This is a genomic window from Pseudoalteromonas sp. PB2-1, assembly GCF_045040605.1.
GTDB lineage: Bacteria > Pseudomonadota > Gammaproteobacteria > Enterobacterales > Alteromonadaceae > Pseudoalteromonas > Pseudoalteromonas arabiensis.
Map to the genome: position 1 here is coordinate 1,830,416 of NZ_CP090667.1, position 922,746 is coordinate 2,753,161.

Genomic DNA, 922,746 nt, shown 5'->3' on the forward strand with positions numbered 1-922,746 from the left:
AGGGCAAAAAGCCCTTTTTTCAATGGTTTACATCAGAAAGTAGTTGACAAAATGACCTGAATTTCAAGTAAGATCATTTATTTTCTGAAATATAAAGCTCTAACTTATTCAAAGCCAAATGAAATTCATATAAATGGATATGTAAGATATATAAACTATCATTGGGCATCAGCATATCCTTGAAGTTATAACCATCAATAGCTTGCATTAGCTCTGAAGATTTAATCTTATAGAGTATACTTATATGCTCACTATCTAAATGTGATGAAATAAGCATTAAGCTATTTATGTCACGCTCTATTTCATTACAAGTAAAAGTTATAAATTCAACCCAATTCATATACCTACCTTGACCAAAAATCATATAAGGTGAATTTGAATTTACTTTGATTTTCGAAAGCGTTTTGGATAAATATTCTTCGGTTATATTTGATAAAGTCTCATCTGTGTGAAACTGTATCGTGCGTTCATATTGAAGCTTGCTATCATTCTGGTGAAATGCGTCGAAAAGATTTCGATACTTATTAGATATACCATTACTACAACCTATTACCAATGGCCGTAAGTTTTTTTTATCCTTATTTGACTTTAAATGAACGACAATAAAGTAAAATAAGTAACTGGGGATTATAGAGAAGGATAAGCGAAAGAGTAGATCTTCAAAATTTTGCCCCCAAGAAAAATACAAAGGTATTTTATGCGACATAAAAGTGATAAAAAATACAATAATAACAGCACAAAAAAATATAATATTTAATAAGTAACTTTTCGGTAAATATGTAGGTTTCATTTAACTTCCTGTTTTTTCTGATATGTCTCCAATAATATCTAGTAATTGATTCTGTAGGTCAATCAAATACTTATCATTGTTAGAAGTCTGTTTTTTAAGGTTCTGATACATTTGCTCTGATTTTTTAGCAGACCATTTGTAACGATGGACTAATTGTACATCAGATGGTTTAACCTTTCCCCAAGGCGTAAGCAATAGATTATCCTCTCTTGAAATTCTACATTCTGACCACGGGCCAGTTAGGGGCATATAGCCTCGATACATAATTTCGACTAGCTTTTCTATTGGCTTGGTTGCTTTGTTAGCCTTTAAATATCTCCTTACTTGTCGTTCACTTACTCCGAGTTCTTTAGCTCCTTTTGCGTAGTCATATCCGAATAGCGTAACGAACTGCAATTTAAAGTTGCTCATTGTGATTTACTCCTTTTGTTAAAAATCACAATGCACACTCGGTATCGGTGTAAGTGGTTTCGCTCCCCCCCTATTAGTATATGGGGGGAGGGTGTTTCCCTCGGCTGCTGTGCCGTCCTTAACTCAGCATGGTTTATCAGAAGGCAATCAACTTTTTTCAAAGACAGACTAGGGCAGTGAGTGCGATTGGCTTTCTCACTGGATTGATACCTGACCCTAATAAACAGCCTATAAAATGGAAATGGATTCTCGATGAAATGGTGATTTTCTGGAATGTATAACATGGCTACGCCATCCTCAGAGAAACGAAGAAGCAGGGGACGTGGGTTGTTTTAACGTGAATGAAATAACGCATTGTTTTAAGCACACAAGGCAGAGGCTCGAAGCTCGCCTTTCTGCCTTTGTGTTGCTTGTTAAAACTGTCTTAGGAAAATGTTCCTGTCAGAAAACTTTAGGATTGGTAAATCTTCTGTTAGGTAGATTGAGTAACCAATTTTCTCTAAGTAGTTTGAGCTAAGTGTTATGACTTCTGGCTCTGCGATAATTTCTGATTTTTCGGTTTGATTCTCATCATTACCGATAATGGATGTGCTTTGCCGTTCAACGTTTTTACCAGTGACGCAGTTAATGTAATGTTCGACAGTGACGACACCGTGATTTTTCTTGAGCACATAACCACCATATTCATAGTCATCACATATTTCATTTAAGGGGTGCTCAAACTTTTGCGGCTTATACGTTAAATCTAATTTTGGTTTAGCAATGGGTTGTTCTGGTTGCTGTTTTACATCAGCGTTTGTTGATTCTGGTGTACTGTCTGTGACAGGTTCGTCTGAGCCAACAATCCCTAAGTTAACAAAAAGGGTATAAACAACATAGATTAATAAAGGGATAGCAAGCAGAAACAAAAAAGCTTTTGGTGGTAATTTAAATTTAGCGGTATGTTCATCAGCAGACCAATAAACACCATAAAAGCTTGAATCCCTGCGCATCATTTTAGATGAGCACTTATCTAAGTCTCCCTTATAGTCAGTATTAAACTGCTTATCACGTTGAAAGCGCGTAATAGCTGAGCCGCCCATCGGTCTAAAATAGTGAATATGGGAGTTGGTACACTTTTGGATAACGTTATCTAAAAAGGTGTAGTGTTGTGTAACAAGGTGAATATCGACACCTGAATGCCTATGTTTTTGGAACTGGGTATAGTGTTTAGGTCGTTTGGCGCTGTTGGCCATAGGTGGAAAATAGTCTTGGCATTCATCAAACACGCTAATTGAACCATTAGGTAGTTCATACCACTGTGTAGGGTCATCCGTTTTAGTCCAGTGGTAATTAAGCAACTTGATGGATTCAATTGTTGGCTCTTCGGATTCATCAATGTAAGTATCCAAAGCCACTAAATTTTGCTTTGGGTAGCAGTTCCGACACCACGTTACGAATAAATTTATAACTGCCCGTTCATCATAAAGCTTAAATTGTGGTGCCAACCAAGGCACATCAACTAGTTCAACCAATTTATCTTGCTCATGGGCGTGTTTAATAATTTTAGAGTACCGGTGCCCTTTTTTTGTCTGCTGAACAGTAGGGTAAAACACACCATAAAACCAACCAGAAAAACTATTACAAAAATCCAAATCAAGCAAAAAGCACTTGATATTGTTATAAAACTTTTCCTTTTGTGTGACAGATGAATCTTCACAAATTTCTTTCAGTGTATTTAATGTTTTGCCCGCACCAGGCACGCCTGTTCGTAAATAAATCATGCGTTAGGTGCTCCCATTTTCATCTTAGTAACCGAGCCAGCCGACGTTAACCCGCGAATAGTTAAAGCAGCTGCGTAAGCACCCATCATAAAACCGAGGGCTTCATCTAATTTTGCATAGTTGAATACAGCGAGCACCTCAACTGGTAATGTCGAGGAGTTAGCAACTATCAAGTTAAATAGATAATCGATACCAAATGAACCAAGTTCATAGGTCACGTAACCAAAACCAAGGCCAACAAGAACTTTAGAAACTAAACTAGGGAGTAACGTCGCAAGCGCTGCAAAAAATGCTTGAATTAAAAATGGCATTAGACTGACCTCACAATAATAGCGGCACTATGGATTAATGAACTAAGCACAATCAAACCAGATAGAGCCTGTAAAAAATAAATGATGTAATGGAAGCTAAAACAAGCGGTGTAACCAGTGGTTAGGGTGATACATTTTTCTTGTGGTAACTCTGCATCAGGTAGCCAGTTTTGATATTTTTGGGCGTACTGCTCTAGGTTCTTGGTTTCATGGGGTAGTTCAACACCATCACCAGAGCCAATACCCGCACATTCTTCAATTGTGCCTTCACAATCTTGACCGCCAATATTACCGTTACCTGTGCCATTGCCACCGCCTCCACCGCCACCCGTTTCAATGCCGTTAACCGCGTCGATTAGCTCATTGAATTTACCCACAGTCACTGCGTGTAATTTTTCGTCTTTGTTGGTTTGAAGCAGAATGGCCGTATCGATACTTTCCATGACATTGAGAAAAGCTTTAGCGTTTTTAGTATCAGCATCAATTTTCTTATTGTGTAATTCGTTGTCGTTATCGATTTGACGATTAATACTGTTTTCAATCTCTGTTTCGACATTTTTTAAGTTACAACTCGTATCACCTTCGGCGCAGGTTTCTTTTGGTTTTTCCGGTGTATCATCCTCATTCACTTTAGAGTCATCATTATTGTGTGGGTCTGGTTCTGGCGTGGTTGGATTGGCGTCAGGACAAGATAATAACGTGACGTCACCGTTTGTGGCCGTGGTGCAATTTCCTGTGTCACCTTCATCAGCAAGCTTTTTGTTATCGTAAGGTTTGTCACCACAAGCAGCACCTTGACTGGTACCGACCGCATATTTAGATGAGGATATTTGAGAAGCGTTAACGGTAAAAGCACACCCATCATTGCAATACATGCCGCCGCCATTAAACGGAACACCGCCCGTCATCGGTGTTGATGATAGGTTTTCACCTGAACCCGCAGGAGGGCATTGTTTTGGTACGCACTCAGTTGAACCAAGTTGTTGAGATACTTTTTTAGAGTGATAACCCGCAGGGCAATCTTTGGCAACAAGCTCTTTTGCGCATTGATTATCAACTCTAATTGTGTGCTCTGGATAGTTATCAGGAGGGCAAAAATAAGTTTCTTCGCCACCAATATTTGCAGCATAGAGATTGAGTTTGGATTCAGATTCAGAGTCAGGCGTAGAGGGGTCATCAAAAACAGTTAGTCTATTTTGATAACCCTCAACTCTACCGTTTTCTAACCTACAAAAAGTATCCTTATAATATGTAGTGTAATAACCCCCGCGAACCTCTCTTTGTGGTACTTGGGAAACGGCTAATTCACATGACGCTAAATCATTTTCTGATTTTGTTGGACCACAAACCTTTGTTGTACCATCGTAAGATGTACCCGCGCGATAATAACCAGAGCAAGGAACAGTATCTAGTTTTGCAGGGACTAGCGTGTCTAAATCTGGCTCACTGGCAGAAACAAAAAAGGCGCTCATTAGCGCCAATATAAATATTAGTATTCGCATCATTGCGCCTTAGTTTTAATCATCGAAAAGGATATAAAGTGCTAAAAGTCCTGAGACGATTAGCACCGTGTCTAATGTGATGAACATTAGCTAAATGACATACCTTTAATCCACTTCCAACCAATAGCAACAAAGGCACAAAGCAGCATAACGCCACCAATTAAATTGGCGTTATCGGTAAAGAACGTTTGAAAGCTGGTTGTTGCAGCAGTTACTTCGGCAGCCGCTTCAGCATGAGCAGCACCAGCGGCAAATGCAGAGGTTACGACTAATCCAGCTTTAGCGAGTTTACTTTTTAAAATGTTTTTCATGGTTAAGTTCCTTATCTATTCCAAACCATTTTGTTTAATTTCTTCCAACCATAAGCAGTAAGAAGAACGACGATGATTGACGGAGCAACTTCACTTTTGAAGGTGTCCCAATCAAGCGGAACGGGAAGGGGTGTTGCCACAACTTCCAATTCCACTGGAAACTGTTTCTCTACAGGCGCGACGGGACAAATAGCGATGTATTTGTTGTCACTCATGGTTAGCCTGCATATTTCACATCAGATACCACGTTACGCGACATATTCTCAGGGTCAGGTTGTAGCGTTAAATCAACCTCACAAATACCGTGTTGGTCTAAGATGTTTTTAAACTTTTGATACAAAGATTGTTCATCAAGGATATTTAATGACTTAGGTTCAAAGCCGCATTTCTGGATTTGGTGGTCACCTTGGATAAAGTCCTTTTCAGGTACTAAGTAGCTGATAGACGAGAACGCATAGTGCTTTGGTGCACCTGTTTTTTGTGAAATGCCTTTACCATTTGCGGCAGATAATAAGGTTACTTTCATTGGGCTAACTCCATTTGATTGGGTGGTGATATACAGGCCTGATTAATAGAGTCGGGGATATCCCACGGATTAAGGCCTTTTGTTAATTGATTAATGATTTCGTTGTCAGGTAGTTGTTTTACATGACGTAAGAAATTGAGGTACTTGCCGTAAGACTGGGCACAATAACGCTCTAATCTTTCAGCAACAAAAATTCCGCCTACTTTGGGTTTACGTGTTGTTGTTTTTATTTCAAAACGCTTGCCAGTAACAAATTCAAAAGCAGGATAGGCGGCAGCAAAAACAGCGTCAGTATTAAGTAAAGCGTCCAGTGATATGACTCGGTCAATACTCCTAAGCTCAAGCTCAGCGCGAACCCAATTAGGTTGAGTTTCACTTTGCATTTGCTTGCCTTTTTCATAAATACGCGCCATTTTTCCATTTTTGCGACTTCCTACATACAGGGTATTACCGCCATTGGCCACGCAGTCATAACGCTTTTGCCAACCGTGTTTTTTCTTAAACTCAGCTTGTTGCTCATTAGATAATTTTTGCAATTCGCCCGTTTGTATCCATGAGAAAGAGGGCGCTTGATTGGTTTTACAAAAGCCGCCTTCTTCTAAGTTTTGGAAGTAATTTAGAACAGATTTTTCGCCGTCATAGTCATCATAGGCAATATCTAAACGGGTGATTTTGACGTTTGGCATTTTCTTTAACATGGCGTGAAGTTTCGGTATATCCAAACCCGCACAACCGGCACCCGAAAATGACACCATCACGCCGCCATTGTTCGCACCCCAAGCAACCACGCCTGAGTTCACATCATGACGGTAAAGGGTGGCTGATTTTTCATAGGTATACATACCGCCTGAGTTATGGCGATAAGACCAGCTTAAATCATCTGATGTTAGGCGGTCAGCAGCGGTCGCAACTTCGGTGTTTAGAAGGTGCATAAACTTAGTTATGTCACCTTCAATCAATGAGTTAAGTGTTTTATAACGTTTTGTTTTACGTACCACATTCTTAAAAAAGTGCGCCCGTTCTTCACTTGGGATAGCATCAACAGAGCCGTAGATTTTGTAACGCGGGTTGTTCTCAAACAGCTGGTCATAGTAGTAATCAGAGTCATAAACAACGGCTTCGTTAACATCAACTTCTAAATCGTCAGTGGCGTGTTGGTCGAATAATTCAGCACAAAGCATGGCGTTATAGGCTTCTTTGTAGGAGCCAAAGTCACCTTTACCAAATGCAATTTTGGCGTCAAAGCGAAGACGGGCGATTTCGTCAGGGCAAAAAACAACGGTTAAGTAGTCGATTTTGGTTAACTGGTTAGAAGTCTGGGTCATAGTCAAATGCTCCAGAGTCGAACAGTTCTTGCCAGTTTGAATCATCAACGTCGATGATTTCGAAAGGTTCTCCACTTGCATAATCAATGCAAAAAGCCATTGCTTCAGCGCGTGACGAATACATAAGCGGGTGCTCGATTTTGTTAAAACCGAGTGCGTATTCATCCATGCCAGCAATGTATTGGAGATAGAATTTCAAAACCATATTCCTTGTTAAAGTCCGATACTATTCAGTATTGGACATTGTATTGATATTGCAGTTCACATAAAGGTGAACTTTCGTGAACTCTAGTTCATAATATTGCGAACTGTCAAGTTATTAATTCACAAAGAAGTGGACTAAAATGTTTTAAGGCTATGGAGGAAATATGAATTTCAGCTACGAACTAATAGAAAAATACAAAGAATACAAAGGCTACACGCAAGATAAGCAAGTTGTATCAGATCTAGAATCTATGACTAAAGGAAGTCTTAGTGATATTAAAAAATCAAAAAGACACCTAACAGCTAATCAATGTATTTTTATGTGTAAAGAAATGGGAATCGACTTTAAACCAGCTTTGATAGAACTGGCTAAAGAGAAGTCCAAAACTAAGGAAGAAGCAGAAGCATGGACAGAAGTTGCAAAAAAGATTAGCGCTGCATGTGTAGCAGGGTTATTGCTAATTACGGCATCTATCACCCAAGTTCAAGGGCCGCTTAAGCGGATACGTCATAGCCTATAATTTATATTATGTTAAATACTCTATTTTGTGTCATATTGTCGGTGTTTCCTCGTTCGTTTTAAATCTGTATCCTACACTCCGTTTTTATAAGTTTTCTGTTTTTGGCTATCAATCTATAAAACTAATTGAAAATACAATTATCAATCTAAAAAAATCATCAAACATTCCTCCGCGCAGACGCAACAACATAACAACGTCAATGGATTTAAATGGAAATGACTGATTTTAAACAACTGCTATTTAGAGCTGGATTTATGAATTTCGGCAAACTTGATCGCCGCGCAGCTATGGATTTTTTGTTAATTAAGTCTGAACGCACACTTGAACGCTGGATTTCAACAAACAACCCTTTTCCACGTGCGATTGCAATGCTTGAATCACGTATTAACGGGAGTTTTACGTTTCATAGGTCTTGGGATGGTTTTTTCATATGTCGGGATGGATATTTGTGGACGCCTCCTCAAAACAATTGGTAATGACTTAATTAAAATGGGCGATCAACTAGCCCTCAAGGATATTGTTTTAAAATACGGTAACAAAAAAACTGCTTAGGCCTTGCCGCGCTTTTGATAGCGCGGTTTTTCTATTGTGCTATTTTGGACGTTTGGCTTTAACTCTTCTTTGCCCCTTACCTTGTTAGATCAAATATTCAATCATAGTATTCTGGTTTGATTTCGCTATATCTGAGCTTTTGCATGAGAAAAAAGCAAGACCTGAATTTAACAACGAAAAGAAAGGAGCTTGTTAGTCCCTTTCTTTTATTTAATGGTATCCCATTTGTTCATATTCATTTGTTCTTTAAAGTTTGTACTTCTCCAAAAATCAGTCCATTGATTAACTTGGTGAGCTTCATATGCAGTATTAACAATATATCGGAGTTCATCAGCTGTTTGACCTCCTGTAATTTCACTTAACCGTGTGAAATATTTGTGCTGCTCAGCTCTAAGGAATAGTTCATAACCAGCTCTATAGCCTGAGTACAAGAGCGTTCTGGGATACCATCTGGTACTTTGTATGAAAGACATCAGCAAAATCAGGAGGTCTGCTTGTTTGATATCATCAAAAGGTAAATCTTGTCTATCTGCTTGCCTGTTCACTAACTCGGCTTCTGGGGAAATTAAGTTTTTCTGTTCAGGAGCAAGGGCTGATTGAAGAACATCACAACTTCCATAAAAAGTATCGAATGGTTCGAAAGAGACATCGCCGTATCGGTCAACCTCAGGAATGATATAGTTGCTGGTCAATACTTCATGAAGAACTTTGTAAGCACCAATCTTTATGAGGGCCGCGACAGCATATAAAAAAGTTTCGTAAGCAAAAAATTTGTGAGCCTGAAACCATGCAACATTCCATACGTTCAACTCCCTTGGTCGGGATGCTAACCCTCGCACACTCTCTAGTGTGGTGATAACAAAATCAGTCATCTCTTCTGGCTGAGTTATTTTGCCTTCAAGAAGAATCCAATCACATAGGTAATTCCTTACAGGCTTGAGTTTTCCGCAATCATCTAGAATTTTCTGAGGTAGGTCTTTTAGCTCAGGTTGTTCCCGAACTCTTAGTGCATCAGCATACACCATACAAGAATCAATGAAGTCTTGCCTGAACATTGATAATCCCTTCTTGTCCTGAACCAAGGCTTGCTTGAAGGACTCGAATTTAGCAGCAATTGGGCTGGTAGGAAGTGACTTGTCGCTGGTGATGTATGTAGGAGCTTTACCTTTTTTAGGTTTTACGTGTGCAGGCTTCCCATAAAGAAGTCGTACCAATTGTTCCCAGTTCTCATTAACTAGCTCCGGAGTGGAAAAGTTAATCCCTATTCTAGAGTCCATGAATACAGGGACTATCGGCTCTCCGTCATCATCGAACTCACACAGAATAGGTATAAATTTACTTTGCTGTACTTTTTTATAGACTTCGCTAGAAATAATCTGTGACTCTGTACCAACGCCAGCAACTTTAGCATTTGCCTTCTCAGTATATTTAGAGTCGCATACAACTAGCACATGAGTTACGCTGTTGTCCGTTACCATGCTTTCCATGAACGCGTATTTGTTATCACCTTCATTCAAGTCATAGATATCTAAGATTACGTCTATACCATCAGCAATCAATCTATCAGCCCAATACTTGACCATTTCTTGATGATGACTACTAGACCAACTATATGAGATAAAAATCTTAGGTTCTTGCATAAACTCACCTTATTAACCAGACAACATATATGTAGCATATTACATTGAAACCAACCTCGTAACTAACAAAAACTATGGACTTGATCTACACCATCAAAACTAGACATTGAGTTTGAAGGCTTTGCTATACCTGTTGTTGTTCATAAATTGCTAATTTAGCAAATACACTGACAAACTTTTGTCCAAAAAAGTGTTTGACCGGGCTCCCCTGCTCGCTCACAACCGACTGTTAGATGAAATTTAAATCTATTTATTGATTACACCCAACTCTTAAAATTTCCCAAAAAAGGCCGCGATTAAGCGGCCTTTTTTATTGTTGTTCCATCTGGGGTAACGATGTCTCCACCTTTGATATACCGAAAGCCTTTTTTTAGTTTTCCATTTTCAAAAGCGTTTTTATATTCATCCTGCATGACAGGCTTTTTAACGATAGTTCTTCGCTTGTGGTACATAATGAGCCTTGTTTATTTTAGTGAGTTAACTGTTGGAGCATCGACTAAGCCATTTAAAAGCGGGTAATACTTAGGTTTAAGCCGTAAATATGGGTCGAAAATTTCCTCTATTAAATCGCCGTTATCATCGTGTTTTAGGTATATGGCTTTTAACCAAACCTTATCAATGACCTTGTAATTACTGTCTAGCTTATCAGAGTTTAAATAAAACTCACTGTTTGGGCTTTTAATGTAATGACTGCCATTAACGATAAATTGCACTTCTGCAAGTGCTTTGGCAACTGGCCGAGTAAGTGTTGTAACTTCAAGTTTGATCCACACACTTTCGTGGAAAGACCGCAGCACGAAAAAAATTACCACTGCTGAAAATGGTGTAATGGAAGATGTTTTGCCACGGCTAATCCTGTTGATTGGGGCTGAGTCGTTATTCGATGAATAACGATGGGAATTTTACACATCGAGCTTATAACACAATTTGCCTACTGCAGCCGATGCTTTCTACAAAGTATTTATCATGGCTTACGAGTATAAAACCACCTTTAAAACCTTGTAATGACTGAGCCAAGAGCCGTTTAGATTCAAGGTCGAGATGATTATCCGGTTCATCTAATAACAAAAATGCAGTGCTTTCAATATTACTGACGATACACATGGCGAGCTTCATTTTTTCGCCGCCACTTAAAAATGCGGCGTGTTTGAAAACCGCGTCTTTTCTAAAGCCCATACTGGCAAGTAAAGTACGTACTGTGCTCTCATCTAGGTTTTTACAGTGAGCCATGATGTTTTCAAGCAGGGTTAGTTGGTTGTTTATTAATGTGAAATATTGGTCTAAATAATAGAGTGCTTGATTGCAATGTAACTGCCCTGCTTTTACTGGTATGTCGTATGTCAGAGTTTTAAGTAAGGTTGATTTACCAGTGCCATTTGCGCCCGCTAAATGAATTTTATCATCACAGAACACCTGAAAATTCAGCGGCTTTTGTGTGCCGTGTGATAATACAACGTCCTCCAGGCTAAGTACTTTATGATGCTTAGCTTTATTTGATTGTGCTAAATAAAATTGCTGCGCTTTAGCTTGTTCAAGCTGGCTAGAAAGCTCTTGTTTATTACTAGTCAGCATGCCTTCTCGTTTAGAGGTGTTTTTACTTTGTGATGATAAATGAGCGCTGGCTTTATCTTTTTTAGTATCTATCAACACTTTGGGCTGGCTGCCAGACTTTCTAAGTTTTGCACCTTGGTTTGCTCGCTTTTGTGCTTTTTGCTTTTGTAATTGCTCTGCTGCTTTAAGTTTAGTTTGCTGTTTAACAATGTGGTTTAACTTGTTTTCAAGGGCAGCAACTTGCTGCTGCTTTTGACTATGGTATTCTGAAAAACACGTGCCATATTGTGTTAAACCAAGGGATGTTAGCTCCCAAACTTCATGCGCTTCTTCTAACAGTTCTCGGTCATGACTTATCAGTAATATCTGCCCTTTAAAGTTATTTATTTGCTTTATAAGCCCGCTTTTGCCTTTTGCATCTAAGTGGTTTGATGGCTCATCCAGTATTAAAATATCGGGCTTAATGCAGGTAAATAGTGCCCAAAGCTTTAATTGGCTAAGCTGGCCACCGCTTAAATGTTTACTTAATGAGTTGTGGCCTTTGTTTTTAACATCGAGCCTTAAAAGCTCTGCGTTAAAGCGCTCTGCTAAGTCCCAATTCCTCTCGAGCAAAGTTAGATTTTGCTCTGTAACTTGCCCCTGGCTTATCGCATCATGAGCATTAAAGATGTGCTCTAGCCCAATAGCCTCTGCGATTGTTTGGTCATCCGCTTGCTTTACATCGTCCATTTGCCAGTAAAAACCGAGGGTTGAATTACAAACAACCGTGCCAGAGTTAGGTTCTCTTTGCTTAGCAAGTATCGACGCTAATATTGATTTACCACAGCCATTTCTACCGACTAACGCGGTGACTTTAGCAGTGAGTGAAAATGAGAGTTTGTTAAAAACAACATCGCCATTGCCATGTTGATAACATAAATTAAAAGCTTGAAGGTGTGGCATAGTGCCTCCTGTATTACAGGGGCAGTGATACCAATTCACAATAATATATTTAATTAAGCGAATTGGTATAAGCGGTTGATCACGCAAGAAGTAACATAATGTAAAGTGATAGTGAGCAACGCCTACTAACCCTGCTGGTCCAAAAAGATAGAATGAAATTAATTGGATAACAGGTTTAGTTGTTCATGTTGGCATCTACTCCTAAAGGTGAGGTTAAATGATAACCAGCCAGTGATTAAATAGCAACGAGTTATGTTACCCTTAACTCATTGACTAATTAAAGGAGTCTATTTTGAATTTAGTGAATTGTGACGCTCACTTACAAAACCCAATACAAGTTAAAGTTCATTTTGATGCTAATAAGCGTGTATTTGTCATTGGCGATTTAGACGCTGACTTGGCTAAATTTGAGCAAGCGCTTGAATCTGTTAATTTTGATAAAAATCACGATGTGCTGTTTTCGCTTGGTGACGTTATAGATAGAGGTGCTGATAGTGTAAAACTCATCAAACGTTTTATAGAGTTGGGGGTTTACATGTCGCTGGGTAATCACGAACATATGTTGCTAGAATCTTTGCTTACACACGATAAAGATTACTTTTCGTTATGGGTTAAAAATGGTGGTCGCTGGCATATAGATACGAGTGATGAAGAACTTGAATTTGTTTGCAATTACTTACGCAATCGCCCTCTTTCATATTTATTGGATTATCGAGGGGCTAAAATTGGTTTATCGCACACAGTATCGCATAATTGGAATTGGTTAGTTCCTGCTAATGATAAACAACTTGCGGTCTCCGCTCTTTTGTGGGAACGAACAATAGTAAAGCAGAGGATAGTCGAAGATAATCCCAGTATTAGTTTTTCAATTCATGGCCATAACACGACTCAAACCCCCTATTGGCTTGGCAACACTTACCATATAGATACCAACTATCTAGGCGGAAAGCCAACTATTGTGGAACTTGAACGTTTAATTAATCAGTACAGTTCCATTTAGTTTAAAGTGGCAAGTCTGGTGGCTGTATTTTCTTCAAGGTATTGTTTGTATTGTTGACGAGCATGCCAAAGTTGCTCATTTGTTTCTTGTAAATAGATAACTGGCCCACTGATTTCTTTTGCTAGATTTGTCAGTTTTGCATATTCTCGTGTATCGATTTTACCGTCACTAAAACAGCTTTTAGCGACTTGCAAAAACTCTTCATTATTGTAGATACCACTATGCCACATAAGTGAGCGATACATACTAGGCGTTATTTCGCGAGGCGTATCATTTGAACGAAAGTGCTCAACCTCGAAGTAAATTGTGTTACCAGCAACTACTATTCCTATTAATGATAGCGTGGTGAAAGTCATCATCCATTTCATGCTTCTGTCCTTAAAGTTAGTTCCTTTTAACTATAGGACAGAAAGATGAATACTAACTGTTTATTTCATTAATTTGTCTTGATTTGAGCATTCTCTAAACACTTAATTGTTGTTTTTAAAAGTTGTTTAACGTATCAAGGGTTACCGAATGATACGTTATGAATTTTTAATGAAGTGCAGCTGTAAACGGAATCTTCTTACATATTTCAGCTTCGGCAACGAGGATCTCTTCTAATCTTGTATCCACTTCTGTTTTGTCAAAGTATTCATATGCAAGTTCAACAAATAAGTTTTTATGTTTTTCTTCAGACTTGGCGATAGCTACATAAAAATCTTTTTCTTTACCAGCAGGAAGTGCCTCGGCAACTAAAGAGAAACGTTCATGACCTCGCGCTTCAATAACACCAGCGACTAATAATCGGTCCATTAAAAACTCATCACGGCCATTTCTGAATAATGCACGAATATTCTTAATATAAGGATCTTTTTGATCATTACCTAATGAAACATCACGTTCCATTAAAAGCTTGAGTACTTGTTTAAAATGAATCATCTCTTCTAAAGCCAAATCAGTCATAGCTTTAACCAGCTTACGACGATCTGGATAATGAGATAGCATTGACATAGCCATACCCGAAGCTTTTTTTTCAGCTGCGGCATGGTCTTGCAAGAAGGTATCAAAGTCTGCAAGAACACCTTCAGTCCATTCAAATGGCGTGTGATATTTTAATTCAAACATAATAGCGAACAACTTAACTAATAATGGCGGCGATTTTAGCGCATTTACGTTATAAAATCTTGTGATTGTAACCCAGTGACTTATCTATTTTTCCATTTCGTGTAGAGGCCACTTTGTTAGGGTGTTTTATGTCATTCCAAGCTGTTACTTTGCCCGCTATATTCAGTGGTTTAAAGGTGATAGTTTGCTCTGTTTGAAGAAAGTTTTGAAGTAGTTTAGGACTTTTCTTATCAGCAACACTCAATGACAAGAGCTGGTGCTCTCGCCCTCTAAAATACTCAGAAACTTGATTTTGGTGGCGGTTATAACACTGGGTTAGGTATTCGTCAGATTCAATATCGGATAAATTAAAACAGCCAAAAGTATCTAAGTAACAACGTTTAAGGTGAGTATTAAAGCCACCATCTTCTCGCATTAAGTTGGTGTGCATGCGTGTAAGCAGTTGCCTTATAGATGGTAGCCATTTAGTTAGCTCGCGCTCTAAATTAATAAATCTACAATTATCGAAGTGCTTGTCGAGTAGTTTATATTCATTGAACACTGGGGTATCGGCAATAACTTCTGCGTTGTGGATTGATTGTTGAGTATAAGCCGTGTGTGCTGTTTTATATCCTAGCTCTAAAAAGCTATGGCATATGCTGGTTGTGCCTGTGCGCGGCAAACCGATTATAAATATCTTATTTTTCATTCACAGTCTGTATGGTTAACCACAAAGAAGCATCGCTTACAGGGGTTAATGGAGGTAAATCTTTATTTTCTAATTCTATAATAGTCTTAGTGTGTATGCTGGCATTATTGATTGCTGCGCCATTATATTTATAAAAAAGGCGATCAAATTCGCCATTTTCACGCATGATATTAATACCCTTAGTGACTGCATCAGCAATTTTAGTGTTGTTCTTATTAAAAAAGAAATATATTGGGCTTGGGTATTTCAGCATGAGTTGTGGTAACACTTCAAGTTCCATGTCATTTTCAAATATTGCTTTTTCTATATCAACTTCCAGAATTGAACGAGGAAACAACTGCCCTCGCCCTTTATTTAGCATGTTAAAAAGTGACGTATAATCTAAAGAGGTAAATACAACGAGTCCGTTGTCTCGAAGTATTTTTGTATCGGGCCAGTCTTGCCCTTGAACGAAGTAAACCGTCTTTAAATCATCTAACGTGTGCAGTTGCTCTAGCTGCTTTAATTGCGATTGGGTTGTTAAAAGTAAACGCCATCCATATAAACCTTTGAACAAAGGCACTCTTAATGGGAATAATCGTTGCTCTCGCTCAATCGTTGTCATGGTCCAGTTGACGTTGATCTCTCCACCAACTTCTATTTGTCTTAGTACACGGCTTTGGCCTAGAAGGTGTTTAGAAGGAGTTAGTATGAACTTTACACCACTATGTTCTAAAGCAGAGCGAAGTAAAATGAGCGGATAAAGCACCTCTTCATCTAAATTTGGCATGGTCTTAGGGTACACCACACGGAGCGTTTGATTATCTGAAGTTATGCTTGATGTTGAGTTGTCCATTTCTACACTTGCAAGCGCGCTTTGACAACATAAAAGAAAGGCAAGTGTAAAAACAGAGGTTTGCATAAGCTAAATAACTCGCGTGATTAATAATAAAACTGCGCTTAGTATCATAGTTAAAAAGGTAAGCCCCATTCCAATAACACGGAATTTCAATTGATTTTCTGCTAGTGCGTAACTGTGGCAAATGCGTCCGACGACTAACATTAAACCTAAAACATAGCAGTAATGGCTTGAAAGACCTTGATACTCTACTAAAAATAGCAGAATCAACGAAAAAGGCACGTATTCGATAAAATTTCCATGGGTGCGAATTGCAGCATTTAATGTGCTGTCTCCGCCGTCTCCCAACGAGATTTTCTTTTTTTTGCGTAGGTTAATTACCCTAAAACTTAACTGGATGTACATTATTGCCAAAACGGCTGCAAATATTGAAACAATCACATTTTTTCCAAATTTTTATTTAACATTAGACGCTTAGCCAAGTTTATTGCTAGGCTGTTTGTATATTCTCAACTATTATGACTTGATCATATCGAAAGTCTAACTGTTCTTAAGGAAGTGCATGTTTACGCCAAGAAAATTAGCTGATAACTACCGAGAAATGATAAGCAGTATAGGGTTTTACCCATCTATGCTCTCGGTGATGTTTTTAGTTTTTGCTTTAGTGACAACGGCAATTGAGTATTCGTCTTTATCGATGGAATTTAAAGAGCTCATTGGTGTGTTACTGGTCGACAGTGAAGAAAACGCCAGAACCATCTTAAGCACACTAGCAGGCAGTATTATTTCACTCACTGTGTTTAGCTTTTCGATGGTAATGGTTGTATTAAATAGTGCCAGTGCCAGCCTGTCTCCCAGAGTACTTCCTGGCCTCATTACTCGTAAATCACATCAACTTGTACTGGGTTTTTATTTAGGTAGCATTATTTACACCATTATTATGCTTATTAATATCCGTACTATTGGGGATGGAGATACGGGGATCCCTTCTCTGGGCATCTTGTTTTCATTAATTTTTGGCCTTATTTCATTGGGCTTTTTTGTTTACTTTATTCACTCAATTTCTAAAGCAATTCAAGTGGATAATGTTCTCAACGATTTATTCAAGAATACCAAAGCGGAGCTAAAGAGTATTATTTCAATGCAGGAGGAGAACCCTGTTAACGACTTTCCTCGCTTTGATGATTGGCATAGCATTAAAAGTAAAACAGAAGGTTACTTTAAAGGTGCACACAGTGATAAATTATGTGCTTTGTGTAAGAAACATAACATCAGAATTTATATCTCGGTTAAACAAGGTTTTTTTACGGTTAAAGGTTATCCCTTTTTAAAGTGTGATACGGATTTATCAGATAAACCTGAACTTGTAGAAGAGCTGCTTGCTTGTTTTATTTTTTATATCGAAGAATACATTCGTGACCATTACCGCTATGGTATGACGCAAATTTCTGAAATCGCAGTAAAAGCAATGAGCCCAGGCATTAATGATCCTGGTACGGCAGTAAAAGCGATCGATATGTTGAGTATTCTACTCATTAAAAGGCTCAATATTAGCGATGTGAACTACTCGCTGAAGCATGCTGAGGGTGATAAGCCGTATTTATATCTGCACGAAACATCTTTTGACGAGCTATTGCACGATAACTTTACCCCTATACGCAATTACGCCAAGGGTGATGCTTATGTAATGGTTAATGTACTCGAAGCGTTTAAAAATATTCTATTCAGATCCTCTGAAAACAGTGAAGCCACAGAGAGCCTGTTCATTTATTTAGAAGCGATAGTAGAGGATATAGACCGTAATACAAGTAATGATTACGACAGAAAGCAAATTACCAACATGTTAAAAGCAATTGCGAGAATATCTGAAGACAAAGGGGAAAAATTGGTGGCAAAATTTACCACCAATTCAGAAGATTAATTTTCGATAAGGTAAACAGCGTAACTACTGGCCGTGATGGTGATTTCACCACTTTGATAGGCATCAGGCACGTAGTTACCTGATGCATCTGCGGCAACCATCATTTTTTCAGCACGCATATACGGTTGTACATCGGTCTTTAGAGGACTATTCGAAGCCGTATATAAACCTTTTAGCTCTACACCATAATCACTTGCAAGCTCTTTTGCTGCTGCTTTGGCATCTTTTATCGCGAGCTTTTGTGCTTGTTTGTGCAGCTCATCATAGCGGCTAGAAACAAATTGAGTTTGATTTATTTCATTAATACCTGAATCAACAAGTTGCTGTAATAATATTGGGTATTTTTTTAAGTCTTCTAGGGTCAGAGATAAGCTTCGCGTTACACGGTAACCTACAAAATTTTGTTTGCCTGTTTCTCTGTTGTATTCGGTTTGTCTATCAATCGAGATATTAGAAGCATAAATACCTTTTTCATCTACACCTTGGCTTTTGGCTAACTTTATCGCTTTAGCCATAGTGGTGTCAGCTTTATTTTTTGCTGCTATTAGGTCTTTATCAACTTCGACGATAGCCACTGTCAGCTTGACGTTATCAGGAATAGCGGTAACGGTTGCTTGGCCTTGAATGTAGATATGAGGTGAATCAGGTGCTGATTGAGCAAATACATTTAAACTGATTGCACTGGCAATTGTGGCAAAAACGAACTTACGCATAATTCATGTTCCTTAACTTAAACTCCGTTCATTATCACCTTAAAGGGTTAATTCAATATGAACAAGGCGATTGCGCAAATTTTTTAATAACGATAAAAAAACAGGCTAAAAAGCCTGTTTTTTCTAAATAGAAATAAAGAATTAAATACTACGACGTTTGTAGTTACGGTATTCAGGTAACCAGTAATTCTTTTCGATTGCAGCCCATAGAGCTTCATCACTTAATTCTAATGCAACGCCCTCTTCCATCGCTTTTTTAGCGACAGCAAACGCAATACGTTTACTTAAAGCCTGAATCTCAGTTAAGGCAGGTAACAAACTTCCCTTACCGGTATTAGCGCGAGGCGAAGACTCTGCTAACGTTTCACTCGAGACAATTAACATTGCATCTGTAATACGGGTTGCTTTAGCTGCAATAACGCCTAAGCCAATACCTGGGAAGATGTAGCTGTTGTTACATTGAGGAATTGGAAATACTTGGCCATTGTAATTAACAGGATCAAATGGGCTACCTGAAGCAACAATTGCTTGGCCGTCTGTCCACTCGATTACATCTGCAGGAAGTGCTTCAACTTGCTTCGAAGGATTACTCAATGGGAAAATAATTGGCTGTGCACAAGATGCATGCATTGCGCGGATAACTTGCTCTGTAAATAGTCCAGGTTGACCAGATACACCGATTAAGATGTCTGGTTGTGCACAGTGCATTACATCAAGGAGTGATGCGTACTCACCACTGTAAGTCCACTCGCTTAAATGTGCTTTTGGTTGAGCTAGTGCATCTTGGAAATCACGTAAACCTTCCATACCTTCAGTAAGAAGACCAAAACGGTCAACCATGAAGATTTGAGAACGAGCTTGCTCATCGCTAATGCCTTCAGCAACCATAGTACTGATAATTTGCTCAGCGATACCACAACCCGCAGAACCTGCGCCAACAAACACTACTTTTTGCTCAGAAAGCTTTGCACCTTTTACACGACATGCAGCAAGTAATGAACCTACAGTCACAGCTGCTGTTCCTTGGATATCATCATTAAAGCTACAAATGTCGTTACGGTAACGTTTCAGTAAAGGCATTGCGTTCGGTTGTGCAAAATCTTCAAACTGCAACAGCACACTAGGCCAGCGACGTTTAACAGCTTTAATAAATAATTCTAAGAATTCATCATACTCGTCTTGTGAGATACGCTTATGACGTGCGCCCATGTACATTGGGTCATTTAGCAGTTTTTCGTTATTCGTACCAACATCAAGCATTACAGGTAATGTATAAGCAGGGCTGATACCACCACACGCTGTGTAAAGTGATAATTTACCGATTGGAATACCCATGCCACCAATACCTTGGTCACCTAAACCAAGAATACGCTCACCGTCCGTTACAACGATAACTTTAACTTTACCTTTTGTAGCATTACGTAAGATATCATCAATTTGAAAACGATCTTCATACGAAATAAATAAACCACGGGCACTGCGGTAAATATCCGAGAATTTTTCGCACGCATCACCTACTGTTGGTGTGTAAATGATAGGCATCATTTCTTCAAGATGATCACGCACTAAGCGGTAGTATAAGGTTTCGTTGTTATCTTGAATTGCGCGTAAGTAAATGTGCTTATTTAGGTTGTCGCTAAAGCTTGAATATTGCTGATAACAACGCTCAACCTGCTCTTCGATAGTCTCGTAACGAGGAGGTAATAAGCCAGCTAGGTTGAAACTTTCTCTTTCTTTTTGTGAAAAAGCGCTGCCTTTGTTTAATAGCGGCGTTTCAATAAGGCCAGGGCCTGAATAAGGAATATATAGATAATTTGGATCGGTATTTGTAGTCATATTTCCAAGCTTTGATGCGTCATAATTATGACCTGACATTATTACTGTTGAAGGTGAAATTGCAATGACAATCCACCTTGTCAGACCATTGAAGAAAATGAATTTTATGCTCTAAACTGCATACTCTTTAGTATACATGAAAACTCAGCAGCTTTAAGGCTGCTGAGCACGTTTTTAATGGCTTTTATCACTTAAAGCAATACCTTCACGACGCGGATCAGCAGCGCCGTAAAGCTTACCCTCTTTTAGTTCAACAGCATGTAAACCAGAGTTTAAATCTAAGATGCGAACATTGTGTCCACGGTTAACAAATTCAGCTTTATGATTTGCAAGCTCGGTGCCTTTTTCAAGGCTGGTATAATTATTTCGGTTTGTAATGCGTGGTAAGTTGATCGCCTCTTGCGCGTCTAAATTCCAATCGAGAACACCAATAACCACTTGCGCTACATAATCAATGATACGACTACCACCGGGTGAACCAACCACTAAGCGCAAGCTACCGTCTTTGTTAAACACCATGACTGGCGACATTGAGCTACGCGGGCGTTTACCTGCTTCAACACGATTTGCTAAAGGTTTACCATCTTTTGTTGGCGATAAAGCAAAATCAGTCAGTTGATTATTTAAAATATACCCATTTACCATAACTGTTGAACCAAACGCCATCTCAATTGAACTGGTCATCGAAACTGCATTGCCTTCACTGTCAACAATAGATACATGACTCGTTGATGGCAATTCATACGCATCATCTTGTGCATAAGCAAGTGAGTTAGGTGGCGTGCCTGCTTCGGCATGAACATCTTTCTCTGAAATAAGTTTAGCGCGACTGGTAATGTACTCTTTGTTTAACAAGCCTTCGGTAGGGATTGCCATAAAATCAGGGTCACCCATGTATACATTTCTGTCGGCAAAAGCTAAACGCGATGCTTGAGTAAAATAATGAAGCGCTTGTACTGAGTTAGGTTCAAGCTTTGCCATTTCTTTGTGCTCAAGCAAGGCTAGAATTTGTAACACAGCAACTCCCCCACTGCTTGGTGGAGCCATTGAACACACTTCATATTGATGATAATCAACACACACAGGTGCACGTTCTTTGCTTTGATAGCTTGCTAAATCCTCTACGCGAAGTGTGCCTGGCGCTACAATTGAATTTTGCACTGCATGAACAAGTTGTTGTGCATTTTCGCCTTTGTAAAAAGCATCAATACCGCGTTTTGCTATTTCTTTATAAAGTGCTGCAAGCTCAGGGTTTTTCTTAACAGTGCCAATAGCGAGCGGCTTTCCGTCTGGAAAAAAGTAATCACGAATAACGGGCAACTTTGTAACACCAGGGTTTAGTTCTTTAGCTAGTAACTTGTGCAGGCGAGGTGACACAACAAATCCTTGTTCTGCAAGCGCAATTGCAGGTTGAAATAGCGTTTGCCAAGAAAGCTTGCCGTAGCGCTTATGAGCTGATGCAAAGGCATGTAAAATACCCGGAACACCCACTGAGCGACCACCAACCACCGCTTCAATCCATTTTACCGCTTTACCGTGCTCATCTAAAAACAGCGTTTCATCCGCATTACTAGGCGCAGTTTCACGGCCATCAAAACTTGTTAAACTCTTTGACTTATTATCAAAGTACATCATAAAGGTGCCACCACCTATGCCTGATGATTGTGGTTCAACTAATGTAAGAACGAGTTGAGTGGCGATTGCCGCATCAACTGCTGTACCGCCTAGCTCAAGCATTTTTTGCCCTGCTTTTACAGCATAAGGATTGGCTGCTGCGACCATATATTTATCGCCTTCAACGACCTGCTTATCAGCAAATCCCGTTGCCGCTTCTGGTTCTCTTGTTTCAATTTTTGCCGGTGCAGCTAAAAGTGTTGAACAATACAGTAATGAAGAAGAGAGCACGATAAGTGCTTTGGTTTTAAAAAACATAAAAACTAAATCCCGGTTGTTTAATTGGCATCTTGGTGTGAAACGTGCACAATATGCAAAAAATCTCTAAGCCATAAAAATAACATGATCAACCTGCCCCTGAAACCACTATATGTACTTCCTCCTTTATGTTTAATCTTACTAAGCACTTTTTTTGCGGCATTTAATCTTAATGATTATTTAGAATTTAACCGGTTGTTAGTTACAAATGGTGAATATTGGCGGATTTTCACGAGTCAATTCGTTCATGCAAATTGGCCTCATCTTTTCTTAAATTGCGCTGGTATTTTTTTAATATGGGCATTACATGCTGAGCATACATCACCATTTAGATACGCTTTTAACATCGCTGTTCTTGCACTTTGGTGTGGATTAGGGGTGTGGTTATTTTGCCCTGATATTTATATTTATACGGGACTTAGTGCATTACTGCATGGTGTAATAATTTGGGGCTCGATAAAAGACGTACAAGCAGGCCTCTTTTCAGGCTGGTTGTTGTTCGTAGGCACATGGGCGAAAGTTATTTGGGAGCAAATTGCAGGCCCTAGTGATTCAGTAAGCCAATTAATTGCATCAAATGTGGCTATAGATGCCCATCTTATTGGTGCACTTGGTGGCACAGTACTGGCTTTGCCAGTATTTATAAATGTTTTAAAGTCTACATATAAAAACAGCCACTAATAAGTGGCTGTTTTGTATAAGTCCAAAAACTAAAGCGTTTCTTTGAACAACTTATAAATACGACGGTATTCATCTAACCAGCTTGATGGCTGTACAAAGCCATGCGGTTCAACTGGGAAAATAGCTGTTTCAAAGTTTTCTTTTTCAAGCTCAATTAAACGTTGTACTAGGCGCACAGAGTCTTGGAAGAATACGTTGTCATCAACCATAGGTGCGTTGATTAATAAGCGATTTTTCAAACCTTCCGCAAAATAAATTGGTGAACTCTTCTCATACGCAATTGGGTCAACATCTGGGTGATTTAAGATGTTCGACGTGTAAGGACCATTGTAGTGAGCCCAATCAGTTACCGGACGAAGCGCTGCACCTGCTTGAAATAAATCAGGTTGTGTAAATAGCGCCATGAATGTCATGAAACCACCGTATGAACCACCGTAGGTGCCTACCGCTTTTGTATCTACGTTAGCGTTGTCTGCCATCCAGCTTACGCCGTCTGCTAAATCTTGAATTTCTGGCGTACCCATTTGTCGATAAATTGCTGTACGCCAATCACGGCCATAACCTTTAGAGGCACGGTAGTCCATATCCATGACTACGTAGCCTTCTGAAGCCAATAGTGAGTGGAACATAAACTCGCGGAAGTAACCAGACCAACCCATGTGTGAGTTTTGTAAGTAACCTGCACCATGGTTAAAGATAACCGCTTTACGGTTTTTGCCTGTCTCGCCTTCTTTATAATCAGCTGGGTAATATACTTTTGCGTAAATTGGCTGATCAGTGTGGCTTGAAGGCACAGCAACAATCTTAGGTGCAATTAACTTCTTCGCTAAAAACTCATCAGATACCGTGTGCGTTAACTGAGTTGCTTGGGTATTTGCTTTTGCATCAGCAACGTAAAGCTCAGGTGGCGACATAATCTTAGAGTGGGTTAGCAATAGTTTGCTTTCATCTGGACTTAACTGGTAGTCGGTCATGCCATCAAGGTTAGTGATTTGCTCAGACTCACCGTTTGCAGGGTTTACACGATAGATTTCGTAAAGACCTGGGTGCTCAACGTTAGCTTTGTAGTAAATTGCTGAGTTATCAGCCGTTAACGTTAAGTTAGAAACAACAAATTGGCCTTTAGTAAGCTGCGTTGCTTTACCGTTAAGTGGCTTTTTGTAAATATGGCTGTAACCAGACTCTTCAGATAGATAGTAAAGCGTATCAGAGTTGTTCAACCAACCAAAATCGTTGTATGCATAGTTAACCCACGCATCGTCATGTAAACGGTGCTGTGAAACAAGTTTGTTGTTTTGTGTATCAACAGTCGCTAACCAACGGTCTTTGTTGTCCCATGCTTCAAGCATAAGAGCCACGTGTGAACCATCTGTGTTCCATTGGATTGCACTTTGATCCCAACCCCAATCCATCATTAGGTTGATAGCACGCGGCGCTTTTTCAGACTTGTAAGTTTTGCCATCACGAGCGAAGTTTTCTTTCTTAACAGCTGCAAGAACGTCTTCATCAAAACCAGGTAAGGTATCGAATGCAAGGGTTGTTTGCTCGCCTGATTTAAGGTCGATGTAAATAACATCTGAGCTGATTGGTTTTTCATCCGCAACGCGACGACGTACTTTTTCAGCTTTTACGCGCGCATCATCGGCAATGTAATTAGGCATGATATCGCCTTCATCGCGCCATGAGCGGTTTTCAGTGGTAACTGCAACGAGAGCTTGACCATTTGGTGAAAGCTGCACGTCTGCCAAACGTTTATCTTTACCTAAATAGAACTGTGAATTAGCAATACTGTCGTTTTGCTCATTAATTTGCTCTTTACGCGCTTCACGATCTTTTTTGTTTTTGTGAGTCAGCGCAATGTAATCAATTAGTTTGTGCTGCTCTTTTGCAATATACGTGTCTGGCTCTTGCACACCTTTAGGTGCATCGTCTAGGTGTAAGTTAACTAACTCAACTTGACGACCTGTTGCCAAATCAACTTTATAAAATGCATTACCTTGGCGATACGCAAGGCTGCCATCCGTTAAAAACTGCGGCTTTGATTGCTGTGCGCTGTCGTGTGTAATTTGTGTAATTTGACCAGTGCTTAGGTTTTTAACAAAGATATTACCTTCAAATGCATAAGCCTGTTGCTTTTTATCAGCCGAGTAAACTGCGTTTTTTGCACCTACGGTGTGTAATTTGTTTAACGTTAATTGTGATGCAGATTGGCTATTAACCGCTTGCACATATAAATCACGTAACTCACTACCCTGTTGCTTTTGTGCATAAACAATGCTGTTAGAATCACCATTCCAGAAAGCACGCTCTGGCTGACGGCCTAACCAATCAGGGTGAGCCATTGCTTGCTCTAACGTGATTTCAGCTGAGCCTGTGTCAGCAGGGGTAACAACAACAGGGGCTACATTGTTTACTTGTTCTTCAGAAGGTGTTGAGGCGGTTGATTGACAACCAGCTAGCATAAAGCTAGATGCGACTGCGAGAGCCACTAACGTTTTATTAGCAGTGGTTTTGAATTTCATAGTGCTTCTTACGGGGTTATTATAATTCGCCTTATTTAAGCAGAAGCACTGATGAAATAGCAATTTTTATAGGATAAACAGCCAAACTTTTCCGTTTAATAACAGCTTATTTCAAGCTAATATCAAGCCATACCATACGATGATCAGATGAGGCATTACGATCTTTAATCAAACGGTATAATTCTGAGCTTTTTACTGGCCAAAATACCCCGCCGTCATTGATCTCAATACCGTAATTAGAAGGGAGTACGTAATCAGCACGGGCTTGCCAATAGGCCGTGTAATTTTTTGCATATTCTTCTTTATAGGACTGTTTAGCCCCTTTGCTAGAAGGGGTAAATGAAGTATTCACTAGAGGGTTTTTCAAAATTTGGTCAGTTGTTTCAGGACGAGCTTTACCACCTTCAGGTGCCGCATTTAAATCCCCAACAATCACAAAGCGGCTTTTCGCTTTTAAGCCCCCTTTTTGGCCTTTGTCATCATAAATGTAGTTCGCATTATTGATGTAATCAGCAATTAGGCGCACTTCATCGTGATTACGCTTACCGTTACGGTCTTCATCACCATCAAAAACTGGCGGTGTTGGATGTGAAGCTAGTAGATGAACCGTTTTTCCTTTTACATCAATCGGTAAATCCCAAAATGATTTAGAGCTTAGGTGGATTGCTTGCCATTCCTCAGCAGAATACCAGTTTTTACCTGTTTTAGGGTCGATGGGCATTTGCGCATTTGGCATGTCTTTATATTTGAATGTTTGTAAAGTACGTGCTTTATCTAAATCAATTGGGTAACGTGACAGTACTGCCATCGCATAATGCCCTTCAAAGAAGCCAAAGCCCTGCGCGTCGCCTTTGTAATGCCCCTTTACACCATCGTTATCTAGATCAAATTCAGTAGCTAAACCCGTATTGACTGGTGCAATAAAATAATATGGATAGTCAATTGCAACCTGCTTATTTTGCGGTACTTGCAGATAGTTTTTGCGAAAAACGTTAATGCCTTTTTCAGCATCAATATAATCAAACTCGTTCAGTAGAATTACATCTGGTCTTACACGTTGAATAATTTCTGCTATGTTGCGAATTTGCTGGTGGTTACTCGCTAATGCTTTGCTTAAAGCATCTTTATCGACCGCCTCACCTTTTTTAGCATAATTTGTGGCGTCCATGCTCACGTTGAAAGTGGCAACACGCAGATCTGCAGCCGCTAAATTATTAGCAAACAAGCCTGTAGCAAGTGCTATTGAAGAACTTAATAAGGAATTTTTCATGAAATAAATCCGTCTACTATTAGTAGTAAAATAATACTGCTGACAATGATCCATAAGATCATCGCCATGATAAAAGGTTTAATGCCCGCTTGTTTTAAAACTGAAATTGATAAGCCACTGCCGATTAAAAATAAGGTCATTACCAAAACTTGCTTAGCACCTATGTTAAGGGCGTGCCACAGTGTTTGAAACTCTGGAAAACTTGAATTAATCAGCGCAGCAGCCAAGAAGCCTATAATAAACAAGGGGATACTGGCTTTTTCATCAGACTTCCAAAATACACCTGCGATACTCGTATACGGTATGATCCACATCGCTCTGGTCAGCTTAATGGTTGTTGCAATGGCAAGCGCAGATGCGCCATAAGCCGCGGAAGCCCCCACTACACTGCTCGTGTCATGAATAGCCAGTGCCGCCCAAACCCCAAACTGATGCTCAGTCAGGCCAAAATAATGACCAATCATCGGAAATAACACTAAACCAAGGGCATTTAATAAAAACACCACGGCTAATGATATCGCCACTTCATGATCTTTGGCCTTAATTACAGGCGCCATTGCAGCAATGGCGCTACCACCACAAATAGCAGTACCAAATGAGATGAGTACGCCAGTATTTTTATTTAACTTAAATAACTGCGATAAAATTTCGCCAAGGCCAATAATCGCGGTAATACTAACGATTGTAAGCACAATAGAGCTACGCCCTACTTCTATTACTTGGCTAAAATCAACAGCAAAGCCTAAGCCAATTACCGCCAACTTTAGCATCCATTTACTCATTTTTTGTGACTGCGCTGCAAATGGATTACCTAATAGCATGGCAAACAAAGCACCGACTACAAGTGCCGTAGCTGAGCCAACAAATGGCAAAGCAGATGCTAAAAATAACGTAATAAATAGTACTTGTTTTGGGCGTTCGGCTATCACAACGGTGCTCTGATCAATCTATTGGTTAACTTATGCACTACAGGTGCGACAAAAATAACGGTAGGAAATGCCACACAAAAAGCAAAAGCCCATGCTTTAAGCCAAATGGTTGCAATGTTATCAATTAAACCAACGTTAAAAATGCTGATCACTAAAGACATAAATCCAGACATAAACAGCGCCATAAAAAACGCAAATACGACTGTTCTAAATCGAGGATGTAACATAACAAGCTAATATTAATATAAAAATATTAGTCTATAGCAAGAAAAACCTGACGCAAGTGCTTTGAGACAAGAGGTATTATTCTATTAGGATATTAAAAAGCCGAGATGAACTCGGCTCCTTAGAATTTAAACTGATCAGTTTAAAATAAGTTGGGTGCTGGTAGCAGCGACACCTGGATAATCGTGTTCTGGCAGCACTTCAGCAAGTGCCGCTAAACGCTCACCCAGTTGATGAAGATTATCGGCTGAGACATTAATATGCCCCATCTTACGACCAGGTTTAGCCGTTTTACCATACCAGTGACTTGTAACGTCAGGCGTTGCAAGTACTGAGTGTGGAACAGAAGGCTGGCCTAGTACATTGATCATAGCGGTAGGACGAAGTAGTTCTGTACTACCTAATGGTAAACCAGCAACTGCACGCATATGATTTTCGAACTGTGAGCAATGCGTACCCTGCTGTGTCCAGTGACCAGAATTATGCACGCGTGGCGCAATTTCGTTAACTAATAACGTGCCTTGCACATCAAAAAATTCGATTGCTAATACACCCACATAATCAAGCTCTTGCGCAAGCTTGTTAAACGCAACCTCAGCTTGTTCTTGAATTGCTGCTTTTTCTTTACCCGCTACTGAAAGTGTTAGTACACCGTTAGTGTGTTGGTTTTCAGTGAGTGGATAGATTACTGTGTTACCTGCTTTGTCGCGTGCCCCAATAATAGATACTTCACGGTCAAACGGAATCATCTTTTCAGCGATAATAGAGTGCGGCGCAGTTACGGTGCCTGATGCGATGAAATCTGCCATTTCTGACCAGATCTGGTCAATTTCATCAGCAGACTTTAAGCGCCATTGGCCTTTACCGTCGTAACCCGCTTGGCAAGTTTTGATCACAAGCGGCTTACCTAAGCGCTCTACAGCAGCAATAAGGTGCGCTTTTTCTGTAATTAGCTGATAAGGCGCACACTCAACATTTGTTTTATCAAGTAATGCTTTTTCAAGAGCGCGATCGCCACCAGTTTTAATCGCTGCTTTACCTGGGTAAAACTTATTGCTTTGACAGCATAGCGTTAGTACATCATCAGGAATGTGTTCAAATTCTGCTGTGATGGCGTCTGCATTATCAATTGCTTGTTGTAATGTGCTGTTGTGAACTTCACCGGTTAACGGGTGAATGATTTTTTCACTGCCCACATCGTAAGCAACAACATTTAAATCAAGCGGTGCACCCGCTAAGCTCATCATACGAGCTAACTGACCTGCACCTAAAATTAAAATATTCATATTACTCTGCAGGATTAGGGTTAGCTAAGATGGTGTCTGTTTGTTCTTTACGGAAAGCTTCAACTTTTGCGAAGATTTCAGGCTGTTGACAACCTAAAATTTGTGCTGCTAAAAGTCCAGCATTTGCAGCGCCTGCTTCGCCGATAGCCAGTGTACCTACCGCAACACCTTTAGGCATTTGGCAGATAGATAATAATGAATCTACACCATTAAGTGTTTTTGATTTAACGGGTACACCTAAAACTGGTAGTGATGTAAATGCCGCAGCCATACCAGGTAAGTGCGCAGCACCACCGGCACCCGCAATAATAATTTTAATGCCGCGCTCAGCAGCCGAGCTTGCATAGTCAGCAAGTAATTGAGGGGTACGGTGAGCAGAAACAACTTTAGTTTCGTATTCAATGCCAAATTTTTCTAGCATTAATGCCGCATGTTCCATCGTTGGCCAGTCTGATTTGGAACCCATAATAATGCCAACTGTCATAAATACACCTCAGTTAAAATTGTTTTCTAAAAAGCGGACTTTTGTCCTTATTTTGTGGCGGGTATTATATACCCAAACCACCTCAAGATGCGACTCTAGAAGCACAAAAAAGCCATGACATGCATGGCTTTTAATCACTCATAAGCACATTATGCTTCTTTGCTTGCTAGGTACTCGGTGTATGTACCTTTAAAGTCGATAATGTTGCCGTCTTTGATTTCCCAAATACGGTTAGCAAGTGATGATACAAATTGTCTATCGTGTGATACGAACAACAAAGTCCCTTCGTATGCTTCAAGTGCTAAGTTAAGCGCTTCGATAGATTCCATATCCATGTGGTTGGTTGGTTCATCCATTAATAAGATGTTTGGTTTATGCATCATAATTTTGCCAAACAACATACGGCCTTGCTCACCACCTGAAATAACTTTTACTGACTTTTTAATGTCGTTTTGTGAAAACAACATACGACCTAAGAAACTACGAACAACTTGCTCGTCGTCACCTTCTTGTTGCCATTGTTCCATCCACTGGAATAAGTTCATATCTTGTTCGAACTCGTCAGCATGGTCTTGTGCGTAATACCCAATATTAGCGTTATCTGACCATTTAAATTCACCTTGTTTTGGTGCTAAACGACCAGCAAGGGTATTTAACAGTGTTGTTTTACCAACACCGTTCTCACCGATAATCGCAATACGCTCACCTACTTCAACTAAGCCTTCAAGGCCACTGAAAAGCATGTTATCAAAACCTTGCGCTAAGTTTGTTAGCTCTAAGGCATTACGGAATAGTTGCTTTTCTTGCTCAAAGCGAATAAATGGGCTTTGACGCGAAGATGCTTTAACTTCTTCAAGCTGAATTTTATCAATTTGTTTAGCACGTGATGTCGCTTGCTTTGCTTTTGAAGCGTTTGCAGAAAAGCGCGATACGAACTGTTGAAGCTCAGCAATTTGGCTTTTCTTCTTCGCGTTTTCGCTAAGTAGACGCTCACGAGCCTGTGTTGCGGCAAACATGTACTCATCATAGTTACCAGGGTAAATACGAAGCTCGCCGTAATCGATGTCAGCCATGTGTGTACAGACTGAGTTTAAGAAGTGACGGTCGTGCGAAATGATGATCATGGTGCAGTCGCGCTGGTTTAACACGTCTTCTAACCACTTAATAGTGTAGATGTCCAAGTTATTGGTAGGCTCATCGAGTAGCATGATGTCTGGATCAGAAAACAGCACTTGTGCAAGTAACACACGCAGTTTAAAACCCGGTGCGATTTCAGACATAGGGCCGTAGTGTTGCTCAGTGCCAATACCTACACCAATCAGTAACTCACCTGCTTTTGCTTCTGCTGAGTAACCATCCATTTCGGCAAACTCAGTTTCAAGGTCTGCTACACGCATGCCGTCTTCTTCGCTCATTTCAGGTAAGCTGTAAATACGGTCACGTTCTTTTTTTACTTCCCACAGCTCTTTATGACCCATGATTACCGTGTCGATTACAGAAAACTCTTCGTAAGCAAACTGGTCTTGGTTTAGTTTTGCAACACGCTCGTTTGGATCTGTACTGACGTTACCTGAAGATGGCTCAAGTTCGCCACTTAGGATTTTCATGAAGGTTGATTTACCACAGCCATTCGCACCGATTAAACCGTAACGGTTACCATCGCCAAATTTTGCTGAGATATTTTCGAATAAAGGTTTAGCACCAAATTGCATGGTGATATTAGCTGTACTAATGATAGCGGTACCCTCCAGCGGGTAAAAAAGTAAAACGAAACTGTGTGCAATTTTAAACTAAAGCCGCTTAGCACGCTATGAAAGATTGTTTAAAACAACCTAGTCATTTTACAACTTAATTAACTAGGTCTATCTTTAGTGAACATGCTCACTTTTATAAGTGAACGCGCTCACTTTACAATTACTTTAAATAAAACAATATAATAGCTATGGGCAATCATAATAAGACACATCAACATATTCTAAATACTGCATGGCAGCTTTTCGCAGAGCATGGATTTAATGATACGTCTACACGTCAAATATCTTCTGCTTGTGGTATTGCTGTCGGTACTTTGTTTAAACATTTTGAGAGTAAGATCGCGATTTTAGAGGCATGCCTTGAATTGAGGTTTAATGATGTATTAGAGCGCGCTAAAGAAACCGATATTCATCGTCCTCCCCGATTGAAGATCAATCATTACGCACAATACTTTTACCAATTTTATTGTTTACATCATCAATTTTATAAAGTGCTATTTAGTGAACGTTTATTTTCTAAAACATTTCAACAACGACATATGGAGTTAATTCAAACTTTAGTGTTTTCTGAACAACCACAGTTTAATAAAGTAAAAGCCGCTATCTTGTTGGACTGTTACTTTATGACCCTTATTTATGGGTTAAGTGCTGAAATCCCTAATACCAAACTAATGCTCAGAACGTTGAGTCAGAAAGTGTCTATTTTTTAACTAGAGTAAGCCATTGATAATTCAACATAGTGAACCTAAAATGAATAAATTTTCCTCACAAAGCGGGAGTTTCATGATTTTTTTTCACTTTTTCATATATTTTAGCTTTGATATTCTCATTCTTTTAGTTAATTTAGACCTATTAGGGACAACAATTAAACAAGGTACTTTATGAAAAGAACACACGCTGCCATTTTTCTCGCTGGCTTAACGATAATCCCAACAGCAAATGCCATTGAGATTTATAAAGATGAAACAAACAGTGTCACTTTTGGCGGCTTTATTGATGCAAGAGTAATTAACACTCAAGGTGAAACCGAAATTGTAAACGGTGCATCGCGCATTAACTTTGATTTTAAACGACAATTAAAAAATGGCTGGCAAGCTTTTGCACTACTTGAATGGGGTGTAAACCCTGTTGGTAGCACAGACATAATTTATAATAACCGCTTTGAATCAATTCAAGATGAGTTTTTATATAATCGATTAGGTTATGTAGGACTAAAACACGATGACTATGGCCAAGTAACAATAGGAAAGCAATGGGGTGCATGGTATGACGTGGTCTACAATACAAATTATAGTTTAGTGTGGGACGGTAACGCTGCAGGTGTCTATACATACAATAAAGATGATGGTGCGGTAAATGGAACAGGCCGTGGTGATAAAGTACTGCAATACCGTAACACTTGGGGGAAATTTCATGTCGCATTGCAAGCCCAGCTGAAATCGGATGACTTTTATACCTGCGACATCGCGGATATATCTCGCAGTTCATGCGAATTATTATTTGAGCAAGGTAATCCTGCAGCGCAAAATGTTGAGTTTAACTCGACTTATGGCGCAGCTGTTACCTATAGAGCAACGGATAATCTAAAACTTACTGCCGGTATTAACAGAGGTGAATTCGATATTGTTTATGCAGATGGCCGTGATCAGCTTGTTACCGATTTAATTTACGGTGTAGGTATAACATATGGTGACTTTTACAAACCTGGCTGGTATGCCTCTGCAAATATCAATAAAAATGAAAACCACGATACAGATAATTTAGGTCGTTTGATAAAAGATGCTGTCGGTTTAGAGTCTATCCTAAGCTATCGCTTTGATAACGACATTCGTACTTTTATTGCTTATAACGTATTTGACGCAGGTGATGATTACGTAATTCAACCTAACTTTAACGCCGACCCACAAGATGTATTTAAACGTCAATTTGCCGTGATAGGCGCGCACTACTTTATGGCTAAAGATACTATTTTGTATATAGAAGCTCGTAAAGATTTTAGTGACTTTTCGAGTAATAACGCTGAGCAAGAAGCTCAAATGTCACAAACAGAAGATGACGGTATAGCTATCGGATTTAATTACACTCTGTAAATAGTAATTAACGCTTAAGCCCATCTAGGTGGGCTTTTACCTACCCTATTTTATGTACTACTAAAATATTTTGCTTTTTGGCAAGATCAATCAATAAAAGCTGTTACTCAGCAACTATTAACCATGTGTGAAAAATAAAGCCTTGTGCATATCCGCACCTTGTTTAATTGCTTGTTATGCTCTTTTCTCTGGAGCGAACTGGAGCAAAGGTAAATATAATGTTTTTCACTACTTTTTTGTCTTCTTCATTTAAGTATGAAATATCAAACGGTTCAGAAGTCTTTATAGCTTTTAATGCTTCTTTTTCTAACTCTTTTTGACCTGTAGAGCGCACGATTTTAGAAACTTTTAAATAACCATTATCATCAAGATTTATATGTACCTGTACCTTATGGCCGAAACATGCTTCGCAAACAAATAAGTTTGATTCAATTAGACTTTTATTCTTACTAGCCCAATTTGGAACAGCAGTTTTTTCATTAAAGTCTGAAACCTTTCTTGTTGAAATCTTTTCCCCTAGTAATTCATGCTGAGTAGTTGAAGTACAACCTATCAAGGAAAAAGCAAAATAAAATTTGATTAGAAGTTTCATAGTATCCATGTTATATCAAACGCAGCTCAATGGGACGCACTGTTTTTGGCTAAAATTAGGGAAAAATAATCACAAGTCATGTGTTTTGAACTATGGTGAGTTACTTGTTAGTATTATTTCCATATATTGTGAAAGTTGTTCTCATGTGCCCAATGATCAAATTCACCTATTAACATAGCAAATCCAGACTCTTCTATTTCTTGAAAAGATTCTGGTGCGTCTTTTGTCATTCCATACTCCATTGCTCGGCGATAGATTTTACGAATTTTAATTAGTATTGACTTCAACTCGTTAAAGTTACTTAACGTTAAATTTTCAGCATTGATACCGATAGATTTAGCAAATCTAGGAAAATAAATATTAACTTCTTGTTTAGTGAAATTTGGTGCTGAGAATTTCATTTTCGACCAAAACTCGCTTTCAAACCTTTCAGAAAAGAAATCAAGTATACCCTCTGACAACTTTACACTTGCATTGTATGGTGTAGAAGTACTAAAAATATTATCCCATATATTTTAAAGGGGTCCACATCTAAACTTAAATGTTCAGATATTGGGGTAAGATATTTTTGGAAATGATCTCGATGGTTTAAGTAATTAGAAAAGTTGTTCTGATTTATACTCTGCTTAATAGTAATCGCTCTCTGTTCTGAGCTATGCAATCTACTGACAGTTACGCCGAGTATCAAACTCCCAGATGCAATCCATAAAGGTAACTTAAAAATTGAAATAAAATTAGAATATGCTTCAACTGTACCAGTAAATTCAAGCCCTTTAGTTAAAGGATATGCAAAGCAAAAAGCTAAAATCAATGGGAATAATGTAGCGAACCAAAACAAGAAATTCTTGTATAATGCCTTTTAACCATTAATACAAAAGTATTCAATGAATTTGATAATTTCACCAACCTCCATTAGTAGTGTTAACTCATCAATAGCGATTGAACGACCGCATGATTGTTCACTTTTCTGAATAGGTTATTTCTACCAGAGTCATTAACTAATTGCTAGGCAAAAGAAAAGTTAATAATAGAAAACTCTAACCTCTACCAAAAACGAGATTTTACATTTTCTAATAAGCAAATATTGTGACTATTCGACGAGTATATTACCTGAGTCTTTGTGTTCACTTAGCTTGTCTACCAATATACTTAAATTTAAAGTTATGCTGAGAAAAACCCTAACTTAGATATAGTATGATGTGTTCCTTTTATAGCTAGTGACTATTACAATGAATAATCACGTTCTACCTTCGCAATACGCGTTGTAAACGCGCTGTACCATTTATCTTTGCCAAGCTGCTGCGCATTTAAGTGCTCCACGTTTTGTTTCCAGGCTTTGATGGCATCTAAGCTTTGCCAATACGATACCGTAATACCCAAACCATCACGAACAGACTCCATGCCTAAATACCCTGGTTGTTGCTCTGCGAGCTCCACCATTCTATTCGCCATTTCTTCATAGCCAGTGGTATCGTCAGATAAGGTATTAGTGAAAATCACGGCGTAATAAGGCGGTTTTGGCGTATTCACTATCATAATGATTACTTCCCTCTACTTGGTTCAAAACCATCATAACATGGAATTTCTGCGTCATACGTATCCCAGTTTGCTTTAGAACTTACAAAGTTATGGCTAATGGGACGCTCGTTTAAATCGCTATCTAACAAACCTAAGCGAATACGTAAACGGCTTGGGTCATCTTTATTCTCGCTATATACCGGTGAGCCACAGCAGCTACAAAAATAGCGAATTCTGCCGGGTTTAAATTCAAAGGCACTTAGATGTTGCTTACCTTCTGTGAGGTTAAAACCATCTCGTTGAATAAAGCCATTGGTTGCGTAGGCTGTGCCTGAATTTTTACGACATAACGAGCAATGGCAATGAATAATTGAGTCTATGCCACCAGCAATCGTTACTTTTACTTTTCCGCACAAACAACTTCCTTGATACATAGCCCCTCTCAGGTTTGAAGATTAATAGCCGCGATGCTTCCAAAAATCAGTGGCAGTGCCTTCGGCTTCCTTTAATAAGTTAAAGGATTTATCAGCAATTATATGGCGATTTAACTCAATAGTCATGCGCCAAATACCTACTTTATTACAAACAGGTGCCCATATCGTATCACCTAAGTAAAACTGCCAATCGTTTGTTTTAATGTACTGCTCGCCTTCAAATGGTGGCATGATCTCGCCATCTTCATCGGGGATATCTGGGTGGTAAACGCAAAATTTAATTTTTTGTCCTTTGGCTTTTTTAATATTAACAATAAAACCAAATTCAATATCTAACTGTGCAGGAACGTCTGTTGTAAATTCGGTGATTTGAGGCAGGTCTTTCTCTTTTGCATCCCAATGACTGTAAATGCCGTAACTTTCAATACTGGTAATTGCTTTGGCCTTTGCCATAGTTGCTAGCGCTCCTTTTTAAAATGAGGCGCTATTTTATAGTAGCAATTCTAGCAGAACAAGATTGTACTATTATAGTAATTAGCTAACGTATTTTATCCAGTGAGCGTCATGTTGTACAAAGCCGCATTTATTTAAAAGCTTAATACTTGCGCTGTTATTTGAGTCAACTAAAGCGACCACACTGTTTAGTGGTGTCGTTACAAAGGAAGTTAGTTTTTCAAACAGCATATCTAGTACCTTTTGCATTATTCCTTTGCCAAAGTATTGCGATGACAATTCAAATCCCAACATGCCCTGCCCGTTTATTATGTTAAATATGCCTACACTGCCAATAACTTGCCCACTACTTCGTAAAACAATAACTAAACGAATGCCTTGTTGATTATAAAAACGTTCTATGTCGCCTTGAATAAAGTCATACACGTCACCTTTCGTTATGTCAGCACCGTAATCATTAAACGATTGTACTCGGGGATCTCTTAAAATATTCCATATCGCTTGGCAATCTTTATGACGAATGGGGCGTAAGTCAAAGGCTAAGTCATCGTGGCTTGACACGTTAATTTCTTCTTTTTGCTTTATGAGCTAGCATTATTGTCTTACTATAAACGCAATTTCAAGCAATTAGATTAAGTTCGATGAGTGAAGAATTTAAAGTAATTCAACCTACCACCACAGTTTACTGTAAAGAGCGTGGCGAAGGCTGGACCTTAACAGGGATCACTAGTATTGATGAACACACTTCTGTGATGTTCGATGGCGTTAGGTATACCTTACCGGCCCGTGAAATTGTTGAGGTATTATTACCACAACAACTCGAGCGCGAGAAAAACCAACAATAAAAAAAGCCAGCATCAAGCTGGCTTTTTCGTGTTTAAGATTAACGTAATGCGTTAATACGCTCATCAAGAGGTGGGTGCGATGAGAATAACTCGGCAACACCTTTACCGCTTGCAATACCAAACGCCATCATTGAACCTTCTAGTTGTGATGGGTGGTTTTGTTTTAAACGCTCAAGGGCGCTACGCATTTTATCTGCACCTACTAATTTAGCTGCACCGGCATCCGCAGAGAATTCGCGTTTACGGCTATAGTAAGCAACAATCACACTCGCTAGCACACCAAATAGCACTTGGAAAATCATATCGAACAAGAAGTAAGTCCAGCTACTACCGCCCTCTTCTTCATCACTATTTAGGAAATTATCAACAATACCTGCCAATACTTTCGCCATAAAGATAACAAAGGTATTCACTACACCTTGGATAAGGGTAAGCGTTACCATGTCACCATTTGCAATGTGTGACACCTCATGAGCCAATACCGCCTCCGCTTGATCTTGGTTCATATTGTGTAATAAACCTGTGCTCACAGCTACCAGCGAGTTGTTCTTACTTGGGCCTGTCGCAAACGCGTTCATTTCAGGGCTATCGTAAATAGCCACTTCAGGCATCGCGATACCTGCTTTTTTCGCTTGCGCTGCTACCGTCGAAACTAACCATTGTTCTGTTTCAGAACGAGGTTGTTCAATCACATGTGCACCGGTTGATTTTTTTGCCATCCATTTCGACATAAATAACGAAATAAACGAGCCACCAAAACCAAATACGGTTGAAATAACTAAAATGCCGCCTAAACTGCGATGGCTAATACCCAGTACGCTCATCACAATAGACAACACAATACCTAACACTAGCATTACCGCTAAGTTAGTCAGTAGAAACAAAAATACACGCTTCATAAAAACCTCAGAATAAACATACCAATTGTATTAACTAACGACATGGTTAAAAATCGTTAGTTAATAAAATTATCTGGGTGTTCTACCAACTCAGTTTAGGGCTTATGCAATTGGTTGCAAGGAACTAATTGCAACCAATTGTGACAGAGTATGTCAAAAGTAACAACTCAATTATTATGGGTTAATAGATAAAGTTTCAAGTAAGGTTTTGTAAATTTTTAATTTAGGGGTGCCGTCTGTATATGGACTAATCGCTAAAAGCGGGAAAGGTAATGCTGATTTTAATGTTTCTAAATTGGCGTCTTGCTCACGCATGTTAGGGTCTACATGATTTGCAATCCAACCCACACAATTAACACCTAGCGCTTTAAAATGAGCAGCTGTCAGTAATGCATGATTAAGGCAACCTAGTTTCATACCCACTACTAAAATCACATCAAGCTGCTGTGATTTAACCCAATCACTGAGCAAATCGGTTTCGTTGATAGGTAAACACCAACCACCTGCACCTTCTGTAAGAATATAATCGGTATTGAGTGCTCTTACATTCGCATAAGCAGCATCGAGCTTGTCAAATGTCAGTCTGTCGCCTATCTGGGCAGCTGCAATATGCGGTGCAATGGGTGGCTCATAGGTGAAGGGGTTAACAATGTTGTATTTTACCCCAATTGATGAGCTTTCCATTAAGGTTAACGCATCATCATTAACTAGCTGCCCAAATGCTTCTTCTGCACCTGCTGCAATGGGTTTAAAACCAACCGCACGCTGCTTATGTTGCGCCAGTAAGTTTAATAATAAACTGGTGACATGGGTTTTTCCTGCATCGGTGTCTGTACCCGTGATAAAAAATTCTTTCATTTTTGAGTTAATTCTATTTTTCTAGTTCTAAAAGGACAACTTGATAGCTCACTCTAGCATGCCCATCAACCAGAGGGTATGCCTTACAAACACGATTAAGTGCCTGCCTCGTTAATAACCCTTGGCGTTTTTGCTTAGTTTGCAATGATGTAGCGCCAATAGCTTTAATAGAACGCAGCGCTTCTATGGGTGAGTTATAGGTATCTATATAACACCTATCGGCTGCAAAATTGAGTTTAAACCCCGCCAATTTTGCATACTCGATAATGTGACTAGCACTATGAAACTGATTAATATGGTTTTGCTCGTCTAAACAAGCGAATGCCTGTTTGATCTCTTTGAGCGACCCATCCACAACACAGCTTAAATAAACCTTACCGCCAACTTTTAGAGAATAAAAAAGACTTTTTAATAGCGCTTTTAAATCCCCAGACCATTGCATTGCAAAATTACTAAATACGCAATCAAAGGAATTTTGCTGTAAAGGTAAGTTATCCATATCAGCACACACTTTTAAACAACGCGAGTCTTGATCTGTGCTTAGCATAGAATGACTTAAGTCCATTGCCAGTACAGTATCAAAATGTGTTTTAAGCATTGCCGTGTTAACTAAAGGCCCTGCACCTAAGTCAAGGCAAGTACCTTGCTGATGCTTGTTTGCCATCATTTTGAATAAGTGTGCAGCCGCTTGTTTTTGAACACTGGCATGACGCGCATAATTTGCAGCCGCTTTAGAGAACTTAGTTTGTGTTGTTAGCTTATTACTGTGTTGAACACTTATAGGCGCTTGTAGTTGAACACTCATAAACACTCCACTAGCGAATCAACCAACTGTTTTATATCGTCAGGTTGATGCGCGCTACTTAAGGTGATCCTCAGTCGTGCCGTATTAAAAGGCACCGTGGGCGGTCGAATAGCGGTTAACCATACGCCTTTATCTTTAAGCTTATTAGCAACGGCAAGCGTGTGTTCTGCATCGCCCAATACCAAAGGCTGAATAGCCGTTGTTGATTCCATTAATGCTAAGTTATGCTCTTTGGCAAGCGCTTTAAAGTAAGCAATATTTTCTGAAAGCTGAGAGCGTCTCTTATCCGCTTTTAATAACTTTTCGAGTCGCTCAAGAGTACAACTTGCCATCAGTGGTGACATCGCCGTTGAATAAATGTATTCACGATTAAACTGCAGCATATAATCAACCATCTGCTCTGATGCAAGCAGGCACGCACCACTACTTGCAAGTGCCTTTCCAAAGGTGATAATCAATAAATCGGGCTTGATTGCCTCACAACTTCCTAAACCTTGCTCACCTAAGACACCAAAACCATGGGCATCATCAATCATCAGCCAAGCATTGTATTGTTTAGCAAGTTTACACAGGGCTTCAATGGGAGCTTTATCACCATCCATCGAAAACACCCCTTCACTCACAATAAGCTTATGCTTAGCTTTTGACTTTTGTAACCGAGATTCTAAATGCTTAAGATCGTTATGATTAAACCGCACCATAGCAGCGGCAGAATGAAGGCCACCATCAATTAAGCTGGCATGATTGAGTTTATCTTGAAAAATTGCAGCTGATTGCGCCACGCTTTTATCTTGAAACAATGCTTTTAATACGCTGCTATTAGCACTAAAGCCGCTGTTAAATAACATAGCGCTTTCATAGCCTAATAATTCACACAAACGCTGCTCAAGCTGTTGCTGTGGTTTATTATAACCATTCACTAACGCTGAGCTATGGCTACCTAGTTGCTGCGCTTGTATTTCGATAAAATCATCCGCAAAGCCAAGGTAGTCATTACTGGCAAAATTTAAATATTGTTTACCAGCAACTTCAATAAAGCGCCCGCTTGATTGCTCTACAAGTTGGCGCTGTCTCAGTAATGCATCGGCTTGGCGCTCGATAAGATGCTCGGCAATAAATTCAAAAGCCATTTAAATGTTACGCTTCGTAAAATAGTTCTGATGTTGCTTTATCGGCAACTTTTGAAGAAAGCGATGCTGCAACCGCTTCATCAGAATAATCTTCACGGGTTTCTGGGTTCATGCCTAATTTTTTAATCAGCATCATGTCAGCGTCTGCTTCTGGGTTTTCTGTAGTCAGTAGTTTATCACCGTAGAAAATTGAATTTGCACCAGCAAAGAAACACATAGATTGCATTTGCTCATTCATCGCCGTACGACCCGCTGATAAACGAACATAGCTTTTCGGCATCATAATACGTGCAACTGCGATAGTACGAATAAACTCAAAATGATCTAAATCTTCGACATCTTCAAGTGGCGTACCTTTCACTTTAACCAACATATTAATTGGCACACTTTCTGGCTGTTGCGGCAAATTAGCTAATTGCATTAATAAACCAAAACGGTCAGCTGCCTGCTCGCCCATACCAACTATACCGCCAGAGCACACTTTCATACCGGCATCACGCACGTTATGGATAGTGTTTAAACGGTCTTGATAAGTACGTGTTGTAATGATCTGTTGGTAATACTCAGGTGATGTATCTAGGTTATGGTTGTAGTAATCAAGGCCCGCGTCTTTTAAAGCATGGGCTTTTTCGTTATCTAGCATGCCAAGTGTCATACAGGTTTCAAGGCCAAGTTCTTTAACCTCTTTTACCATTTTTGAAATATAAGGCATGTCACGTTCTTTCGGATCAGACCACGCAGCGCCCATACAAAAACGGGTTGCGCCTTTTTCTTTGGCAACACGCGCTTGCTCAACCACTTTTTCAACTTCCATTAAGCGTTCACGGTCTAAGTCTGTTTTATAATGACCAGATTGAGGGCAATATTTGCAATCTTCTGGGCAAGCACCGGTTTTAATCGATAATAAAGTAGAAATTTGTACTTCATTTGGGTTGAAGTTTTCACGATGCACACTGGCCGCTTTAAATAACAAATCATTGAACGGCATTTCGAATAATGCTTTTACTTCTTGGTGAGTCCAATCGTGACGGACAACTGCGAGCTCCATAATAGTCTCTTTTTTTAAATTATTGGGACGGTTAGATTGGCTTAGTCTACGAGTTGACGTAACATTGTCAACGAATCGAAGTGATATAAAGTTTACATATGATTAATAAACAACCAATAGATTTAGATTTTGATCGGGAGCATATTTGGCATCCTTATACTTCTATGACTGAGCCCCTTCCCGTGTACCCTGTCAGCCATGCCAATGCAAATCGTATTTTCTTAGAAACAGGCGAAAGCCTAATAGATGGTATGGCTTCTTGGTGGAGTGCCATCCATGGTTACTGCCATCCTGTTTTAAATGAGGCAATCACCACGCAAGTTAGCAAAATGAGTCATGTTATGTTTGGTGGCTTAACTCATGAGCCTGCTGTTGAGTTATGTAAAAAGCTAGTCAGTATCACACCTAAATCACTCGATAAGGTGTTCTTAGCCGACAGCGGCTCAGTGAGTGTTGAAGTCGCCATAAAAATGGCTTTGCAATACTGGTTAAGCCAAGGATACACCAGCAAGCAAAAGTTAATGACGCCGCTAAAGGGCTACCACGGCGATACCTTTGCAGCCATGAGCGTTTGCGATCCGGTCAATTCAATGCACAGCATGTACTCAGGTTTTTTACCTGAACATATTTTTGTACCTGCGCCGAGTGCTAAATTTAATGGCGAGTTTAGCCCTGCTGAAGCGGATACGCTTGAAAGCTATTTTGCTGCTCATCATCAAGATGTTGCGGCATTTATCATTGAACCCATAGTGCAAAATGCCGGGGGCATGAATTTTTATCATCCTGATTACTTAAAACACCTGCACATTCTTTGCGATAAGTATGATGTTTTACTTATTTGTGACGAAATCGCCACAGGTTTTGGCCGCACCGGCACCTTGTTTGCTGTTGAGCATGCCAATATAGAGCCGGATATCTTATGTGTTGGCAAAGCATTAACGGGCGGCATGATGACGTTATCAGCGACATTAACCACCAGCAAAGTCGCTGTTGGGATTAGCGAAGGTGAAGCCGGTGTATTAATGCACGGCCCAACGTTTATGGGTAACCCGCTTGCGTGTGCCACGGCCTGCGCAAGTATTGATTTACTGTTAGAGCAGCCTTGGCAAGAGCAAATTAAATATATAAATGATGTACTAACAACACAACTTGCTAAATGTAAGCAACTCGATGCAGTAGTAGATGTGCGTACATTAGGTGCTATTGGTGTTGTAGAGCTTAAACAAAGTGTTGATGTAGCAAAAATTCAACGCTTTTTTATAGAGCAAGGTGTGTGGATCCGCCCGTTTGGCAAACTAATTTACTTGATGCCGCCTTACATAAGCGATGAACAAAGCTTAACTAAGTTGTGCGATGCTATTTTTGCAGCCATTGAACAACAGGCGTATTAGGGCGTGTTGACCCTTTGTGATTAATTTTGCAGCAGTGTGTTTGGTATTTAGGCAAGGCAGAGCCTATGTAGTGTGATTGTTCCACATAAATAGGCGATAACGCAGCATCAATGCCAAACACGCGCTGCCCTTCGGGTTCTTTCTAGGGGCGATTAACTCTTTGTTGCTCGATTTTTACTTAGCCCACTAGGTTACAAATCTCGCGCCGCGATTAAATCGCCCCTAGAGTGAACAAATTTTAATCCACAAAGGTCAACAAGCCCTCTAGACATTAAAAAAGGAAGCTGATGCTTCCTTTTCCTTTAAACTTTACCATTCAAACATATAAGCCATTTTACTTATCATTCGAAGTGGAACTTTATGTTCACAACGCTTCGCGTAAAGATGTTGTAAAGACTTATCTTTGATTTCACCGACGATCACTTCTTTTACTTGATAACCCAATGCAGTGGCTGCTTGTACATAAGCAATAAATTCCCACTTTTTGATATTGGTGTTATCAACAATCACTAACGGGATTTCTTCTGCTAAGGCATTAATAAAACGCGCTAGGTTTAGGTTGTGGTATTCAGATAACTTGTACTTATCAAATTGATACTCACCTTCGCTATTGTAAAAATAATCATCTGTTGCGCACACGACATAATCACTTTCATTACCTGCTACCAGCTCATCAGCAAGGCTTTGTGCGTAATATGATTTACCTGAGCCGGGTAAGCCGCGAAGAATAAAAACTTGTTTCATAGCACCTGTTATACAAATTAATTAAAGACTAAAGGACCTATATCCTATTGAGAACTGTTAATAATGCCACAAAATAACCAATTAGCGCAGCGAGAATTTAAATAAACGCAAAATTTACGCAAATATTGCTGCTATTTTATCCAAATCAAGAAAAACTACTAAAGAGTATGCCTGAAATGTTTTTTTATTTGATTTACGAGGGTAAGATAGTCGATTCAAGTGCAATGCACAGCATATTAAATATTAGGCAACTTATATCATTGGAGTGAAGATGAGCCATTTAGCGATTTCAGAGCTATTAAAAGGCAAGGTTGCGGTAGACAGCCAAGTAACAGTAAAAGGCTGGATCCGTACACGCCGCGATTCAAAAGCAGGAATTTCATTTTTAGCCGTTCATGACGGTTCGTGTTTTGATCCTATTCAAGCGGTAGTACCTAATTCACTTAATAATTATGATGAAGTTACACGTTTAACTGCCGGTTGTTCTGTATCAATTACGGGTGTGCTGGTTAAATCAGAAGGCCAAGGTCAGTCTTTCGAAATTCAAGCCAACACTGTAGAAGTATTAGGGTGGGTAGAAAACCCTGATAGCTACCCTATGTCAGCTAAGCGTCACAGCATTGAATATTTACGCGAACACGCCCATCTTCGCCCTCGCACTAATATCATCGGCGCGGTAACACGTGTGCGTAACTGCTTAGCTCAAGCGATTCACCGTTTTTATCACGAGCAAGGTTTCTACTGGATCAGCACACCAATCATCACAGCAAGTGACTGTGAAGGTGCAGGTGAAATGTTCCGCGTATCTACATTAGATATGCAAAACTTGCCGCGCACAGACAAAGGTGATATCGACTACAGTGAAGATTTCTTCGGTAAAGAAGCATTTTTAACGGTATCAGGTCAGTTAAATGGTGAGACATACGCATCAGCAATGTCAAAAATCTATACCTTTGGCCCTACTTTCCGTGCTGAGAACTCAAATACGTCACGTCACTTAGCAGAGTTTTGGATGGTTGAACCTGAAGTTGCATTCGCAGATTTAGAAGATATCGCAAAACTTGCTGAAAACATGCTGAAATATGTTTTCAATGCGGTATTAACAGAGCGTCGTGATGATATGGAATTCTTTGCACAGCGTGTTGAGAAAACAGCGATCTCTCGTTTAGAAGAGTTCGTTACAAAAGATTTCGCTCAAGTTGATTACACTGATGCTATCGAAATCTTAAAAGCATGCGGCAAGAAGTTCGAATTCCCTGTTGAATGGGGTGTGGATTTACAATCTGAGCACGAGCGTTACCTTGCTGAAGAACACTTTAATGCGCCAGTCGTTATCAAAAACTACCCGCGTGATATTAAAGCGTTCTACATGCGTCAAAACGAAGACGGCAAAACAGTGGCTGCAATGGACGTTGTTGCACCAGGTATTGGTGAAATCATCGGTGGTTCTCAACGTGAAGAGCGCTTAGATGTATTAGATAAGCGCCTAGAAGAAATGGGCTTAGATAAAGAAGACTACAGCTGGTACCGTGATCTACGTAAATACGGAACTGTGCCACATTCTGGTTTTGGTCTAGGCTTTGAGCGTTTAGTGGCTTATGTAACGGGTATGGGCAACGTTCGTGACGTTATCGCCTTCCCACGTACTAAAGGTAGTGCAACATACTAATTTTAGTATTTATAGAAAACCAGCCTATTGGCTGGTTTTTTTATGCCTAAAAATCATTATAAAACAATTCACTCTAGAAATTTTTAGTTAATGTTCTATAGTCATAAGACTTGCCAAAAAAGGATCTATTATTGGTTATGTTCGTTCGTTCACTAAAAGTACTCACACTGACTTTCATTTTTCTAGGTAAGTCTAGCTTCGCACTTGATGAAGATATTAATACAAAACCTATTTTAATTGCGGGTTCAACGTCTGTGACCGAGTTACTAACCCCACTCAAAGATGATATAAGTCTCGCTTTAGGCAACACATTGCAGATAAGACCGATGGGCAGTGACAAAGGTGTCAAAGCGATTGCTGAAGGTCTTATCGACATAGGTACAACATCACGGTACCTAACGAAGCAAGAGCAAGAACAATGGCCTCATTTAAGGCAGATAGTCATAGCGCAAGATGCGTTAACATTTATAGTTAACAGCGAACTAAATATTAAAAATTTGAGTATCACGACTCTCAAAAATATTTATCAAGGAAAAATAACTAAATGGTCAGACGCCTCTCAGTTAACGCCAGAATTAAGCAATAAAAACGATGAAATACTGCTTTTTAGTAAAGCGACTCATCATGGCAGCTTCGATGTATTTTTAGAATTTTTAGAATTGGACTATATCAAAGACCCTGAAAGTAACTTTATACGACTCAAAAATGCAGGTAATAGGGGTTTATTTTCAAATCAAAAAGTCGAACTGTACAACCAATTCAATCAAGCACTTGGTATAGTTCAGCGTATTCCAAATGCGATTGCCTATGACTCGTATGGCGCCATTAGTAATCTTGAAAATGATCGTCGCATCAATAAAGTAACGACTCTATCAATAAATGGCGTTAAACCTAATTTGCAAAGCATAAGTGATGGTGAATATGCCTTTGTACGACCGCTCATTTTAATTGTAAACACACAATCCCCTCGTTCTAAGGAGATAGGTGTGAAACTCGCAGCCTTATTTAAATCGCAAAAAGTAAAAGATAAAATACGAGAACATGGTTACCTCTCGGTTCAGTTTTAACCTCGAGAAATAAAAAAAGCTGCGCACCTAAGTGCAACAGCTTTTAACAACCAGAATCGTTATGAATTACAGAGCGCTTTCTAGCTCTGGTAACACATCAAATAAATCAGCAACTAAACCGTAGTCAGCGACTTGGAAAATTGGCGCATCAGGGTCTTTATTAATGGCAACAATCACTTTTGAGTCTTTCATACCCGCTAAGTGTTGAATTGCACCACTGATACCCACAGCAATATACAAATCTGGGGCAACAATTTTACCCGTTTGACCGACTTGCATATCATTTGGTACAAAGCCCGCATCAACAGCAGCACGTGAAGCACCAATGGCTGCGCCAAGTTTGTCGGCAATGCCATTTAATAGTGCAAAATTTTCACCATTTTGCATACCGCGACCACCTGAAATAACTACAGGTGCAGCTGTCAGCTCTGGACGCTCTGATTCAGTTTGTTCTTCTGATACAAACTCACTCAAACCAACTGAACCTTTACCCGTAACACTTGTTACAGACACTGGTGCTTGCTCTGATGCAACATCAAAGCTACTGGCACGCACGGTAATCACCTTTTTGCTATCAAGTGATTTAACTGTCGCAATCGCATTACCCGCATAAATAGGACGCTTAAAGGTATCTGCATCAATTACGTCAATGATTTCTGAGATTTGTGCAACATCTAAAAGTGCTGCAACACGTGGCATAAAGTTTTTACCCGTTGTTGTTGCGCTTGCGACAATGTGTGAATAGTTATCTGCTAAAGATAAAACCAGATCCGCTAAGTTTTCAGCTAGCTGATGAGCATAAGAGGCATCATCGGCAATCAGTACATTACTTACCCCTGCAATTGATGCTGCTTGCTCACTTATAGCAGATAAGTTTTCCCCTGCTAGTAATAAATCTACATCAAAGCCTAATTTAACAGCAGCAGTAATCGTTTTATTGGTTTCAGGCTTTAGAACACCTTTGTCGTGTTCGGCTATCACTAATGTTTTCATTTAGATCACCTTCGCTTCTGTTTTTAACTTTTCAACCAATGTCGCAACATCTTCTACGATAATGCCGCCGCTGCGTTTTTCTGGCTCGTTTACTTCAACCAGCTGCACGCGAGGTGCAAGGTCTACACCAAGGCTGTCAGCAGCAATTACATCAAGTTGTTTACGCTTTGCTTTCATGATGTTTGGTAATGAAGCATAACGGGGTTCATTTAAACGTAAGTCTGTCGTTACAATAGCAGGTAGTTTAAGAGCAACAGTTTGTAAGCCGCCATCTACTTCACGCGTTACATTGACTGTACCTGCTTGTATATCGACTTTAGATGCAAAGGTGCCTTGGCCACGACCTGTTAGAGCAGCAAGCATTTGACCGGTTTGATTGTTGTCAGAGTCAATCGATTGCTTACCTAAAATTACCAATTCAGGTGATTCTTGCTCTACAATCTTGCTCAGTAATTTAGCAACATGTAAAGACTCAAGCTTTTCTTCTGTTTCAATATGAATGGCTTTATCGGCACCCAGTGCTAAGGCCGTACGTAATTGCTCTTGAGATGATTTATTACCAATAGTCACAGCAACAACCTCTGTGGCCGTCCCTGCTTCTTTTAAACGAATAGCTTCTTCAATTGCAATTTCACAAAACGGGTTCATCGCCATTTTTACATTAGCTAGATCAACATCCGTTTTGTCAGCTTTAACGCGTGCTTTGACGTTGTAGTCAATTACTCTTTTAATTGGAACAAGGACTTTCATCGTGACTCCATCAATTGTGTGTTCTCAAAGTTGACCTAGACGTCAACTTATTTATTTTATGAATTCAGACTACTTCCTGTTGACGTAAACGTCAACCTAAAATAACCTTAAAGTATTCACAGCCTGTAACGTTTCATTTGCAAGTATGAAATAAGGTTCTTTACAGCAGGTCCGTCACCGAGAAGAGGTTTATATGGTCGAACGCGAAGTCATGGAATTTGATGTAGTCATCGTAGGCGCAGGCCCAGCAGGTTTATCAACTGCGATTAGATTGGCTCAACAAGCACAAGAAAAACAACAAGAATTAATGATCTGTGTGGTAGAAAAAGGCTCTGAGGTGGGCGCGCACATTTTATCCGGTGCGGTTTTTGAAACCAAAGCATTGGATGAATTACTACCCGATTGGCAGTCATTAGGTGCTCCAATTACCACTAAAGTAACGCAAGATGATATTTACTGGTTCAATAATAGTGAAAAAGCCACCAGCATCCCCCACTTTGCTAGCCCTAAAACATTCCATAACGAAGGCAATTACATTGTTTCTATGGGTAATGTGTGCCGCTTTTTAGCTGAGCAAGCGGAAAACTTAGGGGTAGAAATCTTCCCTGGCTTTAGTGCGCACTCTTTAATTATAGAAGACGAGACCGTAAAAGGTATTATCACCGGCGATATGGGTCTCGATAAAGACGGCAATGAAAAAGATGGATACATGCCAGGTATGGAACTTAGAGCCAAATACACCGTATTTGCTGAAGGCTGCCGAGGTCATTTAGGTAAACAGCTAATTAAACACTTTGCCCTTGATAAAGATGCGTCACCCCAGCATTACGGTTTAGGTTTCAAAGAAATTTGGCAAATCGACCCGAGTAAACATAAAGAAGGCACAGTAGTACATGGTACAGGCTGGCCGTTAACCGGTGATACCAGTGGCGGTGCGTTTATGTATCACAGTGAAAACAATCAAGTAGTTGTAGGTTTAATAGTGGATCTTAATTACTCAAACCCACATTTAAGCCCGTTTGATGAATTCCAGCGTATGAAGCATCACCCTGTCTTTAAAGATGTTTTAGAAGGCGGTGAACGTATAGCCTATGGTGCAAGAGCCATCGCTAAAGGCGGCCTACGCTCTTTACCAAAAATGCATTTCCCAGGTGGTTTACTTGTTGGTTGTGATGCTGGCACATTGAACTTTGCTAAGATCAAAGGTAACCATACTGCAATGAAATCAGGCATGGTTGCTGCTGATGTAATCGTAGCAGCTCTTAGCGACGGTAAAGAAAATGCCGATTTAGCTGAATATAAAACGGCCTTTGAACAAAGCTGGGCGTATAAAGAGCTTTACCAATCGCGTAACTTTGGCCCTGTAATGCATAAACTGGGTAAGTTCTTAGGGGGCGCTTATAACACACTCGATCAAAATCTATTTGGTGGCAGCTTACCGTTTAACTTTGAAGACAACATACCAGATCATGCCACCTTAGTTGCTGCTGATCAGGCCGAAAAGATCGACTACCCGAAAGCAGACGGCAAGCTTAGCTTCGATAAACTTTCATCGGTGTTTTTATCAAATACCAACCATGAAGAATCGCAGCCTTGTCACTTAAAACTTAAAAATAATAGCATTCCCATTAAAGTGAATTTAGTTAAGTTTGATGAGCCAGCACAACGCTACTGCCCTGCTGGCGTTTACGAAGTACAAGATGTCGAAGGTGAGAAAGAGTTTGTGATCAACTCACAAAACTGTGTGCACTGTAAAACATGTGACATAAAAGACCCAAGCCAAAACATTACATGGGTAACACCTGAAGGGGCTGGCGGACCAAACTACCCTAATATGTAATAACGCACGTTACTCATTTAATTAAAATTTATCCTAAATTGCAGGGGCTTCGGCCCCTTTTTTAGGCTATGCTGAAATTGTCGTGTTTAAAATAGTGAGTAAAGTATGCCGTCTTCAAGTGTAACCTTTCGTTTTTTAGCTGAACCTACCGATGTAAATTTTGGCGGTAAGGTTCATGGTGGTGTGGTCATGAAGTGGATTGACCAAGCTGGTTATGCCTGTGCTGCAGGTTGGAGCGGTCATTACTGTGTTACCGTCTCTGTTGCGGGTGTAAAGTTTCAGCGCCCTATTTTGGTTGGCCAAATTGTCGAAGTGAAAGCCAGTATCGCCCATACGGGTAAAACCAGTATGCAAATCTTTATTCAAGTACGCTGCGGCGACCCAAAAACACAAAACCTCGTTGAAACCAATCATTGTGTAATTAGTTTTATTGCCATGGATGAAGCTGGTTATCCTATTGAAGTCCCCTCTTACACAGCAGTTACTGATGAGGAAAAGAAAATAGAAAACTATGCGATAAAAATGAAAGAAATAGCCATAGAAACAGAAACATTACTACAAAAAGCATAACATGGCTTTGCTTTGCATTATTATACTGCACCTAGTAACTTCTACAGGGCACCCTGAAATTGTTACGAGCGCCAAACTGAATGCTTGATTATAGTTTCGACAAACTGCACAAAATTTCATTTATTCGGGCCTAAAAACAGTGATTTAGGCCTCATTTACAGTATGGCACGGTCACTGCAATACTCCTTGGGAATGAAGCGAAACATTCGTTTATTTATTTTATAAAGGAGCTATTAAATGATTAAAGCAATCTCAATTTCTGCAATTTCTCTAGCACTACTTGGTTTCAACAATGCTGCACATGCAGATATTACCGAGATGGATTCACCACGTATTTATACAGGTATTGGTTACGGCCAATATTCATTTGAGTTTGAAGACAGTGAAAATGACACTGACTTTGATGATGATGCACAAATGTTAAAAGGTTACGTTGGTACTCAATTTAATAAATACTTAAGCCTTGAGCTTGCATACCAAAACTTCGATGAAGCGAGTGATATCGATTCTAAAGTTGAGCTTGACGGTATCTCACTAGCTGCGCGTTTAGCAGCACCAATCACTGACAGCTTTTCTGTTTACGCAAAAGGCGGCTGGCTTGAATGGGATGCAGAAGTAGAACAAGACTTAGGTGAGCTTGGTAGCATTAGCGCTGACACTGATGGTGGCGATGTATTCTATGGTGCAGGTATTGAGTATGCTTTCACAACAAACATGCAAGTACGTTTAGAGTATGAACGTTACGAATTAGAAGATGATATTGACCCTGATATGGATGTGGCTTCGGTATCATTCCAATACATGTTCTAATTTAGACTGACATGTCTAATTTTAAAAAAGGCAGTCTCGACTGCCTTTTTTTGTGTTTGCATGTAAAATGTCGGCAGATTTCCTTAAGTTTAATACACAATGAGCGAATACCAACTAACTGCCGTCGGCCACATTCAATCTCCATACAAACAAAAGTTTGCAATACCTCGCCAACCTCGCTTGGTTCCTGAGGCTAAGGCAAAGCTGGTATTCAGTAGCGATTTCAATCGCGAAGAGTTTGTCCGTGGTCTCGATGAATTTAGCCATATTTGGTTATTATTTAGATTTCATGAAACCGCTGATAAAGGCTATTCAGCAATGGTGAGACCCCCTCGCCTTGGCGGAAATGAACGTAAAGGTGTATTTGCTACACGTGCGACTTTTCGCCCTAATGCCATTGGCATGAGTGCAGTAAAACTTGAGGGCATTGAATATAAAAATGGTCAGTTATGCTTATTGCTCTCAGGTATTGATTTACTTGATGGCACACCGATTTTAGATATTAAGCCTTATTTGCCCTATTCAGATGCAATGACTGATGCGACCGCAGGTTTTGCCGATACCCGACCAGAAACAGATATGAGTGTTGAGTTTACTGATGAAGCACTGGCGTTTATCGAAAAACAAACTGAGCAACCAGAATTAAAAGCCTTTATTAGCAATGTATTAAAGCAAGACCCTCGCCCTGCTTATAAAAAGCAACGTGAGTCTGAACAAAGCTACGGCATGACCTTATATGATTTCAATATTAGGTGGCATGTTCGGGATAATCATAATACAGTGACCCGCATTGAAAAATGCTAATTTTTTAACACTTTTTTTAAAACATATCGCTTTAGTGTCAGTGCGTCCACTGGTAAACTTAGCGACTTGTTATTACTCAAACGTCTTGAGTAAACGATAATAATTTTAACACTACTTGGAATAGAGATGCGTACCAGTCAATATATACTCGCAACACTTAAAGAAACTCCGTCTGATGCAGAAATTGTTTCTCATCAATTAATGCTACGAGCAGGCATGATCCGCCGCGTTGCGTCGGGTTTGTATACATGGTTGCCCTCTGGTTTACGCGTACTTAAAAAAGTAGAAAACATTGTACGTGAAGAAATGGATAAAGCAGGCGCTATCGAAATGTTAATGCCTATTATCCAACCTGCTGATCTTTGGGAAGAGTCAGGCCGTTGGGAGCAATTTGGTCCTGAATTATTACGCATTAACGACCGTCATAACCGCCCTTTTGCACTGGGTCCAACGCACGAAGAAGTGATCACTGATTTTGTACGTAAAGAAGTAAGCTCTTATAAGCAATTGCCATTGACTCTTTATCAAGTACAAACAAAAGTACGTGACGAGGTTCGCCCTCGTTTTGGTGTCATGCGTGCTCGTGAGTTTACGATGAAAGATGCTTACTCTTTTCATTTAAGCGATGAGTGTTTAGAGAAAACATACCAAGTAATGCACAAGGCATATTGCAATATCTTCGAGCGTCTAGGCCTTGATTACCGCCCTGTTATCGCGGATACCGGCTCTATCGGTGGTAGCGTATCGCATGAGTTCCATGTACTTGCAGAATCAGGTGAAGACGCCATCGCATTTAGTGATGCAAGTGATTACGCTGCAAATATCGAAAAAGCAGAAGCATTGGCACCGACTGAAGAGCGCCCAGCAGCAACTAAAGAGTTAAAAGCATTTCCAACGCCAGATGCAAAAACCATTGCAGAGCTTAAACAGCACTACGGTGTTAAACCTCATCGCGGCGTTAAAACACTTATCGTGTATGGTGCTCCAGATGAAAACGAACAACGTGGTTTAGTGGCGCTTGTATTACGTGGCGACCATGAGTTGAACGAGTTGAAAGCTGAAAAGCACCCGCTTGTAGACTCACCGCTTGAAATGGCAAAAGAAGAAGATATCGTTGCAGCGATTGGTGCAAAACCTGGCTCATTAGGCCCTGTCGGTCTTAAAATGCCAATTATTGTTGACCGTTCAGCTAATGTAATGGCTGATTTTGTTGCGGGTGCGAATAAAGACGACGAACACTACAGCGGCATTAACTGGGATCGTGATGTAGAAAGCTATGAAGTGGCAGATATTCGTAACATCGTTGAAGGCGACCCAAGCCCTTGTGGTCAAGGGTCACTGCAAATTAAACGTGGTATTGAAGTAGGTCATATTTTCCAACTGGGTACTAAGTACTCAGAGGCAATGAAAGCAGGCGTTCTGAGTGAATCAGGTAAAAACCAAGTCATGACGATGGGTTGTTACGGTATTGGTGTTTCACGAATCGTGGCTGCTGCCATTGAGCAAAACAACGACCAATACGGTATTAAATGGCCACAACCTATCGCACCATTTGATTTAGCAATCGTGCCTATGAACATGCATAAGTCTCATCGTATTCCTGATATTGCAGATAACCTTTACAAAGGTTTGAAAGAAGCTGGTTTAGATGTGTTATTTGATGACCGTAAAGAGCGCCCTGGTGTGATGTTCAACGATATGGAACTATTAGGCGTGCCTTTCACATTGGTTATTGGTGAACGTAATCTTGACGAAAATAAGGTTGAGCTTAAAAACCGTCATACCGGTGAAAAGCTAATGCTTGATTTAGATAGTGCCGCTTCCGAAATTGCCGCACTCGTTAAAGGCTAATTGAACCAACCTATACAAAATAGAAAAACCGCTTCGGCGGTTTTTTTGTTATTAGTATTTGTCATAGATGTTTCGCTAAAGCGTCTTTTAACTGTCATTGATTCTGCCTAGCATTTACTTTATTACACCATGAGTAAATGCCATGAATAACACCACTTGCAGTAGTAAAACCCACTATCCTGCCGTTTGGATTTCCGACGTTCACTTAGGTTATAAAGACTGCCAAGCGCAGTATTTATTGGATTTTTTGAATGCTATTGAATGCGACGTATTATACTTGGTCGGTGATATCGTCGATTTATGGTCCATGAAACGGCAATTTTTCTGGCATCCTAGCCATTATGATGTGTTAGCGCTTATTCAACAAAAAGCGAAAGATGGCACACGCGTTATCTATATACCGGGTAACCATGACGAAACGTTTCGCCAATATGCCGATGAGTCTTTATTTGGTATTGAAGTACATCAGCAATATATCCACACAACAAAAGCCAATAAACGTTTTTTACTTTTGCACGGCGATGATTTCGACTCAGCAACCCGTTACAACAAATTAATTAGTATTGCAGGTGATGCAGGATACGACTTACTGTTATTTTTAAATCGCTGGACTAATCGCATTCGTCGATTATTCGGTGGGCATTACTGGTCGTTGGCGTCATGGATCAAAGCACGAGTACACAAAGCCCGCGAAGCAATTGATGCATTTGAAAAAGCGGCTATTCATGAAGCAAAAAAGCAAGGCGTGGACGGTATTATATGTGGCCATATTCACCACCCAGCCGTTAAAGTAGTAGATGGGATTTTATATTGCAATGATGGCGACTGGATAGAAAACTGTACGGCTCTTGTAGAGAATGACTGTGGAAGAATTGAATTACTTCACTGGAGTGAAACACAAAAAGTAATTCACTCAGCAGACATCAGCAAGCTAATGCCAACCCCAGCCCATAATAAAGATGCCGCTTAGCCAAACTGATATTTATACCGATTCGCTTAATTAAGTGGTCTATTTTGAGGCAATAAATCATCGTTGATAACAAGGCAAAAATTTCGTTATTAGTTGTTCTAAATAAGAAATTTTTAACGCAGGTAGCGACAAGCTTTATCCCTCAAAATGATGAAGTATTATTGCAGATTGGTATTATCAGCATTAAGCCACATAACGAGTTTATTTCGAAGTGTGGCTTGTTTTATCGGCTTGGTAATATAGTCGTTCATGCCAACACTCAGGCACTTCTCTCTATCCCCTGCCATCGCACTTGCAGTCATAGCTATAATAACAATATCTTGAAAGCGCTCTGTTGCATTACCATATCTTATTTGTTTAGTACAATCATAGCCATTCATATTTGGCATTTGGCAATCCATTAAAATAAGGTCAAACTGCGTATCAGTATTTTTAAGTATCTCCAATGCTTCGATACCATCACCTGCAGATTCGATATTAATATTTGTATCGCGCAAAATAGCTTTACTCACTTCAATGTTGATCAGGTTATCATCGACAATAAGAATAGAGCGGTTACAGAAATCGACATCGACAATTTCTTTTTCCACTCTATCTTTATGATTCAATATTTGCCCTTCATATTTAAATAACGTTGCTAACCGATAAATAAGCTCATCCTGTGTTATCGGCTTTGACATGGCCACTGCATTGGCAGGTAACGAGTATTTTTTTTCTAATGCTGACACCAAACCAATCACTAATAACTTAATATCACTATTTTGACTAGCGAGATCTATGAAACCACTAATTTGTGGGTGCTTTTGATCAACGACGATAAGATCAAACTTACTCTTACTTTCTTTTTCCAATGAAAACAGTGACGTTATATTTTCCTCTTCTAATTGAGTAAAAGATTTTAATTGGCTTATCAAGTTTTGCTTTAAAGGTTCGTACAACAAGGAAAACGCAACTTTTTTATGCGCTAATATAGCTGTTTGGCTATTCGATTTACTTGGTTGACTGAGTGTCATCAAAACCGTGGCAGTAAAACAACTACCCTGACCTTTTTCACTCTCAACAGCAATATCGCCTCCCATTAACTGTGATAACTTGCGACTAATAGAAAGACCTAATCCACTCCCACCATAGTGCCGAGTTGTGCTTGAATCCTCTTGTGTAAAAACATCAAACAGTTTTTTTTGGCTATCTTTTGATATACCAATACCCGTATCTGTGACTTTGAAGGTTAATAAAACATTGTCATCCAGCATTTTTCGTTCACTGAGATGTAAACTAACAAATCCTTGATGAGTAAATTTAAATGCGTTACTCAGTAAATTATTGAGTATTTGCTTCAAGCGATGGCTGTCTCCAACAACGCCTCTGTGACTAACTAAACTTGAATCAAAGAGCACTTCTAAACCTTTTTTTTGACCTTGCACCGCCATTGATGTCATTAGATCATTACACACAGAGACAACATCAAACTCATGGTAATCTAAGTCAAGTTTGCCGGCTTCAATTTTAGAAAAGTCCAGAATATCGTTAATAAGCGTCATTAAGGACTGTGCACTACTATTGGCATAATGTAAGTACTGCTTTTGTTGAATTGTGAGCGGCTCAACTTCCAGCATTTCGAGCATACCCAGTACACCGTTCATTGGTGTACGTATTTCGTGCGAAATATTTGCAACAAATTGGCTTTTCGCCTTGCTAGCCGCCAAAGCTTGCTTTGTTGCCTCTTCTAGCTCTGCCGTACGATTTTGGACTTTTTCTTCAAGCGTTTCGTTTAGTTGCTCAAGTTGATGTTGTGCCCTTTTTAATGAGTTAATATTACGAATTATTGCAGCGACTTGGACTTGTTTTTTAAGCGCATCAAAAATCGGGGCAAGAGTAATTGAGAAATAATGACACTGTGTTTCATCTATATAAATGGCTTCAAACGAGCAGCGTTCATTATTTTTTATAGCTTGCGCAACTCCTTGAAAATCTTCATCATTGTAATTGAACAAGTTATCAAAATTTGTTTCCTTTTCTTTTATACTAAAAAACTCTTTCGCAGTTTGATTGGCATTGCAAATAGTGCCATCAGGGGTAACCATAATAATTGCATCAGAGGAGCTTTCTATAATTTTGCTGTTTTTTTCTTTGAAAAAGCTCAATTCGAGTTTTCGGCTTATGTCACGCTGATAAATTATAAATAGCACGATAACAGCAATAATAATCAAACATAGCATGGCTATGAATTTATAGCGTTTACTTTTAATCTCATGCAACATAGTCTGGGTATCAACAGACACTGCCAGTGTAAGTGGCTTCATATCAATACCATTAGAGAACTGAATAACTTTCTTTAAATAAAGTTTCTCTGGCAAGCTCATAAAATCGAAAATATCAATTTGATCCATCGCCTGATTAGTTGAAAACTCTTGCTTCCAAAATCGCGCATCCCCTGACTCAAAGCTAAAACGGTATGCTTCATTTGGATGATAAATAAATTGCTGATCAGCATTAAGTAGGTATACATCAAAAATATCTGCTGTGTTTTCAACTAATCCGTTTAAAAGATCATCAGCATAATAGTTGACGATCAAGACAGCAAAGGGCTCTCCGTACAGGTCACGTACTAATTTTGATACACGATACGTACTCACATAGGGGATTTGTATATGACCATTCTCTCTGTTGTAATTAATTGGCGAAACATAAATGTGGCCATTAGGTAGTCCCTTTGTTATTTGCATGTAGTCTCGATGACCTTTTAACTGCAAATCAGTTTCAGCTATGCGTTTTACTTCACCATTAATATTATCAACTCTGACGACTTCTTTGCCTTCCTGTCCAACGTAAATATAGCGAGCTTGTGCTAAGTCGTTATCGGTAGCCATAAAGCCACTGAAGATCTTGGCTAACCTATCCTTCCATGCTGATATTGGTGTGCCAAGAACAGGATCGATATTCTTATCGTTTGTGGCGCGCATAATCGCCATAATCGGGGGAGTTGCGTCTAAGAAATTAAGCGCAGAAATATTTTCTCTAAGTGTAGAGGTAAACCTATCCTCTTTTGTAGTTAGCTCTCGTTTCATTTGCTCTAATGTACGAGCATACACATCTTCACGGGTATCAAATTCAAATTTTATTATCGCAACGCACGCAAGAGAGATCAAAACCAACAGAGCAACAAAAGGAAGCTTGTGCCGATAAAAGAAATTAGTTGCTTGAAGCAAATCCATTGAATTAAAAAGCCTTATTTACCATTCTTCACAGAGTATAGGAGAATTTCATAATAAAGATGGGGTATAAGTAAAAAATATTAATCAATAAGGAGGTAATACAAGGTAACGTATTGAAAATATAAAAAAAGCACCAAATGGTGCTTTTTATTAGGTTGAAACAATACGTCTTTTATCTGAATAAGACATCTTCTTTATTAAACCATTTAACACAAAACGTGAGTAAAGCCCCTGCCACTATCACTGTCGCTAAGAAGATTAAACCCACTAATGTGTAATCTACTGTGCCTTTAATGATTTCTTTGATTGCCAACGCAACGTTTGTCACTGGAATAAAAGCGGTTTTGCTCGTGAGTTCAACATTTGGCATTAAGGCAACCATAATTGGAAAAATAACACCCATGCTAAGTGGCGCCATGTAGTTTTGCGCTTCTTTAAAGGTTCGCGCATAAATAGAAATGGCCAACGCTAATGAAGAGAAGATTGCAGCAATAGGCAATAACAACACAAAAATCAATCCTAAATCTAACACGGTTAAAGAACTAAATGCGTTTTTAACAACCGCTAAATCAACAAAAGCAATGGCTATTGATATCCACACCCCCATACTGAGTACCGTTATGGTGGTTGTTGCAATTGAAGAAGCAAGTAAGGTTACAAACTTACCTAACACAAGCTGTGTACGCGTGATTGGTGTAAGTAAAAGCGTTTCGAGGGTTCCGCGCTCTTTTTCTCCGGCACCTAAATCAATCGCGGGATACGTTGCGCCCATTAATACCAGAGGTATTAGTAGATAAGGAATAAATCCACCAATTTTCTCACCGAGATTTTCACGTTTATCTGCGGTGTCGACCTTCACCACTTTAATAGGTTCGATAATTGCCGCTTGTTGCTGCTCTGATACGCCAAAACTTAAAAGCTTAGTCGTGCGCAGTTTATCGCCATATTCTTTTGCAAGTTCCTTAACGCGGTCAAATAAAAAGTTAATTGCTTTCGCGTCGTTATACACAACTTGCCATTCGCTTTGCTTAGCGTTATCTAAAGTTTGCTTAGCGTCTGATGGTAAATAGATACCCATATCTATGGTGCCCGCTTTAACTGCTTCGGTAAGGTCCTCTACTGTATTAAAAGTTTCATCACCTTTATATAAAGCAAAGCTCTTATGGTAAAACACCTTATCGGTAAACTCTTGCGCGTAATTACCATTAATAATGGCATAAGTATGGACCTCTTGTTCTGCCTCTAGCGCTGCTTGTGAGCTAATAAATGCCATTACAGCAAATAATAATGGGAAAACAGCAACCGGCAATGCGACCACGAATATCAATGTTTTACGGTCGCGTAACAGCTCTTTTAATTCCTTTTTAAATACTTCAAACATCACGACTCTCCGTTAAAATATTCATAAACGCTTGGTTTAGCTCTACGCTTTGCCCAGTTTGTTTAAACTCATCCAAGGTGCCATCAAAACAACTTATGCCTTGGTTTATCACCGCAACACGGTCACAAAGTAACGCAACCTCATCTAAATGGTGTGTTGAGAAAATGACTGGTGTACCTTGTTCTTTAAGGCCACGAATAAAGTTAATGACGGTTTGCGTAGTCATGATATCTAAACCAGTGGTAGGCTCATCAAGAATAACCACATCGGGGTGATGAACAACTGCACGGGCAATATTGGCTTTTTGCTTCATGCCTGTAGATAAATTCTCTGCACGTTTATCAATAAAGTTGTGCATATCAAGTAAGGTAAAAAGCTCATCACAACGTGCTGCTACCGCCTTTTTACTCATGCCATGCAAACGAGCAAAGTACTCAACGTTTTCTTTAACCGTTAAACGTCCGTATAAGCCAGTACTCCCTGATAAAAAGCCGATTGATTTACGGCCAACTAAAGGTTTCTTAACAATATCGTGACCAGAGATGGTTATTGTTCCTTCATCAGGCTTAAGCGCTGTTGAGATCATTCTAAGTGTTGTTGTTTTACCAGCACCGTTCGGGCCTAACAAGCCCAATACTTCACCTTTATTACAGTGAAAGCTGACGTCTCTCACGGAATGAAAAAACTGCTTGTCTTCTCGGGGATCAATATTATCCGTGTTATTTTTTTTATGATCTTTTGTTAGCTTAAACTTCTTTTTAAGCCCTGCTACTTCAATCATTGCGTTTCCTTCGTTTCGGCCTAAAGTAGTCCGTGTTATTATAAAATTCTGGGTTATTATTCTCAGCCCACCAGCTAGGTACACCTAACAATGGTAAGGGTGACAAATTTTTATTGTCTCGCAAACAATCGTCAACTTTAATCATCTCATAGAGACGTTGATCTATATATGCATACTGCTCGGCTAAATCTTTACAAAATATGTCATCAGGCACAACAATAAATAATGCTTTACCCGTTAAACCTATATAAGGTTGTGTAAGCATTTCGTAGTTAGCATGACCAAACATGTAAGGACGTATAGTTTCACCCCATAATTCGCGCTGTACTACAAATGCTTGCTGCCATTGATGGTCGCGTAATAGCTGTTGCCAGCTTTGTTCGGTAATGGCTAATACAACGCCGCATTCATCAAACAAGGTAAGTGCATTTCTGTGTTTACTGCGCTCTTTTAGACCGTGCAGTTTAATTTCTTCAATGTGCTGATGATTAATCAGCGCTTTAGTTTTTGGGAATAAACACCAAATAAAACCACCAAATAGATCATGCCAATTCTGCTGGCGTGTGGGTACTTGCCCTGTTTCAAAAATTATTTGTTCATAATACCGAGTTTCATCTGCAAACTTTTCATCCTCAGAAAAACGAATGGGGATCCCTTGCGAAGTCGTGGCGGTTAAAAATTGATTAAACCATTCACATGATGGCCAATCAGACAACTTATCTATATTAAACAGTTTGACTAAGTCAGCGAACGCACCGGTTGTAAGGTACTGCGTTGACCACTGTTCGGGGGCGGTAAATCGTTTCATTTCTTATAACATTTAACTTCTTGATGTATTGTGGCTAGTTTACCGCAAAAACTGGTTCTCATTAATAGAACCTCATATACTAATGCTACCTTAAAACAAAAAAGATTGATTATGGAACGTTATTTTTCAATGACAGTGATAGCAAGCGCGATGCTTGTAGGCTGTGCTTCAACAAGTAACACGTCAAATGATGTAGCTAACGCTTATCAGAGTATAAATTCACAGCAGTTAGCTGAACACATTAAAGTGCTTGCCTCTGATGAGTTTGGTGGTAGAGCACCTTCATCAAAGGGTGAAGAACTCACTCTAGCTTATTTAACTGATCAATTTAAAGCGCTCGGTTTTCAGCCAGGTAATGGTGATAGCTTTTTACAAGAAGTTCCGCTTGTTTCACTTGAAGCAGACTCAAACATGGTACTTACCATTGGTGGCAAAGATTACCAATACAAGAAAGATATGGTGATGGGTAGTAGCCGTATAAGTGCAAAACAAAGCATTAAAGACTCTGAGCTTGTCTTCGTTGGTTATGGTGTAAACGCGCCTGAATATAACTGGAACGATTACGAAGGCCTTGATGTTGAAGGTAAAACAGTTGTAATGCTGGTAAACGATCCGGGGTTTGCGACAAAAAACCCTGATTTATTCACCGGTGATGCAATGACCTATTACGGCCGTTGGACATACAAGTATGAAGAAGCGAGCCGTCAAGGTGCAGCAGGTGCGATTATCATTCACGAAACAGCGCCAGCATCTTATCCATGGTCTGTAGTTGAAAACTCATGGAGTGGTGAGCAATTTGGTTTCCAAAAAGAAAATAACAACATGGACCGTGTTGCTGTTGAGGGCTGGGTAACAACTGATGTTGCTAAAGAGCTTTTCACAAAAGCAGGCTTAGATTTCGATACGATGAAAGCCAATGCTGCTAAAGGCGCTTACCATGTTGATATGGGCGACCTAACAGCGAGTGTTGAAGTAAACAACACAATCAAAAAGTCAATTTCGTATAACTTCATTGCGACTTTACCGGGTAGCGAAAAGCCAGACGAGCACATCATTTATTCAGCTCACTGGGATCACCTTGGTACAGATAAAACGCGTAAAGGCGACCAAATCTACAATGGTGCCCACGATAATGCGACAGGTACTGCAGGCTTAATTGAAGTTGCTGAAGCGTTCGCTACTTTACCACAGCACCCTAGCCGCTCGATGACTTTCTTAGCAGTTACTGCTGAAGAACAAGGTTTACTCGGCTCGAAATATTATGCTGCAAACCCGGTTATCCCAGCATCACAAACGGTTGCTAACATCAATATGGATAGCTTAAACCTGTTAGGTAAAGTAAAAGATATCAGTGTTGTTGGTATTGGTAAATCAGAAATGGATAGCCTTTTAGAAACAGCTGCAAAAGCACAAGGCCGCACTGTATCTGGCGATCCTAAACCGTCTTCAGGTGGTTACTACCGCTCTGATCACTTTGCATTTGCAAACATGGGTGTGCCAGCAATGTACGCTGGTGGCGGCAGTGAAGCGCTTAATGAAGAAACCGCTAATTACCGTAAACGAATGAGCTTAGTGCTTCGAGGTTGTTACCATCAACCATGTGATCGTTACCGTGATGAGTGGGATTTATCAGGTGCGATTCAGGACCTTCAGCTATTCTATCAAGTAGGCTTTGATATTTCTGAGCGTGAAGAATGGCCTAAATGGAATGCAAACTCTGAATTCCAACGCAAATAAATGCAAATGAGATTGATTTTCATTTAAAATGATACTACAGTGTAATCTGATTAATTTTTTAGGTTGCACTGTATGTATTTTTTTTCCCAAACGAGGTTAGTTCCTCAAAAAGCGAGGTGTTACATTACGGATAATAAGCGCTTGTTCTTACCCTTTCTATTGCTTACTGCATTAGCAATACCTGCAACCCGTGAATTTACATTACAAGCATTGAGCGATGCTTTTTTTCAAGTATCGGTCTTTGTTGCTGCCACTTTATTAATTTATTATTATTTAATCGATCGCCTTCCACAATTACAGCTAAGCTATTTACGCGCAAAATCAGGCATCCTTGAAGTCAGTTTTGCTTCTATCTTAGGTGCTTTACCTGGCTGTGGTGGCGCCATTATAGTTGTTACTCAATTTACCAAAAAGCAAGCTAGCTTTGGCTCCGTTGTTGCGGTACTGACAGCGACAATGGGAGATGCTGCATTCTTATTACTCGCCACTCGTCCTCTTGATGGACTATTAATGATGTTGATAGGAGTGAGCGTGGGTATTATTAGTGGTCAAATTGTTAATTTATTTCATTCCAGTTCAAGTTTTCAACCAAGTAATGCGACTGAGTATAATGAAGAGCATCAGTGCCAACCAAAGATACTCGAATATAGCCGCCCTGTTTGGAAGTTAGCTTTAATACCTAGTTTGATAATCGCTTTTGTTATTGCAACAAACACAGATACTCGTTTCTTCAGTGAAGGCCTTGCAAACACAATCAGTATTTTTGGCGCCTTGATGGCTCTTTTTACCGTGATTGTATGGGCTTTATCTTCAAAAGGTGTAAGTTATAAGCAAGTAACTAGCGAAGAAGCCCCTTGCACGCCTCCATCAAAGCTTACTAAAGTGTTAATGGACACTCATTTTGTTACAGCATGGGTCGTTGCTTCATTTATGGTGTTTGAAATTTTGGTGAATGTGGCTGGCGTAGATTTAGCAGCATGGTTTTCTGAGTATGCCTACTTAGCGCCCTTAGTTGCTGTGGCAATCGGCTTATTACCTGGTTGCGGGCCACAAATTGTTGTAATGACACTATATATTCAAGGGATTATTCCGTTTAGTGCGATGGCAGCCAATGCAATATCGAATGATGGCGATGCCTTATTCCCAGCTATCGCATTAGCACCAAAAGCGGCCTTAGTGGCGACAGTATATTCAACAATACCAGCATTGTTACTCGGTTATGGTTTGTATTTTTACGGCATATAGCAAATAGAATATTTAGAATTTAAAAAACCAGCCGAGGCTGGTTTTTTAATGTAATGTTAGCTCATCGCCATCATCATTTTTGCAGGATCTTCTAAGTAAGACTTCCACAAGTTGTTGAAGCGAGCAATAGTGCCACCATCAATCACTCTGTGGTCGCCAGACCAGCTTACTTGCATTATAGCTGCTGAAATCACATTCCCTTTTTCATCAAAACGAGGTAAGTGCTGCAGTTTACCTAAAGCTACAATCGCCACTTCTGGCTTATTGATGATCGGGGTTGCAATTGTGCCGCCAATCGCACCGATGTTCGAAATACTAATCGTGCCGCCTTTCAAATCATCGGGTGATACACGCCCATCACGTGCCGCCTCTGTCAAACGCGTAACCTCATTAGCAACATCAACAATGCTCTTCGACTGACATGATTTAATATTTGGCACTAATAGGCCAATCTTAGAATCAACCGCCATACCGATGTTGTGATCATCAAAGTAAGTCAGCTCACTACAATCATCATTAACTTGTGAGTTAAGCACTGGGAATTGCTTAATAGCTAATGACAGCGCTTTGATAAAGAACGGCATCATAGTGAGCTTAACGCCCTGTTGCTTATACTGCTCTTTTAGCTCGCTGCGCATTGCGATCAGTTTTGTTAAGTCAATTTCGTCACAGAAAGTAAAGTGAGGAATAGTCGATACTGACGCAACCATTTGCTTCGCCATTGCCGCTTTAATACCTTTAATAGGCTCAACACGGCTACTACCAACTGAAGTTGTTGATGCGGTTTTTGGCGTAGCATCTTGTGATACAGTTTGGCTTGGTGTTTCATTCAAGAAGTCTTCGATGTCTTGCTTATAAATCCGGCCATTTTTACCCGAGCCTGGCACTTGCGTTAAATCTACATCAAGTTCACGCGCCTTACGACGAACAGCAGGTGAAGCAACTGCTTTCTTATTAAGCTGTTTAGTTTCATTTGCTGAAGCCGCAGGTTTCTGTGCTGGTTTAGTTGCTGCATTTGTTTGTGCTTTAACCACTGCAGAACTTACATCTGGCTCTGCACTTTGGCCTGCAATACTCATTTGGAATAATGGGCTGTGAACCGCTGCAATATCACCTTTTTTGTAGTAAAGCTTTTCGACTTTACCTGTGTATTTAGCCGGAATTTGCACTAGTGCTTTGTCTGTCATTACATCACAAACCGCTTGATCTTCAACGATTTCATCGCCTTCACTCACTAACCACTCAACGATTTCACACTCAACGATACCTTCACCGATATCTGGTAAAATGAAATCTTCTAAGTGCTCATCAGCCTCAGATGATGCTTCAGTTGTAGCAGGAGCTCGCGCTTCTTCGCTTTGTGTTGGTGCTTCGCCATCAACATCCATTGCAAATAAGGGTGCATGTACTTTCGCAATGTCACCTTTTGCATAATATAGCTTACTGATCACACCATCATGAACAGCTGGAATTTGCACAAGCGCTTTGTCGGTCATCACATCACAAATTGGCTGATCTTCTTTTACAGAATCGCCCTCTGCAACTAACCATTCAACAATTTCACACTCTACGATGCCTTCGCCGATATCTGGCAAGATAAAATCTTTAGACATACTGACTCCTAAAACTCTACTGATTGCTTAATCGCAGCAAGCACTTTAAGTGCATCTGGCACATATTCTTTTTCAAGTGCTAATGGGTATGGCGTATCTAAACCACACACGCGAGCAATTGGCGATTCAAGGTGTAAGAAACACTCTTGTTGAATTGTTGCAACGATTTCAGCACCAAAACCATTGGTAATTGGTGCTTCGTGGCTAACCACTAAACGGCCTGTTTTGATTACTGATTTAGCAATCGTTTCTACATCCCACGGTAAAATGGTACGTAAGTCGATTACTTCACAGCTAATACCTTGCTCTGCTGCTTTTTTAGCGGCGTCTTCGATGATTTCCATCTGCGCCCCCCAAGCAAGTACAGTGACATCAGTACCCTCTTGTACGATTTCAGCTTTACCAAGCTCGATGCTGTAATCTTCTTCAGGTACTTCACCTGTTGATGCACGGTATAAACGTTTTGGCTCAAAGAAAATAACAGGGTTATCATCTTTAATTGATGCACGAAGTAAACCTTTAGCTTGGTATGGGTTACGTGGCACAACTAACTTCAAACCAGGTGTGTGAGCAAAATAAGCTTCTGGTGATTGTGAGTGATATAAACCACCGGCAATACCACCACCGTATGGAGTACGGATTGTTAGATTGCCAACATTAAATTCATTACCACTACGGTAACGGAATTTGGCTGATTCATTCACGATTTGGTCAAATGCAGGGAAAATATAATCAGCAAATTGAATTTCAGCTAAAGCTGGTGCACCAAATGCCGCTAAACCATTGGCAAAACCTAAAATACCTTGCTCAGTTAAGGGAGTATTAAACACACGGTGCTTACCATATTTTTCTTGTAAGCCTGATGTAGCACGGAATACACCACCAAAATAACCAACGTCTTCACCAAAAATACAGGCATTTGGATGCTCTGCCATGGTGATATCAAGAGCAGAGTTAATTGCATGAAGCATGTTCATTTTAGCCATTACTTTAATCTCCCTGCAGTGGTTGGATAAGCATCAGGATGCTGCAAAATATGCTCTTTTAATTGTTCGTATTGTTTTTGCAGTGATGGAATTGGGGTATCGTAAACGTCAGAAATAAGCTCTTCTAATGCCGGTTTTGCCACTTTTTCAGCACGCTTAAGAGCCGCTAAAATCTCTTCACGAATTGTTTCTTTATCTTTAGCGTCTTGTGCTTCGTCTAACCAACCTTGTTTTAATAACCACTTACGGAAACGCTCAATAGGACACCCCTTATGTTTCGCTTCTTCGTCTTTTGTGCGGTAGCCGCTTGGGTCGTCACTGGTTGAGTGAGCACCTAAACGGTAGGCAATTGACTCGATTAAAACGGGTTCGCCTTTAGTCGTTACTATTTCACGGGCTTTTTTCGTTGCTGCGTAAACAGCAAGCGCATCAGCACCATCAACACGGATTGTTTTAATACCGTAGCCAACACCACGTGATGCAATACCATCACCTTTAAATTGTTCATCAGCAGGTGTAGAAATCGCATAACCATTATTACGAGCAAAGAAGATCACCGGCGCTTCATGAACAGCAGCCATGTTTAAACCAGCATGGAAGTCACCTTCAGAGGCAGCACCTTCACCAAAGTAACAAATAGTAATGTTATCAATAGTGCTATTTAACTCACCGGTTTTGGCATCAATATGGCGCACTTTCTGACCGTATGCATAACCCGTTGCTTGGGGGATTTGTGTACCAAGCGGTGATGAAATAGTCATGTAGTTAAGTTCACGTGAGCCATAGTGAATCGGCATTTGGCGACCTTTACCTAAATCTTTTTCATTTGAAAACATTTGGTTCATGAATTGGTCAAGGCTAAAGCCGCGATAACGCAAAGCGGCTTGTTCACGGTATTGGGCCATGATCATGTCGTTTTGATCAAGGGCTGCTGCTGATGCAGTTACAGCTGCTTCTTCACCTAAGCATTGCATATAAAAGCTAACGCGGCCTTGGCGCTGCGCAGCTTGCATACGCTCATCAAGAGCACGGATAAAACGCATTGTCTCGTATAGATGGATTGCTGTTGCTTTGTCGATATCAGGTGCAGTTGCACCCTCGTAGATGTCGCCATCCTCATTAAGAATGCTTAATGTAGGAATTGTTAATGCGTGACCATCAATAAATGACAGTTCATGATTAATGTTTAGCGATACGTTATTTGGATTACTCATAACCTACCTTCTTTCGTTGTCAGAAACCTACGCCACTGCCCTTATTTGTGTTTTTATCAGCTTGAGCTGCAAGGATAAAGTTTGCGCAATATTCAATCAAATTAAATTAAACTGCCGTCACTTTACGTTAACGTAAGTTGTTATTCAACTAATCATAGACGAATAGTCGATAAATGGCTAAATACGCATGGAAAGTTAACTATACAACAAAATAAAACCACTAAAGTCATATAGTTAACTACATTCAGATGGGTGTTAATGCAAAAAATTTAAATAAAGTTGCTATCAACTTGCATAGGGATAACGGTAAGCAAAGCACGCTGACCTAAGGCTACATCTGCATTTGGGAAGATTATAGCTTCACCGTCTACTTCCGCTTCATACCTGGTCTGACCATCAATCGCTAATAATTCCCCTTTGGCAAAACCGGTGAAATTTTCTACATCATCAGCAAATGGGAAACTAAAGTCTTCGCAAGTTCGGTTTATTGTTCTATAAACTGAAAACAACTCAAAATCCTCTGCATTGAATTCTTTGTATTCAACAGTTTCTTGACTAATTAATGCAATTAACGTTTTTTTAGTTTTCTCAAAGCGAGACATGTCATTTTCGCCAAATGGCTTTACTTGACCAAGCTCAACTGTAAATGAGTCAGCACCGTGGACATAAGACGAGTAGTAGCTAAACGTTGTTGCCGCAGATTTCATCATTAATACTGTGTTTACGCCACAGCTAAGCAAAAATTGTAACTGCGACTTTTTCCAAGGCTTGCCATGTAAGAATGGATACACTGCAAATTTTTCATTTTTAGAGCCACGAATTGCAGTATGAAGGTCATAATGAAAACGCTCACTGGCCTGGTTGCCTCGTTCAAAGAAATCCGAAACCACATCTTCAAGTAGCTTTGCGCGCACGCGCTCAGGGTTTGAGGCAATACCTTCAACAGTATGGTGGCCATTAAATAAACGGTTTAGGTTTTCATCAACAAAACGCTGACCGATATTAATTGATTTAGGGTTACCAAAAATAAACAATACGCGCTGTTTCAGCGTAAGTTCTTCTGCAATGATTGCTTTGATTAATTGATCGCAGATTTCAATTGGCGCTGTTTCGTTACCATGTACCGCACTTGAAAGCACAATATCTTTATTTGTTTGTTCTTTTGGTTGAAACTCTATGATCCCCGTATCATGAACTGTTACATCAGTGCCATTTTTAAGGGTGAATGACGATGGTTCAAGTTGAAATTCATTACTGCGAGTGAGTGTTAAAAAGTCGCCTGTACGTTTTAATTCATCTAGGTATGCAGAGGTTGAATAGCTCATTGTTCTATCCTAATAATGCGTGAGAGTAGAATACAAAAACGGCTGAGAATATCAGCCGTTTTAAAAGATAAAAAAGAGATTAGCTAATTACTGAATCAACTAATTTTTTCGCTTCTTTTTCAAGTAATGCTAAATGTTCTTCACCTTTGAATGATTCAAGGTAAATTTTATAAATATCTTCAGTGCCCGATGGGCGTGCAGCAAACCAACCGTTTTCAGTAACAACCTTTAAACCACCAATTGCAGCATTGTTACCTGGTGCATGGGTTAGCTTTTGCGTAATGACATCGCCAGCGAGTGTGCTTGCAGTAACATCGTTAGCAGAAAGTGCTTTTAGACGTTCTTTTTGCTGTGAGGTTGCTGGCGCATCGATACGCTTATAGATAGGCGCACCAAACTCTTGTTCTAGCTCTTTATAAAGTTGTGAAGGTGTTTTACCCGTCACTGCCAAGATTTCAGCTGCGAGTAAACCTAAGATAAAGCCATCTTTATCTGTGTTCCAAACTGTACCATCAAAGCGTAAGAACGACGCCCCTGCACTTTCTTCACCACCGAAAGCAAGCGTACCTTTACCCAGGCCTTCAACAAACCATTTAAAACCAACGGGTACTTCTTTTACTTTACGATTGTTACGCTCTACAACTTTATCAATCATGCCGCTTGATACAAGCGTTTTACCAATCGCCACATCTTTTGACCAATCACGGTTATTTAATAAGTAATCTATCGCCACGGCTAAGAAGTGATTTGGATTCATTAAACCATCAGGCGTCACAATACCATGGCGGTCATAATCAGGGTCATTACCAATACCAATATCATAATCATCTTTCAGTGCGATTAAATTGGTCATGGCGTAAGGCGATGAACAATCCATACGAATTTTGCCATCTTTGTCCAGTGGCATAAAAGCAAAGCGTGGATCAACGTCTTTATTTACAACTGTTAGGTCTAAATTGTATTTTTCTGCGATTACAGGCCAAAAATTAATGCCTGAACCACCAAGCGGGTCAATACCTACTTTTATATTCGCTTCACTAATGGCTTTTAGATTAATGATATTTTCTAAATCGTTAACATAAGGATTAATAAGGTCTTGATATTTTATAAAACCTGAGCGGGATGCTTTAGCAAATGGAAATAGCTCTACTTCAACGAGATCTTCAAGCAGTAACTGATTTGCTCTGTCTTCAATCCATTTAGTTACATCAGTATCAGCAGGCCCACCGTTTGGCGGATTATATTTAAAACCACCGTCTTCTGGTGGATTATGAGATGGCGTAACGACAATACCATCTGCTAATTCATTTGGATTTTGTTTATTGTGTGACACAACCGCATGACTGATGACAGGTGTAGGGGTGTATTCATCGTTTTCTTGCGTAATAACTTGTACTTCGTTAGCAACCAGCACTTCAATGGCTGAATTAAATGCAGCTTCACTTAAAGCATGAGTATCTTTACCAAGAAAAAGAGGACCAAAAATATCATTTTCTTTGCGGTAATCACAAATAGCTTGAGTAATAGCTAATATATGCGATTCGTTAAACTTTACATCGTACGAGCAGCCGCGATGTCCTGACGTACCGAAAGCAACACAATGCTCTGGATTTTGTTCAAGATCGGGCTCATTTAAATAGTAAGCAGAAACCAGTTTAGGTACATTAACTAAGCTTTCTTGTGGTGCGGTTTTTCCTGCATCCGGGTGAATCGCCATAATATTTCCTTATCGGTTATAAATAGTCACGGATTTTTTCAGCGTCATCACTGCTGTAGCCTAAACACAGCGCGACTTCGTGAAGCATCATTTTCTTACGTGTTGTATTTGAGTTCGTCATCACCCAGTATTCTGTATCAGTGATGTTTTTCGGATTCATACTACTACCACTTTCGAGTAATGCTTCTTTGCTGGTAGCAAAATAAACGCGGTCACGGCCTTTTATATCTAATACGTTCACAAATTCGTTTTTGTGAGAACGGTACAAGGCAGCTAGAATGAATAAAAAGCGCCCTACCACTCCCTTTTGCATTGCAAGCTCTTCTTTATTCAACACATTAAAAACATTCCCTTTAGCTTGTGCGCTGGCTTTAGGTGGAGTCGCTTTTTCTGCTTCTGGCTCAGGTTGTTGCGTTTTATCGGTCGTGTTGTCTTTTACAGGTTCAACGGTTGAGGTTTCTTGTTCACTATGTTCACTCGTTGTTTCTGCTACCGTGTTACCATCAGATAGGTTTAATAAACGACGCAAAATAGTTGATGCACTTTCACCAATACTTTGAGTGTTACTTGCTATGTATTGATATAACTCGTCGTCTATGTCGATTTTTTTCATGTTATTCCTGTCTTTACGGGTCACATTTTAAAAGTTCTCAATGATTATACCTAAGCTCGCAGCAATTCTCTATGTTTTGCAATTTGTAATTTCGCTAGGCAAAATACAGCGATTAAAAATAGGAGTTTAAAATGCTATTAAACTACCAACAATCGGGCCAAGGTCCTGACGTTGTATTGATCCATGGTTTGTTTGGCTCATTAGAGAATTTGAATGTTATAGCCAAAGCATTAGCAGAAAATTACACCGTTACTAATGTTGACTTACGAAATCATGGTAAGTCATTTCATAGTGAAACGATGAACTATGAAGTAATGGCAGACGATATTTACAACTTGCTAAAGCACTTAAACATATCAAATGCACATATTATTGGCCATTCAATGGGCGGCAAAGCAGCAATGCAATTAGCACTCAAGCACAAGGATGTGGTCAATAAGTTAGTTGTATTAGATATTTCCCCTGTAGCAAATAAACCACGGCACAGTGCTATTTTTGCAGGTTTAAACGAAGTGGCTGAATCGAGTGTTGCAGATAGAAAAGCAGCGGATCAACTACTAGCAAAACATATCGACGAGATGGGTGTTCGACAATTTTTGTTAAAAAGTTTTGCAAAAAACGACCAAGGACAGTACCAATGGCGATTCAATTTAGACGTTTTATATCAGCAATACGAAAATATTTTATCGCAACTTGATGAAAATGATTCTTGTTTATGTGATACTTTATTCGTGAAAGGTAATGATTCCGACTATATTTTGGCTGAGCATCGTCCAATGATTATAAGTTTATTTCCAAATGCGAAGGCAAAAGTAATTCACGGTGCGGGTCATTGGTTACATGCGCAAAAACCACTTGCTGTAAATAAAGCAATTAGCGACTTTTTAGAGCAATAAAAAGGGCAAGATAAAATTCACGTTTTTGATCTAGCCCACTAAATTATTATGATTTTGTGTGCTATAGTACGCGCCGTTTAATTTGAAGGTTTATACGTTGATGGTCAGTCAGTTAATTAACGAATTTGATACCTTAGGGTTGTATTTTGGCTTAGCCGGCATTTTCTTTTTTATTGGAATGGCAATTCAAGATGTCCTTAAAAAAGGTGATGTACCAAAATTTGGCCGATACATCGTTTGGTTAGTGCTGTTTTTAGGTTGCTCTGGGTTTATAGCTAAAGGACTTATTCAAGTTTTTTGGCAAGGCGCAGGTGTTGGCTAGACATGGCAAAGTCAGAACTAGATAGAACAACACCCGATTTATTTGAATACGAAAAACGCCCAGGTAGGCCAAAAACAAACCCCCTACCTCGCGATATGCAATTAAAAGTGAATAAACGTAATCAAATAAAACGAGATAAAGCACGTGGTTTAAAGCGTGTAGAATTTAAGGTTTCATCACAGTTATATCAAGCATTAAGCGATATGGCAGATGCGCAGAATATTAGCCGTAGCGCGTTGATTGAAACAATTTTACAAGAAAGATTGGCTATTGATAGATAGAAGGTTTTAAATCCATGTCAAGCGTAGGTATTTTTTTCGGAAGCGATACAGGCAATACTGAACACGTAGCTAAAATGATCCAAAAAGAGCTAGGTAAGAAACTTGTTGCCGTTCATGACATTGCGAAAAGCTCTAAAGAAGAGATTGCTGAATTCGATTTGCTATTATTTGGTATCCCTACATGGTACTACGGTGAAGCGCAGTGCGATTGGGATGATTTTTTCCCTGAATTAGAAGAAATCGACTTCGAAGGGAAATTAGTCGCGATATTTGGTTGCGGTGACCAAGAAGATTATGCAGAGTATTTCTTAGATGCTATGGGTATGGTCAATGATATCGTAACAGAACGTGGTGCTATCGTTGTTGGCCATTGGTCAACGGAAGGTTACGACTTCGAAGCCTCAAAAGCGGTCATCGATGATAACCACTTTGTTGGCCTAGGTATTGATGAAGACCGTCAACCTGAACTCACAGAAAAGCGAGTTAAAGAATGGTGTGCTCAAGTTTATGAAGAAATGTGTTTAAGTGAACTTGCTGATTAATAACAAGTAACACTCGCATTTACTAGCTGCTGTAAAGATGCACAACCAGTTTGTTTTTGTCTAAATATTCGGCAATTAAGCGAATTGTTCTTTGCACTTGTTTGCCATGCGCGTTATTCTAATGGTTGCTAATGTGTCGTGTGCATCTTTTAAGGTGCCTAGTATAACTAAATAAATTGAGACAGATTGAATGACTGATCACAACTTGGAACTAAAAAAAGCAGGGTTAAAAGTAACGCTGCCACGTATTAAAATTTTAGAGATTCTGCAATCTCCAGACAATCAACACATCAGCGCTGAAGATGTCTATAAAATTTTATTAGACAAAGGCGAAGAGATTGGTCTTGCAACTGTCTATCGTGTTCTTAACCAATTTGATGATGCTGGTATCGTATCTCGCCACCACTTTGAAGGTGGTAAGTCGGTATTTGAACTATCAGGAAGTACGCACCATGACCACCTTGTATGCTTAAAGTGTGGCAAGGTTGTGGAGTTTGAGGATGATCTTATTGAACGTCGTCAAGTTGAAATTGCTGAAGAAAATGGCATTAAGCTAACTAACCACTCACTCTACTTATATGGTGAATGCGTTGACACTGAAAAGTGTAAAGAATACGCTGAATCAAATAGTTAATATTTTTATCAGACATAAAAAAACCTGCATCTAGCAGGTTTTTTTACGTCTATTCAAAATCTATTAAATGATTTCTAATAGCTCAACGTCAAAAATTAACGTCGAGAAAGGTGCGATTGCTGCACCAGCACCACGCTCACCGTAAGCAAGCTCATGTGGTACATATAGGCGCCATTTCGAACCTGTCCCCATCATTTGAACTGCTTCTGTCCAGCCTTTGATAACGCCACTTACTGGGAATTCAGCAGGTTGACCACGCTCATATGAGCTATCGAATACTGTGCCGTTGATTAGTGTACCGTGGTAATGCGCACGAATAGTAGATTCAGCTGTTGGTTTTTCACCCTCGCCTGCCGTAAGAATCTCATACTGCAAACCTGACTCGGTTACAGTGATCTCTGGGCGCTTTGCATTTTCTTCTAAGAAAGCAACACCTTCAGCAGCTAGTACCTTAGCTTCTTCTTCACGACGCGCTTGAATTTCAGCATTGATTTTTTCAAAAGCAGCTTGAATTGCAGGAATTTCAACTTGGAAATCACTACCAGCATACGCGTCTTTCATACCTTCAAATACAGAGTTAAGGTTTAAACCTTCAAATGGATTCGCTTTTAATTGTTCACCCATTTGTAAACCAATACCATAACTTGCTTTTTCAGCATCTGTTGTAAAAATATCTGACATGTTTAAATTCACGTTTATTAGTTAAAAGACAAAACCATACTAACATAAAAAAACACTGAATATCGCCTAGTTTTACTGCGTTTGGTTAGTGTTTAAACTAATTCGTTGCTTTATTTTATCAACGATAAAGGTAGCGATTGGTAAAGTTATAACCATTACTGAAATGAAGTATACATTCATCAAGCCCACAATGCCTGTAAGAACCAAAGGCACAACAAGTAAACCCACAAGTGCTATATATGACGCAGCAATAATTGGCCAATGTTTATCATATTTACCAATCAAATGAGCAACAAGCGCATTAAAACCAATGCCATATGCAATCGCAGTTAACAGGCCGTGCTCAGGCTTAGCATCATGCGCCATTGCAACAAGTACAGTTACACCGCTATGATAAAAATAGGAAAAGACTGACCACAGCAACAGGTGTTTAATAATACGTTGTAATTTTGAAGGTTCGCTTATCGGCATTATTTATCTCCAGAAACCAAAAAACCGCCAATAAGGCGGTTTTTTTAAATAATGGTGGAGAGATAGGGATTTGAACCCTAGAGGGGCTACAAACCCCTGCCGGTTTTCAAGACCGGTGCATTCGACCACTCTGCCATCTCTCCGTACGGCGCGCATAATAGTGTTTACTGAGTTTTTTGTAAAGGTTTATTTTTAATAAAGTTCAATAAAGTTAATAATATTGCTTAGGACGTCTTGCAATCCATGAGCATATCAAACAAATAAACACGCTTATAAGGGCAAAAGCCGTTGCCTGAACAACAACGTCGATGCGATTAAAGTTGTCGCTAGGAACAATAACAAGTAAAAATGCAGGCAAGCTTGTAAATGTCAGAACATAACAACATATTTTAAATGCACGCCCAAAATCAAAGCGTTTTGTACTTTGCATCCACCATGTGAGTAGAAATAACACTCCCACAGCCGATAACCCTAGAAACTGAGGAGCTTTAGTCGACATAGCCACAAAAAATGTAATAATTGCGCCGAATAATCCCCATACTGACCAAGCGAACCAATTTTCTTTTTCACGTAAAAATAAGTTTCCCATTTTTCTCGTCTTCTTTATCGTTATTTTTCTGAGACTTCCATTACATTATCAAAAAACAACCGATTAAAAAACATACCGAAGAAGATTATTTAGTTTTGCGTCCAAGCGCTTCTTACAGCAAAGATAAACTTGAAAAAAGTAGCATAAGCAAGCTTAATCAGATCTGACTATTAAAATACAAAAAAGTTCAAAAATTATTATAAATTTTCAAAAAATCGTGATGGTTCATGCCTTACAGGCTTTTTGCAGTCCACTTCTGGTGTTCCCAGATATAAAAATCCTACAATTTCATCCTCTTCTTTGCACCCTAAAGCAGACTTAACAAAAGGACTTTGCGCAAAGTAACCGGTTCGCCAAATACCACCTAGTCCTTGTGCAAAAGCAGCTTGTTGCATTGCTAGGACGCTGCATCCTGCACTTTGTACTTGCTCAATACGCGGTACTTTTGGATTGTCGATTACATTAGCGATTGCAATTATCACCATTGGCGCACGCAAAGGTAATGATTTTGCACGTTCAATGATTCTTGCATCTTGTTGCTCAGCAACTGCCGCTTGGTGATAAATCTCACCTAGCTTATTTAATGCTTCGCCTTGTGCAACAATAAATCGCCACGGTGCTATGCAACCATGATCTGGCACTTTCAGTGCCGCACGTTTGATAATTGATAATTGTTCTTGTGAAGGGCCAGGTGCGACAAGCCTTGGATCAGACTGTCGAGTTTGTAAAAGCGTTAAAGCATCCATTTCAAATCCGTAAATACATAATACGAAGCCCCTAATTAATAGGGGCTATAAAATTTAAGCTTAACACTTATTCTAGTTATCAATAAAGTCATTAGTTTGCTTTACAGCCAACCAGTAATCGATACTCAAGTATCTTCCCCCACCCATAAAGAACAGGCTCAAAAGCATGACAAAGTAAATTACTGAAAACTCCATACCATTATTTAAAATCATAGGACGGCCAGTTTCATATAAATAGCCAGTATGACCGTGTGTTTCTAATAAATCGCGCATTTTAGATAATCTTTCTGAGGCTTGTGCTGAATTGTCTAAGCTTTCTTGTGCTCCCGGGATATTTATCCAACTTAAAACACGCGCAGGACTTGTGCTTGCATCTGTTGGCGTAACAGCAAACCAACCATGTTCGCTATGAACAGTCGTTGCCGCTACTAACATGGTAATCATAAGTGGTATAGCCACAAGTCGAGTTAAAAAGCCAAAAAATAAAAGTATCCCACCTAAAAATTCAGTCCATGCAGCTAGAAAAGCTAATAATGCAGGAAAAGGTAAACCGAGACCCCACTCTTCATTTCCAAACCAGGCGATGATATCTTCGGATGCTAAAAAGTATTGATAAAAATGAGTAACATCACCACTCAGAGCAAGCTTATTAAAGCCAGCAATTATCATAACCGGGGCTAAGATAAATCTGATAAGAAGTGCAGGAACGCCGTCAAAAATACGGAGTTTATTTAAGGATTGATCATATGATTTTATTAAAGTATTCAACATTGTGGCCTCAGTTATAAGACTAGTAATTAGTATAGACTAAGACCACATATAGCTTGTGTTTATTTCAATTAGATTTTTCTAGCTACCTGTAATGCTTCAAAAATTGCACGCTTAGCATCAATGGCAGCCGCTAACTTGGCTCCACCAATAACGTGAACTTTCGCATTTTCTTTTTCATTTGCAAATGTTTCGCTGTTAGACACTTGACCGATGCATGCGATGACCGTATCGACATCTAACAGTTTTTCTTCGCCTTTGACTGTGATCTTCAACCCCTGTTTATCGAAGCTTAAGTACTGACATTCTGCTATTTGTGTTACACCATGTTGTTTAGCAACCTGGCGATGTATCCAACCTGTCGTTTTACCTAAGTCGCTACCAAAGCGTCCTTCACTTCGCTTAAGCATATAAAGCTTACGTGTATCTTTGTCTGGCTTGGCTTCACACTCTATTCCCCACTGAGTTTTAAACTGCTCAATAGTTTGACCTTTGTGTTCACTTAAAAATGCCACCATATCAAAACCAATGCCGCCAGCCCCCAATATAGCAATTTTTTCACCAAGCTCTACTTCACCTCGAATCACTTCATCATAAGCGAATACACGTTTACCATCGCCACATTCGATTTTCGCTTCACGTGGACGTACGCCTGTTGCAAACACAACGTCATCGTATTGATTAAGCATATCGTCTTTAAATTCAGTACCTAGTTTTAGATCAACATCAAGACGCTTTAATTCGTTAGTGAAGTAGTTAAGTGTATGGTTAAAGTCTTCTTTACCTGGGATTTGCATTGCCAGATTAAATTGACCACCCATTTTCTCTTTGCGCTCGATGAGTGTTACCTTGTGCCCTTTCTGTGCGAGATAGCAACTTGCAGCAAGACCAGCCGGCCCTGCTCCCACAACAAGTACTAAACGTGAAGACGATGCTTTTTCTAAACTATAGTCTAATTCAAACGCCGCTTGTGGATTGACCAAGCATGTCGCTCGTTTATTTTTAAAGACATGATCTAAACAACCTTGGTTACAACCAATGCAAATATTAATTTGTTCAGACTGCTTATTAATATATTTGTTAAAGAATTCAGGATCAGCCAGAAGTGGACGAGCCATAGAAATAAGATCTGACTCACCTGCCTCTAAAATGCTATTGGCGATTTCAGGAGTATTAATACGGTTTACAGCCACAACCGGCACTGACACAGTGTCTTTTAACCTTTTCGAAGCTTCTTTAAATGCACCAGGCGGAACCATGCTGGCAATAGTTGGAACACGCGCTTCATGCCAGCCAATACCAGTATTAAATATGTCTACTCCAGCCTCTTCAAGTGCTATAGCTTGTTGCTTTACTTCATCTGGCGTTGAGCCATCTGGAATAAGATCCATAACTGATAGACGAAAAATAATAATAAATTTTTTACTTACTTTTGCTCTAACAGCTTTAACAATCTCAACAGCTAAACGCATGCGATTTTCTAAACTACCGCCATAGCTATCGGTGCGTTTATTTGTGTGATTAGCCATAAACTCATTGATTAAATACCCTTCTGAGCCCATGATTTCAACACCATCATAACCCGCTTTTTCAGCAAGCTTTGCAGAGTTCGCAAAGTCTTTGATGGTCTTTTTTATTGAACCTAATGACATTGCTTTAGGTTTATAAGGATTGATAGGCGCTTTAATTGCACTTGGCGCTTGATTAAATGGATGATAGGCATATCGTCCAGCATGCAGTAACTGCAAGCAGATTTTTCCACCTTGCTCATGCACAGCCTCTGTATAAGCACGGTGTTTAATCACATCATAATAAGAGCTAAACGTTGAAGCAAAGGGAGTTAATTTACCACGTATATTTGGGCTATAGCCGCCAGTAATAATTAACCCAGTGCCCCCCTTCGCCCTTGCTTGGTAAAATGCTCGTAAGCGTTTTCGGTTATGCCAGCCTTCTTCAAGCCCTGTATGCATTGATCCCATAACCAAACGATTACGAAGTTCAGTATGCGGTAATTGTAATTTTTGTTCTAACATGTGTGCCCCGTTAACTGGTCTAACCTCTGTAATAGTTAGATTCTGCTGTAATAACTGTAAATAATCAACTTTTAGCATCTAATTAATCTGTGGCAATTTGTTGATTTAAACACTCTGTTACTATTTAACAGTTAATTTTAAGGTTATTCTGAGCTAAGATGAGTTAACTACTAAGTTGTACTGAATTAAGGATTTATTTTGCTAGCAAAGATATTTAAAGGCATTTGGGCAGGGATTAACTTCTCACGCCGATTGGTTCTCAACATTATATTTTTACTACTAGTAATACTATTTATTGTTGCTATCTCCAGTGAAGAAGACAAAGTAAAAGTGGCCGACGGCACTGTATTACGCCTAAACCTAAATGGACCAATTGTTGAGGAAAAAACCTATGTTGACCCTGTTGAAGCAGCTATCAACGATGCAACTATGGGCCAAGAAGCACCATCAGAAATTTTGCTTGATGATGTAATTGAAGTTATTAATCAGGCAACTGAAGATGATCGTATTTCAGTTATGCTGCTTGACTTACAAAAAATGCCAAGTGCCCATATCAACAAATTAAAGCAAATAACAAAGGCGATTGATGCATTTAAAGAAGCGGGTAAACAAGTTGTCGCAACGGGCTATTATTACACGCAAGCACAATATTATATTGCAGCTCATGCTAATGAGGTGTCAATGCACCCTTATGGCGGTGTAAGCATTGAAGGCTACGGCATGTTTCCGCTTTATTTCAAAGATGCACTTGAGAAACTTAAAGTAACACAACACATTTTCCGCGTGGGTACTTATAAGTCAGCCGTTGAACCTTTCATCCGCAACGACATGTCTGAGGCTGCAAAAGAGGCAAATAATGTCTGGCTAACCGCACTTTGGAACGAGTACAAAACAGACGTCGCTGCAAGTCGTCCATTCGATGAAAGCAATTTCGATGAAGATATGGATGTATACCTTGCTAAAATGCAAGCCGTTAATGGTAATTCAGGTCAATACGCACTAAACAACCAATGGGTTGACTCACTGAAAACGTCACAACAAATTCGTCAACAATTAATTGATGTAGTGGGTACTGAAGAAACAGGCAAAACCTTTAAACAGGTTAGCTTCCGTGAGTATTTATCGCTTGTAAAATCACCTATTGAATTTGATAATCCAATTACTGAAAAAGTAGCTGTTGTTGTTGCTAAAGGAACCATTGTAGACGGTGAACGTAAGGCAGGTGAGATTGGTGGTGACTCTACCGCTGCCCTACTTCGTAAAGCGCGTCTTGACGACAAAGTAAAAGCTGTTGTGCTTCGTATTGATTCAGGTGGCGGTAGTATGTTCGCATCTGAAGTAATTCGTGCCGAAGTATTAGCACTTAAAGCTGCTGGCAAACCCGTTATTGCATCAATGAGCTCAGTTGCCGCTTCTGGTGGTTATTGGATTGCATCTGCCGCTAACGAAATTTGGGCTGCTCCTAGTACTATTACGGGCTCAATTGGTGTATTCGGTACCTTCATGACATTTGAAAATACCATGGCTGAATTAGGTATTTATTCAGATGGTGTGGCAACGACCGATCTTGCTGGTTTTTCGATTGCTCGCCCACTTGATGAGAAAATGGCAGATATCATTCAATTGAGTGTAGAAGATGCTTATCAGCGCTTCTTAAATGTAGTGGCAGAAGCACGTAACATGACACCAGAACAAGTGAATGAAATAGCTCAAGGCCGTGTGTGGATTGCGACCCAAGCAAAAGAGCTAGGTTTAGTCGATAAACTAGGTGATAAGCAAGATGCTATTAAAGCTGCGGCTGAACTTGCTAAGCTAACTCACTATGATGTTAAAACCATCAAACAGTCGCTTACCCCTCAAGAGCAAATGCTACAAGATATCTTTGGTACAGCCGCTGTTAAAAGCTTTTTTGCTAAATCTGATTCATCGCGATCAGTGCTTGCAACACAAGCTAATTTACAGAGCCTAATTAATCAGGTTAGTAGTGAAATTGATAACCTAAAAGATTATAACGATCCACAAGGTGTTTATGCACGTTGTTTAGTATGTAACGTAATTCAATAAGTTACTTAGCTAAGCAATTTTAGGTATACTAAGCCCAGTTATTTTACTGGGCTTTTTTTATGAAACGTAAACGTATATATATCGCCTACACGGGCGGTACTATCGGGATGAAAAAATCGAGCCGCGGCTATGTTCCGGCAGAAGGTTTTTTGACCGAAACAGTGGTTAATAATGCAGAGTTTAATCGCGATGAAATGCCTTTGTTTGATATACACGAATATTGCCCACTCATTGATTCTTCAGACATGTCGCCTGCCCATTGGCAACTCATTGCTGACGATATTAAAAGTAAATACCAAGACTATGATGGCTTTGTAGTTTTACATGGTACCGATACCATGGCCTATACCGCCTCGGCTTTGTCTTTCATGTTCGAAAACCTAACAAAACCTGTGATTGTAACCGGCTCGCAAATTCCACTGTCGCAGCTGCGCTCAGATGGGCAAGTGAACTTACTAAATGCGATGTATTTAGCCGCTAATTATCCGATTGCTGAAGTAAGCCTATTTTTTAATAACCAGCTGTTCCGTGGTAACCGTGCTACCAAAGCGCATGCCGATGGCTTTGATGCGTTTGCTTCACCTAACCTTGAACCTTTAGCATTATCTGGAATTAATATTCAACTGATCAAAGGGCAGCTCAGCCCTTACGTTGATAACGAATTACAGGTATCGAATATCACACCACAACCCATAGGTGTGCTTTATCTATACCCAGGTATAAGCCCTAAAGTGGTAAAAAGTTTAGTTAACGATGATATCAAAGCACTTGTTTTACTTAGCTTTGGTGTCGGTAATGCGCCACAAGATCCTGCGTTTTTAAATATTCTTAATGACGCTAGTAAACGCGGTATGGTGATTGTTAACTTAACACAGTGTTTAAAAGGCCAAGTGAATATGGGTGGATATGCAACGGGTAATGCCTTATTAAATTGTGGTGTGATCAGTGGCTACGATATGACATTAGAGGCGTGTTTAACCAAATTACACTACTTATTCAGTCAAAAACTTGAAGTAGAAACAATTCGTCACTTGATGCAAGACAATTTGCGCGGTGAATTGAGCCGATAATCAATACAATTGAATACAAAAAAGGCACCAACTGGTGCCTTTTTTTATACTTTTGATAATTAACGAACTTTTTCGTCAATCTCAACTAAGTCTGTTAAATGGCAAATCTCACCACTGTGAGTTTTAATACCATGCTCACCGAAGTAGTCACGTTGTGCTTGAACAAGGTGACCATTACTTGGTGTTGTTAACGTCGCAATGTAAGTTTGTGTGGCTGTTAACACAGGGAACGCAAGACCCGAAGCAACTGCTGCGCCTGTTACTTTGCGTAATGCAGCTGATTCACGCTGCATCGAATCGATAAATTCTACACCTTCAGCCACATTGTCTAAGTAATCAGCACGAATGATACAACCAGCGCGCCATGTTTGTAGCGTTTTCGAAAGGTCAACTTTCCATTGATGAGCGCGAGATGCACCTTTGATAAGTGCTAAGCCTTGACGATAAGCAAGTAAACTTGCCAGTGTGAATGCATCTTTTAACTCATCCAAATCTAAATCAACTGAGTCAGTTGCTTTAGCAGCGTAAGTCATTTCTTTCGCTGCATGTGTATCACAAGTATTTGTTAAGTGACGAGCTTGTACAGCCGCCACTAATGATGGTACTGCAATGCCAAGTTCTAGCGCATTTTGTGCAGTCCATAGGCCAGTGCCTTTAGCGCCAACCTTATTATCGATTAAATCGACTAGCGGCTCACCTTCTGTTGTTTCAAGGCTTAAGATATGGCTTGAAATTGACAGTAAGTAGCTATTTAAAGTCCCTTCTGACCAGTCATTGAAAATATCAGCCACTTCTTTCGGTGAACGATTGGTGCCTAAACGTAGCAATTGGTACATTTCGGCAATTAATTGCATCAACGCATATTCGATACCGTTGTGAACCATTTTTACAAAGTGACCACTTGCAGATTGACCTACACGCGCAAAACATGATTCACCTTTGTAGCTTGCCGCTACTTTTTCGAACCACGGCTCTACACGCTCCCAGCCGCCTTCTGAGCCACTCGCCATCATAGCAGGACCATGACGTGCGCCTTCTGCACCGCCAGAAATACCCATAGTGGCAAATTCAAATTTGTTTTGATATTTAAGTTTACGGCTAATACCATCTTTGTAGTTACTGTTGCCGCAATCTACAATAATGTCATCACAGTCAACGCCTGCTTCTGCAAGCTCTGTACACACTTTGTCAACCAATTCACCAGCAGGAACTAATAGTAAGATTGAACGAGGCGGCTCTAAGCGTCTAACCATATCATTTAAATCAGACACTATGTGTAAACGGTCTGCCAAACCAAGCGTTTTCGCACAGCTTAGTAACTCAGCACCCGCATCAGGGTTTTTATCATAAGCTACTAATGTCAGCCCTTTTTCAATCAGGTTGAGGGCAAGATTTTTACCCATAACGCCTAACCCTACTAATGCAACTTGCATTTAGTGTCCTCCTCGGTAACAACTATTGGTTAGTTAATCAAAATAATTACGCGCGCATTATACCCAAGCAGCCCAAAAATGCGAGCTTGTAAGCTAAGTTGATATAAATCATCAAAATCATGAAGCGACGTTATGGTCAGTATATCAAAATAACGAAGGCATCGGACCAGATTTTTATAATACCCTTTAAAAAGGTATGTGTATTGACGCTACCTGACACCGGTGTCATAATAACGTCATTGTTACTTTGTATATTACAATTTTATGCAAATAGTCTGATTCTCATAAGTAAGAACACTATTCTTACTTATGAGTTCTACATCGTGCCGATGTATAAGCCAATATAAATGGTTTAATTGCACGACTTTTTAATAGATAACCATCAATTTGCTTAATTTAATTAAGCGCACAGGAGAATTTGATGCTAAGACGCACAAAAATTGTTGCGACCCTTGGACCGGCAACCGATCGCGATAACAACCTAGAAAAAATTATTCGTGCAGGTGCAAATGTTGTTCGTTTGAACTTCTCACATGGTGTAGCACAAGATCATAAAGACCGCGCAGAAGCGGTACGCAGCATTGCTAAGCGTTTAAGCAAACACGTTGCTATTCTCGCTGACTTACAAGGCCCTAAGATTCGTGTATCAACTTTCAAAGATGGTAAAGTTAACCTAGAAGTAGGCGCAAAATTTACCCTTGATGCGAAAATGGAAAAAGGCCAAGGCGACGTAAACTCGGTAGGTATCGACTATAAAGAGTTACCAAACGACGTTAAACCTGGTGACTTACTACTATTAAATGACGGTTTGATTCAATTAACTGTCGATAGCGTTGATGGTGCCCTAGTTCACACGACTGTTACTGTCGGCGGTATACTGTCAAATAATAAAGGGATTAACCGATTAGGTGGTGGCTTAACAGCCCCAGCTTTCACTGAAAAAGACAAAGAAGATTTAATCACAGCTACTGAAATTGGTGTTGATTATATTGCTGTTTCATTCCCACGTAGTGGCGATGACATGCGCTATGTTCGCTCTTTAGCAGAAGCGGCTGGTTCAAACGCGCAACTTCTAGCAAAAATAGAGCGTGCAGAAGCGGTTGAGACTGTTGAAGCAATTGATGATATCGTACTTGCATCTGACGCTGTTATGGTTGCACGTGGTGACCTTGGTGTTGAAATTGGTGATGCCGCCCTAGTTGGTAAACAAAAGCTTATTATTAGCCGCGCACGTTCACTAAACCGTACTGTTGTTACTGCAACACAAATGATGGAATCAATGATTGATAACCCAATGCCAACCCGTGCAGAGGTTATGGACGTTGCTAACGCCGTATTAGATGGTACAGATGCAGTTATGTTATCTGCTGAAACAGCGGCAGGTGACTACCCTGAAGAAACCGTAGCTACTATGGCTCGCGTTTGTTTAGGTGCAGAATCTCAAAAAGAAACACATGTCTCTAAACACCGTTTAGACAGCCGTTTTTCATCAAATGCTGAATCAATTGCCTTATCTGCGATGTATGCAGCTAATCATTTAGATTCTGTAAAAGCGATTGTGACACTAACGGAATCAGGCAGCACAGCTAAGTTAATGTCGCGTATTAGCTCTGGTCTGCCAATTTACTCACTATCACGCCATGCAAGCACACTGGGGCAAACAGCTCTTTATCGTGGTGTTTATCCTGTATTCTTCGATTCAACAAAATGTGAAGATGACAGCATGGTTCGTGACGCATTAAACACGCTGGTTGAACTTGGTTCTCTTGTGGCTGGCGACACCGTGATTTTAACGCACGGCGATGCGATGGAAACGATTGGTGCGACAAACACAATGAAGATTGTAACAGTTTAAACTATTACAATTACTCGTTAAAAAGGCGCATTAAATGCGCCTTTTTGACTTAATTAGTGTCTATTGTTAACTAGCTGGCCAGTGCTGCTTTCACTTTATCACGGTAACTACGGCTCACTTTTAGTTCTTGACCGTTATCAAGCACTAATAAGTACTCACCGCTTACTTGGGTAACAAGTTTGCTAATTTGTTTAGTATTTACAATAGCACTACGATGAACACGTACAAACAATTGCGGGTCGAGCTCTTGTTCAAGCTCTTTCATCGTTTTTCGTAAGATATGCGTTTGTCCGTCTTGGCAATGTAGACACATATAATCACCTGCCGCATCAACCCATTGAATTGTAACCACAGGCACACGAACAATTTCACCCTGCTCTTTTACAGCGAGTGATTCTGGATAACGCCTATCTGCTAGGCTATCTCCTGTTGCTAATTTCTTTAAAATTTCTTCGCAGTTGTTACCTGTAATACCCGCAACAAAGCTCGCTAGTTTCTTCTTATGGGCGTTATCTTGTTGTGTCTTTAAATAGGTATGCACTTTCTCTACCGCCTGTTTTAGTCTGTTGTCGTCGACTGGTTTAAGAATATAATCCAATGCATGAATTTCGAATGCTTTAACAGCAAACTGGTCAAATGCCGTTACAAAAACAATAGCTGGTAATGGATTGACACTCTCGCTCAATGCTCGCGCTACTTCAAACCCATTCATGTTTGGCATTTGGATATCCAAAAATACTAATTGAATGTTGCCAGATACACACTCATCAATTGCTTCTTGTCCATTGCTACATAAACGAATAACTTCCAAATCGTCAAACTCAGAAAGTCTTACAGCTAAGCCTTTTCTGGCTAATGGTTCGTCATCAACAATCAGCGTTCTAATTTTGCTCATTTATTTAACAGCCTTTTCAAACGGAACACGCAGATTTACCTTTAATCCACTTGGCGTATTGTCAGAGAGTACAAACGAATAATTGTTCTCATAAAGTGTTTTTAGTCGGTCTTTGGTATTTGCTATGCCAACGCCTTGAGAATTAACCAGTTGGCCATTTATCAGCTCGGTACCAGGACCATTATCGCCTACTTCCAATAATAGTTCATTTGCGAAAACTTGTGCTTTTATATCAATCACACCACCTTCATTTAGTTGTGCAATAGCATACTTAATGGCATTTTCGATAATCGGTTGCAGTATTAAACTTGGCACTAGTGCTTCTTTTGCTTGCTCACTCACTTCAACATTTACCTGCAAACGTTCATCAAAACGCACTCTTTCAATTTCTAAGTACAACATTAAAGCATGTAACTCCTGCTCTAATGGGACTTTTTTGATTGGATCTGTGTTTAACGTATAACGTAAAAAGTCACTTAATTTAGAGACCATTAGATTTGCATCTTTGTTCTCTTTAACTAATATCAATGTAGAAATAGCATTAAGCGTATTAAATAAAAAATGCGGGTTTAACTGATAACGAAGCATTTTTAGTTGCGCTTCATGGGCCATTGTTGTTGCTTTTAATGCTTTTTGTCGCTCACTTTGTAAAAGCTGGTAATACTTAATTCCAAAGTACAAACCACTCCAACACAAAATGATATAGACAGAATCTAAACCTTGTTGAAGGTAATAAAACCACTCATTTGGCCTATAACCATGTCGGTATATTTCCCATAAGTTAAATTTTTGTACTACTGCCCAAAGCGTTCCCGTCAGATAAGACGCGCCAAAAACAACGAGCATTAATACCCAAGGTGACGCGTTCCACACTTTCCTATACATATAGCGTAAAGGTATCGTCATTAAGCATCCTGCATAAGCATTCAAAACGATAACAAACACGTATATGTCACGCATTTCAAATACTTTTGAGCCTATATAATTTACTAATGCATAGCCAATCCAGCCAGCGATCTGCAGGACCCAGAAAAAACGTTGTCGATTATCAACTAAAGATTGCCAATTCAAAATAACGAGTTACCTTATATACTTATTTTTATTATACCGATAGTCACGAGAATAAAGCACTGCCGCCTATCTTGATTTTTTATAGCCTTACCGCATTCTTCAGGCATTAAAAAAGCGAAGACTACGACAGCCTTCGCTTTATCATTACTTTATTTTTAAGCTAATTTATCTGAAGCCACTTTATAATTTGGATCTTCAATCACATTTACTTCAACAATATCACGTGCCTTATGAAGGAGTTGAATGCAATCAGGACTCAAGTGGCGTAAGTGTAATTGCTTGCCTGCTTTTTTATATTTGTCCGCTAGGCTATCTATGGCTTCAATTGCACTGTGATCAGCAACACGGCTGTGCTTGAATTCGATGATCACATCTTGAGGATCATTTTTAACATCAAATAGTTCAGCAAAATTTTTCACTGAGCCAAAGAACAACGGGCCATGTAGTTCATATACTTTTGAGCCTTGCTCATCTATATAATTACTTGTGTAAATGTGCTTCGCATGCTGCCAAGCAAATACCAGTGCAGATACAATGACCCCCACACAAACCGCTATTGCCAAGTCGGTTGCAACGGTTACACCTGACACTAATACAATCACAAACGCATCTGACTTAGGTACTCGCTTCATCATTTTGAAACTTGCCCACTCAAATGTGCCTAAAACCACCATAAACATAACACCTACTAGCGCTGCTAATGGGATCATCTCGATTAAACTTGCTGCAAACACGATAAAAACAAGAAGTAATAAAGCTGCACTAATGCCAGATAAACGTGAACGACCACCCGAGTTTATATTGATCATTGATTGACCAATCATGGCACAACCACCCATTGCACCAAAGAAGCCACACGTCACATTGGCAGCGCCCTGACCTATACACTCTTTATTACTATGGCCGCGAGTTTCTGTGATCTCATCAATTAAAGTAAGTGTTAATAATGACTCAATTAAGCCAATTGCCGCTAAAACTAATGCGTAAGGGAAAATAATTTTAAGCGTTTCTAAATTGAAAGGCACCATAGGAATATGAAATTCAGGTAAGCCACCTGCAATAGTCGCTTGCTCGTTACCTGTCATGCCCTTTAGAAAATCAAGTACCGTACGCGCTTCTAAATCTAGACCAATAACTAAACCTGTTACGGTCACAATCGCAACAAGCGAAGATGGTACTGCTGTCGTGAGCTTTGGCAAAAAGTGAATAATAGCCATAGTTAATGCAACTAAACCAAGCATGATATAAAGCGCTTGTCCTTCCATCCACTGCTGACCGCCCATGCCATCTGGTACTTTAAACTGCCCTAACTGCGCTAAGAAAATAACGATTGCCAAGCCGTTTACAAATCCCAACATCACAGGATGTGGCACCATGCGGATAAATTTACCCAGCTTAAACACCCCCGCTAAGATCTGCAATATCCCCATTAATAGTACAGTGGCAAATAAATACTCTACACCATGATCTAATACTAAACTTACCATCACAACAGCCAGTGCGCCTGTAGCACCAGAAATCATACCTGGACGACCCCCAAAAATAGCCGTTATTAAGCCAACAATAAATGCAGCATATAAACCGACTAATGGTTCTACGTTAGCAACGAAAGCAAATGCAACTGCTTCTGGTACTAATGCTAACGCTACAGTCAGGCCTGATAATATATCGTTTTTAGCAGAGCTAGGTGCTTTGCTGAGTAAGTTAAACATTAAGATCCTCTTTCTTGTGAATACGTTTTGGCAAGGCGCGGAATTCTAGCAAAAACTTGTTACGTTAACAATTATTAACAACAAAACGGCTAGCATTGTAAAATGCTAGCCGTTCATTGAAAAAGACTCAGTGTAGTAAATGGAAGAACTAGAGTGGTAATGATGTACTACGTTTAACACATGTCATTGTAACATTCGAATGTACTTCTTGAACGAATTCTAAGTTCAAAAGGTTATCACGAACAAACTGCTCATAGCCCTCTATCCCTTTTGATATGATACGTAACATAAAGTCCATTGTCCCTGCCATACTGTAGCATTCGGTAACTTCATCATAACTCATGATCAAACGTTCAAATTCAGCCAAGTTTGTTCTACCGTGGTTAGATAAGCGAACATGGGCGTAAACCAACATATCGAAGCCAAGCTTTTTCTCGTCAAGCAAAGCAACTTTACCTTTGATATAGCCATCCTGTTCAAGCTTCGCAATACGACGCCAACATGGAGATTGAGATAAACCAACTTTATCGGCAATTTCTGCCGTTGATAAGCTAGCATCTTGCTGTAACAATGCCAAAATTTGGCGATCTACTTGGTTTAGAGACATTTTATTTCTTTTTCTTTAAAGTTATTGGTTAAATTATACTACTGATTTAAAAATCAGTCTGCTCATTTTCAATTATTTATGCAAAAAAAATGCAATTCTAGCCATAACGCCCGCTAATGAATGGGTTCGTTTTTCGTTCATGACCTACCGTTGTATTTGGGCCATGCCCAGAGAGAATTCTAACCTCATCTGCTAGAGTCAATATTTCAGATTTAATAGATTCAATAAGTTGCGCACTGTCGCCTTTAGGAAAGTCAGTACGCCCTACCGAACCTTGAAAAATTACATCACCAACAAATATTTGCTCAGACACATCATGGTAAAAAACAACATGTCCTGGGGTGTGACCAGGGCAGTGGCGCACTGATAGACAAGTATTACCTATACGAATTGTGTCTCCATGAGCTAACCATGCATCTGGATAAAATGGCGCTATGGGCGTAAAACCAAACATTTGCGCTTGCATTGGTAATGAATCAAACCAAAACTTATCGCCAATGTGTGGGCCTATGATTTTTACAGCAAATTTTTCAGCAAGTTGTTTCGCTGCACCAACATGGTCAAGGTGACCATGAGTCAAAAAAATAGACTCAAGTTCGCATCCTAATTCACAAAGCGTTGCACTTAGTTTATCGGCATCTCCGCCAGGATCAATTAATGCCGCTTTGTTGGTCTCACTACAAATAACAACACGACAATTTTGTGCAAAGCCTGTTACTGGAATTGTAATAACGTTCATTTCATTGCTCCATGGAAGGTTTTTCAAACGCCATTAAAATTGGGTACTGCAAATAAGCTTGATCATAAAAAGGTGAGCGCTTGTATAACCAGTTCAGGCGTGCTTCTGGGTCTTTAGCAAAGACTTTATCTTCACGAACTTTTTTATCAAACTCAAGCGCTAGCTCTGGTTGCGCTTGTAACATTTGCTTTGCGTAAGGTATCAAAGCATAGTTTTCCATATACTCAGTGCGCTGAAAAATAGTATTGAACTCGCCCCATGCAAAGAATGAATCAGGTGCTTCAGGATGCAGCAAATGAGTTGCTAGCTCTGAGTATGGCTGATTTGTTGATACCTTATACCAGCCAGTTACATCAAAATCAGTGATGTTCTTGTAATCGAAGCTTGCTTCAACTCGAAAACGCCCTTCAAAAGGCACTTTAGCAAAAGTATAGTCTTTCACCGTAGCCTGGGTTAAAGATTTAGGCCCAGTGTCTTTAACACGCAATACTTCAACACCATGTAGTTTTAATTTACTAATAATTGCACTATAAGCTGGCGGAATATAAAAGGCGCTAGGCACATTAACTGTTTTTTTAACGATTTTTTGCCAGTAAATAGGCAATGCATCATAACTTTCTTCTTCACCAAGATAAGCTACTTCCGCTTGCCCTGATAACTCACTTTTACTACGCGTATATTTTATTCCTTTAAATACCAGTGTATCAGGTTCTGTTGCATAGCTGCGCTCAACTACCAGTTGCGTAGGTTTAAATTCACGTTCTTTTTTAACCGCCGCTTGTAACGCTTGATTATTTTTAGCAAGCGCATCAATTGCACCATCTAAAAACACGTAAGTGCCAAGTACACGCTGTTTATAAGGTTTTAAAGAGTGGTTTTCAACTAAGATGCTCGGTAAAGAACGTAAATCGCCCCACCCATTCGAATAGCGTGGTGTTGCAACCCATCCAGCCAATCCTTTTTTAAAATCACGTTTATCCATTACAAAAACTAACGGACCGGGAATATGACCCATCTTAGCCAATTTAGTGTCGATAACTGGCTTGAACATTGTGTCGAGTGCTTCTGAAACACTGGGTGATTCACTTGAAAAAACCGGATTATAGCCATACGTCACATCATATTGATAATCAGCGCCGTCGGTAACATGTACATCCACATAAAGATCGGGTTTGAACGTATTAATAACCTTCAACACACCTCGCACTTCTGGGGTATCTAACTTAGTGTAATCACGATTAAGGTTTAAATTTAAACCATTGGTTCTAAAACCCATTTCAACGGGGCCACGCTGATTTATACGATTAAATTGGCTACTTCTTTCATGTCCATCAACATTTAAAATAGGAATGAAAAGTATATTTACTTTACTCAAGATATCACGGCGCTTGCCTGTTGCAATGTCACGCAGCAGCATAAACATGGCATCTTTGCCATCAATCTCACCGCTATGAATACCAGCTTGAATAAAAATTGTTGGTTTTGCATCAGACGTTAACTGCGCTGCATCGAACAAACCTTGTTCATTCGCAACTAACATTTTTATCTTACGCCCTGCACTGCTTGTTGCGATTGTTTGTACTTTAAACTGTGTTGGGTTGGCTGCAACAAGCCTATCAACAAACGCCATGGTATCTTCATAGTTTGGCGAACGCATACCGCCACTTAATTCAAAATCTGTAGTTAATGGACCTTTTTCTTGCATCAACGTCACACTTTCACCTTGCCAAGGTTTTAAGGGTGGTAAGTGACTGTCCATGGTCACAGCAGCAGATAAAAACATTAAGCCAGCAAACATATTACTCTCAGGTGCGATACTTATTTAATTAGAAGAAATTATAACAACTAATCTGAGTTGATTGCGTAAACTGCGGTGATTCAACAAAAAAATGGAGCTAATGACATGCGTATATAATTATTTAGCAAAGAAATGTTTTGAGTTTGAGATCAAAAAAAGGAGCACAAGGCTCCTTTTTAAAACTTTTATGAAAAGCGAATTAAGCCGCTAGGCCTTCTTTTGCTTTTTCAACAAGTGCTGCAAATGCAACTTGGTCATAAACTGCGATATCTGCAAGGATCTTACGATCGATTTCTACAGAAGTCTTTTTAAGACCATTGATAAAACGGCTGTATGAAAGACCGTTTTGACGAGCTGCTGCATTGATACGTGCAATCCAAAGTTGACGGAAAGTACGTTTCTTAGCACGACGGTCACGGTAAGCGTATTGACCCGCTTTAGTAACTGCCTGGAAAGCTACGCGGTAAACACGTGAACGTGCTCCGTAGTAACCTTTAGCTTGCTTTAAAACTTTTTTGTGACGTGCACGTGCGATAACACCGCGTTTAACTCTTGCCATTTCTGAAGACTCCTATTAAGCGAATGGTAACATACGTGAAACTAGACCATGGTCATTCTTATGAACCATCATCTTAGGACGTAAGTGTAATTTACGCTTAGAAGTTTTCTTAGTCAGAATGTGACGAAGATGCGCTTGTTTACGCTTGAAACCGCCAGAAGCAGTCTTTTTGAAACGCTTAGCAGCGCCTCTGTGAGTTTTTAGCTTATAAGCCATTGCAATAACTCCAAATGTATTGCTTTACGATTAGGCAAGCAGGCGAGAGGTAAATAAATAACTCTACTTTTAAGGCCAAACTTACCGCCAATATCCGGTGAAAATCCAGTCAATATAACTGCAATTTTACTTTAAACCGGTTATTTCAGGTGAACAGCATGCTGCTACTTGGAGACCTGAAATAAATTCGGTGCGTATTATCGCTTGTTTATTACTTTTTAGCAATAGGGGCCATCATCATTACCATTTGACGACCTTCAACACGATTAGGGAAAGATTCAACTTGTGAAACATCTTCCAAATCAGCTTTAACACGATTTAATAATTCAATACCAATTTCTTGGTGAGCCATTTCACGGCCACGGAAGCGAATAGTAATTTTAGCTTTATCACCCGCTTCTAAGAACTTACGCAAGTTGCGAAGCTTAACCTGGTAATCACCTTCATCCGTACCTGGACGGAATTTGATTTCTTTAACCTGGATCTGCTTTTGCTTTTTCTTTTGTTCTTTTAGTTCTTTGCTTTTTTCAAAGATGAACTTACCGTAGTCCATAACCTTACATACAGGTGGCTCTGCATTAGGACTGATTTCTACAAGATCTACACCCGCATCATCAGCCATAGCTTGCGCTTCTTTTAATGACACGATGCCAGCTTGCTCGCCGTCAATGTCAATTAAACGAACTTCTTTAGCTGTAATATCTTCGTTGATACGATTTTTTTGAGCTGTTTGTTGCCCTTTCTTGCCGCCTCTAATGGTACGATCCTCCAAGAATATAAAATAAAAAGCGTGTAGTTGGCTGTTTGTTATGCCCTACACGCTCATGATTTACTGTCGATTTTTTATTTCATCACTAATTTTAGCTACAAAATCATCAACATTAAATTTGCCTAGGTCTTCACCTGTGCGAGTGCGTACTGCCACTTCTTGTTGTTCAACTTCTTTGTCGCCAACAACAAGTAAATATGGAATACGTTTTAACGTATGTTCACGGATTTTAAAGCCAATCTTCTCATTTCTCAAGTCAGCAGCGGCTCTAATTCCAAGTTTATTTAATTTTTGTACAATTTCTTGCACATAATCAGCTTGTTTATCGGTGATATTCATAATCACAACTTGCTTAGGCGCAAGCCATGTTGGAAACAAGCCAGCGTATTCTTCGGTTAAAATACCAATGAAACGCTCGATTGAACCTAATATAGCACGATGAATCATCACTGGTGTACGACGTTCATTATTTTCTGCAACGTATGTCGCACCTAAACGACCCGGTAATGCAAAATCTAGCTGTACAGTACCACATTGCCATGCACGATCTAAACAGTCATAGAGTGTAAACTCAATTTTAGGACCATAAAATGCACCTTCACCTGGTAGGTAATCAAACTCAATGTCATTTGCTTTCAGCGCTTCAGCCAGTGCAAGCTCAGCTTTATCCCACATTTCGTCTTCGCCGATACGCTTTTCTGGACGAGTAGATAGTTTTACAACAATCTTTTCAAAGCCAAACGTTTCGTATGTATCGTAAACCATTTTGATACATGACGATACTTCATCCATGATTTGCTCTTCTGTACAGAAGATATGCGCATCATCTTGAGTAAAGCCACGTACACGCATTAAGCCGTGCAATGCACCTGATGGTTCGTTTCGGTGACAACACCCAAACTCAGCCATACGCAATGGAAGATCACGGTATGATTTTAAACCTTGATTAAAGATTTGCACGTGACCTGGGCAGTTCATTGGTTTAATTGCATATTCGCGCTTTTCTGATTCAGTTGTGAACATGGCATCTGAATATTTATCCCAGTGACCTGATTTTTCCCATAAACCACGGTCCATCATTAGTGGGCCTTTCACTTCTTCGTAATCATACTCACGTAGTTTTTCACGAACAAAGTCTTCTAGTTCACGGTAAATGCTCCAGCCGTCATTATGCCAAAACACCATGCCTGGTGCTTCTTCTTGCCAATGCCATAAATCAAGTGCTTTACCAATACGGCGATGGTCACGTTTTTCAGCTTCTTCTAAACGTTTTAAATACGCTTTAAGTTGCTTTTTATCTGCCCATGCTGTGCCGTAAATACGTTGCAGCATTTTGTTTTCAGAATCACCGCGCCAATATGCACCCGCCACTTTCATTATTTTAAAATGTTGGCAGAATTTCATATTTGGTACATGTGGGCCACGACACATGTCAACATATTCTTCGTGATGGTATAAGCCTGGACGGTCATCTTTTGCGATATTCTCGTCTAAGATTTCCATTTTATATGTTTCACCGCGTGCTTCAAAAGTATCACGCGCTTCTTGCCAGCTGACGGTCTTTTTAACCACATCGTAGTTTGTTTTAGCAAGCTCAAGCATACGCTTTTCAATTGCATCTAAATCGTCTTGGCTTAAAGAATGCTCCATATCGATATCGTAATAGAAACCGTTATCAATGGTCGGACCGATTGCCATTTTCGCTTCAGGGAAAAGTTGCTTAACTGCATGACCAATAAGGTGCGCACATGAGTGACGGATGATCTCTAAACCATCGTCGTCTTTTGCTGTGATAATTTCTAAACGTGCGTCATCGGTAATTAAATCACATGCATCAACACGCGAGCCATTCACACGGCCTGCAATAGTTGCCTTGCCAAGGCCAGGACCGATATCACTTGCTACATCATAGGTACTTACTGGGTTTTCAAAACTACGCTGACTGCCGTCAGGGAGGGTAATAACTGGCATTATAAATCCTTACTACAGTGGTGATGCCTACAATGCATCACATGTATTTTTTAAAAAATTAATTTGTAAACTCTGCAACGCTTTTACGAATAAGCATTGCCATTTTAGTGCCTATTTAGGCTCATATTCACTGAGTCTTCGCAAACATGAACGACCATTGTCGCCGCTACTGAATTCAAATACAAGTAGTTAGAAGACTAAATTGACAATTACTTATCCCATTTCATACTTAGTGAAGATAACTTTTTGGGTAAATATGATGTCAAAACCTCACACAGTTAAATTTGCAACATTTAATTTGCTAAATTATACAGCACCACCCTATTCTTTTTATCAGCAACATGAACATTATAATAAAACCCAGTGGCGCCAAAAGCAGCAATTTATCGCCCAGTTTCTAAACCAAACCCAAGCCGATATAGTCGCTTTTCAAGAAGTGTTTAGCTATCAAGCATTGGAAGTACAATGTAAAGAAGCAGGTTACGACTACTTTGAAATAGTTGACACGCCAAGTCACGATGCGCTATATCCACAGGTACTTTTCAATCCCATTGTCGCTTTAGCCAGTAAGTACCCTTTAAAAAGCTGTGAACCACTGACACCCTGCCCAGAACTGCTTGAATACCTGAATAACCAAAATGAGTTCAAGTTCAATAGAACCCCTATTAAATGCTTAATCTCAATCCCTTTCTTTGGGGATATCTGCTGTTATGTGGTTCACTTTAAATCACAACGCGTGCAATCAATGGCGCATATTTTAAATATTCATAACCTTGAAGATCCATTACTTCAATTGCTACATCAAACTGTGGGGACTATGCAATCGCAAATATCACGTTCCCTTGAGGCCTCAATTGTTTATTACGATGCTTTAAAGACACAGCGTGAAAAACAGTGTGCAACTATTGTGATGGGTGATTTTAACGATGTACTTACTAGCCCGACATTATCATTTATGACACAAGGTTTTCATCCGACACGCTGTGAACCATGCATCGAGCAAAATGAACCTGTGGTCGGATTAACAGATGCATATCTATTTAGTGATGAAAATAAAGCAGGCTATACTAAGCCCTTCAGTCATTATTACCATCGCCGTGGCAGCGTACTTGATTATATCCTTGTTTCTGCACATTTTAATCCTGAATGTGCAATGTCAAAAGTGAGTTCAGTCTCCTATTTGAGCTTTGAAGAACATTTAAATCCTGCCGAAACACTTGAAGACATAAGCGTCAGTGATCATAGTGCGATTGCTATTAAAATTCATTTTTAAAGCAACTGTTTTTCAGGTCGTTACTTGCTATAATTGCGAAAATTAAGTTATTTAGAGAATGACCATGAGAACATGCGGTGTAGAAATTACCGGTAGCGACGTGCTGCTGTGTATTTTAACGAAAGATAACGATGTGTTTGATATCCGTGATATAAGACAAACTCGCTTTACCTTAGCTAACGGCAACGACACGGAAGTGATGCGTAAATTTCAATTTGATTTCAGAAAATTAATGCAAGACTATCAAATTGATTCTGTAGCAATTAAAGAACGTCAGCCGAAAGGTAAGTTTGCTGGTAGTGCAAAAGGTTTTAAGATGGAAACGGCTATCCAACTGATTGAAGAACTAGACGTAGAAGTATTAAGCGCAACGACAATAAAAGAACAGTTAAAACGTAACCCTCTACCTATCGCGTTTGAAGATACAGGTCTTAAAAAGTTTCAAGAAAATGCCTTTATTAATGCCTACGTTTATTTGATGCGTAAAACCTACAAGCGAGATGAAGCCTAACCATTTATCAATACTTGAAAAACGTGCTTATGCACGTTTTTTGTGCCTGTAAAAAGACCATCCTTTCCTCCCAACTTAGAGCTACACTCTGTACATTAGTCTTATACCGCTTTCATTTGTCGACAATCTATGCTTAGTTAAACATGTAAGCTAATGCTATGCGAATATTCAATAAATTGATTTAGCTATTTTCGCATCAAGTCCACGACAACATTCAATAGGACACGGAGAACACAATGCAAGCAAACAATATACATGGTAACAGTCTTCCATTAACACAAAGCTATTTCCAAGGCGCTACTGACGTTCCCTTAATTGATAAAACAATAGGTCAGTATCTTGACGATATTGTCGACAATAACCCAGAACATCCTGCTATTGTTGTTAATCATCAAAACATTCGTCTGACATACAAAGAATACCAACATCGAATTAATCAACTCGCTATGGGGCTACTCTCGCTTGGCGTTAAACCAGGAGACCGTGTTGGTATCTGGTCCCCTAATAATATTGAATGGTGTTTAACGCAATTCGCTACCGCAAAAATTGGTGCCATTATGGTATGTATTAACCCAGCATATCGCCCCAGTGAATTAAAATATGCCCTTAACAGCGTTGAGTGCTCAACACTTATTACCGCGAGTGAATTTAAAGCGAGTAATTATATAAGCATGCTTAATGAACTTGCCCCTGAGTTAAAAAACTCATATGCAGGTGAGTTAAACCTAAACGCCCTTACACATTTAAAAAACATCATCCGTATTGGTGATAAGCCAGCTCCAGGAATGTTCAGTTTTGATGATATAATGCAACGCGCTACAGATGCTCATAAACTCGAACTCGATGCGATTGCAGCTACGTTGAATTGCGAGCAAGATATCAATATTCAATTTACATCAGGTACCACAGGCAACCCAAAAGGCGCGACCTTATCGCATAAAAACATTCTCAATAATGGCTTTTTGATGGCTGAGGCTATGAAACTGACATATCAGGATAAACTCTGTATTCCTGTGCCTCTGTACCATTGTTTTGGTATGGTGTTAGGTAATTTAGTGTGTATTAGTAAAGGTGCAACAGCGGTCTTCCCAAGTGATTCATTTGATCCTAAAACAACCCTTGAAGTGGTAGAAAAAGAACATTGTACCGCTCTTCATGGCGTACCGACTATGTTTATAGCAGAATTGGAACACAAAGAGTTCGCTCAGTATGATTTATCTAGCCTACGAACGGGCATCATGGCCGGTTCGACATGCCCTGAGCAAGTTATGCGCAAAGTTCATTCACTAATGCATATGACAGAAGTCGTGATTGGTTATGGGCAAACTGAATGTAGCCCGATTAACAATGTGACTGAAACTGACTCACCAATTGAAAAGCAAGTGAGTACTGTCGGCCGCGCTCTAGCCCATACCGAGGTGAAAATTATTGATGAACTGGGTGATATTCAACAGATTGGTATCCCTGGCGAAGTATGTAGCCGCGGTGCGGGTATCATGCGCTGCTATTGGAACGATAAAGAGAAAACGGATGCCACCATTGATAAGGACGGCTGGTTACACTCTGGAGATTTAGGGGTAATGGACGAAGAAGGGTTTGTTTCTATCGTTGGTCGCATTAAAGATATGATTATTCGTGGCGGTGAGAACATATATCCACGAGAAATCGAGGAGGTACTTTACACCTACCCAGGTATCCAAGATGCCGCAATTTTTGGAATTAGCGATGAAAAATATGGCGAAGAAGTGTGTGCGTGGATACAACCACAGGATGATGCAGTACTAGATGAACAGGCCATTCGCACATTTTTAAAAGACAAGCTTGCCTATTTTAAAGTACCAAAGCACATTCACTTTGTCGATGAATACCCAATGACAGTCACAGGTAAACTACAAAAATTCAAAATGCGTGAGCAAATGCAGGAGTTGCTCAGAGAAAAAACATTCTCGTAATTAAGAGATAGCTAAAGCTCTGCATTATCGAGCTTTAGCTAAAAATGCACTTTTATTTATCTAAAATAGTCTCAAAGCCACCATATATCATGCGTTTTCTGTAAATAGCATGGGGTTGTTTTCAGATCTCAGCTATACAACGCCTTGTTTCATCATTGCTTCTGCTACACGCTCGAAACCTGCTATGTTAGCGCCAAGGCTTAGATCATCTTCATGAGAGTACTGTTTCGCTGTAGTGGAAACAGTATCGAAGATAGTCCTCATAACTTGTTGGAGTTTTTCATCGACTTGCTCTGGTCGCCATGTTTGCATACTAGCATTTTGTGCCATTTCAAACTGACTAGTTGCCACACCACCCGCATTCGCGGCTTTGCTAGGTCCAAGATAAACTTTATGCTTTTTAAAAACAGTCAGCGCTTCTGCAGTGCTTGGCATATTTGCACCTTCACATACGATTAAACAGCCATTATCTACAAGTGAAGTCGCATCATTTTTAGTAATTTCATTTTGAGTTGCACAGGGTAAAGCGATATCAGCTTCATATTGCCATACTTTATGACCATTGTTTGGGTACTGATTAACGGGTGTGAACTCAGCTTCAGAGTGTGTGTTTAGGTAGTCTCGAAGCTCAGCTCCTTGTTCTGTTTTTAGGTGTTTAACAAGCTCAACATCTAAACCATCTTTGCAGTATAAAGTCCCTTTTGAATCGCTACAGGTTAAAACGATAGCGTCACATTGGCTAAGCTTATCCATCAAATGGAGTGCGACATTACCTGCGCCTGATACGAGACAACGCTTTCCTTGCAAAGAGTCATTTTTAGCATCAAGCATAGCACTTAGAAAATAAGCTATGCCATAGCCTGTGGCCTCAGCTCTTAATGCAGAGCCCCCCATCAGCAAGGGCTTACCCGTTAGCACCCCTTGAAACTGATTAGTTATGCGCTTGTATTGGCCGAATAAATAGCCTATTTCTCTTGAACCTACGCCAATATCACCCGCTGGTACATCCGTTGTAGCACCAATGTGCCTATATAGCTCTGTCATGAAAGATTGGCAAAAACGCATAATCTCGTTATCACTTTTCCCTTTCGGGTCAAAGTCTGCACCTCCTTTTGCGCCACCTAAGGGTAAACCCGTTAACGCATTCTTAAGGATCTGTTCAAAGCCTAAGAACTTAATAACTCCAAGGTTTACACTTGGATGAAAACGTAGACCTCCTTTAAAAGGCCCAAGAGTAGAGCTAAACTCAATACGATACCCCCTGTTAACGTGCACATTCCCGTTATCATCAAGCCATGGAACTCTGAACATGATTTGTCTTTCCGGTTCAACTAATCGCTCAATAATGCCCATTTTTTTATAATCATTATGTCCATCAACGACACGCTTTAGAGATGATAGTACTTCTTCAACAGCTTGATAGAACTCAGGTTCGTTAGGGTTAGATTCCTTTACTGTTTGCAGAATTCCTTGTAGATATTGCATGCCAACTCCTCTATTAAGCTATTGAAATTACTCGTTACTAATTAAACTCTATTTAGTAAAAAATCGATCACTTTGAATGATAAGTGAAGACTACTCTATAAAAATGGTTTAAAAGGTCAAGTAATCATGTGCTAAAGCCACTCGCTAAGTTAACTTTATGCTAGCGCATATTTTTTGTTGTGGATATGAATGAAAAGCGAAGACATTTTAACGCTGCTAAAAGAGAGTTAATTTTACAAAATAGCTTTGTCGAAATGCGAATTAGGATCATTCATAGCGCACATTAATGTACGCTATGACGCCTAATAACTTACTTATTAGGCCACTCAAATGCGCCAACGTCCCCTGGGAATACAACTGGGGATTCAATTCCGTCTTTGTTCACGGCTGCGACACCAAAATAGTAGTTATCGATCACGACATTTTTAAGGGTGGCTTCGGTTACCTTGCCAACGTCCCGACTAAACTGCCACTGTGGTTCACTGGTATAACGCCAATAAATTTTATAGCTAACCACTGTTGGATCATCACTTTTATGCCAAGCTAGTGTTGTACTTGGCTTTACAGCACCTGAAATACTGACACCTGTTGGCGGTGCGGGTGCCCACGCCATTGATGCCATTGTCACAGCATTTAACGAGGTTAATTTAGCCGCATAGGCAAAATCAACATGATCGATGGTGTCGCCGTAAGTAATGCCATTTTCAGTACGTAAGTCTTGATGCTGTTGATTGTAGTTTTCATTGGTTTCCATAATGCGCACAGCCGCAAAACCAACATCGTTGAATGGACGATGATGCCCTCCTCGACCAAATCGATCGAGTCGATAGACCAACATGGTATCGAGATTTTCAATATATCTATCCGCAATTGTATCGATGTAGCGCGCGAGGTTACGACTTGCAGAGTCGACTTCACCACCGTTAAAGCGGCGTTTATTAGCTTGTTCTTTTGTTTCTATAACACGAGTGCCTTCTGAGAAGATACGTGCTGTTGTGTTATCTGTAACACCATTAATGCCGGTTGAATTACCAATCATGTCGTTATTTAAAACGCCATGAACACGCCAGTGATGCTCTTGTGCATATTTAGCTAAAATTTTACCACCAAACAAGCCTTGTTCTTCACCAGACAGCGCAGCATACACAATTGAGCCATTAAATTTATACTTTGACAAAATACGTGCAGATTCAAGCACACCAGCCACACCGGAAGCATTATCGTTAGCCCCTGGTGCATCAGAGGTATAGTCCATTACATCAGAGACCCTCGAATCAATATCTCCCGACATCATGATCATGCGGTTTTCATCAACTTGGCCGCGCTGAATCGCCACGATATTGACAACTTCTACCGGGTTTGGAATACGCTTTTCACCAGAGATAGTGTCTTTTACTTCAATGATTTCTAGACAATTACCACAGGCTTTTGAAATGGCCTCAAACTCAGATTTTATCCAGCGCCTAGCCGCACCAATACCGCGCGTATTCGATTTCGTTTCTGATAAGGTGTGACGAGTACCAAAATCAACCAAGGTTTGAATATCTTGCTCTATACGCGTTTTTGAAACTGCATTTGCAATATCATGCAAAGCTTGTTGACCTTTGTATTGAGGTGTCGTGGCATGCACTGCCGCTGCCAATAACAGTGATGAGCTAAACAAAGCACCACTTGTTGTTATTATTTTACGCTTAAACATAGTTTCACTCCTTCAATGAATCATTCAAGGCTAACTACTATTTTTTTTCGCACAATAGTTATGAGTCAGAAAACAGATTATCAGGTTAAAACAATCATTAAACAGAACTTAAGTGTGAGTCCGATACGATTACTTATCAGCCTAAATAGTCGTTTTCTCTTAAAACTACTCTGGCTTTACATTGGGAAGCTTTATTCCACTGTGATAAAAAACGGCTTGGTTTCCCCCTGCTTTTTTCGCATCATACATTGCCTTATCAGCGCATTGGATTAAATATTCAGCATCACCATAATGCTCAGGGAATAAAACCACACCAATACTTGGCGAGTAGCTTAGTAACTCATTATTATATTCAAGAGGTTTACAAATCTCTTCACGCAATAAATCAACGACTTCGACAACATCTTGCTTATTACTAATACTATTTAAAATAACAACAAATTCATCTCCCCCTAAGCGCCCTACACTATCTTCTTTTCTAAGTTGGTGACGAAGACGCATCGCAACTGTTTTTAATAGCTTGTCGCCCGCTGCATGACCATGAAAATCATTTACTTGTTTAAAACCATCTATGTCAATAAAGAGGACAGCAATAATTGTCGATATCGTATTAGCAACAGACAATGACTCTTCTAGCTCAGAAATCAAAAAGCTGCGATTAGGTAAATCTGTTAATGAATCATGTCCTGCCATATAAATCAGTTTTTGTTCGAGGTTCTTTTGCTCGGTAATATCATAAGCTATTGCCACCCTGACTTGTTTTTCTTCAGACCAGTAAACTGACCATAAAACATGTACAATACGGCCATCTTTTCTAACCCATCGATTTTCAAAACGAGGAGGATGATTATTTATAACAATTTGATTAACGGCATTGATAGTTTTAGTCCTGTCTTCTGGGTAGACAAAATCTAACATATATCTACCGATGGCTTCTTCAGGGGGATAGCCAAAAATAGTTTCAAAGGCAGGGTTAGTAAAAAGCAAGCAGCCCTTTGCATCTACTACACAAACAGCATCTAATAAAAGCTCAATAATATCAGACAAGTATTCAGGCGTTTCTTTCTTCATAAGCGACTTTCAAGCTGACTATAAACTGAGTATAGCCTAAACCGAGCAAGTAACTGAGCAATTAAGTAGTAATTGGGTACAACTTTTTTGATAAAAAAGTAGATAAAATACAAAAAAATACAATGCCACTTAAATCAGCCAGTAAATCAACAAGATCAAAAGTACGCGTGGCGATAAAGTATTGACTGAACTCCTCCAACACAACAAAAGTAAACACAATTAAAGCAGCCCAATATATTTTAAAGCCCCCAATAACACTGGCTTTGAACTTAAACGCTAAGTTTATAAATAGTGTGAGCAATCCAAATAATAAAAAATGCCCAAGCTTATCGCCATACGGTATCGCAGCAACTAAATCAAAAAACACCGATTTCTGACCTGTATTAGCAAGGTAAATAACCCAACCGATAAACCCAAAAAAACCAATTGCTAATAGAATAAGAAAACGTTGAAACATCTATTTACCGTGCCATATGAGAAGTTAAAAACAAAAACTGATAAGGAATGACTTTACTCCAATAATGCCAATCATGAGTGCCTGGGCGTTCGATATAATCATGCCGAATACGCAGATTTAGCATCGCTTGATGCAAGGCTCGGTTTTGTTCAATAAAAAAATCATCAACGCCAATATCAAGCATGATGGGAAGATCGTCAGCGCTCTTTTTCCATGCTGTATTACCTGCTGCAATTTTATGAAGGTTATTAACGATAGCGATGCTATCCCACCTTGCTTCATTTTCAGCATAATTGCCAAGCACCTTGGTAAGATCAAACTCTGCACTAAAAGGTCTTACATCGACCCCCGCAGACATCGCTGATACAGCTGCAAACCGATGAGGGTGATTTATCGCGATATGCAGTGCACCAAACCCTCCCATCGATAACCCTGTGATTGCTCGGCCAGTTTTAGACCGGTTAGTCGAATAATTAGAATCGATATAGTCTACAACGTCTTCAGCAATGTATGTTTCATATTGCGATGTTTTGTCGACCTCAGAATCTAAATACCAAGAGCCAAAGTTACCATCTGGGTTAACAACGATAACATTATATTGGTCAGCAAGTTGTTCAATGTTAGTGAGCTTTGTCCAATCAGTGTGATTACCACTAAAGCCATGTAATACGTAAACAACATTATAGTTTTTAGATTCTTCGTAGTTATCAGGTAAAGTAATTGTCAGCGGTTTTTCTATCGCGGTCTTCTTACCTTTAAAGGTGAAAGTGTCTGTTTGATAAGCACTTATAGGTAAGCTGATCATGAGTGCAAATAAGCTAAGCCGTTTTTTCATGGTAAGTTCCTTTTTCTTATTATAGTTCCATGGTAATTAAGATATGTAAACACTTGAATCATGATGTATTTTAATAGTTTTTTAGGTAAATCAACTGCTAAAAATTCTGCTCAGTGATATAGTTAGGCAATCTTACTTTGAAAAGTGTCGTGTATGTATCGTTTATTTGAACGGATGATAAATCCATTTCCAAAAGAGCAGCCTTCCCAGCCACCCAATACATTATTTGCATTTTGCCGTCATTATACTCGAGGCATGGAGTTATCACTGATACTGATGTCTCTAAGTGCTGCAGCTTTGGCTATTTTAGAGGTGTCGCTCTTTAGCTACATGGGGCAACTAGTTGACTGGTTAGGCCAATACACTCCAGAGACATTATTTGACCAACAAAAGTCAGAGTTAATAAAAATGGCTGTCGTATTATTGATTGTTTTGCCAATCGTCGTTTTTTTTCACTCTGCAATTTTACACCAAGCCTTGCTTGGTAATTACCCTATGTCGATCCGTTGGTTAGCACACCGTTATTTGCTGCGACAAAGTATCGGTTTTTACCAAAATGAGTTTGCCGGACGAATAGCAACGAAAGTGATGCAAACATCACTGGCAGTGCGTGAATCTGTCATGAAGCTACTCGATGTGTTGATGTACATTGTTGTTTACTTTGGCGCTATGGTGTTTCTCGTTGCAGACTCAGATTGGCGCCTAATGATCCCGTTATTAGTGTGGTTACTCGTCTACGCCGCTATACAAATGTACTTTGTACCACGATTAAAAAAGATCGCGAGTTCACAAGCTGATGCTCGCTCGGAAATGACCGGCCGAGTGGTAGATAGCTATACGAATATCTCCACCATCAAATTGTTCTCATACACACAACGCGAAGAACAATATGCCAAAGATAGTATGGATGTTTTTTTACAGCCTGTTTATCAACAAATGCGCTTAGTAACGAGCCTAAATTTTTCTATCAATACATTAAACTACCTTCTTGTGTTTAGTATTGCTGCTTTGTCTTTGTACTTATGGTCGATTAGTGCAATATCAGTGGGGGCAATTGCTATTGCCGTAAGCTTATCACTTCGCTTAAATGGCATGGCTCAATGGATTATGTGGGAGATCAGTAGTCTATTTGAGAATATTGGTACAGTGGCTGATGGTATGAAAACCCTATCAACACCCATTGATGTCGATGATAAACCAAACGCAGACACTTTAGCTGTAACGCAAGGTGAGATTACGTTTGATTCCGTACAGTTTAACTATGGAAAAGCAGCAAATGAAACCCACAGAGGCCCTGTTATCAATGGATTGGACCTTACTATCAAGCCTGGCGAAAAAATAGGTTTAGTTGGCCGCTCTGGTGCGGGGAAATCCACACTCGTTAATCTGTTACTGCGCTTTTATGATGTTGATTCCGGCTCCATTAGTATAGATGGCAAAAACATTGCCAACGTAACTCAAGAAAGCTTACGCAAACATATTGCAATGGTCACACAAGATACGTCCTTATTACATCGTTCAGTCAAAGATAATATCCTCTATGGACGACCTGATGCCTCTGAACAAGAAATGCTAGCAGCAGCAAAACAAGCAAAAGCAATTGAGTTTATTGAGGACTTAGAAGACAGTAAAGGCAATAAAGGTTTTGCTGCACAAGTCGGTGAACGCGGTGTGAAACTGTCAGGAGGGCAGCGTCAACGTATCGCCATAGCGCGTGTATTATTAAAAGATGCCCCTATTCTTATTTTAGATGAAGCAACCAGTGCTTTAGATTCAGAAGTAGAAGCTGCTATTCAAACAAGTCTAGATGACTTAATGACAGGCAAAACGGTTATTGCCATAGCCCATCGTTTATCAACAATTGCACAAATGGATAGGCTCATAGTACTTGATGAAGGAGGCGTCGTTGAACAAGGCTCTCATGAAGAACTAATCCAAAAAGGGGGTATTTACGCTGCACTTTGGTCACATCAAACCGGTGGTTTTATTGGTGTAGAGTAGCTCTATCAGCGTTTTTTATATGAACATCTAAATTTTCTCGCTCCGCAGCTAAGTCCGCAGCCAAAGTTTAGATGTTCGTTATACCAATTCGCTTAATCATACATCAACGAGTCTACATATATAAAGTAAAGCTCGCTTGCTTGAGTCACTACAAAGCGTTACCATTGCGCCTAAAATAAACACAAAATAATGGATTATGAAACATTTATTCTCGCTTTTAATTCTCACAGCCTCTTTCTCTGCGCAGGCTGACACGCCCTACTTCGGTGTTGATTACATGCTCAGTGATATTGAGATCAGCAGCGAAAGTGCCAAACCAACAGCCACTTTTTTAAGAGCTGGGGTAAGTAACAAAAATATGGCATTTGAAGCTCAATACCTCGTTTCAAGTAATGATGATGATATCTACAATATAAATTTCGATATTGATAAAAGTGTTGGTCTTTATTTTGTAATGCAATCAAATATCGTCAATGGTTTTGGCCTAGATGTTTCATTGGGCTATGCGAAAACTCAAATGAAAGTAACTTCAACTTCCCAAGAGCTTCCTAGCGACTATGACTACGATGGTTTTGCATGGGGCGTCGCAATACATCAAGAAGTGCCTTACATTAAAAATACACATGTAAGACTTGCTTACCAGTCTTTGTTTGAAGGCGATGATGTTGACATCAGTGGTGTAACGCTAGGTTTCACCTATCAATTTTAAGTAGTCAGTTAAAAGGAATTCCATGAAAAAAATATCGAACATTACAAAGCTGTCAACTGTTGCTCTTATTGTTACTTCAATTCTAGGTTGCGGCTCAGAGACTGACTCATCAAAACTAGCAAAAGAAGTTGAGCTAGAAAAGCTTCGCGAAAATGGCACTATTATTGAGACAGTCAGCATCGAAAATAGTCAGGTTCGACTCAAAGCGGGTGAAACGCATCAGTTAATCGCAACCGGCATTGATAGCAACGGCGATTCGAGAGATATTACTGACGAGTTAACTTGGCAAACAAGTGATGAAACCATCGCGAAAATTAGTAGTAGCGGACTCCTAACAGCACTAAAAAATGCTGACTCTAGTCAAGGGCTGTTAACCATAACGGCAACCACTATTAACGATATTTTTGATGAAGAGGAAATTTCTATCAGTGATGTGGCAGCCTCGTCAATTTCGTTAAAACAAATAGCTCCCGCATCAGGGAGCATTAACACCTGTATGCCAGCTAGAATATCGGCTGATATTACCTATGCTGATGGGTATATCGCCCAAAATAGTATTAGAGGTGTTACTTTTAGTATTGATGAAGACTCCACAGCTAGAATAAATAACCAAGGCATCATTTATACCTCTGCTGCAAACATAGAAAACACAACCGTTACTGGAACAATCAATAATGTTTCAGGAGAGTTGGTTGTTACTGCAGATCCTGTCAATTTAGAAAGTTTAAATCTAATTGTTGCGGAAGAAACAGTGGACGAGATCACACTGAATGTTGGCGAACAAATCCAACTCGCTGCGCAAGCAACTTATGATGAAAGTGTTTCTAAGCAAGCTGTTAATATCAACCCGAGTGTCAATTGGTCTGTGATCAATGCAGGCTTAGTTGGGCTTTCAGAAAATGTCAGTACTGATGAAGGTGACAATGCAACTATTTTAGCTTTAAAACCAGGCGTAACGCAGTTAATTGGTTCGTGTGGTCCAAAACAAAAAATAGCGACATTGGTGATAGAAGGTAATGACGATCTCAATTCTATTCAGATAAACGAAGGCAATAGCGAATATACAATCTCATCATCAGAGTCATTAGATTTGCAATTAACAGCAAATTATAATTCAAGCCCACAGTCTTTAAATGTCACTGAGTTTGCTACTTGGAGCACGAATGATAGCAACTTAATAACAGCCAAACTAATCAACCCTGGTACTCAGCAGGCGGCTTTTAGAGTAACGAGTAAGGCTAATAATTTAGGTACCGCAGTTATCACTGTGACATATGACTCGCTGGTAAGCAGTACCCTCATTAACATCGAGTGACCATAAATAGGGCTCTTTTACTAAAAGAGCCCTTCTCTATTAATACAGCAGACGTATTCCTACCAGTACAAGCATTGTAATATTAGATACCAAACCAATTAAGAAGAAATAGCTGCGTGGGCTTGGGTTTTTCTCAGTGGCTATCGCGTAATAAAGCACCATATGTATTACTCTTGCTACAACATATACCCAAACACAAACAGCAAAGACGCCACTAGTCAGGTTTAGTGTAAAAGCCAGTAAAATAGTCCCTACAAATAAGGGGCTATTTTCCAATGTATTCATAAAAGTGCGATGGGCACGAAATGTGAAACTCTCATGGCTCAATTCAGGTTCAAGCTTGCCAGGGATTGCCCCCGCTCGTTTTGCCTTTGAAACAGTTGCCACCAACCATTGAATCAGCAGCATTATGAGGTACGCGTAGAACGCAAAATATACAGTTAACGATAATTCGGTCATTTATTGCTCCTTCAAAGTAGTCTAAACAATAGAAGCAAAAAGCGAACCAAAATAACACATTGAATAATATACCTTTTTAATAAATAAAATATATTTAAATCTACAATTTACTTGGTTATGTATAAACTTTTCATAGTCGTTAAATAACCTTTTAGTAGTGATTGTCTATCCTTGATGCACTATTTGATTAATCGTTAATGCATCAAGTTGCTCAAATAATTGTTGTTGATAGTCATCACAATTATTAGTGGCAACAAAAGTAAATACGTTTTTATCAGGTAGCTGCTTGAATAGCTCATAGCTGTAACTGTTTGATCCATTATAGGAAATTAGTTTGTTACTGAGTATATCTTTCTCTAGCAATAAGATGAGCTGTGATCGGTAGTATTGTGTCGTAAAAAACCCTTGCCAGCACTATTTTTAAATTGAACCTATATCAAAGTCGGTATTCTCAGCAAGCGTGGTTTGCTGTTTTCTATTTTGCTAAACCACTGATAAAAAATACAACACTCAACTACATTAAAATCACTATGGATCTACCTACGTTATGTGATATTTCCATAAAAGAAAGTTGTAACTGTTCACCTATTTTACTTTACCCTGCTCTTTAGTCCCTATACCCTTTGGTTCAATCTGTTGAACATGTGTTTTTTGGTATTTTTCACCTTAATAAAACAACATTCTAATAATAAAAGGTTTTTTATGCGCTTAGGACCAGGACTTCTTGTCACTGCCGCCTTTATCGGCCCAGGCACCATCACCACAGCAAGTGTAGCCGGTGCTAATTTTGGTTTTGCTTTGATATGGACGTTACTTTTCTCTGTTATTGCCACCATTCTACTTCAATCTATGGCTGCTCGCTTAGGTGTGGCAACTGGGCATGATTTAGCATCAGCTTTAAGAACAACGATTCAAACACCCGTTTTTAAAGCTTTAGCAGCTATTTTAGTAATCAGTGCCATAGGTATTGGTAGTGCGGCTTATGAAGCGGGTAATTTGACTGGTGCAAGTTTGGGTCTGCAAGAAATTGTTCCTTCTGTTAGCCCATTATTATGGACTCCACTGATAGCAATTCTAAGTGCTGTACTTTTATATACAGGTAAACATAAGGTAATAGAAGGCGCATTAATTGTTCTCGTTGTACTAATGAGTATAGTGTTTATATCAACTTTAGTAATGGCTGCACCGTCTTTAACGGCGATTTTAAAAGGCTTCATTCCAAGCCTACCTGAAGAATCAATCACAACTGTACTGGCATTAATTGGCACGACAATTGTGCCCTATAATTTATTTTTGCACTCAGGTGTCCTTGCCGAAAAACATGATAAAAATAATGACATGCAAAAAGTAATAAAAGAAACAAACCTTGATACTGGTATATCGATCACGCTTGGTGGTGTGATCACCTTAGCAATTTTATCGACTGCTTCCGTGGCTTTTTATGGTACTGAAGCTGGCAAAATATCTGCAGCTAACATGGCCGTACAACTCGAACCTTTATTAGGTTCAATGGCTCACTACTTCTTTGCACTTGGTTTGTGCGCAGCAGGCCTAACAAGTGCTATAACCGCCCCTCTAGCAGGCGCTTATGCTGTGTGCGGTATGCTTGGCTGGTCAACACAAATGAGTAACACGCGTTTTAAACTTGTTGCAATTACTATTTTACTGTTTGGTGCATTTGTTGCTTCACTCGGTCTTGACCCTGTCGCTGTTATTATTTTTGCACAAGCAGCTAATGGCCTCCTGCTACCTATTGTAACGACGTATTTGGTATGGCTAGTCAATCAAAAAACTGTAATGGGAGATTACACCAACTCTATGCTAGTAAACCTAGTGACATTACCCGTACTTGTACTTATTTTTGGATTGAGTAGCATCAAGTTGTTTAGCTTGATTTTTTAAATACTTATCTAATTGCAACTTTTGAAAGTAGCCTTTAATAATAATCCCAATTATTGAGGGTTACTTAGTGCAAGCATTAAAAAAATCATCAGTAGAAATTATAATTTGTTGTTTGTGCTCGCTAACATTCTTTTCAATCTCTTCTCGGTCTAACATAATAGTACACCCTTTTGCATTGGTTGCCTCAACCATAGATAAATCCTCATCTATTTTTGTAATAACCAATGATGACTGCCTATATTCCCAAGCACTACTATCATTAGACTCTATAGGCATAAGTTCCAAAACCTGTGTTCCATACTCATTTATAAACGTTAGCTTTACTTGAATAGCTTCGTCAGTGCTATTCTTAATAATACCCCAATAAATATTTGTACAAGCATTTAACAAGCTTCCAAAAAGTAATATCAAAATATATATTTAAGGTATTTTCTCAAGCTATCCATTTTATCTGTGAGCTCCAAATTTATCTTTTGATATCTATCCATTGCTATAGGGTCTAGACTATTGATTATTGATTATTGATTTGTCGATTGTTTTATGGAGGTGCTCTTCGAAGATATCGAACGTAAGTGAGTTTGTTTGCGAGTATGTTGCTGCTAAATCCATATTATATTCCATTATCACTATACAATTTTTGCTAGTAGTGTTTTATCTAGCAATCTTAGTTAATTCCTTTAACTTCCTTAATATACCTCTACGACTATTTTTTGTAAAAAAAGCAAAAAGATTACAGGTACTTGTAAGCTTTAAAACAAATTTATTTACTTTTATAAAAAAAGCCGCTATTCATAAAAACAACGGCTTTCTTATTTTTAAGGCTTAAAGCTAATAAGCTTAGGCTTTACCAATCACTTCTAAGCCACCCATATATGGGCGTAACACTTCTGGTACAACAATAGAACCATCAGCTTGTTGATTATTCTCTAAAATAGCAACAAGCGTACGACCAACCGCTAAACCTGAACCATTTAGTGTATGAAGTAGTTCTGGCTTTTTCTCGCCTTGACGACGGAAACGCGCTTGCATACGACGCGCTTGGAAATCAACCATGTTTGAACATGATGAGATTTCACGATAGGTGTTTTGTGCAGGTAACCAAACTTCTAAATCGTAAGTTTTTGCTGCGCCAAAGCCCATATCACCGGTACATAGAATCACTTTACGGTAAGGAAGTTCTAATGCTTGTAAGATTTGCTCAGCGTGACCTGTAAGCTCTTCTAACGCTTGCATTGAATCTTCTGGTTTTACTAGTTGTACTAATTCAACTTTGTCGAATTGGTGTTGACGAATAAGACCACGTGTATCACGGCCATAGCTACCTGCTTCACTACGGAAACAAGGCGTATGCGCTGTTAAACGAATTGGTAAGTCGCTTTCGTCGTAAATTTCGTCGCGAGCACTGTTTGTAAGTGGTACTTCCGCAGTTGGAATTAAGCTAAAACCAGGTTGTTGCTGACCGTCATCATCCACTAAACCTAGAGTGTGGAATAAGTCACCAGCAAACTTAGGTAATTGGCTTGTGCCGTATAAACTTGCGCTATTAACCAGGTAAGGCACATACATTTCTGTGTAGCCGTTTTGCTCTGTGTGCGTATCCAGCATGAACTGCGTAAGAGCACGGTGCATACGGGCAACTTGACCACGCATAACAGTAAAGCGTGCGCCACTGATTTTAACGCCCATTTCAAAATCTAGGCCGTTTACGTCTTGACCAACATCAACGTGATCTTTTACTTCAAAGTCGTATGACTTAGGCGTACCCCAGGTTGAAATTTCAACGTTTTGGTCTTCGTCTTCACCAACGGGTACAGACTCATCAGGTAGGTTTGGAATAGCAAGTGCAATTTGCTTAAGCTCTTCGAGTACTGCGTCTTGCTCTGCTTTAACGCTGTCTAGTTGGTCACCAAGAGTACTTACTGAATCAAGAAGCTGTTGTGCTTTTTCGTGCTCGCCTTTCGCTTTTGCTTGGCCGATAGCTTTGGAACTTGCGTTACGCTCACTTTGAAGTTCTTGCGTTTTTACTTGTAATGTTTTGCGCTTTTCTTCAAGTGCAGTTACCGCTGCAATATCAAGGTCGAATCCACGAGTTGCTAAGCGTGCAGCCGCTTGTTCGATATCTTGACGTAAATATTTAGAATCTAACATGTTTGATTTTTAACCTTTTTGCATTACCAGCTGAAGGCCCAGCCAAGCCATAAATATACACACCACCACGTTTAAGGTGATATTGAGGGCCATTTTAAAAAAGTGACCTTGTTGCAATAGCAACAACGAATCCATTGAGAATGTTGAAAAGGTGGTCAATGCACCTAAAAAGCCAATACCAATTAAGGTTTTAGCGGGGCTAACAGCGATTATTTCTCTTTCAATCAAGCCGTATAAAATGCCCATTAACAATGAACCAAGAATATTAACTGTCAACGTGCCAAAAGGGAATCCCCTACCGAGCAGTTTTAGCATGGTTTCGCTAAGAAAATAGCGTAAACATGCCCCAGAAGCACCGCCCATTGCAATCATCATGTAAAGTTTCAAACTATTCATAACGTTTAATATCACTTTGCTCGTTGCGCTGAGTTAAATAGTCCAGCTTTTGTTTGATTTTTTGTTCAAGCCCGCGATCGGTTGGGAAGTAATACTGACGATCATGAATAGCTTCTGGGAAGTACTTTTCGCCCGCTGCAAAGGCACCTTCTTCATTGTGTGCATACCGATATTCAGCGCCATAACCTAAGTCTTTCATTAAGCTAGTTGGTGCATTACGTAAATGCTCTGGCACCGGATGACTCGGCTCATTTTTAGCATCTTGCAGCGCTTGGTTAAACGCCATATACACAGCGTTACTTTTCGGCGCACTGGCTAAATAAATGGTGGCTTGTGCTATAGCGCGCTCACCTTCACTTGGGCCAACACGTTGAAAAATATCCCACGCATTGAGTGCGACCTCCATTGCTCGCGGGTCGGCATTGCCAATATCTTCTGTGGCAATCGCTAATAACCGCCTAGCTACATAAAGCGGGTCGCCGCCACCTGCTAAAATACGGCAATACCAATATAAGGCACCATCAGGTGAACTACCACGCACTGACTTATGAAACGCGGAAATTAAGTCGTAAAACTCATCGCCGCCTTTATCATACTTGGCTAAATGAGTTGGCAGTACTTGGCTTAAAACATGTTGATCAACAAGGTATTTGCTCTGCTGCTCAGTGGTTAAATCAACCGCTTGTTCTAACAAGTTAAGTACTTTACGCGCATCGCCATCACTTGCTTGGCAAAGCGCTTGTTTGGCGTTATCAGCAATTTCTATGTGTTTTTGGCTAAGCTCCACATCTTCACGTAAAGCGCGCTCGATTACGGTAAATAAATCAGCTTGCTCAAGTGCTTTTAATACATATACACGGGCACGAGACAGTATCGCGTTGTTAAGTGCAAATGATGGGTTTTCGGTGGTTGCGCCTACAAAAATAAAAGTACCGTCTTCGATATGGGGTAAGAATGCATCTTGCTGAGATTTATTAAAGCGATGCACTTCGTCTACAAACAATAACGTCCGTTGCCCTCGCCCTGCAAGATTTGCTTTCGCTTCGCTTACTGCCTCACGAATATCTTTTACACCTGCTGTGACCGCCGACATTTGAATAAGGCTTGCATCGGCATGATTCGCAATAATTTGCGCTAAGGTGGTTTTACCAACGCCAGGTGGTCCCCACAAAATGAGGCTGTGGCATCGACCTGCAAGAATGGCTTGGTAAAGGGGTTTATCGGGACTTAAAAGGTGCTGCTGACCTATGTAGTCATTCAGTGTTTCGGGTCGCATGCGCGCCGCAAGAGGGCGCACATCAGGACCAAAATTAAATCCGAGGTTACTCAAGCCTTAATCACCTTGGCTTTGGTCGTCAACTTCAACGCCTTCAGGAATGGTAAATTCAAAGGTCTGAGTTGCAAGTGCTTCGTTTACTTTAGCGTCTTTAAAGGTAAATAAAGACTGCTGACCTGAGGTATCTAGTACTGTAAGTGATGCAAGGCCCTGCTCTTGAGCATTAAAGCGAATGTCTAACTTTTCAACTTGGCTCTCAACGCCTTTGTTTGGCGTGACGCTAAAGCCTACATCCGTTGCCACAACTTGGTATTTAGCCCATTGCTCTGGATCTTTTGAGGTCAACAATACAAACGGTGTTGAATCAATCAAACTGTGAGTATTCATAATAGTGACTTGTTCAGCAAAGCTGTCGAAGTAATACGTTTTATCACCATTTGATACAAACAAGGTATCGTCTGGGCTTTGTTGTTGCCAGCGGATCATCATAGGCTGCTGAAGGGCAATATTCCCCTCACCTTGCATGATAGCTTCACCTTGTGAATCGGTCACTTGCTGTGAAAACTCTGCTTTAAAACTTTTAATCGCAGCCAGTTGTTGTTGCAATGCTTCGCTGTCGTCTGCAAAACTTTGGCCGCTTAATAAACAGCCCATAATTAAGGCTAGGTATTTAAATTTTTTCATTAATTTGCTCCACCATTTGGCACTAAGACTTCGCGTGCACCGTTGTGTCCCGGTGCGCTAACAATGCCTGATGTTTCCATTTGTTCAACTAAGCGTGCTGCGCGGTTATAACCTACGCGAAGTTTACGCTGTACACTCGATACCGACACTTTGCCGGTTTCAATTACAAATGATACTGCTTCATCGTAAAGCGGATCTGACTCTTCATCACCGTCTTCACTGGTTTCTCCTGGTAGTAAAATTTCCTCTGCGGCATCACCACTTAAAATTTCATCTATATAATTTGGTTTGCCACGTTTTTTCCAATCATCTACAACCGCGTGAACTTCGTGGTCGTCTACAAATGCACCATGCACACGCACTGGGACGCTAGTCCCCGGCGGTAAGTAAAGCATATCACCCATACCTAGTAAGTTTTCAGCGCCTTGCTGATCTAAAATAGTACGCGAGTCAATTTTACTTGAAACCTGGAACGCCATACGGGTTGGAATATTCGCTTTAATTAAACCTGTAATAACGTCAACCGATGGTCGCTGTGTTGCTAGTACTAAGTGAATACCTGCAGCACGGGCTTTTTGCGCGATACGTGCAATCAGCTCTTCCACTTTTTTACCTACGATCATCATCATGTCGGCAAATTCGTCAATCACCACCACAATACTTGGGAGTTTATCTAGCTCTTCAGGGCCATCGGCCATGCCATCGGTGTCTTTAAAAAGAGGATCGAGTATTGGATGACCCGCTTCTTTGGCATCACGTACCTTCTGGTTGTAACCTTTTAAGTTACGCACCCCAAGTGCCGACATCAGCTTATAACGGCGTTCCATTTCGCCTACACACCAACGCAATGCATTGGCTGCTTCTTTCATGTCGGTCACAACTTCACATAATAAATGTGGGATGCCTTCGTACACAGAAAGTTCAAGCATTTTCGGGTCGATCATGATCATACGTACATCATCAGGGCCCGATTTGTACAGTAAGCTTAATATCATTACATTAACGCCCACTGACTTACCTGAACCTGTCGTACCAGCAACAAGTAAATGTGGCATTTTGCCAAGATCAGCACAGACTGGCTCGCCAGCAATGTCTTTACCTAACACCATAGTCAGTGGTGATGGGTTTGATTCAAACTTAGGCGCGTTAATAACTTCGCTTAGACGCACTATTTCACGATGTTTGTTCGGCAGCTCTAAACCAACATAGGTTTTACCTGGAATAACCTCTACTACACGCACACTGACAGCAGACAATGAACGCGCTAAATCTTTTGCTAAGCCAGTGATTTTAGCCACTTTAATACCCGGCGCTAAATCAAGCTCAAAACGTGTAACAACAGGGCCTGGGTATACACCTACAACTGCTGCTTGAATATTGAAATCAAGGAGTTTGGTTTCAACTAAACGCGAAATACCGTCAAGCTCTTCTTGTGATAACGGATTCTTCGCTTTATCTGGGCGGTCTAATAAATCAAGTGACGGTAAAGGATTAGTCGGCGGCTCTTCATCTAATAACGCTTCAAATTTTTCTTTTGCCGTTGGTGGTGGCTGATACGCGGGCTTTGGCTTAGGCATTGGTCGCGCAGGTGATACGACTGTGGTAGTCGGTTTTTCTGGTTCAGCATCTACCACAGGACTTTGGTCAAGCGCATTCAGTGCCGAGACGGTGTCGAAGGACTCATCATTAAGTGCACTAAAACCTATTTCTTGATCCAAAATATCATCAAGCTCATCGAACCCCTCAAACTCGCTATCTGGCTTTTTAGTCTCGCTCGATGGTTTTTGCTTAGCTTCACTCTCTTTATTAAAACTGATTGACGGCTCGTTATCTGGCTCAACAAAGTTAGCATCTGACTCAGTCTCTGTTACAGGCTTGATAGCTTCTTTCTCGCGATGTAACCACGCAGATAATTGTTCACGCAAGAAATAGAAAGCTTGCATGACCCACTTACCCACAAAATCAACAAATTGAACCCATGACACACCGGTTAAAAGTGTTAAACCGGCAAAGAAGAAGCAGAGTAAAAGAATCGAAGTACCAGTAAAATTAAACGTTGGCATCATCGCTGAGGCAATGATATCCCCCACTACCCCGCCAGATGAGAAGTTATAAATATCATCAAAATTTATACTACTGATTGCTGTCGCTGACGTTATAAATAAAGCGAACCCGATAACTCTTAACGACAATGTGGTGTAGTCAAGCTGGAAAATACGATGTGGTTGTTTAAACAGTAAATAGCCGAACAATTGGATAGCGGCAGGCACTAGATAAGCTAACCAGCCAAATGTAAGCAGCAATATATCTGCTACCCAAGCACCTGCAGTACCTGTTATATTTTTTACATTGACGAACTCACCAGTTTGCGACCATGATGGGTCGGCCGGATCAAAACTAATTAATGCACATAAAATAAATACTGCCGCAAAGGTACTAATAATTAGCCCTGTTTCTAGCAGTCTTTGAACACCATTTAGGCGCATAGCTCCCTATTCCTTATTATTCTTTACAACTGATCGGTTAGCAGTGAAATACCTTAGCAGGAAATGCCGTTTTATGCACTTTATCTTAACCTTGATGGACTGATAATGAACAAGTTTTTATTACTCTACCTGCATTTTAACAGCTTAAGCAATATATGGGCGAATAATCACGCCTTGCTCACCTTTCACTTCTTCCATAACTACATAAGTACGACTTTCACTGACATTAGGGAGCTTTAACAAGATATCCCCTAAAACATTGCGATACTCTGACATATCGTTAACACGTGTTTTTAATAAAAAGTCAAAGTTACCTGACACTAAGTGGCATTCAATGATTTCATCGTGTTTTTTTACAGCAGCATTAAATTCTTCAAATACATCGGGTGAGGTTTTAGTAATAGTCACTTCAACATAAACAGACAAACCTTGCCCAAGCTTAGCAGGGTCAACAACAGCTTTATAACCTACTATATAACCTTCCCTTTCGAGCTTCTTTACACGCTCTAAACAAGGAGTGGCACTTAGCCCTACACGCCTTGCTAACTCTACGTTAGAGATCCGACCATCAAGCTGCAATTCCATCAAAATTTTACGGTCAATTCTGTCAAGTAATTGATGCATAGTGCTAACCAGAGTTTTAAACCATTAAAAAATATATTTTAGATTATATCACTAGATAATACACAAAAAAAGGTGAGACACACTGCCTTGTCATGAATATAATAGTCGAAAATTTCATCCCGTTCTATTAAGGCGAAAAATTATGATTATTGGTGTACCTAAAGAAATTAAAAACCATGAATACCGTGTAGGTATGGTTCCTGCGAGTGTTCGTGAATTAGTAAACCATGGCCACCAAGTGTTTGTTGAAACTGATGCAGGTATGGGCATTGGCTTCACTAATGAAGACTATGTTATTGCAGGTGCTGAAATTCTTCCTACAGCAGCAGACGTTTTTGCTAAAGCTGAGATGATCGTTAAAGTAAAAGAGCCACAAGCTGTTGAGCGTGCAATGTTACGTGAAGACCAAATTCTATTTACTTATCTTCACCTAGCACCAGATCTTCCACAAACTGAAGACCTAGTTAAAAGTGGTGCAGTGTGTATCGCTTACGAAACAGTAACTGATGCACGTGGTGGTTTACCTCTTCTTGCTCCTATGAGTGAAGTTGCGGGTCGTATGTCTATTCAAGCGGGTGCACAGGCATTAGAGAAATCTAACCACGGTCGTGGTATGTTACTTGGTGGTGTACCAGGTGTTGAGCCAGCTAAAGTTGTTGTTATCGGCGGTGGCATGGTTGGTCGTAGTGCAGCGCAGATGGCTGTTGGCCTAGGTGCTAACGTGGTCGTTCTTGATCGTAATATCGATGTACTCCGTGCCCTAGACGCGCAATTTGGTAATAAAGTACAAGCGATCTACTCTACTGCTGACGCATTGGAAAAACACGTACTAGAAGCTGACCTTGTAATCGGTGGCGTATTGATCCCAGGTGCAGCTGCGCCTAAACTTGTAACTGCTGAGCACATTAAAGCAATGAAACCTGGTTCTGCAATCGTTGACGTTGCAATCGACCAAGGTGGTTGTATTGCAACATCTAAAGCAACAACTCACGCAGATCCTACATACATCGTTGATGACGTTGTTCACTACTGTGTTGCTAACATGCCAGGTGCTGTTCCACGTACTTCTACGTTCGCACTTAATAACGCGACATTACCATTTATCATCAACCTTGCTAACAAAGGCTACAAGAAAGCGCTTCTTGACGATGCACACTTCTTAAAAGGCTTAAACGTGATCAAAGGCCAAGTTACTTATAAAGAAGTAGCTGAAGCATTCAACATGGAATATGTTGACCCACGTACAGCGGTTGAAAATGCTTAATTAGCATTTTGACACAAAAAAAGCAGCGAATTCGCTGCTTTTTTTATACCTGTTTATTATTGAGATTAAATAAACCGCTTGATTATAAAGTCGACCTTTACACGCTTAGCTTGCCCAAGTAACTTTTTAACTGGCGAAGGATAATCGTCCATTGTTTCTAAATCCTGCGGCCCTGTCAGTCGACGACAGTGGGTTAAAATGGCTTTTTTCTCTTGCTCAATCTGTGGCAATATGCGTTGCTCAGGATCATCAATTAAAATACCATTCTCGATATCTAATCCCCACGCACGAGGGTTTAGATTATGACCACTCAATAAATGAGTACGATTATCTCTGCAAATTCCCTTCAAATGAAAAGAGTTGCTTTCATGCTTCCACAGATAGACATTTAAGTTGCCATTGACAATATGACGCTTTTGAGATTTTAAAAACTTATATAAAATCGTTTCATATAAATACGGTAATGCCCCAATTTTACTAAACGGCTCGCTGGGTGGAAGGTAAAAATCATTCGCCGTTTTATCGCCTACCACAATAGTCACTTGTTTACCTTGTTTTAATAATCGACGTAACGAACGCAGTAACGGCGCAGGAAAATTAAAATAGGGTGTGTACAGAACTAACTCTTGCTCTGTGGTATCAAACAAAGACTTTATTAAACGGTTTAGCTTATTACTACGGCGACCGAGGCCCAAAAATAGCCGAACCCCCAGTTGTGCAGAACTTGCTTCACTGGCACTGTTATAGCTGGCAGATTTAAGCTCTCGCATGAGCTGCTTTTGCGCTACTTTTATATCATTAAATTTTGTTAAGGGACGGCGATCGAGACGCGGGACAGCTTCAGAGCTCAGTAGGTACGTATGTATAAAATCAATAACCGAATTACATAAGCCAGCTTGATTAACAAGAAAATAACGGTCAAGGCGATATTTATCATCTTGTTGTAAGTAGACGTTGTTTAGGCTTGCTCCGCTGTAAAGCAAAGTGTCATCAATAACAAAACCTTTTAAATGTAGCACGCCAAATAGCTCTTTCGCCTTAACCGGCACACCATAAACTTGCACATTAGATTGAAACTCTTCAAGAAAGTCGCAATACATGCTGGCGTTACCCTCTGATTTTGCAGCGCCTATTAAACCTCGTTGCGCGCGATGAAAATCTACCAACACCTTTATATCTAATGCGGGATTAGCCAAAGATGCTTCATGTAAAGCGCTGAGTATTTCACGTCCTGCTTCATCATCTTGCAAGTACAACGCAGTAATATAAATTCTTTTTGTCGCTGTGCGAATTAGTCGTAATAACTCACTGCGATATTCTTTTGCATTGGTTAAGACTTTTATATCTTCTGTAGTCAGCCCAAATGCGGGCTTTTCCTGCCAAAATACCATAGTTGCCTGTTCGGTTGTTTAGCTCTTGTGTGTAAGCTAATATCAAAATTAGCTAAAACATACCAAAAAAAAATTGCTTGGTCATGAATAAACGTACTTTGTTGGTGCAATACATTGCTTTGTGATTATTTAATAACCAAAACCAAGCTTTAAACTCTACTAATAGAGTATTTACTTAATAAGTACGTACTGCTGTTTTGACTCGTATATTTACTTATACATACTTTTTAAGTAAGGATTATTTGACAGCTTTGCGATTTCTGCAAAAAAATAATCGGCCCTTTTGTTTACATCCGCCTTGTTTTTCTTAGAATCGGGCGCATTAACAATCGTATTAAAACGTATTTAGGAAAAACCATGACGAACGCAAAACATTGTAAACTTCTCATTCTAGGCTCTGGCCCTGCTGGTTACACCGCAGCTGTTTACGCTGCCCGTGCCAACCTTAATCCGGTTCTTATTACCGGCATTCAACAAGGTGGACAATTAACAACCACTACAGAAGTTGAAAACTGGCCGGGTGATGCTCATGGTCTAACGGGTCCTGCGTTAATGGATCGAATGAAAGAACATGCTGAGCGCTTTGAAACAGAAATTGTTTTTGATCATATTAACAAAGTAGATGTATCTAAACGCCCTTTCACATTAACTGGTGACTCTGGTACGTATACGTGCGACGCTCTTATTATTGCAACAGGTGCTTCGGCAAAATACTTAGGCTTAGAATCTGAAACGAACTTTCAAGGCCGTGGTGTTTCAGCGTGTGCAACCTGTGATGGTTTCTTTTATCGCGGTCAAAAGGTAGCGGTTGTTGGTGGTGGTAATACGGCTGTTGAAGAGGCGTTATACTTATCTAATATCGCAGAAGAAGTTCATGTAATTCATCGTCGTGACAGCTTCCGTAGTGAAAAAATCTTATCCGATCGCTTAAAAGAGAAAGCGCAGAACGGTAATGTAGTTTTACATTATAACCGTACTTTAGACGAAGTATTAGGCGATGAAATGGGTGTGACAGGTATCCGCATCAAAGCTACAGATTCGCAAGAAACAGAGAACCTTGACCTTGTTGGTGTGTTTATCGCAATCGGTCACAAACCAAATACCGACATGTTTGAAGGTCAGCTTGAAATGAAGGACGGCTATTTAGTTGTTGAATCTGGCTTAAACGGTAACGCAACACAAACAAGCGTACCAGGGGTGTTTGCTGCAGGGGATGTGTCTGATCACATTTACCGTCAAGCTATCACTTCGGCAGGTACAGGTTGTATGGCAGCACTTGATGCAGAGCGTTTCTTAGATAACCTATAATTTTTTTAATCTAACACAATAAATTTAGGGGCTGTTATCAACAGCCCCTTTTTTATAACTAAGATTTTGTTAAAATTAAGCTAAATAACAATGATAACGCAATATGATCAAGCAACTATACCAACTCTCAGCCGAGAGTGTTGATTTTCCAAACCCTGAATTTGCGCTTGACGAGCCAGATGGCTTATTAGCTATTGGTGGCGATTTATCCGTTGAACGCATCAAAAATGCTTACAAAAATGGCGTTTTTCCATGGTTTAGTGATTATGAGCCGATTATGTGGTGGTCGCCTAGTATGCGTGGTGTTATCGAGTTGGACGAATTTCACGTGAGTCGAAGTTTGAAAAAACATTTGAAGCGCACTCCTGTTCGCGTCACGGTCAACCAGGCGTTTGCACATGTTATCAATGCCTGTCGAGAGCAGCGCTTAGATGCTGAAGGTACGTGGATCACTGAACAAATGATGCATGCCTACATCGAAGCACATCATCAAGGTATCGCACATAGCCTTGAAATTTGGCAAGATAACCATTTGGTCGCTGGCCTTTATGGCATTATGCAAAACGGTATATTTTGTGGCGAATCAATGTTTCATCATACATCCAATGGTTCGAAGTTAGCTATGTGGGCGCTTGTGAATTGGTTAAAAAAACATAATGCACATTTTATTGATTGCCAACTTGAAAACCCTTATTTGATAACGCTAGGTGCAAAAGTTATCCCGCGGACTGAATTTTTAACTAGACTTAAACTAGCCCAACACTATGGACCAACATCGCACATGTGGCAACCGCAAGAGTTGATAAATATTTATGACTGAGCATTTACCCACTAGGCTAGGTTTGAGCCAGCAATTTGATTGCAGTTATTTACCAAACCGCCAAGAACAACTGTTAGTTATTCTTGATCCAAGCTGTTACTGCGCTGAGAAGTTTGAGCAACTACTCGCGCTAGGATTTAGGCGCAGTGGCGATCAAATTTATCGACCGCACTGTCCAGTATGTAATGCATGTAATTCTATTCGGGTGCTAGCACAATCATTTCAACCCTCAAAATCACAAAAGCGTAAACTAAACAGAGCGAAAAAAATCTTTACTGTGAGTTATAGTGAGTATGAACGAGCAGACTATTACCCTCTTTACTGCAAGTACATAACGCAGCGCCATCAAGATGGCTCAATGTACCCACCAGAACAAAATCAGTACGAAAGTTTTTTATTCTGTCAGTGGTTACCTATCACATTTATTGAGCTACGTGATGGCGACAAACTTGTCGCGGTAGCTGTTACTGATAATATGGATAATGCCGTCTCTGCTATTTATACGTTTTTTGACCCTGACTACGAATCGTACAGCCTCGGCAGTGTAATGATCATGCACCAAATAGAATTTGCAAAGCAACAACAAAAACAATTTGTCTACTTAGGTTATCAAATAGACGAATGTAATAAAATGAAATATAAAACCCAATTTTTGCCAGCACAAAAGCACATTGGCGATCAGTGGTTGGCGATTTAATTTACAAAATTAAGCCCTGTAGCTTTACTTATTGCTGTATTTTCGGCAAAATCTGCAGCGTTTAACTATTAAAGAGGTGTTACGCTAAACATGGCGAAAGAAGACGTAATCGAAATGCAAGGGACAGTCCTTGATACTTTACCAAATACAATGTTCCGAGTTGAGCTAGAAAATGGTCACGTTGTTGTGGCTCATATCTCTGGTAAAATGCGCAAAAACTATATCCGCATCTTAACTGGCGACAAAGTAACCGTAGAAATGACTCCTTACGATTTATCGAAAGGTCGCATCGTATTCCGTGCTCGCTAGTGCGTTAACGAGAGATTTAGCTTTTTGCTGCTTTGAATGAGCAGATGTGTTTATTACAAAGAGCTAAAAGCGTTTGTTAAATGGTGTTAAAACTAGTCTTAGTTTTAATTCCATTTAATAAACAAAAAGCCCAGCATTTGCTGGGCTTTTTTGTTGCCTGTTTTAGGCTGTTTCTAAGCTTGTTTCATATTCAAAGTGAATTTTCTTATCCTTAACAGAGACTTTGACAGAGCCCCCATCTGATAACTCACCAAATAATATTTCATTAGCAAGTGGCTTTTTAAGCTCCTCTTGGATAACGCGAGCCATCGGACGCGCCCCCATAGCTTTGTCGTAGCCTTTATCAGCTAACAGCTCTCGTGCCTTAGAAGTCAGCTCCAAATTAACTGATTTCTTATCAAGTTGTGCTTGTAATTCAACAATAAACTTATCAACCACTTGAAGGATCACCTCTTTCTCAAGATGGTTGAACCAAATAATATTATCTAAACGGTTTCTAAATTCTGGTGAGAATACCTTGTTAATTTCACTCATTGCATCGTGTGAGTGATCTTGCTCAGTAAAGCCTATTGATTTACGCACTGTCTCTTGCACACCTGCATTTGTGGTCATCACCAATACAACATTTCTAAAATCAGCTTTGCGGCCGTTATTATCAGTTAATGTACCGTGGTCCATAACTTGTAATAAGATGTTGTAAATATCAGGGTGTGCTTTTTCGATTTCATCAAGCAGCACCACTGCATGGGGGTTTTTGATAACCGCTTCAGTCAATAGACCACCCTGCTCAAAACCGACATAACCTGGAGGCGCACCAATTAAACGGCTAACTGCATGACGCTCAACATACTCAGACATATCAAAGCGAATAAACTCAACGCCCATACACTTAGCTAGTTGTTTAGTCACCTCTGTTTTACCAACCCCCGTAGGACCAGCAAATAAGAACGAGCCCACCGGCTTATCTTCATTCGCAAGACCTGAACGAGATAAACGGATAGCAGAGGTGAGCGCGTCAATTGACTGGTCTTGTCCAAACACTAACATTTTTAAGTTACGGTCAAGGTTTTTCAACGTCTCTTTATCACTTGAAGACACGCTTTGCTGTGGAATACGTGCCATTTTCGATACGATCAGTTCAATATCGGATACGCCAATCGTTTTCTTACGTTTTGATATAGGCTGTAAACGCTGATTGGCTCCTGCCTCATCAATAACATCAATCGCTTTATCTGGTAAGTGACGTTCATTAATATATTTAGCACTTAGCTCTGCAGCTGCTTTGAGCGCTTTTTGTGTATAACGAATGCCATGATGTTCTTCATAACGCTCTTTCAAACCATTAAGAATCTTAGTGGTGTCTGAAACACTTGGCTCAAGAACATCAATTTTTTGAAAACGACGTACTAGTGCACGATCTTTTTCAAAGATATTTTTAAACTCGTTATAAGTGGTAGAGCCCATGCATCGCAGTTTACCACTTGAAAGTAGCGGTTTAATTAGGTTAGAAGCATCCATTACGCCACCTGATGCCGCTCCAGCACCGATGATGGTGTGAATCTCATCGATAAATAGAATAGACCCAGGTTTTGCTTGCAGCTCTTTGAGCAGTGATTTAAAGCGTTTCTCAAAATCACCGCGGTATTTTGTACCGGCCAGTAATGCACCCATATCAAGTGAATAAACAACCGCATCAGCAATTACTTCAGGCACTTCTTTGTTGACAATACGATAAGCAAGACCTTCAGCAATGGCCGTTTTACCTACCCCAGCTTCACCAACAAGCAGCGGATTATTTTTCTTACGACGACATAAAACTTGAACAGTACGCTCAACTTCACTGTCTCGCCCAACCAGTGGATCAATATTGCCATCAATCGCTTGTTGGTTGAGGTTTGTTGTGAAGTTCTCGAGCTTAGTCGGCTCTTCACCTTGAACTTCTTGTACCTCTTCATGGATATCATCATGGTCTTCACCGCCAATTTCATCATCAGCTTTGGAAATACCATGAGAGATAAAGTTGACTATATCAAGACGATTTACATCCGCTTTTTTCAGTAAATAGACGGCTTGGCTTTCTTGCTCAGAAAAGATAGCCACCAGCACGTTAACGCCAGTAACTTCATTTTTACCTGATGATTGTACATGGAATACAGCACGTTGCAGAACGCGCTGAAAACCTAACGTTGGTTGTGTTTCACGGTCTTCTTCTAAATCAGGAATAACAGGCGTCGTTTCATCGATAAATTCAGATAACTCGACTTTTAAAGTGCCCATATCTACGCCACACGCATTGAGCGCTTCTCCAGCAGAAGGGTTATCGAGCAGTGCAAGTAAAAGGTGCTCGACGGTCATAAATTCATGGCGGCGTGTTCTCGCTTCGCGAAACGCCGCATTTAAGGTTAGTTCTAAGTCTTTGTTTAGCATTGGCAACCCCTTACTGAGATAATATTTATATACCGTTGTGATGGGCTAAATGTTCACCCTACCTTGGTATTTATTCCTGCTCACAACTACATAGCAGTGGATGCTCGTTATCGCGTGCGTAACGATTAACCTGCTCAGCTTTGGTATGTGCAACATCGGCGCTATAAACACCGCAAATTGCTTTACCGTTATGATGAACCTGAAGCATCACATCTGTTGCTCTTTCGCTATCCATATTAAAAAACGTCATTAGTACTTCTATCACAAAGTCCATAGGCGTGTAATCATCATTATTCAAAATGACTTTATATTTTCGCGGTGGTTGCAGTTTTTGCTTCTCACTATCGCGAACCGTTTCAATAACACCAGAATCTTTCATGCCACTCATAATTAAATATAGTCTTGTCTTTAGAACTCAAGCAAACTTGAATAAAAAAATAAATAAATTGTTAAAAAATAGTTCAAAACACTTGACTGATTGACTAAATAAACTACAGTCAAAGATAGATTGATTAAACCTTAGTCAGTCTAGCAAATTACACGGTTTAGAATAACTAAATTAGTCAACTTATAGAAGGATGTAGAAGTATGGCTTGTGGAAAAGTCAAATGGTTCAACAATGCCAAAGGTTTTGGCTTCATCGTAGAAGACGGCAGCGAGACTGATATATTCGCTCATTACTCAACGATTGTAATGGACGGTTATAAAACACTTAAAGCTGGTCAAGATGTAACATTCGAATTGCAACAAGGTCCAAAAGGGTTACACGCAACGAATATTGCCCCTAACGATGAGCTATCTTAGGTAAAACCTGTTCGAGTACCAAGCGAGCGACCTTGTTAAGATCCTCGCTTACTTCTCTCCCCTAATGTTTCTGATATGACCTTGAAAATCTATTTTTCAACCCCACTTCTACTTTCATTAATAGCTATTTGACGACAAAATTGTTGAATTGTTATTAGCCCTTTAGAGTCAAGCTTGTTACACTCTTGTTGCTTAAATTTAGCGATTTAGTCAATTTTGACTAAGGCTAATGGCTAATTTTATTTTGTCAGCTATTAAGCTAAAAAATCTTACAGTCTGTCAGTTGTGACTATTTTGATAGCCAATATTAAGTAGTAACACCTAACAGACTGATTGCTATTTCATAGCAGTAAATTTGCATTGTTGAATATGGCTAATTAAGGGGGGCTGTCCACAGCTTAACCAACCATTACGCCAACTATCTAGGAATGATGATGACATCAAAAATTATCTATACTAAAACAGATGAAGCGCCAGCATTGGCAACATATTCATTGTTACCCATTATCCAAGCTTACACTAACGCAGCTGGTGTTGAAGTTGAGACGCGTGATATTTCATTAGCGGGCCGTGTAATTGCTAGCTTCCCAGAATACCTAACGGAAGAGCAACGCATTAATGATGCCCTAGCTGAATTAGGTGAAATGGCTAAAACACCTGAAGCCAACATTATCAAGCTGCCAAATATCAGCGCGTCAATTCCACAACTACGTGCCGTAATCAAAGAGCTACAAGAAAAAGGCTATGCCCTGCCTGACTATCCTTCTGAGCCAAAAACAGACGAAGAGAAAAAAGTTAAAGCAACTTACGACAAAATTAAAGGCAGTGCTGTAAACCCTGTACTTCGTGAAGGTAACTCTGATCGCCGCGCACCAAGCTCAGTGAAAGAGTATGCTCGCAATAATCCACACTCAATGGGTGCATGGAGCAAAGACTCTCAATCTTACGTTGCAAGCATGGAAGACGGTGACTTCTTTGGTTCTGAGCAATCAGTAACGGTAGCAGAAGCAACTGATGTACGTATTGAGCATGTTGCTGAAAATGGTGATATCACCGTTCTTAAAGCAAGCACACCATTACTCGCGGGTGAAGTAATTGACGCTTCTCGCATGAGTGCTGCTAAGCTTCAAGCTTTCCTTGCAAAAGAAATTCAAGCAGCAAAAGACAAAGGCGTGTTGTTCTCATTACACATGAAAGCAACGATGATGAAAGTGTCTGATCCAATCATCTTCGGTCACGCTGTTAAAGTATTCTTTAAAGACGTATTTACAAAACACGCTGATCTTTTCAAAGAGCTAGATGTTGACGTAAACAACGGTTTTGGCGATGTTTTCTCTAAAATTGAAAGTTTAGATGCTGCTAAAAAAGCAGAAATCGAAGCTGATATCCAAGCAGTTTATGACAACAACCCAGCTATTGCGATGGTTGACTCTGACCGTGGTATCACTAACCTTCATGTTCCAAGTGATGTGATCATCGATGCGTCAATGCCTGCTGCAATTCGTTCAAGCGGTCAAATGTGGAACAGCGAAGGCAAATTACAAGACACGAGCTTTGTCATTCCAGATCGTTGTTACTCAGGTGTTTACCAAGCAACTATCGACTTCTGTAAAGAACACGGTGCATTCGATCCAACAACAATGGGTAGCGTGCCTAATGTTGGCTTAATGGCTCAAAAAGCAGAAGAGTACGGTTCACATGATAAAACGTTTGAAGTAGCTGATGCCGGTACTATTCGTGTTGTTGACACAAATGGCAACACGTTACTTGAACACGCTGTTGAGCAAGGCGATATCTGGCGTATGTGTCAGGTGAAAGATGCACCAATTCAAGATTGGGTTAAGCTTGCAGTTAACCGTGCTCGTGCAACAGGCACGCCAGCAGTTTTCTGGTTAGACGAAAACCGCGCACACGATGCACAGTTAATCAAAAAAGTGAATGCATATTTACCAAACCATGATACTGATGGTCTAGACATTCGTATTCTTGCGCCACTAGAAGCAACTCAATTCTCATTAGAGCGCATCAAAGAAGGTAAAGACACAATTTCTGTTACAGGTAACGTTTTACGTGATTACCTAACTGACTTGTTCCCAATTCTTGAGCTTGGTACCAGTGCGAAAATGCTGTCTATCGTACCTCTTATGAATGGTGGTGGTTTATTCGAAACGGGTGCAGGTGGTTCAGCGCCTAAGCACGTTCAACAATTCGAAAAAGAAAACCACTTACGTTGGGATTCATTAGGTGAATTCTTAGCACTTGCTGCTTCTTTAGAGCACCTAGCGGTTAATACTGGTAACAAGAAAGCACAAGTTCTTGCTGATACGCTAGACAAAGCAACAGGTACTTTCCTTGCTGAAAACAAATCACCTTCGCGTAAAGTGAAAGAGATTGATAACCGTGGTTCACACTTCTTCCTATCATTATTCTGGGCACAAGAACTTGCTGCACAAGATGATGACGCAGAATTAAAATCACAGTTCACACAAATCGCTGCTGATCTTGAGTCTCAAAAAGACCAAATCGTTAAAGAATTAAACGATGCGCAAGGCCCTGCGATGAATGTGGGTGGTTATTATCAGCCAAATGACGATGCGGCATTCAAAGCAATGCGTCCAAGCACGACATTTAATGATATTTTAGCTAAGTTAGTTTAGTTTTAATCTGTTATAAGGCGCTTGATAAGCGCCTTTAACTGATATGAAAAAGGCCGCATTGCGGCCTTTTTAGTTTGTTAGCTAATGCGCTTATTTTGTATAAGCTCGAGGCATAGCTGAATCTGTTGTGTAACGCTCACGTAGTTTATCTTGACGCGCTTCGGTAGAAACCTCTTCACCATTGATCCACATTTTGCTCACGTGTGAGTTAAGCTCAAAAGGATCGGCAGACCACATAACGAGGTTGGCACGTTTACCTGTTGCAATAACACCGGAATTCAGCCCAAATACATCGGCAATATTACTCGTTACTGCACTCAAAGCACCCTGTTGAGTCATACCGTAAGATACAGCGTTACCTGCATCAAAACGTAATTGGTATACATTGTGGCTTGAGTCACCGGCAACACCAATAATCACTTTGACACCGGCTTTTTCAAGCTTACCTGCATTAGCAAGGTTTGCATGTAATGAGTCAAAGCTCCCTGGTAAGTTAGCCATTGAACTGATGATCACGGGCACATTAGCTTTTGCTAGCGTATCCGCAACCACAACAGCATCATCACCGCCATGAATCACTAAATTAATACCATAGGTTTCTTTTAGCTTAACAAGTGAATAAATATCTGACGCGCGTTGAACACTGGCAATCAGCGGCATGTCACCAGCAAGCACTGCTGCTAGCACTTTTTGCTCTGTTGAAGGCTCTTTTTTGTCATCTTTTTTAGCTGACTTTTCACCTTCAAGCTTATCGATAAGTGTTTTCATTGACATTGCACGAGAGCCCTTGCTCTTTTCACCTAGGTGAACAACAAGTGCAACTTGCTTTTTATTAACACTTTCAAAACTACCCGATAAATCAACCACAGATGCAAGGCCAGCAAAGATACTTTCACCGCCATTAGGGACAATTACATCTTGAGTAATGCCACCTTTGCGGGCATAAGGAATTAAGCTGCTACGTGGGTTAAACGCAAGACTTGGGTCAAAATCGATAGTTGCTTTATCATCGCTTCCGTCACGTGAGCCTGCAACAGCACCCACCTCAACTAAGCCAAGTTGGTTCATTGTGCCGATAAACCCAGCAGTTACGATTTGGCCTTTTGCGTCAATAGTTGTATCTGCGTTGATAGATGTCGGGTTAATTGCAACAATTTTGTCACCATCAATAACAACGCTTGCGCCTTCTAGCACACCTTGCTCTGTTGAAGTGTGTAATGTTGCATTTACAATTGCCACAGATGCAGCACTTGCTGTCGCAGAAAATAAGCCAGCAGCAACAAGTGACAGCTTTAATGATTTAGTTAATTTTGTCATCAATGTTACTCCTATTTTTGACCTAGCATGAAATCACTTTGTGCTTGGTATTTATCATCGTTACGATCATAAACTTTGGCACCATCGATAAATACTTGCTCAGCTTTTGCATACACACTAAATGGGTTTTGATTCCAGATAACAACATCAGCTTGTTTACCAGATTCAAGTGATCCTGTTTTGTCATCGATACCCAGCGATTTAGCCGCATTTGAGGTGATCCACTTAATTGCATGTTGTTCAGAGATGTCATAACCAACATCGTTTGCGCGATACATAACTTTACCAGCTTCTTGGTTTAGACGTTGAATGGTAGTATCCGAGTCTGAATGAACAACAGCACATGAGTTTTTAACTGCATCGACAATTGCCACGTTCTCCTGAACCATGTCATAGGCTTCCATCTTAAAACCCCACCAATCTGGCCAAAGTGCTGCACAGTTACCGTTTTCAGCGAGTAAATCAGCTATTTTGTATGCTTCGACACCGTGATGGAAAGTACCTGAGTGATAGCCAAATTCTTTGCCAAGGTCAATCATCATGGCCATTTCTTCTGCTTTATAGCAATGGTTATGAATGAGTATGTCGCCCTCAAGTACACCTGCTAGGGTATCTAGCTTAATGTCACGATGTGGTACTTCTGGGTTCTTACCCGCGTCATAATCACTGTCGTATTTATCCCATTGACGTTTATATTCAGCGGCTTCAATCCATGCTGTACGATACCCTGCCATATTCCCCATACGCGTAGATGGCAAAACACCTTTGCTACCATAAACACGTTTCGGGTTTTCGCCACACGCCATTTTTAAACCATAGGGTGCATCAGGAAATTTCATACCTTGCATTGTATGCGAAGGAACATTTTTAAGGGTTACACCACGACCACCAATCAAGTTTGCTGAGCCTGGTAGAATTTGTAATGACGTAATACCGCCCTCACGAGCACGATTAAAACCAGGGTCTTGTGGCCAAACAGAGTGCTCAACCCACACCTCTGCAGTCACAGGGCTGGTCATTTCATTACCATCTTGGTGAGATGCCACCGATGGGGTTGGGTATGCACCTAAATGTGAGTGAACATCTATAATCCCAGGTGTTACCCATTTACCTTGTGCATCAATTGTTATATCAGCTTGAACACTTAACCCCTTACCAACTTGTTGTACTTTACCGTCAACAAAATAGACATCAGCCTCGTCTAAACGCTCACCGGTTCCTGTTAATACAGTCGCATTGGTGATAAGGGTACTCGTTGAAGCAAGTGGCTTATAAGTGCTTGGATATGGATTTTTATTAATTGAGACTCTTGGGTCTTGTGGGCCATTATCTTGACAGCCGGCTAACACGACACCAAGCGCAATGACCAACACTGATGGAGCAAATTTTTGCATTATGTTGTTTCTCCTTTTTATTATTCATTTACTTTAACTAAATGTTAATTTTAATGCGAACAAAAGAGGCTAATCACCATTTATTAAGATGAATAACGAACCTGAGCTAGACTACTTTTTTATATAGTTAATATAAAGCTGCTCCAATGCCCCTTCAGTTGTTAACGTTGGATCTTTATTGATGAAATGTTTCACTGTTCGGGTAACAAAATCAGAGTTTTGTTTGTGTTGCTTAGCAAAACTTTTTATTAAGGTGTCTGCGTCACTGGCAGCGGTTACTCTATCATGGCGATGCCTGTATTGGCTTAAAGCACGGTTAAAATCACCGTTATAATCTTCTACCACCAGCTTATAAAATTCACTTCGATCGACACCTAGATCATTAATGCAATAATTGAGTGCGTCTTTAAAGTCATAAAATGTCTTACCTTGGACATCAAATTCTGCACGTTTTTCGCGTACAGTAACGCTGGCATCTTCAGTCGCGTAACTATAACCTTGAAAAGCTAAACGCTCAGCCGCCTCTGCACCTAGCTTCATACCGGCCCGAATACTATGAACAAACTCATCACTCATATCATCAAGTTCACTTTCATGCCACATATGGAAAATGCGTAGTGCCTTAGCGTACTTGGTTGTTATTTTCTTTTTCACTTTTACAAAACGTGCATCAATAGTGAGTACACGTTCATTATGCAGTAACGCAAAGCATTCATAGCAGGCTGGAATAGAGATAAACTCAGCGTCCTCTCCTAGATCAACAATACTTTGCAGCATATGCAGTGGCGGACAATAATCACGCTCAGTTGCTTCACAGCCGCAGTAGAAACACTGATTAAAGTGTTTTGAGTTTACTGCATAAGCTTGTTGATAATAGCCAGATAGTTTTTTAGTCACTTATTCTCCTCACGTTTTAATCGGCGTTGTAAAACTGATTTAGCGCTAGTGTAAATACTCAAATGTAAGTATGAAGTAAAAACCATACATTAAACCCATCGCCATTTCGCTTTTTCAATTCAAAGGCAGAAATACTTTTCGTTAATTGTGTCAAAAGTAATACTTAATATACTAATTTTTCAGTGGGTTAGTTTAATTTATACATATCTTCATACTTACTTACATCTTATCGATTTTCATTAACAGCAACCAGATAGAGATACGTTAATAATTAAGGTGTTCTAACCAAATGGGATAAACATTCAACCCCTTTAATCGCTAAGACTTCAACCGGAGAGAAATATGAATACGTTAACAACACTTGGAACAGCGCTTATTATTGGCTCATCAGTGATTACTTTTGATACAAGTGCAGCGCAATTTGTAGCTGCAGATGATTCACCTGGCACGCAAACGTGTATGGCAATTGCGTCAAACAATCGTTTAGATCTTGTGCATAAAATGCGAGACTTAGGCATCAATAGGCGTGTAATTTCAGACAAGCTTCTATGTAATAATATGTCTACTGCAAAATTTGCGAGTATCTATGGCTTCAATAAGACAGCAAAGTAATCTAAAATTAGAATCGACCCAAACAAGCATTCATGACTTGGCAAAAACAACTGATGACACTGTTATTGTTATTGCCGGCTCTAAATAAAAGCCACTGAGCAACAGCTTTTATATACCTGTTGCTCACCTTTAAATAAGTGCTGCTAGTAAGCCAAATAGGCCTCCAAAAACGCCACCCCAAATCACTAACCAACCTAAATGCTCTTTAATCATTGTTTGAATAATATTTTTTACCATTGTGGGTGTAAGCTCATTTAAACGATCATCCACTAGCGCTTCAACTGTCGTATGTAGTGAGCTACCAATATGCGAACTAGCAAACAGTTTTTCATCTAAAATCGCTTTAAACTCATCACTATGTGAAATGTCAATCACCGCCTCTTTCATTTTCACGATGAACGGCTCACGCATTGGCTCTAAAGCCTCTCGGCCACCGAACATTCCTAACATACTGCCAAATTGAGAAGCTTCAATCACTTCGATTAATGAGTCATAAGCGGGGCTCAGGTTCACATGTGCTATCACAGGCTCAAGGTCAATATTGGGCTTTGCCATTGCCATTACTTGGTCAATTTTTTGCTCAGTAAAGAACTCTGTCATAACCAAGTTTTTAATCGCCACTTTAAACGATTCAAATTTAATTGTTATAACACCGGAACCATATAAAAACGGGACCTTTTCAAACAACATATGAATTGCAACCCAGTTTGTTACAGCGCCCGACAAGGCAAATAAACCCACTGATAAAACAATTTCATTGTCTAGCAAGAAGCCCAACAATACTAAAATCGCAGCGACAAGATTAGTCACAAGACTTTTGTTCATTCAATTCCCCAGAAAATCTTATTAATCTTGATAATATTAACGCTATGGGTTTGTTAATTCATTGTCTTTTTGCCATAGTTTAATTAGATGGTCAAAAGGTGAGCAAAACCTATGTGGAATTCAGTGAATGAGCAAATCAGCCAAGCAATGCACTTTGACTTTAAACATACTTTCAAACGCCAATTGCAATCACCTAATAACGATAAATACTTTGAACTTGCCAATGATTCACATCGTTACTTTGTCAAAGTTGCACATGTCAGTGAATTAGATCGCCTCGAATGTGAAGCATTTAATCTTAAACTTCTAACCCAAGAAAGCCTGTTCATGATTCCCGACTGCATCACAGTTGGCAGTAATATTGAGTTTTCATTTATAGTGCTTGAGTGGCTTGAACACGACAAACAACCTCATGATTGTTGGCACATTATGGGGGAACACTTAGCAAACTTACATAAAAAACACACACAAGCCATGTTTGGCTATGATAATGACAACTTTTTAGGTCCGACAGTGCAACCGAATAGATGGCATAAAAAGTGGGATGTATTTTTTGCTGAGGAGCGCATTGGTTGGCAACTTCAATTGCTTCAAGAAAAAGGTATAGAGCTCGTTAATCAAGATATGTTTATTGCTTTTATAAAAGACATGCTACACGGCCATCTAGTAGAGCCATCTTTGCTACACGGTGATTTTTGGCGCAGGAACATGGGATTTATTCATGCTGTTCCAAGCATTTACAATCCTGCCTGTTATTATGGTGATCGGGAATGCGATATTGCCATGAGTGAGTTATTCGCCCCGCTCCCAGACGCATTCTACAGTGCATACGATAGCCAGTACCCGCTACAAAATGGTTATCAGCAACGCAAACAAATTTATCAACTTTACCCTATTTTAAATAATGCGAATATTTTTGCTGGTCACTATCTGACTGAAGCTAAACAACAAATTAATTTACTCCTTAAATAATCTCCTTGCCGCTGTAAAGCAAATGTCATAAATGCAAAATCAGAACTATAATTTGCCTTAGAACATGTTCAAATACAGGTGCTAGCCACTTGTTTATTAGCTGGCTAGTAAGTTATATCAATCGTATTAAATATAAATTCATTTTTGATGGGTTAGAGTTTAATAAAGATTGCAATTTAACTAATTCAGGCATGCCTGATTAAGGTAAAAGCTGATGAAAAATCATTTCACACAACGTATTTCATGCCCTCATTGCGGTCACCATATTCATGTTGCACTAGATGCCAGTGATGGTGACCAAGATTACTATGAGGATTGCAGTGCATGCTGCAACCCTATTCATTTAAACATGCATATAGATTACGCACAGAACAAACTAGAGTTGCATGTTGATAGTGATGATGAACAAATTTTTTAATTTGCTTGCCGAGCCAAGTAGTTCTCAACAGTGTTGATGATAGTGTAGGTTTGCTGATCAACTTCGATATTGAGCCTATCACCAACACTATATCTATCTAAATTTGTAATAGCGAGAGTCTCTGGGATAAGGTGCAACCAAAAGCCCTTCTCATCGACCTCTCCTACTGTAAGACTTGCGCCATTTACACTTACAAAGCCCTTATATAAAACATACTTTTGCCAAGTGCTTTGTATTGCCAATTGGATTTTGCAGTTATCTTGTGTATGTTCAATAGCTAAAATTTCCGCCATGGTATGAATGTGACCAGACACTATATGACCACCAAGTTCTGTGCCAAAGGTCATAGAACGTTCAAAGTTGACCATATCATTTACTTTTAAAAGGCCTAAATTGGTTAACTTAAGGGTTTCATCTATTACATCGAAACTAATTATGGTGTTTTCTTGTGATACCTTTTCAAACTTTACAACCGTTAAACAACACCCATTGATAGCAATACTTGCACCAATTGCTAGGTTATTAGCATAAGCGTCCTTAACTTTTAAAGTAAGCCTTAAAACACCTTCTTGGTTTGCTATATGTTCAACTAACGCTTGGGTCTGTACAATTCCGGTAAACATAGATGTACCTTCTTTTCTTCACTAAATAAGTAACAGCGATTTTTATTGATCTATGAATAGATTACAATGGCTGCCTGTTTATTTAGTCGTGTATTTTATGTCTTTTTGTAGTTGGGAAGCCAAACGGTTAATTTCTCTAGCCATCCCTGTATTTTTGGCACAAGTTACCCTTATTTTGATGACGGTGGTAGACACTATTATGGCAGGGCAAGTTAGTGCGACTGATCTCGCTGCATTGTCTATCGCTACAGGTATTTGGAATCCACTAATGCTGGCATTACAAGGCATTCTATTAGCCCTTACGGGGATTATTGCTCAATTTGCTGGCTCCAACGACAAACAAGGGATTAGTCATTATTTTCAACAAGGCTTATACCTAGCGCTGGTATTGAGTGTTATTGGACTGGGGCTTGCCAGCCTTACCGACATAGTGCTGGTTCAGTTAAATACATCACCTGCAATTTTAACCCTATCAGAGCAATACATTTATTTTGTTAAGTGGGGGATTTTTGGCTTTTTACTATTTAGCGTATACCGGAATATAACCGAAGGTATGGGCATGACTAAGCCAGCTTTTTATATCAGTTTAATTGGCTTAGCAGTGAATATTCCGGCTAATTATATATTCATTCATGGAAAATTAGGCTTTGAGGCCTATGGCGGTGCTGGTTGTGGCATCGCGACCGCCCTAGTATTCAGCGCAATGGCGTTAACACAAGTTATATACTGCCACTTCAGTAAAAAAATTAATGCCAAATCATTGTTAGCAAACTTTGCCTTACCTAAAGTAACGACTATGTGGACAATTACAAAAGTGGGTATTCCAATTTCATTGGCAACTTTTTTTGAAGTGACTCTATTTGCGTGTATTCCTTTATTCATAGCGCATCTAGGGGCTGTTGCTGTAGCGGGTCACCAAATTGCTGCCAGTGTCACAACGTTGTTATTCATGATGCCGCTGAGCTTATCTATTGCGATTAGTATTCGCATTGGAAACCTATTTGGCCAAAAGCATTACGATCAACTTAAAAATGCTGTTAAAACCAGCTATATTTTAGCCGCAATAATTGCCTTTATATTAGCCACTGTGACTTTTTTTGCACGTGATGTGATAAGTCAATTATATTCTGATAACCCTGAAGTGCTCGCGCTTGCTTCATCAATCATGGTGCTTGCTTGTATCTATCAATTACCTGATGCACTACAGGTATCGGCTAATGGTATTTTGCGAGGATTAAAATACACTGCCCCCATTGGCTATATCACCTTTATATCTTACTGGTTGATCGGCTTTGCTCTTGGCTACGTATTTGCTCGTACAGATTTAATAGTGTCAGCAATGGGCCCACACGGCTTTTGGATTGGAATTATTGTAGGTTTAAGTGCTGCAGCTATTATGTTGATGTTTACAGTACATTGGCGATTTAACCATGCACCTTTTAAAAATGCCTAAAATTTTTTTGAAGCTCACTGTGATTACGGTGAGCTTCCTCGTCGTTGCTTGCTCTGAGTCTTCGGGAGAACTAAATCAAACCTATGCACAGAGGCTACACAATGTTCTTAAATTTAACGATTTTGAGCTAAAAAAGCCGACGACTTTCCCTGTTCAACATGACAAAGTCGATGCACATAATAGTACCACCATTGGCATGCTTGAGCTTGCTCAGCTTCAACAGTGTAAACTTGCAACCCTCATCGCTGAACACAACAATCAACTTGGCAAAACCGCTTCAGCTGCAAATATATTGAAATACCAAATAGATTTTATACAAAGTGCAAATACTTGCTTAGCAACCCTTGAGCAAAATGATGAGCTTTATAAAAAAATAGCATTCACAGCAGAGCAAAAAACAATCGCCCTGCCTACTTTTTTTAAAGCTATGCTCAACAACGAACCAGAATTTAAACAAACTTGGCAGCTAACATCTGTACACCTTGCAGAAGATACCGCGGGTTTTACTGAGACAGAACAGGCGATGAAAGAATTTGCCAAACTTGCTAAGCAGATAAATTCAGGTAATGTAAAAAATGTAGATACTGAGTCAATTGTTAAAAACTTACAGGTTTTGAACCAGTTCAATTACAATAAACTTTTAATATCAGCAGCAAGGACACAGATTAGTTATAATAACCAACTAACAAAACTTTTAACTCAGTTTTCAAGTAACGAGTTATGCCCTCTCAATAAAAATAAACAAAAAGCACGCACATTAAGTAATATCTTTAAAAAGTTTTATTTGCAGCAACTACAGCCCTATCAGTCATTTTTGACAGGTAAGCTAGAAGCTCTACAACCACTTTACCTGCAAGTGTGGGATGATACCTCAATGCATCATTATGTATCTGTTTCTGGCGAACATGCTATTTTAGAGCAGCTAAAGCAATCAGCAAAGAGCCACGTACAATGGTGGCAAAACTTTTATAAAGAGTGTGAAATTAGTCCGTTATGAATAAAAAAACAGCACTTAACACAAAAATAGCTAAACCTGCTTGATTCACACAACTAGTCGCTATATATTAGCCTCCGTTGTTTAGCCAAACAGACAACAATTTTATATCAAAATACAACCGTAGCTCAGTTGGTTAGAGCACTACCTTGACATGGTAGGGGTCGGTGGTTCGAATCCACTCGGTTGTACCAAGATATAGGTATAACCAAAGGAAAAAGCACTACCACTCTTAACGGCCCAGTCCAAAGGTCGGTGGTTCGAATCCACTCGGTTGTACCATGACATAGGTATAACCAAAGGAAAAAGCACTACCACTCTTAACGGCCCAGTCCAAAGGTCGGTGGTTCGAATCCACTCGGTTGTACCAAAACATTTAATCTCTTCAGAATTAAATGCCTGTACGACCGTAGCTCAGTTGGTTAGAGCGCTACCTTGACATGGTAGAGGTCGGTGGTTCGAATCCACTCGGTCGTACCAATTCTCTATTTCAGCGGTTTCTCCTAAAAATAAATAATTAGCTCAGTTGGTTAGAGCGCTACCACTCTCTATGACCCGTGCCAAAGTCGGTGGTTCGAATCCACTCGGTCGTACCAATTCTCTATTTCAGCGGTTTCTTCTAAAAATAAATAATTAGCTCAGTTGGTTAGAGCGCTACCACTCTCTATGACCCGTGCCAAAGTCGGTGGTTCGAATCCACTCGGTTGTACCAAGATATAGGTATAACCAAAGGAAAAAGCACTACCACTCTTAACGGCCCAGTCCAAAGGTCGGTGGTTCGAATTCACTCGGTTGTACCAAAACATTTAATCTCTTCAGAATTAAATGCCTGTACGACCGTAGCTCAGTTGTTTAGAGCGCTACCTTGACATGGTAGAGATCGGTGGTTCGAATCCACTCGGTCGTACCAATCCTCTATTTCAGCGTTTTCATCTAAAAATAAATAACTAAGAGCACTGAATTTACAGTACTTAAAAACACCTAATTGAGCTTATACTCGCTGGCAACTTTAACCCATACCAATTGCAATAAATAAGAGGCTAAGCACGTTTAGTAAGCTTACCCCCTAACCTAGCAATATCATTATTGCTATGCGAGCCCAATTACGCCAATACCCACCCAAACAGCATAGGCTAAACTTAATGGCAAATATTTGAGTGCCAAACTCAAGCAATAAAGGCTTGCAAACATAGTGAGGAGAGTTAAAAAAGAAACAAGTGATTTGCTAAAGCCATTTGATTGCTTAAAGGCATATGCCCAAGCAACTTGCAATAAGCCTGCAATAATAAGTAAGAACCAATTCATGGTCGAACTCTTTAGTATAGGGTCGTCCCCGAAATAAAATTAACATCATAAGGTCGTTCTCATGACGCGTCATCGAAAAATCGGATAACCGTTTCAAATTACTATATGGAAATATCTAAGACAAATAATTCGAATGTAATGCCTCTAACCATTACGGGTGATCTAACGTAGCTCGGGCTTCGTTAAATTTTATTACAAATACAGTGTTGAAGACTAATCAAAAAGGGCTAAGCTTAACTTAAAAAAAGAAGCTTAAAAAACTATGAAAGTACTTGCTGTAATTATATTTATCTTTTCGTATCAAGCATTCGCTGGACTTACTCCTGTTACTTACCAACTCGATGGCAAAGAAGTTACTCAAAATGCTGTACGCTATAAAGATGGTTATGGTTATAACTTGGGTGCTAAAAAAACGCTTCGATTAGTAACTCTTGATTGGCCTCCTTATATTGATGAAAACCTATGTAACAAAGGCTGGCTTTACCAATTTACGGTCCAATCTCTACTAAAAAAAGGCTATGGCGTCTATATTGGCTTTTATCCATGGGCTCGCGCAGTTAGAGAAGCGGAATTAGGAAAAGCCGATATCTTATTCCCCGAATATTTCGTTGAGGACGATGTAATATCTGACAACTTTCTCAACCAAACTCGCAATAATCTATTAGCTTTAAGTCAACCAATACCAGGTGGCGACTTATCTTTTGTTACTTTAAAAGGTAACTCGATTACATTCAATGGTGACCTTGAATCAATCAAGGAGCATGTTATAGGTGTAGTCCGTGCTTACAAAAACACCAAGAAACTTGATAGCATGATCGAAAGCAAAGAGCTTGATACCATCGTCGCTAATAATGAATACCAACTTATTCATTTATTGCTGAGCAATCGTGTCAGCCTTATTGTTGCAGACCTAGAGGTTTTAAAAGCAAGTGTCTATAAATCTCAGCTATCTAACAGCGATAAGCAAAGAATTATAGAATCTCTAGTTGCTGTAGAACCAACTCTAGAACACAAACCACTTTATTATTCTGTCAGCAAAACAAGCCCAAACTGGAAAAATACCTTAAAAGATCTCAATGACGAAATAGACACCATGCAAAAAAGCGGTAAGTTTGATGAGTTTATTGAAGATATGAAAAAACAATGCTACAAATTCGATAAAGCGGCGTAACCGCCGCTTCATTTAGATTACACAGGGTATTACTCGGGCACTCTAACCCAGCCTTCCATTAACACGCGCGCACTTCGGCTCATACTTGCTTTTGTGACTTGCCATTTACCATCAACAAGTGTTGCAGCAGCGCCCACTTTTAATGTGCCAGAAGGATGACCAAAGTTAACTTCCTGACGCTCTCCCCCGCCTGCGGCGAGATTTACAAGCGTACCGGGTATAGCTGCAGCGGTGCCTATTGCAACCGCTGCTGTGCCCATCATGGCGTGATGCAATTTACCCATTGACATAGCACGTACCACTAAATCAATATCAGTATCATTTACAACTTTGCCGCTTGATGCATGGTAGGTTGTTGCTGGAGCTACCCAGGCTACTTTTGGCGTATGTTGACGTGCTTTTGCTTCATCAAGATGAGAAATTAACCCCATTTTTAACGCCCCATAGGCACGAATTGTTTCTAATTTTTCAAGTGCAGATGCATCACCGTTAATCGCTTCTTGAAGCTCTGTACCATCATAGCCAACTTCACTGGCGTTTATGAAAACCGTTGGAATACCCGCATTGATCATCGTCGCAGACAGCATACCAATCCCCGGAACTTCAAGTTCATCCACTAAATTACCTGTTGGGAATAATGCACCTTCACCATCTGCCGGATCCATAAATTCAAGTTTCACTTCAGCGGCTGGAAAGGTCACGCCATCAAGCTCAAAATCACCGGTTTCTTGCACTTCACCGTTAGTAATTGGCACATGCACTATGATGGTTTTACTAATATTGACTTGCCATACTTTAACTTCAACAACGCCGTTATCAGGAATTTTACTCGCATCAACAAGACCATTCGATATCGCAAAAGCCCCAACTGCTGAGGTTAGATTGCCGCAGTTACCACTCCAATCAACATACGCTTTATCGATAGCCACTTGACCAAATAAATAATCAGCATCGTGATCTGGTTTAGCGCTTTTCGATAAAATCACCGTTTTACTCGTACTTGAGGTTGCACCGCCCATACCATCAGTTTGTTTTTGGTAAGGATCGGGGCTACCAATCACACGTAATAATAGGTTATCGCGGGCCTCACCTGCCACTTGGGCAGGCTCAGGTAAATCAATTAAGTTAAAGAACACCCCTTTACTGGTGCCCCCACGCATATAGGTTGCTGGCACCTTCATTTGTGGTTTAAACGCCATAGTTTAGTGCTCCTCAGATTCTAAGAAATCTTGCGCGAAACGTTGTAGCACACCACCAGCTGAATAAATTGACACTTCTTCAGCGGTATCTAAACGACATGTCATTGGTACTTCAACGGTTTCACCATTGGCACGGGTAATCACCAATGTCAGTGTTGCACCAGGTGTTGGCTCACCTTTGACACTAAAGCTCTCACTACCATCAATGCCTAAAGTCATTCGTGTCGTGCCAGCTTTAAATTCAAGTGGTAATACGCCCATACCAATTAAGTTAGTGCGGTGAATACGCTCAAAGCCTTCGGCTGCAATCACTTGAACACCTGCAAGGCGTACACCTTTTGCAGCCCAGTCACGTGATGAGCCTTGGCCATAATCAGCACCAGCCACAATGATAAGTGGTTGTTTACGCTGCATGTAGGTTTCAATGGCTTCCCACATACGTGTTACTTTGCCTTCAGGTTCAATGCGAGCATATGAACCTTGCTTCACTTCACCATTTTCTTTAACCATTTCATTCAATAATTTAGGGTTTGCGAATGTTGCACGCTGCGCTGTTAAATGGTCACCTCGGTGAGTAGCATATGAGTTAAAATCTTCTTCAGGGAGACCCATTTTAGCTAGGTATTCACCAGCAGCACTTGACGCTAAAATCGCGTTTGAAGGCGACAAATGATCAGTGGTGATATTGTCGCCTAGTACGGCTAGTGCACGCATATCACTCAAAGAACGTTCACCCGCTAATGCCCCTTCCCAATAAGGTGGGCGGCGAATATAAGTACTTTGTGGGCGCCATTGGTAAAGCGGATCGTTGTCTTCACCGTAATCTACACTTAAATCAAACATTGGCTCGTAAACCTTTTTAAACTGCTCAGGTTTAACACTTTGTTTGACCACTGCATCAATTTCTTCATCTGTTGGCCATAAATCCATTAGGCGAATTTCGTTGCCTTGTTGATCATGCCCTAATACATCTTTTTCGATATCAAAACGAATTGTACCCGCAATAGCATAAGCAACAACCAGTGGCGGTGATGCTAAGAATGCTTGTTTGGCATATGGGTGAATACGGCCATCGAAATTACGGTTACCCGAAAGTACAGCAGTTGCGTATAAATCACGATCAATCACTTCTTGCTGAATTTTAGGATCAAGCGCACCACTCATGCCATTACAGGTCGTACATGCAAACCCCACAATACCAAAGCCAAGTTGCTCAAGCTCAGGTAATAAGTTAGCTTCTTCTAGGTAAGATTTCACCGCTTTAGAACCCGGTGCCAGTGATGTTTTAACCCATGGCTTACGGGTTAACCCTTTAGCGTTAGCATTACGCGCAAGTAAACCTGCGGCAATGACATTGCGTGGGTTACTGGTATTAGTACAACTTGTGATTGCAGCGATGATACACGCGCCATCTGGCATTAAGCCTTCTTCATTTTCTAAGGCGCCAGTGATACCCGCTTTATCAAGTTCGTTGGTTGCAACACGGCGATGTGGATTAGATGGACCCGCAATATTTCGACCTACAGATGACAAATCAAAGGTTAATACACGCTCATACTCGGCCGTTTTAAGGCTATCACTCCAAAGACCAGTTTCTTTTGCGTAAGTTTCGACTAGTTTAACTTGCTCTTCTTCACGGCCAGTCAAACGTAAGTAATCAAGTGTGTTGTCATCGATGTAGAACATCGCAGCTGTTGCGCCAAACTCTGGCGTCATATTAGAAATAGTTGCTCTGTCACCGAGAGTCAGTGCATCAGCACCTTCACCATAAAATTCAAGGTAGGTCGAAACGACTTTTTCATTGCGTAAAAATTCGGTGATCGCTAATACGATATCCGTTGCAGTAATACCCGGCTGTGGTTTACCAGTCAGCTCAACACCGACAATATCAGGTAAACGCATGTAAGAAGCACGCCCCAGCATCACGCTTTCAGCTTCAAGGCCACCCACACCGACAGCAATAACACCTAACGCATCGACCATAGGTGTGTGGCTATCTGTACCCACTAATGTATCTGGGAATGCCACGCCATCACGTTTTTGGATCACTGGCGACATTTTCTCTAAATTGATTTGATGCATAATGCCATTACCCGGCGGGATCACATCAATATTTTTAAATGCTGTTTTCGTCCAATTGATAAAGTGAAAACGGTCATCGTTACGACGGTCTTCAATCGCACGGTTTTTTTCAAATGCGTCTGGTTCAAAACCTGCGTGTTCAACCGCTAATGAATGGTCAACAATTAACTGTGTTGGTACCACAGGGTTTACTTTTGCAGGATCGCCGCCTTTTGCAGCAATGGCATCTCGAAGGCCTGCTAAATCAACTAACGCTGTTTGACCTAAGATATCGTGACATACAACGCGAGCAGGAAACCAAGGGAAATCTAAATCACGCTTGCGGTCAATCAATTGCGACAGTGCATCATTGAGCATTTCAGGTTCACAGCGACGAACTAAGTTTTCAGCAAGGACACGTGATGTGTAAGGAAGTGTGGCATAGCTGCCCGGTTTAATTGCATCAACAGCAGCACGAGTATCAAAATAATCGACTCCGGTGCCTGCTAATGGTTTTCTAAAATTTGTATTCATGATGATTCTACTTGTACTTGGTGACGGTGAACAAAGGTGGGCTGATTGTTTTTGTATTTATTTCGCCCCTTCATAAAGGGGCAGCTAAGCCACCCCTATCACTATTTAATTAACGATTAACGCTCAGAAATTGGCGTATAGCTACGCGCTTCTGGGCCCGTATAATCTGCACTTGGGCGTATAATACGGTTATTGGCACGTTGCTCTTTCACGTGTGCTGTCCAACCTGTAACACGGCTCATCACGAAAATTGGCGTGAATAACTTAGTTGGGATACCCATGAAGTGATACGCAGATGCATGGAAGAAATCAGCATTACAGAACAATTTCTTTTCACGCCACATAACTTCTTCACAGCGAACAGATACAGGATATAGAACATCGTCACCCACTTCATCAGCCAGTTTTTCTGACCATTTTTTGATGATCACGTTACGTGGATCTGATTCACGGTAAATAGCGTGACCAAAGCCCATAATCTTGTCTTTACGTTCAAGCATACCCATTAGCGCCTCTTCAGCTTGGTCTGCACTTGTGAAGCCTTCAATCATATCCATTGCCGCTTCGTTAGCACCACCATGTAATGGACCACGTAAACTACCGATAGCACCCGTAACACAAGAGTGAATATCAGACAATGTTGACGCACATACACGCGCAGTGAATGTTGATGCATTAAACTCATGCTCTGCATAGAGAATTAAAGACACATTCATTACTTGCTCAAATAATGCTGATGGTGCTTTATCGTGTAATAAATTTAAGAAATGTGCGCCTACCGAATCATCATCTGTTTCAGTGTCGATGCGAACGCCGTCATGGCTAAAACGATACCAATAACAAATAATACTTGGGAATACGGCAACTAGGCGGTCAATCGCATCATTCGCCTCTGAGAAATCTTGCTCCATTTCAAGGTTACCTAGCATAGAACAACCGGTACGCATTACATCCATTGGGTGCGCGTCTTTGGGAATGTTCTCAAGCACTGTTTTTAGTGCATCTGGTAAACCACGTAGTGATTTTAGCTTTGCTTTATATTCAGTAAGCTCAGACTCTGTGGGTAATTCACCACGCGACAGTAAAAAAGATACTTCTTCAAACTGCGCTTTATCTGCTAATTCACTAATATCATAACCACAATAAGTTAAACCTGAACCTGATTTACCTACTGTACACAGTGCTGTTTCACCTGCTACTTGACCACGTAAACCTGCGCCGCCTAATGCTTTATCTACCATGAGTGTTCTCCTTATATGTTGTCGTTATGATTTTTTAGCTGAGAAAAGGTTATCGAGTGTGTTTTCATATGAGTGATAGTCTAAAAACTCATAGAGTTCAGCACGTGTTTGCATGTTGTCTAATTGGCTTTGTTGCGAGCCCTCGCTAAGAATAGACGAATACACATTAAGTGCTGCTTTGTTCATCGCTCTAAATGCACTAAGTGGGTAAAGTACAATTTCAACACCCACTTCGCTTAATTGCTCAGCTGTATATAGCGGTGTCTGGCCAAACTCAGTGATGTTCGCAAGAATTGGCACATTTAACGCTTTAGCAAATGCTTGATAATCTGCTAAATCATGCACAGCTTCTGCAAAGATAGCGTCGGCACCTGCTTCAACACATGCGGCAGCGCGGTCAATGGCTGCATTTAAGCCTTCTTTTTGGAATGCATCAGTACGCGCCATAATGTAAAAATCGCTATCTGTTTTCGCATCAACTGCGGCTTTAACACGGTCAACCATTTCATCTTTAGACACGATTTCTTTATTAGGACGATGACCACAACGTTTTTGTGCAACTTGGTCTTCAATATGGAAGCCCGCAGCGCCCGCTTTAGTCATTTCTTTAACAGTACGAGCAATATTAAATGCACCGCCCCAACCTGTGTCAGCATCAACAAGAAGCGGTAAGTCGGTAGCGCTGGTAATCCGACGAATATCTTCAAGTACGTTATCTAAGCTTGTCATACCTAAATCTGGCATACCGTATGATGCGTTAGCAACACCCGCACCTGAGAGATAAAGTGCTTGGTGACCTGTTTTTTCTGCCATCATTGCGCAGTACGCATTGACGGTGCCAACCACTTGCAGTGGCTTATTGTTGGCGATTGCCTGTTTGAACTTTAATCCTGCTGACATTGGATAACTCCTATCTTTGAACGGTTTCAGCTCTTTGGCTGACTCTATTTTTTAAAGCTAAATTGTGACTGTTTAACTAAGGCGCTACTGATTTTTTGCTGCGAGTAAGTCAAACTTAGTCTGAATATTTGCCTGAGACGCACTAATATGGCGTTTCATAAGCATTTCGGCCAATTCACCATCATGGTTTTCAATGGCATTGATAATTGCCAAGTGTTCGTCAAATGCTTTTGATACACGCGGCCCAACCATCCCCATTTGTACACGGTACATACGAATTAACTGGTACAACTCATTACATAAAAGATGAATTAGATGCGCGTTTTTAGACCCTTTAATAATGCGATAATGAAAATCAAGGTCGCCCGCTTCTTGGTAGTATGATTCACCTTCTTTTACACGCTGTGTTTGTAAGTGCTGATTCAATAACTGTTTTAAACCTTGCACTTCTTCAGGTTCCATATTGTCAGCAGCTAACCGACAAGCAAGTCCCTCTAAGGCACTACGTACCTGATAAACTTCGATTAAACGCTCAGCGGTCAGTGCTACAACACGACAACCGACATTCGCTTTACGCTCTACCAAATAACAGCTCTCTAAACGATTTAGCGCCTCACGTAAGGTGGCACGGCTTACACCATAGCGTTTAGCAAGTTCTGGCTCAGAAATTTTGCTGCCCTGCTCAATGGTGCCTTGTACAATTTCACGACGCATGTCGACAAACACTTGGTCTGATGCCGTTGTTATCGTGATATCGTTGTAGTTATCGTTGGCTTTTTGCTCTGTCATAAATAGGTCTATTTAAGTACTAAATTAAGATTGTCGACAATTTGTAAGTTCACTATGCGCCCTATGATTGAATGTGTCAACCTTGAGATCGGAAAAATAGACTAAAAAACCAGCAAAATGTCGACATAAAATGATATTTATCAAAAATAATGACTATAAAAGACATTTATATCGGTAATATGTCGACACTTTAATCTCACTCTGAAAAAGCTAAAAATATCCCCTGACAGCGCTATAAATGGTATGATCAGCCTATTATTACGTGACGTGAGAGCCATTTAGTGGACGCTAATACATATATTCCAGACTCATTTATTGATGATGTAAAAAGCTACCTTCCTGAACATTTATCATTAGACGACTTTATTGCAGCCTGTCGCCGCCCACTTAGACGATCTGTTCGCGTAAATACATTAAAAATGTCAGTCTCAGAATTTCAGCGTCAATGCGCCAACAAAGGATGGGAGTTAACAGCAATCCCATGGTGCAAGGAAGGGTTCTGGTTAACACGTCCAAGTGAGGAAGAAGAAGCCCTTGCAATCGGTAATACCGATTTACACTTAAGTGGTGCTATGTATGTGCAAGAAGCCAGTTCAATGCTACCGCCGGTTGCTCTTCGAGCCGAAGTTAAGCAAAGCGATGCGGTACTTGATATGGCATCGGCACCGGGTTCAAAAACATCACAAATCGCCGCCATGATGGATAATACTGGCGTGTTAGTTGCCAATGAGTTGTCATCATCTCGCTTAAAAGTCTTGGCAGCAACACTCAAGCGTATGGGTGTAGGTAATTGTGCATTATCACATTTTGACGGTGTGATCTTTGGGGATTACATGTATGAGTGCTTCGACAGTATTTTGCTAGACGCCCCGTGTTCAGGTGAAGGCACGGTTCGTAAAGATGCAGACGCCCTAAAGAATTGGTCAATTGAGTCTAATATAGATATTGCTGCTGTACAAAAAGCCCTTATCAAAAGTGCCTTTTATGCCCTAAAACCTGGCGGCACATTAGTTTATTCGACCTGTACTTTAACACCACTTGAAAACCAACAAGTGTGCGAGTATCTATTAGCAGAGTTCCCTGCTTGCGTCGAAGTTCAATCGCTCGATAACCTGTTTGATGGCGCTGATAAAGCGACAACCAGCGAAGGTTATTTGCATGTTTGGCCACAAACTTACGACAGTGAAGGTTTCTTCATCGCTAAATTTAAAAAAATAGCCTCAATTGACAACCCACATCAAAAAGTTAAAAAAGGCGCATTTCCGTTTGCTGAGTTTGATAAAAAGCAAAGCCAAGCGTTTATGCAAACAATTAAAAAACAGTTCGGTCTAAAATCACTCAAAGGCACCTTAATGCAGCGTGATAAAGAGCTTTGGTTGTTTCCTGATGGCTTTGATGAACTGCAAGATAAAATTAAATACTCACGTTTAGGCATTCAACTTGGTGTGATCCATAAAGGCGGAGTTCGCTTAGCACATGAATTCGCCACCGTCTTTGGTCAAGATTGCGAAAAAAATACCTTTGAGATGTCTGCTTGCCAAGCAAACGATTACTTTAACGGTAAAGATATTCGGCTCGAAAAACCAACTCAAGATAATGGTGAAGTAGTGTTAATGTTATGTGGCTGTCCGGTAGGCCTCGGTAAGTGGCAAAAGAATAAAATCAAGAACTCACTACCACGTGATTTAGTACAAAATTCCCAGTTAATAACTTGGGTATAAGTTGCGTATAAACCCTGAACAAACACATACCTTTAATAGGTAAAATGGTGTAACAAGTTGATTTAAAACCAATATAAAAATTGTACATTTATCGTGCAATTTCCCACTATTTAACTACACTTAAAAGTACTTTCTACTTCTCCCTACTGAATTTAGAAGGTGTTTTTTTATAGTTAGCGCAGGCTCGCAAGAGCCACCCCCTAAGCCCAGAACAATGCGGATTCGTTCTGGGCGTTTTTTATGCAAAAGTCGCATTGCACTATTCATTGCTTTTTGATTCTATTACAGAAAATAGATGAAAAGGGATTGAACATGTTAAAATCATCACGCTTTTTAATTACGGCATTTATTAGTTTAAACACAAGCGCTCAGAATACCTCATACCAAGGCTTTTCCTACCCAGATAACGCCAGTAACGCAATAAGTATTACCTTTGACGATGCAAGACATAGCCAAGTCGATAATGGATTGTCGTTATTAAATAAATACAAAGTTAAAGCCACCTTTTATGTTTCCCCCTTTAATGTTGAGGAACGAGTAAGTAAGTGGCAAAAAGTTGTAAAAGACGGTCACGAAATAGCCAACCACACTAATAAGCATTTATGTACTGGGAATTTTGAATGGTTGCGTCAACAAGGTTTATCCTTAGAACAAGCTTCACTTAAGGATATTGAAAAAGATATCATAGACAGCCAACAGTATATTAAGCAAACGTTAGGTGTTGATGCAAAGGCATTCGCATACCCGTGCGGCAACACTTTTGTAGGCCGAGGGGCTAACACTAAAAGCTATGTTCCATTAATAGCCAAACATTTTGACACAGGCCGAACTTGGTTAGACGAAACAGCAAACAACCCCAACTTTACTGACTTTTCACAGTTAACAAGTATACGGATCGATGGACTCACATTTGCAGAGATTAAGGCCATGATAGAACAACATCGAACCAATAATAGCTGGATCATTCTAGCAGGGCATGAAATAGGCGAACGTGGCCAATACTCTACCGATATAAACGCATTAGAAGAGCTGATTAATTACTTACAAAAACCAGAAACTGGCTACTGGTTAGCAACTGTTAGTGAAGTGTCGAACTATATCAAGCAACATAGAAAAGACATACAGTGAATCTAACGTGCTTTAAAACAAAGTGAGTAGCTTTTTAGTTCTTTAACATCGTATTAGTATTAAAATTTTTGCAGCTGCGTTTATAAGCCGGTGTTTGTCTAACACGGCTAAATTCATTGCCAAATTGAAGTGATAAACACACTATACCTAAGCGCTCCATTCGCTCTGCCATATTAAAAATACTATTAAATTTATAACCATGTTTAGAAGCTAGCTTAAGCTCATTTACATATAGTGCTTTATAGGTAGGCGGTAGATTAGTCCAGTGCATTAAAGCGATTTGAATAATACCTAGATGAGTATTAAATTCATAAGGCCCCATTTTTTTCGCTTCTTGGAGATAGCCATATACTCGCTCAGAAGGCCCTTCTTGAAAGCTGACAACCTGAGCTAAGGCAACCCAAGTTTGCGCCCAAGTGCTCCTTAGCTCAACCGACTTTAATAGTGCTTGTTCAACTTGTTGGTATGTATCTTCAACCTGCTTAATTTGCTCATTCGATGATATATTCATTTTTGATAAACCTAACATTTTAATATGAGCCAAAAAATGCCAGTAATGCGGATGTTCAGGGTCCAAATCAGTTGCCAGCGTCATTGCATTTTCTGCGCTGAGCAACGATGTGTTAGAAGAATCAAGAGCAGTGGCCTGCACAATATTTAGCGCATTAAAATACCACGCATTCGCACGCATACTTTGTAGGCTTGAATAAGTAATAAAAAGCACTAAGACGGCTAAAATAGAGCTAGTTACAGTTTTACCTATGTTAAATTTAGTCATTAAATAAGCATTCTGTTAATCGTTGCGGATTAGTAATGAAGATTGAGTTAGCTTGTTCTACACCGATTAATTGCGAGACAGTTTCTTTAGCCTGGCTAAGAACGGGAGGACGACGTTTAACGGAATGAGTATCAGAGGCAATATAACTAACTAGGCCATCGTTAAGCATTTGCAATGATATGGCTTTTGCGTTTTCCCCCCACTCACCTTGAATACTTGATGCTGTTAACTGAAAATCACAGCCTAATTGTTTTAAGTGCTGAATATAATATAGATTAGACTGAATATCTCGGTTACGCTCCGGATGCGGAATAATTACCCGAATATTTTGTTTATCAAGCCATTGGATAAATTTATCGTAACCTTGTGGCATATGCGAATGTGGTAACTCTAATAACAGTACATTTTTATTAGCTATTTCCCCAATAAAAGGTAACTGATTAGACATAACCAATGCCATAAGTTCTACATCGAGACGCACTTCTGCTGCGGCAGCTAACTTTACACCAATACCGGCATTTTTTGCATGTAGACGCAAGTTAACCAAGCTCTCGTAAATATGAGAGCTTCGGTTATTAAATCTACCTATATGTATATGTGGTGTAGCAACCATATGGGTTATACCATCATCTTCAGCCATTTTAAGAAGCGCTAAAGATTCATCTAGATCTTTAGCGCCGTCATCAATACTTGGCAAAATATGACTATGAATATCAAACATAAACTAACTTAGTTACGCTTGAGGTTTTTCAGGTTGCTGTGAGTAATCGTAATAATCATAATACCCTTGACTGTGTTCATCTTTAGACTTACTCATATCCACTTGGTTTAGTAAAACACCCGCAACATGAGCTTTTACTTCAAATAGACGCTCAAGCCCCTGCGGTGATAGGTTTAATACGTGTTATATCTGATTTAACAACATATACAACCGAGTCAACACTTTGTGCTATTACTAGTGCATCACTAACCGCTTGAGTCGGTGGCGTATCAACAATAATATGATCATACTTACCTTTTAATTCACTAAGCAAATCAGAAAAGCGGCTGCTCGAGAGGAGCTCAAGTGGGTTAGAGGGTATCTGACCACTGGGCATTATAGTTACACCAGATTGCGAATCCTCATGTACACAATCAGTTAATTGATCTGTGCCAATAATTAAATTACTCAAACCAGGGTGAAACACTGGTATATCAAATCGTTTTGCTAGAGTTGGCTTACGTAAATCAGCATCAATTAACAACACCTTCCCCATTTGCGCTAACGACATGGCTAAATTAGCAGAAGTAGTGGTTTTACCTTCTCCTGGCGAAGTCGATGTAACAGCAATAACCTGATGTGCGCGGTCAAGATGAGTTAATAATAGACTAGTACGGAAAGTTCGTACCGATTCAGCAAAGCGACGATACGTATCATCTAAGTAAGCATGGATCGGAAAGAAACTCTTTTTAGGAATTGCAACATGAGGTAGCAAACCTAACATTCGCTGCGCTAGTTTATTTTCAACATCATTTTTATTTTTAACAGTATCGTTTAGCGCGTCAAAAACGAATGTCATCACCATTGCAAAACCTAAGCTTGCAACAAAGGCTAAAATAATAATTAACTTTTTATTTGGTTTACTTGGATTTCTTGGTGCATATGCACGGTCTGTAAAACGAGCTGCTGCTGAACTAAAGTCGCTGGTTACTTCAGTCTCTTTAGAGCGAGATAAAAAGGTATTAAAAATATTACGGTTTGTTTCAACTTCACGCTTTAACTGGTTATATTGCGTCTCTTTACGCGTTACATCTTGATACTCAGCACGGATTTTTGCTAAATCTCCTTCAAGAGCACTGACAGTACGCGCAATCCTATTCAACTCTTTCTCAATACCAGTAATCAAACCTTTAATTTGCTTATTAAGGTTCGTTTTTACTGTCGCTAACTCAGCTTTAGCTGAAATCATTTTAGGATGCTTAGGGCCATATACCTCAGCTAATTCGCTCACCTTTCGCTCAGCTAACACCACTTCACGTTTAACATCTTGTACTACACGGTGCGAAGTAATTTCAGGCATACTTCCCAGTAACTCAATGTTATCATTGCCATATTCATTGATAACACGGTTTATACTTTCCAAATTGTTTTTTGTAGCGCGAGCGTCAACAAGCTGTTTAGACGTTTGCTCTAACTCTTGAGTTATAAGCCCCGCAATACCTTCAATGTCGACAAGTTTTTGCTCTTCTCGGTAGTTTTGTAAGCGAACTTCAGAGCTGTCAAGTTGAACTCGTAGCTCTGATAAGCGGGTATTCAACCAACTTGAAGCCTGTTGGGTGATGCCCATTTTAGCGCGCATTTGGCTTTCAATATAAACCTCACCTACGGTATTAGCGACTAAGGCAGCAAGTTTAGGATCGCTCGATTCAAAACTAACTTTTACAAGTTGGGTCTTACGAATAGGTGATACGCTCAGGTTAGCTCTAAACGTAGCAAGTAAATCCAGCATTTTTAACTCAGCAATCTCCTGCTCGGTGAGCACTGAACGTTCAGACTTGTTAAGAAATGGCAAAAGTTGCTTCGCCATACTTTTTAACTCATCACTGAATGAAGGTTTATTAATAAAGTCCGGATGCTCTGCCAAATTTAGCTTTGTGATGACCTCTCGGGCTATACTATCCGACTTTATTACTTCAAACTGAGTTTGATAATATTCTTTTTTCGTTGAATCTAAGCCATAAACTTCATCAAAGCTAACAGCTTTTGTTTGTTCTGACTCAATCAGTAAGGTTGCAGAAGCTATATACTTAGGTACCAAGGTTAGAGTAACCATCATGGTAAATAAAGTTACAACAACCGAAAAACCTAAGATTTTCCATTTATTCTGTTTGATAACATTAAGGTAAGCGCCTAAATCAATGAGTTCTTCATTGCTATTAGGCTTTTCTGATAGTGAATTCATTTTTAATTACTGCCTTTAACTGCCTAAAACAAGCGCTGTTCTATTTTTATAGTGTCACCAGCAGCAATTTGGCTATTTAAGTTACCTTTTTGTTGCTGCGCTTTGGTTTTCTCTTTAAAAATAAAAATTTTGTCAACAGAGGCTCGCTCAGTTAATCCGCCAGCTAATGCAATTGCTTGGTTTACTGTCATTGCAGGTTGATACGGATACGCACCAGGCTCCTTAACTTCACCGTGGATATAAAAAGGACGGTATTCCACGACTTGAGCATATACGTTAGGGTTAACCAAATAATCAGGCTGTAAACCCTCGCTAATCGTTTGCTCAACTTGCGAAATATTTAATCCGACAAGCTTGACCTTACCTAAAAAAGGGTAATTAATCTCACCGCTATTACCTAGCAGTGAGGTTACATCTAAATCTGGCTGGCCAAATACTTTAATTTCTATTTTATCACCAGCCCCTAAGATATAGTTTTTTGAATCATCAGCAAAACTATAAACACTTAGGAGCAAGGTTAAAGCTATTAAAATTTTGACCTTCATTCATTACCCTTTAACGCAAAAGTAAAATTAAGGCCCACGATTACACGATCAAATTCGATGTTAGCTTGGTTTGAGTTACGGTCTATGAAATCAACATAACCCGATACCATACCAAAGTTGTTTGCTAGATAGTTCAACCCAAGACGTGCGTTTTTAACTTTATCTTTGCGATTAAAATTGCCCACGTACTCTTGATCCACATAATTTGCGCTGACTACTGAGCTTAAAGATTCACTCCAATCATGTTGCCATGTAGCACCATATACACTCTCACGAATATAATCGCCTTGAACCAAAGGATCCTTTGCTGCACGGCTAGTTACCAATTGTAATGACGTATAAGAAAGTGGTTTCCAAACAACCGCAGCTTCCCAGCTTAAACCGCTGAAATTATCCCGAAGATTCGACTCGAAATCTTTATTCTGATAACCAACTTTAAACGATCCCGTTGTAATGGCTGTCGCTTCCCATTCCATACCCAACAATACTTTAACATCATCTGAATCACGAGAAATACCATTAGAATCAATAACATCGTAGCGATAGTTTTCCTGCTTTATCTCTACAAAGGCACGGCTACCGGCATGTGTATTATAATAACCAGTAATACCTAGCATAGGTTTGTCATAATCACGGAAACGAGATATCTCAGAAAAATTTTGATAATTTTTATTATAGTAGCCAGCCATAAAAGCGACCTGCGCCTTAGAGCTTAGGGCGCCATATTCATACCTAGCAGAGAAATTCTGTTGTTGGTATGTAATTAAGTCATCAATAGTATTACCCTGACCTTCTGTCAAACCTGCACCACGTGCTTCTGACAGCCAATCAGCATCACCTTTAATATCTACACGGTGTTTACTGGTAAATTCTTTATGCAAACCAGCGCCTAGATTTATTTGCGTAAAGTTATCAGTTGAATCTTTATTATGCAGTGCAGAACGTGTAGCAATATCAAATTCATAATTGTCTGGACCGTCTTCAATCAATGCATTTAAACTAGGTGCTATTTCCCATATTAGACGAGACTGGGTATCTGATGGTGTCATAAAAAAGTTGTCGTTGCTACTAACACCTAATTGGAGCGTAGGCGTGAGCTCTGCTCCATCCTCAGTCATAAAACTGCCTGGTTTTAATTCAACTGCGATCGCAGGTGCAGATAAACCCAGTGCAATAGGTAAAAATAAAATTGTATTAGTACGCATTTTCACTTTTAAATCCCTTAAAAATTGTCATAAAAATTATTTTCACATCAAGCCACAAGGACCAGTGCTTAATGTAATGTAAGTCGTATTCAACTCGTTTAGCCATCTTATCAAGTGTATCTGTTTCACCGCGCCAGCCATTAATTTGAGCCCAACCGGTGATACCAGGTTTTGCTTTGTGTCTAATCATGTAGAAATCGACCTTAGATCTGTATTCTTCGTTATGAGCTACAGCATGAGGTCTTGGGCCGACTATTGACATTTCACCTCTTAATACATTGATGAATTGAGGTAACTCATCAAGGCTTGTTCTTCTCAAGAAGCCACCAAGCTTAGTAATACGCGCATCATTTTTTGTCGCTTGTGTAACTACGTCACTATTTTCGGTGACTGTCATAGACCTAAACTTCCACACTTTAATTTTTCGGCCATCTAAACCATATCGATCTTGTTTGAAGATTATATTTCCAGGGGAAGTAAGCTTAACTGCAGCAGCGATCACTAACAGTAAAGGGGAAATTAATAGCAGAATTAATGAAGAAACAATAATATCTTCAGTACGCTTAATAAACTCCTGCGCACCTATTAAAGGTGACTCAAACACGCTTAATGTATCTAAATTACCAACATGTTCTATCCTAGCGTGAATCAAGTTAGAAAGTAGAAAATCAGGAATAACATGCACATCAACCGTCGTATTGCCAAGCTGTAATAAAATATCAGCAATACGCTTTTCAGCTTTTAGTGGTAATGCAATGTATAATATGTCTATTTCACCATCTCGAGCCCGATCAATTGCGGTTTGAATGTTGCCTTCCACGTCATAATTGGCGGCTTTTTCAAACAAACGTTCAGGTTTACGGTCATCAAAGAAACCCATAAACTTAAAGCCTAACTCGCTATTATTTTCAATTTCTTTATGTAAATACGCTGCCCCTTCAGTTGCACCAACAATTGCAACATTACGAAGATTCAAGCCTAATCGACGTCGATTACGTTTGTATAAATGAACAGCCAAACGCCAGCTAAATAAAAGCAGCAAGCTCACAAAAAACCAAATGGTTAACCCTAAACGAGACAATACTTCTGTGAATTTAAAAACAAATGAAATACAAAACATCGTTGAAAACGCAACGACTAAAGAAACCCAAGAGCATAAAACCATGCTTCTGAATTTACCTGCACGCCACGATCGGTATGTAGATAATATTTCTGCACAATACATATAGGTAATTGTGATAGATAATGCAGCTGCAAGATAAGCTGAGGTAAAGTGAATAGTATAAATACTATTTGCTATTTGAAATGCAATAAAAAGTGTTAACAAGTCAAATAAGCGATAAAAATTTGCATCTGAAGAACTAGATGGTTTAAATGTTCTGCTTCTGTTCACTATATCTTCCTTGAACGGCAAGTAACTAAAAAATCAGCTGCAATAATATAGTGACAACAGGAACAGATCAACCAAAAAATAAGTATAAAGTGCCAAACAAAAATTGCATTAAATTGAAGTATAAAAAAGAAACATTTATAAAAATGAACGCAAGATAAACAAAAATAAACACAACATTATTAAATTAAACTATTCAGGGCAGATTCATATTTATTTATTATTTGAATAAACAAAGGGATAGGAGCAGTTTATTGACAATCGATTTCCCAAAAAGGTAAAAAAACACAAGACTGTGTAAATTATAATCAAAATAAAATTGAAAAATTGGGGTTAATTTAAAAAAAATAAATTGCAAGAAGCTAGACCATTTACAAAAAATAAACATATTTAAGCAGTAAACATGAATATTACTCATATTAAGTTAATGTGACAGTAGTGAGATTGCATTACTTAATATGAGCGAAACCATATCAAATTACCAATTAAAAAGGACCGGTAAAACCTAACCCTCTCAGCCACTTTAGCTATTCTAATTTAACAGGGAGTTAAACCAGTCCCACAGGCCAAAGGAAAAGCTAGAAAATATATCAATTCCCAATGCAGATTTCGCCAAATATAAAATTAGCAATATAGTTAATAGGACAAATGAGACTGCCATGCTTAAAATTACCGCTTGCCCAAACTTAGCAACTTTTTGTTCTTGAGGAGTTAATTGTCGCCTATTTCGTCCAGCCAAAAGCACGTAGTAATAACGGTATTTAAATAATTTAACAACCCCTCTAAGGTCAACTGCGTGATTCCCCCATTGTCTTGCACCGATTGCAATTTTCAAATGTACTAACTGTTCATCGGTAAATGTATTTTGAATACCCTCTGGCATTCTTTCCAACAAACTTCTAATTGCAGGGTCATCGTGTAAATCAGCCAAAATAAACCTTTTTAAATCCGTTTTAAAACGAGCGCAATTCTAACAAAATGAGCCAATTAAAAAAGTTAATTGGCTCATTTAGAATGAATTAATTCAAATTACCAGAACGGAAGGTATTTGTTTGTTCCCAGCTGTTTTCTTGTTGTAAAGGCAACGAGCCATTTTGGTTTATATTCGAACCAGAAAAGGAATGCTGATTCCAAATACGTGTAGCTGGCGACCATTTACAGCTTTTTGACGTTTTGACAGAAATACCATTAGTACCCGTGGCACCGCTTGGCAAAAGCAATGTATTGGAAACAGAGATAATTTCTCCAGAGCCATCACCATCTAAATCAACAACAATTGGGTACTCCCAAATTGTCCCTGAGGACTGCTTAGACGTATAAACTAATCTATTTTCTGATGCGCTAAATATATTTAACCCCGTTTCATCTATATTAATGATTTCATCTTTTCCATCGCCATTAAAGTCATATGTTATGACACCAGCGCGTTTACTAGAGGGATCATTAATTGCAAAGGAGTTAATTAAAACGCCCTCTTTATTCAGTACTTTAATTAATTTACCGCCTGAGACAACAATATCTGGTTCACCATCGCCATCAACATCACCAATTGAAGGAACCCCACCGCCTGAATCATCTGATTGATACTCCCAAATTACTGAGCCATCCTGTTCTAGAAGCTTAATACTTCCATCTAAGTCAGTTAGCACAATCTCAGGGTATGCATCATTATCAAAATTACCAATTGCAGCAAAGCCTTGTTGTGTATTTTTGTTCCAAAGAATTTGTCCGTCCATAGTATATAAAACACCATTTACTAAGACTTCCTGCTGTCCATCAAGATCTGCATCAAAAGCAATTGAATCAATCATTACGAAGTCGCCCTTATTATAATCCACAGGCTTTTTAAGCTTAACGATTGAATCATCATCAAGATTCACAATGTTATTGCCAATAATGAATTCAGCGGAACCATCACCATTAAGATCAGATATAGCGGAATTTCCAAATGCAAACCCTTTAGGAATAGCCTTAATCAAGTCGCCAGTATTACTATAAATCTTATAACTGTGATCAGTAGAATCTCTTACTATAACTTCAACCAAACCATCGTTATTAACATCTGCGGCAGCGATAGAGTAAGTTGAACTCGCTTTAATTGTTTTATAATTAAAAGATCCATCAAAGTTTTCAGTTTTCCACAACTCTTGACCATCGATACCGCTAAACGCTCGAACAATGCCCTGCGCACGATAATTAGCAATATTAAAAGTTACAGCCAAGATATCTGTCACATCTTTTTCGTCAATTATACCATCGCCATTATCATCATTTAGATTTACAGCTATCGGAGTTGAAATAACTTGGTCAAACTCCGGCATAAACTCACTGCCAGTCCAACTCCATTTATCAGTAACATCAATATCATTACAAACTGGCGCACCGATTTCAGGTAAGTCACCGCTGAATTCACCGCCTAACAATGTCATTGAACCATAAAAACTCTGGCCAATAATTGGCATCTTAGCAACACCATGAACACCTCTAATATCAGCAAACGGAGCTAAAACAACGCCTTGCCAACGATTCCCTTTGATATCAAGTTTTTTGGCATTCGCAAAGTTGAATACTGTTTTAGTTGCATGGTTATGTAAACTCGCAAAGCTTTTACCTTTTACAACAATATTATCATCGCCGGTTATATTAAAAACGACTGTTGCGCCATGCGGGATCCCTGACACAGCGAAGGTATGTGCCTTAGCAAACTCCCGTGCGTCTAAGTTGAATACTTGTCTATCAGAGCCCCCATCACCTTCTAAGTAAAGGCCGCCCCACATACTCTTTACAGTACCCGTTGTTGAAAGCTCACTTAATCCAGCACTTAAATCTTTATAGTACTGTTCTTGCTCATCAAAGTTGAAAGGCATAGCAGATTCACTTTGATTCGATAGGATTTTAGAGCCCCATTGCATGCCCCACCGAACACTCCAGTTGACATCAGTAGCACCGCTGGCAATCATACTGCCCACATATTGACGACCTGACTTGAAAGCGATACTAGATTCACTAATTAAATAATATTCGCCAGCATTGTAGGGTCTTGTATAACCAACACTGTATCCTTTCAGACTTATCTCACCGGCTGCAATTGCGCCCTCAGCACGACCTGAATTAGATTTAAAATCTTCAAAAACAAACGCAGAAAAATTATTGGCAACGCCTAAGTCTGCGGCCAAAGTTGTTGAGCTAGCTAAACTAATAGCAATCACTGCGCTTAGCTTTGTTAATTTTAGTAATGAGTTAGTCATTATTTCCCTCGTAATGAAAGTGCGTCAATAGCAGCAAAAACTGTGTGTTCAGCTTATAGTCATGTCCTTGAATTAATTGCAGCACATTATATATACAAATTAAATGCAAATAAACAAAAGACACTACAAAAGTACCATTTTAATGTTCCATAAAAAAGTACAAAACGCAAAAATCAGTAACTTAAGTAATAAAGCAGGATAAAAGACCTTTAAAACCAACCCTAAAACACTATATAAAAGTTAATTTAATGTTAACGATGTAAAGGAGGAGATAGTCCAAATTTTTAGCAGATCTTAGTAAAACTATCTGTTAGGTAACAATCACAAGATATATTTTCATCTAAAAAACCTGTTAGCAATTCAATCACCAACAGGTTTTCAAGCTTTTATTGTTATTTCAGATAATACTTACCAGGTAGTTTTTTAGAATCAGTTTCAAGCTAATGAAACTGTATTTTCAATAACCAATGAGGTATTTACTCTTATCATTGAGTAATTTTTTCGCGCACAAGGCAAGAAGCATACTAAGTAACACAAACATAATAGATAAAGCAATGAAGTAGAGCCACTGGAATAACGCCGTATCTGGGGTCGGTAATTTTAAGTTTCTAAATATAAAGATTAGATAGGGATGTATAAAAAACACTGCAAAACTTGTACTCGCGAGAGTGTCAAAAAACAAATTACTTTTTGAATACTTTTCTAATAGCAAGAAGAAAAAGAAAGCAAGGAGTAGCTTTTGTAGAAACATCAAGTCGATGCCTCTGAACTCAAAAAATGGCTTATGGTAGCTTCCCACATCACCTAAATAGGTCTGGATCAGCGTGAAACTGATCGATAATAAAAATAATAGCCAAAACCGATTACCCTGAAATGCCTTTAACAAGGATTCTCTACATTGAGATACCACAGCACCGGTGAGGTAAACAGGGAAAAAAAACACAACAGAATGCAAGTGATTCATATTATCGACAGGTCTATGAATCAAAATTGACACGCATGAAAGAATCAGAATCAGTGACAGCTTAAACTTAAAACCTTTTTTTAGTATATGAACGACTAATGGCGAGAGTAAAAATAACAGTAACGCAAAAGGAATATACCAATAAGCGGTCATAAAGCGACCTGTTACTTCATATTTTAGAAAAGGTACCATAAACTGTGATATTGCACCTTCAGATTTAGGCAGAAAATAGCCATCTGAAATTGGGTTAGCTACATAGATATATAAACAGATTGGTATGATTGACAATAATAAATATGGCCATATCAGCTTTGAAGCTCTGGAGAAATAAAACTTAGAAAAAGTAAACTTTCTCAAAAATACAACTTCAAAAAGAAAGCCTGAAATGAAAACAAAAAGAATGGTACCACCAGATAGCAGGTTTCTTAAAAAAACTTCCCAAAGACTATCTAAAGCGACACCAGAAACATCGAAAGAATGACCGAAAACGATAAACATAATGGCTATCGCACGGAAATTATTAATTGAGTTATAAAACAAACTATGACCTTTTAAATTGGTTCAATTTCAATATTACTAATTTTCCCTGAAAAGCCTGATTTACCTGAAGAAAATCTTAAACGGCCAAACTCAGGCTTACAAATAGGTACCCTACTATAAAATACTCCCGTATCATTGATGCTCTTATGAAAATCGCCAATATTGATATATGCTGACCCCTCATTCACTTGGACTTCATATTCAAGTAAATATATCGGGTACTGTAACTTCGTTTTGATAAAATAGTCTCCAGTGACTACAAAATCATCTGCTTCATAATTCTCAACGGTCACATTATTAGGCCAAATATTATCACCGAGCTCTTCAACGTCATATTGGTCAAAGTTAGTTTCGGATAATATCGGTTTTAAAGAAATGGATTGCATCGCTCCGGTAAACATAGTTTGTGTGCTTACCACAGAAACCATATCTTCTGTAGGTTCACAAACGATTGCTACAAAAGAGTTTTCCCCCTCTTTTGTAATTGGAATGCTTGAATCTCCGATATAAAAAATTGGCGTACCCGATTCAATTTCAGCATCAAAACTGACACGATATAAAGCATAGTTCAAATCCCTATTATTATAGCTTCCGCCGATAATAGAGTAGGGTTCTGACATATCAGCGACGATATCGCCATCATGCCATATACTGTTGCCACTTGGATTTACAGAAGAAGACATGCCGGGAGTTTGAGGGGTAATCTCTATCGAAAATTGCACTAGCCAATTATGCAGTGGTTGCTGATCAACAGAAGAAATTAACGTCGACGTATCTCTGATATTAGTCACAGGGGTTTTCTGATTTGCAGTGTTATACCTGTCATCTAGGGTAAAGCCACTGTCTATTTCCCCCCACCTCGAGTGTAGTATTAAACTCGAGTATTAACGTATCACCTTGTATGGAAACTTGCGGAATGTATTCTATGTTATTTGGCGATATATACTTTAGACCGTAACCAGGTGCTTCAGGTAAAGTTTGAGTATCAATAGTCAAACTTCCTTCTGGAACATGTAATTTCACAAAAGCTTTATTATTTGCTATTTCTAAAGACTCTGGTTGCAGTGGTTTCCATTTCTTATTAGATTCAAATGTAGAAAAGATAGCTTTCGCAAAATACTCGCCTTGTAAAATATACCCCTTCGTATTTAAGTGAGTTCTTTCATCAGGCCTATTAAAGTAATTTCTATTTAGAAAGTACTTTGGCATGACTAAAGAGGCAGCTTCATGGTCATTCGCAAACTCCCATAATGAGATAGCAATATCATGCCCATAACTAACGCCGGTTTGGTCCATGAATAATATTGGATTACGGGTTTTAGAAGTGGTAGTTTGTATTTTATTTTTATAAGCGTTATAGAGCTTACTAAGCTTTTGCTTATAGTCCTGTAAATTAGAATTTGCGTTAGATTCACCATGTATCCAAGTAATAAAAGGGACATTAAAACTTTCGCCACTTTGCGCAGCCAACCGCTCTGCAGCCCTTAGCATCGTAAGTCCATTTTCAAATGGTTCTGTGCCATATTCAAGTTTACTTATCTTTTGCCCTCCACGACCATGTGGAGCATAAACAAACTTAGGGAAAGGTTTGTTCTCAAGAGCATATAAATATTCCAACATTTTGAACATTGAGTATGCATGTGTTTGTCTAGTCACATCTTTCAAAGGTTCCAAAAATCTTACGTCATTTTCTACTAACCTTTGATAATATCGAGGTGCAGTGGTCCTGACACCATTAAACAGAAAGACGTTGTTAGGATTAACTTCATTAGGAAAAATTATCGGATTCAAGTCTTGATCAGTGTGCCCTATACTTAATGACTGACCTGATGCTAAGACTAAATTATAATCATCAATAGCGCTCAGGCTATTAGATGAGCTAAAAAGAAGTAAAAATAAAATTAAATAACGTCTCATTTTTCTTTACTTAAAACCATATAGATTACAGGAATAATAGAATAGCCAGCTACACCGGATAAAAACGAGGCCTCAAATAAAGAGGTAATAACAATATAAACCGCCATCGAGTTACCCAATCTATTTTTGCATTTTACAACCAGATTATAGCCAAGAATTGCAGTTATACATAACATGCCACCAAGCCCAAGACTGAAAAAAGCTTGTAAGATTAAGTTATGAGCGTGAGCGGGTGTATAACCTATAATATCTTCTAACGTTGGCAAAGCCAAAGACGTCACACCTATACCATAGCCGGTAAAAGGCCGCTCAAGCGCCATATCAAAGACAGCAGGCCAGATATATGTTCTGCCCGTGAAAGTGAGAACTTCTTCAGGATCACCGTGGCGAGATACATGTTCAAGGAAGCCATAAAAGTCAAATGTAGCGTATATTATTAATAATGAGGTTAAAATTACACCTGATAGAATTGCAAACAGAATAAACTTATTTCTTCTGTATAAAAATAAAGAAGAAAAAACAAATGATATAAAAGCAGTCTTACTATCACTCAATAGTAACGCTATCAAAGACAACCCAAATGCAATAATAAAGAAAGATTTTGAGATAATTTTCTTATTAAACGCATGTAACAAGAACAGGCAATATACGGCACAGAATCCCCCCATTGCATTCGAGGTAGAGAAAACGCCACTCATTCGAGGGCTTACAAATAAAACATCATTCAACCAATAGATGTGTCTCCCCAAATCGGGCAAAGCCAAATAATAAAAGTAAGAAAAACAAACAACTATAAAAAATGACAGGGAAATTGAATAAAGTAAAAAGTCATCTCCAAACCTACTTTTTACATACTTAAAATAAAAATAAAAAGCTGCATATGAAAGTACTACAACAAAGCTACGAAAAGGAAGCATTGAAAAAGGGAGCATCAAAATAGCTAAGAGAATAAAAGCAACAAATAACAACTCATGATTGTTAGACACCCTAAAACCGAATTTATAAAAATATATAAATGCGATTAAAATACCTCCTCCCCATGCCATTAGTCTTAAAACGATTTGAAAATCGACACTATCACTTCCGTATTCGCGTATTCTAAAAACAAATAAAGAAAAGATAATAAACATTGAAAAAAGAAATAAGTTAAAGAGTCTTACCCTATTCATTATCGACTCCTTTCATAACAATCAAATAATAAGTAATCGCCAAAAACAACCACCCCATAAAAATATGAAGTGATGGTGAAACTTGTAAATGAAGAAACAAATTCAATAGTAAAAGAGATAAGACACCCAAACCTGATAACAGGTATAGTGAGTTCATTTTTTTGTACATATTTTTCTTCACGAGCAGCATTTCAACACTTCTTGAGCATGATAAACAAACTAAAATACCTGCCCAGAACAATAAATCACCTAGCTTAGGAACAGCTTGCTCACCATACACCACAGGAAATAGATAAACAGCTATTAATAAACAAATTAAAGAGGCGGCTAAAGAAATAAGCATATACTTTTTGAACAAACTCTTTACAAATGTGTGTGCATTATCTTTTATACTAGCGAGTTTTCTTTGATCAATTGCCTCAACTGATTTGATCAATATTTGTACTGGCTGAAATACTGATCGAGCTATAAATAGAACAGAAGAAACTGTTGCTGGATACAAAGCCGATACTAATAGAAATGGAGAATGTACGAGTAGTAATTGAGAAATGGATTGAACATTTCGATTTAGTAAATTTCTTGTATCACGAAACCAAAAAAAAATGTCTAACTCATGCTCATCGGTATTAGCTTTTATAAAAGTAATAAAAAGAGCGATTACTATTAACTCTAGCGCAAATAAACATAAATAAGTGTTTATCAAGAGCTTTATAGATAAACCATCAAATAATAAAGAAGCTGCAAAAGTAGATACTAAAACAACAGATACCAACGCAGGCAAAAAGTACAGCTTACTCACCATAAGTAGATATCTAAATGATTCATGTATAAACAAAAAGGCGAATAAAACAGGCGCTAACAACCACTGCTCTTGATATGGAAAAACAAAATAGGTACTAATGAAAATTAACACTAAAAATAGCACTAAGAGGAAAAATGAACAACTTAGAAACTCTATTATCCTTACTTTACTGCACTTATCTTCTTTTAAATTAAAAGGAATGAGCACGATTGTTCTTTGAAAAGATAAGAAAATTAATGACAGAGTCATAGCAACACCAAACATGACTACTGACTCATTTCCCTCATACTTAAGTAAAAGAAACGTGATTAAAAAATTAGCACCCGACGATAACAGCGAGTCAATTAACAAAGATAATTTATACTTCATCATCTATCATTTTTTTAATATATACACCTAGGTTCTCAGTATCTTTCTCTTTTTCAGTCGTGAAGAAATCATTTTTCTCGCTTAGCTTCTCGATTTCCTCTAGGGTCTGTTGCAAGTCTTTTACATCACGGCACACCCTCATTAAGCTTATTGATGAGGTTAACGGTTCAAATCTTGCGATAGTATCGAGCTGATGATCATTTCTGTGCTCACCAAATTTAGCCAACCTCGGTACAACTATAAGCTTTTTATTCAATTCTAAACATTGAATGATGGTTCCCATACCAGCGTGAGCAATAACAATATCACACCAATCAAGTTTCGCTTTGTACTCATTAGAGCTCAAAAAATCAACCACTTGAATACCATCATAAGCATTTGAGTCTTCACCAACTTGAGCAAAAACATCCAAGTTTAGTGATTTATTTATATCGTTAATGGCCTCTACCAATCGTTTAAATGGTAATTGCGCACCCACAGTTACAAGCACTTTCATTATATAACTCGACCTTTATATTCAACATTATCACCAGCTAAATCTGGCCATTGGGTTAATGTTTTATGAGCAAATTTCTTTGCTATTCTTCCCGAGGCGGATAATTGTTTTGTATTAGCAATACTATCAACCCACATGGTTTTTCTTAGTAATAGTCGGCCAATTACAATAGAAATTAACCCAGGCATCGCGCCTGTGGTTATTATCCACTTAGGTTTATGCTTTAAGACGAGTTTTAACATTTGAAACGCAATTATGGGAGATCGGATTAATGTGTCTCTTGACACATCCTCAATTAAGCTTTCATTCTCAAAAGAAGGTGTATCGTGCGCGTTAACTTTCGTGCGCACAAATAAAATGTCATTAGAGTTAAAGTTAGCTTGTTTCATTATTCTACTCAATTGCACATAATGACCACCCGTTGATGCAATTGCTATGAGCTTCTTACTCATTAATTAATATCCCTAAAGCTTTTGTTTTAATATTTGTACGAATGGCAACAGCAGGATTTCCTGCTACAATTGTCCCTGAACTTACATCCTTTGTCACAACAGCGCCTGCCGCAACAATACATGAATCGCCCAAAGTAACGCCTGGCATGATGATTGAGTTACCACCAATGAAACAATTTTCACCTATTCTCACGTCTTTATGTATGTCTCGGCACATATCATGAGTTAGAATTACCGACCCAAATGCAATATAAGTCCCCGCTCCTATATGAACACCTTTCGGGTTTGTCTTATCTAGCTTTGCTTTCAATGAAATTCTAACGCTTTTATGTATATTCATTTTATAAAAATGGATATACCAGAGCGTAATAATAGATAGTATAAAATGTCGTACATAGACGTGTATGAATCTTTTCATATTCTTGTGCTCTCGTCCCTTTCCCATTTAATTGTCTTTAATTTTTTAATTTGCAACTTAGCACGAAATGTCGCTATTGAAATGACCGTCGCATAAATCAAAAACTGAAATAACGCTTTCTCTTTGATAGCTATTTTAAACAAAGAAGAAAAGCTATTACCGCCTGTAGTAGGCGAAGTAAACTTCTTCTTTAGTTCCATATTGCCTAATTTACTTCTCGTTTTTATTTTAATAAGAGACCAAATTGTTCTTGGACTCATTACGACTGAATAACAAGAAGGAATCGTAGTTAAATTAGCTGAACCTAAGGTACCTTTAACATAGCCATCATCAGCAATAACTTGTGGAAACTTTCCTAAAATATCGCGTGCCTGTGGAGAAATAAGGTATGCACCGGAATTAACCATTCCAACTCGGTAAGCAGGAGTAAGTTTCAAAAAACTGTAGTACATATTAGTTAAGAAACTGCCATCTTGAACTATTTTAGTGGTCGGTGAGGCAAACAAATACTGTTCACTCTCAATAAATTTTAAAATACTTCTGATACTTTCTGTGCTGATAATCACGTCAGCATCTTGAACAAGCACATGTTCAAACTGAGCAATTTCAAGCCCCTTATTTATAGCTAAGATTTTTGAGCCAGTATCAAGCTCGACCACTTTAAATGAAGGAAATTTTGCTCTAACGAATTCGGCTGTATTATCAATACAGCCATTTGGCAAGACAATTACCTCAACCTCCAAACTCGAAAAATTCGTTAATTCGGATAACGTCCTTTCAATACATTTTTCTTCATTATATGCAGGTATTATAACTGTCAGCATTTTAAGACCCTTATACTATAAAATATTTCGACCAATAGAATAATAACTAAAGCCTTTATTTTTTAGCCTCTTAGGTTCGAACAAATTACGTCCGTCGAAGATAACTGGAGTTGTTAGTAATGACTTTATCAACGAAAAATCAGGAGCTTTAAAATTTTGCCACTCAGTACAAATAACGAGAGCATCTGCATTATTTAATGCTGATTCTTTGGTTCCCATAAAGCTTAAATCATTTCGTGCGCCGTATATGCGCTGCGTTTCTTCCATCGCTTCAGGGTCATATGCTTGCACTTTTGCACCGGCAGCCCATAATTGCTCCATAAGTACTCGACTTGGTGCTTCTCGCATGTCATCCGTGTTTGGTTTAAAGCTCAAGCCCCACAAAGCAAACACCTTACCTCCTTTATAGCATCAGGATTATTTAATAAACCGAAATGCTTCGTAATGTATTCGAATAATTTATGCTTTTGCGCATAATTAACGGCTTCAACAGCTTTTAAAATTTGTGAGTCATAGCCTAAGCTGTCAGTTGTTCGCACCAATGCCTGAACATCTTTTGGGAAGCAAGAACCTCCATAACCACAGCCAGGATAAATAAACTGATAACCAATACGAGGGTCTGAGCCGATACCATGGCGCACGTGTTCAATATCAGCACCTACACGCTCAGCGATATTTGCCATTTCATTCATAAAGCTAATTTTGGTAGCAAGCATACAGTTAGCTGCATATTTAGTTAGTTCAGCACTTTTAATATCCATGACGATAATTTTTTCGTGATTTCGATTAAATGGTGCATAAAGTTCACGCATCTGTTCTTCTGTATCAGTGCAGTCTGTACCAATAATAATACGGTCTGGGCGCTTACAGTCATTGACAGCAGCACCTTCTTTTAAGAATTCAGGATTTGATACTACTGAAAAAGTTAAATTGCTTTCACGATGATCAAGTATCGACTGTACAGTCTCTTTTACTTTATCAGCTGTGCCGACAGGAACCGTCGATTTATCAATAATGATTTTGGGCTGTTCCATATAAGTAGCGATTGTCTCCGCTACTTTTAGTACGTACTTTAAATCTGCAGAACCATCTTCGTCAGGAGGAGTTCCAACAGCAATAAACTGTAAGTCACCAAACTCAACCCCAAATTTAGGATCGGTAGTGAAAGTTAAACGGCCTTCTTCGAAGTTCTTTTGGACTAAAGGCGTCAACCCAGGTTCGTATATTGGAATTATGCCGTTCTTGAGATTTTCTATGCGTGTTTCATCAATATCCACACAACACACATCATGACCAGCGTCAGCAAAAACTGCGGCTTGAACCAAGCCAACATACCCAACTCCGTAAAAAGTTACTTTCATTTTATCCCTCTTGTGATGTGATGAGCTCTTATACACATTCTATAAACTCTTCGCCTAATAAGGCCGGATTGCATACTCTACGTTAGCAAGCATGTAACCAAAATTGTGAATCACACTGATGCGACTTACCTGTTAAATAATATGCTTCAATTCTTTCAACATGACGTAATTGCAACAACCCTTTTGTTGATTGAATTTCATCTCCCAGATCTCTAGGAGTAGTTTCTAATAGATTCCAAATGGCGGGTGATACAGCGTATCGACCTTTTTTACTAGGGATATCGCCGTAGATTGGCTTTTCCAGTATGTGAGTGATAGTTGCATTTTCAGCTGCTTTGATTGTTTTATCGTCAAAGTCCACTTCACCATAATTATTGACCTCAAGGTTTGGCTTATATTCACCAACAATCACATCAGGTAATAAAATAGCGAATGGGTTACGGCCAATAATCGCATGAGTTTCAAGTATTGCATGCCAAAGTCCTAATCGTGCCGGTTGACGTATGGAAATAATACTCACCCCTTTAGAGGTAATTAAACGGACCTTCTCAAGCACAGTACGCTTTAAGCGCGCCTCTAGCTTGGCTTCAAATTCAATACCAGAAATATTTTCTATGCTATTTTTTGAAGCGTGTGAGAGGAGTACAATTTCTTTAATATCGGCTTGAACAGCTTCGTTTACAATATGTTGGATGAGAGGTCTGTCAACTAGTGCTAGCACTTCTTTAGGCGTTGATTTTGTTGCAGACAACATTCGTGCTCGCAATCCAGCGAGAGGCAAGACGGCTTTTAAAACTTTCACTTGAAATCCTTTTAATTACTTCTTACCACATAGCCAGCCGCTGATGAACTTATGAGGCTCAGCTGAGCTTTGAAGCGCTACTATCCATATGGACCGTTATTATACACAACAGGTGCAACGGCTCAATATAAAAAAGAAGCCTTTTAGATTGTTTTTTGTTACCAAAAGGTTAACATTCGTACTTTTGCTTTTTTTATAACCTATCATTTTATTTTTAATAAGAATATAATCCCTCTGTTTATTTATTCGAGATGGCATTGTGCGTATAGGATTTTGCATAATTATATTCGTGTCTTTTTTTGTTTGTGCACAAGACATGCTATTGCATTTGCGTAACAGCGATATAATTGCCCGTGCCAAACAGTTATATGGAGATACTGGCCATCACAGAATAAAAGCATGGCTAAATTTTATCGATGACTCTACGAATAAAAGCGAATGGCAAAAAATTCATTTAGTAAATGACTTTTTTAACAAACATATAAATTACAAAACAGATGAAGAGCTTTGGCAGAAAAAAGATTATTGGGCGACACCTCTCGAAAGCCTAGGTGTAGGCATGGGCGATTGCGAAGACTATGTTATTGCTAAATACTTCACATTAATAGCACTCGGCGTCCCAGAAGAAAAAATAAGACTGATGTACGTGCGCCAGCGTACAGTTAATCAACCACACATGGTGCTTATATACTTCGAAGAACTTAACCAAATTCCACTCGTACTCGACAACTTTGATACAAAATTAGTACCGGCAAACAAACGTAACGACTTAAAACCGATATACAGTTTTAACGGTCAAGGCCTATGGTTGGCCAAATCCAAGGGCTTAGGAAACAAGGTTAAGAATAGTACTGGCGTTTCAGCTTGGAATACCATGCTAGAAAGAATTGAACAAGGTGAGCTTGCACCTTCCAATAGTAACAATAAAGGAACTAGTAGTTATGTCTCGAATCTTTAAAGATGGATTGAGCTTAAAAACCCAAGTATATAGCTTGATCATTTTAATTTCAGTTATTTCTTTTTTTGTACGTGTTTTTACTGACGTAGATACGACCCGTCATTATCTGCAAACACAAATGGCCAGCCATGCGCAAGATACAGCGACCAGTTTGGGGCTTTCCATATCACCTTATTTAGAAGATGATAACCTAATGATTGCAGAAACTATGGCGACTGCTATTTTTGATTCTGGCTATTACAGCGAAATAAAATTTACTGATGTGCAGAATAATGTTGTATTTCAGTTACAAAACCCGAAACGCGTTGAGTCGGTACCTAACTGGTTCATTAATCTCTTTGAATTAAATGCGCCGACAATGCAATCTGAAATAAATAGTGGTTGGGTAATTGCAGGTACACTCGAGGTTTCTAGCCATACTGGCCAATCATACTTGACGTTATGGCAACACATGCTGCGTAGCCTATATAGCTCATTCCTACTACTTGCTGCATCCTTAGCTGTTGCATTTTTAATTTTACGGGCTGTATTCAAGCCTTTAAAAGCAGTTGAAAATCAAGCTAAGTTAGTCACTCGAAAACGTTTTACTCTTAATGAAGAGATACCCGTCGCACGTGAGTTACGCACCGTCACTCAAGCCATTAACAATATGGTTAAAAATTTACAGAGTACCTTTGATTCATTGACGAAACAAACTCAAACACTCACAGAAGAAGTATACATCGACTCAATAACAGGACTCGGTAACCGCAAGTCATTTGAGAATTACTTTCATTCTGTAGTAAATAATATCTCGGATGATTCGCCCATAACGGCAATGATGCTCACCCTTCCTTCATTGAATAACATAAACCAAGTAGTAAGCTATCATGACGGCGACCAACACGTCATTGACGCTGCTGAATTGCTCAAGCAGTCTGCCAGCGAACTACCAAATTCATCAATATTTAGACTGAACGGCAGTACTTTCATACTATTAGCCCCATACGATTCTGTATTTCTTAATAAGGTGCGTTTAGACCTTAATGATAACTTAAGCCAAAAAGAAAACAGCCTGCATATCAACGGTTATGCTAACTTGTCTCTCGTTGCAATTAATAAAGGCGCAAGCATTCGTGAAGTACTTTCTTTACTTGATACTGGTTGTACAACAGGCGAAGATAATAATTTAACTTGCAGTGATAAAAAGTCATTATTTAGCGTTAATCAGTGGCGAACACTGATCAAGACTATCATAACTACAGGTGACGTTAGCTTTTCTATTCAACCAGTAAAACAAGCCAACAAGACTAATTCTCTATGTTATTTTGAAGTTTTTGCACATTTCATTCACGAAGGCGAAAAGGTAAATAATGCGCACTTATTTGCTATGGCTGAAAAGTTAAATCTAACTGAAGAACTCGATAAAAAAATTATACTGAACTTTGTCAATATTAAAGAACGATACTCAGATGAAGTCTTTGCATTAAATATCAGTAAGGCTTCGTTGTATTCAACAAGCTTTATAGAGTGGTTAACTTTATTCTCCGAAACTAAGCCGGTTATTAAAACTAATTTGCTATTTGAGCTTCACGAAATAAGCTTACTTTATAATGTACATGTAGCATCTTTACATATAGATGCTATTAAAGAGCTGGGTATTGGGGTATGTATTGAGCACTTTGGCACAAGTTTGACCTCATTCAAGTATTTACAAGGTCTTGATATAGAATATGTTAAAATCGATGGTAGCTATATTCAAGATTTAATTACTAACCCACAAAGCCAGTTTTATATCCAAACCGTTAATAATATTTGCCACGGTTTTGGTATTAAAGTTTTAGCCTGTTTAGTTGAAAAAGCTGATACTTTAGAAATACTTGAGAACTTAGGATGCGATGGTGTACAAGGTAATTTGATACTGCCTCCATCAAAAATTATTAAATCTAATACTAATGGCGTGAATAAAGAGTTTACTTTTTGCGCCGATGCGCTAAAATTTTGCAATTAGTACTCAACCAAGGGACGAGAAATGAAAAAATTAATTCTAGCTGGCTTAGTCGCTAGCGCAACTGCTATTACAGCTCTTCCAACCTACGCACAAACGGACAATGATGCTGTAGTTCAAGAAGTGAGCGTAAATAACATTATTGACATTCTTAATAACGCAACAACAGATACGTCTGCAGAGCAATTACGTGAAGATTTAGTTGAAGCGGTTAGACAGATTTGTAAGAACAAAGAAGAAGTTAAATTAGACGAAGAGCTACTCAATGGTGCGTGTGGTTCTGCAGATATGGATGCAATGGTTGCGGCCGTTGTTGCAAACTTTGGTGCTGATAGCCCGTTGGTTCCTGACTTCTTAGCGGCACTTTCAGATGCAGGTTTTGATAGTGATGCAATCACACTCTCTGCAATCACAGCAGGTATTGATCCAACTGTCGCTTCAGAAGCAACAGCAGCAGGCCCTGGTGCTGGCACGACTGCTGCACCGGTAGTTAGCTTACCGACTCTGCCTACACCTCCTGGTGCAGGTGGTACAGGTGGGGACGCTGGTATTTCTGAAGTCGCTAATTAATCTGTACTATTAGTATATGCAAACGCAGCCAATCGGCTGCGTTTTTACTTTGTTCGAGTATATTTTGAATCGTTTTATTTTCTTCTTCATTTGTCTAATCCTATTTTTACTTCCTCTACCCTTAGGTAGTTACCGGCCATGGGCAGTTTTAGCTATTGGCATTTTAATCTGCTTTAATTTTGTTACACACCTTGCTAACAGTGCTTTAAATAGTGACCAAATGCTATTACCTCCCCGTTATGGTTGGCCTATACTTTTAAGCTTAAGTGTGGTCATTTTAGTATGCTTGCTTCAGCTGTTAAGTATTAGTATTGATCCATTTCAAACTAAACAAATGTTATTAAAAAGCACATTTTTGCTTATGTTAAGCTGGTTAATATTTATTTATTGCAATAGCGCAGAAAGGATTAAAAAGTTAATTTACATTGTCATTTTCGCAGGTGTTTTTCAGGCTTTATATGCTACCTACTTAAATTTATCACCAAACATAGCAAGCCCCTTCTTTGGTTATAAACACACAGATCGCGCCATCGGCACGTTTACTTATTCTAATTTTTTAGCTAATTATTTAGCTCTGTGTTTATGCCTAGGAATTGGTCTATTGATTAGTGAATTAAACCGTACAAAAAACAGCTATAAGCTCTCTTTTAAACAAAGATTACGTGCGCTGGCTGAAATACTACTAAGCTCTAAAATAATCTTGCGTATATCTTTAATTATCATTATTGTGGCGCTGATTTTGACTCGAAGCCGTATGGGTAATTCGGCATTTTTTATTGCGCTTATCATAGTTAGCTTATTAGCATTATTTACTTATAAGCAAAAGCCCAAAGCATTTAAGCCACTTATCATTAGTTTTTTTATAATTGATTTAATTGTAGTTGGGGCAATCTTTGATGTCGAAAAAGTCAAGCAACGCATAAGTGAAACCAGCTTACAATCTGAAACACGTGATGAAGTAGTTCGCGATTCAGTGCCACTTATTTTAGATAAACCATTGCTTGGCTCTGGTGGTGGTACATTCTATACGGCGTTCCCTGCATACCAATCTCAGCCTTACTCTGGATACTACGACAACGCCCATAACGATTACGTACAGTTTGCAGTTGAGCTAGGCATACCTACAACGTTATTGTTAGGAGGTCTTGTTTTGTATTGCTTGTGGTTATGCATCAATACAATGCGAACTCGCAAAACAGCATTGTATCAAGGTGTTGCTTTTGGCTGCGCTACAGCTATTGTCGCAATGATGCTACATTCATCAGTCGACTACTCACTGCAAGCTGGTGCAAACTCAATCATGTTTATAGTTATTTTATGTTTAGCTATATTAACTAATCAATTGCCTGCACCGAAGCGAGAAAGAAAAAAGTAGAAAGGTTATAATCGATATCAATTCGATAAATTTGCTGAGTCGATAGAACTCGCTCACTCAAATTACTGCTCTTCTAAATCAAACTCTGTGATGCGATTATCAGCATGAATGAGCTCGTAGCGTTTTAATAAACCACTGTCGAGCTCAATTAAGCTGATTGCCGCATCACTCACCAAGTACTTTTGACCTTCTCCTTTCGTTTTGTGTTTATCAACTTCCATTTGCCAACGTTTAGTAAAAAAGTTAAGTGGGCTTTTTGGCGCATAGAGAATTGAATCTAGTTTATCTAACACATTGATAAGCTTTCGAGGAAACTCATTTTTAATGCCACTTGCAGTGAGCTGCCAAATACGGTTTTTATGCTTACCAAAGCGTTTTTGCACAGAGAAACAAAAGGAGTAATGTACATCACCAGAAAGAATCAAGGTTTCTTTTGGCGTATCTTCACGACGGAATGTATCCAACAACTTTTTGGCCGAGCCCTCATGGGCCATCCAATTTTCTACATCGACAAGTAAAGGCTGACCACAAAAATTAAAAATCGCTTGAATTGCTTCAATTGATTTAACACCAAACACAGGGGCTGGGGAAACAATAATCACTTTATCATGAGATAATAAGCTTTCTTCTAATTCAGTAAGCCTCTCCCAATCAAGTAATCCTGAAGGTTCATTAAAGTTTTGCTCATTGCGCCAACGGTGAGTTCGGGTATCCAGTACCACCACTTTGGGTATGGTATTTAGTTCATAGTGCCAATGATTAAAATCTAAAATGTGCTTATCGAACCCCTTAAAATTCCATTGATTAGTTGAAAAGCTGCGCTTAAATGCAGATAAAAGATCAAATGTTTTGTCACCGGCATCATTACCAATCCCTTGCATTAACCAGTAACTAATTAAGCCATTATTTACAATACGCCTACTGGCTGGGTGCTGATAAATGGCTTGCTCCCACCCTGCTGTTAAGTTCCAATCATCCGTAACATCATGATCATCGAACATCATTAATGTAGACACATTAGCCAACAGCCTTTCCACTTGGCTAAGACCCTCTGCGAACCCAACAAGTGCTTGCTTCTCAAGTTTAAATAAATTAGCGCATTTAGGGGGCAATGCAGGACATTCGATTGATTCAAAGTTAATTAATTGCCAAGTAACCGCGCTGAAGTTCAGTAAATAAAGTGCTATAAATTCTTGAAAATGAATTAAGTGGTTTTCGGCTTTTAAACTTGAAAAATGTGGTTCATCCTTTTTAAGCCAATAACCAACACCAAATTTACTGCGTTTCTGCCAAGGCACTTTAGGCAAGTATAAATGACGTTTGTAAAGTTGCTGCTCAAAACCTTCAGGTAGCGCTAAATCAAGCTTTGGCTCTTCAAATACACCAAATAAGCTAATCACTTTCTCAATCGCGAGTAGCATGGGCCCTGCAACATCATCCGCGTATATTTGATCGCCAGATAAAAGTAATAGGTCAGCACCCGCATTAAGTGAATCACGCTGTTCACTTTGCCAATTATCTGCGGCAACGAGACTGTCTTTTGCGGGGTGATGAGGGTTACGGCACGAACCATGAAGAATTCTATCGAGCCTATTAGGGATCACAAATGCAGGAGATTCCGCACGTTCATAGCAATATGCTGACAAATCAAGGCTTTTTTCTTTATCATGTAACGAGTAATAAATCAGTGAGTCTACCGCAAATTCGCCACTGGCAGGCATTACATTGATGAAGTTTAAATAGATATTTTGCCCAAGTTGGATAGACTCAAAGTTAGAAAAAGTTTCAACAGCTGTAAACTCAATTCGGTATTGGCAAGGCGTGGTGGTAACAAACTGAAAGCACACTCGCCCTGCATCTGCTCGGCGTACCATTGGCCCCATTATTAACTGAGGTAAATTCGATACACCGCTCACTATCAAGCCCTCTTAGCTTGCTTAAACAACGAATAAAAGTTGTTGGTTGTTGCTTCGGCTAACTCGTTAAAACTAAGACCTTTCAGCTGTGCAATATAATAAGCAACATCTTCAACGTAAGCAGGTTGATTTGTTTTACCACGATATGGGACTGGCGCCAAATAAGGAGAATCTGTTTCTATTAATAAACGGTCAAGCGGAATTTGCTTAACAACGTCTTTTAACTCAACAGCATTTTTAAAGGTTACAATACCCGAAATTGAAATATAAAAGCCCATATCAATGGCTTTTTTGGCCATATCCCAATTTTCTGTAAAGCAGTGTAATACGCCACTACATTTTTCTGCGTTGTGTGCTCGCATTAGATTGATGGTGTCTTCTCGAGCATCTCGGGTATGAATAATAAGTGGTTTATTAAGCTCATTTGCAACCTCAATGTGGCCAACAAAACTTTCTTGTTGAACAAGATGAGTATCTTTTGAGTAATAATAATCAAGCCCTGTTTCCCCAATCGCAACAACTTTTTCATGACTGGCAAGATTGATCAGTTTTTGCTTATCAAGCGCATCTTTTTGATCAAGGGGATGAACACCACATGATGCAGAAACATCAGGATAGTTCTTAATTTTATCCAGCATACTTGGAAACTGGTCTAAAGTTACACTTACACATAAAAAGTGTTCAACTTTCTTAGCGCGAGCACTATCTAATACTTGCTCTAAGTTTAGGTCGAGTTTATCGAAATCAAGGCGGTCTAAATGACAATGTGAATCTACAATCATGGTACAACTTTTATTACATGGTATAGGTCGGATTGCCTGAGTTTAACATAGTCCCCAGTAGTTTTTCGATTTTAGCATTCAAATTGGTTTTATCATCAATGAAACTTACACCAATTCCGGGAGGATTAGAGCTCTGAGCCCCTTGAGGTGTAATCCATGTTACCTTACCTGTAATTACATCATCTTCAAGGGCATCAGGCAATGTGACTTTCAATGCTAACGAATGCCCCATTTCAAAACGCATATTCGTGCGAACAAATAAACCGCCGTTTTTTAAGTAAGGCATGTAACAGCGATATAGCTCGTCTAAGTCTTCAATATCTACTAGTAATTCTTGCACACTATGTCCTATTTTTGGCTCTCACGTAAAGTCAACGCTAATTGTGAAATGGCAAGTGACATATTTAAGCCAAGCACATGAGAACTATTATAAAGAAACTCAGAAAGTGCAGTTTGTGCTTTTTGATAGCTAAAAAAGTCCATACCTAATACTAATTGCGTTTTAAGGTGTTCAGTTAAAAACAGAGCAAATACATTAACAAGACTATGCTCTTTATTTAATATATCGACTAACGTGCTGAAATTATGGCTGTCTTTTATCTCAGTTGCAAATTTATAAAGTAAGTCAACAGACTCTAACTGATGCTCTTTATACCACTGTTCCACTAAAAGCGGTTGACTAGCAAATAATACTAACCAAGAGTAATTAGGAATACTCAAAGAGGCTAACCATTGTGTCGTAATTGAACTATCTACTTTGACTTCCTGCACTGCACAGCGACTTAGAATAGTCGCGGGCAATAAAGCTGTTTGCTCACAGGTTAAAAGTAAATAACGGTTCAAGCTTGGCTCTTCAAGTGTTTTTAATAAGGCATTTGCTGCCGCGGTGGTCATTTTATGACATTGTTCAAGAACAACTACTTTGTTGCCATTTTGTGCCGCGGAATGATTGATAAAATGAGTAATATCGCGAATTTCATCAACACCAATTGTTTGTCCATCAACTCTCACAATTCGCTTATCTGGATGCGTTCCTGCTTGATTAAGCTGACAACTTTTACAATGACCACACGCTCTTAATTGCACAGGTGAAGCACATAATAAACCATCAGCGAGTGAATCGACTAAATGGTGTTTGCCAACCCCTTTATCACCATTAAACAGCTGTGCATGATGAAAACGCTGCTGCGAAAAGCTTTGAGCTAATTGCTGGTACAGACCTTCAAGCCATGGCAAAGGCATATTAATTTAAACCTGCAAAAAAGTTGTCTAGCACCGTGATTATTGCCGCATGCACCTCGGGCATTGTTTGGTTGGCATCCACTGTTTTGATACTAGTGTCAGTTTTAGCAATTTCAAGGTAACGTTCACGAGTACGCTCAAAAAAGCCTAGCGCCTCTTGCTCGATACGATCAAGCTCACCACGGCCTTTGGCACGAGCAAGACCAATAGCAGGGTCAATATCTAAATAAAGGGTTAAATCTGGTTTTAACCCTTTTAATACCATATCAGCTAGAAATGATAACTTAGCCTGCTCAATGCCGCGACCACCACCTTGATAGGCTTGTGATGAAAGATCATGGCGATCGCCTAAAACCCAAATGCCTTTCTCAAGGGCTGGATTAATCACATTTGCAACTAACTGAGAACGTGCAGCGTACATAATCAATAACTCAGTTTCACCCGTTACTTGTTCTGTGTGGTCTTGCTTAACAATATTGCGAAGTTCTTCAGCCATTGGTGTGCCACCAGGCTCACGCACATTCATAAAATCGACTTGTTTGTTCTCTAAATAAGCTTGGCATACGGCTATTGCCGTTGATTTTCCAGCACCTTCTAGGCCTTCAATCACTATAAATTTCGCTGTCATATGACTCTATTCTGGTTATTTGTTCAACTGGTACTGCTGCACAGCACGGTTATGCTCTTGTAATGTCTTCGAAAATTGATGGCTACCATCCCCTTTCGATACAAAATATATATACTCAGACTCAGGCGGGTTAACCGCTGCAAGCAAAGCAGCTCGAGATGGCATTGCAATCGGAGTTGGCGGTAGTCCTTTAATTTTGTATGTATTATACGGCGTGTAAGTGGTTAAATCTTTACGCTTAATATCCCCGTCGAAATCAGCACCAATACCATAAATTACAGTTGGATCAGTTTGCAGTCGCATATTGCTTTTCAAGCGATTAGTAAACACCGCTGAAATCATGGGTCGCTCGCTTGCAAGGCCTGTTTCTTTTTCAATAATAGAAGCTAGGATCAACGCTTCATAGGGCGAATTTAATACTAAATCTTGCGCTCGATTTTGCCACGCAGCATCTAATTCTTGCTGCATTTTACTGTATGCACGTTTAAGAATACTGCTTGCGTTATCTTCACTATGATAGTGATAAGTATCTGGGAATAACCAGCCTTCTAAATTTTCTTGTGTGCTACTTATCTGCGTCGCTAAATTTTCTGTATCTAAATCTTGGGTTAAATACGCTTGCTTTTGAATATTGGCAACGACGTCACGAAGTGGCTGACCTTCAATAATTGTAAAAGAAAAGCTAACTTCTGCTCCCCGATTTATAAGGCGAATATTATCGACCACTGAGCGAGAGTTAAGCTCATAAAGACCCGCTTTTAAATCAGTAAGCGTAGGATCTAATTTAGCGAGTACCTGAAACTTAAAGCAGCTATCAACCCAGTGATTTGTTTGCCATGCTTGGCAAAGCTGATTAAAGCCAGTGCCACGCTCTACTTTGAATAAAGTATTGTTTTCAACTTTTAACGGCATTTTCAATGCTGATTGAAGTTGTTGATAACCAATACCACAACATAGCAATGCTAATAATAGCACGCTAACAATGACTTTAATCACTGACTCTCCTTGGCAAATTGCGCCTTTAATAATGCTTTACTGCGCGTAATATCAAATTGTGTATCAGCAATGTTTGCTACAGGAACCACGCCCATTAAACTGTTACACATAAACACTGCATCCATCGCTAAAAACTCATCAACTTGGATTGCTTTAAACTTAATGGCTAACTTATCACATAAAGCGCTTAGATAAACCCCTGTGATGCCACAGCAGTCTAACTTGGGGGAAACGATTTGACCGTCTTTAATCGCAAATAGATTTGCTGCAGAGCACTCAATCACATTGTCATCATAATCAAGCACTATAACGTCATCACACTCGATGGAGTGCATGTGATGTTTGATAAGCACCTGCTCTAAGCGATTCAAGGTTTTTAGTCCAGCAAGTAAAGGTTGATGTGAAAGCCTGACGTCACTAATTGCTAGGCTTACGCCCTGCTCTTGCCAATTTTTATAATGTGAAACCTGAGGTAATACGCTGATCAGCACTTGGATAGTTGGCTCGTCTGGTAAACCATAGCCACGACCACCTGCGCCACGGGTGATGACAACTTTTAATATCCCAGTTTGTGTATCGCAAATTGCTTTGTTAACTACTCGCTCTATTTCGTTTAAATCTAATTCAGGGAAAAATAATCGCTCAGCGCACTCAACTAAACGCGCTTTATGTAAGTCCCAATGCTCAATACAAGCATCAACAATAGAAGCTGTTGTAAAAAAGCCATCACCATAATTTAAGCCACGATCTTGGGTGCTTATTGTGGAGTCTGAATTGGTTATTTTTATTGTTTGTTTTAATTTGCTCATACAAAAAAGCCCAGTTAAACAACTGGGCTCTTCTTTTTAGTCCGTTGTTAAAAAGAATTATACCTTTTTAAACAGCAACGAGCCATTAGTACCGCCAAAACCAAATGAATTACATAGTGCGTAATCCAATTTAGCGTCACGTGCAGTGTGCGGTACATAATCTAAATCACAGCCTTCATCAGGGTTATCAAGGTTGATCGTAGGGCTTACTTTTTGATCAACCAGTGACAAGATAGTAATGATCGACTCTACCGAGCCTGCCGCACCTAACAAGTGACCCATCATTGATTTAGATGAACTTACCATCACATCTTTCGCCGCATCACCAAAGATAGTTTTAACTGCGGATGTTTCGGCTTTATCGCCTGCATTAGTCGATGTACCATGAGCATTAATGTAACCCACTTGGTCTGCACTAACTTGTGCATCATTTAGAGCATTTTCCATCGCAAGGGCTGCGCCTGCACCGTCTTCCGGTGGAGACGTCATGTGATAGGCATCACCACTCATACCAAAACCTACCAGTTCAGCGTAGATTTTCGCGCCACGTGCTTTTGCATGCTCATACTCTTCCAGTACGATTACACCTGCACCATCAGCAAGTACAAAACCGTCACGGTCTTTATCCCAAGGCCGTGATGCTGCTTGTGGATCGTCGTTACGAGTTGATAATGCACGTGCAGCATTAAAGCCACCCATACCAATTGGTGTAGACGCTTTTTCAGCACCACCGGCTACCATTGCATCTGCATCGCCGTATGCAATCATACGTGCAGCATGACCAATGTTATGTAGGCCTGTGGTACAGGCTGTAACGATTGAAATATTAGGACCACGTAAACCGTGCATAATCGATAAATGACCAGAGATCATATTGATAATGGTCGAAGGCACGTAAAACGGAGAAAGCTTACGCGGACCGCTGTTTAATAGTTTAATGTGGTTTTCTTCAATTAAAGTTAAACCACCGATGCCAGACCCCACTGCTACACCAACACGCGTGGCGTTTTCTTCAGTGATCTCTAGACCTGAATCTTGTAGTGCTTGTACACCCGCTGCAATGCCATATTGGATAAACAAATCCATTTTCTTTGCATCTTTCGGTGACATGTAAGCTGATGCATCAAAGTCATTCAGCAAACCTGCGAATTTGGTGCCGAAACTTGAGGTATCGAAATGCGTGATAGTTTGAATACCACTTTTACCGTTTAACAAACCTTGCCAAGTAGATTCAACATCATTACCTAGCGGTGTCAACATTCCTAAGCCAGTTACGACGACTCGACGTTTAGCCACGGGTTGCCTCCAATAAGGAAATTATTTTAGGTGGGGTGTATACCAAATTTATTAGTATCATTCTTCAGATAGACTAAGGGCAGCGTAATGCTGCCCTTAAAATCAAAATGCGTAAAATTACTCAGCGTGAGCTGTAACGTAATCGATTGCAGCTTGAACTGTAGTGATCTTTTCAGCTTCTTCGTCTGGGATCTCAGTGTCGAACTCTTCTTCAAGAGCCATTACTAGTTCTACAGTATCAAGTGAATCAGCACCTAAGTCATCTACGAAAGAAGCTTCATGTTTTACTTCTTCTTCTTTAACACCTAGTTGCTCAATGATAATTTTCTTTACGCGTTCTTGGATGTCGCTCATTCTTCTTTCCTTTATTAAAAACGCCAATGCGTTATTTTCAGATTGCGGCGTAGTTTACGCCGCATAATTCTGTGATTCAAGGATTTGCTGATAATAACTTATCTGGTCAAACCTCTTGATTGGTATTTGTTCATTTATCGCTTATTTTCACAGCGAATTCAAGTATGTTTAAAGCAAGATCACAAAAAATTCAATATTTTTCGATAAACTTTCGTTAGCTTTTTCAAGCTAACATTCATTAAACCATATACATCGCACCATTTACATGCAATGTTTCACCTGATACATATGCCGCTGCATCGGATGCTAAATAACACACAGCTGCTGCGATTTCGTCAGGTTGACCAAGGCGACCTGCAGGTACATTTGCAAGCGTAGCTGCTTTTTGCTCTTCAGTCAGCTCGTCGGTCATATCGGTTTGAATAAAACCCGGTGCAACAACGTTTACTGTAATGCCACGTGATGCCACTTCTCGCGCTAATGACTTAGTAAAACCAATTACGCCAGCTTTCGCTGCAGCATAGTTAGCTTGACCCGCATTACCCATCGTGCCCACAACAGAACCGATATTAATGATACGGCCATTTTTCTTTTTCATCATAGGGCGTAAAACAGCCTTAGATAAACGGAAAATTGAGCTTAGATTAGTATCGATGATGTCATCCCACTCACCGTCTTTCATACGCATTAATAAGTTATCACGAGTGATACCGGCATTGTTAACTAATACATCGATATCACCTAAATCAGCCTTTATAGCAGCAAGTGTTGCCTCAATTGACTCAGGATCTGTTACGTTAAGTGCATAACCTTTACCATTGTCGCCTAGGTATTCGCTGATTTTAGCAGCACCTGATTCGCTTGTTGCAGTACCCGCTACTTTTGCACCTTGTGCAACTAACGTCTCTGCAATCGCTTTACCAATACCACGGCTTGCACCAGTGATTAGGACAACTTTGCCCTCAAGAGAAAATAAATTTGTCATTCTATTCCTACTTATTTCGCTTCATCAATCGTAGCCTGCGTATTAACCGCAGCGCATACCATTGCTTTATCAATTCGTTTCGCAAGGCCCGTTAATACTTTACCTGGGCCAAACTCATAACTTTGTGTAATACCTTGTGCAACCAATGCTTGTACTGTCTCAGTCCAGCGTACTGGGCTGTAAAGTTGACGTACTAATGCATCTTTAATTGCTTCACTTGACTGCTCTGCTTTCACATCAACGTTGTTGATTACATCACACTTAGGTGTATTAAATGTTAAAGCAGCTAAATCAGCAGCTAATTTTTCAGCGGCTGGTTTCATTAGTTCACAGTGAGAAGGCACGCTTACTGCCAGTGGTAAAGCGCGTTTAGCACCTGCTTCTTTACATGCTTCTGATGCACGTTCAACCGCGGCTTTATGACCTGCAATAACAACCTGACCGGGTGAGTTGTAGTTGACTGGTGAAACAACTTCACCATTGGCTGATGCTTCACACGCTGCTTTAATTTCATCATCACCTAAACCGATGATTGCAGCCATAGAACCAACACCCGTAGGTACTGCTTCTTGCATGTATAAACCACGATTTTCAACGAGTTTAACGGCTTCGCTTAAGCTTACGACGCCAGCACACACTAGCGCTGAATACTCGCCTAAGCTGTGACCAGCCATAACAACCTCAGCATCAGGGTTTGCATCTAACCATTGACGGTAAATAGCAACACTGGCAGTTAAAAGTGCCGGTTGTGTACGATGGGTTTGATTTAATTCTTCTTCTGGACCATTTAGTACAAGCGCAGCGAGATCATAGCCAAGAGCCTCAGATGCTTCAGCAAATGTTGCTTTAGCAATTTGTGAATCAGCTAATAGTTCAGATAACATACCCACAGTTTGTGAGCCTTGACCTGGGAATACGAGTGCAATTTTATGTGCCATACTTAGCTCTTATAATTAAACAAAAAAATATTCTCTAGCAGGCAGCATAACAAGTTTTAACTATGCTGCACTACTTTGTTGTTGGATGTGTTTGCTCAAAAATCGCAGCGATTTTTTCAGGGAGTTGGCGTTCGACTTCCCGCGCGGCTTCATCAATAGCAGCATGAAACGCCTTCGCAGAGGCATTACCATGGCTTTTAACAACAATACCGCGCAATCCTACCAGACTTGCGCCGTTATACTGGTCGGGGTTCACCCGTTTGTAGAGCTTTTTTATTACTGGACGCAGTAAAAAAGCCAAACTTTTGTATAAGAAATGCTTGTGTAAGGCTTTGGTGAGTTTATGCATAATAAGCTTGGCAATACCTTCACAGGTTTTAAGTGCCACATTACCTACAAATCCTTCGCACACAATTACATCGGCTTTGCCACTGAAAATATCACTACCTTCACTATACCCTGTATAGTTGAGATATTTACACTGCTGCATTAACTGTGCAGCTTGTTTTATTCCTTCATGCCCTTTGATGTCTTCAGAGCCAATATTCAATAAACTGACTCTTGGGTTTTCGCAACCAAGAGCTTGCCCTGCTACCACAGAACCCATAATGCCAAATTGATAAAGCGTTTGCGCATCGCAATGCACATTCGCCCCTAAATCAAGTAAGTAAACAGGTGTTTTCCGTTCAGTTGGAACAGCAGAAATAAGGGCAGGACGCTTTACGCCTGGTAGCATTTTCAATACATAATGCGCCATAAAAAACAACGCGCCCGTATTACCGGAGCTTACACAGGCCTGCGCTTCACCCGATTTAACTAAATCGAGGGCAACTCGCATTGATGAATCTTTTTTAGAACGAACCGCTGAAGCAGGCTCACACGCATTTGTGACAACTTCGCTACAATGGCGAATAATTAAACGAGGATGAGATAACGAATCGAGTGCTTCGAGTTCTTTTAGAATAACTTGCTGATTACCACATAAGATGAGTCTTAAGTTGGTATTAGCATTTACCGCGTTGACGGCAGCGGGGATAGATGAACGGGGGCCATAATCGCCCCCCATCATATCTAACGCTATGGTTAGATTGGTCAGCATATAGCAATCTCTTAGTTAGAAATTACTTTAACGCCTTTGTAGTAACCGTCAGCAGTTACATGGTGACGACGATGAGTCTCACCAGAAACTTGATCTACAGTTAAAGTTGGACCATTGATCGCATCGTGTGAACGGCGCATGCCGCGTCTTGCACGAGACTTTTTGCTTTTTTGTACAGCCATTAGTCTTCTCCTAAGAATCTTTCTTAAGTTGTTTCAAAATATCAAATGGATTTGGTTTGTCATCTTCTGCTGCTAATTTACCAAAGCTTGAAGGCTCTGATGAATAGCTGCACGAGGCTTCGTTGTGTGTAGGCACTATTGGAATAGCTAAAATCAATTCGTCTTCGATTAACTCAAACACGTTGATTTCACCGTTTTCGTCCAGTTCTACTTCATCGTAACCTGCAGGAAGATGATCTGACTCTGCATCCAAACCGACTGGCGAATACACAAAGTCTTGATCCAAATCCAACCCTAAATCACCATTGCATCGTTGACAAGTTACGGTTACGTGTACTGATAAATTACCACTTATCACTACTAAACCTTGATCATCAATTTTGCAATGAATCTTTACCGCTATTTCACCTGCTTCTTCCTGCACAACTTGCTCTAAACGAGAAAGTTTTTCAAGCGGAACAATACCGTCATAAGATAAACGATGTTGTGCTGCTTTGCTGGGATGAAGAGTGATGGGAATTTTCACCTTTTGCATAGGGGCTGCATCATATAGATAGTTAGTAAGTTAGTCAAAGTAAAAAACCATTTTTAGTCGGTTTTTAACGATCTTCCGCTTTGTTTTCGGGTTCATTGTGACTTATCCTTGGCAAAATACAATTTTCATCCAGAATTTTTTATGAAACCAACACTTATATTAGCGTCAAGCTCACCATTTAGACAGCAATTATTAACTAAGTTCAACTTACCTTTTCAAAGTTTCTCTCCAGAAATTGATGAATCCCCTATCGCGGGTGAAACACCTGAGCAACTGGTAAAGCGTTTAAGCGAACAAAAAGCCCGTGTAGCAACACAGCATTTTGATGAAGGTTTAGTAATAGGCTCTGATCAGGTTGCAGTATTTGACAATGCGATTTTAGGAAAGCCCCACACTAAAGACAATGCAGTTGCACAGTTATCCTCATTCAGTGGTCATACGGTGACATTCTTAACAGGTTTGAGTGTTTTTGATATCAAAAGTAATAAAGCGATTACCACTGTGGTGCCTTTTAAGGTGACATTCAAAACACTGACACTTGCGCAAATAAATGCTTATTGCGATGCTGAGCAGCCTTATAACTGCGCAGGCAGCTTTAAAAGCGAAGGGTTAGGTATTTGCTTATTTGAAAAGCTCAGTGGCGATGACCCAAATACACTGATAGGTCTGCCACTGATCTCTCTAACTAAACTACTGGCTGAATTTGATGTTGATGTGCTGATGCTTCAAGAGGCGTAGTTAAAACGTGTAGCAATTGTTGGTATGAATCAACAACACATAACGGCGTATGTTGCTCTAACTGCGCCTTACTATGTGCACCGAAACTGACACCAATACAGGCAATACCCGCAGCATTAGCCATTGCCATATCCAATTGACTGTCACCAATCATCACAGCGTCGTGCTTAGCTATGTCTTGCTCGCGTAAAATTTGCTCAAGCATATCTGGTGATGGCTTCGACTTAGCATCATCAGAGCACTTTACATTAACAAAGTACTTACCAAGGCCTGATTCTTTAAGTAACCTATCGATACCTTCACGCCCTTTACCGGTAGCCACTGCCAATTGCATACCTGCGTCGCTTAGCTGATTTAATACCGTTTCTACATCAGCGAATAACGGTGTAGGTGTGACATCTAGCTCACGGTACTGCGCTTTATAGCCTGCGACTAGTTCATCATTTAAGTGTAAATGGGCAGGGAAAAGTGCTTCAGTCGCTTTGACTAGCGATAAGCCAATCACATCTTTTGCTTGCTGCTCTGTTGGTATATCGATACCCAACTGTTTGGCAGTATTTTGCAAACACGTAACAATTTTCGGCACAGAGTCCATTACTGTGCCATCCCAATCAAAAATAACCAGCTTAAATTTGTTCATTATCAGCACGTAGTTTTTTAATACAGTTACTTAACGCTTTGTCTAATGGCGCTTCAACATGCATGGTTGTTTCGTTTTTAGGATGCATAAAGCGTAAATCATGGGCATGTAAAAACAAACGATTTAAACCAGTCAGCTTATTCACGTATTGATCAAACTCTGCGACACCGTATTTATCATCACAGGCAATAGGATGCCCCTTACATTGTGTATGCACACGAATTTGGTGAGTACGACCCGTAACTGGAGACGCTTGCACTAATGAACACTCTGCGTAACGCTCAAGCACACGAAAACGAGTATGCGATGGTTTACCTTCCGTGTTATCAACACGCACAACGCGCTCACCAGACTTCAACGTGTTTTTACGAAGACCCTCGGTGACATTTTTGGTTTTTGCATCCCACTGACCATCCACTAATGCCCAATAGTTCTTTTCCATGGTTTTTTCACGTAGCTGCCTGTGTAAATCAGTCAACACTGAACGCCTTTTAGAAATCAACAAACAGCCTGAAGTGTCACGGTCCAAGCGATGAACAAGTTCTAAGCTACGCTCTTCAGGGCGAAGTACACGCAGTGCCTCAATTAAGCCATAACTTAGGCCACTACCGCCATGCACGGCCATACCTGAAGGCTTATTAATCACCATCAAATACTTATCTTCAAATAAAATAGCGTCTTCAAGCTGTTTAACTTTGTCGAGCTTTTTAGGTACAAATTCTTCTTTTTCAGCCACTTTAATTGGCGGGATTCTGACAACATCATTAAGTTGTAACTTATAAACTGGTTTTATACGTTTTTTATTTACTCGCACTTCGCCTTTACGAAGAATTTTATACACTGCACTTTTAGGCACACCTTTTAGGTGAGTTATAAGAAAGTTATCAATGCGTTGACCAAAATGGTCTTCACTGATGGTAACGAATGATACTTGTAAGCCGGTTTTTTCTGACATTGCCTAATCACTGATTTAAGTAAATAATTTAGTTGCTAACGCGGTTGTAATAGTGGGATAATCACTAACGCAACGTAAGTTTGCAATTAACAACGGTGCTTTTTATCACATTAATACATTCGTGATGCATATTCTGGGTTGCCGATCATACAGATCCGCGCTAAGTTTTCCAAAGCTTTTATAACCACCCAGCCAACACGAGCGTTCAATTATCGGCGATGCGCGTAATATATTGCCTGCATAATTTGAGCACGAATGTTGATTAATGATTAAAAAAGCAATTGAACAGATAAATTGTCTGATAGTGACGACGTAAAAACGTCGTTCAGAATTTACAGTTGTAGCAAGACATTGAATTACAATTTGAACATGGTCGACTTCTGGACAGAACTCGTAATAAAGAGCCGTAGATAAGAACGGCAGTTTTGGCACCGAAAAGAATTTAATAACGTGACAGCATGTTATTGTCAGCCACACCATAGACACGCTCAATGTATGCATACAATAAAGGTTTTTGACCTTAACCAGTCGTGAGATTGCACAAAAATAACCGTCAAAAGCTACTGAACAGACGAGATAAATCGTCATGTCAGCGACAGAATTAGTAGAGTAACAATATGAAACGTATGCTAATCAATGCGACGCAGCAAGAAGAAATGCGTGTTGCACTGGTTGATGGCCAGCGCCTATATGATTTAGATATCGAAAGCCCAGGTCACGAACAAAAAAAAGCCAACATTTACAAGGGTAAAATCACCCGTATCGAACCATCTCTTGAAGCAGCCTTCGTTGATTATGGCGCTGAAAGACATGGTTTTCTACCATTAAAAGAGATCGCACGTACTTACTTCCCGCAAGGTTATACTTTCCAAGGTCGTCCGAATATTCGTGACGTAATTAAAGAAGGTCAGGAAGTTATCGTCCAAGTTGATAAAGAAGAACGTGGCCAAAAAGGTGCTGCGTTAACAACTTTTATCAGCGTTGCTGGTAGCTACTTGGTACTGATGCCAAACAACCCGCGTGCTGGTGGTATTTCACGCCGTATCGAGGGTGATGAGCGTACTGAATTAAAAGAAGCACTAAGCCGTTTAGAATTACCGAAAGGCATGGGCTTAATTGTTCGTACAGCCGGTGTTGGTAAATCATTTGAAGAACTTGAGTACGATTTAAAAGCACTGTTAGTTCATTGGGAAGCAATTCAGCAAGCTGCCGATAGCGGCCCTGCTCCATTTTTAATCCACCAAGAAAGCAACGTTATTTTCCGCGCTATTCGTGACTATCTACGTCGTGATATTGGTGAGATTTTAATTGATAAAGCACGCGTATTTGAAGAAGCAAAAGCGCACATTGAACGCTTCCGCCCTGACTTCATGAGCCGTGTGAAACTGTATCAAGGTGATGTGCCTTTATTCACGCATTACCAAATCGAAAGCCAAATTGAATCAGCCTTCCAACGCGAAGTTCGCTTACCGTCAGGTGGCTCAATTGTTATTGACCCAACAGAAGCATTAACATCTATCGATATTAACTCATCAAAAGCCACAAAAGGCGGCGATATCGAAGAAACTGCGCTTAATACAAACTTAGAAGCGGCTGACGAGATTGCCCGTCAATTACGTTTACGTGATTTAGGTGGTCTTATTGTTATTGATTTCATCGATATGACTCCACCTCGTCACCAACGTGAAGTTGAAAACCGTTTAAAAGATGCGGCGCGTCCAGACCGTGCTCGCGTACAAATTGGTAAGATCTCTCGCTTTGGTCTACTTGAAATGTCACGTCAACGCTTACGTCCATCATTAGGTGAAGCAAGCCAAGGTCCTTGTCCTCGTTGTAGCGGCCAAGGTACTATTCGCTCAAATGAGTCTATTGCCCTTTCAATTCTTCGTTTACTTGAAGAAGAAGCGATTAAAGACAACACATCGCAAGTGAATGCGCAAGTACCTGTTGCTGTTGCCGCTTATTTGTTAAATGAAAAGCGCCGTAGCGTTCACCGTATTGAAAAGCGCCATAATGTTGATGTCGTAATTATTCCAAATCAGCATTTAGAAACACCTCATTATGAAGTGGTTCGCTTACGTAAAGATGAAACGATTGAAACCGTAAGCTACGAACAAGTCGTTGCGCCTGAACCAGAATCATTCGAGATGGCTAAGTCACCTTCTGCACCTGTTCGTGAAGAGCCTGTGTTGAAAGGTGTGGTTATGCCTACAACACCAGCTCCTCAAGCGGCACCAAAAGCTGAGCAACCGGCTCCTGTAGTTAAGAAACCTGAAGGTGGTTTATTTGCTGCGATTGGTAAGTTCTTCAAGTCGTTATTCAACAATGCCGAAGATGAAGCAGAAAAAGAGCAAGAAGAGAAAAAAGCAGCGCAAAGACGTAGCAATAATCGTCGCAACAACGACAACCGTCGTCGTAGTAACAATCAACGTCGTCGCAATTCTCGTAATAAACGTCCTGATGATGCGCAAGCTAAAGAAGAAAGCACAAACACTTCGAATAAGCCTGAGCAAAAAGAAGGAAACGAGAATCGCAACAAGCGTCGTCGTAATTCTAACAACAGAAAACGTAATGAAAAACGTAATGACGATGTAGAACAAACGACAAAAGACACTGCCCAAGAAAAGCCATCTGAGCAACCAAAAGAGACAAAGCCTAAGGTTCGTCGTCAACGTCGTAACTTACGCAAAAAAGTTCGCGTAACAGACGAAAGCGCAGATGAAGCAAATACAGTACACACTACGACTGAAACAGTTGAGCAAGCAGCTAAAGCTGAGAAACCAGCTAAGCCTGTAAAAGAAGCTGTAGCTGTTGAGACTGAACAGGCAGAACAACCTGTTGCTGAAAAGCAAGCACCTACAGAACCTGTAAAAGCTGACACTGAGCCTAAACAAGCTGAGCAAGCTGAATCAGTGGTTGAAACATCAACTGAAGAAGAGCAAGCCCAACCACGTACTCGCTCTCGTCGTTCGCCGCGTCACCTTCGTGCCGCTGGTCAACGTCGTCGTCGCCCAGAGCACGATGAAAAATCGAGTGATGAGAAAACTGATGCACCAGCATTCATCCCAGTTGCAGATCAAGCTGCTGCTGAATACGAAGCTGAACTAAAGGCAAAGCAAGCTCAAACTGAAGAACCAGTAAAAGCTGAAGAGCCAGTGAAAGCTGAAGAGCCAGTGAAAGCTGAAGAGTCAGTGAAAGCTGAAAAGCCAGTGAAAACTGAAGAACCAGTTAAAACTGAAGAACCAGTGAATGCTGAAGAGCCAGTAAAAGCTGAAGAACCAGTGAAAACTGAAGAACCAGTAAAAGCTGAAGAGCCAGTACAAGCTGAAGAGCCAGTGAAAACTGAAGAACCAGTAAAAGCTGAAGAGCCAGTACAAGCTGAAGAGCCAGTACAAGCTGAAGAGCCAGTACAAGCTGAAGAACCAGTACAAGCTGAAGAGCCAGTACAAGCTGAAGAACCAGTACAAGCTGAAGAACCAGTACAAGCTGAAGAGCCAGTACAAGCTGAAGAACCAGTGAAAGCTGAAGAACCAGTAAAAACGGAAGAGTCAGCACAAGCTGAACAGCCTGCTAAAAATGAGAAAACAATTTTAGTGAAAGGTTCAGCAAGCGCTGTAATGGCTAAACCTGCACCAGTTGCAGATAGTGAGCCAGAGCCTACTCCAGCGGCAATGGCACATGATAAACGTGTTACTATTCCAGACAGCGGCCTGCGTGCTGGTTCAATCAAGCCTGCAGGAAAAGCGAGTGCTGAAATGGCGAAAACAATGCTAGTAGACTAATTAAGCTCAGCAAACAAATGAAGCCGCGTTATCAACATAACGCGGCTTTTTTATTTTTACTGAGTTACATAAATATCAACGCACTTAATAAGCGTAGTAACGGTCTAACTTAAATTTCAACCTTATTGATCTGAACTTGTGGTTGTACGTTTGTAAAATTCGGTAAATCTGCAAGGATCTCCTCTGCATGAGGGCTAAACGAATCCTCAAATGCTTTTAAAGAATCAAACATCAAATGTCCAATCGCGATAAAGGCAGGTTTTTCATTAATAGTCCCGCCCGATAAACCAGAATCAACACTGACTCCAATCAGCGCATCCCCCAATAATCCTGAGACGAGTGGAAAATGAGTATTTACATAATAATTTATGTCAAAGAATGCCTTGTCACTATTAGGATACATAACACTTACTTTTATCATTGTTTTCACCTTTAGTTGTAAAGTTAACCCTAGAGTCGAACACACACAAAACCTAAATAAGGTACATAAACCTACTGTATGTTAGGAAAAGTTACAATGGTCTTTTAAGATGGGATTTAAAAACTAAGTTAGTTGATAACGCTGACCACAGAGCAATAGTAAATTAACGAAGAAACATAAAGGCAATACAAATACTGTGTTAAATTGAAGGCCTTGTGAAAGAATTAGCTCACAGATATACGCCTTGTGCCTATTTCATTAGCTGTACCACCAACAATAACCTTCTTAATTTGCCTATTATTAGATTCAACTGACGCAGTAATTAATGAAGAACAGCCCATTGCTCGCCCTTGCTCAAATATAAAGTGATTATTCGAATTTCTAAAAACATGCTTTGTTAAATAACAGGCAAGCGCCCCACTCGCACTACCTGTTGCAGATTCCTCCGAAATACCAAATAAAGGCGCAAAATTGCGGCAACTTGCGGTTATAGTGCTTTGCGTGTTTTCAAGCTCAAAGGCGTGAATGCCTACCACATTATGTATTTTACTAAAATCAGCAATTAAAGAATCATCGCAACTTATCTTATCGAGTGTTCCATAAGGTACAGGCACAATTATATCTGCCAGGCCTGTTGATATAACCTCAATAGGCATCTTGGTTGATGATAATACACTAACATCAAGCCCGATTAGTTTTGCTATTTCATCGTATCTGAACGTGCCTAAAAACTGCGGTAAGGCTTGCTCCATGGTAACTAGGCCACTTTCATCAATGCTAACGCCAAGTAAACCTGCTTTGGTTCTCTGTGTATAGCTTCCTGCTTTAACAAGGCCATGTCGAAACATAGTTGAAAACACAGCGAGTGTTGCATGACCACAAAAATCGACTTCAGTAGTGGTGGTAAAAAATGATACCGCAAAATCAGCTTCAGGATCGCGTGAAACAAACGCCGTTTCTGAAAAGCCGATTTCCTGAGCTATTGCTAATTTCTTATTATCAGAAAGCGCATCGGCATTTAGAACAACACCAGCAGGATTCCCACCGCTCTCCTGTGCAGTAAACGAGTTAACTAAAAATGCAGTTACTACCATTAGCTGGTTCTCTTAATAAAATGAGTTAGTATCGCCACGGTACTTACTTCATGCTAACGTAATGTGATGTTAGCTCCTTGTAGTTTAGTATCCATAGTGACTGTTTTTGATAAAGTATGTAAATAAAAAATGTCTAATAATCAAATACAATACTACCTATCGGGAGGTCCAATTATTGCTCATTTGAATCTGACATCAACAAGTTTGTTAACTACACCCAAATATCATTAACAGCCGTTAGTTCACCACCTGTATCACCGGTATTTACAACGCCTTTCGGCTCAACAAGCATTATTTTGCATTCCGTTATAGCTCTAGGTTTATGCTCAACACCCTTTGGAATGACAAACAGTTCTCCCGATGTTAGGCTTACCGAACCATCTCTGAACTCAATGTCTAACTCACCTTCAATGACAATAAATACTTCGTCAGTATCAGGGTGATCATGCCAAACAAACTCTCCTTCAACTTTAGCGAGTTTAAACTGATAGTCGTTCATTTCAGCTATGACACGTGGCGACCAATGATCACTAAATTTAGAAAATTTATCTTTAAAATTTATTGCCTTATAAGTCATAGTATCCCTTTAATAATTATTCAAACGGTTCGTTGGCATGGTAGTAAATTCGTCCACGCCAACCATAAGCTCACACCACTGAATTGCTGTGCTAGTGCATTAAATAAAGCTTGTAGTTTCAGCTTCTTAAATGTGCAAGATCGATAAAGCACTCAAACCCGCCATTCTTAGCTCGCTTTTAAGCTAATAACTTAAAGCTCGCTCATCCCTTTTCTTGCTCCATAAAGCGCTGCAATTGGTCTTTCAGATTAGGCGGAATGCCTTTTATCACTAGCGTATCAGTTGCTTCATTGTACGTTACACGTTCACCTAAATGTTTACGCTCAAAGCTAACACTGACGCCACCACCCATACCTGAAAATTTCACCATGCTGGTGACGGTCTTTTTATCTACAGGGAACGACTCTTCTAAGTCGTAGCTCTGCTCTTGGCAAAAGCTCTCAAATGGACTATCGTCACTTTTTGATAATGTAGCCGACAGCTCTTTAACATTGGCATCTTCCCCTGTCGTTACGCAGTCATTACAGTAATCAAAAACTTGTTTGCGTAGCTCGTCTTTTTCTGACTTGTCGTATTGCTGTTCTGATAAATAATCTTCTACGGCATTTAGCATCACTTGACTTTGTTGCTTAGGATCAATTCCCTCTTCGCAGCCTAAAAAGTCTAAAAAGAAATCTGCGACTTTGCGACCCGCACGACCTTTAATGAAAGAAATATAACGATTATCCTCTGGTTGCGTATCCCATGCGGTTAAGTCAACCCGTGCAGCCAATTGCATACGAGAAATATCTAAGTGACGCGACGATGCTAAATCAAGCTCAGACGTAATTGAGTAATGCTCTTTGATGTTGATCATAGCAATCAACAGAAAGTCACTTGCCACATACTGATAATGACAAAAAACTAAATAACCTGTTTCATTAAAGGCATACTTATTGAGCTCTTCTTTTAATACGTTAGTTGCTTGCTCGGTCATATGCCAAAAGCCGAGCTCATCATTGCGGTAGCTTTGCATCGCTGATGCAACCACACTGTTTTTATCGCCGCTAAACGCGCAATAACCTTTACCCGGTTTTCCATTGTATGCATGGTGTAACTGTTCAATAAATACAGCAACTTTGTCGTTAACAACCATCTCATCATTGCGTAAATGAATTTCTGTATCGTCGTCCTTTTTGTCTACATAATGAACGACTAATTTTTTAACATCTATTGTCATCTTTGTTTTTCACGCCTCTGGTGTTAAAATACGGGAATATAACTCTTTTTATCGAACCAACTGATGCCTATCATATCAAAATATTCCAATGACCAAGTAGAACAAATCGTAGATCAGCTGATTGATGTACTGACAGAGCATAAAGCGCCTGTTGATTTAAGTCTTATGTGTTTAGGAAATTCTATCACGCATATTTTAAAAGAGCATGTCCCGTCAGAGAAAAGACAAGCTGTTGCCGACAACTTTGCAAAAGCATTAGCACAGTCGGTTAAATAATATTTATGAATTTATCGCAACAAAGTCAATTCTCATCAAAAGTAAGTCAGCTTTTAAGCTGGGGGCACTGGTTTACCTTCGCAAATATCGGCTTAGTGTTATTTATTAGTCTGAGTTATTTATTTGCAGACAGTGCACCGACCACCTTTATGGGGGTTGTGTATATGTTGGTAACCTGGTTAAGTCATACAAGCTTTATTACTTTTATTGCCTTTGTTTTAACGATATTTCCATTAAGTTTAGTCTTTCCATACCCGCGACACATACGCGGTATGGCCGCTCTAATAGCCACCGTTGGGGCATCACTTTTAACGCTTGATGCCTATGTCTATTTTAATTTAGGGTATCACTTAAACTCGTCTGCATTACCTGAAATTGTCTCATTGTTATGGCATCGTTTAACCAGCTCTCCTGCACTTACAACCTTACTTGCAGGCGGTATTGTGCTGCTTATTCTCGCGTTTCAGTTACTTGTGAGTAATTATACTTGGCATCACCTTGCCCGTTTAAAGCAATACAAATTCGCACGTTATGCAACTAGCACTATTTTAGTGTGTTTTGCACTCAGCCATAGTATTCATATCTGGGCTGATGCTAACTTAAAGTTTGATATTACCAAACAAGATAATGTACTCCCGCTGTCATACCCAACAACAGCCAAAAGCTTATTAGCTAAAAACGACTTACTCGATATAGAAAGCTATAAAGAAGCGCACGATGTAAGGCTCGACCCTCATAACGTCGGCTATTTACCACCTTCGCCTATTGAACAATGTAGTGTAGAGACTGCCGCTAAAGTAGATATTTTAGTCTTTTCAGATAATCAAGCATTAGAGCAGTTTGTAGCCGGTGAGCCGACTTTACGCAAAACGGACTTATTTCTTCAACCTATTGAAACAGAAGACACACTATTTAGTTTGTTATACGGCTTACCTGCTTTTTATAAAGCCCCTATTATTACTAATCAGCAATTGCCGCTATGGGTTAATGAAAAACGTTCATTGCATGTAGAAGGCTTTAATCAATTCGATTATGTGAATATTACTCAGTCAGATGCCGCCGTTAGACTTATTAATGCGTCGAACACAACCAACGTTCGTGAAGATGCAACCACCATTTTTGCATTTAGCCTAGCACAGCAAAACAACGGTATAGTAACAACCTCAAGACTTTATAGCTCAGATAAAAAAGTTGTCCAAACTGACGGACTTATTCAGCCAAGTGATATTATCGCAACAAGCATTGGGCAATATCTTGGCTGCCAAAGCTTAGCTAAACAAACAATGCTGGGTAGTAATTTGTATAAACGCCATGACGACACAGGTGTAAACTATTCTCAAAATGTCTTTATTGCATTTAAAAAGGATCGGATCACACTAATAGATTCAGATGGCAACTTTAAAAATATATCGGCCGCACAGGGTTTTGCTATTGAGCAAGGACTCGACATTCCATTTTTAGTACAGAGCATAAAAAAACTAAAACGCTTTACCCCTTAATATGCTAAAAATGACGGCTTAATTATAGTTACTCAACACTATTAATTTAGAGGACATGGATGTCATGAAAGCCGTAATCCTTTTTTTATTTAGTTTTCTGTTTTTTATCTACCCTACAAAACAGTTTGCAGCTCAATACTATAAGTGTACGACAGATAAAGGCACTATTTTTAGCCAACAACCTTGCGGTAGCCGCGCAACTAAACACACCATCAATGTAACTGACCCTAATATTGAAGCACCGAAAGACTTTGTTAAGCAGTTAAACGAATTAGAGCGCCAGCAAATTGTTCGTAACCTTGAGGCTGAAATACGCAGTAATAAACACAAGCTTGCCATTTTAGACCGTGAGCGTGATCGCGCCCAATTTCAGCAAGAGCAACGCCTTAACAGAATATTATCTGATCAAGACAAAAAGCGAATCGAAAAAGACATCAAGCAACAGCTAAAATCAATTAATAAGCAATACAAACAAGATGTTGACGTGTTAACTAAAAAACTCGCTGGATTAGAAAAAAAGTTAAAGCGATATAATTAGTTATGTTTAACTATTGGGTTTCATGATTAAATAACATATTCTTAACACGCTAGAGTTAAAGCTCTAATATAAGTGTATTGAGTTTTTAAGAAGGGGTTTATATGCAACCACAACATATTGCAGAGCTAATTTTATCTGGCTTTCGCAATCACTATAAACTTTTTCAAGCAATAACAGCTAAAGCCCCCTATGCCTTTGCTCAGCAAAATTGGCAAAAGATTAATGAAATTAGCAAACTCAGGATCAGCCATTACGATGATCGGGTAAACGAAACAATTACAAAACTAAAATCGTTAAACGAGCAGCAAATCATCGAGCTTGATCAAACATGCTGGTTAGAAACCAAGCAAATCTATCAACATTTTTTAAGTTTCCACCCACAAGCAGAGCTTGCCGAAACATTTTATAACTCCGTTTTTTGTCGACTATTTCATCGTCGCTACTTTAACAATGATTTTATTTTCGTCGAAGCAACACTCGCTGATGCACCTGCGCTTCCTGTTGAGGCTGAGTATAGAAGCTATTTTCCTGTTGTTGATGGCTTAAGACCGACTATTCGCAAAATCATCACCCAATTTGATTTTAAAGCGCCATTTGTGGATTTAGAACGCGACATCCGCCTATTGGTAAAGGCCTTTTATAAACAAGCACCCGATACACATCATCAAGCGTGGCAAATGCGTTTTGATATCCTGCAAGCACCTTTTTACCGTAATAAAGCTGCCTACATTGTTGGTCGTGTGGTGTCACAAAGTGGTGTGCAGCCTTTCATTATTGCTGTTTTACACCATGAAGACAAAGGCTTGTATCTAGATGCGCTACTGACCAAGTCATCACAAATGCGAGTTATTTTTGGCTTCGCACGTGCTTATTTCATGGTTGAAACCCATGCGCCATCGGCACTCGTTCGCTTTCTAAACCAACTTATGCCAAATAAGACCTTAGCGGAGCTATACAATGCTATTGGCTTTCACAAACAAGGCAAGACAGAATTCTATCGTGAATTTTTAAGTCACTTAAACCATTCTAAAGACAACCTCGTTATAGCCCCAGGTACACCGGGGATGGTGATGATGGTATTCACCCTCCCCTCGTTTGGTTACGTATTCAAAGTGATTAAAGACACCTTTGGCGAAAGCAAACCGTTTGGCCGTGATACCGTATTGAAACGCTACCAACTCGTTAAAAGCCATGACCGCGTTGGTCGAATGGCAGATACAATAGAGTATTCGAACGTCGTATTTCCTCTTGCTCGCTTTGATAGTAAATTACTTGAAGAGTTACATAAAACAATTGGCTCTTCGATGATTATTGAGGGCGAGTGGCTGATTATCAAACATTTATATATTGAAAGGCGAATGACGCCCCTTAATATGTACCTTGAGAATGCCACTGAGCAACAAGCGTTTGAAGCCATTGAAGAGTACGGCCAAGCTCTAAAAGAAATGATTGCCGTCAACATTTTTCCAGGTGACATGCTCTTAAAAAACTTTGGGGTGAGTAAACACAATCGCGTTATTTTTTACGATTACGATGAAGTTCAGTATTTAACTGATATGAACTTTAGAGCATTGCCAAAAGCAAAATCATATGATGATTATCTAACGAATGAGCAAAGCTACTCAGTTGCGCCACAAGATGTTTTCCCTGAACAATTATGCACCTTTGTCACGGCAAACCCTGTATATAAGCAATACTTGCTGAGTACTCATCCAGAGCTTGAAGACCCAGAGTTTTGGCAACAAGCGCAAAAGAATATAAAACAAGGCAAGGTGAGTCATATTTACCCGTACCCTGCCGGACAACGGTTTATCCATTATTGGTAAACACTAAGGACATGCAATGAATATAAGTAAAATAGATTTAAACTTACTTGTTTACCTCGATACGCTGCTTAGGGAGTGTAATGTAACAAAAGCAGCCAACCAGCTGAGTATAACTCAGCCAGCAATGAGTAACGGCCTCAAGCGTCTTCGCAATTTATTTAACGATCCTATCTTAGTTCGCACCAGTGAAGGTATGGTTCCAACTGAACGTGCTAAAGAACTGCAACCTGTGATCCGCGGCATTTTAATGACGTTAGAAGAAACGCTTGCCCCTAACCGCGAATTTGAAGCATCGCAAAGTAAGCGAGTCTTTCGTATCATGGCCAGTGACTACGCTGCAAGCACCCTCGCACCACGCTTACTGAGTAAATTACACGAAGAAGCACCGGATACAACATTAGATATCTTAACACCAAGCGATGTGACCTTTCATGATGTTGAAAACGGTAAAGTTGATATGGCTATAAATCGCTTTGAAAACTTACCACAATCATTTCATTATAAGCAGATTTGGAAAGATAGCTTTTGTTGCTTAGTAAAAGCCGATAATCCTATTATTGAAGACTTTAGCCTTGATAGCTATTTAAAAGCCCGCCATATCTGGGTAAGTAAAACAGGATTTGGTGTTGGCGTGGGTATGGATCCTAAAGATGTACAAAAGCTTGGCTGGGTAGATGAAGCACTTGCTCATTTTGGTAAGCACCGGAATATTGCAACCTTCACACGTAATTATCATGTAGCCATTCACTTAGCAAAAGAACAAAACCTGGTTGCAACTCTGCCTTCAAAAGCTGCCAATATATACCTAGATGACCCTGGTTTAACGATTCTTGAGCCACCCTTCCCAATTCCTCCATTTGAGCTCGATATGATCTGGAGCCCTTTATTACACCGTGATGCCAGTCACATATGGTTACGTCAAAAAGTGGCTGAAGTCGCAGATGAGCTTAAGTAACATTTTACCTATTAATTTGTAATTATTGCTGATGTTTGCTTTAACGAGGACACATCAGCCCCTTTCTTATCTCTTTATAATTTTACAAACCATTGAAAGTAAAAGCCTTATAAATAATTAACGACTATGGAACGTGTCTTGCTCTAATTTATATGCATTGTTTTTAAGTTATTAAATTTAAATTTTAAAGAGGTCATTATGCAAACACATCAAGGACATGACGTTCATCATATTGCAGATATCATTCAAGTTATGAACAGTGGTATCGATTTTTATGAAAAAGCACAGGAAAAGGTTGAAGATCCAGCCATAATTGCACTATTTCAACGCATGATAGATGCTCGTAAAGTAAGCATAGAGCGCTTACAACCTTACGCCATCAATGAAACAGGTGAACGCGAAAATGGCTCTGCATTTGCTGTAGAAGCACGTAAAGCCTATACCGCGTTAATTACTAAACTTGGCGCTGATAAAGATAAAACCTACGTTGATGAGCTTGAAGAAGTTGAAGACAAAACACTTGCTGAAATTAAGCACGCACTCGACAAGCCTCAGCCACACGACTGTGAAGCAGCGTTATCAAAAACACTGCTAACTATTCAAAGCTGTCACGCTGAAATGAGTAAGCTTAAAAAACACTAACTTGCTAACTAATCAAAGCCCAGTTCAGCTGGGCTTTTATCTATTTAGATGGAGTGGTTCGTATTTTATCTGAAAATTTAACCATTAGATTTGGGTATCATTTGAAAGACAACTAAGAACTAATTCACCATCTCTAGTTCACTATTTCCCGAAGTTCAACTAAGTCCAAATAACGGACCATTTAGCATGACTCGTTTATGCCCCTAAACGAGTTAATGTAAATGCTCTAAAGGGCTGTTTTGAAAAATAACCAGATATTGAGTTTGGCTTAAAATAATAGTTAATTGATTTCCATCCTGTGTAGTATGCGCACATATTCAAGAAAATGAGCGACGAGCGCATTTTTTCTGAATATCTTTAGTACCAATAAAAAATTAGAATTGGCAATGCATTACGTTATTTGTTACTAATAGATTTATTAATACATGAGCGTGACATTGGCAGAAAGATGCGCGACGCACGCACTATAAAATTGTTAGTTGCTTAGGGAGTACGAGTTGAATTTTGATGATTTAAAATCGTTCATCAAAACTGAAAATGATCAAGAGTTAAAGGTCATTTCGGATTCTTGGATAGTTAATAAGGGCATCAATTCCGAATTGAAGCCTTGGTTATCTAAAGAACAATTTAATCAAATTTTCTCAGATACGCATGAATATCAAAGTAATGATACAGTGTTTGTATTTGAGTCCTTTGAACGTATATATAAAGGTTCAGGTTTAACTAAAAGACTAAATGAAAGTATCGCTTTGAGCTGGGCTAACTTTGATGCCTTTCAAACTACTACTGATATTCTTTATTTCTATATGGTTCCAAAAAGTTTAAATTGGGTTTTATACGCAAACAGAGATTTTTGGCAATTTGCGAAAGGTAACTAATAAGCCATTGTAGTGCGGGACTTTTTAACCGTTAGCTTTCCTCACTGCGTTCGTTATTTTAGCCAACAATTAAAAGCCCCTGAATGGGGCGTTAGACGACAAGGGAAACACTGATGATTGATGAACCAGATTGGTCATTACATGCAATAAGTTCTGCGATATCTTCAAGGTTTCTAGAGCTTTACGCTTCGATAATGGTGCAGCAAAGTGTCATTGAATATGAACTACAAATATGTGTTGGGCAGCTTTTAAAACTTGACAATGAACGTCTTCAGATTCTCACCGCTGAATTATCTTATCGTCAGTTAGTTGCTCTTGTTTCTTCTTCCATGCTTAAATTTAGTGATCGAGATAGCGAAACATTTCGTGAGTTCAAATTCGCACTAGGCAAAATCGACGATTTCGAAAAAATAAGAAATGATTTGGCACATTCCATTTGGATGCATTCCCCAAATGGAATAAATCAACCTGGTGCCCAGAGGAAAAAAATTACAGCAAAAAGAAAATCCGGCGTTAGAGTAATAGAAGAAGTATATTCAGAAGAACAGTTAGAGACTGCGTGTAAACGAGGTAATTTTTACATTAAGGAGCTTCGTAAGCGGGTCAATGCTGTAGTCGTCTAACAATCACATTAAGTTGCTCGCTGGGACTCTGACACATTTCTGTCCAAAAACGAGTTTATCCGACAGCCTGCTTCTCGCTCATATACGCCTTTCAGGTTTGATTAATTCCTTTTAATCAAACCTGACAGGTAGAATTAAAATGTATTTTCTTTAATATGTTAACTCCAAGCGATTTAGTTTTATTTATTGCCCCGTTAAACGCTTAGCAAATGAAATAGCGTAGGCTGTTGAGCGTAACTTAAGTACTTTGTCATCACTTGGCATAAAGCCTTCAGACAATAGGTTTGGGTCATAATTAGTGAGGTCACAACCTGATTCGCCCGTAGATTCTATCGTAAGCTTTCCTAAATTAATTGTTGTGCGTTCAGCGGGCCAACGAACTGAGGGATCCGTTAATACATCACCTGGCTCGGCTAACTCTGCTTGAAAACGATAATGAACCTTCCCTTTCGCTAAATCCTTTTCAAGCCGCTTAGCCAGAAATGACTTGGGTAATGTTTTCATTTGCTCCTCTGTTAGCACTTGTTCTGGCTCTTCTGGCACCATAGTCCATCTAAAGGCATGCTTAGCGCCCTTTTCATCAACCATGTAAAAGGTATGCACACCAAAATAACGCGAAGATACATACGATTCAGGCGGATTATGGCTTTGTAGCCAATTAAATTGCCCTAAGGTACTCGGGTGTTGTTGCCTGTATGCTTTCACTTTTGCAAAATCGATTTGACCCGTTTTTTCGTCAGGTAATAAAGTGCTTAGCAAACCAAAAAATGCTTCAGGGCTGTTACCTGCAAAAACAGGCGTGGTAAGCCCTGCAATATTGTGCACATCGCCATTTTCTAAAACAAACTGCACCCCCATACCACGTGGTGAACGTGATGTTTCATCAGCGTGAGGGTTTCCACCGCCCATAGAAAAACGGATATTGGCTTGAGACGGCGCATTAAATAAAGGGCTGATTGAATACTGTTTTGCTGCTTGATTAGGTGTAAATGTGCCGACAGCGCACACACCTTTGGCGTGACCTTTTCTGATACCTGGCTGCTTACCCGAGAGCTTCTCAAATAAATTTATGAAATCTTGCCCATTTACTGATTGCTCAGCAAAACTTGCTGCGGGTAAAACAAGACATACAGCACAAACCAAAGACTTAATTTTTAGCATTTATCCATCCTTTTAACTTAGTTACATCGAGATGACCTAACAAAGCTTATTATGATTTCATTAAAGTGAATAAAAAAAACTCCACCAACAAAAACGCTACAAACATTTAATAAACTTAGAATAATTATTTAACTACCGTATTTTTAAAAGCTGCTAACTTTAAATTTAGGATCCGAAAACTGCTGTGGCGCCCAGCAATTTAAAAATAATCCGTGTTCATAACACGACTGTGGCTAGTGCACTTAATCATAAATTTTGTGTCTTGGCCAAAAACAACAAGGACCTAATTATGGTGAAACAACATAAAAAAACCACTGCAAACGCTGATGTAGATATGACCCCCATGCTCGATATTGTGTTTATCTTGCTTATATTTTTTATCGTAACAACCTCGTTTGTTAAAGAGCGCGCTATTGAAATTAATCGCCCTTTGGCAAAACCAACTCTTGATAACCCGAAAAAACAAGCGCAATTCACTATCACTGAGAATGATAGTATTTACTTTGCAAACCGGCTTATAACACCAGAGCAGATAATAGCTAACCTCGCGTTATTTACCGCACAATTTGAAATGACAAATGTGCAAGTAACAGCAAGTGAGCAAAGTAGTCACAAAACTTTGGTCACCTTGCTTGATAAAATAAAACAATATCAAGATGTTCCAATCTCTATAGGCACGTCTTTATAACTAAAAAAGGGCCTAACGGCCCTTTGCAAGTTTATAATAATAAAGGAATTTAAAGAGAGTTTAGAACTTGTACTCTGCACCTACGTAGTAGTATGCACCGTTAAAACCAAATGGTGCTGAGCGACGAGAGTAAGTGAATACACCAGGGCTTGACACTATTGTGTTGCCGTTTGCATCAACTATCGTACCCGAGCGCGAATTACCAATGGTGTTCTTATCTGGATAAACATCAAATAGGTTATTAGCACCAATGTTAAACGATAAGTTTTCATCAAAGAAGTAACTCACTTTCACATCCGTTAAGATTTCAGCACCGTATGTTTGACGTCCACCGTCTTCCACAGTGTACTCACCATAGCGATTCAGTGATAAGTTTACTGTCCAGTCTTCAAGTCGGTAAAGTGCACTTAAGTTAATGCGATCTTCTGGCTGCCACTCTTCGATGATTGACGTTTCTTGAGCAGAAAACACGTCTTCAACAGGAATCGTTTCAAGACCACTGCCTGATGGCGTAAATAAATCAACCACATCTGTTTTGGTGAAGTTAGCAGCAAAAGTGAAATCGAGCGTGCCGCCAAGGCCTTCAGTGTTCCATGTGGCAACTAAATCAACACCTTCTGTTTCTGTGTCCGCACCATTTAAGAAAAACTGACCAGCCCCTGCGCCAGAGCTGACAAGTGCAGCATCAAGTGTATCTGATAAACCTTTGCCTAAACGGTTAGAAATAACGATACGGTCATCAATATCAATCGAATAGTAGTCAATGGTTACGTTGATATTGTCAGTCACGTTATACACAATACCTAAACTACGGTTTTGCGATTTTTCTTCTTTTAACTTAGGAATACCAATAGATTGCGCGAGTGTACTGTCGTTTCTAAAAGTACCCACTTGTTCAGCCACTAAGCTGCCATCATCGCCAACAACAAACTGTGTACTTATGTTATTAAAGTAAAGCTGTTGCATAGACGGTGCTCTAAAACCTGTACTCAATGCACCGCGTAAAGAGACGTCTTCAGTAATCGACCAATTAGCCGCTAGCTTAAAGTTAACAGTGTCGCCAAAGCCTTTGTAGTTATCGTAACGAAGCGCGCCTGAGATAATAACATCATCGATCACGTAAGTTTCAGCATCCGCATAAAATGAGATCACATCACGTGATTCATCCACAGATGACGCAGGATCAGAACCACCAAAGCCTTGTGTACCACTGGCTGCATCTTCACTACCTACACCGCCGCTGAGGCCTGAATAAATGCTTACACCATCAACGGTGTCGTAATCACGATAAGCATATTCACTGCCCTCTAAGATGCGGAATTCATCTGTGCGGATTTCAGCACCCAATGCTAATGAAAAATTATCGTAATCTTTTGTGTAATCGAGATTAAGTGTTTGTAGAGATAATTCTAGGCCATATGCAAACGCTGAACGCGGGATGGTGGCACGAATTTCATCTGCTGATAAACCTTGCTCATAACGAAGTAAGTTTGCGTACGAACCATTAATTGTGTCACTTGTGGTGTAATCAATGCTGTTTTCACCATAGGTGTAAGATAAGTCAATGCTTGAGCCATTATCGAACGACTTTTTAAAACCTACGTTATAAGACACGTCATCAATAACAGTATTAATTTTCGGCAAGAAACCCATCGGGATTGTTGCATCACCGTCTTGCAATACAGGGTTACCAGTCGCATTGGCGTTGTGGCGGAAAAATGCCGCTGATTCATTTTCACGGTTTGAATAAGTGATAAAACCATACAGCTCACCACCAGCAAGTTCATAACCAGTATTAACGGTTAGCGCAAATTGCTGAGAATCAGCATCACCAATTCTAAATGTGTCACGCGGTGCTGTGAGTTCGCGTGGGTCACCAGCAAGTAAAGTGCCGTCATCAAGCTCCGTACAACCATAAAATTGACATGAGCCATGAAGGCCAGCACGGTTCGTTGGGGCGCGATCACGGTAGTTAATTGTGGTATTTAAATAACCATCATCACCCAAGGCAAAACCTTTGTTAAAATCAATATTAACAGTTTCGCCATCACCCTCTGAGTATTCGCCATAATTAATGGCTGCTTTACCGCCTTCTTCAGCATCTTTTAACACGATATTGATAACACCGGCAATCGCATCTGAACCATATTGTGCAGCCGCACCATCACGTAAAACTTCAATGCGCTTAATTGATGCCGCAGGAATAGCATTCATGTCAGTACCCGCCGTACCACGACCTACTGACGTATTAATGTGGATGATACTCGCTTGGTGACGACGCTTACCATTGATAAGCACTAAAGTTTGGTCGGGCCCTAAACCACGTAGTGTTGCCGGACGCAGCGCATCAGTACCATCACTGATAGACGAGCTGGAAAAGTTAAAAGAAGGGGCGATAGCTTGAAGCATACGGCCCACTTCTGTTTGTCCTGTATTTTCAAGTGCCTCCGCACTTAAAATATCAACGGGTACCGGTAAATCCTCAACTGAGCGCCCTGCTACACGACTACCAACAACAGCGATTTTCTCGATATTTTCTTCTGCAGCTTGTTCTGCTGCAAATGCCTGATTATTGCTTGCAAGTAGTAACGGCACGACTGCAGCACTGACCCCTGAAAGGTTTTTCATGTTGTTATCTTTCCTATTGATTTGTTTGAGTTTTATACTCAGTAAACCAGTTTGATCAACAACCGCATCGAGCTTTGTACCTTGAAGCATGGTCTCAAGTGCATCTAGCTTGGTATAAAAACCAAACACCGACTGTGCTTGATATTGCTTAGCAAGCTCAAAAGAGAAAATAACCGTTTGGTCTGTTTGCTTAGCGAATTCAATCAAGGCTAAATCTGCTCGTTGCGCTTTAATATCAAATTGCAGCATTTGCTTTTCAGCAGCAATGGCTGGCTGCCCCATACATAAGCCGTAGACAGCCATCGACGCTGGAAATAAATGCAATTGTTTACTGCGCAACTTAATCAAACAGTTCAGAAAGAAAAATCCACTATGTAAATTTAACTTTTTTTATTTAATTTTTTGTGATTAACATTAACAACGTGAAAATCATTTTTTTTCATGAGGGAAATTAGCTTTTACTTTCAAAACTTAAACTAACACGATGCTCGCCTAAGCGTTGATGTTTAACCGCTAAATTAGCGTGCAACGACTCAAGTAATCCTTTTATATCGCCAGCCTTGAAAACGCCCGCAACTTTTAAAGAAGTTAAATCAGGATCAGTCAATTCAAAACGGGTAGCTGTGTAGCGACTAACCTCTTGTAGCGCTTCACCTAAAGGCTCACCATTAAAAATAATCATACCATGCTGCCATGCTAAATCTCGTTGTACATCATCCATCGACAGTTGTTTAACAGGCTCGGTTTTACTGTGTTTTATAAGCGCTTTTTCACCCGAGACAACCACGTTCGCATGGAGTTTTTTTATCGACAGACTCTCGTTTGAAGCATCTTTTAAATGCTCAAAGTCATTTGCATCAACAAGCGTGTGTGGCTCAGCTATCATTACTTTGCCCTCTGTGACTACCAACTCAAGATCTGATGAGGTATTGCGTTGAACATTAAACACGGTGCCAAGGGCTGTAAAAGACTTATCCCCGGCAATGACTGTAAAAGGTCTGCTCGCATCCTTGGCAACATTGAAACGCCCCTCGCCTCGATTCAATATAAGTTGACGACGGTCGCCCGTGTACACCACTTCTAACTTTGTATTGGTGTTAAGCTGAACAATCGTGCTGTCTGGCAAGACATAGGTTGCCTGCTCACCGACTTTGGTTCGATAAATCTTTGTAAATTTCGCATGGTCGTCTTCAGCTGATTGCCAATAACTTGAGTAAATCAGTAAAACACAACCCAGTAACATCACAACTAGAAAACTTGCCGCGGTTGCCAAGCCAAAAACCACAGGTTGTTTATGTTGAGTTTTTTCAGGAAAAAGGCTACTTAGCTCATTGAGCACACTCATTTCATCCCAAAGTTGAGCGAGTTCAAATAACGCATCTTGATGGGCACTGCTTTGTTTTGCCCATTGCTGTAACTCATGCACCTCTTTATCAGATAAGCCTCTGTCAATTGCGCTTACCCAACGACTCGCCTGAGCTTGAATCATATCTTTCGACGAAAAAGGATGAACATTACTCATTTATTCACCTCTTTGGCGGTTACATCAGTGGTATTTAATTGATTTAGTTGCTGAGTGTCATGTGCTTTCATAGCATGCAATGCATGCAAGAGCCCTTTGGCGATGTGCTTTTCAACTGTACTTTCGCTCAACTTCATTTTAATTGCGATTTCCTTTTGGCTTAGACCATAGACCTTTTTTAAAATAAAACACTTTTTAACTTGAGGGCTCAATTCGTTAGTCACGCGACAAAAAAATAAAAACCGCTCTTTTGAGGTGACTTCATCTTCAAGTGCCATTGAGCGCATCTGATTGGTGACTTGTTGATGCTCATCAAGGGACTCTTTGTATTTATTATCCCATTTCGCAACGTGATTTAATGCTAAGTGCTTAGCAGTTTTAAGCATATAACTGTGGGTATATTCAATATTTTGCTTAAGATCAGCCTCGTAACTTTTAATAAACGTTTCTTGAATTATATCTTCAACGTCATCAGGGCTGACAATACGTGCAACAAATCGTCTGAGTTTGCTTGATATATCAGTAAATGCGGTAATAATTCCTGTCTGTTCCGTCATCCGTAACTCGCACTTGTTATTTTAGAACTAAGGGTACGAGATTTCATTTTAATTACAAGACAATTTGTTAATTTTCTGTTCTCTAAGTAAATAAACTTTTCATGAAATTATAAAATATCTCTGTTTTTCGAGTGACTAAACTGTTTTGAGGTTTTAAAAACCAGACTGGCGCATCTGCATCAGCTAAGCAATTGGGTAATATTTCAATTAACTCTCCTTTGCTGAGTTCATCCTGAATAGCAATGTGTGATTTGATGGTGATACCATGCCCTGCAATCGCTGCTTGAGTCATGTTATCTGAGTTTGAAATAGTAAATCGAGTACGCGCATTGTGATGAGTGACTTGATTATTCTCGATGAGCTTAAGTTGGCGTTGCCACGGTAAACACACCCAGTAATGATCAACCAAATCAGCCACTGACTTTGGCATACCATATTTTTCAATGTAGCTTGGTGCAGCACATAGAATACGCGAGTTAACAGCAAGTTTTCGAGATAATAAATTAGAGTCAACTAACTGTCCTACCCTAATCGCCACATCTTGTGCGTCATCCACTACATTCACAAAATGATCTGTAATCATAAAATCCAGTTTTAAATCAGGGTATTGTTGCTCAAACTGATTAAGCTCAGGCATAACAAATTTAGAAAAGACCCATGGCGGCATGGTGACACGTAATAACCCTGATATTGCCGACCCTCTTGCACCTATTTGATGCTCAGCATCATACAACGCTTCCAAAATTGCGCTTGCGCGTTGGTAAAAGACGTCTCCTGCTGGTGATAACCTAATCCGTCGGCTATCCCGAAAAATAAGCACGGTTGAAAGTGCCTTTTCAAGCTTACTTAAACGGTGGCTCACTGTTGCTGGCGATAAACCTTGTGCTTTTGCAGCCGCCACGACCCCTTGGTTCTCAACAATCGCTATAAATGTTTCTAAATCGGATAGGCTATACATATTTTCAGTTCAACATTTTCGAATTTAGCTTTCACTTTTGCCTAGTATATATAAAAAAATAAAACACTATACTGCATTTTTTACCCTAATGGTCTGGAGCCACACTATGTCTTTAAAAAGCCAAATTGACGCATTCGAAGTACAGAAAAAAGCAAATGTCCCAAGCGATATCTTAAACTTAATGGACATTACCACCGACAAACTGATCGCTGAGCAGTTAAATCAACATGCATTACCAGTAGGCGCAGTATTTCCTGACTTTAGCTTGCCAAATAGTCATGGTGAAACCGTGACACTCTCGCAGTTATTAGACAAAGGACCTCTGGTGCTTAGCTTTTACCGTGGCGGTTGGTGCCCATACTGTAACTTAGAATTACGTGCGCTAAATGCACTTAAGGACGAGTTTGCTAAACACCATGTTCAACTAGTAGCAGTTTCACCACAGTTACCTGATCACTCGTTATCCACTGAACAACAGAATGAATTAGCCTTTACGGTCTTATCAGATGTTGAAAATACACTAGCAAAAGCATGTGGATTAGTGTTCACATTAGATGAACGCTTAATTCCAGTCTATCAAGAGCTGGGCTTGGATATTCCTAGTGCAAATGGGGATAACAGTTACGAGCTTCCTCTTCCTGCAACCTACGTTATTGATAAAGACCGTACTGTTCAATATGTATTTGCTAAAGAAGACTATACGCTACGTGCAGAGCCAAGTGAGGTATTAAATGCGGCAAAAGGGTTGCAGGATGCGTAATGTCAGTCTATCAACTAAATTATTAGGTGCTTGTATATTAATATTTAGCACCTTAATTGGGAGTGAAGCTATGGCAAATAGTCAACACCTTGAAACCCCAAAAGTAATTGTATTTGATGTTAACGAAACCTTGCTTGACCTTGAACAAATGAGGGACTCTGTCGGGGAAGCACTTAACGGACAAACACAACTATTGCCTCTTTGGTTTTCGACCATGTTACATCACTCATTAGTTAGCACCGTGACGAATGACTACCATGATTTTGGTGAAATTGGTGTCGCAGCATTGATGATGGTGGCAAGTAACCATCAAATTAATATTACTAAAGAGCAGGCAAAACAAGCGATTGTACCACCGCTTTTATCTCTTCCAGCACACCCAGATGTAAAGCACGGACTTGCTCAACTTAATGATAAAGGCTTTAAGTTAGTAAGCTTTACTAATTCATCAAATAAAGGGGTAGCAGCGCAATTTAAACACGCTGATTTGACGAAATTTTTTAGTGACCGATACAGTGTTGAAGATATCAAGGTATATAAGCCCGATCTTCGCTCATATCAGTGGCTACTTAAACAACTTAATGTAGCACCCCATGAGGCACTGATGGTAGCCGCTCACGGTTGGGATGTTGCCGGTGCAAAGGCCGCAGGTATGCAAACAGCCTTTGTTGCAAGACCCGGTAAAGCGCTGTATCCACTAGCGACAAAACCTGACTACATTGTTAATGATATAAAAGAGCTCGCTTTACTACTTAATCGTTAATTAAACCCTTAGAAGACTACAAACGGTAGTCTTCATACTTTTTATTGTTCACTTCGCACAAAACTCAGTAATTTTTATGTACAGAGCATTCATTATTTAGTCTAAAAAACAAACCAAAAAGTAAACTAAATGGTGTACCTTTAAAAGTTTTAGGTATACACTGATTGCGCTTAATCCTAGCATGGTTCGCCTTTTCATGACTTGTGGGCTATCGACTATGCTTACTATACTTAACAATTGGACTGTGGAGTAAACATGCGTCTGTCTTTCGCACCTGCCAAATTATCATTATCTTTACTATTTTTGATCGCTGCACCACTTGTATTGCAAGGCTGTTCCGAGGCCCCTAAACCACAAGAGCAAATGCATCCTGCTGCTGTTGCTACAATGACCATAAAAACAGAAGATGCACCATTCACGATTGAATTACCAGCAACCCTATCTGGCTCTAAAGAAGTTGAAGTTCGAGCGCGTGTAGCGGGTATTCTAGAATCACGTAATTTTGAAGAAGGTCAGCGTGTCGAACAAGGTCAATCACTATTTACTATTGATCTTGAACCATACCAGCTAGCTGTTGATCGTGCCCAGGCGGCTCTTGATGGTGCCAAGGCATCGCTGGTACAAACTGAACGAGACGTTAAACGTTTAGGAAAACTTCGTGCAGAGAAGTCAGTTTCACAACGCGATTATGATAACGCGAGCTCAGCTAATGATATTGCCAAAACAAACCTCGCAGCGGCCAAGGTTGCGCTAAAAGAAGCACAATTAAATCTTGAATATGCCCAAGTAAAAGCCCCTGTTGCGGGTGTAATGGGACGTGAATTTGTTTCTGAAGGTACGTTTGTTTCAGGCCCTGACGTTTTACTCACGCAAATGACCCAGTTTGACCCTATACGTATTCGGTTTGGTTTGTCAGAGCGCGAACAACTACAAATGCGTCAAGATGTTAAAAATGGCTCACTAACGTTACCAGAGCAAGGCCACTGGAGAACGCAAATAAAACTTCAAGATGGTTCTTTGTACGCTAAAACTGGCGAAGTGAACTTCTCTGATGTGCGTATCAATCCGAACACCGGCACCAGCGAGTTTCAAGCTGTGATCCCAAATCCTGATTTTCAGTTACGACCTGGCCAATTTGTCCGAATTGAGCTAACTGGCGCGGTACGCAAAAATGCCATCATCGTACCACAGCGCGCCGTACTCGATAACGGCACAGGCAAGTTTGTTTATGTTGTGAGTAAAAATGAACAAGGTATGGATGTAGCACTACCTGCGCCTGTTGAAGTGGGTGAATGGATAAAAAAACCAAACAATGAACAATTCCAAAACTTTTGGTTAATTCGCAGTGGTTTAAAAGAAGGCAACCAAGTGATTGTTGATGGCATGGCGCGTATTTTCTTCCCAGGTATGCCAGTCAATGTTGGCAAACCAGCCGCTAACTCAAGCCACGCAGAATAAGCACAGGGAGTCTTATGTTTTCTCGTTATTTTATAGACAGACCGATTTTCGCGTTTGTTATATCGATTGTTATTGTGCTTGCGGGCCTTGCTGCGATGCGCAGTTTACCTATTGCTCAGTACCCTGAAATAGCGCCTCCTGTAGTGCAAGTGACAGCTTCCTATCCAGGTGCATCTGCCGAGGTACTCGAACAAACAGTGGCAGCGCCGATCGAAAATGCAATAACTGGTGTTGAGGGCATGATGTATATGTCGTCTACTTCAACTAGCTCGGGTTCGACCACAATCGAAGTAACATTTGAAATTGGCACTGATGTCGATCAGGCCGCAGTCAATGTTAATAACCGTGTTAAGCAGGTCGAAGCACGCTTACCAGAAGAAACACGCCGCCAAGGTGTGGTGGTACAAAAAGGCTCTTCTAGCTTTTTACAGGTGCACGCTTTTTATTCACCTGATGGTTCTCGCTCAAGTTTGTGGACATCAAACTATGTCACTATGAATGTGCTGGATCGTATTAAACGTATTCCAGGCACTACGAGTGTGCAAATATTTGGTGCCAAAGATTACGCCATGCGTATTTGGTTACGTCCAGATGTTATGAGCCAGCTCGGTGTCACTGTTGAAGAAATCTCAGCCGCCATTCGTGTGCAAAACTCACAATATGCTGCCGGTAAAATTGGTGCGACACCAACGTCTAAATCTCCTCAAGAACTGGTTTACAGTGTGACCGCACAAGGCCGTTTGTCAGAGCCTGAGCAATTTGAAAATATTATTATTCGCTCAAATCTTGATGGCAGTAGCTTAAGATTAAAAGACGTAGCACGCATTGAGCTGGGTTCAAAAGACTATAACTTTAAAGGCACAATAAACGGTAAAGAAGCGGTACTATTAGGTATCTTCTTACAACCAGGCGCCAATGCCCTAGATGTTGCTGAAGAAGTAAACAGTGTTATTGAAGAAATGAAAAGTCAGTTCCCTATCGGACTTGCTCATTTAACCTCATATGACACAACCCGCTTTGTTGAAGTATCGATTCGTGAAGTAGTAAAAACACTGCTTGAAGCCATGGTATTGGTATTCTTAGTAGTGTATTTATTCTTACAAAACTGGCGCGCAACACTTATTCCAACTCTCGCAGTCCCCGTATCACTACTGGGCACGTTTGCGGGTATGTACATGCTGGGTTACTCAATTAACTCGTTAACCTTATTCGGCATGGTGCTGTCAATCGGTATCGTTGTTGATGATGCTATCGTTGTACTTGAAAACGTTGAGCGTATCATGCACGAAGAAGGACTAGGTGCACGAGACGCCGCAGTTAAGGCCATGGGTGAAGTTAGCGGCCCTGTTGTGGCGATTGTTCTAGTACTGTGTTCAGTGTTTGTGCCTATCGCATTTTTAGGTGGCTTAACTGGTGAATTATTCCGCCAGTTCGCTATTACCATTTCGATTGCTGTAAGTTTATCGGGTGTGGTCGCCTTAACAATGACACCTGCTCTTTGTGTGCTTATTTTGAAGCAAGAGCATAAGCAAACAGCCCGCTTCTTCTTATGGTTTAATGCTACTTTTACAAAAATCACAGGGCGATATGTAGGTGCCGTTGGCTTTATGATTCGACGCGGTTTACTCGGTTTAATTCTTATGACTGGGATGATTGTTGCAACTATAGGCCTTTGGCAAAATACGCCTGGTTCATTAGTGCCTGATGAAGACCAAGGTTATTACATCTCTGCGATTTTCTTACCTGACGGTTCATCACTTGAGCGCACCGAACAAGTAACGCAACAAGTTGTAAAAGCCGTGCAGTCAAACCCTGCTAACGAGAACGTGGTGGCGTTTACCGGTTTTGACTTTATTGGTGGTGGCTACAAAAATAGTGCTGCGACCTTATTCGTGACCCAAAAGCATTGGGATGAACGCGAAGTTGATACCAAAGCATTGGTGCAAGAGCTCTTCATGAAAACAGCAGGTATTAAGGAGGCGCTGGTGCTTGCCTTTAATCCTCCGGCTATTTTTGGTTTAGGTAATACCGGTGGTTTTGAGTTTTACATTCAAAACAAAGGTGATAGTGACCCTGATAAGCTACAGCAAGCCATGCAGTTAATGACAGCCGAAGCGCAAAAGAGCCCTATCATCAGTGGTCTGCAAACACTCTGGCGACCAGATGCCCCACAATTAAAAGTGGATATTGATCGTGAACAAGCGCGTGCCATGGGTGTTGAGATAGATGCTGCATTTAATGCCCTTGCGGGTAACTTAGGGACTTATTACGTTAACGACTTCAATAAATTTGGTAGAGCATGGCAAGTGCTAATGTCTGCTGAACCCGAATTTAGAATGAAGCCTGATGACATTGGCCGTATCTATGTTAAAAACAACCAAGGTACTATGGTACCGCTTTCAGCATTCACCACCATTGAGTATAGCCGTGGCCCAGAAAATCTTAACCGCTACAACAACTTACCAGCTGTTAAACTGATGGGTAATGCAGCGCCAGGTTACAGCTCAGGCCAAGCCATTGCTGAAGTTGAACGAATTGCACAAGCCGTGTTACCCCCTAATATGACCTACGAATGGACAGGCTCTGCATTCCAAGAAAAACGCAGTTCTGGTACCACAGGAATTGCCTTAGGCCTTGCTGTGATCATGGTATTTTTGATTTTAGCAGCGCTATATGAACGTTGGTCATTACCATTTTCAGTTATGCTTGCCCTGCCATTTGGTACCTTTGGTGCGCTTATAGCGGTTTGGGTTGTTGGCATGACAAACGATGTGTACTTCCAAATTGGTCTGGTAACACTACTTGGTCTTGCCAGTAAAAACGCGATTCTTATCGTTGAATACGCCTTGATGAAACATCAACAAGGCTGGAGCGCAAGTACTGCTGCACTTGAGGCTGCTCGTTTACGTTTTAGACCAATCATTATGACTTCGCTTGCTTTCATTTTAGGCGTAGTGCCTTTAGTACTGAGCACTGGTGCAGGCGCGGGGGCACGTCACAGTGTTGGTACGGGTGTTATGGGCGGAATGATGGCCGCCACATTCCTTGCGGTATTCTTTGTGCCTTTATTCTTTTATTGGTTAACGGCGCGTAAGTTAACTGAAAAACGCTCAAGACATGAACTTGCTGATGAGATAGCAGAACATCATCAACAAGAACATGTCAAAACCCAAGAGGGTAATCTGTAAAAAATGAAGGGCAAACAATGAGTTTGCCCTTTTTTTGATTATTGGATTACTAGCAATTTACAGCTTCCAACGCTAGTATTAAGGAAAGATGTGTGGAGTACAGCATGAATAATCAAAAATTAGCCGAATTTGAACAGTTTTTTCAAATCAACGAGAGCAACCGTGTCAATTTATATGCGGTTGAATCAAGTGCTGTGCCAAAAACCAATGCTGAACTCGAAGCGGATATCCCTGCTCTATTTAAACTTGCCAACGAAGTAAACGAACTTGAACAAACAAGCTTACGACCACTGCGTAATCTAGGTGATGTTGCACAGGAATTGGCAGCGTTTTTACAGGCGCAGTCTCGTAAAATCGATTTAATCATGAGTCATATCTTAGCTTCAGAGCAGCCTGACGATAACGCAAACTATTGCGATAGTTATGGCGGCGGTGGCGTAAAATTGACCTCAACTGATGTATATGAATTAGGGCAAACATTTCGCACTAAGTTATTCTTACAACACGAAGCATCGGCTATTTATTGCTATACCGAATTAGTGGCCATTGAAAAATGCGATGATGATAAATATCAATATACCTTATTGTTTACTGCCATTCGTGATGCTGACCAAGATTTAGTCGTAAGGGCTGCCTTACACGCACAAACACGTCAACTAAAAAAACGTCAGCAAGAAAACAATCAGCAAGACAATTAAAAATCGCGCTTAATCGCGCACAAAAAGCTGACATCTATGGCTAAAATGCTAAACTAGCCCCACCTTAGTTTGTTTATTACCTTCATGAAATTTAGACTTTTACCTGAATGGGCTGAGCAAGATGCCGTAATGCTCACTTGGCCTCATCAAGACACGGATTGGGCAGCAAATTTAACAGCTGTTGAGCCTGTGTATGTAGCGCTTTGCCAAGCAATTAGCCAACAACAAGATGTTGTTATCGTGGCCCATGATAATGCCCTAAAAACACATATTGCAGCTTTACTTGCAAATACAGAGGTTGATGCTAATCGCATTCACTTTGTGGTGACACCGTGTAACGATACCTGGGCACGTGACCATGGCCCATTGACCTGCGCGAATATTGATGACGCAACGCAATTAAAAGTGATGGATTTTATTTTTAATGGCTGGGGCAATAAATTTGCAAGTGATCTCGATAACCAAATTAATCAAGTGCTTGTAAAGCAAATCGCTAATCCTAAAAATGCTTATCAGCAAAGTGAGCTGGTTCTTGAAGGCGGCGGCGTTGAAATTAATGAACACGGCGTGCTACTCACAACCAGCGAATGTTTATTAAACCCAAATCGTAACCCAGAACTTACAAAAGCGGATATAGAAAAGACGCTGATTGAGCAACTGGGTGCTACGTCTTTCCTTTGGGTTGATCACGGCTATCTTGCAGGTGATGATACCGACAGCCATATTGATACGCTGGTACGTTTTGCACCAAACAACACCCTTGTTTATGTTCAGTGCGACGATAAAAATGATGAGCACTTTGCTGCCCTTGATGCAATGGAAAAACAACTGCAATCATTTAAAACAGCAGAAGGTGAAAACTACACGCTGATTGCCTTACCTTGGCCAAAAGCAGTGTTCAATGAAGATGGTGACAGACTCCCTGCCACATATGCTAATTATTTAATTATCAATAAAACCGTTTTAGTGCCAATTTATGGTGACGAAAACGACCAACTGGCGCTTGGTCAGGTTGCCAAAGCATACCCAGATCACACTGTGGTGGGTATTAATTGTGTGCCAATTATTCACCAATTTGGCAGCTTACACTGTATTACAATGCAATTACCGCGCGGCTTTTTAGCAGGAACAAACAATGACTAAACCAACGCATTTAAAGGTTGCTCTTGTTCAGCAATCAAACACCGATAATGCTCAAGACAATATGGCAAAATCAATTGCTGGTATTCGTGATGCAGCAAGCCAAGGCGCTAAGCTTATTGTTCTACAAGAGCTACACCGCAGTTTATATTTTTGCCAAACCGAAGATGTAGATGTTTTTGATTTAGCAGAAACCATTCCGGGCCCAAGCACAGACATCTTAGGTGCACTTGCCAAAGAACTCAATGTGGTGATCGTGTCATCATTATTCGAAAAGCGTGCTACAGGTCTTTATCACAATACTGCTGTGGTACTTGAAACTGACGGCAGCATTGCCGGTAAATACCGTAAAATGCATATTCCTGATGACCCAGGTTTTTACGAGAAGTTTTACTTCACACCGGGTGATTTAGGTTTCGAGCCTATTCAAACCTCTGTTGGTAAACTAGGCGTATTAGTGTGTTGGGATCAGTGGTTCCCAGAGGCTGCACGCTTAATGGCCATGGCCGGTGCTGAAATTTTAATTTACCCTACAGCCATTGGTTGGGACCCGCGTGATGAAAAAGACGAGCAAACACGTCAAAAAGACGCCTGGGTTATTTCACAACGCGCTCATGCAGTTGCCAATGGCGTACCGTTGATCAGCTGTAACCGTGTTGGCCACGAAAGTGATCCAAGCACTCAAAGTGAAGGTATTCAGTTCTGGGGTAACTCGTTTATTGCGGGTCCTCAAGGTGAAATTTTAGCTGAAGCGAACAACAGCGATGAGCAATTACTCGTTGTTGAATTAGACCAAGCACGTAGTGAAAACATACGTCGAATTTGGCCATACCTTCGTGATCGTCGTATCGATCACTATCAGGACTTAACCAAGATTTATCGAGACTAAGCAGTAAAAACAGTTTAAAGGAGTAGTAAATGGCGTTTGCGCAATGGGCAGCATTGCCTTGGGTAAAATCTGAAAAAGATAAAATTCAATGGGGGCAACTTACCGGTAGCGGTCTTAGCATCGCCATCGCAGAAGGTGTAAAACAACACAACGAGCTGGTTGTGATTGTCACCCCTGATACGCCAAGTGCCCTACGCCTTGAAACTGAACTCGAATTTCTGTTGCCTGAAAACCCAGTCATGGTCTTCCCTGACTGGGAAACACTGCCTTATGATCATTTTTCGCCGCATCAAGATATTATTTCGGCGCGCTTAGCCACGTTAAATACCTTAAAAAAAGAACAACAAAGTGTATTAATCGTGCCAGTGTCAACCTTAATGCTGCGTACCGCCCCTGCTTCGTTTATTTATGGTTCAACCCTTAACTTTAAAGTGGGCGATACCCTAGATACTCATACACTGCGTGAAAACTTAGAACAAGCGGGCTATTTACATGTACAACAAGTGATGGAGCATGGTGAATACGCGATTCGCGGCTCTATCGTTGACCTATACCCTATGGGTAGCCCGCACCCATTTCGTTTAGACTTTTTTGATGATGAGCTAGACAGCATTCGTTTATTTGATGTTGAAAGCCAACGTTCAGATGAAAAGGTCGACAAAATTGAGTTACTGCCAGCTCACGAATTCCCAACCAACGATGCTGACATTGAGCGTTTTCGTATTAATTATCGTGAACATTTTGGCGCAAGCTCTGAGCAAGACTCAATTTATATGCAGGTTACCAAAGGAACCTGGCCTGCGGGTATCGAATATTACATGCCACTGTTTTTTGATGGACTGGCAACTATTTTCGATTACTTACCAAGCAATACGACGTTTATGCATTTTGGCGATATAGAACATGCAGCTGATCAATTTTGGCATGATGTGAATGTACGCTATGAAAACCGCCGTGTTGATCCGCTCAGGCCTTTACTTGAACCTGTAAAGCTCTATCAAAGCGTTAATGAACTATTTGGTGAATTTGCTAAATACGCACGTATTCGTTTATCGCAAGCAAAGTTAGGCACCAAAGCAGGGCATACAAACCTTGCCAGTAAAGAGCTGCCGAATGTGCGTATTGATCATAAGTTACATGAACCGTATCAAGGTTTAATTGACTATGTTGCCAGCGAGAAAAAACAAAAAGGCCGCGTGCTGCTCTCAGTTGAATCGGATGGCCGCCGCGAATCATTACTCACCTTATTAAAACCAAGTGGTTTAAAGCTTAAAGAATTTGAATCGTTTAGCGATTTTACCAATAGTACCAGTGATGTTGGCCTTATCGTTTCACCACTTGAGCAAAGTGTGGTGTTAGACGGTAAACCGCGTTTAACCATCATCACAGAGCAAGAGTTATTAGGCATCAAGGTTTCGCAGCGACGACGCCGTAAACACAAATACGAAGCCAGCCAAGATGCGCTTATTCGTAACCTTGCTGAATTACGTGAAGGCCAACCAATTGTTCACCTTGACCATGGTGTCGGCCGCTATCAAGGCCTTGAAACTATCGATGCTGCGGGTGTGATCACCGAGTTTGTTACGATCATCTACGCCAACGAGGCAAAACTATACGTGCCCGTTTCTGCGTTACATATGCTGAGCCGCTATTCAGGTGGCGAAGAAGCCTCTGCCCCGCTCCATAAATTAGGCTCCGATGCGTGGGAAAAAGCCAAGAAACGTGCCGCCGAGAAAGTCCGTGATGTGGCTGCTGAGCTATTAGATATTTACGCTAAACGACAAGCAAAGCCTGGCAATAAATTTAAGCTTGATGGCAGTGCATATCGTCAGTTTAGCGATAGCTTCCCATTTGAAGAAACTGACGATCAACGCAACGCCATAGAGTCTGTGCTGGGTGATATGCAAAGTAAACAAGCAATGGACCGTTTAGTGTGTGGTGACGTTGGCTTTGGTAAAACAGAAGTGGCAATGCGCGCAGCCTTTGTTGCAGTAAATGATAATAAGCAAGTCGCTGTACTTGTCCCGACCACACTGCTTGCTCAACAACACTATGAAAACTTTAAAGACCGTTTTGCCGATTTACCCATTGAGGTGGGTGTTTTATCACGTTTTAACTCAACCAAAGAGCAGAAAGATACCCTAGATAGAATGGCCGAAGGTAAATTAGATATCGTAATTGGTACGCACAAGCTTATTCAACAAGATATTCAATTTAAAGACTTGGGATTATTGATTGTTGATGAAGAACATCGCTTTGGTGTGCGCCAAAAAGAAAAAATTAAAGCATTACGTGCCGATGTCGATATTTTAACGCTCACTGCAACCCCTATCCCACGTACATTAAACATGGCAATGAGTGGCATGCGTGACTTATCCATTATTGCCACACCGCCTGCGAAACGTTTAGCCGTTAAAACCTTTGTTAGACAAAGAGATGCTGAACTTATCCGCGAAGCAATTCTGCGTGAGATTAAACGTGGTGGTCAGGTGTATTTCTTACATAATAATGTTGAAACGATCGACCGAGTTGCGGAAGAAATCACTGAATGGGTACCTGAAGCCAGCGTAACAACGGCACATGGTCAAATGCGAGAGCGCGAGCTTGAGCAAATTATGAGTGATTTTTATCACCAAAAATATAACGTGATTGTGTGTACCACCATTATCGAAACCGGTATCGATGTACCCACTGCCAACACTATTATTATGGATAGAGCAGACAAGCTCGGTCTAGCACAGCTTCACCAATTGCGTGGTCGTGTTGGCCGTAGCCACCACCAAGCGTATGCCTACCTACTGACTGGCAACCCCAAATCGTTAACTAAAGATGCCGTTAAGCGCCTAGAAGCAATTGAATCACTGGAAGATCTAGGTGCAGGTTTTGCGCTCGCAACGCATGATTTAGAAATTCGTGGTGCTGGTGAACTGCTCGGTGATGATCAATCAGGTCAAATGCAAACCATTGGTTTTAGTTTGTATATGGAGATGCTTGAACAGGCGGTCAACTCGCTCAAAGAAGGCAAAGAGCCAACCCTTGAAAACTTGCTCGGCCAGCAAACTGAGGTTGACTTAAAGCTACCAGCGTTATTACCCGATGATTATATTCATGATGTAAATGCACGTTTAGGTATCTATAAACGCATTGCAAGCTGTGCTAACCTCAATGATATGGACGAGTTACAAGTCGAGCTGATTGACCGTTTTGGTCTGCTGCCTGACGCGACGAAAAACTTATTCAGTCTGCAGCAATTAAAACTACAAGCAAGTCATATTGGTATTAAGAAGATTGAAGCAAACCCGAAAGGCGGCTATTTTGAGTTTAGCCAGCATACAAAGGTTAACCCTAGCTTCATTATAGGTTTGATACAAAGTGCACCGCAGGTGTATAAAATGGATGGCGCAAACAAACTGCGCTTTGCTATTAGCGAGGCAAATCCTCGTGAACGCTTAAAAATGGTCACTGCAATGATTGCAGATTTCGAAAAAAAGGTTAGCCATTAATGTTGTTTAGAAATAGTTTTATTTTGCTTTGCTGCTTATTTACGAGCTCAGCCTTTGCAACTCGCTGGTTCGAAATTGAAGTTCTTATTTATAAACAGCGCCCTGCCCCTTACTTACAAGAAGATTTCAGTTTAAAACACGATGAAATCAATGCAAAGAACAAACTGGACTTGCTCACGCCAGCCCTTGAAGAACAAGCAAGGCAAGCCTGTATAGAAGGTGACACTCGTTTTAAATCAAACTCTTTTACAGACAGTCTAGTCAGCAACTCACCGCACTCTAATGTGTGTGATGATAGTGTGGACTTTTTATCTAGCTATACGCAATTACCTGTTACACCTTCAGTTAAGTCTCGTGAAGATACTGATGAAATATATCTTATCGCTTCATCAGATTTACAATTCACTGAACAAAAAAACCAGCTGGATAGAAAAGGCTTAACCCCTATTTTGCATACCGGTTGGCGTTTCCCTGAAATGAGCCAATCAAGAGCGCCCAGTATACGCCTATTTGCTGGGGAGCATTTACAATCTGAACAATCAACGACTACAAATATTGATACCGATTTTATAAGCTTGGTCTCGCCTACACAGCAATATATACCTGACACAATACAAAGTGCTCCCAAGTGGGAGTTAGATGGCTTAATGAAAATATATGTACGCCATTACCTTTTCATTAATGCCGACTTTGATATTAGCAAACGTTTAGAGACTGGTGACTACGAGAAAGCTCGCTTTTCACAATTTAAACGTGTGATTAGTAATGAAATACACTATTTCGACCATCCTAGAATGGGGATGATTGTACAAATACGACGCTACAACCATTAATGGAAATGACTATGAAAAAATATATGGTAATTGCTGCAACAGCGCTTGCATTAGCCGGCTGTTCAAAAGTAAGTTTAGAAAATTACGAAAAGATCAAAATCGGTATGGATAAAACAGAAGTAGAAGCCATTTTAGGCTCTGCTGATTCATGTGAGGAGAAAACCCTACACACGAACTGCATTTGGGGTAATAAAGATAAAAATATCGAAATAACGCTCGTTTCTGACAAAGTTTCGCTATACAGCAAAACAGGTTTGGGCGCTAAATAACTTCCTCGTAGGGCGGCTCAAGCTACCCTACTCCTTTTCTTCAGCTTGGCTGTAAATTTGTTCTATATTCACTATTTTGCTGCGGTTTAACGTAATTTTATAGCGTTGATACAAGGTTTCTTGCCCACTTTCACTGAACACAAGCACTAAATTTAATTGATATCGCCGCTCAACCGACTGTTTTGATATTTTATTGCTTTCTAAATGATAAAGCTTACCTTCACCCCGTTTTAAGTAACGAGCAAACGGCGCTAAACTAAAGTTAATTGTTTGCTGCAAGCTATCATAACCAGGTAAGAACTTTTTCGCATTAACTTGCGTTTCACTGGCAAAATGTAACCACTGTGCAGCCTGCTTATTTTGGTGGCGACGTTTTGAAAAGATTTTCCTTACCTTCAAAGGAATACGTTTGAAAGAGGTATACTCAAGCCAAATATATTGACTGGCTATTTTATCCTTTGTAATACTATTCCTAAACTGAAAACGCCACTTTGGACGCCCTCTAACAATAGCACGCCAAATAACCCGCGTGATATCTTCTTTAAATATCTCACGTAGGCCATAAATAACTCCTAATATCAAAATCAGCGTGGCCGTCACTTCAGTAAAGTTAGAACGCGCATTAAGCACAACAAGCATCACAAAAGCCATGATAACTGCTGTGACTGTGCCTTTAACCATACGCTTTAGGTAACTATTCAAGTAACGCGTATGTCGGCTTAAAATGACGCCATGCTCAATTAAGCGCTGCAGTAAACGCATCTTGTTCGTGATGCGATTGGCATCTTCTAAAGTGGATTGTGAGTTATATTCTTGCTCTTCTCTGTAGTTATTTTCCGCTTTACAAAATTGCAGTAGATCGCCCCGCTCTTTTGCATAGTCACTGCTACGTGGCCCCTCGTCTAGTAACTTCAAAAATGACTGTTCTACGTGCCAACTTAAATAATTATCTGCATTCTTATAAAATGGTAACAGCTTTTCATCATCTGGGGTGTAGCGTCTTAACTTTTTCAGAAGACCTTGCGTTTGTTCACAAAGCTCTTGTGCTGCGGGGTAAAATAATTCTGCATCTTTATATTGCAAGGTATCTTTAACATCGGCATTCAGTGCAAGCCTTACTTGGTAGCAATAGAGGTTTAAGTTTTGCCGATAATCTTGTTGTTCACCTTTATTTTTACTAACAAAGCGACTGCGTACTAAAGGTAAGTGAATGTTATTAGCGTTATAAGCTAAGTGCGATTTAAAATGGTTATTAAAATAGGATTCTTCACTGAGTGTTTGCGGGTTCACACTCATTTCATTGGGAATAGAGAAATACAGGTCGAGACGCTGCTCTGAACGTGGGTTAAGCTCAGGCTCAATAATAAAAGATAAGTTTTCGTCTTGTTTAAGCAATATTACCTCGTTTGTTAAAAATACCTCTATAGTTTACGCGTTGATAGACTTTCAGACAATAAAAAAGGCCCAGTAAAAACTGGGCCTTAGTATTCATTTCAAGCTAGATTAGAACTTAACGTTAATACCAGCGTGGAAACGACGACCTAGTACATCGTATGTGTACGGGTCAGTGTTTGAGTCATTGTTACCTGAGTAGTAAGGTGGCTCTTTATCAAACAAGTTGTTAACACCTGCAGATAACGTCACACGGTCAGATAGTAAGTATGAACCGCTGATGTCATGATAAACAACAGATGGTGTTGTAGGTGCTAAACAGCTTGATGGATCTGCTTGACAAGAGTAGCTATCCATACCAGCAATGTAACGTGCTTTATACGTTGCATCCCAGCTTTCGCCGCGAGCTGATAATGTAAAGTTAGACTTAAGGTCAGCATAACCACCTAGGCCAGAAGTGATAAGGCCAGCGTAATCAACAGTGTCATCAAGAACCGTTACAACGTACTCGTCTAGGTATGTTGTATCAAGCGTTGCTCTCCAGTTAAGGCCTGCAGCTTCGAAGCTGTATGTTAAGTTAAGGTCAAAACCAGATGTTTCTTCAGAACCAATGTTTTGTAATTGGTTATTGAATTTAACACGGCCAGTGCTGTCCATGCTGATGTTAGCAGATTGGCAAAGTGTCGTACTTGCGTTGCTTGAAGTAGCTAAACATTGATCAACAATATATTGCTCATTCACAGATGCAATCGCATTCTCGATTTCAATCTTGTAGTAATCAAGTGTCATGCTGAAACCGTCTAGCCACTCTGGGTCATATACGATACCAGCAGTTAGCGTGTCAGCTTCTTCTGGAGTAAGTAGTGAGTTACCACCAACAGTTACTTCAGCTTGCTGTTGGGCACCAGGGAAGTTAATTTGTTCAAATGATGGTGAATTACCTGAGTAAAGCTCATCAACAGTCGGCGCACGGAATGCTGTTGAAACAACGCTACGTAGCATTAATTCATCGTTTGCTTTCCATGTTAAACCTAGTTTCCACGTTTCGTCAGAACCAAATGTGCTGTAGTCAAACGCACGGATAGCAGCGCTTAGTTCAACATTTTGTGCAAATGGTGCATCAGCTAATAGTGGTAATGCAAACTCAACATATGCTTCATTTACGTCAAAGCCACCTGCTGTTGGTTCAACTGGAGGATCATTTGCCAAACCTTGTGCTGTTAGAGAGTCAGGTGTGTACCATGCTTTCTCTTGACGACGTTCAACACCTGCAGCGAATGCAGCGTAACCAGCTGGCATTTCGAACATTTCACCTGAAACTGATGCAGCTAGAATAAATAACTGGCTACCACCATTGTTTACTTCCGTGTAAACATTCTTACGGAAGTCATCAGAAACCCATGCAGCTTGATCTAGCGGGTTGAAAGTACCTTCCAGGATTTGGTCTTGGATAGCACCCATGTTGTGAAGGTTGCTTAGCTTATCTACTGAGTCGTTACGACCGAAGTTAGCTGAAACGTCCCAAGAGTAATCACCGATGAAACCTTGTGCACCAACAACAGCACGTACAGTATCAACAGATTGTTCGAAGTAACGAGCACCTGTGTCAGACATACGACGACCGTAAGAAATCTTATCACCATATTGGTAGTTTCTTTCTTGAGTCACGTAGCTGCCATCAGCATTTTTATCTAGGTAGCCGTCACCATCAAGGTCAACACGCTCATCATAGCTTTGGCTAAGAAGTGCGTTACCCATGTTTTCAGTGTATTCGAAATCGAACCATACTGGTTGTGGAGCCATTTGTTGCTCTGACCAACGCTTAGTGTATGTGAATTCAGTGAATAACGACGTATCGTCAGATAATTCGTATGTCGCGATACCAGTAAGGTTTAAACGCTCCATTGGCGTGTAAAGGTAGCTAGCTGGTGAGTAGTTGTATGCATCAGCATTGCCATAGCGGTGATAATCACCACCACGACCTGTTACACCGCTGTCGTTGATAAGAGATACTGGCGTATCTTCACCTTTAGCGTTAACAGTTAGGCCTTTCTCGCCATTACCATTCCAAATGTGACCGCCTTCATTGTATGAAGAACCAGTACAGTATAGGCCATTGCTACCTTCAGCCAGAGGACACTCAGAGAAGTCGCGGTCTGCTTGAGAAGCTTTACCACGGTCAGTGTACTGCATACCGATTACGATATTACCTTTGTCAAAAGATGTACCTACAGTGAAGTCAATTGAGTTTTCTGTAGCATCGCCTTCGCCAGTGATCGCAGTATTTGCGTTCATGTCTAGGCCTTCGAAATCATCTTTAAGGATAATATTTACAACACCTGCTACTGCGTCAGTACCGTATACAGCTGATGCGCCATCTTTAAGTACTTCAACAGAACGGATCATTGAAACTGGGATAGTATTTAAGTCAACAGTCGATGCTGCGCCTGTACCAGAAGCGATCATACGACGACCGTTTACAAGTACTAATGTACGACTAGAACCTAAACCACGTAAATCGATACGTGCGTTACCGCCTGAACCATTATTGATACCAGGGTTAGTCATCGCGCCGCCAGTGGCAGTCATTTTTTGTAATACGCTATCGATGCTTGTTGCACCCATTGCTTTAATGTCATCAGCGCCAATAATTGTTACTGGGCTAGCGTTTTCCATATCAGAACGCTTGATGCGTGAACCAGTAACTTGAATCTTTTCGATTGACTCAGCTGCGTCATCAGCAGCTAAAGCTTGCATGCTTGAGAACATTGGGATAGCTGAAACAACAGCTAAACCAAGAATTGATTTTTTCATGTGAAAACCCTACTTGTTGGAAATTTACCTTTAGTTAGGTAGCGCTCGTTATTATTAGAATCACGAGTCAGCGGGAGGCAACTTAGGCGGGTTTAACTGAATGAAAACTGAATGATGGATTAAATAAAATACAACCCAAATTTTCAGTACCCCTTACAGGTAATAAAGTTTCACGATGTGTCAATGTTAATAATAAAAAACACTTGTATTACATGTAGATAAAAAAGGTGAGACACAAAAAAAATACCAATGAAACTAATTGTATTCACTTTGTAATCAAATGTAATTGCTCAGCAAATATTCCTATCTATGAAATTTTTACAAGTTGATCACACATCATTATAAAAACCGTAATAGGTCAATAAATCTGCTAACCATAGTTATTCACAAAAACTAACTAAATAGATAAAGTTAGCTTACTAATGCATTATTAGGGGATGAATATTGTAATAAGTTCCAACTTTTAACGTTTTTTGTTGAAAAAACTGATGAAACTTTTAAGTGCGGCTATAGATAGTGGAAATAAACTTCTAAGCACTTGCTTTTAAAGGAGTTCTTATTAATAACGAGAGTCAAAGTAATAAAATAGACTGTGTGTTTGATCATCCGTATCTATATAAGATACAGTCATTTTCCAAGTCATTACTTTTTCTGAGCATAAACCAACCATGGTATCTGCATGCCAGTAATTGGTGCCCTTTTTAAATTGCAAAGGTATGTAACCCATATACATAGTCACCCCTTCAAGTTTCGATGAACTGATGCTTGCCCCATCAGGAAGCTTTAAATTAATTGTAAATGGGGTTTCAGGAGTAATGTTGGGTGCTGAAAGCCAAACTTCAGTTTTATTAGCAAATAAGCAATGCTCATTATTTTTACAGGTTGCAGATACACTTGGCTCTTCTATACTTCTCCTATCACAAGCAGTGACTAAAAGGCACAAGGTTAGAAGAAGTGGGATGTTTTTCATTTTTATTTGCCTGTAAAAATAAAACGGATACTAGTCAGCCGCGCTATAAAAAACAACTATGTTAAATTGAATGACTTAAAAAAACACAATGGCTGACAAAAAATAACCAACAAAACGTTAAAATTTGATTGATGTCATAATTTTATGCAATTGACCTATCTTTTTAAGGTCAAAAATTTTATCATTTCCATCGCAAAAATAAGGGTTTCTCGAGTTTGTTTTCTGAAGTTAACGTCTTTGGCTAGCTTTAGGTAACACGCTTGTGAAGTAATAGTAGGGCCCGCTTATTTTACAGTAGGTGGGTAATTCATTTCTAAACGCATTAATTGCAGCGGAAGCCAGAAAATGAGCCAAACAGTAGCATCACAAACTGAGTACAACTATAAGGTTGTACGCCAATTCGCTATTATGACAGTGATTTGGGGCATCGTTGGCATGAGTGTTGGGGTTCTGATTGCTGCCCAATTAGCTTGGCCAGCACTTAACTTTGATACACCATGGTTAACATACTCTCGACTACGTCCGTTACATACGAACGCAGTAATTTTCGCATTTGGTACGAGTGCACTTTTTGCGACGTCTTATTACGTCGTACAACGTACGTGTCAAACGCGACTTTTCTCAGATAAACTAGCAGCCTTTACCTTCTGGGGATGGCAACTTGTTATCGTACTAGCAGCGATTACCTTACCTCTAGGTATCACAAGCTCAAAAGAATACGCAGAACTAGAATGGCCAATCGATATTCTTATCGCGGTTGTTTGGGTTACCTATGCGGTTGTATTCTTTGGTACGCTAATCAAACGCAAAGTGTCGCACATTTATGTTGCGAACTGGTTCTACGCTGGTTTCATAATTACTGTCGCTGTATTACACATTGTAAACAGCATGGCAATTCCAGTTTCACTCACTAAATCTTACTCTATCTACGCAGGTGCTGTAGATGCGATGGTTCAGTGGTGGTACGGTCATAACGCTGTTGGTTTCTTATTAACTGCAGGTTTCCTAGGTATGATGTACTACTTCGTACCAAAACAAGCAGGTCGCCCTGTTTATTCATACCGCCTATCGGTCGTTCACTTCTGGGCACTTATCTCTTTATATATTTGGGCTGGTCCTCACCACCTTCATTACACGGCTCTACCTGACTGGACACAAAGCTTAGGTATGGTTATGTCAGTGATCCTATTCGTTCCATCTTGGGGTGGTATGATCAACGGTATCATGACGTTATCAGGTGCTTGGCATAAGCTACGTACTGACCCAGTATTACGTTTCTTAGTTGTTTCTCTCTCTTTCTACGGTATGTCTACGTTTGAAGGCCCGATGATGGCTATCAAGTCAGTTAACGCGCTTTCTCACTACACTGACTGGACTGTAGGTCACGTACACTCAGGTGCACTAGGTTGGGTTGCAATGATTTCTATCGGTGCTATCTATCACCTAATCCCTGCACTATTCTCACAAGGCCGTATGTACAGTGTTAAATTAGTTAACACGCACTTCTGGTTACACACTGTGGGTGTTGTCCTATACATCGTAGCAATGTGGATCTCAGGTGTTATGCAAGGTCTAATGTGGCGTGCAGTAAACTCAGACGGTACGTTAATGTACAGCTTCGTACAGTCTTTAGAAGCTTCATACCCGTTCTATATCATGCGTTTCCTAGGCGGTGTATTCATCGTAACAGGTATGCTAATTATGGCTTACAACGTTTATCGTACTGTTGCTGCGAAAAAAGACTCGCTGCAATTAGACGCTGACGCACAATTGGCATAACGGAGTAGAACGATGAGCAATAATAATTCACAAAACAAACACGAAATAGTCGAAAAAAATGTTGGCCTAATGGCTATCTTGACTGTCTTCGCAATCAGCTTTGGTGCACTTGTTGAAATTACTCCACTAATGTTCCAAAACGATACAACTAAACCTGTTGATGGCCTACGCCCTCTTACAGCTTTAGAAATGGAAGGTCGCGACATTTATGTACGTGAGGGTTGTTACAACTGTCACTCACAAATGATTCGTCCATTCCGTGACGAAGTTGAGCGTTACGGTCACTACTCTGTAGCTGGTGAATCAGTATGGGATCACCCATTCCAATGGGGTTCTAAGCGTACTGGTCCGGACCTAGCTCGTGTTGGTGAACGCTATTCAGACGATTGGCATCATGCTCACTTAATGGACCCACGTGCTGTGGTTCCAGAGTCAAATATGCCAGCGTTTCCTTGGTTAGACGAAAACAGAGTCGATACGACCCATACTCTTAAAAAGCTTCAAATATTCCGTGATAGTTTCGGGATCGACAAAGCGAGTAGCCGTTACGACGGTAAAGGTTATGGAAGCGACGAAGAGCTACAAGCTGACATTGCGAAAATTGAAGCCATGAACAATGGTGAAGGCGCAACTGAAATGCAAGCTCTAATCGCTTACTTACAACAGCTTGGCACACACTTGAAGTAATTATTATGGATTACGGAACATACAGAGGCATTTTGACTCTGGTAATTTTAGTACTGTTTATTGTGATTGTTGTATGGGCATACAGCAAGCGTAGCAAAAGTCGTTTTGATGACGCTGCCAATGCCATATTTGAAGATGAAAAAAAACACAACAACACAATCTCTAACGAGGAAAAGGAGTCTGAGAAATGACTAGCTTTTGGAGTATATGGGTTATCGTTTTAACCCTTGCGTGTCTTGCTATCATCTTCGGCCTACTTCTGTGGAACTTAAAAAACTACACAGGTGTTAAAGAAGGTGAGAGCTGTGGTCACGAGTTTGATGGCATTGAAGAGCTAAACAATCCACTACCAAAGTGGTGGACTTACATGTTCTTCGCGACATTTATTTGGTCTGTATACTACCTTGCAGCTTACCCAGGTTTAGGTAACTGGGAAGGTTTAGGTAAGTGGACAAGTTCTAACCAAGGTATCACCTCTTTAGAAGAGTCTAAAAAGGCAACTGAGCAAGCATTAGCTAATGGTGAAAACGTTCAATTAGACCAAGAGTTTATCGCAGCTGATGAGCGTTTCGGCCCTATCTTTGAAGCATTTGCTAAACAAGATATTGAGACACTGGTTAAAGATGAAAAAGCGCTTGAAATTGGTCAACGTTTATTCTCTCAAAACTGTGCGCAATGTCATGGTTCAGATGCACGTGGTGGTCAAGGCTTCCCTAACCTAACGGATAACGATTGGTTGTATGGCGGCACACCAGATAAAATCAAAGAAACACTTCTTCATGGTCGTGTTGCTGCGATGCCACCTTGGGGTGATGCATTAGGTGAGCAAGGCATTAAAGAAATGACAGCTCACGTACTAAGCCTATCTGGCCGTACTGTTAACCAAAAAGACGCTGAAGCAGGTGCAGCTAAGTTTGCAATGTGTGCTGCGTGTCACGGTGCTGACGGTAAAGGTTCAGTAGCTCATAACTTACCATTTGGTGCACCTAACCTCACAGATAACATCTGGTTATATGGTGGTTCTAAACGTGCCGTTGAAGAAACACTTATCAATGGCCGTGCAGGTGTTATGCCAGCATGGAAAGACATTTTAGGTGAAGATAAAGTACACCTGTTAACAGCGTACGTTTACAGCTTGTCACAAGAAAAATAACCACGCGGTTAATAAAATGTATATTCAATTAATCTTTTAATTCAATAGATTAATTAAGATCAAAAAAGCCTCCATCTGGAGGCTTTTTTTTAGTCTTTTGCTTTTAGATCCGATAAAATGCGTACAACGTTTTTAAAGGTAGTAAGTACTATGAACCCCACTCCTTGGTATAAAAATTTTTGGCCTTGGTTTTTAATCTCTTTTCCACTTGCCGCTATCATTGGTTGTGCTGGTCTTATTTACATGGCTATTGGCAACGGGCCCGACATGGTTGTCGATGACTATTATAAAAAAGGCAAAGCTATCAACCTTGAACTCAGTAAATTTAACAAAGCAAAGGCGCTCTATTTGCATGGTGACTTAAATGTGACCGACGACAAAGTCACGTTTGTTTTCACTAAAGGTGATGCGAGTAATGTACATTCTTTAAAAATGTCATTTTACCACCGCACCATTAAAGCAAACGATTTTGATGTTAGCCTGATGAAAAACGCCCATGGCGATTTCACCGCCCTATTAGATGCGCATGTAAATGGTGCTTACACAGTGTTTATTGAACCTATTGATGGTAGTTGGAAACTAAAAGAAGATATTATTCTACCAACTGAAAAAACAATTTCGATTAGCCCTGAATATAAGTAGTAAACTCTGATGTCTGATAATTGCTTTCATTGTCTTGAAAGTGTGCCAAAAGGCTTTAATGCGACTGTCGAAATAGATGGTAAGGCACAACCTATGTGTTGTATTGGCTGCCAAACGGTTGCTGAGAATATCGTCGCCCAAGGCATGACCGATTACTATAAATTCAGAACAGTGCGCTCTGGCAAGGTAGAACAACTTGTACCAGAGCAACTGGAATTAATTAAAAGCTACGATAACGAAGATATTCAAGACGAATTTATTTCAGCCTCCAACGACTTATCTGAGGTGCTTCTCACCGTTGAAGGTATAACGTGTGCGGCATGTGCTTGGTTAATTGAAAAACAGTTACTTAATTTAAAAGCAATTAAGCGCGTGGATGTAAATACATCAACTAATCGTGCCATGATCCAGTGGGATAAATCGGCCACACCGCTTAGCCAAATTATCACCTCGTTACACGAAATCGGCTATAAAGCATATCCGTTTCAGGCTGACTTGGAAGCCAGTCAAAAACAACAAGCCGCAAAAGCGTACATCCGCCGTTTAGGTGTGGCGGGCCTAATGACCATGCAGGTTATGATGTTCGCTTTTGCCATGTATTTTGGCATGTTCTCGGGCATGGAAGAAGACTTTGAACAATACTTTCGATGGATAAGCTTAGTACTTGCATCACCCGTTATCCTATACAGTGCCCTACCATTTTTAACCAATGCCATTAATGGGTTAAAAGCCAAGCAGTTGAACATGGACTTACCCGTATCTTTAGCTATTTTTGGTGCTTACGGGGCAAGCTGTTATGCCACTTTAATGTCTGTTGGCGAAGTTTATTTTGAATCTATCTGTATGTTTACCTTCTTATTATTATTAGGTAAATATTTAGAATTTAGAGCCCGTTTAAAAGCCAGTGAGTTCACTGCTAATCTACAAAAATTACTGCCTCTTACCGCCCGTATTATCGATAGAAACAATCAAGAATCGATTATTGCCGCTAAAAAGCTAAAACTAGGTGATATTGTTTTAATTAAAGCCGGTGAAACCATCCCTGCCGATGGTGTCGTAATCAAAGGTAAAACAACTGTTGATGAAGCCATGATGACAGGCGAGCATCAACCTGTTAATAAATTTGTAAGCCATCAAGTTTTCGCTGGCACCATTAACCATGATGGTGTAATCAGTATTGAAATTAACAAAATTGGTCAAAACACACTGCTTAATCAAATTATTAGACTGCAACACACAGCACTAACCAAGCGCCCAAGATTAGTTGAAATCACTGATAAAGTGGCACAGTGGTTTGTTGCTTGTTTATTACTGTTTGCCTCAATAACAGCAATTGGTTGGTATCAAATAGACCCTGAACATGCCTTTTGGATTACTATTTCTGTGCTTGTCGCAACCTGCCCTTGTGCGCTGAGTTTAGCGATTCCAACTGCGCTAACTTGTGCGGTTGCCAGTCTCACTAAACGCGGTATCTTAATTAAACAAGCCCATGTGTTAGAAACGCTACCACAATTAACAGATATCGCCTTTGATAAAACAGGCACCTTAACGCAAGGTCGGTTTACCATAGAGCGAGTTGAAATGGTAAACAGTAGTTATAGTGAAGCAGATGTATTACGCTTAGCCGCTCAACTTGAGAGCTTCTCTGAGCACCCGATTGCCAATGCATTCGCTGGTTATAACGACACTGTGAATCAAATAGAAAATGTTACCATCGAGCCTGGTAAAGGCATTACAGCTGAGCTTAATGATCAACATCTTGCGATAGGTAAAAGTGGTTGGTTTGATACTGACAAAGCGGATGCACAAGCAACGTTATATATCAACAAACAAGTTATTGCTCGTTTTTATTTGGCTGACAGCTTACGTGATAACGCAGAAAAATTGATTACTAAACTTCATTCACAGCAGCTCAAGTGCCATATGTTAACGGGCGATGCGTCAAACAGTGGTGAGCGACTCGCAAAGCAGCTAAATCTAGATACCGTGCATGCAGCATGTAGCCCTCGTGATAAACAAACTCATGTTGAAGCACTTGCAGGTAAAGGTGCCATTGTTGCTATGGTGGGTGATGGTGTCAATGACAGCCCTGTATTTGCCAGCGCGCATTTATCTATTGCCATGGAAACAGGGGCTGATATTTCCAAAAATAGTGCAGATGTGGTATTACTCAACAGTGACTTAAATGCAATTGAACACTTGCTCACTGTATCGAAAAAAACGCGTCGAATTGTGAAGCAAAACTTGGCGTTGTCACTCATTTATAATGGTTCGATTTTACCACTGGCTGCTCTTGGCCTCGTTGCACCTTGGATGGCTGTAATTGGTATGTCTGCAAGCTCCATTCTGGTTATTACTAACTCATTAAGGTTATTAAAACTATGAGTATTATCTATATGCTAATCCCTATTGCTATATTATTTGTAATTATTGCAATTGGCGTTTTCTTTTGGGCTGTAAAAAGCGAACAATTTTCTGATTTAAATAAGCAAGGCCACAGCATCTTATTTGAAGACGACAAAGAGCAACATAATAAAAGTAATGATTGACCCCCTATTTATCAGCGCCTTTGTTATGGGTTTGCTCGGGAGTGGGCATTGTCTTGCTATGTGCGGTGGTATAGCAAGCAGTTTACAGCTTGCTGCAAAAAAACAACAAGCTGTCAGTTATTCTGTTGCTTACAATCTTGGCAGAGCGCTAAGTTATATGCTTGCTGGCGCACTAGTCGCTGGGATCAGTAGCAAATTTGCCGCACAAAATTCTCAGTTAGCCATTGTATTATCCTTCCTCAGCGGCCTATTCATGCTACTCGTTGGAATTTACATTATGCGTTTAGCTGCCACTTTACAATGGCTTGAGAAACTTGGAAAAACTCTAATATGGCAGCATTTAGTCAAACTTAATCGCCACCTTTTGCCGGTTAACTCCCTACCAAAAGCATTATTATATGGTGCATTATGGGGCTGGCTTCCTTGTGGCTTGGTTTATTCGGCGTTAACATGGGCATTAACAAGCCCATCAGCAGCACATGGCGCCGGTGTTATGCTCTTTTTTGCACTAGGTACCTTCCCTGCAATGGTCAGTGTTGGGCTTGTTAGCCATAAAATAAACACTTTTTTAAACCATGTTTGGACTAGGGTTATTCTAGGAAGTGTAATAATATGGTACGGTATATACTTATTAATTATAGCAACCGATAAACTCGTTCATTAGTATTCGTGTTGTTAACTTATTTGAATGGATTGGATGTATGGACTTTTCTCAAAACAAGTCAAAAAGCTTATGTACGATTAGCTGCAACAATTGCAGTATCAGTCAGCTATGTTTGCCATTTTCACTCAATGGTCAGGAAATGGATCGACTTGATGAAATTATTGAACGTAAAAAGCCACTCCACAAAGGCGATTACCTTTTCGAGTCTGGAGCAAGCCTTAATGCAATCTATGCAGTACGCTCAGGGTCATTCAAATCTTATACACTTTCTGAGCAGGGTGATGAACAAATAACGGGTTTCCACTTAGCGGGCGATCTTGTTGGCTTTGATGCTATAAATAAAATGGCACATCAAAGCTTCTCACAAGCACTTGAAACCTCTATGGTATGTGAAATTCCATTTGATACCCTTGACGAGTTAGCAGGTAAGCTCCCTAAGCTACGTCAGCAAATTATGCGTTTGATGAGTAACGAAATTAACTATGACCAAGAAATGCTGCTACTACTCAATAAAAAATCTGCTGAAGAACGTTTAGCCAGCTTTATTTTTAATCTCGCTGAGCGTTTTGGCGAACGCGGCTTTTCACGCAAAGAGTTTCGTTTAACCATGACACGCGGAGAAATCGGCAACTATCTGGGTTTAACCGTTGAAACGATTAGTCGTCTACTAAGTCGCTTCCAAAAAGCGGGGCTTATCAAGGTTGAAGGTAAGTTTATTACGATTTTAGATCAACAAGCGCTGGCAACAACTGCTGCTATCAAATGTAAATAGAGTTTGATTTAGCGCAACTTTATCTGGCTTGCCCCTTTAACTGTTCTGAATATAGGTTACACTCAACCTATACTTTTTGCGGAACAGTTAAGGAGCAGCACATGGACGCAATTAAACGAATCCTAGCAGTTATAGACCCAACTAAAGAACACCAACATGGCTTAAGCCGTTCAATTGATTTGGCGAAAAAATCTGGCGCCACCATCACCGCATTCCTCAGTATCTATGATTTTTCTTATGAAATGACCACTATGCTTTCCAGTGATGAGCGAGAAGCCATGCGCGAAGCTGTTATCAAAGATAGGCAAGTCTGGTTAGATGAGCAAATTGCACTCTACCCTGAACTTAGCATAGAGTCGTGTGTTGTTTGGCATAATCGCCCTTACGAAGCGATTATTAATACTGTTATTAATGATGGATTTGATCTTGTCGTCAAAGGCACACATCAGCATGACACTCTAAAATCGGTTATTTTCACTCCCACTGATTGGCACCTTATTCGTAAGTGCCCTGCCCCTGTATTACTCGTTAAAGAAAAAGAGTGGCCGGCTCAGGGCAATATTTTAGCTGCCGTTAATGCCGTAACTGAAAATGAACAACATCTAGAGCTAAATAAACGTATCATCAATGACGCCCGCTTTATTTGTGAACTCGCAAATGCGCAGCTTAATCTTGTTAATGCTTACCCAGCAACGCCGGTAAACATTGCGATTGAAATCCCCGAGTTCAACCCAGGCGTTTATAACGAATCAGTAAAGAAACATCATTTTGAATCAACCTTAGCGCTTGCAAAGAGCTTTTCAATTAGTGAAGAACACTGTCATATTGAAGAAGGTTTACCTGAAGATGTTATTCCTGATGTTGCCGCTAAGCTCAACAGCGAATTAGTGGTTATTGGTACGGTAGGACGCACAGGTTTGAGCGCCGCACTGGTTGGTAACACAGCCGAGCATGTAATTGATAGTCTTGATTGCGATGTATTAGCATTGAAACCTGATGGCTACATCAGTCCCCTTGCAAAATAATTAACCGTGCAAAGGGTAACTAACAATTGTTGTTTCCCCGCGCTTCCAATATAATACGCCCCTTTATTTTACCCATGTATTTTTAAGGGGGCGTAGTGTCTCACTCAGTAGAAGCTAAAGCGCAATATAACTTTAATAAGTTACAAAAACGCTTACGTCGATTAACCGGCCAAGCCGTGATGGACTTTAATATGATCGAAGAAGGCGATCGTATCATGGTGTGTTTATCAGGTGGTAAAGACAGCTACACCCTATTGGATACTCTGCAACATTTGCAACGCGTTGCGCCAATTAAGTTTGACTTATTTGCAGTCAATCTTGATCAGAAGCAACCAAGTTTTCCTGAGCATGTGTTACCCGAATACCTAGACAAGCTTGGTATTGAATACAAAATAGTAGAAGAAGACACCTACAGTATTGTCACCGATATTATTCCTGAAGGTAAAACAACCTGCTCGCTTTGCTCGCGCCTTCGTCGTGGTATTTTATATCGCACAGCAAAAGAAATGGGGGCAACCAAAATAGCCTTAGGTCATCATCGTGATGACATGATTGAAACACTTTTCTTAAACATGTTCTATGGCGGTAAATTAAAGAGCATGCCTGCTAAATTAATGAGTGATAATGGCGAGCACATGGTTATTCGCCCACTTGCTTATTGTAAAGAAACTGATATTGAAAAATATGCAGACCGTATGGCGTTTCCTATCATTCCTTGTAACCTGTGTGGTTCACAAGAAAATTTACAGCGTAAGCACACTAAAGCAATGCTTGCTGAGTGGAATAAACAACACCCAGGCCGCATTGAAAGTATTTTTACAGCAATGCAAAACGTTGTACCGTCACACTTAGCTGACAATGCCTTATTTAACTTTAAAGACCTTCAAACCGGTGGTGACGTAATTGATGGCGGTGATATCGCTCTAGATAAGCCTGATATCCCGAAACAACCTGCGCTTGAACAAGAGCAGGAAAATAACGTAGTAACAATTAATTTAAGCTAACCAGCTCTATTCAATATGCTAAAAAGGAGAGTCACTCGCTCTCCTTTTTAATTTTAGAACACAAATAGTCTAAGTAACTTTCGCTCCTAATTGAGCTGCTTTGTTAAGCCACGCTTTTCTTTTATCACTACTAGAGTTTATAACGGGCCCAAAGTATGTGGTGGCTTTATTTTTAATCCCTGAAAAGTCTAAAATACAATGTTTAAAGTTCTTATAGATAACATTGCCTTGAATGTATTTATACCAAAAGACAGGGGTATCTAACGTTACTAGCAACTCGGATGTACGCCCTTTTAATAACTTTTGCGGTATAGATTTACCCTCAACATATTTAAACGAAAACCCTGGTAAAAAAACTCTATCAATCGCCCCTTTAAACTTAGCAGGCATTGTTCCCCACCAAACAGGGCTAACTATCACAATATGTTCGGCCCAAAGGATTTTCTTTTGCAGATCGGCTAAACAAGGCTCTAACTCAATTACTTCATCGTAGCCTTCTGCTAAATTTATTGCGAAATTCAAGTCACCAATATGAACTTGTTTCACATCGTGTTTTTTTATCGCAACAGCGGCATACTGCTCTGCTAAAGATTTACACAAGCTCATTGATTTTGGGTTCGCATTAATTACTAATATTCTTTTCATACACTTACATATCCATTTACAGTAAGGATACAGTGTAAACTCTCACCTAAGGGTGAGAGTCAAGTTCTTGAATACACTTATCAATTGAAATTCGATAATTTTTAATACGCTGTCTTTGGAGTTCAAGCTGCTTTATATTTTCTTCGACTAGAGCTTGCTTTTGAATGAGGTAATGGCTGACTGCCTGCCAATCAAAATCCTCATTTTCTCCCTTTAAAGCAACCATATCTGACAAGGCAACACCTAGAGTTTGAGCCTCTTTTATTAATTTGATTAGATGAATATTCTCTTGGCTATAAACTCGATACTTGCCTCGGCGAGAAACAGTCAGTAGCCCAACTGATTCATAAAGTCTTATCGCTCTTTGTGTTGCCCCTGTCAGTTTTGATGCCTCATTGATATACATTCGAACTTCCTTATTCATCAAATCAATTTATATAACACGCTTTATTGTATTTATGTGAGCGTGTTAACTATCAACATCTGTCATATTAAATACTTAAGGAGTAATTTGAAATCAATAAAAAAGGACCTGTTAAGATCCTTTTTTTGAAAAGCTAACTATGCTGGCAAATATTATTTCGCAATCCAAGGAGTTGCACTTAATAACGCTCCATTATTACTAAGACGAGTTTCATCCTCCTCCCAGTCGTCAGTAACATTAATAAAACAGCGATTTTCTTTACAGCTAACTCCTGCTGCTGACATTGCATCTGTGCTATCAAACTTCAACACAACGCCTTTTTGTTCAGGTAACAGGAACCACATTAGTTTGCTCACAAAAAACCCTGAAAGGTCGGAGAGTAGTTCATCAAATTCTTGGTCAAGAGCAAATAGATTCGCTTTTGTTAATGCGAACTCATCCAGTTGTGTTGCCTCAATCTGTAACTTAAGCTGACAATCATGTTTAGGATTCATAGGCTGTACCACAATCACAGCTTTGTCAGTATCTAACTGTTTATCAAAAGGCAGTAAAAGCTGCGCTTGATCAGTATAAGTTAGATCAAACTCTTGTTGTTCTGTAATGATTTTTCCTGATTTAATGGTACATACTTCGTTAGTCGCAATATCAGTTAAATAGAAATTCACTTGTGCATATTGAAACTCACCTTTATTAACCACTTTTAAGCGGTCATAAAAACCATCGTAGGCTACAACAAACTCACTCGCCGCGACCTTAAAACTTGAAAAGCTCAAAGCCGCAACAGCACCAATTACTTTCAACCATGAAACCGTTTTATTCATCAAAGTATGCTCTGTTTTGATTAATCATTGTGTTTAATTCTTCTATGTACGCTTCACCACGCTCAGAGTATGACATCAACCCGTGTGTTAGCTTCGTCGCTTCAATAGGTTTTTGCTGACGTCGTAAGTCTTCACGAATTGAGCGCAAATCTGAATATGCTGCGTGGGTATTAATATTTTTAAAATAAGAACTGACTGCTGCACGCACAGACTTAAATGCAGTAACTTCGTGTGCGGCTTCATTTGCACGGCGTCGAGGAACCATGCCACAGCCCTTTTTGTAGCACCACTGGCCAAAAAAGTTTAAGCCAATTCTTGCAAAGCGAGATGTTCCCCAAGCTGACTCATTTGCAGCCTGCATAAGTGCAAGTTCTTTGGGTATGATATCAACACGCCGTAATGCTTGCGTAAGTGATAAAACATCCAGTGAGCTAGGTAACTTGTAGCTGGCTAAGATTTTTTTAATATCTTGTTTTTGCTTGTTAGATAAAGGCTCATTAAACTCAAGCATCATGCGGGCAATTTCTAACGTTGCACGTTGCTGTAAAATCTTTTTATTTTCAGCTTCAATGTGCGGACGAATAAAATCAAAAAAAGCATGCTTTTTTTCTTTTACATCTGTAAAGCTCGAAAAGTCAGGCAGCTTTACATTATGTAAAGGTTTCTCTTTTTTTGTACACGTTGTGTTCCTTTTTTTGTGCTGTCTGATTGTTCTACGCCTTCAACAACATGGTCTGTATTTATAAATGGATAAAGTAATGCCCAAGTAAAGAAAGCAGTAAGTAAGCCTCGAAAAAGGTATTTAAACATGTATTCTCTCAAGTAAACAACAACTCTGTGCGGCAACGTCACACACATATAAAAGCGAATTATATCAAAGGGTATTTTTTTTGGCGAATTTCACTAAAAAGGTTATTTAATAGCCTTACATTTTATGTCGAGCTTCAAGTAATTAGCTCGCATTTTTCAAGTGCTTGCGTATACTAAAAGGCATCTGAGCGAGTAATTATAAGGTTATTTTATGTGCCAATATTGGCAAGCCCGTATCATTGATCAACAAAAATATCGCCCAAATGATAACCGTTCTGCGTGGCAAGTAGACAGATCACGTATTATACACGCAGCCGCATTTAGGCGTTTACAAGCAAAAACGCAAATAATGGGCATTGGCCTTAATGATTTTTACCGAACTCGCCTGACACACTCTCTAGAAGTTGCGCAAATTGGCAGTGGCCTACTTAGACATTTAAAAACGCAACACGCTAATTTTAAACATTTTCCCAGTGCAAGTTTACTTGAAACTCTATGTTTAGCTCATGATATAGGCCATCCCCCTTTTGGACATGGTGGGGAAATAGCACTTAACTACATGATGCGTGAAAATGGTGGATTTGAAGGCAATGCGCAAACATTACGGATTGTCTCAAAACTGGAACCATATAGTAATGGTTACGGCATGAACTTAACACGCCGCACTTTACTTGGGTTTATCAAATACCCAGCGTTTATTGATGATTTATGGCATACCATTCCACCTTTAAGTGAAAAAAGAAGCTTTATAAAAGCAGATCATTGGCGCCCTGCTAAAGGGTTATATAAAGATGATCAAGATGTATTTAACTGGATAATCGCCCCGCTTTCAGGCGATGATAAAAAGCTTTTGTCTAGTCATTACCAAGCCGATGAATTTAGAGCTAGAACCCATTATAAATCACTCGACGCTGCAATCATGGAGTTGGCTGATGACATTGCCTATGCCGTGCATGATCTCGAAGATGCCATAGCAACAGAAGTGCTTACCCTGTCAGATTGGCTCAACCACGCTCAACAACAATTAGACGCTCTTAATTCACCTTGGTTAAATGGGCATTTAAACTCGATAACCAAACGGCTATTTTCAGAATATGAGTACGAGCGAAAAGACGCCATTGGAGAGTTGGTTAACACCTTTATTATTAATGCTCAGTTGGTGGTTCAAAACGCTGATTTTGAGTCTGAAATATTGCAGTACACGGTCAGCTTACCTGATGAATTCGCAGCCATTCTTAATGTTTTAAAGCATTTTGTGTTTAAGCGTTTAATTCGTGAACCCAAAATGCAGCAAGTTGAATTTAAAGGACAAAATTTATTGATTGAGCTATTCAGTGCGTTTGCCAGTGATCCTATGCGTCTACTGCCCGAAACAACCCAAGAAATGTGGTTGAGTGCCCATGACAAACAAGAAAACTCAATGCGCATTATTTGCGATTATTTATCGGGAATGAGTGACGAGTACGCATATAAAACCTATCAGCGATTATTTCTTCCTGTTAGTTAATCATTGTGTGTGTTTAGAAGTTGGTCTAACCTTGAGTAATTAGAACTGAATAACAAATTTTTCACGCATTAAATGAACATGGATTGCAATAAAGCTTCAACGATACTTAGTGCCATATTAGCTCACTCCCCAGTGAGCTACGGCGCTGACACTCTTCCCGATCCATTACATAAAGAGCGCGACGTTAGTATTAAAGCTGCCTGAAAACAACAACGCCGAGCAATTGCTCGGCGTTGTATTTAGTCTCGTTATCTTTTTACTAAAGACTCTTTACGCCCATATTATAAAGTGTGAAACCATAAATATCAGCGTACATATCAATAACCTTACTAGTAGGAGTACCCGCTCCATGCCCTGCATTTGTCTCTATACGAATCAGGTACGGGTTTTGTTTTGCACCTTTTTCTTGTAACTCAGCAGCAAACTTAAATGAATGCGCAGGCACAACACGGTCATCATGATCCCCTGTTGTCACTAAAGTCGCAGGATAACTTACACCCGCTTTAACATTATGAACAGGCGAGTAGCCTTTTAAGTAATCAAACATTTCCTTACTTTGCTCACTCGTACCATAGTCGTAGGCCCAACCAGCACCGGCTGTAAAGGTGTGGTAACGCAGCATATCTAATACGCCCACGGCAGGAAGCGCAACTTTAAATAGCTCAGGACGCTGAGTCATAACCGCACCGACTAATAAGCCACCGTTAGAACCACCACGTACCGCTAAGTAATCAGGTGAGCTGTATTGCTTTTCGTTTAAGTACTCTGCAGCAGCAATAAAGTCATCAAATACATTTTGCTTCTTAAGTTGTGTACCATTCACATGCCACGCTTTACCGTATTCACCACCACCACGAATATTCGCTACCGCATACACACCACCGTGCTCAAGCCATGCCGCAACCGTAGGACTGTAGCTTGGTGTTAGGCTTACGTTAAAGCCACCATAACCATATAAAATAGTTGGGTTTTTACCGTTAAGCTCGGTGCCTTTTTTGTATGAGATAATCATCGGCACTTTAGTGCCATCTTTTGATGTATAGAATACTTGTTCAGAAATATAGTCTTCGCTATTAAATTTAGCGCCCGACTTGCGATACACATCAGACTTGCCTGATTCAACATCAAACGAATAGGTATTACCTGGCGTGGTGTAATTTGTGAATGAGTAATACAATGTTTGTGCATCGTGCTTACCGCTAAAGCCGTATGCAGTGCCCACACCTGGTAAGCTGATATCGCGCACCAGTTTACCTGATTTATCGTATTGTTTTACTTGCGAAATCGCATCAACCATATACTTAGCAAAGAAGTAGTCACCGCCTTTTGAAATACTAAGCACATTGTCAGTTTCTGGGATTAAATCTTGCCAATTTTCAGGGCGTGGATCAGCGGCATCAACAGTCACTACACGCATATTTGGTGCGTTTAAGTTAGTCACTAAATAGAGTTTCGAGCCGTCATTATCAATAATAGAAGTATCTGATTCTGTGTTATCCAAAATCGTCACTAATTCGCTATCAGACTTAGTTAAATCTTTTATAAACAGTTTATTACCTGATGTTGAAGTACTTGCAGCGATAATTAAATAACGATTATCACGGGTTACCTCTGCGCCAATATAACGGTGCTTTTGTGCTTCAGTTCCACCATAAATTAATTGGTCATCAGCTTGCGCTGTGCCTAATTTGTGATAATAAACTTTATGTTGATCTGTTTTGGCAGACAGCTCACTTCCTTTTGGCTTATCGTAGCTCGAATAATAGAAACCTTCATTACCAAGCCAAGCAATACCACTAAATTTCACATCGACTAACGCTTCTTCAATTGGCTGTTTTGTCGCTGTATCAATAATGATAATTTTACGCCAGTCACTGCCGCCTTCAGAGATTTGATAAGCTGCTAACGTACCGTCTTCTGTGAAGGTTAAGCCCGACATTGAGGTTGTGCCGTCGCTACTAAAAGTATTTGGGTCTAAGAACACCTCAGCTTCTGAGTCGCCTTTTTTGCGATACACCACATATTGATTTTGCAGACCATCGTTTTTATAAAAGTAGGTATACTCACCCTCTTCAAATGGTGCTGTGACTTTTTCATAGTTCATCAGCTTTTCAAGCGTGGTTTTAAGCTCATCACGATAAGGAATATTTTTTAAATAAGAAAACGTGACGTCATTTTCAGCTTTGACCCATTGTGCTGTTTCGTCGCTCATATCGTCTTCTAACCAACGATACGGATCGGCCACTTTTTCACCGAAGTACTCATCGACAACAGTGCCTTTTTTAGTTTCTGGATAATTCACAGCAGCTTTTACCTCTGCAGTTTTTACAGTTTGTTCTGTATTTTTTGGGGTTGATTCACCACACCCCGCCAGTGCAACAACAATCGCACATGCAAGCGTTTTCTTGATCATAATAGGTTTACTTGTTAGTCATTATTAACAAAATGAAAATAAAGTTAATACCCATTAATGTCTAGTAATTTGCGCCTAAACACGGGTAGAGCTGTAAACCAATGTAAAAACAAAAAAGCCACGCAATTTACGTGGCTTTCCATATTTACTGCGCAATTATACTTTTGTTAACCAGCCGTGTTTATCCGCTGATTTACCCCATTGAATATCATTCAATGCTTGGCGTAATTTTGCGACTTTTTCGCCAGGTTCGCCCGAACCCACTTTAAACTCTTGGTCATTATGAATAAGCGTGCCAACCGACGTCAGTACCGCAGCGGTACCCGATAATGCAGCTTCAGTGCCTGGTTTAGCGGCTCTTTCAAGCAACTCAGACACAGTAAAATTACGCTCAGATACTGTCATACCTAAATCTTTAGCAATCGTTAAAATACTATTACGCGTTACACCGTGTAAGAATGTGCTATCAAGTGCTTTTGTGATGATTTCATCCCCATCAATTAGAATAAAGTTTGCAGCACCGGTTTCTTGCACATCGCCACCTGGGCAGAATAAAATTTGGTCTGCTTGGTGCTCAGAGCGAGCCTGTAAGATTGGACCTAATGCACTTGCATAGTTACCACCACTTTTCACCATACCCATATGTGGTGCACAGCGCATGCCGTCTTCTTCTAGTAATACGCGGAGTGCCGTTGCCCCACCAGCAAAGTAGTCACCCACTGGCGAAAGTAATACATAAAGCAAGGAACTCATTGACGGCGCAGCCGCTTTACCAATCGCCGCTTCTGTACCAATGTGCGTAGGGCGAATATACATAGACCCCGGAGGTGTAGGCGTTTCGTCTGCATACTCTTTTACAATGTCTTTAATCATTTGCTCAAGCATGCTTTCGTCAAAGTCAGGTAAGTTTAGTAACTTAGAGCTTTGTTTCATACGCGCGATGTTAGCATCCATACGAAAGATATAGACCGTGCCATCTTCATGACGAAATGCTTTTAATCCTTCAAAACAGGTGCTTGAGTAATGTAATACGTGAGCACCCGCATGTAATTCGATTTTATCAGATGGGACCAGCGCGCTTTCACTCCATGAGTTATCAGCAAAACGTGCTTGGATCATTTGTGGCATAAATACAGTACCAAATGCGGCCATTGTTGTTCTCTCTTGTTTGGACTACTTTTACCTCATTGTAAGCTAATCCATCCCCGTTTAACCATAGCAAACTAGTGCCTTTTATCGATTAAAGTGTTAAAAATTCGACCGTTTGGTACAAAAAATGCGCAATCTAAGCTGCGCATTGTTTACTAAGAATCATTCACTAACTTATGACTATAAATTATCGATAATTCATTTTTGCTGTGAGGCGATTAAAAAAGCTTGGAAAAAAACGCTTAATGGTCGGTGCTAAACCACTTATTCCCTCGCCAATCACAACCTCATCTTTCTCGGCTTCAATGGCTTTGATCATTTTTGCAGCGGCTTTTGCGACATCCATGCCATTCTCGATTGATTGCTCTGGCTTATTTTGCGGTTTACCTTGGCCATCTAACGAATTATGTGCAATAGCTGTTTTGATTGAACCTGGGCAAATTGTCAGGCAATTCACATTTTTGTCGGCTAGTTCTGCTCTTAAGCAATCCATAAAACCCACAACCGCATATTTAGAGCCCGAATAACCTGTTCTGAACTTTGAACCGACTTTACCTGCCACACTGCTAATTGAGACCACCATACCCATACCTTGCTTCACCATCTGTGGTACTACGGCCTTGGTTAAAGCAATTAAACCAAAGTAATTCACTTCCATCAGTTGGCGATAAACCGTAAATTCGTTTTCTAAAAATAAGCTACGCTGCGACACCCCACCGTTATTGATAAGTACATCAATTCTGCCCAGTCGTTCAATCACCGCTGGCATATCTTCAAGTAGGGCTTCGGGCTTTGCCAAATCAAGGGCGACCACATGATGATTGCCGCCGAGCCTTGCATTAAGAGCGTTGAGTTTTTCCTCATTACGGGCAGACAGTATTAGCGTTGCCCCTTTTGCCGCCAGTTGCTCACAAAGTGCCTCACCAATCCCAGAAGATGCCCCTGTGACCCAAACTGTTTTACCATTTAATTGCATGTGTGTTCCTTATTATTGTTGTTATGCTTTGTTAGGCCCTGCATGTTGTTCGATATGATCAGCAATATCTTTATAAAAACCAAGCATAATCAAGAACTCTGCTAATACAAATAAAGGCCCTATTACCAAACCAATTAAATCGTCAACAAAAGCTGGCTTTTTACCTTCAAAATAATGACCAATAAACTGAAATACCCAACCAACAACGAAACTACCAATACTCACAGCTAGCCATAATTCGGTCGAAAGCGATACCACAGGCTTAGCGGCAATACTTAACACACTTAAGCATACAGCCATAATTAACCCCATAGATAAGCTGAGCATTAAATAATAAAGACAAGTGAGCGCAATCACCACAGTTGCCAAGGGGATAACAACAGGCTCTGAGATAAGCGTGACACGTTGCAATAAACAAACAATCGCAAACACAATTAATGGGATACCAATAAAGTGAGTATAAATGTTGCGTTTAGAGCGGTGATAGAGGGCGTAATTTGTTAGTTGTTGTTTTAATGTTTTCATTATTTTTCCTGCCAAAACTGTGTTCAAAATTCAGATTAGCAGAAAATTCACTACCAAGAATGTCAACTAGCCGACATTTAACGAACCAGCATTAACTTACATATCAAATCAGTGCATCGATAACCCTGCCCTTTTCAGCGTCTGGTTGCATGTCCATGCGGTCGCGCCCTTTTTGATATTCCTCTTCTAGCATAGATTGTAACTCTTCCATTTTTTCTTGCAGGGCTTTCATATCCGCGCCTTGTTGTTGCATTTGTTCAGCAAGCTTTTCTATTTGCGCTTTAATTTCATCAATTTTCTCTTTGTCCACGCCTAAACGCTGATAAACAAGCGCTTCCTTTGCTGTGTCTAAAAATGAGCTTGGCTCTGTATGTTTTCTTAACAACTGTTGTGCATCTGAAGAAGATTGAGCCATGGGTTTTGCTTGTGATGGAGTAAGCGACGTCTCACTATTTTTAGTGCCAGAATAATGATAAGGGTTGTACTGATTATGAAATGTAATTGCCACACGCTGTCTTCCGTTTAAGCTTGATTGCTGCTTTGTAGCAATTTTAGTTCCAAATCAGCACTGTGATTGCAATTTATCTATATTAATTATTTCAATCGATTGATATTTAAGATTAATAATTGAGTCAGTTTGCAGGGTTTGTAATATTTGATTAATAGTTTGCCGTGTTAAATAGGTCATATCGGCAAGTTGTTGCTGGGTAAGCGGCAAAGGGTTTTGGCTTGACGACTGATAAAGCATGCATAACCGCTTACTCACCTTTTGCTTTGCTGTAAGGAGTGCGTGATCTTCTAATGAGTCAAACAGGTTTCGCACTTTATTGGTAAGCAGCAGCCCAAAATCATGCCAATAGGCAGGATGCTCTTGTAATAGCTGAGTTAATGCCCGCTCAGGTACGTGTAAAAGCCGTACCGCAGTTTGTGCATACACATCGTGGGTGCGTTTACCCCCATCAAACAAAGCAACTTCACCAAACCACATCGCACTGGTTACAAAACTGAGCACCGCTTCTTTGCCTTGACTATTAACCCCAGAAACTCTAAGCACGCCATCAATAACACAATACAGACCGGTATTTTCATCGCCACGCAAAAACAATGCATCACCTGCATTTAAGGTGATTAATTTAGCATTTTTAAGTAGGCTATCTTTAAAGTTCTGTGTGCGCTGCCCAAACCAATTATCTTGATTTATTAGCGCCTGTTCCTGTTCATTCAAAGCTTTATACTTTACATTGGTTTAATAAATTAATAATAAAAGGATACGGGATGTTAAACAAATTACTTTCGACCAGCCTACTACTCAGTGCGATTTCGACCCCTGCATTAGCTAGTGATATTAATACTGAGCTTAAATCTGCAAATAAAAGCGTCAGTGAAAAAGTCATTAAATGGCGCCGTCATTTACACCAATATCCAGAGCTGAGTAACCGTGAGTTTGAAACAGCCAAATACGTAGCGAAGCATTTACGTTCTTTAGGCCTTGAAGTGCAAACAGGTGTGGCTCATACCGGTGTGGTTGCCAAACTTAAAGGGGGCAAAAAAGGTCCGCTTATTGCGCTGCGCGCTGATATGGATGCACTACCTGTTAAAGAGCAAGTAGACTTACCCTTCGCGTCAACTCAAACAACAGAGTACAAAGGCAATACCGTTGGCGTAATGCATGCCTGTGGTCATGATAACCATGTGGCTATTTTAATGGCGGCCGCTGAGTCTTTAGTCAAAATAAAAGAAGAGCTCGCGGGAGATATTCTGTTTATCTTCCAACCAGCTGAAGAAGGTGCACCAGATGGTGAAGAAGGCGGTGCGGAGCTTATGCTTAAAGAGGGCTTATTTAAAGAAAAGCCAGAAGCCGTATTTGGTTTACACGTAACCAGCTCGCTAAATACCGGACAAATTGGTTTTCGTGAAGGACCGTTGATGGCCAGCGCCGACAAATTTACAATCACAGTAAAAGGTCGTCAAACCCACGGTTCACGCCCTTGGAATGGGGTTGATCCAATTGTGGCGTCATCACAAATTATTATGGCAACACAAACCATTGCTTCGCGCCAAGTTGATGTAACCAAAGCGCCTTCGGTAGTTTCATTTGGTGCTATTAATGGCGGTGTACGTAACAACATCATCCCAGATCAAGTTGAAATGGTGGGCACTATTCGTACCTTTGACCAAGAAATGCGCGCTGACATTAAAAAACGTTTAGCTAAAACCGCCGAGATGGTGGCTGAATCAGGTGGCGCACAAGCGCATGTTCACATTGACCATGGTTACCCAGTAACCGTGAACGATATTGAATTAACTAAGAAAATGGCGCCAACACTTGCTGGTGTGGTTGGCAAAGAGAACCTGATCACAACGCCACTTATCACAGGTGCCGAAGACTTTAGTTACTACGCTTTAGAAACACCAGGCATGTTCTTTTTCTTAGGTGTCACACCAAAAGGTCAAGATGCAGTTACAGCGCCTAGTAACCATTCACCACACTTTTTTGCAGACGAGAAAGCATTACAGCTTGGTGTAAATGCGATGACCCAATTAGTGGTTGATTACCTTAAATAATCAATAATTCCACACTGGCGGGTAAGGTCATTACCCGCCCTACTTTCTTATCTGTTCAGCGCCAATAAAGTTCATTTTGCTAGGGTTAACTTACTAACAGGTAAGGAGGCCGCATGACATCAGAATACTTTCACTTTTTAAGCATTATTGGGGTGGCATTTTTTGCTATTTCTGGCACCTTGCTAGGTCATGAAAAAAGTGTCGGTGGTTTTGGTGTAGTGGTGGTTGCCACGGTAACAGCCATAGGTGGTGGTACTTTACGAGATATCCTACTCAACAAGCCGGTATTTTGGATAGCCCAACCAGATTATTTATACGCAACTTACATAGCCATATTCGCGTCTATCTTATCAATTCGTCACCTCCCCGATTTAAGTAACACCACCATGCTATTAATGGATGCTGTAGGGATGGCAATTTTCAATATTATCGGTATTGAAAAAGCACTTATTGAAGGGGCTGATATGGTTGTTGCCATTACTATGGGTATGACAACAGGTATTTTTGGTGGCTTGATGCGCGATGTAATCTGTCGAGAAGTTCCACTGGTAATGGGCGAAGAGCTTTATTCAACCGCTTGCCTATCTGGCGGACTTACTTATGCTGCATTATTTACTTTAGAGGTGGACTATATCTGGTGTATTGTTGGTGGTTTAGTTGTCACCGTTTTTTTAAGATTAGGCGCTCTTCATTTTGGCTGGCAACCTAATCTATTTCGTAAAAGCAGCTTTAAACGCTCTTAGCAGGTCATATAAATACAGCCATCGAGGGGCATGTCAGCTGGGTACTGAGTTTGAATAAACCCCAGTTTCTCATAGGCCGTTTTAGCGAGGATATTGTGGGTGTATACAAACAACGACAAGCTATCGCAGTTCAATTGCTGTTTGCCCTGCTCTCCTAATAGATTTATCAACAGCTTTGCAAAACCTTTACCACGCTCGCTTGGCGCGATAACTAGCCGCCCTAAATGGCAACGACCTTCACGTAAATAGTATTGACCAAACCCTAACATCTGGCCTTCGTCATTAATCAACGCGAATGAATTCAACTCATCTAGGTTTAAATCTTTTTTAAAGCTTTGCGTATCAAATGGGTAATTAAAAAATGGCCCTGACCAAATACGCAGTTCTGCCTCTGTGTTAAACCAACCCATTAACTCGTTGAGTTGGTTACTCGTTACTTTAACTAGCTTCATGTTTTAACCTATCGTATAAACCCGATGCACGAGTAACAGATTTATTCATTGCCATTAGCAATACATTTTTATCGGCCACCAGCTCAAATGTGGTTTTCGCGCGGGTGATCCCCGTGTAAACCAATTGCCTGTTAATGCCCTGATTAGCCTGTTTTATTGGCGGTAAAATCATCGCTGTGTAAGCAAATTCTGAGCCTTGCGACTTATGAATTGTCATCGCATACACTTTATCGTGAGCAGGTAAACGTGCGGGCGAAAAGGCGCGAATATTTTCTTGTTCATCAACAAACATGGCTTTTAACTGACCTTGCTCATCGTGCATTAAAATACCTATGTCGCCATTAAACAGTTTTAACTGGTAGTCGTTTTGGTTGATCATAATTGGCATACCCACATAATGCCTTTGATATGGCGAAATTAAACCTTGTTGAGCCAGTGCTTTTTCAATACGCTGATTAAGGCTATTTACACCATAATCTCCCTCTCTAACGGCAGCCAGTAACTGATAATACGCAAATGCTTTATGCACACTGGCAACACTTGCCCCTTGCTGGATAAGCTGCAAATAATCGTGGTATTGCAGAGCCGCTTGTTGCACAAATTGCTCAATAGGTTTACTGATCACGCTGTAATTAAGTTTAAGGTCTTTAAAGCCACCTTGATTAATCGTTTGCTCAACGAAGCCCAGTAAGCCACTGTTATTGGTATTTACAGCTTGTGCTAATTGACCAATGCCGCTGCTGCCATCAAAACGATAACTTTGCTGTAAAAACGCAATACAATCGTTAAGTACAAAATGACTGCTCGCCGCGGGTATAAAGCTCTGATTATTAAAACAAACGCGATTAAGCTGCGCTGCTCTTTCACTGCTGTAATCAGGCATTTTGCCAAGCTCTAGCCCTTGGCATAGGTCGCTGAGAATACTGCCCGTATCAACCGAAGCTAATTGGTCTTTATCACCCAGTAAAATAAGCCTTGCATGGCTCGGTAATGCCTCGATTAGTTTTGCCATAAGCGACAAATCTACCATCGATGCCTCATCAATGATCAATACATCTAAATGCAGTGGGTTACGCTTGTTATGGCGAAACTTATTAGTATGCGGAATGACGCCCAATAAACGGTGAATCGTTTGTGCACTGTCTGGAATAAGTGGCACGATATTATCAGGGATCATATTAAGCTTTTGCTTTGCCCCTAAAATGGACTCAGTTAAACGAGCTGCCGCTTTACCTGTCGGTGCAACCAGCTTAATTGTTAGCGGCGCACTGGCATACAAAGATTGTAAAATGGCTAGTAGTTTAGTTACTGTGGTGGTTTTACCGGTACCTGGGCCGCCGGTTATCACACTAAAGCCTTTTGTTGCGGCAATCGCACAGGCTACTTTTTGCCAGTTTAATGTTTTAATAGCATAGCTTGGGTTTGTTGTATGTTCACTGTGAGGAAAATACACCTCAAGTAATGCCGTTAATTCACCTTCATCAAGGGTCAGCTCTTTCGTTGCTAAATGATGTAAACGTGATGCCAGTGTGGTTTCGTATTCAGCCAATCGGGCAAAGTAGAGTTTATTCGCAAACAACAGCAGTGGCTTATCATCCCCTACGCAATCAGCATTCATTAATTTATTAACGGCCTCAGTAAGGCCAAATTCTGTCGCAAACGGGGTTAAAACCTCGGGGGATGCAATGCTGGCATCAGCTAAACTTTGCTCTTTAATTTCAAACGGGTTTTGCCAGTTTATATTCACGAGCTCTAAACAACTGTGCTGACTTTGCTGCGCAGCCGCAAGTAATAAAATCAGGTAAAATACTTCACTGTTCGCTGCATCGTTATTCTCTATCAACGATTGCGAACCGGCTACTGTTTCTGTTCCAGTAAGTAGCTCTGCAAGTTTAACATCAACTAAGCGAATACGTTTTGCCTCAAGTAAATAACTCAGTAACGGCTGTGTTTTAAGTTCTGTGGCAGGCAACACTAAATCGCTTTGGGCATGTTGTTCTGGCTGCTTATTCATTGGCTCGTTTGGCTCATGGTCATCAAAGCCGAATGTCATTTGACTCATAGCATGGCTCCTTGTGCGAATAAGCTATCAAGCTCAGTTATTTGCTGTTTCGTAAGCTGATTAAAATACACCCCTTGCCCTTCGCTCATACCTCGTAAGAAGGTGTAGTAAACACCACCTAAATGCGTGTCGCTATCGTAATCTTGAATACGTTGTTTTAATAAGCGGTGCAATGCCACGGTATATATCAAATACTGCAAATGATACTGGTGACTGGTCATGGCTTGCTCTAATTGCTCATGTTGGTAGTCTGCCGCACTGTTACCTAAAAAATTCGATTTATAATCAAGAATATAATACTTACCCTGCCAGCAAAATATTAAATCTATAAAGCCTTTTAGTAAGCCTTGCACCTCACTAAAATCAAGCTGACTGGGTAAGTTAAAATGTTTTACCAACACTTGATTCAGCTTATCGCTTGAGAGCGATAACAGCGGTAAGTTAAATTCCATTTCGACCAAACAGGTATCAGGCTCAAGTACTGATAAACTAAGCCCTTTATCGTTTAATGGGCAATTCAGTGTAGCAAGGATCCACTGCTCGGTCATTTCCTGCCAGCTATCATCAATATGGTATTTTTCGAATAACGTTTTGATCACTTTATCAAGTGCATGGTCTTCTTGTTCGCTAGCTGGACGCTTTAACGCATAAGGGTCGGTAAAGTCTAATTGCTCAAAAATTTCATGCAAACAACTACCAGGCTTAGCCCCTTTAGGGAAGCTGCAAGGAGTTAAAGCATTGGCATTTTGGGCTAAAAATTCATCTTTTTCGTGGTCTTCATCACTGCGACCAAGCTCAATATGGTCAGTATGCTTTTTCAGCGTTAAGCTACTAAAGCTGGTTGAGCGCCAATCACGCTGAATGTCTGCTTTTACAGTATTAACTTGATAGGTTTGCTCACTGTCAGCTCCAGCAAATGTTAACTTTTCAAGCTCATCTGCTTGGCGAAACGCCTCATAGTGCATGTGCGCTGAGCCTTCACAAAATTGTTGTAACACTGCGCGCCATTCATCGCCCGATTTGATCTCTACCCCTGCAAATAATACGTGGCCAATGCTGGTACTTTGAATACCAGGGCGAGCACTACGACCTTGCGAAATGTTATACATACCCACAGAACAAAAATGCACGGCACGAGTCAGCGCCACATAAAGTAAGCGTAAATCTTCAGCCAAGCGCTCTTGCTCTGCTTTTTGTATTGCCTCGTCACTTTTAGCAAGGTCATAAATCAGCTTACCGTCTTTATGATAAAGGGCTTCTTTGCTTTCCCGATAGCCACAGGCAAACGGCATGAATACTATCGGGTACTCTAAGCCTTTTGAGGCGTGCATAGTGACAATTTTCACTAAATTAGCATCGCTTTCTAGGCGTACTTGCACCGCTTCGCCATCTTGTTGACTGACTTTTTGCGCAAACCAACGCAGCAATCTATGGGTTCCCTCAAGCTCAATTTGCTTTTGCTGTAAGATTTCCCCTAAATGGCGGAAATCGGTGAGCCAGCGCTCAACGTTGTAGCCTAAGCCTTGCCAACGCGCTGCAAGTTGATTATGACTCAATAAACGCTCGAGCATCGCCATAGCGCCCTGTTTATGCCAAATATGGGCTAGCTGAGCAAAAAAGTTTAAATGCTCTTGCCATGCGCTTTCATTTTCGTGAAGCTCATAAATGCGGTTGTAGCTTAAGCAAAACAATGGCCCAGCAAGTACACCGCGCAATAATGACTCATCATACTGACCATGCAATGCCGTTAAAAAGTTAAGTAAATGATGACTAAGCTCTTGGTTAAACACACTATCACGCGACAAATACACGCTGGCAATGGCGGCTTCTGCCAGTGCGGTTTTCATCAACTGTGCTTCGTTTCGGTCACGCACTAACACACAGATATCGGCAGCGGTGAGTGGTTTTCCTGCGATAGTCGCATAGCCGGCATCAGCTTGCTTGAGTAGCTCGGTGATTTTTTTCGTATACTGCAAAGCCAATGCTTGTTGAGCCACCCCTTTGCTGGTTGGCTTATTGTTCGCTTCGGCGTATTCATCAACAAAAACCGAAAACTCAAACGCACTGGGCATTTCACCGTTTATTAAAAACGCTTTGTCTTGCTGTTTTCCCTTAGCATTGACCTTTTGAAATGGGATTGCGTCGTTATAAATAAAGCTATTGTCATTTTTAGCAAATAAGCGGTTTACGCTATCAACAACCCCTTCACTTGAGCGGTAGTTGGTATCTAGGGTGTATTGTTTATCTTTCGCAACAGCTTCTTTTGCGCCAATATAAGTAAAAATATCTGCACCACGGAAACCATAAATAGCCTGTTTTGGGTCACCTATCATGGCAAGCGTGGTGTTTTTAATGCCATAAATGCGGCTAAAAATGCCGTATTGAATTGGATCGGTATCTTGGAATTCGTCAATCATGGCAACCGGAAACAAGGCGGCAATTTTTTCACTTAATGCTTGCCCTTGCTCGCTTAAAAGCGCCTGATGCAGGTTACTTAATAAATCATCAGGGGTGATCACGCCTTGCTCTTGCTTGCGTTTAACTAATGCATTTGCGACCCATTTAGCTGCGTATTGCACTATCGCAATATTCAATCCGTTATTGATAAGGCTACTAAGTTGCGCCATTTCATCAAACCGAGCCAGCATTTCGTGACTGAGTAAGCTACCGTTTTTCTTGTAATTTGCAGGGTCGCTTAAATTCTCTGTGCTCCACACTTCAAACGAGTATTTATTAGTACCAAATACAAAAAACAACTCGTCATTGTTTAAGTATTCTTCAAGCGCTGCAAGGCTGTTTTTTCGCCCTGGGGTTTTTGAGCCACTTAAATCAGACGCTTTTACAGCATTAATAAACTCACTCTCACGACACGCCTTTTTAAATGCTGGAACTTTTGCCACAAAGCTGTCGCGTGCTTGCCATATATCGTCAAGGTCATACTCGGGGGTGATTGTTGCCCCTTGTTTATTGAGTAAACTCACCACCTGTGAATACAGTGATGCAGGCACTGGGAAAATATTGGTAATTGCTTGCGTGCGCTCTTTTGATTGTGGGTAAACAAAAGCACGCCAAAAGTCATTAAGGGTTTCTTGAATAAGCTCACGCTCATCTAAAATAAACTCTAAGTTAAACGCCACCCCTGACTCAAAAGCATGTTGTTTCAGCATTCGCTGACAAAAGCCATGAATGGTGAATATAGCGGCTTCATCCATCGACTTTGCCGCAGCGTCTAGCAAATCAAATGCGGCGTGTTTGTCAGTTACCTCGTCAATTACTTGCTCAATCAGCTCATCACCGGGCTCTTTGCCAAGCAGTGCATCTCTGGCATTGATTATACGCGCTCGCACACGGTCTTTAATTTCTTGGGTGGCGGCCTCAGTGAAGGTCACCACTAGGATTTGCTCAACACTAAGCGGCGTATTTAATTGTTCATCTTCCCCGGTCGCTTTTTGTAAGCCCAACAAATACCGTAAATACAAACCTGTGATTGTATAGGTTTTACCTGTACCGGCACTGGCTTCAATAAGGCTTTGCCCACACAGCGCCATACTCATTGGATTAAGCGTTTGCATGATCGGCCTCCTGTGCTAATTCAACGAGTGGCGATAACAGCAGCTCGCTCCATTTTATAAACTCTTCTTCACAGTCTTTAAGGCTCTTTATGGTTAAACGAATATACGGATTTTCACCCTCACCCATGCCTATGTATTGCGGCGCGAATTTATTGTTTGCTTTGACCATATCTTTATCTGTTTTTATGTACTCGTAACCACTGACCGGAAAAAACGCCACTGGGCGAGTTAAAAGCGTTTCATAAAGCGAAAACCAATCGTTTAAATACTTACGAGCATCATCTTCTGACATAGGTGAAAAACTAATTTGCTTGTCTAAACCAAGAATGAGGGTTTCAACAGGTTGCCCCATTATTTGCGCTGCTAAATGATGCACAAAGCCGCGAATAACATCTTTTGCTTTAATACTGGCAGTGCGATAAAACACCTGTTTTTGACCATAAATATGATTTAACCAACCTTCTAAAGTGGTGTTGGCTATTTTAATATTTACTTCAACGGGTAATGCTTCATCACCTTGAATATGCGCTTTCACTTGCCCTGCAAGCGCATCTACTCGGTGCTGCATACTTTCAAATACAAGGTCGCCAACATGGGCTTGTGGCAATTCACCACGCTGCATAATTTGCGCTTGGTTTAGGGGCATTTCTTGAATACTGGCTTCGAGAATTTCGTCTAGATAAAAGTAGCGACGTAACGCGTCTAAGCTAAACGGCTCTTCATCTTTAGCAATATCGTTAAATTGCGGTAAGCGTAAACCCAAGCTTTGCTGATAAAAGCTCTCGTGCGGCTGGCAAATACTGCGAATAAACTGAGTTAACTCAACGCTACTTTCTGGCTGAACATTAAGCGCTTGCTGAGGCTCAGGATTGACACTTTGAGTTGGCATCCAAACAGGATTATAGCTATGCAATTGTGTGGCTAGCGGTTTGTCTGCTTTTTGCTCGTCACCAGCTTTCTCTGTTAGATAATAAGCCGGATTAAATGGTTGTAAGTGCTGATAATTAATCAGCGCCTCTGGTAGCTTTAAGTGAGTTTCTTGGTCAGCAAATTCAAAACTACGGGCTATGTATTCCAGCAGCTCGCTCACTAAGGTTGAGGGCATTCTTGGTTGGTTATCAAAGCAAGAGCGACCGATATAACTGATGTATAGATTCTCACGGGCACTTAAAATCGCTTCTAAAAACAGGTAACGGTCGTCGAGTTTGCGAGAACGATCGCCTTTTTGGCGTTTTGAGTAAGGAACTAAGTCAAAGCCAATTGGCTGAACTGTACGCGGGTAATCCGCATCATTTAAACCTAGCATGCACACCACTTTAAATGGCACAGCCCGCATTGGCATCAAGGTACAAAAGTTAACTTGCCCCACTAAAAAGCGCTGCCCTACGCCTTTTTCTTGTATACCTTGTTTAACTAGGTAACTAATAATGCGCTGCGAAACGTTTTGTTGGTAATCGCCATTATCATAATGCTTAATCAGTGTATCGAGCACTTTTTGCAACACTAATAAATCCCAGCTTTGTTCGCCTTCCTCGCTGTACACAGCGCTTAATAATTCTTTTAGAGTTTCTGCCTTTTCGTTAAGCGGTGCATCAGTTTGCAGCTTAGCTTTAAAACGGGCCAGTACATCAATAAATTCAATAAGTTTATTTAAAGTATTTAGTGCCATGCCTTCAACTTCATCGGCACTGTAAATACCCGAGAAAGGCAGTTGTTCATCACGTTGTGCAACACCTAATAACAAGCGGTTTAGGCCATGTTGCCAAGTATTTAAATCTATTGCGGGTAAGCCAAAACTATCTTTGTGGGCGGCATCTAAGCCCCATTTAACGCCAACGCGTTCAAGCCAAAAGCCAATTTGCTCATACTCATGGGATTCGAGGTTAAATTTTTCGGCAATTTGCGTAACTTGCAATAAATCAAGAATGTCAGACACACCAAAGCGTGAGTAGGGTAAATCAGCTAAACTGGCAAACGAGCTAAGCACAGGTTTTTCTTGCTCTATGGCTAAATCGGCTAACGCATAAGGGATAAAGCGTCGCCCTTCGGCACCACCAAACACCGCCTCAATATACGGGCTGTATGTGCCAACATCTGGCATCATTACAATAATATCTTTAGGTGTTAGCGCTTTATTTTCATTGAATAAGTTAAGCAAGTAATCATGTAGTCGCTCTACTTCACGAAGTGGCGTGTGACAATCGCTCAGCACTATACTGGTGTCATCAGCCTGAATCGGCAATTTGCCTTCGTCATTAATAAACCATTCTTTATCAGGCGTTAATGACTCACCCTTGAAGGCTAATTGGTAAATTTCAGACTGAATTTGCGATAGCAAGCTTTGATCAAACTCGTTATCGAATCCGTCTAGCCACTGCGCATCTAGTTGTAGTAACTGCTCAAAATAGTCTCGGCCTAATTTACCCCACGACGAGAGTAACGGGTTACCAATAAAAAAGTACTCGTGATCAGGGTTTTTAGCGCTGTCTTCAAGCGCTTGTAACTGCGGGCGTTTGGCATATTTAGCGGCAATTTTGGCGGCTGTTTTTTCATCGAGTGTGTCGCCCCAGTAATGTTCACTGGGGTTAAAGAAAAACAAAAATACCTGCGTTTTTTTCGCAATGGCCTGAAACACTTCAAGCTGGCTGCTCGCAATTGCAGAAATACCAAATAAGCTAATACGCTCAGGTAATTGGCTTGCGTCCATTTTTTCAAGGGCTGCAAGGAGTTTGTCTTGCATATTGGCGCGGTGATATTGGCTTTGCCCAAGCTCTTTACTGTGCGCCACCAGCTTACGCCAAAGATCTGGTTGCCATGGCGCAATGCCTACATCAACATCATCAAGCTCATCGATGCCCTGCTCCCAAGTGGCAATCCAATTGGGACGATACATTAAGTATTGGTCATAAACGTCGGCAATTTTCTCGCACAAGGCAAACGTTTTTTGCCCTTCACTGTCACCATCTAAATAGGTTTTGAGTGGTAAATACAGCGGCTCATCAATGCAGTTTGGTAAAATCGCAAACAGCTTCCAAGCAAGGTTAGCTTTGTTATACGGAGATTCACTGGGTACATCAGGCAATAATTGTTGGTAAAGCTGCCAAATAAAACTCGAAGGCAGCGGAAAATCGACCTGAGCGGCAATCCCTAAGTGTTCACTTAAACCTATTTTTAGCCACTGCGACATACCCGGTGACTGCACAAGCACAATTTCTTTTTTAAAGGGACTTGTTAACGGATTAACTTTAAGCAGCGCGTGAAACCGCGCTTGCAGTGCTTCCATGCGATTTGATTGAATTATATTCAGCACTTTACACTGTCCTTGCCTGAAACTAACTAATTGACACAGTGTAAGATATTTTAATTAGATGGGATAGGTATAAGCGTCACCTAAGCGAATACTTAGGTGACAATTTAAGCTGCCTATGAAATTAAATTAGTTCTGCCAGCATTTCGTCGCTGTATGGTGTTAACGCTTCACCATTTTTAACTTTACTAATGTAATCTGGGTTCGCAATGAATGGGCGACCAATCGCAATTAAATCAAATTGATCATTCTCAATTGACTCTTTTGCTGATTCAAACGTGTAACTACCCACTCCCACTAAGGTGCCTTTGTACGCACTACGTAAGTATTCAGACGTCGTTTTGTCTTCTAAGCTTGCAAAACGCATGCTGTCGTCAAAAATACCGCCATGAAGATAAGCTAGATGGCGACTTTCAAGAGCCGCTAATAAATAATCGAACACAGCTTTATCGCGGTTGTCTTCATCCATATTAAAGTATGCACCAGGTGATAAGCGTAACGCTGTTTTATCTGCACCAATTGCAGCAATGACAGCATCGACGACTTCAAGAGCAAAACGTGACATGTTTTCTGGTGTTTGACCGTATTGGTCTTCACGTTGGTTGGCAGCAAAATGTAAAAATTGATCAATCAAGTAACCATTTGCACCATGAATCTCCACCCCATCAAAACCTGCTTCAATAGCGTTTTCGGCCGCTTTTGCGTAATCAGTAATTAAACCTTGGATATCTTCAATGGTTGCAGCCTTTGGCGTAACATAAGTAAGTTCGCGCATACGAGGAACAGTCCCTTCAACACCGATTGCTGATGGTGCCAGTACATCCCCACCAAAAAAGTGTGGATGAGCAACACGGCCTACATGCCAAAGCTGAGCAAACATCTTGCCGCCTTTCGCGTGCACCGCATCGGTGACTTTTTTCCAGCCCTGAATCTGTTCACTGGTAAACAGACCTGGTGTATTTGGGTAACCTTGCGCATCTGGGCGAATAATGGTTGCTTCGCTAATAATTAAGCCCGCATCGGCACGGCGGGCATAATAATCAACCATCGCTTGGGTAGGTACTAGATTATCGTCGCTCATACAACGTGTAAGTGGTGCCATTAGTACACGGTTTTGCAGCTCAATGCTGTCATTTAGTTTAAATGGAGAAAATAAATCGGTTGTCATGGTTTTATCCTTATCTTGAACATACATTCAAGATAAGGGCGAAGCAAACATACTTCAAGGTTTATTTTGAATAATCGTTCAAGATTACGTAAACTTCACCAATAAGCACCGAGGAACCCAAATGAGAACTGCTGAATTTGATACTGAATTTGTACTACGCCAAGCCATGCATGCCTTTATGCAACATGGTTATGCCAAGACAAGTATGCAAAAGTTAAAGGAAGTGACTCATCTTCATCCGGGTTCTATTTACGCGGCTTATGGCAATAAAAAAGGCCTATTTTTAGCAGCCACCGAGCAATATCAAAAAGACAGAAACCAACAATTTACAGCGCTTTTCAATGACCAACAACCTATTTTATCGACCCTCAAACACTACTTAACTGTGATTGTCGATGAATGTATTGAAGGTGAAGTTGCTAAAGTGTGTTTGCTTACCAAGAGTATTTCTGAAGTTGAAGGCAACGATCCACAAATTTGCAGTGTACTGCGTGGTAACTTAAACGCTTACGAAAATACTCTCGCCGAGCAACTGCTAAAGGCGCTGGATAATAACGAATTTACAACGAGTAAAACGCCACAGCAACTAGCGCGCTTTTTAGTAATGGGCATATACGGCATTCGTACCTATGCGCTAACAAATCAAGATTCTAAGGCTCTGCAGCAACTAGCTGATGATCTATTCGTTGCATTAATAAATTAATTTACCTAATAACTTTACTTGTCATATTTATTTATCACCTTATGATTAAGGTGTAGCTGTGTATAACTAAAAGAGTGAGCCTGTCATGAATAATGCAACTGCTAAACGTGTTGAAACTGAGTTTGATACTATTCTTGCTTTAGGCGCTAAGAAACGACTCGCTTATATGTTTGAAACGGTTCAAGAGTTCAAACAAGTGTGGATCCTCAATGATGAACATGGCTGCGTCATGCTCTCCAATGAAGACGACGACTGTGTACCTGTATGGCCTAGCCGTGAATTTGCACAAAGCTGGGCTACGGGCGAATGGCAAGATTGCACGCCAAAAGCCATACCAATAAAAGATTGGTTAAGCCGCTGGACACCAGGCCTTGAACAAGATGACTTACTCATTGCCGTGTTTCCAACTGATGAAGATGACGGCACAATTTTATTCCCCGATGAGTTTGACTCACAACTGAGAATGCCGAAAAGACGATTTTAAATTATGGGAGCTTTAAGCTCCCTTATTTATGCCGTTTGCTGTAGACGTAATGCTGAAATATCTTTTATGGGTGGTTTGCCAAAAAAGCGTGTGTACTCGCGACTAAATTGCGATGCGCTTTCGTATCCAACTTTAAGCGCCGCAGAGCCTACATCAATGCGTTCATTGAGCATAATTTGCCTTGCTGCCTGCAGTCGTAAGTTTTTTACATACTGTAACGGGCTCATTTTAACAACATCTCGAAAGTGCAGCCTAAATGTTGAAGGACTCATGTGTGCATTTCGTGCTAACTCGTCAATCGAAAATTGACTACTGAAGTTTTCTTTCAACCAACATAGGGTCTTGGCAATTTTTTGATGAGCTGAACCAGACATCACAATTTGCCTTAAATAAGGGCTATGCGGGCTATTTAATAACCGCAATATGATCTCTTTTTTAATCAGTGGCGCTAAATTAGCTTTTAGCAATGGCTCATTGTCGAGTTTGATAAGTCTCAGCAAAGCATCAAGCAAACCGTTATCAGTATCAACCACCGACATGGCTTGGTGTTTAGGGAACTTGTCTTGCCCTGCGAATTCCATTTCAGCAACAATGTGACTTATTTCATGGGCATCTAAGCGTAGGTACAAGCCATAAAATGGCTGCTCTTTACTGGCACGCGTAATGTGTGATGTAACAGGCACATCAACCGATGTCACCAATGATTGGCCATCCGTATAATCATAATTGTGCTCGCTAAGCACAACACGTTTTGAGCCTTGTAAACTAATGCCCAAACCTAATTGATATACGCAGGCCATGGGTAACGACACTTCACTACGTCTGTAAACGAGTAACTCAGGAATCGTTGTTTCAAAATTACCATCTTCAATTGCAATCGCTTTTACTGCTTCAATTAATGCCTGACGCATCTAGCTTACCTCTTTTAATTACTCATTTAAGTGTATCACCGTAATTTAAGCTTAGGAGTATTTATGATGATGGTTCGTTATTTTAGGCAAAAATTAAATCATTTATAGCAAGCATAAACATCTGTTATCGACCATAATATATTTTCACATTTTCGATTGCTTAGTCTTTGCAATCAACCACTGCTACAAAACCTCAATACATTCAATATCTAAAATAAAAAGAGAAATTATGAGCCTAAACAACACGGATTTATTTGTGTTTGTCGCGATCTCTGCTTTGGTCACCGTTCATGACAAGCCTTTGTTAAAACGAGCATGTCAGCACGCATTGAATGATGGTGTATCAATGCAAGCGTTATGTGACATTTTACCGCATATTAGTGTGTATTCTGGGGTGCCAAAATCACTGATGGCGCTAGAGATTTTAAAGTCGCTTGATGATATTCAAGGTTCAAATACGTTACTTATCAAGCGCACAGAGCAGCAACTAAAAACCGCACTCACATTTGGTCAGCTACCTTTTGGCATCGAGCAACAAAACAACACCGTATTTGAGCTTGCTTCTTTAGGCGCACTATTTGCGCTAGAGGATGCCAGCAGTTTAGTAAACGAGCAACTTAAGCGCTGTGTATTACTTGGTTATAGCCGTGAACAACTTGAATTATTAGTGATAGAACTTGCTAGAAAAGTCAGTAGCAATATTGCCATGCGTGCTAAATGTAATCTCGAAAAGCACTTTGCTATGGTGGGGTAAATTTAAGAAATGGCGGTGGAGGCAGCCGACAAAAAGACTCAACCTTTTGATAAACATACATATAACAACAAAACAAATTATGAAGTAGCACAAACACTGGTACATAATTTTTTTGTCACGTTATCTATTTACCTCTTGGTACACCTCTTCACTGCAATTATAAAAAAACTATGGAGAAACCACTTTTGGCAGAGGGGTTACTTTGTGGATACGGTAGGGGTAAATGTAGAAATAATAAGACGTTATGTTCGCCATCAAGAGAAAATAGAACAGCAGGAACAGGCTCAGTTAGCGTTGGAGTAAACAACGCCCCCTTTTAGGGGGCTAATTCAAAGCCACCTTCTTCAGAAGGTGGTTCTTTACTAGTAGCTTTCTTTACACCCAAATGTAATTCTTTCAAAGAACGTGATGTTGACCTTCAGTTAAGATAGCTACATGTAAGTTCCATACTTCAACGCGATGTGAGAACACCAAAAACTCAACTAGCCAAATGCAATTAATTAATAAATAAATCATAAACTGATTACCAAACATCACTGAAGTCAGACCTACTTGTTGCAATTTGCTGGGGTGGAACAATAGCGCCGTTCTTTAAGTGTTCATCTAATGGTAATGGCATGCTCGCCTTAACTTCATTAATGTTATTGTAAAGGCTCATACCATCGCGAATGAAACTGCTAGAACAAGCTTCATGGCACCAATCCTCATAGTTACCTACAACAAAAAAGTGGTGTTTAGCACGCGTGACCGCTACGTTGATGAGATTGGGCTTACTATTTACCCATTTTATACCACCAGTTGTTCCTCTTACCCTTGAAGCTGCCAAGCAAAAAATAACAACAGATGCCTCTTTACCCTGAAATGTATGAACTGTGCCAATATTATCTTTAGCAAAGTCATCAATTTCTGCATCGTTTTTGCCATCTAGTTGAGCTGCTTGTTCCATCCATTGTCTATTTGATTGTTGCTTGTATAGGGCCTTCCAGCTACTTAATAGCTCATTTTTCATATGGGTAAACGGTGTAATTAGATAAATACCGCCCTGTGTCATTTCCTGGTGTTGCTCCACGAGGTAACGAACCAGCTCAAACGCAGAAGTGGCCTCAGTATTGTTGTGATATCGCTGACGTATAATCGAAGCCTTACTTTCAACCACGTTAAGCCATCCAGAAGAAATTGATTTCCATTTATATGGCTCAGTTGCAAGAACCATTTTATTGTCGTAGGCGATATTATTCGCGATTGAAAACATAGGGTCTGTACAACGACGATGTACTAAAAGTGGCAAGCCAACTTCTCGCCGTCCAATTAACGCCTTAATTGGCCCAGCTTTATCTGCTATAAGTTGTGCTGAAGATTTACTAACAAGAAAGCGGTCTCCCCAAGCTACTTCATTATCTTCAGTTGAAATCGCGATAAAATCTGATGCTATTCCTCTATCTATTTCACCTTGTATAGGTACAACGGGTTCCAATTGTATTGGGTCACCTACAATCATAGCCTGCTGACTTCGTTGAAGTAATCCAACAACATGATAGTTCACAGATTGTCCTGCTTCGTCAAACATAGCTAATCCAATGGTGGCTTTTTTTTGCATTAGGCGGAATTGACTTTCTACAGATGATAACGATGTTGAAATAACAGGGAAGAGAAGGAATAGTAGCCCCCAGAGTTTTTCATGGTTAGGTTTATTTTCAAGGCTTTCATAGTTGCCGTTGATTAGCTGGGGTAAAAGTTTTAAATCTTCCTGAAGCTCAGTTGCATTAAACTTGATCATGGCTTCATTTAGGTGCAGTGAAGCGATAAAAATCTCACTTCTAAGTTGATTTAGATTAGGGCTTCCTAATGGTGACAGTTTTTGAATTCGAGCCTCACCGTCTAACGGGTCTTCTCCGCTTAGCAACATATACCCCTGCTTGGATATTAAGTGGTCAGTAGGGTTTATTCCCCAGTTATCAAAGCGCCGAGAATTTATGTCAGCCAGAGCTTTTTCGTGACGTTCAATTAGTTTATTAAACTTTTCCTTTGTATTTTGGTACTCTGATTTTAATTCATTTTTCCATATATTTGACTTCCACCAAACTTGCGAAAGCTTTAATAGAGAGTCGAGCGACTTTTGCCAACGTTCTTCGTCCAGTTGACACCATTTTTCTACAAACTCGTTTATTAACATTTCGCTCGAAGCAACTTTTTGTAGATTTTCACTAAATGGTGCCAGAAAGCCCATGTGTGGCTTTAAAAAATTTGCTGAAGATTCTATTGCTTCGATAAAGCTAGGTATTTTATTGGTAGTAAGAAGCCCATCGAAGTAACTAATAAGTAAGGGTTGGGCTTCTGTCTGTTTTTTCCCCTTTAATTGATAAACAAGAGGCGACAAACCAAGGTAATTACTTAAACCTTTTAGATAGCTGAGTAATTTAGTTAGCCTATGGTCACAAAACGCTTTACGGTTACTACTGTTACCTAATACAGCGCAGAATAACCCCCATTCATCACTATGTGCCTGTTGGCGAAAGTAGCCAATGTCATCGTGAAAGGATTCATGTATCTTTGCTAATGCTGGTAGCTCTTTCGAAATGTTTTCAACAGCCTTGTTGTTACTTGATGCGACGACAATAGAGGCATCAAGTACAGCCTTAATAGATTCTTTTGAACTGAGCCAACCATCATCAGATGATTCATGCTGGAGCAGTTGAATGGTACGATTAACGAAACGCTCAGCTATTACATCCTTCAATAGTGTTGTTTTACCCGTTCCTGGGGGGCCATTTACAGCCACAATAGGATTGTCTTTTCTCTTAGCCGCTAGGTTTACAGCGCAAGATTGCAATAGACTTAGACCATACTTTACATTTTCAGGCCAGCGTCCTTTAAAAAAGCCTCTTGTCATACTGTGATAAATATTGCTGTTTTCTCTAACGGAGCCCAAGTAGTGATTGTTTTTCATTCCCCTGAAAGTATTGGTATAAAGCTGGAGATAGATTATTTTTAGCAGAATCTTTGCTAATTACTTCAGCGATATTGTTCAAATCATTGGCGAAAAAAGGGCCTAGCTGGTTCTGTTCATTGCCATCTGGGTAATAGCAAAAGCGCCAGCGAAATGTCGTTGTATCTTCAAAGTCACTCCTGATCTTACTCGGATTAATTGCTTCATCTGATTTATCCTGTTTCGTTACTTCAACCGCCTTTGCATAATTTTCCATAAATTCTCTTGAAGCATGAGTGGGCCAAAACTCTCTCGCAATACTTCGATTTATTTCAATTATCTCTTTTTTTAACTGCTCGGTTGTAAAAGCCTCTTGAACACCTGTAATTGGATCTTCTTTACCCGAAAGATGCTTATTTATCAGGTGTTCTATCGATTTGAAGCTGGATTCAACCCACTCTGTCAAAGACATATTCTTAGGTATCGAAGAGCGACATTTTCGATAAATTGTCCGAATGGTGGCAAGATTTATTACTAAATCCTGATCTTCTTCGGATAATTGCCAAGTAATGTATTTATTACCAGTTTTAGCATCTGTATTTAAAGTTGGAATAAGGGCCACACCTAAAAGGTAGGTTCTGGGCGTAACGGTATTCGGGTGTAATGGTTTACTATTACTCTCTTCATTATTAACGAATAAGTATCCCGCACGGTGACACTGAAACATTATAAATAACTTACTGTCATTTTTTATGATCGGTAATGATTGTTCAGAATTTAACCATTGGTTGTCAAAATTTTCAGCGGCTTCACTGACAATACCTTTTTTAAAATCATAAGGGCACTCAGGAATATCAAATAATTCAAAGTCCAACCAGTAGTCTAGAATTGACAAAATTTGGGTATCTGTAAGTGGTGATGTGCTGACAGGAAGTTTTTGCACAATAGCAGCATCATTATTAGCTATTTTTATTGATGTTGGCGCATGATTTGATTGGCGAGAAAACAATGTATTTATTAATTCTTTAAGAGAAAAGCGCATGAATACTCCTTCATTTATGGTGCGCACGGTGCGTTCTATCGCGATATTGTAAGGTTTTGTTTTACATATATTTAGTTTGTGTGGCACATGTTGGCTTTTTTGGCAGCCGTTAAAGCTGGCGCAGGTCTTTATAATTGCCTAATAGTATATTGAACAAATCACAGAGTATAAACAGAAAATCTATCATAATGCGAGCCAAGGATATTTGTTCAAGGTTTCTGGCCTACTAAGCACTGTTTCCTAATGATGGAAATATATGTAATTCCATTGAGCGCCAAATATCTTTGGCATAATTTAGAGATATTGATGATTCTTTTATGCCAAACCAGTTTCGAGAAACAACTTGCAATGTATTGCTATGAATTTCTTGCTGTATTAATTGTTGTTCATCTTTATATGCTTTAGGGTCAACATCCTGTGCAAGTAACTCTCTCGCCTGTTTTCTTTTGTCCCTTGCTTGAGCCAATGATACTTCTGGATATACACCAAACCCAATATTAGAACGTTTCTTTGTGAAAGGTTTTGAATATTTAGACACCCATGTTTTAGAACCTGAAGGCTTGATTTTCAGTTGCAGTCCATCACCATCTGAAAGTATATATTCTTTCTCCTGAGCCTTAGCCTGCTTGACTTGCGTATTAGTTAACGGGATTACTTTTTTAGCCATAATGTACCACTGGAAATTTTTAATTCGGCATAAGCCGATGTACCACTGTTAATTCAATGGTACATTAATTGAACATAGTGGTACATCAATTAGTACTTAAAACTGTGGATGGTACAAAACCTATTTGGATGTTGTTGGACTACAAAACAACACTTAGTCATTGTTTTTACTGGATTATAGGATGTTTTAAGATTATATCGGAAGAGAAGATGGCGGTGACGGAGAGATTCGAACTCTCGATACGTTGCCGTATACACACTTTCCAGGCGTGCTCCTTCAGCCACTCGGACACGTCACCTAAGGCGCTTTGAGTTTAGCGCGGCGTTATAGTATGAAAACAACCCTACATACGCAAGGGGTTTTTAAAATACTGTGGTTAAGCGATTAGTAATTAAACAAAAAAGGCAAGGTAAATACCTTGCCTTTCATATTCACTACACGTGTTATTAACGTTGTAATGATGCAGAGAAGTCCAACATACGGTTAAGCGACTTTAATGCGCCTTCGCGTAAATCCATATCAACAAATACTTCTTTACCCTCTGGGTCTGTTAGTGCTTCTTCAATTGCTTTTAAACCATTCATTGCCATCCACGGGCAATGTGCACAGCTTTTACATGTTGCGCCTTCACCTGCTGTAGGTGCTTCAAAGAATTCTTTCTCTGGGCATAACTGCTGCATTTTATAGAAGATGCCACGGTCAGTCGCTACGATGAACTTTTTATTGTCCATAGTTTGCGCAGCTTTAATAAGCTGACTTGTTGAACCAACTGCATCAGCTAAAGCTACAATCTCCGCAGGAGACTCTGGGTGAACCAATACAGCCGCATCTGGGTGTAAGGCTTTCATATCCTTAAGCGCTTTGGTTTTAAACTCATCATGAACGATACAAGCGCCATTCCACATAATCATATCGGCACCTGTGTTCTTTTGAATGTAAGAACCTAGGTGTTTATCAGGGCCCCAAATGATCTTTTCGCCTTGCTCATCTAAATGCTCAACAATTTCAAGAGCACATGATGAGGTAACAATCCAATCTGCACGCGCTTTAACAGCTGTTGAGGTATTCGCGTATACAACAACTTTGCGATCGGGATGCTGATCACAAAACGCTGAGAACTCTTCAATTGGGCAGCCTACGTCTAACGAACAGGTTGCTGCCAATGTAGGCATTACAACTGTTTTATTAGGCGTTAGGATTTTAGCTGTTTCACCCATGAAACGAACACCTGCCACCACGATTACATCAGCATCATGCTTTGCACCAAAACGTGCCATCTCTAGTGAATCAGCAACACAACCACCGGTTTCTTCAGCAAGCGCTTGAATTTCAGGATCAGTGTAATAATGGGCAACAAGAACGGCGTTCTTATCTTTTAATAATTGTTTGATACGTGCCTTATACTCAGCTTGCTCGTCTTTTGATAACGGCGCAGGCTTTGGAGGGAAGATATAATCTTCAGGCATAATTTGTTCAGCTAGACTCATTTCTCGACCACTTAGTCCACAGTGCATTCATGGCGCGAATTATACGAGAATCTTACGCTAAAGAACAGTATTGCTGTAAGCTGTTAAGATAAATAAAGGATAACTTAGATAGAAAAGATAAATAAAGAATGGTGGGTCATGATGGACTTGAACCATCGACCAATGGATTAAAAGTCCACTGCTCTACCAACTGAGCTAATGACCCGCTCTGGATATTAAGATGCGTAAATCCGCCGATATAACCATTCAAAGAATGGTGGGTCATGATGGACTTGAACCATCGACCAATGGATTAAAAGTCCACTGCTCTACCAACTGAGCTAATGACCCGCTCTGGATATTAAGATGCGTAAATCCGCCGATATAGCCATTCAAAAGAATGGTGGGTCATGATGGACTTGAACCATCGACCAATGGATTAAAAGTCCACTGCTCTACCAACTGAGCTAATGACCCGCTCTGATGCTTGTTAAGCTGCGTAAATCCGCCGATATAGCCATTCAAAAAGAATGGTGGGTCATGATGGACTTGAACCATCGACCAATGGATTAAAAGTCCACTGCTCTACCAACTGAGCTAATGACCCGCTCTGATGCTTGTTAAGCTGCGTAAATCCGCCGATATAGCCATTCAAAAAGAATGGTGGGTCATGATGGACTTGAACCATCGACCAATGGATTAAAAGTCCACTGCTCTACCAACTGAGCTAATGACCCGCTCTGCTGCTTTATAAAAGCAATACGTAAATCCGCCGATTAAAGATTACCATTCAAAAAAGAATGGTGGGTCATGATGGACTTGAACCATCGACCAATGGATTAAAAGTCCACTGCTCTACCAACTGAGCTAATGACCCGCTCTGCTGCTTTATAAAAGCAATACGTAAATCCGCCGATTAAAGATTACCATTCAAAAAAGAATGGTGGGTCATGATGGACTTGAACCATCGACCAATGGATTAAAAGTCCACTGCTCTACCAACTGAGCTAATGACCCGCTCTTTTTGCCGCACTTTGGCTGTTGTTACCAATCGCCTGCTGCGGGCGCTTATAATACTTATTTAAATGCTGAGTGCAACAGAAAATATCTCTTTTTTTAAGTTTTTATGTCTAGTTGCCTAATTTTAGACCGCTTATATCAAAAAGCAGTCTAATCAGGTCAAATCTACATTTGCGACAAACGTTCTGTGGCTAATTTTGCAGCAGTCGTACTTGGGTACTGGTTAATTAAATCATTAAAGGTTTTTAGTGCTTGTTCAGCTAAACCTTGATCCGCTAACAGATTTCCTAATTTTAACATGGCATCAGGACGCTTGTTAGAATTTGGGTATTCATTTACAACCACTTTAAAGTGCTCAGTTGCACCTGTCGGATTATTTTGAATAGTTAAAAGCTGACCTAACCAGTAGTGTGCGTTTGAAGCGTAGACTGAATTAGGGTACGTCGTTAAGAAGTTTTGAAATTCAGGGATCGCTTGTTCATAACGCTTATCTTTCATTATTAGCGCTACAGCACGCTCATAAGCTTCGTTTTCAGATAAATCTGAACTGATTGCTTGAGAAGCATTAACATCAGTAGATGGAGCTTGAGTCACGGCCGGTTGAGAGTAAGCCTGACTGACACGGTTTTCAATTTCTTGATACAACTCACGCTGACGCTGTAAAACTTTCTCGAGCTTATAGCTTTGCTCTTCTGTAATACCACGTACCTGACTTACTTCGTCTTGCAAAATATTAAGCTGTTGTTGAAGTTCAGCTTGTAATAAATTGCGAGACTTCATCATATTCTCTAATGCAGATAAACGTTTCTCGATACTCGATTGCGAGCTTGCAGCTTCTGAAACAGGAGCGGGAGCAGCCCATAACTGAGTGCTCCCGCTTAAGATCATTGCTGCCAAAATAATTTTCGGCTTCATAATGTCTCTTTCTTAGTAAACTAACACTGCACGACGGTTCTTAGCGAACGCTTCTTCAGTGCGAGATTTAACCATAGGCTTCTCTTCACCGTAGCTCACTACTGACATTTGGCTAGCAGATACACCTAGGCTTTGTAGGTATTTTTCAACTGCTTGGCCACGGTGCTCACCTAGAGCAATATTGTATTCTGGTGTACCACGCTCATCCGCGTGACCTTCGATTAATACTTTAACAGAAGGATTTTGTACTAAGAATTCAGCGTGTGCTTGTAAAAGCTCAGCGTATTTGCTTTGGATTTTTGCGTTATCAAAACCAAAGTAAATGATTTGCTCTTGACGTAAAGCTTCATACTTCTCACGAAGTGCTTCTTCAGCTTGTTGCTCAGGAGTAAGCGTTGCAACTTCAACTGTATCATTGTTGGTTGTTTGCTCAACCGCACCTTGGTTAGATTGGTTTGCAGCACCTTCGTCAAGATCAGAAGAAGAGCTACACGCTGCTAATGTCATCACTGGCACAGCAATTAGCAGGCCTTTTAGTGTTTTATTAAGTTGCATTGAATTGATTCCTATATTGAGTAAACCAGTAAAATTACTGTAAGTAAGGCGACCAAGCTGGTGCCTTCACTTGTCCGTCAAGCACAGGTAAACGTGCCTTAAAGCGACCATCCATAGAGACTAAAGCCAGAACCTGCTTATTGTTATGTAGCGTACTATAGATAATCATCGAGCCGTTTGGTGCGATACTCGGTGATTCATCCAGACGTGTTCTTGTTAGTACCTGGAACGCACCTGTCGCTAGCTCTTTCTTAGCAAGATGGTATTGTCCATTAGTACGATTTACCATCACCAGTTCTTTTCCGTCAGGTGAAATCGAACCTGCTAAATTCATATCACCATCAAACGTCATTCGTTTAGCCCTGCCTGTTTTTAAATTTAACTTATAAATCTGAGCATTACCACCCCTTTCAGACGTAAAGACAATATCTTGTCCATTTGGGAACCAAGATGGCTCAGTATCTATACTACGATGGTTTGTTAAACGTCTTTCTTGGCGAGTTGCTAAGTCAAGTAAATAGACTTCTGTGGCACCTGTGCGGTCTTTAGAAAGCACTAATAATAGCTGTTTACCATCAGGCGAAAACTGAGGTGCACCGTTAATACCTTGGTGGCTTGTAATTAACTCTCGCTTACCTGAGTATAAGTCTTGAATATAAATTTGGCTTTGGCGGTTTTCAAAAGTTACATAAGCAAGCTTAGTTCCATCTGGCGACCATGCTGGCGACATTAATGGTTCTTTTGAACGCAGTAATACTTGTTCATTAAAACCGTCGTAATCTGCAACAACTAACTGATATGGTTTTGCATCATCTTCACGAACGATAACATAGGCAATTTTAGTTAAAAACGCCCCTTTTTCGCCTGTAAGTGCTTCATAAACGACATCACTGATACGATGTGCATAACGGCGAAAACCACTTTCAGAAATAACACTCTCACGGGCATCTAAAACATGATCTTGGCTTTGCATTAACTTGCCGTTAGCCATCATTTTTGTTTGGCCGCCAGTAATTTGGCCGCGAATTACATCAATTAATTCATACTTTACTAAGTAACGTCCACCCGGTTGCTGCTCTACTTGACCAACCAGTACGGCTTCAACGCCTTTATTTACCCATGCGCCATAATCTACATCGGCATCTTTACCTGGTAACTGTGGCATGGTTGATACATCAATAGGTTTAAATTTACCGCTGCGCATTAAATCCGCAGAAATAACAGCGCTTAATTTTTCAGGGATAGGACCTACACCTTGATATTTGAATGGTACGACTGCAATTGGACGCGCGCCGTCAATACCTTCAGTAATCACTATTTCAAGTGCAGCACTGGCAATGCCATGAAAGCCCAGTAATACAATAAAACATACAGTTTTTATCTGGTTAAACATATCATTCCTTTAGAATTCAGGCTTAATTGTTAAGTTAATATTTTTCAGTTGCTCAAACACATCTTTATCTGGTGAAACTGGTAATGTATCAGCCATACGTACAGCACGTAACGCGGCCTCACATACCAATTTATCGCCACCAAGAGACGTAACTTGTGTTACAAGCCCATTAAAGCCAAGTCGAATATTAACGCGACATTGCTTATTCTTCATCTTTTCATCGATAAGTAAAGTTTGCTGAATACGCGCCATAATTAACGCTTTGTATTTATCAACTTCACTAACAACTTGTTGCTGACGAATTTTATTTCGTGCAGCTTGCTCTGCTGCTAACTGCTCTTGAAGCATTTGCTCTTGCAGCGCTTGCTGACGTTTACGCTCGGCTTCAGCTTCTTTACGTTTGCGCTCAGCTTCTGCTTCTGCCGCTTTACGCTTACGCTCTTCTTCCGCTTTTTTCAGCGCTTCTTCTTCAGCTTTACGCTTATCTGCAGCTGCTTTTGCTGCGGCTTCCGCTTCTTGCTTTTGCTTTTCAGCTTGCTTAGCTTTCGCTCGCTCTTTTTCTTGAATTTCGCGCGCTTTTTTAGCTTGTGCTTCTGCCTCTGCTTTTTCTTTTTCTTTAGCACGGCGTTGCTGTTCTAGCTTTTTAAGACGACGGTCTTCAGCCTCTCGTTGTTTTCGAGCATCATTAGCACGACGCTCAAGGTCGCGAAGTCGTTTTGCTTCCGCTTGCTTTTTGGCTTCTTCTTGCTTTTTAAGCTCGGCAATCTTTTGTTCAACCTTTTGTTGATCAACAGTCACCGCCGATACTGCTTTTTCTGGTTCAGGCAAAGCAGTGTTCAGTGTCACTTCCATCACCTTAGGTGCAGGCATGTGGAAATTAGCTGACGCAACTAAAAAAACGATAATAGCAAGGTGCAAAAGAAGCGATTTAATTACTGATGCACGCATACTAACCCTCAAACGATTCAGTCATTAAACCCACTGACGGCACACCGGCGTTTTTCAAAAAGTCCATAAGCAGCAGTACTTCTTGATAAGAAACTTTGCCCGAACCTTTGATCATCACTGGCGTATCTGGATTTTTTTGCAGTTGTAATTTAATTACCGCTGCAACGTCCAACGCTTCCATAGGAGCTTCTGGATCTGTGCCGATACTTACATAATACTTACCTTCAGCGTCAATTGACGCAATAATAGGCGGCGTATCTTTTGTATCAACAAGATCAGACTCTTCCATTTTCGGCAAATCAACTTTTACGCCATGAGTAATAAGCGGCGCAGTTGCCATGAATATAATAAGCAGTACTAACATCACGTCAATGTAAGGTACTACGTTTATCTCACCTACTGGGCGACGTTTTTTACGCTGATACATTCGCTTTAGCCTCTATTTGCGCAGCTGCTTGGCGGTGTAAAATATTGGCAAACTCTTCCATGAAGTTAATGTAATTACCCTCAAGCTTTTCAACTTTATTTGCAAAACGGTTGTAAGCGATAACCGCTGGGATTGCCGCAAATAAACCCATTGCCGTTGCAATCAGTGCTTCTGCGATACCAGGTGCAACCATTTGTAATGTAGCTTGCTTAACTTCGCCTAATGCAATAAATGCATTCATAATACCCCACACAGTACCAAACAGACCTATGTATGGACTAATAGAACCTACCGTTGCTAAAAACGATAAGCTTGATTCTAATTTTTCTATTTCACGAGATAAGGCGACGCGCATAGAACGATGCGTACCTTCCATAACGATGCCAGCACTTTGGAATGTTGTTTTTTTATGGCGTGCAAATTCTTTGAAGCCAGCAACAAATAATGATTCAACACCAGTTGTGCCGCCAGGTCTTGCTGAAACTTCGTTATATAGTTTACTTAAGTCAACGCCAGACCAAAATTTTTGCTCAAAACGCTTAGCGCCATTTTGTGCATCAGAAATCGCTTTTTTACGTTGAAAAATAATTGCCCATGACATGACCGACATACCGACTAATGCCAACATAACTAATTGGACAAGTACACTGGCTTCTAGAATAAGATCTAAAAAATTAAGCCCTGATCCCACGTTAAACTCCTAAAATAGATTTCTATATAATTTGTTATACTTATTACACTTGTGTTAGTTGACCATCATAATGGTCAAAAGTTACATCTAGTGTATCTAGTCAGTTATGAACTGACAACGCCCTTGCTGTGAAATAGCTACAAATAACGGTGAAAAGCAAATGCTTTAGTTATTTTTTAACCATTTTGTTCACGACTCCAAAAGCAGGACTTCCCTTTTAAAACTAAAATGCATCTACACTGTGCTTAAAAATATAACTAAACTTGGTAAAATACGGCGTTTATTCACATTATGCGCATAAACACCCAAAACACTATTCACCAACCTAGCACAGAATACTTAAACTAATCCTGAACAAAATGAGCATTAATTATAAAAATCTTTTTATTCATCAACTTATAAAACTAACAACGAATAAGCGAACAAAAAGAAAACAATAGAAAATAACGCTGCTATTAGTTTTTTTTATCTGAAAATAAAATTTTTCTAGTTTGAAGAAAAACTCACAGTTACGTATTATACCCACATACCGAGCTAACAACCTTTGAAAGCTTCTTTCATTAAGCTCCGTTTTTTGCGATATGATTATTTCGTATTGCCTAGTTAGCTTAACTTGGATAAAACCTTTTTAAGCTGGCTGTAGTTCCCTGAATTACTTCCTTCAACTTGTTGTTTGCCCGCATCATTATGCGGGCTTTTTTTTGCCTACACAAAACGAAAAGACATTACCGAAAATTAGCTTAACTGTATGTGAATTAAATAGCAGGAAGGTATGATGCTTGTTAGATTCTGCATCTAAAATAATTTGCGTTAGCAATATAGAGGGATAATACCAATTCGCTTAATTAAGTGGTCTATTTTGAGGCAATAAAACCTCGTTGATAGCAAGGCAAAAATTTCGTTATTTAGTTGTTCTAAATCAGAAATTTTTAACGCCGGTAGCGACAGGTTTAATCCCTCAAAATGATTAAGTATTATTGCGGATTGGTATAATGTTCACTGCCCCTTTTAGGCTCCTCTTTAGATTTGTTTCAAGATTAAAAAACCCCGCATATGCGAGGCTGAGTTTTTATTTGTCTGGAGTCAGTCCAAAATGAAGGTAGGCTATATCGGACACTAACCTTCCACGGGGAGTACGTTGTATAAAACCTTGCTGAATTAGAAAGGGCTCAATCACATCTTCTATGGTTTCTTTTTCTTCGCCAATGGCCGCCGCTAAATTATCAAGCCCAACTGGGCCACCCATAAATTTTTCGATGATAGCAAGCAAGTATTTACGGTCCATGTAATCAAACCCGCTTTTATCTACATCAATCATATCAAGCGCTTGTTCTGCCACATTGGCGTTAACCTTGCCGTCAGATTTCACTTGAGTGTAATCACGTACACGACGTAACAACCTATTAGCAATACGTGGTGTACCACGTGAACGTTTAGCGATTTCTGCTGCGCCTTCATCGCACATGGTTAAATCTAAAAAGTGTGCTGAACGCGCTACAATTTTTGATAAATCTTCAACTGAATAAAACTCTAAACGCTGCACAATACCGAAACGGTCTCTAAGTGGTGATGTTAAAGAGCCTGCGCGTGTTGTTGCGCCAATTAAAGTAAATGGCGGCAAGTCGAGTTTGATTGAACGCGCGGCAGGGCCTTCCCCAATCATAATATCGAGTTGATAATCTTCCATCGCAGGATAAAGGATTTCTTCGACTTGTGGGCTTAGACGATGTATTTCGTCAATAAAGAGTACGTCACCTTCTTCAAGGTTCGTTAACAACGCAGCTAAATCACCTGCTTTTTCAAGCACAGGACCAGATGTCGTTTTAATATTAACGTTCAATTCGTTGGCAACAATATTTGCAAGTGTGGTTTTACCAAGACCTGGCGGACCAAAAATCAACAAATGATCGAGCGCTTCACCACGATGACGAGCAGCTTCGATAAAAATTTCCATTTGTTGCTTAACATGTGGCTGACCTGTGTAATCGTTTAATAGTTTTGGTCGTATAGCTCGATCAACACTGTCTTCATTACTTTGCTCACTGGCATCTATTAAGCGATCTGCTTCAATCATGGTTTACTCACAACATCGATTTTAGAGCTTCTTTTATAAGAACCTCAGTCGTCATATCTGGTTTATTTACCGCTTTTACTGCTTTTTGCGCTTGCGGCAGTTTATAACCAAGGGCAATAAGTGCTGACACAGCATCATCTGCTGCGTTGTTGGCTACAAGCGTATCATTACATGCAGGCTCAATAATGGCATTATCGCTAAATGGCGTGAATAAGTCATTACCCCAATCTTTTAGCCTATCTTTCATTTCAAGTACTAAACGCTCTGCTGTTTTTTTACCCACACCAGGGAGTTTAACAAGCGTTGTTGCATCTTCGTTATTTACACATGTCACAAACTGCTGTGCAGACATACCCGACAAAATAGCAAGGCCAAGCTTTGGACCCACACCATTGGCTTTTAGAAGCTCTCGAAATAACGCACGCTCTGTTTTGTTATTGAAACCAAATAACAACTGCGCATCTTCACGCACCACAAAGTGAGTGTATATAATAGCTTGCTCACCAACCGCAGGGAGGTCATAAAAGCAGGTCATCGGCATTTGTACTTCGTAACCTACGCCGCTTACTTCAATTAAAATTTCAGGCGGTTGCTTTTCAACTAGCAAACCATTCAATCGGCCTATCATATTACTTCCTTAATCGTCCTCTTACGGTCTTGCTCGCACTGCCCGCAAGTTTTATTAAATTTTGTTCTGAGTGAGCATGACAAATAGCAATAGCCAATGCATCAGCCGCATCGGCTTGTGGTGTGCCTGGTAATTTTAAAATATTTTTAACCATGTGCTGTACTTGTGATTTGTCGGCACCGCCATTGCCTACCACCGCTTGCTTTATTTGTCGTGCCGAATATTCAAATACCGGAAGTTCAGCCATAGATGCACCAACAATCGCCGCACCACGAGCTTGACCTAATTTAAGAGCTGAATCTGGATTGTGAGCCATAAATACTTTTTCGATAGCAAAACTATCGGGCGAAAATTGCTCAACTAACTGACTGATCCCTTGGTAAATCATTTTTAATCGCACAGGAAAATCATGCTCAGCTAGCTTAATACAACCACTCCCTAAATAAGTAAATTTAGCGCCTTGGTGTGCTATTACGCCATAACCTGTTAAACGTGAACCAGGATCAATTCCTAAAATAATTGCCAACTAACTGACCCATTTTTTTTCTTTATTCAATAGCCTTAATAATGCCAGAGCACTGTATAAATTACCAGTAACCAATTGCAAAACATAAAAAAGCCCGTATACACGGGCATTTTATAAACATTATTGAGCTTTATATCACCCTAGTGCACGCAGTAACCCTTGTGTATTTTTACGCATTGTTCGCGCTATCATCAAATAGCCTAAACTAGCTACAAAGACACCACCAACAATAGGGCCAATTAACCAAATATGAGGGTGTAATTTACCGGCAAGGTCAAACATTTGCTGTTGTACTATTAATAAAGCAATATCACTCACAATGGCAGCTACCCCACCCGCGGTTAAGCCTAATAATAAAAACTCATACAAGGTGGCATTTTTAATAAGCCGCCCTTTTGCACCGAGAGTTCTTAATATAACAATCTCTTGCATCCGTTCGCCCAAGCTCGCTTGCACCTGAGATATAAGTACTAAAGCACCACACACCACTACAATAGACAATACAAAACCAATCGCAAGAGATACCTGCTCTATGGTTGAACGGATCTGTTTAATAAAGCTTTCAACATCAATCACATTAACCGTTGGATATTGGCGCATCAGCTCATTAAATTCCCGCTTTTGATGTTCTTTAACACTCACCGACGAAATATACGTTGCTGGGAAGCTCTCAAGTACATCTGGGCTTAAAATAATAAAGAAGTTTGGTTTTAATGTGGTCCAGTTAACTTTACGTACACTGGTAATTTTTGCATCGAACGATTGCGCACCAATCAAAAACGTTAATGTATCACCTAGTTTTACATCAAGGCGTTCAAGCATAGACTCCTCAACCGAGGCCTCTGCCACTGAGTTTTGTGTAAACCACTGACCCTCTATTAACTCATTTTGAGCAGGTAAGTCTTCTCGCCAAGTAAGGTTTAATTCACGGCCGATACCTGAGCGTGCCTCTTCATCTTTTTTCTCGTTATCTTGCTGTGATACTTCACGCGCAACTAGCTCACCGTTCACTGCATTAACACGGCCTCGTACTATCGGGTAAAAATCAGAGGTGGGCATGTCGCGCTCTGCTAAAAAAGAGGTAATGGGTTCAAGCTCTTGCTCTGTAATATTCACTAAAAACGAGTTTGGCGCATCGACTGGAAGCTGCGACTGCCAATCTGAAATCATGTCATTTTTAAGCACAATTAAAAACAACAATAACTTAATAGCAAGGGCAAAACTTATCAGCTGTACTGCATTAGCATTAGCACGTTTTTGAATTGAAGCAATCGCAAGCGACCAACTATTACCAGGGCTTAGTCCTAGTTTACGACCACCACCAAAAATGAGTTTGGATAAACCAAATAAAAGCGCAATCAGTACCGTTGTCGAGATAAATAAGATAGCTGTGATCTTAATATTATTACTAAATAGCCACATTAATAAAAACACAGTTAGTGCCGACATTGCCAAGTGAACCTTGCTGACAAGTAAACGATCTCCCAAATTACGGCGTAGTACGCGAAGTGGCGGAATATCAAACAAATCTAGCAAGGGCTTAATTGAGAACATTACCGCGCAAATAACCCCTGTACCAATAGCAATCAACCAAGGTTTCATACTTGAAGCAGGTAGTGCTGTGCCCATCGACTGTGCTAAATAATCACTAGCAATACTTTGCAGCGCAAAACCAACAACCAGCCCAACAACCACAGACATAAAGCAGACTAAGCTCAAATGCAGCAAGTAAATTTTACGGATTGTGGCACGACTGCCCCCCAACGTTTTCATCATCGCAACAGGGTCATATTGACGCTCGCAATAGCGTTTTGCAGATACAGCAATAGCCACCGCCGCTAATATAATTCCTAGTAAACCAGCTAATAATAAAAAGCTCTCAGCACGATTTAGGCTATTCGCAATGGGCGATTGTCTATCTTTAACACCATACCATTGCTGGTTTTCTTTCATTTGGGGCTTTAACCAAGCATAGAACGTGTTTATGCTCTCTTCATCACCGGCATAAAGCTGGCGATAAAAAACACGACTCCCAGGTTGAATAACTTGAGTGCTGGCAATATCTTGCTGATTAATTAAAATACGCTGACTACTAGAAAAGACATTAAATGGCGCATCTGGCTCTTCAGCTACTACATGACTTGCCACAAAAGTAGCCGCACCTAACTCGACCTTGTCACCAACCTGTATGTTCAATGCATAAAATACCGACTCACTAAGCCAAACCTCACCACGGTTTGGTACTTTATCGGTAATAAATGCCTCTCCTAACAAGCTAGTTTTTACTTTGAGTTGCCCTTTAAGGGGATAGGTGTTTGATACAGCCTTAACTGAGCCTAATTGCATTTCATCATTGGCAAACAGCATGGTATCAAAATAAGTGATTTTCGCGGTGCGTAGGTTTTCTGCTTGCGCTTTCTCTAAAAACTCAACAGGTAACTCATGATTACTGGCAAGGACGCGATCCGCCGCGATAAAAGCACTGCTTTTTTGTGCAATACTCTGTCCTATTCGGTCGGTAACCATAGACAGCGTTAAAACGGTCAGTACGGCCAAGGCAATAGCTGCACTAATGACCGTTAATTCACCGCGCTTAAATTCACGTGAAAACAGTTTAAGTGCTAGTTTAGCCCACATTCGCTTGCACTCCCTCTGACTCTTTTACTGTTACCAGCTTTCCCGCTTCAATGTGTAAAATTTGTTGGCACTTTTCAGCTAACTGCTCATCATGTGTGACCAGAATTAACGTTGTTCCATGTTCTTTATTTAACTCAAATAAAAGTGATTCGATTAACTTACCATTTTTACTATCGAGATTGGCTGATGGCTCATCAGCAAACAAAATTTTAGGCGTTCCAATAAACGCACGCGCGATAGCCACACGTTGTTGCTCACCACCAGATAATTGTGATGGGTAATGCCCCACTCGATGACTCAGCCCCACTTTTTCAAGTAGCGCAAGCGCTTGATCTTTTGCATTTGAACTACCCGCAAGCTCGGCGGGTAGCATAACATTTTCAAGTGCAGTTAAGCTTTGTACTAACATGAATGACTGAAATACAAAACCCACTTTTTCTGCCCGTAATGCCGCACGGGCTTCTTCATCTAATTCATGCAGCGCTAAGCCATCAAGGTGGATACTCCCCTGCGTTGACTGATCAAGCCCTGCAAGTAAGCTGAGTAATGTTGACTTACCCGAACCTGAAGTACCCACCACTGCGACTGAGTTACCTGACTTGACATTAAAGCTGATGTCACTGAGGATGGTCAGGTCGCCTTCAACTGTGGTGACCGTTTTAGAAAGTCCTTTAACTTGAATAATGTTTAATTGAGAAAGCGCTGACATATGATGTATCCAATCCTACGTTTTATATTCGTTTTACTGTTAGTAATCAAACCACTTACGGCAGCAGCTGACAACACAATTTTAATTTTAGGTGACAGTTTAAGCGCCGCATATGGCCTTAAACAAGAGCAAGGCTGGGTTAAATTGTTACAAGATAAATACGATGAAAAAGATCAATCTGTGTATCTTGTTAACGCCAGTATTAGCGGTGAAACCACAGGTGGCGCTCTTAGACGACTCGATGCCCTACTTGACGAGTTCGAACCCACCCATGTACTTATTGAGCTTGGCGGAAATGACGGACTACGTGGCTTTCCAATCAAGCGCTTACAAGCTAACTTACGCGATTTAGTCAGCAAAAGCCAACAAGCGGGGGCTAATACAGCCATTATGGAAGTGCATATTCCACCCAATTATGGGCCACGTTATACCAAACTATTTACTGGCAGCTTTGAAACCATCGCAGATGAAACAAACTCTGAGTTGTTACCATTTTTCATGCTTGAAATAGCTGCTCGCCCTGAGCTCATGCAAAATGACAATCTGCACCCTAACGCTGAAGCCCAACCCCTTATACGCGATATAATGTATAAAGAGATCAACCAATGGCTAGATTAACCTCTAGCCAATGCCCCTCATAATAAACCTCGTGCAATCGTGCAATCGTGCAATAATGAACAATAAACAGGCAAACAAACCTAAGGTGTATTGATTTTTATAAAAAAAGCCGTACTATAGCTCGCAACGTCGGCATATAGCGCAGCTTGGTAGCGCACTGTCATGGGGTGTCAGGGGTCGCAGGTTCAAATCCTGCTATGCCGACCATTTTTCTACACTCTATTCAACAAGTTAGTTAACTTACCTATTTACTTTATCGCACCTTAACCCTGTGTTCTTTTATTTATATCGCACATTTATCGCACCATGCTTAACTAAGTTTATTTTCTCATTATTTGGTTAAATTAGGTGTTGATTGGGTGATATATAGGAAGATAGCTAATGACACCTTTCCTACCTTCCTCACAATAGAATTTCATAAAAGCTTCTCGGATAAATAATTTGCAAGAGACAGGCAATGGATTGTGGCAGGTCATATACAACCTTATGCTTTTAACAATGAGGTTGGAATTTTGCCCAACAGATAAGTTTGAGCGAGGAGCAGACGGCCACTTCAGTGCGTTTTTCGACAAATAAAGTATTTATTCGGTAACGCCTGCAACAGCCAGGAGCGAAGCGAGTCGGCTGCTTGCGTTTGTTATGCATTTTTCCCTAACAACTGTGAGACCGTAACAAATTTGTAGCCCTTTGCTCTCAGCCCCTTAATTATTGGCCCTATAGCGTCTCGCGATTCTTTGTTTTTAGATCCCAAAACGTGTAAAAGAATAATTGAACCTGGAGTAGAAGATTTAACAACATACTCTGCGATAGACGCAGAACTTCCCACAATTTCAGGATAGATTTCAGGCTCAACGTTCCATGTGATTGTTTTTACTCCTTCCGACTTCAAATAATAAGGCAGAACAAAAAGCTTTTTACCATATGGAGGCCTAAAGTATATCTCACCCTTAAATCCAACCTGGCGGATTAAAGCTGTGGTGGAGTCGATTTCTTCCCTCACTTCATCAAGCCCCATTAACATCATTCTTTTATGGCTGTACGAATGATTGCCTATCTGATGACCTGCGTTAACCAAATCTATAGCCGACTGCTTGTTTTGTTGAATTCCCAAGCCATTGAGGAAGAACGTACCCTTCACATCATGTTCTTCAAGGATATTCAACACTTGAGTGGTATATTTCGCCCCCCAAGGACCATCATCAAATGTTAATGCAATAACCTTTTCATTGGTTTCAACCTTTGCGACTATCTCTCCAAACACCTGAAAAGTTCTTGATTTACTTATATTCCAGGCTCCAAAGATGATTACTACAGAAAGAATCAATATCGGCAGGTATACTTTTTTCAATGGTTTTTATCCTTATTTACATAACGCCTATAGCTAGCGTATTTTTGGAATGTAGTCGAAGGCGAAATGGAAAAAATATTGCAAGACTATACTTGTTAAATGCCTTCAATTTACTTGACTTCGCTACCATTAGATAACTTTACTCTGTATTGCATACCGACCTCATTTTCTATTTTGATAATACCTGTAGTAGACTCCACTTCTAACTTAACAATAAAGACATCTTGAACATCTCTTTCCAAACCTCTTTTATATTTAGTCTTGTAGATCTGCTTGGCCCAAATTACCTCACCGCTTTCCACCTCAACCGCCCGAACAAAACCACCATTCTGCGTTGTTCCATTTTCAAGAGCCCAAGGCACAGCCTCATACTTAACTCCCTCATACTCTACAGGGAATACACGTTCCGACCCTGGACGCTTTGCCCAGCATAAACTTGAGCTGGCCAATAAGATTAGAATGAGATATTTCATAGCATTTAACGCCCCATAAAATGCAGATAATGCTTGGCCAAAATTAGCGAGGAACGAGCGTCAGCCAAGCTTTAGACATCCATTCATGCGCTTGTTAGGTGTTTGGATACACCACAAGTGAACTTCCTGATTCTATTGCTTCGTGATAAAAGCCAGCAAAACCTTTGAATGAATCAGTATTCAACACTTCTAATTTAAGAGGATTCCCTCTTAAATTGGATGGCTCTTCGAAGCCAAATCTAACTGTTTCTAGCGAAGCCGCTTCGAAGTCTAATTCGTTATCATCTTGCAGTAGGAACAACATACAGCGATGCTTTTGGCCAATTTCAGGAAAAAAATAATCGTGTTCTGCTTTTCCTGTGAATATCCCCTCAAATCCATAGATAACGACAATACTCATGAAACACCTAACGCCGTTGTAACCGACTAAAAACAGTTGGCTAAAATTTTGTGAGCCACGAACAAAGCCAACTGTTTTTTTGTCCGAGTTTACAACTTTGTTATGTTCACTTTTAACTTTTAAAGTAAGTGTTTGTTTAGTCATATTTCAATATGATAAATGTTTTAAACTTAACTAAAGAAAAAACCAATTAGCATTAAAGCGACTACAGAGTAGACCAACATCAGTTGCCATTTATTAAACCGAAAGAAAAACTCGTAACCACAAACAGGGCAAAGCCTTTTTGTATATTGAGGTGCAACTCGCTCTTCTCTAGGAATAACATCGGAATTGCATTTAGGGCATTTCAACTGATTTCACCTGTGAACATAACTTCCAAATATGGGGCGCAGACATGTGTGCAAAAATGGCGAAGCCGCGCACATGTTTACGTCCCAGCGAGCGACAGCGAGTGCCATAATTTGTTTGTTATGTGCGATTACAAAACTGCCTTGTTCCAACTGTCTTTACCCCTTAAAGCGAGTTTTAAATATAGAATAAAAAGTTGATGCTAATAACACGATTAGAGCAAGCAGGCCTAACCATAGAGATGCTAGGTAATAAAAGACGGTTGCTGTGCCAGATGAAACAGAAAATAGTCCACAATTATAACCGCATGTTTCCATTCTATATGCCGCAAACGTGAACATAGCTAGTAAACATATAAGAGCGATTAGACTAATAACCTTTATTTTTATTAGCTTTCAAAACTCCATTTTCACAGCTAAGCACATAACAATTTAATAGTGCGCAAATCGCGCATATTTCTACCACACAACTGCTCACTTTTCTTATTGCTACGTTTTTACCAAATTTGCTAACCTTTTGCTAGTTAACAAGGTATTTTAAAATTGGTAAAGTGGTCATGCGCAAATTGCTCATTTTTCTGAATATAGGGGAAAGTTGTAAATTCTGAATATAAAAACTATATCAAAAGAAAATATTCGCCATTTCCTCAAAGCAGACCTTTAGAGCATTTAAATTAACTTGTTTTTGGCAGAACGAGTTACACCTCAAGTTCAGTTAATAGAAGACAACCAAGAATACTGACAACTTCGCACTTCACCTATAAAATCACCAAATTATAAAACAACCCCTCTTCACAACTTGACTAATTATTATACTCCTATAAGTTGTAAATATAATAATTAAGTAGAAGGGTTTACTCATGCCTGGTGCATTCGCACATATTACGGCGGCTAATTTAGCAACTGATAACAATGCTCTTTCAAGGATGAACATTCCAAATCAAGCCAAGTTAATTTTAAGTATGAATCAAAAATATATTGAGCTTGGTTGCGTGTCTCCTGATTATCCTTATCTTGCCTTAGGTAATGCAGCACAAAACAAGTGGGCTGATTTAATGCATTATCAAAACACAGGTGATGTTATTAAAGAAGCCATAAAGTATTGTAAAAACCTTGAGGGACGGGCGAAAGAAAAATGCTTTGCATGGCTGTGTGGCTACATGTCGCATGTTGCTGCAGATATAACAATACACCCTGTAGTCGAACTTAAAGTAGGACCGTACGAGCATAACCAGGCCGAACACAGACAATGTGAGATGAATCAAGATTCGTTTATTTGGTCGCGATTAAATCTAGGCGAAATTGGCCTTGCCGACCGCGTTGAGTTAAATATTGGCTCATGCACCAATCAAGAGAATTGTCTTGATGATGATATAAAGCAAATTTGGCAGTACATATTAACTAGCATACACACTGATTATGCCCAAGTAACAGAACCCAACTTTGATGCATGGCATAGTGGCTTTCAATTAGTAGTAAATAACGCAGAGGAAGGATACAGACTGTTTCCTTGGGCTAGGCATGTTGCCGCTGACAATGGCCTTCTTTACCCTCGTGCCGATGAAGTTGACAGTAGCTTTATAGAAGACCTCACAACCCCTAACGGTCCAATGCACTATAATGACGTTTTTGATTTAGCCGTTAAAAATATTAAATACTTTATATCCATCATCGCCAACGATGTTTTTAATGATGAAGAATGCACTCAACTTTGCAACTGGAATTTGGATACGGGTAAAGATGAACACGGACACTTAACAGCGTGGAATATTTAAAATGCGATATATAACTCTCATCACAGCAATTGTTTTATCTGCAGGTTGCGCGAGTTCAGCAAATACTTACAACCCTGAAGAAATGGCAGATCTTGCATCGCAATTAAAAGATATTTCTGCCGCAGTGGATGGAACACTAAAATTTAGCTCAGAGCCATATACTGACCCACAAAAATTATTATTAACGGCGATTAGAGGCGATAAAAGCAGGCTTACGCCATTTAAAAATTATCAGTTAAAAGTTGTTATTCAAGAGCAAGATGCCGCTTTACTGCTTTGCCAAGATAAGCGGCTACTTATCGAAGATGTCGGTTGCACAGCCAAATCAGACATACAACATTGGCAGTCGAGTACGCCTCTTGCTTGTGAAGCGACAGTTACTTTTAGTCAACTGTGCGCGAGTCATTAATTTTCCAAATGCTGATTTGATATTCCTTTAATGTTTTAACCACAATTAATTATTGGAATATCAGACCACCTAGTTGTGTAGTGCGGTGATAAAAATGCGCGGCGCATATTCCATTTCTGCGTTAAACACTCACTGCCTGATTGTAAAGCACCTGTTCCGTATCGACTATTAATTGAGTCAACACAGTCCATGAGTGCTTGCTTAGACTGCTTTTCAGTAAATAAGTCTAGCTGCTTATTTGCTGAGCATTCCAACTCAATTGCCCCGACTCCACAGCGATAAAAATGCACATTCTCTTTGTATATTTTTTCTAATATTAATGAGGCTGCTTTTGTGATTTCGAGTGTATCTGCTGTAGCAGTAGGAAAATCAAATATTATAGACTTTTTATAATACTCATTATCATGTGGTGAGCTGGCAGCAAATACCACAATACGCTTTGTTATAGAGCCCTGCCTTCTTAGTTTTCGACCAACAATTGCTGCGTGTGCACTTAATGCGGCTCTTAATGTGTTGATATCTGTAACTCGCTCACCAAAACTACGTGTAGAAAACACCTCTTTTTTACCTTGCTTCACTTCATCCCAATTTAAACAAGCCACACCATTTAATTCACTCACCGTTCGCTCAACAACAACACTAAATAACCTACGCATTTTTTTAGGGCTTTGATCTGCAAGTTGCTGTGCTGTTTCTATTCCCATCAGTTTAAATTTTTTTGCTAAACGAGAGCCGACTCCCCATACATGCCTTACATCCATTTGGCTGAGTATGTGTTTACGTGAAATCTCGTCATTAATAACAGCCACACCTTTAAAACCAGGTAGTTTTTTAGCCGCATAATTTGCAGCTTTAGCTAATGTTGGCGTTGTGCCAAACCCGACCCCAACAGGCAAGCTTGTTTCTCGCCATACTGTGCGCCTTATTTGCTGACCATAAGCATGCCAATCAGTAATCAGGCTGCTAAACCCTGTAAACTTTAAAAATGACTCGTCTATCGAATAAACATGGTGCGTATCGCTAAACCGGCTTATCACAGTCATCATACGCTCACTTAGATCGGCATATAATTCATAGTTTGAGGAACGCACCACTACATTATTTTCAGCTAAAAAGTTTTTCACTTTAAAATAAGGTGCAAAGTTTGGAATATTTAGCTTTCTAGCGATTGGGCAAACGGCGCAAATACAGCCATCGTTGTTCGTTAGGACAACAACCGGTTTATAGCGAATGGAGGGATCAAACACTTTCTCTGCGCTTGCGTAAAAAGCGGCGGCATCAACTAGCGCATACATAAGGAGTTTACGCTTTTGTTATTTTTAAATGTTCGTATGCAAGCAGTTACAACTCCCTCAACTTTAAACTGGTCGTCTTCATAAATTGATACGGGCTTATATAAGTCTGAGGCTGATAATAATTGCCGTTTATTGGTATCAATAATTTTGCACACAAAGCTGCCATTGTAAGTGGCAACAATAATGTCGCCATTTTGGATAGCCACGCTTCTATCAACAATTAATAAGTCTTTATCAAAGATTTTTGCATCTACCATTGAGTGACCTGATGCTAAACCTATAAAGGTTGCATGGGGATGCTTAATAAGCAGCTCATCAAGCGACAAGCCAAGTTCTTTGTACTCTGCCGCAGGCGATTCAAAACCCGTAATACCTGCTTCAATATAGATAGGAATAACAAACATACATAACCACAAATACTGTACATAAACACTGTATAGGTTAGATAAAATAATTAGGAAAGTGGAATTTTATAAGCCTAAAAGCAAGATTCCGTAACTTACTTATAAATCAAACTTTTCTTTAGCAGCAAGTATTGCTTGCTCAATGAATATGTTTTTAACGGGTTTAGAAATAAACATGTCCATACCCGCTTGTTTACATGATGCTTTATCATCAGCAGAGGTATTTGCCGTTAAGGCTACAATATAGGTTTTATCCGTAGGACATATAGCAAGTTCTCTTAATTGGCGCGTTGCTTCAAGGCCATCCAACAATGGCATAACACAGTCCATAAAAATTAAGTTATAGTGTTTTTGCTTACATTTATTAATTGCATCGACGCCGTCACAGGCAAAATCAGCGGATAACCCCATTTTTTCTAGAAAGGCCGAAAGCACGAAACGGTTGATTTGGTTATCATCAACAACCAGTATCGATAAAGCTAATGACGATAAATCAACGTCACTGCCACTATGGTTACTTTGATTTTGTGGCGTGCCTTTTTGCAAAGGTAATTGAATATCAAAACAGCTCCCTTTTTGATATTCACTTGACACATTAATTGTGCCACCCATGTAATCAATTAACTCTTTTATAATAGCAAGCCCGAGTCCTGTGCCCCCTTTTTTACGCTCTTTATTTACTTCTTGCGTGAACGGGGAAAACAGTGATTTCATAAAGGTTTCTGTCATACCAACCCCTGTATCACTTACTTGTAAGTGAAGTACAACAGTATCTTGCTCTGAGGTTGTGGTAGCTTTAATGCTAATATGACCGTCATCGGTAAACTTAAGTGCATTACTCAATAGATTTGAAACTATTTGAGTTATTCGCGTGTTGTCGCAAAACGTCCAGCATTCATCATCAATATTAATGTCTGTATCAAACCGAAGCTGTTTTTGTTCAAACAACGGGGTATATAACGACACTAAATCAATAAAAATGGTTTTCAGTAAGAAGTGACTTGGCTCTAACTGTAACTCGCCATGATTTATTTTTGTGAAATCCAGTACTTCATTAATAATATTCAATAAAATATCAGCACTGCGCAATGCTACTTTTAACTTTTCTTCACGCTTTTGTTCTGACTTTTCATAGAGTAAGGTTGTCAGCATCCCTGTAATACCATTAAGGGGGGTTCTTAATTCATGACTTATTTTTGCAAGCAGGATACTGCGGTCTTTTAATGTGCGTTCAGCGTCGGCCTTTTGCTGTTTTAGCTCTTCGCGTAGTAGCACTTCCTTAGTGATATCTTGGAATGTACCAATTAGGCGAATGCATTGCCCATTATTAAACTCAGCCTCACCAAAGGTCGACACCCAAATTGTTTTACCTTTCGCTGTTACAAGCTCAACTTCGTTTTGCCAATCAATGCCATGCTCTATCGCATCTGACACGGCTTTTTCAATCGCGCGTCGGCTTTCACCTTGCTTATAAAAATTAATCGCTGTCTCTATGTTTGGCGTATAATCTTCTGCTACTTCATGAATTATGCGTGTTTGTTTACTCCAATAAATACGATTGGTTGTTAAATCAAATTCCCAAGAGCCGATTTTGGCAACATCTTCAACTTGAGCCAGCATGTAATTCTTTTTGATAAGCTTTTGAGCATTATTATTTCGCGCAAATTCACTGCCCAGCCATTGAGCAAAAAGTTCAACATAGTCATGCGCTTCATTTGTAAAAGGTGTTGATGGCTGGGGAGCAGAAAAATTAAGCGTACCCACAACCTGATTTCCCACATAAATAGGCGCACCAATATAAGACTCTAATTGAAAATTAATATAACAAGGGTGTGCTGCGATATGTGTTTTTGACGCATGATAAAATGATAACGCTTTATTAGCCTTGAGTGTATGTAAGCAGTATGTATTTTCTAAATCAAATTGAGCACCTACTGCAATTTCATTATTGGGAGACACCACATGCAATACAGTATAAACCTGTTCACGGACTTCACTCACAATAGCAAAATCGAGGGCAAAAACATCTAAACCAAACCGTAAGATGTGCTGAACTTTATCTTCAAAACAAAGAGTCTGATCAGAAACAATATCATGAAATCGACGTAAAAAGTTCAACCTAACTCCCTAGGTAATAATTCTGGATTTATTTTGATAACAGCATACCAATAAATAGAAAAACACACATCAAATCAATCAAAAATACTTAGTTTTTATAATTAAAAGTCACTAAATCTGTTTTTGTTCATCACCTAGGTGCCTTTTTATCCTTCAGCTAAACTTTTATTGGCGTTATTCTCTAACATCATCAATACTTTATCATTAACAAAGCTCATTTCATTTTATTATGGCTTATTGATGTCACTAAAATTAAAGCTAACTCTGTTACTCTCATCACTGTTTTTAGTGTTATTACTAAATACTTCCATCGTGTTTTATCTCGATCAAGAAGGCCGCTCAAAACTTGACGCTGTTACTCGTACCCACTTAATTATTGATGAGTCAGAGCTACTTTATAATGATGTAATTAGTGCTGAAACAGGCCAGCGTGGCTATTTACTCACCCATGATGCAAGTTATCTTGCCCCCTATTATTCTGGAATAAAAGAAAGCCAATTTCGACTATCTGAACTTAATAGCCTCACTGTTGATAATAAAAAACAACAACAGCAACTAAGTGACATTCGCTTACTTGTTGAGCAAAAATTTGCTGAACTTGCACTAACAATAGAGCTTGCGCAACAAAATACCGATGCCTCAATCAAAAAAGCAATGTCCGTCGTTCGAAGTGACCAGGGAAAAATAATAATGGATCAACTAAGTGAAAAAATAAGCACTTTTCAAGATGACGAAAGACAGCGCCTCGATATCGAACGAAAAGAGTTTAGGCATAACAGAAAAGTAATCACCTCTATTGTTTCTATCCAGATCCCGCTATTTATTTTGCTTTCCGTTTTGTGTGCTGTGTATATAAGAAATAAGTTATTTAAACCGCTTAACCTATTAATTACCAATACTGAGAAGCTCGAGCGAGGAGAGAAACCAGATACTACACATTACACTGCCCATGATGAAATTAGCTACTTACTTAAACGGTTTTACCGAATGAGCCAGATCATTCATAAAAAAACGACAAAGCTCACCTTCCAAGCTAATCACGATCATTTAACAGGATTACTTAATCGTACAGAACTAGAGTCACAACTCATTGATGCTATCAATTTGTGTACTGAAGATAGTAAGGTCGCTGTTATTTTTATTGATATAAATAAGTTTAAAGAATTAAACGATCATTACGGTCATGCAGTGGGTGATGATATTTTAAAAGAAACGGCAAAGCGGATCAGTTCATCAACCCGTGCAGACGATGATATATACCGCTACGGCGGAGATGAATTTATCGTTATTATGCATAACACAGCCAAGACATCCTATGTTGAAGCGATGATCGCTCATTTAATTGCGCAATTTAAATTACCATTTGAAGTCGCAAATCAGCGTATTGAAGTTTCTTTAAGTATTGGGGTATCAATCGCTCCAGATCATAGTTGTGATGCACTACAATTAATAAAAAATGCTGACACAGCAATGTACAAAGCGAAAACAACAGCTAATAAAACCTATTTTTTCTACCAATCTAACGATGAAAACTGAACGTAAATATGTCATTTTACGTATAAATTTGCAAAAAGCAGACGTGCTATGTATAAAAAACATACACGCATATTTATAAAAAGGGTATCGCTATGCATATTTTGTTAACCGGTGGAACGGGATTAATTGGTAAACACTTGTGCCCTTTTTTACTTAATCATCATAAAGTAACTGTACTTAGTCGTAATCCAATTCAGGCAAATGTGCGGCTTACACATCAAGTACATGCTGTACAGACACTCGATGAAGTCGACTTTGAAGACATCGATGCGGTGATAAATTTAGCGGGTGAGCCTATTGTAAATAAACGCTGGAGTGAATCACAAAAGCGCACACTTTTTGAGAGTCGAGTCAATCTAACACAGCAAATTAGCAAAGCTATTAATCGCTGTGAGTCACCTCCTCATACTTTTATATCTGGTAGTGCAATTGGTTTTTACGGCCGTCAAAATGATAATCATATTGATGAAGAATTTAATGATATCTACCCTGAGTTTAGTCATGTGCTGTGCCGTGATTGGGAGCATGCAGCTACAAAAGCAGAATCAGAAAAAACACGAGTATGCCTGTTAAGAACCGGCATCGTGCTTGCAAAACAAGGCGGCGCCTTGTCAAAAATGCTACCCGCATTCAAGTTTGGCTTAGGTGGGCCACTCGGTCATGGGCAGCAAGGTATGTCGTGGATACACATTGATGACATGATCCAGCTTATTTTATTTATACTCACACACGAAGACATTCATGGCCCTGTTAACGCAACCGCTCCCGACCCCGTAAGTAATAACGTGTTTAGCCAAACCTTAGGCAGTGTACTGTCGCGACCAGCAATGCTTAGAATGCCTGGTTGGGTATTAAAGTTGATGATGGGTGAAATGTCAGACCTACTACTACATGGGCAATTCGTACTTCCCAAAAAAGTGCTCGCACATAATTACCGTTTTCATTATCCAACCCTTAAACCAGCACTGGAAAGTCTAAAATTGTAAGAACTAAATGCGTATTGCCATAACTCAACTAATACATAATAATTAATGTGAAAACAAAAATGTGTGAGTTTAGGATTATATATGGTGCACCTACCCACCATTATTAGTATCTCAATTTTATTGAACCTAATAATTGGTGCTTTTTTACTGTCTTTGTACTTTTTAAGAAAGCAGTCTAGCTATTTGTACTGGGGAAGCTCATGCCTAATTTTTGTGTTAGCGCAAATTACAGCCTCTTTAAGGCTCTTTGTAGATCTGCCATTTATCACCCATTACATAGCAGACTTACTCATAATTTCAGCTCCGTTAGCAGCTATTTTGGGTATACATGCGTATACGCAATCCGAAAAACAAAAGTTAAAGTTGTGCGCTTATTTATTGGGCGCTAGTGCAATCGTATTATTACCTTTGTATAGCAACTCAGTTAATCAACTTATAACAACAGCAGTGATTGCTGCATGTTTTAGTTATGCGGCTTATGCACTAAGAAAACTCAATGTCGAGCATATTATTCACTTGGTCCTGTTACAGCTATGTTTTGTTTTGCATGCTTGCATTATGCTCTTACAGCTAGGGTTATTAGTGATAGATGGGCTTAATATATTTACTTTCGATTTCTCACAAATACTCGCCATTATCTTACTGAGTCATATTGTGATAACCACACTAACGGCGATGATTTGGCCCTTACTTATGTTTTTAGAGTCTGAGCAAATTTTAAGTGACTTGGCCAATAGAGACCCGCTAACAGGCTTACTAAACAGACGCGCGTTTTTAACTATTAGCAATAACTATTTAGAACAAGCCAACAATAACTTAACCGAACTCTGTGCACTGATGATCGATATCGACTTTTTTAAAAAAGTGAACGATCAATATGGTCATGATACTGGCGATGAAGCATTAAAATGGGTTGCCAATAAAATTAAATCGCAACTTAGGGAAGGCGATCTTATCGCACGAATAGGAGGCGAAGAATTTGCCGTACTGCTCACCAACACCAGTTTACAAAAAGGCCAAGCATTGTCTGAGCGCATACGTGTAGCGATTAATAGTGAAACGTTTATACATCAGCAGCACGAAATAAAGCTATCGATTAGCGTTGGCATAATTACACACAAATCTGGCAGCAATAACATTAACGAATTACTCGCCCAAGCAGACAAAGGGCTTTATAAAGCCAAAAGTAATGGCCGCAACCAAGTGGTCATGATGGCCTTTTAGCTTTATTAATAACCAAGGCTGTCGTTAAGCGTACTTAATTCATTTGTTATCCAAGCTTTATCTAAGCATTGCTCTAGATTTAACTCAGCAAACTTTAAAAAGCTCCTTGCAGCGTGCGATAAATGCCGGTCAGTTCTAACAACAAAATACCAATGACTTGCAATCTGAACATCGGCCACATTAAGGATGCAAAACGAAGTGTCATGCGCAGGTAAAACATGCCAAGAAACAACCCCCAAGCCCATACCCGAACCAACCGATACACGAATAGCTTCATTGCTTGCCATCTGCACAGTGTTACTTAATACAAAGCCCCTACTTTGTAGTTCACTTTCAAATAACATACGCGTAGCAGAGCCTGGTTCTCGTAATAAAAAACGCTCCGTTACTAACGCTTTTAGATTTACATTTTTTTGCAAAGCAAGGTGATGGTTTTTTGGCGCAATAAAGACCAGTGGATTTTGTAAAAAACGCGCAGCTTTTGCGTGCTCCAACGAAGGCGGATGACTGAAAACATAAATATCATCTTCCCCTCTTTCAAAACGAGCTAACACCTCAGCACGATTACCAATTTCAAGCGGTAATTCAACGTGCGGATGTAAATTACTATAAGGGCCCAATAGCTTAGGTAGAATATATTGCGCAGTATTCACGATGGCAATCTTGCATTGACCACGCTCCCCCCTCTGAGCTCGGCTAAGTAGTCTCGGTAATCATCAAAGTGCCCAAACACTTGCTGGCATGTCTGAAAAAGTGCAAAGCCCGCTTCTGTCACATGTATACGCTGTTGGTTAACAACAATTAATGGCTCATTGACTGTTTCTTGTAAGCGTTTTATTTGCTGCGATACCGTAGGTTGCGTTAAGTATAATTGCCTTGCCGTTTCACTAATCGAGCGTGTTTTAACAACACACATAAACACTTCTAATAAACGAAAAGAGATATGCCTTAGATCCATACACCACCTATAGATAATCACCTATATGATGATATCAACTATTTAATTATTTTCTATATTAATTTTTATCTAGAATAGCGGCGCTTTAACTAAGAGGAGAACAAAGTGCCTGATATTGTTGTAATGTTTTTTGTTTTAGGTGTCATCGCTGGCTTATTAAGGTCGGATTTAAAAATTCCCCAAGCAACCTACGAAACATTGAGTTTATTACTCATGCTGACTATAGGCCTAAAAGGTGGAATGGTATTACATGGCAATTTACATTGGCAATTGCTACCTGAAATGGGCTCTGTATTACTACTTGGCGCTTGTATTCCGTTACTGCTTTTTCCTTTTTTAAAATATGTACTTAATTTATCAATCGCAAATAGCGCAAGTATTGCTGCGCATTACGGCTCAGTAAGTGCCGGTACATTCGCTGTTGCATTGGCCTATGCCGAGTCTAACTCGTTAAATGTAGGTGCAGAAGTAACACTCTATTTAGTGATGCTTGAGTTACCCGCCATCATTGTTGGTTTATTACTTTATCGCCGCTTAGGTAATGGCTCTGGGCAAAACTTATCACTTAAAGCCCTATGGCATGAAACTCTCACCAACAAAAGCGTGATATTGCTCGTCGGCGGCGTGATCATTGGTATGATGTACGGCACCCAAGAAGGAAGCCAAGTTACAAGCTTATTAACTAACAGCTTCAAAGTAGTACTGGCGCTATTCTTACTTGAAATGGGTTTAATGGCAGCGCAAACTTTACGCCCAATCCCTTGGCATCAGTGGCGATTAGCGCTATTCGCTATCATAACCCCTAACCTACTAGGTGCAATAGGTGTTTTTGTCGGCACCGCTTTACAGCTCGAGCTAGGATCCATTGTTATATTAGGTAGCCTAGTTGCGAGTGCTTCTTACATAGCAGCGCCGGCAGCAATAAAAGCAGCGATTCCAGATGCTGATATCGGCTTAGCAATGCTTAGTTCTTTAGGGGTTACGTTCCCGTTTAATGTACTAGTAGGAATAGGGTTATATCATCAAATAGCATTGTTTGTTTCGTAAAAAAGTAAGTTCAATCATCGCTTTATCAATGCGATTTAGTTAAAAGTCGTTTAAGATAGGCAAAAACAAGCAAGGAGCTGCCATGTTCAATTATAAACTCAACACTGAGCAGCAGCGCATAAGCGAGATTTTTCAACGCTTATGTAAGCTATGTGAAGTGAAAAATAATACTGAATTGGAACACTACTTATCATTAAAATCTGGGTTTTGCGATCACTGCATTGACAGTGCAACTCCACCCTACGAAGTCATTGATACCGCATGTAAAATGACAGACACAAGTTTTGATTTTGTATTAAATGGTCATAACCAAAATACGATGACGCTGGATGGTGATTTATTACAAGCGGTTAATAATGGCATTATTAAAAGCATTAAAAAGTTATCAACAGCAGGATTGATAAAAGGTGATAATCAAACACAAGAAGCGCTTAACCAATTAGCAAAAATTCAAGTTAAGCAAATAGAAAACGAAATCAAAATACAAAGCCAGATCAAATAATCTGGCTTTTAATTTCTACCTTTGTATAACTCGTTATAGATATTAGCGATGTTATTTTGCTGATCATAATATCGCTGTAACTCGCCTAACGACATGTCTTTCAGCTCTTTATCTGCCAAATTGCAGCAGCTATCCGCCAATGACAATTGCTCTAAGTCTGGCGACTGACCAATCAGCCCCGCAATTTCGCCTTTGAGTTGCTCAGCTTTATTAAAAAGTTTAATAGCACGGTTTAGGTCTGTTTCATTCTCAGCTTGAATGGTACACCAAACAGCTTCAACAGACTTTGTTCTTATCTGATCTTCAAAAATGCCCTTACGCGAAATTAACCAAATACTGGCAACCAGCATGATGGCTAAAACGGCAATGGCTATGTATATAAGTTCAAGCATTACGGTCCCTCGGTAAACTGAATGTTACTATACACCCAAAGTTAGCTTTCAACATATCAGTAAAAAGCATTATAAATGAAAGTAGAAAGCTGATATATAACAAAGTTATCATTTATACATATTTATCTATCAGGGCCAGCTCGGACTTACTAAAACCTTTAGCTTAGTTTTAAGCAAGCGAGGAAAAAGCATCACAATTGCAAGTGCGATACTTACATATAAGACGATAAAGCTGTAAATGTAGTGAACATAGGCATGCTCTTCTTGTATATTTAAAACAACCAATTTAAACCATAAAATAAGATGAGCAAAGGATAGAAGAGTTGTTAGCTTAATGACACAAAAGAACAAGTTTCCAAACTTGTAACTGAATTTTGTATGCAAGTAATACAAAAAATAAATACTAAGCACATTAATTAAAGATGCTACGAGGTAAATATGTTGCGTATTTCCTATACTTTTATTTTCTGCTATAAAAATTAGAACGTACTCCATCAAAAGTGAAGTTAGTGCATATTTTACAACTACAGATGCTATTGATAAAAAGTCACTAAAGTGTTCTCTATTTTTAAGTGCTCGATACAATGAAGAGGCCAGTGCTAAAACATACATAGTCGCTATAATAGCTTGGAGCGAAATAACTCGATGATCCTCGGTTGCAACTAACAAGTTATTGTACAAATTTTGAATAGATTCAAGCATTTTTCACCCTCTAAACGAATTCAAAGGGTAAAATGAAATGAAGAAAAAAACCAGCAAATTGCTGGTTTATTTATTTTAATTTTCTTTCTTATTTTTTCTAATGATAACAATACCACCTGTACCATTTAATTGGTATTCTTGCTTTTTCTTTCTAATTATTACGATCCCACCAGTACCTTGAAGTTTAGTTGTATCAAAAGACTGTGCAGGTAAAGCAGTTGAAGATAAAGTAGATAGTAATAAAGTAGATAAAGTCATTTTTTTGTTCCTTCATATTTAGGTATAAATAAAGATGCGATTTACAAGCAAATTTTGAGCCATTACATAGTTTTGAATAAAAACTATTCGCTCAGCTACCTATATAAGCATAAAAAACAACCTACTGGTTATTTTACAAGCTTATTGAGAACAAAAAACACTCACTCCACCTACCCTTTTAACCGAAGGTCAGCCTTTTATCTATTAGCCCTTAGAGCTCAGCGCCATAATTCTGACAATTAAGGTAGGTGTAGTGTGAATATAGTCGAACTTAGCTTTTGTTTTGCGGCCAAGTCTAAAAAGAGCAAGGTGATATAAAATTGGATTGGTGATGCATAATCAACTTCCTTGTGATTTTGCTTAATGAAAATAAATTAACAAGAGTCCTAGATGTCTAGTTGTTCAGGGGAAGTCCGCCGCGACAAAACCTTTATGGATGAAATCATTATTCTTTTTAAGTTTATTCATCTGTCACTTCATACCAGATGCAACCGTATATGCAAAAAGGTTGGCAAGCAATGGGCTATAAAGGTGCGCCTTAGTACTTTGAGTTTGTGATTGTGGGGATTGCCGTTTCAACGCTTGGGTTAATGAGATTGTTTAGGGCGTTTTGGGGTGGTCGCAGTAATAGTAAGAAAATCGCTAGTTAGGAGCTAGCGCCTCAAGCTTTAATTATAGTAGCTCATATCTGTTCTTACAGTTTTAATGAATAGGTTTAAATTTCATCTGACAGGCGGTTGTGAGCGATCAGCGGAAGTTCGTTCTAACACGTTTTTGGACATTTATGAGTTAGAATCGACAGACGGATCTGTACAATGGCTAGACATTGGTAACGCATTAAGCGGAGAGTAAAAGTGGGCTAAATTTGTGAAGCAAAGCGGAATCGAACCAACTGTTACGAATCCGCCTTAAACCCCTTATTACATGCCTTTCTCTTTTTCTATCACCGAAATTGTTCTTTCTACAAATCTTTTGAATGCTTCTTGGGGAAGGAATGGTGACCTACCGCCTAAATTGAATTTTTCCACAATACTCTTAGCTTGAGCATCATTCATTATTCGGTCTTCATCCCACCCTTTTTGGTGTAGCTCTCGGACTCTCATTATCCATTCTGAAGTATTTTTTCTGAATTCTAGTAAAGACAACTTTCTTGCTGGTGCGCCATGGCCGGGCACTATGAGAGACTCTTCGTCACCTAGCTTCATAATTGCATCAATCGCATCATTAAAACCTTGAAATCCACCTGCATAAAATGTTGGGTGCCAACTGGTATCGAAAACATCACCAACAAAGATAGTATTGCTAATTTTGTGGTAATAAATATTGTCATTCGATGAGTGTGACTTCACTTTAATATGAACAAGATCATCTGAAGTAGTAATACTCTCGACAAGCTTTGCGCCTTGCTCTATGAAAAACTCATTACCACCCGTATGATCTGAATGTGTGTGAGTATTCAAGATATAAATTATGGACTTATTGGAAATTGACTTAACTATGTTATCTAACTCTAGTAAATGCCCACCCCCTGGCATGGGATCGATTAAGGTCAAACCATTCTCTGTAGTTATTAATCCAATATTAGTTCCGTACTCCTTTCCACTCAAAATATGAACTTGATCAGATACTTTCTCTACATGGATATTGCTAGAAAAGACAGTAGAACTGAAAAATAGCAATGAAATTAATTGTATGCATTTAAATTTTGTCATAGCTCATCCTAGTTAAGCGATACTAAATAGTACATTGTCATTTAACGCCTTACTCACCGGAAAATGACGAGCGCCAGCGAGTTATTTTTCCGGTGCAGTAATTTGTTAAGTTTCGATGCCCCAGATCTCAAATTTATTCCCATTTACGATAATTGCTTGTGTGTTGCTAATTGGGCAAAGATCCATCTTCCCTTCATAACTAGAAATGATGCTCTCAACTGACTCTTTGAATGGAAAGTTTGTATGATGAGGAACCGGATAAATATCAATCATACCTAATGATGAAAACGTACCTATGTTCGGCGCGGCAGTGAAATCATCCATGTCTTTTACATACTCAATATTGCATGAAAGCACAATGGAACCGGCAGACTCTCCAATATACATTTTTCCTGAATTTATGTGTTCTGATATTAATTTATCCGCACCCGTTCTTTTCAGCTCTTGAAGTAAAAAGAAAGTGTTGCCGCCAGTAATATAGATGTAATCATTTTTTTGAATCGTGCATTCTATTTTTTCTTTTGTTGCCGTTGAAATTTCAAGCTCATCAACAATTAGCCCACATTTTTCAAGGGCCTCTTTTCCAGCGTCTACATAAAATTTCACTTCTTCGACAAGGCTCGCAGTAGGTATAAATGTAACTGTTTTGCCTGCACATTTTTCCTCGGCGAATTTCACGAATAAATCGGCCACATCCACGAAAGATGAAGCTAAAAACATCTTTTTCATTAAACCTCCTTCCTGCCCACGTACTTCTCTAGAAACTTAACGCCACAATAAACGGCACAAAATAGCAGGCTAAAATTGGGAGCGTAGCGGACACAGCCTGCTGTTTTGTGTCCGATTTTTAATTGCTTTGTTAGCATTACTCGCGTATATAGGCGAATAAATTATTTACTCTGAACATTTCTAACTGAACTGGAATTTTAGGTATTGTATCTATTATTGAAAAAGTAAAACCATGACTGAGCTTTTTGTCTTTAACAAATTCCAGGTAAATATTAACAAGATATAGAGCTGCTAATGACTCTAAAACGTTTTTCAAATTAGCTTTATTATAAAATTCATTTCGCTGATGCTTGACCTTGTTGTGGTTACTCCACCAGTCAGGGGAGATATTTTCTTCCCATGATTTCCACGGAATAAAACTTAGCCCATATTTATAACAAATAGCTGCTTGGCCGTTAAAATCCTTTAATTCATCTGAAATAATCTGCCTATAATTATTAATATTTTTAGCACTTAATTCTGGTGATATTTCCTTACACAACTCTTTTAATACAACATCAATTTCTGAGCAAATAGAAAGATATAATCGTACCATCTCTATTGAATATGTAGAGAAGTTACTCTCCGTAAACTCTACATAACGAGATAACTTTTCTACATCCGCCTCAAGAGAAAAATAATAAGGCCAATAGGAATGCACTGTGATGACAAATTCTCCTGTAATGCTAACAATTTAATAGTGCGCAAATCGCGCATATTTCTGCCACGTAACTGCTCACTTTTCTGATTACTACGTTTTTATCAAATTAGCTAACCTTTTGCTAGTTAACAAAATAATTTAAATTGGTAAAGTGGTCTTATGACAAGAATGCGCAAATTGCTCATTTTCCTGAATATAGGGGAAAGTTGTAAATTTTAAATATAAAAACTGTATCAAAAGAAAATTTTCAATGTCCACTATTTGTTCAAAGAAGACCGTTTGAGCAATTAGGCTAACTCTTTTTAAGGGCAAAAAAGAGTTAAAGCCGAACGTCCTAAAATAGCACAAGTGCAACTGTCAGATTTGATTGTGTTCTAACAATCAAACCTGACAGATCAAGTTAAGACTTATTCACTTTAATTTTGCGATTTTTCAATTTTAGAAATTAATGTATCAAGCACCATTAAGTCATTAGCCTTTTCCATATATTCATCACTATCTTCATCAAGCTGTTTAAGCTCCACTGTTTCTTTTTCAACTCTATCTTTAAGTGTGCTTTTTATTAATCTAAGCTCTAATTGTGAAAACATAATTATCCACTTCAATATTTTCAACATGTGCTTTTTTTAAACGAAAATATCTACTTCTTCAATTTTATCAGCTAACAACAAAGTCGCTTTTTCTTGATACAAATCAAAAGAATCATCTGATATAAATTTATCAAATGTATTAATAATTTCTTTCATAAAAGAGGCTCTAACTTGATAATTCGGGTTGTCAGGAAATTCCTTCGTAAGACTGTCTAACTTCTCTGAACTACTAGAAAGATACTCCATAACATTAATTTTTTTATCTGGATCTACGTTTCCTTTACCATAGGAAAGTATGCTTAGCTTAGCCTCCAAGCTATTCATATCCTCTGTATGCCTAGATATTATGGGGTTTCCTGATTTAGCAAGTCTAACAGGTTCGTCATCACCATATGTTCTTGCATATTTTTTTTCGACCTCATTTACATTTTTAACGATGTTATAAAGCTCTTTTATACTCATATTAGAAAAGTCTAACTCTTTTAATTTAAAGATTTCTTCATATGCACTGCTCTTATTCAACGATGAGTCAAAAGGCTTAGTTTCTTTTTCATCTTTAACTTTAGGATCTTGCAGACTTATCTCTTTGCCATCTAAGCTATTTTGTTTTAATTCAGAGGAAAGCGCTTCTTGTTTTTCGCCATTAATATTTTCAAAAAGAGTTACTTTTCTTTCCAATTGTACAGGAGGTGAGTTGGTGTTAATTTTCATAAAAAGTCCGTTTAAAATTGAGCACTCCCCTTTATCGGCTTAATTTTTAAAAAGCTTGAGGTTTATTTTTGAACATTTTTAGATTAACAGGACAAGTTTGAATAGCTGCAATAAGGCATCTAAAACGCATCAACTTCAGTAAACTTTAGTCCTATTCCCTTATCACTGTAGATAGACGTAACATTAGGAGAATAGCGATGTTATATCCAGTCGCAATTGAGAAAGGCACAAGTACAGAAGCATTTGGCGTAGTGTTTCCAGACGTTCAAGGCTGTTATAGTGCGGGTGACTCTTTTGAGCAAGCATTACTAAATGCCAAAGAAGCGCTCGACACTCATTTAGAGCTTCTAGCCGGAGACGGTATTTTACCACCACAAGCCAGTAACATTGATGATCACATCAATAATCCTGAGTTTGCTGGCTGGGTGTGGGCATTGGTTGATATTGACCTTGAACCTTACTTAGGCAAGGCTGGTAAAATTAATGTCACACTACCGAATCTACTTACTAAACAAATTGATGATTTAGTAAAAGCACATCCACACTATAAGAGTCGCTCAAACTTTTTACAGTTAGCGGCTATGCACGAAATACAAAATATTTCTGCACCATAAGTTAAGGACGCTTAACTTATGGCTTCAAACTAATATTAAAAGTTAATCTAAGCGCTAAACAGAGCGCCTTCTTTTTACTTAGCCAGTTCTGAAATAAAGGTATGTATTGTTTATAGGTAAACTTCAATGTCTTTCTACAAATGATGATTACTTACCCATTGTTCTAAAACGGTATTACCAAGTATTTGTTCCTTTGGTTGATATCCTTACACTTAGGCTATCTCTGTGCGATAATACTCACGGCTCTTGATTCTTGCCTAGCATATTTCAACGTTTGGTATCGCTTAACTGCATTTAATTTTTTATACACAATTTGCAAAAAATTTATACACGATACTTTACACACTATGTAACCATTGCAAGAAACATGAAGAAAAAACAAGCAATACAAAAAAGACAAAAAGCGCGTAATTAAAGGGTTAAGAGACTACATGGCGAACCAGCAATACTACGAAAACCAACCAACAATCTACTGGCACGACTAATGTAAAAAACACTCTAACTATTGTTTATAAAGTATATTTTATTTCCAATAACATTCTTTATACACACTTTTATACACACTGATATTTTTCATAAGTGAGGCTAACTTGGAAGATCTTTGGTTTAAAATTATTTTTTCCATCATACCGATAGCGATTTCTGGATACGCCGTATGGCTATCTACTAAGCAAGCAAAAACAATGCGAATTCATAATGAATTATCCGTAAGGCCTGCTATGTGTAGTAACCTTGATACTCATAAAAATGTTTTAACCTTTACAATTACAAACAAAGGTTTAGGGCCTGCTAAAGTTGACGAGTTTAAATTTTATTATCGGAATGAACTTATAACATATGATGATTTCAGCGCACTTATAGATGATAAATACAGAGATTTTTGTGAATATAATTCCCCCCCTATTACCTCAACACAAGATGAAGATAGCTTTATTGCTAAAGATAAAGATGTAACTATTCTAAAGCTAGTACTAGATGAGGAAAAAAAGAACCGCCCATCAAACGAAGATATTTTTAGAGAAGTAAAAGAGTCTTTTAATTTGGAATTTAGCTATACATCTCTTTACGAGCAAACAGTTGGGAAAAAGTATAACTTTACTACGAGAAAAAATAAGCCTACGCAACAATAGGCTTTAACTTAATCCATTAGCCCCAGCCTTAAAACCACCTATAGACACTTAACAGGCGCATAATAGCTTACTAAAATTAGGAGCGAAATGACGAAGAAAGCCAAGTTTTTTTCGTCCTTTATAGAGTGATTGTTAGCTGTCAGTTGGTCAGTAATTGCCGTTAAATATTGCAATTAATTCCTTTTCATTAAATATACGAGAATTAAACTGTCGTATACTTGAAGGCTTAGCATCTTGGTTACTGGTAAAATCGATTTCAACAAACAAAAACGTATACATACTGGTTTCATGTTTTATCCCAATTGTGTGAGATGCCAACAGTCTCTTCAACTTTTCGATACTATTTTTATTTTTTTCAAAAACAACTTTTATGTCTGATAGCTTTTTGAAAGGATGCTGTGCATGCAGCACTTTTCCACAAAATTGGTATAACTCTTTAAACTCTGTTTGCGACAGCGCGTCTGCATAACCAATTGGAAACAATATAGGCTGACTATTTGATGAATCGGGAAGTACAACATTACTTGGAAATGGATAAAATACTGTAGTTTTTTCACTAAGGTTTTCGATTATTTCCTTAGCATGCCATTCTGACCTTTGCTTTGAATTTAATTTATCTGTATTGACCAACATAGATAAATACGCAATTAGTTCTAAAATTTTTCTTATTTGTAATGTAGTAGATTCAATAAATACAATATTTTTTTTGTCTGCAAAGGCTTCAGCAGACATAAGCCGCTCTCTAATCTCAGTGATCATATCGCAGTATTTTTCAGTGGAAAAACTCAGCAAAGTACTATCCTTAATCGATGGTAGCTAACGCCCGCATAAGGAACAGCAAAACGTAGCAGCGATTGGTTCAATATTAGGCAGAGCACCAAAACTAATCGTCGCGTTATTTTGATACCTCAGCCCCGCATTTCAGGGCTCAAATCAATGCGTTTGTTATATGCCGTTATATGAATACCTTAAATAAAATGAGATCATTAAACACATAAATCCAATTGCCGCAATTGGCCCTTTGGGCGAACCGACTAAGAATGTAGTAAGAAATCTAAAAGGTGCCGCGATCCCAAAACTGGTTAGCAAATCAAAGACAGTGGTAAAAGCAAAGTTAAAACCCGCAATAATGAAAAAAAATGCTGCAATTAAGGCTCCAACAAACAACAATATTGAATCTTCACCTATGTAGTGACTAATTAGAAATAGTCCAACACCAATTGCAATTTGGACAAATGAAATTAAGACACCAAAGAGCTTGCTTTTAAATTTGCTAAGAGCCTGCTTAACATCATCATCAACTCTTCCCTGCATAGCTTGGAAGTAATTTTTGACGTATAAATTAGCTTTCTCCCTGAAGCCATCGGATATGAAATAATCCAACCCCATTAAAATAGTTGCTGCAAACTGCCATTTCATAATTAATAAGCTTTGTTCAGGTGCCATCAAAGTCTCCAAAGGCATTAAAATTACAATTTAATAGTGCGCAAATCACGCACTTTTCTGAGTAATTTATTTTTAACAAACTTGATCACTCATTGCCAACATTATTAAAAATACGAGTTATAGCTTTTTGAGAAAGATAAAAGAACGCAACTTGCACATTTTCTTGGATATGGGTGAACACTATTAGTTCAGGAGCCAAAAAATAAGGATTTTACAGAACAGTAATGTCCGCTCATACTTACCTATCAGGTCAGGAGTGATCTTGTACTTGAGTTCATTTCACTCTCCTTGATCTAAACTTAACAGCCCTATCAGAGGCAGTGAAATAGTTGGTTAAAAATTGACGACGTAGGAGAGAAAAACCAACTTTTTCATTACTTCTGATTGGCTTGTTAGGTCTGCACCATTTGGTTTCTTTCTTCTCTAGACCTCGCCCTGTATAAACGGCAAAACTAACTACTATAAGCATAAACCCACAAAGAACTTCATAAACTGAAAGAAGTTGAGGGAAGACACATTTAGGAGATATATCACCATAGCCAAGAGTAGTTATAGTAACTCCACTAAAATACAAAGCATCAAAATAGTCGGTAATGGCACCATCAAAATTTGATGGCGGTAATAAAATATAAATGCTGGCAAAGTTTAAGATAAGCTCTATGTAGCTCCTCATCGCTAACTGTATGCGCTCACCAAACTTTAATGTACTTTTGCTTGGCTCACCATTCAACTTCTCTATTGCATCTCTATAAAAGGCATAAATTATTTCATTTGCCCTTGAAAGCGGAAATATCCATATGATTGTATAAGCTACCCAAACAAAGGCCTCACCAAGTCCTGCATTATAAAATGGCACAGGCGAGAACAAATAAAGACCTAATGCCAAAAGAGATGCTACACACAAATATATCCAATTAAACTTCTTAATAAGTTTTCCAACTGACTTATCTTTAATTCTATATTTGGATTTTTTATAATCAGCAAAGAAATATGTGGGAGAAAATATAAATTCTAAAATTAGTTTTAAATACTTCATACTATCCTTGCAGCTCTAACAATTTAACATTGCGTAAATCGCGCATATTTCTGATTTGCAATCACGCACTTTTCTGAGTAATTTATTTTTAACAAAATTGAACACTCATTGCCAACATTATTAAAAATTCAAGTTATGGATTTTTGAGAAAGATAAAAGTATGCAACTTGCGCATTTTCTTAAATATGGATGAAAACTATTAATTCAGAAGCTAAAAATAAGGATTTTACAGAACACCAACGTCCGCTCATAGTTACCTGCCTGATCAGGTATAAGCTACTACAGTTAAATTCATTTTTACTCAAGCGATACCTCTTATCTATTCAACTATAGGTTCTAGTTTACTGTTCAAGCCTTCAGCCTTACTTTTATAACTCACAAAGTCAGCTTTCTCTGTTGGTGTTGGTAGTGGTGAGTTATGTGTGTGAGTTGATAAGGTTTGGTTCATTTGTTCAACCAAACCGATTAAATCAAGCAGCACTTGAGCCACGTTGATTGAGCTATCCCCTAACCACACGGTTTTACCCTCGACCTTTGCAAGCTCACTTGCTTTGGCGTGTAGGGTTTTTAGTGTTTTTAAGTTCATGTTTTCAGTGGCTTCAATATCCACTTGTTTCTTACTGCCAAGCAATAAGCCTTCAAGTGCAACGATGAGGGCCTTTTCCCCAACAAGTGTTTTTAAGGCGCCCATGATCTCATTGACTTGGTTGCCATCAACTTTGTTTATGTCGTGGGTGTCTATGCTGCAGGTGCGTTGGTGATATTGCTCTGTGCGGTTACGCGATTTTATTTTGCTGATATCACTCTGCTGTGTTATTTCCCCATCCGTTAAAAAGTGCCAGTGACCATCGCGGCCTTGTAACTTACTGCGCCTACTTTGTTGTAACGTGACATCGGTGCGTTTGTGTTCTGGTACCAAGCTTTGCCAAGGTAATAAGTTGGTGATCACTGGGTGGCTGTTCAAACCATCAATATATTGAATTAAGCAATGCATGCCTGGTGCAGGTTCGTTTAACACACCATGATCAGCGGCTTGGCCTGTACCTAATGTGACTTGCTGAAATACAGGCACAGCTAATGGCTCGCCTGTTTTAGGGTTAAGTAATTGCACATCAGCGCCTTTGAGTGGCTTAAAGGCACTGCTGATCATCGCTTTGTTTGGCAAGTCATAAATACGTTCAATGCGGGCGAGCTGTGGTAAATGCTTGCGTTGCCCAAGTTCTGGAAAGTATCGAAGCACTAAGCGCTTTATAGCGTTTTTGACCATCTGATCACCTGTCTATCATCTTGTAATATCACCTCAGTAATAAACCGCCCATTTAACTTTATACCTGGGCGTAACTTAGGGATTGCCATAAGCATGCCTGTGTTTGAAGCTGTTACTTTAATGGGGTGTTCTTCAAAGTCGTTGATTTCAGTGTTTGCCCAGCGTGAGTCGTGCCAGCTACCTGCATACACTTTCCCATCAGGGCGCTGCTGAAATATAAACTGAGGAATACTGAACACATCAGCGCATTGCCTGAGTGCTTCAATGCCTGTGCCATGGTGGTAAAAAGCAGGCACGGCGGTTTGTGTGTAATCTGCATCAGGATAAACAAACGCTAAACCTGTTTTACTTAGCTCGTTACACACGTTCGTAAAGGTGGCATGACGAATAGCAAAGTTATGGGCAAACGATAAGGCACCGATTAATTCTCGGCACGTTAAAAACCAACGGCCATTGCTTTGGTGCTTTGCCTCAATCACACCTAAAAAATACGGCTGCATAGCATCAATGCTGTAGCCTATGTGCAACTCAACAATCCCTTGTGGTTCATTCTCTGTGACAACAATAAAGCTTGCACGGCCAGTGCTGAACAGATCAAGCTGCGTATTATCACTAACGATATTAGTCACCTGTTCACCACCAATGGTGAGCACTTTAATTAGCCGGTTACTACTCATGGCCCTTCACTTTGTTCAAATGCAGCTTGTACTGTGGTGTGTCCATCAACAGCTTGGGTTTGGCTATTCTCTTTAGCCTTACCATCAATTTGCTGCTGATTACGCTCAGCGGTTGAAAGGACTTCAAGCAACTTAAACGTGACTTGCCACGCTTTAACCTCTTCCAGCTCAACCGCTTTTACTTCATCATTGAACTTCGCTTTACGTATTTTGTATGCTTCTGTGATTTCACTGTTAATGGTGTACTGTAGACGGGCGCCATTTTCATCGGTTGCTTTGGCCTGCGTGATTAGCTCGGCAAGTTCAGCATGATCCTTAAAAGGAATTTTTGTATTGATAGTTACCACACCAGGCTTAACCCCTTTGTCACCCGACAAGGTAAACGAACCTAACCCGCTTAAGTCATCACTTGGCAACTTAATGCCACAATTAATACGTATTTCATAACCTGGTACTTGCCAGCCATTTAACGTGATCATGCAAAAAGCTCTTTAATTGTTTGAATGTTATCGCCACTGCCAACAAACACGCAGTAAGCCCAGTGCATGTCGTTATTACCTAATGTTTCAATTTGCTGTGCAAGTGCTCGCGCACTTTGTGCATTGCTGTGCGTTACCGTTAAGTTTGCACCCGCTTGAAAGGTTGTTTCAGTTAGCCGATTATCACGGGCAGCTTTTAACTGCTCGGTGTCAGTAAGTGCCGCATTAATATCTGTAATGAGTTGCACACCTTCGTCGTTCACCAGCTGCTTGCTTTTATCAACAAAGGCATTAGCAAGCGCAGGCAATGCACAGCAATCATTTACATGCTGCCACTCGATTGATTGCTCTGTTGTAGGCAGACGCATTTTATCGGTATCAAGGGTTGCTAAGCTGCTCGCATGTTGCTGCGCATGTGTAAAGGCTGGCAGCGCACACAGGGCATTAAAGGCCGTAAGCTTGCTAGATAAACCAGCTGCACTTGGGGCGCTGCAACTAAGTATGACTGCATTAAACGCGTTAGGTCGTTGCTGCCTTGTTGCATCATTGATTGCTTTTGCAAGTAACTGACTCCCCGCCGCTGCCGTAATAAGGCTAGGCGTTTGGTAACTGTTTAGCGCAATGATGTAAATGTCTGTGCACGCAGCATTCAATGCTGCCCTGCTTTGTGTATTAAACGAAGCTGGTAGTTGCATCGCGTTACCTAAAAACCGTTAGCAATGACTTTAACGAACCGTAAGCCCACACAAAAAACCACATAGGGTATGCTTTCCAACGTGGTACACCGTAGAACGTAAGCAAAATAAAGAACTCGTAATGTGCATTCTCACGACCCGTTTTTAATGCGTAGTCATGCCAAATAGCCGCGGGTAAGCCTTTACCAAAGGGATTATGAAACCAGCGCACATACCAAGGTAAGGTAAACCCATCTGTAACAAAGAACCGGTGCACTTCACCAAACTTAGTTTTGAGTGGCTCAAGTAACTGTGCTTTGCCTGCACTGATAAAGTTAAGTTTTACTTGCATAGCTACACCCTAAATAACAGAGAACTTTCGTTCTGTAAGCTCAAAAATATCTTGCTCATAGTCGGTATTGATAAGCGCTTGGTTAACAATCCACACGCCATTGGTTTCAAATTTAAGTGGCAAGGTGAATACACCATCTACCACTTCGGCAGGCATTAATTGAACACGGCCCGTATCAACGCGCTTAAACGGCACTTTGAATTTACGATCAGGGATAGCTAATTTTCCTGTCGCAATCACCGCATCACTTGATTGCGGCACCGTGTATTCGTTTTCGTTGTTTACATACCCCTCAAGCTGCCCTGCAACATTATCGATAATGACGGGGATTAACTGTGTTTCAACAGGGTTCAGACTGGCGAGGTAATCATCAACATTGTGATCACTGACAAGCGCTTTAGAGCCAACGTAATCAGCAAAGAAATAGGCCTTTCCATCAATATCTACGATGCTCTGTTGCTTAAATAACGTAATATTATCAGGGAGCTGTGGTGCGATAGTACCTGATTGAATTAATAATAAAACTTGCATGTCATGTTCCTTCGCTTGCACTTAGCGGAATACGAAAACCTGTTGTTTCATAAAGACAATTCGACGCCCATTCTTCTAATGCTTGTCGGGTGAAGTATTTATTAGATGTATTGTTTAATTGCCAGTAGCCTGCTTGTGGCATCATTCTAGAAACAAATAAATCTTTTGATATTTGTGTTAACTCACCATCAAACATATTTTCAGCAAAAGGATGTTTTGTACGCAAAGCGAGCTTTCCTCCTTTTGATGTTGTCATATCCAAATCTGGGTTGATACCAAAAAGCACTGCGCATATATCATTTGTATAACCGCCGACTGTCGATGTCCCGACATCGCCGCTTATTAGCGCTATCGAACCATTAAAGAGTGCAATACCCGTGTAATCATAGTCAGATGCAGAAGAGCTCCACCCGCTTTTTAAACGCCTAACAATACCGAGTTCTGGAATTGCTTCGCCTATTGTAAGAGTGTCAGCATCAATAAGTTTCGACCCGCGATATGTTGTTGAATAGGTGTAGTTGCAGTAAAGCGTTCCATCTTCCAATATCCCGAATCGATTGATATTTTGACTGTTGTCATATGCCGACGGGCTTATTGTCGCAGTCATATCAATCAGGTTTATCTTTACTAACCAGTAATAACTTGAGTTGTTGTTATCGCTTAGCTTTCCGATGTAATGGGGTACATCATTAATTAAATGAATAATAGAAGCGTGCCCCCCTGAGCCACCAAATGATACGTTATTTCGCGGCAAGTCCTCTTTCAATAAAGTCCAACGTATTGAGCCATCTTTATTGTAATATTTCAGCGAACTTGCATGAATATCAATAAAGCCGCCTCCTTCAGTATCATACGGGTTAGGGAATGCAGATGCGTTTTGTGAAGAAACACCCACTTTACTTGATAAATCACATACGTAACCGAAACGAACATTTTCAGGCCATGGCAATAACTGCGTGGCTCTATGTAAGAACTCCCCAGCTTTAAACCCATCGTTGCGCTGCTTTACAATGCTATCCATTTAAAACTCCCACATATCTGATTCAGCGTTATACACAAACACCCGCTCGTTTTTATCATCAGCCACGATGTTCACTTGCACATCGACCGCACCATCTTCAAGACGCTTAAACTTTGTTGCTTTGCCCTCTGCGATTTTTAGTATTGGTACACCGCTGCTAGCCCTTACTGAAAACCAATCCCCATCTTGTAATTGGGTTTCGTCTTTACGAGTAATCGGCGCCACGAACTCAGTGGCTTTTAACGAATAACGATTAAAAACAGTGATTGGCCCCTCTGCTTTAAACGGTAAATTGGTGATGTAATCTGTTTTTTCTAGGTATTGCACATGTGTGTGATCATCAAACTCGGAACGACTAACAAACTCCCCCACTTGCACTTGCCAGGGCAGCGCGCTTAACGTGATATTTAAGTCATCGGCAATGTTTTGGCTTCGCCATACAATGCTTTTTGCGCTGTAGTTTCCATAAACCTCAGCACTCGTTTTTGTTTTACTTTGTTGTGCAGTCGTGACCACCGCGATAAGGATTTGCTCATTATTCGCCTTGGTAGCAACGGCGCCATACCAGTTATAGTCAAAGTCGCCGACGTCATAGCCCATCACGGCACTGATCACCACGGCATTACCATCGATGCGCGATACCGCTTTGACGGGTTCACTGTGCACAATGTTTGCTGGGATCACCGTGTTGGGGTCTATTGGCGCGGTTTCGTCTTGGCCGTCAATATTCGCAAACACAAAATGCGTAATGTTTTGTACTTCATCACCGGCAAATACGGCGTTGCGATAATCTAAGCCCGCATTGGTTATTTGTAATTGACTCACCCTGTTACCTCTTGATCATATTCCACAAGGCCAATGGCATCGGTTGTATTGACCGTTGCCATCGCGCTTAAAAAGTAGCGGCGGCATGTTCTGCCATACTGCTCGATGACTTCATTAACAAGTTGCTCTTTGCCACTAAACTCATCTTCTAACATGGCAATTTCCACCATATCCCAATCAAAGCCTGATACGCGCTCATTCACTTGGATATAACCAAAACCAAGACGCTTAAAGATCCGCTCCATGCCAACATTTGAGCCAGCATCAGTGGCATTGGCAAACGCATGTTTTACACGCAAGCCATAAAGTGCGGCTGATTCACCAGGTAGGCGATTGATAGAGCGCTCCCATGCAAGCAAGTCTAAAATAGCGGTTTGTGCTGTTTCGCTGTGTTGCTGCTCAAGCCACCAAAATAAATAGCTCTCCACTTCCTGCCAGTAACTTTGCGCAACCTTTGCCAGTGCTTCTGCATCTTTGCCGCTCAACCAACTAGGTAATTGCGGTACTAATTCATCATGCATTCGTTAGCACCACACTGTTGATTGCCGGCAACCATAGCTCGCAGTTAATATCTGCATTGTCGAAACGGATTGTTTTAAGCTCTCGAAACTCTGCGTGTAATTCGCTGGCAAGCTGGCTAAAACTAAATAATGTGTTAGGCCGACATCGAGTGACATGCTTGTAAGCCGCGTTTTGTCTGAATGCTGCACGAATAAACTGCTCAATGTCGGCACGACGATCAGCGGTATTAGGGTGTTGTTGATAATTCGCGACAATATCAAAGGGCTGATAGTTAATTGCATAAACCTGCAAATCATCGCCACTGCCGTGATTACCTTCAGCAATGTGATTGTTAATTTGGTTCAATAAAGCCGTGCTGATTGCACCTACATCTAAATACACATAGGCATTTGCACTACCTGGTCCCCGTGGTGCATTCTTTTCAAATACGATGTTATCAACTGAAATACCCGTAAAGGTTGAAATAATAGAGCGATACACCGCATCAACGTGATAGCTGCCCAAAGACGAAAACGCATCACGTATACGCAATCGATAGTTATCATCTGTTTCAACATCTTGCCCTGCTCTGGTTAGCCAATCAGCCTTATTCGTAGCTGTGAGGTTTTCAATATCTGAGATAACACGTACATAGTAACCCGCGGCTAAGTTGTAGCTTTGCCCTGTCTGCTCAGCCTCGACTGACACAGTGTGTGTTGCCTCTCCCACAGCAAAGATTTGGTCAAATAATGTCACGACACGATATACGTGCCCGTTGATCGGTAAGCTCTCTATTACTGTGCCTTGGGGGATCACTAGTTCCGTGCCGGTATCTGTGCGTGTAAATTCAATCAGCCCTTTTGCTTTTACTGCAGGCAACTTAAATGTTTTGCGCGATTCGCCATGTTGTTCTAACCATTCATCACTGGCAAGCATGACAAAGGAATTAGGCATTACCTTTGTGATCAAGCTATCGATAAGTTGTCGTGCAGGCTCGACCATGATGGATTTTTGCAAACGAAAGAACGGGCTAAACGTACTTGTGTTGTTAACCGAAAACTCACCTTGCTCAACATGCTTTTGCCACAGTGCGTGCAGTTCTTCATCCGTGACAGGAATGCCCGCGGCTTGAAGCTCTTGCTTAAATAACGTGGTGTAGTCCATTAAATGGCCCCCTCAATCGTGTGAGCGGTGACACTAATTTCACCTGTCAGCTGCTTTATTACTTTGATGGTGCCTGGCTTCAAACGCTGATCTTGCTCCACTATCAACTCTATCTCCGTTAAAATTTTGGCAACGATGTTGTTATTACGAAGGCCAATGAGCTCAACCAGTTTGCCGCTTTCAATAATGCGGTGCTTAATATCCTGTGCAATCACATCGCTATTCGTTAGCTGGCTAGGCACGGCAAAGCTATCAAGGGCCAAGTCCTGATCAACAATGTTTAAATCAATATTGATAGTTGTCATTAGCCTGTAAGCTCCATCATTGTTTCAATACTGTTTAATGGGTCTTCAGACTTAACCGTTAAATTATCGATGTAGACACGTTTACTGTTATCTGTTTGACGCGAATTGTCTGTGTTGTTACTTGTTGTCAGGCTTTGCAAATATGCTGACTTTTTCACACTTGGCTTATAGCTTTTGCTGTGTTGTTGGGTACTCAGTTGCTCAACGCTGTTAGCATTGGTGTGTACTGCGTTAGTAACTGCCTGATCTGTTTTTGCTACTGTTTGGCTAATATGACTGTTCAGGCCAGATAATTCGGCTTGTTTTGCATTAAATACAGGCGAATTAGCAGCGTTAGTAAAATGGTTAGCTGAAGCATAGTTATTCGTAACAGTACGACTAGGTAAAGCAGCGGCATTATCAATAATGCGTTTGCCATAGTCGCGGCTATAGGCCTGATCCGCATGCTGCATCACTAAGTTTTTTGGTTGGCTGCGGTCAATGCTTTCATAGGCTGATACCGCTTCTGTTCTTATTTTTGCTTCGGTATCGTCAATAAGACCAAGCTTTTCAAGTAACCACTTAACACTGTCAATCACGTAATCAAACGATGCTTTCACATTCGCAAATGCTTGCATGAGTGCTTGACCCCATGCCGTGTTTTGGAATGCGGCAACAAGATCATCCCAGTAATAAATCAGCGCAGCCACGGCGGCAACCAATGCGATAATACCCGCAACAACCCATGTAACAGGGTTTGCCCACAGTGCAGCATTAAATAACCATGTGGCGGCTTTACCTGCCAACATCACAGTTTTAAACGCACCAAACGCAATCGATGCAGCGGCGACTGTCGCAATAAGTGATAAGAACCCCAGTACACGTAAAGCAATCAACGCCCCTTGCCAAAGCTTAGTCAGTAAGGTTAAACCACTGGTGAGTGCAGCGGTTGATACGAGCGCCATGCGATAAAGGCCCATTGTGAAAATAACCAATCCATAGACGGTGATCAGCGCAATAATGCCCACCACAGCCGTAGCTATTACACTGGATAAGACAGGAAAGCGCTCAGTCAGGGAAACGATATACGCAAAGCCAGCGGCGAGTTGTTCAATAAACGGTTCAACCACAGGTAGTAAACGATTTCCTACCGCGGTGGCTGCGGCATTAAACGAACCGACTAAACGATCCCACGGGCTGGCAATAATGTTTGCCATTTCCGCGGCTTTTGATGCGTCTTGTACATTTTCAAAGGTGTTAATGCCTGCTTTTAGCTTATCAACTTTGGTACTCAGTACATCGATTGCTTTCGCGCCTTGCTTACCAAAGATTTGTGTCAGCACATCACCGCGTTGTACAGAACCCAATGAGGATAAGCGTTCATTGATGCGCCCTAACACCACATCAATCGCCAACATATCACCATTATCAGCGGTCAGTTTAATACCCAGTGCGTCTTGTGCTTTGCCAATGCCTTGTAGTAACGAGGCAGCTTGTGTGCCTGCCACCGAGCCTGATTTAGCAACCAGCTGTAATTCACCCACTAAGGCAAATTGCTGCGCTGAGCTTAAGCCAATATTGGTTGCCGTTGCCCCAAGGTTGGCAAATGCGGCTTGCATTTCAGCACCGGTGGTTTTGTATAGTTGTACCGCTGTTGCTGTTTGGCCTGCAATTTGGTTTACCCAATTGGCCTTGCCCATTTTATTGGCGGTTTGCTCAAAAATACCGTACATGGTGCCCATGTAGCTGGTGATTGTTGACGCGTCCGCTTTGGTCGCCACAGCAAGCATATTTGACGTTTTCGTAAACTCAGATAATTCATCACCATTTAAGCCCGCAATCGCAGACTGAATATCATAAGCGCTTCGCACAAACTCAGCGGAGTTACCGCCAAATTGAAAGCCAAACTCATATGAAGTTTTAGTCAGTTTTTGTAGCGCATCATCGGCAACGCCCAATGATTGCACTTCACCCAATGCGGCCACATGATCAATGGCGGGATTTAAAGAACGAGCCAGCGCAAAACCGCCTGCGACAGCCGTTGTTGCACCGCGCATCATTTGGTCTTGCGCTGTTCGTGCTTGGCTGCTCAGCTGGTTAATTTTAGCCATGACTTTATTAACCGGCCCAGTGACTTTATCAATGATGCCGATTGAATAAGTGAGCTTATCTAACTTGCTGAGGGTTGCCATTAATCGCCGCCTATTGCTGTACAAATACCGTTGTTTACGGCTATTGCTAAGTTCTCTTGTTCACTGGTGTATAAGTAAAGAGCCTGTGCCAAGCTTTCATCCGTTGGGGGGATCACGCCAAAGTATTTAGCGTGATACGCCAACAACTGATCAAGTCTGTTTTTGCCTATTTGCTTGGCTCGGCTTTCGATTTTTTTACTTTGAAATTAAACTCTGGTTGATACACTTCAACCACCGCCCCCACTAAGAACAATGGTGCACCAGGCTCTTGCACTAACTCTTTTAGCTTCGCTTCATGACTTTCAATGACGGTGTCTAACAAAAAGTTGGTTGCCGGTTGCACTTTGTTATTAGGCTGCGTTGCATTTAAATACTTGTTGTAGTCGTTAGCGTTAACGTTAAAGGTGATTTCACCTTTCGAAGTCTCAACGGTAATTTTCTTTTCAAACGCCATGATCAATACTCTCTTTAATATCTGCTTGGTCTAGCAGCGTGTAGGTAAAATAAGGGCCATACTTGGCAGCGGATTGCTCACACAAGGCAATGAACTCGTCAAAGTCATTTGGATTTGCAAACACCTGGCAACCGGCAGACCACTTATCAACTTGGGTTGATGTGGTTTTACTGTTTGCGCGGTGGCAGTTAATGCCAAAATAACCTTGTTGTAGTTGCGCCTCTGGTGTGACGTCCGTGTCTAACTCGGTGTCTTTGTTATTGTCACGCAAGACAACAACGGGTTTATGTTGTACAAGGGCGCGGTATTTGCCCTGGTGATAACCCAACGTCCATAAGCTTTTATGCTGTCCTGCAATTAGCACGGCAGTACCGTCTACGTTCATCGGGTGTTTACGCCAGTAAAGCCCTGCGTCTGTGGTGGCCTTAAACTGGTTTAATTGCCACTCACCACCTTGTTGATACAGCACACAAATCGCATCATTAAACGTATTGGCACGGGTGTTTGCATGGCGAATACCAATAATGTTTAGGTTTAATTCACCCTCAAACACACGGTAGCCACATGCTTGTAATGTATTAAGTAACGCTGTAACAGATAGATTGCGAATGGCTTTAGTCATTACAGATCTCTCACTTCATCAGCGGTTAAATACGGCACACCATTGATTTTGATAAAATCAGGGCTGGTAACAGGGCACTTAATAGAAGTAACGTCTTCATCCCCTCCTTCCGCTTTCAGATCAAGTAAGTCTTCTAGTTGCGGTAAACAACCAAATGCCTCAATGTTCTTTTTCCCTGCTGATACCTCAGCATTGAACGCCACATCAAACGGCTCAATCCCCTTCCAGCTTCCCGCTTTTTCTGCTTGTGATTGCAAAATCAGCCAGTTTTCATGATCAAGCTTTAGGGTTACTTCCGCTGACACTGGGCCATCAATGTAGCCTTTAGGCACACCACGCACGGTTTTAGGTTTTCGGCCATCGGTGATTTTTACCTGTGCTTCAATTACGTGCACCATTGACGAACCAATGAACACATCAAAATCTTTACCACCTAATACTTTTTGCATGTGCCTTACTCCTGATCTTGGCGGTCTAACATGATGCCGACGAGGATTTCACTGGGTGAATCATACGGCGTGATTTTCATCATCACTTGGATTTGCTTAGCGCTTAGCCATGTAATGCTAATGCTGTCTTCTTTTGGCGGTTCAATGAGACCTGGGAACTTGTCTGCACCAATGTTCACTGACTTACTCATTTCGCGTAATGGTTTACTCATCACGCGCTTACCAAATTCGGTGCCAGTAGGGCTGTTGTTTAAGCGGCGGTTCTTGATGTTTTGAATCGCAATGATGCGAACAGCTCGCGCGGCCTTATCAACAATGCGACCATTTTCAATTTGTTGAAAATCGCCACCTTCCGCATCAAGGGTGTTCACATCACCAAAGTACACACCATCAAAATCAGCATAAAACTGTGTGCAACTAAAGCGCTGTGCATCCAGTGCTGCCGTGGTTGTATTGGTGAGTGGTTTGCCTTCTGCATCTTCAGGTAGTGGCATCAAAGACATGGCGCCCGTCAGTACACGCATTGGGCTATCTGCAATCGTCACTGAGCGTTTACACAAGCGCCCTGTTACCGCGCCGAGTTCATCACCAAATAGCAATGGCACCACCGCCACACGTGGGGCAACCACCCCATCTGTCAACGGTTGAAGCGCGGTTACTAAATCAGACCATGTTTGCTCTGCGGCAAGACCTGGCGCAGCAACAAGAATATGAACCCGTCTTGCAAGACTTGATAAGATTTCGAGGGCTTTAGCCTGGTAACTTTCAATGTCGGCTTTGCCTGTAACAGGCGTACAAATCACGATGATTTCAGGACTGACGTCTTGGTCCATCGCTTTATCAATGAGCGTCATAATGCTCGCACCAACAGCATGAGGAATGGCATAGCCACTGACCAAATCATCACCGTTACGCTGCCATGCTTTTACTTGTGTTTTTAATGGCGAATCGGCTTCACCAAATTCACTGTCAAAATCACTTTGTGCATTAATAGGTAGAATTTTGCCGTTACTCTCTGGCCCTTCACCAATGAATAACACGCTGCGCTCCACTTCTTTCGTAGCGCCACTGCCTGTTTGTCTGGCTGCAACGGATACTTTACCTTGTGCCATGGTCGTTCCTTATTTGCTGCGCTACGCCACTTGCATAGCTTTGTTTAAAATAAAACTCTGTTGCTCTTTTTGCTCAGAGGCGGTCTGCCCTAAAAATGAGCGGGCAGGCAAATCAATCTGCCAACTGCTCTTACTTGAGCTGCCCTTTAATTCGCGCAGTAAAAACCCTGCTTGGTTTTTACTTAAATGCTCGGTTATCCAGATTATCGTAGGCCGTTTCGTGCCTTTACCTTTCCCCCGTGGGATTGTGTAACCCGCCGCAATTAATGCACGGGCGAGGTTTTTTGTTGCTGGCCCATCTTTAGTTTGATTGCCAGCACTTGATTGTTTTTCTACATCAAGGCTGACCCCTTCTTGATGGGCGCGGGCTATCTTTGCAGTGCGTGTGTGATTAAAGTACACACGGCCGCTATCAGGTCCGTACCGCACTTTCATGCGACGCTTAAGCTTGGTGAGCATTTTCTTTTTTCTGCCGTTTGCCCTGCCTTGCCAGCGCTTCCCCATCAAGTCTTGTTGTTCAGTGATCCGCGTTTTACTGCTTCGGTTTGCCGCGCGAATTGCACCGCGTATTAAATTGCGGCGCTTGTTCGGGCTAAGGCGTAAAAACGCGAGCTGTTCTTTACTTTGCCCCTCGTCAAATTTGACGTTAAGCACGGCTTATTTGACCAAGCAATGTAAACTCTTCAGCAATCCACACGCTTTGTTCACCAAAGTCATAACGTGTGCCGTCTAATTCAAACGGGCCGTTGTCTGTTTGAACAAGCTCAATCTCTTCACTTAGCTGTTCAATCATCAATTCAACTTCATTGCTGTTGTCATCATTCACATCAGCACTGAATTCAATGTCGCGGCTGTCGTATTTGCCGCCATTGTTTTGCAGCCAAAACGAGGCAAAGGCACAAATCAATGCTGCTGGCGCTGAGCACGGGTTTATACTGATCACCCCTGAGTAATAAAAACGTGCGGCTAATAACCCGTTTCCATTTATGGTTTTGCTACAGGGCTCAATGCGTCCGCCTTCAATCCAACTATCAAACTGGGTATCAAGGGCTAATTTGTGACCCTGATACACAGCGCTAACTAAATGCTGTTTAAGCATTGCTATTTTGCTTTGGCTCATAGCAATTCAACCGATAAGTTAACGCTAAGCGACTGCAATAAACGCAAAGCGTTAATACTCTCGCGTTGCCAATGTTCATGATTATCAACAGCTGATTGGCTCTGTGCTGTCGCGTTATCACGATGTGTACTGCCAAGCTTTGATACCAGCAAATTTGCTTTGGCTTTGCTGTACACAGCATCACAGTAAAAAATCACTTGTTGGGCGTTAAGTGGTTCGCCATTGGTCAGCTGAATATCGTCTAGCTCTTGGTTTATTTCTGCTTGAGCACGGGTGAGTTTTTCAACGAGCAGATCGGTTTTATTCGCGTATCCGCTGGCAACCGCGTAATGCTCAATAAAGTGAGCCGTGCCGAGTGCTGGGTAATAGCCATTGCCTGGCACTTCAACATTGACGCTTTGTAAATCTGCCTGTGGCATACCGCTTAAATTCATCACACACCTTTCACTAAACCATTCACATGACAATTAAATTGGATGTGGGCGCCACTTAGTCACATGCGTTAAGCAAGCAATGCGAACGCTGTGCTAAGTTGCCCACCGGCGATGGAGCTAGTCAGCGTCTGCCGCTTTTTCTGGCTCGCTTTGTTTTAGTAACTTTTGTAAGTCTTTTAATAGCCCCTTTACACCTGCACCATCGTTAATGGCGAGGGCCTGCTCAGCAAAAATCGCAGCAAAGCCGTAATTGTGTAATGACGCATCGACCTTAGCGGTGATGGCGTAGAGCTTGCCGCCCACGACCTCTAAACCTGTCCAGTTTTGGTTTTTCACGATCTTGATTAAGCGATGCAGTACAAAACTGATTTCAAATAACCCATCATGTTTTGATTCTGATAAGTAAAAGTTGGCATCGTCGTACAACTGATCGATAACGAACGCAGGCCAATGCTTGGTATTAAACACCGTGGGTAATGGCTGCTTTTGTTCAATCATCAATGGCAATAGCTCTAACACTGCATCCCAGCGTTTTAAATCTACTAGCCAAATAAATACCCATGCCAACACGGTGTTGGGGTGGTTTTGGCCGCTTAGACGATAGCGGTTGATATAACCTAGGTAGTCATTACGCTTAAGGGCTTCAGACTTGTAACTGGCTTTATCAGCAATATCGCTAAATGTTTTTAGTTGAGCTAAGTCAGACTCGATGGCCGCTACAAAAAACGGGTACTCTTTTTGCTCATTATCGGTTACTGGCGTATTAGCTTGAACGGCTTCAACCGCTGCTGTTGGCGCCTTTGTGTCAGTGCTATTTGGTACGCTGTTTGCTGTTTTGGCTAATGATTTTTTAACTAAGCTCATTTAAAAACACTCTACTAGTTGGTTAAAAAGAGCCGCCCTGAAACTTGGAAAAAAGGGCGGCAATTGCGGCTGTTAGTAAATTAAACCCAGCCGTCACCTGCTTGATTTGGTAACTTCACATTGGCTGATTCAAAGTAAATCGCTTTTTCTAAGTCTTCGACGTAGTAGCAATCGTTACGTGACAGGTAGTCTTCAACACGTTTTTTCTTCGCGTTATTTTCAACACTGGTACGGGTTGAACCTGTTTGCACGTAGTGACTTAGGTTGTCAAAGCTGGTGACTAAGATGCCGCGTGCGGGGAAAAAAGGAATTTTGTAACTCGCCAAGCCCCCATAGGTTTCAATGACCTGTTGAAGCTCAATCTTGGTCTTTTCGCTTGGTGTGTGTGCTTGCTTGGCGTACAGTTTATTTTTATCGTGTGCGAGTAGTTCATCACCGATAATCGCCACCATGTTGGCACGTTTATGCTCTGGAATACCTTGCAATGCGTCATGCACTGCTTGATCTAGGTTTTCATAGTCGCCGCCTGCACCAATACGGATTTCATTCACTGTGACACCTTCAGTCACAACACGCTCTGGTGCATCACGACGAAGTAATTGCAACCAACCAATGTTGACGTCATTCATCATTGGGTATGCCACAATATCCGTGGTATCAGCGGCATGCGTACCATTCCAACCGATTTTGATGATATCCAGCGCAATCGCCTGGCGAACGTGGTTGCGGTAGCGTTCATGGAAATCAGGGAACTTCGACCACTGATCCATTTTCACCCATGTGATATGAATGTCACATTCAGTTGGGTAACAGCGGTATTCGCGTTTATCGAGCTTCGATACATCGCGAGTTTTACGCTCTTTGGTGTCGTCGGTTTCAACACCTGCACGGCCCGTCACGCCACCGTCAACACTCATGATCACCGATTGACCGACTAGGTCATCAACCGGTGCGGTATTAATCATCTGTAAGAATTCAGACGATTCATACACCGCGTCGTATAGGCGTTGCTCTACAGTTGGCTCAACGTTAAATTGCTCTGACATTGATGCCACGCCATAGTTAACGGCCATGCCTGCCATAATGGCAACAAATAATTCTCTGGTTCTTGTCTTCATGTTCTTTCCTGCGTTTAACTTGGTTACGTTCAATCCGTGTGGTTACAGCAACTGACTGTATTTACCCTCGTCGCCTTCGGGTTCATCGTCGGCGTCGGTGGTATTACCCGCAGGTGCATTTACTGCTTTTTCAAACTTGTCTGTCAGTTCTGTAAGCAGTTTTTTCGTTGAGGATAGCTCTTCTTTTAGGTCAGCTACTTCAGTGCTTTCGTCATCTTCTGGTGGTGTTTCTTTGTCTTCCACTTTGGTGGTTGAAAGTGAATCAAGCTTTGTTGAAAAGCCGTCTAGCTTTTGGCTGAATTCGGCAAGCGGTGTGCCCAGTGCATCTTTTAATGCGGTGGCTAAGTCTTCTGGTTTCATATCGGGTTCTTCCTGATTGAATGAAAATAGTCGTTTAAAAAAGGGTTTTTTAGTGGGTTCATCATCGACGGGTTCGCATGCCCCTAACTCGACTTTTAATAAGGCGACGTCCTTGTCATCTGACTTACTCTTACTGCTAAAGTTAATACGGTCTGTGTAGCAACTTGCTGGGTAATCGGTGACAGCAAGGCCTGTTAGGTAGGTTTTACCCGAGCCCATAAAGTCACGGTTTATTTCAATGCTGAAGTACACCGCTTGATCGGCTTTGTTTAGCTCAACAAAGCTTTGATTTGGTGCAAGCACAGCGTATAAGCACACCACACCTTCTTCATTTTCGTATGCTTCAACGCTCAACACATCGCCCAACATGCCTGCTATATCAACGTTGTGTAGGTTTTTAGCTGCCCAGCCCGACCAATTGAACTCATGATCAAGGTTGATACGTGCGCCATATTTGCGCGGGTTGTAGGTTTCGACAATGTCGGCTACGTCTTGCTCTGTGATTTCACGACCATCCACTGTCATGCCTACCGCAGCAATGGAAAGTGGTTTTGTACGTAGTTGACCTGGCATAAATAAAACCTTTGTTGGTTGAGCGTTTTGCTTTAAAGTTGCTTGCAGTTTGCACCCTCTTTTTACACCTTTCCAACGGTTTAACTTTTTGAAATTCCTATATTTAGCTTTTAGGAATTGATAGGTTTTTAACTGACAGATCACACGCTTTATAACGAATACACTGCCGCTATGGATTATTAAACGCGGTGCATTATGAAGGCGAACTACGGACCAGAAATACGCAAAAAAGCACAAGACTTGTATGTGGTTGAAGGTTACACGGTGGATGAAATTGCCGACCTGGATGACATGCCAAGTGCGCGTAGTGTTCGCCGCTGGGCTGAGGCGGGCAAATGGGAGGACATGTGTCCAAGCTATAACGCTGAAATGGCCTTTAGCAAACGCATAAACCTGCTGGCTGATAAAGACAACAAAACCGAAGCGGACTATAAAGAGCTCGACTTTTGTACGCGCCAGTTATGCGCCCTGAATAAAAGTAAACTTGCCCCTGCCCCTAAGCAACGTGCCATTAATGATGATGCGCCAAACCAACAAAGTAATGGCAGCAATAAAAAGTCGAAGAAGAAAAAGAAAAACGATTGCTCTGGCATTACCGTTAATATGCTCAACGAGCTTAAAGACAAACTACTTTACCCACACCAAAAACATTGGTTTGACAACCAAGACTACCGCAGCCGCTTTATATTAAAGCCGCGCCAAATTGGGGCTACTTTTTATTTTGCGTTTGAAGCGTTTTATGATGCCGTGGTAAACGGCCGTAACAAGATATTTATATCCGCAAGCCGCGACCAAGCCGAAGTATTTAAAGCCAATATTGTCGCGCTGGTGCGTGAGCATTTTAATATTGAATTAACCGGCTCACCGATGGTGCTAAACCTAAAAGGTGGCAAAACGGTTAAGCTGATTTTTAAGTCAACTAACGCCAGAACAGCACAATCGGAAAGCGGCGACTTATACATCGATGAAGTATTTTGGATACCAAAATACAAAACATTACGCGGCCTTGCACAAGCCATGGCCACGCACAAGCATTTACGTATTACCTATTTTAGTACACCTTCAGTTACCAGCCATGAAGCGTACGACCATTGGAATGGTAAGTGGTACCGCAAAACAAAAGCCTGTAATGATCCTGAATTTGAAATTGATGTAAGTCACAAAGCGCTGAAAGATGGCATGTTGTGTGATGACGGTATATGGCGCCAAATGCTCACTGTGCATGATGTGGTTAATTCAGGCTTTGACCGCATTGATATTGGCGTACTTGAAAACGAATACAGCACAGACGAGTTCAATAACTTGTTTATGTGTAAGTTTATTGATGATGCACACAGCGCCTTTAATCTTAATCAAATCATGGCGTGTGTGGTTGATTCAACTAAATGGGATGACTTCAATTTAGAATGGGAGCGCCCTTTTGCGTTAAAACCGGTGGTGATTGGTTTTGACCCCGCCCGCTTTGGTGATAAAGCCAGTGTGGCAGTATTAAGCTGCCCAATGAAACCAGGTGAAAAGTTCCGCCTACTTGAAGCAATTGATTTAAGCGGTAATGACTTTGAAGCCATGGCCGCTGAAATAAAGCTACTCACAGAAAAATACAACGTACAACATATTGGTGTTGATACCACTGGGATTGGTTATGGTGTGTGGGAAATGATCACTAAGTTTTTCCCGAACGCTGAGCCTATTCATTACAACCCAATAATCAAGAACCAGCTGGTTATTAAAGCCATCAACGTGATTAAAAACCGCCGCTTTGAGTTTGACCAAGACGCGGTAAACATTGCCAGCTCATTTATTAATATTCGCCGTAAAGTGTCTGGCGACCAGATCACGTATGCCACCAACCGCACAGCCACCACAGGCCATGCCGATATTGCTTGGGCAATTATGCATGCTATGAAATTTGAACCATTGGACGGCAATGCCCACAGCCGCCAAACCTCTGTAGGAATTGCAGCTTAATGAGTAAACCACGATTACAAGTGAGTAACGGCCAATTGCCGAACTACAACCAACGAACAGCCGTAACCGATACCTTTAGTTTTGGCGACCCTGAGCCGTGCTTAGATAATCGGCTCACTGATTACATTGGTGTTTTTAGTGACAGCAACGGTATTTATGCACCGCCTATTAGTTTGCAAGGTTTGGTGAAACTGCTCAGAGTGAATGCTCAGCATGGGCCCATACTCTACTTTAAGCGCAACATGATCTTAAAGTGGTATAAACCAAACCCATTGTTGAGCCACCAAGCACTAAGCAAATTTGCGTTTGATTTACTTTGGAGTGGTAACGCCTATTTGCAGATTATTCGCAATGCGTTTGGTCAAGTGATTAGGCTGCGCCATTTACCAACACTCACCATGCGTTATACCAAGACGCGGGGTGTGTATGCACAACTGAGCAACCGCACTCACCAACCTATTTATTTTAAGGCTGGCGAAGTCATTCACGTAAAAGAGTACGACCCAGCCCAAGGTATTTACGGTATACCGCAATATTATGGCGGCATTCAGTCAGCACTACTCAATGAAGATGCCACTTTATTTAGGCGCCGTTATTACAAGAACGGTGCGCATATGGGGTTTATCTTCTCCATGGCAGATCCAAACTTAAGTGAAAAAGACGAAGCTGCACTAAAAGAAGCGATTCGAAATTCAAAAGGCGTGGGTAACTTTCAGAGCCTGTATTTTAATTTCCGCAGCAACAAAGCCGATGCTGAAAAGGCGATAAAGATAACGCCTGTCGGTGATATATCCACCAAAGACGAATTTGAACGCATCAAAAAAATAACCCTCAACGACATGCTCAGCATGCACCGCGCACAAGAAGCACTCAGCGGGCAATCATCTGGTGATAGCCCAGGCTTTGGTGATTTAGACAAAATCACCCGCGCTTATTACAACAATGAAGTGGTACCGCTTCAGCAAGACGTACTGGGTATTAATAACTACTTACCCGCTGCACAGCATATTGAATTTAAAGAGCCTGAGTATTCAGACTTAAACCCAACAACAAAGGAAAGCGCATGAGCTGGTTAGACATCATTGAATTTATTAAACAATGGGGGCGATTATTTATGTTGAGTTTCTTAGCAGCCACTATCCAAATGTATTTAAGCAAACGACAGTTCACGTTTTTTCATTACCTAATGAGCGTACTGATTGCGATATTTGCAGCCTACTTAGCCGCTATGTTTTGTGAGTGGCGTGGTTTTGATGAAAGTTTAAAAACGGGTGTCATTGGTGTAACGGCCTATGCTGCACCGCACTTATTGGAAGGGCTCGACAAAGTGATCAAGTCATTCAGTAAAGACCCAAAAGCCTTTATTAAATTAATTAGGGGGATCAAATAATGGGCTGGTTTAAAACACTCATTTCATTTATTACGGACCCAATTGCCGATTTAACCGGCGGCTATGTTGAGCGTAAACGTATTGCGGCTGAAATGGCCGCAGATGTGGCACGTGCTGAAAACAATTTTAAAATTGCCCAGTTTGAAGCAAAGGCAAAGCGTTGTATGCAAGCGGAGCAAAATGACGCGGATTATGACTTACTTGTGCTGAAGAACCGCGACAAAACCATAATGGATGAAATCATTATTTTATTCTTTTTAGGTTTGTTCATCTGTCACTTCATACCCGTGATGCAGCCATACATGGCCGAGGGCTGGCAAGCGATGGGCTATCAAGGTGCGCCCTGGTACTTTGAGTTTGTTATTGTGGGGATTGCCGTTTCGACACTTGGGTTAATGAGATTGTTTAGGGCGTTTTGGGGTGGTCGTAGTAATAAAAAAATCTAAGTTATAATTTGGTCGGCACATTAGGAAACAATCTCGCTGCCGACCACATTGTCATTAACAATCAAGCTGAGATACTTCCTTGATAGCTTTTTCTAACGCTGCAACAGCCTGTGTTTTTTCTGTCGTTGAAATCCAAGAATATATTTTATTTCCCATGATCCCTGCTTTTGCTTCTATAGCTATTTTTTCAATATCCAATTTAGCTATTCTTGCTTCAGCTATAAAAGCTTCCAATGCCTGTTCAACTACTTCTTTACTCACTATTGACTCCTTATATTTAGTATTTTAGGTTATCACTATATGATTGACTGATTCTCGTTAGTCAATCTATAAAGCTAGTAATTAATATGAAACTTCCTCATCAAAAACATCACCTTCTAGATCAGCTCGAAATTGTTTTAGCTTTTTAATTGCTTGTCTTGCATCTTTGTCTGATTTAAAAAAAGCTAAAGGAACGTACTGATTAGGTTTGCAGCGCTTGAATGAACTAATGTTAGACTCTAACATTTTTTCAACTGTTTCATAATGAAAACACTGCTGCTGCTCACTCCAAAGTACAACCCAATTAGAGTTTATATTTTCAACCATTTACTCACCCCTTAAAATTTTTTTCATTAAGCCATGTACTAACATAATCCATATTACTAAGCTTTAAATCCCATGATGTAAGCAACACATCTGCGATATCTTTTGCTGCAGTATTTTTTTGTTCAACTGTTAAGTCATATTTTTTCAAAATTACCTTAACTTGATCTTGCACTAATTGTGACTGCTTTTGTTTTTCTTTGTTTAAGCTTTCTTTCATACTCTTCAAACTCTTAATAGAAACCTTAATATATTATAGCCAGTATTAATTACAGCTTCTCATAAACTATAAGATTAAGGTCCATTTTATGACTTTTAATTAATTATCTAAACGTACTCCCTTTAAATTTATTAACCTGTTTTAACTTACCTTGTCACAATCTGTCAAATAGTGTCATTTTTTGACATTCAGATCTTTTTGAAGCAACTTTCAGATCCTTTTACTGCAAGGGCTAGCTAAAAACAGCATGTCACAGAGGTTGTCAATTTGACGCATTTTTTGCACGAAAGCGGAAGGCGAGGAGGAGTGAATTTTTCGGCTTTTAGACTTTCACCAACAGTTAAAATGCTTATTTGGCAGACACCAAACAACTGTATATAATTACAGTTAATGTTTTGTGGATTTATAGTGTTGTGACTATGCGGGTAACGTGTCCGAACTGTGGAAGTAAAGCGACTATTTCATCAAGAGAAAATCAATCAACCCATGTAGCTGATCTATACATTTCATGTACTGACGTTAAAAACTGTGGGGCAACGTTTGTCAGTACATTAGCATTTAAGCATTACCTAAACCCGCCTCTTCAAACAACTCAACAATTGGCCGCATCATTAATTAAAAGCTTGCCACGTGAAGAACAATTAGAACTGGTTGGTTTATAGATATTGAAAACCCGCTTAGTGAGCAGGTTTTAATTTCTATATCACCTATGCAAGGTTAAAGTTGCACCAGTTGGATTCAACTTTAGTAGCAACATATCGTAGAATTCCATTAGCATAAATAAAGCAAATCCAACCAAGGCTAGCGGAATAATTTGGCTCCACTCAATGTTTGAGAACTGATCTGTCATTTTAAGTATTCCCATCAAAGCAGATGATGTCACACAGATGAAACTTAATATCTTACCAATAGCTAGAAAAAGGCCTCTCATCCAAAGCAAAGGATAAAAAAGTAAAAATCTTATTATTTTCATAGGCTTCTAGTTTAACTCCGTTTAATTATTATCGTATCTCTTCAAAGAATTTTTAGAAAAACAACCTTTCCAAATTTCTTTTACTAGTAAGAGTATATTAAACAACCAAAAAAAAGTAGTTATTTAGGGTTAATCAAAAAGACAATATAGAAATTTTAAATCAGCTGTATGGATTTAATTTTTGATACTCATAGCTCTAACTGTACTAATGGATTACTTAATCCGTTAGTACAGTTACGCCATCAAATCCACTTCCCACCAATCGTTTTCACTGACAGCTGACGCTTGACCATCATTAACTAACAAAGCTAGATCCCAGTCCCCTATTTCAATAAGCCCTTTATTGCGCCTTGTTGCAATCAATGAGTCACGGCCATCGTGCTCAGCATATGTGTATGCAAGCTCTATTAACTCTTTTGCTTGTTGTCTATGTGCATCTGTTACATGCCAACTACCCGATTTTTGGGCGAGTGTTTTCGCTCGATATTCAATAGCGAGTCGTTTTTCATGTTTTTGTTGGTCGGCTTCGTCCAGAACTTGTAATTGACCATTTCGTATTTGGTAAATTTGGTCGTTTCGCCTGATCCTTTTACCCGAAATTAGATCCTTTTTAACCTGCTCGATCTCTTTTTTGTCATAACCCACCATATCAAGTAACAACTCGTCCCTAGAGCCCGTGGCTATGGGCGTACAGTTATTACCACTAGTCCAAGATAGGTCGGCTGCGCCGACGTTGGTAGTGTCTTTAGCTGCGGTTTTCTCTGCTGTACCTTTGAGTTGCCTGGTCCACTCGACTAATCGGGTTATTAACTGGTTATTGGTCAAGGTTCGGTAAACGCCTTTAATGCGCTTCACCAGTTCAGCGTAGTCATTACCTTGCGGGGTTTCTTCGTAATGGGTTTTAAAGTTTGCATCGCGGCCTATACACATACCGCCTTGTAATTTTACGTAGTCTTTCCAGTTTGCAGCATCCGCAGCTTGGCGGATTGGCTCAAACTCGTCGTCATCAAGTGCTGTACGCATGCGGCGTAATTCACGGTAAACGGTGACGCTTGGCGAACCTTGGAACTGAAACTGGCGGATATTCCACGTACTTGCCCAGGCTAAAACAGGACTAACCTGGCTCGTTAAGCTTTCACCAGTTTCTGCATCTTCATGATCATTAACACCATAACCATCAATATTTTTGCTTATGTATTTAGCAATATAGCTAGCTGCACTACCCTTATTTTTATCCATGATCACAGCATCAAAGCGCGGGGAAAAAGTACGGTAAAACTTGCTTGGTTCTTTCGCCTTTTTGCCTTGCTTTTTTTTAAAGCCCCACTCTTGGCGTTTTTGCTTATAGATTTTAAATAAACGAGCTTTTTCTGTGTTGGCTCGATAAGCAACACAAGCCTCTACTAGCTTAAGGTGAGTCCCCTCTTTATCTACATTTACCCATTTGTTGAATACTTTGGCGCGGGTAAGTTCAGGACCATAACGATCGTAAAGCTCGGTTTTATCTTCTTGGATAAAGTACCAACGTAAAATTGCATTGATTTCCTGCACCTTATGTTTAGGCATGAATAACATCATGTGCCAGTGCGGGCATCCGTCGGCGTGTGGCTCAACTACGCGCACACCAAAATATTTAAGGTCACGACGGTTTAATTTAGAACGGGCTCGCGCCCACGTACGGGTAAGATAATTTTGTGCATCTTTAGGGGTTGAGCCGCTCCACGTACTTGCATTGGCATGAAAACGCGCAGGGCATGTAATGGTGTAAAATACACCTGTGTAACCCATTTCGTCGGCTAGTTCCTCGGTTTCGCGTATGCGTAGCATTAGCTCATTACGACGGTTAGCAGGGTTTGCCATACCACTTTTAACAGCATCTATCAGGTTTATTACTTCACCATCGCTGCTTTGTAGCTCCATCATTTCAAGGAACTGGCGACCACTGGCCTGCGCAAAGCTAAATTCACGCTGCGCTTGTTTTGATGAATAGGGGCTAATACCACGGCGTTTGGACTTTTCGCTTTTTTTATCGTAATAAAGGTCTTTACCCACCTGCCCTGTGGCTATTTCTAATAGCTCTATAAATTGTCGGCGTAGGGTTTTTAGTTGGCGAGTCCACCATTTATCACACTGCATTTTAAGAAGTGCAATTTCAAAGCATTCACTCGGTAAGTCATCATCACGCATGGCGTAAAATGGTACGTTTACACCAATGACTTTTGCATGCTCGGCTACTGCTTCATATGTAAACCTGAGTATTTGCTCATACTCTAACGTTTGATGCTCTTCGCTCACATCAAGCGCTATTTGCACACATTCAATTGCCAAGTCACCGGCATGTTTTTTTGTTTTCTCAACACTACTTAAAATATGCCACGGTAATGGCATATTTTGAGTAATACTGAACAACACGCCAAAGCGTGGTTTTAATCGGTTTATAGTACGGCGCAACCATGTATTAGCACGGTACTCACTCCCCGCCTTCTTTTGGTTATATCGGTCAATGTATTTACGTGCTATTCGGCTTTGTAGTGGCACAGGCACACTTTGTAAGCCACGCGCCAGATAGTTGTGGTTGTCGATATCGCTAATAGAAGAAATTAAACCCTTAGCTATGCTCGATAGTCTAAGGGTTTCTAAATTAAGAGGTTGATTCGTTAACATCGCTATGCAAACTCAATCAGGCTTAGATCGTCATGAACTTGAACCGCCTCTAGTACGCTCGCCATTTTGTCGTAAACATGCGCATACTCAGGGTAGTCATCTACAATAAGCTTAATCACTGGCATAAAGTCAGTAAGGCAGTTTTCGCATTCCATCAACATGGCAAACGTTGGACGCTTACCTAAGTTCCTTACCGTAAAATTAACTTGGTCAATGGCATGTAACACGATGTTGTCTACTAAACGCTGATTTTTAGATAGATCTTGGTCTTTGATAGTGGTCATTTTTAGTCGTCCTTTGGGGTTTTGATCGTTGTTATTTCACAACGCCAAGTGTGGAAAAGATTGTTTTGAATTCTTTGGTTCGGTGGCCTAGGTAGGTAATGAAACAGCCTTTTGTTGCGCCTTTTTTCACATTGCCTTTAGGGTCTTTAAAGTGGGTTCGGCCATCAATAAAGCAGCTAATACCTGCATTTAATAACTTTTGGCACCATGCCTCAGAGCTATTAACAAAAGTGATATTCATTGCTTCTTTGAAGTTACCGAGAGCAAACTGATTTAGGTAGTAATCAACCCAATCACCATTGCTAGCAATATCTTCGGTAATACAATGGCCGCGGTATTTATAATAAGTCGGGTCATTGCATATTTTTTTAATGCACTTAGGCTTACAAGCTAGTTCGCCTTTATTGAATGGGTGATTAAGCCAAACAGTGTCAGCAATCCACTCTTGCGTTAAAGCGTCATCTTCTTTAGTAAAGTAACGCTTTGCCTTAACTGATTGATTGGCAATTTCATTACTCGCGGGGTCTAAATCAATGACTGGAAACATCAAGTGAACACACGCTAAAACTTCATCAGGTGTATAATATTCAACATTACCGCTGTCTTGATTTATAAGTTGGTCGGGAGTCATACTTAGCCCCTAGTGTGCTTGTGAATCAGTCTTTGTTTGCTCAACTAAGTGCGGAACAGCATCAAATTTAGGTGGTGTTCTTTCAAAGTTTTCTCGCCCTAGTACATTGGCATCAGTAAAAGCAGTAACAATCGCTTGTAAGGCTAAAATCCCGTTACGTACTGCATCACGCTCTTGTAAGTTGAAATGATAAAAGCTCATATTTATGTGTCGTTGCTTAAGCCCTGCTATTGAGCAAAGAGCTTTGCGTTGCGGCTCAGTTAGCAACACATTAAACACATATCCTGGCGTGCGTGTTCTATCGCTCATTAGCGCTTTAATTTCAGCAAGGCCTTTTGGTAACTTGCGCCCTTCAACGGCTTTGAGGGGGGCGGTTTTTTCAGTGTCAGTTGATTCAACAAGTGCATTTGCCATGATTATTGCTCCTAGTTATTTATTTTCTGTTGGTGTCTTGTTCTAAATGCAATTAGTTCATTGATGCGATAATAATTACTTTTGCCAAACTGCACTGGTTTAGGGAAGCCTTCTAGCTTATTAAGCTTCCAAAACTTAGCGTGGGCACAGCCCATTACCTGCATCGCCTCACGAGTGTTTACTAGGCGGTCTTTTTGCTCTTCTAGCTCAGCACGTAGTTGATTGTTTTCTTGCAGTAACGCAAACAACACCGCTTTTGCTTCTGGATGAATATCTAATAAGATGATTTTTTGTTCTGTGCTCATGCTGCATCTCCCTTGTTGGTTTTTTGATGATCGGCCAGTAAATCGTTTACCGATACTTCGCCGCTTGTTAATTCAGAAATTCGTGGAATGTATTTAGCTGGGGCTTGGCCATGACGGTGCACCCAGTGAAATACCACAGTTTGCTTTGTACCTAGAATGCTAGCTAACTTAGTTTGCCCACCAATTAGGTTTACTGCTTTTTCAATAGCTGACATAAAAACCTCATCAAGATAACTTTTAGTTATCCTATGATCACTTTATTTTATTGTCAACGTAAAATATAACTTTAAGTTATCTCAATTAAAACCTTTTTGTTATTTGACTGAAATCACTTAAAGTTGTGATAATCACTTAAGGTTATTATGAATATTACAAAAGGGAATTATATGGACATTGGAAGTAGGGTAAAAAGACTACGAAAAGAACTAGGATTAACGCAGTATCAACTAGCAGACTTAGTAGGTACTGCCCAAACCTCAATACAGAAAATTGAAAAGGGTGATACAAAAAACCCAAGAAATATTGAAGCTCTAGCCCGTGCCTTAAAATGTACTCCTGAGTTTTTACGCTTTGGTATTGGTGAAATAGATAACGCTACTTCTACATCTGTAGCTAAGCACCAATTACCACTAATTAGTTGGGTTCAAGCTGGCGCTTGGTCGGATATTTCAGAGGTGAACCCACTCGATGCAGAAAGGTTTTTATGTCCGGTAAATTGTAGTGAACGTTCGTTTGTACTTCGAGTGCAAGGCATCAGCATGGAGCCGAAATTTAATGATGGTGATTTAATCTTTGTGGACCCTGAAGCAGAATGCATTCACGGTTCGTATGTTGTTGCCCGCTTAGATGATAACAACCAAGCCACTTTCAAACAGTTAATCATCGAAGGCGACCAAAAGTTTCTAAAAGCCGCGAACCCCAACTGGCCTGAGCAATTAATACCGATCAATGGTAACTGCACATTGGTGGGGAAAGTGGTGTTTTCTGGTAAGTCGTTTTAAAAAATAAAGGAATGATATGAATATTACAGACATGGAATTAAATGATTTTCTATCAAGAAACAACATCTCTGAAGAAGAATTCACTGAGTGCCCTCTTGACTGGGAACTAATACAATCAATTGGCGCAGATCATCAATCTAAAATCGATGACCTTGAAGATTTAGCTGAATCATACGCAAAAACAATCCAACGTTTTGCTAAAGTCCATTCTGTGCGCTGGAGAATTAAAGAACCCGAACATTTGATGGAAAAAATTGTAAGAAAAACCATCAAAGGCTCAGGCTCTTATAATAAAAAATATATAAACATATCTGTAAGTAACTACTCAACAAAAATTACGGACTTAATTGGTATACGCGCCCTACACTTGTTTAAACAAGATTGCGTTGAAATAATCCATTTACTTGAAGAAAGGTGGAAAAAATCTGAAAAAATAACTGCATATATCCGCGAAGGCGATAGTAAAGAAGATTACAAAGACCGAGCTGCTTGGGTAGTCAAAGAACATAAGGCTGGCTATCGCTCAATACACTTCGTTTTTTCTACATTACCTCATAAATCAAAAGTATTTACTGAAGTACAAGTACGAACTATTTTTGAGGAGGGTTGGAGTGAGATTGACCATAAAATTAGATATCCAAATTTTTCTGATAATGAAGACATAGGTGCATTTTTAGATATTTTTAATCGACTAGCTGGTAGTGCTGATGAAATGGGCTCATTTGTAAAAGCTTTAAGTACAATGATCGAAAAGAATGAGGCTGAATTAAAGAGTCTTGAAGTAGAAAATGCTGAGTACCAAGAGAAAGTAAAAAGTTTACTAGAAAAACTAAAACAGCAATCTCAATCAGTTGAAGTAAGTGAGCTCGTAGACGATTTAGAATCTGAAATGCAAAATCACCTTTATCAAGTTCTTGGTAAAGCTGGGGCTGAAATGTACTCAAAACAAGATAATCTCTCTTACTCGAACATGTTAATGAAAAGAGTACTTATGGGCTCAAAGATTGATAATTTTTAGGCTGGCTATATAAGTGAACTAATCCGTTCATATTGTGATAATGAGTGGGGAAATATATTTCCACTCTTTCATTCTCTGTTGGATAACAAAAATGTTGAAGCTCTAATAATAGTTTTCTAAACGTCAAAATATGTTTTTCTATATCTTCAGGAATACCTTTAAATAGATCAGGTGATAAATGTCCAGACCAGTCACTATGAATTTGAACAGAAGTGTCAAAAAAGAAACCAAGTCGCATACTTAAAAGTAAGTATTCTGCAATCCATCGAGAAAAATATTGATTTGGAGTCATGTTCCTATTGATATATGCATTTCCAAACTCATTATACTTATCTGTTAGCTTATTAAATTCTTCGACCATTGAAAGTATAAAAACAACTTCTTCACTATCAGCATGTGATATAAAATCAACATATTGAGTACTGTTTTTGGGAAAAAGCTTTCTATAGAGCGTATGCTTTCCTTTTATTTCTACTACATGTTCTTCTGATGTATATTCCTCCTCAAAAGCAATGAGAACTTCAACCAACTCTGCTTTATGATCGATATAGTTCTTAAATGCATTTTGCTTTAATGAAATCTCAATTTGTTGATGAGTCTGTTCACTTCTATGCATCACAGCAATGAAGCCAGCTATAAAGAGGGCTGCTGACAGCACCTTTAAAGGAAAATCAAAAAGCTCTAAAAACGATGCGAAACAAGCCGAGTTTTCACACAATAAAAGGTTGTCAGTAGAGTTAATTATTGCTAATGAGCTCCAAACTGCTATAGCTACTCCAATAATTATAGCACTCCATAACGACTTACTTTCCCATAAAGTTTTGTTTTCCACTTTTTCTTTTTACTCCTAGTTATATGAAAACAGTGACAAGCCCAATTGGTAAAGCAAGCAAAGTACTGAAAAGAGCGACACTAACAACAAGGCATCCTGTCGCATTGTTTTTTACAGGTTCATTTATGCTTATTGTTTTTGATGTAGAACTAAAATTTGATTGCAACTTTTTAATGAGATCATTTTTTGTTATTACCTGTTCATCATCACCATTTATATATGTGATCAACCCGCTCACACGAGATAGATTAAATGTTCTTTCATCACCAGCTTTATGACAAAAGCCCGTGATTGATAAGTCATCATTTTCAAATTCATAGATATCTACTTGTCTTGTTGATTTTTCTGCCATTGCATTTTCATAGCTAAACTTTATTGTTACTTGAGGCTCTCTATTTTGGCTAACGCTTTCAGAAATAGTGGAAGGTTTGGGCTTTGTTGGCTCTTGTTGATTTAGTGGTTTCTCTTCAACAATCGTTCGTGTTTTGGGAGGTACTAAGGTATCTAACTTTTGCTGTAACAGAGCTTGTAACTCTCCTTCAGCATTATCGGTTGCTTCTTCCCAAACAGCAATTTTAAATGGCTTTGGGTAGTCAAATTCATTTAGTGCGGATTCAATTTCTTTTAAATAAAGAGCATATAAAGATTTTATTTTCTCTTCAAAAATAGGTAGCGCCTTAATAAGCTTGGGTTGCTCTAATGTATTAGGATGCTCTTCTTCATATTTAATTAATTCATGTATAAGCGCACCTTTATTTTTCTTGGTGAGCTTTATGCCTATAGCTTTACAGCGCTCCTTGATTTCTGGCAGCTTTTCATGATTTAAAGCTATCTCCCAATTCTCGTACTCTGTAAGAGGAATTTGTTCAACAACACCTGCTTTTATCAATGCATTTGCAAAACCTTCTTCTAAAACTGATGGTTCATCGACTAATTTAGGCTCTCCAATATCAAAGTCACCAATGAATAAATATAGATCATGCCAATACTTTTTTATCCATGTATCTGTGCCAAGTAGTTTTTTGCGGTTGGCACACATTGTCTGTTCAAAACTTTCAACGTCAACATCAAAACAATAGCTTTCATTAAAAACGTGCTCGTATATAACTTTGAAGCTTTGCTCTGAGGCTGGCCTTTCTTCTAGCAACTCCTCTTGCAACTCACTTAAATCACTTACATCTTTTATTTTTATTCTGGCATTTCTTGGCGGTGGTAAACGCTTGGCAGTATAAGAACCATCATCTTTTTTGAAGTAGCTGTAATCCATGGTAATTCCCTTTGAGCTAATTCTATAGGTTAAGTTCTTGTTCAGGTTACAGCAAGCTGGGAATTTATACAGCATTAAAAACTGCAACTCGCAGGCTTCTTTATATTAAAAGGACTTTATGACCCTTTTATCATCCTTATCACAGCAAACCTCACCACCAAGCACTTCATCACATAAGAACAAGCTTCCCTTTCATAAAAGTACAATCAATTCATCCTCTTTTATACAAGTGCTATCTTCACGAAACTTTTTAATCAGATAAATATAGAAATTATGAATGTTATCGAGAAAAATCAGCATCAAGGCTTTACTATTTTAGTGTCACTATTAGCCAAATTTGCTAAAGATGAATTCCCTAAAACAATAAAGTTAAACTACGATGATTTTGTTGAGAACTTAGAACTCATAGAACTAGAATCATTTTGGTATAAAGTATGGCAAGTAAGAATAGATACTATTAACTGGCTAGAAAATGAAGGCTATATAAAGATTTGGAAAATAAACTTTGGTATTGAACAAGATGCTGATTTTGAAATTTCTTTCTCACCAACCAAGAAATGGCTTAATTTACTTGGTCTTTCTTTCACATATAAACCTTACGTAAGAGAGAATGTGATCTCTTGTAAAAATGGTAACTTAATTATAAAACCCTTTAGTATTTACTGTACTGATTCAGTATTACCGATTGAAGAGCCAGCAAGCTCATTTATTAGCTATTATTATTATTACGAAAAGATATAACCAACACAACTGTTTGCTTCGTGTACCATATTCTGAAAGAATATAGGTACACGTTATTTAAAAGGATTTATAATGCGCCAACCATACGAGGAAGTAACGATTCAAGAACTTGAACAAGATATTCTGACCGTTACTGGTGACCCAGTTCATGCCAAAGCCAAGGCTCAAGCCTTTTCTATTTACTACCGCAATATTGTTATTGATTCAGTACGATTTCGCCAAGGGCGCATTACTGAAGATGATTTAAAATACTCTCGCTCTATACAATGGGAGCACATGAAGTCCCATTCAAAGAAACTTGCTGAAAACATGAAAAAAGCAGGCAGAGGTAAACGACCAGGTAATACTGCTGCTCATCATATTGTTTCTTGGAACGATCAACGAGCTGGTAGAGCAAGATTGCGCTTAGCTGCATTCGGGATTGATATTGATAACGAAGCAAACGGGGTGTACTTACCGCTTCATAAAGCACATGTGCCGATGAAGTCTCTACCTAATGCCTATGCCCACAGTACGATACACACTGAAAAATATTATTTAAATGTCGAATTTTTAATTGAAGAATCCGTCATGGAAGGTTTGGGGCACAGAGGTATTATAGATACACTAAGGGACATAGCCGATGACCTTGAAGATGGTCAGTTTCCTTTAAAGTCTTTAATTGAATAATCAATAGCAGAGTATATAAATGCCAAATATAGATAAAGTTTATCGTTTCGTTATCGACCCAGATAAATACCTTTACTTAAATGAAACAGGCTTTGAACAAACCATGCAGCTTACCGAGGGCCAGCTTCTCAACTTTGATGGCTCTTCAAGGCGTGATAACTGGCGCACTTTAGGTATTAACTGGCTAATTCATGAATCAAATAAAGATTTAGACCTAGAAATTCCAGACATTGCAGGTTTGGGAGCAACCTCTTTTGTTCTATCACAAAAAGCTAAAACAATTTTAGAGCCCTATTTAGGCGACAACGTTGAATATTTAGAATGCGATTTAAATGGTGAGCTTTGGTTTGCTATGAATGTATTAGGGTTTGAGGATGCAATAGAGCACGAACTTACTGAATTTAACTATAATAAACGCGGCCAAATTAGTAGAACTAGGCGCTTTAAGCGCTTAGTGATGGACAAAAAGAAAATCAATAACTCAGCTATCTTTAGAACCAAAGAGACAACGCTTAGGTACTTTACTACTGACGCTGAAAATAGCTTCTATCGATTAGTGAAAGAAAATAACTTAACAGGGTTAGAGTTTACAGAGGTTGAGGCAAAGTAGTGATTACCAAACTTTACATATTTTTTATTTTACTTAAAAACTAGAAAGTTGATTGGCTTATAACGTAATCACTCACACACAAGCCTCGACAATTTTTTGTACATCAAATTAATTAAATCTGATTTATTAATTCCGTAGTGAATTTCTCTATGGCAATTTGGGCACAAAGCTACAGCATTTGTTACAGTGTCTGAACCTCCATCAGCTAAGCGTCTTAGGTGATGAACTTCTAGGAAAGGCTCGCCTTCTGCTGTTTTAAATGGTGCGTCAGAGCCGCAGCAGTCACACTTTCCAGACGCCTCTTTGAGAACCCATGCTTTTACCTTTGGGTCTCTATTGAAATTAGTCACTTGTGTATATGTTTTTTCAGGGTTTTTGCTACCTGTTGGCTTAGGAAGGTTTATTTTTGATTTATATGTAATAACTTGAGTTTCAAACTCTGCAATTTTAGGAAAACTTTGCCCTTCGACTTCAGATATTAGCCTTTCGATTACAGCTGCATTCTTTGAACCCACATTTTTCGCAGGTTTAAGACCTGTGACCCATCCCCGTCCCATTAACGAATAGACATAAGAAATATTCTGCATTCGATATTCAAATGATTTCTCTGAACGTCCAAAGCGACTAGCAAGTTTAGAATAGATTTCCCTTTTAACAAATGGCGCTTTATTCGCCTCATTAGAGTGCATCTGGACATACGCTTCTACTGCCGCTTTTAACTCTTCTTCAGTCCAATTATTACTCAAAATTAATTCCTATGGCTTGTATCGTCTCGTTAAAGATCAAATGGCTGACTCGAACAGCGCTTTAAAAATAAAAGATTTCTAGTGTTTCAGGGGTAGATCACAGCTTTACTTTTAGCAAGTTGCAATATAGTTCATACCCTTCCCTTTGTTCTTTCATCCAGTCATGCTTGTTATATACTGCCATAACTCCACGCATTGTATGCCCGAGCATCTTTTCTGTCACGTGCGGCGCAACTCCATGTTCACTTAATAATGTGGATAATGATCTACGAGCATCATGGGGGATAAACTTAGGCATGTTGTGTTTTTCAAATAACTGCTCCCAAACACGGCAACAATAACGATTAATACTATGAGTAGTCATCGGTTTACGTGGATTGCTACCAGGTATTATGTACTCAAAGTTTCCGTAAACAGTTGCAAGCTTATTCAGGATTTCTTTCATCAAACCAGAAATTGGGCGTCTTATTGCTTTATTAGTTTTTGAATTTTCGGGTGGTACAGTCCAAACATCATTTTCAAAATCAAAATGCTCCCATTTAGCTAAACGAACCTCAGACTGGCGAGCACCAGTTATAAATATGAGCTGCAAACAAGACTTAGTTGCAAGCGTTGCTCTGGTTGATTCAATATGTAACCAAAGTTTAGCTATTTCATCTAGCTGTAAAACACGTTGACCTACACTTGCCTGTTCACCGACATCATTTACATTTAAATTTAACACCGGATTAAAAGGCTTTACTAAGCCGCGCTTTTCAGCCCAACCTAAAATAGATTTTATGCGTGTTAGCATTGTTCCCGCTGTTTTGGCAGTCCCTTTAAGTTTTACCATATCAAAATATTTGACCCAATCATGAATTGTCATATTATCAACTGGCAAAGCTTTGTCATTTAAATAAGGGATAATCCACTTTTTAACGTGATTTTTATAAAGTGTTTGCGTTTTCTCTTTAAGATCTGGAACTCGTATTTCAACCCATTCAGATGCAATATTTGCTAAAGTCGGTAAGCCCTTTGCATTATTTTGCATTAACTTAAGCTCTATACGAGGATCTTTCTTTTGAATGAGCCAGTTTTGAAATAAAGGTATGTATTTTTGCGCTTCTTTAATACTCAGCCCAGGATATCGACCTAACGATATAATTACTTGTTTTCCATCAACTCGGCAACGATACTGCCAAGTAAGTACACCTTTAGCTGATACCCTTACACTCAAACTATCTCTATGCGATAATACTTGTGGTGTTTGGTTTTTATCTAGCAGCTTTCTTAATTTAGTGTCGCTGATTGCCATTTAATATTTTATACACACTTAGCAAAAAATTTATACACAATTTTATACACACCATGCAGATATTGCAACGTATTCGAATAGATAACAAAAAAGAATAAAACAGCCAAAACCCATGATTTAAAAGGGCTAAGAGACAGAATGAGTGAACCAAAATACTACGAAAACCAACCAACAATCTACTGGCACGACTACGAGACTTTTGGGGCTAGCCCGCAAAAAGATCGCCCAAGTCAGTTTGCAGGTATCCGCACTGATCTAGATTTAAATATTATTGGTGAACCGTTAATTGAATATTGCAGACCCGCGGCAGATTACTTACCGCATCCAGAAGCCTGTTTGATCACAGGTATCACGCCACAAATTGCAATGCAAAAAGGGCTGCCTGAAGCTGAGTTTATGGCAAAAATTCATACCGAGTTTAGCCAGCCTAATACCTGTGTAGCGGGTTATAACAGTATTCGCTTTGATGATGAAGTAACACGTTATAGTCTATACCGTAACTTTTATGACCCATACGAGCGTGAGTACAAAAATAATAACAGCCGCTGGGATATTATTGATTTAGTACGTGCATGTTACGCACTGCGCCCTGAAGGTATTGAATGGCCACTTAAGGAAGACGGCACGCCTAGTTTTAAACTAGAGCACTTAACCGTTGCCAATGGCATAGAACATGCCGCAGCTCACGATGCATTGAGTGATGTAACAGCAACGATTGCGCTTGCGAAACTTATAAAAGAAAAACAGCCTAAGCTTTATCAGTTTTTCTTCGGCTTACGTTCTAAAAAAGCGCTGGCTGATTTAGTCGACGTATTTAACATGACACCACTGGTGCATACCTCATCACGCATCCCTGCAAGCCAAGGTTGCACTAGCTGGATTGCACCTATGAGCTTTCATCCGGTGAACAAAAACGCCATTATTTGCTTTAACTTAACTGACGATCCACAGGTGTTATTAGATTTGTCGGTCGATGAGTTACGCACTCGGCTTTATACCAAACACAGTGACCTTGGTGAAGACGAAGCACCGGTGGGCTTAAAGCTCGTACACCTAAATAAGTGCCCTATTCTTGCGCCAGCAAAAACCTTGTTACCTGAAAACGCAGCGCGTTTAGGCATTGACCGTGAAAAGTGCCTACAAAACTTGGCTATCTTAAAAGCGAATACTGAACTTCGCGACAAAGTAACCGAAGTCTTTAATGAGCAGCGTGATTTTAGTGAAAACCAAAACCCTGACTACCAACTTTATGATGGCTTTACAAGCAATGCAGATAAAGCCAAGTTTGCCATTATTCGTGATGCAAGCCCTGAGCAACTAGCCTCGATGCAGCTTGATTTCGATGACAAAAAGTTTACCACCTTGCTATTTAGATACCGTGCTCGAAACTGGCCACAAACTCTTAGCCAAGATGAGCTGGCTAGATGGCGTCAATACTGTCAAAACAAGCTCATGCACGGTGAAGATAGCCCATCAATTAGTGCGCAAGATTTTATGATCACCCTTGAAAACCTTGCTCATGAAAATGATGATAACGAAAAAAACCTGCATATTTTAAAAGCGTTGTACAATTACGCACAAAGTATGTAATAAAAAACGCGACATAATGTCGCGTTTTTTATAAATAATATCACGTTACTTTTTATGTAACGCTTCAATACGTGCCAACAAGCTTGAGGTGTCGTAGCGGCCACCACCTAACGCTTGTACATCAGCATAGTATTGATCAACCGTGGCTGTCATCGGCAAGGTTGCGCCGTTTGCCTTTGCCTCATCAAGCGCAATGCCTAAATCTTTACGCATCCAATCAACAGCAAACCCAAATTCGTACTCACCCGCCCACATAGTTTTGTAGCGGTTTTCCATCTGCCATGAGCCTGCAGCACCTTTTGAAATAGTTTCGATCACTTTTTCACCATCAAGACCTGCTTGTTTAGCAAAGTGCAAACCTTCCGCTAAACCTTGTACCACACCTGCAATGCAAATTTGATTAACCATTTTACAAAGCTGGCCAGAGCCTACTTCGCCTAATAATTGGCTAAAGCGGCTAAAGGCAGCCATAACAGGCTGAACAACATTAAAATCAGTCTCGTCGCCACCGACCATCACAGTTAATACACCATTCTCTGCTCCCGCTTGGCCGCCAGAAACTGGCGCATCTAAAAATGCAACACCTTGTAGTTTCGCTTGAGTCGCCACTTCGCGGGCTACCTCGGCCGAAGTCGTTGTATGGTCAACTAAATAGCTCCCAGACTCCATGCCCGCAAGCACACCCTTGTCGCCATAAACAACTGACCGTAGGTCATCATCATTACCCACACACATAAATACAATTTCAGCGCCTTTTGCAGCTTCACTAGGCGTTTGAGCATATTGCCCTTGATACTCTGAAGCCCACTTTTGCGCTTTTACTGTAGTGCGGTTGTAAACGGTCACGTTGTGACCTGCGTTGGCAAGGTGACCTGCCATAGGGTAACCCATTACACCTAATCCGATGAAGGCGACTTTCATTGACATAAAACTGACCTATTTGAGTGATAAATTAGTAACAATTTCATTATCTCAATCGAATAACTAAAAAGCGAATGAAAAAAAGTTCATTTAAACCGTTTAAAAACACACAGGTAAAACATGGATAGTATATATCGTTTCAATGCCCAGCTTACATCCGGTGAAAATTTCAGCCTTGAATCGTTAAAAGGAAGAACAGCACTTATCGTAAATACCGCCAGTAAATGTAACTTTTCAATGCAAATGGCCAGCCTTGAAAAACTCTATAATGAGTATCAAGAGCGCGGATTTACAGTGCTTGCTTTCGCCTGTAATCAGTTTGGTCATAACGAGCCGTTAGATGGGCAGGAGCTACAGACTTTCTACCAACAGCATTTTGATGTTAGCTTTCCTATTTTTAATAAAGTATTAGTCAATGGGCCTGAGGCGCATCCGTTATTTAATTATTTAAAATGCCATACCCGCGGAATTGCGCAAAACCGCGCAATTAAATGGAATTTCACCAAATTTCTTATAAACTCAGAGGGGCAACTTGTTGCGCGATATGCCCCGCGCACTAAACCTGAAGCCCTCAAAATGGTGATAGAGAGTAATTTAAATGATGAAACTGGCCTTATTCAGTGCGCAAAAGTATGAACAACCGTTTTTTGAAAGGAATCTAACTGAATACGCTGAGTCGGTTTCGCTCAGTTATTTTGAGCAATCTCTCAACAGTACCACAACACCTTTATGCCATGGTTTTGATGCAGTGTGCGTATTTGTAAACGACACTGTCGATAAGGATGTCATAGCCAATATGGCCACTTTAGGTATTAGAGCCATACTATTACGTTGTGCGGGTTTTAATAATGTTGATTTAGCAGCCGCCAAAGAGCACAACATCAAGGTTTGTCGGGTGCCAGCTTATAGCCCTGAGGCCGTTGCTGAGCATTGTGTTGCACTCATGCTAACACTCAACCGAAAAACCCATAAAGCCTTTAACCGAGTACGCGAAGGAAATTTTGACTTAAATGGCCTGTTGGGTTTTAACCTGTTTAAAAAAACCATTGGTATTATAGGTTGCGGTAAAATCGGCCTAGCATTAGTGAATATTTTAAATGGTTTCGGTGCAAAAGTGTTAGTGTGCGATCCTGTCGCTAAAAAAGGCGATTACACACTTTGCGACTTAGACACACTGCTCAGGCAAAGTGATGTCATCTCCTTGCATTGCCCACTAAACGAACATACTCATCACTTAATTGATGCCAAAGCATTTGAAAAAATGAAAGACGGTGTCATGCTGATTAATACCTCGCGAGGTGCACTGCTCGATACACAAGCATGTATTCAAGCACTTAAGTCCAAAAAACTCGGTCACCTAGGACTTGATGTTTATGAGCAAGAGTCAGAGCTTTTCTTTAAAGATCATCGCGAAGAAATCATGCAGGATGACATTTTTTCTCGCTTGGTTAGTTTTCCAAACGTGCTTGTTACTGGGCACCAAGGTTTTTTCACTCAAGAAGCGCTTAGCGAAATTGCTTGCACTACGCTACAAAACGCCAACGAACTTAGCCAAGGTTTACCATTAACTAACGAAGTTATATAAGGCAAATGCACCTTAAATTAAAAAAGGCGTGAGGTTTCAACCCCACGCCTTTTTACTTACTAACTTGCAACTCGATACTTTATTTCAACAATGCCACGTTCACAAATACCGCCGTCATCAATAACGGGCACACAAAGCGAATGTACTGAGCAAACCAATAATGTGGGCCACTCGATACTTGATGCAATTTATTACCACGCTGCCATAACCAGCCAACGGTAATAAAATAAAATAGTCCCATCAAGGGTAATTGGTACTGCGTTAGTACCATAATCACTAAGCCAAATAACCAATCAAAGTTAAGGATGATCAGCGATGAAGCAATAAACACCACTAAGGTAACAAATAAGGTTGCTTGTTTACGCTCAATACTATGGTTTTCAACTAAAAATGCGACTGGAATTTCGGTTGATGAAATGGTTGAAGTCACCGATGCAATCGACATCAACACAAAAAATAATAAACCAACCACTAAGCCTACTTGTCCCATGGTGCTAAATAGCTCAGGTAAAATAGCAAAAATCAACTGTCCTTCGCCTACCAACTTACCACCGCTAAACACTTCTACGCCGTTATGCTGGGCAACAAAAATAGCCGGAATAATCAATAAACCCGCTAAAAATGCCACACCCGTATCAAGTAATGCAACGGTGCCTGTTAGTTTTGGTAAGTTCGCATCAGGCTTTAAATATGAGCCGTATACCATCATACAGCCGACGCCTAGCGACAATGAAAAGAACGCCTGCCCCATTGCAGCAATAATTAGGTTCGCATCAAGAATTTGGCTAAAGTCAGGCACTAAATAAGCAGCAAAACCATCCATTGCACCGTCAAGAGTGCCTATGTAGCCAATTAACGCCACTAATAACACTAGCAATAATGGCATTAAGCGGCGTGACCAAGTTTCGATACCTGATTTAACCCCTTTTAAAATAATGCTTGCGGTTAGAATAAGCATCAATGGCGTAAACACAAAGTTGCGTGCCATTGAATCACTGTGTAAAAAGTGACTTAACTCAGTCAGACCAAAAAAGTTGGCAATTGGCTCGAGTGCGTACGCGAGCATCCAACCTGCAACGATTGAATAAAAGCTCAGCATCACAACAGCGCCAAACAAGCCTATATAACCAGCTGCAGCTCCAACTTTGGCTGCGGTGTCTTGCCATGCACTTGATAGCGCTTTAACTGGGTTTGCCTGCGCTTGGTGGCCTAAATACAACTCAGTATACAAAGCAGGAAGTGCTAATAAGAAAATAACGATAAAATAAACAAGTAAAAATGCACCGCCGCCATGGTTTGCCGCCTGCGTTGGGAACCCCCAAATATTACCTAAACCTACTGCCGCACCAGAAGCGGCAAGTACAAAACCAATACGACTTTGGAAGCCATCACGAACTTGTGCCATACATCTACATTTCTGTTATTATTTTTCCTCATTAAACCATAATTACAGTCAACTGCGTAAACAATTTGCGTTTGTTCGTGCCCATACAAGAGCATTTGCTGTAAAAATAAACAAATCTAATTGTAGGGTTTCGTAAAAGCCACAAACCATGAGCAGTCACTATTTTTCTAACACCTTAAAAATTGATTCAGGGCTAAGTTCAACTGATAAACAAGTTGTACTTATGGATGCTTCACGTATCAATATCAGCTCCCTGCCCATTGAAAGGTTACTCAGTGAATTCGAGCTTAGTGTACTTACAAAGCGCAAAATGCCAGCCGCTAAGCAAGAGTATATTGCCACGCGCTTAGTGCTTAAGTATTTATTAAAACGCAGCAATCCTTTACTTAAAAACACACCACTTTGCGCAATTTCGAGCCAATTTGATGACGTAGACAACAAATTGAAGCTTCACTCGCCTTTAAGTGAACCAATTTGGGCTTGCTTATCACATTCCCGTGGTTTTATTGGTGCAGCGCTTAACCCCGAGCAAGATCAATTTGGTTTTGATATCGAACACTGTTCGAAAACACGCCCCTTTTGTGAAGCTCGCCAAACATTTTTACGATCGCAATGAAGTTAATTTAATAAGTGGCTTTAGCGATATAAATGAGCAAGCTGGATGTTTTTTTAGAATTTGGACACTAAAAGAAGCGCTTGCCAAAGCAACATCGCAACCTATCGCTAAACTTTTGAGCCCGAATGTGTTTACTGAAATCGAAAAACATAACCTCACGGCCTCAAGTAACACACTGAATGATTTTGACATAAGCGTGGTGGCACAAAAAAGCACTGACTGGCAGTGCTCTTTTATTAACTTTAACGACCTATGCCGCGACTTGGCTTTCTAATAATCGACTATGAATAGCTTGAACAACAAGGTCAGACTCGCTCTGCTCCACCAAAAAGCACAGGTTATGTTTACTTGCACCATGACAAATTAAACGAATATTAAAATCACTCAATACTTGCATTAAGTTGGTCTCTTGTTGTCGCAGTTGAATCTCAGAGCCAATTAGAGCCACCAGCGTTAAGTTATTCTCAACCGACACATGACAAAACTCAGAAAGCTTATCTAAACAAGCTTGATCCAGCTCAGGACGTGATGCATTCGGTGCGTTATCTAACGTGATTGCAACACTGATCTCTGAGGTAGTAACCAAATCAACCGAAATATTAAATTCACTTAAGATAGTAAATACACGCGCTAAGAAACCACTCGCAAGAAGCATTTCTGGGCTTTTAACCGTTAAAAGAATTTGGTTTTTACGCTGCGTGACTGCTCGGATACCTGGCTGCTCTGACTTTTCTTTTTCAATCCATGTGCCGCCTAATTGTGGCTCACGGCTTGAACCTACAAACACACTAATATGGCTGCGGCTTGCCGGTAAAATAGTAGCTGGATGCAGCACTTTTGCCCCAAAGGTAGCCATTTCAGCGGCTTCATCAAAGCTAAGCCTTGCAATAGGTGTAGCTTTTACACATAAACGCGGATCAGTACTGAAAATACCCACCACATCCGTCCAAATATGCACACTCTTTGCGTTGATTGCTTCAGCCAGTAATGCCGCACTGTAATCTGAGCCGCCACGGCCTAAAGTCGTTGTTTGGTTATATTCATCACTGCCAATAAACCCTTGTGTTACTACAACTTGCTCAGCTAACAATGGCACTAAATGTTTTTTTGCAGCAGCAGCTGTTGCAGCAATGTTTGGAGTGGCTTTAGCGAATTGGCTATCTGTTTTTAATACTTTACGCACATCAAATCGCACCGCATCTAAACCCTGGCCACGCAACACTTGCGTAAATAAATACGATGATAAGCGCTCACCAAAACTTAGCAGCTCGTCTTGCTCTGCCGCTGATTTAATCCCTTCAGTAGCAAGTACCTGAAATGCTCTTAAAGTCTCATTAAAGCCATGAGCTAAATCGGCATCAAGCGATAGCTCAGCTAAAATATTCTCTTGAATAGCAATAACACCCGTGATGTGTTCATCGCGCTCAGCCGCGCTCAAATCACGTTTACACAATGCAACTAAATGGTTAGTAACGCCCGCACTGGCACTAACAGCAACAATACGTACTTGATTATCCGCGCATACAATTTCTGCACAGCGGCTCATAGCATCAAAATTAGCTACACTGGTGCCACCAAATTTTGCAACAACGTAATCTGATTTTGTGTTGGCGGCTAATTGGGTATTCATGTCGTCTCCTTTTGTGGAAAACTATCCACAGTAATTCAAGAAGAACTCGGCAAGGGGGTGCTTTGAAAATAAAGAGTAGTCCATGCCAGAAGCTCTCCACCTAGTTTGGTGACAGTTTTGAGGATTCAGCCCCATAAACCGAAAAATAACCGTGACGTCCAGCTATTTTTCTCGGCGAGTACTTCCCTCATTAATGGTCATTGGCGTTCGTCACCTCACATTAACTACCTAAGTATCGCACCTCTTCTGAATGTTAAGTTAACACTTGGTTAAAATAACAAAGCCTGCTGTTAAAAGCAGGCTTTGAAAGTTATCGTTTAGACGTCTAGCTGTCAAGTGTTAAATAAAACTTCCCGCTAGGTGTGAGCCATAATAACCCGCTGTATAGGCTATTAATAAATACAGCGACATTTTTAAATAACTCATAAACGTTAATGCTTTGACTTTACTCATCGCAATAATACCCGCGGCAGACCCAATAATAAGCATTGAACCACCAACCCCTGTTGCATAAGTAAATGACAGCCATTGCTGAGGGCTCATAACAATGTCGGCTTTGAGTAATGCAGCTGTTAGTGGCACGTTATCAACCGCAGCCGACAACAAGCCCATTAAGTAATTCGCATACTCAGGAGCCATAAGCTCATATAAATGTGTAAATTGAGATAACACACCCACTTCTTTCAGTGCACCAACTAACAGTAATACCCCAACGAAGAACAACAGTGTGTCGTATTCAATCTCACGAATATAGTCGATGATTTTTTTGTTTACGTCTTTTTTGCGCATCAAAAATTGCGCAACCAAAAACATTAATGATAAACCAAATAAAAAGGTTAATAACGGTGGCACACTATAAAGAACGCTCAAAGTTAAGGTGGCAATAATGGTCGAGAAAAAGATAACCGCAATGGTAATGTCGGTTTTTTCAATACGACGAGCCATTTGCTTTTCAAATACCACATTACCTGACATTCCTGCTGATAACATCACAGCCAGTAATGCGACGCTTGCAAGCGAAGGCACAATAAGTAATAACAAGTTACCAATAGTGACTTTTTCATCGAGGAATATCATTAAGGTCGTTACATCACCTGTAATAAGCGATACCCCACCCGAGTTCACACTAAATACAATTAAGGTGGCATATTTTATTAATTTTTTAGGGTCTAATTTCAGTGACATCACCACCGCAAGCGAGATTAAAGTCGCGGTTATGTTGTCTGAAATCGATGAAAATAAAAACGCAAAACCACCAATCAAAAACATCAGCTTCCGTTCACTGATTTGATTTGGCATAATTTTATGCACAATATTTTGAATAAACCCTTTCGAGTTTAAATAAGCGACAAAGGTCATTGCAGCCATAAGAAATAACCACAACGTCGCTATTTCTAAAATATTATGATCAAGTTGATGTTGGATAGTTTCTGGGGTTTGCCCATGAATTGGAGAGATAAACAAGATAATCCAGCATAAAGTGCCAAAAAAAAGCGTCGTTTTGGCCTTGTTTACATGGATAATATCCTCTATAACGATAAGCAAAAATGCCACCGCTATCAGGGTTAGGATAAGTGGGGTTACCATGGTGTTTGAACAACCTTTATAATAATGTAAAAATTGTAATTCGAGTGTTTCGGCGCGGATTCTAGCAGTATCTAAGTCATAAAACTATTCTCAATTAGATAAATTACTACTAAACGCTAACACCAAAATTTTGATTTACTGGAGCCATATGATCCCAGCTAAAAAGTTATTAAATACCCTTACAGAGCATTGGGGGGTGTTAGAACTATTATTTAAACGTTTTAAGATGGCTGATTTCAGCTTAAAAGACGTACAAAATGCGATAAAACAAAAACAGCCAAGCTGGTCAAATGAACGTATTTATAAAGAAACAAATCGTTTATTAAATCAAGATATCATTATTCCTCTTGCGAAGTCGTCACAATTAGAAATCAACCGTGCTATCGCTGATTTTGCGACCTTTTTATTGCAAGAAGAACATTTGGGTCTTGCCCAAGAAATCAGCGTATTAGTTGATGACTTAGCGCGCCTAGGCAACCGCCTTGCCAAAGCGGGTGAAATAGAAGATTACGACGAGCTTCGCCGTTTCAGCCGGATTATGGATGATCGGGTACGCAAAATAATGAAGCTGTTTGCCCATAATGAAAATGCGATTTTAAACATTGTTGAGCAAGCGAAAGCTGACAACGCCGTGCAATCTTTGCAAAAACGCTATCAAGCAGTAATCGAAGCGTTTGATGAATACATTGAACCTATGCTTGAAATGGTTGATATTCGTGGTGACTTCCACGCGTGCTTTAACACCATCGAAGCGCAAATTAGCGCGCAAATCGAGCAAATTGACCGTCTTGGTAAGTCATATCAAGACAAACGGATGCTTGAGCAATTACGTACCCGTATTCTAGAAATGCATTTAGTTGGCCGTGAAAGTTTACGCAAAAGCGCCGATATGTTGATGCCACTGCGTGAAGAGTTACGACGCAACAACCTAATTACTCGCCAAGCGGCCAAAGTGCTTGGTTTAGTGCGTAAAAATGGCGTCGATAACATGTTAAGTGCAGTACAGCCTAACTTTGTCTCAGACGCACAGCGTTTTTCACTTGGGCAACAACGTCATATCGTGGCCTATATGGCAGGCTTAGTTGACTTTGAACACGATGAATATCAGCTTCCTGAACATGATGACGTGCCTGCCTATCAAAGCCCGCATATCCCTGATTACAACGACGTTAAAACACAATTTAAAAAACGCTTCAAAAAAGCCAGCAAAAAAGCTCAGCCGCTGCTTAATTTCTTAGATGAAAGCTACCCAGATTTAGAAGCAGACGAAATGCTGTTCTTGTATCAAAAATTAATTAGCGATGGCGACCTTGAAATCAGCCAAAGCCAAGAGAAAGTAAAAATAAAAATTGCCCAGCAACACTTCTCTCTTTACCCATTTAACTCATCGATTGCTGACGATAAAAAAGCAACAGAGCAATAACCATGACAGATATTAATTTAGATGATTTAACACATCTGCAAGCTATTAATAAAAAGCTCACATCAGGCTACCAAATTAGCGAACAAGACACGCTGATGTGGCAAGAGCTTGATCAACACATTGACGCTTACCGTGCGTTATTTAATGCCCTTGGCCATGACCTACAACATGATAGCCGTGGCTTTTACTATTTTGGCAGCGACGAAAGCACCCCAAACATGGGGAAAATTTCGCGTGCCATCGCACTGACTATCTACATCTTGATTGAGCACTATGCCAATACCGGTAAAGATCCAATGCGTGCCTTGTTTGACGAGGTAAACGACCTTGAACTAATGCAAACCTTAGTGCAAATCAACAAACACTTGTTTGATCAATTAGAAATCTTCTCAGGCTCAGATTTACGTAAAGACGTGTACCTTCGCATGGTGCGTTTAGGCCTTGCTCGCGAAGTAGAAAACGGCTTTATGTTGCAAGCACCTATTTATCGTTATATCGATGCATTAATGGAAGTAAACGAAGAAACCTACCTAGGAGAGGACGAATAATGCAAAGCCAAAGCCTTTACGGACTCAGCAAACTTGCGCTTTTAAATACCGCTGGCTATGCAAAATGCGTGATCCCTCTGGATAAAAGCAGCTCAATTTGTGCACCCAATAATACTGGTAAAAGCTCGGTGATTAATGCCCTGCAATTTCCACTGATTAATGATTTACGCCTAACAGAATGGGATGGCCACGATTTAGACGAAACCCGAAAATTCTACTTTTCGTCAGATCAATCCTATATTTTACTCGAAGCCGATTTACCTAATGGCCCTGTAGTGATTGGTGTTGCTGGCCTTGGTAAAATTGCCGGTTACGCGCATCAGTTTTTTTGCTATCAAGGTAAATTAGACCTTGAGCACTACACCCAAGGCAAAACCATTGTAAAATTCACCAAGCTTTTTAATCACTTAAAAGAGCAAGGTTTCAATCCAATTGAATTAAAAGCGCAAGAGCTAAACGCCCTACTCACTGGTGGCGCAACCCCGTTTGATGGCGATATCAATTTAAAGATGATCCCGCTTAATAACGTACAAGACTCAGCGATTTACAAAGAGATTTTCCGCCGTATCCTTAACTTGCATAAATTAGGTGCCAGTGATGTTAAGCGCTTTATGCTACGTGTTTTTGAACGTCATATGTCAAACTCACGGGTTGATTTTTATGAAGTATGGCGACGTTCATTCGATAAAGTGAATCGCGCTAAACGTGAATTAAAAGCCCTTGAGTCAATGCAAGAGCCAATCGCCGCCCTTGAATCTATGCTTGAAAACCAAACGGTTTTAAAAGGCAAACTTGCAGCCTATGCGCCAAAAATTGACCAAGCACTGATTGACTTTGAAACCTATCAACAAGAGCAACTCACTGAGCTGAATATAGCCCTTGAAGATATCGAGCACGAAAAGCATGAGTTTGACCAAAAGCAGCAGCTGTATATTCAGCAATCCCGTGATATTGAGCGTAAACAAACTCAAATTGAACAGTGGTTTTTAGACTATCGAGCGCTTAAATCTGAATTTGAACTAGTTAACAAGGCCACTTTAAAAGTAAGCCTTACGCAGCTTAAGCAAGATTATGAATCGCTATCGCATTCATTGAGCAGTGCCCAAGGTCAAAGCTTGCACACGCTAGATTACCGTATTAGCGAAACACAAAAGCAAATTAAGAGCTTAAAACTACAACTGAAGAACCTCGAGTTCAATTTATTCACCCGTATGCGTGAAGATTTATCTTTGAAAGAAGTTGAAGAGATTTCGCGTATTCTAAACCCTGATATCTTATCATTTGCCACCACCAGCAATGGTGATGTTGAGATCACAGACGAAGATGCCTTTGGTGAATTTTTAGAGCAGTTATCGGCAAATGTGAAAGGCGGTGTACTGACTCTTCCTGGCGCAAGCATTAAACTTAAAAAGCTAAGTCCTGTGCAAATGCAAACAGGTGAAAATAAAGAGCAACTAACCGCGCAACTCGCCGCCCTTGAAAACTCACTAAAAGAGTTTAAACAACAGCGCGAAGTGGCTGCTAATGTCGCCGAAAAACAAAAAGAAAAAGATGCCTTATATGATGAACTAATGGCCTCTGAAGAAGCCTTAAAACGCTTTGAACAATTTGAAGTGATGCAGCAATCAGTCGATGCGCAAACTTTGCTAAAAGAGCAATTAAATGCAGAGCGCGAACAAGTTGACGACTACCTGCAAGACATTCAAAAGAACAGTGGCTCAATTAGCGACCGTCGTTCAATTATCAAGTCGAAAAAAGATTTGCTTGCGCGCCAAGCTGACCGGCTACGCCAAGTTAAATCTGAGCGTATCGATCACACGCTTGATTTTTACTCTGGCAAAGTGACTCCATACATGATTGAAATCAGTATTGATTTTGATAACTTAAGCGATCTCATCCATCACTTTAACAAAGACTGCCAAGAGCTACGTAACTTTGATATCAACGTACGTAACACCTACATGCATATTTACAATGCGGGTATTACTAAATTTGATAACGAAAACGATGAGTTTACTAAATACGAAAAGCTTATTAGCGCGTTTCATAACATTGATAACGAGCGTGATGCCGTTGAGCGTCAAGGTCGTGTTGCGTTAACCGAAGTCGCCGCCACCATTAAAGGCTTGCGCGAAGACTTAGACCGCCTACGCCGCGAAATGAATAGCTTTAATAAAGGGATTAGCCAACACCGAATCTCTAACCTTCAAGCATTCAAAATTAATGTTATTCCGCGCAAGATGCTGGTTGATAGCATTGATACCATTATCAGTACCTCAAATCAGTTTGAGCAAGGCGATACCCTCGATTTATTAAGCCAAGAGCCTTATAGCGAATCTGCGGTAAACGAAGCAAAAGATCATTTAATTAAGCTTGCTTCAGAAAAAGCCGGTTTAACACTGACCGACTTATTCGATATTCGTTTTGAAGTGGTGAATCGTGCGGGTGACACTGAGCACTTCGAAAAAATCGATTCAGCAGGTTCTAACGGTACACGTATCACTATTAAACTATTATGCGGCATGCTATTCATTCGCTATCTATTAAGTGATCAAGAACAAAACCTGTATCGTATTCCTATTTATATTGATGAAGCGGCAGATATCGACCCACAAAACCAAAAAGCAATTATCGAAACGGCTCTGAGCTTTGGTTTTGTGCCGATTTTTGCTTCTGTTAAACCACAAGTAAGTTGCGACTACATTGTACCTATTCGTACAGTAAAAGATGGCGCGCAAAACTGGGTAGACGAAAAAGACTGGATCGAAGTAGAACACAGTACTTAATACAACATGTCATGGATGACAGCATTTACAATCAATTACAGTACTTTTTTTGAAATGTGCCATAGTAAATAAATAATCATTCAGTTGAATTATTTTTGTGTTATGTTATCAAATAAGTAGTGGAAATTTTGCCAAGGAGCAAACAGTATGAAAAACTTATTAATCGCCACGGCTGTATTACTTTTAGCGGCTTGCGCCAAAACCCCTGATTGGGATTACGACAAATCAGCAGACTTTAGCAACTATCAAACTTTCTCTTGGGTTCCTAACGCGAGCCTAACTAAGAATGTTGCAAACTACCAAATTAGCCCGTTAATGGAAAAACGTGTACGTGAAGCCGTTAATGCTGAGCTTGAAAAAAGCGGTATGAAACTTGTTGATATGGCACAAGCAGATGTACTTATTAACTACCATGCATCGGTTGATAAAAAAATCGACGTTGATACCTTTAATGTCGGTTACGGCGCACGCTGGAACTATTGGGGCATGGGTTACAACACGCAAACAACTACTCGCGAGTATGAAGTAGGCACACTGATTTTAGACGTGGTAGACCGCGCTTCTAACCAACTAGTTTGGCGTGGTGCAAAAGAAGGTCGTTTGCAAAAGAACCAAACACCTGAAAAACGCACTGAGATAATTAAAGAGACAGTTGCTAATATTCTAAGTAACTTCCCACCTAAACCGCAGCAGTAAAGTGTTAACACATCGTTTAAAAGCTCACGAATTGTGAGCTTTTTTGTTTGTGATGATTAAAGTTTGCTATGATGCTGAAAGTAACTCTAAATGGAATTAGAGGTCTTAGAGAAAAAGACCCAAAAAGGAATAAAATGAAATTAACTTGCCCAAACTGTAAAACTAAAATAGCGACTAAAGATATAAAAAAGGTTAACAAAAACAGCCTCTTTATTGAAAATCAATGTCCCTCTTGTCACGCATGGTTTTGCTTAAATAAAACACAGACGATTTTAAAAATCGTTGGTATATCTCTATTGTTAATAACGAGCTTACTTAATATTTTTAATATTAAAACTGAATATAGCCTAGCTTTTTCAGTCATTGGTTTTATAGGCATTTTTATTGCGCTCATCATCACTTTTTTTGGCAAATATGATGCGGTTAAACAATAAACACTGCTCTAAATTACACAACCGCGCCTTAGCGGTTTTTTTATTACCTATTGAAATCTGGTTGGAGTGGTATAACTGAGTGATTCAGATACAATAGCCGCAATTTTGCAGTGAGCGCCTATAGTATTCACTGCCCTAGGTAAATCAAATACATTCAAGAGAGTTTTAGATGGTACGCGCAGTACAGCTTACACTTCCCGCTTTATTCGTCACTTGCTCAGTGCTAGCAGAAGACGCAAACAATATTGAACAAATCACCGTTGAAGTCTCAGCAACCGCAAATAAGGAGCCTGTCGGCACTTTTGATGCGCCTGTCTCAAATTTAGAATATGACCCCCGTGTAGATTTGCAATCGCGCAATATGGCTGAAGCACAAGCCGATGTAACCATCCGTGGTGGTATTTTTGAAAATACCGGCTTTCGTGTTGGCAGTAGTACCTTATTCGACCCACAATCGGGTCACTACTTCGCTGAAATTCCTGTTGCGCCACAAATGCTTACCGGCCCTGCCATTTTAACAGGTGCTGATAACGCACTGTATGGCATGAACAGCTCTGTTGGTACAGTTTCATTTGGCTGGCGCCCTATTACAAGCACTGGGAGTGTTTCACTTGGCACTGGCACAAATGACTTTAACTTATTAAGCATTCATGCTGCCCACAGCCAAAAGCTTGAAACTATGCCGGATTGGCGGTTAGGGTTTGAAGGTGAGTATTCAAACTCACAAAGTGATGGCTCAATTGATAATGGCGATCACGACTTTGAGCGTGCCTCAGCGCGCATTCAACTTGCCAGTGACTCATCACAAACTGATTTAATGTTCGGACGCCAAGAGAAATTTTTTGGTTGGCCGAACCTTTACACGCCATTTAATTTTAACGAAACCGAAGATCTTGAAACCAAGCTATTGGTGCTAAACCATAAACAAATGTATGGTGAGAACAATAGTTTTGAAGTAACAGGTTATTATCGTAAACATAACGACCATTACGTGTTGTCTCGTGAAAACCCAGCTATGTTTGAAGCATTTCATGAAACCACGGTTAAATCATTGGCACTCTCTGGACGCCACCGCTTAAATAGTAGCTATGCAATTAATTATGCTGGGCAATTTATTGCTGATGAGATTGAATCAACGTCTCTTGAAAACAACTTTACATCACGCAATTACACCAAGCTAAGTATCTTGCCTGAGTACAAGACAGCTCTTACAGCGAACAAAGAGCTTACTTTACGTGTTGGTGCTGCATTTGATGATACGAACCGTGATAGCTCAGATACCTCATTTATTGCCGATGCCAGCCTTAAAGTAGCTAATCAAAATGGCAGTGAACATACTTGGTACGCATCATACGCCGAAGCAACACAAGTACCTGGTTACACCGCAATTGGTGGCAGTGAAACGGGCGGATTATTTAGAAGTAACTACAATCTTGAGCGCGAAACGACCGATAACCTTGAGCTAGGTTTATTGATTGAACAGTCATCTTGGCGTTTAGATTCAGCTATCTTCTATCGTAAAGATAAAAACCTTACCGATTGGACATATCGCTTTGATGCAACCTCAGCCCGTTTTGCAAACCCAGTTGATATAGACACCTTAGGCGTTGAGTTTTTGGCGAATAAATCGTTTGAAAACACAAAGCTAATTGCCAGCTACACCTATTTAGAAAAGTCCGAAGACTATGGCACGGCTGATATTGATGCCAGCTTTTATGCACTTAACTACCCTGACCACCGTGTAACACTTGGCGCTGTATGGCAGCCTATGGATGTACTTGAGCTGCGTATCGATAACGAATGGCGTAAGCAACATAGTAACCGCTTACGTAACTCTGACGATGAAGCCTTCTTTACTCAATTAACGCTAAAGTTTACTCCTGCTCAGTTTGAAAATGTATTTGTTACTTTTGCTGCTGACAACATTTGGGATGAATCATTTGAAGAAGTCCCAGGTACCCCAGGGCGCGGCGAGCAATATACTCTTAGTGCTACCTATACTTGGTAATCAAAAACAACAATGCCAGTCAATTTGATTGGCATTGTTGTTTAATCAGCATTCCTTGGCAACTCTCTCCTTGCAAAGTAAGCAACTAGCCCTGAATACACATCCATCAATATATGAATCAAAATAACGAAGAAAATACTTTCAAAATAAAGATATAAACCACAAAGCACTAAACCTATTAATGCAGTTTTAATTACATGCTTCCAGCCTAGGTAAAAATGCCATAATCCAAAAACCATGCTGCTGCCAATAACTGCTATAACCCAATTGCTGTGTAATTCAATAACGCTTAGTAAATACCAACGGAAAATAAGTTCTTCACATACGCCCGCTGTCACTGAAACAATAAAGGTGAACATAAAAAGCTCTGAACGAGACTCCGGCATTAAATCATTAAGAGAGTCGCCGCTATGCTCTAAAGAAGTTGCAATGTCGTTCCTTATCTTTTCACTTTGCACAATTGTGTACATCACATAAATCATATAGATAATAAATAAAAGAATAAGAGTGCCAGCAAATACAGTCTTCCATAGAGTGTTCGGCAAGATAAATGGATGGGTTACTGATAGTTCACCTTGATAATAAAAGAAAATTACCAACCCTGTCAGGCACCACAGTACTGCTGATGTTTTACAATATTCAAACTTTTTATTATTCGATTTATATTTTTCTAATACTAAATCTATAACGGGGAATATAAGAAAGATAACTAATAGTATAATTTCTAACGCTGGCATCTAGAGGTTCTTTCATGCAAATAGAATTGTTATCTATTAAAGCACAACTTTTTAATTAGACAGCGATTTTATAAAATTTTAAGCAAAACTAAGTCATCTGCTCAAGTTCAGTAATTAAATACAATGCTTGTTCGTTAGTCGTGCCACACACATCAATGGTGGCAGAAAAGTCACTACATACCTTTGGCCTTGAGGCATCACCAAATAATTTACATAGGTTGTTATCATCAAGCTGAATACAGCGCTCTCCCGCTTCTTTCCCGTTAGGCATTCCTGGGATCGGTGAGCTAATACTGGGTGCAACACAACAGGCGCCACAGCCTAATCTACACGTCATTTTATCTGTCATTGAGTACCCCTTATAGAACCTTTGTAGCGTCTTTGTAATATGTGCAATGCTTTGTTACATCTTCAAACGCCTTGTAAACACTTTATTGCGTATGCTTAGCCTATCAAGTTTATTTTAATTACCGTCAACCGTGAGGGACTATCCCGTGGCTAGTAAAAAACAAATCATTCTTCCTATCGCCGTATTAGTCGGTGGCCTAGGAATGGCTTTTGCGTTTGCTTCGATGAAGCAAGCGCCGGTCGAAAAACCAGAACAAGACAACCGTCCGCTTGTATCAATAAAACCATTGAACTTTGATGCTATTACGCTCGATGTAAAATCACATGGAATCGTGAAGCCAAAAAACCACACGGAGTTAGTCGCACAAGTCAGTGGCCAAGTTGTGTCACTGTCTGAGCAATTTGTACAAGGTGGATTTGTTAAGCAAGGCGACATTCTAGCACGTATTGATCCAAATGATTACGAAGCAGCACTAATCGAAGCAGAAGCCGGCCTTGCTCAAGCAAGTTCGGCCCTTGAAATTGAACGTGCGCAGGTATCTGTAGCGCAAGCTGAATGGGATCGCATCAAAGGTGACTCAAACCAAGTTATTCCGTCAAAGTTATATTTACGCAAACCTCAGCTTGCTGAAAAATTAGCAAGCTACCGCGCTGCACAAGCGAGTGTAAAACGTGCAAAACGTAATTTAGAGCGCACTTACATTAAAGCACCTTATGATGCCATTATCGACGAGCGATTAATTAGCTTAGGCAGTGTGGTAAACCCTGGCAGTAGCTTTGGTAGCTTAAGCTCAACCTCTATAGCAGAGGTTCGTCTTCCAGTTGCTGATAAAGACTTACAATATCTAAACAACCAAGGCATTGGTGCAAATGTGTCAATCAGTGCTGAATTTGCAGGTAAACAAACAACATGGCAAGCAACTATTGTTCGCAGCGAAGGTGTTGTTGACCAACGTAGCCGTATGAACTACTTAGTTGCTCAAGTCGCAACGCCTTATGAGCAAAAGCAACCTTTACGCTTTGGCTCTTATATTAATGCGACGATTGAAGGCCGTGCCCTCGATAACGCGATTGTCGTACCGCACCACTTAGTTAAAGATAAAAAAGTCGCTGTACTACAAGATGGCGAAACACTGACATTCAAAACGCTGAATATCGTGCGTGAGCAAAATGGCATGGTGATCGCCGATAATGGCTTGGCTAATGGTGAAAAGTTAATTACCTCTGCACTTGAGTACCCCACAGAAGGCATGGCTGTAAAACTCGATAACGCTGAATTGAGTGTACCGACAACACAATTAGCACTTAAAGAGGAATAAGGCCATGACCACACACAGAGAAAAAGGCCTGATAGCGTGGTTTGCTCGTAACCCTGTTGCGGCAAACCTGCTGATGATTTTCATCTTAGTGGGCGGCTTGCTTACTGCGATGTCAGTTCGAAAACAAATGTTTCCACAATTCGAAAGTAATTGGATCAGCATTCAAGCAATTTACCCAGGTGCTGCGCCACAAGAGGTTGAAGAAGGTATTACCATTAAGGTCGAGGAGTCTTTAGAAGGGCTCGAAGGCATAAAGCGTTTAATCACTTATTCAAATCGTGGCTTTTCACAAGCATGGGTCGAAATAGAAGAAAAATACGACCCGCAAGAAGTGCTTGATGAAATCAAGATGCAGGTGGATTCAATAAACACCTTCCCTGCCGAGATGGAACGCCCAATTGTTCGCCGCGACAAGTTTGAGCAAGAGGTTATGATCCTTGCGCTGTATGGCGATATGAGCAACTACCAACTCAAAGAGCTAGGCAATGATATAAAAGACGAGCTACAAGCTTTACCGCAAATCAACTTAGTCAACTTTTATAGTGGTTTAAACTACGAAATTGGCATTGAAATTAGCCCTGATAAACTACGCGAATATGGTTTAACTTTCCGTGATATCGCAACCGCAGTGCGTAGTTTTTCAGCGAATATGTCCGCAGGTCAAATTCGCTCTGAAAATGGTTATATTTCGATGCGAGTTGAAAACCAAGCGTATCGTGGTAAAGAGTTCGAAAACCTGCCTTTATTACACCTACCAGATGGCGCGCAAGTATTACTAGGCGACGTGGCAACGATTAATGATGGCTTTGAAGAAGGCTTACAATATTCTAAGTACAATGGCAAAAACTCACTAGCATTCGAAATAAATGCTTCCAAAGATCAAGATATAACTAAAGTTGCCGCTGTTCTTAAAAAATACCTTGCAGATAAAGCCCCACAATTACCTGCTGGTGTAAAACTATCGCCTATTGTTGATTTAACTTACTACCTTGAAGGTCGTCTTAACATGATGATCGACAACATGGTTTGGGGTGGTATTTTAGTTATGGTAGTACTTGCCCTATTCTTACCATTACGCTTAGCATTTTGGGTCATGATGGGTCTGCCTGTTTCATTCCTTGGTGCATTTTTAATGATGCCTTTGGGCTTTTTAGATATCACCATCAACTTAGCCTCTTTATTTGCATTCATACTGGTGCTGGGAATTGTGGTTGATGATGCCATTGTAGTCGGTGAATCGGCCAGTGCTGAAATTGAAAAACACGGCCACAGCCTTGATAACGTAGTACGTGGCGTTAAACGCGTTGCCATTCCTGCCACCTTTGGTGTGCTAACCACAATTGCAGCCTTCTTACCACAAACACTCGCATCTGGCCCAGGGTCTGCTTTCTCTAAAGCCATTGGTGGTGTGATTATCCTGTGCTTAATCTTCTCTTTGATTGAGTCAAAACTGATTTTACCTGCTCACTTAGCAGCAATGAAAAATAAACCAGCGAATCCTAAAAATCCGTTACATCGATTACGTTTAGGTATGGATAATGGCTTAAAAAGTTTTATTGATAATTACTACACACCATTTATTGGTCACTGCATACACTACCGTTATACCGTGATCGTAGGCTTTATATGTGTATTGATTGTCAGCGGCGGTATGTTTGCAGGTGGATTAGTAAAATTTGTGGCGAACCCTAAGATCCCACATGATTTTCCACGAATTTCTATAGAAATGAACTTGTCATCTTCTGAACAAGCAACTCTTGAGACAGCTCAAACTATTGAAAAACTAATTTTAGATGTCGATAAGCAACTTGAAGAGCAATATGGTCAAGCGATGATCCGCGACTTATCGGTTAGTTTGCGCGGTCGTACAAGTGCACGCATTATGGCTATTTTAGTTGAACCGGACTTACGCCCTATTGATACCTTCCAATTAAGTGCAATGTGGCGTGAGCAAATGCCGCCTCTGCCTGGCGTGAAAACATTAAACATTGAAGACAGTATCATGAATGGCGGTCGTGATGATGGCGATGTTAGCTTCCGCTTAGAAGGTAAAGATATCAACAAGTTAAAAGAAGTGGCCGCTAAACTAAAAGAAAAGCTTAATGGTATGCAAGGTGTCGGTGATGTTAATGACTCACTGCAATCAGCAACCGATGAAGTACAACTTGAGCTTAAACCGCTTGCTTACAGTCTTGGTTTAACATTATCAGACGTTGCATCACAAGTCAGCTTTAGCTACTACGGTCTTGAAGCACAACGTATTTTACGTGACGGTGAAGAGATTAAAGTGATGATCCGCTACCCTCGTGAGTCTCGTAACGCGGTAAGTGACATCACAGATGCACGGATCATTACACCAACCGGTGTAGAAGTTCCTCTTGCAGAAGTCGCAAAAGTAAATATTGTTGATGGTGTAAACCGTATTCGTCGTGAAAACGCCAAACGTACTGTAAACGTTTGGGCCGCAGTTAACACAGACCAAGCAGAACCATTTGCCATTGCGAAAGAAATCCGCGATGAATACTTACCTAGCCTACTGAAAAGCTACCCTGGAGTTGAAAGTAACGTAGCCGGTCGCATTCAAGAAGAAATGGACAGCGTTGCAGAGCAAATACGTGATTTTGCTTTATCAATGCTGATTATCTTTGCATTGTTAGCCATTCCACTGCGTTCATATTCACAGCCGTTCATTATTATGTCGGTGATCCCTTTTGGTGTGATAGGTGCCATGTTCGGTCACATGATTTTAGGCATGACCATGAGTAGCCTATCGGTATTCGGTATCATCGCTGTTGCTGGTGTGGTGGTGAATGACTCGCTGGTTATGGTTGATTTTGTTAATAAAGCGCGCGCCGAAGGAGTTGCGATAAAAGAAGCTGTCATGCAAGCAGGTGCTCGTCGTTTTAGAGCAATACTACTTACTTCAATTACCACATTTATCGGTGTCTTACCGATTATAATGGAAACAAGCTTACAAGCGAAAATTGTCATCCCTATGGCGGTTTCACTCGCTTTTGGTGTGTTGTTCGCCACGGTGATCACACTTATCTTAATTCCATGTCAGTACGTGGCGCTGGAAGACTTTAAGCGCTTAATTAGCAAGTTAAAAGGTAAAAAGGCTGCACCTGAAGCTGAGTTACATACAAGCAGTCACTAACCTTTCTCATCCCAACCTAAAACGCTTGGTAAGTTTCTTGCCAAGCGTTTTGTCATATAAAGAGAAATAAATGCGACATAACACCAAAACTCAGGTACGGTATAAAAGTTAATCAATCGTATAGTAAAAAACACTTTCAATAGATGAAAAACAAGGAGTTAAACCTAAAAAATAAAATAGAACAATAATCACAACAAGGGAAAAAAATGAAAACATTAGAGAACTATTTAAAGCCATTAATGCTGGTATCTGCATTACTCTTTGCAAACCTTGCTTTTAGTAAAGAAAAAGCACAGCAAATGGCTGACTTTATTCAAGAGTTTCATAATTATAAACAGTTTAATGGTAACGTCTTAGTTGCTAAAGAAGGCAAAATACTTTTTGAAAAAAGTTATGGTTATGCCAACTTCGAATGGGATATAAAACATAGCAAAAACAGTAAGTTTAGGATTGGCTCAATTACAAAACAATTCACAGCGATGCTAATTCTACAACTAGCTCAACAAGGCAAACTCAAGCTTGACGAACCATTAGCAACCTACCTACCCGATTATAGGCAAGATTCCGCTAAGAAAATAACTATCCGTCAAATACTTAACCATACATCAGGTCTTGGTAATTACACACAAACAAAAGACTTTGGCGAAAAATACAGCAGAAACCCATATAGTGTCGATCAGTTTATCCGTCTGTTATGTAGTGATGATTTAGTGTTTGAGCCTGGCACCCAATTTCGCTATAGCAACTCAGGCTATTTTATTTTAGGGGCAGTCATCGAAAAAATAACAGGGAAACGCTACCAAGATGTCTTGCAGGAAAATATTCTAACACCACTCAATATGGCTAATACAGGCTACGATTCACACAGTAAAATTATAAAATATCGTGCATCGGGTTATGCTAATGACTTAGCAGGTTATAGCAACACTGACTATCTAGATATGTCCATTCCTTATGCTGCAGGTGCAATGTACTCAACCGCACGTGATTTAGTAAAATGGGATCAAGCTCTTTACTCTAACCAACTGTTGAATGCTGAATATAAAAAGCAAATGTACCAAGTATCTAACCAACGAGATTATGCACTCGGCTGGGAGGTTAAAAAGTTAGATAAAGATCAATATGGTAAAGCGTTGACTCAAATACAGCATGGCGGTGGTATTAATGGCTTTAATGCGTTTATTAGCCGAGTTATTGAAGATAAACTCCTAATCGTTATTTTAAATAACACAGGTGGTGCACCATTAACCCCCATGACTAATGGGCTTCTCAATATTTATTACGAAAAGCCTTATGAAGCGGCTACTGAGCATGCTGATAGCATACTATACAAAGCACTTAAGGATGGCGGTATTGCTGCACTAAAAGAAAAATATGCAGAGCTCGTCACTCATCATAAAACGCCTCGTGAGCGAACGATTAATTACTTTGGCTATGAATTAATGCAAATGAATAAATTAAATGCAGCGGTTGCAGTATTTGAACTCAATAGTCAGCATTATCCCGACTCTGCCAATACCCATGACAGCCTAGGTGAAGCCTATTTAGCTGTTGGGGAAAAGCAAAAAGCGCTCATCAGTTATAAAAGAGCCCTTGAGTTAGATCCTGAAAGTGAAAGTGCAAAAAACGCTATTAAGCAACTTCAATAGAGACGAAGCCACCGTAAGTGGCTTCTTTTAATTTTAGCACGCCTGTTTTTGATTAAGCTCGATATAGGCTACCAAGTCTTCAATCGAGACGACAGGCATAGCGTGCTCAATGGCAAACGTGCTTACCTCTGGTAAGCGAGCCATTGAGCCATCTGGGTTTGTTAACTCACAAATAACTCCAAAAGGCGCTAAACCCGCTAGCTGCATTAAATCGACTGACGCCTCGGTATGACCTCTACGAACAAGCACCCCGCCTGTTTGCGCACGTAAACCAAACACATGGCCTGGACGAGATAAATCTTCTGGTTTTGCTTTTTCTGCTGTGGCTGCTTTAATTGTGGTGACACGATCAGCCGCTGACACGCCTGTTGTCACGCCCGTTTTGGCTTCAATAGTGACAGTATACGCAGTTTTGTTCTGACTGGTGTTATGCTCAACCATTTGCGGTAAGTCGAGCTGTTTAACACGCTCATCGCCCATGCAAAGACACACAATACCGCTGCCTTCACGGATCATCATAGCCATTTGCTCGGTTGTTAGGTGCTGTGCTGAATACACAAAATCACCTTCATTTTCACGGTTTTCGTCATCTACCACAAGCACGCCCTCACCTTGCTGCAATGCAGCAATAGCACGTTCAACGCGTTCAAGTGGTTCGCCGAACTGGCTTAGTAAAGAAGACTGAATCATCATTTTTAATACCTATTAAATTAAATATGAAAAGATTCAGGACATTGAAAGGCACAGCAAAAAAGACCACCCGAGGGCAGCCAATTACTGTTTTATAGATTAACTATATTCTCTTTCATCCGGACTATCACCGTCGGCTCTGGCCTCTCACCAGATCTGCTGACCTTCAACCAAAGGTTAAAGCGCTCGCGGGCTCACTTAACATCGTTAAGTATACCGCCGGTGGGGAATTTCACCCCGCCCTGAGAATGTTGCTTAATCATAAAGACGAATAAGCCCAGTTATTCTATACTTAAAATAATTAGTTATCGAGTACCTGCTTATCTAAAATGCCTTTTTCAATCAGTTGATTGAGAATCGCCTTCGTTTTTTCTCGACATATATCTCTCACTAAACGAACAGCAGGTGTGATTGATTGCCTGCTTGGGCAAATTAACCAAAGCTCTGCACAAAGGTGCGGGTAATTTTGCATAATAGGTACGACCCGCCCTGTTAATAAATCATCACTGATATCTATGCATGATTTCACAGCAAGGCCTTTACCGGCCACACACCAACGCCTTACTAGGTCACCATCATTAGACGCACGGCGGCCTTGCATTTTCACCTTAAAACGCTCGGTTCCGTTGGTAAATTCCCAGACATTATTGATGATATCTTGCAGTTGATAAAATAAGCCTTGATGCTGATTTAATTCATCGGGATGTATCGGCGCGCCATATTCAGCAATATACTCTGGTGTTGCACATAACAGCCTTGGCACATTACATATTTTAAACCCATATAGATTTGAGTCTGATGGTGAGCCATACCTAAGCGCAAAATCAACGGAGTCACGATAAAAATCGACATTACTATCACTGATGTGCGGTCGCATGCTGAGTTTGGGATACTCATCCAAAAGTTCATCTAACCAAGGGATAATAATATTGCGTCCCAAATCAGAAGAAAGTGCAACCCTTAGTTCTCCTTCTATTTCATCATGCTCGCCTTTTAGCGCAAGTGTTGCCTGCTCAAGTGTCGCCAATGCTTGTTGGCATTGCGGTAAAAAACGCTCTCCCGCGGCTGATAATCTTAAGTGACGAGTGGTACGAACAAAAAGCTCTGCGCCAAGGGCTGCCTCTACTCGCTTTATTGCAGCACTCGCCGTCGCAGCGCGCATATCTAACTTAGCCGAAGCTTGGGTTATACTACGAAACTCCGCCACCTTGAGGACTAATTTGAGATCTTCAACCTGCATATTAACTAAAATTTTTTGATAATGTTTATTTGATTATGCGCTTTATCGTAAAGTATGCAAAGCGTACACTGCACCTAATGTTATACATGCGGGAGCAATTACATGACACACCCTATTATTTCTGACTTACAACGCCGTTATACAAGTAAACGCTACGATGCATCAAAACACGTTAGCCAAGAAGATTTAAACATTATTTTAGAAGCGTTACGTTTATCGCCTTCATCAATAAATTCTCAACCTTGGAAATTTGTTGTCATTGAGTCTGAGCAAGCAAAGCAACGCCTTCACGATAGTTTTGCTAATAAGTTTCAATTTAATCAGGTGCATGCTAAAGCGGCATCACACACCATTTTATTTGCCTATAATCCAAGCTATAAACGTGAAGATTATGAAAAAGTAATTGATGCTGATATCGCTAACGGCCGTACTAAAGCAGACAATAAAGAGCAAGCCTTTGGGGCGTTTGCCTTTGTCGATTTAAACACCGATGAACAAGGTAATAATGCTGCGTGGACAAAGTCACAAACTTACATTGCTTTGGGTAATACTATGCACACTGTGGCCCGTTTAGGTATTGATTCAACGCCGATGGAAGGTGTTGATAAAGAGCTATTGAGTGAGTTATTCGCTGATGAGTTAGACGGGTATGTTTGTGAAGTAGCCCTTGCTATCGGCTACCATGAACCCGAACAAGATTACAACGCGGCATTACCAAAATCACGATTAGATAAAAATGCAGTGATTAAAGTAATTTAATAACCCTTTTAATACCTTGAATTAATACCTTGAAGTGAGTTGAAGTTCACTTCAAGGTTCATCGTCATATTATTCGCCAGTCGACTTTTTACGAGAATGTGCAGTGCCTGACACGTGTGTTCGCTTGTTAAAAGGTTTTTTACTTTGAGTTTTAGCCGCAGATGACTTTCCACCTGCTGGTTTATTTGTGCCTTGTTGCCCTTTATTTTGCTGTGGCCGCTTTGCCGTTTTAGGTTTTGGCTTTTGTGTTTGCTCTTGATCTGGGCTTTTCGGCTTTTTTGGTTTCTTTGGCTTTTTAGGCTTTATTGGTCGTGTATCAAGTGGTCTTTCTGCAACAGGCTTAGTTGGCTCAAAACCCGACTCTGTAGCACGCGGAATTAATTGCCCAATAAAACGTTCAATACTATAAAGGTCATCTGCATCATCAGCGGTTACAAATGAAATTGCATGTCCCGACGCGCCAGCTCTACCCGTTCGACCAATACGATGAACATAATCTTCATATACATTTGGTAAGTCGTAGTTAACTACATGAGGTAGCTCAACAATATCTAAGCCTCGTGCCACGATATCAGTGGCAACTAATACTCTTACATCACCACTTTTGAAACCTTCAAGTGCTTTAACACGCGCCCCTTGCGACTTATTACCATGTATAGCTGCACCACTGATATCATCGCGCTCAAGTTGCTTAACCAAACGATTAGCGCCGTGTTTCGTACGACTAAACACCAACACCTGTTGCCAATCATTGGCGCGAATTAAGTGGCTTAGCAAAGCTGTTTTTCTTGATTTATCAACAGCATAAACTGATTGCGTCACTGTTTTTGCAGTGGTATTTTTTGCTGCAACTGAAATTTCTACCGGATCGTTAATTAAACCCTTTGCCAGCGCACGGATTTCATCTGAGAAGGTCGCAGAAAACATCAGGTTTTGACGCTCTACAGGTAATTTAGCAATGATGCGCTTAATATCATGAATAAACCCCATATCGAGCATACGGTCTGCTTCGTCGAGGATAAGCACTTCTAAATCATCAAATTTAATCGCATTTTGGTTATGTAAATCCAACAAGCGACCTGGTGTGGCGACAAGAATATCAACGCCTTTGCGTAAACGCATCATTTGCGGATTAATTTTAACACCGCCGTAAACAACAAATGAGCTTACATTTGAATGCTTAGCGTACTGCTCGACGTTTTCGCTCACTTGTAAAGCAAGCTCTCGTGTTGGAGCCAGAACAAGTGCACGCGCACGGTTTGCACCTGCTTTTTTACCCTTTGTTAATAACTCAATGAGTGGCAATGTAAAACCTGCTGTTTTACCCGTTCCTGTTTGCGCTGCCGCCATAACATCACGGCCAGCAATAATTGCAGGAATTGCCTGTGTTTGAATAGGCGTAGGTGTTTCATAACCTTTTTCTAAAACCGCATCAACTAAAGACTGTGATAATCCTAAGCCATCAAAACTCATAGTGTCTCTCAAATTCAAAAAATCAGCTGAATTGCCGAAGTGCGCGCATTATACCTAGGATAGTCAATAATGCATGGAATTATTTTATTAAAGGGAATTTGGGCACGAAAGTAGCTCTAGCATCTGAGGCACAAATTTAGGGCTGCACTCCTTGTGTATTTTTCCAAAGGTAATGTGAAACAAATGCTACATGTGCAGTGCTACACCTGCTGCAAGGTGTATCTTTGTGAATCGGTGAAGTCCTCACTAGGCTATTATAAAAAACCCTAAAAATCATATAGTTAAAGTTACTAACACAAAATAATTAAACATGGTGCGCAGATTGCTGAATGCCCTTTGCACGACACAACCGTTTTAGCTAAATCCATGTGTCAGAAGCTTTTTTATCTAATTTAAGAGAATCACCTATGTCTAATATTCCAGTATATCAAAATTATATCAATGGCCAGTTTGTGCAGCATTCAGCCAACTATATTGAAGTAATGAACCCTGCTAACGGAGACGTATTATCTAAAGTTCCCAGCGCAGACAAGGTTGAAGTAGAACAAGCCATCCATGCAGCAAAACAAGCACAACCAGCGTGGGCAAGTAGACCCGCAATTGAGCGTGCGCAATACCTTCATAAAATTGCTGAAAAAATACGGCAAAACATTGATCGGCTCGCGCTTGTGATAACCCAAGAACAGGGTAAAGTATTGAGCCTAGCGAGGGTAGAAGTCAACTTCACTGCCGACTACCTCGATTATATGGCTAGTTGGGCTAGACATATCGAAGGCGAGATAATTACCAGTGATAGAAAAGGAGAAAATATTTTTCTATTCAGAAAGCCGCTAGGTGTTGTTGCCGGTATCTTACCTTGGAATTTCCCCTTTTTTCTCATTGTAAGGAAGATGGCACCCGCTTTAATTACTGGGAATACCATTGTCATCAAACCGAGTGAAGAAACCCCCAATAACTGCTTTGAATTCACCCAGCTCCTCGATGAAGTTGGTTTACCTCAAGGTGTGTTTAATGTGGTATGCGGATCAGGGCGAAATGTTGGCCAAGCTCTTTCCTCTAGTGAAGATATAAACATGATTAGCTTTACAGGGAGTGTAGAAACGGGCTCTGTTATTATGTCTGCCGCAGCAAAAAATATCACTAAAGTAAACTTAGAGCTTGGGGGGAAAGCCCCCGCAATTGTTCTTGATGATGCCAATATAGATCTTGCTGTAAGTGCCATCAAAGCATCACGTATAACTAACACAGGACAAGTATGTAATTGCGCCGAGCTTGTTTATGTACACGCGAAGGTTGCTGATGAGTTTATTAGAAAAATATCCGATGCAATGGCATCAACACGTTATGGCGACCCACAACTAGACCCTGATATCGAAATGGGCCCGCTGGTTAATAAATCTTGCTTAAATAAAGTAGCCAGTATGGTTGAACAAGCTATTGCAGAGGGTGCAAAAGTGGCAACTGGCGCAAAGGTAGCCGACACCGACAGTGGCTACCATTACCAACCCACTGTGTTGGTTAACTGCCATGCCGATATGGAAATTATGCGCAAAGAGATTTTTGGTCCTGTACTGCCCATTCAAATCGTTAGCAGTTTAGAAGAAGCCATTGAACTTGCAAACTCACTAGAATACGGACTCACTTCTTCTGTCTATACTCAAAGCCTTAACCAAGCTATGCGTGCCATAGAATTACTTAATTATGGTGAAACCTATATAAATAGAGAAAACTTTGAAGCTATACAAGGCTTCCATGCAGGCACCAGAAAATCAGGAATTGGTGGCGCTGATGGCAAACACGGTTTGTATGAATTTACGCAAACACACGTCGTGTATATGCAGAACTAATCTAAGTTAATTTATCAAAAAATAAAGCCGCAACACATGTTGCGGCTAATACGGAATCATTAAAGCCATTCACTTAAGCTTAAAAGCTAACTGATGCTTCGACAATAACACCATCCCATTCTGTACCGTCGCCAACCCCAAATAACGCCGTTCCTCCCCCTGAAAATTGTTCTTCTTCCTGTCTAACATACTCTAATTTGAATAAGGTGGAATCATTCATCCACCAGCCTCCTCCAACTTGGAGTCGAGTCGCGGTATTATTATTGTTGATATTGCCACTTTCGTTGTCAGACTCAGCATAGCGAGCGGCTAGATAAAAATGCTTGTTAAAAGTATATCGACCCTCAATAGACCAAAATTGCATTTCTGACTCTTGCTCAATGTAACTAGTCTGAAAACTACCCTGCCCATTAGCCCAACTAACATCGTCCTCGGCTCGACCATACAAAGCATGCAGTAAAATAGAGTCAGTCATGTATTGAATGTCAGCTTGCCATATAAACGCATCTACCCCAGGCACAATGAGAGGATGTGTAGCTCGTGCATTAGGGGCTGTGCTGGCAAACTGATAATTATCACCGTCGCCAACCGCAATTAACGACCCCGCAGATTTGCCTGTAACCGCACTTATTTCATGATTGGTAGAAAAAACACCTGCGCCAAACGATAGGCCATTAGCTAAATTATAAGTACCACGTAAGCCAAGGTTGTACCCCCGATTATCTGAAAAATCTGCAAAAAAATCAGGTACTGAAATAGTTCCATCCCAAGTTACTGTACTGCCATTATTTAATTCATGTACACCATAAAACCAGATACCTTCTTCGGCAGTGATCATATCAACAAGACTATTTCCCACAAACGGATTAGTTTGCACTGATGCGCCATCGGAATAACGCAAAAAGTTTTGTGTGGTCGAAACAACATTACCAAGCCTCACACCTACATTTTGATTAATCTGGTATTGGATCCACGCTAAATCTTGACTGATACTCGCGCTGCCATCATTCCAATCATTTGGCTCTTCAGCAAGCTCAGCAAAAATAGAAAGTTGCTCCGTGACTTGTGCATTGATATTGAGGCCAAATCGTAAGCGATGAAACCCTGAGTCAGTTTTAGCATTGCCTGGATCTGCGGCCGCCCCTTCAACTTCCATCCCAGTTTGCCAACTTTGCATAATGCCACCAGACAATTCAATTCGGTCTAGCCACTTTTCTGCACTCATAGCGCTAAAACAAGCTAAACTCAACGACGTTGCTACTGCTATTTTATTTAATTTCATTATTATGTTTCCCTTATGAAGTGTACTTCGAACATAAGGGATGGCAAAGACTATGCCATTGAAATAAAAACAAACAACAAATTGATTTTAAAGTATTTTTTACTTTAAACACATTGAAGCGTATTCAGTTTAATTCCTTAAAATCAAACTAATGTCGCAGGTCAATTGTCACATTTTGCTACATACATCGACAGCAAACAAAAACCACTTTTAGCAAGCATTATTAGGCTGAACAATCTTATACTTTTCCATTTTTCTATACACTGTAGAACGGCACACATTAAGCTCTTCAGAAACAGACGTTATATTCCAACGATGTTTTTTAAGCGTTTCAATTAGTAACTGCTCTTCATGGCAGGCAGTAAATTTAGCTAAGGCTTTTTCCTTTTTAAAAGAGCCCGCCGTTTTATGATCTGTAAGTGAAGAAAAGTGTTCGATTAAATCATCTGGAAAGCAATTAATGGTTATTTCAGCTCCTTCACACACAGCTACCGCATACTTAATTACGCTGATCAGTTGTCTTATATTGCCAGGCCAAAAATAAGATTCGAGCGCTCTTTTTGCATCATCGGCTATGCTTAAACCATGCACCGCCATGCACTCTCGTTCGAGTATGTTATCAATAATAAACGATTTATCAGACCGTTCTCGAAGTGCTGGTAACTTTAAAACCATACCGTTAAGACGATAATAAAAATCCTCTCTAAACTCTTTTAATTCAATAAGTGTTTTTAGATCTTGGTGTGTTGCAGAAATCACTTGTAAATCTAATGCGATAGGCTCAATCCCCCCAAGAGGCATAGTTTCGCGCTCAGCTAAAACTCGTAATAGCCGAGTTTGAAGTTGTACCGGCATATCACCTATTTCATCTAAGAAAAGTGTGCCGCCATTTGCCTGCTCAAGCTTACCTTTCATACCTTTTTTGTGTGCCCCCGTAAAGCTACCGCCGAGATAACCAAACAGCTCACTTTCTATTAATGTTTCAGGTATCGCGGCACAGTTTAGCGCCACAAATGCTTTATCAGCACGAGGACTCGATTCATGAATAGCGCGCGCAAACGCCTCTTTGCCTGTTCCTGTCTCACCGGTAATCATAATAGGTATGTCTTTATCAGCGACCAAAAGTGCTCGACGAACAAGCTGCTGCATAGAGGCATCTTCACCATTCAATTCATTAATCGGCGGATGTTTAGTGAATGTTTTACTCTGCACTTTTGGCTCTGCTTGTGCCAATGGCAATGCCTTACTTTTTGGCACCTTTAAGGTTATTTCGACGTTTTCTGACAGCAATGGAAGTTGCACATTAACCGCATTATTTCCTCCATTTGTTTTACTTAATAAACTATCAAGAGACAAACCAATAAATTGCTCAACATTAATACCTAGCAACGATTGATGCGATTGAAAATGAGACATAAAACAAAAAAATGCCGCGTGATTTGCACCAATAATTGTACCTTTCTCATTAATCGCGATGAGTTGCTCTTGGGTGATATCAAAAAAACTTTCAGCCGACTTTATACTTAATATAAGTTGGTTTTTATAGCTTGTATGCAAATAGCTATTTTCAATCATGCGCCCATATAACATCACCATTTTGAGTGTCATGAGCTGATGGTGCTTATTTTGGTCAGCGCCAATACACGACGCGTTTAAGCAACCCAGCAAGTCTCCCATGGGATCAAAAATAGGTGTAACGGAGCAACTTAACTCTTTATGACTTGCATAAAAATGTTCAGCCTTATGAATGATCAAAGGGGCTTTTTCAATAAGACATGTGCCAATACCATTTGTACCTACTTGGTTTTCAGCCCACCTTGCACCAATAAGTAGGCCTGATTGCTTACTCAAACTTTCCTCTTGGCTAGATAAACTCGTTGCTAAGGTTAAGCCTGTGGCATCAGTTAAAATTGCAGAGTAGCCGGCATCAGCAATACGATTAGCTAAACCAACAAGGCCGCATTTCCCCGTATTTAAAAAGGTCTCTCTAAGCTGGAGTTGCGATCGCATTTCGCTGGAAGAAAGTACCTCAACTTCATTAGACGCATAGGGATCTAAGCCATAATTGAGCAAACTTCGCTTCCATGATCGCGCGATATATTTAGATGGTTGAATGTTACGTAGTTGAAATTCTGTGGACATAAACGACTGAGCACTACTAACGTCCATAGGTTGTGGAGTGTGTTTCATCACCTTGCTACTCCGTTCTATTGTTGTCGGGCAATTTAAGTAGCAGCATTAGGCTGGAACTATAAAAGCCTCAGTCTTTGTTTCTAAAACTATCACAGAAATTTAATCTAACAATACGCCTTTTACCCTATTTTAATTTTGATTCATGATAATTTTGCAATACAAAAACATGTCTCTCGGTTAAAAAAGCCGCTCACATTGATTTATTTTTGAGACAAGTGTCAAACTCTTAGCATCCTCTCTTCAGGTTATAAATTTTTCTTTATTTAGGTGTCTCATTGTTGCACGCATGTTGCGACACCTGTTTCTCTTTTCATACGGAAACATACACTCAAGAACAAACAAAATAAAAATATCGATTAAATATCAATTGGTTACCAACATTATAATTACTAAAAACTGTTGGCATATAATTTGGTACTAAGGTCATTCAAACTAAAACACCTTCAGAGGTTACAATGAAAAAAATGACAAATTTGAATCTGACTTACCTAAATTGCTGTTTAATATTCACTGGGATGTTGATCAACACACACGCATCAGCGGCCAGTTTAACTAAGCTCACAAAAGAAATTAAAAACTATAAACCAGTTACGCAAAAAAGGCTGAATGAAGCAGACCCAAAAGACTGGCTACTACCCAAAGGCAATTATGAAGGATGGATGTATAGCAAGCTGACGCAAATAAACAAAAAGAATGTTAAGTCTTTAAAGCCAGTATGGACGTACTCAACAAACTTAGATTCTGGTCACGAAGCCCCTGCCCAAGTAAACAATGGCGTTATGTTTGTTTCTACGCCTTACAATCATGTAATTGCGTTAGACGCTAAAACAGGGCAAGTTTTTTGGCGCTATACGCACGACAACCCTTATGACTTATCTGTTATGCACAATACTAGCCGCGGCATCGCTCTGTGGGATGATAAGGTTTACGTAGCAGGACTTGATGGCACGTTAAATGCCCTTGATGCAAAAACCGGTGAGCGAGTATGCCAAGCACAAATCGGCGACTGGAGCACAGGTGCGTATATCACCTCTGCACCCACACCTGTAAAGGGCAAGATTCTTGTGGGTCCCTCTGGCGGTGAATATGGTGTCCGTGGTTTTTTGGAAGCTATGGACGCTAAAACATGTAAACAAGCATGGCGCACATACAGTGTACCAGGCCCTGGAGAGGCAGGACACGAAACGTGGAAAAAAGAAGGTAAACGCCCAGATGCATGGAAGTATGGTGGTGGCAGCATGTGGATGCCAGGTAACTATGATCCAGAAGCGGACGTACTTTATTGGGGAGTAGGTAACGGTTCACCTTGGTTAGGTGATCAACGCCCAGGGGACAATTTATACGTTGCCTCCTCCATTGCTATGAACCCTGACAGTGGCAAAATTGTTGGTCATTTCCAATATCATCACAATGATTCATGGGATTGGGCAGCGATGAATGCGCCTATGCTCGTTAATTTCAAAAAAGGTAATAAGACGGTTAAAGGCTTAGTCTCTCCCCAGCGTAATGGTTATTTATATTGGCTAGAACGTAGCAATAAGGGGAAAATTAGCTATGTCGAAGGACAACCGTTTGTAAAAAATAACGCATTTAAATCATTAGATAAAGAAACTGGACGTCCTACTTATGATTACAAACATGTGCCTGTAACAGGCAAACGCGTTGATTATTGCCCAAGTCTATGGGGCGGGAAAAACTGGCCATATGAAGCCTATAACCCCGAAACAGGCATCATCTACGTTCCTGCCAACAACAATCTTTGTAATTCTTTTATTGGTAAATTTCAAGATGATGTTGAACCTGCTTCAGGACAGTTCTGGGCTGGTATCGACATACCCGATCTAGATGTTTACCTAGACAATCCTAAAAAAGGAGTTGGTCAACTACAAGCGTGGAATATCAATACACGTAAAAAAGTTTGGCAACATGACTTTGGCAAAACCATGAATTGGGGCTCTGTACTATCCACTGCTGGTGGCATTGTATTTAATGCAGGCACGAACGATCGTATTTTACGCGCGTTTGATTCACAAACTGGCGATGTGCTGTGGGAGTTCCCTCTTAACTCGACAGCTATTGCACCACCAGTGAGCTATGAAGTCGATGGGAAGCAATACATTGCCATTACCGCAGGTTACGGTGTGGATGCACATTGGACAAACAGCGTGCTGGCAGAGAAAGATAAATCAGGCGAGTGGATTGCTGATGTACCTGAAGGTGGCGTGATTTGGGTATTCGCTTTACCCAATTAATTTACCAACTAAGCGAAAAGCCCGCATGCTTTTCGCTTTCACGTATTACTAGCTAAGGCGCTAATTTTATAAAATAAAGGTACCTCATGACACAAAATGCATCTTCAAAGAAAATCATCGATTTGCCATGCACACAGAAAACTAACGATGACGATTTAGCTCAAAACCACCCCGACAATTATTTTCGTCGTGATTTTGTAAAATATCTCGCTATCGCCATCCCAATAGTTAATCTGCCTTTAAGCACTGGGGTAAATGCAACCACTAAACCTGAAAGACGTCCTCCCCAAGCAGGAGATCGACTCACTTACTTTCAAAAATCAAAACGTGGGCAGATTATTAAGCTGTCGGATTTAAAAGAATTAGACAAACCTCTGCTGGTTGTTCCTTTCGATGTTGAAAATAATGTGGTTAAAGATGGCTCTCGCTACAACCAAATACTGCTTCAAAAGTTACCCAGTGAATTACTCTCAGCAGCAACAAAAAAACTTTCAGACCAAGGTGTTATCGCTTATTCAGCAATTTGCACACATGCCGGTTGCCCTGTCACCGGGTGGATGGCTGATGAAAAAAACTACATGTGCCCTTGTCACCAATCTGTTTTTAATCCTAAAGATAGCGGCGTGGTTGTGTCAGGTCCTGCTACACGAGGATTACCTGCAATTGGGCTAAAAATTGAAGCCGATGAAATTATCCTAACCAATACATTTAATAGCTGGATTGGTTTTGGCAAAAGACCCAAATAATGGAGAAGCGTCATGAATATTCAAAAAAATTTACTCAATTTAACAACCCTAATTATCATTATTTTAATGCCGATGAAAGTGCTTGGTGCGGCTAAACCTATAACCGGTGTGAGCTGCCAAGAAGGCTTTTATATTCTTACACCAGATAAACATATCCATTGGATAAGGGATCAACAAAAAGAGCGCACGCTTGTTTATTCTGAAGGTGACGATATTTATGCCATGGCTGAATGTGGCACAGGCGTAATAACAGTATTTGAAAACAAACAGTTGCAAACACCCCACTATAGCGCTTATTACAGTCCTAACTGTAGAAATATCGGCGTAGAAGTAGGTGAAACAAAAAGCATTTATCAAGGCGAAGTTAAAATAAATCACATACAAGCAACACCTAAAAGCCTAAAAATACGCCTTGCTAACAATGCACTTTTTAGTAGTAATAGCTGTACTGATCTTGTGATGCAAAGCGAGTAAGCAATGAAAGACACACATTATTACCTTGCTTTCACGCTAAGCGCTTTAGCAGCAGCCTGTTTGTTTAATTACTCAGCGGCAAGTAACAAAGAAAATGAAGAAGAACAATCACTTAAGCAACTGCTAAACACCCTAAATGAGAGCTATACGTTAACAGTTGATGTAACCGCTCCTCGTTTGAATACACCCATGTTTACACTAGGAATGGAGTTATTTTTTAGCAAAGCGTTAAGTGGCAATCAAGATGTAGCCTGTGCAAGCTGTCACCACCCATATCTAGCAGGCGGTGACAGCCTTAGCCTACCCATAGGTGAAGCCCCCTATGATGAGGATATAATTGGCCCAGGCCGCTGGCATGACTGGCAACGCTCAGCAGATCCAAAAGCAGATGGTGCTCCGAATGTAGCACGGCATTCACAAACAATTATTAATGCTTCTTTGTACAAAGAAGCCATGTTTTATGATGGCCGTATTTTTGTACTTGAAAATGATATTCGCATAGCGGATACCCCTCTACCTCACCGCACCCCTGACAGTAATTTATGGCAAGGAGATCAGTTAGCAGGAAAAAACTTACTCGCAACACAAGCTCGTTTTCCTGTTGTTTCAAGTGATGAAATGCGAGGCTATACATTCGCAGCTGCCAGCACCAATGAAGACACCCGACACAAACTAACAAAACGCTTACAGCAACACGATAAAAACCAACAATGGCTTAAGCTATTTCGCAATGCCTTTAATGATTTACATGCCGCACCAGAGCAGCTTTTTACCTTTGCGAATATTGCAACCGCAATTTCTTACTACCAATCAACCCAACTATTAATTAACACTCCGTGGTTTAATTACCTTAACGGAGAGAGTGATGCAATGACTCCCAGCCAAAAACGGGGGGCACAGTTATTCTTGAAGTCAGCTAAACAAGGTGGTGCTGGCTGTATAGAATGTCACACGCCCCCTATTTTTTCTGACGAGAAATTTCACAATATTGCTGCGGTACAGGTAGGTCGCGGCAAACAGCCTAATGGGGAAGACTACGGTCGACGAGGAGTTACACAAAAAGACGACGATCGCTATAAATTTAGAACGCCATCTCTGTTAAATGTTGCAGCAACAGCACCCTACACTCACTCTGGTGCGTTTATAAATTTAGAGTCGATTATTAAGCACCACCTTGATCCTGCCAAGTCGTTGCAGAACTTTGATTACAGCTTTGCTGACAACCCACAACTAAGTTATGTCGCGAGCTTGTTACCAAATAGCAAACTCAATTCTCAACGTGCACTAGAGCAATTACAAAATGAACAACAAAAAGGGGTCAGCTTACTGGCATCATGCATTACCTTATCTGACGCTCAGCTATCTGATTTAATTGCCTTTTTAAATAGCCTCACCGACCCTTGCATCAATAGTCGAGAGTGTATGTCTCAATGGGTGCCCACGGAAACGGATAAAGCACCAGATATACACCGTTTAAACGCACGCTTTAAACGCTTTACAGCGCCGCCTAAGCCAATAAGCAGAATATCTCACACAGAAAGTAATTTGCCGCAAATGTCATTCGACAAAGCGAATATTAAGCCGGCGTTATTATTAAGTGATATGGAATTTGGCTGTAAGTCCCGTGCTTCAATCCCACCTCAAAACACGAATGCTGCAAAACGTTTTGATGAAGTATCACTGGATGTTGGCATAAGTCATCAACACCACATAACTTGGCAAAACTACACCCTATCATCAGCGCAACGGCTACTTTTTAGTGGCGGCGTTGCTATGGGTGACATAGATGGTGACTGCTGGCCTGACATCTTTTTTCCTACAGGTGACGGCGCCCCTGATAAACTATATCAAAATCAGCGTAATGGGCATTTTTCAGATATTAGTCGCTCTTGGGGTATTACCCAAAAGGAGCTATCCAATGGTGCAGCGATGGTGGACATTGATGGCGATGGTGATTTAGATATTTTCACCTCAAACTTACTTCATCCTCACCTACCTTCCGTTAACAGTCAAGTGAACAAACACCCCCACCATCAAAGCCCTACTCTCTATCTTAATGAGCAGCAACAAAGCTTTATAGTGAGTCATGATATTGGTTTGAATACCCAGCTTACTAGCTGGTCTTTCGCTTTTGCCGACTATGATAAAGATGGGGATATCGATATGCTAACCAACCATTGGCGTGGGCCAGGCCTTGGTGGACAGCTTCCTAATCACTTATGGGAAAACACAAGCCAAGCAAATACGCTGACATTTCAAGCGCAAGATGAGACAGCTGGTTTGCTTGATTTGATAGGAAGTACCGACTTTACTTTTACCTCTAATTTTTCGGATTTTAATAATGACGGTTGGCTAGATTTATTATTTACTGCGGACTTTGAAACCAGCCAAGTCTATAAAAACCTGCAAAATGGGCGGTTTGAAAAAGTGACGCATGAACACACGATTCATGATCAAAATGGAATGGGCGCAGCCATAGCTGATTTTGATAACAATGGCTCATTAGACTGGTTTGTAAGCAGTATTTGGGATCCAAATGGTCACCCTGAAGGTAGCTGGGGAGTGATAGGTAATCGTCTATACAGTAACCAAAATAATCAGTTTATAGATATCACTGAACAAGCGGGTGTAGACAAAGGGTTATGGGCTTGGGGAGCATGCTTTGCCGATTTTAACAACGATGGCTGGCTAGACCTATTTCATGTTAATGGTTTTGATCTGCCCAAACAGTTAAGCAAACGCTTTGCTAACCCTCGCGCTTATCAAAAACTAAAACTCGCTATGGCTGAGTTTGAAAAAACACACAGCCGCTTATTCATTTCAAATCAAGATGGCACCTTTACAGAACAAAGTAAACTTTGGGGCATTAGCGATCAACTCTCTGGCCGAGGCGTTGCGTGTGTCGACTATGATCGGGATGGCGATATCGATATTGTAATTAGTAATCATCAACAGGCTCCTTTGCTCTATAAAAATCGACATAATGATGAAAGTAAAGACAGTTACCTTTCTATTAGCTTGCGCGATACAACAAAAAATACGCGCGCACTAGGCGCTAAAGTGTACGTTACTGTTGGCGAAACAACTCAATTACAGGAAGTTCAAGCAGGCGGAAGCTTTCTAAGTGGCACCCCTTCCACCCTGCACTTTGGTTTAGGACAGGCCTCACAAGCTGACACGATCAAAATTGTATGGCCTGATAAAACAAACACAGTAAGTACTTTTACCAATGTACCTGCCAATCAATTTATTTATATCACTACCGACTTAACAGCTAACCTTAAAAAGTATCGAAAATAAAAAGGAATTGATAAATATGAATTTAAACCAATGTGTTAACTATCATGATTTTGAAAAACTAGCTAAACAACGCCTACCTAGCCCTATTTATAACTATATTGCGGGGGGTGCCGATGATGAAGTAACCATGCGACGCAACACTGAAGCATTTAATCAATGTGATTTAGTGCCCAATGTACTCAGAGGCGTTCAGCACGTTGACCTTAGCACCGAAGTTATGGGGCAAAAACTTAAACTACCTATTTATTGTTCTCCAACAGCATTGCAACGCTTATATCATCACCAAGGCGAACATGCTGTAGCGGGTGCTGCCGAAAAATTTGGCACCCTATTTGGCGTGTCATCCCTAGGCACCGTATCAATGGAGAAAATAGCAAAAAATTTTGATATTCCTCAAGTTTATCAGTTTTATTTTCATAAAAATCGCGATTTAAACAAAGCAATGATGGACCGTGCAAAAGCCTGTGGTGTTGAAGTCATGATGTTGACTGTTGACTCAATTACAGGTGGAAATAGAGAGCGGGATTTACGCACAGGGTTTTCAATTCCTTTCAGGTTAACTATGTCTGGTATGTGGGAGTTTATTCGTAAGCCGAACTGGGCCATAAACTATTTACTGCATGAAAAGTTTTCGCTCCCGCAACTACAAGAGCACATAGATATGAAAGGAAATAGCTCTTCAATCGGTGACTACTTTACCAATATGCTAGACCCTTCAATGAACTGGCAAGATGTCGCAGATATGGTCAAGTATTGGAATGGTCAATTTTGCCTTAAAGGTATTATCAGCGTCGAAGATGCTAAGCGCGCTGTTGAAATAGGCTGCACGGGTATTGTGGTATCAAATCATGGCGGGCGGCAATTAGACGGCTCACGCAGCTCGTTTGATCAACTGGCTGAGATTGTAGATGCGGTTGGCGATGACATTGATGTGTTATTTGACAGCGGCGTGCAACGGGGCTCACACGTACTCAAAGCGTTGTCGATTGGCGCGAAAGCGGTTGGGATTGGTCGAATGTATCTTTATGCACTTGCGGCTGCAGGCCAACCAGGCGTTGAGCGAGTACTTGGTTTGATGCAAAGTGAAATTGAGCGAGATATGAAACTCATGGGCTGTACCAGCATCAGTCAATTACAACGACATCACGTTAAATTTCGACGCTAATCAAACCCCTAAATACAACAAGATTTACACAAAGGAGGTCAACCATGGCCCTTAATTATAAAAAAACATCTTTGTATTTATCAGCGATGATGTGCGCTTGGTCAATACCCGTCGACGCTTTTGCAGCTGAACAATCACATACCCTGCCATTGGAAATTATTGATGTCACCGCGTCTCGATTACCAAGGGAGCTTTACAACACTCCCGCAGCTGTCACTCTCGTTGATGGGCAACGTGAATTTCAACTTCAAGAAGCTTTGCAGTTGGATGAAGCTCTGCAATTTGTGCCTGGCGTGTACTTTCAAAACCGCTATAATTTTGCGCAAAATCTACGTATTTCTATTCGTGGCTTTGGTTCTCGCGCCCCGTTCGGTGTAAGAGGAATGCAATTACACGTAGATAATATCCCCTACACTTTACCCGACGGGCAAACTCAAGTAGATGATATTGAACTGAACGGTATAGACCAATTACATGTGACTCGCGGCGCAGCAACCGTCCAATACGGTAACGGCGCAGGAGGTGCAATTAATATCAGTACAAAAAATGGCGAAGCATTCAAAGGCATTACTCTAAACCTTGATGTCGGTAGTGATGACTTATATAAGTTAAACGCTCAAGCAGGAACCAGCAACAACACTGGCAGTGTCTATATCAGTGCAAGCCATCTCAACTTTAATGGCTATCGAGAGCAAAGTCAGGTTGAAAAAACCACTTTGCGCGGTAAGTTTATTTGGAATATTAACGACAGTAAAACACTCACCGTAATGACATCACTTATGGATATGCCAACATCCGAAGACCCAGGTGGGCTAACAAGAACCCAAGTTAATGAAAATCGACGTCAAGCCACTTTCATGGCCAAACGATTAGACAGTGGACAGCAGGTCGAGCAACAAACCCTAGGTTTAACTTTACGAGATAGTTCGTTCGATAATACCCAGTGGATGGTTAATCTATTTGCAACCCATCGCGATTTTAAACAACAACTGCCATTTCCTGGCAGTAGTTTAATTGCCTACGATCGCTGGTTTTATGGAAGTAGTTTTGAAATAACCCAAGACTTACGAGCAAATAAACGACCGATTCGCCACACATCGGGTATTGAAATACGTAAGCAAGAGGATGACCGGCAACGCTTTAGCGTCTCCCCTAACGCTGAAATAACAGGGCAAACGGTTGATGAACTACAAGAAGCAAGGTCAATGAGTGCCTTTAGTATTGTAGATTGGTACCTTAATGACGCCGTAATTTTAACCACTGGGGTACGCTACGATGATTTAAAAATGTCAATTGATGCTCACTTAGCGCAAAGTGGTGTTGGTTCAGGCCAACGTAAATATCGTGAGTGGAATGGCAATTTAGGGCTTAGCTACCGGCTGGGTCTAAGGCATCAATGGTATGCTAATTTAGCCACCTCTTATGAATCACCAACCTTTACAGAGTTTGCCAACCCACAAGGTGCAGGCTTTAACCCATTTTTAAAACCTCAAGATTCTTTAAGCCGTGAGTTAGGTGTTCGAGGCGAGTTGAGTGACATTCAATACGACATCACTTTGTTTGCAACTAAAGTGACCGATGAAATAATTCCCTACGAAATTGACGGCCTCAGGTTTTTCGAAAACGCAGGAAAAACTGACCGAAAAGGCCTCGAGTTAGCTTTAGAGTGGCAACTCAATGAACAATGGCAGTGGCGAAATGCGCTGACATTGGCTCGCTATCAATTCGATAACTTCACTCCACTAAGCGGTGATAATGTAAACGGAAATCGTATGCCTGGCTTACCAAGGCAACAGTGGGTCAGTCAAATTAACTGGCAGTTTAATAAATGGCGAATTGAATTTGAGTCGAGTTATACCGGTCGGTTTTATGCCGAAAATAGTAACGACACACAAATAAAACAAAATTGGCTATTTAACACACGCGCTTCCTACTCGCTATCGCCTTCTGTATCTATAAAAGCGGGGATACGTAACTTATTCTCAAAAGATTATTTTGCAAATGTACGTATTAACGCAAATGCTAATAGAGATGTGAGCCAACGCGGTTACTTTGAGCCAGCACCTGAACGTAATCTATATTTTGGTCTGAGCGCAAAATTCTAAAAGGGTCTCATTTAATAAAAAGGTGGATTATTTAATCCACCTTTTTAAATTTAAACAATTACTTTACGCCTAACTCACGTAAACGCTCTTGTAAGTAGCTGTCGGCTGTGTAGCGCTCAGAGAGAACAACATCAGGGCGCGGGTGTAAGAACAATGGTAACGAAATACGTGATTTCGTAGACGCTTTACCCGTAGGGTTGATCACGCGATGAATCGTCGATGGGAAGTAGCCACCTGACGCTTCTTGTAACATGTCACCAATATTGATGATCAGGTTACCAAAATCACATGGTACGTCTAACCAACCGCCATCTGTTTTTTGGACTTGTAAACCTGGCTCATTCGCCGCAGGTAAAACAGTTAATAAGTTGATGTCACCGTGTGCAGCAGCACGAATTGCGCCTGGCTCTTCATCACCTGTCATTGGTGGGTAGTGAAGAATACGCAGAAGTGTTTGCTCAGAGTTAGCAATCATATCTTTAAGGTCGATAGAGAACTTAGCGCGCACATCTTCTGGTGCTTCAGCTTGAACCCAGCTTAATAATGTCGCTGCAAACTCATTCGCTAAACGGTAGTACTCACGGATTTCTTCTTCTAACTGTGCTGGAACACGGCCTTTTGGATAAACGTGGTAATACTCTTTAATATCTTTAACGGTAAAGCCTTTTGCAACTTCTGACACTGATGGTGGGAAATAACCATCTTGTGTTTCTTTTGAAAATAAAAACTCATGCTTTTGCTCAGAATTAAAGAATTCTTGCCAATTTTTGTAAATAGACTCAACTAATGACTGAGGGATTGGGTGATTTTTTAATACACCGAAACCTGTGTTTCTTAGTGACTCAACAAATTGAGCGGCCGCATCGCTCGCTTTATAATCAACGGTAGGTAAATGTTGCATTGTCTTTTCCAGTGAATAAGGTTCTAGAAGTCTGTGCTAAGCTTAGCATTTCTTCATTATAGCGCTTCGCGAGGATAGAGAAACACAGGTAAAAACATAAGGACTTATGTCCGCTCCTGTTTTGTTAACGCCTTAGTTTTGATACAGATCAACCACTGCAAAAATTTTGGAAAAGTTCAAAAGTAAAAACAAGTTCAACGGGTCTATTCTTAAATATTAAATAAAGGTAGGGTTTATATCATGCGCAAAAAAATAACATTTCATAGCGGTGAGTTAACACTTGCAGGACAACTTGAGTACCCTGCAAACGATGTAAAGTTTTACGCTCTATTTGCTCACTGCTTTACATGTGGAAAAGATATAGCAGCTGCAACCAGAATAAGCCGCGCACTAGTTCAACAAGGAATTGCCGTGTTACGTTTTGACTTTACTGGTTTAGGTAATAGCGATGGTGATTTTGCTAACAGCAATTTCTCCTCCAACATCCAAGACTTGATCGCCGCAGCAGAGCATTTACGTGAAAACTTTAAAGCACCACAGTTACTCATTGGCCATAGCTTGGGAGGTGCTGCAGTGCTTGCAGCCGCTGATAAAATTAATGAAGTACAAGCCATTGTGACTATTGGTGCGCCATCGGATGCTCAGCATGTAAGTCATAACTTTGCAGCCCAAATAGATGAAATTAACAACCAAGGAAAAGCAAAAGTAAACTTGGCAGGTCGTGAATTTACCATTAAAAAGCAATTTTTGGATGACATAGCACAGTATGATCGAAGCCATATAAGTAAATTAAAACGTGCTTTACTAGTGATGCACTCCCCTATCGATACAACCGTTAATATTAGCGAGGCAGAAAAAATTTACGCCTCAGCGAAACATCCTAAAAGCTTTATAAGTTTAGATGACGCCGACCATCTACTCAGCAACAAAGTGGATGCTGATTATGCTGCTGGGGTAATCGCATCATGGGCAACGCGTTATATTGATTATGAAAAAGAAAGTTACACGGCTCAATTATTAAATGGCAGTGTACTTGTTGAAGAAAAAGATCACGTTTTTACCCAATATGTCAGTACAAAAGATCATACTTGGCTTGCTGATGAACCATTAAAGGTAGGGGGTAGTAACCTAGGACCCGACCCTTACCACCACTTACTTGCAGGCCTTGGCGCTTGCACATCAATGACTCTTAGAATGTACGCAAGCCGCAAAAAATTACCGTTAGAACATGTTAAAGTTGAGCTTAATCATACACGTGACTATCACCAGGATTGCGATGATTGTGAACACAACAATAAGCTAGAAGCAATCACGCGTAGGATTACACTAGTAGGTGACCTTACGGATGAACAACGACAGCGTTTGCTCGAAATAGCAGATAAGTGCCCCGTGCATAAAACACTTCATAACAATCCATTAGTGATTAGTGAACTCGTGAATAAATAACCTATTAGCGCGTTAAAAAATAACGCGCTAACTCTACTTAACTGTTTATTCTAAGAAAAGCGTCAGTTGCTTTGTCATCGCTTCAACTAACCATTTCGGCCCGCCATCAAACATGTCGTTATGGCGAGAATTAGGAATTACAGCTTGCGTTACAGGATACACAGCTAGCTCCTCACCCGTTAATAACACCCTATCATCTGCTGGGTAATCGCTACCACGTAGCGTAAGCACAGCAATATGTTTGTTTCGGGGTATCAGCATACGTCGATGATCAAGGGTGATAAGCTTAGAAACCTTCGCAGGATAAATAGCGGCATATAATGCTGCAATATCCCCCCCATTTGAGTGACCAAATAAAGTAAGCTGATTAAAGTCATACGCAGGATATCGCTTTGCAAGTTCTGTGGCTAAAAATTCAAGGGTTTGTACACCACGGTGCCAGTTTTCCATGCGTGTAGTCATGTATGGCGGCTCTAGGTTTAAACTCGGATCGCCCTTTAATTCATGTGCAACTTCAACCGTTAAATAACCATGTTGATGAAAAACTTGCTGGGCAAATTGATAGTCTGTATGTGCCATACCATACCCTGCACCAATAAACGCCACTGGGCACTTTTTCTTTACCGTGCATGTGCTATCGGCTGCTGTGATAGTCACCGGAATATGGCGCGCTCGCTCTGTATCGAACAGCGTCTTTGTTTGATTAGCAAACGCTGTTTGCCCGCTAAGAGTTAAAGCGAGCATTAGCGCCGCCTTTTTAATATTTAACATGCGCTAATTTGAATTCTAAGCTGCGTTTAACCATAGGCCACTCACCATCAATAATTGAAAACACCACGGTATCACGAACGCACCCATCGGCCATAATTTGGTGATTACGTAGAACCCCATCTTGTTTCGCTCCCAAGCGAGCAATGGCATTGCGCGAAGCCTGATTATGCCAGTGAGTACGAAACTCAACGGCAATCACATTAAGTGTTTCAAATGCATAAGTCAGCAGCAGTTTTTTACATTCAGTATTAACCCCAGTACGCTGAAAACGCTTGGCATACCAAGTATAGCCAATTTCTAAGCGTCGGTTTTTACTATCAATATTGCAAAAACGGGTTGAGCCTATCACGGTGCCTGTGTGTTTATCGATGACAGCAAATGGTAATGCGCGACCAAGTGACTGTTGTTCAAACGCCATACTTAAGTAATCGTCAACACGTTCTTCATTGGGCACCGAGGTAAACCAAAGCTCCCAAAGCTTTCCATCCGTAGCAGCGCTTACTAAAGCATCGCGATGCTCACTTGTTAACGGCACTAATTTAACAAATTGCCCTTCCAAGGTGATAGGACTTAAATTCATCATCTTACTTAACCCTCTTAGTAATAAAGCTTAATCCACCAGCTCTATATCGAGCCCAGCGAGTAAGTCCAGAGCTGCATAGCGCTCAAATTTAGCTTTGCTGATGTTGTTAGCAGTTATATCAATGGCAAAATGGCTGGCACCAATAAAATTAGCGTTATTGAGATTAGTTTGTTGAAACAAGCTGTCACGAAAATCAGTGTCAGTAAAGTCAGCAGATGATAAATCTGCATGTCTAAAATCAACATCTTTGGCAAAACAGCTGCGCATTTTTAATGCCTTTAAACTCAGTTCAAAAAAGCTGCTGTAGCTAAGTTCACAACTAATAAAACTCGCTGGAGCACGGCTGGCAAGTAGCGGCCAATCAACATCAGTAAAACGCACACTGGTTAATTTACACTCTTTAAAACTGACCTCTTCGAGTGAAGTGTATCTCAGCCCAAGCGCAGCTAAATTGCAGTTTTTGAACTCACACTCTATAAATCGGCAATTTTCAAACTGGCTACTGCTAAAGTCACAGTCAATAAATTCACATTGCTCAAACTCGCAATGTGAAAACGTTTGGCCCGCTAAATTAACCTCAAAGGTGTGTTCAAAATAAAGTGAATGACTTTTGATCACGCGCTCGACTCAATATCTTTTTTAAGCGCCAGTACAGCAATAAAAATTAGGCCAAATAATGGCATAAAACATAAAAGCCCACCGATTATGGCGACGATTACAGGTGTTGTCGTTTTACGTTTACCTAAGTAATAGCTAATAACGGCAAAAAACGGGATTAAAATCAAAATGAAAAAACCGATGAAGCTTCCACTTACACTCATGCCCACTCCTTGAAGAACATATTTATAAACATTTAAGCACAAAAAAACCCTAAGGCATACACCTTAGGGTTTTCATTAAACCTTATAATTCAGTTTATTATGAATTATTCAGTGTCTTTCGCTACAACATCAATGGCAAGCTCAGTTAATGCATCTGCATTTGCTTTGCTTGGTGCATCTGTTAATAAACATGATGCTTGAGTAGTTTTAGGGAAAGCAATAACGTCACGAATGTTATCAGTACCGCATAACAGCATAACTAAACGGTCAAGACCAAACGCAAGACCTGCATGCGGTGGTGTACCGTATTTAAGTGCGTCCAATAAGAAACCAAACTTGTCTTGTTGCTCTTGCGCTTCGATACCTAAGATTCTGAATGCTGTTTCTTGCATATCTGCATTGTGAATACGTACCGAACCACCACCAACTTCGTAGCCGTTTAAGACCATGTCATATGCATCTGATAATGCACCTGCTGGGTTTGCTTCAAGCTCTTGGGCAGAAATACCTTTTGGTGCAGTGAATGGGTGGTGAACCGCATGCAATGTACCTTCGTCGTCTTCTTCGAACATTGGGAAATCAACAACCCATAAAGGTTTCCAGCTATCTAGATCAGTGATGCCTAAATCAACACCAATCTTAAGACGTAGTGCACCCATTGCTTCGTTTACAACATTACGCTTGTCAGCACCGAATAAAATGATATCGCCAGATTGTGCGTTCGTACGCTCAAGTAACTGGTTAATCACCTCTTCGTTTAAGAACTTAGCGATTGGTGATTGCACGCCTTCAACGCCCGCAGCACGATCGTTAACTTTCATCCATGCTAGGCCTTTCGCGCCATAGATACCGATGAATTTAGTGTAGTCGTCGATTTGTTTACGAGAAAGCTCAGCACCGCCTGGTACAGTTAATACAGCAACACGGCCTTTCTCGTCATTAGCAGGGCCAGAGAATACTTTGAACTCAACGTCTTTTACTAAATCAGCAACGTCTACAAGTTGCATTGGGTTACGTAGGTCCGGTTTATCAGAACCATATAAACGCATTGCTTCGCTGTAAGGCATAACTGGGAAGTCGCCTAAATCAACGTCTAATAATGACTGCCACATTTCGCGGATCATTTTCTCAGTCATTGCACGTACTTCGTCAGAGCTCATGAATGACGTCTCTAAATCGATTTGCGTGAATTCTGGCTGACGGTCAGCACGTAAGTCTTCATCACGGAAACATTTAACAATTTGATAGTAACGGTCAAAGCCCGACATCATTAATAATTGTTTAAATAATTGTGGCGACTGAGGTAAAGCGTAGAAGCTACCTTTGTGAACACGGCTAGGTACTAAGTAGTCACGCGCACCTTCCGGTGTTGCTTTTGTCAGTACCGGTGTTTCAATGTCTAAGAAACCGTTGTCATCTAAGAAACGACGCACAAAGCTGCTCGCTTTTGCACGAAGTTTAATACGGTCGCTCATTTCAAGACGACGTAAATCTAGGTAACGGTATTTTAAACGGCGCTCTTCAGAGTTTTGCTGATTAAAATCAAGTGGTAATGGCTCTGAGCGGTTGATGATAGTTAAGCTTGTGCCTAAAATTTCAACTTCACCTGTTGCCATGTCTTTATTTACTTGGCTATCAGGGCGTGCGCGAACAACACCTTTTAACTGCACACAAAACTCTTGACGTAGTTTATTCGCAGTATCCATTAATCCTTCTACTTCAGGATCAAATACCACTTGTACTAAACCTTCTCTGTCACGTAAATCGACGAAAATAAGGCCACCAAGGTCACGGCGTTTGTTGATCCAACCACATAGTTCAACTTCTTGATCTACGTGAGATTTATTTAGCTGTCCGCAATATATAGAGCGCATAGTATTCCTGTCAGTTAAAGACTTATAGCCGCCTGCTCTTAAGAGTTCGCTATTTTGAGAGCAAAAGCCACTATACAAAGTAATCATTTAAGGCAGAGCATTATACCCAAACCATCGCAAAATGCGAGTGCCAGCAGTGCCTGTCAGGGGCTAAATATACGTCCCGACTTCTGAGCAAACATTTCTTTTGTTACACTAAGCAAAGTTTAAATTTATTGGTTGATTTAATGCTGTACTTAGGTTGTCCGCAGTGGTCTAGCACCGCATGGAAAGGAAATTTACTCTCTAGTCACTGTAAAAGCGCCGACATGCTCAGTGAGTATGCGCAATGCTTTAATTCAGTTGAGGGCAACACCAGTTTTTATGCTAACCCAAGTCATGAGTCATTATTGCGCTGGCATGATGCGGTACCCGAAAACTTTAAATTTACTTTTAAGTTTCATCGGCGTTTTAGTCACGAATTACAACTGACTAATATAAATAGTGAGCTGAATGCATGGCTAAACTTATTTGAGCCAATTTTTGCCAAAACAGGGCAAATTATGTTGCAGTTACCCAGTGCTTTTGGCCCGAATGCCCTGCCACTACTAACTAACTTTATTGCCCAATTACCAAAACAGCTTAATTACGGCGTAGAAGTTCGTCACCCTGCCTTTTTCCAAAAAGGAGATGCTGAAATTCGTTTAAATCAGCTATTAATTGAAAATAATATAGACCGCATAAGCATGGATACTCGCGCTTTATTTGCTGTACCCGCCGATACCGATGCACTCATTGATGCGCAAAAGAAAAAGCCTCATTTACCTGTGCATGCAATCGCTACAAACAATAACCCACTGGTGCGTTTTGTTATTGCAAGCTTAGAGCACGAATACAAATCCTATTACCAACCTTGGCTAAAAAAAATAAACCAGTGGCTCGAAGAAGGTAAATCACCTTATGTATTTTTTCATACCGCAGATAATCGCCAGTCGCCACTTTTAGCAAGACAGTTTTGCCAAGATTTAGGTTACAATCACCCCGTGCTTGCGCCTTTTATAGGTGAACGCGAAGCAAGCCAAAGCAGTTTATTTTAATCTCAGAGTGCATATGAAAGATTACAGCCGTTATTTTCAAGGTTACCCACCCCATATTATTGAGCAAGTGTTACAACTATTTAATGGCAACAAAGCTGCAAACTACCTCAAGGGCAAATACCCTGATGCACATAGTATTACCAGCGACAAAGCCTTATACAGTTACGCCACTGAGCTAAAAAAGCGTTATCTTAAAAACGCCCTACCTTTTGGCCGTGCCGCGTTCAAAAAACAAGGCGATATGGTCACTAATGCGTTAGGTACCCATACTTTTCGTATGCAAGGTAAAACCCGTAAACACGACCTTGCCATTAATAGCGATTTACTTCGCGCACCTGAGCCACTTCTCAAGGCACTCGTCGTACATGAACTGGCTCATTTTAAAGAAAAAGACCACAACAAAGCGTTTTATCAACTTTGTTGCCACATGGAGCCGCAATACCATCAACTAGAACTGGATTTAAGAATATTCAGCGTATTAGTAGGTGAAGGAAAAAATCCTTACTAGAGTGTTAAGCTTAAGTAAAATCGGCAGCACTTTATTCAACTTCAAACCTTATTTGACCAATTAGCTGCCCTGATTCTGTAACCACCTTAACTATCCATTTGCCAGATGAATCTGCTGGGAAATTCGTTTTATGACTCCATGCCCTATAACCCTTTTCTCGTCCACCCGATATTTCTAATGGAATACGCTCAACTTCTTTACGATTATGCACCCATACATGGTAAATTTTTTCATTCAAGCCTCGCGGGGCTTTAACAGCGCTAAAGCTATATAGACCTTTTTGGTGTAAAGCATGCTCGGTTAATTTTTGAATCGGCTCTATTGGTTTACGGGCTTGTTCGTCAAGCTGATACGACATGCTCATATCGGTTAAGCGCAGTGCAGCGGGCGGCACAAAGCTACGTAACTGCCACAAACCTGCACTAAGCGCTCCTAATAGCAAGACAAGTAATGGGAAACGCCACCATTTTGCATTAGGCATTAAGTTACCTAAGCTTGGTATGGTAAAGATAACAGCTGTGATGAGCGCAATTTCAAAGCTCTGGCTGGTGGTAAGTTGAAATAAAATAGGTAAAGTAACTGAGATTACAACAAACAGCGAAAAGTTGTGAAAAACAGTAAATAACACACTGTGTTTAGCGAGTTTTTTATAATAAAGCGGATCAACAACAGAGATAAATGCGCACAGTGCAATTAAACCAGTAAATGCAGCCTGTGGGTGATCCCACGTTGTTACCGCTAAAAAAAACGGCAATGCAAAAAATAAACTTTCTTGCTGCACAACCTGTAATGCAAAACGCATAAAATTGGGAGACACAGCCAAACCAAATTGCTGTTCAACTTTATCCCGTAACCAGTTATCTAGAATTAACCAAACCCAGCTTACAAGTAAAAGTATAGAAATAACTTGCGAGAATGACTCTTTTCGCTCAACGAATATAAAGCTTGCAACCCCACTGCAAAAAGCCAACACTGCCATAAGACCAGGGCGCTTTTGCATTGCTATGACAAATTTTGTTATAAAGTCTTTTAAGTAATTCATGCAATCATAAAATCCGTTTAAGAGTATGTGATTAAAGCATAAATTGGATGAATGTAGGCTTTAAAAACGAGCTTTTAGTTCAATGCAGTTAGACATTTAGATGAAGCTAACAAGCATTAAGTATTATTTTCAAAAAGGAACAAATGGAATGTTATATAGGATCTTGATAATGCTTTTATTACTCTCTAAGTGTATAACTGCAAATGCATTTGAAGATTATAGTTTTTTTAATGGTGAATGGAATTGCAAAATGAAATCAGTATTACCAGACGATGCAATACTAGAAGTTGATAGCCACATAACCACTTCAATCGAAGATTTAAACTCATACGCAAGAAGCTTTTTTAAAATTTACTTCAAACAAAACCCTAATTTGGCCTCTATTATTTCTGTAGAATCCTCAGAAAAAATGGATTTTGAGGGTGATATCATGATCAGCTTTGATTCTCATACCCATAAAACAAAACTAATCAAAGATGATCTAAATTTATTTTCACCAGAGTCTGTGAAAAGCTTTACTCGAGGGCCTTCAGTGACAGTTAAATCAAAAATCAAAAAAATAGACGATGAGACTATTACGTTAATTGGGATCCCAGACAAAGATGTTATCAATTGCTCTAAAACACAAAAAAGCGCGGTCTAGACCGCGCCTCTATTTTATCTGATGGCTGACAGTTCAAGTCGTTGGGTTTCGCTGTGCTCTACGCGACCCACACGCCAAGGTAGCATACAAGACCTTTAACCTAATGAATCAAAGCAAATTTCCGTATAACTCTCATGTGAAATACCTAGGGTAAATTTGCCATACTCAGTTTGATTAGATTCGCTATATTCGAGCCAAAGTTGTTTTGCTTCTAACAAATCAGAAATATTCTCAATCTCTCGGACTCCATTAAGAACAGCATATAAAGTCTCTGATTGAGCTTGGAATGTCACAAACACCTGAAACTCACTCCCGGTGCGTTTTAACTTAACTTCATCGACAATGACATCTTGGTATATGTGATTAAATTTCAATTAAATTGCCTATTGAGTTATTACAGTAAACTACTTTATGTATTTCACACCAAGACATTAACTTAATGAAAGCTGCAAAACCATATTTAAAATTCAGAGTTTAGTGCCCTCAATTGAAACTCCCCCTTGAATGAGCTTGATATAAAGCACTGAATGTTAAAGCCCTTTAAGCATAAAAAGCGCGGTTTAAACCGCGCCTCTATTTTACCTGACAGCTGAAAGCTAAAGTCGTTAAGTTACAAACCTAGCTCTGCCATAAAATCATCATCTGCGTCATCAACTTGTGATGATGCTTTTTGCTTTTCAGCTTTTTGTTTGGCTTCGTTTTCGATGATGTCGTCAGGGTCAACGGCTTCTGAAATATCAAAGTCATGTAGTTTGATGAATTCTGTTTTATCCATCGCTAGTTCTAGATAGAAAATATTTTGCTTCGCTGTGGTGAATGTTACACGGCGAGCTTGTGGTCTATCCATGGTGGTATCCACAGAGATTTGCACCTGCTTGTTAATCGCCATCATTTTAGGTTGGTTTTGAGTGATTGATGTATGCAGCTGCTCTCTTACCTTAGAGGTAAAGTCGCCCACAATTTGGTTCATCAGCTCACCTAATACATTAGCAACATCATCTGATAAATGGCTTTGCGCAATTTCATCTTCTGGCATCCCCATATTACGCATATAGTCATGGTAGATTTCCATGGCTGCTTGCGCTGTGAAATTAGTAACAACTAGGCCTGTAAAGCCACCATCGAACAATACAAAACAGCCAATATCTGGGCGCATACAGGTACGGGTAATTTTTTGCACCATCGCAGAATAACTAATATTGTTACCACTTGCTGATGACAATACGCCGGTTACTGAATGACACAGAGTTGATAAGATATCTTCGGTACTGATCACTTTGCTTTTAGTCATTAAACTTCTCTTTTTTGTACTTGTTATTGATAATTCTAGCCAAGCTACTGAATTTATCACTGACTATCCAGTTAAAAATGCTAAAATAGCGGTATTATTTTTTAAAGAGACTGTTCACGTGACGCAAAAAGACAGTATTTATGCCACTGAGCAAGCGGTTAAAGACTTTAGCTTTGACCAACATGTAGTAGAAGTTTTCCCTGATATGATCCAGCGCTCGGTGCCAGGCTATGCCACCATAGTAAGCACCATGGGTAAGCTGGCTGGCGAGTACGCGCAAAGCAATTCAAACCTATACGACTTAGGCTGTTCACTTGGTGCAGTAACGTTAAGTATGCGCCGTAATATTCGCACCGATAACTGTAACATCATTGCGGTCGATAACTCACAAGCGATGGTTGAACGCTGTAAATTACATTTACAAGGTTTTCGCTCTGACGTGCCGGTCACCGTTACGCTGGGTGATATAAACGATTTAGCAATCGAGAATGCCTCTGTTGTCGCGATGAACTTTACTCTACAGTTTATTCCACCTGAAAAGCGCTTAGCGGTGCTAGAAAAGATTTATGCAAATTTAAAACCTGGCGGCGTTTTGTTGCTTAGCGAAAAAATTAAAGGTGAAGATGAGCAATGCGATAATTTGCTCATTGATTTACACCATGATTTTAAGCGTCATAACGGCTATTCGGAGCTTGAGATCAGCCAAAAGCGTACGGCTATCGAAAATGTCATGCGCCCTGATCATTTATCTACCCACTTAAACCGATTAAGCGAAATTGGTTTTAGCCAAACGCAAGTGTGGTATCAATGTTTTAACTTCTGCTCGATGATTGCAATCAAGTAATCATCACAACGATATAAAAGAGTATTTCATGTCTCAATGGTTTAACCAATTTTACGCTGCGATTGCACAAAGCCCGCTTAGCCACTGGCTCGAAACTTTGCCAGGTCAATTAAAGCACTGGGAACTAGAAGCCAGCCACGGCGATTTACCTAAGTGGCAAAAAGTGCTGAAAAACTTACCTGAAGTAAGCACCAACCATGTAAACCTTCAGAATAAAGTACAAATTGGCACCGGTGACGAGCTATCTGAAGGTCAGCAAAAACAGTTAACGCATTTATTAAAGCGCATGATGCCATGGCGTAAAGGCCCCTTTAGCTTGCACGGTATTGAGATTGATACTGAGTGGCGCAGTGATTGGAAATGGGATCGTTTACTGCCTCATATTGAACCGTTAAAAGGCCGCACTGTGCTTGATATTGGCTGTGGCTCGGGTTATCACCTATGGCGTATGCGTGGTGAAGGCGCTAATTTTGTGGTGGGTATTGATCCATCCGATTTATTCTTATGCCAATTCCAAGCAATTAAACACTATCACCAAGATGAAAACGTGCATTTATTGCCGCTAGGTGTAGAGGCTCTGCCTGAACTAAAAGCATTCGATACCGTGTTTTCGATGGGTGTTTTATATCACCGCCGCTCACCTATCGACTTTTTAGCGCAGTTAAAAGCGCAGCTTCGCCCAGGCGGTGAGCTAGTACTTGAAACCCTGGTTGTTGAAGGTGATGAGCATACAGTCTTAGTACCAACCGACCGTTATGCAAAAATGCGTAATGTGTGGTTTATTCCAAGCACCGCAGCATTAAAACTATGGATGGAGCGTGTTGGCTTTAAAGATGTACAAGTTAAAGACTGCGCAATCACAACGCTTGAAGAACAACGTAAAACCGAGTGGATGGAAAACGAATCACTCATCGACTTTTTAGATCCAAATGACACCAGCAAAACCATCGAAGGTTACCCTGCCCCTCTTCGCGCTATTTTAACCGCGAAAGCTTAAGCCAAATTTGGCTCTCGGTTTTAGGCTCTGAACAAACCAAGAGCCTAAAACCCAGTAGCTAATTCCTTTTTTAGCGGACAACTGTCCTTGTCAAGTCGGTTAAAGTGATTTTTCAACTAGCCGCGCCAGTGCAATTGTTGTAAAATACGCGCGTTTCTAAGCAACCCACATGCAACTTTTTTGAGGAAAACCTGTGAGCGAACAAAAACAGTCTCTTAGCTATAAAGACGCGGGCGTAGATATCGATGCCGGTAATGCACTTGTTGAGCGTATTAAAGGCGTAGTTAAAAAAACCAGACGTCCTGAAGTAATGGGCGGTATCGGTGGTTTTGGCGCACTTTGCGAACTACCAACTGGCTATAAAGAGCCTGTACTGGTTGCTGGCACAGACGGCGTTGGTACAAAACTACGTTTAGCTATTGATCTTAAAAAGCACGACACAGTGGGTATTGACCTTGTTGCTATGTGTGTAAACGACCTTATCGTACAAGGTGCAGAGCCACTATTTTTCCTTGACTACTATGCAACGGGTAAATTAGACGTAGATACTGCGGCTGATGTTGTAACAGGTATTGGTAAAGGCTGTGAGCTATCTGGCTGCGCATTAATCGGCGGTGAAACTGCTGAAATGCCTGGTATGTACGACGGCGAAGACTACGACATGGCTGGTTTCTGTACGGGCGTTGTAGAAAAATCAAAAATTATCGACGGTACTAAAGTAGCTGCAGGCGACCAATTAATCGCACTTGCATCAAGCGGTCCTCATTCAAACGGCTTCTCATTAATTCGTAAAGTACTTGAAGTATCTGGTGCAAACACAAGCGCAGAGCTTGAAGGCAAAACACTTGGCGATCACCTTTTAGAGCCAACTCGCATTTACGTTAAACAACTACTTGAGTTATTCAAGCATGTTGACGTTCACGCGTTATCGCACATCACGGGTGGTGGTTTCTGGGAAAACATCCCGCGCGTACTTCCTGAGTCTGCAAAAGCAGTAATTAAAGGCGACAGCTGGGAATGGCCTGTTGTTTTTAACTGGTTACAAGAAAACGGCAACATCACAACTCACGAAATGTACCGTACATTCAACTGTGGTGTAGGTATGGTTTTAGTTGTTCCTGCCGACAAACTTGAGCAAAGCTTAACAATTCTTAAAGATCTTGGCGAAAATGCATGGCATATCGGTGAGATCCAAGATGCGAAAGCAGGCGAAGAGCAAGTAGAAATTTTAGGTGGTCGTGACTAATGACCCCTTGTCGTCTTGTTGTATTAATTTCTGGTAGCGGTTCAAACCTTCAAGCCATCATCGACGCCTGTGCGCGCGGTGAAATCAAGGCCGACATCGCCGCTGTAATTAGTAATAAAGCCGACGCTTATGGCCTTGAGCGAGCTAAAAATGCAGGTATACAAACACGTGTACTTAGCCATAAAGATTTTGACTCGCGTGAGGCCTATGATGCTGAGTTAATGGACATTATTGACAGTTTTGAACCAAATCTGGTTGTATTAGCTGGTTTTATGCGTATTCTAACACCTAGCTTAGTGCAAAAATTTAAAGGAAAAATGTTGAACATTCATCCTTCTTTGTTGCCTAAGTACCAAGGGCTGAATACCCATCAAAGAGCAATAGATGCAAAAGATGAGGTTCACGGCGTAAGTGTTCACTTTGTAACTGAAGAGCTAGACGGCGGTCCCGTTGTGCTTCAGGCCAAAGTACCGGTACTCGAAAACGATACCGCAGACACACTTGCGCAACGTGTTCATCAACAAGAACATATAATCTATCCTTTGGTGGTCAAGTGGTTCAGTGAACAACGACTCAAGATGGAAGCAGATTATGCAGTTTTTGACAAAAAGAAACTTCCTGCACACGGCGCACATTACCCAGAATAAAAAACGAAGTGCCCTATTCGCATGTGTGGGCACTTTATTACTTCCTACCAGTGTTTTAGCTGGCGACCTCACTCAATACCAAGCCAAATACGATGTACTTCGTAAAGGTGAAACCCATGGTAAAGCGGTACGTGAGCTAAAAAAAATCAACGATGGCAACTATGTACTTACCTATCATAGTGAAATTGAATGGATGATTTTTTCTGACTCCCGAAAAGAAACCTCCGAATTTAGTTATCAAGATCATAAAATATCACCTCTTAGCTACGCTATGGAGCGAACAGGAACAGGGCCAGATAAAGAATACACGCTCAAATTCGATCCTGTTCACAAGCAGGTCAACAGTAACCAAAGTAAATACCCGCTGAAATTCGATTGGTCAGACGATTTCCAAGACTCGTTATCGTATCAAGTACAGGTTCGCGAAGAATTAAAGCAAGGTAAAACGCAGCTTTCTTATCCTTTAGTAGATAAAAAAGGCAACCTGCGTAGTTATGACTTTGAAGTCATTGGCACAGAAATGATTTCATTGCCAATCGGTAATATAGATGCAATTAAAGTAAAACGCTTATACGACAACAATAAACGTCAAGCCCTTGCTTGGTTTGCCCCAGAAATGGACTACATGCTAGTTCGTATGTGGAAAGGTGAAAAAGGTGTCGAACAGTTTGAAGTACAACTTAACTCATTCACTGTCACTACACCTGTTACCGTAGCTAATGATAAGTAGTCGCGATTTTACATCGCGAAAAGCGTTTACATCACGAGAAGGTGTCTGCGTTTAGGTAAATTATCTTTTAAAAGTCGCGGGGTGAACCCGCTGCTACCTTAAATTAATTCGCCCATTTTAAACAACGCAAACTCACCTGGCTCCATTTTTTGCCAGCGTTCGTCGTTCGTGAGCGGCCTTGTTGCAATGACAGTAACCACATCGTTCGGTGTGGTTTCTTTTTGAAAATCAACCACCATATCAGCATCAATTAATGTCGCTTTGCCAAACGGCGCACGGCGTGTGATCCAGTGCAGATTATTAGTGCAATATGCCAACACATACACACCGTCAGTGAGCAACATATTAAACACGCCCTTTTCACGTAAAGTATGCGCAAGTTTAGCCACATAGCGAAACACGGATGCCATATTTGAAGGACGTTTAGGGTATTTTTCTCGCACTTTATCAAGTAACCAGCAAAATGCTAATTCACTGTCGGTATTTCCAACCGGTCTATAATGCTCAGGTTTTAAATCATGATAATTAGAAAGTTGACCATTATGAGCATACGTAATTTCACGCCCCCATAGCTCGCGAGTAAATGGGTGGGTATTTTCAAGACACACACGACCACGATTCCCCTGACGAATATGGCTTATCACCGAAATACTCTTTATCGGGTAAGCTTTAACAAGCTTGGCAATCTCAGACTGGCAACTTGGCTCTGGATCTTTAAACGTACGACAGCCTTTTCCTTCGTAAAAAGTAATACCCCAACCATCTTTATGCGGCCCCGTATTACCCCCACGTTCTAATAACCCTGAAAAACTAAAACAAATATCCGTTGGTACATTGGCCGACATGCCAAGCAACTCACACATAAAATAAATTAACCTTTAAAATCATAAGTATAATATAAAAATTGAAATGCTGAATCGCTTTTGGTCACAGTTTGGGTCACACATTGCTTTTTGTAACGCTAAATTTCAATTAGTTTTAATTCAATATGGACATTGTTAAACAACCTTGTAGTAAAGGCAAACGGTTATACGCTTGGGCTTATTCTAAGCACCCTTTACCAGATACTTTTTTACCGTTTTTAAATTTCAGTTTTGCTTTTGGTTAAGGAACTGCTTTATTGGCACGACTATAATCAAATATAATTAATACACTGTTTTAAATAGCATTATTAAAGTTTTGCAAGTTAATTTATAAAACCAAGATTCATTATGGCTTTTTATACACAGCGGAAGGTAAGCAATGAAGGATAAATCAAATAGCTTATACATTTGTATTTGCATTTTATTGTTAGTGTTAGGGTTTCATCTTGGAGCCAACATTGAAGACGAAATAGTCGCGTACTTTAGGGCTGCAAATATAGATGCCAATAATGTAATAACTGCTTGCGGAATTATCATTACCTCCATGTTTGCATTTTTTGGTTTAAAAGAAGCTCGACGAACGACCAAGCTTCAGGCAGAACCATTCCTTCACTGTCAGCGAGAGACCGACTACGGTAGCAACACTTATCAGTTTCACCTGCTTAACTCAGGAACTGGTACAGTAATTAATATAAAATATAAACTATTATATAATAGTGACCTAATTAGTTTTGCCAAACTTCGCTCACTGTTAGGCAATGTGACTGACAAAGACAAGTCATTAGAACATTCTTTTTGTACTATGGAAGCAATCAGACCAGGTAGTAAATTTGCTTTTATTGATTTAAATTTAACTGAGCTCAACGACCTAAAGTTTCACTGCATTCTTCATCTTCTCTCTGATATAGAGCTTTCTATCGACTATGAAACAGTTCTTGGAGAGTTTAGGCATGATACGTTCAAGCTTTATTATTAAATATTATCTAAAGCATTTATTCAACTATCGCCCCCAGCTGACTATTTAGTCCTATAGCTTCAGCTTTATAACTCACAAAATCAGCTTTCTCTATTGGTATTGGTAGTGGTAGTGGTAGTGGTAGTGGTGAATTATGAGTATGCGTTGATAAAGTCTGGTTCATTTTTTCAATTAAACCAAGTAGCATTTGAGCCACGTTGACTGAGCTATTACTTAGCCACACTGTTTTGCCCTTGTTGACCTTTTCAAGTTCTATGGCTCTACCGTGCAGGGTTTTGAGCGTGCTTAGGCTCAGGCTTATATTTGATTCTTGGCTTTAACTTTCGTTCTTCTGATTTGAACTCATGCTCATGCGTAAAATCATGAAGATGAGCATATTGAATCTCTCTCAAAGGCAGGGCTATAAGAAATTTATCCCACTGGTCGTAATACTCTAACGTACTTTCCGCGTACATAGCAGCATCCAATACTGTTAATCCTTTGGTAATTAGCTGCTCCCTAACTTCATCTTTTTTTGTTCATTTAGAGAGTTAATGACTTTTTTATATTGGGTTACTTTCTTAAGGAATAGCGTCCTTCCGTCACGATAACCGCTTACCACTGGAAGAATATAAACATCAGATGTATGAACTTTTGCTTGAACTTCATATATGTAGCCTATATAAACCTTCCTATCTGACATAGTAAAAAGAATTGGTAACCCCTGTGTAATTGAATGCCCAAATAGTCTCGAAAAATCAGGGCTATCTGCATCTGTTAGAAATTCTTCTGCGTATAGGCTTTCTTTATCATTAAACAAATAATAGATAATTGGGATCACAACGCCTAAACATAGTGATATGAAACTGATATCGAATAATGCGACCGTTGAGTCATCAATATTTTTAAGCATGAGTACATTTTTCAAAACCAATGTCCGAGGTCATATTGCAAATTGAAGTGATTACCTGATAATACTGCTAAATAATAAAGACATGATGCGATGGCGAAAATTATCAAACCCACAGACGTTGATTTAAAAAAAGTATGGTATCAGTTGCTACGATGCAAAGAAAAGTGTGTTTTGTGCCAGCTAGTTAAAATACTATAGCCAGAAATCCCCAATACAAATAAGAGTAATACAGTAGGTTTTATCATTTTTATTATACAAAAAAAGCATCTCTCGATGCTTTAATTTAGTTAAGATGTTACTTGAGTCGAATTTGTAGCTGCTTTTAATTGGGCCTGAACAACTTCACTCTTTCTAAGAGAGTTCATGTTTATCCTGAAGATTTCAGTACCAATCATATCGACCTTAAGCTCATTTTTATTCATTTCAGATAACACTTTATCTACTGCTTTTTCAGTCTCAGTACGAGACTTGAATAGATTTAAAAAACTCATATTAAGCCCCCTTATAGTTGTAGTACTTAATGTATTTAATTATTTTAAATAATAAGCTCATTAACAAGTATGTCAATAATTTTGGTGTCATATGCGTCTCATATAATCATATCTGTCGTAGTGAACGCTCGATACATCATACTTGTTGTCATGCTGTAAAAGATCATGGATTACTTTATTCAATACTCATGAGGGTTTTGAATGTTCTACGTAAATCCCATGGCTTACATAGCTCTATATTACGCGTTTCGCACCACCTCAATATTGCCATGCGAAAGTCGAAACGTGTGCAACGCCCTGCTGACCATATCGATAATGAATCAATCAGGTATCAATATGATGGGTGTTATAAAGGGATTGATGTTTCTTTTATTAATTTTTCTGTTCGCTTGATTGTCGATTCAATCTAAAGTCCTCTAATTATTAAGTATATGATGGTAATTTCAAAAATAACCGATTAAATCAGCTTACTTTGATCTAATGTACAAACTCGTTCAAACAAACACAGCAGTAATTACTGTTTTATCCTTGTTCCCCTCTTGATAATTGCTTGTTCTAGCGCTACTCTAAAAGAGGTGGTCTGACCTCTATTAAGGAATAATCAATGACTCTCATATTTTTACTAGGTTTACTCGTGCTGCTTAGCGTTGCGAGTTACCACAGATCAAGCTGGAATACCTGTTTAGGTATTGCCATTGCGACTTTACTTGTTGGCACATTTGCTGGCGCGTTTGGCGCAATTAGTTGGCTACTATTCTTACTTATTGCTGTGCCACTTTCTGTGACTAGCATTCGTCAACAATACATCATTAAACCAATCTTTGCTGCGTTTAAAAAAGTAACACCGACTATGTCGGATACTGAAAAAATCAGCCATTGATGCTGGTACTACATGGTGGGAAGCGGATCTATTTTGTGGCCGTCCTGACTGGAACAAATTACATCAGTACCCTGCTCCGAAATTAACAATCGAAGAGCAAGCGTTTATTGATGGTCCAGTTGAAGAAGTATGTAGCATGCTAGATGACTGGCACGCAACACACGAACTAACTGATTTACCGCAAGATGTTTGGCAATACCTAAAAGATAACAAATTCTTTGCCATGATCATCAAAAAAGAATACGGCGGTTTAGAGTTTTCTGCTTATGCACAATCATGTGTACTGCAAAAGCTAACCAGTAAATCAACGTTACTATCTTCTATCGTAGGTGTACCTAACTCGTTAGGCCCAGGTGAGCTACTTCAGCACTATGGTACTAAAGAGCAAAAAGATCATTACTTACCTCGCCTTGCAAGTGGTCAAGAAATTCCATGCTTTGCTTTAACATCACCAGAAGCAGGTTCTGACGCAAGTGCAATTCCTGATTACGGTGTTGTATGTAAAGGTCAATGGAACGGTGAAGAAGTTGTCGGTATTAGCCTAACGTGGAACAAGCGTTACATCACTCTTGCCCCTGTTGCGACTGTACTTGGCCTTGCATTTAAACTACAAGATCCAGACGGTTTACTTGGTGAAGACAAAGAACCTGGTATTACCTGTGCGCTTATCCCAACAGATACTCCAGGAGTAGAAATTGGCCGTCGTCACTTCCCGCTAAATGTTCCATTCCAGAATGGTCCTACTCGCGGTAAAGACATCTTCGTACCACTTGATTACATCATTGGTGGCCCGAAAATGGCGGGTCAAGGCTGGCGTATGCTTGTTGAATGTTTATCTGTTGGTCGTGCAATCACATTGCCGTCTAACTCAACAGGTGGCATTAAAACAATTGCGCTTGCAACAGGTTCTTACAGCCGTATTCGTCGTCAATTCCGTTTACCTATTGGTCAAATGGAAGGTGTTGAAGAGTCATTAGCAAAACTGGCAGGTTACGCGTACAGCTCTGATGCAGCTGTAAGCATGTCTACAGGTGCTGTTGACCTTGGTGAAAAGCCATCGGTTGTATCTGCGATTATCAAATATCACTTAACTGAGCAAATGCGTGAAGCAACGATTCACGGCATGGATGTTCACGGTGGTAAAGGCATTATGCTTGGTCCAAACAACTACCTAGGCCGTGGTTACCAAGGTGCGCCAATTGCAATTACCGTAGAAGGTGCAAACATCTTAACGCGTAATATGATCATCTATGGTCAAGGTGCGATTCGCTGTCATCCATTCGTGTTAACTGAGCTAGGTGCTTGTGCGATTGAAGACCGTGAAGAAGCACTGTCAGTATTCGATAAAGCGTTAATGGGCCACATTGGCTTTACTATTTCGAACCTAGTTCGTACTAAGTGGTTAGCCTTTACTAATGCTCGCTTCACAAGCACACCATACAAAGACGAAACAGCGGAATTCTACCGTATTGCATCTCGTTTCAGTGCGTCATTAGCATTAATGTCAGATATTAGCATGGCGGTATTTGGTGGTTCATTGAAGCGTAAAGAGCGTATCTCGGCACGTTTAGGTGACTTACTAAGTTACTTATACCTTGTATCTGCAACACTTAAACGCTACAACGATGAAGGCCGTAAAAAAGAAGATTTTGCGCTTGTTCAATGGAGCTGCCAAGATCACCTTTACCACTGCCAACGCGCGCTGGCTGACTTAATCAATAACATGCCATCTGCACCACTTCGTGCGATGCTAAAAATCATGTTATTCCCATTCGGTCGTCCTGTTCGTAAGCCTACTGATAAGCTTGAGCACAAACTTGCTCACTTATTACAAGTACCAAGCGAAACTCGTAACCGTTTAGCTAACTACATTTACCTTAAAAACGAGCCGCTTAATCTTGTTGGTCGTCAAGAGCAAACGCTTAAAGACGTACTCGAAGTTGAACCGCTGTTTAATAAGGTATGCCGTGAAAAAGGCGTAAAACTGCCTTTCTTCCAACTTGATAAAGTAGCGCAAATGGGCTTAGAAGCAGGCATTTTAAGCCAAGCCGAAGCCGACAAACTAGCCGCAGTTGAAAAAGCCCGTCTTGACGTTATTAACGTTGACGACTTTGACCCTGCTGACTTAGTTGCTGGTAAAGTTGCTCGTGGTGAAGGCAATAAAAAAGCGGATGCCGCTTAAGCAATAAACATTATTCCAATTGTTATAACAAACCAAACCAGCGCATAATGCGCTGGTTTTTTTTGCGCTAAATATTGCTGTAATACACACCATACTGCCCCAATGGGGATGTAACTCAAGTTAGTGCCAAGCATGCTTATAAGTACCACTAGAGCCACAGCAAAAAATATAAGGCTGGGTAAAAACTGGCTTATGTAAAACTGCTTGCCTAGGTTGGCACTTTGAAAAAATAACCGGTATTTATTAAAAACGGCCAAGCAATCGAACTGCAGCGAGCTTGTTAGCAACACGCATACTGAAAAACCCACAGCTTGTATCAAGTCACTAAAGTCACTACGAACTGCAATTAGCTGTAATAAAGCGAGCAAGCATGCTAGCAATACTGAGCCACGCCATATTAAGCTCCAGCTGTTCTGTAAAAAGTAACTAAGCCAAAATAAGGCAAGCGAGTGTACTTTTAACTTATGACTTATTCTCACAGGGGGAATTAAAGTCGAACAGCAGAAAATAGCTACAAAACCCAAAAAGTATTGCAGCGAAGTTAAACTAACAGGCAGTAATACCAATACAGAACTGAGTAATAAACTATAAAAAAGTGCACAAGGCCTATAAAGAACAAATACCCCGCAAAACCATTGCAACAACATGAACAAAAGGAAATGAGGCACTTGTAGCCATTGCTTTAGCGATAGATCCATTGCTATTAATAAACTCGCAATAAGCCAAGCATTACTTAAAAATAGTAATTTGCAGTCAACACACACTCGCCAAGAAGATTTAAATAAACTGCGCTGAAATGCCCTGTTTTGCGCATTTTTAATAGCTGGGGTCATGGCCCATAACATCGCCGATTCAAGTAAAAGATAAACCACTGCTAATTTTGCACCGTAAGCGGGAGCTGCATAGCTATCAACTATTTTTCCAAGCCCTAAAAACAACAGTAAAACCAAACCAAGAAATGCAGGACCTAGTACGAGTGCGAACAGCAAGCTAAAACTCTTTAGCTGAGACAGCATACTTTTAAGGGTAGTCGTATATGCTAGATATCGAAAAGAGAGAAATGAGATGTATCTGGCAAAGTAGTCAATCATAATGATGAACACTCAAAACCGTGCTGTAAAAATACCTCCGGTTCATGGCTTGTTATGATGATCTGCCCATTAGGTTTATCATTGAGGTAGTCATCAAGTAAAGTCAGTAAAAATCGAATGCTTTCTTGGTCTAATGCTGCACTCGGTTCATCTAACAACAAAAATGGGGCTTGCTTTAAAAAAGCAATAATAAGCTGGCACTTCTTTTGATTACCACTCGACAAAGCCCTGAAACGGGTGTTCAGATGCTCATCAAACCTAAATCCAGTAATAAGTTGCTCTGGCATTTCTTTCTTTAACGCCTTGCAACTAAGTTCAATAATTTGTCGCGCGGTTAAAAAATCGGGCAGCGCAATACGGTCACTGGCAATCGAAACATAATTTTGAACAGATTCTATTGTTTCACTATTGAATAAAACATACCCTGATTGTGAACTTTCGAGGCCTGCAATGATCATCAGTAATGTTGTTTTGCCCTTGCCATTAGCTGCTTGTAAACAAGTTTTTTTGCCGTTGAACTGCTTATTATAATTTTTAAAAACTTGAGCCGAAGCGAAACGCTTATTGAGGTCTTTAATTTCTATCATGATTATTCCTTTAATTCTGGAAAAATACTAACACACTAGTGTCCACATTTAGTTACACGATTTGTAACAAATATCGACGCTCGAAGGCTTGCGTTTATAAATTGAACAAGTAAGACTCTATTGCGGAAAAATAAAAAGGAATAATTACAATGAAACCGAGTTTCCAATTAGCAGCCATTGCTTGTGCGCTCAGCCTTGCATTAGCAGGATGTTCACAGTCAAACCAATCAACAACCAGTACTAACAACCAACAGCAAGTGCAAACAGTTAAACAATATGATGCTGAGACCTTTTTTGATACAACCTCAATTATGGGCAGTAGCTTTTCGCCGAAGGGCGACAAAGTACTAATAAGCAGCGACGAAAGCGGTATTTATAGCTTGTACGAAGTCGATATTAAAACCGCCAAGAAAACCCGTTTAACAGATTTTGAAGACAGTACTTATGCAGTCGCTTATTTCCCTAACGATGAGCGCGTGCTATTTACTAAAGACTCAGGGGGTAACGAGCGTTATCACATCTATGTTCGCGAAACCGATGGCACAGTTAAAGACCTCACCCCTGGTGAAGAAACCCGTGCAGGATTTGCTGGCTTTACTGAAGATGGTAAACACTTCTTTATAACCAGCAACCAACGCGACGCTAAATTTATGGATCTGTACCGCGTTGATACTAGCAGCTATGAAGTGACCCCTGTTTATCAAAATACTATGGGGCTTGATGTCGGTGCAATCAGCCCTGATGGCCGTTTTATTGCTTTATCGAAAAACAATTCTAACAAAGACAGCGATGTATTCATTCTTGATACTCGCAAAAAAACGCTTAAACCTGAACTCATCACTCATCATGACGACGATGCCAAGTTCGGTCCTGAAACCTTCTCAAGGGACAGTAAATCACTGTATTACTCAACCGATGCCAAAGGTGAGTTTGCAGAAATTTGGCGCTATGATTTAACCACTGGCGAGCATAGCCCTGCCCTCAAAGATGAATGGGATGTGAGCTTTATTTATTTCTCTAAATCTGGCCGTTATCAAGTAAGTGGTGTTAATGCGGACGCAAGCACTAAGGTGTCGATAATCGATACCACCACAGGTAAAGGCATTGCTATGCCATCGCTGCCTGCTGGTAATTTACGAGGTGTAAACTTCTCTGCTGATGAAAAAACCATGGCGTTTTACTTGAATTCAGATACCTCACCAAGCAACTTATTTGTGTGGCAACTCGGTGAGTCGAAAGCTAAACAGTTAACTAACACACTAAGTGATGCAATTGATCAAAGTGACTTAGTTGAAAGCACAATTGTGCGCTTTAAAAGCTTTGATGGTTTAGAAATCCCAGGGGTTTTATACAAGCCTAAGCAAGCAAACAGCAACAACAAAGTACCAGCTTTAGTTTGGGTGCATGGCGGTCCTGGCGGACAAAGCCGCACAGGTTATAGTGCGATGCAGCAGCATCTAGTCAATCATGGTTATGCCATTTTTGCAGTCAATAACCGTGGCAGTTCAGGTTACGGTAAAACCTTCTTCCATTTAGATGACAAAAAACATGGCACTGACGATTTACAAGATATCGTTTATGGTAAAAAGCACCTGCAAAGCCTAGATTGGGTTGATGCAGACAAAATTGGCATCATGGGAGGGAGTTACGGTGGCTTTATGACCGCTGCAGCACTTGCCTTCGAACCTGAAGAATTCAAAGTAGGCATCAATATCTTTGGTGTGACAAACTGGGTTAGAACCTTAAACTCGATTCCACCATGGTGGGAAAGTTTTAAAAAGGCGCTGTATGATGAAATGGGCGATCCAGCTACAGACGGCGAACGTCACCGTGCAATTTCGCCACTCTTTCACGCTAAAAACATCACTAAACCATTAATGGTGATCCAAGGTGCTAACGACCCACGGGTTTTACAAGTTGAAAGCGATGAACTTGTTGCCGCTGTAAAGGCAAATGGTGTGCCTGTCGACTATGTGTTATTTGATGATGAAGGCCATGGTTTTACTAAAAAGGAAAACCGCATAAAGGCCTCAAACGCATACCTTGAGTTTTTAAATACCTACTTAGATAAGTAGTAAAATAGTAAAGATTAAAGGCCGGTTTTATACCGGCTTTTTTATGCAAAATACCTGTATATAAGCAAAATTTAGTAGTTCATACAGTACTGTGCAAAACACTGTATAGCTTTAGTGGTAAATTTCTCACCTTTTTCAACCTTCAAAACAAAACCATAACCATAACCAACTGTTTAATAACAACTAAATATTTTTAATTAAAATAAAACTGAACTATTGGTTAAAAAATAGCAAAAAAGTACTTGCGCAAAAACACTGTATAAACTACTGTATACACATACTGTATAAACAACCAGTGAGTGAAAGTTATGTTACAGCCAATTACATTAAGAACAGTTAAAAGCTACCAACAAGATAACGACAAAGCGTCTGTTAATTTAATTCAAATTGAAGACGAAATATCAGCAACCTTTGAGCTATTAAAAGTATTGCATCATTACAATAGCCAAAATGCATGGACACTATTAATTGCCCCTGATCATGTTCCTAGCAAAGCATTATTAGATTCATGTTCGATTGATACCAGCAAACTACTTGTGATCAGACAAAAGCATTTAGTTAACCTTGAGTACGTACTTAGCTCAGCATTACATAACGGTAACTTTGCTGCTGTGATCACATGGACAGATATTGTAAACAACCACCAACTAGATGCTATGAATTTAAACCTTGAGCAGGCATCTGCTAAGTTTTATTGTTTTACAAAAAGCGCCCAATTAAACAATTTAGTACCCCAGCCACAATAGGCTTGTTAAAATAACAATTTATAGTTTTAGGTAAGTTGTTATGACATCACTCACACACTCCCTTTGTCCTTGTGGCAGCGAATTGACTTACGAGCTTTGCTGCCAGCCATTTCATACAGGCGCAAGCCAAGCTGATACTCCACAGCAACTTATGCGTTCTCGTTTTAGTGCTTACGCGCTAAAAGATGCAAAATATGTATTTAGTACCTATGCACAAAGCCAACAAGCCGCTAACTCGGTTCGCGAAATCAAAGATTTTGCTAATAGCTGTCGTTTTACCAAACTAAGCGTTTTAGATACTGAATATAACGAGCAAGAAGGTTTTGTAGAATTTAAAGCAAATTACTTTTACCAAAACTTGTATTGTGAGTTACACGAGAAATCGCGTTTTATTATAGAAAATGGACTATGGCGTTACCTAGATGGTGATATAACGCCCGTTGCAGATATTAAAATTGGCCGTAATGATGAATGCCCTTGCGGTAGCGGCAAAAAATATAAAAAATGTCACGCAATTTAAATCATGGCTAATCACTTTTTATATAGCCAATCTAAACCTTGACTGGCCGTTGTAGGGAAAGCCGTTGCGTGGTGGGCATGTGGAATAACAAATAAATTTGTCATCACGTGTTCGCCACTTTGCTTATTAATTTTATCTACTAATTGTTTAGTACCAGAAACCATTTTTTCACCTTCACTCTCTTCAAGCTCACCCACTGCGATGTAAACTTTTGTAGTGTTGGTAGCTGGTTTTACAGCCATAGCTAATATTGAGTTTTCTTTAAACCACACTGATGGGCTGCCCAGTATATAGCTTGAAAAAAGCGTCGGCTCGGTAAATAAGGTATAAGCAGCAAACAGGCCCCCTAACGAATTACCGACAAGCGTCTTTTGCGTGCCAGTTCGATAATGTGCGTTAATATAAGGGATAACAGTCTGTTTTAAGTAATTTAAATGTTGCTTTGCGCCCCCTGTAGCACGTTTCCACGTCTTATCAACAAACGGTGTGTAATCATGAATTCGGCTATCGAGCCCAGATATGCCCTTTTGATAACCAACAGCAACAAGAATTACCTCTTCAATAGAGCCTGAATTCATCATAAAGCGGCTGGCACCAGAGGCTATGGGTAAATTGTAATTGGCATCTAACAGATAAACCACTGGGTAACGTTTCTGGTTTTGCTTTTGATAGCTACGAGGCAGTTTGATAGTAATGGGGTATTCGTTTTCTGTATGTTTATCTTTTAGCAAAACTGTATTAGTGCGCGGCAAAGTATAGGGTTCAGCCCAAGTGGTAAAGCTTGTCCCAAAAATACAGAACATCAAAATAAAAAGTATATTAGGCATCGTTAATCCTTTAGCCATTTCTTAACGGGTAACACCCACTCATCTTTTGGCTTATAAAATGCGCCATGAGAGAGTCCTGTATTAATGCTTATTTCTTCGAACTTAGTGGCTTCACTCCTATCAATTAAAAATTGGCAAGAGCCAACCTGATCTGAACGTTCAAAGATTGAGTAAACCTTACCGTATGCCCTAACTGATGGATGCTTTTTAATTAAACTGGCACACCCTGCTAATATAATTAAGTTGATATTTGTGCGTTTAAGTTCATTGGCTGCCAGTATCGATAATGCCCCACCCCGTGAAAAACCAACTAGACTAATATGCGACTCAGGAACACCTGCATTTAATAAGATGTCGACATCAGCAGCTAGCTTTTTAGCAAATAAAAATGGGGCCGTGCCTTTTTTTCGGTGGTATGCAATTAAGTTATAGGCTGGATCTGCTAGTGCTTTTTTAATTGCAGGAAAATCATAAGTGCCATATTTTGGATGGCGTGGACGAATGTGCTCACCTTCGACGATGTAACCATGAGAATAAAAAACATAATGCTCATTGCTATTGAAGCTACTAGGAAGCTCATCATAAATCGTATTTGCTTGGACTTGGCATCCGCAAATAACGAGCAGTAATAAAAAACAGCGCATACTAATCCATAGCTAGGCAATAAAAATGGGCCATAAGGCCCACTCTTAGATTCGCTCGTTTGACGTTTACTCTTCGTCAAACTCTTGTAATTGTCGCTGTGCAGGACGCGCTAAGATTTCAACATAAAACGTCATAAGTCCTTTGGCTTCAATATCGCTAATGCATTTGTTGATCTCTGCCACATGCACAACCTGAGCATCTTCTGCAGATTCGCCAAACTTACAGTCAAACGCCCAATAATCAGCCCCTTCAGGAAGTGTTTTGTTGCGTTCACGTTTTAAGTATTTTTTTACTTCGTGTTTGGCTGCATCAACCATACGAGGATATTTGATTTTCTCATGGTTAAGCGTGAATGTTTTTTTCATTATGGTCCTAATAACTTGATTCAATAGTCATGGCATAAAGCCACTAGGTCGCATTATAACAAGCACATTTAAAATTAGCTGTAGTTTTTAATAATACGCTTAAATTTATCTATATTACCTATTGTAGCGTACAAGAAAGTTATGACAATTGAATTAATTGTTTAAGCTGTCGCTAAGTACAAAGGCTGATGAATTGATTCGTCTTTTAAGCCATCATAAAAAGCCGCTGCATCCATTTGTGGTCGCTCTGTAACACTATTATTAGTGTAATGACGCTTTCTAACCGCAGGTTCGCAATTATCAATGACATTTAACGGCACATGGCATTTATCATCACGAATTGTCAGTGGTTCTGGGTTTAAACATTGACGTAAACGTATGTCTGTAAGCCCACCACTTAGAAGACGGAAAGCATTTTGCTCGCCAATTAGCATATCAAATTGCTCTGGTGCTAATGCTTGCTTTGGTCCCGCTCCTAATTCATTACGTAGCGCTTGCTCGGATATTTGGGTGTTAGCTAACTCTGATTTTGGGAGATGAAACTGACTAAAGTCGAGCACATCATGAGAGAGCATTGCCAATAGTAGAGCAAATTCTCCACTGCGTTGCTCATGAACACTTTTATTAAGACGATTATCAAGTTGACTCTCATTGAGTAACAAACCATCAATTTGCATAGACTTTAGCCGAATAGTTTCAAGATTAATCAGTTATCGGCATTAATCCATTTTTCTTTAGTTTTTTTCTTTACTTAAATAATCAGTTTGCTATTATCAGCGCCGTTGCATTGGAGGGGTTCCCGAGCGGCCAAAGGGATCAGACTGTAAATCTGACGGCTCAGCCTTCGCTGGTTCGAATCCAGCTCCCTCCACCACTTTTCTACGCTCAGTTAAGTGGGGCCAAATGCAATAACAATTAGTGTGGAGGGGTTCCCGAGCGGCCAAAGGGATCAGACTGTAAATCTGACGGCTCAGCCTTCGCTGGTTCGAATCCAGCTCCCTCCACCACTTTTCTAAACGACTTCTCTTTATATCTATTTTTTATTATCTCATTGCCATCGTAACTGACTACCGTTTACTTTTAACCACTGACTTGCTTTTTTATAATCAGGGTAAAAGCGACTCACACGCTGCCAAAATACAGAACTGTGATTCATATATTTTAAATGCGCAAGTTCATGAACAATTACATAGTCGATTACCCACGTTGGCGCACAGGCTAAGTGTAGGTTGAAAGTTAACTCTCGACGTTGATTACAGCTCCCCCAGCGACGTTTATAATGTTGCACTTTTAACTGTTCTGGTAAGGCCTCCTGCATTTTTAAGCAGTAGTCGTGAATACGCATTTCAAGGTAGCTCTCTAGCTTGTGATGTAAAAAGTCTTCCAGTAATGACAAATATTTACTCTCTGTATTCTTTACACGTGATGACACTGATAAGCTCAACTCACTTGAGCGTTCATTTTGTTGCCAGTGACTACTTTTGCCTTTATTAAGTTTAATTGCTAACGGTTGATTAAATAAGTTTATTACGCCCGTTTCCAATGGCAACTGCCGCATTTGTGCTTGTGACGCTTGCTTAGCAATTTGTGCTTGTACCCAGTCTTTTTTAGATACGAGCCAGGACTCTATATCACCTAGTGGTACAAAGTGCGGCGCGTAGACTGTTAGCTGCTGCTGAGCTACTTTAATCGCTACTGTTTTCCTACGTTTACTGCGTTTTAATGTGTAATCCAACAAAAAATAAACCAATTCAATGCATAAAATCTTGGTATTACATTTTACCCTGTAAAATACCTGCTAATCTATAAATATGACTAACAAATAAGTTTTCATTCTTATGCCTGATAAACCCTGTTGTAGTTATACCTCTCCCACAGGAAAAAAGTGCCAAGAAACTGATATGGGATCTGGCTTTTGTTTTTGGCACGACAATAAATTTGATAAGTCTGGGCTTGAACTAACGCAGAAATTGGAGCGTTACGCTAAAAAAGGTGGGTTATTACAAGGCTTACAATTACAAAGAGCTAACTTATCTGGGCTTAACTTAATTAAGCAAGATGATGAAGAAGGTTATGATCTCTCCTACTGCAATTTTTACCGAGCAAACCTATCTGGTGCACATTTATTCAATAATAGAATTGCCAATGCCTCACTCATGAAAGCAAATTTACATAATGCGAGCCTGCATTACTGTGATTTGAAGGACACAAACTTGCTTGGCGTTAAACTCAACGATAGCCGCATCGATAATATTGATTTGGGAGAAAAGTTATTACAAGAATCGCAAGCAATTAAAGCGCGAAAAAATAAACAACATAGTCAAGCACATGATCTATTTGAACAATCCGAAGAGATTTATCGAAATCTTCGTAAAGCATCGGAACATCAGGGCCTTTTTGAACTCGCAGGTAACTTTACTTATAAAGAACTTCGCATGAGACATGCACAGTACCCCAAAGGTTCTACAAAGCAAATTACCTCCAGCTTTATTGATATGTTATGTGGGTATGGCGAGAAGCCTGAAAATGTAATTCGCTTTAGCTTATCACTGATAGTCTGTTGTGCTATTTGTTATTTTTTATTTGGCGTGAGCTATGACAATACTGTTTTGCAATTAAACTTTGATAATTCCTTTTCACAAAATTTATCAGCACTTTTAAATAGTATTTATTTTAGTGTCGTTACCTTTACCACCTTAGGCTATGGAGACATCACGCCTATTGGCCTTTCAAGACTTATAGCGGCTATTGAAGCATTTTGTGGTAGCTTTTCTCTTGCATTGTTTGTGGTGGTATTTGTAAAACGTATGACGCGCTAGTGAACGATAAACGAGCCTTGATGTTTTTTTGCTTCATACATTTTTTTGTCTGCACGATTAATTAGCTCCTCGGCATCAACCGTGCTATCGAGAGGGGCAGCAACCAAACCAAAACTTAAATGAAGTTCTGGATAACGGGCTTCGAATGATGCTATTAGCTTATCGCAAATGATAATTGCATTTTGTATTTCACAGTCAGGTAAAATCATACAAAACTCATCTCCGCCATAGCGGCATGGAATATCGATTTCCCTAATATTTTCATGAAGATATTGTCCTATATATTTCAGCACTTCGTCCCCTTTTAGATGGCCTTGAGTATCATTTACTGCCTTAAAGTTATCTAAATCAAAATACACAATGGTTAAAGGTAGTTTATGTCGTCTGGCTCTTGCGAGGTCTCGCTGTAACAGCTCTTGCATTACTCTACGATTATATAAATTGGTTAAAGGATCTAATTTCGCTAATTTTTCAAGCTCTTGTGTGCGCTGTGCCACCTTTTCTTCTAGCCCTTTAGCATAAACCTCGGTACGACGTTTTGCATTTTCTATTTCACCGACAAGGCTATCAATGTAAGTATCGAAAACCAGCGTGGTATCAAAGTAAATCAATTTATCAACTGTTTGCAATGTTAGACTAAGCTCAGCTTGATCAATTATTGTTGTTCGCAAAACCTCAAAAATTATTTCTTTGAGCGTACACACTGCCGAAAGGTATAGCTTAGGTTCAACACCAATCCGTTTATGCACCATACCAATACGCAGTCGGTTATTTACATACTCGTGTTCATAGCGTCCACAAAATAAATCAATAATGTATTGTCGCTGTGCATCTCTTAGCCTAGTCAGTGTATCCGCATCACCAATCAGTAAAGATATTTCGTCGACTTCGGTTTGTTTTTGGTAAAACTCATTAACCATATTCTCAATTGATGACTCAATCACCGCTTTATAATTACTCAAAGACTTTAGGCTCTGCGGGGTGAGGCCAAGAAGGCTCATTCGATGCTGAATTTCAACATCGTTTATGTGCATTTGTTCTACTAATGTCTGCTCAGTTCTACGCATAAAGGACCTATAACTACACAACTGTTAATTAAATATAGCTAATGAAATCAAACCTACGTACTCACATAGTAGGTTTTTCTCTAAATTCATGTAGATTTGTATTAGACTATAATGATATGCAGCGATATTGAGTTATTATGCTAGCGAAATTTTTTATTACTGACCAAAATCCAAACTTAATTATTAGTGGTGTGTATGACCCGAGTTTAGTCATCCTCTCAATCGCAACGGCTATATTTGCCGCTTATTTTTCACTTCACTTAATTGATCTAGCAGACAGAACCCGCTTTGACTCCTATAAAAAGCTAAGTAATGCAACCAGCGCATTAATACTCTCGGGTGGTATCTGGAGTATGCATTTCATTGGTATGCTGGCTTTTTCGCTGTGTACTAAAATAAGCTACTCCCCTGGGCTCACCTTCTTCTCATTTGTACCTGCCTTTTTAACCTGTTACACGGGTATGTCTTTTTTACGTAACAAAGCTGCCAGTCATATTCCTCATACCGTAAAGCTACTGATAAGTTCTGTACTGTTAGGTGCTGGCATCGGCACGATGCATTACACTGGTATGGCAGCAATGGAATTAAGCCCTTTACTTCGTTACGATCCACTATGGTTTGCTGCCTCTATCGTTGTTGCTGTGCTACTCTCTTTTATTGGTTTGTATGCTCGTTTTCATTTAAGAGATCATGTTAAGCGTCTCAGTCAATTACAAAACCGTGTCATCTGCGCCATCATTTTAGGCTTAGCCGTTGCGGGAATGCATTATATGGGAATGGCTGCCACACGGTTTGTCGCAACCTCGCCCTTCCTTTCTGAAAACCAAGATAACTCGCATCTGATTTTCATTGCCGTGAGTGTTTCATTTGCAACCGTGTTACTCACCGCTATCGTCGGAATTATTAACGGTATGATCCGTTATCGTATGCTGTTAGCTGAAAAATCAGCAGAGGAGTCTCGCTTAGATGCCATATTGAGTACCGCTATAGATGGTATTGTCACCATAGATATTAAAGGCACTATCTTGAGCTTTAATAAGTCGGCAGAGAGCATTTTCGGTTGGAACCAAGAAGAGGTACTAGGCAAAAATGTTAAAATGCTCATGAATGACGACATTGCCAATCAACATGATGGCTTTTTATCTAACAGCGCAAATCATGAATTGAAAAAAGTTATCGGCGTAAATCGAGAGGTATGCGCAAAACATAAAGATGGCCACCAATTTCCAATTCGCTTGGGCCTTGGCGAAGCTAAGCAACCTGATGCAGAAACATTATTCGTAGGCTTCATAACCGACTTAACAGAGCAGCGCGCGCTACAAAAGAGTTTAGAGGAAAAAGAACAGCAATATCGCACATTAATGAATAACACACCTGGCGCTGTTTTTCGCTGTTTATTAGACGATCATTGGAGTATGTTGTTTATAAGTCCAAGAGTTATGGACTTAACAGGTTATAGCCACCAAGAGTTTGTATCTCAAGCCATCACTTTTTCAGACATCATCAATAAAGACGACGAAGCTCATATTTCAGAAGTAATGGCCGAGGCTATTGCTAAGAATAATCAATACGCTGTTGAATATCGTATTCGTCACCGCAGTGGTAAAACAGTGTGGGTTCTAGATCAAGGCTCTATCAACGAAACCGCCGATGCTGATGAAAAGTGGATTGATGGTGTACTGGTAGACATTACAGATCGCCATGAGTATGAAGAATCCCTTATGCAAGCGAAACATGAAGCAGAAGCCGCTGCCCAAGCCAAGCAATCTTTCATGGCAAATATGAGCCATGAGATCCGCACACCGATGAACGCAATTATCGGTTTTAGCGATATATTAATGGACAGTCCACTTAATAAAGAGCAGCAAAAACATATTGTGACCGTAAATAGCTCAGCACGTTCGTTGTTACATTTACTCAATGATGTACTCGATTCAGCCAAGCTAGAAAAAGGCAAACTTGACATACACTACGAACATTTCAATCTGCAAGCCCTACTCGACAATATTGTTTCAACTTTTTGGCTTGAGGCAAAAAGGAAAAACCTGCTACTTGATTTAAGAATTGCGGATAATATTGCGCCGGTCTACTTAGGTGATGAAGCTCGTTTACGCCAAGTTTTAAATAACCTTATAGGCAATGCTATCAAATTTACAGAATCAGGTTCTGTTACTATTAGTGTTAGTAAAACTCAAAATGAGCACCTGTTTTTTGAGGTTCAAGATACCGGTATCGGCATCGCAAAAAGCCGACTAAAGGCAATATTTCAGCCATTTGAACAAGCAGATGGCACTATGACCCGTCGTTTTGGTGGGACAGGCCTTGGCACAACAATCAGTAAGCAGCTCGTCGAGCTTATGGGCGGAACGATAAATGCTGTTAGCACAGAAGGAAAAGGAAGTTGTTTCTTCTTTACCCTTGCACTGAGCGAAGGTGACATTGATAAAGTAGATAACCTGAGTAACAACCCGTTTACGCTACCGCCACTACGTATAATGGTGGTTGATGATATAGAACAAAATGTTGAGTTACTTAATATTTTGCTCTCTCAGTCAGGACATACCGTCACCACTGCCAGTGATGGTTTAGCAGCTATTGAGCTATTTTTGCAGCAGGATTTTGATGTCATTTTAATGGATATTCATATGCCTGAATGTGACGGCATCACTGCCACTAAAAGAATTCGCGACATTGAACAACAAAAACAGCATAAAAAGACACCGATAATCGCCCTCACAGCCAGCGTTTTACAGCAAGATAAGCTAACGGCTAAACAGGCAGGCATGAACGGTTTTGCAAATAAACCTGTCGATATTCAACAAGTAAATCACGAAATAGCCAAGGTACTTGGCCTTGAGATCAAGGCAATTTCAAATCAAAGTACACAACTAGAAAAACAGCATATTAATTACGCGAAAGGCATTCAAATGTGGGGCAGCAAGGAAAAACTCAATACTGAAATAAGTGCATTCCTTGCTAACCATAAAAACAGTGTTCTACGTTTAAAAGAAGGCACACTGGATAAAAAAGAGCGGCAAATGATTTTGCACACTTTAAAAGGTGTTGCAGGGAACTTAACATTAACGAACCTAGTATATTTACTGTCTCAAGTAGAAAAAACAATAGATCATAGCCAAGCTCAATCACAATTAGCTGCATGCGAAACAGAATGGCATACCCTGTTGGCAATGGTTGAACAAACGAAGGATGATAACACTGATAATCAATTAGATGATGAAGTAGCTATCGATGATTTTTTACCTTTGATTGACACATTACAAACGCAAGCACAGCATGCTGAAATAGATGATGAGCTACTTAGTCAAGTGTACGCTCTTGCACCGCACAGGTATAAAGAAACCGTTGCTGACATTTGCAAACACTTCGATAATTTCGACTTTGATGCAGCCAACACTGTATTAGCGAATTTAAAACAGAGTATCACTGAACATAAGGAGTTATCATGAGCCACATTTCCGAACGTGAAAGAATTCTCGTCGTGGACGATGAACCTGCAAATTTAAAAGTGATGCGTGAAGTTCTTGGCAATGATTACAGGTTGTCATTTGCTAAATCGGGTGAATTAGCCTTACAACTCATTGAAAATGAACCACCCAAACTTATTTTACTCGATATCATGATGCCTGATATGAATGGTTTTGAAGTATGTAAGGTTTTAAAGTCTAATCAACACACTGCACATATTCCTGTTATTTTTGTGACTGCACTTGCACACGAGCAAGACGAGTCTGAAGGGTTTGCGTTAGGTGCAGTTGATTACATCACCAAGCCAATTAGCCCTGCAATTGTGCGTGCACGCGTTAAAACACACTTATCACTTATTCAAGCTGAACAACTTCAATTAGCGCATATTGATCTTATTAATCGTCTGGGTCGTGCTGCCGAATATAAAGATACCGACACGGGTGAGCACATTGCTCGTATGAGTCGTTATAGTAAAGTCCTCGCATTAGCATATGGCATGAGCGAATACCAAGCAGAGCAGTTAAGGCAAGCAGCTCCCATGCATGATGTAGGGAAAATTGGTATCCCTGATTCGATACTGTTAAAGCCAGGTCGTTTAGATGCCACAGAGTTTGAGCATATGAAACAACATGCGATCATTGGTGCAAAAATACTTGAAGACTCACCCTCTCCCCTGTTACAACTCGCGCACAAGCTTGCTCTTGAGCACCACGAAAAATGGGACGGAACAGGTTATCCGTATGGTTTAAAAGGCGAAGAGATCAGTATTGAAGGTCGAATAGTGAGTATTGCTGATGTATTTGATGCACTTACCTCTGTGCGCCCTTATAAAGACGCTTGGCCAGTTGAAAAAGCGGTAGAGCTACTAAAAGCTGAATCAGGCAAACACTTTGACCCACAACTCATCGATTTATTTATTGGTCAAATTGATTCTATCATCGAAATTAAAAGTACTTATTCTCGCTAAAAAGCGGTTTAAAGGTCTTATTCAAGACCTTTTTTAATCCCCTCGTAATCATGAGAGGTGATTTCATGGCTGTTGCCAGCACAGTCTTTAAAGTACATAGAGTAAGTCACGTCATGATCAGCAATCACCGTTTTAATATCGAACTTTGATAAATGCGAAAGCCATGCTAGAAATTGCGCCGCGTTTACACTAAAAGCAATGCCTTTACTGTTTCCTGATGCTTCAAATAACGCCAGACGAATCGTTTTTGCTTGATCTTCAAGCGTTAATGGGCCTTTTCCCTCATCCCAAAACGCAAGCTCTGGTACCACAGAAAAACCCAACACATCTCGATACCATGTCACAGCTTGCGCCAAATCATCAACATTTAAGTGGCAATGATCCACCCCGTTTAGCAAAGGAACTGCCATTGTCATTCTCCAATCTCTGATTTAAGCTGCTCTAAAAAGGCCTGCATATACTCTGTACGTCTATTCGCTTCATCTTTCGCGGAGGGGGTATTCATGCTCTCACTGATGTGTAATAGCTTTATAAAAAAGTGATCTAGGGTATATTTGCCATCGTCTGGCTCGCGATTTAAACAAAATGGATCATCTTTATGGTAAAGATAGCGGCCAATAGAGCCGCCCACTTTCATACAGCGGCTAACGCCAATAGCACCGAGTGCGTCCATTCGATCTGCATCTTGTACTATTTGTGCCTCAACACTTTGAACAGCAATATTTGCGCTAAAACTATGTGCCGCTATAGCATGGTGAATCGCATTGAAATATTGCTCTGGGTAATTTATCGAGCTGAGAAAGCTTAACGCTTTATCCGCCGCCATGGTCGATGCTTTTGAGCGATCAGGGTGATTTTTTGCCACCGCTACACAATCATGTAACCATGCAGCCGGTAGAACAATCTCCATACAGGCCTTTTCAGCAATGCATAACTGTTTTGCAACTCGCACCACTCGCTCAATGTGGCTAATATCGTGTGCCACATCGGCATGGAGTAAAGATAGAATAAAATCTCGACATTGAGTTTCCAGTTCTGCAAAGTCTATTTTTGGCTGCATAAAGCGGCTGTTACCATTAACTGATTGAAATTATGCTTACTTTACCGTGGTTACTGGATTTGTTCAAAACATTCATTGTATGTTTGCCGGTGCTTCATTAAACTATGCCCCCTTTTATTTGACGCGAGAATCCCTATGTCATCTGCTATTTACCTACAAGCTGGACGAGAAAAATCATTAAAAAGAAAGCACCCTTGGGTGTTCTCTAAAGCCATCAAAAAAGTAAAAGGTAAACCAGGGCTAGGCGATACGGTTACTATTTATGATAATGACGGTAAATTTCTCGCAATAGCAGCATATAGCCCACAATCACAAATACGCGCACGTGTGTGGAGCTTTGACCAACACGAAGTTATAGACCAAGCCTTCTTCGAAAAACGTCTTCGCCGTGCTTATGATGCACGCCAGCAAGTGATCAGCGAAGGTGGCCTAACAGGCTTTCGTTTATGTGCTGCTGAGTCTGATTATCTACCTGGTATCACCATCGACAAATTTGATAACGTACTAGTATGCCAATTACTGAGTGCAGGTGCTGAGCGTCATAAAGGCGAGATTGTAGCAGCGTTAATGACTATTTTTCCAGGTTCTGATATCTACGAGCGTTCTGATGTAGACGTGCGCACTAAAGAAGGGTTAGATCCAATAAAAGGCGTGCTTTGGGGTAACCCCCCGACTGAGCCTGTGCTCATCGAAGAGAATGGACTAAAGCTTGAAGTAGATATTTTAGAAGGTCATAAAACAGGCTTTTACCTAGATCAACGTGATAGCCGTGCAGCCCTTGAACGCTTTTCTAAAGATAAAACCGTTCTCAACTGCTTTAGCTACACGGGCACATTTTCGCTCTATGCCTTACGAGGCGGCTGTAAACATGTGACCAATGTTGATGTATCACAACCTGCACTTGATACAGCTAAGCGTAATGTAGAGCATAACAACCTTGATCTAAATAAGGTCGACTTTGTTAAGCAAGATGTCTTTAAGTTACTACGCCAATACCGTGATGAAGGTAAACTATTTGATACCATTGTAATGGATCCACCTAAATTCGCCGATAATAAAGCACAGCTAACCGGTGCATGTCGTGGTTATAAAGATATCAATATGATTGCGATGCAAATTCTAAAACCAGGTGGAACATTACTCACTTTCTCGTGCTCTGGTTTAATGGAACAGAATTTATTTCAAAAAGTCGTGGCTGATGCAGCCCTCGATGCAGGAAAAGAGCTGCTCATCATGGAGCGATTAAACCAAGCAGCTGACCACCCTATTGCTGGCAGCTACCCAGAAGGTTTTTATCTAAAAGGCTTGATATGTAAAGTTTACTAGGCACTAGTTAAAACTGATAATTTCAAGCCCTGCACTCAAGGAGCCATCTGGCTCCTTGGTTGCTCTAATAACTTTGGCTGTTGCATCAAATGATGTGATTGACGTGCTCGTTGAAGCAATAAGTACGCGGAACATGCAACCTACTTCCACTACGTCATCAAGGTTGACTGCAAGTCCTGTGGCACTTAAATCTGTACATGTTGCCTCTATTTCACTCCCACTTTCTAAAGGGATGAGTTTTGCGGGTGTGTGGATTTGCATACGTCTAAAATCGCGTTTTTCATCATGAAACATAAATAATCCTTCCTAAACCACTGTTTTTATTTTCTCAATGAGTGTTTTCACAGAGAAAGGTTTTACCACATAAGCGTCGCAACCAGCCTCAAAGCCTGCTTTTTGCTCAAGCTCTGACTCTAAACCTGACACCATAACCACTGGAATTTGCTCCGTTTCTGGTGTGTTTTTTAATAGCCGACATGTATCATAGCCATCCAGCCCTGGCATACAGACATCTAATAGAATTGCATCGGGCGGATCAGCAATAGCAGATGATAAACAGGTCGTGCCTGAGTTTGCATAGCTTAAAGAAAACTCGAGGCCCAGTGATGCTTTGAGCATTTCGAAATTAAAATACTCATCATCCACAACTAAAATTTCAAGCTGTTGCTTTCTTTGTGAGCGCTCGGGAACAGCAATCGGTTTTTCCTTTTCAATGCCCACATGACCTCCTTAGTTAATGTCTGTGGTTTATACGTGCAATAAAGCAAACTTTATTGCACATACACGCCTATAATGAATTATAACTCAGATTCTTTAATTGCGTTTAAAACTCGCTTTGCAGATACAGGATAAGGCGTCCCTAATGTTTGTGCAAATAAAGAAACGCGTAATTCTTGTTGCATCCAAAAAAGCGTTACAATCTCTTGTGGTATTGGCATCCCCTTTGGAATTTTATTAGCGAGTTTTTGATATTGCTCAGCCACTTTTTCAAGCTCAAGAACACACAAACGATCACGATTAGGATCAACGGGCAATTTCTCTAAACGTCGCTCTATTGCTTTCAAATATCGAATTAAGTCCGTCATTTTAGCTGCGCCATGTTGACTAACGAATCCCTTGAAAACGAGGCTTTGTAGCTGTGCTTTAATATCACCATGCGCTGTGATCATGGTTAAATCAACACGCCCTTTCATGCGCTTATTAAGTCCATGAGCAATACTTAACACTTGTTCAACCTGCGTGGCAATTTCTACAACCGTGTCGCCAAGCTCACCACGAATTTTCTCCTTGGCTTGTTCAAACGCCTGCTCAGTACGAATATTGCCGTACTTAATTAGTAAGCTATCAACAGCGGCCGCAATACAGTCATCAATTAAATCATTGACCTTACCAAACGGATTAAAGTACAAACCAAGTTTCGACTTATTTGGTAGGTTTTGTTGTAAGTATTTAATCGGAGATGGCACATTTAAAAGCACTAAACGACGCAAGCCTTGTTGATGGGCTTGTTGTGCTTTTTGTTCGTTATCGAACAACTCAACGGCTGCGGAGTCTTTTTTATCAACCAAAGCAGGAAACGCCTTGATTTCATATTGACCTTGCTTTTTAACATAGGAAGAAGGTAATTCACCAAAGCTCCACTGTGTTAAGTCCGTCTTCTCTATGCCTTTATCAGCTACTTTCGATAAGGTATCGGTTACTTTACCTTGAAGCTGCGCTTTCAGCTTTTCTAAATTTAGTCCACGAGCAAGTAACTTATCGTGTTCATCACGTACTTCAAACTGTAAACGTAAATGTGGCGCGAGCGTTGTTAAGTCCCAGGCATCAGGGTCAACGCGCACCCCTGTCATACGCAATAAACGCGTACTTATGGCATCCAGTAAATTGCCCTGCATTGGCTCAATTGCCGCAAGTACAGCATCGGCGTAGTTTGGGGCTGGTACAAAATTACGGCGTAGTGTTTTTGGCAATGACTTAATTAATGCGCAAATAAGTTCATGTCTAAACGCAGGGATATGCCAATCAAAGCCGATTTCTTGAACTTGATTAAGTAACGCAACAGGAATTTGAACCGCTACACCATCAACCGCTTGCCCTGGATCAAAATGATAAGTCAGCGGCAATAATAAATTATCTTGTTGCCATGTATCAGGGTAATCAAACTCGGTGACATGATCAGCGCCATGCTGCATTAGCTCATCACGTGACATATGCAAAAAGCGTATATCTTTTTGCTTTTGTCCCTTCCACCATTTATTAAACGCTGCACGATTATTTACATCCGCAGGAATCTTTTTGTCGTAAAACTCATACAGGGTTTGCTCATCAACGAGAATATCGCGACGGCGAGACTTATTCTCTAGTACCTGAATATCGTCAATAAGCTCTTGGTTGTACTGTAAAAAGCCTTCATTTTGACCGAGTTCTTGTTCAACTAAAGCGCTGCGAATAAACAGCTCTCTGCTGACTTTAGGATCAATGTTGCTGTATACGCAGCGGCGTTTATTAACAATGAGCAGACCATATAATGTTTGCTGCTCAAAGGCGATAACAGCCCCTGGTTTTTTCTCCCAATGTGGCTCACTGTAGCTGCGCTTGACTAAATGCTGCGCAAAGCCCTCAACCCATTTCAGGTCGATACGGGCATTGATACGGGCGTAGAGCTTACTTGTTTCCACCAGCTCTGCAGCCATAATCCACTTAGGACTCTTTTTAAATAACGCTGAACCCGGAAAAATATGGAACTGACTATTACGTGCACCTTTGTACACTTGTTTTTCGTCTTTAAAGCCAATATGACTTAGCATACCGCTTAATAGCGACTGATGAATACGATCGCTGTCAGCTACGTTCGTCGTGGCTTTCATGCCCATTTCATTACACACAGTAGAAAGCTGATAAACAATATCTTGCCACTCACGAATACGCATATAAGCTAAAAAGTCTTTTTGGCACAGCTTTCTGAATTGACTATTGCTTAACTCACTTTGCTGCTCTTCAAGGTAATTCCACAGATTTAAAAATGCAATAAAGTCTGAGTCAGGATCATCAAAACGGCCATGTTTTTCATCGGCTGCGCCACGCTTTTCTTGCGGTCGCTCACGTGGGTCTTGGATTGACAGTGCCGCAACAATAATAATTACTTCGCGAAGAGCGCCAAGCCCATCCGCTGTAAGCACCATTTTTGCTAAACGGGGGTCGACAGGTAACCGAGTTAAACTACGTCCTGATTTAGTTAATTCTGTTTGTTTATGGCGCTTAGCGGGTTTAACTGCTTCAAGTTCTTCGAGTAAGGTTAAACCATCATTGATGTTACGACTGTCTGGCGCTTGTACAAACGGAAACTGCTGCATGTCCCCGAGGCCAAGACCAAGCATTTGCAAAATAACCGAGGCTAGATTAGTACGTAAAATTTCTGGGTCAGTGAATTCTGGTCGTGAATTAAAATCATCTTCGCTGTATAAGCGAATACAAATGCCCGCTTCAATACGACCACAACGGCCCTTACGCTGGTTGGCACTGGCTTGTGAGATTGCCTCTATTGGTAAGCGTTGTACTTTAGTACGGTAGCTGTAACGGCTAATTCGTGCAGTACCTGGGTCAATAACATAACGAATACCAGGTACAGTCAGTGATGTTTCGGCCACATTTGTCGCTAAAATAATGTGGCGGCGAGAGTGAGGAGCAAATATACGGTTTTGCTCGGCGTTCGAGAGCCGCGAATATAAAGGTAATACGTCGGTGCCCTTTAAGTTACGCTTTGATAACGCATCAGCTGTATCGCGAATTTCACGCTCACCATTCATAAAAATTAGGATATCACCGGGGCCTTCTTCACACAGCTCATCAACGGCATCAAAAATACCTTGCAACTGGTCGCCATCGGCTTCCATCTCATCTTTATTAATATCTGTGGTTGGGCGATAACGCACTTCCACAGGGAAAGTACGTCCCGATACTTCAATTATCGGCGCGTCATCAAAATGTTTCGAGAATCGTTCCGGATCGATAGTGGCAGAGGTAATAATGACTTTGAGGTCGGGGCGTTTTGGTAATAAGTTCTTTAAATAACCCAAAATAAAATCAATATTAAGGCTACGCTCGTGCGCCTCATCAATAATAATCGTGTCATATTGGTTTAAATAACGATCTTGTTGGATTTCAGCCAATAAAATACCATCGGTCATCAACTTGATATAACTGTTGTCTGAAACCTGATCACTAAAACGAATTTTAAAACCGACTTGCTGACCAAGCTCGCATTGCATCTCTTCTGCGATACGGTTAGCAACGCTACGAGCTGCCAAACGCCGCGGCTGTGTATGGCCAATATAACCCTCAACCCCACGGCCTAGCTCTAAGCACATTTTCGGTATTTGTGTCGTTTTACCTGAGCCGGTTTCACCTGCAATGATCACCACTTGGTTATTGGCAATCGCCTGTTTAATATCCTCTTTCTTTTGGCTAACAGGCAGCTGTTCAGGGTAAGTTACTGTTGGTATGGCTGCTAACCGCTGAACACGCAGTTGTTGCGAACGGGCAATATCTTCTGCGATTTTTTGCGCTATGTTCGCTTGCTTTGTTTCATCGTTGATTTTTTTGATGCCATGCAGGCGTTTTTTGAGGATGAATTGATCTTTGCGTAAGCATGTTTTTAATTCGCCGAACAGCGGACCTAGGTTAACCACCCGATACCCTTATATTTATCTACTTGTAGACTGCGTATTGTAACAAACAATTTATAGCCAAACTACTTGAGCGCGCGAGAATTAAACGCACTCAAAAGAATTTGCATAGCGGGTTATTTAACTCGCTCTGTAGGAATAGGCATGGCACATACATCAATATAATTTGCACTTTGCACAAACCATTCGCCCATCCGGTTTTTACGCGCTTCAATCAATTCCACAAATGACGATGAGTCAGTTCTCATTACTCTAAACTGGCTTGTATCTTCCTCACTAATATCAGCTAACACTTGCATGTCAGTGATCGGATTAAATACTTCACCTTTTGTGGGCGTTCGACTCAACAAGTTAAAATGCTCCATCCCTTCCAGAACACGACCAAACACCGTTGTGTTTCGGTCTAAATAACGCTGCGCGTTACCTATCGTTACATAAAATTCGGTTCCGCCGCTATTGATATCATTATCGCGTGCCATCGCAAAAATACCAGGACAATGAGTCTGCCAAGTTTGTGTTTGCGCTTCATTCTGAGCAACGGCAAAACCATTTAAAAAGCCTGTTTTTGTGGCATAGCCGTCAGGGTCTTGAAGCTGAGTAATGGATAACGGTTTTTTTGTTTGGTAATAAAATTCGGCGGGAAGAGCTGTTTTTGCTGTTTTGGGTGTTTTTGTTTCGCTTGAATCTCCCCCTTGCGCGACAAAACCTTCAACAAAGCGGTAGACATTCAAGCCTTTATAAAAACCTTCTCTGGCGAGCAGTTTCATATTTTCTGCGTGCTTTGGGGCGAGCATTTCGTTTAACTCTATATACGCCGCCCCAGTTGGTAAGGTGAGTTTAAGAATGTTGTTTGCTGATACTGTTCGCCACTGTGACTTATCAGCCGTTTTAATAATATCCGCTGCCGAGCGCTTTTCAACTTGCTCAGCAGCGTGTAAAGAGACAGGTAAAAGTGTGCTAAAACACACCGTTAATAGAGTTAGTTTCATTGTTATTATCTTTTAAGTTGTTGACAACTCAGCCTATTAACTTCTGCTTTATTACGCAAGTAAAAGTGTACGGAAATTCTAACTTGTATTAGTCCCAATCAAACTTATAGAGAATATCAACATTTTGATAGAGCCCACTGGTTACTTCAATGTACAGTTGTGACAACAGTTGGTAACGCACAGCCACTTCACTTAACGAATCAAAAATTCCCACACTGTATTTAACTTGTATACCTGGGGTCAGGTAACCTGAAATTTCTACTTTCGTATCATCGCCACTCCCCTTTGAACTCAAGCTGACGTCAGATAAACCAAAGCTTTCTCCTATTTTAGAAACAACCCCTTCACTACGGTTAACCCCTTGGGCTAGTAAAAGTTGTGTAAGCATCGCATCCGTTGAGCTGTCGCCTTCATCTAACGGTTGACCATTCAATAGGTACGCCAGTGCTTGTGCTTGGTCCATGGCAGGTTCTGAATAAACTTTCAAAGAGGGCTGCTCAACATTCCCCGTTAAAGTGATCCCCGCAATAACCCCATTTGAGGTGTTTTCTGGATTTCTAATTGCTTTAATATTGAGATAAGGTTTATCAATCGAACCACTGAAGCCAACCTGCCCTGTACGAATTTGTAAATCTTGACCAAATGCACGATAAGTACCTTCGATTAGATTTAACTCACCCGTTGCAATCATAGGAGTGGTTTGATCCATACTAATATTTATATCGCCTGCTACTTTTGATTTGAGGCCAAATGAATCGATACGTACATCATTCTCCACTAAAAGCTTCAAATTAATAGCGTAATCAAACGGGGCTTTTTCCGTTTTTTGCTGCTCTATATCTACAATGACTTCATCATCACTCACTTGCACGGCACCTTCGGGAAGCTCTTCTATTTCAATTCTGCCCCATGGCACGACAACCTGCCCCTCTAAATTAAATGCACGATTTTTTAATGACATCGTAATGTCTGGCGAGACCTTAAATGTGACATCTTGCTGCGCACGAACGAAAAACTCACTCCCCTCCAGCTTCACATTCACATCCGGCAACTCAGCTTGCCAATCAATATCACCCGACAAATTGAGTGAACCACCCTCTGCGTCTTTCAGCTTGCCTGTGATCTCTGCGCTTTGATTATTAAATGCAATGTTAACGTGCGAATCTTGCAGTGAAACAGGTAAAGTCGCACCATCTAAGTTAACTCGCTCGACATTTAACTCACCATTTAGCAAGGGTTCTTTCAATGTGCCTGCAACGTTCAGCTTGCCTCTAATTTCTCCGCTTAGTTGCTCAAGCGAACCAATAAATGGCTGAATATTTGTCAGCAAGATCTTGTCAATTTCTAGCTCGCCGGATAAATTTTGATTAGCTTGTATATCGTCGATATTAATGTGTGACGTCACTTTACCAAGTACAGAAGAATCAAGTGTTGCCTCTAATTTGCCAATACTGGCATCACTCATCGCCGACAAGTTAAGCTCTTCAATAGGCAGTTTATACACATTTGCATCATCTATCAGTGTAGCTACAAGTTCGCTGGTGCTAATATTGGCACGCATTGTTTTAAGCGCACCATCAGCCCAATTAGCCACAAATTCGCCGTTTGCTGAACCGTTGACCTTAATATTTTCAGGTATAAATCGGTTAAACTCTGGGAGTGATAACGCAGCTAACTGCGCATTTAGCTGACCAAACTGCTTAGTCTGCTGAAGTGTATTAACACAAAGCTTTGAGCTTGCACTTTGCCAACAATGATCAGCAATATTAAAGTCGAGCGTATTTATATCAACATGTGCTTTAATCGCTTTATCTGTGGTTAAACGTATATGATTATCGGTAATTAAAATATTACTTAAACTACCTTGCCATTTGTCTTTTTTAAGTTGCCCATTAATATCCAGAGATGCTTTTCCTTGGTCCGCATCTAAAAGCAGCCGCAGGTGATGATCAACCTTGTCACCTGCTATATTTAACTCAGCCTGATTAATCTTATGCTCTGCCATGGTTGCAGAATCCAGAACAAGCGATATATCTGTTTGCCAGTCGGCAGCATAGTCGAACTGACCTTTAAGTGTTAATCCATCAATTTGAAGATCTTGATAGCTCAAGGTATTAAGAGCTAAATTTAAATCAACCACAGGGGCTAAACGCTCGCCACGAATAACTAAGTCTGCATTCCCTTTGCCCTGCATAGGTAAAATTTCTTGGTCGGCGGCATCTAAGCGTAGCTTGCCATCAACACGCCAGCTGTCATCAACTTGGCCTGATAGAGCAAGCTCATTACGGCCACTTTTTAATTGCAGTTTTTCAAAACTTGCATGCAGGCTGCTATCAAGTTTAAAGTCTGATTCTAGACTTACAGGTACATCGTTTACGGTACCATTAATTGTGGTATTCTCGACTGCCAACTGCCAGTCAGTACCAGTTAAACCAAATGATCCTTTGAAACCACCTGATAAATCACTACTCATAGCATCAGTTAAATACTGTGCTTTTAAGTGTTCAAGTTTGCCGTTAAATTCAGTATTTACACCTTTTGACCAATCAACCGATGCGTGAATAATTGCTTGGCTTTCATTAGCATTTAACTTTAGCTGATCGAGGTTTGCCTTTGTTAAACTTCCTTGCAATTGGCTACTAACTGACACCTGAGGATATGCGCCAAGTTGGCTAATTAAATCAACTTTAACTTTATAGTCGTTTGCATGCCCTTGCCCATGTAAATCTAGCTTTGAAATATTGAGTTGTTCAGCGCCTGCATCAAGCGACCACGTATCAACACGGCCGGTTAAACTAAATGGAAAGTTATCTTTTTGTAGATTGACTTGCGCATCCACTTTTAAAGGGTACTGTCCTTGTGTTAACAACGTCATTTTTAAATCAGCTAACGACCCTGTTAGCTCAAGCGTTAACTGATGACTAGGGTGAGTGAGAGCAACATGGCCTTGCACTGAGTTATCCGCATTGAGTTCAGCAAATAAATCAGTATTTAACTGCCAATCATTGTATTGTGCGTCAAGCTTTTCAACTCTCACTTCATGACCTTTCGCAGTCGCTGAGAGGGCGATATTGTTAATGACTTCAGCACTTTCGGATGCGACCGGTGTCACCGCTACTTTACTGATATTTAAAGTATTAAGTTGTATATCAAGGGGTAAAGTTAAGTCCAGAGTGGGTAATGCAGGCAGTACCGTTAATGGTTGGCTTTTGGGCTGCTCTTTGACTTCATGAAGTTGCACTGTAACAGTATTAATTTTCAGCGCATCAACGAGAATATCAGATAGCTCGGCAACAGCAGAAAGGTTTAGCTTTTCAATAGTCACATCAGCACTTGGGTGCGCTAAAGTTAATTGGTTAATTGCAATACGCTTAACGGTTACTTTCAGCGGTAATGTGATTTGCTCTGCGACGAGTGAAGCATCTTCTTGTAATTGCTCTTGAGCAGATTGTGGTTGTTGCCCCGCTACTGCTTGTTTGCTTTTAACATTTACATCAATGTTCAGTGCACTAATATTATCAAGGCAGATGCCATCGCACCCCCACCAAAAAAGATCAACTTTGAGCTGTTTAGCATAGAGCTTGATAGCTTGGTTTTCATAACGCACATCAAACGGATCATTATATAAAAAACGGCCTGAAGGTAACTTAATCTCTAAGCCATCCACCAACTTATTAGCTGAGTATGCAATAAAGTGATTACCAGGTGCGGTGAATAACAAACAAAAAAGTAAAACGCCAATGCTTAAAAGTGTTACCGTGAGTACTGAGATTATTTTTTTAAACTTCATATTAAATTTCAGGCCCTATGGTAATACTTAAACGCGTACTTTTACTCTCTTTTGTTACTCCCCAAGCATGGTCTATACGAATTGGTCCAACAGGCGTTAAATAACGCAAACCAAAACCAGCACCGACCTCGACTCGATCACTAAAATCATTGGTTGCTGTACCGCTGTCAACAAACAAAGCTGCGCGCCAGTTTTTAGCAAACTGATAGTTATACTCCATGGTCCCTGACATTAAATATTTACCACCAATCAAGCGCCCATTTTCATCCTCAGGTGAAATCGACTGATACGCAAAGCCACGCACGCTTTGATCACCACCAGCATAAAACCGAAGTGAAAAAGGCACATTGTCTATATCATCCACTAACATGGCCCCTAAATTAGCACGCAAGAAAAATAAATGGCGATCAGCCACTGTCGTTAACCATGCATTTTGCAATTGTAAACGTATAATATTGGTGGTCGAGAACATATCCTTTAAGCCAAACTCGGCAGAGATCAACCATTGGTAGCCTTCGTAAGGAGTTGTGCCACCTTCAGTCTCTTTTTTTGCGTAACTTATGCCAGGCATCAACATTTTTGAGCTTTGCTCTTCATCACCGATACGATAAGTTTCACGATCACGTCGAATAAAGGCGGTGCGTACCCAATCATCGTCGGTTAACCATTGCCGTTGTATTTGGCCTGTTAAAATTTTACTATAAACATCGTTTGTCAGCTCATCTTCTAACTTATAACCCACAGAAAAGCGCCATAAGTCATCATTGGGATCATCAACTGGCACGGTGTAACCGAGCGATATATCTTGTTGTCTTTGTGACACATTCAGATTACTTTCTAAATAGTGACCATCACTTGTGATCCAAGGCTTTGTCCATTTAAAGCGCACTTTTGGGCCAAGGTCAGTGCTATAGCCACCACCAACTTCATAACTATTTGCTGGTTTATGAAGGACATCTACTTTTACGGGAACACGTTGTTCTTTACGGTTTGCAATATCGGCATAAACCCTGACACTGGAAAAATAAGGCGTGCTTGACAACGCTAGGTTATAATCAGAAACCTCCGTTGCTTTATAAGGCTGGCCATTGTTAAAGCTCGTAAGTGAGCGAATATATTTTTCAGCGGGTGTTTCATTGCCAATAATAATTTCTCCAAACTGATAACGAGGACCGGTGTCTATGTTAAACGTGATATCGGCACTGTTTTTTTTCAAAGACACAGCTAATGTGCGTTGGTGCCACTTAGTATCAAAGTAACCAAGTTCAAGAAGCTGGCCTTCAATTCGCTTTCTAGCCGCTTCGTAGTTAGCATGATTTAGAAAATCACCTTGTTTTAGTTTAATGCCGTTAACTGCCGCCATAAATTCGGGGTCGCTTTTTCCCGCACCGGTAATGGTTATATTTATGTTCGCAATACGAGTGACAGGTCCTCGCTCCACATTAACAACAATAAGCTGCTTTTCTTGGTCGAAATTAATTTTAATAACGGGTTTATAGTAGCCGAGTGCTTTTAGGCTTGTTTCAACTTGACTTTTTGCATGGCGTTTAAGTGCTTTTGACGCTTTTTCATCGATTAACTGGTTAACGTAAAGTTCAACGTTTTTTTCAAGTTCACCACTGAGTCCCTGAATTTTATATTCTTTTATGATTGTTGCTGCACTAAAAGCTGGATGGCTAAAAGAGGTGCACAAAAGTAAAAAGACAAAAAAGAAATGCCGAGAGAACAAAAAATATCCTTACCTTTTTGAAATGCCTGAAGCGAAAATGAGTACAAACTAATTTTAACACAGTGAGATAATGACTGACATAATGGAAATAGTAAAATTAGTACACGTAACGCTATTAATTTCGCTACAATAGCGGACAATAACTAGATTTAAAATGAATGAGCGATTAAATGCATTTCCCAGACGATGAAAATGGTCAATTATTAGCTGAAATTGCGGCTGCCGGTGTCGATTTAAACTGTTTACAAGAAGTCGACTTTTATATTTTGTTTGAGCAAAAGCCAGATGCAGAAAAGTTTGCAACAGCCATTGAAAGTGACGAGTTAGCGCCGAGTACAGAACTCAATAAATGCCCTGATACTGGCGTATGGGAAGTGATTACACGCGTTAAAATGGTGCCAGATCACACCTTACTTTCTCAAACAGAACAATACCTTGAAAGTATTGCCAACGGTCATAATGGCTATGGTGATGGTTGGGGCTTGATGGCTGAAGATTAATTAATATAGTTTGTTGCGCGATGCAATATCGCGCAAAGCCCTAATGTGACAATTGATTTGCTTTTCTGAAGCTGCCTTCATAATCAAACAATTTCTCAGCTACCTTCCAACCATACTTCTTATTTTTACGCGCTATAACAAAATCGGGGGCAACTAATAAATGCTGTGCTGATTCAACTTGTTCAGCAGTTTGCCACTTTTTGCTAGCTGCTCCCTCTTTATGTCGCTGAAACTGTTTATTAAAAATAAATCGCCCAGTATCATTCGCTAGATTAAAAATCTCATCGCAACTGGCGCCATCTTCATCAAAGTAACTTATTTTTAAAAGTCCATTAGGTAATGCCTTCGCTGACAACCCGCTACAACGAAGCACTAAGGCATCTTTTAAATTAAGGGCTTCTCGTAGTTTATCATCAGGGTCAGCCATCATTGCGCCACATGACTGACATTGTCTAGCAGCAATATCATTTTGCTCACCACATTGCTCACACTCTTTGAAGCGAAAGCGATAATCACATTGTTCTTGTGTGTCTCCATCGTCAAGTAATCCTTGGCAGCGTCGCCCAAAATGTTCAATCACTTTACCGCTATCGTCTGTTTTGCCCCAAAAAATATTAGCAAAACCGCAACCAGGACACAGTACCTGTACTGGTTCATTATCACTTTGCCCCTTTTTACTGCCTACTTCTGGGTAAAAGAGATCAAAACCATTCCCTGCATAGTCAATGACTAAGCAATCTTTTTTCCCTTCACTTAAACGCAGTCCACGACCTACTATTTGCTGGTATAGACTCACTGATTCTGTAGGACGTAAAATAGCAATATAGTCGACATGAGGAGCATCAAACCCTGTTGTTAACACCGAAACATTGACCAAAAACTTTAACTGTTTTTGTTTAAATAGAGTAATAATTTGGTCGCGTTCGTTGTTATCGGTCTCCCCTGTAATCAACGCAGTTTGCTCAGCAGGTAAATAGCCAACAATTTCTTTTGCATGCATAACAGTGGCTGCAAAAATCATCACTCCATGGCGATTTTCGCTGTAATCAATCACTTGTTTAATAATGGCTTTGGTTGCCCGGGTACTGTCCTTAAGCAGTGCATTCATGTTTTCAACACTGTAGCGACCAAAAGAGTCACTGGGTAATGAAGCAAAGTCATAATGACTAATTGCAGCATCAATTTCATGAGGAGGTGTTAAATAGCCATGTTTAATCATGTAGCGTAGTGGTAATTCAAAAATACACTTTTTGAATGGTGCTGATTGCTCCCCTCGAACAAATCCATGGTAATGATGATGATAAACCCAGCCCATACCCATTCTAAATGGTGTCGCAGTCAACCCTAACACTTTGAGTTGTGAGTTTTGCTTTTTCAGGGCACTGATCACCTGTCCATATTGGCTTTTATCATCGCCACTTACACGGTGGCACTCATCAATAATTAGCAATGAGTAGGCTTCGTCAAGCTGTGCGGTATTTCTAGCAAGTGACTGGACGCTGGCAAAGGTCACTTGTTCACTCAGTGATTTTTGCTTTAAACCTGCCGAGAAGATACTCGCCTTAAAACCAAAGCTGGCATATTTTTGTGCATTTTGCTCCACCAGCTCTTTAACATGGGCGAGCACTAAAATTTTTTGCCTAGCTATTCTTGCAAGTTCCGCAATGACTAAGCTTTTACCCGCTCCTGTGGGCAACACAATCAACGCGGCATCATTTGTCTTTCGAAAGTGCGCAACGGTTCTATCTACGGCTTCTTGCTGATAAGGTCTTAATGTGTATTTCATACTAGTATGATGGGCGACAAAAAAGGGAAGCATACGCTTCCCTTTTCAATCTTTAAAGTGAAATTATGCTAGGTGTTTAGTTAAATCAACGCCTTGGAATGCTTTAGGTCGTTTACCACGGCCAGTCCACTCAACGATTTCACCATTATACTCAATGCGGTATTTAGGTTTTACTTTTGTGCGCTTATCAGTGCCTACCACATCTTGTAGATCTTCTAATGTAAGTCCTTTTTCTTTTAAAAGATCGAGTACTTCTTTTTTAGCTTCTTGCTGTTGAGTATTTTTCTCGATAGCTGTATCAATAAGTTGCTTTGCTTTTTCTAGCTCACTTAAAGATGCAGTTTTTACAAAAGATCGAATTTCTTTCATTGAAAGCTCTCTTTATTATAAAAGTTAAGTTACATATAGAACCTCAACCAGTATATGAGGAAAATATAAAATAATCTATTATATACCCTAACTTTATTTATTTTATTCAGACCAACCTTTTATTTTATCCACGATATCATTCAACTGTACAATAAGCATTCGAACAATTTCTGGGTCTTGGTTTTTGCTAAATTCTTGCTCTGTATTCACTATAAGCTCAGAGAGTGCTGGATACTGAAGCATCACGATAGCTCCTTTAAGCTTATGAATAGTTGAAGAAATCTTACTATATTCACTATTTTCGAGTTGTTCGTTTAACGTACTTAAATCGATTTGCAGGCTATTTACAAATACATCTGCCAACATTTTTGCATCTGCCTCATTTCCAAAAACATTTAACCAATGCTGTTTGCTTTTTATTCCTGTTAACGATGACTCTATATTCGTTTCTTGTACCTGGTTTTTGTCTTTTTGTAGATCAATAAACTCTACTAGCCTGTTATATAACTCGTTAAGTTTGTATGGCTTAAATAACACACAATTCATCCCTACTTTCATTGCTTTATCAAGACACTCTTGGGAGTCATCAGCAGTAAACCCTATAATTGGTAAGGATTTAAACTCAGGCATGCCACGAAGCTGCTGAGTTAGTTTAAAGCCATCTAGGTGTGGCATATGACAATCGGTCAATAACAAATCAAAATGACCATTACGCAGAGTATTTAATGCTGCAATACCATCTTCAACCATCACAGCTTTAATACCTAACTTCTGGCACTGTTTTTCTAATAGTAATTGATTAGTTTTATTATCCTCAGCTATCAGAATCTTGCCATGCAAACTATCCGTGCCTTTTGAGGAAATAAATTGAGTGTTGGCATGAACATTATTGAACAGTTCACGTAATAGATCTGGGTATATGGGGTTAACCCCTAAGGTATGACAACAGCATTTTAGGTGTGGTTTTCCCTCACCAGATAGAGCGACAATAATATAACGATTACTTGAGTGAGGTATAGCCTGCTGCCAATCATCCCCCCATAACTGCTGCATATATTGTTCATCAATGAGGATGTTCTCTATATTGGTGAATGTATTTTTATCTATCGGCCAAGATAATTGATTATAGTTAATGCCCATAGTCGATAAGTTATCAAGTAATTGACGGTTATTACTATATACTGACCAATATAGAGATGGTAATGGGCTTTTATCTTTGAATACATTCGTTAATGGAACCGAAATATAAACATTTGTCCCTTTCGAGAAGGTGCTGGAAATCGTAATTTCCCCTTTCATTGCTTCAATTAATTGTTTAGCCAATGTAAGTCCAAGCCCTGCCCCGCCATAACGCCTCTGTGTGGAGCCATCAGCTTGCTCGAAAGGGGTATAAATATCTGCAAGTTGCTGTGCAGTCATTCCTGTGCCCGTATCCGACACCTCAATTTTTAATTTATGTTTATCGAACAATACGTCACAATTAATGCTACCTGATTCAGTAAATTTAACCGCATTATTAAGAACATTTGAAAGCACTTGCATCAAGTGAGTTACATCAACCTGTGCAGATGTATACGCCGCTGTTCGCCAAGAAAGCGTAAAGTCTAAACCTTTTTCTTTTGCTAAGTATTCATGAGCACGAAAAACACGACACAGGTGCGACTCAAGATCTACATCTTGATAATTTAATTCGATGTTGCCTGAATTAGTGTTAGCAAAATACAAGATATCATTCACTAAGCTTAGTAGCTTAGAAATAGAGCTATCGATGTGCTCTAATAAATAGAATTGTTCATCTGTTAAAGTAGATGACTTTAGTAGTTCAATAAAGCCATTAACCCCTGATATTGGCGTACGTAATTCATGACTCATTGTGGCTATAAAGCGGCTTTTTGCGAGCTCAGCCTGATGCGCTAATTGATTTGCTTTACTTAAATCGGCTTGCTGTCTTTTTAATAAGCTAATATCGAGTAAAATTCCATTCCAACGAATCCCTTCATTTGTCGAAGTAGTCATACTCTCAGCGTTGGCAATATAACGACACCAGATTTGTTGACCTAAATTATTTACCCGAAATTCTATGTCGATTATTTTATTTAACTTACTGGCTGACTTAAATGCTTTGGCTATTTTGATACGATCAACATCATCAATATACGGTGAAATACAACCGGTCATACCACGCTGGTTGACTGTACGGGAGGTAACCCCGAGTAAACTTTGTGCGCCTTTACTTATATAGGTATAGCAGCCCTCTCCATTATCATAATACTCATACTGAAATACACCACCTGGAATCGTATCTGTTATCGTTTGCAACAAACGCTGCACAGATTGTGTCTCTCGTTGTAAATTGTGGTGCTGTGTTACATCCGTTATCACTGTCAAAATTCCAGCTAATTGCTCATCAGTTCCGAAATAAGGTTTCTTTGTATACAGCAAATCAAGTTGCTTTCCTTGTCGGTTGGTATATTTAATTTGCTGATTGATGGCTTTTCCTGAGTCTAAACTATATTTGTTTTGTGCAATCAAGTCTTTAACAACAGGTAAATCATCGCGCAAGAATTGCTTTTGCTCATCCCATAAATGCGCAAAGTTCTCGCGGTAAGCCTTATTCCACATTAGGCGTTTTTGATCTTTATCTTGTATCACCACCATTGTAGGTAAATCATCAATTAACTTTTGGGTGAAATTTAACTTCTCCAACGCGACTTGCTCTGCTTTTTGTCGCTTGACTATTTCGCGATTGATGGTGTAGCGCCAACCAATGAAGTACACAATAGAGACAAAAATCAATATTAAAACTAAAATAGCTGTCGTATTAACCGTTTGCCTGTCATAACCTCTCTCAATACTAAAAATCCCATGCCGATTTACAATATGAGTGAAATCATTACTTGTTAATGTTTTAAATAAGCTATCAAGCAATGTAGCAAAATCAGGCAGATTTTGATTGATTAAAAAATAAATAGGCTGTGTGTATTGATATCGGGGGTTTATATAAAACTCACCAATATAAAATTGGTTAAGCTGATAGGCCGCTATACTTTGCGGTAACATCACCCCATCAATGGTATCGTTTCTTAGGGCATAGAAAAGTGTTTTGACTGAGTTAAACGAGACAGTTTCGATAGGTTTATTTGTGATTAATTTCTGTTTAGGATCTGCAAATACATCAAGATAACCAATGCGAGAACCATTGTTTCTTTGTTTAGAAATCAAGATCATCTCGAAACTATAATGTGAAGGAAGCGCAATTAGAGTACCATGATCAAGCTTATCAGGTGTCATGGTCGGAATAAGATCAATTTTATTAGCAAGAAACAACTTTGCCAATTCATCACTATTGGCTGCAGGAATATATTTAAATTGAATACCACTTCGCTGCGCCAGTAACATCATAGTATCGTTTAGATAACCCGTTGCCTCACCATTATTATTCGTCGAATTGACTGGAAATAAATCATCTACAAACGAAAATGTCAGTAATAGGTTTGTTTCTTCATCCCCCCCTATTCGATTAAAGTCTCGCTTAAACTGGCTATAGGCTTTTGATGCTAAATATTCTTCACTTGCCGAGTTTTCCCAGAGCTGTTTGGTTGTCGGTGAGATAGAAGCAAGTAAAGAATTAACTTGGTTTCTCAATACGACCTTCTGCTGGTTAAACATGACATGTAGTGTTTCACTGGCAAGCCAAATTGGGCTGACTATTTTTAAGTTCTTTTGTGGGCGCTTTTTTAAATAATGGGAGAGCACCGAGTAATCACCTAAAAAAGCATCAAAAGTACCGTCTGATACTTTATCAAAGGCATCCTCGGGTTTTATAAAACGATTGATAAATAACGCACCATTTTGTGCCAAATATTCACAATGAGAGCTTCCCGTTATACAAACCCAGCGTAAGCTTGCCAAGTTTTTTAACGCATCATTGGCAATAGATTGGTTGGCTACAATACCCTGAGGTGCTTCCATAAACGGAGCTGAAAATAAGAAATGCTTCTTACGCTGTGCAGTTTTATTTAAACCAACCGTAAAGTCTATTTCCCCAGCTTGTAGAGCATCGAGGAGAAGATCTAAACTATCGAACACTTGATACTCTAGCTTTGAATCGGTTAGGCGAGCAATTTCATCACTGTAACCAACGATGACTCCTGAGAATTGCCCCTCCTCTGTACGCGTGTGGTAAGGGAAGAAGTTGTAATTGACGATACCCGCTTTGAGCTTTGGTTTATCCTCTTGTGTGGCTTGCGTAAAAAAAGTACAAAAAAATAAAAGCGCTAGTGATATAGTTAATTTATAGCTTTTCAACAAAAAACCTTCTGAGTCAACACTCAACATATTAAAGTATAAGAGAATAAGTTATCCCCTACAATAAAACGACCTATTGTGTATTAACTTCTTGCATTTAACGATGAGGCCAAAAAGCAATACGGTAACAATAACTTTACGCAAAACTGGCTAGATGTTGTATAAAAATTGATTTAACCAAGCAGTTACACAAGTAGACCTGTCAAATAGCTCGAAACAAACAATTAATGCAACAAAGAAAAAGGCCAAAACATAATGTCTTGGCCTTAGTAGGGAAAAATATTAACAGTTCATTAAAACTTAAGGTTAACACTCATATGTACAAAACGACCTAAAGTGTCATAGTAGCCGGCTACTGTATTCGCGTTTGACGAAATAGTGTTACCAACCATAGGTGGCTCTTTATCAAAGATGTTATTAATACCACCTGTCAGCGTTACGTGCTCATTTACAGAGTAATTACCTGAAAGGTCGATGAAATTGTAAGAATCAATACCACCATTTTCAATTAGTGATGTATCTGCATCACCTTCGTAATCTACGCCGCCGTAGTAACGCCATTTAAGGCCTACTCGCCAATCATCTGCAATATAATTTACATTCGCAGTGTGACGCCATTTTGGTGATGCAAAACAGTCCGTACTTACATTACCAGAACAATCATAAGCCAGTGACTCATCACCTAAGATTGGCTCCACTTCTTTTTTGATGCTGTAGTAACCATTAATATCAAATTTCAATGTTGCTTCGTTAAGCTCCATTGTATAAGCAGCTGTTAAATCAACACCTTCCCACGTACGACCACCAATGTTGTCACTTAAGTTTACAACATAACCATCTTGGCCTAACCATAGGCTACCTGATGCACTTCGTTGAATATTATCACAGAAGAAAGCATCACCGGTTGTAGCACAGTTATTTAAGATGCGCTCAGCACCCACAACACCCACTACCTTTTCCATTTCAATTTGGAAATAATCAACAGAGAAGTTGAAGTTATCAAATGGGTTTGCAACTAAACCAATCGTAATGGTTTCAGCTTCTTCCGGTTTTAGGTTTGGATTACCACCAGCAAATTGATTGTATTGACCCGCAGGTGATGCAGTAACGGCACCATACTGTGAACCAGTTACACCCGTGTTAGCACACTGCGTTGAATCATATGCAGGGCTGTCACTTGCACAACCGTCACTACCACTCCAAAGGCTGATGCTTTGTGCTGAGAATAGCTCACCAACATTAGGAGCACGAACCGCTTTTGCAAAGCTTGCACGGAACTTATACGCATCGGCTAGTGTATAATCACCACCAATTGAGTAAGTTGTATCTGAACCTGTTGTTGAGTAATCAGACCAACGTGCAGCTGTTGAAATATTAAACTCATCTAGCACTGGGATTTGTAGCTCACCGTACACTTCATTTACATCAATCGAGCCATATAAGCTTGGTGATGGACCACCTTGACCTAATAACTGACCTTCTTCATAAACCGTATCTGATGTACGCTCATATTCTTGCTCACGGCGTTCCACACCAAATACAGCTGCAATAGGTAAAGATGCACTTGGCAGAGTCAAATCAAGCTCACCTGATACATAACCACTATAAATTGTTTGTGTCACTAAACCAGTTTGCGTACCAACACCTGCCAGCTGCGCTGCTTGCTCAGGTGTTACGCCATCTAGTTCAAATACATTATAGTAAAGACAACCATCTGCTTCTTCACATGATGTACCAACAGCGCCAACACGTGGACCAATTTTTGGTGCTAATAAATCATTTTTATACACTGAGCTCGATGTTGTTGCAGAATAGTTATAGCTAACATCATATGTCCAGTTATCATTAATCTCACCTTCCATACCCGTTAGGATACGATATGAAGTATGCTCTAGGTTATCTGCACGCGGGCCACCTTCAACATTACGTTTACCGATGTAAGCAACAAATTGGTCACTTCCTGTTTGACCAAAAAGCTCTTGCAACTGCTGTTTTTGTAAGTCCGACAATAATGGGTTGTTATAATCCATTAAAAACTCTTCGTTGAAGAACGTACCTGACTCAGCGATTTGACCAGCTGTTCTATTGTGCATAAATGAGAACTCTAGGTATGGTCTAAAGTGCTCATTGATTTCATAATCAATGAAGCTACCTAATGTAAAGCGCTCATTTGGGCGTAAGAAGTGATTCACCGGCGCATAGTTATAACGATAACCATCGTCTTCAATAAAACCCTGACCATTTGGGTTTAGATAGCCCCAAAATTCTTGTTTATAGTCTACTTCGCCATCAACAACAGGGAAGATATCAAAGTGTGGGTTTGGTGTATTTGCTGAACCACCACACACGTTACCCGCACCATTTAAAGCACATGACGAATAGTCGCGGCTGCCCTGCAACAACTCTGTTTGACGGTTGTAAGTTACGTAACCAACTGCATGGCCTTTACCAGAGTCAAAGCCACTACCTACCGTTAAATCTAAGCTATATGACTTACCATCGATCCCCGTATTGCCCGTTTCATAATCATAGCCTTGATCATCCATCAGGCCTTGAATATACCCATTATCATTATTATGTTGATAGCCTGATGCTCCCATATTGAATGAAATACCATCAAACTCATCGTTCATCACAAAGTTAACAACACCCGCAACAGCATCAGCACCATAAACTGCCGCCGCACCACCTGTGAGTACGTCAACACGCTTAACTAATGATGCTGGAATTTGGTTAATATCTGGAACCTGAGATGTAATACTACCAGCCTGCATACGGCGGCCATTGATCAATACCAATGTTCTGTTTGAGCCAAGGCCACGAAGGTCAACGGTCGCGGTACCCGTTGCGCCATTCGCAAGAAATGAACTTTGCGCAGCTTCAATTTGTGGTAATTGGTTTAATACATCCTCAACACGAGAGAAACCGCTCAACTTAATCTCTTCAGCAGTCATTACAGTAACAGGACTAACCGTTTCAAGATCTGTACGTTTGATACGTGAACCTGTTACTTGGATGCGCTCAACTTTTTCAACACCGTCATCGGCTGCATTTGCAGCCATAGAAAAACCTGTCGAAGTAGAAGCAACGCCAAAAGCAAGCGCAAGGCGCACCGCTTTTGAAACTTGATTATTTAACATTTGATTCTCCCTGGACCACCAATAGTGGTTATAATTAGTATAATTATGTTTATTTTTTGTTACCAAAAATAGGTTTGGCCGGAGAATAATAAACAAATGAAAATAAATTTCCAGCACTTTATTTACATTTATTTAATAAAAATAAATTTAAGCTGTAACAACCCCATCTTTTCGCTCAAAAAACAAACAACCAATACAAGCCACTAAAATAGAGGAGTTTGCAGCTAGAGATTCATCAAAAAGAACTAGAGAAGCTGTATTTGCCTATCTTCAATTGACGCAAATTTTGCAACTAAATTACCAACAATCATTTCAGCTATTGGCAACAATTGCTTATTTACATAAATGGAATAATCATATTGATGGGTGCCGATATAAAATTCAGCTCCCTGTGCGGTGTACACATATTCAATAGTTTGTCCGCGCTTAATTTCACGGTGAGGGTTGTCAGCTAGGTATTGCTTTGCAGCTTTAACATGAGGAGGGATATTTTTTTGGTAATCAGTTAAGTGTTGACCTAAACGTTTACGATAAATAAGCAGCGCATCGAATTCGCCGTTATAGAGCTTTTTCACATACTTATCAAATGTTTGTATGATTAATTCTTGACTGTATGAGTCGCTAAATAATATTTCAAACAACTCAACTTGAAATTTATGAGCTAACTCTGTCCAATCACTGCGCACTGTCTCCATTCCTTTGAACACTAGGTGTGTGGCGCCATTTTTATCTATCTTACCTACATAGCGCTTTTTTGAGCCCGTTGCTTTACCACGTATTGTTGGCATAAAAAATGGGCTATAGTGAGTTTCATATTCAATTTCTAAGCAGCTGGTTATATTATAATTTTTTTCAAGCTCTGCGTGCCATCGCGCATTAATTTTCGTAGCAAGTTCAATACCTATTTCATGACAATTTGCAGGGCTTAGTTCATCATCTAACTTAACAAATGTCGAATCTGTATCACCATAAATAACTTGGTAACCCCACTGCTCAATCCATCGCTTTGTTGTCTGCATGATCTCATGCCCGCGTAAGGTAATCGAACTTGATAAACGCGGATCGTAAAATCGGCAACCTTTAGAGCCTAATACGCCATATAAACTATTCATAATGATTTTAATGGCCTGCGAAAGCATCGGTTGATTGTTATCTTTAGCAACTTGTCGGGTTGTGGCTAATTGGCGAATTAATTTAGGTAAATGGTGCTTAGTTCTTGAAAACAGGGCTTGATTAAACCCTTCAATCGCTAGTTCTGGTTCCTTTAGCCCCTCGACTAGACCTAAAGGGTCGATGCAAAAAGTACGCATTATTGACGGGTAAAGACTTTTATAATCGAGCACCACAATATTTTTATATAACCCTGGTTCAGAGTTCATAACATAGCCACCGGGGCTGTCAAAGCTTAAGCCATGATCACCCAAATTCGGTGCCACATAGCCACTACGGTGTAATAAAGGAAGATAAAGGTTGGTAAAGGCAGCTACAGAGCCGCCCATCCTTTCAAGTTCAAGACCGGTCATTTGACTGCGAACGGCAGCAAATTCGAGTAACTTTAATTTTTTGAAAATACGCTGTACTAAAATACAATCTTGTCGGTTGTACGCTGCAAGAGAAAGTTTATCCTCGTTAAATTGACGAACAATCTCATCTAACCGGTTATCCGTACTAATGAGCTTTTCTTCACCAAGCTCAATACTGGCGACATTAGCTAAGCTAAAACTATCATAGTGATACGTGGCATTTTTGAGCGTATCAATACCATCAATAACAACTCTGCCTGGGACTGTGACACGCGTGAAATTGCCGACCCTTAACTGCATTTTTTCATTATTACGCCCTAGGGGAAGTTCAACACCTAGTGCCTCAGCACGTTCATACAAGACACTGAAATCAAACTCTATGACATTCCAACCAATAATAACATCAGGGTCAATGACTTGAATTTTCTCACATAATTTAGTGAGCAAATCTATTTCATCAACACACCATTGAATATTAAAATCAAGCTCTGATGTATCAAGCGGCTCACCTATCATTAAAACAGTATCGACCTTGTCCCCCACTAAGCCCACAGAAAATAAGACACCGTCCCCACTGCACTCAATATCTAATGAGAGGCTATTAAAGTGGGGTGTGAAATCATTATTTTGTTTAAACTGAACATCTGTTAAAACACGAAAAGGTGAAGATTGAACGACTCGCCCCTTTGCCCACACCGCACCTTTTATAAAACGCTCCATCAAAAAGCGATCTACCGGCCTGATATCGTCTTCATACACATTCACAAAGTGAGCTTTAAGTTGTTTTGCTGCTTTGTAATAGTGTTTTAAGGACGAAAAATGACAGGCAACGACAGGGTGTTGTTGAAATGTTTTTAACGATATATGTTTAATTTCACAGTGAGTTTGGTACTCATTAAAAAGGCGAGTGACAGTATTCAGGTCCTGCTCACGAACAAAAAATACCGCCTTTTGCGGCGAACTAATCAGTTTAACAGGCCCTTGCTCTGACAAGATCCACACTACCATAGATATACCGTTGGCATTATCAAAACATTGCGTAGAAAGAATAAAGCCAGAAGCAAGCTGCATGTAAAAACCTTTTAGCCAAAAAGAGTAAAGCAAACGCTGAGCGACAAAATTAACCACAAGTTGCTTGTAGTTACCGCGTTAAATCTCTAAAATTCATTACTGTAATTATATACATACTTTAGGTTATCTGGACATGCTTTCTGACTCTTTAAAAAAAACAATTAGGCAAATTCATAAGCATGTTGCTGATAACCTAACTGATTATCGTCCTCGTAGCAGTCAAAATTATTTAGTAGCAGAAATCGCTAAAACCTTGGCTGGCGAATACCATAAATCGCAACGTATCTGCGTTATAGAAGCGGGTACTGGCACAGGTAAATCACTTGCCTATTGCTTGGGAGCCATCCCTCTGGCAATGGCAAAAAAGAAAAAGCTGGTTATTTCAACCGCGACAGTCGCCCTTCAAGAACAGCTCATTAATAAAGAACTGCCATTTTTTAAGGAACACTCAGGGCTGGATATAAAGTTTGATTTGGTTAAAGGTCGGCAACGCTATATTTGCGCACAAAAACTTAGTGCTGCAGTCAATGGTGATAGCCAGACACAAATGGAGTTTATGCCGACACTGTCATCTCCATTATCTGATATGGAAACCAAGTGTTTAAAACAACTCTATAATGCTTACTCTAAAAAACAATGGCAAGGCGACCGCGATAGCTGGGCTGATACAATTCCTGATAAAGTGTGGAACTTAATTGCTTGTGATAAGCACTCATGCCAACGGCAGATGCGTGCTCATCAATTATGCCCTTTTCACATGGCACGTCAGCGTCTTATGCAAATGGACGTACTCGTCATTAACCATTCTTTATTGCTCGCTGATTTAGACCTTGGCGGCGGTAAAATTCTCCCTGAGCCTGATGACACTATTTATGTGATTGATGAAGCGCATCACTTAGCCCACATCACCCGAGATTTTTCATCTGCTGCAGCAACGATTAAAGGCACTATAGATTGGCTTGATAAGCTGGTTAAATTCGCTGGAAAAATGGCGAATGTATTGGTAGGTCAAAAAGCCATAGGACAAAACTTCAAGCTCAGTGACAGTATCAATGATGCGGCAAAGAATTTAAAAGTGGTGCGTGATATTCTTGATAATGCAGATTTTAACTACAACAGTGACGATACCTATCGTTTTGAGCACGGTGAAATCCCAGCTTCTTTACATGCGAAAGCAAAAGATATCAGCGATGCCACTTTAGATGCTCTACGCGCGCTTAACAAAATGCATGACACCTTGGTACAAGATGTCAGTGATGGCGATATAAAACCTTACGTAGCCGATCCTATCTTAGCTGAAAGCGGTCAGTATATTAATCGCTTAGAGTTACTGAACAAATTATGGTTTAGTTATGCCACAAAAGGCGAAGGTATTCCCCATGCACGGTGGATAAAACGCCTAGAGTATAAGAACCATCATGATCATTTACTCAGCGATTGTCCTATTGAAGTCGGTTATTATCTAAAAGATAAATTATGGAACCAATGTGCAGGTGCAGTGCTCTGTTCAGCCACATTAACGGCGCTTGGTTCATTTGATCATTTTGCTTACGAATGCGGGCTTGCAAAAGAAGAAGGCGTAAAATACATCAAAGTGCCTTCACCATTTGACTACCCAAAACAAGCGACGTTGCATATTCCAAGCAGCCATATTGAACCCACAGATAAATCGTTTAGTGATCATCTCGCTGAGCAATTACCCAAATTCCTAGATGATAAAAGAGCCAACTTAGTCCTGTTTGCTTCATATTGGCAGATGGATCACGTTGTAAAGGTGCTACGCAGTAAAGGTATTGATGTGCTCGTACAAGGCGAGATGTCACGTGAAGCCTTACTCAAAAAACACAAAGCAAATGTTGATCTAGGTCGCGCTAGTTATTTATTTGGCACACAAAGTCTCTCAGAGGGGCTGGATCTGCCCGGCAAGTACCTTGAAAACTTAGTAATCACAAAAATCCCATTTGCAGTGCCCACGTCACCAATTGAAGAAGCCCAAGCGGAATTTGTACAAAGTAAAGGAGGCAATCCTTTTTTATCGATCACCGTTCCTGATGCAGCGAAGAAATTAGTACAAAGCTGTGGTAGACTGCTGCGCAAAGAAAATGATCAAGGTCGCATTACAATACTTGATCGCCGTTTAGTGACCAAGCGGTATGGCAAAGCCATGCTTGATACCTTGCCACCCTTTAAAAGACAAATTGATTATTAATGTTTGAATTAGCTTTAGATCCAACCACATGGGCACTACTTTGCGCTGTTGCCTTAGCCGCAGGCTTTATTGATGCAATTGCAGGCGGTGGCGGTATGCTGACAGTACCTGCACTTTTGACCGCAGGCCTTCCTCCCCATCTAACCCTAGGTACCAATAAGTTAGCTGCTAGTTTTGGCTCACTCACTGCAAGTGTCACTTACTTTCGCAAAAAGCTATTTAACCCTAGGTTTTGGGCCGCTTCCATTATGGCCACAGCCATCGGTGCGCTGTTAGGTACCTTAATCGTTGATTACCTAAGTATCGACTTTTTAAACAAATTGCTCCCTATCGTTATTATTTTAGTCGCATGCTACAGCCTATTTGGTAGTTTAAGCACAACCGAGCATAATGAACTGCCTAAACTCGATGCAAAAACAAAACTTAAACAATGGATACAAGGCTTGGGGCTGGGCTTTTTTGATGGCCTAGCAGGGCCAGGCACGGGGACTTTTTGGACCGCGTCAAACAGCTTACTTTATAAAATGAGCTTGCTGCTAAACTGCGGTCTTGCTCGATCAATGAACTTTGTTTCAAATTTTATCTCGTTGATCACCTTTGTCGCACTGGGCCATGTTAACTTTTTGCTTGGTATCACGATGGGCTTTTTTCTTATGTTGGGTGCGTGGATTGGCGCTCATTCTGCAATAAAATTCGGCAGTAAAATGATTCGCCCTGTTTTTAATACTGTGGTAATTATTTTAGCTTTAAAGTTAATTTATGAGGCCTACCTATAAATGAACTCACCTGCTTTAAACAAACTACATGAACAAATTGCTAGGCTTAAGCATCAAGCTGAACAATTTGATAACGGTCACTTTTTTGCTAAAAACCGTTATATGCAAGCGCAACCAAGTTTGTTTGATAAAGGGGTCTTTTCAACAAAGAGCATGAAACTCGCCGATTATGTCATCGAGATAGAAGAAGAGCTTGCCACTTTACCACCCGCTGAACATCGTCATGCCTATCAATATGCACTAGAACGCATAACTCAACAGGTGCAGGCAGTATTTAATGTCATAAAATCAACGCCTGTGTGGGCAAAAGAGAATAAATTCACTTATAAAGCAAAACCAAAACAGCATATTTTTAAACAAGCAGTTAAAAAGATTATGCAATCATCGCATGAGTTGTATGATGAATTAAAACAAAATCATGAGTTCGAGCGCAGATTGGTGTTAATGATTGAAGAAAGAAAATTAAAACTCGATGCTGCTAATACTACCCAAGCGAGTGAAATAAACAAAGAAATATTAGCTCTTCATGCAAGGCTTGGCCGGTGCCGAAAAGCCATTTCGGCCACTGAAGATAAAATACAGCAAGTCGAAAAACAGCAACTCAAATAATGTACTACTACCACCCTAGCTACTCTGAACTTGATTTACCAGAGCGACACCGCTTTCCGATTCAAAAATACCAATTGTTAAAAGAGCAGCTAAGTCATTTTATTGATGACGATTTTTTTATAACACCCAAGCAAGCAAATAAAGAACACTTAGCCCTGTGCCACGATCAGCATTACATAGATGCATTTCTCGCAGGTACGCTTGCACCAAAAGCCATTAAAAAAATGGGCTTTCCTTGGTCTGAATCACTTGTTGAGCGTAGTTTATATTCAGTGGGAGCAGCGATTCAAGGCGCTGAATATTCTTTAAAGCATGGTGCAGCATTTAACTTAAGTGGTGGTTATCATCATGCATTTAGTGATTATGGCAGTGGTTTTTGCATTTTTAATGACTTAGCGATTGCCGCCGCACACCTTATACAAACTGAACAAGCCGACACCGTAGTTATTTTTGATTGTGATGTACATCAAGGTGACGGCACTGCCGAGATTATTAATCAACACGAGCAGATTATTAGTTGCTCTATTCATTGCGAACAAAATTTTCCTCGCATAAAGCAATGCTCTAATTACGACTTTTCTCTTGAGCATGGAACGAAAGATAGTGACTACCTAAAAGCCGTGCAACAAGCCTTTGAGCTTACAACTAGACTGCATCAACCGGATATTATCTTATACAACGCAGGTGCAGATATTTTTAGTGATGACGAATTAGGCCATTTTTCGGTAAGTTTATCGGGTGTTTATCAACGCGACCATTTTGTTTTAAGCCAAGCCAAGGCACATAACATTCCTATTTTTGCAGCATTAGGTGGCGGCTATCAACGTAACACCGAACGTTTAGTCAATGTACATAAGCAGCTTTTTAAAGCCGCTGTCGATTTATTTTAAAGCTTGGTATACACTAAAAATACTAATTAATCAGGGTCGATATGTATGAAGTTACACGATGATATTCACAATTATTTTGAAAAGCTCGTTGTAGATGATATTGCAAAACGCAATCTTGAATCAGTGTATAATGAAGACATCATGGCTGACTTGTGCTGTACAGTCCTTAATCAGTTACCTGCGCGTTATATTCGTTACGATGTAGATATGGAGTTTTATCTGCCGCAATCAGAGCGAATGCTAATGGAGCAACAAGTACAAACCGCTATCGATGTTGCCATCACTCAAGTTTCAAAGAAGAAGGAACTCAATAATGAGTCGTGAATTGGAGGCTGCGCCAAATCATATTAAGCTTGCTGTCGATTTAATCATGCTATTAGAACAAAACGATGTGCCAGCAGAAGATGTACTCGCAGCTCTTGAAATTGTAAAATCTGATTTTGAAAAAAAGTTAATGCAAGCATCTGATTAACCTAAGCAGTTTATTTATTGTGCGGCTTTAACCGTATTAACCTCCCCATTTTTGTTATCATCTCCACCGTTATAGCACGACAAAGGAAATACCTTGTAACACAAACCCCTTTGCTTTTTATAATGCAAGCTATACTCTATTGAATAAAGTACAAATATAAAAGGAGGATAAATTATGTCAGGTACAACCATGGTGGTATTAATTGTACTCATTTCCGTCAGTTCAGGTGTTATCTACGATATGTATAAAAAACACCTAGAGTTTAAATCTCGTACCTTAAAAGACAGCAAAGAAGCAAATGAACAAGTGGCGGCTGTTACCGCTGAATTACTTGAATTAAAGCAACGGGTACAAACACTTGAAGCGATTGTGACCGATTCAAGCTATAACGTAAAACAAGAAATTAATAAGCTGTAATTAACAATCTAGCGCTTTATATTCATCAAGCACACCTTGATAATACTCAGCATCTTGATTCAGCATACGGCCGTAGTGAGCACGTAATTGCTGTAGATATGCTTTGTGCTCTTTACGACTCAATTGCCACATATTTGTACCTGTCCGTGAAAGCGGCTCTGATGACAGTGTGCTAACAGCAATAACCTCATAAAAGCGCTTGTTTTCACAAATAATTTGTTCATCGACTAAGCCCATATTTAATGTTTGCATATGGCTTCGCACTTTATAGCTGTGATGTACAGGACAAACAGCAAAATCAATTTGACAATGGGGATTACGCAATACTATTTGCGATAAAAACTGCACGAGTAAATCTCCCCCAACCCCTGCAATTATGACCAAGTGACGCTTATTAGGGCTCAGTTCAATCCTAGCCACATCTTGACAATGGACCTGCCAAGCTGTGCGCTGCTTATCTGTCGAAAAGCGTTCAAGCACATTACGCAATGACTGCATTAGCTCTGGCACAATATCCACAAAGTGAATCTTCGGTGCCTTATTTTGCTTTAGTAATTCAATGCCTAAAAAACCGTGGTCGCAACAACAGTCCCAAATTTCGTCATACTCAATTGTGACCATCGAAGCAATAGCAGATAAACGTTTACTCAGAGCCATTCTTATGCCGATTTATAAACGAGTGCTTTTAAACTTCTATCACTATCCACTTCAACAAACCCCTCAGTAGGCGCCAGACGCTCAACAAAACTAATTGCACCTTGGGTATGTTCAGTAATTAAATCTTTAAACGCCTGCTCTGACAGCTCTGGGCTATTAGCGCACAATAAAAGTTGAGTGTTTTCGTTTAGCAGCTCAGGTAGCCGACGCAGGATTTTTTGATAGTCCTTGGTCAATATAAAGCTCCCTTTTTGGAAGCTAGGTGGATCAACAATGATCAATTCATACGGTGCTGACTTTTTCAGCTTACCGAACGATTTTAAAATATCATGGGGGTAAAAACTCACCCCATGAGTAAAGCCATTCAGTTGATGGTTTTGCTTGCCTGTTCGCAGCACACCTTTATTCATGTCCATATTAATAACTTGATCTGCACCACCCTGCATTGCAGCAACAGAAAAACCACAGGTGTATGAAAACAGATTAAGCACCTTTGCGTTATTACTATTAGCTTGCACAAACTCACGACCACGACGCATATCCGGAAAAATACCGGTATTTTGTCTACTTAATAAATCAACTTTAAACTTAATACTGTTTTCAGTTACGACATGTTCTTGAGGTAACTCACCGTAAATCAATGTGTTGCGCGTATTAATTCCACTACGTTGTTGATAAACCAGCGTATTTATAAGCTCAGGAACATGTTCTTGTGTCCATTGCCAAATTGTATCTGTTAATTGCGTTAGTTCATCATTTTCGATTTCTTGATAAGAAACTAAAAACAGTGCCGGTGGATAAAAATCAAGATTAATATGGCTAAGCTCAGTCACTGAGTGGCCACGGCCATGAAAAATACGGCATAACTCATTTGCCGCAAGCGGCGCATCTGCTAACGCAGTTAAAATGGCTGAAAATTTATTTGTCATTGCACTTAGTTAATTAATTGTTGTTGTAATTCATGTATTTCATCACGCACAGACGCTGCCTTTTCAAATTCAAGGTCACTTGCATAAGCATGCATTTTTGCTTCAAGGTTTTTAATCTGATCAGCTATTTGTTTCGCGCTTAATACCTGTTTTGACTCTTTTCGTACTAATTTAAGATTGTCTTTTGGCGTTGCTTCTTCACCCACATCCATAATATCGGTGATACTTTTAACTAGAGCTTGTGGCTCAATACCATGTTCAAGGTTGTAAGCCTGCTGTTTTTCACGACGACGGTCTGTTTCATCAATGGCTTGACGCATAGAATTTGTAATACGGTCACCATATAAAATTGCTTTACCGTTTAAGTGGCGTGCTGCACGGCCTATGGTTTGGATCAATGAACGTGTAGATCGCAAAAAGCCCTCTTTATCTGCATCAAGTATCGCTACCAAGGATACTTCTGGCATATCGAGACCTTCTCGCAATAAGTTAATGCCTACCAACACATCAAACACACCAGCACGTAAATCACGAATGATTTCAACCCGTTCGACGGTGTCGATATCTGAGTGTAAGTAGCGAACTTTTACATCATGATCATTTAGATAGTCGGTTAAATCCTCGGCCATACGTTTCGTTAACGTAGTCACCAATACCCGCTCATTAACCTCTACACGCTTGTAGATTTCCGACAATAAATCATCAACCTGAGTACTTACAGGTCGCACTTCAATTTCAGGGTCTATAAGCCCTGTAGGACGAATCACCTGCTCTGCGACTTCTCCAGCTGAGCGCTCTAATTCAAAATTACCTGGCGTCGCTGATACATAGATTGTTTGCGGCGCAATAGCCTCAAACTCTTCAAACCGTAATGGGCGATTATCTAATGCCGAAGGTAAACGAAAGCCATATTCAACGAGATTTTCTTTGCGGCTTCTATCACCTTTATACATCGCACCGATTTGCGATACAGTAACGTGAGATTCATCAATGATCATTAATGCATCATCGGGTAAATAATCTAATAATGTTGGCGGTGGATCGCCAGGTGTGCGGCCTGATAAATAACGACTGTAGTTTTCGATGCCAGAGCAATAACCTAGTTCAGTCATCATTTCAATGTCGTATTGTGTACGTTGGGCTATCCGCTGCTCCTCAACCAGTTTATTAGCACTAAGCAATTGAGAACGACGGTCTTTAAGCTCATCTTTAATTTTATCAATGGCATCCAGAATTTTTTCGCGAGGTGTTACATAGTGTGTTTTGGGATAAATTGTCGCGCGAACAATATGCTTTTCTACAGCCCCTGTGAGGGGATCAAAAATACTCAAACGTTCAATTTCGTCATCAAACATTTCAACACGTACAGCATAAGTGTCAGATTCAGCTGGGAAAATATCAATCACTTCACCACGTACGCGGTATGTGCCACGGCTAAACTCTATATCATTGCGTGTATATTGCAGCTCAGCTAAGCGGCGCAGCATATCTCGCTGGTCAACACTCTCACCCACTTTTAGTAACAACATCATTTTCATGTACGAGTCGGGATCACCTAAGCCGTAAATAGCTGATACTGAAGCAACGATAATGGTATCTCGACGTTCTAATAGTGCTTTCGTCGCACTCAAACGCATTTGTTCAATATGCTCATTAATAGACGCATCTTTTTCAATGAATGTGTCACTGGCTACCACATAGGCTTCGGGTTGGTAATAATCATAATAGGAAACAAAATACTCAACCGCATTATGTGGAAAAAACTCTTTCATTTCGCCATAAAGTTGAGCTGCTAATGTTTTATTATGTGCCATGATTATCGTGGGACGATTTAAATCATGGATAATATTAGCCATAGTAAAGGTTTTGCCTGTTCCCGTTGCTCCTAACAAGGTCTGGTGTGCAAGGCCGGCTTCTAACCCATCCTTTAACTGAGCTATTGCAGTTGGCTGATCGCCACTGGGCTGAAACTGTGAGACAAGTTGAAAATGATCGCTCATGAATGACACTCCTTCATCGATGCAGCGCTTAAAAGTTCCACATCCTTTATAAACCATTTGTAAGCAACAACAGCTGTAAATAAATTACCAGCAGCGGCACCAATAAATAACCCCGTTAGCCCTGCCATAAGGTTCCCTACATAGGCAAAAGGAACATAGAAAATAAATAAACGTACAACACTTAAAATTAACGCATTCATGGGTTTATGTAACGCATTAAACGATGAATTAGATAAAATAATGACCCCTTGCAAGCCATAACTTAAAGGGAGAATGTAAATAAATAGCTTAATAACATCAATAACAGCTTGCTCTTTACCAAATACATCAGCAATAAATCCTGATGCCACAATAAGTAATAAATAAATAGCAAACTGCCAAATCATCACAAACTTTAACGTTGTGGTATAAGCTTCTTTTACACGTTCAAATTTTCTTGCACCAAAGTTCTGGCTGACAAAGGGAGGCAATGTCATCGACAGCGCCAATACAACAAGGCTTGCTATTGATTCTATACGACTGCCGACACCAAAGGCTGCAACAGCCTCTGGGCCATGTTTAGCCACAAGTGCTGTCATCACCGCCATAGCAATTGGTGTTAACATATTTGCGCCTGCTGCGGGTAAACCAATTTTCAGAATTTTGCGCACTGCACCTATGACAGTTTGTTGACCGGCGTGCAAACTTAATAAGCCATTTTTAACCGCTAAAATATAGAGAATAATCACCACAGCTACGGACCATGCAATGACACTTGCAATGGCTGCCCCTTGAATACCAAGAGCGGGAACTGGGCCGAAACCAAAAATAAGTATAGGATCTAAAATAGCATTGATTAAGCCAGCGCCCCCCATAACGATACTCGGTGTTTTTGTATCACCACTTGCACGTAAAACAGAGTTTCCAACCATGGGGGTGATCAAAAAGACACTGCCCAAAAACCACACGCTCATGTAGTCATGTATCAATGGCAATACTTGCTGCCCTGCCCCGAGTAGTTTGAAAGTAGGCGCAATGAGTAGGTAGCCAAGCACCGATAAAAAAAATACCATCACGACAGAGATCAATAAAGCAATACTCGCATCGAAGCGTGCCTCATCAAGCTTGTCACTACCTAAGGCTTTAGCTATTACGGCTGAAGTACCTATGCCCAAACCAATCGCTAAGCTAATCACAGTAAATGTTACAGGGAAGGTAAAACTAACGGCCGCAAGTGGTTCTGTGCCGAGTAAGCTGATAAAGAAAGTATCAACAAGATTGAACATCATCAGCGTAATCATGCCAAAAATCATTGGAATGGTCATTTTTTTTAACGTGGGTAAGATTGGCGAGTTTAAAAGATCAGGTTTAGATTTGCTTTGCGAAGTCACGCTCATGGGAATACTTTAGCCTCTTTTACTGAACCTGTAAGTTTAAAGCATCCTGCTCTTGCAAGCCATGCTTTATTCAAAGAAAGCTTCACTGCCATTGCTATAAAATGTAAAGCTAGACGCTTGCAACGTTTATAAAGAAGCACCTTTTGCTGGATTGCTATTTGAAACAGATATGTGCTTAGTATTAGCAAAGACTATTACAGTAAGATTATTTCAGGATGTCACTCCAAGGTTATTAAAGTGCAACTTTTAACGCTTTGGTGCAAAATTAACCATCAACCCCATTAAAAAACAATATAAAAACACTATTAATAGCTCTATTACATTTAAAAGGCAGTAAACGCTGTTTTTTTACACAGCAAAATAGACTATTTAATAGCCTATAAAAAAATTACCTACCGATTCAGCCTTACTTCAGTTTAAAAGATTAACTATCTGATTTTTAAGGGTATAAAAAAAATCATTTTAGTACTTGAAATTGCTGTAGCGCCCTAAAAACCTAGCACTATAGCTGTTCTTAAAGTTTAATAAACAGAGTTATCCACAGAAACCGTGGATAACTCTCTGGAAGCCGCATTTATCAAGGCTTTTAAAGGAGGCTAACAGAGTTAAATGACAAAACAAGACAAGTTTAGTGTTTAACGCTTAAGGTCTAAAAATTGACAAAAGCCATAATTAGCTCACCTACCTAGCTTGATAAATAGCTCTGTGGAATATTCACCTATATTACAAACCTGATGCAACATCATGATTATTAAAAATAAAAACATACACACTGATACGCTTTTGGTTCGCGTTTCGCTACATGAAAGCCGACCCTTTTTAAATCATACTCCCTAACCACAGGAAAAATACCTCCCTAACGTGCACACTCTAGCCTGATAAAGGCATCGATTAGATTGAATTTGTCGCATGGTTATAAAATCTTAGATAAATGATGGTTTTCTCTCTTAGAAGATGAAAATCTATACAACGAATACTTTTCGCAATTTTGAAACATCAACTTAGCTATAAAATTCAAGCAAAAAATTCAACTTAGAAAGACGAATACAGGTATTTCATAGTAAATACGCTGCCATTTTCAGTTAGATTTTGCTCAGATCGAACATAAAAACATCGAATAGCCTTCTTTTTTGAATTTATGAAGTTTTTATGTTGACACTTTGCAAAGCTGTCATTAATATTTCGCCCCGTTGAAAGGCATGACGCTTCCCCCTTAGCTCAGTTGGTTAGAGCGACGGACTGTTAATCCGCAGGTCCCCCGTTCGAGTCGGGGAGGGGGAGCCAAGTTTTTCAGCCATAAACGTTTCCCCCTTAGCTCAGTTGGTTAGAGCGACGGACTGTTAATCCGCAGGTCCCCCGTTCGAGTCGGGGAGGGGGAGCCAAGTTTATGAATATGATTGTTCCCCCTTAGCTCAGTTGGTTAGAGCGACGGACTGTTAATCCGCAGGTCCCCCGTTCGAGTCGGGGAGGGGGAGCCAAATCATATAAGCACTACTCTATTCGTTCCCCCTTAGCTCAGTTGGTTAGAGCGACGGACTGTTAATCCGCAAGTCCCCCGTTCGAGTCGGGGAGGGGGAGCCAATTTTTTCAAAAAGTGTCTTTATCTCCCCTATTCTTACTCAACAAATGTATTAGACTTTCCAATACTTATATTCTACTCTATCTTTGCTTAACTCTTTATTTCTTATAAAATTAGAATAAACTGTACTTAAAGAAATCAATCAGGGAATTGATTCCTTCCTTTAGGCTCTTAAAAGATAAGAAAACATGGCTGGTTTTAAAAAACTTATATTTGTACAATTGATCTCTTGGCTGCTTTTTACACTGCTGGGCGGCTCTTTTATTGCCTTAAGCTTTGACAACGCAGTAAGTGATGCCCAAAAAAAAGCACAACTTACAGTAAATACATATATAAATAGTTTAACTGCTGAAGAACTAGCTCCTGAAAAAATTAAACGCGCTCTAACAGATGGCGCAACCTTCTCAAAATTCGTTTTACGAGACACAGATGGTAATGAAGTATTTGCAGTGAGAAACTCAGAGCCTTTGCCATTGTTTGCCGGTATTGTAAACAGCACATTTAATTCTATTCGTCCACAATTTGCTGTAAACCCGACCTCAGATATCAAAGTTGAATTTACTATAAATGTAAACCACCTTGCTGAATTACTGCAACAGTCCTTATTTATCATTATTTTATTTTCGGGTTTAATTGCAATACTCCCTATCTTCTATATGAAAAGCATGTTCCAGCGCCTCAACCGGAAGATAAGCACCACTATTGCCGATATTATTGATATCTACATTAATCAAAACCAAGTTGACGGCGACCTTGAAAACGCAATGGACACATCGCGATTGAAAAAGCTCAGTAAAGATTTAATCCCCTCTTTCAATCGTCTTTCGCACTTTTTACAAACGAAACATGACGATATTCAAAGAAATGCGATGAGTATCAAAAAAGAAGCCTATAAAGATGTAGTAACAAATTTAGGCAACCGAAACATGTTCGTTGAATACTATGAAAGACACATTGAAAATGCTGAAAAGAGTACATTTGGCTCTCTAGCCATGATCAGGTGTAGTGAACTACAGGCAATAAACCAATCTCGTGGTTATCAAAAAGGAGATGAGTACGTTAAGGGGGTTGCCGATATTATTAAGCATATAAGCGGCACTTACACTAACAGCCAAGTGTTTCGTTTAAATAGCTCTGACTTTGCTGTTGTGTTACCTAATACACCACTTAAAGAAGCAGAGCGTTTTGGTGATAATCTACAGTCTAGGTTTACTCAATACCAACAAAACCAAGAGCTTAGCTCTGTCGCCAATACTGGCATTGTCGGTTATGAGAAAGGTAAACCCCTTGGTGAGCTATTATCAATCGTTGATAATGCGATGAGCATGGCTCAATCTAAACAAACAAATGCATGGCATGTGCAACGAGAAACAGACCTAGTTAATAACGTGAGCGCAGGATTTGGAAATCAAAACTGGCGAAAAGTTATTAACGAAGTTATAGAATCGAAACGCGTTCATTTAGTGATGCAAAATATTATGCCGATCGGCAAAAGCGTGAAAGCCTATGCAGAGATTCAAGTGCGTTTTAAAACAGCTGAAAATCAGATGCTCCCAACCGCTTCTTTCCTTGCTATGGCAGAAAAGCTTGATATGGCAATGGAGATTGATCGGTTAATCATCGACACCACCTTAGAAAAAGTGAAAACTCGCAACTTCTCACAAAAATTCTTTGGTATAAATGTTACAGCATCAAGCGCACATAATGATCAATTTGTGATCTGGTTAGAACGTCGGCTTTTAAAAGACAGTAATATCGCATCAAAACTTATTTTTGAGGTAAGTGAGTTCGGCTTACAGCAAAATATCAAAGCAAGTAAACGCTTTATTGATATGGTTCATCGTGTCGGTGCACGTATTACGGTAGAACGCTTTGGTGTGGGTTTAACCTCATTTAAATTCTTTAGGGACCTCAAACCTGACTTTATTAAAATGGATGCAAGCTACACGCGAGGCTTAGAAGAAGATAAAAATAATCAATATTTCATGCGCTTAATGGTTGACCTTGCACACCGCATTGGGGTGAGTGTGTTTGCTGAAGGTGTAGAAAGCCAAGAAGAGAAACATATTATCGAAACACTGTGTTTAGATGGCGTTCAAGGCTACTATATCGAGAAGCCGAAAGACATCTAACTCACCTTAAAAGGCCTAATAAACCTACTGTTTATCAGGTCTTTAACCTCAGTTTAACACTTTCATACCCAACTCCCCTGCTTATTTTAGCTATTCGTCTCTCATGTGTTGTGTCGACCCCAAGAAAAAAGGATAATAGAGGGGTTTTTATTCTTGTGAGGCACGCATGACAGAGTATGTCCTGTTATTGATTGGCACCGTGCTAGTCAACAACTTTGTATTAGTTCAATTTTTAGGTTTATGCCCGTTTATGGGTGTATCGGGTAAATTGGATACCGCAATTGGTATGTCCTTGGCGACAACCTTTGTGCTTACTCTTGCCTCTGTAACAAGCTATTTAGTGAATCAATATATTTTGATTCCTCTTGATATTGAATTTTTACGTACCATGAGCTTTATATTGGTCATCGCTGTGGTGGTGCAATTTACTGAAATGGTCGTACGAAAAACAAGCCCAACCTTGTATCGCCTGCTAGGTATATTTCTACCTTTAATCACCACTAACTGCGCTGTACTAGGGGTTGCATTACTCAACATCAAAGAAGATCACTCATTTTTGCAATCTGCGGTATATGGTTTTGGCGCAGCAGTTGGTTTCTCTATGGTGTTAATTCTTTTTGCCGCACTGCGTGAACGTTTAGCGGCAGCTGACGTCCCTACTCCATTTAAAGGCGCATCAATCGCAATGATAACAGCAGGCCTTATGTCAATGGCGTTTATGGGTTTTACAGGATTAGTGAAGTTTTAATATGACCTTGTTTTATGCCTTAATAGCGCTTGGTTCATTAGCGCTCGTCTTTGGTTTAATTTTAGGCTTTGCCGCGGTACGTTTTCGTGTTGAAAGCAATCCTATTGTCGATCAAATAGATACTATTTTACCGCAAACCCAGTGTGGCCAATGTGGTTACCCTGGTTGTCGCCCTTATGCTGAAGCAATTGCCAACGGGGATGAAATAAATAAATGTCCGCCAGGCGGCGAAGCCACAGTAAAGAAACTTGCCGATTTAATGGGGGTTGAAGCCAAGCCCCTCGCAGGTGGCGAACAAGCAGACCCGATTAAAACGGTTGCCTATATTCGTGAAGATGAGTGTATTGGCTGTACCAAGTGTATTCAAGCCTGCCCTGTCGACGCCATTGTGGGTGCAACTCGTCAAATGCATACCGTGCTTATTGATGAGTGTACTGGCTGTGATTTATGTGTAGAACCTTGCCCTGTAGATTGTATAGATATGCTGCCAATTAAAGAAACAAAGCAAACATGGAAATGGCAATTAAACGCAATTCCTGTGACTCAAGTAGATTAGGAGCACAAATGGAAACGTTAATCGAACAAATTAAACAAGGCAAAGTGTGGCCATTTCCTGGTGGGATTCATCCACCTGGTCAAAAACACGTATCAACAACTCAGTCAATCCAACGTTTGCCGCTTCCTCAAAAGTTGGTCGTATCACTAAAACAGCATATTGGCGCAAACGGCAAACTGATCGTCGAAAAAGGTCAGCAGGTCCTTAAAGGCCAAGCATTAACTAAACCAAGTGGTAACTGGTCTGTGCCAGTGCATGCGCCTACCTCAGGTATCATTTGTGAAATAGCACCTATGCCATCAGCGCACCCCTCAGCTTTGCCTGAACTCAGCGTTGTTATTGAACCTGATGGGCTAGATAACTGGTGTGAACTGAAACCCATTAGTGATGCTGCTGCCCTCTCTCATGATGAACTCGTCGATATTATTCATCAAAGTGGTATCGCTGGTATGGGCGGAGCTGGCTTTCCAACTTATGTAAAAGCGGACAGCCGCAAAGACATCGATTTTTTAATTGTTAATGCCGTTGAATGTGAGCCTTATATCACGGCCGATGATATGTTAATGCGAGAGCATGCGGATGGTATTGTTGCGGGTATTGAGCTAATGCAACAATTATTAAGCCCTAAGCTAACAATTATTGGCATTGAAGATAATAAGCCAGAAGCCATTGCTGCTATGACAAAAGCAGCTCAGCACAATCACAATATTATAGTGCAAACAGTACCAACGGTTTATCCTTCAGGTGGCGAAAAGCAACTAATAAAGTTACTGACAGGTAAAGAAGTGCCAAATGGCAGTATTCCAGCAGATATTGGTATGCTGGTACAAAATGTCGGTACTCTCTTTGCTATTAATCAAGCGGTGTTTGAAGGCAAACCATTGATTGAGCGAGTTGTCACAGTCACGGGTAATACAATCCATAAACCAGGTAATGTGTGGGCTTTACTGGGCACTGAAATTAAGCACTTATTGGATTGCCAAGGTTTCTCTCCAGTTCCACAACAACGTGTTGTCATGGGTGGCCCGATGATGGGCTTTACTTTACCAACCGTGCGTATTGGCATAGTAAAAACCACCAACTGTATTTTAGCACCTGATCATCAAGAGTTGGCTGAACCTGGCGACGAAAAAGCCTGTATTCGCTGTAGTGCCTGCGCAGACGCATGCCCTGCCTCTTTATTACCGCAGCAATTACAATGGTTTGCTAAGTCAAAAGAGTACGACAAGCTAAATGAGCACAACTTGTTCGACTGTATTGAATGTGGTGCCTGTGCTTATGTATGCCCAAGCGAAATTCCATTGGTCCAATATTACCGTGTTGCTAAGGCTGAAATTAAAGAGCAACAAGCTGAGCAAATTAAGGCTGAACGTGCCAAAGAGCGTTTTGAAGCACGTAAAGAACGTTTAGAGCGTGAGCAAGAAGAGCGCCAAAACCGTCACAAACGTAAACCCGCTGCAAAATCAGATGGCGAAAAACAAAAAGTAGCCGATGCGCTAGCACGTGTGAAGAGCAAATCTGATGCTAAAGATAGTAAATCAGCTGTGGCAGCTGCTATAGCTCGCGCCAAAGCGAAAAAGCAAAGCCCTGATGCGGAGCTTGAGCCTGATAATTCAGAGGTCGTTAAAGAGCGTGCAGCACGCAAAGAACAAGCACGTAAGTACAAAGAGCAAAAAGCACAAGAGCAAGGTGAAGAAAGCACCGATAAAGACGATAAAAAGTCTGCTGTGGCTGCAGCTATCGCACGCGCTAAAGCGAAAAAAGCCGCACAGGCTGCTGAAGATCACATAGAGGCAGACGCTGCTCCTAAAGATGACAAAAAAGCGGCTGTTGCTGCTGCCATTGCCCGTGCTAAAGCGAAAAAAGCGGCGCAAGCTGCTGAGAATCAAAATGATATTGAAGAAGGTAGCGCACCTGTAGATGACAAAAAAGCCGCTGTCGCTGCTGCCATTGCTCGTGCTAAAGCGAAAAAAGCAGCACAAGCTGCTGAAAATCAAGGTGACGCTGAAGAAGATAGTGCACCTGTCGATGACAAAAAAGCCGCTGTCGCTGCAGCCATTGCCCGTGCTAAAGCGAAAAAAGCCGCGCAAGCTGCTGAAAATCAAGATGATGCTGAAGAAGATAGCGCACCAGTTGATGACAAAAAAGCGGCTGTCGCTGCAGCCATTGCCCGTGCTAAAGCGAAAAAAGCCGCGCAAGCTGCTGAAAATCAAGATGATGCTGAAGAAGATAGCGCACCAGTTGATGACAAAAAAGCGGCTGTTGCTGCAGCCATTGCTCGTGCTAAAGCAAAGAAAGCCGCTAAAGAGCAAGCGCAGAGTGATGATTCACACGTTGAGGTTGATTCAAAACCTCAACCTGATACAAATGAATCTAGCGAAGACAAGAAAAAAGCCGCTGTTGCAGCTGCCATAGCTCGAGCCAAAGCGAAAAAAGCCGCTACAGAGCAAACGCAAAGTGATAGTTCAGCCAATTCTGTTGATACTGAAATAAAACCAGCAGACTCGGATGTAGAGCAAGTATCAAACGCACCTGAATCAAAAGAAGATAAAAAGAAAGCCGCTGTCGCTCGTGCCATTGCAAGAGCTAAAGCGAAAAAGTTACAACAAGAAGGAAACGATAAGTCATGAAACTAACCATGGCGAGTTCGCCGCATAATCATAGTCATAAATCATTAAGCCGTTTAATGATCACCGTGATTGCTGCGTGTATTCCGGGCTTAATCGCGCAAGTTTACTTTTTTGGCACCGCGGTTTTAATCCAGCTTGCACTCGCTTTAATCACGGTTAGTGTATGTGAAGCGGCAGTTTTATTGCTACGTAAGCGAAAGGTGTGGCCAACTCTTAGCGACGGCAGTGCATGGCTAACTGCAGTATTGCTAGCATTGAGCATTCCGCCTTTAGCACCTTGGTGGATTATCGTAATTGGCTGTTTGTTTGCAATTGTTATTGTAAAACAGCTTTATGGTGGACTTGGTTTCAACCTATTTAACCCAGCAATGGCCGCTTATGTATTACTACTTGTATCGTTTCCGGTGCAAATGACCAGTTGGTTACCTGTGAGTGATTTACTTGCATCGCCTATTAGCTTTTCACAACAGCTGTCTGTTATTTTTAATGGTTTTACTAGCGCTGGATTTAGCGTAGATCAACTTCGTGTATCCATTGATGGCACAACGATGGCAACGCCGCTTGATACCGTTAAAACGGACGTAGCCCATCACCTAACGGTAGCTGAGAGCATGAGCAAACCCCTTTTTAATGACTGGTTTGGTCTTGGTTGGGGCTGGGTTAACCTAGGCTTTTTAATCGGCGGTCTTTATTTATTAAAAGCTAAAATCATTAATTGGCATATTCCTGTAAGCTTTCTCGGTGCTTTAACGATATGTAGCGCTATTGGCTATATAGCATCACCTGGGACAGAGCCTGGCGTGGTATTTCACTTATTCAGTGGTGCCACAATGCTAGGGGCATTTTTCATCGCGACCGATCCTGTTTCAGCATCAACCACAAATAAAGGCCGCTTAATTTATGGTGCCTTAATTGGTCTACTTGTTTACTTAATTCGCACATTTGGTGGTTACCCTGATGCTGTCGCTTTTGGTGTGCTTCTGCTAAACATGGCAGTACCATTAATTGACTACTACACACAGCCACGCACTTACGGCCATGGAGTGAAATAATGATCCTTTCCTCAATGACTAAAAACGGTGGTATTTTAACCGCTTTTGCACTACTTACTACAGGAGCTGTAGCGCTTACCCATAGCCTAACGGCCCAGCGTATAAGCGACCAAGAAAAGAAGCAGCTCGCCGAGCAACTACAGCAAGTGCTTGGCGCTCACCATTACGATAATCAACTATATAAAGATTGTGTCATTATTACAGATGAACGTTTAGGGCCCAGACCCGAACAAATTATTTATCGAGCTTATAAAAGCGATAAACCATACGCTCTTGTAATGCGCCATGTTACGCCAAGCGGTTATAGTGGCGATATTAACTTGCTAACAGCCGTTTTTGCTAATGGTGAAATTGCTGGAGTTCGTGTTACAAAACACGAAGAAACGCCTGGGCTTGGCGACAAGGTAGAAGTAAAAAAATCTGACTGGATCACCTTGTTCAAAGGTCAGACTGTATTAGGTGAAGATGACAATCGTTGGGCTGTTAAAAAAGATGGCGGCCAGTTCGATCAATTCACTGGAGCAACGATTACGCCACGCGCTGTAGTCGGCTCAGTTAAAGAAGCTGTGCTATTTGCACAAGCTGAATTTGATAACCTATTTGCAGCAGCTAATGCTTGCCAAGGAGGTCAAGAATGAGCCAGTTAAAAACCTTGTTTAAAGATGGAATGTGGGCCAATAACCCCGCCCTTGTGCAGTTATTAGGCTTGTGCCCTCTGCTAGCAGTGACTTCTACAATAACAAATGCTTTAGGTCTTGGTTTAGCGACTTTATTAGTACTTGTTGGTTCTAATGTAACTGTATCGATTGTGCGCAACTGGGTGCCTAAAGATATCCGTATTCCTGTTTTTGTGATGATCATCGCAGGCTTTGTAACGATAGTGCAGCTGATGATGAATGCCTATACATTTGGGCTTTATCAATCTCTTGGTATTTTTATTCCACTTATTGTAACCAACTGCGCAATTATAGGTCGCGCTGAAGCATTTGCGTCAAAAAATACAGTCCCCCTTTCAGCCTTTGACGGCTTAATGATGGGCTTAGGCTTTATGCTAGTACTTGTTGTGCTGGGCGCTATAAGAGAGTTAATTGGCCAAGGCACCCTTTTTGATGGTGCTGATTTGTTGCTCGGCCCATGGGCACAAGCACTGCGTATTGAAGTGTTTAGTTTCGACAATCAATTTTTATTGGCAATTTTACCCCCAGGTGCCTTTTTAGGTCTTGGTTTGTTAATTGCTGCAAAGAATGTGATTGATAACCAAATAAAATCAAAGCAAGTAGTTACTCCAGAAATAGAAAAAGGCCCTCGTGCCCGGGTAACGAGTTTAACCTAAAGGAGAGCACGCACCGTCACTGCGTGCTTTACACTCACCATGAATAAAGAAAAACGTTATGAGATCTTATCTCGTCTTCGTGAGCAAAATCCGCACCCAGAAACAGAGCTTGAATACTCAAGCCCATTTGAGTTATTAGTTGCTGTAACCTTATCAGCACAAGCAACGGATGTAGGTGTTAATAAAGCTACACGCAAACTGTTTCCTGTTGCTAATACGCCACAAGCGATTTTAGATTTAGGCCTTGAAGCCCTACGTGACTACATTAAAACGATTGGTTTATTTAACTCAAAAGCCAACAACGTTTATAAAATGTGTGAGATTCTGGTTAATAAGCATAACTCAGAAGTGCCCGAAAACCGTGAAGCCCTTGAAGCCCTCCCTGGTGTGGGTAGAAAAACAGCGAATGTCGTATTAAATACGGCCTTTGGCTGGCCGACAATTGCAGTCGACACTCATATTTTTCGCGTATCAAATCGCACAAAATTCGCCATGGGTAAAGATGTAGTTGCTGTAGAACAAAAGCTAGAAAAAGTGGTACCTAAAGAATTTAAAGTCGATGTGCACCACTGGTTAATTCTTCATGGTCGCTATGTGTGTACTGCTCGTAAACCTAAATGTGGCAGCTGTATTATTGAAGACTTGTGTGAGTTTAAAGAGAAAATGGAATAATTAAGTATTATTGCGGACCTGCATTAGCTAGTTAGGTGTAGTTGAACCTTCATTTGATGATGCAGAATTCTCACAATGAAAATATCGTTGGCTCTTTTTTTAAAAAAGATGTAGTGCTTTCGAAATATATACCGAGAATATCCGGGCTTGATATCGCTAACATCTTGAGCAAGGCTCGGCTCAGTAGACAAAGCCATTAGCGTTTCATGAATTCCGAGCAAATAGTTTTCTGCTTGAGAAACACCAAATTCAATTTCGGTGTACTGAAAAATACGCTCCAAGTCATGCTGAGCTTTATTAGATAGAGTATATTTAGCCATTCGCTTTAAGTTTTGTTTTTAGATTTGGATATAATATCTAAAACCGTTAACTTACTCTCACCACTTAGTTCACCCTCTACTAATGCCATTTTAATAGCATCTTTTTCACTCTGATTATGGCGGATCAAATCGCGGATATAATCACTTGCATTTGAGAATCGACCTGACTCAACTTGGGCATCAATCCATGAGCGCATTTCATCTGGAATAGAGATATTTAAAGTTGCCATAGTTAATTCCTATATATTTACAGTCATTAATTATGGCAGATATTGGCAAACATTGACAACAAATATGGTCGGTGAGCACCAATGATTAATCGTTTTTAGGCGCTATATGTGTAACATTCTTAACCTTTTCGATCACTCCATAAGCTCATTTTGCACATTGTGCCAAACACAAGACTTGGCACAATGTGCCTAGCCATTATCGTGGGTTTTGGCTCACCTGCTTTTTAATAAACTCTCGCGTATCATTTAACAGCGATACTCTTGCTGGTTCGTGAACATACATCATGTGACCGCCGTGATAATAGTGATAGTCAATTTTATCAGCGTATATACCGTGTCTGTTCAAGGTGTATTCTGCATCAAAAAATGGCGTGACAATATCGTAATACCCTGAGGCAACCATCACTTTCATTTGTGGATTGCTGCGAAGCACATAAGATAAATCTGGCGCTGTGTTGACGTATCTTGGCTCCCATCCTTGTCCATCAGGAGCAGTACGCCAGCGCCAGTTATCTGATAACTCAGGATCGCCTGGGTTTAAGTATTTTCTTTTCCACTGTATGTTTAAATCTGTGCGCATGTATTTCATCAGTGCCGCTTTATATGCTGGCCCTATCACTTTTGACGCATCTTGCTTAGGAGCCGCGGTTAAATCGTCTCGTTCATCAAGCTTATAACGTCCATCAAGAAAGCCGATGGCGACTCCCTCATCACGCAATAACTCTTTAGCGAATCTAAAGGCGTTAATGCGTAAATCAACCTGCTCAATATATTGTTTGCTTAACCCTGTATAACGGTGAAGACCGTCAACTATTCGCGTTCTGTCAGTGGTACTAAGCGCATTCCCCTTAAATAAGGCTGGTAATAATTCATCAACAGCAAATTGTCGGCTCGCATCAATAAAAGCTTCAAAATCTCCGGATGTGTCTACTTTTTTATGATACCAAGCAGTTGCAGCAAGTGTGGGTATGTACGTGATGTAAGATATGATGTTGTCGTCTACATAAGGGCTTGAACCTTGATAGTCTAAAGCTTGTGACACAAAAATAATGCCATTTACATTAATCAGGTGTTTATCCATCAGTACTTTAGAAACCGCTGCTGCTCGAGTTGTACCATAGCTCTCTCCCAATAAAAATATTGGCGCATTCCAGCGGTTTTCTTTTGTTAACCACTGGGCAATAAAATCAGCAATAGAGGCTGCATCTTGATTTAAGCCCCAAAAAGCTTTGCTTTCAGTGTCACCTAATGCGCGCGAGTAACCTGTACCAACAGGGTCCACAAACACCATATCAGTCACATCAAGTATCGTCTCTGACGCATCTTTTAATTCGTAAGGAGCCAACCGAGGATCCGTTGCATCGCTTGGTACAACCACTCGTTTAGGTCCATATGCGCCCATATGTAACCAATTAGACGATGAGCCGGGGCCACCATTCCAGATAAATGTAATCGGTCTGTTCTTGTTGTCGTCTGCGGCAATGTAATCAAATGAAAAGATAGCTGCTGTAGGCTCTTCGTTTTTGTTTAATAAATAGGTTTCACCGGCTACAGCTTTGTATTTCAGCTTTTTGCCATTAAAGGTGCCTTTATGCTGGGTAACGAATGCAGTCGCTTTGGGTGTCGACTTCTGACTGTTGTTTAATTTTGATATTTCATCTGCATTAACCGCGTTTGTACAAAACGCAAACAATGTAGAGATGACTACGGTTTTAAAATTGGCAAAATTCGCCATGTTTTATTCTCCTTCGCAGGCTTACCTTTATTTTTATCTGTACATGGCTTGAGTGGCTTTTACACTCACTCTTTACATGAGCTTTTTTTCGAGTAGGAAGTCATCCTACTATTTAGCAGAGTAAATGCCCTTTATTCACTCAGTGCTTTATTAACCTTTTACTTAAGCAATTACTTTTTCAGCAAGAACATGTAATTTCAACTGTCTGCGACTAACACGTAGAAAAAGCCTATAAGTATAGTTGTAGATTCTTATAACGCTTTTTTAAAGGGTCACTTTGTAAAACATTGCCCTAGCAAAAAAGCACAATCTGTATCTGAACAAAAAATATCAAAGTATTAATTTCACAAGCTCCAATCCTTTCGTTATGCTGTTGAGTAATGTGAAATTTTTATGAGAGTTGCTATGTTACCTTTACTTCGTATCTTGTTAATTGAGCAAGATCCTGCCACCTTGCAAGAGCTTTCAACGAACCTAGCAAAAACAATCCCTAATTTTGAGCGTAATGATGTAGATATCGACATTATTGAATGCACTGAGCTCAAGCAAGCGTTGAAATGTGTAGAGGAAGATGGCGATATTCAAGCTGTAGTACTTAGTTGGGATGTACTGAACAATGGCGAGTGCACCTATAGTCGCTTTATCGAGCAATTAAAAGGCATACGCCTTGAGCTGCCTGTCTATGTTATCGGTGACGATACGAAAGGCTTGGAGATAGTCAACGAGTCAGAAGAAATTGAATCTTTCTTTTTTAAAGACGAGGTCATTTCAGACCCTGAAGCAATCTTGGGCTATATGATCAATGACTTTGATGACCGTTCAGAAACTCCATTTTGGACCGCTTACCGTCGTTATGTCGGTGAATCGAACGATTCATGGCACACTCCTGGTCACAGTGGCGGCGCTAGCTTTAGAAACTCTCCGTATATTAAAGACTTTTATCAGTTTTATGGTCGTAATGTATTTGTTGGCGACCTATCAGTTTCTGTGGATTCGCTCGGTTCATTATCAGACAGCACCAATACAATAGGCCGCTCTCAAGAATCAGCAGCGGCGACTTTTGAAGTAAAACATACGTACTTTGTTACTAACGGCTCATCCACTTCAAATAAGATTATTTTGCAAACTTTGCTGCGTAAAGGCGATAAGGTGATTATCGACCGAAACTGCCATAAATCAGTACACTATGGCATTTTGCAATCGGCTAGTTTACCTATCTATTTGTCGAGTATTTTAAATCCTAAATATGGTATTTTCGCGCCCCCTTCATTGGCCGACATCAAACAAGCGATTGAACAAAACACCGATGCTAAATTATTGGTTTTAACTGGCTGTACCTACGATGGCCTACTTAGCGATTTAAAACAAGTGGTTGAATTTGCTCATCAGCACGGTATTAAAGTGTTTATCGACGAAGCGTGGTTTGCTTACTCGCTTTTCCATCCAAGTTTACGCCACTACTCGGCTATTAATGCGGGTGCAGATTATGTTACCCATTCGGCACATAAAGTGGTTTCTGCGTTCTCTCAGGCGTCTTATATTCATGTTAACGACCCTGATTTCGATGCCGATTTTTTCCGTGAGATCTACAGTATTTACGCCAGCACCTCTCCAAAATATCAACTCATTGCCTCGCTGGATGTATGCCAAAAACAATTAGAGATGGAAGGTTATAAATTACTGAATGCCCTGCTGAATCACGTTGCAGAATTTAAGCAGCAAATGGCTTCACTAAAACATATAAAAGTGCTCGATAAGCAAGATTTCATGGATATATTCCCACATTTTAGTGGCGATAACATGGGTCATGACCCACTGAAAATTCTCATTGATATTAGTGAGTTACCTTATTCACTAAAAGATATTCATAAATTCCTGTTAGATGAAATAGGCCTTGAAATAGAAAAGTACACGCACAGCACTATCTTAGTTTTACTGACTCTTGGCGGTACACGCTCAAAGATCATTCGTCTTTACAACGCGCTGAAGAAACTCGATAGCGGTAAAGTAAAACTCGCCACCTCAATGAGACGCGCTCGCTTACCAGAGAATCTGCCTGCTATAGACTTGGCCTGTATTCCAAGTGATGCGTTTTATGGCGAACGCGAATCTGTGCCTATTAGTAAAAGTAACAACCGCATTTGTGCCGGATTAGTGACGCCTTACCCTCCCGGTATCCCACTTTTAGTACCAGGGCAGCATATCACTAATGAACATATCGAATACCTTAAAGAGTTAGCGGGACAAGGTCTGACAATTCAAGGGAGCTTTGATGGCGAAATTTATGTGCTTAAAGGTAAAGTGAAGACCTAAGCTTATACTTCAATACCCCAGTGTTATGCAGCTCCCCTATTTATTGCTGCATAACATTTCCCCTAGCCATAGCAAAAGCATCGTTATTAATTTAACAGCGTGGACTCTACGCTTTATCTCAATGCTACTGTGTAAGCAATCAAAATAACTTATAATCCATTTTTAAGAGTTTTAATACGCAGCCTTACTGCGTTATTAGAATTGTGCGAATTTAAAGACAAGAAAGAGGATGCTTAAAATGCGCTTATTACACACAATGCTTCGCGTTGCTGATTTAGACAAATCAATTGAATTTTATACGCAGGTATTAGGTATGAAAGAACTGCGCCGTGCAGACAATGAAGAGTACCGCTACACCCTTGCTTTTGTCGGTTATGGTGACGAAAAAGATGCAACTGTGCTTGAGCTTACTTATAACTGGGATACTGACAGCTATGATCTAGGTAATGCATATGGCCATATTGCTATCGAGTTTGATGACATTTATAAAGCATGCGACGACATTAAAGCTGCTGGCGGTAATGTTAGCCGTGAGCCAGGCCCTGTAAAAGGCGGCACAACTGAAATTGCTTTTGTTAAAGACCCTGATGGCTATGCAATTGAGCTTATTCAGAAAAAAGACAATAACGCATTCTAATTGTAATGGCTATTTCTGCTGTTAATTTTGCTGAAATAGCCATTTTGCTAATGCTAGCTCCAATTCCTCAAAGTTAATTGGTTTAGCAATATGGTCACTGATCCCCATCGCAATGCTTTTATTTATATCCTCTTTCATTGCGTTCGCGCTGACAGCAATAATAGGTGTATTAAAACCCTTTTTATTTAGCAAAATCTTGCTGGCTGTTAAACCATCCATTACAGGCATTTGAATATCCATTAGGATTAAAGCGTACTCTTTATTTGATGCTTTATCGCACGCTACTTGTCCGTTATCCGCAAGTTCATATTTAAGCCCTAATTGTGCTAAATATTTTGTAATCACAATTTGGTTAATAGGGTTATCTTCTGCAATTAGGAGTGGCTGTTCTACCACAGAAAAATCGTTCCTTGACCTATCAGCCTTTTGCTCAACTTGCTGTATATTAAGGTCTTCTAAAACTGTTTCAAAATCGACTTGAATTGTAAAAATAGTGCCCTTACCAAGCTCACTATTAATGTTTATTTTCCCTTCCATTAAATCGATTAAACCTTTACTTATGGCCAGCCCAAGGCCAGTGCCGCCATATTCTCTGGTTATATTGCTCTGAGCTTGAACAAAGGGGTTAAATAACGCGTTAATTTTATCTTCAGCAATACCTATGCCGGTGTCTTTTACAGCAAATTCAACCCTTGTTTTTTCATTGCTTTGGTGAACCACATTAAGTGATAAAGTGATTTCTCCTTGCTTTGTGAATTTTACTGCATTGGAGAGTAAGTTGATCAGCACTTGTTTAACACGTATCTCATCACACTCAACGGTTAAAGTTTCAAGTTTATCGACATCAAGCCGGCATACGATCCCTTTAGCATCACAACTCGGTTTAAACAATAAAATAAGATCATTGCACAGAGCGACTAAATCACATTGGCGGTGCTCAAGCTCAATTTTATTGGCTTCAATTTTCGAGAAATCTAGAATGTCATTAATAACGGTTAGTAAAACATCACTGCAATTATTAATTTGCCTAACAAAGTCAGTTTGATCTTGGCTTAACTCACTTTTATTTAGTAACTGCAAAAACCCTACAATCCCATTCATTGGCGTTCTAATTTCATGGCTCATGTTTGCCAAAAACTGACTTTTAACTTGCTCTGAGTGCTCTGCCCTAATTTTCTCTAACTGCAATGACGTAATTTGTATATCAATAGTTTCGGCCATACTATTGAGGGAATCTGCAATATCTTTAAACTCTTGATAGTGAAAATTATTTTGAACTTGTTTGTAATTCCCTAATGCAAACTCCCGACTTATTGCTGCAATGCGATTTAATGGATTATGCAGTCGCAGAGTTAACCAACGAACTAGCAGAAATGAGATTATAAACAGCGTAATTATCAACCCTGCTGCCATCACAGCGGTTTGTTTGACCGCGGTTGTATAGGCTGACTCTGTTTCATTTATCTTAAAAAGTAAAGGGCTCAAGGCATTGTCAAATATCACACGATTAATAGTCGCTTCTGATGACAATTGAGCTTTATCTAAAGCATTTCCTAAGCTATATAAGACTTGCTCTTTTACCTTCAACTGAACTTGCTTACCCGTTTGATAAATAGGTTGTTCATTATGTTTTGCAAGCCACTTAACGGCCTCTGACAAAGGAATAAATGATACTAAGACACCTGTTTTTTTAATTGGCTCACTGAGTGAGTCTTGCTCATTTAACAGTGTTGAAGTAATCGCTAACAAGGCACTATGCTTTGTGTCTTGTTGAGTAAAAAGTTCATTAAGATGTATGTTATCCAAAACTTGAATCGTGTTTTGATTATCTAGAATTTGGCTGTTTTCTAAAATTTGTTTGGTCAGTGAATAATTAAGTGTTAGCGATGTTATTGGGTAACCTTCGACTATAAAGCCTTGATTATCTATCACAATCGCAGCACTTATTTGCGGGTTAGTATTAACAAACTCCTGTAACTGCATGAGTGCAAACTGTGAATAAACTACTTTGTCAGGTAATTCCGCAATTGCCTTTGTATTGCTAAGTACTTGGCTATTCTTTTCAAGTTTAAAAAATAATTGCTCTAAACTTGCTGCGTTATTTCTTGCTTGCCATTGCAAACTGGTGTTTGCTTGCTCGATTGAATTTAAATAGAAACGCCCTATCATCAAAGCAGCAAGTATGAGTAATGGGGTGATAACAAGTAGTAACACACTAAAAAACAGTGCCCGACTAAAACGAGGGTTTTTCATTGCACCCCATCATTTGCAATTGAACGTTCAGCAAGGCCTTGCATAAATTGCCCCGTTTGTTCAGCTGTTAACGCTCCGCTGCCAAAACGTGAAAAACCTTTATTAAGCACCTCCCAAACAATTATCATGGTTGCCGTTGAGGGCATAGGCTTTGTTTCTTTTAAAGCATCAACTAGCGTGCCAAATACAGTCCCTTGTTCGTTTTTAAGATGCTCTAACACCTCTATATTTACAGGTATATCACTAATTTCCTGCCAGATTAAGCGCTGAAAAGATGCTTCTTGAGCCAACTTGGCAAACTTACGTAAATTATCTTTATTTGGGCCATTAAGGCTATCGTTTGGAAAGGCAAGAACAAAGGTTGAATAGTAAGGTTGCATCACTCGCCCATTGAGAGAAGGCAAAGGTTGCACTGACAGATTTTCACCAAGTGCTTGCTGATAAGTGTTGAGTGCCCATGCTCCGTTAACAATAAACGCGGCTTTTTGTTGCTGAAATGCTTGATGAGAACACGCATAGTCACACTGACTATCAACAATGTCTCGCGCATTTAAACCCCAAACAAAACGTAGCGCATCATGCATAGAAGGTGTGTTAAGTTGAGCTTGGCCGTCAGCTATCAAATTACCTTCAAAAGCACTTAAAAATGGAATAAACCAATACATTTCCATGAAGCTCCACGTTATTAATTTTACGTGGCTTGGTAATGTAGGTTTCAATTTTTCAATATCTTGCCAATCGGTAACAGGGGATTTTATAAATTTAGAGTTATAAAAAAGTAGCAGGTGGTTACCTTGTATTATAGGAATGCCGATTAGCTTTCCTGACACCCTTGCTGTGTCTAAAGTTCGTTTATCTGTTGTCTCGGCGATTAAAGAAGCTGGGATCTCACTAAAGTTAGCATACTCACTAAGCCCTAGGTGATCTGCGGGTACAATAATAACATCAGTCATATTAGAAGTATGTGCATTTTGCACCAAGCGCACTTTTAACGCTTTTTGATCAACAAAAACCGAGTGAATTGTTAAACCACTTTGCTCTGCAAGCTTACCGAACAACTGACTGAAGTTTTCATGCTTCATTGTATGGGCTAGATTAATGGTTTTTGCATGACTATTAAATACTGCAAAAAATAACAATCCCCAAACTATTTGCTGCACGCTGAAATCTACTTAACAAAAGATAAAATTATCTTTAGTTAAGCACAATTGTTCAAAATTGCCTAGTTTAATCAAGGGTTTTCTTAAACCGGAAAGCGGCAACCGCTAAACCAAAAAACGTAAAAGCAGTTAGCCAAAGTAAATCGCTGCTCATACTCATTAAATTGACATCTTTTAACACTATTCCTCTGATTAACCTTAAATAGTGAGTTGCAGGTAAGCTCTCAGCAAGCCACTGCGCCACCTTTGGCATGCCTTCATAGGGAAATACAAAGCCCGACAATAAAATCGAGGGTAACAGAATGAAAATTGTCATTTGCATGGCTTGAAGCTGGTTTTTAGCGATGGTCGAAAGTACTAAGCCAAGCACTAAACTGGCACATATAAAAGCAAAGGTTGCGACAACCAATGCGACTAAACCACCTCCAAAAGGAATATGAAACAAGAGCTTACCCATGCCTAAAATAATAAATAACTGAATAAAACCAATGAAGATATAAGGAACCACTTTACCAATCATCAATTCCAGTGAGCTTAAAGGTAAGGTGATTAAGAGCTCCATATTACCTCGTTCTTGCTCTTTAACAATTGCAGCAGAGGTGAACATAATCATAGTCATGGTTAAAATGACAGCAGCTAAACCTGGCACAATATTCACCGCAGAGCGTTGCTCTGGGTTATAAAATAAGGTTGTCTCAAAGGTTGGGTAAGTTCTATTTGCAGGCTTATCGAGCAGCTCTGCAAGCGGCATATTGCGCAGCGATTTTATGCTCGACGCTACCATTGTATCTGAGCCATCAACTAACCAATGCGCAATTGGCCTTACTAACGACTCATTACTGCCATCAGGCAATCCAAAACCAACGGTTGGGTGCTGAGCAAGTCGGTTTGCTACATCGTGGGGTATAAACATCACAGCACGCACTTTCGAACTGGCGATTGCTGTTTGTGCTTGTTCTATACTATTGTAATAATCCGTCACTTTAACCACATTTGTCGCAGATACTGTTTGTACTAATATGCGACTTAGGGCAGTTTGGCTATGATCGACCACTGCAACAGGGATATCTTTAACGTTAGTGTTAATAGCATAGCCAAATAGAATTAGCTGGATAAGAGGGATCATCACCACCATCGCAAATGTCATTCGATCGCGGCGTAATTGTAATAATTCTTTGCTTACAATTGCTTTTATACGGCTTAATGAAGTCATAATATTCATTGTCTGCCCTGCCCTGTGCAGGTGACAAACACGTCTTCGAGGCTTGGGCGAATACGATTTACTTGCCATGTATCCTGACAAAATGATTGCTGTTTTATGAACTCAACGGGGTCTTGAATATCTTTTTTTACTAATACTCGCAATTGTGCACCTAACTGAGTGGCTGAAATAACATGGTCGATTGTTGCGAGCTGTTTTTTTAATTCTCTGGTTTGCGCCCCTGCTATTTCTACCACATGAGCGTGCATGTCTGTCATTAATTGCTTTGGCGAGCCATCCGCGCGTTTAATACCTGATTCTAAAATGGCTAAACGATGACAGCGCTCAGCTTCATCCATGTAATGAGTAGTGACTAATATCGTGGTACCGGCATTACTTAAATCAAACAGTGTTTCCCAAAAGTCACGGCGATTTTGTGGATCGACTGCCGATGTTGGTTCATCAAGAAATAAAATTTTCGGTTTATTAATCACTGCCGCAGCCAATGCTAAGCGCTGCCGTTGTCCCCCACTCATACTTCCGGCCATTTGATCTACTCTTTGATCAAGGCCATAGGTATGGAGTAATTCGTCAATTCTTTGTTGTTTTTGCTGCTTTTTAAACGGGTAAAGCGCCGCCATGAACTTTAGGTTTTCAAGTACGGTCAAGTCGCTATAAAGTGAAAACTTTTGCGTCATATAACCAAGTTGTGTCCTGAGCTTTTCAGCATCTTTTGGCAGACTCAAGCCAAGCACATTGATATCACCAGAGGTTGGCTTCAATAGCCCCGTAAGCATACGGATTGCGGTCGTTTTACCAGAGCCATTAGGGCCCAAAAAGCCATAAATTTGCCCTTGCTCAATGTCTAGATCAAGGTTATCAATCGCTTTTAAATCGCCAAATTGTTTTACCAAACCTTTGGCCTGGATCACCGATTCAGTCATGGCATAATCACTTGAGCAGGTACGCCTGTCGGCAAGTTACTTTCACTTGCGGGTAGTGTTACCTCTGCAAGATACATTAATCGTGCACGCTCTTCCTGATTAAGAGCATAAAAAGGCGTGAACGCCGGCTCTGTGGCAATCCAGGTCAGTTCACCCTGAATATCTTTATCTATGCCATCGACACGAACCGTAAGTGTCATGCCCTGATTGAGCTTGGCACGATATGGCTCTGGGATATACACGCGTGCGTAAGGTGCGCTGTTCGCTTGAATAATAACGACTGGGCTGCCTTTAGTAACTCGCTCACCTACGTGCCAAGGCAAATTATCGACTCTGCCAGCACGCATCGCTTTAACTGTCAGATCTGAGAGGTATTTTTGCTGTACTTTTAGTTCTGCTTCTGCCGCCTGAACTTGCGCTTTTGCACTATTAATATCTTCAACACGCGAGCCGTTTGTTAGCTCATTTAAGTTCTGCTTTGCTGATTCTAAATTAGCAAAAGTCTCATCTCGTGCAGCGATTGCACTGTCTAAGGTTTCTTGGCTTGCGAGTTTATCTTTAACTAAGGTTTTTGCACGGCGAAAATTAGCTTCACTTTGCGTATATGCAGCATTGGCTGCTGCTACTTTGGCTGATGCACCAGCAACTTCTTCGGGGCGAGCACCATTCAAGGTTTTTTCTAGAAATGCTGAGACTTGAGCTAGTTGTGCTTGCGCTTTGGCAACAATCGCTTGCTGAAGTTCGGCATCGAACTTTGCAATCACTTGCCCTTTTTCAACCAACTGACCTGCTGAAACAGGTAGATCGATCAGTATTTCGTTAGTCGTTGCAGGATGGATCACACGCTCACGCTCAAGCGTTCCTAGCGCTACTCCCTCATTTGAGTCTGAGCAAGCAGTAATGACTAAAGAAATTAGTATGAGTACAACACGTTTAGCTAACATTTTAATTTCCTTATGGTTAGCTGATGAGTTGCTAAATACTATAAAGTATTAAAATGATCAGTAAAAGTGATCAATAGGAATTAAAGTTTTAGAAATATATTGGGTCTATATCGCAAGGATATATGGAGAATAAGGAGTATTTATTTGAAAAAGATTTTTTCTACTTGAAATGAGATTACAAAAGATAATCTTGATAAAACGTTAACTTACTTAATGTAAGTGGCGTCCCCAAGGGGATTCGAACCCCTGTTACCGCCGTGAAAGGGCGGTGTCCTAGGCCTCTAGACGATGGGGACGCAGAAATTGGTTTGCAAATCACTGATTTGCTATTTCTGCGTAAGATGAGACCGAGCCTGCGAGGCGAATGGCCTTAGCTTAAACAGAAAGTTTCTGTGTCACTAGGACAACTGAATAGTTAGGCTCGATTCAGACGAGCTTCTAATAACACAGCACTTAAAGTAAGTGGCGTCCCCAAGGGGATTCGAACCCCTGTTACCGCCGTGAAAGGGCGGTGTCCTAGGCCTCTAGACGATGGGGACACAGAATGTGTCACTAGGACAACTGAATAGTTAGACTCGATTCAGACGAGCTTTTAATAACACAGCACTTAAAGTAAGTGGCGTCCCCAAGGGGATTCGAACCCCTGTTACCGCCGTGAAAGGGCGGTGTCCTAGGCCTCTAGACGATGGGGACGCAGAAATTGCTTTGCAAATCACTGATTTGCTATTCCTGCGTAAGATGAGACCGAGCCTGCGAGGCGAATGGCCTTAGCTTAAACAGAAAGTTTCTGTGTCACTAGGACAACTGAATAGTTAGACTCGATTCAGACGAGCTTTTAATAACACAACACTTTAGTAAGTGGCGTCCCCAAGAGATTCGTACTCTTGATAACGTCGTGTATAGATTGTGCGGTGTTCACCGCCCCACTACACATAACCTACTTAAATAAGTGGCGTCCCCAAGGGGATTCGAACCCCTGTTACCGCCGTGAAAGGGCGGTGTCCTAGGCCTCTAGACGATGGGGACGCAGAAATTGGTTTGCAAATCACTGATTTGCTATTTCTGCGTAAGATCAGACCAAGCCTGCGAGGCGAATGGCCTTAGCTTAAACAGAAAGTTTCTGTGTCACTAGGACAACTGAATAGTTAGACTCGATCCAGACGAGCTTTTAATAACACAACACTTTTAGTAAGTGGCGTCCCCAAGGGGATTCGAACCCCTGTTACCGCCGTGAAAGGGCGGTGTCCTAGGCCTCTAGACGATGGGGACACAAAATGTGTCACTAGGACAACTGAATAGTTAAACTCGATTCAGACGAGCTTTTAATAACACAGCACTTAAAGTAAGTGGCGTCCCCAAGGGGATTCGAACCCCTGTTACCGCCGTGAAAGGGCGGTGTCCTAGGCCTCTAGACGATGGGGACACATAATGTGTCACTAGGACATTAAATGATAGTTTGACTCATATCGGAGTTAAGGTTACTAAAATAACATGCAAGTACTCGAGACTAACATATTTATTTACTGGCAATTGCTCACTTACTTAGAGTAAGTGGCGTCCCCAAGGGGATTCGAACCCCTGTTACCGCCGTGAAAGGGCGGTGTCCTAGGCCTCTAGACGATGGGGACGCAGAAAACTGCAACCCTAGGACAAACACTATGCAAATCTGGTGGAGCTATGCGGGATCGAACCGCAGACCTCTTCGCTGCCAGCGAAGCGCTCTCCCAGCTGAGCTATAGCCCCGACTTGCATATACACTACCAATTAACCTTGGCTGTGTATCGCTGAGTGCGGGGCGCATTCTATGCAGCCCCCCAAATAAAGTCAACAGTTTTTTATCGATGTTTATTTAAATGATTTAAATTTCAACAAGCTGACTAAATAACAGTCCATCGAGAAGATATTTTAAACACTTTGACAAATATCGATACCTTTTCATGATCAATGCGTGAGTTTGCATTGTCGATGCTCTTACTCGTCAGTGTACGCAGTTATAAAAGGTATACATTTATATGCAAAATAAGATTAAGAAAATATAGCCGTTAAAATAGCACTCTGCCCTACTGGGCTGCTTAACACTTTTAATGCAGCCTAGATTATCTGGTTTCCGAGCCCCTACTATTTATTTGTAATTTGGGCAAACTAGCTATAACCGAGCGATCTTTTCATATATATAAAAAGTGAAATATAAAATTGAGCCTTTTATAGCTTACTTATCATCTAATAAATAACTAAAACTGTGCAATTGTTCATCAAAACACACACAAAGCCCATGTGATTGTTTATAAAAGCTGCACCTAACACATTTTTACTCATTCAAGTGTTGACACATTTACAACTCTATCTATAATAGCGCCCCACAACAACGCAGCAATGAGTTGTTTTAGATATGGGTCGTTAGCTCAGTTGGGAGAGCATCGCCCTTACAAGGCGAGGGTCACTGGTTCAAGTCCAGTACGACCCACCATTATTCACTAATGGTGTTCATATCTAAATTCTTAATGGGTCGTTAGCTCAGTTGGGAGAGCATCGCCCTTACAAGGCGAGGGTCACTGGTTCAAGTCCAGTACGACCCACCATTTACTTTCACTTTACAAAGAAAGTTTAGGTGGTCCTTTCATTAAGAAAATATGCTGTATGTAATATGGGTCGTTAGCTCAGTTGGGAGAGCATCGCCCTTACAAGGCGAGGGTCACTGGTTCAAGTCCAGTACGACCCACCATTTTAAAAATGGTGTTTCATATTACAAAAAATCTAAATGGGTCGTTAGCTCAGTTGGGAGAGCATCGCCCTTACAAGGCGAGGGTCACTGGTTCAAGTCCAGTACGACCCACCATTAAATATATTTAGTGGTGTTCTCATTTAGATTAATCTTCGCGGGTCGTTAGCTCAGTTGGGAGAGCATCGCCCTTACAAGGCGAGGGTCACTGGTTCAAGTCCAGTACGACCCACCATTTACTTTTTGAAGAAAAGAGCATCGCAACTCTTTACAACGGAAAGGCTCGGTGGTTAAGTTCAGTAAACCCCACCATTATCAAATAATGGAATGCGAAGAAAAAGATTATATGGGTCGTTAGCTCAGTTGGGAGAGCATCGCCCTTACAAGGCGAGGGTCACTGGTTCAAGTCCAGTACGACCCACCATTACTTTTTAAAGAAAAGAGCATCGCAACTCTTTACAACGAAAAGGCTCGGTGGTTAAGTTCAGTAAGACCAACCATTTAATCTTCAAAAATTTATATGTGGGTCGTTAGCTCAGTTGGGAGAGCATCGCCCTTACAAGGCGAGGGTCACTGGTTCAAGTCCAGTACGACCCACCACATATAACACTTCATTTAATACTTTCTTTTTTTATTTCTAAATTAAAAAAGCATCGCCACTCTTTACAAAGCACAGGCTCGATAGTTAAAGTCCAGTACGACCCACCACATATAACACTTCATTTAATACTTTCTTTTTTTATTTCTAAATTAAAAAAGCATCGCCACTCTTTACAAAGCACAGGCTCGATAGTTAAAGTCCAGTACGACCCACCACATATAACACTTCATTTAATACTTTCTTGTTTTGTTTCTAAATTAAAAAAGCATCGCCACTGTTTACAAAGCACAGGCTCGATGGTTTAAGTCCAGTAAGACCCACCACATATAAATACTTTCTTTAAAGACTTCATTTTTATCTCTAGCTTCAAAAGCATCGACACTCTTTACAAAGCACAGGCTCGATGGTTCGGCTCCAGTACGACCTAACACATATAAATATTTAACAGCTTTTCAATACCTGAAATTTAAATACTGAATTAAGCCATTATTTAGCATGAATTATCAGTCCTAATTATACTAAACCTGCAAATTGCCTTGTCAGCAGCTAGACTGTTTATTATAGTCACCTTTAATATCACTCGGTCGCAAGTCGAATGCCTACAAAGATTTTTTCGAAAGCTAAAATATTAATAGTGGAAGAGCAGCCGCTAGCTCAAAGCTATATGAAACAATCTCTTGAAGGGTTAGGTTTTCGTCAACTTCGCTTTGCTGAACACGCAATAGCTGCCAAGGAGCAATGCCAAGTTGAACAGTTTGATTTAATTGTTTGCTCATTTAATTTAAGCAAACACCAAGATGGTTATCAGCTCTATGAAGAGCTAAAAGTAAAACGTTATATTAAAAGTTCAACTGGGTTTATTTTTATCTCAGCAGAGACAAGCGGCTCATTAGTTCATAGTGTATTAGAACTACAGCCCGATGACTTTCTTGTTAAACCATACACAATTTATGAACTCAAAAACCGTATCGAAAAAGTACTCATGCGTAAATACCATTTACAGCGTGTGTACCAACTAATTGATGACGATAACGACTCTAAAGCAATTAAGCACATAGACGAGCTATTACAAAATAAGAGTAATACTTATAGTGCTATTCTGTTACGGTTAAAGGGTAATGCCCTACTCCGCTTAAAGCGTAATGAAGATGCAAAAGCTTTCTTCAAGTCAGTACTCAATATTCAAAAATTTACATGGGCTAAAGTTGGCTTAGTTGAAGCGCTTATCGCGAATAACGAACATATTCTCGCTCAGCGTATGCTCAAAACGATGTTACAACGCAATGAAACTCGCTTAGTCGCACTTGATTTGCTTGGTCGCTTAGAGGTTAAACTAAACCAATTTGACGAGGCTCAAGCTTTCTTCAGTCAGGCTGTTAATATTGCTCCCCGTAATATTTCTCGCCAAAAAGCACTCAGTCACGTTTCCTTACTTAATCATGATTATGAGAAAAATTACCTAACACAAAAAGACATTGCCAATTACGCAAAACACTCTATTCATGATCACCCTGATATTTATTTAAATGCCGCACGCGCAGGCATCGACTTTGCGCTTACCACAGATCAAAGCGATCAAGTTAATCGTATCTCAAGGCAAACTAATCAATATTTAAATGATTTAAAACAGCAGTTTCCGAACAGTAATAACCAAACTCAAATTGATGTTTTAAATGCACGATTACACTACTTAAAAGATGAACATCAAAAAGCAAAAGCACTAATTGAACAGCTTGATGAAAGTGATACGCAAATTCGCTCTGTCGACGGAGCACTTGATAAAGCAAAAGCTTTTCACGAACTTGGCTTTCATAACAAAGCGCAAATGCTTTTTAATCAAATAATTACTCATTGCGAGCGACACCCATCTGTCAGCGATCCTGTTTATGTACGCTATATTCAACAGCAACAAACAGAGCGTCGCGACATCAAAATGGGTCCAAAAGAGTTAAACAATCACGCTGTTTCGCATTTTAATAAAGGTCAGCTCAATGTTGCACTCGAAGCATTTACACAAGCTTTTAGAGTCATGCCTAAAAATGCCAGCATTGCGCTAAATCTATTACAGTGTTTATTTGATAACAATGGACAAGGTCAATCCTTCAACCTTGTACTTGCCAAAAAATGCTACCGCTTGTTGAGTAAGCACACGCTTGAAGATGAGCAAGCCGCGCGTTTTGAAAAAATAAAAGCCCGTGCAGCAAAAATGAACCTACAGCTTACTGATTAAAAACTGATTTACTGGGGCTTCTTTTGAAAACGTATTTAAAACACTTTCTTTTTTTAATCATTTTACTGGGCGGTATTAATACGAGTGCCTCATCAGAGCTGCAACACTGGCAACAAGCAAAGCTCAATTGGCAAAGTGAAGCTGGTAGCCATATAAATATATTAGCTGATGAGCAGCCTGCTTTTATGGCTTTAAAGCCATATATTCCTCTATTCGAGAAGCTAACTGGTATTTCTGTCGGCTTTCACCCACTTGAACAATCTCAAATGCGTATTAGACGCCACCAAGATTTAAGTGAAGGACTTGGTTTATATGATGTTCACCCAATGGGAATTACTTTTTTAGGTGAGGCACAAAGTAATGGCTGGATTGAGCCCTTAGCACCTTATTTAGAAAATCCACTCATTACCGATAAAAGTTGGTATCAATTAGAGGATATTAGTGAACGAAGTCTTGCGCTCTGTCGCATTAATGGCGCATTGTATTCACTTCCTTTTGATTTTTCTGCGCCAATCTATTTTTATCGAAAAGACTTATTTACGCGTTTCAATCTTAAAGTCCCCGATACGTATGCAGAACTATTAAAAACAAAAGTAGCATTACAACGCGCTATTGATACTGACCCGCAATTAAAGGGCATGCACGCATTTGCCTCTCGCACCTTGCCTGGTGCAGGGTTAAACACATGGACTATTTTACCCATTATGCGCGCTTACGGTGCACAGGTTATTAATGAACATGGGGAATCTGAGTTTGATAGCCCTGAAACAGAAGATGCCTTAAAGATGTATCGCAATTTAGTAACTGGCTATGGCACACCAGACAATAGCCGGCTTTTACATTTTTATGAGTTGCGAAACCAGTTTAAGCAAGGAAAGCTCGCATCCGCTTTTTTAGCCTCACATTTCTATAATGAAATTGATACAGCGGAAGAATCCGATATTTGGAATAAATGGGAAGCGGCCCCATTACCAGCTGGCCCTGTTGCACGAGAAACCTCTCCTTGGGCTTGGGCGTTTACAATTAATGCTCATTCAAATAATAAAACAGCTGCGTGGTTATTCATTCAATGGGCGACAAGTGAACAAACCGCTTCATTATTAAGTACTGGCGGCTCACCTCCGCGAAAAAAAGTATGGCAAGAAAAACTGTTCACTCTTGTCAATAAACCTGGCTTTAATAACGCTATGCTATGGGTATTTGATCACGCCACACCAGATCGCTTACAAGCGGGCATGGTTGAATTTCCGGTTATCGGAAAAGTCATTTCATATACATTTAGTCAAATCTTTTATGGTGCAGATATTAAAGAATCAATAAAAACCACCCATACTAAAATTAACGTCGATATGAAGCAGTTAACGTCAAATAGAGCGGTTCAACAATGAGGGTCAGTATTGCTCATAAAATTTTGATGATTATAGGTTTTACCATCACCCTAATTTTGGGGGTGAGCACTTCTATGCATGTAGTTGAATTAAAAGAACAGACGTTACTAAACATGAGTGAGAAAGCCGATGCGATCGTTTCACCTATGCTGTCAGAAATCGACAATTTAACAACCGATAACACCATTGGCAGTTGGGTTTTAAAAATTCAGGGGATCACGTTAAAGAACATCTTAAAAAACAATACATTCGATGACCTAGAAACTATATATTTTATTGATCAGAATAACTTTATTGCAGCGCATCCTGACACATCTAAAATTGATACGCTAGAAACAAACCAAATAATACTTAAGCAACTTAATCCAAATCAAAATACCATTGCGTCTTTAGATCAACAATATGCCGTCGCAGTCCCCATTGATAACCATCAAGGTGAAAATATAGGTTACGTTATTGTGACTTTTTCAGACAAAGACTTGGCTCTAAAAACAAAATCAATCATTAGTAACGCAATCTCTTTATTTGCAATTTACCTACTCGCCGCAATGATCATTGCCTATATCATCATCAGGCGAATTATCTTACAACCTGTAGAACAACTTGTAGAGTTTTCTCATGCTGTAACCACAGGTGATTTAAACTGCCCTATCAATATTAAAAGCCAAGATGAAATTGGTACCCTCGCAAGTGGCTTTAAGATGATGCGAGCAGCGGTAAGACAGCAAATCAACAGCATGCATGAACAACATAGTCAATTAGAAGAAACCATCGCTAAGCGCACACAAGAGTATATTGATGCGAAGGAGCAAGCTGAACAATCTAATCAAGCCAAAAGTCGCTTTTTAGCAAACATGTCACATGAGTTAAGAACACCACTCAACGCGGTGCTTGGGTTTAGCCAGTTACTGCAAGATAGCGAAACAGACAAAAATAAACGTCGCTACCTAGAAGCAATATCAATTTCAGGTAGTTCATTACTCAATGTACTTAATGATATTCTTGATTTGTCAAAAATTGATGCTGGAAAAATGCAACTTGATATAGATCGCGTCGAGATCCCGACTATCTGTCATGAATTAAACATGATGTTTTTGCAATTAAGTGCCCAAAAAGATCTCGACTTCAAAGTGACAGCTCACCCGGGCTTCAAAACACCGGTATTACTTGATAGCAATAAAGTACGCCAAGTACTGACAAACTTAATCAGTAATGCAATAAAGTTTACCTCACAAGGGCGTGTAGATGTGTATTTCGATTTTAAGCCTCATGATGATGAAAGTCATATAGATATTGCTATTCATGTTAAAGACACGGGTAAAGGTATTCCTAAAGATCAGCAAGATTTAATCTTTAATGACTTTGAACAAGTGCAGGGGCAGCGCAGTTCAGAGTTCGGCGGAACAGGCCTTGGATTAGCAATTTCACTGCGTTTTATTAAACTAATGGGTGGCGATTTATCGGTGCTAAGCGAAAAAGATAAAGGCAGTGAATTTATTGTATCAATTCCTAATATTGAGCTTGCAGAATCAATGGCTGAGGTAGAGCATCGCAACTACCCTGCTCTCTCCAGCTACCACTTTAATCCTGCGCGTATTTTAATTGTCGACGATATCCCCTACAACAGAGATTATTTAGAGTCATTTTTATCACGTTGGAGTTTTACTATCGATACCGCGATAAATGGAGAAGACGCGCTTAAAAAAATAGAACAACAGCAACCGGACTTGATAATCATGGATTTAAAAATGCCGGTAATGGGTGGACTTGAAGCATGTCAGTTAATTCGAAGTGACGACCGTTTTAAACACATTCCAATTATCGCAGTAACTGCATCCTCGTTAAAAGATGAAAAGGCACAATCGAATATTCTAACTGACTATATAATCAGTAAACCAATATACCGAGAGCACCTTATTTTTATTATTGCACAGTACTTGGATTAGTCGCATTTTTTCATGGCAACAGCATTCATACAATAACGCAGACCGCTCGGTGCTGGGCCATCAGGAAAAACATGACCTAAATGCGCATCGCACACATTACAAATCGCTTCAATACGTTGCATTGCGTGGCTGTTATCCGCAATATAGGCAATACTTTCTATGCTGCTTGGTTGCGTAAATGAAGGCCAACCAGTGCCACTGTCAAACTTTTCATCTGCGTCAAACAGCAAATTACCACAGCATACACAAGCGTATTTGCCTGGTTCGAATAAAGTACATGAATCGGAGCTATGTGGGCGCTCTGTTCCTTTTAAACGCGTAACATAAAAAGTATGCTCATCTAACTGTGACTGCCACTCAGAGGAGCTCTTTTCGACTCTGCGCGGCGGAGTGGGATTACCAGTTTGTGCGAACGCTAAAATATCTTGCCAAGTTAACATAAGGCCTCCTCAATATTTAAAGTATGCCAAGACACTACATCAAAAAGCTAAGGCTCGGCAAGCCTTAAGATGTTATTGTAATTTTCTGCCGTTCACGCGCTGATAAAATGATATGAAGGTGTGAAATTATCTCAGCTTTAGAGACACTCAGTACCGCATGCAACCGTTGTGAATTAATGTCTTCGATAACAATACTGCCCTCACCGACACTGATTGTTTTGATTTGCCCTATTAACACAAATTCGGCTTTACGTTTAAAATCAAATAACCCTGCTAGGCTTATTAAAGCAAGCTGATTAACATCTCGCTTAATTAACTCTTCAACTGGGTTTCTGTTTTTAAATAAAGGAGTAACTCGGTACAAAGCAGAGCTTGTAATCACACACCAAAAAATAACAAACGATGAAAAAACAGCACTATGCCACAGTGGTGTGACAAGCCATAAAAGCAGTAAAACGAGCGCAATTGCCACTGAAATTTTAGCTAATAGCTTATTAACACGAAGCATTTTATTCTCCTTTTTTAATAATTGGATCAGGCCAATCATTAAAAAATACGCTGAGGTAACGACTTTTCAGTAAGTACAACAACACCCATAATACAATTACCATTTGACACGCTAGAAACAATGAAAATTGATAATGACTATGCGCTGCTTGATATGTAAGCCAGCCTAAATCAATGATTGCACATAAAATTAATGGCCAACGCATAAAACGCCATATGCTCGCCAGTCGCTTTGCGCTATCAGGGTTGTCTTGTGGTCGTCTTAAACAAAATATAACAGCAGGTAATAAAGCAATGGCGGCAATACCGATAGAAAAAAAGAAATCAGACTTACTGTTAAAAAATAACGACATAATATCTAAATCAGGGCGGCGACTCAGCGCCGCCATAAGCCAAATAAAGTAACTGCGTAAAAGTACTAATAGAGATAAATGAAAAGCTATAGGCGTTCTATATGCTCCGTATTTATCCCAATATTCAGGCCCATAACGCATTACAGTTGATTCTTCCTATCAGCGATAATACCCAATACTAAAAAGGCAGCTGTGAGTGTCAAAGCCAACCATTTTACACCCAACAGCATAAGCAGCTTGCTCAAGTAAGGGGTAATAAATACAACCAATAACCCCATACCGAACCCAGTGACTAACACAAAACACAGAATACGTATAATGAAGTGACGACGTGCCACAAAACGCTTTGTTATTTTAATGATATCGTCCGCATAGAGAGATAAAAAACAAACCACTAACAATAACGAAATATTATATAAGTGAGGCTGCAACCAATGACCTAGAGTTAATGCAAGCGACGACATTGCCTGTAAAAAGCTATCCATTGTGTTCACCTAGTAATGCGATTAAGTCGGCTTCAGTTAAAATATCAATTCCTAAATCTTGTGCTTTAGTCAGTTTAGAACCGGCTTTCTCACCAGCAATTAACGCATCTGTTTTTGCTGAAACACTTCCCGATACTTTTGCACCTAATGCCTGTAAACGCGCTTTTGCGTCATTACGGTTAAGTTCACTTAGCGTACCTGTTAGTACATAAGTCAACCCTGCTAATGGCTGCGCATCTTCACTTGGGGCGCTCAGTGCAGGCCAATGAATGCCCTGCTCTATAAGCGCATTAACAACGTCCATGTTATGCTCTTCACTGAAGAAACCACGTACATGTTTGGCAACAATCTCACCAACATCACTGACTTCAGTCAATGCATCAACGCTTGCTTGAGTTATTTTTTCTAGGGTTAAAAAGTGGTTTGCTAAGTTTTGTGCTGTCGCCTCACCCACTTCGCGAATACCTAATGAATATAGAAACTTGGCTAACGTTGTTTGCTTAGCGTCTTGCAATGCGTTGACTAAATTCTTAGCAGACTTAGGTCCCATACGCTCAAGTGATTCAAAATGACCCTGCTTAAGGATAAATAAATCAGCAGGCGTTTTAATCAGTTCACGGTCAACTAACTGGTCAACAATTTTGTCACCTAAGCCATCGACATCAAGCGCTTTACGTGACGCAAAATGCTTAATTGCTTGCTTACGCTGCGCTTGGCAAACTAAACCCCCCGTACAGCGAGCTACCGCTTCGCCTTCAATGCGCTCCACATGCGAATCACAAATTGGGCAAGTAGCTGGAAATTCAATCTCTTTGGCATCGTCAGGGCGGCGCTCAAGTACAACCTGCGTTATTTGTGGAATAACATCACCTGCACGGCGAATAATCACGGTGTCGCCAATTTTAACGCCCAATCGGGCAATTTCGTCACCGTTATGTAAGGTTGCGTTAGACACAGTGACGCCGCCGACAAAAACGGGCTCCAAACGAGCAACTGGGGTAATTGCACCGGTACGGCCTACTTGAAACTCAACATCGAGCAGTTTAGTTACTTCTTCTTGGGCAGGAAATTTAAACGCAATTGCCCAGCGTGGTGCACGTGCAACAAAGCCTAAACGCTCTTGTAGTTTTTTATCGTTTACTTTGATCACCACGCCGTCAATTTCGTATTTTAAGTGTTCGCGACGAACTAAAATATCTTGATAATAGTCGAGCGCGGCCTGTTGACCTTCAACCAGCTTTGTTTCAGGGCAAAGTGGTAAGCCCCAATCCGTCAACTTAGCAAGTTGTTGGTAATGATCTTCCGGTAACTGACCATCAGCAACCAAACCTGTGCTGTAGGCATAGAACATTAATGGGCGTTTTGCTGTTACTTTAGAATCTAGTTGGCGTAAGCTTCCTGCCGCAGCATTACGTGGGTTAACAAATACTTTTTCACCACGCTTTTGAGCTTCAGTATTAAGCTTTATAAACCCAGCGGTATCCATAAATACTTCACCGCGAACCTCAAGCTCTGCAGGAATATCATCACCACGTAACTTAAGCGGCACGTTTCGAATCGTTTTTACGTTCTGGGTAATATTTTCACCGACCATGCCATCGCCGCGAGTGGCTGCTTGGACAAGCACGCCATTGCGATAAATAATTGATACGGCTAAACCATCAAGTTTTGGCTCACAACAAAATGTCAGCTCATTATGATTCATAACACGTTCTTTAATTCGGCGATTAAAGGCTGCAAATTCTTCTTCAGAAAACGCGTTATCAAGTGACAACATAGGTACTCGGTGCGTTACTTGCTCAAATTTATCAAGTGCTGTACCACCCACCTTCTGAGTAGGTGAATCAGGACTTTGAAATTCTGGATTCGCTTGCTCAAGCGCACTTAGCTCTCGCATCAAACGGTCGTATTCTGCATCAGGAATACTGGGTGCATCCAGCACATAGTAATTATGGTTATGCTCTTCTAACTGGGCACGTAATTGAGTAATTTGCTCAAAGATAGGGCTGGACATGAAAACCTCAAAAATCTACATAAAAAAGCCACTTAAACGAGTCATCGCCAAGTGGCCTAAAATACAATAAATGTGCAACGACTATTATGCTGAAAAGCTTCTTACTTTCTCAACATATTCCCTCACACTGTCAACCGTCATTTCTTCACGGTTGCTATTTAAAATAGTTGCACCAAATTCATCGGCAAGTTTCTTTGCCGCACTGTGTAACATATTAAAGGCACTCAAGCCGTCCCCTTCACAAGGTAAGGTCATAAATAAACTTACCCCTGCGGTACTAAATTGTTCCATATTATCAATATCGAATGTACCAGGGTTATACATATTCACTAATCGGAACAACACAGGCCCCGTACCCGCAGGGTCTAAGTGACGATTAAAGAAGCCTTCTTCTGAATATTTGAAGCCAAGCATATTAACAGCAGGTAGCAATTGGCTGCCTTCCATCGATAAACCTTCAGGCATTTGCAAGTGAACAATAATAAAGTCTGTTGGTTGCACTTCTTGCTGCGGCTCATCAGTAACGGATTCAGCCTCTAATGGCTGCTCTTCTACGACTGGTTGCTGCTCCATTTCAGGCTCAAGTTCGCGTGACTCAGTCTCAGCACTAAAGCTTAAATCACCAAATTCAGGTTCATCGCGTTCTTGCACAACAGGCTCAGGTTTATCCGCTACACTTTGCGTCGTTTCGTTAGGTTCTACCCGATCTTGTTGCGTAACCTCTGGATTGTCTTTTTTCCGTACAGACCAAAGTCCGTGTATTAATAAACCACCAATCACAAACACACTGATTACGATTAAAGCCCATCTTAATTCTTCGGCCATCCCCTCACCTTTATTATTTGATCTGCCTAACTAAATTTATGCATGTGCCATTTGCACTGCTTGTTCAATATCTACAGCAACCATCCGCGAAACACCGGGTTCAGCCATAGTTACACCCGTCAATCTACCTGCCATTTCCATGGCAATCTTATTATGACTGATATAAATAAATTGCACCGATTGTGACATCTCTTCTACCAAACGGCAAAAACGACCCACGTTCGCATCATCCAATGGCGCATCCACTTCATCTAGCATACAGAATGGAGCTGGATTGAGCCTGAATATTGAAAACACCAATGATAATGCGGTCAGCGCTTTTTCTCCACCACTAAGCAGGTGAATTGTCGAATTTTTCTTGCCTGGAGGCCTTGCCATGATGCTTACCCCACTTTCAAGTAGATCATCACTGGTCAATTCAAGGTAAGCACTACCGCCACCAAACACTTTCGGGAACAACTCCCCAAAGTCTGTATTTACTTGTTCAAAGGTCGCCTTGAAACGATTTTTTGTTTCTCGGTCGATTTTTTGAATCGCCCCTTCAAGGGTATTTAATGCTTGCGTTAAATCATCAAGTTGCTGATTTAAATAATCGCTGCGCTGTTTAGCCTGCTCAAACTCATCAATTGCCGCTAAGTTCACCGCGCCAAGCTCATTTAACGCTTGCGTGGTTTTTGTAAGCAAAGTTTGCATGCTATTTAAATTGGCATTGTCAGGCAGTTCTTCAAGTACTGTTTTTAAATTTTGTTGCAGTTCTTCAAGTGGCTCTAAAGCCGCCTGCGCTTTAACGATTAAACTTTGTTCATCCAGTGCCAATGCTTGCAGCTGCTCTTGTAACGTCACCAACTCAGATTGCGATGATTTCAGCGCTGTTTGCTTATCAGCAAGCTCCTTTTTAGCTTGACTCAATGCCGCTTGCAAGTTTTTCAGCTCAACGTCACTTTGTTGATGCTTTTCAAGCAATAGCATAATTTGTTCTGCTACCTCTTCAAGCGGTATCACTAACTCTTCTAGCTGCTCGTTGAGTTCTAATACGGCTTCACTGGCAGCATTTTGCGCTGCATTAGCGTGTTGTAATTTAGTTTCACTCAGTTGACACTCACTGCGAGCTTTTTGTTCGGCCAAATTTGCTTGATGTGCCTGCGTTTTATATTGCTCTAACAGAGAAGCCACTTGGCGATAGTTGTTATTTGCCTCAGCTTGTTGGTGTTTTGCTTGCTCTAACTCAGTTTCAAGTTCTAATTGCTGCTCTAACAATTGTTCAAGTAAACACTGCTGAGTTTGTTGCTGTTCGTCGGCATTTTGCTTTTGCTCAGCCAGTAACGTTTGACGCTGTTGTAACTTAACAAGCTGGTTTTGCCACTGCGTTTGCTGCTCTAGCAACATATCTCGTCGAGTACTGGCCGATGCAATCTGCTGAGCCGCTTGGTGAATTCGTTCTCTGTATTGCTCTTTGTCGGCGATAAGTGTTTTCTTACGTTCCAAATGCTCATTTAGCAATTGCTGCTTAGTTTCTAATTGCTCGTTGAGCTCTTCATCTAACTGCTGTGCATCACTGAGCTGAGCATGCTTTAAAAGCAAAGAATTGTCAGCGTCTTTATTGGCATCAGTATGAAAGTTACGACCATGCATACAGCCTTGTTCATCAATCACAGCCAGCCAATATGGATCCGATAAAATAGCGTCATCAAAACGGGACTGAAATGCAAACCGTGCTAATAAATCAGGGAAAGCACCCGATTCGATGTAATTTGCTAATGACTCTTTTGGTAACTCAGCACTATTAGTTACAGGCCAAACACTGTTAGGCTCTTTATGCTGACTAACCTTTAAGTGCTCAAGGCCAAGTAGGGCTTGCTCAACTAGCGGCTCAAAGCCAGAAGCCACTTTTAACTGTGCTAATAAAGAGACACTCTCGCTGTTGGTTTGCTCTGATAACAAAGAATTAAGTGCCGCAATGCTGGCTCTATTTTCATTACTGTGCTGTTGAACCCGCTTTAAATCCTGCTCTAAGTGCTGTTGCTCTTTATCCGCGTGTTCTAGATTTTGAGTGAGCTTATTTAGCGCACTTTGTTGCTGCGCAAGCTCCTTCGTCAGTGTTTGAATTTGCTGTTGTTGCTCAGCAATTTGCGCTGCAACTGGGGTGGCTTCAAGCTCACTAATTTCAGCAGTGAGTTGTGCTTGTTGAGATTCAAGTTGCGCAACAGTCTGCGCAAAGTGAGCCTGTTGACTCTTGGCGATAGTAATATCACTGCTATGAGCTTGGTTTTTCTGTAAGGTGCTTTGATATTGCTCATTAGCACTTTGTGTTTGTTGCTGCCTAAAAGCGACTTGTTCTTCAACCTCTGTAACTTGCTCAGCGCACAACAAACTTTGCTCAATCGCTTCTTGTAGCTGCTCTTGTAAAATGGCGGCAGAAGCGTGTTGCTCTTCTTGCAGCTCTTTATTTTGTAACTGCAATTGTTGCTGTTTGATAAGGTTTTGGCTAAGTGTTTGCTGTTGCTGCTTTAAACTGATCTGTTGCTGCTCTTTGCGGGTTAACTCAGTATGAGTCTGATGCTGAGCCTGCTGAGCGTCTTGCAGTTTTTGCTGCTCAAGTTGCACCTGATTTTCAAGGCTTGCTAAAACATCATCATGGCCAGAATGCGCTTCTCTAAAGAACTGAATTTGCTCTTTAAGTTTGTTGATTTGCTCAGCTTTATCGATTTGTTGTTGGTGTAACTTCTGCCACTTTAAAACCGCAATTTGCCCTTTTAAGGTGCGCTCAGTGGCTTTTAATTCTCGGTATTTTTTTGCATCGACTGATTGCACTGCAAGCTTATCGAGCTGTGTTTGCAACTCTTGCCTTACATCAAGCAAACGCTCAAGGTTTTCGCGGGTGCTTTTAATGCGGGTTTGTGTTTCACGACGACGCTCTTTGTATTTCGAAACCCCCGCGGCTTCTTCTAAAAAAACACGTAAATCAGCTGGTTTACTCTCAATTAAACGCGAGATCATGCCCTGCTCAATAATTGCATAGCTGCGCGGGCCAAGACCTGTGCCTAAAAAGATATCGGTAATATCACGCTTACGGCATTTACTGCCATTTAGAAAATAAATTGACTGACCATCTCGGGTCACTAAGCGCTTAATCGCCACTTGGTTTCGATCAGCAAAGGTATTCGGTAAATGGCCACTGGTGTTATCAAACACTAACTCAACAGAGGCTTGTGAAATAGGTTTTCGATTAGTTGAGCCGTTAAAAATAACATCGGTCATGGCATCGCCACGTAAGTTTTTAGCTGAGCTTTCACCTAGCACCCAACGCACTGCATCAATGACATTTGATTTGCCACAGCCGTTCGGGCCGACAACACATGTCATCTGATCAGGGAATGGGATTTTAGTGGGTTCAACAAACGATTTGAAACCCGCTAATTTTATGGTGCTTAAACGCATCTAATTGTTTTACCGATTTTTATTGTTATTCTTCAATTTAACCCATTTTAGGGTAAAAGGTTAAGCGTGGCGCTTAAAATTATCTAAAATTATACCCGTTGCCATCGCTACATTAAGCGATTCTGCTTGGCCATAAGCCGGAATAGTGATTTTATCAGTAACTAAGCTTTCGCAATCAGTACGTATACCATGCGATTCACTGCCCATTAGTAATACGGCATCTTGCTTGAGAGCGGTTTTGTGAATGTTTTCACCTTCTAAAAATGCACCATACACAGGAAGGTTTAAGCTAGGTAAGTAATTAGTTAAGTCAGTTTGAGAGACACTCACACGAGCAAATGAACCCATGGTTGCGCTGATAGTTTTCGGGTTATAAGCATCCGCACTGTCTGTGCTGGTAACAATATGCTTAATACCATACCAATCAGCAACACGAATAATCGTGCCCAAATTACCCGGATCCGACACGCCATCAAGGGCTAGAATAAGCCCCGATGTAGGTAATGCTTGCTGACTTGGCATATCTACAACAGCAATTGCTGCGTTGTTACTAACGAGCGTACTGGCTTTAGTTAGGCTGTCTTCGTCTGCTTCAATGACTTGATGGGCTGCAAGCGCAGATTGGTGCGCTGTTATAAATGCAGGAGTCGCAAAAATATGAGCAATACTTAAACCACTGTTTAGTAATTCAAGTACATTTTTTTCGCCTTGAACAAGGTACTGGTTATATTGCTTACGGTATTTCTTTTGACCTAATGCACGAATTAGTTTCAGTTGGTTTTTTGAAATCATAACAGCCTCATAAAATGATGCGCTAGTATATCACCAAGGTCGCAGATTCTGTACTCGAAAAACCAAGGGGAAAGTGCCAATTGCTCATTCAATCAGCACTTATAAGAGACACTCGCTAATAAGAGGCACTAACTAATTTTTGTCAGCCACTCATTTAACCATGGCTCAGTAACAGGCCAAGGTTCAAAATCTTCACATGCATCAATTTCTAAACGATGACCAACAGGTTTTGCCTGTAAATCACGAAACAGCTCATCAAAACTGCGACCTGCGCCACAAAACGTATCGCCATAGCTACGGTCACCCATAGCAATAATGCCGTATTGCTTGCCTGTTAACAGTGGGAATTGCTCATTCAGTTGGCTGTATAAAGCGACTAAGTTACCAGGAATATCACCCTGACCCGTCGTTGATGTGATCACTAAAATATGTGACGCTGCCAGCATGTCATCAACCGTGCCATTTTCAACTAATTGCGCTTGATGCTCTGACTTTTCAATGATTTCAATAACTTGTTCGCTTAAGCGCTCGGCACCGCCGTAAACACTGCCGACAAAAATACTAATGGTTGCCATAATAATCCTTTTCTTCTGTTGGCCAGCCAAGTTGCTGGCAAATCGTTAACATTGCATCGCCTAATGGCGCTTTAATTGTTATTGGTTGCTTGCTATAAGGGTGCACAAACTTTAATTCAGAGGCAAATAACATTAAACGACGAAGCTGAAAATGTTCTCTAAAAAATTGATTATGCTGATTATCACCATGATTTACATCGCCAATAATTGGCAATGATAAATGTTTTAAATGACGACGAATTTGATGTTTGCGGCCAGTTTTTGGAAAACACTCCACCAGCGAGTAACGAACTGTTGGGTACTTACCAATTGGAATAGGCAAGCTTGCTTGGTGCAGGCAATGAAATTGCGTTTGTGCTTCTTGCGGCGCTTTATCTTGATCTGCAAACTTATCGGCAATTTTATCAAGCTCTTCTTTTAAAGGTTTATCTAAGAAGATTGATTCGTTTAAAAAGCCCCTTACTAACGCTAAATAACGTTTTTCAATTTGCCCATCAATAAATAACTGATTCATGTCACGGGCTGCTTCTGAACTTAACGCAAACAGTAACACACCTGACGTTGGTCTATCTAACCGATGTACAGGAAATACGTGTTGACCAATTTGGTCACGCAGCATTTGCATCGCAAATTGAGTTTCGTGTTTGTCTAAAAACGAACGGTGAACCAATAAACCTGACGGTTTATCAATCGCAATGTAATTTTCATCGCGGTACAGAATCGTTAACTCATCAAATTGTGGCTTATCAATCTCTTGCATCTTAGTCATCACTCAAAAGTTGATCGAGTTTTTGTAAAACGCTAATCACATCATTACCACCGCTGTGTTGTGCCAGCATCATTTCAGCCATAGGCGCAATTGCAAAATTACGAGGTAAAGGCTGAGCATGTGTAATTAAGGCATGCATTTTTTCAAGAAAAACAAATTGCAGCCATTGCTCAAAAGCCATAGTGTCATGACAAAACGGTACTCTAGAATTGAGTGCGCTTGGGTCAATTGGTGTTGTTTGCCAAAGTGAATGGCGTTGTAATGTTGATTCTAATTCGCGCAGCAGCGCCAAAGTCTGTTGATGCATTGTAAAACTCTTAATACCTTTGTGCTTAGTATACCCTGTTCCAAGGCGCCATGGTATGGCGTATAATTCGCCCCTGATATAGATTAATTACGGTAATTGAGATTTTATGACTGAGCAGATCGCCACTTTAGGGCAACTTCTGGATGCAGCAGGTACCACTTGGCGTGCCTTCGATATTGGCAGACACATCACGAAATTAGACAAAAAACAATTTCTCGCCATTGAAGAGACAAAAATCCCTTACCCATACCCGCTTGCTGGTCATGCTTGGCTTGCTATTCAATTTTGGGATGTAAAAGCGTCTAAAGAACCTTATGTATGGTTTTTAAAATTCCCACTCGATGAGCAAAGCCGCCTAGTAAGCGCAAGCCGCGACCATTTCGCAAATATGGTAATTGAAGCACTTGGTACAGAAATTACCGGTGAAAATGCCGAAGGCAAACTTGATAACAATCCGTATGTATTTACGCCAAACGCCAACAAGCTAGCGGCATTTAATGCACAGGTTAAGTGTTTACTTAAACAAAGTGCTTCACAGTACTACAAATATGCTCAGCTTTATTTTTCAGGCAAACTGGGGTTTGATAATTGGCAAAGTGTTGCAGTACAGGGCATTGCTGATTTTGCGATGCGTTTAGATAACGACAACAACTTAGCGAACCTACAAGCCGCTTGGGGGCAATTACCTGTCGAAGTATTACAGCCGCTCAGTGCTATGCTTGAACATGTTGCAATCGAACCCGTATTTGCAGAGCAATTGTTAGCCTATGGGTTAAACGCCATAGAGCATAAAGACGACATCGCCCTTGTGGCAGCTCTTAGAAGTTTATCAAAAACACCAGCGCAAGGTTTAACAGCGCAACTTGTTGATGCTGTATTGCGCTCTGATATGAACACCCAGTCAGATGTACTATTAACAATTGCAGGGCGTTGCTTTAGCACATTAGAAGACCCTGAACGCTTACATGTATTTATGGATTGCTGTGCACACCACACTGAAATTGAACAACTGTTTGTGAGTATTTTCACCGATTTAGTTGCAATTCCGAGTATTCGCCCTCACTTACTAGGTTTATTAAGACAGGAAAATCGCAGCGAAACACTCGCTCGAGCAATTGGAAGGTTATTTTCGTAAATGGCAGGCTTGTGGACACTCATCATCATTGGCAGCATAATCTACTTTTTTTGGTTAAACAGAAAAGTAGCCGAAGCAGCTAACCTTCATGCACAAAGACAAATTGAGCAGTTAAATGTGCAATTGATGAGTGTTGCTTGCAATAAACGCCGATTTGGCATTTTAAAAAGTGGTAAACCGGGTATTAAAAGTGAGTTTATTTTTGAGTTTTCAAGTGATGGGCAAAGCGTGTATCAAGGCGTTTTGATCATGGAAAATGAATTGCTTAAGAGTGTAGTGATACCACCGCACAAAATTTAAGCTGCGTCTAAACGCAGTAATTTTGATTGCGAAAAATGCAAAGCCCAGAAAGAACTAAGGCGTAGCTACTAGCCACGCCCCAATCTTGCTACTTCCATGATAAAGTGTCCCTACTCTTGCCGAAGCTGCCGTTTTTTTCTATCCCCTGAACGGGTATACATCCAGATACACCCACCATGCAACATCATGTCGCATTTAACACATCCCAGTGCCGTCCTCTTGCCATCAATGGCTATCCACTTCGTTTTCCAAACGCTCCTTTAGCTTCCTGCTAAATAATCCTTTGTTCAATCCTTTTCAACCGCTCCGCGATTGTACTGCATCCTAGCAGTTTCCTTATTCGTCCTTGCTTCCCTTTTAAATTGTCCTTTTGCTTCCTGCTAAGCCTCTTTGCTAAATTGCCAGCATTGCCAGCGTCCTAATCCTTGGCATCAGTTCACTCATTGAACCTGTGTCGTCTTGACATGATTAAGTTTAGAGGAATAAGGAAATCAGGATAGGTACAAAAAGCAATTTTTTTGCGTTCATATTAAAGTAAGAAAAGAGAATTCTTTTAAAAACATTAAGATAAGTAAAATTGGGTACAAAATTTGAGTGTTTATTCTGATAATACTTACAGCAATGTGAGATAAATCTCACATTGCAATTTCCAAAACGTCCGTTGGTTATTTTGCGCTCTTAAACATAAGGTCACCATTAACCTGATTAAAGCTTAGTGACTTAAATACTTCAAAGCTCTCTGAGGTAAAAAACTCGCGCTGTTCTGGGCGTGTCACAAATACAGCAAGACCCGATGTATTAGGACTGCTTTGTAATAAATCATCAAGCCCTCTTAGTAAATATCGCCCAAGGCCCTGCCCCTGAAAGTGCGGGTCCACGGCAATAAAGGCTAAAAATAAATAAGGTGCTTTTTGCGATAATGCTTCTCGTATTGTGCGCTCTTTTTCAATCAATTGATTGGTTTGCAAATACCCTGCACTAAGCATTAATTTCAAGCGCCAGTGCCAGTAACGTTCGGCTTGAAGTTCACTGTTTGAGTCAAAAACACACGCAACGGCTTTCAATCTTTTTTGAGAGTACAATCCAATTAACGGCTGCTTTTCTTGCCAAAAGCTGGCTAGTTCTTCACGCACAAGGGCTCTGAGCTTACTTTCGTATTTAGTGGGGTTATCTGGTTGGTATCCAAGTACATTCTTTAACACAGGGTCATCATAATAAGCTTGGTAAATAAGACTTGCAGCTATACTGATATCTTCAGCACTGAGGTATTGCACACTGAATGTGTCGTGTTCGGCTATCGTTGTCATACTCATCCTTTATTTGGCTTTATTATTTTTACCACTAGACTATATATATACCTAAGCAAAGCTAAAAACAAATTCAGCGTAAGTTAAACTGACATTCTCCATTATTAATTTTAAGCAGTAATAAATTATCACCATACACAAGGAGCAGAACTATGGATACGACAAAACATGATATTTCAACCCTCTTTGCACAACTTGGTTTACCATGTAAAGAGAGCGAAATAGACGCTTTTATAGCCTCACATCAATTGTCAGATACAACTTTGTTACAGGAAGCTCCGTTTTGGGATGAAGCACAGCAACATTTTCTAGCCGAGTCATTAGCTGAAGATGGTGCATGGAGCGAGGTGATTGACGAATTAGACGCAAGGTTACGCCAGTAGCTTTCGCTCCTTATTTACACACTAATATACCTAGTTTTAGCGTGTAAATAAGGAAATTAATTTCACTCCACCTCTATTATTGCTACCATACACGCGCACTGTGGCCCATATGCTACGGTGCTTTTTAGTCTTTTATTAAAGAGTTTATACAAAAATGAATGCCGTTGTATTTGATGCAATTAAAACCCTTCTTGATGAAGGTAAAACCCCAACAGTTGCCCTAACAAAAAGTAAGCTAGCAGAACCTATGCCGATGCCAGTGATCATTGCAGCTGTAAGCCAATATAAAAACAATCCGGATTCAATAAAAAATTTCATTAATAACCCATCAAATGAGAAACTAAGTACACCAAAAGAAAGTCAATTGGATCGTATTGAAGCAAAATTAGATAGGTTATTAGCACTGCTTGAGAAAAAATAATGTTTGTTGTCGATCTGACTTTTGATTGCTACCAAGATACCACCTTAGAGCTTGCCGAGCAGGCAATAAACCGCTTAGTCAATGCGCTTCGTTTTAACGGCCAGATTATTGGTGATGAATTTCCTACTGTTCTAAAAGATGGATTTTTTATCACCCGCGTGATGTGCCCAACCGAAGATGCAATGCATCCTCTTAATAACAGCCCATTTGTAAAACACAGTATTGAGCAATTGCACACTGCGGGCTTACTTGCTCCAAAAGTTAAAGTGATTGGCCAAGACATTCACTCAAATGGCGCAGATATGTGTGATGATCCGTCGTGCTATATTTTATACACCACCTACGTGCATACCTGTAGTCCTGTTTATTGTGGTGATGACTTTTTACCTGTGCCGTTATTTCGTATTCCTGCGATTGCCAATGGTGATTACAAAACACTGATAAAATGGCAAGAAGACTGGCAAGCATGCGATCAAATTCAGATCAATGGTGCAACCCGTTGTGAGTTTCCTGCTCTTGAGGAACTAACCAGTATCAACAGTGATTTATACCGCCGTGGGCGAGATATCACTAAGCGTATTAGCTATCTAACAAAGAAGCCAGTTTATTACTATTTGTATCGCGTTGGCGGCGTCGATAAAGAATCAGAGCTTGAACGTCGTTGCCCTAGCTGTAATGGAGATTGGAGGCTGCCCGAACCATGGTTTGGCTTATTTGATTTTCGTTGCGAGCCTTGTGGCATTGTTTCGAATATCTCGTGGGACTTTCAATAACTTAATAAAGGCAATAACCAGATACATGAAAGGGGCAATCGCCCCTTTTTACTTATTAAGTTTACACCGTTACTTTATCTAAAAACTCACTGATGCTGTTTGCTAGTACATGATGTGGCTTTTTACCCACATACTCTAAGCAAACCTCCCCGCTTTCAACCAGTACAGTAATAAGTAAGTCATCTTGCTCTGTAAGACCCATAAACACCGTTTCTGGCTGCTTTAACTTACGTTTCATGAGTACATGGCCAGTAATATTCTGCTGCAAACGGCTAAAATCGTCTTCATTCCATGCTTGCAGCAACTCAATATGATGATCGTCGATGCGAACTAGCAAGTTTCCTGCATACAGGTGGCCAAATAACACACTCAGCTCTTCAGGAAAATTAAGCGCTAAAGCATTTGCTAAATCATTTAAAGATCCCTTGGGCTGTTGCGGTGCTGCTCGCCATTGAATAAGGCCTTGCTCATCAACATCACCTTGCTCACACGGGCTAGGCCATGCTTCATCATGCTCAATAACAGGTAACCTTCCCGTGCGCTCTAGGCATTTTTCACTAAATGCTTGGTGTAGTTTTTCTAGTTTTAAAGAAACGGACATACTGCGAAACTCATTAGCTTTGGGTATAATGTCGCCATTGTAACCACAAAAGTGTAAAGATGACAGATTACAGCAACTCTCCCGAATTAAAAGACAGTGTGCTTGGTAAATCAACTGAGTATATAGACACCTACACACCTAACTTATTGTTTCCTATTGCCCGTAAACTTAATCGTGACGCGTTAGGTGTTAGCGAAAATAACTTACCATTCAAAGGGCAAGATATTTGGACTGGCTATGAGTTATCGTGGCTCAATAATAAGGGTAAACCAATGGTTGCTGTAGCGACATTTGTGTTTCCTTGTCAAAGCAGTCACATCATTGAGTCAAAATCATTCAAGCTGTATCTGAATAGTTTTAACCAGACACGCTTTGCAGCTATTGAAGACGTACAGCAAGCTCTTACTAGCGATTTATCTGCCGCCGTGAATGCGCCTGTCGTCGTCACTTTATATAAAGCTGACGATTATAACTGCTTGCCATTTACGGCGTTACCAGGCGAGTGTATTGATGATCTTGATATCGAAATCAACAATTACGATATTGACGCAAGCTCGCTTCGTCACAATGGTAATGACGTTATCTCAGAAACACTACACAGCCACTTGCTAAAATCGAACTGTTTAATTACCTCACAGCCAGATTGGGCAAGCGTGATTATTCGCTACAAAGGTCAAACAATCTGCCATGAAGCCTTATTAAAATATTTGATTTCGTTTCGTACTCATAACGAGTTCCATGAGCAGTGTGTAGAGCGTATTTACTGTGATTTAATGCAGCAATTAAACCTTGAAGAGCTTGAAGTGTATGCCCGCTATACACGCCGAGGTGGTTTAGACATCAACCCTTATCGCTCAACGAATCAAGATGAAACACCCTTTCAAGTGAAAATTAATCGCCAATAACTTTGATGACAATAAAAAACCGAGTTGAACTCGGTTTTTTATTGTCTGAAGATTAATTATTCGTCTTTAAAAATACCCACATACGTTGGTGATGTATTTGATTTACTCGCACGATACATACCCGCAGTATTAAACGGTAAGCTGATATTGCCTTTAGCATCAATGATGATCACGCCACCAGTACCGCCAACAGGCATTAAAACATCGTGGATTACCTCGTTACCCGCTTCAACTATCGTTTTACCTTGGTATTTTACACGCGCGCAAATGTCAGCAGCCACATTGTAACGAATAAAGAACTCACCATGCCCTGTCGCCGATACTGCACATGACTCGTTTTCAGCAAAGGTACCTGCACCAATTACTGGTGCATCACCAACGCGGCCAAAGCGTTTCGCCGTCATGCCACCGGTTGAAGTGCCTGCGGCGATATTGCTGTTTTTATCAAGCGCAACGGCACCGACGGTGCCCATTTTATAATTAACTGGCAAGGCTTGATGTGCTGCTTGATAATCTTTACTGGTTACTTGTTGCTTATCTAGTTTTTCTTTAGCTTTTAAAAGTGCTTCATAGCGACTTTCTGTATCAAACAGATTATTTTCAACCAAAGGAACACCTTGCGTTTTTGCAAAGTCTTCAGCCCCTTGACCGCTCAGCATCACGTGCACTGACTTTTCCATCACTAAACGAGCAAGGTTGATTGGGTTTTCAATGTGTTTAATGCCTGCAACTGCGCCAGCTTGTCGATTACGGCCATCCATTATCGAAGCATCTAATTCATGCGCGCCATCATAGGTATACACAGCACCACGACCAGCATTAAAAAATGGCGAGTTTTCAAGTACATTGATAGCTGCTGTAATTGCATCTAAGCTCTCACCGCCCTTCTCTAGCACTGTGTAGCCAGTTTCTACTGCCTCTTTTAATTTTGCCCGATAGGCTTTTTCTTGTTCTGCTGTAAAGCGGCTTTTTTCTATGGTGCCAGCACCACCATGAATGGCAATAGCAAACGGCTGCTCTGCGCTGTAAGTTGGAACACTGAGTGACAATGCGCTAAGCGCAATGGCTGAGGTGAGTAATGTTTTTAACATAATGGGCACTTATATTTATTTTGGTGATAAGCCCAATGTGAATAATTCATCGGCAATTTTCAAGTATTACCCGATGAAAGAAATAAAAAAAGCGCCAAATGGCGCTTTTCTTTAGCTGTTTAAAATTATGCTTTAGCAGCTTTTAAACGTGCCAGACGTGCTACTTGATGAGTAGACGTTAAGAATGAGTAGATAGGCGCTAAATAGCCACGCTTACGAAGCTCAAGGAACTCTTCATCGCTTAATGCGTTTAGCTTTTTCTCATCTACAAGGTAAATACCACTGATGTCCTTTTTCTCACCTTTGATATCTACAGTTAATGTTTGCGCAACTAAAAGCTCTTTATCAGCTAAGAACTTAGTGAATGCGTCTGTTACTTGAGAAAACTCGATGAAAGAAACAAGTGCTTCTTTACGACGTTTAAGGTATTCAGTCTCTTCACCATTTTCGAAAAGTGCATTACCCGTTTCTTCACTTACAAGTGGGCTTGCTTCGTCAATAACGATACCAAATTGGTCACCCTCAGGGTGTTTTACTAGACCAAGAGGATAACGTGTCATCGCCATAGGTGCGAAAGCGGCTGTCCACTTGTCATCTTCGATAAATAAGTTTTCGCCTGGCTCTAGACCAAAGATCGCAACAGCTTGGAATTGACCTGATTCATTGTTTTTAACAAAAGCCATTGGAAATTCATTTGCGATACGTGCAAATTCGTGGGCAACCACAGGAACTAAATGCTGAGATTTCATGAACTCGACATGGATGCCGTTTTGAATTTTAGTGTTGGCATGTTTTTCGTTATGTAAAGGCTGTACTTGTTGCTCCGCCATGATACTGCTCCATTATAATTTTATATATGTTTTGCTGTTAGTGCCCAAAGCCTATCGGTTTTAGACACAAAAAGGAAGTGAAAATTTTGTGGCAGATTGTACATTATTTTTTAACACAAATAATTACTCAACAACGGTTAAAAAACAGCCTAGAAAAGCGGTAAATTAAGGCAAAATCCCCTCGCCTCTAACTAATTATTTTTGTTAGTATATTCATTAATGATGAGGAATTTACTGAGCATTTAAATGGAAAGTTATCAATTAAATAAAAACTATAAAGTGCAGGTAATCAATATTGAAAGTATTGATGAAAACATCATTATTATTGATGATTTTTTAAGCCATCTTCAAGGTGTTTATCATTTCGCATCAAACGTCGCATACTTTCAACCTATCGGCACAGATGGCACCTTGTACCCTGGTAAACGCGACGAAATGCCAGCCCCTTATTACCGAGTGTTTGAACAACTACTGCAAAGCTTAATAACGGAAGGTGTTATAGATTCTGGAAATAACCATCTCTATTTGCATAAATGTAAGCTCTCGGTTGTAACGCAATCTGCTAATGAATTACATGTCATGCAGCGCATGCCACATATTGATTCAACAGATGATAAAACCTATGCTGCTGTACATTATTTATCAAGTAAAGAATGGGGTGGTACAGGTATTTATAAATACAAACCAACAAATACAATTAAAATTACCGCTGAAAATCAAAATATCGTCCACGATATAATCAAAAACGTACAACAACATGAAAGTACACATCAAGGCTATTTAGATGAAAGTACTGAGCTATTTGAAAAAATTATTGATATAGAGGCAAAACCAAACCGTGTGGTACTTTATAAAAGCAACCTGCTTCATAGTGCGGCCTTAAAAAACAACCTACCATATAGCCAAGATATTAAAAATAGTCGACTCTCTATTTCATCGTTTTTTAGAATTGAATAAGTGGCTTGTTAATTAAAAGCCACTTATTTGCTGTTTACTGTTTTTGCATTCCAAACTTTTTAATTTTCTCGAGCAGCGCTCTGTGTGTTGGAAGCTCACCTAACAACTGATTAACTCGCTGTTGCTTTAACGACGTTAATTGCTCAAAACCGCGCACAGTATTTAGTGTGTCTGATGCAGGAAGGTAACGCATGCCAAACAATACATACAAGTAATTCTCAAGGTCGAACAAATCAAATTTACTTGCAAAGTCTTCTCTATTTGGCGCAAATCTTTGCCAACGCGCTAAGTTATTTTTCAATTGCTGTGATAATTGCTCATCTTTACGGTTATCAATCCAGAACTCAGAATCAGTTCTGTCTGAAATACAGTAATGCATTTTTATAAAATCAAACGTCTGCTCCCACACGTAATTAACATGGCGATTGTAGTCATCAATCACTAATGCAATATCCGCTTTACAGCGAGGAAAACGCTTTGCTAGTAGGTTTGCAGAAAAGTCAGCGATTAAAATTGCAGTGGCTTCGAGTGGTTCTACAAATCCTTGCGATAGACCAATGGCGACACAGTTTTTATGCCACATTTTTTCCCTTCGCCCTACTTTCATGGGGATTTTTCTGGGAGTTAGATGGTTAAACTTTTCACCTAAATATGTGTGTAATTTGTCTAACGCTTGTTGTTCAGTCATATATTTAGATGAATACACAAAACCAACACCTCTTCGCTGTGTGAGGGCAATATCCCAAATCCAGCCTGCTTGGTGCGCGGTTGCAATTGTATAGGGAGGAATTTCATCATCTGGCGAGGTAGGAACTTGTAGAGTGATCGCAGTGTCTGTTAGTAGGCAATCTGACTTATCTAAGAACTCAACTCCCAGCTTGTTGCCAAGAATTGCTGCAGAAAAACCGGTGCAATCAATAACAAAGTCAAATGCCATTGCCACATCATCTTCATCAACTAAGTGTGTTATGTAGCCTGCATCATCTACTACAACATCTTTTATATCTGCAAAATGATGTTTTACAGAAAAAGATTGCTCTGCATGACGACTTAAAAATGCAGCAAATTTTTTGGCGTCAAAATGATAAGCATAGCCATTAACACCCATAAATTCTGGGGTAGTAATCGTCTTGGGTGCTAAGTTTTTTTCACAACATAAGTGCTGCTTTGAAACAAACGAAGCATAGTCAGACGACTCATTTGCAGCAAGCCAAGCATCTGTTAGTTGCTCACCGAAAATATGAGGATGATCAAACAAATGATGATAAAAATTACTGCCATGTTTTGTTTTATCCAACCAATTAACAAACTTAATTGATTGCTTAAATGTCACATCACATTCATTAATAAAATCGCTTTCGCTAATACCAAACTTTTGTAATGAGTTACGCATTGAAGGCACTGTACCTTCGCCAACACCGATTGTAGGAATCGTCGGTGATTCTATTAAAGTAATCTCAATGTTACTTCCTTGCAGAGACTGCCCTAAATGGTTAGCAGCTAACCAGCCTGCGGTTCCGCCACCAACAATTGCGATTTTCTTTATCATTATTAACTCGCTTTCATTTACTCACAAAAAAGCCCAGTACAAACTGGGCTTTAATAGATTCGTTATCTAATTAAAATTAGAAACGAAGCGTAACACCTAGCTTGTAGCGTGCTTCACCTTCAAAGCTCCATGCTGGGTAGCCATTACGAAGTTCTGGAACCACTTCAGCATCGCTTGGTGCAACACCAATTTGAATGCTGTCTTCTTCAGTTAAGTTAACAGCTTCAAATGTTACATCAATATTCTCAGTTACACTGTAGTTCGCGCTGAAATCTAATGTACCGTATGATTGGTGCTCACGGTTACCATAGAAACCAGGAAGCTCACGAATCATATACTCTGAACGCCAGTTATAAGCTAAACGCGCTGAGTAAGTATCTGTTTCATAGTAACCAACTAAGTTTACTGTATGCTCAGATGAATCAGAGAATAGAGGAATTTGATCTGGGTAATTTTCAGCCTCAGACGGTGCATCTACAAACGTATAGTTAACTGAGTAACCAAAACCGCTGTCAAAACCATCTTGAATTTGTAGCTCGATACCTTCAATTTGACCGCCTGTTGCATTCAACTTAGTTGAAAGAGTCCAGTTATCACCTTGCGTATCAGGGTCAAATACACCAATCTGTTGGTTTAAGATTTGACTAGATGTAACAAATGAAGTGATGTCTTTAAAGAAGTACGTCGCACTTACCATGCCATCACCATCAAAGTACCACTCGATGCCTAAATCGGCCTGAGTTGCTTTGAATGGGTTAAGACCCACATTACCTTTTGTTAATACTTCGTTACCTGCTGTGCCATCTGAATAACCTGCAAATGAAGACGCAGAGAACATATCGGTATAGTTAGGACGTGCAATAACCTGTGCTGCAGAAGTACGTAGAATCACATCTTCAGCGATATCAAAAGCAATGTTAATGCTTGGTAGAATATCGTTATAGCTCGCTTTATCTGTGCTTAATGTGCTTTCATAAGTACCGTTGGCAAAGCCATAGTAGTCAGATTCAGCATCTGTAGAAATATAGCGTAAGCCAAAGTTACCACGAATAGATTCTGCAGAGAATTCTGCCATTGCATACACAGCAAAGTTTTCTTCTTCAATTGTACCATAGCCTGAACGATACACATCTGAGTCGTTATCAAAGCTTACAATTGCGGCACGAGCATCTGTAATCATTCTATCAAAGTCTGGCTCAGGTAGAGTAAAACCTGCACCTGAAGACATAGTACCTGAGAAGTATGTTTCACCATCACCTGTAGGTAATACATCTGTTAGTGTCGTTGAGTAAGTTTCTTGTTTAACTTCGTGATCAGCCCAGCGGAAACCTGTTTTGATAGCTGTAATCGCACCAAAATCTACTGGGAAGGTAAGATCTAACTGTGCGTATGTTTCTTCATCTGTATTAGGCTGTTTCTTAAGTGACCAACCAGCTGGAGAAAGTGGACCTGTAAAATCTGATGGTTCAAAGTATTTGTTATTGATATCAATTTTAATTACTTCGCCAGTTGCATCATACGTACCCGCATAATCAGAGGGTAAACCAATGAAGTTACCGTAGTTCGCTGTTAAGTCTGTACCACCTTCTGATTCAGTAGTACCGAAACGACCTTTTAATGTGAAGTTTTCACCTTCATATTTAAGGCTAAAATCAGCTGTATCTGATGTCATGCTCGCAATACGCGCCCATGTTTGTACCCAACCTGGATTTGCACCTTCGCCAGTACGACGGTAGAAAGTACACGTTCCTGATGCATTCGTTTGCTCACACGCTGCATCTTTATCATCAGGGAACATCACGAAGTTTGAGGTATTTGCGTTGTTTGCATCTAACTCTAGGCTCATGATATTCAAGCCTAATTCTAGATTTTCAGTTGGGCGATACTGGAATGTAGCATTTAATGCTGTACGCTCACGCTCTTGTTGGAAAGTGGTTGGAACAATGTCACCCCAGCCAATTAGTGACTCAATACCATTACGTTGATAGTTCGCTTCTGCCCATGAAACTGAACCTAGAACACCGAATGTTTCTTCATCATTTTTCCAGCTAAATAAACCTGAAATTTGCGGGTCAGTTTCTTCAGAAATAGTACCGTAATCTGCTTTAGCACTTAAGAAAGTCGTACCAGCATCAAGGTCTAGTGGTTTGCGTGTATTAACAATAACAGTACCACCTACACCACCTTCAACGATGTCAGCTTGTGACGATTTATAAACCTGGATTTCACCTACAAGCTCAGGTGGTAATAGAGTGTAGTTAAAGCTACGGTCGATAGACTGTTGGTCGTACCAACCAGTTGATGCCACTGTTTGACCGTTTAAAAGAGTACGTGTAAGTTGGCTAGATGCACCACGGATCGATACTTGCTGGCCTTGACCAAACTGACGGTTAACTGCAACGCCCGAAATACGGCCAAGCGCTTCACCTACGTCACCATCAGGAAACTTACCTACATCTTCTGCAGAAACAGCATCGACAACGCTGTCAGCAAAGCGTTTAGTATTCATTGACGCTTCAAGTGAACGGCGAATACCGCGAACTTCAATAACTTCAACGTCCTCTTGAACTTTTGTTTCATCTGCTGCATAGGCAGCACCAGTGAATCCGGCACTCATTACAAGACCGATATTAACTGCTAATAAGCTTTTCTTAAAATTTTTAGCTAACACAGGATTCCCCTTGAATCATTTTGTTGGTTTTATATCACTTCTGCCCAGTGATGATGACAACGCTGTCATCTAGTAACAAACCATACACTCTAAATTACATTTGTGCTACATCTTTTTGGCTGTTTTGTGCAAAAAATTTACAACAAAATAATTAAGATATTGAAATTAATGAAATTTAATATTGAGCATTTAAGAATTGTTACATTTAAACGGCGCAAATATAACATGAGATTTAAAGTATATGAAAAGCATAGTTGAGAGTTTTTAGGTACAAAGCACCTATTTTAAGCAATTTTTGTAAGCTTTACTTTCCAGAGGTTAATTATTAGCCATAACCAAAAGTTATAAAAAAAGGCTTAACTAACAATCAATTAGTTTTGAATTAAGGTGTATTTTTATAACCACGCCAACATTGATAAATTTTATTTAACTTTTTCTGGGCAGAAAGCGTCAAGGGGATTGAGAATAAAAATCAATACCAATGACAGCGCTGTCATTTTTTAAATTATAACGAGCATATTATTTAATGTCTAATGCTTTTTGTTCCTTATTTAAATAAAAAAGCGAGCCTCAAGCTCGCTTTCGTTTAATGTTTTTAAAACAAGTAATTATGGAGCCCAATACACTTCAATATTAATTGTTGGGTGATTCAAAACAGCGCGTAAAGGCATGTCTGCAACAGCCCCGCCCTGCTTTGCTTGTTTATACACTTCAAGCTTTTCTTCGCCACTGATTAATAACTTGACCACTTTAGAATCAGCAATGGCAGCAAGTGTTAATGTCATACGCTCAGTTATCTTACCTGTAACATCACTTTCAATAGCATTAATAGCGCAAACTAAATCATTTGTAGCTAAACCGTGCTCTAAACCTTCAGCATGTGGAAAAAGAGAAGCAGTATGGCCATCTGGCCCCATACCTAAAATTGTTACATCAAAAGGACGCTTTAAAGATTGGTATGCTGCTTCACATTCAGCAACGCCCTTTTTTGCAGTCGCTGCGCTATTTTTCATCGTAATGAAGTTAGCTGCCGCGCCTTGGTTTTGTAATAACGTGCTTTTAATAAATGCTTCATTACTTTTTTCATGTGATGCATCAACCCAACGCTCATCAACCATAGCAACATCAATATTTGCCCAATCAAGCTCAAGGTTAGATAAGTGTTCATACGCAGGTGCCGGTGACGAACCACCCGATACCATTAATACTGCACGGCCATCTTGTTTAATGCCTGATACTAAACTTTGCTCTAAACTTGAAGAAAGCTCAGCTGTTAACTCATCTTTAGTCGCAAAGAATTTTTCAACAATTGTTGCCATCGTATTTACGCCTTATCGCCAGTGTTAAACCATACATGGTTATTTTCATCTAGTAATTCATCAGCATCTTCGGGACCCCAGCTACCTGCACGGTATAACGAGGGAGCGCCTTTTTCTTGCCAACGTTCGATAATTGGATCAATCCACTTCCAAGCTTGGCGAACTTCATCGCGGTGGATAAATAGTGAAGGGTTATTAGCAGCCGCATCAAGCATTAAACGTTTGTATGCATCAGAATGGAAACCATTACTGTATGCTTGAGACAACTCAATATTCATTGTCACAGGCTCTAACTGCATTTCTAAATTATCAAGACGCTTTGACATAAGCGTTAATTGAATTGTTTCTTCTGGTTGCAGGCGGATCACTAAGCGGTTTGGCTCAATATTGCCAACGTTATCGCTGTATACATTGTGAGAAACTTTTTTATACTCAACAACAATTTCAGCACAACGCTTTTTCATACGTTTACCAGTACGAAGATAGAAAGGAACACCTGCCCAACGCCAGTTATCAATGTGTGCACGAATAGCAACAAATGTTTCTGTTTTACTTGCGCCCTCGTTTAATTCTTCTAAGTAGCCTGGCACGATTTTGCCATCTAAATTACCAGGTACATATTGGCCTCGAACAATATTTGCATCAACGTCTTCCGCAACAAGCGGACGCAGTGATTCAAGCACTTTTAGTTTTTCTGTGCGAATACTATTGGCTGTTAATTTGTTTGGCGACTCCATTGCAACAAGACAAAGCAGCTGTAATAAGTGGTTTTGCACCATATCACGAAGTGCACCCGCTTTATCGTAGAAGCCAGCACGGCTTTCAAGACCCACTGTCTCTGATAGACTGATTTGGATATTATCAATCGACTTAGCATCCCAAAGATTTTCAAACAATGAGTTTGAAAAACGCAGTGCCATTAAGTTTTGTACCGTCTCTTTACCAAGGTAATGGTCGATTCGGAAAATCTGTTCCTCAGTAAAATACTCGGCAATTTTTGCATTAATTTCTTCTGCGGATTTTCCACAGTAACCAATCGGCTTTTCAACAACCACACGCGATGTGTCTGTGATCAGGCCTTTCGATGATAAAATCTCACAGCAGCTACCGTACACAGCTGGCGGTAGTGACAGATAAAATACACGAGATTTATCAGCTTCGTGCTCATCTAAGATATCTTTTAACTTATCCCAATCAGCATCCGCTTCTGTAACATTAGTCACAACTGGCACTAAATAGGCTGAAAATGCTTTCCAGTCTTTGGCGTTATATTCACCCTTGGCAAGAAACTCTTGTAACGCTTTATGCGCTGTTTCGATGTATTCTTGTTGTTTACTTTGGTCACGTACCGTAGGGAGAATGCGAGAACCTTGAGGCAGGTTGCCTTCTTGATAAGCGCGATACATTGCAGGTAGTAATTTGCGTAACGCAAGATCGCCACCGCCCCCAAAAATTACGATATCAAATGGATTTAGCATATATCACTCTCTACATTGGCAATGCCATGTTTTCACTTTGTGCAGTGTGGCAATGCGAATTGTTATTTGGATGATTGGCGATGTTTAAAACATTTAACAAAGCCTATTGAATTTATGTAAGTAGCTTACTCATTGTTCTTATTTTGGCTGAAGTAAATGAGTCTTAGGGGCTCTGTAAATCCTCTCACAAAAATACAGGCCCTAAGAACTCCAGCGCTACCCGTTCAAAGGTATTTGGTTTACAGCTAATGCTGCGAATCTTTTACTGCTTACGATGTGCTTTATAGTAAGCGATCAGTCCATTGGTTGAGCTATCGTGTGGGTGACTCACTGCGTCATCAAATAGTTCAGCTTCAATTTTAGAGGCAAGTCCTTTACCTAGTTCAACACCCCATTGGTCGAATGAACAAATCTCTAAGATAATGCCTTGGCAGAAGATCTTGTGCTCATAAAGCGCAATTAAGCGACCCACTGTTTTTGCATCCACTTTGTCTAGTAACATTGACGTTGTTGGGCGGTTGCCTTGGTGAATCTTATGATTCAGTAATTCTGCAATTTCGGCTTCCGATTTACCTTTCGCGGTTAAATCAGCCGTTACTTGCTCTGCATCAACGCCTGCCATCATGGCTTCTGTTTGAGCAAAGAAGTTTGATAATAAAATATCGTGGTGCTTGCCAACATTCACCTGCGGCTCAACAGATGCAATAAAATCAGCAGGCACAATTACATTACCTTGGTGCAAACATTGATAAAATGCGTGCTGACCATTTATACCAGTCATACCCCAAATAATAGGCACTGTCGTATAAGGTACTGTTTCGCCAGCAAAGTTTACATGTTTACCGTTGCTTTCCATTTCACCTTGCTGTAAGTAAGCAGGTAACATATGCAATGCTTGGTCGTACGGCAATATTGCTTGCGATGTATGACCTAAAAAGCTTGTATTCCAAACACTTAATAGCGCCATTAATAGCGGTACGTTTTGTTCAAATTTAGCCGTCTTGAAATGTTCATCAACTTCAAACGCACCTTCAAGGATCTCTTCAAACGCTTCGAAGCCTAAATACAATGCGATTGGTAATCCTATCGCACTCCATAGCGAAAAGCGACCACCGACCCAATCCCACATTGTGAATACGTTTTCATCTGCAATTCCAAACGCAGCTGTTTTTTCTAAATTAGTGCTCACAGCTACAAAATGTTTGGCAATGTGCTCTTGTGCTTGCGCCGATTGTAAAAACCATTCAACCGCTGACTTTGCATTGGTCATGGTTTCAGATGTTGTAAATGTTTTTGATGAAATAACAAAAAGCGTTGTTTCAGCATTTAACTCTTTTAATACAGAGGCAATCTGTACGCCATCAACATTTGAAACATAATGCACTTTCAATGTGTCATCGGCATAGGCTGCAAGTGCCTCAGTGGCCATTTGTGGGCCTAAGTTTGAGCCACCAACACCAATGGCCACAACATCTTTTACGGCCTTACCGGTATAACCTAACCACTCGCCACTGCGAACCTTATTAACGAACTGCTTCATTTTAGCAAGTTCGTTGTTCACGTCATTCGTTACATTGTCGCCATCAACCATAACGGGCGAATTAGCGCGGTTACGAAGTGCAGTGTGAAGTACGGCGCGATCTTCGGTGATATTAATTTTTTCACCGATGAACATTTTTTCACGCCATGAGCTGATATCACATTCATTCGCTAGTGCAATTAGCTGCTCAAATACTGTTTTATCTATATGTTGCTTTGAATAATCAAATAAAACGCCTGGGATTTGAGCGGAAAACTGCTCGAAGCGCGAGCTGTCATTGGCGAATAAATCTTTAAGATGAATTTGTTTCATCTTTTTTGCACTGTCCCTCAATGCTTGCCAACTAGCTAACTGCGAACGGTTGCTCATAAATGAAATCCCCTAAAAAACTTGCAACAATTTGATATGTAACTATCTTTTTAATTAAAAATGAATAAAGACAGCAATTAAAAACACGTAGTTGGTTAACACTAAGTTAAAATGACAACGCTGTCAATATCCTACTTTTACATTTTATAGTCGAGATAATAGCGCAATTTTTCTCTTTTGACACCGGTATCATAAAAATTATCTCAATTATTTTACTGCTAATTTGTTTGAACATTCGATACACTAAACAACTTATATTAAATATTAATGTATTTATTAAGAATTAAAGTGCATGGGCTAACCATCTTTCAGTATTATTATAATACAATTTAAACTAACTATAAAGTAACAGTATGAAAGTAACAATAAATGATGTAGCTAAGCTTGCGGGAGTTTCCATGAAAACCGTGTCGCGAGTCATAAATAAAGAGCCATCGGTTAGAAAAAAAACCTACGATATCGTCATGGACGCTGTTAATACGCTTAACTACCAACCGAACTTAGCAGCTCGTAACCTTGCCGGAACATCTTCTTTCACTGTAGGCTTAGTCTATGACAACCCTAATGCATATTATGTTATTGATATGCAAAATGGTGTTTTATCACGCTGCAAGGAAGAAGGCTATGAGCTGGTTATCCATCCATGTAATTACCTAGACAGCAACATGGAAGATGATTTTAAAACCATGATTAAGCGTTCTCGCTTGGCTGGTTTAGTCTTGACCCCTCCTTTATCTGAACAAAGTAGTATTATTGATATGCTCGATGAAATGGGGATTCATTATGTTCGTGTGTTATCTGGCCGTCCTACTGATGAAGAGCAAGATACCTGCATCTTTGTTAATGACTACGAGGCCGCTTACGAAATTACCTCTCACCTATTATCACTAGGCCATACTCATATTGGCTTTTTATGTGGTGACAAAGAGCATAAATCAACAACTGAACGTTTAGAAGGGTATCAAGCAGCATTAAAAGATCACAATATTGCCCTAAATGATGAGTTAATCTACGAAGGCCAATATTCGTTCGAGTCAGGTGTTGAAGGTGCGAAAGCACTCTTGGGAACCGATAACCCGCTACAAATAACGGCTCTTTTAGGCGGAAACGATGAAATGGCAGCTGGTGCTTTATTTGCTTCACGTTTAATGGGAATTGAAATCCCTGAGCAATTGTCTATTACAGGATTCGAAGACTCGCCTTTCTCGCGTCAAACATGGCCAAAGCTGACAACAGCTCATCAAGCCAATGATGTTATATCTCAGCACGCTGCTCGCCTATTATTTAGAAAGACACGAGGAGCACGGAACCAAGACAAAGAGATCATCACGACATTTACCCCGTCATTAGTTGTTCGTGAAAGTTCAGGGCCAAAAATCTAACGATTCAATACTGTTACGAAAAAGCCGCATTAACATGCGGCTTTCTTATACCAACTTGCTTAATTAAATGATTAAGTATTATTGGAAGTTGGTATTGTTCGCTACAATAAAGCTAACCCACCATCAAGGTTATAGACATTCTCAAAACCTAACTGAGATAGGTTCTTAGCAGCTTGTTTTGAGCGATTCCCACTGCGACATATTAAGATATAACAATTACATTTATTTAGATGCCCCTGCATAATCTCATTAGCCATGCGGCTAAGTGGAATATTAATAACGTGAGAATCATCAATCTTAAACTGCTCTGCGATATCAACCACACTATGCTCATAAGGCTCGCGCGTATCGATTAGATAGGTGTCCTTTTGGCAAAGCATTGCTTTTGCTTCTATTGATGTTAACTGCTTCGTGGGCGGGCTTTCTAATGTATCTACATAGCCGCACAAGCTATGATTTACAGCTTGTTTTTGCTGATCGTTTTGTTGCTTTAGTTCAATAAACTCGGCGTCAGAAATCTGCTCATTGAGCAACCGGCTTAATAGCGGATTTGTCGCCTGCTGTGCATGCCAATCCATTGCAAAGCACTGCTGATAATCATGGCCAGAGCAAATCACTGTTTTATCATCTATGGTATTTGCAATATACTTTAATGACTGAGCCATCTGAGCGGCATCACCACCTTCAAGTGAAGTATTACCTAACCCACCGGGTAAAATTAAGTCTCCACAAAAACAATAACTAATGGCCTTAGTTTTGTTATCTTTGAGCAAATAACTAACACTGTCTTGGCTGTGCCCTGGTGTTGCAACTTTGCTCAAACACATATCGGTTAGTTCAATCTGTTCCGCCTTAATCGGCCAGCCTAGTTCATCGACTTCACCAGCAATACAGTGTTCAGCCAATTCTTTACTTAATAAACATCGTGCAGAAAGTCGTTCTTGATGTTGATGGGTGTCTAAAATAGCGAGAACTGTTAATCCTTGTGTCGCAACCATTTTTGCTAAACGCGGAATAAGTTCAATAATAGGATCGATAATCACCGCATGCTTGTTACTATCAACATATAACCAGCAGCACGCAGCTTGATGTCTTAATTGAGTTAGACCAATCGCACACACCTCATGTTGGGGTGTTGTACTGTCTGAAACAACTAAACAGTTTGCTTCAAGAATCGGTTTTAATGAACGAATTTTCTCGCATGCATAATCAATTTCTTGCTGGCTTGCTGCTGGACCAAACGACATACGAATGGCATTCTCACTTTGCCAATCAGATGCACCCATAGCATCAAGAACAAAACTACGATTCGCCCCCGAGCTACATGCAGACCCACCACTGACACGAATACCCGCGGCATCAAATAAATCCATCACCTCTTTGCTTGTTAACTCATTAACTGCAAAGTTTAGTGTTGTGGGTACTGAGCATGAAAAGCGATGGTTAAATGTAATGTCACCAAAAGTATCCACTAACGCTGCATGTAACTGCTTACGATAAGCATCTAGCAGCTCAATAGGTTTAAAAACATCGTCTTCTTTATCTAACAACAATGAAAAAAGTTTATTTAATCCTGCAATACCTGGTAAGTTTTCTGTGCCTGAGCGCATGCCACTTTCTTGGCCACCTCCAGCAATAAATGGCGTATATGCACTGCCCTTGCGAATATACAAAACACCTATCCCTTTTGGTGCATATAGCTTGTGACCTGAGAATGGTGCGTAATCAATTGTCGTTTTACTGAGTGATAAGTCCGTTTTTCCTAGTGCTTGTACACAATCTACCATCCAAGCAACATCCGTATTTTTACTGCGGATCACTTTTTCAATTGCTGTTAGGTCTTGGAACACACCGGTTTCATTATTCACTGCCATAGTGCAAATCATTAACGCTCGCGAGGCATGACTAGCAATAAACTCATGATCTAAAATGCCATTTTTATCAACGGGGATAGCAAGAACTTCAGCATTGATATCTAGCACTGTATTCCAGTGCTTAAGCGTATTAGGAACTGCTTTATGCTCTGTTGCACCATAGAGCAATACAGGGTTATCTATTTTATGATGTTTTGCGGCAATTAAAGTCGATACGACAGCCGTCTGAATACCTTCTGTTGCACCTGAAGTAAACAAAATGTCGCCATCAGTCGCCCCAATTACATCACGGGCTTTACGGCGAGTCTGTTCCAACAAATGCTTAGCTTGAATACCAGTAATGTGAGAACTTGACGGATTTCCAAAGCAAACTTGCATTGTATGAGAGACAACATCAGCAATTTCAGGAAGTACAGGTGTCGTTGCATTTGCATCTAAATAGATTTGCTGATTTATATCATCGGAGAAAAAAAAGTTAGCCATTAAACGCACCATATTACTAAAAGATATATCTTATAACGTATTTTACATTTTTACCGTGTATAAGAGTAATAATCAATTAAGCAGTAAAGTGCGTTTTCTATACTTTTTAATGCTAAAGAATTGGCTGAGCTATTGGCTTTCGATCAAATTCTCTTGCTTGCTCGACCAAGCATTTATCAGAGCTTTAACAAGTGATGCTAAAGGAATAGCAAAGAATACTCCCCAAAACCCCCAAAGCCCACCAAAGAACAGCACTGCAACAATGATAAACACAGGGTTTAAGTCAACGGCTTCAGAGAACAATAAAGGGACCAGCACATTGCCATCGAGCGCTTGAATAATGCCGTAGATTATCAATATGGTCCAAAATTGGGTCTCCAATCCAAATTGAAACAAGGCCACAGCCGCCACAGGAATGGTTACCAATGCAGCGCCCACAAACGGAATAAGCACCGATAGACCAACTAATACACTGAGTAATGCCGCGTAGCGTAAATCAAGCACAGCAAAAGCAATAAAGGAGGCCGTACCTACAATTAGAATTTCGAACACTTTTCCACGAATATAATTCATAATCTGCTGATTCATCTCTTGCCATACTTGCAGGATTAAACGACGTTGCTTAGGTATTAAACGCTCAGCACTTTTGATAAGATCTTGTTTATCTTTAAGCATAAAGAAAACTAACAGTGGTACTAAAATAAGATAGATCAACCATGCCGCCACATCTTTTAAAGAAGTAAGCGAGGCAGATAAAACAACTTGGCCAAATTCAATCACCTTGGTCTCTACACTACTGACAATAGACTTAACTTGATCTGTTGTAATCAAATTAGGGTAGTCATCAGGTAAATGCATTAAGAAGGCCTTTCCTTGCTCGACCATGTACGGGGCTTCTTGCACTAAATTACTTGTTTGCTGCCATAAAACAGGGCCCATACCAATAATGATCATCAACATTAAGCCACTAAACACCAGCATCACCAGCACAGTGGCCGTAAAACGTTTTAAGCCGAACTTTTCTAAATGCACAACAGGCCAATCAAGCAAATATGCAATCACCAATGCTACAAGTACAGGAACAATTAATGAACCAAAGAAATAAAACAGTGCAACTGTTGCTATTAAAAGTAATAACAGCGTCACTGAGTGAGGATCAGAAAACTTATTTTCGTACCAAGCTTTAACGTATTCAAACACAAACAGGCTCCACTGTTAATTCGCCTAAATTTAGGTCAAGTCTATATTGATAATGATGTTTATCTAAAAAACGCAGCATATCATGATTTGAATGGGCAACATCAAATGCAAAAATGACTGTTTGTTTCGCTAATTGTGCCTTTTTTAGTCCTAATTTAAACTGAACAAATTGTTGCGGGCACTTAAACGGCCTCAAATCACATCTCAACATAACGAGACTATCCCGTAATAACTATGAACAATTGGTATAAGCCCTATGCATATACCAAAATCAGATCAATAGAATGAATCTAAATTCATTTTTTTCTTAAAACACGCAAAACAATAGTTTATCCTTATTTAATAACTGGTAGTAAAGGAAACCTAATGCCTGGCACGCATAATAAAGCGCAATTACCTGCTAATCCAACTCTTAAAGAAATAAATTGGTATAAAAAGCAGATTAACTGGGGGGAGCTACCTCCGTTTTATCACATGGTTGCATCCTCTGTGAGTGAATCTGAGGGGATTTTAAACCATGGTTTTGATAATGCAGTGAAGCGCCTTATTGATACAAGCAATTGGAATCTTGATACACTTGATGGGCACGTAACCAATTTAGGTGAAATTGTTTGCGAAAACAAACCCAGAATAGCGTTACATCAAAGCTTTACTGAGCGTGGTTTTGAGTTATGGGCTTCGCCATATGCCAAAGATTCACTTGTTGATCAATATGTCAAAGGTAACCGCTTTATGGAGTTTAAGGTATGGGATCCGATCACAATGAAAAACCTTATTCGCATAAATCAGCTACACAAATTTATTGCCTTTTACTTTGAGCGTGGCGATAAAGCCGACAAAGCCCTTATTCTTCACGCGCATAAGGTTGTGCATAAAATCATAACTTTTTTACAACGAGAGTTGAACGTTGTTAAGCTAGGTGGAGTCACAATAAAAGATTTCTATCAATTATGTGAAAAAGATAGCCGTGCATGTAGCGACGAAATAGACCTTGCTAAAATCATGCTTGGTGAGCAGATCAAAAAGGAATAAAATGCGATTTAAATCAGCCTTTATAACACTGTGCAGTGCGTTACTCACACTCGTGGTTTTGCACAGTGAGCCGTTAAAGGCACAAACAAATTTTAAACTTCCCGATTTAGGCACCTCGGCACTGCAAGCACTTCCGATTGAAAAAGAGCAAGCAATTGGTGAAGTAATGATGATGCAAATTCGAGGATCATCACCTGTTGTTAATGATCCTGTACTTGACGAGTATCTCACAACTTTAGGTCGTCGCTTAGTTGCAAATGCCAACGATGTACGTTTTCCGTTTTCTTTTTTCTGGATTAATAACTCTGAGATTAATGCATTTGCATTCTATGGTGGCCATGTTGGTGTTCACACTGGACTTATTGCGCAAGCTGATAACGAAAGCCAATTTGCGTCAGTGTTGGGCCATGAGATAGCGCACGTAACACAACGTCATTTAGCGCGTCGACTCCAACAACAACAAGACAATAGCGCTTTAACAATTGCAGGTATGATTGCTGGTATTCTGGCAACGGTTGTCTCACCTGATGCAGGTATTGCGATTATTTCGGCAAACCAAACACAAGCCGCATTTAGCCAACTCACTCACAGTCGTGCTGCAGAGCAAGAAGCTGACCGCATTGGCATGCAGACCCTTAACAATGCCGGCTTTGATCCACGCCAATCAAGCGAGTTTTTAACTAAACTAGCTGCGCAAATCCGTTACAAATACAAGCCCCCTGCTTTTTTGCTTACTCACCCATTACCCGAAAGCCGTGTCTCTGATGTACGCTTAAGAGCTGAGCAATACCCTAAAAAGCATTTCTCAGATAGCTTAGAATTCAATTTAGCAAAAAGTCGTGTTATTGCTCGCTATTATCAAAAGTCTGAAGCTGCTGAGGACCTCTTTCGAAAATTAATGCGTGAAAACACCGCGTATGGCGATACTGCTCTAAAATATGGTTTAGGGATTAGCTTATTAGATCAGAAAAAACTCGACGAAGCTGCCAGTGTACTTGAGCCATTACGCAAAAAAGATCCTAAAAACTTATTTTATATCGATACCCACACTGATCTGCTTATTGCGCAAGGCAAAGCTGATGAAGCCGTAGACTATTTAGCAAAATTAAATATTGATAGACCAAATAATCAAGTTATAACCCTCAACTATGCAAATGCGGCTATTGAGGCTGAGCAATACGATGTTGCGGAGCAAGTTTTAAAGACTTTTTTACTTGCTAAGCCTGACCATAATTTAGGTAAAGAATTGATTGCTAACGTTTATAAAAAGCAAAAAAACTTAGCGGCGTATCATGAAGCACATGCTGATGTTTTGGCGCAATATGGTGCCTACTTAAAAGCTGCTGACGAAATTCAAAAAGCATTAAATTTCGTCGAGCCAGAAGAGCTAGTGAAGCAGCAACGTTTAAAAGCATTGCTTACACAATATCGTCAACTACAAAAAGAGCTAGCGAGACTTTAAGTCTCGCCTTGCTTACCCTAAAATAAGCTAAATTATTAAATTAGAGAACACTCCATGTCTGTGACTATTTATCATAATCCGCGTTGTTCAAAATCACGTGAAACGCTTGCCCTTTTAGAAAGTAATAACGTCCAACCTAATGTGGTTGAGTATTTAAAAACACCTCTTGATGAGCAACAGATTGCCACGTTAGTAACGCAACTTGGCTTCACCTCTGCACGTGAATTAATGCGCACAAAAGAAGACATCTACAAAGAGCTTGAGCTTAAAAACGAACAAGACGAAGGCAAGCTAATTGCGGCGATGGCGGCAAACCCTAAATTAATCGAGCGTCCTATTGTAGAGCACAATAATAAAGCTGCGCTTGGTCGTCCACCTGAAAACGTATTAAGCGTACTTTAATGTCACTTAACATTGTTGTGTTATACCACTCAAGTCATGGCTCTGTAGAAGCCATGGCCCACGAAATTGCAGAGTCAATTGAACAGCAAGGTGTAACAGCCTTACTGCGCACCTTTGTTAAACGCCAAGCTCACGATATTGTCATAAGCAAAGACGACCTTATTCATTGTGATGGTCTCGCCTTTGGCACCCCTACCCGTTTTGGTATGATGGCATCGCAAGCGAAAAGCTTCTGGGAAACCACCAGTGATCTGTGGCTAAAAGGACAGCTGATCGATAAACCAGCCTGCGTTTTTTCGTCATCAAGCAGTATGCATGGTGGTAACGAAGCAACCTTACTTAACTTATCATTACCTTTATTACACCATGGCATGATGTTACTAGGCGTTCCATATGATGTGCCCGAATTACTGAGCACAGAGACAGGCGGAACCCCATACGGTGCAACACATGTTGCTGGCACTAACAATAGTAATGTTCTCAGTAAAGATGAAATGAAAATTTGCCACAGTGTTGGAAAACGTTTGGCGCAGATTGCGAGTAAACTACAATGAGCACAAACTCAGAAGTAAATCCCCCTATTGCCAAAAAACCGATTACAAAACGTTTTCAGCGATTTGCATTAACCGGTTACATCGGCTTATTAATTTTAATGCCTATTTGGTTATTTCTAATAGCTCCTAGAGAAGGCCATAGTAATGCCTTTATATTTGTTGTTTATATAGTGCCATTACTCTTACCATTAAAAGGGATTATTCAAGACAAGCCCTACACATATGCGTGGGCTAATTTTATTGTCATGTTTTATTTTATTCATGGCTTTACACTACTGTGGGTCGCCCAAGATCAACTCATTTGGGTACTGTTAGAGTTAACTTTTGCTAGCCTCATGTTTATTGGTTGCACGTATTATGCGCGCCATCGTGGGCAGGAATTAGGGTTAAAAATACGTAAACTCAAAGAAGAGCTTGCTGAGGAAAAAGCAGCCCACGAGCACGACAAATAGTCACACCATGTGTTTAACACAGTTACAAATAAAAACGGCAACTATAAGTTGCCGTTTTTATTTAAACCAATTCGGATAAAGTTGCTAATGCAACAATACTGGCTAACCCCACTTGAGCAATCAAGCTAAACAATGAGAATAATCTCAGTAAGAATAAACCCCAAGGATGGCGTAAATGTGGATAAAGTGCGCAACGCTTTAAGCTCGTTGCAAAAAAGAAACACAAAATAGCCACCAAAGTGAAGCTCAGTGTTAATTCACTTTTTATCGCAATACTGTCGTCAAAAAAGAAGAATAACTGCATTGGCAGCAACAAGGTAACAATTGCGTGGAGTAGGTGCACTTTCTTAACACGATCAAATTGCCCCTCAGGTGATAATTCTTTAATGCCAAATTCACGCTCAAGACATTTTACAAGACTATCTGCTTTTATACTCACCGCGAGACGATAACAGCTTAAACCATCGTTATTGCGTACGCGATAATCAAAGCCTTGTTTGAGGAGTAAGACCAATAATGGTTCATTTTCAGCAAACACGGCATAGTGTAATGCTGTATTACCTTTTATATCCTGAATCGTTTTATCTTGATGCTCCAGCAAAGTCTCAACAACATTGACATAACCCTTCTCTGTAGCCCACATAAATGCTGTTTTGCCGTTGTCATCTGCTAAAGTGCCCGTTGCTCCTTGCTCAATAAAGCGTTTCGCCATTGTTTGCTTAGCATTCTCATGGCTTAAGTGAGCTAACAATGCTTGTTCAAGAAGCGAAGCTGAATCAACATCCGGCGAGACTAATTTTAATAACGTGAAATAATCTTCACCTAGGGCGACTTTTTCTGCGGCAAGCTCTGTTAACTGTTCAAGATCAGTGACTGAATCAGGTATAAAACCACTGAAACGCTCTCTGAAATCAACTTCCGTCCACAGAACTAATACATCGTCCGCGGACATTTTCGCACCTTGACTTAAAACATGTTCAATAACAGTAAAATAGCGTCGGTTAAATAATTGGCGAATGAGTGTAATTGGGGTTTTAACCGCAGATTGCGCAAATGCACTCGCATACTGCTCTAAACGTTGGCAAAGCATCAATACAAGCGTTTCAGGGGTGTAATCATTTTCATAAAAGTGCGACTTCATCGCATTAATATAATGCTGCGCAGCTTCATCAAACTCAGAAATATGCTGAAAATAACACTCCTCAAATGGCTCAAGAGGTGTAAGCCAAGAGAGATAATAAATAGGAGGTAATACAGTGGTGCATACACCATCGTCTTCATTGGTAGAATGGCATGCAGGCCAAGCTTCTAAAGCATCTAAAATATAGGCCCCATTTTGTTCAACTAATCCTTTGATCAGTAATGGGTATTCCTTTGGCCAAATCAGTACATTTTCCATTAAAAAAACACAACTCCGCTGCACATTATTAGATGTCTTATTAAGCTGCAAATTATGCCAAAATTTAACTGACACTGCGCTTAATATCACGACCAATAAAAACAGTATCTAATGATACTAAGGTAAGAAGAAAAGTGTCTTAATTCTACCACAGAGGTTAACAGGTGCTAGCGTAAAGTCAGTGATTTTTAAAGAAAATAGAAAAGCAGCAGCACATGGATATACTGACTGCTTGGTTGGAGACTAAATAAACCTAGACTTACTAACATATGCCTTGAATGTAAGTCTAGGTCTAAGCCTATTTACTGGCTAATTCTTGAGTGACTTCGTCAATGCCAACTTGGCTAATACGTTGTAACACTTCTTTTTGCTTAGCACTCAGTAAAGAAATCCCTTCAGCAACGATATCGTACACCTTCCATTGCTTATTTTTACCTTGGCGTAGCTTAAAATGAAGGTCTATTGTTGGCGCATTTTCATCCACAATTTGTGTTTTAACGGTCGCGTAGTCACCATCTACTAATTGGGCTTGATCAAAGATAACTTTTTGGCCTGTATATTTCATTAACGCGCCAGCATAAGTAATTGTTAAGTAGTGCTCAACCGCTGAAATAAAGCTAACCGCTTGTTCACGGCGTAAGCCTTTAATGTGCTTTCCTAGTAACTTATATGAGACAAACTTAATATCCATATGCGGTAATAAACGTTTCTCAACAATGTCAGCCATGGCTTGTGAGCTTGCATCACCTTTAGCATTTACACTTGCAATGTCTACAAATAAATCTGCTGTCACTGACTCTAACAATTGTTTTGGAGAATTCAGTTGGCTAGCAAATACGTTTGAAGCCAATAGCGCGGTAACAAGTAAAAAGGCGTTCATTAATTTAGTCATCATATGTATTTACCGTTGAAAATTTGAGCCAATATACCGATATTAGCCCCAAATAAAAAGAAACAATCCGACAACGTTTTAATGCCAAAATCGCACCAATAGATTTTTATTTTAGTTTTCAGTTAATTGCTGAAAAAATTAAGCAAATGCACAAGTACTGTGTATTTTTGCACATTGAAAAGGGCCCGTAGTCACCCTTATCTACTTGCTCATAGTAACTATGAGAAGTCCCTATATGAAAACTACACACATTTTAAAAGCGCTGACATTTGCTATTGCCGCTACTTTAACAACGCCTGCTTTTGCAAGTTCAAGTCATGGTTATGCCATTGACTATATTCAAGGTGAAGGGGATGTTAAAGGGGTTAAACTCGCCTATCAATATCATATTCCCCAAGAGAAACTTCCTTTTCAACATGCACGCCTCTACTTCGAATCGAGCTTTAATATTTGGCAGTATGGCAAAGAAAACAATCATCAAACCAACCTTGTTTTAGCCATGTCTCCTGTTATTCAATACCCTATTTTTAGTGTTAAAAATATTCCTGTTTCAGTGGAGTTCGGGATTGGCGTCTCTATATTAGATGACACCCATTTTGCAGGTAAGAACGTTAGCACTCACTATCAATTTGAAGATAGATTAGGACTCGTCGCAGACTTAGGTAATGATACTAGTTTAGCATTAAGGTACTTACATTATTCTAATGCAGGATTCAAAAGCCCGAACCCTGGCCTTGATTTTATATCTCTATCTTATGCTCGACGCTTTTAAGTGCTAATATTGATCAAAATTGACTAGTTGAGTTTGAGTATGGAAACATGGCAAAAAATTGCAATTGTTGTTGCGGTTTTCGGCGTTGTAATTGGTAATCTAGCGTTACTAAGACGCGCTGCAAAAATGGACTTTAAAAAACCACAAAACGATGATGATTCAGATCAAAAAAGCCCTGATTAACTATCAGGGCTTTATAATAATACCTAAAGACTCAATCAGACTAACCAATGAGCCATTAAAACGATAACAGGCAGTGTCACTAAGGTTCTTAAAATAAATATTAAGAACAGCTCAACGATATTCACAGGAATTTTGCTACCTAGTAGTAAGGCACCTACTTCAGACATATAGATTAATTGTGTCACACTCATTGCCGCAATAATGAAACGCGTTACATCACTTTCAATACTACCCGCGGCTAAAATAGACGGAATAAACATATCAGCAAACCCCACCATGATAGTCTGTGCAGCGGCTTCGGCCTCTGGCACTTGCAATAACTCTAAAAATGGCACAAATGGTTTACCCATATACTCAAAAATTGGCGTATATTCCGCAATAATAAGCGCAAATGTACCTACTGCCATCACCACAGGTAACACAGCAAACACCATATCAAGGGCATTATGAATCCCCTCTTTTAAAGTACCAACGAAACCTGGCGCAGTTCTAGCCTTTGCGAGTGCAACATCAAGCGAGTGAGTTATCAGTGTTTTTCCTTCTGGCACTGCTTCTGCGTGCTCATCAGGTTGAGTACCATCAACATATAAATCTTTCTTAAAACGCAAAGGCGGCAAGCGAGGCACGATAAGTGCAGCAACAAAACCTGCTAAACACACAGTCAAATAGAACGGGGCAAATAAATGCTCTAATTTAACTTGACCAATAACAACTAAACAAAAAGTGATTGATACGGCAGAAAAGGTGGTGCCGATAATCGCCGCTTCACGTTGGGTGTAATGTTTATCTTCATATTGGCGTGCGGTCATCAAAATCCCCACGCTACCATCGCCTAGCCAAGATGCTACACAATTAACCGCACTGCGTCCTGGCACGCCAAATAATGGTCGCATCACTTTAGTCAATAACGTGCCGACAAGCTCTAACAGACCAAAATTTAATAACAAAGGAAGTAACAATCCTGCCAATATAAACACAGAAAACAACACAGGAAGTAGATCATTTAGAACTAGAGCTCCCGTATTTTTAGAAGTAATCATTTCGGGCCCATACTGGGTATAGGTCAGTAGAATGAACACCATTCCGAATAGACGCACACTGAGCCACAGCCAACTCACATCAAACAAATGCTTGATTACAAACACCTTTAAAAGCACTTTAGGCTGAAATAGTTTAATAGTTAAAGAAAGCACACCCGTTATACATACAATGGTGGTTATTAAACCTAATGCGAATGGTGCTATCCATTGCTGAACTCCCTTTGCCATTACAGCAATAGGAATAGTCATTGCTTCACCTATAGGCACTGGCGTCATAAACAAAAAGACACCGATAAGTGAAGGAACGAAAAAGGTAAACAAAGTTCGCAAGTTACTGCGATTTGCAGTGTTTAAGTTAGACATATTTTCAACCTGTAAAAACCACAAAAAGAGCGGTAAGGCTCTTTCTGTGGTGGTTTTAACTTTTATAATTATTAAATATTGATACCGCGCTGGCGCAGCGCATTTTCTAGTGCTTGTTGTAGGTCATTCATTGTACCTGGCTCTAATGTAGTCCCTTCAGAGTCCATCCATGTCAAACTCGTACCACCTTCATTTGTGCGGCTTACAAGTATTTGGTATTGGCCATCCTCGATTGGTAGCTCTGCTAATTCTTCACCCCAAATTGAATCCCAAACGCTTGACTCAGGCTTCTTATAATCAGCCGTAATCAAACCTCTTTCTTGGTCAATTTCAACTATAGTGAAAGATAAACGCTCTAAGAAGCCAGAAAAACGGTCGAACACCACAAAGTAATCTTGTTCAGTCACTAATGCAGCATTGCCTTTGTTATCAAAACCCATCTCAAGAGAAATAATACCTTGTTGCTTACGCATTTCGACTTCAAGCTGGCGATAACGGTAATCAAACTCAGCAATCACTTGATTAAGTGCTCGCACTTCAAGCTGTTGCTTTAAAAGTGGTGTCAGTTCTTGCGAATCACTTTTAAAATCAATCAATTTGCTGCTTAATGATGCTGTGCGCTGGTGAGACTTTTCTTCAATTGTAAACAAGAATCGCTGCTGTGAAACATCCGCTTCGTCTTCCCAAAACCAAACATCTTCTGGTTTTATAATGCTATACCAATCCGTTTCTATCTTGCCAAGCAACTTATCTTCCTTTGTTGCGCTGGCATTTTCTTCATGTAATACAGCGTTAATTGAGTCCCAAATAAACTCGTCTAAATCAACAATGCCATCGTTTTTATCAAAGTAAACGCGTGCATCTTTATCACCTTCTTCTACCCAGCTACCTTGAGCAATAGTGATAACTTGTGCGGGTGGACGATAATTTTTTGCTTCAGGATCGTTGTCATATTGAGCAACATCCATTTTATAAGTCAGATCTTGAGCTGGCTGCGCAAGTCCTTCAGGCGCTTTAACCGGTTCGTTAGCACGATAATTACGTTTATGATGTGCCTCGTCGGTAAAAACACCGCACCCTGTTAAACTAACCATTACGCTTACTGCAAGCGCCTTTGAGATCCAATACTGCACAGATATTTCTCCTTAGCAAACCCTTAATTTTTTTAACAAATGTATGAGTGGGTAATGCCGATTTGGTTCACTGTAAAATCACTTTTGACTTTACATTTTTCGTTTTTATGCAAAAAACCCTAATAATATGGGTTAGCGCGTAACCACTATGTTTGCTTATCGCCTTGCAAAATTTTAACTATGGTACTTTCAGATGCCCCTAAAAACAAGAAAGAGCGCACTTTATTAATGGCTTAATTAATCACCGCTATCCTCTATTAGGTTAATTATGTTAAACTTCGCCGCCGTGCGGTATTAAACTCACGTGAGATCAAAGCTTATTCTGGCTTATATCCGTTGGTATTTATTAATTACTAGGTACTTAAAATTCCATGACTGCTTTTACGAATCATCAGATAGTGCTCACTGCGATCGGTGAAGATAGACCCGGTATCGTTAGCGAACTAACTCAATTAGTGAGTGATTGTCATTGCAATATAATCGACAGTCGAATTGCTATTTTAGGCAACGAATTTACCTTCATCATGTTATTAGCTGGTGACATGTCGGCCATTAGCCGAATTGAACATACACTGCCAACTAAAGGGATGGAGCTAGGCTTATTAACCATGATGAAGCGCACAGCAAGCCATGTAGCAAGCGAGTTTTGTGCAGGTTATACACTCGAATACACAGGTATCGACACACCAGGAACACTCAGTAAAGTGACACGCTTTTTTGCTGATAACAATATCAGTATTTGCTCATTAAAATCAGATACATTTGATGAAGATGAAGATGTGAAAATGCGTTGTGAGCTAGAGTTTAATATTCCAGTAGAAGTTGATATTGATAAATTTAAAGTTAGTTTTGAAGATCTTTCTCGTAGTTTGAACGTAGACTATATTTTCAGACGCATTCGCTAAGGAGCTAAGCATGAACAAAATTAATCCTCTTCAAGCAGGTGATACAGCCCCAGCTTTTAGTTTACAAAACCAAAACGATGAAACAGTCGTACTCGCTGAGCTATTAAAAGAGCAGCAAGTGCTTGTTTACTTCTATCCAAAGGCATCAACCCCAGGATGTACAGTACAAGCTGAAAACTTACGTGATGAAAAAGCTGAGCTTGCTAAATTCAATACACGTGTTGTTGGTATTAGCCCCGACCCTATTAAACGTTTAAAGAACTTTGAAACCAAAAAAGAGCTTAACTTTGATTTATTAGCCGACGAAGATCACGCAATTGCTGATGCATTTGGTATTTGGGGTTACAAGAAGTTTATGGGTAAAGAGTATGAGGGTATTCACCGAATTAGCTTCCTTGTAGGCCAAGACGGTAAAATCAAACACGTATTTGATAAGTTTAAAACTAAAGACCATCATCAAGTCGTGCTTGATTATTTAGCTCAGAACTAATAATTGAACTGAGTATGAAATATAAAAGCGTTGCCAATGGGCAACGCTTTTTTGTTCTACAGAGTAATAAACTAACTAATTCCCAAATACTTGTGCACTTGCACTGACAGGCGCCAGTTTTTAGCGATACAGGTCTCAATAGCCAGTTTGGTCGCTGAGGTTTTTTGGCTAATTGGTTGCAGGTACACTAAACGTGGGTTCACACCTGTTTTCAAGAATAAGTCTTCAAGTTCTTCAATGTGCTTTTGCATCGCAACTGGGTGTTTAATTTCGTCTGCACGTTGCATGGCGCTGCGCAGTACTGTGTAACCGCCGCGCATATTAATTTTTGGTGATACAGTAACCCATGTTTGCTCGGGTGCTAGCACTTCAAATGTACCGCTGGTTTCAATTTGAGTCGAATAGCCATTTGCGTGTAATAATTCACACACTGGGTTTAAGTCGTACATGCAAGGCTCACCACCTGTGATCACCACATGTTTTGCGTTATAACCACGCTCTTTAAATAATGCGAAAACTTGCTCAGCCGTTGCTTCTGCCCAATGATCTGAGTCGGCTTTTTTCTCAACCGTGTCATCTAAGGACACTTTATATACATTATCAACATCCCATGTTTGCTTTGTATCACACCAAGCACAACCCACTGGGCAGCCTTGTAAACGTAAAAAGATTGAAGGTGTGCCTGTAAAACTTGCTTCACCTTGAATTGTTTCAAACACTTCGTTAATTTTGTACAAAAGACATCTCACTTACGACGCAACGGTATAAAATATATACCATCAAAAAACCAAAAACACGCGCAAAAATTGTTATTTAGGCCCGAGCCGTGTAGTATATCGCGCCCTGAAGTAAACCTCTATCAAAAGTAAGAGCAAAACAGATATGACGCAAAAAGTAGTTGTGATTTATTCCGGCGGTATGGACTCATTTACCGTATTAAATAAAGCCCTGCAACAAGGCCATGAAGTATATGCCCTGTCGTTCGACTACGGCCAGCGTCATGTTAAAGAGCTTAAAGTAGCTGCTCAAGTGTGTGAAAATTTAGGTGTTTCTCACAAGATTGTTGATATTTCAGCTATTAACCAGTTAATTGGTGGCTCATCTTTAACTGATGATATCGAAGTACCAGAAGGTCACTACGAAGAAGAAAGCATGAAGAGCACAATTGTGCCTAACCGTAATATGATCTTACTTTCACTTGCAGTGGGTTATGCGGTGTCTTTAAAAGCAAGCAAAGTCTATTACGGCGCGCATTCAGGTGACCATGCAATTTACCCTGACTGTCGTCCAGAGTTCGTACAAAAAATGGATGATGTTTGCCGTATTGCCAACTATGACGCTGTGGAAATTTTCAGCCCGTATTTAAATAATACCAAAATCGATATTTTGACAGACGGTTTAAAAATGGGTCTTGATTATAGCCAAACGTGGACATGTTATAACGGCCGTGACAAAGCTTGTGGCAAATGTGGTGCCTGCCAAGAGCGTTTAGAAGCTTTTGCATTAAATAACGTTACCGACCCTATCGAATACGAATAACCTTATTTTGGATGGGAAAGATTAAGTTTAAAAGGCGAGTTTAACTCGCCTTTTTTGATTGTGTTTGTTGAATCAAATTTAACAGCTCGGCTGTGGCAGTTGCATCAGCTAATGCTCTATGGTGGTTAGTTAAATTCAGTTCAAAATGAGCCGCTAAGTTACCGAGCGAATAAGACTTGAGCTTTGGAAATGCTCTTCGTGATTCAACAACAGTGCATAGCTTGGGCATTTTAAAGCCTTGCCCAAGTGCAGCGTATTCTTTACGAATAAAGCCATAGTCAAAATTCACATTGTGAGCAACAAACACACTGCCTTTTAATAGTGAGCGCAGTGTAGCAGCTATCTCCTCAAAGCGTGGGGCATCACGAACCATGGCAGCATTGATACCGGTAAGTTTAGTAATAAACGGTGGAATGCTGCGCTCAGGGTTAATTAAGCTTGCCCATTGATTTATCACCTCGCCGGCTTGCACTTGCACAACGGCTATTTCCGTAATTTTGTTATTACCTTGTAAGCCACCTGTGGTTTCTATATCAACCACGCTGTAAATACGATTCGGATCATTAAACCAATTTACCGCAACAATATTCACAGTAAAGCCATGCTGTTTTAACACATCAATACTGACAAGTTGGTTGCGTCTGAGTTTGTCGCCTGGGGCTTTTACTTCTTCAAAGGTGAGTTTGCCCTCTTTGAGCACCATTAAATCTGGGTAACCATCTTTTAGCTGCTTAAATGTTTTTGTCATTTGCAAAACATGTGACTTTAAACTTTGTAACTCGCTGTATTTTATAAGCAACTTTAACGGTTCTAAAATATCACTGTGCCATTGAAATAAACCTGTCGGTGTATCGTAAAACTGCCCTGCCGCTTTACACACATGCTTAAACCAAGCATCACTTGATGTTAAAAATGCTAACTTTTGTTCTATTTGTTTTTGCTGTGAGTCGTAAAAGTTATCAGCAAGCAGAACTTTGGGATAAATATCAAATTCGTTGCATGGTGGGTGTGGCGTATCAATAAAAAGCTCTTGCCAAAATGTCAGTGTAAATAAGCTCAACCAAAGGTTATTTTCACTAAAAAAGACAGTGCATTCCTGTTGCTGGTAATGCTCGCTCACTCCTTGCTCTACGTCACCACGATAAATGTCATCAATGTTTAATTGATGCTCTGTATCAACAAGCATTTGCGTTAGACGCGAGCGTTGTTGTTTATTGTATTTGCGTTGTAAGAAATCCTCAGCAAAATACAAAATGCCATCATCAAGTGGATCGTGAATTATTTGCTCAAGCTTTTGCTCAACCCACTCTTTATCCCCCTCTTTATAGCGCTGGCGAATTGCTAGCTCTTGCGCTTCACTGCTGCCTTCACAGTGTTCGAGTAACTCACATGCAAACGCTAAGTCATGCTCCTTCAGCTGCTTATATAAGCGAATAAGTAATTTGTTTTTGATACTCTGGGCTAATTCATCCTCACAGCTAATGGCTAAAAGTGCCTTTGCTAAGTTTTGATACTGCGCTGCTGACTCGCTTTGCTTAAACTGCATGCGCAATTGGTTTAATTGATAATGTGTTTGTGCTTCAGCCAAGGTTTGAAAACGCGACAGCGCTCCGCTGACATCACCACGTACTTTGGCTATTCCTAAATCACGCATCACAAAGCGATTTTGGTGGTTTATATCACCACCACTCAAGCGACCACTATATAAAAACTCAAAGTACTCGTAATACTGGCTTCGGCTATTCACCACAAATTGACTAAAAAGCGTTTCTAACTGGTTACTCGTACGATCGATGTGATCTTTGCATAGTTGAATTAATGCCCCTTTGCTTGCTGACTTTTTAAAAACAACAGTAGATGACATTAGCTCATCATTCGCTAAAAGGGTCACCAACTCCGGCTTAGTTAAATGTTCAAGTACTAAATCTAAATCTTCACCTGTGGGGTGTGCCACCAGCGCTTGTTGCTTAAGCTTAAAAATAGCACCATGGAGATTGGGGATCTCTTCATAATTAAGTGAAGATATTGCTACAAGCCTAGGCTTACGCGAGTAAATGCGCAATAAGGTACACAAGCTTTGCTCATCAAGTTGAATTAACCTTGATAGAAATAACTGCTGCTTAGCCGTTAACAGGCATGTACACTGAGTTTGGATAAACTCTGCAAGTTCAAAAAAGTGACTTAAATAGTATTTTGCTGGTAATTGTTTCTGCATAGCTAACACCAAAACTGTATATACATACAGTATCAGGTATTAGCTTGCTAATTTCAATGTTTGATTACTTAACTTTTAATATGCCTACAACCGCACAGATTGCACCACCTACCATACCTAACCACGCTTCAATCGGTGTATCACCACTTAGCGTACGACTTACTTGCGCACTGGCAGAGTCATATACGTTATATCCCCACACAGCAAGTGCAACACCAATGACGATAAGTGCAATGCCAATTATTTTACCCATAGTTTTTATTCCTTATTGTTGTTCATAATCAGTGTTGCACATAAACACGAAGGCTGCAAAATTTCACTTTAATATCAAACTAAAGGTAATTGTTTGCTCACTTTGCTCAACCAATAGTTCTGCATCAATAGCTTTCGTTAATGCATTTGCTATCGATAACCCCAGTCCAAAGTTATCATTTGACGTTCGCGCGGTGTCTTTTTGCCAAAGAGGGTGAAATAACTGGCTCATTTCTTCTTTACTTAAAGCCGTTACAAGCGTATTTCTAACAGTTAAAATGATTAAGCGCCCTTTTCTTTTAGTTTTAATCAACACATGCGTACCTTCAGGGCTATATTGCTTAGCATTATTCACCAAGTTGGTAATAATAGACTCAAGGGCAAATATATTACTGACTAGAGCCGGCAGGGTTTTATCGAGTTCAAATTCGAGTCTCGATTTATCACCGTTTTCCAACACTCGCATAGTCACTTGATTTAAATCACACGCCTCATTTTTTGGCAAAACCTGATCACTGTATTTATGCAGTAGCAACAAGTTAGAAACAATGCTTTTTAGACGCTGGCCAATGTTTAGCACTTCCGGCTTAAAGTCTTCATTGAGTTGTTGTTCTTTGGGAAAACGAATGGCCACTTCTGCCATATTAATTAACTCTGCTATGGGTGTTTTAAGTTCATGGGCAATATCTGACGTTAACCGTTTCTCACGAAAATAAAGCTGCCTGTTTTCTTGTATGAACGCATTAAGACTCTCAACAATAGGCTGCAACTCTTTTACAGGCTCTTTAATTACAATTTGAGCACTTTTATCGGCAATGCTGAGTAGGCTGATATCTTTATTGAGTTGATTTAATGGCGCAAGCGATGAATCAACTGACTTACGGACAAAAAGTCGAATAAATACAATGACGGTGACGGTCGTGACAACAAAAATAATATCAATGAGCCAAAGAATAAAATCCACTTCCTCTGATGAAGCTGCGTACGCTAGGGTAAGAGGCATTTGCACAGCAGACTTATTGCTTTCGTAGTTACCGGCTCTTACATGCGATTCAGCCTGAGGAAAAAAGCGAGTATAAATGATTCTACCGTCACGGCCATCGGGCAGTTTAGCAGCAATAATCTTCGATTCACCAACGTCTAAACTCTGTAATGTAAGGGTCTTTACTTTAAATAAATTAAGGCTTTTAGAGCGTGTAAATACGCCTGCTTCTGTCCAGATTTGAAAATATTCAGGTTCAACCTTACCATCAAACTCTGGCATAAATTCACTTGAGAAGTTAAATGCCAGTCCTTGCTCATCTTCATGTACCAAGGTCATTAACATCCCTGCTTTTGACTGCAGGCCGCGATTAAATTCGTTATCAATCCAACTATCAACCGCAATATCGGTAGCTAATAAAATACTTAAAACAAGCCCAGTAATAGCAATTGATAAAGTGACAACCAGCTTACTTCGGATTGATTTCATCACTTACCTTGTACTATGTAACCAAAACCACGTTTAGTTTGAATGGGAAGTTCTCCACCAGCCACTCTTACTTTTTTACGGGCAGATGATAAATGTGCTTCGATTGAATTCTTTGATACTAAATCGTATTGACCTGCAATATAACTACTCAGTTTTTCTGCAGTGATGACTTTATTTTGATTACTAAACAAGCACTCGACTATTTTATACTCGTTAGGTGTTAAGTCGATGACGGTATCGCCCACTTGTAATAATTTAAGCTGCAAGTTAAGCGCCAAACTATTTATATAAATCACATCACTTTTTGCTTTCAAATGCCCACGACGCGTTAAGTTTAATAACCGTGCATGTAATTCATCAAACGAAAAAGGCTTTGTTAAGTAATCATCAGCGCCTGTAAGCAGCCCTTTAACTCTATCTTCTGGCTCTTGTTTAGCCGATAAAATAAGTACTCGCACATCAAGCTGCTTTGCTCTGATGGTTTGCAGTAAAGTAATGCCATCAATACTAGGCAGCATTAAGTCAAGAACAATCAATTCATACTCTCCTGACATAGCCATACTGAGCCCTTCGGCACCATCTCCTGTTTCATCAATGGTAAAACCTAAGTTTTCAAGACCTATTCGTAAACTGCGTCGCAAAGACGCCGAATCTTCAATGAGTAATAGCTTCATAGCTCTCTCTTATAAAACATTCTAAGCGCAGCTTACGCTGTAAAACTTAAGATTTACTTAAGGTTTACTGAATTTTAGCTAACCCAGTAAACATTAAGTTTTCCATAAGTATTTCTTAAGCTTTGCTTCCTAGTATTGCGGTACTTTTCGATTAAATAAGTACAACTATGCAAGCAATCACATCCGTTCTAAAGCCACTATTTCGTTTTACGCTACTCATTATGTCAGTTTTTATATTGTCGAGAGTGGGCTTGCTAGTATGGCAGCAACAAAGGTTAGCTGATGGCGATAGCCTTGCGGTTTTATTTGGCGGCTTAAGAGTCGACTTAAGCAGCTTAGGCTACTTGTCAGCCTTGGCTGTTTTAGTGTTACTCGCTCATGTATTTTTACGCAGTAAGACTGATTTATTTCGCCGTGCGTTTACTCTTTATAGCAGCGTAGTTGTGACTTTAATCGTGGTTGTTGAGGCTTCGACCCCCGCGTTTATTACTCAGTACGATGTGCGACCAAATCGCTTATTTGTTGAATATCTTGATTACCCTCAAGAAGTCTTTTCTATGTTAATACATGGCCACCTACTTGCCATAATAAGCACCTTAATTATTGCAACGCTTAGTTGTGTAATTGCATATCGCTATATCAATGCAGCATTTAGCAAACAGCAAAACGTTAAAACGGTTAGCCAAGTGGTGATACTCGTTACCACCTTATTCGTTTGCTTAATTAGCGCAAGGGGCACTGTAAGCCACCGCCCTTTAAACCCTGCGTTAGTGTACTTTTCAAGTGACTCACTGGTTAACTCCTTGGCCCTAAATTCAACTTACAGTGTTGCGTTTGCTATTAAAAATATGGGCAATGAAAAAAATGCCAGTAGTTTATACGGCACCATGCCACGTAATGAGATTTTACAAACAGTAAAGCAAGCAGCCTACAAGCCGCAGTTTTTAACTGAGCGTATTCCTACTCTAGCCAACAACACACCTTTTAACACAGGCAAACAAAAGAATTTAGTGATTATTTTAGAAGAAAGCTTAGGTGCTCGCTTTGTTGGTGAACTGGGTGGCATTGGTGTGACTCCTGAGCTTGATAAGCTTTATCAACAAGGCTGGAGCTTTGATAACTTATACGCAACGGGCACGCGCTCTGTTCGAGGTATTGAAGCGGTTACAACTGGGTTTCCCCCGTCTCCTTCTCGCTCGGTGGTCAAACTTTCTAAATCTCAGCGTAACTTTTTCTCACTGGCTGATGTATTAGCCCGTACAGGCTATACCACCCAGTTTATTTACGGCGGTGAAAGTCATTTCGATAATATGAAAAGCTTTTTCTTAGGGAATGGCTTTAGTGATATTGTAGATATTAATGACATGCAAAACCCTGAGTTTATTTCGTCGTGGGGAGTAAGCGACGAAGACTTGTTCAATCAAGCTGATAACGAGCTGAGCGAGTTAAATAAATCAGGCAAACCTTTTTTCAGCTTGGTGTTTACGTCAAGTAACCACGACCCATTCGATATTCCAGAAGGTAAAGTAACACTACCTGAAGACCACGACCCAGAAAACGTCAAACGCGATCTCGCAATTAAATATGCTGACTACGCACTCGGTAAATTCATCGCCAAGGCAAAAACGCAAGATTACTGGCAAGACACCGTTTTTTTAGTGGTTGCCGATCATGATGTGCGCGTGTTTGGCTCTGAACCCGTGCCGCTTAAATCTTTCCACATCCCTGCTGTAATCCTAAATAGCGATATAAATACAAAGCGCGATACTCGCTTAGTCAGCCAAATTGATTTACCAGTTACTTTGTTGTCGTTATTAGGTGTTGAGCAAGCAACCCCGATGCTTGGTTATGATTTAACGAAACACTACCCCGTTGAGCGCGCCATGATGCAGTACTACGACAACTTTGCTTACGTAGAAAATGGTGAAGCCGTAATACTCATGCCAAATCAAAAAGTGAGTTATTGGCGCTATGATCCTGCAAGTAAAACCCAAGTTGCCGTTGATAAAGCTGGCAGCAACCTTGAACTTGCCAAAAAAGCCTTAGCGCACGTCTTATTTAGCAATTTAGCGTATACCGAACAGTTGTATCGCTTACCAAATAAATCGTAGCGATGAGGAATGATTATGAGCATGCAAATTAAACAACTCTTTGCTAAAAAATGGCACGTTAGCTACAGCCAATTTGTCTGGCTGGTGTCGTTGTACTTGGTTATTGCATTTAATGGCCTGTTTTTATTTAACATGCTTGAAGCAGCCAGCAAACCTGAACATGTCGATTGGTTATTTATAGCAAGCGTACCGTTTTTCTTATTAGCAATGACGGCAATGGTATTAAGTTGGTTATCGTTAATCACCTTTGTAAAACCCGTGCTTTTAACAAGCATCGTGGTTTCATCATTGTTGTTTTATGCAACCTTAAATTACGGTGTTATCTTTGATAAAAGCATGCTGCAAAATATCTTAGAGACAAATTCAGGGGAGGCATTTTCATACCTCAATGTACAGGTTGTCGCCTTCATTAGTGTGCTTGGTGTACTGCCTGCTTACGTATTTTCTCGTTTTAATATTGTCGGAAACTTTCGTGTTCGCCTTACAAGCTTTGCGTTTCTTAACGTTACAGCGTTTATTGCTGTAGCTGTTATTGCCGTCCCATTTTATAAAGATTACGCCTCCGTAGGACGTAATAATCGTCAACTAACCAGCTATATTACCCCTTTTGCATTTTACACTGCGGGCTATAAGTACCTGCGCGATAATTATTTTTATCCTCCTTTACCATTTAAAGTATTAGATAAAACACCGCACTTAATAGCACAACAACAAAGTTCACTGACAATTATGGTGGTAGGTGAAACTGCTCGCGCAGCAAACTTTTCGCTGCAAGGTTACAACAAGCCGACTAATCAATATACCCCTAAGCTTGGCGTTAAATATTTCAGTGATGTCAGTTCATGTGGCACGGCGACTGCCATTTCTGTGCCTTGCATGTTTTCGCGCTTGGACCGCAATCACTATGATTCGCGCATAGCGCAAAGCCAAGAAAATGCTCTAGATATTATTCAACGAAGTGGTGTCGAAGTAACGTGGATTGATAACAATAGCAGCTGTAAAGGGGTTTGCGTGCGAGTAAACTCCCAGACAATAGAACCAACAAAGACAAACCCACTTTGTGACGGACGTTATTGTTTTGATGAAGTACTGGTTGCAGAGTTAACTGCCAAACTTGCCAAGAGTCATGCGAAGCACCAACTAGTGGTACTACATATGATTGGTTCACATGGGCCAACCTACTATCGCCGCTATCCAGAAAAAGACAGTAAATTTTTGCCTGACTGCCCACGGAGCGATATCCAAAATTGTAGCAGTGAGCAACTGACAAACACCTATGACAATACCATTGCTTATACCGACTTAGTGCTGAGTAAACTTATTAATTTACTGCAAAACAGTCAGGCGGATGACAAAGCTCTGCTGTATGTCTCTGATCATGGTGAATCATTAGGTGAAAAAGGCTTGTACTTACATGGCTTCCCATACGCATTAGCGCCTAAAGAGCAAACCCAAGTGCCTATGCTGTTTTGGAGTAACAAACTGGCCGATACCGATTTTAATCAATGTATCGAACAACAGCGTAATCAGGCTTTTTCTCACGATAATATATTTGACACGCTACTTGGCTTAACCCATGTACAAAGCACTGAATACCACCCAGAGCAAGATATCTTTAATACTTGCTCAACACAAAGCTAACGTAAAAGAGACTTCATACTATGCAATTTGATAGCACTAACAAGCCCATCGGCATTAAACGTATTCGCCTAGCATTTAAAAATTCCCAACGTGCATTTTCGTGGTTAGCAAAACATGAGTCTGCTTTTAAGCAAGAGCTGATACTGTTGGCCCTTTCCATAGCCGTGGTTTTTGTGTGGCAAATTAGTCTTTATGAGAAAGTTATGCTGCTTGTCTCTGTGCTATTTGTGATATTTGCTGAAGTCGTCAATACAGCAATTGAAGCCACAATAGACCGTATAGGCCTTGAAATTCATCCACTCTCAGGCCTAGCTAAAGACTTAGGCTCAGCAGCCGTACTGATTGCTCTAACGATTTGTACATTGGTATGGGGCGGCGTATTTGTTAACAACCTAAGTTAACTTGCTTTTTTATCATCTGGGGTGTCGTTACACAGTGAACAATGGCGCCCTTTTGATGAATGGTATAAACGGGTTGCGATAAAAATTGCTGTAACAATAAAAGACCAAAGTAACGCAAAAGCCAATGCGCTTGATGGCTCATGGCCTTTCAAGATTTCTACCATAAATAATAAAATAGCCACCAGCGTAAAAACTTTAGTGGCTCTTAATACCCAAAATTTTGTGCCCATAACTTACTCCTTTAAAAGAGACTCCTTTGAAAAAGTAAGTGTAGTTCAAAATAAGAAAAATACCTTACAAACTTAAAACAGGCTCAGATAATATCTGTACGTTATTTTTAAATACCTCTAAAAGCCCTGGTGGTGACTGTTCAGTACCCAGCACTATTACATGACATACATAACGATAACCGTTATTAGTAAAGGTATAAAAATGATTGCCCCCACTGCCATCAAAACTCAATGTGCCCCCTGTGATCACAAGGCTTGGCTCATCTTGCATAGATTGATCAATTTCCCATGCGGCATAACGGTACTGATTATCAGCCAGTTCATCGATACGAATTAAATGCTTTTTTGTTTGCCACGTTAGTATCGGCTTTGTAAATTCACGAAGGCTTTTGTGTAATGCTTGTTTTTGCTCGTCAATCAGCGCTTCGCGTCGTGCTTTTTCAGCCTCTGATTCATAAGGCACAGCCCAAATAGAGCCATCAAAGTCTAACCACAATTTGCCTGAATCAAACATAATGCCGCGCCAACCCATCATTTCCCAGTCATAGCGAATGTTTGAGCTAGCTATTTGTTCAATAAATTCTTTATCAAAAATTTGCTCAAAGTTTTCTATAAACATTTGCTCATTTTCAATTGCTTGCAGCGGCGCTTTACGCTTTAACGGGTAATGCACTCGCCCAGCAATGGCGGCTTTATCACCTGCCTTAAACGCCGCAACCACAGGTTTGACGATATTTATGTGCTTTGTTGCGGCAAAAGCTGAAATCGAGAAAATACTGCTAAAAAACAATACCAGTAAATATTTAATTACTTTCACTTTAATACCTATTTAATAGACTGAGTGAAGCGTAACAAATATATGTGTAATGCGCATATCTTTACCTATTTAAATTTTTGTAAAAATTGAGCTCTAAAGATCGATATAAACACGCTATTTTCTATTAGAGATGGTTATGTACTTGCTTCATAATTTGCGTTGAACCACACGTCATTAGTTTCATATAAATAACGCGACGTAAAGTCGCGACTACAGTTTATCAAACTGCTTTTATATCTATTTTAAGGTTCAATTTACTCACGGTTTCAAGATAAAACCTACGTACTAATGAGCACTTACCGAAGCTCGTGAACTTAGATAAAAAAGCGAGCAGTGAATTAACACCACCCGCTTGCTTATCGAAGGTTTTTATTAACTTTAACTCGCCATTGAATTGTCGAGGTAATCTTCTAGAAGATCAGCGTATTCCTGCTCAATAACTCCTAACTCGATAAAGCACTGCTCTTTAATTTTTAGCCACTCGCTTGAATGTTGCCTGTGTCTGGCATAGTCAATCATGCTTTCTGCACATTTTAAAATAGCAAAGGCCATTCGCTGGTGGTCATTATCACTTAGCTGTAAAAAATGACTATTATGATGGTTCAAAATAACATTACATAACGGCTTAGGTAAGTGCCACTGATGTGGCAATAAAATAACCTATAACAGCATGGTCGCACTGATAACGAGCTTGTTCAAGCTCGGTTATTACTTGCTCTTTTGCATGATTTGCGTGTTGTAATACGTCAATATAGTCACGGTATTTTAGGGCCATTGCTGCAATGCCAACATTGTGGAAAAGACCTAACGAGTATAGCTCATCAACTGGCATCAGCGACTTGTAACTGTGCCCAAGCCAAACACAAGCGTTTGCCACTTCAACAGACTCATCCCAGAATCGCTCTAAACTGATGCAGGCATCACCAACAAAGTTGTTCTTGAGTAATGCGAGTGTAACTAAGCGATTTAGTTGCTCTAAACCCAAAAACATAGCCGCTTGTTTTATATTACTGATCGTTCTTTGTAAGCCAAAAAAAGGGCTGTTGATGGTTTTTAATAATAAAGCAGAGAGGCTAATATCTTTAGAGATCATGCTGGCAATTCTATCTAAGCAAGCATCGTCTAATTCCATTTCACTTGCAATTTCATCGAGCAGTTCAGGCTTAGGTGGTATATGAAAACCACGTTTTAACGATGTTAAACGCTGCTCATCTAACGTAATCATTTATCTAAAATCCCTCAAACAAGCGAGTAGCTCGTTACTTAATTTGGCAACAGAGTAAGCCAGTTTATTTAAAAGGGTATTATTTAAGATCAATAAGATTAAAGAAGGAAATGAGTTGTCATAAAATGAAACAGCTCGTCGCTGTTTAAAGCTAGAATAACGAAGAAGCCCTGATAACCATAAAACTAAAGGTGCAAATGCACCTTTAGTTGCAACTCGATATGAGCCTATCCCGAGCAATCAATTAAAAGTTATAGCTGAAGCTCAGTGATGCATTACGTGGCGCACCATAGCGGTAAAGGTCATAGTAGCCTGCTGTCATGTAGTTATAGTATTTCTTATCGAATAGATTATTAACGTTTAACTGTAAATCCATTGATTCATTAATATTATAACGTGCCATCAAGTTTACAATTGTATAAGCATCTTGTTCTACATTACGTGTTGTGCCTTGCGCATATGACTTGCTTTGCCAGTTAACACCACCACCAACTGTAAGCGCTGGTAATTGTTTTACAAATTGGTAGGTCGTAAATAACTTAAATTGCTTACGTGGTGAATCTGTATTTACCTTGTTGTTATCGGCATCCTCAGCTTTAAACTGTGAGTAGCCGGCAGAGATATTCCAACCATCCACAGGCTCCCCCATCACTTCAAACTCAAAGCCGCGACTTTGTGTTCCTTCAGCGCCATAATATGCTGACATTTGTTCAGCTGTTGGCACAAAGTTGGGGTCTTCTGTGGCTAAATTGTCTTGTTGAATATCAAAAATAGCCAAAGATGTTTGCAAACGCTCATCAAAATAAGCACTCTTTAAGCCAATTTCACTTGCTTTACCATCAACAGGATCTAAATACTCCCCGTTCGCATCTAAGCTATTTTGCGGACGAAAAATTTCTGTGTAGCTGGCATACATGCGGTGCTGATCATTTAGATCAAAGAGTGCGCCAAAGTAAGGCACAAAAACACCTGAATCGCCGTAATCTTGTTGATCGCCATAATAGTAACGCTCTCGCTCCCATGACGAAACACGCCCACCAGCAATCACTTTAAACGCATCAGTTAACGAAACTCGGGTAGCTGCGTAAAAGCCTTTTTGTACTGTGTCGTTATCATCTTGTAGTGTCACTTCTTCAGTCCAATTAGGTTCTACAATATCATCCCCTTGGAAATCAAAAAAGTTATCAATAGGGACCGCATCCCATGCGCTACCACCAATGATAGGATCGGGATCGCGAGTACTTGTTTCACCTGTTTGCTTAGAGTAAAGCGCACCCACCACAAAGTCATGACTCTGTTCAAACAAAGTGTATTGACCTTTAAGCTGCACATCGACACTGTCTTGCTCTGTTGAGCCAAACGCAAAATAACGTTGCCCTGTTAAGCCTGCCCCTGTTTCTTTATCTAATGCACCAGAAACATAAAATAAGCGGCTTTCTTTATCATATTTTGAGTGATTATAATTTGCTGTTAACTGCCAACCATTCGAAAATAAATGCTCAACGGTTGCAAAATAGTTTTTGTGCGTTGTTTCCCAACGAGTCCAGTCAAGGGCCGTGGTTTTAGAATCATCCCACTCAGCTGCTGTGCCGTCTGTATAGTATGCAGGTAAAGCGCCCCACACAGGACCATGCGGATCACTGTTCTGGTAACTCGCCCCTACACGCAGGGTAGTATCAGGTGTTAGGTCAGTCTCTAATACACCGTAGAAGATATTTTTATTCTCTTCGTATAAGTCGATATATGATTCACTATCAACCACTTTTGCAATCACCCGACCGCGCACTGTACCGCTATCATTTAAGCCATTCGCGATATCAAGGGTTAACTCTTTTTTATTCCAACTTCCTATTGAAGCATCAACATAACCAGTTAAGTCGGTGTTACGCGCGCGTTTGCGAACAAGATTAATTGATGCAGATGGGTCGCCCGCCCCTGTTAATAAACCCGTGGCGCCTCGTACAAACTCTACTCGTTCATAAATCGCAACATCCGCTGACGTTTCACCAGAATCCCCTGCCAAACTCCATGATAAAGGCACACCATCAATTTGATAGTTAGACACATTAAACCCGCGTGATTGCATGGTGTTACGAACGTTATCCATTTTTGAAGATGACAAACCAACCGTATTATCAACTGCGTCAATAATCGTGTCTAAATCTTGATCTCGAATACGCTCAACAGTAAAGACCGTTACAGACTGTGGAGTCTCACGAATAGATAAACCAAGGCCTGTCGCTGTATCGATATTTTCGTTAACGATGTACTTACCATTTACAGTAATTTTTTCTATGGGGTCTGTGTCTTTTTTATTAGTTTGTTCTGCTGCAAAAGCACTGTTTGACAGAAGCGCTAAGCTCACCGCTGTGGCTGTAGGAAGTAGAGAAAAATTCATAATAACCCTTGTTATTGAAATAGCACAAAGATGCTATCACGAACAATTCCTATTTGCATTACATTTAATGTTAATATAGTACAATTCACACTAAATAATAACTATCCACCCTAATGCTAATTTAAAAAGCTAATTCTATTAATTTGAAAATATTGAGTTTAGCGGTAACTCACCACTTTCAATTCCATACCTCTTAGGTCTAGACGACAAATTAGTGACTTAACTCGTTAGATTCCGATGTCAATATTCAGCTTATTTGGATTTCGTATATACCCCAATTTATAAAGCTTTATTGCTATTTGCTTGAGTTCTTTACTCTGTGGATTCGTTCGCTCCTTTAAAACGATAAGTTCTTGATATCGTTTGTGCATAAGGCGAGTGCCTTGATCTTTTTTTCTGCATTCAACACATCTAGTGCAGTGTGCACTGTCTATTGTGCATGCTGGCACTTCATCTTTGGAAACCAATGGAGCACTGCCATACCTTGGGTGAGTTACATAGTTCGGAATATTTTTCTCGCCATATGCTTTGAAAAGTGCCGTTTAAAATTTTAATGATATCGTCATTTTAATCACCCAAGAAACTTTTTCTTATTGATACTGCACCGCAGTAATTAACACAGAGTAAGCTTGGCATTTTCATGCACATAAAAAGCTGATTAAACAAGTAGATCTATTCTTAGCTTACAGATTTATGGAAGGTTTATAAGAGAGTGTTTAGCTTTGAGTGGAAATAGGTTGATTTGTCTTTTGGAAGAAATGTCATCTTATACTTCAAACGACAACCCAAAAAGAATTTGGGTGGCAGTCTTACCAGCCACATCTCGGCACACACGTCACACGCTGTGGCTGCTCCCTTCCGGGCCTGACCAGGTTCACCTGCTAGTGTTGCGAGAGGACCAATAAGACTACCATTGAGGGCCTTGTTTGGCGCGGGAGGGATTATCTCTAGTTTTGGCCTGTTATTCAAGGGGTATTCGAAAAAGAAAGTGCGATTGCATACTTGCTGTACAATCGCACTGTATTTAATGGTTTAAAAGCTTACTTTTCTAGTTCAGCTTTTATGTTACGTAATGCCGCTTTTACCTTTTTCATATTTTCAGGGCCCATACGTAAAAGCTGCTTTTGTGCTTGTGGGAGGTTTTCCCACTCTGAATAAGCATATTGATAAGTCACTGAGTTGCGCACTAATGGCATGTCACCTTTTGGTTCTGGTGTATCAAGTAAAACGTCAATCGCTTCTTCAAGAGTTTGATTAAAGGCATCGCCTTCGTAGCCAATCTCAGCGTATGCTTCGTTTATCAGTGGTTTATATTCATCATAAATGCGAATAGCCTGAGCAGCACTTAAACTAGTAAATAGTTTCACATAAGGGGTGTAACGCTCGTAACTGTTCGGATCAATCGTTAAAATATCACCTTCAATAACTTTAAATGACTCTTTTGGACGTTCAACAGGTGCATGGCTAGCTGCTACTTTGCCTTTTGCAATGTTATCTACATACACTACACCGCGACGAATAAGGTCATCGGTCACCATTAAACTCATAACCTGATCGCTCAGTACTTCGTCCATGCGAGCAACAACCACCTCATCGCTTTCGTTTAATGTAGGTAATGGTTCTACCTCTGGCACTGGCTCTTCTTCACGTGCTACAGGCTGCTCAACAACAACGGGCTCTGGTTCTGGCTCTGCAACTGGTTCGGGTTCAGGCTCTGGTTCGGGCTCTTGAAACTCCGCCATAGGTACTTCTTCAGTTACAATATCCTCTACGGTTTGCGTCGGCTTATCGTCTGGTTGGAGTAAAATATACGCGGCAACACAGGCAACAATAATTAAAATAACAACACCAAAAATAAGGTTGTTATTAACTGGACGCTTTTGTACTTCGGTCTCTGACGAATGCTCTGACATACAGACTCCTTTAAAAAAACAGACATAAAACTCGACAAAATAACGTGAGCAATTAGGTAAACTTTGCTTCTTCTAGCTTAAAGACTTACAGTTGATAAATAAAGTAAAGACGCACAACAATTTAAATGCAACTATGAGCAGTAAGTTAAAAAAAACACAGCACTCTAAAATCGCCTTATTATTAACAGGTGGTGGCGCGCGTGCCGCTTATCAAGTCGGCGTGTTGAAAGCAATAACACAAAGTATGCCTCGCACTGCCCCATTACCTTTTACTATTATTAATGGGACATCAGCGGGGGCAATTAATTCCGCCGCACTTGCATGTTATGCGTCGTGCGCCCATTTGGCGAGTAAAAAGCTCGAATGGGTCTGGAAAAACTTTTCCACCTCTCAAGTGTACAAAAGTGATTTTTTAAGCGTTTTTTTACATCTAACACGCAATATTTTAACGAGCTTCCAGTCTGAACACATTAATCACCCACCAGCAAGCTTGCTAAATAATAAACCGCTGAGAAAACTCCTCAACGAGATTTTAGATTTATCACGCATAGAACGTAACCTACATAAAAACTACCTAGATGCTGTGTCTATTACTGCGTCAAGTTACACAACCGGTGATTCTGTGGCTTTTTTTCAATCGCTTACGCAAAAACCATGGCAACGGGCGAAACGCGAAGGTCAAGCAGCGCGTATTAATGTAGAACATTTAATGGCATCAAGTGCTATTCCCATGGTGTTTCCAAGTGTTAATGTACATAACCATTATTTTGGCGATGGGTCTATACATCAGTTGTCACCATTGAGCCCTTCTGTGCATTTAGGCGCTGAAAAAATCTTTATTATTGGTGTTGATGAACCTAAAGAAATGCATCCACCTGGGTATCAACCCCATTACCCTGGGCTTTCAAATATTGCAGGTCACCTGCTTGATAGTGTTTTTACCGACACGCTGCAATCTGATTTAGAGCGATTAGAACGCATAAACAGAACACTTGGCTTGTTACCTGCGCGTGACAAACATCAAGAACTTAAACAGATTGATACGTGTATAATTAACCCCTCACAAAATTTTAATATGATTGCAGCACAATTTTATGACGATATGCCAATCGCGATTAAAGTGCTACTGCGTATGATAGGTGTAAAAAAACGCTCACAATCGAGTTTAACCAGTTACTTACTGTTCGAAAAACGCTATACCCAAAAGCTGATTGAAATAGGTTACCAAGACGGGCTCAATAAACTACCCGAAATTCGTAAATTCCTAGAGCTTGACTGATTACTCTGTTCCGTCGAGTAAGTAATGCTCTACACGCTCTACTCGACGCGGTTTACCTTGTAAAACAAGAATATCGCCAGCCATTAATACTGTTTGCGATGATGGGGCTTCTATTTCCCTGTCTTGTCGGCGCAGCGCTCTAACCGATACTCGGCGCTGTTCAAGCTTTAGCTCACTGATTTTTTGATTCACAGCAAACGCATATTCAGGCAATGCAATAACATGTAAATATTCTAATCGATCAGAACTGGTTTCTTCGCTATCAAGCTTATCCCCTGTAAAAAAGCCATTTAAAAATTGATAGCGGTTACGGCGCTCTTTACTCACTCTGCGAATAATTCGTGTCATGGGTACACCAGACATATAAAGCACATGCGAGACTAGCATTAAACTCGCTTCTAGGGTCTCTGGCACAACTTCTGTAACGCCTAACTCTTTGAGTGTTTCCAGCTCAGAATCATCTCGCATTCGGACTAAAATTTTTACTTTGGGCGCTATTTGTTTTATAGCATCAACAACGACTTGCGTTTGTTCAAAGTCTGCGAATGTAATAATAACAAGCCGTGCTCGCTCTACCCCTGCTGATTTTAAAATATCTTTTTGTTTTACATGACCAAAAATAATCGGTTCACCCGCAGCTTTTGCTTCTTGCAATAAAATAGGGTTACTTTCAATAGCCACGTACTCAATGGCCTCAGGCTTAAGAAAGCGAGCAACAGTTTGCCCTACACGCGAAAAACCACAAATCACCACATGATTATGATAAAGGGGACTACTTGTTGCAGGCTGTTGCCAGTACTGACCTGCATGGGAAAGTAAACCAAAGCGCTTTAAAAGTACGGGAGTTTTCTCTATCAAATAAGGAGTGAGTGCCATTGATAAGACGCCCACGGCAATAAGAAATGATGCTTGCTCTGTGCTGATCAGCAAATGCTGCGATGCCAGTGCGATTAATACAAAACCAAACTCCCCCATTTGCCATAGCATAATACCAGCAGCCACGGCATCTTGTTTACGCTCACCAATCACTTGCGCTGAAATTGCTAATACGGCAATTTTAAAAAAGAGCAGCCCAACTAATACGGCTAAAATCCAATACCAACTATTTAGCACATATAACACATCAAGCTGCATGCCGACCGTAACAAAAAATAGCCCCATTAAAATATCGCGAAACGGTCTAATATCAGCTTCTAATTGATGACGATACTGGCTCTCGCCTAGCATCATCCCTGCTAAAAATGCACCCAGTGCCATAGAAAGGCCAAATAAATACGTAAGGCCAGCTGCAAATAGCGCGACCAATAAGGTTGTTAAAACAAATAACTCATCGGTACGAACCAGTGCTATCTCACTGAATACCTTAGGTAAGATCCATTTCCCAATTGCCCACAATAAAGCGCATACAAATGCCCCTTTAGTTAATGCAAAAGCCAGTGCGCCGGCAATGGCATCTGAGCCACTTTGCGCTAAAAGCGGGTAAACAATTAACAACGGCACAACGGCAATATCTTGAAACAGTAATACACCCACAGCCAGCTGACCGCGTCGTTGATTCAGCTCACCAGACTCCTTTAACAGCTTAACCACAACGGCTGTAGAAGATAGCGCCATAAGTGTTGCAATCGTAAAGCTGTTTAACAGGCTATGCTCAAGCAATAGCAAAATAATGATAAAGACAATGCTAGTGACAACGACTTGCAATGATCCCAGCCCAAATACGATATTGCGCATTGCCATCAAGCGTGGAATCGAAAACTCAAGCCCAAGGCTAAAGAGCAAAAATACAATACCGAGTTCTGCGACAAAGTGCATTTCATGACTTTGTGCCATCCAGCCAATACCGTGACTGCCCGCCAACACGCCCGTTGCCAAGTAGGCAAGAATAGGAGGTAAACCAATTCGTTTGAAGAACCAAACGAACACAACGGCAGCAACAAGCAAGCCAAACACTTGAATCAGTACGTTTTGCAAGCAATAAACTCCTTTCAACTTGATGACCAGCTATATCTTTCTTTAAATATAGCAACCATTTGTTTTTCAGCCAGTTTAAAAAAATGGCACAAATCTCGCTTACTCACAGTATCTAAACACTCCGGGGGGAGAATTATCGTGGAAAATGTCCATATTTTGACGCAGCGAGTGTCTGCACGTGGCGAATTCATGCCATTTTCGGCAGAATATTACCGAAATAATGAATTAAACAATGCGCATAGCCTTGTAGCGAAATTACAGACAACGTTATCAATTGAGGAAATTCTTACAATTTTTGCTGAGCATGCTAAACAGTTAATCAATTTATCAGGTTTGCAATTTCAGTCTTCCCTTGGTGTTTGCCAAAGTGCAGAAAGCGATACCAGTCAGACGCCTTATTCATTTGATTTAGATATCGAAAATGAGCGCCTTGGCCAGCTAATATACTTTAGTAAGTTTCCTATGGGACAAGCTATAAAAAGCAAACTACAACAGCTGCACGGCGCACTTATTTACCCATTACGTAATGCGGTTATGTATAACCGTGTATTACGACTTGCAACTAAAGATGCCTTAACCGGTCTCAATAATCGCAGTCAATTTAATGACAGCTTGGCACAAAGGCTTGAGCGCTGTCGCAGGCAGCACCGCCCATTTAGCTTGATGTTGCTGGATTTAGATAACTTCAAACAAGTTAACGATAATTTTGGTCACAAAATTGGCGATGATGTACTGCAAGAGTTTTCTAAAGTGCTGGGCAAAAGTGTACGCGGCACTGATTCAATCTTTCGTTTTGGTGGTGATGAGTTTGCTTTGCTTATCGATGACCCTGAGTTTACAACCAACAAAGTCATTGCCGATCGCATTATGCACTTAGTTGCTCAGTCTGATTTAATGGCACAATACAAGGTTACATCTAGCATAGGTTTTACACTTGCTAATAACCAAGATTGCGAAAATGAAGTATTTGCCCGTGCTGACAAAGGTCTTTATAAGGCGAAAGCAGCAGGCAGAAATTGTGCCAGAGCCTACTAATTAAAAAGAAAGCCTAACATCCCCCGTTAGGCTTTTTTAACCATCAGCTTATAGCCCAGTAATAGCAACCAAAAGCCAGAGAAGAAACCACTCAATAAATAAAGTAATGCAGCCATCGTGGCAAGGGGCGATATCACTACTAACGCCAGTGGTGTAAGCACGCCGAAAATAAAGAAAATACCGCTTTTACCTGACCAATAAGCTAATAACAACAACGAGCACACGACTCCGCCCACTAGCGCATAAAAGAGCGTATTTAAAGTCAACTGTGTGAAAACAAAACTCGCAATTACTGCAACTAACACCGACAACACAAATCCAAGCGGTGCCTTGTTAACTAGTGATAAACCAGCATGTGGTTGTTCACTCATACATCTATCTCCCAAAAAATTCCATCATCAGCACTGTGCTGGGCACTAACAAAATAGCCAACCACCTGCACTAGCTCATCGTTATAGTAAATAAGCGGCACTTGCGCACGTAACCAAGGAGCTACTTTGGCATCTTTAAACCAATGCTTTAAGGTATTTGAACCTGGTTTATGCAAAGGCTTTATTTGCGCTTGTGGCTTATTAAATTCAACCCTTACTTGCTCATTCGGCTTTGGTTTTCTAATACCCTTGCCCAATTTCACTGTTAGCTTTCGGCCATCTGTCAGTTCAATACTCTGCAAAGCAATTTCCATCGCCTCTGGTATTGCCTGCTCCTTCACAAAATACCAATGCTGCTGGTGACGACGCACATCACCGCTTTGTAAACTAATTTTTAATTGTGCATCAGCTTTTGCTGTTAAGCCTTGTTCAATAATTTGCCGCAGCTGATTTTCAGAAGGCAATTGATGAGTAAATTGATTAAGCCACGCACGCACAAGGTTGGCTTGACGAGCTTCACTAAACTTTGCAACAGACTCACAACTTAAGCCCCCGCGCAGATTTTGACACTGTTCTAAGTCACTTTGAGTGTATTCATCGAGTAGCGACTGTTGCTTCTGTAGCAACCGAATACTACGCGCTGCACTTTTTTCAAAGCCTTGAAAGCGCATCGTTAATAACGGCATCACTTGATGACGTAAAAAGTTACGATCAAAACGCTCATCGCTATTTGAATCATCGGTGATATGAGTAATGGCAAATTCATCGGCAAACTGTTCAATTTGCTCACGAGTAATATTAATGAGTGGTCTAAAACATACCCGTTCTGACGCGAGTAATCGCAGCTGTTGCATCGATGCTAAGCCTTGCAAGCCTGAGCCACGTTTTAGTCGCAACAAAAAGGTTTCAAGCTGATCATTTAAATGCTGACCAAGCAGTAACACACTGCCTGCTAAACAGTTTTCATCAAGTGCTTGGTATCTTGCCTCTCGGGCTTGTGCTTCAAGTGAGGTGCGTGAACGCTTAACAATTTCAACGTGCACCGCTTTAAATGCTACATCAAGCTCTTCACATAGCGATTGGCAAAACCTTTGCCACTCACCAGCATGTTGACTCAAGCCATGATTGACATACACCGCTTCGATTTCAAGTTCAGGATACTGCTTTCGCACAGTCGTCATTAAATGTAATAACACAACCGAATCAACACCACCTGATAAAGCCACACTAAAGCGCCTTTGCTGATTATTCAGTAAAGGCTGTAATTGAGCTAAAAAATGATGATGTAAATCTGATGTTTGCATTAAAAACCAATCAATATACAAGCTTAGTAGTTACAGGCATTATAAAACAAAAAAAGCCGCAAAAAGCGGCTTTTTCGATTATAAGCTGTGTTTAGCAATAACCAAACGACATTAAACGTTTGTAACGCTGATCAAGCATTTCATCAAGTGAAAGGCCTTGTAGGTCAGCAAGGTCACGCTTAAGTTGGTTTTTAAGGTTACGTGCCATCGCATCGTAATTACGATGTGCGCCACCTAGTGGCTCATCAATAACGTTGTTGATTAAATCAAGCTCTTTAACACGTGCAGCAGTTACACCCATTGCTTCTGCAGCTAATGGTGCTTTATCTGCGCTTTTCCAAAGGATTGATGCACAACCTTCTGGTGAAATTACAGAGTAAGTACTGTATTGCAGCATGTTTACACGGTCGCCCACACCAATGGCTAATGCGCCACCTGAACCACCTTCACCGATTACGGTACAGATGGTTGGTACTTTTAACGCCGCCATTACTTTTAGGTTACGTGCAATCGCTTCACTTTGACCACGCTCTTCAGCACCAACTCCTGGGTACGCACCAGGGGTGTCGATAAAAGTCATGATTGGCATTTTGAAACGCTCAGCCATTTCCATTAAGCGCAGTGCTTTACGGTAACCTTCAGGCTTTGGCATACCAAAGTTGCGTTTGATTTTTTCAGCCGTGTCACGCCCTTTTTGCTGGCCAATAACCATAACTGGTTGACCTTCAAAGCGTGCAACACCACCTAAAATAGCAGGGTCGTTAGCAAAAGTACGGTCGCCTGCTAGTTCGTCAAATTCCGTGAAAATGCGCTCGATGTAATCACGAGTATAAGGACGCAACGGATGACGGGCTAACTGAGAAACCTGCCAAGCACCTAATTCAGAGAAAATTTTCTCTTTCATTTCAGCGCTTTTCTCTTTTAATCGACTGACTTCCTCTTCTAATCCAAGGTCTAATTCGCCAGCGCGGCTTACATTTTGTAATTCTTCAATTTTTGCTTCTAATTCTGCGATTGGAAGCTCAAAATCAAGATAATTGAGGCTCATGCTCTAAACTACCTAATTAATTAAATTCTAGTTCTACATCTTGCGCCGCCATCAGTGATAACTTATGAATTAAGTCATCACTAGGCGTAACACACCATTCGGTTCCTAAGGTAATCTCAGCCAACGCATCCGGACGTTGATAGAATACTTTTATAGGACAAGTACCAAACTTATAAGGTTCCAGTACTTTTTGTAAATTATCGAAGAAGTTCGCCTCGATTTGCACCATATTCAACGTCATTTTAATCGCTTTAATACGTTTTTCTCGCGCTTGAGCAATGGTGCATATGTCTCTAGCGGTCATTGTAATGCCACCGGAGAAGTTATCAAAGCTGACCTGTCCAGATATCACCAAGATATTATTAACTTGTAGCATATCTTGGTACATTTCAAACTGTTCTGGGAATAAGCGTACATCAATACGGGCACTCTTGTCATCTAAAGTTACAAGACCCCACCGATTTCCTTTTTTATTGATAAGGGTTCGTGCATTAATAACAAGGCCAGCAGCCGTTGACTGCACATCGCGGTTTGTTGGTTGTAAGTCAACCAGACGGCCCGATGTGTAATGTCTTAGCTCTTTTCTATACTGATTTATAGGATGACCAGTTAAATAAAGGCCCAATGTTTCTTTTTCGCCATCAAGCCATTCGTTATCAGTTAAACCTGTTGCTTTTATAAATGCTTGTTCAACTTCATCAGGCTCTGTGGCTAATAACCCAAATAAATCGGCCTGCCCTAGTGACTCAGCCTTATGATGCTGATCCGCTGCTCGCATGGCATCTTTTAAGCTGGCTAATAAAGTCGCACGACCTGGCTGGGTTTTATCTGGTCCTAATTGGTCAAGTGCACCGGCATAAATAAGTTTTTCAACCACGCGTTTATTTAAGCGTTTTAAATCTACTCGCGCACAAAAATCAAATAAATCTTTGAAAGCCCCACCTTCACTTCGCGCTTCTAAAATGGCTTCAACAGGCGCTTCACCTACTCCTTTAATGGCGCCAATACCGTATACAATCTCACCTTGTCGGTTAACCGTAAACTTGTACTCACCCGCATTCACATCAGGCGGTAACAAGGTTAGTTTCATGTTTTCACATTCATCAACCAAGGTAACGATTTTATCGGTGTTATCCATATCCGCCGACATTACCGCAGCCATAAACTCTGCTGGGTAATGAGTTTTCATCCACAGCGTTTGATACGACACTAAAGCATATGCAGCAGAGTGAGATTTGTTGAAACCGTAACCTGCGAACTTCTCTACCAAGTCGAAGATTTTCATTGCAAGTTCGCCGTCAACTCCGTTATTAACAGCTCCTTCTTCGAAGGTTGAACGTTGCTTTGCCATCTCTTCTGGCTTTTTCTTACCCATCGCACGACGCAGCATGTCAGCGCCACCTAGCGTATAGCCAGCCAGTACCTGCGCAATCTGCATTACCTGCTCTTGATAAAGAATGATACCGTAGGTCGGTTCTAGAATCGGTATCAAGCTATCGTGTTGCCACTGCACATCTGGATAAGATAACTCTTCTCGACCATGCTTACGGTCGATAAAGTTATCTACCATGCCTGATTGCAATGGACCTGGGCGGAATAGTGCTACCAGTGCGATCATATCTTCGAAGCAGTCGGGCTTTAGACGACGAATAAGATCTTTCATACCACGAGATTCTAACTGGAATACCGCGGTCGTTTCGGCGCGTAGCAGTAACTCAATACTTGGCTTATCATCAAGTGGAATGGCGTTGATATCAACTGGCTCTTTACCCTCACGGGCGAGACGCTCGTTGGTCATATCAAGCGCCCACTGCAAGATAGTAAGTGTTCTTAGACCTAAGAAGTCAAACTTAACTAAACCCGCCGTCTCAACGTCATTTTTATCAAATTGAGTGACTGGGAATTTACCCTCATCATCACAATAAAGGGCGGCAAAATCAGTAATCGTTGTTGGCGATATTACAACACCACCAGCGTGCTTACCGGCATTACGTGTACACCCTTCAAGGATGCGACACATATCAATAAGTTCTTTTACTTCCTCATCACCGTCGTAGGCTTCTTGTAACCGCGGCTCAACATCAAACGCTTTAGCCAAGGTCATACCCGGATCGCCCGGTACTAATTTCGAAATACGATCAACAAAGCCGTAAGGGTGACCAAGTACACGGCCTACGTCACGGATAACCGCTTTTGCAGCCATGGTACCAAAGGTAATAATCTGAGATACCGCGTCACGACCATAAAGCGCCGCTACGTGATCTATTACCTCATCGCGCCTATCCATACAGAAATCAACGTCGAAATCGGGCATTGAAATACGTTCAGGGTTCAAGAAACGTTCGAATAGTAAGTCAAATTCGAGCGGATCAAGGTCGGTAATTTTCAGCGCGTAAGCCACCAATGAGCCGGCACCTGAACCACGCCCAGGACCTACCGGAATATTGTTATCTTTACTCCATTGAATGAACTCCATTACGATCAAGAAGTAACCAGGGAAACCCATTTGGTTGATTACGTCGAGCTCTATTTTCAGACGCTCGTCATACTCACCACGTTTTTCTTTTCGCTCTTGCTCATCTGGGAATAAAAACTGTAAACGCTCTTCAAGACCATCTTCAGAGACCTTAACCAAGAAGTCTTCAATTTTCAGCGAACCGGTTGGGTAATCTGGTAAGAAGTAAGTTCCTAGCTGCACGGTTACATTACAGCGTTTGGCAATTTCCACAGTGTTTTCCAACGCTTCAGGAATATCACTAAATAGCTCAGCCATTTGCTCCGCTGTTTTTAGATATTGCTGATCTGAAAAGCGTTTAGGTCTGCGCTTATCTTCAAGCGTGTAACCATCATGAATTGCTACGCGAATTTCGTGAGCTTCAAAGTTTTCTGGTTTTAAAAACACCACTTCGTTCGTTGCCACCACAGGTAACTGCTCTTGTGCGGCAAGCTCTACGGCTAGGTGTAAATAATCTTCTTCTAATGGGCGCTCTGTTCGAATTAATTCAAGGTAGTAATGATCGCTGAAATGCTGTTTATAAAAGCTTACTACTGACTCAATAAGCCCTGCATTACCTTTCAGCAGTGCTTTACCTAAATCGCCGTCTTTCGCACCAGAGAGAATAATCAAGCCGTCTTTTAGTTCAACTAACCATTCACGATCAATAACTGGGCGATGAAATAAATGCCCGCGTTGATACGCCTTAGAAATCAATAATGTGAGATTTTTATAGCCGTCATTATCTTTCGCTAATATGGTTATACGACATGGTTCATCTTCAAACTCAGGGCTTCTTAGCCAAAAATCAGCGCCAACAATAGGTTTAATACCCGCGCCATGGGCAGCACCATAAAAACGCACCAAACCACATAAGTTCATTTGATCGGTGATTGCCAGCGCAGGCATTTGTAACTCTTCAGCCTTTGCAACTATTGGTTTAGTTTTAGCAAGACCATCCACCATTGAGAAGTCGGAGTGAACACGTAAGTGGACAAATTGCGGCGTTGGCATTAGCGTTGCTCTCCTTTTAACGCCAAAATGCGCTGCACAGGTTTAAAGCTTTTACGATGCTCTGCAATTGCACCATATTGTTCAAGTGCCGCAAAATGTGCTTTCGTCGGGTACCCCTTATGGCCTGCAAAACCATAATCTGGATAACGTTTATCAAGCTCGATCATTTCATCATCGCGGGCAACTTTAGCCAAAATGGACGCTGCTGAAATTTCAGCCACTAAACTATCACCTTTTACAACAGCTTGAGCGGGGACCGTTAATTGAGTTGGCACACGATTACCATCAATAAATACAAACTCAGGCTTTACACTCAAGCCTTCAACAGCACGACTCATTGCCAGCATAGTGGCATGTAAAATATTTAATTCGTCAATTTCACTTGGGCTACAACGGCCAATAGCATAGCAAAGTGCTTTTTCTTTTATTTCGGTTGCAAGCAATTGACGCTTTTTATCGGAAAGCTTTTTTGAGTCGGTTAAGCCTGCAATAGGTTTTGCTGGGTCTAAAATAACCGCGGCTGTGACTACATCACCGACTAATGGACCACGGCCAACTTCGTCGACACCCGCAATAAAGTTAACATTGGGTCGTTCAATCTGCATCTAGTAACTCCGCAACTGCAGCCGCAGCTTGTTCATTGGCATTTAATCTAATTTCTTTGTGAATAGCTAAAAAGCGTGCTTTGAGTTTTGCATTATCGGAATTTAACATGGGGGTTAATGCAGCAACTAAGTTCTCAACATTACACTCTGTTTGCAAATATTCAGGTACCAGTTCTTCATCTGCCAATAAATTTGGCAATGAAAAATATTTAATATTGAAAGTGAATAATGTTTTGAAAATCCAATAACTCATTGGCTTTATTTTATATCCAACAACCATGGGCTTTTTGTAAAGCATGCCTTCAAGTGTTGCCGTACCTGATGCCAGCAAAATAGCATCCGCCGCTTGCATAGCGAGGTTTGATTTACCGTCTAGTAACTTTAACTTTAACGTGGGTGCTGTTTTTTCCAACACATCGCAAAATTGAGCTTTTCGTTTTTCATTAACTAACGGCACCACAATTTTCAGCTCAGGGTTCGCAGCTTGTAGCTTTGCAGCAGTTTGAATATAAGTTTCGCTTAACAGGCCAACCTCTGAGCCACGACTGCCTGGTAATAACGCAAGCACCTTATCCATTTGAGCTAAACCTAACTGATGGCGTGCATCATTTTGGTCATGTTCAAGCGCAATATCATCTGCAAGCGTATGCCCAACAAATGTACAAGGGACATTATGCTTATCATAAAATGCTTTTTCGAACGGTAACAGTGCTAACACTAAGTTAGTTGCAGCACTAATTTTGTGAATACGTTTTTCACGCCATGCCCACACCGACGGACTAACATATTGAACCGTTTTAATACCTGCCTCTTTTAAAGGTTTTTCAACACGCAAGTTAAAGTCTGGTGCATCAATACCAATAAATACATCAGGCGGGTTCTCGATAAAATGCTGTACAAGCTGTTTACGAATTTTAAGTAAACGCGGTAAGCGGCCTAAAACTTCGACGAGCCCCATAACCGATAATTCATCCATATCAAATAGTGTTTTGCAGCCAGCCGCTTGCATACGTGGGCCTGCAATGCCTTCAAATATGGCATCTGGAAAACGGACTTTAAGTGCTTTTACCAGCCCTTCACCTAAAATATCACCCGATAACTCCCCTGCCACCAAGGCAATACGTAACGGCGTTTTTTGTTCTTTCATTCGTTGATAATTCGCAACTCAAAGGCACATATAAAAATTAGTTTACCGTGTTTTAGCAACAGGATAAATGTCACGCGCTGAATAAATACTAGAAATTGAAATAACGCTCAAAGGTTAATCATTTAGGTCACTCTACATCACTTCAAAGTTCAGCATACTAAAGGCTGATACCTCAAATGAAGTAATCGCTACCCATTAAGTAATAACTGAATATCTTATTCTTTAAAGTAATTAATCATTTGAAACTTTAGAGCTTTATCTCTAACCTGTAGAAATGGTGAGCAGTGATTTCACCTTATTTTCTTATTTAACTATTGACTAAAATGAATACAAGGTTACTATTTACGAAGTTTCAATAAATACTGAAACTTTGATAATTTAAATTTGTCGTGTCTACCGCACCGTTTACAAGGAGCTAACCAATGATAGATGAAACGTTTGTGGATCTATCGCGATTGCAATTTGCAATCACTGCCCTATTTCACTTCCTATTTGTTCCTCTTACCTTAGGTATGACGTGGATTTTAGTGATCATGGAGTCCGTTTATGTGATGACTGGTCGCGAAATTTATCGTGATATGACTAAGTTTTGGGGTAAGTTGTTTGGTATAAACTTTGCTATTGGTGTGGCTACAGGTCTAACCATGGAGTTTGAGTTTGGTACCAATTGGTCTTATTACTCTCACTATGTGGGCGATATTTTCGGCGCACCTCTTGCCATTGAAGGTCTGATGGCCTTTTTCCTCGAATCGACGTTCGTAGGTATGTTCTTTTTAGGCTGGGAACGACTAACAAAGCGCCAGCACCTTGCTGCAACCTTTTTAATGGCACTGGGAACAAACCTATCTGCACTGTGGATTTTAATTGCTAACGGTTGGATGCAAAACCCTGTGGGCGCAGAATTTAACTATCAAACCATGCGTATGGAAATGACCAGCTTTGCTGAGCTTGTGTTCAACCCTGTTGCACAGGTTAAATTTATTCATACGGTATCTGCAGGTTATGTTGCTGCCTCGATGTTTGTATTAGGCATTAGTAGCTGGTACATCTTAAAAGGTCGTGACCTCGCTTTTGCTAAGCGCTCATTCTCGGTGGCTTCCGGTTTTGGTCTTGCCTCTATTTTGTGTGTTATTTTACTTGGGGATGAATCTGGCTATGAAGTGGGTGAAGTTCAAAAGGTAAAACTCGCCACCATTGAAGCTGAGTGGCATACCGAAGAAGCGCCTGCGGCATTCACCTTAGTCGGTATTCCTGACTCGGAAGAACAAGTCACGCATGCTGCGGTTAAAATCCCTTATGTTATGGGTATTATTGCAACACGCTCAATAGATGAGCAAGTAACCGGTATCAAAGAGCTTGAAGAACAACATGAAGTACGTATTCGCAATGGTATGCTTGCCTATGAATACCTTGAAAAGCTTCGTAGCGGTAATGATACAGCTGAAAATATTGCCAAGTTTGACACGCTAAAAGATGATTTAGGCTACGGTTTACTTCTGAAGCGTTATACGCCAAATGTCGTTGATGCTACAGAAGAACATATTCAAAAAGCAGTTAAAGACTCCTTTCCTAAAGTAGGCCCAATGTTTTGGTCATTTAGAATCATGGTGGGCTGCGGTGTACTTATGCTTGGGGTATTTGTTCTGGCATTTTATTACAATGCACATCGTGTGATTGAACAAAAACGCTGGTTACTATGGGCTGCGGTATGGAGTATTCCACTTCCTTGGATTGCCATTGAGTTTGGTTGGATTGTCGCTGAATACGGCCGTCAACCTTGGGCTATATCAGAAATTTTACCAACCTTTTTAGCAACATCGTCACTGACCGTTAATGATCTTTTAATTAGTATCACAGGCTTTATCGTATTTTATACTGGGCTTGCTGCGGTAGAAGGCTGGTTAATGCTGCGCTTTATTAAGCAAGGCCCAAGCTCGCTTCATACAGGTAAATATCATCATGAACTTGCTAAAGTAGATAGCCAAGGAGCTCAGTCATGATTTTTGATTACGAAACACTTAAATTTATCTGGTGGCTACTAATCGGTGTATTACTGATTGGTTTTGCCGTGACCGACGGCATGGATATGGGTGTAGCAATTTTGCTTCGCCTAGTAGGTAAAACAGATGTAGAACGCAGAACAGTTATTAACACCATTGGTGCTCACTGGGATGGGAACCAAGTGTGGTTTATCACCGCTGGCGGCGCACTATTTGCAGCATGGCCAATGGTCTATGCTGCGGCCTTCTCAGGCTTTTACTTTGCCATGATGCTGGTGTTATTCGCACTCTTTTTTAGACCGCTAGGTTTCGATTACCGCTCTAAAATTGAGTCAACCCGTTGGCGTAACAATTGGGATTGGGGGCTTTTTGCTGGCAGCTTTATTCCTGCGCTCGTTTTTGGGGTCGCATTTGGTAACTTATTACTAGGTGTGCCTTACCATATTGATGAGCTATTGCGTGTAAGCTATCAAGGCTCATTCTTTGCCTTACTCAATCCTTTTGCGATTGTTGCAGGCTTGATCAGTGTATTGATGTTAGTTGGACATGCTGGTATGTGGTTACAACTTCGAACAGATGCTGAGGTTGCGAAACGCTCAGCACAGTATGGACGATACGCACTCATGGCATTTATTGTGTTATTCGCTATTGCTGGTGTGTGGATATCACAAATTGAAGGCTATCGAATTGTTAGCATGGGTGATACGCAAGGTTATGCAAACCCACTTGCAAAAACCGTAACTCAAGCGCCTGGAGCATGGCTTGATAATTACAGCAAAATGCCACTAACCATGTTGTTCCCTGCTCTTGCATTTGTAATGGCTATTCTGGCGCTGGTGTTTTCAAAATTACACAAGCCTGCACTAGCACTTGTGTCCTCAAGTCTAATGCTTGCAGGGGTTATTCTTACCGCAGGTATGTCAATGTTCCCATTTGTGATGCCATCGAGCAATAACCCTAATATTAGTTTAACGATGTGGGATGCGGTTTCGAGCCATATGACCCTCAATGTTATGTTTGTTGTTGCCATTATTTTTGTTCCTTTAATTTTAACTTACACGACCTGGTGTTATGTGAAGATGTGGCGCAAAGTAACGATTAGTGAAATTGAAAACAACACGCACGGTAGCTATTAAGGAGGTTTAATTATGTGGTATTTCGCCTGGATATTAGGTGTTCTATTAGCCTGTACACTTGGGGTTATCAACGTCATGTGGTACGAATTTCACCAACATAAAGATTCCATCGCTGATGATGAGCTAGAGCTGTACGCGAGACTCAAAAACAACGATGACAACTAAACCCCGACCAAATCGCGCGCAGCAGCATACGCTGCGCGCGTTCTTAAAGCAGTATAGCCAGTCCGCTTCAGGGCTTCTGAAACTAAGCATTAGTCTGGGCACACTCAATGCCCTGTTAATGATTGCCTCTTGCTATTTACTGGCAAACACAGTTCATCAAGTTATGTTTGAACAAGCAAGTTTGCAAGCTGTCACTCCTTTACTATGGCCCCTTGCAGGCCTTATTGTGCTTCGCGCCCTATTAGTTGCATTGAGTGAGCGAGTGAGTAGCCTTGCCGCATTAAAAATAAAAACGGTGATGCGCAATACATTACTTGCGAAGTTAACTAAACTAGGCCCTGGTTACAGTGAACACAAAGGGTACGGCGCAACGCTTAATACCTTACATAATGGTGTTGAAGCACTTCATCAATATTACGCAAACTACATTCCAAGCGTGGCGTACAGCGCACTTATTCCACTCGCTATTTTAGTGGTCATTTTTCCAACCGATTACAAAGCAGGGCTAATTTTCCTATTAACTGCCCCGCTTATTCCATTTTTTATGATTTTAGTTGGTCACAAAGCGGAGCAACTCAACCAAGAACGCTGGCAACAGCTCGCGGTACTTGGCAATTACTTTTTTGATCGTTTGCAAGGACTGACTCAGCTTAAGCTGTTTAATGCGACCAAACGCGAGCTAAATAATATTAGCCAGATTTCTGATGACTACCGTGGTGCAACCATGGGGGTGCTGAAAGTCGCCTTTTTATCCTCTTTCGCCTTGGAGTTTTTAGCTACCATTAGTGTTGCGCTTGTTGCAGTAATTATCGGCTTTAGACTGTTTTTTGGTACCCTCGATTTTGCCACTGGATTTGTGGTGTTACTACTGGCCCCTGAGTTTTACTTACCACTTCGACAAATGGGCACTCACTATCATGCAAAGTTAGAAGGGATCAGCGCCGCTGCTGATATGGTTGATATAATTAATCACAGCGAAGCACATGAGCATACGGGTTCATCACAATTATCAACACCGCTAAAAGACATACATGTGCATGGACTCACTTATCATTACCCTGACACAAACGAAGGGGTCACCGACATTAGTTTAAGTCTGCCGAATAAAGGGTTAATTGCATTTGTTGGAGAGAGTGGCTCAGGTAAAAGTACCCTCTTTGATTGCCTTTTAGGTTTTCACCATCAAGCTAACAGTGCCATCAATATTAACGGACAAGCACTCAGTGATATCGCACTACATAATTGGCAGGCGCAACTTGCGTGGATCCCACAACAAGCCACACTATTTTATCGAAGTGTTGCCGACAATCTACGCCTTGCCAAACCAGATGCAAGCCATGATGAACTTATTGCGGCCACTCGAAAAGCAGGCGCACTTGAGTTTATTAACGCCTTACCAAATGGCTTTGATACTATGCTGGGTGAACAAGGGGAAGGCCTCTCTGGCGGCCAAAAGCAGCGTATTGCTCTTGCTCGTGCATTTTTAAAGAATGCACCAATTCTAATGCTTGATGAGCCAACAGCACACTTAGACAGCCAAACAGAGCAGCTAATCAATCAAGCAATCCGAGATTATGCAAACGATCATTTAGTGCTGGTTATTGCTCATAGGCTTAATACGGTAAAACACGCGGACAATATTTACGTTATGCAGCAAGGTAAAATTATCGAGTCGGGTCATTATCAGCAACTCACTGAACAAGCGGGTCTGTTTGCTAAACTTGTGAGTCGAGGTGAAGCGCATGTATAACTTCATTCGCTTATTAAAACTGTGCAAACCTCATGCTGGCATGTTGCTACTGGGCGCTTTTTTAGCAAGCTTGACTGTGCTTGCTAATGTTGGCTTGCTTGCAATATCTGGCTGGTTTTTAGCCGCAATGGCAGCCGCTGGCATTGCAGGTGTACATATGAATTATTTTACACCTGCAGGAGTTATTCGCTTTTTAGCCATTGTAAGAACTGCATCACGGTACGGCGAACGAATGATCACTCACAATGCTACATTTTTATTGTTAAGCGAAGTTCGTGTAAAAATGTTTGCAACACTGAGCCGACTCAACAACGTTGATTTGGCAATGAGTCGCAGTGCCGACCTTGTGAATCGTTTGCAAAATGATGTGGATGCCCTTGATAAATTTTACTTAAATATCTTACTTCCCATCATAATAGCCTTATTCACTATTCCAATTGTCATGGCATTTATGAGCGCATACAACGCGAAGGTAGCTTTGATTTGTTTTATATCGTTGATGATAATTGGTGTACTGCTACCAGTCTTATTAAGTCATAAACTACACAAACAAGCAGATACCGAGACCAGACTTTCAGCTGAGCTAAGAGCTGAGCTTGCCGATACGTTAAAAGGAAACCGTGAACTTGCAATTTATCAAGCGCATGATGCTCAGTTAACACGCTGCGATACACTTAGTCAGCAATATAATTCGCAACTTTATACTCGCCATAAAGCCATCGCGAACAGCAATGGTTTAAGCATTTTTGTTATACAATTAACCATGCTTGCAAGCGTTTTTGTGATTATTCCTTTGGTTGCAACGGGCGCTATGAAAAATGTTGAATTGGCAATGCTCGCACTATTCGTCTTGGCTAGTTTTGAAACTGTACTTACCCTGCCCGCAGCTTTTATTGAGCTCCCTGTCGCTTTAAGTGCAGCAGAGCGGTTATTTTCGCTAGCGGACAAACAAACACCAGCGCCTTACAAAAAGCACGACCAAGTAAATAATCAACACGCGCTCGGCTTAGAATTAACTAATGTGAGTTATCAATACTCTGGGGCGCATAATTACGCTTTGAGGGATATTAATCTATCCATTGCAGCTGGCAACAAAGTAGCACTGGTTGGTGCAAGTGGCAGCGGTAAAACAACATTAGTAAATTTACTCACCGGACTTTGGCCTTTACAGTCTGGCTCATTAAAACTGTTAGCGGCAGAACACAGTATTGAACTTAGTAGCCTAGACGCTAACGAACGCTTTATGCAGCTCACGATTGTCGCCCAACAGCATCATATTTTTGATGGCACACTAAGGGAAAACCTACGCTATGCGGCACCGGATGCAACGGATGAAATGCTATTACAAGCTTGCAAACAGGCAGAACTTGGCTCATGGCTGAATAACTTAAAAAACGGCCTCAATACCCGTTTAGGCACCGCAGGAAGAAAACTCTCCCATGGTCAGTCACGTCGTATTGCTATTGCGCAAGCATTATTAAGACAAGGTCATTTTGTGGTTCTTGATGAACCAACGGAAAGCTTAGATAATCACACTAAGCACAGTTTACTTAATACACTCGAAAAGGTCTGGGCTGATAAAACCGTGCTAACAATCAGTCATGATCCTGTTATGTTGAATCGTGTTGATAAAGTCATTTGGTTAGAACAGGGGCAAATAAGAGCAATGGCAAGCCATGCTGAGCTGGTTGAGAATCAGCCAGATTATGTCGAGCTCATCACTCGTTTTTAATCAAGTTGCTCAACGGTAACGTCAATAACGCCTTGCTGCAAAGAAGCTATTTGTGAAAATGCCTTTTTAGACAAATCAATAATTCGACCGTGAACAAACGGACCACGGTCGTTAATGCTAACAATCACACTTTTATTATTTGCGATATTCGTCACTTTTACGCGGGTACCAAAAGCGAGATCTAGGTGAGCTGCACTCAATGCTTGTTGATTAAACACTGTACCGCTGGCCGTTGTACGACCATGGTATTTGTCCGCATAAAAGCTGGCTTTACCTCTTTGTACCTCGGCACTTGAGTTTATTGTAGGCGAGCTACTGCAGCCACTTAAAATTAAGCTTAACAATGCAAAGACGATGAGTTTGTTCATATTACTAGATCCTTTTTTGCTGTGAAGATAGCAAGCACTGACTTAGCAAAACCTGAACTATAAAAACAACAAAGCCACCTTACGGTGGCTTATGTAGGAGTTCGCTTATGATTAGCGAATAATTCCGCGCTCAGAGCTTTTCACAAAGTCGATCATCAGCTGAACAGCTGGGTATTTCGCTGCGTCTTCGCTCAGCTCAGCAATTGCTTCCTCAACACCTAAGCTCTTACGATAAAGTGTTTTGTAAGCGCGTCGAGTCGCCATTACTTCATCACTTTCAAAGCCACGACGTTTCATACCTTCAGTATTGATTGCGACTGGGCCTGCTGGCGTACCAATGGTTGTAACAAACGGCGGTACGTCTTTATTAACACCTGAGTACATACCAACAAAAGCATGTGCACCAATCTTACAAAACTGGTGAACACCCGAGTTACCCGCAAGGATCACCCAGTCACCGACGTGTACATGACCAGCAACAGAGGCGTTGTTAGCAAAAATCACGTTATCACCCACGACTGCATCATGAGCAACGTGCGTGTAAGCCATAAACAAGTTGTTACTACCAATTTTAGTCACACCTTGATCTTGAATCGTGCCACGGTGAATTGTTGCACATTCACGAATGACATTGTTGTCACCCATAATCAAAGTAGTTGGCTCATTCGCGTATTTTTTGTCTTGGCAAGCTTCACCAACCGATGCAAACTGAAAAATATGGTTACCAGAACCAATTGTCGATGGGCCTTTGACAACCACATGAGACTCAATGATACAGTTATCACCAATCGTTACATCGTTGCCAATATAGCTATAAGGGCCAACTGAGACATTTTTTCCAAGCTTCGCACCTGGTTCGATTATTGCCGTAGGATGGATCACTATTAAAACTCTCTTCTCGCACACATGATTTCGGCAGTACACACAACTTTGCCGTCAACTTTTGCTTCTGCTGCAAACTTCCATATATTGCGGCGCTCTTTAACAAACTCTACATGCAAATGCATCGTATCGCCAGGTAATACTGGTTGCTTAAATCGTGCATTGTCAATGGCAGCAAATAAGTAAAGCTCATTATCGCTACGATTTTCAACTGTTTTAAAACCTAATAAGCCAGTTGCTTGAGCCATTGCTTCTAATATCAACACCCCTGGAAAAATTGGTTGATTTGGAAAGTGGCCTGTAAAAATAGGTTCATTCACTGTTACATTTTTAATAGCATGTAACGACTTGCCTGGCGTGTAATCTAAAACACGGTCAACAAGTAACATCGGATAACGATGCGGAAGTAAATTCAAGATATCTTGAATATCAAGACTATTTAATTCATTTGCCAAAATAGCATCCTTATTTGTCTTCAATATTGAGTGACTTAGTCAGTGACTCAAGTGCTTTTAAGCGGTCTTTCATATCACCAAGGTTTCGGATATGGGCAATACTACGACGCCATTCTTTGTTGTTTTGATGAGGCAAACCTGATGAGTAAATCCCAGGTTCAGTGATTGCTTTTGTCACCATACTCATGCCCGTGATTATAGCACCATCACAGACACTGATGTGACCATTAATTGCAACCATGCCGCCAATTTGACAATGTTTACCAACAACAACACTGCCAGCAAAAACAGTGCAACCAGCAACAGCTGTTCCCGAACCGATCTCGACATTATGCGCTATTTGACATTGATTATCGATAATTACGTTACTATGGATAAGTGTGTCATCGAGTGCGCCACGATCAATCGTTGTTGAGGCACCGACTTCAACTTTATCACCAATAATTACACGCCCTAATTGCGGTATTTTAATCCATTCACCACGCTCATTGGCGTAACCAAACCCATCGCTTCCTACGACTGTATTTGCTTGAAACAGACAGTCACTGCCAATTTCAACTTCATGGTAAATACTGACATTAGCCCAAAGCTTTGTTCCTTGGCCTATTTTTACCTGCTCACCAATAAAGCAACCTGGACCAATCTGCACATCGTTTGCAATGACCGCATTAGCTTCTATCACCACATTGGCAGCGATCGAGACATTATCTCCAATTGATGCTGAATCATGGATGACTGCACTAGGGTGTATCCCTACTGATGCGCTGCGGGGTGTTGTATCCATTAACTGGGCAAGCTTGGCGTAGCATACATAAGGATTAGCAATAATGAGCTTATTGCCACTAAAATAGTCGGCGTCTGCCGGTGATAAAATCACCGCACTGGCATTGGTGCTCTCTAACTGAGAACGATATTTTTTGTTCGCCAAAAATGCAATATGCCCAGATTGGGCATTTGCAAGTGTTGATATTTTTTTAATCTCTTGAGTGCCATCGCCGTGTAGCTCAGCACCCAAAAGATCCGCAATCTGCGAAAGCGTGTAGTTTTGCATATGTAATTTCTATTGCTTACTTACTTTTTCAACAACTTTATCTGATAAGTCAGACACTGTTTTCGGGTTAACGTAAATTGTTGTTTCTTTAACTTTTACTTCGTCGTACTTACCAGCTTTAGCCACTTCTTCAATCGCATCGAGAATTAGCTTTTGAACTTTTGCTAACTCTTGGTTTTGACGCATTTTGATTTCTTGCTCTAACGGACGACCCTTTTCAGCCAGCTGTTGTTGCATACCTTGAATCTTAGTACGTAATTCTTCTTTTTGCTTGTCACTCATTGTTGTTGCTTCACGCTTGAACTTTTCAGCTTCAAAACGGATATCACCCTGCAATTTTTCAAGCTCTTGACGGCGTTCAGCAAACTCAGCTTCAAGTGTTTGCTCTACTTTTGCCATTTGAGGGATTTGTTTATAGATTTCTTGCATGTCAACAATAGCGACTTTATGTGCAAATGCACTGGTAGACAGACCCATTGATAAAGTAGCAAGTAGTGCAAACGCTGTTGATTTAATTGATTTTTTCACAAAAAACTCCTTTAGAATGTATTACTAATATTAAAGCTGATGGTCTTCGTATCGTCATCTTCTTCTTTTTGCAATGGATACGCAAAACTGATCAGCATCGGACCCATTGGAGAGATCCATTGTAGTGAAAGACCGGTTGATACCCTAAAGCGCATCGGATCTGAATAATCCTCTAGTTTTGCGCGTTGATCAGGGGCTAAGTTTTGGTAACGGTCAACGTTAAACTCTGTATCCCATACGTTCGCAGCATCTACGAAGAAGCTTGTACGTACAGAACTCGTGTTTTCTTCATCCAAGAATGGAGTTGGTACAATCAGCTCCATACCTGCAACCGCTTTAGCGTTACCACCAATTCGGCCTTGCAATCTTAATACGTCAAATTCTGACGCCCCACCAATACTGCCGGTTGTTGTACCATCGTCTTGTGGCGTACCTGGGATTGTTTGCGGTGTACGTGATACAGCACGTGGTAAAATGGTATTTCTATCAAAACCACGTAATTCCATCTCAGTAATACGGAAGTACTCTTGGAACGGTAATGTTTGATCAAACCCATTGGTTGAACCGTAACCATTACCATAAGCAAGCGCTGCACGTGTTGAGAATACCCAACGATGGTCATTACTAATCGGCCAGTAAAAACGTGAGTCATAATTTAACTTAAAGTAAGTTAAATCTGAGTTCGGTGTTGTTGCCGTTAGATTAAGTGATTGACGCGAACCCGCTGATGGGAATAAACCACGGTTTACAGTCACTCGCGACCAACCTGTGCTCAACTCGTATTTAGTAAAGTTAAAGCCAGCATCTGGGTTTTCAGGGTCTAAGAAGGTTTCTCGCATTACGCGTGTTTGCTCGTATTCTGCGATATCCGATAACTCTTCTTCAATCCAACGGATACCGAAATTTATACGGTTTACAGCATCAATTGGGAAACCAATATTGGTACCGATACCATAGCTTTTCGATTTATAGTCGATGAGGCTAAATTTACTTGCATCATAGTTACTATAGAAAATGCTACTGCCCTGCGAAACACCATCTGGGGTGAAGTACGGGTCAGTATACGATAAGCTAATACGCTCTGAACCGCGTGACGTATTGATATTAAAACCAATTTGGTTACCAGTACCTAAGAAGTTCGACTCACTGACACCAATGTTAAATTGCAGACCTAAGTAAGAACCATAGGCAAGACCTGCATTAAAGCTACCTGCTGACTGTTCTTTCACGGTAAAATCGACGTCTACTTGGTCATCAACACCAGGGACAGGAACAACATTGAAGTCAACGCTTTCCATATACGGCAAACGTTGGATTTGCAATTTAGAGCGTTCAAGGTTTTGATTAGAAAGCCACGCACCTTCAAGCTGGGTCATTTCACGACGAACAACTTCGTCTGAAGTATTTTGGTTACCGCCAACGATAATACGACGCACATATACACGCTTGCCAGGGTCTACCGACAGCGTTAACTGCACTTCTTTATTTTCATCATCGATTTCAGGAATCGTGCGTACTTCAGCATTCGCATAGCCAAATCGGGCTAGGTAGCTCTTAATAAACTCTTCTGATGAGGTAACCACAGAACCGTTATACAATTCACCCGCTTTAAGTGGAATAACACTTTTAATAAGCTCTTCGCGGCCAAGTAAGTCACCGATAAAGTCAAACCCTTTTACAGTGTATTTAACACCCTCAGTCATGTTTGCAGTCACATATACTGAATCTCGCTCAGGGCTCACAGACACTTGTGTGGAATCAATATTAAAGCGTAAGTAACCACGGTCTAGATAGTAACTGCGGATTTTTTCAAGATCGCCTTCAATCGTTTGTTTCTGATAGCGGTCACTTGACATGAACTTCCACCATGGCAAATCTTGTTGAGATTCAGCCAATTTGAGCAGCTCTTCATCTGAGAAAAGTTCATTACCAACAAGGTTTATTTGACGAATTGACGCAGCGTCACCTTCATCAAACTTAAATAATAACTTTACACGGTTACGAGGTAGCTTGGTGATGCTTACTTCAACTTTAGCATTGTATTTACCAATACTATGGAAGAACTCAACAAGCCCTTTTTCAATATTATCAAGGACGGTTTTATCAAGAGGCTCACCGGTACGAATATCTTGTTGATCAAGTGATTCGTTTAGCTGCTCATCTTTAATATCTTTATTGCCGTCGAATTCAATCAAACTGATTGTTGGGCGCTCAGTGACACGGAAAATAACATTATTGCCGTCACGCAACGCTTTAATATTATCAAAGTGACCTGAACGATAGAGTGACTTTATGGTTCTTGAAATTGTGTACTCATCAATATTATCGCCCACGTTGATCGGAATATGCGTCAGTGCAGCACCTAATGCAACACGTTGTAAACCTTCAACTTTTAAATCTTCTACAATAAAGGAGTTTTGGCCTAGGGCTGCAAAGCTTGCACCTAATAAACTTGAAACTGCCAAATGTTTTTTTATAGCCATTTTGTTATCTTTATCCTTTACAACTGTATTACCGCTCAACACCTTGTAAATTTAACTTTTTGCAGTGTTTTACAATCGTGTTCAAATTGGAATTTTCCGCTTACTTGTTATAAACGTGATACATCATTGAACAAAGCGAAACATGTTAAAAATATGAGCAGTAAGGCGCCCAATTTAAAACCAAACTCTTGTGTCTTTTCAGAGACAGGCTTCTTACGAAAAAGTTCAATTATGTAATACATTAAGTGCCCACCATCAAGCACTGGCAACGGCAATAAGTTAAATACGCCAAGGTTAACACTGATTAATGCTAAAAAGCTTAAAAATGCAACCAAGCCATAGCTTACGCTAGTCCCCGCCCCCACTGCAATGCCTACGGGCCCACTTAAGTTTTTAACTGACACTTGACCCGTAATGAGGTTGCCAATCATATCAAAACTTAAGGTTATTAAACGCCATGTTTCTTTTATGCCCAGCACAATACTATCGACAGGGCCATAATGTCTAGTTTCAATGTAGTTTTCTGGCCAAGGCTCGACCTTTGGTGCAACTCCTAAAAACCCTTGCAACACGCCAGCATCGTTATCACGGCCATCGGGTGTGACAGTAAGTGACTCAATGTTACCTTGTCTTTTTACACTAAATTGTAAGGATTTGTTAGGTGATTGTTGAATTATAGAGACTAACTGGGTCCAATCGCTGATATTTTCGCCATTTACTGCTGCGATTGTATCATTTACCTGAAGACCAGCCCGCTCAGCTGCAGAACCTTTATTGATTTGCGCGACCGTTAATGTCGCTTGAGGTCTAAATGGAACAATACCAATCGACGTTAACGGAGGCACATCTTGTTGGTCTAATTTCCACCCATCTAGGTTCAATGTACGAACATGCTTTTGGTAATTTTGGTCGCGTAATGTCACCACAACACTTTGCTCACCTAAACGACTCATTAATGAGAAAGTAGCATCTTGCCAAGTGCTAATATCATCTTCACCTATTTTGATAATTTGTTGGTTTGCTTCGATATTTGCTGACTCTGCACGGCTACCTTGCGTGACCTCACCAACGACAGGTTTTAATGACTGGACGCCCACCATATACATTACCGCAAGGGCAAAAATAGCAAATAAGAAGTTCGCCATGGGACCCGCTGCAACAATGGCAATACGGGCTTTTACAGACTTGGCATTAAATGATAGATGGCGCTGCTCCGGCGGGACTTCGTCAACTCTTTCATCCAGCATTTTAACATAGCCACCCAATGGGATAGCAGCAATGACGTATTCTGTTTTATGCTTGTCGTACCATTTTATAAGTGGTTTGCCAAAGCCAATTGAAAAGCGTAAAACCTTTACACCGGCTTTACGCGCCACCCAAAAATGACCATATTCATGCACGGTCACTAAAATTCCCAGTGCAAGAATGAATGAGCCTAAATTCCAGAAAAAATCAAACATCTTAATTCATGCCCTTTTTAACAAGTTCAAGCGCTTTAATACGTGCAGCTTTATCGCACGCTAATATTTCTTCAAGTGTTTGTACATTAACATTCAAGGTTGACTCTAATGTCTGCGCATTAACACGGAAAATATCTGTAAAGCCAATTTGCCCATTTAAAAATGCCGCAACAGCGACTTCATTGGCAGCGTTGACTGTCGTTGTTGCACCTTGCCCCATTTCACTGGCATCGATTGCTAATTTTAAATTTGGATAACGTGCATAATCAGGTTTAGTAAACGTAAAATCAGCTAGCTCTGAAAAGTCGAGGGGCTTCACACCTGCATCAACACGATCTGGAAAAGCAAGTGCATGTGCGATAGGTGTGCGCATATCTGGATTTCCCATTTGCGCAAGCACAGAGCCATCTTGATACTGTACCATTGAGTGAATAATACTTTGCGGATGAATGACCACTTCAATATCACTGGCGTGACAGTTAAATAACCATTTCGCTTCAATGAATTCGAGGCCTTTGTTCATCATGGTCGCTGAATCAACAGAAATCTTTTGTCCCATAGACCAGTTAGGGTGAGCCACCGCCTCAGCGACTGTAACAGATGATAATGTGGCTAAATCACGGGTTAAAAATGGCCCACCAGAGCCTGTTAACAAGATTTTGCTCACGCCGTTATCACCAAGTAACCCTGATGTGTTCTGTAATGATGCAGGCATGCATTGAAAAATAGCATTATGTTCGCTATCAATTGGCAGTAGTGTTGCGCCATGTTGCTTTACTTTGTCAATAAACAACTGACCTGACATCACCAACGATTCTTTATTAGCAAGCAGTACTTTCTTACCGGCTTCAACGGCACTCAAGGTGGGTAGTAAGCCTGCTGCTCCCACAATAGCCGACATCACTGTATTAACGTCGGGGTGAGCCGCAAGCTCGCTCATTGCTTCTACGCCTGCAAGCACTTCGGTCGTACAGGGTGTATTTGCAAGTAAGCTTGATAACGCCTTTGCTGCCGCACTATTAGCCATAACAGCAAATTTCGGTTGATGCGCTAAACAAAGTTCAGCCATTTTTTCAGCGTTCTGCCCTGCGGTTAACGCAAAAATAGCGAAGCGATCCGTATTTCGAGCGACAACATCTAACGTACTTAGGCCGATTGACCCCGTTGCACCAAGCACTACCAGTTGTTCAGTCTTGCTCATAAACTTAATGTCCATGCATAACAAAGCACGAAAATAGGTGCTGCTGCAGTGAGACTGTCAATACGGTCTAAGATACCGCCATGACCTGGTAAACATGAACCGCTGTCTTTTAAACCCGCTTCACGTTTAAACATACTTTCAAGTAAGTCACCCACCGCAGAAAACAGTGCTATAAATGCAGTCATAATGGCATAAACAGGCCAAACAGCCATATCAACGTCGCTAAAGTGACAAAAAGCCAACACGAAGATAACCGATGCGACGACCCCACCAAGTAACCCTTCAATGGTTTTATTAGGGCTGACTTTAGGCATTAATTTACGTTTACCTAAGTTCTTACCTGTGAAATAAGCGCCGATGTCTGCACTCCAAACAATACCTAAAACCACTAAAATCAGCATTGAACCAAAGTGAGTCGATTCGTTATAGCCCGCACTTCTTAAGGTATTTAACGCCAACCATAATGGCACGAGGGTTAGAAAGCCTGCTATCGCTCGCATCACAAGGCCTTCATTCCAAGCTTTCGCCATGGCGGGGTAGCGCCATACTAAATAAGTGGCAACAATCCACCACGCGAATGACAAGGTAAACAAATAATTAGCATCGCCCACCAGCTTACCATTTTGCCAAAGCGACTCTATCGGCCAATGCCAATTTAGAAGAGCAAGAATGACAGCGGTCGCAGCGACAAAGCCTAGCCGTTTGAATTTATCGCATAGGCCCATAAAAGCAGACCATTCCCACGCACCGAGTAAAACAATACCGGCAGCGATATAACTAAATAAAGTAAGTGGGGTATAAAAAACCAATACAAGTGCAAGTGGCGCAAGTACAAGTGAGGTTAAAATTCGTTGTTTAAGCAATGTGTGTACCTTCAACTAGTAATTAGGTTTCGGCGAGTAATTGTTTTATTTGTTCACCGGTACAACCAAATCGTCGCTCTCTGGCAACGTAACAAGCGATAGCGTCAGCAAAAGCAGCTTCATTAAAATCTGGCCAAAGCGTATCTGTAAAGTAAAGCTCAGCATAAGCAGCTTGCCACAAAAGAAAGTTACTAATGCGTAAATCACCACCGGTACGGATCATCAAATCAAGTTCCACCTGTCCTGCCATACTCATGTGGTCGTTCATATGCTGCTCAGTGATTTCATCTGCGTCTAACTCACCCGCAGCGACTTTCTTGGCAAGCTGTGTTGCGGCATTGGTAATATCCCAACGACCACCATAATTAGCCGCGACATTTAATTCTAACCCAGTGTTGTTGCGAGTAAGTTCGTGCGCAGCATCTACTTTGTGTCGTAAACCTTCAGAAAAACGTGATAAATCACCAATGATATTTAGTTTTACATTATTTTTATGAAGTTTTTTTACTTCTTTGCCCAGTACGAATAAAAACAACTCCATAAGTGTATTTACTTCGTCCTCTGGGCGGCGCCAATTTTCACTACTAAACGCAAATAGTGTTAATGACTGAATACCTAAGCGAGTACAAAATTGCACTGATTGACGCACCGCATCAACGCCCTTTTTGTGCCCGTAAACACGTGGGCGATTTTTAGCTTGCGCCCATCGACCGTTACCATCCATGATTATAGCGACATGCTTAGGCAAACTTTGCTGGGAAATTTTATCAGCGTTAAGAACCATAAATATCGAGTATTCCATAAAAAAACGCCGTCTAGTATACCCTAGACGGCGTTTCAAAACTAATAAATTTAGTTATGCCAATTACCTATTCAGGATGAATGCCTGAAAGATAAACAGGACGTATTAGATTTCCATCAATTCAGCTTCTTTCGCTGTTAATTGTGTATCCATTTCTTTAATGAACTTATCAGTAAGCTTTTGAATTTCATCTTCAGCTTGACGTGCTTCATCTTCCGAAATGTCTTTATCTTTCAATAAGCTCTTAATGTCGCCATTCGCATCACGACGGATGTTACGTACCGCAACACGACCACTTTCAACTTCACCACGTACAATTTTAATAAGGTCTTTACGACGCTCTTCAGTAAGTGGAGGAAGTGGAACACGAATAACCGTACCTGCAGACATAGGGTTTAAACCTAAGTCTGAAGCCATGATCGCTTTTTCTACAGCTTGTGCTAATGACTTGTCAAACACGCTAATAGCCAGTGTACGCGAGTCTTCAATTGTGACGTTTGCAACTTGGTTTAACGGCGTATCAGCACCATAGTAAGATACTTGAATACCATCAAGTAACGCAGGGTGAGCACGGCCTGTGCGAATTTTAGATAATTGGCTGCCTAGTGCCGCAACACTTTTTTGCATGCGCTCTGACGCATCTTTTTTGATATCGTTAATCACGGTTCAATCCTAATAATCTATTTATTTATTTCATCTGAGGCTTGTGAAGAAATAAGTGTTCCTTCATCTTCACCCATAATAACACGTTTCAGCGCGCCAGATTTGTTCATATTAAATACGCTTAAAGGCATTTTATGATCTCGTGCAAGAGTGAATGCAGCTAAGTCCATAACCTTTAATTCTTTTTCAATGATTTCATTGTAGCTCAAGTGGCGATATAGTGTAGCTTCTGGATTTTTAACTGGGTCATCAGAATAAACACCGTCCACTTTTGTCGCTTTGATAACTGTGTCAGCTTCAATTTCGATACCACGTAAACACGCGGCAGAATCTGTAGTAAAGAACGGATTACCCGTACCCGCTGAGAAAATCACTACACGGCCAGATTTTAATAAGCTGATTGCTTCAGCCCAGTTATAAGCATCACACACGCCATTTAGTGGGATAGCTGACATTAAGCGGCAATTTACAAATGCACGGTGTAGTGCATCGCGCATTGCCAAGCCATTCATTACTGTTGCTAGCATTCCCATGTGGTCACCCACTACGCGGTTCATGCCAGCTTCTGCTAATGAACCACCACGTAAGAAGTTACCGCCACCGATAACCAAACCTACTTCTACGTCGAGCTCTACAAGTTCTTTAATTTCTTGAGCCATACGGTCAAGTACTTTCGGGTCGATGCCGAAGCCTTCGTCTCCCATTAATGCTTCACCGCTAAGTTTAAGAAGAACACGTCTAAAAATAGGTTTACGATTGATAGTCATAATATTTGGGCCAGCCTTAGTAATGAGATAAAAAATAACCGCGCTATGGTTACACATAAAACGCGGTTATTTTAAAGAATTTTCATCAGTGACGCAAAAGCTAATAGCAGATTAATTTCATCTAATTTCGCCCACATCACTCAAGCAGAAAATTACTCGCCTTTTGCAGCAGCAATTTGTGCAGCTACTTCAGCAGCGAAATCTTCTTCTTTACGCTCGATACCTTCACCAACTTCTAAACGGATGAAGTTAGAAACAGTTGCGCCTTTCTCTTTAAGAATTTCGCCAACAGTCTTCTTAGGCTCCATGATGAAAGCTTGACCAGTAAGCGAGATCTCACCAGTGAATTTCTTCATACGGCCAACAACCATCTTCTCAGCGATTTCAGCAGGCTTGCCTTCGTTCATCGCGATATCGATTTGAACTGCTTTTTCTTTCTCAACAACGTCAGCTGGTACGTCTTCTGGGTTAACGAACTCAGGCTTAGACGCAGCTACGTGCATAGCAACTTGCTTAAGTGTTTCTTCGTCAGCTTCACCAACTACAACAACACCGATACGGTCGCCGTGACGGTATGAAGAAAGTTTGTCACCATCGATGTACTCAACGCGACGAACATTGATGTTTTCACCAATTTTAGCAACTAGTGCAACACGCGTTTCTTCGAACTGTGCTTTAAGCGCATCGATGTCTGCTTTAGATTCTGCAGCAGCGTCAAGAACTTGGTTAGCGAAACCAAGGAAGTTAGCATCTTTAGCAACGAAGTCAGTTTGACAGTTAACTTCAAGAAGCGCAGCGAAACCGTTACCTTCTTTGATTAAGATTGTACCTTCAGCAGCGATATTACCTGCTTTTTTAGCAGCCTTTGCAGCACCGCTCTTACGCATGTTTTCGATCGCTAACTCGATGTCACCGTTCGTTTCAGTTAACGCTTTTTTACAATCCATCATGCCAGCGCCAGTACGCTCGCGTAATTCTTTAACTAGGGCAGCAGTTACAGCCATTAGAATATCCTCAATTGAATTCTGTTATTAGGGAAGCGGTATGGGCCGCTTAACAAGAATAACAAGTCTTCACCTTAATTAAGATGAAGACTTGATGACAGCTAATTACTCAGCTTCTACGAAATCGTCTTTCTCAGCTTGAGCAACGATGTTGTTCTCACGACCTTCAGTGATCGCAGCTGATACAGCGCCAGTGTAAAGTTGGATAGCACGGATCGCATCATCGTTACCAGGAACAACGTAATCAACGCCGTCTGGGTTAGAGTTAGTATCAACGATAGCAACAACTGGAATACCTAGGTTGTTAGCTTCACGGATAGCGATGTGCTCGTGGTCTGCATCGATAACGAAAAGTGCGTCAGGAAGACCACCCATGTCTTTGATACCACCAAGGCTCTTTTCAAGCTTTTCCATTTCACGAGTTAGCATTAACGCTTCTTTCTTAGTTAACTTCTCGAAAGTACCGTCTTGGCTTTGCGCTTCAAGATCTTTAAGACGCTTGATTGATTGACGAACTGTTTTCCAGTTAGTCAACATACCACCTAACCAACGGTGGTTTACGTAGAACTGCTCGCTTTGAAGAGCTGCTTCTTTAACTGCTTCGCTTGCTGCGCGCTTAGTACCAACGAAAAGTACTTTACCTTTGTTAGAAGCTGCGTTCGATAAGAACTTAAGTGCTTCGTTGAACATTGGTACAGTTTGCTCTAGGTTGATGATATGAACACGGTTACGAGCGCCGAAGATGAAAGGCTTCATCTTAGGATTCCAGTAACGTGCTTGGTGACCAAAGTGAACACCAGCTTGAAGCATATCGCGCATTGAAACGTTTGCCATTTGTAAATTCCTCTAATAGTTTAGGGTTAGGCCTCCACATATCCCATAGCACCAACACCTAAGTTAATTTGTAACTTATGTGCACCCAAGTGTATGTGACGATACGTGTGTGTGTTAAAATAAAATTGTGTTTGCCTTAAATACAAAAAATCAGTTAAGAATTTATTTGTAAAAAGACGGCGCGCTTTATACCATATTAAAATTGAAAACTCAACATTCAGTGCAAAATTTGTGCACTGAAAAATGACCTGAAAAACAACTTTGGAGCCTCAATGAGTGCTGTGATCAAGACCCCTGAAGAAATCGAAAAAATGCGTGTTGCCGGGCGCTTAGCCGCCGAGGTACTTGAAATGATTGAACCGCATGTGGTGCCAGGTGTAACCACAGATGAACTAAATACAATTTGTCACGATTATATTGTTAACGTTCAAGATGCTATTCCAGCACCGCTTAACTATCACGGTTTCCCAAAATCAATTTGCACCTCAGTGAACCATGTAATTTGTCACGGTATCCCAAATGACAAACCACTTAAAGAAGGTGACAGCGTCAATATTGATGTAACTGTAATCAAAGACGGTTACCATGGCGATACATCTAAAATGTTCCATGTTGGTACACCAAATATCCAAGGTAAGCGCCTTGCTGAAGTAACACAAGAGAGCCTGTATCTTGCCATTAAAATGGTGAAACCTGGTGTTCGCTTAGGTGACATTGGTGCTGCGATTCAAAAATACGCTGAAAGCTTTAGCTATTCGATTGTACGTGAATACTGTGGTCACGGTATTGGTGCAGAGTTCCACGAAGAGCCACAAGTTATGCACTACGGCAAAGCAGGTACTGGTGAAGTACTAAAAGCGGGCATGTGCTTAACAATCGAACCTATGGTTAATGCGGGTAAACGCCAATGTAAGTTGCTTAAAGATGACTGGACCGTAGTAACAAAAGACCGTTCATTGTCTGCGCAGTGGGAACATACGCTGTTAGTGACTGAAAATGGTGTTGAAATTTTAACGCTCCGATCAGATGATACTATTGACAGGATCATCGAACACTAGGAGCCAGCCCCTGTGGCATTACCCAATAAAGTAAAGAAGTTGCTTAGCCAAGCTGAGCAACTTAGCGACTATCGCGACTGTTCAAGTTATTTTTACAAATGGCTTCAGAACGAATTTTCTAAACAACCCGTCAGCAACTTAATCAATGCCCGCGCTGAGTTTATCGATCGCTTATTGATTAAACTGTTCCATGATTACGACCTTGCACACGAAAGTGATTTAGCCCTTATCGCGGTAGGTGGTTATGGCCGTGGCGAATTACACCCCTACTCCGACATCGACTTTATGTTGCTAGTTAGTGAGCAACCAAGTGATGCGGTGTGTGAAAAGATTGGTCAGTTCGTCACTATGCTTTGGGATCTCAACTTAGAAATTGGTCACAGCGTTCGCACCATAGAACAAGCATTAGAACAAAAGCGCGAAGACGTGACATTTGCCACCAGCTTACTCGAGAGCCGACTCATTTTCGGTAATCATATTGAGTTTGAAAAACTCAAAAGGCATTTAATCGATACGCCCATTTGGCGCTCTGATGAATTCTTTTTGGCAAAAGTACAAGAACAGAATTTACGTCATAAAAAGTGCCATGGCACAGCCTATAACCTTGAGCCTAATATTAAAGAAAACCCTGGTGGTTTACGTGATTTACAAACTATTATATGGGTGGCTAAAAAACACTTTAGAGCGGAGACATTACAAGAGCTTATCAATCACGGCTATCTGACTCACGAGGAATATCAAGAACTCTCTGAATGCTTAGAGAACTTGTGGAATATTCGATTTGCATTGCATATAGCTGCAGGACGTTCCGAAAACAGATTGCTGTTCGATCATCAACCTAACGCCGCTGAAATACTTGGCTTTGGTAGTGATGGTAAAGCCTCTGTCGAGCGTATGATGAAACGCTTATTCCGAATTATGAGCCGCGTACGAGAGCTTAATCAAATGTTGCTTTCATACTTTGAGCAAAGCATTTTACCGGGTGCCGGAGAGTTACCTGTCGTTGAGCTCGACCGTAACTTTGAGCGTATTGGTCATCAAATTCGGGTAAAAAACCCCTCTGTGTTTTTCCGCCGTGATCAGCTATTTGTGTTGTTCGAGCACATAGCTGATAACCCTGAAATCACCCATATTTACCCAAGTACCATTCGTACAATGCGCCAAGTACGACGCCGTTTACTCGGTGATTTACAAGATTACGCCGCCTGCCGCGAAGCATTTTTACGACTTGTAAAGCATCCAAACGGCATGGGTCGTGCATTCACGCTCATGCATAAGCACGGCATGATTGCAGCCTATTTACCGCAATGGCGAAATATTTTTGGACAAATGCAGTTTGACCTCTTTCACGCTTACACCGTGGATGAGCACACGCATAAATTAATCAACAATATTTACAAATATTTTGATAAGTCAAAAGTCAGCGAGTTTCCGCTATGTAGTGAAATAGTCACGCGCATGGATAAGCCTGAGTTACTTTATTTAGCAGGTATTTTCCATGATATTGCCAAAGGTCGTGGTGGCGATCACTCAGAGCTTGGCTCTGTAGACGCCCTTGCTTTTGCCAAGCTTCATCGCTTTCCAGCATCCGATGGAAAACTCATTTCGTGGCTTGTTGCTAATCATTTACTGATGTCGGTCACAGCGCAACGCAAAGACATTAACGACCCTGATGTCATTAAAGACTTTGCCAGCAAAGTAAAAACTGAGCGTCAGCTCGATTACTTATATTGCTTAACACTGGCTGATATCCGTGCCACCAATGATAACTTGTGGAATGATTGGAAGAACACACTACTACGAGAGCTTTATTTACACACCCAGCGCGCACTTCGTCTAGGGCTAGAAAACCCGATGGATCAACGTGATCAGATTCGTGATAAAAAACAACAAGCTAAACAACGTCTATTGAATCACGGCTGTAACGAAGACCAAATTGATTTAATTTGGAGTCGCTTTAAAGCCAATTACTTTACTGCCTTTAGTGAACAACAAATTTCATGGCACACCGAACATTTACTCAATTGTGAGGACTTAAGCCAGCCCAGTGTGATGGTGTCTGATACCGCCATGCATGGGGGAACGCAAGTATTTGCTTATAGTCCATACTCAGGCGGGCTGTTCGCTCGTTTAGTCAGTGTCATCGGCTCTAAAAAAGCACAAATTCAACATGCACAAGTCCTCACGACAAAAGACGGTTATGTGCTATTTAGTTTTGTTATTCTGGAAGTGAATGGCGACCCAATTGCCAGTAATCGTGCGCAAGGTATTAAACGCGCACTTGATGCCGCAATTAGTGATCCTAAAAAGAAAATTCGTTTTAAAAAGAACCGCTCACAGCGTTTTAAAGACTTTAATATTAAACCCAAAATTGTGCTTAGACCGCATGCCCGAAAAGATCGCAGTTTAATCGAAATTCAGGCAGTGGATATTCCTGGGTTACTCACGAAAATTGCCGAAGTGTTTCAAGCACACTTATTACATATTCATGCCGCACGGATCACCACTGTCGGTGAACGTGCAGAAGATTTCTTCGTGGTATCAAATAACGAATACCAAGCATTAACAGACGAAGAACAAGCAAAAATTCATCAAGCATTGCGTAAAAAACTCAACGCAGAAACCGAATAAGAGGACCTTATGTCAGATTTAAAAACCATGATCGAAAACGCTTGGGACAACCGCGATAGCATCAGCCCAAGCACGGTATCAAGCGACGTGAAACAAGCTATTGTCGACGCACTTGAACTACTTGATAGCGGCGCTGCGCGTGTTGCTGAAAAAATCAGTGGTGAGTGGGTTGTACATCAATGGTTGAAAAAAGCGGTGCTATTATCTTTTCGTATTCGTGATAACCAGCCAATGAACGATGGTGTTAATCAATTCTACGACAAAGTACCACTTAAATTTAGCGACTACACACCAGAGCAATTCCAACAAGGTGGCATGCGTGTTGTGCCAAATGCGGTTGCTCGTAAAGGGAGTTTCGTAGGCAAAAACGTGGTACTCATGCCATCTTATGTCAACATCGGCGCTTACGTTGATGAAGGCACCATGGTTGATACATGGGCAACCGTTGGCTCGTGTGCTCAAATTGGTAAAAACGTACACTTATCTGGTGGTGTAGGCATAGGTGGCGTACTTGAACCACTGCAAGCAAACCCTACGATTATCGAAGACAACTGCTTTATTGGCGCACGCTCTGAGATTGTTGAAGGTGTTGTTGTTGAAGAAGGCGCCGTTATCTCAATGGGTGTATACATCAGCCAAAGTACGCGCATTTATGACCGTGAAACAGGTGAGATCCATTACGGTCGTGTACCTGCCGGTGCAGTTGTTGTGCCAGGCTCATTGCCTTCAAAAGATGGTTCACACAGCCTTTACGCTGCCATCATCGTAAAAAAAGTAGATCAACAAACTCGCGAAAAAGTGGGTATTAATGCCCTCCTTCGTTCAATTGACGAGTAACTGCTTGCAATAGCAGGTTTTCATAACAGCGCTAGCCATAATGGTTGGCGCTTTTTTATACTCGTCTATTTAAGTTTTTGCTTAAATTGTGACACCTTATTTCACATATATGTTTCATCGTGTATCTGCTTTGCTATTATTTGGCGTTACTTCTGACCCACTGCTTACCTCACTGAAGTGATTTTTAGTGCTGGCGATATAGTTATTATCCGAGGTGCCGAACAATTACAAACAGGTTAAGAAGTTGAGGTGCAAGGTAAACTTTAAATTCTCCCCTTAAAAGAAGGCTTAAAATAGTAAATTAGGAGCTACTTTATTTATACTATCTAGTACGAGTTGTGTACTCCTAAATTAGAGTCTACCAGTTAACGTTAATGCACTTATTTTTGATGCGCTTAGTACATCTTTATTAACTCCCCCTTAATATTGGAAAAGCAATCAATATATTTAAAAACAATCCTTTATAACTAGCTATTAATGGTTTGATCCAATAAGGTAGTTGGTAAGTACGCTTAAAGTTAGCTTTAAAATAAAGGATTTATTTATGGCAAGAAAAACCTTACGCTCAACTATTTTACTACCCGTATTTTTACCGGCAGTCTCTATTATCTTTTTACTTGTGCTTGGTACAATCAGTGATCCTGAACAAGCAGGCAAAGCATTCTCAGTAACGCTATCTTGGATAACAGAAACCTTCGGCTGGTTTTATATGTTATCTGTTGCGGTATTCTTAGTATTTATAGTGTCCATAGCAGCCTCTAGCTGGGGTAATATAAAGTTAGGCCCCGCTCACGCAGAACCCGAATATAGCTCTTTAGAGTGGTTTGCTATGCTCTTCTCGGCAGGCTATGGTGTGGCACTTCTTTACTTCGGTGTTGCAGAGCCTGTGCTTCACTATTCCTCACCGCCTAGTGGCGCAGCAGAAACTATTGATGCAGCAAAGCAAGCGATGCAAATCGCATTTTTTCACTGGGGCTTTCACATTTGGGCAATTTATGGCGTCGTCGGTCTTGTTCTTGCCTACTTTGCATTTCGCCATGGTCTTCCATTATCCATTCGCTCAGCCTTATACCCGCTAATTGGTGATAAGATCCATGGCCCTATTGGTCATTGCGTCGATATATTTGCAATTTTGGGAACCTTGTTCGGGATTGCAACCACATTAGGCTTATCTGTTACGCAAATTAATGCTGGCTTACATTATTTGTGGGAAGGTATTCCCATTAGTACTACAGTGCAAATTGTCACCATAGCCGTCATAACCGGTGCTGCAACTTTATCGGTAGTAGCGGGGTTAGATAAGGGAGTAAAACGCCTATCTATACTCAATATGGCTATCGCTATAACGTTAATGTTGTTTGTATTTTTTGTTGGTTCAAGTATCCATATCTTAGAATCATTTTTACAAAATACAGGTAGCTACTTAAGTGGAATTGTAGAAAGAACCTTTAACTTACAAGCATATACCCGCAGTGACTGGATAGGAAATTGGACACTATTTATCTTTGGCTGGACTATCGCTTGGGCCCCTTTTGTTGGCATGTTTATAGCAAAAATAAGCCGTGGTAGAACAATCAGGCAATTTGTTGTGGGTGTCATGTTAGTGCCTAGTTTATTTACTTTTTTATGGTTTTCCATTTTTGGTGACACAGCATTAAACTTGATAATGAACGAAGGGTTAAATTCACTTATTACTGATGTTGAAGCAAATCACGCTGTTGCTTTATTTCAATTATTCAATGCGTTACCGCTTTCATCATTTGCCTCTTTCTTAACTGTTATTTTGATTATCACGTTCTTCGTGACGTCATCTGATTCGGGTTCATTAGTTATTGATTCATTAGCATCTGGCGGCAGTATTCATACCCCTGCTTGGCAGCGAGTTTTTTGGGCTGTACTCGAAGGTGCTGTTGCTGCGGTATTACTTTTAGCAGGTGGACTTAAAGCACTTCAAACAATGACCATAGCCAGTGCCCTGCCCTTTGCTATTATTATGCTACTTGCCTGTGCGGGGCTATGGCGTGCTCTTCGTATTGAGGGCCACCGAGATATGAGTTTACAAGCTCATACGCTCATTAATAAAAATTTAGACCTTTCTCTGTGGAAACATCGCTTAAAAGCAATGATTGATTACCCTAATAAGCAAGAGGTGCATGCATTTATAAACGAGATTGTTGTAACTGCTATGAAAGAAGTGCAAAGCGAGCTAATTAACCGTAATTGGCAAGCCACTGTTGATATTGACAGTGATATTGGCCGGGCATATCTAACAGTAACACGTCATCACCATGTCGACTTTGTATATGATATTAGGCTTACCGAACATGTTAAACCGGGCTTCGCATATGCCGAGCCCGCCGCTGCAGATGGTGAATCGCAACTGTATTATCGTGCGGAAGTGTTTTTACGTCGCGGTGGGTTGTCATACGATATTTATGGCTTTGAAGAAAATGATGTTGTGAAAGATATTCTCGACCAATTTGAAAACTATTTACACTTTTTAGATAACAGTCCAGGCGATCTTCCTTGGGATTTAGAAAAACATGATGATATGTTAGACACACGTAAAGATTAACAAGTAAAGCTAGCTTGTATCTCTGTGATTTAATCGATGTAGCATTATTCAAGCCAGCAATAGCTGGCTTGAATAAGTGCTTTTAAGCAACTTTAAATTGCTTCACAATCTGATCAAGTTCCAGCGCTGTTTGCGCCAGTCCATCAGCAATAGCAGCAGCTTGCTCTGCTCCATCCATTGTTTCATGAGCTTTCTCATTCACATGCTGTACACTTTCACTAATTTGCTGACTGACAACATTTTGCTCTTCAGAAGCACTCGCTATTTGTACATTCATATCTTTAATGGTCCCTACTGATTGCGATATTTGTTCAAGCACGCTGCCTGTTTGCTCTGTTTTTTCTGCTGTTTGCTCAACACTGACCATATTTTCTTTCATTGAGTCTACTGATTTCTTCGCTTCATTTTGTAAGTTTGAAATCATTACTTGTATTTCTTCGGTGCTCTGTTGAGTACGACTAGCTAATGATCTAACCTCATCAGCAACAACTGCGAACCCGCGCCCTTGCTCTCCTGCTCTTGCAGCTTCAATTGCTGCATTCAAAGCAAGTAGATTAGTTTGATCCGCTATCCCTCTGATCACATCCAGTATTGAGCCAACAGACTCTGTCTCAGCCTCTAAATTAGCAATAGTTTTACTAACATGAAGCATGGTTTCTACAAGTTCTCCCATCGCAGCATGCGTTTGCGAGACCACTTGTGTGCCTGTTAAAACCTCGTTATCTGCTTTTGTAGCTGCCTCTGCCGCTAATTGCGCACTTTGGGTTATTTCATTGATTGTTGCAGACATTTCATGCATTGCTGTGGCTGTTTGCGTCAGTTGGTCTGATTGGTGTTCAGCACCTGTCTTAGAATTTGTTGTGATGGTAGTTAACTCCTGCGAAGTTTGCGAAACTTGAGTCGTTGAGTCACTGATTTGAGTGACCATTTCATTAAGTTTAGCCACCATGTCCCGCATCGCTAAATAGATACCCGTTTCATTACCCTGCTGACTAAAACGATAGGTTAAATCTCCTTGTGCTATTGATTGAACAATACGAGCTATTTCGCTTGGCTCGCCACCAATAGGTGCTTTTATGAGCCGAGATATAAAAATACTTAAGAAAATCCCTACAGCAATAATAATTAGCGAAAACACTAAAATCGTATTAATCGCATTTTTGCTGCTAGCTTGTAGCATCGGACCGATTTCATCTTGACGATTTTGACTTGCTAATTTTATTTGCTCTATTTGCTCGGCAATTGCAGGGCCTATTTTATCTAAGGTACCTGATATCACTTTATTACGTTCGCTAATTGCTTCGTTAACGAGCACTAAGCCTTCAATGTATTCATTGTTTCTGAGTTTTATATCTGCGAGTAACGTTTGCTCTTTATTGCCATTCACTGTTTTTGCCAAACTCTCTAGTTTGTCCAATAAAACTGTAAACTCTTGTTTCGCCCTATTAAGTTCTTCTTGCGTGTTATTGACAAGAAACTTAGCGGCATATAAACGACCTAATAAGAGTGACTCTTGTACTTGTGAGCTGTAAAACAAAGCTGAAACATCATTTTTTTGCATACTTAATTGAATTATTTCACTGATCCCCTCTCGCATATATTTACCATTGGCATCAAGCATGTTGGATACAATTTCATTTCGCTTATTAATGAGGTTAACAATTTTTTCAAAGGCTGATTTATAAGTTAACGCCTCTTGCTCTATGGTTGTGATCGCTTTAACTTTGTTTGCATCATTAAACTGCCGCTTTCCAGATTGGATGAGATCATTTAGTAATTGATAGCGATTAGTAAATTCATTAATACTCGCTTGGTTCTGATCCTTTAAGTACTTAAGAGCACTTAAGCGAAGACTTAAAACATTTGATTGGATTCGACCTGAAATATTACTATCACGTGCATTTGCACGATAATCTACAAAATTTTCGTATCCAGAATTAAGTGCGATAAGTGCAACAACACTAACAACACCAAGAAGAAGGACCATTGCACCAAAGGCTAGGTACAGCTGGGTATTTAACTTTAACTTAGTAAACATAACGTTCTCTCTGTTTAACGTTGCGTCCACTGCATTAAGAGTCCTTGATAGGATGCTTAAACAAAGTATAGAAACAATGTATGTAAATGAAATGTTTAATACGAAAAAAGATTAATTTACGAAATATCTGATAAGAGCAAAGGTGTTAATTGTATTAAGAGCAATTAAAACCTTGCAGTGAAATATGTTTGCTGTGCTCACCCAAGCTATCTTCATGATGAATAATTAATTCATCTTGATTCACAGTAAAACTAAATTCCCCTAGCCATTGTAAAGAAGCTATTGGTTCTTGATGATAAAAACCCTGTTTGTCATAACAAAGATAAGTAAAGTGATGGTAAACATCAGCAAAAACACCATAATCTGCGGTAAAAACATTAATATGTTGTTGCTGCTTAAAATGCTTTGCCTGAGTGCCTGCCACTAAATACCAAAAACAAACAGATGCCATTATCACCACTTGCAACCCTGCGAAGATAAAAGATAACAGCCGAATCAAACGAATAGGTTTTGTATCTTGATAGAGTAATCTTTCATGTTTAAGAAGGATAAAAATACCCACTATCACCATAAGTAATTTTATAAACATCAGATAAACCCCTATCTGATACATCATTTTGGGGCTATGCCATTGAATACCAAACACTTGAGGAACAAACAAACTATCGATAAGCGGTAAAAAAATAAACAGAGTAGAAATTAATAAATTTTTATTTTTCATCGTATTCCTTAAAACTCTCATCATGTTACTTTTTCCCCTTTGCAAAAGCAAAAAGGCGTAATCTTGCGATTACGCCTTTAAAAGTTTTAGAGATACTTTTTATAATGCAGCAAATACGTCATCTGTTTTAGCAGCACAAATAAAATCGTTTTTGTGTAAGCCTTTAATTGAATGACTCCACCAAGTAACGGTTACTTTACCCCACTCGGTTAAAAGACCTGGGTGGTGACCTTCCTCTTCGGCCATATCACCCACTTTATTTGTGAACTCAAGTGCTTGCTTGAAGTTTTTAAACTTGTAAACACGCTCTAATTGCATAATGCCGTCGCGCACTTCAGGAACCCAATCAGGGATCATTTTAATCAATTCTGCTAATTCAGCATCAGATACTTTCGGCGCATCCGCACGACACGCTTCACACTTTTGTGTGCTTAATGAAGACATTGTAAATCCTTAACTTGCTAATTTTTCTTTAGGTGGAAACTTTGGCTCATGTAGCCCTAATTCTTTTGCTTTACTCACCAGCGACATGATATCCATTTGTGAAATATCGAATAAGTCATTGATTGAGCTTATGGTGTAGTACACAGGTTGCATTATATCAATACGATAAGGTGTACGAAGCACATCTAATACATCCATTGCATTGATTTCTGGCTTATCTGAATATACATACTGTGTTTCGCCAGGGCTCGATAAAATACCGCCACCATAGATACGCAGGCCTTGCTCAGTTTGCATCAAACCAAACTCAACAGTAAACCAGTAAAGACGCGCTAAATAAACACGATCTTTCTTTTCAGCGGCATAGCCTAACTGGCCGTATTTGTGAGTAAACTCAGCAAATGCAGGGTTAGTTAGCATGGCGCAGTGACCAAAAATCTCATGGAAGATATCTGGCTCTTGTAAGTAGTCAAACTCTTCACGACTACGAATAAACGTCGCAACTGGGAACTGCTTGTTTGCTAATAAACGAAAGAACTCATCAAAATCAATCAGTGCCGGAACAGGCGCAACTTGCCAGCCCGTAGTTTCGAGTAGCACTTCGTTGAGTTCGCTAAGTTGTGGAATACGATCTGTTGGTAAATTGATTTTCTTGAGACCTGCTAAATATTCATCACAGGCTTTACCTTCGATGCAAGCGAGTTGGCGAGCAACGAGCTCAGACCATATTTTATTTTCTTCTTCGCTCCAATGGATAACCCCATTTTCATCAGGTTGCTTGGAGGTGTAATTACTTGCTTTAGCCATAATAACCTTCTTCGTTAAATCGTGATCAGCATCGATCAGAGTTTCATTAACTTGTTGGTTGATACTATTTAAAAGTAAGCAAAAGTTTAATAGCTAGGGTTGTTTTCGAGACTTTCAAAAACAACCCATATGTAAACTTAAAAATACAACAAAAAATCAATAAGTTTACATAACCAGAAAACAAAGGGGTTTAGAGCTAAATTTCTGTAAACTTTAAATTACACACTAACCAATGAATGTAAATGCAGTTTTAAGATCGTTAATTACATCGTTAACATCTTCTAAACCAACTGATAAGCGAATTAGGCCATCACTAATACCTGCGGCTGCTCTTTCTTCAGGTGTATAAGGCGAATGGGTCATTGATGCAGGGTGTTGAATGAGGGTTTCAGCATCCCCTAAACTGACCGCAAGGGTGCAAAGTTGCGTGTTATTTATAAATGTTTCACCATCTTCTAGACTGCCCTTTATTTCAAAGGCAATTACACCACCGGGCGCTTTCATCTGTGAGCCAATAAATTTATGACCCGGGTGTGATTTAAGCCCTGGGTAATATACTTGGCTCACTAACGGGTGTTGCTCTAAATATTCAGCGACGACTTGGGCGCTCGCGCAGTGGCGCTCCATTCGTACAGCGAGAGTTTTTAAACCGCGATTAATTAACCATGCATCATGAGGGCTAATCGTTGCACCAATATCTTTTAATACCGTCATTTTTATCAGGTTGATATGTTCCTCTGTACCACACACAAGCCCTGCCACCACATCACCGTGGCCATTAAGATATTTAGTTGCACTGTGCACCACAATATCAATGCCAAACGAAGTAGGTTGCTGTAGCAAAGGTGTTAAGAAGGTATTGTCGATAACGCTTATCAGTTGATGCTGCTTGGCAACGTCGGCAATTAAACTTAAATCAAGCACTGCCATGGTCGGATTGATTGGTGTTTCTGCAAAAATCATTTTTGAATTTGCTTTAACCGCGCCACGTAGTTCAGCTTCGTTAGTCATATCAACAAAAGTGACTTCGATCCCAAAGCGCGGCAACATGTGAGCAAAAAATGCAAAGGTACAACCGTATAGCGCGCTAGATGCCACTAGATGGTCACCTTGTTGTAAAAAGCTAAGTACAGACGCAGAGACGGCTCCCATACCTGTCGCTGTTGCAGCCGCTGCTTCACAGTTTTCTAACTGAGCTACTTTTTGCTCAAGATCTTGCGTTGTCGGATTACCTAAACGGGTATAAATAAAGCCCTGCTCTTCGCCAGCAAATCGGGCTGCACCTTGAGCGGCATTAGCAAATGCGAAGGTAGAGGTTTGGTAAAGCGGCGCACTGAGTGCGCCATGTGGGTCATTTGGTTTTTCTGGACCATGAATACATTGTGTATGTAAGTGATGCTTAGTCATTGTGTGTTCTCGTTTTTATTATCAGTACTTCATACTCATAAATAAAACGTAGATACCCACAATGCACAAGCATGCCGGATGCTCAGATGGCTAAATATCACTCAGCCATTTTTATTAACTGTACACAAAAGTTGTCATTTTGTGTTTTCGGTCTCTTTATCACTGGTGCGTGAAGCAATTTTACGGGCAATACTATTGGCGGTTTCTTTTAGCAAGCTGCGTTTATGTTCCAAGCGAGGTAACGGACGGCTTAGTTCCATCGCTTTATAGCCTATGCGCGCAGTAAAAATACCTGCACTTAACCCTTGTGCTGCACGGCCCGACAATTTCCCCAGCAATTCAGCACTTAGTGCCGTGGCAGCTAGATCAGATACCAACTCTGCACTGCCAACAAACAACACTTGCTTCACCAATAAGCGATACAATTTAATACGGCTTGCGTAACCAAAACCAATACCGTAAATACGGCCAATTTGCTCAATGAGCTTAGTTCCACGCCATAACACGGCCATCATATCCACTAGAGCCAGTGGACTGAGGGCAACTAACAAAGCTGACTCAGTCGCAAAACGGTTAATCAGTTTTTTTGCTTGCTGATCTTGGCTCACCAATAAACTATCGGCGTATAAGGTCATGATTTCTTTATCGGTATGATGACTCGCAATTTGCTGCTTGAAGTTTTCAAAGCCTGTTAACGCTTGATGTTTATTAAGCTTTTCAAGCCACGGCAGTGCTTCACCTACTTGCTCGCTATTAAGTAAGCGGTCGGCCTCGCTGCGGTGTAATTGGTTGCGCTTCAGGCTTCTCAGCATGCGGTACTCACGCCAGATAACACGGGCAATTAATAGCACACCACTGAGAACAGCCGTTAAATACACCGAACCAAGAATAATTGATTGCTGAAACGTCACAAACAGCGACATTGCAAACTCAAGTAACACTAAAACTAAAAAGCTAACAACAAATACCCCTTTTAGGGTTTGCCATTTCGACTTTTTATACACGGGTTCTAACTCAATGTCGTCTTGCAATACTTCGGCATCTTCGACGAACTCAGCATTCTCTATTACTTTCGCAATGGTTAGCTCATTTTTAGGCTCTTCATTGCTCGCAGAGCTTGAAATACGGCGACCTGCCTGAAAGTTCATCTCTTTTGTATGCTCGCTCATGTTAGTTTGTCTCCTATCAGGTACTGCATGACATGATCTAAACGAATATGCCTTAACCGTTTATCAGGGCATGGAAGTGGCGAGAACGATAAGAACTCAAATCCCTGTTTTGGCCACTCTTGTTTGTTGAGAAGGCGTGATGGTGGCTGTGGTGGTAAATACGTCAGCCATTCTTGCTCGCCTAAAGGCTTGCCATAAATACAGGCTAACTGCTGGCCTTTTTCTGCTACTTGGCGCGGCTCTGTAGCGCAGATAGATGACATAGCCATGGTTTCAATTTGCACGCCTTCGAACTTCAAATGATTCGTTTGGTCATGCACGATTGAATCGAGCAATAGTGCTAAATCTTTATGATATTGAGCGCTAATATGGTCCGACTTATTCGCTGCAAACAGTAACTTATCGATGTTTGGTTTAAACAAACGTTTAAAGAAGCTGGCTTCACCATAATTAAAATGCGCCAGCAACTGGTTAATAACGCGGCTTTGCTCATGCAGCGTTTCGCTGCCTTCATTCAATGCGCTGAGCACATCCACCAGCACAATTTGTCGGTCAAAATGACGGAAATGCTGCTCGTAAAAAGGTTTTACAACCTCTTTTATATAGGCTTTATAGCGCTTTTTAAGATGCGCTAAGTTTGACCCTTCGGTTATGTCGTCAGGTACATTCGCAACTGGGAAAAACTGCAGTAACGGCGCTCCTTTTAGCTCACCGGGCATCAGCATGCGACCAGGTTGCAACATGGCAAGTTTGGTGTCTTTTTTAAGGCCAACCAATAGCTTTTGATAAAGCGCTGCGATATCAGCCAGCTTGCTTTCATCAACATTGGCTGATAAATCAAGTTCAGCAAGGGCGGTTAAAAATGGCTTAGCCTTCTCGTTACGGGCTGTTTGCTGCAAGAGAGAGTATTGTGACTCACACCAATCAGCAAATGATTGCTCCAGCATTGGCAAATCAAGTAACCACTCACCGGGGTAATCAATAATGTCTAAATAAAGTGTTGATTGCGGTGCAAAATGACCACGCAGCCCTGAGTTACTTTGGTATTTAATTGCCAAACGTAAGGTATTTATACGCTCTGTGGATGCAGGCCATGATGGCTCACCTTCAACAGGTAACAACGCCGATAATGCATTCGTGTACTCAAATGTCGGAATTGTCAGTGCTTGCTGTGGCACTATTTTTGTAGCGATATGGCGCTTTTCGCGCATCACATCAAAAAAGGGTAAGTTTTTATCGTCAGCTTGGCTGGTTAAATGTTTAACCAAGGCGGTAATAAATGCAGTTTTGCCGCTGCCACTTAACCCTGTGACGGCTAACTTCACGTGTTGATCTAAACTACGATGAAGCGCTTTTTGTGCTTTATTTTTTAACGAATTGAAGGTGTTCTTTGCAAATGATTGGCTCATACAATGTCTGGCACCTCATTTGCACTTGATTTCACGATGCAAACAAGGTGCGTTTATATCCTTTAAAGTTTGTTGATTTCACGGCTAACCGTAAACTCTGTTGATGTGACATAGCGTTCCATCTCTTGTAAACGACCATCAACTCGAGCAAGACGATCTTTTAAGTCTTGTAATGCACGGCGAGGTGGCTCCCCTTTTTGCCATACCTTAAATTTTACTTCAAGCGGGTCCTGGTGAATGCTATCTGCGTTTTTAACTGTTTTTTCGGCTGGTTTTTTATCTAAAATAAACCACGCAGCAATGTAAGCAACCACAATAAATGGACCGCCAGATAATAATACTGCCGTCACAACTAAAATACGTACCAGCCAAAGCTCCATGTTAAAGTAGTCGCTGATACCCGCGCACACGCCGGCTATTTTACCACGCTCTGCGTCTCTGAATAATTCGCGTTTAGTACTCATACTTTACGTCTCCACTGTGGAGCCTCTTGATCAAGTAAGGCTTCTAATGTTTCAACACGCTCGGCCATTTTATCTGCTTTTTGTGCAAGCTCTAACAGCTGGCGATGTTCGTGTTCACTTAAACCTTGGCTCACTTGTTTTTTACTACGGTAATGTAAAATAAGCCAAAGTGGGGCAACAACCACCATAAATACAATAATGGGTGCCATCAAAACTTCTGCATCGAACATAATTCTCTCCTGTCAATCCGTTATGTGTTTAAGCATTGGGGGACACGCCCCCATTTTATTATTTTTTATCTGCTAATTTTTTCTTAAGCTCAGCTAGCTCATCATCAATCTTTTCGTCTTGCTGAAGGCCAGCAATTTCGTCTGATAATGATTTTTTACCAAGATCATAAGACTCTATTTGTGATTCTAGACCATCGATCTTGTTTTCGTAACGCTCAAAGCGGTTTAAAGCATCTTCAACTTTTGAGCTGTCGAGTGCTTTTTTCACTTCAAGACGTGACTCAGCAGAACGTTGACGTAAGATGATTGCTTTTTGACGCGCTTTCGCATCTGCTAGCTTCTCTTGTAACGTACTTACTTCTTGCTGTAGTTTTTCGATGTGAGACTCTACATGCTCAAGCTCTGTTTCAACTGCTGCCACTGCATCTGCTGATTTTTGCTTTTCAATCAGTGCTGCACGTGCTAAATCATCACGGTCTTTACTGAGCGCTAATTCAGCTTTTTCTTGCCAGTCTGCAACTTGAACTTTCAAAGTTTCAACGCGACGTACTAGCTCCTTTTTCTCAGCAAGTGTTTTTGCTGACGTAGAGCGAACTTCTACTAATGTATCTTCCATCTCTTGGATGATCAGGCGAACCATTCTTTCTGGATCTTCTGCTTTATCTAAGATGGCATTGATATTAGAATTAACGATGTCTGCAAAACGTGAAAAAATTCCCATAACATTTACCTCTTTGGTGTTTTAACTTAATCAGTTGGTATCTCTAGTATCAATATGCTTGCCAACTTTTATAGATGTAGAATAACTCAATACATTCAAACAGTTAAACTAAATTTATAAATTCCTTTAGTTCTCACAAATAATGAAATACACTAGATCTTAGTAAAAATGACTAAGAGTTAGGGAATATGAGCCAATTTCGCCAACAGGATAATTTACTCGGCCAATCTGACAGCTTTTTAAGCGTACTTGATCAAGTTTCACAATTGGCAAGTCTTGATAAGCCTGTACTTATTATTGGTGAGCGCGGTACAGGTAAAGAACTGATTGCTGCGCGTTTACATTTCTTATCTAAACGTTGGGAACAAAACTATATAAAGCTTAATTGTGCAGCACTGAATGAGAACCTGCTTGAAAGTGAACTGTTTGGTCATGAAAGCGGCGCATTCACCGGTGCCAGCAAACGTCATGAAGGCCGATTTGAACGCGCCAATAGCGGCACATTATTCCTTGATGAATTAGCCAATACCTCAGCCATGGTACAAGAAAAACTCCTGCGCGTAATTGAATATGGCGAATTTGAACGCGTTGGTGGTAAGCAAACTGTTAAAGTCGATACTCGCCTAGTTTGCGCAACCAATGAAGACTTGCCGACCCTTGCTGAACAAGGCGAATTCAGAAGCGATTTACTCGACCGTCTTGCTTTTGATGTTATTACCCTGCCCCCACTGCGCGAACGCCAAGAGGATATCATGCTGCTTGCAGAGCAATTTGCAATAAATATGGCCCGCGACCTCGAGTGGGAATTATTCAGTGGCTTTACGCGTAGCGCCATCGAAACGCTGCAATCCTATGAATGGCCAGGTAACATTCGCGAATTAAAAAATGTAGTTGAACGAAGCTTATACCGTCATGGCAATGAGCATATTCCCGTTCACCAGATTATTTTAGATCCATTTGCAAGTAAATTTAGACCCAAGCAACGTGTCAAAGCAGCAGTGAGTAGTGCCCCCGTTACAAACGTTGAAGCAGCGCCTATTGCCACATTACAAAATCAAGATGCTGTGACACTCAATAAGCCCGACATTCAATTTCCTTGTAATTTAAAACAGCTATCAAATGACTTTGAAATTGATGTGATAAAAAAGGCACTGGAATATAGTCAATTTAATCAAAAGAAAACTGCAGAACACTTAGAATTGACGTATCATCAATTACGTGGCTATTTGAAAAAATACAATTTATTAGATCAGCAGCAATAGTTAGAGGCTAATCAGGTGTTTAAACCGTTACTTGCTTTGTCTTTGGTGTGCTTAGTAGGCTGCCTAGATAGCGAAGAAAAAACCACAGAACAAAAAAACCAAGGCTTAGTGTATTGCGCTGAAGCTAACCCCGTGTCGTTTAATCCGCAAGTGACAACCACTGGTTCGACTATCGATATTATTGCTAATCAGCTATACGACCGCTTGCTCAGCATCGACCCTGTCTCTGCTGAGTTTCAGGCCGAGCTTGCCACTGATTGGAAAATAAGTCCTGATGGTAAAGCCATCACATTTATGCTCCGTAAAGGGGTAAAATTTCATACTACTCGGTACTTTACACCGACCCGAGACTTTAATGCTGATGATGTTATTTTTACCTTCAGTCGCCTATTCGATGTTTACAATCCTTACCATTTTGTTGGTGATGCTAACTACCCATATTTTCAAAGTGTCGGAATTGATCAATTAATTCGCCGTATTGTACGCGTTTCTGATTACCAAGTTCGGTTTGAATTATACAACGCTGAAAGTAGCTTTTTAGCAAATTTGGCCACGGATTTTGCTGTTGTGCTATCGAAAGAATATGCTATGCAGCTCAAAGATCGCAAACAAGAGAACCTGTTTGATCAATACCCTGTTGGTACAGGTCCCTATGTATATAAAGAATACCGTCGTGACCGCTTAATTCGTTACTATCGTAACCCTGATTATTGGAAACATCCCGTTGTGCTTGAACAATTGGTGTATGACATTACACCAAATGGGACAACAAGGGTTGCGAAAATGCTCACTAAAGAATGCGATGTGACTGCGCACCCAAGTAGTGCACAACTCAGTATTTTGTCACAACGTGAAGATATCAAAGTTCAAAAAGAGCAAAACCTCAACATTGGTTACTGGGCCTTCAATACGGAACGTCCGCCGTTTGATGATGTGCGTGTTCGACAAGCCCTCGCAAGCGCCATTGATGTCGACAAAATTATGCAAGCTGTGTATTACGGTAACGGCATAAAAGCACAATCATTATTGCCTCCAGCATCGTGGGCCTTTGAAGCACAAAAAGCGATGCCCGAGTTTAACCCTGAGCTTGCTAAAACTTTACTTGCCGAAGCGGGCTATAAAGATGGCTTTGATATGAATATTTGGGCCATGCCAGTAAGCCGAATTTACAACCCAAATGCACGTAAAATGGCTGAATTAATGCAAAGTGATTTACGTAAAATTGGCGTTAATGTCAGCATTGTAGAATACGAGTGGAACACTTTTTTACAACGCATTGGTGAGCATCGTCACGACAGTGTACTACTGGGATGGGCAGCCGATACGCCTGACCCTGATAACTTTATGAGCCCGTTACTAAGTTGTACTGCTACTTTTAGTGGTAAAAACCCCGCTAACTGGTGTAATCCTGAATTCGATTTACTACTTACTCAGGCTCTTGATACCACTGACTTAGAAAAACGAAAACAGTTTTATAACCAAGCACAGCGAATAATTGTTCAAGAAATGCCGATATTGCCGATTGCACATGGAATGCGCTTTCAAGCGGCAAGTAGTGACGTTAAAGGTATTAGCCTAAGCCCCTTTGGAGGCATCTCACTGGCTAACGCGAGGAAAGAGTAATGATTCTGGACTATATTCTTCGCCGTTTAGCGCTATTATTATTCATGATGTTAACATTGAGTGTCTTCACTTTTTCGTTAAGCTTTTTATTCCCAGGTGATGCACTGACCAACTTGAGTGGCGTTACTAATAGTACTTTTTCTCAAACAAATGCACTTGAAGCGAAGTTTCATTTTAGCGAAAATTATGTAATACAATATTTTGCATTTTTAGAACGGATTATGCAGGGTGACTGGGGCATCTCTTTTGCATCGGGAGAAAGTGTCTTTGCGCATATTATAGATTTGTTTCCTGCTACTCTTGAACTAAGCACCTACGCACTTATTGTGTCTGTGTTAGTGGGTGTACCTGGCGGAATATTAGCGGCGGCTTATTATAAACGTTGGCCCGATAAATTAATTAACTCAGGAACCTTAGTTGGCTATTCAATGCCTGTATTTTGGCTAGCTCTATTACTAATTATGGTGTTTTCACTACAATTAGGCTGGTTTCCAATGTCAGGCCGAATGGGGTTACTCTACGAAGTAGAGCCCGTTACGGGCTTTATCCTCATTGACATTATTGCCGATGATTTCCCTTATCATGGCATGGCATTTTTAGATGCGCTGCATCACTTGACCTTACCAACCATCGTGTTAGCCATGTATCCAACAACAGTATTGGTTCGCTTTACCCGTGATTCAATGCTCAAAGTGCTCGATCAAAGCTATATTAAAACAGCCCGTGCAAAAGGCTTAAACCGTGCGCAATTAATTATTCACCATGCACTACGTAATGCATTACTGCCTGTAATCAAGCAAATTGGTCTACAGTTTAGTACCTTGATAACGCTGGCAATGATAACGGAAGTTATTTTCTCTTGGCCAGGTATTGGTCGCTGGCTAATCGACAGTATTTATCAACGTGACTACCCAGCTATTCAAGGTGGCTTACTCGCTGTGTCTATGTTTGTTATTTTGGCTACCATAGTCGCCGAACTAACATATACGTTATTCGATCCATTATCGCGGAACCAAGCACATGGCAAAGTTTAATTTATTCTCTGAAGAGTCGAATAAATCGCCACTAGCGCGGTTTTGGCGAAAGTTTAAAACAAATCACCCTGCACTAGTTGGTTTGTGGCTGTTTATAGCACTTGCATTACTTGCTGCATCCGCTCCACTCCTTGCGCCTTACGGCGTGAATCAGCAGCATAGCGATGCTTTATTACTACCTCCTTCTTGGCATGATGCTGGCGATGTTAGGTTTTTGTTAGGTACTGACGATTTAGGCCGAGATGTATTGTCACGTTTAATGAACGGGGCAACTTATACCTTTGGCCTATCTGTTGTTGCTGCACTAATTACCACTGTTATAGGTGTATTAGTCGGTACATTTGCTGGTATTAGTCATGGTATTCGCTCAAGCTTTTTGAATCACTTACTCGATATCACGTTATCTATCCCATCACTGTTACTGGCGATAATTATCATCGCAATTCTTGGCCCTGGTTTAATGAATACAGTTTGGGCGATTATCTTAGCCTTATTACCACAATTTATTCATTCAGTAAGGAATTTAATTGTTGAAGAGCTAAGCAAAGACTACATTACCGCTTTTAAACTCGACGGCGCATCTAATTGGCATATTTTAGCACGTGGTATTTTTCCAAATATTTACGAACATATCGTGGTTATTTTTACCATGGCTTTGTCGACAGCAATACTCGATATTTCAGCGCTAGGTTTTTTAAAGCTAGGTGCACAACCTCCGACTACAGAATGGGGAGCAATTTTAGCTGAAAACCTAGGTTTAATTTATCTTGCCCCTTGGACTGTTGGCCTGCCAGGCGTATTATTATTTCTAGCGGTCCTGTCTACCAATTTAGTAGGTGATGGTCTGCGCCAAGTGCTTAAAGAACGTAAGGCTGAATAACTATGCAATTACTCGATATTCGCAATCTCACGATAGAGTTACGCACTTCTGACACAGTAATTCGTGCAGTTGATAAGGTCAGCTTAACATTAAAAGAAGGCGAGGTTCATGCTCTTGTCGGTGAATCTGGCTCAGGAAAAAGCTTAATTGCAAAAGCGATTGTTGGAGTTTTAAATAAGCGCTGGCATATCACAGCAGATAGAATGCATTGGCGCGGCGTTGATTTAATGCGCTTGTCGACAGAACAACGCAGGAAGCTAGTCGGTCAAGATATTGCGATGATCTACCAAGACCCCAGCCGCTGTCTTGACCCTACAGCCAAAATATTTGATCAAATAGCTGAAACCCTGCCCGCACAAGCGACCAGTGGCTTTTTTTTAAAGCGTAATAGACAACGTAGAGACAGAGTAAAAGCATTGATCCACAAAGTGGGTATCAAAGATCATAAAAAGGTGCTCGACAGCTACCCTCATGAACTTTCTGAGGGGATCTGCCAAAAAGTGATGATAGCGATGGCCATTGCCCGTACTCCTAAATTACTTATCGCTGATGAGCCGACAACTGCACTTGAAAGCACCACCCGTGCACAGGTATTCAGGTTACTAAAGAGCTTAAACCAGCTAAAAAACATGTCGATACTAATGATCTCTCATGAACTGGAAGAGATCTTCGAGTGGTCGCATGGTATGCACGTTCTATATTGCGGACAGATGGTTGAAGCAGGCCCGACTAATCGTATTTTTAGTCAGCCTCACCACCCGTATACTCAAGCACTTTTGAAGAGCTTACCTGATTATGAGCAAGGCCTTGCCCACAAAGAGCCGTTTTATGCATTAAAAGGCACTATTCCGACCTTGCAGCACTTACCTATAGGTTGCCGTTTGGGGCCTCGTTGTCCACAAGCACAAAAAGCATGTGTTGTAACACCTAAGCTGACTAAACATCATAGCCACAGTTATGCTTGCCATTTCCCCCTCATTAAGGCGATGAAATAATGCAACCTCTGTTAAAAGTTCAAGCGTTATCAAAGAGTTTTAATTTACGTGCAGGGTTATTCTCACGTAAACGCTTTTCAGTACTAAAAAATATTTCGTTCTGCTTAAGTCAAGGCGAAACCATTGCGATTATTGGTGAAACAGGTTCAGGCAAAAGCACCCTTGCTAAGCTACTTGCTGGAGCCGACAATGCCGACAAAGGGCAAATTTTACTGGACGGTAATATTATTGAAAATGATGGCTTACGTGATAACGACTGTCGTCATATAAGATTGATATTCCAAGACTCTGAAGCTTCACTCAATCCTGGTTTGACTATTGGCGATATGCTCAATGACTGCTTACAGTACAACACTGATTTAAACAAAGATGAACGTGAAGAAAAAATAAAGCAGACTCTCGCAAAAGTGGGTTTGCTATTAGATCATCAGCATTATTACCCACACATGTTTAGTAGTGGCCAGTTGCAACGCATAGCGCTTGCACGCGCTTTAATTCTAGACCCTAAGGTTGTAGTTCTCGATGAGGCTTTGTCGTCTCTAGATCCATCTGTACGCGCACAAACGGTAAACTTATTACTACGTTTACAAAAAGATACGGGCTTGAGCTATGTACTGATTACGCATCATTTAAGTTTAGTCCGCCATATTAGCGACCAACTCGTGGTACTCGATCATGGTGAAATTGTTGAGTACGGGCAAACTGAGTCAATCTTCCAAGATCCACAATCAAAAGTAACACAGAAGCTGTTGAATTGCTGATAGTGAGCTGTCAGCTATCAGTTTGGTTCGGCGTTAAAACGCCTCCTATGAGGGTGATTTGATCACTCAATTAACCTTACTCTTTCCCCTCGGCTTTTACACATCAATTCTGTCACCATGGCTTGGTGGTGTTGATGTAACGATAAAATGTAATGGTTCAGTACCTTGATTAGTTAGCTGATGAACTCGGCCAGCAGTTACATGCAAACCTTGTTGCGCAGTCAGTTGGTGTATTTGCCCATCAAGCTCGATAGTGGCACAACCACTAAGCACGAAGAAAAATTGCTCTGCATGCTTGTGGTAGTGCTTTACTTCAGCTCCACCCACAGGAACATGTTCTTGAATTACACTCAGTGCATTAGACTTTACCAAATGCCAACCGTCGCAATTGTTACCCCATGTGTAATGCTCTGCGCTATGTTTGTCTACGATACTCAAAACTTTTTATACATCCCTTGGCTTTGTGGCGCGACAAACTTGTAGCCAAGCTTTTCGTAAAAACCTGGTTTATCAGCCACCATTGTGACATAGCTGCCCTCAAAGGCTGCCGATTCAATGTAACGGTCAACATGTTTCATAATCACTCTGCCTAAGCCTTGCCCCTGGTAGTCAGGTGCCACAGCAATATCAACCACTTCAAAATTACAACCACCATCGCCAATTACACGCCCCATACCAATCAGCTCTTCGTCTTTGCGGATACAAATAGCATAAAGAGAATTTGGTAAACCTGCTCTAGCCGCCGCGAGTGAACGAGCCGACAAACCCGCTTTGCGGCGCATTTCACAGTATTCTTCGGCACTCGGCAGTTGCTCAATAAAACTATATTGCATAATTACTCCTTCTCTGTGGTAACAAAAAAGGCGCCAGAGGCGCCTTTTACTTAAGTCGTTTTGCTACTTATTCAGCAGCTTGAACCACTTTTGGTACCTGAATATCAGCTTGCGCTTTAAGTGCAGCAATAAATACCATGTAGTTTTTATTCACTTGAGCCATGGTGATATTTTGCTTTTGTTGCTCATTAATTTCAGCTTTAGGTGCTTCATTAACAGCTTTTAATGCAACGATTGCTGTATCACCATTGCTTAGGTCAACAACATCAACAACTGGCTTATCTTCAGGGTGTGCCATTTTAAATGCTTGTTGAACAATTGCAGGCGACACCGTATAAGCTTGACGAGCAAGCGCAGCTTCTTGACGAACAGTTAGTCCTTCAGCCGTTGCTACATCATTTAAGCTCTTTCCAGCTTCAATATCAGCATACAGAGTACGTGCTTTTTCTTTAGCAAGTTCCGATGCTTTTTGTGCTACTAATGTTGCTTTGATTTGCTCAGAAACGTCTTCTAGCGGTTTAGTTGTAGCCGCTTTATGATCATTTACACGCACAACGATAGCATGCTCATCACCGACTTCAATCACTTCTGAGTTCATGCGATCTTCTAACACTTCAGGTGAGAAAATGGCAGCAACTACTTGAGGGTTGTTTAGCGGTTCAGGTAACGCATTACGTGTAACAAGTTCCGTTTTTTGTACTTCTACGCCAGCTACATCTGCAGCATCTGTTAAAGTATCTGAAATTTCAAACGCAAGTTCACCCATTTGAGTTTGCTTCTCATAAAACGCATTAACTTTCTTAGAGCGTTCAAGTTCAGCGCGAAGTTCATCTTTTACGTCTGCATACGGTTTTACTTGCTGTGTTTGGATGTCAGTAAGCTTAATGATGTGATAACCAAATTCTGATTCTACAACGCCTGATATGTCACCTTTATTTTCAAGAGCATAAGTTGCGTCTTCAAACGCGGGGTCCATCATGTCGCGTTCAATCCAATCTAAGTCACCGCCCATTTCAGCGCTAACAACATCATCAGATGATGATTCAGCTAATTCAGCAAAATCGGCACCGTTATTAAGCTGTGTTAATAGCTCTTCAGCTTTCGCTTTTGCGGCATCATCATCTTCACTGTTATCAATTAAGATATGCGAAACACGACGTTTTTCAGGCTCAACGTATTGTGCGCTGTTTTGGTCATAGTATGCTTTTACGTCATCTTCAGAGACACTTGAATCTAATTCAAGATTTGCTGCATTTAGGTCAATATAGCTTACCGATACTTGCTCTGGTGACAAAAACTGCGGTTGGTTTAAGTCGTAGTAATCCGCAATCTCTTGCTCAGTGACTTCAATACCCTCTTGCAAAGACTCTTTATCAACAACCACATAATCAATGCTACGTGTTTGTTGTTGCAGCGCTACAGTATTATTTAATTCGTTTTCTAAAACAAAATCACTGCCCGCCACTGCACCAACCAATTGGCTGCGTGTCATATCTTCACGTAAATACTCACGAAAAGCGTCTGGTTGGAAGTTCATTTGACGAATAACTTGTAAGTAACGGTCATTGCTAAATTGGCCGCCAACTTGGAAGTAAGGCATTTCTAAAATAGCTTTACGAATACTTTCATCACTGACGCGAAGACCCAATTCTGCCGCTAGTTGAGTTTGCAATTCTTGTTGTACTAAACGGTCGATGACACCTTGACGAATTTGCGCCATGTAATTTGGATCGGCAGCGATTTGTGCGAAGTATTCACCAAATTGTTGCTCTAAACGGCTGCGTTCGTTTTGGTACGCACGGCTGAACTCGGTTTGGCTAATTTTAACTCCATTTACTTCTGCAACGGGCTGCTCTGTGGTTTGTCCTAAATAACCACCAATCCCAGCTAAAGCAAAAGATAAAATCACCGCGCCTAAAATAATTTTGGCTGCAGGTCCCTGCGAACCTTCTCTGATTTTCTCAAGCATTTATTTATCTCTATTCTGATCAGGTAAAAATTATACCAATTAGCTTAATGAAGTATCATTGCGGCTTGGTATCAACCCTGCTCATGTAAAAAAAGCGTATCTTACCAGATACGCTTTTCCACTTGAAGTAACTGGCGCTAAGATACTTAATTTGATCTAAGTGCAATTAAGTATCTTTCACCTAACTAATCGTGTGTTGATTAGTTTACTGCGTCTTTCAGCGCTTTACCTGCTTTGAAAGAAGGAATATTTGCTGCAGCAATCTGGATAGTTTCACCAGTTTGCGGGTTACGGCCTGAACGTGCTGCGCGCTCACGTACAGAGAAAGTACCAAAGCCAACTAGCGCTACTGAATCGCCATCTTTAAGAGCGCCTGAAACAGCCTCGATGAATGAATCTAGTGCACGACCAGCAGCCGCTTTAGAAATGTCAGCATCAGCTGCGATTTGATCGATTAATTGAGATTTATTCACAATATCATCCTCTTTCATTGTTATTATCAAGAGCGATTGTTTTTAAATTAACATCACTGTTTTGAAAATTTATGAGCAAATTAAGTTTATGCTCAGTTTATTATATTTTTCTCAACCCTAGGCCACATAAGGCCTAGGCTTGAAAACTAGTGCTTAACTTATCATACCTTTGGTATTTGAAAAGCCCCTAAATGCACTTTTTTGCGGTTTTTTACTGGTTTTTTTCAGTTTCGACAGAAAAACTCTCAACTGGGTGCTTTAAAGCCAGTTTTAAAACGTCATCAATCCAAGTAACTGGGTGAATTTCAAGGCCCTCTAATACGTTATCAGGGATCTCTTTTAAGTCACGTTCGTTAATTTTTGGAATAATAACAGTTTTAATTCCACCACGATGTGCTGCAAGTAGCTTTTCTTTAAGGCCGCCAATTGGTAATACTTCACCGCGAAGTGTAATTTCACCAGTCATGGCGACATCAGAGCGTACAGGGTTCCCAGTTAAGCTCGATACTAAGCCTGTCACCATGGCAATACCCGCACTTGGGCCATCTTTTGGTGTTGCGCCTTCAGGTACATGCACATGAATATCACGCTTTTCGTAAAAGTCGCTATTAATGCGTAGTTTCTCAGCACGATTACGAACGACCGTCATCGCTGCCTGAATTGACTCTTGCATTACATCGCCCAAAGAACCGGTATAAGTTAGTTTGCCTTTACCCGGTACGGCAGCAGATTCGATAGTCAGTAAATCACCACCTACCTCAGTCCACGCAAGGCCCGTTACTTGGCCAATGCGGTCACCATCTTCTGCTTTACCATAGTCAAAGCGTTGTACACCTAAGAATTCTTCAAGGTTGTTATCGTCGATAAGTACCTTTTTGGTGCCTTTATCAAGCAAGATATTCTTAACCGCTTTACGGCATAGTTTTGATACTTCACGTTCTAAGTTACGAACGCCCGCTTCGCGTGTGTAATAACGAATAATACCAATAATCGCACTGTCTGCTATCTCAACCTCAGACTCTTTTAAACCGTTACGCTTCACTTGTTTTGGAATTAAGTGTTGTTTTGCGATATTCAGCTTTTCATCTTCGGTATAACCCGATAAACGAATCACTTCCATACGATCCAGTAATGGACCTGGGATATTAAAGCTGTTTGAGGTGGCAACAAACATGACATCTGATAAGTCATAATCCACTTCAAGGTAATGATCAGCAAAATGGCTATTTTGCTCTGGATCGAGCACCTCAAGTAATGCTGAAGCAGGGTCTCCGCGCATATCCGATGACATCTTATCAATTTCATCTAATAAGAATAATGGATTCTTCACACCCACTTTGGTCATATTCTGGATTAACTTACCAGGCATTGAACCAATGTAAGTACGGCGGTGACCACGGATTTCAGCTTCATCACGTACGCCGCCTAATGCCATACGCACATATTTACGGCCTGTAGAACGCGCGATTGACTGACCCAATGAGGTTTTACCCACACCTGGAGGTCCTACTAAACATAAAATAGGGCCTTTTAACTTATTGGTACGTTGCTGCACAGCAAGATACTCAATAATGCGTTCTTTCACTTTATCTAAGCCGTAATGGTCGGTATCTAGAATCTTTTGCGCACCCGCTAAGTCTTTTTTCACTTTTGAGCGTTTTTTCCAAGGCACATTGATTAATGTATCAATGTACGAGCGCACAACAGTCGCTTCTGCCGACATTGGCGACATCATTTTTAACTTAGCAAGCTCAGCGTTCGCTTTTTCTTGTGCTTCTTTTGGCATGCCCGACTCTTCAATACGCTTTTTCAGCGCTTCGAATTCATCCGGTACATCATCAAGCTCACCGAGTTCTTTTTGGATGGCTTTCATTTGCTCGTTGAGGTAATACTCGCGCTGCGATTTTTCCATCTGCTTTTTCACGCGGGTACGAATTTTCTTCTCAACTTGCAATAAATCTATCTCGCCTTCCATCAACGCCATTAAGTACTCAAGACGCTCTGTTACATCGGCAATCTCAAGCACTTTTTGCTTTTCAGGTACCTTAAGTGGCATATGTGCCGCCATAGTATCAGCCAGACGTGCAGCTTCATCGATACCTGACACAGAAGTAAGTACTTCTGGTGGAATTTTCTTATTTAGCTTTACATAGCCTTCAAACTGGCTAATTGCGCTGCGGATGAAGATATCTTGTTCTTGCTCGTCGATATGGCTTGATTCAATGAACTGCGCTTCTGCAACAAAGAAATCATCATTATCTAGAAACTTCTCTACACTTGCGCGTTGTGTTCCTTCGACAAGCACTTTAACGGTGCCATCAGGTAGCTTTAATAACTGAAGTACTGTGGCAATAGTACCCACACGGTAAATATCATCTTGCTGCGGATCATCAACTGAGGCGTCTTTTTGCGCCACTAGGAAAATTTGTTTGTCCTTGTCCATCGCCGCTTCTAAGCATTTTATTGATTTTTCACGACCAACAAAAAGCGGGATCACCATGTGTGGATAAACCACGACATCGCGCAGTGCCAACACGGGGATTTCGACTCGATCTGTTCTCTCAAGCGTCATTATATTCTCTTCGCACTTCATTTATTTTAAAGATTACTCAAGTATATGGGGATATGTAAGGGAAAGTTCAACAAATTTATAAAAAAAGGAGCCTTTGGCTCCTTTTTAATGCTTAACTGCTTAATATTTGAACTATCAGGAGATTACTCTGATGCTGCTTTATCTTGATTACCACTTTGGTAAATCAAAATTGGATCAGACTCACCTTTTATCACTGTTTCATCGATAACAACTTTGCTTACTTCATCCATTGATGGCAGCTCATACATAGTATCGAGTAACACACCTTCAACTATCGAGCGTAAGCCACGTGCACCTGTTTTACGCTCCATTGCTTTATGTGCAATCGCTGATAAAGCATCTTCGCGGAACTCAAGCTCAACATCTTCCATCGCGAAAAGTGCTGAAAACTGTTTTGTTAACGCATTTTTAGGCTCGCTAAGGATTTGAATAAGCGCGGCTTCATCAAGTTCAGTCAATGTTGCAACAACAGGTAGACGACCAATAAACTCTGGGATTAAACCATATTTTACAAGATCTTCTGGCTCAACATCTTTAAATGTCTCACTTAAGCTGCGGCTTCCTGATGAGTTTTTAACCTCAGCACCAAAACCAATACCTGTGTTCTTATGACTACGCTGTTCAATCACTTTATCTAAGCCTGCAAATGCACCGCCACAGATAAATAAGATCTTAGATGTGTCAACTTGTAAAAACTCTTGCTGCGGATGCTTACGACCACCTTGTGGTGGTACTGATGCAACCGTACCTTCGATTAATTTAAGTAAAGCTTGTTGAACACCTTCACCAGACACATCTCGGGTGATTGACGGGTTATCTGATTTACGTGAAATTTTATCAATTTCATCAATATAAACGATACCACGTTGTGCTTTTTCTACGTCGTAATCACACTTTTGCAGTAGCTTTTGAATGATATTTTCAACGTCTTCACCTACATAACCGGCTTCAGTTAGCGTAGTCGCATCAGCCATAGTAAATGGTACATCAAGTAAACGTGCCATTGTCTCAGCTAGAAGTGTTTTACCACTGCCCGTAGGACCAATTAGCAAGATATTACTTTTACCCAATTCGATATCTGGGTTGATAGTTTGATTACGTAGACGCTTGTAATGATTGTAAACTGCAACAGATAACACTTTCTTCGCGTGATCTTGGCCAATTACATAGTCATCTAAGTGATTACGAATCTCTTTTGGTACAGGCAGTTTATCAGACGCGTTGTGCTTAGGCGCAATGTCTTTGATTTCTTCCCTGATAATATCGTTACACAGCTCAACACATTCATCACAAATGTATACTGAAGGACCGGCAATTAACTTACGTACTTCATGCTGGCTTTTGCCACAAAAAGAGCAGTATAACAATTTATTACTTTTGTCGCCGTCTGTAGGAGTGTCAGACATTCAGCTACCTCTTTTATTACGTTGGTAGCAGCATCTATCTGCTGCTAATTCACTATGTGTAACTATATCAAAGATTTTTAGTTTTCGCATAGTAAAGGTGATAGCTAATAATACGTAATTACTAGCTATTCAGGTTACTTAGTTTCACGATTCGTGAATACCGAGTCGACTAAGCCATATTCAACTGCTTCACTAGCAGTCATGAAGTTATCGCGGTCAGTATCGCGCGATACAACATCTAACGGTTGACCCGTATGCTCAGCCATTAAACGGTTTAGCTTATCTTTAATTGACAGAATTTCACGCGCATGGATTTCAAAATCAGATGCCTGACCTTGGAAACCACCTAATGGTTGGTGGATCATGACACGTGAATTTGGTAAACAGAAACGCTTACCTTTAGCACCACCTGATAGCAAAAATGCACCCATGCTTGCCGCTTGACCGACACAAATTGTGCTTACATCCGGTTTGATAAAATTCATTGTATCGTAAATTGCCATACCAGCAGTCACTGAACCACCAGGCGAATTAATGTAAAGATAAATATCTTTTTCTGGGTTTTCTGATTCTAAAAATAGCATTTGCGCAAGAATCAGGTTTGCCATGTTATCTTCAACTTGGCCAGTTAAGAAAATAATGCGCTCTTTTAAAAGACGAGAGTATATATCATATGAGCGCTCACCTTTCGCTGTTTGCTCAACAACCATAGGGACTAATGCGTTTAGAGGGTCTATCATACCGCTGTTCATTCTTGTTTAATTCCTTATCCGCTGCGACTCATCCTTACAATAAGGAAAGCACATTTATACTAATATTAATAAAGCTATCTATTTAATCTTTTAAACTATATAGGAACTTATCAGAACAAATTCAATCCTCGTCGAACAAAGTTCTGCAATAACATCAGCATTGTTGGTTTTTGTGAAACTAATATCCACAAACTAAAATGGCCCGGGTACGCTGTATAAATACAGAGTAACACGAGCCATTTAATCGCTAGCGAGAGCTTAAGTCAATGACTTATTAAGCACCTTGCTGTGGATTCATGATGTCGTCGAATGCTTTTTCAACGTCAGTCACGTTTGCTTTAGCTAGAATTGCTTCAACTGCTTGCTCTTCCATAGCAACGTTGCGCATTTGTTGCATAAGCTGATCGTTTGCTTTGTAATATTCTACAACTTCAGTTGGATCTTCATATGCAGATGCAACCGTTGCAATTAGCTCTTCAACTTTAGCATCATCAACTTTAAGCTCGTTCGCCTTGATAACTTCACCTAATAATAGGCCAGTTTTAACGCGAGTAATAGCTTGCTCGTGGAAAAGCTCAGCTGGAAGCTCAGGCATGTTTTTAGCGTCACCACCGAAACGTTGTGCAGCTTGCTGACGTAGAGCATCAATTTCTTGATCTACTAGCGCTTTTGGCACTTCGATTTCGTTATTTTCTAAAAGACCTTTGATTGCTTGATCTTTAACGTTAGCTTTAACCGCTTGGTCAAGCTCACGCGTCATGTTCTTTTTAACTTCTTCTTTAAGAGCGTCAACACCGCCTTCAGCTACACCGAATTTAGTTGCGAACTCATCATTAAGCTCAGGAAGCTCTTGAGTTTCAACTTTTTTCACAGTAATTGTGAAAGAAGCCGCTTTACCTTTCAAGTTTTCAGCGTGGTACTCTTCAGGGAAAGTTACTTCAGCAACAACTTCTTCGCCCGCTTTTTTGCCAACGATGTTGTCTTCAAAACCTGGGATCATACGACCTTGACCAAGTTCTAGAGGGAAGTCTTCAGCTTTACCACCTTCAAACTCTTCACCGTCGATAGAACCAACGAAATCGATAGTTACACGGTCATTTTCACCTGCAGCTGCGTCAACTTCAGTCCACGAAGCATGTTGCTTACGTAACGTTTCTAGCATGTTAGCTAAGTCTTCATCAGTGACAGAAACAGCTGGTTTTTCAACAGCGATTTTATCTAAACCTTGGATTTCAACTTCTGGGTAAACTTCGAAAGTTGCATCGAATTCTAAATCTTTACCAGCTTCTAACGCTTTTGGCGCGAAAGTAGGCGCACCTGCTGGGTTAATTTTCTCTGAAACGATTGCTTCAATGTAGTTGCGTTGCATTAATTCGCCAGCAACTTCTTGACGTACTGCTGCACCGTAACGCTTGTTGATGATAGACGCTGGTACTTTACCAGGACGGAAACCATCGATACGCTGGGTTTTAGACAGTTGTTGTAAGCGTTTTTTTACTTCAGTCTCAACGTTCTCTGCAGGAACGGTGATGGTCAGACGGCGCTCAAGGCCTTGAGTCGTCTCAACAGAAACTTGCATGATTTACCTCAATCTTCAATTTTGGCGACTGTTCGCCTTCCTTACAAACAAGGTGATCTCTATGAGTGATAGCAAGTTTTAACGCTGAAAATTTCAACTTAAAACGGCGCATTGTAACCATGAGATACCATTGCTGCTTTGCCTCTATGGGCACTATGTTAAACAATAGACGCGGCATTATAACCTAATATTTATGATAGTCGAGTCTAGGGGGCAATTATTTGGCGTATATAGCAGCAATCAGCGTTCAAGTGCGTAAAAAACGAACGCAGTAAAATAACAACGATGAATTAAGCTGGTTTGAAGGTATGTAATATGAATTTAAGAAGCTTTTAGTGAGGAATTAAAGCTTAAAAGTGGTCGGCGATGCAAAATTTGCACCTGCGACTGAATTGGATATACCCAAACCAATCGTTCTTTGACCTTGAACTTTCTAAAAGTGGTCGGCGATGCAGGATTTGAACCTGCGACCCCTTGGACCCAAACCAAGTGCGCTACCAAACTGCGCTAATCGCCGATACTGAGAGAAGTTTTGAAAATAAAGACCACTATGAAAAATGGTCGGCGATACAAAATTTGCACCTTCGACTGAATTGGACATACCCAAACCAATCGTTTTTTGACCTTTAACTTTCTAAAAGTGGTCGGCGATGCAGGATTTGAACCTGCGACCCCTTGGACCCAAACCAAGTGCGCTACCAAACTGCGCTAATCGCCGATATCTTAGAGTAAATTGGGGTGACTGATGGGGCTCGAACCCACGACAACCGGAATCACAATCCGGGGCTCTACCAACTGAGCTACAATCACCACGGCATTTACATATTTTCAAATGGCGCACCCGGAAGGATTCGAACCTTCGACCAACGCCTTAGAAGGGCGTTGCTCTATCCAGCTGAGCTACGGGCGCATCGAAAACTTCAAAAGTTTGCCTGTAAGCACCGCTTCTTAAAGAAGAAGTGGTCGGCGATGCAGGATTTGAACCTGCGACCCCTTGGACCCAAACCAAGTGCGCTACCAAACTGCGCTAATCGCCGATGCTTACTATTGTTTGCGAGTGACCTCGTTAACAACGGGGTGCATAATAGTGATTTGGCTGGGTTAGGTCAAACATTTTTTTAAGAAAATAATTCAATCGGTCACTTTTAGTTCATAATGGTTAAATATTGCAAATATAAGCTAAAATTTGGACTCTTTTTTATAAATCGACGCTTTATATAAGATTGCATCTTGGCGCTATGATGCTTTTCTGCGAAAATACGCAACATAAAATAAATATGATTTATTTATCCACACCCCTTTATCGGATAATCATATTTAAATGTATCAGTATCAAGTTAACTAACCCCAATGAAAGGTCACCCATGACGGCAAACATCATCGATGGTAAGGCAATAGCTAAACAAGTACGCAGCAATGTAGCAGAACGCGTTGCAGAGCGTGTAGCGAACGGATTACGTGCTCCAGGACTCGCAGTCGTGTTAGTAGGTCAAGATCCAGCAAGCCAAGTGTATGTTGGTTCTAAACGTAAAGCATGTGAAGAAGTCGGCTTTGTATCTAAGTCTTATGATTTACCTGGCGACACCACTGAACAAGATTTACTTGCATTAATAGATCAACTAAACGAAGACAAAGAAGTAGACGGTATTTTAGTTCAATTACCTTTACCGCAAGGCCTTGATGCTGAAAAAATTCTTGAGCGTATCACTCCTCACAAAGACGTTGATGGTTTCCACCCGTATAATATTGGTCGCTTAGCGCAGCGTATGCCTGCACTTCGTCCTTGTACGCCAAAGGGGATCATCACCCTACTCGACTCTACAGGTGTTCGTTACAAAGGCATGCATGCTGTGGTTGTTGGCGCATCAAACATTGTTGGTCGCCCTATGTCACTTGAACTTTTACTTGCAGGCTGTACAACAACGGTGTGTCATAAGTTTACTCAAGATTTAGAAACGCATGTTCGCCGCGCTGATTTATTAGTTGTTGCGGTTGGAAAGCCTGAGTTTATTCCGGGTGACTGGGTTAAAGAGGGTGCCATTGTGATTGATGTGGGCATTAATCGTCTTGATTCGGGTAAGCTTGTTGGTGACGTTGAATACGATGTAGCAGAACAAAAAGCACATTTTATCACGCCTGTACCTGGTGGTGTTGGCCCGATGACTGTGGCAAGCTTAATCGAAAATACGCTTGAAGCTTGTGAAAAATATCACAGCTAAACGCTAAGTTTTGTAAAAGGGCTGCCAATTGGCAGCCCTTTTTGTTTATGCTTTTTGTCTACTAGAACGAATAACCTTCAACATCTGTGGCAGTACTGAAAATACGATCATCATGGCCATAATCAAGTATTGCCAATCTTGGTATTGCTCGCTAAGTAAAATAACAGCACATACGATACCCGCAATTGGGTTTGCAATAGTCCCGAATGAAAACTCAGCAACAGTCATACGCCCTAATAACCACACATACAGTATATAGGCGATGGCGGTATTGGGCACGATTAACCAAAAGAATGCAGAATATTGCAGCGTTGAGATAGGCTCAAATACCACTTGGTATTGCTCTGAGTGAAGTAAACTGCCATCAATAAACGCAGCCAATAATAAAATAGTGCCGCCAATGATTAACTGCCAGGTAAGTACAACCCACCAATGTATATGCACCGACAAACTTTGTACTAAGGTGCTACCAATCACAATAGTAAGTAAAGCTCCAAATAAAGCAGCCACTCCCAATACATTCAATGCTACGTGTGCTGGGTCAAACAACAACCACGCCAATACCACCAGCGTCATAGCGCAGAATGCTTGAATTTTTGCAGGGCGCTGCCCTTTCGTAAGCCAAGCATATAACAAAGCCACAACAGGCACAGACACCATCCCTACCCCAGCAATGGCAGCAGGAAGATTCACTGCCATAATAAAAATAAACGCAAAAAACAGCGCAATATTCACAGCGCCTAAGGTCAATAAACTTGGCCACTGAGAGCGGGTCGGTAAACTAGGTTTAAGCAATAAAAGTAATAACCCTGCAGGTAATGCACGCACTGCGCCTAATAACAATGGTGGCCAATCTGGTGTGGCATATTTAGTTACTGCGTAAGTGGTACCCCATAAAAAGGCAGGGATCATGGCAAGTAAGATATTCAAAGTCAGTCCTTGTTAAAGCAAAGTAACGCCAAGGTAAAACCTCAACTTTAGTTGAGGTCAATATTAAGAATAAATTTTTAAAACAAAAAAGGTTGCCGACATTGGCAACCTTTTGATGTGCAATTTTAGATTGATACTTATGCTTTACGCCATGTTGTTTTGCCAGCAGAATCTTCCAGTACCACACCAAGTGCATTCAATGCATCACGGGCTTCATCAGCCGCCGCCCAATCTTTACTAGCACGGGCTTCATTACGTTTTGCGATTAACGCTTCGATATGTGCAACTTCGTCATCAGCTTGGCCACCTTGTAAAAAAGCTTCTGGGTCTTGTTGTGCTACACCTAATACCTCTGCAACACTGCGCAATACATAAGCAAGTTTACCTGCTTGCTCTGCATCGCTGTCTTTAACACGGTTTAGCTCTTTTGCTAACTCAAATAACACAGGTAGCGCTTCTGGGGTGTTGAAGTCATCATCCATCGCCTTTCTGAATTTAGCCACATATTCATTGCCTGCTAAATCGCATTTAATTGGCGTTACGCCGCGCAGTGCAGTGTAAATTCGCTCAAGAGAAGAGCGCGCTTGCTCAAGGTTTTCTTGCGAATAGTTAAGCTGGCTACGGTAATGACCTGAAATTAAGAAGTATCGAACTGATTCAGCATCGTACTCTTTTAATACATCACGCACGGTAAAGAAGTTGTTTAATGACTTAGACATCTTCTCTTTATTAACCTGTACCATACCTGTGTGGATCCACGTATTCACGTATTTACCGTTATTTGCACAGCATGACTGAGCAATTTCGTTTTCATGGTGCGGGAACTGTAGATCTGAACCACCACCGTGAATATCAAAGTGCTCACCTAGGTGTTTAGAGCTCATTGCCGAACATTCGATGTGCCAACCAGGACGCCCTTCTCCCCATGGTGATGACCATGATGGCTCGCCAGGCTTGGCTTTTTTCCAAAGTACGAAATCAAGTGGATCTTGCTTATCTTGTGCAACTTCAACGCGAGAACCAGCCTGTAGCATGGTTAGGTCTTGTTGCGATAAAGCACCGTATTGCTCAAAGGTTGATACATCAAACAATACGTCGCCATCTGCTGCAACATACGCATGGCCTTTAGTAATTAAACGCTCAACCATCGCGATGATTTCATCCATATGGTTTGTCACTGTTGGCTCAACATCTGGACGCAGCATATTTAAGCTATCAAAGTCTTCATGCATCGCCTTGGTCATACGCAAGGTTAAATCATTGATTGATTCGCCATTTTCATTAGCACGCTTGATAATTTTATCGTCAACATCAGTAATGTTACGGACATATTTTAAGTCATAACCAATGTGGCGAAGGTAACGAACAATGACGTCAAAACCGACGAATGTACGGGCATGACCGATGTGACAGTAATCATAAATGGTGATACCACACACGTACATGTCGATTTTGCCATCAACAAGGGGTTTAAACTGCTCTTTTTGTCGCGTAAGTGTGTTGTAAATTTGTACCATTTATAAAATGTCCTTAACGGTGTTTTGAGATTCTTTATGGTAACACTTGCAAAGCCGCTGCTCTAGCGCTTTATCAATTGAATAAGCACTTTGTTAATCTATCTCAACAAGCTCTTTGTTAATCCAAGTCAACTACTATAAAATAGACCCATTATTAAACCAGATATAGGAAACCTCATGGTTGTACTACACACAAACTTTGGTGACATCACTATCAAGATGCACGAAAGCGATGCACCAAACACAGTTAAAAACTTTTTAGAGTATGCAAACTCTGGCTTTTACAACGGTACTATTTTTCACCGTGTAATTGATGGTTTTATGGTACAAGGCGGTGGTTTTGAGCCAGGTATGGTTCAAAAAGAAGTAAACAACCCTATCGAAAACGAAGCTAATAATGGCCTTGCGAATAAAGTAGGTACATTGGCAATGGCACGTACGCCGGATCCACATTCAGCGACTGCACAGTTCTTCATTAACGTTAACGACAATGACTTCTTAAACTTCAGCAGTGAAACATCACAAGGCTGGGGCTACTGCGTGTTTGCAGAAGTTGTTGAAGGTATGGACGTGGTAAACAAAATCAAAGGTGTTGCAACTGGCAGCGCTGGTTTCCACCAAGACGTACCACTTGAAGATGTAATCATCGAAAAAGTAACGGTTAGCTAATTTAACCGTTAAGTTTTTTAAGCGGGCCTTTGCCCGCTTTTTTGCGAGTAACCATGAAACAAAGCTATTTTATTGCCGATCTCCATTTAACAGAAAACCGCCCTGACATCACCACAGCATTTTTTGATTTTCTTGATAACAAGATTATTAATGATGATGTTGATGCACTGTACATTTTGGGTGACTTTTTTGAAGTATGGGTAGGTGATGACTATCAGACTGATCTTTCAAAGAGTGTTGCCGCACGTTTAGGCCTAGTAAGTGAAAGTGGTACAGAGGTGTTTTTTATTCATGGCAATCGCGATTTTATTATGCGAGAAGGCTATGCAAAAAGCGCGAGTATGACTTTATTGCCTGAGCAGGTCGTTATTGATTTATATGGCACTCCAACAGTTATCTTGCACGGCGATGAAATGTGCACCCAAGATGTTGAATATCAAAAGTTCCGCAAAAAAAGTCGTGGTTGGTGGTGGCCTAAACTAATGCTTGCTATGCCGCTTTGGTATCGCAAAAAGATTGCCCGCAACGCTCGTGAAAAATCTAAACAAAGCCAAGCTGGCAAAGCGTTAGAAATCCTTGATGTAACTGAAGATGCGGTATTAGCAATGTTTGAAAAGCATCAGGTTGCTAATATGATCCACGGTCATACACACAGACCCAACGTACATCACTACAGGGTAAATAATAAGACATTGACTCGCACTGTACTCGGTGATTGGTATGAGCAAGGGTCGTACCTAAGGGTTACACCTGCTAATCAAGAGCTAATCAGCTCGCCACTTTAAATAATAGAAACTTTGACTATGCTTGAATAGAGTTTTTACTAAAAAGCGTGTGTCATGATTGTTCGGTTAACCTGTTTGTTTTGTTGTTTAATGCTAAGTTTTTCTCCTTATAGCCAAACTTGGCGATTAGTCACAGAACCATTCCCACCTTTCCTTATCGACAACAACGAAAAGCCGGGCTGGGTTCATGAACTCGTTGTTAGCGCACTAAAAAGTCAAAATAAAAATGTAGAGATTGAGTATACTCATTGGGCTCGCGCATTAAAGCTTGCGCAGCGACATAAACGTGTCGCGGTTATTGGTGCTTTTTATACCCTAAAAAGGGCGAAAATATTTACCTATTCTCTACCTCTTGCGACAGCTGATATTGTGCTTTTGAAACGTGCTGATAGTGAGATTACCTATTCAGGTTCCTTATACTCTCTGACTCCTTACACAATCAGCAAAGGAGAAGACTATGTTATAAGTGAGGAGTTTGAACACCACCCTCAACTTGCGGTTACGACAACACATAGTCTAATAGAAAGCTTAACCCTTTTAATACATGGCCGTGTAGACCTCGTTGCCGGCACAAAAGAAGTCGCATTATACTGGTTAGAAAATAACGAAACCTTGCAAAATTTCAAACACTCGGAAATAAAGGTCATCACCCCTTTCCTATCAACTCAAATGTTACACGTTATTACGGCCAAAGATCACCCTCAACCTGACTATTTTCAGCAAGATTTATATACAGGGTTACAAACTATTGTGGCAAATGGAGACGCCGAAAAAATATTAAAACGTTATGATTTTGACACGAATCAAACTGACAAAGTTTTAGCGTTGCTTAGCAAAAATTTTAATTAGCCAAGTTCGTAAGTCATTTATTTTGCTTAGTATAGAGGCTATAACGCCTCTATACTAAAATAACCTAACAGCCAGTGCTCACGGAATTATTTGTGCAAGTTGTCACCCCACCCGAGGTCGAACAGGTTGTATAATTTATTTCTCGAGTACAGCCACCCCCTCTAATAAGCGTCCCCTCTCCTGGGCCTGTAACAATCCCGCCAATTCCACCACCTCCAGGCGAACTCATTTGCGTTGTTGCACCTTCAATACTTTCTAAATTTTCGATTAAACAATTAGAAACAAGTGTATCTGTTAAAGTAACATTGATGCCACTCATAAAAGTGCCAATTTCAATGCCATCAACGAGTGAAGCCCCTCTATCTAGAGTGAAAGTAAGATTCAGATCTCTTGCCCCATTAGTTATTGATTGACCATGATAACCCACTTTAAACACTAATTTATTACTTGAATTACCATAAGAACGCGTTGCATACACACCGACTTTATCGTGGCTTAATGAAAGTGAAATCCCTGCACTATTTTTACCAATATGAATCCCCGAAACTTTCACTTGAGTATCAGTAATAAACTCATTCCAGCTACCTTTACCAAGGCGAGTGGCTATTTGAGCATGCATTTCTTTTTTAATACTTCTACTTGCATCAATGCTCGTTAAATAAAAAGATGGGTGATTGGCACAACTTTCATCAGAACTAGCAAGCGTGGAACGTGTTGAATCATCCCCCCAGTTTCCTGCATGTACAGTCACTGTTGAGTTAGTTGTAACAGTACCGGCTTCATTCACAGCCCGCCTAAATTCACTATCTATCTCATAAAAGTCATCAAGTGCAGCGGCTTCAGCGCTATTGAGTGTAGTATCTATTGCTTTGACTTTTACCGCTTTACTATACTGGGTTTGTTGCTCTGTAGTAATTATAAATTTAAACGCCACTCGCTGCAGTGCATTAGCAACAATAACCTCTTTTGAAGTTATATTACAAAGATAGGTCGTTACCCCAAACTCTGGCTTACCATCATTTAAATTCCTAACTTCACAGTTAGGCCTCTCATAATATAATTTTGCAATACGCAGTGCCTCTCTATAGTCACATGTATCACACGCTTTTGCTTCTGTAAGTGCTGCTGCAGCATCATTTGCAATAAACAAAGCGCTTACAGCCAACATTAATATCAACTTATATTTCATCTTATTTCCTTACCCTCAATATCAAGGGGTCATCCATTTTGTTTTAATCAAGGTTATAAAATACATACGTCAATACTTTGGACCATTTATGGGTACTTTAGATTTACAGCATTGTCAATATTTATTTTTTTATAAAGAATAAGGCTCTTGAAAATAGCTGGGGGTAGGTTTTATAAAATAAGAAAGTAAAATGATAGCAAAGAGCTTATTAATAATCGCTCCTTGCTGTTGGATTACATCGCTTTTTAAACTGGCACGCCACTGTGAAACTTAAAATCGTCATCAGGCGTTGCAATCAGCTCAGCCTCAATTTGACCAAAAAAATCAACACGCTCGGTAATATCAAATTCACTGATTTCCTGTGCAAGGGTCAAGTAATCTTGGTAATGACGGGCTTCTGAGCGCAGTAATGAAATATAAAAATCCCCTAACCGCTTATCAACATGAGGAGCGAGCTTAGCAAACCGTTCACACGAGCGGGCTTCGATGTAAGCACCGATAATGAGTTTATCGACTAGCGCATCTGGCTCATAGGTTTTTACATGGCGCAGCATACCCTTTGCGTAGCGACATGGCGTAATGCTTTTATATTCAATACCATACTCATCCATGATCTCAAGCACTTGATAAAAGTGATGCAGCTCTTCTTTTATAAGCATGACCATTTTATCAATCAGATCTTGCCCGTAAGGCGAGTTCGATTTTGGGATCATTGATTTAGTTAGCTTGTTTTTATCTGCAAGCTCTCGCCAATCCCCTTCTCGTTTATAAATAAGTGTTTCAAAAGGTTTTAGCCATGCAAGTAATGCATCACCACTTTCCTTATCAACTGCATACTTACGAATTAAAAACATCGCTGACTGAGCAGCTTTCAATTCACAAATAAGGTGATCAATTAATACCACATCTAAGTTTTCTTGTTTGATTGCCGCAGCAATCCACTCATCTGGCGTTTCACACTTTAAAAAAGAATGGATAGGAGCGAGTAAAGCAGAGTAAGGCACTAAATAAATTCTCATCAATAAACGTGGTTAGATTTTACCATATAAATACACCGCCATTCTATGACCCATATCAGTGCAAAACTAATTTCTATATGTACTAAAGACTTATACATGGCCCGTCACTTCCAGTATTTCAGGTTCTTGACAATATTTAATAAGTGGACCATAACTTAATCAAAGCTGTACAAAAATAAAACAGCTCATATTCCTATTTACAGGGGCAACAATTATGATTTTGAACCACTTATGGGGCTTATACGCCCACCCACTCGAAGAATGGCAAACAATTGATAACCGCCATGAAAGCTTGCGTTATAGCTTATCGCACATCTTACTCATTGCATGTATTCCATCCATCATGGGCTATTATTCATCAGTCCATCTAGGTTGGAGCATTGGCTCTGGCGAGGCAGTATTTTTAACGCATGATAGCGCGCTTCTGATTGCGATAGCCATGTACTTTGCGCTTATAGTTGGCGTATTTGCACTGGCTTACTTGGCGCATTGGATGGCCGTGACCTTTGGTGCAAAACCTACCTTTACTCAAACCCTAGAACTTGCTGCTTACACAGCAACGCCGGTGTTTATGTCTTCATTTGCGGCGTTTCTACCAGAGCTTTGGTTTGTGGTGTGTGTAGGCCTTGTAGCCCTCGCCTACTCTGTTTACCTGCTCTACACTGGGGTGCCAATTTTAATGCACATTCCTGAAGAACGAGGCTTTATTTATGCCAGTTCAGTGGTCACTTGCGGATTAATTCTACTGGTCATAATCCTTGCTGCGACAGCAATTCTGTGGACAAACGGTATTGTCCACCCGATGTTTACCTAAATTATTTCCTTTCTTTCCACAAGCAAAAAAGGAGCTATCTAGCTCCTTTTTCATGTATTAGTCTAAAAACTAATTAGTCTGCACTGTTTTCTTCTTGGTTATGTAATTCTAAACCTGAAGACATTGCGTTTTCACGCGTTGATTTTGCAGAATCATTACGTAGACGATCGATATGGTTAAGATATTCTTGATCGATATCACCCGTTATATATTGTCCATCGAATACCGAGGTTTCAAAACGCGTGATTTCAGGGTTTTCTTGGCTCACCGCTGAGATTAAATCATCAAGAGACTGGAAAATGAGACCATCAGCACCAATGCTTGCATTAATATCTTCCACTTCACGACCATGAGCAATTAACTCAGCAGCCGAAGGCATGTCAATTCCATAGACATTCGGGAAACGAATTTCTGGTGCAGCTGATGCAAAATAAACATTCTTTGCACCCGACTCACGAGCCATCTCAACGATTTGCGCTGACGTAGTACCACGAACAATTGAGTCATCGACAAGCAATACGTTTTTGCCCTTGAACTCACGGTCAATGGCATTCAGTTTTTGACGAACTGACTTCTTACGCATTTCTTGACCTGGCATGATGAAGGTACGGCCAATGTAGCGGTTTTTAACGAAACCTTGACGGTATGGCAGGTTAAGCGCTGATGCAATCTCAAGCGCCACATCACATGATGTTTCAGGGATTGGAATAACCACGTCGATGTCTTTATCAGCCCATTCACGTGCTATCTTTTCACCTAACTTAGTCCCCATGTTTACACGCGTTGCATAAACAGACATACGATCAATGGTTGAATCTGGTCGCGCAAAATAAACGAACTCAAAAATACACGGCGAATACGTTGCTTTTTCTGCACACGCTTGTGAGAAAAGCTGACCTTCTTCAGTTACGTAAATAGCTTCACCTGGCGCTACATCGCGGACAAACTCAAAGCCATCTGTTTTTAATGCAACGCTTTCTGATGCAAACATGTACTCAGTACCGTTCGCTGTTTCACGCTTACCAAATACAAGCGGACGAATACCGTTCGGGTCACGAAAGGCAACAATACCGTGGCCGATAATCATTGCTATTGTTGCGTAACCACCCGTTACTTTGTTATTTACTTGTGTTACTGCTGTAAATATATCTTCAGCATCGAGTTTAAGTTTATTAGGCTTACTTAACTCATGCGCCATGATATTAAGTAATATTTCAGAGTCAGATGTTGTATTAACATGACGGCGAGCTTCTGAAAATAATTGCTCTTTTAATGCTTCTGCGTTTGTTAAATTACCATTGTGCGCAAGTGCAATACCAAACGGTGAGTTAACATAGAAAGGTTGCGCTTCCGACGAGCTAGAAGATCCAGCTGTCGGATAGCGAACATGACCAATACCAATCGTACCTTGAAGGCGTTTCATGTGACGGGTATGAAACACATCTTTCACAAGGCCGTTGGCTTTACGTAAGCTAAACGTATTATTTTCAATGGTAATGATGCCAGCTGCATCTTGACCGCGGTGTTGCAAAACAGTTAAGCCATCATACAGCGCCTGATTAACAGGAGAAGTTCCGACTATGCCAACGATACCACACATTAAATTTATCCTCGCCGATTAACGGTTTACCGAATTTAAAAAGCTCGAGTTGTTTTCGAGGTACGAAAAAAACCACTCAACAACAAAGCCAAATTCTGGAATCAAAATAGAGTTACCCCACCAGTGCGTATTAGGTGCACCGGTAAAAGCATCAAGAAAGAAGAGTAACGCGCTTACGACCAACACGCCACGAAGAGCACCAAACACTATGCCGAATACACGGTCGGTGCCAGATAAACCAGTACGTTGTACAAGCTCACCTAAAATATAGTTTAGTAATCCACCCAACAGGAGTGTCGCAAAGAATAATATGGCTATTGCGGCTGCATTTCTTAAAAGGGGTTCTGAAATACTTGTTAGGAAGGAAGCTAAATATTGGTAAAACAAACTAGAGATGATAAATGCGCCAGCCCATACAGCTAATGACATTGCTTCTTTTACGAAGCCACGTATTAAGCCGATGATAGTGGATAGTGCAATAATGCCAAGTATGGCGTAATCAACCCAGATCATAAGAACCAACTAGTCGTTAATTTGGGGCGCATTCTATAAGACAAGCGGAGGAATTGCCAGATCATTTTGTAATTTCAAACTGAGTAACTTTGCCGTTTAACTTGGTTAACTGCTTTAACTCAACAAGCTTACTTTCTAACTCTTTCTTGCTAAGTGAAGGACCTACAAAGACTTTTGTCAGTGTTCCGTTCGGGGTTTTGATTGGACGAGTAAAGGTTTTAAAGCCATTCGCTTTGAGCTTTTCAAGTAACGACTTTACATTAGGCGCATGTGAGAAACTACCTAATTGGATTACATAAGCCATTTGCGTGAGGTTTTCTTCTGGCTTACGGGCAGGCTCCGATGTTTTTACTACTGGCTTGGCTGCTTTAACAACTTCAACAGAATCTTGAGTTGATGCTTCAACCATTTTAGGTGCATCATCAAATTGCTCAGTTTGCTCTGCTGTAAGCTCAGCATCATTCGCTTGTGCACTTTCGACAGGTATTTCAGCAGGCTGCTCTGCAGAGGCAACTTTACTATCAATTTCATCTTGTAAGTCAATCGTTGTGAACTCAGGGCGTTCAGGAATTGCTTTAAAACCTTCTGTATAGTGAACTTTCTCTCCATCCAAAATATTTGGAATAAAGACAATAGCCGCCACAACCACTATGGTGGTCCCTACTAAGCGATTAATAAACCCTGCGTTCACCGAATTCCTCTCTATTTTTTAAAATAGCTGATTGCTGCAGCCACGGTTATAAATGAGCCAAACACAATTACTAAGGTGTTATTGTCTACATTTGGTAATAGTGTGTCTAGCGCAGTTTCAACACTGTCATATTGCGTACTAGGCGCTGTTGATGTCGTTTCAGCCAATGCCTTTGCAAGGTTTTCAACCTTATCGCCGCGAAAACAATCTAAACTGGCTAACGACCACTCATGAACAACATCCGCCACGGCTGACATTGCTGCTACTTTATCTTTATCTGCAAGCATAGCGACTAATGCATGAATTTTAAACCCTTGATCTTTATACACGCTTAATTTACGCGCCAAATAACGGGCCGATTCAGGGTTATGTGCCACATCGGTAAAAATAAGTGGCTGTTCATTTAGCTGCTGAAAACGTCCTTCAACTGTTAAATTAGCTAAACAATCACGTACTTGTTGCTCACTAGGTAGTAAGTCAAGTTTAGCCAATAAGGTCAACGCAGTGGCAGCATTTTGACAAGGGATCGCAGGTTTAGCTAAGCGCCAATCTTTACCTTTGTACTGCCAATTAAAACCTTCACTGTCTTCAGTGAATTTAAAATCACGGCCAGATAACACCATATCAGCATCAATTTCATTACCGTAATCAGTTACTGTATGCGGAATCTCTAAGTCACCCACAATTGCGGGGATGTGAGGTCGGAAAATACCTGCTTTATCGTAGCCAACAAGCTCGCGTGTATCACCTAGGTATTCTTTATGGTCTAGATCGATAGTTGTGATCACACACGCATGTGGTGTGACAATATTCGTCGCATCATAGCGGCCACCTAAACCCACTTCTAACAATACATAATCAACAGCGTGTCGTTTAAAAATTGCCAGTGCACCTAACGTACCGTACTCAAAATACGTCAGTGGCGTCTCACCACGGCCCTTTTCCAGCATATCGAAAGCATCAACATGGAATTGGTCATCAAGCTCTTGGCCATTAATACGTACGCGTTCGTTGTAACGAATTAGGTGTGGAGAAGCATATGTACCCACACTAAAACCTTGTGCTAGTAATAGGCTTTCTAGGCAACGCGCTGTGGTGCCTTTACCATTGGTACCTGCAATTAAGATTATTTTGCTCGGTGTATCGAGTAAGCCAATTTGGTTTGCAACGCGAGCAACGCGCTCTAGACCCATCTCGATATTGGCAGGGTGAACACTTTCTAAATAACAAAGCCAATCATCAAGGCTTGATGATTGGCTAGGAAGGATTTCTGTCATAGCGATTAATCAGTTAAGCTGAAATTTACGCTACTCTATGCTCTTGTTCAGTAGAAGGCAAGTTCATAAATTTCGCTAAGATACGCGCAAGGGTGTCACGCATTTCACGACGGTCAACAATCATGTCGATTGCACCGTGCTCTAGCAAAAACTCACTGCGTTGGAAACCTTCAGGCAGAGTTTCACGGACTGTTTGCTCGATTACACGAGGGCCGGCAAAGCCAATAAGTGCTTTTGGTTCAGCAACGTTTACATCACCAAGCATTGCCAGTGACGCAGATACACCACCCATTGTTGGGTCGGTTAATACTGAGATAAACGGTAAGCCTTTTTCGCTCATTTTCGCCAGTGCAGCACTTGTTTTTGCCATTTGCATCAATGACATAAGTGCTTCTTGCATACGGGCACCGCCTGATGCTGAAAAACAAATAAGTGGCATATTATGCTCTAAACATTGATCTACAGCTTCAACAAAACGAGCTCCGACTACTGACGCCATAGAGCCACCCATGAACGAGAACTCAAAAGCAACAGCAGCAACAGGAATACCTTTTAGGCGACCTTTCATTGCCACAAGTGCGTCTTTTTCGCCGCTTGCTTTTTGTGCTTGGGTAATACGGTCAGAGTATTTTTTAGAATCTTTAAACTTTAATACGTCTTTTGGTTCGTGCTCTGCACCAATTTCTTGACGATCAGCGTCATCTAAAAAGTTTTCAAGACGTTTACGGCCACTTAAACGCATATGGTGATCACATTTTGGACATACGTTAAGTGACTTTTCTAATTCTGCTTTATATAAAATTGAATCACAGTCTGTACACTTTGCCCAAACCCCTTCTGGGATTTCTTTTCGGCCTGACGATTTAGTCGTTTTAGGTAAGATTTTTTCTAACCAACTCATTTGCAACTCTCTTAATACTGTTCTGTGTCGCAGTCTGCTTAATTGGAAATACTGATTGGTATTTCTGACAACCAATAAACAGACAGATTTTTTCAATTAAAACATGAATTACCCGCAGACGATATAAAAAACTGGTCTTAGTAGTGTACTACCAAGTGTTAACTGTCTGAATCAGGTAAAAACAAAGGCCCTAATGGTGTTTTAGGGATCTCAAACTGCTCAGGGTAATCCACATCCACTAGATAAAGACCCGCAGCTTTAGCTGTCGCACTGGCTTTGGCTCTCTCTTTTAAATCAAGTAACTCTTTTAACCAAACAGGTTCATGCTTATGTAAACCAATGTCCATCAAGCAACCAGTAATATTACGTACCATGTGATGTAAAAACGCATTGGCTTTAATATCAATGATCACATAATCACCTTGGCGTTTTACCGACAAATGGTGAATAGTACGATTTGCTGTATTTGCTTGGCAATGCAGTGCTCTGAACGATGTAAAGTCGTGTTCACCTATTAAATACTGACAGGCTTGTTGCATTTTAGTTTCGTCTAATGGGTGATGAAAATGAGTAACGCCTTCACTCATAATGGCACCGCGATAGGTATAATTATAGATTACATAACGATAACGGCGTGCTGTCGCACTAAAACGTGCGTGAAAATCTTCAGAAACAGGCTTAGCAAAACGAATAGAAATATCTTTTGGTAATAGGGTATTCATTCCCATCGTAAACGCCACCATTTCGCGTTCAGCATGAGTATCAAAGTGCACAACTTGGCCTGTACCATGAACGCCTGCGTCCGTGCGACCCGCACAAACAATCTCAACAGGATGATTACAAATACGCGACAACGCTGTTTCTACTTCTTGCTGTACGCTGTTGACGTGTGATTGACGTTGCCAACCACTGTAACGGGCGCCGTTGTATTCTACTCCAAGTGCTACTCGCATAATGATCTATTTACCTAGTGTGCTAAATGACGGGGCATTCTATGCGATCTGCCCGTGCAATAAAAGCCAAGAGCGCAGATCACATATTGATAAATACTACAGACTAATCTTCTTCGATGTTGTCTTGGCCTTTGGTGCCCTCTTTTGCGCGTAATTTATGGTGAATAGCCGATTTAATCAGCATGTAACCACTGATAGGTGCTGTAATGAGCAAAAAGATAGAAATAAGAATTTCTTTTACACTTACACCATCGTGTGTGAAAGTAAAATAAACCATCGCCGCTATTAACAGTGAAGCCATACCCAGTGTCGTCGCTTTGGTGGGCCCATGCAGGCGCATAAAAAAATCAGGCATTTTAACCAAACCGATTGAGCCTATCAGAATAAAGCAACCACCAATTAACAATAAGATTGAAACAACCCATTCACTCATCATTTGTTACCTTATTCAATAATATCGCCGCGTAGCAAGTATTTACATACTGCTACCGTACTCACAAAGCCAAGCATCGCAATTAATAAAGCCGCTTCAAAATATAAATCTGTATCCATGCTCATACCGTAAAGAATGATTAATGCAATGGTATTTATAAACATGGTATCAAGCGCTAAAATGCGATCTGGCACTGAAGGCCCAATAATAAGACGCCATAAATTCAATAAAAGTGAAATGGCAATCATCCCATACACAATGAGGAATACCGTATCTAACATCGGAAAATCTCCTTAAGCGGGGCTTCGTAACGCTGTTTAATCTTATTAATAAGTTCAGCTTCATCTGCTAAATCCAGCACATGAATTAGCAAATAACGTTGCTCAATTTCTTCACCTTCTGCAAGCGACTCTGGAATGGGATACACCTCAGCACTGACCGTACCCGGCGTTAAAGATACTGTACTTGCTAATATCGTAATGGGCATATCATGACTTAAATCAAGTGGCACCTTAACAAAGCCAGGGCGTAGCCTTTTAGTTGGCCCAAGGATCAGTAAGGCAACCTGCAAGTTAGCCGTTACAATATCGTACAAGACTAACAGTAAATGCCTAATTGCAAGGCCAGGTCGAACAATTAACGGCTGTGGATCCCGAAATGGAAAGGTGATCCATGGAATTGTGATCGCAAAAAGGGCTGCAAGCAGTAGATGCCCAGGCGACACACTATTGTTGAGCAACAACCACACGACGAAGAGTAAAACACTGCGAAACGGAGTGGGTAGCCAACGAAAACGGGCTTCTAAACGCATTTAGCGGCCTCCCTGTAGTACATTATTAATACTGGTGTTGATATCGAACAATTGCTCAGATGTCGCAAGCATAAAATCTGAAATTGGACCGGCAAAAATAACCATCAAAGGAGAGCAAACTAACAATAGTAACATCGCCGTGACTTTTAATGGGTGTGCCTTTATACCTTCAACAGCTTCACTTTCTTTGAATTTTCGGTCCCAAAAAAGGCTTGTGCCAGCACGAGAAATAGCAACCAATAAGGCTAAACTTGAAAGTAAGTAAATTGGCCAAAACACCATGCCCTTCTCACTATCTAAGGTACTTTTTAGAATCCAAATTTTACCTACAAAACCAGACAGTGGAGGCATGCCTACTACTGTTAAGGCAGCAATTACAAAGCTAATTCCTAATAAAAAAGGTTGTGCCACAGCACGCCCTGCAACAAGGCGATCGGCCACTTTTCCACGCTGATGCGCAATCAAATCAGCCAGTAAAAAGAGCACAGCACAAACAATCGTTGAATGAACTAAGTAGTAAAGTAACGCCGCAGTCGCCGCTACATTCTGAATAGCGACTAACGCAACCAATGTACCCACTGATACGATCACTAAGTTTGCAATGAGCTTTCTAAAATCTTGGCTTGCAAGAACGCCTATCGACCCCAGAATGATGGTCGCTAATGCAAGCCCCCATAACCAAGGTTGTGCCATGTGTGCAAGCTCACCCGCGTTATCACCAAAGATGACGGTGTACACACGAAGCATGGCATACACACCCACCTTAGTCATGATCGCAAATAAAGCGGCTACAACTGGGGTGGCACTTGCGTAGGTATTAGGCAACCACAAATGTAGCGGTAACAACGCTCCTTTAAGGGCGAAAACTACAATGAGTAGTAACCCCCCTATTTTAGCTAAATAAACATCATCACCTGTTAACTGAGGTACTTTCTGGGCTAAATCAGCAATATTTAAGGTACCCACTACGCCATATAAAACACCAAGCGCAATAAGAAATACACTCGAGCCAATCAGGTTAAGAATCACATACTGTAGAGCTGCACGGGTGCTGTGCTTGTCCCCGCCATGCATCAATAATGAATAAGATGCGATTAGCAGCACTTCAAAAAATACGAATAGGTTAAATACATCCCCAGTTAAAAATGCACCGTTCACACCTAAAATTAAGAAATGAACAAGAGGATGAAAGAAGCTTCCTTTTTTATCATCACCTGCGCAGCTATATAGCACAACAACCGCACCAAGTAAGCTGGTCAGCACTACCAGCAAAGTCGCTAGTCTATCTGCAACCAATACAATACCAAAAGGAGCCGACCAGTCACCGATGGCGTATACCATGGGTGCCGTACTATTTACATGAAGTAGTAAAAATGCACTAACAGCAAGGGTTATAATCGACATTAACACCGACATCACACGGCGAATATGAAGATTCTTACCGCATGGAGGCATGAGTAAAATAATGCCTGTCAGCATGGGAATTAAGATAGGTAAAGAAGCCAAATGCTGAATCATTTTCGCTCCTTTGAAGACTTAACTAAATGTCCATCAACATGATCATTACCCAAATCGGCACGACCACGAATTGACAAAATAACGACAAAAGCGGTCATTGCAAAACCGATTACAATAGCCGTTAACACTAAAGCTTGAGGGAGTGGATCTGCATACTCACTGGCACTGCCCAAAACCGCTGCTTTATTAATTGTTAATCGCCCTGATGAAAACAAGAATAGGTTTACCGCATAAGACAGCATGGTTAAACCTAACACGACCGGAAAGGTTCGCGCTCTTAAAATTAAATAAATGCCGCATGCAACCAGCACGCCCACGCATGATGCGTACAATACTTCCATTAAATATTTACCTCTTGCTTGGGTGTATTAGCCGTTAGTTTTCCTAAACTAGCTAAAATCATCAGCGTTGCACCTACAACAGTTAAATACACACCTAAATCAAATACGATAGCACTGGCAAGTTCTGTTTTGCCAACTAACGGTATATCAAAATAATCAAACCACGTTGTTAAGAATGGACGACCAAATGCCCAGCTTCCAACACCTGTGAATAAAGCGATAGCAATGCCCGATGCGATAATCTTACGGTAATTCACATCAAACCGCTCTGCTATCCAATTAGAGCCATTCGCCATGTACTGTAGTATAAATGCAATGGCTGTGACTAAGCCTGCGATAAATCCACCGCCTGGTAAATTGTGGCCTCGTAAAAAGATATATGCAGAAACTAACAATGCCAAAGGTAATAAGCTTTGTGAAATACTTGCAAGAAGAATTGGATAACGCTCTCGCGCCCACGGACGCCCTTCACTATCACTTGCAGGCATAAATAAAGGTAAATTGATAAGCAATTTATAAATACCTAACGCGGCTATACCTAAAACGGTGATTTCACCTAAGGTGTCAAAGCCCCTAAAGTCGACTAGAATAACGTTCACCACGTTTGTACCACCACCGCCAGTTTTAGCATTGGCAACAAAGAAGTCAGAAATTGACTCAAGTGGTCTTGTTAATAGCGCATAACAAATACTCGCCACAACCACACCTATAGCCGACGAAATCCCCAGATCACGTAAAATACGTAATGAGCTTGACTCTTTTGGAGTACGCTGTGGTAAGAAGAATAGTGCTAGCATCAGTAGCATCACAGTGACTACTTCAACCGTAAGCTGTGTCAGTGCTAAATCTGGCGCAGAAAAGCGAGTAAAGGCAACGGACACCATCAGGCCTACGATTGAAATCATGATTAAAGATATCATCCGTGAACGATGCCAAAATACGGTTGCTAATGCACCAATAATCAACAAACCAGCACCAATGGCATTATGAAAATCAATAGGCGTTAGCTCACTGGCACCAGCAAGTTGACGCATTTCAAACAAAGGCCATCCAGCGCACAGTAAAACAACCGTAATCATGACAAAAGCGTAGCGTTGCAACGAGCCATTTTCGATATGATTTATCTTCTCTTGTGACCACTTGATCACACGGTATAACCCCCCCCTCAAAACCTTTTTTCGCACTGATTGTTGGCAATGATGCTTGGAACTGGAACAAATACTTACGCTGTACATAAATCAGTATTCCGCAGCAGGTTGCAATAAAGCTCATTAACAGAGGTAAGTTAAATCCATGCCAAACAGATAATTTATAATCGGGTGCAGCATCCCCCAGCACAGCGTAGGATGCTGAGGCCAAAATATCACTGACGGCAAAGTGAGGGAACATACCGACCAATAAACACAATACCACTAAAATTTCGATAGGTACGCGCATGTAGCGCGGCGGTTCATGGGGCTCTTTTGGTAAATCAATCGGGTCACCATTGAAGAAAACATCATGTATAAAGCGTGCTGAGTACGCTACAGACAAGGCACCCGCTAAAGTCGCTAATACAGGAATAAGCCAAGACATAGAACCCAATACCTGCTGGTGCAAGGTTTCAGCAAAAAACATTTCTTTTGATAAGAAACCATTTAACAGAGGCACCCCTGCCATAGAAGCGGCGGCCACCATAGCAAGTGTTGCTGTATATGGCATAAAACGCCACATACCATTTAACTTACGCATATCACGGGTGCCAGTTTCATGGTCAATAATACCCGTCGCCATAAACAATGACGCTTTAAATATCGCGTGATTAATAATGTGGAAAATAGCTGCCACAGTTGCAAGTTCGGTATCTAAACCTAACAGCAATGTGATTAGACCTAAGTGACTGATAGTAGAGTAAGCAAGCAGTCCCTTTAAGTCATGTTTAAATAACGCAATGTAAGCACCAACAAGTAAAGTCGATAAACCTGTCATCGCGACTAAAATAAACCACGTATCAGTACCTGATAGTGCAGGATAGAATCGCGCAAGTAAAAATATACCGGCTTTAACCATGGTTGCTGAGTGTAAGTATGCACTAACGGGTGTCGGTGCAGCCATAGCATGAGGTAGCCAGAAATGAAAAGGAAACTGCGCAGACTTAGTAAATGCACCTAATAATATAAGTACCAGACCCACTTCATATAAGTCGTGTGATTGAATTAATGCTTTACTAGCAAGAATGACATCAAGGTTATAGCTACCAACAATATCACCAATTAAAAGTAAACCCGCTAATAACGCAAGACCGCCCGCCCCCGTAATTGCTAGCGCCATTCTTGCACCTTTTCGTGCTTCTGACTTATGCCACCAATAACTAATTAATAAAAACGAGCTAATACTTGTTAATTCCCAAAATAGCCATAGTTGAATGACATTGTTAGACATCACAATGCCAACCATGGCCGTCATAAATAGCATAAGGTAACAATATAACTTGGGCAGTGAGTCGTTATTACTTAAGTAATAGCGTGCATAGAAAATGACTAGAGTACCAATACCCAAAATCATATAAAGGAATAATAAACTTAACCCGTCAAGTCGAAATGAGACTTGCATATTCAACAGTGGGATCCAATCTGCTGTATAGCGGATAGTTTCACCAGAAAAAACGGCTGGTGTATAGGAAAATACGATTCCAAGAGCAATCAAAGGCGCTAACATGGTCAAAGCAGTGCTTTGATTACGTGTTAGTTTTGAAGTGCAGGATGAAATAACACTGCCAATCAAGGATAACAGGGGTATCCAGAGCAAAGTCATAATAAGGAGCCTTTTAGTGTCATAAGAATATCAATACCGCTGCTAGTTATAATTAGTTGCGTACTGTTCATTTGGATGGTTAAAAGTTGGCTTCAAAAAAAGCTTACAATGCGTATAGTTATACTGATTGGGTGCTATTTTGTCTATAGGAGACACACCTATTCGGCCAACTTTTAACCACTTTACGTATTAAAATAGCAATAAATAAGCGATTAGTCAGAAAATTCTTTAGAGCTTAAAGCTGTTGTTATTACAGGCTTTACACCAATAAAGGCAAAATAATCAGTGTACCTTACTGGCTTTGTTAAGGGGGAGTTAATTTGTTTTAACCAAAGTTGGCGATATTGTTCAGATAATCCCACCTTTTGGTATTGCATTATTGACCAATGAAGACTGGGTTTATAAGCCATTTGGTTTTTGCAAGCCACACTTTTCTGCCATCCTTTTGGCGGCAAACTGTTACTTGCAATAAATAAATTAGGCGCCACTAGCCCTTCTTGCTGGCACAACCATTGCTGTTTTTGTTCTGGCAATGGGTATTCATCCTCAAAACCATTAAAGTGCATTAGCTCATGTAGAAATACTGCATATGATTGGGATGAATTAATATGCATAATACCACCTTGTACGTTTGCACTCCCCTCTTTCGACATCATGACAATAAAGTCAAAACCAGCTGGCCATGTGTGGTTCTTTGCTTCTCTCCAGTCACATTGCAATGCGTTATTATTTTCCTCGCAGCGATATTGGTTGCCTACATAAACAACATCGCTAAAACAAAAGCTATTCATGGCAGGCTCTGGATTAGACTGATATTGGCCTTTAAAAGATTGTAAAGCAGCAATACCACTTTTATGATCCGCCATCATTAACACATTAAAATGGCATGTTGGATTTGTTGTAACAGCGTCTAACGACAAGGCAAAATTATGTAAATTGGCATACTCGCTTGTTATTTTAATAGTAGGCATGCTTTGTTGTAAAAGCCATGTTTGCTTAGCGTCACCATCGGGTAATCGATTTGTCTTCCATAATGACTCCAGAGCATTCCACTGCTCGTTTATTACTAATTGCTTAGCGAGGTTTTGCTGCTGTTGCAAGTCAAAGAAGTCAAACTGGGTTTGCCACCACAATTGCGCCGCAGAAACATTACCTTGCTGTAAAAAACGCAAAGCTAGCTGATATTTGGCATCGGTATTATCAAGCTCAGCCAAATGACGAAGTTGTGAAGTACTGAGTCTAGCTAATTGCGTATTAACAACATGAGGTGCTAAATAGTAAATAGCAGCAGTTTGGGAAGGTGTTTTGCCAATATAATAAAGATAAGACGGTGAAAAGTAGGATACTGAGCTTGAGAGTCCAGACAAACTCAGTAATAACCCTACTAACAGGTACTGATTAGCTCGCGTCTTCACCAGCCATTAACTCAAGCTCTAAACGTGCGTATTTATATTCAACAAACTCATGCACATTTGTAGAAAGGGCTAATCTAAAGTAATCAGCAGCGAGGTAGCTATCACCAGCAGCTTGATGTAATTTAGCTAAATAAAAGTAGGCTTCACATAAACGATGAGCATACTCTTGTTCTGACGTTACGCCTTCGATAATGCCAGATAAAAACTCAAATTCGCTAATATCGCCCAAATAAAGTGCTAGAAGTTGATAACCCCATTGTGATTCATCAACCCCTTGTGCATTCGCTTTAAGATCAAGCAACGCTTGCTCTTTATTTGCTTCTGCTTGAGCGAGATACAACCAAAGCACACGATAAGGATCACTCGGCGCTCGATTTAGAAACTGTTGTAAATCATCCGCAGCCAGTAATGGACGTTCGCCATAATAAAGCGCAATACCGCGGTTTAAATAGGCATATTCATGCTGCTCATCTAACTCTAAGGCTGAATCGAAAAACTCATACGCTTGTTCGTATTGCTGCATAAGTGTGTGATGAATACCTAAAAAATTATAGACTTCAGCAAGATCTGGTTTAAGCTTTATAGCACGATTAAAGTCTATTCGTGCCAATGTTGACATCCCTAAGCTATCAAATAGCACACCGCGATCGTAATATAGTTTTGCTTGCTGCTCTGGGCTTAGATCCGTTCTATTTAATAACTCTGAATAGCGTGCAATCGTAATTTCATTGCGAAAATCAGAAGCCAACGGCGCTGTGAATGGCACATTAACAATAGGCAAAGACTCAGGTTGTGACGTTGTTTGACATGCACTTAAAGAAAAAAGAGCCACGGCGGTCAATGCTAAGTGTTTAAAATTCATTAAAATCCTTAATACCTGAAGAATGCTCTGTAGACAAAGTCGAAGCTAATAGGTTTCATTAAAGCATAAAAAAAGGGGCTAAACAGCCCCTTTTTCTGATATCCAGTAAATTACTGGTCAATCAATCATTATTCAGCGTCTTTTGGCTCTTCTGCTTTTTCTTCAGCAGCTGGTTCCATCGCTTCTTTAATGCTTAAACGTACACGACCTTGGCGATCAACTTCAAGAACTTTTACTTGTACTTCTTGGCCTTCGCTTAGGTGATCAGTTACGTTGTTAACACGCTCTGTGCTGATTTGTGAAATGTGCACTAGACCGTCTTTACCCGGAAGGATATTAACGAACGCACCAAAATCAACAATACGTACCACTTTACCTGTGTAGATGGTCCCTACTTCTAGCTCTGCAGTTAATTGCTCGATACGCTTGATAGCATCGTTTGCGCTTATACCGTCAGTTGCAGCGATTTTGATTGTACCGTCATCTTCGATTTCAATCGTCGTGCCAGTTTCTTCAGTAAGTTGACGAATAGTTGCGCCCCCCTTACCGATAACTTCAGCAATTTTCTTCGCAGGAATTTGCATTGTGTAGATGCGTGGTGCGAACTGAGATAACTCTTCAGAAGGAGCTGAAATCGCTTCGTCCATAACACCTAATATGTGTAGACGTGCTGCTTTCGCTTGTTTAAGCGCGATTTGCATGATTTCTTTAGTGATACCTTCAATTTTGATATCCATTTGTAGTGCTGTGATACCGTTTGAAGTACCCGCTACTTTAAAGTCCATGTCACCTAAGTGATCTTCATCACCTAAGATATCAGAAAGAACAACGAAATCTTCGCCTTCTTTAACTAGACCCATCGCAATACCAGCAACAGATGCTTTAATTGGTACACCGGCATTCATAAGCGCTAATGACGTACCACATACTGATGCCATAGACGATGAACCATTTGATTCAGTGATTTCTGAAACAACACGGATTGAGTATGGGAAGTCAGTAAGCGTAGGTAGTACCGCTGAGATACCACGCTTAGCTAGGTTACCGTGACCAATTTCACGACGCTTAGGTGAGCCTACAAAACCAGTTTCACCTACGCAGAACGGAGGAAAGTTGTAGTGAAGCATGAAGTGATTTTTGTTAGTACCAGTTAAATCGTCGATTAACTGTGAATCACGCTCTGTACCCAATGTTGCAGTCACAAGTGCTTGTGTCTCACCACGGGTGAAGATTGCTGAACCGTGAGTACGCGGTAACACACCTGTCATTACGTCTAGTGCACGAACCATATCTGGTTCACGACCATCGATACGTTTTTCACCAGCGATGATACGGCCACGAACGATTTCTTTCTCTAAAGAACCGAATAGCTTGCCAACTTCTTGCGTATCTAGCTCTTCGCCTTCAGCAAGGTTAGCAGTTAATGTAGCAACTACTTCTTCTTTCGCTACACCTAATGCTTCTTTACGCGCTACTTTGTCAGTGATGCGGTATGCTTCACCTACTTTGTCAGCAGCGATTGCAGAGATTTTCTCAGCAAGTGTGATGTTTTTCTCTGGTGCTGTCCAATCCCAAGCAGGTTTACCTGCTTCTGCTTTGAATTCGTTGATTGCGTTGATGATAGCTTGAGATTGCTCATGACCATAAACAACCGCACCTAGCATGACGTCTTCAGATAGTGTTTCAGCTTCTGATTCAACCATAAGTACTGCGTTATCAGTACCAGCAACAACTAGGTCTAATTGGCTTTCTTCAAGTTCAGCAAGTGTTGGGTTAAGTACGTATTCACCGTTGATAAAACCAACACGTGATGCACCGATAGGACCATTGAATGGAATACCAGAGATAGCAAGTGCTGCTGACGTACCAATCATAGCAACCATATCAGGTTGGATTTCTGGGTTAACAGAAACAACTGTCGCGATTACTTGTACTTCGTTTACAAAACCGTCAGGGAAAAGAGGACGGATTGGACGGTCGATTAGACGAGCAATAAGCGTTTCGCCATCGTTAGGACGACCTTCACGCTTAAGGAAACCACCAGGGATACGACCCGCAGCGTACATACGCTCTTGGTAGTTAACTGTTAGTGGGAAGAAGTCTTGACCTGGTTGTGCATCACGCTTACCAACTACAGTAACTAATACTGAAGTATCGCCAATGCTTGCTAGTACTGCGCCGTCAGCTTGACGTGCTATAGCACCTGTTTCTAGAGTCACAGTATGTTGACCTAGTTGAAATTCTTTAATAATTGCTTGCACTTAAAAATATCCTTTAAATGTAAAAGCAACTCAGAGCAGCGCTCCGAATTGGTAAAAATAGTCCATCAAAGTACCAATTACAGTACTTAATTGAACTTGTGCAAAATCAATTAAGTACTACAATTGGCAATGATGTTTTTGATATCTAGGAAGCATCCACTCCCTAGGTGTGCGCTAGTATACCTTTCATACGCGCACAAAAAAAGGGGCTAAATAGCCCCTTTTCTCGTAATCTAGTTCTTAGCGACGTAGGCCAAGCTCTTGGATTAACGCAGTGTAACGTGCAATGTCTTTACCTTTAAGGTAATCAAGCAGTTTACGGCGTTGGCTTACTTTGCGAAGAAGACCACGACGTGAGTGGAAGTCGTGCTTGTGGCTAGCAAAGTGACCTTGAAGCTTGTTGATATCGAAAGTAAGAAGTGCAACTTGTACTTCAGGTGAACCAGTGTCGCCTTCAGCGCGCGCAAATTTAGCGATGATTTCAACTTTTTCTTGATTGCTTAGTGACATAGTAACTCCAAAAATTAATTTAAATTGTGTTTTAGCCGATCACTAATTCAGCCAAAACGATTGAGCGGGCGTATTCTACCCAGCTTTGCTAATAACTACAAGGTAATCTTTACTCAGGCAGTTGATTTGATAAACCGCGCTTTGATTTTAAGTGACCATCTTTATGGCGCTCACCGGTACCAATGAATACCCCATCAGCCATTACTTTTACCGCACCATCTGGTACAGGCTTACCAATCACTACAGTTTGACCATGACTAAATGCCACGCCCTGCTCGTGTGTAATTTCAATCACAGGTAGGTCAACCAAAGCAGTATCCATTGGCAGTAGTAGTTCATCGAGGTAGCTTGAAGGCGCAACATCATCTGCTTTTGCTTGTTGTAACTTTTCTTCAAGTTGTTCAAGAGTGACCATCTTCTCACTTGGATAATGGCCAACTGCACTGCGATGTAACATGATCACATGCGCACCACAGCCAAGCTTTTCACCTAAGTCGTCAACAATAGTACGAATATAAGTGCCTTTAGACACATGTGCCGTCATTTGTACTTCGTTATTCGCTTCATCGAACTCATCAAGCGTTAAACTAAATACATTAATTTTTCGACACTTTCGCGGCACTTCAATGCCTTCGCGGGCATATTTATACAAAGGCTGACCTTGGTATTTAAGCGCAGAGTACATCGAAGGATATTGATCCGACTCACCTAAGAAATTGGCAATTTGCTCAGCTAATTGCTCAGGTGTTACCGAGACTTCACGCGTTTCAACCACTTCACCATCTGAATCAGACGTTGTAGTTCGCTCACCTAGCTTGGCACGAACGACATAAGTTTTATCGGTATCTAGCAAAAACTGGGTAAACTTAGTCGCTTCACCAAAACAAATAGGCAGCATCCCCGTCGCGAGCGGATCAAGCGCACCGGTATGGCCCGCTTTTTGAGCAAAGTAAATTCCCTTTGCTTGCTGCAACGCTTTGTTTGATGAAATACCTTGCGGCTTATTAAGTAATAAAATGCCGTCAATAGCACGACCTTTAGTGCGTCTAGCCATTAGTCTTTAGTGCCTTCTTCGCTGTCATCTTCGTCTACATGCTTGGCATTGTCTTCACGAATAACAGAATCAACCAAGTTTGAAATACGCATACCTTCCATAAGCGAATTATCGATTACAAACCGTAACTCAGGCATGATGCGCGCACGAATGCGTTTACCTAATAAAGAACGAATATAACCCGTTGCTTCATTTAAGATTTTAGCACTTTGCTTGGCTTTATCTTCATCATCAGTATTAAACACTGTGATAAATACTTTTGCGTAAGATAAGTCGCGAGATACCTCAACCGCAGACACTGTCACCATGCCTAGGCGAGGATCTTTGATTTCGCGTTGAAGAATAACAGCAATCTCTTTTTGAATTTGCTGAGCAACACGATCTGTGCGAGAAAATTCTCTCATTTCATTTCACTCTAAAATAATAACTTATTGATGTTAAAGAATAAGTTAATTTAATTACGAATACACAAATGGGGGCTAGGCCCCCATTTAAAGCAATAACTTAAACGAAATTAAAGTGAACGTTGTACTTCAACCGTCTCGAATACCTCGATTTGGTCGCCAACTTTAACATCGTTGTAGTTCTTAACGCCGATACCACATTCCATACCGTTACGAACCTCAGCAACGTCGTCTTTAAAGCGACGCAGTGACTCAAGTTCACCTTCATAGATAACCACGTTATCACGAAGTACACGGATAGGCGCGCTACGCTTAACGATACCTTCAGTAACCATACAACCTGCGATTGCACCAATCTTAGGTGACTTGAACACGTCACGAACTTCAGCAAGACCAATGATCTCTTGCTTGAATTCTGGTGCAAGCATACCTGACATCGCTTGTTTAACTTCTTCAATCAGGCTGTAGATTACGCTGTAGTAACGTAAGTCTAGGTTTTCTGACTCAATTACTTTACGAGCTGATGCATCAGCACGTACGTTAAAGCCAACAACGATTGCGTTTGACGCCGCTGCAAGCGTTGCATCAGTTTCAGTGATACCACCTACACCTGAACCAACAATCTTCACTTTAACTTCATCAGTAGAAAGCTTAGTTAATGAATCAGCGATTGCTTCGATTGAACCTTGTACGTCAGCTTTAAGAACGATATTAACTTCAGATACATCGCCTTCAGCCATGTTCGTAAACATGTTTTCAAGCTTCGCTTTTTGTTGACGAGCAAGCTTCACTTCACGGAACTTACCTTGACGGTAAAGTGCGACTTCACGCGCTTTACGCTCATCTTTAACTACTGTTGCTTCGTCACCCGCAGCAGGGATACCAGAGAGACCTAAAATCTCAACTGGGATAGATGGACCCGCAGACTTGATGTCTTTACCGTTCTCATCTTTCATCGCACGTACACGGCCATATTCAAGACCACACAGTACGATATCACCTTGATTCAGTGTACCTGATTGTACAAGAACTGATGCAACTGGACCACGACCTTTATCAAGACGTGATTCGATTACAACGCCCGCCGCCATACCTTCTGCAGGCGCAGTAAGCTCAAGAAGCTCTGCTTGCATTAGGACTGCTTCAAGTAGGTCATCAATACCTAAACCTGTTTTTGCAGAGATATGTACAAACTGCGTATCACCGCCCCACTCTTCAGGGATTACGTCAAGTTGAGCTAGCTCATTCTTAACGCGATCTGGGTCGATACCTTCTTTATCCATCTTATTTACTGCGATAATTAAAGGAACGCCAGCAGCACGGGCGTGCTGAACCGCTTCTTTAGTTTGTGGCATTACACCATCATCCGCAGCAACTACAAGGATTACGATATCCGTTGCTTTTGCACCACGTGCACGCATTGATGTAAACGCGGCGTGACCTGGCGTATCTAAGAAGGTAATCATGTTACCGTTAGTTTCAACGTGGTATGCACCAATATGCTGGGTAATACCGCCCGCCTCACCAGATGCAACTTTTGCTGAACGAATGTAGTCAAGTGTTGACGTTTTACCGTGGTCAACGTGACCCATTACGGTTACAACTGGAGCACGAGGTACAGCTGTACCTTCTTCACTACGGTCGTTGAGTACTTTCTCTTCTAATTCATTTTCTTTAACGATAATAACCTTGTGGCCCATTTCTTCAGCAACAAGTTGTGCTGTTTCTTGGTCAATCACTTGGTTGATGGTAACCATGTCACCCATCTTCATCATTGTTTTAACAACTTCAGCACCTTTAACAGCCATACGAGATGCAAGTTCAGCAACTGTGATTGTTTCACTAATGCGTACTTCGTTTTTAACATCTGCAGTTGGCTTTTGGAAACCATGCTGTAGTGAAGTTGGTGCTTTTAATTTGCCTTTTTTACCCTTAGGTAAAGGAGCCTTCTCTTTTTGAGGTCCTTTTTTCTTTTTCTTACGACGAGCACTTTGCTCTTCACGTGCATCAGATTCATCTTCTGCTTCACGCGCGTAAGTTGAAGTCGTAAGATGGTGATCAGCGTTTTCTTCACGCTGCTTACGCTCTTCTTCTTCTTTCTTCCAGCGAGCTTCATTTTCTTCAGCTAGCTTTCTTGCCTCTTCTGCTTGACGTTTCGCTTCTTCTTCAGCTTTTCTCAATGCGGCCTCTTCTGCTTCTTTTTGCAGACGCTCAGCTTCGGCACGATCTTTTTCAGACTTAGCACTTTGCTCTGGGGTCATCTGCTTTTGTTTCGCTTTACGCTCAGCTTCAGCTTTGCGTTTAGCCTCTTCTTTGGCTTTACGCTCAGCTTCTTCTTTAGCTTTACGTTCTGCCTCTTGTTTCGCTTTAAGCTCTTCAGCTTCTTGCTGGGCTTTAAGCTCTGCTGCCTTACGGGCAGCTTCTTCTGCAGCTAAACGCTCTTCTTCTTGCTGTTGCTCAACGGCGCTTTTCTTTACGTAGGTACGCGTTTTACGTACTTCTACTTGGACTGACTTCGCTTTACCTGTAGAGCCAGTTACACTTAACGTGCTCTTGCTTTTACGTTGCAAAGTCATGCGAGCAGGGCCTTCCGAGCCCGTGCCACCATGCTGCTTACTCAGGTGATCAAGTAACGTTGACTTCTCAGTTTCTGTTACCATATCACCTGCTTGTTTTTTGATACCGGCTTGTTCAAGCTGCTGTAATAATTTATCAACAGTTGTACCAATATCTCCGGCTAGTTTTTCAACATTTACTTCTGCCATAGTGTGTAATACCTCCGTTAATAAATTACTCGTCTGCGAACCAACAAATGTTACGCGCAGCCATAATAAGCTTGCCAGCTTCTTCTTCTGAAAGGTCAGTGATATCCACTAACTCATCAATACCTTGCTCAGCTAAGTCTTCAAGTGTTATTACACCTTTACTTGCCATAACAAATGCAAGGTGACGTTCTAGACCTTCAAGTGCTAGTAAATCCTCTGCAGGCTCTGCACCATCAAGGCTTTCTTCTGTCTTAAGCGCTTTTGTTGTTAATGCGTCTTTTGCACGAGAACGTAAAATATCAACTGTTTCTTCATCTAAACCGTCAATTTCTAAGAATTCAGATGCAGGAACATAAGCAACTTCTTCAAGTGTTGAGAAACCTTCGTTGATAAGCAATGTTGCAAACTCATCATCGATGTCTAGGTACTCAGTGAATAAGTTGATTAATTTGTCTGATTCAGCTTCGTTCTTCGCACGCATGTCATCAACAGTCATGACGTTTAATTCCCAACCAGTCAATTGACTAGCAAGACGCACGTTTTGACCGTTACGACCAATCGCTTGTGCTAGGTTATCGGCTTCTACAGCGATATCCATTGAATGTGTATCTTCGTCCATCACGATAGATGCCACTTCAGCTGGCGCCATTGCATTGATAACAAATTGCGCAGGGTTATCATCATAAAGAACGATATCAACACGCTCACCGCCAAGCTCAGTTGACACAGCTTGAACACGTGCGCCACGCATACCAACACACGCACCTACAGGGTCGATACGTTTGTCGTTAGATTTTACTGCAATCTTTGCACGCGAACCTGGATCACGTGCTGCGGCACGTAATTCAATCATTTCTTCGCCAATCTCTGGCACCTCAATGCGGAAAAGTTCCATCAGCATTTCAGGCTTAGAACGCGTTACGAATAGCTGTGCGCCACGTGCTTCTGGTTTAACTTCGTAAAGTAAACCACGGATACGGTCACCTGGACGGAAGTTTTCACGCGGTAACATGTCATCACGGTAGATAACCGCTTCAGCATTGTTACCTAGGTCAAGTACAATAGCGTCACGCGTTGCTTTTTTAACAACACCTGTCACCAACTCACCTTGTTGATCTTTATATTCTTCAACAACTAACGCACGTTCAGCTTCACGTACTTTTTGCACGATAACTTGCTTTGCCATTTGCGTTGTAATGCGGTCGAACTTGATTGACTCAATTTGCTCTTCTACGTAATCACCTAGTTGTAACTCAGGGTCTTCAACTTGCGCTGCTTCCAACGTAATTTCGCTGTAAGGGTGTTCTAACGAACCGTCTTCTTGAACTTCTGCAATTTTCCAGCGACGGAACGTGTCGTAATTACCTGTTTTACGATCGATTGATACGCGAACATCGATTTCGCCATCGTGTTTTTTCTTTGTCGCAGTCGCTAATGCGAACTCTAACGCTTCAAAAATCTTTTCTTTTGGAACCGCTTTCTCATTGGAGACGGCTTCAGCAACCAATAATATTTCTTTTGCCATGGGTTATGCCTCGCTTGCCCTATTCCTTCGCACTCGAATTAAAACTTTGCGATGATGTTCGCACGTTCAATGTTACTTAGCATAATCATATGCTCAGTGCCATCTGCCGAAAGTGTGATCATATCACTGCTAACTGATACTAAATCGCCTTTAAAATTACGGCGACCATCTTGTGGAAGCTTAGTACGCACGCGTACCTCTTCTCCTTGCGCCTTCTCGTAGTGATCTTGTTTGAATAATGGACGATCAACACCAGGAGACGAAACTTCCAAATCATATTCGTTTGTAATCGGGTCTTCTACGTCTAAAATCGCGCTAACTTGACGACTTACATCGGCACAATTATCAACCGTAATCCCTGCATCGTGATCAATGTAAACACGTAATGTAGAGTGGCGACCAGCTTGCACAAACTCAAGACCATGTAACTCAAAACCTAACATTTCTACGGCTGGTGAGAGCATGGTTACTAAATCTTGCTCAAGTTTTGTCACGAAAATCCTCCATACAAACAAAAAAAGGGCATATAGCCCTGAATACTGAGTTTAATAATGATTTATACCACTGGGGTATTAAGTAAATCATGCTAGACCAGATACAACAACGCCCCGAACCAAGCGGGGCGTCACACCTAAAGCATAAAACTGTGTGGCCTAAGGCCAAGCTTGGTTGCGAGTCATTTATCTGACTAAATTAAACTAGATAGCCTAAACGCAAAACGCGCATTACCCAGAATGCGCGACTTCAATACAGTAAGCTAACTTACTGTGTATGTTTATCACATTACTGTGTAAACACTGAGTTGGTTGCGGGAGCCGGATTTGAACCGACGACCTTCGGGTTATGAGCCCGACGAGCTACCAGGCTGCTCCATCCCGCGCCAATGGATATTAAAGCTAATTGCTAAATATCGCAGTTTGAGTGACAAGCACCTCAAATCAATGGCGGCTATTATAAGCCCGTAGCGCTCAATTAGCAACCTCATTGGGTGAATTAGTTAGACTATTTTGTAGATAAAAACATTATGACAGCCCTGTCATTAATTTCCTATTTTCGAGAAAAGTGGTCTATAGTTGGTATTATAATAAGAAAAACTATAGCGAGTGCTATTAAGCGATAATTAATGAGTCTATCTATTTTTCAAAAAAAGCTTTTACAACAAAATGTTGAGCTGATAAAACCGGATTTTCATCAATTTACAAAGACATTTCATTCGTTAATGAGTGAAAAGCCGCTGCAAATGACAATTCCAAGTCAAGAAAGCATTAATCAGCAAAGCTACATTTTATATTGTGCACTTAATAAGGTAATAAATCATTTAGATGATTTACCCCTTGTGATCCCATTTATTCACTATATGGCAAACAATCTCAGCTTTTTAAACGTTAATTGTACTGACATTGACTTACTTTGTGATGCTTTTTGGGACACCCTTCAAAAACAATCAATTAAATTGAATAGTCACCTAAGTCAGGCATGGTTACAAGCAATATTAATATTTAAGAATATCGTTAAAAGCTATCTTTTTTCATATAGTAATGTTGTGTCTTTAGCGCAAAGGCAAGCAACACAGCTAAGTTCATAATTGCCCTAATTCAGTGTTTAGCCTATCAATCTGGCGTTGCTCAACCGCAATTAGAGTATCAAATTGACTCGTTACAGCGCTCATTTTCTCAGACAATGCTTCGTCTGCACTCACATCTGTCAAATTTAAAGCACGGGGACGGGTTTGTTGTTCAAGTTGACTCAGTTGACTATTTAGCTGTGCATAGAGTGTGTCAATCTTATTTTGATGCTCAGTGATTTCTCGTTTTATTTGCTGTGTTCGAATAAAACTATCAACCTCTGTATCTACAGTTTGATCACTTTGCGCTAAAAGCGTCGCTTTTTCAGTATTTAGTCTATCGATACCTCGTTGTTCATTATCGATAAGTAATTTGTAGCGCTGAGATGTAGCAGTCATTTGTTTTGCAATTGCAGCTACTTTTTTATTCCCCACTACATTATTCAATTGTGTGTCAGCTTGTTTACTTAAGCTGGCAATATCATTATCTAAGCGTTGGGTTAAAGTGTCTATTTTGTTGTGGTGCTGTTGAATTTCGGCATCAATTTGCTTTACTCGGATATAGCTATCTACACCAGAATCAGGCTTTACAGGTGCTGATTCAAATAGATTAGAAACATGCGGATTTTGCTCTTGAATGATTACTAATCTAGCGTCCTTTCCACATGGTTGCTGGCTAAACTCAACCACGCCGTTTTTTTCACACTGGTAAACCGCCGCGTTTACTACATTCGTAAACATTAAATACGCACAACTCAAAAATATCACTGTTTTAAACTGAATTTGCATGCCATCACCCTTTTAGAGTTTAGTTCCTTATATTAACACACTAATTAATTTCACGATCTATATCTGCATTTACTTCGTATCGATTTATTTAGTCACAAGTCAATTAGGTTTACTATAGTGCAATACTCAACTTTACGGTTTATTTTTGGCGACCAACTTAACGCCAGTCATAGTTGGTTTAAAGAAGACGATCAGCAAGATGTGTTGTATGTATTGGCCGAACTAAAACAAGAAACCGACTATGTAAAACATCACCTACAAAAGATTGCCGCTTTTTTTGCTGCTATGGAAAATTTTGCATGTGCATTAAAAAAAGCAGGATTTAATGTACTGCATCTTACCCTTAATGAAACCTCTGGCAGTTCTTCGCTAGCTACCCTTTTGACAAATTTAGCTAAACAATACCATTGCCAAACTATTGAGTATCAATCTCCTGATGAATATCGACTTAAACAGCAACTACTCGATTATACAAAACAAACCTCACTTAAGGTAAATGCGTACGATACAGAACACTTTTTGCTACCGTTTAATGAAATACCTCAATATTTCAAAAAAGATAAACATGTAAAAATGGAGTTTTTCTATCGAGCCATGCGTAAGCGCTTTAATATTTTAATGGATAAGAATAATGAACCGCTTGATGGGCAATGGAATTTTGATCAGCAAAACAGAAATAAGTTAAAACAAAGCGATCTTAAAAATATCTCTGAACCTTTGTGCTTTAGCCATGATGTGAGTGATATTCTAAAGCGTATAGAAAAACATAAAATAAATACTTTTGGAGAGTGTAACGAAACCTTAATCTGGCCAACTACGCGCTCGGAAGCAAAACAATTACTCGACTTTTTCTGTAAACACTTACTTGTTCACTTTGGCCAGTTTCAAGACGCCATGACATGTCAATCAGACTATCAATGGTCTTTGTATCATAGTCGCTTATCATTCGCGCTTAATACCAAAATGCTGCACCCGATGCAGGTCATTGAGCAAGTATTAAGTAGCTTTAAGAAACAGCACATCGACATTGCACAAGTAGAGGGTTTTATTAGGCAGATCCTTGGTTGGCGTGAATATGTTCGCGGTATTTATTGGCAAAATATGCCTGATTATGCGAGTAAAAATACCTTGAATGCTGAACGTACCCTACCCGACTATTTTTGGCACGGCAAAACGAACATGAATTGTATGCACCATGCCATTACACAAAGTTTGCAAACGGCCTATGCACACCACATTCAACGCTTAATGATCACCGGTAACTTCTGCTTGTTAACTGCTATTGATCCAAATGAAGTTGATGCTTGGTATTTAGGTATCTATATCGATGCTATCGAATGGGTAGAAATGCCGAACACGCGTGGCATGAGTCAGTTCGCAGATGGAGGGTTAATAGCAACTAAACCCTATGCCGCCAGTGGTAATTACATCAATAAAATGAGTGATTACTGCAAGCATTGTAGCTACAACGTTAAAGAAAAAGAAACTGATGACGCATGTCCGTTTAACAGTTTATATTGGCACTTTATGTTAGAGCACGAACAACAGCTATCGCAAAACCCACGTATTGGAATGATTTACAACAATTGGTATAAACAAGATGAGTCACTTAAGCAAGCAACGTTAAAACGTGCCAAGTGGTGCTTAGATAATTTAGAAAAACTGTAACAAAAAAAGCCGCCTCAATTGAGGCGGCAAAACTAATTCAGGGAACAATGCTGGTCGGTATTACTTATTTTCGAGTAAGTTACCATTACCGATTTCAATTTTACGTGGTTTTAAAGCTTCAGGGATTTCACGTTGTAAATCGATACTAAGTAAACCATTTTCAAGATCTGCACCAAGCACTTTGACGTGGTCACCTAATTGGAATTTACGCTCAAAGTTGCGCTCTGCTATGCCTTGATGAATGAATTTACGCTCTGCATTATCTTCTTTATCAGCTTTAGTACCGCTGACTTTTAAGGTGTTGTTTTCTGACTCAATAGTCAATTCACTGTCACTAAAACCGGCTACAGCCATAGTGATACGATATTTGTCTTTATCGAGTGCTTCGATGTTATACGGAGGAAAACTTGGCTGCTTGTCGGTACGTGCTGCCGCATCCATTAATGATGCTAAATGATCGAAGCCGATGAATGAACGATAAAGTGGTGATAAGTCTACTGTACGCATAATTATATCCTCATATTTAAGCGATATTTTGTTAGTGTTCTTCGTTTGAACAAACGCTAACAAAGTTAAATTAACATTATAAATTTCAATTACTTTAGTTGGTTTGGGACCCATCAGGCGTCCTCACTAAACTATTTATGGGCGGGTAAATTCTTTTCAAGATTTTTTAGTAAAAAAAATGGGGGTTTTTTCTAAAAAGTGAAATTCAAAAAGCCTAAAACTGGTCCGAATAGGTTGATTTTAAAAGGCTAAGCACGTACAAGGTGAGAATGAAAAAAAATCCTACTTTTTTAAAAAAATTTTTCAGTGTGATAAAAACTGCCGTGTTGATAGTTGTGGTTTTTTATGCTGTAACGACATTTCAGCAACGTAACTTACTCTCAACAGATAAAACGCCCGCACCTTATTTTAATTTAGCCACACTCGAAGACCCAAATCAGCGCGTCAGTATTGCACAGTTACAAGGTAAACAAACCGTGGTGTACTTTTTTGCCCCTTGGTGTTCAATTTGTCGCTACAGCATGCCAAATTTAGAAACAGCCCATCAACAAGGTAAGCTAAATGCGATTGCGATCGCTCTTGATTATCAAAATATTGATGAAATAAAACAGTTTACTGACTCATTACAGTTAACCATGCCGGTACTATTGGGCAGTCGAAACACAGGTAAAGATTATAAAGTGTCTGCTTACCCCACCTATTATGTGATTGATGAGCAACTGACCATTACAGCACGTTCTATGGGTTACTCAACTGAACTAGGCTTACGCTTGCGAACACTTGAGTAGTTAAATTATTCATAAAGAGAAAAAACAGAACAGTACAATCGATTTTATGCACTGTTTTTATTCATTTAATCCGTTAAGATGATAAACACATTCACATCGAGGAGAGCGATATGTTAACTGTAATTTTTGGCCGTGAAGGCTGCCCTTTTTGCGTTCGTGCTAAAGACGTTGCTGAGAAACTAGCAAATGAGCGTGACGATTTTAAATACCGTTACATCGACATTATCAAAGAAGGTATCAGTAAAGCTGATTTAGAGCAGTCTGCAGGCAAACCCTGCCCAACCGTACCACAGATTTTTATTGACCAAGCCCACATTGGTGGCTTCACTGAATTTGAGGCATACGCAAAAGAAAATTTAGGGTTATATCAATAAATTGTAAACATGGTTGATTTTGGCACTTTTGGACTGATTAAATTATGACCAACATCAACCACATACAAATTAGTTGTAATTTATACAAGCAATTGCCTTGTATTTCCTATACAATGCGCGCCTCTTTAAATTCGTTGAGGCGTATTAATGTCAGAACCAGTCACGTTTGAATCTCTAAATCTTTCTCCTGCAATCCTTAAAGCAGTTGAAGAGTTGGGTTACAAGACTCCATCTGAAATCCAAGCTCAATGTATACCGTTATTGCTAGAAAGAAAGGACGTACTGGGACTAGCGCAAACGGGTACAGGTAAAACAGCAGCATTTGCACTGCCGTTACTAAATAATATTGACCCGTCTGTAAAACAGCCACAGATCCTTGTTTTAACGCCTACGCGTGAACTTGCGATCCAAGTAGCTGAGGCATTCGAACAATATGCTAAGCATACTCGTGGAGTTGAAGTTTTAGCCCTATATGGCGGCCAAAGCTACAGCATCCAATTAAGTGCACTTCGTCGTGGCGCGCAAATTATTGTTGCAACGCCAGGTCGCTTAATCGACCACATTAACCGTGGTACCATCAAGTTTGAGAGCTTACAAGCGCTTGTTCTTGATGAAGCAGACGAAATGTTACGCATGGGCTTTATCGATGATGTTGAAAGCATCATGGAAAAAACACCGCGTGAAAAGCAAACATGCCTTTTCTCTGCGACCATGCCTAAGCAAATCCAAAATATCAGTAGCAAATACATGAATGAGCCTGAGCAAGTTCATATCTCTGCTCGTAACTCAACTGTATCTACTGTTGAGCAAGTATTTTGGAATGCACATGTACATAAAAACAAAGCTATCGTTCGCTTCTTAGAAGCTGAACAATACGATGGTGCAATTGTTTTCGTACGTACACGTAACGACACTGTACAGTTAGCTGAATTACTTGAGCGCGAAGGTTTCTCTGCGGCACCACTTAATGGTGACATGAACCAACAAGCACGTGAGCGCACAGTAGACCGTTTGAAAAACGGCCTAGTTGATATCGTTATTGCAACAGACGTTGCTGCACGTGGTCTTGATGTAGACCGTTTAAGCTTAGTAATCAACTACGATATTCCACAAGACTCAGAAGCCTACGTTCACCGTATTGGGCGTACTGGTCGTGCGGGTCGTACAGGTAAAGCGATTCTTTTCGTAAAACATAACGAGCGTTATTTACTTAAAAATATCATTCGTCATACGAAGTCAGAGATCGCACAAGTTGATTTACCAACAGCAAAAGTAGTTGAAGAAAAACGTATTAAAGCGCTTCAAGATAAACTCACTATTGCACTTGAAAACAAAGATATCACCTTCTTTAATCAAGTGGCCGCTAACATGGCTGAAAAACTTGAACTAAGCTTTGAAGATTTAGCTGGTGCGCTACTTTGTTTGGCACAGCAACAATCACCGATCAAAGTTGAAGAAGTTAAAGTTCAACCGCGTGGTGAGCGTAGCGAACGTAGCGATCGTCGTCGTAACGAACGTGGTGATCGTGGCGACCGTGCTGGACGTGAGCGTAAACCTCGTGAGCCGCGTGAACGCAACAGCCGTAGTATGGGTCCTATGGACACTTACCGTATCGAAGTCGGTCGTGAGCACGGTGTACAAGTTAAGAACATTGTAGGCGCGATTGCTAACGAAGCTGATATTTCAAGCAAGTTCATTGGTGATATCCGCTTACACGACAGTCACAGTACTGTGCAATTACCACAGAACATGCCAAAAGATGTGCTTGATCACTTCCAAAAGGTATTTATCTGTAAACGTCCTATGAATATGACGCTAACGCAAGACCAAGGTCCTGCGGCTCCTCGCTCTGAACGCCCAAGCGGTGATCGTGGTGACAAAAAGCGCAGCTTCAAAGACAAAGATCGTGGTGAAAAACGTGGCGGCCCACGTAAAGAGCGCCCGTCCAGTGAGCTTCACATCGAACTAATAGAGCAGTAAGCTTTAAGTAAAAACCTTGTCATGAAAGTGACAAGGTTTTTTTGTTTTTAGCGCTGTAAATTTTTTAGATCCATAGCGTTACAGCAGTAAATATCAGCCATACACCATCCCTCATTTATTGCTCGTAATAGTGTGTAATGTTTAATGATGAGTTTCTCAGCTATAAAGTTTGTGGAATAAGGAATACATCTTTATTCAAACTAATACTCAGCAAACTTAAATGGAGATTTATCATGTCAAATACACTTACTATACTACCGAATCCAAAAACAATCCTAGTTGCTAACACTACTCCTGCGAATACAACTGCGCTTGCATCAACTGAAGCGGAGACGTGGCAGATCTCGGAAAAGAAAGGGACTATTTCAGGTGTCGGTGTAACAGTATCTGGAGCTGGTGCTTGGGCTAAAATGTCTGGTTCTTTTGATTTTTCGATAGTAAACCTAGAAAGCTCTCGTACATATCAAAAAATGGTTTCTGAATACAATATATCAGGTGGCGTTAGTGGCTTTTGGGGATGGCTTGGTTTCGGTGCAAATGCCGAAACACACAAAGAGGAAATCAAAGAAGCAATGCAAGAGCTTAGTCAACAGCAAAAAGTCGATGGCTCCGTGGATGTTGACCTTATGGTCACTGGTTTGATCCCTGGCTTTGAAGTAAGTGCAACAGCATATATTCTGGTGCTACAGATTCAAAGCTCATCAGGTGCCACATATAGTATTGCTTCATCAACAAGCCCTTCGACAGATGTTGGCGCACAAGATCAAAACCAGCAAAACCTGCCTACTTCAAATAATAATTCAACTATCAGTCTATAAATATCACATCTAAGATCATCAAAGTACTATGCTTTGATGATCTTAGATTTATCCAGACAAACAGGTAGTTAAGGAGAGAACATGAAGCTATTAACTGCTCTAATACTTATTTTAATCACTTTAGCTTTTAAGGCTAACCCAGCGGTGATATCAGCTATAAATGATAACTTAAACTCTAGCGTATGGACTGATAACTTTAAAATTAATTTAGCTTTTACTGACACTAGCTATGAAATACAAGAAACGAGCGTTACACCCTCTCCATTTGTGATCAATAAACAAGATAACCTTGTTTTCTCTACTTTTACCAGTTTGAATGATGAATCAGAAATAATTATTAAAGATACTACTGGGGACGGTCTGCCAGACATACGTATAACAAATATTCTCGATAAAAATGGCGCTGTTTTATCTACATCTATCGAAAAAATAATAATTAGCTATGAAAAATAAATTTAATTTAAATAATAAAGGCCTCACCATTTTCATGATGAGGCCTCTCTTTTAAAAAATCACATCTTAGTTACTATGGCACTACAGCTGGGTATACATAACTCGACTGTAAGCCAAGTGGGATGCCTAAGCCCCAATACGCCAGTAAGAAGATGCTCCAACCGATTAAGAATGCAATTGAATAAGGCAGCATCATCGCAATAAGTGTGCCGATACCAGTATCCTTAACATACTTTTGGCAGTAAACCACCACCAGCGGGAAGTAAGGCATCAGTGGGGTGATGATATTAGAGCTTGAGTCACCTACCCTATAAGCCGCTTGTGAAAGGTCAGGGGAAATTCCTAACTGCATCAGCATGGGTACAAAAATTGGCCCTAATAACGCCCACTTTGCAGAACTTGAACCTACGAACAAGTTTACAAATGCTGTTAAAAAGATAATACCAATCACTGTGACAGAGCTAGGTAATGCCATCGCTTTAAGTAATTGCGCCCCTTCAATAGCAAGTAATGCCCCTAGGTTTGATTTACTAAATGCCGCAATAAATAGCGCACAGAAAAATGCCATAACAATATAGTAAGCCATGCTACCCATAGCCTTACTCATTGCATCTATCATATCTTTTGAGCTTTTAAACGTACCAACCACAAAGCCATATACTGCACCTGGGATCCAGAACAATAAGAAGATGAGCGGCACAATAGATTGCATTAAAGGCGAGCGGAAGTTAGTTAATGAACCATCTGGGCTACGTAGAGCAGAATCAGCAGGGGCAGATACAAACCATAGTAAAGCCAGACCTGCAATCATTACAGAACTGGCAATATAAAACGCACGTTTTTCGTCGCTACGCGCTTCATCAAACGCTGGTAAGTCTTCAGTGTCACCATCAAGTGGGGTATTTTGCAAACGCGGTTCAATGATTTTATCTGTGATGTACCAACCTAATAAGATAATAAATAAGCTTGAAGCTGAGGTGAAAAACCAGTTATTAAGTGGGTTAATCGCCATATCAGGGTTAATAATTTGCGCCGCGCTTTGCGTAAAGCTTTGCAGTAACGGGTCAATGCCTGATGGAATAAAGTTTGCGCTAAAGCCGCCACTAACCCCAGCAAACGCGGCAGCAATACCAGCTAGCGGGTGACGCCCCATGGCATAAAAAATAACCCCAGCAAGCGGAATAACTAACACATAGCCAGCGTCCGTAGCAGTATGGCTGACTATCGCTACTAAGATAATCGACGGGGTTAAAAGCTGCTTAGGGGTTACCTTTAGCATTAACTTTAAACCCGTATTGATAAAGCCTGAATGTTCAGCGACCCCGACACCTAACATAGCAACAAGCACTACACCTAAAGGGGCGAAACCTGTGAAGGTTTTTACCATTGATGATAAAAAAGTAGCTAAGGAGTCACCCGCTAAAAGGTTATGTACAACGATAGCCTCGCCTGTACGTGGGTCAATAGCGTCAAATGTCATGCCTGAAAACAGCCATGACAATAACCAAATAAGTAGCATAGCTACTAAGAAGATTATGGCTGGATCAGGAAGTTTGTTCCCAACCCTTTCTATTGTATTTAAAAAACGTGCAATTGCACCACTTTGTGCCTGCAAATTATTATTGTTATTCATTTTTTTATTCCCTAGAAAAACGTCTTGCTAACCTTATCGTATCTCTACAACAAGGTAAATTTTAAGTTAATAAAATTACCTTTATTAGGTAAACGGATTATATAAAAAAGCGGCAAAAAAGCCGCTCATATTCTTTTGATAGACACTTATTAAGCCAGTGACTTCACTTCATCCCAAAGGCGAACCACTAATGCTTTATCATCTTCATTAAGCTCACCATTGCGATACGCCTTTACGAGGCTTGACTCTACTTGGCTATTTAGTTCTTCAGTCGTCAGGTTAAGCTCTTCAACTTGGGCATAACCAACGGCTAAATCAAAGTGGCCACGTAAATAACCACCAGCAAAAAGCTCGTCGTCGGTTGCTTTATCAACCAAATCATCAAAATATTGCTGCGCTGCATCAATATAACTTACTAAACTCATTGTTATTTCTCCTCTGGGTGCAGCCCTTCTTGATGACCCACTGCATACATAATATGGTCATTGAACCCTGTGGTTACACGAATATAACCACTTAATTCATCGTCTAATTCACTATCACCTGTATCGGCAATCAGTGGTCGGCCATTTAAAGCCTGTAATTTGGTTTTAGTCGCCACTACAATAATATTATCGCGACCAATCGCACGAATAAGTGCAGGGCTTAGTTGTTGGTTGCCACGGCCAAAAATATGCCCTTGTCCACCAATTAAGGTGATCACCAACTTGGTTTCTTTACCTTCTGTGAGCTCAAGTAATTGCTGTGCTGTTAAATCCTTAGCGACAAGTTCTTGGTCTGCCACTAAGTCAACACCTAATAAGGTATTTTCAAGACCCATCTCTTCCATTATTGCAGCCACGGTTGAACCACTGCCCATCACATATAAGCAGTCTTCATCCATTTCACTGACAACATAAGCAGCAATATCCGCAAGCACTAACTCATCAGTTTCTTTGCCGCCATTTTTAACCGCTTGTACATAACGCACTTCACTAGGTACTTGCATTTCACCATAGCGCTTAGCTTTTACCATGCCTTCACGAAATGCGTCTTCATCAATATCCATTACATCAGCATCGCCAAGGCTAACAAGCTCACCTTTAACGAGCATTTCAACAACGCGCCCCGCAGCTTTAGGGGTAATAGCATAAACGCCAGAATGTATTTTACAGCCTGCTGGAATACCTAACACAGGGGTGCTATCGCCAACCGCATGACAAATATTGCGGGCCGTACCATCGCCCCCTGCGAATAAAATAAGGTCGACACCTTGCTCAACTAATAACTTGGCAGCCTGCTCAGTATCATCGGGTGTTGTGATATCTTTTGTTTGATAAACCACTTGAGTATTAAAGCCTAGCTGACTTGCCGTTTGCTCGCCCATTTCACCGTTTACAGTGTAAATAGTGAGTGCATCTTGATGAGTTAGAAGAACTTCAAGGGCTGCACGGGTGCGTAAATTAGCTTTGGGCTCTGCACCGAGTTGTATCGCTTTTGCTGCCGTATCTGCCCCATCACTGCCCTTCAGTGCCACACTGCCTCCTAAGCCGGCAACAGGGTTAACAATCAGACCTAATTTAAACTGCATTAGATAAAGCTCCTTGGTTGCCATGAAAATCACGCTGCCACGTAAACTGTGCAGCCGTTAATGGCCATGGGGTTTTATAAAAATCACTCAATGCTTTGAGTAGCGCTGTCGTGCGCTGATTAAAGCCAGATGCTAAAAAGCTCAACACTTGCTGGTGAACCCGCGCTTGAAAATCAAATCGGCAGGTCTGTTCACCATTTAAATTATCAACCGAGACATTAAAAGCAAACCCCGCAGCCACACTTAGCGCCCATTCAATAGCTTGAGGCTTTACTTCAACCGCTTCAAATTCAGCTTGCTGCTGTTTATCACGACCGTCAGGGCAATACCAATAACCATAATCTTCTTTTAATCGTCGTGCTTCACCGGCCACCAGCCAATGGGCTATTTCATGTAAGGCACTGGCATAAAAACCATGGGCAAACACGATTTGGTGATAAGGTGTTTGCTGATCAGCAGGCAGGTAAATAGGTTCATCTTCGCCCTTTATCAAACGCGTGTTATGGCTTTGATAAAAGGTGCTTTCAAAAATAGCGATTAAATCGGCAATATGGTGCATACAGGCTGAATTCGTCTCGTCAAAAGGGTTAAAATAACACGCTAAAAACGAGCCGAATTGTACGGACTTTTAGGGTCAAAGTAAAAGCTATAGGTACTTTGTTAGATCGACCTCATCAATTTGTGCAGGGTTCAAGTACCGTTTTGCATAGTTCAAGTAAATTCCGGAGCGTAAAAACAGTGTGAAAACATCACGGTCTACATGTTGCTCATCCACCATATTCGCCAATATATCGATTGCAACACTCAAGGGTTTGGCTTTTTTATAGGGCCGGTCTGCGGCTGTAAGCGCTTCAAAAATATCCGCAAGAACCAACACACGCTCTGGAATAGATAAGTTATCAGCAGTTAATTTACGCGGATACCCTGTGCCAATTAATGTCTCATGGTGAGTTGATGCGTAACGGGGTACTCTAGCAAGCTCATCGGGAAACGGCACATTATCAAGCATACGAATAGTACTTATAATATGTTCATTAATTTTAAAGCGATCTTCTGTTGTTAGCGTGCCACGTGTAATTTTTAAATTATACAATTCACCTAGGTTGTATTTGTATTCAGGAATCGTCACTTTAATACCTAAGCGCTCATCGTATTCTATTGGCTTATCATGGGGTATTAGGTGCTCTGCTTTATCACTTAATAGTTTCTCTGTTGCAGGGAGTTGTTCATCAGTATTACTATGACGAATTTCCTCCACCGGTGACAACCCTAATCTGTCATCAAAATACCGCAGCCACGTGATATTGCTTAACTTCTCTAGCCGCTCAAGGCTCGCTTCATCCATAAACTCACCACCTACATTACAGGATGCTATGAATGAAAAATCTTTTTGTAACTGAGACTGTTTTTCTTTGAGCTGTGACTTTAATTGCCCTTCTTTTTCTGGCGCTCGGCGTGCAGCTTGTAAATAGTCAATTTCAGCATCTCGCCATAACACTTCAAAGCGGGTTCTTATTTCATGAATTCGGTTATAGATAGTTTCGAGCTTTGTCCCTTTATCGACAATATGCTCTGGCGTGGTAATTTTTCCGCAGTCATGAAGCCAAGCTGCTAGACTAAATTCTCTAAACTCATCATCGTTTTTAAATTCAAAGTCTTTAAATGCTTGCTCATTTGAGCTTGACGCAGCCTTTGCAAGCATGATTCCAAGTTCAGGAACCCGCTCACAGTGACCGGCGGTATACGGGGACTTATCGTCGATAGCTTGCGCTATTAACTCGATAAATGATTCCATTAACGCTTTTTGATTTTGTTCATGTTGTTGAATTGATTGGCTCATTTCGACCATCGAAGACGCCAAGTTATGAATTTCTTTAATGTTACTTTTTAAAGTAGAGACTTGATCAAACTGGCGTTTTTTTATTTTTAAGTTCTCACCTTCCAGTGTTTTAATTGGTCCGACAATCGGTGAAGCAAAAAACCACGAAACAGGTAGCACCATAATTAAACAAGCGGCTGTAATGAAAGTAGAAAGCTTAATTTTCTCATGTGTAGAACTAAGCACTCCCTCTTTGGGTACCGCAATTGCCAAAAAGTCACCATTTTTGATATTGGCAGATAAAGGGGTTATATAAACATATTTTTCAATGCCATTTAATGTCATAAGCCTAAGTTTGGAAAACTGATCACTCTGCTCAAGTAGCGTCAAAAGCTTTGGGTAAGGTACTGTTCCTACGACCTTTGAAGTAACATGCAACTCATTTGACAACCACTTATTATGTAAGGCTGTTAAGTACTCACTAGGTAAACGCTTAATTGCCAAATCGATTAAACCTTTAAGCTCGGCATCTTCAGGGTGAAATAATAGGTGTAATGTGTCAGGTAATAAATCATGGCTAAAAGCATCCAAATAGTTGTATTGAATGCCTTTAATAAAAAATTGCTTTTGCGTGTATTTAAACACGGCTTCGTTATCGAGCCCTGCAAAAACTTTCCCTTGACTAACGGCATCTAACACGGCTTTGGTACTTGCAAGTTCAATAATTTCGATATCTGGAAAGTGTTTTTTTATGACCTCTATCACCGACCACCCTTCCCCTATCGCTAGCTTCATACCTGCTAACTGTTTCATACTTAAAATGGGCAGCTCCCCCTCTTTAGTTATGATACTAAATGGCAAGGTTGTTATGGGCTCACTCATCAACCCCAGCGCTTCATTAGTTGGTGTTTTGAAGATAGGCTGAATAATATCAATCTCATTATTGGCAAATTGCTGTAAAAACTCTGACCATGCGTAACCATTGATATATGTCACTTTTAAGCCCAGCATCTCAGCAATCCCATTAATATAATCAATGCTATAGCCTTTGGGTGTCCCGCCAACACTAAAATCAAGTGGTGGCCAATTCGTCTCGTTTGATACCGTTAGGTAGGGGTATTTATTCAACACAGCTTGTTGGTATTCGCTCAAAGTAAGCTGTGTTAATGTGGGTAACTGAAGATTATTTTTTTGCTGGTTAGAGGCTACAATCTCCCCTTCTTTATTGTAAATATACAACTCGGTTAAGTACTTGCTGCTAATATTTTTTTGCTGACGAGCCAAGTATTCCGAAATACTCGACAAACTCACATCTAGTGCTAATACACTTTTTTGATCCGCTGATTTTATAGAATAGGTTTGCCCAGGCGCTTGCAAATGTGTGAAAAAATAAGGCTTCGTTTTACTGACATGGGTTGAATTCGCGTTTTTAAACCAGATCCGCTCACGAGGGTCATAATTAGTTGCTTTACTTTGTGAAATACGCAAATTAAATTGTTCATCAAGGTAATGAGTTTGGTGGGTTCGGGCCTCTCCCTCCCCTTTAATGTGTATCACTACCCAACGATCTGCTTCTATCGCCTGAAGCTGCTGACGAACGATATTGCTACTTTCTAAATTAATAAGCTCATAAAAATCTCCATTCTCATAACCAACATACATGGCATAAAGTTGAGGATTTAGCTGCATTATCTCGCTCATTACATTTCGTAATTCACTTTTGTCGATTTTATTCGATGTAACAAGGGTACTATTTTGAATCATTACACTTAACGTGTTTTCGGACTTTTCATTAATCCTTGTGAGATAACCTGCCACTGAGTCTGTGGTTAAATTGAAGTGTTTTACACTCGCCTCTAATGCCATTTTTTCGCTAAAATAGTATTGCAAGCTGATTGCAATAATTGCTGTTAGTGAGGTTGCAAGCACAAATACAGCCACAACAGTTAAACGAATAGAGAAACGGATTTTTTCTTTTAATTTATAAAAAGCAGCTACCAGCACCTATGCAACTCCCTGCTATGCTAAATTCGTAATTATTAACTTGTATATCTTTTATACACCAATGATTAAGTATTACAAATAGAAAGCTACAAAATTTATGCTCACAGCAAAAAGCAATGCAGTCTTTCAATAAGGCTATTAATTAGTTCATTTAAATAGCAGGGCAATAACAAAATATAGGTAACTACTTTTCACTTTAATTAAATAAGCTCCTCGCCAGCTTCATCACATTCAACAATATCTGTTTCTGCCAATGCCTTAGCAACCCATGTTTGCAAGATTGGGCACGCAAGTACATGCTGGCAATAAGCTTGTGCTGCACTCGAAAGCTCAGTCTGGTACGTTTTAAAGCGCAGCACCACAGGTGCAAACATCGCATCAACAATAGAAAAATCACCAAATAACCACGCATTAGGGTAACTTTGCTGCTGAGCCGAAAATATCTCATCCATGCGCGTAATGTCTTTTCTAGCTTGTTCTGATAACTCAATATGCCTTTTAGCACGAATATTCATAGGCATTTCATTACGAAGTGCAGCAAAGCCAGAGTGCATCTCGGCAGCTAAGCTCCGCGCTTTTGCTCTTTGGGCTATGTCACTAGGCCAAGCAGCACCATTTAGATAAGCATCATTGATGTATTCACAAATTGCGAACGAATCCCACACGATTAAACTGCTATCTATAAGAGCCGGTACTTTTTGCACTGGAAACTTCCTTTTTAGCGCTTCATAAAATTCAGGGGTATCTAAGACTAGTTGCTTTTCTACAAACGAGACATTGAATTTACTCAGTAAATACCACGCTCTAAGTGACCAAGTTGAGTAATTTTTATTGCCAATAAATAATTGCATTATACGTCCTTTAACGAGTAGATTAAGTTCACTATAAAGTAGCGAGCGGTTAATTACTCGCCAATAGTTTTTATACAACCTATAAGAAAAGCTGATACATGATGGATATTGATGCCCTTAGAACTTTTTGTGCCTTTGTTGATACGGGAAGTTTTACCCGCGCCGCAGCACAAATTTGTAGAACTCAATCTGCGGTGAGTATGCAAATGAAAAAGCTTGAACAAGATTTAGCAAGTCCACTCTTTGAAAAACAAGGGCGCCAACTGGTGCTAACCCAGCAAGGCCACCAGCTTGCAAGTTATGCAAAGCAACTGATCACACTTCATGATGAGGCGTTTAAGCAATTAAAAGCAGGCACAGGTAATTTACGTGTGCGCATTGGCTGTCCTGATGACTATGCCCATTCTTTACTACCAGAGCTTGTTGATGCTCTGCACCAACAATTTAATGCGCTTGATTTACAGATAAGCTGCGCCCCAAGCACTGAGCTTAGAGCCAAGCTCGACCAAGGCATGCTGGATTTAGTAATTGCCACTCGCTCACCTGACAGCGAAGAAGGTTACTTATTACAATCAAGCCAAGGTGTGTGGGTGAAAAGCCCTGCTTTTGAGATTAACGATTCAACACCACTTCCAATCGCCTTGTTTCAACGAGACTGTAAGTTTCACCAAGCCAGTATTGAGGGTCTATTAAAAGCCGAGCGTCGTTTTAATATTGTTGCTTGTTGTGGCTCTGTGGGTGCGTTACATGGCCTAATTGAACAAGGCCTCGCCATTGGGAGTATGGCGCGAGTAAGTGTGCAAGGGAGTGTGGAAGAAATCAGCGATGGCTCGCTGCCAACCCTTCCTATGGTTGATATTGTGCTACTGTATGGTAATCATGCCCACAACCCTGTTCGCCATGAACAGTTAAAGCAGATTGTGGAGTTGATTAGGGAATAAATAAGCATAATAAACTACTGGAGTTTAACCAATTTGCGAGTTCTAATTGGTTCTGTAAGATATAAAAACTCACTTAAATCATGAGCACTGTTGATCAGCATATGTTGCTTAGGTTGTGCTAATTGCCAACGTTCAGTTTTGGCAGTTGCTAAATCAATACGCTGAAAGCTGACTTTATCAGCATACTCCATGGTAACGGCTAATTGCTGGTTACTTACAGATATACCAATGATGTCATTGTTAGCTGCTTGCCAAACAGTCTCTATATCGCCACGGCTATTAACTCGAAACACTTCGTTACTGTTCGAAAAGTAAATCTGATCTTGCTCATCTAAATCCATACCATAGCAACTTAAGCGTTTCCCTGAGCCTGTAAATGGTGTCAAAGTTAGACTTGTTAAATCAAATTTAGCCGGGTGAAATGTCTGTCCATCCTCTGCGCGATAAGAAACCAGAATAGCGTTTTCATAATGATACATTTCTCTTAAATAAAAAGAGTGATTACCATGAGGAATTGATTCATAAGTGCCACTGCTTAAATCAATTTTAAATAATGTATCTTTACTTGCAGTGTAAACCTGTTGAGCATCTTGGCTCCAAACTATGCCAAATAACTCATGGTTATCAGGGTTTGAAAAAATACGTGTTTGCTTACCATTGTCGTATAAAAATAATTGTTTTAATCCAAAACGATGTGACTCAAATACAAATTGAGTAGAATCTGGCGAAAACACGGGAAGAAAGTCGATTGATGAGGTATCAACGAGTTTGGTCAGAGTGTCTGGTTTAGCGCGTGTTTGGCTGACAATATCCACATCAACATTTACTAACTCCATCAAAATAGCTTCAGCGTTTGATGTGTACTGTGCATCACGAATTATTTGATAATTATTAAATGGAATTAGCTGTAGCTCACCATCAAGGTCTAAGTGAATAAGCTGATTGCGTTGACTAATTAATAACGCTTGATTATTTGGGTGCCAGCTTAAGCCTTGAATACCATCTTCTATGACAGTAATGGTTTGTGATTTTCTATTGGTAAGGTCAAGTACATCAATACGGTATTTGTTTTGCCCTGCTTCAATGCCTAATGCGATTTTACTACCATCTTTAGATAACGCACTCACAAGTAACCAATCTTGTTGTGCTGCTGTTACTAAGCGTGTCTTTTGTTTAGTGTTTAAATCCAGTGAGACAAGTCGAGTATCGTTGTTTTGTTTCTCTTTTTCTATGTAATAGAGTAGCTTATCAGCTCCCCAATCTATGTGATGACTGGTTAATATGCTGTCACTAAAAACACTCACTGTCGTTTGCTCTAATGGCAGAAATTTTGATAAATCTATGCTTAAGGTGTTGAGTGATTGTGTTTGGTCTACGGTTTTTACAAACGCGATCGCATTATCGGAGGTAGACCACCCCAACGCGTAGTAGCTTGCGGCATCTTCAGTCAGCCTCACCTCTCGCTCTGTTAAGAGCTCTTTAATCCAAATATGTTGGCTCTCTTTATCGCCTCGCACAAAAGCGAGGTACTTACCACTATGTGAAAGTGATAAGTTAGCTTCATTTAGTTCACTCGAAGTGAGTGGCATTAACTGGTTAAAGTGAGTATTTACTTTCTTTTGAGGTATTAGCTGCCAAGCAATAACAACAAAACTAATTAGCAGAACAACTAAAAATGGCAAAAATTGCGCTTTTAGTGTTTTTGCTTGCCCGTCTGTTACTTTTTCAAGGCTATAACCGCGCTTAGGGTGTGTAATTATAAACTGCGGATTTTTGGCATCTTCTTGGAGTGCTTTTCTCAGCAATGCGATACAACGCTGTACCGAACTTGGGTTATAGGTAGCATTAGGCCACACTTTTGCAAAGATTACTTCTTGGCTTACCACTTCACCCTTATTTAAATAAAGAGTATGTAATACATCCATGACCTTTGGCTCGACTATTTGCTCATAATCTTGCGATGAAATTAAACATCGACTCTCATCAATTGCAAATTTGCCGATTCGATAACGCGCCACTTACTTCTCCAATAAATATTTACGAATCAAAGATTAAGGTTTTCTTAAGAGAAACTCAAGGGTTACTCCATTGTCACTTTGCTCTGACTATTAGATTGTTTTTGTTATGTCAAAATAGGTAATAAAAACAATGTATAAATATTTATCAACGCTCACTATTTTCATCAGTGCTTTTTTAATTTTTCAAATTCAGCCGATGCTTTCAAAACAACTTCTACCCCAATTTGGTGGTGGTGCATCCATTTGGTCAGCGAGTTTAGTGTTTTATCAAGTCATGTTACTTATTGGCTATTTCTATGCGCATAGCATGGGTCACTTTCATATTAAGTTGCAGGTAGTCACCCATATAGTTTTAGTCACCTGTGCCACACTCATTGTTGTGACAAAATTTGCAGCCCCGAATCTCACAAAGTGGCCGCCTACGCTTGCGGTGTTTGTTAATTTATTTATAGAAATTGGTCCAATATTTATTCTACTAAGCGCCACCAGCGTGCTTTTACAAAGGTGGTATGTGCAAACTGCTTCAGCACAAGTGCCTTACCATTGGTATTCCATCTCAAACTTGGGTTCTTTACTGGCGTTAATGAGCTACCCGCTCGTTTATGAATTACTATTTTCTTTAGAGCAGCAAACTACCTACTGGCTATTTGGACTTATCAGCTACTGCTTGTTATTAACACTTCTTGTAATATTTTTACTAAAAAAAGCACCCGACATATCAAGAGCGCCTATTCAAACTAGGCATATCACGGTATTAAAAGGTAAAGGTCAATGGCTGTTACTCAGTGCCTTAAGCTCAGCCATGTTGGTATCTACCACGCATATGATCAGCACTAATATTCCACCCATGCCATTACTTTGGTCACTGCCCCTTGTAATTTACTTGCTCACCTTTAGTTATACGTTTGCCAACAAAGCAAATTATCAGCGTCATAAGTGGGCATATGCGTTTATATTTTCGGCTTTTGCAGGCCTGCTGATGTTTTATTTTGGCAGCTTATTCAATGCCCTAGCCCAGCTTATAATTTACAGCCTGATTCTATTTACCGCCTGCATGATTTGCCACGGTGAGCTTAGAAGCAAGGCCCCTGAAAATGAGCAATTTACGATTTTTTATTTCTATATCGCCCTTGGCGGTGTGTTAGGTTCGCTTTTCAGTACGCTCATTGCCCCATTGCTATTCGTCCAAATTGACGAGTATTTACTTACATTAGCGGTTATTTTTAGTTTTGTGTGTTACTACCAATTAAAAGCTAGAACAAAGACAAAACAGCTCAAATTCACTCTCGCAACCAGCTCCGTTGCTTGGCTATCGTGTTATTGTTTTTTAGCGGTAAACTTTAACCAATATAACGTTGCGACTAGCCGCAACTTTTATGGCTATTTAGCGGTTAAAGATATAAACACTCAATCAATAAAAGAAAGGCGCTTAATTGACGGCACCACGATTCATGGCTCAGAGCCACTAAACCCAAACCAACAGTTTGAGCAAAGTTATTACCACCAGCATACTGGTGTCGCTAAATCACTTGCCATACTACAACAACACAGCGCACTAAACATTGGCGTGATTGGTTTGGGTGCAGGCGTTTTAGCTCGGTTTGCAGACCAGCAGGATAGTATTCACTTTTTTGAGTTAAACCCTGCTGTGGTCGAGATGGCAAAGCGTTATTTCTCATATTTAGAAAACAGTGAAGCCAAGCTCACAGTCAGCTTAGGGGATGGTCGTATTGCGCTAAAAAATAATGCGAACGAAGTATTTGATGTCTTAATTATTGATGCATTTACCAGTGATGTAATTCCTGCGCATTTGCTAACCCAAGAAGCAATGTCACTTTATTGGCAGAGGCTCAATGAAAATGGCGTATTGATTGTGCATATTTCAAATAATCATATCGACTTACTGCCTGTATTACAGGCACATAGCCAACACTTCAATAAGGCTTTGTTAAAGTTTAGCTATCAAGGCCATAGCCCATCAGACATAGGCTCAGATTGGGTGGTGCTAACTGATAATCAGGCTTTTTTAAATCGTGTATCTATCAGTGATTTGTCACCCATTAAACGCTACCCACATAGCGAGCTGGCAATGTGGACTGATAGCAAACACAGCCTACTCCCCTTATTAAAATTCTAACAGGCATAAAAAAGCGCGATGATTTTTATTAATCATCACGCTTATTAAATTGCATTAATTTCTAAACACTAAGCCACTTTAGGGTATTGCTAGTCAAAGTATCCCAAACACAATCCCGTTATCCCTAGGAGAATCATACCAATTAGGCTGATATCCATAAAAAATGCCAGAAAACGGTCTATGGGTCTTGCATGGCGTAAAATGATATCTTCATTTGCTAGAGGGGTTTTTCCTTTCTTACCTCGAACTAATATTCCTGCATACATACCAACTCTGAGACCCACTCCACCTCGGTCCCAACTTGGCGTTCCGCTTCCTTCCTCTTTCACTTTTCTATCTAATCGGCGGATTGTGAGCCGTGTAAAAAGTAACCCTGAAATTAAGAAACTAACTAAAAAAATTACATTTAACACTTCAAAAACACTTTTCATTTCCATTAAAAGAAACTCATATTTGAACTTTTATAATACAGCTACTTGTAGTTAGTTGGCTCATTACTAAAAACTGCATGTATTAAATCTAGCTCCATGCCTAAATGCTGAAGTTAACCAAAACAAATACTAAACTAAATAGCCCAGCCATTTCCCTAATGGCCATAATATAAATATAGCCACTAAACTTATACTCATAGAAAAAGCTAGAACACGGTCGATAGGCCTTGCATGACGTAGAATGATCTCATCCTCTGTAAGTGATGCTTTATCTGACTTATTCTTTATCAGTGTGACCGCATACATACCGACTCTAAGACCCATCCCGCCCCTATCCCATGACGGTGTTCCTTCACCTTCCTCTTTGATTTTTTTATCTAAGTGACGAATGGTTAAGCGCGTAAAACACAATCCAGAAATTAAAAAACTCAATACAAAAATTACATTTAAAACTTCAAAAACACTTTTTATTTCCATTAAAAGAAACTCATATTTGAACTTTTATCATAGAGCATACCGGCAGCCGATTGACCAGAATAGTCGCCAACTTTAGCTGCAACATAACCTGCTGCTAGCCCTACACCAATAAGTATCACCCAGCCTACAGGACCGGCAGCAATAGCTAAACCCGCTCCAAGCTTAACAACTGCACCTCCTGCTGCAAGACCCGATGCAGTTCCTAAGCCGAAACCTGTCGTTTCCACAGCCAAAGTTCTGTGCCAATCTGCCCCTGATTTATAATCACCATATATCTTATCTGCTCGTACCGCTGCATCTAAAGCAATTAAGCCATTACCAAGTACTGATGAACCAACTTCTAAAGAACGCAGGCTACGAATACCTGATAGCGATGTAACTTGTATAGGTGCAGCATTTCGAGCACTTTTGGCTATATTGATACCGCGTTGAGGGTTAGACCAAATATTCCCTCTACTGCCGCTCTTCACTCGATTTGCAATAGCGCTAAGCTCTCGAGTAAATCTTTCGTTCACTTCTAAATGGGCTGCTTTTGCTTTATAACCTAGTTTAACAAGTTCATGCTTAGGCGCTTTATTTTTAGCTGCAGCTCTAATTGCCATTAAGCTCTTCTGATATTTAAATAACGCTTTACCAAAATTGCTTAACCTAGCTTCTTTCGAGTTGATAGCAGTTGCAGCGGCCCCCGAAGCAGCAATAGAGTCAACCTTATAGCTCATTATATCCGCCATCTCTTTGAGGTAAGGCTGGAGTTCTTTTTCGTATAACTCTGCGATTGCAAATGTATTATCGCTACCGAAATCATTAGCCATTTTAGTGATATTGCGTTTAGTCGACTGAGACCAGCTATTAACACTGTCCAGAGCACATGCAAGGTCTGGACGATTAGCACGTAAATTTTTAACACTTTTTGAACCTGGTTCACTCAAAATAAAAGGGGTACCTGCAGGTATAAAAGAACCAAAAATATGGGGATTATCTTTTCGAAACTGTTTATAAGCTTCTTTATTACTAATATCGATGGGTAATGCAGCACGGCTTTGTGTGCTAAAACACAAGTTGAATTGTTCTGACATAAAAATATCCTTTTTTAAATTAGTCCCTAAATTGTGATGATTCTAATGCAAATGAACAGTTCAATAAACCCGCAATGAAAAAATTTTTGCATTAATTGCCATGTTAATAAATTGGTTTATATAAAGATAAAGCACATCACTCTTAGAAAATATATAGCTCACACTTTCAATCAAAAACGCGGCAAATCAAGCCGCGTTTTAAGTTTATAGTTCTTTGCTAAATCAAACCAAGTTAATCAATCGAACCTTTGATTGGTCCATGTTCGTGGCTTACATGTGGGTTTTGACCACGTTGGCGCAATAAGTGATCCATTAAGGTAATCGCCATCATCGCCTCAGCAATAGGAATTGCGCGAATACCTACACATGGGTCATGACGTCCTTTGGTGATCATCTCTACCGCTTCGTTGCTAGTATTAATGCTGTTGCCAGGTATGGTAATGCTTGAAGTTGGCTTAAGTGCGATAGAGGCAATAATATCTTGTCCTGTCGAGATACCTGCAAGTACACCGCCCGCGTGATTTGATGTGAAACCATCTGGGGTCAATTCATCACGGTGCTCAGAGCCTTTTTGCTCAACCACATCAAAGCCATCACCAATCTCAACGCCTTTTACTGCATTAATGCTCATTAATGAATGTGCAAGTTCTGCATCAAGGCGATCAAATACAGGCTCACCAAGACCAACAGGCACATTTTTAGCAACCACTTTAACTTTAGCGCCTACCGAATCACCTTGCTTTTTTAGGTCGCGCATATATTCATCAAGCGCGTCTAACTTGCTTGGATCAGGGAAGAAAAATGCATTGTTTTCCACTTCATCCCAGTTGTAATCTTCAGCTTTAATTGGCCCAAGCTGGCTCAAACAAGCACGCACTTCAATACCATGAAACTGTTTTAGGTATTTTTTTGCAATTGCACCTGCCGCTACACGAATTGCTGTTTCACGGGCTGAAGAGCGACCACCACCTCGGTAATCACGGATACCGTATTTATGCCAATAGGTATAATCGCCGTGACCAGGGCGAAATACATCGGCAATTTTGCCGTAATCTTTTGAACGTTGATCGGTGTTTTCAATCAGTAAACCAATGCTAGTACCTGTGGTTTTACCTTCGAACACACCTGAAAGAATTTTTACTTCGTCACTTTCGCGGCGCTGTGTTGTATAACGACTTTGCCCCGGCTTACGACGGTCTAAATCAATTTGTAAATCGGCCTCACTAATTTCAAGACCAGCTGGTGTGCCATCTACAACGCCGCCTAATGCAACGCCGTGGCTCTCACCAAAGGTGGACACTTTAAATAGTTGCCCGATGCTATTACCTGCCATTAATTTTCCTCATTCCTAATGACTACTGAGACCGAGCCCTCAGGCTCGGCTTTTAAAATCTGCTGTTAATCTGCGAAATAGTTAACAAGCTGCTGTTTGCTGATTACAAACACGCCAAGACCACCTTGTTCGAATTCAACCCACTCAAACGGCGCACCTGGGTACAGCTCTTCCATATGTACCATAGAGTTACCAACTTCGACAAATAACAAACCGTTATCAGTTAGATGCTCAGCAGCTTCCGCTAGGATGGTGCGAGTAACATCAAGACCATCATGACCCGATGCTAAACCAAGCTCTGGCTCGTGATGGAATTCACGTGGTAAATCAGCCATATCTTCAGCATCAACATACGGTGGGTTAGCGACGATCAGGTCATATTTTTGACCCGGAACACCACTAAACACGTCTGACTGAATTGGCAGTACACGGTCATTTAGCATGTAATCGCTGATATTGATATCGGCAACTTCGAGCGCTTCATAAGAAATATCAACCGCATCAACCTGTGCATCTTCAAATGCTTGCGCAAGTGCAATAGCAATACATGCAGAGCCTGTACATAAATCAAGAATGCGCGTAACTGAGCTTGGCTCTTCTAACCATGGTGCAAAGCGATTGTTAATTAACTCTGCAAATGGCGAACGTGGAATTAACACGCGCTCATCAACATAAAACGGCATACCTGCGAACCACGCGGTGTTGGTCAGGTAAGGTACTGGCGTACAATCATTAATACGCTCTGCAATTAGTTCAGCTAAACGGTTTTTCTCGGTGCTGGTTAAACGCGCATGCATTAGCTCTTTTGGCGCGTCGATTGGCAAGCTTAGCGCTGGCAATAACAGGCTAACAGCTTCATCCCACGCGTTGTCTGTACCGTGCCCAAAGAAAATACCACTGCTGGCAAATTGACTGGTTGTCCAACGTAACCAATCGTGCAACGTTGAAAGTTCTGCAATTGCCTCGTCTAAAATTGCGTCTTCTATCTGGAAATGGTTCATATATGTTCCTTAACTTTCAAAGTCTGTTCTGACGCGTATTGTACCGTCTTTTCAGTTGGTTTTTACTCGATTTTTAGCGTTTTTTTGTTTAGACTGCCGCCATGAAAAAAGATCCCCACGACAACAACCACATTAGCACTGACGATATTGACTTATTTCGTCAGAGTATCAGTGGTGCCAAAGCATTTAAACAAGACACTATTCGATTCACCAATAAGCCTAAAGTGTCACAAGCGAAGCAATTTTCCCAGCAAAAAAAGCAACATCAGGCAGAATTTTTCTTTTCTGATGAATATGTACCAGATATCGACACTCACGGCACCGTCAGTTATGTCAAGCCTGGTCACGATAGCTATTTGGCAAAACAACTTCGCCGTGGAGATTACCCACCTGATTTAACCCTTGATTTACATGGCTTAAATAAAGAATTAGCCAAAGACGAGCTAGCGGGTTTGATTCATGAGTGTAAAAAACAACATTACTATTGCGCCTGTGTTGTGCACGGTATTGGTGAGCGCATACTTAAACACAAGGTACCGCAATATTTAGTACAACACCCTGATGTGATTGCCATGCACCAAGCACCGCTTGAATTTGGTGGTAAGGGTGCAGTACTTATTTTAATTAACCTTCCACAAAGTGACGAGTTCAGACGCTAACGTCTTCTTATCATAAGGCCTAATGTGCATATTTTTTCGATTATCTTTCCACTGATTTTTATCGTGTTAAGTGGCTACATCAGCTCGCGAAGCACGTTTTTATCGAAAGAGCATATAGCAGGGTTAAGTAAGTTTACTTTTTACATTAGTGTGCCTGCTTTTTTATTTTTAAATATGGCCCAAGCTGATTTACAAAGTAGTGTGTCTGTTGCGGGGTTTTTGAGCTTTTACATTCCGGTGTTGGCTATTTACACCCTTGGCTATGTTATTGACCGCTATTGCATTAAGAAACAATCTGCAGCATCACATCACGCAGTTTTTGCCCTTGGCAGTAGTTACTCAAATACGGTACTGGTAGGTTTGCCTATTATTATTGCTGCACTTGGCGAGCAAATGGTCGGCATTGTGTTTATGATCATTACTTTTCATAGCGCACTTTTGTTTACCCTCACCTTTTTGCTCAGTGCTAAATCGCAGCAAACGTTTTCTTGGCGAGCATTTGCTAAAAACATGCTACTGAACCCTGTGGTATTAAGCATCAGTAGCGGCCTTGCTGTAAACCTACTTGGCTTTACACTTTTTGATGATTTAGTAAATGGCCTCAGCTTACTTGCTAAACCTGCCATTGCCTGTGCGTTATTCGTATTAGGAGCGAACCTTGCGTTTTATAAAGTGGCCGACAACTTACAAGCATCACTTATCGCAACCATCATCAAGCTTGCCATGTTACCGTACGGAGTCTACTTTTTTGCAGGCTACGTATTTCATCTAGAACAATCGTTACTGAACGTTTTAGTACTTTTAAGCGCCTCTCCTTTAGGAGTCAACGCTTACCTAATCGCCAATCAAATTAAGCAGCATCAAGCGACGCTCGCAAGTACTGTGGTGCTCTCAACGGTATTAAGTGTAGTCAGCTTTAGTGTTTGGTTAAGTATTTTACTTTAGTTTTATAAACCACCCGACACATCGATAAAACTGCCTGTTGTGAATGAAGCTTGTTCACTTGCCAGAAAGTAAATTGCTGAGGCAACCTCATCAGCCTCACCACCACGCCCAAGGGGTAACTTTGATTTTAAACGATCAACTCGGTTCATTTCACCGCCATCACGGTGCATATCGGTATAAATAAGGCCAGGCCTTACCGCATTCACCCGTATACCTTTACTGGCTACTTCTTTAGCAAGGCCAATAGTAAACGTATCAAGTGCACCTTTCGATGCGGCATAATCTAAATATTCATTTGGCGAACCTGTTCGCGACGCACCCGAGGAAACATTCACAATACTGCCTTTATCCATTCGTTTAATAGCTTCTCGCGCGCACAAAAATGCGCCTGTGACGTTGCAACTTAAAATGGCGTTAATGCGCTTGGCATCCATCTCTAATAGCGGCATTTGTGGTTTCATCATCGCCGCGTTATTAACTAAAACGTCTAAGCGCGCAACTTGCTCATCTAATTTAGCGAACATGGCGAGTACTTGCTGCTCATCAGCAATATCGGCTTGGAACAAATATGAATTCACGCCAAAGGCTTCTAGCTCTTCAGCGACCTGCTGTGCACTTACTTGATCTGACTTATAGTTAATACACACGTCATAGCCTTGCTCGGCAAATAACTTAGCCGTTGCAGCCCCAATACCACGGCCGCCTCCAGTGATAAGAACCACAGGGTTCAAACTCATTCTCACTCCTTAAATACCAATTTAAACTGCTCGCATACTAAAAGCATTTCAGGATGACATTGATAACCTGTACCTGCTAGCTCTCGCTGATAATAATTCCAGTGCACACGCTGCCAATAAGCAAGGCTTTTGTCACCCTCCCCCTCTAATGCAGCATATTCGTCTGTGATTTGATTAAATGGCGTAATAGTAACCGCGATGGTTTCAATAATGCCTAGGGGCTGTTCTTGCCAATTAGTAAAAATAGCTAGGTCGCCAACTTGAGGTAAAGCTTCGTCATTAGCTTTAAACCAATACAGTGAAGAGGTTGTTGCTTGTTTTATACCTTTTAAAACAAGTAATGCGCAGTCATTGGCATCTTGCTCATTATCACAAAAATGCCAACTTGGTAGTTCATCAACGGCGCACCCTGATTGCTCATTAAAGCGAGCAATCAACTGCGCCTTACGCTGCTCGTTACTTAACGGCTGCAACAACCGAAATCTCTACAAGCAGTGCATCGCGCGCCATTTTTGCCTCTACACAGGCACGTGCTGGCGCATGACCTTGTGGTACCCATGCATCCCAAACCGCGTTCATCGCTGCAAAGTATTCCATGCTTTTCAGGTAGATTGTGGCGCTTAGCATATGCTCTTTGCTACTCCCCGCTTCAATAAGTAACGCTTCGACCTTATCTAGCATGGTTTGCGTTTGTTCGCTGATATCTTTTTCTGCATCTGCACACACTTGGCCACACAGGTACACCGTACCGTTATGCTTAACGATACGGCTCATGCGCGCACCAGTTTGTAAACGTTCGATTGTCATAGTTTTAATTCAATAGTTAACAGAAACATAAATCTAGCAAATTCATACTTATATTTCGACGTTATTAGGTGAGTGAATACTTAAGTAATGACTGCGCTGCTTGGTATCGTCATATTCAATAACAGCAATAGCGCCTGTGTTAAAAATCGGCATGTTACCAGGGCTCAATTGGTCAACCAGATAACTAACAATTGGCATGTGTGCAACAACCAACCAAGTTGAGCATTCTGGGTGCATGGCGATTAAGGTTTCAAGGTAGTCAGCAGCAACTTGAGGAGTGCCATCTGGAATTATGTCATTACAAGTTTCACTAAATTGTAATGGATTATTTTGCGTTGCCGCTTTCGCAGTTTGCTGGGCACGTATGTAAGGACTTACCAATAACGCATCTGGTTTATAATTTATTGCTAACCACTGCCCCATTTTACTGGCTTCCTGTTGCCCTGTATTTGTCAGTTGTCTTGCTGCATCATCTGCTTGCATTGGCGTTGCTTCGCCATGGCGCATGATTAAGATTGTTTTCATAAAAAATCAACCGATTAAAGAATATAAAACAGTAGCCAGTTTGCTTGATTGTCCGCTATATTAGAATATCATCACAAAACACATTAAACATCCTCTTATGATATTCAGGTAGATTTTCGTTGCAGTGCCTTTAGCGTTCCTGATTTATCATCTGTTGTTAGGACATTAACGCATTCTTCAGGAGCACCTTTTGAATATCAGCCGCAATGATAACAGAACATACCAACCCCTCACACTGGACAATGGTCTAAAAGTACTTTTAGTGCAAGACTTAGAATCAACTAAATCAGCGGCATCAATGGCAATTAATGCGGGTCACTTTGACGATCCCCTTGATCGGCAGGGCCTAGCACACTTTTTAGAGCATATGCTTTTTTTAGGCACTGACCTATACCCTGAGTCTGGCGGGTTTTCTAATTTTGTATCACAATCTGGTGGAAACACTAACGCATGGACAGGCACTGAGCACTCTTGTTACTTTTTTGATATTAATAATCATCAGTTTCCTGAAGCCCTCGCTCAATTTAGCCGCTTTTTTATTGCCCCACTATTAAACCCAAAAGAGACAGCCAAAGAGCGTAACGCGATTGATGCTGAATTTAAATTAAAGATCAAAGATGATGGCAGGCGCATCTACCAAGCACATAAAGAAACGGTAAACCCTGCACACCCCTTCGCTAAATTTTCGGTTGGTAACCAGCAAACTTTGGCTGATCGCGAAGGCTGCATAAGTGACGAGCTACGCGCTTTTTTCAACAGCCATTACCAAGCACAGTGGATGACACTGGTGATCTGTAGCAATGAAGATATTGCGACCATGACCAACTGGGTGAAGCACTATTTCAGCGAGATTAAAGGTCAGCCAAAAAGCAAAGAAATTATTGAACAGCCACTTTATCGTAAACAAGACTTAGGTAAAGTGCTGCACATTGAGCCGCATAAGCACATGCAAAAGCTCATCATTAGCTTTGCTATGCCAAATATTGATGATTTTTATCGCCATAAAACGGTGAGCTTTATTGCTCACTTGTTAGGTTATGAAGGAAAAGGCTCACTTTACTCAATTTTAAAAGAGCAAGGTTGGATCAACGCACTCTCAGCAGGCGGTGGTATAAACGGCAGTAACTTCAAAGACTTCAATATCAGTATGGCACTGACCGATGAAGGTATTGAATACTACGAAGATATTGTTGAAATGGTATTCGAATACATTTGTCTGATAAACCAAAACTGTGACAAGTTACCAAGGCTTTATCAAGATAAAAAGAATTTGCTGCAAATTGCCTTTGATAATCAAGAAAAAGCCCGACTTATAGATTGGGTAAGTGGTTTAAGCATTAATATGCAACACTATGATGAAGCCAACTACGTGCAAGGTGATTACCTCATGGAAGGCTTTAATCACTGTGCACATGAAATTGCAATGCAGTGGTTAACGCCTGATAATATGCGTCTTGTACTCATACATCCAGATGTAGAGCCGGAAAACACCACGGCTTGGTACAATACGCCTTATAAAATCGAAAATATATCACCTTGCTGGCTTGATGCATTAAGTGAAATTAACACCCCATTACCTGAAATGAGTTTGCCTGTTGCCAACCCGTATCTAACGAAGAATGTTGAACTTTTAGCACTGGATAAACCTAAAAAAACGCCTGAGTTACTGATAAAACAAGAAGGCTTTGATTTTTGGTTTAAGCAGGATGCGACTTTTCGCGTTGCTAAGGGACATTTTTACTTAGCGATGGACTCGCACTATGCCATTAAAGATGTCAAGCATATGGCTTTAACTCGGCTGTTTGCTGATTTATTTATGGATAGTGTCGCTGAGCAATTTTACCCTGCCGAGCTGGCAGGCTTAAGTTATCATTTAACCTCTCACCAGGGGGGTCTAACGCTTCATACTGCAGGCTTATCATCAAGTCAGCTTGAGCTAGTTGATGAACTACTCGAAGCCTTATTTAGTGTAGAAATATGCGCAAAACGTTTTGCTGAATATAAAAAGCAACTTGTGAGGCATTGGCGTAATAGTAATCAAAACAAGCCAGTAAGCGAGTTATTCAGTATCTTAGGTGCTAAAATGATGCCATGGAACCCAGAACCGAATGCACTTGCACAAGCTTTAAAAGATACAAGTTTTCATCAGTTTAATTGTTTCAGACATGAATTCTTTAAAGCGTTACATGTAGAGTCGTTTTTACATGGTAATTGGCAGCGTAGTGATGCACTGGCTTTTCAAAAACAAGTGGCGCATCATTTAGCAGGTTGCACTAAAATTATCGACCTAACACGCCCTCTTAACGATATAACAGATGTCGAGCAGCAACGCGTTGAGCTAAATTGTAATGACCACGCCATGGTTCTTTATTACCAAGCGCTGACTGATGACACAGCTGAAAAAGTAAAGATGATGGTGTTAAATCACCTTATCAATCAAGACTATTTTAATGAGCTTAGAACCAAGCAACAACTTGGTTATTTAGTGGGAGCTGGCTACGCACCTTTTAATACGCGTGCCGGTATTGCATTTTATGTACAGTCTCCAAAACACACCGCTGACGAAATACTCATCCGTCATCAGCATTTTATAAGTAACTATCTACAGCACATTGATTCTTTAGATGAGCAACAATGGCAAGATACAAAGGCAGGGTTAATTACACATATAGCAGAAAAAGATAAAAATCTTCGTCTTCGCTCACAAAGGCTCTGGTTAGCAATTGGTAATCGAGATAGTAAATTTAATATGCAGCAACAACTTCTTGCTGAGCTTGATAAACTGAGCTTAAAGCAAATGCAACAATACATAAAAGAGACATTTGCCGAATCGCGACCTCGAATAGAGCTGTTAAGTGATAAAGCAATCAAAAAACAGTCAAAAACAACCCTTTCTTCGCATTCTCTTTGACTCGCTTGCGAGCTTAGATTAAATTATCTGGTGCGAATTAAGGTATTGCATTAATGACAAAAATAATAACAATGATTTCAGTATTTCTAACACTCAGTATGGCCGGTATATTTTCAGCCGCCGCAAGCCCTATAGAGCTAGAGCAAAGCACCCTATTGCTTATACCTAGCTCTATAATGCTGCTGTTATTACCGTATTTGCTATTCGTTATTTATAAGCTCAAACGCTCACGCCATCAACTTCGTATTTCAGAACATAGATTAAAAAGTACCGTAGAAGGCAGCGGAGACACGTTGTGGGACTGGAATATAAAAACAGGTGAAGTTATTCGTATAAACGATAAATATACCGCCGATACGAATAACGCAGCAGGCTTCCCGCCCAACCGTGATTTAATACACCCTCATGATCTACAACATGTTGAAAAAGCCCTTAAAAAACATTTTGCTGAACACACTGCCTTTTTTGAAGCAAGCTATCGTATAAAAGACAGCTTAGAGCGTTGGCATTGGGTACTCGACCGCGGAAAGATTATTGAAAAAGATGTCAATCTTAACCCCCTACGTATGACTGGCACCGTACGTGACATATCACAGCTCAAATCCACAGAAGCACGTTTAAACCTATTTGCAAAATGTGTTGAGTCACTGACTGATGCCATCGCAATTTACGATAAAAACTTTAAATTAGTTGATTTAAACCCCAGCTTTTTGACCCTTTTTGGTGGTACTCGAGAGCAATATCTAAAGAAAGATTTTGCTCTTTTTGGCTATGATCAAAGCTACGTAGATGAAATAAAAGCAACGGTTAGAGCTACAGATCACTGGCAGCAAGAAGTTAAGCTTAGAAATGCACAACGACAGTTACTCCCCATAGAGATTTCTATCGACGAAATCAAAAACGAGCATAATCAAATATGTAATTACGTTGTGGTTTATTCTGACCAAACAGAGCGCAAAAAAGCTGAGTCACAGTTACATAATTTATCAAACCGAGACCGGACTACCGGCTTGCCTAACCGTAATTTGTTTTTTACTAATCTTAAAAAGCTCGCCAAACAAGATAATCATCATGCTCTATTAGTATTTGACTTGGATAACTTTAAAAAGATCAATGATTCCTTAGGCCACCAACTTGGTGACAGCCTGCTCGCCAAATTGGCTATGAGATTAAATAAGCTCACCCGTGAAAAAGACGTATTTTATCGCCTTGGTGGTGATGAGTTTGCACTTGTTATGTCAGGCACCAACGACATTCATACGATTACGCGAATGGCAAAGCTGTTTTTAGCAGCGATTGCCACACCTTTTAACATGGCAGGCCATGAACTAGTAATCACCTCAAGTGTTGGTATTGTGCTCTTTCCTGAAGATGGTAATACACCTGAGCTTTTATTAAAAAATGCCGATACAGCGATGTACCACGCTAAGAAAAAAGGCAATAGTTACTTATTTTTTAACGACACAATGAATCGCCAAGCCGTTAAACGCCTGCAAATAGAAAACCTAATGCGTTACGGCTTAAAAGAAGATCATTTTGAAGTTTATTATCAACCCAAAATGAATATTCGCACCGGCAAATTGGATGGTATGGAAGCACTTGTGCGTTTTATCACACCTAAAAAAGGGATTATCAGCCCAGGAATGTTTATTCCTATCGCAGAAGAAACGGGGCAAATTATTGAAATCGGTGAAGTAGTGCTTAATAAAGCCTGTCGTGATGTGAAGGCATGGATCGACCAAGGATTATTTAATGGTCGTGTCGCTGTAAACCTATCAGCAAAGCAATTTAGCTTACCTGATTTAACAACTCGCATTGATGTGATTTTACAAAAGAATGAACTACCCTCTTACTTTTTAGAGCTCGAAATAACCGAAGGAACGGTAATGGACGATCCTAATGAAGCAATTTCAGTGATGCGTTCTCTTAGTGCTCGGGGTATACACTTAGCGATGGATGACTTTGGTACGGGTTACTCATCGTTGGCTTACTTAAAGCAGTTCCCACTCAATACTTTAAAAGTTGATAAAGCTTTTATAGACGACATGCAATCAGAACGAGGTCGTAACATGGTCGATTCCATCGTTACCATTGCACACAACCTTGACTTACATGTTGTTGCTGAAGGCGTTGAAAAAGCAGAGCAAATAGCCATGTTAGAGCAATTAAATTGCCAAACAGTACAAGGTTATTACTACTCAAAACCCTTGTCACAACCTGAGTTCACAGCCTTTTTGAAAAAACAGCGTAATAAATCAGCGCCCAGTTTATTAAGAAGCGTTGAAGTTTAAGGTCGCCAACTGCACGCTTGTAAACCGATATGACGTATCAATGCACGTCGATAATGTATATTAAACAAGCACCAAGCAATAGGGCCTAGCGCCCCACCTAAAAATACCCAACGTTTAACAGGCATGCCTTTTGAAACTGACTCTAAATACATTACAAAAATAAATACACTACTTACACAAACAAAAAACACAGTAGCCCCCACAGTTATAAGCGCGCAGTGTACATAACTTAAGCACCGGTGAAAACGTCAGGATATAAATAGCCACTATAAAGGCAGATTATATTCTTAAATATCAAACATAAACCTAATAAAAAATTGTATTATTTATATACAAAGCGGTCAAAATTGTTAAAATAGGAACGTGCATTGATGCACATAAGGAATAAACAAAAATGATTAGGAGACATCATGTCTGACAATACTGCAAACGTCTACGAGGCACCGGAAGCAAACCTTACAGAAAATAACGATGGTAGCAACAAACCCATTTTGAACTTTGACCGCTTCTCGGCGTGGGGCGTGTTCTTTTTAAGTATCATTACATTAGGTATCTACAGTGTGTACTGGCTTGTAAATAGAACAAACAAAGCAAACTCACTGGCGAAAAACCAAATAGCTCAAGGACTAATTTATGGCTATGTGGCGCTGTATGTGGTTAACCTTGTTTTATCAATAGCCGGTATTTTACCTGAGCTCGGCTTCATTGTGTCGCTAGCCTCATTTGTCGTAGCTATTATTTTAATTTTCTCACTGCGTACTTCACTCACAGAATTAATTAATGAAGGTAGCGCTGAGCCTGTAAAATTAAATGGTATTTTAACGTTCTTTTTCAACGTTATTTATTTCCAATACAAGATTAATGAAGCAATTGATAGACAGCAATAAGCTACTATGATTTCATAATGAAAAAGGCATTAATTTTTAATGCCTTTTTACTATGTATCCCGTTTAACATCCAAGTATGTATTAGTTACTTAACTGCATCATTATAAAGCACCTGAATGTTTCACATTCAAATATGTATTGAGCACATGAGGCAATAACTGCTCAGGGTTACAATCAATCGCAATCACCCCTTCTTTTCTCAGTTTCGCCATATTTTTCTTATGTGTATTTAATAAACTGAGTGCTGCGCAATAACTTGTTGCATCTTCGTACTTTTGAATTGGTTCTTTAAGCACTTCACTCACAGAGCGGTTATTTATGTTGATTAAAGCAACTAAATGATGCTTCTGTAATAGTTTTATCGCTGGCAGTAATTCATCAATACTTTGTTCGTCGAGTGTTGTAACGAGTAAAACTAAAGAACGCTTACTACGCTTGGCAATTAGCTGATTTACAGCAACCACATAATCACTGCTACTTTGGTCTGGGTAAAGATCATAAAAGTGGTTCATTACCCGCGACACATTTTGTGCTCCTTTTACACCCGGTAACCAACGCACGTTCTGATTAAAGCTTTGCATACTAAACCAATCGCCTTGCTTTAATACCGTGTGTGATAGTAACAATAATGCATTTAGCGCGTGGTCAAAGTGACTGCCCTCTTTAGCCTCTATAGCCATTTTCTTTGAAGCATCCAGCATAACAATGACATGCTGGTTTTGCTCTTCTTGGTATTCTCGGGATATTAATTTACGGCGTTTACTGGTTGCTTGCCAATCTATCTGCCTAACGCTATCACCTTGGCGATACTCTCTTAGTTGATGAAACTCAATTCCATCACCACGTTTTTTTGTTAGCTTAAGGCCATTAATTGGTTTATTTGTCACGCCGTTAAGATGTTGCTTAGACGTGACGCGGCTGAAGTCTGGGTATACTTTCAACTGCGTCTTGTGTGTTGCTAACCAATTTGATTGCCATAACCCAAACGCAGAAGTTATACGCAATTCAACCGCCGAAATATCTGCATCTCCTCGCTTATGAGCACGAATTGAATAGCTAAGCTCAGCTTGTTGGTTTGTCTCAAGTTCAATACTTTTTACAGCTTCAGCAAGCTCCAGTGCATTTGTTAAATGAATACTAATGTCAGCACGTAGAACCTGTTTTGCTTTATTTTTTAGTCGCAACTTTATTGGCTGCCAGCGATATAACGCCATATTTTGATTTGTTGAAAGCTCTACAGATACATTGTGCGCAAATCGCGAAAAGTAACAATCAACACAAGCAATCAGCAAAGGAACACAAAGCAGTAGCGTAATAAATAAGCTGCTAAGCTCAATCAAAGCAGATACCACCACTAAGAGGACAATAACACTCAGTATCTGTACTAGACGTTTTGATGGTCTTAGCTTTATACGTTTCATGATCGTGGTGCTTCAACACTAGCAAGAATGGCACTAATCACTTCATCAAATGACACACCTTCAAGCTCAAGATCAGCAGATAAAATCAAACGATGGCGAAGTATATTAACTGACACTGATTTAACATCATCAGGGATTACAAAGTCACGACCATTCATTAGCGCCATCACTTTTGCCGCTTTAATAATATTAATTGATGCTCGCAACCCTGCTCCATGTAAAACTCCCTGCCACGTTCTTGAGCTACGCGTAATATCAACCGCATAATTTAAAATCTGTTCGTCCACTAATATATCTGCACAAAGCTGTTTAATTTGTGCAATTTGGGCAGCATTTAATACAGCTGGCAATTCATCAACGGTTGATTCATTCGAAACCATCTTGGTGTTTAGTTTTAGTAACTCCACTTCAGATTCGAACGAAGGAAACCCTAGCTCAATCTTCATCATGAAACGGTCAAGTTCTGCTTCAGGTAGCGGATACGTACCTTCTTGGTCAAGCGGGTTTTGCGTGGCAAGAACCATAAATGGCGAGTCGATTGACAGCGTGTCACCATCAATGGTTATTTGTTGTTCTTGCATCACTTCAAGTAACGCTGACTGAGTTTTTGCTGGTGCACGGTTTATTTCATCGGCCAATAATATGTTGGTGAAAGCAGGTCCCTTTTTAATATTAAATTCACCCGATTTCATATCATATAAACTGTGACCAACGACATCCGATGGCATTAAATCGGGTGTAAACTGAACCCGTGAAAAATCAACACTCAAGCTTTTAGCAAGTGCTCGTACCAACAAGGTTTTACCAAGCCCTGGTACACCTTCAAGTAACACATGTCCGCCGGCAAACAATACTGTTAATACGTCTTCTACAATGGCATCTTGGCCAACAAGAACACGCGCAATATTTTCTTTCACTTTTTTTACTGCGTTTGCCGCATCTACCAGGCTCAATGAGTGAGTATCTAGTTCCGTGCTCATAAGGCATTCCTTAATTGTTTATATCGTTTTATATAATCTGTTCGTTGTTCACGAGACTCGGGAAGTTCACTTGAAAGCAAGGTCTCGACTTGCTCTTTATCAAACTGAGTTAAACTGGCAATAATCTCAGCCTGTTTATGTGCACTAAGCATTTTGAAGTTAGGGACTCGCGTCTCTACTTTTGCATTAAAATCTTTTTTTAGCGCCTCGAATAAACGCGCTTCATGACCATGTTCTGTGTAAAAATTTGCAATAGCTCGAATATGCTGATTAAAGCTTGTTTTGCTATCGACATCTGGCGCATATGCGCGGCCAATACGGCTAGTAATATGCCACACAGCAAATACCACTGTCAGTAATAAGCTAACCACAAACTGCCAGCTCCAATGCCACAACTTAGATAACCAATTTGGGTAACTTAAATACGGCACATACGTCACTTTACTGGCACCTTGAGTAAGCCAAACTAATAGGCTGCCATGATCTAGATGTCGTAACTTATAATTAGTAAAAGGGGCCAGTGATGGTAAAACGATAACACGACCCGCACCAAATGGCAGATCGCACATTACAGTATCACCCGCTTGATTTTCTGTTTGCACGCCTTGGCAACTATCAATTTTAAAAGCTTGGCTAAGTTCGAGTTCTAATTGCGTTGTCTCATCAATTGTCAGTGTTGTATTTGAGCTGCCTTCTTCTAATAGCACAAAATTGAATTCAAACACATCATCGACGGTTGTAACATCAATCCCTAACTCTTGGAAAAAAATTGCGTTATCAATCCCTAGCTCATCGCGCTGTCGGTTAAGTACATACACTAAACGCCCACCGTCAGCGACCCACTGCACTAGCTGTTGATCAAGCTCATATGAGTTAGCAAGTACAGCCTCATCAACAACCAGCATAGTATTTGGGTCTATTGTTAATTGATTGGGGTTAGTTTGGCTGGCTAAACGTTTATCTTTGTGCCATTTCACATCATATGAAGCCAATAACCGCTGAGCCAGAGTGAAGCTGTCTTTTGCTACCTCTGGTTGAAAACCTATCTCTACTTCCTGTTTTTCCCATTTTACTGATGCCAACATTGACCCGAGTAAAGCAACGGTTAAAACCAGTAAACCAATCATAAAATACTTAAGTTTCATGGTTTAACTCCACAGGCAACGACATTTGCTTAATTTGCTCTGCAAGTTGTTCAAAGTCGATATTAGGTTTTCGATGTCCCCAAGCAACACTGACCCATGCTGAAAATAATGTGCCAAATACAGCTTGCCATTGCTCGGGCACGCTTGCATCAATTGCTTGTTTACACTCACGTTCAGTCATTGAACGATGAAGTTTTATCTCATACTGAACCTGTGCCCAGCGAAGTGAGTGATGTAATAAGTAACCAAGCGCTAACCGTAAGTTTCCTGAACGATAACTCTCAAGTGCAGCACTAATTAAATCAGCAGGAAGTTCGTCTTGTTTAATGTCAGTAAATAAAGACGGAATAACATGGTCTGACTTTTTTTGTGACTTTTCAGGCAATTTCAACCCTGTGAAAAAACCTTTATTCTTAACAAGATAATAAACAAGCCACAGTGCAAGTAATCCCACAAAGCCCCACACTAAATAGCTAAGCGTAAATCCAATTAACTCAAAAAAGTTACTCAGCCATGAAAAATCAAACGATGATGGACTTGCGTTGTCTTGTTCAAAATTAAAGTCAGGAACCCAAGTCGTTTTCTTTTCAATAACATCATCTTGATTGTAAAGTGTAATCACTTGTTCTTTAACAGCATCTTTATCAAGCTCCTCAGCAAAACTGGTTTGTGGCATCGCTGCCAAAAAGCTAAGTAAGCAAGCGCATATCAACGGCAAAGGCTGTGCAAAACGTGTTTTTATATTCTTAAAAGCAAGCTCAATGTCCCAACCTTCGAGCTCAACCCTGCGATGTAAATAGGCTAAAAACCCCCCTGTGACAAATAGTGGAGCTACTAGAGAAATACTTAATAAATAAAGTAAATTAAAGGCAATTTCTAGCCAAGCAGGAGAGTCTTGAAATTGATAGATAGATTCTTCAAGAGAAAATGAATTTGGGATCAATGCAATTGAAAAAGCCGAAAGTCCCATTAAAACAATAAACTCGAAATGTACGCAAAAAAGCATCCATAAGGTTTGCTTTGGCTTTGATGTTGCAAAAAGAACTTGCTTACGTTTTTGCTTTCGCTCTGCTGATAAGCGCTCTAATTGCTCCACCGGAGCCAAAAATGCACGATTAGGGCTGAGCCTGAATACGGTTAGATGCGCTAGCATATCCTTGAATTTAAGCTGCTTTATAACCAGTATGCTTGACTTAATAGAGGTTGGTTGACTAAACACAGCCTTCGACATGTAATCAAGTAAAGGGCGTTCAAATAATGGTTTTAATAGCCATACAGCAAATGCAGCGATTGACCAGCCAAGTAAAAACCCTAATATCAAAAATGTTGGTAAAGCTAAGCAGATATAAAGGCTAAACAAAGGTAAAAAGTGCTGCTTAGTTAATAATACAGTTAAATCAAAGTTTTCATAGGCGCTACGTTTACGCGGGTTAAAACTTAGCCTATTAAGCTCCATAACGCATCCCCTTGTATAGCCTATACAAAACAAACGCCCAACAAGCACTCCCTACACTATATTTAATTTCATTGGCTATATCACGTGGCGACCAAAAGGCCTCAATAAATGCCGCAAGCACAAGCATTAAAAACGCACCAACAATAAGAGGCAATGCTTTTTGGGCGGCCTGTTTAATTGCATAGCCGCGGGTAAAATGACCAGGATTTAATAATGCATAACCTATCTGACACCCTGCAGCAGAGGCAATAATAATGGCGGTTAATTCAAATGAACCATGGGTTATAACGAATGAGAAAAATGGCCCTTCAAAGCCAATATTAACGATGTGAGCGGCAATCGCACCAAAGTAAAAGCTGTTAAATAGTAAGAAAAATGCAGCGCCAACACAAAACAATACCCCACCAGCAAACATTTGAAATGCAATGCCAATGTTATTGTAAATATAAACACCAAACATCATGAGATCTTGAGCTGCGCCACGCTCAGCTGTTTGTACACTGCCCCCGGGGTTATACATTTCTTCAATTTGCAGTACGGTGCTTTGCCCTAAAAATGTATATACCGCATCAGGGTCAAGCATCACCCAAATAAACGCGATAAGTGCTAAGCCCCAAAATGCTAATAAGTTAATGCCCAGCATTATACGGTTCTCATAGAGGGCCCGAGGAAATGCAGTGCGGGCAACATGCCATATCTCAGAAAACTGATTGCTGCGAGATAAGTACAAGCGCTTTTGACCATACTGAACTAAACGATTAATTTGCTCAATAAGCACGGGGCTGTATTGGCGACTGCGGGCAATGGCTAAATCATTACACACCTTACGGTACATATTAGGAAAATAAACCGGCAAACTTTCTGATTCTGCAAGCTCGCAAAGCGCCTTAAATTCATTCCAACTCTGGCTATTCGATTTTACAAATTGCGTTTGCTTCATTGCACTATCTCACTCTGCGCCTGTTCATTAGAGTTACTTAACTGACCTGAGTAAAAACGCGCATAACCGACTAACATACTTTGCGCTTCACTGGTCTCTAACTTAAATGGTTCCGCTAAAATAGCAGCGAGTTCACTGCGCCTCGCATCAGAAAGCTCATCACTGCGCTCTGCAAAAGCAAGCACTGCTAATTGTTCTTCCGTGCTTAAGCTCAATACTGGGATTTCAATATTGCCTTTCGGTAATTCAGGGCGTGCCTCTACTTCATCATCATAAATAACCATGGTGCCTGCAGCCCAATCACCAATACGCTTAAAACGAGAGTTGAACATCATTACAACAAGCCCTAAAAAATAGCCAATAGGTAACATATCTGCTGGTCGTAATAGGTTTCGTACAACAATTTGTGAAAAACTGGCTGGTAGGCCATTATCTTGTACTACGCGGATCTTAAGACGCTTTTTCCCAGGAGTTTGACCATTTTTCATTTCAAAAAAAATGTTGTATCCCCAAGATGTTATAAAATAAATAATCAGAATAATGCCCTGTCCTGCATCACCTAAAAGGCTAAATACAAGTGATACAACGAACATAATAAGACTGCGAAATAGGAAATCGATGATGTAGGCATAGCTACGGGAGACAACACCTGCGGGTGTGATTGCAATATCAACCCCTTCAGGTAATTTAACGTATTCTCTGTTTTCCAATCCGTGGTTTAACATTTAATCTACTACTGCTTGATATTATTGTTTTCGCTACCTAACCCGTATACATGATAGAAACAGCCACATAGCAATAATTTGAGCGCTTAATAATGCGCTTTTTCTGTCCCTTTTTCAATCTTTAAACAAAGTAATATTAAATGATTAATAAAAATACTACTTTATAGGTAAATAAAATGATAAAACCGATCTGCAATCGGTTTTATCAAACATAACCAGTTAGGACTACTTTTCAGCGCGACCCATAAACTTTTGTTCTGCGGTATTAATACGAATACGATCGCCTGTTGAAATATGCTCTGGCACTTGAATAGTAAGACCTGTACTCAAACGTGCTGGTTTTGAGCGAGCACTTGCTGAAGCGCCCTTAATTGAAGGGTCTGTTTCTTCAACAACAAGTTCTACACTTGAAGGTAAGTCAATCCCCACTGGTGAGCCATCGATCACTATAACATGTAGACCTTGCGTCTCTTCATTAACAAATAAAATCTCTTCGCTAATTGCTTCTTTGTTTAAGTTATAAGGCGTGTAGTCTTCATTATCCATGAAAACATACTCCTCACCATCAATGTAAGAGAACATCGCTTCACGACGAGTTAAATCAGCAAGTTTAAGCATATCGCTATCTTTAAATGTTTCGTCTACTTTGCCACCAGTAACAACATCATATAAACGCATGCGGTATAAACTACCACCAGCACGACCTTGCGGTACTGAACGTTGAATATCTTTTACTACTAAAACTTGGCCGTTATGCTCAATAGCGGCACCTTTTTTGACTTCACTAGCCTTAGGCATGGGTGTATTCCTATCGTTTTTTAATGACAGGAATTTACCACGTAATTACTATTGTTCAACAAAAATTTGCAGTTTTACTTTTGCTGATGTAATTGGTCTATTTTTCAGCGAATTATCGTAATAAATGTCTCAAACCGAATAAAAAGATGCTATCTTTATAGCAACGAAAAATGACTTCAAGGACTGGATCATGAATCAACATGCTGTACATGAATACTTAATGAAAAAGCCAGTGGTAATGCTCACTCAGCCATTTGGTCAAGACGTCGATGTTTATAAAGTAAATCATAAAATGTTTGCGACTCTCGCAGAGGGAAAAGAAGGCCAAACAAATGAAGATGGTGAACCTGTTTGGTGGCTTAACTTAAAATGCGATCCGGACGAAGCTCAAGCATTACGTGATATTTTTCCTTCTGTAATTCCTGGTTACCATATGAATAAACGGTTGTGGAATACAGTGATTTTAGATGGCACTATCCCACAAGGAGAAATTGAACGAATGATTGATAACTCGTTTGATTTGGTGGTTGCGAATATGCCTGAAAAAGACAGAAAAGCGATTGAGCTTCACCTATAATTCGACCGCACTGATCACACCCTGTGATCAGTGCAATTTAAATGAAAATGGTGATCGGTATACAAAACCCCACCAATAGCATAGGCATCTAACTGCTTATCAACTAGCTGAAAGCCACACTTCTCGAGTACTTTTTCTGAACCTATGTTGCCTTCAGTGACGACAGCTTTAAACTCCTTCACAGAATACTCAGCCTGAGCAAAATCAAGCACCGCCTTTAAAGACTCGGTGGCATAGCCACGACCATGAAAATTAGGCAGCAATAAGTAGCCAACTTCTTGAATATCAGGAACGGTTGATGAGGTAAAACCTGTCACCCCCACCTCTTTACCTGTAGTCGTTTCAATAATAACTAAACACAATGGCGAGTTTGCATCTGGCTGCCAGGGCTTTAAACGTTCGTTAAACTTCGCACGTAGCTGCGCCTCTGAGGGCTTATCAAAGCATTTCTCAATAACCTCTGCATCATTGTGCAAAGTGTAAAACAGTGGCCAGTCATCAGCATTTAACAACCGTAAAGTTAATCGCGCAGTGGTGAGAATCATGGTGATCAATCGCTAAGTAAATAAGTCTAGTTATAACAAACCTACTTAGCTAATTAAATACCACTTATGGCCAATACTGCAGCGTAAGCTGCTTTACAGCTACCAAGTATAAATCACTTTTCCTATCACGTTATCTTTAGGAACAAAGCCCCAAAAGCGGCTATCTGAGCTATTATCTCTAGAATCCCCCATAACAAAGTAATGATCTTCAGGGATGATCCATTCCGCCTTTTCGCTGCCAGCTTGGTTGAAATAATGACTTATCTGTTCAGGGTGATTCTCATTTAGTAAAATTTGATAACGTTTACCATCATTTACCTCTTGCAGAACTTTAAGTCCACCTTCAGTTTGAGAAACGAGTGATTGCTCTAAAGGGATGAAGTCAGTGCAAATATCGGCTCTCTCATCACATGCTTTTTTCACGTAAACGGTTTTATTTCGATAAACAATTCTATCGCCAGCTACCCCTATTACGCGTTTCAGCCAAGTATAATCAGGGTTTTTCGGATACTGAAAAGCAACAACATCACCTCGACTCACTTTAGCTGACATGGGCGATCTTGAAATTTGATAGCCTAAGTACCGATAATTACCAAAACCTATTTTACTAACCAAAACTTGGCTCCCTTTATCTAACTGAGGTGCCATAGATGAAGCTGGTAAAGTGAAAGGCTCAAATGAAAAAATTCTCATTAAAATAAGAGCAGCAGAGACGGTAAGATAAATTAAAGTTACAGCCCACCAACTTGCGAACCAAGGCCGCTTCTTATCTGCGTTATAGTGCTTCGTTATCCAAAAAGCATGGAGTGGACATATAATTATAAACACACTTGTGAGATAAATGCCTTGATACCAATCGGCCTCTCCCGCACTCGCTTGGATTTTAATGTCAAACAAGTAGCATAAGGCCGTTAAAACAAGGTAAGTAATAAACAACCTGAATTTGTTAACGTACAAAAATACAAATGGCTGAAATAACACGCCCAGAAGAATAGCGATAAAACCTTTAGGCTTCCATGAAGTAGACACTCTGACATCCTTGTTTAAATTAAGTCATTGAATTTATTTGTTTATATTAAATATAAAATCACAGTGATGCCATAAAATTTTTATATTTCTTTAAAGCAATACTCCTTTAAAGCAAAAAGCCCCGCTCAAAATGAGCAGGGCTTTTAAATTAACTAATTAATTTAAAGCATTAGCTTTTCGTCGTTTCTGTATCCACTTCTACTGAAGCTTGCTCGTCTTCAACCACTTCCTTGGTTACTTCAACCGGATCGACTTGTGCAGCTTCGGCAACTGCCGACTCTTCACTTTCTGCTTGGTAAAAACGACCCCCCTTTTCAGCCATTGCTTTTAATGTATCGCAAGGAGTAAAAATTGGGTTGTAATTAGCGAATGTGGCCATTTCAGAAGTAACCTGTGCTGCGCCAAGTTTATCCATATAACTAAATGGACCGCCTAAGAAAGGAGGGAAACCGATACCAAAAATAGCACCAATATCACCGTCACGAGGACTTGCAATAATGCCATCATCTAAACAACGTACCGCTTCGTTCAGCATTTGTGCCACACAGCGTTTAGCAATTTCGCTCTTGTTTAAGCGAGGTGATGGCGTAACTCCCAGTAACTCGTATACTGACTCATCCACTTTTTTATCTTTTTTGTCATAAAGATAAAAGCCACGACCTGTTTTACGGCCTAAACGCTTAGAATCAATTAAGCGGTTAAAGGCATCGGGGGCTTTAAAACGCTCGCCCAATTCTTTTTCAAGGATGGGAGCAATTTTAGAGCCAATATCAATCCCTACTTCATCAAGTAATGCTAATGGGCCAACAGGAAAACCAAACTCAACTAAGGCTTGGTCAATCTTTTCAATTGGCTCACCTGCAAGCAGTAAATTAGCCGCTTCATTGACATAAGGCGCTAAGATACGGTTTACATAGAAACCAGCCATATCTTTAACCACAATCGGCGTTTTGCCTTGTTTACGGGCAAAGTTAACAACACGGGCTATGGTTTCTTCAGACGTACCGGCATGTGGAATAATCTCAACAAGTGGCATTTTCTCAACAGGTGAGAAGTAATGCAGACCAATTACATTTTCTGGGCGCGCTGCATCCGCAGCGATTTGTGCAATCGGTAATGACGAGGTATTACTTGCAAAAATCGTGTTGTCTTGGCATTCACGTTCAACATCAGCGACCATGCCTTGCTTAAGAGCTAAGTCTTCAAACACTGCCTCTATCACGATATCAATGTGTTTAAAACCACTGTAATCGGTGGTGCCGGTAATACGGTTCATGGTTTGTTGCAGCTCAGCTTTAGATAAAATACGGCGCTTTTGCTTTTTATCTAAAATTTTATAGCTGTAATTCATCGCATTGCTGATGCCCTTTTCAGCTACATCTTTGATGCGCACCGGAACACCCGCTTTCACAGCACTGACATGAGCGATACCCGCGCCCATCAAGCCACCGCCTAATACTGCCGCTTTAGCAATTGCTGGTGCATCATCGTTGCGCCATTCTTTTTTCATTTCAGTGGTTGCAAAGAAAATACCGCGCAATGCTTTTGACTCATCGCTCATAACTAGCGTGGCAAAGCCTTCAGCTTCAGTTTTATATGCTTTTAACTGATCAAGCTCAACACTTGCACGAACTGCTTTAATAATGGCCAAAGGCGCTGGGTAATGGCCACCGGTTTTCTTCAGCACATTTTCTTGTGCTTTTTTGAAAATAATATTGCGGCCAAATGGGTTCGACTCAAGTAATTGGCTTAAACGGTCAAGTTTTGGTTTAGTAGCCTTAGCCTTACCTTTTAATGCAAATTCTTTAGCAACGTCAAGTAATACACTGTGCGGCACACAGTCGTTTACTAAGCCTGTTTTCTTCGCTTGCTTAGCACGCACTTGTTTACCTGTAAGCATCCATTCTAGTGCTTTTTGCAGGCCGACTAATTTAGGTAAACGTTGAGTACCGCCACCACCTGGTAATAAGCCTAACTGTACTTCAGGTAAGCCAAGCTTAGTGATATCACTGTCAGAACAAACACGGTAATCACAGGCTAGAGCAAACTCTAAGCCGCCACCCAATGCTGCACCATGAATGGCACTCACTGTTGGAAAAGGCAGTTTTTTCATATCAAAAAACGCTTCTTGGCACATTTCGCTCAGCGCTAATGCGTCTTCACGGCTAGTTGCGCTATCAAGCATTTTAATATCAGCACCGGCGATAAAGTTATCGCTTTTACCGCTAATAAACACCATGCCTTTGACCGCTTGTGCTTGTGCGTCTTTAAGTAAGGTTTTTAAATCTTCTGCAAAACTGCTACGCAGGGTGTTCATTTTCTCACCCGGCACATCAATAGTTACAACGGCTACGCCGTCATCAGCCACTGATAAACTAAATACTGAATCTGTCATTACGCACTCTCCAATACAAAGGCTGCACCTAAGCCACCCGCTGCACACGCAGTCGTGAGTGCTAGGCCGCCACCGCGACGATTAAGTTCATTCAAGCTTTGCGTGATCAGGCGCGCACCTGTTGCGGCAAATGGGTGGCCGTATGCTAGTGAGCCACCTAAGACATTGAACTTGTCCATGTTAATTTCGCCGATCGCTTTACTACGACCTAGCTTTTCTTGTGCAAATTTATCTGACGCAAACATCTTCATATTGGCAAGTGTTTGCGCTGCAAATGCTTCGTGCATTTCAATTAAATCTAAATCAGCTAATGTAATACCTGCTCTATCTAAAGCGATTGGCGTTGAGTGCGCCGGACCCATTAGCATGTCTTCATGAACACCGATTGCAGAAAACGCAAAGCTACGTACATAACCTAGAATGTTGTAACCCAGTGCTTTGGCTTTGCTCTCGCTCATCATTAATACCGCAGCGGCACCATCTGTTAATGGTGTTGCGTTAGCTGCAGTAACTGAACCATGCTGACGGTCGAATACTGGTTTTAATTTCGCGTAGCCTTCAACCGTTGAGTTATGACGAATGTTATTGTCTTGCTCAATAAAGCTCTTATAGGGTGCAACATGGGCAGTCATTACTTCATCTTTAAGTTTACCATCAGCCCATGCTTGGCTTGCAAGAGTGTGAGAACGATGAGCTAAGGCATCTTGATCTTCACGGCTAATACTATGCGTTTTCGCCATTTGCTCTGCCGTTTGACCCATAGATAAGCCAGTAGAGTACTCAGCTACTGCAGGTGGTACAGGGAGTAAATCTTTTAGGCGCAGTTTTGAGAAAATCTTCAAACGCTGGCCAAGTGTTCGCGCTTTATTTAAATCAACCAAGCTGCCAGCTAATTTTTTGCTCACACCGATTGGTAATACAGATGATGAATCAGCGCCACCGGCGATACCCACTTGCACTGAACCTGCCATAATTGACTCAGCAACATTAGCAATTGCTTGGAAGCTTGTCGCACACGCACGTGATACAGAGTATGCATCTACTGAAACAGGCATACCTGTGCCTAACACAATCTCACGAGCAATATTAGGCGCTTCTGGCATTTGCACTACTTGACCAAATACAAGCTGATCGATTTCAGACTTATCAAAATTAAGACGCTCAAGCATCTCGTTAACAACCAGTTTACCCATATCAAGTGCTGGCACATGGTGGAATGCAGTCGCTTGTTTTGCAAACGGCGTTCGTAAGCCGCTAACGATGGCGATACGATCGCCCTTTGCTGTTTTAAGTATATTTTGCTCAGACATTTATGCTCTCCCGCTGACAGGTCTGACCTGTTTGTTTTTCCTGATTCTAAAACAACCCGAATACGAATGCCAATAGAGAAACGAAATTAGTTACCAACCATAGGCTTTTTTTAGCTTATTTACAAAAATAACGTGTATTTATATGGTAGGCTAAAAATCCTTAAAAAATAACGAACTATTTTAGGATTTTATGTCTAACACTTGTGTTGTAAGCTTTGAATCCTTATAACTTGTAAAAAGCGCCTAGCTCATAATAACGCTTAGCTAATTTATCAGCACTGAATAGGCTTATATCGGCGCATAACAAAAACAATTTTGACTCACGCTATTTAGGACAGTCTTTTTATTATGGCAGTTAACGCATTTTCACAATTAAAATCATACTTAGACACGCAAATTATCGGCCAACCCCAATTAACTCAAGCACTGTTAATCGCTATTTTGGCAGATGGCCATTTACTTGTTGAAGGTCCTCCTGGTCTTGCAAAGACACGTGCAGTGAATGCGTTAGCAAAAGGCGTAGAAGGTAGCTTCCAACGAGTACAATTTACTCCTGACTTACTCCCTGCGGATGTCACTGGCACCGACATTTACCGTCAGCAAACCAGTGAATTTGTATTTGAAAAAGGCCCGTTATTTCATAACCTAATTTTGGCTGACGAAATTAACCGTGCCCCTGCAAAAGTACAATCTGCTTTATTAGAGGCTATGGCTGAGCGCCAAGTAACGGTTGGTAAAAACACTTATCCACTGTCTGAGCTATTTATGGTTATGGCAACCCAAAATCCGCTAGAACAAGAAGGGACCTACCCCCTTCCTGAAGCACAGCTTGACCGCTTCTTATTGCATCTAAGTATTGATTACCCAGGGGCAGAACACGAGCTTGATATTCTTCGCCTGACCCGTGGTGAAGCAATATCTGATAAACAAGCTGAAACACAGCAAATTAGCCAAAGTGATCTTTTCGCGGCACGAAAGTCAATTTTGGGTTTGTACCTTGCTGAGCCACTTGAAAAATATTTAGTGCAGCTAATCATTGCGACCCGCGAAGCTTCAGAACTGGATGAGCAACTTGGTCGCTGGATTGAATACGGTGCCAGTCCGCGTGCAACCATTGCCCTTGACAAATGTGCTAGAGCTCATGCTTGGCTTGAAGGTCGTGACTTTGTTGCCCCTGACGATATTCAAGCGGTACTGCATAATGTATTACGCCATCGTATTATTTTAAGCTATGAAGCCCAAGCAGACGGCATCAGCAAGGATGATGTGATCACGCGTATTTTAGAACTGGTTGCAGTACCATAAGTTATGTCAGGTCAATTAGATATAGCTACTTGGTTGCATGAAAGCCATAGCCAAGGTGTTAATTTATCACTCAAAGAGTTGATGTATTACAAAGCCAAAGCGCGCTTACTTGAACTAGCACCTAAAGTAAAAATCAAAAACAGCTTAGCTGGGCAATACCTTGCGCCGCATAAAGGGCGAGGCATGGAGTTTGCTGAGGTACGCCATTACCAAACTGGTGATGACATTCGCTCAATCGATTGGCGAGTCACCGCTCGCACAGGCGAAACTCACACAAAACTGTTCCAAGAAGAGAAAGAGCGCCCCGTTTTTGTGTTCACCGACTTTTCAAACTCCATGTTGTTTGGCTCAAAGTTATTGTTAAAGTCAGTGCAAGCAGCACATATCAGCGCCTTGGTTGCATGGTCAGCTTGTCAGCGTGGTGACCGAATTGGTGGTTTGGTGTTTAACCAACACAGTCATCATGAACTAAAACCTACATCGCGGGAAAAAGCTGTATTAAAGCTTTGCCATAACTTATGTGACATTCATAGTCAGGCGTTAGCTAATGTTGATAAAAGCACGACCAGTTTATTTAGTGAGAACCTCAAGCGCCTTAACCATTTAGCTAAACCCGGTAGCTTAGTTTATATCGTTTCAGATTTTAGCGCACTAGACGAAGCTAGCTTTAAACAACTTGAAATACTAAGCCGTCACTGCGAGTTAATTGGTTGCCACGTTAGCGACCCATTCGAACATCAACTTCCTGCATTTAAGCAAACAGTGACTGTATCTGCTAATGGGCAAGATCTTGCTCTGCCGTTAATGGATAAGCAATTTCGGGAACGTTTTGCTAAGTCAGCGCAAGAGTCATTCGCTGTTAGGCTAAAACGCTTACAAAAATCTGGACTTAGTTTAATTTCATTCAGTGCAGCCATCCCGCTTGAGCTGCAATTAGTGAGAAAGTAATAATGCAAACAAATCCGCTCGATGGCTTACATGATGTCATTGCACCTTCAGAGGTCGCATGGTGGCCACTGGCTCCTATTTGGTGGCTAATTATTGTATTTTTAGTTGCACTACTAGTAGTTGGTTTAGTGCTGCTATATAAAAACCTGCAATTCAAGAAAGCCAAAAAGCAAGCGATTAAAATGAGTCAAAATGTGGCTAAAGATGATGCACAAGCGTTGCATATTATTCTTAAGCGCTTAACACGTCATTACTATAATAGTCAGCTTGCTTCGCAGCCTTTGGCACAATGGTCAGAGAGTTTATCTAAGCTTTGTGGTGACACTTTTAGCTACGATGAGCTCATGCCACTTTACCAACAGCAAAATAATAATGCAGAGCTTGCGGCTAAATTACGCAACGCCATTCACACTTTTAAACTCAAGGAGCCTATCAATGTTTGAGTTTAGTTGGCCTTGGTTCTTTGTGCTTTTACCTTTGCCTTGGTTAGTCAGTCGCTTCATGCCTTCAAAACAGCAAGGTCAGTTACGTCTACGTATTCCAAGCTTTGCTAAGCTTGGGCTTAACAACCAAGCCGTGCAACAACATAGTCGCAAAGTGTCATTGCTTGAATGGGCGGTATGGGTAGCATTGGTGATTGCGGTTGCAAACCCAACATGGCTTGATGAACCAATTACTTTACCCAATGAAGGCCGTGACATTATGCTGGCAGTGGACTTATCAGGCTCAATGACTGAGCAAGATATGGCTTATCAAGGCCAATATGTCGACAGACTAACCATGGTTAAAGCCGTATTAGGTGACTTTATTGAACAACGTCAAGGCGATCGCCTTGGTCTGATTTTATTTGGTGATACCGCATTTTTACAAACACCGCTTACGCGTGATGTTAAAACCGTAAGCCAAATGCTTGGTGAAGCACAAATTGGCCTTGTAGGCCGCGCAACAGCCATCGGTGATGCCTTAGGTTTATCTGTAAAGCGTTTTGCTAACAAAGATGAAAGCAATCGAATCGTCGTGCTCTTAACTGATGGACAAAACACTGCTGGTAACCTCAATCCTGAAGATGCGCTACTGTTAGCTCGCGAGGAAGGCATAAAAGTATATACCATTGGTGTCGGCTCAGATAACCCACGTGGTTTTAGTCTATTTAATATGGGCGGTATGAGTGGTGGCAACCTTGATGAAAGCTTGCTAAAACGCATCGCTGAACAAACCGGTGGCTTATACTTTAGAGCAAAAGATGTGGCTGGTTTGCAGCAGATTTATCAAGAACTCGATAAGCTCGAACCTGTTAGTAGTGATGAGCAGACTTTTCGCCCTCAAATTTCATTGTTTTATATTCCGCTATTGGCAGCACTTGGTTTAATTGTTCTTGCTGTATTCACTAGCTTTACTCGCCAACTTAAGCAGGAGAAGTAATATGGATTTCGAATTTATTCGCCCTGCCCTACTTTGGTTATTAATACCTGCGGTCATTATTTTTAGTGTGTTATTGGTGCGTAATAAAAAGAACACACCGGCAGCGTTAATTGCCCCACATTTAGCGCAATTTGTTATGAGCGACAATCATAAAAAACAAAGTCAGCCACTTTGGTTAGTTGCTCTATTTACGATTCTCGCTATCGTGTTTAGTGCAGGACCAAGCTTTGAGAAGAAACAAGTCCCTGTGTTTCAAGCAAAAAACGCCCGCGTTATTGTTATGGATATGTCGTATTCTATGTTCAGTACAGATATTGCGCCAAGTCGTTTAGTACAAGCACGTTTTAAAGCCCTTGATATGATTGAGCTATTTAAAGAAGGTGATACAGCATTAGTCGCCTATGCAGGTTCGGCCTTTACCATTTCACCATTAACAAACGATGCCAGCACATTAGCAAATCTCATTCCAAGCCTCAGCCCTGAAATCATGCCTAGTAAAGGCTCTAATGTAATCGAAGGACTTGAAAAAGCGAACGAGTTGCTCAGTCAAGCGGGTTACTTAGAAGGTGATATCATTCTAGTCACCGACGGTATTGATAGCCTAGATCAAGAAGATATTAGTCGTTTTACGGATCAGTCACATTATCGCTTAAATGTTTACGGGGTTGGCACTGAACAGGGTGCACCTATTAAGTTACCTGAAGGTGGCTTTTTGAAACATATGCAGGGGCAGATTGTGATTCCAACGCTGAATATCAGTCGTTTAAGCGCGCTTGCACGTAATAGTGGTGGCAAATTTGCACTTTATCAGACCAACAATCAAGATATTCAAACCTTTGCACCCAGTGCAAATGCTGAAATACTTAAAGATGAAAAACAAAGTCAAACACTCTGGCGTGTAGATGCGGGTATTTATGGACTCCTGCTCTTAATGCCACTGGCACTCTTTTTAATTCGTCGTAGCAGCCTAGTGCTTGGCTTTATGTTCGTTATGCTATTGCCGCAGCAACAGGTGTATGCCGCTGAGCTACCAGCAGTGCTCAAGAACCAAGATCAACGCGCACTCGATGCTTATCAGCAAAAGCAATTTGAACAAGCCGCCCAAGCTGAGAACTCTCAACTAAAAGGTGCTGCACTTTACCAACAAGGTAATTACCAAGCTGCAATGGATGCGTTTAGTGAAGATAAATCTGCTACGGGCTTATATAACTACGGCAATGCCCTTGCAAAAGCGGGTGAGCTTGAACAAGCTATAAATGCTTACAAGCAAGCACAACAGCTTAGAGATAACTTCACTGAAGCAAAAGAAAACCAAGCTCTGGTTGAAAAGTTGTTGAATCAGCAAGAGCAACAGCAACAAGAAGATCAGCAGCAAAATAACGATCAACAAAACGAAGATAGTCAACAAGACAACCAGCAAAAGCAACAAGGCGATAATTCAGAGCAAGGCGAAAACTCTGAACAAACTGAGCAACAAGATGACCAACAGCCATCAGAGCAAAGTGAGCAGTCAGATCAAAAGGGTGAACAGAGCGAGTCTAATAAAGATCAGCAAAATCAACCAGAAATGGAGTCTGAATCAGAGCAATCATCACAATCTGATGAACAAAAGCCTGAGCAATCTAATGAGCAAAAAGAGGCTCAACCTGAGCCTATGCAAAGTGATGAACAAGCCAAGCAGCAAGCTGAGCAGCAAGCGATGCAAGCACAAGCAGCCGAACTAACCAATGAAGAAAAAGAGAAAGCACAACAACTGAATCAGCTGTTGCGCAAAGTCCCCGATGATCCTGCAATCTTATTAAGAAATAAAATGCAGCTAGAAGCACAAAAACGAACCTATCAACGTCGTCCACGAGGAGCCGAAAAATCATGGTAATGCGATTATTATGTTGTTTATTGTTAATCGCGGCAGCGCCGCTATGGGCCGCCAGCCAACTGCAGGCAAGTGTTGATAAAAACCCAGTACTTGCTGGCGAGTTTTTTATTTTAACGATCTCCGTAGATGATAGTGTCAAAAGCGAGCAGCCTGATACCTCTGTACTATTAAAAGACTTTGTTGTAGGGCCCACCAGCGTAAGCTCTCGAACCAATATCGTAAATGGTGAGATCAGTAAACAAACTAATTGGTCTGTAAAACTAATGACGCGTAAAGAAGGTACTTACACTATCCCCGCCTTTACAGTTGCAGGTGTAAGTTCAAAACCAATTGAGTTAGAAGTGTCTAAGCGCAGTCAAAACGCTGAGCAAAATAATGATGCATTTATAAAAACGAGTGTAAAATCAGATAGCTTGTATGTCCAAGAAGCCGGTGTATATACCGTTAAACTTTACTTAGATAACAATAAAGAGCTACTTGATGGAAACCTAAGTACTCCTCAAATGGATGATGCTCAACTCAATGCTATTGGTAAACAGTCAGAAAGCTATGAATTAATCGATGGTAAGCGTTATCTCGTTATTACCCGAGAATATTTACTACAACCACAAAAAAGTGGTCAACACACAATTACTGCGCCAGTATTTAATGGCCGTATTAGGCAGAACTATCGTCAGATGGAAATATCGGCAATGGGTGAAGACCTTGAGCTTGACATTAAACCTATTCCAGAAAATTACCAAGGTGCATGGTTACCAAGTGAACTAGTAAACTTAGATGAGCAGTGGCAACCAAAAGACGATACTGTTGAAGTGGGCACACCAATCACACGTACAATCACTTTAACCGCGCTCGGTGTAACCAAAGAGCAATTGCCAGATATTGAGATGCCGCAAGTACAAGGTTTTAGAAGCTATCCTGATGAAAAAGAGACAAATCATTTAGTTAGAGATGGACGTGTTATCTCTCAACAAACAGCCTCGTATGCGCTGCTACCCCAGACACCAGGTACATTTACATTACCAGAAGTCAAGCTGCCATGGTTTAATACAAAAATTAATCGAATAAGTTACGCAACGATCCCTGCACGTACTATCACAGTGATACCTAGCACTAATGCACTTACACCTAATACCAATAATGCAACAGCAAACACCAGCCAAGAGCTAACAGGTGAAATTCCCGCTGTTCGTACTATTACTGAAGTAACTCAGCCTATTTGGCTTATAATTGTTGCGGCAGGCGGATACCTTTTATGGATTGCAACACTCGTGTTCTTCTTAAGAAAACGACCTGTTAGCGACTATTCCAATAAAAATGAAGTTAACAGTGAAGTGTCTTCGGTTTCTTTATCTGAACTAAAGAAATATGCAAAGACGAAAGACTATTCAGCATTTTATTTAGCCCTTTCACGTTACGCCAAACATGAAACAGGGCAAACACATAACGCGATTGATACGCTCATGGGCACAAGATCAAGCTCTAAACTAAACGAAGAAATTGCTAAATTGCGTGCAAAACTCTATAGTTCAAGTGATGAGCAGCCTGATTTAGCAATCATCATTAATGGTTTAGCCCAAACAAAAAGCGCTCAATCATTTGATAAAGATCAGGGGCTAAAAAAACTTTACGATTAATAATAACTAAACAATACACATCATGCGGCTAGCAGCGATTAGCCGCATTGAAAAAAATAATAAATCCAGAAAGTTTTTTCCTTAAGGGCGGGTCTAGATAACTATGACGGAAAAACAAAAGCGATATGAAGAGCTCGTTCATATCTACCACAGTGAGCTTTATCGCTTTGCATATTGGTTATGCCGTGATCAAACTATTGCTGAAGATTTAGTGCAGGAAACCTTCCTGAGGGCTTGGCGTGCCTTGGATTCACTCCAAGATCAACAGGCTGCTAAACCTTGGCTACTAACGATATTACGTCGCGAAAATGCGCGACGTTTTGAAAGAAAGCAATTTGATTACGCTGACGTTGAAAACGATACCTTAGTGGATGATAAAAGCACATCCCTTGATGCTGAAATGGAACAAACAGTGATTCAACGACAAATTGGAAAGTTAGCAGACGAATATCGAGAGCCTCTGCTTTTGCAAGTAGTAATGGGCTGTTCTGGTGATGAAATCGCTAAGATTCTCGATTTAAACAAAAATACCGTTATGACACGATTATTTCGTGCCAGAAACCAGCTTAAAGAGGCTTTAAGCAGTGATGATGACCAACTTAGAGGAGCATCAAAATAATGGATGAACTCGAGTTTCGCCGCCGCATCCTCGCCGAGCCAAGCACTATTGATAAGGAACTTGAAGCGTTTGCCGAGCAGGACGATGATAAACAAGCATTTATTGACGATGTTCGTGCATTTGACGACGAACTAAACGCTGCTTTAAATGTACCTGTGCCAGACGATTTAGCTGCGCGCATTATTGAACAGACCTATGCATCTGAAGAGCATGTTGAACAGCAACAAAATGATAATGTTGTTGAAGCTAAATCACGCTTTGCATTTAATCGCTTTTATTTAGCGGCTGCAGCATCATTCTTAGTTGCTATAAGCGTGTTTTTTGTTACTACTAAACAGCATTCATTATATAGTGTTGGAGAGCATGCTTTAGCACACTTATACTATGAAATTGGATCTTTAGATAAACATAAAGCAATTGACTTAGAGTACGTTAATGAAAAATTTGCCACCATTGGCGGCCACTTAGATGAGCTTCCAGGCAAAGTCACGTACTTGATGTTTTGTGATTTTAAAGGTCAAAAAGGATTGCACTTGGTATTTGAGTCTGACTTTGGCCCAATGACCGTATTTATTGTACCTTCAGAGGAGCAGCCTTTTGGCTCTGGTTCTGATGACTTTAGCGATGAGCGTTTTGCAGGCCACATAAGTCGTGGAGAAAAAGCCGATACAATTTTAATCGCTAGCATAGGTGCACCATTAGAGCGTTACAATAATATGGTGACCAGTGCTATACGCTGGCTTCATTAGGTGAGTTAAAATAGCAGATACAAAAAAACCGCATCATATCAAAATGATGCGGTTTTTTTATCACTATACAGCTGGTTACTTACAAACGTCTGCTACTGCATTTGCAAAGTAGTCAATGTTTGCATCGCTGATACCAGCAACGTTTACACGACTAGAGCCAACAATGTAGATAGAGTAGTCTTTTTGTAAGCGCTCGATTTGCTCTTTATTAATACCTAGGAATGAGAACATACCATTTTGACGGTCAATAAATGAGAAGTCTTGCTCAATGCCTCTCGCTGCTAAGCTTTCTTTGATTAGAGTACGTAAGCCATTAATACGACTACGCATTTCATCAAGCTCGTCATGCCACATTTGCGTAAGCTCAGCGCTACCTAAAATAGTGCTAACTATATCAGCACCGTGTGCTGGCGGCATTGAATAGATACTACGTACAACACTTAACAATACAGAGTTAGAGATATCTGCAGTTGCGGCGTCTTTAGCAATGATTGAACATGCGCCGATACGCTCACGGTATAAACCAAAGTTTTTCGAACAAGAAGAACAAATGATCAGCTCATCAACCGCTGCTGCTAATTTACGAAGACCCGCTGCGTCTTCTTCTAAGCTTGAACCAAAACCTTGGTATGCAATATCAACCAGTGGTGTAAAACCAACTTCAACTGCAAGATCTGCCACTGTGCTCCATTGCTCAGCATTTAAATCCATACCACTCGGGTTATGACAACATGCGTGGAACAACACAACATCACCTTTAGGCACTTGCTTAAGCGTGCTTAGCATGTCATCAAATAAAAGATCTTTATTTTCGTAATCGTAGTAAGGGTATTCTTTTACTGTTAAACCAGCCGCTTCAAATAAGCTGATGTGGTTTGCCCACGTTGGTGTTGTAACCCATACAGTTGCATCTTTGTTGCAACGCTTAATAAATTCGGCTGCAACACGAAGTGCACCTGTACCACCTGGTGCTTGTGCTGTGCGAACACGGTTTGCTAATAACGCAGGATGCTCACCCAGTAATAAGTTTTCCATTTTTTGGCAGTAATCTAAGTTACCCGCCAAGCCAATGTACGATTTACTGGTTTCGTTTTCTAAACGAAACGCTTCCGCTTTTTTAACCGCTTTAAGAACTGGCGTATTGCCTTGCTCATCCTTATAAACACCTACACCCAAATCAATTTTCTTTGGGTTTGTATCTTGTTTAAAGGCCGCCATTAGGCCAAGAATAGGATCTGTTGGTAATGGTTTTAATTCTGAGAACATTGACTATCTCTTTTATATAGGGGGTTAGCGTTGCCACTAGCTTAACATAAAAACCGAGCCTGATTACTAGTAAAATTAGACCAATAGTTGAGGAATTTTAATACAACAAGCTGCAAGTAAAGCAAGGGTTTGCTGATCAAAGAAATCATTACTAAATGCTTCTGCATCAATAATGCCTAAACAGGTATTTTCACTAGATAAAATTGGTAAACACGTTTCGGCTTTTACTTTAGGATCGCACGTATAATATTCACCACCTTGCGCTAAATAATCTGCAACATTATTAATCACACGACCTTTTTTAGATAAAGCAACTTGAACATTGTTACTGCCTTTTGCAAAATCTTCAGTGAGCGGAAACAATGGGCGACTTGGTGCGCCGTGGTAAACGAGTTTTAATAGCTGAGCACCTTCGTCAGTGTCGGTTGATTGATAAATACCAAACCAATCCACTTGCGTTTGTTGGACAACATAATCGATGATTTGCTGAAGCCTTGCTAACTTTTCAGTATTTGTAGCATCATCAGCAATATAGTCGTTTAATTTAAACGGTTCATCTTGCAAGTAACCAAACAAACTACACGCCCCACCCTCCCCAAGCTCAGGAATTTGGTACTGCCAACGTACTTCAGGTAACTGTGACTGTGCAAGATATTGCTCTAGGTTTGATAATTGCTCTGCCACTAAAGTCTCTGATAAATCAAGCTGAGCGACAGATAAGTATGTAGAAATCATTTAGCCATCCAAACATCTATAATGCTAGAGAGCATAACATGGGCTTTCAATCAGAGCCAGCACTGTTTATGGATAATTGGTAACAAATTTCAACTTGGTTTCCAGACGCATTAAAAGCTACATTTGACGCTACTTCACTCAGTAAAGACAACCCACGGCCATGCTCTCGTTGCAGGTTATGCTGGCCGTCACTTTTATTCGCAAAACCATTGCCAGAGTCGCAAATAGTGAAATAAAGAGCCAGGGTATCTGGGCAATAACGAATATCAATAATAATAAGTGCATCAGTCAGTTTTTCTAATGCCTGCTCACGTTCTTGGTAATAAATTAAAAAGCCGTCATCTTGATTTTTTATCTCAGAATCGAGCCCTAATACGCCGTGATCAAGCGCATTATTGTAAGCCTCGGAGAGGATTAAAAAGATATTCGCACGGTGCGCATTCAAACCCGCTACTTTAGATATTACATCGACCACTTCTAGAACGGGATCTGTACTTTTTATTTGTTTTGAATTTAAACTCAGTGAAAAATTAAAGGGTAAAGGTGAAAAAGGCTCAACCTCTTGCTCAGGCTCTGGCGCCGGTAAACAGTTTAATAGCACTAAACTTAAATCATCTTGCTGTTCATGACCTTGGGAAAACTGGTTTACAATTTCTATTAGCTCCTGAGTATTAATATTTTCTTTTGAACTTAATGCTTCAATGAACTGATGCTCACCAAAAAACTCATCATGTAAGTTAACGGTCTCTATTATGCCATCGGTTGCCATTACAAGCCGCATTGTTTCGTTGACTTCTATATGGATGAGACCCCGCTCAAATTCATCTTCTTCTAAAATTCCTAATGCCATGTGTTGGGACTCTAATGTGCGTAATATTTGACCTTGCTGATCAATTACATAGGTATCAGGTAGCCCGCCTAACCATGCTGACAAGCTTTTTCCTGAATTACTTAACTCAATAATAGTAGCCGCACAAAACATGTGACCAGGTAATAAGTTACTCAATACGGCATTTATTTCCGCTGCAATGTCGCTAACCGACATGCCTTTGTTAACCATGGTATAAAACACCCGAGAAACAGGTAACGCCCCCACAGCAGCCGCTAGGCCATGCCCCGTAAAATCACCCAACATACAATACAGACTACCAATAGGGCTTTGCGCAACAAGGAACATGTCGCCATTAAACATAGCCGCTGGAGATAAATGAAAATCTAAATGCTGCGTAAATGTATATTGATTTTCTAACGCGTTATTGAAGATATGCTCGACTATCTCATGCTCACGTTCAACTTGATTCTGATGATATTCTAACTGTAGGTTTTGCTCTCGTGCTTTTTGACTTAAATTTCTTATACGGCAGTGGGCTTTAATTTTAGCGTTAAGAATAACCTCTTGAAATGGCTTATGGAGAAAGTCGTCTCCACCTACAGCAAGGCACCTCTCAAAGCTTTCTTCATTTTCAAGCGAGGTGATAAAAATAATGGGTAGGTAAACTTGGCTAAAACGCTCTTTAATAATAGCTGCGGTTTCAAAACCATCCATAACAGGCATAACAACGTCTAGGAGCACAATATCAATAGTGTGCTTTTCGAGTATTTGCAGCGCAACAAGGCCGTTCTCAGCAGTATGAACTTGATAACCTTGATGCTCCAACATAACGGTTAAGAGTCGACGATTTAAAGCAAGATCATCTACCACTAGAATATTAAGCATCAATCAATATCAAACTTTTTATCAAAACGAGAGATTTGCAGGATTTTCTTTAGCTGTGGTTGGCAATTACTAATTTGGATATTATCCACTTTACCGGTAAGGTTTTTCTTCATATTAAGAAGCATACCAAGTGCCGAGCTATCCATATAATCTGTTTCTCTCAGATCAATAACCACTTTATTGATATTATCATTTAGGTCAGCGTAAGCCTGACGAAAAGATTGAACCAGATTAAAATCAAATTTTCCTTTGATTTGTACGGTTAAGATAGCGCCATCAGCAGAGGTGCTGCGCGTCAAACTCATAATAAACTCCTATTAATCAAATCTCTCCGAAGACTAATCTAAATATAACTGCTTAGGAGAAATAAGCCAAAAATTAAAACACTTAGAGGGAAATTTGTTATGATTTACAGCATACAAGCTTCATTTAAAGTGAGATCTAAAATGAGTGATAATAATCTAGTATATTCAACCGCTACAGGCCGTATTGAACAGCCTAAAGAGGAAAAATCAATCCAAGGTAAAATCTTTAAAGATGGTTTTTTACGAATTGAACGTCAAACAAAAGGCCGTAAAGGCAAAGGTGTCATGTTAGTGGTTGGCATTGATAGCCAAGAGCATGACCTGAAAAGGCTTGCTAAGACAATTAAAAGTAAGATGGGCCAAGGCGGTGCTGTGAAAGATGGCATTATTGAGGTGCAAGGCGATGATAGAGAAAAGCTCAAAGCGATTCTTGAAGGCCTTAAGTTCAAGGTGAAAATTGCAGGGGGCTAAAAATGCCCCTTTTTATTTTATCTGAATAGGCTTTAACGAGATTAGTCAGGCTCAAATCAAATCTAGCATCGCAAATGTGCCATTAAGAGCATTAAAGCATTCCCGAGTAAATTAGTAAGATTTTAAAGAGAAAGCATTACAGTGCCCAACTTTTTAAAACGCCTTGCTAGGTATTCTTAAATCTTTTTAACTGTTTAACACCTAAGAATGTACCAATTGGGAAAAACAGTAACCATAAGAAGGCCAAATATTTGCAACACTTTCTAAATGACTTAGATGTATTAGCTTTATCTAAAAGCCAAATACTAAGCAATAAGCCAATTAGAGCTGGGACAACTTGAATCAGAGAAATAACGACACCTGATGAAATGTGACTAGCTATTAATTTGGGATCGTTTGTAGGTAGCTCTACATAAGCTAAATAGTAACTAGATAAAAGGTTAAAAATCGATAAAAACAAAAAACACTGTAAAATAACGCTTATGAATTTTAAAAGATTAATCAAACTCAAATTTTCCTTGAATATCTAGCAATTTAACAGTGCGTAACTTACCCATTTTCCTGAATATCAGATAAAGTTACTAAAAACTGAGTATAACAAAATCGCTTTACCTGATAAGTTTTAACACTGCCCTTCACAGATAGCCGCCAGCCAGATGAAGTCCTAACTAAATTTACCGAAGAACAGATAAAATATAAGCTACTATATTTTATCTGTTTGTTCTAAACGCTCAAACAACGCAGGTAAATCAGCCTCGCTAACTGGTGGGCTGTAGTAGTAACCTTGTACAATATAACAGTTATTGTTTTGTAAAAACTCAATCTGTTCAACCGTCTCAACACCCTCTGCTACCACATTGAGTTTAAGCTTTTGGGCCATCGCAATAATCGCCGCTGTAATTTCCATGTCATTTGAATCATCAGGAATGTCTTTTACAAACGAGCGATCCACTTTCAAAATATCAACAGGGAAGCGTTTCAAATAGCTGAGTGAGGAGTAGCCTGTCCCAAAATCATCAATAGAGATTGATACACCCAATGCCTTTAACTGATGTAATTGTAATATGGCGGCTTCAACATGCCCCATTAACATGCTCTCAGTTAACTCTAAATGTAAGCGTTTGGGTTCAACACCTGTTTGTTTGATAATTTTATCTAAGGTAAGTACTAGGTTAGCGTCTTTAAATTGGCGCGCCGAGAGATTTATTGAAATGTTATTCTTTAAATTTTTTCTTTCTAGCCGTGCAGCAAATTCACACGCTTCTTGTAATACCCACGCCCCTAGTTCAACAATAAGCCCTGTTGCTTCAGCAATCGGAATAAACTTTGTTGGAGGGATCATTCCCTCAGTTGGGTGGAACCATCTAATCAACGCTTCGTAACCAACAACATGTTGATTTCGACTATCGACTTGTGGCTGATAATAAATAACAAATTGCTTGTCGCGAATGCCTGTGCGTAGCTCATTTTCGATGAATAAACGTTCATTGGCAGCGGCATTTAGCTCTTGGCTATAAAAGTGATAGGTGTTTCTGCCTTTGGCTTTTGCTTCATACATTGCAAGGTCTGCATGCTTTAACAGCTGATCTTCCTCTTGGCTGTCAAAAGGCGCCATCGTGATGCCTATACTACCACTAATGATCACTTCATTATTGCCGAGTTTAATTGGCTCATTCAGTGTCTTTTGAATCGTATTAGCCACTTCCATAGCATGAGTTTGGTGTTCTATACCACTTAATAGGACCGCGAATTCATCACCACCAAGGCGAGCAATGGTATCTTCGGTGCGCAAACGTTTTTTCAAACGGTTTGCTACTTCTACTAATAATTGATCGCCCGCATCATGGCCAAGTGTATCGTTAATACGTTTAAATTCATCTAAGTCAAAATAGAATAAGGCAAACGCATAATGACCACGCTCTGCAAGTGCCATCGACTTGCGTAACTGCATTCTAAAAAATGTACGATTAGCAAGGCCGGTGAGCGTATCAAAATATGCCAGCTGCTCCATTTTTCGCTGACTCTCTTTTACAAACGATATATCTTGTGCTGAGGCAACATAGCTGGTGATTTCTCCTGCATCTTCACGAATAGGCGAAATACTTAGCGACACCCACACTGACTGACGTTCATTTCCTTGCAGTAATGTGTCACCACGCCAATAATTACGACTTCGAAGATCAACATCAATATCATCGACTAAAATGGCCATTTCCTGCGAAATAATACTTAAAAGTGATGACCCCATAAAATGACGTTCTTCAAATCCAGTCATTTCAACCATCTTGGGGTTAACATATTCAATCTCAAAGTTTTGATTGGTAATAACCACACCGGTTCCAGAGAATGCCACCGCTTTTGACAGTCTATTTGCAGCTTTCTCTGCTATCTCTTTTTCACTTATGCGCTGGTTTAATCCATCAATCAGCTTTCTAATTTCAATAGCCATGTCTCTAAAAGAGCCATTTAGCGTGCCAATTTCGTCTTTATTAGCCTTTGGAAACTCAGTTTGTAGCTGACCTTTACCAAAACTTACGACCGCATTTACTAATGAATGGATACGGCGAAGTACCAGTTGATACAATGCTTGATGCAACAATAACGCAACTAAAATAGCGTATAGAATAAACAAACCAAAGAACTTCACTTTTAACTCTTCTAACGCAGATAATGCGGAAGAACGTTTTTTGTAAATTCCGATATACCAGTTTAAATGCTCAACTTTACGAATATTAATAATGTGTGTTTCGTCATTTTGAACAAATGAATTAGCTGACTCAGGTAATTTTAGGCGAATTGTTTCTGCGATGAGTTTTTGTAAGTCAGGGTTAACAAAATCCTCAGTTCGTAACACTTTACCTTCTCGACCATATTGCTCTAGCATTGACTTTTCTAGATCTGGGTGGGCGAGTAACTGCCCTTTTGCATCGAATACTAATAGGTGTTGCTCACGATCTCCTATCGGCAGTTGAGCCAATAAGGTTTCAAGCGCAATATCACTGCCTGTAACACCAAAAAATTCATTATCTCGATAAACGGGAACAAGTACACTCACCACCCATTTATGCCAAATAGTGTCGTAATACACTTTTGACCACACCGCTTCTCTACTCGGGTTGAGCACATTCTGAGCGTAATTAAAAGTTTCACCTTTTGTGAAATCAAAATCGCTAGGCACATTAAGTGCCCAGTTAGGTGGTGCAATACGAATAAAGTTATCTTTTGTAACTAAATAAAAGTTAAAAAAATCTTGAATAAGCGTGGGTGAAACAATTTTCCATAACGACTCTGAGTCATTGATCAATTGCTTGTAGAATTCTGAATAGTTTTCTTCTGGGATAAAGGCAGCGGATAAGCCATCTTCTGAGGTGCTGCGAACACTACCATCAACAGCATAGTTAATATCAGCACTGTGTTTACTGAGTATATGAGACTCACTATTTAACAGCTGGCTGCTAACGACATTATTTGCTTGCTCTGCAATGTTGATTTTTGTTTTTATTAAACGGTCGAATTGACGACTTAAGCGTTCACTCGAATGCTTTAAAAGCTCATGTTCTTCAAAAACAAGCTGTTTTTCTTCTGACTTAAGCATCAAAGCGGCTGCACATATACCTGCAATCAAACAAATTGCAGAAATCAGCAGCGATAACTTCATACTTAACGAATTCACACCAAAACGAGATGGCGGGCGTCGATACACCACTAGGCTACCTTATTAATAATTGTTATTATTTGTTCTCCAAAGGCAAATATACCAGATTCATTTTTAGATTTATAAATTTTTTATGAAGATTAATGAATTTTCCTTACTTAGTCGATGATTTGCAAATTACGTACAATATGCGGTTGACTTTATAAACCACACTTCTTACATTAACTGAATGAAACAAATTAACGCTCGCACTTACTTTTCTTTTTTTAGCTTCTTTAGATAGAGGAGGCTTAACTGTTTGCGAGATAATTTCACCGAATAGCTAAAGCCTCCCACTTGGGAGGCTTTTTTGTTTGTGCACTGTTTTGGAATGAGGAAACCAATATGAGCATTGATACATTGAATGCATTAAGACATGATATAAATGAAATAGATTCTGACTTACTTGTCTTACTAGCAAAACGACGCCGTATTAGCCACAGCGTGGTTGAATATAAAATTGCCAACAATAAACCAATCCGCGATGAAGCACGTGAACAAGCGTTGCTTGAAAAGCTAATTGGTTACGGAAAGTCGCTTGGTTTAGATGCCTATTACATTAACAATGTATTTCAAACCATTCTTGAGGACTCTGTACTTAACCAACAAGCGATGCTACAAAAAAGCCTCAACCCCGATGCAATGAGCGAAACACACCGCGTCGCTTACTTGGGCGGTCAAGGTTCATATAGTCAATTGGCTTGCCATAAATACTTTAGCCGACGTCCAGGAAAGGTAATAGAAATTGGCTGTTCAAGCTTTGAACAAATTACAGGGAACGTTGAAAATGGACAAGCTGACTTCGGCTTACTCCCCATTGAAAATACTAGCTCTGGTAGTATTAATGAGGTATTTGATCTCTTACAACATGCGCAAGTATCTATTGTGGGTGAAGTGACCCACAGTGTTGAGCATTGTTTGCTTGCCCTGCCAGACACAGAACTGTCTCACATAAATAAAATCTATGCTCACCCACAACCTTTCGCCCAATGTAGCCGCTTTGTACAAGGGCTCGGTGATATTCAACATGAAACATGTGATTCAACTTTCCATGCCCTGCAATCAGCATTAGATACGCCCAACAGCGCAGCAATCGGCTCAGCTCAAGCAGGGAAAAATGTTGGTCTAGAGGTTGTAAAAACAGGCCTGGCTAATCAAAGTGAAAACCATAGCCGTTTTATCGTTGTTGCACGTAAACCACTACAGGTTTCTAAACAAATACCAACAAAAACAAGCTTGATCATGGCAACCAAGCAACAAGCTGGTTCATTAGCTGATGCGTTAATGGTATTTAAGCATCATCAAATAAACCTTGTAAAACTTGAATCTCGTCCTGTACCCGGTAACCCGTGGGAAGAGGTTTTTTATGTAGACTTAGAGGCTAACCTAGATGATTTACATGTCAAGCAAGCACTCGAAGAGCTGAAAGAGCACACCCAATATATTCGTATTCTAGGCTGCTACCAAAGCGAGTCTTTACAAGCTGTCAGCGTTTAACGTAAAAACTAATCGTAACACCAAAAGGAGCTAGCAAGCTCCTTTTTTGTTACGAATATTCACCGCAGACACTTGCACCTAAGGCACTCCCTAAGCATAATCTTGAAAACACTTCAAAATTGGATTTTTCATGAATTGGTTAGCTGAATTAGCAAGCAAAAGAACACCTTGGGTTTTACTCGCTTTAACCGCATTTGTGTTTGAAATAACAGCACTGTTCTTTCAATATAATATGGGACTTGAGCCCTGCATAATGTGTATTTACCAACGTTTTGCTATGCTTGGCCTTCTTGGCGCAGGCATTGTCGGCGCAATCAACCCACAAAGTACCCTATGTAGACTTATCGCATTTGTTACTTGGGGAATATCTTCAATTTGGGGCTACTTTATTGCCAAAGAACACATCGCGATGCAAAACAATACAGACCCGTTTGCATTTAGCTGTGCATTTGAACCAAACTTTCCAAGCTTCATGCCTCTACACGAATGGATCCCAAGCTTCTTTGCTGCAACAGGTGATTGTGGAAACATAGATTGGCAATTTGCGTCAATGAGTATGCCTGCGTGGATGGAAGTTATTTTTGCAGCCTATTCGCTTGTTTTTATCGCTGTTGTAGCGAGTCGTTTAGTAATTAAAAAGTCGTTGTAATGTTGTATTTTTTTTCTAGTCAAATTCCTGCTTTAAAAGAGTTTAAAGTAAGACAACGTCAGCAAATTATTGCTCTTGCACTTGCGCATTTAAGTCCTATACAGAAGATCATTTTATCGGTATGTAAACTTGTTTTTTTAGCGCCCCTGTTTTTAGGTTTAGCTTATTTTCAGGGCTGGTCGCTTGTGCCTTGGCTGCTACTAGCTGGTCTGAGCTATCCACTCATAACAACACCGATAGAAAACATGTTTGCGCTCCCTCATTTACAAGTAGCAATTAAAGAGTTTAAACAGGGCGAATAACCGCCCTGCTTACTTATTTAAAGAATAATTTTTCCTTCTAACTGCGAGAACACCTTTTCACCGATCCCTTTTACATCTTTGAGTTGTTCTAATGATTTAAAAGGCCCCTGCTGAGTTCGGTGTTCTATAATCGCTTTGGCTTTTGACTCACCCACGCCAGGAAGCAAAGTGAGTTGCTCAACACTGGCTTTATTTATATTCACCTTTTGCTGTTTAACTTGCTCAGCTCCTTTATCTTCAGCTGCGCTAATAGGTAAAGTGGGCAATAAAGTTAAGCCTATTGATAGAAAGAGACTTGATAATAGTTTCATATTTTCCTCCGTGATATCCATTATGGATAGTTAAGTTAATTGTCACCTAACGCTTATTGCATCCCTACCGTTTCTATAATGGTGACATCATTAAATAAACCTAAAACCAACCGCAATGTCAAATAATCACCACAAAAAATAGACTTATCAAACTTGCAAATTCCGCCACAAACGATTACTGTATATAAAAACAGTAATCAAAGTGGCGTTGCTACGCTACAAATGCCACGCTTAAATGCAGGAGAAATCATGGCTGTTGTTGTTAAATATGTTGTAGAAAGAAACGGAGTCGAGCGAATGACGTTTACTACTAAAAAAGAAGCTGACGCATATGACAAAATGCTCGACATTGCTGAATCACTAGAAATGATGCTTGAGAAAGTTGACGTACCACTTAGTGAGCAACAAATTGAATCTCTTGCACTTGAGATGGCAAAAGAAAAAGACCAATTTATGGCTGTTTTGAAAGGTGCTAAAGAGGCCCCTGTAAAACCTAAAAAAGCAAAATCAGCCACCGACAATGTGGCAGATATAAAAGAAAAAGCAGCCGGTTAAAAATAAAAATCCAATAAAAAGGGCAACTCTATGTTGCCCTTTTTGTATCTAATCAAAAGTGTCTAATTAAAAACTACAGTGATGCCTCAACGTCATCAAATAATTTAGTAATTTCTTCTTTAGGTTCTGCTGTACTTAAACTCACAGCGACTATCGCAATACTTGATAGAATAAACCCAGGCACTATCTCATAGATAATTGCACTTAATTTTTGCCCATCAATCGTAACGGGTGCATAAATCCAAAATAGAACTGTCGCAGCACCCACAACCATACCCGCTATAGCTCCCTGAAGGTTCATACGTTTCCAGTAAAGGCTGAATAAAACAAGTGGCCCAAATGCAGCACCAAAACCTGCCCATGCATTACTGACTAGGTCAAGAATTGAACTGTCGCGGTCATAAGCTAAGTAGATAGCAAACAACGCAACCAAAATAACACTAATTCGGCCGACTAAAACAAGCTCTTTCTGAGACGCACTGCGATTAAGATATATTTTATAGAAATCTTCTGTCAGTGAGCTTGAACACACCAATAGCTGCGACGAAATAGTACTCATAATCGCCGCAAGAATAGCAGCAAGTAAGAAGCCAGCAATCAGTGGATGGAAAATAAGCTCAGACAGCACTAAGAAAATCGTTTCTTTGTCATCAATCGGCATTTGGTTTTCCAGCATATAAGCGGCACCAAATAAACCTGTTAGCACAGCACCAATTGCCGATAATGTCATCCACGACATACCCACACGGCGCATAGTAGGCATATCTTTCACTGAGCGAACAGACATAAAGCGTACAATGATATGTGGCTGACCAAAATAACCGAGTCCCCACGCCATTGCCGAGATGATGGCAATTGTTGAGCCACCTGCAAACCAGTCCATCATATTAAGTGCATGAATTTCTGATTCTTTCGGTGAGCTTAATAATAAGTCATAGCGAGCATTTGCTAACGTATCCATAAACGGCTGGTCAAGCATAGTATAGGTCGCTATCGGTACTGCAAGCAGCGACACGAACATGATACAACCTTGCACGAAGTCAGTTAAACTAACTGCTAAAAAACCACCGAATAATGTATAAAGAACAACCACACCCGTTGTGATATACAAGCCCATCTCGTAACTCATATTGAATGAATTTTCGAACAGCTTGCCACCCGCAACAACTCCTGATGAGGTGTATAAAGTGAAGAATACGATAATAACAATAGCTGAAATTACGCGCAGAACATTTTTATTATCATCGAAGCGATTTGCAAAATAGTCTGGAATGGTGATTGAATCATTCGCTTTCTCTGTATACACGCGCAAACGTGGTGCGACGAGAAAATAGTTTGCCCAAGCACCAAGTACCAAACCTATTGCGATCCATACCTTACTTAAACCAAACAAGTACATTGCACCTGGCAGACCCATCAGTAACCAACCACTCATATCTGATGCACCTGCTGATAGCGCAGCGACACTTGGTGATAGATTACGACCACCTAGCATGTATCCCGATACATCATCTGTTGATTGTTTGTAAGCATAAAGCCCAATCCCCAACATTACGATGAAGTACAATGCTAACGAAATTATCATTCCTGTTTCCAAATTAGCCTCCAATTATTGATTAATGTTGGCTTTTAATCCGAATAATGACTCGCAAGCCATTTAATTTTAAGACATTATTGGGGTAAAAACCGATATCACTCACGACTATATCATGCTTCTACCCTCCAACTCCAATCTAGCCGATGGGTAACGGCTTTGATGCAATAAACACTTTGCTAACAATTTTTCTATTATTTAGACGCAAGTAATAGAATTCTATTACGATTTATCCTAGTCTTAGGATCTAAAATGAAATAATAAAACAACTTTCCCCGTTTCAGCTCTTTTAACTAATGCTATTTCAAACGCAATGCAATATATTGCGGGGAAAAATGATTTAACTGATGTGGATTTGCTTCAAATATGTACTTTTACGCTGCGCGCCAACCAATTCTAGATAAAGAAAAGAAACTTGTAGGCTATGAGCTTCTCTTTAGAGATGGTGTAGATAACGTGTTTCCTGAGATTGATGGTGATGAAGCGACTTCTCGGCTCATAGAAGGCAGCCAATTTAACTTTGGCCTTGATGATTTAACCGACAATAAACCTGCCTATATCAACTTTACGCTAGAAACATTACAAAAAGGCTACCCACTACTGCTTGGTAAAGACCAGATTGTTGTAGAAATTCTCGAAACAATCCAACCTGGAAAACGCCTTTTAGCCGTAGTCAAAGACTTAAAAGAAAAAGGCTATACCCTTGCGCTTGATGATTATATTCATCAACCTGTTTGGCGTCATTTTTACCCTTTTATTGATATTATTAAAATCGACTTTTTAACCTGTACAAAGGAATCTATACAAGAAGTCATAGAAGCAATCAAACCTTTCCCTCAGATCCAACTTTTAGCGGAAAAGGTTGAAACATATGAGAAATATCAACTTGCTGTTGATATGGGCTTTAGCTACTTTCAAGGCTTTTTCTTTTCAAAGCCAGAGATGGTACAAAGTAAAACTCTTCCCCCCTCAGAAATGGCACTTGCAGAGCTTCTGTATGAAACCTCAAGCGTTGATGTAAACCTGAAAAAAATCACTGAAGTTTTCGAGCGAGACGTTAACCTATCATACAAGCTACTACGCTACTCAAACTCTGCGGCATTTAAGCGCCGTGCTGAAATTAGCACCATTAAGCAAGCCCTTATTGTATTAGGCAACGAAGAGATAAAACGATTCTTATCGCTGTTATTTGCTGCACAAGTTGCCGCAGATAAACCTGCTGAGCTAATTCGACTATCATTAACGCGAGCTCGCTTTACCGAATTACTTGCCATTAGTCACGGTCAGCTACGTGATACTGGCATGGCATTTTTAACGGGCATGATGTCATTAATGGATGCTATCTTAGATGAAGATATGCCGAGCGTGATGAAAAAGCTCCCATTAAGTAATGACATAAAAGCCGCATTGCTCGATGAAGAAGGGCAACTTGCCGTTTACTTACGCCTTGTAAAGCAATATGAGCAGGCAAACTGGCAGGGCGCTAAAGATATTCAACACGAGCTGGGTCTAGCCCCTGAAGAGGTGCCCGATGCTTATCATGACGCTGTTAACTGGGCCAATGAACAAATGTCAGTGTTTGGTGATTAGAAAAACATGTAGCGAATAAAAAATGCCAGCAAACGCTGGCATTTTTTATTCTGAGGGAGTGTTAAAGATTTTCTAAGAAGTCCTCATCAAAATCATCAGGCTCTTCTTCAATGGGCGGATTACCATCATATAGCTCATAAAGTTGACGCTGAAAATAAATATCTTTCATAAAGATATAGGGATCTAGCGACTCATTTAATAAACTTTCTTGAGGTATTAATGATGCCCTCGCCTCTACAGCCTTTAATGCAAAAACAAGTATTGTTTGTGGGGTGGTGAGTGCAATCTCAGGTAAAACAATATTATCGACCACATCACCGGTTAGGTTTCTTGCTGTAGTTGGTCCCATACCGGGCAACATAAGATAAGCACCGTCACCGACTCCCCATACACCTAGGGTCTGCCCAAAATCCTCATCAACTATTTCTAAGCCAAGCGATGATGCGACATCAAAAAAACCAAATAAGCCTACCGTCGAGTTTACTAAAAAACGCGCTAGGCTGATACTCATGTTACCCGGCTTGCCTTGTAAGCCAGCATTCACCATATCCGTCGGCGCGGTTATATTATCTGTAAAATTCACGATGCTGCGCCTAACTGGCACGGGGGTCACAGTGACATAACCAACAGCCGCAGGACGAAGGATATAAGCATCTAATACGTCCATATTAAAGTCATACATGGGGCGGTTAAATGACTGCAAAGGGTCACGGTCATCCAGTTTTTCATCAGGTACTTGTGCGCATCCTGCGAGCACCGCAAAAAAAATAAAAAATAAACTGTGCTTAAACATCGACTGTCCTTACGGTATCAATTCATTAATCAGCAATGCGTACTCTTTAACTTCAGCACGCTCTAAAATATCTGACTTACCTTCTAATTCGCCGCTAGAAGGTACCACAGTTGCATCTTTTGATAAACGCGCCGTTAAGATAATTTTATCTGTGCTAGAAAGCGTTAATCCTTCAACCATGGCATTGCTGTCACTGAGTGTTACCTCTAGTGGAAAGCTATACTCTGTCATTTTAACAACCGCTAATGGCATAGGTGGGCCACTCGCTGCTTTTGCAAAAACAAATAATGTGCCATCATCCGGAAGCTGTGTTTTTAACTCACTGGCTAAATCAACGGTGACTTTTATTTCACTGTTTGCTATTTCAGCTTGTGTATTATCAGTAACCTCTTCACTGCCCATTTTCGCATCTATTTCAGCAATTCGCTGCGCTATCATGCTATAACGAGGATCATTTTTTTGCATACTAGCCAGTAATACTTCAAATGCCGTTTTAGCTTGTAGCCAATCTTTACGCTCATAAGCAATTAATGCCAATAACGAGATCGCATCAACATTAGTTGGTTCTGATTTAAGAACCTTCGACAGCATTGTCGCAGCACGCGACATATTTGCATCACCCCCCTCAATTAACAAAACTTGTGCATAGCTTATTAGCACCTGCTTGTTATCTGGGTTCATCTTTAGCACTTTATCAAATGATTGCATTGCCATGTCATATTCATTCAACGACATAGCCACACGCCCTAGCAACATCCACGCAACTTCATCATCGCCGCTTCTGTCTAACTTAGTACGCAGCGCAAGTGCAAATGCTTGTAGCTCATTTGGAGTCAATGGCTCTTTATCCTGCATTACAGCACGTTCACCATATGACTTTAAGTTTGCCATGGCATCATGCCAGCCTTTTATTTGTTGCTGGCTGCCTGTGAAGCTATAAAAAATAACGGTTAATGCAATTAAAAAACCAGCCCCCGTCAAGGCAAATATGCGATTGTTACCTGAGCTATTTAACGCTTTTTCAGGCGATAACTCGTTTAATAAGCGTCGCTTTTGCTCAACAACAGATTCCTCATGCATTTGCGCATCTATCCGCTGATTTTCAAGGTCAGCGTTTAACTCTTCTAGACGTTGATGATAGATACGGATCAATTCCGAGTTTGCATTGTGATCAAGACGTTGAATTTTTTCGCGTTTAAAAAAGGGTACCACAACAAATAGCAATGCAATCAGTGTGAGTAAAACAAATAAAGCCCACATTAATGCCATTTAGCTTTGCTCCTGACGTTGATTTTGTTTAATTAACTTAGCAAGTAACGCTTCGTCTTCATGAGTCCATGTTTGCTTCACCGAGGCTTTTCTTTGTCGAATCACAATAAAGCCAAAACCAAGCACAACTATCAAAACTGGCAACACCCAAAGCACTAAAGTTGCAGGTGTAACAGGCGGATCGTAATGAACAAAGTAACCATAACGATCAATCATATATTCAATAACTTCATCCTTGGTTTTGCCATCCTTCACAAGTGCTAATACTTTGTCTCGTAGATCTTTAGCGACGACAGCATCAGAATCGGCAATATTTTGGTTTTGGCATTTTGGGCAGCGTAGCTCTTTTGTTAACTCACTGAAGCGCACTGCTTGCTCGTCATTGTCAAACTGATACTTATCCTGCTGTGCGAATACGCTGAAAGTCATTAACAAGCTTGCTAAAAAAATAATTAATCTCATTGCTGTAACTCCTGCATCAACGGGGCAAACTTCGAACGCCATACTCGCGGGTTTATATCACCGGTATGATGTAGCAAAATAGTGCCTTGCTTATCGACTAAGAAGGTTTCTGGTGCCCCCGACACACCTAAATCTAGTGCCAAGGTGCGTTTTAAATCTAAAATATTAAACTGATACGGGTCACCAGCGCGATTAAGCATGCTTGTTACATCTTCGCGCAATGCGTTGATATCAAACTGCCCATCAAAGTCAGGGTCATACCCTTGCTCATAATACAAGCCAATAATTTTCACACCTTGCTCTCTGAGTTCTGTTAGGTAACCTAACTCAGCTAAACAAGTTGGGCACCACGTGCCCCACACATTAAGCAAGTAAACTTCACCTTTTAAATCGGCATCAGTCCAACGCTTAGATTCATCCATTAAGTCTGGAAGGTTAAAAGTCGGCATTGTGTGACCAATACGCCCAGTTTGTAGTTCACGAGGGTTGGCAAACAACCCCTGATACAAGAACACACACAGTAAAACAAACACCAGTAAAGGGGCTAACGCTAATAGCTTGCGGTTCATGCCATAGCCTCCTCTTTTGTTGATTTTTGACGATAACGTTTATCACCTAGTACAAGGAAACCTGCAATGGAGATTAAAATACCACCGAGCCACATCCAACGGACATACGGTTTATGATAAATACGCAGTGACCATGCTCCTTGGCTTAATTGCTCACCAAGTGCTAAATACAAGTCACGGGTGAAACCTGCATCGACCGCGGCTTCTGTCATAAACTGCATGCCTATGTCATAACGGCGTTTTTCAGCATGTAACACAGTTACTTGCTTGTCATTTTTAAGTACCGTAACGACACCTGCGTGACCGCTATAGTTAGCACCACGAATGCTTTTAACGCCATCAAAACGATATTGATACTCATTAAGTGCCACTTTATCACCAGGCTTCATTGAGACATCACGTTCAACTGAATAAGCAGACGTTAATGTAACACCTGCAATCACGAACGCTAAACCGACATGACCGAGTACCATGGCCCAATAACTTAAACCTAAACGTTTGAAGCCCTCAGCCAGTGTTTTATGAATGGTCACTTTAGCTGCTAAATCAACTAAAGTTGTCACAAAAATCCAAACAGCAAGTGCCGTAGCGATAAAAGTCAGAGGCGCAATTATGTCGTAGCTCGAATACAACCACGCAGCAGTTGCGACAATACTCACAATGGCTGATAAGGCTAATTTATTTTGTAGCATCGACCATTTATTTTGCTTCCAGCGAAGCAAAGGCCCGATGCCCATTAGGATAGCAAATGGCACGAGTAAGATCGCAAACATCTTGTTGAAAAACGGTTCACCAATCGAGATACTACCCAAGCCAAGCTCTTTATGAATCATTGGTAATAACGTACCTAATAGTACAATTAACGTAGCGACCACTAAGAAAATATTATTTAACCAAAGTGCCACTTCACGGGAAGCGAACTTATAACGGCCTTCACTTTTAACCTGTGAAACGCGTAATGCGTAAAGCGATAAACCACCACCGACGACAATAGCTAAGAAAGCTAAAATAAACATACCGCGGTTAGGATCTGACGCAAACGCATGCACAGAAACAATAATGCCTGAACGAACAATAAACGTACCGAGCAAGCTTAAAGAGAATGCAGCAATAGCGAGTAATACGGTCCATGACTTAAATACACCCCGCTTTTCTGTGGTTGATAGTGAGTGCAACAACGCAGTTGCCACCAGCCATGGCATTAATGATGCGTTTTCAACTGGATCCCAGAACCACCAGCCACCCCAGCCAAGCTCAGAGTAAGCCCACCAGCTACCAATAGTAATACCTAATGTTAAAAAACCCCATGCCGTCATAGTCCAAGGACGAGACCACTTAGCCCAAGTATTATCAAGTTTACCTGTTAGCAGCGCAGCGATGGCGAATGAAAACGACACAGACAGACCCACGTAGCCCATATAAAGCAATGGCGGGTGAATAATCATACCAGGGTCTTGCAGTAATGGATTTAAATCACGACCTTCTACGGGGAAGTAAGGTAACAAGCGCTCAAATGGGCTCGACATCAGCAAGGTGTAAAGCATAAAGCCAACACCCAAAAAGCCTAGCACACCCAGTACACGAGCACGCAAAACCCATGGTAGTGACTTAGAGCGCATAGCAACAACCGCTGTCCAACCTGCTTGCATTACAAGCCAAAGTAAAATAGCGCCTTCATGACCACCCCAGGTTGAGGTGATTTTATAGTACCAAGGTAAAGTACTACTTGAGTGATAAGCGACATACGAAACGGTAAAATCATCGGTTAAACTGGCATAAATAAGCGCTGCAAAAGACAAAAGTACAAACACAAATTGACCAATTGCTAGCGAAGGAGCAGCACGCATCAAGCGTAAATTACCAGTATGTGCTCCCCAAATAGGAAAAATACATAATAAAACACTGAGCACCATGGCCAGTGTTAAAGAAAAATAACCGAGTTCTGGGATCATATTAATTGCCGTTATCTAAGTTATAGGTCGGTTTTTCATGCTTAATACCTTTCACTGCTTCTGCAACTTCCGCTGGCATGTACTCTTCATCATGTTTGGCAAGTACCTCAAAGGCATCAATTTCATTCGCTTTAACAAGTACGCCCTGCGCAACAATCCCTTGCCCCTCACGGAATAAATCCGGCAAGATGCCTTGGTAATTTATAGTCACCATTGGACCGGTATCAATTAGCTTAAAACTCACCTTTAAACTTGATTCATCGCGTACTACAGAACCTGGCACAACCATGCCACCAATACGTAGTTTTTGTCCAACGTGTGGCTTCTCTTTATTCGGACCTTTACCGTCAACTAATTCACTAGGGGTATAAAATAAATTGATGTTTTCTTGCAGCGCATAGAGCACTAAACCTATGGTTGCACCCACACCAAAAATAATGGCTACAACAGCTAATAAACGTTTTTTACGTCTTGGATTCATTGACTTGCCCCTTGTTTCGCTTTTTTAATGCGCTCTTCACGTTGCACTTGTTGCTTAACTGAAGAGAAAATACGTTTCGTATCGTTTAACGAACTAAATAAAATACCAAGTAAAATTAATGCACAGGTGCCAAAAGACAACCATACATAAAAGCCATAGCCTCCCATGGCAATAAAATCTGCAAAAGAATCAAACTGCATGATTAACCTCGCTCAAGCATCTGACGCACCCATGGGCGGTGCTTTTCACGTTGTAATATTTCGTTTTTAAGACGAATTAATGTCACTGTACCTACAAAGCCAGCAAAGGCAACTATGTTCACCATAAGCGGCCAAAACATACTAGGATCGATGGCTTTAGTATCAAACTTAGTGATTGTCGCGCCTTGGTGAAGTGTATTCCACCACTCTACCGAAAAATGAATAATTGGCAGATTAATCACACCAACAATTGCTAGAATACACGCGGCACGCCCTGCCGATTTTTTATCTTCGAAGGCATGATAAAGCGATAATACCCCCAAATATAAAAATAATAGGATAAGCTCTGATGTTAAACGCGCATCCCATACCCACCAAGCACCCCACATAGGTTTCCCCCATGCAGCACCGGTGATCAAGGCAATTGCTGTCACACACGCCCCAACAGGTGCAATTGCAATCACTGCAAGTTCTGCATTACGTAGCTGCCATACTAGTGCGATCACAGCTGCGATCGCCATAGAAGAATACGCACCCATAGACAAAATAGCTGAAGGCACATGGATAAAAATAATTCGATAGCTGTCTTTTTGTTGATAATCTGCTGGCGCATAAGCAAGCCCCCAGACCCATCCAACAATCATACAAACCACCGTAAGAACGGCGAAATAAGGCAGTAAGGTGTTACACAATTGGTAAGCACGATCTGCTTTTGCGTAGGGATGTAACCACTTCCACATATTAACTTACACTCACTTTCAATGCTGACGATATGGCAATTGGTGCCGCTATAATCGCTACGATTAGCATGGCACCAAGGATTGCAAGCTGTCCGCTATAGGCAAGCTCCATAGAGCTGGTATCAATAGCCGAGGTTGCAAAAATTAGTACGGGGATATACAAAGGCAAAACAAGCAAACTCATCAAAATGCCGCCTTTTTGTAACCCCACAGTCAGTCCAGCGCCAATTGCACCTATAAAGCTAAGCAAAGGTGTACCCAATAAAAGAGTAAGCACCGTTGCCAAAAGCGCTGAACTTTCTAAATTCAATAATAAAGCAAATACAGGTGTCATCAGCACCAATGGTAATCCAGTGATCACCCAGTGTGCCGCCACTTTAGCAAGCACCGTTAATGGTAACGGATATGACGATGCAATCAGCTGTTCTAGTGTGCCGTCGTGATAATCATCACGAAATAATTTATCTAAGCCCAACATAGTTGAAAGCAAGGCAGCAACCCAAATAATGCCAGGAGCCATGCGTGCTAGTAGACCCGGTTCAGGCCCGATAGCTAACGGGAAAAGTGTAATAACGATAAGAAAAAATAAAATAGGATTAACGATTTCAGCTCGCTGACGAAACGCTAATTTAAGATCTTTAAAAAAAACCGCAGAGAATAGTTGCCAATAAGAATGCTGCTTTACCATCAGTGGCGATACTCCAAGGTCACTGTTTTTAGATCACTAAAATGGGTGGTTAAGTCTTGGTGGGTGGTTAGTAAAATCGCCCCACCTGCATTTAGGTGCTCAACAAAGCGCTCTTGTAAAAATGCAACACCGCTTTTATCAAGGGCTGTAAATGGTTCATCAAGAATCCAAAGTTTAGCGTTATTTAACCAAAGCCTTACCAAAGCAACCCGACGTTGTTGCCCTGCTGAGAGCATACGTACTGGCACATCTTCTAGGCCAACCAAACCTATTTTAGCTAAAATAGGGTATAAATCTTGGTGCGTATCGTAGCCATTTATTTTTAGCCAAAAAGCGACATTCTCAAGAGCAGTAAGCTGCGTATTTACACCGGTTTTGTGGCCAATAAATAACAGCTCTTGTGCATACTCGTCATAGTATTTGGCAATCGATCGCTCTTGGAACAAAACATCACCTTCATCCGCCGTAGCGAAACCTGCGATAATGCGCAATAATGATGTTTTACCAGCCCCGTTTGGACCAGCTAACTGCATAATTTGTCCCGATTTCAAGCTGAAATTAAGATCCGCAAACAAACAACGATCTTGTTTGATGCAGGTGACGGACTTAATGTGTAACAAGATGACGATTCTCTATACCCAAAATTAGGCGATAGTCTACCATAATGATAGGGTAATACGAATATTGCTTTACAACGATTAACTTATATTTGATCTAAAATAATGAATAAACAGAGCCCGTTAACGCTAACTACACAACTAAACCTTGAGAGCACAGGAGTCAGTCGCGTTGCGCAAAATTCATCAAACGAAGCGATACAAGCACTTGGTGAACAAACTCTAAGTGCCCGTAATATTGTTATTAGCAAACACTCAGTGCAAATGGATGTATTACTCGATGATTCGTGGCAAACGTTACGTTTATCTACCCAGCAAACGAATTACCAATTAGCTAAGTATGCATCAGCTAACGTTTCGTTGAATCATGATGGTAAGCAGCTTAGCATCACACCGACACCGGTTAGTCTGACATTAAGTAAAGCTCCTCAGTTGCAAGCTCTTTTAAACCTTTTAGCGCAAGGCGACAGTCAAACAACAGCAATACTTCCTGCGACAATTCCGAGCAATAAACCGACTTTAAGCATACCGACTTTAAAAGCCGAGTTTATGTTAAACAACACACTCAGCACACTTTTGAAATCAGAAGCACCTCTACAAGCAGTTATTTTACCTGCAACGACTAAACACGCTGAGTTTACATTAAATATTTTGAACCGTTATGGTGACTCGCTACATCAACAAACTGTTAGCCAGCAAAAAGTGGCAGAAATCTTAGCTAAATTAGCACCTGAACTCGCACTCAATTTATCTGCGAAGCAGCTACAGGTTACCATTGCAAACAAAGCAATGGCATCGATGAAACTGCAATTAAAAGATCTTCCCACGAATGAAAGTAAACAGTTACTAACTCAGCTACAGCAAAACGCTCAAGACATTAAACTAACCCCACAGGTAATACGTAATGGATTAAAGCTGGTAAGTAAACCTATCAATGAGCAGTTCATTTTAAAAAACTCTTTAACCGACACATTTCATCAATTACTTAAAGAGCAACCAAATAAAAGTACTGTTCTGTCATTGGCACAGCCTTTAAGCTCAACTAATTCTCCAATACGCTCTTGGTTAAAAGACAGTTTTGCTGATTTAAAAACACGTATAAGCGATGCAGTACGGTATTTTGAAAAACTGCCAGCAACTCAAAAACATACAGCAAATTTAAACTCAACTTTATTGAAAAGCACTTTATCTGTGGCAGAGCTTGGCTTTAATACAAAAAAAATAGATATTATTAAATTGGCTGAACTACAAGCTCCGTGGGCAAATACATCTTCAAAAGTACCGATGACCGCAGCGCAAGTCATGCTACCCACGCACTATAATAATTCGCCGCCGATGGTTCAGCTTTTTCAACAGGTAAAAGCAGGTTTAGCAGCACTCACTACAAATACCGAACTATTACAACACAGCAAAACTGCAACGAATAACAGCAATGCTAATGCAGCGTTTTTAGCATCTAAAGAGCCAAATTTAGCGCGGCCCTTACAATTAATGCAGCCACTTGAGGCTAAGCTCGTCGCAACATTAATACCTCAAGGTGAGAGTAAGCAACTTATTAGTACCACTGTGCCTGTTCAATTAAGTGAAAAACTAAATCAGCTTAGCCAAAGTAATAACACGCCATCAATAGACTTAAACCGATTGGTGAATCAAGCATTCAACAGAATGATCTCTGCTCAAAATACACTTCCAGTAACTATCGAGCGTGAGCTGTTGAGTATTTTAAGGCCTGCATCATTATCGCCACAGAACCTACAGGCTAGCTTTAATCAAGGACTTGAGCAGCTCGCAGTTACAACCCTCGCCGCGCCTATAATTAGTCAGTCCCCCACAGCAATAGGTTTTAACAACCAACATGGGCTTGATGCGCTATTGCAAGTATTAGTACCAAACTTTAAAGCCATCGACAGTAACAAAATGCTTGAGCAGTTACAGCAAACTAATCTCCAAACTCTTGCTAATGAAATTGGCCAATTGAAATCGAGCTTATCACAGGTACAAACAACCCCGATAAACCAGCAGCAAGACGCTAACCCTTTAGCGCAATTCTTTTTACCAATGAAATTACCGCCAGAAATTGGGCAAACTGAAATTAGCCTAGGTCATTATAAAAAACCGAGCAAAAATAAATTAGAAAATAAGGATGTATGGTTCGTGAGGCTTAACTTTGACTATGCTGAGCTTGGTCAGCTACAAGTCACTGCTGAAATAATGGATAAAGCCGTTGAATGTCAATTATTAGCATCATCACAAGATGTAACTGCATTAGCTCACCCACATTTAGAAACGTTACGCCACAAACTCGCCAGTCACGGTTTAAATATCGCTGAACTAAACTTAAAACAAGGCGTGCCCACACACCATGCATTTTACCAGTCTCATGCAATCATTAATGTAAAGGTTTAATATGAAAGATGACCGCAAACATAAATCCGCCATAGGGCTACTGTATGAGGTAGGCAATTCACCAAAAGTAACAACGAAAGGATTTGGCGAGCTTGCTGATGAAATAGTAAAACTGGCTGAAGAAAAAGGTATTTTAATTCATCAAGATGCTGATTTAGCAAAAACACTTGCACATCTTGAGTTAGGTGAAGAAATACCTAAGGAACTTTACTACGTAATCGCTGAGCTTATTGCTTTTTCATATGTGTTAAGAGGAAAATTTCCCCCTGGCTGGCAGGACTTTCAAGGAAAGCTGAACATTCAGGCTTAAATAAAGAGAAAAGGCGCTAATTAAGCGCCCTTTTGTTTATGTAATGACATGAGTAACTCAGCCTCAGCTCTGGGTAATTCACACTCGCGAATAATCTCCTCCAAGTCGGCACCAAGTTCTACCATTTTTACCGCACGCGAGTAAATTTTCGCATTGGGGTCATCATATTTTTGTGCATCTTGAAGTTGTTCAAGTTCTTGATTTTTATCTTCAACAGCAACCAATCTTTTGCCAATACTTAGCATGCCAGCTCGCATTTCAGCCACTTCACTGCGTAAAATACTCAACTGTTGCTGAGCATCTTGCACTTGTTGTTGCTTTGCTTTTAACGCCGTAGCGTGCTTGTTGTTATTAACAAAAATAAGCCCCAAGCATACCAAAAATAGTAAGATTGAGGCTCCAAACAAAGAGTATAACAGCATATAAATTCTGAGCGTTTATAATGCGCTCAGCTCATCCCACTCTTCGTCATTTAAAAGTTTATTAAGATCAACCAAGATCAGTAACTCACCATCACGGTTTGATACACCTTGAATAAACTTAGCACTTTCTTCTGTGCCAATATTCGGCGCACTGTCAATTTCAGAGCTACGTAGATACACAACTTCAGCAACGCTATCAACCAAGATACCGATAACTTGCTTTTCCGCTTCAATAATGACAATTCGAGAATTATCCGTTACCTCAGCGCCCATTAAACCAAAACGTGCACGGGTGTCGATTACAGTCACAACATTACCACGCAGGTTAATAATTCCAAGCACATAAGAGGGCGCACCTGGAACAGGAGCAATTTCGGTATAGCGAAGTACTTCTTGTACTTGCATTACGTTAATGCCGTACGTTTCTTCTTCAAGTTTAAAGGTTACCCACTGTAACACTTCATCGTTGCTATCAGCATTTTTATTCGCTGACAGTAGTCTTTCTTCACTCATGCTATTACTCCGTAAAAATAGTTACTGCTCACGGCTGTCTAAGCCCTGCTCTAGCAATTGGTATAAATTTTCAACGTCAATCAAGGCGCACATTTTCTCTTTGATAACGCCAGCAAGCCAAGGCCGCTTGCCTGATTTTGCTCGCCATTTTACATCTTCTTCGCGAAGTGTAATATTATTTACGAGCTTCTCAGCCAATAATCCCCATTGGCTGTCACCTAAGGTGATTAAATATTGATAATCGAGTGACTGTTCTAATTTTTCATCATACTTTTCAGGCATCACCCAACGTGCTGTATCCACTACATTCAGTTTTTCATCACGATTTAGCATCACACCTTTAAACCACTTAGGTTTGCCAAATAACTGATTAACCTCTGTTAGTTGATGAATGCCCCCTAATGCTTTCAAAGGAACAGCTAAAGTTAAGCCTGCGACCTCAAAAAACAATGCTTGAAATTCACCATCAAAATAGTCTTCTTGTCGCTCAGACGAGGTTTTAGCAACAATCTCAGTCTGTTTTTGTTCGACTATATCTTTGATATTAGCTTGGTTCTCGGTTTTCTCAAGCTCTTTAATAGGTTCAACAACAGGTGTTTCTACTTTTTGCTCTACTTCTAGAGGTAATGGGTCACCTTTTGACTCATTTACTTGTTCGAGTAACTTAGCCACAGGTTCAAGGTTTTGCTGTTCTGGTTCTTCCTCACACAGTAATGCCCCCAAGTATTGGGTCATCACTTTTTCGTTGGCAAATAAGTGTTTGCTACTCATCTTTAACCTTGTGCAACTAAATAATCGAGTAATGCGCGATACGCAAATACCCCTCGTGATCGAGGACAAAACTGAATAGGTACTTGCTGTGCCAAACTTGCATCTCTAAACTTGGTATCAACGGGGATGACTCCCGACCACACTTTATCTTTGTAATTATCCTGAAGATTTTTATAGGCTTCAAGGGATGCTTTAGTCCGTTTGTCGTACATTGTTGGTATAATCGTATACTGATATTGTTTAGATTGCGATGTTTGCATCAACTCCATAGTGCGCATCATACGATCAAGACCTTTGAGAGCCAAAAACTCTGTTTGTACTGGCACTAAAATACGTTCGCTGGCAGCTAAGGCATTAACCATTAATACACCTAATACAGGCGGACAGTCGATAATTGCATAGTCATAATGTTCGCTAATTTTTGCCAGCGCTTTTTTTAGTATAAGACCCATACCATTCTTATTGCCCATACTTCTATCGAGGGTCGCAATAGCCATGGTTGCAGGTAAAATATCAAGGTTTTCAAGTGTTGACGGGCAAAGTGCTTGTAAGATTTCTTCGCTGGCCATACTGTTGCCACGGGCAAAAATATCGTAGACGCTAATCTCTAACTCTTCTGAATCGATACCAAAATAATAAGTTAATGAAGCATGTGGATCGGTATCTATCAATAATACCCGTTTCCCTTGTAATGCAAGCGTGCCAGCAAGACTAACAGCGGTTGTGGTTTTCCCTACTCCGCCTTTCTGATTCGCTACTGTCCAAATTTTCACATCACACCTTGTTATTGTTCATTGCGCGTGGTAATTCGAATGCCACCGTGAGGTAATTGAATCACTTTAATCGTGTTGTCATTGCTTGGCAACTCAATTTCTGTACTCTCGTTTACACTGGGTTTAGCTTGTTCATTGGTAGCCTGCTGTGCTTGTTCTGGTAAACCATATTTAGAAAGTGCCACAACGACTTTACGATTTTCTGCACGCCCTTGTTCTGTGTCATTACTGGAAAAGGGTGAATACTGACCATAGCCCTCAATGGCCATGCGAGCAGGGTTTATCCCCAACTCTTCAAGCTCAACCAATACTGATGTTGCGCGTGCGACTGACAGTTCCCAGTTAGATCGAAACATTTCATTACGAATACCTTCGTTATCGGTATAACCTCTTACGCGAATATAATTATCTACAGGAGCAATAATATCTTTAACTAATGCAACAACTTGTTTAGCACGTTGTTGAGCAACAGCACTGCCCGACGAAAACAACATGCCTGAACTCAATTCAATTATCAGCCAGTCTTGATTAAGCTCAAGGCTAGCCTCACCATTACGGATCTCATCAATTAAAGCAGATTGCAGTTTGCTAAGTAGACTATCTAGCGGTTTTCCTAAATGCTTTTTTTCGATATTACTGGTATCGGCTTGCCCATCAATTAACTTAGGCCCTTGCTCTTCTTTGAGGATACTTTCACCATATAAAACCTCGCTTTCAGGCGTGACACGGTCTGTTAAAATCCCCGTACCCTGTACCCCAGTTCCAGCCTGCTGATGAGTACGTGCTGATTTATCAAACACTTGCTCTAGTGAATCAGATAAAACTTGGAAATCTTCATTCTTGCTAATAGCGATTGCATACATCACCACAAAAAACGCAAACATAATGGTCATGTAATCGGCATAAGAAACAAGCCAACGCTCTGTATGTTGGCTTTTTTGAATTTTATGACGCATGCGACGGCGCATCATAAGAGTTACTCGCCAGCTAAGCTTGGACGCTCTACACGATACGCCTCAAGTTTGAGTTCAATATTTAATGGGCTCTCACCTTGGGCAATAGCAATAATTCCCTCTGCAAGTAACTCGTGGTACAGCATTTTTTGTTCAATTTGTTGCTTTAGTTTGTTTGCCATTGGTAAAAAGAGTAAGTTTGCTAAACCAACACCATAAATTGTCGCAATAAACGCTGTCGCGACCCCTGCTCCAAGCTTTTCAGGATCGGTTATAAATTGCATTGCTTGAATAAGCCCAAGTACCGCACCTAAGATACCAATGGTTGGACTGTATCCCCCCATGGCTTCATATACACGGCTCACTTCCATTAATCTTTCACGCTCGAGCATTAAGTCAATTTCAAGTGTATCCCTAAGCTTCGTTTCACCAGCTCCATCAACTAACATGCTTAGCCCCTTTACCGCATAGGGATCATCATGCGCTAAGGCCTCATTCTCAAGCGAAAGGTACCCCTCTTGGCGTGCCTTTTGAGACCAACGCTTCACCTGCTCAATCGCAGCATCAATATCGTGGTAAGGGGGGAAAAATACCCAATGGCTAATTTTTACTGTTTTAGAAAATACACTGCTTGGTGTTTGTAACATTACAGCGCCTAAGGTACCACCTAGCACGATAATCAGCGCTGGGCCATTAAATAGAGCGCTTACCACCCCACCTTCAAGTGCATAACCAAAAGCAATAGCGCTAACAGCGACGATTAAACCAAGAAACGACAGTTTATCCACACCCAGTCTCTCGTGTTAACCGTGCAGCAACGTCATTAAGCGCTAAGCTCTCACTTGCAAGGCCTGCATTAGCAACGGCTTGCGGCATACCATAAACAACACTGGTTTTTTCATCTTGCGCCCATATAGTCGCACCAGCTTGTTTTAGCATGCGGGCACCATCTCGACCATCAGCCCCCATACCAGTAAGCACAACCGCCAATACATCACCACCAAATGCTTTAGCAGTGCTTGCAAATGTTACATCCACACTCGGTTTGTATGTAATGCGAGGACTATCATCTTCAAAAACGCGTAACGTTCGAGAACTTCCACGTCCTTCTACCAGCATTTGCTGACCACCAGGTGCTAAATAAGCGGTACCTGGCATTAACCTGTCGCCTTGTTGCGCTTCTTTCACTTTAATTTTACACAGACCATTTAGTCGCGCAGCAAAAGCAGGTGTAAATGCAGCAGGCATATGCTGAATAAGTAAAATAGGGTGCGGAAAATTAGCTGGCAGTTGAGTTAATATGGTTTGTAAAGCAACAGGGCCGCCTGTTGATGTACCAATTGCAACAACTTGGTACTGTTTGCCTGAAGCTCGCACATTGTTCGTCGATGAAGCCGGAGCTGGTGCTGGGCGGCTGAAACTACGATCAGGCTGAACAATACCACCGCTTCTGGTGCTTGTAGATGTTGTAGATGCTGTGCGAGGTGGCGGAGCAGGACGTGTAAAACGTGAAATGCGACGGCGACCAATTTCTTTTACTTTATTTTGTAAAAGTGCGATTGCATCTTCGTTATTTCGGGCAATATCTTCAAACTTTTTCGGTAAAAAGTCCAAAGCCCCCGCATCAAGCGCATCAAGTGTTGCTGTTGCACCATCACGAGTTAATGAAGAAAACATTAAAATAGGTGTTGGTGTAGCAGCCATGATCTCTTTAACGGCACTAATACCATCAAGAACGGGCATTTCAACATCCATAGTAATGACATCAGGTCTAAGCTCTTTTGCCTTATCAACAGCTTCTCGGCCATTCACGGCAAAGCCTACAACTTGGATATTACTATCTTGCTCTAAAATTTCGCTGACACGACGGCGAAAAAAGCTCGAATCATCGACAACTAATACTTTGACTGCCATTGGCACTCTCTTGTTATGTGTTCAGTGTAAGTGCGCTGTATCCACGCGCACTTAAAATAGTGAGTTTAAATAATGCTAGCCAACGTAATGTTTTAGCATGCTTGGCACATCTAAAATAAGTGCAATCCCACCATCAGAGGTAATCGTCGCACCCGCCATGCCTGGTGTACCTTGTAATAAAGCATCAAGCGGCTTAATAACGACTTCTTCTTGACCTATCAACGAGTCAACAACAAAGCCTACCTGTTTCGTACCTATTTGAACAATAACAACATGTCCTTCGGCTTTGCGTTCTTGGCTATTTGCACCTTTCACTAACCAATGTTCGAGGTAAAAGAGTGGAATGGCTTTCTGGCGAACAATAATCGTCAGTTGCCCATCGACCACATTCGTCTTAGTTAGGTCAAGGTGAAAAATTTCACTAACACCTGCAAGTGGTAACGCAAATGTTTGTTCTCCAACAATAACCATTAATGTTGGAAGAATAGCCAATGTAAGCGGTACTTTAATTTCAAGTACAGTACCGACTCCGAGTTCTGACTGAATATTAACTGAGCCATTTAGTTGGGTGATCTTGGTTTTCACCACATCCATACCCACACCACGGCCCGAAATATCAGAAATCTCTTCTTTCGTTGAGAAGCCAGGAGCAAAAATTAAATTGTAGGCCTCTGTATCAGAGAGTCTGCTAGCTTGGTCATGGTCAATAACACCTTTACTGATTGCTATCTTTTTCAATTTCTCGGCGTCCATACCGGCACCATCATCACGGATGGTAAGTAAGATATGATCGCCTTCTTGTGATGCTGATAGCGTCACAGTCCCTGTACGAGGTTTACCTGCGGCCTCACGCACATCAGGCATTTCAATACCATGGTCAACTGAGTTACGAACCAAATGCACAAGTGGATCAGCAAGGGCTTCAACTAAGTTTTTATCTAAATCGGTATCTTCACCCACCAACAGCAGATTAATATCTTTTTTCAAGCTACGAGCTAAGTCACGAACAACGCGAGGGAAGCGGCCGAATACTTTCTTGATTGGCTGCATGCGTGTCTTCATCACAGCACCTTGTAAGTCTGCTGTGACAACATCTAAATTCGAGATAGCCTTACCCATAGATTCACTGTTGGTATTATTAGCAAGACTAACTAAACGGTTACGAACAAGCACCAGTTCACCAACCATGTTCATAATCTCGTCAAGACGTTTAGTATCAACACGTACCGTAGTTTCTGCCTGTGGTGCAGGTGCTTTTTTCGCAGCGGCACTTGGCTTAGGTTCTGCTTTAGCTGCAACAGGGGCTGGTTGAGCCGCTTTTGCTGGCGCAGGGGTTGCTGGTTTTGCTTGCGGCACTGGTTTACTAGGCTCAGCTTTAGCTACTTCTGGCGCTTTTGGCTCTGTAGGCTGTGCTGGTGATGAAGACTCTAGTGACTTAGGCGCTGTTCCTTTACCATGTAACTCATCCAGCAATGCTTCAAATTCATCATCACTAATTTCATCGTCACTCTCACTACCAGCAGGCGCTGATACTGTACTGACAGGCTTTTCAGTCGGCACTTGTTCTGGTGTGCTAGTTGATTTTACTTCACCAAAGCTACCTACTCCGTGCAGTTCATCTAATAAGCTATCAAATTCATCATCAGTGATATCATCACTATTATTACTTACTTTTTCTGCCTCTACGGCTGCTGGGCTTTGCCCTTTACCATGGAGTTCATCAAGTAAGCTTTCAAATTCGTCTTCAGTAATTTCATCAATATTTTGTGCTTCAGGCTGGGTATCAGCCAAACCACCATCAAACAACATATCAAATGCAAACGGGTCGTCTTCATCAACGTTATCCGTTGCCACATCAGCAGTTACTTCTGGGCTATCAATGATAGGCTCTTCAACAACGGGCTCTTCTGGTGCCGCACTGACACCCTCTGTAATTGATGTGTCTTCACCAGCAAGTTCTTCTGCGCTCGGTGGATGACTTAATTTGTGAAGGGCTTCAAGGAGGGCAGGATCCGCAGGCTCTGGTTGCTCACGGTTCTGGATGGTCGTAAACATCTCATTTATTGTATCGAGTGCCTGTAAAATAACATCCATTAATTCAGATGTAACAGTACGCCCGCCTTGTCGTAATAAATCAAAGACATTTTCGGCGCCATGACATGCATCAACAAGTTCTGTCATGCTTAAGAAGCCAGCCCCACCTTTTACGGTATGGAAGCCCCTAAAAATGGCATTTAATAAATCTTTATCTTCTGGGTTATTTTCCAGTTCGACTAATTGCTCTGACAAAAGCTCTAAGATTTCTCCAGCTTCAACTAGGAAATCCTGTAAAATATCTTCATCGACTTCAAAGCTCATGCAGCTACTCTCCTCTTAGAAGCCCAGACTTGATAATAGATCATCAACTTCATCTTGTCCTGAGACAACATCATCGCGAGACTCTTTATCAATAATTGGCCCTTCAGGACCTGCAAGCGTATCGCTTTGTGCAGGTGCTTGTTCTATGGCCTGTTTTTCTTGTTTTTGATGACCATCTTCTTGACTGCCAAACACAGTTAAAAGATTGATTAAACTGTCTTCTACTTCGCGTACTAATTCGATGACTCGGCGTATAACTTGCCCTGTTAAGTCTTGATAATCTTGTGCCATCAGCACATTCGTCATCAAGCCTTGTAACTCATCTGTTTTAGTTTGCGAGCTGTTCATAAACTTATCTAAGCTATGACATAGCGATTTAAATTCACCGAGCTCAATTTCTCGATTCATCAAACGATCCCACGTAGGTTTTATCGTCGCTATATCGTCTGCAAGTTGCTGAGCAATTGGCAAACTTGCTTCCACTGCATCCATGGTCTTATTAGCGGCGCTTTCTGTCATTTCCATGACATAATTTAAGCGCTGTTTAGCATCGGGTATTGCTTCCGTTGTTAAGCCAGTTAAACGCGTATCGAGATCAAAGTTTTTTAGCGCTTCATGAAGTTGTCGCGTTAATTTACCAATTTCTGCAAACAGCTCTGATTGTTCTTTTGATGCTGTGTCAAGTATTAGCTTATCCGCTTTTTCTTGTTCACCATTTTCAAGATACTCAACAAGTTGACGAGCTTGCTCTAAACTTATTTGAGGCGCAGCAAGTGCTGACATAAGCCTCTCCCCTTAGATTAACCTAAACGTTCAAACACTTTTTCCAATTTGGTTTTCAGTGTCGCAGCAGTGAATGGTTTAACGATATAACCATTTACACCCGCTTGAGCAGCAGCAACAATTTGTTCTTTTTTCGCTTCAGCTGTCACCATGAGCACTGGAATATGCTTTAGGCTGTCGTCGGCACGAATAGCTCTCAATAAATCAATACCTTGCATACCTGGCATGTTCCAATCGGTGACAACAAAATCAAATTCTTGATTTTGTAGCATTGGTAATGCTGTTGAACCATCATCAGCTTCCTGCACATTGGTGAAACCTAAATCCCTTAACAGGTTTTTAATGATACGTCTCATTGTAGAAAAATCATCAACAACAAGAATTTTCATGTTTTTATCCAAAACATCCTCCGGTGAGGTTTGAACCTATATTTACTTACTACTAATTAATCCAGTCATTGATTTTTGCTTTGAGCTTAATCATCGCCTGACCATGTATTTGACTCACACGCGATTCACTTACGTCGAGTATGTGCCCTATTTCTTTTAAATTCATTTCATCGTTGTAATACAAAGATAAAACAAGTGCATCTCTTTCCGGTAACGATTGAATAGCCGTTAATAGAGATTGGTTAAACCGTTCATTTTTAACGTTATTAAACGGTTTGTCTAGTGCTAAATCTTGCCCCATAGGTGTAATAACGTCTTCATCAACACCTAAATCCTCAATACCCAGAACTTTACTAGAATTTACATCATGTAAGATATGATGGTACTCATCGAGCGTAATATCAAGTTTTTCAGCAACTTCTGTATCTTTGGGTTCTCGATTTAAAGTACTTTCTAGTGCGGCTATGGTTTCAGCAACGAGGCGTGCATTTCGGTGAACAGAGCGAGGCGCCCAATCCCCGCGACGAATTTCATCAAGCATCGCACCGCGAATGCGTATACCAGCGAAGGTTTCAAAGCTCGCTCCTTTGCCTGCATCAAAGTTTTTTGATGCTTCTATAAGGCCAATCATGCCTGATTGAATTAAATCGTCTAATTGAACACTGGCGGGTAAACGAGCAATTAAATGGCATGCCACTTTTTTGACTAAAGAGGCATGCTTTTCGACAATCGCATTCAAATTGTTTGCTGATTGATATCCCATCGCTTTATTCACCGATGTTGTCATAGTTAGCCGTTTACTAGTTTTTCAATAAAAAATTCTAAATGACCGGATGGTTGATTCGGTATTGGCCACTTAACTGCTTTTGTTGCTAATGTTTTAAATGCGACTGCTGCTGGCGAACTAGGAAACAACTCAACAATCACTTTTTGGCGTCGAGTCGATTTACGCATATTTTCGTCATACGGTATTGTTGCAACTAATTCCATAGATACATCCAAGAAACGATCGGTTACTTTTGATAGTTTAGCAAACAATTCTTGGCCTTCACGCATACTGCGGACCATATTGGCAACAATTTTAAATTTATATACACCATGTTCACGGCTCAGTACTTTAATAAGTGCATAGGCGTCGGTTATGGAGGTAGGTTCATCACATACAACCACAACGACATCTTGTGCTGCACGTGAAAAGCTTAATACCATGTCGGAAATACCCGCGGCGGTATCAACAATTAAGATATCAAACTCTGTATTTAACTCGCTAAAAGCGCGGATAAGGCCGGCATGCTCAGAAGGGCTTAGTTCCACCATGCTCTGCGAACCAGAGGTTGCAGGGACTATTTTAATCCCCGCAGGGCCTTCAACAAGGATTTCATCTAGCTCACATTCGCCAGATAAAACATGAGATAAGTTACGTTCAACACGAAGGCCAAGCATGACGTCACAATTTGCCAATCCCAAATCGGCATCAAGTACTAATACTCGATTTCCTTGCTGACCGAGTGCAATAGCGGTATTTAGTGAAACATTGGTTTTACCCACACCACCTTTGCCACCAGTCACAGCGATAACTTTAACGCCACTATTATTATTTTGATTCATTTTGCGCAGGCCGCTTGCTTGATCTAATACTGTGTTAATCATACATCCCTACTGTGCTCGACGCTACTGCTTGACGTCGTGAATGTTGTGCTTTTGCTCGTTTTAAATACAATTGCTCAGCCTTTTTCACTAGTTTTTCGGCATTTGCAACACGAATATCCTCTGGAACTCGCTGACCATTAGTAAGATACCCTATCGGAAGACGATTTTGAATCGCTATGCTGATAATCTCACCTAAACTTAGCGATTCATCCAACTTAGTGAATATACAACCACTTAGTTGCACCTTTTTAAAGTGTCTTACGGTTTCTTGCAACACATTTATTTGTGCTGTAGCACTTAATACTAAGTAACTACGAATATCAACTCGCTGATTACGCATTAGTGTATTAAGCTGCTCAGTCAAGCGTAAATCACGTTGGCTCATTCCCGCTGTGTCTATTAATACTAGTCGCTTATTACGTAAATGGTATAGCACTTCAGCCAATTCATTTGCATCTTTTACTTGTTTAACACCACAGCCAATAATACGGCCATAGGTAGCAAGTTGTTCGTAGGCACCAATCCGGTATGTATCCGTCGTAATTAATGCAACTTTGTCGGCACCGTATTTTTGGGCTCCTAACGCAGCAAGCTTAGCAACGGTGGTTGTTTTACCAACCCCTGTAGGCCCAACAAGTGCAAACACGCCGCCTTGACGTAAGATTTCGTTATTGGTGGTGTGCATTTGGTTTTCAACCATTTGCAGGAGTGCTTGCCAAGCTTGTTGACGTGAAACATCGTCTGGAATAAAACACGCCATTTGCTCAGCAACATCACGCTCAATTCCCATCCCCGCTAAACGGTCAATCATACACGCACGAGTTGGATCACGACGTGCCATATCTTGCTGCATTAAGCCCGATACTTGATGTTCGAGTAATTGACGAATCGCATTCATTTCTTCACGCATTGTCGCCATTTCTGATTGGTTAGCAGGCGCAGAGTTTTTCTGTTCTACCGGTGAATCTAAATCATCAAAGCCTGCATCTAAGTCATCATCAAAACCTAGGCTATGGGCTTGCGTTTGCATGCGAGGTGCAGCTTGTTCTTGGTAGCGTGGCTTTTGAGCATACTCAGGTTGTTGCTGTTGAAAACTAGGCTCTTTAGGTTGATAGTGTTCGCTCGTATCGATACCAGATTGGCTAAACATAGATGCAAGCTCAGGCGAACGAGGGCGTGGGGCTTGGCGCTCAAGTAACGCTTGTAGGCTATCGGCAACTTGTGCTTGCGGCTCAGGTTTAGCACGCATTGGCTCAGGCTTAACAAAATTAGGCTGTGGCGCAGGTTTTGATTGCACTGCTACGGGCGCTGCTTCAGCTTTAGGGGCTGCCTTGTCATAATCTACAGCTGCAACAATTTCAACACCGTTAGCGAGCTTTTTATTTGACATAATAACCGCATCAACACCTAATTCATCTTTCACTTCTTTAAGTGCAGTGCGCATATCTTTAGCAAAAAAACGTTTAATTTTCATGGTTCAACCCCTTTACTATCCTATTGTTGGCCTACTGAGCTGACAATCTTAATCTGTCTTTCGTCTGGTACCTCTTGATAAGACATGACCCTTAAACCTGGAATCGTGTACTTAACAAAACGAGATAACACAGTACGTAACATTCCTGACGTTAACAGTATTGAAGGTTCACCGGCCATTTCTTGGTTTTGATGCGCTTCATTCAATGATTGCTGAAGTCGCTCTGCAAGGCTTGGTTCTATTCCGGCACCTTCGTCACCTGCATTTTGAAGTGACTGATGCAACATCTGTTCCAACTCAGGCGCCAAGGTTATGACAGGGATCTCAGAAGACATACCAACAGCGTCTTGAACGATAAGTCTACGCAGTGAAATTCGTACTGCAGCTGTTAGTACATCAGGGTCTTGGCTACGTGGGCCATATTCAACAAGGGTTTGAACAATCGAGCGCATATCGCGAATTGCCACCCCTTCATTAAGTAAATTTTGTAGTACTTTTACAACGGTTGTGAGTGGTAGAACGTCAGGCACCAAACCTTCAACAAGACGTGGGTGGCTCTTCGCTAGCATGTCTAATAAGTTTTGCACTTCTTCGTGACCAAGTAGCAAGGCTGCGCTGTTCGTTAGCAACTGACTGATGTGTGTAGCAACCACAGTCGCAGAATCAACAACCGTATAACCAAGAGATTGGGCTTCGTCTTTTTGATCTGGCTTGATCCATACTGCATCAAGGCCAAATGCAGGATCTTTTGTCTCAACACCTTTGATTGGGCCAAATACTTGACCTGGGTTAATTGCCAGCTCATCACCGTGCTTTAATTCACCTTCACCACTTGATACACCCATCATCGTGATGCGATAGGCATTTGGATCGAGCTCTAAGTTATCGCGAATATGCACAGGAGGTACTAAGAAACCAAGTTCTTGAGATAGCTTTTTACGCACGCCTTTAATGCGATTAAGTAGTTCTCCGCCTTGTGATTGGTCCACAAGTGGAATTAAACGATAACCAACCTCTAGACCAATAACATCTACTTGCTGAACATCATCCCAGCCCAGCTCTTTTTGCTCTTGTTTATTAGCAACACCGGTGCCTGGTGCTCCGCCATTTGCTTCGATTTCTGCTTGCTCGGCTTCGGCTTTTGCTTTTTGTTTTTGCGTGAAATATGCAAGATAGCCAAGCAATGCACCTAAGCTTAAGAATGCGATATGCGGCATACCTGGCACTAAACCCATGGTGATTAGAATGCCCGATGCAATATATAAAGATTTTTCGTTACCTAACTGAGTTTTAAACTGCTCCCCCATGTTGTGCGACTCATTTTGACGCGTCACAACAATCGCCGTACCAATTGAAAGTAACAGTGATGGTAATTGCGCTACTAGGCCATCACCAATCGTTAGCAGAGTATAAACCTCCATCGCTCGACTAAAGCTTAAGTCGTGCTGGATCATACCAACAAATAAACCACCAACAATATTGATTACAAGTATCACGATACCGGCGATGGCATCGCCTTTAACGAACTTACTTGCACCGTCCATTGAACCGTAAAAATCAGCTTCACGGGTTACTTCATCACGGCGCTCACGCGCTTGTTCTGCACTGATAAAACCGGCATTTAAATCGGCGTCAATCGCCATTTGTTTACCTGGCATTGCATCTAGGGTGAAACGTGCTGACACTTCAGAAATACGGCCTGCCCCTTTGGTGATAACAACAAAGTTAATGATAATAAGGATAAGGAAGACCACTAAACCTACGGCATAGTTACCACCTATCACCACCGAGCCAAATGCTTCGATAACCTTACCTGCTGCGTCACCACCGTTGTGACCTTCAAGTAGCACAACACGGGTACTGGCAACATTGAGTGCAAGGCGCATAATCGTGGCGATTAACAATACGGCTGGAAACATACCAAACTCAAGTGGCTTCATGGTATAAACCGTGACCAGAAGTACCACAAGTGCGAGCGCGATATTAAACGAAAAAAGAATATCTAAAAGAAAAGGTGGCAGTGGTAAAATCACCATACCTAGCGCAGCTAACACTAGTAATGGTGTACCCACACCTTTAGCATACTCTTTTTTATCTTTATTAAGTTGTTGTAATACCGCTTTAAATTCCATAATTCAACAATTTCAAAAAATTGACACTATACGGAATTTGCAATAACTATTCCAAGTTATAAAGCGACTCGCTAATATTTATAATCATCAGGTATTGGCAGTTTTTTATTCAGAGGGATTGGGCGTTTACCACGGCCTTTTTTGAAGCGTTTTAGCTGAAATACATAGGCAAGTACTTGGGCAACCGCGGTGAACAGTTGATCGGGTATCTGCTGCCCAACTTCTGTCGTATGATAAAGCGCACGCGTCAGTACTGGCGACTCAACGATAGGGACATCATTACCCTTACCCACTTTACGAATCTGCATAGCAAGTTCATCAAGGCCTTTAGCAAGTACGATAGGCGCCCCTGCTTTTGCTGTGTCATATTTAATGGCAACAGAGTAGTGAGTCGGGTTGGTTACAATAACATCCGCATCAGGCACATCTTGCATCATCCGTCGTTGCGACATTTCTCGTTGCGTACGACGAATACGTGCTTTTATTTGTGGGTCACCTTCTGAGTTTTTATACTCATCTTTGACTTCTTGAAGCGTCATTTTTAGCTCTTTATGATGCTTATGACTTTGGTAAGGCGCATCGATAGCTGCAATAACAATTAAAGTACATGTCAGTCCTAAAAACATCCACGATAAAATCTCAAGGGAGTGGATAATATTACCAGGCGCACTTTCTATACTCAGATGCAGTATCTCATCGAAAAAGGTATTAATTAAAAACACTGCAAAACCAGCCACAACCGCAAATTTTAACAGCGACTTCACCAATTCAACCCCCGCTTGTGGGCCTAGCATACGTTTTATGCCTTTAGCTGGAGACATTTTGTTGGCTTTAGGCGCAGCGGCTTTCCAACTAAAATTAAAGCCCCCCAATAAGGTATTACCAATAAAAGCAGCAATAACGATGATAAAAACAAACATCGCCATAGGAAAGAGCAAGGCATCACCCACAACCCCCCAAACCGAGAACATTTTTGTGGTGTCATAGGTTTCATTACGATTTAAGCTAAGCAATCGCCCCATCACGTTATACAAGCCTTTACCAATTTCTGGCCCGTACAAAAGCAGCGAAATAGCAGAAAACATGAGAACAAACATTGTACCAAGCTCTTTCGAACGAGCTACTTGACCTTTTTTCTTCGCGTCTTCTATTTTTTTACTGGTGGGTTCTTCGGTTTTTTCTTGACCTGAATCTTCAGCCATAGTGCGCTCCTAAGGGGTACAACCAACAAGGCTACACATCAACTCAACCATTTTCAGCCACTGGAACTCGAACTGGGTCATAAAGTTACCCAGCGTCGCCCAAATGATCACAAGACCGGCCACTAAGGTGAACGGAAAACCAATTGAGAAAATATTAAGCTGTGGTGCTGCACGTGTCATCACCCCAAACGACATGTTAATGACTAGCATAGCAGTCAATGGCGCCAAGGCTAAAACGAGGGCTGTGGTGAACATCCAGCCACCCCAAGTGACGATATCCCAGTAATGGTCCACTGACCACCAGCTACCATCAATTGGTAAAACTTGAAAACTGTGGATGACCATTTGAATCATCATCAAATGCCCATTGAACACAAAAAACAATAACGTTGCTAATATGAGATAAAATTGACCCACAGCAGGTACGCTTAAACCATTTGAAGGGTCAACGACTGACGCAAAACCAAGACCGGTTTGCATTGCCAATATTTGCCCTGCCAGCACAAAGGTATTGAGCAGCAAAACAGATGCAAAGCCAATAGCAACACCAATCAACATTTGTTGAATAACGACCAGTATCATTTCAAACGAAAACAAGTTAGTAAAACTCGTCGGAGGTAATACAGGCACGGCTACTAAGGTTATAACTACCGCCAAACCTAATTTTATACGTGCAGGAACGTTTTTTGCGCCCAAGCCCGCCATTATCATAATCATGGAGCTAATGCGCACCAGTGGTAGTAAGAAGTCACTTAACCACTGAATGACCACTGCAAATGGAAATTCCATTTACCCTGCAATCTCTGGAATTGATAACACTAAACCATTAAAGTAATCCATCAACTCTTGAGTAAACCAATGTCCACCAATTATTAATGCGCTAATTGTTATCAATAAACGCGGTAAAAAGCTTAACGTTTGCTCATTAATTGATGTAGCCGCTTGGAAAACAGCCACAACCAGTCCCACTAATAAACCAGGTACAACGATTGCCGAGACTAATTTAATCACTAAGAAAAGTGCGCCACTGAGAATATCAACAAAGATTTCTGGTTCCATCGTATCGCTCCTAGTTGCTATTGGTCACATTAAGCATCGCTAGACCCCTAGACCAAAGCTCTTTGCAAGGGTCCCCATCACAAGACTCCAACCATCGACTAAAACAAACAGCATAATTTTAAAGGGTAAAGATACAATCATTGGCGACAACATCATCATACCCATTGCCATGAGTACTGATGCAACCACCAAATCGACGATGAGAAACGGTATAAAGAACATAAAACCGATAATAAATGCGGTTTGTAGTTCACTTGTTACAAACGCAGGAATAAGCACGATTAGCGGGGTGTCTTCTGGAGAGTCAAGCTTATCGTGACCTGCGATCTTTGCAAAAGTCTCAAGATCTTTAATACGTACTTGGGAAAGCATAAACGCTTTCATAGGCTCTTTTGCAAGCTCTAATGCCTGTACTGACGTCACTTGCTCATTCAAATATGGCTCGATTGCCCGCTCATTTACCTGTTGATAAATTGGTGCCATGATGAAAATGCTTAAAAATAGCGACATACCAAGTAATATTTGATTAGAGGGCGTTTGTTGTAAACCAATTGCTTGACGCAAAATAGCGAGCACAACAATAATACGAGTAAATGAGGTCATCATAATAACTGCGGCAGGAATGAAGCTCAGCGCAGTCATAATTGCAAGGACTTGTAAGGTTACAGAGTAATCTTGCGAGCCATCTGGATTCGTTGTAATGGTGAGTGCTTCGATACCCTCAGCATGAACAGAAGGTAAAAACAGTACACTTGCTAAAATAAGTAGCCACTTGATCATAGCGTTAGTTCTTTTTATTTAGAGATGATTGAGTGTTAAGTAAACTGCCAAATCGTTTTGCTAGTTCAGGCAATTCCTTTTCTTTGAGCGGTGTTTCGAGCTTATGTAGGTAATTTATACTATGAGGCGTCACACCAATTAAGTGCTGGCTGTTATCTATCTCTACCACCATTAGACGCTCTCGCGAACCAAGCGGTAAACTACGAATCACCTTAAACTCATCACTGTTGGTTAGATTAGGGTTAAGTTTTTTGACAAAAAAGGCAAGTACAACAATAACCACAAGTACTAAAAATAGCGACATCACCATAGACAGAATATCTGCCGTCGGTGATGCTGTAGGCATTGCAGTGCTGGTTACACTTGTTAGTGCTGCTAAAGTAATCATCGTAGTTTTTTAATTCGCTCAACTTGGCTAATTACATCTGTAAGACGAATACCAAATTTATCATTAACAACGACCACCTCACCGTGCGCTATCAAGGTGCCATTCACTAACACATCAAGAGGTTCACCGGCAACACGGTCTAACTCAACAACTGAACCTTGGTTGAGTTGTAGTAAGTTACGGATATTTATTTTAGAGCGCCCTACTTCCATAGAAATAGTAACCGGAATATCTAAAATAGTATCAAGCTTGCGTTTTTCTTCGCCAGACAGTACATGCTTTTCATCTTTAAGCTCATCAAGTTCCGCGACAGCAGCTTCACCTGTGCCATTTTCGGCTTCCTCAGCTTCGGCTAATGCCGCAGCCCATTCGTCCATTGTATCTTGATCATCACTCATTATATTTAACCTTATAAATCGACTACCAGTCTAAATCAACACCTTCAGATAGGTGCAAATCATCTTCTAGTTCTGCTAATTCTGCATCTGAATCAAGTTTTTTACCACCTTTTGTAAACACATGTAGTTCCGACTTAACTGATTCAGGACGTTTAATTTTTTCGCTGATTTGAAGTGCCACATTATCCCTTGAGCGACCCATTTTCGCCCTAAAGGTTGGCAACTCTTCAATAAACACTGTGATATGTTCCGGCATTTCAACCGGTATAATATCGCCTGCTTTAAGCTCCATTATTTGTTCAAGTGATAAATCGACTTCAAGTAGTTGGGTCGATAAATCAACTTCAACATCCATGATTTCATCACGTAATGCTTTACTCCAACGTAAATCTGTATCTTCAGTATCAGATTGTACACCGGCATCAAGTAGCTCACGAATCGGCTCAAGCATTGAATAAGGCAGTGCAATATGAAAATCACCGCCACCACCGTCTAGCTCAATATGAAATGAGCTAATTACCACAACCTCTGTTGGGCTCACGATGTTTGCCATTGCGGGGTTAACTTCAGAGTCTAGGTATTCAAATGACACATCCATAACAGGTGCCCATGCTTCTTTATAATCTTCGAAGATTATTTTAAGTAGCATTTGTACGATACGACGTTCAGTAGGGGTAAATTCACGGCCCTCTATTTTGGCATGATAGCGGCCGTCTCCACCAAAAAAGTTATCTACCAAAATAAACACTAAGCGTGCTTCCATGGTAATTAACCCCGTTCCCTTGAGGGGACGAAAACGCACCATATTCAAACTTGTCGGTACAAACAAAGTATGGATGTATTCGCCAAACTTGATCATTTGCACGCCGTTGATAGACACTTCGGCGGTACGGCGCATCATGTTAAATAAGCTGATCCGCATATGCCTTGCAAAGCGCTCGTTGACGATTTCCAAGGTCGGCATACGACCACGGACAATACGATCTTGTGATGAAAAGTCATACTGAAGCGTACTACTGTCCGAATCACCACTTTCGCCAATATCTTCCTCTTCGACTTCATCGACACCATGTAATAGCGCATCAATTTCGTCTTGGGATAGTAAATCGCTCACGCTGACCCCTTATTGCATCACAAAGCCGGTAAACAATACCCGCTCAATCACTTTACTGCCCTCAACATCGTTTAATGCAGATTGAACTTTTTCAAGTGCAGCTACTCGCACCGTTTCTTTCCCTTCGCTAGTACCCAACTCGTCGGCGGTTGTGGTAGAAAGTACACTTAATAAAGTGCTCTCAATCAAAGGAATGTGCTTTTTAGCTGTTTCTTCATTGACTTCGCCGCGCACTAAAAGCTGCACTTTTATTTGCACTATACGATCTCGACTAGCACCAGGTACATTGAACACAAATGGACGTGGCATCGCGACATAGAGCGCAGAGCCCACTTCTGCAGAGCTTGAAGGTGCTGCAGCATTATTTGCTACGGTTGTTTCATCGGCAAGTGACTCAGCGGGCGCATCATCACCCGAAAATAGAAAATAACCTGCGCCAGCTGCCACCACAATAGCAACGACGGCTATAATGATGATCAACTTTTTCTTACTTTTACCGGTATCTTCTATTTCTAAATTTACATCTTCAGCCATTATCACTTCCTTCACGATTACAGCATATTATTTAAGCAGTACATACTGTAACTAATTTATTTCTTATAATAGCAGGACTTAAGCATAGTAATCTATTGATGATGAAGATTGTTGTCGAGAAGTTTCGACATTTGTTGCAGCAGTGCTAGTCTGACTTTCTTCTTCATGTTGATTACCCGCTAGATTCCCTTGCCCTTGTTGTGGGTCTTGCTGCGCTCCAGATTCACCTTGTTGAATACTACTTTCACCAAGCTCAATACCTTGCTGCGCCAACATTTCGCGCAGGCGTGGCATTGATTGCTCAAGCGCTTCTTTCGCTTGCTGGTTTTGAACCACAAAGTTAATTTGTGCTTGCTCTGCATCACTGCGAATACGAATGTGCATACTGCCCATTTCCGGTGGGTCGAGGCGAATTTCTGCTTCTTTATTATTGATATTTAATAGTGCACTGACTCGCTCTTGCAACATTTTAGCAGCGTCACTTTTTACAATATTTATCGCTTGCATAACGCCTGAGTCAACACTCACCGTTTTACTGCTCGTCTGTTGTACCGATTGTGTTTGTATATTTTGTAGCTCAAGTGCTTGTTCGTGCTGCTGCGCTGCAAGTTCATAGGCACTGGTTTGTGCTGTCGTTGTCTGTGTTGCTAATTGATTGAATAATTGCACAACACGTGCAGATGCAGGCTCTTTAGCTGCTTCCTTCACAGCTAAGATCTCAGCTTCACTTAGTGGTTCAGCCTCTGCAGTCATATCAACAGATGGCTTAGCTGATGCCAGTTCTGAACGCGAAGTGCTGTCTTTATTTGACTGCACCGCCGCATAGCTTGTGGTGGCGGCGCTCTTATCTGAATGATTTACAGCCTCAGTTAGACGTGCTTGCACTGCGGATAACTTGTTATATTGCTCAGAATCTTCAGGCAATGTGTGTAACTGCTCATTCACTTTATTCAATAAAACTTGTTGCTCACTTTTAGTCAGTGCGCTTATTTGTTTTTCTATTGATTGAGGTAATTTACTAGTCGTATCTTTACTTTCATTTGCAAGTACTTGCTCATTGTTTTGTAAAGCATTGTCACGCTTAACTGGGTTATTACTAGAGTGAGTGTTCAATACTTCACTAAGCAGTGATTTAATCGCTTTGATATCACTGTTTTTGAGTTCGCCGCTCGCTTTTAATTCAGCTACTTGCTGCTCCAACTTGGCTTGTTGTTCTGGTGATAAAGCAAGCTCTTTAGCTAATTGACTGACGGCTTGACCATCTCCTTTTTGTAGCTGAGCGAGTAAACGGACTGTTTGTTCATCACTAATGTTCGCAGCTTTCGTTAATTCTGCTGCCACTTTTGGCTCACTTTGCATAGCAACTTTTAACTCATCAATGTTAAGTTGCTTATCTATTACCGTATCACTTTGAGCTGCAACTTTACCCACCACCGGTTCAACTTTATCTTTTGGCGGTAAATTAGCGGCGTTCAATTCGTTATTAACAGCTGTCGCGACTTTTGATTTTTCGATTAAGCTGGCAACAGAAGTCGTGTCTTTTACTGGCGTTCCATCAGGTTTAGCAATTTGTGTATTAGCAGCACTCGCTGGCTGCTCAGCTTCTGCGTTATTGATGACGTTAACGTGGGTACTCATCGCTTGCGATGCATTAATTTGCGATAATAATGTGTTGTCTTCGCTTTTTGGCTCATCTTCGGCTGTTTCTGACGGCTTTGAATCATCCACTTGTTTGACAGGTTCACTTTGACGATCCTTACTGGTGGTTTCATTTGCCGCATCATGAGCTTGTGTAAGCGTTGATAAAAAGCTTACATCTGATGATTGCTCTGAAGAATCTGTTTCTTTACTTGAAAAACCAGTACCTTGCTCTGTTTTTACTTGCAAATTAATTTCACTGATCGCCATAATTCACCTGAGTATAAAGGGGCAATTTGCCGCCGTAAGTGCCAAAATAAATGTTACTAGCAAGTACAAATGCAAATTATATGCCTAAAAAATTACAGTGTCGGATTTTTCAACTGGCGTTGATAGAATTGATTTGAAGCGAACTCGTCCAGCATTTTTTGCTCACTTTTAGCGACTGCCGCGGCCTGCTTAATTGCCTGTTTTTCGATAAGCTTAGCAACCGCTTTTGCTTTAACTTGCTGTTTTAACCACAGAGTTTTTCGCTGCGCAACAACTTGCTTTGCAGTATTCACGGTGCTTGCCTGTTGACGAATCGCTTCTTCTATTTTGGCAATAAACGAGTGGTACTGGCTAAAGCCTGCGCTTGATAACCCTGAACGCCCTTTAGTATGCAACTGCTGTGAGTATTCAAGACGAAAGTTATTTAAGCCTTGTAGCTTTTGTTGGTTACTTTGCAAGTGCTGCTGTGCTTTTAAGTAATCCATACGCAGTGATTCTTCTTTATCGTTCTCAAGCTTTAGTAATAAATCAAGTTTATTTTTAGCCATTATGCTTGTCCTAACAGTTGTGCTAGGCCTTGTAAGCCATCGTCATAGCTGATCACATCCTTCATGCCTTGTTGTAAAAACTGATTCACTGCTGGCATCATATTAATTGCTTGATCAAGCATAGGATCTGTTCCTTTTTGATAAGCTCCCAGCGTAATCATGTCTTTATTCTGCTGGTACATAGAATAGACTTGTTTAAGCACTCTTGCTTGTTGCATGTGCGGCTCTGAGACAACTTGAGGCATAACCCGTGAAATAGACTTTTCAATATCGATGGCAGGATAATGACCACTATCAGCTAAGTCTCGCGATAACACGATGTGACCATCCAAAATAGCACGGGCAGAATCGGCAATAGGGTCTTGCATGTCATCCCCCTCGCTCAGCACAGTAAAAAATGCAGTAATAGAACCTTGCCCTTCACCACCGTTACCAGCACGCTCAACTAATGCGGGTAATTTTGCAAATACGGAAGGCGGATAACCTTTTGTTGCCGGAGGCTCACCTACAGCGAGCGCGATTTCACGCTGCGCCATCGCGTAACGAGTCACTGAATCAAGCAGCAGTAACACATTGAGACCTTGATCACGAAAATATTCGGCAATTGTGACGGCACTTTCACAGCCTTTTAAACGCATAAGCGGTGATGCATCAGCAGGTGCAGCAACAACAACAGAACGTTTACGCCCTTCAACACCAAGAATTTCTTCAATAAATTCTTTTACCTCACGGCCACGTTCTCCCACTAAACCAACTACGATGACATCGGCTTCTGAGCCTCTGGTCATCATACCCAGTAACACTGACTTACCCACACCTGAGCCTGCAAATAAGCCCATACGCTGACCTTGTCCAACAGTGATAACGGAATTGATCGCCCGCACCCCAACATCCATTGGCTGGCTAATTGGACGTCTGGCAAGAGGGTTAATCGCGTTTTGTGCAAACTTCAGGTAATGCTCAGCCTTAATTGCACCTAAGCCGTCAAGTGGACGACCAAGACCATCAATAACACGACCGAGTAGACTCATACCCACAGGCAAGCCTGTTTCGTTAACTTGGGGAATAACCCGTGCGCCAGGTAACACGCCGGAAATATGATCATTTGGCATTAAATATAAGGTTTGATCATTAAAACCAACAACCTCAGCGTCAACATAACCATTGATTGTTTCAATTTTGCACTGGCTACCAACCGGTGCGCGAAGACCTTTCGCTTCGAGAGTTAAACCGACAACGCGCGTCAAAATGCCTGCGACAGCAGGCTTACTGACTTTTATGTGCTTTTCATAACGCTTTAAACGTTCGCCAAGGGGTGTTTGACTACTCATACTGAGCCTAAAAAGTGGTTAGATACCACTGTTATGCAAAAAGTTTTCCAATGTTTCTTTGACGCGGGTTTTTACGGTCATATCTATCGATGACTGAGATGTTTTAACTTCACATCCGCCGCGTTCAAGGGTCGGTTCTGCCACTAACTGCCAGTGATTGTCTGCAACAGTTTGTTCACCATAACCTTCTGTGACGAGTTTAATATCATCAGGGTGTAAGTGAATACGTACTTTTGTTTGTTCGTCACCTAGCGCATCTATCGCCTGTTTTAAGGCATGTAAAACAATATCTGGCGAGGTTTTAATTTCTTGATAAATCAGTGACTCACTTAACATCACAGCCAGTTGCACGAGCTGTTTTTCAGCGCTTTCATCCACTTGTGATAAAGGATTTGATAGGCTATCAAGTAAGCCACGTAATATCGTGAGTTGCTCTTCAATTATAGGCTTAACTTCTTCTTGGCCTTGGGTTTTACCTAACTCTACACCTTCTTTGTAGCCGGCTTCTTTTCCTTCACCTACACCTTTTTCGAAGCCATCAATATAGCCTTGCTCATGGCCTTGCTTTAAACCTTCCTCAAACGCATCTTGACGAATTTTTTCAAGCTCAGCCATTGTTAATGCGGGTATTTCTGGCTCTTCAGGCTCTTCCTTTGCGGGTGCTTTTTCTTGCTCTTTACGATATAAATCAGCTAAAGGCGTGCCAAATGCAGTAGAGCGTCCCGCATACTTGCGAGTATCTTGTTCAACATCAGGAATTGGCCAATTTTCTAAAAGTTCATCAACCGCTTCACTGGCGTGAACAGGTTTACCTCGGTGAAGTGATGGTTTATCCATAATTTACAGGAACTCCTCTCCACCACCGCCACCAAGCATAATTTCACCTGAATCTGCTAAGCGACGTGCTGTTGACAGAATTTCTTTTTGTGCCGTTTCTACTTCACTAATACGCACAGGCCCCATTGCTTCTAAGTCATCAGCAAGCAGTTCTGCGGCACGTTTTGACATATTGCTTAGGATCTTTTCTTTCAGTGCTTCGTCGGTACCTTTGATTGCTTTCATCAGTACATCTTGTTGCACTTCACGAAGAATCGCTTGAATGCCTCTATCTTCTACATCCATTAAGTTTTCGAAGACAAACATTAAGTCTTGGATTTGTTGCGACATTTCTTCGTCATGCTCACGGATTGAATCCATCAACTGACCTTCAACATTCGTATCTAGGTAGTTCATGATATCTGCCGCGGCTTTCAAGCCACCCATTTTAGCTGCTTGTGCACCTGCTTGACCAGCAAACTGTTTCTCCATGATTTCGTTTAATTCTTGGAGTGCAGCAGGTTGAACTTCTTCAAGGTTAGCAATACGCATGGTTAAATCGAGGCGCACTTTTTCTGGGAACTGCGACAAGATCTCCGCAGACTGCTCTGGCTCTAAATAAGATAACACAATGGTCTGGATCTGCGGGTGCTCATTACGAATAATATTAGCAACCTGTTTAGAGTCCATCCATTTTAACGAATCGAGGCCTTTCGCACCTGAGCCCATTACAATCTGATCGATTAAGCTTGCTGCTTTATCTTCACCTAGGGCTGCGGTTAGTGCTTTCTTAATAAAGTCTTCAGATTGGAAACCAATAGTACTAAAGCTTTGAATTTGTTCAATAAACAAGTTATGTACAGCGCTAATTTTTGCTTGCGATAAATCATCCAGCGCAGCCATTGCCATCCCGACTTTTTGAACCTGTTTTGGCTCTAAGTGTTTTAGGATTTGTGCTGCATCCTCTTCTGATAAACTCAGCAAAAGTATCGCGGCTTTATCTACGCCGTCTAATTTGTCGACATCAAACGCCGCAGGTAGTTGTTTTTCTTGATCAGTCATCTTCTGTTAACCACGCTTTCACTACTTGTGAAGACAATTCAGGCTCATTTGCTACCAGTGCTCGCACTGCTTTAAGTAAATCTTCATCGCCATGTAAATCTGGTAGCTGTAGTGTACCATCACTTGAGAATCCTACAGCAGCCGAGTCAAAGTCTTTATTTAGCATATCTAGCGTACTATCACCAATATCTATACCTGAGCTTAGCGCATCTTCATCATATTCTTCCAGTGTATCATCTGGGTAAATTAAGCGTTTCAGCATCGGTTTAACAACAGCAATTATTAGTACAATGATTACCAAGGCGCCCAGCGCTAAACGTAGCATTTTCATGAACCACTCTTGTTCCCACAGTGGTATTTCGATTGCTTCTCCTGTGTCTTGGCGAACAAAAGGCACGGTTACAACTTCTAGCGCATCACCACGCTGCATATCAAAGCCAACACCACCTTGTAATAAGCGACGGATATTTGACAATGCCTCAACCGAGCGCGGTACCATTGTTGTTTCACCGTTTTCACCGACTTGAGGCACGTAGTCAACGGCAACAGATACACTAATACGACGGATAACCCCTGTTTGCTGACGTTTATGTGAAATCGTTGTATCTAACTCATAATTACGGGTTGCTTCTTTGTGAGAGCGACTTGGGTTAGTTGCTGTGCCAGCAGCACCTTGACCCGCTACCTCAGGGATATCAGAGTTAACAGGCGGCTGGTTTGTTAAGGCACCAGGAATACCAACCGCTAAACCACCAATGTTATTTTCTTCAAACGTTGTTTCACTGCGCACGGCAGGTAAATCTGGGTTAAAGCGCTTTTGAGTTTCTTCAACGGCACTAAAGTCCATATTCAAATCTACTTGCGCTGTGTAGTTGCCTAACCCCACGACAGGGATAAGGATACTATCGATTTTATTAAGATATTCTTCTTCACGTTTGCGCTCAATTTCATACTCTTTACGTGAGCGAGCTGCCAGTGAATTTTGTGAGCCTGAGTTAAGTAAACGGCCATTTTGATCGGTAACTGTAACGCGCTCAGGTGACAGCCCTTGTACAGCTGACGCAATAATATCAACCACTGAGTCAACTTCTTCACCATCAAGTGTGCGGCCACGCTTAAGCGTTAGCACCACCGTAGCAGAAGGCTGTTTTTCACGACGAGCAAATACGTTTTCTTTTGGAATAGCTAAAAGTACTTTGGCGCGAGTTACATTTTTTAGCTCTTCAATGGTGCGCGCAAGCTGCTGCTCACGGCCATGTTTTAAACGTTCTCGTTCAAGGCGTTGGCTTACACCAAATCCCATATCTTGCATGATGATATCAGTACCTGAGCTTGGCGCTTGCTCAAGGCCTTCACGAGCCATCAATAGCTTAATATTTTGGTATTCGCCTTCTTCAACCGAAATGACATTACCATCTAATTCATAATCAATCTTTTGAGCATCTAAAAAGTCGAGAGTTTGAATAAGCTCTTCCGTTGGCATTTTACCAAGCGGTCGCATATCAGGCTGACGAGCCCAAATAATGATAAAAATAGCGATTGCCAAACAGATAGCCAATGCAATAACTAACGTAACCTGACGAAGTACATCCACACCGTTCAGGGCACTTAAGTATCCAGACTTTTGCTCTTGTTGTTCCTCAGTATCAGGTGAATCGACTCCACCACCTGCTAAGGCTAGATCAGTTGATTGATTAGATTGCGCCACAATAATTCTCCACTACCTAGTTAAACAGGCATGTTCATAATGTCTTTATATGCTTCAACAAGTTTGTTTCTTACTTGTACCGTCGCCTCAAAAGCCACTGAAGACTTTTGCGAAGCTATCATCACTTCTGCCAAAGAAACACTGCGATCTCCCATCTCTAATGCGGTGACTTTTTGCTTAGCGTCTTGTTGTAGGCCATTAACGTTATCAAGCGCATTACTAAGTAAATCACCAAACTGTGCTGATGAAGTCGGCTGAGCTTGTGTTGGTAAGTTATTAACTGACTGGCTACGGCCCGCTTCTAGAGCCATAGATTGCATTTCTTGAAATAATGCGCTGTTTTGAATTTTCATAATACTCTCTGACGATGCAGTTCACTTAATAAGTAAAATGCACAAAGCGTGCCACAAATAAAAACCAATAAAAACAATTGGTTATTATTTAATTTGTTGTTGTCAGAGTTTTGACAGCAAACAAGCTCACGATAATGTGAGCTTGTTTGTGTAAGAAAAAATATGGATTAGGCTGGTAATGCGATCCCAAGGTCACGCATTTGCGCCAACTTATACCTAAGTGTACGAGGACTAATTCCTAAAGTCTCAGCAACCTCTTTGCGTTTGCCTTGGCATTTAGCTAGCGTCTCTAAGATAATACGATGCTCTTTATCTTTGAGTTCGTCTTTATAATTACCTTGCTCGTTCACTTGAGGAATACTCGCAAGCTGAGGCTCTACAGGCTGCTCTTGGTAAATCGGGGCATTATGTGATGGAGCCGATTGGGTTGGCTCTGAACTTGGTGATAACAACTCTTCGATGAAAATATCATTCTCATGAATACTGTTGCCATCACATAAAATGAGTGCCCGTTGAATGACATTATCAAGCTCACGTACGTTACCAGGCCACGCATGCGCTAGTAACTTCTGCTTTGCGCCTTCTGTAATCAGTGCAATTGGCTCTTTGCTTTTCAAGCAGTGTCGTTCAATCAAATGCTCAGCCAGAATAATAATGTCACCTGGACGCTCAGCAAGTGGCCGCCACATCAGTGGGAATACATTTAAACGATAGTATAAGTCTTCTCTGAATAAATTGTTACTAACAGCGTCTTTTAGATCACGGTTGCTGGTTGCCAAAACACGAACATCAAGTTCAATCGTTTTACGGCTACCCAGTCGCTCCACTTCACGCTCTTGTAATACACGCAGTAATTTTGCTTGCAGCCCTAAGTCCATCTCAGTGATTTCATCAAGTAAAATAGTGCCGCCTTGCGCCTGTTCAAATTTACCTGGGCAAGCTTGAATAGCGCCTGTAAAAGCACCTTTTTCGTAACCAAATAATGTTGCCTCAAGCATGTTTTCGGGGATGGCTGCGCAGTTAATTGCAACAAAAGGCGCGTCAGCACGGCTTGATTTATCGTGAATATAACGCGCTAAGACTTCTTTACCTGACCCACTTGGGCCAAGCACCATAACACTGGCGTCAGAGCGAGCCACTTTACTGGCCAGCTCAAGTAGCTTTATGCTTGATGGATCTGCGACAATCGGGCCTTCGGTCTCTTTTTCTTTCTCTGGTAAATAACGACTGACCATATTAAGGAGCACTTCTGGCGCAAACGGCTTGGCCATATAGTCAATAGCACCAAGGCGCATTGCTTCAACCGCATCATCAATGGTGGCATACGCTGTCATCATCAAAACGGGCAACTCTGGGTAATTCAATTTAATGCTGCGCAATAAGTCGAGACCACTCATAGTGCCCATTTGCACATCACTGACTACCAATGCATAGGTATTTTGTTTTAACAAGACCATCGCCTGCTCGGCACTATCGGCAGCAATACAATCAATACCTGACATTTCTAGTGTATCAATCAGCGCTTCTCGTAGGCCTGCGTCATCTTCAACGACTAAAATAGGATGAGTACTCATTTTGCCTCCGCTAACATAGGTTCTGCACTAATAGGCAAGATCAAACTAAAACAGGCACCACCATGTGCGTTGTTATATACTTCAACCCGCCCTTGATGGGCATTGGCGACTGAGCTGACTACAGCCAGTCCAAGCCCTGTACCTTGGCTTTTAGTGGTAAAAAACGGTTCAAATAATTTATCTGCTAAACGAGTATCAATACCTGGGCCATTGTCGCTGACACTTATGCGCACGCAATTTTCATCTTTGTCATCTCGCTCAGCACTCAGCTCAACACGTGCCTGACTGCCAATTATTTGAATACTATTATGAATAAGGTTTTGAACGGCACTTGCCAGTGCGGTTTTATTACCGACAATTTCGATATCTGGCTCAGGTAAACTAACGACAAGCTCGCTGTGATTTTGGGCAACCATTGCATCGGCACCCGCTTTAACTTCACTTAAAAGCTGTTGCATCGAGACACTTTCAACAACTTGCTGCTCACCGCTTTTAGCAAATAAAAGCATGTCATTCACTTGGGTTTCTAAATCTTTTAAACGCGACATTAACTTAGTATGGAAATTACCACGCGATGCTTCAGGTAATCGCTTCGAGCCTAAGTTTGCAGCATATAGCATAGCTGCTGAAAGCGGCGTCCTGACTTGATGAGCAAGAGAAGCAACCATTTTGCCAAGGGCACTTAAACGTTGCATATGCGCTACACGCTTTTGCAACCTGCGCGTTTCGGTCAAATCTGTCATTAGGATGAGTTGCCCAGGCTCAGGGGCTAGGGCTGTAATATCGAGCTTGATTAAACGACCATCTTTTAATGACACCTCATGACCATCATCTTGCTTAGGGCGAAACGAGCGCTGAATAACGCTAAACCACTTTTCACCTTCTAATGGCTCACCCAGCATGTCTATCGCGATTTGATTTGCTTTTGCAATCATGCCGCGCCCATCTAGCACCACCACACCTGCAGGCATAGTATCAACCAAATGACTAAGCCAACTCGCTTGCTGGCGAAGCTCACTTAATTCCCCCACATACTCTTCTTGCTGTAAACATGGGTTATATTGATTAGCTGTGATAAATTGTGGTTTTAGTACATTTGCCAAGGCCATAATTAACTACTCAAAAATCGTGTCTGACAGTGTAAATGCACAAACCATACCAAATTTATTATTGTTTAAATTCAATAAATTAAAGGTTAATTTAACAACGACAAAAAAATGACAACTGCGAGGGAACGATGCAAAAAGAACACCTTTGTCGCTGCCCATGGCTCGACATCAGTAAAGAAGATTATGTGGCCTATCATGATGAAGAATGGGGTGTACCCGTCTACGATGATCATCGTCTTTTTGAGTTCATTACTCTTGAGTCTGCACAAGCAGGACTCAGTTGGTACACTATTTTGAAAAAGCGTGAAGGTTATCGCAGAGCATTTAAAAACTTTGTCGTCGATGACGTCGCCAAAATGAATGAAAGCGATATAGAACGTTTAATGCAAGATGACAGCATTATCCGTAATCGTTTGAAAATTGCTGCAACAATCAACAATGCTAACTGCTTTTTAGAGATTCAACGAGAATTTGGTAGTTTCTCAAACTATCAATGGCAGTTTGTAGGTGGTAAACCACTAGTGAATAACCTTGAAAAGCGAGAGGATTACCCTGCAATTACAGAAGCCTCGACCGCTTTTGCTAAAGATCTAAAAAAGCGCGGCTTTAAATTTTTAGGACCAACAACCGTGTATGCGCATATGCAAGCATGCGGTATGGTTAATGATCACAGTAATGGTTGTTTTAGAAAAGCTGAAATAATTGCGCAGTATTGATTGCACGATTAGTGTTAATTTGAAGCGAATAAAAACAAGTAGGTCATCTATCACAGCGTGTTGCTAATATGACCTACACATTTTTTGGGGTAATAATGAAAAGCTAAAGCAGGTTAATCTCGCGACAGATTATACTTTTTCATTTTTTCGACTAGGGTTGTACGGCGTACACCTAAAATTTCAGCGGCACGTGCCACCACATAGTCATAACGCTCAAGGGCTTGGCTAATCAGGCTTATTTCTAAATCTGCTAAATACTCTTTTAGCTCAATACCTTCTTCAGGTAATAACCCTGAATCAGCTGACGCGGCTGAAAGTTCAGGCTCTTCGTCCTCGTAATCGCTAAAACCACTGCTGAAAATATCGTTAAAGGCATCTCGCTCCATCAACTCTTCAGGGTATTCAGGTTCATAGGCATCGACTTCAATATAGCGGTATTTGCTTGGTAAGTCTGGTACATCAACGACCTTATCAGGGAACATGATTACCATACGCTCAACAAGGTTCGCCAGCTCTCGAATATTGCCAGGCCACGCATGCTCTTTTAAACTTTGAATCGCGCGCTCAGTGAACTTGGCTGTGGTGCCACTTTGCTCGTTTACACGGCGCATTAACTCTTTTAATAACAGTGGAATATCGTCTGCGCGTTCACTTAGTGATGGGTTTTCAATCGGAAATACATTTAAGCGATAAAAAAGATCTTCACGAAAATCCCCTTTTTCGATCATATCCTCAAGATTTCTGTGGGTTGCAGCAATGATGCGCACATCAGCCTGAATAGGCTTAGTCCCCCCTACCCGCTCATAGCTTCTCTCTTGTAAAACACGTAGTAACTTCACCTGCATTTGCAATGGCATGTCACCAATTTCATCTAAAAAGAGCGTACCACCTTGGGCCAATTCGAAGCGACCTTTACGTGCAGAAATCGCACCTGTAAAAGCGCCTTTTTCATGACCAAATAACTCACTTTCAAGTAACTCCCCAGGGATTGCTCCGCAGTTTACTGGAACAAATGGTCCTGTGTTACGCTTAGACAATAAGTGAACATTACGGGCAACAACTTCTTTACCAGTGCCAGATTCACCTAAAATGAGCACATTGGCATCTGTTTTTGCGACTTGTTCAATTAAAAAGCGAACGTCTTTGACTGCATCAGTTTCACCCACTAAACCATCAAATGATTTATGCGATTTAGACTGTTTATGCTCGCCTGGCAACATACGTTGATATTGCTGACAATCATGCAAAAGCTGGGTAGTTACATCATGGTTAAAGGGTTCACAAATTAACCCCACCACGTTAGCAATACTCAATAAAGGCTTGAGTGTTTCACCTATCAATAAGAATGGGATAGCAGGAAACTGCTTTATAACGGTTTCATGGCTTAGTTGCTGTAAAGCCCCAAGAATCACCATACATTCTTGCTGTTGATGCTTCTCACAAAATGTTTGTAGTGTTGACTCATCAACCAATTGAACAGCTTCACCTATAAAGGTAAGTGCTGCATGTAAACCTATCGCACGATTATTATTATTGTCTAAAATTAAGATCATTATTGGCGAACCACAGTTACCACTCGGTTAGTTAATTTTTAAATTGTAAGCGAGTTTGAACGGGATGCAAGCGCAAAGCGGCAATTTATTGACATCAACGCCAAAAAATAGTCACTTAGTAGAAAAAGCAATACTAAACTACTAACTTAACTCAATAGAGAAGTTTTTGCTTTAGTGCAGCTACGCACATTTGTATAATTCATCTAGACTAAGATAAAGAAAAAGTTAATTCTGCCGATACTATCTATGGCACTAATATTGCTTAGATTTGTTTTATTAATTGGTGTTTTAATTATAGGATTTTCTCATGGCACACATCTCAGTAAAAAAGTACAGTCAGGTTAGCGTTAGCAACATCAACGAAATGACACCGTACGAGCAGATAAACCTTATCTTCAATAATATCATTGGCAGATTAGCGGCAACAAAGGGCTTTATTGAACGTAAAGAACTGGAAAAAAAGGGTGAGAATATCTCTAGTAGCATTTTATTGTTTGGCGCTTTACAAGACGCTTTAAACTTTGAGAAAGGCGGAGAAATTTCTAATAACCTTTTATCACTTTACGACTTTTGCCAACGCCGTCTAACAGAAGCAAATATCAATAATGATATTGATGCAATTGATGACGTTATTCGAATCGTAAAAGAAATAAAAGAAGGCTGGGATGCCATTCCAGCAGATGAGCGCACACCTAAAGCTGATCAATAAAATGCCTGATAATCTGACTCTGGACGAGCAACTCACTGCCCTTTCAGAGCATATAGATAAAACTGAGATTGAGCTTGCCAGCCAATCGTTAGTGGCTATCGATAAAAAGCTAAGGGCTTGGTGTGAAAGTAGCACACCTCCAACCGAACAAGAGCTCTCAGCAATACAAACCCGTATTTCTTCCGCCATGGCCAGACTAAAAAGCGCAAGAGACAAAACACAAGCAGAGCTTCTCAGCCAACGAAAATCAAACAAGGCTATCTCTAAATATAAAGCAACTAAGCGCTAATCAAGCGTTTAGTTGTTTTTATTACCTCAATTGCGCGACTACATCACGGGTTAATATCACTTTTGCTATTCAATTACGCGACATAAAGGTGCAACTACGATACTGATTAATATCACTCTTGCTGTATCAATTGCGCGACATAAAGTCGCGACTACACCCTAAGTTAATACCACTTTTGTTATTCGATTACGCGACATAAAGTCGCGACTACATCATGGGTTAATATCACTTTTGTTATATCAGTTGCGCGACATAAAGTCGCGACTACATCCTAGGTTAATACCACTTTTGTTATTCAATTACGCGACATAAAGTCGCGACTACATCACGGGTTAATATTACTTGTGCTGTCTCAATTGCGCGACATAAAGTCGCGACTACCCCCTAGGTTAATACCACTTTTGTTATTCATTTTCGAAGCATCATAAGGGTGCAACGTGGGTAAACTGATTATGTTTGTGAGGGTTTTCAAGCAAAGCGTAATACTTGATAAAAAATAGTTTGTACGCCAAAAACTAAAAAGCGCCAAAGAAGTTGGCGCTTAAATAAGGAAAGGTGCTAAGTTTACTAATTACTCTTTTTGACAACCCCAGGCATATTATCAAGCTGTGCTTGAACATAACTGCTGGTTGAGTTTAGCTGTGCAACAAGTAAATCCATGCTGTTATATTGTGCATATAAACGAGACTCTAAAGATTCCATTTTTCTTGCAAAATCAATGCGCTCATCATCTAAACCATCTAACTGAGTTTGTTTACTGTCAATTCTGTTTTGAACAATACCATCAGAGTCAGTATAAAAGCTCATAAGCTCATCAAACGACTGCGCAAAGCCGCCCTCGTCTTCATTGTCACCTAAAAAGAATTCTTGAACTAAATCCACATCTGCTTTTACTTGCTCATCTAGGCGTTCTGTATCTAAGGTCAGTTTACCGTAACGGTCTGCTTCAACCCCAAGCTTAGATAATGACAAGCTACTGCCATCACTCAAGCCAACTTCATTGGTTAGCTGTTGACGAAGTTTTGACATCACACCACGAAGCATAGAATCACCAGCCATAACACCAGCTCCGTCTTCGCCTGAGCGGCCAAGATTTTTGCTTAGCTCAAGTAACTCATTGTAGCTTTCAATAAAACTGTTTAAGCCAGCCTTGATGTTGCTATTATTCTCTGTAACTTTTAATGAGCTGTCATCATCATCTGTGCCATGTGCTTTTTTAGCTGTAATATCTACGCCATCGATAACATTCTTAAACTCATTTGTGTTACTCGTCACGGTGAGTGTGCCATCAATGGTAATTTGTGCATTCTGTGCGGCATCAACTTCGGTTAAGTTAGTGACGTGATTAGCAGGGTCGGCATCTGATACATCATATGCTAAGCGAGAAAGACCACCTGTATCAGAGTTGTTACCATCACCATCTTGCACTGTAATGCTGATGGCATTTTCTTCACCGGTTTCTTTACTTGTTAATACTAAATGCTGTCCAGCGTCCGTTGTTACTATTGTTGCTGTCACAGAGTCATTACTATCAGTGCCCGTGAATGGACCATTATTTATTTGGTCTCGTAAATCCTCTAATGTATTTGTTGGTGACAATACAGTAGAAAAACTATTCTCGCCTGAGCTAATGGTAATAACGCCACTACCAATCGGCTCATCCGCAGCAAAAGCTGGTGATGACAGCTTATGTGCTTGTGCGAGCGCATCAACCTTTACATTATAACCACCAGGCTGAGCATCTTTATCTGACTCAACGGAAAGAAAGTCATCACCACCAGAAATACTTCTTCTTTGGTAGTTTTCAACATCGCCCAATGCTTCCATTGAGGTTTGCAGTTTTTCAAGTGCTGATTTGAGTGCACCAGCTGCTGAAATATCCGTTGTTAACGTTGCTTCTCTTTTATTTAAACGTGAAGTAAAAGGGGTGCGCTCAGCATTAACTAACGCATCAACAATATCTGATACTGCTAAACCTGAACCTAAACCATTAAATGAAATAGCCATAACACATCCTCTTAATTACCTATTTAAATCAAAGTAGCAAAAAGCTAAGCTGTTTGATCAATTAAAAAACCAGCGGTTTCTGAAAGTTTAGCCACTAGGCTCAACACTTCTTCAGATGGGTATTGCTTAATTAGCTCACCACTGTTTTTATCAACCACTTTAATAACATCACGGCCCGACTCTTCATCAACTTGAAACTGCAAACTGCGATTCATTTCGCCCATGAAGTCTTGCAATTGTTGCGCCATTTTCTCAAGCTGCTCGCGGCCCAACTCATCTTTTTCACCGCTTTGTTGCACTTGTTGATTATTTTGCTCTGTTTGTTGTTGAAGTGTATTTTCCGTTTTATTTGATTCATCAACCGCCGTTGCTGTCAGTTGTGGACTCGCAGCTAACTTATCATCAGCTTTTTGCGGAGCCACTGCAAAATCAGGGCTTTGGGTTATTGCACTCATAACGCCTCCTTAAACATTTTACCCTATGGCTAATACAACAAAAGGAGATTAGCTAAGCCAATCTCCTTTTTATTTTAGTTAACTAATGCTGACTTAACCATTAGTTGTTGTAACTAATCACACTATTAACCAATTAAGCTAAGCGCTGCTTGTGGTAATTGGTTCGCTTGCGACAAGATTGATGTACCTGCTTGTTGCAAGATTTGGTTTTTAGTCATGTGCGCAGTTTCTGTTGCAAAGTCAGTATCTTGAATACGGCTACGTGAAGCAGATACGTTTTCAGAGATGTTTGCAAGGTTGCTGATTGTGTGACCAAAACGGTTTTGAACCGCACCTAGGCTCGCACGTTGGCTATCAATCTGTGCAATTGCCGAGTCAATAACATCAATTGCTTCTTGAGCAGATGTTTGGCTTGTTGAAATATCGATGCTGTTAACATCATTCAACGTTGAAGTTGCACCAGATAGTAGCTCAGCTGTATCCGCAGTACCGTCATCACCCACTGTGAACGACTGAGTTGATGTTAGGCGAAGCTCTGATGTTTTAGATACATCACCCGTACCCGCTGCAGTACCACCTAAAGTAACAGTACCCGCAGTTGAACCAACAATCTCAACACCATCAACATCAGTTGCTTTTAGGTCAATTGTATTTGCGTCTGCGTCGTAAGTTACATCAAAACCAGCTTTAGCAAGGTCTTCAGATAAACGCTCAGTGTTACCTGCGTAATCAGCTAGGTCATAAGACTCATCACCAATATTCAGTGTACCGTCGTCGTCTACACTAAGCGCAGCAATCTGTACTTCAACATATGCTTCAGCTTCAATACCTGTGTTTTCAGCATTTAAAGCATCTGCAACGTCTTTCGCAGAGTCAGTTCCACCTACAGCGATTGTTGCTGCACCTTTATAACCAGAGAATGTTACATCACCCGCTGTTGGAACATTACCGGCTGCAAGTGTATCTGCTGCTACTACACCAAAAGTAGTACCTGCACCTTTGATTTCATTTGCACCAAGATCCGTTGAGCTTGTACCATCTAATGTGATGTCAATTGTTTGGTTTGCATTTGAACCAACTTGGAACTGTTTTGTACCAAAGCTACCATCTAGTAGTTTTACACCACCGAATGTCGTTGTATCAGCGATACGTGTTAATTCTGTTTGTAGTGCTACAACTTCTTCTTGAAGTGCATCACGGTCTTCAGCAGAGTTTGAACCGTTAGCTGATTGTAGTGCTAGCTCACGCATACGTTGAAGGATACTTGTTGACTCATTCATCGCACCTTCAGCAGTTTGTGCCATTGAGATACCGTCGTTAGCATTACGTTGTGCTACTGCTAGACCATTTACCTGTGAAGTTAAACGGTTTGAAATTTGTAGGCCAGCCGCATCATCTTTTGCGCTGTTGATACGCATACCTGATGCTAAACGTTCCATTGAAGTTGCTAAGCCTTCACTTGAACGAGACAAGTTACGTTGAGCATTTAATGAAGATACATTTGTATTTACTGATAAAGCCATGATAAAACTCCTGATTACTTTCGTAATATATCTGTATTGATTTAACCAAGAACTTTCACAATTGTATGTTCAAGCTCTGTACTGGTTAAGTTAACGGCAGGTGAAGATTTATCTTTAGACTTTTTTTCAAAAAAAATGATATTTTTATTAGAAAATAATTTAACTGTTTAAAATTATTGAATTTTATTATTCATTAAACCGTCTATTTAAAGAAGATGTTTTGCATTCAATCCCTACATTTATCGCTTAAAAGAGCCATTATTACGTTTTCTACTAATGCAGTGATGCTTAATAAAACCGTGCGACCAAGAGTCACAACTATTACTCATCGTACTTATTAATAGCTATTTCAAGATAAAGTTGCCCGTAAGCTCTTTGGCAAAATCTAATTATCGATATCCACCTAGGATAGTAAAAGATCTGACGCTTAAAACAAAAAACGCACTCAGTGAGTGCGTTTTTAGAATAACAACTAATGTTAGCCACCCAATAGGCTGATTGCTGCTTGTGGTATTTGATTCGCTTGCGACAAAATTGACGTACCCGCTTGTTGCAAGATTTGGTTTTTCGTCATGTGCGCTGTTTCTGTTGCAAAATCAGTATCTTGAATACGGCTACGTGAAGCCGATACGTTTTCAGCAACATTCGCTAAGTTACTAATTGTGTGACCAAAACGGTTCTGTACCGCACCAAGTCCAGCTCGAATACTGTCAATTTGTGCAATTGCCGAGTCAATAACATCAATAGCACTTTGCGCACCATCTTGAGACGATGCAATATCAATATCTTTAACAGTAGATAACGTAGAGGCAGTTCCTGCAACAAGTTCTGCCGCGTCTGCCGTACCATCATCACCCACTGTAAACTGTTGAGTTGAGGTAAGTCTTAGTTCAGACGTTTTACTCACATCAGCTGCTGTTGCATTACCATCTAACTGCACCGTAGCACCTGGTAGCGTTGAACCTGTGATTTCAACCCCATTCACACCTTCAGCAGTTAGATCAATAGAGCCTGTATCTGCATCAAATTTTACATTAAAGCCATCTTTAGCAAGCTCTTCAGATAAACGTTCCGCGTTACCCGCAAACGTTGCTAAATCATAAGATTTAGTACCTACGTTTAAAGTACCATCATCATCAACACCTAAATTGTCGATTGTTACATTCACATAGGCTTTTGCTTCAATACCTGTATTTTCTGCATTAATTGCCTCAGCCACATCCACTGCTGATTGTGTATTTGCATAGGTATGTGTATAAGCACCCTTATAACCAGAGAAAGTTACGCTGCCACCAGTACCATTAGCAAACTCTGTTGCAAGTGTTGAGTTATTAAACTCACCAAAAACTGACCCACCACCTTTCACTTCATGTGAGCCGATATCACCCGCAGCTGTGCTCTCAAGTGTTACATCAATCGTTTGGTTCGCATCTGAGCCCACTTGGAATTGCTTAGTGCCAAAGGTTCCATCGAGTAGCTGTACACCACCGAACGTTGTTGTATCAGAGATACGAGTTAATTCTGTTTGTAATGCTGTAACTTCTTGCTGTAGCGCGTCTCTATCTTCTGCTGAGTTTGAACCATTTGCAGCTTGAAGCGCAAGCTCACGCATACGTTGTAAGATACTGGTAGACTCTTGCATCGCACCTTCAGCTGTTTGCGCCATTGAGATACCATCATTTGCGTTACGCTGTGCGACTGCAAGACCGTTTATTTGTGATGTTAAACGGTTTGAAATTTGTAGGCCCGCAGCATCGTCTTTGGCGCTATTAATACGCATACCTGACGCTAAGCGTTCCATTGAGGTTGTTAAACCTTGACTTGATTTATTCAGATTACGCTGTGCGTTTAGTGACGACACATTAGTATTGACTGTTAATGCCATTTTACCATCTCCTAGTTTTAATTAGGCTGTGGTCCAATGATAATGTGAGGAACCACGCGCTTTGTAAAACACATAAAGCAGGAAGCGTGCCAGCTCAAAAATAAATTTTAACATCTTGTTTTATAATAACTTTTAATTGACTCTTTATAATAAAGCTTATAATAAAAAAGCCAGTGACAATTTATTGCCACTGGCTTTTTTAGAAATAGGCAAACTATTTCCGATGTTTTGTCACTATAAATAATCAAACAATGTTAAGTTGGCTAAGCGCCCAAAAGTTGCTTGTGATGCCTGCAACGCTGTTTCATGTTTCGTTAGGTCGCTAATCGCTTCGGCCATGTCTACTTCAACTAGGTTTGCTTTACTCTCTTTATTATTAATATCTAACGCGCTATTTGAATCCGTCACTTGTTCAACCAAGTTCATGCGGGCACCTAAACTTGCTTGGGTAAACACAACTTGATCACTGGCATTTTGTAATTGTACTAAGCCATCAGCGAGTGCATCGTGCAGCTCATCGCCTTCAAGACCACTATTAAGGCTAGTGATCAGGTTTTGCATGGTATTGAGTACATTTTCTTTTTGCGGTTGTTGCAACGAAAAATCAAACGTACCAGGGGCTGCGCCCTCTAGCTTAAACTCCATACCGGCATATTCAATTGGCTCGCCTGTGTATTCACCAGTCACTGCTGGGGTGATTGGATTACCATAGCCATCATTAATAACATAGGTGTCAGGGTCACCAGGGTTAACACCCGGAACAAGTTCGACTTGAAATGTATTATCTGCAGGCAATGCCGTCGGGTTCAAGTCGTAATTCGCTTGATGGAACTTATCAAAATCAGCTTGTTTTTTGACATACACTGTACCCGATGTAACACCGCCTGCCGCTGTTCCCTCATTTGATACCACATCAAGGCGGGCATTCACTTTTTCGAACGCAGTAAAACCATTATCACTTGAGCGAACATCAACACCTTTAGCTATTGTTACTTTATGCTGTCCCTGATCGCCTTGATATTCATATAAGCCAGTTAGCGTATTCAGGCTGTATGTTTGCGTGCTATCTTGATAACCAGAAAAAATATACTTGCCATCTTCAGATTGGCTATTCATTGAGCTGAGCAAAGACTTTTGCAGCTCCTCCAGCTCGCTGGCAATGGTTTGTAAGTCTGTTTGGCTCATTGCTCCATTACCGGCACGAATTGTTAGCTCTTGCGCAGCCTGAATGGTGGTATTAATATTTTGTAGTACACTCTCTTCTGTTTCTAATCGGCCATTCAGTTGATTAATATTTTTAGTATACTGCTCGTTTGTCTGGATTTTATTTGTAAATAAAGATGCTTGCGAGTAGGCAGACGGGCTTTCTGAAGTCGATAAATATTTTTGTCCAGTATTCACGCGCTCTTGTGCATTAGCAACACCTTGCTGCCCTTCAAGAATTTTGTTGATACTGCTTTGGTACATTAAATTATTAGATAAACGCATAATTACCTCGCCGCACTTAATAAGGTATCAAAAACTGAACGGGCAGTCGCAAGCACTTGTGCAGACGCCGCATAAGATTGTTGAAAACGAAGCAAGTTAGCAGCTTCTTCATCTAGGTTTACACCCGACAAAGACTCATACCATGCTTCAGATTGCTCAGCCAACGCTGTAAAAGCCGCGCCATTCGTTTGAGCTTGCCCTGTAACAACACCAATATCAGACACTAAACCAGTATAGGCTTGATTAACGGTCTGATGATTATTATCTGCTGAGCCGTCAACATTTCGTCTCACGATATTTGAATTCTGAATATCAGCAAGCAATAAACCATTACGGTTATCGTCAATTCCGCCTTCATTTGCTTCCACAGTAAATGTATCACCTAAAGCAGGTGTACCTTCTATATCGAAATCAAAACCGTAATTTACAAAATTACCGCCTGCAGCTGAAAGTACATTTTTTAATGGCGGTGTTCCGTTGAATGTTTCAGTATTAACCCCATCAGACACTGTATATTCATCTGGCTCTGCAGTTTTAGAAATTGTAATACTGCCATTAGGTAAACTGACTGGAGAACCAAAATAGCCTGCATCGGTTACTGTTCCGGCAGAAATACTGGCATCACTGGTGTTGTTGATATCATTAGCAGTACGAATAGGCGATGCAAGCGCTAAGTCTTCGGGTCTGTTTGTAGCCAGCTCTAAATTGCCAGAAGCGTGAGAGTTTAATTTAACCATAAACTTATCACCGACATTCGCCGTGCCAGAAACATTGAGCTCTAAACCAAATGACTCACCACCGGCAGGTGTAATAGTTGAAGAGTCAATAACCCCACCCACAACATCTGCGGTTGTTACTGCACCAATTGGCTCACCTTTATTATCAACCGCTTGGATTTCCACTGTCGTAGGGCTGGTATAACTAATCACAAAATCACTGGCTGGTAGTGAACTACCAAACCCAGCTTCAACAGTTGCCGTCATTGATGCGTTACCCGTATTTGCCTGATACGCAAGGCCATTGGTTGAAGGGATAGCAAAAATATCTCCGCCCATTTCACCATTTGCAGTCATACCTAGGTGATTCTGTTGGTTGAATGCATCAGCAAGCGCCAACCCCATTTGACCAAGCTGGTTGTGTGCCGGCACGAGGATGTCATCACGAAATGATAAAAGACCACCAATTTTGCCTTTTAATTTACCCGTATCTACCTCAAGCTGCACAGCTTTGCCACCATTGACATCTAACTTAAGTTCTTGAAAACTCGGATCAGGATCGCCTGTTAAAGAAAATAAATTAAATGTACCATTTTCCATAACTAAGGCTTCGCCTGTGCCTAAATAAACTTGCTTTTCACCGTTACTTCCATCCAACGTTTCAATATCAATTAATTCAGATAAATCACGAATCGCTTTATCACGTTCATTATAAAGGCTACTTGAAAGTGACTCACGGTCAGTGCCATCAACAGCAACAATTTGTGAATTCAGTTCACTTATACTTTGAATTAAATTATTCGCTTCTTCGGAAAAGATTTCTAACTGCTCATTCACAACCGCTTTTTGCTCTGAAACAATCCCCGATAGTCTATCCATTTGATCAATTAGATTCTGTGCATCTGTCATCACTAAAGAACGCGCAACATTTGACGATGGCTGATTTAGGCTTTCTTGAATATTATTAAAAAACGAATTAACACTGGTTGATACACTATTTGACTCTTCTGAAAATAAGCTATCCATGCGGCTTGCTTCAGTTACAAATTGGTCAAAAAATGCTTTACTTGACGTGTCACGATTGAGCTGTTTTTGCGCAAACTCATTGAGTAAACGATAAGTTTCACCACGACCAACTTGATTGTCGATCATGGTAGTAAATTCTGTTCGCTCACGTACATAGCCTTCTGTATTAACATTGGCTATATTTTTACTGGTGGTTTGCAGCAACTGTGAGTTTGCTCTTATACCAGCATTTGCAATGTCATAAATATTAAATGACATGAGGGCTTACTCCTTAACGTACCAATGAAGCAGCAACACTTTGAAGCTCAACACGCTTTAGCACCTGCTTTATTTTATCGGCATAATTTGGGTCTGTTGCATAACCTGCTTTTTGTAAAGAATCTAAAAATGCTGCAGGCTCTGCGGTGTTTTCAAGTGCTTCTTGATAACGAGGATTCTCATTGAGGAAATCCACAAAATCATGAACACTTTCTTTAATTGATTGATAAGAACGAAAACTGGCTTGTTTCTTAACAGGCACACCTTGCTCAAACTCCAAAGTAAGTTTGCTTGCTTTGTCACCTTGCCAGCTTTTATCAGATTTAATATTGAATAAGTTGTTACTACTGGTGCCGTCTGCTTTACTAATAATGTGTTTTCCCCAACCTGTCTCAAGGGCTGCTTGCGCAACCATGACAGCAGGATTTAAACCAATTTTCTCAGCTGCATTTTTAGCATGTTCCCACACCGTGCTGATAAATGATTCAGCATCATCAAAGCGATTTTCAGTTTGTTCATTGGCTGACGTAGTCTCGACAGCTTTAGTCGTCGTATCTGGCTGTTCAACACTACTTGCACGTCTATCACTGTTAAACTCAGTTGTTGTTCTAAGCACAGAGCCTGGCATAAATTTTTTGCCATCAGGCGATAACTGCTGAACAATAAGATCTGCTAAACCCAATGAGCCATTTGAAGACAGCTCGACTGATAGCTGCTGATCATGCATCTCTTCAAAAAACTTTACGCCACTGGTGTTAAAAGGACTGTCTTTATCTTCGAACGCTTCATTCGCTTTACGCATGCTCTTCAAGAGCATTTGTGTGAAGATAGATTCAAATTGTGCCGCCGCCTTTTTTAGCGCTTCTTTTGACGCATCGCTAGAGGCATCATTTTTTAGGGCACTTTGACGTAATGAGTCTAAGTTACCTAAATCAAAAAAGTTTTGCTTGTCGAGATGATTAGTATCCATCAGCTTTTTGACACAATAATTATTAATACCCAATCAAATGCAAAAAATGAGCCAACAAATAAGAGAAAAGAATGTAGAATAATAACGCAGAGACTAAAAACGCGCTTTCGCGCGTTTTTAGTTAATTAAATAATCACAAGTTGCCCGTTTATGGCCCCTGCTTGCTTAAGAGCTTCAAGAATGGCCATTAAGTCACCTGGGGCTGCCCCTACTTCGTTAATAGCACGCACCAGATCATCAAGACTAATTCCTGGATTAAATACAAATGCACGAGAATCATCTTGGTTAACATCGATAATACTTTGATTAGTCACAACTGTTTCACCCTCGCTAAATGCGTTTGGCTGCGAAACATTTTGCTGCTCAGCAATGGTAACGGTTAATCCACCATGCGTTATCGCCGCCGGTTGCAACTTAACATTCTTACCAATCACTATTGTGCCTGTACGTGAATTAACAATAATTTTTGCTGCAGTGTCAGCAGGCTTGAACTCCAAATTTTCAAGCGTTGATAAATAAGCAACACGCTGCGATGCATCACGAGGTGCAAGCACTCTCACTGACGCCGCATCAATTGCTTGCGCGCTATTTGGACCAACTAAGTCATTAATTGTTTGCTCTAATCTTTTTGCTGTTGTGAAATCTGGGCGATTCAAATTAAAGGTAATGTAGTCACCTTGCATAAACGGGCTTTTAACTGCTCTCTCAACCGTTGCGCCATTTGGAATACGCCCAACAGTGGGTGTATTGATAATAACACGGCTACCGTCAGCACCTTCTGCCCCTAACCCACCGACGACAAGGCTACCTTGGGCAATCGCATAGGTGTTGCCATCCACCCCTTTTAAGAAGGTTTGCAGTAATGTACCGCCACGTAAACTTCCTGCACTACCAATTGAAGAAACAGTGATGTCAATTGTTTGGCCAGGCTTTCTAAATGCAGGCAGTTCTGCATGCACAGCAACAGCGGCAACATTTTTAATTTTTGGCTTTAAACTCGCCGGCAAAGTTATGCCAAAACCATTGAGCATGGCTTTAAAGCTTTGTTCAGTAAAACGGCTTTGCTCACCAGTACCTGGCAAACCAACAACCAGACCATAGCCAACTAATTGGTTAGAGCGAACACCTTCAACCATAGAGACATCTTTAACCCGCTCAGCCTGCACACTAAACTGCAAACTAAGTAAGCAAAGTGCGATGATGTATTTAACCCCATTCATGATGTGTTACCTCTAAAAAGGAAAAAGTGAACTGCTGAAGAATCGTGAAAGCCACCCAGCACTTTGCGACTCTTGCATTTGCCCTTTTCCTGAATATTGAATTCGTGCATTCGCAATGCGATTTGATGTGACTGTATTATCGGCAGTGACATCTTCAGGGCGAACTAAGCCTTCTAAACGAATAAATTCTTCGCCTGTATTTAAGGTTAACCACTTTTCACCGCGGATCACTAAATTGCCATTAGGCAAAACGCGCATTACATTGACGGATATATCACCAAATAAGCTATTAGACTGGTTTGACTTTGAATCGCCTTTAAACGATGAACCTGAGCCAATGCCAAACTGGATGCTATCTCCGCCTATATTAACTGGGTTTCCACCTAAGCCGATAACCGGATCTAAGCTGGCATCCGTTTCTTTATCTGTTTCAGTTTTTGCCGCTTTCGATGCTTGCGTAGACTCTTGCAACTTAACAGTAATAATATCGCCTGTTCTGAGTGCTTTTTTATCTGAATACAGATCATTTGACAGATAACTATCAAACAATGAACCTGTTGGTACCATTTGTTCAGCAGAAGGCTCTGGATACATAGGTGCATAGTAAGGGTCATCCTGAACCACATGGTGGTTCTGTGTTGACATACAACCACCTAACATAAATGCTGCCGATGTGACTAAGATAATATTACGCATGCGACCCCCTACCCATTAAAGCTGCTGATTAATATAGCTAAGCATTTCATCAACCGCTGAAATCACTTTTGAATTCATTTCATAAATTCGTTGCGTTTCAATCAGATTAACAAGCTCTTCGGTTACATTAACGTTCGACGTTTCAAGTGATCCTTGAACCACAGTGCCTAAGCCATCAATACCTGGATTACCTTGCACAGGCGCACCACTTACAGCGGTTTCTGTATACAGGTTTTGCCCCATCGGCTCTAAACCCGACGGATTAATAAAATCACTGATTGTAAGCTGACCAATCACGACATTTTCTGCTTGTCCTGCCACCCGCACGGATACTTCACCGTCTTGTGAAACAGTGATTGATTGTGCATCGTCAGGAACATTCATTTCAGGCTGAATAGGGAAACCCGCACCAGAGGTTACAATTCGGCCATCTTCATCGGTTGTAAATTGACCATTACGTGAGTAAGCAATATTTCCATCTGGCAGTTGTACTTCGAAAAAGCCGGGGCCTGAAATCATCCAATCGAGTGAGTTTTCGGTAGTAAGCATGTTACCTTGCGAAAAGTTCTTTTGGTTTGCAACTACTTTTGCACCCGCACCAAGCATTAAACCTGATGGCATCTCAGTATCTTGTGATGAGCGACCACCAGGCTGATTGATATTTTGATATAGTAAATCTTCGAATACAGCACGGCTTTTTTTATAGCCTACCGTACTGGCATTCGCGAGATTATTTGAAATCACCGAAATATCGGTTTGTTGGGCATCAAGCCCTGTTTTACTGATCCACAATGCAGGATTCATAATTCTACCCTCTCAGTGCTATTAAACGATGCGTAACAGCTGATCTTGACGTTCATCAATCTCTTCCGCTGTTTTCATCAATTTAACTTGTAATTCAAATTGGCGTTGATGGCTGATCATATCGACCATTTCATGTACAGGATTCACATTGGACATTTCAAGTGTGCCTGATAACACCTCTACATTTTCTGACACATCACAAAAGGTACATTGACCATTCACTAAGGTCTCTGGTTTTGGCCGAAATAAGCCATCATTACCTTTTTCAAGTTGCGTGTTGTCAGCCTCAATAACCTTAAGTCTGTCAACGACTTCTAAAAAGTTTGCTGGCGCACCTTGAGGTCGAACTTGTATAGAACCATCAGAACTAAATTCAACTTTTTCAATCGGCAGTGGCAAAATAATCGGACCACCTTCGCCAATAACTTGACGTCCATGGCTGGTCATTAATGCGCCATCGGGAGTAATGTTTAATGTGCCGGCTTTTGTATAAGCTTCGTTACCTGAGGCATCTTGAACACTTAGCCAACCTCTATCGCTCAATGCAACATCAAGATCGCGCCCAGTCTCAACATACCCACCCGACTCCATATTTGAGCCAGGTCGCTCTTGCATAGAAAACACGCGTGTAGGCATGCCTTCACCAAATGCTTGCATAGAGCGGGCTTGTGCAAAATCAGCTTTAAAGCCAGTGGTGTTAGCATTCGCTAGGTTATTAGCCTTTAGGGCTAGACCTCGCATACTTTGCTTAGCACCCGACATGGCAATGTAGACCATTTTGTCCATAACATTGACTCATTAAAAATACGATATTTGATAAATGCAATAACAGTGCCAAAGTAAAATTGACGCCTTATTTAAGCGCCTATGGAATGTAAAGCTCTCTGTTGTAGCGGTGTGGGCCTATATGACTAAAATGAAAAAGGCTGCCTATTAAAGAGCAGCCCTTGTGTCGGATTGAGTTGAAGATCCGCTATTATTAACGGATCTGTAAGATATTTTGTTGCAGTGTTGAGTTCACTTCAAGCGCACGCGAGTTTGCTTGGAAGTTACGCTGTGCACTAATCAAATCAACTAACTCAGTTGTTAAGTTCACGTTTGACTGCTCAAGAGCAGAAGAATTCACAGTACCAAGTGTACCTGAACCTGGCTCCCCAGCAATAGGCTCACCAGAGGTTAAGCTTTTCTTCCACGATGTATCGCCCACTTGTTGTAAGCCTTGTGAATTAGAAAAACGAACCATGGCAACTTGCCCTAGGAATGAGGTATCACCATTACTGTACGAAGCAACAACCTTACCATCTGTGCCAATATCAATACCTGCTAGGCGGCCCACTGTTGCGCCATCTTGTTCAAGTGCTTTCACTTCAAAGCGGCTGGCATACTGGGTTGGTATTTTATTCGTAGTACCTGCTTCATCACGCCAGTTAATATTAACGTCTTCAGGGAAACTCGCACCATTTGATAATAAGTCAGATAAACCAACCCCAGCACCCGCACCATTTGGGATAGAAAGTGGGTTGAAGGTAGCATCTGTGTTTGGTGCACCATTTGTGTTTAATGGCAAACCACTTGAATCAAATTGAAATGTCGATAATGGTGTGTAAGGTGCTGCTGTTTCTTCAACACCTGCTGGGCTAAATGATTTCTCATCAAGCGTAGCATACACTTGCCACTCATTGTCATTCCCCGTTACAGTCGCATCTGTTTTAACAAAATAAAGCTGTAATACGTGCGGCTCACCCAGTGAGTCATATATCGTTGTCGATGTCGAACTGTTATACGACGCACTTGTCTCAGGATCAAAAGGCGTCACTGTTGGCGTAGTAGAACGTGAATCTAGATTGAACGATGAATACACGTTATTTGTTGAACGCGGCGAGCCTGATGAGTCTGGGATTTGAATAGCTGAAGAGGTACTTAAGCTCACTGACGTTGTATCGCCTGTTGCAGGGTCCACAGGGAAACCTTGTAAGTAGTTTCCTTTAGCATCAACAACAAAGTTATCTTTATTTAGCTTAAAGGCACCAGCGCGCGTATAAGTAAAATCTTGAGCACCTAGCTCTTGGCTCATCGCGAAATAACCTTCACCAGTGATGGCTAAATCAAGCGAGTTATTAGTAAACTGTAGTGACCCCTGATGGAACTGTTGAGCCACCATGGTTGTTTGCACACCGTCACCATTTTTAGTTCGACCTGAGCTAAACACTGAAGATGCATATACATCTGCAAATTCAGCTCGTGATTCTTTAAAGCCTGTCGTATTAACGTTCGCAATATTATTTGCTGTTACATCTAAATCTTTTTGCGCGGCAGCAAGTCCGGTTAATGCAATATTGAAGCTCATAATTCACCTCTAAAGTGTCAATCTGTAGCACTTGGCTAACTAATTAATCTGTATAATTAAGCGATTTCTGCTACATCAGTTAGCCTAACCGCGCCTTCTTTAGTATTTATAATAATGCCGCTCGAACCATTAATGTTGACACTCTCAATGTTCTTGAAAGTCGCTATCGGTAAGCTAGTATAGTCACCATTAACACTTCCCTCGGCTTTGATTTTGTACTCGCCAGGAGGCAAACGTTCACCATCTTCATTTTCGCCATCCCATTCAAAACGAATTGCACCAGCAGATTGCGCACCTAACTCAATGGTTCTGACAAGTTGGCCCGATTCGTCTTCAATACGTAGTGTTAACTTATCTACCGGTTTTTCTGCAACAACAGATCCTTTAGAAACACCCGTTTCATTTAAATCCAACATATTTGACTCAAGCAACGCTTGTTTACCCACTAAAGTAGATGCTTGTAGTGCCGAGTTAGATGTCATCGAAGCCGTAAGGGATTCAAATTTACTATTAAGATTTGAAATACCTTCTGCCATGGTAAAGTTTGTCATCTGAGCAATCATTTGATCATTGTCAGCGGGCTTACTCGGATCTTGAAACGATAACTGCTGAGTTAATAACGAGAAGAAATCTTCTTGTGTTAATGTGTCATCTTTCTCTTCTGTTTTCGTTTGATTGTCTTGCCAACGTAAGTTATCTAAATACGTGGATGACGCACTGCTGATGTCGTTACTCATAACTTATCCTCGGTTACCGCTGCCCAAGCAACAGTGTTTTACTTAACATTTGCTTTGCTGCATCAGCAACTTGCACATTTGTTTGATAAGAGCGAGAGGCAGAAATCATATTAGCCATTTCTTCTACGACGTTAACATTAGGCTTGTAGATATAACCGTTTTCATCTGCACTTGGATGATTCGGGTTATATTCAATTTGCAGGGGCTTGTCGCTCTCTACAATACCCAGTACTTTAACGCCAACAGAAGAGCCCTGAGGATTGCTTTGTGATGCTGACGCTTTTGTTAGTTCAGCGGCAAACACAGGATGGCGCGCTCGGTAAGTCTCATTTTGACTTGAGCTAATCGTATTTGCATTTGAGATATTACTCGCCGTGGTATTTAAACGCACATTTTGTGCACTCATCCCCGTACCTGAAATATCAAAAACATTATATAAACTCATGATTAAGCTCCTTGACTACCGAGGGCTTTTTTAAGGCCTTTAATTTTACTACTCATAAATTGCAGGCTTGCCTGATACTCTAATGAGTTTTGTACATACAAGTTTCGTTCCACTTGTATATCAACAGAGTTACCATCACCTGTATCTGCTTGATTTGGCGTGCGAAACATTTCTGAGTTACCAACAAAACGACTACCACCCGCAAGGTGTTTCTCGTTTGTACGTACCATAGTGTTGCCGCTTTGTTGGTTGCTTTTTGCCGCTTTTAATGCAGATGCAAAATCCACATCTTTTGCCTTGTAGCCCGGCGTATCAGCATTAGCGATATTCGTCGCTAATAACTCAGCACGTTGTGAACGGATCAACATTGCATGGGGGTGAACACCGAATGCTTTATCAAAACTGATAGCCATAACCATCTCCAAAAATTTGACTCTGCGTAGCATAATGCAAAAGATAAGCCAAAAATTAAGGGGGCTATAAATATGGTTATAACTAATTGAAAATAAATAAAATATAGCAACCTAATCGTTAGGTTGCTAGGAGGGAATTATTTCTTCTGGTAGATGATACCTGGATTACAACGTACCATATCAAAACTATCACTTAAACCTGCCATTGACTCAGATGCACCTAAAAATAAATAGCCTTTAGGGTTAAGTGCCTGCGCAAATTGCGCAATAATTTTTGCCTTAACCTCTGGTGAAAAGTAAATCAGTACATTGCGGCAAAAAATAATATCAAACTTGCCCATCAAGGCATAAGAATCTAATAAGTTTAGATGCCTAAAACTGACCATTTTTCTTATTGGATCAACCACCTGCGCCATACCATTGCCACTATCCTTAAAGAACTTTTGCCGCCTTTCCATCGACAAGCCTCGTGCGAGGGCAAGTGAGTCGTATTCTGCATTCTTACACATATCAAGCATAGTATTTGAAATATCAGTACCGATAATCTGCGCACCCATTTTTAAAACACCAGGTTGCTTAGACTGAAACTCAGCAACCGACATAGCTATCGAGTAAGGCTCTTGACCAGAAGAGCTTGCCGCAGACCAAATTTTCACCGGTCTACGCAAGTCTTTAAATTCAGGAAACAATTTAGTTTTAAGTAACTCAAAGGGGTATTGATCACGAAACCAAAGTGTTTCGTTTGTCGTCATCGCATCAACAACTGCGGCACGTAACTGCCTCTCATGAGGGCTTAATGTTTTGCTCACAAGCTGTGATAACGATTCCACACTAAAGCGAGCCATCAATGGGGCTAGGCGACTCTTAACTAAATAAAGTTTATTATCACCTAACACAATCCCACATTGTTGCTCTAAAAAAGAGCGAAATTGATCGTATTCGCTTTGTTGTAAGTGCTTATTTTCCAAAGTAATACCACCTATAAATTATTAATCACAGTGAACCCATTTTTTAACAGCTCTCGCTAATTCATCAGGGTTAAACTTTGCAATAAAATCATCCGCACCCACTTTTTCAATCATTGCTTGATTAAATACACCACTCAGCGATGTATGTAAAATAACATGTAGCGGTGATAATTTTGGATCGGCTTTTATTTCTGCTGTTAGGGTATAACCGTCCATTTCAGGCATTTCAACATCAGATATCAGCAACCCAACACGTTCAGTGATGTTGTTTTGACAGTCAAGTTCAGCAATTTCACGTAGCCTGAGTAACGCTTCTTTACCATTTTTAGCAAGTTCAGTTTGCACACCTAATGGCTCAAGTGCACGCTTAACTTGGTTTCTTGCTACCGCAGAATCATCAGCAATAAAGACAATGCGTTCGCCTAAATCTTTTTGAATTTCGCCTTCGCCCACAACCTCAGCGCTGACCTCAGTATTAACCGGGCAAATCTCGTTAAGAATCTTTTCAACGTCAAGGATCTCTACCAGCTCGTTTTCAATTTCGGTAACGGCTGTCAAATACGAATAACGGCCAGCGCCTGATGGCGGAGGCATAATTTTTTCCCAATTCATATTTACAATACGTTCAACACCACCGACTAAAAAGCCTTGAACTGAGCGATTGTATTCCGCAATGATAATAAAACTATCTTTAATATTTTCAATCGCAGGACCGCCAACAGCCATAGATAAATCGATAACTGAGATAGTTTGACCTCGAATATGGGCCACACCACGGATATAGGCGTTTGATTTTGGCATGTTTGTAAGCGGTGGGCATTGTAAAACCTCTCTTACTTTAAACACGTTAATACCAAAGCGTTGACGCCCTCTGAGTTTGAATAATAGTAATTCAAGGCGGTTTTGCCCAACCAACTGAGTACGCTGGTTAACTGAGTCTAAAATGCCTGCCATTTCAATCTCCTAAAGATAAACAACCAGAGTCGGAACAATAATTGCTTTCTTTGTGTTAAAGCTACATAAGGTTACAAAGCGTCTGTTTTTTGACGCAAAATATTTATACCTTGTTTTCAACCATAAGCATAGTCGAAACATGATGAGTTTGTTAAAAAAAAGCCGAAGATACAGTGTTTTTTATTTTCTTGCTAGCCTGTTGCTTAGTACGCAACTTCACGCTGAAGTCTATAATCACCAGCAACTTCAACAAATCGCTATCGATTTTATCAGCGAACAAATAACTGATCTGGATTCAACACCACAAGTCAGCGCACTGCCTCTTGATAGCCGAATCCCTGATAGGCCTTGTCAGTTACCGCTGAGTAAAACCGTTCCGACTGAACCTCCTTTTAATCGGCAGGTAACCGTACAACTTAAATGCGAAGACTTAAATAGTTGGACGCAGTATGTGCATGTCAGAATTATTGAACTTGAGCCTGTGGTAGTAGTAACAACCAATTTAACTCGTGGAGAGGTTATTAAAGCTGAACATCTGCGTCTTGAAATGAAGCCTAAACAATTTGTTCGTACGCAATATATTCAAGATGAATCAGTGCTAATAGGAAGTCGGAGCAAACGTAATATCCGCAGCGGTCTTCCGATTGTCATGAGCCATATTTGTATGGTGTGCAAAGGGGATAATGTAACCATCATTGCAGCGATACGTGGACTTAGAATCAAAACAACAGGTGTTGCTTTAGAAGATGGTACGCTTGATGAATTAGTACGTGTAAAAAACAAAAAATCAGGTAAAGTATTAAATGCACGCGTGGATGGTGTCGAGTCTGTACAGGTGAATATTTAATTTTTAATATTTATGTTAAAGTATCTTGTGTGCCTGCCGATACCAAGGCATATGTTGGGTAATGTATAGGTCAAAATAATGGTAAGCAACGTCAATAATAATAGTCAGCAAACATCTGTGTTGACGAATACCAAGCAAAAACAGCTTGATTTACAAAAAGATAACCTTAACACGCAAACGGCTAAATCAGCTGCGCCTAAAGCCAGTGCAGATTCAGTGAGTTTAACGCCGCAAGCAAAGCAATTAAAATCTTTGCAAGAAAAGGCTGAGCAGTCATCTGGTTTTGACAGTACAAAAGTCGCTGAGTTGAAAAAAGCAATCAGCGAAGGAAAGTATCAAATTGATACTGAAAAACTAGCAAAGAACATCGCAGCATTCGAGTTTGACGTTTATGGCTGATCATAACCATTTAATTGCCAGCAAATTAACACAGCAAGTCTCTTATTTAGAGTCTATTGCTGCGCTTTTAGATGATGAGCTAACAGCCATTGCCTCAAAACGAGGTGAAGGTTTAAAAGAGATTGCCCAACAAAAAATCGCCTTATTACAAAAAATTCAAACGCTTGATAAAGAAGTTCAGGTGCTTGTGAGTAAAAATGATGCTCAAGATGAAGACGTTTCTTCACTTATCACGCAGGTGAATGAGCTTCTTACAAATTGCAAAAAGAAAAACGATGTCAATGCACATGCCGCACATCAAGCCCAACTAAGTGTAAAACAATTAAAAGATATTTTAATTGGTGCACCATCGTCTATGACCTATGATCAAGGTGGCAGTGTTATTCAGGGCGAGAATAAAATTGTACATAACCTAAAAGCGTAATGCGTTTGGGTTATCTCTCCTTTATTACGACAACCTCACAAATTGATAGCCCCCTCTGATAAGCCACTTTGCTATTTGCCGAAAAGATGGCGCTGTAAACCTGATTATTGCTCCAAGTTATTGCTTATAAATAACGCGACATAAAGTCGCGACTACAAAGTAAGCTTTACTCGTGAGTTTCCTAAGCAAAACCTAAAACCATATCTACTAAAATAAGCTGTTCAGAGTCAAAAATAAAGCGCGATAAATCGCGCTTTATTTGTATTTAGTAACTCGTTTTAAATATCGATAGCGTTATTGCCGCCTTCGATGAGTTTCTTAATTAACTCCTCAGAGTCATTTTGAATATCATTTGCTGCGTCTGATGTCACTTCGGGCTCACCATTGAATGCCAAACTTTGACTTTCACTGCCAGTATCAAGAGCAAGTACATCCGTTTGCTCACTATCGGTGAGTACATCATCAATACTCAGTTCAAGTGGTGCCGCCCCCTCAGCAATAGTAGAATCTGTACTTGTGTCTGTCATAACCAAACTCAAATCAATACTTTCGCCAAGTGGTTGAGGCTCAGTTCCTTGTGCCATTTGCTCTTCACTCTCATCAAAATCAGCTAACAAAGGTTCACTGCCTAAACCAATAAGCCCCCCATCTGGCTCAGTATCGAGTACCCCAGTGCCCACTAAATCATTTTCGGTATTTTTAACAATGAAGTCACCTGTTACAGGATCGACGATTGCAAAGTAATATTCATTACCTAGATCTAATACAGACAAGCTAATAAACCAATCACCATTACTATCTGCGGTGACTGTAGGTGCTGAATTAAGTAAAGATAAATCAACAATATTTAATAAATTAAGCCCAACCAAGTTAGAACCAATGGCATAAACTTCTGTGCCTGGTTCTGCCTCCCCTGAAGCTGATGGGAGAAGAAGTCCTAAAACGCCTGGATTATAATTAGTTACATTAAACGCATCTAAACTAGGGTCGTTACTGTAATCAATGCTAGATATGGTTGTGGTATTGCCTGCGGCATCGGTTGCTGATGCCTCAACATAAGCAAGCGTTAGTAATGAAACAGATAAGTTAAGGACTTGCCAATCCCCATTTGCATCAACAGTGGCTGTATAGGGTGCGCTGACGCCTCCTCCCACTAAGTGATTCGTAATTGAGATAACGCTGCCCTCAGGTAAATCTGAGGTACCAGAGAGCGAAACCAAGTTACCTAATAAGAATGACGGTACGATTGAAAGTTCTGGTGCAACCGTATCAACTTCTCCGCCGGTTTTACTGTCTGTTCCAGTATTTCCAGCTTCATCAGTGATACTTACAGCAACAGAGTAAGTACCATCAGCAAGAGCTTGAGTCGCGGTTGCTTGCCAGTCGCCGTTCACATCTGTCACAGCCGCAACACTATGCGTTACGCCACCAGCTGCGGTGAAAGTAACAATAATATTGCTGTTAGCGAGATCAGACGTACCATTCACTGTTGGTGTTGAATCATTTGTGAGTATCAAACTACTCGCGTTGATACTAATAGTAGGTGCAATCGTATCAATCACCGCCGTTGTTGAGATAGAACCATCGTTACCAGCACTGTCTCTGACAACTGCTGTTACTGTGTATGCTCCTTCAGCAAGATTTTGTGTTGCCTCAACCTGCCATTCTAGGTTTGCATCTAATGTTGTTTCAACACTGTGACTTACTCCCACAGAATCAACAAATGTAACAATCACCAAACTCCCTGCTGTAGCCCCTGTTGCACTACCTGTCACGCTTGGTGTTAAATCACTTGTCACGGCGATTGGATCAATCGTTACATCTGCAGGTGTTATGTCTATGCTACCCGATGCCGAATCTATTGCTGTATTACCCGCAGCATCTGTAATACTTGCATCAATTGTATAAGCTCCCTCAGCAAGGGGGAAGCAAGTGCAACAGACCAATTACCACTTGCACCAACAATTGCACTCGCTGTGACTTCATTATTGAGCGCATCTGTTACGGTTATTGATACTAAGGTACCTTGCGGAGCATCACTGGTGCCACTGATTGTAGGAGTTGTATCATTTGTTACATCTGGTGTATTAACACTGAATAGAGGTGCCGTTAGGTCGATTTCACCACTGCGTGTGGCAGTGCCTGTTAACCCGCCTTCGGTCACACTCGCTGTAATACTAAAACTACCTTCGCTTAATGGTGTCGGTAATTGCACACTCCATACACCCCCTGTTACGGTTGCAAAGACGGTCTGAATGTTGCCAAGTGCATCTTCAACATTCACAGTCACCTGCGTGGTATCTGCGGCATCACTGGTGCCAGAGATAGTCGGTGTTGTATTGTTCGTCACTGATAGTGCGTCAACAGCGATGGTAGGTGCATTACTATCAAGAGTCGCTGTTTCAGTGGCCGTTGTCGTATTACTTGCCGCATCAGTAATGCTTGCAGTAATACTGACTGCACCATCTGTTAAAGCAGGTGATACATCGACAGACCAACTACCATCTGCTTGCACTGTTGCAGTAAGCGGATAGGTATTACCGTCATTTTCAACGGTTATGTTCACCGTGCTACCCTGTGGTTCGCTCGTTGTCCCACTAATGGTTGGTGTGGTGTCGTTTATTGTGCCAAGACCATTAATGACAAGAATTGGCGCGAAGGTATCAATTGCACCGGTATCTGAAGCGCTACCTGAATTACCCGCAGAGTCGGTAATACTCGCGGTCACACTATAGTTACCATCAGGCAAATCACTGGGCGTTACTTGCCAAGTACCATCGATTTGTACTGTTGCCGTCAATGTTTGAATATCGCCATTACTATCTGTAACGCTAACATCGACAAGCGTACCTTGTGGTTCTGTCGATGTGCCAGAAATAACTGGCGTACTGGAATTACCTAATACAAGCGCATCCAGTGTGACAACAGGATCAACCGTATCGACAGTGATGGGTGTTGTTACTGTTTGCGTATTATTAGCATCATCCGTAATTGTAGCGGTAACTGTGTAGCTGCCGTCGCTAATATCAAGGGGAACAACAAACTGCCACGTTCCATCACTTGCCACTGTCGTTGTAATTGTTTGCCCTGCTACTTCGACAACGACTGTACCGCCAATTTCATTACTACTGCCTGAAATCGTTGGTCGAACATCTGCAGTAGCACCAATATCGTTAATAACTAGGCTTGGGGTTACACTATCTAGCACACCCGATGCCTGCTCCGTGGTTAAATTACCCACTTCATCGCTAACCGACGCTGTTACCGTAAAGCCACCTTCTGCAAGCGCTGCGGGGACATCAACAGACCAGGTTTGATCATTTAACACTGTCGCTGTAAAGCTTTGCGAGCCACCAGCACTATCAGTGACGGTAATGTTAATAACAGTCCCTTCTCCCATATCAGTTGTTCCTGAGATAGTCGGCGTCGTGTCATTAGTTAAAGAATCAACATTGAGTGTTAAGACAGGAGCAACATTATCAAAATTTAATGTACTCACCGTAGCGGTGTTCCCTGCTTCATCCGTGGCAGTGGCCGTTACGTAAGCTAAGTTAAGTAGCGGTACAGTGATATTTGCAACCTCCCAATCACCATTCGCATCAGTGGTAGCCGTATAAGTTGCCCCCACTAAGCCACCGACTAACTGCTCAGTAATGGTAATGACACTGCCTTGAGGTAAATCAGATGTGCCAGATAGCCCGACTAAATTACCTAATAGGAACGAAGGTATAATGCGAATATCAGGTGCAATAGTATCAACAATACCACTATCAGATGCTGTGCCGGTGTTGCCCGCATTATCTTGAACTGTCGCTGATACGGTATAGCTACCATCAGCAAGCGCTTGACCTGCATCAGCACTCCAGTTACCTGAAGCATCTGTGGTTACGGTAACAACATGACTAACACTGTCGGCATCTAAAAAGGTCACGTCTAGCTGCGTGTTTGCTAAATCAGACGTACCGGTTACCGTCGGTGTATTATCATTAGTTAATTCAGGTGCATCAATGGTGATATTGGGCGCAGTAAGGTCAACATTGCCTGTTTCTGTATCCGAGCCTTGATTACCAGCAGCATCCTCGAATGTCGCATTAACAGTGTATTCACCCTCAGCCAATGGTGTGGTTACCTCAACTGACCATACCCCCCCTGGTTGTATTTGCGTCGTGACGACTTGCTCTTGCCCTGCGCCATCGGTAATGGTTAGTGTAACAAGCGTACCGACTGAAGCGCCGCTACTTTGCCCACTGATCAATGGTGTTACGTCTGTTGTATCAGAGAGTGGATCAATCACGATTGTTGGCGCAGTCGTATCTATTAAGCCTGTTTCAGTTACCGTACCTTCGTTACCTGCAACATCAAATACACTGGCGTTAACTGTAAAACTGCCCTCTGCTAATGCTATGCTCGGCGATACCGACCATGAGCCATTAGCCTGTACAGTCGCGGTGATCGTTTGAATACCGCCGAGCGAATCCGTAATTTCTAGTGTAACGGTACTGCCAGCACTTGCATCAGTGACCCCACTAATTGTTGGTGTATCGTCATTTGTACTACCTATGTTGTTAATACTGATAGTAGGTGATGTTAAATCAACAACGCCTATCGTTGACGCCTCACCATCAACACCTCCAACGGTAACTGTTGCCGTCACTGTGAAGTTACCTTCTGCTAATGCTGTAGGTGGTGTCACAGACCAAATGCCATCAAGAAGAGTCGCAGTTAATGTTTGTGGCGGGTTAGTACCATCATCAATCACCACGGTCACTGTCGAGCCGTTTGGCGCTGAAGTAGTGCCTGTAATTGTCGGGGTTGTGTCATTCGTATCGGCTATCGCATCAACTGACATACTCGGCGCGCTGATGTTAACAGTAAAGTCACTTGAGGCGCTGGCAGTATTACCTGCAGGATCTACGACTGTGGCTACAACAGTGTAGTCATCATCAGCTAATACCATAGATGTAACCGACCAATCTCCATTGCTATCAACGACAGCCGTTAAAGACACATCAACGTTATTTGAATCAGTCACAATCAGAGATATTTGTGTGCCTTGCGGCTCTGTTGAGGTACCACTTATTGTAGGTGTGTTTGTGTTTACAGTGCCAAGACTATTAATCGAAATAGCAGGGGCAACAGTGTCTATATTACCGGTGCCGGATGCTGTGCCAATATTGCCGGCATCATCGGTTATGCTTGCTGAAACGGTGTAATTACCATCAGGGAGTGAAGGCGCCTCTACTTGCCAGTCACCATTTGCATCAACCGTTGCCGTTAAATCATACGTATCACCATTGATATCGGTCACTGTAAGGTTGACAACTGTTCCTGCTGCCTCACCAGATGTACCGCTTAATAATGGCGTGCTATCGTTTCCTAATCCGTTATTATTCACAGTGACTATAGGCAAGGTAATATCAATATCACCTGTCGCGTTTTGGGTTGTCGTATTACCTGCATCGTCACTGACTGATGCAGTAACAGTGTAACTTCCTTCAGCTAAGCCATTTGGCACTTCTACAGACCATGTACCATCGCTTGCCACTGTTGCACTAATTTGCTGTGTCCCATTGCTATCAGTCACTTCTATATTAATGGTCGCACCTATTTCGTCACTGGTGCCACTCAGTACAGGTGTTACATCATTGACACTACCAACGCCATCAAGCGTTAAACTCGGTGCTACAGTATCAATAACGCCACTGGCTGTTTCTGTTGTGGTATTACCAAAACTATTTTGCACACTGGCACTGACAGTAAATGTGCCATCTGCCAGTATCACATTCGGACTGATTGACCATTCACCATTTGCATTCACAGTCGCAGTGAGTGTTTGACTATTCCCTGCTTGATCGGTAACAACAACGGTTACTTGCGCGCCTTGGCCAGCATCAGTGGTGCCCGAAATAAGGGGAGTATTATCATTAGTTAAAGCATCTACACTGACAGTTAAAATCGGCGGTGTATCATCAAAGTCAGTTGTAGTAATTGTTGTGACATTACCTGCGGCATCTGACGCAGTTGCTGTAATAGATGCCAAATTAACAATGGGCACACTCAACCCCGTTAATGACCAATTTCCATTAGCATCTGTTGTTACGGTTGTTGTGACTGCTGGTGCACCGATTAAATTTTGAGTAACCGTAACCACACTTCCTGCCGGTAAATCTGATGTACCACTCAAAGTAATCAATTGACCTAATAATAAGGTAGGTTCAAAGGCAAGCTGTGGAGGAATTGTATCAATCACACCGCTATCAGTATCAGTACCGGTATTACCGGCAGCATCCGTTATGCTTGCTGAAACATTATAACTACCATCTGCGAGTGACTGCGAAGCCTCTGCACTCCAGTTTCCGTTACTGTCCGTTTGCACAACAACAATATGACTATCGCCATTCACATCAGTAAATGTTACTTCAACACTTGCATTCGCTAAATCAGAGCTACCAGTTACAAGTGGCGTATCATCATTTGTTAGGAAAGGACCATTAACTGAGACAAGAGGTGCTGTTAAGTCGACAACGCCTGTGGTGGTGTCTGAAGCGGTATTGCCTGCCGTGTCCGCGACAATGGCTTCAACGGTGTAAGTACCTTCAGCTAACCCTGTCTCTACTTCGACAGACCAATTACCATTGGCACCAACAACCGCCGCTAATGATTGAGTATTTCCAGCGCTATCAGTCACTTGTAAAGTAACAACACTGCCAATAGCCAAGCCTGAAGCTTGTCCAGATATGAGAGGGGTAATATCCGTAGTATCAGCCAGTGCATCAATACTGACTGTTGGTGGTGTTATATCAACAAGGCCTTGAGCTGTTGCATCACCAGTTATACCATTAACAGTAACGGAAGCTGATACAGAAAATGCCCCTTCACTTAATGGCGATGTGACATTGGCTACCCAAATTCCATTTTGAACGACGGCGGATAAGGCTTGCAAATTACTGTTACTGTCTTCGACAATAATAGACACCACGGTACCGTTAGGCGCATCCGATGTACCACTGATGGTTGGTGTAGTGTCATTGGTATCGTTAATTGTATCAATTGAAAGACTTGGCGCACTGGCATTTAAAACAAACGAACTTGTTGCTACAGCTTCATTGCCCTGCGCATCAGTAATCGACGCTACAATATCAAATGTACCATTTTGTAATTCTTCAGGTACCTCAGCAGCCCACGTGCCACCGCCACTGACAATGGCAGTAAAAACATAACTATCAACCCCGTTACTTACCGTCAGTTGTACAACACTGCCAGCAGGTTCATTTGTTGTACCACTGATAATTGGTGTAGGGTCATTGACTGTGCCAAGGTTATCAATTGTTATTAGTGGTGCTGTAGAATCTAATGTGCCTATCTCAGTATCGAGCCCTGTATTACCTGCGTTATCAGTCACGCTTGCAGTTACTGAAAAATTACCTTCGCTGACAGGTGTTGTAACTTGTACAACCCAATTACCTTGTGCATCCAGCGTTGTTGTGTAAGTTTGGCTGTTATTCACAGAGTCAAACACGGTTACTGTCACTGTACTTCCCGCTAAGGCACCTTCTGCCGAGCCTGTGATGATTGGCGTACTATCGTTTGTGACACCAATTTCATCGATAGAAACTACAGGCGCAGTGATATCAATAATACCGCTAATAACTTCGTTAGCCGTATTTCCAACAGAGTTTGTCACAGTCGCATCAATCGAAACTTCACCTTCAGCAAGCGCGGTAGGTACCTCAATACTCCATGATCCATCAGGGCCGACTTGAGTCACAAAGCTCTGCACAGGTCCCGAGGCAGGCGTAACAACAACCGTGATTACGTTCCCAGGAGCTGCATTAATTGTCGTCCCTGAAATGGTTGGGGTGGTATCATTTGTTTCACCGATTGCATCAATAGTAATGGTGAGTAATGATGAATCAATTAACCCATTTGCAGTTGCAGAAGCTTGGTTTCCAGCTGCATCTGCAACTGTTGCGGTGACAGTATACTGACCTTCACTAAGCTCTGTAGCAGCATCAACTGAAAAACCACCATTGATGTTTGTCACTGCGCTTAATTCTTGACTATTACCATTTGCATCAACCACAACAATGGTCACCGCAGTGCCTTCGTCAACACCTTCAACGACACCTGAAATAGTCGGAGTTGTATCAGCGCTACTGCCAGGATCGTCTAATGTAATTATCGGTGCGGTTAAATCTATAATGCCTTGTGCAGTATCTGTTGCTTGATTACCAGCCAGATCATTTACCGTAGCCGTAATTGTAAACGGCCCTTCAACAATGGCTTGGTTGGCACCAACTTGCCAACTATTATCAGCATTAACGGTGGCCGTTAATGTTTGTTGATTGCCGTTACTATCCACTAAAGTTACTGTTACTTGCGTACCAACATCAACACCACTCACCACCCCAGAAATAATAGGCGTTACGTCATTTGACGGGGTAAAATCATTAATTTCTATAGTTGGTCCAGTTAAATCAATCACACCGACTTCGGTATCCTGCGCAGTATTACCAGCTGCATCTTGCGTTTGGGCTACAACAGTAAACTCTCCCTCAGCAAGGGGGTCGGTTAGGGTTATTGACCAACTACCATCAGCATTTGTCGTGGTTATGAAAGTCTGCTGCGCTCCGCTACTATCGGTCACAGTAATGGTGACTTCAGTGCCGGCGTCTAGGGTTTGTGTTGTGCCATCTATAGTGGGCGTTAAATCATTAACATCACCTATGGTATTAATTGTTATTATTGGCGGTGTTAAATCAACTGTACCCGTTGCTGTGGCCGTACTATTATTACCAGCCTCATCGCTAACACTCGCAGTAACGGTGTAGTCCCCTTCAGCTAAATCATTTATAACATCAACTTGCCAATTACCATCTGCATCCGTTGTTGTTGTGAGTGTTTGTGCATTACCGCCGCTGTCTGTAACCAGTAATGTCACTGTTGTTCCTGCAGGAACATCTAAAACGGAGCCTGAGATAGTCGGCGTCGTGTCATTAGTATCATTTAATGTGTCTATAAAAATAATAGGATCAGTTAAGTCTATTTCGCCTATTTCATTCGCGGTTGCCGTATTACCAACCGCATCCGTCACTGTTGCTGTAACAGTGAACGTTCCTTCAACCAGCGGTGTTGTTGCTTCTACTGACCAATCCCCGTTTGCATCGGTAATCACTTGTAGTGTTTCTGTAGCACCATCACTACCAATGAACGTAACGGTAACCACTGTACCTGCATCAACATCTTGGGTTGAGCCTGTCACTACAGGGGTCGTATCGTTTGTATCAATAATAAAGTTAATGCTAACCGTTAAATCGACATTGCCAACCGCTGTCGCCTGTGCTTCATTGCCCTGAGGGTCAAGAACAGTTGCTACAATAGTAAAGTCCCCCTCAGGAAGCGGTTCTGTCATTTGCAGTGACCAGCTACCATCAGCTTGAGTAACTGCAAGCAAGTTAATGACTTGTCCATTACTGGCAGTGATCATCAGCATGATGGTTGTGCCCGCCGCAACGCCTTCGGTTTGACCGCTAAGAAATGGCGTTGGATCATTGCTATCAGCAATTGAGTTGATTGTTATTGAAATAGGAGAAAATGCGATTTCTCCATTGGCATTGGCCGATGCACTATTACCAACAGGATCCACCACTGTCGCGATAGCGGTAAATGCCCCTTCAGGAAATCCCGCCGTTGCATCTATGGTATAACTGCCATCAGCGCCAACAATGGCTGTAAATATTTGTGACTGACCGTTACTATCAACAACTTGAATACGTACCTGAGTTCCCTCTGGCACATCATCAACCCGCCCAACAAATGTGGGAGTTGTATCATTAGTGTCGGCAATCGCAACAAGCGTAATATCAGGCGGCGTTAAATCAATGAGGCTACTATCAGTATCAACCCCCTCATTACCTACTTCGTCAATTGCTGAGGCGACAACATTGTATAGCCCTTCAGAAAGATCTTGCGCTGTTATGCTCCAATTACCCTGTTCATCAACTTGAGTCACAATGGTTTGTACTCGCCCTTGGCTGTCAGTCACAGTGATTGTGACATCTCCACCCACTTCAACTCCTGACACGGTGCCCGAAATCTCTACATTAGGTGAAGCAGAGTCATTAAGCGCATTAAGCTGCACTTGAGGGCCCGTTGTATCTATATTTGCCAAGATATTATCATTCAGTGGATTACCGTTAGGATCGATCACATCCACATCAATCACAATCGGTCCATCTGGTAAGGGGTCTAGCGGTGTCGTCGTGAAAGTGCCATCAGGCTGGACAATCACTGTAACAACCTGTGTATTTCCATTCACATCGGTGACTGTGACAGTTAATGTCTCGCCTACAAGGTTCTGCGTTGTACCTGAAATAACCGGTTGAGGATTGTTCGAATTGCCAAGCTCATTGACACTTAATGTTGCTAAAGCGTCATTAGGGACGACACCATCGGTGGTATCTCTTGGCGTAAAAATGCCATCACTACCTGCATTTAGGCTATCATCAAATGATAAACCTGACGGATCAATCCCTTCTGCAATACGAGCAAGCTCAACAAAAGATGTGCCACCACCTGATGTAGCACCACCAGTGCCGCCCGCTGCGGTTGCTTCTAAATTATCAAGAATGTCTCCATCACCTTCTAAAGCTTGTAGAAAGTCGCTGATATCGCCAGTTGCTTGTTGCTGAGGTGGCGTTGAGTTTGCTTGATTTAAACTTGCAATCGCATCATCTATAGACTCATCAAACACCGTATTTTCAGAACTGTCTTGACTGCCTTTGGCAACTAAATCGGGAGTAATTGTGATTCTTTTACTGGCTGGTATTGATAATGATTCGCCCTGTACATCTATTGTTAAAGTCGACTTTTCAGCCGTTACAACAGTGTCACCCACGGTGATCACATCACCCACCTCAAGTGCCTTAATAGAGCCATCTGCTTGGATAATGCCAGCAGAACCTTGAACATCGATAACTAATAATTGGTTTGCATCCATTTGCCGCTCCTCAACGTACCAGTAATACTTTTATATAAGTAAAGCCTAGTTAAGAAACAACACTAAGTTACTGGACTATGGTACAGGTCAGCCACTTATTTAATACTATTTAACTATTAAAACAGGGACATGAATCCAGAAGAAAAAGTTCACATTTAAACAATTGTAGTAGTTGCAGTATTTTAAAATGTTAGCTAAACCTTAACTTAGCGTGAATAAAATTTAGTCAAAAAAGAGGATATTATGGCTATAATAAACCCGTTCACTAAAAACAAATTCATCAGTGTTATCGCTCTAATTTTTGCTGCAAATGGGAGTATTTTAAATGCTCAAGCAGAGCAAACCTCATCTATGCCACTTAATTATGTCGCCGATAAAGCCATTGCAAATAACCCTGAAGTCCAGCAGGCGTGGCATGCATTTAAAGCATCGATGCATGGCATTGATGCAGCGCGTTCAGGTTATTTACCAACGGTAGATATATCTGCAAGTGCAGGATATGAAAAGCGAAATTATGGTATTGATGAAGAGTTTAATCGTAATACAGCAGAATTAACGTTAGGACAGATGCTTTATGATGGATTTCGAACTTCAAACACAGTAAGACGTTTTGAACGTATCCAGCTAATCCGTTATTTTGAGCTCCTCACTCAAGCTGAGCAAACAGCACTTGAAGCCAGTGTCGCATACTTAGATGTACAAAAATTTACCGAGCTGGTACAACTTGCAGAAAATAACCTACAAGAACATCAATCGGTTTATCAACAAATTGAACAAAGCGTTGGAGCCGGTGTGGCACGTGCCGCTGACTTAGAACAAATTAGTGGTCGTTTATCACTCGCTCAATCAAATGTCATGACCGAATATGCAAACTTACATGATGTAAGTGCTCGCTATTTACGGATTGTTGGCGAATTGCCGACCAAAGGAGTTGTTAAAGCAAAACTCAGTGACGATGCTATTCCTATTTCTATCAATCAAGCACTGGACTTGGCATATAAAAACAGCCCTAACTTTTATGCTTCTTTATACAATATTGAAGCACAACAAGCTAACGCCGACTCACAACGCGCCGCTTTTCATCCAAATGTCGATTTATCAGCACGTTACGGTATGCAAGACCGAAACGAGCTAGGGTTAGATGAAACGCAATCTGAAGCACGTGTGGGCATTGATATTAGCTATAACCTCTACAGTGGGGGTCGTGATAGTGCTAACTTAGATCAAGCGTACCAAGAGGTCAATGTTGCGAAATACCAACGTGACCAAACCTGTATCGAAATACGACAAAATCTTCAAGTGGCTTACAACAATGTACTCGTGCTGCAAAGTAAAATTCCTTCTTTGGAAAACCATAAAAATTCTTCTAATAAGGTAAAATTTGCGTATAAAGATCAGTTTGATATTGGTCAGCGCACCTTACTTGATGTACTTGACGCAGAGAACGAATCATTTCAGTCAAATAGAGCCTATACAGCGGCACTTTACGACCGTCAAACTGCGATCTTAACCATGCTTGCAGAGATGGGTAAGTTACTAGAAACACTAAACGTAAAATCTGACAAGTTCCCATCAATAAGTGAACTTACCGATGATCCAATTGCTCATAATGCGGAGTATGTTTGCCCTAAATACGATGTTGCAGCAACATTGGGACGACAAGCGTTTTTGCAAGAAAAAAGAAGCAAGATAACGCGTATATGAGTGTGACTGCGATGCCTAGTTATTTGAACATTCCTGCCACACCAGCACCACAAGCCCCCATAACAACCTTTGCTGATGATGACAATGATGGTATTGCAAATGAGCAAGATGACTGCCCATCGACCCCCGCATTTACAGAAGTCGATGACAGAGGGTGCACTAAATACCGCAGTAATACCAGTAATGTCGAAATTGGTATTCCTTTTCTAGCTGACTCCAGTGTAGTGCGCCCTGAATATATGCAAGAAATCGCTAGGTTAGCTGAATTTTTAAAAGAGCATCCTACTAAGCAGGTGGAGATTCAAGGGCATGCCTCATTAGAAGGCCCTACCCTTTACAATCGCAAGCTATCAGAAAAGCGCGCCTTTTCAGTCGCAGAGCTACTTATCCAGCAATACGGTATTGCACCTAATCGCGTCACATCTTTAGGCTATGGAACAGATCAGCCAAGAATTAACGAAATTTCCGTTCGCGCAAATGCTGCAAACCGTCGCATAGAAGCTGTAATAACCGACTCTAGCAATCGCTCAGCTACAGCACAAAATGGCTGGTCTTAAGCTAGGTTGTAAATTAACGTATGGATAGTGTATGCAAGAAAATGACGCACTCGACCATGGCGGTAGTCTTGTTGATTGCCTAGAGATTTTATGTCGTTATCATGATCGCGAATTTTCGAGAGAAACGCTATTGAGCGGCCTTCCTCTTGAAAATGGTTTGCTAAACCCCTCAGGGTTTTCACGGGCAGCGAAACGGATAGGCTTTAAAACCAAAGTTGTTCATAAAGCACTTTGCGATCTCAATGTGGCTTTATTACCCGCTGTATTAATCTTACAGAACAATCAAGCATGTGTTATCACTAAGCTGAACCTGACAGATAATACCGCACAAGTCATCTACCCAGAATTAAGTGATTCTGCCGTCACGATAAGCCTTGATGAATTGAATGAAACAAGTTCGGGTATGGTCATTTATGCACAACCTGAATTTGCCTTCGATGCACGCTCACCGGTACTGCAAAAGCTATCAAAAGATGGCTGGTTTTGGGGTGTAATAAAAGAATGCCGAACCCTTTATAAAGATGTCATTGTTTCCGCGATTGCACTTGGTGTACTTTCTATTGCTATGCCACTGTTTGTGATGAACGTCTACGACCGTGTTGTACCAAACCATGCGACAGAAACACTGTGGGTGTTAGCAATCGGTGTGCTGCTGGCTCTGACCGCAGATTTCATACTAAGATTAGTGCGCAGTTATTTTGTCGAGCTTGCTGCAAGTAGAATTGATGTAAAAGTGTCGGCGGTAATCATGGAGCGAGTTTTGGGTATGAAACTAAAGAATCGCCCTGCATCAGCCGGTTCCTTTGCGAGTAATATTCAGTCTTTCGAGGCCGTTCGCAGCTTTTTTAGCTCGATCACTTTAATTGCGCTCGTTGATCTTCCCTTCGTGCTTTTATTTCTTGTTGTTATTGCCATTATTGGGGTAGAGCTTAGCCTGCCAATTATCATCGGCGCAGTACTTTTGCTGAGCTATGCATTAGCAGCACACAGAAAGCTTGAGAGCTTATCTGAGCAAACAATGAAAGCCAGTTCAATGCGAAATGCCGTCTTAGTAGAAAGTTTAACAAACATTGAAGATGTAAAAAGCTTTCACAGTGAATGTAAAACTCAATCTAATTGGGAAAAATCAACAATTTACATTGCTCGAGTTAATGCTCAAAGTCGCCTCATTTCATCTTCAATCAGCAATGCAGGCGCGTGGGTACAGCAATGTGTCGGTGTGGTGATCATGATGATCGGTGTGCATCTCATTATAGAAGGCGACTTAACTCAAGGCGGGCTAATTGCAGCCTATTTATTGTCGTCTCGAACTATGGCACCCATTAGCCAATCTGCGGCGGTACTTGCCCAGTTCCATCATGCAGCAATTGCTATGCATTCATTAAATGAAATAATGGAAAAAGAAGTCGAACGCCCCCCTGGTAAACACTGGCTAAGCCACCCTGTGTTACTCGGAGATATTGAGTTTAACGATGTGCGATTCAAATACTCAGATGAAAGCAATGAAGCGTTATGCGGTGTAAGTTTCAAAATAAAGGCAGGTGAAAAAGTCGCTATTTTAGGGCGTAATGGCTCAGGAAAAAGCACTGTAGAAAAACTTATTTTAGGTCTTTACGAACCCAATTCTGGATCAATTTTAATTGATAACAATGACATTCACCAAATTGACCCTGCAGAGCTTCGTCATAATATTGGGTATGTTCCCCAAACAATTTCACTATTCTTTGGTACCTTAAAAGACAATATAACGCTAAGTGCATGGCATGCAAAAGACGAGCAAATTTTATCTGCGTGCCAGCAAAGCCAGTTATTTGAGTTAATTAATTCACACCCTGACGGATTTGATATGCAAGTAGGTGAACAGGGTCGCCTACTCTCTGGTGGTCAACGCCAAGCGGTGGGGATCGCAAGAGCCTTGCTAAACAATCCACCCATTTTATTAATGGATGAGCCTACCTCAGCACTGGATCATAATAGTGAATCTAAGATCATTAATAACATAAAACGTAGCTGCCAAGAAAAGACTCTCATTGTTGTTACACATAGAACATCACTGCTAGAGCTTGTTGATCGGGTCATCGTATTAGATAACGGTAAAGTTGTAGCCGATGGACCTAAATCCCACGTTTTATCTGCTTTGTCGACTCATACGGTTGGAAAAGTATCATGAGTAAAAAAGACTTACCAATTGAACAACGCTCATTCGAACGTTTGAATAAAGCGATGGATAAGCAAAAAGCAAAGCGTCCATCTATATTTTCATATTTGTTTTCTCGTTGGTTATCACCGCCGAATACTCAAGATTGGGTTGTTGACGCGCAATGGGAGAAAATGCAACAACAGCCAGCCAGTGCCAGAGTATTATTGTATTTAATTTGCTTAACTATCGTCGCCTTACTTGTTTGGTCAGCATTTGCCCATTTAGATGAAGTTGCACGGGGTGAAGGCAGAGTGATTCCCTCTCATAAATTACAAGTTGTACAATCATACGACGGTGGCATGATAGAGCAAATTTTTGTTCGAGAAGGACAAATCGTCAATGCGGGTGATGTATTGGTGAAGATAGATCCAACTCGCTTTATCTCTTCATTTAGAGAAAACCAAGCAAAAATTTTATCTCTAACAGCGAAAGTTGAGCGACTTAAAGCGCTCACTAAAAAAAAGCCACTTGAGTTTACTCCCGACTTAATCGAAAAAGCGCCGGATGCCGTTGCACACGAACAGGCTATGTTTGAGAGCAGTAATCAAGAGCTGACACAACAAGTTACAATCCATAAGCGCCAACTAGAGCAGCGTCGCCAAGACTATGTCGAAGCGAGAGCCGCACTGCAACAACACACTAACTCTCTCAGTTTAGCGAACAGAGAACTTTCTGTGACACGGCCATTACTCCGTTCAGGTGCCGTATCTGATATCGATATAATTCGTTTGGAGCGCCAAGTTGTAGAGCACACAGGTGAGATAAACCGAACAAAAGCAGCAATAAACCGAAGCCTATCTGCCATCAACGAAGCAAAAAATAAAGTGACTGAAGTAGAGCTTGCGATGATCAACCGTTGGAGTAATGAGCTTTCAGAAGCACTTCTTCGCCTTGATGCCATTAAAGAAACAGAGTCAGGGCTGGCAGATAAGGTTACGCAAACGGAGATCCGCTCCCCCGTCAATGGGACCGTTCAACGCTTATTAGTAAATACAGTTGGCGGCATTTTACAACCTGGTAGTGATGCTGTGGAAATTATTCCCTTAGATGACCAGCTCGTTGTTGAAGCGAAAATCTTACCAAAAGATATTGCGTTTTTGCAGCCAGGACAAGAGGCTATGATCAAGTTCAGTGCTTATGACTTTGCAATTTATGGCGGCCTTGAAGCTCAGGTAACCCACATCAGTGCTGATACTATTACCGATGAAAGAGATAACACTTTTTATTTAGTGCAATTGAAAACGAACCGAAACCACTTTGCCGACAACCTAACGATTATCCCAGGCATGACAACTCAGGTCGATATTATTACCGGAAAAAAAACCGTGCTTGAGTATTTGTTTAAACCCATTTTAAGAGCAACCTCATTAGCCATGACCGAGAGGTAAACTATGAATGCCCTTCACGCCAGTGTAATGGAGTAACTATGCGCAGAAGTGTTTTTATCACACAAGATGAACTTGTATCTCCACATTGGCAATCTGCATTTGCTGACTGTAGCGTACAAACATCAGTGCCTAAACGGTTAATGGCTGATAGCCTAATTTGGCTACTTGCAGAGACACCTGATTGGCTCAATATTCTATCGAAACTCACTGAGCAAAGAATTCCTGTGATTGTGATGACAACAGAGCTTAACATTTCTCAGCTGTGTAAAGCCTTAGAGTGCGGTGCTCGTGGCTATATCGAAGCCTATGCCAGTAAAGCAATTATTGAGCAAGTTGCTGAAACAGTGAGTAAAGGAGGTATTTGGCTACCTGGGCAACTGTTATCAAACTTAGTTGGAGTGCTGTCTAATCAGCAAATTCACTACCAACACAATTGCGATTTAACATGCCTAACAAATCGAGAAAAACAAGTCGTTGATGAAGTTGTCACGGGTGCAACAAATAAGCAGGTCGCACAAAAGTTAAATATCACAGAACGCACTGTAAAAGAACATATGAGTTCTATTTTCAATAAACTGCATGTGCGGGACCGCATGCAGTTAATGTTAGCGGTTAAAGGTCACTAATCTTTTTTACCTTCAACCGCCACAAGCCCATCAAAACCTAACCCCTTCAGTATCGTTTGATCACTTGGGCTTTTAACCCCTTCTGCCACCACTTTAATGCCTAAAGAGTGCGCAAGTGAACACACACCGCGAAGAAAACTTTGGTTATCTTCATTAAAGCTTATGTTATGGCAATAAACACTGTCTATTTTTATTAACTCTAAGCCAAGCTCTTGGATTTTATTTAATTTAGTAAACTCAGCCCCCACACGCTTAAGCGCGACTTTAGCGCCTATACTATGAACTTGTGAACAAAAGCTTCGAAACAAGGCAAACTCTTTAATTGCGAAATTTGCTCGCACCTCAAAGCATATACGCTTAGCAAGTGCAGGATACGCAGATAACCCTGTTAAAATGGACGCCACCGCCATATCATCTTGTAAAGTTTCAGCTGAAACTTCCATTCCTAAAAGCGTATCCCCTTGAATCTGGCCATACTCGTTAATCATTAGTTTCATTAAACTCCAATCAAGGCGAGCTAATAAATGCAAACGCTGCGCCCATTGGAAGTAAAAGCCAAAGCGATATTTTTCGCCTTCAATTAATACACTTAAAGAAATTTGCTGCTGTATTAAGCGCTCATCAAAGGTTGTTACGGGGAATAACGCGATTTCTAATTGATTTTCTTTCAGCGCAAATTCTAATCTTTCTCGCCAAGTATCAATATCATTATGATTGTCTTGCGTTTGTTGTTTTTCATCTACATAAACACTGCAACCCGGTTTTGCTACGGCAACCTTCAAGCACTGATCGACTCGTTTTAAAAGCGTGGCACGGGTGTCATCAACTTCAATGTGTGTACAACTGTGTGATACCGCAAGCGCTACTGATTTATGCTCTGCAACAAGTTGCTCATGAGACTTTAAAACCTGCTCGCTCAAGGCTGCGAGATTACTCACATCGCTAAATAACACTAAAAAATCGACATGGGACATACGTGCAATTTGGCTTTGCCTAAAGCTATCTTCATTCGATTCTAAAAAAGAGACTAATGATTCTGAAAAACGACGTAAAAAGTCCACCATTTCAACGCGGCCAACTTCTTCTGTTAATGCATCCAAATTTATCACTCTGAATAAAAAGAGCCCCCCATGCCCTTGTGAGTTTTCTAAAAAGGTATCAAGAGTTGCATTAAAGTACTCTCGATTAGCAAGGCCTGTTAAGTCATCGTGTTGACTTTTAAAACGAATTTCTTCTAAGCGACGATTATCTTCTTTGGTAATGCGATTAAAACGTGTCGACAACAAATTCATTGATGACACAAGCTTAGCAAACTCGTAGGTGCGCGGTACTTTTGACTTTATAAAGCGTTTTTCACTTAATGCCACCGCTTGTTTCATTACATCATTGAGTGGACTCAGAATTTTAGATAGAAAATAAGCCCCTGCAATACAAGCCGCCACTGCAACAACTAAAAAGCTAAAGAATAAATGGACAGCACTTTGCCACAGTGCATCTTGCGTATACTGGCTATGGCTTTCAACATACAAAGTACCAAATTGTTGCCAGCCATCACTCACTTGAGCAACGCCCGGCGCAACCTCTAACTTATAAAAATGCCTAAACCAACTCGGTGCGTTTAAAGTAAGCTCACCCGTATAAAGGCGTTTAATTATTGTTTTACCATGTGGGTCTCGTAGCTCAATTCGATGGTAATAACCGGTATCAAATGAGGCAGAGACTAAAAGCTCTATTTCAACAGGGTCTTTACTCATTTGACTCAACATCAAGGCGAGTGAGTTAGCATTATCTATATTTTTCATTCGCAACTCAGTCGTAAAGTACTCTTTTGCAGAATTAGTACTGATCAATAAACTACTCACAAAACCAATAATGATTAGTAGCAAAATAGCAATCCATAGCTCTTGCTTTAAGGTAATGGTTTTATTTCGTTTGAGTCTGAATAAATTAAATACCTTCACCATCGCACTCCTTCTTTGCGTGATTGCTCTAATATATGACGCCACCGTGATAGCCTAGCAGTCGGATCGGCCACACTCTTTGTTGAATTATTGGCCCACAAGCCTTTGCTGTTAAAGCTAAAAACAGGGCTAAGATCGGTCCGCTTAGCAGCAGGCAGTACCTTAACAATTAAACTGTCTAAAATAAGTGGTTGTGCATTCGGGTGTGTAAAGTAGCCAAGCACCATGTGCGCTTGTGTTTTTCGCGTACCAGCTAGTTGAGCTTTTACATAGATAAGCCGTAATTTATCGTCACTCACTCCAAGTGCTCTTAGGCTTATATACTTGGCAATTGCGTAATCTTCACAATCACCTAGCCCTTTTCCAAGCGTTTCAAGAGGGGTCGCCCAATAGTCTTCTTGCTTCCATAATTGAATATCAGTTTGATAACGCAGACTACGGGCAAAAAACTCGTTAACAACAAGTACCTGTTGTTGTTCGGGTAAATTAGAAGCCTGCTGCAACATCCCTTGCCACTGCCTTGCAACAGTGACCCTATTGGCACCGAAACGCTGCTGCATCTGTTGAATAAAAGTGGTAAATTCAATAACTAAGCGATCAGCTATTGCAGAATGACTTAAACATAGAATAATGACAACGGTTAACCAGCAGGCATGAGTTCGCCAAGTTTGATTTAAGGCAATCGCATATGCTCTAAACAGCATAGACAATACCTAAAAGGAGAAAAGCTTGGTTAAAATGATATGTTAATGCCATTATGCTTTTGTTAAAACTAACAGTCTTAAAAGCATAGCACCCAAGCTGCAACTATGAGAATTTAGTACTTAATAATAAGTCACTTTTTTTACTTCACGCGGTTTAATTTCACCAATATATAAGTCATGTACTCGTTTCATGTCCAGTTGTAACTCCGTGGCGTAAGTGTCGCCCACCGCATACGTTTTAATGACCTGAGCACCTTTGATAACACCCTGCACTTTGCTTTGTAGCTGATCGTTATGTGCAATGCTGTTTTGTACCGTCGTCCCTGCGGAAATCTTTTGCCCATAAACCTGTTCAGCTAACTCACGATATGCTTCAAGTTTTGAGGCTTTAATCGCAAGTAAAGTTCGTTGTGATTTGTTATCACTTGGTTGAGCACTAATGGGTGCATAACCAACAGCTTTTAAAATCGGGTAGTCATCAGGCTCGATATAAGTGTACTCGACGTGTTTATCAAAAATACTACTGCAACCACTTAGTGCAATACAGGCTGCTAGGCCACAAACTAACATTGCTCGCATAACTTGTTTCCGTTAAAAACTCATTTTCTACAAATATGCACGTTTAGTGCCAATCTGGTACATTACTTGCTGAGTACTTGGTATCAATGAACAGTGTCGCTAGGTATTTGCATGAAGTGTCTATTAAAAACGAGTTTATACAGCATGGGGCTGGCCTTTACTCTTGTTTTTTCTAACAATAGTTTAGCTCAATGGTTTGAATCTACAGGCCATGCAGCGATTAAAGATGGTGATACAAGTCAGGCCAAATCTGCCGCAATGAAAGATGCGATAACCCAAGCATTAGTGTTTTCTGGGGCGCGTGTTAGCTCTGTACAAACCCTGGTAGACGGAGTTTTGACGCAAGATCAGCTTAAAATTAGTAGCCATGGTGAGATCCAAAAAATAGAGCTTATTAGCGAAGATCGTCATAACGATACCTATGCAATTACACTTCGCTTAGATATTTTTCCACAAGCTGAAGAATGCCCTGCAAATAAGTATGCTAAATTCATCGCAATAACACAAAGTCAGTTGGCCAACAGAGAGCAAGCGAGAATGGGCCAAATTTTTGACGTCAATAAAGCCATTAGTGAACAGCTTTATACTCGCTTGAGTAATACGCAAATGGCCGCAAAACCGACAGCCTATTACAATGTGCCGTTGCGCGTGGATCATTTTTTCACCCAACAGTATGACTACAGCGATGCATTACTCGAAGAGATAACCAGTCGTAGTAACTCACAATATGTATTACTCAGTCGTATCCGCGATTTATCGGTAAACCGTAAACTCAATAACGATTATGCATTTTGGCAAGATGATAGCTTTAAGCGTGCTTACAAAGCCGATTATGTTTTATTTGATGGCACCACTTACGAAAAGCTATGGCAGAAAAGTTACCAAACTGAGGGAATTTGGCCATACAAAAAAACCGACATCATTGATGTGTATAGCGACCGCTTTTGGGAGACCGATTATGGTCAAGCCATCAGTGAGGTAAACCAAACCCTCACCTATGACTTGCAAGCGGCTATGGCTTGTTTACCTACACAAGGCAAAATTTTGCATATTGAAAATGGCAAATTAATAATCAACCTAGGTAAAGCGCATGGTTTACAGCAAGGGGAGTTATTAAATATTGCTCATCACAACTACATGACAGATGCACAAGGTAATAAACTGCCACATAAGATCACCACCCTTAATCAAGTGAAAATTACCCAACTCTATCAGCAGTCGGCTGTTGCCATGAGTATTGATGAGCAGCCATTACCTAACATTCAAATAAACGATATTGTTGAATTAGCTGCTGGCGAGTAAATGTTGCTGTAACCCTTTATGAGCATTTAGCCAAGCGGCTAATTGCTCTACTCCCGCAATATGTGGGTAATGCTTACGGGTTGCAATAACAACTTGCCGTTGTTGATTAGGTGTTATGGCCACATAATTAATTCCCTCTCGTGTTGTGCAAGCAAGTTTGGGAACAAATGTAATACCATCATCCATCGCGACCAAAGCAAGTAGGGTTTCGATACTATTGCCCTTGTATTGGTTTGAGACTTCAACCCCTGCCGAAAAGCAAAATTGCTCGGCTTGTTCTTTAAAGCAATGCCCTTCGTTTAACATAAGTAAGTCACAATCACTTAGCTGAGTAAGTGCAACTTTCTCTTTATTAGCTAATGCATGCTGCTCAGATACAGCCACTAAAAAGTCTTCTTTGTATAATGCTGATACATGGTAATTAGCGAGGTCTGGCACATCAGCGACAATTGCAATATCGATTTCTCCGTTATCAAGGGCGATAAGTGTTTGCGCGGTTTGCATTTCAATAAATGAAAAATGAGTTTCGTTAAAGGCTTGCTTCATTGATGTGAGCAAGGTTGGCAATAAGTAAGGTGCAATAGTGGGAATAATACCTACGTTTATTTTACCTTTAAGGGGATCATGCGAGCTTGCGGCAATTTCCTTTAATACTTGGGTTTGCTCAAGGATTACGTTAATTTGTTCAAGTAACCGTTGACCTTGTACAGTCACTGTCACTTGTTTAGTGGAGCGATCAAAAATAGTTACCCCAAGCTCTTGTTCAAGCTTTTTAACTTGACCACTCAAGGTTGGTTGGCTCACATAACAGGCATCAGCAGCCTTTCGAAAGTGCTTAAACTGAGCCACCGCTTTAACATATTCCAAGTCTTTTAAGTTCATAGTACTTACCAACAATCAATAGCTTTTAACTATCATAGTAATAAAAACAAACGATTGGAACTATTATCTATATAACCCCATAATAACACTCAACTAATCAAGAGGAATTAAACTATGTTAAACAATATTGAAGGTCAAAAAGTCCCTAACGTTACATTCGCAACACGCATTGATGAGCAATGGCAATCACTAACCAGTGATGATATTTTCAAAGGTAAAACTGTTGTACTGTTTGCATTACCTGGCGCATTTACACCAACTTGTTCATCAACACACCTACCACGCTATAACGAACTTGCGCCGGTATTTAAGCAAAATGGTGTCGATGACATTGTTTGTATTTCGGTTAACGATACTTTTGTTATGAACGCATGGGCACAAAATCAAGAAGCGCAAAATATCACGCTACTACCCGATGGTAACGGCGAATTCACCGATGGCATGGGCATGCTAGTCGATAAAAATGACTTAGGCTTTGGCAAACGTAGCTGGCGGTATTCTATGTTAGTAAAAGACGGCGTTATCGAAAAAATGTTTATTGAGCCACAAAAGCCAGGTGACCCATTTGAAGTCTCTGATGCTGATACCATGCTTGAGTACATTAACCCAGCGCAAGTAAAACCAAAACCTGTTAGCCTTTTTACCAAGCCTAACTGCCCATATTGCACAAAGGCAAAAGCATTGTTAGAAAGTAAAGGTTATGTGTATGAAGAAATTATTTTAGGAAGAGACGCATCGCTTACCAGCTTAAAAGCAATGTCTGGCCGCGAAACGGTACCACAAGTATTTATTGGTGGAGAGCACATTGGTGGCTCGGATGATTTAGAGAAACACTTCGCATAAACAAACTAACACTAAGAGGGCTAGTATATGGCTCTCTTAGTGCTCCACAAACTACCTTGAAACGTCTTTAGCACCAAGCATATTCAACATTACTCCCATTTATATTCAATATACCTACATTTTTATTACTTGTTTATTACATAAATTCCAGAATAAATCTAAAATAGCCGCCAGCTACATTCACAGTCTTTGTGATGAAATTAAAAATGAACTAAATGGAACATATAAATGAATAAACTAATGCTAGGATTTCTACTTTCCTTAGTGGGGTTTAGCGGCTATGCACAAGCTGAATCAGTCGGTGCCATTGACCTACTTACCCACCCTGTCGGCATCATCTGTGTCGTTATTTTTATCTTTGCCTATGTATTAGTTATTCTTGAAGAAAAAATCCATTTACGTAAATCAAAACCCGTGCTTGTCGCGGCAGGGATTATTTGGACACTGATTGCGTGGCAGTACAGCGCGCAAAATATGTCTGAGTTAAGTACCGATGCATTTCGTCATGCTTTACTCGAATTCTCTGAGTTAATGCTATTTTTATTAGTCGCGATGACTTATATCAATGCACTTGAAGAGCGAAGATTATTCGATAGCCTACGTAGTTGGCTGGTAGTACGAGGTTTTAGCTATAAACAACTATTTTGGATAAGTGGCGTAATGGCCTTTTGTATCTCTCCTGTGGCAGATAACTTAACAACCGCTTTGCTTTTATGTGCCGTGGTTATGAAGGTAGCCGCCGATGATAATCGCTTTATTGCTATGTCGTGTATTAATATCGTGATTGCTGCTAATGCTGGCGGTGCGTTTAGTCCCTTTGGCGATATTACCACCTTGATGGTTTGGCAGGCTGATGTTATAGAGTTCACCGGATTTTTTGTATTATTTTTACCGGCATTAGTTAGCTATATTATTCCCGCGTTTGTCATGTCTTTCTTCATTAATAATAAACACCCTAAAACAGTGGATGATGAGGTTGAACTTAAGCGCGGTGCTATCCGCATTTTATGCTTATTTTTACTAACTATTTTAACTGCTGTCGTCCTAAAAACAGCCTTTGGCTTGCCGCCTGTTGTAGGTATGATGATGGGCCTTGGTTACTTACAATTTTTTGGTTATTTTCTTCGTGTTACTCTACCTGGCTCTCTTGCCAGAAAGCGTGCCATGGCTGAACGAGAAGGCGACAAAGAACGCCTCAGTCGCTTAGGTAATGTTGTTCCTTTTGATGTATTTAGTCGCGTATCTCGTGCCGAGTGGGATACCTTATTATTCTTCTATGGCATCGTTATCTGTGTAGGTGGTTTAGGCTTTATAGGTTATTTAGCGCTCTTGTCTGACCTACTTTACACAAACTGGTCAGCAACAGGAGCAAATATCATCTTAGGGTTAATGTCTGCTGTTGTTGATAATATTCCTGTCATGTTTGCTGTGTTGCAAATGATGCCAGACATGTCTCATGGGCAATGGCTTTTAATTACCCTCACTGCAGGCATTGGCGGTAGTTTATTGTCTATTGGCTCTGCTGCGGGTGTTGCATTAATGGGCCAAGCAAGAGGTATTTACACCTTTAACAGTCATTTAAAATGGTCTCCGGTGATATTACTTGGCTACTTTGCAGGGGTTTTCACCCATTTATATTTAAACACGTCTTACTTTAACTAAGTTAACCAAGCCCTAAGCTACATGCCTAGGGCTTGTCTTAAAAACGAATAGTAGCCCGCGCTTATAGGTTTATCCGCCTATAGATTACCATGTCGTAATTTGTCATGTTTTTGTCGTTAAAAAAATGCGCACAGGAAAAGTGGGTATCGACGGCGTACAAGGGGCGTTTGATACCTTGTTCAAACCCAATGTTCATATCAAAATCATCATTGAACCAAGGCGTACTGGTGCATTAGAAAGAGTAACAAACTAAGCCGGTTACTTTAAAGCTATTCAAGCTGTTGATACTGCTTGAATAGTTTAAAGCCATACCACCATCAGGTTTCTCACTAAACATAACGACAAACTAAGCGAGTTGCCTACATTCAGTTTGATCATTCTTTACCGAGATGCTACACGGTTTTTTTGGTTTGTTTTTAACCAAGCTCGGTGTTACTCTAATCGAAACGGATTTTAACTTATTGATAAATGGAATTATCGCATGACTCTCCAATTAGTAGAGTATGAAATCAATAAAGTCCCCTTTTGTGCTCTCTTTTTTAAAACCCTAATAATCGGGTTCATGATCACGTTTTTATCTTCCTGTACAGAAGTACAAAAAAGTGAGCCCACAATTTACCTTATACCAGAAGGATACATAGGATCTTTATACATTGTATTCAACGCACCAAATGGTGAACCTCCCAAATACGAGGGTAATTCAAGGGTGTATCATATTCCCCCATCAGGTGTGCTTGTAACACAAATGGATGCCAATGAAGGTTGGAGTGAAAGCAGTGAAATTAAATACTTCTCTGTGAGTAAGTCCGGTAAGCGAACTCCTATATATGAATCGTCAGAAAATACACCAAAAACTGAACGAACCGTTTATGTCGGTGGCTTAGGGCATTCAGGTCCAATATACGGCTGTACAGTCATAAATAAAAACTTTACGGTTGGTACAGATGCTGAGCAAAGAAATACCAAAAAATTACTCACGATTTTTGAAGCGATCAAAGTAAAAAATATTGATAAAAAACTATTTGAAGGCATGTGTTAAGGCTTGCTCATTATAATTTCTGTGGAGCTCTACAATTTCAAAAGGTAACTCTATGAAGTATCTAAAAATATTGCTTATAGGTTTAATAGTTGCGTTACTGTCAGCCTGTACAGAAGTAAAAGAAAGTGAGCCTGAAATTATTCTTATACCTGATGGGTTTTCTGGAAGATTACACGTTATATTTAATGCCCCTAATGGTAAGCCGCCACAATACGAAGGTAATTCTCGGGTATACGATATTCCTCCATCAGGTGTACTTGTGACACAGATGGATGCGAATGCAGGCTGGATAGAAAGTGATAAAATTCAGTTTTTTTCTGTGAGTACCAATGGCGATAGAAAACCAATTAGTGAAGTATCAGAAAGTACCCCTGACAACAAAAGAGCTGTGTACTTTGCAGGTTTAGGTTACTCTGGCCCTGTTTACGGGTGTAAGATATTGAACCAAAACTTTATTGTTGGTGTAAAAGAAGAGCGAATTAATGAAGATATACTTTTAACTATATATGAAGCAATCAAGCTTAAAAGTATTGATAAAAAACTATTCGAAGGTATGTGTTAGGCTTATTTATTGCCATTTTTTCTAAGCTTTAATTTTACTCTAATAGTCTGCCAAGAAAGGCTACAGGAATGTAATCATTGATTTTATTGGTAGCCCCTACAGGAATCGAACCTGTAACTGCCCCTTAGGAGGGGGCCGTTATATCCATTTAACTAAGAGGCCACTTAGCTAAGAAAATTATAACGGGCTAACCCTTTTATAATCAAGCCTTTAGTTTTGGCTAATTTTATTTGATACTGGCGGTTTGAATTGATTCATTTTGTAGCACAAAATAAGGGATGACCTTTTGTGCGCTTGCAGTGACTTGTTTTGAATTTAAGTTTATCACTCTGGCATTCACTTCTACGCCGGTGTTACGGTAGATCAAGGTGCCCGACAGTACATGGCTGGCAATTTGACGCTCTGCTAGCTCTTCCACTTTACGTGTCATGACAAAATCGCCACGAGGAGTCACTTTAATCACATCCATCGCTTTGAAATCAACCACACCAAAGCCGAACTTTTGTAACTGATACATCATTGATTCTGCAATCTGGTTACCAAGCTGAGAGCTTGTATCAAGGCTGGCATCTAATTCAACGAATGTGGTAATTGCGATACCAAGCTCGGCCTCTTGTTGCATTGTATCAACTAACTCTAACGCCATTTGCTCAACATAGTTAACCAGTGTTTTATGATGTTGATACGGCACGAATAGTCTATCGTTCGTATTGACTTGCTGCGCTTGATTTTGTTGCTCTTGCAATAAAGCAGCATAATCTATTTGCGTTGTTGAAGTATTCGCTTTTGGCTCTGGCTGTGGCTGCTGTGCAAGCATTTCACAACCTGTTAGGGCTAAGCATAAAGCGATTGAAAGAAAACGTTTCATAATTTACTCACTTGCCTGCTTTAGCATAATACCGTCACTACGGTTAGTACTGTCGAGTGCATCCACAACCGACTGTGGAATAAACCCTTGAGCAGAGCCAACGACCGCTTTACTGGTAATGCCAACAATACGCGCATTCACAAGCACACCACCTTGGTGATTGACTAAAGTGCCTGCCAGTACATAATTAAAGTTTTGCTGCTGGCTTAATTCTAAATAGTCTCGACTAAACACGAAATCACCAGTGGGTGTAACACGCATATAATCTGTTGTTTTAAAGTCGATAACTGGCACGCCAAAGGTATGTAATTCGTGCATAAAGCTTTCGGCAATTTGATTACCAAGTAATGAACCTGCATTGTAATCAGCGTCTAGGTATATAAAGCTAGACACCGCGAGTGGTGTTTTATCGTTAACGTATTGCAGGTTTTCAACCATATCCTGCATGATGCCTCGAACATAGTGATTAATGTTCTTTCGTGTTGGCGCAGCAGTAAATGTACTGTCGTTCATTACCACTTGGTTGCTTTGAAATACGCTTGTGCTTGTTTGCGGCGCAGCAACTTCACGCTGTGCGCTAACAAGCTGAGGCTCATCACTGTATGTTTTTTCGTTATCCGCTGTCAGCATCGAAGAACAACCAAAGCCTAAAGGAAGGCATAAACTTAAAAATAAACGTTTCATTGATAATTCCTCTTAATATTCACTACGGTATAGCTGACCATCACGCTGCTGCACTTTCTCATTTCCCCACATAACATTAATAGGAATTTCAGTACTAGCAGCCGACACTATTCGCTGATCTTTTGTATTAACTAGGCGCGCATTAACTATGTAGGCATGTTGTTGCCGTGTTAATGTGCCTGTGATGACAAAGTCAATATTCTGACGTTGACGTAACTTACTCACATCACGACTTAATATACTATCGGCCGTAGGCTGTAAATTTAAAGTGTTTTCTAAACGGTATTCAATGGTATGAAAACCCAGTTGTGTGAACTGAGTCATTAAACTCTCTTGGATTTGTTGGCTCAAGCCATTGCCTTGATTACTTGCCAAGCTACTACCTAAGCCATCAGCCATATAAAAACTGGTTACAGCAATACGAGCATTGCCTTTGTAAGAGCCTTGAATGCGGCTTAATTGACTGCTTAAATCTGCAACATATTGATTAACAGTGTATGCTGCCATGCGAGCTGTAGGCGCATCGGTTGATACAACTGGTTTTGCCTCTTCTGTGAGACTACAACCAGTCAGTATAAAAAATATAAAACAATGTAAAAGTCGCATAATTGCCACCCTCTATGAACATAGCAATGTACAAGCAAGGATTATGCCTAATAATATTTACATGCCTGAAAAGGGTTTATTGGTGTATTGAGTAACAAGGCAATTGACTTCTTTTTGCTTTAATAACTGGCAATCCTTTTCAGCCATTTGCTTCTCTTTATAAGCGCCTATTTTCAATCGGTGATAAACCACATTGTTAACTTCAACAGCCTCAACGTTAACCGCAAATTGACCTGTAAACATACTTGGGGCTTTACTTTTTAACTCTTCTAAACTTCGCGTTAATCGCGCTGTTTCTGTGACAGAGGCAACTTGTAATGCAAATAATGGCTGCTCGGTATAAGCATTACTCTTAACATCAACAGGTTCAACAACTTGTTCACTAACGGGTGAGCTTTTAGCTTGGTTTTCTGTTTGCGACTTGGCAAGATCATTTAGTTGGGTAATTAGTAGATTTAGATCATTTTCAATTGCGATAAGGCGATCAATGCTAGGTTTAGCTTGTTGCCACTGCGCTGCACTTTCTTTTAAGCTATCGAGTTCTTGTTGAGTAATTTGCACACTATTTTGCGGTGTGGAAGAGTGTTCGCTATTTGTTGATTGACACGCAGATGCCAGTAAACAAAGTAAAACAACACTAAAATGACGCTTTAACATTATAATTTTCCCTAAATTAATAACTAACCGTATATGGCTCAACATCACAGTTAAGCTTATAGCTCTTTAATACGCTGCAAACTTGTGTAAGTTCATCGCTTTGAGTTTCAGAAAACGCGGCTGAGAGAACAAACTCTTTATCACTTTTTTTGATATAAAAAGGATCTAAAACAGCAAGTTCTGATAATGGTTTTTTCACAAGATAAAGATATGTTTTTAAGATAGCGAGTGATGAAAACTGCCCTAACTTAGCAATGTAACCATCTTTTACTTGTTTAGGCTTTAATACCAGATCAGCGCCAACAACAACTTCGCCACCAGCTGATAAGTTAAGGGTCACATGTTGGTTATCTTTTAATGATTTTTTGTCTTTATATTCATCATCTATCACTGCTTTATATTCGCCTGGGCGAAGGTCTGTAAACAAGTAATAGCCATCATACGCAGCTTGGGTTTGCGACACCTTTTTCCCTGTTTTATCAATGAGTGAGATGTTCGCAAACGGTTGCACTTTCATATTTTCATCTTGCGCAACATACACAACCCCTTCAACTTCACTGCTGTTGTTGAGCGCTATATCAATATATTCTATAAATCCAGCTCTGGGAGTAACAGAGAAACCATCATTAGCAGCGATCAAAAATGGGTCTGGAAAACTATCAGGATCAATAACAATATCGGTCGTTCTATTCGCAGGCATACTGGTTAGCAATGCAATGCCGTTTTCATCAGTGACTGCTTGACGATAATTTTGCACACCTTTGACTTTAACACCTGCAATACCATGCTCACTTTCATCCTTGATTCCATTATTATTGGCATCTAAGTAAACGTGAGCCATCAGAGTACCTGAGCGTGCTAAACTTCGTTTGCTAGAAAATATACCAGTGCCTTGGCTAGCATAACCTAGACTAAAGCGGCTAAATAACCCTACTCGCCAACGATCTTCACTGTCGTAGTTAAGATTACTATTTAGGCTAAATCTATCAGATTGCCAATTAAGTCCAATCTCCGCTGACTTTACATCATCAATAAGCGAGTTACGAAGTGTCAATTCACCTTGCAACTGTGATGTTAAGCTACGATTAAATTGGGCCTCATATGACTGAATAGAGTGCTGAGGACTCATACTGTAATCCAGACTAAAGCGGCTAAAAACTTGGCCAAATCGCCCTTGGAGTCGAACGTTACCCAACAAGGTAGAGTCATCGAGCCTGCTGTCTTTTTGCCAACTCAAGCGGTGATTAAAGGAAAAGCCTGAGTAAGCATAGTTCATGATATTCTCGAGCTTTAGGCTGTCATATCGGCTATCAATATCAGTGTAATAAGCGTTGTTTTGATAGTTAAGTCGACCGTATTGATTTTGAAAGACCTCTCCAGAGATATTAAATTCATAATTGCTTGATGAACTCATTCTTTGCTGGCTGCTTTGACGATTAATTAAACGCTCTCGTTCTGATGCACGAAACCTTAACGCTTGCTCGGCAATTTGCCCTCTTGCGGTAAACTCAAGCTCGCTTTCATCTTCATTGTTCTGCTCGTAATCTAGGTTAATTAACAGGCGGTCAAAAAGGCTCACATTACTACCGATAGCTAGGTTTTGAGTGTCATCTTTATACTCACTTTTTAAACCCGCTATACCGCCATACACTGAGATATTATCTGTTAATGCTGTATCGTAACGACCAGAAAACAGCCAGCCTGGGTTTTCAACATAATAATTCGATTGGTTAAATAGCTGGTGCCCTTGCTCTGTGATTGAGAATTCATAAAACGACTCTCCCGCAGACAAGCTAGTGCCATCAATCAAGTATTGTTCAGTCTTTCGCTCCACTTGACCTTGCGGTCCATAAAAAATAAGCTCAAAGTTATTGGCTCCATACAGTAAGTCTACATTTTCAAATATATACCTACCGTCATTAAGACTAAGTAGCTGATTAATTAAAACACCATTTTGATACAGCTCTACATCCCAGCCGGGTTGGATATTGCCAATGATGTTAACCTGATTAGTATTAACGGGCTTAAATAGCGGTTTGTTAGTTACTTTTGCACCGCGAGCATAATTGCTATTAAAACGGTTCCCTATTTGCGTTGCCAGTACATCACCAAACTCAATTCTATTTGCAGCTAAAGGGCCAAGTAGCTCTGAATTTAAGTCTTCACGGCTAAATGTGAGTCTTGAATCAGTAAGTAAGTCACCATCACGACCCGCAAAGTAGTATTCAGCATTTAAGTAAGCAAGATCATTAGCACCAAGAATAGAGTATCCCGCAGAGCTTTGTTGATCATCTGCTGTCATGCTAATTTGGATATCTGCCATAGGAGAGGACACAGCTTGATATGGGCTTTCTTTCCACGGTAGTGTTGGCTCAGAGTAACGTGCTGTTTGGCTTAGCTCTCTTTTCTGCCGGGCTAAGCGTGCTTCTATGGGTAATCGTGCGTCAGAGTTTATGTAAAGTTCAAGTGTTGAGTAGTCTACAGCCATTGTTAAATCAAACACTTGCTCAAGTAATGTTGAAGCAACAAAAATATCTTGCTGATCAACGTGTAACTGTTCTTGAGCTATTGAAAATGTCCGACCTTTAACGGTTATGGTCATTTTTGTTGTATCAAGCACAAAGGTATTTTCTGGATTAATAAACCAGCCCTTAGCAATACCGGTATTTCCATTTACATCAATTACAAACTCTACGGTTTCAGAGAAACTCAGCAAGTCGACCCATATTCCTTGCTGACTTTTAACAGCTAACACTTCTCCTAAGTAGCTATGCTTTAAGTAAGCTGAAAAAAACAACAACTCCCCAACAGGGATCCCTTCCCCATTCATTTTTTTATTGAAATCTGCTGCTGTTGCCTGAGAATCAGCGCTTTCTCTTTCAGAAGCTTTTAACTGCTGTAACTGCTGCTGCATTTTCTTTAATGAAGCAAATACAGCCTGATAATTTTTTTCAGCTGCGACGGGAGCGCCAGTGGCAAACATTAAAAGACAAAATAAGAGACGTTTCATTTACTGCAAAGAATTAAAATGCTGAGACGTGAAGGTCGTCGTTTTAGTCGAAAAAACTTGCCCTTGATACTCTTTTAACCCCGAGTAAGTAATGCGTATTTGACTATTTTCTTGTAGCTTCATATTATCAAATAAGGGCAAAGTTAAAGTAACGTTATCAAGCTCAGGATAAATGCTGAAGTCATTTACCATGGCAATTTTTTGCTCTTCTTTACTTCCAGATAGAGTTTGAAAAACCTCCACTTTTCCGAATGAACTATAATCGCCAGAGTGATTAAGGCTAATGCCAAGTGATGGTTTTGCATCATTTGTTAAGTATTTTACTGAAGCAATATCAACCTCAGGTAGCGCAGTTCCCTGTCTTAAGATCACAGGAATTGAATAACTTAAAACCATGTCTAAACGAATACCAAAGCTTTTACTATTACTTTTATGTTCATTGGGTAGCGCTTTAAAGACCAAGTGAGAACGATATTCTTTATCTGCCAGACCTTTAGCTCTGCGAAGAGCTATTTTCACAACCTGCCTTTCTCCCGGCGCTAACCTCACTTGAGAAGGACTCAAACGCATCATACTGGCCAGTGAATTAGGGTTAACCTGATCGTCGGTCAGCGTTATATAGCCACCTTGCGGCTTCGCTACTTTCTCTTGCCATTCAAGGCGGTAAGTTTTGCTCTCATTAGAGTTATTTACCACAATAACTTTAGCGACTCGTTGCCTGTCATCAAATGCAATACGTGTTGGCGAGATCAATAAGTTTGCATATACAGCAACACTATGAAAGGTTAGTAAAACAATAAAGCAGTATAGAAAGTATCTGTACTTCATAAAATTCCATTAAAAGTCTACGGTTAATGAGACGGTTGCATCATAATAACCATCATTATAGGTGCTACCATCACCACTTGTGCTTATCTGCCCACCCACCTTTAATACAGCACTGCCGTATGAGTCAGTGACCAAGGTAGGGTTATAAATCAATCGATTGAGATAAAAGCGTTGGTTATTGTGTAAATTACTAAGTGGTTGGTTATTCACATTATCACTAATGGTAACTTGTATTCTTGCTCCATAGCCTTCAAACAATAACTCGGCAGCGCGCCCTTGTTTAACAACATAAATACTGTTGCTGCTCGCGCTAGTATTGCTTGGCAAAACAGTGACAGAGCTAACACTTGAGTTGTCTGTAATAGCCAGTAGACCAAAGCTAAGTGGTTCAAGCTCAGTTATTGTTTGTTGTGCAACAGAGCCTGCGCTCAATAAAAGAGCACTTAATAGACAAAAATGCGTACGCATAAGTTATGCCTGCTAATACTTAGCAGGCGCTCTATGTTAGTAATCTAATTGCAGTGTAAATGTACCGCTATAAGTACCATCAATATAATCAGCTGTGGAGACTGCATTATCTGTTGATAATGTTGCACCCAGATTAAAAGTGGCTTCACCATTGGCATCTACTTGAATTGATGTTGTGGCAGCAGAGTTAGGGTTCGCGCCTGTTAAAACATAGTAAGTAAATGAGCCAAGTACAAATTTTGCAGTACCTGATGGTGCTGAATCAGGTGATATGTCTGTCTCAGTTGGGTTGGTAATGTTTAAGGTTGCAAAAGGTGATACACCTGAAACACTGAATAACGCTGGTGCGCCGGGATTTAAAATAGCAATTTCGGCTGCTGTCGGATCAGTACTCGCTGTCGTTGCTGATGTTGCTGGATTAGCTGGTAGCACTAACGTTGCCGTTTGTGCGCCCGTTGCATCAGCTGTAGCGCGAATCGTACCAAAATCTAAGCCACTATCAGCTTGCAATGTAAATGCGTTTTGTACCGTTACAGCGGCTTGAAAAGTAGTTTGCTCAGCAGCAACGTTAAACGTTAAAAGTGCTGATGAGGTCATGAGTGCTGCTATCTTTATTGAGTTTTTCATATGCATTCCTAAGATATGATAAAAAGTTTCAACCTTTTATTCAGGTTAAATTAAGTATCGGCAAAATGCATTATTTTATTAGGAAAAAATGTACTTTTTTTATTGTTTTAAATCAAAAAGAGTAAAACGATAAATTACAAATCAACGCCCTTAAATTCTGTGGTCTCACAATGGCTATAAATAAGTTCAAAAACTTGGCAGAGTTTGTTCGCTTCTTGCTCTGTTTGTAGTGGCCCAGCGACAAGGCTATAAAGTGTTTTAGAAGTTGATGATTGCGTACTCATTTTATAATTAAGCATATTATACAGATTAGGATAACGATTTTTAAGTTGGCCTAATTGGGCTCTCACTCCCCGCTCAACTAAGTAACTGCCAATTTTCACACCATGAGTAGGTGATGCTGTGTTTGTGACTTCATTCAAATTTTGATTTACCGTTGTTGATACCTGCTCTGTGCTACCATAGCTAACAACTTTAGGATCGCTTTGTAGCTTTTTAGGCAGTTTATCAACGTCAACTTGTACAGCAAGTGCTTGTATCAGCATCAACAAATCAGCTTCAATGGTATTTAAATGATCTATTTGTTCTTTTTTAGTATCCCACTCAACTAAAAGCTGTTGAAGCTCCTCACGATTAATATCTGACTCTTCATAAGAGTTTGAATCTGAGAAACTACACGCTTGTAGTAAAATAAAAAGTGTAAAGACAATAAACCGACTCATTAAAAAGCTCACCCTAAAAAACGACTCTACTTCCAAGCAAAAAAAGTGCCATTATAGCACTTATACCTGTCGAATTTCAGATAGAAAACCATTCTTTGAATAAAAACTAAAAGATCACTCGGTTATCTGTATAGCTACTTACCCAGCAATCAATCCCTTGGCGCTTAATAGCTTCACAGTCAGCTTTCGCGTTCTTCAAATATTTATAACCGCCAAATTTCAAACGGTAGTAGGTGTGCTGATCTATATCTGCAACTTCCATATTCAAAATTGGGGAGCCCTGAAAAATATGGGGGGCAAGTCTTTGCATTTTTCTAAGTGCAATCGCTAAGCTTTTTTCGCTATTAACTGACGCGAGTTGAAGAGCAAATAAGTAGTTATGCTGGGCGCTGATTGATTCTGAGCTCTGAACATCCCTCGTCTTAACTGCTGATAAATGTGTTGGGGGATCAATCGGAGCTGAACCGCTGGTGTGCATATTTGCGTTTAGAAAAAAAGGCGAATCAAATTGCTCACCCACAAAAGTAACCACCTTGATAGAGGCACCCAATGCGGCTGATTTATTATTTTGAAGAGATACTAAAGAATCACTGCTGCAACCAGACACAAATAGTAATGCCAACAAACACACACTATGTTGCAAAGGCTTTATGCAATGTTTCATAAACATGATTCTAAAATATACCATTGTCAATTTGCTTGTTCACAGGGCTGACTGCGCGCATGTGTTTTTCACCTTTAAGTGCACTAAAAGTTAAACTTAATTTAAAGAATCTCGCGTACTATTTTTTGTTATATTTTTAGTACTGTACTTTATTAGCCATAACAAAAACTTATTGCTTAAGTTTTCATATTAGATGACCTAAAGCAATAAAAATTAATTTCGTTAAAGGTATTTTTACAAAGTATAGCTTAATTTAGCCACCCTTTGCTGCTTGGTAAGTGCTTTACTTAACTTTCATATTAACAACACGTTAAGATAAAGATATATCAGAAAAGTCCTCAATTGAGTAATAATCAACAATTACATCTGTTATGTAAATAATAAAAAAGTGCCATATAGGCACTTTTTATTAACTTTGATTACTTATACTAAACAGTTATTTAGCTAGCGACTTTATAAACTCAGTCAACTCGCCTTTAAATTCATCACGGCGTAAGGCAAATTCAACAATCGCTTTCAAATAACCAATTTTGCTGCCGCAATCATGGCTTTTGCCTTTCATTGAATACGCATCCACGGTTTCTTTTTCCATAAGCATAGCAATGGCATCCGTTAGCTGGATTTCATCGCCTGCCCCTGCTGGCGTTTTAGCAAGCAATGGCCAAATATTCTTGCTTAACACATAACGACCAACCACAGCTAAATTTGATGGTGCTTGATCGACAGGCGGCTTTTCAACCATATTTAAAATTGCAGCACTTTCACCTTGCTTAATTTTGGCATCACCTAAGTCAACAACACCAAATTTATCAACTTCATTATGCGGTACTGGCTCAACCATTATTTGGCTTTCACCGGTATTTTCAAAGCGGGCGATCATTTCAGCTAAGTTATCTTTTTTAAGGTCGCTCGCCACATCGTCAATAATGACATCAGGTAATATAACAACAAATGGCTCGTCACCAATAATCGGTGCAGCACAGTTAATTGCGTGTCCCAACCCCTTTGCTTCCCCTTGACGTACTTGGATAATCGTAACGCCTTTTGGGCAAATAGACTGTACCTCAGCAAGTAGCTGACGTTTTACACGTTTTTCAAGGGTTGCCTCTAATTCAAAGCTAGTGTCAAAATGGTTCTCGATCGAGTTTTTACTCGAATGCGTAACAAGAACAATTTCTGTAATCCCTGCTGAAATCGCTTCATTTACAACGTATTGAATCAAAGGACGATCAACAATAGGCAACATTTCTTTCGGTATGGCTTTTGTTGCCGGTAACATGCGCGTACCAAGTCCAGCAACTGGGATCACTGCTTTCATGATTTCTCCTTAAATTTATTATTCTTAAACTGAAAACGGATATTTAATCGCATCATGGCATTGATAGCCAACGACTTCAAAATCATCTTTAGTAACCCATGTTTCTATATCGTCCAGCGATTTTATCTTTGGGTTAATCTTCAGTTCTGGCGATGCAAATGGCTCACGCTTAAGCTGTACATCACGCATCAACTCTAACTGGTTCTCATAGATGTGCGCATTGGCAATTTTATGATACGCCTTACCAGCTTTATGACCGGTAATTTGCGCAACCAAAGCTAACAATACAAAGCATTGAATTTGATTAAAATTCAATCCAAGCGGCACATCACAGCTGCGTTGGTATGAGGTTAAGTATAGGGTATCACCTAACAAAGAAAAGGTGTGGGTATGCATGCAAGGACGTAAGCAACCAAGTTCAAACTCTCCTGGGTTATAAAAAGTGATAATTTCACCACGGTCGTCAATGCCTTTTGATAAGTTATCGATGACCTTTTTAAGCTGATCAAGGTGGCTACCATCAGGGCGTTGCCAACTGCGGCCTTGAACACCGTAAACACGCCCCATGTCGTCTTCGCCACGACGATGTGGGTTATCAAGCCACGCTTTGTTTTCGTTCGCATTCGCGTTCCATGTCATGCAGCCAATGTCACGAAACTGCTTAGCACTGTCATAACCGCGTAAATAACCTAAAAGCTCAGCAATAGCCGCTTTATAAAAACTTTTACGCGTTGTGATGAGCGGAAACTTATTATTTGCCACATCATATTCAAGGTCGGCATTAATTACGGTTAAACACTTAGTGCCTGTGCGCTTATTTTCTACCCACACACCTTCATCAACGATGCGTTGACATAAATCTAAATACTGTTTCATTGCTATGCTCTTGTTATGCTTTGCTAGGGACGCGTTGCTGCGGCTTTTTATAGGCCCATATTATCAAACCTAGACCACCAATTACCATTGGTAGCGAGAGTATTTGACCCATCGAAATCACACCGGCAAATAAACCTAAGTGAGCGTCTGGCTCACGGAAATATTCAACAATGAACCTAAACGTGCCGTAACCCAATAAGAAAACACCAGCAACACTACCCGCTGGACGTGGCTTTTTAATAAACCACTGCAGGATTAAAAATAACACCAAGCCTTCTAAAAATGCTTCGTAAAGTTGTGACGGATGACGCGGCTCTGGCCCACCCGTTGGGAATACAAATGCCCAAGGTACGTCAGTCACTCGGCCCCAAAGCTCACCATTTATAAAGTTACCAATGCGCCCTGCTAATAAGCCTAACGGTACCAGTGGTACGACAAAATCACCTACCTCGAAAAGTGACTTTTTACGCGTCCATGCAAATATTGCTATTGCAGTGATAACACCAAGGGTTCCACCGTGAAAAGACATGCCTCCTTGGTCGATTCTGAATAAATAAAGAGGATTTTCAATAAAGTAGCTAAACTGATAAAACAATACATAGCCTATTCGGCCACCAAGAATAACCCCTAACATCCCGTAAAAAAGTAAGTCGCTAACCTGTTCTTTAGTCCACCCTGAGTTTGGTTTTGCAGCTTGACGGTTAGCAAGCCACATCGCTAACGCAAAACCAATTAAGTACATTAAGCCGTACCAACGCACGCTGAGGGGTCCTACTGAAAAAATAACCGGATCAATATCTGGAAATTGAAGAGCCATAAAAATAAAAACCTTTAACTAAACACCATTTTAAGTGCAATTATTACAAGTAATAACGCGAATACTTTTTTTATTGTTGTCACCGGCAGGTAATGAGTGGCTTTAGCACCTATAGGCGCTATTAGCGACGAAGTAACCACGATGCCTAGTAACGCAGGCAGATATACAAATCCCGCAAAACCATCACTCAAAGAAGTCACCTGCCAACCTGCTGATACATAACCAACTGAGCCAAATAACGCAATGACAATACCACAAGCCGCAGCACAACCGATGGCCTTTTTTATATCTACAGAGAAATAATGCAGTAACGGCACAATGAGTGCGCCACCACCAATACCGATTAAACCCGATAGCGCGCCCATTATGGCACATAAAAAACCAAGAATAGGACCCTGTGGTAAAGGTTTTTCACTTGCCGCTTTTTTTCGTGTTGATAACACCATACGCAGTGCAATAAACACAACACTTCCTGCAAACACAAAACGTAATAATTGTTCGGGAATTAAACTCGCTGCAAACCCACTGATAAGGGCACCAATGCCCACCCCTGTCATAACCCAAGGCGCTATTTCCCAAGGGACGTTAGCATTGCGATGATGAGCAAACGCTGAAGAAGTTGATGTAAAAATAATAGAAGCAAGCGATGTAGCAATGGCAATCACTAATACATGCTCAGAATCAGCCACATTAAAAGCCACTAGTAATGCGCTCAGCGCAGGCACAATAATTAAACCACCGCCGATACCAAGCAGTCCTGCTAAAAAGCCAACAACACTGCCTAAAATTGCGCAGTAAGCCATCAAAAGTATTACATCATGCATAAAACACTCATATATTCACTTTGTTATATACATATATTAAACTAATATATATACCCAAACCACCTCAAGATGCGAGTTTCAGTTGGAATTAAAAGCGATTTAGGCAAGGCATTGATTGCAAGTAATAGTGGTTCTATTGTTAAAATCAATAACGCAGTATAAATCGCTTTTAAACCAACCCTTTGGGCATTTCACAGGCACTTACTCTCATCGTTGTTACTTCTTAAAAGGGACTGCCATTGTTGCAAAGTAACGCCTTGATATTAAGCACCTGTGAAACGCTGAATTCTACATCTTGAGGTGGCTTAGGTATAGGTGCTTCACAGCACAATTTCCGATCATGTATGCTCTTGGCTAGGTGTGTAAAATAACTCACCGAGTTGATGTTCAATCATAAAATTTCGGGTCAAGCGTAATACGTGCTTGGCGGTAGGTTGAATAAGACACTGCTGAAGTAAGTGTTCCATATCACTGACTTTAAGACGCCGTAATACAAACTTAATTTTACTAATCGATGCATAGTTCATACTTAAACGACGATAGCCCATTGCTATCAGTAATAAGGCGCCTTCGGGGTCTCCCCCAAGCTCACCACACAAACTAAATGGCAATTCATGGTTTTGACACTCTTGCGCTACTTTAAGCAATACTCTGAGCACACTTGGATGATACGGGTTAAATAACTCTGCAACACGTGCATTTGAACGATCAACTGCGAGCATATATTGCGTTAAGTCGTTGCTGCCCACAGAGCAAAAATCGACTTTTTGCGACCATTCTTCAAGCATAAAGACGCTAGAGGGTACTTCTAACATCACGCCTATTTCTGGGCGCTCAATTGCTTGCTCTGGAAATTGCTCTTCAAGCTCAAAATAAGCCTGCTCTAAAAGCTTAAGTGACTCTTCAACCTCTTCTGTTCCGCTAATCATAGGCAACATTATTTTTAAATTACCCAAGCCTATATTCGCTTTAAGCATAGCTTTGAGTTGATCTAAAAAGAGCTCAGGATGATCAAGCGTTACGCGAATACCACGCCAACCTAAAAATGGGTTTTCTTCACTGATATTGAAGTAGTCTAAAACTTTATCGCCACCAATATCTAACGTGCGCATCACCACAGGATTGGGGTGATAACATGTTAGCACCTCTCGATACCAATGTTCTTGATCTGATTGAGACGGGAATTGGCCTTTTTGCATAAACCAAGCTTCAGTTCGATATAAGCCAACACCGTCACACAAGCGTTTATTATCATGCTCGGTATTCATCTCAAGGCCGGCGTTTAAAAGCAAGCTGATATGTTCACCGTCTAAGGTAATGGCCTCAAGATCTTGCTCAGCTAAAAAGCGATCATTTAAAAGGGCTTCTTGGTATTTAAGCTGACTGTATTTATCGTGCAGTGATTGTGATGGAGAAATATACAAACGCCCTGCGTAAGCATCTAAAATCATCGGTTTTCCATCGAACTGCAATAATGGTAGATCTTCAATGCCCCAAATAGCAGGGATCCCCATTGCACGTGTCAAAATAGAGGCATGACTATTTGCAGCCCCATTAACACTCACAACCCCTGCTAAATGCCCTTTGGGTACTTCGGCAAGCATAGCGGGTGTTAACGTACTGGCAATTAAAATCGTATCTTGGGGGTATGGTTTAGCTGCATATTCAGTGTTGACTAGATGATGCAACACGCGTAAACCTATGTCTTTTACGTCAACGGCTCGTTCTTTGATGTAAGGGTCTTGCATGGCATTAAACTGTGCAACTAATTTTTCAATCACAATTTTCAACGCGCTTTTTGCGCTCCAGCCCTGTTGTAACTGAGCTTCAACATTCTGCCCTAAGCTTTTGGCATCAAGTAATTGTTGGTAAACATCAAAGACTGCTAACGCTTCTTTAGGAATTGAATCGCTTAACGTCATAGACAGCGTATTAAATTCATTGCGGGTTGCTGCAACAGCTTGCGTGAAAAGTTTACGTTGTGTGCTTACATCCTCATCTTTTTGTAACTCTATTGAGCTAAAATCAAGCTTAGGTAGTACAACAAATGCTTGGCCTATAGCAATCCCTGGGGCGCTCGAAACGCCTTTTAATACCGAGGTTTGATGTGAAAACTCATCGAGCCTAAGCACTTCTTTAATTTCAGCATGAGCAAGTTGTGAGGCAAGTTGTGCAGACAAAGTAATTAAAAAGGACTCTTCATCTGGACTAAATACACGGGCAAGCTTTTGCTGTACAACAATGACACCCAAGACCTTTTTTTGATGTACAACAGGCACTGACAAGAAAGCATTGTAACCTTCTTCATTGACCTCTGGAGAGAGTTTAAAACGCGGGTGAGACTTTGCAAAAGCAATATTTATAGGCTCTTCACGCTGAGCAACAAGGCCAACGAGCCCTTCTGTAAAACCGATACGAAACTTACCGACTGCATCAGGGTTGAGACCTTGCGTGGCCATTAATACAAAGTTGTCTTGGCTATAATCGGCAAAATAAATTGAGCAGCACTGTGTTTGCATGGCTTCTTTTACCATTTTCACAAAACACGCCAGCGCACTGTCTAAGTCCGCTTGTTGCGACACAGCCTCAGCAATGGATCTGAGCGTGGCTAACATGATGCTGCTCCTTGTATTTAAATAAAGTGACCTTTATCGTCTCTGTCGCCAATTCTCTTTATGTTGTTCTCGTTTGTTAAATGGCATAGCTAATGGTGCAAACTCTTTCATTACACGGCGATAAACATCGCGCTTAAATGATACAACTTGTCGCACAGGATACCAATAACTCACCCAACGCCAATCATCAAACTCGGGGTGATGGGTTTTAAGTAAGTCTACATCTTCGTCTTTACAGCGTAGTTTGAGTAAAAACCATTTTTGCTTTTGTCCAATACACACAGGACTTGAGTCTCTGCGAATTAAACGTTTGGGTAATTTATAACGTAACCAATGTTTTGAACTTGCAACGATTTCAACATCTTCAGGAAGCAAGCCTACTTCTTCGTGTAATTCTCTGTACATGGTTTGCTCAGCCGTTTCACCATCGTCCACACCACCTTGGGGAAATTGCCAAGAGTGCTGACCGTAGCGACGAGCCCAAAATACTTGTCCCTGATTATTGCAAATCACAATTCCGACATTGGCACGAAAACCTTCGGCATCAATCACCTTAGTGCCTCATTTGTAAGTCGATTTTTATTGATTGTTCCACATAACCTGCGATACAGCAAACACTATTACATCTAACATCCTGCAAGATATAAAATAATGTTTTTAACAAATCCACATAATCAATACCTTACAATTCTATTCTTATAAAAATAGGTCTTTTACACAAAATAGCTATTTACAACAGCATTTCAACCACCTTACCCACAGCTTGTGCATAACTTTTATAAAACATGGCTATTTTGCAAACAAATCCACAATAAGGCATTCTAAAATGCAGTTTCTCCACAGAAACTGTGGATAAACGTGTTTATATATCTGTATTTATACAAACAACTTATTCATTTCTTAATCCCACATGAGACTCAAAGAAACTAATGCATATAAATTTCAATGGGTTAAAAGTTAAGAAGTATTTTTCTTAGTGTTGGTTTTTAGCTCACTTCAACCATGAGCAAAAAACACCCAAACACAAAGATATCCACTAAGGCGCGCATTTGCTATCATGATATGGTTAATTAGACAACCAAATAAACGCCTTATGCGACCAATAAAACCTGCCTCTATAAACGAATTAATGCAACGAGTTGATGCCATAGCTGGCCTCACACTAGGGCAATTAGCTGAGCAGTACCAGTTCAAAACCCCTGACGATTTACTACGTGAAAAAGGCTGGACCGGCCAACTAATCGAATATGTACTTGGCGCAACGGCGGGCTCTAAACCAACACCTGATTTTGAAGATCTCGGCATTGAGCTTAAAACTCTGCCAATCTCATTTAAAGGAAAGCCACTCGAAACAACCTTTGTTTCTGTAACACCGCTACTGAATGTAACAGGCATGACTTGGCAGCAAAGTACGGTACGTAAAAAGCTCAATCATGTTTTGTGGCTACCGATTTTAGGCGAGCGCGAAATACTGCCTTTTCACCGTACTATTGGCAGTGGCTTTTTATGGCAGCCAAGCGCAGAGCAAGATGCCCTTTTACAACGTGATTGGGAAGAACAAATGGAGCTAATCGCCTTGGGTCGCGTGGATGAAATTTCGGGTCATTTGGGCGATGTTATGCAAATAAGACCAAAAGCTGCTAATAGCAAAGCACTGACCGATGCAATTGGCCCAAATGGCCAGATAGTACAAACCTTACCCCGTGGTTTTTACTTAAAAACCAGCTTCACCGGCGAGATCCTAAAACAACAATTTCAGCTATAAAAAAACCTCCGAAGGAGGTTTTTAAAGTCTTGATAAGCTAAGCCAGATTACTGACCTTTAACCTCTTTAAGACCGTTGTAAGGTGCTTTTTCACCTAATACTTCTTCAATGCGAAGTAATTGGTTGTACTTAGCAATACGGTCAGAACGGCTTAATGAACCCGTTTTGATTTGACCTGCCGCAGTACCTACTGCTAAATCAGCAATTGTTGCATCTTCTGTTTCACCTGAACGGTGTGAGATAACAGCTGTAAAGCCTGCGTCTTTAGCCATTTTGATAGCAGCAAGCGTTTCAGTTAATGAACCGATTTGGTTGAACTTGATTAGGATTGAGTTAGCAATACCGTTATCAATACCACGCTTTAAGATCTTCGTGTTAGTTACGAAAAGGTCGTCACCTACTAATTGTACTTTGTCGCCAATTAGTTGTGTTTGGTGTGCGAAACCATCCCAATCAGACTCATCTAAGCCGTCTTCAATTGATACAATTGGGTATTGCTCAGTAAGGCCTTTAAGGAAGTGGTTAAATTCTTCAGACGTGAATTTTTTACCTTCGCCTTTAAGGTCGTAGATATTTGCTTCTTTGTCGTAGAACTCAGATGCCGCGCAGTCTAGCGCTAGTGTGATATCTTTACCAAGCTCATAACCTGCATTTGCAACAGCCACCTTGATTGCAGCAAGTGCCGCTTCGTTTGATTCAAGGTTTGGTGCAAAACCACCTTCATCACCTACTGATGTAGAATGACCTTCAGCTTTTAGCACTTTAGCTAAGCTGTGGAATACTTCAGCGCCCATGCGTAACGCTTCGCGGAAGTTTGGCGCGCCCACTGGCTGAATCATAAACTCTTGAATATCAACAGAGTTATCTGCGTGCTCACCACCGTTGATGATGTTCATCATAGGTAATGGCATAGAGTAAACACCTGGTGTGCCGTTAAGGTCTGCAATGTGCTCATAAAGCTCTACGCCTTTAGAGTTTGCAGCTGCTTTAGCCGTTGCTAAAGATACTGCTAAGATAGCATTCGCACCTAATTTTTCTTTGTTTTCAGTGCCATCTAAATCTAGCATTACTTGGTCAACAGCTTGTTGATCAACTGCGTTTTGACCTTTAAGCGCTTCAGCGATTTCGTTATTGATATAGCCTACCGCTTTTAAAACACCTTTACCTAGGTAACGTGCTTTATCACCATCACGTAATTCAAGCGCTTCGCGAGTACCTGTTGATGCACCAGAGGGTGCTGCAGCACGGCCCCATGAACCATCAGCTAAATGTACATCAGCTTCAACAGTTGGGTTACCACGCGAGTCCATGATTTCGCGACCAATCACTTTTACGATTTCTGACATCTTGATTCCTCTTTTCCCGAAAATGGTGAGTTTGTGCCAGCTTATTCTTGCTGGCTTTTTAAAACAAATAAGCCGTGCATATAGCACGGCCTATTTAAATTACGATGACGCTTTTTGGTGAGTGTGTGCAGCTGCAACAAACCCTTCAAATAGCGGGTGACCATCACGTGGTGTTGACGTGAATTCCGGGTGGAATTGCGCGGCAATAAACCAAGGGTGATCTTTATTCTCGATGATTTCGACTAGTTTCTTATCTTCAGATAAACCAGTGAAACTCAAGCCAGCTTTCTCAAGCTGCTCTACATAGTGGTTGTTTACTTCGTAACGGTGACGGTGACGTTCTACAATTTCGTCACTACCATATACTTCGCTTACTTTAGAACCAGCGATTAAATGACACTTCTGTGCACCTAAACGCATAGTGCCACCTAAGTCAGATTGCTCATCACGAATTTCAACGTTACCGTCAGCATCTTGCCACTCAGTGATTAAACCAACCACAGGGTGTGCTGATTTAGCATTGAACTCGGTTGAGTTTGCACCCTCAAGGCCAGCAACGTTACGCGCATATTCAATAAGCGCCACTTGCATACCTAAACAAATGCCTAAATAAGGAACTTTGTTTTCACGTGCATATTTAGCCGCTAAAATCTTACCTTCAACACCACGGCCGCCGAAGCCACCTGGTACTAAGATAGCGTCAAGGTGAGACAGTAACTCAGTCCCTTTGCTTTCTAAGTCTTGTGAATCAACGTACTCAATGTTCACCGTTAGGCGATTTTTAAGACCCGCATGCTTTAATGCTTCGTTTACTGATTTATACGCATCTGGTAGTTCGATGTATTTACCTACCATACCAATTGTCACTTCACCTGTTGGGTTAGACTCTTGATATAACACTTGCTCCCACTCAGATAAGTCTGCTTCAGGGCACTCAAGGTAGAAACGACGACATACGAAGTTATCAAGTTCTTGTGACTTAAGTAACGCAGGGATCTTATAGATGCTTTCTACGTCAGGTAATGAAATAACCGCTTTCTCTTCAACGTTAGTGAAAAGTGCGATTTTTGCACGCTCGTTATTCGGTAATTTACGATCAGAACGACAGATTAAGATATCTGGTTGAATACCAATCGAACGCAACTCTTTAACTGAATGTTGCGTTGGTTTCGTTTTCACTTCACCTGCAGGGCCTAAGAATGGCACAAGCGTCAGGTGGATAAACAATGCGCGCTCACGGCCGATTTCAGTGCCAAGCTGACGAATTGCTTCTAAGAACGGTTGTGACTCAATGTCACCCACTGTACCACCGATTTCAACGATAGCGACATCGCTACCTTCTGCACCGTCGTATACACGTTGCTTAATATCGTTTGTGATGTGTGGGATAACCTGAATAGTTGCACCAAGGTACTCACCACGACGCTCACGTCGTAGCACATCTTCATAAACACGACCTTGTGTGAAGTTGTTGCGGCTAGTCATCTTGGTACGGATGAAACGCTCATAGTGACCTAAATCAAGGTCAGTTTCTGCACCGTCTTCAGTAACATATACTTCACCGTGCTGAATTGGGCTCATAGTGCCTGGGTCAACGTTGATATAAGGATCCAGCTTTAAAATTGTCACGTTTAGACCACGTGCTTCTAAAATAGCGGCTAATGACGCTGCTGCAATACCTTTACCCAACGAAGAAACAACCCCGCCAGTAACGAAGATAAATTTTGTACTCATGCGAACCCTAGAATATCAGGAATTAAAAGGAATAATATAGAATCAAGACGGGGCGATATTATAGCAAAGGGACTGCTATCAATCCAGATAAAATTAGCAAATTAGTGCACAAAAAACGAGCGCGGGGAAAACCGCTTCGAAGCATGTTACTTCGTAGGCAGTTTAATTGCTTCCCACGCCTCATCCATTTGCTCTAGTGTTGCTGTTTCTAGGCTTTGCCCTCGCGTACTTAAATAAGCCTCAACTTTTTCAAAACGTGATGTAAACTTTCTATTGGCATTTCGAAGCAGTTGCTCAGGATCGCGTTTTAGATGACGGGCAACATTGACCGTCGCAAATAATAAATCACCTAACTCTTCTGCGCTGTGCTCAGAATATGGATCCTGTTGAAGGGCTTCTTTGACCTCATCAATTTCTTCAGCCACTTTATCTAACGCACCATGATAACTTGGCCAATCAAATCCTAAGCTCGCCACGCGTTGTTGAATTTTTTTGCTTTAGAAAGTCCAGGTATGGCATCTGGAATATCTTGCCAAAGACTCATTTGCGGTGAAGCTGTTTTTTCTGCTCGCTCCTGAGCTTTAATAGCCTGCCACTGCGCCGAAAGTTCAGCGTCGGTCAGCTCACTTTGCTCTGTAAAGACATGTGGATGACGACGAACTAATTTCTCATTAAGCGTATTTGCCACATCGGCAAAATCAAATAAGCCCTGCTCTTTAGCAAGCTGCGCATAAAAAATGACTTGAAACAGTAAATCACCAAGCTCACTTTTAAGCTCGCTAAGCTCACCTTTTTCAATGCAGTCTGCAACTTCGTAAGCTTCTTCAAGGGTGTGCGGCACTATTGATTTAAAGTCTTGTTTTAAATCCCACGGGCACCCAGATTCTGGGTCCCGTAGTTTTTCCATTATCGCTAATGACTGCTCAATAACCTGCTTATCTGACATTATGCGTGTCCACGCTTTGCATCATGCACACCTTCTATTTGATGTAATTTAGACAATAAGCGGTTTGTGCTCGATAAGTCGTGCACTTCAACTTGCATTGAGAATAACGCTAATTGCTTATCTTCAACGGTGTTGACATTCATATTGAGCACATTCACTTTTTCATTCGCAAGCACGGAACTAATGTCTCTAATAAGTCCTGATCTATCGGTTGCTTCAACTTTAATCGTCAACGCATAGGAGCCGTTAACATCATCAGACCAACTCACAGAAATCACTCGCTCTGGGTGTTTCTCTTTTAGTTTATTAAATGAATCACAGTCTTCACGGTGCACGGCAATACCACGGCCTTGGGTAATGTAACCGATGATTTCATCGCCAGGCACTGGTCGGCAGCACTTAGCAACGTGACTCATTAAACTACCGACGCCATCCACCACAATGCCGTTTTTATCGCCATTGACATTTTTTGGCTTTTTGAGTTTTATTTGTGGCTCATCGTCATCACGATCACTGATAAAGTTGAGAAGTTGATTAAGACGCACATCCCCAGCGCCAACAGCCACCATTAAGTCCTCTAACCCACGTAAGTTAAAACGCTCAATTGCAGGGGTTAAATCTTTTGTTGTCAGCTCCAGTTTTTGCAGCTCAGTTTCAAGAATCTCTTTACCTGCACTTAAGTTTTTATCGCGATCAAGTTGTTTAAACCAATGATGTATTTTTGAGCGAGCGCGTGACGACTTGATATAACCTAGGGATGGATTTAACCAGTCTCGACTTGGATTAGCTTGTTTTTGCGTTAAGATTTCAACTTGATCGCCGGTGCTAAGTTGATGGGTAAACGGCACTATTTTGCCGAAAATTTTCGCACCTATGCAGCGATGTCCGACATTTGAATGAATGTAATAAGCAAAATCAAGCGGTGTTGCACCCAGTGGTAAATCGAAAATATCGCCTTTTGGCGTGAACACATAAACACGGTCTTCAACTACTTGGTTTTTAAGCTCTTCAGCTAAATCACTACCATCAACAACCTCTTCTTGCCATTGTAGTAATTTACGTAACCAACTAATTTTTTGCTCATAGCCCGAACCACGCCCTGGCAATGCCCCTTCTTTATACATCCAGTGTGCAGCCACACCCAACTCGGCATCTTGGTGCATTTCGCTTGTGCGAATTTGAATTTCAACGGTTTTACCTTCAGGGCCAAATACCACGGTATGGATTGACTGATAGCCATTTTGTTTTGGCGTTGCAATATAATCGTCAAATTCTTTATTTAAATGGCGCCAATTAGTATGCACGATACCTAATGCTGCGTAACAATCTTGCAGGCGCTCTACCACAATGCGCATAGCGCGAATATCAAACAGCTGATCAAACTCGTAGTTCTTTTGCGCCATTTTTTTGTAAATACTGTAGATATGTTTAGGTCGGCCATATACTTCACCTTCAATACCCGCTTCAGCCAAGCGTGATTTTACTAAAGCAACCATGTTTTCCATGTAAGCTTCGCGAGCAAGGCGCTTATCATCAAGCTGTTTTGCGATGTTCTTATAGGTGTCTGGGTGCAGGTAACGGAACGAAAGATCTTCAAGCTCCCATTTAAGCTGACCAATTCCTAAACGGTTAGCAAGGGGCGCAAAGATATCGCGTGTTTCCTTAGCGGCAATGACACGCTCTTCTTCACTGGCGTCTTTCACATCACGTAAGTGGCATACTTGTTCCGCTAATTTAATCACCACGGCACGCACATCTTCAACCATGGCTAACAACATACGGCGGATATTGTCGATTTGCACTGTGCCCTTACCTTGGTGAGCCAAGGTACTGATCGTCGCCATTTGGCTTACGCCTGTAAGTAATAACGCAACGTGATTACCTAACTTTTCTGTGACTGTCTCAAGCGAAATTTTTTCAGCTAAGAAATAAGGCGTTAAAAATGCCGTAGCCAGTGAGTCCGCATCTAAATTCAGTTCAGCTAAAATCTCCACCATTTCAATGGCGATATTCTGACGTTTCGTATCGTCACAATGTAGGCACAGCTCATGCGCCTGCTCTAATAAGGTAGTTTTGTCTTCTGTTAGCGCTAACAGCTCGATACGGCTGGCAAAATCACTCTGCTTTGTAAGCTGATGTGATTGTCTAGTAGCTACCATAGTGCGCTTTACCTCCTGTGAAATAACGCCATTGTTTCGATATGCCCCGTATGTGGAAACATATTCATAAGCCCAATTTTTTTAATGCTAAAGCCTGCTTGTAAAATAATTGCACTGTCACGGGCTAAAGTAACAGGATCACAAGAGACATATAAAATCGTTTTAAACTGGGTAAGCGGTAATTGCTCTAAAATAGCCATCGCACCTGTGCGTGATGGGTCAAGTACTAACACATCAAGTTCAGCACTAAACCACGCAGCGGATTGCATCGATTGAGTTAAATCAAAGCAGTAAAAATCAGTATTCGATAATGAGTTAGTGTGCGCATTTTGTTTCGCTAATGCAACCGCAGAATCCACTCCTTCGACACCAATTACGTGTTTTGCATACTTTGCAAGCAGCAATGAAAAATTACCAATTCCACAAAACAAATCCAACACTTGTTCATGACCTTGTAAATCTAACCACTCTTTTGCTTGATTGAGCATAGCTTGATTCACTTGCGGATTAACTTGAATAAAATTTTCAAGGCCAAATTCAAAGGTTAAATCATATTTAGGTATAGTGTAGTACGGCATCGGATAGTGTGACTGATCAATCTGCCCACTTTCTGATTGCCAAACAATTAACCATTGTTGTTCTTGGCAAGCTTGAGCAACGAATGACTTAAGCTCTTCACTTATTGGTTTCGTATGTCGGATAACCACAAACGCAGCATTATCAGCCTCACACAATTGTAAATGGGTTATACTATGTAAGCCTTTATGTGTATTAATAAGTAAATCAAAAAGAGTAAAAAGTTCACTGAATGTGCTAGTTAACACATCACATTGATTAATACTCACCAGTTGCTTCGAGCCTTGCGCACGGTAACCAACACGCATTTTTTTAGCTGCTTTATCATGCATTACAGCAATGCGAGCCGAACGCCTGTAATGCTGCATATCACTGGTCAGTGGTTCTTCCCAGTTTAAGCTAGTGACCTTAGCAAACTTCGCAAACAGCTGACTCACTGCAGCTTGCTTCTCAACTAATTGTTGAGAAGCATCTAAGTGCTGTAACTGACATCCTCCACACACCTGATAATGTTCACAAAATGGCTTAACTCGATATTCAGATCCATGAAGCACTTTTTTACAATCGGCGCTAGCAAAACGAGCTTTGTCTTCAACAAGTTGCGCTTTAACTTCTTCACCTGGCAGCGCACCATTTACAAAACACACTTTATTATTATGTTTTGCAACCCCACGCCCTTGATGATCCATTGCTGTAACCGATAACGTGATCATTTTTTGTGAAACGGATTTCTTCTTGGCTTTGAAAATCTGTGCCATCGGACAACACCTTAATTATTGATAAAGCGGGAGTAAGTATATACTCTTAAACAACGATAATAATGACAACAACCTATCTTATGACGAAATTTGGCTTACGTGATTCAGTCTTAACCCTAACTTTGATACCGACTGTAATCATAGGCTTGTTGCTGGGCGGTTATTTTACAATAAATCGTTACATTGAGCTCGATGAAATTTTATATCAACAAGGCGTAACAATTATCGAGCCACTTGCCATTGCTGTAGAGCAACCTCTGCTAAAGCGGAATAAAACTTTACTAACACGTTTGGTAAGCCATACCCATAATAAACACGCCCCTGCTATACAGTCGATCGCCATATTCGATGAAAATAACGAGCTGGTCATTTTTAGTAAGTATCAAAGTGAATTTAAAGATATCGTTACTAATAACTCGGCAGCACTTGAGGGTATCAATGTCAAAAACTCTAAACATTATTTAACCTTTTCAACGGCTATTATTAATCATAGTCGCCAAGATATGATTTGGAATCATCATAGTTACCAAGCATCACTTGGCACTGTCGTCATTATGCTTAACAAGCAACAAGCAATTATCGGCCAGCAACGCGCACTACTTGTAAGTGGAATTGTAATTATTTTAGCCTTGGTACTTGCCACAATTTTAGCATTTAGGCTCACTCGCATGTTTGTTCAGCCTCTTAATAAGTTAGTACTCGCTACCGATAAGTTAATTGAAGGTAAAGTTGATACCGGCCTCGACAAGAAAATGTTTGGCGAGTTTGAGCTACTTCGAGAAGGGCTCAATACAATTTCACACACCATGGTGATGCAACGAGACGAAATGCAAAAGCATATTGACCAAGCAACCTCTGATTATCGTGAAACTCTTGAACAATATGAAACACAAAATATTCAGCTAAGCATTGCTAAAAAAGATGCACAAGATGCTAACCGTGTTAAGTCTGACTTCTTAGCAAAAATGAGTCATGAACTCAGAACGCCTCTAAATGGAGTTATTGGCTTTACTCGTCAATTATATAAAACACCGCTTAATAAGCATCAAAAAGATTACTTAGACACCATTGAACTTTCTGCAAACAGCTTAATGACCATTATCAGTGATATTTTAGATTTCTCTAAATTAGAAGCAGGTGCAATGGAGTTGGAGTCATTGCAATTTCAGCTTCGCGATACGATTAATGAAGTACTGACCTTACTTGCTCCTAGTGCGCATGAAAAGCAGCTAGAGTTATCAATATTTATCCACCCAAACGTGCCTGATAACCTCACCGGCGACCCAACCCGCTTTAAACAAGTTTTAATTAATCTTTTGAGCAACGCCATAAAATTTACCGAAAAAGGGTCTATAAAAGTGGATGTTGGCCACCGTTTATTAGATGAAGAACGCGCATCTATCTTGGTGTCTGTCACCGATACGGGGGTGGGCATTCCAATGGATAAACAAGACGCCCTATTCACCCCATTTGGCCAAGCTGATTCAAGTATTACGCGTAAATTTGGCGGCACAGGCCTTGGTTTAATTATTACTAAACACATTGTTGAAGCCATGAATGGTCGAATAACCTTAAACTCAGCACCAGGGAATGGCACCTGTTTTACCTTTAATGCAGTATTTAGAACACCGAGCAATTCAATTACCAGTGATTTACCGACACAGTCGTTAATCAACAAACGTATTCTTTATTTAGAACCTCACGAGCATACTCATCAAGCAACATTATCATTGTTAAATGAATGGCAAACACAGGTCACGCCTTGTACCGACGAAGAAAGCTTCATAAATGAAATCAACAAGGATTTTAGCTACGATATTTGTATCATCGGCCACACAGCAACGATTGATGATATGCAACAACTTAAGAGTTATGTAAAGGCTGTACGCCCTGTAACCGACTACTTATACATTATGCTCAACACTGTATCTCACAATATGCGTGAAGCTTTTGTTGGTAGTGGTGCTGACGCCTGTTTAAGTAAGCCGCTTAATCATCGTAAGCTATGTGAAGTGCTTGCTGCACCTTACCGACTTGATCACCCTGTGCATAATATCGAACAAGGCGATGAAAAGTTATTGCCGCTAAAAGTACTGGTTGTTGACGATAACGACGCTAACTTAAAACTTATTTGCACCCTACTTGAAGAGCAAATAGAACTTATCGATACAGCACATAACGGTTCGCAAGCTTATAGCTTGAGTAAAAGCCATAAGTACGACTTAATATTTATGGACATCCAAATGCCTATTATGGATGGCATTACAGCATGCAAACTTATTCGTGAATCTTCACTCAATGAAGATACCCCAATCATTGCTGTCACAGCGCATGCTTTGAGCGGTGAAAAAGAGCAACTTCTCAAAGATGGCTTTAAGGGTTATTTAACCAAGCCAATTGATGAAGACATGTTAAAACAAATAATCAGCGATCACAGTCCGCAGTCGCCTATTAATAGAGAACGGAGCAAAACAGTTACAGCTCAATCGGAGCCTCCGTTTGAAAGTACACGCCTAGATTGGCAGCTCGCGCTACAACGTGCAGGAGGCAAAGAAGAGCTCGCACTCGAAATGCTTAATATGCTGCTACTAAGTGTGCCGGAAACTCTGCGCCTTCTTAATGAAGCAATTGAAAAAGAAGATTGTGAACATGTACTTAGCATTGTTCATAAGTTCCATGGTGCATGCTGCTACACCGGTGTACCTAAGCTAAAATCACTTGCTGAAACGCTAGAAACCTCACTTAAAAGTGATTGTGACCTAAATTACATTGAGCCTGAATTATTTGAGTTGATTGATGAGCTAAATAACTTGTTAAATGATGCGGGAATGACTGAGCAGCAAGGATAATAGCATTCGACTACATGCTCTAAATGTGAATTTCATAAGGAAACTGTTATGTATTTTGTTTTACTTATCGTCTTTAGTGCGGTTTCGCTCGCTTGGTTTTTTCATCTTTATACTAAACTAAGTAAAGTCGCTAATAATTACGTAAAGACTAACTACACTCAGCAATGGCACGAATATAACAAGAAAGCAAAGTTAATGAAGGAGAAACCAAACTCCGTTATTTTTCATTCAATTAAAAAGGGAGAGCTATCGACACTGGGTGACGAAGTATTGCAGAACTATAAGAAAAAGCACCAGTATTTAATCGCCCTGCTATGTCTTTCTCCCTTGTTATCATCAGAGCTTGCACAGTTGATCATTTATTTGAGCAAATAAAAACGCGGAGCAGTTTTAACATGCTCCGCGTTTTAAAACTCAGTGACTAAAGCTCAATTATAAACGCGCCTCGATCATTAAACGCTTCATATCGCTCACTGCTTTTTCTAAACCATCAATTGCTGCACGGGCAATAATCGCATGACCAATGTTCAACTCGTAGATTTCTGGCATTGCTGCAATCGGTTTTACGTTGTGGTAATGAAGGCCATGACCCGCATTGACGATTAAGCCAAGGCTATCGGCATATTGTACGCCACTGCGAATGCGCTCAAGCTCTGTGTGAAGCGCTTGGTCATTTTCTGCATCAGCATAGGCGCCGGTATGAATTTCAACGTATGGGGCATTACAGGCTTTTGCAGCGTCAAGTTGCGCGTTGTCGGCATCGATGAATAACGACACCTTAATACCCGCTGCTGTTAGTTTTTCTGTCGCTGTTTTTACTTTTTCAAAGTTACCCACTACGTCAAGGCCGCCTTCGGTCGTTAGCTCTTCACGCTTTTCCGGCACCAAACACACATAAGCCGGTTTCACTTCAAGGGCAATATCAATCATTTCATCAGTCACGGCAATTTCAAGATTCATACGTGTTTGAATTGTTTTTGCCATTACATACACGTCACGGTCTTGAATATGACGCCGATCTTCACGCAAATGAATAGTAATACCATCTGCACCAGCATGTTCAGCAACCGCGGCCGCATGGGCTGGATCTGGGTAACTTGTGCCACGCGCTTGGCGTAAAGTGGCAATATGATCAACGTTTACACCAAGAAGAATATCTTTCATTTTTTTACCTGTTTAAAACAACGATTAATGGCTGAGTTTCAGCCTACTTAATAAATAACTCACGGCTTTTTAATGGCTTTTTGCCAAGTAAAGGCTTAAGTAGATATCGGCTTAATTGCTTTGCCATATATAACACATCTGGTGCGCTAAAGTCATGAGCAGCAATAGCATTTAACTGCTTTCCAGAAAAGCCACTGAGGGGGTCGTCATGCAACAAAAAGCCGTACTCAGCAAAGTACTGGTAATTTGCTGCATCGTTAATTTCATCCCCTTGCGCATCCACACTAAAATCAACGCCATAACCAAGCATTTCAAGTAACTGAAACTCGTATGAGCGCAGCACAGCTTGTAGGTTTTTAGTGGTTGATAACTCGTCTAAATGCTGCTTATAAAGATGATAAACACTTTCCATCGGCTCATTGATTGGTACGATACGATTAGTTAATTCGTTCAAATAGAAACCGCAATAGAGCTCGGTGCCAGTAAGCATAGTTTGGCCATCATGGGGTTCAAAGTGATTAATGTATTTTAAATCTGATTTGCCGCTGTACTTGACCAGCAGTGATTGGAAGGGTTGCAGTTGTGCTTTATGTTTAGTGGCCTGGCGGCCACTAATACGAGCCAGCATTCTGAGCTGACCAACGCCTTCTACCAGCATATCTAGCATGACTTGCGAGTCACTAAAGGGACGTCGATGCAGCAAGTATGCTGTGTAGAATTCGCTATCCATGGCGTGTAGGCTTTACTTAGTCTTCACCATAGCCAAGGCTACGTAGTGCACGCTCATCGTCAGCCCAGCCTGATTTCACTTTTACCCAAAGCTCTAAGAACACTTTATTATCAAGCATGTCTTCAAGGTCCTTACGAGCTTCACGGCCAATCACTTTCAGCTTTTCGCCTTTATTGCCAATGACCATGCGCTTTTGCGTTTCACGCTCAACGAGGATCAGACCATTAATTTGCCATACACCGTTATCAAGCCATTTAAATTGCTCGATTTCAACGGTAACAGAATACGGTAATTCATCACCCATAAAGCGCATTAGCTTTTCACGGATCACCTCTGCCGCCATAAAGCGCATTGAACGGTCTGTCACATAGTCTTCAGGGAAATAAAATTCACAAAGCGGTAGGCGCTTTTTCACTTCATCTTTAATGAGTTCAATATTTTTTCCCTGCTTTGCAGAAACAGGCATGATACCAACGAAATCAAATTTACCGCCCAAAAACTGCATGTGCGGCAGTACTAAGTCACGGTCTTTAACTTGGTCAATTTTATTCATAACCAATAGCACTGGGCGACCGCTTTGACGTACTTTATTAAGTACCATCTCATCGTCGTCATTCCAATGCGTACCTTCAACCACAAAAATGATCAGCTCGACATCACCAATTGAGCTTGATGCTGCACGATTCATTAGGCGGTTAATGGCACGTTTTTCGTCAACGTGTAAGCCTGGCGTATCTACGTACACGGCTTGGTATTTGCCTTCTGTATGAATACCCATAATACGATGACGTGTGGTTTGTGGTTTACGGGAGGTAATACTCACCTTTTGCTCAACAATGTAGTTAAGTAAAGTTGATTTACCCACATTTGGACGGCCAACAATGGCAATCATCCCGCAGTGCGTATCAAGCTCTGCTGGCTCTTTGCTAATTAAATCATCAAGATTCATTTTTAAGTATCTTTAAGGCTTTTTCAGCAGCTTTTTGCTCCGCTTTACGACGCGAGCTACCGACTGAGATAATACTATCCATCCCTTCAACAATACATTCAACCGTGAATGTTTGATTATGCGCTTGACCTTTTGTATCAATAACAGTGTAGCCTGGTAACGATAACTTGCGCGCTTGTAAGTATTCTTGAAGTAATGTCTTTGGATCTTTCTGATTTAAACCCGGTGAAATTGCATCAAGTCGCGATTCATACCAGCTTAAAATTAACTCACCACATTGTTCAATGTTTGAATCAAGGAATACGGCACCAATAATGGCTTCAACTGCGTCGGCTAAGGTCGATTCACGACGAAAACCGCCGCTTTTAAGCTCACCAGGACCCAAGCGTAAGTAATCGCCTAAGCCAAACTCAAGACCAAATTCAGCCAGTGTTTGACCACGCACTAAGGTTGAGCGCATGCGACTTAAGTCACCTTCTCGCGCTTTAGGAAATTTACTGTAAAGCGCATTCGCAATCACAAAGCTCAATATAGAATCACCTAAAAACTCTAAGCGCTCGTTATGTTGACCTTTATGGCTGCGGTGCGTCATTGCCTGTTCAAGCAAAGCTTGATCAGTGAATGTATAACCTATTTTTTTGTATAACTCTGTTACGTTTTTTTTCATCGTTACTGAATATTACCTAGGCGTTCAAAACGAACACCAGTTGGAACCCAGCTTGGTAAGAAGTCATCTGGGCCATTTTCAAATTCAAAACTCATCCATATAAAGACGGCTTTACCTACCAGGTTTTCTTTTGGCACAAAGCCCCAAAAGCGACTGTCTTGGCTGTTATCACGATTATCACCCATCATAAAATAATGATCAGCAGGAACAACCCACTCATCTGAGCGTGTACCTGGTTGTTGATAATAACGGCCCTTCATTTCAAGCGCTTCAGGGTTAATCAAGATGTTATGATTCACTGTGCCTAGATTTTCATCTAAGCGTACTAAATTCATAGACCCTTGCTTGAATTCGTCACTATTGAGAATTTCCATATCAATTTTATTGTATTCATTACACAACAACTCACCTTGCTGCGTTGCTCCATCCTCACACTTAGGTTGGATATAAAGATGCTTATTACGATAAACTATTCTATCCCCTGGTAAACCGACAGCACGTTTAATGTAATCCACGCGCTCATCCAAAGGGTATTTAAATACAACTATATCACCACGCTCTGGCTCATCAACATCAACAAGTTGAGTACGCCATACTGGATCTTTAATACCATATGAGTACTTCTGAACCAATATAAAGTCACCAACCAATAGCGTTGGCATCATCGAACCTGATGGTATCTGAAACGGCTCAAAAATAAATGAACGAAAAATTGTAATTGCGGCGATCATCGGGAAGATTGATTTTGCCGTTTCAGTAATACTTGGTTCTGGCGCAATTAATGCGGCAGTTTCTTCGTCTAGCTCACCGCCCGACGCATTTTGAGCAAGGGCGATGCGTTGTTGACGCTTTGGTGCAAACATAAAATGGTCAATTAACCAGATTAGCCCTGAGCCAAGCGTTAACAACACTAAAAAAATCGAAAAATAACCCGCCATGCATTAATTCCTTTATTAACTACTATTATTTACCAACTTTAAGGATAGCTAAGAACGCATCTTGCGGCACTTCAACGTTACCTAGTTGCTTCATTCGCTTTTTACCTTCTTTTTGCTTCTGTAGAAGCTTTTTCTTACGGCTTACGTCACCACCGTAACACTTTGCAATTACGTTTTTACGTAACTGTTTAACAGTTGTACGCGCAATAACATGCTGACCAATTGCCGCTTGAATTGCAATATCAAACTGTTGGCGTGGAATCAGATCTTTCAGTGCCTCAGCTAATAGACGACCACGTGATTGCGCGATATCACGGTGTACAATGATGGCTAATGCATCGACACGTTCACCATTGATTAGTACGTCCACGCGTACCATGTCTGACGCTTGGAAGTGCTTAAAGTTATAATCAAGTGACGCAAAACCACGGCTTGTTGATTTTAACTTATCGAAGAAGTCCATAACGACCTCAGCCATTGGTAATTCGTATGTTACCGCCACTTGCTTACCGTGGTAGTTCATTTTAGTTTGTACGCCGCGCTTTTCAACACAAAGCGTAATTACGTTACCTAAAAATTCTTGTGGAACTAATATGTTAGCTTCAACAATTGGCTCACGGATCTCAAGAATATTATTGACCGGTGGAAGATCAGATGGATTATCAATCTGCTTAACGCCGTCTTTAGTTTCAACTTCATAGATTACCGTAGGAGCCGTGGTAATAAGATCAATATCGTATTCACGTTCAAGACGCTCTTGGATGATTTCCATGTGTAGCATACCTAAGAAGCCACAACGGAAACCAAAACCTAGTGCTGTTGAATTTTCTGGCTCGAAGAATAACGATGCATCGTTCAAGCTCAGTTTATCAAGCGCATCACGGAATGATTCATAATCATCTGATGAAATTGGGAACATACCCGCATAAACCTGTGGTTTAATGCGTTGGAAACCTGGTAAGCGTTCTGGAGCAGAATTACGTTGTAAAGTAATGGTATCACCTACTGGTGCACCATGGATTTCTTTAATACCCGCAATTACAAAGCCCACTTCACCGGTTTTTAAGATGCCCGTGTTAGTTTGCTTTGGTGTGAAAATACCCACTTTATCAGCAATGTGAACTTGGTCATTCGACATGATCTTAATTTTATCGCCCGCGCGTAGCTCACCGTGCTTGATACGTACTAAGGATACAACGCCTTGGTATGGGTCAAACCATGAATCGATAATTAATGCTTGTAGAGGCTTGTCTTTGTCACCTTCTGGTGGCGGAATATCTTTAACGATAACCTCTAACACTTCTTCAATACCGATACCTGTTTTTGCACTACAACGAACAGCCTCTAAGGCGTCGATACCAATGATGTCTTCGATTTCTTCAGCAACGCGAAGTGGATCGGCTTGCGGTAAGTCGATTTTGTTTAGAACAGGAATAACTTCTAAGTCCATTTCAATCGCTGTATAGCAGTTAGCCAAAGTTTGTGCTTCTACACCTTGACCCGCATCAACAACTAAAAGCGCACCTTCACAGGCTGCAAGCGAACGTGATACTTCGTAAGTGAAGTCAACGTGCCCTGGGGTATCGATGAAGTTTAATTGATAGGTCTCGCCATCTTTGGCTGTATAATTTAGCGTTACACTTTGCGCTTTAATGGTGATACCACGCTCACGCTCAATGTCCATTGAGTCTAACACCTGCTGCTGCATTTCACGGTCTGTTAAACCACCACAAACTTGGATAAGACGGTCAGAGAGAGTCGATTTACCATGGTCGATATGGGCGATGATCGAAAAATTACGGATATGCTTCATAAACTGGATTCTAAACTTCTATATAAAATGGACTAAGTGTATAAAGCGGCAATTTTACATTTAATTGGCTTTAATCACCATCTATTTGAGTGAAAGGAATAGTAATTGGGTGAATTTTTATTACTTTTATATCATGTTTTAGGCTCTTAACCCTTGATTTAGCTATCGCATAGCCAATTAAGCCTCCCAACAAGGCTGCTAAAATTTGCCACCCTTCAGCAAGCGAAAATACTGCAAAAGCAGCTAAAGCGAACCCTAAACTAAGTAAGAGAGGCAACATATACACAGCCATCGCGTGTTTTACTAAATGACTATCATCCAACGCTAAGGTTACTTTTTGCCCTACTTTTAGCTCATTATCGAATGTGTATGGGAATGTTTTTTTAGCGGTACCAAATAACTTGGCAAAGACTTGTGAGCCACAACGGCCATTGCACCCTGCACAGGCTTGTTTTTGCTCTGCTTCTAAATTTGCTGTCGTGCCTTTTACTGACACGACAGTGAGTGTTTGTTCAATCATGGTTTAAAGAGGTCGTGCTACCGACTCTGCAATGGCTTTAGCTGTCATAGCGGGAATATTACCAACAACTGACACATCAAAGCTACCACTGTTATGCACATAGATTGTGGTAGCACCCGATGAAAGCGCACCACTGGGGCGTTTGCCTGGCAATGGTCTTTGAACAAATACAGAGACTTCAACAAAGCCATCTGAATACAAGTAATAATCTGTTAGCTCATTGTTTAAATCAAGCTTATGGCGATCAGATTTTAACAGTTTAAATCCATCAGGTAACCAGCCAATCTTCCAGTTATTAACTGCCGTACCTGTACTTTCATTGTCAATTTCACTCACTGGTAAGGGAGTTGGAAAGTCACGGTTCTGCATCTCAAGCAATAAGGGAGCTGGCTGCTCCGTCACACTGATATGAGTAAGCTGTAATTGTTCCAGCATTTCGCCTTTGTGGTTAACATAAGCAGATTTAAGTAACAATGATGACTCAGTATCAAGCCAAATCCAGTAATTAAACTTAAACTCGTCTTTTGATTCTATACGAACCAATTGCGCTGAACGCCCAGCTATACGGCCTTTTCCGCCAAGAACGAAATCATAATGAGCACTTAAACGCTCAATATCTTTAAACAAAACCTCTGGAATTGGTCCTGCAATTGAGTCAGTTTTGACAGAGTAAGGCTCTGAGTGTGGCTCAAAATAAGTAACGTGATCGTTCACACGCACCATCTCAAGACCAGCACCATTCAATAAACTTAAATGCTCAAGCTCAATATCACCTTGTTTTGCGTGTAACCAGCGATAAGGCTCCATTGCTTGACCTTTAACGACCACAAAGGATGCATCAAAATTACGGGTATGAACGGCTTTAGCCATATCTAATAATAATGCTTTGGCGGGGTTTTCGTCGCTGGCAAAAGCGGATGCACTTATTACCAGCGATAAAATAAAAGTAATAACTTTCATTAAATTAGTGATTTTCCTCTTCGGCTTTGGCCTCAGTTTGCGACTTTTCTAATGAATAAGCAACACGTGCTTGTCTATGGTGCTCTAGAACAAGTGCACCAATTCGCTGCTGCTGTAACTCACGCAAACCTTGCTGTGCATTTTCAAGCGCTGGCTGTTCAGATGAGTAGCTCACCGGTGATGCCACGCCAGTCAATGGGGTTGTTTGTAGCAATGGAATGTCACTTTCAGGTGACTCACTGTTTTGCGGCAATGTTTGTACGCCCACTATCGCGAACATTGCAACGCTTGCTGCGATAGCAACTTGTGCAAATGGGCGGCGCCAGTTAAATGCGACAACATTGTCAGTACCTGTTGCTGCCACAATTTCTTCGCTTTTTGGTGCATTTGTTTTATTCGCGAAATCGGCATAGACAGGTTCGTGTTCAAGTGCATCTGCAACGGCGTCGGCAATATCAAAGTTAAAAGCGCTGTTGTTTGCCTCAGCACGCATTGCATCACCGATCATCGCATAACGACCAAATGTCGCGACATCATCTTTTGTTATCGCTTCATCGGTTAGTTGCTGTTCGCCGTCAAGTAATGCGGATAGCTGTTCGTTATCCAACTTGTTAACGTCTGCTTTTGTCATACTAAGACTCACCTATTAATGGATTTAATTTATTATCAATCGCTTCGCGGGCACGGAATATACGTGAACGTACAGTCCCCACGGGGCAATCCATAACCACGGCTATTTCTTCATAGCTCATCCCTTCTATCTCTCGAAGGGTAATCGCAGTTTTCAGATCTTCAGGCAAACTATCTATTGTATTAAAAATTACAGCACGTACTTCGTCACTGAGTAACAGATTTTCTGGCGATGCGTTAGAACGCATTGCATCTGCACTGTCATAAAACTCAGCTTCTTCTGCATCAACATCGTTCGCTGGGGGCTTTCGGCCCTGAGCAACTAAGTAATTTTTAGCACAATTTACGGCGATACGGTATAACCAAGTATAAAAGGCGCTGTCTCCCCTAAAGTTAGGTAACGCACGGTAAGCTTTAATAAAAGCTTCCTGAGCGACATCAGCAACATCACCTTGATTCGACACATAACGTGAGATCAAGCCTGCGATTTTATTCTGATATTTTCTAACTAATAGGTTGAAGGCGTTTTTATCTCCTTGCTGGACCCTTTTAACTAGCGCTAAATCCAAATCCTGCTCGCTCATTCGAGCCGGTACTCCTCTGTTTGATTCTTGCTTGCTATTCATATACTCGCCATTGTTTACACAAACTCTGACTGCACGATGAATATAAAAGTTCAGTTTAAAATGTTTTTTTTATAAGATAGCATGCAAATATATTGAGTTATACCGTTCTTATTTGCGTAAAACGTCAAAAATAGCTTTAAAATCAACAGCTATTCTAATTCAAAGCTATTCTACATTTGTGCAAAACAGTTGATAGTACACTGTTTATATGACAAAAAATCTAATAAGATTGGTATAACATTTAAAATAACTAATAGTGCTACAGCAAATATGGTACATATACATATATCATATCAAAACTTTTTTGCTCAAACTTTTGCACTATCAGCTGAGCATTGTAACCGCTAAGACCACAGACATGAACCAAAATAAACATCACATTACTGATGTCGCTATCATTGGCAGCGGCGCCGCAGGCCTTTCCCTTGCCTTATCACTCGCTAACCACTGTAAAGTAACCGTATTAAGTAAAGGGGCACTTACAGAAGGCTCTACTTTGTATGCACAAGGCGGTATTGCGGCGGTTTTTGATAAGAAAAATGACAGCATTGAATCTCATGTTGAAGACACACTGGATGCAGGTGGTGGCCTGTGTGACCGTGATGCGGTTCACTACACTGCAAGCAACGCTAAAAAGTGTTTAAAGTGGCTTATTGAGCAAGGTGTGCCTTTTGACATGGAGTTTGACTCAAAGGGCAAAGAACGTTTTCACCTAACCCGTGAAGGCGGCCATAGTCATCGCCGTATTCTGCATGCCGCAGATGCAACGGGTCGTGCTGTACAAACAACTCTTATCAGCCAAGTACAAGCACACCCTAACATCACGTTATTAGAAAACTACAATGCGATTGATTTAATTGGTGATAAGAGCCTTGGCAGAAAAGGAAAGCATATCCATGGCTTGTATGTCTGGAATTGTGAAGATAAAAAAGTAGAAACGATTGCAGCTAAGTTCGTCGCGCTTGCAACTGGCGGTGCAAGCAAGGTGTACTTATATACCTCAAACCCTGATGTATCGAGCGGTGATGGTATTGCGATGGCGTGGCGCTCTGGTTGTCGAGTGGCGAATATGGAATTTAACCAATTCCACCCTACAAGTTTGTACCACCCTGAATTACAAAACTTTTTAATTACTGAAGCGATGCGCGGTGAAGGTGCTTATTTAAAGCGCCCTGATGGCACACGCTTTATGAAAGATTTTGACGAGCGCGAAGAGCTTGCGCCTCGTGATATTGTCGCTCGCGCTATCGACTTTGAAATGAAACGCCTTGGTGCAAATTGTGTCTATTTAGATATCAGCCACAAAGACAAAGATTTTATTATTGAGCACTTCCCAACTATCTACGCAAAGTGCTTAAGTGTTGGCCTTGATATAACGAAAGAGGCGATCCCAGTCGTCCCTGCCGCGCATTATACGTGCGGTGGTGTCATGACTGACTTTAATGGTCGTACAGATCTCGATAATTTATATGCCGTGGGTGAAGTGGCTTATACAGGTCTTCACGGTGCAAACCGAATGGCGAGTAACTCATTACTTGAGTGTATTGTGTTTGCCCATGCTGCGGCAAAAGACATTTTAAGCAAAATTGACACCTCTCCTGCGCCAGAAGCATTACCTTTATGGGATGAAAGTCGTGTCACTAACTCAGATGAAGAAATCGTTATAACCCACAACTGGCATGAGCTAAGGTTATTTATGTGGGATTACGTGGGCATTGTGCGCTCTACCAAGCGCTTAGAACGCGCACTGCATCGCGTTGAATTACTGCAACAAGAAATCCATGATTACTATGCAAACTTCAGGGTTACAAATAACTTACTAGAACTTCGTAACTTGGTACAAGTTGCAGAGCTTATTATTCGTAGCGCCCTTGAGCGAAAAGAGAGCCGTGGGCTTCATTATACAATCGACTACCCAAATCAAACTGAAAACCCAACCCCCACTATTTTAACTCCTAAGCTGGTTGCTGCACTGCAATAACCGCTCGTCGCAAACGAGAAAAACTTAGCGCATCAACACTGGCTGACGAAATAATCAGCCAGTGTGATTGATAAAAGCCAATTAATCTTATAACTACATGATTCGCAAATACATAGCTCTTGGGACTTATCTCACCTTGCAGTTGTAACTGTTCATTAAAAAAGCCTAGCTGTGATTGCTGCAAAATTATCACTCCATCACTGGGCTGTGCTTGTTGTACTTTTTTGAAACAAGCAATACCAATAACAAGGCAAGCAAAACAGGCTAAAAGCTCTGATAAGATATGACTATAAGAAAAGTATAATAATAGGGCTAGAAAACAAAAGAAGACCACAAAGGGTTTGTGGTCTGAGAAGTTATTTTTGACGGTAAACCTATACACGAACTCGATCTAAAATAAGCGTCACCATGCCCTTGAGCTCTGCATCTTTGCATTCTTCATGACCCATGAACCATGCAAATAAATCAGGATCATCGCACTCAAGTAAGCGTTGAAATACAGCTTGCTGCTCTTTAGATAGTGAGTCAAACGCTTGCTCAACGAATGGCATGAATAAAACATCAAGTTCGAGCATACCACGGCGGCACGCCCAACGAATGCGTTCTTTACTGTGAATTTCAGTCATTTTAAACCTCGTACTTATTTGTCTGCAGTTTAACAAATTGCAATCGAATAAACAGCTATTTAAATTGCCACCCTAACTAAGTTATCATTAGGGCTCACTTATATCGTAAAGAAGGTTTTTATGTCGACTGTTTACGCATGCCCATTATCTCATACGCTTATTAGCCTTTCTGGTAAAGATAAGCTGTCATACCTTCACGGGCAAGTTACTCAAGATATCAATAAGCTAAGTAACGATAACTTCTTATGGGCAGGTCACTGTAATGCCAAAGGTAAACTTTGGGGTGTGTTCAAGTTATTTACATACCAAGATAACTACTACCTAGTTGGCTCTAAACCTGAGGTAGCACAATCTTTGGGCGAATTAAAAAAGTATGCTGTATTCTCTCAAGTTGAGATTGAGCAATCTGATAAGTCGCTTATTGGCTTAATCGGTGAAGATCTTACCTCAACCCTCACGTTATTGAATATCCACTTTAATGATACGCAGACTGCTGTTGATTTTGCAGGAGGCAAAGCACTGAAGCTTGCAGATAACCGCGTATTATTGATGGTAAATAATGACTTTAGCTTACCTGACGATATTACCGCACTTGATAATGACAGCATGTGGCAAGAAGCAGCAATCGCTGCCGCTGAACCCTCTTTAAATAAAGATGCTATTGGCGAATATGTACCGCAAATGGTTAATTTACAGGCCATAGGGGGCATTAGCTTCAGAAAAGGCTGTTATACGGGGCAAGAAACAGTCGCCCGCATGAAGTATCTCGGAAAAAATAAACGTGCCATGTATATCGTCGCAGGTAAAGCCGATGGTTTACTCGATGAACTAGAGCTTGAAACACAAATGGGCGAAAACTGGCGCCGTGCAGGTAAGCTTATCAGCCAAAGTTATAATCAACAAACGCACACCCTTATGGGCCTTGTGGTCTTACCAAATGACAATGAAACAGGCCACGTATTACGTGCAAAACACCTCCCTCAGGTTGAGCTATCAATTCAAGCTCTGCCTTACTCTCTCGAAGATGAATAAATAGGAATGACTATGATCGTAGCAGCAAACAAAGTGGTAAAAATGCATTATTCAGTATTGGATAATAACAAAAATACCATCGACAATTCTTTCGATGGTGAACCACTGGTGTTTATCGTGGGCACAGGATTTTTAATCCCAGGTCTTGAAAACGCGCTACTCGGTAAAGAAGCCGGTGATACATTCAGTGTGACTGTAGAGCCAGAACAAGGCTATGGTGAACGTCACGACGACCTAATGCAAGCAGTGCCGAAGTCAATGTTCGAAGGCATGGAAATTGAAGTCGGTATGCAATTTAGAGCAACAACTGATGCAGGCGATCAATCAGTCATGATCATTGAAATCCAAGATGAAGACGTGATTGTCGATGGTAATCATCCTCTTTCAGGTATTACACTTCACTTTGATGTTGAAGTACTTGAAGTACGCGATGCCACAGAAGAAGAATTAGCACATGGTCATGTGCACGGTGAAGGTGGTTGCGGTCACAGCCACTAAACGAAACACTAAAAAAGCGCCAATGGCGCTTTTTTTATAGCTATAGCATGCCCTACAAAAGTGTATCACTTACTCAGGTTCTGCGCTCACTTCTTCCTTTGCTTCTGGCATAGCTTCAGGTTGAGTTATATGCGCATTAAGCGCAGCAAGTAAACCAGCTTGATCATTGGTGCCTAAACGGTAATGTGTACCATCTTTCATTGCCAGTTCTACCGCACTAAAACCAGATACACTGTACACCCAGCCATCGTGAGTTATACGTAAGCCAATTCCATGACGAAATGAATTGCTAACAGCTCTAACTGACTCAATGTCGTCAAAGCTCACTGTTTTACCAAACACACCTGGCCCAAATGCCCAGCTCACTGTTTTATCCGTTACTTTGATGGTTAGGCTATGAAATAAAAAAGCCACTAACACTAAAATGGCACTAAATCCCATTAATGGCACATCTGCACCTATTAAGTTCCATGCCAAGGCAAGAAAACCACCGATCCAGCCTAAAACAATAAAGATAAATAGTGCATATTGCTTATGTTGATACATAAAGAACTCTCTAATTAAAAGCTATAAACAAAGGTGGCACTGAGCTCTGAATCATACTTAAGCTTGTCTTCCTCTGGTTTTGAATTGTAACGGTACATATAGGTAAATTTAAGCGATACATCACCCATGATTTTGCTGATCAGCGAGGTTTCTGATTTTAGTCGCGAATTTAACCCTGACATGGATTGCTCATAACTCACATCTTGATTAAAACGTGTGCGTGCAGATACCGTGCGCTCCCACTGCAAAGCTAAGCGTAATAAGTAGCCGGTTTTAGTTTCATCCTCTTCAGTTGCCATATCTTCATCGGCAACGGAGCGGTAAAGGCCAGGCCCAACATCAATATCAACCTTGTTCTTACTGCCTTGGTATATTCGATTGCCATAGCCTGTAGCCACAGTGCTTTTAAACTCTAAGCCACTAAATTCATCTTCTTCATAATCCGCATAAATAAAGAACGATTCATTTTTAACGTTTAGCTTGTAGTTACCTTGTGCTGATATAAAGATTCGATCAGCCGAGACTTCATCATCGCCAGTTTCGTCATTACGGTCTCGTTTATATAGGGTGTCTATTTTGAATTGATTACGCCATTTCTCAAAATCCTGATACAGATTACCTTTATATTTAAAGCTAGTTGAATCTGTATTACCACTACTAATCATAAAACCAAATTCCATATCTCCATAAAGCATCTCGCCCTTATGAATTTTATGGATTTCTTCTTCGGATAGCTGACCATACTCATGAAAATCTTCAAATGGATCAACGGCAGCAACCTGCCAGCTAGCCAGCATAAAAGCGACTAAAAGTGCACGTTTTAGTGTATAAAAGCAACTCGGGGTTAAATCAAACATCGGCGGAAAATTTATTCGCTATCTTTCCAAAGAATATGACAAAAAGGCGCATCTTTATCTCGGCTAATTAAAATTTTGGCAAACAGAATATCTTGATTATCAAATTCAAGTCCTACTAAGACTTGCACAAACAGCTCAGGTTCAATTTCTAATGCAACAAAATCGTGCCATTGACTATCCGGTTCACCTTCTTCAATAAAACCGAGCTCTTCGCGGTGCTCGTTAAAGTCAGCAATATCTTGCTCGCTTAAGTTGTCAGGTGCCAATTCTAAAAATATATCATACGCCTGATGTGTTACTTCTTCTTCACTGTATAAGCGTGGACCAGCCATGACCAAAACCCTCTGATATTTGAATTAAGCTATGATAACAAACCTCTTTTGAGTTTTACCAAAAAAAAAGCCAGGTTACCCTGACTTTTTTTATTTTCACTGATTAGGCTATGAAGATGCCTGCCCTTTTATTTTTTCACGCATCCCTTGCACAAGGGTATAAAATAGTGGCACCAACAATGTACCAAATATCGTAGCAGCTAACATACCAAACAGCACTGTTACACCCAGTGATATTCGACTTCCAGCGCCTGCACCGCTTGCAAATACCAAAGGTAATACGCCAAGCACAAACGAGAGGGCTGTCATTAACACCGCTCTAAAACGCATTTTAGCCGCATTTAATGCTGCTTCGAGGATCCCTTTACCCGCTGAGCGTTCTTCCATAGCAAACTCAACGATCAGAATCGCAGTTTTAGTTGATAGGCCAATTAACAACACAAGGCCTACTTGTGCATAAATATTGTTTTCCATACCAATTATATACAACGCAAGCATTGCACCAAATAACGCCAGTGGTACGGCGGCAATGACCGAAAATGGAATCGTCCAACTTTCGTATTGTGCGACTAAGAATAAGTAAACAAAAACAACCGCTAAACCAAATAGAATCGGTGCAACATTACCTGCTTCTATTTCTTGTTTAGATTGCCCAGCCCATTCATAAACATAACCCGTTGGCAGCTGCTCAGCTAATTCTTGCATGACTTTTATCGCATCACCACTTGAGTAACCTGCTGCAGGTTGTCCGCTAATACTCGCACTGCGATACAAGTTAAAGTGCGTTAAGCTGGTTGGGCCAAGGATTGGCTCAAGCTTAGCAAGTGTAGTAAGCGGCACCATCGCACCTTCATCATTACGCACATAGTAGTATTGTAAGTCTGCTGGATTTTGACGAAAACGACTTTCCGCCTGCATGATCACTCTGTATGTGCGGCTAAATTGATTAAAGTCATTAATATACAATGATCCTAATTGTGCCTGTAAAGTTAAGAAAATATCGCTAAGGGCCACGCCTTGAGCCTTGGCCTTATTACGGTCAACCTCTAAAAAGTATTGCGGTACATTTGCTCTGAATGTGCTGTAAACATTAGAAAGCTCCGGACGCTGATTTGCCTCATAAATAAGTCCATTTAATACCTGAGCAAGCTCAGCAGGCTCACGCCCTTCACTATCTTGTAACCTAAACTCAAAACCTGCACTAGTACCTAGACCTGGAATTGATGGCGGATTAAATGCCATTATCTGCGCATCTGGCATCGCCCAAAATTGCCCCATTAAACGAGTCAACACAGCTCGTAAGCCGAGCTCAGAGCTGGTTCGCTCTTCCCAGTCCTTCAAAATCACAATGCCTAATGCATTATTTGAACCTGCCCCCCCTAGCAACGAAAACCCAGAGACAGCAATAAAATCAGTCGCTGCGGGCTCATTTTTTACAATATCCCCTAATTTATGCATCACTTCTTGAGTACGATTACTTGCTGCTGCATCTGGCAACTGCACATCAACAAACAAAAAGCCCTGATCTTCTGCGGGTACAAACCCTGTAGGAACCGTTTTTACAAGCCACCCTGCGGCAGCAAAAATTACCACAGCGAAAAGTGCCATTCGCGCAGAACGCTTTAAGATAAAATTAATTACTTTGCTATATCCGCTGGTTGAGCGTGTGATCACATTTTCAAAAGGAGCTAGCCATTTTATTGGCTGCATGGCTTTTTCATTTAATAGCAAAGCACACAGCGCAGGACTTAAAGTAAGTGCATTAACAGATGAAATAAGTACAGCGAATGAAATCGTTACGGAGAATTGCTTATAAAGCTCTCCGGTGATCCCTGGCATAAATCCAACAGGCACAAATACCGCTAATAACACAAGGGTGGTTGCAACAATGGGGCCTGATACCTGCTCCATTGCTTTGGTAACGGCTTCTTTTATCGGTAGTTTTTCTTCTTTTAGGATCCGCTCAACATTTTCGATAACGATAATCGCATCATCAACCACAATCCCGATGGCCAGCACCAAACCAAATAGCGTAATTAGGTTGATGGAATAACCCATCATCATCATAAATGCGAAGGTACCCACCAAAGACACCGGAATCGCAACGGTAGGAATCAGTGTTGCGCGCCAATTTTGTAAAAACAAAAACACCACTAAAATAACCAAACCAACGGCTTGTACAAGTGTTATTACCACTTCTTCAATAGAACGATTAATAAATTCAGTCGTATCATAGGGAATTGAGTACTCAATACCATCAGGTAGCTGCTTTGCTAGTTCCTCCATACGCGCTTTAACATCGGTGGCAACTTGTGTCGCATTCGCCTCAGTTAGCTGATAAATAACAATAAACGCAGTATCTTGCTGGTTTAATTTGGCGGTCGTACTGTAACTTGCAGCACCCATTTCAATGCGCGCGATATCATTTAAACGCACAAAATTACCATCTTTATTTGCGCGAATAATGGTTTGACCAAACTCTTCTGGTGTCTTTAAACGCCCCTTCGCCTGAATTGAGTATTCAAATTGCTGGCTAGGCCCTGTTGGTGCCGCCCCCAACTTACCCGCAGCCACTATAGTGTTTTGCTCTTGTAGCGCAGCCTGTACTTCCGCCACCGTTAACTCTAAAGAAGCCATTCTATCTGGACGCAGCCATAATCGCATCGAGTACGTCTGCTCCCCCATCACCTCCGCTGAGGCCACACCATTGATACGCCCTAAAGGTTCAGTTAAATAATTTGTCGCGTAGTTACTTAGAAAAATAGCATCAATATTATCTTTGCTTGAATAAAGGTTAATACCTAAAAGCATTGAGCTTGATTTTTTCTTTACTGACACCCCTTGACGTTTCACCTCTTCAGGCAAGCCTGACTCAGCCAGTGCAACGCGGTTTTGCACATTAACCTGTGCTATGTCCGTATCAGTGCCAACCTTAAAGTAAACGGTTATATTCGCAGTACCGTTATTAGATGAAGTTGACTCGATATACATCATATCTTCAACACCATTAACCTGCTCTTCTATGGGCCTAATAACAGACTCTTCGACTATTTGTGCACTTGCACCAGGGTAACTGGCTGTGATTTGTACTTGTGGCGGGGTAATTTGCGGGTACATATTAACCGGCAATAAAGCCATCGATATTAAGCCCGCAATCGTAATAACAATAGATATAACCAGTGCAAACTTAGGGCGAGATATAAATGTTTTACTAATCATCTCATACTCCTAAGAGTTTGCTTTATTAGAAATAGTGCCTGTTGTGGCATCTACTTTCTTTTCCACAGCCTTAACTTCTGCACCTTGCCGTACTTTTTGCAGGCCTTCAATAATCACCTTTTCCCCAGCTTCAAGACCTGATTCAACCACCCACATGGCATTAATGCGGCGGCCAAGTTCAACAATACGCATAGCGACTTTGTTATCATCACCAACAACCAGTACAAATTTACCCTGTTGATTTTCTTGTACGGCGACTTGTGGGATCAGTGCAAGTTCTTTTTTATTGGTACTCTCTACGATTAAAGTGACAAATAACCCTGGCATCACAATACCATCGGGATTATCAAATGAGGCTCTAAGTTCAACCGTGCCAGTATTACGGTTAATTTTAGTATCAGCAAAATCTAATACCCCCTTTGCAGGAAAGGTCGAATTATTGGGTAAGCGTAGTGTTAAATCTATTGGTACATCTCGCGGGTCGCGACCTGACGGTGTCTGGTGCTGTTGACGATAACTAATGTAGTCTGCTTCTTCTACCTGAAAACTCACATAGATAGGGTTAACATCAGTCAGCTCTGCAAGTTCATTTGATGATGGCCCCACAATATTGCCAACATCATAATTTACTTTGCCAATGCGCCCACTGAATGGCGCTTTAATTTCGGTATAGCTTAAATTTAACTTCGCTTTTTCAAGCTCTGCTTCTGCCGCTTTAACCGCCGCAGTTGCTTGCTCAAAATTGGTCGTTAATTTGTCGAGGTCAGATTGTGAAATAAACCCTTGTGACGCAACATCTTTGCCGCGCTTTAAATCTCGCTCAGCTGCACTGGCCGCTGCGATACGGCTTTTTAAATCAGCTTCAACTTCAGTGACCGTTGAACGATACTCTGAAGAGTCAATACGAAGTAATAACTGATCTTTTTCAACAGACGAACCTTCGTCAAAGTGACGCTCAATAAGCTCGCCTTCAACTCGCGCTCTAATTTTAACCTCTTGAAATGCCTCGGTTCGTGCTACAAATTCACGGTAGTTACCGACCTCTTGTGTATTCACATTGTATACAGAGACAGCAGGGGGGGGTGTTGCTTGCTGCTGAGACTTGTCATCTGAACAACCTGTAAGTACCACACTTAATGCCAATGCATATACTGTTGTTGTTATAGATTCAGTTGATAGCTTTTGCATGCGTTGTGTATTGCGCATCAGCATATTTTTACTCCTTGTAGCGCGACTTAAAGCTAAGTCTAGTCGTGTCATGGGATTTTGCGAAAATTTGCAGCAGTATCTTATTAATCGCAAAACCGAACTAGCTGTAAACCAGCCTCTTTGTTTTAAAAATATACATCAATTTGTAACCAAATATATGACGAAGTTACTCTTTTTTAATAAATTACCTAATTCTTTGTCACACATCAGCATTTCTTTACATACATGTGATTAGTTCGTAAGCTCTAGCAAACAGGTCAGAGGAGTTACCATGATAAAACTAGAAATAAAACAACAGGTCGCTTGGGTTAGCCTTGCCCGTCCCGAAAAACAAAATGCACTCAGTTTTGCTATGTTTGTGGAGCTTTCAAACGTGATCAAAAAAATTAAAAACGATCGCAGTTTGCGTGCTGTGGTTATCTCTGGCGAAGGCGAGCACTTTTGCTCTGGACTTGATGTTGCTGCGGTAATGAAAAAGCCGAGCAATATCATCAAACTATTATTCAAATGGTTACCAGGAAACCAAAACCTCGCGCAAAAAGTGGTGTTAGGTTGGCAAGACTTAAATATTCCAGTGATAGCTAAAATTACCGGGCATTGCTTTGGCGGCGGTATGCAAATCGCGCTCGGGGCTGATTATCGTATTGTCGATAAAAACGCAAAGTTAGCAATTATGGAGGCTCGCTGGGGTTTGTGTCCTGATATGGGGGCTAACGTTGTGCTTGCTGGCTTAATGAAACGTGACCAGGCACTTTGGCTGGCAAGCCATGCAGGGCCTGTTTCGGCTGCAGACGCTAAAGAATATGGCTTGGTTACGCAACTCACTGACGATGTTGATAAACAAACCGATGCTGTACTTGAAACATTGATGGCGCGCTCGCCGGATACCCTAGCAGCAATTAAACGCATTACTCAGCAAAGCTATCGCTCACAGCAACGTAAAATTCTTGCTAAAGAAACATGGAGCCAAATTCGCTTACTAATGAATCCGAATACCAAAAAGGCGATTGCGAAAGCCAAAGGCGCTGAAGATATTCAATTTAATAATGCTAAATCATGGTAAGCTAAAGTCGCATAGTACAGCAGACAAGGGTATGATGTAGTTGTACTTTATTCGCAATTATCCTGACTCATGAAATACCTAATCAGTAGCGCCATTATTCTTGCTTGTTTAGCCGTTGCTAAGTATTTAACGGCTTTGTTTGAAAGCAGTTTTCCAGCTCCATTACTCGGTATGGTCTTGTTACTCGTATTACTTTTAACAGGTATAGTTAAAGAGCACCATTTAAAGCCCACAGCCAGCCCTGTACTCAATTATATGCCATTATTTTTTATCCCTGCGGGGGTCGGGATTATTGAACACTTAGGTTTAATCGCTGAGCACTGGCCTTTATTACTGACTATCTTTATTGTTGTGCCACTGACAAGCGTTATATTGATCGGCTCTGTTATCGCTTACTTTAAGGGGCGTGAAAATGATAGCTAGCTTTTGGTGGTTAAGCGTTCCATTAGTTATTGCTCTTTTCCTAGCGCTGCGTTTTTTAAACGCTAAAACACACCATGCTATAGCAAAAGCACTCACCAACCCTGTCTGCTGGGCAATTGTGCTAATTGCGGCGTGTTTAATGATATTCAAACTCCCCTACGCGCCATTCGCTGAGCACACTAAAGTGCTAAGTTGGTTACTTGAACCCGCGATTGTGGCTTTAGCGCTACCGCTTTATCAGCAATTTATACATGTTAAAAAGAATCTACTGTTAATTCTGATAAGTTGCAGTTTAGGGGTAATCAATGCCACGCTGGTTGCGTCGATTATTTGCGCTTTGTTTGCCGCGCCTGCAGAACTTAGTGCATCCTTGGCTAGCTTGTCAGTAACCACTCCTATCACTTTACTGGTCACCGATGCACTTGGCGGTATTCCTTCTTTAGCAGCGGCAATGGTGATTTTTATTGGGGTACTTGGGGCGATTTTCGGTAATTTAATTTTCTCGCTAATAAATATACAAAATGCACAAGCTAAAGGTGTCGCAATTGGCACTGCTTGTCATGCTATTGGCACTGCTTCTCTGATAACAGAGCAACCGAAGGCAGGCGCTTTTGCATCTGTAGCTATGGCATTGAGTGCGCTATTAAGCGCTTTAATCGTCCCCTTACTCTACCCCGCCATTCAACATCTGATATAGTAATGACCAGCAGTAAACCTTGTTAGGAAAAGCCATGATTGACGCAGAATTACAACAAGTGGAAAAATACTATAACCTGATCACCGAATATTTAGTGACCTACAGCATGCAAATAGTGGGTGCGATCTTAATTTTGGTCTTTGGCTTGTGGATTTCACAAAAAGTATCAAATATGGTGGCAGCCTTAATGCAACGCCACAATATAGATATCACCCTCACAAACTTTATCAGCAATGTTATCAAAGTCTTGCTGATCATCATGTTTCTTATTATTGCGCTGGGTAAAATAGGCATCAGTGTGACTCCCTTTGTGGCTGCAATAGGTGCCGCTTCATTAGGTGCAGGTTTAGCACTACAAGGAATGCTTTCAAATTATGGTGCAGGGCTTGCGATTATTGCAACGCGGCCTTTTGTAGTAGGTGATACAATTGAAGTAAAAGGGGTGAGCGGGCAAGTTAAAACGATTGAGCTCGGCTACACTATTTTGGTCAACGAAGAAAAAGTCGAAATCACCATTCCTAACAAACATATTGTTGGTGAAATTCTGCATAACTCGTTTAGCTATTCACTCGTAAAAGGCGAAATTGATATAGCTTATGATGCAAATGCTGACTTGGCTATTGAGCTGATCGAGACCGTTTTAAACGATCATGAACTGGTTGCCGATACACCACACTCACAAGTCGGTATTGAGCGATTTGCCGAAAGTGGTGTCACCTTAAGCTATCGCTTTTGGGTGCCAACCACCAAAATTATTGAGACCAAATTAGCAGTGAACCGCAATGTATTTAAGGCAATCCAAGGGGCGGATATCGAAATCCCCTTCCCACAACGGATTGTTACCCTCAATCAAACTAATGATAAAGGCGCTTAAGGCGCCTTTTTCACAGCTCGTCGACAGAGATTGTGTTTGTTCAAAAGGTTGTAGTACAATTTAAATGATAACAATTACTATCATCAATTAAGGTCGGGCTATTTTTACCATGAGTAAACGTCTTTGGTTCCAACTACACGGTTGGTTTTCGCTCCCAGTATGGGTGCTATTTTGCTTTATCTGTGTCACAGGCACTGTATCTGTAATAAGCCATGAGCTTACTTGGCTCTCTAACAGTGAAGCACGCGCAAACAACCCAAATGACTTACCAGTACTGGGGGTTGATCAAGTTATTAATAGCGTAGAAAAAGCTTACCCGACCGCCGATGTAATGAGTGTGCTCACCTATGAGCCTTACTTGGTTAATGCGGTTATTTTCACTGATACCGACAAACCTTACGCAGTGGCTTACGTCAATCAATATACAGGCGAAGTGCAAGCGGTTAATGACAGTATTTCTTTCATCGAATTTATGCGTACCCTACACGGCTGGCTATTCTTTCCTTGGCAAGAAGGCTACAGCATAGGTTACTACTTAGTCAGCGCCATGGCGTTTGTCATTTTAGGTGCATTGATTACAGGCTTAGTGATTTATAAAAACTTTTGGCGCGCATTTAGTCAGCCAAAGCTACGTTTTAACCAAGGTAAAAAAACCTTCCTTAAAGACTTACATACCCTTAGTGGCGTTTGGTCAATTTGGTTTATGGCAATAATGGCACTCACAGGCCTGTGGTATTTAGTGCAAGCCATCATGTGGCATAACGAAATAGACATAGAAGAGCATGCACCTTTGGTGGCTGTTTCAGCTTTACCTGCGGATAAACAAACACCGCCTACTGACTTAAAAGCGGCACTGGCAATTACCAAAGAGAAATACCCTGATTTCAAACCTAGCTATGTGATGCTACCAGAGCATAACCGTGGCATGTTTAACATCATGGGCAGTGGCGATACTATTTTCTACGATAATTACGCTTACTCAACGTCAATCAATCCTTGGACTGGTGAAATTGCAGCAAGTAAGAGCCCTGAGACTATGTCGGGACTACAAACCCTGTCGCATATTACTGATCCACTTCACTACGGTAATATTGGCGGCCTGTGGACAAAGATTATTTGGTTTATCTTTGGTTTGATTTTAAGTGGTATGTCGATCACTGGCTTTATGATGTATGCCGCTAAATTAGTTAATAATAAACCAGTCAAAGCGCGCCAAGCTGCGCCAGTAAATAACGTTCAGGAGGCAAACTAATGGCTCGTTTACAAGCGACTTGGTGGCAACGTAAAAAGTATATTTTGCATGCTGTGATACTGGCTTTGCCTGTGTGGTTTATTTATCAATCATTGAACCCTCAGTTTCCTGCACTTTGGCAAGAGCAACAAGCAGGCGAATTTAAAATCGCGCCAATGCCACTGAATGAAGATGCACCTTACTCACACCACAATGAATATGTTAAAGATTTCTTTATTGCTTTTAATCAAGGTGACATAAGCAATGTTCGTCAGGCATATTTAAATATTGGTCAATCACCTTTACCGCTGACAGAATTTGCAAAAGATGAAGAAGGCATAATGCATGGCACCAATCACGGTCAGCATGCCCACGCGATAGCTCCTAAAACCATCTCAGCAGATGATAAACTGTGGATCACCATACAAACTTGGCAAGGCCAACTGCATACCCTCAAATGGGATATCCCCAGCCAGTTTATTACTCAATAATATCTGAAAGGCCACTCACTGAGTGGCTTTTTTGTATCTCTGAAAAAACCTTTATCTCCTCCAAAACAATCAAAAGTAAAATTTTTGTTAATTATTTTCACTCAACACCTTTACAAAAGTAATAATATAATAAAGTATTATAAATAGTTTTCATTAACATCAATTCATTCAATTGATGTTGATCAGAACTCATCCAAGGAGCTAAACACACAAGGAAAGCTCAATAACAATGATTTGGAGACACAATGATACTTTCAAAAAAAGCGCTTGCTGCGCTCAGCTTTGCAACAACACTGGTACTTCCCAGTGTCTACGCGATTGATAATGGTGTATACACGATTAAATCAAAGTACAGCGCTAAGTTTGTAGAAGTCGCTAGCGCGCAAACCAATGATGGTGCGAATGTTAGTCAGTGGGCTGACACTAATCACGACACCCAGCGCTGGTTAATCACCAACATAGGTGGCAGCAACTATTCGGTTATTAACTTAAACAGTGGTAAGGCACTCGAGGTGTTTGATTTCTCAACTGCCGATGGCGGTAATGTGGTGCAGTATGAATATGCAAACATTGCTAGCCAACACTGGCAAATTTATGATGAAGGCAGCGGTTATGTCAGCTTTATTAACTTAAACAGTGGTAAGGCTCTCGACTTATATGGGTTCGATGGTAACGATGGCGCGAACATTAGTCAGTGGAGCTACAACGGCAGCGATGCACAGCAATGGCAACTCACCAAACTTGCCAATGTTGAATCCACTCCCTTTGATCCCTCCACCACCAATGGTGCTGCTGATCATTGGCCACTCACTGGCAATTTAGTTACCCACGATCCAACTATTGGCTATGAGAATGGCACTTGGTGGATATTTCAAACAGGCCCAGGCATTTACGGTAAATACTCAAGCAATGGCGTTGATTGGAATGATGCGCTGCCAATTTTTTCAAATGGTTTAAGTTGGTGGAGTAACTATGTGCCTGATCATGACGGAATTGATGTCTGGGCGCCTGAATTAAAAAGCTACAATGGTCGCAGCTGGCTGTATTATGCTATTTCAACCTTCGGATCTCGTGTCAGTGCTATTGGTCTTACCTCAGCAAGCAGTGTTGCCACAGGCAATTGGCGTGATGATGGCTTAGTGATCAACACCACCAATAGCAATAATTACAATGCCATCGACCCAGATCTGGTAGTAGCAAAAGATGGTGCGCCTTGGCTCGCATTTGGCTCGTGGAATACGGGTATTAAATTGACCCGTATTAACCCAATGACAATGAAACCATTTGGTCAAATCTACTCATTAGCAAGTCGCTCAGGTGGTATCGAAGCGCCTACCATAGTGTATCGCCAAGGCTACTACTATTTGTTTGTTTCGGTAGGCAAATGCTGTGATGGCACGAATAGTACATACCGCATTGCATATGGTCGCTCAACCGATATTCGCGGTCCGTACCTTGATAAAAATGGTAATAACATGTTAGCGGGTGGTGGTAGCATTCTTGATGCTGGGAATAACCAATGGGTGGGTCCTGGTGGACAAGATATTCTAAATACCGATGTGATTGTTCGTCATGCCTATGATGCAGGTGATAATGGCACACCCAAATTGCTCATCAGCACCCTAAATTGGGATGCTAATGGCTGGCCTAAATACTAGTTCTCCCCACTAAGCGCGTGAAAACGCGCTTTTTAAAATCGCTCTAAAATACTGCGAATAAACTCAGAATTTAATATTTGTGTCATCACGCCACTGCACCACATATACGCACGATGCAAAGGGTAGCCTTTAAAAATCCAACGTTTACGCACATGATTAAAGTCATGTAAATAATCAGCCTTCGTTTGTGGTAATGAGTCACCGGCCAATTTTTGCCACGCTTTATAAACCCCACTCATATCAGCACCACGCATAAAACGCTGTAACCAACGCGGAAAGTGTGAAAAACGAATCGCCGACTGAAAATCAATAATATAAGGCTTACCCTCTTTTGAGCAAATCACATTACCCAGATTACGTAAATCAAGATGTACTACACCACGACGATGCATTTTCGCTACCGTACGTTCGAAGTCTTTGAAAAAATTAGCTGGCAAATGTTCTTGCTGTTGAGCAAGCTGCCTAAGTGGTGTGCCCTCAATGAAGTCATAAGCAATAGCAATTGGCGATAATCGGCAAAAATTATCTACCACGCCATCGACATCTTGTAGTCGTGCAAGTCCCTTGTACTCTTGATTAATAAAAAGCGGCGCAATGGTTTTTCTTACCCACCAAGGACTATGCTGAAAGTCTTTGATAATAAGATCAAATTGCGTGTCTTTGTAACGATAAACAATGGCATTAGCGAACCGACCGGTATGAACAATAGACAAGCTTTCATGGCTAAATTGATGAGCTGGGAATTGGGCTCGAAGCTGCGCGAGCAAAGATGATTCGAACATAGCAACCTGTCACTTGTTAAAATTAAATGCCTAGGCAACTATATTATCAAAACGCGTCAACGGCGACAATGTACCGCTTAGAGAAATTTATGCTTTTAAATTATGAATTGCTCTAAACAACAAGCTGGCGAGTTGGTTTTGCTCTAGTTCAGAGAAGCCAACGAGCGCTTTTCGATAGATCTCATTAACTGCGGGTAAAATTTCAGGGTAAAGCTGTTGGCCTTTCTCTGTAAGACATAAAAGAGTTGAACGCCTATCTTCAACTGACTGTTTCTTAGCGACTAACCCTTTATCTTCTAGGCGAGTGATTAAACGACTCATGGCCCCACGGTCATATACCATGTGCTCACATAGCTCAGCTAAGGTGTTTACTTTACCTCGTGCAAGTAATACCACCACAATATATTGAGCTGATGTTAGCTCTTTATCCTCAAGAGCGTTATCAAGATGCGTAACTAAGTTAGAGCGTAAATAAGACACTAAACGCCCTAAGTCTTGGACAGGGTCTAAATCTTCAGCGCGGCACTGTCCAATTGATGCAGATTCTTTCATATTTCCTCAACAAAGATTAATAGCTATTCATTGACAGTTAATACCTAAAATAATTCAATCTTAGTCATAATTGGTGTAGCGTGAGTCAGGTATTTAAACTTCGGGGGTAGTATGCTCAGTAAACAGCACATTATAAAGTATTTAGGTCTTTTTGTACTCTTGTTACTGTGCTGGTTAGAGCAGTTCCAACATTATATCATGAGTTTTATCGATAGCGCTTTAGTGCAGTCAACCGTGGTGTATGCCTCGTCTCGTACAGTTAACGCCGCTATTTCGTTATTACAATCTGCCGAAGTGGGCATTGGCATTGCGAGTATTCAGCCAGCACAACTACTTGACCCTGTTAATGATCTGGCTGAATACATGTCAGATGCTATGCGCCTTGCAATAGGTTCACTATTTTTACAGCGAATTTTATACACGATCTCATCTGGTGTGATTTTTAATAGCGTATTTACTATTTCAGTCATTGCTTACCTTTTTTGTGAATGGCGCAATATCTATCCAAATCTTCGCCACAAACTTCTAGCAAGCCTTATTTTAATTCGCTTTCTCGTTCCCGCTATCGTTCTAAGCACAGGACTTATCAGCCAAGTTTTTTTAGATGAACAAATTAACTCACAAAGCCAACTGGTCAGTGAAAAAGTTGATACTGTCAGCGCTAATGCTACACAAACTTCAGCATTATCAGCACAACTCAAAGCTAAAGTTGATAGTCAAAAGCAAGCCGTGTTCGATAAACTCGATGGCTTGAATCAACAACAGATAACAAACCACCAGCAAGCGACTGAGTTAAAACAGCAACTGGCAGAACTGGATTCCCAGATTGACACTATTCAGTCAACACGCAGCCTTTCTGAGCGTTTAACGTTTACTGAACTTGAACAAGCGAAACCGCTGCTCGCCAAAAAACAGCAAATAACAACTAAGCTACACGCTTTATCCGCTCAACAAGGGACTCTTAATCAAGAAAAAGATGCGCTAAACCAGCAACTCGTGGAAATAAATGAGCAACTCAACACAAATGATGCGAGTAAAGTGAGTAAAATTATCGACACCGTTACCACAGGGATAGGAAATATGGTTGCGGCCGTTGAAGATCTTTTTATCGACTTTCTTAACCTATTATCATTACTCATTCTCAAGCTATTGCTAATGCCACTCATCTTTTTGTATTTATTCAATAAAGCGTTTAAAGCTATTTGGCATCGCCATTTCATTGATGTATTAATTGAAACAAAAAACCGCGCTATTAATTGATTGTTTTTTAAGCTATGTTGATACTCACAATTATAAAGGAGCTAACAATGAGTAACCAACATAGTAGTCACATTCCTCAAGAAGCATTTGATTGGTACGATGAATATGCCCATGGCTTGATAGACCGTCGTACCTTTATGAAAAAACTAGGCGGCCTAGTTGCACTAGGTTATTCAATGGCTGTTCTCAGTAGTGCCTTGTTGCCAAACTATGCATTAGCTGAACAAGTCTCCTTTAATGATCCTGATATCAAAGCCAGTTATACAACCTTCAATTCATTCAAAGGTCACGGTGAAGGTAAAGGCTATTTAGTTGAGCCCGCCAACTTATCTGACAAGCATCCTATCGTATTAGTGATCCATGAGAATAGAGGTTTAAACCCTTACATTAAAGATGTTGCACGCCGCCTTGCTAAAGCGGGTTTTATTGCCTTTGCCCCAGATGCATTGCACCCACTTGGTGGCTACCCTGGTAATGACGATGAAGGGCGTGCTATGCAGCGCTCAATGGACAGAGAAAAAATCCAACACGATTTCGTGGCCGCCGCAAAGTACTTAAAAGAACATCCAAACAGTAATGGCAAACTAGGTGCGGTAGGCTTTTGCTTTGGCGGTTATATGGTTAACTACCTCGCAGCTGTTGAGAGCAAACTCATTAATGCTGGCGTCCCCTATTACGGCACCCCTGCTGTTAAAGAGCTTAGAGAAAACATAAAAGCACCATTACTTGTCCACTTAGCTGAATTCGATAAACGCGTGAATGATACTTGGCCAGAATACGAAAGTGACTTAAAAGCCCACCAAGTGCCTTATACTATGCACATGTATGAAAAGGCGAATCATGGTTTTCATAATGATTCCACATCGCGTTATGATGAAAAACAAGCTGAGCTTTCATGGCAACGTACACTTGCATTCTTTAACGAGCAATTGATTTAATCGAGGCAATTTCATACACTCTCGGAAAAATTTGTAGGCTAGTAAAGAGATGGAATCGCAAATCAGTTACCGCTTTGACTCACAGCAAACCGCTAATCGGTTTTTAAACAAGCTTAAACACTGGTCAGTGGCTAAAGTCACCGCAAGTCTTTGCCAAGGTGGTTTCGCCGTAAAAATACGCTATGCAGTCGATAATAGTAGCTTTGATTACACCCTTGCTGAGCTTGATGATTTAGCGATGCAGCATGAAGGCGAAGAAATCTAGTTATTAAGTAGAAAAACGGCTAACCAAGTTTAGCCGTTTCGTTATTAAAGCTTTACTTATAAAACTGTATTTATAAATCAAAGCTACGCGAGATAGACGCAACAATGCGCTCGTCTGCGGTATCCCAATCAAGGCTGGTATTTTCACCGGCAAGCTCAAAGTCAAAACCTGCAAAGCTTGTTTGATAAGCAATGCGATAGTGGTTATATGACTTATCACTGCCATCCCATGTGTACTTATCACCATCCAGTGAATTTGAAATATCAAAGCTGGCACGGATTGCGTGGTTTGGTGCAATTTCAAAGGTATGCGCTAACATAGAAATAACATGCCCTGCGCCAGAACCAAAGTAGTCCCAGCTATACCAAAAGTTAAGCTCCGTTTGTCCTAAGCTACTGGCATAACCAAATTTAGTATAAACCTCAGGGTAATTACCATCGCTTGAATGACCTTCACCATGATATGAATAGTAAGCAATACCATAATCAACACTAAGAGCACTATTTAGTTCAACATAGTTACCGAAATACGCATCCCATTCAATATCTGTCCCCTCACCAAAATCTACATTTGAGGCCCACGTACCCACATACATACCAGAGTCTGCAAACGCATAGTCTAGACTACCTTGAATAGCAGGATCATTTTGCGTTTGGCTCACACCATTAAAAGTGTAATCTGATGCCAGAGTAACTGTAGTCGATAAATCAGCCATCGCTGATGTCGATAGTAGTGCCAGTGGCAACACTGTTGCGAGTAGTGTTTGTCTTGTTGTCATGTTGGTTTCCCCTTAGCTAACTGTTTCTATTTTTGTGTAATCTAATTTGTTGTCTTTTGGTGAGCCCTCGATGTTTTTCACCGTTTTTAACTTGCTGTAGCCAATAAATACTGCGCAGCCGAAAAATAACGCAATCACTAGCGCACCAACCCATTGGATCTGTAAAAAGTCGAACTTAAACAACAGAGTCAATAGTGAAAGCGCCACCACATTTAGGGCAATATAATTAAACTTACCAAAACGTTTCACCGTTAAGTTTAGGTTATCTGTGTATAAACGGATCAAAGAATCAAGTGAATTGATCACAAACACCACACCGACAAACACCATAGCGATGTTTTTCAAACCTGCTGTAGCAATACCCGCTTCATGATATTGATATAAAACGCTAAACCAAATTGCGATTGGAATAGATGGGAAAATCAACATAGCTGCCAGTACTTGGTAAGTCTTTAAGCCCCCCACAAAACGCGAGGTAAATTGACCAATCATAATACTCCAAGCAAACCACCAAAATAGATAAAAGGCATGGTAATCATTCAGCGGTAATACAAATTCATCAATATTACCAAAATAACCACCAATCAGCGCAAGGTTATCAACAAATGCTGATGTTTGTGCATCAGAGCCAACAAAGGCACCAAACCACATAAAGGCGATTAAAGCGATAAACAACCACGTAGTAGAAATACTTAAAAAGCGCACATATTTAATGTCTGTGCTCGAATACACAGCAAAACAAATCGCTGCAAACACCATTAAGTAGAATGTCGGAATAATTGACTCACCATCACCAAGTGACGGTAAATACCAAGGTAAATTCGACAGCAGTAAAAATGCAGTAAATGCGCATGTACCAATAATAACAATGTTATTAATTAGTTTTACCCAAGCAATTTCAAAGAACTTTACTTTGGGTTCTATTACACAGAAATAAAAGCACGTAAGGAAATAAAATCCCCAGATCAAGAAGCCCCAATAACCAAACTCAATGGCTAATGGATTGGCAAACGCATACTCTGGGCTTGCTTTTATGTCTGCATAACCTGCAAACTCTGTCAGTGGAAACATAATCAAGCCAACGTCTAGGCCCGATGTAAATAAAATTGCAATGAACGTAAACGTTCTAACCGGTGTGACGCCAACACACCTTACCCTACCCCATTTAAATAAAATAACCGCAATTGCTAACAGGGTAAAAATGATGCCAGCACTAAGCCAAAAGGTCATAGTTACCCCCCCAAAATAAGTAGTAATACTTCATTGTTTCTCCAGTTTTATTCCTCGCATTAACGCATCACAAACAACTCGTGATGCGCGCCACTGCAAGCCCCACAGCCGATACTGCGGGTGGCCTTATTAGATCTCCGAACTACGCTGCGTTGATTGCCATTGTTTTTCCATAGCAACATCTGCAGTTGATGCCGATAACACAGGCTTACCTAAAATGTGGTCAGCCGCTTTTTCTGCCACCATAATGGTTGGCGCATTTAAATTACCGTTTGGAACGGTTGGGAAGATAGATGAATCCACCACCCGTAACCCCTCAATACCGTGTACTTGAGTTTGCGAGTTAACCACGGCCATCTCGTCTTCACCCATCTTGCACGAACAGGACGGATGGTAAGCACTCTCAACCGCTTGACGAACAAAGGCATCGATTTCTTCATCACTTTGAACATCTTTACCTGGTTGAATTTCACCATCGCGATACTCATCAAACGCACTTTGTTCAATAATCTCACGAGTTAAGCGAACGCAAGCTCTAAAGCCTTCAATATCATCTTGATGCTGTAAGTAGTTAAATTGGATCTTAGGCGCCACCAGTGGATCCGCCGACTTAATTGTCACGGCACCACGGCTTTTCGGTTTGTTATGCCCAACATGCACTTGGAAACCATGGCCATCAAAGGCACTTTTACCGTCATAACGAATTGCTGCTGGTAAAAAGTGATACTGAATATCAGGCCATTCAACGCCCGGTTTTGAGCGAATAAATGCACATGATTCAAAGTGATTTGTTGCCCCTAAACCTGAGCGGTTTAATAACCAACGCGCACCAATGAGTCCTTTTGAAACAAGACCTAACTTGCCGTTTAAAGTAATGGGTTGCTTACATTTATATTGGAAATAAAATTCCAAGTGATCTTGTAAGTTTTGGCCAACACCTGGTAAGTGATGTTTAACCTCAACACCCGCTTCACTCAGGATGTCTTTATCACCAATACCTGATAATTGCAGAATATGCGGTGAACCAATTGGACCCGCACTTAAAATAACGTCTTTTGCTGCAAGTGCTTGCTGCTTAGAGCCAGATACTGAATACTCAACACCCACGGCTTTTTTGCCTTCCAGCAGAACTTTTTCAGCTAAGGCACCGGTGACTAGTGTTAAGTTTTTACGTGACTTAACTGGGTCTAAATATTCACGACTGGCAGAGCTTCTTACACCATCTTTAACAGTCATATGCATTGGCCCAAAGCCTTCTTGCTGGGCTGCATTGTAGTCATCAGTCTGCGCATAACCGGCTTGTTGGCCCGCTTTGATAAAGGCTTTATAAAGCGGGTTAGCCATTTCATTACCGTTATTAACCCCTAATGGGCCATTATCGCCACGGTAGTTGTTACCACCTAAATAGAATGATTCAGCACGTTTAAAATACGGTAAGCATGCTTGATAGTCCCAACCATTAGCACCGTGTTGCTGCCACTCATCAAAATCTTTGGCATGACCACGTACATACACCATGCCGTTAATCGATGATGAGCCACCTAACACCTTGCCTCGTGGGCAGTGCATTTGACGGTTATCTAAATATGGCTCTGGCTCGGTATGAAATTGCCATGCATATTTGTCGGTATTCATTGGGATTGATAGCGCAGTAGGCATCTTTATAAAAATGCTTTTATCGCTACCGCCCGTTTCAAGTAATAACACCTTATTGGAAGGGTCTGCTGATAGTCGGTTTGCCAACACGCAGCCTGCTGAGCCAGCACCGACTATGATGTAATCATAGTTCTGTGTACTCATTAAAATGGACTCTCTATATTGCTCATACCCACATAAATCGATTTAGTTTGGGTATAGTGATCTAAAGTTTCGATACCGTTTTCACGGCCGATACCTGATTGCTTATAACCACCTACTGGCATTTCTGCAGGTGAATTACCATAGCTATTTATCCAACAAATACCGGCTTGTAATTGGTGGATCACGCGGTGTGCACGCTGAATATCTTTCGTAAACACGCCTGCGGCCAGACCAAGGTGCGTATCGTTTGCACGCTGAATAACGTCATCTTCATCATCAAACACCAACACGCTCATCACTGGGCCAAAGATCTCTTCTTTCACTATGGTCATGTCATCTTTACAGTCGACAAAAACGGTCGGCTCAACAAAGTAGCCATTTGGTGCAGATGCAGGTGAAAGTGCCTTACCGCCTGTTAGTAATGTTGCGCCTTCTTGAATGCCTTTATCAATATAACCAAGTACAAGCTCTTGGTGCTTTTTAGAGATAAGCGCCCCTAAATTCACCTCAGGATCCATTGGGTCGCCAGCAATAATATTTTGCTCAGTGCGTGTTTTCAGCTCATCAATAAACTGCTGATAAACATTTTTGTGCACATAAATGCGCGTACAATTAGTGCAGATTTCGCCTTGCGTATAAAAATTACCTAGCATTGCCGCACTAACAGCTTGTGATACATCGGCATCATCAAACACCAATAATGGTGACTTACCGCCAAGCTCCATGGTCACATCTTTCAGTGAGCCGGCAGCACTTGCCATTACTTTTTTGCCTGTGCCCACTTCACCAGTGAACGACACTTTTTCAATATTTGGGTTTGCTGTTAACCATTGCCCTACTTCAGCTGCACCCTGCACGACATTGAATACACCAGCAGGTACACCCGCTTCGATAAAAATCTCTGCGAGTTTAATTGCACCAAGGGGTGTTTCTTCTGAAGGTTTAAAAATAACCGCATTACCCGCAGCCAGTGCTGGGCCTGATTTCCAACAAGCAATTTGCAGTGGGTAGTTCCATGCACCAATACCTGCACAAATACCTAAAGGCTCTTTACGTGTGTAGTAAAAGTCATTGCCAACCATTTGTTGCTGACCCACTTGCGCAGGAGCAAGACCAGCAAAGTACTCAATTACATCGGCGCCTGTTTCAACATCGACACACTCAGCTTCTTGCCAAGGCTTACCCGTATCAAGTACTTCTACTTTTGCCAGTCCATCATTACGTTCGCGTAAGATTGCCACGGCTTTTAATAAAATACGGCTACGCTCAATTGGCGTCATGGCAGACCACGCTGCAAAGCCTTGTTTTGCGCTTTCGATTGCCGCGTTTTGAATAAACTCATCAGCGATTTCAACGTGATAAATCACTTCATCCGTTGCAGGATTCGTTACTGCAAAGGTGTCGCCAGTTTGATTTTTTAAAAAATGGCCATTAATAAAATTTTCGTAAACAGGTGTGGTCATTTTAGGCTCCGTACTGTTTTATCAGTGAACGAATGTAGTCTTTGGCTAATCGCTCACAATTTTCGAATTGATCTTGGTCTGACTTACTTAATACGGCTCTTAGCCATAAACCATCGATCATGGCTGCACTTAGCTCAGCAGCTAGGTTAGCATCGCTATCGCTCATTAACTGTTTGAATGAGCTTAATAAGTTACTAAATAAACGTTTACTATTTACGTTTTGTAAGCGATGCAACTGGGCGTCGTGCATTGAATGCGCCCAAAAGCTCAACCAGGTTTTGGTGTTATTGCTTTGCTGCTGAATGCGCGAAAAGTTTGCTTCAACGATAAACATTAATCGTTGCTCTGGACTGGTCTGCGGCGTTACTTGATTCATCAGAGCTTGCTTTAAGCTCGTCAATAAATACCGCACAGTGGCTTCAATTAAGCCCTGCTTACCACCAAAATAATGACTGATAATGCCAGACGATAAGCCTGCCTTTTTACTAATGCTATTTATGGTGGTGCCTTGCAAACCAAGCTCTGCAACCGACTCTATTGTGGCGTCAATTAACTGCTGACGACGAACAGGTTCCATTCCAACTTTCGGCATAATTTTTTATTGATTGAACGTTCAATTAAAATAAAGGTTAAGGTAATCATCTTGGCAATTCAAGGTTGACAAATTGTAAACAACAACAAAATGACATCACTCACTTAAGCTAAGCGATTGTTATTAGGTTTATTATTCGAGATATAAAAAAGTTTTAAGTTTTTTTCAAAATCAAGATTAAAAAGCATGAATTATGGCTAAATCATGTTAATAACGAGATTTTTATTCTTTTGCGCAGACAAAATGAGATAGCACTTTGTATGTTGCTAACTAAAACTGATTTTGTGAGTCGCAGCTGTGCGAGGGATATGCAAAGTACACTCAAAAAAGCACTCCATCGATGCGCTTTCGCTGTTATTTAACGAAAGCGCAACGACAAAGTACGTGGGTAGATTAAATAATTATGTTCTGGCCTCATTCATTACGGCCATGGTCTTGCTCGATTGCGATGCGTTTAACTGGTCTTTAAAGAACCACGGCGCAAATAAAGTAATAACAAACAGCGTGACTAAGCCACTAATGAGCAGCGATAAACCAACTAAGGCACCTAGGTCGATAAGGGCTTGATGCTGTGAAAATAATAACGCGATAAAGCCAATACTAAACACTAAGACATTTGCAATAATTGCGCGACCACTTACTCTCATTGCATTTACCAGCGCATGGTTAATTGTAAAGCCATTCTTAATTTCATGCTGAATTCTTAATATATAGTGCACTGAATAATCAACAATCCCCAGTACTAGGAATGAAATAATGGCAGTACCAATATTTAGCTCAATATTTAACAGCGTCATAAGCGCAAAGTAGATCATCACCGTTGATAATAGCGGTAGTGTTCCAGCTAAACCAAGACGTATCGATCTAAACCAAGCCATCATCACAAGTAAAACCGTTAATAATGCAATCGATGCACTGACCGTTTGACTCTTAACCAAGGCATCTAACACCGCGGTCCAAATAATGGGGGAACCCGCGTGGGTAATGGTGACACCATCTGGTTTATTTGCTTCGATCCACGGTAAGGTATGATCTAAAAATGCTTGATAATCATTAGCCACCGTGGTCCCTAGCGTATAGAGTAATACTGTTTTAGAAAAATCTTCACTCAATACATTCGTTACATCTGAACCGCCACTATTTTCAAACATAAGAATAGACTGCCTAATAATGTCGCTTCCTGAAATGGTGATCTCATAGGGCTCTTGTGTATCTTCATCAATCTCAATAAAGCGTTCAACATCCTCTGGTAGTCGGTTATATTCAGGGTTAAAATCATTAAGCGTGTAGTTTATTCGTCTCACATAACGTGCCAGAGAATAACTATAGTTCACTGTTTCATGCTGATGGATATGCTGTTCTAAACGGTCAATGAAATGACTGATTTCAACCGTTAATGCGCCATTATCTTTGCCGGTATCTACTTCGATCCAACCTGGACTCGTGCCTGCTATATGATTATTTATAAAATCATCTGAGATACGAAAATCACTTTGTTTTGGAAAATAACCAGAACCCATATCGTCAACGCGAACCTTTGACGCTAAAAAGCCAGACCCGATAAATAAGCCAATGAAAATAACTGTAAACATTTTTCTATTTGCCATTACAGGGGTGAGTGCACTGACTAATAATCGACTTATAAAGTACTTCTTACTAACGTCACTACTACTTTGCGCGTGTTGCTGTTTAAAAATGTCTTTTTTCGGAAACAGAGCCAGTAATGCAGGGATTAATAAAAGTGAAATAATTAAGGCTACAAACATACCAAATGAAATGAATAACCCAAAGTTTCTGAGGCTCTCGATACTTGATGAAGTTGACACAATAAACGTTAAACATGTTGTGATAGTAGTTAAAACAACGGGAGAAGCCATGAGTATCATTGCACTGCGAATTGCAACTAAGCGTGATTTAACAATTTTTTTCTGATGGTAGTACTCAGCCATTACATGAATGGCATCAGATAAACAAATCGTGAGCAGAAAAACAGGTAAGATAGCAGTAATCACATCTAATGGTGCGTTTACCACAGCCATCATTCCCATGGTCCATATGGTACACATCACAACATTAATTAACGGGATAATAACCCCTAAAATAGTTTTGAAAAATACAGCTAAAATAATGGTGATCAACAGTAGAACAATGGGTAGCAAGGTCGCAAAATCATGGTCTATTACCTGCTTTTGAGCTGCAAAAAAGACTGGCACACCACTAATGTAAATATCGTCTTTTAACTCTGGGTGAGCAATTTGATAATCTGCAACCAGTTGCTTGAATGCCTCGTAGGCACGCACTTGCCCTGTTGCATCGTCCTCTAAAATACTTAACTCAACAACAATAAGCGCGACTTTGCCATCTGGAGAGATTGGGCCATATTCAATTAACTCATTATCTATGACTGCATTTTTTACAAACTCAATATCTTGATTTCGCTTATTCACCGTTTCCTGTGCGAACATAGTGCCGTATTCGTCTAAAAATACATTTTCAGTCGACGACAATCCTGCCATCTCTCTTACAGGGTCTACTCGCTCGGCAAACACACTTAAGTTGCGCAGCTGTTTAGTTGTTAACTGCCACTCAACTGCGCGATTAAGCAATTCACGCGCAATCAAGCCATCACTTGGGGTCATACCATCTGCAAGAATTTCATCAATACTTGCAACTAACTCGCTATTTTCAGGGTGATCAGCTTTAAGATCTTGAAGCATTTGAGCATCTGTCTCATCAACATAGTTCATTCGCTCTGCGGCACGAGATAAGTCAAAAATAGCGTTAATTGATGCCTGATTAAACACCGTATCTTCGTTATGCAAAGCGATCATGACAGAGTCATATGTTCCGGTAAACTCATCGCGCAAATCAAAAATAGTACTGCGTGCAGGGTGATCTTTAGGTAAAAAGTAAGGGTTGTTGTCCTCACTTAGATTAGCCGAAGCGATAAAAAAATAAACGGTAATAAGCGACAATATCGCCAGTATCGATTTTGGATATTTAAAAACAAAATCTAGGTATTTCTCTAACATTTCAGTGTCCTATTATAACTCAGAGATTTTAGTTAACTCTGCGACATCGCTGTCTTTTATGCCTCTTTTAAGCTTTGATTTTCTAAAAATTGCATCATCAACACCTTGGTTATAAAGGGTTTCATGAAATAGAAAAGTGCTCTTTTTATTCTCTACAAAGTTGCTCATCGTAGATGCGGTGATAGTCCATATGTCTTGTACTTTCTCAACCTTATCGATATCTAACTGCTTAAAAAGAATACCTTTTGCATCATAGTACTGCTGTTTAAGAATTAACTTTCTTTGTTTATCAACCCAGGTAACCAGTTTGTAATAACCAGACTTATTAATCACATCCTGGGACTTCGGCTCGCGCTCGATAACATAGGTTTCAACGCCATCTAGCATGTCAGTTTTTATAACTTTTGAGTCAAAATCTGTTACGCGTAGCTTATCGAGGTCGTAATAAGAATATTCACTGCCCATAAATGCACCGCGTTTGTCAGTGGCAGAAATACGCCTTACTTTTCTAAATGCAGGCAAGTACATCCACTGCTCGTCTTCTTGAGCTGTTCCTTCTTCGAAGCTACGCATCAAAAAGCTAATATCTCTCACATCCGCAGGGGCTTTTATGGCGAGCACCATTACTTCGTCTTTTTCGATATCCTTTTGCAACATGTAAAACTGACGCTGATTAAGTACACTATCTTCACTTAGAGTGCGAAGCGTCACTGTTGATAAATAGTCCTTGCCATCATTACGATCACGCACTTGTTGTAAAATTTTATCTGCATCTTCAGCATACGTTGCTGCACTAAATACAATACTCATTGAGGCTAAAAAGCATGTTAGTTTCATTTTCTCTCCTTAAAAATAATAAGTTGCAGCTAACCAAATACGATCACGCTGCTGCTGGGCACCTAAGTAGTTTTCTTGATCACCTTCAATAAGATCGAGATTTAGCTTTAAAACCCACTGTTGATTAGGTTTATAAGTTAACTTAAGTTGAGATAGGGCTCCGCCCCCCTGATTGTCGAGGTAACTCACTGCTGCGCGAATATAGAGCTGATTGGCAAAAAAACCTCTCTCTGCGGAAGCCGTGTATATGGGTGCAGATTTTGGAATAAGATAAGAGGGTTGCCATCCATTGAGGATGCGGTCAGTAAACTGTAGCGTTGTCGTCCAGTCTTTATAACGGTAATCAAGCCCTATTAAGGCTTCTAGCTTGTTAACGTTTTTAAAAGACAAGTCACTGTCATTCACTGTGTAATTATCAAAATAAGCAAACTCACTCCGCAGCACAAATGCATCTATGGGTTTGCTTAAACTCGTACCAAGCATAGAGAACTTCTCATATGAATAAAGCGTGCGCTCGCTTGGCGACAAAGTGACGACAGGATCATCTTGATACCCGTGAAAAGCATAAAGGCTAACATCTGTAGCTAACGCGAATGTACTGTAACGCAAGCCTAATTCATATTTACCCCACTGTGTCTGCTCACTATTGGGGTAATAATTATTACCGAACTCGGCTCTGGGTGCAGGGTACTCATTACTCAGCTGTTGAAGCGTGGTGATAATGTTTAGCGTGTCACCATTTTCATACTCATAATCAAGCTTGAACATTGGCACAGCTAAACGGTAATCATCTATATCGAAAAAGATAAAGTCTTTATAATCTAATGGATTAATAACATCGACAACCCGTAAGTCATCCGCTTCACCCCATACAACTTTCTGATAACCAAACGACCAAAAACGATTACTTATTTCACCGGAAATATACGCTTCTTCGATAATTGCGCGCGATTCATATTGGTCTTGAGCGTCAATACTGAAGCGATCATTGTTGTTATACACAAAGTCATGCTCGACTCTTCCGTCAAAAGTGAAATCTATATTTTCGGTGCTAAATTCCAGCTTTGTTGCTAACTCGACTCTTTGCTCAGTCGCATAATGTTCTGAGACGTTATAGCCAAAGCTGGTGGTTAAATTAGGCTGAATATATAAGTTTGCATAACTACTGGTGCTAGCACTGCCCATTACGATTAATGCTAACCACCGCATGAACTGCCTCCATCAATAATCAGAGATTGTGCAGTGATCATGCGCGCCTGCTGCGAACATAAAAAGTAAGCACTGTCGGCAATATCACGACTTTGCACATAGGCACGCATCGGAATACGTTTTTTCGCTTTTCGCATTACCTGATCTAAGGTCGAGCCAACCATATCAGCCTGCTTTTGCAACTCACTTCTTAAAAGCGGTGTATCAACATAGCAAGGTAAAATAGCATTAACACGAATACCATGCCTTGCCCAGTCCATTGCCAAACCTTTCATCATCCCTAACTGCGCATGCTTTGAACTACAATAAGCTGTATTTCGAAGGTTGCCCATTTTTCCTAGGATTGAAGAGATAAATAAAACCGCGCTTCCCTTTGCTAGCTTATTTTCACATTGCGCAATAATTGACTGGCAACTAGTGACATTAACATCCATTACACGGGCAAAAATATCCCGTTCAGCAATTTCGTTCTCATCGGCAATACCATGGCTCAATACAATGGCTTCTAACTGACCCAGAGGCTGCAGCGCATCAGTTAGCTGCGAGTAATAGTCTTGGCTTGTTAAATCGGCAATGATTGCAATAAAAATAATGTCTTTATCACGGTATTTATGTCGCATTTCATGTAACTTCACTTCATCTTTATCAAGTGCGATAACATAGCGACATCCCTGCTCTATAAACTTATCCACACACGCTGCGCCAATACCGTTAGCAGCTCCTGTTACAAGTACTGAATTAATTACGTTTTCCATTTCTTACCTTAACAACATCCCGCCATTAACATTAAATACTTCCCCCGAAATAAACTCAGCCTGTTGGCTTGCCAAATAGGCAACTAACGCACTGATATCTCGGGGCTTCCCAAGTCGCTTACTTAACAGTTTCGACTTTGCTTGCTGCTCATTTCCTTTTAGTAAATCAGACACCATATCTGTTTCAATGATGCCAGGAGCAATACAGTTGACCCGTATATTTTTTCGGGCAACTTCCACCGCTAAGGCTCGTGTAAAACCCTCAATACCCGCTTTACTTGCAGCGTAATTTGTTTGCCCTGGGTTGGGTTTCGTTGCTGAAATCGATGACATGTTAATAATGCAACCTTGCTTTTGTGGCAGCATTATCTTGAGCGCCGCTTGCGCACATAAAATAGGCGCAATAAGGTTCACGTGAATGACCTGTTCAAGCTCTTCTTGGCTCATCATTGCAAGGAGGTTGTCTTTCGTAATACCGGCATTATTCACAAGTAAATCCAAACCAAACTGTGCTGCGCTTAAGCTATCAAAAAAGCTGTTTATGTTTTTAGCATCAAACAAATTTAATGGTTGGCAAAAGACCTTAGCGCCCAAAGCAACAAGTTCTTCTTGTAAATTACTCGCGTAAATTTCATCCCGAAAGCCAAATGCAATGTCATACCCTTGCGCTGCTAGATGTAGGGCTATGTCACGACCAATACCACGAGTTGCTCCTGTAACACAGGCTACAGGGCGCGCTTTAAAATTAGCTAAGTGCTGAGTCATTACATTGACCCCTCATTTTTACTTCCGGCTAAGGTAAATCCGTGGCGTGAAGCCATTGCTAAAATTTCATCGACTTGCGATTTACATAAATCACCATAAGAGTAATGTTGCTGAACACCTTCTAAACCTAGAATCACAGACTCAGCCATACATGCATATATTTGCCCTTGGCTAAGATAAGCACGTGCTCTGCCATCGAGAGACTCTCCATTTGGCGTACCAACAATTCCACCGCGAATACAGGTTATATCTGGGCGTAACGCCAAATCATTCTCACTTAAGTTATGTGGAATAGAGACATCACAGATAAGGGCATTTTTAGGGAGCTTTTGCACATCTAAAATGGCTTCAGATGCATTAGTGGCACACATGATAAGTGAGCAGTCATAGGCCTCACTGATGTCATCGGCAATGACAACAAGGCCTTCTTTACTTTGGCTAAATAATTCAAATAACGCAGCGGGTAAATCTACAGGTGCCGCTGCTTCATCAGCCAACCATTGTTGGCATTTTGGGTGTTCAGCAACCACTTTAACGATTCCTGTAAGCGGAGCATGTGATGTCACCATCTGCCAAATATCGCTATAAATTTTATATGCCGCTTTTAGTAGGCGCTTTTTCGACCCCATTCGAGCGCTTCCTATCAACACTAACTGCTGGCAGTGTTCAGTCATAATTGTGGCGTAAACTGAGCCAATATTTCCTGCTGAGCCTATCACCGCAACTTTATCAATCTGCATATCATGGTTTTCAATATGCTCCAGTACGGCGAGTTTCGTCATCCCCACCGTCAGTGCATTACCCGACGTTAAGGCAATATCTGTTGCACGGATAGACTTACAATTATTGGTCACAACAGACGTAAACATCCCAAAACCTGCCACACTACAGCCATCTTGTTGTGCTGTTTGCGCACGCTCACTCACTGCACGTCGAATAGCATCAAGGTCATTATTTTCTAACATGACACTAATTTGTTCTGACGTGACTGATAAGGGATACAAGATAAAATCCACCGTTTTACCCGTTACCGAAGTCATTCTCATAGGTGGGAACGGCACGACTCGCCAGTCAAAACCTAAACGCTCAATAAGCAGCTTTGCCTCTACATCGGGCACCCCTTCCATTGCAGGGTCAACTTGCCAAATCCAATCGGCAGAGATTAGGTGGTTTACAAAAGCCACTTTAACGTCAGCGGGTGTGTGGTTTTGAGCTAAATTGGCATAAAAAGCTCGGTAATCAGCAAGCTCTGTACGCGAAGAACGCACCTCTGCCGAGGTCGTAAGATGCTTTAAGAAGTGATAGCTATCTTGGTTTTTTAATACCTTACATACATCATGCAGGCCAGCAATAAGCTGACTCAGTTCTTGTTCTGTTATATGAATTGTTGGTTCTAGTCGTAAAACATTTGGCGCACTAGAAGATGGCGCTACACGGATATTATAATTATTAAATAAATACCCAGTAATCATGTAGCCCATGAACCCCTGATACACGATTGATTTTAACCAAATTGAATCAAGCGGCATGTCGGCATTAAACTCAATACCGATGAGTAAACCTCTACCACGTATGTCTTTAATAATATCAGGATAAATATTTTGTAGTTCACCAAGGCGCGCTTTAATTGCCTCACCTTGCTGCTTAATGGCTGCCAATAAATTTAAGTTTGGATCATAAAGCTCGTCTAAAAATGCAAGCGCGATGTTGGCACTGTGGTCATCTTCGCCAAATGTTGAACTTTGAATGATATCAAAACCCGCTTGATATTTGCTTTTGCATATCGCAACAAGACCTATTTTAGCAACCCCGCCCGCAAGCGCTTTTGAAAGCACAATATAATCCGCTTTTAAATCAATCTGGCTACCTGCGGTTAATGCCCCACAGCGACCTGAACCTGACTGAATTTCATCACTTATAATAGGGCAGCCAAGTGTTTGGCTAAGTTTTTTTAAACACAGACTATGTTCGGCTGTTAAGCAATGAATCCCCCCTTCACCTTGCACGGGTTCAACAAGCAGTGCGGTAGCCAGTCGTAATGGCTCAATGCTAACTTTTACTGTATGACCTTTGATTTTAGGCAGTAATAAAGTAGCATTATGCTTGTCATTAAGCATAGCTTCTGCACAATCAAGTTCGTTTAATGGTAAAAACTCAGCTTGTACGCCAAGGTGTGCAAATGGTGCCCGATACATCTCCCCATGAGTCAGTTGTATCGACGTCATCAATTTACCGTGAAATGCATTTTTAAGAACAATAAAATAAGGCTGAATATTTAACTGTTGCTCATTAAATTCACCCACAGCAGTAACAAAATCACTTAGTGTTGCGTCTTCGCTCAAATTTAACAGCTCTCGCTGCGCCACACTGAGTTCTAACTTACCTTCTGTTGGCAACCGTTTTATTTGTGACAGAGCAAATTGCATTTCTTCTATTAATTGCTGCGTTTCACTACGGCGTGCCATTTCAGCATGCTTAATGGCAACCTCTATCGATTCAGCCCCAGTACTTGTAAAAGAGAAATAAAAATCTTCCTGTTGATTATTTTCTTCTTTTAAAAGTGCATTTAATCGTTCAGCGAGTTTGCTCGCGGCATCGCGAACAGAAAACTGGTTGTGGAATGCAACTTGGTGCTGAAAGTTTTTCATCGCAGCATCTATCATACGAGGATGATTATGGCCAATTAACGCAGCACCATAACCACCAAGAAAATCAATAATAGCTTGCTCATTTCCTTGCTCATCTAAATAGAATAAGGTGCCTTTTTCTGCACGATGAAAAACTCTATCCAACCCCATCGCATAAATGCCATGGTTTAGTGATGGCTTACAATATTGACTATAACGATTCATTTTCAATCCTAACAAATGAGTAAAAACCAGCCTGGTCGCAATTCACACACACGCCTGTAGAGTGATTTTGTTTGCGAAGTGTTGATAAATTGCAGGCTACTGAGGTAACAACCCCTGGGCATATGTCCGAGCCGCTGTAACTATTAAGATGATGGTTTGCGACATTACAAGAGGCTAATGCATCAGCTAAAATACGATTTTTACCTTTAGCCGACTCAATGTAATAACTTAAAAAATGGCTTGGTTTAAGGTATTCAGCTATGAGTGTATTTAACTGCTCAGTATTTAGATGATAGCCACTTGCTAAAATGCTGAGTCTTGCTACGGCTTTGTGACCTGTTTTTGAAAGCCACTCTTCGCTTGCCAGAATTAACGTCGTAGCGCCATTTGTGACCTTTTCTGCCATTTCAGACTCAGAGTCTTGCAGCCACTTTGCCAATGGGTCATTGCTATTTCCTGCAATTGCAACAATAGCGAGCTGACATTCACCAGCGTCAATGGCGACTATCGCTTCTTGTAATGCACCAAATGCACCAAGCTGATCTCGAATAAACGCACATGCATCTCCATTTAATTGCCAGTTCAACCCCGAAATACCCAGCAAGTTATTGTTCAGGGCATTGGTAATTAAAAATGGATTAACTCGCTCACTAGACCATAATGCTTTAAAGGTCTGGGCGGCTGAATCCGCGCTCTCAGGTAATGCCGCACTAAACTCTGAATAAAATGGGCTACCGTAACCCGTTTGAGACGTGTATATGCCAACCTCTGTAGCACGCTCAGCCAAACTGATATGTGCCAAAGCCTCTGAAGTAGCTGTTAATGAATTAATTGCAGCAGGTGCCATATAACGCTTAAGCTTACGAGGCACAGCAATGTGTTCTGGTTGGTTATCAAACAGTAAAGAAAATTCACTGTCAGCAAAACTACTCGCTACCCCAACCAGTGCAACAGAACTTAGATGACTATTCATAGTACCTCGCAATAGCTAACGATGCGTTAATTCCACCAAACCCAAATGAATTTGATAGCGCATGATTAATGCTGGCCTCTCTTCCTTTTCCCATCACATAATCTAAATCGAGTCCCTCATCGGGTTGTGTTAGGTTAATGGTGGCTGGCATGAACTGATCACGAATGGCAAGAACTGTTGCAATTGCTTCTGGCGCACCAGCGGCCGCAATCCAGTGACCTATCATTGATTTTGTAGACGATACACCTAACGACGTTGCATGCTTACCGAAAACCGATTTAATTGCTTTTGTTTCAATAACATCATTTAAAGGAGTGGATGTACCATGAGCATTTATATACTGAACATTTTGAGCACCAATACCGGCACTTTGTAACGCCCCTTCCATAGCACTTATCGCCCCTAATCCTTCAGGGTGAGGAGCTGTGACTTTGTAAGCATCTAAAGAGCTGCCGTAACCGGTAATTTCAGCATAAATATGGGCACCACGGGCCTTTGCATGCTGCTCACTCTCAAGTACCAACATAGCACCGCCTTCACCCGCTACTAACCCTGCACGGTCTTGATCGAACGGCCGACAAAGTTGATTCGCAAAACGCTGTGTTTCTGCTGTGGCACCTAATAGATGTAATGCAGATAGAGTACGAATGCTCAATACAGAATCAGCACCTCCGCATAACATGACCGATGCTTCACCTCGTTTGATTGCTCGATATGCAAGACCGATAGCTTGAGTTGCCCCTGCACAGGCGCCACTTACATTGCAAATAAATCCTGACGTATTCAACTGTTCAGCCAACGTGGTTGCCAATACATCATTGCTGCATCTAATTCCTGAAAAACGCTTTATTGCCTGCTCTCGCTCAGTCAATGCATAATTCATAATATTTGCCTTTGGCTGCTCAGCGAGGGCCAGTAATGATGCGTCATCAAGCTCAGGTACCCCACTGCACACAGCAATCCCTGCTTGACCCAACTCAGTTTCAAGACGTGCATCGTTAATTGCTTCTTTAGCAGCAATAAGTGCATAAATTGCACGTCTTTCGATGTGTTTTGGTAACTTAAAATCAACCAGCTCCTCAGCCACCAGCGCTTGTGTATCTTGCTTAATTGTTGCACCGTGCTGAACAGGAAAGCCTTCTGCTCCAGGAGGATGCCAAGCATCAACGGCATTTTCACCTGCCTTTACAGCAGACCAAAATGAATCAACGCCAACACCAAATGGGCTAAGTACTCCCAGCCCAGTGACCACTACTCGATTAGTCATTGTTAGCCTCTATCAAAAACATTCCAAATTCACCATGATCACCAAACGCAATCACAATAACGAAGCCCTGTTCGGCGTCTTGCAAATAGCTCAATGCACTATTGCACGCTATTGCTGTAGCCGCAGCCATGGTGTTGCCAACGTAACTATCCAATACAACCGCCCTGCTTTTAAGCTCACCACCTAATGCATGTAGCGTAATATCTTGTTGCTCAAGGTTTGCTCCAACGAGGATAACTTTTACAACGTGCTGATTTTCTATTAAAGGTGAACCCGTTATGCGATTAACCTGTGCAGTGAGTGCATGTGCATTATTTTGTAGGCGAGCTCGATATGCTTGACGCATAACACCTATCGCAGCTTGCTCATTTAAACGAGGTTCATCGCTGGCGATAAAAAAACTCGCCGCTTCACTTAGCCAGTAATTGTCTTGATTAGCCCAGATTGACTCATAGGCAAGTAAGGACCAGGGCGTTATTTTTTGACTCCCGCCACCACATAAAGCATGTTTCAAACGCCCTTCAGCAATCGCAAAGTAGCCCTCACATAGGGCATTTAAGCCCGCGCTCAGTAATGGCGAAAAACTCATATTTTCACCAGTAATACCAGCCAATTGTGCAATATGGCTGGTAGCACTAGAGTTGAGTAACGCTAAACAAACAAGCGGCCGCCTCTCTTCTAACATCGCGGTAGCTAAGCACTCAGCAGTCGGTTCTTGAACGAGCTCAGGATTATCCTCTTCATCGCAGTCAACGGTTCCTAAACCGATAAATAATCCCGCTTTATTCTGTGGCTCATTAAAATAAGTTCGCCACGTTCTTACCCCACTTGCAATAAGCCAACGAGCTTGACGCTCACTGGTTTTACGTACCATGCGCTCAGCGCCAACATCCTTGAGATTTTCGTCTGCTAGCGTAGAAATAAAAATGGAGTGATTAATTAAGTCAGCACTTTCAAAAGGCGTACTCATTAACCTGCCTTTATGAGTGAGTAGTGATTCTAATGATGTACTGTGCGCCAGCAGTGTCTCACCTTGAAATAAGTACACAGGTTTTAACATGCGCTATCCCTCGCTAAAACGATGCTTGTATTTACTCCTCCAAAACCAAACGAGTTACTAAGCAAATAATTGATTGCTTTAGGTGTCGCACTTTTCACAACACTCACCTTTGCATCATCATCACCAAGGGATTCAAAGTTTAAGGTCGGCAGCATGACTTGGTTTTTTATACTCAATGCAGATAAAACCACTTCAATTGCACCACTCCCTGCCAATGAATGCCCTAACGCTGACTTTGTTGAAGTAACAGGCGTATGGCTGCCAAAGACCTGTTCAATAGCACGACTTTCAGCACTGTCATTACTCTTGGTTGAGGTACCGTGTGCGCTAATGTGGTCAATGTCCTCAGCACTGACGCAACTTTTTTCAAGGGCTGCTTGCATGCATTCTGCATAAAACTTACCGCTAGGTTCAGTTGAGGTCATTTTGTAAGATTCGGTACATCGATGAGCCCCGCAAACATATGCATAAATAGACGCGCCTCTTTGCTTTGCCGACGCTTCACTCTCGAGTACAACAAAGGCTGCTCCGTCAGCAAGCACGACACCTGCACGATTGCTATCAAAAGGTCTTGATACTTCACTCGCACAATTAAATAATTGCGCTTGATTGAGCGCGCCTATGTTTTTGAAGAGCAACTGCATGACAGGTTGTGTTCCAAAATCGGCTGCGCCACATAATGCGATATCTAAAGCACCACGTGAGACTTGCCTAAAACCAGAGATCAAACTTGATGCACCGGCTGCACAAGCATCGGCACAAGATGTCACCGGCCCACCAATTTCGAAGTATTCAACCATATCCGCGACAACCGTTTGCGGATTGTAATAATCCACACTCTCTGGCGATTGATAGGGTAATTTTTCGCTTGCCGCTTTTTGTTGAGCAAGCTGATGTACAAGATCAACTGTTGGCAGTATTTTGTTAGTACCAAAATAAAGACCAGCTTGACGAAGTTGGTCTGGGTTTAAATCAGCATCTTTTACTGATTTAGTTAACGCATCAAATCCAGCAAATCCAGAGGGTGCTACCCTAGTTTGATCAAGTGATGGGTACCGACTTTGCAGCTGAATAACTTCTTCATCGCTAATACGACTACTGGCGACGCCCTCGATCCCCATTCCTTTTAAAATATGGTCATCTGCAATGAGAGACTGACCAGACTCTAAAGTTGCAAACAACGTATGAGGGTCTTGGTGATTTTTAACAGTTACGCCAATCCCTGTAATAACAACCTTGTGCATGAGTTTTCCCTAACAAATTATGCTGGTACGTTTATCAGCTCAATATCTCTAGATACACAGAATTGTTCGACATACTCTTGCAGTAACACATCACCATTTTGGCTGGCATGTTCACACACATCTTTAGCTAAATAGAACCAGTGCATAACGGTTGTCAAACTAAGTAAATCACTGACAGCCATGCCCACATCAATTTCACTTTGTGAATAATGACTTGGACTATTTATCAATAAATCAACGCCTGCAGAAGTAAGCTTGCCACCTTGTATAAAGGCCTTTTCATCTGCACAAAGCTCACTGGCAATAATTAATGTTGTTTTAGTTGGCATTTTAATTTTCAGCTTTTTTCCTAAAGAAAAAGAAATATCAACTAAATCTAAAGAATCCGCTCCCAAATCATCTACGATAGAGCTGTCTAAAGTGACTTCATCTTTATCAAGCTCTAATACCTCTGCAATAACATCCACAACAACATCTTTTGTAATTTCCACTGTAATTTTCCCTATGTAAGAAACAAAAATAAAAGCACGCACACACTAGGTCAACTGACCAATATTGTCAATAGGATGATAATTGAAACATTTTAAAGTTAACAAAAATTTAATATTTAAGGTTTTTAGAGAGAATAATTTATTGCTTCCTTAAACTCTCTACGAGATAGGTTATGAACATAAATAGTTGCGGTATGACAAAAAAATAATATTCTTTGCTAGAATGGTCGGAATATAAAATTCAACAACTGTGTGGTGAAAATGGAATCAAATAAAGAGATTATCATTCAAACAGCAACTAAAATGCTCAGTGAAAATGGCAATCAAGGGCTCACTCTCAGAAAAGTTGCTGAGAAAAGTGGTGTTACTCTCAGCAATGTGCAATATCATTTTGGAGACAGAGACGGATTAATTGTTCAAGTAATTGATTCTTATTTAGAAGTTTGCCTTGATCATATCCGTAGTTCGATGAGTGATATTGAACTAAAAAATAACCCTCAAGCCATTAAGAACTACATCAGTAACCTACTTGCCCTTGACGATATCCAAGATTGGTGTGAAGTTTTTCGAGAAATTTGGGCTATTTCATGCCGTTCAGAAAAAGTACTCTCCAGTTTAGAAAACTACTATAAAAAATGTGGTACGGAGCTTGAGTTACTGCTGATCTCGTTAGGCTTTAGCGAACAAAAAAGTAAGGTTGTCGTGTCATTACTTATTCCATTTATTGAAGGTTTTTCCATTACATCAAATGCACTACCGCTACCAAAAACAGAGGTTATTAACTTAATCATTAATTTGCTCGTTGATGAGATAAAATAATAGTTAAGCCATTTGCAACTTATTTTTACCCAGCTCACCAACCTTTGACTAAAAGTGTGCAAAGGTTGGTACAGCTAACTTTCAGCGTTGTTATTTTTCTAGCTTCAGTTCTAAAACAGCTTCACGCTTATCTAAATAACCACTGTATCTTGTTGCAATTAACGCCGCTAAACTGATGATAGCGCCTATCCATGCAGTGTCTTGCAATGAGCAGTTTTCAACGACAACGCCACCTAACACTGAGCCTAGCGCAATACCGATATTAAACGCTGCAATGTTTAAGCCTGAAGCTACATCGACGGCATTGGGTGTGAATTTTTCAGCAAGTTTAACCACATAAACTTGCAGCCCTGGCACATTACCAAATGCAAATGCCCCCCATACAAGTACGGTCAGTACCGCAGCGACTTTAGATTGCATGATAAAGGTCAACACCAACAGCACCATGCTCAAAGCACTAAAGATAATAGTAAGCGCATTAATGGGGCCTTTTTTATCGGCTAGCTTACCGCCGTAGATGTTACCAACAGCAACCGACACCCCGTAAACCAGCATGATTAAGCTAATAGTGGCTGATGCAAAACCAGTTTGCTGCTCTAAAATGGGCGCTAAATAAGTGAAGGCTGTAAATGTGCCGCCATAACCAAGTATGGTCATCAAATACACCAGTAAAAGCCTAGGTTGCACCATTACCTTTAATTGCTCACCCAACGTGGCGGGTTTACTTTGCTTTAAGTTGCTTGGAATTAAAAATGCGCTGCCAATAAGTGCGATTAAACCCAATAAAGACACCACTAAAAAGGTCGCTCGCCAGCCAAAATGTTGACCAATCCAAGTCCCTAATGGCACACCGGTTACTAATGCAACCGTCAACCCCGTAAACATAATCGCGATAGCACTGGCTTCTTTATCTTTACTGACAAGCCCTGTTGCGATGGTTGAACCAATTGAGAAAAACACCCCATGAGCAAGGCCTGTTAGAATCCTTGCGGTGATCAAACTACCATAACTAGGTGCTTGCCAAGCCAGTAAGTTACCGATAACAAACAGGCTCATTAAGCTCAGTAATACATGCTTTCTATTCCAGCGTCCGGTAAGCGCAGTTAATACTGGCGCCCCCACCGCAACCCCTAATGCATACAAGCTAACAAGTAGCCCTGCACTCGGTAACGAAACCATCAAATCATCAGCGATAGTTGGCACTAAGCCGACAATCACGAACTCAGTGGTGCCTATGGCAAACGCACTGAGAGTTAATGCAAGTAATGCAATTGGCATCACATATCCTCTATTAATTTTTGAAAGTGCGGCTATTGTGACTAAAATTAAATTTGCAAAAAATAGCGATAGTGACAAAATACTTTTGTCAAAAATGAAAAGGTATAGCCATGAGCGTGATCTCCAACAGCCAAGATTTAGAAGCATTTATTAGCGTGGTTGATACCGGCGGATTCTCAAGTGCAGCCAATGCCTTAGATGAGCAAGTAGCAAAAATATCACGGGCGGTAACTCGGCTCGAAAAATCTTTAAACGTTACCTTATTCAATCGCACAACAAGGCGCATTGAGCTGACCGAAGAAGGTCAGTTATTTTTAGGCTATGCTAGAGAAGCACTCAGTCAGCTTGCACAAGGTGAAGAAGCCCTAAAACTTCTACACTGTGCCCCATCAGGAAAATTAAGAGTCGATGCCGCAAGCCCCTTTGTGTTTCACCAATTAGCGCCACATTTAAAGGCCTTTAACCACGCTTACCCTGATATAAAACTTGAGATCACCAGCCACGACAACATTATCGACTTGCTTGAACATAAAACCGATATTGCTATTCGGATTGGCGAACTCGCTGACTCAAACTTACATGCGCGTACTTTGGGCATCAGCAAACTACAGCTAGTCGCAAGCCCTGATTATTTACAAGCTGCCCCACCATTAAATGAGCTAACCGACTTAGCCTCACAACAACTTATTGGTTTTACCGATGCGCCGCATTTAAATCACTGGCCGCTAACCACGCCTTTAGATCTTAAATTTTCAATCAGTGCATCTAGTGGTGAAACGGTACGCCAGCTTTGTATTCAAGGTCATGGCATTACCTTGTTGTCGGAATTTATGATTAACGAAGATTTAAAAGCAGGCCGTTTAGTGAAAGTGCTTGAAGGCGAAGTGCTAAGTCCTAATCGCCGTGAAAAAGTGCATGCGGTGTATTATCAAAACAGCGGTGTGTCATCACGAGTATTAGCATTTTTAGACTTTATAGCACCAAGGTTAACGCTGTAGTTTTTTGCACTTTTAACAAAAGTATTTTGTGATTACTGGCATTAATTTCATAAATAATATTCGTTATGCTGAACGCATAGTCGCTTTCAAGGAGCCGTAATGAACAAATTATTCGATACCGTACAACTTGCCGGTCACACATTAAAAAACCGTATTGTCATGCCACCGATGACCCGCTCTCGTTCATCACAACCAGGTGATATCGCCCATCAGTTAATGGCCGACTACTATGCACAACGTGCCAGTGCCGGCTTAATTATTAGCGAAGGCACACAAATATCAGCCCTAGGTAAGGGCTATGCTTGGACACCGGGTATTTATACCCCCGAGCAAATCGCTGGCTGGAAGAAAGTAACCGACAAAGTTCATCAAGCAGGCGGCATCATGTTCGCTCAGCTTTGGCATGTTGGCAGAGTGTCTCACCCTAGTAACACAGGTGGCAAGCAACCAATTGCGCCCTCAGCTATTGCAGCCAAGGGCGTTAAAGTATTTATTGATGAAGATGATAAACCCGATTTTGTTGCCACTGCCCTGCCCCGCGCAATGAGCCTTGATGACATCAAACGCGTTATAAACGAATACCGTCAAGCTGCCCGTAATGCAGTTGATGCAGGGTTTGATGGTATTGAAATTCATGCTGCTAATGGTTACTTAATTAATCAATTTATTGATTCAGAGTCAAACCAACGCACTGATGAATACGGCGGCAGTTTAGAGAACCGCTTACGTTTTTTACAACAAGTGACAAAAGCGGTGTGTGATGAAATTGGCGCTAACCGTGTAGGCGTTCGCCTAGCTCCGCTCACTACACTCAATGGTACGGTTGATGATAACCCGTTTGAAACCTATATTGGTGCAGCGAAGGTACTTAATGATCTAAACGTTGCTTACCTGCATATTGCCGAAGCTGACTGGGACGATGCGCCATTAATGGAGCAAAATTTTAAACAAGCGCTACGTGAAAACTTTTCTGGGTTAATGATTTATGCAGGCAAGTACACTGGCCATAAAGCAGAGCAAGCATTAAATGAAGGCTGGGCTGATTTAATTGGCTTTGGTCGTCCGTTTGTTGCAAACCCAGATCTGCCTGAGCGTATTGAAAAAGGGATTGCACTTGCACAGCACGACCCTGATACCTTGTTTGGTGGCGGTGCAAAAGGCTATACCGACTATCCTTTAGCAACGCACTAAAACAAAAAGCTCGCCAACTTATTTTGGCGAGCTCCTTATTGTGTTACCTGACTAATAAATAAATCAGCTGGATCACCATCGAGATCATCACTAACGGCCATATATACTTAGCATATTTGGTTGCACCATCTAGTCCCATTTTTGAATGATACTTTTCAAGTAGTGGTATAAGAATAGCCAGTGCGATAAACAGGCATAATAAAATAACAAATACATTCATTGTGGCTTCCTTACACAATAGACAAGTTCAGGCTCTAGTCTATAGACAAAAAAAAGCGCAGTAAAATACTGCGCCAGTCGGTTGGAAGTAAACGACTTAGCCAACAATCGCTAACAAAATACCTGCAGCTACGGCACTTCCTAATACACCCGCTACATTCGGACCCATTGCATGCATTAACAAGAAGTTATGTGGATTGCTTTCAAGACCTACCTTATTTACCACCCGCGCAGCCATTGGCACTGCGGATACACCCGCAGCCCCCACCAGAGGGTTAATCGGCGATTTAGAAAACTTATTCAGACCTTTTGCCATAAACACGCCTGATGCTGTACCAATAGCAAAGGCCAAAGCACCTAATACCAAGATACCAATAGTTTCTACAGTTAAGAACTTATCTGCAGCAAGTTTAGAACCAACAGCAAGACCTAAGAAAATCGTAGTGATATTAATGATCTCGTTTTGTGCACTATTACTTAAACGATCAACTACACCTGATTCACGCATTAAATTACCTAAACAAAACATACCAACAAGTGGCGTCGCTGCAGGTAAAAATAAAATCGTCAGACTGAGTACCATCAATGGAAAAATGATTTTTTCTTTTTTTGATACTGCACGTAGCTGCGGCATTTGAATTTCACGCTCTTCTTTTGTTGTTAACGCGCGCATAATTGGCGGTTGGATAATAGGCACCAATGCCATATATGAATACGCGGCAACAGCGATTGCTCCCAGTAAATCAGGCGCAAGTTTCGAGGCTAAGAAAATAGCGGTTGGTCCATCAGCACCACCAATAATGGCAATCGCCGATGCATCTTGCAGTGAAAATTCAAAGCCTGGAATAAAGTTAAGTAAAATGGCGCCAAATAACGTCGCAAAAATACCAAATTGTGCCGCTGCTCCCAGTAACAACATACGTGGATTTGCAATAAGCGCGCTAAAATCCGTTAGTGCACCCACCCCCATAAAAATCAGCAATGGGAACACGCCAGAATCAATACCTATGTGATACACATAGTACAATAAGCCACCGGGGTCTGATAAACCAGCCACTGGAATGTTTGTTAAAATAGCGCCGAAGCCAATAGGCAGTAAAAGCAATGGCTCAAAACTACGAGCAATCGCTAAATACAGTAGCAAGCAGCCAACTGCAATCATGATCAGTGCAGGGAAAGTAAAGTTTGCAATCCCCGTTGCATGCCAGAGGTTTAATAATCCATCCATCCCTAGCCTCCTAAGCAAGTGCAATCATGGCGTCGCCGGTAGCAACTGAGTCACCTTCCGCAACTAAAATATCAGCCACAGTGCCGTCATGAGCGGCACGTACTTCGGTTTCCATTTTCATTGCTTCCATAATGATAACGACATCACCTTGATTTACAGTTTGCCCAGGTTTTACTTTGATTTTAAAAATATTACCTGCCAGTGGCGCATTGAGTGTTTCGCCAGCTGACGCTGATGCAGATTGTGGTATTAACTCACTGTCTTTAAGTGCAACCTCTTTAAGCTCGCCACCTTTAGCAACAACAACATCGTAAACTTTACCATCTACTTTCACACTGTATTGCTCAGCTTGAACCTCACCATTTGAAGAAGGTGTTGTTGATTGATCAGATTTAGCTTTTTCACCAGTCGGCACAGGTTCGAAGGCATCAGGATTATGACGATTTTTAAGAAATTTCAAGCCTATTTGTGGGAATAAAGCATAGGTAAGCACGTCATCAATCACGTCATCAGCCAACTCTAAACCCTGCTCTTTAGCTTCTTTTAATAATTCAGCTTCAAGTTTTTCGAGTTCGGGTTCAAGTTTATCAGCAGGGCGACACGTAATTGCTTCGCTTCCGTCTAAAACACGCTCTTGAAGTTCTTTATTCATCGGCGCTGGGGTTGCACCATACTCACCTTTAAGTACACCTGCGGTTTCTTTAGTAATCGTTTTATAACGCTCACCCGTTAATACATTTAGAACGGCTTGCGTACCAACTATTTGTGAGGTTGGTGTTACCAGTGGAATATACCCTAAATCTTCACGTACACGCGGGATCTCTAAAAGCACTTGATCGAGTTTATCCGCAGCACCTTGTTCTTTCAGCTGGTTTTCCATGTTAGTTAACATGCCGCCTGGTACTTGTGCTAATAAGATACGGCCATCAACCCCTTTTAGGCTGCCTTCGAAAGCGGCATACTTTTTACGCACATCACGAAAATAAGCGGCAATTTCTTCTAACTGATTAAGGTTAAGACCAGTATCTCGCTCGGTTCCTTCAACAATCGATACTATTGTTTCTGTTGCACTGTGGCCATAGGTCATACTCATTGATGAGATAGCCGTATCCAACATATCAATGCCTGCATCAATCGCTTTTTGGTAAGTTGCTGTACTTAAACCCGTTGTAGCATGACATTGCATCGCGATAGGAATAGACACCGTCTCTTTTAGACCTTTGATCAGCTGTTCACAATCGTAAGGTTTTAATAATCCCGCCATATCTTTAATACAAATAGAATGACAACCCAGCTCTTCAAGCTGTTTAGCAAGCTTAAGCCACATATCGAGAGTATGCACAGGGCTCACCGTATATGAGATCGTTCCTTGCGCATGTGCGCCCACTCTAACCGCAGCCTTTATGGCTGTTTCAAGATTACGTACATCATTCATTGCATCAAAAATACGAAATACATCAACACCATTTTTATGTGCACGCTCGACAAACTTTTCTACTACATCATCAGCGTAGTGGCGATAACCTAATAAATTTTGTCCACGCAGCAGCATTTGTTGCTTGGTGTTTGGCATCGCCGCTTTAAGTTCACGAATACGCTGCCAAGGATCTTCGCCCAAATAGCGAATACAAGAATCAAACGTTGCGCCCCCCCATGACTCTATAGACCAATAACCCGCGTTATCGAGTTTCTCAGCCATAGGTAACATGTCATCTAAGCGCATGCGTGTTGCTAACAATGATTGATGTGCATCACGTAAAACTAGTTCGGTTAATTTTAATTTAGCCATTTTCAGCTGCCCCATTATTTTTGTTTATTTCTGAATTGAGCGATTGCAGCGCTAATAGCTGCGATGTGTGCTTGCGGCACCCCCTGCTGTGAGTGTATTTTTGCAGCTCGCACGGGCTCATTGCTGTTAGGTTCATCAAAACGATTCATCAACCTAGACATTAAGGTCACGGCTGAAATCAAAATAGTTAAAAATATAAATACACCGATCATGCCCGTAATCATCAAGCTGGCCGCGGTTGAGAGTAACCCACCTATATCCATACTGCCCCCTCGCACTGTTATAAATAAAAAATCAATATAGTTAAATAAATATTCAACATAATAACAAACACATTCAATTTGTATAGCACCTTGTAAATTGGTAAAACCAATTTAATTTAAAATAACATGTAAAACACAAAATTAACAACCATAAAGGGAGCACATTAACAGCCGAATATAGATGATAAAAATACTCGATATAGTCATAAGTTATAAAGGTGATATGGTCGATTTTAAATAAAACCACGCTAACACAGGCTCTTGGGTGTATAAAAACACCGACAAGATAAATTGGTCTTACCAAAGAAAGATTTATAAGGGGTGTTATTTTACTCATTTAAGTTGAAAAATAATCACTATGAATAAGTTACAGGCTAATTCGTAAAAGTTACCAAAAGAAAAAATTCTACAACATCAAAAAAAACAGTAAGCCGTTGAAATTACTTAACATTTAATAGTGGCATAGAACTAGCTTTAATCATACCAACCGAAACGAAAAATTATTAGCCAAGGAGATCACTATGTTACGCTGGACAATCACTTTTTTAGTAATCGCGTTAATCGCTGCAGTGTTAGGTTTTGGCGGTATTGCAGGAGCCGCAGCAGGAATTGCTAAAATTATCTTTTTTATATTTCTTGTTCTACTTGTTATTTCGCTGGTATCAGGTGCGCTTAGAGGCAACACCCCCAGATAACAACCGAACAACGTTTATAGATTAATTTACACTATTATAAGGAATTTAATTATGAAAAGTTCAACTTTAAAAGCCGCTACTATCGCCCTATTTTCAGGTCTTTTCATCATGGGTTGTGAGGATAACACAGCTGAAGATGCAGGCGAGCGCATTGATGAAGCAATTACTGATACACAGAATGCTGTAGAAGATGCTTGTGAAGAAGTTAAAGAAGGCGTAAACGCAAAAGAAACTAACTGCTAATCCTTCTATACACATTACCAACCAGAAAAGCGGCCTAAGAGCCGCTTTTTTTATGATTTTTATTCTACCCCTCACCAAAAAACAATAAAATTTCAATATTTATACATTTTCTTATCAAAAACTACACATTTACCTAGGTTGTGTACTAATCTAAACATGCTAAGAATGGATATCGAGTAGTAATCCATTGTTTTCTAGCCAACTATAATTAAATATTGGGAGATAACAATGTTAAAAAACAAACTATCAAATGCTGTAAAGCTGGCGATTAGTACAGGGGTTGTTTCTACAGCTCTTATATACGCACCAATAAGTGCAGCAGAAGAGACAAGCGACGCAAAAAAAGATCTCGAAGTAATTTCAATTACGGGTAGTCGTATTAGACAACCGGGCGCTGTTTCTGCAAGTCCAATTGTCTCAATCGGAGAAAAAGAATTAGGTTACCAACAAGAGCCTGAAGTAGAACAAATACTAAGAACTTTACCTTCAACAATACCTGGTGATGGAAGTAACGTAAATAATGGCTCTGGCGGTGCAGCCACCATTAACTTAAGAGGTTTAGGATCGCAACGTTCACTCGTTTTAATGAATGGACGTCGGATGATCCCATACAACTACAATGGCTCAGTTGACAGTTCGACAATTCCAACTGCACTGATTGAACGAATTGATATTATCACTGGTGGTGCATCAGCTGTATATGGTTCTGATGCGATTGCAGGTGCGGTGAATGTTGTATTAAAAGAAGACTTTCAAGGTGTTGATTTAGATCTTAAACACTCTCAAACCGGTGACAATGATGGTGACAAAAACAGTATAGCCTTAACAATAGGTTCTAATCTAGAAGATGATAAAGGTAACGTTGTACTCTCCCTTGGCTGGAGTCAACGTGACCAAATACTACTTGGTGACCGTCCTTTAGGTTTACTTGGTATTGAAACGGCTACCGGTGCTAACTATGAACAATTCTTAAACGGTGAACCACCGGTTCCAGCTCCAGCAGATTGTAGTGGCCCTAACTCGGTTGAAAGTGGTGGCTCAACAACCGCATTTCCTACACGATTTGCAATCGTTGGCGCAGGTACAACAGGCTCAGGTCAGTTTAGAAATGATGGTACATTGCAACCAGATACATGTAGTGTATTTAACTTCAATCCATATAACTTTTATCAAACACCTTCAGAGCGTTATTCAGCAACCGCAATCGCTAAATATAACTTAACTGATGATCATAAAGTATACTCAAGCTTTAACTACACCAATACCAGTGTTGATACACAAGTAGCACCATCAGGTACATTTGGCTCAAGCTTTAATTTACCTTTAGCAAACCCGTTAATTGGCGATCAAGCGAGGCAATTTATGATCGATGGAGCTTCCGCAGCATTGGCTGCTGGTAGCTTAAATGATAGTAACTGGCAAGATGTTAACGGTAACGGCATTGTAGATAGTGAAGACTATCTAAAAGTGCAATTACGTCGTAGAACATTAGAATTAGGTGCTCGTACAGAACGATTTGACAGTACTCAGTTCCAAATTGTGACTGGTGTAACAGGTTTCTTCCTAGATGACTGGGAATATGATGTTAGCTATCAGTATGGTGAATCTAACCGAACAACTGTACGTGGTGGTTATACAAACCTAACCAATATTCAAAACGCATTAGACACAACGGATGGTGTAACCTGTAAAAATGGTGATTCCAGCTGTGTGCCAATTAATCTATTTGGTGGCTTTGGTACCATCACTGAAGAAATGGCAGGCTATGCACAAGCAATTGCCCTTCAACAACAAAAGTACAGCCAAGAAATTTTCACCGCAACCGTTAATGGTGCAATCGAGTTTATCGAAATCCCAGGTGCTGGTGCGCCACTTTCGATGAGTTTTGGTTATGAAAATCGTCGCGAAAAAGGCTTATTTGAGCCTGATGAATGTTTAAAACTTGCCCCTGCTAGTTGTCAAGGTGGTGCAGGTGGTAACCAACTGCCTATCACGGGTGGCTTTAAAGTAGATGAGTTCTTCTTAGAAGGTTACTTACCTGTGTTAGACGGCCTACCGGGTGCTGAAACTCTTGATGTAGAGTTTGGTTTCCGCTGGGCTGACTACGATACAGTAGGTAGCAACGAAACATGGAAACTTGGCTTCAACTGGCGTCCAGTTAGCGATGTACTTATCCGTGTTATGCAACAACAAGCAACGCGTGCACCTAACGTTGGTGAAATCGCTTCACCTGTTGTAACAGGCTTAGACAACGCGCTACAAGATCCATGTTCTGTTGCTAACGCCGCTAACATTGATGCCTCGCTAAGACAGCTTTGTATCTCAACAGGTATGACTGACGCCCAAGTTGGTAACGTACAAGATGTAATCTCTGGCCAAGTACAAGTCATTAGTGGTAGTGATCCTGCTAACCCACCAGGTGCTGAAGAAGCAGAAACATTCACTGCGGGTATTGTTTGGACACCTGAATTCAGTGCTGTTGAAAACTTCACAATTACACTGGATTACTATGATATTGATATCGATGACATCATTGGTGAGTTCTCAGCTCAAGAAATTCTTGATGCCTGTTACGTACTAGGTGATGCTAACGAGTGTGCGAAGATCAACCGTATCGGTGGCGACTTAACTATCGCGGGTGCGGGTATTGAGCAATTTACCACCAACTTAAAAAATCAACGTGCCGAAGGTATCGAACTTGGTTTCAACTTTGGTATTTTGCTTGATGACATGGGAGAGTTGCAATTCTCAGGTAATATTAATAAATACCTAACGCAAGAGTCGCAAAGCTCTGATACTGCACGCATTATTGACTGTAAAGGTTTTTACAGCACAAGTTGCGACCCTGTCTCTGAATTACGCTGGGTACAACGTACTAGCTGGATTTGGGAAGATCTAACCGTGTCACTACAATGGCGTCACATTGATGGTGTAGATATCGAGCCAATCGAAGCGCCAAATGTTTTTGAAGAATTCAGAAGCATCGAAAGCTATGATTATTTTGACTTATTCGCCAGCTACCATGTTACTGACTACATGAATGTTACATTCGGTATTGATAACATGTTTGAAAAAGAGCCACCTGTGGTTGGTAATGAAGCAGGTGATACTAGTTCAAACTCTGGTAACACATTCCCAAGTAACTATGACGTACTTGGTCGTCAATTTAAAATGGGTATTAAACTCAAATTTTAACTTTCTAAGAGCGGCCTAACGGCCGCTCATTTTATTTACATGTCGCTGTTAACGCTTTACCCGTTGCAACACTGGTTATTTGCCAATCCCCATCTTCTAGTTTCACACTTGCGATGTCACTAACTACATAATCACCTGGCACGTTTAATCGCGTTAAATTTTCTGTGAGCTGTTGATAACAAAATGGCCCTGTATCTCCATGCATAATGAGCACAGGTTTTTTTGCAAATTTAGCAAATTGGGAAAAAGCATCGCGGTAGACTTTAAATGCATCACAGTTTGAGCGCAGTGTCGCAGTGCATGCTGATTTATTCGTTGCATTGTAAATATCAGCTTGAAAGCCAATGACATACGCTTTAACGCTTTGGTTATTTAAGCCCCGCTGCAACCACTCTAAGTTTAGCCTGTCGCGTTTATCTGCTGCATCCAAAGCATCATTTTTATCACTTTTCAGTATTTGCGCGCGCCCATTATGCGTGCCCGCTATATGCAGAGTCATAAACTCAATATTATTAAATTGCCAACGCGCATTCTCGTTCATATCGAGCTGATGAGTAAAACCTTGTAATAAGTTTGCTTTTTTATAGTAATCATCGTCATACATTAACCCTTTTACATATTCTAATCGCTCAAGCTCGTCAAACTGAGGGTTTAGGCTGTCACGATCGCAATCAGTCCATTCATTATCTCCCAAAGTATAGATAAAAGGCTTATCGGTAATAGCTGTTAAAAGCTGCTTATTTGCCTGCAGTAACTTGTTTGTACAAGGTAAAGACCCTGATTTCATATCACCTAAATGCATCAAAAAGCTATGAGGCGTGGATGCGACTGCACGTGCGAGCTTGCCGTTTGGCTGAGCGAGATTAATTTCATCTATTGGTGTGTATGGCATATCACCCATAACCAAAAAGGTATTACTAGCCATTGCGAGAGCGAATGAGGCTGAACTAATAAACATGCTATTTACACCCAAAAATACAATCATAGTAAGTTCTCATAATGACAACAAAATGAAAACCAACTGCGGCAGATTTTTTCTATCGGTGCTAAACTGCTGCCAGTAAATTAAGTAGGCCCCCGAATGACATTAAGTACAACTTACACACTAGATAAACCGTATTACTACGAATGCTTTGATGAGTCACTGCCCTACTCATCACAAGCCAAGCCTAAATACCCGCTACTGGCATTATTAATAACTCTGGGCTTATTAGCTTTTTATCAATTAGATAATCATTATTTAGGCAGCTTTATGATTATGCTTGCTGTCGTTGAGTGCCTTTCGTTTTATTACAAACGTCCGTGGTGGGTAGCAAGACAAATGATGAGCCGTGCATCAGGTAGCGAGGTGACCATTTTGTTTGACGATGAAGGGATTAAGGCTGAAAACCCTTATAAGAGTTACCAATTAAGCTGGCAGCAGGTAAGCGAGATTATTGAGACTGAACGAGGTTATATATTAAAAGCACAGCGCGGTATGCAATACATCTCTAAACAAGCACTTAGCGATGAAATAGTTGTTGAGTTAAATAAAAGAGCCACTCAATGAGTGGCTCTTAAGAATTTTTCGCTGATTAAACATTGCCCGGATTTGGGTTAGATTTCTCTGCTTGGATTCGCATATAGATTTCTTCACGATGTACTGATACATCTTTCGGTGCGTTTACACCAATGCGAACTTGATTTCCTTTAACACCAAGAACAGTAACAGTTACTTCGTCACCGATCATCAGGGTCTCACCTACTCTTCGAGTTAGTATTAGCATTCTCTTGCTCCCATGTTCCAAAAAATTAAAAGATTCCGCGTCAAAAACATTTTAATGAAAACTTGACTTAAAAGTAAGTAAAAACTCTAAATCTTATTCATTTTCAGTTAAAAAAACCTTATGAAGTGCACGCACAGCCAGCTCTAAATATTTTTCGTCAATTAAAACTGAAATCTTTATTTCTGATGTCGACACAAGCACTACTTTGATGTTTTCCTCTGCAAGGGCATTAAAAAATAAACTTGCTACACCTGAGTGCGATTTCATTCCTACACCTACAGCTGACACCTTGGCAACATTGCTTACTCCTTTAACAGACTCCGCTTTTATATTACTTTGGTTTAAAGTTAGAATTTCAAGTGCTTGCTCAAAATCATTTGTGTGCACAGTAAAAGCATAGTCTATTTTTTCAAAGTTATGATTAACTTGATTAATCATATCTATTTCGATACCGAATTCTGCAAAAAGTTGCAAAATTTTTGCAAGGTTTTCTACCCCTTGCTGCACACCATTGACATAAATTAAGCTTTCATCTCGATTAAAAGCAATACCCGACACAATATTGGTTTGCACATCCGGCTCCTCAAAACTGATCAAGGTCCCTTGATCCGGGTTAAAACTCGATAATACTCTAAGCGGTATATTGTATTTACCGGCTGCTTCAACACTACGTATGTGTAAAACTTTTGCGCCCAAGCTTGCCATTTCGAGCATTTCTTCAAAGGTAACATGGCTCATACGTCGCGCATTTGGTTCAATGCGCGGGTCAGTGGTATAAACACCATCTACATCAGTATAAATTTGGCATTCGTCGGCATTGATAGCACCCGCAATCTCAACCGCAGAGGTATCAGTACCGCCACGACCAAGGGTTGTGATATTACCTTCAATATCACGACCCTGAAAGCCCGCAATAATAGCAATCCGATTATGCTCAAGTTCATGCTTAAGACGAGTCGCCGCAATTTCTTCAATGCGCGCTTTGCCAAACATATTGTCGGTACGAATATTGACCTGATCGGCAAGTAAGCTTACCGCAGAATGGCCCCGTTTAATAATCGCCATTGCGAGTAAAGAGACTGACACTTGCTCACCGGTGGTTAGCAATACATCAAGCTCACGAGCACTTGGTCGAGAATCGATTTGTTTAGCGAGTTCAATAAGACGGTTAGTTTCTCCCGACATAGCCGAGAGCACCACCACAACTTGATGGCCCTGTTGCTTGGTTTTTACAACAAGGTCGGCGACGGCCTCAATTCGCTCTATTGAGCCAACTGAGGTGCCACCGAATTTTTGGACGATAAGTGCCACTAGTAGTTAAGAACGCTCAGATAACCAACCAGTTACACTTTCTAAGGCAGTAGCAAGGTTCTCTGGCTGAGTACCACCAGCTTGTGCCATATCAGGACGACCACCGCCCTTACCGCCTACTTGTGCAGCCATGTGATTTACCAGCTCACCAGCTTTCACTTTACCTGTTAGGTCTTTAGTAACACCGGCAATCAGGCTTACTTTGTCGCCATTGGCTACGCCAAGGGCGATAACACCTGAACCAATCTTCGTTTTCAGGTCATCAACCATGCCGCGTAGTGCTTTAGACTCAGTACCTGCAACATCAGCAACCAGTAGTTTAATCCCGTTCACTTCAACAACAGAATCAAGTAACGATGCACCTGCTGCACTTGCAAGCTTGTCGTTAAGCTGTGCAATTTGCTTCTCAAGGCCTTTTGATTTCTCAAGTAATGCGGTTACTTTTTCAAGTACTGTGCTGCTATCACCTTTTACTAGTGCTGCAACATCATTTAACTGTTGCTCTTGCTCACTTACATAAGCAACTGCTTCAGCACCCGTTACCGCTTCAATACGGCGGATACCGGCAGCAATACCGCTTTCTGATACGATTTTAAATAAACCAATATCACCTGCACGCTTAACGTGAGTACCACCACATAGCTCAATTGAATAATCACCAATGGTTACTACGCGAACTTCGTCGTCGTATTTTTCACCGAATAATGCCATTGCACCTTTTGCTTTAGCATCTTCGATAGCCATTAGCTCAGTTTCAAGTGCAAAGTTACGACGGATTTCATCGTTCACTGCACGCTCGATTTGACGTAATTCGTCTTTTGTTACTGCTTCAAAGTGAGAGAAGTCAAAACGTAAACGCTCAGGGTCAACAAGTGAACCTTTTTGATTTACGTGCTCACCTAAAATTTGACGTAACGTTTCATGCAGAATATGCGTTGCAGTGTGGTTTTTCTTGATGCTGTCACGACGTGCTGCATCAATTGTTGCCTCTGCTTTATCGTTTGTACCAATACGACCTTGTACACGACCATGATGTGCAAATGCATTACCAAGCTTCGTAGTGTTAGTAACGACAAACTCACCACCCGCTACTTTTAACACACCGGTGTCACCAACCTGACCACCTGATTCAGCATAAAACGGTGTGCGGTCTAAGATTGCGATACCTTCTTGACCATCTTCAAGTACAGAAACCGATTGACCTTCACAGAAAAGTTCGACCACAGTACCTGTGTAATGCTCCGCATCATAACCTTTAAAGTCTGTGTGTTTTTCAGACTTAAGTTGCTGGTTGTAATCAGCACCAAACTTACCTGCTTGCTGTGCTTGCTTGCGCTGAACAGCCATACATTCTTGGAAGCCGTGCTCATCAATCGTCATGAAACGCTCACGGGCCACGTCTGCCGTTAAGTCAGCTGGGAAACCATAAGTGTCGTAAAGTTTGAATACTAAGTCACCAGGGATCACATCACCTTCGATGTCAGCTAGGCTTTCTTCTAAAATAGCCAGACCACGCTCAAGTGTTTTACCAAACTGCTCTTCTTCAATACGCAGTACTTTTTCAATAATTTCTTGTTGCTTAGCAAGTTCAGGGTACGCTTGACCCATTTGCTCAATGAGCGCAGCAACTAGCTTGTAGAAGAATGCACCTTTGGCGCCTAACTTGTTACCATGACGAACAGCACGACGAATAATACGACGTAGTACATAACCACGGCCTTCGTTTGATGGCATAACACCGTCAGATACTAAGAACGCACACGAACGAATATGGTCAGCCACAACGCGTAACGATTTATCACCTAAATCTTGTGCGTTGGTTACTTTAGCCGCCGCTGCAATAAGCGCTTGGAATAAATCGATTTCGTAGTTTGAGTGAACGCCTTGTAAAATTGCAGAAATACGCTCAAGACCCATACCTGTATCAACAGACTGCTTAGGAAGCGGCTCCATTGTACCGTCGGCATGGCGGTTATACTGCATGAATACTAGGTTCCAGATCTCGATGAAACGGTCACCGTCTTCTTCAGGTGAACCAGGAGGACCACCCCAAATTTCTTCACCGTGATCGTAAAAGATTTCAGAACATGGACCACACGGACCCGTATCACCCATTGACCAGAAGTTATCGCTGGTTGCAATGCGAATAATGCGATCTTCACTTAGGCCTACTTCTTTATGCCAGATGTTAAACGCTTCTTCATCATCATGATAAATGGTAACAAGTAGCTTTTCTTGTGGTAGTTTCACTACTTCAGTTAAAAACTGCCACGCAAACTTGATTGCGTCTTGCTTAAAGTAATCGCCAAAGCTGAAGTTACCTAACATTTCGAAAAATGTATGGTGACGCGCTGTGTAACCTACGTTTTCAAGGTCGTTATGTTTACCACCTGCACGCACACAACGTTGTGAGCTGGTTGCACGCGAATAAGGGCGGCTTTCCGCACCTAAAAATACATCTTTAAATTGCACCATACCGGCGTTATTGAATAATAACGTGGCATCGTTACCCGGGATCAGCGAGCTTGAAGGAACAATTTGGTGTTGTTTAGAGGCAAAAAAGTCTAAGAACTGTTGCCTGATCTGTGCGGTAGTCATATGCTGCATGTGAAAATCTCACCCGTTTATTGCTGTGCTTGCATTGCAAAATCAATTTGTTCGTAATTAAAGCCTCGATACATCAAGTAGCGTACACGTTTCGCTCTTTCTTTCTGGTCGAGTTCTTTACCTGAATTTGAAAACTTCTTTAAATATGCGTCCTGTGCGAGTTCAAACCAATCGATTTCGAACTCCTCGAGCGTTTTGTCTAATAATGCTCGGTCTATCCCTTTTGCCATTGCTTCGCTCTGAATGCGTTTAGCACCATGATACTTTGCTAAATGGCGGCGTACAAACCCTTCGCAGTAGCGCTCTTCGTTAATAAAGTTGTGTGACTCACACCAATCTAACAAACGCTCTGTAAACTCGGGCGTCGCCTCTTTTTGCTGTAACTTTCGTGTTAGATCGCGACGCGAATAATCTTGTCGAGACAGTAACCAAAGTACGTAATTCTTTAACTTTTGTTCTTTATCATCCATTACGCGTCAAAGCGCCCTGATTGTGACTGCGTCTGTGGTGCTTTTGGTTGGTCATCACCCTTTGGTACAACCGGCATAAAAATAGCCTGAAAAGACACGAAGAAGCTAATGTAACAAATTGGCATTAAAACCAATAGAGGAATAAACGATAAAGGAATACAGATCACTATTAAAACGGCGCAAATGAGGCCATAAACACTCAGTGGCGCCATATTATGGTAAAACACCATGAATGAGGTTTTTAGAACCTGCAACATATTGCTTTGCTTTTGAAAATAAACCAATGGAATAGCATAAGCAAACGCAGTCATATACACACAGATTGCCAGTAGAAATACCGCCACTTGCCCCATGGAAATAGTGGCCAGTAAATCAGCAATATGTGTTTGATTTTGTGGGTCAAACGTTTGGCTTGAAATAACCGCATAAGCATCGGCAAAAATAAAATTCGATAACAGGGCTAATAAAATACCCGCCGCCATCTGGTACACAGCAACACGCACTAAACCAATACGATTACCTTTGTTACTAAAGGGTTTAAAAATATCAACTTGGCTAACCGTACCGCCTTGTTGTTTTGTCAGCACTGCTTGATAAAAACCAGCCATTAAAAATGGCGCAACAAATGCACCGACGACTTGTAATAGCGGTAGCACTAACGATAAAAAGCCAACAACACCTATTAACAGGTGCATTAAAATAAACGTAACCGGTTGCAGCTTGAAGATTTCCCACCCTGCTTTAAACCATTTTACGCCTGCATCGGCTTTAAAAACACGAACTTCGATCGACATAGTTTCTCATTCAATAACGGCAAAACGCACCGAGTATAACTGGGTGCGCCACGGGTTTATAGTCACCTGTTGTGAAATTTATTCAGGCTTTTTAATTTTCTTAATATCAAGCATGTGCGAGCCATGTTTGATTTTCGTTTCAAGGTAAGCGCGGTTACCCACTACACCGGCTTTAATGTGTGCATGGGTACCAACCACTGAATCAACCTCAATGCCAGCATCACGCAGTGCTTTAAGCTTATTCGGGTTATTTGTCATTAACTTAACATGCTTTTGATTAAGTGCTTCGAGCATTAATACTGCATCTGAAAAGTCACGTAAATCATCAGCAAACCCCAAATGGTTATTCGCTTCGTAAGTATTCATACCTTGCGACTGCAATACGTAAGCATCAATCTTGTTGTATAAGCCAATGCCACGCCCTTCTTGGCGTAAATACAGTAAAATACCACCTTGCTCGTGCATCATTTCAATGCACTCATTTAACTGCTCACCACAATCACAACGTGACGAATGAAATACATCGCCAGTTAAACACTCTGAATGCATACGAATTAAAGGTACGTCTTGCTCAGTGTCAGCTTGATTAAACACTAAAGCAACATGCTCTTGGCCATCATTTAAGCCACTAAAAGATACGATTTCTGCAGGAATATCACTGTTTTTGCCAACATTTAGCTGGACTCTTGCTCTTACTTGCGCCACGACAAATCCAAATTAAAAAATAAATGCGATACTGCAAATGTGATTACAACAGCTTGAAGGTTGTAAGAATGCAACATACGACGAGTGATAACTAATATTGAGGCAGTTACCAGCAATTCAAGTATTATACACTCAAAGCACTTAAAGATACGAGCTTTGCACTGTGTATTGCGGCTAAAATTGAAATACTGGCATGCAACTTTTAGTTGGGAAGTTTCTAAACAAGTGACAACACTCACGCCGTTTGCTACCATCGCTGAGGATAAGATTAATTCTCATTTACTCAACTTCCAACAATCTTATTCACGCACCTACACAGGAAAATAATAATAAGGATTATTATGAAAAAAATGTCTCTCGCATTATGTGCCACCCTGCTATTGAGCCAACCCAGTTTGGCGAGCCAAGATATAAACTCAGAATTTAATAACACTTATCGTGCTTACCTAGCCGCTATAGAGAAACATGAAGACGCCACCGAGCTTGCCAAAAAAGCCTATGCGCTTGGTCAAAAGGTATATGGTGAAGATGCTGAGAATACAGCGAATTTAGCAATCAACTATGCTAATACTCTACCTGAAAACAAGCAACAAGAGCGCTTTGAGCTATTCAAATATGCTTACGATATTCTAGCAAAAAATCATGGTAAGCTGAGCAACGAGGTTTACGACTCATTATTTGGTTTAGCTCATTCAACCAAATCGCCAAGACTTGCTTTTGACTACCTTGAAGACGCGATTGAAATCGCCACGATAAAAAAAGATCACAAACTAGTTGCTGATAGCAAACTCAAAGCAGCGCGTATTCTCGCTTACAAACCAAGTGGTGGTCGTTACTTCACAGCAAAAGCTTACCTAGAGGAAGCCGACGAATATTATAGAAATAATATCCCTGAAAACTCTGTTGAGCGTATTGAAGCTGACTTTTTAGTTGCCGCATTTGCAGAACATAAAAAGAACTACGAGCAAGCGATAGAGCGTTTGACCCATGTCGTCACTGTTTTTGATGAAGCACTGAGTTTTGATCATAAAGCAGAGCTGGATGCTCACTCTAAACTTGTATATCTTTACGAAAAAGTGGGCAAACGAGAGGAAGCCACTAAGCATTGTGTTGCCATTGCCAAAATGGTGCCATGGAAAGACAGCCAAGAACAAGAACCCCTGTACCGTGTTAACCCTAAATACCCATTGATAAAAGCGCAACGAGGTCAAAGCGGCAGTGTTGTCATGGAATTTGAAGTAACCCCATCAGGCTTTGTTGATAAAATAACGGTTATTGAATCTAAAGGCGGGGGCGCTTTTGAGACAGAAGCCAAAAGGGCTGTAGAACAATGGCGTTATGCCCCTAAATTTGAAAACGGTCAAGCCGTTGCAGCGATTTCTAAGGTGCAATTAGACTTTAAAATCAACAAATAAATAAAAAGGGTCGCAGTGCGACCCTATCACAACGTATTAAGCAGGTTATCTGCTGCGTCTTCAATTAAATCGAGTACCTTTTCAAAACCTTGATCGCCACCGTAATAGGGATCTGGGATCTCGCTCTCCTCTGCATCACCATGACTTAAAAACAACGACAGCTTATATTGCAGGTGCTCAGGGCACTGAGCTTGTAAATCAGCAAGGTTTTGCTTGTCGGCCGCAAGAATTAAATCAAACTCATAAAAGTCAGCTTGAGTCACTGGTCGTGAATAAATCCCTTTAAAACTATAGCCGCGCTTTTCGGCTGCTGCTTTTGAGCGTGGATCTGGGGGATTACCTTGGTGATAACCAATGGTGCCAGCAGAGTCAACTTTGACATTGACCCCCAGCGCCTTGGCACGGCTACGAAGAACCGCTTCAGCAGTAGGTGAGCGGCAAATATTGCCTAAACAAACAATCAACACCTTTTTCATTATTCGTCCTTAAAATTGCTTTAAGATTGTCTCATCATAACGTTCTGCATCAAGCGAGAGATTGTATTTATCTGCCACACTATCAAGCTCAGCCTGCTTAATTGCCAACTCATCCATGGTAATAGTGTTGTCATCAAGCTGCCATAACAAACGCGAACCAGCATAGCTGTAATGAATGGCTAATAAAGCATCTGCATTGCCTTCACGCCCTGCTGCTTTTAACTTTGGCATTTTACGGGTGATTTTATTAAGGGCTTTTTTAAGCTCCCATACATACACTATTTCAGTCATGTAATCATGATTACGGTACTTATTAAGCACAAAGCCCACCAGCACACTACACACAACAACACCTAGTAAGTTCCAATGAAAATGGCTACCGCTTGGGTCAGGGAATAGCGCAATTAATGTTTGTGAAATGGCTAAACTGCCAACGGCTAAAGCAATTACGCAGGCAATAATCACGTGATTTAAATGTTTACGGTAACGGGCTTTATCTATTTGAATAAGTTTCATAACAACCTAAAAAGTCACACTAAAATTAGTGAAAAAATAAAAAATGAAAAAAATTTTCACCCCTTTTTTATTTGCCAGCCGTTTTAGCTATGAAAGCAATTATCCAAAGAGGAACGGCTATGCATACTTTACCACTAAACTCAGCAAGCTTGAATAACAGCAATACTGCTTTAAAGACAAGCGCAGCAATTATTGGCGGCGGTGTAATGACCTTTGCAGCATTTGCCTTCATGCAGTACTTAATTTCTGCTGAGCAAAGAGCCGATGTAAAGCTAGGTCCAGATATCACAGTTGAAATTTATGAAGTACCTGAAGACTCAAAAGTACAAGTAAAACAAACACTGCCGCCACCGCCAGTTGCTAAAATGCCGCCAAAAGCGCCACCACGCCCTGCGGCTGAAACCCCAGATACAATAGTCATTTCCGATGCAACACCAACAATGACTTTTGATGGCATTGGCGACACACTTAGTAAAACCATTAATCAACCAACGGGAGATGCAACGCCTATCGTGCGTATAAACCCGAAATATCCGCCGGTCGCAGCCCGCGATGGTATTGAAGGCTGGGTGCAAATTAGCTTTAGCATTTCACCAACGGGCGAAGTAATTGACCCTGTTATTATTGATGCTGAGCCTAAGCGGGTATTTGACCGTGAAGCAATTCGCGCTATTAAACGTTGGAAATATCGCCCTAAAGTTGTTGAAGGTGTGGCACAATTACAAACAAACCAAAGCGTTCAACTTGACTTTAAAATAGATGGATAACTGCCTATGCTAATGAGCATCAAGACATGGTTATTTGACAAGCCAAACACAGATTGTTTGGCGCAGTATGCCAAAACGGGCGACAACCGCTATCTTAACCAACTCGTTGCTCAATACGGGAACGATCTTTATCACTACCTAGTCACACAAAGTGATAAAGATCTTGCCCTCGATATATGCCAGCAAACCTGGTTAAAAGTCATTGATAAACGCGACTTTTACACTGCTCAAAACAACCCAAAAGCGTGGCTTTTTCGATTAGCACGCAATTTGTTAATTGATGAATTTCGTAAGCAGCAAAAGTTCGTAGAGTTAGAAGACAACCAACTATTTGCTGAAGCGCAGGATGCAAGTTATCACTACGACTACGAAGCCTTTGATAAAGCACTCATGGCACTTAGCTTTGTACAACGAGAAGCGCTGACCTTACAACAAGAAGGCTTTAGTCTCGAAGATATTGTTGCTATCACGCAAAGTAACCCAGAGACCATTAAAACTCGGCTGCGATATGCCCGTCAAAACCTGAAACAACAACTAGGAGGCCATCATGAAGCGTAACGACGAGCAACTCGATGCTGATTTAAAAGCACATTTTCAAAAACGTAAGGCAGAGCATAGCTTAAGCAGCGACGAGCTTTCACGCATGCAAAAGCCACTGTCAGCAACGCCAAGATCACAGCGCTTTTTAGGCCTACAAATGACCGGTGTTTTTGCTGCTTTAGTAATTCTTGGTTTTGTCATGCTGCAATACAACAACCGCGAGTTAACCGATGTTTATGCCGTGGATTTATCTGATTACCAATGGCTTGAGGTACACGAACTCGACGCCAAAGGCAGCTATGTGAGTAATCTTAAACAGCAAAAACAAAACCTAGATACGAACTACCAACAAGCATTAGCCAATCACCAAACCCGCACCCGCTTCACCGGCCGTTTAGTAAGCGTTGATGACGACTGGTATATCGCCGACTGCAAGCAAAATGTCATAGTACAAATTAAACAATCACTCCTTGAAGAGCTACAAAAACACGGCACCCTAGATACTCATATTCACCAAGGTGACCTACTCGCCCTAGACCAAAACAAACAAGGCCAAATCATCGCACTCAAACAGCTAACCCAAGAGGCGAAAAAATGTGAAGCTTGAAAACAGCTATCCGGTTTAAAACAAAGTTAGCGAGTTACAAGGGGAAAGAGTAAAGGAGTGCCGTAGGCGTGAAATTTATTTCGCGCGATGGTTCAACGAGCCATCAGCTTTCAGCCGTCAGCTCTCAGATTTAAAACAAGTTAGCGGGCTACGAGAGTAAAGTCGCAAGTTTTTAAGTAGCAGCGGGTTTACCCCGCGTAGTTAGTTTTCAGATGTCAGATCATTCTTCTGACATCTGATACCTAATATCAATCTCACTCCCCTACCTTCGGTAGAATGCTTTTACTAATCACTTCAAATTTACCTAGGTCTATCAGCATTGAGTAAACTTCATCGTTGTTAATAAATACAACGAATAAATTGCCTTCAGCATTGAGGTTAGACTCTACAATGCGGTTGTAACCTGAAATAACTTCGCTGTAGTTTGAGCCATCAATCTTGCTTAGCGCGAAGGTGCGCTTATCTTTGCCATCGAGCAGTTTGTCGTTGTTGGTATCGTTTTTGATAACTTCATACGAAACTGCCTTAGGAGCATAGACTTTTTGCTCCTTGTAAGGACGAGTATCAAACTCTTTGTAATGGCTTAAAGCACCAAACTCTATGATCAACTGATCCGTTGTGTTAAATAGCCACTTAGCGTGATTGGTTTTGTCATTAAGAAACAAGATGTTCTTTGAGCGCGTAGGTCTGTATTTATAACCACCGCTAAAATTATTGTAAACTGTTACGTCAGCTTTCACCTCAATATCCAGTTTTTCTGATTCCAACGGGATAAAGTAAAAATCACTCCCCTCGACCTTACGGGGGTAACCCAGTTTCCACTTTTCTTGCTGCTTTTCATCTTCAGCTAAGTTTAGTGTTTGTTGCTGTACATAGTTATCGGACTTTAGTAAGTAAGCAACAAAGTTATACCCTATTGCTGCTGCTCCAATGATTAAGCCTAAAAGTAAAATTAGGCCGTTAACATTCCACACCCATTTAAAAAACTTTTCTGACTTCATACGACTTGTTAAATCCTTTTAAGAATAAGAACTTGCTAAGCTAGCAGATTTAA

Annotated in this window: 842 protein-coding genes, 41 tRNA genes, 1 other RNA gene, 10 pseudogenes and 2 riboswitches; of the genes and pseudogenes, 309 read left to right on the top strand and 585 right to left on the bottom strand. The window is 40.7% G+C overall.

Annotated features, from left to right (window positions below; translation table 11 throughout):
* Positions 1-73 precede the first annotated feature (73 nt).
* The 10 genes from L0Z67_RS08430 to L0Z67_RS08475 all read right to left on the bottom strand — a co-directional run bounded on the left by L0Z67_RS08430 (position 74) and on the right by L0Z67_RS08475 (position 7,138).
* On the bottom strand, positions 74-790 hold the full coding sequence (locus tag L0Z67_RS08430) for a hypothetical protein (protein WP_405127833.1): 717 nt from the start codon (positions 788-790) through the stop codon (positions 74-76).
* Complete coding sequence (locus L0Z67_RS08435; protein WP_405127834.1) at positions 791-1,201, bottom strand: hypothetical protein; 411 nt, start codon at positions 1,199-1,201, stop codon at positions 791-793.
* Positions 1,202-1,614: 413 nt separating this feature from the next.
* On the bottom strand, positions 1,615-2,964 hold the full coding sequence (locus L0Z67_RS08440; RefSeq protein WP_405127835.1) for a zonular occludens toxin domain-containing protein: 1,350 nt from the start codon (positions 2,962-2,964) through the stop codon (positions 1,615-1,617).
* Entirely contained in the window at positions 2,961-3,275 is a 315-nt protein-coding gene (locus L0Z67_RS08445; protein WP_062567884.1) for a DUF2523 family protein, read from the bottom strand. The genes L0Z67_RS08440 and L0Z67_RS08445 overlap by 4 nt, the downstream gene beginning before the upstream one ends.
* The gene (locus tag L0Z67_RS08450; protein ID WP_405127836.1) at positions 3,275-4,747 is read right to left on the bottom strand and encodes a hypothetical protein; all 1,473 of its coding nucleotides are present in this window, start codon (positions 4,745-4,747) and stop codon (positions 3,275-3,277) included. Before L0Z67_RS08450 ends, L0Z67_RS08445 begins: the two co-directional genes overlap by 1 nt.
* A 116-nt stretch (positions 4,748-4,863) precedes the next feature.
* On the bottom strand, positions 4,864-5,088 hold the full coding sequence (locus tag L0Z67_RS08455; RefSeq protein WP_062567882.1) for a hypothetical protein: 225 nt from the start codon (positions 5,086-5,088) through the stop codon (positions 4,864-4,866).
* 11 nt (positions 5,089-5,099) lie between these two features.
* Positions 5,100-5,303 carry a hypothetical protein gene (locus L0Z67_RS08460; RefSeq protein ID WP_405127837.1) on the bottom strand — a complete coding sequence of 68 codons (204 nt, stop codon included), beginning with the start codon at positions 5,301-5,303 and terminating at the stop codon, positions 5,100-5,102.
* A gap of 2 nt (positions 5,304-5,305) precedes the next feature.
* A complete protein-coding gene (locus L0Z67_RS08465) occupies positions 5,306-5,614 on the bottom strand; it encodes a hypothetical protein (RefSeq protein WP_405127838.1) in 309 nt (102 codons plus the stop codon).
* Positions 5,611-6,939 carry a replication initiation factor domain-containing protein gene (locus L0Z67_RS08470; RefSeq protein ID WP_405127839.1) on the bottom strand — a complete coding sequence of 443 codons (1,329 nt, stop codon included), beginning with the start codon at positions 6,937-6,939 and terminating at the stop codon, positions 5,611-5,613. Before L0Z67_RS08470 ends, L0Z67_RS08465 begins: the two co-directional genes overlap by 4 nt.
* Positions 6,923-7,138, bottom strand: a complete 216-nt coding sequence (locus L0Z67_RS08475; protein ID WP_405127840.1) for a hypothetical protein — start codon at positions 7,136-7,138, stop codon at positions 6,923-6,925. Before L0Z67_RS08475 ends, L0Z67_RS08470 begins: the two co-directional genes overlap by 17 nt.
* Before the next feature lie 169 nt (positions 7,139-7,307).
* Between L0Z67_RS08475 and L0Z67_RS08480 the strand changes: the two genes are divergently transcribed.
* Positions 7,308-7,664 carry a DUF3693 domain-containing protein gene (locus L0Z67_RS08480; protein ID WP_405127841.1) on the top strand — a complete coding sequence of 119 codons (357 nt, stop codon included), beginning with the start codon at positions 7,308-7,310 and terminating at the stop codon, positions 7,662-7,664.
* A gap of 209 nt (positions 7,665-7,873) precedes the next feature.
* Positions 7,874-8,140, top strand: coding sequence for a hypothetical protein (locus L0Z67_RS08485; RefSeq protein WP_405127842.1), 267 nt, complete (start codon positions 7,874-7,876; stop codon positions 8,138-8,140).
* A 282-nt stretch (positions 8,141-8,422) separates the two neighbouring features.
* On the opposite strand, the gene L0Z67_RS08490 is transcribed toward L0Z67_RS08485, so the two are convergent.
* The 3 genes from L0Z67_RS08490 to L0Z67_RS08500 form a co-directional block, all read right to left on the bottom strand.
* Positions 8,423-9,856 carry an SEFIR domain-containing protein gene (locus tag L0Z67_RS08490; RefSeq protein WP_405127843.1) on the bottom strand — a complete coding sequence of 478 codons (1,434 nt, stop codon included), beginning with the start codon at positions 9,854-9,856 and terminating at the stop codon, positions 8,423-8,425.
* Positions 9,857-10,320: 464 nt separating this feature from the next.
* Positions 10,321-10,653: a hypothetical protein gene (locus L0Z67_RS08495; protein ID WP_405127844.1), complete on the bottom strand. Its 333-nt coding sequence runs from the start codon at positions 10,651-10,653 to the stop codon at positions 10,321-10,323.
* A gap of 118 nt (positions 10,654-10,771) precedes the next feature.
* Positions 10,772-12,349: an ATP-binding cassette domain-containing protein gene (locus L0Z67_RS08500; protein ID WP_405127845.1), complete on the bottom strand. Its 1,578-nt coding sequence runs from the start codon at positions 12,347-12,349 to the stop codon at positions 10,772-10,774.
* Positions 12,350-12,650: 301 nt separating this feature from the next.
* Here L0Z67_RS08500 and L0Z67_RS08505 point away from each other — a divergent pair, with 301 nt between their 5' ends.
* Positions 12,651-13,349 (top strand): metallophosphoesterase, encoded by a 699-nt coding sequence (locus tag L0Z67_RS08505; protein WP_405128715.1) that lies wholly within the window; start codon positions 12,651-12,653, stop codon positions 13,347-13,349.
* On the opposite strand, the gene L0Z67_RS08510 is transcribed toward L0Z67_RS08505, so the two are convergent.
* The 5 genes from L0Z67_RS08510 to L0Z67_RS08530 all read right to left on the bottom strand — a co-directional run bounded on the left by L0Z67_RS08510 (position 13,346) and on the right by L0Z67_RS08530 (position 16,423).
* Positions 13,346-13,717 carry a hypothetical protein gene (locus L0Z67_RS08510; RefSeq protein ID WP_237114086.1) on the bottom strand — a complete coding sequence of 124 codons (372 nt, stop codon included), beginning with the start codon at positions 13,715-13,717 and terminating at the stop codon, positions 13,346-13,348. The two genes, L0Z67_RS08505 and L0Z67_RS08510, sit on opposite strands and share 4 nt — an antisense overlap.
* A 166-nt stretch (positions 13,718-13,883) precedes the next feature.
* Entirely contained in the window at positions 13,884-14,456 is a 573-nt protein-coding gene (locus L0Z67_RS08515; RefSeq protein WP_193988821.1) for a tRNA-(ms[2]io[6]A)-hydroxylase, read from the bottom strand.
* 49 nt (positions 14,457-14,505) lie between these two features.
* A complete protein-coding gene (locus L0Z67_RS08520) occupies positions 14,506-15,144 on the bottom strand; it encodes a sulfotransferase (protein WP_405127846.1) in 639 nt (212 codons plus the stop codon).
* Entirely contained in the window at positions 15,134-15,979 is an 846-nt protein-coding gene (locus L0Z67_RS08525; RefSeq protein WP_228074460.1) for an ABC transporter substrate-binding protein, read from the bottom strand. The genes L0Z67_RS08520 and L0Z67_RS08525 overlap by 11 nt, the downstream gene beginning before the upstream one ends.
* Before the next feature lie 69 nt (positions 15,980-16,048).
* Positions 16,049-16,423 (bottom strand): MAPEG family protein, encoded by a 375-nt coding sequence (locus tag L0Z67_RS08530; RefSeq protein WP_237114087.1) that lies wholly within the window; start codon positions 16,421-16,423, stop codon positions 16,049-16,051.
* A 121-nt stretch (positions 16,424-16,544) separates the two neighbouring features.
* Here L0Z67_RS08530 and L0Z67_RS08535 point away from each other — a divergent pair, with 121 nt between their 5' ends.
* A complete protein-coding gene (locus tag L0Z67_RS08535; protein ID WP_405127847.1) occupies positions 16,545-17,903 on the top strand; it encodes a DUF2254 domain-containing protein in 1,359 nt (452 codons plus the stop codon).
* Here L0Z67_RS08535 and L0Z67_RS08540 read toward each other — a convergent pair.
* From L0Z67_RS08540 to ggt, 3 genes are all read right to left on the bottom strand, one after another.
* On the bottom strand, positions 17,900-18,616 hold the full coding sequence (locus L0Z67_RS08540; protein WP_237127893.1) for an SIMPL domain-containing protein: 717 nt from the start codon (positions 18,614-18,616) through the stop codon (positions 17,900-17,902). The two genes, L0Z67_RS08535 and L0Z67_RS08540, sit on opposite strands and share 4 nt — an antisense overlap.
* Before the next feature lie 141 nt (positions 18,617-18,757).
* A complete protein-coding gene (locus L0Z67_RS08545) occupies positions 18,758-20,452 on the bottom strand; it encodes an NAD-dependent malic enzyme (protein ID WP_062569404.1) in 1,695 nt (564 codons plus the stop codon).
* Positions 20,453-20,626: 174 nt separating this feature from the next.
* Positions 20,627-22,384 (bottom strand): gamma-glutamyltransferase, encoded by a 1,758-nt coding sequence (gene ggt, locus L0Z67_RS08550; protein WP_083515303.1) that lies wholly within the window; start codon positions 22,382-22,384, stop codon positions 20,627-20,629.
* 84 nt (positions 22,385-22,468) lie between these two features.
* Here ggt and rrtA point away from each other — a divergent pair, with 84 nt between their 5' ends.
* Positions 22,469-23,065 carry a rhombosortase gene (gene rrtA, locus L0Z67_RS08555; RefSeq protein ID WP_062569094.1) on the top strand — a complete coding sequence of 199 codons (597 nt, stop codon included), beginning with the start codon at positions 22,469-22,471 and terminating at the stop codon, positions 23,063-23,065.
* 29 nt (positions 23,066-23,094) lie between these two features.
* On the opposite strand, the gene L0Z67_RS08560 is transcribed toward rrtA, so the two are convergent.
* The 7 genes from L0Z67_RS08560 to L0Z67_RS08590 all read right to left on the bottom strand — a co-directional run bounded on the left by L0Z67_RS08560 (position 23,095) and on the right by L0Z67_RS08590 (position 31,517).
* On the bottom strand, positions 23,095-25,587 hold the full coding sequence (locus tag L0Z67_RS08560) for a prolyl oligopeptidase family serine peptidase (protein WP_405127848.1): 2,493 nt from the start codon (positions 25,585-25,587) through the stop codon (positions 23,095-23,097).
* Between the two features lie 106 nt (positions 25,588-25,693).
* Positions 25,694-26,857, bottom strand: coding sequence for an endonuclease/exonuclease/phosphatase family protein (locus tag L0Z67_RS08565; protein ID WP_405127849.1), 1,164 nt, complete (start codon positions 26,855-26,857; stop codon positions 25,694-25,696).
* Positions 26,854-27,786 (bottom strand): YeiH family protein, encoded by a 933-nt coding sequence (locus L0Z67_RS08570; protein ID WP_083515304.1) that lies wholly within the window; start codon positions 27,784-27,786, stop codon positions 26,854-26,856. The genes L0Z67_RS08565 and L0Z67_RS08570 overlap by 4 nt, the downstream gene beginning before the upstream one ends.
* Positions 27,783-28,013: a DUF2798 domain-containing protein gene (locus L0Z67_RS08575; protein WP_062569098.1), complete on the bottom strand. Its 231-nt coding sequence runs from the start codon at positions 28,011-28,013 to the stop codon at positions 27,783-27,785. The genes L0Z67_RS08570 and L0Z67_RS08575 overlap by 4 nt, the downstream gene beginning before the upstream one ends.
* A gap of 135 nt (positions 28,014-28,148) precedes the next feature.
* On the bottom strand, positions 28,149-29,297 hold the full coding sequence (locus tag L0Z67_RS08580; protein ID WP_405127850.1) for a 5-(carboxyamino)imidazole ribonucleotide synthase: 1,149 nt from the start codon (positions 29,295-29,297) through the stop codon (positions 28,149-28,151).
* Between the two features lies 1 nt (position 29,298).
* Positions 29,299-29,781: a 5-(carboxyamino)imidazole ribonucleotide mutase gene (gene purE / locus L0Z67_RS08585; protein ID WP_054561454.1), complete on the bottom strand. Its 483-nt coding sequence runs from the start codon at positions 29,779-29,781 to the stop codon at positions 29,299-29,301.
* A 149-nt stretch (positions 29,782-29,930) separates the two neighbouring features.
* Positions 29,931-31,517, bottom strand: a complete 1,587-nt coding sequence (locus tag L0Z67_RS08590; RefSeq protein ID WP_237127981.1) for an ABC-F family ATPase — start codon at positions 31,515-31,517, stop codon at positions 29,931-29,933.
* 206 nt (positions 31,518-31,723) lie between these two features.
* On the opposite strand from L0Z67_RS08590, the gene L0Z67_RS08595 reads away from it, so the two are divergent.
* Positions 31,724-32,245 (top strand): TetR/AcrR family transcriptional regulator, encoded by a 522-nt coding sequence (locus L0Z67_RS08595; protein ID WP_405127851.1) that lies wholly within the window; start codon positions 31,724-31,726, stop codon positions 32,243-32,245.
* Positions 32,246-32,416: 171 nt separating this feature from the next.
* Positions 32,417-33,625 (top strand): porin, encoded by a 1,209-nt coding sequence (locus tag L0Z67_RS08600; protein WP_193988830.1) that lies wholly within the window; start codon positions 32,417-32,419, stop codon positions 33,623-33,625.
* A gap of 163 nt (positions 33,626-33,788) precedes the next feature.
* On the opposite strand, the gene L0Z67_RS08605 is transcribed toward L0Z67_RS08600, so the two are convergent.
* The 6 genes from L0Z67_RS08605 to L0Z67_RS08630 form a co-directional block, all read right to left on the bottom strand.
* Positions 33,789-34,217: a cell envelope integrity protein TolA gene (locus L0Z67_RS08605; protein ID WP_237118543.1), complete on the bottom strand. Its 429-nt coding sequence runs from the start codon at positions 34,215-34,217 to the stop codon at positions 33,789-33,791.
* A 113-nt stretch (positions 34,218-34,330) separates the two neighbouring features.
* Positions 34,331-34,618, bottom strand: a complete 288-nt coding sequence (locus L0Z67_RS08610) for a hypothetical protein (RefSeq protein ID WP_405127852.1) — start codon at positions 34,616-34,618, stop codon at positions 34,331-34,333.
* Positions 34,619-35,441: 823 nt separating this feature from the next.
* Positions 35,442-35,753 carry an antibiotic biosynthesis monooxygenase family protein gene (locus tag L0Z67_RS08615; RefSeq protein WP_405127853.1) on the bottom strand — a complete coding sequence of 104 codons (312 nt, stop codon included), beginning with the start codon at positions 35,751-35,753 and terminating at the stop codon, positions 35,442-35,444.
* Between the two features lie 5 nt (positions 35,754-35,758).
* Complete coding sequence (locus L0Z67_RS08620; protein ID WP_405127854.1) at positions 35,759-36,169, bottom strand: GFA family protein; 411 nt, start codon at positions 36,167-36,169, stop codon at positions 35,759-35,761.
* A gap of 21 nt (positions 36,170-36,190) precedes the next feature.
* On the bottom strand, positions 36,191-36,622 hold the full coding sequence (locus L0Z67_RS08625; RefSeq protein ID WP_405127855.1) for a DUF3859 domain-containing protein: 432 nt from the start codon (positions 36,620-36,622) through the stop codon (positions 36,191-36,193).
* Positions 36,623-36,703: 81 nt separating this feature from the next.
* Positions 36,704-37,183 (bottom strand): GNAT family N-acetyltransferase, encoded by a 480-nt coding sequence (locus tag L0Z67_RS08630; protein WP_193988832.1) that lies wholly within the window; start codon positions 37,181-37,183, stop codon positions 36,704-36,706.
* An 80-nt stretch (positions 37,184-37,263) separates the two neighbouring features.
* Here L0Z67_RS08630 and L0Z67_RS08635 point away from each other — a divergent pair, with 80 nt between their 5' ends.
* The gene (locus L0Z67_RS08635; protein ID WP_054561447.1) at positions 37,264-37,467 is read left to right on the top strand and encodes a hypothetical protein; all 204 of its coding nucleotides are present in this window, start codon (positions 37,264-37,266) and stop codon (positions 37,465-37,467) included.
* Between the two features lie 38 nt (positions 37,468-37,505).
* Here the strand turns inward: L0Z67_RS08635 and htpX are convergent, their stop codons facing one another.
* The 5 genes from htpX to bioB all read right to left on the bottom strand — a co-directional run bounded on the left by htpX (position 37,506) and on the right by bioB (position 42,207).
* Entirely contained in the window at positions 37,506-38,366 is an 861-nt protein-coding gene (gene htpX, locus L0Z67_RS08640; RefSeq protein ID WP_062569110.1) for a protease HtpX, read from the bottom strand.
* 174 nt (positions 38,367-38,540) lie between these two features.
* A complete protein-coding gene (bioD, locus tag L0Z67_RS08645) occupies positions 38,541-39,224 on the bottom strand; it encodes a dethiobiotin synthase (protein ID WP_062569111.1) in 684 nt (227 codons plus the stop codon).
* A gap of 13 nt (positions 39,225-39,237) precedes the next feature.
* A complete protein-coding gene (locus tag L0Z67_RS08650) occupies positions 39,238-40,029 on the bottom strand; it encodes a methyltransferase domain-containing protein (RefSeq protein WP_237127881.1) in 792 nt (263 codons plus the stop codon).
* On the bottom strand, positions 40,026-41,159 hold the full coding sequence (locus L0Z67_RS08655; RefSeq protein ID WP_237127880.1) for a pyridoxal phosphate-dependent aminotransferase family protein: 1,134 nt from the start codon (positions 41,157-41,159) through the stop codon (positions 40,026-40,028). The genes L0Z67_RS08650 and L0Z67_RS08655 overlap by 4 nt, the downstream gene beginning before the upstream one ends.
* 7 nt (positions 41,160-41,166) lie before the next feature.
* The gene (gene bioB / locus L0Z67_RS08660) at positions 41,167-42,207 is read right to left on the bottom strand and encodes a biotin synthase BioB (protein WP_405127856.1); all 1,041 of its coding nucleotides are present in this window, start codon (positions 42,205-42,207) and stop codon (positions 41,167-41,169) included.
* A gap of 98 nt (positions 42,208-42,305) precedes the next feature.
* Between bioB and bioA the strand changes: the two genes are divergently transcribed.
* On the top strand, positions 42,306-43,598 hold the full coding sequence (gene bioA, locus L0Z67_RS08665; RefSeq protein ID WP_405127857.1) for an adenosylmethionine--8-amino-7-oxononanoate transaminase: 1,293 nt from the start codon (positions 42,306-42,308) through the stop codon (positions 43,596-43,598).
* Between the two features lie 309 nt (positions 43,599-43,907).
* On the opposite strand, the gene L0Z67_RS08670 is transcribed toward bioA, so the two are convergent.
* A complete protein-coding gene (locus L0Z67_RS08670) occupies positions 43,908-44,342 on the bottom strand; it encodes an ATP-binding protein (protein ID WP_062569116.1) in 435 nt (144 codons plus the stop codon).
* A gap of 271 nt (positions 44,343-44,613) precedes the next feature.
* On the opposite strand from L0Z67_RS08670, the gene asnS reads away from it, so the two are divergent.
* On the top strand, positions 44,614-46,011 hold the full coding sequence (gene asnS, locus L0Z67_RS08675; RefSeq protein WP_062569117.1) for an asparagine--tRNA ligase: 1,398 nt from the start codon (positions 44,614-44,616) through the stop codon (positions 46,009-46,011).
* 137 nt (positions 46,012-46,148) lie between these two features.
* Complete coding sequence (locus L0Z67_RS08680; protein WP_405127858.1) at positions 46,149-47,078, top strand: PstS family phosphate ABC transporter substrate-binding protein; 930 nt, start codon at positions 46,149-46,151, stop codon at positions 47,076-47,078.
* Positions 47,079-47,144: 66 nt separating this feature from the next.
* On the opposite strand, the gene L0Z67_RS08685 is transcribed toward L0Z67_RS08680, so the two are convergent.
* Positions 47,145-48,071 (bottom strand): FAD-binding protein, encoded by a 927-nt coding sequence (locus L0Z67_RS08685; protein ID WP_062569119.1) that lies wholly within the window; start codon positions 48,069-48,071, stop codon positions 47,145-47,147.
* A complete protein-coding gene (locus tag L0Z67_RS08690) occupies positions 48,072-48,821 on the bottom strand; it encodes an electron transfer flavoprotein subunit beta/FixA family protein (protein ID WP_193988838.1) in 750 nt (249 codons plus the stop codon).
* A gap of 193 nt (positions 48,822-49,014) precedes the next feature.
* Between L0Z67_RS08690 and L0Z67_RS08695 the strand changes: the two genes are divergently transcribed.
* The 6 genes from L0Z67_RS08695 (at position 49,015) to L0Z67_RS08720 (ending at position 55,666) form a co-directional block, all read left to right on the top strand.
* Positions 49,015-50,661, top strand: coding sequence for an electron transfer flavoprotein-ubiquinone oxidoreductase (locus tag L0Z67_RS08695; RefSeq protein ID WP_062569121.1), 1,647 nt, complete (start codon positions 49,015-49,017; stop codon positions 50,659-50,661).
* A gap of 105 nt (positions 50,662-50,766) precedes the next feature.
* Positions 50,767-51,231: an acyl-CoA thioesterase gene (locus L0Z67_RS08700; protein ID WP_054561436.1), complete on the top strand. Its 465-nt coding sequence runs from the start codon at positions 50,767-50,769 to the stop codon at positions 51,229-51,231.
* Positions 51,232-51,468: 237 nt separating this feature from the next.
* Positions 51,469-52,041, top strand: a complete 573-nt coding sequence (locus tag L0Z67_RS08705) for an outer membrane beta-barrel protein (RefSeq protein WP_062569122.1) — start codon at positions 51,469-51,471, stop codon at positions 52,039-52,041.
* 99 nt (positions 52,042-52,140) lie between these two features.
* Positions 52,141-52,845, top strand: a complete 705-nt coding sequence (gene tsaA / locus L0Z67_RS08710; RefSeq protein ID WP_405127859.1) for a tRNA (N6-threonylcarbamoyladenosine(37)-N6)-methyltransferase TrmO — start codon at positions 52,141-52,143, stop codon at positions 52,843-52,845.
* Positions 52,846-52,971: 126 nt separating this feature from the next.
* Entirely contained in the window at positions 52,972-54,696 is a 1,725-nt protein-coding gene (locus L0Z67_RS08715) for a proline--tRNA ligase (protein ID WP_237127877.1), read from the top strand.
* Between the two features lie 142 nt (positions 54,697-54,838).
* Entirely contained in the window at positions 54,839-55,666 is an 828-nt protein-coding gene (locus tag L0Z67_RS08720) for a UDP-2,3-diacylglucosamine diphosphatase (protein ID WP_193988842.1), read from the top strand.
* A gap of 158 nt (positions 55,667-55,824) precedes the next feature.
* Here the strand turns inward: L0Z67_RS08720 and L0Z67_RS08725 are convergent, their stop codons facing one another.
* From L0Z67_RS08725 to L0Z67_RS08740, 4 genes are all read right to left on the bottom strand, one after another.
* Complete coding sequence (locus L0Z67_RS08725) at positions 55,825-58,881, bottom strand: ATP-binding protein (protein WP_405127860.1); 3,057 nt, start codon at positions 58,879-58,881, stop codon at positions 55,825-55,827.
* 172 nt (positions 58,882-59,053) lie between these two features.
* A complete protein-coding gene (locus L0Z67_RS08730) occupies positions 59,054-60,262 on the bottom strand; it encodes an ABC transporter permease (protein WP_405127861.1) in 1,209 nt (402 codons plus the stop codon).
* On the bottom strand, positions 60,255-61,043 hold the full coding sequence (locus tag L0Z67_RS08735; RefSeq protein ID WP_237114103.1) for an ABC transporter ATP-binding protein: 789 nt from the start codon (positions 61,041-61,043) through the stop codon (positions 60,255-60,257). Before L0Z67_RS08735 ends, L0Z67_RS08730 begins: the two co-directional genes overlap by 8 nt.
* Positions 61,036-61,851, bottom strand: coding sequence for a DUF3025 domain-containing protein (locus tag L0Z67_RS08740; RefSeq protein WP_062569129.1), 816 nt, complete (start codon positions 61,849-61,851; stop codon positions 61,036-61,038). Before L0Z67_RS08740 ends, L0Z67_RS08735 begins: the two co-directional genes overlap by 8 nt.
* Positions 61,852-61,962: 111 nt before the next feature.
* Here L0Z67_RS08740 and L0Z67_RS08745 point away from each other — a divergent pair, with 111 nt between their 5' ends.
* Together L0Z67_RS08745 and L0Z67_RS08750 are read left to right on the top strand one after the other, a co-directional pair.
* Positions 61,963-63,588: a M28 family metallopeptidase gene (locus tag L0Z67_RS08745; RefSeq protein WP_062569130.1), complete on the top strand. Its 1,626-nt coding sequence runs from the start codon at positions 61,963-61,965 to the stop codon at positions 63,586-63,588.
* 72 nt (positions 63,589-63,660) lie between these two features.
* Positions 63,661-64,833 (top strand): putative manganese transporter, encoded by a 1,173-nt coding sequence (locus tag L0Z67_RS08750; RefSeq protein WP_405127862.1) that lies wholly within the window; start codon positions 63,661-63,663, stop codon positions 64,831-64,833.
* A 56-nt stretch (positions 64,834-64,889) separates the two neighbouring features.
* Here L0Z67_RS08750 and L0Z67_RS08755 read toward each other — a convergent pair whose 3' ends face one another.
* The 6 genes from L0Z67_RS08755 to seqA all read right to left on the bottom strand — a co-directional run bounded on the left by L0Z67_RS08755 (position 64,890) and on the right by seqA (position 72,301).
* Positions 64,890-66,446: a dihydrolipoyllysine-residue acetyltransferase gene (locus L0Z67_RS08755; protein ID WP_405127863.1), complete on the bottom strand. Its 1,557-nt coding sequence runs from the start codon at positions 66,444-66,446 to the stop codon at positions 64,890-64,892.
* 8 nt (positions 66,447-66,454) lie between these two features.
* Positions 66,455-67,432, bottom strand: coding sequence for an alpha-ketoacid dehydrogenase subunit beta (locus L0Z67_RS08760; RefSeq protein ID WP_062569133.1), 978 nt, complete (start codon positions 67,430-67,432; stop codon positions 66,455-66,457).
* On the bottom strand, positions 67,432-68,646 hold the full coding sequence (locus tag L0Z67_RS08765; protein WP_062569134.1) for a thiamine pyrophosphate-dependent dehydrogenase E1 component subunit alpha: 1,215 nt from the start codon (positions 68,644-68,646) through the stop codon (positions 67,432-67,434). Before L0Z67_RS08765 ends, L0Z67_RS08760 begins: the two co-directional genes overlap by 1 nt.
* Before the next feature lie 269 nt (positions 68,647-68,915).
* On the bottom strand, positions 68,916-69,971 hold the full coding sequence (gene astE / locus L0Z67_RS08770) for a succinylglutamate desuccinylase (RefSeq protein ID WP_062569135.1): 1,056 nt from the start codon (positions 69,969-69,971) through the stop codon (positions 68,916-68,918).
* A gap of 79 nt (positions 69,972-70,050) precedes the next feature.
* A complete protein-coding gene (gene pgm, locus L0Z67_RS08775) occupies positions 70,051-71,688 on the bottom strand; it encodes a phosphoglucomutase (alpha-D-glucose-1,6-bisphosphate-dependent) (RefSeq protein ID WP_062569136.1) in 1,638 nt (545 codons plus the stop codon).
* A gap of 16 nt (positions 71,689-71,704) precedes the next feature.
* A complete protein-coding gene (seqA, locus tag L0Z67_RS08780; RefSeq protein WP_062569137.1) occupies positions 71,705-72,301 on the bottom strand; it encodes a replication initiation negative regulator SeqA in 597 nt (198 codons plus the stop codon).
* A gap of 131 nt (positions 72,302-72,432) precedes the next feature.
* Here seqA and L0Z67_RS08785 point away from each other — a divergent pair, with 131 nt between their 5' ends.
* The 5 genes from L0Z67_RS08785 to fur all read left to right on the top strand — a co-directional run bounded on the left by L0Z67_RS08785 (position 72,433) and on the right by fur (position 74,976).
* Positions 72,433-73,197 carry an alpha/beta fold hydrolase gene (locus tag L0Z67_RS08785; protein ID WP_062569138.1) on the top strand — a complete coding sequence of 255 codons (765 nt, stop codon included), beginning with the start codon at positions 72,433-72,435 and terminating at the stop codon, positions 73,195-73,197.
* Between the two features lie 100 nt (positions 73,198-73,297).
* Entirely contained in the window at positions 73,298-73,519 is a 222-nt protein-coding gene (locus L0Z67_RS08790) for a DUF2788 domain-containing protein (protein ID WP_062569139.1), read from the top strand.
* Positions 73,520-73,521: 2 nt separating this feature from the next.
* Positions 73,522-73,800: a LexA regulated protein gene (gene ybfE / locus L0Z67_RS08795; RefSeq protein WP_062569140.1), complete on the top strand. Its 279-nt coding sequence runs from the start codon at positions 73,522-73,524 to the stop codon at positions 73,798-73,800.
* A gap of 14 nt (positions 73,801-73,814) precedes the next feature.
* The gene (fldA, locus tag L0Z67_RS08800) at positions 73,815-74,342 is read left to right on the top strand and encodes a flavodoxin FldA (RefSeq protein WP_193988851.1); all 528 of its coding nucleotides are present in this window, start codon (positions 73,815-73,817) and stop codon (positions 74,340-74,342) included.
* Positions 74,343-74,532: 190 nt separating this feature from the next.
* Entirely contained in the window at positions 74,533-74,976 is a 444-nt protein-coding gene (gene fur / locus L0Z67_RS08805) for a ferric iron uptake transcriptional regulator (protein ID WP_062569142.1), read from the top strand.
* 63 nt (positions 74,977-75,039) lie between these two features.
* Here the strand turns inward: fur and L0Z67_RS08810 are convergent, their stop codons facing one another.
* The 7 genes from L0Z67_RS08810 to L0Z67_RS08840 all read right to left on the bottom strand — a co-directional run bounded on the left by L0Z67_RS08810 (position 75,040) and on the right by L0Z67_RS08840 (position 80,264).
* Positions 75,040-75,657: an FKBP-type peptidyl-prolyl cis-trans isomerase gene (locus L0Z67_RS08810; RefSeq protein ID WP_062569143.1), complete on the bottom strand. Its 618-nt coding sequence runs from the start codon at positions 75,655-75,657 to the stop codon at positions 75,040-75,042.
* Between the two features lie 72 nt (positions 75,658-75,729).
* Positions 75,730-76,128, bottom strand: a complete 399-nt coding sequence (locus L0Z67_RS08815) for a hypothetical protein (RefSeq protein ID WP_237114110.1) — start codon at positions 76,126-76,128, stop codon at positions 75,730-75,732.
* A gap of 52 nt (positions 76,129-76,180) precedes the next feature.
* Positions 76,181-76,271, bottom strand: a tRNA-Ser gene (locus tag L0Z67_RS08820).
* A 68-nt stretch (positions 76,272-76,339) separates the two neighbouring features.
* Positions 76,340-76,717 carry a hypothetical protein gene (locus tag L0Z67_RS08825; RefSeq protein WP_062569145.1) on the bottom strand — a complete coding sequence of 126 codons (378 nt, stop codon included), beginning with the start codon at positions 76,715-76,717 and terminating at the stop codon, positions 76,340-76,342.
* Between the two features lie 197 nt (positions 76,718-76,914).
* Entirely contained in the window at positions 76,915-77,463 is a 549-nt protein-coding gene (locus tag L0Z67_RS08830; RefSeq protein ID WP_062569146.1) for an NAD(P)H nitroreductase, read from the bottom strand.
* Between the two features lie 72 nt (positions 77,464-77,535).
* Positions 77,536-78,234, bottom strand: a complete 699-nt coding sequence (locus L0Z67_RS08835; protein WP_405127864.1) for a DoxX family protein — start codon at positions 78,232-78,234, stop codon at positions 77,536-77,538.
* A 68-nt stretch (positions 78,235-78,302) separates the two neighbouring features.
* Positions 78,303-80,264: an FAD-dependent oxidoreductase gene (locus tag L0Z67_RS08840; RefSeq protein ID WP_062569406.1), complete on the bottom strand. Its 1,962-nt coding sequence runs from the start codon at positions 80,262-80,264 to the stop codon at positions 78,303-78,305.
* Between the two features lie 198 nt (positions 80,265-80,462).
* On the opposite strand from L0Z67_RS08840, the gene sppA reads away from it, so the two are divergent.
* Together sppA and ansA are read left to right on the top strand one after the other, a co-directional pair.
* Positions 80,463-82,328: a signal peptide peptidase SppA gene (gene sppA, locus L0Z67_RS08845; protein WP_237127868.1), complete on the top strand. Its 1,866-nt coding sequence runs from the start codon at positions 80,463-80,465 to the stop codon at positions 82,326-82,328.
* A 59-nt stretch (positions 82,329-82,387) separates the two neighbouring features.
* Positions 82,388-83,398 carry an asparaginase gene (gene ansA, locus L0Z67_RS08850; protein ID WP_062569149.1) on the top strand — a complete coding sequence of 337 codons (1,011 nt, stop codon included), beginning with the start codon at positions 82,388-82,390 and terminating at the stop codon, positions 83,396-83,398.
* Between the two features lie 59 nt (positions 83,399-83,457).
* Here ansA and gndA read toward each other — a convergent pair whose 3' ends face one another.
* The gene (gene gndA / locus L0Z67_RS08855) at positions 83,458-84,831 is read right to left on the bottom strand and encodes an NADP-dependent phosphogluconate dehydrogenase (RefSeq protein ID WP_062569150.1); all 1,374 of its coding nucleotides are present in this window, start codon (positions 84,829-84,831) and stop codon (positions 83,458-83,460) included.
* 421 nt (positions 84,832-85,252) lie between these two features.
* Here gndA and pyk point away from each other — a divergent pair, with 421 nt between their 5' ends.
* Positions 85,253-86,686, top strand: coding sequence for a pyruvate kinase (gene pyk / locus L0Z67_RS08860; RefSeq protein ID WP_062569151.1), 1,434 nt, complete (start codon positions 85,253-85,255; stop codon positions 86,684-86,686).
* A gap of 70 nt (positions 86,687-86,756) precedes the next feature.
* On the opposite strand, the gene L0Z67_RS08865 is transcribed toward pyk, so the two are convergent.
* The 10 genes from L0Z67_RS08865 to thrS all read right to left on the bottom strand — a co-directional run bounded on the left by L0Z67_RS08865 (position 86,757) and on the right by thrS (position 97,023).
* Positions 86,757-87,581: a LytTR family DNA-binding domain-containing protein gene (locus L0Z67_RS08865; protein WP_062569152.1), complete on the bottom strand. Its 825-nt coding sequence runs from the start codon at positions 87,579-87,581 to the stop codon at positions 86,757-86,759.
* Complete coding sequence (locus L0Z67_RS08870; RefSeq protein ID WP_062569153.1) at positions 87,582-88,652, bottom strand: sensor histidine kinase; 1,071 nt, start codon at positions 88,650-88,652, stop codon at positions 87,582-87,584.
* Positions 88,653-88,807: 155 nt separating this feature from the next.
* Positions 88,808-90,364: a SulP family inorganic anion transporter gene (locus tag L0Z67_RS08875; protein ID WP_062569154.1), complete on the bottom strand. Its 1,557-nt coding sequence runs from the start codon at positions 90,362-90,364 to the stop codon at positions 88,808-88,810.
* A 148-nt stretch (positions 90,365-90,512) separates the two neighbouring features.
* Positions 90,513-90,971, bottom strand: a complete 459-nt coding sequence (locus L0Z67_RS08880; RefSeq protein ID WP_036968198.1) for an Lrp/AsnC family transcriptional regulator — start codon at positions 90,969-90,971, stop codon at positions 90,513-90,515.
* 97 nt (positions 90,972-91,068) lie between these two features.
* Positions 91,069-91,710, bottom strand: a complete 642-nt coding sequence (locus L0Z67_RS08885; protein ID WP_062569155.1) for an MBL fold metallo-hydrolase — start codon at positions 91,708-91,710, stop codon at positions 91,069-91,071.
* A gap of 1 nt (position 91,711) precedes the next feature.
* The gene (locus L0Z67_RS08890) at positions 91,712-93,508 is read right to left on the bottom strand and encodes a M14 family metallopeptidase (protein ID WP_405127865.1); all 1,797 of its coding nucleotides are present in this window, start codon (positions 93,506-93,508) and stop codon (positions 91,712-91,714) included.
* A 199-nt stretch (positions 93,509-93,707) separates the two neighbouring features.
* Complete coding sequence (gene rplT / locus L0Z67_RS08895) at positions 93,708-94,067, bottom strand: 50S ribosomal protein L20 (RefSeq protein ID WP_062569157.1); 360 nt, start codon at positions 94,065-94,067, stop codon at positions 93,708-93,710.
* 15 nt (positions 94,068-94,082) lie between these two features.
* Entirely contained in the window at positions 94,083-94,283 is a 201-nt protein-coding gene (gene rpmI, locus L0Z67_RS08900; protein WP_054554888.1) for a 50S ribosomal protein L35, read from the bottom strand.
* Positions 94,284-94,494: 211 nt separating this feature from the next.
* The gene (gene infC / locus L0Z67_RS08905; protein ID WP_083515308.1) at positions 94,495-95,055 is read right to left on the bottom strand and encodes a translation initiation factor IF-3; all 561 of its coding nucleotides are present in this window, start codon (positions 95,053-95,055) and stop codon (positions 94,495-94,497) included.
* A 57-nt stretch (positions 95,056-95,112) separates the two neighbouring features.
* Positions 95,113-97,023 carry a threonine--tRNA ligase gene (gene thrS / locus L0Z67_RS08910; RefSeq protein WP_405127866.1) on the bottom strand — a complete coding sequence of 637 codons (1,911 nt, stop codon included), beginning with the start codon at positions 97,021-97,023 and terminating at the stop codon, positions 95,113-95,115.
* 256 nt (positions 97,024-97,279) lie between these two features.
* Here thrS and L0Z67_RS08915 point away from each other — a divergent pair, with 256 nt between their 5' ends.
* The 3 genes from L0Z67_RS08915 (at position 97,280) to L0Z67_RS08925 (ending at position 100,759) form a co-directional block, all read left to right on the top strand.
* On the top strand, positions 97,280-98,296 hold the full coding sequence (locus tag L0Z67_RS08915) for an endonuclease/exonuclease/phosphatase family protein (RefSeq protein ID WP_405127867.1): 1,017 nt from the start codon (positions 97,280-97,282) through the stop codon (positions 98,294-98,296).
* A 64-nt stretch (positions 98,297-98,360) separates the two neighbouring features.
* The gene (locus tag L0Z67_RS08920; RefSeq protein WP_062569160.1) at positions 98,361-98,807 is read left to right on the top strand and encodes a DUF3010 family protein; all 447 of its coding nucleotides are present in this window, start codon (positions 98,361-98,363) and stop codon (positions 98,805-98,807) included.
* Between the two features lie 236 nt (positions 98,808-99,043).
* Entirely contained in the window at positions 99,044-100,759 is a 1,716-nt protein-coding gene (locus L0Z67_RS08925) for an AMP-binding protein (protein ID WP_405127868.1), read from the top strand.
* A gap of 132 nt (positions 100,760-100,891) precedes the next feature.
* Here the strand turns inward: L0Z67_RS08925 and gdhA are convergent, their stop codons facing one another.
* From gdhA to L0Z67_RS08950, 5 genes are all read right to left on the bottom strand, one after another.
* Entirely contained in the window at positions 100,892-102,244 is a 1,353-nt protein-coding gene (gene gdhA, locus L0Z67_RS08930; protein ID WP_237114116.1) for an NADP-specific glutamate dehydrogenase, read from the bottom strand.
* Between the two features lie 310 nt (positions 102,245-102,554).
* Positions 102,555-103,943: a M28 family metallopeptidase gene (locus L0Z67_RS08935; RefSeq protein ID WP_405127869.1), complete on the bottom strand. Its 1,389-nt coding sequence runs from the start codon at positions 103,941-103,943 to the stop codon at positions 102,555-102,557.
* A gap of 165 nt (positions 103,944-104,108) precedes the next feature.
* Positions 104,109-105,014 carry a diguanylate cyclase domain-containing protein gene (locus L0Z67_RS08940; protein ID WP_193988858.1) on the bottom strand — a complete coding sequence of 302 codons (906 nt, stop codon included), beginning with the start codon at positions 105,012-105,014 and terminating at the stop codon, positions 104,109-104,111.
* A gap of 61 nt (positions 105,015-105,075) precedes the next feature.
* Entirely contained in the window at positions 105,076-105,471 is a 396-nt protein-coding gene (locus tag L0Z67_RS08945) for a VanZ family protein (RefSeq protein WP_237127865.1), read from the bottom strand.
* 4 nt (positions 105,472-105,475) lie between these two features.
* Positions 105,476-106,306 (bottom strand): alpha/beta hydrolase, encoded by an 831-nt coding sequence (locus L0Z67_RS08950; RefSeq protein WP_405127870.1) that lies wholly within the window; start codon positions 106,304-106,306, stop codon positions 105,476-105,478.
* 153 nt (positions 106,307-106,459) lie between these two features.
* Here L0Z67_RS08950 and L0Z67_RS08955 point away from each other — a divergent pair, with 153 nt between their 5' ends.
* The 3 genes from L0Z67_RS08955 (at position 106,460) to L0Z67_RS08965 (ending at position 110,331) form a co-directional block, all read left to right on the top strand.
* Positions 106,460-108,307 carry an ABC transporter ATP-binding protein gene (locus L0Z67_RS08955; RefSeq protein ID WP_237114120.1) on the top strand — a complete coding sequence of 616 codons (1,848 nt, stop codon included), beginning with the start codon at positions 106,460-106,462 and terminating at the stop codon, positions 108,305-108,307.
* Positions 108,308-108,503: 196 nt separating this feature from the next.
* Positions 108,504-109,016 carry an outer membrane beta-barrel protein gene (locus L0Z67_RS08960; protein ID WP_237114121.1) on the top strand — a complete coding sequence of 171 codons (513 nt, stop codon included), beginning with the start codon at positions 108,504-108,506 and terminating at the stop codon, positions 109,014-109,016.
* A gap of 22 nt (positions 109,017-109,038) precedes the next feature.
* The gene (locus tag L0Z67_RS08965) at positions 109,039-110,331 is read left to right on the top strand and encodes an Ig-like domain-containing protein (protein ID WP_237127863.1); all 1,293 of its coding nucleotides are present in this window, start codon (positions 109,039-109,041) and stop codon (positions 110,329-110,331) included.
* Positions 110,332-110,370: 39 nt separating this feature from the next.
* On the opposite strand, the gene L0Z67_RS08970 is transcribed toward L0Z67_RS08965, so the two are convergent.
* Positions 110,371-110,790: an MAPEG family protein gene (locus tag L0Z67_RS08970; protein ID WP_405127871.1), complete on the bottom strand. Its 420-nt coding sequence runs from the start codon at positions 110,788-110,790 to the stop codon at positions 110,371-110,373.
* Positions 110,791-110,955: 165 nt separating this feature from the next.
* Entirely contained in the window at positions 110,956-111,153 is a 198-nt protein-coding gene (locus tag L0Z67_RS08975) for a hypothetical protein (RefSeq protein ID WP_062569169.1), read from the bottom strand.
* Positions 111,154-111,492: 339 nt separating this feature from the next.
* On the opposite strand from L0Z67_RS08975, the gene L0Z67_RS08980 reads away from it, so the two are divergent.
* Positions 111,493-112,692 carry an Nramp family divalent metal transporter gene (locus L0Z67_RS08980; protein WP_405127872.1) on the top strand — a complete coding sequence of 400 codons (1,200 nt, stop codon included), beginning with the start codon at positions 111,493-111,495 and terminating at the stop codon, positions 112,690-112,692.
* Positions 112,693-112,752: 60 nt separating this feature from the next.
* Here L0Z67_RS08980 and L0Z67_RS08985 read toward each other — a convergent pair whose 3' ends face one another.
* The 7 genes from L0Z67_RS08985 to lrp form a co-directional block, all read right to left on the bottom strand.
* A complete protein-coding gene (locus L0Z67_RS08985; protein ID WP_193988866.1) occupies positions 112,753-113,103 on the bottom strand; it encodes a hypothetical protein in 351 nt (116 codons plus the stop codon).
* Positions 113,104-113,529: 426 nt separating this feature from the next.
* Complete coding sequence (gene serS, locus L0Z67_RS08990; RefSeq protein WP_062569174.1) at positions 113,530-114,840, bottom strand: serine--tRNA ligase; 1,311 nt, start codon at positions 114,838-114,840, stop codon at positions 113,530-113,532.
* A 9-nt stretch (positions 114,841-114,849) separates the two neighbouring features.
* Complete coding sequence (gene crcB, locus L0Z67_RS08995; RefSeq protein ID WP_083515309.1) at positions 114,850-115,236, bottom strand: fluoride efflux transporter CrcB; 387 nt, start codon at positions 115,234-115,236, stop codon at positions 114,850-114,852.
* Positions 115,229-116,566, bottom strand: a complete 1,338-nt coding sequence (locus tag L0Z67_RS09000) for a replication-associated recombination protein A (RefSeq protein ID WP_062569175.1) — start codon at positions 116,564-116,566, stop codon at positions 115,229-115,231. The genes crcB and L0Z67_RS09000 overlap by 8 nt, the downstream gene beginning before the upstream one ends.
* A gap of 3 nt (positions 116,567-116,569) precedes the next feature.
* Positions 116,570-117,196, bottom strand: coding sequence for an outer membrane lipoprotein chaperone LolA (gene lolA / locus L0Z67_RS09005; protein ID WP_062569176.1), 627 nt, complete (start codon positions 117,194-117,196; stop codon positions 116,570-116,572).
* A complete protein-coding gene (locus tag L0Z67_RS09010) occupies positions 117,196-119,682 on the bottom strand; it encodes a DNA translocase FtsK 4TM domain-containing protein (RefSeq protein ID WP_405127873.1) in 2,487 nt (828 codons plus the stop codon). The genes lolA and L0Z67_RS09010 overlap by 1 nt, the downstream gene beginning before the upstream one ends.
* Before the next feature lie 144 nt (positions 119,683-119,826).
* Positions 119,827-120,306, bottom strand: a complete 480-nt coding sequence (gene lrp, locus L0Z67_RS09015) for a leucine-responsive transcriptional regulator Lrp (RefSeq protein ID WP_062569178.1) — start codon at positions 120,304-120,306, stop codon at positions 119,827-119,829.
* Positions 120,307-120,448: 142 nt separating this feature from the next.
* Here lrp and ald point away from each other — a divergent pair, with 142 nt between their 5' ends.
* Positions 120,449-121,570: an alanine dehydrogenase gene (ald, locus tag L0Z67_RS09020; protein ID WP_062569179.1), complete on the top strand. Its 1,122-nt coding sequence runs from the start codon at positions 120,449-120,451 to the stop codon at positions 121,568-121,570.
* 65 nt (positions 121,571-121,635) lie between these two features.
* On the opposite strand, the gene pssA is transcribed toward ald, so the two are convergent.
* Positions 121,636-122,961 carry a CDP-diacylglycerol--serine O-phosphatidyltransferase gene (pssA, locus tag L0Z67_RS09025; RefSeq protein ID WP_062569180.1) on the bottom strand — a complete coding sequence of 442 codons (1,326 nt, stop codon included), beginning with the start codon at positions 122,959-122,961 and terminating at the stop codon, positions 121,636-121,638.
* A gap of 357 nt (positions 122,962-123,318) precedes the next feature.
* Here pssA and trxB point away from each other — a divergent pair, with 357 nt between their 5' ends.
* From trxB to infA, 4 genes are all read left to right on the top strand, one after another.
* Positions 123,319-124,269 carry a thioredoxin-disulfide reductase gene (gene trxB / locus L0Z67_RS09030; protein WP_405127874.1) on the top strand — a complete coding sequence of 317 codons (951 nt, stop codon included), beginning with the start codon at positions 123,319-123,321 and terminating at the stop codon, positions 124,267-124,269.
* A 103-nt stretch (positions 124,270-124,372) separates the two neighbouring features.
* Entirely contained in the window at positions 124,373-125,089 is a 717-nt protein-coding gene (aat, locus tag L0Z67_RS09035) for a leucyl/phenylalanyl-tRNA--protein transferase (RefSeq protein ID WP_405127875.1), read from the top strand.
* Positions 125,082-125,786, top strand: coding sequence for an arginyltransferase (locus L0Z67_RS09040; protein WP_193988871.1), 705 nt, complete (start codon positions 125,082-125,084; stop codon positions 125,784-125,786). The genes aat and L0Z67_RS09040 overlap by 8 nt, the downstream gene beginning before the upstream one ends.
* Before the next feature lie 90 nt (positions 125,787-125,876).
* Complete coding sequence (gene infA, locus L0Z67_RS09045) at positions 125,877-126,095, top strand: translation initiation factor IF-1 (RefSeq protein ID WP_002962494.1); 219 nt, start codon at positions 125,877-125,879, stop codon at positions 126,093-126,095.
* A gap of 162 nt (positions 126,096-126,257) precedes the next feature.
* On the opposite strand, the gene clpA is transcribed toward infA, so the two are convergent.
* Both clpA and clpS read right to left on the bottom strand, forming a co-directional pair.
* Positions 126,258-128,522, bottom strand: a complete 2,265-nt coding sequence (clpA, locus tag L0Z67_RS09050) for an ATP-dependent Clp protease ATP-binding subunit ClpA (protein WP_130149974.1) — start codon at positions 128,520-128,522, stop codon at positions 126,258-126,260.
* Between the two features lie 70 nt (positions 128,523-128,592).
* Positions 128,593-128,901, bottom strand: coding sequence for an ATP-dependent Clp protease adapter ClpS (clpS, locus tag L0Z67_RS09055; protein ID WP_193988873.1), 309 nt, complete (start codon positions 128,899-128,901; stop codon positions 128,593-128,595).
* 209 nt (positions 128,902-129,110) lie between these two features.
* Here clpS and cspD point away from each other — a divergent pair, with 209 nt between their 5' ends.
* Together cspD and L0Z67_RS09065 are read left to right on the top strand one after the other, a co-directional pair.
* Positions 129,111-129,326, top strand: coding sequence for a cold shock domain-containing protein CspD (gene cspD / locus L0Z67_RS09060; RefSeq protein WP_062569186.1), 216 nt, complete (start codon positions 129,111-129,113; stop codon positions 129,324-129,326).
* A gap of 434 nt (positions 129,327-129,760) precedes the next feature.
* Positions 129,761-131,983, top strand: a complete 2,223-nt coding sequence (locus tag L0Z67_RS09065; RefSeq protein WP_062569187.1) for an NADP-dependent isocitrate dehydrogenase — start codon at positions 129,761-129,763, stop codon at positions 131,981-131,983.
* Positions 131,984-132,073: 90 nt separating this feature from the next.
* Here the strand turns inward: L0Z67_RS09065 and L0Z67_RS09070 are convergent, their stop codons facing one another.
* The 3 genes from L0Z67_RS09070 to L0Z67_RS09080 all read right to left on the bottom strand — a co-directional run bounded on the left by L0Z67_RS09070 (position 132,074) and on the right by L0Z67_RS09080 (position 135,591).
* Complete coding sequence (locus L0Z67_RS09070) at positions 132,074-133,300, bottom strand: amidohydrolase family protein (protein ID WP_193988875.1); 1,227 nt, start codon at positions 133,298-133,300, stop codon at positions 132,074-132,076.
* An 11-nt stretch (positions 133,301-133,311) separates the two neighbouring features.
* A complete protein-coding gene (locus L0Z67_RS09075) occupies positions 133,312-134,694 on the bottom strand; it encodes an amidohydrolase (RefSeq protein WP_193988876.1) in 1,383 nt (460 codons plus the stop codon).
* Positions 134,695-134,805: 111 nt separating this feature from the next.
* The gene (locus L0Z67_RS09080) at positions 134,806-135,591 is read right to left on the bottom strand and encodes a hypothetical protein (RefSeq protein ID WP_062569190.1); all 786 of its coding nucleotides are present in this window, start codon (positions 135,589-135,591) and stop codon (positions 134,806-134,808) included.
* Positions 135,592-135,933: 342 nt separating this feature from the next.
* Between L0Z67_RS09080 and L0Z67_RS09085 the strand changes: the two genes are divergently transcribed.
* Complete coding sequence (locus tag L0Z67_RS09085) at positions 135,934-136,203, top strand: DUF3718 domain-containing protein (RefSeq protein WP_405127876.1); 270 nt, start codon at positions 135,934-135,936, stop codon at positions 136,201-136,203.
* Positions 136,204-136,332: 129 nt separating this feature from the next.
* Here L0Z67_RS09085 and L0Z67_RS09090 read toward each other — a convergent pair whose 3' ends face one another.
* Entirely contained in the window at positions 136,333-137,028 is a 696-nt protein-coding gene (locus L0Z67_RS09090; protein ID WP_193988877.1) for a DUF445 domain-containing protein, read from the bottom strand.
* A 111-nt stretch (positions 137,029-137,139) separates the two neighbouring features.
* Between L0Z67_RS09090 and L0Z67_RS09095 the strand changes: the two genes are divergently transcribed.
* Together L0Z67_RS09095 and L0Z67_RS09100 are read left to right on the top strand one after the other, a co-directional pair.
* The gene (locus L0Z67_RS09095; protein WP_062569193.1) at positions 137,140-138,000 is read left to right on the top strand and encodes a fructosamine kinase family protein; all 861 of its coding nucleotides are present in this window, start codon (positions 137,140-137,142) and stop codon (positions 137,998-138,000) included.
* Positions 138,001-138,214: 214 nt separating this feature from the next.
* Entirely contained in the window at positions 138,215-138,418 is a 204-nt protein-coding gene (locus L0Z67_RS09100) for a CPXCG motif-containing cysteine-rich protein (protein ID WP_062569194.1), read from the top strand.
* On the opposite strand, the gene L0Z67_RS09105 is transcribed toward L0Z67_RS09100, so the two are convergent.
* Positions 138,415-139,041, bottom strand: a complete 627-nt coding sequence (locus L0Z67_RS09105; protein WP_062569195.1) for a riboflavin synthase — start codon at positions 139,039-139,041, stop codon at positions 138,415-138,417. The two genes, L0Z67_RS09100 and L0Z67_RS09105, sit on opposite strands and share 4 nt — an antisense overlap.
* Positions 139,042-139,138: 97 nt before the next feature.
* On the opposite strand from L0Z67_RS09105, the gene L0Z67_RS09110 reads away from it, so the two are divergent.
* The 5 genes from L0Z67_RS09110 to L0Z67_RS09130 all read left to right on the top strand — a co-directional run bounded on the left by L0Z67_RS09110 (position 139,139) and on the right by L0Z67_RS09130 (position 142,398).
* Positions 139,139-140,494, top strand: a complete 1,356-nt coding sequence (locus tag L0Z67_RS09110) for an MATE family efflux transporter (RefSeq protein ID WP_405128716.1) — start codon at positions 139,139-139,141, stop codon at positions 140,492-140,494.
* Positions 140,487-141,491 (top strand): DUF3080 family protein, encoded by a 1,005-nt coding sequence (locus tag L0Z67_RS09115; protein WP_405127877.1) that lies wholly within the window; start codon positions 140,487-140,489, stop codon positions 141,489-141,491. The genes L0Z67_RS09110 and L0Z67_RS09115 overlap by 8 nt, the downstream gene beginning before the upstream one ends.
* A gap of 114 nt (positions 141,492-141,605) precedes the next feature.
* Positions 141,606-141,682: transfer RNA gene (locus L0Z67_RS09120), tRNA-Val, on the top strand.
* A 209-nt stretch (positions 141,683-141,891) separates the two neighbouring features.
* Positions 141,892-141,968: transfer RNA gene (locus L0Z67_RS09125), tRNA-Val, on the top strand.
* Positions 141,969-142,321: 353 nt separating this feature from the next.
* A tRNA-Val gene (locus L0Z67_RS09130) sits at positions 142,322-142,398 on the top strand.
* A gap of 179 nt (positions 142,399-142,577) precedes the next feature.
* On the opposite strand, the gene L0Z67_RS09135 is transcribed toward L0Z67_RS09130, so the two are convergent.
* Positions 142,578-142,793 carry a DMT family transporter gene (locus tag L0Z67_RS09135; protein WP_405127878.1) on the bottom strand — a complete coding sequence of 72 codons (216 nt, stop codon included), beginning with the start codon at positions 142,791-142,793 and terminating at the stop codon, positions 142,578-142,580.
* Between the two features lie 262 nt (positions 142,794-143,055).
* Here L0Z67_RS09135 and L0Z67_RS09140 point away from each other — a divergent pair, with 262 nt between their 5' ends.
* On the top strand, positions 143,056-143,964 hold the full coding sequence (locus L0Z67_RS09140; RefSeq protein ID WP_062569199.1) for an ABC transporter substrate-binding protein: 909 nt from the start codon (positions 143,056-143,058) through the stop codon (positions 143,962-143,964).
* A 29-nt stretch (positions 143,965-143,993) separates the two neighbouring features.
* Here L0Z67_RS09140 and prpF read toward each other — a convergent pair whose 3' ends face one another.
* From prpF to L0Z67_RS09165, 5 genes are all read right to left on the bottom strand, one after another.
* Positions 143,994-145,163, bottom strand: a complete 1,170-nt coding sequence (gene prpF / locus L0Z67_RS09145) for a 2-methylaconitate cis-trans isomerase PrpF (RefSeq protein ID WP_405127879.1) — start codon at positions 145,161-145,163, stop codon at positions 143,994-143,996.
* Between the two features lie 3 nt (positions 145,164-145,166).
* Positions 145,167-147,758 carry a Fe/S-dependent 2-methylisocitrate dehydratase AcnD gene (gene acnD, locus L0Z67_RS09150; protein ID WP_405127880.1) on the bottom strand — a complete coding sequence of 864 codons (2,592 nt, stop codon included), beginning with the start codon at positions 147,756-147,758 and terminating at the stop codon, positions 145,167-145,169.
* Between the two features lie 116 nt (positions 147,759-147,874).
* Positions 147,875-148,999 carry a 2-methylcitrate synthase gene (gene prpC / locus L0Z67_RS09155; protein ID WP_062569202.1) on the bottom strand — a complete coding sequence of 375 codons (1,125 nt, stop codon included), beginning with the start codon at positions 148,997-148,999 and terminating at the stop codon, positions 147,875-147,877.
* A gap of 24 nt (positions 149,000-149,023) precedes the next feature.
* Positions 149,024-149,899 carry a methylisocitrate lyase gene (gene prpB / locus L0Z67_RS09160; RefSeq protein WP_405127881.1) on the bottom strand — a complete coding sequence of 292 codons (876 nt, stop codon included), beginning with the start codon at positions 149,897-149,899 and terminating at the stop codon, positions 149,024-149,026.
* Positions 149,900-149,983: 84 nt separating this feature from the next.
* Positions 149,984-150,688 carry a GntR family transcriptional regulator gene (locus L0Z67_RS09165; RefSeq protein ID WP_054554723.1) on the bottom strand — a complete coding sequence of 235 codons (705 nt, stop codon included), beginning with the start codon at positions 150,686-150,688 and terminating at the stop codon, positions 149,984-149,986.
* A gap of 281 nt (positions 150,689-150,969) precedes the next feature.
* Here L0Z67_RS09165 and rsmF point away from each other — a divergent pair, with 281 nt between their 5' ends.
* Both rsmF and L0Z67_RS09175 read left to right on the top strand, forming a co-directional pair.
* On the top strand, positions 150,970-152,409 hold the full coding sequence (rsmF, locus tag L0Z67_RS09170; protein ID WP_237114134.1) for a 16S rRNA (cytosine(1407)-C(5))-methyltransferase RsmF: 1,440 nt from the start codon (positions 150,970-150,972) through the stop codon (positions 152,407-152,409).
* Positions 152,410-152,721: 312 nt separating this feature from the next.
* Entirely contained in the window at positions 152,722-153,537 is an 816-nt protein-coding gene (locus tag L0Z67_RS09175; protein ID WP_405127882.1) for a polysaccharide deacetylase family protein, read from the top strand.
* A gap of 34 nt (positions 153,538-153,571) precedes the next feature.
* On the opposite strand, the gene L0Z67_RS09180 is transcribed toward L0Z67_RS09175, so the two are convergent.
* From L0Z67_RS09180 to L0Z67_RS09270, 19 genes and pseudogenes are all read right to left on the bottom strand, one after another.
* A complete protein-coding gene (locus L0Z67_RS09180) occupies positions 153,572-154,315 on the bottom strand; it encodes a VpsP family polysaccharide biosynthesis protein (protein WP_237127848.1) in 744 nt (247 codons plus the stop codon).
* Positions 154,308-155,036, bottom strand: coding sequence for a tyrosine-protein phosphatase (locus L0Z67_RS09185; protein WP_193988885.1), 729 nt, complete (start codon positions 155,034-155,036; stop codon positions 154,308-154,310). The genes L0Z67_RS09180 and L0Z67_RS09185 overlap by 8 nt, the downstream gene beginning before the upstream one ends.
* Before the next feature lie 12 nt (positions 155,037-155,048).
* Positions 155,049-157,257, bottom strand: a pseudogene (locus tag L0Z67_RS09190) (GumC family protein).
* A gap of 23 nt (positions 157,258-157,280) precedes the next feature.
* A complete protein-coding gene (locus tag L0Z67_RS09195; protein WP_062569208.1) occupies positions 157,281-157,802 on the bottom strand; it encodes a polysaccharide biosynthesis/export family protein in 522 nt (173 codons plus the stop codon).
* Positions 157,799-159,013, bottom strand: coding sequence for an outer membrane beta-barrel protein (locus L0Z67_RS09200; protein WP_062569209.1), 1,215 nt, complete (start codon positions 159,011-159,013; stop codon positions 157,799-157,801). The genes L0Z67_RS09195 and L0Z67_RS09200 overlap by 4 nt, the downstream gene beginning before the upstream one ends.
* Positions 158,997-160,400, bottom strand: a complete 1,404-nt coding sequence (locus L0Z67_RS09205) for an undecaprenyl-phosphate glucose phosphotransferase (RefSeq protein ID WP_062569210.1) — start codon at positions 160,398-160,400, stop codon at positions 158,997-158,999. Before L0Z67_RS09205 ends, L0Z67_RS09200 begins: the two co-directional genes overlap by 17 nt.
* Before the next feature lie 529 nt (positions 160,401-160,929).
* Positions 160,930-161,328, bottom strand: coding sequence for a hypothetical protein (locus L0Z67_RS09210; protein ID WP_062569211.1), 399 nt, complete (start codon positions 161,326-161,328; stop codon positions 160,930-160,932).
* Positions 161,329-161,416: 88 nt separating this feature from the next.
* Positions 161,417-163,645: a choice-of-anchor A family protein gene (locus tag L0Z67_RS09215; RefSeq protein ID WP_405127883.1), complete on the bottom strand. Its 2,229-nt coding sequence runs from the start codon at positions 163,643-163,645 to the stop codon at positions 161,417-161,419.
* Positions 163,646-164,102: 457 nt separating this feature from the next.
* Positions 164,103-165,149 carry an acyltransferase gene (locus L0Z67_RS09220; protein WP_062569213.1) on the bottom strand — a complete coding sequence of 349 codons (1,047 nt, stop codon included), beginning with the start codon at positions 165,147-165,149 and terminating at the stop codon, positions 164,103-164,105.
* Between the two features lie 11 nt (positions 165,150-165,160).
* A complete protein-coding gene (locus tag L0Z67_RS09225) occupies positions 165,161-165,940 on the bottom strand; it encodes a hypothetical protein (protein ID WP_405127884.1) in 780 nt (259 codons plus the stop codon).
* A 31-nt stretch (positions 165,941-165,971) separates the two neighbouring features.
* On the bottom strand, positions 165,972-167,066 hold the full coding sequence (locus tag L0Z67_RS09230) for a sialate O-acetylesterase (RefSeq protein WP_405127885.1): 1,095 nt from the start codon (positions 167,064-167,066) through the stop codon (positions 165,972-165,974).
* On the bottom strand, positions 167,063-168,235 hold the full coding sequence (locus L0Z67_RS09235) for an O-antigen ligase (RefSeq protein ID WP_062569215.1): 1,173 nt from the start codon (positions 168,233-168,235) through the stop codon (positions 167,063-167,065). The genes L0Z67_RS09230 and L0Z67_RS09235 overlap by 4 nt, the downstream gene beginning before the upstream one ends.
* Positions 168,228-169,301 carry a hypothetical protein gene (locus L0Z67_RS09240; RefSeq protein ID WP_405127886.1) on the bottom strand — a complete coding sequence of 358 codons (1,074 nt, stop codon included), beginning with the start codon at positions 169,299-169,301 and terminating at the stop codon, positions 168,228-168,230. Before L0Z67_RS09240 ends, L0Z67_RS09235 begins: the two co-directional genes overlap by 8 nt.
* A 94-nt stretch (positions 169,302-169,395) precedes the next feature.
* The gene (locus L0Z67_RS09245; RefSeq protein WP_062569217.1) at positions 169,396-169,902 is read right to left on the bottom strand and encodes a glycosyltransferase; all 507 of its coding nucleotides are present in this window, start codon (positions 169,900-169,902) and stop codon (positions 169,396-169,398) included.
* Positions 169,902-170,354 (bottom strand): hypothetical protein, encoded by a 453-nt coding sequence (locus L0Z67_RS09250; protein WP_062569218.1) that lies wholly within the window; start codon positions 170,352-170,354, stop codon positions 169,902-169,904. The genes L0Z67_RS09245 and L0Z67_RS09250 overlap by 1 nt, the downstream gene beginning before the upstream one ends.
* The gene (locus tag L0Z67_RS09255; RefSeq protein ID WP_228074465.1) at positions 170,347-170,664 is read right to left on the bottom strand and encodes a DapH/DapD/GlmU-related protein; all 318 of its coding nucleotides are present in this window, start codon (positions 170,662-170,664) and stop codon (positions 170,347-170,349) included. The genes L0Z67_RS09250 and L0Z67_RS09255 overlap by 8 nt, the downstream gene beginning before the upstream one ends.
* 104 nt (positions 170,665-170,768) lie before the next feature.
* Positions 170,769-171,596: a glycosyltransferase family 2 protein gene (locus L0Z67_RS09260; protein WP_062569220.1), complete on the bottom strand. Its 828-nt coding sequence runs from the start codon at positions 171,594-171,596 to the stop codon at positions 170,769-170,771.
* A 15-nt stretch (positions 171,597-171,611) separates the two neighbouring features.
* Positions 171,612-172,957, bottom strand: a pseudogene (locus tag L0Z67_RS09265) (UDP-glucose dehydrogenase family protein).
* An 82-nt stretch (positions 172,958-173,039) separates the two neighbouring features.
* Entirely contained in the window at positions 173,040-173,759 is a 720-nt protein-coding gene (locus L0Z67_RS09270; RefSeq protein ID WP_405127887.1) for a sugar phosphate nucleotidyltransferase, read from the bottom strand.
* Between the two features lie 259 nt (positions 173,760-174,018).
* Here L0Z67_RS09270 and L0Z67_RS09275 point away from each other — a divergent pair, with 259 nt between their 5' ends.
* The 4 genes from L0Z67_RS09275 to L0Z67_RS09290 all read left to right on the top strand — a co-directional run bounded on the left by L0Z67_RS09275 (position 174,019) and on the right by L0Z67_RS09290 (position 178,649).
* Complete coding sequence (locus tag L0Z67_RS09275; protein WP_405127888.1) at positions 174,019-174,717, top strand: transglutaminase-like cysteine peptidase; 699 nt, start codon at positions 174,019-174,021, stop codon at positions 174,715-174,717.
* Complete coding sequence (locus L0Z67_RS09280; RefSeq protein WP_405127889.1) at positions 174,701-176,707, top strand: EAL domain-containing protein; 2,007 nt, start codon at positions 174,701-174,703, stop codon at positions 176,705-176,707. The genes L0Z67_RS09275 and L0Z67_RS09280 overlap by 17 nt, the downstream gene beginning before the upstream one ends.
* Before the next feature lie 21 nt (positions 176,708-176,728).
* A complete protein-coding gene (locus tag L0Z67_RS09285; RefSeq protein ID WP_062569225.1) occupies positions 176,729-177,274 on the top strand; it encodes a hypothetical protein in 546 nt (181 codons plus the stop codon).
* Between the two features lie 64 nt (positions 177,275-177,338).
* Entirely contained in the window at positions 177,339-178,649 is a 1,311-nt protein-coding gene (locus tag L0Z67_RS09290; RefSeq protein ID WP_193988898.1) for an O-antigen ligase, read from the top strand.
* Positions 178,650-178,711: 62 nt separating this feature from the next.
* Here L0Z67_RS09290 and L0Z67_RS09295 read toward each other — a convergent pair whose 3' ends face one another.
* The 14 genes from L0Z67_RS09295 to yceD all read right to left on the bottom strand — a co-directional run bounded on the left by L0Z67_RS09295 (position 178,712) and on the right by yceD (position 190,411).
* Positions 178,712-180,568: an alkaline phosphatase D family protein gene (locus tag L0Z67_RS09295; RefSeq protein WP_237115256.1), complete on the bottom strand. Its 1,857-nt coding sequence runs from the start codon at positions 180,566-180,568 to the stop codon at positions 178,712-178,714.
* Positions 180,568-181,347 (bottom strand): TatD family hydrolase, encoded by a 780-nt coding sequence (locus tag L0Z67_RS09300; RefSeq protein ID WP_405127890.1) that lies wholly within the window; start codon positions 181,345-181,347, stop codon positions 180,568-180,570. Before L0Z67_RS09300 ends, L0Z67_RS09295 begins: the two co-directional genes overlap by 1 nt.
* A 13-nt stretch (positions 181,348-181,360) precedes the next feature.
* On the bottom strand, positions 181,361-181,687 hold the full coding sequence (locus tag L0Z67_RS09305; RefSeq protein WP_062569227.1) for a PilZ domain-containing protein: 327 nt from the start codon (positions 181,685-181,687) through the stop codon (positions 181,361-181,363).
* A gap of 8 nt (positions 181,688-181,695) precedes the next feature.
* On the bottom strand, positions 181,696-182,589 hold the full coding sequence (locus tag L0Z67_RS09310; RefSeq protein ID WP_237127837.1) for a DNA polymerase III subunit: 894 nt from the start codon (positions 182,587-182,589) through the stop codon (positions 181,696-181,698).
* Between the two features lies 1 nt (position 182,590).
* A complete protein-coding gene (gene tmk / locus L0Z67_RS09315) occupies positions 182,591-183,217 on the bottom strand; it encodes a dTMP kinase (RefSeq protein ID WP_405127891.1) in 627 nt (208 codons plus the stop codon).
* Between the two features lie 15 nt (positions 183,218-183,232).
* Positions 183,233-184,213: an endolytic transglycosylase MltG gene (gene mltG / locus L0Z67_RS09320; protein ID WP_193988902.1), complete on the bottom strand. Its 981-nt coding sequence runs from the start codon at positions 184,211-184,213 to the stop codon at positions 183,233-183,235.
* Complete coding sequence (gene pabC, locus L0Z67_RS09325; RefSeq protein ID WP_193988903.1) at positions 184,210-185,022, bottom strand: aminodeoxychorismate lyase; 813 nt, start codon at positions 185,020-185,022, stop codon at positions 184,210-184,212. The genes mltG and pabC overlap by 4 nt, the downstream gene beginning before the upstream one ends.
* 57 nt (positions 185,023-185,079) lie before the next feature.
* Complete coding sequence (gene fabF / locus L0Z67_RS09330) at positions 185,080-186,318, bottom strand: beta-ketoacyl-ACP synthase II (protein ID WP_405127892.1); 1,239 nt, start codon at positions 186,316-186,318, stop codon at positions 185,080-185,082.
* Between the two features lie 117 nt (positions 186,319-186,435).
* Positions 186,436-186,672: an acyl carrier protein gene (gene acpP, locus L0Z67_RS09335; protein WP_016707440.1), complete on the bottom strand. Its 237-nt coding sequence runs from the start codon at positions 186,670-186,672 to the stop codon at positions 186,436-186,438.
* A gap of 238 nt (positions 186,673-186,910) precedes the next feature.
* The gene (gene fabG / locus L0Z67_RS09340; protein ID WP_062569232.1) at positions 186,911-187,657 is read right to left on the bottom strand and encodes a 3-oxoacyl-ACP reductase FabG; all 747 of its coding nucleotides are present in this window, start codon (positions 187,655-187,657) and stop codon (positions 186,911-186,913) included.
* Positions 187,658-187,668: 11 nt separating this feature from the next.
* Complete coding sequence (gene fabD / locus L0Z67_RS09345; protein WP_405127893.1) at positions 187,669-188,595, bottom strand: ACP S-malonyltransferase; 927 nt, start codon at positions 188,593-188,595, stop codon at positions 187,669-187,671.
* Between the two features lie 70 nt (positions 188,596-188,665).
* Complete coding sequence (gene plsX / locus L0Z67_RS09350) at positions 188,666-189,694, bottom strand: phosphate acyltransferase PlsX (protein ID WP_062569234.1); 1,029 nt, start codon at positions 189,692-189,694, stop codon at positions 188,666-188,668.
* 11 nt (positions 189,695-189,705) lie between these two features.
* Positions 189,706-189,876, bottom strand: a complete 171-nt coding sequence (gene rpmF, locus L0Z67_RS09355; RefSeq protein ID WP_062569235.1) for a 50S ribosomal protein L32 — start codon at positions 189,874-189,876, stop codon at positions 189,706-189,708.
* A gap of 10 nt (positions 189,877-189,886) precedes the next feature.
* Positions 189,887-190,411 (bottom strand): 23S rRNA accumulation protein YceD, encoded by a 525-nt coding sequence (gene yceD / locus L0Z67_RS09360; protein ID WP_062569236.1) that lies wholly within the window; start codon positions 190,409-190,411, stop codon positions 189,887-189,889.
* A 141-nt stretch (positions 190,412-190,552) separates the two neighbouring features.
* On the opposite strand from yceD, the gene L0Z67_RS09365 reads away from it, so the two are divergent.
* Positions 190,553-191,149, top strand: coding sequence for a Maf family protein (locus L0Z67_RS09365; RefSeq protein WP_405127894.1), 597 nt, complete (start codon positions 190,553-190,555; stop codon positions 191,147-191,149).
* Here the strand turns inward: L0Z67_RS09365 and L0Z67_RS09370 are convergent.
* Positions 191,097-191,789 carry an HAD family hydrolase gene (locus L0Z67_RS09370; protein WP_405127895.1) on the bottom strand — a complete coding sequence of 231 codons (693 nt, stop codon included), beginning with the start codon at positions 191,787-191,789 and terminating at the stop codon, positions 191,097-191,099. The two genes, L0Z67_RS09365 and L0Z67_RS09370, sit on opposite strands and share 53 nt — an antisense overlap.
* Positions 191,776-192,744: a 23S rRNA pseudouridine(955/2504/2580) synthase RluC gene (rluC, locus tag L0Z67_RS09375; protein ID WP_193988907.1), complete on the bottom strand. Its 969-nt coding sequence runs from the start codon at positions 192,742-192,744 to the stop codon at positions 191,776-191,778. The genes L0Z67_RS09370 and rluC overlap by 14 nt, the downstream gene beginning before the upstream one ends.
* Before the next feature lie 617 nt (positions 192,745-193,361).
* Here rluC and rne point away from each other — a divergent pair.
* Positions 193,362-196,526 (top strand): ribonuclease E, encoded by a 3,165-nt coding sequence (gene rne / locus L0Z67_RS09380; protein WP_405127896.1) that lies wholly within the window; start codon positions 193,362-193,364, stop codon positions 196,524-196,526.
* 109 nt (positions 196,527-196,635) lie between these two features.
* Here the strand turns inward: rne and L0Z67_RS09385 are convergent, their stop codons facing one another.
* The 4 genes from L0Z67_RS09385 to yejK form a co-directional block, all read right to left on the bottom strand.
* Complete coding sequence (locus tag L0Z67_RS09385) at positions 196,636-196,947, bottom strand: EthD family reductase (protein WP_062569241.1); 312 nt, start codon at positions 196,945-196,947, stop codon at positions 196,636-196,638.
* 224 nt (positions 196,948-197,171) lie between these two features.
* On the bottom strand, positions 197,172-198,041 hold the full coding sequence (locus L0Z67_RS09390; RefSeq protein WP_405127897.1) for a PhzF family phenazine biosynthesis protein: 870 nt from the start codon (positions 198,039-198,041) through the stop codon (positions 197,172-197,174).
* 211 nt (positions 198,042-198,252) lie between these two features.
* Complete coding sequence (locus L0Z67_RS09395; protein WP_062569243.1) at positions 198,253-198,618, bottom strand: cupin domain-containing protein; 366 nt, start codon at positions 198,616-198,618, stop codon at positions 198,253-198,255.
* A 202-nt stretch (positions 198,619-198,820) separates the two neighbouring features.
* Complete coding sequence (gene yejK, locus L0Z67_RS09400; RefSeq protein ID WP_193988910.1) at positions 198,821-199,837, bottom strand: nucleoid-associated protein YejK; 1,017 nt, start codon at positions 199,835-199,837, stop codon at positions 198,821-198,823.
* Positions 199,838-199,900: 63 nt separating this feature from the next.
* On the opposite strand from yejK, the gene L0Z67_RS09405 reads away from it, so the two are divergent.
* From L0Z67_RS09405 to L0Z67_RS09440, 8 genes are all read left to right on the top strand, one after another.
* Positions 199,901-200,113 (top strand): DUF1414 domain-containing protein, encoded by a 213-nt coding sequence (locus L0Z67_RS09405; protein WP_054554702.1) that lies wholly within the window; start codon positions 199,901-199,903, stop codon positions 200,111-200,113.
* A 5-nt stretch (positions 200,114-200,118) separates the two neighbouring features.
* Positions 200,119-201,612, top strand: coding sequence for a DUF3413 domain-containing protein (locus L0Z67_RS09410; RefSeq protein ID WP_130150032.1), 1,494 nt, complete (start codon positions 200,119-200,121; stop codon positions 201,610-201,612).
* Between the two features lie 64 nt (positions 201,613-201,676).
* Positions 201,677-202,150, top strand: coding sequence for a DUF4124 domain-containing protein (locus tag L0Z67_RS09415; RefSeq protein ID WP_193987395.1), 474 nt, complete (start codon positions 201,677-201,679; stop codon positions 202,148-202,150).
* A 101-nt stretch (positions 202,151-202,251) separates the two neighbouring features.
* A complete protein-coding gene (gene aceK, locus L0Z67_RS09420) occupies positions 202,252-203,976 on the top strand; it encodes a bifunctional isocitrate dehydrogenase kinase/phosphatase (RefSeq protein WP_237114155.1) in 1,725 nt (574 codons plus the stop codon).
* Between the two features lie 16 nt (positions 203,977-203,992).
* Positions 203,993-204,931: a LysR family transcriptional regulator gene (locus L0Z67_RS09425; protein ID WP_062569248.1), complete on the top strand. Its 939-nt coding sequence runs from the start codon at positions 203,993-203,995 to the stop codon at positions 204,929-204,931.
* Positions 204,932-205,129: 198 nt separating this feature from the next.
* Positions 205,130-205,573 (top strand): PA2169 family four-helix-bundle protein, encoded by a 444-nt coding sequence (locus tag L0Z67_RS09430; RefSeq protein ID WP_062569411.1) that lies wholly within the window; start codon positions 205,130-205,132, stop codon positions 205,571-205,573.
* 497 nt (positions 205,574-206,070) lie between these two features.
* Positions 206,071-206,451 (top strand): hypothetical protein, encoded by a 381-nt coding sequence (locus L0Z67_RS09435; protein ID WP_062569249.1) that lies wholly within the window; start codon positions 206,071-206,073, stop codon positions 206,449-206,451.
* A 113-nt stretch (positions 206,452-206,564) separates the two neighbouring features.
* A complete protein-coding gene (locus L0Z67_RS09440) occupies positions 206,565-207,074 on the top strand; it encodes a hypothetical protein (protein ID WP_405127898.1) in 510 nt (169 codons plus the stop codon).
* Between the two features lie 183 nt (positions 207,075-207,257).
* Here L0Z67_RS09440 and L0Z67_RS09445 read toward each other — a convergent pair whose 3' ends face one another.
* On the bottom strand, positions 207,258-208,235 hold the full coding sequence (locus L0Z67_RS09445; RefSeq protein WP_237127818.1) for a catalase family peroxidase: 978 nt from the start codon (positions 208,233-208,235) through the stop codon (positions 207,258-207,260).
* A gap of 289 nt (positions 208,236-208,524) precedes the next feature.
* Here L0Z67_RS09445 and L0Z67_RS09450 point away from each other — a divergent pair, with 289 nt between their 5' ends.
* Positions 208,525-208,923, top strand: a complete 399-nt coding sequence (locus L0Z67_RS09450; RefSeq protein WP_405127899.1) for an ExbD/TolR family protein — start codon at positions 208,525-208,527, stop codon at positions 208,921-208,923.
* A 60-nt stretch (positions 208,924-208,983) separates the two neighbouring features.
* On the opposite strand, the gene L0Z67_RS09455 is transcribed toward L0Z67_RS09450, so the two are convergent.
* The 4 genes from L0Z67_RS09455 to L0Z67_RS09470 form a co-directional block, all read right to left on the bottom strand.
* On the bottom strand, positions 208,984-211,833 hold the full coding sequence (locus L0Z67_RS09455) for a TonB-dependent receptor plug domain-containing protein (protein WP_405127900.1): 2,850 nt from the start codon (positions 211,831-211,833) through the stop codon (positions 208,984-208,986).
* A gap of 169 nt (positions 211,834-212,002) precedes the next feature.
* Positions 212,003-213,073: a FecR family protein gene (locus L0Z67_RS09460; RefSeq protein WP_237114161.1), complete on the bottom strand. Its 1,071-nt coding sequence runs from the start codon at positions 213,071-213,073 to the stop codon at positions 212,003-212,005.
* Complete coding sequence (locus L0Z67_RS09465; RefSeq protein ID WP_062569255.1) at positions 213,070-213,630, bottom strand: RNA polymerase sigma factor; 561 nt, start codon at positions 213,628-213,630, stop codon at positions 213,070-213,072. The genes L0Z67_RS09460 and L0Z67_RS09465 overlap by 4 nt, the downstream gene beginning before the upstream one ends.
* Positions 213,631-213,712: 82 nt before the next feature.
* Complete coding sequence (locus tag L0Z67_RS09470; RefSeq protein ID WP_193987402.1) at positions 213,713-214,588, bottom strand: LysR family transcriptional regulator; 876 nt, start codon at positions 214,586-214,588, stop codon at positions 213,713-213,715.
* Positions 214,589-214,694: 106 nt separating this feature from the next.
* Here L0Z67_RS09470 and L0Z67_RS09475 point away from each other — a divergent pair, with 106 nt between their 5' ends.
* The 10 genes from L0Z67_RS09475 (at position 214,695) to L0Z67_RS09520 (ending at position 228,089) form a co-directional block, all read left to right on the top strand.
* The gene (locus L0Z67_RS09475) at positions 214,695-215,348 is read left to right on the top strand and encodes a peroxiredoxin-like family protein (RefSeq protein WP_193987403.1); all 654 of its coding nucleotides are present in this window, start codon (positions 214,695-214,697) and stop codon (positions 215,346-215,348) included.
* Positions 215,349-215,418: 70 nt separating this feature from the next.
* The gene (locus L0Z67_RS09480) at positions 215,419-216,111 is read left to right on the top strand and encodes a haloacid dehalogenase type II (protein ID WP_405127901.1); all 693 of its coding nucleotides are present in this window, start codon (positions 215,419-215,421) and stop codon (positions 216,109-216,111) included.
* A gap of 255 nt (positions 216,112-216,366) precedes the next feature.
* A complete protein-coding gene (locus L0Z67_RS09485) occupies positions 216,367-217,569 on the top strand; it encodes an efflux RND transporter periplasmic adaptor subunit (RefSeq protein WP_405127902.1) in 1,203 nt (400 codons plus the stop codon).
* Positions 217,570-217,583: 14 nt separating this feature from the next.
* Positions 217,584-220,757, top strand: a complete 3,174-nt coding sequence (locus L0Z67_RS09490; protein WP_193987406.1) for an efflux RND transporter permease subunit — start codon at positions 217,584-217,586, stop codon at positions 220,755-220,757.
* Between the two features lie 104 nt (positions 220,758-220,861).
* Positions 220,862-221,455, top strand: coding sequence for a PilZ domain-containing protein (locus L0Z67_RS09495; RefSeq protein WP_237114165.1), 594 nt, complete (start codon positions 220,862-220,864; stop codon positions 221,453-221,455).
* An 84-nt stretch (positions 221,456-221,539) separates the two neighbouring features.
* Positions 221,540-222,598 (top strand): agmatine/peptidylarginine deiminase, encoded by a 1,059-nt coding sequence (locus L0Z67_RS09500; RefSeq protein WP_193987408.1) that lies wholly within the window; start codon positions 221,540-221,542, stop codon positions 222,596-222,598.
* Positions 222,591-223,484, top strand: a complete 894-nt coding sequence (locus tag L0Z67_RS09505; protein ID WP_405127903.1) for a carbon-nitrogen hydrolase — start codon at positions 222,591-222,593, stop codon at positions 223,482-223,484. Before L0Z67_RS09500 ends, L0Z67_RS09505 begins: the two co-directional genes overlap by 8 nt.
* Positions 223,485-223,513: 29 nt before the next feature.
* On the top strand, positions 223,514-226,987 hold the full coding sequence (gene mfd / locus L0Z67_RS09510) for a transcription-repair coupling factor (RefSeq protein WP_062569261.1): 3,474 nt from the start codon (positions 223,514-223,516) through the stop codon (positions 226,985-226,987).
* The gene (locus L0Z67_RS09515) at positions 226,987-227,820 is read left to right on the top strand and encodes a peptidoglycan binding protein CsiV (RefSeq protein ID WP_062569262.1); all 834 of its coding nucleotides are present in this window, start codon (positions 226,987-226,989) and stop codon (positions 227,818-227,820) included. The genes mfd and L0Z67_RS09515 overlap by 1 nt, the downstream gene beginning before the upstream one ends.
* Positions 227,821-227,831: 11 nt before the next feature.
* Positions 227,832-228,089 carry a hypothetical protein gene (locus L0Z67_RS09520; protein ID WP_062569263.1) on the top strand — a complete coding sequence of 86 codons (258 nt, stop codon included), beginning with the start codon at positions 227,832-227,834 and terminating at the stop codon, positions 228,087-228,089.
* Positions 228,090-228,116: 27 nt separating this feature from the next.
* On the opposite strand, the gene L0Z67_RS09525 is transcribed toward L0Z67_RS09520, so the two are convergent.
* The 3 genes from L0Z67_RS09525 to L0Z67_RS09535 form a co-directional block, all read right to left on the bottom strand.
* A complete protein-coding gene (locus tag L0Z67_RS09525) occupies positions 228,117-229,484 on the bottom strand; it encodes a hypothetical protein (protein ID WP_193987411.1) in 1,368 nt (455 codons plus the stop codon).
* Between the two features lie 108 nt (positions 229,485-229,592).
* Positions 229,593-232,295: a TonB-dependent receptor gene (locus L0Z67_RS09530; protein WP_405127904.1), complete on the bottom strand. Its 2,703-nt coding sequence runs from the start codon at positions 232,293-232,295 to the stop codon at positions 229,593-229,595.
* Between the two features lie 559 nt (positions 232,296-232,854).
* The gene (locus L0Z67_RS09535) at positions 232,855-233,265 is read right to left on the bottom strand and encodes a hypothetical protein (RefSeq protein WP_405127905.1); all 411 of its coding nucleotides are present in this window, start codon (positions 233,263-233,265) and stop codon (positions 232,855-232,857) included.
* Between the two features lie 345 nt (positions 233,266-233,610).
* Here L0Z67_RS09535 and ccoN point away from each other — a divergent pair, with 345 nt between their 5' ends.
* The 11 genes from ccoN to ttcA all read left to right on the top strand — a co-directional run bounded on the left by ccoN (position 233,611) and on the right by ttcA (position 243,540).
* Positions 233,611-235,044, top strand: a complete 1,434-nt coding sequence (gene ccoN, locus L0Z67_RS09540; protein WP_062569267.1) for a cytochrome-c oxidase, cbb3-type subunit I — start codon at positions 233,611-233,613, stop codon at positions 235,042-235,044.
* A 12-nt stretch (positions 235,045-235,056) separates the two neighbouring features.
* Entirely contained in the window at positions 235,057-235,731 is a 675-nt protein-coding gene (gene ccoO, locus L0Z67_RS09545; protein WP_405127906.1) for a cytochrome-c oxidase, cbb3-type subunit II, read from the top strand.
* A gap of 5 nt (positions 235,732-235,736) precedes the next feature.
* Positions 235,737-235,922, top strand: coding sequence for a cbb3-type cytochrome c oxidase subunit 3 (locus tag L0Z67_RS09550; protein ID WP_062569269.1), 186 nt, complete (start codon positions 235,737-235,739; stop codon positions 235,920-235,922).
* Positions 235,919-236,884: a cytochrome-c oxidase, cbb3-type subunit III gene (ccoP, locus tag L0Z67_RS09555; RefSeq protein WP_062569270.1), complete on the top strand. Its 966-nt coding sequence runs from the start codon at positions 235,919-235,921 to the stop codon at positions 236,882-236,884. The genes L0Z67_RS09550 and ccoP overlap by 4 nt, the downstream gene beginning before the upstream one ends.
* 150 nt (positions 236,885-237,034) lie before the next feature.
* Positions 237,035-237,526, top strand: a complete 492-nt coding sequence (locus L0Z67_RS09560; protein WP_062569271.1) for a FixH family protein — start codon at positions 237,035-237,037, stop codon at positions 237,524-237,526.
* Between the two features lie 9 nt (positions 237,527-237,535).
* Complete coding sequence (locus tag L0Z67_RS09565; protein WP_405127907.1) at positions 237,536-239,911, top strand: heavy metal translocating P-type ATPase; 2,376 nt, start codon at positions 237,536-237,538, stop codon at positions 239,909-239,911.
* Positions 239,908-240,075 carry a cbb3-type cytochrome oxidase assembly protein CcoS gene (ccoS, locus tag L0Z67_RS09570; protein ID WP_036967866.1) on the top strand — a complete coding sequence of 56 codons (168 nt, stop codon included), beginning with the start codon at positions 239,908-239,910 and terminating at the stop codon, positions 240,073-240,075. The genes L0Z67_RS09565 and ccoS overlap by 4 nt, the downstream gene beginning before the upstream one ends.
* Positions 240,068-240,739: a sulfite exporter TauE/SafE family protein gene (locus L0Z67_RS09575; RefSeq protein WP_062569273.1), complete on the top strand. Its 672-nt coding sequence runs from the start codon at positions 240,068-240,070 to the stop codon at positions 240,737-240,739. The genes ccoS and L0Z67_RS09575 overlap by 8 nt, the downstream gene beginning before the upstream one ends.
* A gap of 37 nt (positions 240,740-240,776) precedes the next feature.
* A complete protein-coding gene (locus tag L0Z67_RS09580) occupies positions 240,777-241,511 on the top strand; it encodes an FNR family transcription factor (RefSeq protein ID WP_062569274.1) in 735 nt (244 codons plus the stop codon).
* A 101-nt stretch (positions 241,512-241,612) separates the two neighbouring features.
* Positions 241,613-242,536 (top strand): universal stress protein UspE, encoded by a 924-nt coding sequence (uspE, locus tag L0Z67_RS09585; RefSeq protein WP_062569275.1) that lies wholly within the window; start codon positions 241,613-241,615, stop codon positions 242,534-242,536.
* A gap of 95 nt (positions 242,537-242,631) precedes the next feature.
* Positions 242,632-243,540 carry a tRNA 2-thiocytidine(32) synthetase TtcA gene (ttcA, locus tag L0Z67_RS09590; protein WP_405127908.1) on the top strand — a complete coding sequence of 303 codons (909 nt, stop codon included), beginning with the start codon at positions 242,632-242,634 and terminating at the stop codon, positions 243,538-243,540.
* A gap of 69 nt (positions 243,541-243,609) precedes the next feature.
* Here the strand turns inward: ttcA and L0Z67_RS09595 are convergent, their stop codons facing one another.
* From L0Z67_RS09595 to L0Z67_RS09610, 4 genes and pseudogenes are all read right to left on the bottom strand, one after another.
* The gene (locus L0Z67_RS09595; protein ID WP_405127909.1) at positions 243,610-244,185 is read right to left on the bottom strand and encodes an NAD(P)H-dependent oxidoreductase; all 576 of its coding nucleotides are present in this window, start codon (positions 244,183-244,185) and stop codon (positions 243,610-243,612) included.
* A gap of 46 nt (positions 244,186-244,231) precedes the next feature.
* Positions 244,232-244,591, bottom strand: coding sequence for a MerR family transcriptional regulator (locus tag L0Z67_RS09600; RefSeq protein WP_062569278.1), 360 nt, complete (start codon positions 244,589-244,591; stop codon positions 244,232-244,234).
* Positions 244,592-244,761: 170 nt separating this feature from the next.
* Complete coding sequence (locus L0Z67_RS09605; RefSeq protein WP_237127809.1) at positions 244,762-245,430, bottom strand: DUF2987 domain-containing protein; 669 nt, start codon at positions 245,428-245,430, stop codon at positions 244,762-244,764.
* Positions 245,423-246,240 (bottom strand): annotated as a pseudogene (locus L0Z67_RS09610) (glucosaminidase domain-containing protein). The gene L0Z67_RS09605 and the pseudogene L0Z67_RS09610 overlap by 8 nt, the downstream one beginning before the upstream one ends.
* 211 nt (positions 246,241-246,451) lie before the next feature.
* Between L0Z67_RS09610 and L0Z67_RS09615 the strand changes: the two are divergent.
* Complete coding sequence (locus L0Z67_RS09615) at positions 246,452-247,747, top strand: anti-phage deoxyguanosine triphosphatase (RefSeq protein ID WP_405127910.1); 1,296 nt, start codon at positions 246,452-246,454, stop codon at positions 247,745-247,747.
* A 259-nt stretch (positions 247,748-248,006) separates the two neighbouring features.
* Here the strand turns inward: L0Z67_RS09615 and L0Z67_RS09620 are convergent, their stop codons facing one another.
* The 6 genes and pseudogenes from L0Z67_RS09620 to L0Z67_RS09645 form a co-directional block, all read right to left on the bottom strand.
* Positions 248,007-250,160: a prolyl oligopeptidase family protein gene (locus L0Z67_RS09620; protein ID WP_193987419.1), complete on the bottom strand. Its 2,154-nt coding sequence runs from the start codon at positions 250,158-250,160 to the stop codon at positions 248,007-248,009.
* 156 nt (positions 250,161-250,316) lie between these two features.
* Positions 250,317-251,318: pseudogene (locus L0Z67_RS09625) on the bottom strand (branched-chain amino acid aminotransferase); the annotation flags it as partial.
* Between the two features lie 178 nt (positions 251,319-251,496).
* The gene (locus L0Z67_RS09630; RefSeq protein ID WP_062569284.1) at positions 251,497-252,285 is read right to left on the bottom strand and encodes an SDR family oxidoreductase; all 789 of its coding nucleotides are present in this window, start codon (positions 252,283-252,285) and stop codon (positions 251,497-251,499) included.
* A 21-nt stretch (positions 252,286-252,306) separates the two neighbouring features.
* Positions 252,307-252,810 carry a DUF962 domain-containing protein gene (locus L0Z67_RS09635; RefSeq protein WP_405127911.1) on the bottom strand — a complete coding sequence of 168 codons (504 nt, stop codon included), beginning with the start codon at positions 252,808-252,810 and terminating at the stop codon, positions 252,307-252,309.
* Positions 252,811-252,913: 103 nt separating this feature from the next.
* The gene (locus L0Z67_RS09640) at positions 252,914-253,318 is read right to left on the bottom strand and encodes a hypothetical protein (RefSeq protein ID WP_405127912.1); all 405 of its coding nucleotides are present in this window, start codon (positions 253,316-253,318) and stop codon (positions 252,914-252,916) included.
* A gap of 54 nt (positions 253,319-253,372) precedes the next feature.
* Positions 253,373-254,035 carry a Crp/Fnr family transcriptional regulator gene (locus L0Z67_RS09645; protein ID WP_193987421.1) on the bottom strand — a complete coding sequence of 221 codons (663 nt, stop codon included), beginning with the start codon at positions 254,033-254,035 and terminating at the stop codon, positions 253,373-253,375.
* Positions 254,036-254,085: 50 nt separating this feature from the next.
* Here L0Z67_RS09645 and L0Z67_RS09650 point away from each other — a divergent pair, with 50 nt between their 5' ends.
* The gene (locus L0Z67_RS09650; protein WP_062569288.1) at positions 254,086-255,375 is read left to right on the top strand and encodes an amidohydrolase; all 1,290 of its coding nucleotides are present in this window, start codon (positions 254,086-254,088) and stop codon (positions 255,373-255,375) included.
* Positions 255,376-255,488: 113 nt separating this feature from the next.
* Positions 255,489-256,118 carry a trimeric intracellular cation channel family protein gene (locus L0Z67_RS09655; RefSeq protein ID WP_062569289.1) on the top strand — a complete coding sequence of 210 codons (630 nt, stop codon included), beginning with the start codon at positions 255,489-255,491 and terminating at the stop codon, positions 256,116-256,118.
* Here L0Z67_RS09655 and L0Z67_RS09660 read toward each other — a convergent pair.
* The 5 genes from L0Z67_RS09660 to L0Z67_RS09680 form a co-directional block, all read right to left on the bottom strand.
* Positions 256,115-256,570, bottom strand: coding sequence for an N-acetyltransferase (locus tag L0Z67_RS09660; RefSeq protein WP_193987422.1), 456 nt, complete (start codon positions 256,568-256,570; stop codon positions 256,115-256,117). The two genes, L0Z67_RS09655 and L0Z67_RS09660, sit on opposite strands and share 4 nt — an antisense overlap.
* Entirely contained in the window at positions 256,557-258,623 is a 2,067-nt protein-coding gene (recD, locus tag L0Z67_RS09665; protein ID WP_405128717.1) for an exodeoxyribonuclease V subunit alpha, read from the bottom strand. Before recD ends, L0Z67_RS09660 begins: the two co-directional genes overlap by 14 nt.
* Before the next feature lie 5 nt (positions 258,624-258,628).
* Complete coding sequence (gene recB / locus L0Z67_RS09670; protein ID WP_405127913.1) at positions 258,629-262,204, bottom strand: exodeoxyribonuclease V subunit beta; 3,576 nt, start codon at positions 262,202-262,204, stop codon at positions 258,629-258,631.
* Complete coding sequence (gene recC, locus L0Z67_RS09675; protein ID WP_405127914.1) at positions 262,191-265,514, bottom strand: exodeoxyribonuclease V subunit gamma; 3,324 nt, start codon at positions 265,512-265,514, stop codon at positions 262,191-262,193. The genes recB and recC overlap by 14 nt, the downstream gene beginning before the upstream one ends.
* A gap of 121 nt (positions 265,515-265,635) precedes the next feature.
* Positions 265,636-266,679 (bottom strand): alkene reductase, encoded by a 1,044-nt coding sequence (locus L0Z67_RS09680; RefSeq protein ID WP_405127915.1) that lies wholly within the window; start codon positions 266,677-266,679, stop codon positions 265,636-265,638.
* A gap of 121 nt (positions 266,680-266,800) precedes the next feature.
* Between L0Z67_RS09680 and L0Z67_RS09685 the strand changes: the two genes are divergently transcribed.
* Positions 266,801-267,382, top strand: coding sequence for a TetR/AcrR family transcriptional regulator (locus L0Z67_RS09685; RefSeq protein ID WP_405127916.1), 582 nt, complete (start codon positions 266,801-266,803; stop codon positions 267,380-267,382).
* 85 nt (positions 267,383-267,467) lie between these two features.
* Positions 267,468-267,866: a DUF2750 domain-containing protein gene (locus L0Z67_RS09690; RefSeq protein WP_237114174.1), complete on the top strand. Its 399-nt coding sequence runs from the start codon at positions 267,468-267,470 to the stop codon at positions 267,864-267,866.
* Positions 267,867-267,892: 26 nt separating this feature from the next.
* On the opposite strand, the gene L0Z67_RS09695 is transcribed toward L0Z67_RS09690, so the two are convergent.
* On the bottom strand, positions 267,893-268,777 hold the full coding sequence (locus L0Z67_RS09695) for an AraC family transcriptional regulator N-terminal domain-containing protein (RefSeq protein ID WP_405127917.1): 885 nt from the start codon (positions 268,775-268,777) through the stop codon (positions 267,893-267,895).
* Between the two features lie 229 nt (positions 268,778-269,006).
* Here L0Z67_RS09695 and L0Z67_RS09700 point away from each other — a divergent pair, with 229 nt between their 5' ends.
* Together L0Z67_RS09700 and L0Z67_RS09705 are read left to right on the top strand one after the other, a co-directional pair.
* Positions 269,007-269,531, top strand: coding sequence for a hypothetical protein (locus tag L0Z67_RS09700; RefSeq protein ID WP_405127918.1), 525 nt, complete (start codon positions 269,007-269,009; stop codon positions 269,529-269,531).
* A gap of 9 nt (positions 269,532-269,540) precedes the next feature.
* The gene (locus tag L0Z67_RS09705) at positions 269,541-269,834 is read left to right on the top strand and encodes a transposase (protein ID WP_405127919.1); all 294 of its coding nucleotides are present in this window, start codon (positions 269,541-269,543) and stop codon (positions 269,832-269,834) included.
* 220 nt (positions 269,835-270,054) lie between these two features.
* On the opposite strand, the gene L0Z67_RS09710 is transcribed toward L0Z67_RS09705, so the two are convergent.
* The 23 genes from L0Z67_RS09710 to L0Z67_RS09820 form a co-directional block, all read right to left on the bottom strand.
* A complete protein-coding gene (locus tag L0Z67_RS09710) occupies positions 270,055-272,478 on the bottom strand; it encodes an AAA domain-containing protein (protein ID WP_405127920.1) in 2,424 nt (807 codons plus the stop codon).
* On the bottom strand, positions 272,447-273,499 hold the full coding sequence (locus L0Z67_RS09715; RefSeq protein WP_405127921.1) for a hypothetical protein: 1,053 nt from the start codon (positions 273,497-273,499) through the stop codon (positions 272,447-272,449). The genes L0Z67_RS09710 and L0Z67_RS09715 overlap by 32 nt, the downstream gene beginning before the upstream one ends.
* A 226-nt stretch (positions 273,500-273,725) precedes the next feature.
* Positions 273,726-274,166, bottom strand: a complete 441-nt coding sequence (locus L0Z67_RS09720; protein ID WP_405127922.1) for an integrase arm-type DNA-binding domain-containing protein — start codon at positions 274,164-274,166, stop codon at positions 273,726-273,728.
* Between the two features lie 210 nt (positions 274,167-274,376).
* Positions 274,377-274,464, bottom strand: a tRNA-Ser gene (locus tag L0Z67_RS09725).
* Between the two features lie 148 nt (positions 274,465-274,612).
* Positions 274,613-275,653, bottom strand: coding sequence for a quinolinate synthase NadA (nadA, locus tag L0Z67_RS09730; protein WP_193987430.1), 1,041 nt, complete (start codon positions 275,651-275,653; stop codon positions 274,613-274,615).
* Between the two features lie 129 nt (positions 275,654-275,782).
* Positions 275,783-275,858 (bottom strand) — tRNA-Lys (locus L0Z67_RS09735).
* 49 nt (positions 275,859-275,907) lie between these two features.
* Positions 275,908-275,983: transfer RNA gene (locus L0Z67_RS09740), tRNA-Lys, on the bottom strand.
* A 50-nt stretch (positions 275,984-276,033) separates the two neighbouring features.
* Positions 276,034-276,109, bottom strand: a tRNA-Lys gene (locus L0Z67_RS09745).
* A 54-nt stretch (positions 276,110-276,163) separates the two neighbouring features.
* A tRNA-Lys gene (locus L0Z67_RS09750) sits at positions 276,164-276,239 on the bottom strand.
* A gap of 54 nt (positions 276,240-276,293) precedes the next feature.
* Positions 276,294-276,369, bottom strand: a tRNA-Lys gene (locus L0Z67_RS09755).
* Between the two features lie 64 nt (positions 276,370-276,433).
* Positions 276,434-276,509: transfer RNA gene (locus L0Z67_RS09760), tRNA-Lys, on the bottom strand.
* A 64-nt stretch (positions 276,510-276,573) separates the two neighbouring features.
* A tRNA-Lys gene (locus L0Z67_RS09765) sits at positions 276,574-276,649 on the bottom strand.
* Positions 276,650-276,817: 168 nt separating this feature from the next.
* Complete coding sequence (ybgF, locus tag L0Z67_RS09770) at positions 276,818-277,567, bottom strand: tol-pal system protein YbgF (protein WP_062569300.1); 750 nt, start codon at positions 277,565-277,567, stop codon at positions 276,818-276,820.
* 12 nt (positions 277,568-277,579) lie between these two features.
* Positions 277,580-278,122 (bottom strand): peptidoglycan-associated lipoprotein Pal, encoded by a 543-nt coding sequence (gene pal / locus L0Z67_RS09775; RefSeq protein ID WP_062569301.1) that lies wholly within the window; start codon positions 278,120-278,122, stop codon positions 277,580-277,582.
* Positions 278,123-278,156: 34 nt separating this feature from the next.
* Positions 278,157-279,515 carry a Tol-Pal system beta propeller repeat protein TolB gene (gene tolB, locus L0Z67_RS09780; RefSeq protein ID WP_062569302.1) on the bottom strand — a complete coding sequence of 453 codons (1,359 nt, stop codon included), beginning with the start codon at positions 279,513-279,515 and terminating at the stop codon, positions 278,157-278,159.
* A gap of 9 nt (positions 279,516-279,524) precedes the next feature.
* Positions 279,525-280,463, bottom strand: coding sequence for a cell envelope integrity protein TolA (gene tolA, locus L0Z67_RS09785; protein WP_062569303.1), 939 nt, complete (start codon positions 280,461-280,463; stop codon positions 279,525-279,527).
* 1 nt (position 280,464) lies between these two features.
* Positions 280,465-280,890, bottom strand: a complete 426-nt coding sequence (tolR, locus tag L0Z67_RS09790) for a protein TolR (protein WP_062569304.1) — start codon at positions 280,888-280,890, stop codon at positions 280,465-280,467.
* Positions 280,877-281,581: a protein TolQ gene (gene tolQ / locus L0Z67_RS09795; protein ID WP_062569305.1), complete on the bottom strand. Its 705-nt coding sequence runs from the start codon at positions 281,579-281,581 to the stop codon at positions 280,877-280,879. Before tolQ ends, tolR begins: the two co-directional genes overlap by 14 nt.
* 1,069 nt (positions 281,582-282,650) lie before the next feature.
* Positions 282,651-283,655, bottom strand: coding sequence for a Holliday junction branch migration DNA helicase RuvB (ruvB, locus tag L0Z67_RS09800; protein ID WP_062569306.1), 1,005 nt, complete (start codon positions 283,653-283,655; stop codon positions 282,651-282,653).
* A 7-nt stretch (positions 283,656-283,662) separates the two neighbouring features.
* On the bottom strand, positions 283,663-284,283 hold the full coding sequence (gene ruvA / locus L0Z67_RS09805) for a Holliday junction branch migration protein RuvA (RefSeq protein ID WP_405127923.1): 621 nt from the start codon (positions 284,281-284,283) through the stop codon (positions 283,663-283,665).
* A 1-nt stretch (position 284,284) separates the two neighbouring features.
* Positions 284,285-284,809, bottom strand: coding sequence for a crossover junction endodeoxyribonuclease RuvC (ruvC, locus tag L0Z67_RS09810; RefSeq protein ID WP_062569308.1), 525 nt, complete (start codon positions 284,807-284,809; stop codon positions 284,285-284,287).
* Between the two features lie 135 nt (positions 284,810-284,944).
* Positions 284,945-287,446 carry an ABC transporter permease gene (locus tag L0Z67_RS09815; protein ID WP_193987431.1) on the bottom strand — a complete coding sequence of 834 codons (2,502 nt, stop codon included), beginning with the start codon at positions 287,444-287,446 and terminating at the stop codon, positions 284,945-284,947.
* Positions 287,436-288,155 (bottom strand): ABC transporter ATP-binding protein, encoded by a 720-nt coding sequence (locus L0Z67_RS09820; protein ID WP_405127924.1) that lies wholly within the window; start codon positions 288,153-288,155, stop codon positions 287,436-287,438. The genes L0Z67_RS09815 and L0Z67_RS09820 overlap by 11 nt, the downstream gene beginning before the upstream one ends.
* Here L0Z67_RS09820 and L0Z67_RS09825 point away from each other — a divergent pair, their 5' ends adjacent.
* Both L0Z67_RS09825 and L0Z67_RS09830 read left to right on the top strand, forming a co-directional pair.
* Positions 288,156-288,773 carry an arylesterase gene (locus tag L0Z67_RS09825; protein ID WP_062569311.1) on the top strand — a complete coding sequence of 206 codons (618 nt, stop codon included), beginning with the start codon at positions 288,156-288,158 and terminating at the stop codon, positions 288,771-288,773.
* Between the two features lie 130 nt (positions 288,774-288,903).
* Positions 288,904-288,980, top strand: a tRNA-Pro gene (locus L0Z67_RS09830).
* A gap of 430 nt (positions 288,981-289,410) precedes the next feature.
* On the opposite strand, the gene L0Z67_RS09835 is transcribed toward L0Z67_RS09830, so the two are convergent.
* The 3 genes from L0Z67_RS09835 to L0Z67_RS09845 all read right to left on the bottom strand — a co-directional run bounded on the left by L0Z67_RS09835 (position 289,411) and on the right by L0Z67_RS09845 (position 291,138).
* Complete coding sequence (locus L0Z67_RS09835) at positions 289,411-290,121, bottom strand: polysaccharide deacetylase family protein (protein WP_405127925.1); 711 nt, start codon at positions 290,119-290,121, stop codon at positions 289,411-289,413.
* A gap of 110 nt (positions 290,122-290,231) precedes the next feature.
* Positions 290,232-290,594, bottom strand: a complete 363-nt coding sequence (locus L0Z67_RS09840) for a hypothetical protein (protein WP_193987435.1) — start codon at positions 290,592-290,594, stop codon at positions 290,232-290,234.
* Between the two features lie 94 nt (positions 290,595-290,688).
* Entirely contained in the window at positions 290,689-291,138 is a 450-nt protein-coding gene (locus L0Z67_RS09845; protein WP_193987436.1) for a hypothetical protein, read from the bottom strand.
* Between the two features lie 1,063 nt (positions 291,139-292,201).
* Here L0Z67_RS09845 and L0Z67_RS09850 point away from each other — a divergent pair.
* Together L0Z67_RS09850 and L0Z67_RS09855 are read left to right on the top strand one after the other, a co-directional pair.
* Complete coding sequence (locus L0Z67_RS09850) at positions 292,202-293,116, top strand: zinc dependent phospholipase C family protein (protein WP_405127926.1); 915 nt, start codon at positions 292,202-292,204, stop codon at positions 293,114-293,116.
* Position 293,117: 1 nt separating this feature from the next.
* Entirely contained in the window at positions 293,118-293,525 is a 408-nt protein-coding gene (locus tag L0Z67_RS09855; protein WP_405127927.1) for a hypothetical protein, read from the top strand.
* Positions 293,526-293,560: 35 nt separating this feature from the next.
* Here the strand turns inward: L0Z67_RS09855 and L0Z67_RS09860 are convergent, their stop codons facing one another.
* The 3 genes from L0Z67_RS09860 to L0Z67_RS09870 form a co-directional block, all read right to left on the bottom strand.
* Complete coding sequence (locus L0Z67_RS09860; protein WP_405127928.1) at positions 293,561-294,820, bottom strand: Y-family DNA polymerase; 1,260 nt, start codon at positions 294,818-294,820, stop codon at positions 293,561-293,563.
* Positions 294,808-295,224 carry a LexA family transcriptional regulator gene (locus L0Z67_RS09865; protein WP_062569325.1) on the bottom strand — a complete coding sequence of 139 codons (417 nt, stop codon included), beginning with the start codon at positions 295,222-295,224 and terminating at the stop codon, positions 294,808-294,810. The genes L0Z67_RS09860 and L0Z67_RS09865 overlap by 13 nt, the downstream gene beginning before the upstream one ends.
* A 99-nt stretch (positions 295,225-295,323) precedes the next feature.
* Positions 295,324-297,342, bottom strand: a complete 2,019-nt coding sequence (locus L0Z67_RS09870) for an ATP-binding protein (RefSeq protein WP_405127929.1) — start codon at positions 297,340-297,342, stop codon at positions 295,324-295,326.
* 240 nt (positions 297,343-297,582) lie between these two features.
* Here L0Z67_RS09870 and L0Z67_RS09875 point away from each other — a divergent pair, with 240 nt between their 5' ends.
* From L0Z67_RS09875 to L0Z67_RS09885, 3 genes are all read left to right on the top strand, one after another.
* On the top strand, positions 297,583-298,878 hold the full coding sequence (locus L0Z67_RS09875; RefSeq protein ID WP_193987441.1) for a diguanylate cyclase domain-containing protein: 1,296 nt from the start codon (positions 297,583-297,585) through the stop codon (positions 298,876-298,878).
* Positions 298,879-298,970: 92 nt separating this feature from the next.
* Positions 298,971-299,864, top strand: coding sequence for a TIGR01777 family oxidoreductase (locus L0Z67_RS09880; protein ID WP_405127930.1), 894 nt, complete (start codon positions 298,971-298,973; stop codon positions 299,862-299,864).
* Between the two features lie 81 nt (positions 299,865-299,945).
* Entirely contained in the window at positions 299,946-301,088 is a 1,143-nt protein-coding gene (locus tag L0Z67_RS09885; protein WP_062569330.1) for a GGDEF domain-containing protein, read from the top strand.
* Between the two features lie 5 nt (positions 301,089-301,093).
* On the opposite strand, the pseudogene L0Z67_RS09890 reads toward L0Z67_RS09885, so the two are convergent.
* Positions 301,094-302,046, bottom strand: a pseudogene (locus L0Z67_RS09890) (LysR family transcriptional regulator).
* A gap of 105 nt (positions 302,047-302,151) precedes the next feature.
* Here L0Z67_RS09890 and L0Z67_RS09895 point away from each other — a divergent pair.
* Positions 302,152-303,093, top strand: coding sequence for a sodium-dependent bicarbonate transport family permease (locus tag L0Z67_RS09895; protein ID WP_193987445.1), 942 nt, complete (start codon positions 302,152-302,154; stop codon positions 303,091-303,093).
* A gap of 82 nt (positions 303,094-303,175) precedes the next feature.
* Entirely contained in the window at positions 303,176-303,595 is a 420-nt protein-coding gene (locus L0Z67_RS09900; protein ID WP_062569333.1) for a hypothetical protein, read from the top strand.
* Positions 303,596-303,603: 8 nt separating this feature from the next.
* Here L0Z67_RS09900 and L0Z67_RS09905 read toward each other — a convergent pair whose 3' ends face one another.
* The 3 genes from L0Z67_RS09905 to L0Z67_RS09915 form a co-directional block, all read right to left on the bottom strand.
* Positions 303,604-303,987, bottom strand: a complete 384-nt coding sequence (locus L0Z67_RS09905; protein WP_062569334.1) for a hypothetical protein — start codon at positions 303,985-303,987, stop codon at positions 303,604-303,606.
* Between the two features lie 129 nt (positions 303,988-304,116).
* Positions 304,117-304,689, bottom strand: a complete 573-nt coding sequence (locus L0Z67_RS09910) for a hypothetical protein (RefSeq protein ID WP_237114177.1) — start codon at positions 304,687-304,689, stop codon at positions 304,117-304,119.
* 75 nt (positions 304,690-304,764) lie between these two features.
* Positions 304,765-304,947 carry a hypothetical protein gene (locus L0Z67_RS09915; RefSeq protein WP_237114178.1) on the bottom strand — a complete coding sequence of 61 codons (183 nt, stop codon included), beginning with the start codon at positions 304,945-304,947 and terminating at the stop codon, positions 304,765-304,767.
* Between the two features lie 417 nt (positions 304,948-305,364).
* Here L0Z67_RS09915 and L0Z67_RS09920 point away from each other — a divergent pair.
* Positions 305,365-305,597, top strand: a pseudogene (locus L0Z67_RS09920) (hypothetical protein); the annotation flags it as partial.
* Positions 305,598-305,867: 270 nt separating this feature from the next.
* On the opposite strand, the gene L0Z67_RS09925 reads toward L0Z67_RS09920, so the two are convergent.
* The 5 genes from L0Z67_RS09925 to L0Z67_RS09945 all read right to left on the bottom strand — a co-directional run bounded on the left by L0Z67_RS09925 (position 305,868) and on the right by L0Z67_RS09945 (position 309,389).
* Positions 305,868-306,659 carry an MBL fold metallo-hydrolase gene (locus L0Z67_RS09925; RefSeq protein WP_237114179.1) on the bottom strand — a complete coding sequence of 264 codons (792 nt, stop codon included), beginning with the start codon at positions 306,657-306,659 and terminating at the stop codon, positions 305,868-305,870.
* Between the two features lie 105 nt (positions 306,660-306,764).
* Positions 306,765-307,388 carry a Type 1 glutamine amidotransferase-like domain-containing protein gene (locus L0Z67_RS09930; protein WP_405127931.1) on the bottom strand — a complete coding sequence of 208 codons (624 nt, stop codon included), beginning with the start codon at positions 307,386-307,388 and terminating at the stop codon, positions 306,765-306,767.
* Positions 307,389-307,524: 136 nt separating this feature from the next.
* Positions 307,525-308,088, bottom strand: coding sequence for a hypothetical protein (locus tag L0Z67_RS09935; RefSeq protein WP_237126965.1), 564 nt, complete (start codon positions 308,086-308,088; stop codon positions 307,525-307,527).
* Between the two features lie 416 nt (positions 308,089-308,504).
* Complete coding sequence (locus L0Z67_RS09940; RefSeq protein WP_165381462.1) at positions 308,505-308,678, bottom strand: hypothetical protein; 174 nt, start codon at positions 308,676-308,678, stop codon at positions 308,505-308,507.
* A gap of 36 nt (positions 308,679-308,714) precedes the next feature.
* On the bottom strand, positions 308,715-309,389 hold the full coding sequence (locus tag L0Z67_RS09945; RefSeq protein WP_405127932.1) for a hypothetical protein: 675 nt from the start codon (positions 309,387-309,389) through the stop codon (positions 308,715-308,717).
* A 197-nt stretch (positions 309,390-309,586) separates the two neighbouring features.
* Here L0Z67_RS09945 and L0Z67_RS09950 point away from each other — a divergent pair, with 197 nt between their 5' ends.
* Together L0Z67_RS09950 and L0Z67_RS09955 are read left to right on the top strand one after the other, a co-directional pair.
* Positions 309,587-310,003, top strand: coding sequence for a type II toxin-antitoxin system HicB family antitoxin (locus tag L0Z67_RS09950; protein WP_405127933.1), 417 nt, complete (start codon positions 309,587-309,589; stop codon positions 310,001-310,003).
* Positions 310,004-310,593: 590 nt separating this feature from the next.
* Positions 310,594-311,133 carry a hypothetical protein gene (locus L0Z67_RS09955; RefSeq protein WP_405127934.1) on the top strand — a complete coding sequence of 180 codons (540 nt, stop codon included), beginning with the start codon at positions 310,594-310,596 and terminating at the stop codon, positions 311,131-311,133.
* Between the two features lie 147 nt (positions 311,134-311,280).
* Here L0Z67_RS09955 and L0Z67_RS09960 read toward each other — a convergent pair whose 3' ends face one another.
* From L0Z67_RS09960 to L0Z67_RS10085, 26 genes are all read right to left on the bottom strand, one after another.
* Positions 311,281-311,865 (bottom strand): hypothetical protein, encoded by a 585-nt coding sequence (locus L0Z67_RS09960; protein ID WP_405127935.1) that lies wholly within the window; start codon positions 311,863-311,865, stop codon positions 311,281-311,283.
* Positions 311,866-312,078: 213 nt separating this feature from the next.
* Complete coding sequence (locus L0Z67_RS09965) at positions 312,079-312,579, bottom strand: hypothetical protein (protein ID WP_405127936.1); 501 nt, start codon at positions 312,577-312,579, stop codon at positions 312,079-312,081.
* 274 nt (positions 312,580-312,853) lie between these two features.
* Complete coding sequence (locus L0Z67_RS09970) at positions 312,854-313,615, bottom strand: potassium channel family protein (protein WP_405127937.1); 762 nt, start codon at positions 313,613-313,615, stop codon at positions 312,854-312,856.
* A 319-nt stretch (positions 313,616-313,934) separates the two neighbouring features.
* Complete coding sequence (locus tag L0Z67_RS09975) at positions 313,935-314,882, bottom strand: hypothetical protein (RefSeq protein WP_405127938.1); 948 nt, start codon at positions 314,880-314,882, stop codon at positions 313,935-313,937.
* Entirely contained in the window at positions 314,864-315,559 is a 696-nt protein-coding gene (locus L0Z67_RS09980) for a hypothetical protein (RefSeq protein ID WP_405127939.1), read from the bottom strand. The genes L0Z67_RS09975 and L0Z67_RS09980 overlap by 19 nt, the downstream gene beginning before the upstream one ends.
* Positions 315,556-316,038, bottom strand: a complete 483-nt coding sequence (locus tag L0Z67_RS09985; RefSeq protein WP_371353292.1) for a hypothetical protein — start codon at positions 316,036-316,038, stop codon at positions 315,556-315,558. The genes L0Z67_RS09980 and L0Z67_RS09985 overlap by 4 nt, the downstream gene beginning before the upstream one ends.
* Positions 316,035-316,733, bottom strand: coding sequence for a hypothetical protein (locus L0Z67_RS09990; protein WP_405127940.1), 699 nt, complete (start codon positions 316,731-316,733; stop codon positions 316,035-316,037). Before L0Z67_RS09990 ends, L0Z67_RS09985 begins: the two co-directional genes overlap by 4 nt.
* Positions 316,734-316,737: 4 nt before the next feature.
* Entirely contained in the window at positions 316,738-317,064 is a 327-nt protein-coding gene (locus L0Z67_RS09995; RefSeq protein ID WP_371353294.1) for a DUF1353 domain-containing protein, read from the bottom strand.
* A 9-nt stretch (positions 317,065-317,073) separates the two neighbouring features.
* Entirely contained in the window at positions 317,074-317,595 is a 522-nt protein-coding gene (locus L0Z67_RS10000; RefSeq protein ID WP_405127941.1) for a hypothetical protein, read from the bottom strand.
* A 1-nt stretch (position 317,596) separates the two neighbouring features.
* The gene (locus L0Z67_RS10005; RefSeq protein ID WP_405127942.1) at positions 317,597-318,616 is read right to left on the bottom strand and encodes a hypothetical protein; all 1,020 of its coding nucleotides are present in this window, start codon (positions 318,614-318,616) and stop codon (positions 317,597-317,599) included.
* Complete coding sequence (locus L0Z67_RS10010) at positions 318,617-319,441, bottom strand: phage tail protein (RefSeq protein ID WP_405127943.1); 825 nt, start codon at positions 319,439-319,441, stop codon at positions 318,617-318,619.
* Positions 319,438-319,962, bottom strand: a complete 525-nt coding sequence (locus L0Z67_RS10015; protein WP_405127944.1) for a hypothetical protein — start codon at positions 319,960-319,962, stop codon at positions 319,438-319,440. Before L0Z67_RS10015 ends, L0Z67_RS10010 begins: the two co-directional genes overlap by 4 nt.
* Positions 319,955-321,106, bottom strand: coding sequence for a baseplate J/gp47 family protein (locus tag L0Z67_RS10020; RefSeq protein ID WP_405127945.1), 1,152 nt, complete (start codon positions 321,104-321,106; stop codon positions 319,955-319,957). The genes L0Z67_RS10015 and L0Z67_RS10020 overlap by 8 nt, the downstream gene beginning before the upstream one ends.
* A complete protein-coding gene (locus L0Z67_RS10025; RefSeq protein WP_341803336.1) occupies positions 321,106-321,411 on the bottom strand; it encodes a DUF2590 family protein in 306 nt (101 codons plus the stop codon). The genes L0Z67_RS10020 and L0Z67_RS10025 overlap by 1 nt, the downstream gene beginning before the upstream one ends.
* The gene (locus tag L0Z67_RS10030; protein WP_405127946.1) at positions 321,411-323,582 is read right to left on the bottom strand and encodes a phage tail tape measure protein; all 2,172 of its coding nucleotides are present in this window, start codon (positions 323,580-323,582) and stop codon (positions 321,411-321,413) included. The genes L0Z67_RS10025 and L0Z67_RS10030 overlap by 1 nt, the downstream gene beginning before the upstream one ends.
* On the bottom strand, positions 323,582-323,698 hold the full coding sequence (locus L0Z67_RS10035; RefSeq protein ID WP_405127947.1) for a DUF6890 family protein: 117 nt from the start codon (positions 323,696-323,698) through the stop codon (positions 323,582-323,584). The genes L0Z67_RS10030 and L0Z67_RS10035 overlap by 1 nt, the downstream gene beginning before the upstream one ends.
* A 50-nt stretch (positions 323,699-323,748) precedes the next feature.
* The gene (locus tag L0Z67_RS10040) at positions 323,749-324,036 is read right to left on the bottom strand and encodes a putative phage tail assembly chaperone (protein ID WP_405127948.1); all 288 of its coding nucleotides are present in this window, start codon (positions 324,034-324,036) and stop codon (positions 323,749-323,751) included.
* Positions 324,026-324,658, bottom strand: coding sequence for a hypothetical protein (locus L0Z67_RS10045; RefSeq protein WP_405127949.1), 633 nt, complete (start codon positions 324,656-324,658; stop codon positions 324,026-324,028). The genes L0Z67_RS10040 and L0Z67_RS10045 overlap by 11 nt, the downstream gene beginning before the upstream one ends.
* A complete protein-coding gene (locus L0Z67_RS10050; RefSeq protein WP_405127950.1) occupies positions 324,658-325,107 on the bottom strand; it encodes a phage protein in 450 nt (149 codons plus the stop codon). The genes L0Z67_RS10045 and L0Z67_RS10050 overlap by 1 nt, the downstream gene beginning before the upstream one ends.
* A 5-nt stretch (positions 325,108-325,112) precedes the next feature.
* The gene (locus L0Z67_RS10055; protein WP_405127951.1) at positions 325,113-326,219 is read right to left on the bottom strand and encodes a DUF2586 domain-containing protein; all 1,107 of its coding nucleotides are present in this window, start codon (positions 326,217-326,219) and stop codon (positions 325,113-325,115) included.
* A gap of 21 nt (positions 326,220-326,240) precedes the next feature.
* Complete coding sequence (locus tag L0Z67_RS10060) at positions 326,241-326,873, bottom strand: phage virion morphogenesis protein (RefSeq protein WP_371353305.1); 633 nt, start codon at positions 326,871-326,873, stop codon at positions 326,241-326,243.
* Positions 326,866-327,339 (bottom strand): phage tail protein, encoded by a 474-nt coding sequence (locus tag L0Z67_RS10065; RefSeq protein ID WP_405127952.1) that lies wholly within the window; start codon positions 327,337-327,339, stop codon positions 326,866-326,868. The genes L0Z67_RS10060 and L0Z67_RS10065 overlap by 8 nt, the downstream gene beginning before the upstream one ends.
* Positions 327,336-327,773 carry a phage head protein gene (locus L0Z67_RS10070; RefSeq protein WP_405127953.1) on the bottom strand — a complete coding sequence of 146 codons (438 nt, stop codon included), beginning with the start codon at positions 327,771-327,773 and terminating at the stop codon, positions 327,336-327,338. The genes L0Z67_RS10065 and L0Z67_RS10070 overlap by 4 nt, the downstream gene beginning before the upstream one ends.
* A gap of 117 nt (positions 327,774-327,890) precedes the next feature.
* Positions 327,891-328,637 carry a phage terminase small subunit gene (gene gpM, locus L0Z67_RS10075; protein ID WP_405127954.1) on the bottom strand — a complete coding sequence of 249 codons (747 nt, stop codon included), beginning with the start codon at positions 328,635-328,637 and terminating at the stop codon, positions 327,891-327,893.
* An 80-nt stretch (positions 328,638-328,717) separates the two neighbouring features.
* Positions 328,718-329,755 carry a phage major capsid protein, P2 family gene (locus L0Z67_RS10080; protein ID WP_341803346.1) on the bottom strand — a complete coding sequence of 346 codons (1,038 nt, stop codon included), beginning with the start codon at positions 329,753-329,755 and terminating at the stop codon, positions 328,718-328,720.
* A 42-nt stretch (positions 329,756-329,797) separates the two neighbouring features.
* Complete coding sequence (locus L0Z67_RS10085; protein WP_405127955.1) at positions 329,798-330,688, bottom strand: GPO family capsid scaffolding protein; 891 nt, start codon at positions 330,686-330,688, stop codon at positions 329,798-329,800.
* 195 nt (positions 330,689-330,883) lie between these two features.
* Here L0Z67_RS10085 and L0Z67_RS10090 point away from each other — a divergent pair, with 195 nt between their 5' ends.
* The 4 genes from L0Z67_RS10090 to L0Z67_RS10105 are packed head-to-tail and all read left to right on the top strand — an operon-like array spanning position 330,884 to position 334,492.
* Complete coding sequence (locus L0Z67_RS10090; protein WP_405127956.1) at positions 330,884-332,656, top strand: terminase large subunit domain-containing protein; 1,773 nt, start codon at positions 330,884-330,886, stop codon at positions 332,654-332,656.
* Positions 332,656-333,723 carry a phage portal protein gene (locus tag L0Z67_RS10095; RefSeq protein WP_405127957.1) on the top strand — a complete coding sequence of 356 codons (1,068 nt, stop codon included), beginning with the start codon at positions 332,656-332,658 and terminating at the stop codon, positions 333,721-333,723. The genes L0Z67_RS10090 and L0Z67_RS10095 overlap by 1 nt, the downstream gene beginning before the upstream one ends.
* Positions 333,720-334,046 carry a phage holin family protein gene (locus tag L0Z67_RS10100; RefSeq protein WP_405127958.1) on the top strand — a complete coding sequence of 109 codons (327 nt, stop codon included), beginning with the start codon at positions 333,720-333,722 and terminating at the stop codon, positions 334,044-334,046. The genes L0Z67_RS10095 and L0Z67_RS10100 overlap by 4 nt, the downstream gene beginning before the upstream one ends.
* Positions 334,046-334,492, top strand: coding sequence for a hypothetical protein (locus L0Z67_RS10105; protein WP_405127959.1), 447 nt, complete (start codon positions 334,046-334,048; stop codon positions 334,490-334,492). Before L0Z67_RS10100 ends, L0Z67_RS10105 begins: the two co-directional genes overlap by 1 nt.
* A 54-nt stretch (positions 334,493-334,546) precedes the next feature.
* Here the strand turns inward: L0Z67_RS10105 and L0Z67_RS10110 are convergent, their stop codons facing one another.
* From L0Z67_RS10110 to L0Z67_RS10120, 3 genes are all read right to left on the bottom strand, one after another.
* On the bottom strand, positions 334,547-334,753 hold the full coding sequence (locus L0Z67_RS10110; protein WP_405127960.1) for a hypothetical protein: 207 nt from the start codon (positions 334,751-334,753) through the stop codon (positions 334,547-334,549).
* Positions 334,754-334,834: 81 nt separating this feature from the next.
* Entirely contained in the window at positions 334,835-335,080 is a 246-nt protein-coding gene (locus tag L0Z67_RS10115; RefSeq protein ID WP_405127961.1) for a hypothetical protein, read from the bottom strand.
* 4 nt (positions 335,081-335,084) lie between these two features.
* Positions 335,085-335,297 carry a hypothetical protein gene (locus L0Z67_RS10120; protein ID WP_405127962.1) on the bottom strand — a complete coding sequence of 71 codons (213 nt, stop codon included), beginning with the start codon at positions 335,295-335,297 and terminating at the stop codon, positions 335,085-335,087.
* Positions 335,298-335,716: 419 nt separating this feature from the next.
* On the opposite strand from L0Z67_RS10120, the gene L0Z67_RS10125 reads away from it, so the two are divergent.
* Positions 335,717-335,959: an ogr/Delta-like zinc finger family protein gene (locus tag L0Z67_RS10125; protein ID WP_405128718.1), complete on the top strand. Its 243-nt coding sequence runs from the start codon at positions 335,717-335,719 to the stop codon at positions 335,957-335,959.
* A gap of 545 nt (positions 335,960-336,504) precedes the next feature.
* Here L0Z67_RS10125 and L0Z67_RS10130 read toward each other — a convergent pair.
* Genes L0Z67_RS10130 through L0Z67_RS10155 form a run of 6 tightly spaced genes read right to left on the bottom strand, consistent with a single transcriptional unit; the run spans position 336,505 to position 340,783 of the window.
* Positions 336,505-338,934, bottom strand: coding sequence for a replication endonuclease (locus tag L0Z67_RS10130; RefSeq protein ID WP_405127963.1), 2,430 nt, complete (start codon positions 338,932-338,934; stop codon positions 336,505-336,507).
* Positions 338,935-338,936: 2 nt separating this feature from the next.
* Positions 338,937-339,218: a hypothetical protein gene (locus L0Z67_RS10135; protein ID WP_405127964.1), complete on the bottom strand. Its 282-nt coding sequence runs from the start codon at positions 339,216-339,218 to the stop codon at positions 338,937-338,939.
* A gap of 31 nt (positions 339,219-339,249) precedes the next feature.
* Complete coding sequence (locus tag L0Z67_RS10140) at positions 339,250-339,849, bottom strand: DNA N-6-adenine-methyltransferase (protein WP_405127965.1); 600 nt, start codon at positions 339,847-339,849, stop codon at positions 339,250-339,252.
* Positions 339,850-339,858: 9 nt separating this feature from the next.
* On the bottom strand, positions 339,859-340,263 hold the full coding sequence (locus L0Z67_RS10145) for a hypothetical protein (RefSeq protein WP_405127966.1): 405 nt from the start codon (positions 340,261-340,263) through the stop codon (positions 339,859-339,861).
* An 11-nt stretch (positions 340,264-340,274) separates the two neighbouring features.
* Positions 340,275-340,568, bottom strand: a complete 294-nt coding sequence (locus tag L0Z67_RS10150) for a helix-turn-helix transcriptional regulator (RefSeq protein ID WP_405127967.1) — start codon at positions 340,566-340,568, stop codon at positions 340,275-340,277.
* On the bottom strand, positions 340,565-340,783 hold the full coding sequence (locus tag L0Z67_RS10155; protein ID WP_405127968.1) for a YdaS family helix-turn-helix protein: 219 nt from the start codon (positions 340,781-340,783) through the stop codon (positions 340,565-340,567). The genes L0Z67_RS10150 and L0Z67_RS10155 overlap by 4 nt, the downstream gene beginning before the upstream one ends.
* A gap of 171 nt (positions 340,784-340,954) precedes the next feature.
* Between L0Z67_RS10155 and L0Z67_RS10160 the strand changes: the two genes are divergently transcribed.
* Both L0Z67_RS10160 and L0Z67_RS10165 read left to right on the top strand, forming a co-directional pair.
* The gene (locus L0Z67_RS10160; RefSeq protein WP_405127969.1) at positions 340,955-341,569 is read left to right on the top strand and encodes a LexA family protein; all 615 of its coding nucleotides are present in this window, start codon (positions 340,955-340,957) and stop codon (positions 341,567-341,569) included.
* A 16-nt stretch (positions 341,570-341,585) separates the two neighbouring features.
* Positions 341,586-342,587, top strand: a complete 1,002-nt coding sequence (locus L0Z67_RS10165) for an addiction module component (RefSeq protein ID WP_405127970.1) — start codon at positions 341,586-341,588, stop codon at positions 342,585-342,587.
* Here L0Z67_RS10165 and L0Z67_RS10170 read toward each other — a convergent pair.
* On the bottom strand, positions 342,559-343,419 hold the full coding sequence (locus L0Z67_RS10170) for a hypothetical protein (protein WP_405127971.1): 861 nt from the start codon (positions 343,417-343,419) through the stop codon (positions 342,559-342,561). The genes L0Z67_RS10165 and L0Z67_RS10170 overlap by 29 nt on opposite strands.
* Before the next feature lie 19 nt (positions 343,420-343,438).
* Complete coding sequence (locus L0Z67_RS10175) at positions 343,439-344,686, bottom strand: hypothetical protein (RefSeq protein ID WP_405127972.1); 1,248 nt, start codon at positions 344,684-344,686, stop codon at positions 343,439-343,441.
* 273 nt (positions 344,687-344,959) lie between these two features.
* Between L0Z67_RS10175 and L0Z67_RS10180 the strand changes: the two genes are divergently transcribed.
* The 3 genes from L0Z67_RS10180 to L0Z67_RS10190 all read left to right on the top strand — a co-directional run bounded on the left by L0Z67_RS10180 (position 344,960) and on the right by L0Z67_RS10190 (position 346,706).
* On the top strand, positions 344,960-345,427 hold the full coding sequence (locus L0Z67_RS10180) for a hypothetical protein (protein ID WP_405127973.1): 468 nt from the start codon (positions 344,960-344,962) through the stop codon (positions 345,425-345,427).
* Between the two features lie 72 nt (positions 345,428-345,499).
* Positions 345,500-346,096: an AHH domain-containing protein gene (locus tag L0Z67_RS10185; protein ID WP_405127974.1), complete on the top strand. Its 597-nt coding sequence runs from the start codon at positions 345,500-345,502 to the stop codon at positions 346,094-346,096.
* A 19-nt stretch (positions 346,097-346,115) separates the two neighbouring features.
* Positions 346,116-346,706, top strand: coding sequence for an imm11 family protein (locus L0Z67_RS10190; protein ID WP_405127975.1), 591 nt, complete (start codon positions 346,116-346,118; stop codon positions 346,704-346,706).
* Between the two features lie 68 nt (positions 346,707-346,774).
* Here L0Z67_RS10190 and L0Z67_RS10195 read toward each other — a convergent pair whose 3' ends face one another.
* Positions 346,775-347,452, bottom strand: a complete 678-nt coding sequence (locus L0Z67_RS10195; protein WP_405127976.1) for an HNH endonuclease — start codon at positions 347,450-347,452, stop codon at positions 346,775-346,777.
* 97 nt (positions 347,453-347,549) lie between these two features.
* Positions 347,550-348,746 (bottom strand): tyrosine-type recombinase/integrase, encoded by a 1,197-nt coding sequence (locus L0Z67_RS10200; protein ID WP_405127977.1) that lies wholly within the window; start codon positions 348,744-348,746, stop codon positions 347,550-347,552.
* A gap of 138 nt (positions 348,747-348,884) precedes the next feature.
* On the opposite strand from L0Z67_RS10200, the gene sbcB reads away from it, so the two are divergent.
* Positions 348,885-350,336 (top strand): exodeoxyribonuclease I, encoded by a 1,452-nt coding sequence (gene sbcB, locus L0Z67_RS10205; RefSeq protein ID WP_405127978.1) that lies wholly within the window; start codon positions 348,885-348,887, stop codon positions 350,334-350,336.
* Between the two features lie 45 nt (positions 350,337-350,381).
* Here sbcB and L0Z67_RS10210 read toward each other — a convergent pair whose 3' ends face one another.
* Entirely contained in the window at positions 350,382-351,263 is an 882-nt protein-coding gene (locus tag L0Z67_RS10210) for an NAD(P)-dependent oxidoreductase (protein ID WP_193987455.1), read from the bottom strand.
* A 114-nt stretch (positions 351,264-351,377) separates the two neighbouring features.
* Between L0Z67_RS10210 and L0Z67_RS10215 the strand changes: the two genes are divergently transcribed.
* Both L0Z67_RS10215 and L0Z67_RS10220 read left to right on the top strand, forming a co-directional pair.
* On the top strand, positions 351,378-351,893 hold the full coding sequence (locus L0Z67_RS10215; protein ID WP_193987456.1) for a glutathione peroxidase: 516 nt from the start codon (positions 351,378-351,380) through the stop codon (positions 351,891-351,893).
* On the top strand, positions 351,859-352,842 hold the full coding sequence (locus tag L0Z67_RS10220; RefSeq protein WP_405128719.1) for a 2-hydroxyacid dehydrogenase: 984 nt from the start codon (positions 351,859-351,861) through the stop codon (positions 352,840-352,842). The genes L0Z67_RS10215 and L0Z67_RS10220 overlap by 35 nt, the downstream gene beginning before the upstream one ends.
* Before the next feature lie 79 nt (positions 352,843-352,921).
* On the opposite strand, the gene L0Z67_RS10225 is transcribed toward L0Z67_RS10220, so the two are convergent.
* Positions 352,922-354,247 (bottom strand): sodium-dependent transporter, encoded by a 1,326-nt coding sequence (locus tag L0Z67_RS10225; RefSeq protein ID WP_237114185.1) that lies wholly within the window; start codon positions 354,245-354,247, stop codon positions 352,922-352,924.
* Between the two features lie 148 nt (positions 354,248-354,395).
* Between L0Z67_RS10225 and L0Z67_RS10230 the strand changes: the two genes are divergently transcribed.
* Together L0Z67_RS10230 and L0Z67_RS10235 are read left to right on the top strand one after the other, a co-directional pair.
* Complete coding sequence (locus L0Z67_RS10230; protein WP_405127979.1) at positions 354,396-354,863, top strand: hypothetical protein; 468 nt, start codon at positions 354,396-354,398, stop codon at positions 354,861-354,863.
* Positions 354,829-355,137 (top strand): 4'-phosphopantetheinyl transferase superfamily protein, encoded by a 309-nt coding sequence (locus L0Z67_RS10235; protein ID WP_405127980.1) that lies wholly within the window; start codon positions 354,829-354,831, stop codon positions 355,135-355,137. Before L0Z67_RS10230 ends, L0Z67_RS10235 begins: the two co-directional genes overlap by 35 nt.
* On the opposite strand, the gene lysC is transcribed toward L0Z67_RS10235, so the two are convergent.
* Both lysC and nhaD (L0Z67_RS10245) read right to left on the bottom strand, forming a co-directional pair.
* Complete coding sequence (lysC, locus tag L0Z67_RS10240; protein ID WP_062569344.1) at positions 355,114-356,493, bottom strand: lysine-sensitive aspartokinase 3; 1,380 nt, start codon at positions 356,491-356,493, stop codon at positions 355,114-355,116. The two genes, L0Z67_RS10235 and lysC, sit on opposite strands and share 24 nt — an antisense overlap.
* An 81-nt stretch (positions 356,494-356,574) precedes the next feature.
* Positions 356,575-356,747: riboswitch (Lysine riboswitch) on the bottom strand.
* Positions 356,748-356,832: 85 nt separating this feature from the next.
* On the bottom strand, positions 356,833-358,080 hold the full coding sequence (gene nhaD, locus L0Z67_RS10245; protein WP_062569345.1) for a sodium:proton antiporter NhaD: 1,248 nt from the start codon (positions 358,078-358,080) through the stop codon (positions 356,833-356,835).
* 148 nt (positions 358,081-358,228) lie between these two features.
* On the opposite strand from nhaD (L0Z67_RS10245), the gene L0Z67_RS10250 reads away from it, so the two are divergent.
* The 6 genes from L0Z67_RS10250 to L0Z67_RS10275 all read left to right on the top strand — a co-directional run bounded on the left by L0Z67_RS10250 (position 358,229) and on the right by L0Z67_RS10275 (position 365,975).
* Positions 358,229-359,503, top strand: a complete 1,275-nt coding sequence (locus tag L0Z67_RS10250; RefSeq protein ID WP_062569346.1) for a hypothetical protein — start codon at positions 358,229-358,231, stop codon at positions 359,501-359,503.
* Between the two features lie 2 nt (positions 359,504-359,505).
* On the top strand, positions 359,506-360,051 hold the full coding sequence (locus tag L0Z67_RS10255; RefSeq protein ID WP_405127981.1) for a condensin complex protein MksE: 546 nt from the start codon (positions 359,506-359,508) through the stop codon (positions 360,049-360,051).
* On the top strand, positions 360,051-362,837 hold the full coding sequence (locus L0Z67_RS10260) for an ATPase (RefSeq protein ID WP_405127982.1): 2,787 nt from the start codon (positions 360,051-360,053) through the stop codon (positions 362,835-362,837). Before L0Z67_RS10255 ends, L0Z67_RS10260 begins: the two co-directional genes overlap by 1 nt.
* A 147-nt stretch (positions 362,838-362,984) precedes the next feature.
* Positions 362,985-363,533: a DUF4136 domain-containing protein gene (locus L0Z67_RS10265; protein WP_062569349.1), complete on the top strand. Its 549-nt coding sequence runs from the start codon at positions 362,985-362,987 to the stop codon at positions 363,531-363,533.
* A 68-nt stretch (positions 363,534-363,601) separates the two neighbouring features.
* The gene (locus L0Z67_RS10270) at positions 363,602-363,967 is read left to right on the top strand and encodes a hypothetical protein (protein ID WP_237126976.1); all 366 of its coding nucleotides are present in this window, start codon (positions 363,602-363,604) and stop codon (positions 363,965-363,967) included.
* A 169-nt stretch (positions 363,968-364,136) separates the two neighbouring features.
* Entirely contained in the window at positions 364,137-365,975 is a 1,839-nt protein-coding gene (locus tag L0Z67_RS10275; RefSeq protein WP_405127983.1) for a TonB-dependent receptor plug domain-containing protein, read from the top strand.
* Between the two features lie 41 nt (positions 365,976-366,016).
* Here the strand turns inward: L0Z67_RS10275 and L0Z67_RS10280 are convergent, their stop codons facing one another.
* Complete coding sequence (locus L0Z67_RS10280; RefSeq protein ID WP_062569353.1) at positions 366,017-366,712, bottom strand: CPBP family intramembrane glutamic endopeptidase; 696 nt, start codon at positions 366,710-366,712, stop codon at positions 366,017-366,019.
* A gap of 88 nt (positions 366,713-366,800) precedes the next feature.
* A complete protein-coding gene (locus L0Z67_RS10285) occupies positions 366,801-367,049 on the bottom strand; it encodes a YkgJ family cysteine cluster protein (protein WP_062569415.1) in 249 nt (82 codons plus the stop codon).
* Positions 367,050-367,206: 157 nt separating this feature from the next.
* Between L0Z67_RS10285 and L0Z67_RS10290 the strand changes: the two genes are divergently transcribed.
* The 3 genes from L0Z67_RS10290 (at position 367,207) to L0Z67_RS10300 (ending at position 373,185) form a co-directional block, all read left to right on the top strand.
* Positions 367,207-368,379 carry an efflux RND transporter periplasmic adaptor subunit gene (locus L0Z67_RS10290; protein ID WP_062569354.1) on the top strand — a complete coding sequence of 391 codons (1,173 nt, stop codon included), beginning with the start codon at positions 367,207-367,209 and terminating at the stop codon, positions 368,377-368,379.
* A gap of 4 nt (positions 368,380-368,383) precedes the next feature.
* Complete coding sequence (locus tag L0Z67_RS10295) at positions 368,384-371,536, top strand: efflux RND transporter permease subunit (protein ID WP_237126978.1); 3,153 nt, start codon at positions 368,384-368,386, stop codon at positions 371,534-371,536.
* A 206-nt stretch (positions 371,537-371,742) separates the two neighbouring features.
* Positions 371,743-373,185, top strand: coding sequence for a serine hydrolase (locus tag L0Z67_RS10300; protein WP_405127984.1), 1,443 nt, complete (start codon positions 371,743-371,745; stop codon positions 373,183-373,185).
* 33 nt (positions 373,186-373,218) lie between these two features.
* Here L0Z67_RS10300 and ribB read toward each other — a convergent pair whose 3' ends face one another.
* A complete protein-coding gene (gene ribB / locus L0Z67_RS10305) occupies positions 373,219-373,872 on the bottom strand; it encodes a 3,4-dihydroxy-2-butanone-4-phosphate synthase (protein WP_167346342.1) in 654 nt (217 codons plus the stop codon).
* Between the two features lie 106 nt (positions 373,873-373,978).
* Positions 373,979-374,129: riboswitch (FMN riboswitch) on the bottom strand.
* 47 nt (positions 374,130-374,176) lie between these two features.
* Positions 374,177-375,115 (bottom strand): LysR family transcriptional regulator, encoded by a 939-nt coding sequence (locus L0Z67_RS10310; protein ID WP_193987464.1) that lies wholly within the window; start codon positions 375,113-375,115, stop codon positions 374,177-374,179.
* Between the two features lie 102 nt (positions 375,116-375,217).
* On the opposite strand from L0Z67_RS10310, the gene L0Z67_RS10315 reads away from it, so the two are divergent.
* The gene (locus L0Z67_RS10315; RefSeq protein ID WP_062569358.1) at positions 375,218-375,874 is read left to right on the top strand and encodes a nitroreductase family protein; all 657 of its coding nucleotides are present in this window, start codon (positions 375,218-375,220) and stop codon (positions 375,872-375,874) included.
* Positions 375,875-375,943: 69 nt separating this feature from the next.
* Here L0Z67_RS10315 and L0Z67_RS10320 read toward each other — a convergent pair whose 3' ends face one another.
* Positions 375,944-377,347 (bottom strand): DEAD/DEAH box helicase, encoded by a 1,404-nt coding sequence (locus L0Z67_RS10320; RefSeq protein ID WP_405127985.1) that lies wholly within the window; start codon positions 377,345-377,347, stop codon positions 375,944-375,946.
* A gap of 407 nt (positions 377,348-377,754) precedes the next feature.
* On the opposite strand from L0Z67_RS10320, the gene aldA reads away from it, so the two are divergent.
* Positions 377,755-379,194, top strand: a complete 1,440-nt coding sequence (gene aldA, locus L0Z67_RS10325; RefSeq protein WP_237114198.1) for an aldehyde dehydrogenase — start codon at positions 377,755-377,757, stop codon at positions 379,192-379,194.
* Positions 379,195-379,273: 79 nt separating this feature from the next.
* Here aldA and L0Z67_RS10330 read toward each other — a convergent pair whose 3' ends face one another.
* Positions 379,274-380,476, bottom strand: coding sequence for a hypothetical protein (locus tag L0Z67_RS10330; RefSeq protein WP_062569361.1), 1,203 nt, complete (start codon positions 380,474-380,476; stop codon positions 379,274-379,276).
* A gap of 210 nt (positions 380,477-380,686) precedes the next feature.
* Positions 380,687-382,666 carry a sigma-54-dependent Fis family transcriptional regulator gene (locus L0Z67_RS10335; RefSeq protein WP_405128720.1) on the bottom strand — a complete coding sequence of 660 codons (1,980 nt, stop codon included), beginning with the start codon at positions 382,664-382,666 and terminating at the stop codon, positions 380,687-380,689.
* 458 nt (positions 382,667-383,124) lie between these two features.
* Between L0Z67_RS10335 and L0Z67_RS10340 the strand changes: the two genes are divergently transcribed.
* The 6 genes from L0Z67_RS10340 to L0Z67_RS10365 all read left to right on the top strand — a co-directional run bounded on the left by L0Z67_RS10340 (position 383,125) and on the right by L0Z67_RS10365 (position 392,711).
* Positions 383,125-384,921: a PQQ-dependent dehydrogenase, methanol/ethanol family gene (locus L0Z67_RS10340; protein ID WP_228074304.1), complete on the top strand. Its 1,797-nt coding sequence runs from the start codon at positions 383,125-383,127 to the stop codon at positions 384,919-384,921.
* 86 nt (positions 384,922-385,007) lie between these two features.
* Positions 385,008-385,667, top strand: coding sequence for a ubiquinol-cytochrome c reductase iron-sulfur subunit (locus L0Z67_RS10345; RefSeq protein WP_062569363.1), 660 nt, complete (start codon positions 385,008-385,010; stop codon positions 385,665-385,667).
* Between the two features lie 12 nt (positions 385,668-385,679).
* Positions 385,680-386,141, top strand: a complete 462-nt coding sequence (locus L0Z67_RS10350) for a hypothetical protein (RefSeq protein WP_405127986.1) — start codon at positions 385,680-385,682, stop codon at positions 386,139-386,141.
* A gap of 3 nt (positions 386,142-386,144) precedes the next feature.
* Positions 386,145-389,441 (top strand): FG-GAP-like repeat-containing protein, encoded by a 3,297-nt coding sequence (locus tag L0Z67_RS10355; RefSeq protein ID WP_405127987.1) that lies wholly within the window; start codon positions 386,145-386,147, stop codon positions 389,439-389,441.
* Between the two features lie 16 nt (positions 389,442-389,457).
* Positions 389,458-390,606, top strand: coding sequence for an alpha-hydroxy acid oxidase (locus L0Z67_RS10360; protein WP_237114202.1), 1,149 nt, complete (start codon positions 389,458-389,460; stop codon positions 390,604-390,606).
* 44 nt (positions 390,607-390,650) lie between these two features.
* Positions 390,651-392,711, top strand: coding sequence for a TonB-dependent receptor family protein (locus tag L0Z67_RS10365; protein ID WP_405127988.1), 2,061 nt, complete (start codon positions 390,651-390,653; stop codon positions 392,709-392,711).
* A gap of 58 nt (positions 392,712-392,769) precedes the next feature.
* Here the strand turns inward: L0Z67_RS10365 and L0Z67_RS10370 are convergent, their stop codons facing one another.
* Complete coding sequence (locus L0Z67_RS10370) at positions 392,770-393,612, bottom strand: isopenicillin N synthase family oxygenase (RefSeq protein WP_062569368.1); 843 nt, start codon at positions 393,610-393,612, stop codon at positions 392,770-392,772.
* Between the two features lie 240 nt (positions 393,613-393,852).
* On the opposite strand from L0Z67_RS10370, the gene L0Z67_RS10375 reads away from it, so the two are divergent.
* On the top strand, positions 393,853-395,058 hold the full coding sequence (locus L0Z67_RS10375; RefSeq protein ID WP_405127989.1) for an alpha/beta fold hydrolase: 1,206 nt from the start codon (positions 393,853-393,855) through the stop codon (positions 395,056-395,058).
* A gap of 45 nt (positions 395,059-395,103) precedes the next feature.
* Here the strand turns inward: L0Z67_RS10375 and L0Z67_RS10380 are convergent, their stop codons facing one another.
* From L0Z67_RS10380 to aspS, 5 genes are all read right to left on the bottom strand, one after another.
* Positions 395,104-395,802, bottom strand: a complete 699-nt coding sequence (locus L0Z67_RS10380) for an alpha/beta hydrolase (RefSeq protein WP_405127990.1) — start codon at positions 395,800-395,802, stop codon at positions 395,104-395,106.
* Positions 395,803-395,815: 13 nt separating this feature from the next.
* Positions 395,816-396,412 (bottom strand): GNAT family N-acetyltransferase, encoded by a 597-nt coding sequence (locus tag L0Z67_RS10385; RefSeq protein ID WP_237126989.1) that lies wholly within the window; start codon positions 396,410-396,412, stop codon positions 395,816-395,818.
* A 27-nt stretch (positions 396,413-396,439) separates the two neighbouring features.
* Positions 396,440-397,030, bottom strand: a complete 591-nt coding sequence (locus tag L0Z67_RS10390; RefSeq protein ID WP_405127991.1) for a pentapeptide repeat-containing protein — start codon at positions 397,028-397,030, stop codon at positions 396,440-396,442.
* A complete protein-coding gene (locus tag L0Z67_RS10395; protein WP_405127992.1) occupies positions 397,027-397,233 on the bottom strand; it encodes a hypothetical protein in 207 nt (68 codons plus the stop codon). The genes L0Z67_RS10390 and L0Z67_RS10395 overlap by 4 nt, the downstream gene beginning before the upstream one ends.
* Positions 397,234-397,337: 104 nt before the next feature.
* Positions 397,338-399,107 carry an aspartate--tRNA ligase gene (gene aspS, locus L0Z67_RS10400; protein WP_130150157.1) on the bottom strand — a complete coding sequence of 590 codons (1,770 nt, stop codon included), beginning with the start codon at positions 399,105-399,107 and terminating at the stop codon, positions 397,338-397,340.
* A 227-nt stretch (positions 399,108-399,334) separates the two neighbouring features.
* Between aspS and L0Z67_RS10405 the strand changes: the two genes are divergently transcribed.
* The gene (locus L0Z67_RS10405; protein ID WP_405127993.1) at positions 399,335-400,183 is read left to right on the top strand and encodes a DUF72 domain-containing protein; all 849 of its coding nucleotides are present in this window, start codon (positions 399,335-399,337) and stop codon (positions 400,181-400,183) included.
* 13 nt (positions 400,184-400,196) lie between these two features.
* Positions 400,197-400,691 (top strand): M48 family metallopeptidase, encoded by a 495-nt coding sequence (locus L0Z67_RS10410; RefSeq protein WP_405127994.1) that lies wholly within the window; start codon positions 400,197-400,199, stop codon positions 400,689-400,691.
* 31 nt (positions 400,692-400,722) lie between these two features.
* Here L0Z67_RS10410 and L0Z67_RS10415 read toward each other — a convergent pair whose 3' ends face one another.
* Positions 400,723-401,733 (bottom strand): DUF5924 family protein, encoded by a 1,011-nt coding sequence (locus tag L0Z67_RS10415; protein ID WP_062569376.1) that lies wholly within the window; start codon positions 401,731-401,733, stop codon positions 400,723-400,725.
* Positions 401,734-401,902: 169 nt separating this feature from the next.
* Between L0Z67_RS10415 and L0Z67_RS10420 the strand changes: the two genes are divergently transcribed.
* Positions 401,903-402,376 carry a hypothetical protein gene (locus tag L0Z67_RS10420; RefSeq protein ID WP_237114207.1) on the top strand — a complete coding sequence of 158 codons (474 nt, stop codon included), beginning with the start codon at positions 401,903-401,905 and terminating at the stop codon, positions 402,374-402,376.
* Positions 402,377-402,471: 95 nt separating this feature from the next.
* Here the strand turns inward: L0Z67_RS10420 and L0Z67_RS10425 are convergent, their stop codons facing one another.
* Together L0Z67_RS10425 and L0Z67_RS10430 are read right to left on the bottom strand one after the other, a co-directional pair.
* Positions 402,472-402,750, bottom strand: a complete 279-nt coding sequence (locus tag L0Z67_RS10425; RefSeq protein WP_405127995.1) for a hypothetical protein — start codon at positions 402,748-402,750, stop codon at positions 402,472-402,474.
* Positions 402,751-402,986: 236 nt separating this feature from the next.
* Positions 402,987-403,667, bottom strand: a complete 681-nt coding sequence (locus L0Z67_RS10430; RefSeq protein ID WP_062569379.1) for a DUF3334 family protein — start codon at positions 403,665-403,667, stop codon at positions 402,987-402,989.
* A 118-nt stretch (positions 403,668-403,785) separates the two neighbouring features.
* On the opposite strand from L0Z67_RS10430, the gene cmoA reads away from it, so the two are divergent.
* The 5 genes from cmoA to L0Z67_RS10455 all read left to right on the top strand — a co-directional run bounded on the left by cmoA (position 403,786) and on the right by L0Z67_RS10455 (position 408,131).
* The gene (gene cmoA, locus L0Z67_RS10435) at positions 403,786-404,511 is read left to right on the top strand and encodes a carboxy-S-adenosyl-L-methionine synthase CmoA (RefSeq protein WP_405128721.1); all 726 of its coding nucleotides are present in this window, start codon (positions 403,786-403,788) and stop codon (positions 404,509-404,511) included.
* A 28-nt stretch (positions 404,512-404,539) separates the two neighbouring features.
* Positions 404,540-405,508, top strand: a complete 969-nt coding sequence (cmoB, locus tag L0Z67_RS10440) for a tRNA 5-methoxyuridine(34)/uridine 5-oxyacetic acid(34) synthase CmoB (protein WP_062569380.1) — start codon at positions 404,540-404,542, stop codon at positions 405,506-405,508.
* A 193-nt stretch (positions 405,509-405,701) separates the two neighbouring features.
* Positions 405,702-406,754 carry a phosphoribosylformylglycinamidine cyclo-ligase gene (gene purM / locus L0Z67_RS10445; protein ID WP_193987482.1) on the top strand — a complete coding sequence of 351 codons (1,053 nt, stop codon included), beginning with the start codon at positions 405,702-405,704 and terminating at the stop codon, positions 406,752-406,754.
* A complete protein-coding gene (purN, locus tag L0Z67_RS10450) occupies positions 406,754-407,401 on the top strand; it encodes a phosphoribosylglycinamide formyltransferase (protein ID WP_062569381.1) in 648 nt (215 codons plus the stop codon). The genes purM and purN overlap by 1 nt, the downstream gene beginning before the upstream one ends.
* Positions 407,346-408,131 (top strand): DUF3108 domain-containing protein, encoded by a 786-nt coding sequence (locus L0Z67_RS10455; RefSeq protein ID WP_193987483.1) that lies wholly within the window; start codon positions 407,346-407,348, stop codon positions 408,129-408,131. The genes purN and L0Z67_RS10455 overlap by 56 nt, the downstream gene beginning before the upstream one ends.
* A 98-nt stretch (positions 408,132-408,229) precedes the next feature.
* On the opposite strand, the gene L0Z67_RS10460 is transcribed toward L0Z67_RS10455, so the two are convergent.
* A complete protein-coding gene (locus L0Z67_RS10460; RefSeq protein WP_130150165.1) occupies positions 408,230-408,994 on the bottom strand; it encodes a class II glutamine amidotransferase in 765 nt (254 codons plus the stop codon).
* A 379-nt stretch (positions 408,995-409,373) separates the two neighbouring features.
* On the opposite strand from L0Z67_RS10460, the gene L0Z67_RS10465 reads away from it, so the two are divergent.
* Entirely contained in the window at positions 409,374-409,970 is a 597-nt protein-coding gene (locus tag L0Z67_RS10465; RefSeq protein ID WP_193987484.1) for a hypothetical protein, read from the top strand.
* Between the two features lie 16 nt (positions 409,971-409,986).
* Here the strand turns inward: L0Z67_RS10465 and L0Z67_RS10470 are convergent, their stop codons facing one another.
* The 3 genes from L0Z67_RS10470 to L0Z67_RS10480 form a co-directional block, all read right to left on the bottom strand.
* Positions 409,987-410,193 (bottom strand): hypothetical protein, encoded by a 207-nt coding sequence (locus L0Z67_RS10470; RefSeq protein ID WP_405127996.1) that lies wholly within the window; start codon positions 410,191-410,193, stop codon positions 409,987-409,989.
* Positions 410,194-410,457: 264 nt separating this feature from the next.
* Positions 410,458-410,877, bottom strand: a complete 420-nt coding sequence (locus tag L0Z67_RS10475) for a hypothetical protein (protein WP_405127997.1) — start codon at positions 410,875-410,877, stop codon at positions 410,458-410,460.
* Between the two features lie 272 nt (positions 410,878-411,149).
* Positions 411,150-411,353: a hypothetical protein gene (locus L0Z67_RS10480; RefSeq protein ID WP_193987486.1), complete on the bottom strand. Its 204-nt coding sequence runs from the start codon at positions 411,351-411,353 to the stop codon at positions 411,150-411,152.
* A 604-nt stretch (positions 411,354-411,957) separates the two neighbouring features.
* Between L0Z67_RS10480 and fadE the strand changes: the two are divergent.
* A pseudogene (gene fadE / locus L0Z67_RS10485) lies at positions 411,958-414,415 on the top strand (acyl-CoA dehydrogenase FadE).
* On the opposite strand, the gene L0Z67_RS10490 reads toward fadE, so the two are convergent.
* A complete protein-coding gene (locus L0Z67_RS10490; protein ID WP_405127998.1) occupies positions 414,412-415,506 on the bottom strand; it encodes a DUF6136 family protein in 1,095 nt (364 codons plus the stop codon). The pseudogene fadE and the gene L0Z67_RS10490 overlap by 4 nt on opposite strands.
* On the bottom strand, positions 415,503-416,093 hold the full coding sequence (locus L0Z67_RS10495; protein ID WP_062569388.1) for an ATP-binding cassette domain-containing protein: 591 nt from the start codon (positions 416,091-416,093) through the stop codon (positions 415,503-415,505). Before L0Z67_RS10495 ends, L0Z67_RS10490 begins: the two co-directional genes overlap by 4 nt.
* A gap of 149 nt (positions 416,094-416,242) precedes the next feature.
* Between L0Z67_RS10495 and L0Z67_RS10500 the strand changes: the two genes are divergently transcribed.
* The 3 genes from L0Z67_RS10500 (at position 416,243) to L0Z67_RS10510 (ending at position 419,434) form a co-directional block, all read left to right on the top strand.
* On the top strand, positions 416,243-418,168 hold the full coding sequence (locus tag L0Z67_RS10500; RefSeq protein WP_062569389.1) for a S9 family peptidase: 1,926 nt from the start codon (positions 416,243-416,245) through the stop codon (positions 418,166-418,168).
* 308 nt (positions 418,169-418,476) lie between these two features.
* Positions 418,477-418,914 carry a SulA-like leucine-rich domain-containing protein gene (locus L0Z67_RS10505; protein WP_062570020.1) on the top strand — a complete coding sequence of 146 codons (438 nt, stop codon included), beginning with the start codon at positions 418,477-418,479 and terminating at the stop codon, positions 418,912-418,914.
* A 40-nt stretch (positions 418,915-418,954) separates the two neighbouring features.
* Complete coding sequence (locus L0Z67_RS10510) at positions 418,955-419,434, top strand: YchJ family protein (RefSeq protein WP_237114213.1); 480 nt, start codon at positions 418,955-418,957, stop codon at positions 419,432-419,434.
* An 11-nt stretch (positions 419,435-419,445) separates the two neighbouring features.
* Here L0Z67_RS10510 and L0Z67_RS10515 read toward each other — a convergent pair whose 3' ends face one another.
* The 4 genes from L0Z67_RS10515 to L0Z67_RS10530 all read right to left on the bottom strand — a co-directional run bounded on the left by L0Z67_RS10515 (position 419,446) and on the right by L0Z67_RS10530 (position 421,948).
* On the bottom strand, positions 419,446-420,261 hold the full coding sequence (locus L0Z67_RS10515) for an alpha/beta hydrolase (RefSeq protein ID WP_237114214.1): 816 nt from the start codon (positions 420,259-420,261) through the stop codon (positions 419,446-419,448).
* Between the two features lie 2 nt (positions 420,262-420,263).
* On the bottom strand, positions 420,264-420,905 hold the full coding sequence (locus tag L0Z67_RS10520; protein WP_237114215.1) for an alpha/beta hydrolase: 642 nt from the start codon (positions 420,903-420,905) through the stop codon (positions 420,264-420,266).
* A 66-nt stretch (positions 420,906-420,971) separates the two neighbouring features.
* On the bottom strand, positions 420,972-421,271 hold the full coding sequence (locus tag L0Z67_RS10525) for a DUF6172 family protein (protein WP_062570016.1): 300 nt from the start codon (positions 421,269-421,271) through the stop codon (positions 420,972-420,974).
* 161 nt (positions 421,272-421,432) lie between these two features.
* The gene (locus tag L0Z67_RS10530; protein WP_237114216.1) at positions 421,433-421,948 is read right to left on the bottom strand and encodes a VC2046/SO_2500 family protein; all 516 of its coding nucleotides are present in this window, start codon (positions 421,946-421,948) and stop codon (positions 421,433-421,435) included.
* A gap of 112 nt (positions 421,949-422,060) precedes the next feature.
* Here L0Z67_RS10530 and L0Z67_RS10535 point away from each other — a divergent pair.
* Positions 422,061-422,145 (top strand) — tRNA-Tyr (locus tag L0Z67_RS10535).
* 48 nt (positions 422,146-422,193) lie between these two features.
* Positions 422,194-422,278: transfer RNA gene (locus L0Z67_RS10540), tRNA-Tyr, on the top strand.
* Positions 422,279-422,319: 41 nt separating this feature from the next.
* Here the strand turns inward: L0Z67_RS10540 and L0Z67_RS10545 are convergent.
* Positions 422,320-423,006, bottom strand: a complete 687-nt coding sequence (locus L0Z67_RS10545) for a M48 family metallopeptidase (protein WP_237115261.1) — start codon at positions 423,004-423,006, stop codon at positions 422,320-422,322.
* Between the two features lie 103 nt (positions 423,007-423,109).
* On the opposite strand from L0Z67_RS10545, the gene L0Z67_RS10550 reads away from it, so the two are divergent.
* On the top strand, positions 423,110-424,090 hold the full coding sequence (locus tag L0Z67_RS10550; protein WP_405127999.1) for an ion channel: 981 nt from the start codon (positions 423,110-423,112) through the stop codon (positions 424,088-424,090).
* Here the strand turns inward: L0Z67_RS10550 and L0Z67_RS10555 are convergent.
* Positions 424,087-425,157, bottom strand: coding sequence for a GGDEF domain-containing protein (locus tag L0Z67_RS10555; protein WP_062570012.1), 1,071 nt, complete (start codon positions 425,155-425,157; stop codon positions 424,087-424,089). The genes L0Z67_RS10550 and L0Z67_RS10555 overlap by 4 nt on opposite strands.
* A 137-nt stretch (positions 425,158-425,294) precedes the next feature.
* On the opposite strand from L0Z67_RS10555, the gene L0Z67_RS10560 reads away from it, so the two are divergent.
* Both L0Z67_RS10560 and L0Z67_RS10565 read left to right on the top strand, forming a co-directional pair.
* On the top strand, positions 425,295-428,624 hold the full coding sequence (locus tag L0Z67_RS10560) for a PAS domain S-box protein (RefSeq protein ID WP_405128000.1): 3,330 nt from the start codon (positions 425,295-425,297) through the stop codon (positions 428,622-428,624).
* Positions 428,621-429,610 (top strand): two-component system response regulator, encoded by a 990-nt coding sequence (locus tag L0Z67_RS10565; protein WP_405128001.1) that lies wholly within the window; start codon positions 428,621-428,623, stop codon positions 429,608-429,610. Before L0Z67_RS10560 ends, L0Z67_RS10565 begins: the two co-directional genes overlap by 4 nt.
* Before the next feature lie 17 nt (positions 429,611-429,627).
* On the opposite strand, the gene L0Z67_RS10570 is transcribed toward L0Z67_RS10565, so the two are convergent.
* The gene (locus tag L0Z67_RS10570; RefSeq protein ID WP_062570009.1) at positions 429,628-430,020 is read right to left on the bottom strand and encodes a VOC family protein; all 393 of its coding nucleotides are present in this window, start codon (positions 430,018-430,020) and stop codon (positions 429,628-429,630) included.
* Between the two features lie 2 nt (positions 430,021-430,022).
* Entirely contained in the window at positions 430,023-430,670 is a 648-nt protein-coding gene (locus L0Z67_RS10575) for an HD domain-containing protein (RefSeq protein ID WP_405128002.1), read from the bottom strand.
* Between the two features lie 135 nt (positions 430,671-430,805).
* Between L0Z67_RS10575 and L0Z67_RS10580 the strand changes: the two genes are divergently transcribed.
* Entirely contained in the window at positions 430,806-431,996 is a 1,191-nt protein-coding gene (locus L0Z67_RS10580; protein ID WP_405128003.1) for a class I SAM-dependent methyltransferase, read from the top strand.
* A 3-nt stretch (positions 431,997-431,999) separates the two neighbouring features.
* On the opposite strand, the gene L0Z67_RS10585 is transcribed toward L0Z67_RS10580, so the two are convergent.
* From L0Z67_RS10585 to L0Z67_RS10610, 6 genes are all read right to left on the bottom strand, one after another.
* The gene (locus L0Z67_RS10585) at positions 432,000-432,290 is read right to left on the bottom strand and encodes a PilZ domain-containing protein (RefSeq protein WP_405128004.1); all 291 of its coding nucleotides are present in this window, start codon (positions 432,288-432,290) and stop codon (positions 432,000-432,002) included.
* A gap of 12 nt (positions 432,291-432,302) precedes the next feature.
* Positions 432,303-432,710 (bottom strand): PleD family two-component system response regulator, encoded by a 408-nt coding sequence (locus L0Z67_RS10590; protein ID WP_267145289.1) that lies wholly within the window; start codon positions 432,708-432,710, stop codon positions 432,303-432,305.
* 83 nt (positions 432,711-432,793) lie between these two features.
* The gene (hrpA, locus tag L0Z67_RS10595; RefSeq protein ID WP_405128005.1) at positions 432,794-436,684 is read right to left on the bottom strand and encodes an ATP-dependent RNA helicase HrpA; all 3,891 of its coding nucleotides are present in this window, start codon (positions 436,682-436,684) and stop codon (positions 432,794-432,796) included.
* 113 nt (positions 436,685-436,797) lie between these two features.
* Positions 436,798-437,670 carry a peptidylprolyl isomerase gene (locus tag L0Z67_RS10600; RefSeq protein ID WP_405128006.1) on the bottom strand — a complete coding sequence of 291 codons (873 nt, stop codon included), beginning with the start codon at positions 437,668-437,670 and terminating at the stop codon, positions 436,798-436,800.
* Positions 437,671-437,758: 88 nt separating this feature from the next.
* Complete coding sequence (locus L0Z67_RS10605; RefSeq protein ID WP_405128007.1) at positions 437,759-441,460, bottom strand: translocation/assembly module TamB domain-containing protein; 3,702 nt, start codon at positions 441,458-441,460, stop codon at positions 437,759-437,761.
* Position 441,461: 1 nt separating this feature from the next.
* Positions 441,462-443,153: an autotransporter assembly complex family protein gene (locus L0Z67_RS10610; RefSeq protein ID WP_405128722.1), complete on the bottom strand. Its 1,692-nt coding sequence runs from the start codon at positions 443,151-443,153 to the stop codon at positions 441,462-441,464.
* Positions 443,154-443,359: 206 nt separating this feature from the next.
* Here L0Z67_RS10610 and L0Z67_RS10615 point away from each other — a divergent pair, with 206 nt between their 5' ends.
* Positions 443,360-443,689 (top strand): ribonuclease E inhibitor RraB, encoded by a 330-nt coding sequence (locus L0Z67_RS10615; protein ID WP_062570001.1) that lies wholly within the window; start codon positions 443,360-443,362, stop codon positions 443,687-443,689.
* Between the two features lie 40 nt (positions 443,690-443,729).
* Here L0Z67_RS10615 and L0Z67_RS10620 read toward each other — a convergent pair whose 3' ends face one another.
* The 5 genes from L0Z67_RS10620 to L0Z67_RS10640 all read right to left on the bottom strand — a co-directional run bounded on the left by L0Z67_RS10620 (position 443,730) and on the right by L0Z67_RS10640 (position 455,886).
* Complete coding sequence (locus L0Z67_RS10620; protein ID WP_193987501.1) at positions 443,730-445,475, bottom strand: DEAD/DEAH box helicase; 1,746 nt, start codon at positions 445,473-445,475, stop codon at positions 443,730-443,732.
* Between the two features lie 63 nt (positions 445,476-445,538).
* Positions 445,539-445,844, bottom strand: a complete 306-nt coding sequence (locus tag L0Z67_RS10625) for an H-NS family nucleoid-associated regulatory protein (protein WP_062570000.1) — start codon at positions 445,842-445,844, stop codon at positions 445,539-445,541.
* A 102-nt stretch (positions 445,845-445,946) separates the two neighbouring features.
* Complete coding sequence (locus L0Z67_RS10630) at positions 445,947-450,152, bottom strand: ATP-binding protein (protein WP_405128008.1); 4,206 nt, start codon at positions 450,150-450,152, stop codon at positions 445,947-445,949.
* 293 nt (positions 450,153-450,445) lie between these two features.
* The gene (locus L0Z67_RS10635) at positions 450,446-453,292 is read right to left on the bottom strand and encodes a TonB-dependent receptor domain-containing protein (RefSeq protein WP_237114227.1); all 2,847 of its coding nucleotides are present in this window, start codon (positions 453,290-453,292) and stop codon (positions 450,446-450,448) included.
* Between the two features lie 245 nt (positions 453,293-453,537).
* Positions 453,538-455,886: a DNA polymerase II gene (locus tag L0Z67_RS10640; RefSeq protein WP_405128009.1), complete on the bottom strand. Its 2,349-nt coding sequence runs from the start codon at positions 455,884-455,886 to the stop codon at positions 453,538-453,540.
* 133 nt (positions 455,887-456,019) lie between these two features.
* Between L0Z67_RS10640 and dinG the strand changes: the two genes are divergently transcribed.
* The 7 genes from dinG to L0Z67_RS10675 all read left to right on the top strand — a co-directional run bounded on the left by dinG (position 456,020) and on the right by L0Z67_RS10675 (position 461,259).
* Positions 456,020-458,095, top strand: a complete 2,076-nt coding sequence (gene dinG, locus L0Z67_RS10645) for an ATP-dependent DNA helicase DinG (protein ID WP_062569996.1) — start codon at positions 456,020-456,022, stop codon at positions 458,093-458,095.
* Entirely contained in the window at positions 458,095-458,871 is a 777-nt protein-coding gene (locus L0Z67_RS10650; protein WP_062569995.1) for a TSUP family transporter, read from the top strand. The genes dinG and L0Z67_RS10650 overlap by 1 nt, the downstream gene beginning before the upstream one ends.
* Positions 458,872-459,480 (top strand): primosomal replication protein, encoded by a 609-nt coding sequence (locus L0Z67_RS10655; protein WP_405128010.1) that lies wholly within the window; start codon positions 458,872-458,874, stop codon positions 459,478-459,480.
* On the top strand, positions 459,477-460,370 hold the full coding sequence (locus tag L0Z67_RS10660) for a histone deacetylase (RefSeq protein ID WP_405128723.1): 894 nt from the start codon (positions 459,477-459,479) through the stop codon (positions 460,368-460,370). The genes L0Z67_RS10655 and L0Z67_RS10660 overlap by 4 nt, the downstream gene beginning before the upstream one ends.
* A 45-nt stretch (positions 460,371-460,415) precedes the next feature.
* Positions 460,416-460,694 carry a late competence development ComFB family protein gene (locus L0Z67_RS10665; RefSeq protein WP_062569992.1) on the top strand — a complete coding sequence of 93 codons (279 nt, stop codon included), beginning with the start codon at positions 460,416-460,418 and terminating at the stop codon, positions 460,692-460,694.
* A complete protein-coding gene (locus L0Z67_RS10670) occupies positions 460,684-460,842 on the top strand; it encodes a YbaM family protein (protein ID WP_083515333.1) in 159 nt (52 codons plus the stop codon). The genes L0Z67_RS10665 and L0Z67_RS10670 overlap by 11 nt, the downstream gene beginning before the upstream one ends.
* Positions 460,843-461,016: 174 nt before the next feature.
* Entirely contained in the window at positions 461,017-461,259 is a 243-nt protein-coding gene (locus L0Z67_RS10675) for a hypothetical protein (RefSeq protein WP_062569991.1), read from the top strand.
* On the opposite strand, the gene L0Z67_RS10680 is transcribed toward L0Z67_RS10675, so the two are convergent.
* The 4 genes from L0Z67_RS10680 to L0Z67_RS10695 are packed head-to-tail and all read right to left on the bottom strand — an operon-like array spanning position 461,260 to position 466,221.
* Complete coding sequence (locus tag L0Z67_RS10680; protein WP_062569990.1) at positions 461,260-461,916, bottom strand: tRNA (adenine(22)-N(1))-methyltransferase TrmK; 657 nt, start codon at positions 461,914-461,916, stop codon at positions 461,260-461,262.
* A 2-nt stretch (positions 461,917-461,918) separates the two neighbouring features.
* Complete coding sequence (locus tag L0Z67_RS10685) at positions 461,919-462,845, bottom strand: class I SAM-dependent methyltransferase (RefSeq protein ID WP_193987507.1); 927 nt, start codon at positions 462,843-462,845, stop codon at positions 461,919-461,921.
* Between the two features lie 5 nt (positions 462,846-462,850).
* Positions 462,851-464,845 carry an excinuclease ABC subunit UvrB gene (gene uvrB, locus L0Z67_RS10690; RefSeq protein WP_062569988.1) on the bottom strand — a complete coding sequence of 665 codons (1,995 nt, stop codon included), beginning with the start codon at positions 464,843-464,845 and terminating at the stop codon, positions 462,851-462,853.
* The gene (locus tag L0Z67_RS10695) at positions 464,842-466,221 is read right to left on the bottom strand and encodes an MATE family efflux transporter (RefSeq protein WP_062569987.1); all 1,380 of its coding nucleotides are present in this window, start codon (positions 466,219-466,221) and stop codon (positions 464,842-464,844) included. Before L0Z67_RS10695 ends, uvrB begins: the two co-directional genes overlap by 4 nt.
* 1,207 nt (positions 466,222-467,428) lie before the next feature.
* Between L0Z67_RS10695 and L0Z67_RS10700 the strand changes: the two genes are divergently transcribed.
* The 12 genes from L0Z67_RS10700 (at position 467,429) to nth (ending at position 476,923) form a co-directional block, all read left to right on the top strand.
* Positions 467,429-467,505, top strand: a tRNA-Asn gene (locus tag L0Z67_RS10700).
* Between the two features lie 21 nt (positions 467,506-467,526).
* Positions 467,527-467,603: transfer RNA gene (locus L0Z67_RS10705), tRNA-Asn, on the top strand.
* 19 nt (positions 467,604-467,622) lie between these two features.
* Positions 467,623-467,699 (top strand) — tRNA-Asn (locus L0Z67_RS10710).
* A gap of 26 nt (positions 467,700-467,725) precedes the next feature.
* Positions 467,726-467,802: transfer RNA gene (locus L0Z67_RS10715), tRNA-Asn, on the top strand.
* 186 nt (positions 467,803-467,988) lie between these two features.
* On the top strand, positions 467,989-469,932 hold the full coding sequence (locus tag L0Z67_RS10720) for an EAL domain-containing protein (protein WP_237114228.1): 1,944 nt from the start codon (positions 467,989-467,991) through the stop codon (positions 469,930-469,932).
* A gap of 166 nt (positions 469,933-470,098) precedes the next feature.
* Positions 470,099-470,680: an electron transport complex subunit RsxA gene (rsxA, locus tag L0Z67_RS10725; protein ID WP_062569985.1), complete on the top strand. Its 582-nt coding sequence runs from the start codon at positions 470,099-470,101 to the stop codon at positions 470,678-470,680.
* Position 470,681: 1 nt separating this feature from the next.
* The gene (gene rsxB / locus L0Z67_RS10730) at positions 470,682-471,236 is read left to right on the top strand and encodes an electron transport complex subunit RsxB (protein ID WP_405128011.1); all 555 of its coding nucleotides are present in this window, start codon (positions 470,682-470,684) and stop codon (positions 471,234-471,236) included.
* A gap of 8 nt (positions 471,237-471,244) precedes the next feature.
* Positions 471,245-473,866 carry an electron transport complex subunit RsxC gene (gene rsxC, locus L0Z67_RS10735; RefSeq protein WP_405128012.1) on the top strand — a complete coding sequence of 874 codons (2,622 nt, stop codon included), beginning with the start codon at positions 471,245-471,247 and terminating at the stop codon, positions 473,864-473,866.
* The gene (gene rsxD / locus L0Z67_RS10740) at positions 473,863-474,918 is read left to right on the top strand and encodes an electron transport complex subunit RsxD (protein WP_405128013.1); all 1,056 of its coding nucleotides are present in this window, start codon (positions 473,863-473,865) and stop codon (positions 474,916-474,918) included. The genes rsxC and rsxD overlap by 4 nt, the downstream gene beginning before the upstream one ends.
* The gene (gene rsxG / locus L0Z67_RS10745; protein WP_405128014.1) at positions 474,918-475,556 is read left to right on the top strand and encodes an electron transport complex subunit RsxG; all 639 of its coding nucleotides are present in this window, start codon (positions 474,918-474,920) and stop codon (positions 475,554-475,556) included. The genes rsxD and rsxG overlap by 1 nt, the downstream gene beginning before the upstream one ends.
* Positions 475,553-476,251: an electron transport complex subunit E gene (locus tag L0Z67_RS10750; protein ID WP_405128015.1), complete on the top strand. Its 699-nt coding sequence runs from the start codon at positions 475,553-475,555 to the stop codon at positions 476,249-476,251. Before rsxG ends, L0Z67_RS10750 begins: the two co-directional genes overlap by 4 nt.
* Before the next feature lie 39 nt (positions 476,252-476,290).
* Positions 476,291-476,923: an endonuclease III gene (gene nth / locus L0Z67_RS10755; protein WP_237114230.1), complete on the top strand. Its 633-nt coding sequence runs from the start codon at positions 476,291-476,293 to the stop codon at positions 476,921-476,923.
* Positions 476,924-476,946: 23 nt separating this feature from the next.
* Here the strand turns inward: nth and L0Z67_RS10760 are convergent, their stop codons facing one another.
* From L0Z67_RS10760 to L0Z67_RS10770, 3 genes are all read right to left on the bottom strand, one after another.
* Positions 476,947-477,243 carry a type II toxin-antitoxin system RelE/ParE family toxin gene (locus L0Z67_RS10760; protein ID WP_405128016.1) on the bottom strand — a complete coding sequence of 99 codons (297 nt, stop codon included), beginning with the start codon at positions 477,241-477,243 and terminating at the stop codon, positions 476,947-476,949.
* A gap of 5 nt (positions 477,244-477,248) precedes the next feature.
* Positions 477,249-477,473, bottom strand: coding sequence for a type II toxin-antitoxin system ParD family antitoxin (locus L0Z67_RS10765; RefSeq protein WP_237114231.1), 225 nt, complete (start codon positions 477,471-477,473; stop codon positions 477,249-477,251).
* A 196-nt stretch (positions 477,474-477,669) separates the two neighbouring features.
* The gene (locus L0Z67_RS10770) at positions 477,670-479,208 is read right to left on the bottom strand and encodes a S10 family peptidase (RefSeq protein ID WP_405128017.1); all 1,539 of its coding nucleotides are present in this window, start codon (positions 479,206-479,208) and stop codon (positions 477,670-477,672) included.
* A 405-nt stretch (positions 479,209-479,613) separates the two neighbouring features.
* On the opposite strand from L0Z67_RS10770, the gene L0Z67_RS10775 reads away from it, so the two are divergent.
* Positions 479,614-481,521 carry an aminotransferase class V-fold PLP-dependent enzyme gene (locus tag L0Z67_RS10775; protein WP_405128018.1) on the top strand — a complete coding sequence of 636 codons (1,908 nt, stop codon included), beginning with the start codon at positions 479,614-479,616 and terminating at the stop codon, positions 481,519-481,521.
* A 238-nt stretch (positions 481,522-481,759) separates the two neighbouring features.
* On the top strand, positions 481,760-482,158 hold the full coding sequence (gene gloA, locus L0Z67_RS10780; protein ID WP_062569974.1) for a lactoylglutathione lyase: 399 nt from the start codon (positions 481,760-481,762) through the stop codon (positions 482,156-482,158).
* Positions 482,159-482,179: 21 nt separating this feature from the next.
* Here gloA and L0Z67_RS10785 read toward each other — a convergent pair whose 3' ends face one another.
* The 13 genes from L0Z67_RS10785 to L0Z67_RS10845 all read right to left on the bottom strand — a co-directional run bounded on the left by L0Z67_RS10785 (position 482,180) and on the right by L0Z67_RS10845 (position 490,403).
* The gene (locus L0Z67_RS10785; protein WP_062569973.1) at positions 482,180-484,411 is read right to left on the bottom strand and encodes an ATP-binding protein; all 2,232 of its coding nucleotides are present in this window, start codon (positions 484,409-484,411) and stop codon (positions 482,180-482,182) included.
* Positions 484,408-485,571, bottom strand: a complete 1,164-nt coding sequence (locus tag L0Z67_RS10790) for an extracellular solute-binding protein (protein ID WP_405128019.1) — start codon at positions 485,569-485,571, stop codon at positions 484,408-484,410. The genes L0Z67_RS10785 and L0Z67_RS10790 overlap by 4 nt, the downstream gene beginning before the upstream one ends.
* Before the next feature lie 67 nt (positions 485,572-485,638).
* Complete coding sequence (locus L0Z67_RS10795; RefSeq protein ID WP_405128724.1) at positions 485,639-486,784, bottom strand: ABC transporter permease; 1,146 nt, start codon at positions 486,782-486,784, stop codon at positions 485,639-485,641.
* A 5-nt stretch (positions 486,785-486,789) separates the two neighbouring features.
* On the bottom strand, positions 486,790-487,716 hold the full coding sequence (locus L0Z67_RS10800) for an ABC transporter ATP-binding protein (RefSeq protein ID WP_405128020.1): 927 nt from the start codon (positions 487,714-487,716) through the stop codon (positions 486,790-486,792).
* Entirely contained in the window at positions 487,713-488,660 is a 948-nt protein-coding gene (locus tag L0Z67_RS10805) for an HlyD family secretion protein (protein ID WP_405128021.1), read from the bottom strand. Before L0Z67_RS10805 ends, L0Z67_RS10800 begins: the two co-directional genes overlap by 4 nt.
* A gap of 220 nt (positions 488,661-488,880) precedes the next feature.
* Positions 488,881-488,956: transfer RNA gene (locus tag L0Z67_RS10810), tRNA-Glu, on the bottom strand.
* Between the two features lie 167 nt (positions 488,957-489,123).
* Positions 489,124-489,199 (bottom strand) — tRNA-Glu (locus L0Z67_RS10815).
* Between the two features lie 78 nt (positions 489,200-489,277).
* Positions 489,278-489,353: transfer RNA gene (locus tag L0Z67_RS10820), tRNA-Glu, on the bottom strand.
* A 257-nt stretch (positions 489,354-489,610) separates the two neighbouring features.
* Positions 489,611-489,686 (bottom strand) — tRNA-Glu (locus L0Z67_RS10825).
* A gap of 167 nt (positions 489,687-489,853) precedes the next feature.
* Positions 489,854-489,929, bottom strand: a tRNA-Glu gene (locus L0Z67_RS10830).
* A 78-nt stretch (positions 489,930-490,007) separates the two neighbouring features.
* A tRNA-Glu gene (locus L0Z67_RS10835) sits at positions 490,008-490,083 on the bottom strand.
* A gap of 129 nt (positions 490,084-490,212) precedes the next feature.
* A tRNA-Glu gene (locus L0Z67_RS10840) sits at positions 490,213-490,288 on the bottom strand.
* A gap of 39 nt (positions 490,289-490,327) precedes the next feature.
* A tRNA-Ala gene (locus L0Z67_RS10845) sits at positions 490,328-490,403 on the bottom strand.
* A 648-nt stretch (positions 490,404-491,051) separates the two neighbouring features.
* Between L0Z67_RS10845 and L0Z67_RS10850 the strand changes: the two genes are divergently transcribed.
* The 10 genes from L0Z67_RS10850 to L0Z67_RS10895 all read left to right on the top strand — a co-directional run bounded on the left by L0Z67_RS10850 (position 491,052) and on the right by L0Z67_RS10895 (position 497,544).
* Positions 491,052-491,127, top strand: a tRNA-Val gene (locus L0Z67_RS10850).
* 36 nt (positions 491,128-491,163) lie between these two features.
* Positions 491,164-491,239: transfer RNA gene (locus tag L0Z67_RS10855), tRNA-Val, on the top strand.
* A gap of 67 nt (positions 491,240-491,306) precedes the next feature.
* Positions 491,307-491,382, top strand: a tRNA-Val gene (locus tag L0Z67_RS10860).
* 38 nt (positions 491,383-491,420) lie between these two features.
* A tRNA-Val gene (locus L0Z67_RS10865) sits at positions 491,421-491,496 on the top strand.
* A 42-nt stretch (positions 491,497-491,538) separates the two neighbouring features.
* Positions 491,539-491,614, top strand: a tRNA-Val gene (locus tag L0Z67_RS10870).
* 113 nt (positions 491,615-491,727) lie between these two features.
* Positions 491,728-491,803 (top strand) — tRNA-Val (locus tag L0Z67_RS10875).
* Positions 491,804-491,903: 100 nt separating this feature from the next.
* Positions 491,904-491,979: transfer RNA gene (locus L0Z67_RS10880), tRNA-Val, on the top strand.
* A gap of 596 nt (positions 491,980-492,575) precedes the next feature.
* A complete protein-coding gene (locus L0Z67_RS10885) occupies positions 492,576-494,210 on the top strand; it encodes a tetratricopeptide repeat-containing response regulator (protein WP_062569968.1) in 1,635 nt (544 codons plus the stop codon).
* A 23-nt stretch (positions 494,211-494,233) separates the two neighbouring features.
* The gene (locus tag L0Z67_RS10890) at positions 494,234-495,598 is read left to right on the top strand and encodes an ABC transporter substrate-binding protein (protein ID WP_405128022.1); all 1,365 of its coding nucleotides are present in this window, start codon (positions 494,234-494,236) and stop codon (positions 495,596-495,598) included.
* A 74-nt stretch (positions 495,599-495,672) separates the two neighbouring features.
* Positions 495,673-497,544 (top strand): ATP-binding protein, encoded by a 1,872-nt coding sequence (locus L0Z67_RS10895; RefSeq protein WP_167346347.1) that lies wholly within the window; start codon positions 495,673-495,675, stop codon positions 497,542-497,544.
* Here the strand turns inward: L0Z67_RS10895 and msrB are convergent.
* The 11 genes from msrB to L0Z67_RS10950 all read right to left on the bottom strand — a co-directional run bounded on the left by msrB (position 497,541) and on the right by L0Z67_RS10950 (position 508,049).
* Entirely contained in the window at positions 497,541-497,984 is a 444-nt protein-coding gene (gene msrB / locus L0Z67_RS10900; protein ID WP_062569965.1) for a peptide-methionine (R)-S-oxide reductase MsrB, read from the bottom strand. The genes L0Z67_RS10895 and msrB overlap by 4 nt on opposite strands.
* A 64-nt stretch (positions 497,985-498,048) precedes the next feature.
* On the bottom strand, positions 498,049-498,492 hold the full coding sequence (locus tag L0Z67_RS10905; RefSeq protein WP_237114235.1) for a hypothetical protein: 444 nt from the start codon (positions 498,490-498,492) through the stop codon (positions 498,049-498,051).
* Between the two features lies 1 nt (position 498,493).
* On the bottom strand, positions 498,494-498,985 hold the full coding sequence (locus L0Z67_RS10910) for a DUF2919 domain-containing protein (protein WP_062569963.1): 492 nt from the start codon (positions 498,983-498,985) through the stop codon (positions 498,494-498,496).
* Positions 498,985-499,329, bottom strand: a complete 345-nt coding sequence (locus L0Z67_RS10915) for a DUF3392 family protein (RefSeq protein WP_062569962.1) — start codon at positions 499,327-499,329, stop codon at positions 498,985-498,987. Before L0Z67_RS10915 ends, L0Z67_RS10910 begins: the two co-directional genes overlap by 1 nt.
* Entirely contained in the window at positions 499,322-501,343 is a 2,022-nt protein-coding gene (gene ligA, locus L0Z67_RS10920; RefSeq protein WP_062569961.1) for an NAD-dependent DNA ligase LigA, read from the bottom strand. The genes L0Z67_RS10915 and ligA overlap by 8 nt, the downstream gene beginning before the upstream one ends.
* Positions 501,344-501,427: 84 nt before the next feature.
* Entirely contained in the window at positions 501,428-502,168 is a 741-nt protein-coding gene (zipA, locus tag L0Z67_RS10925; protein WP_237114236.1) for a cell division protein ZipA, read from the bottom strand.
* 36 nt (positions 502,169-502,204) lie between these two features.
* Positions 502,205-505,606: a chromosome segregation SMC family protein gene (locus L0Z67_RS10930; RefSeq protein WP_062569959.1), complete on the bottom strand. Its 3,402-nt coding sequence runs from the start codon at positions 505,604-505,606 to the stop codon at positions 502,205-502,207.
* A gap of 60 nt (positions 505,607-505,666) precedes the next feature.
* Positions 505,667-506,398 (bottom strand): RNA methyltransferase, encoded by a 732-nt coding sequence (locus tag L0Z67_RS10935; protein WP_062569958.1) that lies wholly within the window; start codon positions 506,396-506,398, stop codon positions 505,667-505,669.
* A 128-nt stretch (positions 506,399-506,526) separates the two neighbouring features.
* Positions 506,527-506,973, bottom strand: coding sequence for a flavodoxin (locus tag L0Z67_RS10940; RefSeq protein WP_237114238.1), 447 nt, complete (start codon positions 506,971-506,973; stop codon positions 506,527-506,529).
* Positions 506,960-507,733, bottom strand: coding sequence for a tRNA pseudouridine(65) synthase TruC (truC, locus tag L0Z67_RS10945; RefSeq protein ID WP_062569956.1), 774 nt, complete (start codon positions 507,731-507,733; stop codon positions 506,960-506,962). Before truC ends, L0Z67_RS10940 begins: the two co-directional genes overlap by 14 nt.
* 1 nt (position 507,734) lies before the next feature.
* Positions 507,735-508,049: a YqcC family protein gene (locus L0Z67_RS10950; protein WP_237114239.1), complete on the bottom strand. Its 315-nt coding sequence runs from the start codon at positions 508,047-508,049 to the stop codon at positions 507,735-507,737.
* Between the two features lie 106 nt (positions 508,050-508,155).
* On the opposite strand from L0Z67_RS10950, the gene L0Z67_RS10955 reads away from it, so the two are divergent.
* Entirely contained in the window at positions 508,156-509,184 is a 1,029-nt protein-coding gene (locus L0Z67_RS10955; RefSeq protein WP_405128023.1) for a DUF3549 family protein, read from the top strand.
* Complete coding sequence (locus tag L0Z67_RS10960; RefSeq protein ID WP_237114240.1) at positions 509,185-509,484, top strand: DUF3301 domain-containing protein; 300 nt, start codon at positions 509,185-509,187, stop codon at positions 509,482-509,484.
* A gap of 665 nt (positions 509,485-510,149) precedes the next feature.
* Here L0Z67_RS10960 and L0Z67_RS10965 read toward each other — a convergent pair.
* Positions 510,150-510,797, bottom strand: coding sequence for a GNAT family N-acetyltransferase (locus L0Z67_RS10965; protein WP_405128024.1), 648 nt, complete (start codon positions 510,795-510,797; stop codon positions 510,150-510,152).
* Positions 510,798-510,943: 146 nt separating this feature from the next.
* Here L0Z67_RS10965 and L0Z67_RS10970 point away from each other — a divergent pair, with 146 nt between their 5' ends.
* The 3 genes from L0Z67_RS10970 (at position 510,944) to L0Z67_RS10980 (ending at position 512,368) form a co-directional block, all read left to right on the top strand.
* Positions 510,944-511,174 (top strand): DUF2789 domain-containing protein, encoded by a 231-nt coding sequence (locus L0Z67_RS10970; RefSeq protein WP_062569951.1) that lies wholly within the window; start codon positions 510,944-510,946, stop codon positions 511,172-511,174.
* 154 nt (positions 511,175-511,328) lie between these two features.
* Positions 511,329-511,595 carry a hypothetical protein gene (locus L0Z67_RS10975; protein ID WP_062569950.1) on the top strand — a complete coding sequence of 89 codons (267 nt, stop codon included), beginning with the start codon at positions 511,329-511,331 and terminating at the stop codon, positions 511,593-511,595.
* Positions 511,595-512,368: a Zn-ribbon-containing protein gene (locus tag L0Z67_RS10980; RefSeq protein WP_062569949.1), complete on the top strand. Its 774-nt coding sequence runs from the start codon at positions 511,595-511,597 to the stop codon at positions 512,366-512,368. The genes L0Z67_RS10975 and L0Z67_RS10980 overlap by 1 nt, the downstream gene beginning before the upstream one ends.
* A 61-nt stretch (positions 512,369-512,429) precedes the next feature.
* Here the strand turns inward: L0Z67_RS10980 and syd are convergent, their stop codons facing one another.
* On the bottom strand, positions 512,430-512,969 hold the full coding sequence (gene syd / locus L0Z67_RS10985; protein WP_062569948.1) for a SecY-interacting protein: 540 nt from the start codon (positions 512,967-512,969) through the stop codon (positions 512,430-512,432).
* 59 nt (positions 512,970-513,028) lie between these two features.
* Between syd and queF the strand changes: the two genes are divergently transcribed.
* Positions 513,029-513,874, top strand: coding sequence for an NADPH-dependent 7-cyano-7-deazaguanine reductase QueF (gene queF, locus L0Z67_RS10990; RefSeq protein WP_405128025.1), 846 nt, complete (start codon positions 513,029-513,031; stop codon positions 513,872-513,874).
* Between the two features lie 56 nt (positions 513,875-513,930).
* Here the strand turns inward: queF and L0Z67_RS10995 are convergent, their stop codons facing one another.
* Positions 513,931-514,965: an isoaspartyl peptidase/L-asparaginase family protein gene (locus L0Z67_RS10995; protein WP_405128026.1), complete on the bottom strand. Its 1,035-nt coding sequence runs from the start codon at positions 514,963-514,965 to the stop codon at positions 513,931-513,933.
* Positions 514,966-515,090: 125 nt separating this feature from the next.
* The gene (locus L0Z67_RS11000; RefSeq protein ID WP_062569945.1) at positions 515,091-515,795 is read right to left on the bottom strand and encodes a SapC family protein; all 705 of its coding nucleotides are present in this window, start codon (positions 515,793-515,795) and stop codon (positions 515,091-515,093) included.
* Between the two features lie 246 nt (positions 515,796-516,041).
* Between L0Z67_RS11000 and L0Z67_RS11005 the strand changes: the two genes are divergently transcribed.
* Positions 516,042-516,752: a DUF6445 family protein gene (locus L0Z67_RS11005; RefSeq protein WP_405128027.1), complete on the top strand. Its 711-nt coding sequence runs from the start codon at positions 516,042-516,044 to the stop codon at positions 516,750-516,752.
* 34 nt (positions 516,753-516,786) lie between these two features.
* Here the strand turns inward: L0Z67_RS11005 and L0Z67_RS11010 are convergent, their stop codons facing one another.
* From L0Z67_RS11010 to pgi, 5 genes are all read right to left on the bottom strand, one after another.
* Complete coding sequence (locus L0Z67_RS11010; RefSeq protein ID WP_405128028.1) at positions 516,787-518,301, bottom strand: tryptophan halogenase family protein; 1,515 nt, start codon at positions 518,299-518,301, stop codon at positions 516,787-516,789.
* 76 nt (positions 518,302-518,377) lie between these two features.
* Complete coding sequence (locus tag L0Z67_RS11015; protein WP_405128029.1) at positions 518,378-520,972, bottom strand: TonB-dependent receptor; 2,595 nt, start codon at positions 520,970-520,972, stop codon at positions 518,378-518,380.
* A gap of 608 nt (positions 520,973-521,580) precedes the next feature.
* Positions 521,581-522,291 (bottom strand): 6-phosphogluconolactonase, encoded by a 711-nt coding sequence (gene pgl / locus L0Z67_RS11020; RefSeq protein WP_062569942.1) that lies wholly within the window; start codon positions 522,289-522,291, stop codon positions 521,581-521,583.
* 5 nt (positions 522,292-522,296) lie between these two features.
* A complete protein-coding gene (gene zwf, locus L0Z67_RS11025; protein WP_341802981.1) occupies positions 522,297-523,769 on the bottom strand; it encodes a glucose-6-phosphate dehydrogenase in 1,473 nt (490 codons plus the stop codon).
* 262 nt (positions 523,770-524,031) lie between these two features.
* Positions 524,032-525,678 carry a glucose-6-phosphate isomerase gene (gene pgi, locus L0Z67_RS11030; protein WP_405128030.1) on the bottom strand — a complete coding sequence of 549 codons (1,647 nt, stop codon included), beginning with the start codon at positions 525,676-525,678 and terminating at the stop codon, positions 524,032-524,034.
* A 353-nt stretch (positions 525,679-526,031) separates the two neighbouring features.
* Between pgi and L0Z67_RS11035 the strand changes: the two genes are divergently transcribed.
* Positions 526,032-527,060, top strand: a complete 1,029-nt coding sequence (locus L0Z67_RS11035) for a LacI family DNA-binding transcriptional regulator (protein ID WP_130150655.1) — start codon at positions 526,032-526,034, stop codon at positions 527,058-527,060.
* Between the two features lie 101 nt (positions 527,061-527,161).
* Here L0Z67_RS11035 and L0Z67_RS11040 read toward each other — a convergent pair whose 3' ends face one another.
* On the bottom strand, positions 527,162-529,417 hold the full coding sequence (locus L0Z67_RS11040; RefSeq protein WP_405128031.1) for an aminotransferase class V-fold PLP-dependent enzyme: 2,256 nt from the start codon (positions 529,415-529,417) through the stop codon (positions 527,162-527,164).
* A 129-nt stretch (positions 529,418-529,546) separates the two neighbouring features.
* Entirely contained in the window at positions 529,547-530,617 is a 1,071-nt protein-coding gene (locus tag L0Z67_RS11045) for an AI-2E family transporter (RefSeq protein ID WP_062569937.1), read from the bottom strand.
* Positions 530,618-530,983: 366 nt separating this feature from the next.
* On the opposite strand from L0Z67_RS11045, the gene L0Z67_RS11050 reads away from it, so the two are divergent.
* From L0Z67_RS11050 to L0Z67_RS11070, 5 genes are read left to right on the top strand one after another with little or no spacing between them, the layout of a single operon-like run.
* On the top strand, positions 530,984-531,649 hold the full coding sequence (locus tag L0Z67_RS11050; RefSeq protein ID WP_193987541.1) for a hypothetical protein: 666 nt from the start codon (positions 530,984-530,986) through the stop codon (positions 531,647-531,649).
* A gap of 1 nt (position 531,650) precedes the next feature.
* Positions 531,651-533,111, top strand: a complete 1,461-nt coding sequence (locus L0Z67_RS11055) for a M48 family metalloprotease (protein ID WP_062569934.1) — start codon at positions 531,651-531,653, stop codon at positions 533,109-533,111.
* 54 nt (positions 533,112-533,165) lie between these two features.
* Positions 533,166-533,513, top strand: coding sequence for an arsenate reductase (glutaredoxin) (gene arsC / locus L0Z67_RS11060; protein WP_062569933.1), 348 nt, complete (start codon positions 533,166-533,168; stop codon positions 533,511-533,513).
* Positions 533,513-534,067 carry an NAD(P)H:quinone oxidoreductase gene (gene wrbA / locus L0Z67_RS11065; RefSeq protein WP_193987542.1) on the top strand — a complete coding sequence of 185 codons (555 nt, stop codon included), beginning with the start codon at positions 533,513-533,515 and terminating at the stop codon, positions 534,065-534,067. Before arsC ends, wrbA begins: the two co-directional genes overlap by 1 nt.
* Positions 534,064-534,519: a DUF2069 domain-containing protein gene (locus tag L0Z67_RS11070; protein ID WP_062569931.1), complete on the top strand. Its 456-nt coding sequence runs from the start codon at positions 534,064-534,066 to the stop codon at positions 534,517-534,519. Before wrbA ends, L0Z67_RS11070 begins: the two co-directional genes overlap by 4 nt.
* 61 nt (positions 534,520-534,580) lie before the next feature.
* Here L0Z67_RS11070 and L0Z67_RS11075 read toward each other — a convergent pair whose 3' ends face one another.
* Both L0Z67_RS11075 and L0Z67_RS11080 read right to left on the bottom strand, forming a co-directional pair.
* Positions 534,581-535,918, bottom strand: a complete 1,338-nt coding sequence (locus L0Z67_RS11075) for an ankyrin repeat domain-containing protein (RefSeq protein ID WP_237114245.1) — start codon at positions 535,916-535,918, stop codon at positions 534,581-534,583.
* A 298-nt stretch (positions 535,919-536,216) separates the two neighbouring features.
* On the bottom strand, positions 536,217-536,798 hold the full coding sequence (locus tag L0Z67_RS11080; protein WP_405128725.1) for a phospholipid-binding protein MlaC: 582 nt from the start codon (positions 536,796-536,798) through the stop codon (positions 536,217-536,219).
* A gap of 247 nt (positions 536,799-537,045) precedes the next feature.
* Here L0Z67_RS11080 and L0Z67_RS11085 point away from each other — a divergent pair, with 247 nt between their 5' ends.
* Both L0Z67_RS11085 and L0Z67_RS11090 read left to right on the top strand, forming a co-directional pair.
* Positions 537,046-537,582, top strand: coding sequence for an acyloxyacyl hydrolase (locus L0Z67_RS11085; protein ID WP_193987543.1), 537 nt, complete (start codon positions 537,046-537,048; stop codon positions 537,580-537,582).
* 39 nt (positions 537,583-537,621) lie between these two features.
* The gene (locus L0Z67_RS11090; protein WP_237114246.1) at positions 537,622-537,765 is read left to right on the top strand and encodes a DUF2897 family protein; all 144 of its coding nucleotides are present in this window, start codon (positions 537,622-537,624) and stop codon (positions 537,763-537,765) included.
* Positions 537,766-537,800: 35 nt separating this feature from the next.
* Here the strand turns inward: L0Z67_RS11090 and L0Z67_RS11095 are convergent, their stop codons facing one another.
* Together L0Z67_RS11095 and bamC are read right to left on the bottom strand one after the other, a co-directional pair.
* Positions 537,801-539,168: a YjiH family protein gene (locus L0Z67_RS11095; protein ID WP_193987545.1), complete on the bottom strand. Its 1,368-nt coding sequence runs from the start codon at positions 539,166-539,168 to the stop codon at positions 537,801-537,803.
* Between the two features lie 71 nt (positions 539,169-539,239).
* Positions 539,240-540,301 carry an outer membrane protein assembly factor BamC gene (bamC, locus tag L0Z67_RS11100; protein WP_062569926.1) on the bottom strand — a complete coding sequence of 354 codons (1,062 nt, stop codon included), beginning with the start codon at positions 540,299-540,301 and terminating at the stop codon, positions 539,240-539,242.
* A 371-nt stretch (positions 540,302-540,672) separates the two neighbouring features.
* Between bamC and L0Z67_RS11105 the strand changes: the two genes are divergently transcribed.
* Both L0Z67_RS11105 and bcp read left to right on the top strand, forming a co-directional pair.
* Entirely contained in the window at positions 540,673-541,206 is a 534-nt protein-coding gene (locus L0Z67_RS11105) for a glycine cleavage system protein R (RefSeq protein WP_062569925.1), read from the top strand.
* A gap of 10 nt (positions 541,207-541,216) precedes the next feature.
* Positions 541,217-541,696, top strand: a complete 480-nt coding sequence (bcp, locus tag L0Z67_RS11110) for a thioredoxin-dependent thiol peroxidase (RefSeq protein WP_062569924.1) — start codon at positions 541,217-541,219, stop codon at positions 541,694-541,696.
* 71 nt (positions 541,697-541,767) lie between these two features.
* On the opposite strand, the gene queE is transcribed toward bcp, so the two are convergent.
* Complete coding sequence (queE, locus tag L0Z67_RS11115) at positions 541,768-542,433, bottom strand: 7-carboxy-7-deazaguanine synthase QueE (RefSeq protein ID WP_237127022.1); 666 nt, start codon at positions 542,431-542,433, stop codon at positions 541,768-541,770.
* 121 nt (positions 542,434-542,554) lie between these two features.
* On the opposite strand from queE, the gene queC reads away from it, so the two are divergent.
* The gene (gene queC / locus L0Z67_RS11120) at positions 542,555-543,235 is read left to right on the top strand and encodes a 7-cyano-7-deazaguanine synthase QueC (protein ID WP_228074481.1); all 681 of its coding nucleotides are present in this window, start codon (positions 542,555-542,557) and stop codon (positions 543,233-543,235) included.
* 40 nt (positions 543,236-543,275) lie between these two features.
* On the opposite strand, the gene L0Z67_RS11125 is transcribed toward queC, so the two are convergent.
* The 4 genes from L0Z67_RS11125 to L0Z67_RS11140 all read right to left on the bottom strand — a co-directional run bounded on the left by L0Z67_RS11125 (position 543,276) and on the right by L0Z67_RS11140 (position 547,847).
* The gene (locus tag L0Z67_RS11125) at positions 543,276-545,450 is read right to left on the bottom strand and encodes an exonuclease domain-containing protein (protein ID WP_405128032.1); all 2,175 of its coding nucleotides are present in this window, start codon (positions 545,448-545,450) and stop codon (positions 543,276-543,278) included.
* A 64-nt stretch (positions 545,451-545,514) separates the two neighbouring features.
* Positions 545,515-545,703, bottom strand: a complete 189-nt coding sequence (locus L0Z67_RS11130) for a DUF3185 family protein (RefSeq protein ID WP_062569921.1) — start codon at positions 545,701-545,703, stop codon at positions 545,515-545,517.
* A 63-nt stretch (positions 545,704-545,766) separates the two neighbouring features.
* Positions 545,767-547,173, bottom strand: coding sequence for a sensor histidine kinase (locus L0Z67_RS11135; RefSeq protein ID WP_405128033.1), 1,407 nt, complete (start codon positions 547,171-547,173; stop codon positions 545,767-545,769).
* Positions 547,173-547,847, bottom strand: a complete 675-nt coding sequence (locus L0Z67_RS11140; RefSeq protein ID WP_405128034.1) for a response regulator transcription factor — start codon at positions 547,845-547,847, stop codon at positions 547,173-547,175. Before L0Z67_RS11140 ends, L0Z67_RS11135 begins: the two co-directional genes overlap by 1 nt.
* A 167-nt stretch (positions 547,848-548,014) precedes the next feature.
* Here L0Z67_RS11140 and L0Z67_RS11145 point away from each other — a divergent pair, with 167 nt between their 5' ends.
* From L0Z67_RS11145 to L0Z67_RS11155, 3 genes are read left to right on the top strand one after another with little or no spacing between them, the layout of a single operon-like run.
* Positions 548,015-549,958: an LTA synthase family protein gene (locus L0Z67_RS11145; RefSeq protein ID WP_405128035.1), complete on the top strand. Its 1,944-nt coding sequence runs from the start codon at positions 548,015-548,017 to the stop codon at positions 549,956-549,958.
* A 15-nt stretch (positions 549,959-549,973) separates the two neighbouring features.
* Positions 549,974-551,599 (top strand): phosphoethanolamine transferase, encoded by a 1,626-nt coding sequence (locus L0Z67_RS11150; protein ID WP_405128036.1) that lies wholly within the window; start codon positions 549,974-549,976, stop codon positions 551,597-551,599.
* Positions 551,600-551,619: 20 nt separating this feature from the next.
* Complete coding sequence (locus L0Z67_RS11155; protein ID WP_062569917.1) at positions 551,620-552,000, top strand: diacylglycerol kinase; 381 nt, start codon at positions 551,620-551,622, stop codon at positions 551,998-552,000.
* Here L0Z67_RS11155 and L0Z67_RS11160 read toward each other — a convergent pair.
* The 7 genes from L0Z67_RS11160 to L0Z67_RS11190 all read right to left on the bottom strand — a co-directional run bounded on the left by L0Z67_RS11160 (position 551,997) and on the right by L0Z67_RS11190 (position 558,583).
* Positions 551,997-552,230 carry a hypothetical protein gene (locus L0Z67_RS11160; RefSeq protein ID WP_062569916.1) on the bottom strand — a complete coding sequence of 78 codons (234 nt, stop codon included), beginning with the start codon at positions 552,228-552,230 and terminating at the stop codon, positions 551,997-551,999. The two genes, L0Z67_RS11155 and L0Z67_RS11160, sit on opposite strands and share 4 nt — an antisense overlap.
* Before the next feature lie 64 nt (positions 552,231-552,294).
* The gene (locus L0Z67_RS11165; RefSeq protein ID WP_405128037.1) at positions 552,295-553,047 is read right to left on the bottom strand and encodes a hypothetical protein; all 753 of its coding nucleotides are present in this window, start codon (positions 553,045-553,047) and stop codon (positions 552,295-552,297) included.
* Between the two features lie 378 nt (positions 553,048-553,425).
* The gene (locus tag L0Z67_RS11170) at positions 553,426-553,698 is read right to left on the bottom strand and encodes a hypothetical protein (RefSeq protein WP_405128038.1); all 273 of its coding nucleotides are present in this window, start codon (positions 553,696-553,698) and stop codon (positions 553,426-553,428) included.
* On the bottom strand, positions 553,673-554,272 hold the full coding sequence (locus L0Z67_RS11175; protein WP_405128039.1) for an HDOD domain-containing protein: 600 nt from the start codon (positions 554,270-554,272) through the stop codon (positions 553,673-553,675). The genes L0Z67_RS11170 and L0Z67_RS11175 overlap by 26 nt, the downstream gene beginning before the upstream one ends.
* A gap of 244 nt (positions 554,273-554,516) precedes the next feature.
* Positions 554,517-556,670, bottom strand: coding sequence for a TonB-dependent siderophore receptor (locus L0Z67_RS11180; protein ID WP_405128040.1), 2,154 nt, complete (start codon positions 556,668-556,670; stop codon positions 554,517-554,519).
* 807 nt (positions 556,671-557,477) lie between these two features.
* Positions 557,478-557,574, bottom strand: an RNA gene (gene ffs / locus L0Z67_RS11185) — signal recognition particle sRNA small type.
* 136 nt (positions 557,575-557,710) lie between these two features.
* Positions 557,711-558,583 (bottom strand): DUF3014 domain-containing protein, encoded by an 873-nt coding sequence (locus tag L0Z67_RS11190; RefSeq protein WP_062569898.1) that lies wholly within the window; start codon positions 558,581-558,583, stop codon positions 557,711-557,713.
* Positions 558,584-558,716: 133 nt separating this feature from the next.
* Between L0Z67_RS11190 and L0Z67_RS11195 the strand changes: the two genes are divergently transcribed.
* Entirely contained in the window at positions 558,717-559,862 is a 1,146-nt protein-coding gene (locus L0Z67_RS11195; RefSeq protein WP_062569897.1) for a patatin-like phospholipase family protein, read from the top strand.
* Here L0Z67_RS11195 and L0Z67_RS11200 read toward each other — a convergent pair whose 3' ends face one another.
* Entirely contained in the window at positions 559,863-561,836 is a 1,974-nt protein-coding gene (locus tag L0Z67_RS11200; protein ID WP_062569896.1) for a monovalent cation:proton antiporter family protein, read from the bottom strand.
* 138 nt (positions 561,837-561,974) lie between these two features.
* Between L0Z67_RS11200 and L0Z67_RS11205 the strand changes: the two genes are divergently transcribed.
* A complete protein-coding gene (locus L0Z67_RS11205) occupies positions 561,975-562,871 on the top strand; it encodes a GGDEF domain-containing protein (protein WP_062569895.1) in 897 nt (298 codons plus the stop codon).
* 26 nt (positions 562,872-562,897) lie between these two features.
* On the opposite strand, the gene L0Z67_RS11210 is transcribed toward L0Z67_RS11205, so the two are convergent.
* The 6 genes from L0Z67_RS11210 to lpxB form a co-directional block, all read right to left on the bottom strand.
* Positions 562,898-563,242, bottom strand: coding sequence for a hypothetical protein (locus L0Z67_RS11210; protein ID WP_405128041.1), 345 nt, complete (start codon positions 563,240-563,242; stop codon positions 562,898-562,900).
* Positions 563,239-564,546 (bottom strand): tRNA lysidine(34) synthetase TilS, encoded by a 1,308-nt coding sequence (gene tilS, locus L0Z67_RS11215; RefSeq protein WP_405128042.1) that lies wholly within the window; start codon positions 564,544-564,546, stop codon positions 563,239-563,241. The genes L0Z67_RS11210 and tilS overlap by 4 nt, the downstream gene beginning before the upstream one ends.
* Before the next feature lie 91 nt (positions 564,547-564,637).
* Positions 564,638-565,594, bottom strand: coding sequence for an acetyl-CoA carboxylase carboxyl transferase subunit alpha (accA, locus tag L0Z67_RS11220; RefSeq protein WP_054553102.1), 957 nt, complete (start codon positions 565,592-565,594; stop codon positions 564,638-564,640).
* A 16-nt stretch (positions 565,595-565,610) separates the two neighbouring features.
* Complete coding sequence (gene dnaE, locus L0Z67_RS11225; protein ID WP_237114259.1) at positions 565,611-569,102, bottom strand: DNA polymerase III subunit alpha; 3,492 nt, start codon at positions 569,100-569,102, stop codon at positions 565,611-565,613.
* Entirely contained in the window at positions 569,102-569,707 is a 606-nt protein-coding gene (gene rnhB, locus L0Z67_RS11230) for a ribonuclease HII (RefSeq protein WP_062569891.1), read from the bottom strand. Before rnhB ends, dnaE begins: the two co-directional genes overlap by 1 nt.
* On the bottom strand, positions 569,697-570,854 hold the full coding sequence (gene lpxB, locus L0Z67_RS11235; protein ID WP_062569890.1) for a lipid-A-disaccharide synthase: 1,158 nt from the start codon (positions 570,852-570,854) through the stop codon (positions 569,697-569,699). The genes rnhB and lpxB overlap by 11 nt, the downstream gene beginning before the upstream one ends.
* A 422-nt stretch (positions 570,855-571,276) precedes the next feature.
* On the opposite strand from lpxB, the gene L0Z67_RS11240 reads away from it, so the two are divergent.
* Genes L0Z67_RS11240 through cydC form a run of 5 tightly spaced genes read left to right on the top strand, consistent with a single transcriptional unit; the run spans position 571,277 to position 577,637 of the window.
* A complete protein-coding gene (locus L0Z67_RS11240; RefSeq protein ID WP_062569889.1) occupies positions 571,277-572,854 on the top strand; it encodes a cytochrome ubiquinol oxidase subunit I in 1,578 nt (525 codons plus the stop codon).
* Positions 572,851-573,990: a cytochrome d ubiquinol oxidase subunit II gene (gene cydB, locus L0Z67_RS11245; RefSeq protein ID WP_062569888.1), complete on the top strand. Its 1,140-nt coding sequence runs from the start codon at positions 572,851-572,853 to the stop codon at positions 573,988-573,990. The genes L0Z67_RS11240 and cydB overlap by 4 nt, the downstream gene beginning before the upstream one ends.
* A 12-nt stretch (positions 573,991-574,002) precedes the next feature.
* On the top strand, positions 574,003-574,155 hold the full coding sequence (cydX, locus tag L0Z67_RS11250; protein ID WP_036969707.1) for a cytochrome bd-I oxidase subunit CydX: 153 nt from the start codon (positions 574,003-574,005) through the stop codon (positions 574,153-574,155).
* The gene (gene cydD, locus L0Z67_RS11255) at positions 574,145-575,905 is read left to right on the top strand and encodes a thiol reductant ABC exporter subunit CydD (RefSeq protein WP_405128043.1); all 1,761 of its coding nucleotides are present in this window, start codon (positions 574,145-574,147) and stop codon (positions 575,903-575,905) included. The genes cydX and cydD overlap by 11 nt, the downstream gene beginning before the upstream one ends.
* Positions 575,898-577,637 carry a thiol reductant ABC exporter subunit CydC gene (gene cydC, locus L0Z67_RS11260; RefSeq protein ID WP_405128044.1) on the top strand — a complete coding sequence of 580 codons (1,740 nt, stop codon included), beginning with the start codon at positions 575,898-575,900 and terminating at the stop codon, positions 577,635-577,637. The genes cydD and cydC overlap by 8 nt, the downstream gene beginning before the upstream one ends.
* Here cydC and L0Z67_RS11265 read toward each other — a convergent pair.
* The 14 genes from L0Z67_RS11265 to rpsB all read right to left on the bottom strand — a co-directional run bounded on the left by L0Z67_RS11265 (position 577,634) and on the right by rpsB (position 590,998).
* Complete coding sequence (locus L0Z67_RS11265) at positions 577,634-578,005, bottom strand: septal ring lytic transglycosylase RlpA family protein (RefSeq protein ID WP_193987559.1); 372 nt, start codon at positions 578,003-578,005, stop codon at positions 577,634-577,636. The genes cydC and L0Z67_RS11265 overlap by 4 nt on opposite strands.
* 111 nt (positions 578,006-578,116) lie before the next feature.
* On the bottom strand, positions 578,117-578,887 hold the full coding sequence (lpxA, locus tag L0Z67_RS11270; RefSeq protein WP_062569884.1) for an acyl-ACP--UDP-N-acetylglucosamine O-acyltransferase: 771 nt from the start codon (positions 578,885-578,887) through the stop codon (positions 578,117-578,119).
* 2 nt (positions 578,888-578,889) lie between these two features.
* A complete protein-coding gene (gene fabZ, locus L0Z67_RS11275) occupies positions 578,890-579,342 on the bottom strand; it encodes a 3-hydroxyacyl-ACP dehydratase FabZ (protein WP_062569883.1) in 453 nt (150 codons plus the stop codon).
* Between the two features lie 10 nt (positions 579,343-579,352).
* Complete coding sequence (gene lpxD / locus L0Z67_RS11280) at positions 579,353-580,393, bottom strand: UDP-3-O-(3-hydroxymyristoyl)glucosamine N-acyltransferase (RefSeq protein WP_062569882.1); 1,041 nt, start codon at positions 580,391-580,393, stop codon at positions 579,353-579,355.
* Between the two features lie 9 nt (positions 580,394-580,402).
* Positions 580,403-580,921: an OmpH family outer membrane protein gene (locus tag L0Z67_RS11285; RefSeq protein WP_062569881.1), complete on the bottom strand. Its 519-nt coding sequence runs from the start codon at positions 580,919-580,921 to the stop codon at positions 580,403-580,405.
* 11 nt (positions 580,922-580,932) lie between these two features.
* Positions 580,933-583,404, bottom strand: a complete 2,472-nt coding sequence (bamA, locus tag L0Z67_RS11290) for an outer membrane protein assembly factor BamA (protein ID WP_062569880.1) — start codon at positions 583,402-583,404, stop codon at positions 580,933-580,935.
* A 107-nt stretch (positions 583,405-583,511) separates the two neighbouring features.
* Complete coding sequence (gene rseP, locus L0Z67_RS11295; protein ID WP_237127060.1) at positions 583,512-584,864, bottom strand: sigma E protease regulator RseP; 1,353 nt, start codon at positions 584,862-584,864, stop codon at positions 583,512-583,514.
* Between the two features lies 1 nt (position 584,865).
* Positions 584,866-586,065, bottom strand: coding sequence for a 1-deoxy-D-xylulose-5-phosphate reductoisomerase (gene ispC, locus L0Z67_RS11300; RefSeq protein WP_062569878.1), 1,200 nt, complete (start codon positions 586,063-586,065; stop codon positions 584,866-584,868).
* Positions 586,062-586,928: a phosphatidate cytidylyltransferase gene (locus L0Z67_RS11305; RefSeq protein WP_062569877.1), complete on the bottom strand. Its 867-nt coding sequence runs from the start codon at positions 586,926-586,928 to the stop codon at positions 586,062-586,064. The genes ispC and L0Z67_RS11305 overlap by 4 nt, the downstream gene beginning before the upstream one ends.
* Positions 586,929-586,950: 22 nt before the next feature.
* Positions 586,951-587,730: an isoprenyl transferase gene (locus L0Z67_RS11310; RefSeq protein WP_237114265.1), complete on the bottom strand. Its 780-nt coding sequence runs from the start codon at positions 587,728-587,730 to the stop codon at positions 586,951-586,953.
* A gap of 105 nt (positions 587,731-587,835) precedes the next feature.
* Complete coding sequence (gene frr, locus L0Z67_RS11315; RefSeq protein ID WP_062569875.1) at positions 587,836-588,393, bottom strand: ribosome recycling factor; 558 nt, start codon at positions 588,391-588,393, stop codon at positions 587,836-587,838.
* A gap of 17 nt (positions 588,394-588,410) precedes the next feature.
* Complete coding sequence (gene pyrH / locus L0Z67_RS11320; protein WP_062570043.1) at positions 588,411-589,160, bottom strand: UMP kinase; 750 nt, start codon at positions 589,158-589,160, stop codon at positions 588,411-588,413.
* A 152-nt stretch (positions 589,161-589,312) separates the two neighbouring features.
* Positions 589,313-590,164, bottom strand: coding sequence for a translation elongation factor Ts (tsf, locus tag L0Z67_RS11325; RefSeq protein WP_237127061.1), 852 nt, complete (start codon positions 590,162-590,164; stop codon positions 589,313-589,315).
* Between the two features lie 105 nt (positions 590,165-590,269).
* The gene (gene rpsB / locus L0Z67_RS11330) at positions 590,270-590,998 is read right to left on the bottom strand and encodes a 30S ribosomal protein S2 (RefSeq protein ID WP_062569873.1); all 729 of its coding nucleotides are present in this window, start codon (positions 590,996-590,998) and stop codon (positions 590,270-590,272) included.
* 248 nt (positions 590,999-591,246) lie between these two features.
* Here rpsB and map point away from each other — a divergent pair, with 248 nt between their 5' ends.
* The 4 genes from map to L0Z67_RS11350 all read left to right on the top strand — a co-directional run bounded on the left by map (position 591,247) and on the right by L0Z67_RS11350 (position 598,099).
* Positions 591,247-592,056, top strand: coding sequence for a type I methionyl aminopeptidase (gene map / locus L0Z67_RS11335; RefSeq protein ID WP_228074483.1), 810 nt, complete (start codon positions 591,247-591,249; stop codon positions 592,054-592,056).
* Positions 592,057-592,068: 12 nt separating this feature from the next.
* Positions 592,069-594,687 carry a [protein-PII] uridylyltransferase gene (gene glnD / locus L0Z67_RS11340; RefSeq protein ID WP_237114266.1) on the top strand — a complete coding sequence of 873 codons (2,619 nt, stop codon included), beginning with the start codon at positions 592,069-592,071 and terminating at the stop codon, positions 594,685-594,687.
* Positions 594,688-594,696: 9 nt separating this feature from the next.
* On the top strand, positions 594,697-595,524 hold the full coding sequence (dapD, locus tag L0Z67_RS11345; RefSeq protein WP_062569870.1) for a 2,3,4,5-tetrahydropyridine-2,6-dicarboxylate N-succinyltransferase: 828 nt from the start codon (positions 594,697-594,699) through the stop codon (positions 595,522-595,524).
* 544 nt (positions 595,525-596,068) lie between these two features.
* Complete coding sequence (locus L0Z67_RS11350) at positions 596,069-598,099, top strand: BCCT family transporter (protein WP_237127062.1); 2,031 nt, start codon at positions 596,069-596,071, stop codon at positions 598,097-598,099.
* An 82-nt stretch (positions 598,100-598,181) separates the two neighbouring features.
* Here the strand turns inward: L0Z67_RS11350 and L0Z67_RS11355 are convergent, their stop codons facing one another.
* The 10 genes from L0Z67_RS11355 to pspA form a co-directional block, all read right to left on the bottom strand.
* Positions 598,182-600,137, bottom strand: a complete 1,956-nt coding sequence (locus tag L0Z67_RS11355) for a methyl-accepting chemotaxis protein (protein ID WP_237127063.1) — start codon at positions 600,135-600,137, stop codon at positions 598,182-598,184.
* A 154-nt stretch (positions 600,138-600,291) separates the two neighbouring features.
* Positions 600,292-600,858: a hypothetical protein gene (locus tag L0Z67_RS11360; RefSeq protein ID WP_062569867.1), complete on the bottom strand. Its 567-nt coding sequence runs from the start codon at positions 600,856-600,858 to the stop codon at positions 600,292-600,294.
* A 99-nt stretch (positions 600,859-600,957) separates the two neighbouring features.
* Positions 600,958-601,302: a 4a-hydroxytetrahydrobiopterin dehydratase gene (locus tag L0Z67_RS11365; protein ID WP_036969771.1), complete on the bottom strand. Its 345-nt coding sequence runs from the start codon at positions 601,300-601,302 to the stop codon at positions 600,958-600,960.
* A gap of 9 nt (positions 601,303-601,311) precedes the next feature.
* A complete protein-coding gene (gene phhA, locus L0Z67_RS11370; RefSeq protein WP_228074484.1) occupies positions 601,312-602,145 on the bottom strand; it encodes a phenylalanine 4-monooxygenase in 834 nt (277 codons plus the stop codon).
* Between the two features lie 189 nt (positions 602,146-602,334).
* Entirely contained in the window at positions 602,335-603,516 is a 1,182-nt protein-coding gene (megL, locus tag L0Z67_RS11375; RefSeq protein WP_405128045.1) for a methionine gamma-lyase, read from the bottom strand.
* A 134-nt stretch (positions 603,517-603,650) separates the two neighbouring features.
* The gene (locus tag L0Z67_RS11380) at positions 603,651-604,685 is read right to left on the bottom strand and encodes a YcjF family protein (RefSeq protein WP_062569864.1); all 1,035 of its coding nucleotides are present in this window, start codon (positions 604,683-604,685) and stop codon (positions 603,651-603,653) included.
* The gene (locus L0Z67_RS11385; RefSeq protein WP_193987562.1) at positions 604,682-606,094 is read right to left on the bottom strand and encodes a YcjX family protein; all 1,413 of its coding nucleotides are present in this window, start codon (positions 606,092-606,094) and stop codon (positions 604,682-604,684) included. The genes L0Z67_RS11380 and L0Z67_RS11385 overlap by 4 nt, the downstream gene beginning before the upstream one ends.
* A 62-nt stretch (positions 606,095-606,156) precedes the next feature.
* Positions 606,157-606,558, bottom strand: a complete 402-nt coding sequence (pspC, locus tag L0Z67_RS11390) for an envelope stress response membrane protein PspC (RefSeq protein ID WP_062569862.1) — start codon at positions 606,556-606,558, stop codon at positions 606,157-606,159.
* Positions 606,555-606,788 (bottom strand): envelope stress response membrane protein PspB, encoded by a 234-nt coding sequence (gene pspB / locus L0Z67_RS11395; RefSeq protein ID WP_036969793.1) that lies wholly within the window; start codon positions 606,786-606,788, stop codon positions 606,555-606,557. Before pspB ends, pspC begins: the two co-directional genes overlap by 4 nt.
* 58 nt (positions 606,789-606,846) lie before the next feature.
* Positions 606,847-607,509: a phage shock protein PspA gene (pspA, locus tag L0Z67_RS11400; protein WP_405128046.1), complete on the bottom strand. Its 663-nt coding sequence runs from the start codon at positions 607,507-607,509 to the stop codon at positions 606,847-606,849.
* A 188-nt stretch (positions 607,510-607,697) separates the two neighbouring features.
* On the opposite strand from pspA, the gene pspF reads away from it, so the two are divergent.
* The 6 genes from pspF to L0Z67_RS11430 are packed head-to-tail and all read left to right on the top strand — an operon-like array spanning position 607,698 to position 614,064.
* The gene (pspF, locus tag L0Z67_RS11405; protein WP_405128047.1) at positions 607,698-608,771 is read left to right on the top strand and encodes a phage shock protein operon transcriptional activator; all 1,074 of its coding nucleotides are present in this window, start codon (positions 607,698-607,700) and stop codon (positions 608,769-608,771) included.
* 15 nt (positions 608,772-608,786) lie between these two features.
* Complete coding sequence (locus tag L0Z67_RS11410) at positions 608,787-610,394, top strand: ABC transporter substrate-binding protein (RefSeq protein WP_193987563.1); 1,608 nt, start codon at positions 608,787-608,789, stop codon at positions 610,392-610,394.
* Positions 610,394-611,428, top strand: coding sequence for an ABC transporter permease subunit (locus tag L0Z67_RS11415; protein ID WP_193987564.1), 1,035 nt, complete (start codon positions 610,394-610,396; stop codon positions 611,426-611,428). The genes L0Z67_RS11410 and L0Z67_RS11415 overlap by 1 nt, the downstream gene beginning before the upstream one ends.
* Positions 611,415-612,308: an ABC transporter permease subunit gene (locus L0Z67_RS11420; protein WP_062569857.1), complete on the top strand. Its 894-nt coding sequence runs from the start codon at positions 611,415-611,417 to the stop codon at positions 612,306-612,308. Before L0Z67_RS11415 ends, L0Z67_RS11420 begins: the two co-directional genes overlap by 14 nt.
* A gap of 2 nt (positions 612,309-612,310) precedes the next feature.
* Complete coding sequence (locus tag L0Z67_RS11425; RefSeq protein WP_193987566.1) at positions 612,311-613,303, top strand: oligopeptide/dipeptide ABC transporter ATP-binding protein; 993 nt, start codon at positions 612,311-612,313, stop codon at positions 613,301-613,303.
* On the top strand, positions 613,303-614,064 hold the full coding sequence (locus L0Z67_RS11430) for an ATP-binding cassette domain-containing protein (protein ID WP_405128048.1): 762 nt from the start codon (positions 613,303-613,305) through the stop codon (positions 614,062-614,064). The genes L0Z67_RS11425 and L0Z67_RS11430 overlap by 1 nt, the downstream gene beginning before the upstream one ends.
* Before the next feature lie 96 nt (positions 614,065-614,160).
* Here the strand turns inward: L0Z67_RS11430 and L0Z67_RS11435 are convergent, their stop codons facing one another.
* From L0Z67_RS11435 to L0Z67_RS11495, 13 genes are all read right to left on the bottom strand, one after another.
* Positions 614,161-614,502, bottom strand: coding sequence for a cupin domain-containing protein (locus L0Z67_RS11435; protein WP_062569854.1), 342 nt, complete (start codon positions 614,500-614,502; stop codon positions 614,161-614,163).
* The gene (locus tag L0Z67_RS11440) at positions 614,499-614,897 is read right to left on the bottom strand and encodes a GNAT family N-acetyltransferase (RefSeq protein ID WP_237127068.1); all 399 of its coding nucleotides are present in this window, start codon (positions 614,895-614,897) and stop codon (positions 614,499-614,501) included. The genes L0Z67_RS11435 and L0Z67_RS11440 overlap by 4 nt, the downstream gene beginning before the upstream one ends.
* A gap of 67 nt (positions 614,898-614,964) precedes the next feature.
* Positions 614,965-616,866 carry a peptidylprolyl isomerase gene (gene ppiD, locus L0Z67_RS11445; protein ID WP_062569852.1) on the bottom strand — a complete coding sequence of 634 codons (1,902 nt, stop codon included), beginning with the start codon at positions 616,864-616,866 and terminating at the stop codon, positions 614,965-614,967.
* Positions 616,867-617,066: 200 nt separating this feature from the next.
* Complete coding sequence (locus L0Z67_RS11450; protein WP_175580427.1) at positions 617,067-617,357, bottom strand: HU family DNA-binding protein; 291 nt, start codon at positions 617,355-617,357, stop codon at positions 617,067-617,069.
* A gap of 193 nt (positions 617,358-617,550) precedes the next feature.
* Positions 617,551-619,911, bottom strand: coding sequence for an endopeptidase La (gene lon, locus L0Z67_RS11455; protein ID WP_062569851.1), 2,361 nt, complete (start codon positions 619,909-619,911; stop codon positions 617,551-617,553).
* A gap of 143 nt (positions 619,912-620,054) precedes the next feature.
* Positions 620,055-621,338 (bottom strand): ATP-dependent protease ATP-binding subunit ClpX, encoded by a 1,284-nt coding sequence (gene clpX / locus L0Z67_RS11460; protein WP_062569850.1) that lies wholly within the window; start codon positions 621,336-621,338, stop codon positions 620,055-620,057.
* A gap of 134 nt (positions 621,339-621,472) precedes the next feature.
* Positions 621,473-622,090: an ATP-dependent Clp endopeptidase proteolytic subunit ClpP gene (clpP, locus tag L0Z67_RS11465; protein WP_062569849.1), complete on the bottom strand. Its 618-nt coding sequence runs from the start codon at positions 622,088-622,090 to the stop codon at positions 621,473-621,475.
* Positions 622,091-622,364: 274 nt separating this feature from the next.
* A complete protein-coding gene (tig, locus tag L0Z67_RS11470; RefSeq protein WP_062569848.1) occupies positions 622,365-623,669 on the bottom strand; it encodes a trigger factor in 1,305 nt (434 codons plus the stop codon).
* Positions 623,670-624,109: 440 nt separating this feature from the next.
* A tRNA-Pro gene (locus L0Z67_RS11475) sits at positions 624,110-624,186 on the bottom strand.
* A gap of 124 nt (positions 624,187-624,310) precedes the next feature.
* Positions 624,311-624,387: transfer RNA gene (locus L0Z67_RS11480), tRNA-Pro, on the bottom strand.
* 16 nt (positions 624,388-624,403) lie between these two features.
* A tRNA-His gene (locus L0Z67_RS11485) sits at positions 624,404-624,479 on the bottom strand.
* 23 nt (positions 624,480-624,502) lie between these two features.
* Positions 624,503-624,579: transfer RNA gene (locus tag L0Z67_RS11490), tRNA-Arg, on the bottom strand.
* A 50-nt stretch (positions 624,580-624,629) separates the two neighbouring features.
* Positions 624,630-624,706: transfer RNA gene (locus L0Z67_RS11495), tRNA-Pro, on the bottom strand.
* 327 nt (positions 624,707-625,033) lie between these two features.
* On the opposite strand from L0Z67_RS11495, the gene folD reads away from it, so the two are divergent.
* Positions 625,034-625,888: a bifunctional methylenetetrahydrofolate dehydrogenase/methenyltetrahydrofolate cyclohydrolase FolD gene (gene folD, locus L0Z67_RS11500; protein ID WP_062569846.1), complete on the top strand. Its 855-nt coding sequence runs from the start codon at positions 625,034-625,036 to the stop codon at positions 625,886-625,888.
* Between the two features lie 45 nt (positions 625,889-625,933).
* Here folD and L0Z67_RS11505 read toward each other — a convergent pair whose 3' ends face one another.
* Complete coding sequence (locus L0Z67_RS11505) at positions 625,934-626,818, bottom strand: DMT family transporter (RefSeq protein WP_237114275.1); 885 nt, start codon at positions 626,816-626,818, stop codon at positions 625,934-625,936.
* A gap of 137 nt (positions 626,819-626,955) precedes the next feature.
* Positions 626,956-628,335, bottom strand: coding sequence for a cysteine--tRNA ligase (cysS, locus tag L0Z67_RS11510; protein WP_237114276.1), 1,380 nt, complete (start codon positions 628,333-628,335; stop codon positions 626,956-626,958).
* Positions 628,336-628,512: 177 nt separating this feature from the next.
* Between cysS and L0Z67_RS11515 the strand changes: the two genes are divergently transcribed.
* The 3 genes from L0Z67_RS11515 to L0Z67_RS11525 all read left to right on the top strand — a co-directional run bounded on the left by L0Z67_RS11515 (position 628,513) and on the right by L0Z67_RS11525 (position 630,638).
* Positions 628,513-629,004, top strand: a complete 492-nt coding sequence (locus tag L0Z67_RS11515) for a peptidylprolyl isomerase (RefSeq protein ID WP_062569843.1) — start codon at positions 628,513-628,515, stop codon at positions 629,002-629,004.
* 53 nt (positions 629,005-629,057) lie between these two features.
* Positions 629,058-629,789, top strand: a complete 732-nt coding sequence (locus tag L0Z67_RS11520; RefSeq protein ID WP_237114277.1) for a UDP-2,3-diacylglucosamine diphosphatase — start codon at positions 629,058-629,060, stop codon at positions 629,787-629,789.
* Between the two features lie 90 nt (positions 629,790-629,879).
* Positions 629,880-630,638: a substrate-binding periplasmic protein gene (locus L0Z67_RS11525; protein ID WP_405128049.1), complete on the top strand. Its 759-nt coding sequence runs from the start codon at positions 629,880-629,882 to the stop codon at positions 630,636-630,638.
* A 64-nt stretch (positions 630,639-630,702) separates the two neighbouring features.
* Here the strand turns inward: L0Z67_RS11525 and L0Z67_RS11530 are convergent, their stop codons facing one another.
* Both L0Z67_RS11530 and miaE read right to left on the bottom strand, forming a co-directional pair.
* Positions 630,703-631,827 carry a hypothetical protein gene (locus L0Z67_RS11530; RefSeq protein ID WP_405128050.1) on the bottom strand — a complete coding sequence of 375 codons (1,125 nt, stop codon included), beginning with the start codon at positions 631,825-631,827 and terminating at the stop codon, positions 630,703-630,705.
* Between the two features lie 245 nt (positions 631,828-632,072).
* On the bottom strand, positions 632,073-632,831 hold the full coding sequence (miaE, locus tag L0Z67_RS11535; RefSeq protein WP_062570042.1) for a tRNA isopentenyl-2-thiomethyl-A-37 hydroxylase MiaE: 759 nt from the start codon (positions 632,829-632,831) through the stop codon (positions 632,073-632,075).
* Between the two features lie 229 nt (positions 632,832-633,060).
* Here miaE and L0Z67_RS11540 point away from each other — a divergent pair, with 229 nt between their 5' ends.
* Positions 633,061-633,660 (top strand): Yip1 family protein, encoded by a 600-nt coding sequence (locus tag L0Z67_RS11540; protein WP_062569839.1) that lies wholly within the window; start codon positions 633,061-633,063, stop codon positions 633,658-633,660.
* A 73-nt stretch (positions 633,661-633,733) separates the two neighbouring features.
* On the opposite strand, the gene purF is transcribed toward L0Z67_RS11540, so the two are convergent.
* From purF to L0Z67_RS11650, 22 genes and pseudogenes are all read right to left on the bottom strand, one after another.
* On the bottom strand, positions 633,734-635,260 hold the full coding sequence (gene purF / locus L0Z67_RS11545) for an amidophosphoribosyltransferase (protein ID WP_405128051.1): 1,527 nt from the start codon (positions 635,258-635,260) through the stop codon (positions 633,734-633,736).
* Between the two features lie 18 nt (positions 635,261-635,278).
* Positions 635,279-635,773 (bottom strand): CvpA family protein, encoded by a 495-nt coding sequence (locus L0Z67_RS11550; RefSeq protein WP_036969851.1) that lies wholly within the window; start codon positions 635,771-635,773, stop codon positions 635,279-635,281.
* A 61-nt stretch (positions 635,774-635,834) separates the two neighbouring features.
* Positions 635,835-636,464 (bottom strand): SPOR domain-containing protein, encoded by a 630-nt coding sequence (locus tag L0Z67_RS11555; protein ID WP_237114279.1) that lies wholly within the window; start codon positions 636,462-636,464, stop codon positions 635,835-635,837.
* A gap of 11 nt (positions 636,465-636,475) precedes the next feature.
* Positions 636,476-637,741 carry a bifunctional tetrahydrofolate synthase/dihydrofolate synthase gene (gene folC, locus L0Z67_RS11560; RefSeq protein WP_237114280.1) on the bottom strand — a complete coding sequence of 422 codons (1,266 nt, stop codon included), beginning with the start codon at positions 637,739-637,741 and terminating at the stop codon, positions 636,476-636,478.
* Between the two features lie 25 nt (positions 637,742-637,766).
* Positions 637,767-638,642 carry an acetyl-CoA carboxylase, carboxyltransferase subunit beta gene (gene accD / locus L0Z67_RS11565; RefSeq protein ID WP_062569835.1) on the bottom strand — a complete coding sequence of 292 codons (876 nt, stop codon included), beginning with the start codon at positions 638,640-638,642 and terminating at the stop codon, positions 637,767-637,769.
* A 158-nt stretch (positions 638,643-638,800) separates the two neighbouring features.
* Entirely contained in the window at positions 638,801-639,595 is a 795-nt protein-coding gene (gene truA, locus L0Z67_RS11570; RefSeq protein WP_062569834.1) for a tRNA pseudouridine(38-40) synthase TruA, read from the bottom strand.
* A gap of 103 nt (positions 639,596-639,698) precedes the next feature.
* Complete coding sequence (locus L0Z67_RS11575) at positions 639,699-640,031, bottom strand: Na+/H+ antiporter subunit G (protein WP_062569833.1); 333 nt, start codon at positions 640,029-640,031, stop codon at positions 639,699-639,701.
* 8 nt (positions 640,032-640,039) lie between these two features.
* Positions 640,040-640,309 carry a K+/H+ antiporter subunit F gene (locus L0Z67_RS11580; RefSeq protein WP_062569832.1) on the bottom strand — a complete coding sequence of 90 codons (270 nt, stop codon included), beginning with the start codon at positions 640,307-640,309 and terminating at the stop codon, positions 640,040-640,042.
* Entirely contained in the window at positions 640,303-640,839 is a 537-nt protein-coding gene (locus L0Z67_RS11585; protein WP_237114281.1) for a Na+/H+ antiporter subunit E, read from the bottom strand. The genes L0Z67_RS11580 and L0Z67_RS11585 overlap by 7 nt, the downstream gene beginning before the upstream one ends.
* Complete coding sequence (locus tag L0Z67_RS11590) at positions 640,840-642,357, bottom strand: monovalent cation/H+ antiporter subunit D (RefSeq protein ID WP_062569830.1); 1,518 nt, start codon at positions 642,355-642,357, stop codon at positions 640,840-640,842.
* Positions 642,354-642,698, bottom strand: a complete 345-nt coding sequence (locus tag L0Z67_RS11595; protein ID WP_062569829.1) for a Na+/H+ antiporter subunit C — start codon at positions 642,696-642,698, stop codon at positions 642,354-642,356. The genes L0Z67_RS11590 and L0Z67_RS11595 overlap by 4 nt, the downstream gene beginning before the upstream one ends.
* Positions 642,698-645,491: pseudogene (locus L0Z67_RS11600) on the bottom strand (monovalent cation/H+ antiporter subunit A). The gene L0Z67_RS11595 and the pseudogene L0Z67_RS11600 overlap by 1 nt, the downstream one beginning before the upstream one ends.
* A 212-nt stretch (positions 645,492-645,703) precedes the next feature.
* Positions 645,704-646,906: a hypothetical protein gene (locus L0Z67_RS11605; protein WP_157066214.1), complete on the bottom strand. Its 1,203-nt coding sequence runs from the start codon at positions 646,904-646,906 to the stop codon at positions 645,704-645,706.
* Positions 646,890-647,768: a lipoprotein NlpI gene (gene nlpI, locus L0Z67_RS11610; RefSeq protein ID WP_062569826.1), complete on the bottom strand. Its 879-nt coding sequence runs from the start codon at positions 647,766-647,768 to the stop codon at positions 646,890-646,892. Before nlpI ends, L0Z67_RS11605 begins: the two co-directional genes overlap by 17 nt.
* Positions 647,769-647,896: 128 nt before the next feature.
* A complete protein-coding gene (pnp, locus tag L0Z67_RS11615) occupies positions 647,897-650,029 on the bottom strand; it encodes a polyribonucleotide nucleotidyltransferase (RefSeq protein ID WP_062569825.1) in 2,133 nt (710 codons plus the stop codon).
* Between the two features lie 240 nt (positions 650,030-650,269).
* Positions 650,270-650,539, bottom strand: a complete 270-nt coding sequence (gene rpsO / locus L0Z67_RS11620; protein WP_054553172.1) for a 30S ribosomal protein S15 — start codon at positions 650,537-650,539, stop codon at positions 650,270-650,272.
* Between the two features lie 109 nt (positions 650,540-650,648).
* Positions 650,649-651,593 (bottom strand): tRNA pseudouridine(55) synthase TruB, encoded by a 945-nt coding sequence (truB, locus tag L0Z67_RS11625; protein WP_405128052.1) that lies wholly within the window; start codon positions 651,591-651,593, stop codon positions 650,649-650,651.
* Positions 651,593-651,997 carry a 30S ribosome-binding factor RbfA gene (rbfA, locus tag L0Z67_RS11630; RefSeq protein ID WP_054553174.1) on the bottom strand — a complete coding sequence of 135 codons (405 nt, stop codon included), beginning with the start codon at positions 651,995-651,997 and terminating at the stop codon, positions 651,593-651,595. Before rbfA ends, truB begins: the two co-directional genes overlap by 1 nt.
* A 110-nt stretch (positions 651,998-652,107) precedes the next feature.
* Positions 652,108-654,762 carry a translation initiation factor IF-2 gene (gene infB, locus L0Z67_RS11635; RefSeq protein ID WP_062569823.1) on the bottom strand — a complete coding sequence of 885 codons (2,655 nt, stop codon included), beginning with the start codon at positions 654,760-654,762 and terminating at the stop codon, positions 652,108-652,110.
* 25 nt (positions 654,763-654,787) lie between these two features.
* Positions 654,788-656,287 carry a transcription termination factor NusA gene (gene nusA / locus L0Z67_RS11640; protein ID WP_062569822.1) on the bottom strand — a complete coding sequence of 500 codons (1,500 nt, stop codon included), beginning with the start codon at positions 656,285-656,287 and terminating at the stop codon, positions 654,788-654,790.
* A 38-nt stretch (positions 656,288-656,325) separates the two neighbouring features.
* A complete protein-coding gene (gene rimP, locus L0Z67_RS11645) occupies positions 656,326-656,781 on the bottom strand; it encodes a ribosome maturation factor RimP (RefSeq protein ID WP_062569821.1) in 456 nt (151 codons plus the stop codon).
* 309 nt (positions 656,782-657,090) lie between these two features.
* A tRNA-Met gene (locus L0Z67_RS11650) sits at positions 657,091-657,167 on the bottom strand.
* Between the two features lie 243 nt (positions 657,168-657,410).
* Here L0Z67_RS11650 and L0Z67_RS11655 point away from each other — a divergent pair.
* Positions 657,411-657,872, top strand: coding sequence for a globin (locus L0Z67_RS11655; protein ID WP_062569820.1), 462 nt, complete (start codon positions 657,411-657,413; stop codon positions 657,870-657,872).
* Here L0Z67_RS11655 and L0Z67_RS11660 read toward each other — a convergent pair.
* A complete protein-coding gene (locus L0Z67_RS11660; RefSeq protein ID WP_062569819.1) occupies positions 657,867-658,640 on the bottom strand; it encodes a DUF4124 domain-containing protein in 774 nt (257 codons plus the stop codon). The genes L0Z67_RS11655 and L0Z67_RS11660 overlap by 6 nt on opposite strands.
* A gap of 114 nt (positions 658,641-658,754) precedes the next feature.
* Between L0Z67_RS11660 and L0Z67_RS11665 the strand changes: the two genes are divergently transcribed.
* Complete coding sequence (locus L0Z67_RS11665; protein ID WP_405128726.1) at positions 658,755-660,308, top strand: cryptochrome/photolyase family protein; 1,554 nt, start codon at positions 658,755-658,757, stop codon at positions 660,306-660,308.
* A 60-nt stretch (positions 660,309-660,368) separates the two neighbouring features.
* Here L0Z67_RS11665 and L0Z67_RS11670 read toward each other — a convergent pair whose 3' ends face one another.
* Positions 660,369-660,815: an Hsp20 family protein gene (locus L0Z67_RS11670; RefSeq protein WP_062570041.1), complete on the bottom strand. Its 447-nt coding sequence runs from the start codon at positions 660,813-660,815 to the stop codon at positions 660,369-660,371.
* Between the two features lie 269 nt (positions 660,816-661,084).
* Between L0Z67_RS11670 and L0Z67_RS11675 the strand changes: the two genes are divergently transcribed.
* The 5 genes and pseudogenes from L0Z67_RS11675 to L0Z67_RS11695 all read left to right on the top strand — a co-directional run bounded on the left by L0Z67_RS11675 (position 661,085) and on the right by L0Z67_RS11695 (position 665,228).
* A complete protein-coding gene (locus tag L0Z67_RS11675) occupies positions 661,085-661,603 on the top strand; it encodes a TlpA disulfide reductase family protein (RefSeq protein ID WP_062569817.1) in 519 nt (172 codons plus the stop codon).
* A 110-nt stretch (positions 661,604-661,713) separates the two neighbouring features.
* Positions 661,714-661,977, top strand: a complete 264-nt coding sequence (locus tag L0Z67_RS11680) for a GrxA family glutaredoxin (protein ID WP_062569816.1) — start codon at positions 661,714-661,716, stop codon at positions 661,975-661,977.
* A 147-nt stretch (positions 661,978-662,124) separates the two neighbouring features.
* Positions 662,125-663,946, top strand: a pseudogene (locus L0Z67_RS11685) (DEAD/DEAH box helicase).
* 244 nt (positions 663,947-664,190) lie between these two features.
* Positions 664,191-664,775 carry a hypothetical protein gene (locus tag L0Z67_RS11690; protein WP_209438188.1) on the top strand — a complete coding sequence of 195 codons (585 nt, stop codon included), beginning with the start codon at positions 664,191-664,193 and terminating at the stop codon, positions 664,773-664,775.
* Between the two features lie 81 nt (positions 664,776-664,856).
* A complete protein-coding gene (locus tag L0Z67_RS11695; RefSeq protein ID WP_062569814.1) occupies positions 664,857-665,228 on the top strand; it encodes a hypothetical protein in 372 nt (123 codons plus the stop codon).
* Between the two features lie 73 nt (positions 665,229-665,301).
* On the opposite strand, the gene L0Z67_RS11700 is transcribed toward L0Z67_RS11695, so the two are convergent.
* From L0Z67_RS11700 to L0Z67_RS11725, 6 genes are all read right to left on the bottom strand, one after another.
* Positions 665,302-666,861, bottom strand: a complete 1,560-nt coding sequence (locus L0Z67_RS11700; protein ID WP_237114284.1) for an AbgT family transporter — start codon at positions 666,859-666,861, stop codon at positions 665,302-665,304.
* 149 nt (positions 666,862-667,010) lie between these two features.
* On the bottom strand, positions 667,011-667,286 hold the full coding sequence (locus tag L0Z67_RS11705) for a YfcL family protein (RefSeq protein WP_062569812.1): 276 nt from the start codon (positions 667,284-667,286) through the stop codon (positions 667,011-667,013).
* A 2-nt stretch (positions 667,287-667,288) separates the two neighbouring features.
* Complete coding sequence (locus tag L0Z67_RS11710; protein ID WP_237114285.1) at positions 667,289-668,431, bottom strand: ATP-NAD kinase family protein; 1,143 nt, start codon at positions 668,429-668,431, stop codon at positions 667,289-667,291.
* Positions 668,421-668,990 (bottom strand): elongation factor P hydroxylase, encoded by a 570-nt coding sequence (locus L0Z67_RS11715; protein ID WP_237114286.1) that lies wholly within the window; start codon positions 668,988-668,990, stop codon positions 668,421-668,423. Before L0Z67_RS11715 ends, L0Z67_RS11710 begins: the two co-directional genes overlap by 11 nt.
* 87 nt (positions 668,991-669,077) lie before the next feature.
* Positions 669,078-672,254, bottom strand: coding sequence for an HD domain-containing phosphohydrolase (locus L0Z67_RS11720; RefSeq protein WP_062569809.1), 3,177 nt, complete (start codon positions 672,252-672,254; stop codon positions 669,078-669,080).
* A gap of 200 nt (positions 672,255-672,454) precedes the next feature.
* The gene (locus L0Z67_RS11725) at positions 672,455-673,105 is read right to left on the bottom strand and encodes a glutathione S-transferase family protein (protein ID WP_062569808.1); all 651 of its coding nucleotides are present in this window, start codon (positions 673,103-673,105) and stop codon (positions 672,455-672,457) included.
* A gap of 98 nt (positions 673,106-673,203) precedes the next feature.
* Here L0Z67_RS11725 and L0Z67_RS11730 point away from each other — a divergent pair, with 98 nt between their 5' ends.
* The gene (locus L0Z67_RS11730) at positions 673,204-674,046 is read left to right on the top strand and encodes a LysR family transcriptional regulator (RefSeq protein ID WP_338053567.1); all 843 of its coding nucleotides are present in this window, start codon (positions 673,204-673,206) and stop codon (positions 674,044-674,046) included.
* Positions 674,047-674,060: 14 nt separating this feature from the next.
* Here L0Z67_RS11730 and L0Z67_RS11735 read toward each other — a convergent pair whose 3' ends face one another.
* Positions 674,061-676,064 carry a winged helix-turn-helix domain-containing protein gene (locus L0Z67_RS11735; protein ID WP_157066213.1) on the bottom strand — a complete coding sequence of 668 codons (2,004 nt, stop codon included), beginning with the start codon at positions 676,062-676,064 and terminating at the stop codon, positions 674,061-674,063.
* 130 nt (positions 676,065-676,194) lie between these two features.
* Between L0Z67_RS11735 and L0Z67_RS11740 the strand changes: the two genes are divergently transcribed.
* Entirely contained in the window at positions 676,195-678,201 is a 2,007-nt protein-coding gene (locus L0Z67_RS11740; RefSeq protein WP_062569806.1) for a fused MFS/spermidine synthase, read from the top strand.
* 89 nt (positions 678,202-678,290) lie between these two features.
* Here L0Z67_RS11740 and L0Z67_RS11745 read toward each other — a convergent pair whose 3' ends face one another.
* The 5 genes from L0Z67_RS11745 to prmB all read right to left on the bottom strand — a co-directional run bounded on the left by L0Z67_RS11745 (position 678,291) and on the right by prmB (position 682,519).
* Positions 678,291-678,638 carry a hypothetical protein gene (locus L0Z67_RS11745; protein ID WP_062569805.1) on the bottom strand — a complete coding sequence of 116 codons (348 nt, stop codon included), beginning with the start codon at positions 678,636-678,638 and terminating at the stop codon, positions 678,291-678,293.
* A gap of 123 nt (positions 678,639-678,761) precedes the next feature.
* Positions 678,762-679,109, bottom strand: coding sequence for a hypothetical protein (locus tag L0Z67_RS11750; RefSeq protein ID WP_062569804.1), 348 nt, complete (start codon positions 679,107-679,109; stop codon positions 678,762-678,764).
* Complete coding sequence (locus L0Z67_RS11755) at positions 679,109-680,185, bottom strand: hypothetical protein (RefSeq protein ID WP_062569803.1); 1,077 nt, start codon at positions 680,183-680,185, stop codon at positions 679,109-679,111. The genes L0Z67_RS11750 and L0Z67_RS11755 overlap by 1 nt, the downstream gene beginning before the upstream one ends.
* Positions 680,186-680,417: 232 nt before the next feature.
* Positions 680,418-681,518: a chorismate synthase gene (gene aroC / locus L0Z67_RS11760; RefSeq protein ID WP_062569802.1), complete on the bottom strand. Its 1,101-nt coding sequence runs from the start codon at positions 681,516-681,518 to the stop codon at positions 680,418-680,420.
* A 65-nt stretch (positions 681,519-681,583) separates the two neighbouring features.
* Positions 681,584-682,519 (bottom strand): 50S ribosomal protein L3 N(5)-glutamine methyltransferase, encoded by a 936-nt coding sequence (prmB, locus tag L0Z67_RS11765; protein ID WP_054553196.1) that lies wholly within the window; start codon positions 682,517-682,519, stop codon positions 681,584-681,586.
* Positions 682,520-682,620: 101 nt separating this feature from the next.
* Between prmB and smrB the strand changes: the two genes are divergently transcribed.
* The gene (smrB, locus tag L0Z67_RS11770) at positions 682,621-683,178 is read left to right on the top strand and encodes an endonuclease SmrB (protein WP_062569801.1); all 558 of its coding nucleotides are present in this window, start codon (positions 682,621-682,623) and stop codon (positions 683,176-683,178) included.
* 24 nt (positions 683,179-683,202) lie between these two features.
* Positions 683,203-684,123, top strand: a complete 921-nt coding sequence (locus L0Z67_RS11775; RefSeq protein WP_062569800.1) for an AEC family transporter — start codon at positions 683,203-683,205, stop codon at positions 684,121-684,123.
* A gap of 2 nt (positions 684,124-684,125) precedes the next feature.
* Here L0Z67_RS11775 and L0Z67_RS11780 read toward each other — a convergent pair whose 3' ends face one another.
* From L0Z67_RS11780 to sixA, 4 genes are read right to left on the bottom strand one after another with little or no spacing between them, the layout of a single operon-like run.
* Complete coding sequence (locus L0Z67_RS11780; RefSeq protein WP_062569799.1) at positions 684,126-684,860, bottom strand: SDR family oxidoreductase; 735 nt, start codon at positions 684,858-684,860, stop codon at positions 684,126-684,128.
* A 2-nt stretch (positions 684,861-684,862) separates the two neighbouring features.
* Positions 684,863-685,333, bottom strand: a complete 471-nt coding sequence (locus L0Z67_RS11785; RefSeq protein WP_405128053.1) for an ASCH domain-containing protein — start codon at positions 685,331-685,333, stop codon at positions 684,863-684,865.
* Complete coding sequence (locus L0Z67_RS11790) at positions 685,317-685,667, bottom strand: RidA family protein (RefSeq protein ID WP_062569797.1); 351 nt, start codon at positions 685,665-685,667, stop codon at positions 685,317-685,319. The genes L0Z67_RS11785 and L0Z67_RS11790 overlap by 17 nt, the downstream gene beginning before the upstream one ends.
* A gap of 48 nt (positions 685,668-685,715) precedes the next feature.
* Positions 685,716-686,192 carry a phosphohistidine phosphatase SixA gene (gene sixA / locus L0Z67_RS11795; protein ID WP_062569796.1) on the bottom strand — a complete coding sequence of 159 codons (477 nt, stop codon included), beginning with the start codon at positions 686,190-686,192 and terminating at the stop codon, positions 685,716-685,718.
* Positions 686,193-686,382: 190 nt separating this feature from the next.
* Here sixA and L0Z67_RS11800 point away from each other — a divergent pair, with 190 nt between their 5' ends.
* Complete coding sequence (locus L0Z67_RS11800) at positions 686,383-689,103, top strand: insulinase family protein (protein WP_062569795.1); 2,721 nt, start codon at positions 686,383-686,385, stop codon at positions 689,101-689,103.
* Between the two features lie 176 nt (positions 689,104-689,279).
* A complete protein-coding gene (locus L0Z67_RS11805) occupies positions 689,280-691,394 on the top strand; it encodes an EAL domain-containing protein (RefSeq protein WP_405128727.1) in 2,115 nt (704 codons plus the stop codon).
* On the opposite strand, the gene L0Z67_RS11810 is transcribed toward L0Z67_RS11805, so the two are convergent.
* Positions 691,391-691,585 carry a hypothetical protein gene (locus L0Z67_RS11810; RefSeq protein ID WP_062569793.1) on the bottom strand — a complete coding sequence of 65 codons (195 nt, stop codon included), beginning with the start codon at positions 691,583-691,585 and terminating at the stop codon, positions 691,391-691,393. The two genes, L0Z67_RS11805 and L0Z67_RS11810, sit on opposite strands and share 4 nt — an antisense overlap.
* Before the next feature lie 219 nt (positions 691,586-691,804).
* On the opposite strand from L0Z67_RS11810, the gene L0Z67_RS11815 reads away from it, so the two are divergent.
* A complete protein-coding gene (locus tag L0Z67_RS11815; RefSeq protein ID WP_062569792.1) occupies positions 691,805-692,281 on the top strand; it encodes a DUF4234 domain-containing protein in 477 nt (158 codons plus the stop codon).
* Positions 692,282-692,382: 101 nt separating this feature from the next.
* On the opposite strand, the gene L0Z67_RS11820 is transcribed toward L0Z67_RS11815, so the two are convergent.
* The 7 genes from L0Z67_RS11820 to yeiP all read right to left on the bottom strand — a co-directional run bounded on the left by L0Z67_RS11820 (position 692,383) and on the right by yeiP (position 699,746).
* Positions 692,383-693,702, bottom strand: coding sequence for a DUF58 domain-containing protein (locus tag L0Z67_RS11820; RefSeq protein ID WP_062569791.1), 1,320 nt, complete (start codon positions 693,700-693,702; stop codon positions 692,383-692,385).
* Entirely contained in the window at positions 693,699-694,682 is a 984-nt protein-coding gene (locus L0Z67_RS11825; RefSeq protein ID WP_062569790.1) for a MoxR family ATPase, read from the bottom strand. The genes L0Z67_RS11820 and L0Z67_RS11825 overlap by 4 nt, the downstream gene beginning before the upstream one ends.
* Complete coding sequence (locus L0Z67_RS11830) at positions 694,679-695,827, bottom strand: DUF4350 domain-containing protein (protein WP_062569789.1); 1,149 nt, start codon at positions 695,825-695,827, stop codon at positions 694,679-694,681. Before L0Z67_RS11830 ends, L0Z67_RS11825 begins: the two co-directional genes overlap by 4 nt.
* Positions 695,817-697,283: a hypothetical protein gene (locus L0Z67_RS11835; RefSeq protein ID WP_062569788.1), complete on the bottom strand. Its 1,467-nt coding sequence runs from the start codon at positions 697,281-697,283 to the stop codon at positions 695,817-695,819. The genes L0Z67_RS11830 and L0Z67_RS11835 overlap by 11 nt, the downstream gene beginning before the upstream one ends.
* Positions 697,273-698,223, bottom strand: coding sequence for a stage II sporulation protein M (locus tag L0Z67_RS11840; protein WP_062569787.1), 951 nt, complete (start codon positions 698,221-698,223; stop codon positions 697,273-697,275). Before L0Z67_RS11840 ends, L0Z67_RS11835 begins: the two co-directional genes overlap by 11 nt.
* Entirely contained in the window at positions 698,220-698,948 is a 729-nt protein-coding gene (locus tag L0Z67_RS11845) for an RDD family protein (protein WP_405128054.1), read from the bottom strand. Before L0Z67_RS11845 ends, L0Z67_RS11840 begins: the two co-directional genes overlap by 4 nt.
* Before the next feature lie 225 nt (positions 698,949-699,173).
* Complete coding sequence (yeiP, locus tag L0Z67_RS11850; protein ID WP_062569785.1) at positions 699,174-699,746, bottom strand: elongation factor P-like protein YeiP; 573 nt, start codon at positions 699,744-699,746, stop codon at positions 699,174-699,176.
* 190 nt (positions 699,747-699,936) lie between these two features.
* Here yeiP and L0Z67_RS11855 point away from each other — a divergent pair, with 190 nt between their 5' ends.
* Positions 699,937-700,323 (top strand): MmcQ/YjbR family DNA-binding protein, encoded by a 387-nt coding sequence (locus tag L0Z67_RS11855; RefSeq protein WP_062569784.1) that lies wholly within the window; start codon positions 699,937-699,939, stop codon positions 700,321-700,323.
* 14 nt (positions 700,324-700,337) lie between these two features.
* On the opposite strand, the gene L0Z67_RS11860 is transcribed toward L0Z67_RS11855, so the two are convergent.
* From L0Z67_RS11860 to fadI, 4 genes are all read right to left on the bottom strand, one after another.
* Complete coding sequence (locus L0Z67_RS11860; RefSeq protein ID WP_062569783.1) at positions 700,338-700,868, bottom strand: GNAT family N-acetyltransferase; 531 nt, start codon at positions 700,866-700,868, stop codon at positions 700,338-700,340.
* A gap of 99 nt (positions 700,869-700,967) precedes the next feature.
* Positions 700,968-701,765, bottom strand: a complete 798-nt coding sequence (lepB, locus tag L0Z67_RS11865; RefSeq protein ID WP_405128055.1) for a signal peptidase I — start codon at positions 701,763-701,765, stop codon at positions 700,968-700,970.
* 301 nt (positions 701,766-702,066) lie between these two features.
* Positions 702,067-704,292, bottom strand: coding sequence for a fatty acid oxidation complex subunit alpha FadJ (gene fadJ, locus L0Z67_RS11870; protein ID WP_062569781.1), 2,226 nt, complete (start codon positions 704,290-704,292; stop codon positions 702,067-702,069).
* Positions 704,292-705,602, bottom strand: a complete 1,311-nt coding sequence (gene fadI, locus L0Z67_RS11875) for an acetyl-CoA C-acyltransferase FadI (RefSeq protein ID WP_062569780.1) — start codon at positions 705,600-705,602, stop codon at positions 704,292-704,294. Before fadI ends, fadJ begins: the two co-directional genes overlap by 1 nt.
* 348 nt (positions 705,603-705,950) lie before the next feature.
* Here fadI and L0Z67_RS11880 point away from each other — a divergent pair, with 348 nt between their 5' ends.
* From L0Z67_RS11880 to L0Z67_RS11915, 8 genes are all read left to right on the top strand, one after another.
* Positions 705,951-706,907, top strand: coding sequence for a MoxR family ATPase (locus L0Z67_RS11880; protein ID WP_062569779.1), 957 nt, complete (start codon positions 705,951-705,953; stop codon positions 706,905-706,907).
* A gap of 3 nt (positions 706,908-706,910) precedes the next feature.
* A complete protein-coding gene (locus L0Z67_RS11885; RefSeq protein WP_405128056.1) occupies positions 706,911-707,855 on the top strand; it encodes a DUF58 domain-containing protein in 945 nt (314 codons plus the stop codon).
* 2 nt (positions 707,856-707,857) lie between these two features.
* Positions 707,858-708,298, top strand: coding sequence for a DUF4381 domain-containing protein (locus tag L0Z67_RS11890; RefSeq protein WP_062569777.1), 441 nt, complete (start codon positions 707,858-707,860; stop codon positions 708,296-708,298).
* On the top strand, positions 708,291-709,277 hold the full coding sequence (locus L0Z67_RS11895) for a VWA domain-containing protein (protein ID WP_062569776.1): 987 nt from the start codon (positions 708,291-708,293) through the stop codon (positions 709,275-709,277). Before L0Z67_RS11890 ends, L0Z67_RS11895 begins: the two co-directional genes overlap by 8 nt.
* A 1-nt stretch (position 709,278) precedes the next feature.
* Positions 709,279-711,153 (top strand): VWA domain-containing protein, encoded by a 1,875-nt coding sequence (locus tag L0Z67_RS11900; RefSeq protein WP_405128057.1) that lies wholly within the window; start codon positions 709,279-709,281, stop codon positions 711,151-711,153.
* Positions 711,147-712,790 carry a BatD family protein gene (locus L0Z67_RS11905; RefSeq protein ID WP_062569774.1) on the top strand — a complete coding sequence of 548 codons (1,644 nt, stop codon included), beginning with the start codon at positions 711,147-711,149 and terminating at the stop codon, positions 712,788-712,790. Before L0Z67_RS11900 ends, L0Z67_RS11905 begins: the two co-directional genes overlap by 7 nt.
* A gap of 103 nt (positions 712,791-712,893) precedes the next feature.
* The gene (locus L0Z67_RS11910; RefSeq protein ID WP_062569773.1) at positions 712,894-713,409 is read left to right on the top strand and encodes a sigma-70 family RNA polymerase sigma factor; all 516 of its coding nucleotides are present in this window, start codon (positions 712,894-712,896) and stop codon (positions 713,407-713,409) included.
* Positions 713,409-714,158, top strand: coding sequence for a DUF3379 family protein (locus L0Z67_RS11915; protein ID WP_062569772.1), 750 nt, complete (start codon positions 713,409-713,411; stop codon positions 714,156-714,158). The genes L0Z67_RS11910 and L0Z67_RS11915 overlap by 1 nt, the downstream gene beginning before the upstream one ends.
* Positions 714,159-714,233: 75 nt before the next feature.
* On the opposite strand, the gene L0Z67_RS11920 is transcribed toward L0Z67_RS11915, so the two are convergent.
* From L0Z67_RS11920 to L0Z67_RS11935, 4 genes are all read right to left on the bottom strand, one after another.
* Positions 714,234-715,424 (bottom strand): amino acid aminotransferase, encoded by a 1,191-nt coding sequence (locus L0Z67_RS11920; RefSeq protein ID WP_062569771.1) that lies wholly within the window; start codon positions 715,422-715,424, stop codon positions 714,234-714,236.
* 75 nt (positions 715,425-715,499) lie between these two features.
* Entirely contained in the window at positions 715,500-716,159 is a 660-nt protein-coding gene (locus L0Z67_RS11925; RefSeq protein ID WP_062569770.1) for a GAF domain-containing protein, read from the bottom strand.
* A gap of 46 nt (positions 716,160-716,205) precedes the next feature.
* Positions 716,206-717,876: a fused response regulator/phosphatase gene (locus tag L0Z67_RS11930; RefSeq protein WP_062569769.1), complete on the bottom strand. Its 1,671-nt coding sequence runs from the start codon at positions 717,874-717,876 to the stop codon at positions 716,206-716,208.
* On the bottom strand, positions 717,876-718,181 hold the full coding sequence (locus tag L0Z67_RS11935; RefSeq protein ID WP_062569768.1) for an STAS domain-containing protein: 306 nt from the start codon (positions 718,179-718,181) through the stop codon (positions 717,876-717,878). Before L0Z67_RS11935 ends, L0Z67_RS11930 begins: the two co-directional genes overlap by 1 nt.
* Positions 718,182-718,322: 141 nt before the next feature.
* Here L0Z67_RS11935 and L0Z67_RS11940 point away from each other — a divergent pair, with 141 nt between their 5' ends.
* Positions 718,323-718,652 carry a translation initiation factor gene (locus tag L0Z67_RS11940; RefSeq protein ID WP_062570038.1) on the top strand — a complete coding sequence of 110 codons (330 nt, stop codon included), beginning with the start codon at positions 718,323-718,325 and terminating at the stop codon, positions 718,650-718,652.
* A gap of 703 nt (positions 718,653-719,355) precedes the next feature.
* Here L0Z67_RS11940 and L0Z67_RS11945 read toward each other — a convergent pair.
* Positions 719,356-722,358 (bottom strand): EAL domain-containing protein, encoded by a 3,003-nt coding sequence (locus tag L0Z67_RS11945; RefSeq protein WP_193987610.1) that lies wholly within the window; start codon positions 722,356-722,358, stop codon positions 719,356-719,358.
* A gap of 333 nt (positions 722,359-722,691) precedes the next feature.
* On the opposite strand from L0Z67_RS11945, the gene L0Z67_RS11950 reads away from it, so the two are divergent.
* The 3 genes from L0Z67_RS11950 to L0Z67_RS11960 all read left to right on the top strand — a co-directional run bounded on the left by L0Z67_RS11950 (position 722,692) and on the right by L0Z67_RS11960 (position 724,794).
* Positions 722,692-723,843 carry a chorismate mutase gene (locus tag L0Z67_RS11950; RefSeq protein WP_062569766.1) on the top strand — a complete coding sequence of 384 codons (1,152 nt, stop codon included), beginning with the start codon at positions 722,692-722,694 and terminating at the stop codon, positions 723,841-723,843.
* 130 nt (positions 723,844-723,973) lie between these two features.
* The gene (dsbB, locus tag L0Z67_RS11955; protein ID WP_062569765.1) at positions 723,974-724,492 is read left to right on the top strand and encodes a disulfide bond formation protein DsbB; all 519 of its coding nucleotides are present in this window, start codon (positions 723,974-723,976) and stop codon (positions 724,490-724,492) included.
* Positions 724,492-724,794, top strand: a complete 303-nt coding sequence (locus L0Z67_RS11960) for a DUF6170 family protein (RefSeq protein ID WP_062569764.1) — start codon at positions 724,492-724,494, stop codon at positions 724,792-724,794. The genes dsbB and L0Z67_RS11960 overlap by 1 nt, the downstream gene beginning before the upstream one ends.
* Before the next feature lie 17 nt (positions 724,795-724,811).
* On the opposite strand, the gene L0Z67_RS11965 is transcribed toward L0Z67_RS11960, so the two are convergent.
* A complete protein-coding gene (locus L0Z67_RS11965) occupies positions 724,812-725,105 on the bottom strand; it encodes a helix-hairpin-helix domain-containing protein (protein ID WP_193987611.1) in 294 nt (97 codons plus the stop codon).
* Positions 725,106-725,354: 249 nt separating this feature from the next.
* Here L0Z67_RS11965 and L0Z67_RS11970 point away from each other — a divergent pair, with 249 nt between their 5' ends.
* On the top strand, positions 725,355-725,660 hold the full coding sequence (locus L0Z67_RS11970) for a YebG family protein (RefSeq protein ID WP_062570036.1): 306 nt from the start codon (positions 725,355-725,357) through the stop codon (positions 725,658-725,660).
* Between the two features lie 73 nt (positions 725,661-725,733).
* Here L0Z67_RS11970 and putP read toward each other — a convergent pair whose 3' ends face one another.
* Positions 725,734-727,245, bottom strand: coding sequence for a sodium/proline symporter PutP (putP, locus tag L0Z67_RS11975; protein ID WP_062569762.1), 1,512 nt, complete (start codon positions 727,243-727,245; stop codon positions 725,734-725,736).
* A 375-nt stretch (positions 727,246-727,620) separates the two neighbouring features.
* Here putP and L0Z67_RS11980 point away from each other — a divergent pair, with 375 nt between their 5' ends.
* Positions 727,621-728,844 (top strand): EAL and HDOD domain-containing protein, encoded by a 1,224-nt coding sequence (locus tag L0Z67_RS11980; protein WP_062569761.1) that lies wholly within the window; start codon positions 727,621-727,623, stop codon positions 728,842-728,844.
* 61 nt (positions 728,845-728,905) lie between these two features.
* On the opposite strand, the gene L0Z67_RS11985 is transcribed toward L0Z67_RS11980, so the two are convergent.
* The 10 genes from L0Z67_RS11985 to ccmA are packed head-to-tail and all read right to left on the bottom strand — an operon-like array spanning position 728,906 to position 736,618.
* On the bottom strand, positions 728,906-729,637 hold the full coding sequence (locus L0Z67_RS11985) for a VacJ family lipoprotein (RefSeq protein ID WP_062569760.1): 732 nt from the start codon (positions 729,635-729,637) through the stop codon (positions 728,906-728,908).
* 9 nt (positions 729,638-729,646) lie between these two features.
* A complete protein-coding gene (gene ccmI / locus L0Z67_RS11990; RefSeq protein ID WP_405128058.1) occupies positions 729,647-730,906 on the bottom strand; it encodes a c-type cytochrome biogenesis protein CcmI in 1,260 nt (419 codons plus the stop codon).
* Positions 730,907-731,368 (bottom strand): cytochrome c-type biogenesis protein, encoded by a 462-nt coding sequence (locus L0Z67_RS11995; protein ID WP_237114302.1) that lies wholly within the window; start codon positions 731,366-731,368, stop codon positions 730,907-730,909.
* Entirely contained in the window at positions 731,365-731,937 is a 573-nt protein-coding gene (locus tag L0Z67_RS12000; RefSeq protein WP_062569757.1) for a DsbE family thiol:disulfide interchange protein, read from the bottom strand. Before L0Z67_RS12000 ends, L0Z67_RS11995 begins: the two co-directional genes overlap by 4 nt.
* Positions 731,934-733,889: a heme lyase CcmF/NrfE family subunit gene (locus L0Z67_RS12005; RefSeq protein ID WP_405128059.1), complete on the bottom strand. Its 1,956-nt coding sequence runs from the start codon at positions 733,887-733,889 to the stop codon at positions 731,934-731,936. Before L0Z67_RS12005 ends, L0Z67_RS12000 begins: the two co-directional genes overlap by 4 nt.
* Position 733,890: 1 nt before the next feature.
* The gene (gene ccmE / locus L0Z67_RS12010) at positions 733,891-734,370 is read right to left on the bottom strand and encodes a cytochrome c maturation protein CcmE (RefSeq protein ID WP_062569755.1); all 480 of its coding nucleotides are present in this window, start codon (positions 734,368-734,370) and stop codon (positions 733,891-733,893) included.
* A complete protein-coding gene (gene ccmD / locus L0Z67_RS12015) occupies positions 734,367-734,570 on the bottom strand; it encodes a heme exporter protein CcmD (RefSeq protein WP_405128060.1) in 204 nt (67 codons plus the stop codon). Before ccmD ends, ccmE begins: the two co-directional genes overlap by 4 nt.
* A gap of 2 nt (positions 734,571-734,572) precedes the next feature.
* Positions 734,573-735,310, bottom strand: coding sequence for a heme ABC transporter permease (locus tag L0Z67_RS12020; protein ID WP_062569753.1), 738 nt, complete (start codon positions 735,308-735,310; stop codon positions 734,573-734,575).
* A 1-nt stretch (position 735,311) separates the two neighbouring features.
* Entirely contained in the window at positions 735,312-735,998 is a 687-nt protein-coding gene (gene ccmB / locus L0Z67_RS12025) for a heme exporter protein CcmB (RefSeq protein ID WP_062569752.1), read from the bottom strand.
* Complete coding sequence (gene ccmA, locus L0Z67_RS12030; RefSeq protein WP_083515330.1) at positions 735,998-736,618, bottom strand: cytochrome c biogenesis heme-transporting ATPase CcmA; 621 nt, start codon at positions 736,616-736,618, stop codon at positions 735,998-736,000. The genes ccmB and ccmA overlap by 1 nt, the downstream gene beginning before the upstream one ends.
* A gap of 102 nt (positions 736,619-736,720) precedes the next feature.
* Here ccmA and L0Z67_RS12035 point away from each other — a divergent pair, with 102 nt between their 5' ends.
* Positions 736,721-739,021, top strand: a complete 2,301-nt coding sequence (locus L0Z67_RS12035; RefSeq protein WP_237114304.1) for a flagellar hook-length control protein FliK — start codon at positions 736,721-736,723, stop codon at positions 739,019-739,021.
* A gap of 1 nt (position 739,022) precedes the next feature.
* Complete coding sequence (locus L0Z67_RS12040) at positions 739,023-739,331, top strand: EscU/YscU/HrcU family type III secretion system export apparatus switch protein (RefSeq protein WP_062569749.1); 309 nt, start codon at positions 739,023-739,025, stop codon at positions 739,329-739,331.
* A 20-nt stretch (positions 739,332-739,351) separates the two neighbouring features.
* Here L0Z67_RS12040 and L0Z67_RS12045 read toward each other — a convergent pair whose 3' ends face one another.
* The 31 genes from L0Z67_RS12045 to L0Z67_RS12195 all read right to left on the bottom strand — a co-directional run bounded on the left by L0Z67_RS12045 (position 739,352) and on the right by L0Z67_RS12195 (position 769,347).
* Positions 739,352-739,753, bottom strand: coding sequence for a DUF2802 domain-containing protein (locus L0Z67_RS12045; protein ID WP_062569748.1), 402 nt, complete (start codon positions 739,751-739,753; stop codon positions 739,352-739,354).
* A gap of 15 nt (positions 739,754-739,768) precedes the next feature.
* Positions 739,769-740,266, bottom strand: coding sequence for a chemotaxis protein CheW (locus L0Z67_RS12050; RefSeq protein ID WP_058586379.1), 498 nt, complete (start codon positions 740,264-740,266; stop codon positions 739,769-739,771).
* A gap of 21 nt (positions 740,267-740,287) precedes the next feature.
* Complete coding sequence (locus L0Z67_RS12055; RefSeq protein ID WP_062569747.1) at positions 740,288-741,037, bottom strand: chemotaxis protein CheW; 750 nt, start codon at positions 741,035-741,037, stop codon at positions 740,288-740,290.
* Positions 741,038-741,039: 2 nt separating this feature from the next.
* Complete coding sequence (locus L0Z67_RS12060) at positions 741,040-741,810, bottom strand: ParA family protein (protein WP_237114305.1); 771 nt, start codon at positions 741,808-741,810, stop codon at positions 741,040-741,042.
* Positions 741,811-741,821: 11 nt separating this feature from the next.
* Entirely contained in the window at positions 741,822-742,781 is a 960-nt protein-coding gene (locus L0Z67_RS12065) for a flagellar motor protein MotB (RefSeq protein WP_237114306.1), read from the bottom strand.
* Between the two features lie 5 nt (positions 742,782-742,786).
* Positions 742,787-743,551 carry a flagellar motor protein gene (locus tag L0Z67_RS12070; protein ID WP_062569744.1) on the bottom strand — a complete coding sequence of 255 codons (765 nt, stop codon included), beginning with the start codon at positions 743,549-743,551 and terminating at the stop codon, positions 742,787-742,789.
* Positions 743,544-744,677, bottom strand: coding sequence for a chemotaxis response regulator protein-glutamate methylesterase (locus L0Z67_RS12075; protein WP_193987618.1), 1,134 nt, complete (start codon positions 744,675-744,677; stop codon positions 743,544-743,546). Before L0Z67_RS12075 ends, L0Z67_RS12070 begins: the two co-directional genes overlap by 8 nt.
* Positions 744,678-744,752: 75 nt before the next feature.
* The gene (locus L0Z67_RS12080) at positions 744,753-747,035 is read right to left on the bottom strand and encodes a chemotaxis protein CheA (protein WP_062569742.1); all 2,283 of its coding nucleotides are present in this window, start codon (positions 747,033-747,035) and stop codon (positions 744,753-744,755) included.
* A 15-nt stretch (positions 747,036-747,050) separates the two neighbouring features.
* Positions 747,051-747,818 carry a protein phosphatase CheZ gene (locus tag L0Z67_RS12085; RefSeq protein ID WP_062569741.1) on the bottom strand — a complete coding sequence of 256 codons (768 nt, stop codon included), beginning with the start codon at positions 747,816-747,818 and terminating at the stop codon, positions 747,051-747,053.
* Positions 747,819-747,835: 17 nt separating this feature from the next.
* Positions 747,836-748,219 (bottom strand): chemotaxis response regulator CheY, encoded by a 384-nt coding sequence (cheY, locus tag L0Z67_RS12090; RefSeq protein WP_016708035.1) that lies wholly within the window; start codon positions 748,217-748,219, stop codon positions 747,836-747,838.
* Between the two features lie 40 nt (positions 748,220-748,259).
* Positions 748,260-748,970 (bottom strand): RNA polymerase sigma factor FliA, encoded by a 711-nt coding sequence (locus tag L0Z67_RS12095; protein ID WP_062570035.1) that lies wholly within the window; start codon positions 748,968-748,970, stop codon positions 748,260-748,262.
* A 26-nt stretch (positions 748,971-748,996) separates the two neighbouring features.
* Entirely contained in the window at positions 748,997-749,857 is an 861-nt protein-coding gene (locus L0Z67_RS12100) for a MinD/ParA family protein (RefSeq protein WP_062569740.1), read from the bottom strand.
* The gene (gene flhF, locus L0Z67_RS12105) at positions 749,850-751,331 is read right to left on the bottom strand and encodes a flagellar biosynthesis protein FlhF (protein WP_062569739.1); all 1,482 of its coding nucleotides are present in this window, start codon (positions 751,329-751,331) and stop codon (positions 749,850-749,852) included. The genes L0Z67_RS12100 and flhF overlap by 8 nt, the downstream gene beginning before the upstream one ends.
* Before the next feature lie 20 nt (positions 751,332-751,351).
* Positions 751,352-753,463, bottom strand: a complete 2,112-nt coding sequence (flhA, locus tag L0Z67_RS12110) for a flagellar biosynthesis protein FlhA (protein WP_062569738.1) — start codon at positions 753,461-753,463, stop codon at positions 751,352-751,354.
* A 71-nt stretch (positions 753,464-753,534) separates the two neighbouring features.
* Entirely contained in the window at positions 753,535-754,665 is a 1,131-nt protein-coding gene (flhB, locus tag L0Z67_RS12115; protein ID WP_062569737.1) for a flagellar biosynthesis protein FlhB, read from the bottom strand.
* Between the two features lie 9 nt (positions 754,666-754,674).
* Positions 754,675-755,454 carry a flagellar biosynthetic protein FliR gene (fliR, locus tag L0Z67_RS12120; protein WP_062569736.1) on the bottom strand — a complete coding sequence of 260 codons (780 nt, stop codon included), beginning with the start codon at positions 755,452-755,454 and terminating at the stop codon, positions 754,675-754,677.
* On the bottom strand, positions 755,455-755,724 hold the full coding sequence (gene fliQ, locus L0Z67_RS12125; RefSeq protein ID WP_062569735.1) for a flagellar biosynthesis protein FliQ: 270 nt from the start codon (positions 755,722-755,724) through the stop codon (positions 755,455-755,457).
* 39 nt (positions 755,725-755,763) lie between these two features.
* Positions 755,764-756,504, bottom strand: a complete 741-nt coding sequence (gene fliP / locus L0Z67_RS12130) for a flagellar type III secretion system pore protein FliP (protein WP_062569734.1) — start codon at positions 756,502-756,504, stop codon at positions 755,764-755,766.
* Positions 756,505-756,508: 4 nt separating this feature from the next.
* Positions 756,509-756,892: a flagellar biosynthetic protein FliO gene (fliO, locus tag L0Z67_RS12135; RefSeq protein WP_062569733.1), complete on the bottom strand. Its 384-nt coding sequence runs from the start codon at positions 756,890-756,892 to the stop codon at positions 756,509-756,511.
* On the bottom strand, positions 756,889-757,290 hold the full coding sequence (fliN, locus tag L0Z67_RS12140; protein ID WP_405128061.1) for a flagellar motor switch protein FliN: 402 nt from the start codon (positions 757,288-757,290) through the stop codon (positions 756,889-756,891). Before fliN ends, fliO begins: the two co-directional genes overlap by 4 nt.
* A gap of 22 nt (positions 757,291-757,312) precedes the next feature.
* Positions 757,313-758,404: a flagellar motor switch protein FliM gene (gene fliM / locus L0Z67_RS12145; protein ID WP_062569731.1), complete on the bottom strand. Its 1,092-nt coding sequence runs from the start codon at positions 758,402-758,404 to the stop codon at positions 757,313-757,315.
* 9 nt (positions 758,405-758,413) lie between these two features.
* Complete coding sequence (gene fliL, locus L0Z67_RS12150; RefSeq protein ID WP_062569730.1) at positions 758,414-758,938, bottom strand: flagellar basal body-associated protein FliL; 525 nt, start codon at positions 758,936-758,938, stop codon at positions 758,414-758,416.
* 78 nt (positions 758,939-759,016) lie between these two features.
* On the bottom strand, positions 759,017-760,846 hold the full coding sequence (locus L0Z67_RS12155) for a flagellar hook-length control protein FliK (protein WP_237114307.1): 1,830 nt from the start codon (positions 760,844-760,846) through the stop codon (positions 759,017-759,019).
* Between the two features lie 92 nt (positions 760,847-760,938).
* Complete coding sequence (gene fliJ / locus L0Z67_RS12160) at positions 760,939-761,394, bottom strand: flagellar export protein FliJ (RefSeq protein WP_062569728.1); 456 nt, start codon at positions 761,392-761,394, stop codon at positions 760,939-760,941.
* Complete coding sequence (fliI, locus tag L0Z67_RS12165; RefSeq protein WP_062569727.1) at positions 761,394-762,725, bottom strand: flagellar protein export ATPase FliI; 1,332 nt, start codon at positions 762,723-762,725, stop codon at positions 761,394-761,396. The genes fliJ and fliI overlap by 1 nt, the downstream gene beginning before the upstream one ends.
* A gap of 18 nt (positions 762,726-762,743) precedes the next feature.
* Positions 762,744-763,562 (bottom strand): flagellar assembly protein FliH, encoded by an 819-nt coding sequence (fliH, locus tag L0Z67_RS12170; RefSeq protein WP_405128062.1) that lies wholly within the window; start codon positions 763,560-763,562, stop codon positions 762,744-762,746.
* A 3-nt stretch (positions 763,563-763,565) separates the two neighbouring features.
* Positions 763,566-764,603 (bottom strand): flagellar motor switch protein FliG, encoded by a 1,038-nt coding sequence (fliG, locus tag L0Z67_RS12175; protein WP_062569725.1) that lies wholly within the window; start codon positions 764,601-764,603, stop codon positions 763,566-763,568.
* Positions 764,596-766,311, bottom strand: coding sequence for a flagellar basal-body MS-ring/collar protein FliF (gene fliF, locus L0Z67_RS12180; protein ID WP_062569724.1), 1,716 nt, complete (start codon positions 766,309-766,311; stop codon positions 764,596-764,598). Before fliF ends, fliG begins: the two co-directional genes overlap by 8 nt.
* 20 nt (positions 766,312-766,331) lie before the next feature.
* Complete coding sequence (gene fliE, locus L0Z67_RS12185; protein ID WP_062569723.1) at positions 766,332-766,664, bottom strand: flagellar hook-basal body complex protein FliE; 333 nt, start codon at positions 766,662-766,664, stop codon at positions 766,332-766,334.
* Between the two features lie 167 nt (positions 766,665-766,831).
* The gene (locus L0Z67_RS12190; protein ID WP_062569722.1) at positions 766,832-768,238 is read right to left on the bottom strand and encodes a sigma-54 dependent transcriptional regulator; all 1,407 of its coding nucleotides are present in this window, start codon (positions 768,236-768,238) and stop codon (positions 766,832-766,834) included.
* On the bottom strand, positions 768,235-769,347 hold the full coding sequence (locus L0Z67_RS12195; RefSeq protein WP_062569721.1) for a PAS domain-containing sensor histidine kinase: 1,113 nt from the start codon (positions 769,345-769,347) through the stop codon (positions 768,235-768,237). Before L0Z67_RS12195 ends, L0Z67_RS12190 begins: the two co-directional genes overlap by 4 nt.
* Before the next feature lie 128 nt (positions 769,348-769,475).
* On the opposite strand from L0Z67_RS12195, the gene L0Z67_RS12200 reads away from it, so the two are divergent.
* On the top strand, positions 769,476-770,063 hold the full coding sequence (locus tag L0Z67_RS12200; RefSeq protein ID WP_237114308.1) for a DNA-3-methyladenine glycosylase I: 588 nt from the start codon (positions 769,476-769,478) through the stop codon (positions 770,061-770,063).
* A 113-nt stretch (positions 770,064-770,176) separates the two neighbouring features.
* Here L0Z67_RS12200 and L0Z67_RS12205 read toward each other — a convergent pair whose 3' ends face one another.
* Positions 770,177-771,616 carry a sigma-54 dependent transcriptional regulator gene (locus tag L0Z67_RS12205; RefSeq protein ID WP_062569719.1) on the bottom strand — a complete coding sequence of 480 codons (1,440 nt, stop codon included), beginning with the start codon at positions 771,614-771,616 and terminating at the stop codon, positions 770,177-770,179.
* 307 nt (positions 771,617-771,923) lie between these two features.
* Here L0Z67_RS12205 and fliS point away from each other — a divergent pair, with 307 nt between their 5' ends.
* Together fliS and L0Z67_RS12215 are read left to right on the top strand one after the other, a co-directional pair.
* Positions 771,924-772,325, top strand: a complete 402-nt coding sequence (fliS, locus tag L0Z67_RS12210) for a flagellar export chaperone FliS (protein ID WP_062569718.1) — start codon at positions 771,924-771,926, stop codon at positions 772,323-772,325.
* Between the two features lies 1 nt (position 772,326).
* Positions 772,327-772,614, top strand: a complete 288-nt coding sequence (locus L0Z67_RS12215; RefSeq protein ID WP_193987624.1) for a hypothetical protein — start codon at positions 772,327-772,329, stop codon at positions 772,612-772,614.
* Positions 772,615-773,181: 567 nt separating this feature from the next.
* On the opposite strand, the gene fliD is transcribed toward L0Z67_RS12215, so the two are convergent.
* The 17 genes from fliD to L0Z67_RS12300 form a co-directional block, all read right to left on the bottom strand.
* Complete coding sequence (gene fliD / locus L0Z67_RS12220) at positions 773,182-774,621, bottom strand: flagellar filament capping protein FliD (protein ID WP_237114309.1); 1,440 nt, start codon at positions 774,619-774,621, stop codon at positions 773,182-773,184.
* 44 nt (positions 774,622-774,665) lie between these two features.
* Complete coding sequence (locus L0Z67_RS12225) at positions 774,666-775,076, bottom strand: flagellar protein FlaG (RefSeq protein ID WP_193987626.1); 411 nt, start codon at positions 775,074-775,076, stop codon at positions 774,666-774,668.
* Positions 775,077-775,201: 125 nt separating this feature from the next.
* Positions 775,202-776,599 (bottom strand): flagellin, encoded by a 1,398-nt coding sequence (locus L0Z67_RS12230; protein WP_193987627.1) that lies wholly within the window; start codon positions 776,597-776,599, stop codon positions 775,202-775,204.
* Between the two features lie 478 nt (positions 776,600-777,077).
* Complete coding sequence (locus L0Z67_RS12235; protein ID WP_062569713.1) at positions 777,078-778,484, bottom strand: flagellin; 1,407 nt, start codon at positions 778,482-778,484, stop codon at positions 777,078-777,080.
* A gap of 234 nt (positions 778,485-778,718) precedes the next feature.
* Entirely contained in the window at positions 778,719-779,972 is a 1,254-nt protein-coding gene (gene flgL / locus L0Z67_RS12240) for a flagellar hook-associated protein FlgL (RefSeq protein WP_062569712.1), read from the bottom strand.
* Positions 779,973-779,974: 2 nt separating this feature from the next.
* Positions 779,975-781,972, bottom strand: coding sequence for a flagellar hook-associated protein FlgK (gene flgK, locus L0Z67_RS12245; RefSeq protein ID WP_405128063.1), 1,998 nt, complete (start codon positions 781,970-781,972; stop codon positions 779,975-779,977).
* 13 nt (positions 781,973-781,985) lie between these two features.
* Entirely contained in the window at positions 781,986-782,942 is a 957-nt protein-coding gene (gene flgJ / locus L0Z67_RS12250) for a flagellar assembly peptidoglycan hydrolase FlgJ (RefSeq protein ID WP_193987629.1), read from the bottom strand.
* A 125-nt stretch (positions 782,943-783,067) separates the two neighbouring features.
* The gene (locus tag L0Z67_RS12255) at positions 783,068-784,162 is read right to left on the bottom strand and encodes a flagellar basal body P-ring protein FlgI (protein WP_062569709.1); all 1,095 of its coding nucleotides are present in this window, start codon (positions 784,160-784,162) and stop codon (positions 783,068-783,070) included.
* Between the two features lie 12 nt (positions 784,163-784,174).
* A complete protein-coding gene (gene flgH / locus L0Z67_RS12260) occupies positions 784,175-784,858 on the bottom strand; it encodes a flagellar basal body L-ring protein FlgH (RefSeq protein ID WP_062569708.1) in 684 nt (227 codons plus the stop codon).
* A gap of 15 nt (positions 784,859-784,873) precedes the next feature.
* A complete protein-coding gene (flgG, locus tag L0Z67_RS12265) occupies positions 784,874-785,662 on the bottom strand; it encodes a flagellar basal-body rod protein FlgG (protein ID WP_062569707.1) in 789 nt (262 codons plus the stop codon).
* A 21-nt stretch (positions 785,663-785,683) separates the two neighbouring features.
* Entirely contained in the window at positions 785,684-786,448 is a 765-nt protein-coding gene (locus L0Z67_RS12270) for a flagellar basal body rod protein FlgF (RefSeq protein WP_062569706.1), read from the bottom strand.
* Positions 786,449-786,641: 193 nt separating this feature from the next.
* The gene (gene flgE, locus L0Z67_RS12275; RefSeq protein WP_062569705.1) at positions 786,642-788,009 is read right to left on the bottom strand and encodes a flagellar hook protein FlgE; all 1,368 of its coding nucleotides are present in this window, start codon (positions 788,007-788,009) and stop codon (positions 786,642-786,644) included.
* 56 nt (positions 788,010-788,065) lie between these two features.
* Complete coding sequence (locus L0Z67_RS12280) at positions 788,066-788,746, bottom strand: flagellar hook assembly protein FlgD (RefSeq protein WP_062569704.1); 681 nt, start codon at positions 788,744-788,746, stop codon at positions 788,066-788,068.
* A 13-nt stretch (positions 788,747-788,759) separates the two neighbouring features.
* The gene (flgC, locus tag L0Z67_RS12285) at positions 788,760-789,191 is read right to left on the bottom strand and encodes a flagellar basal body rod protein FlgC (protein WP_062569703.1); all 432 of its coding nucleotides are present in this window, start codon (positions 789,189-789,191) and stop codon (positions 788,760-788,762) included.
* 2 nt (positions 789,192-789,193) lie between these two features.
* On the bottom strand, positions 789,194-789,604 hold the full coding sequence (flgB, locus tag L0Z67_RS12290; RefSeq protein ID WP_062569702.1) for a flagellar basal body rod protein FlgB: 411 nt from the start codon (positions 789,602-789,604) through the stop codon (positions 789,194-789,196).
* 137 nt (positions 789,605-789,741) lie between these two features.
* On the bottom strand, positions 789,742-790,572 hold the full coding sequence (locus tag L0Z67_RS12295; protein WP_062569701.1) for a protein-glutamate O-methyltransferase CheR: 831 nt from the start codon (positions 790,570-790,572) through the stop codon (positions 789,742-789,744).
* Positions 790,573-790,593: 21 nt separating this feature from the next.
* Positions 790,594-791,526, bottom strand: coding sequence for a chemotaxis protein (locus L0Z67_RS12300; protein ID WP_062569700.1), 933 nt, complete (start codon positions 791,524-791,526; stop codon positions 790,594-790,596).
* Positions 791,527-791,668: 142 nt separating this feature from the next.
* Here L0Z67_RS12300 and flgA point away from each other — a divergent pair, with 142 nt between their 5' ends.
* The 3 genes from flgA to flgN all read left to right on the top strand — a co-directional run bounded on the left by flgA (position 791,669) and on the right by flgN (position 793,196).
* Positions 791,669-792,373 (top strand): flagellar basal body P-ring formation chaperone FlgA, encoded by a 705-nt coding sequence (flgA, locus tag L0Z67_RS12305; protein ID WP_062570034.1) that lies wholly within the window; start codon positions 791,669-791,671, stop codon positions 792,371-792,373.
* Positions 792,374-792,451: 78 nt separating this feature from the next.
* Complete coding sequence (gene flgM / locus L0Z67_RS12310) at positions 792,452-792,772, top strand: flagellar biosynthesis anti-sigma factor FlgM (RefSeq protein ID WP_062569699.1); 321 nt, start codon at positions 792,452-792,454, stop codon at positions 792,770-792,772.
* Positions 792,765-793,196, top strand: coding sequence for a flagellar protein FlgN (flgN, locus tag L0Z67_RS12315; RefSeq protein WP_062569698.1), 432 nt, complete (start codon positions 792,765-792,767; stop codon positions 793,194-793,196). The genes flgM and flgN overlap by 8 nt, the downstream gene beginning before the upstream one ends.
* 278 nt (positions 793,197-793,474) lie before the next feature.
* On the opposite strand, the gene L0Z67_RS12320 is transcribed toward flgN, so the two are convergent.
* Positions 793,475-795,142: an Ig-like domain-containing protein gene (locus L0Z67_RS12320; protein ID WP_405128064.1), complete on the bottom strand. Its 1,668-nt coding sequence runs from the start codon at positions 795,140-795,142 to the stop codon at positions 793,475-793,477.
* Complete coding sequence (locus tag L0Z67_RS12325; RefSeq protein WP_405128065.1) at positions 795,055-804,195, bottom strand: Ig-like domain-containing protein; 9,141 nt, start codon at positions 804,193-804,195, stop codon at positions 795,055-795,057. The genes L0Z67_RS12320 and L0Z67_RS12325 overlap by 88 nt, the downstream gene beginning before the upstream one ends.
* Positions 804,196-804,438: 243 nt before the next feature.
* Between L0Z67_RS12325 and L0Z67_RS12330 the strand changes: the two genes are divergently transcribed.
* The 5 genes from L0Z67_RS12330 to L0Z67_RS12350 are packed head-to-tail and all read left to right on the top strand — an operon-like array spanning position 804,439 to position 810,670.
* Entirely contained in the window at positions 804,439-805,899 is a 1,461-nt protein-coding gene (locus tag L0Z67_RS12330; protein ID WP_405128066.1) for a TolC family outer membrane protein, read from the top strand.
* Positions 805,896-806,456 (top strand): OmpA family protein, encoded by a 561-nt coding sequence (locus L0Z67_RS12335; RefSeq protein WP_405128067.1) that lies wholly within the window; start codon positions 805,896-805,898, stop codon positions 806,454-806,456. Before L0Z67_RS12330 ends, L0Z67_RS12335 begins: the two co-directional genes overlap by 4 nt.
* Positions 806,457-806,487: 31 nt before the next feature.
* The gene (locus L0Z67_RS12340; protein WP_062569696.1) at positions 806,488-808,626 is read left to right on the top strand and encodes a type I secretion system permease/ATPase; all 2,139 of its coding nucleotides are present in this window, start codon (positions 806,488-806,490) and stop codon (positions 808,624-808,626) included.
* Positions 808,623-810,044, top strand: a complete 1,422-nt coding sequence (locus L0Z67_RS12345) for an HlyD family type I secretion periplasmic adaptor subunit (protein WP_405128068.1) — start codon at positions 808,623-808,625, stop codon at positions 810,042-810,044. Before L0Z67_RS12340 ends, L0Z67_RS12345 begins: the two co-directional genes overlap by 4 nt.
* A gap of 38 nt (positions 810,045-810,082) precedes the next feature.
* On the top strand, positions 810,083-810,670 hold the full coding sequence (locus L0Z67_RS12350) for a response regulator transcription factor (RefSeq protein ID WP_062569694.1): 588 nt from the start codon (positions 810,083-810,085) through the stop codon (positions 810,668-810,670).
* Here L0Z67_RS12350 and L0Z67_RS12355 read toward each other — a convergent pair.
* The 3 genes from L0Z67_RS12355 to L0Z67_RS12365 all read right to left on the bottom strand — a co-directional run bounded on the left by L0Z67_RS12355 (position 810,667) and on the right by L0Z67_RS12365 (position 813,914).
* Positions 810,667-812,634 (bottom strand): LapD/MoxY N-terminal periplasmic domain-containing protein, encoded by a 1,968-nt coding sequence (locus L0Z67_RS12355; RefSeq protein ID WP_405128069.1) that lies wholly within the window; start codon positions 812,632-812,634, stop codon positions 810,667-810,669. The two genes, L0Z67_RS12350 and L0Z67_RS12355, sit on opposite strands and share 4 nt — an antisense overlap.
* On the bottom strand, positions 812,628-813,335 hold the full coding sequence (locus L0Z67_RS12360) for a transglutaminase-like cysteine peptidase (protein WP_083515329.1): 708 nt from the start codon (positions 813,333-813,335) through the stop codon (positions 812,628-812,630). The genes L0Z67_RS12355 and L0Z67_RS12360 overlap by 7 nt, the downstream gene beginning before the upstream one ends.
* A 120-nt stretch (positions 813,336-813,455) precedes the next feature.
* Positions 813,456-813,914, bottom strand: coding sequence for an LPP20 family lipoprotein (locus L0Z67_RS12365; RefSeq protein ID WP_062569692.1), 459 nt, complete (start codon positions 813,912-813,914; stop codon positions 813,456-813,458).
* A 111-nt stretch (positions 813,915-814,025) separates the two neighbouring features.
* Between L0Z67_RS12365 and L0Z67_RS12370 the strand changes: the two genes are divergently transcribed.
* On the top strand, positions 814,026-815,216 hold the full coding sequence (locus L0Z67_RS12370; protein ID WP_405128070.1) for a flagellar assembly protein FlgT: 1,191 nt from the start codon (positions 814,026-814,028) through the stop codon (positions 815,214-815,216).
* Here L0Z67_RS12370 and L0Z67_RS12375 read toward each other — a convergent pair.
* Positions 815,199-816,098 (bottom strand): LysR substrate-binding domain-containing protein, encoded by a 900-nt coding sequence (locus tag L0Z67_RS12375; RefSeq protein ID WP_237114315.1) that lies wholly within the window; start codon positions 816,096-816,098, stop codon positions 815,199-815,201. The genes L0Z67_RS12370 and L0Z67_RS12375 overlap by 18 nt on opposite strands.
* A 114-nt stretch (positions 816,099-816,212) precedes the next feature.
* On the opposite strand from L0Z67_RS12375, the gene L0Z67_RS12380 reads away from it, so the two are divergent.
* The 5 genes from L0Z67_RS12380 (at position 816,213) to L0Z67_RS12400 (ending at position 820,204) form a co-directional block, all read left to right on the top strand.
* Entirely contained in the window at positions 816,213-816,941 is a 729-nt protein-coding gene (locus tag L0Z67_RS12380) for a glutathione peroxidase (protein ID WP_062569689.1), read from the top strand.
* Between the two features lie 228 nt (positions 816,942-817,169).
* On the top strand, positions 817,170-818,603 hold the full coding sequence (gene nhaD / locus L0Z67_RS12385) for a sodium:proton antiporter NhaD (protein WP_083515328.1): 1,434 nt from the start codon (positions 817,170-817,172) through the stop codon (positions 818,601-818,603).
* A gap of 124 nt (positions 818,604-818,727) precedes the next feature.
* Entirely contained in the window at positions 818,728-818,856 is a 129-nt protein-coding gene (locus tag L0Z67_RS12390; protein WP_265589660.1) for a hypothetical protein, read from the top strand.
* 228 nt (positions 818,857-819,084) lie between these two features.
* Complete coding sequence (locus L0Z67_RS12395; RefSeq protein WP_405128071.1) at positions 819,085-819,642, top strand: DUF6843 domain-containing protein; 558 nt, start codon at positions 819,085-819,087, stop codon at positions 819,640-819,642.
* Between the two features lie 52 nt (positions 819,643-819,694).
* Positions 819,695-820,204: a DUF6843 domain-containing protein gene (locus L0Z67_RS12400; RefSeq protein ID WP_405128072.1), complete on the top strand. Its 510-nt coding sequence runs from the start codon at positions 819,695-819,697 to the stop codon at positions 820,202-820,204.
* Positions 820,205-820,291: 87 nt separating this feature from the next.
* Here L0Z67_RS12400 and L0Z67_RS12405 read toward each other — a convergent pair.
* The 17 genes from L0Z67_RS12405 to rppH form a co-directional block, all read right to left on the bottom strand.
* Positions 820,292-820,366, bottom strand: a tRNA-Arg gene (locus tag L0Z67_RS12405).
* Between the two features lie 64 nt (positions 820,367-820,430).
* Complete coding sequence (locus tag L0Z67_RS12410) at positions 820,431-821,072, bottom strand: FlgO family outer membrane protein (protein ID WP_062569685.1); 642 nt, start codon at positions 821,070-821,072, stop codon at positions 820,431-820,433.
* Between the two features lie 3 nt (positions 821,073-821,075).
* Positions 821,076-821,756, bottom strand: a complete 681-nt coding sequence (locus tag L0Z67_RS12415; RefSeq protein WP_062569684.1) for a FlgO family outer membrane protein — start codon at positions 821,754-821,756, stop codon at positions 821,076-821,078.
* A 12-nt stretch (positions 821,757-821,768) separates the two neighbouring features.
* A complete protein-coding gene (locus L0Z67_RS12420; RefSeq protein ID WP_237114317.1) occupies positions 821,769-822,362 on the bottom strand; it encodes a FlgO family outer membrane protein in 594 nt (197 codons plus the stop codon).
* 57 nt (positions 822,363-822,419) lie between these two features.
* A complete protein-coding gene (locus L0Z67_RS12425; protein ID WP_405128073.1) occupies positions 822,420-823,019 on the bottom strand; it encodes an SPOR domain-containing protein in 600 nt (199 codons plus the stop codon).
* A gap of 16 nt (positions 823,020-823,035) precedes the next feature.
* Positions 823,036-826,029, bottom strand: coding sequence for a hypothetical protein (locus tag L0Z67_RS12430; RefSeq protein WP_405128074.1), 2,994 nt, complete (start codon positions 826,027-826,029; stop codon positions 823,036-823,038).
* Positions 826,030-826,857 carry a molecular chaperone gene (locus tag L0Z67_RS12435; protein WP_405128075.1) on the bottom strand — a complete coding sequence of 276 codons (828 nt, stop codon included), beginning with the start codon at positions 826,855-826,857 and terminating at the stop codon, positions 826,030-826,032.
* Positions 826,858-826,866: 9 nt separating this feature from the next.
* Positions 826,867-827,325, bottom strand: a complete 459-nt coding sequence (locus L0Z67_RS12440) for a DUF4402 domain-containing protein (RefSeq protein WP_405128076.1) — start codon at positions 827,323-827,325, stop codon at positions 826,867-826,869.
* Positions 827,326-827,361: 36 nt separating this feature from the next.
* The gene (locus tag L0Z67_RS12445; protein WP_405128077.1) at positions 827,362-827,952 is read right to left on the bottom strand and encodes a DUF4402 domain-containing protein; all 591 of its coding nucleotides are present in this window, start codon (positions 827,950-827,952) and stop codon (positions 827,362-827,364) included.
* A gap of 134 nt (positions 827,953-828,086) precedes the next feature.
* Positions 828,087-828,674 (bottom strand): SPOR domain-containing protein, encoded by a 588-nt coding sequence (locus L0Z67_RS12450; RefSeq protein WP_405128078.1) that lies wholly within the window; start codon positions 828,672-828,674, stop codon positions 828,087-828,089.
* A gap of 106 nt (positions 828,675-828,780) precedes the next feature.
* Entirely contained in the window at positions 828,781-829,338 is a 558-nt protein-coding gene (locus L0Z67_RS12455) for an SPOR domain-containing protein (RefSeq protein WP_405128079.1), read from the bottom strand.
* Positions 829,339-829,774: 436 nt separating this feature from the next.
* Positions 829,775-830,656 carry a UTP--glucose-1-phosphate uridylyltransferase GalU gene (gene galU, locus L0Z67_RS12460; RefSeq protein WP_062569675.1) on the bottom strand — a complete coding sequence of 294 codons (882 nt, stop codon included), beginning with the start codon at positions 830,654-830,656 and terminating at the stop codon, positions 829,775-829,777.
* A 24-nt stretch (positions 830,657-830,680) separates the two neighbouring features.
* Positions 830,681-831,532 carry a thymidylate synthase gene (locus L0Z67_RS12465; protein WP_062569674.1) on the bottom strand — a complete coding sequence of 284 codons (852 nt, stop codon included), beginning with the start codon at positions 831,530-831,532 and terminating at the stop codon, positions 830,681-830,683.
* Between the two features lie 13 nt (positions 831,533-831,545).
* Complete coding sequence (gene lgt / locus L0Z67_RS12470) at positions 831,546-832,349, bottom strand: prolipoprotein diacylglyceryl transferase (protein WP_062569673.1); 804 nt, start codon at positions 832,347-832,349, stop codon at positions 831,546-831,548.
* Positions 832,350-832,363: 14 nt separating this feature from the next.
* The gene (locus L0Z67_RS12475; protein WP_193987656.1) at positions 832,364-833,173 is read right to left on the bottom strand and encodes a sulfite exporter TauE/SafE family protein; all 810 of its coding nucleotides are present in this window, start codon (positions 833,171-833,173) and stop codon (positions 832,364-832,366) included.
* 338 nt (positions 833,174-833,511) lie between these two features.
* Positions 833,512-835,788: a phosphoenolpyruvate--protein phosphotransferase gene (gene ptsP, locus L0Z67_RS12480; protein WP_062569671.1), complete on the bottom strand. Its 2,277-nt coding sequence runs from the start codon at positions 835,786-835,788 to the stop codon at positions 833,512-833,514.
* 33 nt (positions 835,789-835,821) lie between these two features.
* Positions 835,822-836,340 (bottom strand): RNA pyrophosphohydrolase, encoded by a 519-nt coding sequence (gene rppH, locus L0Z67_RS12485; RefSeq protein ID WP_062569670.1) that lies wholly within the window; start codon positions 836,338-836,340, stop codon positions 835,822-835,824.
* A gap of 541 nt (positions 836,341-836,881) precedes the next feature.
* Here rppH and mutH point away from each other — a divergent pair.
* A complete protein-coding gene (gene mutH, locus L0Z67_RS12490) occupies positions 836,882-837,553 on the top strand; it encodes a DNA mismatch repair endonuclease MutH (protein WP_405128080.1) in 672 nt (223 codons plus the stop codon).
* 47 nt (positions 837,554-837,600) lie between these two features.
* Here mutH and eno read toward each other — a convergent pair whose 3' ends face one another.
* The 5 genes and pseudogenes from eno to rlmD all read right to left on the bottom strand — a co-directional run bounded on the left by eno (position 837,601) and on the right by rlmD (position 845,072).
* Positions 837,601-838,899 (bottom strand): phosphopyruvate hydratase, encoded by a 1,299-nt coding sequence (gene eno / locus L0Z67_RS12495; protein ID WP_405128081.1) that lies wholly within the window; start codon positions 838,897-838,899, stop codon positions 837,601-837,603.
* 99 nt (positions 838,900-838,998) lie between these two features.
* Positions 838,999-840,633, bottom strand: a complete 1,635-nt coding sequence (locus L0Z67_RS12500) for a CTP synthase (protein ID WP_062569668.1) — start codon at positions 840,631-840,633, stop codon at positions 838,999-839,001.
* Between the two features lie 146 nt (positions 840,634-840,779).
* Positions 840,780-841,579, bottom strand: a pseudogene (gene mazG / locus L0Z67_RS12505) (nucleoside triphosphate pyrophosphohydrolase).
* Positions 841,579-843,738: a GTP diphosphokinase gene (relA, locus tag L0Z67_RS12510; RefSeq protein WP_405128082.1), complete on the bottom strand. Its 2,160-nt coding sequence runs from the start codon at positions 843,736-843,738 to the stop codon at positions 841,579-841,581. The pseudogene mazG and the gene relA overlap by 1 nt, the downstream one beginning before the upstream one ends.
* Positions 843,739-843,746: 8 nt before the next feature.
* Complete coding sequence (gene rlmD / locus L0Z67_RS12515; RefSeq protein WP_062569665.1) at positions 843,747-845,072, bottom strand: 23S rRNA (uracil(1939)-C(5))-methyltransferase RlmD; 1,326 nt, start codon at positions 845,070-845,072, stop codon at positions 843,747-843,749.
* An 80-nt stretch (positions 845,073-845,152) separates the two neighbouring features.
* Between rlmD and barA the strand changes: the two genes are divergently transcribed.
* Both barA and L0Z67_RS12525 read left to right on the top strand, forming a co-directional pair.
* The gene (gene barA, locus L0Z67_RS12520) at positions 845,153-847,921 is read left to right on the top strand and encodes a two-component sensor histidine kinase BarA (protein WP_405128728.1); all 2,769 of its coding nucleotides are present in this window, start codon (positions 845,153-845,155) and stop codon (positions 847,919-847,921) included.
* 48 nt (positions 847,922-847,969) lie between these two features.
* Positions 847,970-848,296, top strand: a complete 327-nt coding sequence (locus L0Z67_RS12525; RefSeq protein ID WP_062569664.1) for a hypothetical protein — start codon at positions 847,970-847,972, stop codon at positions 848,294-848,296.
* A 57-nt stretch (positions 848,297-848,353) separates the two neighbouring features.
* On the opposite strand, the gene pdxJ is transcribed toward L0Z67_RS12525, so the two are convergent.
* The 10 genes from pdxJ to rpoE form a co-directional block, all read right to left on the bottom strand.
* On the bottom strand, positions 848,354-849,085 hold the full coding sequence (pdxJ, locus tag L0Z67_RS12530) for a pyridoxine 5'-phosphate synthase (protein WP_062569663.1): 732 nt from the start codon (positions 849,083-849,085) through the stop codon (positions 848,354-848,356).
* 43 nt (positions 849,086-849,128) lie between these two features.
* Positions 849,129-849,815 (bottom strand): DNA repair protein RecO, encoded by a 687-nt coding sequence (gene recO, locus L0Z67_RS12535; RefSeq protein ID WP_062569662.1) that lies wholly within the window; start codon positions 849,813-849,815, stop codon positions 849,129-849,131.
* A 16-nt stretch (positions 849,816-849,831) separates the two neighbouring features.
* A complete protein-coding gene (era, locus tag L0Z67_RS12540; RefSeq protein WP_062569661.1) occupies positions 849,832-850,764 on the bottom strand; it encodes a GTPase Era in 933 nt (310 codons plus the stop codon).
* Positions 850,754-851,431 (bottom strand): ribonuclease III, encoded by a 678-nt coding sequence (rnc, locus tag L0Z67_RS12545; RefSeq protein WP_062569660.1) that lies wholly within the window; start codon positions 851,429-851,431, stop codon positions 850,754-850,756. Before rnc ends, era begins: the two co-directional genes overlap by 11 nt.
* Positions 851,432-851,433: 2 nt before the next feature.
* Positions 851,434-852,369 (bottom strand): signal peptidase I, encoded by a 936-nt coding sequence (gene lepB / locus L0Z67_RS12550; protein ID WP_405128083.1) that lies wholly within the window; start codon positions 852,367-852,369, stop codon positions 851,434-851,436.
* Between the two features lie 25 nt (positions 852,370-852,394).
* Positions 852,395-854,182 carry a translation elongation factor 4 gene (lepA, locus tag L0Z67_RS12555; protein ID WP_062569658.1) on the bottom strand — a complete coding sequence of 596 codons (1,788 nt, stop codon included), beginning with the start codon at positions 854,180-854,182 and terminating at the stop codon, positions 852,395-852,397.
* A 70-nt stretch (positions 854,183-854,252) separates the two neighbouring features.
* Positions 854,253-854,702, bottom strand: a complete 450-nt coding sequence (locus tag L0Z67_RS12560; protein ID WP_130150422.1) for a SoxR reducing system RseC family protein — start codon at positions 854,700-854,702, stop codon at positions 854,253-854,255.
* 3 nt (positions 854,703-854,705) lie between these two features.
* Positions 854,706-855,662 (bottom strand): MucB/RseB C-terminal domain-containing protein, encoded by a 957-nt coding sequence (locus tag L0Z67_RS12565; protein WP_405128084.1) that lies wholly within the window; start codon positions 855,660-855,662, stop codon positions 854,706-854,708.
* A gap of 4 nt (positions 855,663-855,666) precedes the next feature.
* Positions 855,667-856,293 carry a sigma-E factor negative regulatory protein gene (locus L0Z67_RS12570; RefSeq protein WP_062569655.1) on the bottom strand — a complete coding sequence of 209 codons (627 nt, stop codon included), beginning with the start codon at positions 856,291-856,293 and terminating at the stop codon, positions 855,667-855,669.
* Between the two features lies 1 nt (position 856,294).
* Positions 856,295-856,876 (bottom strand): RNA polymerase sigma factor RpoE, encoded by a 582-nt coding sequence (gene rpoE, locus L0Z67_RS12575; RefSeq protein ID WP_036969086.1) that lies wholly within the window; start codon positions 856,874-856,876, stop codon positions 856,295-856,297.
* Positions 856,877-857,276: 400 nt separating this feature from the next.
* Here rpoE and nadB point away from each other — a divergent pair, with 400 nt between their 5' ends.
* Positions 857,277-858,899 carry an L-aspartate oxidase gene (gene nadB / locus L0Z67_RS12580; RefSeq protein WP_062569654.1) on the top strand — a complete coding sequence of 541 codons (1,623 nt, stop codon included), beginning with the start codon at positions 857,277-857,279 and terminating at the stop codon, positions 858,897-858,899.
* On the opposite strand, the gene L0Z67_RS12585 is transcribed toward nadB, so the two are convergent.
* Positions 858,874-859,281: a hypothetical protein gene (locus L0Z67_RS12585; protein WP_062569653.1), complete on the bottom strand. Its 408-nt coding sequence runs from the start codon at positions 859,279-859,281 to the stop codon at positions 858,874-858,876. The genes nadB and L0Z67_RS12585 overlap by 26 nt on opposite strands.
* Complete coding sequence (locus tag L0Z67_RS12590; protein ID WP_062569652.1) at positions 859,274-859,525, bottom strand: succinate dehydrogenase assembly factor 2; 252 nt, start codon at positions 859,523-859,525, stop codon at positions 859,274-859,276. Before L0Z67_RS12590 ends, L0Z67_RS12585 begins: the two co-directional genes overlap by 8 nt.
* Positions 859,526-859,645: 120 nt before the next feature.
* Between L0Z67_RS12590 and ygfZ the strand changes: the two genes are divergently transcribed.
* Both ygfZ and L0Z67_RS12600 read left to right on the top strand, forming a co-directional pair.
* The gene (gene ygfZ / locus L0Z67_RS12595) at positions 859,646-860,557 is read left to right on the top strand and encodes a tRNA-modifying protein YgfZ (protein WP_062569651.1); all 912 of its coding nucleotides are present in this window, start codon (positions 859,646-859,648) and stop codon (positions 860,555-860,557) included.
* 12 nt (positions 860,558-860,569) lie between these two features.
* Complete coding sequence (locus tag L0Z67_RS12600) at positions 860,570-861,055, top strand: peptidylprolyl isomerase (RefSeq protein WP_054554327.1); 486 nt, start codon at positions 860,570-860,572, stop codon at positions 861,053-861,055.
* A gap of 69 nt (positions 861,056-861,124) precedes the next feature.
* Here the strand turns inward: L0Z67_RS12600 and L0Z67_RS12605 are convergent, their stop codons facing one another.
* The 5 genes from L0Z67_RS12605 to L0Z67_RS12625 all read right to left on the bottom strand — a co-directional run bounded on the left by L0Z67_RS12605 (position 861,125) and on the right by L0Z67_RS12625 (position 867,221).
* Entirely contained in the window at positions 861,125-861,601 is a 477-nt protein-coding gene (locus L0Z67_RS12605; RefSeq protein WP_062569650.1) for a hypothetical protein, read from the bottom strand.
* A gap of 14 nt (positions 861,602-861,615) precedes the next feature.
* Positions 861,616-862,398, bottom strand: a complete 783-nt coding sequence (locus L0Z67_RS12610; RefSeq protein WP_228074502.1) for a YdiY family protein — start codon at positions 862,396-862,398, stop codon at positions 861,616-861,618.
* 71 nt (positions 862,399-862,469) lie between these two features.
* A complete protein-coding gene (locus L0Z67_RS12615) occupies positions 862,470-862,790 on the bottom strand; it encodes an HI1450 family dsDNA-mimic protein (RefSeq protein WP_062569648.1) in 321 nt (106 codons plus the stop codon).
* 108 nt (positions 862,791-862,898) lie between these two features.
* Positions 862,899-866,009, bottom strand: a complete 3,111-nt coding sequence (locus L0Z67_RS12620) for an efflux RND transporter permease subunit (RefSeq protein ID WP_062569647.1) — start codon at positions 866,007-866,009, stop codon at positions 862,899-862,901.
* Between the two features lie 9 nt (positions 866,010-866,018).
* Positions 866,019-867,221 (bottom strand): efflux RND transporter periplasmic adaptor subunit, encoded by a 1,203-nt coding sequence (locus L0Z67_RS12625; RefSeq protein WP_405128085.1) that lies wholly within the window; start codon positions 867,219-867,221, stop codon positions 866,019-866,021.
* Positions 867,222-867,489: 268 nt separating this feature from the next.
* Here L0Z67_RS12625 and L0Z67_RS12630 point away from each other — a divergent pair, with 268 nt between their 5' ends.
* The 7 genes from L0Z67_RS12630 to L0Z67_RS12660 all read left to right on the top strand — a co-directional run bounded on the left by L0Z67_RS12630 (position 867,490) and on the right by L0Z67_RS12660 (position 873,655).
* Positions 867,490-868,281, top strand: a complete 792-nt coding sequence (locus L0Z67_RS12630) for a crotonase/enoyl-CoA hydratase family protein (protein ID WP_405128086.1) — start codon at positions 867,490-867,492, stop codon at positions 868,279-868,281.
* A gap of 69 nt (positions 868,282-868,350) precedes the next feature.
* The gene (locus L0Z67_RS12635; RefSeq protein WP_062569644.1) at positions 868,351-868,704 is read left to right on the top strand and encodes a CidA/LrgA family protein; all 354 of its coding nucleotides are present in this window, start codon (positions 868,351-868,353) and stop codon (positions 868,702-868,704) included.
* Positions 868,694-869,401, top strand: coding sequence for an LrgB family protein (locus L0Z67_RS12640; protein ID WP_405128087.1), 708 nt, complete (start codon positions 868,694-868,696; stop codon positions 869,399-869,401). Before L0Z67_RS12635 ends, L0Z67_RS12640 begins: the two co-directional genes overlap by 11 nt.
* A 34-nt stretch (positions 869,402-869,435) precedes the next feature.
* Entirely contained in the window at positions 869,436-870,275 is an 840-nt protein-coding gene (locus L0Z67_RS12645) for a mechanosensitive ion channel family protein (protein WP_062569642.1), read from the top strand.
* A gap of 100 nt (positions 870,276-870,375) precedes the next feature.
* A complete protein-coding gene (locus L0Z67_RS12650; RefSeq protein WP_405128729.1) occupies positions 870,376-871,527 on the top strand; it encodes a PepSY-associated TM helix domain-containing protein in 1,152 nt (383 codons plus the stop codon).
* The gene (locus L0Z67_RS12655; RefSeq protein WP_193987669.1) at positions 871,527-871,997 is read left to right on the top strand and encodes a hypothetical protein; all 471 of its coding nucleotides are present in this window, start codon (positions 871,527-871,529) and stop codon (positions 871,995-871,997) included. The genes L0Z67_RS12650 and L0Z67_RS12655 overlap by 1 nt, the downstream gene beginning before the upstream one ends.
* 245 nt (positions 871,998-872,242) lie before the next feature.
* A complete protein-coding gene (locus tag L0Z67_RS12660) occupies positions 872,243-873,655 on the top strand; it encodes a family 43 glycosylhydrolase (protein ID WP_405128088.1) in 1,413 nt (470 codons plus the stop codon).
* Positions 873,656-873,687: 32 nt separating this feature from the next.
* Here the strand turns inward: L0Z67_RS12660 and L0Z67_RS12665 are convergent, their stop codons facing one another.
* Together L0Z67_RS12665 and L0Z67_RS12670 are read right to left on the bottom strand one after the other, a co-directional pair.
* Entirely contained in the window at positions 873,688-874,437 is a 750-nt protein-coding gene (locus L0Z67_RS12665) for an RIO1 family regulatory kinase/ATPase (RefSeq protein ID WP_405128089.1), read from the bottom strand.
* An 87-nt stretch (positions 874,438-874,524) separates the two neighbouring features.
* Positions 874,525-874,989: a MarR family winged helix-turn-helix transcriptional regulator gene (locus tag L0Z67_RS12670; protein ID WP_193987671.1), complete on the bottom strand. Its 465-nt coding sequence runs from the start codon at positions 874,987-874,989 to the stop codon at positions 874,525-874,527.
* Between the two features lie 111 nt (positions 874,990-875,100).
* Between L0Z67_RS12670 and L0Z67_RS12675 the strand changes: the two genes are divergently transcribed.
* From L0Z67_RS12675 to L0Z67_RS12685, 3 genes are read left to right on the top strand one after another with little or no spacing between them, the layout of a single operon-like run.
* Complete coding sequence (locus L0Z67_RS12675) at positions 875,101-876,249, top strand: hypothetical protein (protein WP_062569636.1); 1,149 nt, start codon at positions 875,101-875,103, stop codon at positions 876,247-876,249.
* 47 nt (positions 876,250-876,296) lie between these two features.
* Positions 876,297-877,187 (top strand): dienelactone hydrolase family protein, encoded by an 891-nt coding sequence (locus L0Z67_RS12680; protein WP_405128090.1) that lies wholly within the window; start codon positions 876,297-876,299, stop codon positions 877,185-877,187.
* A gap of 49 nt (positions 877,188-877,236) precedes the next feature.
* Positions 877,237-877,452 (top strand): hypothetical protein, encoded by a 216-nt coding sequence (locus L0Z67_RS12685; protein WP_062569634.1) that lies wholly within the window; start codon positions 877,237-877,239, stop codon positions 877,450-877,452.
* A 70-nt stretch (positions 877,453-877,522) separates the two neighbouring features.
* Here L0Z67_RS12685 and L0Z67_RS12690 read toward each other — a convergent pair whose 3' ends face one another.
* The 16 genes from L0Z67_RS12690 to L0Z67_RS12765 all read right to left on the bottom strand — a co-directional run bounded on the left by L0Z67_RS12690 (position 877,523) and on the right by L0Z67_RS12765 (position 897,800).
* Positions 877,523-878,230, bottom strand: coding sequence for a TorF family putative porin (locus L0Z67_RS12690; RefSeq protein ID WP_062569633.1), 708 nt, complete (start codon positions 878,228-878,230; stop codon positions 877,523-877,525).
* A gap of 12 nt (positions 878,231-878,242) precedes the next feature.
* Complete coding sequence (locus L0Z67_RS12695) at positions 878,243-879,460, bottom strand: BCCT family transporter (RefSeq protein WP_062569632.1); 1,218 nt, start codon at positions 879,458-879,460, stop codon at positions 878,243-878,245.
* 129 nt (positions 879,461-879,589) lie between these two features.
* Positions 879,590-881,260, bottom strand: a complete 1,671-nt coding sequence (gene betA / locus L0Z67_RS12700) for a choline dehydrogenase (protein ID WP_193987674.1) — start codon at positions 881,258-881,260, stop codon at positions 879,590-879,592.
* Positions 881,260-882,723 carry a betaine-aldehyde dehydrogenase gene (gene betB / locus L0Z67_RS12705; RefSeq protein ID WP_405128091.1) on the bottom strand — a complete coding sequence of 488 codons (1,464 nt, stop codon included), beginning with the start codon at positions 882,721-882,723 and terminating at the stop codon, positions 881,260-881,262. Before betB ends, betA begins: the two co-directional genes overlap by 1 nt.
* A 1-nt stretch (position 882,724) precedes the next feature.
* Positions 882,725-883,315: a transcriptional regulator BetI gene (betI, locus tag L0Z67_RS12710; protein ID WP_062569629.1), complete on the bottom strand. Its 591-nt coding sequence runs from the start codon at positions 883,313-883,315 to the stop codon at positions 882,725-882,727.
* 401 nt (positions 883,316-883,716) lie between these two features.
* Positions 883,717-886,347 carry an RND family transporter gene (locus L0Z67_RS12715; protein WP_062569628.1) on the bottom strand — a complete coding sequence of 877 codons (2,631 nt, stop codon included), beginning with the start codon at positions 886,345-886,347 and terminating at the stop codon, positions 883,717-883,719.
* A gap of 12 nt (positions 886,348-886,359) precedes the next feature.
* Complete coding sequence (locus tag L0Z67_RS12720) at positions 886,360-887,184, bottom strand: outer membrane lipoprotein-sorting protein (RefSeq protein WP_062569627.1); 825 nt, start codon at positions 887,182-887,184, stop codon at positions 886,360-886,362.
* 9 nt (positions 887,185-887,193) lie between these two features.
* The gene (locus L0Z67_RS12725; RefSeq protein ID WP_062569626.1) at positions 887,194-888,393 is read right to left on the bottom strand and encodes a DUF1302 family protein; all 1,200 of its coding nucleotides are present in this window, start codon (positions 888,391-888,393) and stop codon (positions 887,194-887,196) included.
* Entirely contained in the window at positions 888,381-889,148 is a 768-nt protein-coding gene (locus L0Z67_RS12730; protein ID WP_405128092.1) for an SDR family NAD(P)-dependent oxidoreductase, read from the bottom strand. Before L0Z67_RS12730 ends, L0Z67_RS12725 begins: the two co-directional genes overlap by 13 nt.
* A 3-nt stretch (positions 889,149-889,151) precedes the next feature.
* Positions 889,152-889,913, bottom strand: a complete 762-nt coding sequence (gene fabG / locus L0Z67_RS12735) for a 3-oxoacyl-ACP reductase FabG (RefSeq protein ID WP_237114336.1) — start codon at positions 889,911-889,913, stop codon at positions 889,152-889,154.
* A complete protein-coding gene (locus tag L0Z67_RS12740) occupies positions 889,913-892,765 on the bottom strand; it encodes an aminotransferase class III-fold pyridoxal phosphate-dependent enzyme (protein ID WP_405128093.1) in 2,853 nt (950 codons plus the stop codon). Before L0Z67_RS12740 ends, fabG (L0Z67_RS12735) begins: the two co-directional genes overlap by 1 nt.
* Positions 892,752-893,738, bottom strand: coding sequence for a hypothetical protein (locus tag L0Z67_RS12745; protein ID WP_405128094.1), 987 nt, complete (start codon positions 893,736-893,738; stop codon positions 892,752-892,754). Before L0Z67_RS12745 ends, L0Z67_RS12740 begins: the two co-directional genes overlap by 14 nt.
* Positions 893,731-895,005, bottom strand: a complete 1,275-nt coding sequence (locus L0Z67_RS12750; RefSeq protein ID WP_237114339.1) for a beta-ketoacyl synthase — start codon at positions 895,003-895,005, stop codon at positions 893,731-893,733. Before L0Z67_RS12750 ends, L0Z67_RS12745 begins: the two co-directional genes overlap by 8 nt.
* On the bottom strand, positions 894,998-896,065 hold the full coding sequence (locus L0Z67_RS12755; RefSeq protein ID WP_237127129.1) for a beta-ketoacyl synthase N-terminal-like domain-containing protein: 1,068 nt from the start codon (positions 896,063-896,065) through the stop codon (positions 894,998-895,000). Before L0Z67_RS12755 ends, L0Z67_RS12750 begins: the two co-directional genes overlap by 8 nt.
* Positions 896,059-897,309, bottom strand: coding sequence for a beta-ketoacyl synthase (locus L0Z67_RS12760; RefSeq protein WP_193987685.1), 1,251 nt, complete (start codon positions 897,307-897,309; stop codon positions 896,059-896,061). The genes L0Z67_RS12755 and L0Z67_RS12760 overlap by 7 nt, the downstream gene beginning before the upstream one ends.
* Before the next feature lie 17 nt (positions 897,310-897,326).
* Positions 897,327-897,800, bottom strand: a complete 474-nt coding sequence (locus tag L0Z67_RS12765) for a phosphopantetheine-binding protein (protein WP_062569618.1) — start codon at positions 897,798-897,800, stop codon at positions 897,327-897,329.
* 261 nt (positions 897,801-898,061) lie between these two features.
* Between L0Z67_RS12765 and L0Z67_RS12770 the strand changes: the two genes are divergently transcribed.
* A complete protein-coding gene (locus L0Z67_RS12770; protein WP_062569617.1) occupies positions 898,062-898,619 on the top strand; it encodes a TetR/AcrR family transcriptional regulator in 558 nt (185 codons plus the stop codon).
* A gap of 90 nt (positions 898,620-898,709) precedes the next feature.
* On the opposite strand, the gene L0Z67_RS12775 is transcribed toward L0Z67_RS12770, so the two are convergent.
* On the bottom strand, positions 898,710-899,897 hold the full coding sequence (locus L0Z67_RS12775) for an MFS transporter (protein ID WP_405128095.1): 1,188 nt from the start codon (positions 899,895-899,897) through the stop codon (positions 898,710-898,712).
* A gap of 110 nt (positions 899,898-900,007) precedes the next feature.
* Here L0Z67_RS12775 and L0Z67_RS12780 point away from each other — a divergent pair, with 110 nt between their 5' ends.
* Complete coding sequence (locus L0Z67_RS12780) at positions 900,008-900,895, top strand: LysR substrate-binding domain-containing protein (protein WP_237114342.1); 888 nt, start codon at positions 900,008-900,010, stop codon at positions 900,893-900,895.
* A 99-nt stretch (positions 900,896-900,994) separates the two neighbouring features.
* On the top strand, positions 900,995-902,086 hold the full coding sequence (locus tag L0Z67_RS12785; protein ID WP_405128096.1) for an alkene reductase: 1,092 nt from the start codon (positions 900,995-900,997) through the stop codon (positions 902,084-902,086).
* A gap of 43 nt (positions 902,087-902,129) precedes the next feature.
* Here L0Z67_RS12785 and L0Z67_RS12790 read toward each other — a convergent pair whose 3' ends face one another.
* The 4 genes from L0Z67_RS12790 to L0Z67_RS12805 form a co-directional block, all read right to left on the bottom strand.
* Positions 902,130-902,306, bottom strand: a complete 177-nt coding sequence (locus L0Z67_RS12790; protein ID WP_165381469.1) for a hypothetical protein — start codon at positions 902,304-902,306, stop codon at positions 902,130-902,132.
* Positions 902,307-902,402: 96 nt separating this feature from the next.
* Complete coding sequence (locus L0Z67_RS12795; protein WP_062569613.1) at positions 902,403-903,533, bottom strand: sodium ion-translocating decarboxylase subunit beta; 1,131 nt, start codon at positions 903,531-903,533, stop codon at positions 902,403-902,405.
* A 10-nt stretch (positions 903,534-903,543) separates the two neighbouring features.
* Positions 903,544-905,322 (bottom strand): sodium-extruding oxaloacetate decarboxylase subunit alpha, encoded by a 1,779-nt coding sequence (oadA, locus tag L0Z67_RS12800; protein WP_237114344.1) that lies wholly within the window; start codon positions 905,320-905,322, stop codon positions 903,544-903,546.
* 14 nt (positions 905,323-905,336) lie between these two features.
* Complete coding sequence (locus L0Z67_RS12805) at positions 905,337-905,585, bottom strand: OadG family transporter subunit (RefSeq protein WP_062569612.1); 249 nt, start codon at positions 905,583-905,585, stop codon at positions 905,337-905,339.
* Between the two features lie 521 nt (positions 905,586-906,106).
* Between L0Z67_RS12805 and L0Z67_RS12810 the strand changes: the two genes are divergently transcribed.
* The 3 genes from L0Z67_RS12810 to L0Z67_RS12820 all read left to right on the top strand — a co-directional run bounded on the left by L0Z67_RS12810 (position 906,107) and on the right by L0Z67_RS12820 (position 909,718).
* Positions 906,107-906,280 carry a DUF1328 domain-containing protein gene (locus L0Z67_RS12810; protein WP_083515324.1) on the top strand — a complete coding sequence of 58 codons (174 nt, stop codon included), beginning with the start codon at positions 906,107-906,109 and terminating at the stop codon, positions 906,278-906,280.
* Between the two features lie 51 nt (positions 906,281-906,331).
* Entirely contained in the window at positions 906,332-906,523 is a 192-nt protein-coding gene (locus tag L0Z67_RS12815) for a hypothetical protein (protein ID WP_062569611.1), read from the top strand.
* 228 nt (positions 906,524-906,751) lie between these two features.
* Complete coding sequence (locus tag L0Z67_RS12820) at positions 906,752-909,718, top strand: TonB-dependent receptor domain-containing protein (RefSeq protein ID WP_237114345.1); 2,967 nt, start codon at positions 906,752-906,754, stop codon at positions 909,716-909,718.
* Positions 909,719-909,749: 31 nt separating this feature from the next.
* On the opposite strand, the gene L0Z67_RS12825 is transcribed toward L0Z67_RS12820, so the two are convergent.
* On the bottom strand, positions 909,750-910,676 hold the full coding sequence (locus L0Z67_RS12825; RefSeq protein WP_193987692.1) for a hypothetical protein: 927 nt from the start codon (positions 910,674-910,676) through the stop codon (positions 909,750-909,752).
* A gap of 123 nt (positions 910,677-910,799) precedes the next feature.
* Here L0Z67_RS12825 and L0Z67_RS12830 point away from each other — a divergent pair, with 123 nt between their 5' ends.
* The gene (locus L0Z67_RS12830; protein WP_062569608.1) at positions 910,800-911,267 is read left to right on the top strand and encodes a YcxB family protein; all 468 of its coding nucleotides are present in this window, start codon (positions 910,800-910,802) and stop codon (positions 911,265-911,267) included.
* A gap of 25 nt (positions 911,268-911,292) precedes the next feature.
* On the opposite strand, the gene csrA is transcribed toward L0Z67_RS12830, so the two are convergent.
* The 6 genes from csrA to ribA all read right to left on the bottom strand — a co-directional run bounded on the left by csrA (position 911,293) and on the right by ribA (position 917,371).
* The gene (gene csrA, locus L0Z67_RS12835) at positions 911,293-911,484 is read right to left on the bottom strand and encodes a carbon storage regulator CsrA (RefSeq protein ID WP_036970495.1); all 192 of its coding nucleotides are present in this window, start codon (positions 911,482-911,484) and stop codon (positions 911,293-911,295) included.
* A gap of 93 nt (positions 911,485-911,577) precedes the next feature.
* Positions 911,578-912,795 (bottom strand): aspartate kinase, encoded by a 1,218-nt coding sequence (locus L0Z67_RS12840; RefSeq protein ID WP_062569607.1) that lies wholly within the window; start codon positions 912,793-912,795, stop codon positions 911,578-911,580.
* A gap of 6 nt (positions 912,796-912,801) precedes the next feature.
* Complete coding sequence (gene alaS / locus L0Z67_RS12845) at positions 912,802-915,402, bottom strand: alanine--tRNA ligase (RefSeq protein ID WP_062569606.1); 2,601 nt, start codon at positions 915,400-915,402, stop codon at positions 912,802-912,804.
* Positions 915,403-915,419: 17 nt separating this feature from the next.
* Positions 915,420-915,872, bottom strand: coding sequence for a regulatory protein RecX (locus L0Z67_RS12850; RefSeq protein ID WP_193987693.1), 453 nt, complete (start codon positions 915,870-915,872; stop codon positions 915,420-915,422).
* Complete coding sequence (locus L0Z67_RS12855; protein ID WP_193987694.1) at positions 915,872-916,666, bottom strand: BPSS1780 family membrane protein; 795 nt, start codon at positions 916,664-916,666, stop codon at positions 915,872-915,874. Before L0Z67_RS12855 ends, L0Z67_RS12850 begins: the two co-directional genes overlap by 1 nt.
* Positions 916,667-916,744: 78 nt before the next feature.
* Positions 916,745-917,371: a GTP cyclohydrolase II gene (gene ribA, locus L0Z67_RS12860; RefSeq protein WP_062569603.1), complete on the bottom strand. Its 627-nt coding sequence runs from the start codon at positions 917,369-917,371 to the stop codon at positions 916,745-916,747.
* A 341-nt stretch (positions 917,372-917,712) separates the two neighbouring features.
* On the opposite strand from ribA, the gene L0Z67_RS12865 reads away from it, so the two are divergent.
* Positions 917,713-918,786 carry an energy transducer TonB gene (locus L0Z67_RS12865; protein WP_237114346.1) on the top strand — a complete coding sequence of 358 codons (1,074 nt, stop codon included), beginning with the start codon at positions 917,713-917,715 and terminating at the stop codon, positions 918,784-918,786.
* A gap of 26 nt (positions 918,787-918,812) precedes the next feature.
* Here the strand turns inward: L0Z67_RS12865 and L0Z67_RS12870 are convergent, their stop codons facing one another.
* On the bottom strand, positions 918,813-919,262 hold the full coding sequence (locus L0Z67_RS12870; RefSeq protein WP_193987695.1) for a low molecular weight protein-tyrosine-phosphatase: 450 nt from the start codon (positions 919,260-919,262) through the stop codon (positions 918,813-918,815).
* Positions 919,263-919,271: 9 nt separating this feature from the next.
* Complete coding sequence (locus tag L0Z67_RS12875; RefSeq protein ID WP_062569600.1) at positions 919,272-919,778, bottom strand: DUF3087 domain-containing protein; 507 nt, start codon at positions 919,776-919,778, stop codon at positions 919,272-919,274.
* A 119-nt stretch (positions 919,779-919,897) separates the two neighbouring features.
* Here L0Z67_RS12875 and L0Z67_RS12880 point away from each other — a divergent pair, with 119 nt between their 5' ends.
* From L0Z67_RS12880 to L0Z67_RS12890, 3 genes are read left to right on the top strand one after another with little or no spacing between them, the layout of a single operon-like run.
* Positions 919,898-920,545, top strand: coding sequence for an energy transducer TonB (locus L0Z67_RS12880; RefSeq protein WP_193987696.1), 648 nt, complete (start codon positions 919,898-919,900; stop codon positions 920,543-920,545).
* Between the two features lie 6 nt (positions 920,546-920,551).
* Entirely contained in the window at positions 920,552-921,103 is a 552-nt protein-coding gene (locus L0Z67_RS12885; RefSeq protein ID WP_193987697.1) for an RNA polymerase sigma factor, read from the top strand.
* A complete protein-coding gene (locus L0Z67_RS12890; protein ID WP_405128097.1) occupies positions 921,093-921,692 on the top strand; it encodes a hypothetical protein in 600 nt (199 codons plus the stop codon). Before L0Z67_RS12885 ends, L0Z67_RS12890 begins: the two co-directional genes overlap by 11 nt.
* A gap of 254 nt (positions 921,693-921,946) precedes the next feature.
* On the opposite strand, the gene L0Z67_RS12895 is transcribed toward L0Z67_RS12890, so the two are convergent.
* Entirely contained in the window at positions 921,947-922,693 is a 747-nt protein-coding gene (locus tag L0Z67_RS12895; RefSeq protein WP_250661147.1) for a hypothetical protein, read from the bottom strand.
* Between the last annotated feature and the right edge of the window lie 53 nt (positions 922,694-922,746).

Coding starts and splice junctions, on each gene's coding strand:
- L0Z67_RS12255 (WP_062569709.1), bottom strand. CDS start 784,162: ATGAATGGGGTTAAATACATCATCGCACTTTGCTTACTTAGTTTGCAG.
- L0Z67_RS10125 (WP_405128718.1), top strand. CDS start 335,717: ATGCGGGTAACGTGTCCGAACTGTGGAAGTAAAGCGACTATTTCATCA.
- fliO (WP_062569733.1), bottom strand. CDS start 756,892: ATGATTACTTTAGCAGCACTAACAAGTGTAACCAGCACTGCAATGCCT.
- putP (WP_062569762.1), bottom strand. CDS start 727,245: ATGATAATTTCGTTAGCATTGTACTTCATCGTAATGTTGGGGATTGGG.
- acpP (WP_016707440.1), bottom strand. CDS start 186,672: ATGAGCGACATCCAAGAACGCGTAAAGAAAATTATCATTGAGCAACTA.
- cysS (WP_237114276.1), bottom strand. CDS start 628,335: ATGGTACAAATTTACAACACACTTACGCGACAAAAAGAGCAGTTTAAA.
- L0Z67_RS11195 (WP_062569897.1), top strand. CDS start 558,717: ATGAGCAGTAAGTTAAAAAAAACACAGCACTCTAAAATCGCCTTATTA.
- L0Z67_RS11790 (WP_062569797.1), bottom strand. CDS start 685,667: ATGACAATCGAACGTTTACAAACTGGTGCGCGCATGAGCCGTATCGTT.
- L0Z67_RS12280 (WP_062569704.1), bottom strand. CDS start 788,746: ATGAGTAACGACATCAGCAGTGCGTCATCCACGTATTTAGATAACTTA.
- L0Z67_RS12675 (WP_062569636.1), top strand. CDS start 875,101: ATGCTCAGTAAACAGCACATTATAAAGTATTTAGGTCTTTTTGTACTC.
- L0Z67_RS10640 (WP_405128009.1), bottom strand. CDS start 455,886: ATGCAGCTTGCTTCTGGCTTTATTCTTTCTACGCAATGTTTTGATAAT.
- L0Z67_RS11895 (WP_062569776.1), top strand. CDS start 708,291: ATGTTTGAGTTTAGTTGGCCTTGGTTCTTTGTGCTTTTACCTTTGCCT.
- L0Z67_RS11715 (WP_237114286.1), bottom strand. CDS start 668,990: ATGCACCATATTGCCGATTTAATCGCTATTTTTGAAAGCACCTTTTAT.
- L0Z67_RS12225 (WP_193987626.1), bottom strand. CDS start 775,076: ATGAGTGCAATAACCCAAAGCCCTGATTTTGCAGTGGCTCCGCAAAAA.
- L0Z67_RS11745 (WP_062569805.1), bottom strand. CDS start 678,638: ATGGAAATGAAAAGTGTTTTTGAAGTGTTAAATGTAATTTTTTTAGTT.
- L0Z67_RS09500 (WP_193987408.1), top strand. CDS start 221,540: ATGAAATTTAGACTTTTACCTGAATGGGCTGAGCAAGATGCCGTAATG.
- L0Z67_RS12895 (WP_250661147.1), bottom strand. CDS start 922,693: ATGAAGTCAGAAAAGTTTTTTAAATGGGTGTGGAATGTTAACGGCCTA.
- L0Z67_RS11035 (WP_130150655.1), top strand. CDS start 526,032: ATGAAAGTAACAATAAATGATGTAGCTAAGCTTGCGGGAGTTTCCATG.
- ccmE (WP_062569755.1), bottom strand. CDS start 734,370: ATGAATCCAAGACGTAAAAAACGTTTATTAGCTGTTGTAGCCATTATT.
- trxB (WP_405127874.1), top strand. CDS start 123,319: ATGACGAACGCAAAACATTGTAAACTTCTCATTCTAGGCTCTGGCCCT.
- purN (WP_062569381.1), top strand. CDS start 406,754: ATGACCCCTTGTCGTCTTGTTGTATTAATTTCTGGTAGCGGTTCAAAC.
- L0Z67_RS12805 (WP_062569612.1), bottom strand. CDS start 905,585: ATGGATATAGGTGGGTTACTCTCAACCGCGGCCAGCTTGATGATTACG.
- L0Z67_RS10370 (WP_062569368.1), bottom strand. CDS start 393,612: ATGCAACATTTACCTACCGTTGATTATAAAGCGAGCGATGCGGCCGCT.
- ggt (WP_083515303.1), bottom strand. CDS start 22,384: ATGTTTTTTAAAACCAAAGCACTTATCGTGCTCTCTTCTTCATTACTG.
- L0Z67_RS11730 (WP_338053567.1), top strand. CDS start 673,204: ATGATGGATATTGATGCCCTTAGAACTTTTTGTGCCTTTGTTGATACG.
- L0Z67_RS10285 (WP_062569415.1), bottom strand. CDS start 367,049: ATGACGTGTAGATTAGGCTGTGGCGCCTGTTGTGTTGCACCCAGTATT.
- aceK (WP_237114155.1), top strand. CDS start 202,252: ATGCAACCACAACATATTGCAGAGCTAATTTTATCTGGCTTTCGCAAT.
- L0Z67_RS09565 (WP_405127907.1), top strand. CDS start 237,536: ATGTCTGATAATTGCTTTCATTGTCTTGAAAGTGTGCCAAAAGGCTTT.
- L0Z67_RS09100 (WP_062569194.1), top strand. CDS start 138,215: ATGAAAAATCATTTCACACAACGTATTTCATGCCCTCATTGCGGTCAC.
- L0Z67_RS09105 (WP_062569195.1), bottom strand. CDS start 139,041: ATGTTTACCGGAATTGTACAGACCCAAGCGTTAGTTGAACATATAGCA.
- pyk (WP_062569151.1), top strand. CDS start 85,253: ATGCTAAGACGCACAAAAATTGTTGCGACCCTTGGACCGGCAACCGAT.
- L0Z67_RS11940 (WP_062570038.1), top strand. CDS start 718,323: ATGAGTGATAATAATCTAGTATATTCAACCGCTACAGGCCGTATTGAA.
- L0Z67_RS10280 (WP_062569353.1), bottom strand. CDS start 366,712: ATGCCAGCGTTAGAAATTATACTATTAGTTATCTTTCTTATATTCCCC.
- L0Z67_RS11240 (WP_062569889.1), top strand. CDS start 571,277: ATGATAGATGAAACGTTTGTGGATCTATCGCGATTGCAATTTGCAATC.
- L0Z67_RS10395 (WP_405127992.1), bottom strand. CDS start 397,233: ATGAGTGTAAGTGGAAGCTTCATCGGTTTTTTCATTTTGATTTTAATC.
- mutH (WP_405128080.1), top strand. CDS start 836,882: ATGCGACCAATAAAACCTGCCTCTATAAACGAATTAATGCAACGAGTT.
- L0Z67_RS12770 (WP_062569617.1), top strand. CDS start 898,062: ATGGAATCAAATAAAGAGATTATCATTCAAACAGCAACTAAAATGCTC.
- L0Z67_RS08810 (WP_062569143.1), bottom strand. CDS start 75,657: ATGTCAGATATTTTTACAACAGATGCTGAAAAAGCAAGTTATGGTATT.
- L0Z67_RS11750 (WP_062569804.1), bottom strand. CDS start 679,109: ATGGAAATAAAAAGTGTTTTTGAAGTTTTAAATGTAATTTTTGTATTG.
- L0Z67_RS10055 (WP_405127951.1), bottom strand. CDS start 326,219: ATGGCACAAGGTAAAGTATCCGTTGCAGCCAGACAAACAGGCAGTGGC.
- L0Z67_RS09945 (WP_405127932.1), bottom strand. CDS start 309,389: ATGAAAATTAACACCAACTCACCTCCTGTACAATTGGAAAGAAAAGTA.
- L0Z67_RS10915 (WP_062569962.1), bottom strand. CDS start 499,329: ATGGATAGCTTTTTACAGGCAATGTCGTCGCTTGCATTAACTCTAGGT.
- L0Z67_RS08430 (WP_405127833.1), bottom strand. CDS start 790: ATGAAACCTACATATTTACCGAAAAGTTACTTATTAAATATTATATTT.
- L0Z67_RS10375 (WP_405127989.1), top strand. CDS start 393,853: ATGCGCAAAAAAATAACATTTCATAGCGGTGAGTTAACACTTGCAGGA.
- L0Z67_RS08790 (WP_062569139.1), top strand. CDS start 73,298: ATGGTCAGTCAGTTAATTAACGAATTTGATACCTTAGGGTTGTATTTT.
- L0Z67_RS09925 (WP_237114179.1), bottom strand. CDS start 306,659: ATGACAAAATTTAAATGCATACAATTAATTTCATTGCTATTTTTCAGT.
- L0Z67_RS11690 (WP_209438188.1), top strand. CDS start 664,191: ATGTCAAATACACTTACTATACTACCGAATCCAAAAACAATCCTAGTT.
- lpxD (WP_062569882.1), bottom strand. CDS start 580,393: ATGCAAAACTACACGCTTTCGCAGATTGCGGATCTTTTGGGTGCTGAG.
- fabG (WP_062569232.1), bottom strand. CDS start 187,657: ATGACAAATTTATTTTCTCTTGAGGGCAAAGTTGTCCTAATCACTGGT.
- L0Z67_RS12590 (WP_062569652.1), bottom strand. CDS start 859,525: ATGACTGAAATTCACAGTAAAGAACGCATTCGTTGGGCGTGCCGCCGT.
- L0Z67_RS08715 (WP_237127877.1), top strand. CDS start 52,972: ATGCGTACCAGTCAATATATACTCGCAACACTTAAAGAAACTCCGTCT.
- flgL (WP_062569712.1), bottom strand. CDS start 779,972: ATGCGTTTATCTAATAATTTAATGTACCAAAGCAGTATCAACAAAATT.
- tsf (WP_237127061.1), bottom strand. CDS start 590,164: ATGGCTGTAACTGCTGCCCTAGTTAAAGAATTACGCGAGCGTACTGGC.
- L0Z67_RS10675 (WP_062569991.1), top strand. CDS start 461,017: ATGTCAGGTACAACCATGGTGGTATTAATTGTACTCATTTCCGTCAGT.
- L0Z67_RS11515 (WP_062569843.1), top strand. CDS start 628,513: ATGGTTGTACTACACACAAACTTTGGTGACATCACTATCAAGATGCAC.
- L0Z67_RS08885 (WP_062569155.1), bottom strand. CDS start 91,710: ATGAACGTTATTACAATTCCAGTAACAGGCTTTGCACAAAATTGTCGT.
- L0Z67_RS11130 (WP_062569921.1), bottom strand. CDS start 545,703: ATGGGTAAAATAATTGGCATTGCACTTATCGTCATTGGTGTTGCACTT.
- L0Z67_RS11825 (WP_062569790.1), bottom strand. CDS start 694,682: ATGAGCACGGAACTAGATACTCACTCATTGAGCCTGGTAGATGCGGCA.
- L0Z67_RS08740 (WP_062569129.1), bottom strand. CDS start 61,851: ATGAAACGATTTACCGCCCCCGAACAGTGGTCAACGCAGTACCTTACA.
- L0Z67_RS12610 (WP_228074502.1), bottom strand. CDS start 862,398: ATGCTGGCTAGCTGGCAGGTTGCTGCCGTTGATCCATTTGAAGATTTT.
- L0Z67_RS10420 (WP_237114207.1), top strand. CDS start 401,903: ATGCTTTTATTACTCTCTAAGTGTATAACTGCAAATGCATTTGAAGAT.
- ygfZ (WP_062569651.1), top strand. CDS start 859,646: ATGTCGACTGTTTACGCATGCCCATTATCTCATACGCTTATTAGCCTT.
- L0Z67_RS11695 (WP_062569814.1), top strand. CDS start 664,857: ATGAAGCTATTAACTGCTCTAATACTTATTTTAATCACTTTAGCTTTT.
- fliE (WP_062569723.1), bottom strand. CDS start 766,664: ATGAAAATTCAAAACAGCGCATTATTTCAAGAAATGCAATCTATGGCT.
- L0Z67_RS08875 (WP_062569154.1), bottom strand. CDS start 90,364: ATGTTTAACTTACTCAGCAAAGCACCTAGCTCTGCTAAAAACGATATA.
- L0Z67_RS09820 (WP_405127924.1), bottom strand. CDS start 288,155: ATGTCAGCGCTTTCTCAATTAAACATTATTCAAGTTAAAGGACTTTCT.
- L0Z67_RS11805 (WP_405128727.1), top strand. CDS start 689,280: ATGCTGCTGTTATTACCGTATTTGCTATTCGTTATTTATAAGCTCAAA.
- L0Z67_RS12370 (WP_405128070.1), top strand. CDS start 814,026: ATGAAGTGTCTATTAAAAACGAGTTTATACAGCATGGGGCTGGCCTTT.
- fabG (WP_237114336.1), bottom strand. CDS start 889,913: ATGACTCAGCACTTAGCTAATTTTAAAGCGCGCCCTGTAGCCTGTGTT.
- L0Z67_RS10980 (WP_062569949.1), top strand. CDS start 511,595: ATGTTTGTTGTCGATCTGACTTTTGATTGCTACCAAGATACCACCTTA.
- L0Z67_RS08560 (WP_405127848.1), bottom strand. CDS start 25,587: ATGAAATTCAAAACCACTGCTAATAAAACGTTAGTGGCTCTCGCAGTC.
- L0Z67_RS12055 (WP_062569747.1), bottom strand. CDS start 741,037: ATGAGTAGCAAACACTTATTTGCCAACGAAAAAGTGATGACCCAATAC.
- L0Z67_RS08575 (WP_062569098.1), bottom strand. CDS start 28,013: ATGTTACATCCTCGATTTAGAACAGTCGTATTTGCGTTTTTTATGGCG.
- L0Z67_RS09855 (WP_405127927.1), top strand. CDS start 293,118: ATGCGATATATAACTCTCATCACAGCAATTGTTTTATCTGCAGGTTGC.
- L0Z67_RS08960 (WP_237114121.1), top strand. CDS start 108,504: ATGAAACATTTATTCTCGCTTTTAATTCTCACAGCCTCTTTCTCTGCG.
- L0Z67_RS09010 (WP_405127873.1), bottom strand. CDS start 119,682: ATGCGCCTAAATGGTGTTCAAAGACTGCTAGAAACAGGGCTAATTATT.
- L0Z67_RS09995 (WP_371353294.1), bottom strand. CDS start 317,064: ATGCAAGTAAAACTTAACTTTATCAGTGCAGGCAAAGCACAGTTACTT.
- ptsP (WP_062569671.1), bottom strand. CDS start 835,788: ATGTTAGCCACGCTCAGATCCATTGCTGAGGCTGTGTCGCAACAAGCG.
- betA (WP_193987674.1), bottom strand. CDS start 881,260: ATGAGTACACAGAACTATGATTACATCATAGTCGGTGCTGGCTCAGCA.
- pgi (WP_405128030.1), bottom strand. CDS start 525,678: ATGAGCAACCGTTCGCAGTTAGCTAGTTGGCAAGCATTGAGGGACAGT.
- L0Z67_RS09520 (WP_062569263.1), top strand. CDS start 227,832: ATGAAAAAATATATGGTAATTGCTGCAACAGCGCTTGCATTAGCCGGC.
- L0Z67_RS08500 (WP_405127845.1), bottom strand. CDS start 12,349: ATGCCACACCTTCAAGCTTTTAATTTATGTTATCAACATGGCAATGGC.
- L0Z67_RS11740 (WP_062569806.1), top strand. CDS start 676,195: ATGTATAAATATTTATCAACGCTCACTATTTTCATCAGTGCTTTTTTA.
- L0Z67_RS12655 (WP_193987669.1), top strand. CDS start 871,527: ATGGCTCGTTTACAAGCGACTTGGTGGCAACGTAAAAAGTATATTTTG.
- L0Z67_RS09880 (WP_405127930.1), top strand. CDS start 298,971: ATGCATATTTTGTTAACCGGTGGAACGGGATTAATTGGTAAACACTTG.
- L0Z67_RS11820 (WP_062569791.1), bottom strand. CDS start 693,702: ATGAAACGTATAAAGCTAAGACCATCAAAACGTCTAGTACAGATACTG.
- rnc (WP_062569660.1), bottom strand. CDS start 851,431: ATGAAAAAAAACGTAACAGAGTTATACAAAAAAATAGGTTATACATTC.
- L0Z67_RS10275 (WP_405127983.1), top strand. CDS start 364,137: ATGGTACGCGCAGTACAGCTTACACTTCCCGCTTTATTCGTCACTTGC.
- L0Z67_RS10380 (WP_405127990.1), bottom strand. CDS start 395,802: ATGCTCGCTTTAACTCTTAGCGGGCAAACAGCGTTTGCTAATCAAACA.
- L0Z67_RS11190 (WP_062569898.1), bottom strand. CDS start 558,583: ATGTCAGAGCATTCGTCAGAGACCGAAGTACAAAAGCGTCCAGTTAAT.
- L0Z67_RS10150 (WP_405127967.1), bottom strand. CDS start 340,568: ATGAGCACAGAACAAAAAATCATCTTATTAGATATTCATCCAGAAGCA.
- L0Z67_RS11900 (WP_405128057.1), top strand. CDS start 709,279: ATGGATTTCGAATTTATTCGCCCTGCCCTACTTTGGTTATTAATACCT.
- L0Z67_RS09695 (WP_405127917.1), bottom strand. CDS start 268,777: ATGCGTCAGGCATTAATTGAAGCAGTAAAAGCGATTGCAATTGAAGAT.
- L0Z67_RS10310 (WP_193987464.1), bottom strand. CDS start 375,115: ATGCAGGTTGAAGATCTCAAATTAGTCCTCAAGGTGGCGGAGTTTCGT.
- flgA (WP_062570034.1), top strand. CDS start 791,669: ATGAGTTTGTTAAAAAAAAGCCGAAGATACAGTGTTTTTTATTTTCTT.
- L0Z67_RS10615 (WP_062570001.1), top strand. CDS start 443,360: ATGCATTTCCCAGACGATGAAAATGGTCAATTATTAGCTGAAATTGCG.
- L0Z67_RS08760 (WP_062569133.1), bottom strand. CDS start 67,432: ATGGCTAAAATGAACATGCTTCATGCAATTAACTCTGCTCTTGATATC.
- flgE (WP_062569705.1), bottom strand. CDS start 788,009: ATGAGCTTCAATATTGCATTAACCGGACTTGCTGCCGCGCAAAAAGAT.
- bioB (WP_405127856.1), bottom strand. CDS start 42,207: ATGGAGCTCGCAGTTGTCCGTCACGATTGGACTCACCAAGAAGTAAAA.
- L0Z67_RS09985 (WP_371353292.1), bottom strand. CDS start 316,038: ATGATCACGTTAAATGGCTGGCAAGTACCAGGTTATGAAATACGTATT.
- L0Z67_RS10665 (WP_062569992.1), top strand. CDS start 460,416: ATGAAGTTACACGATGATATTCACAATTATTTTGAAAAGCTCGTTGTA.
- L0Z67_RS10760 (WP_405128016.1), bottom strand. CDS start 477,243: ATGGCTAAATATACTCTATCTAATAAAGCTCAGCATGACTTGGAGCGT.
- L0Z67_RS11855 (WP_062569784.1), top strand. CDS start 699,937: ATGAATCAACATGCTGTACATGAATACTTAATGAAAAAGCCAGTGGTA.
- bioA (WP_405127857.1), top strand. CDS start 42,306: ATGATTAATAAACAACCAATAGATTTAGATTTTGATCGGGAGCATATT.
- rlmD (WP_062569665.1), bottom strand. CDS start 845,072: ATGGCACAGATTTTCAAAGCCAAGAAGAAATCCGTTTCACAAAAAATG.
- L0Z67_RS08465 (WP_405127838.1), bottom strand. CDS start 5,614: ATGAAAGTAACCTTATTATCTGCCGCAAATGGTAAAGGCATTTCACAA.
- L0Z67_RS11440 (WP_237127068.1), bottom strand. CDS start 614,897: ATGCAATATAGTTTTATTGAGCAACTGCCGAGTGCCGAAGAATACTGT.
- L0Z67_RS09440 (WP_405127898.1), top strand. CDS start 206,565: ATGATTGATGAACCAGATTGGTCATTACATGCAATAAGTTCTGCGATA.
- L0Z67_RS10415 (WP_062569376.1), bottom strand. CDS start 401,733: ATGAATTACTTAAAAGACTTTATAACAAAATTTGTCATAGCAATGCAA.
- L0Z67_RS11090 (WP_237114246.1), top strand. CDS start 537,622: ATGGAAACATGGCAAAAAATTGCAATTGTTGTTGCGGTTTTCGGCGTT.
- L0Z67_RS11925 (WP_062569770.1), bottom strand. CDS start 716,159: ATGATTTCTACATACTTATCTGTCGCTCAGCTTGATTTATCAGAGACT.
- L0Z67_RS11590 (WP_062569830.1), bottom strand. CDS start 642,357: ATGATTCAGCATTTGGCTTCTTTACCTATCTTAATTCCCATGCTGACA.
- L0Z67_RS10350 (WP_405127986.1), top strand. CDS start 385,680: ATGAATATTCAAAAAAATTTACTCAATTTAACAACCCTAATTATCATT.
- L0Z67_RS11935 (WP_062569768.1), bottom strand. CDS start 718,181: ATGAGTTTGACGCGCAGCACCTCTGCTGATGGCGCTATCTTAACCGTA.
- L0Z67_RS12155 (WP_237114307.1), bottom strand. CDS start 760,846: ATGGCGATCAGTGAAATTAATTTGCAAGTAAAAACAGAGCAAGGTACT.
- L0Z67_RS08690 (WP_193988838.1), bottom strand. CDS start 48,821: ATGAAAGTCCTTGTTCCAATTAAAAGAGTAATTGACTACAACGTCAAA.
- ccmD (WP_405128060.1), bottom strand. CDS start 734,570: ATGCAGTTTGATTCTTTTGCAGATTTTATTGCCATGGGAGGCTATGGC.
- L0Z67_RS10795 (WP_405128724.1), bottom strand. CDS start 486,784: ATGACTTCATTAAGCCGTATAAAAGCAATTGTAAGCAAAGAATTATTA.
- L0Z67_RS12075 (WP_193987618.1), bottom strand. CDS start 744,677: ATGGCAGTCAAAGTATTAGTTGTCGATGATTCGAGCTTTTTTCGCCGT.
- L0Z67_RS10185 (WP_405127974.1), top strand. CDS start 345,500: ATGCGCCAACCATACGAGGAAGTAACGATTCAAGAACTTGAACAAGAT.
- L0Z67_RS09470 (WP_193987402.1), bottom strand. CDS start 214,588: ATGTATAGCCTATCCGATTTAGAAACATTTATAGCGATTGTTGAGAAC.
- folC (WP_237114280.1), bottom strand. CDS start 637,741: ATGACAGAAATCCTTCCTAGCCAATCATCAAGCCTTGATGATTGGCTT.
- L0Z67_RS09165 (WP_054554723.1), bottom strand. CDS start 150,688: ATGACAGAGCAAAAAGCCAACGATAACTACAACGATATCACGATAACA.
- ccmI (WP_405128058.1), bottom strand. CDS start 730,906: ATGGCATTAATGTGGGCTTTATTTGTTTTACTCACACTGATTGCATTG.
- L0Z67_RS08755 (WP_405127863.1), bottom strand. CDS start 66,446: ATGTCTAAAGATTTTATCTTGCCAGATATCGGCGAAGGCATCGTAGAG.
- cydC (WP_405128044.1), top strand. CDS start 575,898: ATGTATAACTTCATTCGCTTATTAAAACTGTGCAAACCTCATGCTGGC.
- L0Z67_RS10340 (WP_228074304.1), top strand. CDS start 383,125: ATGAAAAAAATGACAAATTTGAATCTGACTTACCTAAATTGCTGTTTA.
- L0Z67_RS10180 (WP_405127973.1), top strand. CDS start 344,960: ATGAATGTTATCGAGAAAAATCAGCATCAAGGCTTTACTATTTTAGTG.
- L0Z67_RS08445 (WP_062567884.1), bottom strand. CDS start 3,275: ATGCCATTTTTAATTCAAGCATTTTTTGCAGCGCTTGCGACGTTACTC.
- L0Z67_RS10005 (WP_405127942.1), bottom strand. CDS start 318,616: ATGGATAGCATTGTAAAGCAGCGCAACGATGGGTTTAAAGCTGGGGAG.
- L0Z67_RS11780 (WP_062569799.1), bottom strand. CDS start 684,860: ATGAGTTTGAACCCTGTGGTTCTTATCACTGGAGGCGGCCGTGGTATT.
- L0Z67_RS12760 (WP_193987685.1), bottom strand. CDS start 897,309: ATGCACAAGGTTGTTATTACAGGGATTGGCGTAACTGTTAAAAATCAC.
- rsxC (WP_405128012.1), top strand. CDS start 471,245: ATGGAAACGTTAATCGAACAAATTAAACAAGGCAAAGTGTGGCCATTT.
- L0Z67_RS08680 (WP_405127858.1), top strand. CDS start 46,149: ATGTTCGTTCGTTCACTAAAAGTACTCACACTGACTTTCATTTTTCTA.
- L0Z67_RS09860 (WP_405127928.1), bottom strand. CDS start 294,820: ATGTATGCGCTAGTTGATGCCGCCGCTTTTTACGCAAGCGCAGAGAAA.
- L0Z67_RS08980 (WP_405127872.1), top strand. CDS start 111,493: ATGCGCTTAGGACCAGGACTTCTTGTCACTGCCGCCTTTATCGGCCCA.
- L0Z67_RS12415 (WP_062569684.1), bottom strand. CDS start 821,756: ATGAAACGTTTATTTTTAAGTTTATGCCTTCCTTTAGGCTTTGGTTGT.
- fabD (WP_405127893.1), bottom strand. CDS start 188,595: ATGGCACATAAAATTGCACTCGTATTCCCAGGTCAAGGCTCACAAACT.
- msrB (WP_062569965.1), bottom strand. CDS start 497,984: ATGTTAACTTGGCAAGATATTTTAGCGTTCGCACAAACTGGTAATCCC.
- prpC (WP_062569202.1), bottom strand. CDS start 148,999: ATGGTAGATAAAGCATTAGGCGGCGCAGGTTTACGTGGTCAAGTAGCA.
- L0Z67_RS11415 (WP_193987564.1), top strand. CDS start 610,394: ATGATTCTGGACTATATTCTTCGCCGTTTAGCGCTATTATTATTCATG.
- lepB (WP_405128083.1), bottom strand. CDS start 852,369: ATGGCGGGTTATTTTTCGATTTTTTTAGTGTTGTTAACGCTTGGCTCA.
- L0Z67_RS12000 (WP_062569757.1), bottom strand. CDS start 731,937: ATGAACCGCAAGCTATTAGCGTTAGCCCCTTTACTGGTGTTTGTTTTA.
- L0Z67_RS11520 (WP_237114277.1), top strand. CDS start 629,058: ATGAAACAAAGCTATTTTATTGCCGATCTCCATTTAACAGAAAACCGC.
- L0Z67_RS08540 (WP_237127893.1), bottom strand. CDS start 18,616: ATGCGTAAGTTCGTTTTTGCCACAATTGCCAGTGCAATCAGTTTAAAT.
- L0Z67_RS12810 (WP_083515324.1), top strand. CDS start 906,107: ATGTTACGCTGGACAATCACTTTTTTAGTAATCGCGTTAATCGCTGCA.
- L0Z67_RS12270 (WP_062569706.1), bottom strand. CDS start 786,448: ATGGACAAAATGGTCTACATTGCCATGTCGGGTGCTAAGCAAAGTATG.
- L0Z67_RS09505 (WP_405127903.1), top strand. CDS start 222,591: ATGACTAAACCAACGCATTTAAAGGTTGCTCTTGTTCAGCAATCAAAC.
- purF (WP_405128051.1), bottom strand. CDS start 635,260: ATGTGTGGTATCGTTGGCATAGTCGGAACTTCTCCTGTTAATCAGGCG.
- L0Z67_RS12335 (WP_405128067.1), top strand. CDS start 805,896: ATGAGTGTGACTGCGATGCCTAGTTATTTGAACATTCCTGCCACACCA.
- rplT (WP_062569157.1), bottom strand. CDS start 94,067: ATGGCAAGAGTTAAACGCGGTGTTATCGCACGTGCACGTCACAAAAAA.
- ansA (WP_062569149.1), top strand. CDS start 82,388: ATGAAACGTAAACGTATATATATCGCCTACACGGGCGGTACTATCGGG.
- L0Z67_RS08730 (WP_405127861.1), bottom strand. CDS start 60,262: ATGTTTGAAGTATTTAAAAAGGAATTAAAAGAGCTGTTACGCGACCGT.
- pspA (WP_405128046.1), bottom strand. CDS start 607,509: ATGGGAATTTTTTCACGTTTTGCAGACATCGTTAATTCTAATATCAAT.
- L0Z67_RS11085 (WP_193987543.1), top strand. CDS start 537,046: ATGAAAACTACACACATTTTAAAAGCGCTGACATTTGCTATTGCCGCT.
- rsxD (WP_405128013.1), top strand. CDS start 473,863: ATGAAACTAACCATGGCGAGTTCGCCGCATAATCATAGTCATAAATCA.
- fliP (WP_062569734.1), bottom strand. CDS start 756,504: ATGATCAAGTGGCTACTTATTTTAGCAAGTGTACTGTTTTTACCTTCT.
- dnaE (WP_237114259.1), bottom strand. CDS start 569,102: ATGCCAACGCCGCAATTTGTCCACTTACGTGTTCACTCCGACTTCTCA.
- L0Z67_RS10750 (WP_405128015.1), top strand. CDS start 475,553: ATGAGCCAGTTAAAAACCTTGTTTAAAGATGGAATGTGGGCCAATAAC.
- L0Z67_RS12435 (WP_405128075.1), bottom strand. CDS start 826,857: ATGAAGTACAGATACTTTCTATACTGCTTTATTGTTTTACTAACCTTT.
- flgJ (WP_193987629.1), bottom strand. CDS start 782,942: ATGGATACTAATCATCTCGACAAGCAAAACTTTTTTGATTTAGGTAAC.
- L0Z67_RS11830 (WP_062569789.1), bottom strand. CDS start 695,827: ATGAAACTTAAGTATTTTATGATTGGTTTACTGGTTTTAACCGTTGCT.
- L0Z67_RS09300 (WP_405127890.1), bottom strand. CDS start 181,347: ATGATTGTAGATTCACATTGTCATTTAGACCGCCTTGATTTCGATAAA.
- L0Z67_RS11360 (WP_062569867.1), bottom strand. CDS start 600,858: ATGAAAAATAAAAATTTATTAATTTCTACTCTGTTTATTTTTTTACCG.
- L0Z67_RS10385 (WP_237126989.1), bottom strand. CDS start 396,412: ATGATGAATTTAAGTCCTATCACCTTGGAAGGGCAATTTGTTAAATTA.
- L0Z67_RS12890 (WP_405128097.1), top strand. CDS start 921,093: ATGAAGCGTAACGACGAGCAACTCGATGCTGATTTAAAAGCACATTTT.
- L0Z67_RS12635 (WP_062569644.1), top strand. CDS start 868,351: ATGAAATACCTAATCAGTAGCGCCATTATTCTTGCTTGTTTAGCCGTT.
- L0Z67_RS09365 (WP_405127894.1), top strand. CDS start 190,553: ATGAAACCAACACTTATATTAGCGTCAAGCTCACCATTTAGACAGCAA.
- csrA (WP_036970495.1), bottom strand. CDS start 911,484: ATGCTAATACTAACTCGAAGAGTAGGTGAGACCCTGATGATCGGTGAC.
- L0Z67_RS11425 (WP_193987566.1), top strand. CDS start 612,311: ATGCAATTACTCGATATTCGCAATCTCACGATAGAGTTACGCACTTCT.
- L0Z67_RS12375 (WP_237114315.1), bottom strand. CDS start 816,098: ATGAACTTAAAAGACTTGGAATATGTTAAAGCGGTGGCTCAGTTTAAG.
- aroC (WP_062569802.1), bottom strand. CDS start 681,518: ATGGCAGGTAATAGCATCGGGCAACTATTTAAAGTGTCCACCTTTGGT.
- L0Z67_RS08925 (WP_405127868.1), top strand. CDS start 99,044: ATGCAAGCAAACAATATACATGGTAACAGTCTTCCATTAACACAAAGC.
- mfd (WP_062569261.1), top strand. CDS start 223,514: ATGGCGTTTGCGCAATGGGCAGCATTGCCTTGGGTAAAATCTGAAAAA.
- L0Z67_RS08695 (WP_062569121.1), top strand. CDS start 49,015: ATGGTCGAACGCGAAGTCATGGAATTTGATGTAGTCATCGTAGGCGCA.
- L0Z67_RS11890 (WP_062569777.1), top strand. CDS start 707,858: ATGCAAACAAATCCGCTCGATGGCTTACATGATGTCATTGCACCTTCA.
- L0Z67_RS10505 (WP_062570020.1), top strand. CDS start 418,477: ATGTTACAGCCAATTACATTAAGAACAGTTAAAAGCTACCAACAAGAT.
- L0Z67_RS08620 (WP_405127854.1), bottom strand. CDS start 36,169: ATGTATCAAGGAAGTTGTTTGTGCGGAAAAGTAAAAGTAACGATTGCT.
- L0Z67_RS09390 (WP_405127897.1), bottom strand. CDS start 198,041: ATGGTAGTAACTGCATTTTTAGTTAACTCGTTTACTGCACAGGAGAGC.
- L0Z67_RS08650 (WP_237127881.1), bottom strand. CDS start 40,029: ATGAGTGTTCAACTACAAGCGCCTATAAGTGTTCAACACAGTAATAAG.
- L0Z67_RS09650 (WP_062569288.1), top strand. CDS start 254,086: ATGTTAAACAAATTACTTTCGACCAGCCTACTACTCAGTGCGATTTCG.
- L0Z67_RS10975 (WP_062569950.1), top strand. CDS start 511,329: ATGAATGCCGTTGTATTTGATGCAATTAAAACCCTTCTTGATGAAGGT.
- L0Z67_RS10250 (WP_062569346.1), top strand. CDS start 358,229: ATGATCCCAGCTAAAAAGTTATTAAATACCCTTACAGAGCATTGGGGG.
- cydX (WP_036969707.1), top strand. CDS start 574,003: ATGTGGTATTTCGCCTGGATATTAGGTGTTCTATTAGCCTGTACACTT.
- rpmI (WP_054554888.1), bottom strand. CDS start 94,283: ATGGCTTATAAGCTAAAAACTCACAGAGGCGCTGCTAAGCGTTTCAAA.
- L0Z67_RS09845 (WP_193987436.1), bottom strand. CDS start 291,138: ATGACTAAACAAACACTTACTTTAAAAGTTAAAAGTGAACATAACAAA.
- L0Z67_RS10040 (WP_405127948.1), bottom strand. CDS start 324,036: ATGGCGTTTGAAAAGAAAATTACCGTTGAGACTTCGAAAGGTGAAATC.
- L0Z67_RS09405 (WP_054554702.1), top strand. CDS start 199,901: ATGCCTATCATATCAAAATATTCCAATGACCAAGTAGAACAAATCGTA.
- L0Z67_RS11915 (WP_062569772.1), top strand. CDS start 713,409: ATGGATGAACTCGAGTTTCGCCGCCGCATCCTCGCCGAGCCAAGCACT.
- L0Z67_RS09490 (WP_193987406.1), top strand. CDS start 217,584: ATGTTTTCTCGTTATTTTATAGACAGACCGATTTTCGCGTTTGTTATA.
- recB (WP_405127913.1), bottom strand. CDS start 262,204: ATGCAAACGCTTAATCCAATGAGTATGGCGCTGTGTGGGCAAAGCCTT.
- L0Z67_RS08735 (WP_237114103.1), bottom strand. CDS start 61,043: ATGATTGAAGTAGCAGGGCTTAAAAAGAAGTTTAAGCTAACAAAAGAT.
- gndA (WP_062569150.1), bottom strand. CDS start 84,831: ATGCAAGTTGCATTAGTAGGGTTAGGCGTTATGGGTAAAAATCTTGCC.
- L0Z67_RS12035 (WP_237114304.1), top strand. CDS start 736,721: ATGAATAAACAGAGCCCGTTAACGCTAACTACACAACTAAACCTTGAG.
- L0Z67_RS09605 (WP_237127809.1), bottom strand. CDS start 245,430: ATGAATAAAACGGTTTCATGGTTGAAAGTAATTGGTGCTGTTGCGGCT.
- L0Z67_RS09560 (WP_062569271.1), top strand. CDS start 237,035: ATGAACCCCACTCCTTGGTATAAAAATTTTTGGCCTTGGTTTTTAATC.
- L0Z67_RS10930 (WP_062569959.1), bottom strand. CDS start 505,606: ATGCGTTTAAGCACCATAAAATTAGCGGGTTTCAAATCGTTTGTTGAA.
- betB (WP_405128091.1), bottom strand. CDS start 882,723: ATGACCACACCTGTTTACGAAAATTTTATTAATGGCCATTTTTTAAAA.
- L0Z67_RS12825 (WP_193987692.1), bottom strand. CDS start 910,676: ATGTTTATTAGTTCAGCCTCATTCGCTCTCGCAATGGCTAGTAATACC.
- L0Z67_RS12050 (WP_058586379.1), bottom strand. CDS start 740,266: ATGAGTGAAGAAAGACTACTGTCAGCGAATAAAAATGCTGATAGCAAC.
- gpM (WP_405127954.1), bottom strand. CDS start 328,637: ATGAGCTTAGTTAAAAAATCATTAGCCAAAACAGCAAACAGCGTACCA.
- rsxB (WP_405128011.1), top strand. CDS start 470,682: ATGACCTTGTTTTATGCCTTAATAGCGCTTGGTTCATTAGCGCTCGTC.
- L0Z67_RS11525 (WP_405128049.1), top strand. CDS start 629,880: ATGCTAAGTTTTTCTCCTTATAGCCAAACTTGGCGATTAGTCACAGAA.
- L0Z67_RS10045 (WP_405127949.1), bottom strand. CDS start 324,658: ATGACTAAAGCCATTCGCAATCTATCTGTTACAGCGTTACTTAATACA.
- L0Z67_RS08915 (WP_405127867.1), top strand. CDS start 97,280: ATGATGTCAAAACCTCACACAGTTAAATTTGCAACATTTAATTTGCTA.
- L0Z67_RS12715 (WP_062569628.1), bottom strand. CDS start 886,347: ATGTTAGAGAAATACCTAGATTTTGTTTTTAAATATCCAAAATCGATA.
- L0Z67_RS11755 (WP_062569803.1), bottom strand. CDS start 680,185: ATGTCAGAACAATTCAACTTGTGTTTTAGCACACAAAGCCGTGCTGCA.
- L0Z67_RS11995 (WP_237114302.1), bottom strand. CDS start 731,368: ATGAGATTAATTATTTTTTTAGCAAGCTTGTTAATGACTTTCAGCGTA.
- L0Z67_RS10215 (WP_193987456.1), top strand. CDS start 351,378: ATGGATAGTATATATCGTTTCAATGCCCAGCTTACATCCGGTGAAAAT.
- L0Z67_RS11840 (WP_062569787.1), bottom strand. CDS start 698,223: ATGAAGCAAACGCAATTTGTAAAATCGAATAGCCAGAGTTGGAATGAA.
- L0Z67_RS08765 (WP_062569134.1), bottom strand. CDS start 68,646: ATGAGTAATCCAAATAACGTATCGCTAAACATTAATCATGAACTGTCA.
- pabC (WP_193988903.1), bottom strand. CDS start 185,022: ATGAGCAAATTAAAACAAACAATAAAAATAACCAATTCAGACTCCACA.
- rpsB (WP_062569873.1), bottom strand. CDS start 590,998: ATGGCAAACGTTTCAATGCGCGATATGCTTCAAGCTGGTGTTCACTTT.
- astE (WP_062569135.1), bottom strand. CDS start 69,971: ATGAGCTATTCAACCTCTGCATACCTAGATGAATTAAAACGTACAGGC.
- L0Z67_RS11150 (WP_405128036.1), top strand. CDS start 549,974: ATGAGCATGCAAATTAAACAACTCTTTGCTAAAAAATGGCACGTTAGC.
- L0Z67_RS09600 (WP_062569278.1), bottom strand. CDS start 244,591: ATGTATATCAATGAGGCATCAAAACTGACAGGGGCAACACAAAGAGCG.
- ccoS (WP_036967866.1), top strand. CDS start 239,908: ATGAGTATTATCTATATGCTAATCCCTATTGCTATATTATTTGTAATT.
- nth (WP_237114230.1), top strand. CDS start 476,291: ATGAATAAAGAAAAACGTTATGAGATCTTATCTCGTCTTCGTGAGCAA.
- L0Z67_RS12215 (WP_193987624.1), top strand. CDS start 772,327: ATGCCTGATAATCTGACTCTGGACGAGCAACTCACTGCCCTTTCAGAG.
- L0Z67_RS12235 (WP_062569713.1), bottom strand. CDS start 778,484: ATGGCATTAACAGTCAATACTAATGTGTCGTCACTAAACGCACAGCGT.
- fliS (WP_062569718.1), top strand. CDS start 771,924: ATGGCACACATCTCAGTAAAAAAGTACAGTCAGGTTAGCGTTAGCAAC.
- L0Z67_RS12020 (WP_062569753.1), bottom strand. CDS start 735,310: ATGTGGAAGTGGTTACATCCCTACGCAAAAGCAGATCGTGCTTACCAA.
- L0Z67_RS09515 (WP_062569262.1), top strand. CDS start 226,987: ATGTTGTTTAGAAATAGTTTTATTTTGCTTTGCTGCTTATTTACGAGC.
- L0Z67_RS10070 (WP_405127953.1), bottom strand. CDS start 327,773: ATGAATTTAAGCGGTATGCCACAGGCAGATTTACAAAGCGTCAATGTT.
- seqA (WP_062569137.1), bottom strand. CDS start 72,301: ATGAAAAAAATCGACATAGACGACGAGTTATATCAATACATAGCAAGT.
- L0Z67_RS12365 (WP_062569692.1), bottom strand. CDS start 813,914: ATGCGAGCAATGTTAGTTTGTGGCCTAGCAGCCTGTATTGCACTAAGT.
- crcB (WP_083515309.1), bottom strand. CDS start 115,236: ATGAATAGTTTGAAACTTTACATGATGATTGCAATGGGCGGTGCTTCT.
- L0Z67_RS09495 (WP_237114165.1), top strand. CDS start 220,862: ATGAATAATCAAAAATTAGCCGAATTTGAACAGTTTTTTCAAATCAAC.
- ybgF (WP_062569300.1), bottom strand. CDS start 277,567: ATGAAGCCGAAAATTATTTTGGCAGCAATGATCTTAAGCGGGAGCACT.
- L0Z67_RS12410 (WP_062569685.1), bottom strand. CDS start 821,072: ATGAAACGTTTTCTTTCAATCGCTTTATGCTTAGCCCTAACAGGTTGT.
- alaS (WP_062569606.1), bottom strand. CDS start 915,402: ATGCAGCATATGACTACCGCACAGATCAGGCAACAGTTCTTAGACTTT.
- L0Z67_RS11670 (WP_062570041.1), bottom strand. CDS start 660,815: ATGCGTACAGTAGACTTATCACCACTTTATCGTTCATTCATCGGCTTC.
- L0Z67_RS10220 (WP_405128719.1), top strand. CDS start 351,859: ATGAAACTGGCCTTATTCAGTGCGCAAAAGTATGAACAACCGTTTTTT.
- flgK (WP_405128063.1), bottom strand. CDS start 781,972: ATGTCATTTAATATTTATGACATTGCAAATGCTGGTATAAGAGCAAAC.
- rseP (WP_237127060.1), bottom strand. CDS start 584,864: ATGTTTGATTTTTTCTGGAATTTAGGCTCATTCATTCTTGCACTGGGA.
- L0Z67_RS09815 (WP_193987431.1), bottom strand. CDS start 287,446: ATGTGGGCTAAACTAGCACTTAAACTGTTTTCACGTGAATTTAAGCGC.
- L0Z67_RS10295 (WP_237126978.1), top strand. CDS start 368,384: ATGACCACACACAGAGAAAAAGGCCTGATAGCGTGGTTTGCTCGTAAC.
- L0Z67_RS09970 (WP_405127937.1), bottom strand. CDS start 313,615: ATGAAGTATTTAAAACTAATTTTAGAATTTATATTTTCTCCCACATAT.
- L0Z67_RS10680 (WP_062569990.1), bottom strand. CDS start 461,916: ATGGCTCTGAGTAAACGTTTATCTGCTATTGCTTCGATGGTCACAATT.
- L0Z67_RS10895 (WP_167346347.1), top strand. CDS start 495,673: ATGCATGTAGTTGAATTAAAAGAACAGACGTTACTAAACATGAGTGAG.
- L0Z67_RS10225 (WP_237114185.1), bottom strand. CDS start 354,247: ATGGCACAAGTTCGTGATGGCTTCCAAAGTCGTATTGGTTTTGTACTT.
- pal (WP_062569301.1), bottom strand. CDS start 278,122: ATGCAACTTAATAAAACACTAAAAGGCCTGCTAATTGCTGTGCCAGTG.
- L0Z67_RS08435 (WP_405127834.1), bottom strand. CDS start 1,201: ATGAGCAACTTTAAATTGCAGTTCGTTACGCTATTCGGATATGACTAC.
- tilS (WP_405128042.1), bottom strand. CDS start 564,546: ATGCAAACATCAGATTTACATCATCATTTTTTAGCTCAATTACAGCCT.
- clpS (WP_193988873.1), bottom strand. CDS start 128,901: ATGAAAGATTCTGGTGTTATTGAAACGGTTCGCGATAGTGAGAAGCAA.
- smrB (WP_062569801.1), top strand. CDS start 682,621: ATGAAAAAAGATCCCCACGACAACAACCACATTAGCACTGACGATATT.
- L0Z67_RS08450 (WP_405127836.1), bottom strand. CDS start 4,747: ATGAGCGCCTTTTTTGTTTCTGCCAGTGAGCCAGATTTAGACACGCTA.
- fliJ (WP_062569728.1), bottom strand. CDS start 761,394: ATGGCTAAAAATAAACTTGATTTATTACTAAAGCTTGAGAACGATAAA.
- L0Z67_RS09660 (WP_193987422.1), bottom strand. CDS start 256,570: ATGAAGCTAGTTAAAGTAACGAGTAACCAACTCAACGAGTTAATGGGT.
- L0Z67_RS10695 (WP_062569987.1), bottom strand. CDS start 466,221: ATGAGCGTGACTTCGCAAAGCAAATCTAAACCTGATCTTTTAAACTCG.
- L0Z67_RS11550 (WP_036969851.1), bottom strand. CDS start 635,773: ATGATCTGGGTTGATTACGCCATACTTGGCATTATTGCACTATCCACT.
- L0Z67_RS11175 (WP_405128039.1), bottom strand. CDS start 554,272: ATGATTACGTTAGATGAGCAGCGTTTAACATCGTTAAAACGTGGTTTT.
- L0Z67_RS09310 (WP_237127837.1), bottom strand. CDS start 182,589: ATGCCTTTGCCATGGCTTGAAGGTCTGTACCAGCAATTAGCTCAAAGC.
- L0Z67_RS12570 (WP_062569655.1), bottom strand. CDS start 856,293: ATGACAAAAGCAGACGTTAACAAGTTGGATAACGAACAGCTATCCGCA.
- L0Z67_RS11885 (WP_405128056.1), top strand. CDS start 706,911: ATGTCAGGTCAATTAGATATAGCTACTTGGTTGCATGAAAGCCATAGC.
- L0Z67_RS12600 (WP_054554327.1), top strand. CDS start 860,570: ATGATCGTAGCAGCAAACAAAGTGGTAAAAATGCATTATTCAGTATTG.
- L0Z67_RS10230 (WP_405127979.1), top strand. CDS start 354,396: ATGAGCAGTCACTATTTTTCTAACACCTTAAAAATTGATTCAGGGCTA.
- L0Z67_RS12775 (WP_405128095.1), bottom strand. CDS start 899,897: ATGCCAATTGCATTACTTGCATTAACTCTCAGTGCGTTTGCCATAGGC.
- L0Z67_RS12850 (WP_193987693.1), bottom strand. CDS start 915,872: ATGGATGATAAAGAACAAAAGTTAAAGAATTACGTACTTTGGTTACTG.
- L0Z67_RS09180 (WP_237127848.1), bottom strand. CDS start 154,315: ATGACTAAATTTAACATAGGTAAAACTGTAACTAGCTCTATTTTAGCC.
- L0Z67_RS10970 (WP_062569951.1), top strand. CDS start 510,944: ATGGATACGACAAAACATGATATTTCAACCCTCTTTGCACAACTTGGT.
- nadA (WP_193987430.1), bottom strand. CDS start 275,653: ATGAGTCTAGCTGAACAAATTATGCCTGAAGATTATATCTTCCCTCCA.
- L0Z67_RS12395 (WP_405128071.1), top strand. CDS start 819,085: ATGACTCTCCAATTAGTAGAGTATGAAATCAATAAAGTCCCCTTTTGT.
- L0Z67_RS12440 (WP_405128076.1), bottom strand. CDS start 827,325: ATGCGTACGCATTTTTGTCTATTAAGTGCTCTTTTATTGAGCGCAGGC.
- L0Z67_RS09410 (WP_130150032.1), top strand. CDS start 200,119: ATGAATTTATCGCAACAAAGTCAATTCTCATCAAAAGTAAGTCAGCTT.
- L0Z67_RS10935 (WP_062569958.1), bottom strand. CDS start 506,398: ATGATTTCAAAAAACCAACTGAAACTAATTCGTGCATTAGGTCAAAAG.
- L0Z67_RS08520 (WP_405127846.1), bottom strand. CDS start 15,144: ATGAAAAATAAGATATTTATAATCGGTTTGCCGCGCACAGGCACAACC.
- L0Z67_RS10950 (WP_237114239.1), bottom strand. CDS start 508,049: ATGCATCAACAGACTTTGGCGCTGCTGCGCGAATTAGAATCAACATTA.
- L0Z67_RS09960 (WP_405127935.1), bottom strand. CDS start 311,865: ATGTCTGCTGAAGCCTTTGCAGACAAAAAAAATATTGTATTTATTGAA.
- L0Z67_RS10585 (WP_405128004.1), bottom strand. CDS start 432,290: ATGTTTCATGATGAAAAACGCGATTTTAGACGTATGCAAATCCACACA.
- L0Z67_RS10355 (WP_405127987.1), top strand. CDS start 386,145: ATGAAAGACACACATTATTACCTTGCTTTCACGCTAAGCGCTTTAGCA.
- L0Z67_RS09230 (WP_405127885.1), bottom strand. CDS start 167,066: ATGAGACGTTATTTAATTTTATTTTTACTTCTTTTTAGCTCATCTAAT.
- tsaA (WP_405127859.1), top strand. CDS start 52,141: ATGAGCGAATACCAACTAACTGCCGTCGGCCACATTCAATCTCCATAC.
- L0Z67_RS12630 (WP_405128086.1), top strand. CDS start 867,490: ATGATAAAACTAGAAATAAAACAACAGGTCGCTTGGGTTAGCCTTGCC.
- L0Z67_RS10635 (WP_237114227.1), bottom strand. CDS start 453,292: ATGTTAAATAATCAAGTTTCAAAAGCGGTGCGCCTTGCGCTTGCTTTT.
- L0Z67_RS12750 (WP_237114339.1), bottom strand. CDS start 895,005: ATGACTAATCGAGTAGTGGTCACTGGGCTGGGAGTACTTAGCCCATTT.
- L0Z67_RS09215 (WP_405127883.1), bottom strand. CDS start 163,645: ATGACTAACTCATTACTAAAATTAACAAAGCTAAGCGCAGTGATTGCT.
- pgl (WP_062569942.1), bottom strand. CDS start 522,291: ATGGCAACAATTGTTGAAAAATTCTTTGCGACTAAAGATGAGTTAACA.
- truB (WP_405128052.1), bottom strand. CDS start 651,593: ATGGCTAGACGCACTAAAGGTCGTGCTATTGACGGCATTTTATTACTT.
- L0Z67_RS09905 (WP_062569334.1), bottom strand. CDS start 303,987: ATGCTTGAACTTATATACATAGCCATTGCCGTTTTAGCCATCATGCTG.
- L0Z67_RS09915 (WP_237114178.1), bottom strand. CDS start 304,947: ATGACTTTATCTACTTTATTACTATCTACTTTATCTTCAACTGCTTTA.
- L0Z67_RS09480 (WP_405127901.1), top strand. CDS start 215,419: ATGGCAAATAGTCAACACCTTGAAACCCCAAAAGTAATTGTATTTGAT.
- ccmB (WP_062569752.1), bottom strand. CDS start 735,998: ATGGTAAAGCAGCATTCTTATTGGCAACTATTCTCTGCGGTTTTTTTT.
- L0Z67_RS08685 (WP_062569119.1), bottom strand. CDS start 48,071: ATGAAAACATTAGTGATAGCCGAACACGACAAAGGTGTTCTAAAGCCT.
- L0Z67_RS12045 (WP_062569748.1), bottom strand. CDS start 739,753: ATGCTGTTATACTCTTTGTTTGGAGCCTCAATCTTACTATTTTTGGTA.
- zipA (WP_237114236.1), bottom strand. CDS start 502,168: ATGGCCGAAGAATTAAGATGGGCTTTAATCGTAATCAGTGTGTTTGTG.
- L0Z67_RS12475 (WP_193987656.1), bottom strand. CDS start 833,173: ATGCATGATGTAATACTTTTGATGGCTTACTGCGCAATTTTAGGCAGT.
- L0Z67_RS09075 (WP_193988876.1), bottom strand. CDS start 134,694: ATGCAAAAATTTGCTCCATCAGTGTTGGTCATTGCGCTTGGTGTCGTG.
- L0Z67_RS10000 (WP_405127941.1), bottom strand. CDS start 317,595: ATGCAAGTTTTATTATTAATTCAATCAGGTACTATCGCACCACAGCTC.
- recD (WP_405128717.1), bottom strand. CDS start 258,623: ATGACATTCGGCTTTGATGACCATGAGCCAAACGAGCCAATGAATAAG.
- L0Z67_RS08700 (WP_054561436.1), top strand. CDS start 50,767: ATGCCGTCTTCAAGTGTAACCTTTCGTTTTTTAGCTGAACCTACCGAT.
- cmoB (WP_062569380.1), top strand. CDS start 404,540: ATGTCTCAATGGTTTAACCAATTTTACGCTGCGATTGCACAAAGCCCG.
- accD (WP_062569835.1), bottom strand. CDS start 638,642: ATGAGTTGGTTAGAAAAAATCTTACCTAAAACGACTAAATCGTCAGGC.
- L0Z67_RS10960 (WP_237114240.1), top strand. CDS start 509,185: ATGGCAGGCTTGTGGACACTCATCATCATTGGCAGCATAATCTACTTT.
- L0Z67_RS10455 (WP_193987483.1), top strand. CDS start 407,346: ATGCAGTTTTTGACAAAAAGAAACTTCCTGCACACGGCGCACATTACC.
- yeiP (WP_062569785.1), bottom strand. CDS start 699,746: ATGCCTAAGGCTAGTGAAGTCAAAAAAGGTGCCGCTATTGAGCATAAC.
- L0Z67_RS11135 (WP_405128033.1), bottom strand. CDS start 547,173: ATGAAATCAATCCGAAGTAAGCTGGTTGTCACTTTATCAATTGCTATT.
- L0Z67_RS10175 (WP_405127972.1), bottom strand. CDS start 344,686: ATGGATTACAGCTACTTCAAAAAAGATGATGGTTCTTATACTGCCAAG.
- L0Z67_RS09250 (WP_062569218.1), bottom strand. CDS start 170,354: ATGAGTAAGAAGCTCATAGCAATTGCATCAACGGGTGGTCATTATGTG.
- L0Z67_RS10655 (WP_405128010.1), top strand. CDS start 458,872: ATGAACTCACCTGCTTTAAACAAACTACATGAACAAATTGCTAGGCTT.
- L0Z67_RS11965 (WP_193987611.1), bottom strand. CDS start 725,105: ATGAAACTATTATCAAGTCTCTTTCTATCAATAGGCTTAACTTTATTG.
- L0Z67_RS09040 (WP_193988871.1), top strand. CDS start 125,082: ATGACTGAGCATTTACCCACTAGGCTAGGTTTGAGCCAGCAATTTGAT.
- uvrB (WP_062569988.1), bottom strand. CDS start 464,845: ATGAGCGATCATTTTCAACTTGTCTCACAGTTTCAGCCCAGTGGCGAT.
- L0Z67_RS12815 (WP_062569611.1), top strand. CDS start 906,332: ATGAAAAGTTCAACTTTAAAAGCCGCTACTATCGCCCTATTTTCAGGT.
- L0Z67_RS09430 (WP_062569411.1), top strand. CDS start 205,130: ATGCAAACACATCAAGGACATGACGTTCATCATATTGCAGATATCATT.
- L0Z67_RS10410 (WP_405127994.1), top strand. CDS start 400,197: ATGAAAGATTACAGCCGTTATTTTCAAGGTTACCCACCCCATATTATT.
- rsxG (WP_405128014.1), top strand. CDS start 474,918: ATGATCCTTTCCTCAATGACTAAAAACGGTGGTATTTTAACCGCTTTT.
- L0Z67_RS10095 (WP_405127957.1), top strand. CDS start 332,656: ATGAGTAAACCACGATTACAAGTGAGTAACGGCCAATTGCCGAACTAC.
- L0Z67_RS10105 (WP_405127959.1), top strand. CDS start 334,046: ATGGGCTGGTTTAAAACACTCATTTCATTTATTACGGACCCAATTGCC.
- L0Z67_RS10115 (WP_405127961.1), bottom strand. CDS start 335,080: ATGGTTGAAAATATAAACTCTAATTGGGTTGTACTTTGGAGTGAGCAG.
- L0Z67_RS09240 (WP_405127886.1), bottom strand. CDS start 169,301: ATGTTTGGTGTTGCTATGACTCTGTCATTAATTTTCTTATCTTTTCAA.
- L0Z67_RS10670 (WP_083515333.1), top strand. CDS start 460,684: ATGAGTCGTGAATTGGAGGCTGCGCCAAATCATATTAAGCTTGCTGTC.
- L0Z67_RS10565 (WP_405128001.1), top strand. CDS start 428,621: ATGAGCCACATTTCCGAACGTGAAAGAATTCTCGTCGTGGACGATGAA.
- L0Z67_RS10605 (WP_405128007.1), bottom strand. CDS start 441,460: ATGAAGTTTAAAAAAATAATCTCAGTACTCACGGTAACACTTTTAAGC.
- L0Z67_RS12820 (WP_237114345.1), top strand. CDS start 906,752: ATGTTAAAAAACAAACTATCAAATGCTGTAAAGCTGGCGATTAGTACA.
- bamA (WP_062569880.1), bottom strand. CDS start 583,404: ATGGCTATAAAAAAACATTTGGCAGTTTCAAGTTTATTAGGTGCAAGC.
- L0Z67_RS10210 (WP_193987455.1), bottom strand. CDS start 351,263: ATGTCAATGAAAGTCGCCTTCATCGGATTAGGTGTAATGGGTTACCCT.
- L0Z67_RS09690 (WP_237114174.1), top strand. CDS start 267,468: ATGAATAATGCAACTGCTAAACGTGTTGAAACTGAGTTTGATACTATT.
- L0Z67_RS12340 (WP_062569696.1), top strand. CDS start 806,488: ATGCAAGAAAATGACGCACTCGACCATGGCGGTAGTCTTGTTGATTGC.
- L0Z67_RS11575 (WP_062569833.1), bottom strand. CDS start 640,031: ATGATGAGTGAATGGGTTGTTTCAATCTTATTGTTAATTGGTGGTTGC.
- L0Z67_RS10770 (WP_405128017.1), bottom strand. CDS start 479,208: ATGGCGAATTTTGCCAATTTTAAAACCGTAGTCATCTCTACATTGTTT.
- L0Z67_RS10910 (WP_062569963.1), bottom strand. CDS start 498,985: ATGCGTTATGGGCCTGAATATTGGGATAAATACGGAGCATATAGAACG.
- serS (WP_062569174.1), bottom strand. CDS start 114,840: ATGTTAGATTCTAAATATTTACGTCAAGATATCGAACAAGCGGCTGCA.
- L0Z67_RS11980 (WP_062569761.1), top strand. CDS start 727,621: ATGTACTTTTACGCTGCGCGCCAACCAATTCTAGATAAAGAAAAGAAA.
- ppiD (WP_062569852.1), bottom strand. CDS start 616,866: ATGCTTGAGAAAATCAGAGAAGGTTCGCAGGGACCTGCAGCCAAAATT.
- L0Z67_RS10885 (WP_062569968.1), top strand. CDS start 492,576: ATGCCTACAAAGATTTTTTCGAAAGCTAAAATATTAATAGTGGAAGAG.
- L0Z67_RS09950 (WP_405127933.1), top strand. CDS start 309,587: ATGTTATATCCAGTCGCAATTGAGAAAGGCACAAGTACAGAAGCATTT.
- L0Z67_RS12445 (WP_405128077.1), bottom strand. CDS start 827,952: ATGAAAAACTCAATAAAGATAGCAGCACTCATGACCTCATCAGCACTT.
- L0Z67_RS09450 (WP_405127899.1), top strand. CDS start 208,525: ATGGTGAAACAACATAAAAAAACCACTGCAAACGCTGATGTAGATATG.
- L0Z67_RS11005 (WP_405128027.1), top strand. CDS start 516,042: ATGGAAAGTTATCAATTAAATAAAAACTATAAAGTGCAGGTAATCAAT.
- L0Z67_RS10580 (WP_405128003.1), top strand. CDS start 430,806: ATGTCATCTGCTATTTACCTACAAGCTGGACGAGAAAAATCATTAAAA.
- L0Z67_RS09965 (WP_405127936.1), bottom strand. CDS start 312,579: ATGGCACCTGAACAAAGCTTATTAATTATGAAATGGCAGTTTGCAGCA.
- betI (WP_062569629.1), bottom strand. CDS start 883,315: ATGCCGAAAGTTGGAATGGAACCTGTTCGTCGTCAGCAGTTAATTGAC.
- rrtA (WP_062569094.1), top strand. CDS start 22,469: ATGATCAACCTGCCCCTGAAACCACTATATGTACTTCCTCCTTTATGT.
- L0Z67_RS12625 (WP_405128085.1), bottom strand. CDS start 867,221: ATGCTGATGCGCAATACACAACGCATGCAAAAGCTATCAACTGAATCT.
- L0Z67_RS08545 (WP_062569404.1), bottom strand. CDS start 20,452: ATGACTACAAATACCGATCCAAATTATCTATATATTCCTTATTCAGGC.
- fur (WP_062569142.1), top strand. CDS start 74,533: ATGACTGATCACAACTTGGAACTAAAAAAAGCAGGGTTAAAAGTAACG.
- L0Z67_RS12420 (WP_237114317.1), bottom strand. CDS start 822,362: ATGCGACTTTTACATTGTTTTATATTTTTTATACTGACTGGTTGTAGT.
- L0Z67_RS08920 (WP_062569160.1), top strand. CDS start 98,361: ATGAGAACATGCGGTGTAGAAATTACCGGTAGCGACGTGCTGCTGTGT.
- L0Z67_RS08940 (WP_193988858.1), bottom strand. CDS start 105,014: ATGAAGAAAGAAACGCCTGAATACTTGTCTGATATTATTGAGCTTTTA.
- L0Z67_RS10515 (WP_237114214.1), bottom strand. CDS start 420,261: ATGCCTAATATACTTTTTATTTTGATGTTCTGTATTTTTGGGACAAGC.
- tolB (WP_062569302.1), bottom strand. CDS start 279,515: ATGTTTAACCAGATAAAAACTGTATGTTTTATTGTATTACTGGGCTTT.
- L0Z67_RS11420 (WP_062569857.1), top strand. CDS start 611,415: ATGGCAAAGTTTAATTTATTCTCTGAAGAGTCGAATAAATCGCCACTA.
- L0Z67_RS09595 (WP_405127909.1), bottom strand. CDS start 244,185: ATGAAAAGAATATTAGTAATTAATGCGAACCCAAAATCAATGAGCTTG.
- fliQ (WP_062569735.1), bottom strand. CDS start 755,724: ATGGAACCAGAAATCTTTGTTGATATTCTCAGTGGCGCACTTTTCTTA.
- L0Z67_RS09875 (WP_193987441.1), top strand. CDS start 297,583: ATGTCACTAAAATTAAAGCTAACTCTGTTACTCTCATCACTGTTTTTA.
- L0Z67_RS09415 (WP_193987395.1), top strand. CDS start 201,677: ATGAAAGCCGTAATCCTTTTTTTATTTAGTTTTCTGTTTTTTATCTAC.
- L0Z67_RS08595 (WP_405127851.1), top strand. CDS start 31,724: ATGGGCAATCATAATAAGACACATCAACATATTCTAAATACTGCATGG.
- lrp (WP_062569178.1), bottom strand. CDS start 120,306: ATGCATCAATTACTTGACAGAATTGACCGTAAAATTTTGATGGAATTG.
- L0Z67_RS10560 (WP_405128000.1), top strand. CDS start 425,295: ATGCTAGCGAAATTTTTTATTACTGACCAAAATCCAAACTTAATTATT.
- L0Z67_RS11595 (WP_062569829.1), bottom strand. CDS start 642,698: ATGGAAGTATTGTACGCATCATGCGTGGGCGTGCTGGTTGCATGCGGC.
- L0Z67_RS09425 (WP_062569248.1), top strand. CDS start 203,993: ATGAATATAAGTAAAATAGATTTAAACTTACTTGTTTACCTCGATACG.
- L0Z67_RS10720 (WP_237114228.1), top strand. CDS start 467,989: ATGGCTGGTTTTAAAAAACTTATATTTGTACAATTGATCTCTTGGCTG.
- L0Z67_RS09110 (WP_405128716.1), top strand. CDS start 139,139: ATGTCTTTTTGTAGTTGGGAAGCCAAACGGTTAATTTCTCTAGCCATC.
- L0Z67_RS10260 (WP_405127982.1), top strand. CDS start 360,051: ATGCAAAGCCAAAGCCTTTACGGACTCAGCAAACTTGCGCTTTTAAAT.
- L0Z67_RS12830 (WP_062569608.1), top strand. CDS start 910,800: ATGACATTAAGTACAACTTACACACTAGATAAACCGTATTACTACGAA.
- L0Z67_RS08890 (WP_405127865.1), bottom strand. CDS start 93,508: ATGTTTGCTGGCTTAATGTTTTTATCTGCTGCTGTGACCATGGACAGT.
- L0Z67_RS08480 (WP_405127841.1), top strand. CDS start 7,308: ATGAATTTCAGCTACGAACTAATAGAAAAATACAAAGAATACAAAGGC.
- L0Z67_RS12205 (WP_062569719.1), bottom strand. CDS start 771,616: ATGATCTTAATTTTAGACAATAATAATAATCGTGCGATAGGTTTACAT.
- L0Z67_RS09095 (WP_062569193.1), top strand. CDS start 137,140: ATGTGGAATTCAGTGAATGAGCAAATCAGCCAAGCAATGCACTTTGAC.
- L0Z67_RS10805 (WP_405128021.1), bottom strand. CDS start 488,660: ATGTTAGCTAAACGTGTTGTACTCATACTAATTTCTTTAGTCATTACT.
- L0Z67_RS10265 (WP_062569349.1), top strand. CDS start 362,985: ATGAAAAACTTATTAATCGCCACGGCTGTATTACTTTTAGCGGCTTGC.
- L0Z67_RS08725 (WP_405127860.1), bottom strand. CDS start 58,881: ATGGATTTGCTTCAAGCAACTAATTTCTTTTATCGGCACAAGCTTCCT.
- L0Z67_RS12885 (WP_193987697.1), top strand. CDS start 920,552: ATGCTAATGAGCATCAAGACATGGTTATTTGACAAGCCAAACACAGAT.
- L0Z67_RS08615 (WP_405127853.1), bottom strand. CDS start 35,753: ATGATAGTGAATACGCCAAAACCGCCTTATTACGCCGTGATTTTCACT.
- L0Z67_RS09990 (WP_405127940.1), bottom strand. CDS start 316,733: ATGCAACTACCAGCTTCGTTTAATACACAAAGCAGGGCAGCATTGAAT.
- zwf (WP_341802981.1), bottom strand. CDS start 523,769: ATGCTAAATCCATTTGATATCGTAATTTTTGGGGGCGGTGGCGATCTT.
- L0Z67_RS09280 (WP_405127889.1), top strand. CDS start 174,701: ATGTCTCGAATCTTTAAAGATGGATTGAGCTTAAAAACCCAAGTATAT.
- pspC (WP_062569862.1), bottom strand. CDS start 606,558: ATGAGTACTAAACGCGAATTATTCAGAGACGCAGAGCGTGGTAAAATA.
- L0Z67_RS12730 (WP_405128092.1), bottom strand. CDS start 889,148: ATGGAAAACGTAATTAATTCAGTACTTGTAACAGGAGCTGCTAACGGT.
- lon (WP_062569851.1), bottom strand. CDS start 619,911: ATGACGCTTGAGAGAACAGATCGAGTCGAAATCCCCGTGTTGGCACTG.
- tig (WP_062569848.1), bottom strand. CDS start 623,669: ATGCAAGTTTCTGTTGAGACGACTCAAGGCCTTGAGCGCCGTCTGACC.
- L0Z67_RS08440 (WP_405127835.1), bottom strand. CDS start 2,964: ATGATTTATTTACGAACAGGCGTGCCTGGTGCGGGCAAAACATTAAAT.
- L0Z67_RS10430 (WP_062569379.1), bottom strand. CDS start 403,667: ATGACTAAAAGCAAAGTGATCAGTACCGAAGATATCTTATCAACTCTG.
- L0Z67_RS09685 (WP_405127916.1), top strand. CDS start 266,801: ATGAGAACTGCTGAATTTGATACTGAATTTGTACTACGCCAAGCCATG.
- L0Z67_RS12720 (WP_062569627.1), bottom strand. CDS start 887,184: ATGAAACTAACATGCTTTTTAGCCTCAATGAGTATTGTATTTAGTGCA.
- eno (WP_405128081.1), bottom strand. CDS start 838,899: ATGTCAGAAATCGTAAAAGTGATTGGTCGCGAAATCATGGACTCGCGT.
- nhaD (WP_062569345.1), bottom strand. CDS start 358,080: ATGGTAACCCCACTTATCCTAACCCTGATAGCGGTGGCATTTTTGCTT.
- L0Z67_RS10330 (WP_062569361.1), bottom strand. CDS start 380,476: ATGAAATTAAATAAAATAGCAGTAGCAACGTCGTTGAGTTTAGCTTGT.
- rbfA (WP_054553174.1), bottom strand. CDS start 651,997: ATGAGAGAATTTTCTCGCACAGATCGTGTTGCTCAGCAAATTCAAAAA.
- L0Z67_RS10140 (WP_405127965.1), bottom strand. CDS start 339,849: ATGACTCCCGACCAACTTATAAATCAAGACAGCGGTAATGTTGAATAT.
- L0Z67_RS08785 (WP_062569138.1), top strand. CDS start 72,433: ATGCTATTAAACTACCAACAATCGGGCCAAGGTCCTGACGTTGTATTG.
- L0Z67_RS09630 (WP_062569284.1), bottom strand. CDS start 252,285: ATGCAATTAAATGGTAAAACAGTTTGGGTCACAGGGGCATCTTCTGGG.
- L0Z67_RS08745 (WP_062569130.1), top strand. CDS start 61,963: ATGGAACGTTATTTTTCAATGACAGTGATAGCAAGCGCGATGCTTGTA.
- lpxB (WP_062569890.1), bottom strand. CDS start 570,854: ATGAAAGAACAAAAAACGCCGTTACGTATTGCCTTGGTGGCAGGGGAG.
- L0Z67_RS09940 (WP_165381462.1), bottom strand. CDS start 308,678: ATGTTTTCACAATTAGAGCTTAGATTAATAAAAAGCACACTTAAAGAT.
- L0Z67_RS08605 (WP_237118543.1), bottom strand. CDS start 34,217: ATGAAACTTCTAATCAAATTTTATTTTGCTTTTTCCTTGATAGGTTGT.
- L0Z67_RS10490 (WP_405127998.1), bottom strand. CDS start 415,506: ATGATTGACTACTTTGCCAGATACATCTCATTTCTCTCTTTTCGATAT.
- L0Z67_RS11265 (WP_193987559.1), bottom strand. CDS start 578,005: ATGAACAAACTCATCGTCTTTGCATTGTTAAGCTTAATTTTAAGTGGC.
- lolA (WP_062569176.1), bottom strand. CDS start 117,196: ATGAAAAAATTTAAATACCTAGCCTTAATTATGGGCTGTTTATTAAGC.
- rnhB (WP_062569891.1), bottom strand. CDS start 569,707: ATGCAGATTGAACGACCCAATGTTAACTTTATTGCGGGTGTCGACGAA.
- L0Z67_RS09185 (WP_193988885.1), bottom strand. CDS start 155,036: ATGTTTGATATTCATAGTCATATTTTGCCAAGTATTGATGACGGCGCT.
- L0Z67_RS10685 (WP_193987507.1), bottom strand. CDS start 462,845: ATGACAAATAAATTTTCAGCCATTTTAACTGCGTTAGCAGATGCGCCG.
- L0Z67_RS10625 (WP_062570000.1), bottom strand. CDS start 445,844: ATGAAAGAAATTCGATCTTTTGTAAAAACTGCATCTTTAAGTGAGCTA.
- L0Z67_RS12645 (WP_062569642.1), top strand. CDS start 869,436: ATGATTGACGCAGAATTACAACAAGTGGAAAAATACTATAACCTGATC.
- L0Z67_RS09550 (WP_062569269.1), top strand. CDS start 235,737: ATGGATTACGGAACATACAGAGGCATTTTGACTCTGGTAATTTTAGTA.
- ligA (WP_062569961.1), bottom strand. CDS start 501,343: ATGTCCAGCCCTATCTTTGAGCAAATTACTCAATTACGTGCCCAGTTA.
- L0Z67_RS10270 (WP_237126976.1), top strand. CDS start 363,602: ATGATGCTGAAAGTAACTCTAAATGGAATTAGAGGTCTTAGAGAAAAA.
- L0Z67_RS11580 (WP_062569832.1), bottom strand. CDS start 640,309: ATGTTAGATACGGTATTCCTCATTGTGTATGGGATGATTGCCATTTCA.
- aspS (WP_130150157.1), bottom strand. CDS start 399,107: ATGCGCTCTATATATTGCGGACAGCTAAATAAATCTCACGTAGATCAA.
- L0Z67_RS12455 (WP_405128079.1), bottom strand. CDS start 829,338: ATGAAACATTGCATAAAGCCTTTGCAACATAGTGTGTGTTTGTTGGCA.
- uspE (WP_062569275.1), top strand. CDS start 241,613: ATGGACGCAATTAAACGAATCCTAGCAGTTATAGACCCAACTAAAGAA.
- L0Z67_RS09135 (WP_405127878.1), bottom strand. CDS start 142,793: ATGAATTGGTTCTTACTTATTATTGCAGGCTTATTGCAAGTTGCTTGG.
- L0Z67_RS12430 (WP_405128074.1), bottom strand. CDS start 826,029: ATGAAACGTCTCTTATTTTGTCTTTTAATGTTTGCCACTGGCGCTCCC.
- L0Z67_RS11920 (WP_062569771.1), bottom strand. CDS start 715,424: ATGTTCTCAGAATTAAAACCATTACCAACAGATCCTATTCTTGGCCTA.
- L0Z67_RS09680 (WP_405127915.1), bottom strand. CDS start 266,679: ATGACAACCGATTTATTTTCTCCATTTAAACTAAATGACAGCATTGAG.
- L0Z67_RS12350 (WP_062569694.1), top strand. CDS start 810,083: ATGCGCAGAAGTGTTTTTATCACACAAGATGAACTTGTATCTCCACAT.
- L0Z67_RS11180 (WP_405128040.1), bottom strand. CDS start 556,670: ATGAATTTTTCTCTACTTCCTACAGCCACAGCGGTGAGCTTAGCGCTT.
- L0Z67_RS12380 (WP_062569689.1), top strand. CDS start 816,213: ATGTTAAACAATATTGAAGGTCAAAAAGTCCCTAACGTTACATTCGCA.
- L0Z67_RS10165 (WP_405127970.1), top strand. CDS start 341,586: ATGAATATTACAGACATGGAATTAAATGATTTTCTATCAAGAAACAAC.
- L0Z67_RS11705 (WP_062569812.1), bottom strand. CDS start 667,286: ATGAGTTTAGTAAGTTATATTGATGCAGCGCAGCAATATTTTGATGAT.
- L0Z67_RS11585 (WP_237114281.1), bottom strand. CDS start 640,839: ATGCGTTTAGAAGCCCGTTTTCGTTGGCTACCCACTCCGTTTCGCAGT.
- L0Z67_RS10650 (WP_062569995.1), top strand. CDS start 458,095: ATGTTTGAATTAGCTTTAGATCCAACCACATGGGCACTACTTTGCGCT.
- nhaD (WP_083515328.1), top strand. CDS start 817,170: ATGAATAAACTAATGCTAGGATTTCTACTTTCCTTAGTGGGGTTTAGC.
- rpmF (WP_062569235.1), bottom strand. CDS start 189,876: ATGGCTGTACAAAAAAGCAAAAAGTCTCGTGCAAGACGCGGCATGCGC.
- L0Z67_RS09485 (WP_405127902.1), top strand. CDS start 216,367: ATGCGTCTGTCTTTCGCACCTGCCAAATTATCATTATCTTTACTATTT.
- L0Z67_RS12855 (WP_193987694.1), bottom strand. CDS start 916,666: ATGTCGATCGAAGTTCGTGTTTTTAAAGCCGATGCAGGCGTAAAATGG.
- L0Z67_RS09715 (WP_405127921.1), bottom strand. CDS start 273,499: ATGCGCTTTTCTCTTAAAGAATTAATAAATACATTGTTTTCTCGCCAA.
- ccoN (WP_062569267.1), top strand. CDS start 233,611: ATGAGCCAAACAGTAGCATCACAAACTGAGTACAACTATAAGGTTGTA.
- L0Z67_RS09620 (WP_193987419.1), bottom strand. CDS start 250,160: ATGATCAAGAAAACGCTTGCATGTGCGATTGTTGTTGCACTGGCGGGG.
- L0Z67_RS09445 (WP_237127818.1), bottom strand. CDS start 208,235: ATGCTAAAAATTAAGTCTTTGGTTTGTGCTGTATGTCTTGTTTTACCC.
- L0Z67_RS10765 (WP_237114231.1), bottom strand. CDS start 477,473: ATGGCAACTTTAAATATCTCTATTCCAGATGAAATGCGCTCATGGATT.
- L0Z67_RS09910 (WP_237114177.1), bottom strand. CDS start 304,689: ATGCTTGAATCTATTCAAAATTTGTACAATAACTTGTTAGTTGCAACC.
- L0Z67_RS11155 (WP_062569917.1), top strand. CDS start 551,620: ATGCAATTTGATAGCACTAACAAGCCCATCGGCATTAAACGTATTCGC.
- L0Z67_RS11105 (WP_062569925.1), top strand. CDS start 540,673: ATGACTGCTTTTACGAATCATCAGATAGTGCTCACTGCGATCGGTGAA.
- L0Z67_RS08950 (WP_405127870.1), bottom strand. CDS start 106,306: ATGAAAAAACGGCTTAGCTTATTTGCACTCATGATCAGCTTACCTATA.
- L0Z67_RS09720 (WP_405127922.1), bottom strand. CDS start 274,166: ATGGCTAAAAAAGTAATCCCGTTAACTAATACGCAAGTCAAGCAGGCT.
- L0Z67_RS10530 (WP_237114216.1), bottom strand. CDS start 421,948: ATGCAAATTGATGGTTTGTTACTCAATGAGAGTCAACTTGATAATCGT.
- L0Z67_RS12230 (WP_193987627.1), bottom strand. CDS start 776,599: ATGGCTTTATCAGTAAATACAAATGTATCTTCATTAAATGCTCAACGT.
- flgN (WP_062569698.1), top strand. CDS start 792,765: ATGGCTGATCATAACCATTTAATTGCCAGCAAATTAACACAGCAAGTC.
- clpP (WP_062569849.1), bottom strand. CDS start 622,090: ATGAACAGCGGTATGATAGACCCTCTAAACGCATTAGTCCCTATGGTT.
- L0Z67_RS09825 (WP_062569311.1), top strand. CDS start 288,156: ATGATGTATCCAATCCTACGTTTTATATTCGTTTTACTGTTAGTAATC.
- L0Z67_RS12660 (WP_405128088.1), top strand. CDS start 872,243: ATGATACTTTCAAAAAAAGCGCTTGCTGCGCTCAGCTTTGCAACAACA.
- L0Z67_RS10300 (WP_405127984.1), top strand. CDS start 371,743: ATGAAAACATTAGAGAACTATTTAAAGCCATTAATGCTGGTATCTGCA.
- nadB (WP_062569654.1), top strand. CDS start 857,277: ATGAACCAAAATAAACATCACATTACTGATGTCGCTATCATTGGCAGC.
- L0Z67_RS12560 (WP_130150422.1), bottom strand. CDS start 854,702: ATGATTGAACAAACACTCACTGTCGTGTCAGTAAAAGGCACGACAGCA.
- L0Z67_RS12785 (WP_405128096.1), top strand. CDS start 900,995: ATGAACAAATTATTCGATACCGTACAACTTGCCGGTCACACATTAAAA.
- tolR (WP_062569304.1), bottom strand. CDS start 280,890: ATGTATCAGCGTAAAAAACGTCGCCCAGTAGGTGAGATAAACGTAGTA.
- L0Z67_RS08840 (WP_062569406.1), bottom strand. CDS start 80,264: ATGTTAGAACAAAAATTACAATTACCGCATACTGAACTTCGTAATCGT.
- L0Z67_RS08705 (WP_062569122.1), top strand. CDS start 51,469: ATGATTAAAGCAATCTCAATTTCTGCAATTTCTCTAGCACTACTTGGT.
- dinG (WP_062569996.1), top strand. CDS start 456,020: ATGCTTTCTGACTCTTTAAAAAAAACAATTAGGCAAATTCATAAGCAT.
- L0Z67_RS10620 (WP_193987501.1), bottom strand. CDS start 445,475: ATGAAATACACATTAAGACCTTATCAGCAAGAAGCCGTAGATAGAACC.
- L0Z67_RS09535 (WP_405127905.1), bottom strand. CDS start 233,265: ATGAAAAACATCCCACTTCTTCTAACCTTGTGCCTTTTAGTCACTGCT.
- L0Z67_RS08625 (WP_405127855.1), bottom strand. CDS start 36,622: ATGGCAAAGGCCAAAGCAATTACCAGTATTGAAAGTTACGGCATTTAC.
- rluC (WP_193988907.1), bottom strand. CDS start 192,744: ATGTCAGAAAAAACCGGCTTACAAGTATCATTCGTTACCATCAGTGAA.
- L0Z67_RS11040 (WP_405128031.1), bottom strand. CDS start 529,417: ATGGCTAACTTTTTTTTCTCCGATGATATAAATCAGCAAATCTATTTA.
- L0Z67_RS12095 (WP_062570035.1), bottom strand. CDS start 748,970: ATGGGATATCAATCAGCAAACAATTTGAATGCGATTGTCGAAAAGCAT.
- L0Z67_RS09090 (WP_193988877.1), bottom strand. CDS start 137,028: ATGAACAAAAGTCTTGTGACTAATCTTGTCGCTGCGATTTTAGTATTG.
- gdhA (WP_237114116.1), bottom strand. CDS start 102,244: ATGCAATATCTACAAGGAATTCTGCAAACAGTAAAGGAATCTAACCCT.
- L0Z67_RS08935 (WP_405127869.1), bottom strand. CDS start 103,943: ATGTTTAAGCGTAAAATAATAACAACAAGTGGTGCTTTGTTTAGCTCA.
- L0Z67_RS10320 (WP_405127985.1), bottom strand. CDS start 377,347: ATGAGTTTTGATGGCTTAGGATTATCACAGTCTTTAGTTGATGCGGTT.
- L0Z67_RS10465 (WP_193987484.1), top strand. CDS start 409,374: ATGAAGGATAAATCAAATAGCTTATACATTTGTATTTGCATTTTATTG.
- flgB (WP_062569702.1), bottom strand. CDS start 789,604: ATGGCTATCAGTTTTGATAAAGCATTCGGTGTTCACCCCCATGCAATG.
- L0Z67_RS08485 (WP_405127842.1), top strand. CDS start 7,874: ATGGAAATGACTGATTTTAAACAACTGCTATTTAGAGCTGGATTTATG.
- L0Z67_RS09865 (WP_062569325.1), bottom strand. CDS start 295,224: ATGTTTGTTATTCCTATCTATATTGAAGCAGGTATTACGGGTTTTGAA.
- L0Z67_RS12620 (WP_062569647.1), bottom strand. CDS start 866,009: ATGATTAGTAAAACATTTATATCTCGCCCTAAGTTTGCACTGGTTATA.
- fldA (WP_193988851.1), top strand. CDS start 73,815: ATGTCAAGCGTAGGTATTTTTTTCGGAAGCGATACAGGCAATACTGAA.
- asnS (WP_062569117.1), top strand. CDS start 44,614: ATGAGCCATTTAGCGATTTCAGAGCTATTAAAAGGCAAGGTTGCGGTA.
- L0Z67_RS10160 (WP_405127969.1), top strand. CDS start 340,955: ATGGACATTGGAAGTAGGGTAAAAAGACTACGAAAAGAACTAGGATTA.
- L0Z67_RS11310 (WP_237114265.1), bottom strand. CDS start 587,730: ATGGAATACTCGATATTTATGGTTCTTAACGCTGATAAAATTTCCCAG.
- L0Z67_RS09235 (WP_062569215.1), bottom strand. CDS start 168,235: ATGAATAGGGTAAGACTCTTTAACTTATTTCTTTTTTCAATGTTTATT.
- L0Z67_RS08880 (WP_036968198.1), bottom strand. CDS start 90,971: ATGTCTCTAAACCAAGTAGATCGCCAAATTTTGGCATTGTTACAGCAA.
- L0Z67_RS11700 (WP_237114284.1), bottom strand. CDS start 666,861: ATGAATAACAATAATAATTTGCAGGCACAAAGTGGTGCAATTGCACGT.
- L0Z67_RS09260 (WP_062569220.1), bottom strand. CDS start 171,596: ATGCTGACAGTTATAATACCTGCATATAATGAAGAAAAATGTATTGAA.
- lysC (WP_062569344.1), bottom strand. CDS start 356,493: ATGAATACCCAATTAGCCGCCAACACAAAATCAGATTACGTTGTTGCA.
- fliD (WP_237114309.1), bottom strand. CDS start 774,621: ATGGCTATTTCATTTAATGGTTTAGGTTCAGGTTTAGCAGTATCAGAT.
- L0Z67_RS09070 (WP_193988875.1), bottom strand. CDS start 133,300: ATGACAAAATTAACTAAATCATTAAAGCTGTCACTTGTTGCTGCTGGC.
- L0Z67_RS12465 (WP_062569674.1), bottom strand. CDS start 831,532: ATGAAACAGTATTTAGATTTATGTCAACGCATCGTTGATGAAGGTGTG.
- L0Z67_RS11140 (WP_405128034.1), bottom strand. CDS start 547,847: ATGAAGCTATTACTCATTGAAGATTCGGCGTCTTTGCGACGCAGTTTA.
- htpX (WP_062569110.1), bottom strand. CDS start 38,366: ATGAAGCGTGTATTTTTGTTTCTACTGACTAACTTAGCGGTAATGCTA.
- L0Z67_RS09885 (WP_062569330.1), top strand. CDS start 299,946: ATGGTGCACCTACCCACCATTATTAGTATCTCAATTTTATTGAACCTA.
- rpoE (WP_036969086.1), bottom strand. CDS start 856,876: ATGAGCGAGCAGGATTTGGATTTAGCGCTAGTTAAAAGGGTCCAGCAA.
- L0Z67_RS09705 (WP_405127919.1), top strand. CDS start 269,541: ATGGCGGTGGAGGCAGCCGACAAAAAGACTCAACCTTTTGATAAACAT.
- L0Z67_RS10130 (WP_405127963.1), bottom strand. CDS start 338,934: ATGTTAACGAATCAACCTCTTAATTTAGAAACCCTTAGACTATCGAGC.
- L0Z67_RS12400 (WP_405128072.1), top strand. CDS start 819,695: ATGAAGTATCTAAAAATATTGCTTATAGGTTTAATAGTTGCGTTACTG.
- L0Z67_RS11125 (WP_405128032.1), bottom strand. CDS start 545,450: ATGCAGAAACAATTACCAGCAAAATACTATTTAAGTCACTTTTTTGAA.
- L0Z67_RS11910 (WP_062569773.1), top strand. CDS start 712,894: ATGACGGAAAAACAAAAGCGATATGAAGAGCTCGTTCATATCTACCAC.
- nusA (WP_062569822.1), bottom strand. CDS start 656,287: ATGGCAAAAGAAATATTATTGGTTGCTGAAGCCGTCTCCAATGAGAAA.
- yejK (WP_193988910.1), bottom strand. CDS start 199,837: ATGACAATAGATGTTAAAAAATTAGTCGTTCATTATGTAGACAAAAAG.
- L0Z67_RS10050 (WP_405127950.1), bottom strand. CDS start 325,107: ATGCAAAAAGTATTAGGTGGTAAAGATTTTGATGTGTTCATTGGTTCG.
- L0Z67_RS10510 (WP_237114213.1), top strand. CDS start 418,955: ATGACATCACTCACACACTCCCTTTGTCCTTGTGGCAGCGAATTGACT.
- L0Z67_RS10570 (WP_062570009.1), bottom strand. CDS start 430,020: ATGGCAGTTCCTTTGCTAAACGGGGTGGATCATTGCCACTTAAATGTT.
- L0Z67_RS10495 (WP_062569388.1), bottom strand. CDS start 416,093: ATGATAGAAATTAAAGACCTCAATAAGCGTTTCGCTTCGGCTCAAGTT.
- L0Z67_RS12725 (WP_062569626.1), bottom strand. CDS start 888,393: ATGCGGTGGTTAGCATTAATCGTAATGGGCAGTGCTAGCACCAGTAGT.
- L0Z67_RS11725 (WP_062569808.1), bottom strand. CDS start 673,105: ATGCAATTATTTATTGGCAATAAAAATTACTCAACTTGGTCACTTAGA.
- L0Z67_RS12740 (WP_405128093.1), bottom strand. CDS start 892,765: ATGAATCGTTATAGTCAATATTGTAAGCCATCACTAAACCATGGCATT.
- L0Z67_RS12745 (WP_405128094.1), bottom strand. CDS start 893,738: ATGAATAGTCATCTAAGTTCTGTTGCACTGGTTGGGGTAGCGAGTAGT.
- L0Z67_RS08490 (WP_405127843.1), bottom strand. CDS start 9,856: ATGCAAGAACCTAAGATTTTTATCTCATATAGTTGGTCTAGTAGTCAT.
- L0Z67_RS10405 (WP_405127993.1), top strand. CDS start 399,335: ATGCTGTACTTAGGTTGTCCGCAGTGGTCTAGCACCGCATGGAAAGGA.
- L0Z67_RS10525 (WP_062570016.1), bottom strand. CDS start 421,271: ATGAAAAAAACATTCACGCTTAACCATGAGAAAATCAAATATCCTCGT.
- L0Z67_RS11835 (WP_062569788.1), bottom strand. CDS start 697,283: ATGGAGCTTAATAGGCTAAGTTTTAACCCGCGTAAACGTAGCGCCTAT.
- L0Z67_RS10255 (WP_405127981.1), top strand. CDS start 359,506: ATGACAGATATTAATTTAGATGATTTAACACATCTGCAAGCTATTAAT.
- L0Z67_RS10955 (WP_405128023.1), top strand. CDS start 508,156: ATGACTGAGCAGATCGCCACTTTAGGGCAACTTCTGGATGCAGCAGGT.
- flhB (WP_062569737.1), bottom strand. CDS start 754,665: ATGGCTGAAGATTCAGGTCAAGAAAAAACCGAAGAACCCACCAGTAAA.
- L0Z67_RS09285 (WP_062569225.1), top strand. CDS start 176,729: ATGAAAAAATTAATTCTAGCTGGCTTAGTCGCTAGCGCAACTGCTATT.
- L0Z67_RS08965 (WP_237127863.1), top strand. CDS start 109,039: ATGAAAAAAATATCGAACATTACAAAGCTGTCAACTGTTGCTCTTATT.
- L0Z67_RS12755 (WP_237127129.1), bottom strand. CDS start 896,065: ATGTTAAAACCTGTGTACTTATTTCAAGGTGAGACACTGCTGGCGCAC.
- pspF (WP_405128047.1), top strand. CDS start 607,698: ATGAGCCAATTTCGCCAACAGGATAATTTACTCGGCCAATCTGACAGC.
- L0Z67_RS08865 (WP_062569152.1), bottom strand. CDS start 87,581: ATGAGCAAAATTAGAACGCTGATTGTTGATGACGAACCATTAGCCAGA.
- cydB (WP_062569888.1), top strand. CDS start 572,851: ATGATTTTTGATTACGAAACACTTAAATTTATCTGGTGGCTACTAATC.
- L0Z67_RS10025 (WP_341803336.1), bottom strand. CDS start 321,411: ATGACAACTATCAATATTGATTTAAACATTGTTGATCAGGACTTGGCC.
- L0Z67_RS11970 (WP_062570036.1), top strand. CDS start 725,355: ATGGCTGTTGTTGTTAAATATGTTGTAGAAAGAAACGGAGTCGAGCGA.
- flhA (WP_062569738.1), bottom strand. CDS start 753,463: ATGGAATTTAAAGCGGTATTACAACAACTTAATAAAGATAAAAAAGAG.
- L0Z67_RS08635 (WP_054561447.1), top strand. CDS start 37,264: ATGAGTGAAGAATTTAAAGTAATTCAACCTACCACCACAGTTTACTGT.
- thrS (WP_405127866.1), bottom strand. CDS start 97,023: ATGCCAGTTATTACCCTCCCTGACGGCAGTCAGCGTAGTTTTGAAAAC.
- L0Z67_RS08750 (WP_405127862.1), top strand. CDS start 63,661: ATGTATTTTTTTTCCCAAACGAGGTTAGTTCCTCAAAAAGCGAGGTGT.
- ybfE (WP_062569140.1), top strand. CDS start 73,522: ATGGCAAAGTCAGAACTAGATAGAACAACACCCGATTTATTTGAATAC.
- syd (WP_062569948.1), bottom strand. CDS start 512,969: ATGTCCGTTTCTTTAAAACTAGAAAAACTACACCAAGCATTTAGTGAA.
- aldA (WP_237114198.1), top strand. CDS start 377,755: ATGTCTAATATTCCAGTATATCAAAATTATATCAATGGCCAGTTTGTG.
- L0Z67_RS12085 (WP_062569741.1), bottom strand. CDS start 747,818: ATGTCAGCACTTGCTGCGCCTCAAATAAGTTTAGAGCAAGCTCGTCAA.
- L0Z67_RS09615 (WP_405127910.1), top strand. CDS start 246,452: ATGTGCCAATATTGGCAAGCCCGTATCATTGATCAACAAAAATATCGC.
- L0Z67_RS08535 (WP_405127847.1), top strand. CDS start 16,545: ATGTTTACGCCAAGAAAATTAGCTGATAACTACCGAGAAATGATAAGC.
- L0Z67_RS12795 (WP_062569613.1), bottom strand. CDS start 903,533: ATGGATGGATTATTAAACCTCTGGCATGCAACGGGGATTGCAAACTTT.
- L0Z67_RS09245 (WP_062569217.1), bottom strand. CDS start 169,902: ATGAAAGTGCTTGTAACTGTGGGTGCGCAATTACCATTTAAACGATTG.
- L0Z67_RS08825 (WP_062569145.1), bottom strand. CDS start 76,717: ATGGGAAACTTATTTTTACGTGAAAAAGAAAATTGGTTCGCTTGGTCA.
- dsbB (WP_062569765.1), top strand. CDS start 723,974: ATGAATTGGTTAGCTGAATTAGCAAGCAAAAGAACACCTTGGGTTTTA.
- prpB (WP_405127881.1), bottom strand. CDS start 149,899: ATGTCAGCAGGATTAAAGTTCAAACAGGCAATCGCCAACAATAAGCCA.
- L0Z67_RS08945 (WP_237127865.1), bottom strand. CDS start 105,471: ATGTTTCAACGTTTTCTTATTCTATTAGCAATTGGTTTTTTTGGGTTT.
- L0Z67_RS11845 (WP_405128054.1), bottom strand. CDS start 698,948: ATGTTAAACCACGGATTGGAAAACAGAGAATACGTTAAATTACCTGAA.
- L0Z67_RS12040 (WP_062569749.1), top strand. CDS start 739,023: ATGAAAGATGACCGCAAACATAAATCCGCCATAGGGCTACTGTATGAG.
- L0Z67_RS09195 (WP_062569208.1), bottom strand. CDS start 157,802: ATGAAGGTCAAAATTTTAATAGCTTTAACCTTGCTCCTAAGTGTTTAT.
- L0Z67_RS12870 (WP_193987695.1), bottom strand. CDS start 919,262: ATGAAAAAGGTGTTGATTGTTTGTTTAGGCAATATTTGCCGCTCACCT.
- L0Z67_RS12425 (WP_405128073.1), bottom strand. CDS start 823,019: ATGTTAAAGCGTCATTTTAGTGTTGTTTTACTTTGTTTACTGGCATCT.
- L0Z67_RS09930 (WP_405127931.1), bottom strand. CDS start 307,388: ATGAAAAAGATGTTTTTAGCTTCATCTTTCGTGGATGTGGCCGATTTA.
- L0Z67_RS09385 (WP_062569241.1), bottom strand. CDS start 196,947: ATGATAAAAGTAAGTGTTATGTATCCTAATAGTGACAAGGCATTCTTT.
- L0Z67_RS09115 (WP_405127877.1), top strand. CDS start 140,487: ATGCCTAAAATTTTTTTGAAGCTCACTGTGATTACGGTGAGCTTCCTC.
- L0Z67_RS12360 (WP_083515329.1), bottom strand. CDS start 813,335: ATGCTGTTTAGAGCATATGCGATTGCCTTAAATCAAACTTGGCGAACT.
- truA (WP_062569834.1), bottom strand. CDS start 639,595: ATGCGAGTAGCACTTGGAGTAGAATACAACGGCGCCCGTTACAGTGGT.
- L0Z67_RS10345 (WP_062569363.1), top strand. CDS start 385,008: ATGACACAAAATGCATCTTCAAAGAAAATCATCGATTTGCCATGCACA.
- L0Z67_RS08470 (WP_405127839.1), bottom strand. CDS start 6,939: ATGACCCAGACTTCTAACCAGTTAACCAAAATCGACTACTTAACCGTT.
- L0Z67_RS12300 (WP_062569700.1), bottom strand. CDS start 791,526: ATGGCAGGCATTTTAGACTCAGTTAACCAGCGTACTCAGTTGGTTGGG.
- L0Z67_RS10155 (WP_405127968.1), bottom strand. CDS start 340,783: ATGTCAGCTATTGAAAAAGCAGTAAACCTAATTGGTGGGCAAACTAAG.
- L0Z67_RS12640 (WP_405128087.1), top strand. CDS start 868,694: ATGATAGCTAGCTTTTGGTGGTTAAGCGTTCCATTAGTTATTGCTCTT.
- L0Z67_RS08580 (WP_405127850.1), bottom strand. CDS start 29,297: ATGAATATTTTAATTTTAGGTGCAGGTCAGTTAGCTCGTATGATGAGC.
- L0Z67_RS12790 (WP_165381469.1), bottom strand. CDS start 902,306: ATGAATGTATTTGTTATTTTATTATGCCTGTTTATCGCACTGGCTATT.
- L0Z67_RS11075 (WP_237114245.1), bottom strand. CDS start 535,918: ATGGAAAATGTACTGATTTGGCCAAAGGAATACCCATTACTGATCAAA.
- L0Z67_RS09635 (WP_405127911.1), bottom strand. CDS start 252,810: ATGAAAACATTAAAACAACAACTAACAAATTACGCCCTCTATCACCGC.
- L0Z67_RS10145 (WP_405127966.1), bottom strand. CDS start 340,263: ATGGCAAATGCACTTGTTGAATCAACTGACACTGAAAAAACCGCCCCC.
- L0Z67_RS11880 (WP_062569779.1), top strand. CDS start 705,951: ATGGCAGTTAACGCATTTTCACAATTAAAATCATACTTAGACACGCAA.
- tmk (WP_405127891.1), bottom strand. CDS start 183,217: ATGACAGCGAAATTTATAGTGATTGAAGGCCTAGAAGGTGCTGGAAAA.
- L0Z67_RS11365 (WP_036969771.1), bottom strand. CDS start 601,302: ATGTCTTCATTAAGCACACAAAAGTGTGAAGCGTGTCGTGCGGATGCG.
- fliH (WP_405128062.1), bottom strand. CDS start 763,562: ATGGATAAACCATCACTTCACCGAGGTAAACCTGTTCACGCCAGTGAA.
- L0Z67_RS11355 (WP_237127063.1), bottom strand. CDS start 600,137: ATGTTTACTAAGTTAAAGTTAAATACCCAGCTGTACCTAGCCTTTGGT.
- L0Z67_RS11145 (WP_405128035.1), top strand. CDS start 548,015: ATGCAAGCAATCACATCCGTTCTAAAGCCACTATTTCGTTTTACGCTA.
- L0Z67_RS09900 (WP_062569333.1), top strand. CDS start 303,176: ATGTTCAATTATAAACTCAACACTGAGCAGCAGCGCATAAGCGAGATT.
- L0Z67_RS10520 (WP_237114215.1), bottom strand. CDS start 420,905: ATGCGCTGTTTTTTATTACTGCTCGTTATTTGCGGATGCCAAGTCCAA.
- L0Z67_RS11530 (WP_405128050.1), bottom strand. CDS start 631,827: ATGAAATATAAGTTGATATTAATGTTGGCTGTAAGCGCTTTGTTTATT.
- L0Z67_RS08815 (WP_237114110.1), bottom strand. CDS start 76,128: ATGCCGATAAGCGAACCTTCAAAATTACAACGTATTATTAAACACCTG.
- lgt (WP_062569673.1), bottom strand. CDS start 832,349: ATGGCTCTTCAATTTCCAGATATTGATCCGGTTATTTTTTCAGTAGGA.
- L0Z67_RS09455 (WP_405127900.1), bottom strand. CDS start 211,833: ATGGGGCAGCCAGCCATTGCTGCTGAAAAGCAAATGCTGCAATTTGAT.
- L0Z67_RS11160 (WP_062569916.1), bottom strand. CDS start 552,230: ATGGGCACAAAATTTTGGGTATTAAGAGCCACTAAAGTTTTTACGCTG.
- L0Z67_RS12615 (WP_062569648.1), bottom strand. CDS start 862,790: ATGGCTGGTCCACGCTTATACAGTGAAGAAGAAGTAACACATCAGGCG.
- L0Z67_RS09065 (WP_062569187.1), top strand. CDS start 129,761: ATGACATCAAAAATTATCTATACTAAAACAGATGAAGCGCCAGCATTG.
- bioD (WP_062569111.1), bottom strand. CDS start 39,224: ATGAAAGAATTTTTTATCACGGGTACAGACACCGATGCAGGAAAAACC.
- L0Z67_RS09710 (WP_405127920.1), bottom strand. CDS start 272,478: ATGAAAAACAATCACTACTTGGGCTCCGTTAGAGAAAACAGCAATATT.
- L0Z67_RS09840 (WP_193987435.1), bottom strand. CDS start 290,594: ATGAAATATCTCATTCTAATCTTATTGGCCAGCTCAAGTTTATGCTGG.
- L0Z67_RS10200 (WP_405127977.1), bottom strand. CDS start 348,746: ATGGCAATCAGCGACACTAAATTAAGAAAGCTGCTAGATAAAAACCAA.
- ald (WP_062569179.1), top strand. CDS start 120,449: ATGATTATTGGTGTACCTAAAGAAATTAAAAACCATGAATACCGTGTA.
- recO (WP_062569662.1), bottom strand. CDS start 849,815: ATGGATAGCGAATTCTACACAGCATACTTGCTGCATCGACGTCCCTTT.
- sbcB (WP_405127978.1), top strand. CDS start 348,885: ATGAGTGAACCAAAATACTACGAAAACCAACCAACAATCTACTGGCAC.
- fadI (WP_062569780.1), bottom strand. CDS start 705,602: ATGTCTGAGCAAAATATACTTAAAACAGCAAAGGGCGATCGTATCGCC.
- L0Z67_RS10785 (WP_062569973.1), bottom strand. CDS start 484,411: ATGAAAAACCCTCGTTTTAGTCGGGCACTGTTTTTTAGTGTGTTACTA.
- L0Z67_RS09460 (WP_237114161.1), bottom strand. CDS start 213,073: ATGAGTAATGTTCATCCTTTTTCGTCGAAAGATATGATTCAAGCTCAG.
- L0Z67_RS12605 (WP_062569650.1), bottom strand. CDS start 861,601: ATGTATCAACATAAGCAATATGCACTATTTATCTTTATTGTTTTAGGC.
- L0Z67_RS12325 (WP_405128065.1), bottom strand. CDS start 804,195: ATGGATGCAAACCAATTATTAGTTATCGATGTTCAAGGTTCTGCTGGC.
- fadJ (WP_062569781.1), bottom strand. CDS start 704,292: ATGACAGATTCAGTATTTAGTTTATCAGTGGCTGATGACGGCGTAGCC.
- L0Z67_RS10315 (WP_062569358.1), top strand. CDS start 375,218: ATGACACACCCTATTATTTCTGACTTACAACGCCGTTATACAAGTAAA.
- L0Z67_RS08610 (WP_405127852.1), bottom strand. CDS start 34,618: ATGAAATTCTCAGCACCAAATTTCACTAAACAAGAAGTTAATATTTAT.
- acnD (WP_405127880.1), bottom strand. CDS start 147,758: ATGAATACAAATTTTAGAAAACCATTAGCAGGCACCGGAGTCGATTAT.
- dapD (WP_062569870.1), top strand. CDS start 594,697: ATGTCAGATTTAAAAACCATGATCGAAAACGCTTGGGACAACCGCGAT.
- gloA (WP_062569974.1), top strand. CDS start 481,760: ATGCGCTTATTACACACAATGCTTCGCGTTGCTGATTTAGACAAATCA.
- accA (WP_054553102.1), bottom strand. CDS start 565,594: ATGAGCCTCAATTATCTTGATTTTGAGCTTCCAATCGCAGAATTAGAA.
- clpX (WP_062569850.1), bottom strand. CDS start 621,338: ATGTCTGACACTCCTACAGACGGCGACAAAAGTAATAAATTGTTATAC.
- L0Z67_RS11430 (WP_405128048.1), top strand. CDS start 613,303: ATGCAACCTCTGTTAAAAGTTCAAGCGTTATCAAAGAGTTTTAATTTA.
- L0Z67_RS10480 (WP_193987486.1), bottom strand. CDS start 411,353: ATGAGTTTTTTAAATCTATTCAAGTCTCGTACTGAGACTGAAAAAGCA.
- L0Z67_RS09085 (WP_405127876.1), top strand. CDS start 135,934: ATGAATACGTTAACAACACTTGGAACAGCGCTTATTATTGGCTCATCA.
- rsxA (WP_062569985.1), top strand. CDS start 470,099: ATGACAGAGTATGTCCTGTTATTGATTGGCACCGTGCTAGTCAACAAC.
- L0Z67_RS10905 (WP_237114235.1), bottom strand. CDS start 498,492: ATGCTTCGTGTTAATAAGCTATTAGCTAAAATTTCAGTGGCAATTGCG.
- L0Z67_RS09465 (WP_062569255.1), bottom strand. CDS start 213,630: ATGACGGAACAGACAGGAATTATTACCGCATTTACTGATATATCAAGC.
- L0Z67_RS12345 (WP_405128068.1), top strand. CDS start 808,623: ATGAGTAAAAAAGACTTACCAATTGAACAACGCTCATTCGAACGTTTG.
- L0Z67_RS12100 (WP_062569740.1), bottom strand. CDS start 749,857: ATGATTAACACAGTATTAGATCAAGCAAGCGGCCTGCGCAAAATGAAT.
- tolA (WP_062569303.1), bottom strand. CDS start 280,463: ATGCGTGCATCAGTAATTAAATCGCTTCTTTTGCACCTTGCTATTATC.
- L0Z67_RS10190 (WP_405127975.1), top strand. CDS start 346,116: ATGCCAAATATAGATAAAGTTTATCGTTTCGTTATCGACCCAGATAAA.
- L0Z67_RS08955 (WP_237114120.1), top strand. CDS start 106,460: ATGTATCGTTTATTTGAACGGATGATAAATCCATTTCCAAAAGAGCAG.
- L0Z67_RS10080 (WP_341803346.1), bottom strand. CDS start 329,755: ATGAAGACAAGAACCAGAGAATTATTTGTTGCCATTATGGCAGGCATG.
- L0Z67_RS11350 (WP_237127062.1), top strand. CDS start 596,069: ATGGCAAGAAAAACCTTACGCTCAACTATTTTACTACCCGTATTTTTA.
- L0Z67_RS10100 (WP_405127958.1), top strand. CDS start 333,720: ATGAGCTGGTTAGACATCATTGAATTTATTAAACAATGGGGGCGATTA.
- L0Z67_RS09530 (WP_405127904.1), bottom strand. CDS start 232,295: ATGAAAAAATCAATTCTTGGTTTAGCTGTTGTTTCAGCTATCCCAATG.
- L0Z67_RS12690 (WP_062569633.1), bottom strand. CDS start 878,230: ATGACAACAAGACAAACACTACTCGCAACAGTGTTGCCACTGGCACTA.
- L0Z67_RS08600 (WP_193988830.1), top strand. CDS start 32,417: ATGAAAAGAACACACGCTGCCATTTTTCTCGCTGGCTTAACGATAATC.
- L0Z67_RS10360 (WP_237114202.1), top strand. CDS start 389,458: ATGAATTTAAACCAATGTGTTAACTATCATGATTTTGAAAAACTAGCT.
- L0Z67_RS12390 (WP_265589660.1), top strand. CDS start 818,728: ATGCGCACAGGAAAAGTGGGTATCGACGGCGTACAAGGGGCGTTTGAT.
- L0Z67_RS11080 (WP_405128725.1), bottom strand. CDS start 536,798: ATGAACGCCTTTTTACTTGTTACCGCGCTATTGGCTTCAAACGTATTT.
- L0Z67_RS09395 (WP_062569243.1), bottom strand. CDS start 198,618: ATGACTTATAAGGCAATAAATTTTAAAGATAAATTTTCTAAATTTAGT.
- L0Z67_RS12065 (WP_237114306.1), bottom strand. CDS start 742,781: ATGATGCGCCGTCGCATGCGTCATAAAATTCAAAAAAGCCAACATACA.
- L0Z67_RS09975 (WP_405127938.1), bottom strand. CDS start 314,882: ATGGTCAAAAACGCTATAAAGCGCTTAGTGCTTCGATACTTTCCAGAA.
- folD (WP_062569846.1), top strand. CDS start 625,034: ATGACGGCAAACATCATCGATGGTAAGGCAATAGCTAAACAAGTACGC.
- bcp (WP_062569924.1), top strand. CDS start 541,217: ATGAACAAAATTAATCCTCTTCAAGCAGGTGATACAGCCCCAGCTTTT.
- L0Z67_RS11660 (WP_062569819.1), bottom strand. CDS start 658,640: ATGCAAATTCAGTTTAAAACAGTGATATTTTTGAGTTGTGCGTATTTA.
- L0Z67_RS10555 (WP_062570012.1), bottom strand. CDS start 425,157: ATGCGTAGAACTGAGCAGACATTAGTAGAACAAATGCACATAAACGAT.
- galU (WP_062569675.1), bottom strand. CDS start 830,656: ATGAAAGCAGTGATCCCAGTTGCTGGACTTGGTACGCGCATGTTACCG.
- L0Z67_RS10335 (WP_405128720.1), bottom strand. CDS start 382,666: ATGAAACACACTCCACAACCTATGGACGTTAGTAGTGCTCAGTCGTTT.
- fliR (WP_062569736.1), bottom strand. CDS start 755,454: ATGGAATTTCCATTTGCAGTGGTCATTCAGTGGTTAAGTGACTTCTTA.
- fliG (WP_062569725.1), bottom strand. CDS start 764,603: ATGACTGATCAAGAAAAACAACTACCTGCGGCGTTTGATGTCGACAAA.
- flgH (WP_062569708.1), bottom strand. CDS start 784,858: ATGCGTAATATTATCTTAGTCACATCGGCAGCATTTATGTTAGGTGGT.
- L0Z67_RS08830 (WP_062569146.1), bottom strand. CDS start 77,463: ATGGATGCTTTAACGCTTTTACAAACTCGACAGTCTGATCCAAGGCTT.
- L0Z67_RS11070 (WP_062569931.1), top strand. CDS start 534,064: ATGAGCACAAACTCAGAAGTAAATCCCCCTATTGCCAAAAAACCGATT.
- L0Z67_RS10120 (WP_405127962.1), bottom strand. CDS start 335,297: ATGAAAGAAAGCTTAAACAAAGAAAAACAAAAGCAGTCACAATTAGTG.
- flgG (WP_062569707.1), bottom strand. CDS start 785,662: ATGAATCCTGCATTGTGGATCAGTAAAACAGGGCTTGATGCCCAACAA.
- L0Z67_RS10600 (WP_405128006.1), bottom strand. CDS start 437,670: ATGAAACTAACTCTATTAACGGTGTGTTTTAGCACACTTTTACCTGTC.
- L0Z67_RS11450 (WP_175580427.1), bottom strand. CDS start 617,357: ATGAAAGAGGATGATATTGTGAATAAATCTCAATTAATCGATCAAATC.
- L0Z67_RS11905 (WP_062569774.1), top strand. CDS start 711,147: ATGGTAATGCGATTATTATGTTGTTTATTGTTAATCGCGGCAGCGCCG.
- L0Z67_RS09700 (WP_405127918.1), top strand. CDS start 269,007: ATGAGCCTAAACAACACGGATTTATTTGTGTTTGTCGCGATCTCTGCT.
- L0Z67_RS10965 (WP_405128024.1), bottom strand. CDS start 510,797: ATGAGTATGACAACGATAGCCGAACACGACACATTCAGTGTGCAATAC.
- queF (WP_405128025.1), top strand. CDS start 513,029: ATGACAGATTACAGCAACTCTCCCGAATTAAAAGACAGTGTGCTTGGT.
- L0Z67_RS11000 (WP_062569945.1), bottom strand. CDS start 515,795: ATGGCGGAGCAACAAGTACAGCCTTTACATAACGAAAAACATGCCAAC.
- L0Z67_RS10030 (WP_405127946.1), bottom strand. CDS start 323,582: ATGGCAACCCTCAGCAAGTTAGATAAGCTCACTTATTCAATCGGCATC.
- ruvB (WP_062569306.1), bottom strand. CDS start 283,655: ATGATTGAAGCAGATCGCTTAATAGATGCCAGTGAGCAAAGTAATGAA.
- fliI (WP_062569727.1), bottom strand. CDS start 762,725: ATGAGTAGTCAAACACCCCTTGGCGAACGTTTAAAGCGTTATGAAAAG.
- L0Z67_RS12685 (WP_062569634.1), top strand. CDS start 877,237: ATGGAATCGCAAATCAGTTACCGCTTTGACTCACAGCAAACCGCTAAT.
- lepA (WP_062569658.1), bottom strand. CDS start 854,182: ATGAAGCATATCCGTAATTTTTCGATCATCGCCCATATCGACCATGGT.
- L0Z67_RS10775 (WP_405128018.1), top strand. CDS start 479,614: ATGTTACCTTTACTTCGTATCTTGTTAATTGAGCAAGATCCTGCCACC.
- L0Z67_RS11710 (WP_237114285.1), bottom strand. CDS start 668,431: ATGCAGTTTAAATTAGGTCTGATTGTTAACCCTGTTGCCGGCTTAGGA.
- L0Z67_RS12695 (WP_062569632.1), bottom strand. CDS start 879,460: ATGACCTTTTGGCTTAGTGCTGGCATCATTTTTACCCTGTTAGCAATT.
- L0Z67_RS08670 (WP_062569116.1), bottom strand. CDS start 44,342: ATGAAACAAGTTTTTATTCTTCGCGGCTTACCCGGCTCAGGTAAATCA.
- L0Z67_RS10135 (WP_405127964.1), bottom strand. CDS start 339,218: ATGACCACTATCAAAGACCAAGATCTATCTAAAAATCAGCGTTTAGTA.
- L0Z67_RS08455 (WP_062567882.1), bottom strand. CDS start 5,088: ATGAAAAACATTTTAAAAAGTAAACTCGCTAAAGCTGGATTAGTCGTA.
- wrbA (WP_193987542.1), top strand. CDS start 533,513: ATGTCACTTAACATTGTTGTGTTATACCACTCAAGTCATGGCTCTGTA.
- L0Z67_RS12005 (WP_405128059.1), bottom strand. CDS start 733,889: ATGATCCCAGAACTCGGTTATTTTTCTTTAACACTGGCCATGGTGCTC.
- L0Z67_RS09175 (WP_405127882.1), top strand. CDS start 152,722: ATGTTAAAATCATCACGCTTTTTAATTACGGCATTTATTAGTTTAAAC.
- plsX (WP_062569234.1), bottom strand. CDS start 189,694: ATGCTGACCAATCTAACCATAGCGTTAGATATGATGGGGGGCGATTAT.
- L0Z67_RS08510 (WP_237114086.1), bottom strand. CDS start 13,717: ATGAAATGGATGATGACTTTCACCACGCTATCATTAATAGGAATAGTA.
- L0Z67_RS12080 (WP_062569742.1), bottom strand. CDS start 747,035: ATGAGCTTTGAAGTCGATGAAGATATTTTACAGGATTTCCTAGTTGAA.
- L0Z67_RS11815 (WP_062569792.1), top strand. CDS start 691,805: ATGTCTGACAATACTGCAAACGTCTACGAGGCACCGGAAGCAAACCTT.
- clpA (WP_130149974.1), bottom strand. CDS start 128,522: ATGCTAAACAAAGACTTAGAACTAACCTTAAATGCGGCGTTTCGCGAA.
- ccoP (WP_062569270.1), top strand. CDS start 235,919: ATGACTAGCTTTTGGAGTATATGGGTTATCGTTTTAACCCTTGCGTGT.
- aat (WP_405127875.1), top strand. CDS start 124,373: ATGATCAAGCAACTATACCAACTCTCAGCCGAGAGTGTTGATTTTCCA.
- L0Z67_RS12875 (WP_062569600.1), bottom strand. CDS start 919,778: ATGAAACTTATTCAAATAGATAAAGCCCGTTACCGTAAACATTTAAAT.
- prmB (WP_054553196.1), bottom strand. CDS start 682,519: ATGAACCATTTCCAGATAGAAGACGCAATTTTAGACGAGGCAATTGCA.
- L0Z67_RS12665 (WP_405128089.1), bottom strand. CDS start 874,437: ATGTTCGAATCATCTTTGCTCGCGCAGCTTCGAGCCCAATTCCCAGCT.
- L0Z67_RS08720 (WP_193988842.1), top strand. CDS start 54,839: ATGAATAACACCACTTGCAGTAGTAAAACCCACTATCCTGCCGTTTGG.
- pyrH (WP_062570043.1), bottom strand. CDS start 589,160: ATGACTATCAATCGTAAACCTATTTTTAGACGTGTTCTTCTTAAACTT.
- L0Z67_RS11950 (WP_062569766.1), top strand. CDS start 722,692: ATGAGCATTGATACATTGAATGCATTAAGACATGATATAAATGAAATA.
- L0Z67_RS11055 (WP_062569934.1), top strand. CDS start 531,651: ATGCGATTTAAATCAGCCTTTATAACACTGTGCAGTGCGTTACTCACA.
- L0Z67_RS11680 (WP_062569816.1), top strand. CDS start 661,714: ATGTTAACTGTAATTTTTGGCCGTGAAGGCTGCCCTTTTTGCGTTCGT.
- L0Z67_RS12565 (WP_405128084.1), bottom strand. CDS start 855,662: ATGAAAGTTATTACTTTTATTTTATCGCTGGTAATAAGTGCATCCGCT.
- nlpI (WP_062569826.1), bottom strand. CDS start 647,768: ATGAATTTTAAACACTTAGCATTGACCGCCGTGGCTCTTTTTTCTTTA.
- prpF (WP_405127879.1), bottom strand. CDS start 145,163: ATGGCGTTTAAACCACAAATGAAGGTGCCAGCAACCTATATGCGTGGG.
- L0Z67_RS10550 (WP_405127999.1), top strand. CDS start 423,110: ATGCCTGATAAACCCTGTTGTAGTTATACCTCTCCCACAGGAAAAAAG.
- sixA (WP_062569796.1), bottom strand. CDS start 686,192: ATGAAAACAATCTTAATCATGCGCCATGGCGAAGCAACGCCAATGCAA.
- L0Z67_RS12195 (WP_062569721.1), bottom strand. CDS start 769,347: ATGGCCTTGGCAAATGTACTAAAACCACAATTTATCACAGCTAATCAA.
- barA (WP_405128728.1), top strand. CDS start 845,153: ATGACGAAATTTGGCTTACGTGATTCAGTCTTAACCCTAACTTTGATA.
- L0Z67_RS08655 (WP_237127880.1), bottom strand. CDS start 41,159: ATGGCTTTTGAATTTATTGCCGAGCATCTTATCGAGCGCCAAGCCGAT.
- L0Z67_RS08525 (WP_228074460.1), bottom strand. CDS start 15,979: ATGGACAACTCAACATCAAGCATAACTTCAGATAATCAAACGCTCCGT.
- L0Z67_RS12880 (WP_193987696.1), top strand. CDS start 919,898: ATGCATACTTTACCACTAAACTCAGCAAGCTTGAATAACAGCAATACT.
- L0Z67_RS10940 (WP_237114238.1), bottom strand. CDS start 506,973: ATGGCAACCATTAGTATTTTTGTCGGCAGTGTTTACGGCGGTGCCGAG.
- flgC (WP_062569703.1), bottom strand. CDS start 789,191: ATGAGTTTATATAATGTTTTTGATATTTCAGGTACGGGGATGAGTGCA.
- L0Z67_RS08970 (WP_405127871.1), bottom strand. CDS start 110,790: ATGACCGAATTATCGTTAACTGTATATTTTGCGTTCTACGCGTACCTC.
- relA (WP_405128082.1), bottom strand. CDS start 843,738: ATGGTAGCTACTAGACAATCACATCAGCTTACAAAGCAGAGTGATTTT.
- L0Z67_RS10065 (WP_405127952.1), bottom strand. CDS start 327,339: ATGAGCCAAAGCAAAATAGCAATGCTTAAACAGCATTTAGTTAGCGCT.
- L0Z67_RS10575 (WP_405128002.1), bottom strand. CDS start 430,670: ATGCAGCCAAAAATAGACTTTGCAGAACTGGAAACTCAATGTCGAGAT.
- yceD (WP_062569236.1), bottom strand. CDS start 190,411: ATGCAAAAGGTGAAAATTCCCATCACTCTTCATCCCAGCAAAGCAGCA.
- L0Z67_RS10090 (WP_405127956.1), top strand. CDS start 330,884: ATGAAGGCGAACTACGGACCAGAAATACGCAAAAAAGCACAAGACTTG.
- oadA (WP_237114344.1), bottom strand. CDS start 905,322: ATGGCTAAATTAAAATTAACCGAACTAGTTTTACGTGATGCACATCAA.
- L0Z67_RS12525 (WP_062569664.1), top strand. CDS start 847,970: ATGTATTTTGTTTTACTTATCGTCTTTAGTGCGGTTTCGCTCGCTTGG.
- ccoO (WP_405127906.1), top strand. CDS start 235,057: ATGAGCAATAATAATTCACAAAACAAACACGAAATAGTCGAAAAAAAT.
- ispC (WP_062569878.1), bottom strand. CDS start 586,065: ATGAGCAAGACTGAACAACTGGTAGTGCTTGGTGCAACGGGGTCAATC.
- fliL (WP_062569730.1), bottom strand. CDS start 758,938: ATGGCTGAAGATGTAAATTTAGAAATAGAAGATACCGGTAAAAGTAAG.
- megL (WP_405128045.1), bottom strand. CDS start 603,516: ATGACTAAGCATCACTTACATACACAATGTATTCATGGTCCAGAAAAA.
- L0Z67_RS09980 (WP_405127939.1), bottom strand. CDS start 315,559: ATGAGTAGTAACCGGCTAATTAAAGTGCTCACCATTGGTGGTGAACAG.
- cydD (WP_405128043.1), top strand. CDS start 574,145: ATGACAACTAAACCCCGACCAAATCGCGCGCAGCAGCATACGCTGCGC.
- infB (WP_062569823.1), bottom strand. CDS start 654,762: ATGGCAGAAGTAAATGTTGAAAAACTAGCCGGAGATATTGGTACAACT.
- infA (WP_002962494.1), top strand. CDS start 125,877: ATGGCGAAAGAAGACGTAATCGAAATGCAAGGGACAGTCCTTGATACT.
- L0Z67_RS11010 (WP_405128028.1), bottom strand. CDS start 518,301: ATGATAAAGAAAATCGCAATTGTTGGTGGCGGAACCGCAGGCTGGTTA.
- L0Z67_RS12670 (WP_193987671.1), bottom strand. CDS start 874,989: ATGAAAGAATCTGCATCAATTGGACAGTGCCGCGCTGAAGATTTAGAC.
- arsC (WP_062569933.1), top strand. CDS start 533,166: ATGTCTGTGACTATTTATCATAATCCGCGTTGTTCAAAATCACGTGAA.
- pgm (WP_062569136.1), bottom strand. CDS start 71,688: ATGGCGATTCACCCGGATGCAGGAAAAACCGCACCACAAGAAAGCTTA.
- L0Z67_RS12500 (WP_062569668.1), bottom strand. CDS start 840,633: ATGAGTACAAAATTTATCTTCGTTACTGGCGGGGTTGTTTCTTCGTTG.
- L0Z67_RS12200 (WP_237114308.1), top strand. CDS start 769,476: ATGCAAAAAGAACACCTTTGTCGCTGCCCATGGCTCGACATCAGTAAA.
- L0Z67_RS11050 (WP_193987541.1), top strand. CDS start 530,984: ATGCCTGGCACGCATAATAAAGCGCAATTACCTGCTAATCCAACTCTT.
- L0Z67_RS10015 (WP_405127944.1), bottom strand. CDS start 319,962: ATGCATGATGAATTAGTACCGCAATTACCTAGTTGGTTGAGCGGCAAA.
- L0Z67_RS09575 (WP_062569273.1), top strand. CDS start 240,068: ATGATTGACCCCCTATTTATCAGCGCCTTTGTTATGGGTTTGCTCGGG.
- L0Z67_RS11655 (WP_062569820.1), top strand. CDS start 657,411: ATGAGTCTATCTATTTTTCAAAAAAAGCTTTTACAACAAAATGTTGAG.
- L0Z67_RS09140 (WP_062569199.1), top strand. CDS start 143,056: ATGAAAGTACTTGCTGTAATTATATTTATCTTTTCGTATCAAGCATTC.
- L0Z67_RS10020 (WP_405127945.1), bottom strand. CDS start 321,106: ATGGACTACACCACGTTATTTAAGCAAGAGCTTCAAGCCGCGGGCATT.
- L0Z67_RS09655 (WP_062569289.1), top strand. CDS start 255,489: ATGACATCAGAATACTTTCACTTTTTAAGCATTATTGGGGTGGCATTT.
- L0Z67_RS10500 (WP_062569389.1), top strand. CDS start 416,243: ATGAAACCGAGTTTCCAATTAGCAGCCATTGCTTGTGCGCTCAGCCTT.
- L0Z67_RS12330 (WP_405128066.1), top strand. CDS start 804,439: ATGGCTATAATAAACCCGTTCACTAAAAACAAATTCATCAGTGTTATC.
- L0Z67_RS12355 (WP_405128069.1), bottom strand. CDS start 812,634: ATGGTGAAGGTATTTAATTTATTCAGACTCAAACGAAATAAAACCATT.
- L0Z67_RS10365 (WP_405127988.1), top strand. CDS start 390,651: ATGGCCCTTAATTATAAAAAAACATCTTTGTATTTATCAGCGATGATG.
- ruvA (WP_405127923.1), bottom strand. CDS start 284,283: ATGATAGGCCGATTGAATGGTTTGCTAGTTGAAAAGCAACCGCCTGAA.
- rne (WP_405127896.1), top strand. CDS start 193,362: ATGAAACGTATGCTAATCAATGCGACGCAGCAAGAAGAAATGCGTGTT.
- L0Z67_RS11960 (WP_062569764.1), top strand. CDS start 724,492: ATGTTGTATTTTTTTTCTAGTCAAATTCCTGCTTTAAAAGAGTTTAAA.
- L0Z67_RS09850 (WP_405127926.1), top strand. CDS start 292,202: ATGCCTGGTGCATTCGCACATATTACGGCGGCTAATTTAGCAACTGAT.
- L0Z67_RS12190 (WP_062569722.1), bottom strand. CDS start 768,238: ATGAGTACTCATCCTATTTTAGTCGTTGAAGATGACGCAGGCCTACGA.
- era (WP_062569661.1), bottom strand. CDS start 850,764: ATGAATCTTGATGATTTAATTAGCAAAGAGCCAGCAGAGCTTGATACG.
- L0Z67_RS11985 (WP_062569760.1), bottom strand. CDS start 729,637: ATGTTTAAGCACAGTTTATTTTTTATTTTTTTTGCGGTGCTCGCAGGA.
- L0Z67_RS11095 (WP_193987545.1), bottom strand. CDS start 539,168: ATGTCTAACTTAAACACTGCAAATCGCAGTAACTTGCGAACTTTGTTT.
- L0Z67_RS10085 (WP_405127955.1), bottom strand. CDS start 330,688: ATGCCAGGTCAACTACGTACAAAACCACTTTCCATTGCTGCGGTAGGC.
- L0Z67_RS08460 (WP_405127837.1), bottom strand. CDS start 5,303: ATGAGTGACAACAAATACATCGCTATTTGTCCCGTCGCGCCTGTAGAG.
- L0Z67_RS12780 (WP_237114342.1), top strand. CDS start 900,008: ATGAGCGTGATCTCCAACAGCCAAGATTTAGAAGCATTTATTAGCGTG.
- L0Z67_RS12450 (WP_405128078.1), bottom strand. CDS start 828,674: ATGAGTCGGTTTATTGTCTTTACACTTTTTATTTTACTACAAGCGTGT.
- L0Z67_RS11675 (WP_062569817.1), top strand. CDS start 661,085: ATGAAAAAAAATCCTACTTTTTTAAAAAAATTTTTCAGTGTGATAAAA.
- L0Z67_RS09475 (WP_193987403.1), top strand. CDS start 214,695: ATGTCTTTAAAAAGCCAAATTGACGCATTCGAAGTACAGAAAAAAGCA.
- L0Z67_RS11380 (WP_062569864.1), bottom strand. CDS start 604,685: ATGAGCGAGCATACAAAAGAGATGAACTTTCAGGCAGGTCGCCGTATT.
- pssA (WP_062569180.1), bottom strand. CDS start 122,961: ATGGTATTTTGGCAGGAAAAGCCCGCATTTGGGCTGACTACAGAAGAT.
- fliN (WP_405128061.1), bottom strand. CDS start 757,290: ATGAGTGATGATCAAGATACAATGGACGAATGGGCTGCGGCATTAGCC.
- L0Z67_RS12680 (WP_405128090.1), top strand. CDS start 876,297: ATGAGTAACCAACATAGTAGTCACATTCCTCAAGAAGCATTTGATTGG.
- flgM (WP_062569699.1), top strand. CDS start 792,452: ATGGTAAGCAACGTCAATAATAATAGTCAGCAAACATCTGTGTTGACG.
- L0Z67_RS11385 (WP_193987562.1), bottom strand. CDS start 606,094: ATGAGCCAATCATTTGCAAAGAACACCTTCAATTCGTTAAAAAATAAA.
- L0Z67_RS09580 (WP_062569274.1), top strand. CDS start 240,777: ATGGACTTTTCTCAAAACAAGTCAAAAAGCTTATGTACGATTAGCTGC.
- cspD (WP_062569186.1), top strand. CDS start 129,111: ATGGCTTGTGGAAAAGTCAAATGGTTCAACAATGCCAAAGGTTTTGGC.
- L0Z67_RS09370 (WP_405127895.1), bottom strand. CDS start 191,789: ATGAACAAATTTAAGCTGGTTATTTTTGATTGGGATGGCACAGTAATG.
- L0Z67_RS11930 (WP_062569769.1), bottom strand. CDS start 717,876: ATGCTTAATATTCTAGTGGTAGATGATCTTGCTTTAAATCGTCGACTC.
- L0Z67_RS10800 (WP_405128020.1), bottom strand. CDS start 487,716: ATGACTGAATCGGTGATCCAGGCCAAAGGTTTGGTAAAACAATTTGGC.
- truC (WP_062569956.1), bottom strand. CDS start 507,733: ATGCAAGAGATTGATAAGCCACAATTTGATGAGTTAACGATTCTGTAC.
- L0Z67_RS08835 (WP_405127864.1), bottom strand. CDS start 78,234: ATGTTGAATACTTTAATAAAATCATATGATCAATCCTTAAATAAACTC.
- L0Z67_RS10460 (WP_130150165.1), bottom strand. CDS start 408,994: ATGTGTGAGTTGCTTGGCATGTCGGCCAATGTACCAACGGATATTTGT.
- L0Z67_RS11210 (WP_405128041.1), bottom strand. CDS start 563,242: ATGAGTGAACAACCACATGCTGGTTTATCACTAGTTAACAAGGCACCG.
- L0Z67_RS08565 (WP_405127849.1), bottom strand. CDS start 26,857: ATGAAAAATTCCTTATTAAGTTCTTCAATAGCACTTGCTACAGGCTTG.
- L0Z67_RS11540 (WP_062569839.1), top strand. CDS start 633,061: ATGATTTTGAACCACTTATGGGGCTTATACGCCCACCCACTCGAAGAA.
- L0Z67_RS08515 (WP_193988821.1), bottom strand. CDS start 14,456: ATGTTTGAATTAAAATATCACACGCCATTTGAATGGACTGAAGGTGTT.
- pdxJ (WP_062569663.1), bottom strand. CDS start 849,085: ATGAAAGATATTCTTCTTGGTGTAAACGTTGATCATATTGCCACTTTA.
- purE (WP_054561454.1), bottom strand. CDS start 29,781: ATGACAGTTGGCATTATTATGGGTTCCAAATCAGACTGGCCAACGATG.
- L0Z67_RS12865 (WP_237114346.1), top strand. CDS start 917,713: ATGAAAAAAATGTCTCTCGCATTATGTGCCACCCTGCTATTGAGCCAA.
- rpsO (WP_054553172.1), bottom strand. CDS start 650,539: ATGTCACTAAGCAATCAAGAAAAAGTTGAAATCATCGCTAAATTTGCG.
- flhF (WP_062569739.1), bottom strand. CDS start 751,331: ATGAAAATTAAACGTTTTTTTGCTAAAGATATGCGCACTGCACTTAAA.
- pspB (WP_036969793.1), bottom strand. CDS start 606,788: ATGTTCGATGCAGAAGTTTTGATGGCACCCATTATTGTATTTATGGTG.
- L0Z67_RS11860 (WP_062569783.1), bottom strand. CDS start 700,868: ATGATTCTCACCACTGCGCGATTAACTTTACGGTTGTTAAATGCTGAT.
- L0Z67_RS10995 (WP_405128026.1), bottom strand. CDS start 514,965: ATGTTAAAAACATTACTCACCTCAGCCATTGCGCTTAGCGCATTGTCA.